Source organism: Mycolicibacterium arabiense, from assembly GCF_010731815.2.
In the GTDB taxonomy this organism is placed as follows: domain Bacteria; phylum Actinomycetota; class Actinomycetes; order Mycobacteriales; family Mycobacteriaceae; genus Mycobacterium; species Mycobacterium arabiense.
Genome location: NZ_AP022593.1, coordinates 1 through 919,350, shown reverse-complemented (window position 1 = coordinate 919,350; position 919,350 = coordinate 1). Strand labels below are relative to the sequence as shown.

Genomic DNA, 919,350 nt, shown 5'->3' with positions numbered 1-919,350 from the left:
GTCCCAGGCCGCCCGATCGGTGGTGGTGAGTGCGCCGAACAGCATGGCCTGAACCACCATCGCGGGCAGGACGTATTGCGCGTAGCTCATCTCACCGGTGGGGATGACGTCGCGCAGCAGGAACGTCAGCCCGACCAGACCAAGTATCGGCACCACGACGGCGAAGACGAGGTCCAACCGACCGCGTCGCAACGTTCGGGCCGTCAGAAGTGCGAAGGGGGTCACTTCGACGTGACCGGCGTGGTGGTGAGGTGCAGGAACACTTCGTCCAGCGACGGGCGGCGCAGCGAGATGTCGAGGAGTTCGACGCCGAGTTCGTCCATCCGCCGGGCGATCTCGGACAGCGTGGCCACGCCCTGCTGTGCGGGCACGGACACCGAACTCGTGTCTGCGTCCACCTCGACCTCGACGAAGTCGGCCAACGCGTTCGAGATCCGCGGCAGGTCCTCGGGATCGAGCGCCGTCATCTGGCAGTAACTGCTGCCGGTCTGCCGCTTGAGTTCGTCCGCGGTGCCCTTCGCGACGATCTGACCCTGGTCGAGGATGACGATGGAATCGCTGAGGATGTCGGCTTCTTCGAGGTACTGGGTGGTCAACAGGACGGTGATGTCCTGGGCCGCCATGCCGGACACCAGGTTCCAGACGTCCCGACGACTGCGCGGATCCAGCCCGGTCGTCGGCTCGTCGAGGAACAGCACCTTCGGTGGCACCACCAGCGACACCGCGATGTCGATGCGGCGTCGCATACCGCCCGAGTAGCCGCTGACCTGCCGGTCGGCGGCATGAGCCATGTCGAACTGCTGAATCAGTTCCTCGGCGCGTCCTCGCGCCGCGTCCCGGCGCAATCCACGCAGCCGACCGAACAGCACGAGGTTCTCCCGGCCGGTCAGCCGGAGGTCGAGCGCGGCGTCCTGGCCCGTGACGCCGATGTTGCGGCGCACCTCCGTTGGTTCACGGGCGACGTCGTAGCCGGCCACGATGGCCCGCCCGGACGACGGCTTCAACAGCGTCGAGAGGATGTTGACCGTGGTGGTCTTGCCGGCGCCATTGTGGCCCAGCAACGCGCAGACCGAGCCGGTGGGGACCGAGAAGCTCACGTCGCGCAGCGCGGGAACACTCTGGCCGAATGTCTTGGCGACATTGATGAGCTCGATCACGGGCTCACGAATCCAGTCGGGCGAAGCGTCCCTCGCGGTACAGCTCGGCGGAGGCCTGCCTGCGGATCTTGCCGCTGGTGGTGATCGGAATGGAGCCGCGGCCCACGAAGACCAGATCGGCGGCGTTGATCCCGTGCGCCTGCGAGATCGCGGAGATCACTTCGCTCTTCACGCTGCGCAGGCGCTCCTGAGTCTCCTCGGGGGTGGCGCGCTCCTTCATCTCGATGATCGCCACGAGTTGTTCGGTCGTGCCGTCCTCCACCGAGATGGCAGCGACCCGACCGTTGGACACCGCGCTCACGGTCGCCTCGATGTCGTCGGGGTAGTGGTTGCGGCCGCGGACGATCAACATGTCCTTGATGCGGCCCATGATGAACAACTCATCGTCGTCGATGAACCCGAGATCGCCTGTGCGCAACCACTTTTGCTCAGCCGCGGCGTCGGACGATCCTGCGATCACGCCACCGAAGGTGTGCTCGGTCTCCTCGGCCTTGTTCCAGTAACCCGCGCACACGTTGTCGCCGCGGACCCAGATCTCGCCGATCCGCCCGGCGGGCGACTCCTGCCGCGTGTCCGGGTCGACGATGCGCAAGGCGGGCGACTGCGGCACGCCGTAACTGATCAGGGACGTGCCGGTCGTGCTGCGCCTGGCCGTGCCTGCCGTGAGCTTCTCCGTGTCGAAGGTCGCGACGACGGGCGGGACGGCCGGGTCGTCGGTGGCGACGAACAGGGTGGCCTCTGCGAGGCCGAACGACGGGCGGATCACCCGACCGGGGAAGCCGAACTTGCCGAAGCGCTGCGTGAACCGCTTCACCGAAACGGGCTGCACGCGCTCCGCTCCGCAAATGATGGCCAGGACGTTGCTCATGTCGAGACCGGTCAGGTCGTCGTCCGTCGTGCGCGCCGCGGCCAGGTCCAGCGCGAAGTTCGGGGCGGCCGTCAGGGCGCGCCCCCTGGTCGCCATCTGCTGGATCCACCGCGCGGGGCGCTGCAGGAACGCGATGGGGCTCATCACGACCGAATGCCACCCGCCGAGGATCGGAGCGCAGATGCCGAGGATGAGTCCCATGTCGTGATAGAAGGGCAGCCACGACACCGACGTCGTCCCAGGTGGTGGCACCTTGCCGTACTCGATGAGCAGCGCGGCGACCTGCTGCTCGAAGTTCGCGAACAGGTTCCGCTGGGACACCATGACGCCGGCGGGGGTGCGGGTGGACCCGGAGGTGTACTGCAGGTAGGCCGTGTCGGGTGGTGTCTCGCGCCGCGACGTCGATCGACGGCGCACGCTCAGGTCGAGTGCGTCGACCTCCAGCACCACCGGGGCCGGGTTGCCGTCCTGGGACGTGGCATAGCGCGCTACCACGGCTGCGGTGTCGGACGTGGTGAGCAGAACGGTGGGTTGGGCGTCCCGCATCACGGCTGCCACCCGCTCGTCGTGCGAGTCCGCCGACGGTGGGGAGAGCGGCACGGCGATGACGTTGGCCTCGAAGGAGGCGAGGAAGCCGAGGATGTACGACATGTTCTGCGGCGCGAGGATCGCGACGCGGTCGCCGATCTGGGCGTGGGTGCGGATCTCGGCCGCCAGCGAGACGACCTGCTGCTGCAGTTGCGCCCACGTGAGCGTCTCCTCGACGCCCTCCCACTCCTGGTCGTAGTTCAGGAACGTGAATGCCGTGTCGTTCGGTTGAAGGCTGGCTCGCTCGCGAAGAATCGCGGGAATCGACGAGTCGAGCATGGATCGGGGCCCTCTCTGCGGCGGAAGCTAAAGCGTTGTGTCGAGCTTAAGGAATGAAACCACGCGCTGCGCAGCATAGCGAAAACGACTAAGTCGCAGTGTGTTAGCTGAAGCGGCTCTGCCCGGGTGGAATTCGAGCAGCCGTGTTTCTCCCGCAAACTGGCTGTTGTTCACCAGGTTTCAATACCTTTCGGCGGATTGGCCGTGCACTCGGTGGTCATCAGCGCCCGAACAGCGCATCGTCGGCCCTGGGGGCGGAATGGGTTCGGCCGGCGGCGGCTCGCGTCGGTAGCCAGCACCCGCGTCGGTTCACGACACTCGCCAGGGGCTCGTGCCCGGTGGTGGCGGGGTCCGGTCGTCGCCGACGGGGACCCAGCTACCCGCGGGCCCCGGACCGGAGCGTCAGCGGTCGGCCGTCGAGAACCACTTGGTCTTGATGCGCCAGGAATGCGCGGAGGTCAGTGCGAAGGCCGCGCCGCACATGCAGGCGAAGAACCAGACCAGCGTGCCGTTCTCGACCGGCTGCAGTGCCGGGACGAAGGACGTGACGATCCGCACGACGCAGGCCATGATCCCGCAGAACGACGCGAACAGGTAGATGTTTGCGATCTTGCGCGAACGTGGGTCCTTGCGCAGGATCAGGAGCGCCCGGGAGCCGTATCCGAGCAGGTAGATCAGCGTGCCGCAGAGCAGCACCCAGTAGGAGCCGAGCCAGAAGTCGGTGGGCACCTTGAAGAAGTCCGGGCGGTAGATCGCCGCACCGTTGCCCATCGAGAAGGCCACCAGCAGCAGTGGGATGCAGATGGTGGCGGGGAGTTCGACGTACTGCTTGAACGTCCGCTGCAGCGAATGGTCGTCCTGCAAACGGCCCAGCGCGTTGTAGACGACGGCCGATGCGGCGACGATGTAGAGGTCGTGGCCGAGGTAGTCCTCGAGATTCCACTTACCGGTCAGCGCGTGCAGCCAATGGCCGAGCGTCTCGGACGCCAGCGGCGACATCAGCAGGACTGCGCCGCCCTGAAGTGCGACGTTGAGCGTGGCGGCGACCTCCCAGCGGCACGACCACGTCACTCGCCGAATCCACAAACTCCATGCCACGCACGCAATCGTGATCGCGATGAGTACTGCAAGGGCCATGGAATTCGCCTTCGAGCGGAATTGCTGTTCAGCAAAGCCTATCGCTAAAGCGGCGGCGCGTCTTGGCGTGGCACCAACTGCGACAACTTCTGTCGCCGAACGGTGCGTTGTGAAGTAACTGGCTCGGTGACGGTGGCCACGCTGAGCGGGGCGGAGTCGAGATAGCTCCAGACCTCTTCGCGGCTCATCAGGCCAAACCGAACCTGCAGGTCGGGATAGCTGAGGTCGAAGCGATCCGCCACCCGCCGCAACTCCTCGGCGTTCGGGTAGTCCGGCTCCTTGATGCGTCGGTAATACGTGCTGCTCGACGTGCCCAGGGCGTCGTAAATCGCCTTGGCGTCGATGTCGCCATCCAGCAGGTAGTCGAGCAGTGCCTTGAGCTGCCGGCCGTTCTCATCCGTGCGGGGCATCGCTACACCATAGCTGGCCATCCCGGATTTGGGCAGCGCGAGCCAGATCTTGGAGTGGTTGCTCTTAATTGACATGGCCGTCACGGTTTTGGCAGAGGTATCCCATTTCTGGGAATGACCCTGTAACGTTCCCCACATGATGTGCGCAAACATGCAGCTGACTGATTACGACGCCGATGGCCGGCCGGTGCGCGACGATCTCGCGCGGCTTTCCGCGCCCCTGTCCGACGTCCTCACCATGGAGCTCGACGGGGCGTGCGCCGCGCTCGGGCTGACGGTGGAGGAAGTCCTGCTCGCTGCGCTCGGTCGTGCCATCGACCGGACCGTCGGCGCCGGCGTCGTAGCAGTCGACCTCACGGGGATCGGGACCTCGGTGCACCCGGTGGCCCTCTCCTGCGCAGGCCCGGTGGCCGTACCAGCAACGGACATGCTCGCGACCGTGCACCAGGCCGTCGCCGCCCTCTCGCTGCATCGCGCGCTGCACGAGTTCGCCGACCACACCGCCGTCGCCAACGTGCTGCTCGCGGTCGACGACGTCACTCCCGGTCCGGCCGGCTGGGGACACGCACTCGAGCTGCACGCCCGCCGCTGCGACGGCGTCGTCGTCCTCGAGTGGTGGTACGACGCGCGCAGCTTCGAGCCGTACACGATCGAAGAACTCGCCGAGCAGCTGCCGCTCGCGCTCATCGAACTGACCTCCGAGGCGTCGGCGCCCATCTTGATCAGCGCCGAACTCGCGATGTCCTACTAGTCGGCTCGCGACCAGTTGGGACCTGCCGTCGAGAGCGCCTAGAATCTAGGCGCACGGCGTCGATCCGGCCATCACCGGGGAGCCTTCGGAAGAACGGCGCTCTCTCGAGCGCTCAGTAGAACCGAACGGGTGGGCCCGTCATCGCCTCCACGAGCGGCGCACCTGGTGCGCAAGCGGGGTGGTACCGCGGTGTTCGCGCACGTGCGCGACGTCGTCCCCGTGCCTGAACCTTCGGCACAGGAGACGACGCACGAGTGAGCGCATACCCGAAGCCTGCGGGCGGCACGCCGGACTTTCCCGCGCTGGAACTCGACGTGCTCGAGTTCTGGGCCGCCGACGACACCTTCCGCGCCAGTATCGACCGACGCGACGGCGCCGAGGAGTACGTCTTCTACGACGGGCCGCCGTTCGCGAACGGCCTCCCGCACTACGGGCATCTGCTGACCGGCTACGTCAAGGACATCGTGCCGCGCTATCGGACGATGCGCGGATACAAGGTCGAACGCCGATTCGGCTGGGACACCCACGGCCTGCCCGCCGAACTCGAGGTGCAACGCCAACTCGGCATCACCGACAAGGCCCAGATCGACGAGATGGGCATCGAGAAATTCAACGACGCGTGCCGGGCGTCGGTGTTGAAGTACACCGGTGAGTGGCGCGATTACGTGACCCGCCAGGCCCGCTGGGTCGACTTCGACAACGACTACAAGACGCTGGACCCCGGCTTCATGGAGTCGGTGATCTGGGCGTTCAAGCAGCTCTGGGACAAGGGTCTGGCGTACGAGGGCAACCGCGTCCTGCCGTACTGCTGGAACGACGAGACTCCGCTGTCGAGCCACGAGCTGCGCATGGACGACGACGTGTACCAGAGCAGGCAGGATCCGGCGCTGACGGTCGGATTCCGGATCGACGGAAACGAGGCGGCGGACCCCGCCCTCGACGGCGCGTACCTGCTGGTCTGGACGACGACGCCGTGGACGCTGCCGTCCAACCAGGCGGTCGCGGTCAATCCCGAGGTGGTCTACGCGGTGGTCGAGGCGGACGGTCGCCGTCTGGTCATCGCTCAGGCCCGGCTCGGGGCCTACGCGCGCGAACTCGGCGAGGAGCCGAGCGTGGTCGCGACCTACACCGGGCACCAGCTGCTCGGCCTGCGCTATTTGCCCCCGTTCCCGTACTTCGTGGACTCCGAGCGGGCGGCCAACGCCTTCCAGGTACTGCCCGCCGAGTTCGTCAGCACCGAGGACGGCACCGGGCTCGTGCACATGTCGCCTGCCTATGGCGAGGACGACAAGGCCACCGCGGACGCCGCGGGCATCGTCGCGGTGACCCCGGTCGACGCCAAGGGTCGGTTCGACGCGACCGTGCCCGATTACCTCGGCCTGCAGGTGTTCGAGGCCAACCCGGACATCATCCGCGACCTCAAGAACGGAACCGGACCGGCCGCGGTGAACGCGCCGCTGCTCCTGCGCCACGAGACCTACGAGCACTCCTACCCACACTGCTGGCGGTGCCGCAATCCGCTGATCTACCGCGCCGTCTCGTCGTGGTTCGTGAAGGTGACCGCGTTCCGGGACCGCATGGTCGAGCTGAATCAGCAGATCACGTGGTATCCCGAGCACGTCAAGGACGGTCAGTTCGGCAAGTGGCTGGCCGGCGCACGGGACTGGTCGATCTCGCGAAATCGCTACTGGGGCACGCCGATCCCGGTGTGGAAGTCCGACGACCCCGCCTACCCGCGCATCGACGTCTACGGCAGTCTCGACGAGCTGGAGCGCGACTTCGGCGTACGGCCCGACAATCTGCACCGGCCCTACATCGACGAACTGACGCGACCGAACCCCGACGACCCGACCGGCAGGTCGACGATGCGTCGCATCGAGGACGTCCTCGACGTGTGGTTCGACTCGGGGTCGATGCCCTATGCCCAGGTGCACTACCCGTTCGAGAACCGGGACTGGTTCGACGGATCGGACGGTGAGGAAGCGCACTTCCCAGGCGATTTCATCGTCGAGTACATCGGTCAGACCCGCGGTTGGTTCTACACGCTGCACGTGCTGGCCACCGCACTGTTCGACCGGCCCGCGTTCCAGACGTGTGTGGCCCACGGCATCGTGCTGGGCAACGACGGCCAGAAGATGAGCAAGTCGCTGCGCAATTACCCCGACGTCAGCGAGGTGTTCGACCGCGACGGGTCCGACGCGATGCGGTGGTTTCTGATGGCGTCGCCGATCCTGCGGGGCGGCAACCTCGTCGTCACCGAGCAGGGCATCCGCGACGGAGTCCGTCAGGTGCTGCTGCCGTTCTGGAACGCCTATACGTTCCTGTCGCTGTACGCGCCGAAGAAGGGCACCTGGCGCACCGACTCGCCACACGTCCTGGACCGGTACGTGCTGGCCAAGCTCGCCGTGCTGCGCGACGACCTGACGGCCTCGCTCGACGTCTGCGACATCTCCGTCGCGTGTGACCAGCTGCGGCAGTTCACCGAGGCCCTGACCAATTGGTATGTGCGCCGGTCCCGTTCGCGGTTCTGGGAGGAGGACGCCGATGCGATCGACACCTTGCACACCGTCCTCGAGGTGACCGGCAGGCTCGCGGCGCCACTGCTGCCGCTGGTCGCCGAGGTGATCTGGCGGGGCGTCACGGGGGAACGATCCGTGCACCTGACCGACTGGCCGGAACCCGGTGTCGTGCCTGCGGACCCCGAGCTGGTGGCCGCCATGGACCAGGTCCGCGACGTCTGCTCGGCCGGATCGTCACTGCGCAAGGCCAAGAAGCTGCGGGTGCGGCTGCCGTTGCCCAAACTGACCGTGGCCGTTGAGGATCCGGAGCGGCTGTGTCCGTTCGTCGACCTCATCGCCGACGAACTGAACGTCAAGACCGTCGAGCTGACCGACGACGTCCCGGCCTACGGCCGCTTCGAACTGACGGTCAACGCACGTGCCGCGGGACCGCGGATCGGCAAGGACGTGCAGGCCGCGATCAAGGCCGTCAAGTCCGGTCAGGGCGTCGTCAACGCCGACGGCACGCTAACGGCCGGGCCGGCGACGTTGCTTCCGGAGGAGTACAGCTCGCGGCTCGTCGCGGCCGACCCCGACTTCACCGCGGCGCTGCCCGACGGTGCCGGACTGGTGGTGCTCGACGGCGAGGTCACGCCCGAACTCGAGGCCGAGGGCTGGGCCAAGGACCGCATCCGCGAACTGCAGGATCTGCGCAAGTCGTCGGGTCTCGACGTGTCCGACCGCATCCGCGTCGTCGTCGCCGTGCCCGGCGAACGCGAGGAGTGGGCGCGCACGCACGCCGACCTGATCGCCAAGGAGATCCTGGCCACCAGCTTCGACTTCGGCGACCCGGTCGACGGCACCGAGATCGGTGACGGCGTCAGGGTGTCGCTGGCGAAGGCGTGACCATCATTCGACGGTGCCGGTGAGCGCCATGTCGGCCAGCGCCTGACCGACCGCATCCCGCAGGGCTGCACGGGTGTTCGTTCCGCCGGGCACCCAACTGGTCACCGACACCGACATGCGGCCGTGAATGCGCGTGCAGCCCAGAAAAAGTGAGCCGCCCATTCGGTCGAGGACCTTCGTGGTGACCTTGGGCTCGAGCAGCCTGGCCGCGAAGTAGTCGGCGTCGGTGCCGTCGGGGCGGTTGACCTCCGGCGCGAACTCACCGAGGTTCGAGCACCCGATCGGACTGCCCACCTGCTGCACCATGCCCTCGAGTCGGCGCACCAGCGGCGCCGGGGTCAGCGGTACGAGCGCCAGGGGGCCCAGCAGTTCGTTGGGCGACTCGGCCAGCGCGGTCAAGGCCCGCTTGATGTCCCGGCGCAGCTCGGCGAGGTCGGCGACGACCTTCGCGGGGTCGGCGACGACCGTTGCCTCGGTGAGTGCGTTGGCCCGGGTGTCACCGGGTGCGCGCTCGCTGACGGGCAGCGACAGCCTGACGAACCCGTCGTCACCCACCCGGCCGAGGAGCGAGCCCAGCCGGGCTCCGAAGCCGGCGAACAACGCATTGCTGGTGCCGTTGAGGCTCTTCGCCCGCTCGTCCCAGTGCTCGAGGTCGATGAACACCGTGGCGTTGGGCACGACGATCTGCTCGGCGGTCCCGCGGCCCCGCTGCTTGGAACCCGACTTAGCGGACGTCGCGAGGTTCTCGCGCTCGGCCCGGGCGACGCGAGCGGCCGAGGCCACCGCCCTGGCCATGTCCGGCACGTCGCGCACGGTCTGCCGGGCGTCCTCCCGTACCGAGCGCGCCCGGGTACGGGAACCCGGCGGCGGGTAGCCGAGGTCGCGGCGCACGCCGGTCACGGCGTCGGAGATCGCCATGTGGATCGCCATCGCGTCGCCGACCGAATGCGACACCACCAGCGTCACCGCGGCCCCGCCGTTGGTGAGGGGCTGCACGCCGAGATGCCACGACGGCCCGGCCTGCGGGTCGATGGGAACCCGGACGCGCTCGTCGGCCCACAGCCAGACGTCCTCGCGCCGACGGTCCTCGGCCGCGATCTCGATGGCCGCCGGACCCGGTGCGGCGACCCACCTGTCGCGGCCGAAGGGGAGTGGCGAACGCTCGATGCGCCTGCCCAGCAGGCCGAATCCGAGGTTGGCGTGGAACCGTCGCAGCCCCTGAAGGTCGATCGGACGGTCGTAGATCCAGGTGAATTGGATCAGTGGGCCGCGGCCCAGTGCCCTCAGCGCGAGGAACGAGCCCTGGTCGATGTAGGCGAGCGTGTTGTCCACGCGGTCATGCTATGCACGGGCCACCCGCGCCGTGGACCCGCCGATGGTCACCTCGTCGCCGGGGTGCAGCTGGCGGCCGCGGCGCACCTCGACCTCGCCGTTGACCGCGACCAGACCGTCGGCGATCGCAGCCTTCGCGTCCGAACCGCTGTCGATGAGCGACGACAGCTTGAGGAACTGGCCCAGACGGATGGATTCGTCGCCGATCGGCACGTCGTGGTCCATGGCCGTCAGGCTAGTCCCGCATCGGCGTGTCCAGGCGTGTCGGCCTCGGCCTCTTCTCTTCGTTCGTCGGCCGGCCCCTAGCATCGCCACCATGGACGGCCGCTGGGTCCTGCACTTCGACATGGACGCGTTCTTCGCATCCGTCGAGCAGCTGACGCGTCCGACGCTGCGGGGCAGGCCCGTGCTCGTCGGGGGACTCGGCGGACGCGGGGTGGTCGCCGGAGCCAGTTACGAGGCAAGGGTGTTCGGCGCCAGGTCGGCGATGCCGATGCACCAGGCGCGCAGGCAAGTCGGTGCCGCCGCGGTGGTCCTGCCCCCGCGCGGCGTCGTCTACGGCGTCGCCAGCCGCAGGGTCCTCGAGACCGTCCGGGCAGTCGTTCCGGTCCTCGAACAGCTGTCCTTCGACGAGGCGTTCGGCGAGCCCGCCGAACTGGTCGGTGCCACGGCTGCCGAGGTGGAGGCGTTCTGCGAGGACCTGCGCGCCAGGGTGCGGTCGGAGACCGGCCTTGTGGCGTCGGTGGGCGCGGGGTCGGGCAAGCAGATCGCGAAGATCGCCTCCGACCTCGCCAAGCCCGACGGCGTCCGGGTAGTCGATCGGGCCACCGAGAAGGCCGTGCTCGCCGGCCTTCCGGTGCGGCGGCTGTGGGGGATCGGACCGGTCGCCGAGGATCGTCTGCACCGGCTGGGCATCGACACCATCGGTGCCCTTGCCGCCCTTGCGGATTCGGAGGTGGCCGACGTGCTCGGCGGAACCGTCGGGCCTGCGCTGCACCGGTTGGCCCAGGGGATCGACGATCGCCCGGTCGCCGAGCGGTCGAGTTCCAAGCAGATCAGCTCGGAGTCCACCTTCCCGGAGGATCTCACCACGATCGGCCAGCTGCGCGAGGCCGTCGGCCCCATCGGCGAGCACGCCCACAGTCGCCTGCTCCGCGACGGCCGCGGCGCGCGCACGGTCACCGTCAAGATGAAGAAGTCCGACATGAGCACGCTCACCCGGTCCGCGACGCTGCCGTACGCCACCGACGACGCGGCCACGCTGACCGCCACGGCCAGGCGGCTCCTGCTCGACCCGATCGAAGTGGGGCCCATCAGACTGCTCGGCGTCGGCTTCTCCGGGCTCTCGGACGTGCAGCAGGAGTCACTGTTCCCCGATCTCGAGCAGACCCTCGAGACCGCCGACGGCGTGCCCGCGACCCACGAGGCGGCGGCGGCGTCCGCCGCGGCGTCTGGGTCGCCCGCGGCGGGGTGGCGGATCGGGGACGACGTGACGCACGAGTCCTACGGCCACGGCTGGGTGCAGGGGGCCGGTCACGGCGTGATGACCGTGCGGTTCGAGACCCGGGGCACGGGACCCGGCCCCGCCCGCACGATGCCCGTCGACACTCCCGAGGTGCGGCGCGCCAATCCCGTCGACAGCCTCGACTGGCCGGACTTCGTCGGCGCGCTCACCGACGACGACCAGTCCTAGGCCCACTCGGTGAAGACGTCGCCGACGTCGGCGCCGGCGGCCAGCGCGGCCATCAGCAGCACGCGCGCCTGCGGTGTGCCCAGCACCGGCACTGGCACCGCGCCCGCCTCGGCCAGCGCCAGGCCGGGGCCGTACCGCGCCGACACCCTGGCACCCGGCACGCGGGTGCTGACGACCACGGTCACGCCGCGGGCTGTGGCACGCCGTACGCCGTCGACGACGTCGGGTCCGGCGTTGCCCGAGCCCATCGCCTCCAGCACGACGCCACGTGCCCCGGCAGCCACGCAGGCATCGAGCGCCACGGCGTCACTGCCGGCGTAGGTCGCCACCACGTCGACGCGCGGGGGCGCCTCGGCGAGGCCGCCGGCGAACGACGGCCGCCGCTTGACCCCGTCGAGCACGACGCCGTCCGGCGACGCCGCACCGATGGCGACGCCGGTGAACCCCGATCCGGTCTTGGTCAACCCCAGCGGCTGCCAGACGGTGCCCGCCATGCACACCGTCACGCCGGTGCCCTCGGCGCGTGGGTCGCCGGCCACCGCCAAGGCGTCGCGCAGGTTGCCGGGGCCGTCGGCGTCGGGGGAGTCGGCGCTGCGCATGGCACCGGTGAGCACCACCGGCTCCGGCCCGTGATGGACGAGGTCGAGCCACAGCGCGGTCTCCTCCATGGTGTCGGTGCCGTGCGTGACGACGACCCCGTGCGCGCCGTCGCCGATGGCCGCTGCCACGGCACCGCCGATCAGCTGCCACTCGGGCGGACCGATCTCCGAGGAATCCAGCGCCAGCAGGTCGACGACCCGACGGTTCGCCGTGCCCGCGGTCGACAGCAGATCCGTGCCGCCGTGGGTCGGCCGCGCCACCCCGTCGGCATCGGTACTGGTGGCGATGGTGCCGCCGGTGGTGACGACGACGACGCGGGTCATGCCAGGCGGATTCGGTGGCACGCTTCGCACGCTTGTCGCCTCGGCGGTCGACTCGCTTCGCACGCTTCGCTCATGCGCCGATTGTTCACCACGACGTCTTTGGGATGATGGGAGCGTGACTGATGAAACGTCGGGTTCGGTGGAGCCCGTGACCGCGGACGGGGACCCCGTACCGCCGTCGCCCCGCCGTCGCCTGCGCCTCCTGCTGTCGGTGGCTCTGGTGGTGCTCGCGCTCGACGTGGTGACCAAGGTGCTGGCGGTCAGGCTGCTCACGCCCGGCCAACCCGTGTCGATCATCGGCGACACCGTCACCTGGACCCTGGTGCGCAACTCGGGTGCGGCGTTCTCGATGGCAACCGGCTACACCTGGGTGCTGACCCTGGTGGCGACCGGCGTCGTGTTCGGCATCGTGTGGATGGGCCGCCGTCTGGTGTCGCCGTGGTGGGCGCTGGGGCTCGGCATGATCCTGGGCGGCGCGCTGGGCAACCTGGTGGACAGGTTCTTCCGGTCGCCGGGACCGCTGCGCGGACACGTCGTCGACTTCCTGTCGATCGGATGGTGGCCGGTGTTCAACGTCGCCGATCCCGCAGTGGTCGGGGGAGCGATCCTGCTGGTGGGGCTGTCGTTGTTCGGCTTCGACTTCGATACCGACGGACGGCGTCCGGCCGATGACGCAGACGGACGGCGTCCGGCCGATGAGGTGGCACCGACTCCCGAACCTGCACCGGTCGTCGACGAGCCGGCCGCCGGTGCCGCATCGGACGAATCCGACACCACCCGATGACCCGGTCGATGCCGGTCCCGGAGGGGCTGGCCGGGATGCGCGTCGACGCGGGTCTGGCGCGACTGCTCGGGCTGTCCCGGACCGTCGTCGCGACGTTGGCCGAGGACGGTGGGATAGCCGTCGACGGCGTCCCGGTCGGCAAGTCCGAGCGCTTGACCGCGGGTGCGTGGCTCGAGGTCACGTTGCCCGAACCGCCTGCGCCGCCCGAGAACCCGACCGTCGACGTCGAGGGCATGACGATCCTCTACTCCGACGACGACATCGTGGCCGTCGACAAGCCCGCGGGCGTGGCTGCGCACGCCTCGGTCGGCTGGACCGGGCCCACCGTCCTCGGCGGGCTTGCTGCCGCCGGTTACCGGATCACGACGTCGGGCGTCCACGAGCGCCAGGGGATCGTGCACCGCCTGGACGTCGGCACCTCCGGGGTGATGGTCGTCGCGATCTCGGAGCGGGCGTACACGCTGATGAAGCGGGCGTTCAAGCAACGCACGGTCGACAAGCGGTACCACGCTCTGGTGCAGGGGCACCCCGACCCGTCGAGCGGCACCATCGACGCCCCCATCGGCAGGCACCGGGGTCACGACTGGAAGTTCGCCGTCACCGAGAACGGTCGGGACAGCGTCACGCACTACGACACGGTCGAGGCGTTCGTCTCCGCGAGCCTGCTGGACATCCACCTGGAAACCGGCCGGACGCATCAGATCCGGGTCCACTTCGCGGCGCTGCACCATCCCTGTTGTGGCGACCTGACGTACGGCGCCGATCCCACGATCGCGAAGCGGCTCGGCCTGGAACGGCAGTGGCTGCACGCACGCTCGCTGGCCTTCGCCCATCCCGCCGACGGCCGTCGCATCGAGATCACCAGCCCGTACCCGGCGGACCTGAGCCACGCCTTGGACGTGCTGCGCCGGCACCAGTCGTGACGACCGCGGACGCCGGAGCGGCGCAACGCCGTTCGGGCGTGCTGTTCGGCGTGGGCGCCTTCGTCTGGTGGGGACTGTGTCCGGGCTACTTCCCGCTGTTGCTGCCCGCGGGATCGATGGAGGTGCTGGCGCATCGCATCGTGTGGAGCGTCGTCTGCATGGTCGGCGTCCTCGCGGTGGCCCGCAGGCTCGGCGACCTGCGCCGCCTCAGTGGTCGCAGCTGGCTGCTGCTCGCCGCCGCGTCGGCGCTGGTATCGGCGAACTGGGGCACCTACATCTACGCGGCGACGCACGGCCACGTCGTCGACGCCGCGCTCGGGTACTTCATCAACCCGCTGGTGACCGTGGCTCTGGGCGTGGTGGTGTTCCGGGAACGGATCGGGCGTTGGCAGTTGGCGGCCCTGGTCCTCGCGGTCATCGCCGTGGTGGTCCTGACGGTGGGCGTCGGTGCCCCGCCCTACATCGCGGTCGTGCTGGCGTTCACGTTCGCGCTCTACGGATTGGTCAAGAAGGTCGTCGACGCCGACCCGCGGGTCAGTGTCGCCGTCGAGACCTTGATCGCCCTTCCCATCGCCGCCGGTTATCTGATCTTCCTGCAGTCGACCGACCAGGGCCACTTCCTGAACCATGGAACCGGGCATGCCTGGCTGCTGGTGCTGGCCGGCCCGGTCACAGCGGTGCCACTGTTGCTGTTCGCCGCAGCGGCGCAGCGACTCCCGCTCGTCACGATGGGTCTGCTGTTCTACCTCAACCCGGCCCTGCAGATGGCGTGGGGCGTCGTCATCGGCCACGAGCCGATGCCGCCCGCGAGGTGGGTGGGCTTCGGTCTGATCTGGGTCGCGCTGCTCGTCATGACGTTCGGCGCGTTGCGCGGCAAGTCGGCATCGAAGGCCACCGCGGCCACTTCGACCGCAGCTCCCCGGGCCACCGAAACGCCCCCGGCCTGACGGACACGAGTTCGCGCCGCGTCGGCTAGTTTGCCGCAACCACGCGGTTGACCGGTCGATAGCAATGCCATACTGTTTGCTGAACGAGGAGAGCCAATCTCCTCGTCGGTGAGGTCAGGACGATGTCGCAAACCGATGAGAGACCACTGCAGGCCACTCGGCGCCGGGGTCGACCGGTTGGCTCCGACTCGGTGGAAACGCGCAACCGCATCCTGAAGGCCGCACGGTCGGTGATCAACCAGCGGGGTTATCCCGCGGCCACGTTCCAGGCGATCGCGCTCGAGGCCGATCTCAGTCGGCCCACGCTGCACTACTACTTCTCCACGCGCGACGAGATCTACGCAGCCCTGGTCGAAGAGGCGGGCGAACTGGTCGGCAATTGGATCGCGCGGGCGGGAAGCCGTGAGACGCTGGCGGAATCGCTGTCAGCGTTGGTCTCGGTGATGTACGAGACCGATCGTCGGGACCGCTCGCAGGTGTCTTTCCTGATCAGCTCCCGGCTGGAGGCGACCCGGAACCCGGAGCTGCGCGACGACCGGGACGACGCGTTGCGGTGCTACCTGATCACGCTCGTCGGCGACGCGGTGCGGCGCGGGGAACTGCCGTCGGACACCTGCGCCACCCCGATCGCGGACATGCTCCACTCGGTGCTCTGGGGGGTCGGCCTGTGCGCAGGGTTCCCGGATCGCGGCGCGACGATGAACGCGATAACCAAGCAACTGCAGATCCTCTTCTCGCATGGATTGCTGGACAGTCCCTCGATCGGGTCGGTGTCCGAAGACACGTACCGCGACACGCCGAACGCCGTCGGAGGTCGGCCATAGACTGACGACCCTATGAGCGGATCCTTCGTGCACCTGCACAACCACACCGAATACTCCATGCTCGACGGTGCGGCGAAGGTCAAGCACATGTTCGCCGAGGCCAACCGGCTCGAGATGCCCGCGCTCGGGATGACCGACCACGGCAACATGTTCGGGGCCAGCGAGTTCTACAACGCTGCGATCGATGCGAACGTCAAGCCGATCATCGGCGTGGAGGCGTACATCGCCCCGGCGTCGCGATTCGACACCAAGCGCGTGCAGTGGGGCGATCCCAGCCAGAAGGGTGACGACGTCTCGGGCAGCGGCGCCTACACGCACATGACCATGGTCGCGGAGAACGCGACCGGACTGCGCAACCTGTTCAAGTTGTCCTCGCTGGCGTCGTTCGAGGGCCAGCTCGGCAAGTGGTCGCGGATGGACGCCGAGCTGATCGCCGAGCACTCCTCGGGCATCATCGCCACCACCGGCTGCCCGTCCGGCGAAGTGCAGACCCGGCTCCGTCTCGGCCACCAGCGCGAAGCGCTCGAGGCCGCGGCGAAATGGCGTGAGATCTTCGGGCCGGAGAACTTCTTCCTCGAACTCATGGACCACGGCATCGAGATCGAACGTCGGGTGCGGGACGGCCTGCTCGAGGTGGGTCGCAAGCTCGGCATTCCGCCGTTGGCGACCAACGACTGCCACTACGTCACCAAGGAGGCGTCGCGGAACCACGAGGCGCTGCTCTGCGTCCAGACGGGCAAGACGCTGTCGGACCCCGCGCGCTTCAAGTTCGACGGTGACGGTTACTACCTCAAGTCGGCCGCGGACATGCGGGCACTGTGGGACGACGAGGTGCCCGGCGCATGCGACTCCACGCTGCTGATCGCCGAACGCGTTCAGCCCTACGCCGACGTTTGGGCACCCAAGGACCGTATGCCGGTGTTCCCGGTACCCGACGGCCACGACGAGGCGTCGTGGCTCGCCCACGAGGTCACCGCGGGTTTGCAGCGACGGTTTCCCGCCGGTGTGCCCACCGAGTACACCGACCGGGCCGCGTACGAGATCAAGGTCATCTGCGACAAGGGATATCCGTCCTACTTCCTGATCGTCGCCGACCTCATCAACTACGCCCGCTCCGTCGACATCCGGGTGGGCCCCGGCCGTGGGTCCGCCGCCGGTTCGCTGGTCGCGTACGCCATGGGCATCACCAACATCGACCCGATCACCTACGGGCTGCTGTTCGAGCGGTTCCTCAACCCCGAGCGCGCGTCGATGCCCGACATCGACATCGACTTCGACGATCGCCGCCGCGGCGAGATGCTGCGCTACGCGGCGAACAAGTGGGGCAGCGACCGGGTGGCCCAGGTCATCACGTTCGGCACCATCAAGACCAAGGCCGCACTGAAGGACTCGGCCCGGGTGAACTACGGCCAGCCCGGGTTCGCGATCGCCGACCGGATCACCAAGGCGCTGCCGCCACCGATCATGGCCAAGGACATTCCGCTCTCGGGCATCACCGACCCGGCTCACGAGCGGTACAAGGAGGCCGCGGAGGTCCGCGCGCTCATCGACACCGATTCAGACGTGCGGACCATCTACGAGACCGCGCGCGGCCTCGAGGGTCTGGTCCGCAACGCAGGCGTGCACGCCTGCGCGGTGATCATGAGTTCCGAGCCGCTCGTCGATGCCATTCCACTGTGGAAGCGGCCCCAGGACGGCGCGATCATCACGGGGTGGGACTACCCGTCGTGTGAGGCCATCGGCCTGCTCAAGATGGACTTCCTCGGCCTGCGGAACCTGACGATCATCGGTGACTGCATCGAGAACATCCAGGCCAACCGCGGCATCGAGCTGGACCTCGACGCAATCCCGCTCGACGACCCCGCCACCTACGAGCTGCTCGGCAGGGGTGACACCCTCGGGGTGTTCCAGCTCGACGGTGGGCCGATGCGAGATCTGCTGCGGCGCATGCAGCCAACGGTCTTCGAGGACGTCGTGGCCGTGATCGCGCTGTACCGGCCCGGTCCCATGGGCATGAACGCCCACAACGACTACGCCGACCGCAAGAACAACCGCCAGGCCATCAAGCCGATCCACCCGGAACTCGAGGAGCCGCTGCGCGAGATCCTCTCGGAGACCTACGGCCTGATCGTCTACCAAGAGCAGATCATGCGCATCGCGCAGAAGGTCGCCGGCTTCTCGCTCGCCCGAGCCGACATCCTCCGCAAGGCCATGGGCAAGAAGAAGCGCGAGGTCCTGGAGAAGGAGTTCGAGGGCTTCTCCGAGGGCATGAAGTCCAACGGCTTCTCCGCGGCGGCGGTCAAGGCGCTCTGGGACACCGTCCTCCCGTTCGCCGACTACGCGTTCAACAAGTCGCACGCCGCCGGCTACGGGCTGGTGTCGTACTGGACGGCCTACCTGAAGGCGAACTTCCCCGCGGAGTACATGGCGGGCCTGCTCACCTCGGTCGGCGACGACAAGGACAAGGCGGCGGTGTACCTGGCCGACTGCCGCAGGCTCGGCATCACCGTGCTCCCGCCGGACGTCAACGAGTCGGTGCTCAACTTCGCCTCGGTCGGCGCCGACATCAGGTTCGGGCTGGGGGCGGTGCGCAACGTGGGCGCCAACGTCGTCAGTTCACTGATCAACACCCGCACCGAGAAGGGCAAGTACACCGACTTCTCGGACTACCTCAACAAGATCCACATCACCGCCTGCAACAAGAAGGTGACGGAGTCGCTGGTCAAGGCCGGTGCGTTCGACTCACTCGGGCACTCCCGCAAGGGGCTGTTCCTGATCCACACCGATGCGGTCGACTCGGTTCTCGGCACCAAGAAGGCCGAGGCGATGGGGCAGTTCGACCTGTTCGGCGGTGCTGACACGGCGACCGATGCGGTGTTCACGATCAAGGTTCCCGAGGACGAGTGGGAGGACAAGCACAAACTCGCACTGGAGCGAGAGATGCTGGGTCTGTACGTATCCGGGCACCCCCTCAACGGGGTCGCGCACCTGCTTGCCGCGCAGGTGGACACGCAGATCCCCGCGATCCTCGACGGGGACGTCGCCGCGGACACCCAGGTGCGCGTCGGCGGGATCCTGGCGTCGGTGAACCGCCGGGTGAACAAGAACGGATTGCCCTGGGCGTCAGCCCAATTGGAGGACCTCACCGGTGGCATCGAGGTGATGTTCTTCCCGCAAACCTACGCCACCTTCGGCGGTGACATCGCCGACGACGCAGTGGTGATCATCGGCGCCAAGGTCAATGCCCGCGACGACCGATTGTCGCTGATCGTCAACGACCTCGTGGTCCCGGACTTCTCCAGCGCCCAGGCCGACCGCCCGCTCGCGGTGAGCCTGCCGACCCGGCAGTGCACCGTCGAGAAGGTGACGGCACTCAAGCAGGTCCTCGCCAATCACCCCGGCACCTCACAGGTGCACCTGCGGCTGATCAGTGGCGACCGGATCACGACGCTGGAACTGGATCAGACGCTGCGCGTCACGCCGTCGTCGGCGTTGATGGGTGATCTGAAGGCGCTGCTCGGACCGGGCTGCCTGGGCGGCTGATGAACCAGCCCGAGCCGTCGCGGCACGTCTCCGTGTGGATCGATGCCGCACCGGAGGCGGTGTACGCGTTCGCCTCCGACCCGCGCCAACTGCATCGCTGGGCGGCCGGTCTCGCCGACCCGACGCTCACCACCGCGACCGTCGAGTTCGCTCCGGTCAATGCCTTCGGTGTGCTCGACCACGTGGTGACGCTGCCGACGGGGGAGTCGACGTACAACCCGATGCGAGTGCTGGCCGCCGGAACGGGTGAGGCGCGCTGCGAAGTCGTCTTCACGTTGCGCCGCCGACCCGGCACCCCGGATGCAGAGTTCGAGGCGGACGCGGCTGCGGTCGCCGCGGACCTGGCGACGCTGCGTGATCTCCTGCAGGACTAGCGGCAGGACGAGCAGTAGGCGCTGAGCCCGAGCCACGTGAGTGTGCCGATGGCGGCGCCGGACAGCACGGCCGTCGATGCGGTCATGGTGACGACGCCGACGACGAGCAGCACCACGGCCCCAACCAGCAGAGCGATCAGTTTGTACGCCGGCCACGGCACGCCTGCGACGGGCACGTCGCACGTCGCGCGGGCGACGGTCGAGTGAAAGTTCCCGGCGGTGGTCATGTCTTCGACGATACCTCTCAACCATGGTTTCGGCTAGCCGAAACTCCGAATCAGGACCATGTGGACTTACCCGTTCGTCGGGACATTCATGCGTGCTCGGAAACGGATTTCCGGTCGCGCGCGACACAGTGGCACCATTGACCGGTGACTGCTGAGCTGAGCCAGGGAACGAAACGGTCGCCGCTCGAATCACCTCTGTCGGCGGCCGACATCGATGCGGCTGCCCAGCGAATTTCGGGTGTCGTCGCCAAGACCCCCTTGCAGTTCAGCGATCGGCTGTCGACGCTGACCGGCGCGCAGGTCTACCTGAAGCGCGAAGACCTCCAGGCCGTCCGCTCGTACAAGCTGCGGGGCGCCTACAACCTGATGATGCAGCTGAGCCCCGCCGAACTCGCCGCAGGTGTGGTCTGCTCGTCGGCAGGCAACCACGCGCAGGGCTTCGCGCTGGCCTGCCGCTCGATGGGCGTGCACGGGCGGGTGTACGTGCCGGCCAAGACGCCCAAGCAGAAGCGCGACCGCATCCGGTACCACGGCGGCGACTTCATCGAGGTCATCGTCGGTGGCAAGACCTACGACATCGCCGCGGCAGCGGCGGTCGAGGACGTCGCGCGGACCGGCGCCACGCTGGTGCCGCCGTACGACGACCTCCGCACGATGGCCGGTCAGGGAACGATCGCCGTCGAGATCCTCGAGCAGCTCGGCGGGGAACCGGACCTGGTGATCGTGCCCGTCGGCGGTGGCGGGTGCATCAGCGGCATGACGACCTACTTCGCCGAGCGGACGACCGACACGTCGGTGCTCGGCGTGGAACCCGCGGGTGCCGCGGCGATGGTCGCGGCGCTGGCCACCGGGGAACCCGTCACGCTCGAGAACGTCGACCAGTTCGTCGACGGTGCGGCGGTCGCCCGGGCCGGGGCACTCCCGTTCGCAGCGCTGACGGCCGCGGGCGACATGCTCTCGATCACCACGGTCGACGAGGGCGCCGTGTGCACCGCGATGCTCGATCTCTATCAGAACGAGGGCATCATCGCCGAGCCGGCCGGCGCGCTGTCGGCGGCCGCACTGGTGGAGGCCGACATCACGCCGGGGTCGACGGTCGTGTGCCTGGTGTCGGGCGGCAACAACGACGTGTCGCGCTACGGCGAGGTGCTCGAGCGGTCACTGGTGCACCTCGGCCTCAAGCACTACTTCCTGGTCGACTTCCCGCAGGAGCCGGGCGCGCTGCGCCGGTTCCTCGACGAGGTCCTCGGCCCCAACGACGACATCACCCTGTTCGAGTACGTCAAGCGCAACAACCGCGACACCGGCGAGGCGCTCGTCGGCATCGAGATGGGCTCGGCGGCCGACCTGGAGGGGCTGGTCGCCAGGATGCACGAGTCCGACTGTCACGTCGAACTCCTCGAGCCGGGTTCGCCGACCTACCGCTACCTGGCGTAGGCCGCCAACGCTCGCGGCGCCACGAGCGCGACGTCGTGATCGTGGGCCCGGAAGATCGGCTCGATCGCCAAGCCTCGCTCGGCTGCGCCGGCCACGAGCGCATCCGCCCACTGCTGGTCCCAGCGTGACACCGAGCCGAGGCCGGGGCGGGTGAGCAGGAACGCCACGGTTCCGCCCTCGGCGACGTCGTGCACCAGAACCTCGAGGGCGGACATCAAGTCGTCCACCATGGCCGGTGTGGGACTTCGGCCGATGGGGACGTCGCTCAGGAGCTTGACGAGCCTGCGATCGGGCCCCACGAACGAAAACCGCAGCAGGCGTTCGTCGAAACCCAGGGGGCCCATCAGTGCTCGCCATCGCTGCCTCAAGTCGGCAGGTGTGGTGATGGGGTCGGTGGCGGTATCGATCGGCGGGATCGGAAGCAGGCTCATGCGTGTCATCGTGGGCGTGGCCCACGTTCGACTCAACCAGCCATCCACAGGCGCGACGCCTGGGGATGACTGGTTGACGGGCTAGTTCGCCGAGGTACGTACCACCGCAAACGAATGACCCGGCAGTTCGAGCGTGTCGCCGGCGCGCGGCTCGTCCCACGCCAGCAGGACCTCACCACTCACCGGCACGGACACGGGATCGACACTGAGATTGCAGGCGATGGCCAGTGCACCGCGACGGAGCACGATCCAGCCGGCGTCCTCGTCGTAGTCGACCCCGAGGTCGTCGAGCCACGGGTCGGCCATGTCCGGTTCGTCACCACGCAGCGCGATGAGCCCGCGGTAGACGTCCAGGAGCCGGTCGTGGTCGCCCTCGCCGACCTCGTCCCACTTGAGCTTGGAGCGTTGGAAGGTCTCCGGATCCTGCGGGTCGGGGACCTCGTCGGCGTCCCAGCCGTGCTCGGCGAACTCGGCCTTGCGACCCTCGGCGGTCGCGCGCGCCAGCTCGGGCTCGGGGTGGCTGCTGAAGAACTGGAACGGGCTCGACGATCCCCACTCCTCGCCCATGAACAGCATGGCGGTGTACGGCGATCCGAGCACCAGCGCGGCCTTGACCGCCAGCTGCCCGGTGGTCAGGTTCTGTGACGGCCGATCGCCGACCGCTCGGTTGCCCACCTGGTCGTGGGTCGTCGTGTAGGCCAGCAGTCGCGTCGCCGGGATCGCCTTGGTGTCCAGCGGCCGGCCGTGGCGGCGACGCCGGAACGTCGAGTAGGTGCCGGCGTGGAAGTACCCGTTCTTCAGCGTCTGGGCGAGCGTCTCCACCGAACCGAAGTCGCCGTAGTAGCCCTGGCGTTCGCCGGAGACCGCGGTGTGGATGGCGTGGTGGATGTCGTCGTCCCACTGCGCCGTCAACCCGTACCCGCCTTGATCGCGGGGGGTGATGAGCCGCGGGTCGTTCTTGTCGCTCTCGGCGATCAGCGACAGCGGCCTACCCACTTCCTCTGCCAGAGCGTCGGTTTCGGTCGACATCTCCTCGAGGATGTGAACGGCGGTGACGTCGACGAGCGCGTGGACGGCGTCCAATCGGAGTCCGTCGGCGTGGAAGTCGCGCATCCAGCGCAGCGCGCAGTCGATGATGTACCGACGCACCTCGTCGGAGTCCTCGTCGGCGATGTTCACCGATTCGCCCCACGGGTTGCTGCCCGACGAGAGGTAGGGGCCGAACTTCGGCAGGTAGTTGCCCGACGGTCCGAGGTGGTTGAACACCGCATCGATCAGCACGCCGAGGCCGCGCTGGTGGCAAGCGTCGATCAGCCGCACCAGACCGTCCGGGCCGCCGTACTGTTCGTGCACGGCGTACCACAGCACGCCGTCGTAGCCCCAGCCGTGGGTGCCGCCGAATGCGTTGACGGGCATCAACTCGACGAAGTCGACCCCGAGGTCGACCAGGTGGTCGAGCTTGGCGATCGCCGCCTCGAAGGTGCCTTCTGGGGTGAAGGTTCCGGTGTGCAGTTCGTAGATGACCGCGCCCTCGATCGAGCGCCCGGCCCAGCCGCCGTCGTTCCACTGCGCGGTCGCCGGATCCCACAGCGCCGATCGCTCGTGCACGCCGTCCGGCTGGCGCGGCGACCGCGGGTCCGGCAGCACCTTCGGATCGTCGTCGAGCAGGAAGCCGTAGCGGGCGTCCGACGGCACGTCGACAGTTGCCCGCCACCACCCGTCGTTGGACCGGGTCATGTCGTGGACGGTGCCGTCGACGTCGAGGCGGACCAGTTCAGGCCTCGGCGCCCACACCGCGAATTCGTGGTCAGTCAACGTTTCTCTCCAGGAGTGCGACGGGCAGGTCGCCGTACAGGTCGGCGATCGCGACCCGTCCGGTGAACTCGCGATCGGTGAGCCGGTCGGTCCAGCGACCGGCGGGAAGGTTCAACGTAGTGTCGCCCCAGCCGGATTCGGCGAGGCGCACGGTCCACCTGCTGGCGGCGACCACGACGTCGTCACCCCGCTGGAAGGCCACCACGTGTTCACGAGCGGCCCCGTCGGTGAGCACCGGTCGGTATCCGCCCGAGACGAACGTGTCGGGTCGCTCGCGGCGCAGGTGCAGCGCGGCGGCCGTGACGCGCAACTTGTTGTGGTCGCGGGTGTTGAGCGCCTGCCGGTGCATGGCGTAGTCCACCGGCCTGCGGTTGTCGGGATCGACGAGGCTGTCCTCCCACAGTTCGGTGCCCTGGTAGACGTCCGGCACGCCGGGCAGTGTCAGCTGGAACAGCTTCTGGCCCAGCGCATCGTTGCGGCCGTACTCGTCGAGGCGCCCCACCAACGACGTCAGCTCCGTTGCCACCGGGCCGTCGACGACGGCGTCCAGCCACGCGTGCACGGCGGACTCGAAATCGCCGTCCGGGTCGTTCCACGTGGTGTGGGTGGCCGCCTCCCGCATCGCCTTCTCCGCGTAGGCGTGCAGCCGGTCGCGCAGTTCCTGGGTGACGTGGCCGGTGACCGGCCACACGCCGAAGACGTTCTGCAGCAGGAACAGTGCGGTACCCGTGTCGGGGGCCGGTGTCGCGGCCAACCAGGCACCGACCAATTCGCCCCACAGTGACGGCACCTGGGAGAGCACGCCGATCCGCGCCCGGACGTCCTCGCCGCGCTTGGTGTCGTGGGTGGTGAGCGTGGTCATCGCCGACGGCCACAGCTTGGCGCGCACCGCGTTGCGGTCGTGGAACTCGGCCTTGCCGACGCCGAACCACTCCGGTTCGCCGCCGACCTCGTTGAGCGACACCAGGCGCGCATCGCGGTAGAAGAGGCAGTCCTCCATCGACTTCGCCGTCGCCGCCCCGGACAGCTGCTGCAGTCGCGCTGCGGCCTCCGGACTGGTTGCCACGGCTGCGGTGACGATCGCGAGGGCCTCGTCGAGTTCTGGTGCCTCGCTGATGGTCTCGGCGACCGCGACCGGCATGATCGACGACAGCGACAGGTAGTCCGACCGATATACGCCGACGTGGGTCAGCAGTGCTGCCACGGCGTCCGGAAGGTCCGGGTGGTCCTCCCCGGTGGCCGCGACGATGGTCCGGCACAGCCTGGCGAGTTCGCTGCCGAGGGTGTCGGTGACGGCCCGGGACTTGAGTTCGCGTGCCATCGTGGTCATCTGGCCGTGGTCGACGCCGGAGGTGTCGACGAGTTCGGTGAGGGCCCGGCGACCCGTCGGGTCGACGAACAGGCCACCGACCTCGCGCAGCACGTCGTATCCGGTGGTGCCCTGCACGGGCAGCGTCGGGTCCAGCGGCTCGGTGACGGCGAGGATCTTCTCGATGACGATCCACGCGTCGGGGCCGGTGAGTTCTCGTAGCCACTGCAGGTACAGCGTCGGGTTGGTCAGACCATCGGGATGGTCGATGCGGATCCCGTCGACGATGCCCTCGTCGAACCAGCGCTTCACCTCGACGTGGGTGGCGTCGAAGACGGCGCGATCCTCCTGGCGCAGTCCGGCGAGCGAGGTGATGGAGAAGAACCGCCGGTAGCCGCATACGTTGTGGCGCCAGCTGATCAGCTTGTAGTGCTGCCGATCGTGGGCGTCGCGGCCGGATCCGGAGCCGGTGCCGGTCGCCAGCGGCCAGGTGCGGTCGCCGAGACGCAGCACGTCGCCGTCGACGGTGAGGTCGTCGAGGTCGTCGTCGGAGCCGAGTACCGGCAGGACGATGCGACCGTCGGGATCCAGGGTCCAGTCGACGTCGAAGTACGGCGCGTACGCCGAGTCGCGCCCGTGGGCGAGCAGATCCCACCACCATGCGTTCTGGGTGGGGTCGTCCACGCCGACGTGGTTGGGCACGATGTCGACGATCATGCCCATGCCGCGCTGGTGCACGGCGTCGGCGAGCCGCGAAAGCCCGTCGGCTCCACCGAGTTCCGGCGACACCGTGGTGGGGTCGGTCACGTCGTAGCCATGGGTGGAGCCCTTGGCGGCGGTGAGGATGGGGGAGAGGTAGACGTGGCTGACGCCGAGGTCGTCGAGGTAGTCGATCAGCGCCTCGGCATCGGCGAAGGTGAACTGGTCACCACGCATCTGCAGACGGTAGGTCGACAGGATGGGTCGTGTGGTCGTCGTTGGTCGAGTCACCGTCGTCACGCCGTCTTGCGCAGGACGAGAACGGACCGGCCGGGCAGCGACGTGGTGTCGCCGGCCGACAGGGAGTGGTCGCAGGCGCCGGTCGGATCGGCCGTGTCGAGGGCGCCCACCCAGTGGGCGGCATAGCTCGCATCGGGTGCGATGAGGTCGACCGGGTTGCGGTGAGCGTTGAAGCACAGCAGGAAGGTGTCGTCGACGACCCTCTCACCGCGTGCGTTCGGCGACGGGATGGCATCGCCGTTGAGGAACATGGCCACGAATTTGAACCCCGAATTCCATTCTGTTGACGTCATCTCGGTCCCCGACGGGGTGAGCCATGCGATGTCGCGCACTTCGTCGCCGGTGCGCAGCGGCTTGCCTTCGAAGAAGCGGCGACGCCGGAACACCGGGTGCTTCTTGCGCAGTTCGGTGACCCGGCGGGTGAAGGTGACCAGATCGGCGTTGGTCTCGCACATCGTCCAGTCCATCCACGAGATCTCGGAGTCCTGGCAGTACACGTTGTTGTTGCCGTGCTGGGTGCGGCCGAACTCGTCGCCGTGGCTGATCATGGGCGTGCCCTGGCTGACCAGGAGGGTGACCATGATGTTGCGCATCTGCCTAGCGCGCAGTGCCAGGATCTCCGGGTCGTCGGTCGGACCCTCGACGCCACAGTTCCACGACCGGTTGTGGCTCTCGCCGTCGCGGTTGTCCTCACCATTGGCCTCGTTGTGTTTCTCGTTGTACGACACCAGATCCGCGAGGGTGAACCCGTCGTGGGCGGTGACGAAGTTGATGCTCGCGCTCGGTCGCCGACCCGTGGCCTCATAGAGGTCCGACGAGCCGGTCAATCGAGATGCGAATTCGCCTAGGGTCGCGGGCTCTCCCCGCCAGTAGTCACGCACTGTGTCGCGATACTTCCCGTTCCATTCGGTCCACAAACCCGGGAAGTTGCCCACCTGGTAGCCGCCCTCGCCGACGTCCCACGGTTCGGCGATGAGCTTGACCTGACTGATCACGGGGTCCTGCTGCACCAGGTCGAAGAACGCACTCAGACGGTCCACGTCGTGCAGTTCCCGGGCCAGCGTCGAGGCGAGGTCGAACCGGAACCCGTCGACGTGCATGTCGATCACCCAGTACCGCAGCGAATCCATGATCAGCTGCAGCGTGTGCGGATGGCGGACGTTGAGGCTGTTGCCGGTGCCGGTGAAGTCCTTGTACAACCGCGGGTCGCCGTCGAGGAGGCGGTAGTACGCCGCGTTGTCGATGCCGCGGAAGTTCAGCGTGGGGCCGAGGTGGTTGCCTTCGGCGGTGTGGTTGTAGACGACGTCGAGGATGACCTCGATGCCGGCATCGTGGAACGAGCGGACCATGGTCTTGAACTCGCCGACCACGCCACCCGCGCTCTGGTTCGACGCGTACTGATGGTGCGGGGCGAAGAAGCCAAAGCTGTTGTAGCCCCAGTAGTTTCGCAGGCCGAGTTCGACCAGTCGATGATCGTGCAGGAATTGGTGCACGGGCATGAGTTCGATGGCCGTGACGTTGAGCGACTTGAGGTGCTCGATGATCGCGGGGTGCGCGAGGCCGGCGTACGTGCCGCGTTGCTCCTCGGGGATGGCCGGGTGGGTCTGGGTCATGCCCTTGACGTGCGCCTCGTAGATGACCGTCTCGTGGTACGGCGTGTTCGGCGAACGGTCGGACGCCCAGTTGAAGAACGGGTTGATCACGACGCTGGTCATGGTGTGTCCCAGTGAGTCGATCCGCGGCGGGGTGCCACCGGTGGCGAGGTCGTTGGCGTCGAGGTCGTAGGAGAACAGCGCCTGACTGAAGTCGAACTCGCCGTGGAAGGACTTGCCGTACGGATCGAGGAGCAGCTTGCTGGCGTCGCACCGGTGACCCGATGCCGGATCCCACGGCCCGTGCACGCGGAAGCCGTACCGCTGCCCGGGGCTGACGGTGGGCAGGTAGCCGTGCCAGACGAACCCGTCGCACTCGTCGAGTACCACCCGCTCCTCGGTGCCGTCCTTCTCGATCAGGCAGAGTTCGACCGAGTCGGCGACTTCGGAGAACACCGAGAAGTTGGTGCCCGCACCGTCATAGGTGGCACCCAGCGGATAGGCCGTTCCCGGCCAGATGGCAGAGACCATGTGTCATTCGCTCCCAACGTGGGCCGTGCCGGTCGGTGTCCTCACGTCCGCGGGAGTCACCACCACCTGGTGATCTCGGCGATCTGGCGCCCCAATTCGTTGGTCATCGTGCGCATGTACGTCGTGGTGAAGTGGTGGGAGTCGTGATATATCAACACATTCCCCTCGACGGCGCGGCACTGGTCCTCACGGCAGACCGCGTCGCTCATGTCGAGCGGTTTCAGCAGTGGGAACTGCTTGACGAAGTCCAGCGTGGGGTTGTGATCGGACAGTACCTCCGAGCGCTTGATGCCGCAGGTGCTGGCGTCGCCGCCCCCGGCGATGCAGTCAGCGGGGAAGAACGGTTCGCCGTCGCGGACGTTCCATGGCGTGTCCCGCATGGCCAGCACCGGGATGCGCGCCTTTGCGAATGCCTGCCAGATGCCGACGTAGGCGCTGGGCATAACGTCGCCGTCCTTGATGTTCCATGGCCGGGTCGAGGTGGTGAACACGTAGTCGGGATGGTCGGCGATCAGGCGGGGCATCACCTTGAGGTTCCACTCCCGGCACTTCGGATACTCGCGGTTGTCGCCCATGACGAGCGGAGTTTCCTCGGTGGTCAGCGGGCACCCCATCTTGAGGTAGGTGACGACCTTGAAACCGTGCAGCCTGCCCAGCAGGTCGAGCGCGGTGATCCAGTGTTCGGCGTGCGAGCCGCCGGCCAGGGCGATCGTGCGGGTGGCCGTTTCGTCGCCGTAGGCACAGCTTCTGATGCCGGCGTCGTCGAAGTCGCTGATGCACTGGTCGATGGTGGTCTGCGGCAGGTCGTCCTGGGCTTCGAGGACCGTGGGTCGCATCGGCAGCTTCGGCACCCGGGCGTTGTTGACCAGTGCGCGCGCACCCGGGTAGTCGCGTGAGGACAGGCCGCTGAGTTCCTTGCCGTTCGCCCGCTGGATGGTCATGTGCTCACGCCACGTGAACGACGTCGCCGTCAATGCGACGCCGAGCAGCGTGACGATCGACCCCAGGACGATCGTGGGTCGGCGCAGCCGCTTGCGCAGCGGAACGGACACCGTCGGCCGGGTGGCCACGGGCGCGCGCAGCCGCAACGGTTCCTCGACGTAGCGCATGGTCAGCCACGCCAGTACGCCCGAGAGCAGCAGGATGATCGCGCCTTCGACGAAGTTGGCGCGGGTGTGGCCGCTGTAGGCCAGCCAGAAGATCAGCAGCGGCCAGTGCCACAGGTACAGCGAGTACGCGATCGTACCCAGCTTGACGAACGGCGCCGTGGCCATGAGGCGGTTCGGTGCGGGCATCCGGGCGCCGGCCTTGGCGACGTGCGGGTCGGCTGCCCGGTTGGCCGCGCTCAGGATGAACAGGATGGTTGCGCCGACCGGCACCAGCGCCCACGGGCCGGGGAACTCCCTGACGCCGTCGATGAACGCGCCGCAGGACAGGATCGCTGCCAGGGCGATGACGGACACCACCGTGCGGAGCCACATCGGCCAGCGCACGTACGGAACCACCGCTCCGGCCAGGGCGCCCAGCAGCAACTCCCAGGCGCGGGCGAAGCTGTCGTAGTACGCGGTGGAGGGGTTCTCGCCGTGCGCGATCACGGCGTACACGAACGACGCGATGGTGAGTGCCGTCAGCAGCACGATCAGCAGTGCGCGCATGTGCCGTCCGACGATGCGGCGCAGCAGGAAGGCGACGCCGAAGATCAGCGCGAGGAAAGCGATGTAGAACTGGCCCTGCACCGACATCGACCAGATGTGCTGCAGCGGGCTGACCGACTCGCCTGCCCGCAGGTAATCCGATGCGGTCCTGAGCAATTCCCAGTTCTGGTAGTAACCGAGGCTGGCGAGGCTCTGGTCTGCGAACGTCTCCCACCGGGTCTCGGGCTGCACCAGGATCGTGAGCACCGCCGAGGCCGCCAGCACCACGACCAGTGCGGGCAGCAGCCTGCGCACCAGCCGCTTCACCTCGGGCAGCGGTGCCAGTGACGCGGTCGGGGTCAGCGCCGCGCGCAGCAGGCGACCACCGAAGAAGAAACCCGAGAGTGCCAGGAAGACGTCGACGCCACCGGAGACCCTGCCGAACCACACGTGGAACACCGCGACGAGCGCGATCGCGACGCCCCGGAGACCGTCGAGATCGTGGCGGTAGAAGCCCGACGTCCTGGTGCCCATGGCGGCAGGCGAAGCGGACCCGGATTCGGTACGCGACGCCGTCCGGGTAGGGGCGAGGGTCAGCATGGTCGTCGGACAATCTACCGTGCGGCGGGGTGTGCGCTCATCTCGACGATGAGCCCCCACGTGAAGGGAGCGATGGGCCGTGGCTGCGTTGACGCCCGACGAGATCAGTGCGATCGATGCCGCCCACGTGTGGCACCCGTACAGCACGATCGGCGCCGAGGCCATGGCGCCGGTCGTGGCCGTCGGCGCCAAGGGCGCGTCGCTGACGGTCATCCGGGACGGCCACCCCGTCGAGGTGATCGATGCGATGAGTTCCTGGTGGACGGCGATTCACGGCCACGGCCATCCGGTGCTCGACGCCGCGATCACGAACCAGCTCGCGACGATGAACCACGTCATGTTCGGCGGGTTGACCCACGAGCCCGCGGCCCGGTTGGCCCAGCTGCTGGTCGAGATCACCCCCGAGGGCCTCGACGCGGTCTTCTTCAGCGACTCCGGGTCCGTGGCGGTCGAGATCGCCGCGAAGATGGCGCTGCAGTATCAGGTGGCGCGCGGCCGGCCCGGTAGGCACCGCCTCATGACCTGGCGTGGTGGGTACCACGGCGACACGTTCACGCCGATGAGCGTGTGCGACCCCGACGGCGGGATGCACACGCTGTGGCGCAACGTGCTGAGCCCGCAGGTCTTCGCACCGCAGGTGCCCTCGGAGTACGACCCGGCCTACGCCGAGGCCTTCGCGCGTCAGCTCGCCGAGCGGGCGGACGAGGTCGCGGCCGTGATCGTCGAGCCGGTGGTGCAGGGCGCCGGTGGCATGCGGTTCCACGATCCGCGCTACCTCGCCGACCTGCGCGCCGGGTGTTCGCGGCACGACGTGCTGCTGGTCTTCGACGAGATCGCCACCGGGTTCGGCCGCACGGGTGCGCTGTTCGCCGCCGACCTGGCGGGGGTGACCCCAGACGTGATGTGCGTGGGCAAGGCCCTGACGGGCGGCTACCTGACGCTGGCGGCGACGCTCTGCACCGGCGAGGTGGCCGGGGTGATCAGCGCCAGCGACGAGGGTGCGCTGATGCACGGCCCCACGTTCATGGCGAATGCGTTGGCGTGCGCGGTGTCGGTCGCGTCGGTCGAGTTGCTCCTCGGTCAGGACTGGCAGGCGCGGGTGGGTGAGATCGAGGCGGGACTGCGCGCGGGCCTGGCGCCGGCGGCAGGCATCGACGGCGTCGCCGACGTCCGCGTTCTCGGCGCGATCGGCGTGATCGAGATGGCGCAGGCCGTGGACGTCCCGCGGGCGACGGCCGTGGCGCTCGACCACGGCCTGTGGCTGCGTCCGTTCCGGAATCTGGTGTACGCCATGCCGCCGTTCGTGTGCACTCCCGACGAGGTGGCTCGCATCGGGTCGGGGATGGTGGCGGTCGCGCGTGCACTAACCTGAACGGTGTTCAAGTGTCGGAGGGAGTTCGGGTGCCACGGTCGTTTCCGACGTCTGCGCTGTCACCGCTGTCCTGGTTGGAGGACGTCGAGCGTCAGCGCCGCGCTGCCGGCCTGCGCAGGTCGCTTCGGGCCCGGCCGCCGGTGGGCACCGAACTGGACCTGGCCTCCAACGACTACCTCGGTTTGGCCGCGCACCGCGCGGTGATCGACGGTGGTGTCGAGGCGCTGCGGACGTGGGGCGCCGGTTCGACGGGGTCGCGACTCGTCACCGGCAACACCGAGTTGCACGAGGGCTTCGAGGAGGCGCTGGCGCAGTTCGTCGGCGCGGAGTCGGCCCTGGTGTTCTCCTCGGGCTACACCGCCAACCTCGGTGCCGTCGTCGCGCTGTCCGGGCCCGGCTCGCTGCTGGTGTCCGACGCCTACACCCATGCCTCGCTGGTCGACGCGTGCCGACTCTCCCGCGCCCGGGTGGCGGTGACGCCGCACCGCGACGTCGACGCCGTCGACGAGGCGCTCGCCGCGCGCAGCGAGGAGCGGGCCGTCGTCCTGACCGACTCGGTGTTCAGCGCCGACGGTGCAATGGCGCCGATGCGCAGACTGCATGACGTATGCCGCCGACACGGTGCGCTGCTGATCGTCGACGAGGCCCATGGCCTAGGGGTTCGCGGCGACGGCGGTCGGGGGCTGCTGCACGAGGTCGGTCTGGCCGGTGCGCCCGACGTGGTGATGACGACGACGCTGTCCAAGGCGCTCGGCAGTCAGGGCGGCGTGGTGCTCGGGCCGAGGCCGGTGCGCGACCATCTGATCGACGCCGCCCGGCCGTTCATCTTCGACACCGGCCTTGCGCCTGCCGCCGTGGGTGCGGCGTGGGCCGCTCTGAACGTGCTGATCGCCGAACCGTGGCGCGCGGACGCCGTACTCGCGAATGCCCGTGCGCTGGCTGAGGTCTGCGGTGTGTCCGAGACGCCGGGGTCGGCGGTGGTGTCGGTGATCCTGGGGGAGCCGGACGTCGCGCTCGCCGCCGCCAACGGGTGCCTGGAACGGGGTCTGCGGGTGGGCTGTTTCCGGCCGCCGACGGTACCGGTGGGCACGTCGCGCCTGCGCCTCACCGCGCGTGCGTCCCTGACCGACGACGATCTGGACCTGGCTCGCCGGGTGCTGACGGAAGTCCTGGCGACGGCGCGATCATGAGCATCGTCGTCGTGACGGGCACCGACACCGGCGTGGGGAAGACGGTGGCGACCGCAGCGCTGGCATGCGCGGCCGGGATCGCAGGCATCGACGTCGCCGTGTGCAAGCCCGTGCAGACGGGATCGGGCCCGACCCTCGTCGAGGGTGACGACGACCTCGCTGAGATCGGCAGGCTCGCCGGCGTCGACCGACTGATCCGCGGGTGGCGTTATCCCGAGCCGCTGGCGCCCCGTGCGGCGGCGCTGCGATCGGGGGCCGTGCTGCCCAGCCGGGCCGAGTTGGGCGATCTGATCCTGGGGTCCGATGCGCCGGATCGGCTGGTGATCGTCGAGGGGGCGGGTGGTCTGCTCGTCGAGCTGTCGTCGGAACGGGCGACGCTGCGCGACCTCGCGGGCGACGTCGGCGCCCCGGTGCTCGTCGTGGCCGCCGCCGGGCTGGGGACGCTCAACCACACTGCTCTCACGGTGGAAGCCCTTGGCGCGCAGAGTGTTCCGTGTGCCGGTGTGATCGTCGGTGCGTATCCCGCCGCGCCGAACGTCGCAGAGGCGTCGAACCTCGACGCGCTCGCGGAGATCGCGCCGGTGCGTGCCGTGCTGCCGTCCGGCTCGGGCGCGCTGGATCCGGCGTCGTTCGCCGATCTGAGTGCCCGGGTGTTCTCACCGGACTGGCTGCGGAGTCTGCTGTAGTGGCGCACTCGATCGAGCTGATCTTCGACGAGGCCACCGACGATGCGCTGCGCCGCGACTGGACCGCGCTCGCCGAGGCAGGGCTGCCGAGTCAGGCCCGGCACCGGTCGCCGACCAACCGCCCACACGTCACGCTCGCGGTGTCCGAGCGCATCTCGGCGTCCGTCGACGGGGAGCTGGCGGAGGCCGCGCGGTCGCTGCCCATGCCGTGTCGCATCGGCGCGGTGATGGTGTTCGGACGGCGGTCGCTGACGGTGGTCAGGTTGGTGATCCCGAGCGAACCCCTGCTGCGGCTGCATCGGGACGTGCACGAGCGCAGCATCGGCCATCAGGACCCTGGGCCGTTCCCCCATGCGCTGCCGGGCCAGTGGACCCCGCACGTGACCGTGTGCCGGCGTCTACCGCCGGGCGACCTGCCGGCCGCCCTGGAGGTGCTGGGCGGCGACGACGTGGCCGGGACGTTCGCGGCGCTACGGCGCTGGGACGGCGACGCCCGGATCGACACCGTCATCGGCGTCTGACGCCTGCCGCGCAGCCATCCCGTCGGTGAGCAGCCGCAGTCCGAACGTGAAGCGTGCGTTGGGGTTCGACGTCAGAACCGACTGTTCGTGGGGCAGCGCGCCCGCGGCGTCCCACTGCAGCCGCGACTGCTCGTCGGCGGTGAACCCGAGGACGTAGTAGACGATCGTGCGAGCGGCGAGTTCGGCGTTGGTGGGCACGAAGCCCGCGTCATCGGCGGCCGCGACCAGTCGCTCGAGGATGCCGCGCAGGGCCTGCGACGTGCCGGACGCGAAGGTGGCCGACACCAGTTCCGCCCCGTCGGTGCTCGACAGCAGCGCTTCGCGCAGGCCCGATCCGATGGCGACGATGCGCGCTGCCCACGGCGCGTCGGCGGGTTCTCGGCAGGTGGGTTCGAGGATGCGGTCGGCGACGGCGCCAAGCAGTTCCTGCTTGTCGGCGAAGTGCCAGTAGAGCGCGCCTGGCGTGACGCCGAGTTCGCGCGCCAGTCGTCGCATGGTCAGGTCGGCGAGGCCGTACTCGTCGAGCAGGTGAGCGGCCTTGGCGACCACCTCGTCCCGGCCGTGGCGGCGGTGCGTGTCCACGCCTGTATCCTAAACACCGTTCAAGTTCGATGTTGACGACGGATGAAGAGTGGAGTGCCCGGTGACCCTAGCGGCGACGAATGTCCTGGACGTGGCCCGGGAGCAGGTGCTCGAACGGGGCGAGGGTCTCGATCAGGCGCAGGTGCTCTCGGTACTGCAGCTCGACGACGACCACCTCGAGGATCTGCTCGCGCTCGCCCACGAGGTCCGGATGAAGTGGTGTGGCCCGGAGGTCGAGGTCGAGGGCATCATCAGTCTCAAGACCGGTGGCTGCCCCGAGGACTGCCACTTCTGCTCGCAGTCGGGACTGTTCGCGTCGCCCGTGCGCAGCGCATGGCTCGACATCCCGAACCTCGTCGAGGCCGCCAAGCAGACCGCGAAGTCCGGTGCCACCGAGTTCTGCATCGTCGCCGCGGTCCGCGGACCCGACGAGCGGCTGCTCGCCCAGGTCGCCGCGGGCATCGAGGCCATTCGCAACGAGGTCGACATCCAGATCGCGTGTTCGCTGGGCATGCTGAACCAGGAGCAGGTCGACCGCCTCGTGGCGATGGGCGTCCACCGCTACAACCACAACCTGGAGACCGCGCGGTCGCACTTCCCGAACGTCGTCACCACGCACTCCTGGGAGGAGCGCTGGGGCACCCTCGAGATGGTTCGCGAGGCCGGCATGGAGGTCTGCTGCGGCGGCATCCTCGGCATGGGTGAAACCCTGGAGCAGCGTGCCGAATTCGCCGCGAACCTCGCCGAACTGAACCCGCACGAGGTGCCGCTGAACTTCCTGAACCCGCGTCCGGGCACGCCGTTCGGCGACCTGGAGGTCCTGCCGGCATCGGAGGCGCTCAAGGCCGTCGCGGCGTTCCGCCTCGCGCTGCCGCGCACCATGCTGCGGTTCGCGGGTGGGCGCGAGATCACCCTCGGCGACCTCGGCGCGAAGCAGGGCATCCTCGGCGGCATCAACGCCGTGATCGTCGGCAACTACCTCACCACGCTGGGTCGGCCCGCCGAGGCGGACCTCGAACTGCTCGACGATCTGCAGATGCCGATCAAAGCGCTCAACGCCACCATCTGAGCGCCGGCGATGCCGCAGAAGTTCAACGTCTACACCGGGCAGGCCGAGGACGGCGCGGGGTCGTCCGACGTCCCGGCCGCTGCTCGACTCGGTCTGGAGCCACCGCGGTTCTGCGCGCAGTGCGGCAGGCGCATGATCGTTCAGGTCCGCCCCGACGGGTGGTCCGCAAGGTGTTCGCGCCACGACGCCCTCGACTCCAAGGATCTGGAGAACCGATGACCAACGCCACCGAACCCGCCGTGATGCTGCCGGAGGATCCCGCAGCACCGCGCGTCACGCGTCGACGCGCTGCGGCGACGGTGGTGCTCGGATTGACGTTGGCGGGCGTCGCGGTCGGGGCGTTGTGGGCGGTGCTGGCTCCTCCCGTCGCGGGAGTCGTCGGGCTGACCCGCGCCGGTGATCGCGTGCGCGGTTTCGTCGGCGACTCGGCCGATCAGTTGTTCCTCGGGGCGTTCCTGATCCCGGGCATGGTGTCGGTCGTCGCGATCGTGACGACGGCAGCGGTGTGGCGGTGGCGCGCGCATCGCGGTCCGGTGCTGGCCGGAGCGCTGGTCGTGGGTTCGATGATCGCGGCCGCCGCAGCCGCGGGAGTCGGTGCGGTACTGGCTCATTGGCGGTATGGCGCAGTCGACGTGGCCGGTGCGCCGGTGTCGCCCGAGCACCGCATCCACTACGTGACGGAGGCGCCCGCGGTGTTCTTCGGGCACACGCCGCTGCAGATCGCACTGACGATCGTCTTCCCGGCGGGCTTGGCGGCGCTGGCCTACGCGCTGTGCGTGCTGTCGACGCCGCGCGACGACCTGGGTGCGTGGCCGCCGGTGGAACCGAGGGCATTCGTCCCGACGGGGACGCCCGTGGGCCCCGTCGGCGTCGATCAGGCCCCGGTCACCGATCCGACGGTCACTGATCCAGGACGGACAGCGGCCGACGTTCCACCCGTCGACCCAGGATCACCTTCGCGCTGATCAGGCTCAGCCGCAGCATGCCTCGGTAGGTCGAGGGGTTCAGCATGGTCGGCCACGCCGTGCGCAGCCGGTTCTCCGACAGCGGCCGGTCGTTGATGCGGTCGCGCAACCATCGCAGCGCCATGGGTGCCGACAGCGGATGCAGCAGCATGTGCTCGCTGAACATGTCGCGGTGGTAGGTCACGTGCGAGCCGCCGCGCTCGTAGGTCTCGGTCAGCCGGTCGATGTCGTCGACGGACACGATCTTGTCGTGAACGGCCTGCACGATCAGCACGGGCGGGGTCGGCGCGGTGTTGCCGAGCCGGATGCTCTCGAAGACGTGCTGGACCTCGGGTGTGTCGAGGATCTGCTGGAGCGGCTGGTCGACGAGATCGTCCATGTCCTTGCGGATCAGCCACAGCACGGCGTGGGCGGTGGTCATCCGGTGGACGCGATCGAGCATCTTCTTGCCGTCGGCGGTGGCGTGCTCGGCGATCACCCGGTCGAGGTCCGGGTAGACGTGGGTGAGCGCGGCGACGACCATCGCGGGCAGGCCCGAGAAGATGCTGCCGTTGAGTCGCCGGTACGCGCTGCCCAGATCGGCGACGGGGGACCCGAGTACGGCGCCCACGACGTTGAGTTCCGGTGCGTAGTCGGCGTAGACCTCCGACGCCCACGCCGTGGCGAGTCCGCCGCCGGAGTAGCCCCACAGGCCGACCGGCGCCTCGTGGGACAGCCGCAGCGACTCGGTGTTCAGCGCGGCCCGTACGCCGTCGAGGATGTGGTAGCCCGGCTCGCGGGGGGCGCCCCAGATGCCGTCGGACCCCTCGTGGTCGGGTACCGAGACCGCCCACCCCTCGGCCAGTGCGGCGGAGATGAGCAGGAACTCGAACTGGGCGAGCGCGCCCACGGCCCTCGCGCCGCGTCGCAGCGCGTAGGACGGGAAGCACCGGCCGGCGATGGCGTCGATGGCGCACTGGTAGGACACGATCGGGCAGGGTCGGACGGTGTCCCGCTCGGTGGGCACCAGCACGGTGGTGACGGTGGAGTCCGCGTTGCCGTTCATGTCGGTGGTGCGGTAGAGCAGCTGTGTTGCGGTCAGCTTCTGCCGCACCAGGCCCATGAAGGCCAGCGACACGTCCCGCGATCGCAGTACGGTGCCCGGCCGGGCGTGCTCGAAACCGTCCGGTGGCTGGTAGAACGGATCACGCTCGGGCAGCAGCGGCCGCTCGCGGGGCTGAAGGTCCTGGTGAGGGACCTGACCGATCCACTCCGCACCGGTTGCCTCGGCTGCGTTGCCAAAATCCATCCGGCCAGTCTCTCACGGATCCCTTAAAGACGGGTCAGGCGCCGACGCCGGGTGGCCGCAGTGCGGCAAACTCGTCGGTCACGCGGTAACGCGATTCGGTGAACCGGTAGAGGGCGGCTGGCCTGCCTCCGCTGCGTCCGGACTTGGCGGTGGTGCCGGTGGGGGTGATGACACCGCGTCGGACCAGGACGCGTTGCAGATTGGTGGCATCCACTTGATAGCCCAGTGCGGCGCCGTAGACGTCTCGCAGGGTCGAGAGCGCGAATTGCCTTGGCGCCAATGCGAATCCGACGTTGGTGTAGGACAGCTTCGCGACGAGCCGGGTGTGGGCGTTGGTGATCATCGTCTGGTGGTCGAACGCCAGCGGCGGCAGGGCGTCGACCGGATGCCAGCGCGTATCGGATGGCAGTTCTGGCGTGGCGGGGGAGGGCACCAGGCCGAGGAAGGTCGAGGCGATGACCCGCGAGCCGAACACCGCGTGCGGAACGCGGCCGGGGTCGCTGAACACCGCGAGCTGTTCGAGGTGGGCGATCTCCTGCAGGTCCACCTTCTCGGCGAGTTGCCTGCGCACCGACGTGAACATGTCCTCGTCGTCGCGTAGCTGGCCGCCGGGCAGCGCCCATGCGCCTCGCTGAGGTTCCATCGCGCGTTCCCAGAGCAGCGCGCTGAGCTGCGGATTTCCCGTGTCGAGCTGGCGCACCTGAAACACGACGGCGAGGACTTCGTGCGAAGTGCTAGCATGAGGCATGTTTTCGATCATAAGTCGAAAACCTCTTGAGTCAAAGGAGACGGCCATGACGGTTCTCGACCTCGCGGCAGGTTCACGGGGCGGCTGGGCCGCACGGATCACCAACGGACCCGCCGGCTACGGCGGCGTCGTCGCCGACGAGGAGTGGGCAGGCGAGATCCGCCGCTTCGTCGAGGAGCGCAACGCGACACTGCTCGCGCACAACTATCAGCTGCCCGCCATCCAGGACATCGCCGACCACGTGGGTGACTCGCTGGCGCTGTCGCGCATCGCGGCCGAGGCGCCGGAGGACACCATTGTGTTCTGCGGCGTGCACTTCATGGCCGAGACCGCCAAGATCCTCAGCCCGGACAAGACGGTGCTGATCCCGGATCAGCGGGCCGGTTGCTCTCTGGCCGACTCCATCACCGCCGACGACCTGCGGGCGTGGAAGGACGAGTATCCCGACGCCGTCGTCGTGTCGTACGTGAACACCACCGCGGCGGTCAAGGCGCTCACCGACGTGTGCTGCACCTCGTCGAACGCGGTCGAGGTGGTTGCCTCCATTCCCGAGGACCGCGACGTGCTGTTCTGCCCCGATCAGTTCCTCGGCGCACACGTTCGCCGCGTGACCGGGCGCAAGAACCTGCACGTGTGGGCCGGTGAGTGCCACGTGCATGCGGGCATCAACGGCGAGGAGCTGGCCGACCAGGCCCGCAGCCACCCCGACGCCGAGCTGTTCGTCCACCCCGAGTGCGGGTGCGCGACCTCCGCGCTCTACCTCGCAGGCGAGGGCGCGGTGCCCGACGACCGGGTCAAGATCCTGTCCACCGGCGGCATGCTCGACGCCGCCCGGGAGACGCGCGCCCGGCAGGTGCTGGTGGCCACCGAGGTCGGCATGCTGCACCAGTTGCGCCGCGCCGCACCCGATGTCGAGTTCCTCGCCGTCAACGACCGCGCGTCGTGCGGATACATGAAGATGATCACGCCCGCAGCGCTGCTGCGCTGCCTGATCGAGGGCGCCGACGAGGTCCACGTCGACCCCGACGTCGCAGCCGCGGCTCGACGCAGCGTGCAGCGCATGATCCAGATCGGGCAGCCCGGCGGCGGAGAATGACACCGGCGGGCAGGAGCGAAGCGACCCGGGGGATGAGTAACGCGGCGGGCTGCGGCGGGGCCGGGTTCTGGCAGCAGCGGGCCGACGTCGTCGTCGTCGGCACGGGCGTCGCTGGGCTCGCCGCCGCGCTGTCGGCGCACAGGCGCGGCGCCCGGGTGGCCGTGCTGGGCAAGGCGGGTGACACCGCGACGTTCTACGCCCAGGGCGGCATCGCCGTGGTGGTGCCGCGTACCGACGACTCGGTCGAGGCCCACGTGGCCGACACCTTGGCTGCGGGCGGCGGTCTCTGCGATCCCGCGGCGGTCACCTCGATCGTCGCCGACGGCTACGCCGCCGTGGCCGATTTGGTCTCCGACGGTGCCAGATTCGACGACGACGGGCGTGGACGCTGGGCGCTGACCAGGGAGGGGGGTCACTCCCGCCGGCGGATCGTGCACGCGGGCGGTGACGCCACCGGAGCCGAGGTGCAACGCGCGTTGGACCGCGCCTCGGCCATGCTCGACGTCCGGCGGAACCACGTGGCTCAGCAGGTCGTGCATCGTGACGGCGCGGTGACCGGCGTCCTGGTCCACAACGGCGACGGTCCCGGCGTGATCCACGCTCCGTCGGTGATCCTCGCGACCGGAGGGCTCGGCCACCTGTATCCCGCGACCACCAATCCCGACGGCTCGACCGGCGACGGTGTGGCCCTTGCCCTTTGGGCCGGGGTGGCCGTCAGCGACCTGGAGTTCGTGCAGTTCCACCCCACGATGCTGTTCGACGGGTCCGCCTCCGGGCGTCGCCCGCTGATCACCGAGGCCCTGCGCGGCGAGGGCGCGGTGCTGGTCGACTCCCGCGGTGCGCGTGTCACCGACGGCGTGCATCCCATGGGCGACCTCGCGCCCCGCGACGTGGTGGCCGCGGCCATCGATACCCGGTTGCGCGCGACCGGCGACCCGTGCGTGTACCTCGACGCCCGCGGGGTGACCGACGTCGCGACGCGCTTTCCGACGGTCACCGCGGCATGCCTCGCCATGGGCATCGACCCGAGCCGCCAGCCCATCCCGGTGGTCCCCGGCGCGCACTACAGCTGCGGCGGCGTCGTCACCGATGTCACTGGAGCCACCGAGATGGCGGGGCTCTACGCCGCGGGCGAGGTGGCCCGAACCGGGATGCACGGCGCCAACCGGCTGGCGTCCAACAGCCTGCTCGAAGGGCTCGTCGTGGGCGGCCGGGCGGGCCGGTCAGCGGCGGCACACGCAGCCGAGTCGGGCGCGGTGCGTGCCCAGCCGGACCTGGACGAGCGTCGAATCTCATTGCCACGCAGAGACTTGCAGGAGGCCATGGGGCGACATGCCTCGGTGGTCCGCGATTCGGATGGACTGCACGCGTTGACCGAGGCCCTGCATGCGGCGTCGCCGGCGCCGACGCGCGGCCGTGCCGCGTTCGAGGACGCCGCGCTCACCGCGACGGCGCTGGCCGTCGCCGCCGCGGCGTCGGAGCGCACCGAGTCGCGGGGATGCCACCACCGATCCGATCACCCGGAAGCCGACCCGGCCCGGGCCTTGAGCAGCACCGTGCGTCTGCGAGGCGGGCGCGTGACGGTCGACCAACCCGAAGGGGTGTGCTGATGCGACTCACCGATGACGAATGCGTCGAGGCCCGCGAGGTCATCCGGCGCGCCCTGTCCGAGGACCTGCGCTACGGCCCCGACGTGACGACCGAGGCCACCGTGCCCTCGGACGCCACGACCGTCGCGGCCATGGTGTCCCGCGAACCCGGCGTGGCCGCCGGCGTGGACCTGGCCCTGATGGTGCTCGACGACGTGCTGGGCAGCGGCGGCTACCGCATCGTCGACCGCGTCGAGGACGGCACCCGCCTCGAGGCGGGCGCCTCGTTGCTCACCGTCGAGGCGGCGACCCGCGGGTTGCTGACCGCCGAACGCACCACGCTCAACCTGGTGTCGCATCTGAGCGGCATCGCCACCGCTACGGCGCACTGGGTCGAGGCCGTCGAGGGCACCGGCGCGGCGATCCGGGACACCCGCAAGACCCTGCCGGGCCTGCGGATGCTGCAGAAGTACGCCGTGCGGGTCGGCGGTGGCGTCAACCACCGAATGGGCCTGGGCGACGCCGCGCTGATCAAGGACAACCACGTCGCCGCGGCCGGGGGAGTGCTGCAGGCCCTCAAGGCCGTTCGCACCGCTGCCCCCGACCTGCCCTGCGAGGTCGAGGTCGACTCACTCGAGCAGCTCGACGAAATCCTGTCGGAGAACGTCGAACTCGTACTGCTCGACAACTTCCCGGTATGGCAGACGCAGATCGCCGTGCAGCGCAAGAACGACCGCTCGCCGGCGACCAAGCTGGAGTCCTCCGGCGGGTTGTCCCTCGAATCGGCTGCCGCTTACGCGGGTACCGGTGTGGACTACCTCGCCGTCGGTGCCCTGACGCACTCCGTCCGGGTCCTGGACATCGGCCTCGACGTCTAGGGGTCAGTCCTCGCCGGCGCCCGCGTCGGACGACTTCGACGTGCTGCTGTCGGTGTCCTTGAGGGTGTCCGTGGGGGTGTCCTTGGAGGCATCCGCGGCGGCGTTCTTGGCCGTCGTCGACGTGGTGTTCGTGGCCGCGCCGTCGGTGCCGTTTCTACCCGGGTCGCCGGACACCGTGCCGCCGCTTCCACCAAGACCGCCCGAGCCGCCGCGCGTGTCGCCGACGCCGGTCGCCGAGCCGCCGGTGCCGCCGTCTCCGCCGTTGCCCACGGTCGCGGCATTGCCGCCGTCTCCGCCGCGCCCGCCGATGGCCGACGACCGCGGGCTCTCGGCCAGGCCTCCGGTGCCGCCGTCCCCACCGTCGCCGGACAGCATTCCGCCGGTTCCTCCGGCACCGCCCTGGCCGCCGGTGGCGACGCCGTCGGCCGTGTAGGCAACGCCGCCGTCACCCCCTCGGCCGCCGCTGCCCGCCAGCATGCCGCCATTGCCGCCGCGGCCACCGTTGCCTGCGGTCGCGGTACCGAACCCGACGATGCTGAACGATCCGGTACCACCCTTGCCGCCGTTGCCGAAGAGTCCCGCGTTGCCGCCCGTACCGCCGTAGCCGCCGCGCAAGCCGTAGCCGCCGTCGCCTCCGTTTCCGAACAGGAGGCCGCCGTTGCCGCCGTTCTGGCCGGCGAATCCATGGCCGCCGTTGCCGATGAGCAGACCGGCGTTCTGGCCGGGGCCGCCGTCACTGATGAAGACCTTGACCATCGATTGGATGAACGTCCCGAGATCCGGCGGCGGCGTGCCGGGCAGCGAGGGTGCGACGGCGGAAACCGCCGCTGCCGAGCGGGCTGACACGGCCGACCCACTCAGGTCGGCACGGTCGTCGCCGACGCTCGCCGCGGTCGCGGCCGTGCGCGGAACCGGTGCCGCGGTGATGGCGGTGTGGCCTGCCGAGGCGGTGTTGCGGCCGAGGCTCGCGCCGTCAGTGGTCGTCGTCGTGGTCGACGGACCGCGGACGCCCGACGCCGCGGACTCCGCAACCACGACGTCGCCCGGTGCCGCCTCGCCGCCGAGCAGGATCGCCGCGAGTAGGGGGGTAGGGGTCGAGGCGGCCGCCAGCACCGGCGCGTATGCCGGGTGGTGCGGGGCGCTCGACGGCGCCTGGGACGTCACGGGTTGCGAGCCGTGGTCACTGCCGGCCGGCCCGGCACCCGCGGCGACGGCGATGACGCCGACGGCGATGGCTGCCGTGAACATGGTCGGTCGGCTGGCGTTGCTGCTCGAAGATGGCATCCCGAGTTCTCCCCTGTGCGTCGATGGTGGCGATGAGCGCCCGGGTCGTTACCCACGTGCGACGCCCGGTAAACGTTCGTTTACGCTACCAGCAGGTATTAGCCAGCATCTACTCGGGCGTCATTTTTACGTGGTGAGACCGTGTGTGACACCGATGCACGGCTTTACCATGACGTCGATTTGCTGACGAGAACGGGCCCCGGGAGTGGGCTTGGCGAGAGTGGTCAGGCCGTGGCGCCGCGCCGCACCAGGGAGAGCACCACCGCTGCGGTGGCGAACAATCCGGAGAACGTGCGGTTGACGATCTTCTGCTGACGGGGTGTGTTGAGCCAGTGCAGCAGCCGTGCCGCAAGGCTGGTGTAGAGGCCCATGACGACCAGGTCGACGGCGACCATGGTGGCGCCGATCGCGAGGTACTGCGGTAGCAACGGGGCCGTCGGCACGACGAACTGCGGCGTGACGGCGAGGAAGAACACCAGGCCCTTCGGATTCGTCGCGTTGACGAGGAACCCGCGCAACACCAGCGCGCGCCGGCCTCCCACGGCGGACGTCCCCACCTGCTCTTGCAGGTCCCTGGTGGCCGAGCGCCACTGCCGCACGGCGAGGTACAGGAGGTAGGCGACGCCGAGCCACTTCACGACGTTGAACGCGACGATCGAGTTGGTGACCAGCGCGCCCAGCCCGATGGCCACCAGCGTCAGCTGCAGCATGAGGCCGATCTCGAGCCCGAGGATGCTCCAGTAACCGCGGCGGACCCCGTGGCTCAGACCGGTCGCCATCGATTGGATCGCACCCGCGCCCGGGGACACCGCGATGAGGATCGCCGCACCGAAGAACGCCAGCCACGCCTGGAACGCCATGGTCGAAGTGTGGCAGGCCCCCGGGGTCGGCTCAACCGAGTTTTCGCACCCGGGTCAGGAGGCGACGTCTGCGACGAACACCGCGACGTTGCGCGCCTGCCTGCGCGCCATGCCGGGCAGCGCGGCCACGCCGTCACCAGTGGGTTCGATCCGCGGGTTGACGAGGTGGATGGTCTCGCGGGACATCTCGATGTCCGCCTCGTTGGCCGCGAGCACGTTCTTGACCCAGTCCGTCTTGCCGTGCCCCAACACGATGGCCACCTGGCCGCCCTTGCGGTACGCCGTGACGATCGTCTCGTAGGTGCGGCCTGAGGTCCGGCCGCGGTGCTCGAGCTTGGCCAGTCCCGGCACGCGCCCCGCGAGCGGTTTGATCACCGGGTTGAAGTACTTGATCTGGATGCGGTCGAGCCACGGTGGGAACATCCTTGGCAGGTCGGACATGGCGGCTCCAATACGATTTGTACTGCTCTGGGACAATAGTCAACGTGAGTGCTCCATCGCCGAAGTTGGCCCGCATCGACCTGCGTGGCGAACGGCTGTCCGTCGCCCATCTGCGCGCCGCGTTGCCGCGCGGCGGGGTCGACGTCGACGCCGTGGTGCCGGTCGTCCGGCCGATCATCGACGCCATCGTGGAACGGGGCGCCGAGGCCGCGCTGGAGTACGGCGAACGCTTCGACGGGCTGCGGCCAGGAGCGGTTCGCGTTCCCGTCGAGAGTCTCGCCGCCGCGCTGGCCGGCCTCGACCCGGATATCCGGGAGGCGCTGGAGGTCTCGATCGACCGGGCGCGCACCGTGCACGCCGATCAGCGGCGCACGGACACCACCACGACGCTCGCTCCCGGGGCCACGGTCACCGAGCGCTGGGTGCCGGTCGAGCGGGTGGGTCTTTACGTGCCGGGCGGCAACGCCGTCTATCCCTCGAGCGTGGTCATGAACGTCGTCCCCGCGCAGACCGCGGGCGTGGAGTCACTCGTCATCGCGAGCCCGCCGCAGACCGACCCGTCGGGCACCTCGGGGCCCTTCCATGGACTGCCGCACCCGACGATCCTCGCTGCCGCGGCGCTGCTCGGCGTCGAGGAGGTGTGGGCGGTCGGTGGAGCGCAAGCCGTGGCGCTGATGGCCTACGGCGGCACCGACACCGACGGCGCCGACCTCGCGCCGGTGGACATGATCACCGGTCCGGGCAACATCTACGTCACCGCGGCCAAGCGGATCTGCCGGTCGCAGGTGGGCATCGACTCCGAGGCCGGACCGACGGAGATCGCGATCCTCGCCGATCACTCGGCCGACCCGGTTCACGTGGCCGCCGATCTGATCAGTCAGGCCGAACATGACGAGATGGCCGCCTCGGTGCTGGTGACCACCAGCGCCGAGCTGGCCGACGCCACCGACGTCGAACTCGCCGCTCAGGTGGAGACCACGGTGCACCGTGAGCGGGTCACGGTGGCGCTGAGCGGCAAGCAGTCGGCGATCGTGCTCGTCGACGACCTCGACGCGGGCCTGCGGGTCGTCAACGCCTACGCCGCCGAGCACCTCGAGATCCAGACGGTCGATGCCTCCGCCGTGGCGGGCAGGGTCCGTTCGGCCGGAGCGATCTTCGTCGGGGCGTGGTCACCGGTCAGCCTGGGTGACTACTGCGCCGGGTCGAACCACGTGCTGCCCACCGCCGGCTGCGCGCGGCACTCCAGTGGTCTGTCGGTGCAGACCTTCCTGCGTGGCATTCACGTCGTGGACTACAGCGAGGCGGCGCTCAAGGACGTGGCCGGCTACGTCGTCACGCTCGCGAACGCGGAGAACCTCCCCGCGCACGGCGAGGCCGTCCGGCGGAGGTTCGGCGGGCCGGAGCGCAGCGACTCGGGGATGGGATCAGCGAAGTGACGCAGAAGATCACCCTCGACGACCTGCCGCTGCGCGAAAACCTGCGGGGCAAGTCGCCCTACGGTGCCCCGCAACTGTCGGTGCCGGTGCGGCTGAACACGAACGAGAACCCGCATCCGCCCACCCAGGCCCTCGTCGACGACGTGGCGGCATCGGTTCGCGACGCGGCCGCGGAGCTGCACCGGTACCCCGACCGGGATGCGGTCCTGCTGCGCACCGACCTCGCGGCGTACCTGAGCGCTCAGATCGGCGTACCCGTCACGCTCGAGAACGTCTGGGCCGCAAACGGTTCCAACGAGATCCTGCAGCAGCTGCTACAGGCCTTCGGTGGGCCCGGCCGCAGCGCGATCGGCTTCGTCCCGTCCTACTCGATGCACCCCATCATCTCCGACGGGACGCAGACCGACTGGGTCGAGGCCAGTAGGGCCGACGACTTCGGTCTCGACGTCGAGGTGGCCGTGGCGGCCGTGCGCGACCACCGGCCCGACGTCGTGTTCGTCGCGAGCCCGAACAACCCGTCGGGTCAGAGCATCCCGCTCGACGACCTGCGCCGACTGCTCGAGGCGGCGCCGGGGATCGTGATCGTCGACGAGGCCTACGGCGAGTTCTCGTCACAGCCGAGCGCGGCGCACCTGCTGGCGGACTTCCCGGCGAAGCTCGTCGTCACGCGCACCATGAGCAAGGCCTTCGCCTTCGCGGGGGGGCGCCTGGGCTACCTGGTGGCCGACCCGGCCGTCATCGACGCGCTACTGCTCGTCCGGCTGCCCTACCACCTGTCCGCTATGACGCAGGTCGCCGCGCGCGCCGCCCTGCGCCATGCAGACGACACGCTCGGCAGTGTGGCGACGCTCATCGCCGAACGCAACCGGGTATCGGATGCGCTGCGCGACATGGGTTTCCGCGTCATCCCCAGCGATGCGAACTTCGTGCTGTTCGGCGAGTTCGCCGACGCACCCGCCGCGTGGCAACGCTACCTCGACGCCGGCGTACTGATCCGCGACGTGGGAATCCCCGGTTACCTGCGCGCCACCGTCGGCATCGACGAAGAGAACGACGTGTTCCTCGACGCCAGCGCGCTCCTGGCCGACACGGAACTTACCACCACCAGCCCCATAGGAGCCTCATGACGAACCCGGCGAACCGCCGCGCGAGAGTCGAACGCAAGACCAAGGAATCGGACATCGTCGTCGAGATCGACCTCGACGGCACCGGTCAGGTGGACATCAGCACCGGCGTCCCGTTCTTCGATCACATGCTGACGTCGCTGGGCAGCCACGCCAGCTTCGACCTCACCGTGCACGCCAAGGGCGACGTCGAGATCGAGGGGCACCACACGGTCGAGGACACCGCGATCGTGCTCGGCCAGGCGCTCGGCGAGGCCCTCGGCGACAAGAAGGGCATCCGGCGCTTCGGCGACGCGTTCATCCCGATGGACGAGACCCTGGCGCATGCCGCCGTCGACGTATCGGGCAGGCCATACTTCGTGCACACCGGCGAGCCGGAGTTCATGGTGCACTTCACGATCGCGGGTTCCAGCGCGCCGTACCACACGGTCATCAACCGGCACGTCTTCGAATCGCTGGCCTACAACGCCCGGATTGCCCTGCACGTGCGCACGCTGTACGGCCGCGACCCGCACCACATCACCGAGGCCGAGTTCAAGGCCGTTGCGCGCGCGCTGCGTCAAGCCGTCGAGCCCGATCCCCGAGTGACGGGTGTGCCGTCCACGAAGGGCAGCCTGTGACGAAGAAGTCCGTGGTCGTCCTCGACTACGGTTCCGGCAACCTGCGATCCGCCCAGCGCGCGCTGGAACGCACCGGTGCCGAGGTCGAGGTCACGTCCGATCCCGACGCCGCGGCAGCGGCCGACGGCCTGGTGGTGCCCGGCGTCGGCGCCTACGAGTCGTGCATGGTCGGTCTGCGGGCGGTCGGTGGCGACAAGATCGTCGCCGATCGGCTGAGCAACGGACATCCCGTTCTGGGGATCTGCGTCGGCATGCAGATCCTGTTCACCCGCGGCGTCGAATTCGGGGTGGAGAGCGAAGGTTGCGCACAGTGGCCAGGCGCCGTCGTCCGGCTGGATGCTCCGGTCATCCCGCACATGGGGTGGAACGTCGTCGACGCGGCGCCGGGCAGTACGCTCTTCCGCGGTCTGGACGCCGACACGCGGTTCTACTTCGTGCACTCCTACGCCGCGCAGAAGTGGGAGGGCAGTGACGACGCACGCCTCACGTGGGCGAAGCATCACGTGCCGTTCCTGGCGGCCGTCGAGGACGGTGCCCTGTCCGCCACGCAGTTTCATCCGGAGAAGAGCGGCGACGCAGGTGCGACGCTGCTCACCAATTGGGTCGAGGGGCTCTGACGACATTGAATGACGCACCGCTGATCCTGCTGCCCGCCGTGGACGTGGTCGAGGGCAAGGCCGTTCGACTCGTGCAGGGCCAGGCAGGCAGCGAGACCGACTACGGCTCCGCGGTCGACGCGGCCTTGGCCTGGCAGCGCGACGGAGCCGAGTGGATCCACCTCGTCGACCTCGACGCGGCGTTCGGCCGCGGGTCGAACCGCGAACTGCTCGCCGAGGTCATCGGCCGGCTCGACGTGGCGGTCGAGTTGTCGGGCGGCATCCGTGACGACGAGTCCCTGCAGGCCGCACTCGAAAGCGGTTGCGCCCGAGTCAACCTCGGCACCGCGGCGCTGGAGAACCCGCAGTGGTGCGCGCGGATGATCGCCGAGCACGGCGACAAGGTGGCCGTCGGCCTCGACGTCAAGATCGACCCGTCGATGCCAGGCGGCGGATATCGACTCCGCGGTCGCGGCTGGGAGACCGACGGCGGCGACCTGTGGGAGATCCTGGACCGGCTCGACGCCGAGGGGTGCTCGCGCTACGTCGTCACCGACGTGACCAAGGACGGCACCCTCAACGGCCCGAACCTGGAGTTGCTGTCCGCCGTCGCGGCGCGCACCGAGGCTCCCGTCATCGCGTCGGGCGGGGTGTCCAGCATCGACGACCTGCGGGCGATCGCCACGCTGACCGGCGAGGGCGTCGAGGGCGCGATCGTCGGAAAGGCGCTGTACGCCGGGCGGTTCACGTTGCCCGAGGCTCTCGACGCCGTGAGTCGGTAGCCGTAGTGGCTCTCGACGATGCGGACCTCGACGGTCTGGTCAGCGCCGCCGCCGCGGTCCTGGACGACGCGGCCAAGCCGTTCGTTGCGGGCCACCGGGCCGACTCCGCCGTGCAGAAGAAGGGCAACGACTTCGCGACCGAGGTCGACCTCGCGATCGAACGTCAGGTGGTGGCCGCGCTAGAGTCGACGACCGGGATCGGCGTGCACGGTGAGGAATTCGGCGGAGCCGACCTGAAGTCGCACCTCGTGTGGGTGCTCGACCCGATCGACGGAACGTTCAACTATGCCGCGGGACTGCCGACGGCGGGGATCCTGCTGGGTCTGCTGCGCGAGGGCGAGCCGGTGGCCGGGTTGACGTGGCTGCCGTTCACGGGCCAGCGGTACACGGCGGTGGTCGGTGGCCCGTTGCGCGTCAACGGGATCGAGCAGCCCCGCCTGGAGCGCACCAACCTCGACGACGCCGTGGTGGGCAGCGGCTCCTTCAACATCGACTCCCGCGGCAGGTTCCCCGGCGCCTACCGGGTGGCGTTTCTGGAGAAGTTGAGCCAGCGATGCTCACGGATGCGGATGCACGGCGCCACGGGCGTCGACTTCGCCTACGCGGCAGCGGGCGTCCTGGGTGCCGCGATCAGCTTCGGTCACCACGTGTGGGACCACGCTGCCGGTGTGGCGCTCGTCCGCGCGGCGGGCGGCGTCGTCACCGACCTCGCCGGGCAGGAGTGGACGATCGAATCGCAGTCGGCGCTGGCCGGGTCGCCGGGTGTGCACGGCGAACTGCTCGAGGTGTTCGCATCGATCGGCGATCCGGGGGACTACCGATGAACCACCATGGCGAAGGTCTGGCCGTGCGGGTCATCCCGTGTCTGGACGTCGACGCCGGGCGCGTGGTCAAGGGCGTCAACTTCGAGAATCTGCGTGACGCCGGGGATCCCGTCGAACTGGCGGCGGTCTACGACGCCGAGGGCGCCGACGAACTCACCTTCCTCGACGTCACCGCGTCGTCGTCGGGGCGGTCGACGATGCTGGAGGTGGTGCGGCGCACCGCCGAACAGGTCTTCATCCCGCTGACCGTCGGCGGTGGGGTGCGTTCCATCGAGGACGTCGACACCCTGTTGCGCGCTGGTGCCGACAAGGTCTCGGTGAACACCGCGGCGATCGCGCGGCCCGACCTGCTGGGCGAGTTGTCGCGGCAGTTCGGCTCGCAGTGCATCGTGCTGTCGGTCGACGCCCGCACGGTGCCGGCGGGTTCGGCGCCGACGCCGTCGGGCTGGGAGGTCACCACGCACGGCGGACGTCGCGGTACCGGCATCGACGCCGTCGAATGGGCAAGGCGCGGAGCGGAACTCGGCGTCGGCGAGATCCTGCTCAACTCCATGGACGCCGACGGCACGAAGGCCGGCTTCGACCTCGACATGTTGCGCGCGGTGCGGGCCGCGGTCACCGTTCCCGTCATTGCCAGCGGTGGCGCCGGCGCGGCAGACCACTTCGCGCCCGCGGTCGACGCGGGTGCCGATGCGGTGTTGGCCGCCAGCGTGTTCCACTTCAAGGAACTGAGCATCGGCGAGGTGAAGTCCGCGATGGCGGAGCAAGGGATTGTGGTGAGATGAGCGCTTGCGCGAAGAGCCGAGGGACCCGATGAACTCGAGCTTGGACCCGGCGATCGCGGCACGCCTGAAGCGCGACGCGAACGGTTTGTTCGTGGCGGTGGCGCAGGAGCGCGCGACCGGTCAGGTGCTGATGGTCGCGTGGATGGACGACGAGGCACTGGCGCGCACGCTGGCCACCCGGAATGCGACGTACTACTCGCGGTCCCGCGCGGAGTACTGGGTCAAGGGCGAGACCTCCGGGCACACCCAGTACGTGCACTCGGTGCGTCTGGACTGCGACGGCGACACGGTCCTACTCGAGGTGGACCAGGTGGGGGCGGCCTGTCACACCGGGGCGCACGCCTGCTTCGACGCGGACGTGCTGCTCGCGGCGGACGGGTAGCGCCGCACCGAACACCGCGGGCTCACACGTCGTAGCGCGTCGCCTTGGCCCGCGCGGACCAGCGGCCCTCGGAGTAGCCGACCCGAACCGGATGCGAGAACGCCGTGGTCACGGTGTCGGTCGTGATGACCTCGCGGGCGCGGCCCGACGCCACGGTGCGGCCGTCGGCGATCAGCAGCGCGTGCGTGGTGGTCGTCGGGAGTTCCTCGAGGTGGTGGGTGACCAGAATCGACGCGACGTCGGGGTGCGTGTCGTCGAGGCCGTCCATGGTCTCCAGCAGTTGCTCGCGAGCAGCGACGTCGAGGCCCGTGGTCGGTTCGTCGAGGAGCAGCAACTGGGGCTCGGCGACCAGTGCCCGAGCGATCAGTGCCCGGCCGCGCTCGCCCTGGGAGAGCATCGGCCACCGGTCATCGGCCTTGTGCGACAACCCCACCGACTCCACCATCGCGTCCGCGCGCGCCAGTTCGGCGGGGCCGGGCGTCCATCGGATGGGCAGGTCGATGGTGGCGGTGATCCCGGTCAGCACCACCTCCCGCACGGTCAGCGGGGACTGCAGCCGGTGCCGGGGGTTGACGTGCCCGATGTGGCGTCGCACGGCTGCCAGGTCCACCCGGCCCATCTGCTGGCCGAGGACCCTGACGGTCCCCGTGGTCGAAAACGTCACCGCTGCACAGAATCCGAGCAGCGTGCTCTTGCCCGCGCCGTTGGGGCCGAGCAGCGCCCAGTGGTCGCCGGGCTCGACGGTGAGGGAGATGCCGTCGATGATCTGCTTGCCGTCGCGGCGGAAGGTGACGTCCGCCAGTTCGAGGACGGGTGTCACGCCGACTGACGCTGCCGCAGCACCTCCAGCGCCTTGTCGGCATGGCTGTCCATGCTGAACTCGCTGGCGATGACGTCGAGCACCGTGCGGTCGGTGTCGATGACGAACGTGGTGCGCTTGACCGGCATCAGCTTGCCGAGTAGACCGCGCTTGACGCCGAAGGCCGTGGCGACCGCGCCGTCGACGTCCGACAGCAACGGGTAGTCGAAGTTCTGCTGCTCGGCGAACTTGGCCTGCTTGTCCACGGCGTCGGCGCTGATGCCGACCCGGGTTGCGCCGACGGCGGCGAACTCGCCGGCCAGGTCGCGGAAGTGGCAGGCCTCCTTGGTGCACCCCGGCGTCATCGCGGCGGGGTAGAAGAAGAGGACGACCGGCCCGCCGGCGAGCAAGCTGGTCAGGCTGCGGGCCGTTCCGGTCTGATCGGGCAGTTCGAAGTCGGCGACGCGGTCGCCCCGCTTGATCGATGTCATGGGCAGTCACGCTACGCCCCGTTTCGTGATCGCCCCCGACCGTGGACGAGCGCACCCGAAAATGGTTGGTGCTGCCGGTGTTGCGGGTGACAAGCTCACGGCGATGGTCGAACTCGACGCCTTCCTGGCCCACGGATACGCCCGCATCGAGCAGGCCGTGCCGCGCGCGGTCGCCGACGATGCGCGCGACCGGCTGTGGCGCCAGCTCGGTGCGTCACCCGACGGTCCGTGGACCGAACCCGTGCGGTGGGCCGCCGACCTGACCGGAGAGGGGCCGTTCGGCGAGCTGGTGACGAGCCCCGCCCTGGCGGCGGCGCTCGACCGGATCTGCGGCGTCGGGCGGTGGCGTCCCCGTGGATCGCTGGGCAACGTCCCGGTCCGGTTTCCGGTGCCGCCCACGGCCGACGACCGGGGCTGGCACGTCGACGCGAACACCCCGGGTGCCGACGGGTCGTGGGCGGTCTCGGGCCGGCCGCACACCGTGCTGCTGCTGACCCTGCTCTCCGACGTGGGACCCCACGATGCGCCGACCCGGATCCGGGCAGGCTCGCACCGCGACGTCGCCCGGGTGCTGACTCCCGACCCGCTGGACCCGTTCGTCGCGGGGCCCATCGTCGACGCGGCGAGCGCGGGGCGACCGGTGCACCGTGCGACGGGCGAGCCGGGCGACATGTACCTGCTGCATCCGTTCACCGTGCACGCCGCCGACGAGCACCGCGGCCACACCCCGCGGTTCATGGCGCAGGCGCCGATCATGCTGACGAGTCCAGTCGAGCCGGGAGCCGCGACACCGCTGGCATCGGTGTTCGACTAGCTGAGTCGCGGCACCCCGCCCGCGATCTGGGAGGATCGACGCGTGCAACACGCCACCAGTCCTTCGCGCGAGCGCTCGTCGGCCGCTGCGGATTCGTCGCTCGCCGTGACCACCTCGCGTGAGACCTTCCGCGCGCTGGCCGCCGAGCACCGGGTGGTTCCGGTGACTCGCAAGGTGCTCGCCGACAGTGAGACGCCGCTGTCGGCCTACCGCAAGCTGGCAGGCAACCGCCCCGGCACGTTCCTGCTGGAGTCCGCCGAGAACGGCCGGTCGTGGTCGCGGTGGTCGTTCATCGGGGCGGGCGCCCCGTCGGCGCTGACCGTGCGGGACGGCGAAGCCGCCTGGCTGGGGGTCACGCCCAAGGATGCGCCGAGTGGCGGGGACCCGCTGCAGGCGTTGCGGTCCACGCTGGACCTGCTCGCGACCGCTGCGGTGCCCGGGTTGCCGCCGCTGTCGAGTGGACTGGTCGGGTTCTTCGCCTACGACATGGTCCGCCGCCTGGAGCGGCTGCCGTCGACGACGGTGGACGACCTCGGGCTGCCGGACATGCTGCTGCTGCTGGCGACCGACGTCGCCGCCGTCGACCACCACGAGGGCACGATCACCCTCATCGCCAACGCGGTGAACTGGAACGGCACCGAGGAGCGCGTCGACTGGGCCTATGAGGACGCCGTGACGCGTCTCGACGTGATGACCGCTGCGCTCGGCCAGCCCCTCGGATCGACCGTCGCGACGTTCAGCCGCCCCCAGCCCCAGCACCGCTCGCAACGCACCGTGGAGGAGTACACGGCCATCGTCGACAAGCTGGTCGGCGACATCGAAGCCGGTGAGGCGTTCCAGGTGGTGCCCTCGCAGCGGTTCGAGATGGACACCGCGGCGGATCCCTTCGACGTGTACCGCATGCTGCGGGTCACCAACCCGAGTCCCTACATGTATCTGCTGAACGTCCCGAACGACGCCGGCGAACTGGACTTCTCCATCGTCGGGTCCAGCCCGGAAGCCCTGGTGACGGTCAAGGACGGCAGGGCGACGACCCACCCGATCGCGGGGACTCGCTGGCGCGGCGAGACCGAGGAGGAGGACGTCCTGCTCGAGAAGGACCTGCTGAGCGACGAAAAGGAGCGCGCCGAGCACCTGATGCTCGTCGATCTCGGGCGCAACGATCTGGGGCGGGTGTGCGTGCCGGGGACCGTCCGCGTCGAGGACTACAGCCACATCGAGCGCTACAGCCACGTCATGCACCTGGTGTCGACCGTCACCGGGGAACTCGCGCCGGACAAGTCGGCGCTCGACGCCATCACCGCGTGCTTCCCCGCGGGAACGCTGTCGGGGGCGCCGAAGGTCCGCGCCATGGAACTCATCGAGGAGGTCGAGAAGACCAGGCGCGGCCTCTACGGCGGCGTCCTCGGCTACCTCGACTTCGCGGGGAACGCCGACTTCGCCATCGCGATCCGGACCGCCCTGATGCGTTCGGGCACCGCCTACGTGCAGGCGGGCGGCGGCGTCGTCGCCGACTCGAACGGCCCGTACGAATTCGCCGAGGCGTCGAACAAGGCGCGAGCAGTGCTGGCGGCCATCGCCGCCGCCGAGACACTGGCCGAGCCGTGACCCGGATCGGCCAGCTGCTCCTGGTGACGGCCGCCCTGGCGCTGTGGGGGGCGTCGCGTCTGACGTGGGTGACCCTCGAGTCGGCCGACGGGCTGGGTCAGCCACGCACGACGACGTTGTCCGGGGCAACGTGGTCGGCGGCGATGGTGCCCGTCGCGCTCCTGCTCGCCGCGGCCGCCCTGGCGCCGCTGGCCGTCCGCGGCTGGGCGCTGCGGGCCGTGGCGGTGCTGCTCGCGGTGGTCAGTGCGGGACTCGGCTACCTGGCCATCTCGCTGTGGGTGGTGCCCGACGTGGCCGCCTATGCCGCGTCCGCCGTCGACCTGCCGGTGCACGCGCTGGTCGGGAGCGACCGGCAGTACGTGGGTGCGATCCTCACGCTGCTCGCAGCCGTCATGACCCTGGTGGCGGCCGTGCTCCTCCTGCGATCGGCGAAACAACCCCGCGTGACGAGCACGAAGTACGCCGCGCCCGCGGCCCGGCGCGAGGAGGCGGCACGCGAGCTGGCGGCCGAATCCGGTGACGAGAAGTTGAACGAACGCTTGATCTGGGATGCGCTCGACGAGGGCCGTGACCCGACCACCGATCACACCGAGGGTCGGTGACGGCAGATGGCCGGCTGGCGGTTACCCTTTGATTCTGAACGATCCGGTTGCATCCGGGTCCCCGGACCTGCTCGGAAGGACATCGACGGCACATGAGCCCGGCTACCGTGCTCGACTCCATCATCGAGGGAGTCCGCGCCGACGTCGCCGCGCGCGAGGCCGCGCTCAGTCTGACCGACGTCAAGGCCAAGGCGAAGGCCGCGGCCCCCGCCCGTGACGTACTCGCCGCGCTGCGCGAACCCGGTATCGGCGTCATCGCCGAGGTGAAGCGGGCGAGCCCGTCGCGCGGTGCGTTGGCGAACATCACGGACCCCGCCAAGCTGGCCCGCGCCTACCAGGACGGCGGCGCCCGCGTCATCAGCGTCCTGACCGAGGAGCGTCGGTTCAACGGGTCGCTCGACGACCTCGACGCCGTCCGCGCGGCAGTGTCGATCCCGGTCCTGCGCAAGGACTTCATCGTGGGCCCGTACCAGATCCACGAGGCACGCGCGCATGGCGCGGACATGCTGCTGCTGATCGTCGCCGCGCTGGAGCAGCAGGCGCTGGAGTCGATGATCGACCGCACCGAGTCCCTCGGCATGACGCCGCTGGTCGAGGTGCACACCGAGGAAGAGGCCGACCGGGCACTGCAGGCCGGTGCGCGCGTAATCGGCGTCAACGCAAGGGATTTGAAGACCCTCGAGGTCGACCGCGATTGCTTTGCGCGAATCGCACCGGGCCTGCCCTCGAACGTGATCCGCATCGCCGAGTCCGGTGTGCGCGGCACTGCCGATCTGTTGGCCTATGCCGGAGCCGGCGCCGATGCCGTCCTGGTCGGTGAAGGTCTGGTCACCAGCGGTGACCCCCGGAGTGCCGTGGCCGATCTCGTCAACGCAGGCAATCACCCGTCCTGCCCCAAACCGTCGCGCTGACCTGGCGCGAACCGCTCGCGCGATGAGAACGATGCGATGAGCCGCCTGCGCGAAGAGAAGAAGATCCGATGAGCCGTTTGCGCGGAGAAGAGAATGCCATGTCCGATCTCGCCGGTCCGGAGCTGCCGCGTTCCAGCGCAGCCGTCGCGGAACCCACCGTGCACGACCCCGACGCCAGGGGGCACTTCGGTGCCTACGGTGGCCGGCTGGTGCCCGAAGCGCTGATGGCCGTCATCGAGGAGGTCACCGCCGCCTACGAGAAGGCGCGCACCGACCAGACGTTCCTCGACGAACTCGATCGCCTGCAGCGCGACTACAGCGGGCGTCCGTCACCGCTGTACGAGGCCACGCGTCTGTCGGAGCACGCCGGGGGAGCGCGGCTGTTCCTCAAGCGAGAAGACCTCAACCACACCGGGTCTCACAAGATCAACAACGTGCTCGGCCAGGCGCTGCTGGCGCGGCAGATGGGCAAGACGCGCGTCATCGCCGAGACCGGCGCGGGCCAGCACGGCGTGGCCACGGCCACCGCGTGCGCGCTGCTCGGCATGGAGTGCGTGGTGTACATGGGGGCTGTCGACACCGCGAGGCAGGCGCTCAACGTGGCGCGGATGCGCCTGCTCGGGGCGCGCGTCGTCTCGGTGGAGTCCGGCTCGAAGTCGTTGAAGGACGCCATCAACGAGGCGTTCCGCGACTGGGTGAGCAATGCCGACGCGACGTACTACTGCTTCGGCACCGCTGCGGGCCCGCACCCGTTCCCCACGATGGTCCGTGACTTTCAGCGCGTCATCGGTCTCGAGGCGCGCGCCCAGATCCAGCAGCGGCTGGGTCGTCTGCCCGACGCGGTGACGGCCTGCATCGGTGGCGGTTCGAACGCGATCGGCATCTTCCACGCCTTCATCGACGATCCGAGTGTTCGGCTGGTCGGTTACGAGGCCGCCGGCGACGGCGTCGAGACCGGTCGGCACGCCGCGACGTTCACCGGCGGAACGCCCGGCGCGTTCCAGGGTTCGTTCTCGTACCTGCTGCAGGACGAGGACGGGCAGACCATCGAGTCGCATTCGATCTCGGCCGGTCTGGACTACCCGGGGGTCGGCCCCGAGCACGCGTACCTCAAGGACATGGGGCGGGCCCAGTACCTGCCCATCACCGATGCCGAGGCCATGGACGCGTTCGCGCTGCTGTGCCGCACTGAGGGCATCATCCCCGCGATCGAGTCCGCCCACGCCATCGCCGGGGCGCTCAAGCTGGGCGTCGAACTCGGCGCAGGTGCGGTGATTCTGGTGAACCTCTCGGGTCGCGGTGACAAGGACGTCGAGACCGCTGCCAAGTGGTTCGGTCTCTTCGACGACGAGGGGGCCGCGACGTGACCAGCCGACTGACCGACCTGTTCTCTGCCTGCCGCGCCGAGGGGCGTGCTGCGCTGATCGGCTATCTGCCCACCGGCTACCCCGACGTCTCGACGTCGATCGACGCCATGGTCGCGATGGTCGAATCCGGTTGCGACATCATCGAAGTCGGCATCGCCTACTCCGATCCGGGGATGGACGGACCGACGATCGCCGCCGCGACCGAGATGGCCTTGCGCGGAGGAGTGCGGGTGCGCGACGCGCTGTCGGCGGTCGAGGCGATCAGCAATGCCGGCGGCAATGCCGTGGTGATGACGTACTGGAACCCCGTTCTGAAGAAGGGCGTCCAGCCCTTCGCGCGCGACCTCGCGTCGGCAGGCGGACTGGGCCTCATCACGCCGGACCTCATTCCCGAGGAGGCCGACGAGTGGATGCAGGTGTCCGACGAGCAGAACCTCGACCGGATCTTCCTGGTCGCGCCGTCGTCGACGCCCGAGCGGCTGGCCGCGACCGTCGAGGCCTCGCGCGGATTCGTCTACGCCGCCTCCACGATGGGGGTGACCGGCGCACGTGACGCCGTGTCGAACATGGCGCCGGAACTGGTCGCCCGCGTCAAGGAGGTATCCGACATCGCGGTCGGCGTTGGTTTGGGCGTGCGTTCGCGTGCGCAGGCGGCGGAGATCGGCGGCTACGCGGACGGGGTCATCGTCGGCTCGGCACTCGTGACCGCGCTGGCCAACGGGATCCCGGCGGTCAGGGCGCTGACCGAGGAACTGGCTGACGGAGTGCGACAAAGGATTACCGCGTGACCCTGACTGTTCTGGCCTACCTTCCCAGCCCCGACCAGGGAGTGTGGCATCTCGGCCCGTTCCCCATCCGGGCCTATGCGCTGTGCATCCTGGCGGGCATCGTCGCGGCGCTCATCCTCGGCGACCGCCGCTGGTCGGCCCGCGGCGGCGAGCCGGGCGTCATCTACGACATCGCGCTGTGGGCGGTCCCGTTCGGTCTGATCGGTGGCCGGCTCTATCACGTGCTCACCGACTGGACGACGTACTTCGGCGACGGCGGCAAGGGTTTCGGTGCGGCGCTGCGGATTTGGGACGGTGGCCTGGGTATCTGGGGTGCCGTCGCGTTGGGTGGCGTCGGTGCGTGGATCGGGTGCCGGCGGCGGGGGATACCGCTACCTGCGTTCGGCGACGCGATCGCGCCCGGCATCATCCTGGCCCAGGCCATCGGCCGGCTGGGCAACTACTTCAACCAGGAGCTGTACGGCAGGCCGACGACGCTGCCGTGGGGGCTGGAAGTCTACGAACGGCGTAACGCCGCGGGCTATCCCGACTCGTTGAACGGCGTGTCGACGGGGCAGCTGGTCGACGTCGTACACCCGACGTTCCTGTACGAATTGCTGTGGAACCTGCTGGTCTTCGGGCTCCTGCTGGTGATCGACAAGCGGTTCCGCATCGGTCACGGCCGGCTGTTCGCGCTGTACGTGGCCGGTTACTGCGTCGGCCGCTTCTGGATCGAGCTGATGCGTAGCGACTACGCGACGACGATCGGCGACACCGGAATCCGCGTCAACACCTTCACGTCGACGTTCGTGTTCATCGCGGCGGTGGTCTACGTCATGGTTGCCACGAAGGGCCGCGAGGAGCCGTGGACGCTGCGAGGCAAGGACACCGTGGCGGGTGGCGAGTCCGTGGTCGACGACGCCGGTGAGAACGTGACCGCGGCCGCCGCGACCAGTGGACTGGTCGCCGCTGCGGTGGTGGCAGGCAAGGAAGACGAACCCACCGCGTCCGGAGCCGGTGACAACGCCGACGACTTGCACGGCAAGAAGTCCGAGGCCGCTGCTGAGGCCGAGGATCTGGTCGAGCAGGTGGAGACCGCGTCGTCCGAGGACATCGCCGAGGCAGAGGCATTCGCCGAGGCAGGCGACGAGGCCGACGGCGCCGCCGTGGACGACGTCGAAACCAACCCCGAGGACGAGTTCGACGGCAAGAAGTCGGAGGCCGCTGCGGAGGCGGAGGATCTGGTCGAGCAGGTGGAGACCGCGTCGTCTGAGGACATCGCCGAAGCAGAGGCGTTCGCCGAGGCAGGCGACGAGGCCGATGACGCCGACAAGCCAGAAGCGGGTCTCGGCTCGGTAGACGGTGACGAAGTCATCGCTGCCGAAGGCGACGCCGCCGAGGTTCAGGAAGCGGCCGCAGAAGGTGCGTTCGAGGCCGAGGCGCTCGCCGCCGACCTGGGTGCCGAGGCCGACGCCGTCGCATCGACCGACGATCCTGCCGACGACGTGGAGTCGTTGGTCGAGGACGTGCCGGCCGAGGAAGCCGACCCCGGGTCCGACGCTCCCGAAGAGGGGCTCGGCTCGGTCGACGGCGACGAGGTCACTGCCGCGAAGGGCGACGCGGCCGAGGTACACGCGGCAGCGGTCACCGGTGCCGACGACGCCGAGACGCTTGCCGACGGGGTCCGCGACGAATCCGAGCCGGGCGAAGTCAGCTCGACCGACGCGGCTCCCGAGGAGGGGTTGGGTTCGGTCGACGGTGACGAGGTGACTGCCGCTGAGGGTGACGCCGGTGAGGTGCACGCGGCTGCGGTGGTTGGTGCGGATGAAGCCGAGTCGCTCGCTGATGACGTGGTAGGCGAGGACGAGTCTGAGTCGAGTGCCGCCGCTGAGGAGGGGTTGGGTTCGGTGGACGGTGACGAGGTCACTGCCGCCGAGGGTGACGCCGGTGAGGTGCACGAGGCTGCGGTGGTCGGTGCTGATGAGGCGGAGTCGTTGGCTGACGACGTGGCTGGCGAGAGTTCCAACGAGTCCGAGTCGAGTGCCGCTCCTGAGGAGGGGCTCGGCTCGGTCGACGGTGATGAAGTGACTGCTGCCGAGGGTGACGTCGATGAGGTGCACGAGGCCGCGGTGGTGGGTGCCGATGAGGCTGAGTCGTTGGCTGATGACGTCGCTGCCGAGAACGAGTCCGAGCCCGCTGCGTCATCAAGTGTTGACGAGTCCGACTCGAGTGCCGCTCCCGAGGAGGGGTTGGGCTCGGTCGACGGAGACGAGGTGACTGCTGCCGAGGGTGACGCCGGTGAGGTGCACGAGGCTGCGGTGGTCGGTGCCGATGAGGCCGAGTCGTTGGCTGATGACGTCGCAGCCGAGGACGAGTCCGAGCCCGCTGCGTCATCCAATGTTGACGAGCCTGAGTCGAGTGCCGCTCCTGAGGAGGGGCTCGGCTCGGTCGACGGTGACGAGGTGTCTGCCGCTGAGGGTGACGCCGAGGAGGTGCACGAGGCCGCGGTGGTGGGTGCCGATGAGGCTGAGTCGTTGGCTGATGACGTCGCAGCCGAGAACGAGTCCGAGCCCGCTGCGTCATCAAGTGTTGACGACCCCGAGTCGAGTGCCGCTCCCGAGGAAGGTCTCGGCTCGGTCGACGGTGACGAGGTGACTGCCGCCCAGGGTGACGCCGAAGAGGCGCACGACGCTGCGGTGGCTGGGGAAGAGGACGCCAAGACGCTCGCCGGTGACACCACGACGCCTGTCGCCCCCGCACCGCCTACGACTGGACGGACCCGTCGACGTTGGTGGCAGCGCAACCGCGGCTGATCGATCTTCGACCCCTGAGCGCCACCCCGGTCTGGCATGCTGGGCCGCATGACTGAACCGCAGTTCGGGGGCCGCGAGGATGGAACTCCGTCGACCCCGCCCCCGCCGCCGCCGGGTTACTCCCAGCAGGACCAGACCCAGCAGGGCTTCTCCCAGCCGGGCTACCCCCAGCAGGGGTACCCGCAGCAGCAGGGGTACCCGCAGCAGGGCTACGGACAGCAGTACCCGCCGCCACCGGTAGGCGGCTACCACGACCCGGTGGCCCCATACGGCAGGCATCCCGTCACCGGCGAGCCGTACTCGGAGAAGTCCAAGCTCGTAGCTGGACTGCTGCAGCTCGTCGGGCTCGTCGGCCTCGTCGGAATCGGCCGGATCTACCTGGGCTACACCAAGCTCGGCGTGATCCAGATCGTCGTCGGCCTCCTCACCTGCGGCATCGCGGCCGTGGTGTGGGGCATCATCGACGCCGTGCTGATCCTGACCGACAAGGTCCGCGACCCGGAGGGCCGCCCGCTCCGCGATGGCACCTAGGGCGGGCACTCGCCTCACGCGGGGTCACGTCGCGGTCGGTGCCGCGGCGCTCGTCACCGGCGGGCTGGCCTACGTCGGGCTCGCGGATCCGCACCGTCCCGGCTTCCTCTTCCCGCCCTGCCCGTTCAAGGCATTGACGGGACTGGAGTGCCCGGGCTGCGGTGGCATCCGCATGACCCACGACGTCCTGCACGGCGACCTCGCGGCCGCGGTCACCGACAACGTCTTCGCGTTCGTCGGGTTGCCATTGCTGGCGGTGTGGCTGCTGGTGCGGTGGCGTCGCGGCCAGAGGTTGATGCCCGTGGCGGCCATGGTGACGATCGCCGTCGCTGCGATCGTGTGGACCGTGGTGCGCAATCTGCCCGGGTTTCCGCTGGTACCAACGTTCGTCACAGGGTAGACCTGACAGTGCGCTGATAGAATCGGCACTCGGGCCGCTGTAGTCCCGGAAATCAATTTTCCGGACTGCGGAGGTACTCCTCGATGCTGTTCTCGGCATTTCCCCAGGCGCAGGGTCTGTACGACCCGGAGCACGAATCCGACTCGTGCGGCGTCGCCATGGTCACCGACATCAAGGGTCGCCGCTCGCACGGCATCGTCGCCAACGGCCTGCTGGCTCTCGAGCACCTCGATCACCGCGGCGCTGCCGGCGCCGAGACCAACAGCGGCGACGGCGCAGGCATCCTCATGCAACTGCCCGTCGACCTGCTGAGGGAGGTCGTCGACTTCGAACTGCCGCCACCGGCTGCAGACGGCACCAACGCCTTCGCCGCCGGTGTCTGCTTCCTTCCGATGGACCCCACCCAACGGGCCGCGGCGATGCGGCGCGTAGAGGGGATCGCCGACGACGAGGGCCTCGTCGTCCTCGGCTGGCGCTCGATGCCGGTCGACCCCGACGGTGCAGACCTGGGGGAGACCGCCCGAGGATGCATGCCGCACATGGCGCAGTTCTTCGTCACCGCGCCCGAGGTCGACGGAAAGCGGCTCGGCGGAATCGATCTCGACCGGCGCGTGTACCCGTTGCGCAAGCGGGCCGGCCACGTGCCGAGCGACGAAGACGCCGGAACCGGCGTCTACTTCACCGGTCTGTCGAGCCGCACCATGACCTACAAGGGCATGCTCACCACGAAGCAGCTGCCCCTGTTCTTCACCGACCTGCGCGACGAACGCTGCACCAGCGCCATCGCGATCGTGCACAGCCGCTTCTCGACCAACACGTTCCCGTCCTGGCCGCTGGCCCACCCGTTCCGGTTCGTCGCGCACAACGGCGAGATCAACACCGTCCGCGGCAACCGCAACCGGATGCACGCCAGGGAGGCGATGCTGTCGAGTCCTCTCATCGGCGGCGACCTGGCGCGGCTCTCGCCGATCTGTACGCCCGACGCGTCGGACTCCGCGTCGTTCGACCAGGTGCTCGAGCTGCTGCACCTCGGTGGTCGCAGCCTGCCGCACGCGGTGATGCTGATGATCCCCGAGGCGTGGGAGAACAACACCGCGATGGACCCCGCGCGCCGGGCGCTGTGCCAGTTCAACTCGTCGATCATGGAACCGTGGGACGGGCCCGCCTGCGTCACGTTCACCGACGGCACCGTCGTCGGAGCGGTGCTGGACCGCAACGGGTTACGGCCCGGGCGGTGGTGGCGCACCATCGACGACCGGATCATCCTCGCCAGCGAGAGCGGCGTACTGCCCATCCCTTCGGCCGAGATCGTCGCCAGGGGCAGGCTCGAGCCGAACACGATGTTCCTCGTCGACACCGCGGCCGGACGGATCATCTCCGACGCGGAGATCAAGGCCGAGATCGCGGCCGACCATCCGTACGACGAATGGTTGCACGCCGGCCTGCTCGACGTCGCGACCCTGCCCGATCGCGTCAGGATGCAACCCGACCACGACTCGGTGGTGCGCCGTCAGATCGCCTTCGGCTACAGCGAAGAGGATCTACGAATCCTGTTGACGCCCATGGCCGCATCGGGCGGTGAACCGCTCGGCTCGATGGGTACCGACACCCCCGCAGCCGTGCTGTCGCAGCGTTCCCGGCTGCTCTACGACTACTTCGTCGAGATGTTCGCCCAGGTCACCAACCCGCCGCTGGACGCGATCCGCGAGGAGATCGTGACGTCGATGGCCCGGGTGATGGGCCCCGAGCACAACCTGCTCGAGCCGACGCCCGCGTCGTGCCGGCAGATCCTGCTGCGCTGGCCGGTTCTCGACAACGACGAAGTGAACCGGATCGTCCACATCAACGACGACGGCGACCACCCCGGATTCCAGACCGCGGTACTGCGTGCGCTGTACGACGTCGAACGCGGCGGCGAAGGGCTGACCGACGCGCTGGAGGACCTCCGCCTGCGTGCGTCGGAGGAGATCGCCCGCGGCGCCCGCACATTGGTCATCTCGGACCGGGACTCCGACCACACCCGCGCGCCGATTCCATCCCTGCTCGCGGTGTCGGCCGTGCACCACCACCTGGTCCGGACCAAGGAGCGCACCACCGTCGCCCTGGTGGTCGAGAGCGGCGATGCCCGCGAGGTGCACCACATCGCGCTGCTCATCGGCTTCGGCGCGGCAGCGGTCAACCCGTACCTGGCGTTCGAGTCGATCGAGGACCTCATCCGCGAGGGCGAGCTGACCGGCATCGAGACCAAGACCGCGGTCCGCAATTACCTCAAGGCGCTCGGCAAGGGCGTGATGAAGGTGATGAGCAAGATGGGCATCTCCACCGTCGCGTCCTACACCGGCGCACAGGCCTTCGAGGTGGTGGGCATCGACCGGGAGGTGGTCGACGAGTACTTCACCGGCACCCCGGGCAGGCTCGGCGGCATCGGTCTCGACGTCGTCGCCGAGGAGGTCAAGCTGCGCCACCGGCGCGCCTACCCGGAGAATCCCACCGAGCGCGTGCACCGGCGGCTGGAGGTCGGCGGCGAGTACGCCTTCCGGCGTGAAGGCGAACTGCATCTGTTCACCCCCGAAACCGTGTTCCTGCTGCAGCATTCGACGCGCACCGGCCGCGACGAGGTCTTCGCGCAGTACACCGACGAGGTCGACCGGCTGTCCCGTGAGGGCGGAACGCTGCGCGGGCTGTTCGAATTGAAGAAGGGTCAGCGGCCGCCGGTGCCGCTCGACGAGGTCGAGTCGGTGGAGTCGATCTGCACCCGGTTCAACACCGGCGCCATGAGCTACGGGTCGATCTCCGCCGAGGCGCACGAGACCATGGCGATCGCCATGAACCAGATCGGTGGCCGCTCCAACTCCGGGGAGGGCGGCGAGGACGTCGACAGGCTCTACGACCCGCGCCGTCGCAGTGCGGTCAAGCAGGTCGCGTCCGGTCGGTTCGGCGTGACCAGCGACTACCTGGTCAACGCCTCGGACATCCAGATCAAGATGGCCCAGGGCGCCAAACCCGGTGAGGGTGGCCAACTTCCGGGCTACAAGGTGTACCCGAGCATCGCCAAGACCCGGCACTCCACGCCCGGCGTCGGACTGATCTCGCCGCCGCCGCACCACGACATCTACTCGATCGAGGACTTGGCGCAACTGATCCACGATCTGAAGAACGCGAACGATCAGGCCCGCATCCACGTCAAGCTGGTCAGCTCCGTCGGCGTCGGAACGGTCGCGACCGGGGTGTCCAAGGCGCACGCCGACGTCGTGCTCATCTCCGGCTGGGACGGCGGCACCGGTGCGGCGCCGCTGACCTCGCTCAAGCACGCGGGCCTGCCCTGGGAGATCGGATTGGCCGACGCCCAGCAGACTCTGGTGCTCAACGGGCTGCGCGACAGGATCACCGTGCAGGCCGACGGCGGCATGCGCACCGCACGCGACGTGATCGTCGCCGCCCTGCTCGGGGCCGAGGAGTTCGGCTTCTCCACCGCACCGCTGGTGGTGGCCGGCTGCATCATGATGCGGGTCTGTCACCTCGACACCTGCCCGGTGGGCGTGGCCACGCAGAACCCCGAGCTACGCGCCCGCTTCAACGGCAAGCCGGAGTTCCTGGTCAATTTCTTCCGCTTCATTGCCCAGGGCGTGCGGGAGTACCTCGCGGAGTTGGGCTTCCGCAGCATCGACGAGGCCGTCGGGCAGGCCGACGCGCTGGACACCGCTGTCGGCGTCGCCCACTGGAAGAGCAAGGGGCTGGATCTGAGCCCGATCTTCGCGATGCCGAAGAACGCGCACGGCGAGCAGCTCACCCAGCGCCGGAAGGTCAAGGACCAGTACCACGCACTGGACCAGGCGCTGGACAAGACGCTGATCGCGCTGGCCGAGGGCGCACTGGAGGACGCCCACCCGGTGCGGCTGGATCTACCGGTGCGCAACGTCAACCGCACGGTGGGCACCATGCTCGGCGCCGAGGTCACGCGGCGCTACGGCGCCCAGGGCCTGCCGACCGACACGATCCACGTCACGCTCACCGGGTCGGCGGGGCAGTCGATCGGTGCCTTCCTGCCACCGGGCGTCACGATCGAACTCATCGGCGACGCCAACGACTACGTCGGCAAGGGACTCTCGGGCGGGCACATCGTCGTCCGCCCGCCGGAGGACGTGCTGTTCATCCCCGAGGAGAACGTCATCGCGGGCAACACCCTGCTCTACGGTGCGACCTCGGGTGAGGTCTACTTGCGCGGACGGGTGGGGGAGCGCTTCTGCGCCAGGAACTCCGGCGCGGTCGCGGTCGCCGAAGGCGTCGGCGACCATGCCTGCGAGTACATGACCGGCGGCCGCGTGGTCGTGCTCGGCCCGACCGGCCGCAACATGGCGGCAGGCATGTCCGGCGGCATCGCCTACGTGCTCGGGCTGGACCCGGCCGACGTCAACCCCGCGATGGTCGAGTTGCAGCGTCCCGAGTCCGAGGACCTCGAGTGGCTGTGCCAGACCGTCACCGCGCACGCGCACCTCACCGGGAGCACGGTGGCCAAGTCGCTGCTGTCGGACTGGCCAAGGCGCAGTGCGCAGTTCACCAAGATCATGCCCACCGACTACCAACGCGTGCTGCAGGCGACCCGGATGGCCAAGGCCGAGGGACGCGACGTGGACGCGGCGATCATGGAGGCGACCCGTGGCTGACCCCACCGGATTCCTGAAGGTGCCCAAGGTCGATGCGCCCAAGCGGCCCGTCGACGAACGCGTCGGCGACTGGCACGAGGTCTACGAGCGCCAGGACCCCAAGGACCGTGAGCGGGAGGTGTCCGAGCAGGCGCGGCGCTGCATGGACTGCGGAATCCCGTTCTGCCACTCGGGTACTGCCGGTTGTCCGCTGGGCAACCTGATCCCCGAGTGGAACGACCTGGTGCGGCGGGGCCGGTGGGATGCTGCGAGCGATCGCCTGCACGCCACGAACAACTTCCCCGAGTTCACCGGGCGGCTGTGTCCGGCGCCGTGCGAGTCGGCGTGCGTACTCTCGATCGGCGAGGACACCACCGGTGGCGCCGTCACCATCAAGCGCATCGAGAACACCATCGCCGACCAGGCGTGGCGGCTCGGTCTGGTGGAGCCGCAGCCCGCCGCGATCGCCACCGGCCGCAGCGTGGCCGTGGTCGGTTCGGGCCCGGCGGGTCTGGCTGCCGCACAACAGCTCACGCGTGCAGGCCATCACGTCACGGTCTACGAGCGCGACAACAGGATCGGCGGGCTGCTGCGCTACGGCATCCCGGAGTACAAGCTGGAGAAGTCGACACTCGATCGCCGTCTCGCCCAGATGCGCGCCGAGGGCACCCGCTTCGTCACCGAGTGCGAGGTCGGCGTCGACCTGAGCGTCGAGGCGCTGCGCGGCCAGCACGACGCGGTGGTGCTCGCAGTCGGCGCGCTGCGGGCGCGCGACAACCTGGTCGAGGGTCGGGAACTGCGCGGGGTGCATCTCGCGATGGACCACCTGGTGCCCGCGAACAAGCAGTGCGAGGGCGACGGCGAGTCGCCCATCTCCGCCAAGGGCAAGCACGTGGTGATCATCGGCGGCGGCGATACGGGGGCCGACTGTCTCGGCACGGCCCACCGGCAAGGGGCCATCTCGGTGACCCAGCTCGACTACAACCCCGAGCCACCAGGACAGCGCGACGAGTCACGCTCCCCGTGGCCCACGTGGCCGCTGGTGCTGCGCGCACGGCTGTCCCCGGCCCACGACGAGGGGGGTGCCCGCCGCTACGAGGTGGCCGTGCAGCGCTTCGTGGGTGACGACGACGGGAACCTGCGCGCGCTCCAGATCGCGGAGGTCAAGGTGCAGCGGGACGCGGAGGGCCGCCGGATCGTCACCCCGGTCGGCGAGCCGATCGAGATTCCGTGCGACCTGGCGCTGCTGGCCATCGGCTTCGAGGGCGTCGAGCACATGGCGTTGCTCGACGGGCTGGGCTTGACGCTGAACGGGCGTGGCGCGCTGCCGTGCGGGTCGGATTGGCAGACCGAGGCCCCGGGGGTGTTCGTGTGCGGGGACGCCCATCGTGGGGCGTCGCTGATCGTGTGGGCCATCGCCGAGGGCCGCAGCGCGGCGCACGCGGTCGACGCGTACCTCATGGGCGAGTCCGAGCTTCCTGCGCCGGTCAGGCCGGGCGCGCTTCCGCTAGCCGTCATCTGAATCGATTAGGGACTATGCTCACCAGACGTGAGTAGACGCGGAAAGATCGTCTGTACCCTTGGTCCGGCCACAGGCACCGACGAGATGGTGAAGTCCCTCGTCGAGGTGGGCATGGACGTCGCCCGGCTCAATTTCAGCCATGGTGACCACGCCGACCACGAAGCCAACTACAACCGCGTGCGCAGCGCGTCGGACGCCACGGGGCGTGCCGTCGGCATACTGGCCGACCTGCAGGGACCCAAGATCCGGCTGGGCCGGTTCGCCACGGGCGCCACGCTGTGGACCGCAGGCGAGACGGTGCGGATCACCGTCGACGACTTCATGGGCACCCACGACCGGGTGTCCACCACCTACAAGCAGCTCGCCAACGATGCCTCGCCCGGTGACCGCCTGCTGATCGACGACGGCAACGTCGGCTGCGTCGTCGAGCACATCGACGGAAACGACGTGGTGTGCACCGTCACGGAGGGCGGACGGGTCAGCAACAACAAGGGCCTGTCGCTGCCCGGCATGAACGTCTCGGTGCCCGCCATGTCGGAGAAGGACATCGCCGACCTGGAGTTCGCGCTGCAGCTCGGCGTCGACCTGGTGGCGCTGTCGTTCGTCCGCTCGCCGTCGGACATCGAACTCGTCCACGAGGTCATGGACCGCGTTGGCCGCCGCGTGCCCGTGATCGCCAAGCTCGAGAAGCCCGAGGCCATCGCGGACCTCGAAGCCGTCGTCCTCGCGTTCGACGCGATCATGGTGGCCCGCGGCGACCTCGGCGTGGAGCTGCCCCTGGAGGCGGTGCCGCTGGTCCAGAAGCGGGCGATTCAGATGGCGCGCGAGAACGCCAAGCCGGTGATCGTCGCCACCCAGATGCTGGAGTCGATGATCGAGCACTCCCGCCCCACCCGGGCCGAGGCGTCCGACGTCGCCAACGCCGTCCTCGACGGCGCCGACGCGGTGATGCTGTCGGGCGAGACGTCGGTGGGCAAGTACCCGCTGGAGGCCGTCCGCACGATGGCCCGGATCGTCACCGCCGTCGAGGAGAACTCGACGGCTGCTCCGCCGTTGACGCACGTGCCGCGCACCAAGCGGGGCGTCATCTCGTACGCGGCGCGCGACATCGGCGAGCGGCTCGACGCCAAGGCGCTGGTGGCGTTCACCCAGTCCGGCGACACGGTCAAGCGGCTGGCCCGGCTGCACACGCCGCTGCCGCTGCTGGCGTTCACGCCGTTGCCCGAGGTGCGCAGCCAGCTTGCGCTGACGTGGGGCACCGAGACGTTCATCGTTCCGCACATGCAGACCACCGACGGCATGATCCGGCAGGTCGACGAGTCGCTGCTGTCACTGGGCCGCTACAAGCGCGGCGACCTGGTGGTCATCGTCGCAGGTGCCCCTCCCGGCACAGTAGGCTCGACCAACCTGATCCACGTGCACCGGATCGGCGAGGACGACCACGCGTAACGAGTGATCCCAGGAGGCCCTTCGGTTGTCAGGCCCTTCGTCGTCCGGCCCCGAGGCCCCCGTCGGTGACCCGTCGCATCCCGACTTCCTGGAGTTGCTGCGGGTCCTCGCCCTGACCCGCGTCGGTGACGACGCGTTCACCGGGTCGCACCCCAGCAAGAACCCCGTTCGGACGTTCGGTGGCCAGATGATGGCGCAGGCGTTCGTGGCGGCCAGCCGCACGGTGGATGCCCGGCTGCCGCCGAGTGCCCTGTCGATGCACTTCATCGCCGGCGGCGATCCCGAGGTGGACCTCGAGTTCACGGTGGTCCGTCTGCGCGACGAGCGGCGCTTCGCCAACCGTCGCGTCGACGTGACCCAGGGTGGCCTGCTGCTGGGGTCGGCTCTGGTGTCGCACCTGTCCGGCGGGCGTGGCCTCGAACACGACGTCGACGTTCCCGACGTCGCGCCCCCACACGACCTGCCGGGGATCGACGATCTGCTGCGCGGGTACGAGGAGACGGTGCCGCACTTCGCGAACGCGTTGCGGCCGATCGAGTGGCGCTACACCAACGACCCGGCGTGGGTCATGCGCGATCGCGGCGGGAGCCTCGCGCACAACCGGGTGTGGATGAAGTCGCAGGGCGCGATGCCAGCCGACCCCGTGCTGCACGCCGCGGCGCTGGTGTACTCGTCGGACACGACCGTGCTCGATTCGATCATCACCACCCACGGGTTGTCGTGGGGCTTCGACCGCATCTTCGCCGTCACGATGAACCACTCGGTGTGGTTCCACCGCCCGATCCGGTTCGACGACTGGGTGCTCTACTCGACGGTGTCGCCGGTGGCCGCGGAATCCCGCGGACTGGGCACCGGGCACTTCTTCGACGAGTCCGGACGCGTGCTCGCCACCGTCGTCCAGGAGGGCATCGTCAAGTACTTCCCCGAGCGCTAGCGCGACGGGGTGGTGCTGAACTGGCCGTCGACCCGATCGGTGAGTTGGTCGATGCACCCGTCGAGCGCCTGCTGGTCCGACCCGGCGCGGGACACGCAGTCGAGGTAGTCGGTCCCACCGACTTCCCGGAACACGCCGGCCCACACCGCGATGAAGGCCAGCGAGACGACGACGGCCACGGCGCCCAGCACGATGCCGGCCACCGCTATTCCGCCGTTGTTCGCCTCGCCCCGCTTGACGCGGCCGCGGGCGACGATGCCGATGATCACGGCGGCGACACCGAACACGACGCCGCCGAGCACCGACCAGAACGACAGCAGCCCGACGATGCCCAAGACGAGTGCGGTGATCCCCAAGCCGTTGCGCGGCGCCACCGGCGGCGATCCGTACTGGTACGGGTAGCCCCCGTAGCCGGGGTATGGCTGTTGCGGCGGTGGCGGCGGCGGATATCCGCCCGGATACCCGGTCATGCCTGCCGAGAATACGCGTCGCGGCCCACCGTCACGACGGGACAGCATGCCTCGTCGGGCAGTTGATGCGTCGCGACGACCACTGCGCGGTCGGCGGAGAACAGGGCACCCGGTGTCAGCAGATCCATCGTGATGCGCTGTGCGGCGGCGGCATCGAGGTGCTCGGTCGGCTCGTCGAGCAGCACGATCGGGAAGTCCGACACCAACGCCCGGGCCAGCAGCAGTCGCCTGCGCTGTCCGGCGGAGACGGCCGCTGCGCCGCCGTGCAGCACGGTGGCGAGGCCATCGGGAAGGCCGTCGACCCAGGCCCGGAGTCCGACGGCGTCGAGCGCGGCGTGCAGTTCTGCGTCGGTCGCGTTCCCGCGCGCGACGAGCAGGTTGTCCCGCACCGTCGTGTCGAACAGGTGGGCGTCCTCGGGGAAGAAGCCCGCCTCGCCGGAAACCCGGTGTGCTTCCGCGATCGCCAGCAGCAGCGTAGTCTTGCCCGCGCCGCTGGGACCGACGACCGCGAGGCGGTCACCGGCGACCACGTCGGGTGCCGCAACGGCGGGCCGCTGACGGGTGGGCTGGGGTGCGGTGAGGTCGGTGAGGCGCTGCAGGGCGATGCGTGCCCGCACCAGGTGGACGGCGGCGGCGGGCAGTGCCGTCGTCGCCTCGAATGCCGACAGCGGCAGCAGGACGAGGATCGCCGCCGTGGTCGGTGCCAACGTGGACCCCAGCGACAGTGCAGCGACGATCGCGCCGAGCACGCTGGCTCCGATGGCGAGGATCGGCGCAGCGGCGGCCGCGGCAGCGGGAAGGGCGGCGCGATCGGATGCTGCACCCCAATCGCGTTGACTGCGTTCGCATTCGGCGACGACGTGGTCGAGGCGGCCCGCGACCCGCAGCTCGGGCCCGTGGTCCAGCGCGAGCATCGCCGCGGTGTCCCGGGCCGACCGGTGTTCGGCCGCGACGTCCTCCTCGGCTGCTGCGGCGCGGGCGGACAGCCACGGTGCGAGGCACCCCGCCACCGCGAGGCTGACGGCCAGCACCAGCGCCGCACCGACGGAGATCAACGCCAGCGCGGCCACCGCGGCCGTCGAGAGGACCGCGGCGACCACGATCGGAAGCACGGATCTGACCAGTACGTCCGACAATTCGTCGACCGACCCGCCCAGCCGCGACGCGAGTTCACCGCCGTGCCAGCGCATGACCGTCTCGCTGGGCGCGTGGGCGAGTCGGCGGTACAGGCGGGTACGTGCCGAACCGGCGGCACACAGCGCGGTGTCGTGGGTGGCGAGTCGCTCGCAATAGCCGAGGACACCGCGTGAGATGCCCAGTGCGCGTACGGCGACCACCGCCACCGTGAGGTCCAGCACCGACGGCATCTGCCACGCCCTGGCGATGAGCCAGGCCGACACCGCTGCCAGCCCCAGCGCGCTGCCGAGCGACGCCACGCCGAGTGCGGCAGCGGCCGCCAGCCGGGGCAGCCGGGGACGCAGCAGGTCGAATGCCGTCGCGGTCAAGCGGACCGGGGACACGTCAGTGGTGGACAAGGACCTCACCTCCAACCTGGACGACGTGATCGCCGATGGCCTTGACCTCGTCGCGGTGGCCGACGACGACGACGGTCGCTCCCGCGCGTGCGCGGTCCACGATCGCGGCCAACACCCGCGCCTCGCAGGCAGCGTCCAGGTGCGACGTCGGTTCGTCGAGCAGCAACACCGGCGCGGAGGAGCCGAGTGCGCGGGTCAGGCCGAGCCGCTGGCGCTGCCCGAGTGACAGCCCGACGCCGTTGCGTCCGACGGGAGTGTCGAGCCCATCCGGCAGCTCGGCGAGCACCTCGTCGAAACCCGATGCCGCGCAGGCCGATGCGATGTCCTCGAGTGGTCCGAACAGTTCCAGGTTCTCTCGAATCGTGCCCGGGATCAGCACCGGTCGCTGCGCGAGCCAGGCCACCCTGGCCCACCACGCGGCGCGGTCGAGTGTGGTGACGTCGCACCCGTCGATCAGCACGCGGCCGGAAGTCGGCGGGGTCAGTCCGAGGATCGCCTGCAGCACGGTGCTCTTGCCCGCACCGTTGGGTCCGGCGAGCACGGTCACCGCCGCGGGTGGCAGGTCGGCGTCGAGGCCGTGGGGCGCCAGTCCGTCACGGCCGGCGACGCTCAGGTCGTCGAGGCGGACGTGTACCGCGGCGCCGGGGACGGTGCAGTCCCCGGCGGAGGGCTGGGGGAGTTCGGCGAGCAGGGCGCGTGCCCGCTCCAGTGCGGTCTTGCCGTCCTGAGCGGCGTGGAATTCGGTGCCGACGCGGCGCAGCGGCCAGAAGACCTCGGGGGCCAGCACCAGCGCGGTGAGCGCGTCGGCGAGCGCCACCTCGCCGAACACCAGACGCAGCCCCACGCTGACCGCGACCAGCGCGACGCCCAGGGTGGCGAGGAGTTCGAGGACGAGTGACGACAGGAACGCGATCCGCAGGGTGGCCAGCGCCGAGCGTCGGTGGGCATCGCCGAGTTCCGCGATGCGCACCGCAGGGCCGTCGGCGCGGCTGAGCGCGCGCAGCGTGGGGATGCCGGCGACGAGGTCGAGCAGCCGGGACTGCAGCGTGCCCATCGCGGCGAGTGACGCCGCCGACCGGTCCCGGGTGACGAGGCCGATCAGCACCATGAACAACGGGATGAGCGGCAGCGCGACGAGGACGATGACCGCGGATTGCAGGTCGTACCAGGCGATCGCGACGACCGCGGCCGGGGTGACGATCGCCGCGAGCACGACGGCAGGCAGGAACCGGGTGAAGTACGGGCGCAGGCCGTCGAGGCCGTGCGTCACCAGGACTGCGGCATCGTCGCGGACCTCGGCGAGGCGCCGGGGTGGCAGCGCCGTGACCCGTGCGAGCACGTCGCGGTTGAGTTCGGCGATGGTCGCCGTGGCGCCGTGCTGGCTCAGCCTGGCCTGGGCCCACTGGGCGGCTGCACGGACGAGCCACAGCGCGGACAGCAGCGCCATCGCCGGCCACCAGTGATCGAGGGTGCGGCTCGGCGGGTCCGTGACGATCCCCGCGACGACGTGTGCCAGCGTGACGGCGCCTGCGATGGCGCTGGCCGCGATGACGGTTCCGCAGCCCACCGACGCGGCGATGTGTCGCCGCATGGCGGGGGAGTAGGTCGCCGGTGTCATCGCGTGCGCCGTGACAGCCCGATGGGGTCGGGTATCCGCTCGGCCGAGATCCGTTGCCGGAACACCCAGTACGTCCATCCCTGGTAGCCGATCACCAACGGCGTGATGAGCAGTGCCGCCCACGACATGATGGTCAGCGTGTACGGCGCCGACGACGCGTTGTCCACGGTCAGACTCCACGCCGGATCGAGTGACGAGGGGATCACGTTCGGGTAGAGCGAGCCGAAGAGCAGGATCACGACGGAGGCGACCACCGCGGCCGTGCAGGCGAATGCCCAGCCGTCGCTGCCGCGTCCCCACACCAGCATCACGGCGGTCAGCTGCGCGGCCACCGCGATGCCGAACGCCAGCCAGGTCCAGTCCTTGCCGTAGAACACCTGCGTCCACAGGCCGAAGCCGGCGACGACGACCGTCACCGGGAGGCCGAGCAGCGCGGCGAAGTGCGTAGCCCGAACGCGCACGGCGCCTTCGGTCTTCAGGCGGATGAACACCGCACCGTGGAACGCGAACAGGCCCGCGGTCGCCAGCCCGCCCAGCAGCGTGTAGCCGTTCAGCAGGTCGGTGACCCCGAGGTGCATCTGCTCGTCGGCGTCGACGGGAAGCCCGCGCACGATCGCGGCGAACGCCACGCCCCACAGCACGGCGGGTAGCCACGATCCGACCGCGATGGCGCCGTCGGCCCAGCTGCGCCAGCGGGGGTCGTCGATCTTGCCGCGCCACTCGATGGCGCAGACCCGCACGATCATGCCGAGCAGGATTGCGAGCAGGGGCAGGTAGAGGCTGGAGAACAGGGTGGCGTACATCGCCGGGAACGCGGCGAACATGGCGCCGCCCGCGGTGATCAGCCAGACCTCGTTGCCGTCCCACACCGGTCCGATGGTGTTGAGCACGGCCCGCTGGTGCCGTTCGCGGTCGTCGGCATCGCCACCAGGTTCGGTGTTCGAGCCGCCGAACCACCGCATGAGCATGCCGACGCCGAAGTCGAAGCCCTCGAGCACGAAGAAGCCGAGGAACAGTGCGGCCAGGGCGATGAACCAGAAGTCCTGAAGTGCCATGTCGTGCTCCTAGTACGCGAACGACAGTGGAGCGACGGCGTCGTCCCCCGGTGGCGCGGGCGGGGTGGGTTCGGCGTCGTGCTCGAGCGGACCCTCGACCACGTACCGGCGGATGAGCCAGAACCAGATCACCGCGAGCACCGCGTAGAGCGCGGTGAACAGGATCAGCGACGTCAGCACTAGACCGACCGAGTGTCCCGACACGCCTTGGGCGACGGTCAGTCGCAGGTCCTGGTCGCCGGTCGGGTTGGGCACCACCACCCAGGGCTGCCGTCCCATCTCGGTGAAGATCCAGCCTGCGCTGTTGGCGAGGAACGGCGTGGGCAGGGTGAGCAGTCCGAACGTCGCGAACCACCGCTGCCTGGGGAGGCGCCCGCGGCGGGTGAGCCAGAGCGCGACGACCGCGAACAGCGCGGGTACCGCGAGCAGGCCAATCATCGCGCGGAACGACCAGTAGGTGACGAACAGGTTCGGCCGGTAGTCGCCGGGACCGAACTGGGTCTCGTAGCGCTCCTGCAGATCCTTGACGCCTTCGAGCGTGACGCCCTCGAACTGGCCCTGCGCCAGGAAGGGCAGTACGTAGGGCACCTCGATGAGATGGGTCACGCTGTCGCAGTTGTTGTGCCTGCCGACGGTGAGGATGGAGAAGTCCGGGTCGGTCTCGGTGTGGCACAGCGATTCCGCAGACGCCATCTTCATCGGCTGCTGCTCGAACATGAGCTTGCCCTGCACGTCGCCGGTATAGGCCAGCGCACCCGCGGAGACGAGGGCGACGAGGCAGCCCATGATGGTTGCGGGACGGTACATCGTCCGCGCCTGCTCGCGGTCGAGTGTGCGCACCAGCCACCAGGCGCACACGGCCGCGACGAACGTCCCGGCAGTGAGGAACGCACCCGCCACTGCGTGCGAGAACGCAGCCGTGGCGGTGTTGTTGGTGAACAGAGCGACGATGCTGGTGAGTTCGGCTCTACCCGTCTCCGGGTTCACCCGTGCGCCGACCGGGTGCTGCATCCAGGAGTTCGCCGCGATGATGAAGAACGCCGATGCGTTCACGGCGATCGCGACGATCCAGATGCAGGCCAGGTGGACCAGCCGGTGCAGCCTGGTCCAGCCGAATATCCAGAGCCCGATGAAGGTCGACTCGAAGAAGAACGCGACCAGCCCCTCCATCGCCAGGGGGGCGCCGAAGACGTCGCCGACGAATCGGGAGTACTCGCTCCAGTTCATCCCGAACTGGAACTCCTGCACGATGCCGGTGGCGACGCCGAGCGCGAAGTTGATCAGGAACAGCTTGCCGAAGAACTTCGTGAGTCGGTACCACGCCGGGTTGCCGGTGATGACCCACGCGGTCTGCATCGCCGCGATCAGTGGTGCCAGTCCGATGGTCAGCGGAACGAAGATGAAGTGGTAGACGGTCGTGATGCCGAACTGCCATCGAGAGACGTCGAGCGCGTCCATGTGCACCTCTTTCGGGGCCCCGTTGCCCTACCTACGACACATCGTAGTAGGCGCGGGCCGCGGGTCCCAGGAAAGTGGCGAACGCCTCTTCTAGCTGGTGGTGTCCTTCGCAGGCGGTGCGTCGGGGCTGGGCGCGACCGGGTCGGAGGCCACCGGCGCGGAGGTGGTGGGAGACACCGGGTGCGCCCCGGTGTGGGCCCCGACGTGGTGCAGTGCGTTCGTCGTGCGCCGGATGCCGATGGCGGCGACCACTTCGAACAACCCGATGACGATCAGCGAGATACCGACCGCCAGCGCCAGTGTCTCCATTGACGTCAGCGGCGAGGCGAGTACGACCACGCCCGCGATCAGGCTGATGACGCCGACGAACACGTTCCAGGCACGCCCGGGCAGCGTCGGGTCGCTGATCGCCGAGATCGTCGTGGCGACGCCACGGAAGATGAAGCCGATCGCGATCCAGATCGCCATCAGCAGGACGGCGTCGTACAGGTGCCGGAACGCCAGCACGGCCAAGATCAGCGATGCCGCGCCGCTGATGAACAGCAGCACGCGCCCGCCCGCCGCCACGTCGAGGCTGAATGCGAACACCACCTGCTGGATGCCGGTGATGAGGAGATAGGCGCCGAAGAAGATGGCCGCGACGGCGATCGAGATGTCCGGCCACGCGACCACCGCGATGCCGAGGGCGATTGCCAACACGCCCGAGACGAGAGCCGATTTCCACAGGTGGGGCAACAGACTTGGGCCCGCGTGGGTTGTCATGCCCGCAGTGTTCCACAGGGTCATCGGGGGAGGGCCGATTCGCGTTCGTACACGCCCGTAGCGGGCGATAACGCCGTCACCGACTACCGAAGGTCGTTAATGTTCCGTTACCGGCCATGCGTGCTGGCTCAACGGTCGTTAACCTCCTCCGCTGGAGGGGACGACGACGGCCCGACGAAGAAAGAAGAGGCAACTCGTGTCAGTTGGAAAGATGTGGCGCCTTGCCGCGGCGGTCGCCGCGAGCGGCGCACTGATCGTTTCCGGGTGTTCGTCGAGCACCGACAGTGCAGGACCGTCGACGAGCACGACTGCGGCGAATGCCAGCAAGGTCGACGAGATCGCCAACACCGTTCCCGAGGACATCAAGTCCTCCGGCAAGCTCATCGTCGGTGTGAACATCCCGTACGCGCCCAACGAGTTCAAGGACGAGACCGGCAAGATCGTCGGCTTCGACGTCGACCTGATGAACGCGATCGCCGCCACGCTCGGTCTGACCCCCGAGTACCGCGAGGCGGACTTCGCCAAGATCATTCCGTCGATCCAGGGTGACAGCTTCAACGTGGGCATGTCCTCGTTCACCGACACCAAGGAGCGCGAGGCCTCGGTCGACTTCGTCACCTATTTCTCCGCAGGCACCAGCTGGGCGCAGAAGCCGGGTGCGGGGATCAACCCGACCGACGCGTGCGGGAAGAAGGTCGCGGTGCAGGCGACCACGACCCAGGAGGTCGACGAACTGCCCGCCAAGAGCAAGGCGTGCACCGATGCCGGCAAGCCCGCCATCGAGATCATCCCGTTCGACGGCCAGGATGCCGCCACTAACGCCGTCGTGCTGGGCCAGGCCGACGCCATGTCGGCGGACTCGCCCGTGATCTCGTATGCGATCAAGCAGAGCAACGGCAAGCTCGAGCAGGCCGGTGAGATCTTCGACTCGGCACCCTACGGCTGGCCGGTGAAGAAGGGCTCGCCGCTCGCGCAGTCGCTGCAGAAGGCGCTCGAGCACCTCATCGAGACTGGTGACTACAAGACCATCGCATCGAACTGGGGTGTCGAGAACGGCATGATCGACAAGCCCGTCATCAACGGCGCGGTCAGCTGATTCTCCCGATGAGCGCTTGCGCGAAGAGAAGTCATGCCCGATGACCTCTGACGCGTCGTCGCCACCCGGCGGACCCGCGGCGATCGACGCCGTGCCACTGCGGCATCCGTGGCGCTGGGTGGCGGCGATCGTCATCGTCGTCCTGGTCGGGCTGTTCCTGTACGGGGCGGCGACCAACCCGGCCTACGGCTGGAAGACCTACCTGCAGTACCTGTTCAACGACCGCATCCTGCTCGGGGTGTCCAACACCCTGCAGCTGACGGTCTACTCGATGGTGCTCGCGATCGTGCTCGGCGTGCTGCTTTCGATCATGCGTCTGTCACCCAACCCGGTGTTCCGGTCGGTGTCGTGGGTGTACCTCTGGATCTTCCGCGGCACCCCGGTGTACGTGCAGCTGGTGTTCTGGGGCCTGATCCCGGTCATCTACCAGAAGATCCAGATCGGGGTGCCGTTCGGCCCGACGTTCTTCCAGCTGGACGTGCAGAGTCTGTCGATCCCGTTCCTGCTGGCGACCCTCGGGCTCGCGCTCAACGAGTCGGCCTACATGGCCGAGATCATCAGAGCGGGAATCACATCGGTGCCCGAGGGACAGAGCGAGGCGTCGACGGCGCTGGGCATGTCGTGGGTGATGACGATGCGCCGGACGGTGCTGCCGCAGGCGATGCGGGTGATCATCCCGCCCACCGGCAACGAGGTCATCAGCATGCTGAAGACCACGTCGCTGGTCACCGCGGTGCCCTACGCGTTCGACCTGTACAGCATCGCCAGTCGCGAGATTGCTGCGCGTACCTTCGAACCCGTGCCGATGCTCCTGGTGGCCGCCACCTGGTACCTGATCGTCACCAGCGTGCTGATGGTCGGGCAGTTCTACCTCGAGCGGTACTTCTCCCGTGGTGCGTCGCGCAAGCTCACCACCAAGCAACTCGAGGCGCTGGCCAAGGCGCAGTTGGGAACGGGTGCGGCATGACGCCGATGGTGCGCGCCGAACAGGTGTGCAAGAACTTCGGCGCCCTTAACGTGCTGAAGGGCGTGACGCTCGAGGTCGAACGCGGGCAGGTGCTGTGCATCGTGGGTCCGTCGGGGTCGGGGAAGTCGACGTTCCTGCGGTGCGTCAATCACCTGGAGCAGGTGAACGCGGGCCGGCTGTACGTCGACGGGGACCTCATCGGCTACCGCGAACGCGGCGGCAAGTTGCACGAGCTGGCCCCGAGGGACGCGGCGAAACAGCGACGCGAGATCGGCATGGTGTTCCAGCACTTCAACCTGTTCCCGCATCGCACGGCTCTCGGCAACGTCATCGAGTCGCCCATTCACGTGAAGGGCCTGAAGAAGAACAAGGCGCTGGAGCGGGGTCGGGAACTGCTCGACCGGGTGGGCCTGGCCGACAAGGCCGAGGCCTACCCGGCCCAGTTGTCCGGTGGTCAGCAGCAGCGGGTGGCGATAGCCAGGGCACTGGCGATGGACCCCAAGCTGATGCTGTTCGACGAACCCACCTCCGCGCTGGATCCCGAGCTGGTCGGCGAGGTGCTCGAGGTCATGAAGGAATTGGCGACCGAGGGCATGACCATGCTGGTGGTCACCCACGAGATGGGCTTTGCGCGCGAGGTCGCCGACGACCTGGTGTTCATGGACGCCGGCGTCATCGTCGAACGGGGTAACCCGCGCGAGATGATGGCCGACCCGAAACACGAACGCACCAAGGCGTTCCTGTCCAAGGTCATGTAGCCGGGTGGTATAGCCGGGTGGTGTAGTAGGAGCCATGCGCGAACCGGCGGCACCCGACCCCGCCGCGCCGCTGTGGCGTGCCGCGCAGGGGTTCCGTCTCCTCAGCTGTGGCTACGCGGCGTACTTCCAGGTCGTCGTCAACGACGACCTGGAACACCACGGGTTGACTTGGGGACTGTTCGTCGTCCTGCTCGTCTGGAGTGCGGCGTGCGGGTTCGCCTACCTCGAGGGCTTCGGCCGGCGGCCTGCGTGGGTCGGCGCCGAACTGCTGGTGGTCGTCGCATTGGTGCTCTCGACGAAGCTGGTGGCGTCGGATCAGTGGGTGCTGGACAACCAGTCGTGGCCGACCACGCTGTGGGCCACCAACGCCACTATCTCGGCGGCGATCCTGCTGGGACCCGTCGGGGGAATGCTGGCCGGGCTCGTCGTGATGGCGGCGAACGCGGCCTACAAGGGCTACGTCAGCATCAACCTGGGCCGCAACGCGACCATCGTCATCGAACTCGCGGTGGGTCTCGCGGTCGGGATGGCGGCCCTGACCGCCCGCCGGGCCCACGCCGAACTCGAGAAGGCGACTCGGTTGGCAGCGGCGCTGGAGGAGCGCGAGCGGCTGTCGCGCGAGGTGCACGACGGCGCCATACAGGTGTTGGCGCTGGTGGCCCGGCGCGGCCGTGAGATCGGCGGGGACACCGCCGAACTGGCCGAACTCGCCGCCGAGCAGGAGCGGGCGTTGCGTCGGCTGGTCAGCAACGGGAGCGCGGAGACGCCGGGACCGGGTGAGACCGTGGACGTGGCCGCGCTGCTGCGGTCGCGGCAGACCGACCGGGTGTCGCTGAGCCTGCCCGCCGACCCGGTGCCGCTGCACGCAGCCGTGGCAACGGAGTTGGCCGCTGCGGTGGCCAACGCGCTGGACAACGTTGCAGCACATGCCGGGCCGGATGTCAGGGCGTACTTGCTGCTCGAGGACCTCGACGACGCGGTGGTGGTCAGCATCCGGGACGACGGCGTCGGCATCGCCGCGGGCAGGCTCGAACAGGCGGTCACCGAAGGGCGTCTGGGCATCGCGAAATCCATTGTTGGTCGGCTACATTCGCTCGGTGGCACGGCGGTGCTGACGACCGAACCCGGCGCCGGGACCGAATGGGAGTTGACCGTGCCGCGACGGGGAGGGCGCCATGACCGAGGTTGATCGGACACCGACCGTGATGGTCGTCGACGACCACCCGATCTGGCGCGACGCCGTGGCGCGGGATCTGGCAGAGCAGGGCTTCGACGTGATCGCCACCGCCGACGGCGTCGAGTCCGCGCGCAGACGTGCCGGGGTGGTCAAGCCGGACGTCGTCGTGATGGACATGCGTCTGTCCGACGGCACCGGAACGCAAGCGACCGCGGCGGTCCTCGAGGTGTCGCCCGGGAGCAGGGTCCTGGTGCTCTCGGCGTCCGACGAACGCGACGACGTCCTCGAGGCGGTCAAGGCGGGCGCATTGGGCTACCTGGTCAAGAGCGCATCGAAGACCGAACTGGCACAGGCGGTTGCGGCCACGTCGGAGGGCCGGGCAGTGTTCACCCCCGGTCTGGCCGGTCTAGTGCTCGGGGAGTACCGGCGGATCGCCCGGACGCCCGACGCCGGCCCGTCGACGCCGCGGTTGACCGAACGGGAGACCGACGTACTCCGATACGTCGCGAAGGGGCTGACTGCCAGGCAGATCGCCGAGCGGTTGTCGTTGAGTCATCGCACGGTGGAGAACCACGTGCAGGCGACCTTCCGAAAGTTGCAGGTGGCCAACCGCGTCGAGCTGGCCCGGTATGCGATCGAGCACGGCCTCGACGACTGACCGACGCACCCTGGACTTTGAGGTAGTACTACTCATCCGCGGAGGCACCGCAGACTGAAACCATGGCGGTATGACCGAATCGGACCAGGTCGTGATCGGCAGACTCTCCTCGGACTTCGCCGTCATGGCCAGCTACCTCGCCCGGGCTTCTGCCGACCTCAACGAGTTGTCCCGCATCGTCGCCGAGCGTCGCGCGGACACCGCCGGCTCGTACGCGCCGCCGGTTGCGGTGCCCGTCGCACCGTACTGGGCGGCGGGTTCGCCGGTTCCGCAGCAGCCTCTGCCGCGACCCGTTGCGCCGCCACCCGAAAGGCATTCCGCCGCAAAGCGATCCGAGGGATGGATCGGCAAGGCACTCGCCGTCGCGGGAGTGGCGGTGACACTGATCGGCATCGCACTGCTCCTGGTACTGGCCGCCCAGGCGGGCATCCTCGCGCCGGGCGTCCGCGTCGGCGCCGGTGCCGTCCTGGCCGCGGGTCTGGTGGCCACCAGCTGCCGGCTGAACCGCAGGCCAGGTGGTCGGGTGGGCGCGATCGCGTTGGCGGCAACGGGTATCGCGGCCGCGTACATCGACGTCGTCGCGGTGACCACCATCTACGCGTGGGTGCCGCCGCCGGCGGGCCTCGTGATCGCGGCCCTGGTGGCCGGCGGGGGACTCACCCTGGCCCGACGGTGGAACTCCGAGCATCTGGGGCTGCTCGTGCTCGTACCGCTGCTCGCCCTGGCGCCTGCGGTCGCAGGGGATCTGACCCTGCTGGTGGTCGCATTCCTCCTGTCCCTGTCGGCGGCAGCCCTGCCGGTTCAGTTGGGCAGGGACTGGACGGCGATGCACGCCGCCCGCATCGCGGTCGCCACGCTGCCCCTGTTGGTCGCCTTGATCGCGGCAGCGCCGTCGTCGGCAGGCTGGCTATCCGGAGCCTGTGCGATCGCCGCCGTGCTCGCAGTGGTCGGAGCACTTCTCCTGCTGCCGCACGGCAATCGTCCCGTCGGTACGGCGGTGCTCGGCGCGGTGGGTTCGTTGCCGGTGCTGGCACTGCCCCTGGTCGCCGACCGTGTGACGTCGGCCGTCCTGGACGCCTCGCTCGCAGCCGTCGTCCTCGGCATCGTGCTGCTGGGCCGCGAGTTGCCGGGAGTGACGCGGTCGGTCCGCCGGGTCTGGACGGCTCTGGCGACGGTTGCGGGTCTGGTTGCCGTCATCGCCGCGTTCGACGGCCCGGTTGCCGCGCCCGTCCTCGTGGCGATGGCGTGCGTTCTGGCCGTGGCCGGACGGCACAGCGGTCTGGCCGACGGTGCGGCGGTCGCCTTTGCGTCGGTGGGTGGGCTCTTCTACCTGGAATCCGCATCGGTCGACGCACTGGTGGCGCCCACGGAGGTCACCGGCGCGATCGCCGTGTCGACACTCATCACCAGCGTCCTCGTCATCGCGTGCGCATCGGCGATCGTCTGGTCGCTGGCGCACCGGCCCGATCCCGGTACCGACGTCACTCGAATCGTCTGGGGCGGTTGCGGCGTCGCCGCGCTGTATGCGAGCACCGTGCTGTTCGTGACATCGGGCGTCCTCGTCGGTGGTGAGGGTGCCGGGTTCTACGCGGGCCACGTCGCGGCGACCATCGTGTGGATCGGCGTGGCGGCCGGTCTGCTGTGGATTGCCGCTCGAATGCCGCGCACGGAGCGTTCGGCGGCGCTCGTGGGCGGTCTCGCCCTCGTTGCGGCGGCGATGGCCAAGCTGTTCGTCTTCGACTTGGGCACCCTCGACGGCATCTTCCGCGTGGTGGTGTTCATCGTCGTCGGGCTCGTCCTGCTCGGCATGGGAGCCGGGTATGCGCGGATGCTGACGCATCAGGACCAGCGCGTGTGAGGACTCTCACGGCGGCAATCGCCACCACTGGCCGCGGTGGCGCTGTTGAACCCGGCAGACGAGTTCGTACTCGACAGACGAGGGGAGAGCAGACGATGGTCGACACCACCACCAACACCACCGACACCAAGCGCCGCGACGAGGCCGACGTGACCGGATTCCGAGCCTCGGCAGGCCTGGCGGAGAATCTGCAGCGCGTGCTCGTGGACCTGATCGAACTGCACCTACAGGGCAAGCAGGCGCACTGGAACGTCGTGGGTACCAACTTCCGCGATCTGCACCTGCAACTCGACGAATTGGTCGACTTCGCCCGCACCGGCAGCGACACGATCGCCGAGCGACTTCGCGCACTCGACGGCGTGCCGGACGGACGGTCCGACACCGTCGCGGCCAGCACCTCGTTACCCCGGTTCCCGGCATACGAGGTGAGCACCGCGGAGACCGTCGATCTGGTGACCACTCGGGTGTACGCGGCGGTCGACACCATGCGCGCCGTCCACGACGACGTCGATGCCGAGGACGCCACGACCGCGGACGTCTTGCACCAGCTCATCGACGGGCTGGAGAAGCTCGCGTGGCTGATCAAGTCGGAGAATCGCAAGGTCTAGTCGAAGGACTCATACGCACGGCCACGTTGCACGCCGCCCGCTGACGTAGCGGGCGGCGTGTCTTCGTTGGTGCGCGCTGTCTCACGCCCCGTGATCGGCGCGTGATGAGCGTAACTATCGATTAACCAGATGCTTGCCACCGTTATTGGCGGCTAAGTAAATTTAGGTTTGCTTCGCAGCCCCGGTGAAAAGCTACCTAAGAGTAGTTATTGCCGGTAGCCACCACCGGGACCTCCCGGGTGTGTTGCGGTCACTCTAGTCGCGCGGACTCGAGTTCGCTGCAGGTGCTTCAAACAGGGGTTATGGCGCGGTTTGTGACCTTTGAGTCTGCAAACAGGTCCGATTTGATTCCATTCGCCGGTATTTGCTAAATCTGCACCTATCCGCCGTGATTCAGGCCCGTTCGATCTTGTGCTGAAAACCGCTGAGCAAACTCATCAGGAAGTTCTGATCAATAGCTGTACAGGTTTGCTGCCGCATGATTAGGTTTGGGCCACCACGTTGACGCAGTCGACGAATCACGAATGTGCATAGGAGCCTCGATGAGCAAGAAGAAGGCCGGGTTGCTCCGCAACCTCGCGACGCGGACGGTGATTGCCGCGCTTCCCGTCGCGATGATCGGGGCTTATGCGAGTGGCATCTTCACCTCGCCGCCGCGACTCGCCGCCTATGACTACCTCCCGGTGGCTGAGATATCGGTCTCGCCAACGACAGTCGGCATCGCCACCTCGCCCCTCTACGGGCAGACGCTGGCTCAGATCAACCAGCAGCTCGACGAGATGCAGGCGATCGGCGTGCAGAACATCCGTGTCTTCGTGCCGTGGGGACTCGTCGAACAGGTGGACAACACCTACGACTGGAGCCACATCGACGACATCATGACCGCCGCGGCTTCGCGCAACATGGGCGTGCTGGCCGAGGTGAACGCGACTCCGCTGTGGGCTGGACCGAACCCGAACGCTCCGGGCTTCCCATTGGGAGCCGACACTCCGAACGTCGGGGCGTTCACCGACTTCATGCGCGACTTCGTCAATCGGTACGACGAAACGGTCTCGGCGTACGAGATCTGGAACGAGCCCAACTACGTTCAGTTCTCGAACCCGATCAATCCGGAGGCCTACGCGGCGCTGCTGCAGGCCGTCTATCCGGTGATCAAGAACCTGGATCCCACCGCCACCGTGGTCGCCGGCGCCGTCGGAACAACGCAGACGTCGTCCTTCACCATGGACCCCGTTCAGTTCGTGCAACGCATGCTCGCAGCCGGCGCCGCAAACTACTTCGACGCACTCTCGGTTCACCCGTACGGCGAGGAGATCGCGTACTCCGGGTCGTGCCCGACGTGCCAGCCGACGGTGCTGACGCCGCGTCAGCAGGTCGAGTCGATCATGGACATGCTCAACGGCAAGAAGGTCTGGGTCACCGAATACGGCTTGCCCACCACCCCCGGCGGACCCTTCACGCAGGAGCAGCAAGCAGCGTGGATCAAGGATCTGCTGGATCACTGGCAGACCTACGACGAAGACCTGGTCGGTCCGATCTTCCTGTACACCGGGCGCGACACCCCGAATGCGCTGAACCCGACCAATCCGCACGACTACTACGGACTCTGGACCGAGGCCGGTGCCATGAAGGCCGCCGCCGAGATGCTCAAGAAGTGGCTGGCCGCCAATCAGCCAGGGGGACCGGGAAATCCAGGTAACCCGGGCAATCCGGGGAACCCGATCGATCCGATCGCGCAGTTCTTCGCCGCGGTGGCGCAGGCGGTGGCACAAGCCATTGCGCAGGCCCTGGCCAACTTCTTCGCGCAGTTCGCCGCTCCTGCGCCTGCGGCGACGCTCGTCGCAACCGAGGCCGTGGAGTCCTCCGTGCAAGCCAAGCTGGCCGATCTGGCGGCAGCCGCCGATGCCACGGTGGCCGAGGGGGCCGAGCCGGCTTCGACGGTGACGGAAAGCGATTCGCCGATCGAGGGGGACGGGACCACCGACGCCGGTGCGGACCCGATCGCCGCTGACGCCGACGTGGCGCCGGAGGCCCCGGCGCCGGACGTGACCGAGCCCGTCGTCACCGAGCCCGTCGTGACCGAGCCCGTCGTGACCGAGCCCGTCGTGACCGAGCCGGAGGCCACTGATCCGGAAGTCGCCGAACAGGCGACGACACAACCTGATACGGATCCGACGGTGGCCGAGCCAGTGGCCGACGATGCGGCCGAAGAAGCCGGGCCCAAGCCGGCCACGGGTACTCCGGAACCGTCGGGTGACGCCAAACCGGCGGCCGGCGACTCGTCGACCGCGCAGGATTCCGCCAAGCCGGCGAAGGCGGGGGATGCCACGGGCAATCCGGCCGGATCCGATGAGGCGGGTTCCAAGTCGGTGCGGAAGTCGACCCCCGATTCTGGGACGTCGAAGTCGGGACACCGGCATGACCAACGCGCGGGCGCCGCCGTGGGCTCGGGATCCAGGTCGGGACTCGTCTCGACCGGAGCAGCCACGTCCGACCCAGGATCAGAAGCGGAGGGTTAGCCGACCTAATCGACCCGCCGACGCGCCACGGCCCCTGCCTCGCAGGGACCGTGGCGTTTGGCGTTTGCCAAGCGGACTTATGTTATTTGTGACCGTGGCTGTCACAATTCTCGAGCGCCGCACCGACCGGACGGTCAGGACCGCGTCATTCATTGCTGAAACCCGTTTTGGTAGCGGCAATACCGAAATCCAAGTGGCCGATCGGCTCGTCTGTGCATGGCTTTGAACTGGAGACATTCACGCGGGAGTCACTCCCGTAACAGACCTTATGGCGACGAGGCTAACGTCGCTAATTTCGCCATGGTCGCCATTCTTTGCGTTATTCGACGAAGCAAAGTCGGCCGATTTCAAGACCATTTCCCTGTTTTGATTTTGATTATGCAAATTTGCTGACGGAGTTGTAAATTCAGCGCATCGGCTGACGGTGCCGACAATTCGAACCTCTAAGACAAGGGGAATCAGGGAATGGCAAAGTCCAAGGAGCGTTTGCTTCGCCGCATCGCGACCCGCAGTGTCCTCGCTGCGCTGCCCGTGGCGATTGCGAGCGCCTACGCCAGTGGTCTCTTCATGGAACCGCCTCGTCTCGCCGAGGCGAAGTTCCAAACCGTCGCCGAGATCACCACCACGCCAAGCACAGTCGGCATCGCGACGTCGCCGCTGTACGGACAGCCCAAGGCGGCGATCGAGAAGCAACTCGACGACATGCTGGCCATCGGCGTCACCAATATTCGCGTCTTCGTTCCGTGGGGGCTGGTCGAACCGGTCGACAACTTCTTCAACTGGTCGAGCATCGACGACATCATGAGCGCGGCCGCGGCGCGAAACATGGGCGTCCTTGCCGAGGTGAACGGCACCCCCGTGTGGGGTGTGGCCAACGGCCCCAACCTCCCGCTCGGATCGGGTGTGCCCAACGCGAATCTGTTCAAGGACTTCATGTCCAAGTTCGCGACGAGGTACAAGGGCACGGTCTCGGCGTACGAGATCTGGAACGAGCCCAACTACTTCCAGTTCCTCAACCCGATCGACCCGGTGGCCTATGCCAACCTCCTCAAGGCGGTCTATCCCGTCCTCAAGGCGATCGATCCCACGGCAACCGTGGTCGCCGGCGCAGTCGGCGCTACGCAGACGTTCCCCGGATTCACCGTGAGCCCGGTCGAATTCGTGCAGAAGATGCTCGCTGCGGGCGCCGCCGACTTCTTCGATGCTCTCTCGGTGCATCCCTACGGCGACCAGATCAAGTACTCCGGTTCGTGTCCGAGCTGCCCGGCGACGGTGTTGACCCCTCGCCAGCAGGTCGAGGCGATCATGGCTCTCGTCACCGGCAAGAAAGTGTGGATCACCGAGTACGGCGTGGCGACGGGACCGGCCGGGGTGAGTGAAGCGCAGCAGGCCGCGTGGATCAAGGACCTGCTCGATCACTGGCAGACCTACGACCCCGACGTCGTTGGTCCCGTGTTCCTGCACACCGTCCGCGACTTCCTCGTCAACCCGCAGAATCCAGCCGATCTCGAGAACTTCTTCGGGCTGTGGGACCTCGTCGGCAACCCGAAGGACGCGGCCCAGATGCTGAAGGACTGGATCGCCGCTCATCCCCCCGGCACCACCACTCCGCCGCCGGGACCGGGAACGGGAACCCCGTCCAACCCGCTGGCGCAGTTCTTCGCCGCCATGGCGCAGATGGCCAAGTCGTTCCAGGCGGCGATCGGCAACCTGTTCAATCCGAGCGGGTTCATCCAGGGATTCGTCAACGCGATCTCCAACCTGTTCGGTTTCCTGCGTCCCGCGGCCCCGGCCGCCACGGTCGCCACGCTGGCGCTGACCGAGCCCGAACCGACCGTCGCGGGCAAGCTGGCCGCCACGGTGGAACCGGAGGGCGACGCCACGGTCGTGGCGGACGAAGGCATCGACACCGTGTCGGCCGAACCCGCGGCGCCTGTTGACGTCGAACCCGTTGTCGCGGACGTGGATCCGGTTGTGGTGGAGACACCGGTCGAGGCGCCTGCGGTCGTCGAGGTATCGGTGCCGGAGGTAGTGGCGCCCGAGGTGGCCGTTCCCGACGTGACGGCGGAGGAGCCGGCACCGGTCGACGAGCAGCCAGACGAGCCGACGTCGGTCGACGGCAGCGAGGGGAAGCCGTCGACCGAGTCGGCGACGTCGACGAAGTCGGGTGACAGCTCGAGTTCGACGAAGTCGGACTCCTCTGATTCGACCAGCGACTCGACCACCTCGTCGACGAAGTCGGACGCCTCTGACTCGACCAGCGCGTCGAAGACCGAGGCCAAGACGCCGGAGGCCAAGACCACGAAGTCCACGACCGACAGCGGTGCGGACAAGTCGAAGGCCGGCTCTACGAGTTCGGCGGGCTCGTCCTCGGATTCCTCGAGCAGCGGGTCGGACGACTGATAGTCGGTCCCGCCGGGCTACGTACCGCCGCGATCTCCCACGGGGGTCGCGGCGGTACTGCGTCGGGATGTCATTCCGCGGCCGTCACGCGAGATGGTGCCCTCGGTGAGATTCGAACTCACACTGGACGGGTTTTGAAATGGTGTCTGCTGCGTTTCCGCAGGTCACGGCATTTGTTGGTAGATGTGGGCTAGTCGCGGTTACTGGCGGATAGCTGCACGTCAGACGCCCTTTCGTCCGTGGGACAGGTTGGGTATCTGTTGGTGACGATGGGGTGCGCTGCGGACTGACTGCGGACTGGCTACCACGCCCGTAGACGTGGTAATGCCCCCGCACCATGGGATTCGATTCTGTGGTCCAAGTGTGGTCCCGATCTACGCTGGGCAAGGTGAGCGATGAACCCACAGCAGACGCAGTCGAGGGTGACTGCACACTTCCGCCCGATCATCCTGTCCCTGCGGACCAGCTAGGTCGATACAGCCCCGAACGCGACTACAACGCCGAGAAGGAAATCTCGGAGTACGTCGAGGGTCAGGCTCGCGGCGAGACAGTTCAACACGTCGAGCGGGTAACCGTCGAATATGTCATGGCGACTCCCTACGAAGTATGGGACGTGACCACAGATGAAGATCGCTACTGGGTCATCACCGGCATGACGAACCTGTACTCACAGCGCCACTTCCCAAGCATGGACTACACGCTGTCCTTTCATGTCGGCCTCATGATGCGGGTCAGGAGCCGAGAGGAGAAGTTCGGAGCCGATTTCGTAACACCCCTCGACGAGGTCTTACGTCGGCTGAGCCAGGCCGAAGACGACCTTGAACATGCCGTCGAGGTTGTCGACTTTCAAGGTGTCGGAATGCAACTGCGGGAGTGCATGGTCTCGCTTATAACGGCGGTACGCCGGAGAACTGAGCTACCGGCAGAAACGGAGGAGCCGCAGGCTGCCAACGTCAAGGCGTGGAGTGAGCTGCTTTACAACCACTACTGCCCCGGTGGCTCGAACGAGAAGCTCAGGGGTTATCTCAAGGCCACAACCGACAAAGCTTGGGAACTGGTCAATCACCTTACGCACCACACGAACGCGAACCGAACAGCTGCCCTCATTGCTAAGCGTGCAGTCGATACCATCGTCGTCCACATGGCCAACATCATGACGCGGGATCTCTGGGATCGCACGGACCAATGTCCCCGCTGCGGGTCACGTGCAGTACGAAAGTTTTACGACTCTGACATCGCCCCCGACGGAGACTATTTCGAAGACTGTGGCGAGTGCGAATGGAATAGTCACCCCGGCCACGAGGTCACCGACTTCACTGACTTTGACCCGGTTGCACTCTGCGAAGGACAGCTAGAAGCCGTTCGGAGTGTTCACGAATCGTGGGTGCAGACCGGAAACAAGTTGATGATCGAGTATTCGGCGGAATCGATTACGCGCCTTGAAAATCAGATTGAGAAGCTCAAAGCGGCTGCCGAAGACGGTACATAACGAGAAAGACCCCGCACGCCGAAAGCATGCGGGGCATCCCCTGGTGCTGTACTCCATTCCGACAGCACCCCCGGCCCGTACTCAAAACCGGGTTGCTCGTAAGCACACAACGCCCCCGGCTCAACCCTGGAATTGCAGGAAACAGGGGAACCGGGGGCATGTGCTCGGGATGGGGTCATCACTCCCATCCCTCAGACGCCCACACGTGCCCGCAGGTCAGAGAGAGACCTGTTCGCGTGTGGGGCCTGTGCTTGGGTGGGTGCGGGTGACCAATCTCCCAAAAGGCCCGCACCCCGCACGCTGAGGTGGACATTCAAAGTTCCCCAGCGGCGTTGTCTATGTGGTCGAACGAATCTCGACCCAGTAGTAAGACGGCTGACTACCCGTCAAGACATTCACATCAGTCCAAAGCCGATCCGACACAACCGCATACAACGTCGAACCGATCAACAGCCGGTCGTGCTGCTGCACCACCACCTCGGATTCCTGGTCGAACGGGATGCCAATCTGGCCCTCAGTGCTCACAGTGCCCGGGAAGTTGCGGACGGGCTGAACCGAAGGACCACCCATCACCACACCGGTAACAGTGCCGATCAGGTAGTCGTCCAACTGGCCGACCGTCTGACCCTTCCAATCACGCGAAGGGCGAAACACCTGTGCAGACGCCATTACTCAGCACGCTTCCGGTACCTGTTGAGGGTGAATGCTTCCGCAACACTCCAACCAGTGAACGCACCACGGAATGACACCGACTGCGGCCCCACACTCTCGCCTAGCTCGATGCCTCGCGGGTTGGCGATCATGCGGCACGCCGCCGACAGGATCACTGCCCGCAACTCATCGTTAGGCACCCCGTTGGCGAATCCCACGCCACGGGTGTACGCCTTGACCATTGCCGTGATGTTCTGAATGACGGCTTCGCCCTGCTCCGGGCGAACCGTCCTGCCCATCAAATCGCCAAGATCCAGATAGGTTGGCGCTGGCATGATTAGGCCTCAGTCAACAGGGTGACGGCCTTCGGGGATAGCAGGCCAACATCGAAACGTGCAGTGACACGGATACCCACGGTGTCATAGTCACCGAACGTCTGATCAAGGACCGTGACCGAGGGCGACTGATCACGGGCCACGATGACCTTGGAGAAGTCGACCAGCGCCACGCGTGCCTTACCCGGTGCGGTGCCGGTGTTCGGGATGTAATCGGTGATGATCACTGGAAGACCGAACAGGGTGAACTGAGTGCCCTCATGCAGATTCGGATCAAGCAGGTAGCGGGCGTCATCGGTGCCGACGTGGAGCTTGCGTAGCGCGGCGAACGACTGCGGGGTCATCACCCAGTGCGTTGCGGCCACGTGGTTGCCCTGAGCAGCCGCAAGGCCATCGATGAGGCTGTCCGGGTCCGCGAGGTCCAGCACGCCGGTAGTGATGCCGGTCTGGCGGAAAATTCCCTTGATGGTGTCACTTGCTCCGGTGCCGTCATACAGGGCGGTGTCGAGAACGTTGGACACGTCGGTGACGAGACGGGTGGAGATGACCTGGTCGAGTGCGCCCACGGTGTGGGTGGCCTCGCGGATCAGTTCGGCGCTGAGCTTGGTAAGACTCTTGATGCCCTTGAGGGTCGAGGGTAGTAGCTGCACCTCATCGAACGTCGGTGCGCTCTCGGGAATCTGGGCACCGGCTGCAACGAATGCGGCTGACGCACCCGACGCGATGCGCGGCACACGCAAAGGCCCAGCGGTGTCGATGATCTGCGGTCCCGCAGCGAGGAACGAGGACGCCTGCTCAAGCGGCTGAACGAGGAGCTTCGCCACCTCAGCAGCGGTTAGGGATGGGTTATTACCCGGGGTCTGAATAGTCATTCTGAAAGTCCTTGATAGACAGAGCGATACCGCTGTCATCAGGACAGGAGTGCTGAATTGGGCGTCAGGCCCGGGAAGTACTGAGAGTGACTGCGAATCAATCGCTTTCGTCACCCCAATTTTATCAAACGGATCGCTGCAAGCGGCCCAGAAGTGAGAACGGCTCATCCTTGGTGCCGGTGACACCCTGGCCGACGCTGCCGGAAACCTTGCGAGCGGCAAGGTGCGGCTTGCGCTTTATCAGTTCGTCAATCGCTTCGGTTAGCTTGTCCTCATCGGCCAACAGGTCAGCGTCATAGGGCAAGTCCTCGCCATCAGCTAGCTTGCCGGTCGCGGCTACCTTGACGGCGAACAGTTCCCGCAGGGTCGCATCTAGATTCGCCTCTGCGGTCTTGGCGCGTTCGCGGTAACCCTTGCTCTCGTTCCGCAGCTTCTCGACGTAGGCACGCGGGAAGGTGTCGGCGTTCTCGTCGGGTTCGTCCTGACGCTCGTCGTCCTCAACCTGACCATTGGGAGCTTCGGCGTCAGTGGTGTCGGTGGGGGTTACGTCGGTATCAGACACGACGGTTCCTCTCTTTCAGAAGGGGTCAAACGGGGGCCTGTACGCCACGCACAGCCACCAACGCGGCGGGTATGGGCGGATCAGTGGCAGCTACGCTGCGGGCTTGCTACGGCTCAAAGCGCCGATCTCCGATGCCATGTTCGCGGCACGGGCGTCAGCGACAGCCATGGCCTCGTTGGTGCTGTTCTTCAACTCTTCGACAATCTCGTCGGCGGTGAGGCCAAGACGCTTCAAGCATCCTGACCTACTCAACAAACCCGCCTGGAAGAGCTTCACCGCCGCATCGGCACTTTGGGCTTCACTGCGGGTATCCGCAGGACTCCACACCACGCGAGCGGTCACCGTGTCAGGGTCAACGCCGTCGCGGATGGCGACCAGCAGACGGGCGACCGCTTCCCAGCCAACGCCGTACTGACGCTGACGTGCCTCAGCACGGGCCACGAGCGCAGCCTCAGCGGCACGCAACGCGTCGGCTGACATGACCGAATCCTGTAGTAAACCGACGTAATGCGCGGGCAAACCCGACACCATCATCGCGGCCGAGATCAGGACACGGATACCCGATTCGAACGTCTTGAGGTCGGCGGCAGGCAGGGCACCGAAGCGCGAAGAGGCATCCTCGGACACCATCATCCTGTTTTCCTCTGGAAATGGATTGACGGCCTCGGTAACAGCCTCGCCCGAGACGGGATCGAGGACGGGCAACCCCGTCACGTCATCAATAACCGGCTTCTCGGTCAACTCGATTCCACTCGCAAACCTGCGGGGGCGGCCTGCGTACTCGGAAGCAATGAGCATGTCCGTCAAAAGCTTGTTGACGCCATCTTGGATCGACAGCAGGTCATCAATCGCGCTCGGCTCATCCTCATGGCCGATGGCGACGATGGGCACACAACCCAACGCGTGCGGAATCTTGTTCACCAGTTCGAACCCTGCGTTACCCGCACTCGGTGTGTTCGCCGTCCAATGCTCAACCCGGTCGGGGTAATACACCCACGCTTCGGTTGTCTTGGCGGTACGAACTCGCTTCACAGCCGAGACGATCTCACGGGTCACGGGATCGCGGGTCACAGCCACTTGCTTTGGGGATTCCACGGTGGCACGCGGACGACCGCTCGCGTCGGTCCAGCAGAGGACGTAACCGACCCCGTAAAGCAGGGCGTCACGATGAACCTGCGCGGCCAACTGGTCAAGGTCTGAGTACTCAAACAGGCTCCACGCATCAGCACCCGTCACGCCCGATAGGCGCAAACGCTCCTGCAAGCTGACGACAGCAGTGCGGCACAGGTTCGAACTGATCTGCTCGAAGTTCTGGAGCGCCACCTTCGCCTCACGGCTCAAGAAACTGAGGGGCGAGACGCCCTGAAAGTAGTTGTCCAGCAGACCATAGCGATACTGGTGTGAATCAAGAGCCTGTAGAAGAGCGATGAAATCATCGGTCATGGATTGTCCTTAAGCGAAAGATGCTGCGCGATGGCGCTTCTTAGGGTTGTTCAAATGGAACGCCCTGCGGTCAAACGCGATGATCGCGGCCACAGCAGCGTCAATTTTGCGGGGCGAACCACGCTTGTCCTTCACAATCACGTCACCCTGCGGCGTAGGACGGGCCACGCAATGCTCCACATGAGCAGCAAGACGAGGGTCACCGTCGTGAGTCACCGTGCCGTCCACGATGGCCTGATACAGCCTGTCGGTAGCCGGTGCCATACGACCGACAAACCCGGTGTTGTACTCCACAACCCGCTTCTCGCCGTGCCTCTTGCCCCACGCGTCGATCTCCGAACGCCATCCCCACGGATCGCAGGCAAGGGACAAAACCTCGTACCGGTCGAACATCACATCAACGGCGTTGCTGACCTCTTCACGCGGAACGCGGTAGTCAGGTGTGCCGTCGTTCTCCCACAGGCCGATTAGGAACAGGTGCCCGTCCATCGTGCATCCCACAAGAGCAGTCGAGTCGCCCGACGCCGAACCATCAAAACCGGCGACGATTGGGCCACGAATCGAACGCTCCTCACAGCAAGCATCCCAAGCCCCGAACGGTAACCACGAATCGACACCCGAAACCCACTGACCCAAACGCAACTGGCGAAACACTGGCTCACGCAGCGTCTTACGAACCGACGCAATGCCATCCTCAGCGAGAAACGGGTTCTCACAGGACAACGCCGGGTTGGCGATCCGCCACGCCTCCCGGTCGTCGGCGTCACAGTTGACCGGTGCCGCAAACTCACGGAGGTAAAACGACGGATCATCGCCACGACGGCCATGCTCCACCAAACGCCACATGACGCTGTCCGCCGAACTGGCAGGCGTCGAGATAGCCAACGTCAACGACTCGGGACGCTTACCGGCCATCGACGTAATCGCCTCCCACACGCCCTCAGTGACCACGTGCAACTCATCGACAATGAGCAAGCTCGGATCGTGTCCGTGCAGTGCGCCAGGTTCAGCCGGGAGAGGCAACAGAGTGGCGTCATTCTCGGGTAGATACAGCCTGTCGGCATACACCTGCACACGTTCAGCAAGAATCGGGTTCAGCTCCACCATGCGCTTCGCATACCGAAAGGTGATGTTCGCCTGACGCTGGTCACTGGCGACCACCAGAACCTCAGCCGACGGCGGACCGACGAACAACTCAGCCAGCGCCAGCGCAGCCGCGAGCATCGTCTTACCATTCGCCCTGGGAATCGACACCAACGCCGTACGTACACCCTCAGCGAATGCACCGCGCACGATCTCCCGCTGAAAGTCCCTTAGCCGGAATGGCTTACCAACACCGTGACCACGGGGCACCGTCAGAAATTCACGAATGAACCTCTCACGACGCTTCGCACGATCACGCGGCCAACGCCGAAACTGCAGCGGAGCGACCGCAACACTGCCCTTCGGACCAGCACGCATGACAAACTCGATTCATGGCAGACCAACTGACGGAAGACACACTCACAGCGCTATCGCTGCTGACAGCCGCGCACGGTGAGAAGGGCAGGCATAAGACGCTCGCAGGTGAACTCGCCACCACGTTCGTCCACGAAAACCCGGAAGACGGACACACCCGACTGGTCAGCGGCCTACTGAACCTCAGCGTTGCGTTAACCGCCCAGTTGTGTCTCAGCAAGGGACTCACGCCGGATCAAGCCAATGAAGTGCTCCAAGACACTGCCGAATTGATCATCGACATGGGCACCGCAGAGTAATTCGAACTTTGCTATCGCGTGGGCGTCCGCTGTTGTCCCAGGTCAGGGGTGGTGCCCCAGGGTCATAACTCGCCGCATCGCATAGGCCCTGACCAGCGGAAATGATGTCTAGGCATCCGACCGGTTGACGTGGTGGCCGCGTGCCGCTCCTCGCCTCCGGTTACAGGACGCACAGACGACGGTGAGCAGACCTGCTGCGACGTGCTTGAGGGTGAGCCGCTTGCCCTGTTCGATCAGCGTCCACGCTTGTGGGGTGTGGTCGAGGGTGAGCGGGTTGCCGGCTGTGCCTGGTGTCAGGCAGTCGGTACACCAGGGCTGTAGTTGCCGTGCCCGTTCCGATAGCCGCGACCACCATGCGGGGTATCCGCGTTCGGTCGCTGATCCTCGGTTGGATCTGCGCCGCTTGTGCTCGGGGCACCTGCTGCTTTCGCAGGGTGTGCCGCACTCGACGCACAGCTTCACTCGATGTGCTGGAGTGTGCTCACCGACCCGGACGGGATGCCCCGGACTGCGTTGCACATGATGGTGACCACCTGGCGTAGTCGCGGCCCGGACAGCGTGTAGGTGTGGAGTTCTCCGTCGTCACCTAGAAGGGCGAGGACATAGCCGGGGCCATGCTTGAACGCGGAGATAGCCGCGAGTCCGTGTGCTGGTAGTAGTTCATCAACACCAATGTCACTGTCGCTCACGGGTTCTCCTGTAGTTGTGCGAGCTTACGTCCTAACTTCACATGCAGTGCCGCAACGAGATCTACCGTCAGAGTTACAGTTTCGACAGGGTCCGCGCCGCCGGGGTCAAGTACCACGTCCACTACCCCGTTGCGCGGGTCACCTAGCACGGCCACATCAGCGGGGAAGATTTGACGGTCCCCGCGTGCGGGCTTGGGTCGGCGTACGGGGGCGGGCGGTTCGAAATGTGCCCTCATCGTGCGGTCACCTTGTGCTGCGACAGATAATGATGTGCGCTGAGTAGGTCGTGCCAGCTGCGAGGTACCGCGATGCAGTAAGAGTCGGTGAATTCGAAGCAATCCCGGTGATGGATTGCCCAATTCACGCCGTTCTCGGTGTGGATGTAGCCGTCGCCCGCGCGGACCCTGAGGTCGCATCGTTCGCACTTGTAGATGTTCTCCACGTCTCTGCTCCTGACGTGCGTGGTGGTGCCTCTGTGGTCGCCTGCCGGGGTTTGACGGGCAGGGATGAGGGAATTGTGGCCGGTGAAACTTCTCACGCCGCGTCAGCGGCTTCCCCGTAGGTGAAGGGAGCGCAGCGACTGGAACCGATCAATCTGTGGACCCAAGCCCGAAACCAAACCGGGTACCCCGTGCGGGCTGCTCACCTTCCCGTCGTCCGGGCCATCGTTGCTTAGCCGCTCACCTGCCAGGGGACCGTTACCTTGCCAAGGTGGGCAAGTACCGAAACGGAATTATTTTTCTTTTCCTTCGACGGTCGGGTACGTCGCTGTCCGTAGCCTGCCGCACTTCCGAAACAAGCCCAGAGGGGTTGAGGGTTCGTCAAGCCTTGCGTGGCTAGTTACTGTCTGGGCGGTTGGTTCCGTTACCGGGGACAATCCCCAAACCCCTTCGCCCTGAGGGGCGTTGGTGGATGCTTTACCGTTGGGCGGTGGATGATCGCATTGCATAGGATTTCTATGTTTTGGGAACTGGATCGTCATTGGAGAGGCCTAGGGGTCGCTCACAGCTTGCGCTGCTTAGGGTCAGTGACGACTAACTACCCGGTTATCCACCACGTCCGGTTATAGCGCCGGACCTGCCCGCTTGGTACTCGGAATTTGAGAGTGGTTGTGCTACTTGCGCTTTCACGTGCTCGGCTTGTACGACTTGCCCGCTGGGCGGTAGTCGCTAGGCTTGTGATACCTGAACACCGTACCCGTACGACGATTGCCTAGCCGTGTGGCGTTGTCTGCCATCATCTTTCACCCTCATAGTAATTCTATCGCGTACGAGACGAGCACCTACTGACTTGTCAATGTGATCTTGGTCACATGCCGTGTCGTCGCTGTATCTGTCCCTGGCGCAACGCGATTCGTCCTCAGTTGGTCAGTGCGTCGATGCACGCTTCTGTACGCGTTCCTGCCCCTGCTAGGACTGATGCCAGGTCCGCCGGTCGGTATCTTCAAACAGCTTGCCCGCTGCGACAAGTTCGTCAAGCGCCGCCCGGACCGTGCTCATCGGCCAGGCGAATACTTCGGCTACGTCCTCAAAAGTGACGTGCACCTTTTTGCCGTCGCCGGAGAGTGCGGATAGGTACTCCCAGAGTCCTGCCGCCGTGGGTGACAGATCTTCACTCATCGGATGCCGCCGCGTGCGCTCGCGGACTCTTGTGCCTCAACCCATTTGAGAACGTCGCCCTTGCGGTAGCGCACATGCCGGCCAACCTTCACGCTGCGCGGACCCTGATCGGTCGCGCGGTACCAGCGCAGGGTTGCAACCGGAATGCCGGTTGCTGCGGAAACCTCGGGAATGCCAGCGAGGTCGGGGAGATCATCGAGAGTTAACGCCATCCATCAATTATCCACCCGATATTTCTAAGCCTGACCAGCGGAAACGGCTTTGTCCATCGCAGCGGCGAGGTTGTCGAAGTCATCCGGCAACATGTGCGAGTACACGTTCATCGTGGTTGTGGCGTTCCGGTGCCCCAACAGTTTCTGCACAGTCACCACGGACGCACCCGACGCCAGCGCCAGCGAACCAGCGGAGTGCCGCAACGTATGCGGAGTGACGCCGACAAGGTTGAGCTTGGCCGTTGCCCGATCAAAGCGGACCCGGAACCAACCCACGGTCATGGCGTTGCCATCGGGGCCAGGGAACAGGAACTCGGACGGACTGCGGCCCGCGACCACCTGTCTCAGTTCCTCGGTCAAGCCCGTGGTCAGGATCGGAACGCTTCGCTTCTGATGAGTCTTCGTGTCGCCCTCTACGCGGCCCTGACCGCGAACGCCCGTGATCGACTTGGCGATTGTGACGCGGCGGTTGTCAACGTCTACGTCACGCACTCGCAGTGCTGCGCACTCGCCATACCGCAGACCGGTGTAGGCCAAGAATCGGACCATGGTGGCAAGGGCGTGCGGCGGCAATAGGGATGGCGCTGTGTCGCTTCGGTGCCGCACCGATGACGTTTCCGCGTTGGCCGTTTCCTCGGCAAGCCGGTTCACCTGATTGTGAGTCAGGGCTAAATCCTTGCTCTGCGGCTTACTGGGAAGTTCGATGCTGTCCGCAGGGTTGACGGCCATGTATCCGTGGCGGATGGCGTACGCGAACACCTGGTGGACCACCTGGTGAACCTGAATGACACGGGCGGGGGATAGGCCGGTATCGTCGCTGCCCTTGTGCTTACGGGCTGCCGGATCTTTCGACAGCCACGACACCCACTCTTGTAAACGCTCATGGTCGATGTCGCGGAGTCGTTCGTTCTGCCACTTCGGCAAGATCACCACGTCTAGCAGGCCCCGGTATCCGGCGATGGTCTTCGGTGCCCGGTTCGCGGCTTTCTTCGTTGCAATCCACGCTTCGGCGACTGTCCCGAACGTGGTCGCTGAACGCTGCGGGTCCGCGTAGGTTCCGGTGCCCAGCGCCGTTGTCGTCGCGTCTATGTGTCTCTGTGCGTCGGCCTTACGTTCGAACGCCTTAGTTCGTTCTGCGCCGTCGTGGTCAACCCACCGAGCAAGCCAGCGTTTGCCCTGACCGTGCCGAACGGTGCACACCTCGGTCGCCGGGGCTTTGGAGTGTTTTGGGTCGATGCACCACACCGGTCCTGCGGACTGGTCCGCAGGGAAATGGACGTGCTCATCGCGTCGGGCTGGTCGGTGCCAACGGTCTTCCACACCGGCACGAACATTGCGCTTGACCTGCGACATAGCCCACAGCGTACTCCCGCTACTGCGGACTGTGTGCGGACTGCCGCTGAACGTGGTTCGACGCTTCCATATGAAAACCGGCTCTGAACTGGTTTTTCTGGTGCCCTCGGTGAGATTCGAACTCACACTGGACGGGTTTTGAATCCGTTTCCTCTGCCAGTTGGGATACGAGGGCCTTCGCTGGTGCGGTTTCCCACCATAGATGATGAGGTGAAGCGTTCGTCATGGCCCCGAAGTCGCTGATCTGCGCGCGCCACGCCACAATGGCGTCATGACCACACCCGATGCCGTCAGGCCGCGACGTGTCCTCATCGCCGAGGACGAGGCGCTGATTCGCCTCGACCTCGCCGAGATGCTCCGCGAGGAGGGGTACGACGTGGTCGGCCAGGCGGGCGACGGGCAGGAGGCCGTCGAACTCGCCGAGAGCCTCAGGCCCGACCTCGTCATCATGGACGTCAAGATGCCGCGGCGCGACGGCATCGACGCCGCCTCGGAGATCGCGGCCAAGCGCATCGCACCGATCGTGGTGCTCACCGCGTTCTCGCAACGCGAACTCGTGGAGCGGGCGCGTGACGCCGGAGCCATGGCGTATCTGGTCAAGCCGTTCTCGATCACCGACCTGATCCCCGCCATCGAGGTGGCGGTCAGCCGGTTCGGCGAAATCGCCGCTCTGGAACAGGAAGTCGCGACGCTGTCCGACCGTCTCGAGACGCGCAAGATGGTGGAACGCGCCAAGGGTTTGCTGCAGCAGAAGCAGGGCATGTCCGAGCCCGAGGCGTTCAAGTGGATTCAGCGTGCCGCGATGGATCGGCGGACGACGATGAAGCGGGTGGCCGAAGTGGTGCTCGAGACGCTCGACGAACCCGGCGACTCGTAACGACGAGGTTTCGAAATCGCCCATTCCAGCGGGTTGTTCAGCCCGTCCAGGTGCGGCATTTCCCAACACCACGCACTTTGGCCATGCGTTGGCTATGTTCTACCCGAAGCATCGCCGACCCGGCCGATCCGCGCCGTGACGTCGATGTCGATGAAAACCCTGACCCGGAGGTGAAACGTGCACGGTCGCGTGGCACGGAGTGCATTTGCTCTCGGCGGCGCGGGCTTGCTTGTGCTGGCCATGGCCGGCTGCAATCAGTCCGCACCCGAGGAGAGTTCGTCGCAGTCCGACTTGAAGATCGTCGAGCAGGTCCAGATCGACCAGAACGGCGCGGAAGTCAAAGCCGCCGAGGGCGCGGCTCCGGCCGACCCCGCGGGCGACGGCAAGGCGACGTGCCCACCGGTGTCCATCGCGATGGCCGGTGCCCTCAACGGCCCGGACGCCGCTCTTGGCATCAACATCGTCAACGGCGTGCAGCTGGCCATCGACAAGCACAACTCGGCCAACCCGGGTTGCCAGGTGCAGCTGAAGAAGTTCGACACCGAGGGTGACCCGCAGAAGGCCACCGCCATCGCGCCGCAGATCGTCGACGACCAGTACACGATCGGCCTGGTCGGTCCTGCGTTCTCCGGCGAGACCAAGGCGACCGGAACGGTGTTCGACCAGGCGGGCTTGGTCTCGGCGACGGCGTCGGCCACCAACCCGACGCTGAGCGAGAACGGGTGGAAGACGTTCTTCCGCGGACTGGCCAACGACGCAGTCCAGGGCCCGTCCGTCGCCAACTACCTCAAGAACACCATGGGGTTGAAGAAGATCTGCGTCGTCGACGACAGCACCGACTACGGCCTCGGCCTCGCCACCGCGGTGCGCGAGACGCTCGGCCCGGTTGCCGACTCGCAGTGCAACATCTCGGTCAAGAAGGGCGACAAGGACTTCTCCGCCGCGGTGACACAGATCAACGGAGCGGCTCCCGAGGCCGTGTTCTTCGGCGGCTACTACTCCGAGGCCGCGCCGCTGGTCCAGCAGCTCAAGGACGGCGGCGTCACCGCGACGTTCGTCAGCGCCGACGGCACCAAGGATCAGCAGTTCGTCGATCAGGCAGGCGAGGCGTCCAAGGACGCGCTGCTGTCCTGCCCGTGCGGCCCGGCAACGGGCTCGTTCGCCGAGGAGTACAAGCAGAAGTTCAGCGCCGATCCCGGCACGTACAGCACCGAGGGCTATGACCTGGGCACCATCCTGCTCAAGGGCATCGACTCGGGTGCCATCACCCGCCCGGCGCTGCTGGACTTCGTCCGGAACTACAACGGCCAGGGTGTGGCTCGCAACTACCAGTGGACTCCGAATGGGGAGCTCACGACCAACCTGATCTGGATGTTCAAGGTCCAGTAGGACATTCGACGACGGGGACGCGTCCGGAACAGTACGGTTCCGGACGCGTTCTCGTCTAAGACGCGAACACCACCGTCACGAGGAGCCGCCGCCGGATGCCGTCCGACTGTCTTGGCGAGTACGCATGTACTGCCGCCAACATCAACTTCAACGTCGACAATCTGCTGAACGGCTTCTGGCAGTTCACGATCGACGGTCTGTCCTGGGGTGCGATCTACGCGCTCGTCGCGGTGGGGTACACCCTGGTGTTCGGCGTGCTGCGGCTGATCAACTTCGCCCACTCAGAGATCTTCATGCTCGGCATGTTCGGCGCGTACTTCTGCCTCGACGTCATCCTGGGATTCACTCCGAGCGGCAACGCCTACAACAAGGGCATAGCGTTGACGGTGCTGTATCTGGCGATCGCAATGATCTTCGCGATGCTGGTGTCGGGTTCTGCGGCAGTGGGATTGGAGTTCGTCGCCTATCGGCCGCTGCGCAAGCGCAATGCGCGTCCATTGACGTTCCTGATCACCGCGATCGGCATGTCGTTCGTGCTGCAGGAGTTCGTGCACTTCATCCTGCCGCAGATCATCGACGGGTATGGCGGGTCCAACGCTCAGCAGCCGGTCGTGCTGGTACAGCCCAAGACTCAGTTCACGATCTTCGGCGCCGCGGTGTCGAACGTGACGATCGTGATCGTCGTGGCTGCGCTGATCCTGGCCCTGCTCACCGACGTCGCGATCAACCGCACCAAGTTCGGCCGCGGGATCCGCGCGGTCGCACAGGATCCGACGACGGCGACGTTGATGGGCGTGTCGCGGGAGCGGATCATCATGACGACATTCCTGATCGGTGGTCTGCTCGCCGGTGCCGCGGCTCTGCTGTACACGCTGAAGGTGCCCCAGGGCATCATCTACTCGGGCGGATTCCTGCTGGGGATCAAGGCGTTCTCCGCGGCGGTCCTCGGCGGCATCGGCAACCTGCGCGGCGCTCTGCTGGGCGGGTTGTTGCTCGGCATCATGGAGAACTACGGCCAGGCCTTGTTCGGCACCCAGTGGCGTGACGTGGTGGCGTTCGTGCTGCTGGTGCTGGTTCTGCTGATCCGCCCGACGGGCATACTCGGCGAGAGTCTGGGGAAGGCGCGAGCATGAGTGCGCACGACGACACCGACACGAACACCGGCGCCGACGCGAAGAAGACGTCGACCACGGCGTCACGGCTGCTGGCACCCGGTGACGGGTTGCGGCAGTGGTGGGACGGGCTGAGGCGGTCGCACAAGTGGGTGATCGGCGCCATCGGGTTCACGCTGCTGGCGTTGTTGCCGCTGTACACCCCGGCGTTCCTGGACACCCCTGGCATCAGCTTCGGCGGCACCATGGCCCAATTCGCGATGATCGCGATCATCGCAATCGGGCTGAACGTCGTGGTCGGCCAGACGGGTCTGCTGGACCTGGGCTACGTCGGTTTCTACGCCGTCGGCGCCTACACCGTGGCCCTTCTGACCAGTCCGGACAGTCCGTGGAACCAGATGAGCCCGAGCGGGTTCTTCAGCTCGGACTGGGCGTGGCTGTCGTGCGTTCCGCTGGCCATGGCGGTCACGGCGCTGGCGGGACTGATCCTCGGCACCCCGACGCTGCGCCTGCGTGGCGACTATCTGGCCATCGTGACGCTCGGGTTCGGCGAGATCATCCGGCTGATGGCCGACAACCTCGCCGACGTCACCAACGGTCCGCGCGGGCTCAACCAGATCGCGTACCCGCACGTGGGGGAGAAGGAGGGCCTGCCCGACGGCGTGTTCTCCAACGGCAACTCCGCCGGCGACGCCAACTACGGCACCTGGTGGTTCTGGCTGGGCCTGTTGTTCATGGTCGGCATCCTGCTGCTGGTGGGCAATCTGGAGCGCAGCCGCGTCGGCCGCGCCTGGGTGGCCATCCGCGAGGACGAGGACGCCGCAGAGGTCATGGGCGTCAACACCTTCCGCTTCAAGCTGTGGGCGTTCGTGATCGGCGCCGCGATCGGCGGTCTGTCCGGTGCGCTGTACGCGGGTCAGGTGCAGTACGTCGCGCCGCCGACCTTCAACATCATCAACTCGATGCTGTTCCTGTGCGCCGTGGTCCTGGGTGGCCAAGGCAACAAGCTGGGCGTGATCTTCGGCGCGTTCATCATCGTCTACCTGCCCAACCGCCTGCTGGGCGTGGAGTTCCTCGGCGTCAACATGGGCGACCTGAAATACCTGTTCTTCGGCTTGGCGCTGGTGGTGTTGATGATCTTCCGTCCCCAGGGCTTGTTCCCGGTGCGCCAGGCGCTGTTGGCGTACGGCAAGTCGGCGAAGAAGCTGCTGCGCAGCGCCGATGAGACGAAGGCGGCGGCATGACCGATCAGCCCGGTACCGAGGAACCGTTGATCGACGAGGATCTCGCCGTCCTGCACCGCGAGGTCGCGGTGGCCGAGGGCGAGACGCTACTCGCGACCCAGGACCTGACCGTCAAGTTCGGCGGTCTGACCGCGCTGGACTCGGTGACCTTCGACATCAAGCGCGGAGAGATCCTGGGGTTGATCGGACCCAACGGCGCGGGTAAGACCACCTGCTTCAACGCCATCACCGGGGTCTACCGGCCCACGTCGGGCAGCGTGCTGTTCGACGGCGCTCCGCTGGGCAAGATCAAGCGCCACGAGATCACCCGCCGCGGCATCGCCAGGACCTTCCAGAACATCCGCCTGTGGGGTGAGATGACCGCGCTGGAGAACGTCGTGGTCGGCACCGACGCCCGCCACAAGACGTCGGTACCCGGGGCGCTGGTGCGTACGCCGCGGCACCGGCGTGAGGAGCGCGACGCGATCGAGCGTGCCGCTGCGCTGCTGCAGTTCGTCGGCATCGCCCATCGCGGCGAGGAGAAGGCCAAGAACCTGCCCTACGGTGATCAGCGGCGGCTGGAGATCGCCCGCGCGCTGGCCACCGAACCCAAGCTGCTGTGCCTCGACGAACCGGCCGCGGGGTTCAATCCGAGCGAGAAGTCCGCGCTCATCGAACTCATCCAGGCGATCCGCGACGACGGGTACACGGTGTTGCTCATCGAACACGACATGCGTCTGGTCATGGGGGTCACCGACCGCATCGTGGTCCTTGAGTTCGGTCGCAAGATCGCCGACGGCCTGCCCGCCGACATCCGCGAGGATCCCGCCGTGATCGCCGCCTACCTTGGAGTACCCGATGACGAACTCACCTGAGACCACCCCGGCAACCGACCTCGACCCCCGGCCGGTGCTGCTCGAGGTCCGCGACGCCGTGGTGCACTACGGCCGCATCCAGGCGCTGCACGGGGTGTCGCTGACCGTCCGCGAGGGTGAACTGGTCACACTGCTGGGTTCCAACGGCGCAGGCAAGACCACGATGATGCGGGCCATCTCCGGACTACGGCCCCTGACGTCGGGGTCGGTGTGGTTCGACGGGCAGGACGTCTCGAGGATCAAGGCACACAACCGGGTCACCGACGGCCTGATCCAGGCGCCCGAGGGTCGCGGTGTCTTCCCCGGCATGACCGTGGTCGAGAACCTCGAAATGGGTTGCTACGGGCGGAAGTTCCCGAGCCGTTCCGAGCACCGCGAACGGTTGGACTGGGTGCTGGAGACCTTCCCGCGCCTGGCCGAACGCCGCAGCCAGGTCGGCGGCACACTGTCGGGCGGTGAGCAGCAGATGCTCGCGATCGGGCGGGCGTTGATGGCGCGGCCCAAGGTGCTGCTGCTCGACGAGCCCTCGATGGGCCTGGCACCCATGGTGATCTCGCAGATCTTCCGGATCATCTCGGAGATCAACACCCAGGGCACCACCGTGCTGCTGGTCGAACAGAACGCCCAGCAGGCGCTCAGCCGCTCCGACCGGGCCTACATCCTCGAGACCGGCCGCGTCACCCGCGAAGGCGTCGCCCGCGACCTGCTCAAGGACGACAGCATCCGCGCCGCCTACCTCGGTGTCGCCTGACCGTTCTCCGGCGAGCGTGCGTGTCTGCGGGCGACACGCCGCGCTCGAACCCGAGTCGGCGCATGCTCGCGGACGTCAGCGCGCGACGATCACCGACGAACCGTGGCCGAACAGGCCCTGGTTCGCGGTGATGCCGACCTTCGCACCCTCGACCTGCCTGCCGGTGGCCTGACCCTTGAGCTGCCAGGTGAGTTCGCAGATCTGCGCGATCGCCTGCGCGGGGATCGCCTCGCCGAAGCACGCCAGCCCGCCGGACGGGTTCACTGGCACGCGGCCACCGATCGTGGTCGCGCCGCTGCGCAGCAGCTGCTCGGCCTCGCCCCTCGCGCACAGCCCGAGGTGCTCGTACCAGTCCAGCTCCAACGCCGTCGACAGGTCGTAGACCTCGGCTAGGCTGACGTCCTCGGGCCCGATGCCCGCCTCGGCGTACGCCGCGTCGAGGATCTGGTCCTTGAACACGCGGTCGGGGCCGGGCACCACGGCGGTCGAATCCGTTGCGATGTCCGGCAATTCAGGCAGGTGCTGGGGGTAGCGCGGCGTCACCGTGGACACTGCGCGCACCGACGGCACGCCTTCGAGTGAGCCGAGGTGCTTCTCGGCGAAGGACTTGCTCGCGACGATCAGTGCCGCGGCGCCGTCGGACGTCGCGCAGATGTCGAGTTGTCGCAACGGGTCCGACACGACGGGGCTGGCGAGCACGTGCTCGACGGCGGATTCCTTGCGGTAGCGGGCATTTGGATTCTGCAGGCCGTGGCGGGAGTTCTTCACCTTGACCTGGGCGAAGTCCTCCGACGTCGCGCCGTAGAGATCCATTCGGCGGCGAGCAAGCAGCGCGAAGTACACCGGGTTCATCGCGCCGATGAGGTGGAAGCGTTGCCAGTCGGGGTCGTTCTTGCGCTCTCCGCCGACGGGCGCGAACGCTCCCTTGGGCGTGGTGTCGGCACCGATCACCAAGGCGACGTCGCAGAAGCCGGCCAGGATCTGGGCACGCGCGCTCTGCAGCGCCTGCGATCCGCTGGCGCAGGCGGCGTAGCTCGAGCTGACGGGCACGCCATTCCAGCCGAGCTTCTGGGCGAACGTCGACCCGGCGATGAAGCCTGGGTAGCCGTTGCGAATCGTGTCTGCGCCTGCGACCAATTCGATCTGGCGCCAGTCGAGTCCGGCCTCGGCCAGCGCGGCGCGGGCGGCGACGACGCCGTACTCGGTGAAGTCGCGTCCCCACTTGCCCCAGGGGTGCATGCCGGCGCCGAGGATGTAGAGCGGTTCCGGCGTACTAGCGCTCATGCGATCCTCCAGGCGTAGACGCTGCGCACGAAGCCGTCCTCGTCGGTGTACAGCGGCATCGTGGTCAGCTCCATCTCCATGCCGACCTTCAGGTCGGCGGCCAACGTCCCGTCGACGACCTTGCCGAGGACGATCAGGCCCTCCTCGGCGAGTTCCACCGCGGCGATCGCGAAGGGCTCGAAGGACTCCTGCGCGGGGTACGGGGCCGGTGGCGGATAGCGGTTCTCGGTGTAACTCCACACCGTGCCGCGGCGCGAGATCGGCACCTGCGCCAGCTCGTCGCCGTCGCACGCGGGGTTCGGGCAGTTGTTGGCCCGTGGGGGAAAGACGTAGGTGCTGCACTGTGTGCACTTGCCTGCGATCAATGAGGTGGCGCCGGAATCGTCCTGGCTCCACCAACCGTCGATGGCCGGTAGTTGCGTTGCGGCATCGGTATCACCTGGCACCCGGTCAGCCTAAACGATCATGGGCGCGGAACTGAAACGTGTTGCAGTTTTACCGTTGGGCGACGTCCAGCAGGATCCGCAGCAGATCGTCGGGGTTGTCGCGCATCAGGTTGTGCTTGCCGTCCAGTTCGTGGCAGTTCCATCGGGGGTCGTCGCGCACCCGGTCGTAGGACGGGCGAAGTGGCGACTCGCCGGGCCAGTCCAGGGCGTAGACGTACTCGAGGCGGCGGAACCGGTCGAGGGTGCCGCTCACCCGCAGCCGCTGCATCACGCTCGCCAGGGGATGGGCGGTGGCCCGCTCGTCGAAGAAGGGCAGGGGAGGCACGCCGAACCCGCTGTCGTCGACGCCGACGTACCACCGTCGTTCTTCCTCGTCGACGACGTCCCAGCACGACTCGCCGTCGTGCGGCACCACGGCGTCGATGAAGACGAGCGCGTCGACGCGTTCCGAGATGCGGTCGGCGGCTCCGGTGATGACCATGCCGCCGTAGGAGTGCCCGACCAGAACCAGGTCGTCAGCGGCGTCGTCGTTATCGATGGCTGAGACGACGTCGGTGACGTGGGTGTCGAGGTTGACCCCGCCGTGGAGGAGGTGCGCCCGCTCGGCCACGCCGGTCAGCGTCACCGCGAGTACCCGGTGGCCCGCCTCGCGCAGGGATGCTGCCAGCTCGTCGAAACACCAGGCCCCGTGGCACATTCCGGGGACCAGGACGAAGGTGATGCCGTTGGAGTTCGTGGACATGACTCCAGCGTGGAAGCCCCGTAATCATAAGTCCAATAGCGATTTCGACACCAAACTATAATCATCAGTTATGGAACTGCGTCAGCTCGAATACGTGGTCGCGGTGGCGGAAGAGGCCAACTTCACCCGTGCGGCGGGTCGCGTCCACGTCGCGCAACCGGCGGTGAGTGCGCAGATCGCCCGGCTCGAGCGCGAGCTCGGCGAACCGCTCTTCGATCGGGGCAAGCGCGAGGTGCGACTGACGGCGGCCGGCACGGCGCTGCTGCCGCATGCACGCGCCGCGCTCGCTTCGGTGGCCGCCGCGCGCACCGCGGTCGACGAACTCGGCCAACTGGTCCGTGGCTCGGTCGCGATCGGTGCGGTGACCGCCCACGACGTCGACCTTCCCGGACTGCTGGCGGAGTTCCACGTCGCGCACCCCGGGGTCGACATCTCGCTCGGCAGCGACGACTCCGAGGCGCTGATCGACGGCATCCGCATGGGGCGGCTCGACGCGGCGATCGTGTCGATCTCCGACCACGTTCCGGACGGGCTCGCCGCCGAGGTGGTGACCGATCAGCGCATCGTCGCAGCGGTCGGCAAGGCGGACCCGTGGGTGCGACGGCGCGCCGTCGCGGTCACCGATCTGGCGGAACGGCCCGTCATCGCGTTGCCGCCGGGCACGGGCATCCGCCGCCGGTTCGACGAGGCGTGCGCGGCGGCGGGGGTCGCGGTCCGGGTGGCGTTCGAGGCGACGACGCCTGGTGCGCTGGCCGACCTCGCCGAGCGTGGCCTTGGCGTCGCGCTGCTCCCCGAGGTGGCCGCGGCGGCGCGGGCGGGCCTGCACGTGCTGCCGATCGTGCCGGAACTGCGGGGCCGCCTCGTCTTCGCCTGGCGTGCGGACGGGCCGATGAGCCCGGCGGCGCGGGTTCTGGTCGAGATGGCTCGGCGTCGACTGCGCGTCGGACCCGATGAATAGAGTGAGGGCGTGAGCCCTGCCAAGACCGCGCCGCAGCGCGCCGCCGGAACCCCGTCGGCCGATACCAAGCCGACACTGATGCTGCTGGACGGCAATTCGCTGGCCTTTCGGGCGTTCTTCGCCCTGCCTGCGGAGAACTTCAAGACCCAGGGCGGTCTGACCACGAATGCGGTGTACGGATTCACCGCCATGCTCATCAACCTGCTGCGCGACGAGCAGCCGACCCACATCGCGTCGGCCTTCGACGTGTCGCGGCAGACGTTCCGCATGGAGAGGTACCCGGAGTACAAGGCGGGCCGCTCGGCGACGCCCGACGAGTTCCGCGGGCAGATCGACATCACCAAGGAGGTGCTCGGCGCCCTGGGCATCACGGTGCTCGCGGAGCCGGGGTTCGAGGCGGACGACATCATCGCCACGCTGGCCACCCAGGCCGAGAATGAGGGGTACCGCGTTCTGATCGTCACGGGCGACCGCGACGCGCTGCAACTGGTCAGTGACGACGTGACGGTGCTGTACCCGCGCAAGGGCGTCAGCGAGCTGACCCGCTTCACGCCCGAGGCCGTCGTTGAGAAGTACGGCCTGACGCCGACCCAGTACCCGGACTTCGCCGCTCTGCGCGGCGACCCCAGCGACAACCTGCCGGGCATCCCGGGGGTGGGGGAGAAGACGGCGTCGAAGTGGATCGTCGAGTACGGCTCGCTGCAGGCCCTCGTCGACCAGGTCGACACCGTCAAGGGCAAGGTCGGGGATGCGTTGCGCGCCAACGTCTCTCACGTGATCCTCAACCGCGAGCTGACCCAGCTGGTCAAGGACGTCCCGCTCGCGCAGACGCCCGACACGCTGCGCATGCAGCCGTGGAACCGCGATCAGATCCACCGCCTGTTCGACGACCTCGAGTTCCGGGTGCTGCGCGACCGGCTCTTCGAGACGCTCGCGTCGGCGGACCCCGAGGTCGAGGTCGGCTTCGACGTCCGCGGCGGCGTCCTCGAGCCGGGCACCCTCGCGGCATGGCTGTCCGAGCACAGCCTGGGCAACCGGTTCGGGCTGGCCGTCGTCGGGACCCACCTGGCGTACGACGGTGACGCGACGGCGCTGGCGATCGTGGCCGCCGACGGCGAGGGCTGCTACATCGACACGACCACCCTCGGCCCGGAGGACGAAGCGGCGCTGTCGTCGTGGTTGGCCGACCCCGGCCCGCCCAAGGCCCTGCACGAGGCGAAACTGGCGATGCACGACCTCGAGGGACGCGGCTGGACGCTGCGCGGGGTCACGTCCGACACCGCGCTCGCGGCCTATCTGGTCCGTCCGGGCCAGCGCAGCTTCGCCCTCGACGATCTGTCGGTGCGCTACCTGCGCCGTGAACTCCGTGCGGAAGGCCCGGAGCAGCAACAGCTCTCGCTGCTCGACGATGCCGACGGCGTCGACGATCAGGCGGTGCAGACGCTGCTGCTGCGGGCATCGGCCGTGATGGACCTCGCCGATGCGCTCGACGAGGAACTCGCCCGCATCGACTCCTCGTCGCTGCTCGGCCAGATGGAGCTACCGGTGCAGCGGGCGCTCGCCGCCATGGAGTCCCGTGGCATCGCCGTCGACCTGGACCTGCTCGGCGAACTGCAGAGCCAGTTCGCCGACCTGATCCGGGACGCGGCAGAGGCGGCCTACTCGGTGATCGGCAAGCAGATCAACCTCGGCTCGCCCAAGCAGCTCCAAGTCGTGCTGTTCGACGAACTCGAGATGCCGAAGACCAAGCGCACCAAGACCGGGTACACGACGGATGCGGATGCGCTGCAGTCACTCTTCGACAAGACCGGGCACCCGTTCCTGCAGCACCTACTGGCCCACCGCGACGCGACGCGGCTGAAGGTGACCGTCGACGGTCTGCTCAACTCCGTGGCCTCCGACGGCCGCATCCACACGACGTTCAACCAGACCATCGCCGCGACCGGACGGTTGTCGTCCACCGAGCCCAACCTGCAGAACATCCCGATCCGCACCGAGGACGGCCGCCGGATCCGCAACGGCTTCGTGGTCGGCGAGGGCTACGCCGAGTTGATGACCGCCGACTACAGCCAGATCGAGATGCGCATCATGGCGCACCTGTCCCGCGACGAGGGTCTGATCGAGGCCTTCAACACCGGCGAGGACCTGCACTCGTTCGTCGCGTCCCGCGCCTTCGACGTGCCGATCGACGAGGTGACGCCCGAGCTGCGGCGCCGGGTCAAGGCCATGTCCTACGGTCTGGCCTACGGGTTGAGTGCCTACGGCCTTGCCGCACAGCTGAAGATCTCCACCGAAGAGGCGAAGGTCCAGATGGACCAGTACTTCGCCCGGTTTGGCGGCATCCGCGACTACCTGCGCGACGTCGTCGACCAGGCTCGCAAGGACGGGTACACCTCGACGGTCTTCGGCCGGAGGCGCTACCTGCCCGAATTGGACAGCAGCAACCGCAACGTCCGCGAGGCCGCCGAGCGGGCCGCGCTCAATGCCCCGATCCAGGGCAGCGCCGCCGACATCATCAAGGTCGCGATGGTCAACGTCGAGAGCGCCATCGCAGAAGCCGGTCTGACGTCGAGGATGCTGCTGCAGGTGCACGACGAATTGCTGTTCGAGGTGGCCGACGGCGAGCACGAGGTACTCGAGGAACTGGTGCGCAAGGAGATGGGCGGCGCCTACCCGCTCGACGTCCCGCTCGAGGTGTCGGTGGGATACGGCCGGAGCTGGGACGCCGCCGCGCACTGAGGGGCCGCGACCGTTCGGTGACGGTGTTCGTGGGAGATCAGCTCGCGCGGACCCGTCGGTAGCCGCCAGTGGAACGTGATGGCGGCCAGTCGCAGCAGCGTGGCCACCAGCGATCCCGCCACCACGCCCAGCCACTGCGACCCGCCATGGTCGACGACGACGTAGATGACGGACCCGAGCACGGCGGGCGCGGCGTACATGTCGTCGGGGCCCATCACGATCGGCACGTCGCCGGCCACGACGTCGCGCAGCACGCTGCCCGCCACGGCGGACACCGCTCCGAGCAGGGCCGCCGCGAACCAGCTCGCACCGTGGTCGACGGAGATCGCCGCCCCCGACGTCGCGAAGAAGCCCATGCCGACGGCGTCGAGGACCGTGACCAGCTGGTTGAGCCGGATCACCAGCTTGGCGAAGACGGTGGTGACGATGGACACCGCGACGCACAAGGTCACGTCGGGCCAATGCTGCAGGGAGCTGGGCGGGTCGATGTCGAGGAGCACGTCGCGCAGGACGCCGCCGCCGACGCCGGTGAGCACCGCCATCGTGGCGATGCCGAAGAGGTCGAATCCCTTGCGGATCCCCACCACGGCGCCGGAGGCGGCCAGGACGGCGATGCCCGCGTAATTGGCGATGTGTTGGATCACGGGCGCACGCTACGACGCGAACCTAGGAGACGGCTGGGACCGCGGCCTCGGAGAGCCTCACCGTCCGGGCGCGCGGTAACCGGCCAGCCACTGCAGCGTCGGGGCGGCTGCTCGCGCGGCGTGTACCGCGTATGACTCCTCGGCCAGCAGCGCGTGCACCCGCTGATCGCCGAATCCACGGTCGATCCTGTCCTTGACGAAGGCGAGTTCGACGACCTGCGCGGCGAAGGCGCCGACTGCGGTGGCGCCGGGTTTGCCGTGGATTCCGCGAGCCGCGGCGACGGCGTGCTTGCGGGCTTGCATGGAGCCGAGCCAGGTGGCCTCGGCAGGTGTGACGAGGCCGGCGGTCACCATGCCGGGCAGCTTGGCGGAGACGATGCGCTGCTCCCGGCGGCGGCTGTTCACTCCGAGGACGATCGCGAGCGCGAAGATCGGCACCATCCACAGCACGTAGACGCCGAAGTACGCCTCGGCGCCCATCAGCGACGAGGCGTTCCACAACCCGTGCATGACGACCGCGCCTGCGTACCCGAGCAGCAGGAAGCCCGCCTTGGCCGCCACGCCGCGTCGGTTCATCGCGAAGTAGACGCCGATGCCGAACATCGTGGTGAACAGCGGATGGGCGAACGGCGCCATGATCAGCCGCATGGCGGCGGTTACCAGCGCTTCGCCGAGCGACTCGCCGTTCGCGATGTACAGGATGTCCTCGAGCCAGGCGAAGCCCGCGCCGACCAGGCCCGCGTAGACGAGGCAGTCGGTGAGCGAGTTCATCTCGTGCCGTCGGCGCCCCGTGAGCATCACCAGCAGGAACGCTCCCTTGGCGGCCTCCTCGATCAGCGGCGCACCGACCGCGACCGACACGAAGCTGACCGACGCGGTCTCCACCGCGCCAGGGTTGACCAGCGTCTCGAACCACAGGCTCAGGACGATCGACACGATGACGGCGACCGACGCACCCCACAGGAAGGCGAGGATCAGTAGGCGCGGGGGCTCGGGCTCCCAGCGGTCGAGCCACACGTAGGCCAGCACGACGACGGCGATCGCGACCGTGGACAGCACGAAACCGATGGCGGTGCCGACCGGATTGAGCGCGGTCAACCCGATGACGATCAAGCCGGCGATGAGGCCGAGCAGGATGAGGACGCCGATCGGTGCACCGACTTTGCGGATCCGCCTCGGCAGAGCCGGCATCGGCAGGTGCGGCGGCAAGGCGGGCGAAGGGTTGTGCACGGGTGCAGGGTAACGGTGCGTGGGACCGGGTTTGTCCAGCGTGTCCTCAGTCGAGTACCCTCGATGGGTACTCGTATGTGCAAGATCACGGGTGCAGTGTCACATCTCGGCGCACCCGCGCCGGAGCAATGAATACGTCCCTACTATTAAACCTGTCCGGAGCCACCCACCATATGCCAAGTCCCTCCATCACCTCGCCGCAAGTAGCCATCAACGACATTGGCTCGGCTGAGGACTTTCTCGCCGCGATCGACAAGACCATCAAGTACTTCAACGATGGCGACATCGTCGAGGGGACCATCGTCAAGGTGGACCGCGACGAGGTCTTGCTCGACATCGGTTACAAGACCGAAGGCGTCATTCCTTCCCGCGAACTCTCGATCAAGCACGACGTGGACCCCTCAGAGGTTGTGTCCGTCGGCGACGAGGTCGAAGCGCTGGTCCTCACCAAGGAGGACAAGGAAGGCCGTCTGATCCTGTCCAAGAAGCGGGCTCAGTACGAGCGCGCCTGGGGCACGATCGAAGAACTCAAGGAGAAGGACGAGGCCGTCAAGGGCACCGTCATCGAGGTCGTCAAGGGCGGCCTGATCCTGGACATCGGCCTGCGTGGCTTCCTGCCCGCGTCGCTGGTGGAGATGCGTCGCGTCCGCGATCTGCAGCCGTACATCGGTCGTGAGATCGAGGCGAAGATCATCGAGCTGGACAAGAACCGCAACAACGTGGTGCTGAGCCGCCGCGCCTGGCTGGAGCAGACCCAGTCCGAGGTGCGCAGCGAGTTCCTCAACCAGCTGCAGAAGGGCGCCATCCGCAAGGGTGTCGTCAGCTCCATCGTCAACTTCGGCGCGTTCGTCGATCTCGGCGGCGTCGACGGCCTGGTGCACGTCTCCGAGCTGTCCTGGAAGCACATCGACCATCCGTCCGAGGTCGTCCAGGTGGGCGACGAGGTCACGGTCGAGGTCCTCGACGTCGACATGGACCGCGAGCGGGTTTCGCTGTCGCTCAAGGCGACTCAGGAAGATCCGTGGCGCCACTTCGCCCGCACCCACGCAATCGGTCAGATCGTGCCCGGCAAGGTCACCAAGCTGGTGCCGTTCGGTGCGTTCGTCCGCGTCGAGGAGGGCATCGAGGGCCTGGTGCACATCTCCGAGCTGTCCGAGCGTCACGTCGAGGTCCCGGACCAGGTGGTCCAGGTCGGCGACGACGCGATGGTCAAGGTCATCGACATCGACCTCGAGCGTCGCCGGATCTCGCTGAGCCTCAAGCAGGCCAACGAGGACTACACCGAGGAGTTCGACCCGTCGAAGTACGGCATGGCCGACAGCTACGACGAAGCGGGCAACTACATCTTCCCCGAGGGCTTCGACGCCGAGACCAACGAGTGGCTCGAGGGCTTCGAGAAGCAGCGTGACGAGTGGGAGGCCCGGTACGCCGAGGCCGAGCGCCGCCACAAGATGCACACTGCGCAGATGGAGAAGTTCGCCGCTGCCGACGCGGAGGCGGCCAGCAGGCCCGCCAACGCCGGCACGACGTCGTCTTCGTCGTCCTCCCGCCCGGAGGAGTCGACCGGCGGCACGCTCGCCAGCGACGCTCAGTTGGCAGCGCTGCGCGAGAAGCTTGCAGGCAACGCCTAACCACGGCCAGTACGACGAACGCCCCGGCTCTTGGAGCCGGGGCGTTCGCCGTTTCGGCGCCCCTGACAGACTGGTGCCGTGCTGCGAATTGGTCTGTCCGGCGGTATCGGTGCCGGCAAGTCGACGGTGTCCAAGACGTTCGGTGAACTCGGCGGCATCGTCGTCGACGGCGACGTGATCGCCCGCGAGGTCGTCGAGCCCGGAACCGAGGGGCTCGCCAAGCTGGTCGAGGCCTTCGGCGAGGACATCCTGCGCCCCGACGGCGCGCTGGACCGGCCCGCGCTGGCAGCGGTCGCGTTCAGCGACGACGCCAAGCGGGCCACCCTCAACGGCATCGTGCACCCGTTGGTCGGCAGGCGACGTCAGGAGCTGATCGACGCCGCACCTGCGGACGCGGTGATCGTCGAGGACATCCCGTTGCTCGTCGAATCACAGATGGCGCCGATGTTTCCGCTCGTGATCATCGTCCACGCCGACGAGGACCTACGGGTCTCCCGGCTCATCGAGCACCGGGGATTCACCGAGGCCGACGCCCGAGCCCGCATCGCCGCGCAGGCGACCGTGGAGCAGCGTCGTGCCGTCGCCGACGTGTGGCTCGACAACTCCGGCCCCGCAGAGGATCTGGTGGCGGCCGCCAGGGCGCTGTGGCACGACCGGATCGTGCCGTTCGCACACAACGTCCAGGCCGGGGAGCCGGCCCGCGTGGCGCCGGTCCTGGTGCCCGCCGACTCGTCGTGGCCCGAGCAGGCGACGCGAATCGTCAACCGGCTCAACACGTCCTGCGGCCATCGGGCGCTGCGCATCGACCACGTCGGGTCGACTGCCGTACCGGGCCTCGACGCCAAGGACGTCATCGACGTCCAGGTCACCGTCGAGTCGCTCGACGTCGCCGACGAGCTGGGCTCGGCATTGGCCGCGGCGGGCTATCCCCGAGTCGAGTCGATCGTTGCCGACGTCGCACACACCGACGAGTCGGCGCTGTGGCAGAAGCGCTTTCATGCATCTGCCGACCCCGGTAGGCCCACCAACGTGCACCTGCGCGTCGAGGGCTGGCCGAATCAGCGTTTCGCGCTGCTGTTCCGGGACTGGCTGCGGGCCGAGCCCGACGTACGCGGCGAGTACCTCGAGCTGAAGAAGCGGATCGCCGACGCCGGACATCTGACGTCCGGAGACTATGCCGACGCCAAGGAGCCGTGGTTCGCCGACGCCTACGGTCGCGCCGTGGACTGGGCCGAACGGACCGGCTGGACTGCCTAGTCCGTCAGGCGACGGGCGCAGGCGGAGCGACTGCGGGGTCGGCAGGCGGCAGCGGCGCCGCGGGTACGGGTGCGGGTGCGTCGACCGGTGCGGTGTTGCCCTGCGGGAAGTTGCCCACCGACCCGCAGCTGAGCACGCCGTAGCCGGGGTCGTTGCGCTGCGGCGTGAACCGGGGAGCGACGAACTGGTCGGCCTGGGCGACGATCTGGTCGTCGACCAGGATCTCGCAGTGCAGGCTCGCGGAGTAGGGCCATTGGATCGCGACCTGCATGCCGGCCTGCTGAGGATCGGACACGACGCCGGTCGTCTCGAAGGTGCGTCCCGGCACCATCGTCGGATCGGCGGTGTTGAACTCGGTGTCGGAGAGCTTGTAGGTGATCGTGGCGCCGCGCGAGACGCCGTCGACGCGTGCGCGGTACACGACGTTGTGCGGTCCCTCGCCGAACTGAGGTGCCGCGGGTTCGGCTGGGGGCGTGGCGCCTTCGGCCGGGGTGGCAGCTGACTCCTGCTGCACGTCGGGCAGCGGGGGTGCCGCGGGGTCTGCCAGCGCGACGGGCGCAGCGAGCTGCGCACCCACCGCGAGGACGGTCACGACGAACGCCGCGTGCCGCCCGCGCTTGCTGAAACTCATGACAGCAGACTTTACGCCGAGCGCCACGTGAGGACCATTTCACGCTGATCAAGCCACCGGTCCAGGTCATAGCCGTGCCGGGCGAGACCGTCGACAGTCGCGACCGCCGTGTGGATTGCCCGGTCCGCCGTTTCCTGGTCGAGCAGCCCGCCGCACACGGCGGCCACCAGTTCGTCGGCATCGACCAGTTCGACGCCGCGCCCGGTTCGTACGACGAGGTCCAGGTAGTGATCCTCGGTGCGCCACACGTCCCCGTCGACCGAGATCCGGCCCACGTCCAGGTAGAGGTCCTGGTCGCGCTCGTAGCCCGGATTGAAGTGGAACACCGTCGCCCGCAGGTCGAGACTCGGCAGCAACCATGACTCCAGGTAGTGGAACTGCGCCCGGCCGGGAGCCGGGCGGGCCATGTACAGGCCCCACGGGGTGACGGTGTAGACCTCGACGTCACGCACGATGCCCTTCGGGTCGGTGTTGGTGCGGTGCCGTACGTCGAAGGTCTCTCGTTTGGGTGGATGGATCGGCGGCGTCACGAGCGGTACCGGCGAAGGTCGACGACGAGCGGCCGATGACCGTCGGGCCGGGTCAGCATCCGCAGTAAGAAGCCGGCGAGCAGGCACCCCGCGAACCCGGCCCACAGCAGGCTGGCGGCATCCAGCCAACCGCACTGGCTGGACGGTCCGAGACCGTTGTCGCCGCAGCTCACGCCCATGAGGTCGGCCACGCGTCCCGGCCCGGGCCAGATCAGCGCGACGGCGCAGCCGAGGCTGACCAGTAGGAGGAGGAGGCCGAGTAGTCGGAGGGCGACTCGCAGCGGTTCGCGCACGGCGTCACGCTAACCCGTCGCGGGGCACGGCGGGAATGAACTTGTCGGGGGACGCGCTTAATCTGGAGACCATGGCCTTCGCTACCGAACATCCCGTACTCGCGCACTCCGAGTACCGCCCAGTCGAGGCGATGGTGCGCGCCGGAAACCGGTTCGAGGTGGTCAGCGAATACGAGCCAGCGGGCGATCAGCCAGCGGCCATCGAGGAACTGGAACGCCGCGTCAGGGCGGGGGAGCGCGACGTCGTGCTCCTCGGTGCCACCGGTACCGGCAAATCGGCCACCACGGCGTGGCTCATCGAGCGCCTACAGCGGCCGACGCTGGTGATGGCTCCCAACAAGACGCTCGCCGCACAGCTGGCCAACGAGCTGCGGGACATGTTGCCGCACAACGCCGTCGAGTACTTCGTCTCGTACTACGACTACTACCAGCCCGAGGCGTACATCGCGCAGACCGACACCTACATCGAGAAGGACAGCTCGATCAACGACGACGTCGAGCGCCTGCGACACTCGGCGACGTCGAGCCTGCTGTCGCGCCGCGACGTGGTCGTGGTGGCCTCGGTGTCGTGCATCTACGGCCTCGGCACGCCGCAGTCGTACATGGACCGCTCGGTGGAACTCCAGGTCGGCCAGGAGGTGCCCCGCGACGCGCTGCTGCGGCTGCTCGTCGACGTGCAGTACACCCGCAACGACATGTCGTTCACGCGCGGCACGTTCCGGGTGCGGGGTGACACCGTCGAGATCATTCCGTCGTACGAGGAGCTGGCCGTCCGCATCGAGTACTTCGGCGACGAGGTCGAGGCGCTCTACTACATGCACCCGCTGACCGGCGACGTCATCCGCAAGGTCGACTCGCTGCGGGTGTTCCCGGCCACGCACTACGTGGCGGGGCCCGAGCGCATGGCGCAGGCGATCGAGAGCATCGAGCGGGAACTCGAGGCCCGGCTGGCCGAACTCGAGGGCCAGGGCAAGCTGCTCGAGGCGCAGCGGTTGCGGATGCGCACCAACTACGACCTCGAGATGATGAAGCAGGTCGGGTTCTGCTCCGGCATCGAGAACTACTCGCGGCACATCGACGGGCGCGGTCCCGGCACGGCGCCTGCGACGTTGATCGACTACTTCCCCGAGGACTTCCTGCTGGTCATCGACGAGTCGCACGTCACCGTGCCGCAGATCGGCGGCATGTACGAGGGCGACATGTCCCGCAAGCGCAACCTGGTCGACTTCGGCTTCCGGCTGCCGTCGGCGGTCGACAACCGCCCCCTGACGTGGGAGGAGTTCGCCGACCGCATCGGCCAGACGGTGTACCTGTCGGCGACGCCGGGCCCCTACGAACTCAGCCAGACCGGTGGCGAGTTCGTCGAGCAGGTCATCCGGCCGACCGGTCTGGTCGACCCGCACGTCATCGTCAAGCCGACCAAGGGCCAGATCGACGACCTCATCGGGGAGATCCGCAAGCGCACCGAACGCGACGAACGCGTGCTGGTGACGACGCTGACCAAGAAGATGGCCGAGGACCTCACCGACTACCTCCTGGAGACGGGCATTCGAGTGCGGTACCTGCACTCCGAGGTCGACACGTTGCGCCGCGTGGAGTTGTTGCGGCAGCTGCGCCTCGGCGAGTACGACGTCCTGATCGGCATCAATCTGCTGCGCGAGGGTCTCGACCTGCCCGAGGTGTCGCTGGTGGCGATCCTCGACGCCGACAAGGAGGGCTTCCTGCGGTCGCCGCGAAGCCTCATCCAGACCATCGGTCGCGCGGCGCGCAACGTGTCGGGCGAGGTGCACATGTACGCCGACAAGATCACCGATTCGATGCAGCAGGCCATCGAGGAGACCGACCGGCGGCGCAGCAAGCAGATCGCGTACAACCAGGAGCATGGCGTCGACCCACAGCCGTTGCGCAAGAAGATCGCCGACATCCTGGACCAGGTGTACCGCGAGGCCGACGACACCGAGGCGACCGTCGACGTCGGCGGATCGGGGCGCAACGCGTCCAGGGGACGGCGTGCGCAGGGCGAGCCGGGCCGTGCGGTCAGTGCGGGGATCTACGAGGGCCGCGACACCAAGTCGATGCCGCGGGCCGAATTGGCCGACCTGATCAAGGATCTGACGGCTCAGATGATGACCGCGGCGCGGGATCTGCAGTTCGAATTGGCGGCTCGCATCCGCGACGAGATCTCGGACTTGAAGAAGGAGCTGCGCGGCATGGATGCCGCCGGCCTCAAGTAGCTTGACCTCAACCTCGGTTCAGTTCCTACCGTGAGCGCATGACGGAACTCGAGGTGGCTCGAAGCGGTTGGCGCGAGCTGTTGGGCCCGAAGCACGTCGGGGCCTCGACGGTCCTCGCCGGTGGCGTCGCGCTGTACGCCACCAACGAGTTCCTCACCATCAGCCTGCTGCCGAGTACGGTCGGCGAGATCGGTGGGCAACGCCTCTACGCGTGGGTGACGACGGTGTACCTGGTGTCCTCGGTCGTCGCCGCCACGACGGTCAGTTCCACGCTGTCCCGCCTCGGGCCGCGACTGGCCTACGTGGCGGCGCTGTCGGTGTTCGGTGCGGGCAGCGTGCTGTGCGCCGTTGCTCCGACCATGGAACTCCTGCTGGCAGGGCGGGTCGTGCAGGGCGCTGCGGGTGGTTTGATGGCCGGGCTCGGCTACGCCGTGATCAATGCGGCCATGCCGCAGTCGCTGTGGACCAAGGCGTCGGCCCTGGTGTCGGCGATGTGGGGAGTCGGCACCATCGTCGGGCCGGCTGCCGGTGGTCTGTTCGCGCAGTTCGGTTCGTGGCGTTGGGCATTCGGGGTGCTCGCCATCCTCACCGCGGCGATGGCGGTCCTCGTCCCGTTCGTCCTGCCCCGGCGTGCCGGGCATGGACCGGCCGTGCAGCGCATCCCGGTGTGGTCGCTGCTGCTGCTCGGTGCGGCCGCACTCGCCATCAGCGCGGCGGGAATCGCGAAGCACGCGGCGATGACGGCGGGCCTGCTCGGCGTCGGCGCCGTGCTGGTCGGCGTGTTCCTCGTCGTCGACCGGCGTCTCGCGGCATCGGTCCTGCCGCCCACGGCATTTCGACCCGGCCCGCTGAAGTGGATCTACCTGACGCTCGGAATGTTGATGACAGCAACGATGGTGGACATGTACGTGCCGCTGTTCGGTCAGCGCCTGGCGGGGCTGGTTCCGGTGGCCGCGGGATTCCTGGGCGCAGCGTTGGCCGTCGGATGGACCGTCGGCGAGATCTCCAGCGCCTCGGTGACCGGCCCCCGGAACGTCAGGCGGCTGGTGATGTCCGCGCCGCTGGTGATGGCGACGGGCCTCGCCGTGGGCGCGATGACCCTGGTGGACGGCGCCACGGCGGGCATGGTCGCGGTGTGGGTGGTCGCACTCGCGATCACCGGGACCGGCGTGGGCATCGCGTGGCCGCACCTGTCGGCGTGGGCGATGGGCTCCGTCGACGACCCGGCCGAGGGCGGCACGGCTGCCGCCGCGATCAACACCGTGCAGCTCATCTGCGGCGCCTTCGGCGCGGGCCTGGCCGGCGTCGTGGTCAACATGACCGACCGCGGCGACGAGACGGCCGCCCGGTATCTGTTCGCGACGTTCGCCGCGTTGGCCGTCCTCGGCGCGGTGGCGTCCTACCGTGCGAGCCGGGAACGGGCCTAGTCCGGGTCGGGGTCGTCGTCGAGTCGACGGATCGCCGTCACGCCCTCGATCGTCGCCAGCACGGCGGGCGCGTTGACTATTCCGTTGCCCGACAACGTGAGAACGATGCCGGACTGTCCGTGCCCGGCGCCGAGCGGTTCGCCCGCGGGGTCGCTGGCGAGTTCGGCGAGCTGCCAGCCGCGGCGCTCGCACGCCTGCAACAGTCGGGTGAGCACGCCGCGCCCTTCGTCGTAGACGACGTGCATTCGGATCGACCCGCTGAGCCGTGACGCGAGCCGCCTGGCCACCGGCATGAACCCGAGCACGATCAGGAAGTGCATTGCCGTGACGGTGCAGGCCAGCAGCAGCAACCCCGAGCCGGCGGCCATCCCGATGGCGGCCGATTCCCAGACCGCGGCGGCAGTGGTCAGTCCGTGGACGGAGCCGCGGCGGAAGATGATGATGCCCGCTCCGAGAAACCCGATGCCCGAGACGATCTGAGCCGCGACGCGGGACGGGTCCACGACGACGAGTTCGGGTTGCAGGACGTCCTGGAATCCGTACTTGCTCACCAGGAGGATCAGCGCAGCGGCGGTGCCGACGATCGTCTGGGTGCGCAGGCCGGCGCTCTTGCCCTGCACCTCGCGTTCCAGGCCGATGAGTGCGGTGAGCCCGAAGGCCACGAACAACTCGACGATCTGGCGGGTGCCTTGGCCGGGGCCGCCGAAGAACGGTGGGTCGGCGAGCAGCTGCAGCATGCCGACAAGGTATCGCGACGCGGTCGCATCGGCGATGAGTTCCCGGCGGCCGGGCGGTCTCCATTGGTGACCGTTCGAAAGGGGACGCCATGAACATCGATTCGACCGCCTGTCCTGAGGTCGTCGGCCGCGACGAGTGGCTGACGGCGCGCCGAGAGCTGCTCGTGCGGGAGCGGGAGGCGACGCACCTTCGCGACGCGGTCAACGCCCAGCGCAGACGGCTGCCGATGGTGAAGGTGGAGAAGGACTATGCGTTCCAGGGTCCGGATGGCGTCGTCGGCCTGGCCGACCTATTCGAGGGACGACCGCAGCTCTACGTCCACCACTTCATGTGGATCGACGCGACCGACCGTGGCTGCCCGAGTTGCACCGTGGCAGCAGACCTCACGTTCACCGAGCGGGACCGAGCCCTGCTCAATGCCCGTGGAGTCACGTTCGTCGCGGTATCGAGGGCGCCGTACGCCAGCATCGCCCGCTATCGGGACGAACGCGGCTGGACCTTCCCGTGGTACTCCTCGCGCGACGGGGACTTCACCTACGACCTCCACGTGACGCTCGACCCGTATCGCGCTGCGGTGGAGTACAACTACAAGTCCCTGGCGGAGCTGCACGCCGACGGCTGGTCCGACGACGAACTGCGGGGCGACTGGCCGGGAGCCAGCGTGTTCCTGCGCCGCGGCGACGAGGTGTTCCACACCTACACCACCTACGCGCGCGGCCTGGACCCGTCGTCGGCGGGCTATCCGTTCCTCGACATCACGCCCTATGGGCGCCAGGAGGCCTGGGAGGACTCACCCGAGGGTTGGCCGCAGAACGGACCGGCCGTCGGGGTGCCACTCCAGTAGCAATCACGGGGAGCGAAACCCTGGGCGCGCAGCGGTACACACTGGCATCGTCATGGACAACGCGGGTGTGGCTGAGTGGCTAGGCACCGGCCTGCAAAGCCGTTTACACGGGTTCGAATCCCGTCACTCGCTCGCGTATGGCTCCGTCGGAGCTAGAGGACGGCCGTAATCGGCCCCAGCAGTTGCCAATTGGGCCCGGAGGCATCGTCGAACACGGCGCCGAGGCCCCTGCCGGTCGAGGTGTAGGCGGCCCCCGGTTCGTGGGTCGTGAACACCGCAGCGGTGCCGGACCCGCGCCCCTGACTGCACTGGGGTGTGGAGTCGATGCGCTGAACGCACACGACGCTCACGCGAGGACTGAATGGGCCAAGGCACCCGGCCGGAGCCACCGTGGCGGTGACGACGTCGCCGTCGGGGGACGGCACGACGTGCGGCGGCGACAGCGTGAACGAACACGGCGTGCCGGGTGGTGGGAGTTCGGCGTGCGCGGTGAACGGACCCGCAGCAGTACCCGGAGCCAGGGCCAACAGGGCGGTGAGAACCACGACGCTCCGGTTCATACCCGGATGGTAGATCGCCGCCGGGCCCGATGGACCGGGTACCGCTGGATCGGGGTCGCTACTTAAGCCACTTCCACGGCTTGTCCCAGTGACCGGGCGGCACACCCACGAACTGGCCGACGTGTCCCGGTGGAACGCCGATCAGCTGACCGACCTGTCCGGGCGGCGGTGGCTCGATCCACCAGTAATCGGGGTCGGCCTGCGCGGTCGCGGAACCGAAGCCGAGCGCTCCCGCGGAGAGTGCGGCAGCGGCAGCCGACGTTGCTGCGAGCTTCTTGACTTTCATCTTCGGTGCTCCTTCGATTCGTTGCGGCCGCCGATATGCCCTGACTCATTCGAATGGCGACGAGCGCCCATTCCGAAATCGGCGGCTGCAAACGGTTTATCGAGCCTGCGGCGACGCCCGTTACCTCCAAGCTCGACGCCGGTTCGACGGACTGGGCGATCTGTGCAGTTCAGCGCCCTGCTAGAAGGTTGTCGAGAATTTCTCTTCAAGGTCAGTAACGATCATGAATGGCGACCCGACTTACCGATCGAAGGCTGACGTGGTGTGATGAAGATCAATACTTACGCCGCAGTTAATTAGCTAGCCGCATTGTACGCGTCGCTCATTAACATTTCCTGTGATTTCGGTTTGACTATCCGCGCCGTGGGCAATTTCCGTTGCTGGAAGCAGAAGGTGCACCTAGCGCTGGCGGGCCATTCCCGCCTCCGGTATGCAGCACGATTGGTCGGGGGTCCGGCTTACTGCTTCCGCTCATCAAGGGAGTTACTCATGAAGAACACGCTCACGAAAGCAGCAGCAGGCGCCGTCTTCGGCGGGTCGTTGATGTTCACGGGAGGCCTCGGCCTCGCGAGTGCCGAGCCGGTCCAGATTCAGGATGGCCTGGTCAACCTCGCGCTCGGTGACATCACCGTGCTCGAGGACGTCAACGTCGGCGTAGCGGCGCAGATCACCGCTCTGGTCTGCGACGTCGTCGACGTCGGGAACGTGACGGCGCTGGCCACTGCCGTAGACGCCGGATCGGACGACCAAGAGGTCCTCTGCGAGAGCGCAGCAGGGCCGGTCACCGTGACGCAGAACGGACCCGGTGGTTCCGAGAACGCCCCCGGCCGCCAGCGGTAGGAAACGCGCAGACGCCGCCCGCATCCTCCGAGATGCGGGCGGTGTCGCGTTGTCTCAGTGCCGTATCAACCGGCCGGCGGGGGCGGCGCACCTGCTGCCGAGCCGAGCTGCGAACCGAGGATGCTCAGGATTGGCCCGATCGCGCCGGACGGCGGGCCAGGCGGGGGTGGGCATACCGACTGGGAGCAATCGGTCAGCTGCCACGTCTGACAATCGTTCGTCGTGAACGAGGTATCCGTGGGGTCGATCGTGACCACGGGTGCTCGTTTCGTCAGCCCGTTGTCGATCATCTTCTCGCCGCTGGTGCGCTTCCAATAGCAGGCGCCCCCGTCGACGGGGCCCGCGGACTTGTAGACGCCGGGCGCGATGTCGGCGCCCACCGCATAGGTGCCGTCGGTGTCGATGGTGTTCTTGGGGGCAGGCGGCGGCGCGGGCGCCGGCGCCGGCTCGGCGACGGCCACGCCCGCCGACGCCCACATGCCGACGAGTGTGATCGCCGCAGCGACCGATGCCTTCGTGGACCTCATGGTGGTCCAGCTTAGCTGCCCTAACCACCGGGTCCCAGCGAGTACAGCGGCACAGGGGTCGCCCGGGCAAACACCGTCTGTCAATTCGATTCGCAGACAACGGTTCTCGCAGCAAATTCGGTGGTACCCGCAGGTGGTCTCGGATCCGCCTCTGCGCGGCAACGGTTCGGTAACCGCGCATTCGTGGCCACTTGCGCCACATCAGTCACACGTTAGGTTTCTCGTGACGCACGTCCGCAGCGGACTTCCCGCGTCGACATACTCTCCGGGGAAGGCACGTTGAGCGCGACGAATCGGGTGGCTGCGGCGGCGTTCACGTCCGGTCTCCTCTGGCCCGCACTGCTCGTCTGTCCGAGCGGCTGGGCTGATCCCGGAGTGAGCCCCGGGGTGCCGTGCATGGGCATCGTCGAAGATCTCGCCGCATCTCCGCCGAGTCAGGCCGAGGTGCACGACGCAGCGGCGGCAGCCCTGGTGAATGCGGTGCCGCCGCCGCCAGTGCCGCCGGTGCCGCCACCAGCTCCGCCGGCCACGGTGCCTCTCGACCTCGTCACGCCGGCGTTGGCCTCGGCGCCCACGGCTGCGCCGGTGGTCGACGCCGCGGGCGCGCTCCCGCCTGCGGCGGTCGCGGCAGCACCGGTCGTCGACGCCGCGGCCACCGCCATCCCGTTGGGCACTGCTCTACCCGCCGCCATTCCGGCTGCCGGAGCGCCGCTGCCCGTGGTTCTTCCGCCCGCCATCGCGCCGCCGGTCGCGATTCCGCCCGCCGTGCCCGCGGCCCCCGTCGCGGACATGGCCGCAGCTGCCCCGGCTCCGGTCGCAGCGCCGGTATCCGAAGCAGCTGCCGCCGCGCCGCCCCCGGCTCCCGCCGAGCCGCCGCCGCCGCCCCCCGCTCCCGTCGAGCCGCCACCACCGCCGCCCCCCGCCGAGCTGCCACCACCGCCGCCACCGCCACCGGCCGAGCCGGCCCCGCCACTCCCGCCACCGGCGACCGCCACGCTGACCGAGGCCGCAGCACCGCTATCGGCACCGGCCCTCGCGCCCGAAGCCGCGGCAGCCGCGGCGGCGGCGCCGATCGTCGACGCCGCCGCGCTCGCGGTGCCACCCGTGCCCGTCGTGCCTGCACCGCCCGGCATCCCGATCGGCAGCGCGCTTCCCGACATGGGTCTGCAATTGCCGAGCACGCTCCCCATACCAAGGGACCTGGTGTGCGAGGGCACCGCCTGGTCTGCAGAGCGGTCGACCGAGCCCGGCGGAGCAACTCCGAGCGACGCGCGACGCGGCGACTGGTAGCGAACGGGCTTGCGGCATGATGCCGCCGTGAGCTTTCCATCGCCGTCGCTGGCCGACGTGATCACCACGCTGCAGGTCGAGCAGGTCGGCGACGGGCAGTTCGTCGCGACGCAGCTGGACAACCCGGCGCATCACATCGTCGGTGGACACATCGCCGGGCAGGCGTTGATGGCGGCCAGTCGCACCGCACCGGGGCGCATGCCGCACAGCGTGCACGTCTACTACCTGCGCGCCGGCGACGCCCGACTTCCCGTCGAGTTCGAGGTCGTGAGGTCACGCGACGGCGGAACGCTGTCCACTCGTCGGATCACGGCGACGCAGGGCGATCAGGTGCTGCTGGAGGCACTCGCGTCGTTCAGCACCGAGGTCGGAGGGCCGGAACATCAGAGCGCCATGCCGGACGTGCCGGACCCGGAGACGCTGCCGGCCATGCAGGACCAGCTGGCGGACTACGCCGACGAACTCGGCGGCTACTGGTTGCGGCCGTTGCCGTTCGACCTGCGCTACGTCGACGCGCCACCACGTCTGGCGCTCGAACACCCGGATCCGTCGTCGCGCCTGCGAATGTTCTGGCGGGCAACCGATTCCGTGCCCGTAGACCCGGTACTGCACAGCTGCCTGCTGACGTATCTGTCCGGCACGACGATGCTCGAGACGGCCCTGGTCATGCGACGGGCCACGCCCATCAGCACCTTCAACGCGCTCATCGACCACGCCCTGTGGTTCCACCGTCCGTTCGATCCCGCGGAATGGGTGCTCTCGGATCAGTTCTCGCCGAGTGGGATCGACGGCCGCGGCCTGGCCACCGCGACGATGTACGACCGGTCGGGACGGGTCATCTGCATCGCGACGCAGGAGCTGTACTTCGGCCGCAAGTGAGTCCGCGTGCGAAAGCCGTTGACGGAGGCGATGATTCCGTGGCGGCCGCCGCGACCATGACTCAGGTCACGACGCCCCTCGCATTGCGACGCGGGCACCGACCCCCGGCGGGGGTACCGTTCATCACCACTCGCCCGCGCGCCGACGCCCTCCGGTTACCATCAGTGCCGGTAGAACGCTCGCCATCCGGCGAATCGCACCCCACTTGCGGGTCGACCGGTTACTGTTCGGCGGTGGCGTTGGAATCGATACTTGGAGGGCATGCATGAGCAGCTACAAGACCGTGGTTGTCGGAACGGACGGCTCGGATTCGTCGCTGCGCGCAGTGGATCGGGCAGGCGAGATCGCTGCCGGTTCGGGCGCCAAGCTGATCGTCAGTACCGCCTACTTCCCGCAGAACGAGGACGCACGCGCCGCCGACCTGCTCAAGGACGAGGGCTACAAGATGTCGGGCAACGCCCCGATCTACGCCATCCTTCGTGAGGCTCGGGACCGTGCCCACGCCGCGGGGGCCACGGACATCGAGGAGAAGGCCATCGTCGGCGCTCCCGTCGACGCGCTCGTGGAACTCGCCGAAGACGTGAAGGCCGACCTGCTCGTCGTCGGCAACGTCGGCCTCAGCACGATCGCCGGGCGTCTGCTCGGGTCGGTGCCCGCCAACGTCGCGCGCCGGTCCAAGACCGACGTGCTCATCGTCCACACGTCCTGATCCGGCGGGCTACCAGCCCATCGATCCAGGGATGCCCTTGAACGGGCCGACCACCCAACTGGTGATCCAGCCGCCGTAGAACCCGCCGGGCTGCGATTGGACCTGCTCACCGTTGACGGTGCAGCGGTCGGTCTGCGCAGCGATGACGGCGATCGCTCCCGCCAGCGGCTCGAATCCGCGCGTCGGGGAGTGGTACGTCCATGCGGCGCGCGCCGCCGTCCGCATCGGGGTCACCAGGTCGTAGTAGCTGGCCCGACCCTTCCACTCACACCACGACGAGCCGTCGGCCTCGCGCAGCACGCCCTCGGCGAAGGCCGAGGCCGGCAGGTAGTAGGTGGGCGGGTGACTCGTCTCGAGCACTCGCCAGCCACGCTCGGTGGAGGCGACGGTCTGACCGCCCAGCTCCACGGTGATCGAGCCGCGGAACTCCTCGAGCCGGGGTGGCCGCGGGTAGTCCCACACGGACTCTTGGCCGGGTCCGGGCTTGTCGGGGGTGGGCCAGCCGCTCACCACCCACGCTCCCGCCACTCGTCGAGGTGCGGGCGTTCCGCCCCGACGGTGGTGTCGTCCCCGTGGCCGGGGTAGACGACCGTGGAGTCGGGGTAGACGTCGAACACCTTGGCGCTGACGTCGCCGAGGAGTCGCTCGAAGTCGCCGTCCCGCCAGGTCTTGCCGACGCCGCCGGGGAAGAGGCAGTCGCCGGTGAACAGCTGTACGACGCCGCCGGTCGCGTCTCCGCCGAGCGCGAGCGCGACCGATCCCTCGGTGTGTCCCTGCAGGTGGACGACGTCGAAGACGAGGTCGCCGACCTCGACGGTGTCGCCGTCGGCCAGCAGGCGGTCGGGCCGCACCGGCAGCGGCTCGGCGTCGAGTTGGTGGGCGGCGGTCGGGGCGCCGGTCTTGCCTGCGACCTCCTCGAGGGCGAACCAGTGGTCGGGATGCTGGTGCGTGGTCACGATCAGCGACAGCTTCGGGGCGCAGTCCGCGACGAGGTCGAGCAGGACGTTCGCGTCGTTGGCGGCGTCGATGAGTAGGGTCTCGCCGGTTCGGGAACACGTGACCAGGTAGGCGTTGTTGTCCATCTGGCCCACCGAGGCCTTGACGATGGTCGCGCCGGGGAGGTTCCGGCGCGCGGCGGTACCGGGATTTACGTGCCCGGTGTATTCGTCGGTGACCGAGATGTGTGTGCCAGTCATGGAGGCCACGGTATCGGGCTCGGCTGAGGCTTGTCGGTGGGTGCACATAGCATGGGCGCCGGACGGCTTTCTGCGCTGCAGTAAGCGGTATGGGACCAGGAAAGGGATCAGTTGGCTGACCGCCTGATCGTCAAGGGAGCACGCGAACACAACCTTCGGGGCATCGACCTGGACCTGCCCCGGGACGCGATGATCGTCTTCACCGGCCTGTCGGGGTCGGGCAAGTCGTCGTTGGCGTTCGACACCATCTTCGCCGAGGGCCAGCGCCGCTACGTCGAGTCGCTGTCGGCTTACGCCCGGCAGTTCCTGGGCCAGATGGACAAGCCCGACGTCGACTTCATCGAGGGTCTGTCGCCCGCGGTGTCGATCGATCAGAAGTCGACCAACCGCAACCCGCGCTCGACCGTCGGCACCATCACCGAGGTGTACGACTACCTCCGCCTGCTGTACGCACGCGCCGGCACTCCGCACTGCCCGGTCTGCGGTGAGCGGATCGCGCGCCAGACCCCGCAGCAGATCGTGGACCAGGTGCTCGCGATGGACGAGGGCATCCGCTTCCAGGTGCTCGCGCCGGTCGTCCGCACCCGCAAGGGCGAGTTCGTCGACCTCTTCGAGAAGCTGAACACGCAGGGCTACAGCAGGGTGCGCGTCGACGGCGTCGTGTATCCGCTGACCGAGCCGCCGAAGCTCAAGAAGCAGGAGAAGCACGACATCGAGGTGGTCGTCGACCGCCTCACCGTCAAGGCCTCGTCGAAGCAGCGACTTACCGATTCGGTGGAGACGGCGCTCGGCCTCGCCGACGGCATCGTCGTGCTGGAATTCGTCGACCAGGAGGAGGACACGCCGCAGCGCGAGCAGCGGTTCTCCGAGAAGCTGGCCTGCCCCAACGGCCACCCCCTCGCGGTCGACGACCTCGAGCCCAGGTCGTTCTCGTTCAACTCGCCCTACGGCGCCTGCCCGGAGTGCACCGGCCTCGGCATCCGCAAGGAGGTCGACCCCGAGCTGGTGGTCCCCGACGGCGAACTCACCCTCGCCGAGGGCGCCATCGCGCCGTGGTCGATGGGCCACAACGCCGAGTACTTCACCCGCATGCTGACCGGCCTCGGTGATGCGCTGGGCTTCAGCGTCGACACGCCATGGAACAAGCTGCCCGCGAAGGCGCGCAAGGCGATTCTCGAGGGCTGCAACGAGCAGGTGCACGTCCGGTACAAGAACCGCTACGGGCGCACCCGCTCCTACTACGCCGACTTCGAAGGCGTGATGGCGTTCCTGCACCGTCGCATGGAGCAGACCGATTCCGAGCAGATGAAGGAACGGTACGAGGGCTTCATGCGCGACGTGCCGTGCCCGGTCTGTCAGGGCACCAGGCTCAAGCCGGAGATCCTGGCCGTCTCGTTGACGGCGGGCAAGTACGGTCCCAAGTCCATCGCCGAGGTGTGCGAGCTGTCGATCGCCGACTGCTCGGGCTTCCTCAACGCCCTGACACTCGGCTCCCGCGAGACCGCGATCGCCGGCCAGGTGCTCAAGGAGGTGCAGTCACGGCTGGGCTTCCTCCTCGACGTCGGCCTCGACTACCTGTCGCTCTCGCGCGCCGCGGGCACCCTGTCCGGCGGCGAAGCGCAGCGCATCCGGCTCGCGACGCAGATCGGCTCCGGCCTCGTCGGCGTGCTGTACGTCCTCGACGAGCCGTCGATCGGCCTGCACCAGCGCGACAACCGGCGCCTCATCGACACCCTGGTGCGATTGCGCGACCTCGGCAACACGCTGATCGTCGTCGAGCACGACCTCGACACCATCGCCCACGCCGACTGGGTGGTCGACATCGGTCCCGCTGCCGGTGAGCACGGTGGCCAGATCGTGCACAGCGGCACCTACAAGGACCTGCTGAAGAACGCCCGCTCGATCACCGGCGCGTACCTGTCCGGCAAGGAGAGCATCCCGGTCCCCGACATCCGCAGGCCAATCGACCGCAAGCGGCAGATCACGGTCGTCGGCGCCCGCGAGCACAACCTGCGCGGCATCGACGTGGCGTTCCCGCTCGGAGTGCTGACCTCGGTGACCGGTGTCTCGGGTTCGGGCAAGTCGACCCTGGTCAACGACATCCTGGCGTCGGTCCTGGCCAACAAACTCAACGGTGCCCGCCAGGTGCCGGGACGGCACACCAGGATCAACGGGCTGGATCAGCTCGACAAGCTGGTCCGCGTCGACCAGTCGCCGATCGGCCGCACGCCGCGGTCCAACCCGGCGACCTACACCGGCGTCTTCGACAAGATCCGGACGCTGTTCGCCGCGACGACGGAGGCGAAGGTGCGCGGCTACCAGCCGGGCCGGTTCTCCTTCAACGTTAAGGGTGGACGCTGCGAAGCCTGCTCCGGTGACGGCACCCTGAAGATCGAGATGAACTTCCTGCCGGACGTCTACGTCCCGTGCGAGGTGTGCCACGGTGCCCGGTACAACCGCGAGACCCTCGAGGTGCACTACAAGGGCAAGACGATCTCCGAGGTCCTCGACATGCCGATCGAGGAGGCCACGGGCTTCTTCGAGCCGATCTCGTCGATCCACCGGTACCTCAAGACGCTCGTCGACGTGGGTCTCGGGTACGTGCGGCTGGGGCAACCCGCTCCGACGCTGTCGGGCGGCGAGGCGCAGCGCGTGAAGCTGGCGGCCGAACTGCAGAAGCGGTCGACGGGCCGCACGGTGTACATCCTCGACGAGCCCACGACGGGCCTGCACTTCGAGGACATCCGCAAGTTGCTCAAGGTCATCAACGGTCTGGTGGACAAGGGCAACACCGTCATCGTCATCGAGCACAACCTCGACGTCATCAAGACCTCGGACTGGGTCGTCGACATGGGACCCGAAGGCGGTGGCGGCGGCGGGACCGTCGTCGCGATCGGAACCCCCGAGGACATCGCCGCCACTCCGGAGAGCTACACCGGCCAGTTCCTCGGCGAGCTGCTGTCCGTCCCGCCCGCCGCACCGGCGGCGGTTGCGCCGAAGCGACGGCGCAAGGTCAGCGCGTAGCCGGAGGCCCAGGCGTCAAGACCGCGACAGTGGGGACGGGAAGCGTGGCTTGATCCGGACGCCGTCGAGCCAGGCGGTCAGCTCGTTCGCTTTGCGCTGCAACGACTTCCGGGCGGCGGGACCGACGTCCTCGAGTATTTGGACCTCGACGCGACCGTCGGCGTCCTGACGCCATCCGCCGACCACCCGGCCATCGCACCACGCAGTCGGCCCAGCGTTGCCGTTGCGGTCGAACACCTGCTCGCGGTGGGCGCCCAGGTACCAGTCGCGCGCCTGCCAGCCCATCGTGGTGACGTCGAGCCCGGGCAGCAGAGCGCACCACGGCTCGACGGGGGGTTCGGGCTCCAGGTCGTCGGGCAGGGCGTACCCGGGTGCGCTGCTGCCCTCGAGCTCGATCTCCACCGCGCCGACGTCCCGCAGGCCCGCGCGCGTCCACGTCAGGGTGTGGCCGAACCACCACTTCACGTCGGCCTCGGTGGCCGGCCCGAAGGCCCGCAACCACTTGCGGATCATGACGGCGCGCGCCTCGTCGGGGGCAGCGGGCACCACCGGAGCCCCCAGCCAGTCGGTCGTCAGCAGCCATCGTGGGCGCGACGTCGTCCACGCGCCTTCGTTGGGGCCGCGGATCAGGTCGCCGCGCACGCCCATCACCGTCATCACCCGTGGTGATACGGGACCCAATCCACCCCAGGTCTTTCCGGGCGCCGGGTCGTAACTGCCCGCCAGTTCCGGGAGGGCGGCCCGCAGTTCCCGAGCGCTGGCATGACCGTGCTCGGCGAGGTGACAGAGGACCGCGGCGGATGCGGCGGCGAGCCAGGCTCCGCCGTCGTCGGCGACCCCGGACTTCTCCAGGTCCGCGACCAGCCGCCTGCGCTCGTTGTCCGCTACGCGATCGCTGCACGACGGCTGCACGAGCCCGAGGTCAGCGGTCGCGAACACCCACAGCGTCCGCCGCATCGCTAGGTGCTTGGCCACTGACCGAGCCCCGTACAGTGCGTGGTCGAGGTCGCCGACGCCGAACCCGGGAAGGCGAGCCCACAGGGTCAGATACGGTGTCGCCGGGTCGGTTGCGTGCAGGCCGACCAGCTGGGCGGCCGCGCCCGCGACGTCCTGATTCGGACCGTCGGCGAGCAGATGCCGTCGCGCCAACCGCGCACGCCGCTCGGCGACGGTGAAGCGCCGCACCGGTTCTAGGATTCGTCGGTGGGCTTCATCGACGCCCGGATCTGAGCGAGCCGCTCGGCCGCCGCCTTCTGCCGCGCCTCGTACTGCTCCTCGACGCTGCGGCCCTCGGGTGTCTCGGCGGCGAGTTCCGCGGCACCCATCGACGTGCCAAACCGGGTCTCGATCTTCTCGCGCACCAAATCGAAGGTCGGCACCCCGCTCGCGGTGTAGCCGGTATCGGCCGGTGCCGGCGGGACGACGGGCTCGAAACCTGGCTCGACTGGGGCGGACTCGACCACCTCGGCGTCGACGACGCCGACGTCGTCGGGAGCCGGCTCGTCAGCGGGCGGTTCGGCCGGGTTCGTGTCGGACACCCAGTCACCGTACCGGCCCGATAGTTGGGATCGGTAGCGATCGCAGCCCTCTGTACTGATCACACGACGACGCCATCGGGGCGACGCGAACGAAGGAGCAGACATGTTGATCGGCGTGCAGCGAGTCATCACGGCAGGGGTCGGACTGGTTGCGGTCTCCCTGATGGTGGTCGGGTGTTCCGACGACAAGGGCGAGGCCACACCGGCTTCGAGCGCGGCGGCGGGCAACGGAACCAGCGAGGTCAGCACCAACGGGAGCAACGAGGTCAAGGTCGAGGGTCAGGACCTCGCCGGCCTCGATCTCAAGTCGGTGACGTGCGTCAAGCAGGCAGGCAAGATCAACGTCGCCAGTGCTCCCATCGGAGGCGGCGCGCAGGGGCTGGGTGTCGTGATGACCGACGAGGAGACGCCGAAGGTGGAGTCCCTCGGCCTGGTCGTCGACGGCAGCGCCCTCGCGGTGTCGGAGATGGGCGGAATGAAGACCGGCTCGGCCGCGGTGGCCGTGGACGGCAGCACCTACACCATCACCGGCGAGGCGCAGGGCGCCGACATGGCGAACCCGATGGCGGGGATGATCACGAAGAAGTTCGAGATCAAGGTGACCTGCTCCTGACGGGCCACCCCGCGGGCGGCGGACGTGCTCGGCACGTCCGCCGCTTTCCCGTCTGTGCACGGACTCGCGCGACCTATCATCGAGCCGTGTCCATCCCCGGCGAACTCGAGCGGGCCCGCCACCTTGCGCTGGCCGCCGACGAGACGTCGGCCAAGGAGTTGTTGCTGTCGCTGATGCCTCGGATCGAAGAGGCCGACCGCGACGACCTGATGCTCGAGGTGCTGGCCCAACTGGACGAGCTGTACCTGGTGCGCACCGCTTACGAGGGTGTGCGAGAGGGGATTCGGCGGATCAGGGAGTGCCTGGCGGTCTACGCGTCGGTGCTCGACGGCACCGCGGCGCCCGACGTGATCGACCGCACCACGATGTCGACTGATGCCATCCTGCACATGACGTGCCGCTACGGCCGGCGTGCCCAGGCACTCGAGGTCGGTCTCCTGGCGGCACTCGGTGACCACGAGGGCGCGGCTGCGGCGTTGGTGCTGCTCGACGGTATGGCGTCGGGGGAGTGGAGCGCTCCCCAGTTCGCCGACCTGGCCTCCGAACACGCCTACCTGGGGACTCTGGCGCGCATCCAGTGCGCGGCTGCGCTCTGCGAGGACGACATGCACGTCAAGTCGATCCCGCTGTGGCGCAGCGTGATCGAGGACGTCGACACCGGTTCCACGGGTGAGGACGACGACAACCTGTTCGTCCTCGGCGCCGTCGGCTACGCCAGGTTCTGCATCGAGACCGGGCGGTTGGCCGAGGCGGAGCCCTGGCTGCAGCGCGCTGGTGCGCGGGCACAGGCCAGGGGATGGGACCTACCCGTGTCGCGTACCAAGCTCGAGCGCGCCACAGTGTGTTGGGCACGCGGTGATCAACTCTCCACCGAGCGGCTGCTCATGGAGGCGTACCCGGTGATCGCAGAATACGCTCGGGCACATGACGTCTCGCGGTGCTGGCTGTACTTCGGCCTGACCCGTATGGGCGCGGGGGCGTTGCAGGCCGCCGACGAGAGCTGGGAGCACGCCGAACGGCACTGGCGCGAGCTGGGCCGGCCACTGCACATCCACCGGATACTGCTGCAACGCAGCTGGATTGCGATCATCCGCGGGCGCTTCCAGGACGCCATCGACATGGTCGAACGCGCCAGGGCCTGCCTCGACGAGTCGCCACGAAGCAGCTGGGTCGCCTACGCGCGTCTCGACGACCACCTGGGCACGGTGTGGCGATCCGACGCGCTGGCCGACCTCGGCTTCGACGGCGCCGGCCACGCCGACGACGACTGGGCCGAGTTGGAGGCCCGCTATAGGGCGTCGCTGGGCGCCACCCACGCCGAACCCGGTAGCCCCCGGTTCGCCTCGGCCATGGACAAGCTCGCGCGGGCCGCCGACCTGAAGGTGCCTGCTGCGCTGGCAGTGGACTCGGTCCGCTACTCGATCACCGATGCCGAGGCCAGGGCACAGTGGGCCGAGTGCATCTCCGCGCCGATGCTGGCCGGCGCATTCGCCGTCGCCTGGGAGTCGGAGAACACCGAACTCGTCGGCGAGCTGATCGAATACCACAGTGCGCGTGGCACCTTCGCGACGGCGGAGGCACCGGGCGACGTCGACTGGTCGCGCGTCACGACCGCTCCGGCGCCCATCAGCGACCTGGAGGAGCTGGCGCAGGTCGCCTCGGGGCCCAGGATCGACACCGGGCCGTCGCTGACGCGGCTGGGCCCGCTGCCGCCGCTGGCGATGGACCCGACGGCGGGCCCGGTGCTCGGCCGCTACCGGCGGCTGGCGCTCGAGCGCTACGGGCAGCACGTGACGACCGACGAGAGCGCCTGGACGACGTGGCCGTGAGCCGGCCGACGCTGGTGCTGCGGTTCGCCGACGTCGGCATCGCCACCTACGCGAGCCTGCGCGTGGTCGGCGATCCGTCGCGCACCGTCACGTGGGTGGTCGAGGAACCCCTCCTGTTGGCGGCGCTCGCCGAACTCGACATCGGCCTGCCCGAGCCCATCGGCGACGAGTCGGTCGCCGACGGTCTCGAGCGTGCGCTGGTGACGGGGCCGCTGGCGAAACCCGAGACGGAGGCGGTGCTCGCCTACCGGCTGGGGGTGCTCCTGCTGTCGGATCCGGCGTGGGAATTGCTGATCGCGTGCGCCTCCGACCCGCGTGCGGTGCTGTTCGTGTCGCCGAGTGCCCGGCTGGGGCGGGTGCCCTGGGGACTGCTCGCCGTACCGTCGGCGCGGCCGCCCGCCGATTCCCTGGTGCGTGCCCGCGCCGCCGCCGTCACGTTCGCCGGAACCGCGGCGGCCCAGGTTCCGTGGGACGAGGTCGCGGTGGCGTCACCCACCGACGGCCGACGGTTGATGGAACTGGTCGACGTGTTGATGGCAGTACCGGCGAACATCGCGAACGCGCAGCGGCCGCGGCGGTCCTGGGACGACGCGGCCGGTGGTCCGCCGCTGCTGGTGCTGGACCCTCGGGTGCCGGGCCAACGGGCCGATTCGTCGTTGGGCTCGGTGCTCGGGCGACCGGATGCCGACATGCCGCTGGCACGCCACTTCTCACCGCTGCTGGCCGACGGATCGGTGCTACCGCCCGTCGACGGCGTGGTGGAACTGTTCCGGCGCAGCGACAGTGACCGATGGTGGCTCGCCGACATGCTCGGGCGCCGGCCGTCGCGTCTGCTCTACGTGGGACACGCCACGGCGGCGGATTCGGGTAGCGCAGATCAGTCGGCGCTGCACCTGGCCGACCCGCGGCCGCTGACCGCTGCCGACGTCATGGCGCTGGAACTCGCGCTTCCGCCCCGGGTCGCGCTGCTGGCGTGCGCATCCGGTGGCGACTACCGGTTCGACGAGGCCACCGGCCTGGTGGCGGCAGCCGTCCTCGGCGGGGCTCAGCTGGTCACCGCCACACTGTGGTCGCTGCCGACGACGGCGGGTTACCGGCGATTCGTCGGCGGTGACGCCGACCCGATGACCGAGGTCGTCGTCGCCGTGGACCGAGCGCACGTCGCCCAGGACGCGGGATGCGCGCTCGACCAATGGCAACGAGAACGCATGCGCCGGTGGCGAATCGGCGATACCACCGCCAGCCCGCTGTACTGGGCGGCGGTGGTGTCGTTCGCGGTGGACGGTGCGCGGTGACCGCTCAGCAGGGCGGCACGCACACCGCGACTGCTTTCTCGTCACCGTGGCGGTAGTACGCGTCGACGACGCTCCCGGGCTTCACGGCGTCCAGCGCGGTGGCAGGCAACAGCGCGGTCTCGCGGGCCGGGAACTGACCGCCCTCGGGCTTGCGCACGATGACGTCCAACTCGACCTTGCGGTAGTCCTCGTGCCCGGGGCGGACTGCCGTGACGACCCCGGAGGACTTGGTGCCGTGCCTGATGAGGTCCTCGGGTGCCACGGTGCCCGCACGCACGGCGAGCACGTCGTCGGCGAGGGTGAGCTGCTCGCGGGCGTCGGGGTCGAACGAGACGAGCAGCACGACGCCGGGCCGCAGCCGTGCCGCGACGTCGTCGTCCGCCTGCTGCAGCCTGCCCACGAAGGTCTGCCCGGACACGCTCTCCACCTCGACGGTGATGCGCTCGGCAACCGTGCGTACCGTGCCGATCCCGACGGCCATCTCATTCTCGGAGGTCGGCTTCGGTCGGTTGGGTCGGCGGCGCCTGAGTGCGCTCGGGACGACGAGGGCGATCAGGAGGACGAGTGCGAGCAGCGGGGGCGCGATGGCGTAGGACATGCCGACCAGATTGGTCGCCCCGGCGCCCTACCGAACCCAACTTTCTCGGCGACCAAACCGGCGCCGGCCACCTATCCTGATGCGATGAGTACCGGGAACGTTGCGGCGTCAGTCGCCGTCGCCGTGCCTCGGCGCGCGGCGATCGACCAGGCGTGGCGGGCGATCGGCGAAGGCGTCGAGGTGCTCAGCGGCGCCGACGGCGGGCCGCTGCGTCGAACCGTGAAGCGGATCCTGGACCCGCTCGTGTTGCGGCTGCGGTCCAACCCGCAGTTCTCCGCGCCGATGCTCGAGCCCGACGTCGCCGCCCAGCTCATCGATGCCATCGTCGACAACGCCGAACGATTGCGTTGTGCGGCGGCCTGGTTCGCGCTGCTGAAGGCCGAGCGGCGGCGGTTGCGCATCACTACCGGCAATGCCCAGGAACTCTACTTCCCGGTGTGCTTCGAGCTGGCGGTCACCGATGGCCATCCGTCCCAGCGAGATTCGCAGGGCGAGTTCGTCGAGTCGGTCCTGCGCGACCTGCACGACGACCGGGACCGTACGGCCATCGAGGTGCTCAATCGCTATGTCGACGACCGACGCGTGATCGACGCGCTCGGAGCACAGCTGGAACGCAGCTGGCGCGACGTCCGGCCGGGCGACACGATCGCGGGTCCGTTCCTGGCTGGATTGACCACCGTGCTCGGGACGGCCGACGATCACAACGGACGAATGGCGCGCCAGCGTGTGTGGTCGGCGCTGATCGGCGACGCCACGCCCTACAACTTCGGCGCCAGGGCCAGGGTCGCCCCCCAGGGCATTCCGTGGTCGATCGTCGACGTCGGCCTCAGTTCGACGGAACCGCAGCTACCGCCAGCGGTCCCGCCGGGCTCCGAGGCCGCGCGCCCGCTGGACCGCAGCGTGGTCGACAGGGTGCGTGCGACGCTTCGCAGGGCACTGGACCGCGACGAGCTGCCGGACATCCCGTCGCTGTGCGCGGAAGAGGTCGACCGCGCCTGTGCGCCATGGGGTTTGATGGCCGAAGACATCCAGGCCACGCTGGTCGCGGGCATCGAGATCGCGGTCGACCTCGCGCCGTTGAGCGACTCCACGCCCACCCGCTACGACCTCGGCCGCAGTATCCAGGCCAGGCTTCGCAAGGAGGCCTACGTGATGCACGCGCGCCGGTACCTCGTCGAGGGGGAGGCCCTGCATCCGCGCCAGAGGCAGGTGGTCGACGACCTCACCTGCTTCGCGCGGCCGTACCTGAACCGGCTGTGGGCGCGGCTGCACGGCCGCGACGTCTGGCAGGAATCGTGCGACGACGTCGACGACGTGCGCGCCCTGCTCGAGGGTGTGGCGCGGTCGGTCAGCCTGGACCACCGGCAGCGGATCAAGGCGATGCTGGAAGTGGAGGTGGCCCGGTGAGGATCGACGGACGAGCCGGGCTGTGGAGCTTCGGGCCCACTCCCGCGCAACCGCCTGCCGTGGCAGTGCTCGAGGTGGCGGGTGCGATTCTGGAGTGGACGGTGGACGATCCCGCCGGCGCGTCGGCCACGTTCGTCACGGTGACCGACGTCGGTGCGGCGCAATGGCTCTGGCGACTGGTCGGCGCAACGGGGCACGGTGCCCTGGTCGACGCGCTCGGGGGAGAGGCCGTCGACGGTTCCGTCGACCTCCCCGGCGTCGAGCTGGACGCCGACGCGCTGAATCCGTTGCGCCGTCTGGCGATCGGCCACTGGGCGCGTCGATGGTGGCCGGGAAGTCTGCGCGACGGCATCCCGACTCTCGATGCCGCACTGCTCGACGCCGAGGTCGCGCTGCTCGCCACGGCGGCACAGGACTACTTCGACGACGACACCCTCGACGCCGACGTGGCGAGCCTACTGGCCCCGCACCAGGCGACGCTGCTGGCGCACCGCCGCGACGGTGATCCGCGGGTCGTCGAGTTGGTCGATGCGTGCGCCGAGGTCGCCGACGACGCGGGCGTGTGGGACGTCGACGCCGCGTTACCGGCTTCCGCGCGTCGTGCCGACTACGCGCTGGCGGCGGGCGGCCGGGGCGGGCGGGCGCAGCCGTCGGTGGCCAGCGGGGTCGGTTCGATCGACTGGGCGGCGGTTCCGTCGGGGCTCTTCGATGCCGCGGACGACACCATCCAGTGGCGGGTCGACGTCACCGACACCGGTGCCGTCGCAACGGTTCGGGTGGCGACCGCAGGCACCCGTCCTGCTGCGGGTGTGCCGGTGCGCCTGCGATCGGGTCCGGTGTCGGGGGCCGGGGTCCTGGACGACGACGGGCTGGCACGCTTCGACCTGGCCGGCGATACCGGTCCCGTCGCCGAGGTGGTCGCCTGGAACCACGATTGGGCACCGACCACGGTCAGCGTCGGCGCCGACGTCGATCCCGCCCCCGACGCCGACGTCATGCGTCAGCGCATCCGGGACTACGCCCGCGGTCGGCTCGCACGTCCAGGCGCCGATGCGTTCCTCGCGGAGATCCTTGCGGCCGAGGCCGATTACTGATCGCGGTCAGCGCTCGACGGTGGCCCACTGTTCGAGTCGAGCGCTCTGCGCGATCGCTTCACCGATGAGCGCCTGCTCGAGCCCGTCGTCGAAGGTTGGGAAGTCGGGTTCCGTGGGGGCTTCACCGGATGCGACCGCGGTGTACACGGCGTGGTGCAGCGCCTTGAAGGTGTCCGGGTACCCCTGCGCGTGCCCCGGTGGGTAGTCGCCTTCGGTACGCATCAGGATCTGGCTGGGATCGTCGCGGTGACCGATCCACATCCGTTCCGGGTTCTCCAACCCCCAGTTGAGCGAACCGTCGGAACCGCTGAGGTCCAAGGTCAGGTTGTTCTTGCGGCCCGGGGACACCTGCGACAACGACAGAACGCCACGCGCGCCCCCGTCGAATCGGAGCAGGATGCCTGCGATGTCCTCGGTGGTGACCGTGGTGGGTTCGGTCTCCTGGTCCACCGCCTGCGTGAACGTCTCGACCGAACGGAGCGGCCGATGGCGGGTCGGGATCGTCGTGGTGAGGTCGGCCATCACGGACTCGACGCGTTGGCCGGTGACGTAGCTCGCGAGATCGAGCCAGTGCGAACCGATGTCGCCGACGACGCGCAACGACCCACCGAGTCGGGGATCGAGACGCCAGTTCCAGTCGGTGTCCTTCGACAGCCAGTCCTGGAGGTAGCCGCCGGTGACGAGTCGCACGGCACCCAGTGCGCCAGAACTCACCTGAGCCGCGGCCTGCTGGCACAGCGGGTAGAAGCGGTTGATGAAGCACACGGCGTTGACCAGACCCAGTTCGCGGGCGGTGTCGCGGAGTTCCCGGGCCTCCGCCGGCGTCATCGCGAGCGGCTTCTCGCACACCACGTGCTTGCCAGCGCGCAGGGCAGCGAGTGCCTGCTCGTAGTGCAGGTGGTTGGGCGAGCAGACGTGCACCACGTTCACCCTGTCGTCGGCCAACATCTCGTCCATGCCGGAGTAGGGCTGCGCGATTCCCGCCGCCGCTGCCCGCTCCGGCGTGGAGCCGACGATGCCCAGCACGCGAACCCCGATGCGGGCCAGCGATTCCGCGTGCACCCGGCCCATGAACCCGGTGCCGATGATGGCTGCTGCTGCTGTGAAGTCGGCCATGCCCGACAGACTATGCCTACCTTGCGGTGGCCTGAAGTCCCGCGCCCGGCGTCGGCAGCGGCGTCGACGGCACCCCCGGCGTACCGATGCGTCCGGCCATCCATGGCAGGGCAGCGGCGAACGCCTGTGAGGCGAAGGGCCAATCGTGCTTGCCGGGCTGTTCTACGACGGCACAGTCGATTCCGCGGCTGCTGCCGAGGGCGCACAGCGAGTCGGCCGCTGCCTCCTGGTCACTGGTGTGTGCGACTGCCTTGCCGCCCGCCGCGCCGTTGCCCATGTCGTCCCTGACGTCGACCACCGCCGGCGCAGACGGCATGGGGCCGTTGACGTCGAACCAGCCGGCCACTCCGCGGTAGGGACCGTGACGGGTGATGACGGTGGTCGGGTCGAAGCTCGCGTACTTCGCTTCGCTGCCGCCGAACAGCCGGTCGATCGTCTGTTGCCTGGTGCCCGAGTTCGGGCTGAGATCGCCTGCGATGTCCTCGAATGCGCTGAACAGGTCGGGGTGCATCACGGTCAGGTCGACGGCGCACGTGCCGCCCATCGACCACCCGACGATGCCCCAGTTGGCGCTCTCGGCGCTCACGCCGTAGGTCTGCTCCATGAACGGGACGACGTCCTTCGTCAGATGGTCGGCGGCATTGCCGCGCGCACCGTTCACGCACTCGGTGTCGTTGTTGAAGGCTCCGCCGGAGTCGACGAACACCAGCACCGGTGCCTTGCCCGCGTGCTGAGCGGCGAAGTCGTCGACGGTCTTGATGGCGTTGCCCGTGCGCAGCCAGTCGGCCGGTGTGTTGAACTCACCGCCGATCATCATGATCGTCGGCAGCGCAGGCGGTGGGTCGGACGCGAACCAGGCCGGCGGCAGGTACACGAGCTCACCGCGGTGCTTGAAACCCGATGCGGCAGAACCGATGGTCACCGGGACGACGGAACCCCGGTCGGGAATCCTGCGCTCCTTCTGCATGGCCACGACCGCGGCCTGATCCACCTGGTCGGGCAGCGCGCCCGCGGTCAGTTGGCTCCACGCGGTCTGCACGGTGGGGAAGTACCCCACCCACAGGTTCAACGCCAGCGCAGCACACACCAGGCACAGCGGAACCGCGAGCATCGACGCACTTCGCCGCCACCATCCCGCGCTGCGCCACCCCGCGATCAGCACCACGAGTGCCGCGCCGGTCACCGTCGTCCACGCCCACAGTCGCCGTGGCGCAGGATCGCCCGCGAGCCCCTCGGTGGTCACGTACCAGTAGGCCATTGCCGTCAGGATCAAGCCTGCGACGACCGCGACCGGGAGCCATACGAGCCGCCAGCGTCGATTCCGCCATCCCACGGCCAGCGCCAGAAGCGTCACGGCGATCAATTGCACCAACAGCGGCAGCCAACCGTGCATGAGCGAGAGGTGCTCGGCGAATCGGGGTGTCGACGTCGTCACCGCATCATCGTGGATGCCGTTCCTGGGGACCGGCTGTGAAGCGGGTCCCGGCGGGCTGGAGCGAAGCGACCCGGGGATCGGGTCAGCGTGGCTTGGCGAGCGGGAACGGCAACGTCTCGCGGATGCTGCGGCCGGTGATCAGCATGACGACGCGGTCGACGCCGACGCCCAACCCGCCGGTCGGGGGCATCGCGTACTCCATCGCCTGCAGGAAGTCCTCGTCGAGTTCCATCGCCTCGGGGTCGCCACCGGCAGCCAACAGCGATTGCTCCTGCAACCGCCTGCGTTGTTCCACGGGATCGGTCAATTCGCTGTAGGCAGTGCCCAATTCGACACCCCACGCGACGAGGTCCCAACGCTCTGCGACCCCCGGGATGCTCCGGTGCGGTCGCGTCAGCGGCGACACCGACGTCGGGAAGTCCTTGTAGAACGTCGGCTGCAGGGTCTGCCCCTCGACCAGCCGTTCGTAGAGTTCGAGCACGACCGCGCCTGCGTCCCAATGGGTCAGGTAGGGCACGCCCACGCGATCGCACAGGGACCGCAGCGTGGCGAGGTCGGTGGTCGGATCGACTTCCTCGCCGAGGGCCTCGGACACCGCCCCGTGCACGGTCTTCACCGGCCATTCACCGGAGATGTCGACGGCCTCCAACGTGCCCTCGGTCTCGCCGGGCCGCATGACGACCTGGGCGCCGTTGGCCGCCTGCGCTGCGTTCTGGATGAGTTCGCGGCACCCGTGCACCCACACGTTGTAGTCGGCGTGCGCCTGGTACGCCTCCAGCAGCGTGAATTCGGGGTTGTGGCTGAAGTCGACGCCCTCGTTGCGGAACGCACGGCCGAGTTCGAAGACGCGCTCGACACCACCGACGCAGAGCCGCTTGAGGTACAGCTCCGGGGCGATGCGCAGGTAGAGGTCCAAGTCGTAGGCGTTGATGTGGGTCATGAACGGGCGTGCGTTCGCACCGCCGTGGATCTGCTGCAGGATCGGCGTCTCGACCTCGAGGAAGCCCTTGCCGACCAGGGTCTCGCGAATGGCGTGCAGGATCCTGCTCCGCGCGGTGATGAGGTCGCGCGACTCCGTGTTGATGGCCAGGTCGACGTAGCGCGTCCGCACCCGAGCCTCGGGGTCGGTGAGTCCCTTCCACTTGTCCGGCAGCGGCCGCAGGCACTTGCCGATGAGACGCCAGTGGTCGGCCAGCAGTGACGGCTTGCCCGAGCGGCTCAGGCCCATGGTCCCCGTCACCTCGACGAGGTCGCCGAGATCGATCGCGTTGGTGACGTCGGCCGTGCGGCCCGCGGTGAGACGCGAGTCGTCGAACAGGACCTGAACCTCGCCCGACCAGTCGCGCAGTTGAGCGAACAGCACGCCGCCGTAGTCACGCATCCGCAGGATGCGGCCCGACACGCTGACGGTGACGTCGCTGGTCTCGACGGCCGTGGCGACGGTGTGGCTGGGTGGCTGGCCGACGGGGTACGCGTCGATCCCGCTGTCCTGCAACGTCTTCAGCTTGGCCATCCGGACCCGTACCTGCTCGGGCAACCGGGGGCCGCCGGCGCCCTCACCGTCGTCGGCCGCGATGCCGCTGAGGTCGGGTGCGGTGCCGTCGCCGTGTAGCAGACCTGACTTCGCCAGTGACTCGGGCACGGCCGAGTGGTGACCGGTGTGCTGCTTGTTGCGTCTGCTGAACGGCAGCACCAGGAAGCCCTCGGCGATCACCGATGCGACGCCGACCCGCGGCACCAGACGCGCGTCGTCGTAGCAGGCGTACCGGGGGACCCACTCGGGCTGGTACTTCATGTTCGAGCGGTACAGCGTCTCCAGCTGCCACCACCGCGAGAAGAACACCAGCAGCGCACGCCACAGCCGCGCGACCGGTCCCGCGCCGAGTTGCGCGCCTTCCTCGAAGGCCGAGCGGAACATCGCGAAGTTGAGCGAGATGCGGCTGATGCCGATCTCCTCAGCCTGCAGGCACAGCTCACTGACCATCAGTTCGTTGGTGCCGTTGGGGGACTGGGGTGAGCGGCGCATCAGATCCAGCGAGACGCCGTTGGTGCCCCACGGCACCAGCGACAGCATGGCGACGACCTCACCGTCACCCGTGTCGCTCCGTTCCTGGACCGCCTCCACCAGAAGGCAATCGCCGTCGGCCGGGTCGCCGAGCCGCCCGAGCGCCATGGAGAAGCCGCGCTCGGTCTCGGTGTCGCGCCACGCATCGGCGCGTCGGATGACGTCCGCCATCTCGTCGGGACTCAGGTCGCGGTGCCGACGCAGGCGCACGGTGAGACCGCCGCGACGCGCCCGCGTCACCGCCTGGCGTACCGGCTTCATGTCGGGGCCGGAGAGCTTGAAGCGGTCCGGATGCAGGATGGCCTCGTCGCCGAGTTCGATCGCGTTGAGGCCGGCCGCGCTGAACGCCTGTGCCGCCGCCGAACTCGCGCCCATCACACCCGGCGCCCAGCCGTAGGACTGGCACAGTTGGAGCCACGCGCCGATGGCCGCAGGCCACGCCTTGGGGTCGCCCAGCGGGTCACCGCTGGCCAGGCAGACGCCCACCTCGACCCGATAGGTGATGGCCGCGCGCCCGTTCGGTGCGAACACCACCGACTTGTCGCGGCGGGTCGCGAAGTACCCCAGCGAGTCGTTCTTGCCGTACAGCTCGAGCAGGCCTCGGATGGCGGATTCGTCCTCCCCGGTGAGAGCGTTCTCCGCCCGCTGCGACCGGAACAGCACGATGGCCGCGACCATCAGGGCCAACGCACCGAACAGGCCCAGCAGCGCGTTGACGAACACGTGGGGATGGCCTGCGAAGTTGTCCGACGCCGCGCCGGCGAACGCGCTCACCCGGTTGAGCGCGTAGAGCGGGCGGTCGCCGCGGGCGAGGGACCCGGGGAATAGTTCCAGCAGGCCCCATCCGACGAGCGTGCCGATCGCCATCCCGGCCACCAGCGTCAACGCCGCCTTGATGAGCGCACCGCGACGGACCTTCGCCCAGAATTCGTGGCGGGCCAGGATCAGGAAGGCGATCGCCGCGACGTGGAAGGCGAGCCCGATGACCTCGCCGACGTCCTCCATGATCGATTCGTCGCCGGTGGTCAGGCCGACCACGTTCCACCCGACGGCAGCGACCATGTAGATGACGAGGATCCACCAGGCGACGCTCTTGCGGGCCGCGAGCGCAGCCGCGAGCAGCGCCAGGACGAAGGCCCACGCGAAGCTGGTGTCCGGGAAGTTGAAGATGTAGTCGTTGACGAATTCGCGCGGGATGCGGATGACCCACCGGATCAGTGGGGACACGCTGGCGAGCAGCGACAGGGTCGCGATGATCCCGACCGTCCATCCCGCCGCGGCGGGAACCCACCAGAAGGCTGAGCGGTGCTTGGTGTTCGCCGGCTTGCTCGCCGCGGCCAGGGTCATAGGGCGCGAGGATATTCGGTCTACCGGGGAAATGGGTGGGACTGCGGGGGACCGTGTGTCACCAAACGGGCCCGGTGAACCATTCGCCCGGGCCCTTGCCCGGCTCCTCGGGGAAGGCGCTGGCCTCCTTGAACGCCAGCTGCAAACCCTTGAGCCCGTCCCTGATGGGTCCGGCGTGCAGTCCCAGGTACTCGACGGAGCCCTTCAGGAGACCGGCAAGGGCGTTGATCAGGCGGCGCGCCTCGTCGAGATCCTGGTGTGGGCTGTCTTCGGGGTTGCCGTCGGCCAGGCCGAGCTTCTCGGCCGCTGCACTCATGAGCATGACCGCGGCGCGGGTGATGACCTCGACTGCAGGGATCTCGGCCAGTTCGCGGACGGGCAGTTCAGCCGCCTCGTCGGGGAGTTCGGGATCATCGGTCATGCCTGCTAGACTTGCATGCGCGACCGTCTCGGCATTGGCCGGGACAGCAAGTGGAGTCCCGCTCCCACCGTTGGCCTCACGGCTCAGCGGTCCGGTCACGAACACCGCGAGGTGTTCGTTTCGTGCGTTGCACGGGCGACGTACGTCGCGACCGGTCGGCATTCGGGCCCTGCATCTACATGCGGGGCTCGGCCCTTTTCGGGCGCCGATGGCGTTGGCCTCCTCGAAGACTACATAGGAGGCCCCATCAGCACTGAGACACGCATCAACGAGCGCATTCGCGTACCTGAAGTCCGCCTGATTGGACCGGGCGGTGAACAGGTGGGAATCGTGCGCATCGAAGATGCCCTTCGCGTCGCCGCGGATGCCGATCTCGACCTCGTCGAAGTAGCTCCAGATGCCAAACCGCCGGTTTGCAAGATCATGGACTACGGCAAGTTCAAGTACGAGACGGCTCAGAAGTTGCGCGAGTCTCGCAAGAACCAGCAGCAGACCGTCGTCAAGGAACAGAAGCTGCGGCCCAAGATCGACCCCCACGACTACGAGACCAAGAAGGGTCACGTCGTCCGCTTCCTCGAGGCGGGGTCGAAGGTCAAGGTCACGATCATGTTCCGCGGTCGCGAGCAGTCGCGGCCCGAACTCGGTTACCGCCTGTTGCAGCGCCTGGGCGCCGACGTCGCCGATTACGGCTTCGTCGAGACGTCCGCCAAGCAGGACGGCCGCAACATGACGATGGTGCTGGCACCGCACCGCGGCGCGAAGACTCGCGCCAAGGCGGCGCACGACGCAGACACACCCGCCGGCCAGCGCGGCAGCGCACAGGCCGCCGAAGCACCGACCGATCCACCACAGAACTGAGGACTCTCATGCCCAAGGCCAAGACCCACAGCGGCGCATCGAAGCGGTTCCGCAAGACCGGAACCGGCAAGATCGTGCGGCAGAAGGCCGGAAAGCGCCACCTGCTCGAGCACAAGGCGAGCAAGCGCACCCGCCGCCTCGACGGGCGCACCACCGTCGCGGCGAACGACACCGCCCGCGTCACCAAGATGCTCAACGGCTGACCTTGCCTGCAGGCCTTCGCGGCCTCCCACCTGACCGATCGAGAATAGGAACACCCCAATGGCACGCGTGAAGCGCGCACTCAACGCCCAGAAGAAGCGGCGTACCGTCCTCAAGGCATCGAAGGGCTACCGCGGCCAGCGGTCACGCCTGTACCGCAAGGCCAAGGAGCAGCAGCTCCACTCCTTGACGTACGCCTACCGTGACCGCAAGGCGCGCAAGGGTGACTTCCGCAAGCTGTGGATCTCCCGCATCAACGCCGCGGGCCGCGCCAACGGCATCACCTACAACCGGCTGATCCAGGGTCTCAAGGCCGCCGGTGTCGAGGTGGACCGCAAGAACCTCGCCGAGATCGCCGTGAGCGACCCGGCTGCGTTCACCGCCCTCGTCGAGGTCGCCAGGAAGGCGCTTCCCGAGGACGTCAACGCTCCGTCGGGCGAAGCCGCCTGACAGCACCGGCGGGCAGGAGCGGAACCACACGGGGTTCAGCACTGACCGAGAAGTCCAATCGGGTAGCTGCGGCGATCAAGCTGCAGCGTCCCGTTGGACGCCGCCACGCCGCACGCTTTCTCGCCGAAGGTTCCAACCTCGTCGAGTCGGCGTTGCGGCGTGGTCTCGTTGACGAGGTCTTCGTCACCGAGGCCGCCGCCGAGCGGTTTCGCGACCTCCTGATCGACGCCCCCGTTCACCTGGTGACCGAACGCGCTGCAAAGGCGTTGTCGGACACCGTCACACCCGTCGGGCTGGTGGCGGTATGCCGGATGCCGGAGGTGACGCTCGCCTCGGTGCTGGCGGCGCCCCGACTGGTGGCCGTCGCGGTCGACACCGCCGACCCCGGTAACGCCGGGACGCTGATCCGGCTCGCCGACGCCCTTGGCGCGGACGCTCTCGTCCTGGCCGGCGATAGCGTGGATCCCTACAACGCGAAGTGTCTGCGCGCCTCTGCGGGCAGCATCTTCTCGGTGCCCGTCGTCGACGCGCCCGACACGCTCGCGCTGATCGCCGAATTGGTGCACGCGGAGCTGGTGGTGATGGCCGCGACGCTCGATGGCGAGACGTCGCTCGACGACGTGAACCTCGACGTGCCGACGGCGTGGCTGTTCGGCTCCGAGGCGCACGGTCTGCCCGTCGAGGTCGCCGAGGCGGCCGACGTCCGCGTGCGGATCCCGATGGCCGGTGGCGCCGAGAGTCTCAACGTCGCGGCCGCGGCGGCGATCTGTCTGTACCAGAGCGCCAGGGCTACCCGCTGAGCAGTCCTCGCGCGACGTGCGTGATCTGAACCTCGTTGCTCCCTGCGTAGATCATCAGCGACTTGGCGTCGCGCGCGAGCTGTTCGACCCGGTACTCGGTCATGTAGCCGTTGCCGCCGAAGATCTGAATCGCCTCCATGGCGACGTCCGTTGCCGCCTGCGAGCAGTACCACTTCATCGCCGACGCCTCGGCCAGCGAGATCGGGGTGCCGGTCTGAGCGGCCTCGATGACGCGAAAGAGCATGTTGCGCACGTTCATCCGCGCCACTTCCATCGTCGCCAGCTTGAGCTGGATCAGCTGGAACTGCCCGATCTCTTGGCCCCACAGCTTCCGTGACTTCGCGTAGTCGACGGACAGCCGCAGACACTCCTCGATGACGCCGAGCGACATCGCCGCAACCCCGATGCGCTCGGAGGAGAAGTTCGACTTCGCGCTGTCGCGCCCGTCGCCCGACGCGTTGTCCTCGGTCTCGCCGAGCAGCCGGTCGCGGCCGAGGCGCACGTCGGTGAAGAACAGTTCACCGGTGCGCGAGCTGTGAATGCCCATCTTGCGCAACGGCTTCGACTGCACGAAGCCGTCCATGCCCTTGTCGAGGACGAAGGTGAGGACCTTGCGCTTGCGCTTGTCCACGCTGCGGTCGCCGTCGTCGAGCTTCGCGTAGACCACCGTCACGTCGGCGTCGGGACCGTTGGTGATGAACGTCTTCTGTCCGTTGAGGATGTAGTCGTCGCCATCGCGGACCACTGAGGTCGTCATGCCGCCGAACGCATCGGAGCCGGAGTCGGGTTCGGTGATCGCCCAGGCACCCACCTTCTCGTAGGTCACCAGCTCCGGCAGCCAGCGCTCCTGCTGCGCCAGGGTGCCCCGGGACGCGATGGTGGGCACGGTGAGTCCCAGGCTGACGCCCAGGCCGGTGACCACGCCCATGCTGACCCGGCACAGCTCGCTGATGAGCACGAAACCCATGCCTGCCTGGTCGCCGCCGCCGCCGAACATGCCGCCCCCCGCCGACTTGCCCGTCGGTTCCGACCCGTCGCGCATCTTGGCCAGCCGCCGCTCGAGCGATTCCTTGGCCATCGCGTCGATTCCGAAGGTGCTGAACAGCTTTCGGATGATGGGGTAGGGCGGCATGTCACCGCTCTCGAGGTCGTCGAGGTGCGGCCTGATCTCCTTGTCCACGAAGTCGCGAACGGCGTCGCGCACGGCGAGGTCGACCTCGGACCATTCGAGCATGTGTCAGGCTGCCTTTCGTCGATCATTAGTGTGTCGGCCGCGCGCGGGTCGCAGCCCGGCGAGGGAGAACGTGGTGTGTACCAGTGATCCGGCACGTTCGAGCATCGACCTGGACGGCGGTACGTAGTGCACCGGCAGTCCGCGTCGGTCCTTGGGTGGGGCGGTAAACGATGGTGCCTCGGCCAATGGCGCGTCGACGGGCAACCGGCCCGCAGCGCGGCGGTAGGCGGCCAATGCTCGCGGGTGCAGCCGGATCTCGTCGGGTACGGCGACGAACGCGAGTTCGATCGCCTTGCCGAGCAGGCGTAGCAGGACCTCGTCGCCGGGCGTCCACCGCAGGCCGGCCTTCTCGCGCACCGCGGGGTCGAACAGTCCGGCGGCGATCCAGCGCTGTCCGGCCACCAACGGCTTGAATGCGTGGTCCCACAACGGGGTCGGCACGGGAACGAGGCCCGGTTTGGGGATGCGGATGTTCAGCACGTCGCGTGCGGCCCGATTCAGTTCGAGGTCGTCGCGGCAGGTGCGGTCCCAATACTTGCAGAACTCCTCCCACGTCCCGGGTACTGGTCTCGCACTCATGCCGTACATCCGGTACCACTGGACGTGCTCGTCGAACAGTTGCCGCTTCTCCGCCTCGGTGAGGCCGCCGCAGAAGTACTCGGCGCACTTGACGATCAGCATGAAGAACGTGGCATGCGCCCAGTAGAACGTCTCGGGATCGAGCGCGTGATAGCGCCGGCCGGCGGAATCGACGCCCTTGATCGTGTCGTGGTAACCCCGGATCTGCGCACCCGTGGCGGGCGCTCGCTCGCCGTCGTAGACGACCCCCATGATCGGGTAGACCGAGCGTGCGACGCGTTGCAGCGGCTCGCGCAGCAGGATCGAGTGGTCCTCGACGCCCGCACCGAGGCCCGGGTGCATGTTCTGGATCGCGCCGATCCACACGCCCATCAGTCCGGTGCGCAGATCGCCGAAGTACTTCCAGGTGAGGGATTCGGGCCCGAGTGGGACGGAACTCGCCGCTCCGGAGTCCGGAGGAGTGTCGTCGACCTTCGTTGCGGTCATGTGTCCTCCGCCGATGCCCAGGGTGCCTGGCGGTCAGACTATTCCTGACAACGGTCGTTGTCCACGGCCCGCGCACGCTGCTGCCCAACGGAGGCTGGACCGATGCGAGGTTGCGACGTAGGGGTGTGAGCTGCGTCTAGTTCGCTCTATCAAGATCGGTTGACCAGCGCCTTTGCTGGGGGCGGAGGCGCCGCGCGCCAACGTCGTTGCCGGTCGATCCGGGCGCCACCTAGGGTTGAGTGGTGGATGTCGAATCGCCGGATGACCGATCGGACGGGCAAGAGCGCGTCGGGTCGGGATACGGCGCGAGCGGTCCGCTGGGCTGGCTCAAGGCCACCAATCACAGCCCGGGTGTCGTCGACTTCGTCAGGCGGGCCCGTCGCGCGCTGCCCGGCGACCCGGATTTCGGTGATCCGTTGTCCGCAGCGGGCGTTGGTGGCCCACGTGCGGCGGCGCGCGCAGCCGATCGCATTCTGGATCGGCATGCCGCCTCCCGCGAGGTGAGCCTCGGCGCGCTGCAGGTGTGGCAGGCACTCACCGAGAGGGTGTCGGGACGTCCCGCCTACCGCGAGGTGACCCTGGTGTTCACCGACCTCGTGGGTTTCTCCGACTGGTCGCTGTCCGCGGGTGACGATGCGACGCTGCGGTTGCTGCGACGCGTGGCCCAGGTGATGGAGCCACCACTGCTGGCCTCCGGTGGCCAGATCGTCAAGCGGATGGGTGATGGCGCCATGGCGGTCTTCACCGATCCGACGACCGCGGTACGCGCCGTGATCGACGCGCTGGAGGCCGTCAAAACCGTTGAGGTCGACGGATATACGCCACTGATGCGCGCAGGCGTGCACACCGGCCGGCCGCAGCGCATCGGGTCCGACTGGCTTGGCATCGACGTGAACATCGCTGCGCGCGTCATGGAGCGTGCCACCAGGGGCGGGCTCGTGGTGTCGCAGACGACACTCGACGAGATCTCCGAGGACGATCTCCAGGCGCTCGGTTTGACGGTCAAGCGCATACGCAAGCAGCTCTTCGCGCCGAAGATCTCCGGCGTTCCAGAGGATCTCGCAATGTACTGGGTGAAGACCCGCAGGGATCTGCCAGCTGACGATGCCCGGGAACGAAGGCCACCGGGGGCATAGTCGACCGGGTGGTGCGTGCACTCGTGTCCCGGTGGCAGCCGCTGCGGTCGTTGGGACGGCTGCGGGCGACGCTCCTCTACGGAGCGATCCTGCTGGCCGTCACGTCGGCACTCGTCGCGCTCGGGCCGCAGGCGCAGGCCCGTGCCGTCGAGCGCGCGAGCACGAACCTGCACAATCTCGGTCACGGTCATGTGGGGACGCTGCTCGGTAGCGCGTTCGTCGTGGACGCCGGACCGGTTGCACTGTGGTTGCCGGGTCTGCTGTGCCTGCTCGGACTGGCCGAGTCGATCTGGGGGAGTAGGCATTTGATCTACGCCTTCGTGACCGGACACGTCGGCGCCACGCTGTTGGTGGCCATCGGGCTCACGGTCGGGGTCGAGTCCGGCTGGACGCCGGCGGAGATCACCCGCGCGACCGATGTCGGCACCAGCTATGGCGCGACCGCGGTTCTCGGCGCCTTGGCCGTTGCGGTGCCAAGGCGGTGGCGGCCCGCCGTGATCGGAGCGTGGTTGGGCGTTGGCGTGGCCGCGGTCGCGGTGGGGCGGGACTTCACGGACGTTGGGCACGGCGTCGCCCTGCTGTTGGGGATGGCAGTGGCGACCCGGTTCGGAGCGCCTGGTGCCTGGACCGGGTGGCGGTTCGCGCTACTGGGCGTCGCATCGTGGTTCGGGTTCCTGATGCTCGCAGGCACGGTCGAGGCGATGGCGCCTGCAGCGGCCTGCGGCGCCGTGGGGGCGGTCGTGGCTGGCGCGCTGACTGCTGCTCGTCGCGCCCACCTGGGTGCGACTCATGACCGCTGCGGCACTACGCCTCCGGTCTGACGCAACGACCGTCGCAGGGCTCCTTCATCCCCAGTGCCGAATTCATCCACAGCCTGGTCAGGGTGGGTATTTGGTGCGGCTCCGTGTCTTACCCAGGTGGTAGATTCGAAAGCATGTTCGAAGTGATCGCCACCGAAGCTCAGGCCTCCCGCACGGTCGCGGGGTGGGCGCGGGTCGAGGCCGCAGCCACCGCGCGTCGTCTCGCGGCGATGGTCGTGCTCTTGGATCAGGCCTTTGCCGCCGATGGCTCGGCCGATCGGGAGCAGTGGTACCTGGACAACTGGGGCGCGGTCGCCGCGGAGATCGGGGCCGAGCAGAACATCACCCAGGGCGCGGCGTCGCATCAGTTGTTGATCGCCACCGCACTGCGCGACCGACTGCCTCACCTGGCAGCGTTGTTCGCCGACGGATTGGTGTCCTACCGCGTCGCGTCTGCGATCACGACGCGGACGGCCCTGGTGCGGGACCGTGATGCGCAGAAGGCCGTCGATAAGGCGTTCGCTGACGTGTTGACCGGCTGGGCGCCGATGTCGGAAGAGAAGCTCAACACCACCATCGACGCGATCGTCGCCGAACACGACCCCCACGGTGTGTACCGCACGAAGCTCACTGCCAAGGGCCGCAACATCCAGTTCGACTACGACGGCTCCGGCATGGCCACCATGTTCGGCACGCTATTCGCCACCCACGGCAAGGCCCTTGAAAAGCGGCTGAACCTCCTGGCCCACACCGTGTGCCCGGGCGACCCACGGACGGTCGAGCAGCGTCGCGCCGACTCGGTGCACTCGATCACCCATGCACTCGACTACCTGCCGTGCCTGTGCGGTGGCAACGACTGCCCCGGGCCCAAGACGCCTCCGAAGGGCAATGCGGTGGTCTACGTCGTCGTGAACGAGGACACCCTCGACGACGAGTCCGACGCCACGAAGGCTCAGGACGCTTCGCTCGACGGCGACCCCGACCCGCTGTTCGACAAGCCCTTGTCGGAGATCACGACGTGTGGATGAGTTGAGTGGTAACGCCGACGATGTCCGTGGCATCAAGGCCGAGGTCACCAACTCTGAGATCGGTGTGGGCGATGCCGATCGATCGGACGAAAGCGATCGCTCCCACGCGGATGCCGAAGGTGAAACCGCAGACGGGGTACCGGACGCCGACAGTCCGACAGCCGAAACGGATGCGAACCACGATGTACCGGATGAACCGGGCGGCTCAGGCGGAGCAGGCGCCCACACCAACCGCGACCAGCCCGCCACTCGACCCGGCGCGATCCTCGGCGGCCCGTTCCTCCCCGGCGCACTGGCCCGACGCTTCGCGCTCACCGCGAAGATCCGCAAGGTCTGCCACCCCGGCGATAGTCCACCCGAACCTCGCTACACCCCGTCACGCCGGCTCGCGGAATTCGTGCGCTGCCGAGACCTGACGTGCCGCTTCCCGGGCTGCAGCGAACCAGCCACAACCGCAGACATCGACCACACCATCGCCTGGCCGATCGGACCGACCTGCGCGTCGAACCTCAAATGCCTATGCCGTCGACACCACTTGCTGAAGACCTTCTGGGGCGGACCCAACGGCTGGCGGGACCGACAACTGCCCGACGGAACCATCATCTGGACTTCGCCCCGCGGCCGGACCTACACCACCGAGCCGGGCAGCAAGCTGCTGTTTCCCAGCCTCTGCGTGCCCACGGGGCCCGTGGCGATCACGGACGCAGCCAGAACGGCCGCGGCATCCGAGACCAACCCGGGCCTGACCATGCCCCGCCGCAAACAGACCCGCGCTCGGGATCGTGCCCGGCGCATCGCCGACGACCGCAGACTCAACGAAGCAGGGGCCGAACTCCTCGACCCAGGCGTGAGGGTAGCGCGGGTCACACCCCACCCGTCGCTATGATCGCCGGGTGGCTGAGCAGCCCAGCAATGACATTGCGGGAACCCCGGGTTTGACCGAGCAGGCGCTGACGGACGCCGTCGGCGAGGCTCGGCGCGCCTTCGACGCTGCCTCGAGTCTCGACGAGCTGGCGCGGGCCAAGACCGAGCATCTCGGCGATCGGTCGCCGATTGCATTGGCACGACAGGCCCTTGGCTCGCTGCCCAAGACCGACCGAGCCGACGCCGGCAAGCGCGTGAACGTGGCCCGCACGGCAGCGCAAGCGGCCTACGACGAGCGCCTCGAAGTCCTGCGCACCGAGCGCGACGCCGCCGCACTGGTCGCCGAACGCATCGACGTCACGCTGCCCACCACGCGCCAGCCCCTCGGCGCGCGCCACCCGATCACCATCCTCGCCGAGCACGTCGCCGACACGTTCGTCGCCATGGGCTGGGAACTCGCCGAAGGGCCGGAAGTCGAGACCGAGCAGTTCAACTTCGACGCCCTGAACTTCCCGCCCGACCACCCTGCGCGCAGTGAACAGGACACGTTCCACGTCGCGCCGGACGGATCACGGCAGGTGCTGCGCACCCACACCTCGCCCGTACAGGTCCGCGCCCTGCTCGAACGCGACCTGCCGGTCTACATCATCTCGATCGGGCGGACGTTCCGCACCGACGAACTCGACGCCACCCACACCCCGGTGTTCCACCAGGTCGAGGGAATGGCCGTCGACCGCGGTCTCACCATGGCGCACCTGAAGGGCACCCTCGACGCGTTCGCCCGCGCCCAGTTCGGCCCCGGCGGCCGCACCCGATTCCGCCCGCACTTCTTCCCCTTCACCGAGCCGTCGGCCGAAGTCGACGTCTGGTTCGAGAACAAGAAGGGCGGGCCCGGCTGGGTGGAGTGGGGCGGCTGCGGGATGATGAACCCGAACGTGTTGCGCGCCTGCGGAATCGACCCCGACGAGTACTCCGGCTTCGCTTTCGGCATGGGCTTGGAGCGCACGCTCCAGTTCCGCAACGGCATCTCCGACATGCGCGACATGGTCGAGGGTGACGTCCGATTCTCGCTGCCGTTCGGGGTGGGCGCCTGATGCGCATTCCCTATAGCTGGCTGCGCGACGTCGTCCGGGCCGGCACCCCCGACTGGGACGTGTCCGTCGACGAACTCGAACGCACGCTCATCGACATCGGCCACGAGGTCGAGGACATCATTCCGGTCGGGCCGGTAACCGGTCCGCTCGTGGTCGGCCGCGTCGCCGAGATCGAGGAGCTGACCGGCTTCAAGAAGCCGATCCGGGCCTGCAAGGTCGACGTCGGCGCCCACAACGTCGACGGCGAGCCGCGTGACATCGTCTGCGGCGCAACGAACTTCGCCGTCGGCGACCTGGTGGTCGTCGCGCTTCCCGGCACCGTGCTTCCCAGTGACGAGCCGACCGGCGGTATCACCATCGCCAAGCGCAAGACCTACGGCCGCACCTCCGACGGGATGATCTGCTCGGCGTCCGAACTCAACCTCGGCGCCGATCACACCGGCATCCTGGTGCTGCCCCCCGGCACCGCCGAGCCCGGTGACTCCGGAATCGACGTCGTCGGACTCGACGACGTCGTGTTCGACCTCGCGATCACGCCCGACCGCGGCTACTGCCTGTCGATCCGCGGCATGGCCCGGGAACTCGCGTGCGCCATGGACCTCGACTTCGTCGATCCCGCCGACGTCCCGCCGCTGCCGGCCGAAGGGGAAGCCTGGCCGCTGACCGTGCAACCGGGTACCGGCGTGCTGCGGTTCGGTCTGCGCCCTGTCACCGGCATCGACCCGACTGCGGTGTCCCCGTGGTGGATGCAGCGGCGCCTCCTCCTGAGCGGCATCCGCGCGATCTCGCCCGCGGTCGACGTCACCAACTACGTGATGCTCGAACTCGGACACCCGCTGCACGCACACGACCGGACGCTCATCTCGGGTGCTCTCGACGTGCGCTTCGCCGAACCGGGGGAGAAGGTCGTCACCCTCGACGACGTCACCCGCTCGCTCGATACCGGCGACGTCCTGATCGTCGACGAGCGTGCGACCGCGTCGATCGGCGGCATCATGGGCGCAGGCACCACCGAGGTGCGCGACACCACCGTCGACGTCCTCCTCGAGGCCGCCGTCTGGGATCCCGCTGCGGTATCGCGGACCCAGCGCCGCCTGCGTCTGGTGAGCGAAGCCGGCCGACGCTACGAGCGCACGGTCGACCCGGCCATCTCCGTCGCAGCCATCGATCGTTGCGCGGAGCTGCTCGCCGACATCGCGGGCGGCACCGTGGAGCCCACGTTGACCGACTGGCGCGGCGATCCACCCCGCGACGACTGGTCCCCGGCCCCGGTCACCATGCCCGTCGACCTTCCCGACCGGATGGCGGGCATCGAGTACGCCGAGGGCGCCACTGCGCGACGGTTGACCCAGATCGGCGGCAAGGTGGACGTCGCCGACGGCACGGTCACGGTCACACCCCCGAGCTGGCGGCCCGACCTGCGCGAGCCCGCCGACCTCGTCGAGGAGGTGCTCCGCCTCGAAGGCCTCGACCGCATCCCGTCGGTGCTGCCCCTCGCCCCGCCCGGACGCGGCCTGACCGCTGGACAGCGGCGCCGCCGCGCCATCGGCAAGTCCCTCGCGCTCAGCGGGTTCGTAGAGATCCTGCCGACACCCTTCCTGCCCGCAGGCATCTTCGACGCGTGGGGTCTGGCCGTCGACGATCCGCGCCGGGCCACCATGTCGGTGCTCAACCCGCTGGAGGCCGACCGGCCCCAACTCGCCTCCACACTGCTGCCAGGGCTGCTGGAAGCGTTGTCGCGCAACGTGTCTCGCGGTGCGTCCGACGTCGCGCTGTTCGGCATCGAGCAGGTCGTGCTCGCCACGCCGCAGACCCGCGCGCTGGACCGCATCCCGGTGGACCGCAGGCCCACGGACGACGAGATCGCGACCATCGACGACTCGTTGCCGCGGCAACCACTGCACGTCGGCGTGGTCCTCGCCGGCCGCCGTGAACCCGCCGGACCGTGGGGCTCCGGCCGTCCGGTGGAGGCGGCCGACGCCATCGAGGCCGTCCAGATCATCGCCCGCGCCTGCAACGTCGACGTCACGCTGCGCGCGGCCCGCGAGCTGCCCTGGCATCCCGGCCGCTGCGCCGAGGTGCTGATCGGCGACCGGGTGATCGGGTACGCCGGCGAACTCCACCCGGCGGTCATCGAACGGGCAGGACTGCCCAAGCGCACCTGCGCGGTCGAACTGGATCTCGACGCCGTGCCGATCACCGAGCCCCTGCCGGTTCCTGCGGTCTCGCCGTTCCCTGCCGTCTTCCAGGACGTCAGCCTGATCGTCGCCGACGACGTGGCGGCACGCGACGTCGTCGACGCCGTCCGGGAGGGCGCGGGCGGACTGCTCGAGGACGTCAGACTGTTCGACGTCTACACCGGCCCGCAGGTCGGCGGTGGCAACAAGTCGCTCACCCTGGCGCTGCGGTTCCGTGCTCCCGACCGAACGCTGACCGAGGACGAAGCGAGCGCGGCCCGCGACGCTGCCGTGGCCCTGGCGACGCAACGGGTCGGCGCCACGCAGCGCAAGTAATCAGTTTGCAACCGTCTGCATAAACATGCAAGATCGATGCATGACTTCAGTCGCCGTCGCCGGAGCCAGCGGCTACGCCGGTGGCGAGATCCTTCGCCTACTCCTCGGCCACCCCGCCTACCGCGACGGGCGCCTCGTGATCGGTGCGCTAACCGCGGCGTCGAGTGCTGGAACCGACATCACCGAACACCACCCGCACCTGCTGCCGCTCGAGGGCCGGGTGCTCGATCCCACCGAACCCGAGGTGCTCGCCGGCCACGACGTGGTCTTCCTCGCGCTGCCGCACGGCCACTCCGCGGCGATCGCCGAGCAGCTCGGCCCCGAGACGCTGATCGTCGACTGCGGCGCGGACTTCCGGCTCACCGACCCGTCGGCGTGGGAGCGCTACTACGGCTCGACCCACGCAGGCAGCTGGCCGTACGGCCTTCCCGAACTGCCCGGCGGCCGGGACGCGCTGCAGGACACCAAGCGCATCGCGGTCCCGGGGTGCTACCCGACCGCCGCGCTGCTCGCACTGCTGCCCGCAGTGGCCGCCGATTTGATCGAGCCCGCCATCACGGTGGTCGCCGTCAGCGGTACCTCGGGCGCAGGCCGGGCGGCAAAGGTCGACCTCCTCGGCGCCGAGGTGATCGGCTCCGCCCGCGCCTACAACATCGGCGGCGCGCACCGCCACACGCCCGAGATCGCGCAGGGACTCCGCCTCGTCACCGACCGCGACGTCACCGTGTCGTTCACGCCGGTGCTCATCCCGACCTCGCGCGGCATCCTGGCGACCTGCACCGCGCCCACCACCGCGACCACCTCCGAGATCCGCTCGGCCTACGAGAAGGCCTACGGCAGCGAGCCGTTCGTGCACCTGCTGCCCGAGGGCCGCCTGCCCAAGACCGGGTCGGTGATCGGGAGCAACGCCGCCCAGGTCGCCGTTGCCGTCGACGCGGATGCCGGCGTGCTGGTCGCGCTGTGCGCCATCGACAACTTGGTCAAGGGCACGGGCGGGGCCGCCGTGCAATCGATGAACCTGGCGCTGGGATGGCCGGAGACCGAAGGGCTTTCGACCGTGGGAGTAGCACCGTGACAACCAGTCAGAGCCTGATCCGCACCCAGGGCGTCACGGCACCCGCGGGTTTCCGCGCCGCAGGCATCGCGGCGGGCATCAAGGCATCGGGGGCACCCGACCTCGCGCTGGTGTTCAACGAGGGGCCCGACCACGCCGCGGCCGGAGTCTTCACCCGCAACAAGGTCAAGGCCGCGCCGGTGCTGTGGACGCAGCAGGTGATGACGACGCGCCGGCTGCGCGCCGTCGTCCTCAACTCCGGCGGCGCCAACGCCTGCACCGGACCTGGCGGGTTCCAGGACACCCACGCGACCGCGGAGGCCGTCGCGGCCGCGCTGTCGACCTGGGGGACCGAGACCGGGGCCATCGAAGTGGCCGTCTGTTCCACGGGCCTGATCGGCGACCGGCTCCCGATGGACAAGGTGCTGACAGGGGTCAAGGCCGTCGTGCAGGAGATGGCAGGCGGTTTGAGCGGTGGCAAGGAGGCCGCCCAGGCCATCATGACCACCGACACCGTCCCCAAGCAGGTGGCGCTGCACCACCCGCAGAACTGGACGGTGGGCGGTATGGCCAAGGGGGCCGGGATGCTGGCGCCTTCCCTGGCCACGATGTTGTGCGTCATCACCACCGACGCCGTTGCCGACGGCGACGCCCTGGACCGCGCGCTGCGCAACGCCTCGGCGCGTACGTTCGACCGCCTCGACGTCGACGGCAGCTGCTCGACCAACGACACGGTGCTGCTGTTGGCTTCTGGCGCAAGCGAAGTCGCTCCGAGCCAGGAGGAATTGGACGCCGCGGTCCTCGCCGTGTGCGACGACCTGTGCGCCCAGCTGCAGGCCGACGCCGAAGGCGTGACCAAGCGGATCGCCATCACGGTCACCGGTGCGCTCTCCGAAGACGACGCCGTGACGGCGGCCCGCGTGATCGCCCGCGACAGCCTGGTCAAGACCGCGCTGTTCGGATCCGATCCGAACTGGGGCCGCGTGCTGGCGGCCGTCGGGATGGCGCCCGTGGAACTCGAGCCAGGACGGATCAGCGTGTCCTTCAACGGTTCTCCCGTGTGCGTCGACGGCGCCGGAACGCCCGACGCCCGCGAGGTCGACCTGTCCGGCGCGGAGATCGAGGTCGTCGTCGATCTCGGGGTCGGTAGCGGCGCGGCGACCATCCGCACCACCGACCTGTCGCACGCCTACGTCGAAGAGAACTCGGCGTACTCGTCGTGACCACGTCTGCTGCCGCCGTGTTCGCCGAGGCGCTGCCCTGGCTGAAGCAACTGCACGGCAAGATCGTCGTGGTCAAGTACGGCGGCAACGCCATGACCGACGACGTGCTCAAGGCCGCGTTCGCCGCGGACATGGCGTTCCTGCGCAACTGCGGCATCCACCCCGTCGTCGTGCACGGGGGCGGCCCACAGATCAGCGCGATGCTCGAGCGCCTCGGCATCCCAGGTGAGTTCAAGGGCGGCTTCCGCGTCACCACCCCCGAGGTGCTCGACATCGCCCGCATGGTGCTGTTCGGCCAGGTCGGCCGGGAACTCGTCGGCCTCATCAACGCCCACGGGCCGTACGCAGTCGGCATCACCGGCGAGGACGCGCACCTATTCACCGCGATCCGGCGCGACGTCACCGTCGACGGTGTCGCCACCGACATCGGTCTGGTCGGCGACGTCGAGAAGGTCGACACGTCGGCCGTCATGGATCTGATCGCTGCCGGGCGCATCCCGGTGGTCTCGACCATCGCGCCCGACGCCGACGGCGTGGTGCACAACATCAACGCCGACACCGCCGCGGCCGCCCTGGCGGAGGCGCTCGGTGCCGAGCGCCTGCTGATGCTCACCGACGTCGAAGGCCTGTACACGAATTGGCCGGACCGCGGATCGCTCGTCAGCGAGATCGACGTGGCCGAGCTGACGGGTCTGCTGCCGAAGCTGGAATCAGGGATGGTGCCGAAGATCGAGGCCTGTCTGCGCGCGGTCGGGGGCGGTGTGCCGAGCGCACACGTCATCGACGGTCGCGTGGAGCACTGCGTGCTGGTCGAGTTGCTCACCAATGGGGGATCGGGGACAAAGGTGGTGCCGAGATGACCAATACCGAAGAGCTGCAGGCCCGTTGGGGCGCCGTGATGATGAACAACTACGGCACCCCGCCGCTGGTCCTGGCGACGGGCGACGGCGCCGTGGTGACCGACGTCGACGGCAAGTCCTACGTGGACCTGCTCGGCGGCATCGCGGTCAACGTGCTCGGCCACCGGCACCCGGCCGTCATCGAGGCCGTCACCCGGCAGCTGAACACGCTCGGCCACACGTCGAATCTCTATGCCACCGAACCGGGTATCGCGCTCGCCGAGGCGCTGGTGGCCCACCTCGGCGGCGACGTCCACGCGCGGGTGTTCTTCGCGAACTCCGGGACCGAGGCCAACGAGGTCGCGTTCAAGATCAGCCGTCTGACCGGTCGCACCAAGCTGGTCGCGGCCGACGGCGCCTTCCACGGCCGCACGATGGGGTCGCTGGCGCTGACCGGCCAGCCGAGCAAGCAGGCGCCGTTCGAGCCGCTGCCCGGTGACGTCACCCACGTGCCGTATGGCGACGCGGACGCGCTCGCGGCAGCCGTGTCCGACGACACCGCCGCGGTGTTCCTCGAGCCGATCATGGGGGAGGGCGGGGTCGTGACGCCGCCGCCGGGTTACCTCGTCGCGGCGCGCGAGATCACCGCACGACACGGCGCACTGCTGGTGTTCGACGAAGTGCAGACGGGTGTCGGCCGCACCGGCACGTTCTACGCGCACGCCCATGACGGCATCACTCCCGACGTCGTGACCCTGGCCAAGGGGCTGGGCGGCGGCCTGCCCATCGGCGCCTGCCTGGCGATCGGCGATGCGGCCGAGCTGATGACCCCGGGACTGCACGGGAGCACGTTCGGCGGCAACCCGGTGTGCACGGCGGCAGCGCTGGCGGTGCTCTCGACACTCGCGCAGGACGATCTGATCTCGCGGGCCGACGTGCTGGGCAAGACGCTCGCGCACGGCATCGAGGCCATCGGACACCCCCTGGTCGATCACGTCCGGGGGCGGGGTCTGCTGCGGGGCATCGTGTTGACCTCCCCGGTCGGCAAGGCCATCGAAACCGCGGCACGTGACGCCGGCTACCTGATCAACGCCGCGGCGCCCGACGTCGTGCGGCTCGCACCGCCGCTGGTGGTCACCGACGAGCAGATCGACGCGTTCGTCGGCGACCTACCCGCCATCCTCGACGCCGCGACGGAGGCATCATGACACTGCGACACTTCCTGCGGGACGACGACCTGACGCCCGACGAGCAGGCCGAGGTCCTCGCCCTGGCGGCCGAGTTGAAGAAGGCGCCGTTCAGCGCCCGTCCACTCGAGGGCCCGCGCGGTGTGGCGGTCATCTTCGAGAAGAACTCGACGCGCACTCGCTTCTCCTTCGAGATGGGGATCGCTCAGCTCGGCGGGCACGCCGTCGTCGTCGACGGGCGCAGCACCCAGCTCGGCCGCGAGGAGACCCTCGAGGACACCGGGGCGGTGTTGTCCCGGTACGTCGACGCCATCGTGTGGCGCACATTCGCGCAGGAGCGGTTGAGCGCCATGGGATCCGGGTCGACGGTGCCCATCGTCAACGCACTGTCCGACGAGTTTCACCCCTGCCAGGTGCTGGCGGACCTGCAGACGCTCGCCGAGCGCAAGGACAAACTGCAGGGCCTGAAGATGACCTACTTCGGCGACGGCGCCAACAACATGGCGCACTCGCTGATGCTGGGCGGCGTCACCGCAGGCATCGACGTCACCATCGCCGCACCGCAGAACTTCGAACCCCACCCGATGTTCGTGGCGGCTGCCGCCGAGCGCGCCGCCGAGACCGGTGCCACCGTCACGGTCACCTCGGACGCGCGTGCCGGCGCCGAGGGTGCCGACGTCCTGGTCACCGACACGTGGACGTCGATGGGCCAGGAGAACGACGGCCTCGACCGCGTGCGACCGTTCCGCCCGTTCCAGGTCAACGAAGCACTGCTGGAATCGGCCGCGCCGGACGCCGTTGTGCTGCACTGCCTTCCCGCCCATCGCGGCCACGAGATCACCGACGACGTGATCGACGGTCCGCAGAGTGCGGTGTGGGACGAGGCGGAGAACCGGTTGCACGCGCAGAAGGCGCTGTTGGTCTGGCTGTTGGAGCGCCGAGGATGAGCGGCTCGTGACGTCGGCCTCGACGAGGGCGGGCAGGCAGGCACGCATCGTGTCGCTGCTGTCGTCGAACTCGGTGCGCAGCCAGAGCGAACTCGCCACGATGCTGGCCGCCGACGGCATCGACGTCACCCAGGCCACGCTGTCGCGGGACCTCGAGGAACTGGGCGCGGTCAAGCTGCGCGGCGCCGACGGCGGTACCGGCGTCTACGTCGTCCCCGAGGACGGCAGCCCCGTGCGCGGGGTGTCCGGTGGGACCGAGCGGATGGCGCGCCTGCTGAACGACCTGCTGGTGTCCACCGACGCGAGCGGTAATCTCGCTGTGCTCCGCACCCCGCCAGGGGCGGCGCACTACCTGGCCAGCGCGATCGACCGCGCGTCGCTGCCCTACGTCGTCGGCACGGTTGCCGGCGATGACACCATCCTCGTGGTGGCGCGTGACCCGATGACCGGCGCGGAACTCGCCGGCCGCTTCGAAGAAGCGCATTGAGCACACGAATTTTCGTTGAGAACTAGAAGGAGATTGGTACATGTCCGAACGCGTCATCCTGGCGTACTCCGGCGGTCTGGACACCTCGGTCGCGATCAGCTGGATCGGCAAGGAGACCGGCCGAGAGGTCGTGGCGGTCGCCATCGACCTCGGTCAAGGCGGTGAGGACATGGAGGTGGTCCGTCAGCGTGCGATGGACTGCGGTGCCGTCGAGGCCGTCGTCGTCGACGCACGCGACGAGTTCGCCAACGAGTACTGCCTGCCGACCATCAAGTCCAACGCCCTCTACATGGACCGCTACCCGCTGGTGTCGGCCATCAGCAGGCCGCTGATCGTCAAGCACCTCGTCGACGCGGCGCGCGAGCACGGGGGCGGCATCGTGGCGCACGGCTGCACCGGCAAGGGCAACGACCAAGTCCGTTTCGAGGTCGGATTCGCTTCGCTCGCACCCGATCTCGAGGTCCTCGCACCCGTGCGGGACTACGCGTGGACCCGGGAGAAGGCCATCGCCTTCGCCGAGGAGAACGCGATCCCGATCAACGTCAGCAAGCGGTCGCCGTTCTCGATCGACCAGAACGTGTGGGGTCGTGCCGTCGAGACCGGCTTCCTGGAGCACCTCTGGAATGCGCCCACCAAGGACGTGTACGACTACACCGAGGATCCGACGGTCAACTGGAGCAGCCCCGACGAGGTCGTCGTGGGGTTCGAGCAGGGCGTGCCGGTCTCGATCGACGGGCGCCGCGTCTCGGTGCTGGAGGCCATCGTCGAACTGAACCGGCGGGCGGGCGCACAGGGCGTGGGCCGCCTCGACGTCGTCGAGGACCGGTTGGTCGGCATCAAGAGCCGGGAGATCTACGAGGCCCCCGGCGCGATGGTGCTCATCACCGCGCACACCGAACTCGAACACGTCACGCTCGAACGCGAGCTGGGCCGATTCAAGCGCAACACCGACCAGAAGTGGGGCGAGCTAGTCTACGACGGCCTCTGGTACTCACCGCTCAAGCGGGCGCTCGAGGCATTCGTCGACCACACCCAGGAACACGTCACCGGCGAGATCCGGCTGGTGCTGCACGGCGGCCACATCGCCGTCAACGGCAGGCGGAGCAGCCAGTCGCTGTACGACTTCAACCTCGCCACCTACGACGAGGGCGACACGTTCGACCAGTCCAGCGCCAAGGGCTTCGTGCACGTGCACGGCCTCTCCTCGAAGATCGCGGCGAAGCGGGACCTGCAGCAGTGACGACCAACGAGGGCTCACTGTGGGGTGGTCGGTTCACCGACGGCCCCTCCGATGCCCTTGCCGCGCTGAGCAAGTCGACGCACTTCGACTGGGTGCTCGCACCGTATGACGTCCGCGCGTCGAAGGCGCATGTGCGGGTCCTGTTCGGTGCCGGGCTGTTGACGGAGGAGCAGCGCGACGGGCTGCTGGCCGGGCTCGACAGCCTCGGATCCGACGTCGACGACGGCAGCTTCGGTTCGCTGCCGTCCGACGAGGACGTGCACGGTGCCCTCGAGCGTGGCCTCATCGACCGGGTCGGCGAGGACCTCGGCGGACGGCTGCGTGCCGGACGTTCGCGCAACGACCAGGTGGCCACACTGTTCCGGATGTGGTTGCGCGACGCGATGAAGCGGGTCGGCCACGGTGCGCTCGACGTCGTGGCCGCGCTGGCCACCCAGGCGGCCGCGCACCCCACGGCGATCATGCCGGGCAAGACACACCTGCAGTCCGCCCAGCCCGTGTTGCTCGCGCATCACCTCCTGGCCCACGCCCATCCATTGCTGCGGGACGTCGCCCGCATCGTCGACTTCGACAGCCGCACGGCCGTCTCCCCGTACGGTTCCGGGGCGCTCGCCGGGTCGTCCCTCGGCCTGGACCCCGACGCGATCGCCAGCGAGCTGGGTTTCGCTGCGGCGGCGGACAACTCGATCGACGCGACCGCCTCCCGGGACTTCGCGGCCGAGGCGGCGTTCGTGCTGGCGATGATCGCGGTGGACCTGTCCCGGCTCGCCGAGGACGTCATCCTCTGGAACACCACCGAATTCGGTTACGTGATGCTGCACGACTCCTGGTCCACCGGGAGTTCGATCATGCCGCAGAAGAAGAACCCGGACATCGCCGAACTCGCCCGTGGCAAGTCGGGCCGGCTGATCGGCAACCTGACCGGACTGCTCGCGACGCTCAAGGCGCAGCCGCTGGCCTACAACCGCGATCTGCAGGAGGACAAGGAGCCGGTCTTCGACTCCGTCACGCAGCTCGAACTGCTACTTCCGGCGGTGGCCGGCCTCGTCGGGACGTTGACGTTCGACACCGACCGGATGGTCGAACTCGCGCCGCTGGGGTACACGCTCGCTACCGACGTCGCGGAATGGCTGGTGCGCCAAGGCATTCCGTTCCGCGTCGCGCACGAGGCGGCGGGCGCCGCAGTTCGCACGGCCGAAGCGCGAGGCGTGGGGCTCGAAGAACTCGCCGACGACGAGCTCGCGGGCATCCACCCCGGGCTCACCGCGGAGGTGCGCGAGGTGCTCACGGTGGCCGGATCGGTGAACTCGCGCGACGCCCGCGGAGGCACGGCACCCGTCCAGGTCGCCCGCCAGCTCGGCACCGTGCGAGACACCGCCGACCGGCTGCGGGTCCAGCTGCGCTAGTCGTCGGCCAGCGCCAGCCACTCCTCTTCGAGGGACTCCTTGCGTCCGGCCAGTTCTCGCAGTTCGTCGTTGAGTTCGGCGACCTTGAGGTGATCGGCGGCGGCAACGGCCATCGCCTCGTGCACCTTCGCGATGCGGTCGTCGAGCTTGGTCAGCTGATTCTCGATGCGGGCTAGGTCCTTCGACGTGCGCCGCGACCGCGCGGAGTGCGACTCGCCCCGGTCGGCGGCCTTGGCGGGCTCGGGAGCGTCGGCGCCTGCGCGTCCCTCCAGGTACTGCTCGATGCCGCCGGGCAGCAGGTCGCAGCGACCGTTGCCCGTCAACGCGTACGTCACGTCGGCGACGCGCTCCAGGAAGTAGCGATCGTGGGTGACCACGATCAGCGTGCCCGGCCAGCCGTCGAGGTAGTCCTCGAGCACCGTCAACGTGTCGATGTCGAGGTCGTTGGTGGGTTCGTCGAGCAGCAGGACGTTGGGCTCCTCGAGCAGTAGCCGCAGGAACTGCAGCCGACGCCGCTCGCCGCCGGAGAGTTCGCCCAGCCGGGTGGTGAGCTTGTCGCCGGTGAAACCGAAGTCCTCGAGCAGCGTCGAGGCGCTGACCTCCTTGCCGCTCGCGGTCTCGGTGATGCGGCGGCTGTTCTCGACGGCGTCGAGCACCCGCTCGTTGGGCTCCAACTCGATCAGCGCCTGACTCAGGTACCCGATCGACAGCGTCTTGCCGCGCTTGATCGTGCCCGAGGTGGGAGGCAGTTCTCCGATCAGCAGTTTGAGGATCGAGGACTTGCCGGTTCCGTTGACCCCGACCAGGCCGATGCGCGCACCGGGGCCGATCGACCAGTCCAGCTTGTCGAGCAGCGTCTTGCCGCCGAGTTCGAGCACCACGCGGTGCAGGTCGAACACGTCCTTGCCCAGCCGGGCCGTCGCGAACCGTTGCAGCGCCAGCGAATCGCGGGGGTCGGGCTCGTTGGCGATCAGGTCGTTGGCCGCCTGGATGCGGAACTTGGGCTTCGACGTCCGCGCCGGCGGGCCGCGCCGCAACCAGGCGAGTTCCTTGCGCATGAGGTTGCGGCGCCGCGTCTCGGTGCCCGCGGCCACGCGCATGCGTTCGGCGCGGGCCAGGACGTACGCGGCGTAGCCACCGTCGTAGGCGTCGACGACACCGTCGTGGACCTCCCACATCCGCGTGCACACCGCGTCGAGGAACCACCTGTCGTGGCTGACCACGACCAGGGCCTGCGTGCGCTGTGCCGCCAGGTGGCCCGCGAGCCAGCCGATCACCTCGACGTCGAGGTGGTTGGTCGGCTCGTCGAGGACCAGCACGTCGTGGCCGGCAAGTAGGACCGCCGCCAGCGCGACGCGGCGGCGTTCGCCACCACTGAGGTTGTCCACCGCCTGGTCGAGGGAGACCTCGGACAGCAGATGCTCGACCACGGCACGGGTGTCGGCCTCGGCCGCCCAGATGTGGTCCGGCCTGCCGCCGACGATCACGTCGCGGATGGTCGCCTCGGCGGCGAAGTCGTCGGCCTGGTGCAGGTATCCGACGGACAGGCCCGAGGTATGGGTCACCCGGCCCGAGTCCGGCGGGCGGGTGGCGGTGAGGATCTGCAGGAGGGTGGTCTTGCCGTCGCCGTTGCGCCCGACGACGCCGATCGCATCGCTCTCGTCCACGCCGAGGCTGACGCCGTCGAGGAGTGTGCGGGTGCCGTAGCCGACGCTCACGCGTTCGACGTTCAAGAGGTTGGCCATCGACCGTCGATCATAGGCGGCGCCGCAGTGTCTCCCACGTCGCAGCCGTCCCACCGATACCAGCGGGCCCGCCGGAGCGCTGTGCCATGATGACGTCTGCAAACTGCGGCTTCGGGTGCAGGGAAGGAAGCAACGTGGTCGACCTCTCTCCGTTCACCAGGCCCGTGGGACGGTTGCTGGCAACTGCACAGAACGGGCTCGAGGTGCTTCGCTACGGCGGCCTCGAGACGGGCGCCGTGCCATCGCCCTTCCAGATCATCGAGAGCGTTCCGATGTACCGCCTGCGTCGGTACTTCCCGCCGGACGTCAGGCCCGGTGCGACTCCGCCCGGGCCGCCGGTCCTGATGGTGCACCCGATGATGATGTCGGCCGACATGTGGGACGTGACGCGCGCCGAGGGTGCCGTCGGCATCCTGCACGCTGCGGGCATCGATCCCTGGGTCATCGACTTCGGATCGCCCGACCAGGTCGAGGGCGGCATGCAGCGCAACCTCGCCGACCACGTAGTCGCGCTCAGCGAGGCCATCGACACCGTCCGCAAGGTCACCGACCGCGACGTCCACCTCGCCGGCTACTCGCAGGGCGGGATGTTCGCGTATCAGACCGCCGCCTACCGGCATGCGAAGAACCTCGCGAGCATCGTCGCGTTCGGGTCGCCCGTCGACACACTCGCCGGTCTTCCGCTGAATCTTCCAGCCAACTTCGGTGCGGCAGCGGCCGACTTCATGGCCGACCACGTCTTCAGCCGCATCGACATCCCGGGCTGGCTGGCCCGCACCGGATTTCAGATGCTCGACCCGATCAAGACCGCTCAGGCCCGCATCGACTTCCTGCTGCAGCTGCACGACCGCGAGGCACTGCTCCCACGCGAACAGCAGCGCCGCTTCCTGTCGAACGAGGGCTGGATCGCGTGGTCCGGCCCGGCCATTGCCGAACTGCTCAAGCAGTTCATCGCCCACAACCGGATGATGAGCGGCGGATTTGCGATCCGCGGCGACCTGGTCACGCTGTCCGACATCGACTGCCCAATCCTCGCCGTCGTGGGCGAAGTCGACGACATTGGTCAGCCCGCGTCGGTGCGCGGCATCAAGCGTGCCGCGCCGCAGGCCGACGTCTACGAATACCTAATTCGCACAGGCCATTTCGGCCTCGTCGTCGGGAGCAAGGCCGCCACGCAGACGTGGCCGACGGTGGCGAGCTGGGTCAAGTGGCTCGAGGGCGAGGGCGACCTGTCCGACGACGTCGTCCCGATGGCACTGCGGCCTGCCGAACCCAGCGAGAGCGGCGTGCCGCTCGCATCCCGGGTCGCCCACGGTGCTGCCGCCGCCACGGAGGTCACGTTCGGCATCGCGCGGTCCGCGGCGGGCGCCCTGGTCTCGGCCAACAAGTCGGCGCGCGCGCTCGTCGTGGAGACCGCGAGGACGCTGCCGAGGCTCACGCGGCTGGGACAGATCAACGACCACACCCGCATCTCGCTCGGCCGCATCATGAGCGAGCAGGCCAGCGCAACGCCCGAGGGCGAGTTCCTGCTCTTCGACGGCCGCGTGCACACCTATGAGGCCGTAGACCGCCGCATCAACAACGTGGTGCGCGGCCTCATCGACGTCGGGGTGCGCCAAGGCGCCCGCGTCGGCGTGCTGATGGAGACCCGGCCCAGCGCGCTGGTGGCCATCGCGGCGCTGTCGCGTCTCGGTGCGGTCGCCGTGCTGATGCCTGCCGACGCCGACCTCGCCGAGGCAGCGGCGCTCGGCGGGGTCACCGACGTCATGGCCGATCCGAGCAACCTCGACGCTGCATCCCGTCTTCCGCTGCGCGTGCTGGTCCTGGGTGGTGGCGAGAACCGCGACCTCGAACCGCACGGCAACCCCAACGTGGTTGACATGGAGCAGATCGATCCGGACGTGGTCGCGCTTCCGGGCTGGTACCGGCCCAACCCCGGCTTCGCCAGGGACCTGGCCTACATCGCGTTCGCCACCGTCGGCGGCAAGCTCGTCGCCCGCCAGATCACCAACTTCCGCTGGGCGCTGTCGGCGTTCGGCACCGCGTCGGCGGCCAACCTCGGCAGAGGCGACACCGTGTACTGCCTCACGCCGCTGCACCATCAATCGGGCCTGCTGGTGAGCCTGGGCGGTGCGGTGGTCGGCGGCACCCGCATCGCCCTGTCGCGCGGCCTGCGCCCGGACCGCTTCGTCCACGAACTGCGCCAGTACGGCGTCACCGTCGTCTCCTACACGTGGGCCATGCTGCGCGACGTCATCGACGACCCGTCGTTCGCGCTGCACGGCAACCACCCGGTGCGCCTGTTCATCGGCTCGGGCATGCCGACGGGCCTGTGGGAGCGGGTCGAGGAGGAGTTCGCACCCGCCCACGTCGTCGAGTTCTTCGCGACGACCGACGGGCAGGCCGTGCTGGCCAACGTCTCCGGCGCCAAGGTCGGCAGCGCAGGCAGGCCGCTGCCGGGCGGTGGCCGCATCGAGCTCGCCGCCTACGACGTCGACGACGACCTCATCCTCGAAGACGAGCGGGGCTTCGTCGCGCTGGCGGGCCCGAACGAGGTGGGCGTGCTCCTGGCTCACCCGCGCGGCCCGATCGACCCGACGGCATCGGTGAAGCGCGGAGTCTTCGCGCCCGCGGACACCTGGGTGTCGACGGAGTACCTGTTCCGGCGTGACGACGACGGCGACTTCTGGGCCGTCGACAACCGGGGAAGCGTCATCCGCACCGCACGCGGACCCGTGTTCAGCGCCGCGGTGAACGACGCCGTCGGGCGGATCGGCGCCGTCGACCTCGCGGTCACCTACAAGGTGGAGGTCGGCGGACGGGCGGTGGCCGTCACCGCACTCACGCTCGCACCGGGCGGAAGCGTGCCAACCGCCGACCTGAACGAGGCACTCGCCGCGCTGCCCGTGGGCGCACAACCCGACCTCGTCCACGTCGTGCCGGACATGAAGCTCAGCGCGTCCTACCGACCGCTGCTCGGACCGCTGCGTGCCGCCGGGATTCCGAAGGCGTCGCGTAACGCCTGGTATCGCGACGACGACACAGGGGTGTACAAGCGGTTCACGGCCGCGGTGCGTGCCGAATTGCTTGGCGAGGATTCGGCCAGTTGAGGTCGTGCGTCACATTGGTCACACTGTTAGGCTCCGGCTGGCGGCAGGCGTCGCATGGCCGCGCGTACCGCTCGAAACGGGCATGGAGGATTCGATGACATCGCAGACCAGCAGTTCGACCGGCTGGCGTCGCGCCGCGACGGGCGTGATGGCAGGCGGCCTGGTGGTCGGCATGTTGGCGACGGCGCCCACCGCGCTGTCCGAGCCCGCACCCGTCGACCCCGCCAACCCGGCCACACCGGTCGCGGCCGCGCCGGGCAGCCCGATCACCCCTGGTGGTGCCGAGGCTCCAGAGGCAGCGGCCAACGATGCCGTGGCAGGTGACAAGGCGCTCGCGGAGATCGCCGCGCAATACGACACCGGGAACGGTGGCGGTCAGATCGCCAAGCTGATCCACAGCGTGATGCTGCTCCGTTCGCAGGGCTTCTACCCGTCCAAGGGCAACGTCATCGCGCTGCAGGAGGGGCTCGCCAAGCGACCCAATCAAGTTCCGCTCCGCGAAGCCCTCGAGCAGACGCTGGCGTTCCAACGCCGGAACATGCAGCGCGGCATGGCGCAGCAGGAAGCGCAGTCGAACGGCGGCGCCATCAACCAGATTCCGCCGAGGAACAACGCGCCGATCCCGGGCGACAACGACGACGATGACGGCGGCATCTCCATCGGCCCGTTCGGCTGATCCGGTGCTCGACCAGCGTCTACTCGACATCCTCGTTTGCCCCGAGGACCGTGGCCCGTTGCTCTTCATCTCCGGCGAACGCGACACCCTCTACAACCCAAGGTTGCGTCGCGCGTACCGGGTCGAGGACGACGTGCCGGTGCTGCTCGTCGACGAGGCGGAGACCATCTCCGACGACGCCGAGCACGCTCGACTGCTCGAACTCGCGGGAAGCTAGCCCAACCCCGGCAGGTCGCCGGTCAGGTAGTGCTGCAGATTCGGCGCAATCGTCTCGGCGATCTGCTCGACCGGTAGCGATGCGAATGGCTCCAGTTCCAAGATGTACCGCGCCATCACGACGCCGACGAGCTGAGACGCGACGAACTGCACGCGGATCCGGCCCGAGCCGGGCGGGTCGTCGACGCGACGGCCGACTTCAACCGAGATGACCTCCTGCAGGAACGACCGCACGAGGCTGACGTCTTCTCCGGCCAGCAGCGACCGCAGCGTCGCGATGAAGCCGGAACCCAGTTCGGAGTCCCACAGCGGAAGCAGCAGTGACGGCAGTTTCCAGCCGAGTTCGGCCACGGGTGTCTCGCGCATCGGTCCGAGCACCTGCATGGGGTCGATCGGTATGTGGATGGCCGCGGCGAACAGCTGCTGCTTGGTGCCGAAGTAGTGGTGGACGAGCGCCGCGTCGACTCCGGCGGCGCCGGCGATCGACCTGACCGATGTTCGATCGAAGCCGTTGCGGGCGAACAGTTCTCGAGCGTTGAGGAGAATCCTGTCGCGGGTGTCGGACTGACCCCGCGGACGTCCGGGCCGCTTGCTCACGGAGTCCTTCGTCGCAACGTGGCAGCTGCGAGACCCAGGGCGACGACGGCGAAGCCGACCACCACCGCGATGTCACGCGCCGCCGTCCCGGTGAGGTCGGGGTGCGCGCCCACCTCGCGCAGCGCCTCGAGCGCATAGCTCGCGGGGAGTGCGTTGCTGATCCACTTAAACCATTCCGGCAGCGCCTCGCGGGGAACGATGATGCCGCACAGCAGCAACTGCGGCGCGATGACGACGGGCATGAACTGCACGGCCTGGAACTCGGTGCGGGCGAACGCGCTGCACAGCAGACCGAGTCCCACGCCGAGGATCGCGTTGACGATGGCGATGGCGAACACCAGCGCCGGGCTGCCCGCGGTGTCGAGGCCCAACAGCCAGAACGAGACGACGCAGGCCAAGGTGGCCTGCGCCGCAGCGGCGATCGAGAATGCCGTGCCGTAGGCGGCGAGCAGATCGAGCCTGCGCAGGGGAGTGGTGAGGATGCGCTCGAGCGTCCCGGACACCCGCTCCCGCTGCATCGTGATCGAGGTGATCAGAAACATCACGATCAGCGGGAAGACGCCCAGCATGATCAGGCACGCATTGTCGAACGGGGACGGCGTCCCCGGCCGGTGCGGTGCGTTCTGGAACATGAAGTACAGCAGCGTGATGACCGCACTGGGCACCACCAGGATCATCGCGACGCTGCGATGGTCGCCAGAGAGTTGGCGCAGGATGCGCACGGTCGTCGCGACGTACGCCGCGGGACTCAGCCGGCTGCGACGCTGGTGGGCCCGGTGCTGTGCCGGATGACGGACAGAAACGCCTCCTCCAGTGACTGACATCCCGTGTCCTCTCGCAGTGTGGTGGGGGTGGTGTGGCCGAGCAGACGGCCCTCGCGCATCAGGATCAGGTCGCCGCAGTGGTCGGCTTCGTCCATCACGTGGCTCGACACCAGCAGGGTCGTGCCTTCGCGCGCCAGCTCACCGAAGCGCTGCCAGAGGTCGACCCGCAACACCGGATCGAGGCCGACGGTGGGTTCGTCGAGTACCAGCAGCTCCGGTCGCGCGACGAGTGCGCACGCCAGCGAAACCCGGGTGCGTTGACCGCCGGAGAGATTCGCGCACGACGCCGTCCGATGATCGGCGAGGCCGACCGATTCGATCGCCTCGTCGGCCGCCCCTGCTCCCGTTCCGTACAGGGAGGCGAAGTAGCGCACGTTGTCCACGACCCGCAGGTCGTCGTAGATCGTCGCCTGCTGAGTTACGTAGCCGACGCGTCCCCGCAGGTCGGCCGACCCGGCCGGGTGATCGAGCACCGTGACCGTGCCGGACGCGATCAGCTGGGTGCCGACGATGCACCGCATGAGCGTCGTCTTGCCGCAGCCGGACGGACCGAGCAGCCCGGTGATCGTGCCGCGTGGGATCTCGACGGTCAGGTCGTCCACGGCGAGGCGCCCACCCCGGGTGACGGTCAGGTGCTCGATCGCCACCGCCGGAGTCGACGTGCCTGCGATTAATTCATCAGATGATGAGTTCATCATGAGATGAATATCCTCCCCAGTGAAAGGCGTGTCAATGGACTCGGCAGAATCGCTGAAGTGAGTCCGACGAACGTCCCCGCCGATCCCCGCGAGGCCGCGCGACGCCTGCTCGGCGCCCGTCTGCTCGGACGCGGAGTAGCGGCCGTGATCGTCGAGGCCGAGGCGTACGGCGGGCCGGTCGACGGGCCGTGGCCGGACTCCGCGGCCCACTCGTTTCGCGGACCGACGCCGCGCAGTGCGGTCATGTTCGGGCCCCCCGGCAGGCTGTATGCCTACCGCAGCCACGGCATCCACGTCTGCGCCAACGTCGTCTGCGCCGAGGATGGCGTCGCGGGAGCGGTGCTCCTCAGGGCCGCGGTGATCGAGGACGGTGAACCCCTGGCCGCCGCACGGCGTGGACCGACCGTCACGCCCGTCGCGCTTGCCCGCGGCCCGGGAAACTTGTGTTCGGCACTGGGAATCACGCTGCTGGACAACGGGATCGACCTGTTCGATCCGCACGGTGCGGTGCGCCTCGAACTCGGCGTGCCGCTCGACGCCGCCGCGGGGCCACGGGTCGGGGTGAGCACCGCCGCCGACCGGCCGTGGCGGTACTGGGTGTCGGGTCGGCCCGAGGTGTCGGCGTACCGGCGCAGCCCCAGGGCGCCCGCGCCGGGAGCCAGCGACTGAGTGCAGTGCGCGAAGCGCGATGCGGGAAGATCGACGCATGGCTGACGACATCCTCGATGAACTGGAATGGCGCGGGCTGATCGCCCAGTCGACGGATCGCGAGGCATTGGCGAACGACCTCGCCGCGGGCCCGCTGACCCTGTATTCCGGATTCGATCCGACGGCGCCCAGCCTGCATGCAGGACATCTGGTCCCCCTGCTGACTCTGCGACGGTTCCAGCAGGCAGGTCACCGGCCCATCGTGTTGGCGGGCGGTGCGACCGGCATGATCGGCGATCCACGCGACACCGGGGAACGGATCATGAACTCGGCCGACACCGTGGCCGACTGGGCCGACAGAATCCGCGGCCAACTGGAGCGGTTCGTCGAGTTCGACTCGTCGGCCACCGGCGCCGTGGTCGAGAACAATCTCACCTGGACGGGACAGCTGTCGGCCATCGAGTTCCTGCGCGACGTCGGGAAGTACTTCTCGGTGAACGTGATGCTCGACCGGGACACCGTGCGACGCCGCCTCGAAGGTGACGGCATGAGCTACACCGAATTCAGCTACATGCTGCTGCAGTCCAACGACTACGTCGAGCTGTACCAGCGGCACGGGTGTGCGCTGCAGATCGGCGGCTCCGACCAGTGGGGCAACATCGTCGCCGGCGTGCGACTGGTGCGCCAGAAGGCCGGCGCCAGCGTGCACGCGATGACCACGCCGTTGGTGACCGACTCGGAGGGCAAGAAGTTCGGCAAGTCCACCGGTGGTGGGAACCTCTGGCTCGATCCAGCGCTGACCAGCCCGTATGCGTGGTACCAGTACTTCGTCAACGCTGCCGACGCCGACGTCGTTCCCTACCTGCGGTGGTTCACGTTCCTGTCGCGCGAGGAGATCGACGACCTCGACGAGGCCACCCGGAGCCGGCCACACGAGCGGGCTGCGCAACGCCGTCTGGCCCGGGAACTGACCACTCTGGTGCACGGGCAAGCCGCCACCGAGGGCGTCGAACTCGCGAGCCAGGCTCTGTTCGGACGTGCCGAACTCACCGACCTCGACGAGGGAACGCTGGCCGCCGCGTTGCGCGAGGCGGGCAACGACCAGGTCGCGGAACTCGCACCGGACGGGCCTGACTCCATCACCGATCTCCTGGTGGAAACCGGTCTGTCTGCGAGCAAGGGCGCTGCGCGCCGGACCGTCGCCGAAGGTGGCGTGTACGTCAACAACATTCGGATCGACACCGACGAATGGACGCCGCAGCCGACGGACTTCTTGCACGGTCGGTGGCTGGTGCTGCGCCGCGGCAAGCGGAACATCGCGGGAGTGCAGCGCATCGGGTGAACAGTGCAGCGCATCGGATGAACGGTCGAGTGACGTCGATCTCGCCGGCTCGGGAACACGGGGGAGTGTGCGTCCGTTGAACACCTCGGTTGGGTCGAGAGGCCCGATCGGATGAGTTCGAAGTGAGCCCGGGAGTGGCCGCGTGCCGGCCGCCAAAAATCGCGACTAGCAGGCGATTTGACTCCGAGTTTCCACTGACGTAACTTATCTCAGGTCGCCGCGACACGGTCTCCGGACCGGGGAGCGCGGCAGACTCCCAGAGGGAAGCCCACACTTCGGTGGGGGTCCTCTTCGCCCGCAGTACCGATCAGCGGCTTTTAGCCGCGGTTCGTTGCGCGGTCGAAACGGGTGTGTTGTTTGAGAACTCAATAGTGTGTTTGGTGGTTTTTGTTTGTTGTTTGGTCATGCCCCTTTTTTCTCGTTTGGGGGGTGTGGATGTTTTTTGGATGCCAGTTTTTGGTGTCTTTTGTCTGATCGGATTTCTCTGATTTGCACTGCACCTGACTTTGGTTGGGTTGTTTTTGTTTGGAGAGTTTGATTCTGGCTCAGGACGAACGCTGGCGGCGTGCTTAACACATGCAAGTCGAACGGAAAGGCCCTTCGGGGTACTCGAGTGGCGAACGGGTGAGTAACACGTGGGTGATCTGCCCTGCACTTTGGGATAAGCCTGGGAAACTGGGTCTAATACCGAATACACCTCGCTGGCCGCATGGTCTGGTGGGGGAAAGCTTTTGCGGTGTGGGATGGGCCCGCGGCCTATCAGCTTGTTGGTGGGGTGATGGCCTACCAAGGCGACGACGGGTAGCCGGCCTGAGAGGGTGACCGGCCACACTGGGACTGAGATACGGCCCAGACTCCTACGGGAGGCAGCAGTGGGGAATATTGCACAATGGGCGCAAGCCTGATGCAGCGACGCCGCGTGGGGGATGACGGCCTTCGGGTTGTAAACCCCTTTCAGCACAGACGAAGCGCGAGTGACGGTATGTGCAGAAGAAGGACCGGCCAACTACGTGCCAGCAGCCGCGGTAATACGTAGGGTCCGAGCGTTGTCCGGAATTACTGGGCGTAAAGAGCTCGTAGGTGGTTTGTCGCGTTGTTCGTGAAAACTCACAGCTCAACTGTGGGCGTGCGGGCGATACGGGCAGACTAGAGTACTGCAGGGGAGACTGGAATTCCTGGTGTAGCGGTGGAATGCGCAGATATCAGGAGGAACACCGGTGGCGAAGGCGGGTCTCTGGGCAGTAACTGACGCTGAGGAGCGAAAGCGTGGGGAGCGAACAGGATTAGATACCCTGGTAGTCCACGCCGTAAACGGTGGGTACTAGGTGTGGGTTTCCTTCCTTGGGATCCGTGCCGTAGCTAACGCATTAAGTACCCCGCCTGGGGAGTACGGCCGCAAGGCTAAAACTCAAAGAAATTGACGGGGGCCCGCACAAGCGGCGGAGCATGTGGATTAATTCGATGCAACGCGAAGAACCTTACCTGGGTTTGACATGCACAGGACGCTGGTAGAGATATCAGTTCCCTTGTGGCCTGTGTGCAGGTGGTGCATGGCTGTCGTCAGCTCGTGTCGTGAGATGTTGGGTTAAGTCCCGCAACGAGCGCAACCCCTATCTTATGTTGCCAGCGCGTCATGGCGGGGACTCGTAAGAGACTGCCGGGGTCAACTCGGAGGAAGGTGGGGATGACGTCAAGTCATCATGCCCCTTATGTCCAGGGCTTCACACATGCTACAATGGCCGGTACAAAGGGCTGCGAATCCGCGAGGTGGAGCGAATCCCTTGAAAGCCGGTCTCAGTTCGGATTGGGGTCTGCAACTCGACCCCATGAAGTCGGAGTCGCTAGTAATCGCAGATCAGCAACGCTGCGGTGAATACGTTCCCGGGCCTTGTACACACCGCCCGTCACGTCATGAAAGTCGGTAACACCCGAAGCCGGTGGCCTAACCCCTCGTGGGAGGGAGCCGTCGAAGGTGGGATCGGCGATTGGGACGAAGTCGTAACAAGGTAGCCGTACCGGAAGGTGCGGCTGGATCACCTCCTTTCTAAGGAGCACCACGAGAGTCAGGCCCGCCCACGACTGTGGGAGTTCGGTGATCTGGACGATTCGTTGGATGGCCTCTCGCCTGTAGTGGGTGGGGGTCTGGTGCACATGGCAAACATGCTCACGCGGCGGGAAAACCGTTGTGGGCAGGGAATCATCAGACACGCTATTGGGCTTTGAGACAACAGGCCCGCGACCCGAGTGCATTGCTCCGAGGCGCCCCGTTGGGGGTGTGGGGGGTGTGTGGGGGGGTCGGCCCGATTGGTTTCGGGTGGTGTTGTTGTTGCCCCGCTTGGTGGTGGGGTGTGGTGTTTGATTCGTGGATAGTGGTTGCGAGCATCAGACTGCTGATGGCGCCGTCGTCGTGTTCGCCTCTTCGGGGGTGGGCGTGGTGGGTGTTGTTGGTGGTGTGTTGTGGTGTGATTTTTCTTTGTTTAATGGTTTTGTGCTTTGTAAGTGTTTAAGGGCGCATGGTGGATGCCTTGGCATCAGAGGCCGATGAAGGACGTGGGAGGCTGCGATATGCCTCGGGGAGCTGCCAACCGAGCGTTGATCCGAGGGTGTCCGAATGGGGAAACCCAGCACGAGTGATGTCGTGTTACCCGTATCTGAATACATAGGGTGCGGGAGGTAACGCGGGGAAGTGAAACATCTCAGTACCCGTAGGAAGAGAAAACAATAGTGATTCCGTGAGTAGTGGCGAGCGAAAGCGGAGGATGGCTAAACCGCATGCATGTGATACCGGGTAGGGGTTGTGTGTGCGGGGTTGTGGGACCCATCTTATCGGGGCTACCTCCCTGGTGGGCAGTGAGAAAATGTCGTGGTTAGCGGAAGTGGTCTTGGGATGGCCTGCCGTAGACGGTGAGAGCCCGGTACGTGAAAACCCGATGTCTGCCTTGATGGTGTTTCCCGAGTAGCAGCGGGCCCGTGGAATCTGCTGTGAATCTGCCGGGACCACCCGGTAAGCCTGAATACCTTCTGATGACCGATAGCGGATTAGTACCGTGAGGGAATGGTGAAAAGTACCCCGGGAGGGGAGTGAAATAGTACCTGAAACCGTGTGCCTACAAGCCGTCAGAGCCCTCGTTCATGCGTGGGGTGATGGCGTGCCTTTTGAAGAATGAGCCTGCGAGTCAGGGACATGTCGCGAGGTTAACCCGTGTGGGGTAGCCGCAGCGAAAGCGAGTCTGAATAGGGCGTATCCACACAAGAGTGTGTGGTGTAGTGGTGTGTTCTGGACCCGAAGCGGAGTGATCTACCCATGGCCAGGGTGAAGCGCGGGTAAGACCGCGTGGAGGCCCGAACCCACTTAGGTTGAAGACTGAGGGGATGAGTTGTGGGTAGGGGTGAAAGGCCAATCAAACTCCGTGATAGCTGGTTCTCCCCGAAATGCATTTAGGTGCAGCGTTGCATGGTTCTTGCCGGAGGTAGAGCTACTGGATGGCCGATGGGCCTCACAAGGTTACTGACGTCAGCCAAACTCCGAATGCCGGTAAGTCAACAGTGTGGCAGTGAGACGGCGGGGGATAAGCTCCGTGCGTCGAGAGGGAAACAGCCCAGATCGCCGGCTAAGGCCCCTAAGCGTGTGCTAAGTGGAAAAGGATGTGCAGTCGCGAAGACAACCAGGAGGTTGGCTTAGAAGCAGCCACCCTTGAAAGAGTGCGTAATAGCTCACTGGTCAAGTGATTGTGCGCCGATAATGTAGCGGGGCTCAAGCACACCGCCGAAGCCGCGGCAACCAACACCTTTTAGGTGAGGTTGGGTAGGGGAGCGTCCTGCACACCGGTGAAGCCACCTAGTGATGGTGTGGTGGAGGGTGTGGGAGTGAGAATGCAGGCATGAGTAGCGATAAGGCAAGTGAGAACCTTGCCCGCCGAAAGACCAAGGGTTCCTGGGCCAGGCCAGTCCGCCCAGGGTGAGTCGGGACCTAAGGCGAGGCCGACAGGCGTAGTCGATGGACAACGGGTTGATATTCCCGTACCCGTGTGTGCGCGTCCCTGATGAATCAGCGGTACTAACCGCCCAAATCCATGCTCACTTGATCCCTTCGGGGTGATGGGGGTGTGGGGCTGCGCGGGACCTTCGCTGGTAGTAGTCAAGCGATGGGGTGACGCAGGAAGGTAGCCGTACCAGTCAGTGGTAATACTGGGGCAAGCCCGTAGGACGACATCTAGGCAAATCCGGGTGTCACATGGTCCGAGAGGTGATGCATAGCCGAGTGAGGCGAATTCGGTGATCCTATGCTGCCAAGAAAAGCCTCTAGCGAGTGCTAACACGGCCCGTACCCCAAACCGACACAGGTGGTCAGGTAGAGAATACCAAGGCGTACGAGTGAACTATGGTTAAGGAACTCGGCAAAATACCCCCGTAACTTCGGGAGAAGGGGGACCCCCATATCGTCATGGCCCTTGCGGCCGGCAGCGGGAGGGGGTGGCACAAACCAGTGAGAAGCGACTGTTTACTAAAAACACAGGTCCGTGCGAAGTCGCAAGACGATGTATACGGACTGACGCCTGCCCGGTGCTGGAAGGTTAAGAGGACCGGTTAACTCCCTTCGGGGGGTGAAGCTGAGAATTTAAGCCCCAGTAAACGGCGGTGGTAACTATAACCATCCTAAGGTAGCGAAATTCCTTGTCGGGTAAGTTCCGACCTGCACGAATGGCGTAACGACTTCTCAACTGTCTCAACCATAGACTCGGCGAAATTGCACTACGAGTAAAGATGCTCGTTACGCGCGGCAGGACGAAAAGACCCCGGGACCTTCACTACAACTTGGTATTGGCGCTCGGTACGGTTTGTGTAGGATAGGTGGGAGACTGTGAAACCCGCACGCCAGTGTGGGTGGAGTCATCGTTGAAATACCACTCTGATCGTATTGGGCTTCTAACCTCGAACCGTATATCCGGTTCAGGAACAGTGCCTGGTGGGTAGTTTAACTGGGGCGGTTGCCTCCAAAAGAGTAACGGAGGCGCCCAAAGGTTCCCTCAACCTGGACGGCAATCAGGTGTTGAGTGTAAGTGCACAAGGGAGCTTGACTGCGAGACATACATGTCGAGCAGGGACGAAAGTCGGGACTAGTGATCCGGCACCCCCGAGTGGAAGGGGTGTCGCTCAACGGATAAAAGGTACCCCGGGGATAACAGGCTGATCTTCCCCAAGAGTCCATATCGACGGGATGGTTTGGCACCTCGATGTCGGCTCGTCGCATCCTGGGGCTGGAGCAGGTCCCAAGGGTTGGGCTGTTCGCCCATTAAAGCGGCACGCGAGCTGGGTTTAGAACGTCGTGAGACAGTTCGGTCTCTATCCGCCGCGCGCGTCAGAAGCTTGAGGAAACCTGTCCCTAGTACGAGAGGACCGGGACGGACGAACCTCTGGTCTACCAGTTGTCCCACCAGGGGCACCGCTGGATAGCTACGTTCGGACAGGATAACCGCTGAAAGCATCTAAGCGGGAAACCCCCTCCAAGACCAGGCTTCTCACCCATTTAGTGGGATAAGGCCCCCCGCAGACCACGGGATTGATAGACCAGACCTAGAAGACCAGTAATGGTCGTAGGGAACTGGCACTAACCGGCCGAAAACTTACACACAAACCCATCAAGGGAAAATCGTGTAAGCACCACAACGCGTTCGCAACCACGCACATCCACGATATCGAACAGACCACACCCCACCACCAAAAACACCTGGGGCTGCAAAAGAATAGAGTTACGGCGGTAATAGCGGCAGGGAAACGCCCGGACCCATCCCGAACCCGGAAGCTAAGCCTGCCAGCGCCGATGATACTGCCCTTCCGGGCGGAAAAGTAGGACACCGCCGAACACCCATTTAAGCCCAGTGGCCCCCAATCCAAGATTGGGGGCCACTGGCATTTCTGCATTCGAATTCGAATCAAGAAATGGGCCGTCATCGCCAGCCGGCTGAATGAACCGTAAGCTCGGCGGAGAAGCGCGAGAAGTAGGAAGGCATCACGTGGCCCAAGACAGGCAAGGCGGTGACCGACGGTCGCAGCGTCCCTCGGGATCGGGTGGGCCTCGCCGGCCACAGCGTGATTCCCGTGGCGCCCCCCGTTCGTCCGGCCCGAATCGAGCCCGGCCGAATCAGCCGCGCTCCGACGGAGATTCGGGGGAACGGTCGGGCCCTGCCCTGCCGCCACAGATCGAGGCCAAGCAGCTCGCCCCCGACGTGCGCAGCGAACTGCTCACCCTGGACAAGTCGACTGCCGACTACGTCGCCCGCCATCTGGTCGCAGCCGGCGATCTCCTCGAGGAGAACCCGCAGAAGGCGCTCGAGCACGCGCAGGCGGCCCGTGGCCGTGCAGGCCGGATTGCCGCCGTGCGTGAGGCCGTGGGCATCGCGGCCTACCACTGTGGCGACTGGGCCCAGGCGCTCTCGGAGTTCCGCGCCGCCCGCCGCATGGGCAGCAAGTCGGCGCTCCTGCCGTTGATCGCCGACTGCGAGCGCGGCGTCGGCCGACCGGAACGGGCTGTCGAACTGTCCCGTACCCCCGAGGCGGCCGCGCTGACCGGTGACGACGCCGACGAACTCCGGATCGTCGTCGCGGGAGCACGCTCCGATCTGGGTCAGCACGAACAGGCGTTGGCGGGGCTGTCGTCGCCGCCACTGGATTCCACGCGTACCGGCCAGACCGCCGCGCGACTGTTCTACGTCTATGCCGACACACTCCTCGAACTGGGCCGGACGGCGGATGCCCTGCAGTGGTTCATCCACGCCGCAGCTGCCGACCTCGAAGGGCTCACCGATGCCGAGGAACGCATCACGGAGCTCTCCTGAGGTGACGACTCTCGCCGAGCAACACGACTGCCTGCTCCTCGATCTCGACGGCACCGTCTTCCGTGGCCACCAGGCGACCGAGGGGTCCGTCGAGACCCTCGCGTCGGTGACGGGTCGGGCATTGTTCGTCACGAACAACGCCTCCCGCGCACCCGGCGACGTGGCCAAGCACCTCAACGAGATGGGCTTCGTCGCCGATGCCGACGACGTGGTGACGAGCGCACAGAGTGCCGCGAAGCTGCTGGCGTCTCAATTGCCCTCGGGTGCACGGGTTCTGGTGATCGGCACCGATGCGCTCGCCGACGAGATGAGCAACGTCGGGCTCGTACCGGTGCGCGAAGCGACCGACGACCCCGCGGCCGTCGTGCAGGGACACTCACCCGAGACCGGCTGGGCGAACCTTGCCGAGGCCGCGCTCGCCATCCGCTCCGGCGCGACGTGGGTCGCCGCGAACGTCGACCGCACCCTGCCATCGGAACGGGGCCTGCTGCCGGGAAACGGCTCGATGGTCGCTGCGCTGCGGACCGCCACCGACCAGGATCCCCAGGTGGCCGGTAAGCCGGAGCCGACCCTGCTCAACGATGCACTGGCCCGCGGACGATTCGAGTCGCCGCTGGTGGTCGGCGACCGCCTGGACACCGACATATCTGGCGCCAATGCCGCGGGGCTGCCAAGCCTCATGGTGCTCACCGGCGTGAGCACGGCACCGGAGATGGTGCGCGCCGTCCCCCGAGAGCGCCCCGACTACCTCGGAGCCGACCTGCGGTCCTTGCACGACGACGCCGACACACTGCGCGTCGCGCCGCATCCGGCGTGGCGCGTCGACGTCGATGGCGATCGGGTCACCGTCCATGCGAAGGGTTCCGCAACCGACGATTCACTGACGGTGGTGCGCGCCGTCGCCAGTGCGGTGTGGGAATCGGGCATCGAGCCCGGGTTCGTCGTCGACGCAGGGGACGACGTGGCGCGGCAGGCGCTGGAACGCTGGTCGCTGGTCTGACGGCCGCATCGGCTAGCGTGAGAGTCGACATGAGTACCGACCCCGATCAGATTCGGGTGGAGATCGAGGCGCTGCTCGCTGATCTGCCCGCAGCCCATGCCCCCGGCGCGGACGTGGAAGCCATCGCCGTGCGCCTGGAAGAAGCGCACGACCTGTTGGTTCAGGCCTTGGAGTCGGTCGAGCGTGGCCAGGTGAGCGGAGGCGCGTGACTCGTCGTGCCCGGGTCGACGCCGAACTGGTCAGACGTGGTCTGGCACGGTCGCGGCAGCAGGCGGCCGAATTGATCGGCGCAGGCAGAGTCCGGATCGACGGCATACCGGCCGCGAAGCCGGCGACTGCGGTGGCACTCGACGCCCGCCTCACCGTGGCCGAGGACGAACGGACGTGGGTGTCGCGCGGAGCGCACAAGCTGATCGGCGCTCTGGACGCGTTCGGCATCGACGTCACCGGCCGCCGGTGCCTCGATGCGGGTGCGTCGACCGGAGGGTTCACCGAGGTACTACTCGACCGCGGCGCCGTAGAGGTCGTGGCGGCCGACGTCGGATACGGGCAACTCGCGTGGTCGCTGCGCTCCGACGATCGCGTCACGGTCGTCGAGCGTACGAACGTCCGCAACCTCACCACGGAGATGATCGGCGGACCGGTCGACCTGGTCGTCGCGGACCTGTCGTTCATCTCGCTGACGACGGTGCTACCCGCGCTCGCGTCGTGCGCGTCCCCGGACGCCGATATCGTTCCCATGGTGAAGCCGCAATTCGAGGTCGGCAGGGAGCGGGTCGGTCAGGGTGGCGTGGTGAGCGATCCCGAACTGCGGATCGACGCCGTTCTGACCGTCGCGCGCCGGGCCGCTGAACTGGGCTGGCCCGCAGTCGATGTGACGTCCAGCCCGTTACCCGGGCCGTCCGGCAACGTCGAGTTCTTCCTCCGGCTGCGGACGCCCGCGCCGGAATCGCTGGACGGTGCCGCGCTCGACGCGGCCGTCCGTAACGCAGTCGAGAAGGGGCCCCAGTGACCACCGAACGCACTGTTCTGCTCGTGGTGCACACCGGCCGCGACGACGCGACGGAGACCGCGCGCCGGGTCGAGAAGGTGCTCCGCGACAACGGGGTGGCCCTGCGGGTGCTCGCGGCCGAGGCCGTCGACCGTGGATCCATGCGGCTGGCGCCGCATGACCCGACGGAGTGGGGTCTGGACAGCGGGGTCGTCGACGCCGATGAGCGGGCCGCCGAGGGGTGCGAGCTGGTGCTCGTCCTGGGTGGCGACGGAACCTTCCTGCGGGCAGCCGAACTGGCACGCAACGTGGAGATCCCGGTGCTCGGGGTCAACCTCGGCCGGATCGGCTTCCTCGCCGAAGCCGAGGCCGACGCGCTCGACAGCGTGCTGGAGCACGTCATCCAGCGTGACTACCGGGTCGAGGAACGCATGACACTCGACGTCGCCGTGCGCGTCGACGGCAAGATCGCGCAACGCGGCTGGGCGCTCAATGAGGCCAGCCTGGAGAAGGGCCCGCGGCTTGGCGTCCTCGGCGTCGTGCTCGAGGTCGACGGACGGCCGGTCTCGGCATTCGGGTGCGACGGCGTGCTGGTGTCGACGCCGACCGGGTCGACGGCGTATGCGTTCTCTGCGGGCGGACCGATCCTGTGGCCGGACCTCGAGTCGATCCTCGTCGTGCCGAACAATGCGCATGCGCTGTTCGCGCGGCCGATGGTCACCAGCCCGGATGCCGCGATCGCGATCGAGGTCGAAGCCGGCGGTTATGACGCGATGGTGTTCTGCGACGGTCGCCGCGAGATGCAGGTGCCGGCGGGAGGCCGCCTCGAGGTGACCCGGTGCGGAACGCCGCTCAAGTGGATCCGATTGGACAGTGCGCCGTTCACCGACCGCCTGGTGCGGAAGTTCCGGTTGCCGGTCACGGGTTGGCGCGGACAGTAGTGCTCTCCGAGATACGCATCGAGGCGTTGGGCGCCATCAACGCGGCCACCGCGGAGTTCGACCGCGGGCTGACGGTGTTGACGGGCGAGACCGGCACCGGCAAGACCATGGTCGTCACGGGTCTGCATCTGCTCGGCGGTGCACGCGCGGACGCCAACCGCGTGCGGTCGGGTTCCGACCGCGCCGTCGTCGAGGGACGGTTCAGCACCGACGACCTGACTCCCGACGTCGCCGCCCGCATCGACGAGGTGCTCGACGCGTCGGGCGCGGTGCGTGACGACGACGGCAGCGTCATCGCCGCACGCTCGGTGAGTCGCGACGGCCCGTCCCGGGCGTATCTTGGCGGCCGCAGCGTTCCGGCGAAGTCACTCAGCACGTTCACCACCGAATTGCTGGCCCTGCACGGGCAGAACGATCAGCTGCGGTTGATGCGGCCCGACGAACAGCTCGTTGCGCTCGACCGGTTCGTCGACGTCGAGTCGGCGCTGAGCCGCTACCGCAGTGCGCGGGAGGCGTGGCTGACGGCGCGGCGCGATCTCGCCGACCGCAGGCAACGGGCCCGGGAGATGGCGCAGGAGGCGGACCGGCTGCAGTTCGGTCTGCAGGAGATCGACTCCGTGGCGCCCCTGCCGGGGGAGGACGAGGCGCTCGTCAACGACATCCGCAGGCTCTCCGAACTCGACGCCGTCCGCGATGCCGCATTGGTGGCGCGCACGGCGCTGGCAGGACCGGTGGACGAACCGGCAGCCGAGGGCACGTCGGCCGCCGACGGCGTGGGCCAGGCCAAGGCCGCGCTGAGCGCCACCGACGACGCTGCGCTGCGGACACTCGGCGACCGCCTGACCGAGGCAATGGCCGTGATCGGTGACGTGGCAACCGAACTCGGCGACTTCCTGTCCGAATTGCCCAGCGACGCAAGCACCTTGGAGACGAAGCTGGCCCGGCAGGGGGAGTTGCGCGCACTCACCCGCAAGTACGCAGCCGACATCGACGGCGTGCTGGCGTGGGCGGAGGACGCGCGGCGCCGCGTGCAGCAGCTCGACGTGTCGGAGGAGGCGTTGGCCACGCTGGCGCAGCGCGTCACCGAACTGGAGGGCGCGGTCGTGACCGCTGCCGTCGCGATCACCAAGACACGTACCAAGGCGGCGAAGGCGCTGGCCAAGGCCGTCACGGCCGAACTCGCGGGTCTCGCGATGACCGGGGCGGGGTTCTCCATCTCGGTGTCGCCGATGCCCGCGCGGGCCGACGACTCGGCGCCGCTCACGCTGCCCACCGGGGAGATCGTGCACGCCGGCCATCACGGCGTCGACGCGGTCGAATTCGGCTTCACGCCGCACTCGGGGTCGGATGCGCTGCCGCTGTCCAAGAGCGCGTCGGGCGGTGAGCTGTCGCGGGTGATGCTCGCGCTGGAGGTCGTGCTCGCCAAGTCGGCGGAGGGCACCACGATGGTGTTCGACGAAGTCGATGCTGGCGTCGGCGGCCGGGCAGCCGTGCAGATCGGCCGGCGTCTGGCCCGGCTCGCGCGGACGCACCAGGTGATCGTGGTGACCCACCTGCCGCAGGTGGCTGCGTACGCCGACGTCCACCTGATGGTGGACAGCACCGGCGGACGGGGAAAGTCGAGCGAGGTCCGCAGGCTCGACGACGACGCGCGGGTGGCCGAATTGGCGCGCATGCTCGCGGGTTTGGGGGAGTCGGACAGCGGGCGCGCGCACGCGCGCGAACTGCTCGAGGCTGCGCGGGACCACGCGCTGCAGGACGCGGGCCAAACCGCCTGAGCGGAATCGTCACCGAACGTCGCCCGATGCGTGTTGCAGATGTGACAAAAGGAAACTGGAGTGACGCATGTTTCGGCGCGCCTCCACCTCAACTTGAGGGTTGGCCGACAGAATCGCCCTCATGAAGATGTCAGCGCTGCTCTCCCGTAACGCCGGTACCCGCCCCGGCGTCTCAGGTACCGCCCGCGTCGACCGCGACATCGACCGACTGTTGCGGCGGGTCGGGCCGGGCGACATCGTGGTCATCGACGCCCTGGACCTCGACCGGATCACCGCCGACGCGCTCGTCGAGGCTCAGGTGGCCGCCGTCGTCAACGCGTCGCCCTCCATCTCCGGGCGCTACCCGAACCTGGGCCCCGAGGTGCTGGTGGCCAACGGCGTCACCTTGATCGACGAGACCGGCCCCGAGATCTTCAAGAAGGTCAAGGACGGCGCGCGGGTCCGCCTGCACAACGGCGGCGTCTACACCGGCGATCGTCGTCTCGCACTCGGGCACGAGCGCACCGACCTCGAGATCCACGATCTGATGATCGAGGCGAAGACGGGTCTGGTCGCACATCTGGAGGCGTTCGCGGGCAACACGATCGAGTTCATCCGCAGCGAGAGCCCCCTGCTGATCGACGGGATGGGCATCCCCGACATCGACGTCGACGTCAGCCGCCGTCACGTCGTCGTCGTCGCGGAGGGGCCGGCTGCCGCCGACGACCTCAAGGCGCTCAAGCCGTTCATCAAGGAGTACCAGCCGGTCCTGGTCGGCGTCGGCATGGGAGCCGACATCCTGCGCAAGGCCGGCTATCGGCCCGCCCTGATCGTCGGCGATCCCGACGTCATGAGCGTCGAGGTGCTCCGGTCGGGTGCACAGGTGGTGCTGCCCGCCGACGCCGACGGGCACGCGAAGGGCCTCGAACGCATCCAAGACCTCGGCGTGGGCGCCATGACGTTCCCCGCGGCGGGTTCGGCTGCCGACCTCGCGCTGCTGCTGTGCGATCACCACGGGGCGTCACTCATCGTGACCGCGGGGCACACCGCGAACATCGAGGAGTTCTTCGACCGCACCCGCCAGGACAGCAACCCGTCGATGTTCCTCACCCGGCTCAAGGTGGGCGAGAAGCTCGTCGACGCCAAGGCCGTGGCGACGCTGTACCGCAGCCGGATCTCTGGCGGCGCGATCGCCCTGCTGGTGCTCGCCATGCTGGTCGCCGTGATCGTCGCGCTGTGGGTGTCGCGCGCCGATGCCGCAGTACTGCAATGGGTTTCGACCTACTGGGATCAGTTCTCCCTGTGGGTCCAGGGTCTGGTCACCTAGGGCTCGACGGTGATCTCGCTTCGCTCGCATGCCATATCGCTTGCCGCGGTGTTCCTGGCCCTGGCGATCGGGGTCATGCTCGGTTCCGGTCTGCTGTCGAACACGCTGCTGGCCGGGTTGCGCGACGACAAGGCCGAACTGCAGACGCAGATCGACGACCTCACCGAGGAGAAGAACGCTCTCAACGAACGGCTCAGTGCCGCCGGTGATTTCGACTCGTCGATGTCGCCGCGCATCCTGCGTGACGCGCTGAAGGACAAGTCGGTCGTCGTGTTCCGCACACCTGACGCCGCCGACGACGACGTCGACGCGCTGACCCGCTACGTGGGTACGGCAGGCGGCACCGTCACGGGCACGATCGCGCTCACCCAGGAGTTCGTCGAAGCCAACTCCGCGGAGAAGCTGCTATCGGTCGTGAACTCGCCGATCGTTCCCGCGGGCCGCCAGCTGAGCACCAAGCTCGTGGACCAGGGGTCCCAGGCGGGCGATCTGCTGGGCCTGTCGCTGCTGCGCGGCAAGGACCCCGCCGCCGCGGGCGTCGACGACGCGCAACGCGACACCGTGCTGGCTACGCTGCGCGACACCGGTTTCCTGACCTACGGCGAGCAGCGCATCGGGCTCGCCGACACCGCCCTCATCGTCACCGGCGCAGGCCTGGCCGAGGACGCAGGCAACCAGGGGTCCACCGTCGCCCGCCTCGCGGGCGGTCTCGCCCCGCACGGCGCCGGGACCGTGGTCGTCGGCCGCGACGGCTCGGCATCGGGTACGGCTGCGGTGTCGGTGATCAGATCCGACCCGAGCCTGAGCGGTGCGGTGAGCACGGTCGACGACGTCGACGCGCAGTCCGGTCGGATCACCGCGGTCCTCGCCCTCGCCGACCTCGCGGGCGGCGGGAGTCCCGGCCAGTACGGCGTCGGCCAGGGCGCCGCCTCGGTCACCCTGCCGCAGTAGCGCAGGTGTGGGCGACACCGCATCTGCGGCGCGCCAACGACACTCCGACGGCGTCGGTGTTAGGGTGAGATTCCGTGGGTCGGCAGGCCCCGAACCAGGCTTCAGCCCGGAAAACCAAGCCCTGCCCCATCACCACGGAGGTCGCTGTTGCCATCACTACGCAAGCACCCGCAGACCGCGACCAAACACCTCTTCGTCAGTGGTGGTGTCGCGTCTTCTCTGGGCAAGGGCCTGACGGCCAGTAGCCTCGGGCAGCTGCTCACGGCGCGGGGTCTGCAGGTGACCATGCAGAAGCTCGACCCGTACCTCAACGTCGACCCGGGCACCATGAACCCGTTCCAGCACGGTGAGGTGTTCGTCACCGAGGACGGCGCCGAGACCGACCTCGACGTCGGGCATTACGAGCGCTTCCTCGACCGCAACCTCAGTGGTTCGGCCAACGTGACGACCGGGCAGGTCTATTCGACGGTGATCGCCAAGGAACGTCGTGGCGAGTACCTCGGCGACACCGTTCAGGTGATCCCGCACATCACCGACGAAATCAAGCGCCGCATCCTGGCGATGGCGCTGCCGGACGCCGACGGCACCCGGCCCGACGTCGTGATCACCGAGATCGGTGGCACCGTCGGCGACATCGAGTCGTTGCCGTTCCTCGAGGCCGCCCGTCAGGTCCGTCACGAGGTGGGCCGGGACAACTGCTTCTTCCTGCACGTGTCACTGGTGCCGTACCTGGCTCCTTCCGGGGAACTGAAGACCAAGCCGACCCAGCACTCGGTGGCCGCGCTGCGCAGCATCGGCATCAGCCCCGACGCGTTGATCCTGCGGTGTGACCGCGACGTACCGGAACCGTTGAAGAACAAGATCGCGCTGATGTGCGACGTCGACATCGACGGCGTCATCTCCACACCGGACGCGCCGTCGATCTACGACATCCCGAAGGTGCTGCACCGCGAGGAACTCGACGCGTACGTGGTGCGCAAGCTGAACCTGCCGTTCCGCGACGTCGACTGGACGCAGTGGAACGACCTCCTGCACCGGGTCCACGAACCCCGCGAGACCGTGCGAATCGCACTGGTGGGCAAGTACATCGACCTCTCCGATGCGTATCTGTCGGTGGCCGAGGCGCTGCGCGCGGGTGGCTTCAAGCAGCACGCCAAGGTGGAGATTCGCTGGGTCGGCTCCGATGACTGCGAACTGGACGCGAACGCCGCCGCTGCGCTCAACGACGTCCATGGCGTGTTGATCCCCGGTGGCTTCGGCATCCGCGGCATCGAGGGCAAGATCGGCGCGATCAAGTTCGCCCGCACGCACGGCATTCCGGTCCTCGGGTTGTGCCTGGGTCTGCAGTGCATCGTCATCGAGGCCGCGCGGTCGGTGGGGCTCACCGAGGCCAGCTCTGCTGAGTTCGACCCGGACACTCCGGATCCGGTGATCGCGACCATGGCCGACCAGGAGCACATCGTGGCGGGGGAGGCCGACCTCGGCGGGACGATGCGCCTCGGTGCCTACCCGGCCGTCCTGCAACCCGATTCGATCGTGGCCACGGCGTACCAGTCGATCGACGTCTCCGAACGGCACCGGCACCGCTACGAGGTGAACAACGCCTACCGGGACAAGATCGCCAAGAGTGGTCTGCGGTTCTCGGGCACATCGCCCGATGGTCACCTCGTCGAGTTCGTCGAGTACGACCGCGAGACCCATCCCTTCCTGGTCGGCACGCAGGCGCACCCCGAGCTCAAGAGTCGGCCGACGCGTCCGCACCCGCTGTTCGCGGCGTTCGTCGGCGCGGCGCTGGACTACAAGGCGGCAGAGCGGCTTCCGATGGAGTTCGACGAGCACGAAGAGCCCACTACGGCCGCCGAACTCGAGCAAGCCGCCCGTGGCTGACCACGAATTCGACACCGTCGCCAGCGAGACGCTGTACGTCGGGAAGATCTTCGCCCTGCGCGCCGACGAGGTCCGGATGCCCGGTGGCGGCACCGCCCGGCGCGAGATCGTGGAGCACTACGGCGCGGTGGGCATCGTGGCACTCGACGACGACCGCAACGTCGTGATGGTGCATCAGTACCGGCACCCGGTGAAGCGACGGCTCTGGGAGCTGCCCGCCGGCCTGCTCGACATGGGTGACGAACCGGCGCACGAGACCGCGGCCCGCGAGTTGATGGAGGAAGCCGGCCTCGCCGCCGGTACGTGGCGCGTGCTGGTCGACGTCATCTCCGCGGCCGGCTTCAGCGACGAGAGCGTGCGGATCTACCTGGCCACCGACCTGACCGAGGTCGACCGGCCCGAGGCTCACGACGAGGAGGCCGACCTGACCGTCGAGCGGATGCCGCTCGCGAAGGCGGTCGAGATGGTGCTGGCCGGCGAGATCGTGAACTCCCTTGCCGTCGCCGGAATCCTGGCCGCTGCCACGATCACCGACGTCGAGACGCTGCGAGGCGTCGACGCGCCGTGGCGTGACCGCTCGAATGCCTTCAGGACCCGGCAGAGGTGACCACCTTCGAAGCGCGCGCCGAGTCCACGGGTGACACCGCGGTGCTCGACGAACAGCTTCGGGGCTACCTCGATCACCTGACCATCGAACGCGGGGTGGCAGCCAACACGCTGACGTCCTACCGACGCGACCTACGCCGCTACGCCGAACACCTCACGTCCCGCCGCGTGGCCGATCTGCGCGACGTCACCGAGGTCGACGTGAGCGAGTTCCTGGTGGCGCTGCGCAAGGGCGATCCCGAGGCGGGCGCGGTGGCGCTGTCGGCCGTGTCTGCCGCGCGTGCGCTGATCGCGGTGCGCGGACTGCACCGCTTCGCCGCCGCGGAGGGGCTCACCGACGTCGACGTCGCGCGCACAGTCAAACCGCCGACGCCCGGTCGCAGGCTGCCGAAGAGTCTCGGTGTCGACGAGGTGCTGGCACTGCTCGAGGGCGCAGGCGGTGACGGCGAGGCCGACGGACCGCTGACGCTGCGCAACCGTGCGCTGCTCGAGGTGCTGTACTCCACCGGCGCCCGGATCTCCGAAGCGGTGGGGCTCGACGTCGACGACGTGGACGTCCACTCGCGGTCGGTGCTGCTCCGCGGCAAGGGCGGCAAGCAGCGCTTGGTGCCGATCGGCAGACCCGCGGTGAGCGCTCTGGACGCCTACCTGGTCCGCGGCAGACCCGACCTGGCGCGCCGCGGCAAGGGCACGCCTGCGATCTTCCTCAACGCCCGCGGTGGCCGACTGTCACGGCAGAGCGCCTGGCAGGTGCTCCAGGACTCGGCCGAGCGGGCAGGCATCTCGGCCGCGGTGTCCCCGCACACGCTGCGGCACTCCTTCGCCACCCATCTCCTCGAAGGCGGGGCCGACGTCCGCGTCGTGCAGGAACTCCTCGGCCACGCCTCGGTGACGACCACGCAGATCTACACCCTCGTCACGGTCAGCGCGCTGCGGGAAGTCTGGGCCGGGGCCCATCCCCGGGCCCGGTGAGCCCGACCGTGCCCGACGTGACGCCCGGCCTGCGGGTCTGGCGTTGCCGGGGCCTCATCGCCGTTAGACTTCACCGGATGTTCGCCAAGCCCGGGGGTTGCATGACCAGCGGCGGCTACGCATGAGCACCGAGGAGTCCGGCGGCACCTCCGACGGCACCGGTCTGACGGGGCGCCCGGTTCGGCACATCCCCGAACCGCAGCCGCGGACCAGCCATGGCCCGGCCAAGGTCATTGCGATGTGCAACCAGAAGGGCGGGGTCGGCAAGACTACGTCGACAATCAACCTGGGCGCCAGCCTCGCCGAGTACGGCCGCCGGGTGCTGCTGGTCGACCTGGACCCGCAGGGTGCGCTGTCGGCAGGCCTCGGCGTCCCGCACTACGAACTCGACCAGACCGTCCACAACCTGCTCGTCGAGCCCAGGGTTTCCATCGACCAGGTGCTGTACAAGACCCGCGTCAGCGGCCTGGACCTGGTGCCGAGCAACATCGACCTGTCCGCGGCGGAGATCCAGCTGGTCAACGAGGTGGGCCGCGAGCAGTCGCTGGCACGTGCGCTGTATCCCGTGCTCGATCGCTACGACTACGTGCTGATCGACTGCCAGCCGTCCCTCGGTCTGCTGACGGTCAACGGACTGGCCTGCGCCGACGGTGTGATCATCCCCACCGAGTGCGAGTACTTCTCGCTCCGCGGGCTGGCGCTGCTGACCGACACCGTGGAGAAGGTGCACGACCGGCTGAACCCGAAGCTGTCGATCAGCGGCATCCTGGTCACCCGCTACGACCCGCGCACGGTCAACGCCCGCGAGGTGATGGCACGCGTCGTGGAGCGCTTCGGCGACCTGGTCTTCGACACTGTGATCACCCGTACCGTCCGCTTCCCGGAGACGAGCGTCGCCGGCGAGCCGATCACCACGTGGGCCCCCAAGTCGGGCGGCGCACTGGCGTATCGATCGCTGGCCCGTGAAGTCATCGACCGGTTCGGCGCGTGAGCACGGACACGGCGACGTCGGAGGAGGCAACACCCCAGGCCGGCTTTCAGGTGCGGCTGAGCAACTTCGAGGGACCGTTCGATCTGCTGTTGCAGCTGATATTCGCCCATCGGCTCGACGTCACCGAAGTCGCACTGCACCAGGTCACCGACGAATTCATCGCCTACACGAAGGCGATCGGGCGCCAATTGGAACTCGACGAGACCACGGCGTTCCTCGTGGTCGCGGCCACCCTGCTGGACCTCAAGGCCGCACGTCTGCTGCCGTCGGGCGACGTCGACGACGAGGAGGACCTGGCACTGCTGGAGGTCCGCGACCTGCTGTTCGCGCGCCTGCTGCAGTACCGGGCGTTCAAGCACGTCGCGCTGATGTTCGCCGAACTCGAGGCGGCGGCGATGCGCAGCTACCCACGGTCGGTGTCGTTGGAGGATCGGTACGCCGATCTGCTACCCGAGGTGATGCTCGGGGTCGACCCGGACAGCTTCGCCAACATCGCCGCCGCGGCGTTCACGCCCCGACCGGTTCCGTCGGTGCGCCTGGACCACATGCACGAGCCGGCGGTGTCGGTCCCCGAGCAAGCCAAGCGCCTGCTGGCGCTGCTCGAAGCTCGGGGTGTGGGGGAGTGGGCGACGTTCTCCGACCTGGTCGCCGACTGCTCTGGTGGGCTCGAGATCGTGGGCCGCTTCCTGGCGCTCCTCGAGTTGTACCGCGCCAGAGCGGTAACATTCGAGCAACCAGAACCGCTTGAAGTGCTGCACGTTTCGTGGACCGGCGATCGGCCCACCAACGAGCATCTGGCAGCAGCGGTGGAAGAAGACTCATGAGCGACCAAGACCCCGCACAGCAGGACCACGTCGAGCACACCGATCTCGGCATCGACCTCGCCGAACCCACCGACATGAGCGACGCCGAACTGGGCGCCGTGCTGGAGGCGCTGCTGCTGGTGGTCGACGCCCCAGTCCCGGTAGACGCCCTGGCCGGGGCGTGCGAGCAGCCCGCCTATCGCGTGCAGGCCAAACTGCAGCAGATGGCCGGCGACCTCGCCGCCCGCGACAGCGGGATCGACCTGCGCGAGGCGGGCGGTGGGTGGCGGATGTACACCCGTGCCCGGTATGCGACCTATGTCGAGCGCCTGCTGCTCGACGGCACGCGATCGAAGTTGACGCGCGCGGCGTTGGAGACATTGGCCGTGGTGGCCTACCGTCAACCCGTCACGAGGGCTCGGGTCAGCGCCGTGCGAGGCGTCAACGTCGACGCGGTGATGCGCACGCTGCTGGCCCGCGGACTCATCACCGAGGCGGGTGTCGATCCCGACGGCGGCGCAGTGACGTTCGCGACGACCGAGCTGTTCCTGGAACGGCTCGGGCTGACGTCGCTGCGCGACCTGCCCGACATCGCACCACTTCTGCCCAACGTCGACGTCATCGACGACATCACCGAAACACTCAGCGAGGAGCCACGATTCATGAAGCTCGGCGGTAACCCGGCGGCGGGCAGCCAGCCGTTGGCATTCGACGTGGACAAGGACTGACGTGACTGGAGACGATGAAGGCGTCCGCCTGCAGAAGGTGTTGTCGCAGGCCGGTGTCGCCTCGCGCCGCGTCGCGGAGCGCATGATCACCGACGGGCGCGTCGAGGTGGACGGTGAGATCGTCACCGAACTCGGCAGCCGGGTGGATCCGGACAAGTCGGTCATCCGCGTCGACGGCGCCCGGATCATGGTCGACGACAACCTCGTTCACTTCGCGCTGAACAAGCCGAAGGGCATGCAGTCCACGATGTCCGACGATCGCGGCAGGCCGTGCGTCGGCGACATCGTGGAGCATCGGGTGCGCGGCAACCACAAGCTGTTCCACGTGGGACGCCTCGATGCCGACACCGAGGGTCTGATGATCCTGACCAACGACGGGGAGCTCGCACACCGGTTGATGCACCCGTCGTTCGAGGTGCCGAAGACGTATCTCGCGACGGTGCTGGGGACGGTGCCGCGAGGAATGGGCAAGAAGCTGCGCGCCGGGATCGAGTTGGACGACGGCCCCGTCGCGATCGACGACTTCGCCGTCGTTGGCGCGGTGCCGGGCAAGTCGATGGTCCGGATCACGTTGCACGAGGGTCGCAAGCACATCGTGCGACGCCTGCTGGCCGAGGTCGGCTTCCCGGTGCAGGAATTGGTGCGGACAGACATTGGTTCCATCGAGCTGGGCGATCAGCGGCCGGGCAGCATCCGGGTGTTGACCAGCAAGGAGATTGGCGACTTGTACAAGGCGGTGGGGATGTGACGGAGGCGACCATCGCCATCGACGGGCCGGCCGGAACCGGAAAGTCCTCGGTGTCACGGGGTTTGGCGCGCGCCATGGGTGCGCGCTACCTCGATACCGGTGCGATGTACCGGATCGTGACGCTGGCCGTTCTCCGTGCGGGCGTCGACCCGTCGGACTCGGGTGCCGTCGCGGATCTGGCGGCTGGAGTGGACTTGGGCGTGGGCTTCGACCCCGACGAAGACCGTTCCTACCTCGGGGGCGAGGACGTCTCCGGCGAGATCCGTGGCGATGCCGTGACGCGGGCGGTGTCGGCAGTGTCGGCGGTGCCGGAGGTTCGTACGCGCCTGGTGCAGCGGCAGCGCGAACTCGCCGACGGCCCCGGCAGCGTCGTGGTGGAGGGCCGGGACATCGGAACGGTGGTGCTGCCCGACGCCGACGTGAAGATCTTCCTGACCGCATCGGCCGAGGAGCGCGCCCGTCGCCGTGATCGGCAGAACGTCTCCAACGGCTTGCCGGGTGACTACGAGACGGTGCTTGCCGACGTCCGGCGCCGGGACCACCTGGACTCCACGCGCGCGGTCTCCCCGTTGCGGGCAGCCGACGACGCAATCGTGGTCGATTCCAGTGACATGACCGAAGCCGAGGTCGTCGCACATCTGCGGGATCTCGTTGAGCAGCGTGCGCGAGTGAGGCAGCGATGAGCGCTTGCGCGAAGAGCAGAGGGCAGCGATGAGCGCTTGCGCGAAGAGCAGAGGGCAGCGATGAGCGCTTGCGCGAAGAGCAGAAGGCAGCGATGAGCGACGAAGAGCACGGCACCTGGTACGACGAAACCGACTGGGAGGTCGGGTCGGAGGAGTTCGAGACCGAACTCGAGGAGGACTTCGCGCCGCCACCGGTGGTGGCTGTGGTCGGACGGCCCAACGTCGGCAAGTCGACGTTGGTGAACCGCATCCTCGGCCGTCGCGAAGCCGTCGTGCAGGACATCCCCGGCGTGACCCGGGACCGGGTGTCCTACGACGCGAACTGGCTGGGCCGTCGATTCGTCGTGCAGGACACCGGCGGGTGGGAGCCCGACGCCAAGGGACTGCAGCAGTTGGTCGCCGAGCAGGCGTCGGTGGCGATGCGCACGGCGGACGCGATCATCCTGGTCGTCGACGCGGTCGTCGGTGCGACGTCGGCCGACGAGGCCGCTGCCAAGAAGCTGCAGCGCGCCGGCAAGCCGGTGTTCCTCGCTGCCAACAAGGTCGACAGCGAGCGCGTCGAATCCGAGGCCGCCGCGCTGTGGTCGCTGGGGCTGGGGCAGCCGTACTCGGTGAGTGCCATCCACGGGCGCGGCGTGGCCGACCTGCTCGACGTGGTCCTGGAGAAGTTGCCCGAGGCGTCCGAGGTGGCCTCCGGTGGCGCGGGACCGCGCCGCGTCGCGCTGGTGGGCAAGCCGAACGTCGGCAAGAGTTCACTGCTCAACCGCCTGGCCGGCGATGAACGCTCGGTGGTGCACGACGTGGCGGGCACCACGGTGGATCCGGTCGACTCGCTGATCGAGATGGACGGCAAGCTGTGGCGGTTCATCGACACGGCAGGCCTGCGTCGCAAGGTGGGACAGGCCAGCGGGCACGAGTTCTATGCCTCCGTGCGGACCCGCGGGGCAATCGACGCCGCCGAGGTCGTCATCGTGCTGATCGACTCGTCGGAGACGCTCACCGAGCAGGATCAGCGGATCCTGGCGATGGTGATCGAGTCCGGCCGGGCGCTGGTGATCGCGTTCAACAAGGCGGATCTGGTCGACGAGGACCGGCGATACACCCTCGACAAGGAGATCGAGCGCGAGCTCGCCCAGTTGCAGTGGGCGCATCGGATCAACATCTCGGCCAAGACCGGCCGCGCCGTGCAGAAGCTGGCTCCGGCGCTGGAGAGCGCACTCGAGTCGTGGGATGCCCGCATCTCGACCGGACGGCTCAACACCTTCCTCAAGGAGGTCGTCGCCGCGACGCCGCCGCCGGTGCGCGGTGGCAAGCAGCCGCGGATTCTGTTCGCGACCCAGGCGACGGCCCGACCGCCGACCTTCGTGCTGTTCACGACGGGGTTCCTGGAGGCCGGGTACCGCCGGTTCCTGGAGCGCCGCCTGCGCGAGACGTTCGGCTTCGAGGGCAGCCCGATCCGGATCAACGTGCGGGTGCGCGAGAAGCGCGGAGCCGGCTCGAAGCGCTAGCTGGTCGGAATAACCCCGATGAACGCCCGTTGAGTATGGTTGACCGAGCAGTCGAGAGGAGTGGCCGTGGCTGAACATGCCTATCGCACCGCCCCCTCTTCGGCGTTCGCGCTCGAGCCGTTCTGGCCGTCCCGACGGCTGATGGCATTCGACGAATGGTGTCGTACGCGTCGTTAGATACGCGTCTCTGCACACCTGACGGTCGCACGCGGCCTCATCGTCGAAAGTCAACGAACCCATGCGTTCGCTCATCATCTTCACCCTCGTCGGCGTGGGTGCGCAGCTCGTCGACGGTGCCCTAGGCATGGCGTTCGGCGTGACCGCGTCGACCCTGCTGGTGCTCAGCGGCGTCGCGTCGGCTCAAGCCAGTGCGGCCGTGCACCTCGCCGAGGTGGGCACCACGCTCGCCTCGGGGCTGTCGCACTGGAAGTTCCGGAACATCGATTGGCACATCGTGCTCAAGCTCGGCGTGCCGGGCGCCCTCGGTGCTTTCCTCGGAGCCACGGTGCTCAGCTCGTTGTCGACCGAGGACGCCGCGCCCGTAATGGCGGCCATCCTGCTCTCGATTGGCGTGTACGTACTGCTGCGCTTCTCGCTGCGTACTCCACCGGCGGTCAAGGCCGGCACCACGAAACACGGCGCCAAGTTCCTCGCAACGCTCGGTCTGTTCGGCGGGTTCATCGATGCGTCCGGTGGTGGCGGTTGGGGTCCGGTGACCACCAGCACGTTGCTGTCGAGCGGGAAGACCGCGCCGCGGACCGTGATTGGTTCGGTCTCTGCATCGGAGTTCTTGGTAGCGGTATCGGCATCGCTGGGCTTCCTCGTCGGGCTGCGTGAGCAGTTCTTCGACAATCTCCCGATCATGCTCGGATTGGCGGTCGGTGGCGTCATCGCAGCGCCGTTGGCAGCGTGGCTGGTGAGCCGCATCAGTCCGGCGCTGCTCGGTACCGGCGTTGGTGGCGTCGTCGTACTGACCAACGCCCAGAAACTAGTCGACTACTTCGGCGTCACGGCCCCGTGGTCGACGGTCATCTACGGCGTGATAGTGCTCGCGTGGGCCTTCTTAGTCGTCCTGGCAGCCAGGATCACCAAGGCGCCGGCGTACGTTCCGCCGGGGCTCGACGCCGCACCGCGTCCTGTGCACGCGGCCGATGACGCTCGGTGACGGCGGGCCCGGGGTGACCCGCTAACGTCTCCTCGGTGCCCGTCATCGACATGATCCTGATCGCCCTCGCGGGGGTGGGGGCTGGCGCCATCAACGCGGTCGTCGGGTCAGGCACCCTGATCACGTTCCCCACGCTGGTGGCGCTCGGCTATCCGCCGGTGACCGCGACGATGTCGAATGCGGTCGGCCTGGTGGCGGGTGGTGTCTCCGGCACGTGGGGGTACCGCCGCGAACTACGGGGCCAATGGCACCGGCTGAAGTGGCAGATCCCCGGCTCGCTGCTCGGTGCGATCGGCGGCGCCTGGCTCCTGTTGCACCTGCCGGAGCGGGTCTTCATCACCGTCGTGCCGGTGCTGCTGATCGGCGCACTGATCCTCGTGATCATCGGTCCGAAGATCCAGTCGTGGGCCAGGGCGCGCTCGGAGCGTGCCGGCCGGTCGCTGGAACACATCTCGCGGGGCCGGATGGCCGCGCTGGTGGTCGGGACGTTCGCGGTGGGTGTCTACGGCGGTTACTTCACTGCCGCCCAAGGCATCCTGCTGATCGCGGTGATGGGTGCGCTGCTGCCCGAGGACATGCAGCGGATGAATGCCGCCAAGAACCTGCTGTCGCTGATCGTGAACGTGGTTGCAGCCGTGGCGTACACGCTCGTGGCCTTCGACAGGATCAGCTGGGCAGCCGCCGGTCTGATCGCGATCGGGTCGCTCATCGGAGGGTTCCTCGGCGCGCACTACGGTCGTCGGCTGTCGCCGAACGCGCTGCGGGCGGTGATCGTGATCGTGGGTTTGATCGGGCTCTACCGCCTGGTCACGGTCTAGAACTGGCTGCGTTCGGCTTCCTGCTCCAGAACGGGTTCCAGGTCGGAGAGCCGATCCATCGACGACACGGCGCGCCGGGTGCGATTGTTGCCTGCCAGCAGGTTCCGGTTGCGGTGCACGAATTGCCAGTAGCCGGCGGTGAACGGGCACGCGTCGTCGCCGAGGCGCTTCTTGGGGTCGTACTGGCAGTCGCCGCAGTGGTCGCTCATCTTGTTGATGTACGCGCCGCCCGAGGCGTAGGGCTTCGTGGCGAGCCTTCCGCCGTCGGCGTGCTGGCTCATGCCGACGACGTTGGTGGGCATCACCCAGCGGAAGCCGTCGACGAAGGCGGTGGAGAACCACTCGGTGAGTTCCCGCGGCTGGTATCCGCGTTGCAGCGCATGGTTTCCCAGGATCATGAGCCGCTGGATGTGGTGGGTCCAGCCCCTGTCGCGGACGCCCATCATCGCGTGGCGCAGGCACTCCGCGGTGATCGCGTCGGCGTCGAGTTCGGTCCACCAGTCCGGCAGCGGCTGGTGCACTCCGAGTTCGTTCTCGTCGACGTAGTCCTCGCCGAAGTGCCAGTAGAGGTGCCACATGTATTCGCGCCAGCCGAGGATCTGGCGGATGAAGCCCTCGACGGCGGACAGCGGTGCGCCGTCCTCGCGATAGGCGCGTTCGGCGGCGTGCACGGCGTCGAGCGGATGCAGGACGCCGAGGTTCAGCGGCACCGACAGCAGCGAGTGCGACATGGCCCAGTCGTCACCCATCATCGCGTCCTCGTACTGGCCGAATGAGGACAGGCGCTGCTCGATGAAGCGGTCCAGAGCGCGCTTTGCTTCGAGCGGGGTCACGGCGAACAGGCGCGGGCCGTCGACCCCCACGGTGTCCAGGTTCATCGCGTCGAGGTCGGCGCGGACCTGCTCGTCGATCTCGTCCTCGCGCGGCTGGTAGGGCTGTGGGACGCCGAGGGTCTTCTGCTTCTTCGGCGGCGATCCCCGGTTCTCCTCGTCGTAGTTCCACCGGTTGCCGACGGGATCCTTGCCCTCCATCAGGACGTCGAAGCGGCGCCGCTGGTCGCGGTAGAAGTCCTCCATGCGGAAGCGGGTGCGCTCGCCGGCCCACTCCTTGAAGTCGCTGCGCGGCAGCGCGAACGTCGGTGTGGGCAGCACGTCGGCCACCAGCCCCTGCTCGTGCAGCTTGTTCACGAAGCGCTCGGCGGCGAACGACGTGGGTTGAAAGACCAGGACGGGTCGGCCGAACTGCTCGAGCGCCTCGGTGTAGTCGTCGGTCTTGAGCAGCGTCGCGCGGTCGCCCAGGCCCTTGTCCGCGTGGCGGAGCGCGGAGAGGACGAGGTGCAGCTTCTGGCGGTGGTAGCGCCGCTTGCGGAGGGCCGATTGCGCCTCGACCAGCAACACCTCGCGGTGGGAGTGTTCCCCGCCGTACGTCGAGGTGCCGAGCTGATCGGCGAACAGCCAGAGCGGGGTGTCGTCGCCAACCTTCGTCACCTGGACGTACTACCCGCGCGAGGCAGTGGCGACGCACGGCCCGTGCGATTCGGGGAGACGGCGGACCGTGAGGTAGCATTTCGACCGCTGCTGGCGATCCCGGCAGCACCGCGGGCTGTGGCGCAGCTTGGTAGCGCACTTGACTGGGGGTCAAGTGGTCGCAGGTTCAAATCCTGTCAGCCCGACACAGGTCAGGGGCACTTTCCGGACATCTGGAAGGTGCCTTTTTCCTTTCGTACCCAAGTCCGCTACCCAAACCGGGTCGCACACACGTTTGCCTCTTCTGGCGACCCGTGGCGTGCGCCGGTTGAGAGGCCGTAACTTGGGCATCGGGAAGGCGGGGGGAGAGTCAATGAGTGAGCGCAGACGGCGAACGATGGGTGAGCGCGGTGCGCATCCTGACCCAGTCGCGAACATCCGATACGGGCAAATGTGCGACTGCGGTCGCTACTGCGATTGTCCTGACGGTTCAGTCAAACACTGGCATGACGGCGTGCTATTCCAGGAATCAGACGCGCATGCAGGACCGTCGGCGAGAGATGAGTCCGGGGGTGTTAATGCTGGTGATGTCGCGACAGCCGCTGGCGCGGCTGTCGCCGTCGGCGTTGCGGTCGGTGCCCTTGGCGTGGCGGGTCTTCCCATCGTGGCTGCAGCCGGTATTGGTGGCTTCGTTGCCAGGCGCCTGTTCCGTCGGAAGTAGCGACTACAGCGCTAGACCTTGCTTTTGGCTCATAGACCCAGCGCGCTACCCAGACCATCGACCGCCGCGCGTGCCGCGTCGTCGGAGGTGTGGCCGTAGAGATCGCCGGTGACTGAGATCGAGGAGTGGCCGAGTAAGTCGGCGGCCGCCTTGATGTGCACCCCCCGACTCGAGCCAGGCGACGGCGGCGCTGTGGCGAAGGGAGTGGGCGGTAACGTTCTCGATTTTCGCTTTCTTTGCGGCTAGCTCGACAGTTCGCAGCAGATTCCTCGCGTCGAGCATGGTTCCGAACTCCGTGGCGAACACGGCTCCCGTGTCCGTCCATCGATCACCTGCAGCGAGACGCTCCTGGAGCTGCTGAGAGCGCCATCCCTTGAGTGCGGTCACCACGCCGGCGTGCAGGGGGACGCGGCGCCTGGCTCGCTCCGTCTTCGGTGCCGAAAGGATAAGTTCGCCGTCCACGCGGGCGAGGGTGTGTCGGACGGTCAGCTCGCCCTTGTCTAGATCAACGTCCGTCCAGAGCAGGCCGGCCACCTCACCCCGGCGCAGGCCGGTCGCAGCCAGCAGCACGACCGCGACGTAGTACCGGAGACCTTTCGCCGCATCGAGCAGCCGCACGACGTCGGCCGCCGAGAGGTAGCCGGCCTCCCGGCGCGTGATACCGGGACGCTTCACCTTTGCCGCCGGGTTGCTTCCCAGCAGTCCGTCACGCACTGCCACGTCCAACGCTTGCCGCAGCACCGTGTACACCTGCCTGACGGTAGAGTCCGCAAGCCCCTTAGTGCGAAGCTGCACGATGAGCATCTCGACGTCGGACGGCTTGAGCTTGTCGAGCCCCTTCGCCCCAATAGGCCCGCCTTCGAGGTGCTTCCGTGACAACGACCCGTAGAGCGATTTGGTAGTCGCCTTGCGATCCGACGCTGCGAGCGACGAGATCTGCCACTGCACTAACCAGGACGCGACGGTGTCGGACGCATCCTTCGCTGGCTTCCCGTCTTCGATTCGCTTGCGGACGTTGCGGTGTTTCCGCCGGCATTCGGCGGCAGTGGCTCCGTACACGGACACGCTGCGCCGATCATCCGTTACTGGGTCGACGTAGGACACGCGGCCCTCCCAGCGGCCGTTCAACCGCTGACGCACGTTGCCCTCGCCGTTCGCGCGCTTACTCATCAGAGGTACCTTGCCTCTCTTGCTTGCTTGATGTAGCGCAGGGCGGTTCGTTCATGGACGTCGAACGCGGCCTTCACCGCCGCGACTCGACGGCCCTCCGGCGCCGCTCGGTGAATCTCGGCGACCCTCTTCAGCAGAGCGGGAGTGACCTTTCGCCTCACCCCAGCGACCACCTTGCGCGCATCCCTCGGCTGCATTTCGTAGTCCTCGCCGTTAGAGCTGAAGGTGCCGATGCCGATAGTGAGGTACACAATCTCGCGAATGTCGTCGAGGCGTATGGCATGCAGGTCCTTAGTACGCAGCCCAGCGTCTTCACTCGCTCGGACCATGACCCCGAGGCACTGGGGCGTGCCGTCACGTATCTCCCAGGCAACCGAGACGCCGTCGCGGTGATAAGCGCACTTGCGAAAGGCGAAGCCGTCGCCGATGGCGGCGTAGTCGCCAGTGTCGTCCACCACCACGATCCCTCCGTCCGACGCGCGGTACTTCACGTTCTTGGTCGGGACCGTTTCCCAGCCGTCGTCGTCCTTCTCCCATGGTCCGTCGAAGATTCGTTCGGATGACATCAGAAAATCCTCGCTGTCAGGTGCATACTGTCATGTTGACATGACACACTACACGTAGTTCGCCGACTACTGCGGACACGGACATACGAAGGAGATACATGCCGACCACCACTGGGCCACTGCTTCAGAACTACGCCCAAGCCATGGTGACGCTAGGCCACATCGGGCGATCCAGCCTGTACGAGTTGATCGACGCCGGAGAAATCACGCGAGTAAAGATTGGCCGACGTGCGTTCATCACCACTGCATCGATCGCCGCATACGTGGACCGCCTCGTGGGCGCGCTTGAGGGTGCGGCGTGAGGATCGTCGACCATCTTCCACAGGACATCGGCACCAGTGCCCTCGGCCTGGACACACCCCGTGTTGGCGATTGTGTCGTCATTCGACGCGACGAGAATAAGTACCCGTCGAAGGGCACGTGGCCCGCGTTCCGCGGCCGGCGCGCCACCGTCGTGGAGGTTAATCCTGACGACCGCCCGCACCTGATCGAGTACCGCGTATCGTTCGGACCAACGCGCCGTCGCCCCGACGGGTCACTGCACGGCGACGACGTCGTGACGTGGTTCAAGGTTTACGAGTTGATACCGGCGCTAGCCGCTGTGGCGCCCGTGGACGAGCGTCGGCACTTTTCCTTGGGCGACCGGACCCTGGTCGGCTAGTGGGCTACACCGAACAGTCGAAGGTCACCCTGCTCGGTGACCGTCCGGAGAGGTATTTCGTGATGGTGCCGCACGCGCTCCTGTTCGATGCCGGCCTTACCTCCGATGCCGTGCGAGTCGGGACTTACTTCCTGTCGCAGCGCAACGGCTACAAAATCGAGTGCGGCCAGCGAGGTATCGCCAAAGCCCTCAGCATCCCGACCGTGTCGCGCATCGGGAAGGCGATCAGGTGTCTTGAGGCCGCAGGCTGGCTCCGCTATACCAAGCACCGCAGCGGCAATCGGGTGTACCTCAACGAGTACGCCATGCACCGTCGCCGACGTTTCAGTGTGCCGAGCACAGACGCACTCATCGTGCCTAAACAGGTACGCCTACTAAGAATCAAGAACAAAAGACATCTTTGCCCAACTCCACCCCAAGGCATCAAGACCCTTGGGGGAGGAGTGGGTTCTAATTGGCGCGAGGAAACTCCGTGGTGTCGAGTTGGTCGGGTTGGGCTGGCGTACCAGCAGCCCGACCAGCCCTCCTGCCTTTGGTCCGCACTTTGAGTGGCACCCGCCGTCGTTGGGCCGCAACTTAATCCCGAAGTACAGACGCTTATACGGCACGGCGTTCATCACCGCGCCGAACTCGGATCGCCTGGGTCTCAGGCACCTGCTGTCAGCCCGTCGCTTCCAATTCCTGCTACATGATCAGAACTATGAGGTGGCAGACCCACCTAGGCGGCCTCTTGGCGCTTCAGGGACGGGCAAGAGTGCGCGGGGAGCCTCGAACACCCGAACCATGCGCGTGGTGAGGTTCACTACACGGGGCCGGAGGGTTCGCCCGACGGAAGGTAGATCTGGATCGTCTGCGGCTCGGTCATGGCTCAATCACCGACCCCCTCTTGCAACGACTGGCCCGAGGTGAAGTTACTCCGAACTGCGGCCTCGGAGGCCGCTCCAGCGGTACTCAAGTAACCCTTCGCCGGTGCATGCCCGATCACGTGTTGTCGTCCCCGAGAGGGACTGTGATCTTGAGATCGAGATGACACGATGACCTTGTTGGATGGCTACGACAATGTGGGCTGACGATCGGAAGCGAACGTGATGAGCAATAGCACGGCGGAGGCGGAGCTGGCCGAACTCGCTCGCGGAGCGGCGTGGGGGTTGGCGAAGGGTGGCGACCTTGACTCCTGGGAGGACGGAAAGGCTGCCCTGGATCTGCGCCTCGACATCATCGAGGCTGCAGAGCGGGCTGGAATCCGCATTGATCTCGCCAAGGTCGGCATCGGCACGATCTACACTCGCGCTGAGGTCCGCGGCCAGTCTTGATTTCCGAAGCTCTGACGTAAGTTTGCGGCCTTCAGCTCGCCGCTCATTGATCCGAGCACATTATCTTTGTACCGGGCAGCCAGACTTGGCAGCCTAACTCAGTTTTCATCCGCAAATTGGCCGCCCGCCGGGCCACTACCAAGACGATGAGAGACCCGATGACTTCGGATACCGGTGATGAAGCCCGCGACCCGAGCCCTGACGACGGCGGTTCGTTGGCTGTTTGGGAACGTGCAATGGCGCTTCTGATTGGATTTGCGGCTCTCGGCGGTGGCGCTGTCGCAGTCTTCGCCTCGGCCAATCAAGCCGGAACGGCAGGCCTGCTTGTTATAGCCCTGGCATTCTTGGTCATCGGCACCCAGGGGACGCCATTAATCAAGCTGTCATCCGGCGAGCAATCCCTGGAATTGACCAGGAAGCGTATTCGACGGGAGTTGACGGAACAAGCGGAGAGCGCGCCCACCGCAGAGGTAGCGAACGCTTACGAGGATGCGGCAGCGATTGTTGATGGTTCTTGGAGAGACACTTCGTTCGCGTCTGCGCGAGGCTACGAACGCGACGTTTTCACCGCAATTCATAACTTGTATCCCCATAAGGTCTTCGAACCGCAATCGGCAGATAGCCCTTACGATTTCTACTTCGAAGCGAACGGGGTCACAGTCGCAGTCGAAGTGAAGTACCGGGCCAAAGGGCCGCTCAGTCACCGGGAGTTGGAAGCCATCGCGGATCAGATGCGCGGTAAGGGTCTTCCGCTCCTGGTAGTTACTAATGCTCCGCTGTCCCCCCGTGTCAGCGAAGTGGGCGAGGCGCTTACGAACCGGTTGGAGCCTGTGACAGCCGTCAGGTGGACCGGTCCGTTCTCGGGCCGCGATCTAAAAGATGCAATCCGTCGGTTGATCTCTTCGGCCGAGGAGATGTAGTGGTGGACACTGCTCAGTACAACAACTCCTGAAGTTGGGGCTATATGCACAAAGATTCGTAAATCCACCGCGCGCCCGCGTGCGGTCCGGCTCATTGGAAGGAGAACGGCGCAATGCCTAAAGGGCCTGAATGCCAAGTTGAACGCTGCAAGTTCCCAGCGACGACGATGCATCGCCTCAAGGAGCCGAGCGGGCCATTCGATTTCCCCACAGACGTCGTCATATGCGAGATCCACAAGGATAAACTGTCTGACTCCGCCACGGAGTGGGTGCTTCTTAACGAGGGTGACGGAAGCCGACGACTCTTGGTTGGCCCAATGCTCGCTGAGTTGAATGAATTTGTGGTGCTAGCGCCAATCAAGAAGCTGACGGTGCATGCTCAGAGTAGTCGTGTCGTGAGCCATGCCGACCACAACGGATATTCCGTGCCAATCAGTGTGCGTCGCCGAGGTGGCGAAGAGGAGACGTTGACGCTTGTACTCCCGTTCGACGCACTCGTTGAGACCGCCGACTTCCTCCAACACATTGCGCAGCGAGGACGCATGCGCAGAACCGGCGAAGTTGACGAAGCGTGACCGACCTGGACGCTCAGGTCGTGGAGTTCAACTCGGCGATCACGTCACGGATTGACCGCTTCGCCAGGACGATGGAGTTCGGGAACACCACCGCCGAGCGATACCGGCAGATTTTGGTCGAGCATCAGCCGACCGGCGGCCAATGGGACGCAACGTGTACTGGAGCGCACACCCAGGATGCGGCCTGGCCTTGTCGAGAAGCGCGGCGGCTTCGCAAGGCTGACACCTATCCCACCAGTGTTCAGGCCGCCGCTCGTTGGCTCGACGTCCTGGGAAGCATGCGAGAAATGATAGCGACGACCATTCCGCAGGTTGTCGACAACATCGAGTACAACCTCCGCATAGGTAGCCGCAACGCCCAATACAACCGACGCTTCGCGTTCAGCGCATTCACAATGCCGTTTACTTACGCCCTTGCCGCTACGCCACCACGCACAGGCAGTGAGGTCGAAGCGGCGATCGCGCCTCTTACCGAAGCAGTGCAACTTGTGACCACCGATTCTGATGTCCGTGGCGCAATGTTGAGGTTGGAACAAGCGATGGCTTCGGCTGACGATGCGCTTAACTCTCTGCTGATTGATCCCGAACCCGCGACGGTTACCGAGTTGGTCGAAGAACTGAGACGGTCGATCAAGGTGTCGATGCTTTCAGCGCTCCTCGGTTCATCGGGAATCGTTGAACTGGCAGACGCGGAGTTCAGCGCCCGACTGGAAGAACTGAAATACCCACCACCACAGGCCCGTTGGGTCGAAGTGGGCAGCGTGCCGGTCAGCGTGGTTGGTAAGCCAAGTGACACGACGATCAGCATCGAGGAGGTCTATCAGTCGGCAGCTCCAGGGGTGCAGGGGCTTCTACAGGCCATCCGAGGTGAAGCCTCCCCTCCTCGGACCACCGAGGTACAACGCATCCAAGGTTCTCAGTGGATCAGCTTCATCTTTGCGGAGTGGAACGACCATTACCGGTTCGAGCTAGCGAAGGTATGGGACTGCAGTCACCGTGACTATCAATTCCCGCTACTTGGGGATCTAGGCAAAATTCGAAACGACATGATCCACAACGGCGGCATCGCGAAACGTGGAACCGCGAACTGCCAGATTCTGTCTTGGTTTGAGGAGGGACAGCGGATGCACCTGACCTCGCCCATGTACACAGAGGTGGTGCGGCTTTGGCCGTGGGCCGAACTTCTGCGTCGACCGCCACCACGCCAAGATTCGCGGAACCAATTTCCCGGGCAGGTGTCACTGACCTTGATCGACGCTGTTCAACGTGCCGCAGCCGTCGATGGCAGCAAGCCTGACGACGTCATCGAGGAAGCCCTGCGTCTTTGGCTCCGGCAGGATGTCTGATTATCTCGGCAGACTGAGATCGGCGAGGTATCGGTACACGGTGGCGCGGGAGACTCCGAGCATCTTCGCGATGTCCGAGGCGTTGATGCCTTTCTCGCGCATGCTGCGCGCTTTTGTCACGGCGGAGTGGTCTTCCTTTTGGGGGCGACCGCCCTTGCGCCCGTCAGCCGCGGCTGCAGCGAGACCGGCGCGGGTTCGCTCGATCATCGTGTCGCGCTCCAGCTCGGCGAAGGCGGCCATAATGGTCAGCATCGCCTTGCCCATTGCGCCCTCGGTCTGCAGGCCATCGGTGATACTGCGGAACCCGACGCCGCGTGAAGTCAGCTCGTCGATTACGGACAGCACGTGCCGGGTGCTGCGTCCCAGCCGGTCCAGCTTCCACACGACGAGGACGTCGCCTTCGCGGAGGTGTTCCAAGCAACGGTCGAGACCCGGTCGCTCCGCGAGCGATCCACTGACGCCCTGATCCCGGAATATCTTCTCCACTCCGGCGTGCCGCAGAGCGTCGAGCTGCAGCGCCATGTTCTGGTCGGCGGTCGAAACCCTCGCGTATCCGATGTTTGCCACTGCACGCCCCTGTCTCAAAAACCCGTGTGCCGCCTAGTTCCGAGAAAACGCTTATGAGACAGGTTTTCGAGACAGCCGGGCAGTGGTGTTAGCGCAGGTGGCGGTGACACTGTCCGCCACGCCGTCTCGCTCTCACCAATTCTTCGTTTTCGAGACACGGAGATCGCGGAATTTCGTCGCCTTCCGGCCGAGTCACGCCGCGGCCTGCGCCGGCGGCACCGCGTCGCTATGGGCGTCGATGCGACGGCGGACGACGCTTTAGGCGCCGCGATTCTCCGCTGCTGCCTCATGAATGGCGGCCTTGAGCTCACCGTAGACACACTTTCGCGGACCGAATTTTGCTATCAGCGGCGCGAGCCCAATCGTCTTCTGCTCCGGAACCTGTCGGTCGAGTTCATGCCTGGACAGCACATAAAACGTCCATTGTTCGACGTCGAGCGGGTCGATGCGATCGCGTTCCTCACCCTCGAGCAGGCAGAAGACGTACACGTCCGCGCTTCGCCGTGCAGTGGTCGCTGAGATGTTGGTGCGGGAATCCCAGCCCCTTGCGGGGCGAATGCCGAACTTGATCGTTGATAGCCGACTTTGCTCCCATGCTTGCACGTATGCAGCTGATTTCACTTCTACCTTGACATCGCCGAACTCGAGGTCGTACTGGTTCCATTCGACGCGCTTCGTGTCGTGAATGCCGAGCGCTGTGGCCACGATGTACTCAGCCAGCACGCCGCGGTTTGTGTTAGACAGCAGGTCGCCGTACGCCCACTCCCAAAATCCCTGTTCGTTCCGGTGAGTCATCGCAGAGCCTTCATCGCGTGTGCAGTCCCCTTGCCCAGTACCGTCGTCACTTTGTGCCGGTCGATGTCGTCGAGGGTCAGCACCGCTTCGGGTGGGTGATCCGCTTCATGTCCCCGGCAGTCGGCTGCGGCACCAGCAGCGCCAGTTCGCGCGCCTCACAAACGTCGATGTTTGTATGTACCCACCGGCTCTGCTCGGTGAGACTCATGGTCGACGCTCACGAACCAAGTTCGCCATGAATACCTGCAGGTGAGGGATCAATGTCCACACCTTGCGCCGGACCAGCACCGACCGCACATCCGGCCGGGTGAATGCGAGCCAGGCCAGTGCTCCACTGTCGGCGTCGGTGAGCTTCCAGAACACCCGCCCGTTGTGCACCAGCGGCCGGGTGGCGGCGATGCTCTGTCCGATTTCGCGGCCCAGCCTTCTGTAATCGGGAAGAGTGTCGGCGTAGTTGGGAACGGCGTCGAAGTAGTCGTGTGGCATGGCTAGCCCCGCCCTCCCGGCCGATCAACACGAACTTCGTCCCTCAAATGTGTCCCCTCACTCCGGCGGAACCACCGCGCCGATCTTTCTCCGTTCACGACACCCCGTTCCCCGGTTGCCTCCAAAACCCTCGGCATCGTATGTCGGTGGATATCTGTGGCCATTCGACAGCGAAAATCGTTTTTGAGACACCGGGGTGTTGACCGCGCGCGATATACGCCATTGAGATTGGGTCGAGTCGGGCCTCCGCACGGGGCCGATGAAAGCGGCTGCTTGCTACTTCCTGCCAAGGGTGGGCAGCCCGCCGGAAACGGTGCGGTGATCTCGGTCGCGTCCAATAGGACGCTCGGCGTCGCCTGCCGCAATGATGGCTCCGCGCTCCGTGTTGAGAATGCCCAGGCAGTCCTTGGGCTTACCCCTTTTCGGGCTGTGGGCAACGAAACGCCCGGTCAAGGGGTGCGCCCTGACCCTTCGGTGACAGAGCGGGCATTCCTTGAAGACTTCCTTCATGATCATCTGCGACTCCCTCCGCGCAGTAGTCCAGCATACGAAGACAGCCTGCCAGGCAGAAGCGATTCCACTCCCCAATCGTTTGTGTGACGCGAGCGCACGTAAAATCGCCCGCGCTCGTAGTCATGTCGTTCGGGTAGGCAGCTCCTCAATCACGCGCCGATCGTCCAGAACCCGCCATCGCTGGCAATCCAAGCCCTTGCATCCGTCAATGAGTTGATAAGCAGCCACGCGACGGCCTCAGGACCAGCAACCGTCGCCGACACACTAGGTGCGAGGAAATCACCGACGTCAGCACCTAGCGCCTTGAGCAGTGCTACTTCGTTTCCATTCATCAGCAGGACAGCGGGTGGGTCGAACTCTCGTCTGACACTGTGGACGGGTTTCAATTCGTTGGTACCAAGCTCTCCCTCGCACAGCACATTCGACAACGGCTCTACTCGACCGTTTACCGAGACTTCGAACGCCCCGAGCATGGAGAGCCCGTCGGCGAAGTTGTCGTCGAGCAGCTTCACGGGTTCGAATTTGACGTCCTTGACTACCGCTAGCACCGGGCTGGCATTCACAACTATTTTCTGGAGCTGACCGGCTAGCTCCCCATCGCTCGGCGAGTGAAGTTCCAGTACTACTACTCCGTAGGATGACGCCACTTTCTTCGCGCCGGCCTGATACCGAGCCGTTGTAACCATCACGCCAGTGACCGGGCGGGACGGATCCTGAATGTCGTCAACGACCGATCTGAAAGCATGCAATTGGCCCTGCTTTATGTCGGACTTATACGATCGCGCCTCAAACACCACCCTATGAGGCTGACCATCCTGGTCAGTGAAGTCCCATAGAACATCGATTTGGTTGGTTGTTGCGCGTCCTTCGATGTGTTGGTCCCACCGAATCCGCTCCGTCCTCACGGGTGTCCGCTCGGCCAGTTGCCTGACCAAGCTCTCTACAAAATGTTCATAGTCGACACTGTCCGGAGGCGTGTTCATACCTGTAACCGTCGCATATCACATTCGGGGATGGGGGTGCTGGGTTCTGACGTTCTGGTCTGCGATCAAATGCCTGGGCGACGGAACCGCACGCGCGAAGGCACGCAACGCTGCCCCGACCACGCGGCAATTCGCGTGGAGCTTGCAGCAAGAGACCTCGAATTCCGATCCGTAGTCGACCGATTCCTCTTCGAGCCGCGCCGTTCGGGTGAAGCGGCAACCCCAGGCCGGGGGGAGGGGTGGAAAGTTGGCGGCGCACCAAGACGGGACATCAAAGTATCCAGATATTTTCCCAGGAAACGCCGGACCTCAACATTCACCGAGCGTTTCAGCGTGAGCGCCGTGAGACGGCCGGCCGCCCGTCAAGTCTTTGGGCCGCGGTGGAAAGTGCTGTGCGCGGTTGGACGTTGCAACCTCAGGCTGAGGTCAAAGCTGTGGGTCCTGCCTCGAATCTGTTCTCCCGCAGCCCGGCCTCTGAGCGCGAGATCGTCAATCGAGCGATCTTCCCAGACGTGTCCGTGTCGAACCCTCAATCACGAGGTGCCGATAGTTGGGCGCAGACGTCGTAACGACTTGCTGAGTCCGAGGCGCCAACGACGTCCTCGACCTCGACATCTTTTCAGCGGTGCCCGCTAGGCTGCGCACGTGGTTCACATCGAGCATGATGACGACTTGCCGCCCTACCTTTATCACTATACCGACTACCGCGCACTGCAAAGCGTCTTCGAGTACGGGGAGGTGTGGGCTACAAATTCACGGTTTCTCAACGACATCTCCGAAACGGAACTCGGCCCCCGTGCTTTGCAGCAACGTTTTGGGGAGCTACAGGATGCTCGCCAGGACGAGCTTTTGGCCTACTTTGAAATGCTTAGGGAGGAGAAGCGAACGCTCGAACCGGAAGACGAGGCGGTCTTGCGACCGCTCGCGGAGGAGCGCGACCTCTACGGGGAATTGCAGGGAGCCTGTGAAGCCGCCGTACTTGACACAACCTGCTTCATCTTCAGCATGTCCAAGGAGCTGGATCAACTAAGCCAATGGCGTGCCTACGCGAAGAATGGCGTGTGTATACGGTTCTCGACCGAGGCGTTGCTCCGCGGTCTATCGGACGCGCCTGCGCTTAAAGCTACGCTTCGGAATGTCAAGTACTACGACGGGCATGTGACGAACGAGGAATACTTGCAACCGGTTGTCGAATTCGCGATGCAACGGCGATTAGATCTCATCGGGGGAGACTGCAACGACACAGACGAGCGAAATTCAGTTATAGGCCGAGAAATGATGCTCATGATTGCATACCTTAAGGACATCACGTTCCGAGAAGAGAATGAAGTTCGCCTCGCCGTCCAAGGAACTCCAAACCATTTCACCCCGCACCGGTACGGCCTGGTGCCGCGCCTCAAGCTACCTATCAAGCCCGACGCGATCGACTCTGTCATCGTAGGGCCAGGAGCGCACAGTGATCTACGTTGTCAGTCGCTCCGGACCTACTTTGACAACACCAGCTTCAAGCGGGCGGAGGTCGCGTCAAGCGTCGGTATTGACGTGTACAGGTCGCAGGTCCCGTACCGCGATTGGTGAACCAGCATGGCTTCCCCCTTTCTGAGCGGCCGACAGACGAGGCGTGGATGCAGTTGATCACTACTAGCGCGAAGCGTTCATAGCGCCGTGCGTCTCGGTACCCAAACCGCTACCCAAACCAGGGCGAGAATCCACGATCGTCTGCACTTATCCGCTGGAGTGTCTTCAGGTCGAAAACCGTTGACACAGAACGGTGATGAGTACATCGGCGAACGTTGGCAAACACGCGGTCGATGCCTGGGGGTCAAGTGGTCGCAGGTTCAAATCCTGTCAGCCCGACGCAGGTCAGGGGCACTTTCGGAGATCCGGAGGTGCCTTTTTCCATCTGTATGACAACCAGGGTACGACGACGACCTCGAGGCCGAGCCTGGCTGCCAGCCCGTCGATGGCAGCCCGCGCCATGTCCTCGCCTGGGGTGCACAACCCCGTGTTGCTTCCATAGTTCGGCGTAGCCGGGGCTGCAACGCGGCAGTGCCGACTACTGGGGGTTGCCCGTGCGGGGCTCAGCCGCACACAGGCCACCCGGGCGCCGGCGGCAAAGGACCGCTCAAGCGCAAGGGTGATCTTGGACCAGATACATGCGGGGCACGTCGTCGTTGGTGAAGATTCGGGACAGGGCAAACATCATCTGCGCCAGTTTGGATTGCGCATAGACACCCGTGGCGTCGTATCGCCGCTCCGCCTGGAGGTCATCGAAATCGATGGCGCCCCCATTCGCGGCAAGGCTCGCCATGTTCACGACGCGAGGTGCATCCCCTTGACGCAGCAACGGCAGCAGATGAGCGATGAGTGCAAGATGACCGAGGTGATTCGTAGCGAGCTGTCGTTCGAATCCGTCGACCGTCACAGTCCGTTGCGGGGGAACCATGGGCCGCGTTGTTGATGAGCGTGTCCATGCTCTGACGGAAAGACCTGACCCTGTCGGCGAACGCATCGACGGAGGACAGATCCGTTAGGTCCAACCGTTCGAAACGAACGTTCGCATCAGGGTGAATCTGGCGTATCTGTTCGGTGGCGCCCAGCGCACCGCCGATGGCGGATGCCTTGAACAATGACCGTCCTGACGCGGTAATGCTCATCTTCCCGCCGCCATGTGAATTCGCGCTTTGACTCGCTGCGCTTGGTGTTGCCTCCGCCTCCGAATTCAGATGGTTGGTCAGGGTATGACGTGTCCGAATCCACAACCAGGGGCTGGCGATCGGTGGATGACCCGATCGCCCGGAGTGAAGGACCGGCTCGCCGGGACCGGGTTCGTCGTGGTCCTCGTTCTGGTGGAGTCACTGTCGACGTCCTATCTCGGTGAAACATTTGTGTTCGCTCTGAGAACGGGCTACCCGGCCTCCACGGCCCATAGCTTGAAAGCATGGAGACCTCACCGGAAGCGCTGACAACGACAAGCTGCCATCTCGATCAATGCCAATGTGATCGCCTCAGACCATGTTTCACGCGGGACGTAATTCCGCTCCGTGCCGAACTGCTGCGCGAAGCGCTGCGGCTGACCCACCGCGGGCCGGACGCCGAAGATCTGGTCCAGGACACGGTCCTGCGCGCCTACCGCAGCTTGGGGACCTTCCGTCCCGGTACCAATGTGCGGGCATGGATGTACCGGATCCTGAAGAACACGTGGATCAGCAACTACCGAGCATCACAACGCCGGCTGACCGAAGTGCCGATGGAGGAGTTCACCGAAGGGCCCGGTGATGGCGTCGTCCAGCAGAGCGGCGTCGCTGCCCCTGAACTGACGGTCATTGCCGCACAACCGGATACCGAGGTGCAGTCGGCCATGGCCGGGTTGAGCGACGAGTTTCGAATGGTCGTCTACCTGGCGGATGTGCAGGGTTATCCATACGCTGCGATCGCCGACATGATGAACACGCCGTTGGGGACCGTGATGTCCAGGCTCCATCGGGCACGCCGACAGCTCCGTGTCGATCTGGGCGGCGCCGCCCGTCGCCGACGACTCCTCGTGGCCGCCTGAGTGCGAAGGAGTCCATCGCTGGTCCCTCGTCCGACCCGTTGGCCGGTGAGTCGAGTCGTCGCGTGGGCAATCCTGGGATCAGTCGATGCACCCCTCATTCTCGCCGCCGCAAGCAGCGAATTGCGTTACCACCGTCGAAGTTTCACCGACATCATGACCACGCCTGCAACCAGCGCCGACAATTGAACTCCAGGAGAAGACGATCGTGACTGACCCCGATGAAGTGAGTCCCGATCACGATGGGTGGAGACCCTCCCGTCGCCGGGTTCTCCAACTAGGTGTGGCGGCAACCATTGCCGGCGGCGGTGCCCTCGCCGCGATTGCCACCGGGGGGCCGCCTAGTCGCCCCGCGCCATCTACCACCGCGCCAGCAAGCGGCCCGACCCTGGCGCCTGTCGCACCCGTCGCTGCTGGCGTGATCTCGAAGCGGATACCCGGGACCGACATCTACCTGCCCGCCGTCGGGCTAGGTACCTTCCAGACCTTCGATGCCATCCCCGAGCAAGCCCGCGCGGTTCGCGACGACGTGTTGCGCCGGTTTTGGTCTGCTGGCGGGCGAGTGGTGGACACCTCACCGCTCTATGGTCTGGCTGAGGAGAACATCGCGCGCTCCGCGGTGGCCGACGGTTTTCAGAACGACCTCTTCGTGACCAACAAAGTGTGGGCTACCGGAGATCATCTCGGTGACGATTCCCACGCTGCAAAGAGTTTGAACGATTCCATGCAGCGGCTGACGCGTAGCGCCCCGATGGACGTCATGCAATGTCACGCGCTGGTCAACGTCGACATGATCGTGCCGGTCCTACACGCCTGGAAGGCCGAGGGGCGCATCCACCGACTGGGCGTCACTCATCACGACCCGGCCTACTTCGGGCCGATGGCTACGTGGATCCAGACCGGCGACCTCGACTTCGTGCAGACTCGCTACTCGATCGCCGAACGTAGCGCCGAGCAACGCATATTGCCACTGGCGGCCGACAACGGCGTCGCGGTCACGGTGAACATGCCGTTGGAGAAGGGGCGCTTGCACCAATTCGTCGGAGACCGGCCGCTGCCGGACTTCGCCGCCGAGGTGGGGATCTCGACGTGGTCGCAGTACTTCCTGAAATGGGTGATCTCGCATCCGGCGGTCACCGTCGCCCTCCCGGCGACCTCGAACCCCGACCACCTGTCCGACAACATGGCCGCCTGCCGAGGCCCGCTGCCCGATGCGGCAATGCGGACCCGGATGCTCGACCACCTGCTCGCCATGCCGGGATTCGACCGACTCACGACGCAACCCTGGTATCCAGGCAAGCAGTATCCCGGAGTGATGAACCGTGACCTCGCCGCGATTCGGGAGCGCAGTACGTGGAGGTCCACCCGTTGGGTGTGACCAGGACCGGCGCGCGCGCTGACCTCCACGGCGTGAGATGCTGCCGACGGTCTAATTACCCGGGGCCGACGAACGGTCGGCCGTTGGCACTCTCTCAACACCGGTTTCGCGGCGATCGTGTTGCGTTCTCCGCCTACGCCGCGCGGATCGCCTCTTCTCCATGACGGCGGTTCGGCTACTCGTCGTCACGTCCCGAAGTACTCGTGGACTTGCCGGACGGCCATCGCACCTTCCCCCACGGCGGAGGAAACCCGCTTGACCGAGCCGCTGCGTACGTCTCCGACCGCGAATACGCCGGGTCGGCTGGTCTCGAGCGTCATTGGCTGACGCGGGTTGCGCGTCTGACTGCCGGCGACGTCAGAGTAGAGCGCGGCCGGTCCGGTGGGGATGAAGCCGCGGTCGTCGAGCTGGACGGCACCGTCGAGCCACGAGGTGTGGGGGTCCGCGCCGATGAAGACGAACAACGCACGGGTCTGAATCGACTGCCGCTCGCCCGTTCGGTTGTCCTCGATCACCACCTCGCCGAGTTTCTGGTCCCCGTGTACCTCCCGGACCTCGGTGCACGACCGGATGGTTACGCGAGGGTGCCTTTCGACCTGTTCGATGAGATATCGGGACATGCTCTCGCTCAGGTTCTCGCCGCGGATCACCACGTACACCCGGGAGACGCGCTCGGCAAGGAAGACTGCCGCCTGTCCCGCGGAATTACCGCCCCCGACGATGACCACCGGCCCGGTGCCGCACACCAGCGCTTCCTGAACGGTGGCGGCGTAGTAGACGCCGTCGCCCTCGAACGATTCGATTCCGGGGACGGCGAGTTTGCGATACCTGGCGCCCGTTGCGAGCACGACGGCCCTGGCCACCAAGGTCGCACCGTCCGCCGTCGTCAACTGGTGCTGCCCGTCACTGGATTCCAGTCGAATGATCTCCGCGGACACCGAGATCCGCGCTCCGAACTTCGCGGCCTGCAGGGCAGCACGTTCGGCCAGGTCGCCTCCGGAGATGCCGCCGGGGAAGCCAAGATAGTTCTCGATCCTCGACGACGTCCCGGCCTGCCCGCCCGTCGCGATCCGCTCCATGGTGGCGGTGGTCAGGCCGTCTGATGCGGCATAGACCGAAGCGCCGAGTCCGGCGGGACCGGCGCCCACCACGACGACGTCGGATTCGCCGGCCGCCGTGTCCGGCACCGGCAGTCCCACCCGTCTGGCCAGCTCCGCGTTGGTCGGGTTGCGCAGCACCGCGCCGCCCCAAATCACCACCGGTGTGTCCTGGGCGGTCACCCCGAATCGCTGGAGCAGCCGCTCGGCCTGCGGGTCACGTTCCAGGTCGAACCAGCGGTGCGGCAACCGATTTCGTGCTGCGAACTCGCGCAACCGAACAGTGTCCGGAGAGTAGCAGGAACCAATGATCCGAAATCCGAAGCCGTCCTGAATGAGCAGCGAGCGCCGCCACAGGTATGCGCGCAGGATGAGATCGCTGAGCGCCTGATCGTGGGCGACCAGGTCTCGCACCCGTTCGGTCGGGACCAACAGCACTTCACCTGGCTCCACGACCTCGGCGGTGTAGAACGCTGCCTGGCCCTCGAGGTCGCCCAATTCGCCGAGGAACCGCCTCGCGCCGTGGACCCGCCTCACACGCCGGTTACCCGCGTCGTCGGTGGTGCTGACGGCCACCTTGCCGGCAAGGATGGCGAAGAAGTAGTCGGCGCGCTCGCCTTCGCGCACGAGCGTCTCACCCGTGCCCACGGTGCGCCGCGCTCCGCCCGTCTCGAGGGTGGCGATCTGATCGTCGGACAGTCGCGGGTACGCGCCGTACACGTCGGGGGTCTCGGCCAGCGCAGACGACTCACGCTGGTCGACCGTGACCTCAGACATAGTCTTCGTGGACGTAGCACCAGCGCCAGTTCTCACCGGGTTCGAAGGACTGCACGATCGGGTGACCGATTGCTTGGGCATGTGCCCGGGCATGCCGCATGGGCGACGAATCGCAACAGCCGACGTGTCCACACGTGAGGCACAGCCGTAGGTGCAGCCACGGCGTGCCCATCCGCACGCATTCCTCACAGCCGCTCGAGCGCGGGCGCACCGGGCGTATCTCCACCACGTGTGGATCCATGTACACAGACGTCATGATCGTGCCTCCCTCGAGCCGTCCAACGACAAAGTCTCATCCAGCCATTTGCGAAGCGCAGCAATTGGAGCAGCGCCCGAACGTCGTGCAAGTACCTGCCCGTGGTCGAGGAGCAGCAGGGTCGGCACCGCCTGTACCGTGAACCGCTGTGAGATCAGCGGTGCACCGTCCACGTCGACCTTGACCAGTTTGAATTGACCGGCCCGCTCTCCTGCGAGCAGCTCCAGTGCCGGGCTCACCATCCGGCACGGCCCGCACCAGGTCGCCCACAGGTCGACGAGCACTGGCACCGAGGCGTTCTCGGCGACGTTCGAGAAGTTCGAGTCGCCCGCTGCGACAACCCACGGCAACCACTGGTGACAGTTGGCGCACCGCGGCTTGCCCGAGGCGGCCTCGGGTACGCGGTTGCGCTTACCGCAATGCGGGCAGGTGACGATGTCATTTCCCACCAGAACTCCTCCGTCGGGCCGTCAGGGCCGGTTTCCGCATAGCCCACGGCAAGTGGTAGTTCATGGTCATACGTAGCGCCCGCTGATTGCGTCAGAACAATCAGTGTGACAGTCGATTTCGTTGACCACGCGCTCCCAATGGGTCAGAAGTATCCATCAGAATTGGTCCTGATAGCACGAAAGGATGCATTGCCGGCGGGAACAAGTTCTCGGCCCCCGGGCCACCGTTCAGAGAACCTCGAGTGGAACCGGCCGAGTAGGCGGCGGGAACGCCTGGTCGAGGTCGTGGAAGTCGGTGCGGCTCAGCTCGATGTCGCGGGCGGCGGCGTTCTGTCGAACGTGAGAAGGTGTTCCCGCGCGTGGGATGGCGTTGATGCCGTCGTGGTGAAGCACCCAGGCGAGTGCGATCTGCGCCGGGGTCGCGTTGTGCCGCTGCGCAATCGGCTTGAGCGCCGGGTGCTCGAGCAGTCGCCCCTGCTCAATCGGTGAGTAGGCCATGGCCGGGATGCCGTGTTGGGCCAGCCACGGCAGGAGCGCGTACTCGGGGCCTCGGCGGGTCAGGTTGTAGAGGATCTGATTCGTCTGAACCTCATCGCCGCCTGGGAGGCCTACGAGTTCGACCATGTCGTCGACGTCGAAATTGCTCACTCCCCAGTGCCGAATCATCCCCTCGCGTTTCAGCTCGGCGAAACCTGCAATCGTCTCCTCCAGTGGGATGGTGCCGCGCCAATGCAGGAGGTAGAGATCGATGTAGTCGGTGCCGAGCCTGCCGAGGCTTGCCTTGCACGCGCGGACGGTACCCGCCCGGGTGGCGTGGTGGGGGAGCACCTTGTCGACGAGGAATACTTCGCCGCGCCGACCGGCGACCGCCTCGCCGACGAGGACTTCCGCCGCTCCGTCGCCGTACATCTCGGCGGTGTCGATCAGCGTCATTCCCAGATCGACACCGAGCCGGATCGAGGCGATCTCGTCGGCCCGCCGCCCAGGGCTCTCGGCAAAGTACCAGGTTCCCTGGCCCAAGGCCGCGGTGTCCTCGCCGGAGCGTAGTGGCACGGATCGAGCTTCGTTCATTCGTCGGCCGCCTCTCAGACGCGTTGGTCGAGCGCATAGGTGAAGCTCCACTGAATCACCAATTCTTCAGGGGTCAATGCCCCTCGCACCTCGGCCCGGTGGAGCACAACTACGCGTCCCATATGAACCTCTCGACGCATGGCGAACACCTGCCGCCGACGCGGCACGAGGCTATTGGGCCAGCGACAACCCGGCCGCCAGCGCGAAGCCGAGCACTGCGGCCAAGCCGGACTGTCCGCGTGCCTTCTCAGTCGCTTCCGGGATCATCGATCCGACGAGCATGACCAGCAGCGCGCCCGCCGCGAAGCCGTCGATTCCGCCCTGCAGCGCCGCCCCGGCGATCTCCTGAAGCTGGTAGCCGCCCACGGTGGCGACCGCGCATAGTGCCGCAACGGCCGCCCAGCCGAGCACGATGCGCCTACCGCGACGACCAGCGCTGCGCAGGTCGCTGGCAGACCCGATCGACTCGGGGAGGTTCGACACGAAGATGGCGACGAGCAGAGTCGGGCTGATGGAGCCGCCACTGGCGATGCCGATACCGAGCACCGCCTGCTCGGGAATGCCGTCGAGCAGCGCGCCGAGCAGAAGGGGTACCCCCGCCGCACGGCTGGCATCACCGCTACCGCCGAGGCGGTCGACCAACTGATCGGCGACGAAGAACGCCACTGCACCGGCCGCCAGACCGAGCCCGACTGGCAGCGCGCCACCGACGCGAAACCCCTCCTCTGCCAGTTCGAACGAGATACTCGCGATGAGGGCACCGGCGCCGAAGCCGAGCACCAGGCCGATGAGGCGTTGGTTCCAGGTGCGGGCCACACCGGCGAGAGCGCCGATGATCAACGAGGACGAGGCGACCAGCCCCCACAGCAATGCGGTCAGCACCGGTTGCGCGCCTGACTTCGCCTGGAATCCGACTCGCGGGTTCTACCGGGGGGCGTGGGCGGCCGGTCCCACGGGTCGACCACGGCGAGCGCAACCTCGGATATCAGGCGCGCAGGCGCATGGATCGCCATGGGTTCGTCTCTTCTGCTGGACTGCGGCGGCGATACCCGGGCACGGACGTCACAAACATTGCCGCGACTGGAGGTTCGCTGCAGTCATCTGAACCCGACTCACGAACGTTGAACGCCAACGGCGCGAGGCCGTTTCGAGCACCAGCGCCCGCCGCAGCGCCGGACGCCGGCTCGGAAGCGAACGGCGGACGCGGTTAGAGCTTGTTGGCGAGAACGTCCAGTTTGGTGATGTCTGGTGGCGAGGCAAAGAGTTCGTCGGCTTTGTCCGCGAGGGCTTTTCCGACGGGCCCGCCAAGATGCGTCTCGCGTGCCGACTCATCCGGAAACGCGTCGATGATGCCGAACGTGGAAGGACCGAACCGAACTGCCAACCACGGTTTCGTGCCGGGCTCCTGCTCGACGAGTGGGAGCGCCGAGAGAAGGAACTCCTCTACAGCGCCCTCTTTGCCCGGCTTGGCCTCGAGCCGTACCAGCAATGCCTTGGTAGCCATGTCGATCTTCCTGGTAGGTGGTGGACGACGGGAAACCCGCACTTCTGGTGAACCACTTTGCCCACTGAATGAATTCGCAGCGTCGTCCCGGCAGGCCCAAGAGTCGTCCTCCGAGTAGACCTCCCGGGACCACGGCCAGCGGGACGGACGGCAACGTCATCGCCCCGTTGCGCCCGCTCGCGGTCGGGCGAATGCATCGACGATCGCGTTGCAGAACGCAGGTAGGTCGTCGGGTGACCGACTGGAAATCAGATTCCCGTCGACGACGACTTCCTCGTCTACGACGGTGGCACCCGCGTTGCGTAGATCAGTGCGCACGCTTGGATAGGACGTCAGTGTGCGCCCGTTGGCCACGCCGGCCTCGACCAGCGTCCACGGGCCGTGGCAGATCGTGGCCACTGGCTTTCCCGAGTTCACGAAGGCGCGCACGAATGAGACGGCGGTTTCATCGATGCGAAGCTTGTCGGGATTGACGGTCCCGCCGGGCAGCAGCAAGGCGTCGTAGTCGTCCACCGATGCGTCGGCGATCACTCGATCGACGACGAACGTACCCGCGGATTCGAGGTCGTTGTTGCGCGCCTGGATCTCACCCGCTTTCAACGACAGCAGTTCGGTCTCCCCGCCGGCGTCCTGCACCGCGCCGCGCGGGGTCTCCAACTCAACGCGTTCCACGCCATCCGCAGCTAGGATCGCGATCCTCCTGCCCTGCAATGTATTCGCCATGGCGGACTCCTTGTCTCGGGACGTAGTCGCAGGCGCGTCAGTCGCCTGCCGACCCAAGACTCGGTGCTTGACCCGCCGATGTCCTGGCCACGCTGGATTGATGTTTCATTCGAGATTTCATCCCGGTGTGCCAGTTCATCGCCGAGAAGGTGTCGGTCGTAGCGCAGGCGCGCCACGCCGCACTCGGGCACCTGACGGCCCTGCGACCCAGCGTGAGCAGCCGGTTCGCATGTCTACGAGTGGCCGCCAGGCCGAGGATGGTGCCCGCGGCTCGTACTGACAGGGCGAACGTGGCCCCGAATGTTGGGCTTGCCGGCCCACTCCTTGGCATCCCCTCGTAATCGCACACTAAGGGGGACCAGCACGATCCAGAACGGCACCAGATGGCTGAGGAGATTCGAGAATGAAAGCACTCGTGTATGACGGACCGCGCGACGTCGTCGTCAAAGACGTTGCGGACGCCAAGATCGAGCATCCGACGGACGTGCTGGTGAAGATCACCGCCACCAACATCTGTGGGTCGGACCTGCACATGTACGAAGGCCGCACCAACCTGGAGCCGGGCATGGTGCTCGGGCACGAGAATCTGGGCATCGTTGCCGAGGTGGGCAATGCGGTCGTCAAGGTATCGGCTGGGGATCGAGTGTGTGTCCCCTTCAACATAGGTTGTGGCTTCTGCCGTAACTGCGAGGAGGGCCTGACGGCCTTCTGTCTGACAGCGCATCCGGATCCGAAAATGGCGGGCGCCGCCTACGGGTTCGCCGGGATGGGACCGTTCTGGGGTGGGCAGGCCGAGTATCTGCGGGTGCCGTTCGGTGATTTCAATCTCCTTCGACTCCCCGAGGACGCGCAGGAGAAGGAAGCCGACTACGTGATGCTCGCCGACATCTTTCCTACCGGATGGCACTGCACTCGCCTGGCCGACATGCAGCCAGGCGATTCCATGGTCGTGTACGGGGCCGGCCCGGTCGGATTGATGGCCGCATACTCGGCGATGATCCAAGGCGCCAGCAAGGTGATGATCGTCGATCGTCACCCCGACCGTCTGCGTCTTGCCGAAGAGATCGGCGTCATCCCCATCGACGATTCCAAGGGCGATCCCGTTGAGCAGGTGCTCGAACAGACTCAGGGACGGGGTGCCGACAAGGGTTGTGAATGCGTCGGTTATCAAGCACATGACCCACAGGGACATGAAGACTCGGCCATGACCATGAACCGACTGGTCGACTCGGTGCGATTCACCGGGCACATCGGAGTGGTCGGCATCTTCCTGCCGCAGGATCCGAACGCGCCCGACGAACTGGAGCAGGAGGGCAAGATCGCCTTCGACATGGGCAAGTTCTGGTTCAAGGGTCAGAAGATCGGTACCGGGCAGGCCAACGTCAAGCACTACAACCGCCAGCTTCGCGACCTGATCCACGAGGGCAGGGCCAAGCCGTCGTGGATCGTCTCCCACCAACTCTCGCTGGACGAGGCTCCGTCGGGCTATGAACATTTCGATGCCCGCGACGACGGATGGACGAAGGTCATCCTGCACCCGTGAGGCAGCCCAGACCGAGAAGAGCGGCCAGATCGTCGGGGCGGTCGGCGTCCGCGGGTGGATCCCAGAAGGTGTTGTCGGAGAACGACATCGCCGGTGAACAGGACAGTCGATGATCATGACCACCGGTCGACGATGACGGCCCACGGCGGCAATGCCGCAGGGGGATCAACCGGCCGCGAGCCCCACACCGACGAGTTGCGGGAGTCGCCGGGGGCGGACGGGCGGTCGATGGGCAACCTGGAGTTGTTCTTCGATCTCACGTTCGTCTACGCGATGTCGCAGGTCACCCACCTGATGCTCAGTGACGTGTCCTGGCAGGGATTCGGCCGGGGGGTGCTAGCTCTGCTGGCCCTCTGGTGGGCGTGGGTCTGTTACGCCTGGCTGACCAACATGTTCGACGTGGCGCGGGTGGCTCACACGACGCTGATCATCCTCGCGATGGCGGCGATGATGATCGCGGTCATCGCGCTGCCGAGCGCCTTCACCACCGGTGCGTTCGTCTTCGGTCTCGCATTGCTCGCCGTTCGCCTCATCAACGCCGGTATGTTCATCGCCTCGTCATGGCGCGACGAGGTTGAATCGGCGTCGACGATCCGCCGACTGGTGCCGGGGTTACTCATCGGGCCTGCCTTGATCGTTGCCGCTGCATTCGTGCCCTCGCCGTATCGTGAACTGCTATGGGTCGCCGCGGCGGCGGTCGACTTCGGCACTCCGCGGCTAGCGGGAACGAACGGACTTCGAGTCGTCCCGTCGTACTTCATCGAGCGCCACGGTTCGGTCATCATCATCGCGCTAGGTGAGGCGATCATCGCGCTAGGGGCGGTGGCATCCGAAGACCTCCGCCACCCGGGTGTCTTGGGCGCCGTGGTGTGCGGCGTGCTGATCTCGGCCACCCTGTGGTGGACATACTTTGGCCTCACCACAGGAGCCGAAGAACGCATGCGGCGAACGGCCGCCGAAGATCGGCCACGGTTGGCCCTTGACGCTTACAGCTACCTACACCTGCCGCTCGTCGCGGGAATCGTCTTCTTCGCCGTGGGGATCCGGGTTTCGGTGGAGCACGTCGACGACCCGCTCGCGCCGCTGGCCGCCTTCGCACTCACCGGAGGGGTGGCAATGTTCTACGCCGCCGAGGTGGCCTACCGATGGCGTGACCACCATCAGGTCACAGTCGATCGGCTCCTTGCTGCCGCCGCGTCTCTCTTGGTGTTCCCGATGGCGATCTCTGCCCCTGCCGTCTGGTCGTTGGCCGTTCTCACCGTGATTGGGGTGCTGCGACTCGCGTGGGAGCTGTGGCGGCGACCTCAGATAGGAACCGGCAGAGCGGGAACCGTGCGGTGAGGCAAGCCAATCTGGTGCGGTTCTGGTGTGAATCGAACATCTGCTCGTCGAAGCGACCTGTCAGCATCGGAACGGAGTAGTGTCGAATCAGCGGATGGCAAGTGGGCAGAAGCGGATTCGGAAGGGCGCTTGGGACTGCCACTTCGGGTACGCCTGCCCGACGACGCCACGCTAGCGGACAGTCCCGCCCACGAATTGTTCAAGAGAGGCGCCCAGCGTGGCCACTCCGAGATGAACGACGAAACGCACGGCCCCCGAGCGAGCACCCAGATCGGACAGACATTGTCTGCCGGCTTGGCCGCGCTGTCGCGCGTCAGCTTCAGTGATGCCGACGCCGGCGAGATCTTCCACTCGGCCTCGGCCACCGTTGGCGGACTCGGACCCTGCCAGGTCGAGGCCAGTTATCAGTCGATGAATGGCGAATTCGTACGGTTTCCAACATCCCAGCCACCACACCCGGAGATCGAACGGCACCGCCAGTCCAACTGGGATGGTCGGATCGACGTCGAGGACGGCCGGTGGGGGTGGGCGTTTCCACTGCGTCACCGACGCGTGATCCACGGGTGCCTGGTGGTCAGCGCGGCCAGCGCACCCACGAAGGATCAAACCGAACTGCTGGCCATCTTGGCCCAGCAGACCGGCGCCGCCCTGGCACATGCCGCAACGCGCAAACGCGACTCGGACGATGCGGCGCGGCTGACGGAATCAATCTCCGACTTGCAAGACAGGAACCGTGAACTCGCCAAAGCGGTGGCGCGGCTGCAGCGGCAGACGAACGTGCACGAAGCCTTGAGCACAACACTGGCTGCGGGGACGGGCGAGCAAGGAATCGCGGATGTACTCAGCGATTTGACGGGGCATTCGGTGGCTGTCGAGGATCGATTCGGCAACCTGCTGTGCTGGGCCGGGCCCGGACTACCGCACCCCTACCCCAAACAACGGGCGCCCCAGCGCGAGCAGTTACTCCACGAACTGGCCGCACAGGGCGGTCGAGCACGAATCGGACGGCGGGTCCTCACCCTCATCCAACCCAGGGCCGAGACCCTCGGCGTCCTAGCGTTGAACGACCCGAACGGTACGGTGACCGACGACGACTTGTTCGCCCTGCACCACGGCGCCACCGTTTTGGCCCTGGAGCTCTCCCATCAGCGGACCGTCGCCGAGATCGAACTCAACCTACGCCGCGAGCTCGTCGACGATCTCTTGGCAGGTACCGACCGGGACGGGGCCTACGGTCGTGCCGACGCCCTGAACCATGATCTGCGGCGCCCCCACTACGTAGTGGTAGTACAGAGTGCTGGTCGCACCGAGAACGCTCTGACAATCGCAGCCGGGCGGGCCGCAACCGCGTTGAATCTCAACTACTTACAGGGACGCCACGGCGGTCTGGTCGTGCTGCTCACCGATGGCCGCCCAGACCCAGGGGCGCTGCACCGCACGATCAGTGAAATACTCGGCAAGACCACCAGCGTCGTTGGCATCGGCTCCCGATGCCTGGTACCCGATGACTTTCCGCAATCCTTCGTGGAAGCCCGTCGGGTCATGAGCATTCGCCTGCGTTCAGCCAGTCCGCAAGGTGCAGCGGCGTTCGACGAACTTGGATTCTATCGTCTCATCGATGCCGCCCACGGCGGTGGAGAAGTCGAGAGCTTCGTACGCGAATGGCTGGGCACACTGCTGGATTACGACCACTGCAAGAGTTCCGACCTGGTGATGACACTGAGCGACTACTTGGAGTGCGGCGGAAATTACGACGAATCCGCGGCTGCACTGCACATTCATCGCAGCACTCTTCGTTACCGGTTGGCACGCATCGCTGAGATCACCGGCCACGACCTCCGGAATGTCGATACCCGATTCAACCTGCACGCGGCGACGAGGGCATGGCGCTTCCTGAACCCTGATGACTGAACGGATACCCGCTGCGACGGGCGTCTGGGGCGAGCCGTCGCTGCCGTCAGCGGTACTGACCGTCTCAATGTCGTCAGCCCTAGGTACACCGTCGACGCTCCGAAACCCCCGAGGCTCCAGGACACGTCGAAGCCCGTGACGACGGACGGAACAACGTCATCGAGCATCCCAGAGGCCATTGGGCCGGTGTCTTCGGCTCACTTCCCCGCAGCGAGCGACTTGCGCAATTGCTTGTCGAAGGCCCTGCGGGGAGCGAATCGACGCAGTGCGACCAACTGTCGCGCGGAGCCGGCCGGGTAGCGCAGCTTCGGATTCTCGTCCGTTGCGGCGGCCACGACGGCCTTCGCCACGACCGCGGGATCGTCCCCGTTATTGACCTGCTCTGCCACGGCCTGATTCGACCGTCGCCGCCGGTGTTCGTAGACCGGCAACGGGTTGTCCGGTTCGGCCGTGTTGTCGTCGAAACCGGTTCTGGTGCCGCCGGGTTCGACGAGGACGACGCGGATGCCGTCGTCACGGACTTCGTGGTCGACGGATTCGGAGTACCCCTCGACGGCGAACTTCGTCGCGCTGTAGGCGGCCATGAAGGGTGCGGGCATCAACCCGAAGATCGACGAGATGTTCACGATGCGTCCGCTGCGTTGCGTGCGCATGTGCGGTAGGACGGCGTTGGTCATCCGCATGACGCCGAAGACGTTGATGTCGAACAGTCGCTGCGACTGGGTGATCGAGTTCTCCTCGCTGGCCCCATTGAGGCCCATGCCGGCGTTGTTCACCAGAACGTTAATTCGTCCGAACCGTGCGATCACCGCGTCGACCGCCGCAGCCACGGATTCGTCGCGAGTGACGTCGAGTTCCACGAAGGACAGGCCCCGCTCGTCGGCCAGACCCGAGGCGTTGCGGCTCGTGCCCACCACCTGGTAACCGGCGTCGACCAGGGCGCGGGCGGCGAACCTGCCGAGGCCCGAGTTGGCGCCGGTGACGAGTGCGACCCGTTGCGATGTCGTCATGGGAGGACGCTCCTTCGTTCGTAGCGGTGTGTCAGGCGGGGAGGAGTCCGAGAACACGGAGGTCGGCGACGTACTTGTCGATCAGCCGCCGGGACACGTGCGGAACGTCTCCGTCAGCGCCGATGCCGTTCTGCTGCACGGCTTTCCGGAAAACGCTCGCCGGCGCCAGGGAGCCGTTCACCGGTGTCTCGGGGCGGCCATAGGCTGTCAACAGGGGGAGCACGGAGTGCTGGCGGACCGCGTCGGGCAGTGCTCGCAGAGCGGTTTCGAAACGGCTGAGCCACTGTCCGTAGTCGTCGACGCGGTGGATCGGATGTCCCGATTCGATGAGCCAGTCGACGAAGACGTCGAGCGAGACGCCGTCGTCGTGGGGGTTCATCACGTCGTAGGAACGAAAGCCACGAGCTGCCGAGGCTCCCAGCGTGGTGATCGACTCGGCGACGAAGTCGACGGGGAGTCCGTCGTAGTGCGCCCGCGGTCGTCCGCCCTCAGGGGTCCGCTGATAGAACGATCCCGGAGCCAGACCCGTGACCACGAGGCTGTAGATCAGCCGGGTGAACATGTCGGGGACGTTCAGCTGTCCGGCATGCCGACGGTCGGCGAGGATCATCCCGGAGCGGAACACCGAGACCGGCAGTCCGCACAGGTCGTGTGCTTCGCGCAGCAGCACCTCGCCGGCCCACTTGCTGTTGCCGTAGCCGTTGGCGTAGGAGTCGTCGACGGGGCGCTGCGCACTGACCACTCGGATGTCGCCGTCTTCGTCGAAGTCGTCCGGCGCCACGGTCATGGCAACCGAGACGGTCGACAGGTAGTTGACCGGCTTCAGGCGGCTGCTGAGTGCCAGCCGGATGATCTCAGCCGTCCCGACGACGTTGGGCCCGAACAACTGTCGGTACGGCAGCACGTGGTTGACCAGTGCCGCCGGATGCACGATCAGGTCGACGCGTTCCGCCAGCGCGTCCCACACCTGCTGGTGCAGCCCGAACTGCGGCTCGCTGATGTCGCCGGCGACGACCTCGAGGTGCTCGGCGGCCAGCGCCCGGAACCGCGAACTGAGTTCCGGGTCCGCGTCGTGGAAGACCTGCTCCAGGCGTGCCCGCGCGGAGTCGTCGTCGGCACCTCTCAGGAGGCAGATCAGTGTTCCACCGGTCTCGGTGAGCCGCTGCAGCCATTCCAGCGCGAGGAAGCGCCCCAGGTAACCGTTGGCGCCGGTCAGCAACACGGTGGTGGGTGCGTGCACCCCCGGCAGCCTGAGCGTCCGGGCGCTGGCCAAGAGGTCCTCCGGGAGGAACTCGTCCAAGTCGAGGTCGGCTGCGCGGATGGTCGTGGCGTTCGGTCCGTGCACGCCGTCGGGGGTGGGTCCGGACGGGCCGCTGCCCTTCTCCTTCTGCACGTGGTCGGCGATGTCGGCGAGCGTCGTCGTCGGCCCGGTCAACAACCCCACGGGGGTCTCGACGCCGAACAGCTCCTGCAGCAGGTTCGAGAACGTCAACGCACTGAGCGAATCGCCGCCCAGATCGACGAAGTGGTCGTCACGAGTGACGGTTGCAGTCGGGCTGCCGAGCAACGCGGCTGCCGCTTGAATGACGGTGTCTACGACCGGCTGATGCTGGGCGTTGGTACGCAGTGCGCGGACTTCATCGGCACGGGCGCTGTCGATGTCCTCGTAGAGTTCTTCGAGGGCGGCACCGTAGCGTTCCTTGAGTTTCGGACGCAGCAATTTGCCCACCCCCGATAGCAACCCGTTGGCGGTGCTGAACGGTTCGGTCTTGACGAGGAAGTCGACCGGGACCTCGTAAGGCTGCAGATCGGCGTCGCGCGCCGTGCGTGAGATGCCGTCGCGGATCGCCGCCACGAGTTCGTCGGTCACCCCGGCATGCGCCGTCAGCGCGTCGTCGGTCGGGACGACGACGGCCAGCAGGGCTGGTCGTTCGCTGTTGCCGTAGAGGAAGATCTGCCGGATCAGCGGGGTCCGCGCGAACTCGGCTTCGAGTCGTGCGACCGCGACGAACTCGCCCTGGGAGAGCTTGATGACGTTGTTGCGCCGGTCCACGTACGCCAGGCGGTCCGGCGCCAGTTCGGCGACGACGTCTCCGGTGCGGTAGTAGCCGTCGGCGTCGAACACCTCCGCGGTGATCTCGGGGCGTTTGTAGTAACCGGCCATGGCTGCTGCGCTCTTTACCAGGAGCTCCCCGCGAGGGTGGGGCCGGTCCGTGCTGAAGTAGCCGAGTTCGGGGACGTCGACGAGCTTGTAGTCGAGGACGAGTGGCCGGACGACGGTGCCGTCGGTCGTGACCGCGCCGATCTCGGTGAGGCCGTAGGCGTCGACCACGTCGACCTGCAGGCAGGACCGCAGGAAGGCGCGCATCTCGGCAGCGAGCGGTGCGGTGCTGACGAAGCCGGAGAGAACCCGACCGCCGAGCACCTCGTCGCGGACCTCGCTCATGGCCGTCCGCTCGGCGGTCGCGCGATCGCGGCCGGCGACCACGAGACGATCGACGATCTGCCGGTAGCGCTGATAAAGCATGTCCACGACCCGGGGAACGAGACCAAGGTCGGTGGGCCGCACCAGCGCCCAGTCGTCGAACAGCGTCGAGAGGTCGGGTTCGGCGACGAAGTAGCTCGTGCCGCCTGCCTGGAATGCGGCAGATACCGGGAGGCGCCCGGCGAGGTGGTTGAGCGGCATGAAGTCGAGGTTGATGACCACTGCATCGGGCTGTTTGAGGGGAATGGTCCACAGGGTGGCGACCATCCGCTCGCTCCACATCGCCCCCTTGGGCGCTCCGGTGCTCCCCGAGGTATAGAGGATCATCGCCAGTCGGTCGTCTGACCCCTCGGTATACATTGGCGCATCCGGGAGTTGGGTGCCGCGGGCGATGAGGTCGGGCAGGGTCTCGACGACGACGTCCCCACCGGCGTCGGCGAATCGGGCGCGCGCTCTACCGAGGCGCTCGCGATGGTCGTCATCGTCGGGTCGGTAGTCGAAGACGACCAGCCGCGACAACCATGGTTGGCCCACTGCCGACTCGACCGCCAGGTCGAGGTAGTCCGCGCCGACCGCGAGGACCCGAGGCGCGGTCTCCTCCAGTATGGGTGCCAGGCGCACAGCAGACGTGTTGTGCTGCAGCGGAACTGCGACCAGGCCGAGGTAACCGCACACCAGGTCGAGGGTCAGGTAGTCAGCGCTGGCGAACCCGATGGTGGCGACGAACTCGCCTGCCGCGATCGGCGCGTGGGGGTCGTGGTGCCAAGCGCCGGCCACGGCGCGCACGCGCGACCAGAGTTCGCCGTAGGACAACGTGTCGAAGGCCGGCAGGAGGTGCCTGGAGCGACGGCCGGTGGCTTCGTCCACAACGGTTGTGGCCGATCTGGTGCCGACGGCCGGTCGGTCCGCATACCCCTCGACGAGGGTGTGCAGCACCCGGGATAGCCGCAGGCCGGGCCGTCGGGCCGCGTCGACGACCTGCTGACGGGGGAGCGACGCTCGGTACTGCGGGTCACGCTGGAACAGCAGTTCCGCGCGGTGCGCCGACTCGAGGTCGTCGACGTCGGCATCGACGGTCGGCCTGATCGGCGATTCAGTGGTCACGCGCCCACCCCTCGTTCGTCGCCGCACCTGACTGTACTGGCGTCTAGTCAGACTCTAACGCGCTGACTTTACTGAAGGCAAGTCAGCGTGGCACCATGTGGGGTATGACCTCTGCGACGCTGGTAGGCCGACTCGCCGATCGGGACTCCTGGCGGGCGGACGACTGCTCGATGGCGGCGGCACTGGACATCGTCGGCCGCCGAGCCAGCCTGCTCCTGCTGCGCGAGGCGTTCTACGGGGCGCATCGCTTCGACGAGTTCGCGCGCCGCGCGCAGCTCAGCGACAAGATCACCGCCACCCGGCTCCGCGAACTCGTCGACGAGGGAATCCTGGAGAAGCGTCCCTACCACGAATCCGGGCAACGGGCCCGCGAGGACTACCACCTCACCCAGAAGGGCGAGGAACTCCTCCCCATACTGCTGGGTCTGATGCGTTGGGGAGACCGATGGGCCCGGCCCGACGGCGGCCGCGTGGGGCTGTCGCACATCGACTGCGATGCGCCCATCGACGTCGAGGTCCGTTGCGCCAAGGGGCATTCCGTGACCGCGCCCGACATCCAAGCCGCACTGCGAGGCTGAGGGTTCGGCTCGTACCGACCGCTACTGGTGCGTGGCGCGGGCGAGGTGATGGTCGATCAGGATCTCGACCTGGCTCCGAACGTCGTCGAGTGGTGTCAGCGATCGCTGCGCGACGGCCATGAGGACGGCGCCCTCGACCGCGGCGAGAACCGTGTTGGACAGCTGCATTGCCGTCGGCCCGGGGATGCCGTGACGGCGCAGGGAGTCGGCGATGGCCGTCTGCCACCGTGTGAACGCCTCGCCGGCGGCGTCGGCGATGTCCGGTTCCGAGGACCGTGCCAGTCCCGCGGCGGCGATCGGGCAGCCTGCCGAGAAGTCGCCGCCGGCGACGACCTCCTTCCACTGCGCGACGAACTCGGCGAGTGACTCCTGAGGGGTGGGCTTGTCCAGGGCCTTGTCGATCTGGTGCCCGATGAACATTCCGGCCACCTGCGTGGCTTCCCTCACCAGTTCGGTCTTCCCGTCCGGAAACGTGTTGTAGATGGACCGGCGTGAGACGTGGCTGTGGTCGGTGATCGCGGCGATCCCCGTTCCCGCGACCCCGTGGCGGCGCAAGAGATCGATCGTGCTGAAGATCAACGCATCCCGTGCCGTCATGAGAGCCCCTCGGTCGTCGCGCGCCGCACCGTGTCGGTGCCGCCGGGTTGCCACTTTACCGATCGGTGTATATCGTCGACCCGACGCGGGTTTACCGATCGGTGAAGTCGGGCACGTCTTCAGTCGAGTGACGAGGGGTTCGAGTGCAGCAGCGCGACCGATGGGACGCAATCGTGATCGGCTCGGGGTTGGGTGGGTTGGCGGCAGGGCCTACCTCGCTGCCGCCGGGCGCAAGACCCTGCTGGTGGAGCGGTATACGACCCTCGGCGGCTCGTCGCACGTCTTCGCCCGGCGCGGACGGTGGGAATTCGACTGCGGCGTCCACTACGTCAGCCACTGCGGGCCCGACGGGATCGTCACCGCCATGATGCGGGGGATCGGCCTCGAGGACCGGATCACCTGGCTGCCAATGGACCAGACGGGTTTCGACCGGATCATCGCTCCGGGCTTCGAACTCGCGACACCGGTGGGATGGGACGCGTACCGGGAGAGCCTCTTCGACGCCTTTCCCGGGGAGCAGCGAGCGGTCGCTCGCTTCCACGACGTCATGCGCAGAATCGGTGAGGCGCACGACCGCAACGACATGGTGACCACCGCGGGGATGGCCCGGTGGGCTGCCCGGGCCGGCCGCGGCGCCACGCTCATGGCCGTGCCGTACGGCGCCACGCTGGCCGCGCTGGGGTTGTCGCCGCGCGCGGCATACGCGCTCTCGGTGCAGTCCGGTGCTGTGGCGTGCAGCCCGACCGTCCTGCCGACGGCCGCGATGGCGGCGTTCTTCCAGGACTACGTGGGCACCGGGTCCTACTATCCCAAGGGCGGTGGGCAAATGCTTGCCGCAGGGTTCGCCGCGGTGATCTCCGCTCATGGCGGTGAGATACGCACGGGCAGAGAGGTTTCCGAGATCACCCTGGACGCCGGGCAGGTCAGCGGCATTCGCTTGGCCGACGGTGAAGCGCTGGCGGCGTCGACGGTCGTCTCGGACGCCGACATCGTCAAGACGTACACGGACCTGATCGGTCTCAGTCGGCTTCCCCGGCTGTTCCGCAGGCGCGTCGCCGGGTGGAAGATGTCGCAACCGCTCATCAACGGGTTCTTCGGCGTCGACATCGACCTCTCCGAGCGCTCGAACGGCAACTACTTCGCCATCCCGGAGTGGGGACCGGCCGACTCGTATCGAAGCATGGCATCCTTCGGCCGAAACACTCTCAACGGCAAGGGATTCGACTCGGGTCCCGAGTGGGCGCGCGACATGGCTCGTCGACAACCCATGTTCGTGCAATCATCGTCGCGTCGCGACCCGTCGAATCACCGCGCAGCGCCGCCCGGCCACGCCACAATCGAGGTTCAGACGGTCACCCCGGCCGATCCACGTCTGTGGGGCTTTGACGGCTACGACGTCGCCAGCGGTGAGTACTCCGACGACACCGCCTATCGCGAAGTCAAGAAGATCGTCATGGACGGCATGCTCGATCGAATGGAGCAGGCCTTTCCGGGGTCGTCGTCGAAGGTGGTGCTGAGCGAACTCGGCACTCCGGCGACGCAGACGCGCTTCGTCAACAACACCGCCGGTGCGCCCTTCGGACTGCAACTGCGACTGTCGCAGACCGGCCCGATGCGACCGAGGGACACCACGCCCATCCCTGGACTCTTCACCGTCGGGACGAGCACCGCGTGGGGTCCCGGCACGGTGGGCTCCATGCTGAGCGGGGTCAACGCAGCAGCAAGCATCGTCGGCCGCGACCTGGTCGGCCTGATCCGCCGAGGCGACCGGCTCGCCGATGCCTCGACACTGCCGACGTGGAATGAGGACTTCGACCCCTTCAGCACCACGCGGGCGCTTCACCGCCGTTGACTCCGTGATGCGCGGCGCGTCGTAGGTTGTGCGGTATGTCGGATCACCCGCTCTATTCGCCCGCGACCACGGCGCTGCTCCTCGCGATGACGGCGCTTCAGCGTGCCGGTGGCGTCCCGCCCACGGTCGCGCTGGACAACGCGATCCACGCCTGGCGTGACCACACCGAGGCGCGCGGCAGCGACACGTGGGAGTACGACGAGATCGTCGCGGTGGTCAGTCGGCTGACGGCCTGACGCGGGCCGCCGTCGACCTAGCTGCCGTAGAGGTGAAGGGCGCGTGCCGTTTCGGTGGCCACGTGACCGCTCAGTGTGGCGATCGGAGGGCCGCCGCGCTGATGGATCACGTTCGCCAGGATCACGACGTAGGTGTCCGACCCGGGGTCCATCCACACGGTGACCCCGGTGAACCCGGTATGGCCGAAGCTGCCGACGGGGAAGACCGCGCCGCGCGGTCTCGAGTGCGCAGTGTCGATGTCCCAGCCGAAGCCGCGCAGGTCCTCTCCCGGTATCGCCGGGTAGTCCGCTGCCAGCAGGGGATCCGCCGTGTTGGAGGCACGCTCGCTGGCCTCGTTCGCCGCTTCGACTTGACCCGCGTGGCGGCCGGGTTGCTGAGGCGTCGTCATCGTCTCAACGCTCGCCTGAGTCAACGGAAACGTGCTGGGCCGGTTGTCGAGACGATCGAGCAGGGCCTGCGCGAAGAGGCCTACGTCGTGCACCGTGGTGAAGACGCCGGCACTCCCGGCCACCCCACCCATGCGGCGTGCCGTCGGGTCGTGCACGGTGCCGCGAAGCGGGTGACCGAAGTCGGGGTTGACGCCCGGGGTGTCTTCGTCGATGGCCGTCGGTGCCGTGCGCTGCAGGAGGTCGGTGCTCCAGGTGTCGGGCATGCAATCGCCCGGCGCCGGTCCTCGCGGATCGTAGGCGATTGCCGCTCCACGGATCTGGTGTGGACCGCACGCCTTGCCGGCCGGCAGATAGTGGGTGTCCGACATGCCCAGCGGCCGAAAGACGTTGTCCTGCACGTAGACGTCCTCGGGTTCGCCGGTGATCTTCTCGAGCAGCGCGCCGAGGATGATGAAGTTGATGTCGGAGTAGTGGAAGCCTTCTCCGGGTTCGTACACCACCACCGCGGCGAGCGCTCGGCGAACGCCCTCGGCCTTGGCGGCTCGAACCAACCCCCACGCACCGTCCATGCTCAGTTCTCCCGCCATGCCGGAGGTGTGGGTCAGCAAGGTCCGCAGTGTGACCTGCGCGCGGCGGGGATCGCCGGCCGGGTTGAACTCGGGGAAGTACGTCTGCACCGGTTCGTCGATCCGGACCCTGCCCTGCTCGGAGAGCTGCATGATCGCGGTCGTGGTCGCGAGGCTCTTCGTCAACGAGGCGATGTCGAAGATGGTGTCCTCGGTCATCGGCTCGGCGGGGGCGGGTGCGCCGTCGAGCCCCGGCTCGCCGTCGAGCTTGCGCGCCCCGAACGCCTGGCGGAAGACGATCTTGCCGGCATGCCCGACCTGGACGACCGCGCCGGGTAGCCGCCGCGCCGCGATCGCGTCGTCGATCAAGCGGGAAACGGGGGAGAAGTCACCAGCCGGACTCACGTCGGCGACCGCTGGTGCCTGCGAGGTGGTGGTCGTGGGGGCGGTCGTGGTCGACGTGCCGGTGGCGAGCGGGGGAGGCGCAGAGTGTCCGCATGCCGCGGCGGAGAGCGTGCACACGACGACGCCCGCAGCTCGGAGCCGGGCGAGGTGAGTGCGTGACATCCTCATCACTCCGACCGTAGTCGAGCGACGGTGAAACTAGTTCTCGCTCGCGGGTGGTGGTTCGAAGGGTGTGTACCACCACCATTGGGCGCTTTCGCCCAGCGGCCCGGCGCAGGGTGGCACGTCAGGTGGTGGTGTCGTGGGTGGGCGGGCCAAGGAGGCTCCGGTGAGTGGTCGGCCGCTGCCGTCGGTGACGGAGAGTCGTGATGCGGGCCCGGTGAGGGTGAGTCCGCCCCGGTGGTGAAGTCGGTGGTGGTAAGGGCACAGCAACACCAGATTCTCCAGCTCGGTGAGGCCGCCGTTCTCCCAGTGCACGAGATGATGAGCGTGCAGTCCGCGGGTGGCCCCACAGCCAGGGACCACGCAACAGCGGTCGCGGTGTTCGAGTGCACGACGCAATCGCCGGCTGATGGTGCGGGTGGTCCGTCCGGAGCCGATGACCTGGCCGCGGCGTTCGAACCAGACCTCGCAGGTGCTGTCGCAGAGCAGGTATCGGCGCTCGTCGTCGGTGAGCAGCGGGCCCAGGTGAAGTGCGGCGGGCTTCTCGACGTCGACGTGTAGGACGACGGTGGTGTGTTGTCCGTGGGGTCGACGCGCCACCTCGGCATCCCAACCAGCCGTGACCAGGGCCATGAAGGCGTCGACGGTGCCCGGCATTGGCGGAGCCTGGTCGCCGACCCGCGTGCTGGTCTCGCGGTCGTGTCGCCAGTCGGTGACCAGCGCGTCGAGGTGGGACTGCACGGCAGCATCGACGGTCGCAGACTCGTCGTGAGGCAACGTGATTCGCCACGTGGTGGAGTGCTCGTTGCTGGTCTTGGTGACCGACCGCGGTGTGTCGGGCCGGGGCTCGGGTTCGGGCCGGGGTTCGAGCTTGACCGCCGTGCGCAGTTGGGTGACCGTGGCGACGGCGGCCAGGTCGACGTAGTGGTCGTCGGAGCCGTCGGCGGCCCGGTCGGCGATGACCCCGACCTGGTCTAGGGAGAGCCGGCCCTCGCGCAGGCCCGCCACGCACCGGGGGAACTGCTCGGCGCGCTGGGCGATCGCGACCACGGTGTCGGCGTTGCGCGGTGCGATGCCGGTCTTCCAGGCGACCAGGGCCGACAGCGAGCGCACGCCGGTGGCGCCCCAGAGTTGGTCGTCATCGATCTCGGCGACGATGTCTACGATCCGTCCGTCGATCGCGTTGCGCTGACCGGTCAGCTCGGCCAACTCCTCGAACAACGCCTCCAGCCGCTCGGCCGGAGCGGCCTGCGTCTCCAAAGGCATTGCGGTCGTTGACATGACCCCATCATCGCAGAGGGGTCCGACATCTACGGCTGGACGATCGAGCCGCCAGACCGGACGTTTGGAGCGCGTCTATCCCGCCGGCGTCACGTCCGCGCCGGAGCCCTTGATCGACGCCTTCGCGCGCTTCTCGGCCCGGACGGCCCTGGTGCCGCGCACGAATCCGGTCGCCGACACCGCGGCCGCCATCAGCGCAGTCTCGCCGCCGACGAACGGATGGAAGCCGACGCCGGCACCGCCACGGCCCTTCACCGGGATGTCTGCGACTTCGGTGACCTTCCATGCCTTTTCGGAGATCGACAGGATGGCCTCGCCGTTGCCGCACGTGAGCGGAAGCGCCGCGATCACCTCGTCGCCGTCGGCGGCCAGCTTCACCCCTGCCACGCCATTGCCCGCCGCACCTTGCGGATTCACGGCGGCGGGATCGATGCGCAACACCTTCCCGCGGCGCGTGACCAGCGCCAGATGGGAGCCGGGCGCCAGCACCCCCGATCGAAGCAGTCCGGTGATGTCGGGTGCCACGGGGATGTTGCGGATCTTGTACGGCAACCCATTGCCGTTGGTGAACTTCACCCGGCCGTCGGTCCACACCGCCCAGCCGAGGCCCGAGGTGAGCAGATCGCCGTGGCTGTCGGAGAACACGCCTCGGTCGTCGAGCCGCCAGGCGGCGTTGACCTTGCGCTCGCGGGCATCGTCGTCGGAACTCGAGACCGTGGGGGTGGCCTCGTAGTCGAGCACGGTGCGCCGATCGAACTCGGGGCCCTTGAACAGCTTTGCGGTCTCGACGAGTTCGTCGTCGATGACCTTGCGGCGTGCATCGGGGTTGGACACCAGTTCGGTGAGCTCCAGGAACTCGGCGTCCAGCTTCTCCGCCTCGGCCTGCAACTCGATGACGTCGAGCCTGGTCAACCGTCGCAGTTGAAGCGCCAGAACGTAATCGGCCTGTACGGCGTCGATGCCGAACCGGTCCTGCAATCCTTGGCGGGCCTCGTCGACGGTGTCGGATCCGCGGATCACGGCGACCGCGGCGTCGATGTCGAGGTGGATGGTCATCAGGCCGCTGACCAGATGGCGCCGTGCCGAGACCTTCTCGAGTCGATGTTCGCTGCGGCGCAACACGACTGAATCGCGCAGGTGCAGGAAGGCCGAGATCAGCTCGCGCACCGACCACCAGCGCGGCACCCGGTCCTCGTCCAGGGCGACCAGGCTGGCGGCGAATGAACCCTCCAACGGTGTCAAGGCCAGCAGCTGTTCACGGATCTGCTCGGCACTGTGGCCGCGCTTGGCGGTGACCACGATCCGCAGGCCGTTGCGCCGGTCGGTCAAATCCGACATGTCGGCCACGCCAGACAGCTCGCCTGACTCGACCAGCGCCCGAATGCGTTCCTGGACGGTCTGGCTCGCCACGCCCGGTGGGAGCTCGGTGACGATGACGTTCTTGCCGTCCACCGAGACCGTGCCGCGCACGGTGAACAAGCCACGGCCGGTGGTGATGTACTCGCGCAGCCCGGCGCTGCCGACCACGGTGGCGCCGCAACCCCAGTCGGGACCGGGAATGAGCTTGACCAACCGGTCGTCGGTCATGTTCGGCGTCTTCAGCAGCGCCCGGCAGGCGGCCATGATCTCGCGCGGATTGTGCGCAGGCACCTTGGTGGCCCACCCCTCGGCGATGCCGACGGCACCGTTGCACAACAGCACCGGCCACCGCGCGGGCAGCACCGTCGGTTCGACCCATTCACCGTCGAACGTCTGCACCATCGGCACGGCGTGGTCGTCGAGTTCGGCGGTCAACGCCGCACCGGGTGCCGACAGCCGCATCTCGGTGTAGCGGTCGGCGGCGGGTATGTCGCCTTGGATGCGGGGGAAGGCACCCTGACCGTCGATCACCTTGACGCGCTGGAACTCCGCGGCCATCAGCGCGGCCGCGCCGTACATCGACGCTCCGCCGTGGGGGTGCAGGTTGCCGGTGACGGCCGAGCAGACCTTCGAGGACTTCTGCGGCTTGTTTCCCGGCAGCAGCCTGGACTCGTGCATCTGATACAGGAGGCGGCGCTGGCCGGGCTTGAGCCCGTCGAACGCCGACGGGATGGCGCGGTCGCTGACGCTGTAGAGCGCGAACGTCAACTGGTAGTGGTTCCAGTAGTCGTCGGCACTCTGGTCGAGCACCAGATCCGGGTTCTGCTCGGGAACGTCGAGGGTGGCGGTCACGGTCGTCGTACTCCTAGGTCAAGTCGAGAGCAGCGGTGTCGACGCGGGAGGCGACGTCGGCCATCCACGTCCGCCGACCCTCGGGCGGCCCGCCGAACAGCGTGTGATGCAGTCTCGGATCACCGTCGTCGAGGTGCACCCGAATCACGGTGCGCCGCTGCGGATCCAGCACGGTATTCCAGAAGTCGTCGGCGTCCATCTCGCCGAGGCCCTTGTTGCGCTGCACCTCCACCTTGCGCCTCGACCTGGCGCGCAGCTCGGCCACGGCGGCGTCGCGCTCTACCTCGTCCTGACAGTAGATCCGTTCTTGGCCGTCCTTCACCACGAACAGCGGCGGCAACGTCACGTACACCATCCCGGCCTTCACCAGCGGCCGGTAGAAGTCCAGGAACATCGAGATCAGGCTGGAGTTGATGTTGCCGCCGTCGGGGTCGGCGTCGGAGGCGAACAGGATCCGGTCGTACCGGCAGGACTCCGGGTCGCAGTTGTCGCGCACCCCGCAGCCCAGGATGCGTTCGATCGAGTCGAACTCGTCCTTGATCCGCGCCTTGCTCAGCGTGAACCCATAGACGTTGGGTGGCTTGCCCTTCAGCGGGAAGGCCGCCTGGAACGTGGCGTCGCGCGCGGCCTTGATCGTGCCCAGCGCGGAATCGCCCTCGCACAGGAACAGCTCGGCACCCGACCCGCGTCCGGTCTCGCGGCTGGGCAGCAGCTTCGGCGGCAGGGACAGGTTCGTCCCGAGGCCCTTGGCCTTCGACGCCGCCCGGGAGCGGGCCTTGGCGCCCTCGGCGCTGCGCCGCGCCCTGGCAGCCTCCAGTGCGAGCTTCGTCCACAGCGACACCGTGTCGCCGTTGCCGGGGTTGGCGGCCCAGATGGTGACGCTGCGCGCCACGTCCGGGGCCATCGCCACGTTCAGCGAGCGCGACGACACCGCGGTCTTGGCCTGGGAGTCCCACGACACGTCGGGCGCCCGGGTGTCCACGGCGAGCGCCGTCACCGCCGCGAAGTCCTGCGCCTCGGGACCCTCTTCACCCTTTGCCAGTCCCAGGTCGCGGATGCGGGAGGCTCGATCGGCCAGTGCCTCGGACAGACCCTTCACCGCTGCGGTGAGGTGCGATCCGCCGCCAGGGGTGCGCACGGTGTTGCAGAACGCGGCGACCGTGGCCGGCTCGGCGGGCCCTGCCGTCAGGGACCAGCGGAACGGGGTCGGCCCACGGCCTGTGGTGTACTCGCCACGACCCTCCACCACCGCTCGCACGCCTGGTACCGGTGTTCCGGCGGCGACGCAGACGAGGTCCAGCAGGGTGTCGGTGCCCCACGGTCCGCGGAACGGCTCGAGCAGTTCGGGCCTGACCTCGTCGCCGGGCCAACCCTCGTCGACGACGAACAGATTTACGCCAGGGGACATGCGTGCCGCTGCGTGGGCCCGCAGCAGCACCTCGTTGACGTCGATGCTGGAGTCCGGCACCACTGTTGCGTCGAACAGGATTCGCACTTCCGTGCCGTGTGCGTCGGGCTTGCGATTGGCGGTGCCGCGCAGCTTCTGGGCGTCGGCGCGGGTGAACGGGGCGTCGGCGTCGAAGTCCTTGCCGTCGAATACACCCGGGTAGCCGCCGCCGAAGCTCTGCAGGTAGGTCTTTCCGGCCCGGCGCACCGTGACATCGGTGCGCGCGGAGATGAACACCGCTGCGGCTGCGCCGATTCCGTTCAGGCCGGCACCCGTGCTGGCGGCGTCGACGTGCGCGGAGAACTTGCCGCCGGCCCGTGCGGTGCCGAGGGTCTTGACGATGCCGTTCTTGCCGTTCACCGGGTCGGAGTCGACGGGAAGGCCGCGGCCGTCGTCGGCGACGCTGACCGAGCCGTCGGCGTGCAGGGTGATCGTCACGGTCGATCCGCCGTGGCTGGGGTCGGCGACCTCTTCGATCGCGTTGTCGACGATCTCGCGCAGCGCGGTGTTCAGGACGTCCAGACCGAGGTTGACCGCCGGCCGCAGGCGTGTGTGCTGGACATCGTCGAGTTCGGTGATGTCGGCGGCGGTGTAGGCCACTGCTCGCCCCTTCCATCGGTCATGGGTGTGCCGCAGGAATGGTAGACGCCGAGTCGGACATCTTCGCGCAGGCTTGGCGGCGTATGAGCAGGCTCATAGGGAGCGGCGGGGCCGCCGCACGCGGCCGATCAGTCGCGTTTTGCCTCGTAGCGCAGCAGAACCGCGCCGCATGGGAAGGTGCGGTTCTCCACCATGCGCAGCGAGATCCACGAGGGCAGTGGCGGGAAGAACGGCGTGCCGCCGCCGACGAGGGTGGGCGCGATCACCATCCGGTACTCGTCGACCAGTCCGGCCCGGACGATGGGCGCCGCCAGCGTCGCGCCGGCCACTTCCAGCCTGCCGTCGGTCTCGGCCTTCAGCTTCCTGACCACGTCGACCGGGTCGCCGCGTTCCAGGCGGGAGTTCCAGTCGACGGAGTCCAGGGTGGACGAGAACACGACCTTGGGCATGGCTCGCCAGACGCGGGCGTAGTCGACGATGATGGGTGGGGCGTCGGGGTCATCGTCAGCGGTCGGCCAGTACGCGGACATCAGGTCGTAGAGTCGCCGCCCGTAGCACGTCAACGCAGTCCCGCGCACGAAGTCGTTCCAGTATTGATGCAGTTCGTCGCTCGGTTCGGACCAGTCGATGCTGCCGTTCGCGTCGTTGACGTACCCGTCCACCGACACGTTGAAGCCATAGATGAGTGTGCCCATGCAGAGCAGACTGCATCGGCCGGCATAAGTCATCGCGTCGACACGCGCAGCGTCACGGTTGATCCTCGTCGTCGATGCGGACGGCCGCGGCCCGGGTCAGCGCCCGCACCACGCTGTGCCGGCCGAGGTCGACCTTGAACGCGTTCTGCGCCAGTGGTTCCGCGCCGTTCATCGCCAGCCTGGCGGCCGCGTGGAACGCCTCGTCGCCGGGTGCACGGCCGACGAGGACCGCCTCGGCCTCGCGCAGGCGCCATGGCATGGCAGCCACGGCGCCCAGGGCCAGAGCAGCCGAATCGATGACACCGTCGGTGACGTGCAGACCCGCCGCGACCGATACCAGGGCAAAGGCGTAGCTGTGCCGGTCGCGCACCTTGAGATACCAGGAGTGGTCGGCGAATCGAGACGGCGGCAATTCGATGCCCAGGACGAGCTCGCCCGTTCCGAGCGTGTTGTCGACCTCTGGCGTGTCTCCCGGCAACGCGAAGAAGCCTTCGATGGGAATGGTGCGCCGACCGTCTGGCCCCTGGACGTGGACGACGGCGTCGAGGATGGCCAAGGCGACTGCCATGTCGGACGGATGGATCGCCACGCAGTCGGCGCTGGCGCCGAAGACGGCGTGCTCGCGGTGAAACCCGTGTCGTGCTGCGCATCCGCTACCGGGATCGCGCTTGTTGCAGGACGAGAACGTGGTCTGCATGAAGTACGGGCAGCGGGTGCGCTGCAACAGGTTTCCGCCGGCCGTCGCCATGTTGCGGAGCTGCGTGGTGGCACCGCTGAGGATGGCGTGTGACAGCACCGGGTACTGCGTGCGGATCAGCGGGTGGTTGGCGACGGCGCTGTTGGACACGCCGGCCTCGATGAACACGCCACCCTCGGCGGTCGGGGCGATCGTCGTCAGGCCCAGCCGCCGCAGGTCGATCAGCGACTCGGGCTGCTCGACACCGCCCTTCATCAGGTCCAGGAGATTGGTCCCGCCCGCGAGGAACTTCGTGCCGGGTGCAGTGCCCGCCGTGACGGCGTCGTCGACGCTCGTCGCGTGGCGGAACTCGAACGTCTTCACGCGGTGCGCTCCTGCGCCACGGCTTCGATCGCGGCGACGATGTTGGCGTAGGCGCCACATCGACAGATGTTGCCGGCCATGCGTTCTCGAATCTCCGCGGTGGTCAGCCGCGCACAGCCGTCGACGACGTCGGCTCGGGAGCCTTCGAACGATGCCGTGCTGAGGTCACCGCGGGCATGCTCCGTGAGCATGGCACGAGCCGACGAGATCTGCCCCGGCGTGCAGAAGCCGCACTGGAACCCGTCGCACGCCATGAACGACCGCTGCAGCGGGTGCAGCTGGTCGCCGTCGGCGATGCCCTCGATGGTCAGGACGTCCGAACCGTCGATCGACGCCGCGAGGGTCAGGCAGCTCACCACCCGCTCACCGTCGACGGCGACGGTGCACGCACCGCACAGCCCGTGGTCGCACCCCTTCTTGGTCCCGGTCAGCTGCAGGCGTTCGCGCAGCAGATCGAGCAGCGTGGTTCGCACGTCGGCCTCGACGCGGTGGGTCTCGCCGTTGATGCGGAGCTCCACGAGATGGTCCTGGGTCTTCACGGCTCCTCGGCTGTGGGTGGACGGTATGGCGTCATGAGGTTCTCCAGGGTGATCGGCAAGTCGCGCATACGCTTTCCGGTGGCGTGGAAGACGGCATTCGCGATCGCGGCGGGAACGCCGCACGTGCCGATCTCCCCGATGCCGCGCACGCCGATCGGATCGAGGCCGAAGTCCGTGCTCTCCACGAAGCTGACGTCGAACTCGGGGCGGTCGGCGTGGGTGGGCAGGTAGTACTCGCCGATCATCTGAGCCGTATCGGCGTCGTACGGCACCTGTTCGAGCAGCGCCATGCCGAGACCGAAGGTGATGCCGCCCATCACCTGGCTGCGGGCGAGTTTCGGGTTGAGTACCCGTCCGCAGTCCATGACCGCGACCCACCTGGTGACGGTCGCCCTGCCGATCTGCTCGTCGACCCGCACCTCGCAGAAGTGGGCACCGAACGACTGGAATGCCTCGGCGCTCTGGTCTCCCGCATCGCTGTCGGCGGTGAAGCTGAGCTGCTCGTGGTGCGCGCCTGCCAGCGCGACGAGGTCGGCCCCGTCGCCGACGGACGTCAGCGCCGACAGGCGGCGCCTCCACTCGGTGGCCGCGGCGTGCACCGCCGAGCCGACCGTCGCCGTCGTCTGCGACGCACCGCTGTACGGCGCGGCCGGGAAGTCAGAATCGCCGGAGTCGAACGCCACCCGCGACAGCGGAAGCCCGGTGACCTCGGCGGCGACCTGCGTCATGACGGTACGCACGCCATTGCCGACTTCGTGTGTGGCCGAGGCGAATCGGACATGTCCGTCGGGCGAGGTGGTGACCCGGCAACTCGCCGGCATGCGACGGCCCGGGTACGTCGCCGTCGCCATGCCCCAGCCGACCAGTTCACCGTCGGACCGCATGGCGCGTGGCGCCAGCGGCCGTTCAGCCCAGCCGAACCGCTGCGCGCCGATCCGATAGCAGTCGAGCAGGTGCTTTCCCGACCACGCCTTGCCGCTGGCTTGGTCTGAATCCGCGTGGTTGCGGATCCTCAGCTCGAGCGGATCGGCACCGACCCGATGGGCGAGTTCGTCGATGGCCGATTCGAGGGCGAACAACCCCGGTGCTTCGCCCGGACCGCGCATGAAGCTGGGGGTCGGCGCGTTCAGTCGGGCGGTGCGGTGCGACACCTCGAGATGGGGTGACTGGTAGAGGAACCGCGTCGACAGGCCCGCCGGCTCGCAGAAGTGGGCGACGGTGGAAGTCTCGGTCAGGGTGTGGTGCTCGGTGCTGAGGATGCGACCGTCTTCGTCGGCGACGAGCACGAGGTCTTGCTCGGTGCGTGGCCGGTGCCCGGTGGAGGAGAACATCTGTTCGCGGGTGAGCACCAGCTTGACCGGCCGTCCGACCTCCCTGGCCGCGACGGCGCACAGCGCGACGTGCATCCACAGGAAGCTCTTCGAGCCGAACGCCCCGCCGACCAGAGGGGACGAGACGCGCACCCTGTCCTCGGGGATCTGTAGGTACGCCGCCAATGCGGTCCGCTCACCGGCGATCCAGCGGGTGCTGTCGTGCACGGTCAGCTGGTCGCCCGACCATGCGGCGACCGTGGCGGACAACTCGATCGGGTAGTGGGCGTTGAGTGGGGTCGTGAAGCGGGCGGCGACCCGGCTGGCTCCGCCGGCAGGTTCCTCGCCGCGAACGTCCTGGAGCTTCTCCTCGGAGAGCTTGACGAAGTGATCGGGCTCGTAACTTCCGTGGCGGACGGGGCCCACCTGCTCTCGCGACGCGTCCGCCACCTCGTGGAAGTCGAGTTGCGCCGGAAGTGATTCGTAGGACAGGTCGAACGACGCTGCCGCAGCCGTGGCGTTCTCCAAGGTGTCGGCCACCACGAGCGCCATGTGCTGTCCGACGTGCTGAACCGTCAGGTCCGACAGCGGTGGCCGCCGCTCCAGGGGCAGGTCCCACGTCAGTTCGTCGGGCACCACGCCCAGGCGCGGAGAGTTCAGCGGTGTCAGCACGTACAGCACCCCGGGAGCCGCCGAGGCGCGAGAGGTGCTGGCGCGCAACGAATCCTCGGTGACGCGGCCGTGCGGGACCTCGGACTGGACGAGCACGGCGTGCACCTGACCCGGCAGCGCGACGTCGGCGGTGTAGTGGGCGGACCCGGTGACCTTCTGCCTACCTTCGACCCGGTCGACCGACCGGTCATCCCGATCCACGGTCGCCGTCATGAAGCAGTGTCCTTTCGCCTGGTGTGCCGCCGTCCCATCGGGGCGTGAATCATCCTCACTCACGGCGACTTCGATGCCAATGCCAGCTAGCAGGAAGAGATTGGTAGGCCAATTGGCACCGCTCCGGGGGGTGCAGGCGTCAATGTTTGCGGGACCTCTCGTGAACGAGTGTGGTCATCGACGAACGCTCAACCCCGACCGCCCGATCACCACCGACAGGAGACCCCGTGACGACGTCGATCGCTCGCAACAGCCACACCACCTCGCTTCTCGACGGCGAGATCGTCGACCTGCCGCAGTTCCCATTCACCCCTGCCGACCCGCTGATCGTCACGCGCCGCAACCCGCTCGACTGACCACCCCAAACCACGCGATTCGTGGAGCATCTCCTGCGGTGAGCGCAAGTGATCTTCCACGAATCACCGAAACGGACCAACGATCAGCCGAGGCCGGCCACCCGTGCCACCGTCAGCGCCGACGTGAGCTGCAGCAGGTCCCGCGGCCGGTTCAGGTGCAGACCCGTCAGCGCCTCCAGGCGGCGCATCCGTTGCGCCACCGTGTTCGGGTGCAGGTGCAGCGCGTCGGCCGTCGACCGGCGGTCCATGTCGCGGTCGATCAGCACCCGCACCGTCCGCAACAGCTCGCTGGAGTGGTCGCGGTCGTAGTCCAACGCCGGACCCAGAACGGATGTCGCGAAGGCACGCAACCGTTCCGGGTCGTCGAGCTGCAGGAGCAGATGGTCGATCGCGACGTCGCGCAGGTCGATCACCGCGTTGCCCGCCCCGTCCGCTGCCAGATCGAGCGCACCGCGCAACGTGCGGAACAGGTCGGGTAGTTCGCGGACCGCGACGGCAGGCGTCACCCCCGCCACCGCCTTCCCGACTTCCCTGGCGTCGGTCAGGTAGTCGACCAGACGACGCGCGATCGCCGCCGCGCCACTGACCCGCCCCGGAGCGGCCGCGCCCGGCGCCGCGATCAACAGCAGATCACCCCGGTACACGGCAACCAGCGGGCGGGGCGTGATGGTGGCCGCGAATCGGTCGGCGCCTGCCAGCAGCCGGTCGGTGGCGGGCCTGGCGTCGCCGGCCGAGGGGTCGATGTTCCGCACCGAGATCAGCGACTGGTCGCCCGACAGGTCCCAGCCGAGCCGCCGGGCGCGATCGAGCAGCGCCGGCATGTCGGCGCCGTCGGTGCTCAGCAGGTCGGCAACTAGCGAACCGCGAAGGCGCTGTTCGACTTCCGCCGCGGTGCGGTCGCGCATCAGCTCGAGCGCCGTCACCACCGTTGCGTGTTCGACGGCGCGTACGTCGAGCCGGGACAGCTCCGCGTCGGTGACCTCGACGCGGACCCGGGCAACCACCTCGCCGCCGAGCGTGACATCCGCCGACACGCCGTCGTCCTGCGACCCGACGCGTTCGTCCGACCCGCCGGGAGCCCAGTCGACGGCTGCGAGCGCGGTGCCGTAGACGTCCTCGATCAGCACGGGCCGGGCGAGCAGTTCCGCGAGCGCCGCGGCCACCCCCGAGACACCCTCGCCGCGCAGTGCGGTCGCCGTCAGCAGTCCGTGCACCTCTTCGGCGCGGCGCAGCTCGCGGATCGTGTCCTGCTCGCGGGACCGCAGTTGGGCGGTACGCAGCGCGACCGCGACCTGGGAGGCCAGCGTCGTCACCAAGCCGACCTCCACGGCGTCGAACCGGTGCGGCTCGGTGCGGTAGCCGTTGAGCGCTCCGACGATCGACCCGGCGCGACGCAGCGGCACCGACACCAGCGCCCGGTAGCCCTGCTCGTGAGCGACCCCACCCCACGGTCCGATTCCCGGCGTCGTCTCGATGTCCTCGAGCGTGACCACCTCGCCAGTGCGGAACGCCACGCTGGTAGGCGCCTCCTCGGCACCGGTCACGTCGAGCAGGATCGGCCGGTCCGCGTTGACCTGCGCGATGTAGTCGGGGGACAGGCCGTGCGATCCGACGATCACCAGCGCCCGGCCGTCTTCGGTGGGGAGGAACACCGCGCAGAAGTCGTAGTCGAGAAGGTCGCACGCGGTACGTGCGACGCGGTCGACCAGGGCGGCGACGGGCTCGTCGCCACCCACCGCCTCGCCGATGTCGGCCAGCGCGTCGAGCCAGCGCTCGAGGTCGGGCCTCAGTGTCTTTGGTGACATGAGATCGAGCATAAGTGTGTGTCGCCAGACATTGTCGCGATTGGCCCCGCTGCCTCAGGCTGAATCTCGACGGTGACAGCCGTCACACGACATCGAGGAGGTTCCCGTGCGACGTAGCACTCGGGTGATGCGCAACGCGGTGGCCGTCGCGGCGGCGGCGATGATGACGTTGACGGCGGGATGTTCCGCCGGCCTCGGTGGGCCTGCGTCGTCCCGAGCGGCCCGCGACGGCGTCATCCGGTTCACGTTCGCTCCGGACCCCATCTGGGACTACATGAACGAGACGGGCATCGTCGACGAGTGGCAGCGCCAGTCGGGCTACGAGGTGGAGAGCAGCGCCACGTGGGACGAGTTCGGCCTGTTCGCCGGCGGCCACGCCGACATCATCTCCACCGCCTCGTTCGAGGTGCCTGGCCTCGAGGAGCAGACCCAGCGCGAGACGACGATCATCGGCCGCTACAACTCCGAGCGCAGCCGCATCATGGTGCGCGCCGACGACCCCGCCGTGACGCTGGCGGACATGAAGGGCAAGCGCCTCGGGGTGTTCACGACGGTCTCGGGAACCCTGGTGTGGAGCGCCCTGCTCAAGAAGATGCACGACGTGAACCTGGCCGACGACTACGAGATCGTGGTCGCCGACATCCAGAATCTCTCGAACCTGTTGGCGCGCGGCGAGATCGACGCCTGCATCTGCTATCCCGACCTGTCGGCCCGCGACCTCCGCGAGGGCACGGTCCGCCCGCTGTACGACGGGAAGTCCTCGGCGGAGGTGTTCGCCGAACTCGAGGCACCCGGCCACGACGGCCCGATGGGCAACGTCTTCGTCGCCCGCAAGGACTGGGTCGACGACCATCCCGGCGAGGTGTCGGCGTTCCTCGACCTGTGGACGCGCGGACTGGCCGAGTGGCAGGGGCACCGCGACGAAATGGTCGAGCGCTACCCACAGCACTTCGCCGTCGACACGCCCGAGGACATCGCGTTCATGAAGGACTACGTCGCCCAACACGACTGGGTGGTCGACGACGTGCGGTTCGACCAGAAGTGGGCCGACGACGAGAGTTCGATCTTCGACCTGATGCGAGAGACCGGCGTCATCGGTGACGACGAAGCCGATCCGAAGTTCCTGCCCGGAGAAGGAGTCGAGAAGTGACGCAGACCATCACGCCGCCGGACGCCGATCCGGCGCCGCGGGAACCGGCCCCGCCTGCGACGCGGCCGGCGACGACGGGACCGCGAAGGTGGCTGGTCTCCGGCATCGCCCTCGTCGCCGCGATCGCCGCCTGGGCCGCCGTGGCCGCCTGGATCGACGACCCGATCCTGCCGCGACCGCTCGGTGTCTTCGAGCGCGTCGTCGCGATCACGGTGTCGGGGGAGGCGTTCACCAACTTCGCCTCCAGCATCGGCAAGATTGCGGCAGGCTTCGCCATCGCCATGGTCTTCGGCCTGGTGATCGGGTTCCTCATGGGCTTCGGGCGGGCGAAGCAGGGGCGGGTGGACTGGGGCCGCTTCATGTCGTCGTACTTCTCGCTGCCGCTGTTCGTCCTAGGCAACATGCCGGGTCTGACGTACGCGGTCTTCGGCCTGCTGATCTTCGGCGTCGGTGCGGGCGGACCCATCGTGGTCTCGGCCCTGGTCGCGCTGCCCTTCATCGCGATGAACGTCGCCGAGGGAGTGCGGTCGGTGGACGGCAACCTGCTGGCGATGTGCCGGGCATTCGAACGCAACCGGCGCGACGTGCTGCGCCACCTCTACCTGCCGGCGCTGGTGACCTTCGTCTTCGCCGGTGTGCGTTACGGATTCGCGATGGCCTGGAAGGTCGAGGCCCTCACCGAGGTGTTCGGCGCCAGCGACGGCGTCGGCTTCATGATCCGCAAGGCCTACCAGGAATTCCAAGTCGACGACATGCTGGCGTGGACCACGCTCTTCATCGTCGCCATGATCCTCATCGAACGCGGACTCGCCTACCTCGAGAACCGCTTCTTCGCATGGCGGAAGGACATCTCGTGATCACCCAGGCACTCTCGTCCCCGGCGCCCGCCTGGCGTCGTCAGCTCCGCGGACAGTCGACGTCGCTGGCCGCCATCGGCGCCGCCCTGCTCACGATTCTCGGCGCATGGCAGCTCGCCGTCGTGATCGGCAACCGGATTCCGTCGCCCGCACAGACCGTCGACAGCCTGATCTCGGAGGCCGCCATCGGCGAGCTCTGGGGCAACCTCGCGATCAGCATGAACCGCTTCGCCCTCGGCCTGGCGCTCGCGCTGGTGGTCGGTGCCGCGATCGGCGTGTGGATGGGCCTGTCGAAGTGGGCCGACCTCGCCCTCTCCGACGTCAACGCCGCCGCCCTCGCCATCCCGGCGGTGATCTGGGCGCTGCTGACCACCATGTGGTTCGGGTTCGGCTGGCTCACCCCGGTCGTGACGGTGTTCCTGTCCGGGCTGCCGTTCGTGGTGGTCAACATCGCCAAGGCCACCCGGGCGGTACCCGCCGACCTGGTGCTGATGGCCCGGGCGTTCGGCGTACCACGGCGAAACGTACTGCGGCACATCGTCGCTCCCGCGGTCGCCGGCTCGACCGTCGCTGCCGTCCGGTTCGCGATCATGAGCGCCTGGAACGGTCTGCTGCTCGCCGAGTGGTTCGGCTCCACCTCCGGTGTCGGGTGGCGGTCGCGGTACTGGTACGACGCCAACCAGCTCGACGGGTTCTTCGCCTGGGTGCTGGTGTTCATCATCGTGCTCGTCATCGCGGACTTGCTGATCCTCGGCCCCATCGAACGCCGCGCCACCCGCTGGCGCACCGCCTGACCGCCCACCACACCTCCCATCCGAAAGCGAGACATCATGGCCTCCATCGAGATCCGCGACCTGGTCAAGGACTTCCACGACCGCAGCGGCAACCGCACCCGCGTCATCAACGGCATCGACCTCACCATCTCCGGCGAGACGTTCGTGTCGGTCGTCGGGCCGTCGGGCAGCGGTAAGACCACACTGCTCAACATCGTCTCCGGCATCGAGACGCACGGCTCCGGCACCGTTGACCTCGTCGGCAACGGCGGCAACGACGCCCGCGTCGGCTACGTGTTCCAGGACCCGCGGCTCCTGCCATGGCGCACCGTCATGGCCAATCTCGGCTTCGTACAACACGAACGCCCGGGCTGGGAGGAGCGCGCGCGGCACTACCTCGACCTCGTCGGACTGAGCCACTGCGCGGACCGCTTCCCTGCCCAACTGTCCGGCGGTCAACAGCAGCGGATCGGCATCGCCAGGGCGTTCGCCGTCGAACCCGACGTGCTGCTGATGGACGAGCCGTTCAGCCACCTCGACGCGATGACCTCGCGCACGCTGCGCGAGCATCTCGAGCGGATCTGGCTGGAGTCGCGGCGCACCGTGATGTTCGTGACCCACGACGTCACCGAGGCCGTGCAGCTGTCCGACCGCATCGTCGTGCTGGCTCCCGGCGGGACGGTGCACGAGATCATCGACGTCGACCTGCCCCGTCCCAGAAGGGCTTCCGATCCGGCGGTGGCCGTCCTGCAGGCCGAGATCCTGGCCCGGTTCGAGGCGCTCGAGGCGGCGGCGGCATGACCTCCACCATCCGCTCGGGACCCATCGACGTCCACGCCCACTGGCTCCCCGAGGACCTGTTCGGGCTGCCACCGGGGTCCCCGGTGCCCCCGCTCAACGGACGCGACGGCCAGCTGCACCTCGGGGACCTGCCGCTGTCGATCCAGACCGCGGCAATGAGCGACCCCGCCCGCGTGCTGGCCGACACCGACGCCGCCGGGCTCGGGGCGCGCGTGATCTCGGCGCCTCCGTTCGCCTTCCCGGTCGCCGACGCCCCCGGCGTCGACGACTACGTGGGTGCGTTCAACGACGAACTGGCCAAGGTGTGCCGCGACAGTGCCGGCAGGCTGCTCGGACTGGGGCTGGTGTCACTGCACGATCCCGATGCCGCCCGCAAGCAGATCGAGGCCATGGCGTCGACGGGCGTGGTGCGCGGCATCGCGGTTCCGCCGCTGCTGGGGCACACCTCGTTCGACGTGGCGCCGATGCGCGACGTGTTGGCGATCGCGGCGGAGAACGACGCGGCGGTGCTGGTGCACCCCATGCAGCTGCCGCGGCCGGAGTGGTCGTCGTACTACCTGACCAACCTCATCGGCAACCCCGTCGAAACGGCAACCGCCGCCGCATCACTGGTGCTCGGCGGCGTGCTCGAGGAGCTGCCATCGTTGCGCATCTGCATGCTGCACGGCGGGGGCTGCGCCCCTGCGCTGGTGGGCCGCTGGCAGCACGGCTGGTCGCAGCGCGCCGACGTGCGCAGTGCTCGAACCCGTTCGCCGCGGGAGGGTTTCGCCGGCCTCTGGTTCGACACCCTCACCCACGACGGCCCGGCGCTCGACCTGCTGCGCGCGCACGCCGATCCCGGACGCCTGATGTGCGGCAGCGACTATCCGTTCGACATGGGCATCGCGCTCCCGCTGGACCTACCGCACTCCGTCGGCATCGACGACGCCGCCCTCGAAGACAACGCCCGACGCTTCCTCGGGCTCGATGAAGGAGAGAACCGTGTCTGAACGTCTCGACACCCGCCACGACTGGAGTGGGCACCGCGCCCTGGTGATCGGTGGATCCATCGGCGGCCTGACGACGGCTCTGCTGCTGCGCAGGCTGGGGTTCGACGTATCCGTCTTCGAACGCACGCCGACCAACCTGGACGGTCGCGGCGGCGGCATCGTGCTGCAGCCCGACACGCTGCGCTGGTTCGTCGAGTGCAGTGACCAGCATCCCGAACAGGTCAGCACCTCGACGCACTACGTGCAGTACCTCGGGCCGGGCAACTCCGTCGTGCACCGTGAGAACGCGCCGTGGAGCTACACGTCGTGGGGCACCTTCTACCGGGCACTGCTCGCCGACTTCGGGACCGACGACTACCACCTCGGCGAGTACGCGGCAGGGTTCGACGAGGACGCCGACGGGGTCGAGGTGCGCTTCACCTCCGGCCGCCGCGAACGCGCCGATCTCGTCGTGTTCGCCGACGGCATCGGATCGCCCAGCAGGCGGCGCATCTCGCCGGACACCAAACTCGAGTACTCCGGGTACGTCGGGTGGCGCGGCACCGTGCCCGAGCGCGAGGTGTCCCCGGAGACGTTCGAGCTGCTGCACGACTCGATCACCTACAGCGTCGCGCCGCACACCCACATCAACGTCTATCCGATCCCGTCGACCGACGGTGGGCTCGCCGTGGGGGAGCGGCTGCTGAACTACGTTTGGTACCGCAACGTGCCGGAGGGGCACGAACTCGACGAGCTCATGACCGACAAGCGCGGCTTCCTGGCCGGCGTGTCGCTGCACCCGGGCGGGGTGCAGGACCGCTTCGTCGAGGAAATGCGTTCGGCAGCAACCGAACTGCTCGCGCCAGCGGCTGCCGAGGTGGTGCTGCGCACCGAGCAGCCCTACCTGCAGGCGGTGTACGACGCGGTGACCAACCGGATGGCGATGGGGCGCGTGGCTCTCGTCGGCGACGCCGCCAGCGCTGCCCGGCCGCACGCCGCGGCGGGTACCGCGAAGGCCGCGGCCAACGCATGGGCGCTCTACGACGCGCTGTCGGACAGCGGTGACATCGCCGAGGCGCTCGCCAAGTGGGAGCCCGGCCAACTCGAACTCGGGCAGCGGCTGATGCGCCGCGTCAAGGAGATGGGCGCCCGTTCCCAGTTCGACTGCACCTGGGTCCCCGGCGACCCGGACAACCGTTTCGGCCTCTACGGCCCCGGACACTAAGGAGATTCGCATGACCCAGAACACTTCCCCGTCGCTTCGCTCGCCCCAGCACGCAGAGTTCCTCACCGACGCACCGCTGGCCGGCACGCTCGTCGGCACCGACTTCGACGGCTGGACCGACGAGCTGCGCGCCGAGTTCGACGCGCATGCCCACGACGGGCACGTCGGCTCGCGGCTGCTCAGCCAGAACGAGCGGGTACGGGTGTGGGAGATCCGCCTCGCCCCCGGTGACCGCTTCCATGCCCACCGGCACGTGCTCGACTACTTCTGGACCGCGGTCATCGCCGGCACCAGCCGCCAGCACACGGCCGACGGCACCACCCGCGAGGTGTCCTACTCGGCGGGGGAGACGCGACACTTCACCTTCGCCGAAGGGGAATTCCTGCTGCACGACATCGAGAACGCCGGTGACAGCGAGTTGATCTTCACCACCGTGGAACACCTCGACTCGGCGAACCCACCGCTCGAACTCTAGCGGCGTACCCCGGTGTCCCCACGGACATCGCCCGGATCCCACCCACCCACTGACGAGACTCGGAGACCATGACTCACACGATCGCAGCGTCCGCAGGCCCCCTCGGAGCCGACAGCGGTGACACCCGCAACATCATCGACCCGAGCAGCGGTGCGGTCATCGCCACCGTGGCCGAACAGGACGCCGAGGGCGTCGACGCGGCCGTGGCGCGTGCCCGCGCGGCGTTCGAGAGCGGGCCATGGCCCGCGCTGGTCAGGAGCGCACGCGCCCGCCTGCTGCTGCGCGTCGCAGACGCCATCGAAGCGAATTCCGAGCGGCTGTACACGCTGGAGGCCCGCAACAACGGCCGTCCGATCACCGAGACGAGGGCCCAGCTGTCCCGGGTCCCGGAGTGGTTCCGTTACAACGCGGGTCTGCTCGCTGCGCAGCGCCTGGCCGTCCTCCCGGGCGACGGCCCGTATCTGACGTACCAGCAGCGACTTCCGCTCGGCGTGTGCGGCATCATCACCCCGTTCAACCATCCACTGCTGATCCTGGCGCGAAGCCTGTCCGCCGCACTGGCCAACGGCAACACCGTCGTGGTCAAGCCGTCGGAGATGACACCGCTGACGACACTCGCACTGGCCGAGATCCTGGCCGAGGCAGGCGTTCCCGACGGAGTCGTCAACGTCGTCACCGGCGGGCGGCCAGCGGGGGAGCGGCTCACCCGGCATCCCGACGTCGCCAAGATCACCCTCACCGGCGGCACCGAAGCCGGCCGCGCGGCGGCCATCGCCACCGCGTCCCGGTTCGCCCGCGTGACCGCCGAACTCGGCGGCAAGACACCCGTCGTGATGTTCGACGACGTGGATCCCGCCGTCGCGGCCGAGGGCGCCGCATTCGCCGCCTTCGTCGCAGCCGGTCAGTCCTGCGTCGCCGGCTCCCGTTTCCTGGTGCAGCGCAACGTCTACGACGAGTTCGTCATCGCACTGTCGGCACGCGCGCAAGCGATCCGGGTGGGTGATCCAAGCCTGCCGCAGACGCAGATGGGACCGTTGATCAGCGCACGGCAACGTGACAAGGTGCTCGACCTGATCGGCACGGGCACCGCCGAAGGCGCCCGACTGGCCGCCGGCGGCGGGATTCCCGAACTGCCCGAGGAACTTCGAGGCGGGTTCTTCCTGCAGCCGACCGTACTGGCCGACGCCAGCATGGCGATGACGGTCGCACGGGAGGAGATCTTCGGCCCCGTAGCCGTGGTCATCCCCTTCGACGCCGAGGCCGACGCCGTCGCGATGGCCAACGACAACGAGTACGGCCTCGGCGCAGGCGTATGGACCACCGACATCGCCCGCGCGCACCGGGTCGCCTCGAACATCGTCGCGGGCATGGTGTGGGTCAACGACCATCACCGGCTCGAACCGTCGCTGCCGTGGGGCGGCGTCAAGGAATCGGGCATCGGCAAGGACGCCGGAACCGAATCGTTCGACGACTTCTCGTGGATCAAGTCCATCGTCGTCAGGACCGCCGCCGACCACGTCGACTGGTACGGCGACGCCGACCAGCGCCGACTCAACTGACCACCCTCGCCCGGATCACCGCTGACTGATTGGACCCCGCATGCCCAAACCAGGAACCCATACGTCGGGAACTCGCACCCGGTGGCACCACGAGATCACCCGCACCCGGTGGCACCACGAGATCACCCGCACCCAGTGGCTGGTGCTGGCAGGAACCACGCTCGGCTGGGGGTTGGACGGCTTCGCCGGAAGCCTCTACGTGCTGGTCCTCGGGCCCACGATGACCGAGCTGCTGCCGAACAGCGGCGTCGATCCCACCGGTGCCTCGATCGGCTTCTACGGCGGGCTGACCGTGGCGCTGTTCCTGATCGGCTGGGCGACCGGTGGCATCCTGTTCGGCATCCTCGCCGACTACTTCGGGCGCACCAAGGTGTTGTCCATCGGCATCCTCACCTACGCGGTGTTCAGTGCGCTGGCGGCGTTCGCCGACACCTGGTGGCAGTTGGGCATCCTTCGCTTCATCGCGGGCATGGGATCGGGTGTCGAGGCACCCGTCGGAGCCGCACTCATCGCCGAGACGTGGCGCAACCGCTTCCGCGCCCGTGCCGGCGGGGTGATGATGGCCGGCTATGCCGCAGGGTTCTTCGCGGCGGCCGCCGCCTACGCGGCGTTCGGTAGCCACGGCTGGCGGCCCATGCTGCTGCTGGCAGGCCTGCCCGCACTCCTGGTGTGGTTCATCCGCCGCTACGTGCCGGAACCACCCGAGATCAACGCGCACATGCAGGCGCGCAAGGAACGAAAGGCCCGCGGCGAGAGCGCTTCCCACGACGGATTCGTGCTCAAGAGGTTGATCTCACCTCCGCTGCTGCGTCCGATGGTGGTGTGTACCGCACTCGCGACCGGAGCCCTGATCGCGTTCTGGAGCGTGTCGACGTGGTACCCGCAGATCATCCGTCAGATGACGGCCGCCGAGAACCTGCCGCAGGCGCTGGCCGACCACCGGGTGGCGACCGCGGCGATGTTGTTCAACGCCGGCGGCATCATCGGGTACGCCTCGTGGGGGTTCCTGGCCGACGCCATCGGACGGCGGCGAGCCTTCATGGTGAGCTTCGCAGTGTCGGCCGCGGCCATCGGCTGGGCCTTCCCCTTCCAGCGCGACTACGGCCAATTCCTCACGGCCATGCCCTTCTTGGGATTCGGACTGTTCGGAGCGTTGTCCGGCACGTTCATCTACGCACCCGAACTGTTCCCGCCCAGCGTCCGGGCCACCGCACTGGCGGTGTGCAACAGCGTCGGTCGCTACGTCACGGCGCTGGGTCCGCTCACGGCCGGCGTCATCGCGACCTCGTGGTTCGGCGGGGACCTCGGAATCGCCACCGCGTCGGTGGCAGCCCTCGGTCTCATCGCCGTCTGCGGACTGGTGTTCGCACCGGAGACCCGCGGTGCGGCGATGCCCGTCGACCCCGGTGCGGTGGGCGACCTCGCCGGCGATCGACCAAGATGAGCGGGGTAAGCGACGACACGTGAGGCGGCGACACCATGACCCTGCACGACGAGTATCGAGCGCTGTACCAGTCCTATCTCGAATACTGCAACGCGCACGACTTCGATTCGATGGCCTCGTTCTACGCGCCGGGCATCACCGTCAACGGGTCACCCATGGACCCCGGCGCCGTCACGGCGCAGTTCGAGCCGCTCATCTCCGCGTTCCCCGACTGGCACTGGGACGTCGCCCACCTGGTCACCGACGACGAGAACATCGTGGTGCACTTCTCAGTCACGGGCACCCACCGCGGCGCCTTCGCGGGCATCGAGGCGACCGGACGCCGCGTCGACGTCTCGGAGTTCACGCTGTACCACCTGGAGGACGGCAAGTTCGCCGCCGTCTGGGATCTGCTCGACATGGACTCGTTGATCAGACAGATCAGCTAGCCCGCGTCTAGGGTTCCTGCATCGACCGCCAAGCGAGCCCACGCCGCCGCCCCGTGCCCTTCGGAGACGGTGATCGCGATGCTGCGCAGGCCTGGTTCCTCGAGCGGGGCCTGCCCACGGCGCTGACGGCGCGCAACCGCTCCCGCCACCTGCTGCCCCGATCGGCGCCAGGGCTGGCCGGATACGCGACGATCGTCCTGGCACTGCTGGTGGTCTTCTTCGTCACCGGTTCCAGCGAGGTCTACATCGACGGCGCCCCGACCGCGGCCGAGACGGTCGTGCTGGTCGTGATCGTGCTCGTCGTCCCGCTGGCCCTGGTCACCGGGCGGATGGTCTCCCGCATCCAGAGCCGCCGCACGCAGTCCATCGTGTCCGTCGGCGCCGTAGCCGTGGCCGTAGGCGCCAGCGTGTTTCAGGGCGGGCTCGCCGAACTGCCGGCCACGATCGTCGCCGTTGCGGTCGTGGTCGTCGCCACCGCCACGGGCGTCGGCGCAGTACTCGGCTGGGCGCTGCGGTTGACCGTCACGCAGGTCTCGGCAATGGGTGCACTCCTCGTCAGCGCATTACCGGTGATGTTGCTGACCGTCGTGGTGTTCTTCAACGGCTACGTGTGGATCCTGGCCTCCACCATCAGCCAGGCACGCCTGTTCCTCGCGCTGTTCTTCCTGTTCGCGGTCACCGCAGCGTTCATCGTCTCGAGCAGTCGGTCCCGGGTCCGCCCGATGCTCGAGTCGGTCGGAATACCCGACGGCACCGAGCACGACCTGAGCGGAACGCCGTTCGCAGCCATGCCGGAACGTCCGTCCCCCGATCCGCTGACGCGCGCGGAGCGCGTCAACGTGGTGCTGGTGATGGCCACCACGCAAATCGCACACCTGGTCGTGGTCGCGATCTGCACGGCCTCGATCTTCTTCACCCTCGGTCTCATCGTGCTGAGTCCCGAGCTGCTGGCCAAGTGGAGCGGTGGTGGTCCCAGCGACGGGACCATCCTCGGCGTCACGCTGCCGGTGCCGCAGTCGCTGATCCACATGACGCTCATCCTGTGCGCGCTGACGTTCATGTACGTCAGCGCCCGCTCGGTCGGCGACGACGAGTACAAGCGAGACTTCCTGACCCCGCTCATCGAGGACCTGCACACCACGCTCGTCGCTCGCAACCGATACCGGGTGTGACGTTTCCAGGAGTCTTCCCAGAAGTGGGACACGAACGCCTTCGTGCGTGTAGTCATTCACCAGTGAACACAACCGTCATCGGCGCCGTGCTGGCCGCCTCGCTGATGCTCACCGGATGTCAGTCCTCAGAACCGGCGGCCGACGCGCCGAGCTATCCCACGGGACCCATCACGATGACGGCGGGCGCCAACCCGGGTAGCGGATTCGACATCACGATCCGCTCGGTCGTCGAGGCCCTCGAGCAGGAGGGCATCGTGAAAGTGCCGCTGCCCGTGCAGAACAAGCCGGGTGGCAGCGGAGCGGACTTCCTGGCCACCATGGTCGAGCAGTACGACGGCGCCGCCGACCAGATATCGGTCACGTCCCTGGCGATGATGATCAACGAATTGCGCGGCGCGTCGAAGTACGGCTACGACGACGTCACCATGATCGCCCGCCTGGTGACGGAGTACTTCGTCGTCGTCACCGCTCCCGGCACCCCCTACGCGAACCTCTCCGACGTCATGACCGCAATCGAGAAGGGTCCCGGACAGGTCGCCGTCGCTGCCGCGAACGACGATCAGGCGCCGTTCGACCTCTTGGTGACCGCGGCAGGCGGCGATGCCTCATCGGTGAACTACGTGCCGTTCGAAGGCGGAGGAGACCAGATCGCCGCGCTCCGCAACGGTGACGTCGACGTCGCGATCGGCGGAGTCAGTGAGTTCGTCGACCTGCTCGACGGGGGAGAACTCAAGGCACTGGGCGTGCTGTCGGAGGACCGCCTGCCGGGGCTCGCCGCTGCGACCGCACGAGAGCAGGGACTCGACGTCACGCTGTCCAACTGGCGGGGGCTCTACGGGCCCCCTGGCATGCCGGAGGTCGCCGTCGCCTACTGGCAGAAGGCACTCGGCGAGATGGTCGAGACGCCGGCCTGGGAGCAGATCGCGCAGCGGAACCACTTCACGACGACCTTCGCCACCGGCGACGAGTTCCAGACCTTCCTCGCCGACACCCAGGCGGACGTCAAGGCTGCGTTGGACGAACAGGGTCGGTGAGAGGTGCAGGCCGTGATCCCCAACATCCGCAAGACGCTGCGGCTGGCAGGAATGCGTCCCATGCCCCGATGGCCCGCCCGCACGTCGATTGACCTGCGAGGCAGGCGAATTCTGCTGACCGGTGCGTCGTCGGGCATCGGTGCGGTCGCCGCCGAACGACTCGCCGCCGAGGGGGCGACGGTGATCGCGGTCGCGCGCCGGGAGAGCCTCCTCGCCGAACTCGTCGGCCGCATCAGCGCCGCCGGCGGCAACGCGACCGCCTTACCCGCCGACCTCACCGACCTGGCACGGATCGACGAGCTGATGGAGGAGGTCGGGCCCGTCGACGTGCTCATCAACAACGCCGCCAGGTCCATCCGCAGACCCCTCATCGAATCGCTCGAACGATGGCACGACGTCGAGCGCGTCATGGCGCTCAACTACTTCGCCCCGCTGCGGCTCATCCGAGGCGTCGCGCCGGGCATGATCGAACGCGGCGACGGCCACATCGTCAACATCGCCACCTGGCGCGTCCTGCCGGAAGCCTCGCCGCTGTTCGCCGCCTACAACGCATCGAAGGCGGCACTCAGCGCCGTCAGCCGCGTCATCGACACCGAACTCGGCACGGCCGGCGTGCACTCCACCACGATCTACTACCCGTTGGTCGCGACGCCGATGATCGCACCGACCCGCGCCTACGACGGGGTGGCGGCACTCTCGCCCGACGAAGCGGCCGAATGGATGGTGACGGCGGTGCGCGACCGGCCGATCCGCATCGCACCGCGAAAGGCGCTGGCGCTGCGCGCCGTCGACGTCCTGGCGCCTCGCAGAGTCAACCGCATCTTCGAGGCCGAGACCGCCCGCATGAACTCCAGAACGTCCGCGGCCGAGACGACCGGGAGCCACCGATGAGCCGGTGGCTGGTCACCCAGATACCCTCCGGCGTCCTGCTCGCCGCGTTGATCATCGTGATCGCCGGGGGAACGGTCCTCGTCCAGAGATCGGTGCGTCGCCGATTCCCCACGCTCGCCGCGGGCGACCACAACGACGTCACCAAGTTCACCTACGGCTTCATCGGCTTCCTCTACGCCTTCTTCATCGGTTTCGTCGTCTCGTCGATGTGGGGCCAGGTCAGCACCGCCGACGCAAGCGCGCGCGCCGAGGGCGCGACAGGGGTTCAGATGGCCAGGAACCTCGCGGTGTTCCCCCAACCCGACGCCGACCGCATCCGAGAGGCACTGCTCGTCTACGAGCGCCAGGCGATCGACGAATGGTCCCGCGTCGACGACCTTCCATCCACGACCGCCGACGGCGCGCTCGCCGACGTGTACACGGCCTACCGCGACGTACGAGCCGAGACCGACCTGCAGAAGTCAGTCCTCGCAACGTCACTGGGGAACCTCGACGAGATCAGCAAGGCGCGCACCGTGAGACTTCTCACCGCGGACGAGGACAACGGACTCCCGTGGCCCATCTGGGCGGTGATCTTCCTGACGAGCGCGATGGTCCTGGGCACCGTGGTCATCTACGGCGTGGAGAAACCCGGGATGCACTATCCGATGGTGACGATCGTCAGCACCGTGGTGGCAACGAACCTCTTCCTCGTCCTCGAACTCGCCCATCCATTCGTCGGCACGATCTCGACGTCCGTCGACCCGCTGCGGGAAGTGGTGCGCGTCTTGTCCGGTATGCCGTGACCGGCGCCGTCACGGGTCACCGGCCCGAGAACCTGCCAGTCGCAGCGGGTCTCACGACCGCAGCGTTCTTCTGCGTCGCTCTGGTCGGTGCGCTGGCCAAGGTCTCGGGGCAGTACACGTCGACCGGCGTCCTGCTGCTGTTCCAGAACCTGATCTGCTTCCTCTTCATCGTGCCCGTCGTCCTGCGCAACGGCCCGTCGTCGCTGCGGACCTCCAAGATCGGGCTGCACGTGCTGCGCGCCGTCGCGGGTACCGCTTGCTGGTATGCACTGTTCTTCGCCATAGCCCGCATTCCGCTCGCGAACGCGACCCTGCTGACCTACAGCGCACCACTGTGGATGCCGCTCATCGCGTGGCTCGTCACGCGACAGCGGGTGTCGACGGCGACCTGGGCGGGCGCCGTCCTCGGCTTCGCCGGTGTGGTCCTGGTACTGCAGCCCCAGGGGCACAGCTTCGACGTCGGGGAACTGTCGGCCTTCGCCGGAGCGATTCTGCTTGCCGTGGCGATGATGTCGGTCCGCTGGCTGGGCGCGACCGAACCCATCACCCGTGTCCTGTTCTACTACTTCCTGCTGTCTACCGTCCTGTCGGTGCCGATCGCGGTGCTCGACTGGGAGCCGATCCCGTCGCAGGCCCTTGGCTGGTTGATCGGGCTCGGCTTCGCCCAGCTGGCGTCGCAGATACTCATCGTGCTGGCCTACCGCTACGCCTCGGCGGAGAAGGTCGGCCCGTTCATCTACAGCGTGATCGTGTTCACCGCAGTGCTCGACTGGATCGTATGGGGCCAAGTACCCTCGGCCACCACGTATCTCGGCATGGTCCTGGTGATCGGTGGCGGCCTGGTCGCCGTCCGGGCGAGGCGCGCGCCGACTGCCCCGGAGGAGGCACCACGATGACGGCCAACCCGACGATGCGCAACGGCCGGCGTTCGATCGCCAGGGGACTGGCCCTGTGCGTGGCCGTGATCCTGACGATCGCGCTGAGCCTTGGCGGCTATCTCGCGAGTCGCGAGGCCACCGAGGCGCCCTCGATCGTCTTCGGCGAGGACGAGACCACCGCCGACCGCGTCGACATCGCGGCATGGGTGACCCGGGTCGACGTCGAGAGTCAGACCGTCGCCATCACGCTGGCCGACGTGCGGCCTCAGGGCTCGCTGGCCCGACCCGACGGGACGTTCACCGACGGCGCGAGACTCGAGACCAACGCGGTGCGCAACGAACCCGTCGACGTGGCTGCGGGTGACTCGTTGCCGAACCTGGAGCAGTCCTTCGCCATGAACGGGGCCGTCACCGACTTCCCGTTCGATCGGTACACGTCGTACCTGTCCCTTCGCATGACGGGTGCCGACGGCACCGAAATCCCACTGTCGGTGACCATCTGGAGCACCGACGCGTTCTTCGTGATCTCTCCGGCCTACGACCCGGAACAAGACGACTGGCTCAACATCGACCTCGACGTGGAACGCAGCACGCCCACGCTGGTGTTCGGGGTCTTCATCATGGTGCTCATGCTCGGGCTCTCGTTCGCCGCCGCACTTGCCGCGTACTACGTGATCCGCCACCGCCAGGGCTTCCACCTCGGCGCCTACGGCTTGATGGCGGCCCTGCTCTTCGCAATGGTGCCGCTGCGCAGCGCGATACCGGGAAACCCGCCGATCGGCTCGGTGATCGACTTCATGGCCTTCTTCATCGCCGAGGCCATCATCTCCATCTCTCTGATCACCAGCGTGGTGGTCGGCTACCGGCATCAGATGCAGATCGACCGCACGGTTCGGTGACCGCGGACGCGCTCGTGCCCGAGTCGACTTCCACTGACGCCGATTACAACTGTGGGCCGGGCAGCCCAGGCGCTCCTACTGTGCGGACATGACCAGTGTCGCGGACCGAATCGAAGCCCCACCCGCAGTCGACCACCCCGTCACGCCACCGAGACCCGAGGGCAATCCCGGGCTGATCGGGCTGCCGCTCATCATCCCGGGCGCCATCGGGCTGGGTGCGACCAACACCGGGCTCGTAAGCGCGTCCGCGGCAGCGATACCCGTCCTCGTCTCTGCGACGGCGATCGGGCTGCTGGTCACCACCATTTGGTCGGCGGCACTGCGGCAGAACGTCAACGCGACGATCTACGGCACGTTCTTCGGCTTCTACGGCAGCTACGGCGTTCTGGCACTTGGCTTCGCTCACGACTGGTTCGGCATCGCCGAGAGTGACGTGCGTCAGACCACCGCCCTGTGGCTGGCCAGCTGGCTGCTGTCGATCGGCCTGCTGACCGCGCTCACGATCCGGCTGCCGTGGCTGTACCCGGCCGTACTGGCCATCGTGGACCTGGCGCTGGTGCTGCTTCTGATCGGCAATCAGACCGGGAGCACCGCGGCGAACCAGGCTGCGGGCTGGCTGATCTTCGCCTTCGCCGGCATCGTCGTCTACTTCTACTTCGCCGCGCTGTGGGAGGAACTCGGAGGCGTTGCGCTGCCGCTGGGCCGCGTCTTGGTCGGGTCGGACTGACTGCTAGCCGCCGAACGTCGTGGTTCCCTCCGGACCCACCTGGAAGCCCCGGGTGGCGCCTGCCAACGTCCCGTAGCAGGCGACTCCGCCGGTGACGGCCATGCAGGTGGAGCCAGACCCGTTGACCCGGTAGCCGACCGGCAGCTGGCGTACGTTGCCCGGGTAGGCCGGGTGGTCGAACTTCGGGTCGTCGGTGCGGCGGATGCCCGCGCCGCCGGGCAGCTGCGCGAACACCTCGTTCTCGCCGGCTGCCACACCGGGAAGCGTTCCGTTGCAACCGATCTCGCCGCCGCTGAACACGACGATCGAACACGTCAGCCCGCCGTCGACGGTGAACACCGGGAACAGGTTCTTGGCTCCGGTACCGACGATGTAGGTATCGTCGCCCACGACGAAGTCGTTGGGGTCCGGAAACCCCTCGGGCAGACCGTCGGTCGCCGGGCCGATGCCGGTGCGGCCGGGGGAGACGACCATCCACTGCGCGGCGGGGCTGCCCTTCGTGCACGCCGTACGCGGTCCCGGGCCAACGGCGCATTCGAAGTCGCCGAACACGAGTTTCTGACCGTCGTGCAGCACCGGGGCGGCGTCACCGGACGCCTTGACGAACCTCGGGTTGGCCGTCGCACGAAGTCCGCGGGCATTGACGTCGGCAGCCAGGACGATCTCGTTGACGCCGATCAACGTCGCGGGCAGCTTCCCGTCGCAGCCGGCGGTGCCCCGAGTTGGCTGTATCGAGCACAGCAGCCCGTCGGGGGTCTGAAAGTAGGCCTCGCCGTCGGCGACGAACGCATCCGGAGCGACCGTCGCGTAACCGCTCAGATCGGGCATCGGAGCCTCGGCCCGGGCGGGCGCGGCCATGGGCGTGGTGACGGTCACCGCCGTCGTGGCGAGGAACGAGGCCAGGAGTACCAGTGCAGATCGCATTGCCTAGCAATGTAGGCGATGCCGGGCGCCAGCCCGAATTCTCGGAGAACGCGTAGTCCTACTCGTGGGCATCGCCGCGCCGGCCCGGCATGCTGATGTCATGGCCTTCACCAAGCCCGCGTCGGACGTACCCGAGGTCGCCGGCGAGACCAACCCGGGACGCGACCGCGCCGTGGACGTCGCCCGGCTTGGCGCCCTAGTGGTCGTCATGTTCGGGCACTGCGCGCTACTGCTCGCGACCATCGACACCCGCGGGCTGCGCATCGGCAACCTGCTCGGCGAGATACCCGATCTCGCCCCGCTCACGTGGGTGGCGCAGATCATGCCGCTGTTCTTCCTCGCGGGTGGCGCCGCGGGCGCCTACGGATGGCGGCCCGGCACGCCCTGGGGCGCCTGGCTCTTCACGCGCGCCCAACGCCTGTGCCGACCGGCGTTCTGGTACCTCGCGGCGTGGACGGTCGGCGTGCTCGTCGTGCGCGTCGTGCTCGGACCGGCGTCCGCGGCGGGCATCGGGCGCGAATCGGTGGCGCTGCTGTGGTTCCTCGGCGTCTACCTGGTCGCCCTGGCGTTCGTACCGGCGCTGATGCGCCTAGGGTCGTGGCGCGGCGTCGCGGCCGCAGTCGTGGGTCTCATCGCCGCCGCGGCGGTCGTCGACGGGATCCGCGTCGCGGTCGGCACACCGTGGGCCGGCGCGGCCAACCTGCTGATCGTCTGGCTCATTCCCGTCGTCATCGGCGTGGGCTACGCCAAGAAGGTGGTGCTACCACGCCCGGCACTGGTGGTGGCGGCTGCCGCTCTGGCCGCCCAGGTGGTCGTCGCGCTGGCGGGACCCTACGAGGTGGCACTGGTGGTGACCGGCGCCGAGCGGATGTCCAACGTGTCACCGCCCACGCTGCTGCTCGCGCTGCACTGCACCTGGATGTCCTGCGCCTTCGTCGCCGCGTCCGGCCCGATCCGGCGATGGGCGAGCCGGCCGCGGGTGTGGCGGGTGGTCGCCACGGGCAACGGCGGAGCAATGACCATCTACCTCTGGCACATCCCGGCGATCGCCGCCGCCACCTTCGCGCTACACGCCGTCGGCCTCGACGCCTACCAGGTCGATGCCCCGGGGTTCTGGGGGCTGCTCGCGTTGCGGGCCGTGGTGTTCGCAGTCGTCATGGCGGCCGCGTTCTGGTTGCTCTCACCGCTGGAACACCGTCGGCTGCCGTGGTGGGACGCCACCAGCACCGCCACCGGGGTCAGGTCGACACTCGCCGGCGTGTTCGTCTGCGCGGCGGGCGTCGCGCTGGTCCTGATGGCCAAGAACGGGCTGACCGGCGTGGACGGGTGGGGGTCGCTGGGATGCTTCCTCGCCGCCGCGGCGGCGGCGCGGGTCAGCATCGGGTCGTCGGCGACTCAGGACTCCAGCCGCGCCCGCACCGCAGCCAGCCGCTGACGGAGTTCCGGCTCGGTGATGATCCCGCGGACCATCAGCGAGTGGGCCAGCGACATCAGCTGACTCTCCGGGTAGGGCAGCGTGGAGTACACGCTCGCCGACAGGGCGTCCTCCTCGTCGCGCCGCTGCGCGAAGTCGGGGGCGGCCGACTCGCACGACGACTTGTCGAGGGCGTCGCAGAGACCGTCGAGACTGGTCTTCCAGGGCGGCACCGGATTCTCGACGCCGTACTTGGCCGCCATCTTCGGCCACACCTGGTCGCGCTCGACGATGCGCTGCAACGTCTCGCTCTCGACGGGCCCGATCTCGCGCGAAGTGCTCACCATTGCTCCCGGCGGTCAGTCGGCGGCGGGATGGACGGCGGGCCGGGTGTCGACGATCACGTTGGACGTGACCCCTGGCTTCGGCAGGGCGACGCCGATGAGACTGTCCCGGGTGACGATCTCGGCGAGCTGATCCTCGGTCCAGCCGTCGGTGCCGTCGGGACGCATCGGCATCACCATGAAGCGGTGCTTCTGGTTGGAGTCCTGAACGCGCACCTCGACGTCGTCGGGCAGGTAGAGACCGAACTCGGCGAGCACCTGCCGCGGCCACCGGACGAGACGGCGACGGTAGTTCGGCGTGCGGTACCACTCCGGCGAGTTGCCGAGAATGGGCCGCGGATAGCACGAACACAGTGCGCAGACGATGACGTTGTGCACCGTGGGGGTGTCCGCCAGGATCGAGAACGCCGTGAAGTCGCTGGGCGTGCCGAAGCCGGTGGGCTCCATCCAGTCGACGCCCACCTCCTTGCTGGCCGTCATCGGCTCGGCCAGGGCGAGGGCCTTGAAGTCGGGGTCGAGCCACGCGCGGGCGACCAGGCGGGCGGCCGGAGCAGGGCCGATGTGTTCGGCGAACTCGGTGAAGCGACGGTGCTCCTCGGCAGTGAAGATGCCCTTCTCGATGCACAGTTCGCGCAGCGCGATCTCGAGCACCTCGAAGTCGGTGATCTCGTCGACCATTGGTTTCACGGTCCGGTCGTGGTCGTGGTCGCCGTGGTCGTGGTCGTGGCTCACGTGCCCTCCTCGTCGTCGCTCTGGCGCGCTCAGGCCGGCCGCAGCCAGCGTTCGGGAATCTCGGTGCGCAGGGAGTCGGCGGCCGTGCCCGTGTAGCCGTGCCACAGGTCGGCCATGGTGAAGCGCACGACGTAGAACCACTCGGGCTTGGCGTCGGGGCGGTCCCACGTCTCGTCCTCGGCTGCCGGGCTCTCATAGGCGACCGCCGCGATCTCGCCGGTCGCGCCGCGGACGTACTCCGGGGTGCGGGTGTAGAACAGCACCGGCAGTTCGCGGACGACGACGGCGTCACCGACGGCGAAGCGCGGTTCACCGGCCATGCCGGCGTAGACCTGCGGGTCGCCCTTGCCGACGGCGTGCAGGTGGTGTGCGTTGCGCTTCACCGCCGAACCGTCGCCTTCGAACTTCGGCTGGGCCTCGGGGCGTTGCCCGTCCAGCCCGCCTGCGTAGCGGTCGGCCACCTCGGCCATGCGTTCGCTCAGCTCGGTCAACCCGATGTGATGCTTCTCGACGAGGATCCGCGCGACCGAGAGCAGCCAGCGCCCGTAGTACGGCAGGCCCAGGTAGACCGCGCGGCCCACGTCGACGTTGCCCATCCGCCGGCGCTCCTCGGAGAGCCAGATGCCCCGCCACGCCAGCACCTCGCAGATGACGTAGGTCATGTGCTCCCACAGCTCGTACTGCTTGTTCTCGTACTTCATGGGAGCGTCGGGTTCCCCGCCGACGTCGTGCACCGGCTTCAGGTACGCGGTGAGCCGTGCGTGATCGAGCAGATCGGGCGTGGGAGCGTCCGGCAGTTCGGGATAGGCCGACTCGAGCCGGGCGACCAGGTCGAGTTGAGCGGCACGTTCTGCGGCAGTACTCATGGAGTCCCCGTTCCACACTGGCTGGCGGGCCAAATCTAGATCAACCGAGAGCCGAGGCGGGCGGAATCGGCCGAATCCGTGCCCGCGCGGACCCGTCGGAGCCGTTCGGTAGGGTCGCCGCGTGACTTCGACCCCGCCCGTCAAGACCGTAAACGCCCGTCTCGCTGCGGAACTCGCCGTGGGGGAGACCCAGGTGGCAGCCGCGGTCCGGTTGCTCGACGAGGGTTCGACCGTCCCGTTCATCGCGCGCTACCGCAAGGAGGTCACCGGCAGCCTCGACGACGGCCAACTCCGGACCCTGGAGGAGCGCCTCGGCTATCTGCGGGAACTCGATGCCCGCCGGGTGGCGGTGCTGGCGTCGATCGAGGAGCAGGGCAAGCTCACCGACGAGCTGCGGGCGGCGCTGCTGACCGCCGACACCAAGTCGCTGGTGGAGGACATCTACCTGCCGTACAAGCCCAAGCGCAGGACGAAGGCCCAGATCGCCCGGGAGGCAGGTCTCGAGCCGCTGGCCGACCGCCTGCTCGCCGACCCGACGCTCGTCCCGAACGACGTGGCGGCGGAGTTCCTGGGCGACGACGTGGCCTACGCCGCGGCGGCCCTCGACGGAGCGCGCCAGATCGTCATCGAGCGTGCCGCCGAGAACGCCGAACTCGTCGGCGCGATCCGCGCGAAGTTCTGGGCCGACGGCACGTTGCGCACGGCGCCGTCGTCGGAGGAGGTGGGCAAGAGCGCCGCGGCGCAGAAGTTTCGCGACTACTTCGACTACTCCGAGCCGCTGGACAAGATGCCGTCACACCGCGTGCTCGCCGTGATGCGCGGCGAGAAGGAGCAGGTGCTGGCGCTGACCTTCGACGGCGGCGACGACGAGCCCTACCAGGTGCTGGTCGCCCAGGCGCTCGGCGTCGACCTCAGTGCGCCAGGCGCCGCGACGCCGTGGCTGGCCACCACCGTCCGCTTCGCGTGGCGGGTCAAGCTCATGGTCTCGGCCTCGGTCGACGCCCGGATCAAGCTGCGGCAGCGAGCCGAGCAGGACGCGGTGGCGGTCTTCGCCCGCAACCTGAAGGACCTGCTGCTCGCTGCGCCGGCAGGCACCCGCACGACGCTGGGTCTGGACCCCGGCTTCCGGACCGGAGTGAAGGTCGCCGTCGTCGACGGCACCGGCAAGGTGGTCGACACCTGCGCGGTGTTCCCGCACCAGCCGCAGAAGCAGTGGGACGCCGCGAAGGCGACGCTAGCCGCGCTCGTCGCTCGCCACGGCGTCGAGCTGATCGCCATCGGCAACGGCACGGCGTCGCGCGAAACCGACGCGCTGGCAACCGAACTCATCGCCGACATCCGATCGGCCGGCGCCACCGCGCCCGCCAAGGCCATCGTCAGCGAGGCCGGAGCGTCGGTGTACTCCGCATCGTCGTATGCCGCACACGAACTGCCGGACCTCGACGTCACCATCCGCGGGGCGGTGTCGATCGCGCGCCGCCTGCAGGACCCGCTCGCCGAACTCGTCAAGATCGATCCGAAGTCCATCGGCGTGGGTCAGTATCAGCACGACGTGACGCCCGGCATCCTGGCGCGCAGCCTCGACGCGGTCGTCGAGGACGCCGTGAACGCGGTCGGAGTCGACCTGAACACCGCGTCGGTGCCGCTGCTGGCCCGCGTCTCGGGCGTGACGGACACCCTGGCCGAGGCCATCGTCGCGCACCGGGAGAAGGCAGGGCGATTCGACAGCCGCAAGGCGCTGCTGCAGGTTCCCCGGCTGGGACCCAAGGCATTCGAGCAGTGCGCGGGCTTCCTGCGAATCAACGGCGGCACCGACCCCCTCGACGCCTCGGGCGTGCACCCCGAGGCATACCCGGTGGTGCGGCGGATCCTGGACCGCTCGGGCGTGACACTCGCCGAACTGATCGGCGACGAGCGGTCGCTGCGGTCGCTGCGGCCCGCCGACTTCGCCGACGACCGCTTCGGCATCCCGACGGTCACCGACATCCTCGCCGAACTCGAGAAGCCGGGACGCGACCCGCGGCCGGCGTTCACCACGGCCACGTTCGCCGCCGGCGTGGAGAAGGTGTCCGACCTGAAGCCGGGGATGATCCTCGAAGGCGTGGTCACCAACGTCGCGGCCTTCGGCGCGTTCGTCGACGTGGGCGTGCACCAGGACGGCCTCGTCCACGTCTCGGCGATGTCGGATCGCTACGTCTCCGACCCGCACGAGGTGGTGAAGTCGGGTCAGGTGGTCAAGGTCAAGGTCCTCGAGGTGGACGTCGACCGGCAACGCATCGGCCTGAGCCTGCGGCTGAACGACACCCCGCAGCGCGAGCAGGGCAAGCGCCCCGACCGCGGTGGACAGCCCCGCCGCGACCGGCCGCAGGCTGCGGGAGAGCGCCGCAACCCCAAGGCCGGCAACGACTCTCGGAAGAGCGCGCCCGCCGCATCGGGGGCGATGGCCCAGGCGCTGCGCGACGCCGGCTTCGGTCGGTGACCGCTAGCGGCTGATCGGGGACGCCGACAGCGGACGCTTGCGCACCACCTGCGGCCACCAGAACCACCGACCCAGCAGGGCCGCGATGGCCGGCGTCATGAACGCCCGGATGACCAGGGTGTCGAACAGCAGACCGAGCCCGATCGTCGTACCGACCTGCGCCACCACGGTCATCTCGCTGACCATCATCGCCATCATGGTGAAGGCGAACACGAGGCCGGCGGCGGTGACCACGGAGCCGGTTCCGCCCATCGCCCGGATGATCCCGGTGTTGATCCCGGCGTGCAGTTCCTCCTTGAGACGCGCCACCAACAGCAGGTTGTAGTCCGCGCCCACCGCCAGCAGCACGATGACCGCCATCGCCATCACCATGAAGTGCAGCGGGATTCCGAGCACGTGCTGCCACACCAGCACCGACAGCCCGAACGACGCGCCAAGCGACACCACGACGGTGCCGACGATGACCGCGGCCGCCACCAGGCTCCGGGTGATCAGCAGCATGATGATGAAGATCAGCGTCAGCGCCGAGATCCCGGCGATCAGCATGTCGTAGCCGTTGCCGTCCCGCATGTCCTTGAACGCCGACGCGGTACCGCCGAGGTACACCTTCGAGCCCTCGAGCGGCGTGCCCTTGATGGCCTCCTTGGCGGCCAGCTTGATCGCATCGATGCGCTCGATGCCACTGGCAGACAACGGATCACCCTCGTGGGAGATGATGAACCGCACCGACCTGCCGTCGGGTGAGATGAAGCTCTCCATGCCGCGCTTGAAGTCCTCGTTGTCGAAGATCTCCGGCGGCAGGTAGAAGGTGTCGTCGTTCCAGGAGTCGTTGAACGCGTCGCTCATCGCCGTCTGGTTCTCCGACGCCGCGGCCTGCTGGTCCTGCACGCCACTCTGGGTGGCCTGCATCTTGAGCATCATGTCGCGCTGGTTGCGCATCGACTCGATCTGTCCGGGCAGCAGCGCCTCGAGCTGAGGCAGCAGCGTGGCGAGCCGCTCGAGCGTGGGCACCAGCATCTGAATGTCCTCGGTCGTGGTGTTCACGCCGTCGAGGAGGTCGAAGATCGACCGCATCGCCCAGCAGACCGGGATGTCGTAGCAGTGCGGTTCCCAATAGAAGTAGTTGCGGATGGGGCGGAAGAAGTCGTCGAAGTTGGAGATGGAGTCCCGGATCTCGGCGACGTCGACCGCCATCTGCTTGGTCTTGACGACCATCTCCTGGGTCACCGCGTTCATCTGGCCCATCAGCGACGACATCTTGGTCATCGTGTCAATGGTGTTCTGCATCTCGTCGGCCTGAACCAGCATGTCGGCCATCCGGTCCTGGCTGTACTTGCGATTGAGGTCCTGGCTGATCCCGGACAGGCCCATCTGCGCGGGGATGGTGCTGAACTCGATCGGCTTGCCGTCGGGCCGGGTGATGGCCTGGACGCTCCCGATGCCCTCGACCCTGAACACGGCCTTGGCGATCTTGTCGATCACCAGGAAGTCCGCGGAGTTGCGCAGGTCCCGGTCGCTCTCGACCAACAGCAACTCGGGGTTCATCCGCGCGGGGTCGAAGTGCCGTTCGGCGGCGGCGAAGCCCTGGTTCGCAGGCAGATCGGTGGGCAGGTAGTTGCGGTCGTTGTAGTTGGGTTCGTACCCGGGCAGGGTGAGCAGTCCGATCAGGGACAGGGCCACCGTTCCGATCAGCACCGGACCGGGCCACCGCACGATGACCGCCCCGATCTTGCGCCACCCGCGGATGCGCATGGCGCGCTTGGGTTCCAACCACCCGAACCGGCTGGTGACCGTGATCAGTGCGGGCCCCAGCGTCAACGCGACCAACACCGCGATCGTCATGCCGACAGCCAGCGGGATGCCCAAGGACTGGAAGTACGGCAGGCGGGTGAACGACAGGCAGAACGTCGCGCCGGCGATCGTCATGCCCGAGCCGAGCACCACGTGGGCCGTGCCATGAAACATGGTGTAGTACGCGGACTCCCGGTCCTCGCCCATCGTGCGGGCTTCCTGATACCGGCCGATCAGGAAGATCGCGTAGTCCGTGGTCGCGGCGATCGCGAGCGTCACCAACAGCTGGGTGGCGAACGTCGAGAGCCCGATGAGGTCGTGATAGCCGAGGAAGGCCACGACGCCACGCGATGCCGCAAGGCCCAGCACCACCAGCACCAACGTCAGGAACACCGTCCGCAGCGACCGGTACACCAGCAGCAGCATCGAGATGATGACGCCAAAAGTCGCCAGCTCGATGATGCGGACGCTGCGGTCACCCGCGATCTGCTGGTCGGCGGCCAGTGCCGAGCCGCCGGTCACGTGCACGGTGACGCCCGGCGGGGGAGTGAGCCCCTCGACGATGCCCTGGATCGCCTCGACCGATTCGTTGGCCAGCGCCTCGCCCTGGTTGCCCGCGAGGTACACCTGGACGTAGGCGGCCTTCAGGTCGTCGCTCTGCGCCCCGGCTTCGGTGAGGGGATCGCCCCAGAAGTCCTGCACGTGTTCGACGTGCTGGTCGTCGGCCTCGAGCCGGGCGACCATGTCGTTGTAGAAGCGGTGCGCCTCGTCGCCGAGGGGCATGTCGCCCTCGAGCACGATCATCGCGGAGCTGTCGGACTTGAACTCCTCGAACACCGTGCCGACGCGCTTCATCGCGATCACCGACGGTGCGTCGGCGGGGCTCATGGAGACCGACTGCATCTGGCCGACGACCTCGAGCTGCGGCACCGTCAGGTTCAGTGCGGCGACGAGCAGGACCCACCCGATGATGATCGGAACCGCCAGCCTGCGGATCCACTTCGCCAGGCCGGAGCGGTGCGGGTGGGTGCTCGACGGAATCGGGTCGGTGATCCCGGTGGTCATCGGTGCGTCACCGGTCGCGACTCCTCACTCGGCAGCGTTAGGACAGCCTTACTCGATCGCCTTAGTAAAGCAGACTAGGTATCCCGGGTGCGACCGTTGCTGAGCGGGTTCTCAGGTTTTCTGCGGTCGACCAATCCGGGATGGCGACGGGCCGCGGCGACCTAGGCTCCAGCCATGCCGACCGATCGCGCCGCCCTGGTGGCGGGCAGCATCCGCCTCGCGAGCGGAGTGTCCTTCCTCGTCGACCCACTGCGAGCGAACCGGCTGTGGGGTGAGCCCGACGATCCAGGCCCGTCGGCGCGCCTGCTGCTGCGGTCGATGGGCTACCGCGACGCGTTGATCGGTGGCCTGCTGCTGGCCGCGGCGCTGCGCGGTGACGACACGCGCGGCTGGTTCCTCGCCTCCGGCGGCGCGGACGCGGCCGATCTGCTCGGCGGCATGAGCGTGCACCACGACCTCAAGCGTGGCCAGCAGGTCATCGGCTTGGGCGGCGCCGTGGTCGGCATCGGCGTCGGGTTGTGGGGCGCGCTGCGCGGCAGGCCGCGTTCGGACGTCTAGGGTCGGGCCATGCGTTTCGCCATCATCTGCGTCGGCGTGGTCGTCGCCCTGTTCGGCCTGCTGTTCACGCTGCAGGGCATCGGCGTGGTCGGCGGCAGCCCCATGAGCAACACGACGACGTGGACGGTCCTCGGCCCGATCATCGCGCTGATCGGCGTCGCGCTGGCCGTGGGCGGTTGGCGCACCCGCCGCAACTAGTCGGCGGCGGTCTGCCGGACGTCCATGTCGGCCGCGAACCGCGCCACGTGACCCAGCGACCGCTCCAACCGGTCCATCACGATCTCCGGCCCCAGGGCCGCGTCGTCGCCGTCCTCGACGAGGTCGCGGCAGGCGGTGACGATCGTCGTCGAGAACAGGGCGACCGCGAGGTCGAGATCCCCATCGTCGGGTGCGACGCCCATCTTGCGGGCCAGCGCCTCGACCGCCGCCGGGCAGCGATAGTCGATCGCGGCCTGCCGCAACGTGTCCGAGGAGTTGACGATGCGCAGGATCAGTGCGATGCGGTCGGTGGTCAGTCCCTCCAGCGAGCGGCGCGACACGCCGTCCAGCACCGCCATGTGCGCAGCCCGCAACGCCTCCATCGGACCGAGGTCCTCGGGAAGCGAATCCAGTTGCACGACGATCTCGTTGGCGAGGTCGTCGAGCACCGCGATGAACACGGCGTCCTTGGTCGCGAAGTAGCGGCTGAAGGTTCGGGTCGAGATCTCCGCGGCCGCCGAGATCTGTTCGACCGTGGTGTTCTCGTAGCCCTGTTCCAGGCAGAGGCGCACCGCGGCGTCGACCAGCATGCGGCGGGTGTTTCGCTTCTTCCGCTCGCGCAGGCTCGGCCTTGGCTCGGCGGACCAGTCGGACACGCCGGGAAGCCTACCGGCCAGGCGACGGTTGCTGGCGATCGTGAACGATTCGTCACGGATCGCTTCTGCTACGTCAGCAGACCCTGCTCGATCAGCCAGTCCCTGGCGACCAGCGCCGGATCCTCGCCGTCGTTGTCGACCTTCGCGTTGAGGGTCAGCATCACCTCGTTGGTCATCCGGGGATTGAGCTGGCCGAAGATCTCCGCGAGTTCGGGATGCGCCTCGAGCACTTCGGTCCGGATCACCTCGGTGAGGTTGTACAGCGGGAAGAACTGGCGGTCGTCTTCGAGCACGCGCAGGTTCAACGCGGGAATCCGGCCATCGGTGGTGAACACCTCGCCGAAGTTGCAGTCCCCGTTGGCCGTTGCGGTGTAGATGACGCCGGTGTCGAGGTTGGTCACCCGGCCGAGGTCTTCGCGCGTCAAGCCGTAGGTGGCCAGCATGGGGACGAAACCGTCGTTGCGGCTGGCGAACTCACTCTCGACGCAGAACGTCAACTCCTGCTTGGGAAGTCGCTCGAGATCGGACAGCTTGGTCACCCCGAGCCGCTCCGCCTCGGACTCGCGGATCGCGAACGCGTAGGTGTTGTTCATCGGCGCAGGCGGCAGCCACGTCAGGTCGTTCGCCCGGTCCGCCTCGTTGACCGCCTGCCACTGGGCTTGGGCACCCTTCACGGGCTGCTCGTTGCCGAGATAGTTGATCCAGCCGGTGCCGGTGTACTCGGGCGAGACGTCGGCGTTGCCGTCGAGCATCGCTTGCCGGACGCCGAAGCTACCCGGCGTGTTTGTCAGGTTGGTGACGTCTGCGCCCGCGGCAGCCAACACGATCGACACCATGTTGCCGAGGATGAGCTGCTCGGTGAAGTCCTTGGCGATGACCGTGATCTTCGCCCCGTCGAGCGAGTCGTAGTGCTGGATCGCGCCGGGGCGCGCCTCGAGTACGGCGCCGCTTGCCGAGCGCAGGCCGCACCCCGCGAGGGCGGTCGACGCGATGGCCAGCCCGGCGAGCACGGCGGTGGTGCGACGCAACGTGATCACTTCAGTCCCTTCGGCGATGCGACCATCTCGACCACGCGCGCCAGCCAGTCGATGGCCAGCGCCAGAGCGGCGACGAGGATGGCACCGACGACCAACGTGGTGCTCTGCTGCAACTTGATGCCCGTGGTGATCAGCTGGCCGAGTCCGCCCGCACCGGTGAAGGAGGCCAATGCCGCGGTGCCGACGATGAGCACCAGCGCGGTGCGCACACCCGCGATGATCACGGGCAGGGCGAGTGGGAGTTCGACCCGCCTGAGCGTGGAGAACGCCGACATGCCCATGCCGCGCGCCGCCTCGACCAGCTTGCGGTCCACGCCGTCGAGACCGACGACGGTGTTGGCGATGATGGGCAACGCGCCATAGACGGTGAGAGCGGCCACGGCGCCGGTCGCGCCGATGCCGAATAGGACCGCGCCCAGTGCGATCAGACCGATCGCCGGCGCGGCCTGGCCGAAGCCCGCGACGGTGATGATGGGCTTGGAGAACCGCCGCATCGAGCCGCGGGTCAGCAAGACGCCCACCGGGATCGCGATCAGGCAGGTCAGCACAGTGGCGGCGAGGCTCACGACCATGTGCTGGCGCAGCAGCGTCAGGAGCTCGGGGACGGCCAGCGAGCGCTTCTCCGACTCCGACACGTTGGCGGCGTGCACGTAGAGCAGCGCGCCGACGACTGCGACCACGCACAGCGTCGGCTGCAGGATCCAGCGGAGCCGTCCCGGCCGGGCGATGCCGGCGGCGGGGACGTCAGTGGTGACGATCGCGGGAAGCGCCGACGTCACGAGCCCTCCCGCGCCGGAGCACCGCGCAGGTCGGCCATCGCGTCCATGATCGTCTCGACGCGAATCGCGCCCTGGTAGACGTTGCGCCGGCCCGTCACGACGACGACGCCGTGCGAGGACGTGAGCATCAGATCGAGCGCGTCGTTCAGCGTCGAGGCGAGGCTGACGACTTCGAGGCCCTCGTCGCGGGACACGTCGGCAAGCGCGTTCGGTGCGGCGAGTTCGTCCAGGGACAGCCACCGCTGCGGGCGATCCTGCTCGTCGAGCACGATGACGTGCTGACGGCTGATCGCCTCCGCGGCACGAATGGCCGCGGTGGGATCGCCGCCGACGTGGGCGACCGCCGCTTCGTGCAGTTCGACGTCGCGGACCCGGGTCAACGTGAGTTGCTTGAGCGCGGCGCCGTGACCGACGAAGCCGCGCACGAAGTCGTTGGCCGGGTTGCCGAGGATCTCCTCGGGTGTGTCGTACTGGACGATCTTCGAGCCCTGGTCGAGGATCGCGATCTTGTCGCCGAGCTTCACTGCCTCGTCGAAGTCGTGCGTGACGAACACGATCGTCTTGCGGAGTTCCTCCTGCAGGCGCAACAGTTCGTCCTGCAGCCGCTGGCGGGTGATCGGGTCGACCGCGCCGAACGGCTCGTCCATGAGGAGGACCGGCGGGTCCGCGGCCAGCGCCCGGGCCACGCCGACGCGCTGCTGCTGGCCGCCGGAGAGTTCGCGTGGATAGCGGTCGCGGTACTTGGCCGGCTCGAGGTTGACCAGTTCGAGCAGTTCGTCGATGCGCGCCGAGATCCGCTTCTTGTCCCACTTGAGCAGACGCGGAACGATCGCGATGTTGTCGCCGACGGTCAGGTGCGGGAACAGGCCGGCACCCTGGATGACGTACCCGATGTGCCTGCGCAACTCGTCGGGGTCGCGCTGGGTGACGTCGTCGTCGCCGATGAAGATGCGCCCGCTGGTGGGTTCGATCAGACGGTTGATCATCTTCATGGTCGTGGTCTTGCCGCAACCCGACGGGCCGACCAGCATCACGATCTCGCCGGCCGGGATCTCCAGGGTCACGTTGTCCACTGCCGCGGCGCTCTTGGCGTCGTAGCGCTTGGTGACGCCGTCGAGCAGGATGCGCGCGCCGCCGGAGCGGCCGGCGTCCTGCGTGGCGCCGGAGTCGATGGTCGCTGAATCAGACAAGGATTCCCCTAGGGGTGGTGAGCCGGGTGACGAAGTTCAGGACGGTGTCGAGGACGACGGCGAGAATGAGGATGCCGACGGTGCCTGCGACGATCGAGTTCGTGGCGTTGGCACCGCCGGTACGGGAGATACCCGAGAAGATGTAGCCGCCGAGGCCGGGACCGAGCGCGTAGGCGGCGATCGCGGCGATGCCCATCAGCATCTGCGCCGAGATCCGGACGCCGGTCATGATGACCGGCCATGCCAGGGGGAGTTCCAGCCGAACCAGGGTGGTGACCCGGCTCATGCCCATGCCCCTGGCCGACTCGATCAGGGTGCGGTCGACTCCGTTGAGTCCGACCAGGACGTTGCGCAGTATCGGCAGGAACCCGAAGAACACCAGCATGATCACCGAGGGCAGGACGCCGATTCCCACGATGCCGACCAGCACGCCCAGCAGCGCATAGGACGGGATGGTCAGGCCGATTGAGGTGAAGGAGTTGCCGACGGCCAGGCCCCATCTGGAGCGGTAGATCAGGACGCCGACCAGGACTGCGGCCAGGGTCGCCAGGAGCAGCGTCTGAACCACCAGGCTCATGTGCTGATAGGCGAGGAAGGACAGCACCGACCAGCGGTCTCGTACGAAGTCCACGAACCCCATCAAGTACCGCGCCTCTCCGTACCGGGTGCTTCGGTGCCCGCCGAATGTACCCCGGTGAAACGTTTGGCAAACGGAAGTTCGCCGGGCGCAGCAAATCGGGGGAGGCGGGCGCCGGGCCGGGGGCGGGCTAGATCGCGGCGGGTGGCGGTGCAGGGACCAGGTCGGGGGCGGGTGCGGGGACCGCTTCGGGCGGGCCGGGGAAGGTTCACCGGTGGGGCGGGCACGTTGAGGGGCGGCGCGCTCAGCGGGTCGGGCGCCGGCGGCGCGAACCCGGCGTTCACGACGTCCGCGGGGGGCGGCGGAGGTGGAGGCGGGGCGAACGGGTCGAGCGGCGGGGGCGGCGGTGCGTCCGGTGGCGCTGGAGGTCCGGCGAGCGCCTCGGCGGGCAGGTACATGTGCTTGGTGAACTGCGACTGGAAGGCCCCGCCGCCGCCGACCTTGACGCCGCCGCCCTCGCCGGAGGAGACCGGTGTGCCGTCGGGCAGCGTCACCGCGGTGTGGCCGGAGTTCCAGCCGATGTTCAGTGCGCCCGGTTCGGAGCCGTACCGGAACCCGCGGGCCAGCAGAGCCGATTCCTGATTGCCGGTGTTGAACCGATCGCCGTAGACGGGTCGGCCGGTTGCCGCGTTGGACACCCAGGACGCCAGTCCGGAGCAATCCGTGCCTGCGGGCGAGTCGCCACCCGTCACGTACGGCGTCCCCGAGACCTGATTGACGAGTGTCAACAGCGTTGCGGTCGCGAATCCAATCATGTCGCCGGACGCTAGCAACGGGTTTTAGCTAGGGCCAAAATATGTGGCAGCGGTCACGTTTGATTCAGGTCATGGTGTGGGTCTCAGAAGACGTTGAGCGCGTTGCGATTTCACACGGGTTGGAGAACGCGCATTCGGGTCGCGTTCGCCAGGGCCGATTTCGGTGCCGGTGGCGTATGGGGAGAGTCGAGATATAAGACAGCACAAGCCTTTTGCACTTCTTGCAAGCGTGACCCACTGTCACGTTCGCGCCCGAGCGTGACTCCAGCGTCACGTTCGCGCCCGAGATCCCATGACGCGCATGCCGGCCCTCAGCGATGGACGCCCATGCCCCCGTCGACGTGAATGGTCTGTGCGGTGACGTAGCCGGCATCGTCGCTGATAAGGAATGCGACCACCGCGCCGATGTCCTCGCAGGTACGACCGACGCGACGCAGCGGCACGGAGCGAACGGCTCGCTCGAAGTCCTTGGGAGCCAATTGTTCCCAAGCCTGGACACCCTCGGAGTCCGCGAACGGACAGACGACGTTGACCCTGATGTCGTCGCGCCCCCACTCCAGGGCGGCGGCCTTCGACATGCCGCGCACTGCTTCCTTCGCGCCGGCGTAGGCCGCGAACCGGGCTTGCCCGCCGGTGCCGGACGCCGATCCGAGGTTGACGATCGACCCGCCACCGGCAGCCGCCATCACCGGATGCACGGCCTGCATGAGGAAGAAGGTGGCCCGCGGTGCGGTGTCGAACACCAGGTCGTAGTCGTCGACGGTGACGTCGACGAGCGCCTTGGGTTCATTGGTGGCCACGGCGTTGTTGATCAGCGCGTCGATGCGGCCGTGCGCCGCGAGCGCCGCCTCGACGACGAGCCGGGGGCTGTCCGGATCGCGGAGGTCGATCACGGCCGAATCCATGTCCAACCCGTCGGCTGCGAAACCCTCGGACGTGGCCGCGAGCCCGTCGTCGTCGCGGTCGACGCCGAGTACGCGCGCGCCACGGCTAAGCAGGGCGCGGGCAATGCCCCGCCCGACGCCGCGGGCAGCTCCGGTGACGATGGCCGTCTTGCCGTCCAGTGAGAGTGGGTGCGAGAAGCCCGTCATGGCGACAAGCTACCCGGCCGCCCGGCTAGGTTCGGCGGATGACGCGCGGCCGCACGTGGTGGACCCGCAGTGCCGACTGCGTGCTCGCCGAGGACGTGCCCGCGCCCCCTGAAGTCGTCCGCGACTTCTACGTCGACCTCTGCAACATCCGCGAAGTCCACCCGCTGGTCGTGTCGGTCCGCCCGACCGATCGGGTTCGGCGCCGCGACGGCTACGTGCAGAGCTATCGGGTGCGCGACCGCATCCGGCTGGGCCACCTCACCGTGGGGGTCACCTACACCGCCACCCTGACCGTTCCCGATGCCGGCGACGTGCTCACCGAGGCGCGCCAGTTCCCCTACGTGCGCCTCGACGGCGTCGTGTCGTTCGAGCCGAGCGCCGGAGGTACCCGGGTCACCGAGCGTCTTCGCGTGGTGGCGCCCGCACCGTTGGCCTCGGTCACCGTTCGTCAGGCCACGGCCGCCCACGTCGAGATGCTCGCCGGCATCCGGCGTCGTTTTGCTCAGCCGACCGGTCGATAGGCTCCGGCGGCGCGGAACCGCTGCGAGCCAGTTCCTTTCAAGATTGGGCCGACGACGCCGGGCTGCGTTGGTTCTTTACAGATCGCCTCCTTAATGTCACGCTCTTGGTAGTGTCGGGAAGCCCACGACAACCCCGGGAGCGAATGTGGCGAGCACTGGAACGTACGGCGTCGGTGGTGCACGGGCGGGTGCCCCGATCACCAGCAGGCTGGGCAAGTACCAACTCCGGGTGACGGCGCTCAACGCCACCGAGGTGGTGGCGCACGCCGGTGGATGGCTCGTCGACCGCGCCATGGCGGGCTGGGACGTCTCGGTCGTGCTGACCGAGGACTGCGACCCGCTACCCCTGCGGATCCTCGGCATGCACGCCGACCTGCCAGACGCAGACGACGACTCGATCGCGCCGCTGCGGTCGCAGTCGGTCGCGGTGTCGGCAGCGGCGATCGCGACCGATGAGGAGCTGCGCACCGCCGTCACCCGCACCGCCAAGCGAGGCCTCGCCGAGGTGATCGTCTGGGGTGACGCGGACGCCGCCCTGGTGCCGGGTCTCGAACCCGTCGTGCACGTCCTCAGCTCCGCGGCGCGCGCCTTCAAGACACGCGCTCTGATGGCAGCCCGAACGTGCCTCGACGTCGCACCCACCGAGACCTTCCGGTACCGCACCACGGCGGTACTGGCCGACTACCGAGACCTCACGCCCTCGGCTGCGACGCTCTTGGCCCAGCGGTAGTCGGCCTTGCCCGCGGGCGAGCGGACGATGGCCTCGGCCCGGACGAACGCCTTCGGGATCTTGTAGCGCGCGATCGACGTGCGGCAGGTCGCTACGAGCTCCTCGTCGGTGGCCGAAGCGCCCTCGGCGAACTGCACGACCGCGACCACCTCACTGCCCCAGCGCTCCGAAGGCCTTCCGACGACCACCACGTCGTACACGGCCGGGTGCGCCGCGATGGCCCGCTCGACCTCCTCCACGAAGATCTTCTCGCCACCGGAGTTGATGGTCACCGAGTCGCGGCCCAGCAGCTCGATGCGCCCGTCGTCGAGCACGTTGGCGCGGTCACCGGGCACCGACCAGCGCACGCCGTCGATGGTGGGGAACGTGCGGGCGGTCTTCTCGGCGTCACCGAGGTAGCCGAGCGGGATCAGATCCCGGCGGGCCAGCCAGCCCTTGCCCTCACCCGGTCGGAGTACGCGGTCGAGGTCGGCCGACACCACGGCGGTGTCGAACTGCGGGGTGAACGTCGCAGGCGTGGCCTCGGCGCCCGCGGCATTGAACGTGCTCATCTGCGCGCCCGACTCCGACGCCCCGACGGCGTCCATCACCATGATGTTCGGCAGGGCGGCGAGGATGCGCGCACGGACCGTCGGCGACATCGGCGCTCCGCCGTTGGAGATGGTCACCAACCCCGACAGGTCGTAGTCGCCCGCCTCGATCTCCTCGACCAGCGGCCGCGCGATCGCGTCGCCCACGACGGGGATGCTCAGCACCCGCTCCCGCTCGGCCAACCGGAGCACCTCGGCGGGTCGCATGCGCTCGACGTCGTCGGGGATCACGACGCGTCCGCCCATCGTGACCATGTTGAACGTGGCCCACTGGGCGGCACCGTGCATCAGCGGCGGGATCATCAGGATCGACATCGCCCCGGGGGACGCGCCGGCCTTGGCGGCGAGTTCCTCGTAGGACGCCAGCGGCTGTTCGCTGCCCCAGGGCCGTCCGCCCATCGAGGACAGGAAGATGTCGTGCTGGCGCCACAGCACGCCCTTCGGCATGCCCGTGGTCCCGCCGGTGTAGAGGATGTAGAGGTCGTCGCCCGTGGGCGTCGGCATACCGCTCGCCGGCGGCGGTGTGGTGACGACGGACTCGAAGTCGACTGCGCCGGGCAGCAATTCGTGTCCAGAGTCGTCGGCGACCTGGATCAGCACCGTCAGGTGGGGCAGCCGGTCCCGGATGGCGGCGACCCGCGGCGCGAACTCCGAGGGGTAGACCAGCGCACGCGACTTCGAGTCGGTGAGCAGGTAGAGCAGTTCCTCCTCGACGTAGCGGTAGCTGACGTTGAACGGTGCGACCCGCGCGCGGAACCCGCCGATCATGGCTTCGAGGTACTCGTTGCCGTTGCGCAGATAGATGCCGAGGTGGTCCTGCCCGGACTCGTGGCCGGCCAGGCCGTCGCGTTCGGTGTGGCAACCCAAGCCGACGGACGCCAAGTAATGGGCGAAGCCGTCGACGCGGGCGTCGACCTCGGCGTAGGTCATCCGGCGGTCGCGCCATACAAGGAACGTCTCGTCGGGAATGGACTTCGCGACCGACCCGAAGACGTCGGACAGGTTGAACTTCACGTCACCGCTCACAGCCGATGACCATACAGCTCTAGACGGTATGTATGGCCGAGGTCGGCGAGATCACCACGGGAAGAACCCAGCGCCGGTGAGTACTCCGGGCTGCCATCCACGCGCGCCGAGGCACACCATCGGTCGACCGTCGGGGGACTGCGCCGCCCCTTCCGGAACGCTGCACGGTGCACCGATCTGCTGTTCGCCGTGCAACGGTTCCGAGGCCACCCAGAACCCGGTGTAGACCGGCGGCCACTGGTTGGGGATGTAGTGGCACATCAGAGCCTGACCACCCCGGCCGCGACCGAAGATGAACCGCTCGTAGTTGTCACACGGGCCGGCCAGGGCAGCGTCGTACCGCATACCCGGAACGTCGGTGGGGTAGCGCCCCGGCTCGTCGGAGAAGTCGTTGCTCGGATCGGCGCCTGCGGCCGGCGCCAGCCCGATCGCGGCGGCCACCACTGCGGCGGCAATCGTCAGTTCGCGAATCATTGTGGTGCCCTCCTCGACGTCGTGGCAAAGCCTAACGGGTGCGCCTCGGGCGTCGAGCGGTTTCGCTCCGGTCAGGCCGGGGTCGAACGGGACCGGGTCACTCGGACGCGGCGTCGAGCACGCTCACGGCGATGCCGTACGGCAGGAAGCGGACCCGCCGCGTCGGGTCGGTGTTGTTCTTGTTGGCGCGCAACGCGTCCAGTTCGGTCGGGTAGACCTCTTCGATGTGCGCGCCGCCCTGGGCGTCGACGGTGTAGATCGACCACACCCCGTCGCCCTTCTCACCGGTCGTCTCCGGTTCGGCCTTCGGGCGCGACGTCTGGGTGAGGTCGCCGAGCAGCGTCGCCCAGCCGGCACCCCTGCTGATCTTGTCGACCGCGTCGCGCAAACCCTCGCCGGCCTCGCGAATGGCCCGGTCGAAGTCCTCGGGGTCGATTCCGAACGGTCCGTTCTGGCTCATCGCCATCCTCCTCGTACTGGTCGACCCCGGCTGGTGCGGGCGACCCCACCAGTGTGCGCGTGAAACGGACGGTTCGCCACGATCGGCCGTCGGACCTCACGTGCCTGGGCGACGATGTGTCGGTGTCGGAACCGCCTGCCTCAGCTGCCCCCGCTCCTGGAACCCCCGCACGCGGCGACCTGCTGGCCGCCGTCGACCGCTCGCCGCAGGCCGCGGCAGCCCACGACCGTTCGGCATGGGTGGGGCTGTTCGCGGACGACGGCCAGATCGAGGACCCCGTCGGATCGGCGCCGCACCGCGGCCACGACCGCATCGGACGGTTCTACGACACATTCATCGGCCCGCGCGACATCGCGTTCGGCCGCAGTGTCGACGTCGTGCACGGCTTCACCGTGGTGCGCGACCTGACGCTGCACGTCACCATGGGCGCCGAGCTGACCATGGCCATTCCGGCCTACCTGCGCTACGACCTGACGCCCGTTCGGGACGGCTACGCGATCACCCGGCTGCGGGCGCACTGGGAACTGCCCTCGATGGTCCTCGAGTTCGCACGCGGCGGCATCGCGTCGGTACGGCCGGGCCTCGGCCTCGGGCGCGGACTGCTGCGCAACCAGGGACCCGCCGGCGCCGTCGGATTCGCCTCGGGGTTCCGGCGCGCGGGCGCCGGGCGGCGTCGCCAGGTGACCGACCTGCTCGACGACGCGTGCGCGGGCAACGAAGTCGCGGTCCGGCGACGGCTGTCCGGCGGGGTGCCCGTGACGGTCGGCGACGCAGACCGGATCACCGCGTCGGATCTGGCGGCCCGGTTGCGCGGCGGACGGTGGCAGAAGGCGATCGCCGCGGGCAGCACCGTCACCGCCGGCGTCGAGGTCGACGGGCAGCGGGGCGTGCTGTTCGCCGACGTGGGTTCTGGCCGCGGCGCAGTCAGTGCCGTGCGCCTGTTCGTCGAGGACCGGTGAAGTTCGGGCGGGTCGGGTTGACTGCGCCTGCGGACGTGAGAACGTAGCAGGACCATGCCTGACCACCAGTATCTGACATACGAGGAATTCGGCCGCAGGTTCTTTGAGGTTGCGGTGTCCGAGGAGCGCGTCGGCGACGCGATCGCGTCGATCGCCGGCGACGAGTTCACCATCGGCCCGATCGCCCAGGGGCCCGGCAAGCTCGCCAAGGTCACGGCCAAGGTCAACGTGCAGACCCCGCAGGTCACCCGGCACGTGGGGGACTCGATCACGTTCTCGATCCGGATCCCGCTCGAGATCGACATGGTCGTGGACCTGCGCATCGACAAGCCGCGCTTCGTCGTGTTCGGCGAGATCTCGCTGCGGGCCGAGGCGATGGCCGCCGAGCCGCTGCTGCTGATCCTCGACGTGCACAAGCCCCGGGCGGCCGACATCGCCATTCACGTGACGTCGAAGACGTTGCGCGCCGAGGTGGTCCGGATCGTCGGCGGCGTCGACGCCGAGATCAAGCGGTTCATCGCCGCCCACGTGGCCGGGGAGATCGACAGCCCGGAATCGGTGAAGGCCAAGGTCATCGACGTGGCCCAGCAACTCGACGAGACCTGGACCGGCGTCTGAGTTGGGCCTGCCGCCGCCCGGGCCGTACGCTTCGGGCGTGCATCGTAGATTCCAGGCTGCTCGCGTGGCCGCCCTCGTCGCAGGCATCGCCGCCACGACCGTGCTGGCCGCCGCACCCGCTCACGCTGACCCGGTCGACGACGCCTTCCTCAATGCACTCGACAACGCGGGCGTGGCCATGACGGCGACGAACCCGGCCGACGCGGTGGCCATGGGACAGTCGGTCTGCCCCATGCTCTCCGAGCCCGGCCAGACCGCCGCCGACGCCGCTGCGAAGGTCGCCGACGGCGCAGGCATGTCCCTGGGACCGGCAACCATGTTCACCGGCCTGGCCATCTCGATGTTCTGCCCCGGCGCCATCGCGTCGATCGGCAACGGACAGAACCCGATTCCGTTCGGGCTACTCGGCTTCTGAGCGTTCGGCGACGGCACTGACGTAGCGGATTTCCGGCCGCTTCGGCCCACGGCCGTTCGCGCTGGAGAGCCCACGCAGGTTCCGCCGCACCCACGGCATCAGCAGATTCTGGGCCCACAGCGCCTGCGAGTACATCCTCGATTGCAGTCCTGGCATGACGACGTCCGGCCGCAGCATGGCCCAGTCATGGTTGCTGCCAGGCAGATTCAGGGCTTCGGCCGCCGCGGCCTCGAACAAGGCGTGTCCCGCGGGTGAGCCGTGCACGCGGTCGTCACTCCACGTCTGCGGGTCACTCATCGATGGCGCGCCGTACAGATCCACCAGCCGGAAGTCGTGCCGGGCCGCCGCCGCGCGGATGACGTCGTTGATCTCCACGACGCGCCCGGCGATCAGCCGCCCGACGGGAAGGATGCGAGAGGTCGGGGAACGTCGTGGTGACCACCGTCGCGCCGGACTCCGCGAGCCGGTCGTGCAGGAGGTCGAGGTCGGCCAGCGCGCGGTCGAAGGTGCGGCCAGGGCGTGTGACGTCGTTCATCCCGATGCACGTGGTGATCAGATCCGGCGCCATCGCCAGCGCCGCGGGCAGCTGCTCGTCGAGCACGCCGCGGATCCGCCTGCCGCGCACCGCGAGATTGGCGTACCGCAGACCGGGATGCAACGCATCGAGGTGCGCTGCGAGACGGTCGGCGAAACCGGCAACGCCGGTGGCATCGGTGCCGTCCCACAAACCCTCGGTCTGACTGTCGCCGAGGGCGACGTAGCGCTGAAATCCGTGGGGTGGGGGGCGCTTCGGCACGGCCGAAACTCTAGCGAAGGAACCTCAACGGTCCCTGCCGGGCCAGATCACCTGCAACGGCCCACCCACGGAACTCAGCTGCGCGACGACGTCCTCGAGGCGGGTACGCGGTACGTCGGCCCGCCATTCGTCCAGCGTGCCGCTGATGCGCACCACACCGGGGGCGAAGTCCACCTCGGTGATGCGGAACCCGTGCGGCAGGTCGGGCAACCGGACCCGATAGCCGGGCGTGCGGTTCGGCAGCGACCACCGGCGGCGGCGCACCACCGCCTGCGGCACCAGCCACAGCGTGGAGCCCTCGAGCCGCGCCGTCACCTCCAGCGATCCCGCGCCCTCCCTGCGGGCGACGTGCAGCCGGGCGACGCCGTCGGCGTCGACGCGGCCGCCCAGCCTGGGTGCACCGGCCCGGAACAGATGGTCGAGCGTCGGCGCGGGGACGTCGACGCTCACGTCGACGGGTGCGGCGACCAGCACCGGCGGCACGGTCGGCGTGACGTGGACGTCGTGCAGCACGGCACTCGCCCGGTCCAGGGCGTGGCCGTTCCACCGCACGTCGCGCGCGGTGAGCCGGATGTCGTCGAGTCGCCCAGCCCCCACGCTGCGCAGATCCAGCCGGGACACCAGGTCGTCGACGGTGAGCTCCAGGCGCCCACCGCCCGTCCGCACCGTCAGACGACGGCCCCTGATCAGCCCGCGGATGGTGATGAACGTGCTCAGATACGCCGCCGTCACCCCGGTGTTGGCCAGCACGTCGAGTGAGCGACGAGGATCCCAGTGGCGGAGCGGCCAGGGACGCGTCACCGGTCCAGCATCGTGCATCCCCGATCGCGTGCCAACCGCAGGGGTCCGCAGCGCGGGCGCCCCGCCGGCCCTCCGTAGGCTCGTCGCGTGCCCAAGCTCAGCGCCGGACTGCTGCTGTACCGCATCACCGACGACGGGGTCGAGGTGCTGCTCGGCCATCCCGGAGGCCCGTTCTGGGCCCGCAAGGACGACGGCGCCTGGTCGATCCCCAAGGGCGAGTACACGACCGACGAGGACCCGTGGTCGGCTGCGCGGCGGGAGTTCCGCGAGGAGATCGGGTTCGACGCCCCGGACGGCCCGCGGGTCGACCTGCCCCCTGTCAAGCAGGCCGGCGGCAAGGTGGTCACGGCGTTCGCGGTCCAGGGTGACCTCGACGTCACCGACAGCGTCAGCAACACCTTCGAGCTGGAGTGGCCCAAGGGGTCGGGCCGCGTCAAGGAGTACCCGGAGGTGGACCGGGTGGCATGGCTGCCGATCGAGGCGGCCCGGGTGAAGCTGTTGAAAGGTCAATTGCCGCTGCTGGATTCGCTGCTCGAGCATCTCGCAGCCGACTGACCGCCTTGCTCTCGATGCGCCAGCGACCTCAGAGGTCCAGGACGAGTCCCTCGTCGTCGGCGGCCCGGGAAACGCAGACCAGCATCATGCCCGCCTCCCGTTCCGGTTCGGTCAGCAGTGTGTCGCGGTGGTCCACGCTGCCTGCGAGCACACGCGTGCGGCACGTGCCGCAGAAACCCTGCTGACACGAATACGGCACGTGCACGCCGGAACTCACCAAGGCCGACAGCACCGTCGTCGTGGCTCCGACCCGGACCACGTCATCCGTACCCGCGACCCGCACGGTGAAGTCACGGCCGTCGACGACGGGCGGCGCGGCGAACCGCTCGAAGTGCAACTCCACGTCGTCGCGGCCGACGAGATGCGTGCGCACCGACGTCAACAGGGCCGCGGGGCCGCAGGCGTACACCGTGGTGCCCGTCGGACAGTCTCCGACCAGATCGGCCGCAGTGGGCAACCCGGACTCGTCGTCGGTCCGGATCGTCACGCGCTCGCCGAAGCGGGCGACCTCGTCGAGGAACGGCAGGCTGTCGGCGCTGCGTCCGACGTAGACCATCGACCAGTCGACGCCGAGCCGTTGCGCCGCGGCCAGCATCGGCAGGATCGGCGTGATGCCGATGCCGCCCGCGATGAACCGGACGCGGCGGGCGGGGGAGCCGTAGCCGGGCACGGTCAGGGGGAAGGCGTTGCGCGGGCCACTCGTGGTGACCTGGGAACCGACGTGCAGGTCGTCGTGCACCTCGACCGATCCACCGCCGCCGCCGGGGATGCGGCGCACGGCGATGCGGTACGCGGACTCGTCGTCGGGGTCACCGCACAGCGAGTACTGGCGCAGCCTGCCGCTCGGGAGGCGGATGTCGATGTGCGATCCGGGATGCCAGCGCGGCAGTGGCCCGCCGCCAGGCGGGGTCAGCCGCAGGGCGATCACGTCCTGGTCGTGCGCGACCACCGTGCGGTCGGCGACCACCAGCGCGACGTCGCGGTCGACCTCGGGCAGCGGCGCCACCTTGCGGACGGCGGCCGACAGCGCGAACAGGCCGCTCACCGCGACGTCGGCGATGCCGAGGCTCCAGTCGTGGCGCAGCCTCCCCGACGCGCTCGGTGGCGCCTGCCGCATCCGGGCGACGATCCCCATCAAAGATGCGCCGCGCGGGCGGCCGGCGACGTGGCCAGATACGACACGGCCTGGGCCGTCGAGCCCATCTCCTCGGGCGTGAAACTCGGCTTGAAGTACACGAAGGTGTTGGCGCCGAACAACTTTCGATACAACGGCAACAGTCCCACCTTGGAGTCACGCATGCGCATGCGCTGCATCTGCCACCACGAGACGTCGAGGCTGGGATCGGACTTCGTCAGGTACCACGCCCCGCGCTGGAAGAACGTCGCAATCATGACGATCGACACCGCCATCGCGCGGATCCGGTCGAGGTAGCTGTCGTGGAAGTACATCGCGACGTCATGGGCCACCATGCGGTGCTCGACCTCTTCGGCGCCGTGCCAGCGGAACAGGTCGACCATCGTCGGGTCGGCGCCGTGCTCGTCCCACGCGCAGTTCAGCGCGAAATCACCCATCACCGCGGTGTAGTGCTCGATGGCGGCGATCAGCCACAACCGGTCGCACAGGTGGTTGAGCCGCTTCGCCGGATCGGAGGACTTGCTGGGCGCGAGCACCTTCTCGAACACGTACTCGATCTGGTCCAGGATCGGTCCGACGTCGACGCCGTGGTGGACCATGTACTCCCGCAACACCTTGTCGTGGACGTCGGCGTGCGTGGCCTCCTGGCCGATGAACCCGCGGATGTCCTCGGCGAGCTTCGGGTCCTTCACGAGCGGGAGCGCCTCGTTGTAGGTCTCGACGAACCACCGCTCGGCGGCGGGCAGTACGACGTTGAGCAGGCTGATGACGTTGGACGCCACGGGGTGCTTCGGAATCCACTGCAGCGGGATGTCCCCGACGTCGAAGTGGACCTTGCGGGCCTGGATCTGAACCGGCCCGGGGTCGATCTCGGTGATGGTGCGCTGCGGACGCGACATGTGGCCCCCTCCTCAGGACGTGGCAGGGGGAGTCTACGACGCTACGTGGGACCGCCGGTAGCGCGTAGGTGCGGTGACGAGGTCAGCCGACGGGTACCGGCACGCCGACGGGGCCGCCGTAGGTGCCCTGACCCGCGCCGGGCGCGGGTGCGTTCCCACCGGGGCCCGGCTTGGCCTGGCCCGCACCGGCCGGGGTGTTGGCCGTGGCGTTGAGCACGGCTTCTTCGGTGCAGTCCACGTTGAGGTACATCCGGCCACCGCCGGTGACCTTCTGCTGGGAGACGATGCACTCGGCCTGCGGGTAGTCGCTGCCGACCGCTCCGCCGAAGAAGGCCTTGACGTTCTGGCTCTTCAGGATTGCCAGCGCACGTGCGTAGGGCTCGCCCACGACGTTCAGCGAGCTGGCGCTGGCGGGTTCCGCGTAGGCGACACCCGGGCTGATGAGAGCGATCGTGGCGGCGGCGATGGCGCCAGCGCCCAGAACGGCGAATTTCTTCACGTGACCTCCGTGTGTCGGGGTGCGGCTGCGAACATATCGCAGTTCAGTCCCATGAGAAACTTCGGTCACTCATCGTCGGGCGTTACCTGATCGTGCATCACCTGGGCCAAGGTCGCAGCGCGGGCGTCGGCGAACACGTCCTCCAGCAGCATCACGCGGCCATCCGAGCCGGCCAGCGGAACGCGCCAGTTGGGGTATTCGTCGACGGTGCCGGGCTGGTTCTGGGTGCGGACGTCGCCGACCGCGTCCGGCAGGGCCAGCGCGAGCAGTCGCGACGGCGTCCGGCCCAGGTACTCGTACAGCGCGCGCACCACGTCGTCCACGGAGTCGTCCACCTCGGCGTCCTGGGCCAGCAGGCCTACCCTGCGCAGCTCGGCGAGCCACGCCTCCTGCTCGGCCCGGTCGGCGGCCAGCTCCTCCTCGGTGGACCGGGTGAGCAGACCGAGTTCGCTGCGGATCCGGACGTGCTCGCCGGCCAGGTAGCCGGCGGTGGGCGGCAGGTCGTGGGTCGTCACCGCGGACAGGCAGTACTCCCGCCACCGGCTGGCCGGCAACGGCCCACCTTCCCCGTCGGATTCGAACCACAGGATCGACGTGCCGAGCAGGCCGCGCTCGAGCAGGTATTCGCGCACCCACGGCTCGACCACGCCGAGGTCCTCGCCGACCACGACGGCCCCGGCCCGGTAGGCCTCCAGCGCGACGATGCCGATCATCGCCTCGTGGTCGTAGCGCACGTAGGTGCCCTCGGTGGGTGCGGCCCCACGCGGGATCCACCACAGCCGGAACAACCCGATGATGTGGTCGATCCGCACGCCGCCGGAGTGGCGCAACGCCGCCCCGACGACGGCGCGGAACGGCTCGTAGGCGGTGTCGACGAGCCGGTCCGGCCGCCACGGCGGCTGCGACCAGTCCTGGCCGAGCTGGTTGAACTCGTCGGGCGGCGCGCCCGCGGCCACCCCGAGCGCCAGCACGTCCTGCATGGCCCAGGCGTCGGCGCCGTCGGGGTCGACGCCGACCGCGAGGTCGTGCATGACGCCCAGCGGCATCCCGGCCGCGACAGCGGTCGCCTGCGCGCCGGTCAGCTGGTCGTCGAGCTGCCACTGCAGCCACCGGTGGAAGTCCACCGCGTCGGCATGCTTCGCCGCGAATTTCGCCACCGCGGGGTTCGACGGGTGCTGCAGCTCCTCGGGCCACGCGTGCCAGTCGTTGCCGTGCACTTCCGCCAGTGCGCACCACGTCGCGAACGAGTCGAGGCTCGCTCCCTCCCTGGCGCGGTACCCGGCGTACGCCAGCTCGCGGCCCGCCGAACGGGGTACCCGGTAGAGGTGCTTCAGCGCAGCGCGCTTGCTCTTCCACGCGGCGTCGCGGTCGACGAGTTCGCTTGCCGCAGCCCGTGACTGGGCCGATTTGCGCGCCTTGCGCATGCGGCCGCGATCGCGCGCGTAGGCGTACTCGGGAACCGCCTCCACCCGCAGATAGATCGGGTTGACGAACCTGCGCGACGTCGGCAGGTACGGCGAGGGTTCCATCGGCGCGGTGGGCGCCGCGGCGTGCAGGGGGTTCACCAAGATGAAGCCCGCGCCGTGCACGCCTGCCGACCACACCGCCAGATCGGTCAGATCGGTGAGGTCGCCGATGCCCCACGACCGGTCCGAGCGCACGCTGTAGAGCTGGGTGGCCAGGCCCCAGCTGCGCCCGACGGCGAGCCGGGCGGGCAGCGGCAGCGTGGTGGGGGTGACGATGACCGTGGCCGTGTCCTCCCGGGAGCCGGCCCGCACGTGCAGCCGGTGGTACCCGATGGGCAGGTGCGCGGGCAGCTCGAACGTGGCCTCGCCGATCAGCTGACCGTCGAGGTCGAACGGCGGCGCGTTGTTCTCCAACTGACGCAGACCCGTGCGCACCGAACCGTCCTCGAGGCGGATCCACGGCTCGACCGGCGCGCCGTGCTCGACGTGCACCCAGAACGTCGCCGACCGGTCGGTGCGGGTGACGATCGTCGGCGTCACGCAACGCTGCCAGTGCCTGCGATCGTGCTCGGCCAGGGAGGCCGCGCGCTGCTCGTCGTCGGCGGCGGGCACCCCCAGCGCCTCGAGCACCGCGACCAGTGTCGACTCCGCAGCCGGTCGATACCGTCCGCTCCAGTCATCGAAGCCGGTGGCCACGCCGTGACGACGAGCCAGGTCGACCAGGGACGGGGGAAGCTCGCTCATGGCCGCAATACTGCCGAACCCCGGCGTACCGCGCGCACCGCCCCGACCTGACTACGGGTCGACGTCGCGGGCCAGCAGATCGGCCCAGGTGTCGCGTCGGACCACCAGGCGGGCGACGCCGTCCTCGACGAACACCACGGGCACCCGGCGGGCCCCGTTGTACTGGTTCGACATCGTGTAGCAGTAGGCGCCGGTGACCGGAACCGCGAGCAGATCGCCGACGGCGGGCCCCGGCAGGCAGATGCGGTCGATCAGTTGGTCACCGGACTCGCAGTGCCTGCCGACGACCGTCACCGGCTCGCCGCCCGGCCCGAACCGCGTCGCGATCGCGGCTTCGAACCGCTGCCCGGTCAGCGACACCTCGAGGTTGTCGCCCATGCCTCCGTCGACCGCGACGTGGGTGACGGTCCCGCGCTTGACGGTCGTGACGCGATACAGCGTGCACGCCGCCGCGGCGACCATGCTGCGGCCGGGTTCGACGATGATCCGGCACCCCGCGGGCAGCAGTTCGCGTGCCCGATCCACCAGGGCGTCGGCGTAGGCGTCGAGGTCCGGCGCGTGCTCGCCGTAGGTGTATCGCACGCCGAGCCCACCGCCCAGGTCGTAGGTGTCGAACGTGCCCAGTGCGGCGATGGGTGCCACGGCCGCGGCGAGTTCGTCGACGTCGAGCAGTTGCGACCCGACGTGGGTGTGCAGCCCGTCGAGCCGCAGCACGGGGCTGCGGTCGATCCGGGCGATCGCCTCGCGCGCCTGTTCGGGTGACAGCCCGAACTTCGACCCGGTGTGGCCGGTGGCCTGCGAGGCATGCGTGCTCGCCGCCACCCCGGGAATGACGCGGACCAGGCAGGGCTGCGGCGCGGCGGCCCGCCGGGCCGCCGACTCCAACCTGTCGATGTCGTCGAAGTTGTCGACCACGACGAGCCCGACGCCGTGGTCGAGCGCCATCGCGATCTCCTCGTCGGACTTGGCTTTGCCGTGCACGACCAGCGCGGCCGGATCGGCGCCCGCCTTGAGCGCGCCCAGGATCTCGCCGCCGCCCGCGACGTCGAGGTGCAGCCCGTTGGCGACCATCACGCGCTGCACGGCGGTGCACGGGAACGACTTCGACGCGAACGCGACGTCGGCGCGCGGCCAGCGGCTCCGGAAGGCCGCCAGGTAGTCGCGGGCCCGGCGCGCCAGGGCGCCCGAGTCGACCACGATCGCCGGGGTCCCGAACTCCTCGGCGACGTCGTCGAGGCGGCACCCTCCGATGATCAGCGTGCCGTCGTCTTCGACGCGGGCGTCTGGCGGGAACAGGCCCAGCAGATCGTCTGCGACGGGCTCGATCGATGTCGTCACCGGGCCAGTATCGTCGCCGTAATGGTCGCGGGCCCGGTGGATTCGATGCACGCCCAGACGGCCCGCCGCGCCAGGTTCGCGACCGCCGCACTGTTCCTCACCAACGGGGCATTGTTCGCCAACCTCGCGCCGCGGTTGCCCGAGATCAAGACCGATCTGGGCCTGGACAACACCACCTACGGCCTCGTGGTCGCGGCGTTCCCGACCGGTGCGCTGGCTGCGGGCCTGTTGGCAGGCCCGCTGATCCGGAGGTTCACCTCCGCGCGGATGGCGGTGGTGGGTTCCGCGGGCATTGCCGTGCTCGTGGCCGTGGCCGCGTCGTCGCCGATGGCCGTCCTCGTCGCCATGGCCCTGTTCATCGGTGGTGCGAGCGACGCCATCACCGACGTGGCCCAGAACACGCACGGGCTGCGGGTGCAACGCGTCTACGGCAGGTCGATCATCAACTCGCTGCACGCGGTCTGGTCGATGGGTGCGGTGTTGGGCAGCGCCATGGCAGCCGCGGCGATCGCGACCGGCGTGCCTCGGCAACTGCACCTCGTCGTCACCGCGGTCGTCTTCACCTCGGTGACGCTGGTCGCGTACCGCTTCCTGCTGCGCGGGCCCGACACCGACCCGGAGGAGTGGGCACCGGGCGGCTTCCGCCGCGCCGGACGCCGCGTCTACGCGGCGCTGATGCTGCTGGTGCTGATCGCGGTGGCGGGCGCGGTGGTCGAGGACGCGGGCAGCACGTGGGCGACGTTGTACCTGCGCGACGAACTGGGCGCCGCGGGTGCGATCGCGGTGCTCGGCTACATCGCCCTCCTGGGCTTCCAGTTCGTCGGGCGCGTCCTCGGCGACCCGCTGGTGGACCGCTTCGGCGAGCGGGCCGTGGCCCGCACCGGGGGCTTGGTCACGGCGGCGGGCATGGGAGCCGCACTGTGGGCGCCGAGCGTTCCCGCGACGATCGCCGGGTTCGCCGCGGCGGGCATCGGCATCGCCACGGCCATTCCGGCGGCCATGCACTGCGCCGACCGGCTGCCGGGCCTGCGCCCCGGGGCCGGGCTGACCGCGCTCGCCTGGTTGATGCGCGTCGGGTTCGTCGGGGCTCCACCGTTGGTGGGCGCGGTCGCCGATGCCACCAGCCTGCGGGTCGGACTGCTGATCGTTCCGATCGCCGGGGTCGTGGTGTTCGCCGCGGCGGGGGTGCTCAGTGGACGGCGCTCGCCAGCTCGATCGTGAGGACGCCTGCGACGATGAACGCGATGCCGATGACCATCTTGCGGGTCAACGGGTCACCGAAGAGGTAGCGGGCAACGACCGCCACCAACGCCACGCCGCACGCCGTCCAAATCCCGTACGCGACGCCGACCGGGACGCCGAGCGACAACGTCAGCCACAGCAGGTAGAACGACGTCAGGTAACCCAGGACGACGGGGGCGATCCACGCCTTCTTGCGGAAGCCGTCCGATGCCCGCAGGCCGAGCGTTGCGCCGACCTCGATGACGATCGCGGCCACCAGCACCAGCCACGTCACGGCGCCGGCTCCCGCTCGGCGGGGTGCGAGCCGAACTCGACGAACAGCACCCCGACGATGATCAGGCCGATGCCCGCCGCGATCTGCCAGGTGAATGGATCGCGGAAGATCAGCGCGGCCAGCACCGCCGTGCTTGCGGTGCCCACGGCGCCCCAGATGCCGTAGGCGACCCCGACGGGAACCCCTGCCCGCAGGACGAGGGTGAGGAGCACGAACGAGCCGAGGTAGCCGGCCACCACGAGCACCAGCCAGGCGCCGTCGTCCTGGGCTGCCCGCAGTGACAGCGTGGCGGCGACCTCGCTGAGGATGGCCGCGGTCAACAGTCCCCACTTCTGCACCCCGTCAACGTAGACCGTTGCCGGAGGGCGACTTCCGGGACACCGCAAATCAACCCGAGCGGTGTTTGCCAGCGGTTGAGCCACGAACGTGCTGGTCAGGCTGTTCGTCAGAGGGCGCGGGTAACCTGCATCCATCAGGGCGGCCCACCGCCCTCGCGACACAAGGAGCCATCGATGACCGATCCTCAGCGCACCCTCATCGCCGTACTGCTCGATCGGTCCGGCTCCATGCAGGCCATCAAGGACGACACCGAAGGTGGCTTCAACGCGTTCGTCGAACAGCAGCGCAACGAGCCGGGGGAGGCGAGAGTCACTCTCGCACAGTTTGATACGCACTACGAGGTGGTGTACGCCGATCGGCCGATCGAAGACGTGCCGCCGCTAGACCTGCAGCCGCGTGGCATGACGGCGCTCTACGACGCGCTCGGTCGGCTGATCACCGACGTCGGAGCCGAACTGGCGAGCCTGCCGGAGGCGCAGCGCCCCGGTCACGTGATCGTCGTCGTGATGACCGACGGGCTCGAGAACTCCAGCCGGGAGTGGACGCACGAGGCCGTCAGCGCGGCGATCAAGCGGCAGGAGAGCGAATACTCCTGGTACTTCGTATTCCTGGGCGCCAACATGGACGCGGTCGCGGTCGCGGCGCAGATGGGCTTCGACCAGTCCCGTTCCATGACCTACGGCGCGAATGACCAGGGCGTGGCGTCGGCGATGAGCGCGACCACCGCCTACGTGTCGCGGCAGCGCCGCTCCCGCACGGGATCCGCGGCGCCGGGCTTCTCACCGGAGGAACGACAGGCGTCGTTGGGCGGGAACCGGTGACGGGTCAGTCCGATCCCAGCGTGCCCGATTCCATCGGCTCCAAGTCGCCAGGCCCTCGCAGTCACCCGGTCGTCGACACCGCATACGGACCCGTGCGCGGTGTCGACGACGGATCGGTGAAGGTGTGGCGGGGCGTCCGCTACGCGGCGCCGCCGTCCGGCGAATTCCGTTGGCGCGCACCGCGTCCACCCGAACCCTGGACCGAGCCCGCAGACGCCACCCGGGTCGGGCCCGCGTGTCCCCAACCCACCGATCCGCGCATCCCCGTCGACCTGGGGGCGCCGCAGGGCGAGGACTGTCTGACGCTCAACGTGTGGGCGTCGTCGGACACCCAACCCGGCGACGGCAAGCCGGTGCTGGTGTGGGTGCACGGCGGGGCGTACATCCTGGGCTCGGCCGCGCAGCCGCTGTACCGCGGCGGCGTACTGACAGGCACGGGCGAGGCCGTGGTCGTGACGCTCAACTACCGGCTCGGTGCGTTCGGGTTCATGGACCTGTCGTCGTTCAGCACGCCGCGCACCCGGTTCGAGGGCAATCTCGGGTTGCGCGACGTCCTGTTCGCCCTGCAGTGGGTACGCGACAACGTCGCCGCGTTCGGTGGCGACCCGGGACGGGTGACCCTGTTCGGGGAGTCGGCCGGCGGCGGGATCGTGACGACGCTGCTCGCCACCCCGGAGGCCGGCGGGCTGTTCGCCGGCGCCATCGCGCAGAGTTCGCCCGTGACCTCGGTGTACGACGCCGGCCGTGCGCGCAGGGTGGCCGAGCAGTTCCTCGACGTCCTCGGACTCGACGCGAGCGACGCCGACCGGCTGGTCACTGCGCCGACCGGTGAGCTGCTGACCGCGTCCAAGCGGCTGTTCGACGACGTGCCGGTTCGCACGCCGGGCACGTTGGGGTTCGCGCCGATCGTCGACGGGGACCTGGTCCCCGACTACCCCGTGAACGTGGCCCGCGCGGGCAATACCCACCCCGTCCCGCTGATCATCGGCACCAATCGGCACGAGGCGGCCCTGTTCCGCTTCATGAAGTCACCGCTGATGCCGATCACGCCCGAGGCGATCAAGGCGATGTTCTCCCAGATCGCGGCCGAGCAGCCCGACCTGCGGCTGCCGACCGAGGCGGAGCTGCAGGCCGCGTACCGGGGTCGCGGCAAGACGCCGGGAATGGGCGTCGCCCGCGACATCGGGTTCCGCATGCCGTCGATCTGGTTCGCCGAGGGCCATGGCCGCGTGGCGCCGGTGTACACCTACCGATTCGACTGGGCCACCCCGATGCTGCGGATGCTGCGGCTCGGCGCGGCACACGCCACCGAATTGCCGTACGTGTGGGGCAACCTGGTCATCGGGCCGAGAGACCCGACGTTCAAGCTGGGTGGGCTCAAGACCGGCACCGCGGTGTCCGAGCGGGTGCGCGCCCGGTGGCTGAACTTCGCCGCCCACGGCGAACCGGACGGGCTGCCCGGCGAACCGCGGTGGCGGCCCTACCGCGAGTCGGATCGCGCGACGCTGGTCATCGACAAGCGCGACGCGGTACTCGACGACCCCGACCGGGACATGCGCGCGGCATGGGGTGACGCCGTTCTGAGCTTCCGGTGACGGCCGCTGGCTAAGCTTCCGGCTCGGAGGTGACGACGTGACCGTGCTGGCCGAGATCCGCGAGTTCCTGGACGTGCTCCCGCCGCAGATGCGGGATCCAGTGCTGTTCGCGATCCCGTTCTTCCTGCTGCTGCTGATCGTCGAATGGAGCGCTGCGCGCAAGCTCGAGCACCTCGAGGACGCCGACCGCGCGCCGGCCGGTGCCTACCAGCGACGCGACGCCTGGGCGAGTATCTCGATGGGCCTGGTGTCGGTGGCGACCACCGGGGCCTGGAAGTTCATCGCCCTGCTCGGCTACGCCGCGATCTACGCCTACGTCGCGCCGTGGCACCTGTCGTCGAGTGCCTGGTACACGTGGGTGATCGCCATACTCGGCGTCGACCTGCTGTTCTACGCCTACCACCGGATGGCCCACCGGGTGCGGCTGGTCTGGGCCACCCACCAGGCGCACCACTCCAGCAGGTACTTCAACTTCGCCACCGCACTGCGGCAGAAGTGGAACAACAGCGGCGAGATCCTGCTGTGGGTGCCGCTGCCGCTGCTCGGCGTACCCCCGTGGATGGTGTTCGCCAGCTTCTCGCTGAACCTGATCTACCAGTTCTGGGTCCACACCGAACGCATCGACCGGCTGTGGCGGCCAATCGAATTCGTGTTCAACACACCGTCGCACCATCGCGTGCACCACGGGATGGACGCCGAGTACCTCGACAAGAACTACGGCGGCATCCTCATCCTGTGGGACCGACTGTTCGGCAGCTACGCCGACGAGACGTTCCGCCCGCACTACGGGCTGACCAAGCAGGTCGACACGTTCAACATCTGGACGCTGCAGACGCACGAGTACGCCGCCATCGCCCGCGACGTCCGCCGGGCCACACGGTGGCGGCACCGGTTCGGTTACGCGTTCGGCCCGCCAGGCTGGGCACCGCCCGCCACGGTGCAGCCCGACATCCCGGAGCCGATGACGGCGACGCGATCTGCCGCGCCTTCGCCCGTTCGCAACTGATTCCGCACCGTCGAGCGGCCCGCGGACCCCGTACTGTCGCAGTGTGAAGACGGTCTTCGACGATGACGTCGATCCAGGTTTGGTCGAACGCTCGCTGGCGGGCAGCGTGCACGGATCGATGTGGCTCGACGTCGAGCGCCCGCACCACCCGACCCTGCCGGGGTCGATCACCTGCGACCTGGTGGTGGTGGGCGGCGGGTACACCGGGCTGTGGACCGCGCTGCACGCCGCGCGCCGCCACCCCGACCAGCGCATCGTGCTGCTCGAGGCGAACCGCATCGGCTGGGCGGCGTCGGGGCGCAACGGCGGGTTCGTCGAGGCGAGCCTGACCCACGGCGCCGAGAACGGGAAGAGCCGCTGGCCCGACGAGTTCGACACGCTCACGGCGATGGGTCTGGAGAACCTCGACGGCATGCAGGCCGAGATCGCCGAACTCGGCCTCGACGTCGAATGGCAGCGCTCCGGGATGCTGGCGGTGGCCACCGAGCCGCACCAGGTGCCGTGGCTCGAGGAGGCCGCCGAGGCCGGAGAGGGCCGCTTCCTCGGGCAGGCCGAGATCCAGGACGAGGTCCACTCGCCGACCTACCGCGCCGCGCTCTTCGAGCCCGACACGTGCGCGATCGTGCACCCGGCGAAGCTGGCGCTCGAACTCGCGCGTGCCTGCCGGGAGGCCGGTGTTCAGATCTTCGAGCACACCAACGCCGTCGCGCTCGACTCGGGCGGGGCCGCCGTGCGGATCGACACCGGCGGCGCGGTGGTGACCGCCCGCCATGCCGTGCTGGCCACGAACGTCTTCCATCACCTGTTGCGGCGCAACAGGTTGCGTACCGTTCCGGTCTACGACTACGTGCTGTCCACCGAACCGCTGACCGAGGAACAGATGGACCGCGTCGGATGGGTCGGCAGGCAGGGGATCGGTGACTCCGCCAACCAGTTCCACTACTACCGCCGCACGGCGGACAACCGGATCGTGTGGGGCGGCTACGACGCCGTCTACCACTTCGGGCGCAGGGTCGACCCGGCATACGAGGACCGCCCGGAGAGCTACCGCAGGCTCGCGCAGCATTTCTTCCTCACCTTCCCCCAGCTCGACGACGTGCGGTTCAGCCACCGGTGGGCAGGCGCCATCGACACCAACACCCGCTTCTGCGCGCACTGGGGTCTGGCCAGGGCCGGCCGGGTCGCCTACGTCAACGGCTTCACCGGCCTCGGCGTGGGCGCGGCCCGGTTCGCCGCCGACGTCTGTCTCGACCTGCTCGAGGGCGTCCCCACACCCCGCACCGAGCTGGAGATGGTCCGCCGCAAGCCGATGCCGTTCCCGCCGGAGCCGTTGGCCAGCATCGGCATTCAGGCGACCAGATGGTCGCTCGACCGTGCCGACCACTCGGCGGGGCGCCGCAACCTGTTGCTACGCACGCTCGACGCGGTCGGTCTCGGCTTCGACTCGTGATCCGCGGTGCCGTGCGGGGGCCTTCCCGTCGCGCTTTGTAACGAGCAGGCCACGATCGGATATGGGTAGGGTGAAGACCCCGTCTACCCACATGGATCGGAGCCGGCGATGCGGCAGCAGTGTTTGCGGGCGATCGTATTCGCCAGTGCCGTACTGACTGCCGCCGCGACGGCCGTGGTGGGTGCGCCGGTGCCCAGCGCCGCTGCGGAACCCGGCCTTGTCGTGTCGCCGGGCATGGAGATCCGGCAGGACCTCAACGTCTGCACGCTGGGCTTCGTCGACCTCCAGACCCGGACCGGGTACACCGCGGGGCACTGCAGGGGCGGCGGCGTGGTCAACGATCGCAACGGAGTGTTCGTCGGCAGCCAGACGATGTTCCGCGACAACACTCCCGACGGGGCGACGGTCGCCACCGACTATCAGATCTCGGACTGGCAGACGATCGCGCTGGCGCCCGAGGTCGTGATCAACGACGTGCTGCCCGGGGGCCGCCCGCTGGTCGCCGACCCGTCCGTGGTCCCCACGCAGGGCCAGCGCGTCTGCCACTTCGGCATCGTCACGGGGGAGAGCTGCGGGACCATCGAGTCGGTCAACAACGGCTGGTTCACGATGACCAACGGCGTGGTGAGCAAGAAGGGTGACTCCGGCGGCCCGGTGTACGTGCCGACCGACGATGGTCGCGCGGTCATCATCGGCATGTTCAACAGCACGTGGGGGAGCCTGCCTGCCGCGGTGTCGTGGCAGTCGATCAACCAGGAGATCCGCGAGGAGGTCGTGACGTCCTCGGCGGGCACCGTCGCGCCGCCGGGACCCGCGGTGCCGCCCGCGGCCTGACGCCCGTCGCCGTGTCGACGCGAAATGCCAAGCGGCTCACGTCCTAGGATGCGTGGGTGAGGCTCTCGACCGGCCGCTGGACGCGCCGCAAGATCACGATCGCAGTGCTGGCGTCCATCGGCATCCTGGCGATGGTCGGCACGACGTTCGCCTCGATTGCGATGCCCTTCCTGCAGCCCGATCCCGGCGACGTCCCGGCGCGCGCACAGCCCACGCCGACGTCGACCGAGCCGCGCCTGGTGATCAAGCCGCTCGCGGTGCGCCCCGTCGTCGAGGCGTTTCAGGCGCAACCCGGCCAGTGCGAGCCGCCGCCGGCCCCGGCGCCGCCGGTCGACCCACAGCCGGCGTGCGACGTGGAACGCAAGGCGCACTATCAGTTACAGCCGGTGGCCATCGAACTCGGCCTGACGAATGCGAAGACGATCAAGCTGCCGACGTCGGAGTTCTACAGCGTGCAGATCGTGATGGACACCCGCTCGAGCGCTGCCTTCGCCCAGTACACGACGGCCAACGTCGGTACGCAGGTCGCGTTCGTGCGCGACGGTCTGGTGCTGGCCGCACCCGCCATCACCCAGCCGATCGACGGTCAATCCATCCAGCTCTCCGGCGACCTGACCCAGCAGACCGCCGACACCATCGCCAGGATGATCCGCGACGGCTCCTAGAGTCACCGGCCGAGTTCGAACACCGGGATCGAGGGCGCGACCGCGCGGATCTGGTCGTCGGTGGAATCCGGTGTCAGGCCGCCGATGTGCCCCTTGACCTCCCAGAACCACCGCCGCACATAGGGCCGCAGGATCGCGGGCTTGGCTTCGTCGGGTAGCTCGGTGACCGTGACGCGGCGTCCATGCCAGCGCGGTCCCAGCTCGACCTCGCCGGCCGCCTGCGCGTTGCGCGCCCACTGGGTGTTGCCGCGCGGGGAGACCAGGAACCGTCTGCCGTCGACCTCGAGCAGGTTGACGACCACGCCGCGCACCTTGCCCGTCTTGCGGCCGCGCACGCGCAGCGCGGTGGTTCCCGCGATGCTGACGCCGGCCTCGGCGAGCACTCGGAACACCTCGTTCAACGCCCGTGCCGCAACGCCGGGCTCGTCGTATCTGGTGGTCATGTCAGTCCCTTCCGGTTCCGAGAGCGGTGCTCTCTATTTCCAATGTGCCACGCCCGGCGGGCAATTTCAAGAGCAGTGCTCTCGAATGTGCGAGACTGCGTCGGTGGGCAAGCGGCAGGATGCGCGGGACCGCATCGAGCGACGGATCATCGAGCTGGCACGCCGCCAGCTCGCGACCGACGGTGCCGCGGGACTCTCCGTGCGCGCGATCGCCCGCGACCTCGGCATGGTGTCCTCGGCGGTGTACCGCTACGTGGCGAGCCGCGACGAGCTGCTGACCATGCTGCTGATCGACGCCTACACCGAACTGGCCGACGCCGTCGACGCCGCGCGCCCGCCCGACGGGGAATGGCACGAGCAGATCCTCGCGATGGCCCACGCTGCGCGGGCCTGGGCGGTGGCCGATCCGGCCAGGTGGGCACTGCTGTACGGCAGCCCGGTGCCCGGCTACCACGCTCCCGCCGATCAGACCGTCGAACCCGGCACCCGCGTCGTCGGCTCGCTGCTCGCCGCCGTCGACGTAGGCATCCAGGCCGGTCAGGTGCCGCAGCGGAACACCCCGGTGCCACCCGCCACCGCACGCGACTTCGACGGCCTGCGCGAGGAGTTCGGCTTCTCCGGTGACGACGCCTCGCTGCTCGGCTGCCTGACGCTGTGGGCGGGGCTGATCGGCGCGATCAGCCTCGAGGTGTTCGGGCAGTACGGGCCGGACACGTTCGGCAACGTCTCGCCGCTGTTCGACGGCCAGGTGCGGCTCCTCACGGGCCTGCTCGCCGCCTGAGTCGAACTAGAACACGTTCTAGCCAGCGGCCGGGACGAGCGATATCCTCGGTGCGATGCTTGCCCAGACACCTGTCCAGATCGCCTGGGTGACGCGTGACCTGGCGGCGACCGAGACGGCCCTGACCGCCGTGCTCGGCGCCACCACTTGGGTGCGCATGCCCGACGTTCACTTCCCGCCCGACACGTGCACCTACCGCGGTCAGCCCGCCGACTTCACCGCGCACGTGTCGTTCTCCTACTCCGGAGACACCCAGCTCGAACTCATCGAGCCGATCTCCGGAGTCGGGCCGTACTCCGAGTTCCTCGACGCGTCCGGCCCCGGGCTGCACCACGTGTGCACGACCGCACCCGACGTCGACGCCTTCGACGCGATGGTGTCCGAGGCCTCGGGTGCCGACGGCGTCGAGGTCGTCGGACGCGGTGTGATGCCCGGCGGCATGCACTTCGCCTACCTGTCCGCACCGCAGGCAGGCGTGCCCTACCTGGAGATCGCGTACGTCCCGCCCGACATCCAGGCGTTCTTCGACCACGTCAAGCGGCAACAGACATGACCACCGAGCGCTCGCCCGAGGAGCAACCATGACAGACATCCCACAGACCGTCGCCGCGTCCGACGTGACGGACTGGGACGACGACGAATTCGACGTCATCGTCGTCGGATTCGGCATCGCGGGTGGCTGCGCCGCCGTCAGCGCCGCGGCCGCCGGTGCCAAGGTGCTGGTGCTCGAGAAGGCCGCCGCCGCGGGCGGCACCACCTCGATGGCGGGTGGCCACTTCTACCTCGGCGGCGGCACCGCAGTGCAGCAGGCCACGGGCCACGAGGACACCGCCGAGGCGATGTACGACTACCTCGTCGCGGTGTCCGAGGACCCCGACCTCGACAAGATCCGCGCCTACTGCGAGCAGAGCGTCGAGCACTTCGACTGGCTGGAATCGCTCGGGTTCCAGTTCGAGCGCAGCTACTGGAAGGGCAAGGTCGTGGTGCCGCCCGGCACCGAAGGCCTGTCCTACACCGGCAACGAGAAGGTGTGGCCGTTCTCCGAACAGGCCAAGCCCGCTCCGCGCGGCCACTCCGTGCCCGTCCCCGGTGAACTGGGCGGAGCCGACATGGTCATCCAGCTACTGCTCAAGCGCGCCGCCGAACTCGGCGTGTCGATTCGCTACGAGACCGGCGTGACCAACCTGATCACCGACGACGACGGCGCCGTCACCGGCGTGCGGTGGAAGAACTTCGGCGTCACCGGCTCGATCCGCGCCAAGGCCGTCGTCATCGCGGCAGGCGGGTTCGCGATGAACCCCGACATGGTGGCCAAGCACACGCCTGCGCTGGCCCAGAAGCGAAAGACCAAGCACCACGGCGACGTCGAGCCCTACATCCTGGGCAACCCGCACGACGACGGGCTGGGCATCCGGCTCGGCATGTCGGCAGGCGGTGAGGTGAAGAACCTCGACGGGCTGTTCATCACGGCCGCCGCGTACCCGCCCGAGATCCTGCTCACCGGCGTCATCGTCAACAACCAGGGCCAGCGGTTCGTCGCCGAGGACTCGTACCACTCGCGCACGTCGGCGTTCGTCCTCGAACAGCCCGACCAGCAGGCCTACCTGATCGTCGACGAGGCGCACATGCAGATGCCGGAGATGCCGCTGATCAAGTTCATCGACGGCTGGGAGACCGTCGCGGAGATGGAGGCCGCGCTCGGGATCCCCGAGGGCAAGCTGGCCGCCACCCTCGAGCGCTACAACGAGCACGCCGCCAAGGGCGAGGACCCGGACTTCCACAAGCATCCGGACTACGTGGCAGCCCAGGATCACGGACCGTGGGCGGCGTTCGACCTCTCCCTGGGCGTCGCGATGTACTCGGGCTTCACGATGGGCGGGCTCACCGTCAGCATCGACGGCGAGGTCCAACGGGCCGACGGATCAATCGTTCCCGGCCTCTACGCCGCAGGCGCCTGCGCCTCGAACATCGCACACGACGGCAAGGGATACGCCAGCGGCACCCAGCTCGGCGAGGGCTCGTTCTTCGGCAGGCGCGCCGGCACCCACGCCGCGGGGCACCGTTCCTAGCTTGCGCCCGCAGGGGTCGGCGTCACCACGTCACCCAGCAGCCACTCGCCGTTGCCGACGAGGTGCAGCTGCAGATCGTGGTGCTGCTCGACGGTGCTGCGGTGGCTGACGCTGACCATGATCGTGTGCGGCAACTCGCTGCGCACCAGCTGGTACAGCGTCATCTCCAGCCCCTCGTCCAACGCGGACGTCGACTCGTCGAGGAAGACCGCCTTGGGCTTGGTCAGCAGGATGCGCGCGAAGGCGATCCGCTGCTGCTCGCCCGGTGAGAGCACCTTGGCCCAGTCGAGCACCTCGTCGAGGCGGTCGCTCAGATGCGGCAGGGCGACCTTGGCCAACACCGCGTGCAGCTCGTCGTCGGTGAGTTCGCCCTCCTTGCACGGGTAGGACACGACGGCCCGCAGATCGCCCAGCGGCACGTAGGGCAACTGCGACAGGAACATCGTCGAGTTCTCCTCGTCGGGGCACTTCATCCTGCCGCTGGCGTACGGCCATAATTGCGCGAGGCTGCGCAGCAGCGTGGTCTTGCCTGCGCCCGAGGGGCCCGTCACCACCAGCGTGTCGCCCGGGTCGAGGTGCAGGTCGAGTGGCTTGACCAGCTGCCTGCCGTCGGGGGTGCGCACCTCCACGTCGTCGAGCTGAACCGTCCCGTCGCCGCAGCCCTCCATCTGCAGCTCGGGTAGCGCACGCGCCTCCTCGTTGGCGATGACCAGGCCGTGCAGGCGGATGATCGCCGCGCGGTAGCCGGCGAACTGGTCGTAGCTGTTGCGGAAGAACGACAATCCGTCCTGGATGCTGCCGAACGCCGACGCCGACTGCGTCATCTGCCCGAGCACGATCTCGCCGGAGAAGAACCGTGGGAACTGCAGCGCATAGGGCAGCAGCACGATCGCCTGGTCCATCGACAGGTTCCAGCCGTAGAAGCCGATCATCCGGTTTATGTAGCGCTTGTAGTTGGACACGATCGGCGAGAAGCGCTGCCGCAACCCGGTGCGCTCGGCGATCTCGCCGCGGTAGAACGCCACGGCCTCCGACGCGTCGCGCAGCCGCACCAGCGCGTAGCGGAACGCGGCGTTGAACTTCTCGTTGTCGAACGACAGCCAGATGATCGGACGCCCGATCCAGAACGCGAAGATCGTGGCGACCAAGACGTACAGCAGCAGGATGCAGAACATCGCCTTGGGCAACTCGGTGCCGATGATCGGGACGGTCAGCGTGCCCGACAGGTTCCACAGGATCGCGGTGAACGAGATCATCGACGCGATCGCGTTGATCGCGCCGAAGAGCAGCGTCGCCGCCGAGGTGTTGTTCGGCGTGTTCGGCAACGGCCCGACGCCCGCGGTGAAGATGTCGATGTCGGCCTGGATGCGCTGGTCCGGGTTGTCGATCGTGTCGTCGATGAACCGCCCGCGGTAGTAGGCCTTGCCGTCCAGCCAGTCGCCGGTCAGGCGGTCGGTGAGCCAGGCCCGCCACGCCAGCATGAACCGTTGAGTCATGAACAGGTCCAGCATGATTCGGGAGATGTGGATCACGGCCAGCACCGCGAACACGCCCATCGACATCCAGAACCCGTCCTTGCCGGAGTTCCGGACGGCGTCGTCACCGTCACCCAGTCCGGCGGCGACCACCTGGAAGCTGGTCATCATGTCGTTGCCCTGATAGCTGAACAACACGGTGAACCGAACGCCTGCGATCACCGACAGCAACAGCGCCGCGAGCCACAGCCACACCCTGACGCTGTCGGGGCCCTTGAAGTAGTCGCCGGTGATCCGCCAGAACTGCCGCCCCCAGGTCGTGTAGCGGCCGATCAGGAAAAGGATCGCCATCGTGCACGCCGCAGCGATCGCCCATGCTCGGGCGATCCAGATCAGCGACGTCCACAGCTCATTGCCCCAGTCCAGCGACGGGGTGAACATCTCCATGCAGGGCAAGGTACCCGCACATTCCGGCGGGAGCCGTGCCGAGGGTTCAACTGGCAGTGGCGGTCGAGATGCCGCCGAATTCGGATCACGGCACGAGGTAAGTCGGCCCCGGAAAGGGTTGCCAACGGCCGTGACCGGTCGACGGGCCGGGCCGGACCCGCCAAGCTGAACCCGTGCAGGTGCGGACACACGACTCGGCCGAGGAATTCCGCTCGCTGGCCGGGCCGGTCTACCGCCGCGACCCGATCGGCTTCACCGTCGAGCTCGCCGGGCTCGCCGCGCCCGCGCTGCCGGCCGCCGCGGTGCTGCTGACCGCGTGGGACGCCGGGCGCGTGGTCGGTGCCGCCGTCCAGACGCCGCCGTATCCGCTCGCCTGCGGGGGACTGCCGAACGGCGCCGTGGCACCCGCGGTCGACGCGCTGGCCGACCGGACCCCGCGGCTGACGGCCACGCGCGGCCCACTCGAGGTGGCCACCCGGTTCGCCGCGGCGTGGACGCAGCGCACCGGGGCCGCGGTCGACGGGCGAACCGAGGAGCGCCTGCACGCGCTCGACCGGCTCGAGGCGCCGACGGTGACGGGGGAGCACCGGACCCACCGGACCTCGGACACCGACCTGCTCGCCGAGTGGTCGGGTCGCTTCTTCGTCGAGGCGTTCGGCGTCGCGCCGCGGCCGATCGCCGACCACCGGGCCTTCGTCACGACGCAGACGCGGGCGGGCGCGCGCTTCGTGCTCTGGCTGCGCGACGACCGGCCGGTCAGCATGGCGATGCTGCGGCCCACGGTGGTCGGCGTCGCACGCATCGGCCCGGTGTACACGCCCGACGCGGACCGGGGGCACGGCTACGGCTCTGCGGTGACGGCGGCGGCCGCCTCGATCGCCCTGGCGGGAGGCGCCGGAGACGTCGTGCTGTTCACCGACCTCGCCAACCCGGTGTCGAACGCGATCTACCGACGGATCGGCTTCCGCCCCGTCGGCGACTGGCTGGCGATCGAGTTCACGACGCGTCGGTGAGGACCGGCCCCTCGCGCCGCGTATTTTGAAGCACGTGGCCAAGACTGCCGGCAAGACATCGCCCAAGACCCGTTCGTCGGGCCGCCTGAGCAACCGCTTCTGGAAGATGCTCGGCGCAAGCACCGACAAGGACCAAGCCGTTTCCATGGAGTTGGTCACGAAGTCGCTGGACTTCGACGACAAGGCCGCGGCACTCGACGACGAACAGCTCCGCAAGGCCGCCAAGCTCCTCGAACTCGGCGACCTGGCCGAGTCGTCCGACATCCCGCAGTTCCTCGCCATCGCCCGCGAGGCGTCGGAGCGGGCGACCACCCTGCGCCCGTTCGACGTCCAGCTGCTCGGAGCGCTGCGCATGCTGGCCGGCGACGTGGTCGAGATGGCGACGGGTGAGGGCAAGACCCTCGCCGGGGCGATCGCGGCGGCCGGATACGCCATCGCGGGCCGCAGCGTGCACGTCATCTCGGTCAACGACTATCTCGCTCGACGCGACGCCGAGTGGATGGGCCCGCTACTCGAGGCGATGGGGCTGACCGTCGGGTGGATCACCGCCGAGTCCACTCCGGAGGAGCGGCGCACCGCCTACGGGTGCGACGTGACCTACGCATCGGTCAACGAGATCGGCTTCGACGTGCTGCGCGATCAGCTGGTCACCGACGTCGCCGACCTGGTGTCCCCGCACCCCGACGTGGCGCTGATCGACGAGGCCGACTCCGTGCTCGTCGACGAGGCACTGGTTCCGCTGGTGCTGGCGGGCACCACGCACCGGGAGACGCCGCGGCTCGAGGTCATCCGGCTGGTCGGGGAACTCGTCTCCGGCAAGGACTACGACTCCGACGCCGACCGCCGCAACGTGCACCTCACCGACGAGGGCGCCCGCAAGCTGGAGAAGGCGCTCGGCGGCATCGACCTCTACTCCGAGGAGCACGTCAGCACGACGCTGACCGAGGTGAACGTGGCGCTGCACGCCCACGTCCTGCTGCAGCGCGACGTGCACTACATCGTGCGCGACGACCGGGTGCAGCTGATCAACGCCTCCCGCGGCCGCATCGCCGCGCTGCAGCGGTGGCCCGACGGACTGCAGGCGGCGGTCGAGGCCAAGGAAGGCATCGAGCCCACCGAGACCGGCGAGGTGCTCGACACCATCACCGTGCAGGCGCTGATCAACCGGTACCCGCGGGTGTGCGGCATGACGGGCACCGCGCTGGCGGCCGGCGAGCAGCTGCGCCAGTTCTACAAGCTCGGCGTGTCCCCGATCCCGCCGAACACGCCCAACATCCGCGAGGACGACGACGACCGGGTGTACATCACCGCGGCGGCCCGCAACGCCGCGGTGGCCGAGCACATCGCGACCGTGCACGAGACCGGTCAGCCCGTGCTTGTCGGCACCCGCGACGTCGCCGAGTCCGAGGAACTGCACGAGCGTCTGGTCAAGCGCGGCATCCCGGCCGTGGTGCTCAACGCCAAGAACGACGCCGAGGAAGCCGCCGTCATCGCCGAGGCGGGCACGCTCGGCAAGGTCACGGTCTCGACGCAGATGGCGGGCCGCGGCACCGACATCCGGCTGGGCGGATCCGACGAATCCGGCCACGACGAGGTGGCCGAACTTGGCGGCCTGCACGTCATCGGCACCGGACGCCACCACACCGAGCGGCTGGACAACCAGTTGCGCGGCCGCGCCGGGCGCCAAGGCGACCCCGGCTCGTCGGTGTTCTTCGCCAGCTGGGAGGACGACGTCGTCGTCGCCAATCTCGAGCAGCAAAAGCTGCCGATGCAGACCGACGAAGACGGCCGGATCGTGCACGAGAAGGCGGCCCAGCTGCTCGGTCACGCCCAGCGCGTCGCCGAGGGCAAGCTGCTCGACGTGCACGCCAACACCTGGCGCTACAACCAGCTGGTGGCCCAGCAGCGGTCAATCATCTCGGAGCGCCGGGAGAAGCTGCTGCGCACCGACACCGCGCGTCAGGAACTCGCGGAGCGTTCGCCGAAGCGCTACGAACTGCTGTTGGAGGAGATCGGCGAGGAGCGGCTGGAGCGCATCTGCCGGCTCATCATGCTCTACCACCTCGACCGCGGCTGGGCTGATCATCAGGCCTACCTGTCCGACGTCCGGGAGAGCATCCACCTTCGCGCGCTCGGTCGGCAGAACCCGCTCGACGAGTTCCACCGCCTGGCCGTCGATGCGTTCGGCTCGCTGGCCGCCGACGCGATCGAGGCCGCTCAGCAGACGTTCGAGACCGCCAACGTCACCGAGGACGAGCCCGGTCTGGACCTGTCGAAGCTGGCGCGGCCTACGTCGACGTGGACGTACATGATTCACGACAACCCGTTGGCGGACGACTCGATGTCAGCGCTGAGCCTGCCGGGAGTGTTCCGCTAGGTTCATGACCATGGGTCCGGCGGGCAGGAGCGAAGCGACCGGGGGATCGAACGCCGCGGGCAGGAGCGCGAAGATAGGCGATCGCATCCTGACGATCCCGAACGTGCTCAGCGTCGTGCGCCTGATCCTCGTCCCGGTCTTCCTGTACCTGCTGCTGGTCGCGCACTCGTACGGGCCCGCGGTGGCGGTGCTGATGTTCAGCGGCGCCTCCGACTGGGCCGATGGCAAGATCGCGCGGCTCTACGACAACCAGTCCTCGCGGCTCGGGGAACTCCTCGACCCGGCGGTCGACCGGATCTACATGTTCGCCGTGCCGGTGGCCTTCGCGGCGGCGCACATCGTCCCGTGGTGGCTGGTGCTGGTGCTGATCGGTCGAGACGCCGTGTTGGCCACGACGCTGCCGATGCTGCGCACCCGCGGGCTGACCGCGCTGCCGGTGACCTACCTGGGCAAGGCCGCCACGTTCGCGCTGATGTCCGGCTTCCCGCTGATACTGCTCGGCCAGTGGGACGCGCTGTGGAGTCGCGTAGTGCTGGCCATTGGATGGGCGTTCGTGATCTGGGGGCTGGCGCTGTACCTGTGGTCGGGGGTGCTGTACCTGATCCAGGTCGGCATGGTGATGCGCCGGCTGCCGCGCCGTTCGGTGCCGGGGAAAGCCTGACCTGATGTCCGGCGACGAGCGTGCGCTCGGCGGCTTCAGTCGCGACGCCGGCCGCAATGCCCACGAGGCCGACGCCCCCACGCTGCTCCCGGTGCCGTCACTGCTGCGCTCACTGCTCTCCGACCATCTCGACCCGGGTTATGCCGCCGCAGCCGAGAAGTCGGGCGGCCGCCCTCGGCGCCGCGGCGTCGAGTGGGCCTGGCAGCTCACCGCCGGGTTGGCGGTCGCCGCCGTGCTCGCGACCGCCGCGGCACAGGCCAGGGCGGTGGCTCCGGCGACCCGCGAGACGCAGCACGTGCTGGCCGACGGCGTGCGGACCGCCCAGGAGTCGACGAACGCCGTCGCCGCCCAGCGCTCGTCGCTGGCCGCCCGGGTCGAGGACGAACGGCGCACCCGCCTCGAGGGTGACGAAGAGGGCCGGGTGCTGCTCGACCGCCTCGACGACGCCGAGTTCGCGGCCGCGGCCACGCCCGTACACGGGCCGGGGCTCACCGTCACCGCCACCGAACCGGGCACCTCGCTCGACCTCTCCGACGTGTCCAAGCAGCGCATCCCGGGCGGCAGGCAGGCGATCCTCGACCGGGACCTGCAGCTGGTGGTGAACTCGCTGTGGGCCAGCGGCGCGGAGGCGATCGCGGTCGGCGGGATCCGGATCGGGCCGAACGTGACGATTCGGCAGGCGGGCGGCGGCATCCTCGTCGACAATCAGCCGATCAGCAGCCCGTACGAGGTCGACGCCATCGGGCCGCCGAATGCAATGCAGGACGTCTTCGACCGCAGCCCCGGCCTGCAGCGCCTGCGGCTGCTGGAGGCGTCCTACGGGGTCGGCGTCAACGTGAGCGCCGCCGACGACCTGACGGTCGAGCCAGGCGCCGTGCGCGACCTCGGCTTCGCCAAACCGGTGGGCCAGTGATCGGAGTCGAATGATCGGAATCGCCGCACTCGTCGTCGGGATCGTGCTCGGGCTGGTGTTCCACCCGAGCGTGCCCGACGTCATCCAGCCCTACCTGCCGATCGCGGTGGTCGCGGCCCTCGACGCGGTGTTCGGCGGCCTGCGCGCGTACCTGGAGCGCATCTTCGACTCGAAGGTGTTCGTGATCTCGTTCGTGTTCAACGTCCTGGTCGCGGCGATCATCGTGTTCGTCGGCGACCAGCTCGGAGTGGGCACGCAGCTGTCGACGGCGATCATCGTCGTACTCGGCATCCGGATCTTCGGCAACGCCGCCGCGCTGCGGCGCAGGTTGTTCGGGGCGTGACGTGAGCGAGACCGGCGGGCAGGAGCGCAGCGACTCGGGGAGTCGACACGGCGGGCAGGAGCGCAGCGACTCGGGGAGTCGACACGGCGAGCACCACGGTCGCCACGAGCTCCCGCCGCACCACGCGTCCCGGCCGATCGGGGACCTGCAGTCAGCGGGTGTGGCAGGCGTGGTCCGGCGGGGGAGGTCGCAACTCCTGTTCGGGACGCTGGCGGTGCTGCTGTGCCTGCTGCTCGGCATCGCCATCGCCACGCAGGCCCACCAGACCGACTCGGGTGACTCGCTGGAGAACGCCAGGCCCGCCGATCTGCTGGTGCTGCTGGACTCGCTGCAGCAGCGCGAGGCCGCACTCAACACCGAGGTCGCCGATCTGCAGCGCACGCTGACGGCGCTGGAGACCTCCGGCAGCGACGACGCCGCCGCGATCGCCAACGCCCGCGACCGCCTGGCCGCGTTGTCGATCCTGATCGGTACCGTCGCCGCCACCGGGCCGGGCGTGATCCTGACCATCGAGGACGACGCGCCGGGGGTGTCGCCGGAGACGATGCTCGACGTCGTCAACGAGCTGCGCGCCGCGGGTGCCGAGGCGATGGAGATCAGCACGCCCGCGGGTACGCGGATCAGGGTGGGCGTGGACACCTGGGTGGTCGGCGTGCCGGGCGCGCTGGTGGTCGACGGCATCACGATCAATCCGCCGTATACGGTTCTCGCCATTGGCGATCCGGCCACGCTGGCGGCCGCGATGAACATCCCCGGCGGGGCGATGGACAGCGTCGAACGGGTCGGCGGCACAATGACCGTGCAGCAGACCGACACGGTCGACGTGACCGCCTTGCGGCAACCGAAACCCCGCCAATACGCTCAGCCGGTCAAGTGAGGCCCGACGGCCTCGCCGGTGACACCGAGCGACGAGAACAAGGAGCGCCGTGAGCGAGACCCCGTCCGACCTGTCCTACACCTCCGACCACGAGTGGGTCCGGCTCACCGGGGACGACACCGTACGGGTGGGCATCACCGACTACGCGCAGTCCGCGCTGGGCGACGTGGTGTTCGTCGACCTTCCCGCTGTCGGCGACGAGGTCACGGCGGGCAACGAGTTCGGCAACGTCGAGTCGACCAAGTCGCAATCGGAGCTCTATGCGCCCATCACCGCCAAAGTGGTTGCGGTGAACGAGGATCTGGCCGACTCGCCGGAACTGGTCAATTCCGACCCGTACGGCGGCGGTTGGCTCATCGACCTGCAGGTCGACCCGGACGCCATCGAGGAGGCCATGTCGGCTTTGCTCGACGCCGACGGGTACCGTGCCACTCTCGACGAATGAGGAATTCCGGCGGTGGTGGACCCACCGGGTTACGCCTCACGGTACGGTCGAGTACGTCCCATTACGGTCGCCCGCAGTACGGGGTGGCCAGGCAGACATCGCCACAGCAGCCAGTTAGGAGCAGCGCGTGACGGATAACAGCACCAGTTCGGGAGCCGACTCCAACGAGGAAATGACGGTCGAGACGACCTCGGTCTTCCGGGCCGACTTCCTCAACGAGTTGGACGCCCCGGCCTCGTCGGGCACCGAGGGTTCGGTCTCTGGGGTCGAGGGGTTGCCGACGGGCTCGGCGTTGCTGGTCGTCAAGCGCGGCCCGAATGCGGGATCGCGATTCCTGCTCGACCAGGCGACCACGTCGGCGGGCAGGCATCCCGACAGCGACATCTTCCTCGACGACGTGACGGTGAGCCGTAGGCACGCCGAGTTCCGTCTCGAGTCCGGCGAGTTCCAGGTCGTCGACGTCGGCAGCCTCAACGGCACCTACGTCAACCGCGAGCCCGTCGACTCGGCGGTGCTCTCCAACGGCGACGAGGTGCAGATCGGCAAGTTCCGGTTGGTCTTCTTGACCGGGCCCAAGAGCGACGACGGCAGCTCGAGCGGCTAGTGACCGCCCCCGACACCCCTGCGTTCGCCGGGATGTCGATCGGGGCGGTCCTCGACCTGCTGCGACCCGACTTCCCGGACGTGACCATCTCCAAGATCCGGTTCTTGGAGGCCGAAGGGTTGGTCACGCCGGAACGCACTCCGTCGGGGTATCGGCGCTTCACCGCCTATGACTGCGCACGGCTGCGCTTCGTGCTGACCGCTCAGCGCGATCACTATCTGCCGCTGAAGGTCATCAAGGCGCAACTCGACGAGCAACCCGACGGCGAACTGCCCACGGTGGGTTCGGCTTACGCCGCGCCCCGCCTGGTTCCCGTGTCGGACGCCGGCGCCGACGGGGTGGGCGCCGACGCGGCGTCGGTCGCGCGCACGCCCGCCCGACTCAGCCGCGAGGACCTGCTCGCGCGGTCCGGCGTCGACGAAGCCCTGCTCGGGTCGCTGGTGAAGGCAGGCGTCATCAAGCCGGGTGCGGCGGGGTTCTTCGACGAGTACGCGGTCGTGACGGCCCAGTGCGCCAAGGCGCTCGCCGAGTACGGCGTGGAGCCGCGGCACCTGCGCGCGTTCCGGTCGGCGGCCGACCGGCAGTCGGACCTGATCGCACAGATTGCGGGACCGGTGGACAAGGCCCGCCGGGAGGGTGCACGAGACCGGGCGGACGATCTGGCGCGTGAGGTGGCTGCTCTGGCGATCACGTTGCACACCTCGCTGATCAAGTCCGCCGTGCGCGACGTTCTGGATCGCTGAGGACTAGACTCGGATCGACGATCTGAGGGTGCGGAGGGCAGGCACAGATGGGCGAGGTTCGCGTAGTCGGCATTCGCATCGAACAGCCGCAGAACCAACCGGTCCTGTTGCTGCGCGAGTCGAATGGCGACCGTTATCTACCGATCTGGATCGGTCAGACCGAGGCCACGGCCATCGCGCTGGAACAGCAGGGCGTGGAACCCGCGCGGCCGCTGACCCACGATCTGATCCGCGATCTGATCACCGCGCTGGGGCATTCGCTCAAGGAGGTGCGGATCGTCGACCTCCAGGAGGGGACGTTCTACGCCGACCTCGTCTTCGACCGCGACATCACGGTCTCGGCGCGGCCGTCGGACTCGGTGGCGATCGCGCTTCGCGTCGGCGTGCCGATCTACGTCGAGGAGGCGGTGCTGGCCGAGGCCGGCCTGCTGATCCCCGACGAGGACGACGAAGAGGGCACCGGCGCCGTCCGCGAGGACGAGGTGGAGAAGTTCAAGGAGTTCCTGGATTCGGTGTCACCCGACGACTTCAAGGCCACCTGACGGCCGTTGGTCACGGATGCGTCTCATCTGGCCGACGAGCTTCGACACGCGGCGCATGTTTCCAGAATCCGCGTGCCGGGCAGCCATACTCGGATCAGACTTCAGTCATTCAAGGGCCCGGCCGGGAGCGTATGCTCGACACACTCGAGCTTGAGCAACCGTGCTGCGTCGGAGTTCCGGCTGCGGCGCACGAAGCGGGTTCGATTCGGCGAGAGGATGGGCAGTGGGCGACACGCCACGTCAAGGAGAGTTGGATTCGACTTCCGATGGCGCGCACACGCAGGCCCCACCGGCCGTCGTGAACGAATACGTGCAGGGTCGCCTCTTCCCGGATGACTCAGTGCCCGACGAACTCGTCGGCTACCGCGGGCCCAGCGCATGCCAGATCGCCGGCATCACCTACCGCCAGCTGGACTACTGGGCACGGACGTCGCTGGTGGTGCCGTCGATCCGCAGCGCGGCCGGATCCGGCAGCCAGCGTCTGTACTCGTTCAAGGACATCCTGGTCCTCAAGATCGTGAAGCGACTGCTCGACACCGGCATCTCGCTGCACAACATTCGCGTCGCGGTCGACCACCTGCGTCAGCGCGGCGTGCAGGACCTCGCCAACATCACGCTGTTCTCCGATGGCACCACCGTCTACGAGTGCACGTCGGCCGAAGAGGTCGTCGACCTCCTGCAGGGCGGCCAAGGCGTGTTCGGCATCGCCGTCTCGGGCGCCATGCGCGAGCTGACCGGTGCGATCGCGGACTTCCCCGGCGAGCGTGCCGACGGCGGCGAGTCGATCGCCGCACCCGAGGACGAACTGGCCTCGCGCCGCAAGAGCCGCGACCGCAAGATCGGCTGACTGACGCCGCCGCGGTTCACGGCCGCCGCGGACGCGGCTGACCCAACCGTTCGGTAGACTCGACCTGCATCGTCCCCCTTGCGGGAGAGTTCCGTCGTCGCCAGCGACGGGCGCCGAAGGAGCAATACCTCTCCATCAACCTCTCAGGCACAAGGACCGCTTGGGGCCCCGATGCCTCTGGAAAGTGGTGCGTCGGCACGTCCGGCACACCCGCCCATGGGGAAAGGCGCCACGACACCGAGGCAGAGACGCCTCAGACGCCGAATCTCTCAGGCGCCCGCTACGGGTCGACGACAGAGGGGGAGGACCGCGAGCGGTTCTGGGTAGCGTCCTGCGCCCCCGTGTCGAAATGAGGCCCACGTGTCCGGTAGCCATCCCCATCCCTCGAACGAGCACCACGTGCCCCGGTTCGCCGACCGTCACATCGGTCCCGACGCCGACGCGGTCGCGACCATGCTCGACGTCATCGGGGTCGAGTCGCTCAGCGAACTCGCCGAGAAGGCACTGCCCGCAGGCATTCTCGACGCGCTGACCACCGAGGGCCTCGCACCCGGCCTCGACGACCTGCCCGCCCCCGCGACCGAGGAGCAGGCGCTGGCCGAACTTCGCGAGCGCGCGGAGTCGAACACCGTCGCGGTGTCGATGATCGGGCAGGGCTACTTCGACACGCTGACCCCGGCCGTGCTGCGCCGCAACATCCTAGAGAACCCCGCCTGGTACACCGCGTACACGCCGTACCAGCCCGAGATCAGCCAGGGCCGGCTCGAGGCGCTGCTCAACTTCCAGACCATGGTCGAGGACCTGACCGGCCTCGAGGTCGCCAACGCGTCGATGCTCGACGAGGCCACCGCGGCCGCCGAGGCGATGACGCTCATGCAGCGCGCGGTGAAGCGGTCGGTCAACCGCCTCGCCGTCGACTCCGACGTCTACCCGCAGACCGCGGCCGTGATCGAGACGCGGGCCAAGCCGCTGGGCATCGAGGTCGTCACCACCGATCTGCGCAACGGCCTGCCGGAGGGCGACTTCTTCGGCGTGATCGTCCAGTCGCCAGGTGCCAGTGGTTGCGTGACCGACTGGAGCGGGCTCATCGAGCAGGCCCACGAGCGCGGCGCGCTGGTGGCCGTCGGCGCGGACCTGCTGGCGATGACGCTGCTCACCCCGCCCGGTGACATCGGCGCCGACGTCGCGTTCGGCACCACCCAGCGCTTCGGCGTTCCGATGGGCTTCGGCGGCCCGCACGCCGGTTACCTCGCGGTGCACACCAAGCACGCCCGCCAGCTGCCCGGTCGCCTCGTCGGCGTCTCCGTCGACGCCGACGGCTCACCCGCCTACCGCCTGGCTCTGCAGACCCGTGAGCAGCACATCCGCCGCGACAAGGCCACCAGCAACATCTGCACCGCCCAGGTGCTCCTGGCCGTCATGGCCGCGATGTACGCCAGCTACCACGGCTCCGACGGGCTGACCGCGATCGCACACCGCGTGCACGGCCACGCACTGGGCATCGCGACGGGGCTCGAGACGGCGGGCGTGGAGGTCGTGCACGACGCGTTCTTCGACACCGTGCTGGCCCGTGTGCCCGGCCGCGGCGAGCAGGTGCGCGCCGCAGCCAAGGAGCGCGGCATCAACGTGTGGCTGGTCGACGCCGACCACGTCTCCGTGTCGTGTGACGAGGCCACCACCGCCCTGCACGTCGAGCACGTCCTCGAGGCGTTCGGCGCCACTCGCGGCGGCCAGCACTGGCGTGGGCCTGCGGTGCACACCCGCTCGTCGGAGTTCCTGACCCACCCCGCGTTCACCCGGTACCGCACGGAGACCGAGATGATGCGGTACCTGCGGTCGCTGTCGGACAAGGACATCGCGTTGGACCGCAGCATGATCCCGCTGGGCTCGTGCACGATGAAGCTCAACGCGGCAGCGGAGATGGAGCCCATCACGTGGCCCGAGTTCGCCCGTCAGCACCCGTTCGCGCCGGCCTCGGACACCCCGGGCCTGCGCTCGATGATCGCCGAACTCGAGACGTGGCTGACCAAGCTGACCGGCTATGACTCGGTGTCGCTGCAACCCAACGCCGGGTCCCAGGGCGAGTACGCCGGCCTGCTGGCCATCCAGGCCTATCACCTCAGCCGGGGTGACGAGCAGCGCAACATCTGCCTGATCCCGTCGAGCGCCCACGGCACCAACGCGGCGTCGGCGGCGCTGGCGGGGATGCGGGTCGTGGTCGTCGCGTGCCGGGAGAACGGCGACGTGGACCTCGACGACCTGCGCGCCAAGATCGCCGAGCACGCGGATGCGATTGCGGCGCTGATGATCACGTACCCGTCGACCCACGGCGTGTTCGAGCAGGACGTCGAGGCGATCTGCGCCGCGGTGCACGACGTGGGCGGCCAGGTGTACGTCGACGGCGCCAACCTCAATGCGCTGGTCGGTCTGGCCCGGCCCGGCAAGTTCGGTGGCGACGTCAGCCACCTCAACCTGCACAAGACGTTCTGCATCCCGCACGGCGGCGGAGGCCCCGGTGTCGGCCCGGTCGCCGTCCGCTCGCACCTGACCCCGTTCCTGCCGGGCCACCCGCTGGCCGGGGAGCTCTCCGACACGTACACCGTCTCGGCGGCACCGTACGGGTCGGCGTCGATCCTGCCGATCACGTGGATGTACATCCGCATGATGGGTGCCCCGGGCCTGCGGGCGGCGACGCTGACGGCGATCGCGTCGGCCAACTACGTCGCGCGGCGCCTCGACGAGTACTACCCGGTGCTCTACACGGGCGAGAAGGGCATGGTCGCCCACGAGTGCATCCTCGACCTGCGCGGCATCACGAAGAACACCGGCGTGACGGTCGACGACGTGGCGAAGCGCCTGGCCGACTACGGGTTCCACGCTCCGACGATGAGCTTCCCGGTGGCGGGCACGTTGATGGTCGAGCCCACCGAGAGTGAGAGTCTCAACGAGGTCAACGCGTTCTGCGAGGCGATGATCGCGATCCGCGCCGAGATCGACCAGGTGGGTTCGGGAACCTGGCCGGTCGACGACAACCCGCTGCGCGGCGCCCCGCACACCGCGGAGAGCCTGCTCGTCGAGGAGTGGACGCACCCGTACACCCGCCAGCAGGCCGCCTACCCGCTGGGCAAGGCGTACCGCGCGAAGGTGTGGCCACCCGTGCGTCGCATCGACAGTGCGTACGGCGACCGCAACCTGGTGTGCTCCTGCCCGCCGGTCGAAGCCTTCGCCTGACCGCCTGACCCCCGCGAACGTCGGTTACCGCCACGCGAAACCCCTTGGGGGCGTGGCGGTAACCGACGTTCGGCGAGAAGTGGGGAGCGGGGCTAGCCCAGGGCGCCGGTGAGCGCCGAGGCCAGTTCGGGCCCGGTGGAGGCGTTGAGGTTGGTGTAGGTGCCGCCGGTGATCTGCGACACCGCCTCCCACGTGGCGCGGTCCGGGTCGGCGCCGAAGTCGACGACGTCCACCGCGACCGGCCGTCCCTGCTGGAAGGCGCCGCGGACGAAGTCCTGCAGGCCGGCACCGTCGAGTGACTGATCGGTGTGCGGCCCCGACGTGATCACCAGGATCGAATTCGGCTGTCCCTCGCGGTAGTTCGCCATCGCCTCGTTGAAGACGAGCCGCATCGTCGTGAACGACACCGCACCGCCGTTCGACGCACTCTGGCCGCGCAGGTTGTCGGCCAGCACCGTCGAGCGAGGCTGTCCGCCGACCTGGTCGCTCAGCGGTCCGAGCGGGACTTCCGACCGGCCCGCCACGCCGTCGAACGTCCACAGGCCCAGCGCCGCGGTGGGCGGCAGTGCCCGGACGCGTTCCTCCAGCGCGGCGGTGACGTTGGCGAGACGGCTGCGGCCGCCCTCGTCGGCGCTCATCGACTGGTCGAGCATGATCGTCACGGCCGGGCTCTGGGCGGGCGATGCGACGGCCTCGGCCAGCGTGGCGCGGGTTGCGTTGTCTCCGGTGGCCAGCGGAGCGCCCAGCTCACCGAAGTCGACGACGTCGCTCGTGGGCGTCTCGGCACCCTCGGCGCGGAAGCCGGCCTTCGCGAACTCCGCGAGTGCCTCGGGCTTGCGCAGGAAGCGCGCGAATTCGCTGGCCGCACTGACCTGTTCCTGGGCGAGCCAGTCACCCGACATCAGCACGGTGGGGTAGTCGGCGATCGCGGCGGCACCCGACGGGAGCCAGCCCGCCAGCTTGTCCTTGGCGTCGGAGAGGGAGGCACCCCGCTGGAACAGTTGCTGCTCGGTGACGGCGACTGCGTGCACGGCCGAGGCTGCCGGGTCGCTACCCGCCAGCAGTGCGTCGAGCGCCGTGGACGTCTTGTCGTCGGCGAGTTCCGGTTGGCCTGCCAGCAGCGTGTTGATCGCCGACGCACCCGCGGTGGGCGGGGCGCCGCGGGGCGCAGCGGCGACGGCGACGGCCTCGGACGCGAGATACGTGGCGTCGGCGTCACCCGACCTCGGCAGGGCAAGGCGCAGCGCACCCCAGCCCGGAAGGTCGAGTCCGTCCAGCGCCGTGGCGTTGCTCTGCAGGCCGGGCAGGGCAGCCCAATTCTGCTCTGCGAGAGCGGTCTTCAGCTCGGGACGCACGGCCAGCAGTACCGGCGAGGTGACGAGCGAGCGGCTGTCGCTGACCGTGGCGGCGCCTGCCGCCGTCTCGAGCCGCGCCTCCGACATCGAACTCGCCGGGATCCACAGCGCGGGCCGCTCGCCGAGTTCACCCGGCCACTGGCCGGTGAAGCCGCCGACCACCTGGTCGGAGTCGGCGGGACGGACGCCGACCTTCACGCACTTGTCGCCCACCGGCGCGGCCGTCTCGTTGTACTGGTCGGCGACGGTCTGCACCTGCTCGGCGACGGACGCGTCGGCGATGACCGCGACGGCGACCTCGCCCTCCACGCAGCGGGCGGCCGACACCTCCGACCGGTTGGACAGGGCGTCACCGAAGAAGCGCCACATGATGACTCCGGCGACGACCACCACGACGGTCACCAGCGCGACGATCACGCCGACGCTGACGCCGCGCCGCTTGGCCGTGACCGCGCGGTGGCTTCCGGTCCACTCGCCGCCGTCCCAGTCGCCGCCGTGCGCGGGGCCGGTCGACGGCGGTCGGGATGCGAATGCGCGGGTCGGCGACTCGTCGGCTGTGGCGTCGTCGAACTCGCCTGCTGCGTCGTCCGACCTGCCGTAGGCATCGTCGGAGCCGGCCTCGCGCTCGGATTGCCAGTACCCGTCGTCCCGGTAGTCGGGTCCGTCGTCGACCGGGTCGCCATATCGCGGACGGTCAGGGTCCGGCCGGTCGAAATCGTCTGCGCCGTAACCGGTTTGGGCGAAGTCGTCAGACCGGTCGACGGGACCGTCGGCCCCGGGCTGCTGATCCGAGTCGTCGGGGTGGGGAATGCTGTGCCTGCCCATTCCTAACCCCTGTGCTCCTTCTGCTCGCGCGTCGTCTTCTTGGTCGTCATGAGACTCGTTGCACCGTCGAGTACGGCCGCGTGGGAGCGACCGGTCACTCGGCTCCGCCGAAGTCTAGTCACACGCCGGCGTGACGTGCCTTGAACTCGCGGCGGCGGCGATGCAGGATCGGCTCGGTGTAGCCGCTGGGCTGCTGGGTACCGGACAGGATCAGCTCCTCGGCCGCCTGGAACGCGATGCTCGCGTCCGGATCGGCCGCCATCGGCAGGTAATCGCGGGAGTTGGCGTTCTGCTCGTCGACCACCGCGGCCATCCGACGCAGGCTGCCCTTGACGTCCTCGGCGGTGATGACGCCGTGGCGCAGCCAATTGGCCAGCAGCTGGCTGGAGATGCGCAGCGTGGCGCGGTCCTCCATCAGAGCGACGTCATGAATGTCGGGCACCTTCGAGCAGCCGACGCCCGCCTCGACCCAGCGGACCACGTAGCCGAGGATCGACTGGCAGTTGTTGTCGACCTCCTCGCGGATCTCCTCGGGCGCCCAGGCAAGTTCCTTCGCCAGCGGGATCGTCAGCAGTTCGTCGATGGTGGTGCGGGTCTTGCCTGCCAGCTCCTTCTGCACCGCGAACACGTCGACCTGGTGGTAGTGCATGGCGTGCAGCGTGGCGGCGGTCGGCGACGGCACCCACGCGGTGGTCGCGCCTGCCTTCGGCTGCCCGATCTTCTGCTCGACCATGTCGGCCATCAGTTCGGTCATCGCCCACATGCCCTTGCCGATCTGCGCGCGGCCGGAGAGCCCCGTTGCGAGACCGACGTCGACGTTGGCGTCCTCGTAGGCCTTGATCCACGGCTGCGACTTCATCGCGCCCTTGCGGATCATCGGCCCGGCTTCCATCGACGTGTGGATCTCGTCGCCGGTGCGGTCCAGGAAGCCGGTGTTGATGAACACCACGCGGTCGGCGGCGGCCTTGATGCACGCCTTGAGGTTGAGCGTCGTGCGCCGCTCCTCGTCCATGATGCCGACCTTGAGCGTGCCCTGCGGCAGGTTGAGGACGTCCTCGACGCGGCTGAACAGCTCGCAGGTGAATGCCACCTCGTCGGGCCCGTGCATCTTGGGCTTGACGATGTAGACCGATCCGGTGCGGCTGTTGGCGTGTGGGCCGCTGGCACCGCCGTCGACGGACCCGTCGCGTAGACCGTGGATGGCGATCAGGCCGGTGAACAGGGCATCTTGGATGCCTTCGAACACCTCGCGGCCCTCGGCGTCGACGATCGCGTCGTTGGTCATCAGATGTCCGACGTTGCGGACGAAGAGCAGGCTGCGGCCGGGCAGCACCAGTTCGCCGCCGTCCGGGGCGGTGTAGGTGCGGTCGTCGTTCAGCACGCGGGTGAACGACTTGTCGCCCTTGCTGACCTCTTCGGACAGGTCGCCGCGGTTGAGGCCAAGCCAGTTGCGGTAGCCGAGCACCTTGTCGTCGGCGTCCACGGCGGCCACCGAGTCCTCGAAGTCCATGATCGTCGTGATCGCCGACTCCAGGACGACGTCCTTGATGCCGGCCTGGTCGGTGGAGCCGACGGGGGAGTCGGCGTCGACGAGGATCTCGACGTGCAGGCCGTGGTTGGCCAGCAGCACCGACGTCGGCGCATCGGGTTCGCCGAGGTACCCGACGAACTGGGCGGGCTCGGCGAGGGCGACCGTGTCGTCACCCCGGGCGACCGACAGCCGACCGTCGTCGACGGTGAGCGCCGTGATGTCCGACCACGACCCACTGGCGAGCGGCACGGCCTGGTCGAGGAACCCGCGGGCGTAGGCGATCACCTTGTCGCCGCGGACGCGGTTGTAGCTGCTGCCCTTCTCGGCGCCGTCGGTCTCGGGGATGACGTCGGTGCCGTAGAGCGCGTCGTACAGCGAGCCCCACCGCGCGTTGGCGGCGTTGAGGGCGAAGCGGGCGTTGAGGATAGGGACGACCAGCTGCGGCCCGGCGGTCTTGGTGATCTCGTCGTCGACGCCGGAGGTGGTGACGGTGAAGTCCTCTGGCTCGGGCAGCAGGTAGCCGATCTCGCCGAGGAACTGCTTGTAGGCCTCGAGGTTCACCGGCTCGATGACGCGCTGGCGGTGCCACTTGTCGATCTGGGCCTGCAGTTCGTCGCGCCGCGCCAGGAGATCCTGGTTCCGAGGGCCGAGGTCGGCGACCACCTTGTCCACGCCTGCCCAGAAGCTGTCGGCGTCCAGACCGGTGCCGGGCAGCGCCTCGTTGGTGATGAAGTCGTGCAACACCTTGGCAACCCGCAGACTGCCGACGGACACGCGATCGCTGCCGGGCGTGGTGGGCTCACTCATGATTCTCCTCCTGAAGCGTCGATCAAGCTTACCCGCGGGTAATGGCAGCTAACCGCCGTGCGCCGCCCGCCGCAGCAGGTCACACGCGTCGGCCAGCGCCGCCCGCAGGGGCGCGGCACGGTCGGCGATCGCCTGCTGGGCGCGGACGTACTCGGCGCGACCCGCCGGCGTTTCGATGGCGATCGGCTCGAAACCATAGTCGGTGAGTTCGTATGGGCTCGCGCGCATGTCGATCTCGCGCGCGTCGGCCGCCAGGGCGAGGCCGTCCATCACCAGCTCGGAGGCGACGAGTGGCCCCAGCTTGTAGGCCCACTTGTACAGGTCCATCGAGGCGTGGATGCAGCCCGGCTGTTCTGTGGCGACCTGCGCGTCGCGGGTCAGGCGCTCGGCGTTGCGGCCGGTCGCGGGTTCGGTGAAGAAGCGGTAGGCGTCGAAGTGGCTGCACCGCAACGGCATCGACTCCACCACCGCGTCGGTGCCGGTGGCGCCCAGGCGCAGCGGAACGCGTTCGTGGCGTGGCAGGGGGTCGCGGTAGACCATGGCCCACTCGTGCAGCCCGAAGCAGTTGAGCCGGGCCGGGCGGGCGGCCGTCGCCCGCAGCAGTTCGTGCACGAACTCCACCGTCGGCAGCCGGGTCAGCACGTGTTCGCGGGTGACGGTGACGGTGCCGTCGACGCTGCCGTAGCCGGTGCGCCCGAGGAACTTCGCCGCCGCCGGACCCGCCAGGCGTGCGCCGTAGCCCGGGTGCCACCGGCGCAGCTGGCGCGGCCGCAGGCTGTAGTAGGTGAACAGGAAGTCCCACACCGGGTGCGGCTCGCCGCGGCTCGCGCGGTCCCGGTGCGGGCCGACGAACCGTTCAGCGCGCACCGCGTGTCGTTCCTCACGCTGCGTCCACTCGGATTCGGGCAGGACCGTGCTGTCGACGACCGCCCGATCCCACACTGCGACGTCAGACACGGTGGGTCCCGTCGCGCACCGTCCCCACCAGGTCTTCGACGAGGTCTTCCAGCGCCACCATGGCCGTGACGCGTCCCTCGGTGGTGACGAGCGCGAGGTGGCTGTTGTCGCGGCGCAACCGCGACAGCGCCACCGGCAGCGGAAGCGACGACGACACGGTCGGCAGCGGCCGCACCATCGACGCCTCGACGACCGCCTCCGGGTCGTTGATCAGCGACAGCACGTCCTTGATGTGCACGTAGCCGGTGTAGCCACCCGTGTCGTCGGTGACGGGGAAGCGCGAGTAGCCGGTGTCGGCAAGGGCGCGTTCGATCGCAGCGACGGTCGGTCCCCGGCCCGGCGCGGCGACCGGCACGGCCCGGATGTCGGCGACGGGGATCGACACGTCGCTGACGACGCGGTTGCGGATCTGCAGGGCCCTGGTGAGGCGCCCGTGCTCCTCGGGGTCGAGCAGTCCCTCCGACAGCGACTCCGCGATCATCTCGGACAGCTCGACCGTCGAGACGGTGACGTCGAGTTCGTCCTTGGGTTCGACCCGCATCGCCCGCAGCGTCGTGTTCGCGCACCAGTTGTAGAACGCGATGAACGGCTTCGCGAGCCGCATGTAGACCAGGTAGACGGGGATGAGCAGCATCGCCGCCGACTCCGGCCCGGCGATCGCGATGTTCTTCGGGACCATCTCGCCGAGCAGCACGTGCAGTGTCACGACCAGGCCCAGCGCGATGACGAACGACACCGTGTGCAGCACCGAGTCCGGGATGCCGAGCGCACCGAACGGCATCTCGAGCAGGTGCGCCACGGCGGGTTCGCCGACGCGTCCGAGCAGGATGGAGCAGATCGTGATGCCGAGCTGCGCGCCCGCCAGCATCAGCGACAGGTGCTCACCGGCCCTGATCACGGTCACGGCGCTCTTCTTGCCCTGTTCGGCCAGCGCCTCGAGGCGGTCGCGCCGCGCCGAGATCAGCGCGAACTCCGACCCGACGAAGAACGCGTTGAGACCGAGGAGCACCACGGTCAGGAGTACGCCGAAGACGTCCGAGCCCATCAGTTCTCTCCGTCTTCGTCGTCGCCGCGGCGGCCCAGTTCGGTGAGCTCCAGCACGTCGATGCGCCGTCCGTCCATCGCAATCACCTTGGCCTGCCAGCGGATCGGGTCGTCGAGCGGACCGTCCGGGTCGAACTCGGTCAGCTCGACGGTCTCTCCGGGCTCGGGGACGTGGCCGAGTTCCTGCATGACCAGCCCACCGATGGTCTCGTACTCGCCGTCGGCGGGCCGGAACGGCGTCTCGGTGCTCACCTCGTCGATCCGCAGCAGACCGGACACCTGCCAGCCGTTGCGCATCTCCACGACGTCGGGGGTGGCGTCGTCGTGCTCGTCGCGGACGTCGCCGACGATCTCCTCGATGAGGTCCTCGACGGTGACCATGCCCGCGGTGCCGCCGTACTCGTCGACCACCAGGGCGGTCTGCAGGCCGTTGGCGCGTATCTCGGTCATGACGGAGTCACCGTCGAGCGACGACGGGACGGTGGCCACGGGCAGCGCGACCGTCGAGAGGCGGGTCTGGGCGCGTTGGTCGACCGGCACCGAGAACACCTGCTTGACGTGGACGATGCCGACGGTTTCGTCGAGGTCGCCCCGGATGATCGGGAAGCGGGAGTACCCGGTCTCCATCGCCTTGACCAGTAGGTCGGCGACGGTCTCGTCGGTGGCCAGCGATTCGATCTTCGACCGGGGGGTCATCAGCTCCTCGGCCGTGCGCTCGCCGAACTTCAGCGAGCGGTCGACCAGATCGGCGGTGCCGGCGTCCAGTGAGCCGCTCTGCTTGGAGTTGCGCACCAGCGACACCAGTTCCTGCGGGGACCGCGCCGAACGCAGTTCCTCGGCCGGTTCGATGCCCAGCCTGCGCAGGATCCAGTTGGCCGTGCCGTTGGTGACGTTGATCGCCGGGGTGAGCAGCTTGGAGAACCACCACTGCACCGGCGCGGCCCAGCGCGCGGTCGCGGTGGGCTTTGCCACCGCGAGGTTCTTCGGAACCAGTTCGCCGAACACCATCGACAGCGAGGTGGCGATCAGCAGCGCGAGGACCAGTGCGACGCCGTCGACCCATCCCTCGGGCAGGCCGACTGCGGTCAGCGGCGTCATGAGCAGGCGGGCGACCACCGGTTCGGCGAGATAGCCGGTTGCCAGCGTCGTGATCGAGATGCCCAGCTGCGCTCCGGAGAGCTGGAAGGACAGCGACTTGTGCGCCTTCTGGACGACGCCGTCACGCCACCCGCCGTCTCTGGCGTTGGCGTCGACGGTGCTGCGTTCGAGTGCGGTGAGGGAGAACTCGGCGGCGACGAAGACCGCGGTCCCGGCGGTGAGGACGATGATGGCGAGCACGCTGAGCAGCGTGACGGTCAGGCTCATCGGAGGCCCGCCCGTGGGGCGCCGGACACGTGGCCCGGCCTCCTACTGGAGGGCTCGGCGTCAGCCGGTTCGTGGGCGGGCCGCTCGCTGTCGGCGCCCGTCCCAATACCGGGGGCCTCGGCAGGTGCCTGCGGCACGGGATCCCTTTCGATCGGTGACATTCGGATACATGTTAGCCGCAGCGACGTCGGCGAAACCCGTCGAGCGCAGCGAAGTGGAGCCGGGGGACCGGCGGGTGCTCACCAGCCCGTCGGCAGTGGGTGCCCTTCGGCGAAGCCCGCGGCGGACTGCACGCCGAGCACCACCTTCTCGTGTAGTTCGGGCAGCGTGGCCGCGCCGACGTAGGTGCAGGTGCTGCGGACGCCCGAGGTGATGTGGTCCAGCAGGTCCTCGACGCCGCCGCGGGCGGGGTCGAGCCGCATCCGGGACGTGGAGATGCCCTCTTCGAACAGACCCTTGCGGGCGCGGTCGAACGAGCTGTCCGACGCGGTCCGGGCGGCGACGGCACGCTTGGACGCCATGCCGTAGCTCTCCTTGTACACCAGGCCGTCCCGGTCGTAGAGCAGGTCGCCTGGCGACTCGTAGGTGCCCGCGAACCAGGACCCGATCATCACGTTCGACGCGCCTGCGGCCAGGGCGAGCGCGACGTCGCGGGGGTGCCGGACCCCGCCGTCGGCCCACACGTGCGCACCCAATTGCCGTGCGGCAGACGAGCATTCGAGGACCGCCGAGAACTGCGGCCTGCCCACGCCGGTCATCATCCGCGTGGTGCACATGGCACCGGGTCCGACGCCGACCTTGACGATCGTGGCGCCGGCGCTGATCAGGTCCCGCGTTCCCTCGGCCGAGACCACGTTGCCCGCGGCGAGCGGAAGTCCGAGGCCCAGCGAGGCAATGGCCTTGATCGCGTCGAGCATTTTCTCCTGGTGGCCGTGCGCGGTGTCGACGACGAGGACGTCGGCGCCGGCCTCGGCCAGTGAACGGGCTTTGGCGGCCACGTCGCCGTTGATGCCGACCGCCGCGGCGATGCGCAGCCGTCCGGAGTCGTCGACCGCCGGGCGGTAGATGCCCGCGCGGATGGCGCCGGTGCGGGTCAGCACGCCTGCGACGGAGCCGTCGGGCCGGGTGAGCACCGCGACGTCGACGGGCGCGTGCTCGAGCAGGTCGAACACCTCACGCGGGGCGGTGCCGACCGCCGCGGTGACGAAGTCGGTCAGCGCCACGTCGCGGACGCGGGCGAACCGGTCGACGCCGGCGCACGATGCCTCCGTGACCAGTCCCACCGGGCGGTCGTCGGCGACGACCACCGCGGCGCCGTGAGCGCGCTTGTGGATCAGCGCGGTCGCGTCGGACACCGAGTCGTCCGGCGCAAGCAGTACCGGGGTGTCGGCGACGAGGTCGCGGCTCTTGACGAAGTCGACCGTCGCCTGGACCGCGCTGATCGGGAGGTCCTGCGGGAGCACTACGATGCCGCCGCGGCGCGCGACGGTCTCGGCCATCCGGCGGCCCGCCACGGCGGTCATGTTCGCGACCACCACGGGGATGGTGGTGCCCGTGCCGTCGACCGTGGCGAGGTCGACGTCGTACCGGGACGTCACGTCGGAACGTCCCGGTACGACGAAGACGTCGTCGTAGGTCAGGTCGTACGGCGGGTTGTGGCCTTCGAGGAATCGCATCGCCTGCGATTCTACGGGGCCGGGGTCAGGCCTCGACCTCGCTGCGGTCACCGCTCCACAGCGTGTGGAAGCGCTCGTCGCGGTCGGCGTCGACGCGACCGTAGGTGTGCGCCCCGAAGAAGTCGCGCAGCCCCTGGGTGAGGGCGGCGGGCAGGCGCTCGGTGCGCAGCGCGTCGTAGTAGGACAGGGCCGACGCAAAGCCGGGCACCGGGATGCCCAGTTCGGTGGCGGTGACGACGACGCGGCGCCAGCTGTCGATGGCGTCCTCGATCGCGCTGCGGAAGTAGGGGGCGACGATCAGCGACGGCAGGTTGGCGTCCTCGTCGAACGCCTCGGTGATCCGGTTGAGGAACTTCGCCCGGATGATGCAGCCGCCGCGCCAGATCCTCGCCATGTCGCCGGGCTTGATTCCCCAGTCGTACTCCTCGCTGCCCGCCTGGATCTGGTTGAAGCCCTGGGCGTAGGCGACGATCTTCGACGCGTAGAGCGCCTTGCTGACGTCGTCGGTGAACCGCTCGGCGTCCGACGGCTTCGTCCCGAGGTCACCCGAGGCGAGCCCGGTGGTGGCCTGACGCTGGGCGACCGAGCCGGACAGCGCGCGGGCGAACACGGCTTCGGCGATACCCGTCACCGGCACCCCCAGGTCGAGCGCGGACTTGACCGTCCAGCGGCCGGTGCCCTTCTGCTCGGCCTCGTCGAGGATCACGTCGACCAACGGCTTGCCGGTCTGCGCGTCGGTCTGGCGGAGCACCTCGGCGGTGATCTCGATCAGGAAGCTGTCCAGGTCGCCTTTGTTCCACTCGGCGAAGATGTCGGCGATCTCCGGCGCGGTCTTGCCGAGCCCGTCGCGCAGCAGCTGGTAGGCCTCGCCGATCAGCTGCATGTCGGAGTACTCGATGCCGTTGTGCACCATCTTGACGAAGTGCCCCGCGCCGTCGGGACCGATGTGCGTGCAGCACGGCACCCCGTCGACGTGCGCCGAGATCTCCTCGAGCAGCGGGCCCAACGATTCGTAGGACTCCTTGGGGCCGCCCGGCATGATCGACGGTCCGTTCAGCGCGCCTTCCTCACCGCCGGAGATACCGGCGCCGACGAAGTGCAGACCGCGCTCGCGGATCGCCTTCTCGCGGCGGATGGTGTCGGTGTAGAGCGCGTTGCCGCCGTCGATGATGATGTCGCCGTCCTCCATCGCGTCGGCGAGCTCGTTGATCACGGCGTCGGTGGGATCGCCCGCCTTGACCATGATCAGCACCCGGCGCGGCTTCTCGAGCGCCGCGAGGAACTCGGGGATGGTCTCGCTGCGGACGAACTTGCCCTCGGATCCGTGTGCCTCGAGCAGCGCGTCGGTCTTGGAGACCGAGCGGTTGTGCAGGGCGACGGTGTAGCCCTTGTGCGCGAAGTTGCGGGCGATGTTGGACCCCATCACCGCCAGGCCGGTGACCCCGATTTGTGCGGTGGCGGTGGTGTCGGACGAAGTCACGGGCAGCCTTTCGTTGGTTGGTCGTAGCGCTTGGTCGAAGCGCTTGAAGTATCCGGCCTGACGAGCGTCAGGGCAGTGCGGCGAACAGACGTTGCAGTTCGTTGAGCCACGGAACGGCGACCGCGATCGTGGGGACGACGAGTACGGCGAGGGCGCTGACGTAGGCGATCGCCGAGAGCGCTGCGCTGTTCGGCTTGCCGCCGAGGCGGCGTACCCGGATGACGGTGGTGGGGCCGCCCGCGGCGAGCGCTCCGGAGGGGGTGCGCCCTGCGGCACAAGCGACGAGCGCGCGGGCCAGGGGAGTGGGCCCCGCGGTGCGGACGGCAGCGTCGTCGGCGAGCGATTCGATGAGGAGGCGGACGGCGTCCAGAGCGCTGCCGCTGCGGACGAATCGGGGGAAGGCCGCGTGGACGGCGGTGAACATCTCGAGCACCAGGTCGTGGCGGGCGCGCAGATGAGCCTGTTCGTGGCTGATGATGGCGGCGATCTCGGTGTCCGACAGCGTGTTCAGCGTGCCCTGGCTGACGACGACGCGACTGCGGACTCCGGGCAGGCAGTAGGCCAGGGGCTGTTTGACGTCGAGGATGCGCAGCCCGCTGGCCTTGGTACAGACGTGGGGAGCGTCGTGATGCGAGGTGCCGACCAGGTCGACGAGCATGCGGTGGTGGGCGCGGCGGCGACGCGTGGCGATCGCGACCTGCAGGATGGCCACCATCAGCCGGCCGCCGATGACGAGCGTGACGGCGAAGACCGTGACGTAGAGCAACCACAGCGGCCACCCGAGTGCGTCGATCTCACTGGTGATGGTGGCGGTCGGTCGGCCGTCGGGGCCTGGGACGAACAGCCTGCTCGCGATCGCGATGCCTGCGCTGAACGCCGAGAGCACCGCGGCAAGCGCGATGGACTGCCAGAGGACGATCGCGGCCCTCGGTGCACGAAGCGGCCAGGATGCCCGCGCCAGCAATGCGGGCACCGGCCCTACCAGGGCCAGTGCCACGAGCGTGAAGGCCAGCGCGGTCACGCCGTCAGTCTTCCCTAGCCGGTACCAGGATTGCTACCCGGCCCGGTGCCGTGTTTGGCCTCGAGTTCGGCGAGCGCGCGGCGCAGGGCGTCGGCCTCGTCGGCGTTGACCCGCTCGACGAAGTGCACGAGGGCGGCTTCGCGGCTGCCCGAGTCGGAGACCTGGTCGAGAGCGTCGACCATCAGACCTGCGACCAGTTCGTCCCTGCCGTGGGTGGGTGCGTACCTGTGCGCCCTGTCGTCGCGGTGCTGAACGACCAGATTCTTCTTGGCCAGCCGCTGCAGGACCGTCATGATCGTCGTGTAAGCGAGGTCGCGTCGAGCCGCCAGCGCCTCGTGCACCTGGCGCACGGTCTGTGGCTCGTGCGAGGACCACAGATGGTCCATCACCTCGCGCTCGAGTTCTCCGAGTCGCGTCATCTTCGCCATTCTCTTCCCAACAGCCACGGTCCGTTCACTCTCCTGAGCAGTGAGATCAGAGTACTACGGCGTACTACGGTGCGTCGTATCCACGGTGATCGCCATTCGGCGTCGTCACCGGATCCAACGAGTTCGTCAGTGCGCCGCCATCTCCCGATCGTCTGTGAGTCCAGTCACAACGTATTTCGCCCTTCTTCGCCCTCACTATAGTAAGGCTAACCTAACTGAGGGAGACTCCATGACGATCGTGGTCGACGACCCGCTCATCTCGCGGATGGCGATCGCGCAGACCTTGCCGCTGCACGAATCCAGCCGCCGGCTCCGCGAGCTCTACCCCGAGTGCCCGCGGGTGTACGGCGTGGCGGTGATGGGCGATCTGTCCCGCCGCCGGTGGTGGCCACTGGCCGAGGCGCTGACGACCGACCGGCTCGCGCACATGTACGAGGCAGCCGTGGCCGAGACCGACAGCCGCGCCGCGGTCTGCCAGCAGCTGGCCGCGACGCTCGCGCACGTGGTCGTCGGCCGCGTGGTCCCGCTACTCGCGATCGAGGGTCGAGCCTGGGACACCGGGCTCGAGAACCTGTGGGTGCACGTCGACTCCGAGGGCGCGATCGACTGGGTCGGCGTCGTCGATCCGACGCTGCGGGCGCTACCCGACGACCCGTACTTCGGCGGCCGCCCCGGCATGCGCCGCAGGCACGCCGCGCGCGACCGCATCGTCGCGCTGCCCAGCGAGGCCGCCCTGACCACGTGGGTCGCCCACCGCAGTCACCGGGCGCTCGAGCCGCTGTTCGACCGGCTGTACGCGGTGAGCGAGGGAGCGCTGTCGGTCGCCGCGATGTGGCACCTCGTAGGGGGCGCCGTGGTGAGCGCGTCGACGCAGGTGCCGCTACTGGCCGGGTCGAGCGAGCTGACCGCCATGCGTCGCGGGCAGGCCGTTCTCGACGCCCTGGTGGGCTTTGGTGCGCCCGTGCGCGGTTCGAGCAGAACCTGCGCGACGAAGGTCTTGCTTAATTAGGCAAGCCTTGCCTATGCTTACTTCGAGCGCGACGAACGACGACAACTCCATGAACCACCGGACCGAGCCGGAGTCCTGAGGGCTGCAGAGACCCCCGGTCCATTCGAAGGGAGGGCCCCGCACATCACGTGCGGGGTCCTCCCGCATCTCCGGGGTACGACGCGGCGGGCGACCGAGAGCGTGTTAGACCTATGACCGTGACTTCTGACATGTCGGCCTTCGACGGCGGTTTCAGTGACGTACTCGGCCTGACCTACCTCGAGGCGACGCCCGATCGCGTTCGCGCCGAGCTGCTCATCGACGACCGCCTGCTCCAGCCGCACGGCATCGTCCACGGCGGGGTGTACTGCTCGGTCGTCGAGAGCGTCGCCAGCGTCTCGGCAGGCGTGTGGCTCGAGTCCACCGGCGGTGGGCGCAACGTCGTCGGCGTCAACAACAACACCGACTTCCTGCGCGCCATCAAGGCCGGTGTCGTGACCGCGACGTCGACGCCCATCCATCGGGGCCGCCGCCAGCAGCTGTGGATGGTCGAGATCGCCGGCGTCGACGGCCGGCTGGTCGCGCGCGGCCAGGTGCGGCTGCAGAACCTGCCCGCCGACGTCCCGGAGGCCTGACGCCTCGCGACGTCTACACCACGGTCGTGAATTCCGACGGATCCACGACGCTGGTGTAGTTCTCGCGAGAACTGGGGTCGGCGCCCACGCGCCCGCACGCTCGCACGTGAGCGCTGCCGAGTGCGGCGCGCCGTGGCAGGATCGCGCACTATGCGTTTGAGCCCCCATGAGCAGGAACGTCTGCTCCTGTCCTATGCCGCGGAGTTGGCCCGCCGCCGACGGGCCCGGGGACTGCGGCTCAATCACCCCGAGGCCGTGGCGCTGATCACCGACCACATCCTCGAGGGCGCTCGCGACGGGCGCACCGTCGCCGAGCTGATGGTCAGCGGCCGTGGCGTTCTCGGCCGCGACGACGTGATGGACGGCATCCCCGAGATGCTGCACGACGTGCAGGTCGAGGCGACCTTCCCCGACGGCACCAAGCTCGTAACCGTCCACGACCCGATCTCGTGAGGCAGCCATGACCAGCCAGGATCCCCAGCCGGAACGGGCACCGGTCGTGCCCGGTGAGGTGTTGTTCGGCGACGGCGAGATCGAGCTGAACGCGGGCGCGGCCCGGATCGAACTGGACGTCGTGAACACCGGTGACCGGCCGGTGCAGGTGGGCAGCCACGTCCACCTCCCGCAGGCCAATGCGGCGCTGGACTTCGACCGCGCCGCCGCGCACGGCCACCGGCTCGACATCGCCGCAGGCACCGCTGTGCGCTTCGAACCGGGCGTGGCGCAACGGGTCTCACTCGTACCGCTGAGCGGGACGCGTGAGGTGTACGGACTGTCGCTCACGCCGCCGGGAAGGCTGGATTCATGACCGCACTGTCCCGCGAGCGGTACGCCGCACTGTTCGGCCCCACCACCGGCGACCGCATCCGGCTCGCCGACACCGACCTCGTCATCGAGATCACCGAGGACCGCAGCGGCGGGCCGGGACTCGCGGGCGACGAGGCCGTCTTCGGTGGCGGCAAGGTGCTGCGCGAGTCGATGGGGCAGTCCCGCGCATCCCGCGCCGACGGAGCGCCCGACACCGTCATCACCGGCGCGGTGATCCTCGACCACTGGGGAATCATCAAGGCCGACATCGGCATTCGGGACGGCCGCATCGTCGGTATCGGCAAGGCGGGCAACCCGGACATCATGTCGGGCGTCCATCCCGACCTCGTCGTCGGACCGTCGACCGAGGTTATCTCGGGCAACGGGCGCATCCTCACCGCGGGCGCCATCGACTGCCACGTCCACCTGATCTGTCCGCAGATCATGGAGGAGGCACTCGGCGGCGGCATCACGACGATCGTCGCAGGCGGTACGGGCCCTGCCGAGGGCAGCAAGGCCACCACGGTGACGCCGGGGGAGTGGCACCTCGCCCGCATGCTCGAAGCCCTGGACACCTGGCCGCTGAACGTCGCCCTGCTCGGCAAGGGCAACACCGTGTCGGCCGACTCGATGTGGGAGCAATTGCGGGGCGGGGCAGCGGGTTTCAAGCTGCATGAGGACTGGGGCACGACGCCGGCGGCCATCGACGCCTGCCTGACCGTGGCGGACGCGGCAGGAGTGCAGGTGAACCTGCACAGCGACACGCTGAACGAAGCGGGTTTCGTGGAGGACACGCTCGCGGCGATCAACGGGCGCGCCATCCACGCCTATCACACCGAGGGCGCAGGCGGTGGGCACGCGCCCGACATCGTCACCGTCGTCTCGCACGGCAACGTGCTGCCCAGTTCCACCAACCCGACCCGACCGCACACCGTCAACACCCTCGACGAGCACCTCGACATGCTGATGGTGTGTCACCACCTGAACCCCAGCGTGCCAGAGGATCTCGCGTTCGCCGAGAGCCGGATCCGGCCGTCCACCATCGCAGCGGAGGACCTCCTGCACGACATCGGAGCCATCGCGATGATCGGCAGCGACGCCCAGGCGATGGGCCGGATCGGGGAAGTGGTGCTGCGCACGTGGCAGACCGCGCACGTGATGAAGCGCAGGCGCGGCGCACTGGAGGGCGACGGGCGCGCCGACAACAACCGCGCCCGCCGCTACGTCGCGAAGTACACGATCTGCCCGGCGATCGCGCACGGTCTGGAGAACGAAGTCGGCTCGGTTGAGGTCGGCAAGCTCGCCGACCTGGTGCTGTGGGAGCCTGCGTTCTTCGGCGTCCGACCCCACGCCGTCCTCAAGGGCGGGATGATCGCGTGGGCCGCGATGGGCGATGCGAACGCGTCGATCCCCACACCGCAGCCGGTCCTGCCACGGCCGATGTTCGGGGCGTCGCCGGCAGCGGCCGCTGCGACGTCGGTGCACTTCGTCTCGCCCCAGGCGATCGAGGACGGTCTGGCCGACCGGCTGGCCGTGATCCGGCGCCTGGTCCCCGTCGGAAACGTCCGCAAGGTGGGCAAGGCGGACATGCCGCTCAACGACGCGCTGCCGCGCATCGAGGTCGACCCGGACACGTTCACCGTTCGCATCGACGGCGACGTGTGGGCCGAAGAACCCGCCGCGGAACTGCCGATGGCGCAGCGCTACTTCCTCTTCTAGCCGGGCCGTCGACGATGACCGGACTGGCCACGCTGCTCGCGCTCTCGGACTCGCGCCTGCCCACCGGCGGGCACGTGCACTCCGGCGGCGTGGAGGAGGCCGTCACCAGCGGCCTCGTCGCCGACCTGCCCGCACTGCGCGCGTTCCTGGTCCGCCGCATCCGCACTCACGGACTGGTGACCGCCTCGATGGCCGCCGCGGTGCACGGTGGCACGCTGGACCCGGCCCGCGCCGATCTCGAAACCGACGCCCGCACACCGGCACCGGCCGCGCGCGCTGCGTCCCGCGCGCAGGGCAGGGGGCTGCTGCGGCTGGCCCGGCGGGTCTGGCAGGAGCGCGACTGGGCGCCGCTCGGCACGAAGCCGCACCTCGGCGTCGCGGCCGGCGCCGTGGGCGCCGCGAGCGGGTTGTCGCCCGAGCAGACCGCGTTGTCGCTGGTGTACACGACGATGACCGGCTCGGCGACGGCCGCGCAACGCCTCCTGGCCCTCGACCCTGGCGACGTCGCCGCCCTCACCTTCGAACTGTCGGGGCTGTGCGAACGCACCGCCGCCGAGGCGGCGAAGGAACTCGCCGACCTGTCCGATCCACTGCTCGACGTGCTCGCCCAGCGCCACGTCGAACGCGAACGACCACTCTTCGTCTCCTGAAAGGCCCCTCATGCCACCGCATCTCATCGACGGCGAACCGCACACCCACGTCGAGCGCCCGCGTCGCGCCCGCCGGCCGGGGGAACCGCTGCGCATCGGCGTCGGCGGACCCGTCGGATCGGGCAAGACCGCTCTGGTCGCCGCACTGTGCCGGCAGCTCCGCGACGAACTGTCACTGGCGGTGCTGACCAACGACATCTACACCACCGAGGACGCCGACTTCCTGCGCAGGCACGCCGTGCTGCCCGACGAGCGCATCACGGCCGTGCAGACCGGCGGCTGCCCGCACACCGCGATCCGCGACGACATCACCGCCAACCTCGACGCCATCGACGACCTGATCGCCGCCAACCCGCGGCTCGACCTGATCCTCGTCGAGTCCGGCGGCGACAACCTCACCGCGACGTTCTCGTCGGGGCTGATCGACGTCCAGATCTTCGTGATCGACGTGGCCGGTGGCGACAAGGTGCCCCGCAAGGGCGGGCCGGGCGTGACGTTCTCCGACCTGCTGGTGATCAACAAGACCGACCTGGCGCCGATGGTCGGCGCGGACCTCGACGTCATGCGGCGCGACGCGGCCAAGGTGCGCGACGACCGGCCGTTCGTGCTGATCTCGCTGACCGACGACCCGACCGCGGGCCCGGTGCTGCAGTGGGTGCGCGAGCAGTTGCGCGTGTCGGTGTAGCGAGCCGTGCTCTCCGAGGTCCTGATCGTCGCGCGCAAGGGGCGTCAGCCGCACATCGAGTGTCACGGCGGGCTCGCCGCCCGGCGCACCGAGCGCGACACCGTGCACCTGGTGTCGGCGGCGGCGACACCGCTGGGCGGGGACACGCTTTCGATCCGCATCGTGGTGGAGGCCGGCGCCCGGCTGGTCGTGCGCAGTGCCGCGGCGACGATGGCGTTGCCGGGAACCACGTCGCGGGAATCGCGTTCGACCTGGGACCTGCAGGTGGCTGGCGACCTGGACCTCGACCCGCAACCGACCATCGTGGCGGGCGACTCCCGCCACGTCACGTCCACGCGGCTGACCGTCTGCGGTGGCGGCACCGCGCGGCTGCGCGAACGCGCGCAGATCGGGCGGTCGTTCGAGCGGCAGGGATTCTGGTCGGCGGCGCTGCACGCCGACGTCGACGACCTACCGCTGCTGCGCCACCGGGTGAAGCTGGGCACCGGGGCGGTCGCCGACGACGCGCTGGGCGCGCCGCGGGCATGCGTCAGCGAATTGCGTTATCCAGCACCGGCTTTCGAGGCGCGCGGGACGCTGCTGGAACTCGCCGCGGGGGGTTGCCTCGCGACGTGGCAGGGCGACCGGCTCTAACTCCCGGTCGCCCCGGCTAGGACGCCGCCTTCTCCTCCTGCTGCACCGAGGCCGCTATCTCCTCGAGTTCCTCGATCCTGGTGCGGGCGTAGGCCTGCTGCTCGGTGATCGTGAGCTGCCCGCGCTGGCGGCCGAGGAACGTCACGGCCCAGGACAGCAGGGTCGCGATCTTGGTCTTGAACCCGACGAGGTAGATGAGGTGCAGCCCGAGCCACGCAAGCCAGGCCAGGAAGCCGCCGAACTCGAGCTTGCCGACCTGGGCGACGGCGTTGTACTTCGAGACCGTGGCCATCGAGCCCTTGTCGAAGTACTTGAACGGTTCGCGGGGCTTGGGCATGTTGCCGTGCTCGCGCGCCTTGACCTCGTTGTGCACGATCTTCGCGACGTACTTCGCGCCCTGGATGGCGCCCTGGGCCATGCCGGGCACGCCCTCGACCGAGGCCATGTCGCCGACGACGAACACGTTGGGGTGGCCCGGGATCGACAGGTCGGGGTTCACCTTGACGCGGCCCGCCCGGTCGACCTCGGTCTCGGACTGGGCGGCGAGGTCCTTGCCCAGCGGGCTGGCGGCCACACCGGCCGACCACACCTTGCAGGCGGACTCGATGCGCCGGCTGGTCCCGTCCTGGTCCTTGACGGTGATGCCGTTGCGGTCGACGTCGGTGACCATCGCGTTCAGCTGGATCTCGACGCCCATCTTCTCCAGCCGGTCCTGCGCCTTCCTGCCCAGCTTGGGGCCCATGGGCGGCAGCACGGCGGGCGCGGCATCCAACAGGATGACGTGCGCCTCGGTGGGGTCGATGTGCCGGAAGCTGCCCTTGAGCGTCTGGTCGGCGAGCTCCTGGATCTGCCCGGCCATCTCGACGCCGGTCGGGCCTGCGCCGACGACCACGAACGTCAGCAGCTTCCTGCGCCGCTCGGGATCGCTGGACCGTTCGGCCTGCTCGAAGGCACCGAGGATGCGAGCGCGCAGTTCGAGCGCGTCGTCGATGGTCTTCATGCCGGGCGCCCACTCGGCGAAGTGATCGTTGCCGAAGTAGGACTGGCCCGCGCCCGCGGCGAGGATCAGCGTGTCGTAGGGCGTGCGGTAGGTGTGACCCAGCAGCACGGAGTCGACCATCTTGCGCTCGAGGTCGACGTGCGTCACGTCGCCGAGCAACACCTGGGCGTTGCGCTGCTTGCGCAGGATCAGGCGCGTCGGGGGAGCGATCTCGCCCTCGGAGATGATGCCTGTGGCCACCTGGTACAGCAGCGGCTGAAACAGGTGGTGGGTGGTACGGGCGATCAACTTGATGTCCACGTCGGTGCGCTTGAGCGCCTTGGCGGCGTTCAATCCGCCGAACCCCGACCCGATGATGACGACCTTGTGCCGATCCGATGCCGTAGCTCCGGGATGGCTCATTTCTGCTCCTCGACCGATGACCCGCTTCTGACGTTGTGTACAACGACCACGTTAGTCTGCGGGCTTCCCCGTAGCGCGGTGAGATAACCCACCGCGCTACGGCGTCACGAAGTCGGCCGCTACGGCGTCACGCCGTGAGCAGCGGCTTGAGCAGTTCGGCAACCGCGGTGGCGCCGCCGGGCTGGTAGCCGTTGATGCTGGTCACGGGGCTCAGGATCACACCGTCGACGCCCGCGTCGAGCACCTTGGTCTTGATCTGGTCGGCGACCTGCTCGGGGCTGCCGAAGACCGCCTGCTGGCGGAAGTCCTCGGGGATGAGGTCGGCGGTGACGTTCTCGTCGATCATGGCGACGACGAGCATGCTGGTCTCGAGGGTGGCCGGGTCGCGCCCGATCTCCTCGCAGCGCTCCTTGACGACAGCCAACTTGCGGGGCAGCTCGTCAAAGCCCGCGATGATGTTGAGGTGGTCGAAGTGCTTGGCCGCCAACGGGATCGTCTTCTTCTCGCCGCTGCCGCCGATCATCAGCGGGATGTGGTCGCGGAAGCGCGGCTCCGCCATCGCCTCCTGGGTCTTGTAGTACTTGCCCGACACGGTCGGCCGCTCGCCGGCGAGCATCGGCAGGATGATGTCGAGTGCCTCGCCGAGCTTGTTGAAGCGGTCGGTGAAGGTGCCGAACTCGAAGCCGAGCGAGTCGTGCTCGAGTTCGAACCAGCCGGTGCCGATGCCGAGGATGGCGCGGCCCTGGCTGATCACGTCGAGGGTGGTGATGGCCTTGGCCAGCAGCGTGGGCTGCCGGTAGCTGTTGCCGGTGACCAGCGTGCCGAGCTGCACCTTCTCGGTCGCCGCCGCCAGCGCACCGAGCGCGGTGTAGGCCTCCAGCATCGGCTGGTCGGGCGTGCCGAGGCCGGGCAGTTGATAGAAGTGGTCCATCAGGAAGACCGAGTCGTAGCCGGCCGCTTCGGCTTCACGCGCCTGGGCGATCACGGTGGGGAACATCTCCTCGACACCGGTGCCGTAGGAAAAGTTCGGGATCTGGAGTCCGAGTCGAATCGTCACGCATTCGACCCTATCCACGAAGTGGTGTGCGCCGTCGTGCGTTTCGCTCGGCGCGAAGCCCGCCAGCTGCGGGAATAAACCGGCGTCAGCCGAAGTTCGCCAGTGCCCCGTGGCTCACGTGCAGCGTCTCGCCGGTGATGTGCCGGGCTGCGGGAGTGGTCAGGAACAGCGCGAGGCGGGTGATCTCCGCGGCGACTGACGCACTGGTGTCGCCGACGCCGTCGTACCCGGGCTCGGCGCCCTTGCCCGCTGCCACCGTGTTCATGGTGATGCCGCGAATGCCGAAGTGCGTGGCCTGCCCCGCGGTCCAGTTCGACATGGCGGCCTTGACAGCGGCCTCCGGGCTGCCTTCGGCCACGGTGCCGGGGACCACGTTGACGATCGATCCGCCGGAGTTGAGCTGGTCGCCCAGGATCTGCACCGTCAGCACCGCCGAGAGCATGGTGGCGTCGAGAGCGGATCGCCACGCGGCGGCGCGGTCGGCCAGCGAGTAGGTGCGCGGGTCGCCGTCGTTCCGACGCGGCGATGGCACGTTCACGATGGTGTCGATGTGATGCGGGAACTCGCCACGCGCGGCCTCGAGGGCAGCGGGGTCGGTGTTGTCGAGGACGATGAAGTCGACGTCGAGTTCCTTTGCGGCGACCTCTAGTTCGTCACGGCGGGCACCGGCGATCACGACCTGATGCCCGGCATCGCGGAAACCCTGTGCGATGGCGCGACCAAGCTCCGTGTCACCGCCGGTGAGAAGCACCTCAGACACCACGACCTCCTCGTGTTCAACGCTGAACCCAGCGAGTCGACGCCATGTTACTGGACAGTAGCTACGGCGCGAAATTCGCCACGCCGTCCGTCGCCGAACCGTGGTCGGCCGGTGACCTAGGGTTGGCTCGTGTCCGGAACCAGCCGGCCCGCGGGTCTGCCGCGCTGGCTCTTCGTCCCGGCGGCGATCGGGGCGGCGTTCGTGGCGCTGCCGCTCGTCGCGGTGGTCGCCCGGGTCGACTGGCCGCGTTTCGCCGGCCTGGTGACGAGCCCCTCCTCGCTGAGCGCATTGCGACTGAGCCTCGAGACCGCGGCGGCCAGCACGGTGCTCTGCATCGTCGTCGGCGTGCCGATGGCGCTGGTGCTGGCCCGCAGCGGCTCGCGCGTCGTGCGGTGGGCCCGGCCGCTGATCCTGCTGCCCCTCGTGTTGCCGCCGGTCGTCGGCGGCATCGCGCTGCTGTACGCGTTCGGCAGGCTGGGCCTGCTCGGTCGGCACCTGGAGGCCCTCGGCGTCGACATCGCGTTCACCACGACCGCGGTCGTCCTCGCGCAGACGTTCGTCTCGCTGCCGTTCCTGGTGATCGCACTCGAGGGGGCAGCGCGCACTGCAGGCACGGACTACGAGATGGTCGCATCGACGCTGGGCGCCAGGCCGACGACGGTCTGGTGGCGGGTCACGCTGCCCCTGCTGGCGCCGGGCCTGGTGTCAGGGGCGGTGCTGGCCTTCGCCCGCTCGCTCGGCGAATTCGGCGCGACGCTCACCTTCGCCGGTTCCCGAGAGGGCGTCACCCGCACGCTGCCGCTGGAGATCTACCTGCAGCGCGAGTCCGATCCGGAAGCGGCGGTCGCGCTGTCGGTGCTGCTGGTGGTGGTGGCCGCGGTGGTCGTCGTCGGCCTCGGTAGCCGCAGGCTCAGGGCGGGCGGCGCCAATGCGTGGTGACGGTAGTGCGTTTGGCGGCGGCGGCATCTCGGTGCGCGCGGTGGTCGGCGCACGGGGTCTGGACGTGGAGTTGTCGGTCGCACCGGGGGAGGTGCTGGCGCTGCTGGGACCCAATGGTGCGGGCAAGTCGACGGTGCTGCACGTCATCGCGGGCATCGTTGCGCCCGATGCCGGCTCGGTGCGGGTCGCCGACCGCACGTTGACCGACGCCGCGGGCGGTGTCCATGTCGCCACGCACGATCGGCGGGTGGGGTTGCTCCTGCAGGATCCGCTGCTGTTCCCGCACCTGACCGTCGCCGCGAACGTCGCCTTCGGGCCAAGGAGTTCGAAGCGTCTGGGCCGCAACGACTCTCGCGAGGCAGCGCGGCGCTGGCTCGCCGAGGTGGATGCAGCCGATCTGGTGGACCGCAGCCCGGCACGCCTCTCGGGCGGTCAGGCGCAGCGCGTGGCACTGGCGCGGGCACTGGCGGCCGAACCCGACGCGTTGCTGCTCGACGAACCGTTGGCCGGGCTGGACGTGGCCGTCGCGACCGCGATGCGCAAGGTGTTGCGCGGCGTGCTCACCGCCGGTGGCCGGTCGGCGATCCTCGTCACCCACGATCTGCTCGACGTCGTGACGCTCGCCGATCGCGTGGTGGTGCTCGAGCAGGGGCGCATCGTCGAATCCGGCACGGCCACGGGTGTACTCGGCGCGCCACGCAGTTTCTTCGGCGCGCGCTTCGCGGGGGTCAACCTGGTGGCCGGTCGACGGTCGGGCCCGGATTCACTGGTGACCGAGTGGGGCAGCACCTGGCACGGGGAGGCCCCAGAACCGGCGGCGCTGGATCCGGCGGCCCGGGACACGTCGGCCGCCGAGCCCGTGGTGGCGGTGTTCCCGCCGTCGGCCGTGGCCGTCTACCGCGACGAGCCGCACGGCAGCCCGCGCAACACCGTCGAGGTGGTGGTCGCCGAGTTGGACAGCCGCGGTCCGGCGATCCGGGTGCGCGCCGACGAGCAACCGGACGGGGCGCCGGGTCTGGCAGCCGACGTCACCGGGGAGGCGGCGGCCGATCTGGGGCTCGCCCCCGGCGAGCGGGTGTTCTTCACCGTCAAGAGTCAGGCGGTCACGCTCCACTCCCGGCCGTAACGCCCTACGGGACGGGCGCGATGGACGTGTCAGAACACCCCGGCACCGGCGTGGCGCGGCCGTCCGGGGCCTCGTCGTGCCAGCAAACTCAAGCATCCGGTCTCGGCTGTCATTTTCTGGTCGCAGCAACCTCGCAGTTCGACACTTTAAGAGCAACTCACACTTGCGTCACAGCGGTGACACGGTAGTTTCTTCCCCATGCAACACCCCGACGGACGCTCCCGACGACGCGCAGGTCTCACGACACTGGCCGCCGCCGCGGCCACCAGCGCGACTGCGCTCTCCCTGATCCTGCCGGGCTCCGCCGCGGCCGAGCCGGTTCCGGCGCCTCCGCCGCCGCCGCCCGCTCCCGCCCCCGCGGTTCCGCTGCCGCCCCCGGGACCTCTGGTCCAGGCGCCGCCGCCCCCGCCGCCTGCGGACCCGAACGCGCCGCCACCACCGCCCGCGGATCCGAACGCGCCGCCCGCCCCCGGCGCACCGCCACCACCACCACCGCCCGAGCCGGGCCGCGTCGAGAACGCCGCAGGCGGGCTGAGCTACGTCGTCCCCGAGGGATGGAAGGTGTCGGAGCAGACGCAGCTGTCCTACGGCCAGGCGCTGCTGACGAAGATCCCGCCCGCAGGCAGCGAGCAGGCTCCGAACGACACCAGCGTGCTGCTGGGCCGCCTCGATCTCAAGCTGTTCGCGGGCGCCGAGGCCGACAACGCGAAGGCCGCGGCTCGCCTCGCATCGGACATGGGCGAGTTCTTCATGCCGTTCGCCGGCACGCGGCTCAATCAGCAATCGGGTGCGCTCGACGCCGCAGGCATGCCGGGCGCCTTCTCCTCCTACGAGGTGAAGTTCACCGACACCACGAAGCCGAACGGCCAGATCTGGGCAGGCGTCGTCGGGAACCCGCTGCCGCCGAACGCCCCCCGCAGCCAACGCGCTCCGGAACGCTGGTTCGTGGTGTGGCTGGGTACGGCCAACAACCCGGTCGACAAGGGTGCCGCCGTCACGCTGGCACAGTCGATCCGCCCGTACACGCCGCCGCCACCACCACCGCCACCGGACCCGAACGCCCCGCCGGACCCCAACGCGCCGCCGCCGGACCCGAACGCGCCGCCGGCCCGCCCCGGAGTGGGCGTCCCGGTTCCGGTCACCGACGCGCCTCCCGGAATGATGCCGCCGCCCTGAGTCGGGTTCGCGGGTAGCCCCGATCGTGTTGCCTTCGTTCCCCGGATCGTTACCCGCGCTGGGTATACCGGGGACAGGCCCGGCACTTCGCCGTGGCCATGAAGGCAGGAGTTTCCGATGGACGTAATGGCTGCTACCGAGTTCCTGGCCCGCTCCACGACGCAGACCAGCGTTGGATGGATCGGCTACATCATCATCGGCGCCATCGCCGGCTGGATCGCGGGCAAGATCGTCAAGGGCGGCGGCTCGGGCATCCTGATGAACATCGTCATCGGCATCATCGGCGCGCTGATCGGCGGGTTCCTGCTGAGCTTCTTCCTCGACACGGCCGGTGGCGGCTGGTGGTTCACGCTGTTCACCGCCATCCTCGGCTCGGTGATCCTGCTGGCCATCGTCGGCGCGGTGCGCAAGCGCTGACGTTCAGAGCGCCGCGAGCACGCCGCGCATCGCTGCCGCGACACTGCCGCGGTCCGATCGGTACAGCGGTCCTCGCCCGTCGGCGAGCAGGATCCGCAGCCGCGCGACCCCGCGTACGCGGGCAGGCGAAGGTGACTCCAACCGGTCGATGACGCTGTCTATGACGTCGGCGGCTTGATGCACCGCGTCGCCGCGTACGGGGACGCGTCCCTGGCTCAGCGAGGTGCCGGCCTCGGCGTCGTGCAGCACGACGCGAAGTGCATTGGCCAGGTCGGCTCGCTCGGCGTCGGTCGACAGGCGCGCGCCGTGCACCTGGAGCGCCGAGCCGGGTCCGGGATCCACGCCCGCCTCCAACTCGCAGTCGTAGCGGTAGGAGAAGACCCGCGCACGCAGTCGCGCCAGGACCGACGGCGCGACGACCGGGTAGCCCGCCCCGACCTCGTCGGCGACGGCGCCGGGGTTCGAAGCCAATCGTTCTTCTCGCATGTCTACGACCTCCTCGGTGACTGGTGTTCACGCTATAGCGGTCACGCATGACCGGTCAACCGTTTTTACTGGTCATCAAGCGCTATAGTCGGTCCATGCCCGCCACCCTCGTCCTCGACGACCCGGACGAGACCAAACCCGCGCCCGGCCCGCTGCGTCGGGTGCAGGCGCTGATCAACACCCTCGACCGCGAGACGAACGACGATCAGCTGGCCGACCGCGAGGGCGCCCCGCCCCTGCTGGTGGAACTCGGCCTGCTCAGCCCCGACGCCCGGCTCGACGGCAGCGATCTGGATGCCGTCACCGGGGTACGGGAAGCCCTGCACGCACTCGTCCTCCACAACGCCGGTGGCCCTCGACCCGATGCCCGCGCGCTGCGGCCGATTCGCGACCTCGGGGACCACGCGCTGCTCCGGGTTCGGCTGGACGCCTCGGGCGCCGTGGCAGTGGCGCCCGCCGACGATTCCGTACGCGCTCGCCTCGCCGGGTTGCTGACCGTGGTGTCCGAGGCGCAGCGCGCAGGCACCTGGGAGCTGCTGAAGGCCTGCGCGAACGACGAGTGCCTGTGGGCGTTCTACGACCGTTCGCGCAACCACGGGGGAACGTGGTGCGACATGTCGGGGTGCGGCAACAAGCTCAAGAACCGCGAGTTCCGGGCGCGCAGGCGCTCGACGCGCTGAGACCGATCAGGTCGAGACGTGCCAGACCAGGGCCGCGGCCAGGGCACCGAGACCGTTGAGCGACCAGTGCAGCGCGATCGGCGCGATCAGGCTGCCGCTACGACCGCGCAACCACGTGAAGACGAAACCCGCTGCCCCCGTGGCGATCACGGCCAGCACGACGCCCGCGACCATCCCCGCGACGCCGCCGCCGAGGATGCGGGTGAAGCCGACGTTGCTGCTCGTCAGCCCGAGTGACGTGGCGACGTGCCACAGGCCGAACAGCAACGACCCCGCGGCCGCCACGCCGCGGAAACCCCACGCCCGCGTCATCGCGCCGTGCAGGACGCCGCGGAAGACGAGTTCCTCGGGGATCACCGTCTGCAGCGGGATGATGATCATCGAGGCGAGGAACGCCCCGGACAACGTCGCGTAGTGGTCGTTCATGAACATCGGTCGCGTCCACGGCAGGGCGACCCCGATCGCGATCACCGCCGCGACCAACGCGACGGCCGCCAGCGCGTAACCCGCGCCGGACCTCCAGTGCTCGCGTCCGAGACCCAATTCGGCCCACCCCAGGCCGCGCGAGCGGACCAGCGCCACCAGACCGGCCGCCGCCAGCGGCACGGTGACGACGTTGGCCCACGGCGTGGTGAAGTGCGCAATGAGGTTGGTCAGTGCGAGGACCACCACCACGACGCCGATGTCGACGTAGGTGCGGTAGTGGTTCAGTGCGGACAACTGGCCCAGCAGCGGATGCGCAACGGCATCGGCGGGCAGCGCACTGGTCTCGGACATGACCGGCCAAGTGTATGTGGCAGCGGCGTATCGGCAGATCACGAGCCGTGCAGCCGTCGGCGGGCATACCCGCGGCGTGGGTTCGCGGGGTGCTGAACGATACTGATGCCCGTGCTTGACAGGTGTCAGCTCTTGGCCGCGATGCGGGTCCTCGACGTGGGTGGCGCCAAGTCCGACGGCGTCGGGCGACTGCTGGCCGATCTGGGCGCCGACGTGCTGAAGGTGGAGCCGCCCGGCGGAGCGGCGGCGCGCACGGCCCGTCCGACCGTGGCCGGGGTCGGCATCGCGTTCGCCATCGACAACGCCAATAAGCGCTGCACCGTCCTCGACCCTGCCGCCGATCGCGACCGGTTCCTGGACCTGGTCGCCGAGGCCGACGTGCTCGTCGACGGCGGTCGACCCGGTGGCTGCGCGGCCTTCGGGACCACGGCTGCCGACCTGGCCGACCGCTTCCCGCACCTCGTCGCGCTGTCGATGACCGACTTCGGGAGCACCGGGCCGTATGCGTCGTGGAGCGCGACCGATGCGGTGCTGTGCGCGATGTCGACCGCGCTGTCGCGCTCGGGTCCGACGGCGGGCCGACCGGTCCTGCCCCCGTTGGGCATCGCGTCGGCCACGGCCGCCGTGCAGGCGGCGTGGGCCGTGCTCGTCGCCTACCGCCATCGGTTGCGCACCGGCACGGGGGAGCACGTCGACTTCTCCCGCTTCGAGGCGGTCGTGCAGACCCTCGACCCGCCGTTCGGCTCCGAAGGTCAAGCGGCCGTGGGGCAGAAGGCGTCGAACCAGTTGTGGCGTGGCCGTCCCCGGAATCAGCAGATCTACCCGACGTTTCCCTGCCGGGACGGGCACGTCCGGATCTGCCTGCTCTCGCCGAGGCAGTGGCGGGCGATGCGGGAATGGCTCGGCGAGCCGGAGCAGTTCTCCGACCCGAAGTTCGACACCATCGGCGCGCGCTACGCGGCGTCGGCCGAACTGAACGCGCTGATCGCCTCGCTGTTCGCCGAGCAGACGATGGGTCATCTGGTCGACGAGGGCCAGGCCCGCGGCGTGCCGATCGCTGCGGTGCTCGACCCGGCCGAGGCACTGGCCTCCGAGCACTTCCGCGCCGTGCGCGCGCTGACTTCCGCGGAGTTCGCAGACGGCGTCCGGCTCGACGTGCCGACCGGGGCGTTCGTCGTCGATCGCGCCCGCGCCGGGCTGCGCGAACCGGCGCCCGCGGTCGGAACGGACACCGCACGGTGGCTCGCTGCGGGGCCCACCGCAGCCGCACCCGAGGAGCCGACGGCTCGACGACCGCTCGACGACCTGCTGATTCTCGACCTCGGCGTCATCGTCGCCGGTGGCGAACTCGGCAGGCTGTTCGCCGACATGGGCGCCGACGTCGTCAAGGTGGAGAGCGCCGCCTATCCCGACGGGCTCCGGCAGACGCCGCCCGGCCAGCCGATGAGCCGGTCTTGGGCGCTGACCCACCGCAACGAGCGCAGCCTCGGCATCGACCTGCGCCACCCCGACGGTGCCGCGGTGTTCCGCGGTCTGGTCGCCTCGGCCGACGCGGTGTTCGCCAACTTCAAGCCGGGCACGCTGGATGCGCTCGGCTTGTCCTTCGACGAACTGCGGGCGCTCAACCCAAACGTCGTGCTGGCAGAGAGCAGCGCCTTCGGTGCCGACGGGCCGTGGAGCGGCCGGATGGGGTACGGCCCCCTGGTACGTGCCACCACCGGCGTCAGCAGGCTGTGGTCGGACCAGACGCCCGGCGGTTCCGGCGGCGCGTTCTTCGACGCCACGACCATCTTCCCCGATCACGTCGCGGCGAAGATCACCGCGATCGCGGCGCTGGCGGCACTGATCGGCCGTCCCGAGGACGCGACGCGCGTGCACGTGTCCCAAGCCGAGGTGGCCATCAACCAACTCGCGGCGGCCTACGTCGTCGACGCCGCCCGCGCGTCGGGCGCCGCGCTCGACGACGACGCCGCCGTCCACGCGGTGCTGCCGTGCGCAGGTGACGACGAATGGTGCGTCGTCTCGGTTTCCTCCGACGACCGCCGCCGCGCGCTGCTGGGCGTCATCGATTCGCCGGCAGTGGATCTCGTCGCCGGGTTGGCATCGTGGACCGCCCGCCGGGACAAGGCCGACGCCGCACGGACGCTGCAGGAGGCGGGCGTGCCCGCGGGCCCGATGTACCGCGCGGCCGACGTGCTGGCCGATCCGCAGATCGTCGAGCGGGCCGTCTTCACCGAGGCGAGCCATCCACTGTTCCCTGCGCCCATGCCCACCGAGACGCGGCCGGCGCGCTACCGCCACCTGCCCGACGCCGACCTGCGGCCCGCGCCGATGCCCGGCGAGCACACCCGGGCGATCTGCGCCGAGATCCTGCAGATGCCGGCCGGTTTGATCGACGAATTGATTACCGCGGGCGCGCTATTCGAGTGGACCCGACCGGACGCCGACCCCCACCCTCGCATCGGCACCGCCGAGTGAACCGCCACCCCAGAAAGGTGTCCTCGTGACCATCGATCCCCGCACGCCGGTACTCGTCGGCTACGGCCAGGTGAACCAGCGCGAGACCGATCCCACGGTCGAACCCGTCGACCTGATGGAGGCGGCCGCCCGCGCCGCGGCCGACCCGCGCGTGCTGGAGGCGGTGGACTCGGTGCGCATCGTCAACCTGTTGTCCTGGCGCTATCGGAATCCAGGTCTGCTTCTGGCGCAACGCATTCGAGCGGCGAATGCCGAGGGCCGGTACACCAGCATCGGTGGCAACGTGCCTCAGTCGCTGGTCAATCAGGCGTGCCTGGACATCCAGAGCGGCAAGCTGGACACGGTGCTGATCGCGGGTGCCGAGACGTGGCGGACCAGGACGCGCGCCCGTGCCGCGGGCACCAAGCTGGAGTGGACGAAGCAGGACGACTCGGTGCCGGAGCCGCCCGGTGCCGACGACGAGTTCCAGATGGCGGGCGACGTCGAGATCGGCATCAAGCTGGACCGTCCGGCGTACGTGTACCCGATGTTCGAGCAGGCGGTGCGGATCGACGCGGGGGAGTCGCCCGACGAGCACCGTCGCCGCATCGGGGACCTGTGGGCGCGCTTCAGCGCGGTCGCCGAGGCCAATCCGCATGCGTGGAGCACCGAAGCCGTTGCCGCCGAGGACATCTGGCAGCCCAGCCCGACGAATCGCATGGTGTCGTGGCCGTACACCAAGCTGATGAACTCCAACAACATGGTCGACCAGGGCGCGGCGCTGGTGCTGATGTCGGCGGAGAAGGCTACGCACCTTCAGATTTCGCGTGACCGCTGGATCTTCCCGTACGCAGGCACCGACGCCCACGACACCTATCTGATCGGCGAACGCGCCGAGTTCCATCGCTCGCCCGCGATCAGGATCGCCGGGGCGCGTGCGCTCGAACTCGCAGGCGTTGGCATCGACGACGTCGACCTCGTCGACGTGTACTCGTGCTTCCCGTCGGCGGTCCAGGTCGCCGCCCGCGAACTCGGGTTGGCGCTCGACGATCCGGCGCGGCCGCTGACCGTGACCGGTGGACTGACCTTCGCCGGCGGGCCGTGGAACAATTATGTGTCGCACTCCATCGCCACCATGGCCGAGCGTCTCGCGGCGGCACCGGACACGGTCGGACTGATCACCGCCAACGGCGGTTACCTGACCAAGCACAGCTTCGGCATCTACGGCGCCACGCCTGCCGACGAATTCCGGTGGCAGGACGTGCAATCGGCGGTCGACGCCGAGCCGACGCGGGTGGCCGAGGGCGACTGGACCGGTACCGGCACCGTCGAGACGTGGACGACGCCCTTCACCCGCGAGGGCACGCCGGAGAAGGCGTTCGTGGCCGTCCGCACGCCGTCGGACACGCGCGCGCTCGCCGTGCTCACCGACGCCTCCGACGCCCAGGCCAGCGTCGACGGGGACATCGCGGGTGCCAAGGTGCGCGTCGACGTCGGAGGCCGAGCCACGCTGCTGTAGCCCCCCGGGGGTTGACGTGCCACACGCGTGCTGCCTAGTGTGGCGCAAGCCACTAATTGAAACGTTTCAAAACGTAGAGGACGCGATGAGCGACGCAGTGACCGACCGGGTGTGCTTCGTGCTCCGGCTCAAGCCGGACCGCGTCGACGAGTACGTCGAGGCCCACCAGCACGTCTGGCCGGAGATGCTCGAGGCGCTGAGCGACGCCGGCTGGCGCAACTACTCGCTGTTCGTCCGCCCCGACGACGGCCTGGTGGTCGGCTACCTCGAGACCGACGACTTCGCAGCGGCCCAGGCCTCGATGGCCGCCACCGAGGTCAACGCCCGCTGGCAGGCAGGCATGGCCGACTTCTTCGACAACCCGGCCGGCGTAGCGCCCGACCAGGCGATGCGACCGCTGACCGAGTACTTCCACCTCGACTGACCACCATCTCCACCGACGACACCAGACAGGGACGACCATGAACATCGGAGCGCGCAGCACCACCGGATGGCGGGCGACCATCGCGGTCGCCATGTCCAACTACATCGAGGCAGGGTCGATCATCGCCATCGCGACCAGTCTCGCGTTCTGGCAGGCCGAGTTCGACATCAGCGACTTCGCCGTCGGACTGCTCGCCGCGTTGAGCGCCAACGCCTTCGGCGCAGCGATCGGCGCGATCCTCGGCGGGCCGCTATGCGACCGGTTCGGCCGCAAGGCGATCTACACTTACGACCTGCTGGTCTACATGGTCGGCGTGCTGCTCGCGGCCTTCGCCGTGAACTTCACCATGCTGCTGGCTGCATTCGTCATCACCGGCATCGCCGTTGGCGCAGGCGTACCGGCGTCGTGGACCTACATCGCCGAACAGGCACCGTCGGAGGGCCGCGCCAAGCACGTCGGCACCGCGCAGCTGGCGTGGTCGGTGGGACCGCTGATCGGCTTCGCGCTCGCCGCTGCGCTCGCGCCGCTGGGCCTACTGGGCTCGAGGCTGATCTTCCTGCACCTCTTCGTCGTCGCGGCGGTCGTCTGGTGGGTCCGCCAGGGCTTGGCCGAGTCGGCAATCTGGACCGAGGAGGGCTCCGCCACCGCCGCCCAGGCGAGCGGAGCGACGGCGAGCGGTCAGGCCTCGGTGCTCGGCGCCCGCGGCCTGCGGGGCCTGTTCTCGCGGCGGGTCAACATCACCGCGCTGCTGTTCCTCGGCGGCATCTACCTGTTCTGGAACACCGTCGCCGGTCAGGCCGGCATCTTCATGCCACGGGTGTACGACACCGCGGGCCTGCACAGCCCGGTAGCGCAGAACATGCTGCAGGTCCTGGTCTGGGGCTGCACGGTGGCGGCCACGTACTTCGGCTTCATGCGGTACGCCGACCGGATGTCGCAGCGACGGCTCTACGTCATCGGCGCCGCACTCGGCATCGTCGGCTGGATCGTGCTGGTGGCCTTCACCGACCGCGGCGTCCCCACGATGCTGGCGTTCGCGGTGCTGTGGGGCGTGTCGGCGGGCATCGGCGCCCAGGCGTTCTACAGCCTGTGGGCCAGCGAGCTGTTCGCCACGCCCTACCGGGCCAGCGCACAGGGCGTGATGTTCTGCGTGGTGCGCAGCTTCACCGGTTTGCTGAGCTACTTCTTCCCGACGTTGCTGGCCGTCACCGGCCTCACCGGGGTGGGTCTGCTGCTGATCGGCCTGCTCACGGTCGCCCTCGTGATCGGCGCCGTCTGGGCCCCGGAAACCCGCGGAAAGACGTTGCGTCAGATCGAAGTCGAGCGCTACGGGAAGGTGGAGAGTGAAGTCGACGGTGTCACCCCGCCGACGACACTGGCCGACGGAACCGAGACGGAGGTCGCGACACGATGAACGCCCAACTCGACAACCTGGCCATCGAGCTGCCCTCCTGGGCGTTCGGCAACTCCGGCACGCGCTTCAAGGTCTTCGGCACACCGGGCACGCCGCGCACCATCGAGGAGAAGATCGCCGACGCAGCGATGGTCCACCGCCTGACCGGGATGGCGCCGAGCGTGGCGCTGCACATCCCGTGGGACCGGGTCGACGACTACGGGGCGCTCGGCTCGTACGCCGCCGAGCACGGTGTCCGGTTGGGCACCATCAACTCGAACACCTTCCAGGACGACGACTACAAGTTCGGCAGCCTCACCCACACCGACAAGACGGTGCGGCAGAAGGCCATCGACCACCATCTGGCCTGCATCGAGATCATGGAGCAGACGGGGTCTCGGGACCTCAAGATCTGGTTGGCCGACGGCACCAACTACCCCGGACAGGGCGACATCCGGGGCAGGCAGGACCGCCTCGCCGAATCGCTGGCGACGATCTACCAGCACATCGGGCCCGGTCAGCGAATGGTGTTGGAGTACAAGTTCTTCGAGCCGGCGATGTACATGACCGACGTGCCGGACTGGGGCACGTCCTACGCGCACGTCAGTGGGCTCGGGGAGCGGGCGAAGGTGTGCCTGGACACCGGTCACCACGCGCCGGGCACCAACATCGAGTTCATCGTCGCCCAGCTGTTGCGCTTGGAGAAGCTCGGCTCGTTCGACTTCAACTCGCGGTTCTACGCCGACGACGACCTCATCGTGGGGGCCGCCGACCCGTTCCAGCTGTTCCGGATCATGTTCGAGGTCATCCGGGGCGGCGGGCTCGCACCTGGGTCCGATCTGGCGTTGATGCTCGACCAGTGCCACAACGTCGAGGCCAAGATCCCCGGTCAGATCCGCTCCGTGCTCAACGTGGCCGAGATGACCGCCCGTGCCCTGCTGGTGGACACCGAGGCGCTGACCGCCGCGCAGGAGAGCGGTGACGTACTGACCGCGAACGCAATCGTGATGGACGCGTTCTACACCGACGTCCGGCCCGCGGTGGCGCAGTGGCGCACCGAGCGCGGACTGCCCGCAGACCCGATGCGTGCCTTCGCCGAATCGGGATACCAGAACACCATCGACGCCGAACGCGTCGGCGGCACCCAGTCCAGCTGGGGAGCGTGAGAGGACACCATGACCAACGGCAATGACACCGTCACCGAACTGATCGCCCGGTCCAACCGGCTCGGCGCCGATCCGAAGAACACCAACTACGCCGGCGGCAACACCTCCGCCAAGGGGTCCGAGGTCGACCCGGTGACCGGGGCGCCGGTCGACCTCCTCTGGGTCAAGGGGTCCGGGGGAGACCTCGGCACCCTGACCGAGAACGGGCTGGCCGTCCTGCGGCTCGACAGGATGCGCGCACTCGTCGACGTGTATCCCGGCGTCGAGCGCGAGGACGAGATGGTCGCCGCCTTCGACTACTGCCTGCACGGCCGCGGCGGCGCAGCGCCGTCGATCGACACCGCGATGCACGGCCTGGTGGACGCCGCCCACGTCGATCACCTCCATCCCGATTCCGGCATCGCGCTGGCTACCGCCGCCGACGGCGAGGCGCTCACCAAGCAGATCTTCGGCGACCGGGTGATCTGGGTGCCCTGGCGACGCCCGGGTTTCCAACTCGGCCTCGACATCTCGGAGATCAAGGCGCGCAACCCCCAGGCGATCGGCACGATCCTGGGCGGACACGGCATCACCGCGTGGGGCGACACCTCGGCCGAGGCCGAGGCGCATTCGCTGGAGATCATCGACACCGTCGCCCGCTACATCGAGGTCAACGGCCGGCCTGAGCCGTTCGGCGCGCCGCTGCCCGGCTACGGGGCGCTGCCCGATGCGCAGCGCCGCACCAAGGCCGCCGAACTCGCGCCGTTCCTGCGCGGCCTGGTGTCGACGGACCGCGCGCAGGTCGGACACTTCACCGACGATCCACGGGTGCTCGAATTCCTGGGCGCCGCCGAACATCCGAGGCTCGCGGCGCTCGGGACCAGCTGCCCCGACCACTTCCTGCGGACCAAGGTCAAGCCCTTGGTGCTCGACCTGCCTGCCGATGCGCCGGTCGAGGAGTGCCGCCGCAGGCTGGCGGAACTGCACGCGGCCTACCGCGACGACTACCGGGCGTACTACGAGCGGCATGCCTCGACCGACAGCCCGGCCATGCGTGGCGCCGACCCCGCGATCGTCCTCGTGCCAGGCGTCGGCATGTTCAGCTACGGCAAGGACAAGCAAACCGCCCGGGTGGCGGGGGAGTTCTACCTCAACGCCATCAACGTGATGCGCGGCGCCGAGGCGATCTCGACCTACGCGCCGATCGACGAAGCGGAGAAGTTCCGCATCGAGTACTGGGCGCTGGAGGAGGCCAAACTCGCGCGCATGCCCAAACCCAAGCCACTGGCCACCCGCATCGCGCTGGTGACCGGGGCGGCGTCGGGCATCGGCAAGGCCATCGCGACGCGTCTGGCCGCCGAGGGGGCATGCGTCGTGATCGCCGATCTGAACGCCGAGAAGGCATCGGCCGCCGCAGCCGGGATCGGCACCGCCGACGTCGCGGTCGGCATCGCCGCGGACGTCACCGACGAGACCGCCGTCCAAGAGGCGGTGGACGCCTGCGTGCTGGCGTTCGGTGGCATCGACATCGTCGTGAACAACGCCGGTCTGTCGCTGTCGAAGTCGTTGCTGGAGACCACGGCCGAGGATTGGGATCTGCAACACGACGTGATGGCACGCGGTTCGTTCCTGGTATCGAAGGCGGCCGCGCGGGCGCTGATCGACCAGGGCCTCGGCGGCGACATCATCTACATCTCCTCGAAGAACTCGGTGTTCGCCGGCCCGAACAACATCGCGTACTCGGCCGCCAAGGCCGATCAGGCGCACCAGGTGCGGTTGCTCGCGGCCGAACTGGGCGAGCACGGCGTCAAGGTCAACGGCATCAACCCCGATGGCGTGGTGCGCGGTTCCGGCATCTTCGCCGGCGGGTGGGGCGCGAAGCGGGCCGCGGTGTACGGGGTGCCGGAGGAGGAATTGGGCGCGTACTACGCCCAGCGCACGCTGCTCAAGCGAGAGGTGTTGCCGGAGAACATCGCCAATGCGGCGTTCGCGCTGTGTACGTCGGACTTCTCTCATACGACGGGGTTGCACGTGCCGGTGGATGCGGGCGTGGCAGCAGCGTTTCTCCGATGAGCGCTTGCGCGAAGAGCAAGGGCTGCCGATGAGCGCTTGCGCGAAGAGCGAGGGCTGCCGATGAAATCCGGGCGCTTCGTCGCGGTCGATCTCGGCGCCACCAGCGGTCGGGTCATGCTCGCCGACGTCGGCCCGGATTCGTTCGAGATGCGTGCGCTGCACCGGTTCTCGAACGATCCGGTGTACCTGTGGAACGGTGAACGCGCCGCCATGCACTGGGACCTGCCCGCTCTGTTCGCCGGCGTCTGCGCCGGTCTCGCGGAGGCCGGGCGGGAGGCGCCGGACCTGACGAGTGTCGGGGTGGACTCGTGGGCGGTGGACTACGGCCTGCTGCGCGGGGGCAAGCTGCTCGGGCTGCCGTACAACTACCGCGACGCCCGGTGTGCCCGCGGCGTCGACGCCGTGCACGCCACCGTGCCCCAGGACGAACTGTTCGCCCGCAACGGGTTGCAGTTCCTGCCGTTCAACACCGTGTTCCAACTGGCCGCCGACCGCATCGAGGGGCTGCTCGACCAGGCCGACGCCGCGCTGCTGGTGCCGGACCTGATCGGGTACTGGCTGACCGGCGAGATGTCCACCGAGCGCACCAATGCCTCGACCACGGGGCTGTTGGGCATCGACGGGCAGTGGGACGCCGACCTCGAGGCGATGCTCGGGCTTCCCGTCGGTCTCTTCCCGAGGTTGAGCGAACCCGGCGCGGAGCTGGGGCCGGTGCTGCCCGACCTCGTCGAGCGAGCCGGCCTGCCCGGCGGTCTGCGCGTCACTACGGTGGCGTCGCACGACACGGCGTCCGCGGTGGTCGCCGTCCCGATGACCGCCGCGTCGGCGGCCTACGTGTCGTGCGGCACGTGGGCGCTGGTGGGCGTCGAGGTGGGCGGGCCCGTCGTCACCGAGGAGGCCAGGGCCGCCAACTTCACCAACGAGGTGGGCGCCGACGGGCGGATCCGCCTGTTGCGCAACGTGATGGGCATGTGGCTGCTCAGCGAGAGCGTGCGACAGTGGCAGCGTGACGGCTCGCACGTCGACCTGCCCTACCTACTAGAGCAAGCCGCGGCCTGTGCGCCACCGGACGAGGTGTTCGACGGCGACGACCCGCGGTTCGTCGAGCCCGGCGACGTCCCCGGACGCATCGCCGCCTGGTACTCCGAGCGTGGACTGCCCGTTCCCCGGAGCCGGCCGGAGATGACACGCGCCATCGTCGAGTCCCTCGCCGCGGGTTTCGCGCGTGGTGTCGAGGAGGCCGCGTCGCTGTCCGGCGTGGGGGTCGAGACGGTGCACCTCGTCGGGGGCGGCGCGCTGAACCGCCTGCTGTGCCAATTGGTGGCCGATCGCGTCGATCGGCCGGTCGTCGCCGGGCCGGTGGAGGCGACGGCGATCGGTAACGTCCTGATTCAAGCCCGCGCGCACGGCCTGTTGCGCGGGGACCTCGACGCTCTGCGTGGCACGATCAGCGCTTCGGTGCCCACGGAGCGCTACGTACCGCAACGGGCTCCGGCCGGAAGGGTGTGACAGCCATGAACGAGAAGACGAGGCGGCGGCTGCCGAACAGGCACGACCTGGCCCCGCTGATGCAGTTCAAGAAACCGGAACTCAACGCCACGAAGCGGCGCCTGGACAAGGCACTGACCATCGAGGATCTGCGGCGCATCGCCAAGCGCCGCACGCCGCGGGCAGCGTTCGACTACACCGACGGCTCCGCCGAGGCCGAGCTGTCGATCGGGCGCGCGCGGCAGGCCTTCGCCGACGTCGAGTTCCACCCGGCGATCCTCCGGGACGTGTCGAAGGTCAGCACCGGCTGGGACGTGCTCGGCGCCCCGGTGAGCCTGCCGTTCGGCATCGCGCCGACGGGGTTCACCCGGATGATGCACACCGAGGGCGAGATCGCAGGCGCCCACGCGGCGGCGCGGGCGGGCATTCCGTTTGCACTGTCCACGATGGGCACGACGGCCATCGAGGACGTCAAGGCTGCGAACCCGTTCGGACGCAACTGGTTTCAGCTCTATATGTGGAAGGACCGGGACCGCTCGATGGCGCTCGTCGAGCGCGCCGTGGCGGCAGGGTACGACACGCTGATGGTGACGGTGGACGTGCCGGTGGCCGGTGCGCGGCTGCGCGACAAGCGCAACGGGATGTCGATCCCGCCCGCGCTGACGCTCGGCACCGTGGTCAACGCGATTCCGCGTCCGCAGTGGTGGTTCGACTTCCTGACCACCGAGCCGTTGTCGTTCGCGTCGCTGGACCGGTGGTCGGGCACGGTCGCCGAACTGCTGGACACGATGTTCGACCCGACGGTCACGTTCGACGACCTGGCGTGGATCAGGTCGCAGTGGCCGGGCAAGTTCGTGGTGAAGGGCATTCAGACGGTCGCCGATGCGCGGGCCGTGACCGACCTCGGCGTCGACGGCGTGCTGCTGTCCAATCACGGTGGGAGACAGTTGGATCGGGCCCCCATCCCGTTCCACCTGCTGCCCGAGGTGGTGGCCGAGGTGGGTGGCGACGTCGAGATCATGCTGGACACCGGAATCATGTCGGGGGCCGACGTGGTCGCGGCGATCGCGATGGGCGCACGGTTCACGCTGATCGGCCGCGCCTACCTGTACGGCTTGATGGCCGGTGGCGAGGCAGGGGTGGACCGCGCGATCGCGATCCTGACCGACCAGGTGGAACGCACGATGCGCCTGCTCGGCGTCACGTGCCTGGAGGAGCTGACGCCTCAGCACGTCACGCAACTGGTGCGCCTGGCTCCTCGGCAGCGCGCGGGGGAGTAGCGGCGTGAGCCGGTCGGAGGCCGTGGGGATCCGCGACGTCGCACTCGCGGCGTCGGTGTCGGTCGGGACGGTGTCCAACGTGCTCAACTCGCCCGAGCGGGTCGCGCCGGCGACGGTCGCGCGCGTACACGCCGCGATCGAGGAGCTGGGCTTCGTCCGCAACGACGCGGCGCGGCAGTTGCGGGCGGGCCAGTCGCGGTGCGTCGGCCTGCTGGTCCTCGACGTGGGCAACCCGTTCTTCACCGACGTCGCCCGCGCGGCCGAGAGACGAGCTGCGGGAAGCAATTTGGTGGTGCTGCTCGGCACCACCGACGACGACGCCCAGCGCGAACGGGCCTACCTCGAGACGTTCGAGGAGCAGCGCGTGTTCGGCCTGCTGATCTCCCCCGTGGGCGAGGACCTCGAGCGCCTGCACGTGGCGCGCCGCCGGGGCATTCCGGTGATCCTGGTGGACCGCGACGGTACGGGCACGCCGTTTCCGTCGGTCGCCGTGGACGACGTCGCAGGCGGCGGGCTGGCTGCGCACCACCTGTGCGATCGGGGCCGCACCCGCATCGCGTTCGTGGGCGGGCCGCACGGTTTGCGGCAGGTCGCCGACCGCCTGGCGGGTGCGAGGGCCGCCGTGGCCGAACATCCGGGTGTCGCGCTGGAGGAGTTCGACACCGACGAGCCGACGGTGCTGGCCGGTCGCGCGGCAGGGGAGCGGTTGTGCGCACTGCCCGCCGGTCGCAGGCCCGACGCGGTGTTCTGTGCGAACGACCTGCTGGCGATCGGGGTGCTGCAGGCGTTGACGATCGGTGGGTTGCGCGTGCCCGACGACGTCGCGGTCATCGGTTACGACGACATCGACTTCGCCCGTTCGGCAGCGGTCCCACTGTCGTCGGTCCGTCAGCCGAGCGCCGACATCGGGGTGACGGCGGTCGACCTCCTGCTCGCCGCCGCGGAGTCCCCGGACGCCGAGCCGCGGCACGTGGTGTTCCGGCCGGAGCTGGCGGCGCGCGCCTCGACCGGCGCTACTTGATGGTGTAGCCGCCGTCGATCACCAGATCGGCGCCGTTGACCATCGCGGATGCGCCCGAGGCGAGGAAGACCGCGGCTGCGGCGATCTCGTCGGGGTAGGCGAAACGGCCGGTGGGGATCAGTTTCTTCAAGGCGTCGCCCCTGGGGTTGTCCCATGCCTTGATCCCGAGGTCGGTGAGTACCACCGTCGGCGAGATCGTGTTGACCCGCACGCCCTTCGGCGCCCATTCGGTGGCAAGCACCTTGCTGATGCCGACCACGCCGAACTTGGACGCGCAGTAGGCCACGTGCTGATCGATCGCGACGCTCGCGGCCTGTGAGGCCATGTTGATGATGACGCCCGTGCCGGCGTCGAGCATGTGCCTGCCTGCCGCCTGACACATCAGGAACGTGCCCTTGAGGTTGATGGCGATGGTGGAGTCCCAGTCCGCGAGCGACAGCTCCTCGGCGGGTGCGAGCCTGGCGATGCCCGCGCAGTTGACCAGGACGTCGATCCGGCCGAACTCGGCGATCACCGCGTCGATCACGGTGGTCACGGACTCGGGATCGGAGACGTCGCAGGCAAATCCGCGGCTGCCGGGCAGCGTGCCCGCCAGCTCCGAAGCGCCCGCCTCGTTGAGGTCGACCACGGCGATCCGGGCGCCCTTGGCGGAGAAGGCCGCCGCGATGGCCGCGCCGATGCCCGACGCCCCGCCGGTCACGAGCGCCACCAATCCGTCGAGGCGGAAGTCGAAGTCGACTGTGGGTTCTGCTGTCTCGGGCACGTGATCGTCTCCTCGGTGTCGTCGTAGTTGGGGGTCGGTCGGTCAGTCCAGAACGGCTGCGGCGACGTCGGTGTCGGTCACCAGCGACGACACCAGGCCGGAACGCAGGACGGCCTTGGTGGCGGCCACCTTCTCGGGTCCCGTCGCCAGTGCGATCCGGGTGGGGATGGCACGCAGCTGGGTCTCGTCGATGCCCATCCGGCGTTCGTCGAGGCCGGGGATGCGGTTGCCGTCGGCGTCGAGCAGCAGGGCGCAGGTCTCCGCGCACACCCCGGCAGCGGCCAGCGTCGCCACCTCCTCGTCGGTCAGCGACGCGTACACCTGGGAGGCGCCGGGCGCCCACGCTCCGACGGACACGATCGCGCAGCTCACCTTGGGGTGCCGTTCGACGGTCTCCCGGATCTGTGGGTTGCTGGCGAGGCTCGCGGCGGTGCGCGCGTCGGGCACCACGAGGGGCGCGTAGAGGGGCCAGGACTCGCCCCCGCTGACCTCGCTGATGCGCCGCACCAGGTCGGCGCCGTTGGAGGTGATGGCCCCGGCCATGCCCGTGAGTTGTACGACGTCGCAACGGGGTAGGGACGTCAGGAACGGTGCGATGTGGGTGAGTGTGCGGCCGCAGTCGACGCCGACGACGTCGCCGTCGCGCAGGATGGACTGGAGCAGTTCGGCCATCGCCTTGGCGACGGCGTGCACCCGGTCGGCGGCGTTGCTGGTGTCGGCGGAGACGGCGTAGGCGTGCTCGAGGCCGTAGCGACGCTGCAGGGCCGTGGAGAGGTCGACGTCGATCGAGCCGGGGTTGTGGATCTTGATCTCGACCATGCCCGACTCGATGGCCTCGTCGAGCATCCGGGCGACCTTGAAGCGCGAGAGCCCGAACTCCTCGGCGATCTGGATGCGGGTGCGCCCCTCGAGGTAGTAGCGCCGGGCTATCACCGCCCGCTGGAACAACTCGTCTGGCCCCATCCGTCCCCTCCCATGGGTCGAGAGCCGCTATGCTCACCTGCCGCTGCACATATGTGCAAGCCCGTTGACAGATGAGCATACGCATTGCATGATCCACATCACATAGACACATGAGTATCGGGAATCACAGATGAGCAATGAGGACAACGCGCTGGCATCGCTGGCCAGTTCGGTGTTGTCCCGGGAATCGGCTGCGCTCGGCGCACTCGTCGGCAACGTCGAGTCGAGTGTCGTCGCGGTCGCCCGGCAGATGCTCGCCGTCACCGGCAAGGTCGTCACCACCGGATCCGGCACGTCCGGGATCATGGCCGAGCGTCTCGCCCACCTGCTGTCGGTGTGCGGCACGCCCGCGGTGTACCTGCCGTCCATGGACGCACTGCACGGCGGCATGGGCGCCATCACCGGCGCCGATCTGGTGATCGCGATCTCCAAGACCGGCCAGTCCCACGAACTCGTCAACCTCGTCGAACGTCTGGGACGCAAGGGCATTCACGTCGTGGCGCTGACCGAGAGTCCCGCATCGCCGTTCGCGCTCGCCGCAGGCAGCGTCGCAGCGCTGCCGCCAACGCCGCCCGGCGCGGACCCCGGGGACATGATCGCGATGGCGAGCACCCTGGCGGTCGGCGCGTGGAGCGACGCGGTCGCGGTGGTCACGATGTCGATGCGCGGCCACACCGTCGGCGACGTCATCGACAGCCATCCCGCGGGAGGTGTCGGCGTTCGTGGTCACCGACCCGGTGACGAGACGGCGCCGGTGGTACCCGCGTGAGCAATCCAGCCGTGCTGGGCGTCGATTCGTCCACGCAGTCGTGCAAGGTCGAGATCCGCGACCTGGCCACCGGTCGACTGTTGGGCTCGGGCTCGTCCCCGCACCCACCGGCCTTCCCGCCCGTCGCCGAGCAACATCCAAACGAATGGGTCGCCGCATTCGTCGCTGCCACCGGCATGGCGATGGCCGCGTGCGACCAGCGGCCCGAGATCCGGGCGATCTCGGTCGCGGCGCAGTGCCACGGCATGGTGCTCCTCGACGAGCACGGCGACGTGCTGCGCGCCGCCAAGCTCTGGAACGACACGACCGGCGCGCCGAACCTGACCCGCCTGGTCGACCGCATCGGAGCGCGCCGCTGGGTCATGCGGATCGGCACGCTGCCGACGGCCGCGTTCACGATCGCCAAGCTGGCGTGGGTCGCGGAGAACGAACCGCGACTGCTCGACCGCCTGGCGACGATCCTGCTGCCCCACGACTACCTGACCTACTGGCTGACCGGGGAGAAGGTGACCGACCGCTCCGACGCCTCGGGCACCGGCTACTTCGACGCCACCGACGGGCTGTGGATCCCCTCCTACCTAGAACTCGCTGCCGGGAGCCGGGAGTGGGCCGCCACGCTGCCGACCGTCCTCGGCCCCGCCGACGCCGCGGGCACCGTGCTGCCTGCCAGAGCCGAGCAACTCGGCATCGGCGCCGACGTGCTGGTCGGTGCCGGCGGCGGTGACCAGCACGCGGCCTACCTCGGCCTCGGCCTCACCGACGGCGACCTGTACTTCAGCATCGGCACCTCCGGCGTCGTCGCGACGTCCTCGCGCGGCCCGGTGTTCGACACCACCGGTGCGGTCGACGGAGTCGCCGACATGACGGGCGGCTACCTGCCGTTGATGAGCACGTTGAACGCCGCCCGCGTCGTCGACCGGGCCGCCGTCCTGCTCGGCACCGATCTGGCGGGCATCTCGGCGCTGGCGCTGGCGGCCGGGCCCACCCAGGGTCCCGTCGTGGCGCCGTTCCTCGACGGTGAACGCACCCCCGACAGACCCGATGCCCGCGGCGCCATCGCCGACGTGACGTCGCGGACCACCCGCGAGGAACTCGCCCGCGCATTCGTCGAGGGGCCGCTGCTGTCCCTGATGTCCGGACGCGACAGCCTGGCCGACTGCGGCGTCGACACCAGCGGCGCGGCGACCGTCGTCGGCGGCGGAGCACGCTCACCCGCCACACTGCAGCTGCTCGCCGACCTGCTCGGCGACGAGGTCACGGTGCCCGACGTCGACGAGGCCACGGCCCGCGGTGCCTGCATCCAGGCCGCCGCGGTGGCGTCGCGTACCGACCGCGCTGGGCTCGTCGACCTCGCCAAGCGGTGGCATCCCGACGCGCGCGCACGCGTGACGCCGCGGGCACACGGTCGTGACCTTGGCGCGCTACGCACCCGGTGGGCCCAGCTCGCCGCCTCACCCGTGCTGGAGGGGGGCGCCCAGTGAACGACCTCGCGTCCTGGCACGCCGACTTCCCGGGGCTGCTGGCCGGCTCGGTGTACGCCGCCCACGGCTCGCGGGTGGCGGCCGCGCAGACGCTGGCCGACACCGGCATCGACGTCCACGTCGACGTGATGGCCGTCTCGGAGGGCCTGCCCGCAGGGGTCAGTCTCGACGAGCTGCAACGCATCTCGGCCGTCGTCCCGAGTGAGCGCATCGGAGTCCACGTCATCGGGTCCAAGGACTTCGTCGACGCCGTGCTGCCCAAGATCCTCGCCGTGCACCCCGGTGTGGTGTTCCTACCGTGGCAGGCCTTCACCGACGCGCGTGCCGACGCGATCCGAATGGCAGGCGGGTCGGCGTGGATCGCCGTGTGGCGCGAATGGGACGGGCTCGGCGAACCGCAGTGGCCCGCCGAACCCGACGGCGTCCTGGTCATGCTCATCCAGCCCGGCACCCAGGACCGCTGCCGGCTGGACCGGATCGGGCTCGTCACCGCCTGTACCGCCAAGTTCTCCGAACTACCCGTGGCCGTCGACGGGGGAGTCACCGAGGACGTCGCGCCGTTGTGCGCCGCCGCCGGTGTCCACCAGATGGTCGTCGGCCGCGCTCTGCTCACCACGACATGAAGGGAAACCACATGACTTCCACGTCACCCACCACCCCACCCGAGACGATGCGGGCCAGCGTCATGACCGACGTGGGGACGCTCGAGATCGAGGACCGGCCCGTCCCGGCGCCCGGGCCGTACGAGGTCCTCGTCGAGGTCGCCGCGGTCGGCGTCTGCGGATCCGACGTGCACTACTACCGGCACGGCCGGATCGGTGACTTCGTCGTCGAGGACCCGATGATCCTCGGCCACGAACTCTCGGGGCGCATCGCGGCGGTCGGTGAACGCGTCGACCCGACGCGCGTCGGCCAGCGGGTGGCCGTGGAGCCGCAGCACCCGTGCCGACGCTGCAAGCAGTGCACCGCGGGGCGCTACAACCTCTGCCCGTACATGGAGTTCTACGCGACGCCGCCGATCGACGGCGCGTTCTGCCGCTACGTCACCATCGACGCCGAATTCGCCCACCCCGTGCCGGATTCCATGTCCGACGACGCGGCGGCGCTGCTCGAGCCGCTGTCGGTGGCGATCACCACCATGCGCAAGGCCGGGGTGGAACCGGGCTCGTCGATCCTGATCGCCGGCGCCGGACCCATCGGCGTGCTCTGCGCGCAGACCGCCCGTGCCTTCGGCGCGTCACGCATCGTCGTCACCGACCTCCTCTCGTCCCGTCGCGAGAAGGCGCTGAAGTTCGGCGCCACCGAGGTGCTCGACCCGACCGCGGTCGACGTGTCGGCGATCGAACCCGTCGACGCCTTCGTCGACGCCACCGGAGTGCCCGCCGCCGTCGTCAGCGGCATCAAGGCGGTCGGCCCGGCCGGACACGTCGTGCTGGTCGGCATGGGCGCCGACGAGTACGCGCTGCCGGTCAGCCACATCGCCAATCTGGAGATCACCGTCACCGGGGTGTTCCGCTACACCGACACCTGGCCCGCGGCAATCCATCTGGTGTCCAGCGGGGCGATCGACCTCGACTCGATGGTGACCGGACGCTACGACCTCGAACACGTCGCCGATGCCCTCGACAGCGACACCGACCCTGCCAGCCTCAAGTCGATTGTGAATCCTCGATGACACAGAACCCCTTTGACCTCACCGGCCGCACCGCCCTGGTGACCGGCGGAAACCAGGGCCTCGGCAAGGCCTTCGCGATGGGGCTGGCCCAGGCCGGCGCCCGCGTGGCGTTCTCGGGCCGCAACGCCGAGCGCAACCAGAAGGTGGTCGCCGAGGCCTCCGGTGCCGGCATCGACCTGCACGCGATCACCGCCGACATCACCTCCCAGGCCGACGTCGACCGGATGACGGCCGAGGCGCTCGACGCACTCGGCCGCATCGACGTCCTCGTGAACAACGCAGGCACCTGCTACCACGCGGAGTCATGGGACGTCACCGAGCAGCAATGGGACGACGTGTTCGACCTCAACGTCAAGGCGCTGTGGGCATGCTCGCTCGCCGTCGGTGCGCACATGCGCGAGCAGGGATCCGGCTCGATCGTGAACATCGGCTCGATGTCCGGGCTGATCGTGAACCGCCCGCAGTGGCAGCCCGCCTACAACGCCAGCAAGGCCGCCGTGCACCACCTCACCAAATCGCTTGCCGCCGAATGGGGTCCGCTCGGCATCCGCGTCAACGCCCTAGCGCCCGGTTACGTCAAGACCGACATGGCGCCGGTCGACCGTCCGGAGTTCAAGCAGCACTGGATCGACGACGCGCCGCTGCTGCGCTACGCCATGCCCGAGGAGATCGCACCGAGCGTGGTCTTCCTGGCCAGCGACGCAGCCTCGTTCATCACCGGGTCCGTGCTGGTCGCCGACGGCGGGTACACCGCATGGTGACCGCCGCCGAGCCGATCCGCCGGGTCGTGGTCAACTCCCTCGACGACGTCGTCATCGAGACCGTGGCCGAGGCCGAACCGGGCGCGGGCGAGGTGCGCGTGCGCAGCACCGTCGTCGGCATCTGCGGATCGGACCTGCACGCGGCCTGCGGCCACCACCCCTTCATCGACCTGCCCTACCGGCCAGGCCACGAGGTGGTGGGCGTGATCGACGCCGTTGGATCCGGTGTCGACGACTCCTGGGTCGGCAGCCGCGTCGCCGTCGAGCCCAACCTCGCGTGCGGGCACTGCCCCCAGTGCGAAGCGGGCAGGTACAACGTGTGCCGCGAGCTGCTGGTCCTCGGGTGCCAGACGCCAGGGGCACTGGCCGACAGCTTCACCGTGGCCGCCGATCGCGTGGTCGCGCTGAACCCCACCCTCGACGACGATCACGCCATCCTCATCGAGCCGCTCGCCACGCCGATCCACGCCGTGCGCCGTGCCGCGGCAGCGGTGGGCGACCTGCGCGGGCGCCCCGTCGTCGTCATCGGCGCGGGACCGATCGGGCTGTTCGCCCTGCTGGCGGCCCGTCAGGCCGGGGCCACCGTCGTGGTCGCCGACCTGCTGGCATCGAAGCGGGAACGTGCCGAACGCCTCGGCGCCGCAGGCAGTTTCGATCCGACCGCCACCGACGCCGTCGAGGCCGCGCACCGCCTGCTCGGTGGACCGGCCGCCGTCGTCATCGACTGCGTCGCGATCGAGAGTTCGGTGGCCCAGGCCGTCGACCTCGTCGACAAGGGCGGCGCGATCATGATCGTCGGCGTCTCGTCCGGTGCGACGCCGGTCCGGCTCGACCTCGTCCAGGACCGCGAACTCTCGCTGATCGGCAACCTGATGTACGTGCGGGAGGACTTCCTCGCCGCGATCGATCTGCTGGCGTCGGGCACCGTGCCGATCGACGAGTTCATCAGCGCCCGTTTCGACCTCGAGCAGTCCGCGCAGGCGTTCGCTGCGTCGGCGGATCCCGAGAACGTCAAGGTGGTGGTGTCGGTCGGTAGCACTGGCGAGCCCGTGTCGGTCGGCGCCGCATCGGTGGGGAGCTCGTCATGACCTCTGCGTCCCCCTCGGTGCACGCACCGCAGGCAGCGATCCTCGAGTGCTCGGACATCACCAAGAGCTTCGGCGGGGTGCCCGTGCTGCGCGGCATCACGCTCAACCTCGAACCCGGCACCGTCACGGCGCTGGCGGGCGAGAACGGTGCTGGCAAGTCGACGCTGATGAAGATCGTCAGCGGCCAGTACAGCGCCGACTCCGGTGACGTCACCGTCCAGGGCACCCACCTGGCGCCCGGCAATCCCCGTGACGCCGTCCGGCACGGCGTGGCGATCGTGCCCCAGGAGCTCGCGTCCATCGAGGACATGACGGTCTACGAGAACCTGTTCGTGGGGCGGGAACTGAAGCGCGGGCCGTTCCTGAACCGGAAGGCGATGATCGACGAGGCCAGGGAGACGCTCTCGGCGTTCGACGTCGCCATCACTCCGACGGCGCGGATGGGCAGCCTGCCCGTCGGGCTACGTCAGATCGTCGAGATCGTGAAGGCCGCGCGCACCGGCGCGCAGGTCGTCATGCTCGACGAGCCCACGTCCGCGATCTCCGAACGCGAGGTCGAAGGCCTCTACGGAATCGTGCGCCGGTTGCGCGACCACGGCGTCGCGATGGTCTACACGACGCACAAGATGGCCGAGATCCGCGCCATCGCCGACCGGGTGGTGGTGCTGCGCGACGGCGGCCTCATCCTCGACGAGCCGCTCACCAACGTGACCGACGACGACATCGTCACCGCGATGATCGGCCGGGAGCTCGACGCGCTGTTCCCCGCTCGCGTCGACCCCAAGGCGGAGGCGGTGCTCGAGGTCCGGGACCTGCAGGTCGACGGAGCTTCTCGGCCCGTGTCGTTCTCGGTTCGGTCCGGCGAGATCCTGGGCCTCGCAGGCCTCGTGGGTGCCGGACGCACCGAGCTCCTCGAGGCGATCTTCGGTGCGCGGCACACCTCGTCCGGCGAGATCGTCGTGCGCGGCCGGACCGTGAAGCGCAACTCCCCGGCAGCGGCCATCGCCGACGGCATGGCGATGGTGCCCGAGGACCGCAAGATCTCCGGCGTCGTGCTGTCGATGAGCGTGCTGGACAACGGGTCGCTACCCCGCCTGTCGGCGTTCAGCGTCGCGGGATGGCTGCGCGGCAAGGCCAGGACGACGGCCGTCTCCGACGTGATGAAGTCGGTGCGGCTGCGCAGCAGCGGCCTGAGCCAGCAGGTCGGGACGCTGTCGGGCGGCAACCAGCAGAAGGTGGTGCTGGCCAGGTGGCTGACCGGTGACGTCAACGTGCTGCTGCTCGACGAGCCCACCCGCGGCGTCGACGTCGGCGCCCGCAGCGAGATCTACCGCATCATCACCGAATTCGCCGAGGCCGGCATGGCGGTGGTGATGGCGTCGTCGGACATGCCAGAGATCATCGGTCTGTCGCACCGGGCGTTCGTCATGCGCGACGGCGCGCTGGTCGGAGAACTCGACCGCGACGCGCTCGACCACCCGGCCGTCCAGGAATCCGTATTCCGCATGGCGACCGCACTCGACGGGCCCCAGCACCCCGAGAGCCCATCAACCCCCACGGCCGGAGATCGGCCCCAGTCACCGGAGGCAGCATCGTGACCACCCAACTCGACACCGAAGGCGGCCAGGAGGGATCCAAGACGGTCGTCGCGTCGCCGACGACGGGCGAACCCGTGCGGCTGTTCTCCCGTGAATGGCTCAGCGGCATGGCGCTGCGCTACTCGATGGTGATCATCATGCTGCTGGTGATCGCGTACTTCAGTTACCGCAGTGCGCGATTCGGCACCGTCGACAACCTGGTGACGATCCTGGTCGCGGCGGCACCGTTCGCCCTGATCGCGCTGGGGCAGACGCTGGTGGTGCTCACCGGCGGCATCGACCTGTCGGTGGGCAGCGTGATCGCGGTGTCGGCCATGGCAGGTGCCGCCACGGCCAAGGCCAACCCCGGCCAGGTCTGGATGACGGTCCTGGTCGCCATGGTGGTCGGCCTCGCCGTCGGCTCGGTCAACGGAATCCTGGTCTCGCGCATCAACGTTCCACCGTTCATCGCGACGTTGGGCACGCTCACCGCCGGGTCGGGTCTGGCGTACGTCATCGGCGGCGGCGCACCGATCAACGGCCTGCCCGCCGAGTTCGGGTCGATCGCCAACACCAAGATCCTCGGCCTGCAGATCCCGGTCCTCGTGATGATCATCGGCATCATCGTCCTGATGGTCGTCATGCGGCGCACCACCTACGGCATGCGCGTGTACGCCGTGGGCGGCAACCGCAACGCCGCCGAGATCGCAGGCATCAACGCCAAGAACGTGCTGTTCAGCGTCTACGCCTTCTCCGGCCTGCTGGCAGGCATCTCCGGGGTCATGCTGGCGTCACGCGTCATCTCGGGTCCGCCCAACCTCGGTCAGGGCTACGAGCTCGACGCCATCGCCGCCGTGGTGATCGGTGGCGCCAGCCTGATGGGCGGCCGCGGCACCATCTGGGGAACGGTGCTGGGCCTGTTCATCATTCAGACGCTCAACAACGGTCTCGACATCCTGGTCGTGCCCGCCTACTGGCAGGACGTCATCAAGGGCGTCCTGATCGTCGCGGCGGTCGCCGTCGACGTCTGGTCCAACCGCCGAAGAACTTGACCCGCCTACCCCATTGATCGCTTCGAACACCGACACAACCAGAAGGAATGACCAGATGAGACTGACAACGAAGTTCGTCACCATCGCCGCGGCAGGAGTGCTGGGGCTGGGACTGTCCGGCTGTGGAGCCGGCGACACCGAGGCCAACAGCGACACCACCCGCATCGGCGTGTCGGTGTACGACATGAGCTCGTTCATCACCGCGGGCAAGGAGGGCATGGACCAGTACGCCAAGGACAACAACATCGAGCTGGTCTGGAACTCCGCCAACCTCGACGTCTCGACCCAGGCCAACCAGGTCGACTCGATGATCAACCAGGGCGTCGACGCCATCATCGTCGTTCCCGTGCAGGCTGATTCGCTCGGGCCGCAGGTCGCCTCGGCCAAGGCCAAGAACATCCCGCTGGTGCCGGTCAACGCCGCACTCGACAGCAAGGACATCGCAGGCAACGTCCAGCCCGACGACGTCGCCGCCGGTGCCCAGGAGATGCAGATGATGGCCGACCGCCTCGGCGGCCGCGGCAACATCGTGATCCTGCAGGGCCCGCTCGGACAGTCAGGCGAACTCGACCGCAGCAAGGGCATCGAGCAGACCCTGGCCAAGTACCCGGACATCAAGGTGCTGGCCAAGGACACCGCCAACTGGAAGCGCGACGAGGCCGTCAACAAGATGAAGAACTGGATCTCGGGCTTCGGGCCGCAGATCAACGGCGTCGTCGCCCAGAACGACGACATGGGTCTCGGTGCGCTGCAGGCACTCAAGGAGGCCGGCCAGACCAACGTGCCGATCGTGGGCATCGACGGGATCGAGGACGGGCTCAACGCCGTCAAGAGCGGTGAGTTCATCGGCACGTCGCTGCAGAACGGCACCGTCGAACTGGCCGCCGGACTGGCGGTCGCCAACGCGCTCGCCAAGGGCGAGCAGGTGAACACCGAGCCGGTCTACGTGATGCCCGCCATCACCAAGGAGAACGTCGACGTCGCGATCGAGCACGTCGTCACCGAGCGGCAGAAGTTCCTCGAGGGTCTCACTCAGCTGACCACCGAGAACCTCAAGACCGGCGACATCGCCTACGAAGGCATCCCCGGACAGAAGCAGGCCTAGTAAACACGTGCGATTCGTGGAGCATCTCCCGCGCTCACCGCGGGAAATGCTCCACGAATCGCGAAACAGGAAGGAATCGAATGAGACTGACGACCAAACTGGGCGTAGTCGCCTCGGCAGGGCTGTTGACACTCGGCATGACGGCCTGCGGCGCGGGCGACACCGAGGCCAACAGCGGAACCACCCGCATCGGCGTCACGGTGTACGACATGAGTTCGTTCATCACCGCAGGCAAGGAGGGCATGGAGACCTATGCCAAGGCCAATGACATCGAGCTGGTGTGGAACTCGGCCAACAACGACGTCTCTACCCAGGCCAGCCAGGTCGACTCCTTGATCAACCAGGGCGTCGCCGCGATCATCGTCGTTCCCGTGCAGGCGGATTCACTCGCTCCGCAGGTCGCGTCGGCCAAGGCGAAGAACATCCCGTTGCTCGCGGTCAACGCTGCACTGGACACCCCGGACCTGGCGGGCAACGTGCAGCCCGACGACGTCGCCGCCGGTGCCCAGGAGATGCAGATGATGGCCGACAAGCTGGGTGGCCGTGGCAACATCGTGGTGCTGCAGGGCCCGCTCGGTGGATCCGGTGAGATCAACCGCGGCAAGGGAATCGACCAGGTACTCGCCAAGTACCCGGACATCAAGGTGCTCGCCAAGGACACCGCGAACTGGAAGCGCGACGAAGCGGTCAACAAGATGAAGAACTGGATCTCCAGCTTCGGGCCGGAGATCAACGGCGTCGTCGCCCAGAACGACGACATGGGTCTCGGCGCGCTGCAGGCGCTCAAGGAGGCCAACCGCACCGACGTCCCGATCGTCGGGATCGACGGCATCGAGGACGGGCTCAACGCCGTCAAGAGCGGTGAATTCATCGGCACCTCACTGCAGAACGGCACCGTCGAGCTGTCGGCGGGCCTCGCCGTGGCCAACGCGCTGGTCAAGGGCGAGCAGGTGAACACCGAACCGGTGTACGTCATGCCCGCCATCACCAAGGAGAACGTCGACGTCGCACTCGAGCACGTCGTCACCGACCGCCAGAAGTTCCTGGACGGCCTGACCGAGCTGACCGCGCAGAACCTCAAGAGCGGCGACATCGCCTACGAGGGGATTCCGGGGCAGAAGCAGCCCTAGTCGCGGATACCGGCAGGTTCTCGACGGGGTGACCGTGGGCCCCGTGTACGCGCGTCGCGTGACGTGCGTACACGGGGCCCATACTCGTCTCGCGATGAGTTTCTGGCCCGCACCTGGTCGGTATGGAGAATCCAACGAAGGGAACAGATCGTGTCGATCGAACACGTGCTCGCCGTCGTCCCGGTGTCCGACCTCGACCGGGCCAATGCCTGGTACCAGAAGCTCTTCGGGCGCCCCGCCGACAACAACCCCATGCCCGTGCTCGTCGAATGGCAGTTAGTACCGGGTGGCTGGGTTCAGGTGTTCGTCGACGCCGACCGCGCCGGATCCGGCCTGCTGAACGTCGCCGTAGACGATCTCGACCGGCACGTCGCCCAGGCGGCCGAGCAGGGCCTGGCGCCCGGTGACGTCGAGGATGTCAACAAGGGCGTCCAGCTGTCGACGCTTCGAGACCCCGACGGCAACCTGATCCGGCTGATCGGCAACTTCCGCGTCGAGTATTAGGTCGCGGGTCGCGGCCGCAGTGGACGCTGAGCGATCTCCAGCACCTCGTCGGTGGTCGGCGGACTCTGCGGGTGGTGCGACAGGCACCACGGCGTCCGGATCCTATGGAAGGCAAGCCCTTCCAGCGCCACGTAGAAATTGCCTGCCCGCAGCTTGCTGATGTCGGGCACCTCACCACCCTTGACGCGGGCCATCTCCCTGGCCGTGGCGATCTGGGCGGGCGCGTTGAGCAGGCCGTAGAACTGCGTGGTCGAGTTGCCGGGGATGTGCAGGTGCAGGCCGCGGGGCGCCTGCGTCGCGAATACCAGTCCCAGACCGTACTTTCGGGCCTGGGAGACCAGCGCGAGCGTGCTTCGCGTGCAGGCGGTGTAGCGGTCGGACGGTGCGAAGTTCTGTGCCTCGTCCATCACCAGCAGTCCGCCGAGCGGGCGGTCGGCCGCCGGGTTCCGCTTGATCCAGGAGAACAGCGCCATCTGCAACTGGTTGACGAAGCCCTCGCGCTGCTGGTCGCTGGTCAACCCGATCATGTTGATCACCGACACCCGGGCGCGGTAGCCGTCCGACGGCGTGAGCAGCACTTCAGGATCCGCCGGGGTACCGCTGCCGCCGAACAGGGGATCGTTGACCATCGCGGCATGCAGGTTGGCCGAGAGTTCGGCTGCCAGCTTCGCGCCCTTGGGCAGCTCGCTGACGCCGTCGGGCAGGTCACCGAGCATGGCGATGAATCCCGGTAGCGTGGCCTGGGTTTCGCGCCGAGCGTAGTGCCGCAGTGCGACTTTGAGCACGGCGCGCGACTGCATCGCCTTCGCCGTGTTGCCGGTGATCAACGCGCGCGGCTCGAGCGCGGCGACCGCCGAGTCGACGGCGTCCTCGAATTCCTCGGCGCTGTCGCGCACTCCGTCGAAGTCGGGCAGCGGCTGGAACGACAGCGGTCGGCCGGAGTTCCTACGGGGCGTCCACACCACGACCTCGGTGCCCGCGAAGTACTGCTCGGCGCGAGCGTCGTCCGAGGGGTTCCAGCCGTCGGGGCGCTGCGGCCACGGGTCGCCGAGTCGGGACAGGTCGTTGTTCGGGTCGAGCACGATCGACGACACCCCGCGCAGGGCTGCCTCTTCGATCAGCCGCCGGATGAGCACCGTCTTGCCGGAGCCCGAACCCGCGAAGATCGAGGTGTGCTTGCGCAATGCGGCGAGGTCGACGGTCACCGCGCCGTCGCCTGCGTCGACGCCGAGGGGCAACTCGTGCGCCGAGGCCGCGACCGTCGGGTAGGCCGCGGCGGCCGGTTCGGCCTGCACCGGAACCGAGGGCGCCGGCACCGGCGGCGGTTCGTCTCCGGCGAGGTCGCCGAAGGCCGTGCGCAGTAGTGCCACCGAGTGCGCGGGCCTGCGGGTGCGCAACCACGCCATCAGCCCGGCGTCGTCGTCCTCCAGCATGTCCCGCAGCGCGAAGCTGGTGCGCAGATCGTCGTCGGACATCGGCAGCGTGCGGCCACCGGCGGCCTCGAACTCGGCGATCAGTTCTGCGGTCTTCCTGCCGCTCGGCCACGGTGTGTTGCGAAGCAGGAACAGTCGCCGCTTCTGTGAGCCGGACGCGGAACCCGCTGCGCTACTGGCATTTCGGATCCTGGTCTGCGCCGCGATCGCATTCGTGGCGGCGATCGCACGGAACGCCCAGTGCCGCTCGTCGTCGGTGGAGGAGTCCAGGCTCTGGCGCAGCCGGGCGTGCAGCGGCGGCTTGTGCCCCGGCGGGGGATCGAGCCGGAATGCCTGCTCCTCCTCGCCCAGCTCGGCGATCCAGGCGTCGAGCACCGCACCCAGCAGGGCGGGCACGGTGGTGTCCTCGCCGTCGGGTTCCAGCGCCGCGGCGGGCACTGCGCGGCGCCGGTATTCGGCGAAGACGGCGTCCAGACCTGTCGGATCGGTGTCGCCGGACCGGGGTTCACTTGCGGGCACCTCGTCGGGCGCGGTGAGTGAGGCCAACTCGACCAGCGTGTCGCGTTCGAGGCAGCGGCGGACGTGGGCGTCGGCACGCTTGAGTAGTTCGCGCGGCGTGAACTGGGGCGCCTCGTCGAACGCCGACGGCAGGATCGGCCAGCTCGGGTACGGCGGCGTGAAGCCCTTCGCGGCGTAGCTGGTGGAGAATCGGCGCTCGAGGATCGCGCGGCCGAGATCGGCGGTCGGCAGCGGCCGCAGCGGTGCGGTGACCCGGAACCGGTCGCTCACCGTGCCCACTGCGCGGGTCTCGATGGACTCCCACACGGCGGGCAGACACGCGATGACGGCGGGGGAGCGACGCATGGTCTGACGGATCGCCATCAGGCCGTGGGCGACGTGTTCGAGGTCGCGGTTGTCCGTGCGGCCTGCCACGTCGGTGGCATCGGTCGACTGGGCCAGCAGCGTGTCGATCTGATCGATCGCCAGTACGGCGGGTCCGGCCAGCGCGATGATCCGGGAGATCTGGCGCACCGACTCCTGCGGTGTCAGCGTGGGGTTGGGCAGCCGCCAGGCGGCGCGGGCGGCGTCGTCGAGGTCGTTGCCGGACAGGAAGGCCTGTCCGACGTCCTGTAGTCCCAGGTCGCCGGATCCGAGCAGAACCAGGGCGCGCAAGGTGTGGTGGCATTCCCTGACGGTGGCGCGGTGTTCGCGGTGCAGTGCGTTGACGAAGCGTTCGACGATCTCGGGTGTCACGTCGTCGTCGCCGATGAGCGATCGACGGTCCGCGCGACCGACGTGCGCCAGCGTCGAGAGTTGCCACAGCAGGTCCTTGAGCTGGGTCTCGCGTTCGCCGCCGGGCCGGTTGAGGCTGTCGAGGATGCCGCCGTGGGCGGACTGCCAGAAGCTGGTGGCGTCGAGCAGTTCGACGAGCAGGAAGAACCCGCCGCGGGCCTGAACGCGTTCGCGGACCTGACCCAGTAGATGCGTCTTGCCGGACCCCGCGCGGCCCCGGATGACCACGCCCAGCGGGTTGGAGTCGGGGTTCTCCGCCGCGTCGGAGAAGGCGGCATCGACCTCCTCGAGGGCGAATTCGTTGAGTCCGCCGACGTGGAGGGCACCCTGGGAGTGCCAGAGGTCGTCGGCGGTCGGCGCCCACGTCAGGCGCAGCCCCGCCAGGGCGTCGCGCTGGCCGGTGTCCATCACGGTTCGATCGCGATCAAGTGGTTGTCCTTGTTGCCGATCCGGACCGCCGCGGTGCGATCCGCATCGGTCAGCGTCTTCTGGTTCTCCTCGGGGATGAGGCTCACCCCGGGCGCCTGATAGAGGCGCAGCAGCGCCGTGTCCATCTCGTCTCGCGAGACGTCGGGCAGTGCGGACCGCACCTTGACCAGCCCGACCCAGCTGCCGGGACGACGGGCGAGCTGCCGGTATGCGCTGCGAATCCTGTCCTCCACGTCCCCTCCGACCGTGCCTTCCCGCTCCGGTGCGACGCCCTCGGTCGAGACGCCCACCGCCGCGTAGTCGTCGACGGGTGCGAACACGTCGGCCAGCGCCAGATCGGCGTGATCGAGATACCGGCCCAGCGCCTTCATCAACGTATACAGCGTCTTGTTCTGGCCGCGCACGCCGTCGGGTGCGTCGGTGCCGATGATGGCACGGCACAGCTTCCAGCCCGCGTCGGTGAGTTCGAGGACCATCGGGCTGCCGGGCTTGACGTCGATGAGTCCCTTGTCGCGCAACCGGTCTCGATGGTTTTTCTTGAGTTCGGGTCCCAGGTCCCGCAGTCGCGGATTGGGCACGGGAGCCGCTTCGGCCATCAGGACCAGCAGGACCGCCTGCTCGGTTCCGGTCAACTCGTCGGGGAGAACGCTCACGTGGCGTTGCCTTTCTGCCGTCGGTCGGTGAGGAGTCGTTCGATGGTGGCCAGGACGGTCGCGGTGTCCCGGTGGACGTCGTCGTTGGTGAATCGCAGGACCGCGTACCCGGCGAGCACCAGGGCGTTGTCGCGGCGGCGGTCGTCGGCGTACTTCAGGGCACCCCGGTGATCGGGTCCGTCGATCTCGACGGCGCAGCGGGCGTCGTGCCACATCAGGTCGACGCGGATCGGCACGTCCAGCGGATGCGGCTGGTGCACCTGGTTCCACGTGCGGCCCGCGGCCCAGGCGCACCGCGCGAGACCGGCTTCGAGTGCGCGTTCCGCGGTGCTGCGGGGGTGCGGTCGCCCCGCGACGGCGGGGTACTCCGGTGGCGGCGCGGGGGCGGTGGGCGTCGGGGTCAGGGTCTCGACGAAGGCAGGCAGTGTCGGTCGGCGGGTCGGGAAGCGGTCGAGTTCGGCGAGTTCGGCGCCCACCAGCCAGACGGCCGCACCCGAGTGGTCGGCAAGCCAGGATGCCGCCGCGGCGACGAACGCCCGGCCGTCGAGGTCGAGAGGCGTGACGCAGTCGAGCAGTACCGCGACGCGGTCCCGGCCGTAGGCGGCCGCCACGACGCGGATCAGGCCGCGGGCCCGGACGTCGGCGGGATGACCGTCGACCTCGCGGCCGATCAGCGCGCCCTCGGCGAGCGCTGCGAGGAACGGACCGTAGTGCGTGCTGTGCGCGGCGAACGACTCGGCCAGGCGTCGCGCCGTGCGGCGCTCGAATGCGGTTGCGCCCTCGAGGTGTTCTCCGCCGGGCAGCCATGCGGGAAACACCGCGCGGGCCACGACCTCGAGTTGGGCGAGTACCTCGTCGACGACGGTGGCCGCCGAACCGGCCGGGGCCACGTCGCAGCCGATCACCACCGGAGCGCCGTCCGGGAGCGGGTCGAGGCTGATGGACAGTGCGGCGCGATCGACGCCCGCGACGCGGGTCACGCCGTCGAGCGGGAGGCCCGCCCAGGTGGGCGCGGACGCAGGCACGCAGTCGTCGGCCATGCTCACCCGTACCCCCTCGGCCTGACCCACCGGTCCTCATCGTGCCTCACCGCGACCGCCGCCGCCGCCCGCCGTCGTCCCGCTACGGTGCGTCGGCAGGTACCTCGACGTAGGCGGGCGTGAAGCCCTCGGCGGAGAAGGTGAAGCCTTGGCGGCTCTTGTCGGACATGCACGACACCCCGGTCGCCTCCTGCACGTTGCAGCGGAACCCGGCCACCGACAGCACGCGATTGAACGGGAGTTCGGCAGGCGTGCCCTCGGCCAATCCGAAGCCGGGCGGATCCACCGCGCTGAACCGTGGCTCGCCGTCGCGGGGCACCTCGATCGCGTTCGGCGTGCTCTCCTCGCCCGTGGCGTCGAGGACCGAGTCGGGCGCTCCCGTGATGCCCAGGCTGGACTGTCCGCCGGCGGCCTGGCAGCCGGCCGTCACCCGGGGCACGATCGCACACTCCCATCGGCCGCTGGGAGTGGTGAAGAAGTACCAGGTGGCGCCGTTGACCTCGCCCGCGTAGTCGAATCCGTTGACCTGGTGCTCCACCCGCGGCTGCTGCGGCGGGGCAGGCGACGGGGGCGTGGTCTTGGTCGTGACGGGCGGTTCGCCGGTGTCGACGACCGGCCCGGAGCAACCGAGGGCTAGGAGCGCGAGGCTCAACGCGGCGGTTCGTTTCATGGCACGCATATCGGCCACCCAGCGTGCCCGAACGCACACGCGACGGCGCAGGCGGGTGACCTATCGCTCGGAAACCGAGGAGCGCATGACCTCGTCGCGCAGCTCGTCGTCCAGCGAGACGCGCACCAGCGCCGCGGCCAGCTGGGCGTTGCTGCGCGGTGCGAGCGCGGCGAGGTCGGACGGCGCGGTGGGCAGGTGCAGTTCGCGGGCGGCGGCGATGGCCTTGTCGTCGAAGTGCGGACGCACCCACGGCCACACGACCTGCACCTCGCGCAGGAAGACGTCGGCGCCGGTGGGCCCGATGCCGTTGAACTTCATCAGTTCCTCGGCCGCCCGGCGGGGGTCCTGGCCGCAGCGGACGCCGAGATTGCGCAGGTCGCCGTCGTACTCGTCCTGCACGCGTCGTGCCATGTCGCACAGCCGCGTCGCCGAACTCTCGTCGTAGCGCGCGTACCCGGCGCGGCCGAAGGCGGCGATCACCTTCTGTCGGTCCCCGGAGAGCACGGCACGCGGCGTGCGCATGCCGGCCTTGGAGAGCTGGCGAGCTGCATTGGCTGCGACGTCGGCACCGATCGGCTTGCTGGCGAGCATGGCGAGTACGAGGAGCTGGAACAACGGCATCGGCTTGTCCTTCAGCCTGATGCCACTCTGCTCGGCGTAGGTCTTGCCCGCCGTCCGGATGAGACGACGCACGAATTGCTTCGTATCCCTCATCTTCGTTGCGATACCCGTGGGGTCGGGCACCAAAACGCGGGCTACTTCGGTGGGAGCGTCGTGACGTGGGCGACACCGCGGCGCACCCAGGTCCGCAGTTGGCGTGTGGTGCGCACGCCGTCGTCGGCGACCCGCAGCCAGCCCTTGGTCTCGCGGCCCGCCATCACCATGGGGGAGACGTGGTCTGCGGCCAGCAGCGTCTCGGTGTCCTCGGGTGGCACGCGGACCATCAGCCCGCCGCGTCCGCTGGCCGCGACGGCCATGTGTCCGCCGACCAGGAACGCGAGCCCGCCGAACATGCGCTTCTCGTCGACGGCGCGCCCCTCGACGGCCTGTTCACCCGCCAGCACCTCGCGGATGCGGTTGGCGAGGTCCTCGTCGTACGCCATGGGCAGGAATTCTAGGCCGGGTCACCGGTCGTCAGGGGCTGGAACTCAGCAGGTCCTTCAAGGTCCACGCGTTGCGCACGGCGTTGCCCTCGCCGTCGTTGTTGAAGTAGACCAGCACGTCGCGGCCCTGGTCCTGCCACTCACCGATGCGGTCGGCCCACCAGCGCATCGAGTCGTCGGAGTACGAACCGGCGTAGAGGTGCTCGTCGTCGGGCCCGTGCATGCGCACGTACACCAGGCGGCTGGTGGCGCGCAGCACGCAAGGCAGGCCAGCGCCGCTGGTTACGACGTACGCCGCGCCGTGGCGCTCGAGCAGGTCGTAGACGGCCGGCGCGTCCCATGACGGGTGGCGGAACTCGACGGCCACGGGAATCCAGTCCGGCATCAGCGTGAGGAAGCGGTCCAGCAGGGCGGTCGACGCGTCGTCGCAGGCGAGCGCAGGGTGCAGTTGAACCAGCAGGGCTTCGCGTCGGTCGCCCAGGGCGCGCCAGCAGCGTTCGAACCGCTCGACCCACGCCTCGGGTTCCCGCAGCCGCCGGAAGTGCGTCAGCCCGCGGTGCGCCTTGACCGTCATCGTGAAGCCCTCGGGGAGCCGCTGGCGCCAGCCCTCGAACGTGGAGTCCTTGGGCCACCGGTAGAAGCTCGCATTGAGTTCCACCGTGTCGAACTCCTGCACGTACCGGGCCAGGCGTCGCGACACGGGCATGCCCGTCGGGTAGAGCACCGAGTTCCAGTGGTCGTACGACCACCCCGACGTGCCGATCCGGACGCTCACGACCGGTGTCATACCCGCTGACCGCCGGTTGTCACATGCGTGGTTGCCACCCCAGGCGCGGGCCGAGATTCTCGGCGATGTCGTCGATGATCTGGGCGTAGTCGTCGGCGCCGAACGTGAATGGGAGCGCGAACGCCACCTCGTCGGCGCGCTGGAAGCCGGCATGGTCGAACAGCCGGTCGGCGAGTTCGTCGGAGGTGCCGACGTAGTCGGGGGAGAACAGCATCCGGCGCGGTCCCTGCGGAGCGGTGGTCCGTTCGAATCGGCTGGCGGCGTATTCGCGGTAGCGCCGGGCCTGGTCGTCGGTGGCCGAGTCGGTCGGGATGACGACGAGACCCTGTGACACCCTTGCCGTTTCGGGTCGCGGGTGGTGTGCCCGATAGGCGTCGATCTGCTCGCCCTGGATGGTGGCGAAGTCAGTTGACGGCGTTTCCCCCGAGGTGCCCTGCGTGCTCACCACCGAACTGGTCAGGTAGTTGATGCCCTGCTCGCCCGCCCACCTGGCCGACTCGAGGCCGCCGCCGTACCAGACCCGGTCGGCCAGACCCGGGGAGTGCGGCTGAATGCGATCGGTGAACTGTTCGACGCCGACGGTGCCGGCGAAGTCGCTGACCGGTTCGCCGCGCAGCGCACGCAGCAGACGCAGCACGCGCTCCTTCGAGAAGTCCTGTGTGTCATGCGCTTCGGGGTAGAGCGCGGTCTTGTAGTGGTCGTAGAGCATCGGCGTGCCGACCGACACGCCCGGGTTGATCCGGCCGCCGGACAGGATGTCGACGGTGGCCAGGTCCTCGGCGAGGCGGAACGGGTTCTCCAGGCCGAGGGGGATCACCGCGGTGCCCAGCTCGATGCGGCTGGTGCGCTGGCTGGCCGCCGCCATGATCGCGACGGGCGAGGAGATGCCGGGCTGCAGGTGCCGGTCACGCAGCCAGACGCTGTCGTACCCGAGCGCCTCGGCCCGCTCGATGGTCCGAAGCGTCTCCTCCATGCCCGGCCCGGGGTTGGCCGGGTCGAAGCGCCCGATGGTCAGGAACCCGAGCTTGCGCAACGGTTCTCCGCGACGTGGCATCTTCGTAGTCCCCTTCCTCGGCGAGCAGACACAAAATCCCCTCTTTCGGCGTGATCGAGGGGATTTTGCGTCTGCTCGCGGTATTCGGTTGTCAGGCAGCGACGGTCGCGGCCTCGGTCAGCGGCTCCAGTGCCAGCGCGACGATGTCGGCCACGTCGGTCATCGGCTTGACCTCCAACGCCTCGAGCACCTCGGCGGGCACCTCGTCCAGGTCGGGCTCGTTGCGCTGCGGGATGAAGACGGTCTTCAACCCGGCCCGTTGCGCCGCCAGCAGCTTCTGCTTGACGCCGCCAATCGGCAGCACCCGGCCGTTCAGCGTGACCTCGCCGGTCATGCCCACGTCACCGCGGACCTTGCGTCCGGTGGCCATCGACACCAGCGCCGTGACCATCGTGACACCCGCGGACGGACCGTCCTTGGGCACCGCGCCTGCCGGGAAGTGCACGTGGATCTGGCGATCCAGCGCCTCCGGGTCCACGCCCAACTGCTCGGCGTGCGCCCGGACGTAGGACAGCGCGATCTGCGCCGACTCCTTCATCACGTCGCCCAGCTGACCGGTCAGTCGCAGACCCGCGTCACCGGAGTTCGAGTTCGCCTCGATGAAGAGCACGTCGCCGCCCAGACCCGTGACGGCCAGGCCGGTCGCGACACCCGGCACCGCAGTGCGTTCGTCGGACTCCGGCGTGAACCGCGGACGGCCCAGGTACGCAACGAGATCAGGCTCGTCGATGACGAGTGACTCCACGCCACCCGCCAACTTCGTCGTCGCCTTGCGCAACGCCTTTGCCAGCAACCGCTCGAACTGGCGCATGCCGGGCTCCCGGGTGTAGTCGGCCGCGATCTTGCGCAGCGCGTCGTCGGTCACCTCGACCTCCTCGGTCGTCAGCGCCGCACGCTCACGCTGCCTTGGCAGCAGGTAGTCCCGAGCGATGGCGACCTTGTCGTCCTCGGTGTACCCGTCGATCTGCACCAGCTCCATGCGGTCCAGCAGTGCCTGCGGGATGTTCTCGATGACGTTGGCCGTCGCCAGGAACACGACGTCGGACAGGTCGAGGTCGAGATCGAGGTAGTGATCGCGGAACGTGTGGTTCTGCGCCGGATCCAGCACCTCGAGCAACGCCGCACTCGGGTCGCCGCGGTAGTCCGAACCCACCTTGTCGATCTCGTCGAGCAGCACGACCGGGTTCATGGACCCGGCCTCGCCGATCGCGCGGACCAACCGGCCGGGCAGCGCACCGACGTAGGTGCGCCTGTGACCACGGATCTCGGCCTCATCGCGCACGCCACCCAGGGCGACGCGCACGAACTTGCGGCCCAGCGCGCGGGCCACCGACTCACCCAGCGACGTCTTGCCGACGCCGGGAGGGCCTGCCAGCACCATCACGGCGCCGGAGCCACGGCCGCCGACGACCGCCATGCCGCGCTGGGCACGTCGGGCCCGGACCGCCAGGTACTCGACGATCCGGTCCTTCACGTCGTCCAGCCCGTGGTGGTCGGCGTCGAGGATCTCGCGGGCCCCGGCGAGGTCCGTCGAGTCCTCGGTGCGCACGTTCCACGGCAGGTCCAGGACGGTGTCCAACCAGGTGCGAATCCAGCCGCCCTCGGGGCTCTGGTCGCTGGAGCGTTCCAGCTTGCCGACTTCCCGCAGCGCGGCTTCGCGCACCTTCTCGGGCAGGTCGGCGGCCTCGACGCGGGACCGGTAATCGTCGGACCCTTCGGGCTCGCCCTCGCCGAGTTCCTTGCGGATCGCCGCGAGCTGCTGGCGCAGCAGGAATTCCTTCTGCTGCTTGTCCATTCCAGCGCGGACGTCCTCGGCGATCTTGTCGTTCACCTCGGTCTCGGCCAGGTGCTCGCCGGTCCACTCGATCAGGACGCGCAGGCGTGCCGCGACGTCCTCGGTCTCCAGCAGTTGCCGCTTCTGCACGTCGGTCAGGTACGACGCGTACCCGGCGGTGTCGGCCAGTGCGGACGGGTCGCTGATCTTGTTGACCACGTCCACGATCTGCCACGCCTCGCGGCGCTGCAGCATCGCCAACAGCAGCTTCTTGTACTCCGCCGCGAGCGTCTTGGTCTCGTTGGCCGGGCCGGCCGGGTCGTCGACGACCTCGGTGACCTCGACCCACAGCGCCGCACCGGGCCCGGTGGTGCCGGAGCCGATGTGCGCCCGCCGCTCACCGCGCACGACGGCGGCTGCACCGCCGCCAGGCACGCGGCCGACCTGCACGATCGAGGCGATCACGCCGTGGGTGGGGTAACGGTCGTCGAGACGCGGGGCGATGAGCAGCTTGCCCGACTCGCTTGCCTGGGCGGCGTCGACCGCCGCGCGGGCCGCGTCGTCGAGTTCGACCGGCACCACCATTCCGGGCAGCACGACCGGCTCGCTGATGAACAGGACGGGGACTGCGATTGGTTCTGGCATCAATCCTCCAAAGTTGAATCTGATGCGCTCAACCTTGGGCGGTTCGGCTTTGTTCCCGCGGGGTGTTGATGTAGCCCTGGGCGAAATGGAGATCACCGACGATGCTGCCCCGCGCTGGGGTGGCTCAGGCGGTCGCGAGATCTCCCGCGACGAGCGAGAGGACCTCGTCGCAGTGGCTCACCGCGATGAAGTGACCCTCGCCGGCCACCGGATGCCAGACGCCGCCGGGGGTCCGTTCGGCAACGGTCCGACCGATGACCTCCGGCACCAGGGTGTCCGCGTCGCCGTGCCAGACGTGGACGGGCCTGGTCACCTGGGTCAGGTCGAACGGCCACGTCTGGTAGAGCAGCGTGGCGTCGAGGACCAGCCCGCCGGCGCCGTGGCGGAAGCACTCGTGGGACGCGCGCAGGAACGGCTCCATGACGGCGTCGTCGGCGAGCACCTCACGGTCCACGTCGCTGACCGCTTTCCTGATCGACGTGGCGTAGGAGGCCTCGAAGTGCTTGGCGGTCAACCCGAGCACGTCGTACATCAGCCTGAAGCCGGGATGGAAGTGCAGCGCAAGTCGCCCGCCGAGGGCGTCGGCGCTACTGAGGTGCTTGGCGGCCCAATTGGCACCGAACGCGCCGTAGGCGGCACCGCCGATCGACGCCACGTGGGCGAGGCGGGCCGGCGCGACGTATGCGGCGGCCGCCAAGGCCCATGGCCCGCCCTCGGACCAGCCCGTGACGGCGAAGCGCTGCGCACCGACGGAATCGGCGATCGCGACCAGGTCGCGTGCCCACGACTCGAAGCTGCGATCGGGATGCGGGTCCGAACGGCCGAAACCCGGTCGGTCCGGACATACGAATCGAAGGCCGCGAGCCGTGGCACCAACGTCGAACAGCTCGGCCTCGATGCGACTCGAGGGCCCTCCGTGGTTGTGCAGCACCAGCGGGCCCTCGGGGTCGCCGACCTCTGTGTAGGCGACCCCGCGATTGCCCACGCGCACGCTGCCGTCGGTGATCATGGCGCCTCCTCAGCGCTGCTTCGGGTTGGTACGGACACCTGGACGTACGAGAAGGGAGCCTGCCGCTCGGGGGGTTGCGGCAGGCTCCCTTGGTCTTGCAGTCGTGCTGGGCGGTTAGGCGACTGCCTGCGCGCCGAGCACTCGCTGGATGTCGGGCTTCATCATCTGAAGCTGCTGACCCCAGTAACCCCAGCTGTGCGTGCCGGCGGCCGGGAAGTTGAACACGCCGTTGGTGCCGCCCGCGGCGACGTAGTTGTCGCGGAAGGTGAGGTTGGTGCGGAGGGTGAACCCTTCGAGGAACTGCGCGGCCATCAGGTTGCCACCGCCGCCTGCGGTGTCGAGATCCGACGGGGTGCCGGTGCCGCAGTAGATCCAGACGCGGGTGTTGTTGGCGACGAGCTGAGCAATGTTGACCATCGGGTCGTTGCGCTTCCATGCCGGGTCATTCGAGGGGCCCCACATGCTCTCGGCGTTGTAGCCACCTGCGTCGTTCATCGCCAGCCCGATCAGCATCGGCCACCAGCCCTCGGACGGGTTGAGGAAGCCGGAAAGCGATGCGGCGTAGACGAACTTCTGCGGGTAGTAGATCGAGTAGGTCAGTGCGGTGCCGCCTGCCATCGACAGACCCACGACGGCGTTGCCGTTCTGCGCGACGCCCTTGTTCGCCTCGAGGTAGGCCGGCAGCTCCTGGGTCAGGAACGTCTCCCACTTGTAGGTGTAGTCCTGACCGTTGCCCTGCGAGGGGCGGTACCAGTCGGTGTAGAAGCTCGACTGTCCGCCGACGGGCATGACGGTCGACAGTCCCGAGCCGTAGTACCACTCGAATGCCGGGGTGTTGATGTCCCAGCCGTTGTAGTCGTCCTGGGCGCGCAGGCCGTCGAGCAGGTAGACAGCATGCGGGCCGCCGCCCTGGAACTGGACCCGGATGTTGCGGTTCATCGACTGGGAGAACACGTCGAGGTACTCGACCGGCAGGCCCGGACGCGAGAACGCTCCTGCGGTTGCCGTGCCCCCGGCGACGCCGATCAATCCGGGCAGGGTCGCGGCGGTGAGGGCGGCCACCGCCAACCGACGCAACCACGCTCCACGAATCTTTCTGACGAATTTCATAACGGCAACCGACCTGCCTTTCTCTTCTGGTCCTAAAGCAATCTCCGTTGCTTTGCGGTCGTCAGTGAAACACGCAGGGAGACGGCACATCCCTGGGCAACGCCGTCGTGTCGTGTCGCGAATGGCTAACGATCAGGACTCGGCCCCGACACCTACGGCGGCCATCGTGCGCTGTGACGGGTGGGACTGAAGTGACTGTTGTGGTTTGCCGGCGACCGGCCGGCGACGGGTGCCGGTCAGTCGCGGACGGCGGCCAACGCGCGCCGGGCACTGCGCCGGCGATCCTCGATGGTCCTACCAATGTCCTGTAGTAGCAACGGCTTTCGCGCGACGAGTTCCTCGACGTGCTCACGGTCGACCTGAACGACCGTCACCTCGTCGACGGCACGGGCGGAGGCCGACACGGCTTCGCGGGTCAGCGCCGTCTGCCCGATGAAGTCGCCTCTGCTCAGGGTCCGTACCGGGACTACCTCGCCGTCGTCACCCGCCACGAACAGCTTGACGTTGCCATTGACGATGAACGACATGCGGCGCGGCACCTCGCCTGCGAACTGCAGCGTCTCCTCGGCGGCGTAGCGGGTCAGTCGGGCGTGCGCGACGAGTTCGGACTCCTCTCCGGGGCCCAGCCGCAGAGCGGGCGCGACGATCCGCAGCGACGCGGTGAGTCGCTCCTCGGTGGCGAAGTCGTCGTCGGCCTCGTCGAGGTGCAGCGCGGCCCGCCGGGCCGCGTACCAGATCCAGCGCAGGAACGTCGACCGCGCCGCGGCGTCGTCGGCGGGGGACCGCAGGGGAATCGTCGTCGCGTACTCCGTGCCACCCAACGGAAGGGTCGACGGCTGAACACCGGGCCGCAACTGGGGCAGTGTCGCGGCGACCCGGGTCAGGAGTTCGCAGACGTCGTCGGGCGGGTCGTTGAGCGCGAACACCGTCTGCACGGTGATGACGTGCGCGCCCTCGGGCCTGCTCAGGTTGGTGAACGACTGGCCGGCCAGCACGGAGTTGGGGGTGATCTGCAGCCCGGCCACGGTCTCGATGTGCGTTGCGCGCCAATTGACTTCGACCACCCGGCCACGCGCCGTCGCCGTGTCGACCCAGTCGCCGAGCCGGAACGGCTGTTCGAACAGCAGCAGCAGGCCGGAGATGATCTGGCCCACCGAGTTCTGCAGCGCCAGGCCGAGGACGATCGAGGAGATGCCGAGCGCCGTGAACAGGCCGCCCACGTTGGCGCCCCAGATGTAGGCGAAGATCAGCGCAACGCCGACGGCGATGAGCGCAAAGCGCGCCACGTCGAGGAAGATCGACGGAACCCGCTTGCGCCACGTGCCTTCCGGTGCCCCCTGGAAGAGCGTCGCGTTGAGCCCCGACAGCAGCAGGACGAGTACGACGAAGCCGAACACGGTGGCCACGATGCGCACCGGTGTCGCCTCGCCGTTGACCTGGATGGCCTGGACCAGCAGGAGCAGCAAGGCGCCGAGCGGCAGGATGTAGGCCCGCAGCAGATACACCGGGCGGGTCAGCACGCTGCCGCGGCGGCGCAGCGCGTTCTGCAGTTCGGTCAGCAGGATGAGCAGGACCGGGAATCCGATGGCGACGCCGACCGCCCAGTAGAACCAGGGCGCGTCGAGCAGGCCGGTCACTGCTGACGCTCCACCAGACGCCAGATCGGCTCGGTGTCGTCGTCGGAACCGACGTGCCCGGCCTCGTCGAACTTGCGGGTGTCGCGCATCGCGTCGTAGACCCGGGACGTCACGTACACCCCGGGTTGCGCTGACCCGCTCTGCACACGGTAGGCGACGTTGACCGCCGCGCCCCACATGTCGTAGGCGAGGCTCGACCGGCCGACCAGTCCGCTGCTGACCGTTCCGGTGTCGATGCCCGCGCGCAGTTGCAGGTCGTTGCCGGACTCGGCGTTGTACCGATCGACGATGTGCTGCATCTCGACGGCGAAATCGACCGTCCGCCGCACGTTGTCGAGCCTGGGCACGCTCAGCCCGCAGCTGGCGAGGTAGCCGTTGCGTAGGGTGCGCACCCGCTCCACGCCGAGATTGACTGCCGCCGCATCGAATTGGCGTACCAGCTTGTTGACGATCGCCAGTCCCTCGTCGGACGTCAGCTCCTCGGACAGCTCGTCGAGTCCCACGATGTCGGCGAACAGCACGGTGACGTCCTGGTGGTCCTGGGCGATGGTCTCCTCGCCCTCGCGGTAGCGCGCGACGACGGGTTCGGGCATCAGGGACAGTAGGAGCCGGTCATTCTCCCGTCGTTGCTCGTTGAGCAGGTCCTCCTTGATCGCGAGGTTGCGGCTCATGTCGTTGAAGGCCACGGTGAGGTCGCCGAATTCGTCGCGGGTGCGCACCGGCAGCGCCACCGCGTAGTCGCCCGCACTGATCTGCTGTGCGCCTGCCTCGAGGCGTCGTAGCGGCCGGACGAACAACCTGGCCAGCAGCATGGCCGCCACGCAGACGATGAAGATGATGGCGGTGGTCGACAGGACAAGCTTGCGGGTGAATGTCGATACCGGCGCGAACGCCTCGTCGGTGTCGATGCTCGCCACGATCGACCAGTTCAGCCCTGGCAGGTTCACCGGGGCGTAGGCCTGCAGCGTCTCGTGGCCCAGATAGTCGCGCGCGATCAACGATCCGGTCTGGCCGCGCTGGGCATCTCGGGTGGCGTCGGTCTCCACCGGCTGCACCAAGGTGGTGCCGCCCTCCCGGATGGAGTCCTCGGCGACCTCCGGCGGCGTTCCCGCGTTCACCACGTCGCGCTTGAACCGCTCGGGATCCTCCAGGAACAGACGCGAATCGGAACGCATGAGGTTGTCCGGCCCTACCAGGAACGTCTCGCCGGTGCGGCCCATGCCTGCTTGTTCCCACTGCTCGTTCGCGGTCATCAGGTCGTTGATCTTCGACACGGGGAACTGCAGCGCCAGCACGCCCTCGGCCCGCCCGTCCGGACCGACGGGGGAGACCAGCCACGCGGTCGGCTCGTCGGCGGGCTCGTAGTCGCTGAAGTCCGTGACACCTACGTAGCCAAGGGCATTGGAGTCCAGCGCCGCCCGGTAGGCGTCGTCCAGATTGCTGCCCTTGTAGGGTCCGTTGAAGATGTTCGTTCCGAGATCGACGCCGCGGTAGGCGCTGTAGACGACGTTGCCGCGGGTGTCGAGCAGCAGGGCGTCCTCGTACTTGAAGCGTTCGACGATCTGCCGGAAGAAGTCGTTGTACCGGGCATTGGCCGCCGACCAGGCGCTGCCGTCGCGGGCGTCACCGAAGGCGATGGCCTTCTGCCAGTCGTCGAACGGCGCGGTGTAGTAAGCCTGCAGGTAGCGCTGGGCCGGTGAAGTGGGCAGCACCGAGGCGATGTCGACCTGCATGCCCGTCTGCGCGGCCTCGTCCCGCGCGAACCGGTTGGCGTAGTAGTCGACCAGCGACTGCTGCTGCGCCGGGTCGATCGTGGCGTTGGCCAGCTGGTCGAAGCCCGCGGTGTAGGCCTCCAGCGCGAGCGTCGCCGTCGCGCCGCGCGAATACACCACCAGCGAGTTCTTCAAGTCGTCGAACTGGGTCTGCAGCTGCCGGGACTGGGAGGCGCGGATCTCGGTCAGCCTGTCGAACACCGAGGCGCGCAGCGACGACTGCCCGGACCGGTAGCCGATCGCGCCGACCACCGCCGCGGACAACATGCTGGTCAGCAGCAGCATGACCAGCAGCTTGGACTGGATGCTGATCCGGGACGCCACGGGGCGCGGCAGCTTCCGTCGCGTGGGCGTCGGCCCCGCGTTCGGCCCTGTGTCCGGCGTCGAGGCGGACTCGCTGGTGGTGGTGATCATTGAAGTCCGAACCCTAACCCGCTGATCGCGGCGTCGGGATGGCTGTAAGGGAATCGTTGCGATCACTTCACTCAGAGTGCGACCGTTGCGGGATGGCCGGCATCGACGATCCCTTCGACCTGCAGCGCTTCGTCGCTGCGCAGGACCGCATCTACTCCGACGTGGTCGACGAACTCACCGACGGCCGCAAGCAGAGCCACTGGATGTGGTTCGTCTTCCCACAACTGAAGGGCCTGGGCCGGAGCAGCACCGCGATGACCTATGGCATCGGGTCGCGGGCCGAGGCACGGGCCTATCTGGCGCACCCGAACCTCGGGCCGCGGCTGCGGGAGTGCGCACGGCTGACCCATGCCATCGACGGCCGATCGGCTCGCGAGGTGTTCGGCTGGCCCGACGAGCTGAAACTGCAATCCTCGATGACGTTGTTCGCTCGCGCGGCCGATGGGGCCGACGCCCGCGACTTCCGCGACGTACTGGGCAAGTTCTACGACGGCGAGGAAGACGCCACGACGGTCCAGATGTGGGAGTCGCTGGCCGAGCGGGACTGAATCAGGGTGCGTCGGCGACGATCGCCCAGCCGTGCGGAGCGACCTCCAACTCGGTGACGACGTCTTCGGCGGGCGCCCCGGAGCCCGCGACGATTCGCCCGCTCCGCACGCCGTGCTCGGACAACGGCACGCGCATCGGATCGTCGCCGACGTTGAGCGCGACGATCAAGGCGTCCGAGCCGGCATGCACGCGATACGCGTACCGCTCGTTGGTCAACGTCAGGGCGGTGGTGCGGGCCGCGTGCAGCCACGGGTTGCGCCTGCGCAACCCGATCAGGTGCTGGTGGGTCCGGCGCACGTCGTCGCCCGGGTCCGTCTCGGGCGGGTGCGGCGGGAATTCGGGGCGCACGGCGTCGTCGCCGCCGAAGCGGTCTTCCTTGACGCCGCGGTAGCCCCATTCGTCGCCGGCGTAGATGCTTGGCGTGCCGCCGACGGTGAACAGCAGGGCGAGGGCGTGTTCGACGTGGCGCACGTCGTCGAGCCTGCTCGCGATTCGGGTCACGTCGTGGTTGCCGACGAACGTCAATGGCACGAAGACGTCGAGGAACTCGTCGTGCCGACCCAGGGCGTGGTCGAGTTCGTGGAAGTTGCCGTCGTTGAGGCTGCTCCAGATGGCCTTCCATAGCTCGTACTGGGTGACGGAGTCATAGGTGGCCGCCTTCACCATCGACGCGTAGTCGCCGTGGATGACCTCGCCGACGAACCAGGCGTCGGGATGCTCGCGCCGTACGCGCGGCAGCACCTCGGCCCAGAACCGGTCGGGCACTGCATAGGCCGCGTCGAGTCGCCAGCCGTCCGCGCCGCGGCGCAGCCACGTGGACATCACGTCGGCGACGTAGTCGACGACCTCGGGGCTGGCGTGGTCGAGCGCGATCAGCCCGTCGTGGCCCTCGAACGTCTCGAACCGCCCGCGGCGCCGGCGGAACCACCGAGCCGACGGATGATCCGGGCCGCCGTCGGAGGCCTCGCGGAAGCGTGGGAAGTCGGTGCCGACGTGGTTGAACACCCCGTCGAGCAGCACGCGTAGCCCGCGCCGGTGCGCCTCGGCGATCAGGCGGTCGAAGTCCTCGTCGGTGCCGAGCCGCTCGTCGATGCGGTAGTGGTCGATGGTGTCGTAACCGTGTGTGGCCGAGGCGAATACGGGCCCGAGCGCGATGCCCGACGCGCCGAGTGCGACGGGGTGGTCGAGCCAGTCGGTGAGGCGGTTCAGGCGATGCTCGTCGGCCGTCGGTGGATGGTCCGCCGGGTGTGCGCCGACGAAGCCCAGGGGATAGACCTGCCACCAGATCGCGTGCTCGACCCAGCCGGGGGAGTCAGGCATCCGGCCCGAACCTGGCCTCGTAGAGCGCCTTCATCTCCGACTCCAACTCCCGCGCGGGACCGTCGACCGGGACCCGCGGCGCGATCGCCGTGATGGGCAGGGCCGACACCGGCGACGGCGGCGAGCCCCATTCCATCTGCCACGCCACCATCTGCTCGGTCGATGCGGCGTACACGATGCGGCCGAGGCCGACCCACCCGTGCGCGGCGGCGCACATGGGGCAGTGCTCACCAGAGGTGTAGACGGTCGCGCGCACGCGTTGGACCGGTGCCATGTTGGCCGCGGCCCAGCGGGCGATCTCGAACTCGGGGTGCCGGGTCTCGTCGCCGTCCTTCGTGCGGTTGCGGTCCTCGAAGCGGACGACGCCGTCGGCGTCTACCAGGACCGACCCGAACGGGGCGTCACCATCGTCGAGGGCTTCGCGCGCGAGTTCCACGCAGCGGCGCAGGTATCCGAGGTCGTCGTCGCTGATGCCCACAGCCGCCGAGTCTACGCAGCGGCTTCAGCACCACGGTGGCGCGTACATCGTTCCGCACAGATCGCGGGCACGCGGATCGATCGACTGGTGCAGCGCGGTTTCGACCTCGGCGGCCGGGGCCCGCTCGGTCGCGACGATCGGCACGTACGCCGCCTCGGGTGTCCGAGTGGAGTGGTGCCAGAAGATGCCACCGAAGAACCCGAGGGTAACCAAAGTCGCCACAGCAAGCTTCCATACCATTCGTCGGATTCTACGCACACGTCAACGGCAACGCGCCACGAAACCCCAAGACCAGCTCAACGGCGGTCTTGCGATTACCGAGCGGCACTCCATGCCTGGCGCCGCGACGCACGACGTGAGTTTGGTTCCCTCGTCGGACGTTGCCAAACCTGCACGTGCGGGGACGTTGCCACGCCGGCTTTGCTACCTAGGCGCAGCAGTCGGGCCCGCCAGCGTCCAGCCGGCACGCGCAGGAGGCCTCGATCGGCACGTCTGCCCTGGCTCTCGCGAACTGCAACTGGCGACCGATGATCGTCGCCTCGTCGTCGCGGCCGAGCCGGGTGAGGCACTCGTGGTAGCCGTGCAGACTCCACACGTTGCCGGGATGCTGGCACGAGCGGCTCAGCGTCGGGTCGAGACCGAGGTCGGCGGCGTAGACCGCCGCAGCCTCCTCGACGCGGCCCTGCTCGAGGAGCAGCGCGCCGTACGCGTGTCGGGTGGGCTGCATCCATCCCCACGGCTCGTCGTAGGGCAGCCCGTCGTCGAGGGCGATGGCCTGCCGTAGCGATTCGAAGGCCTCCTCGAAACGCCCTTCGCGATAGGCGATCTCGCCGTCGAGCATCGCGCGCCCGATCGCCAGGATGTCGCGGCCGGTGTTGTTGAACAGATAGCGGGTCTCCGGGATCGCGGCGTAGGCCGCCTCGAACGCGTCGCGTTCGGCGTGGGCCTCGGGCAGCCGACCGGTCGCGGCGTAGGCAACGCCGCGACCATAGTGCACCGTGGCGGTCGTCGTGCAGTACAGCAGCGGGTCCACGGGCAGCGGCTCGGCGATCAGCTCGTCCCAGCGCCCGAACCGCACCAGCACGTGGATGCGCAGCGGCACGAACGCCTCCAGCCAGTCGGCCATCGGAGGCGATTCGATCGCCAGCAGTTCGGGCGTCAACTGCTCCGCCAGTTCGCCCGCGGCCTGCAGCGCGACCTCCGATTGCCCCTCGAACATCGCGGAGTAGACGATGAAGTGCAGGTCGTGCGCCCGGTAGAGGGAGTAGAAGTTCACCGGCCCCGCCCGCTCGACGAACCGGTGATCCGCGCGTACGGCGGCCTGGTTGGCGATCACCGAGCTGCGGTAGTCACCGCACAGCACGTCGATGTGACTCGGCATGTGCTGGAGGTGACCGGCGTCCGGGACGAGGCCGCGGAGCAGGTCGGCCGCCGGCAGGGCCTCCTCGGGATGAGCCGACATCTCCATGGCGTGCACGTAGAGGTGCAGCACGCCAGGATGCACGCGACCGGTGGGGGTCGCCAGCGCCGCGTCGAGGATCCGCTTCGCCTCGACTACTCGCGAGCCGGGCGCGGGTTCTCCGGTGCGGCCGTCCCACAGCGCCCATGCGGTGACGTTGACCAGGGCGTCGGCGGCCAGCGCCTGGACGTCGACGTCGCCGGGATGGCGTTCGGCCAGACGTGCCATCGCATCGGCGTAGTCGACGCCGCCGGCGTCGAGGGCATCGGTGTCGGTCGGATCGGCCGTCGGGAAGCGCGCCGCCAGAGCGTCGATCAGGTCCCGCTCTACCTCCGACGCCCGGCCCGATGCGGCGCGGTCCAGTTCGGCGCGTGCCCGGGTGAGGCTCTCGACCAGGTCGACCGGGTCGAACGCCTCCCACGCCTTGTTGTAGTTGGGCCCCACGGAGTACGCGATGCCCCACCGTGCGACGGCCAGGTCGGGGTCCGCCTCCAGCGCACGCTCGAAGCACCGGACGGCCTCTTCGTGGTTGAACGCGTACGCCCAGACCATGCCCCGGTCGAACCACGTCTGCGCCTCGGGCGCCGCGGTGTCAATCGGCCGGTGATAGGACCCCAGGTCGTAGTACTGCTCCGTCACGCTGGTCATGGTGGGCACGATAGGCCTTCGCCGCCGCAGGGGCGAGCACTGCGCCCAAAGCGAGCACCGCTCCCGTCGCGGCCCAAATCACCAGCGTGACAAGTGGTGTCACCGCGCCGTGACCGTCGAAGTACTCGATGCTGCGCAGCAGCGCCACCCCTGAGCCCTGCGGCACGATGCCGTTGAGCGTCGTGTAGAAACCCGACAGCAGTGGCAGGCCCACGGGCCCTGCGGCCGCCGCGTTGCCGACGATGACCAGGAAGATGGTGAGCGACGCCGAGGCGATCGTGCCGAATGCGGCGGAGACGCCAGTGACCGCGCCGCTGACCGCCAGCGCGTACAGCCACAGCGCCCCGAATACCTGCCACGTGTGACCGGTGAGTGCGCCCAGCGCGGCGTCCACGTACACGGTGACCGCGCCGGCGAGGACGGCCGAGTATGCGACGAGGCTCAGCGTGCGCCTGGCCAGCGTCGCCAGATGCGTCACGCGTCCGACCAGGAAACCGAACACGGTGGCGCCCAACGACGCTCCGATCGACAGGAAGATCACCGCATAGAACTCGACCGTGCCCTGCGGATCGGCGGCCGACGTGGGGGCGACGTCGGTGATCACCGGGGTCAGGCCCGCCTTGGCGGCCACGCCCCGGCCCACGGAATCGGCGGCGTTGGCGACGCTGCGACCGCCGCCGCCCGCGACGTAGACCTCGAGTTCACCGGTGGGCGTGACGGCCATGCCGGCGTCGGTGCGGCGCTCGGTGACCTGCGTCCGCGCGGCGGCGGCGTCGGCGACGCGCGTGACGTCGAGTGCGTCCTGCTCCTGCATCGCGGTCACCAGCTGGTTGGGACCCGACACGGCGACGTCGAGGTGGTGCAGCGTCGGCTTGGCGAACGCGCCGGAGTAACTGGCGATCATCGCGACGACGAACACGGTCATGACTGCCATCACCAGCACCACTCGGCGCACGTCGGTGCGGGTGAGCTGGTGCTCGGTCGGTGTGGGCCGCGAATCGTTGTGCTTGCCCATGATGGGTTCCTCTTCCTTGGTCGGTACGCGCGTGGTCAGTGGGTGGTGGCGGGCAGACGCAGCAGTGCGTCGACGGTGTCCAGTGCGGTGGTCACGCGCCCGTGCAGGTCGGTGGCGTCGGGGTCCTCCATCCAGGACCGCAGCACCTCCTGGAAGCCGCCGACGAGGAAGCGGCTGACGGCCTCGGGGGACAGGCCGGGCTCGGCCGGATCGGCGCCGATCACCGCCAGCGCCTGCGCTGCTATCTCGTCGCAGGCGGGCAGCAGTTCGGCGCGGAAGGCGGCGACCACGCGCTGGGTGACGGCGCTGGGCACCACGTTGCGGTAGATGGCCCGGTGCTGGGCGGCCAGGTCGAACAGGCCCAGGATCCGGGTGCGGGCGTCGCCGTCGATGTCGCGGGTGGCGGTCCGGAACGCCGCGGTGAACGCGGTCGCCACGGCATCGTCGCGATCGGCGAAGTGGCGGTAGAAGACCTGCCTGCTGACACCGGCGCGGGTGACCAGGTCACCGACGGTGAGTTCGTCGACTGGCCGCTCGGCGGCAAGTGCCACCGCAGCGTCGCGCAGCTGGGCGCGGACGCGCTCGGCGCGGGGGTCGACGCTGTCGGATCGGCTGGCCATGCTTCGACTGTAGGCCACTTCGTAGACAGATGACTACGAAAACATAGGTTATCTATGACACCTCGGCGACCGGCGCGTGATGCACGTCTCGCGAGCAGTCAGTGGCCCGCCACCACGTCGGCCTCGTCGACCACCACCGGATCCTTGGCACCCGGCAGCAGCCAGTACAGCGCGCAGACCAGGCCGAAGAACAGGTAGCCCAGCGCGACGGGGGGATTGGCGGCCCAGGCCACCTCGGGCGCGTGGATGAGCCCGACGAACGACAGCACCGCGCCCACCGCCGCGGCGGCCGCCGCATAGAGGAACTTCTTGTCGAGGACGAACGTCACCATGGCCCCGAGGATCAGGCCCACCAGCACCGCACCCTCGCCGAGTGTCTTGAGGCCCTCGTACACCACGCCCGCGCCGTTGAGCGCCTCCATCCCGACCTCGCTCGCCGAGGTGCCTGCGGCGTTCAGCGCGTTGTCGATCAGGCCGTGAGCCCACTGCGCGAGGTTCGGCAGGATCGCGGCAACCACCGCGACCGCGTGCAACCGGGGCACGGCCTGGAAGGCCTGCGCCCCGATCAGCAGGCCGATGTAGAGCAGGATCGGCACGATCGCGGGCACCGGCAGCACGGCGTCGAGCACGCCGAAGAACCCGAGGAAGCACAGGATTCCGATGACGACGCCGCTGGCCAGCGAGTAGCCCGCCCTGCCGCCGGCGTCCTTCCAACCGGGGTGACCGATGTAGACCGCGGGCGGGAAGGGTGATCCGAACGCCGACCCGACGACCGCACCCGCACCGTCGGCGAGCAGGACGCTGCGCAGGTTGTAGTCGTCGCCGGCCGCGGCAGCGCTCTCCACGTTGCTCATCGCCTCGGTGAAGTTGTAGACGCCAAGCGGTATCGCGGTGCCGAGCAGGGGCGCCAGGTCGGCCAGGCCCGAGAACAGCATGTCCAGCCGCAGGTCGGGCACTCCGATCGCGATGTCCGACACCGCCTGAGCCACGTCGGGTGCCGACATGTAGCCGCCGATCCAGCCGATCGCGGTGCCGACGAGCAGTGCCGCTAAACCCACTGGAATGCCGAACGGCAGCTTCACGTCGGTGAAGAAGCCGATCAGGATGATCGCCAGCACCGGGAGGCCGATCCAGGCCGCCTCCCAGATCTGCGCGGCGGGTCGCATCGAGATGAACGTGATCGAGATGCCCGCGAGCGTGCCGAGCATGGCCGCGCGCGGAGTCAGCTTGCGGATGTACGGCCCGACGAACGCACCGATCATCACGATGATGCCGATGAGGAACGCCCACGCCAGCCCGGCCTGCCACGCCTGCATCGGGTCGTCGGTCGCGAGGTACACCGGCAGCATGACCACGAAGACCACGATGAACATGTGCGGCACGCTGGGTCCGTACGGCAGAGCCGTGACGTCCGAACGGTTCTCGCGGCGGGCCAGGCTACGCGCCAGGAACGTGTAGTAGAGGTTGCCCAGGATGAGCGCGACGCCCAGCGCGGGCAGCACGGTACCCAGGACGTCACCCGCGGGCACCGCGACGACGCCGATCATCAGCCCCGTCAGGGTGAGCACGTTGACCAGGATGTTGAAGCCGAGGCCGAAGAACGCGTTGGTGTCACCGCGCGTCCACCACGGGATGGCCGTCCGCGTTGCGGCGTCGGGTTGATCCGCGGGCGGAGGATCCACGGGGGTGTTCGTGACGTCGGTGGACATGGCCGGGTCCTCTCAGGCGGCGGTCGTGGCGAGCCCGCGGAGCGCGGGAATCACGGCCGAACTGTCGGCGACCCAGCCGAAGATGCCGCCCTGGGCCTTGATCATCTCCAGCCCGATGCGCTGGAAGTCGGGGAAGTACGAACCGACGCAATCGGATACGACGAGGCACTCGTAGCCCCGGTCGTTCGTCTCGCGCGTGGTCGTGTGCACGCACACCTCGGTCGTGACGCCGGTGACGAGCAACTGCGTGATGCCGGCGGAGACCAGGACGTCCTGCAGTTCGGTGGCGTAGAAGGCGCCCTTGCCAGGCTTGTCGATCACCAGTTCGCCGTCGACCGGCGCGAGTTCGTCGACGATGTCGTGCCCGTACTCGCCGCGGATCAGGATGCGCCCGTACTTGCCGGGGTCGCCGATGCGCTTCGACGGTGCACCCCGGGTCAGCTTGGCGGGCGGGCAATCCGACAGGTCCGGCTGGTGGCCCTCCCTGGTGTGGATCACCATGACGCCTGCCGTGCGGGCGGCGGCGATGAGGGCGGCCAGCGGGGGAACGACCTTGAGCAGCTGGCCGACGTCGTTGCCGAGGCTCTCGCCGAAGCCACCGGGCAGCAGGAAGTCCCGCTGCATGTCGATGACGATCAGGGCCGTGCGCCCTTCGGCGAGGGTGAACGGTGACGGTTCGGCGGCGACCTCGGTCATGCGGACTCCTCGATTCTGGCTGAGTGGTCGGTCGAACCCAGGGGAGCGGTCCGCGGTTCGTCGAGCAGCGTCGCCGCCACCTGCAGCACCGTGTCGTCGCTGAGCGCCGGGCCGAGCAGCATGGCGGAGTACGGCCGCCCGCCGGCCGTCACGCCGAGGGGGACGGCGACGCCGTTGAGGTCCAACAGGTTCCCGAAGTGGGTGTAGTGACCCAGCTTGGTGTTGCAGCCGATCGGGTCGGCGAGCACCTCGTCGACGGTGAAGGTGGTGCCGATGGTCGGGACCGCCAGGACGTCGACGTGCTCCCACACCCTGGCGACCGTGGCCTTCAGTTCCTGCAGCCGCTGTAGCGCGGCGAAAGCGTCGACGGCCGTGTACTTCTCGCCGCTGCGCAGGATCTCGCGCACCACGGGATGAATGGAATCTGGACGCTCGGCGAGGAAGTCGGCGAACTCGACCAGCCGTTCGGCCACCCACGGTCCCTGGTAGAGCAGTGCGCCTGCGGCGAGGAAGGGCGCCAGCGACACCTCGGTGCAGCCGTGCGACCGGTCGAGCTGGTTCCTGAACCCGAGATGCGCTGCCTGCATGTCGGTGTCGCCGAAGAACTCCAGCTCGCCGACCGGGGGCACGCCGACCCGCACACGCTCGCCGTCGTAGCGTGGGCCCCGGTCACGCGACCACGCATCACCGTCGTCGCGCGCCACCATCACGTCGAGGACGCGGTCGACGTCGTCGATGCTGCCCGCCATGACGCTGATGCAGTCGAGCGACTTGCACGCGGGAACTAGTCCCACCGTGCTGATCAGCCCGCGCGAGGGTTTGAAGCCGATCACGCCGTTCAGCGCGGCGGGCACGCGGCCGGAACCGGCGGTGTCGGTGGCGACGGCGAACGGCACCTGGCCGAGCGCGACCGCGAGGGCGGACCCGGAACTCGAACCGCCCGAGATCATCTCGCCGCCGTAGACGCTGCGCGGGATGGTGTGCGGGGTTCGGGTGCCGTTCAGTCCGGTGGCGAACTGATCGAGGTTGGTCTTGCCGACGTAGAGCGCACCCGCGTCGAGGAGGCGACGGACGGCCGGCGCGGTCGCGTCGGCCACGTAGGCATAGTCGGGGCAGGACAGCGTCGTCGGAACGCCCGCCACGTCGATGCTGTCCTTGACGCCGAACGGCACCCCGTAGAGGGGCAGGGTCCGCGCCCCCGGCCTGCCCTCGATCTCGGCGGCGGCGGCGAGCAGGGCTTCACGCGGGACGGTCGACAACCACGTGCCGTCGTCGCCGCGCGCGGCGATCGCGTCGGCGACCCTGGCCGCCGTCCTGGTGGGTGATCCGGTGCCACTCTCGTGCGAGGTGAGGATCTCGGCCACGGAAGGCCCCACACACGGCGCGTCGACGATCATGACTACCGATTGTCGACAAAATGATGGCGATTCTGGAACGTGCGTGTGTCGATCGTGTCAACGATCTGGCGACGACCGCCGATCGAGGTCGAGGTAGTGCAGGTGGCCGTGCGACTCGAGCGCGGCCACGACGGTGCCGAGGTCGTTGCGCCCCAGCGCCGTCAGGATCGCCTCGTGCCGGGCGATGCCGTCGTCGGCCCGGTGGTGGCGCGCCTCCTCCCGCAGGTTCATCGCCATGGGCAGCTGCAGCTTGAGCAGGATCGGCTCCAGCGCGATGTCGAGTTGCCGGTTGCCCGCGAGCCCCACCACGGCGGCGTGAAAGGCCCGGTGCGCATCGTCGCGGTCCAGATCGTCGGTGGCAGAACGCATCCGGTCCAGCGCGTCGCGCACCGGTACGATCGCCCGCTCGACGTCGGCGAGCGGCAGCACGCTCTCCATGGCGTGCCGTTCGAGAACGTGGCGCAACGCGAAGAGTTGCAGGACGTCCTCGGTCGACCACTCGGCCACCCTGGTGCCGCGCCGGGGCACGTAGTGGACCAGACCCTGCTGGCTCAGCAGCCGCAGCGCCTCTCGCAGTGGGGCCCGGCTGATTCGCAGGTCGGTGCACAGCTGTTCCTCGACGATCTTCTCGCCAGGGCGCAACGCGCCACTGAAGATCGCGTCACGCACCCGGCGCGCGGCGACGTCGACCAGAGTCCCCGCGGGCTCCTGCCTGCCCGTCGCCATGCCGGTCCTCTCGTGCGGGTGTCGTGCCGATGGCGACGATGGTAGGAACTTTCCCGCCGCTCCGCTTCGTTGCGTCCCCATGGTCACCGCCACCTCAGCCCTGCCCAGCCTCGCCGACCAGGCCGCCCGGCTCGTCGAACTAGACCTTCACCACCGCGCCGGCCTGTCCGCCTCCCGGTTGCGAAACCTCGCCACCACCGCCTCGGCAGGACCGGGCCTGCTCGCCGTCCACCCGGGCCTGCTGCCCGCGTCCGCCCTCGCCCCGCTGCTCCGGCACGCGGGCAAGCCCGGGTTCGTGGTCACCGACATGAGCGACGTCGACGAGTTCGAAGCCGTTGTCCCACTGCCGGACTCCGACGTCTACGTGGTGACCGACGTCGACCGCGGCGACGGCTACGCGAACTGGAGCCCCGACGAGGTGGACCCCGACCTGAGCGCTGCCGGCCGAACGCCGCTGACACTGACCGAGGGGTTGACGTGGCTGCTCCAGCAGCCCGGCGCACTCGAACGCAACCACTGCTTCATGACCATCGGCTCGCGCAAGCGCAAGCCGGGGGGTGCGCTCGACACCCGCACCCCGGCCATCTGGATCAGCAACGGCACGGGCCGCGACGGCGTCGCCAACCGGAACGCGCCCAAGGTCGGGTGGTGCTGGGCGGGCAACCGGCACACCTGGCTGGGCTTCGCCTCCGCCGCGGGCCGTCACCCGGTCGCGGCCGGCTAGCGGGGCGCGGGGGCCGCGACTTCGGCGCCGGCCGGCTGCAACCAGTGCTCCAGCCATCGCCCGAGCCGACGCCCGTCGGCTGGGCCACCCGCCGCGGCGAGGTAGCCGTCGGGGCGCACCAGCAGCCATGCGGGTCCCGCGGCCATCGCGTCGGGCAGCGTGACGCTGCGCACCGGCAGGACGCCCGTCCACAGCTCGCAGACGCGGCGGAGCTCGTCTGCACCATCGACGAGCAGGGTCGGCGACACCGGATCCAGCAGGTCGTAGAGCCGCCCTTCGGGCAGGCGCAGATCCGGAACGCGGTCACCGGCCCGCAGCGCACCCAGCCGGCCGCCACCGCGGGCCAGTGGCGCCCCACGGTAGGACGCGGCGATCTGCCCCAGCCGCGGCGCCGCCACGACCTGAACCCGGTTGCGCCGCACCAGTTTCGGCACGGCACGCACCAGCAGACCGTGCACGACGGGATTGGTCGAGTTGAACGCCTTGGTGGCGCGCTCGGTCATCGCGACCAGTTGGCGGATCACCGGCAGCCGGTCGGACCCATAGGTGTCGAGCAGTTCCGGGCGGGCGCTGCCTCGCAGCACCATCGCGAGTTTCCAGGACAGGTTGATCATGTCCTGGATCCCGGCGTTCATGCCCTGCCCGCCTGCCGGGCTGTGCACGTGGGCGGCGTCGCCGCCGAAGAACACCCGCCCCGATCGCAACGTCGTCATGTGCCTGCTGTTGATCCGGAACCGCGAACTCCAGGCCAGATCGTGGCAGCGAGCCGGAACGTGCACGGTGCGGTCGTAGAGCGCCTGCACGTCGGCCAGCGTCGGCTCGGCGGCGTCACCCGTGATGCCCTCGGGGTCGGTGGCCATGAACCGGAACCGGTCACCACCCATCGGGAACACTGCAAGGAAGCCGTTCGCGGCGAGGAAGATCGACAGTTGGTCATCGGGTAGATCACCCGACAGGCGCACGTCGCCGAGCACGTAGTCCTGGGGGAGCGACCGCCCCTCGAACGGTAGACCGAGCGCCTTGCGGACCGGGCTGTGCGATCCGTCGGCGGCGATGACGTACGACGCTGCGATGGTGCCGGAGTGTCCGTCCTGGTCGCGCACCACCACCCGGACGTCGTCGCCCTGGTCCAGGCCGACGAACTCGACGCCGCGTTCCACCGTGACGCCTAGCGCCGCCGCGTGTTCGGCCAGCAGGCGTTCGGTTTCGGATTGCGCTAGCATCAGGATGTAGTCGAATTCACTTGCCATGGTGCCGAACTCGATGCCGCCGAGGCGCTGGCCACCGGCGTGCAGAGCGGTGGCGCGCACGGGGTTGCCCAGCGACAGCAGCTCGTCGGCGATGCCGCGGGGCCGGAGCAGCTCGAGTGTCCTGGCCTGGATGCCGAGTGCCCGTGACGTCGACGAGGGTGCCGGTGCCTTGTCGATGATCCGGACGCCGACGCCGAGGCGGGCCAGTTCCACGGCGGCGGTGAGTCCCGTGGGACCGGCGCCGACGATGAGGACGGGGAGGTCTTCGGTGCGGGTCATCGAAACTCCTAAATCAACGGTTGATGACTTAGACGCTAGGTCGCGGTGCCGGAGTTGTCAACGATGGGCGACTTATGCTGTCTCCATGGCCACCACCCGCCCCCGCAACGCCACCGGAACCCGCGCCGACATCCTGGCCGCGGCCCGCGCGCGATTCGGGACGGACGGCTTCGATCGCACGACACTGCGCGCGATAGCCGCCGACGTGGGCGTCGACGCCGCGCTCGTGATCCGGTACTTCGGCAGCAAGCAGGACCTGTTCGCCGCCGCCGCCGACTTCACCATCGACCTGCCCGACCTGACCGGGGTGGACGCCGACCAGATCGCCGACGCCCTGTTGCCGAGGTTCTTCGCGGTCTGGGAGGACGACGCCACGTTCGTCGCACTGCTACGCGCCGCGATGACCAGCCCGACGGCTGCCGACGCGATGCGGAAGGTGTTCGCGACGCAGGTCGCACCGGCGCTGGCCGCCGTGGCCCCGGACCATCACGCGCAGCGGGCCGGGCTGATGGGCGCGTTCATCATCGGGCTCGCCACCACCAGGTACGTGCTGGCCAACCCCGCGGTGGCCAACCTCGGTCACGACGAACTCATCGCCTGGGCGCGGCCGGTGATCCGGCAGCTGCTCGTCGGGGATGCGCCGGTCGGACGGTGATTCGACACCGCGGATAGAACGTGTTCTAGTTCGTTCATGGTCGAGTTCACCGTCCAGAACCTCAACGGCGAAGAGGTCGAGCGGCTGCGCGGCGTGTTCGGGCCGTTCACCGACTCCGTCAGGGAACTGATCGACGCCACCATCCGCACGGAGGTCGACGCCGACGTCGTGGCGACCGCCAAGGCGGAGATCGACGCGATCACCGCCCGGCTGCGGAGCGCCCAACTCGACGGACCGTTCGGCGTGCGGTTGTCCGAGGGCGGCCAGATGCCCTGGGGCAACCCGGTGATCGGGCTGCGCAACCCCATCGCGCCGCCGCTGGTGATGCGGCGTTCGGCCGACGGCGGCATTCACGCCGACTTCCACCTCGGTGCCGCCTACGAGGGTCCGCCCGGCCACGTGCACGGGGGCGTCTCGGCACTGATCCTCGACCACGTGCTCGGTGAAGCCGCGAGTTCCGCGCAGAACCCGCGCCTCACCGGCACGATCTCCATGCGCTACCTCCGCACGACGCCACTGGGCGATCTGCACACCGAGGCCAGGATCGTGCGAACCGAGGGCGTCAAGACGTTCGCGGTCGGCCACATCGCCGACGCCGACGGCGTCACCGTCGAGGCCGAGGGCGTATTCATCACCCCGAAGTGGGCGCGCTGACCCAGGTGTGCGGAGCCGGCGTCAGTCGGGGATCGCCGTGGCGATGTCGACCAGCCGTTCGGTGACGGCATCGATCTCGGTCAACAACACCCGCGCCGACGCGTCGTCGACGTCGGAGAGTTCCGCGCGCACCCGGGCGGCTGCTGCGGTCAACACGTCGACGTCCAGCGTCCATGGCGAGCCTGCGGTCTGCGGGTCACCGCGCAGCGCCTCGACGAACTCGTCGACCGCACTGCGCAGCGCCGTGCTCGTCGTGGCAGCGCGCCGGGCGGGCAGGTTCGCCTCGAGCGCCGTGCACGACGCTGTCACCGCGTTCAGCCCGGCACGGTAAGAGCTGAGCCAGCGGCGCAGGTGCCTGTCGTTCATCAGGCCGCTCGCCGCCGCCGCCTCGAACGCCGCCCTGGCCCGGAACGCGCGCTCCCACGACGACGCCACCATCTCGCCGGGTCGGTCGACGTCGTGCACCGAGGCCTTGATGACCGTTGCGGCGTAGTCGATCTCGGCCTTGAGCAGTTCGCCGGCGCGTTGCCGCAGCCGGACGTCGTCGCGGTCGGGGAGCGCGACGTGAGCCAGCACGGCGAGCACACCACCGATCAGCGTCGCCAGGACGCGGTCGCCCATGGTCGCCAGGCTGGCCGCCCCGGAGACGTCGACGAAGAACACGATGGCCGCGGCCAGTGCGGCGCTGACCGCCACGTACCCCCAGCCGGACACCGCGTACGCGACGCCGAGCAGCACGACGGCGAACACCGCGGCGAACAGTCCTGCCGGGTGCAGCACCAGCGCGATGCCGGTCGCCAGGATCACCCCGGCGACGTTGCCCGCCACCCGCCCGGCGCACCGCGTGTAGGTGTGGGCCGTCTCCGGCCGCAGCACCATCACGACCGTCAGCGGAATCCAGTAGCCGTGCGCGACCTCGGCGACGCGGGCGATGGCGACGCCACACCCCGCCGCGAGCCCGAGGCGGATGGCGTGCCGCATCACCGGCGACTCCGCGCTCAACTGGTCGCGGATCATCGCCACGGCGTGCGCCAAGGTCCCGACCAGGCCGGGGCTATGCTGCACGCCCCCGTTGGCTTCGCTCCTGCCCGCCGGAACAACGTCGGCCGACCCGTCCCCGAACCGCAACGCAGCGGCATCCCTCAGCTGTGCGGAAAGCCGCCGCACCAATGGTGATTCAAGCTCAGCGGTGCTGGCCGCGACCGCATCGAAGCGACCCATCGCGTACCCGGTCGCCTTCGCGTTGGCCCGGGTGGGACGGGACACCGCATCGAGCACGTCGGCGGCAGCGGCGAGCACGCTCGACACGCCGTTGTCGCCGCGCGACCGCCCGGCCAGCGCGGCCAGTGTGACGGCAATCCGCTCCGGCAGGCCGTACCAGGCGCGGTAGGCGAGCGGGTGCCGCACGGCCTGGCCGTGGGTGAACGTGAAGGCCTCGCGCAGCGCCCGCAGCGGTTCCTGTTCGATGTGCCCAGACGGATCGGCGGCGAGCGCTCGAGCGTCCGCGGCCAGTGAGCGGTAGGCGCGGGTCAGTGCCTCGCGCTGCACGCGCCAACGCCGGCGCGGCCACAACCCGATCAAGGCGGCCTGGGCCAGCCCGCCGACGACGGCGAGCAGGACGGACGCCGACACCGTCGTCCAGGTCGGCGGCACGGGCGGAGCGGTGACGAGCAGCACGGCGGCCGCCGCTGCGATCAGTCCCGGGTTCGTGCCCGCCGCCCACGCCAGCCCAGCCAGGAAGCAGCCGACGGCGACGACTGCGATGAACGGCATCGAGTACGCCGACGTCGACGCCCCGACGAGCACCGCAAGCCCCATGGCCACCGACACCCCGACCACGAGCGGGATCCGGCCGTGCGGACTGTCCTGTAGCGCGGTCGCGCCCGCGATGGTGGCCGCGCCTGCGGCCGCCATGGCGGCGGTCGGACCCACGACCCACAGTCCGATCGCGGCGATCACGAGCACGCCCAGCAAGCTCCGCGCGACCGCACCGAAGTCCGGCACGCTCGGCCGCAGCGCCAGACCCTTGATCACGGCCACCTTTCTACCCCGACCGCGCCTGCCAACCCATCATTGCCGGTCGGTAGGTTCGATTCGTGGAGAAGCTGATCGTGACACTGCGCACCCCGGATGCCGACCAGACGTGGTGCGACCGGTTGCGCGGCGAGGTCGGCGAGGAGCTCCTCGACCTCGGCCTGGCCGGGCTCGCCGTCAACGTACGCGACGACGCGGTGCGCGATTCGTTCATGACGCTCACGACGCTCGATCCGCCGGTGGTCGCGGTGGTCACCATCTGGACCCAGCAGTACTACGGGCTGCCCACCCGTGCCGCGATCGCCACTCTCGATCGCGAATGCGACCGTCTCGCAGCGTATCTCGTCACCGAGTCGGTCCCAGTGGCTCCGCCCGACGAGTTGGGGGAGCGCACGCCCGGTCTGGCGAACGTCGCACTGCTGCGCCGGCCCGAGCACCTCGACGCCGCGACCTGGCTCGACCGGTGGCACGTCGACCACACGCCGGTCGCCATGGCGACGCAGTCGACGTTCGGCTACACCCAGAACACCGTCGTGCGGGCACTCACGCCCGACGCGCCGCACGTGTCCGCGATCGTGGAGGAGAACTTCCCCATCGAGGCGACGCGCGACCTGCACGCCTTCTTCGGGGCAGCCGACGACGCCGAACTCAGCGACCGGATGTCCCGGATGATGGCGAGCACGGCGGCGTTCGGCGCCAACGAGAACGTCGACACCGTGCCCACCAGCCGCTACCTCCTGCGCAGCCCGTTCTTGGCGGACGCCGGCACCTGACCCGGCCCCGGTCGGGCAGGCGCCGCCGCTTACGCTGCGAGCGTGCTCGTGCAGATCGACGACGACGGCGGCGTCCGTACCCTCACCCTGAACCGGCCGGAGGCGCTCAACGCGTTCAACGAGGCGCTGTACGACGCGACGACCGTGGCGTTGCGCGACGCAGACGCCGACCCGGACGTTGCGGTCGTGGTGCTCACGGGAACCGGAAGGGCCTTCTCGGCGGGCAACGACCTGGTCGAGATGCAGGCCCGCATCACCGATCCGGACTTCCAGTCCGGTGAACACGGCTTCCCCGGCATGATCGAGGCACTCACCGCGCTGCGCAAGCCGCTCATCCTGGCCGTCAACGGGCTGGGGGTGGGCATCGGCGCGACCATCCTCGGCTATGCCGACCTGGTGTTCATGGCGTCGAATGCACGGCTGAAGTGCCCGTTCACCAGCCTTGGGGTTGCCCCCGAGGCGGCCTCGTCCTATCTGCTGCCGCGGCTCATCGGTCGGCAGAATGCCGCTTGGATGCTGCTGTCGTCGGAATGGGTCGACGCCGACGAGGCTCTGCGGATGGGGCTCGCCTGGAAGTTGTGCGACCCGGAGGACCTGATGGCCGAGGCCGGGCGTCACGCCGCGGTACTGGCCTCGCGGTCGATCCCGAGCCTCATGGCGGTCAAGGAGACGATCGTCGACCCCACCCGTGACGCGATCGCCGAAGCCGCCAGACGCGAGTACGCCAAATTCGAGGTGCTGCTCGGGTCGGTCGCCAACGCCGACGCGCTGTCGGACTTCGCCGAGCGCAAGACGCAGTGAGCTAGCGCCCCGCGTGGACGGGGCAATCCCGGCGCTGCGCGCTGGCAGCGATGATCGACCGCACGGTGCGCTTGCATCGACCACAGTCAGAACCCGCACCGCACGCGTCGGCTATCTGCCGTGACGTGGACGCCCCGCCGGCTACGAGATCGGTGACCACCTGGCTCGTGACGCCGGTGCACAGGCAAACGAACATCAGCGGCCCCGTGCCATTTCGAATGGCGCGCCATTCGCTGGAAAGTGGCGCGCATCAATTCGACGCCGCTCGAATTCATCGGCCATTTCGGCGGTGCACGAGAATTGGGCGGCGCGCGGCGCGAACCACGAGTGGCTCCGGTCCGCGTCCATGGTTCCGCCTCACTTCGAGGGCGCCGTACGTGGATCACGGGCAGCGCCGCCTTCAAGTTAGCCCAGTCTAACCTTACTCAGGCTAGCCAGTCCATAACCCGGCCCCGCAAACCCGCGATTCAGAGGTTTGCCTTACCAAACGTCGCACGTGAACGGGCCAAAATGCCGAGTTTCGCAGTCGCGTCCCGTGGTGTGGGTGCACTAGATTGAGGGGTGCCGGCCAGCCCCCGGCCCAGTGCGCAACCCTGCGACGAACCCCAGCGATGGCACCGCGCCGGCTCCGGCCGTCGAGGTGCTCGAGGAGCCACCATGCAAGGCGATTCCGAGATCATCAAGCTCCTGAATGAGCAATTGACGAGCGAACTCACCGCCATCAATCAGTATTTCCTGCATTCCAAGATGCAGGAGCACTGGGGTTTCACCGAATTGGCGAAGCACACCCGCGACGAGTCATTCGAGGAAATGCGGCACGCGGAAACCTTGACCAATCGCATCCTGATGCTCAACGGCCTGCCGAACTATCAGCGGCTGGCGTCGCTGCGGGTCGGGCAGACGCTGCGCGAGCAGTTCGAGGCCGACCTCGCCATCGAGTACGAGGTCCTCGCCCGCCTCAAGCCGGCGATCGTCTTCTGCCGCGAGAAGGAAGACAGCACCACCGCCAACATCTTCGAGGCGATCATCGCCGACGAGGAAATGCACGTCGACTACTTGGAGACTCAGCTCGAGCTGATGAACAAGCTGGGCGAGCAGCTGTACGCCGCGCAGTGCGTGTCGCGTCCGCCACAGTGACGACGCGGCGGTAACTCTTTTAGCCTGCCTAACGATATGCCTCCTGTGCCGTTGCGGCGCATCGAGGACTTCGGAAGGACGGTATGACGAGCACGACGGAGGGTGCGGGCGTCCCGGCGGCAGCGGCGATCGACCCTGAGTCCGCCAACGCGATGATCAGCCCGCAGCGGCGGAACTTCATCTTCGTCGGCGTCCTGCTCGGCATGCTGCTGGCGGCGCTGGATCAGACGATCGTGGCCACGGCGCTCCCGACGGTGGTCGCCGACCTCGGCGGGGCGGGACACCAGTCGTGGGTCGTGACCAGCTATCTGCTGGCCTCCACGATCGCCACGGCCATCGTCGGCAAGCTCGGTGACCTGTTCGGCCGCAAGGCCGTGTTCTGCGCGTCCATCCTGTTCTTCCTCGGCGGCTCGGTGCTCTGCGGGCTCGCCGGATCGATGACGATGCTCGTCGCAGCGCGGGCGCTGCAGGGCATCGGCGGCGGCGCGATCATGGTGACCGCGATGGCCGTCATCGGCGAGGTCATTCCGCTGCGCGAGCGGGGGCGCTACCAGGGCGCGCTCGGAGCGGTGTTCGGCGTCACCACGGTGATCGGCCCGCTGCTCGGCGGGCTCTTCACCGACCACCTCACGTGGCGATGGGCGTTCTGGATCAACGTCCCGATCGGCATCGTGGTGCTGCTCGTCGGCATCGCCGCGATCCCGTCGCTCACCCGGGCCGCCGCGCGACCCAAGATCGACTTCGCGGGCATCCTCTTCGTCGGTCTCGCGGCATCCGGTCTCACTTTGGCCACCAGCTGGGGCGGCGGCGAATACGCTTGGGACTCACCGGTGATCATCGGCCTGTTCGCCGCATCCGCCGTTGCGCTGGCCGTCTTCGTCCGGGTCGAGATGCGCGCCAGCGAACCGATCCTGCCGATCCGGCTGTTCCGCAGCCCCGTGTTCACGGTGTGCTGCATCCTCGGCTTCATCGTCGGGTTCGCGATGCTGGGCGCCCTGACCTTCCTGCCGACGTTCATGCAGTTCGTCGACGGCGTCTCGGCCACCGAATCCGGCCTGCGCACGCTGCCGATGGTCGCCGGCATGCTGATCACGTCGATCGGCAGCGGCAACATCGTCGGACGCACCGGCAGGTACAAGGTGTTCCCCGTCGCGGGCACGGCGATCATGGCCGGTGCATTCGCGCTGCTGTCCCAGATGACGGCGACCACCCCGACCTGGCAGCAGTCGCTGTACCTCTTCCTGCTCGGCACCGGCATCGGGCTGTGCATGCAGGTGCTGGTGCTCGTCGTGCAGAACACGTCGAGCTTCGCCGACCTCGGGGTTGCAACGTCGGGTGTCACGTTCTTCCGGACCATCGGTTCCTCGTTCGGCGCCGCGATCTTCGGCTCGCTGTTCGCCAACTTCCTGGCCGCCGACATCGGGCCCGCGCTGGCGTCCGGCGGCGCGCCACCGCAGGCGGCGGAGTCGCCGCAGCTGCTCCGGACGCTGCCTGCCGAGATGGCAGGTCCGATCGTCGACGCGTACGCCGACTCGCTGGGCGCCGTGTTCCTGTGCGCGGTGCCGGTGGCCGTCGTCGGCTTCGTGGTCTCGTTGTTCCTCAAGGAGATTCCGTTGCGCGAGATCGAGGCGTCGTCGGCGACCGATCTCGGCGAGGGCTTCGGCATGCCCAGCACCGAGACGCCGGAGAAGATCCTCGAGGTCGCCGTCGGCAGGATGTTCCGCGATTCGCCCGAGATCCGGTTGCGCAGCCTCTCCCGCGAGCCCGGCTGCGATCTGGACGTGCCGCGGGCATGGGCGCTGCTTCAGATCTACCGGCACAACCAGGTTTTTGGCTCCGCCACCCTGGGCGCGATCGCCGACCGGCTGCGCGTGCCCTCGGAGGTCGTCGAGCCGATCTTCGACCGGGTCATCGACGACGGTCTGGCACTCGGGACGGGCGGCAAGCTGTGGCTGACCCAAGCCGGTGCGGCCCGGGTGAACGCGCTGTCGGCCAGCATCGTCGGACGCATCGTCGACAAGCTCGCGCAGTCGCCGACGTTCGAGGGCCGCCCGGACCGCGAGCAGGTGGAGATCGCCCTGGAGCGGATAGCGCACCGCATGCTGGTGCAACGGGACTGGGCCGACGGTCCGGGACCGCTCGCCACCGCCCGCTGACACGAAACTAGAACACGTTCCAATCCGCGGCCCGCGGGCGTACGATTCCGGCCATGAGCCGAATCGGAGAATTCGCCGACGACGACGCCGCGGCCTGGATCGTCAAGTCGCCCGACATCGGGACCGCGATGGCGAAGTTCACCCACGCCGTCTACGAGAAGAACCGGCTGCCCATGCGCGTGCGTGAACTCGCGCGCATGGTGATCGCGCTCGACAACGAATGCGTGGTCTGCCAGAACACCCGCGACGCCGACGGGATCGCGGCCGGCGTCGACGAGGACCTCTACGACCACGCGACCGAGTGGCGGACCTGGCCCGGCTACAGCGAGCAGGAGCGGATCGCCGCCGAGTTCGCCCAGCGCTTCGCCACCGACCACACCGGACTTCGCGACGACGAGGACTTCTGGGCACGGTGCCGTGAGCAGTTCAGCGACGAACTGCTCACCGATCTCGCGCTGTCGTGCGCCATGTGGATCGGGATGGGCCGCATGCTGCGGACCCTCGACATCGGTCAGGCCTGCAAGATCACGCTGTAGGCGCGTCGCTCAAACCTCGCCGGTCGCGTCGTAGACCCACGACATGTCCGCGGTGGCGAAGTCCTCGAGCCAGCTCGGCGGCGCGTGGTTGGCCAGGGCACTCATGTCCCAGTAGTCCTTCCACAGCGTGATCTTGCCGCCGGACACTCGGTGCACCGAGACGAACCGCAGCACCGCGGATTCGCCTGAGGCCCAGTGCCATTCCTCGTGGTGCTCGTACATGGCGTCACTGCCGTTCTCCACCAGCAGGCCGTCGAAGTTCTCGTAGGACGCCAGCGGCTCGAGACCGATCTTCAGCCGTTTGACGATGTCGTCGGGACCCTTGGCGGCCGCCGCGGGTCCGACGGGCATGTCGAGGTAGATGCAGTCGTCGGACAGGTGAGTCTTGAGTCCCTCCCAGTCCCGCGCCGACAGCGCCCGCCACATCCCCAGGACGACGTCCTCGATCGACACCGTCTCGGTTGACATACTCAACTCGGTCTCAGCCGACACTGGTGAGCACGTCCTTCTCGACGGGCAGAGCGGGGGAGCGGTGCGCGGCCCGCAGGAAGCGGCCGGTGCGGGTGCGGCCGACGAGTTCGGTGGGCACGCCGGAGGCGAACACCTGACGCCCGCCGACGAACACTGCTGGCACGGCCTCGTCGTTGCGGTTGACCATGCGCGACAGTCCGCCGTACTGCTCGACGGGCTCCTCGGCGTATGCATCGAGCTGGTCGTCGAGACGCTCGGGATCGATGATCGCGATGTCGGCGCGGTCGCCGATGCGCAGGTGGCCCGCGTCGAGGCGGTACCAGTCGGCGAGTTCACCGGTCAGCCGGTGCACCGCGGCCTCGATCGTCATGAACGGGTTGCCCGCCAGTTCGGCGTCGCGGACGTGCCGCAGCAGCCGCAGCCCCATGTTGTAGAACGCCATGTTGCGCAGGTGTGCCCCGGCATCGGAGAACCCCATCTGGATCCCCGGCTCCCGGGCCATCTTCTTGAGCACCTCCGGCCGGTGGTTGGAGATGGTGGTGTGCCACCGCAGTGCCTTGCCGTGTTCGAGCACCAGGTCGAGGAACGCGTCGACGGGGTGCAGGCCGCGCTCCTGGCCGACCTCGCCGAAGGACTTGCCGACCAGTGCCGCATCCGGGCATTCGGAGATGTGCGCGTCGAAGAAGTCACGATGCCAGACGCGCATGCCGAACTTGTTCTCGTAGTCCTTGCGGAACCGGCGCCGGTAGTCCTCGTCGCGCATCAGCTCGTTGCGTTCGACCTCGTCGGCCAGGTGCAGCGCCGCAGCGCCCGCGCCGAACTCCTCGAACACCACGAGGTCGATGCCGTCGGCGTAGACCTCGAACGGCACCGGCAGATGCTGCCAGCGGAAGTTGCCGCCGAGGGTGTTGACGAAACGGGACAGCGGACCCATCAGCATGATCGCGTAGGGATTGGACTTGACGTCGGCCGCCGACAGCAGGCTCGTCTTCAGGGGATTGCGGATGATGCCGACCGACTGCAACAGTTGGGACCCGAGATTGAACGGGTTCTGAATGTCGGGGCCGGACTGCAGGATTCGGCCCGACTTGCGGAGCAGCGATTTCAGCCGCCGCAGTTCGCGCGCCTTGGCGTAGGTCGAGGGCAGCGTGCGGGAGCGGCACGCGTCGCCATCGATCTTGTCGAACAGCAACTGCTGCGACGACATCCCGACGAAGCCCGCGCGCAACGCCTCGACGAGCATCTGCTCCATCCGAGCCTGTTCGCGCCGGGTGGGTTTGGCGTCCTTGCGGGTGGACCGGTCGAGGCCCATGACGGCCGTGCGCATGTCGGAGTGACCGATGAACGCCGTGACGTTGGGCCCCAGCGGGCGCGCCTCGAGTGCGGTGACGTACTCGTCGCACGTACTCCACGTCTTGTGCTGGTTCACCGCGTCGATGACGTGGTCGCGCGGGATCGCCTCGACGCGGCCGAACAGGTCGCCGGCCTCGGTGCCGTCGACGTGGATGGTGGACAGCGAACACGACCCGAGCATGATCGTGGTGACGCCGTGCCGGAGCGACTCCGACAGGTCGGGTCCAGCGAGCACCTCGACGTCGTAGTGCGTGTGGATGTCCAGCATCCCCGGCAGCACCCACTTGCCCGTGGCATCGACCACCTGGGGGCAGTCGGTGGCGTCGAGTTCATCGGCCGATATCGCGACGACGTGGCCGTCGCGGATGCCGAGATTGCGCACCGCAGAAGGGCCGCCGGTGCCGTCGAACCAGAGGCCGTTGCGGATGATCGTGTCGTAGGTCACTAGGCCATGCAACCCTGGGCGACCACCGGTGTCAACGAAATCGTGAACAGATTTCGATATTTGTCTACCGATTGGCCGTCACTGCTCGACCCACGCGTCGGGCCGCCTGCCGTCGACGTCGGTGAAGCCGTACTCCCAGGACAGTTGCGCCGAGTTCACCGAGCGCTGATTCCACCGGGCACGATTGGGGTCCGCGGCGATCGCGGCAACGCCGCGACCGACGAAGCGGGTGCTCTCCGACGCGTCGAAGCCCGGGGGCGCGACGGGGTAGCCGTCGGCCCGGTCGGGGTTCATCGCGTGCTGCCAGTTGCTCTCGGTGACGCCGTAGTTGTCCAGCATCATCTCCGAACGCAGCCACCCCGGGGTGACCGACACCGCGGTGGCGCCGTAGGGCGCCAGGTCGTGACCGTGGCTGAACGCCAGTCGGTTCACCGAGACCTTGGCCAGGTCGTAGAACACCGAGACCCGGTAGTGGTTCGCATTGAAGTCCGCCGTCCCGTCGGTGACCTCGACCAACAGTCCGCCCGGTCGCGCGACCAGGAGCGGATGCAGACAGTGCGAGGTGATGAGGTGCGTGTCGACGCCCAGCCGGAGGATCCGCAGGCCGTCGTCGAGGTCGTGCTCCCACACCGGCCGGTTCCACGACCGGGGTGCGCCCTTGAGGATCTCGGCACCCCACACGTCGTTCACCAGCACGTCGATTGCGCCGTAGTCGGATCGCAACCGGTCGGCGAGACCGCGCACCTGGTCGGGATCGAGGTGGTCGACCGCGATGGCTACGCCGACGCCACCGAGTTCGGTCACGAGTTCGGCGGTCTCCTCAATGATTTCGGGGCGGTCGTAGTCGGACTTCAGCGTCCCCGTCGCACTGCTCCGGCCGGTGCACACGACGGTGGCACCCGCCTCGCCGAGGGCTGCGGCGATGCCCCGGCCCGCACCCCGTGTAGCTCCGGCGACCACGGCGACGCGGCCGCGCAGGTCCGGCGTCGGGGTCGGGGAGGGGGTTGCCACCTGCACAGTATCGGTGGTCAGGCCCGTTTCCAGCGGCAGTTCGGCGGACCGGGGCATACTCGCGGAGGTGACCCCACTGCAGCGCTACATCGCCGAGGAGATCGCCACCGACCACGTCGACGGCCTGTTGTCCCGACGGGAGGCCTTGCGACGGATGGCGCTGATCGGCGTGGGCGCCACCGCCGCAGGTGCACTGATCACCGCCTGCGGCGGGAACCGGGACGACTCCGCGGCCCCCGAGAGCAGCGCGACGACGGCAGGGAGCGGGGGATCGACGGCCGAGAGCACCAGTGCGGCACCGCCACCCGGGGCCGACGCCGAGGTCCCCACCGAACCCGTCACGTGGGCAGGCCCGCAGGGCGATCTGCAGGGCGCGTGGGCAGCCGCCGGGACGCCGAAGGGCGCCCTGCTGGTCATTCACGAGAACAAGGGCCTCACCGACTGGACCAGGTCGGTCGCGGGACGGTTCGCGGGCATCGGCTATTCCGCCCTCGCCATCGACCTGCTCTCCGGGCAGGGCGGCACGGCCACGTTCACCGACCCGGCGGAGGCCACCGCGGCGTTGAGCAAGATCTCACCCGCCGACTTCGTGGCGAACCTGCGGTCCGGTCTCGACGAAGTGGCCCGTCGCGCGCCCGGTGTGAAGCTCGCCGCGATCGGCTTCTGCATGGGCGGCGGACTCACCTGGCAACTGCTCGCCGCCGGTGAACCGCGCCTGGCTGCGGCGTTCCCCTTCTACGGCCCGCTGCCCGAGGGTGCGGACCTCGCGGGCTCGAAGAACGCGGCGGTGCTGGGCTTCTACGGCGAGAAGGACGCCCGCGTCAACGCCACCAAGGACGCCGCCGAGCAAGCGTTGACCAAGGCCGGCCTCGTCCACGAACTCGTCGTCGAACAGGGCGCCGATCACGCGTTCTTCAACGACACCGGACAGCGCTACGACCCGACCGCCGCTGCCGACGCATGGCAGCGCGTGGGGGCCTGGCTGAGCCAACACGTCGGCTGACGACCACCTCGCCACCATGTCGGCCGGCGCCGACCGCGGCAGGCGTGTTCGCCTGCCGTTCGCTTCGTCGTCGACCCGACGTTCGCCCCCGCACACACGGCCCGGATTCGATGGATGGACATGCGGGTCGTCCAGGTTGCCAACTTCTACGGCCCCCGTTCGGGCGGGCTGCGCACCGCGGTCGACCGCCTGGGAGCGGAGTACTGCGCTGCAGGCCACGAGGTGTTCCTGGTGGTTCCCGGCGCCGATGAAGACGTCAGCCAACTGCCCTCGGGCGTTCGGCGAATCTCGCTGCCCGCCAGACTGATTCCCTTCACCGGCGGCTATCGTGCGGTGCGGCCGAGCCCCGTCACCGCGCTGCTCGAGCGTCTTGGACCCGACGCCATAGAGGTGTCGGACCGGTTGACGCTGCGCTCACTGGGGCAGTGGGGCCGGGCACATGGCGTATCGACCGTCATGATCTCCCACGAGCGCCTCGACCGCCTGGCAGGACAACTGCTGCCACGGCGACTCGCCAGGACGGTCGCCGACGTCGCGAACCGGCGGACCGCCGCCGACTACGACGTCGTGGTCTGCACGACCGGTTTCGCGCGGGCGGAATTCGATCGCATCGGCGCGCGCAACGTGGTGACCGTGCCACTCGGCGTCGACCTCGAACAGTTCCATCCGCGGTGGCGAAGCGAACTCGTCCGCAACCGGTGGGCCGCACCGCAGCAGACGCTGCTGGTGCACTGCGGCAGGCTCTCGGTCGAGAAGCACGTACACCGGAGCATCGACACCGTTGCGGCCCTGCGCGATTCGGGGGTCGACGCGCGGATGGTCGTCGTTGGTGAAGGTCCGATGCGATCGCGCCTGGAACGGCAGGCGGCCCGCCTGCCCGTCGACTTCACCGGGTTCGTCGGCTGCCGGGACACCGTCGCGGCCATCCTCGCGTCCGCCGACGTCGCCATCGCGCCCGGGCCGCACGAGACCTTCGGGTTGGCCGCGCTGGAGGCGCTGGCTTGCGGCACCCCGGCCGTCGTGTCCAAGACGTCCGCCCTCGCCGAGATCCTGTCCGATGACAGCGGGGTGGCCGCCGACAACGACCCCGGGGCCATCGCCGAGGCGGTCGCGTCGATCATCGACCGACCCGAACCGGTGCGCAGGCGCAGCGCCAGGAGGCGGGCCGAGGAGTTCCCCTGGCCGCGGTCGGCCGAAGGCATGCTCGACGCCCTGGGCGCCGCCGGACGATAGGTGGGTCGGGGCTCGGAGGCGTTTGGGAACGTTCGCCCGGGGGCACCCGGGTTACAGGTACGTCAAATATCGTGGGTCGTCCATGGCCCCGCCGTGCCGCCGACCGAAGGAGTCGTCATGACGACCACCACATGGATCATCATCGCCGTCGTTGCGGTCATCGTGCTCGCGCTCATCGCGTTCGCGGTGCGCAGCGCGTCGCACAAGAAGCGTGCCGCCGAGGCCGACCGCATCCGCGAAGAAGTGCACGTCGAGGGCCGCAAGCTGGAGCGGCGCGAGTCCATCGCCGCGGAGACCGAGGCGAAGGCACGCGCAGCGCAGGCCGAGGCGGAGGCCAAGGCTGCGGAGGCCGCGCGCTTGCAGGATCGGGCGAGCAGCCATCGCGAGGTGGTCGACTCGACGCGCTCGAATCTCGACGAGCGTCGCGAGCACGCCGATTCGCTTGATCCGCGGGTGAAGTCGTCCGGCCGGGCCGACGACCAGGTCGACGAGTCGGATCGCGTCGTCGTGCGCGACGGCAACGATGGTCGGCACGAGATGCAGGCGCAGGACGTGCGTCAGGACGCTCGGCACGACGTGCAGGCGCAGGACGTACACGGCCAGGACGTGCACGGACGCCACGCCGACGGACGCCCGACCCGCTAGTCGCGGAGCAACTGCACGATCAACGCATCGGCGACCCACGCCTCGAAGGCGTGGGTCGCCCATCCGCGTTGGCGAACCATCCGATCGAAGACGACCGGGTCGGCCGCCAACCACGCCACGTCCACGGCGTGGTCGCGGGGGACCGCGGCCCCGTCTGCACCGAGTTCGGCGACCCGGTCGACGATCTGCGCGGCCCCCTCCAGGCGCTGTCGGTGCACCGTGGTCAGCAATTCACGCGCCTCGCCGTCGGTCTCGGCGGCCACCTCCAGCGCGCGGAACAGCCCCACGGCACGCTCGGCGATTTGGACTTGGAGGCGAACCCACTCCCGCAGTAGGCGGCGCGGATCCTCCAGTGCGAACAGGTCTTGGAACGCCGGTCGGTCCGACAGCGCCACCGGCCTGTCGTCACCGGCGACGGCCCAGTCGAGCGCGGTCTTGAGCAATGCGACCTTCCCGCCGACGGCACTGAACACGGTCTTGCGACTGACGCCCGACGCACCTGCGATCGCGTCGATGGTCGTCGCTCCATAGCCGTCGGCGGTGAACAGCTTCGCGGCCGCGTTCACGATGGCCCGCCGGGTGTCGTCCGCCTGGGCGGCGCGCAACGCGGACCGGTAATCGCGCTTGACATGATCCGCCATTCGAGTTCACCCTTCAGGTATTCAATACACCGTAGGTTACCTCAATTGTGGAGTACCCATGCAGATCGCCATCGTGGGCGCCGGACCCACCGGGCTCTACCTCGCCACGACACTCGCCAGACGAGGGCACCGCGTCGCGGTCGTCGACCGCGACCCGGGACCGCCGCGCTCGGGCCCGTGGCGCCGGCGGGGCGTCATGCAGTTCGAGCACGCCCACACCTTCCGCGGGCCGGTCGTCGACCTGCTGCGCGAGGACATGCCCGACTTCCTCGACCGCCTGGTCTCCGCCGGTGCGTCCATCCCCACCATGCCCGACGGCAGACCGGCCGCACTGCTGTGCCGGCGCAGCACGTTCGAGGCCACGATGCGTGAGGTCGCCGCGGAACGCCCAGGGATCGACCTCGTCACCGGCCACGTCGACCGGACCATCGACGACGGCGCCCGCGTACGCGGCGTCCAGGTCGATGGACGCCGCGTCACCGCTGACCTGGTGCTCGACGCCTCGGGACGCGCGAGCCGCTTCTCGGCGGGGATCCGACCCCGGGCGATCGGTGAACCGTGCGGCGTCGCCTACGTGACCCGGCAGTACCGGCGCAGGCGAGGGGCCGACCATCCGCCGACGAACTCGCCGATCGGCCTGTCGCTGGCCTTCGCCCGGTACTTCGCAGTCGCGTTCCTGCACGACGCCCGAACCTTCTCGATCACCATCGCCCACGACGGCCGGGACCCACGGGTCCGGGCATTGCGACACGCGCACGTCTTCGAGTCGGTGGTGCGCAGGATTCCGCGTCTGCGAGAGTGGATCGACGGGGCCGCATCCGAGCCCATGACCCCGGTGCTGCCGGGGGGCCGACTGCACAACGGGTATCGCGGTCAGTGCGACGAGCACGGCGCGCTGGCAGCGCCGGGCATGATCTCGGTGGGCGACGCCGTGTGCACCACGACGCCGCTGGCGGGACGTGGAGTCACCCTGGCTCTCGCGCAGGCGAGTCGGCTCACGGCGATCATCGACCACCACGGCGCCGACGTCGACTCGGCTGCAATGGAATTCGACTCGTGGTGCACGTCGGCCATCAGACCGTGGTTCGACGACCATCGGCATGCCGATGCCGACCGGCTGCGCCGATGGGCAGGCGGCGACGTCGACCTGACCCGCCCGCTGCCTTCGGACCTGATCGTGGCCGCCGGTGCGGTCGACGACCGCGTGCGCCGCGGGGCCGAGCCGTATGCCCGGATGGACGCGCTTCCGGACACCTTGGCAGCCGTCGAGCCCTTGGCGCGCAGCGTCTACGCATCGGGCTGGCGACCGCCCGTTGCGGACGGTCCCGTCGACCTGGGCGAGCTGTGCGACGCGTCGGTGGCCGCGTGAGCCCCTAGAGCCTCTGAAGCCTCTAAGCGCGAGAGGCCGGCGTCCACTCCACCGGGAGCCGCTTGATGCCGTGGATGAACGCGGACTGGAGACGATCCGGTTCCTCGGTGGCCGTCAAGTCGGGAATCTGGCGGTGCAGTTCCTCGAAGGCAACGGTGATCTCGCGGCGGGCCAGGTTCGCGCCGAGGCAGAAGTGCGCCCCTCCGCCACCGAACCCGACGTGCGGGTTGGGATGCCGGTGCACGTCGAACGTCCACGGATCGGCGAACTTCGACTCGTCGCGGTTGGCCGAGCCGTACCAGAGGGTGACCTTGTCGCCCTCGCCGAGCGTGACGCCGCCGATCTCGACCTCGCGCGTGACCGTCCGGCGCATGTAGCTCACCGGTGAGGCCCACCGCACGATCTCCTCGACTGCGGACGGGGCGACCTCGTCGTAGTCGGCCCACCACGCGTCACGCTGATCGGGATGGCGGCTCAGTGCCAGCACGCCGTGGCTGATCGCGTTGCGCGTGGTCTCGTTGCCCGCCACCACCAGCAGGATGAAGAACGACGCGACTTCGCTCGAGGTCAGGCCCTCACCGTCGAGTTCGGCCCGGACCAGACTGGTGGTGAGGTCGTCGCCCGGGTTGGCGCGGCGGTCGTCGGCCAGCGCCGACGCGTAGGCGCCGATGTCCATCGCGACGCGGAAGAACTCGTCGAAGTCGGTGGTGATGTCGGGATCGCCGAAGCCGAGGATGACGTTCGTCCAGTGGAAGATCCGGTCGTGGTCGGCGTCGGGGATGCCCATCATGTCGCAGATGATCTGCAGCGGTAGGGGGCCCGCCAGTTCGGTCACCAGGTCGGCGCGGCCGTCCGGATGGTTCGCCACCATCTGCTCGACGAGCCTGCGCGCGCGGTCGCGCACCGAGTCCTCGATCACCGCCAGGACGCGTGGCGTGAACGCACTGCGGACGATGTTGCGCAGCCGGGTGTGCCGCGGGTCGTCCATCGCGATCATCGAGCCGAAGTATTCGGTGAGCTCGGGGGTCTGATCGCCGATCGTGATGCCCTGGGCCGAGCTGAAGATCTCCGGGTGGCGGCTGGCATAGAACACGTCGTCGTACCGGGTGACGGCCCAGTGGCCGCGGCCGCCTTCGAACCCGTCCTGGATGAACTCCGGATGCCACGACACCGGCGCTTCGCGGCGCAGCGTGGCGAACGCACCCTCGCGCAGGTCGTCGTCGAGCGCCCAGAAGTCCCAAGAGCCGAGGTTGATCTCCGAGCGCGGCACGTCGGGCGGAGCGGAGCCATTCACCCGGGGCGTGATACCCACGTCGCCCCCTTCACCGTCGAAGGACTAGATGCCGTCGAGCGTAGCGCCAGTCACGGGGCGCCCTCGTGTCCGACGCGGCCGTGGGTGCGCCGGTCCTCCTTCATCCTGGCCTCGAACACGTGCCGGTAACCCTGCTGCAGTTCGTCGCGAACGCGCCGCTCGTGGTCGCGCAGCACCGACCAGTAGTTGTCGTCGAAGTCCTCGACGATCTGGAAGGTCCACCGGCCGTTGAGCACGTTGCGACCGACCATCTCGGCCTCGAGTCGGTCGGCCACCTCGGTGTGGCCAGCGTCGCGCAACTTGTCGCAGGCGTCGCCGAGCGTGAGGTCGGCATGTCCCATCAACTGGTGGAAGGAGTAAAGGTGTCCACGGGCGCGTTCGACCCACTCCAGGGCCTCGGACACCGACCCGACCGCTTCGACGGTCGCGTCGGAGACGTCGTCGGGCAACTTGCGGTCATGATCGGCGGGCGTGCCGTCATTGGTTGGCGCGGCGGGCTTGTCGTCATTGGCGTGCTCGGTCACCGATCCCAAATACCCGCACGGTTGGCGTGAAAACGTGATAGCACTCAGCGGTGCGCAACCCACATGCCGGACAACCCTTTACGGACTCCGACGAGGAGATCGCCCGGGCACTGCTCGACGTCAGCGTCCCCACGCTGATGCTGTCGCTGGTGCACATGTCCGGCGACCCCGAACTGATCCGAGGGGCGCTCAAGCCGGCAGGGCTCTTCCTCAACGAGGTGCAGGGCTACATGTCCGAGGAGGACAAGGCGGCCGCGCGCGACCTCGCGCTGACGGTGATCCGCGACTACCGCGACCGCGGCTGCCCCGAGCCCGAGCCGATCGGGCCGGAACTCCTCAAGGAGATGATGGAGTGGCTGGTCTGCGAGCCCGTGCCCGAGGAGTACGTGCCGATGCTGGCCGAGGAGATGGAGCTCGACGGCCGCGACGGCCGGGCGCCCAACGCATTGGACCCGGCCGCGTGCGCCGACTTCCCCGTCGTCGTGATCGGGTGCGGCGAGTCCGGACTGCTGGCGGGAATTCGCCTGCGGGAGGCCGGAATCCCGTTCACCATCGTCGAGCGCAACGCAGGCGTGGGCGGCACCTGGTATCAGAACACGTACCCCGGCGCCCGGGTCGACGTCGGCAATCACTTCTACTGCTACAGCTTCGAACCCACCGATCAGTGGACCCACTTCTTCGCCGAGGCGCACGAACTGCAGGCGTACTTCGAGGGCGTCATGGACCGCCATGGCATCCGCCCGCACGTGCGCTGGGAGACGGAGGTGACCCAGGCTCGCTGGAACGACGACACCGCCACCTGGACGGTCTCGACGCGGGATCGCGACGGGAACCGCGCCGACCTGACCGCGCGTGCGGTCATCAGCGCCGTCGGCCAGTTGAACCGGCCCAAGGTGCCCGACATACCTGGCCGGGACACGTTCGCGGGCAGGGCGTTTCACTCCGCCGAGTGGGACCACTCGGTCGACCTGGCGGGCAAGCGCGTCGCAATGATCGGGGCGGGCGCCAGCGGTTTCCAGATCGCCCCGGCCATCGCCGACGAGGTCGCGCACCTCACCGTCTTCCAGCGCACCGCGCAGTGGATGTTCCCCAACCCGAATTACCACGCCGAGGTCGGGGCCGGCGTCCAGTGGGCGCTGCGGCACCTGCCGTTCTACGGCAGGTGGTACCGGTTCCTGCTGTTCTGGCCGGGCTGCGACAAGGGGCTCGACGCCGCCCGGGTCGATCCGGACTACCCCGACCAGCAGCGTGCGGTGAGCGAGATCAGCGAGGCGACGCGGTCGGTGTTCACCGAGTGGATCACCAGCCAGCTCGACGGGGACACCGAACTGGCCGCGAAGGTGGTGCCCGACTATCCGGCGACGGGCAAGCGCACGCTGCAGGACAACGGGACGTGGTTGAAGACGTTGACGCGCGAGGACGTCGACCTGGTACGCACCCCGATCGCCGGCATCGAGGCCGACGCCGTCGTGACCGAGGACGGCGTGCGTCATCCGGCCGACGTCATCGTCTACGCGACCGGGTTCCACGCCAACCGGGTGCTGTGGCCGATGACGATCCGCGGCCGAGACGGCGACGATCTGACGGCCCGCTGGGGTGAGCGACCGGTGGCCTATCTCGGCATCACCGTGCCCGGATATCCGAACCTGTTCTGCATGTACGGCCCGGGCACCAACCTCGCCAGCGGCGGCAGCCTGATCTTCCACTCGGAATGCCAAATGCGCTACATCACCGACTGTTTGACGACGTTGATCGCAGGCGGCCACCGGTCGATGGAACCCCGCCAGGACGTCTGCGACGACTGGGTGCGCCGCAGCCAGGACGAGATGCGGACCATGGTGTGGTCGCAGCCGTCGATCGAGCACTCGTTCTACAAGAACGCCTACGGCGAGGTGTACACGCTCAGCCCGTGGCGGCTGGTCGACTACTGGGGATGGACGCGGGCGGTGAACGCCGCGGACTTCGTCTTCGATTGAGGCTATCGACGATCGAGGGTCACGCCTCGACGACCGCCTTGATCCCCTCGAGCGTCTTGCGCATGTCGCGGACGTTGCGGCGGCGGCGCAACTGACCCCCGAACATTCCGAACAGCGTGGTGAACACGCTTTCGTTCATGAAGAACGACTCGGTGACGTCGGTGCCGGTGGCCGTCGGTTCGAACCGGTAGTGCCAGTTGTTGACGGGACGGTCGCCGATGAGGACCTCGAAGCCGAATTCGCGACCGGGGTCGCACGCCGTTACGCGGCACGTCGTCCAGTAGACGGGACCGATCTCGTTGCGCCGGACGTGGCCGCGGAACTTCGCGCCCAACTCCGGACCCGTCGCACCGCCCAGCCACTCGGCCTCGAACGTCTCGGGGGAGAACCGGCCAGTGTTCCGGACGTCCGACACCAATTCCCACACCTGCTGCGGCGGGGCGGCCATGGACACCGTCACTGCTGCCTTCATGGGGGCACTCCCTCGTCTGAGTCCGATTGGTCGGCCTCCGTGCAGGCCGCCGACTCAGCGTGCCACCCTCGCTCGGCGAACCAGCGCCGGGTAGGGCGATACTGGGCATCGTGGCGGACTGGAGCGGACACGACTACGCGGAGGTCAGCGGACTGCAACGCGCGATGATCACCGCCGCCGTCGCCGGACTGAACGTCGAGCCCGGGGAGTGCGTGCTCGACATCGGTTGCGGCGACGGGTATCTCACCCGGATGATTGCCGACGAGGTGCCCTCGGGGATCGCGGTGGGCGTCGATGCCTCACCACGGATGATCGCCACGGCGCACGCTGCGGCGGCCGAGCGGGGATCGGCCGCCCGGTTCGCCGTCGCCGACGCGCGGCGGCTGCCATTCACCGAGACCTTCGACGCGGTGGTGTCGTTCAACGCGCTGCACTGGGTGCCCGAGCAGGACCAGGCCCTGAGCCAGATCGCCGCGGCGCTCAAGCCGGGGGCGCGCGCGACCGTGCAGATGGTGTGCGCGGGCCCGCGCCCCAGCCTCGAGGCGGTCGCCATGGACGTCAGCCGCAGCACGACGTGGCTGCCGCGATTCGACGGATTCGAAGCGCCGTTCGTCCACGTCGACCCCGACGACTACGGCGCTCTCGCGGCGCACGCGGGCCTGTCGCTGTCGCAGCTGACGGTCACCGACCGCGAGTGGGACTTCGGCTCGGCCGAGGCGTTCGCGAGGTGGTGCGCAGTGGGCACCACCGGGTGGACCGACCGGCTCGACACGGGCGAGCGGGACCGGTTCGTCGCCGACCTCGTCGAGGCCTATCAGCCCATCGCCGGACGGGCAGGCCTGTTCCGGTTCATGCAGATGCGCGCCGAGCTGTCCCGATCCGTCCCCAGTAGGACGGTGGGCCCGTCGTGAAGATCCGTTTCGGCGTCGGCCTGGCAGGCGAGACCGCCCCCGACGCGCTGCCCGGCATCGTCGACCGCCTCGAGGAGCTCGGCATCGACTCGCTGTGGTTCTCGGAGTTGGTGTACTCCAACGCCGTCGACCCGTTCGTCGGCATGGCCTATTCCCTGGCGCGGACCACGCGGCTGAAGGTGGGCACGTCGGTCGTCGTGCTGCCGGGCAGACACCCGGTGCTGGTGGCCAAGCAGCTCGCGTCGTTGGCGGCGCTGGCCCCCAAGCGGGTGCTGCCGGTGTTCGGGCTGCGGTCCGCGATCGCGACCGAGCGCGACCTGTTCGTGGTGCCCGAGGGCAAGCGGGCCGCGGTGTTCGACGAGTCGCTGCGCCTGCTGCGCGCCGCACTCCAGCCCGATGGCGGGCCGTTCGACGGCGAGTTCTTCACGGTGAGTTCGCCCGAGGTGCAGCCGCGCCTGGCCAGGCCGCTCGACATCTGGCTCGGCGGGTCCGCGCCCGCCGGACTGCGCCGCATCGGCAGGCTCGCCGACGGCTGGCTCGGCAGCTTCGTCACGCCCGACGAGGCACGGCAAGCGGTGCAGTTGATCCAGGAGTCCGCCGCCGAGGCAGGACGGCAGATCGAAGCCGACCACTTCGGCATCAACCTCGCGGTCAGCGAGGGCGGGCTCGGGGAGGACCTCGTGGCGGCGGTCCGCAGCCGCCGTCCCGACGTGGATCCCGCCGACCTCGTCGCCGATGGCTGGCCGTCACTGCACCGCCTCATCGATGAGTTCACCGCGGCCGGGTTGTCCAAGTTCGTGGTGAGGCCGGCAGGCGGTGGCGACCTCGACGCCTTCGTCGAGACGTTCGCCGCCGAACTGCTGCCTCGGGAGAACTAGCGCCACGAGGAGGACCCCATGGCCGAGCACGTGATCGTGTCCGGACACCTGACCGTCGCACCGCAGACCCGGGACGAGTACCTACGGGGCTGCACGGATGTCGTCCGCGCTGCCAGGGCGGCTCCGGGCTGCCTGGACTTCGCGATCGGAGCCGACCTGATCGAACCCGGCCGGATCAACGTCTTCGAACGATGGGACTCCCGTGCCGCCGTCGAGGCGTTCCGCGGCGACGGCCCCAGCGATGAACAGAACGCAGCGCTGCTCGATGCATCGGTCGCCGAGTACGTCGTGAGCGGCGCTGCCCGACCCCTTGGATCGTGACGGAAAGCCCAGTTCAGGGCGACTTTCGTTTGGACGTCGCTCCGACGCGCGCGCGGGTGCGGGATTCGCCGGGTGCCGAACCGCTCGGGTACTGTGCATACACTGCCCAGGACCTACGGGCGAGGCTCCCGAGCCCGGTGGAGCCTTCGTTTGACACGAATCAGCCGACACCACCTCACGACGCCAAAGGGCCATCACCTTGTCAGATACACCTAGCCAGACCGAGGGCCTCACGCCGCACTTCGAAGACGTCCAGGCGCACTACGACCTGTCCGACGACTTCTTCCGGCTGTTCCTCGACCCGACGCAGACCTACAGCTGCGCATACTTCGAGCGTGACGACATGACGCTCGAGGAGGCCCAGCTCGCCAAGATCGATCTGTCGCTCGGCAAGCTCGGCCTGGAACCCGGCATGACGCTGCTCGACGTGGGCTGCGGCTGGGGCGCCACGATCAACCGTGCGCTCGAGCGCCATGACGTCAACGTGGTGGGTCTGACCCTGAGCCGCAACCAGCAGGCACACGTGCAGAAGCTGCTCGACGCCCAAGACAGCTCACGCAGCAAGCGGGTGCTGCTGCAGGGCTGGGAACAGTTCGACGAGAAGGTCGACCGCATCGTGTCGATCGGCGCCTTCGAGCACTTCGGTCGAGACCGCTACGCCGACTTCTTCAAGATGGCCTACGACGCGCTTCCCGACGACGGCGTGATGATGCTGCACACGATCATCAAGCCCAGCGACGAGGAGTACACCGAGCGCGCGCTGCCGATGACGATGACCCTGTTGCGGTTCTTCAAGTTCATCATGGACGAGATCTTCCCCGGCGGTGACCTGCCGCAGGCCAAGGCGGTCGTCGAGCACGCGACGAAGGCAGGGTTCGACGTCAAGCTCGTGCAGCCGCTGCGCCTGCACTACGCAAAGACGCTCGACATCTGGTCGGCAGCACTCGAGGCGCGCAAGGACGAGGCGATCGCCATCCAGTCCCAAGAGGTCTACGACCGGTACATGCGGTACCTCACCGGCTGCGCCGATCTGTTCCGCAAGGGCTACACCGACGTCGCGCAGTTCACCCTGACCAAGGGCTGACCGCCACGAACGGCGGGACCCCGGCCTGGCTCCGCTCGCGGGCGGCAGTCGTGCTGCTGGCCGCGACCTTGACGCTCACCGCGGCGTTCGGCGTGTGCGCACTCCTCGTGCTGTCGCGTCCGGGTCCCGACCCCGCCGCCGGCGTGCCCCGGATGACCGAGGCCGCAGCCGCAGAACTGGTGACGGCGGCTGCGCGAGACGCCGTCGTCGCAGCCCGGTTGACGGGCCCGGCGGGCGGACGGACGAGCATGTCGTGCGCGTCGGCGGCCGGACCGCCGTACCGCCCGGTGGTGCACATGACGTTCGCGCTGCCCGCGGGCAACACCGTGGGCTACCTCAACCGCGTGGCAGCCGACATGGTCGCCGACGGCTGGGTCGACTCGGGAGTCGTGGCGGAGTACTTCGGCAAGAAGCTCACCAGGGGTGGTGTGGTCGCCGTCGTCCATCGCAATCCCGAGCGCCTCGACGTCGCCACGATGCGGCTCTCGAGCGAGTGCTCCGTCGACGCCGTCACCACCGAAGGCGTGTGGACCGAGATCGGCGGCCGACTACGCGCCGGCTCGTGACCGGCTGGGCCTAGGACCTGGGTCGGGCGGGTGGGCCGACCTCGCCGCCTGCGGCGTCACGACGCCGGGCGGCCATGCCTGCCAGTGCCTCGAACACCACGCGGTGCGCCGCGTTGACGGTCAGTTCGGCGTGGTCGTAGGCCGGTGCCACCTCCACGACGTCGACTCCTGCGACGTCGTGTTCGTAGCAGAGCTGGCGCACCATCCGCAGCAGGTCCACGCTCGTGATGCCGCCCGGTTCGGGGGTGCCGGTCCCCGGCGCATGGGCGGGGTCGAGGACGTCGATGTCGACGGACAGGTACAGCTTGTCCGCCTTGGCGAGCGCCTCGCCGACGGCGTCGACCATGACCGGCTTGAAGCCCCGCTCCCAGATCTCCTGCATGGTGTGCCACACCATGCCTTGGGACTGCATCCACTCGAACGTGTCCTGCGGCGGCCAGTACCCGCGCAAGCCGACCTGGACGAAGTGGGTGCCGGGGACGGCACCCGACTCGATCAGCCTGCGCATCGGAGTGCCGTGGCTGGCGAGGTTGCCGTCGATGATGTCGGCGGTGTCGGCGTGCGCGTCGAAGTGCACGATGCCGACGTTTCCGTAGCCGTGCACGTCGGCGACCGCCGTCGCCGAGGGCCACGTGATGGAGTGGTCACCGCCGAGCACGACCGGGACGATCCCGCGTGATGCGACGGCGTGCACGCGTTCGCGAATGTTGTTGTGCGACACCTCGGTCTGGCCGTGCGGACAGTATGCGTCGCCGTAGTCGACGACCTCGAGCCAGTCGAAGATCTCGAGCCCGAGGTCCATGTGATAGGTGCCGGGCTCGTAGGCCGTGGCCCGGATCGCCCTGGGGCCGAACCGCGCTCCCGGCCGGTTCGTGGTGGCGACGTCGAACGGCGCCCCGACGATCGCGACGTCGGGCTGCCACGAATCGAGCTGCTCGGTTTCGGTGAGGAACGGGCGGTGCCCGAACGACGCCAGCCCCGAGTACGGCAGATCCAGTTGCTCGGCCATGCCGGGCGGCAGATCGCGCTGCGGGCCGTGCTCGTGCTGGTGGCTCATGATGTGACCGTACCCCCCGTCGGCAAGCTCTGCGCCGCAACGGATGTCAGCGCCGTCCGCAACTCCGCCGGGATCTCCCGCTTGGTCCAGTCCGTGGTCGACACGACGACGTAGACGGTGCGCCCGGTGACCGCGATGCGCTCGGCGTCGTCGGTGGCACCGCGCCGCCAGGCCTCGAAGCCCAGCGCGAGGCTCGTCGTGCCGGTCGCCACGCTGGTCACCAGCACGCGTACCGCGTCCCGCCACCGCACCGGCGCCGAATAGTCGAGTTCGGTGTGCACGACCTGCAGGTCGCAGCCGGCTGCGTTCAGCTCGGCGTACGAGATGCCGAGGTGGTCGAAGAACGCCGTGGCGGCTTCGTCGAACCAGGTGAGGTAGTGCCCGTTGAACACCACGCCCTGCTGGTCGATCTCGGCGTAGCGCGGCACCACCGGGAATTCGAAAGGCTGACTCACGTCCGTCACTGTGCCCGGTGCCGGCACCCCGGGCAACGGTGGAGCGTCACTAGGCTCGCGAGGTCAGCAGTAGCGGATTCAGTGCGGAGGACGAGATGCAGCAGGTCACCATCGACGACGTCCGTGCGGCGGCCGACCGGATCCGGGGGTCGGTGTTGCGCACGCCGCTGATCCCGGCACCGTGGGCCGATGGCGAAGGCGACCAGCGCCTGTGGATCAAACCCGAGAGCCTGCAATCCATCGGCGCGTTCAAGGTGCGCGGCGCATTCAACGCGATCGCCTCGCTCGACGACGCAACCAGGGCCAGGGGCGTCGTCGCCTTTTCGAGCGGCAACCACGCCCAGGCGGTCGCATACGCGGCATCGCGCTACGGCATCACGGCGCACATCGTGATGCCGGTCGAGACGCCCGAGATCAAGGTGGCGGCGACCCGGACGTGGGGCGCCGAGGTGGTGCTCTGCGCCGCGGGGCAGCGCGAGGCCGTCGCCGCCCAGGTCGTCGCAGACACCGGCGGCGTCCTGATCCCGCCGTTCGACCACCCCGACGTCATCGCCGGACAGGGCACGATCGGCCTCGAGATCGTCGAGGACACGCCCGACGTCGACACGGTGATGGTGCCCGTCAGCGGGGGAGGACTGGCCTCGGGAATCGGTACCGCGCTCAAGGCGCTGCGTCCGGAGGTGCGGGTCATCGGCGTCGAGCCGGAACTCGCCGCGGACACCGCCGAGGGACTGCGCGTCGGCCATCCGGTCGACTGGTCGATCGAGGACCGCAACCGGACGATCGCAGACGGTCTGCGGTCGCAACCGTCGGAGCTGACGTTCGCGCATCTACGGCGGGTGCTCGACGAGCTGATCACGGTGTCGGAGAACGACATTCGGGCAGCGGTGCGCGAGTTGGCGATGCGGGCGCACCTGATCGCCGAGCCGTCTGGCGCGGTGGCGTTGGCGGCCTACCGCGTTGCGGCACGACCCGGCAAGACGGTCGTCATCCTGTCCGGCGGGAACGTCGAGCCGGCCCTGCTGTCGGAGATCCTGGCGGGCTGACCGACTACCAGGCGACCACCAGCGGCGACGACACCTCGCAGTGCCGCACCATGGCGTGTTCCCAGGCGTCCTGCTCGGCGGCGGCCTTGAGGAACCGGCGACCACCCGAGTAGCCGCACGAGCAGACCGCGACCGAGTGACCCAGGCCAAGTGCGTGGACGAGGACCGTGCCGTGCTCGACGCCGTCGAGGGCGTCGCGCGGTGATGCCATGACCATGTGCCACCTCCTGAGCCGCGGTGTGACCGTGGTCACATCATCGCGGACGCCGACGGTGATTCCGGTGAAGCTCCAGTCACGGTTCGGTCACCCCGCCGGCGCGCTGCACACCCGCCGGTTCGGTAGTGTCACGTCGAAGGTGTGCCACACGTCGTCGCCGCGCTCGTCGCGCCTCGGTACGGACCGGGCCCTGTCCCGGCGCCAACGATCCGTTCGACGTGGCCACCGCATGGGTTCGAAATAGGGGTGCAAGTGGACGCGGTACTCGGGTTGTCGATGACTCCCACGTCCGTCGGACTGGTCCTCGTCGAGGGACAGGACGCCGACGGCGCAACGATGGACGGCAACGCCTTCGACGTGCACGCGGGGGCGGTCGAGACCTCCGAGCAGGCGGCCGCCGCCGTGCGGCGCACCGAGGCCATGGCTGCGACGCGCGGCCTGCGGCTGACGTCGATCGGCGTGACGTGGAGCGAGGAGGCCGACGCCGAGGCGTCGATGCTGATGAGGTCGCTGTCGGAATCCGGCTTCGACAACGTGGTGCCGATCCGGATGCCCGAGGCCACCGAAGCACTGGCTCGCGGCATGGCCGCGGTGGTCGGCTACGAGACCACCGCCGTGTGCGTCATCGAACCCGAGACGGTGATCAGCCTCGTCGTGCACGCGAGCACCGGCGCCGTGCAGACCGCGTTCAACCACGCCATCTACTCCGACGACGACCTGATCGGCTGGTTGAGCACCGTGTTCACCAAGGCCGATTGGCAGCCCGAGGCGTTGGTCGTGGTGGGCTCGGCAGGCGGATTCGAGTCGATCGTGCCCGAACTCGAGGACGCGTTGTCGGTTCCGGTGTTCACCCCCGAAGAGGCCCAGCTGGCACTGGCCAGGGGAGCGGCGCTCGCCTCGGCGCAGAGCATCGACGGCCCGCTCGACCCCGGCGGCGAATTCGCCGCCTACGCGCTGACCACCGGTGCGGGCGCCAGGCAGACCCGGCGCGGCCGGGTGCCGGTGGGCGCTGCAGGGATGCTCGTCGCCGGTGTGCTGACGTTCGTCGTGTCGGTCTCCGTGGCGGTCAGCCTCGAACTGTCGCCGCGCAGGGATGCGCCTGCCAGCCCGGCCGCCGCCTCCGCGGACGCGCCTCGGGTACCGGCCGCGGCCAGAGCCAACCCGTCGGTGCTCGCCCCGCCGATCGCGATTCCTCCGGCTCCCGCCGCGCCACCGGTGCTCGCGGAGGCCCCACCGGCGCCCGAGGCACCGCCGATCGACGTCGCACCCGTCGCGGCGCCCGACGCCGCCTTCGTCCCGGAGGCGCCCGTCGTCGCCGAGGCCCCGCCGCTCGCGCCGGTCTACGAGGAGCTTCCGGTGGCGGCTCCCGTGATCGCACCGCCGCCGGCGGTCGTCACGCCACCGGTCACGGGGACTGGTCCGCTGGTTCCCAACTACACGGCTCCCACCAAGAAGCCGGGCATCCTTGGCCGGATCCGCGACAAGCTCCGGTTCGGCGACGACGATCAGTCGCAGGTGGCTCCGGCCGTGCCCGTGACGCCCCCGTACGTTCCGGGTCAGTAGCCGGTCGACGGTTTGGCCACACCCAACGGGGCCCGTGACGGCCTCCGCATCGCGCTCCGGCTGGCGATCGTCGGCGCGGTCGTCGCTGCCGTCGTTCTCGTCGAACTCACGTCGCGCTCCGGCGTGGCATGGCGGCTGATCACGTTCACCTACCAGGTCAACGTGCTGGCCGCCGCCTACTACGCCTTGACCCTCGTCTCGCCGGAGGCCAACCGTCGCAACGGATTCCGGGGGGCGGTGGTGGTCTACGTCGTCGTCGCGGGCCTGGTGTGGAACCTGTTCCTCACCGGGCGCAGCATGGGATACACACCGGCGAACCTGCTGTTGCACGTCGTGGTTCCGGCGCTGGCGCTCGTCGACTGGTTCGCGATCGGGCGGGACGACCGGGTGGTGCGGTGGTGGCAGCCGATCGCGTGGCTGGCCTACCCGGCCGCCTACGGCGCGTTGGCGTTCCTGGTGCTGAACTCCGCCGGCCGTCGCGCGCCGTACTACTTCCTGGACCCCACCAGCGTCGGCGTACCCACGGTTCTGGTGAACTGCGGCCTGCTGCTGAGCTGCTTCCTCGGCATCGGCTACCTGTTGGCGGCGTCCTCACGGACACGCGCGGCTAACACTTAGCGCTCCAGAACCGATCTAGCATGGAGAAGGCCATCGACCTCGGAGGATTGACCTTGCGTAACGCCGTGCAACGTGTGCTGGCAGCATCTGCCGCCAGCCTGTCCCTGGTGCTGTTGGCCGGAACCGCCGGGGCGGGGGTGAGCAGTGCAGGCATGGCGGTGCCCACGGCCGTGCCGGTGGCGGCCGTCTCGCCCGCTGCGGGGGAGGTCGTCGGCGTCGGTCACCCCGTCACGGTGACGTTCGGCGCCCCGGTGGCGAACCGGCTCGCCGCGCAACGGAGCATCGACTTCACGTCGTCGCCCGTACCCGCCGGCGAGTTCGTCTGGCTCTCCGACGAGGTCGTGCAGTTCAAGCCGACCGGGTTCTGGCCCGCGCACAGCACGATCTCGCTGTCGGTCGGTGGCACCAAGACCAACTTCCAGACCGGTGCCTCGGTGGTCGGCGTCGCCGACGTGAACGCCTACACGTTCACGGTCAGCATCGACGGCGTGGTGGCACGGGAGATGCCCGCGTCGATGGGCAAGCCGAAGTTCTCCACGCCGATCGGGTCGTTCACCGTGCTCGAGAAGCAGGACGTCGTGGTGATGGACTCGCGCACCATCGGCATCCCGCTCAGCGATCCCGAGGGCTACAAGCTCACCGTCTACGACGCGGTGCGCATCACCTGGGGCGGCGTCTACGTGCACGGTGCGCCGTGGTCCACCGGCTCGCAGGGCTACGCGAACGTGAGCCACGGCTGCATCAACCTCAGCCCGGACAACGCCTCCTGGTACTTCGACAACGTCAGCAAGGGCGATCCGGTCATCGTCCAGTCGTAGCGCCGTGCAGGTTCTTCGCCGTCGGTGAGGCGGGCACCGCCGCCGGGTCCGGGTAGGTTCCCAGCACCCGGTCGGCCGTGCCGGTCGTCGTGACCGTGAACCAGTAGTGCTCGTTCTTGAAGTGGTGGTGGCGGTGGTTGCGCCACACCGCGCGGTAGAGCGCGGACTTCGGCTTGTAGTCGCTGTGGATGAGGTAGTGGCACCACTCGTACGCGAGTCCGAGGATCGCCAGGAATACCAGGAACGTCAGGCCGAGACTGATTCTCGGGAAGGCGAACACCGCGATGGCACTCGCGAGCGGCAGCACCCACAGCAGGGCGCGCCACGGGATGAAGATCAGCGGGACGTTGCGCGGGTCGACGTGATGCTCTCGGTGCTTGCGGGCCAGCAGCGAGTCGACCGTCACGGCGCCGACGCGCCTGGGGCGCCAGTGCAGCACGAACACGTGCACCAGCCACTCGAAGAACGGGAACACCGCGAGCATGGCCAGCGGCACCACCGCGTCGGTGACCCGCCAGTCGCCGACGACGCCGCGCGCAGCGAGCGCGCCCGTCAGCACCGCCCCGATCATCCACGGCGACGGGTGCCTGCCGAATTCCGCGACGGCGTCGGACAGGGTGAACGCGCGGCGCTCGGCGCGTGGTTTCGGTGCGGTGGTCATCGGGTCTCCTCCAGTTCGGCGATCACGTTCAGCAGTGCCGTGGTGGCGGGTTCGAGCAGTGCTCGGGCGGCGTACTCGGCGGCGTCCGGGTCGCCGGCGCGGATGGCGTCGGCCACGGCGCGATAGCCGTCGGCGCGGCCGACCTCGTCGGCCATCATGGTGGCCAACGCGGGCAGGGCGGGCTCGTAGGTGGCCCGAAGGGTGTTGTACATCAACCGAAATGCGATCGAGTCGGCGCCGTCGACCACGTGGTCCCAGAAGGTCAGCGCGACGCGCTGGAGTTCGACCGGGTCGGTTTCGGCCGCCAGCGTGGCGACCGTCTCGTCGAGGAGTTCGGCGACGTTCGGGGTGCGCCGCCGCGCCGCGAGTTCGGCGATCTTCGGCCCGTTGTGCAGCCGGGTCTCGAGGATGCTGCGCACCACGGAGAGATCGAGTTCGCCTGCCCGCAGAAGCAGGCGGGGAAGCAGGTCGAGCCCGGCGTGCTTGCGGAAGTCGCGGATGGTCGTGGCGTCCCCCTGGCGCACGTCGACCAGGCCGGCTTCGGTCAGTCGCTTGAGCGCCTCCCGGATGGCGGGTCGGGACACCCCCAGCACCTCGGCGAGTCGCCGTTCGCTGGGCAGCGCGTCACCGGGGCGCATGTCACCGCTGAGCACCTCGATGACGATCTGCTCGAAAACGTCCTCGGGAACCGATCGACGGTTGACGGGTTGCAGGGCCATGTCCTGAATCTGCCATCCGGACGGTAAGAGGTCAAGTGGTCATACCAGTTAACCCGGTCGCAGCGCCGCCGCGGTGGCGTCGTCGGCAGGCAGGAACGCCTCGATGCTCAGCTCGGCGGCGGTCAGATCCAGCGCCGTACCGAACGTCGTGACGGTGCTCAGGAAGGTCAGCACCACGCCGTCGGCTCCCTCGATCACGAGCGGTACCACCACGCCGCCCAGATCGCGGGTCTCGTCGAAAACGCCTGGGTACGCCTCGATCTCGGCGAGCAGGGCCGCCAGTTCGTCGGACCCGCCGGCCGAGACCTCGCGGCGCAACCGGCCGATCACGTGGTGGCGCCACTGACCGAGGTTGCGGATGCGCGGCGCCAGTCCTTCGGGATGCAGCGACAGGCGGAGCGCATTCGGTGCCTCCAGCAGATGCGCGGCGACGCCCTGGGCGAGGACGCCCGCGCCCGCGTTCATCGCAACGATCCGCCAGCCACGGTCGACCGCCAGACAGGGGTAGGGCTCGTAGGCCGCGAGCACGCGGTGAACGCCCTCCCGCACCGGAGCCATCTCCGGGTCGTCGAGCGAGCGTTCCGCGTGGATCGGGGCAAGCCCAGCGGCCAGCAACAGCTGGTTCTGTTCGCGCAGTGGCACATCGAGCGCATCGGCGAGGCGCAGCACCATGGCCCTGCTCGGCGACGACCGTCCCGTCTCGATGAAGCTGACGTGGCGCGACGACACGTTGGCCTCGAGCGCGAGGTCCAGCTGGCTGAGCCGACGGCGCTGCCGCCACTGGCGCATCAACGTGCCGAACGGGGCGGAGGAAGCGGCGGTCACCACGCCAGTGTCACGCAGGTGCGCTCGCGGAAGCCACTACCTCACGGGTAATTGCATCGGTTACGTCGCGGGGGGACGCTCATGGTGTCCGACCGACCGAGGAGCAGACGATGACGTCTCACCCCCGCAGTCCCGCCCCGCCCGTTCCGCGTTGGTTGCGCGCCGTGCTGAAGTGCGATCGGGCCGGCTCGTCGTGGTACGTCGGCATGGGGTTCTTCTTCGCCCCCGCACTGGCCGTGGTGTCCCCGTGGCCGGCCGTCACCGCGGCGCTGTGGGTACTCATCGCGCTGGCCGGGCTGTGGCTCGGGCTGCTCGGCATCGCCATGGCCACCGGCTTGGCGTTGGTGCTGCGGTCGGGCCAGGAGATCCCCGAGGACTATTGGCGGTCGATCCTCGACTACCCGACGACACCGGAGGGCGCCGGGGTATCGAACGTCAGTGCGCCGCGGCCCCTTTGGCGCCGCCGGTGTAGTCGACCTGCCAGTGCTTGATCCCGTTGAGCCACCCCGACCGGAGTCGCTCGGGCTTGGCAAGCGGGGTCAGGTCCGGCATCGCATCGGCGATGGCGTTGAACATCAGGTCGATCGTCATGCGCGCGAGGTTGGTGCCGATGCAGTAGTGAGCACCGGTACCGCCGAATCCGACGTGTGGGTTGGGATCACGCAGGATGTCGAACTCGTAGGGGCGGTCGAAGACGTCCTCGTCGAAGTTGGCCGAGCGGTACATCATCACCACCCGCTGGCCCTTCTTGATCTGGACGCCTGACAGCTCGGTGTCCTCCAGCGCGGTGCGCTGGAACGACGTGACGGGGGTGGCCCACCGGACGATCTCGTCGGCGGCGGTGGCGGGCCGTTCGCGTTTGAACAGCTCCCACTGATCCGGGAACTCGGCGAAGGCCATCATCCCCTGGGTGATCGAGTTCCTGGTCGTCTCGTTGCCTGCCACGGCCAGCAGGATGACGAAGAAGCCGAGTTCGTCGTCGCTGAGCTTGTGCCCTTCGACGTCGGCCTGGACCAGCTTGGTGACGAGGTCTTCGCCCGGGGTGTCCGCGCGCTCGGCGGCCAGCTGCATGCCGTAGGTGATCAACTCGACCGACGCACTGATGGCATCGTTGCCTGCGAACTCGGGGTCCATGTCGCCGACCATCTGATTGGACCAGTGGAAGAGCTTCATCCGGTCTTCCTGCGGCACGCCCATCAGTCCGGCGATCGCCTGCAGGGGGAGTTCGGCCGACACCTGCTCGACGAAGTCGCCGGTGCCCTCGGCAACGGCCTTCTGCGCGATGTCGCGAGCACGCTGGGCCAGGTCGGCGCGCAGCCGTTCGACGGCCCGTGGGGTGAAGGCGCGCGAGACGATCTTGCGCAGGTGGGTGTGGTGCGGCGCGTCCATGTTGAGCAGCACGAACTTGCCGGTCTCGATCTGGCTGTCGACCGTGCCGTCCTTGTATCGCGGTAGCGCCGTCTTCTGCAGGCTGGAGAAGACGTCGCTGCGGCGCGACACCTCCTTGACGTCCTTGTGCTTGGTGACCACCCAGTAGCCGCCGTCGCCGAACCCGCCGACGCCCTCGGGCTGCTCGTTCCACCAAATCGGGGCGACCTTGCGCATCTCGGCCAGTTCCTCGACCGGCAACCGCTCGGCATAGATGTCCGGGTCGGTGAAGTCGAAGCCGGCTGGAAGGTTCGGACCGGTGACAGTCTCCGGCATCTTCAGCACTCCTCACACGAGGCGATCTAGTGGCGTAATCCATAGCTACACCACACGTCGGAGGTACCGCGGCAGGTTGGGGAAAGTTCCGAGTAGAACGTGTTCATCCGTGCTGGCCGCCGTCGATCTCGCCCCTGAGGATGCGCCCGTGTAACGAAGTGCGGCAGAATTCGGAATACTCGTTGAGCGACCCTGAGTAACTTCCGTACCAGCCGTAACACCTCGAGAGGCCACCGTGATGGGCAACGACACACGAAGGTTTCTGACCGCCGCGCTCTGCGGCGCGTCCGGACTGATCGCTGCGGTCTGCGTGACCGCGACCGCGTCAGCCGACCCCGGAGTACCGCCTCCGCCGCCTGCCGTCCCGCCGGTCGCGGGGCCTCTGGTTCCCGCGCCCCCTGCCGGTCCCGCGCCCGCCGCACCGCTGCAGGCCGCTGCCGGTCAGCAGGCCCCGGCCGAAGCCCTTCCGGCGCCCGCCCCCGCGGAGGGAGTGCCACACATCCCGAGCCCGGACGCGTTGCCTCCGGGGTCGACGATGGATCCCGCTGCCAAGGGCAACGACGATCCGAACGTCAGCTACCTGAAGGACCTCTGGCAGGCGGTGCAGAACAAGGAGATCAGCGGCAAGGAGGCCCTGATCATGGGGCTCGCGCAGCGGGGCATGAACACGCCATACCCCCAGCAGGCCGCGGGCCCGAACGTGCCGCGCAGCGGTGTCGATCCGGCCGCTCCCGCCGGACTTCCCGCTCCCGCCGGAGCCCCCGCTCCCGCCGCGGTCCCCGGGGCACCGGCGCCGCTGGCGCCACCGCCGCCCGCGCCTGCACCGGCCCCCGCCGCCGCACCGGCTTCGGCCCCCGCGCCTGCGCCTGGCCCGCTGCTGCTGCCGCCTCCCGGCGCCTGACCGAACTCGACGCTCAGTCCACCAGTTTCTAGCCCACTTCGACGCGCGCGGGCACGTGCTTGTGCCACGGCGTTCCGGCGTACGCGTCGCGCCAGTCCGACGACGTGAGCGCGTTGGGCGCGACGCCGGGCGTGCGCGACGTGCCGTCGGCGTCGCGGTGATCGAGGCCGTAACCGTTGGGCAGCGACACGTGACCCGGCAGCATGGCATCGCTGATCTCGACCGTCGCTCTGGCCGATCCGGCGGCGGTCGTGATGCGCGCCGATCCACCATCGACCAGTCCAATGGCCATCGCGTCTTCCACGCTGATGCGCAACGCACCGTCGACGTCGCGCTTGCGCCACGCCGGATCGCGCAGGATGTCGTTGGCGGTGAAGGCACGCCGTTCGCCAGCCGACAGCACGAGGGGGAACTCGTCGCTCGTCAGACGCGCGGGCGCGTCGCGTAGCCTGCCTATCTCGGCGAGCATCTCGGGCATCTCGAGCGCGATCCGCTTGTCCTCGTGGGTGATGAGGTCGAAGTCGTCGGCGTACTCGTGCACGCTGAACGTCACGCCGGACCTGCTGGACAGGATCGCTTCGAACAGCGCGTTGCCGTCGGCATGCCCGGCGCGCCGCACGGCCTCCGGATAGGTCATCGCCGTCTTCTGCGCCAGACCCCACAGCGCGGCAGCGCCGGCGAGGCCGTAGGGCAGGGTGGGCCCGAGGGTCTCGTACAGCACGAACGGCAGCACCCGGCCCAGCGCGGGGTTGGCGCTCACGGCGACGAAGAAGGCCTGCGCGTAAGCATCCAGCCCGGACTCGGCGGCCCGGCGCAGCGGCCGCAGGTCCTCCTCGTCGACCACACCGAGCGCACGCACCAGCCGCGCCCAGATCTCGGGTTCGGCCAGCGTGCCCGGCAACGGCTCGAATATCGGGTGCCTCAGGTGAAAGGTGTTGTGCGGGAACTCCAGATTGAAGAACGTCGCCTCGGGCTTCTCGAACTGACTGGCCGCGGGCAACACGTAGTCGGCGAGGCGGGCCGTCTCGGTCATGGCGACGTCGATGACGACGAGCAGTTCGAGCGACGACAGCGCCTCCCGGACGGCGGCCGAATCGGCCACCGAGTGTGCGGGATTGCTGCTCTCGACGATCATGGCGCGAAACCGGTCGGGGTGATCGGTCAGGATCTCCTGCGGCACGACGTTGCTGGGGACCAGGCCGGCGATGACCGGCGCCCCCGTCACCGGCGTCCGTCCGACCCCGCTGGTGGCGAACAACGGCGCGAACATCGAATGCAGGTGCTGCGCACCGCGTTTGGCGAAGCTGCCGGTGAGGATCCACAGCAGCTTGTCGAGGTAGGAGCACAGCGTGCTGTTGGGCGCCTGCTGAACGCCGAGATCCTCGAACACCGCGACGCTCGACGCGGCCGCAATGCGCCGCGCGGCGCCGCGGATCAAGTCCTCCGCCACGCCGCAGCGCTGCGCGTAGTCCGCGATCGGGACCTCGCGCAGCACCTCGCGCACCGCGTCGACGCCGGTGACGTGCTGGGTGAGGAACGCCTCGTCGCACAGGTTCTCGGTGACCAGCACCGCGGCGAGCGCAGCGAGGCACCAGGCGTCGGTGCCGGGCCGGACCCGTAGGTGGAAGTCCGCCAGCTTCGCGGTGTCGGTGACGACGGGGTCGATCACGATCATCGAGCGTCCGGAATCCTTGGCGATCTCGTTGAGCACCACGCGCGCACGGGGGAAGCTCTGCGACATCCACGGGTTCTTGCCAACGAACACCGACACCTCGGCATGCTCGAACTCACCGCGGGTATGGCCGCCGTAGAGGTGCCGGTCGACCCAGTGTTCACCGGTCTTCTCCTGTGCCAACGCGTTCGAGCGGTAGCGGGAGCCGATGGCCCGTAGGAAGGCGCCGCTGTATGCGCCGCCGAGGTGGTTGCCCTGGCCGCCGCCGCCGTAGTAGAACACCTTGTCCCCGCCGTGCTCGTCCCGGATCCGGGCGAAGCCCTCGGCGATCTCGAGAATGGCGGTGGCCCAGTCGACTTCCTCGTAGGAGCCGTCGGCGCGGCGGCGCAGGGGAGAGGTCAGCCGGTTGCGGTCGTTCTGATAGTGGTCCAGGCGCAGCGCCTTGTTGCAGGTGTAGCCCTGCGATGCGGGATGGGCCTTGTCGCCTCGGATCTTGGCGATCGTGCGGTCCTGCGTCTGCACGACGATCCCGCAGTTGCATTCGCACAGGATGCAGGCGGTGGCCCGCCATTCGGTGGTGACGTCGGCGGTCATCGCAACGAGTTCCCTTCTCCGGTCTCTGCCGCCACGATGGCGCGCAACTGTCGGTGGACGAGGTCGATCGGCGTGGCGTCGCGCGTCGCGCGGGCCACCACGATCGCGCCCTCTAGCGAGGTCATCAGCAGCATCGCGATCTCCTCGGCACGCCCATGGGAGACACCGTCGTCCTCGAGTCGGCGCCGGATCGACTCCATCCAGCGCGTGAACGCCGCGGCCGCCCGGTCGAGCGCCGGTGCGTTGTCCGCCTCGACTGCCACTGCGACGACGGGACACCCGGCGCGGTAGTCGGATTCGGCGAGGGAGGTGCGGAAGCCGTCGAACACGACGTCGAGCACCTGGAGGGCGTTGGGGGCGGCGTCGATCTGAGCGGCGATGAAGTCGGCGGCGTAATCCACTGCCTCGCAGAGCAATTGGTTCCGGCCGCCGGGGAAGTAGTGGTATGCCGACCCGCGCGGGGCGCCGCTGTGTGCGAGGACGTCGGAGATCGCGGTCGAATGTGCGCCGCGCTCGCGGATCAGCAGAGCGGTCGAGACGACCATCCGTTCCCGTGGACTGACCACTGAGGCGCCTCCTTGTCGATTATGTAGAGCAGCATACATAGCGGCGTGGCCGACGGGTAGGCCCCGAGAGTCGGTGCCGCACCGAACGCCACGAAGGCCCCCTCCCGCAGCGGGAGGGGGCCTTCGTCGGACCGAGCGGCGCGGTGGCTAGACCGACGCCGCCTCGTTCAACTCGTTGAGCGTGTTGGTCGCTTCGAGGTACTCCTGAACCCACCGCTCGATGACGGCCGAGGTCTTCTCGACCTTCTCGAACTGGCCCACCACCTGGCCCACCGGGTTGAAGGCGACGTCGACGCTTTCATTGGGGTACTTGTTGGTGGCGGCGACCGCAATCCCCGACACCATGAATTGCAGCGGCATTCCGAGCGGCTTCGGGTTGTCCGGGTTCTCCCAGGCCTCGGTCCAGTCGTTGCGCAGCATGCGCGCCGGCTTGCCGGTGAACGAACGGCTGCGCACGGTGTCGCGGCTGCCCGCCTTCACGTACGCCGCCTGCTGCACCGGCGTGTTCTCGGCCTCCTCGACCATGAGCCACTGCGATCCCGTCCAGGCGCCCTGAGCGCCGAGTGCGAGCGCCGCGGCGATCTGCTGGCCGCTGCCGATGCCACCGGCCGCCAGGACCGGAACCGGTGCGACCTCCTTGACGACCTGGGGCCAGAGCACGATCGAGCCGACCTCGCCCGAGTGGCCGCCGGCCTCGCCGCCCTGGGCGATGATGATGTCGACGCCCGCATCCGCGTGCTTGCGCGCCTGGCTCGGCGAGCCGCACAGCGCGGCGACCTTGCGGCCCTCGGCGTGGATGTGCTCGATCATGTCCCGCGGCGGCGTGCCGAGCGCATTGGCGATCAACGTCATCTTCGGGTGCTTGAGTGCGACCTCGACCTGCGGGGTGGCGGTCGCCTCGGTCCACCCGAGCAGCTGCAGCGTGCTCTCGTTGTCCTCCGCGGTGAGCGGGACGCCGTGGTCGGTGAGGATCTTCTTGGCGAAGTCGAGGTGCTCCTGCGGAACCATGTCCTGCAGCATCTTCGCCAGCTCGTCGGCGGACAGGTTCGCGTCCATGCCCTCGTACTTGTTGGGGATGACGATGTCGACGCCGTAGGTGTGGTCGCCGATGTGCTCGTCGATCCACTTCAGCTCGATCTCGAGCTGCTCGGGAGTGAACCCGACGGCTCCCAATACGCCGAATCCGCCGGCCTTGCTGACGGCGACCACGACGTCGCGGCAATGTGTGAAGGCGAAGATCGGAAACTCGATGCCGATCTGATCGCAGAGGGGGGTGTGCATGCCAGCTCCTAGGTGGGGCTCGAGCGGTGAGCTTCGAATTGGAACGTGTTCTAGTTTAGTACCCGCCCACCCCGCCCCGGGTCAATCCATTCGACGGCGCGCATCGGGACTCGACAGCGCTGGAGAATGTCATTACCGTTTTTCGCGCATCGCGTTGCAACACGTGATCGTCTCGACGAAGGACCGCAGACCGTGACGCACTGGCTGAACCACTCGCTCGTCCTCGCCTCCGACTACCGCATCCCCGATCCGGAGCGGGTGCTTCCGCTGCTCGAACGCCGCCAGGATGCGCTGGCCGACCTCGGCGCGCACCACGTCCTCGTGTACACCTCGACGACCGAACCGGACCGGGTCATGGTCCTGATGGCGATCCACACCCGCGAGACGATCATCGAGCTGTTGCGGTCACGCGTCTTCTTCGACTGGTTCGACGCCGTCGGCGTCGAGGACATCCCGGCCGTGTTCGCGGGTGAGCTGATCGACCGACTCGACTTCGTCGGGGAGACGACGCCGACCGCGCCGGAGGTGATGGTCTCGGTGGTGACGCCGGTGGCGAGCGTTCCCGGTCTCGTCGACCACGTCCGGGAGACCGCGGGCGACCTGCGCGCCGCCGGCGTCCGAAAGGCCTCCGTGTTCAGCGCATTCGACGACGAGCGCGAGGTGATGATGCTGTTCCAGATCGACGACGAGCGCCATGCCCGGCACTGGCTGCGCGATTCGGAACTAAACTCCGAATGGCTGGGCCGGGCCGGGATCGGCGCCTATCCACCCATCTTCATTGGCAGGTTGCGCCAGATACTGCGCATTCCCTCCCCAGGCTCCGAGGACACCACGGGCGGCAGCTGATGTACGTCTGCCTGTGCGTGGGCGTCACCAATCAGGCCGTCACCGACGCCGTGGCGGCCGGCGCCAGAACCTCCAAGGAAGTCGCCGCGGCCTGCGGCGCAGGCTCGGAGTGCGGTCGCTGCAGGCGCACGGTGCGCGCGATCATCGACGCCCACCCCGGCGCCGCAGCAGGCGCGCCGACGCGGGACGACCGGGACCGCTGACCTCGAGCACCGGCCAGCCCTGCTTCGCCGCCTCCGCAGCGAGCCGCGACCGCGGGTTCACCGGCCGGGGTGACCCCACCTCCCGCATCAACGGGATGTCCTCGTCGCCGTCGGCGTAGAAATAGCTCCGCGACAGGTCGACGTCGTTGGCCTCGCAGAAGCGGCGCGCGGCCGCGGCCTTGCCCGGCCCCCAGACGACCGGCCGGATGATGCCGCCGTTGAGCGCTCCGCGCTCGTCGGTGTCGAAGTGGTTGCAGATGACGTGGTCGATGCCCAGGTAGCGCGCCACCGGCTCGGCGTGGATGGTCAGCGCCGACGAACTCAACACGACGGTGTGGCCGCGGTCCTGGTGGGCGGCGACGATCCCGCGCATCGTGTCGAACACCCGCGCCTGGATGTGCGTGCGGAAGAGGTATTCGCCGAGTTCGTCGAGGTCGGCCAGCAACTCGCTGTGCAGGTATCCGGCCGCCCGCAACATCAGCCGTTCGAACTCCATCCGCCCCAGCCGGTAGCGCACCGACGCCTCGATCACGCCGAGCACCTCGCCGATGCGCGCCTGCCTACTGCGGATGCGGTGGCCGGCGTGCACCGTCGCGGTGAATCCGGAGACCAACGTGCCGTCGAGATCGAAGAACGCACCGATGCGCGCGTCGGCCGCGCTCGACGCGATGGCCGACAATTGCGGGTGCGGGGTCATCTGCCTCCTGGCTGGGGCCGAGTCTCGATGGGGTGAGTCGTCGTCGGCTCCGACCCCATTTGAGCATCACCGGCTGACTCGCGGGGGTGCAGACGGTAGCCGATAGGTACGAAGTCGGGCCCATCGGCTAGGTTCGACCACAGTAGTTTCGTTCTTGCCTGGTTCAGTCTGAAGCCTCGCGAGCATGAAAGCAGCGCCGATTCGCAGCCAGCGATGCGGCCGAACAGGGAAGATGGGCCTTGGACGAACAACGCGAAGCATCAGCCGCCAACGCGGCCTCATCGTCGTCATCGGCGTGCGAGGTCAGCGAGCGGCAGATCGGGGAGGTCGCCGTCGTGGCACCCTCCGGCGTGGTCGACATGCTGACCGCGCCACAGTTGGAAGGGGCGATCCGCACCGCCCTCAGCAACAAGCCGGCCGGTCTCGTAGTCGACCTCACCGCGGTCGAATTCCTGGCCTCGGCGGGCATGGGCGTCATCGTGGCAGCACACGAGGAGAAGGACGACGGCACCAAGTTCTGCATCGTCGCCGAGGGCCCGGCAACCAGCCGTCCGTTGAAGCTCGTCGGCATCGCGGACATCGTTCCGCTGTACGCCACCCTCGACGAAGCGCTCGCCGCACTCGATTCCTGAGGTACCCCCGTGAACTCGGCTCGCAGACACGCTTACCGAGACGATCGACCGGGTACGCATCACCTGCCATGATCGATTCGATGTCCACCGCCGACGTTGCCAACGCGGAGCACTTCGAGCGACTCGAGGCTGCCGCCGACGCACGCACAGCCGCCCAGATTCGCGATGAGTTCGCCGCGTGGCTGCGGACCTTCTTCACCCTGGATCCCACCCGGATCAGTGATCTCGTCCTCGCGATCAACGAGGCGCTCGCCAACTGCGCGGAGTTCGCGTACGTCGGCGCGCCGCGCGCGGGGACGATGGACCTGCAGGCCTGGTTCGAGCCGGCCGAGTCCACGATCGTCGTGGTGATCGCGGACCGCGGGTGCTGGCGCAACCCCGAGTCGCCGAGGGCGCTCAGCCGGGGCCGCGGCATCCCGCTGATGGAAGCACTTGCGGACCGCTCCTCGATCGAGGCGTCGGAGGCGGGCACGCAGGTCCGGCTCGAGTGGACGAACGTCGGACGCGCCGAAGCTCGCTAGCGCACCACTCCCTTGCCGGTGACCAGCGGCATGTCGAGCGTCGTCCGGATGCCGGGTGCCGCGGCCACCACGTCCGGGATGGCGTTGACGATGCGTCCCGCCGCCGCGAGGATCGCGGCGTAGTTGTGATCGCCGTTGCGGCTGGTCGGGCAGACGTCCATGACGTATGACGGCTCACCGGTGATCTCCACCCGATAGGACCCGCCCTCTTGGGCAGGCTGCGCCCAGTCGGGCCGCAGATCGCCGCGCAGGCGGGTGATGTGCTCGACCACGATCACCGGCCGGCCCTTCACCATGCCCTCGATCTGGAACCGCAGCGCGGCGACGGTCCCCTTGGCGATCGTGCCGACCGCGACGTCGATGTCCTCAGGAGCCGGTTCCTGCTCGACCGAGTCCCTGATCTCGTCGACCTCGACGCCGAGCCCGGCAGCCAGCTGCCGGATGGCGGTGCCCCATGCGATGCCGAGCACGCCGGGCTGGAACAGGATGGGCAGGTCGCCGATCTGGTTGCCGAAGCCCATCACGTCGAACATCACCGTCGCACCGTCGTAGGTGGCGTAGTCGGCGATCTCCATCGTCCGGACCTGCTGGATGCTCTGGCAGGTGCCCGCGAGCGCGAAGGGGAGCAGGTCGGTCGCGAACCCCGGATCCACACCGGTGATGAACACCGTCGAATTGCCCTCGCGCGCAGCGTCTTCGACGCGGCCGATGTACTTGTCGGGAACCACTTGCCACGGGTACTGCAGCACTCCGGGCGCCGAACCGACGACGTCGATGCCCGCACTCAGGAACCGGCGGACGTCGGCCATGGCCTCGGGCAGTCGCGTGTCGCCCATCGCGCAGTAGACGACGCAGTCGGGCTTGGCCGCCACGATGGCGTCGAGGTCGTTGGTCGCGACGATGCCGGTGGTCACGTCGAGTCCGGCGAGATCTCCTGCGTCCCTTGCCACTTTGGCGTCCGAGGACACCCAGACGTGGGTCAGCTCGAAGCGCTGATCCTCGATCAGTTGGCGCAGCGCGAGGCTGCCGCAGTTTCCGGTACCGATGAGTGCGACGCGGATCGCCATGCTGATGTTCCTCCCGACGGTGCCATCCGACTCAAGCCCACGCAGTATGCGTGCTGACCCGCCGAATTGGAACAGGTTCTAGTTCGAAAACCCCGTACGGTAGCCTGACCCGTCATGGGACGCGTGGACGGAAAAGTCGTACTGATCAGCGGCGGGGCTCGGGGCATGGGCGCCGCACATGCCAAGGCCCTGGTGGCCGAGGGCGGCAAAGTGGTCATCGGCGACATCCTGGACGACGAGGGCAAGGCGCTCGCCGACGAACTCGGCGAGAGCGCCCTCTACGCACACCTCGACGTGACCGACGCCGAGCAGTGGGACGCCGCCGTCGCCGCGGCCGTCGATCAGTTCGGGTCGTTGACCGGTCTGGTCAACAACGCGGGCATCGTCGCGATGGGCCAGATCGGCAAGTTCGACATGGCCAAGTGGCAGAAGGTGCTCGACGTGAACCTCACCGGGACGTTCCTGGGCATGCAGGCCTGCGTTGGCGCGATGAAGACCGCTGGCGGGGGCTCGATCGTCAACGTGTCGTCGATCGAGGGTCTGCGCGGGGCGCCGATGGTGCACCCCTACGTCGCCACCAAGTGGGCGGTGCGCGGCCTGTCGAAGTCCGCGGCCATCGAGTTGGGCAAGTTCAACATTCGCGTGAACTCGCTGCACCCGGGCTTTATCCGGACCCCCATGACCAAGCACTTCCCCGACGACATGGTGACCACCCCGCTGGGCCGTCCCGGCCAGTCGGAGGAGGTGGCGACGTTCGTGGTGTTCCTCACCAGCGACGAGTCGTCGTTCTCCACGGGCGCCGAGTACATCGTCGACGGCGGGCTCGTCACCGACGTGCCGCACAAGGACCTGTTCTAGCGGCTGCCGCCGCGGGGGACCTTTTCTAGCGCGTCGCGTCCGCGGTCGCGATCGCGTCGACCACGGCGTGCGGGGCGTCGAGCGCGACGAACGTGCGCGCGCCCGGTACCTCGACGAGCGTGGCGTTGGGGAAAAGCGCAGCCAGGCGTCTGCCGAGTTCGGGTGTGAAGCTGCGGTCGGCCTGGCCCCATACCAGCGTGACGGGCCTGTCGAACCGGGGCAGCCGGGTCGCGACGTCGGTGAGATCCGTTGCGGCCACGCCGCGCAACAGCGTGGCGAGGTTGCGCCCGATCCGGGAATCGGCGACGCACGGCCGGACCCACGACGCCGTGAGGTCGTCCCTGCGCCGCAGCAGTAGGCCGTACCCCAGGGGCGAATACCGCAGCGCGGGTATGCGCATGAGCCCGGCGAGCGCCTTGATCGTCCGCGGTCCACGCATGGTCGCGAAGACGACGTTGAACGGGAACGGCGGGAACTTCTCGAACGCGTCGCAGTTGGTCAGCACCAGCCTTCCGATGCGTTCAGGGTGCGCGTCGACGAGTAGTTGGCACAACCCGCCTCCGGTGTCGTTGCCCACCAGCGTGACGTCGTCGAGGTCGAGGGCGACCAGGAACTGGTGCAGCAGTTCGGCGACGGCCTGCGGGCTGCGCAGGACCTCGTCGTCGACGGGCAGGACGTGCGACCCCAGCGGGAGGTCCGGCAGGATGCATCGGAAGCCGTTGCCTGCCAACGCCTCCGCGACCTCGAGCCAGAGCCGGTGGTCCACCAGGATGCCGTGCGCGAACACGACCGGCGGACGCGTCGAGTCGTCCGGACCCAACACGCGGTAGTGGATCGTCGCGCCCTGCAGCCTGACCTCGGCCATCTCCGTTATCCTCTCCTCAACTTACGAACACTCGGTATGAAAGTTACGTGCACACTGTATGGAAGTCAATGGCGAGAAGCCGGCTCGACGCCGCACGCAGGCAGAGCGCACCGCGACGACCCGCGCCCGGCTACTCGAGGCGGGCCGCGAACTCTTCGCCGGCCACGGCTACGCCGCCGTCTCGACCCAGGCGGTGGTCGAAGCCGCCGGAGTCACCCGCGGCGCGCTGTACCACCAATTCGGCGACAAGGCAGGGCTGTTCGCCGAGGTGTACGAGGAGGTGGAACGCGGTCTGGTCGCCGCCATCACCGAGCGCATCGCCTCCGCGGCGCCCGCTGACCAACTCGCGGCCATGCGCGTGGGCGCCCGCCTGTTCCTGGAGGAGTGCTCGGCGCCCGCGGTCCAACGAATCGTGCTGATCGACGCTCCCGCCGTGCTGGGGTGGGCACGGTGGCGTGAGGTGGGCATGAAGTACGGGCTCGGCATCGTCGAGGCGATGCTGGCCCAGGCCATGTCCGACGGCGTGATACCCGAGCAGCCCCTGCGCCCCACCGCCCACGTGCTGCTCGGCGCCCTCGACGAGGCCGCGCTGTACATCGCACGGGCTCGGGACGGCGACGACGCGCTCCGGCAGATGGTCATGGTGTGCGACCGCCTGATCAGCGGTATCGCAGGCGACTGACGCGCCGGCCCGCCGCCACGGGCACAATGTAGGTTCTGGGCCGGTCGGTTCGACCCCGGCAGAGGGAGAGCATCGCCATCGCGACCGAGACGCGCCGGACGGCCGTGCGTGGGCCCGTCCTACTGCTCGTCACCGTGTTGCTCCTGGCGATCTGCGCGGGTGACCTGCCCCGCTTCGCGACGCCTGAGCCGCCATCGCTGCGTAGCGAGATCGCCGACGGCTGGCAACTGAGGTCGGCACGCGGTCTCGACGCCGACGGGTCTGCGCTCTCGCGCACCGACTACCAGCCCGCCGACTGGCACACGGTCGCCAGCATGCCCGCCACCGTGCTGCAGGCCCTCGAGGACGACGGCACGTACCCGAACCTGTACTACGGGAAGAACCTTCGCGACGAGGTGCCGCAGGATCTGTGGCAGCAGGACTGGTGGTACCGCACCACGTTCGACGCACCCGCCGGCCACACGGCCTACCACCTGACCTTCCCCGGCATCAACTACCGGGCAGAGGTCTGGCTCAACGGCCATCTCGTCGCCGGCGATCGCCAAGTGGTCGGCATGTACGTCGAGCACGACCTCGACGTCTCACGATGGATCGTGCCCGGCGGCCCGAACGCACTGGCGGTCAAGGTCGTTCCCGAGCGGGCCCTGCAAGACGTCGACGGGGTGGAGCTCGCCGACAGCTGGTTCGACTGGATCAACTGGAACTACCTCGGCTACCAGGGGCCGGGCAAGAACCCCGCCAACGGCAACTCCTTCGTCGCCGACCGCAACGCGGGCATCTGGAAACCCGTCTACCTCGAGTCGTCCGGTGCCGTTGCCATCGGGGCTTCGACGGTCACGACCGATCTGCCGTTGCCCGCCACCGACAGTGCTCGACTGACCGTGTACTCGACGCTGCGCAACTCCGGGGCCACCCGCACCGGGGGAGTGCTGCGCGCCACGATCAGCAGGCCCGGTCGGGCGGCGCTCACCGTCGAACGCGACGTCGCACTCGCACCCGGCGAAACCAGGGAGGAGCGGTTCACCCCGGACGACTTCCCGGACCTCGTGCTGCGCGACCCGGACCTCTGGTGGCCGTACACCATGGGCGAGCCGAAGCTGTACGACCTGCGCATCGAATTCGTATCCCGCGGAACGCCCGTCGACACCAGGACGCAGCGCTTCGGCGTCCGCGAGGTCACCCAGCTGCGCGACGACGACGAGCGATTTCCCGAGATTGGCCGCGGCGGCAACTTCTACCTCCGGGTCAACGGACGCGACTTCCTCGTCCGCGGCGCCAACTACACCCCGGACCTGCTCTACGACTACGACCCCGACCGCGAGGACGCCATCCTGTCCTACACGCGCGACCTCGGCCTGAACATGCTTCGGCTGGAGTCGAAGATCCCCACCGAGGGTTTCGTCGAGCGGGCCGACGAACTCGGCATCCCGCTGATGGTCGGCTGGATGTGCTGCAACCAATGGGAGAAGTGGGCGCAGTGGGACGCCGAGGACAACGCCGTCGCCAGGGCCAGTGTCCGCTCGCAGGTGTCGATGCTGCGGTCGCATGCGTCGGCGTTCGTGTGGGCCAACGCCAGCGACGGACGGCCACCCATGCCGCTCGCAGGCGACTACCACGCCATTCTGCGAGACCTGCACTGGCAGAACGCCGTCGTCGACAGCGTCTCGTCGTACACGGTCGACGCCAACGGCGAGCGACTGTGGGACGGCATCCACATGGAGGGTCCGTACACCTGGCGGCCGCCGACCTACTGGTTCAGCGGCGAGTACCGCGCTGCCCGCGGCGCCTCTGCCGAGCAGGGCGACAACGAGCACATCCCACCGTTCGCCAGCCTCGAGAAGTTCATCCCGCCCGACCGGTTGTGGCCGATCAACGACGACTGGTACTTCCACGCCGGATCCAATACCGACAACGAAGTGCTGCGCAGCATCCAGCGCGTAATCACCCGGCGCTACGGCCCGTCGTCGGGCGCCGAGCAGTTCGCCGCGAAGGCACAACTGGCGCACTATGAGTCGACCCGCGCCCAGTTCGAGGCCTACGCCGCCCTGGGTTGGGCCGGCCACAAGATGACGCTCTACTGGATGCTGAACAACCACTGGCCGTCCTTCTTCGGCAACCTCTTCGACTACTACCTGCGTCCCGGCGGCGCCTACTTCGGCGCGAAGAAGGGACTCCGTCCGCTGACGGCCGTGTTCGACTCCTACGCCACCGGTGACCGCGCCAACGTCACCGCGGTGAACCAGACCCCGGACGAGGCCACGGGCATGCGCGTCCGGGCCCGCGTCTACGACCTCGCGGGCCGAATCCGCGACGACCGCACCAGCGATGCGCTGACCCTGCCGCCCGGTGGCGCCGTTCCCGCGTTGACCCTGCCCCGCCAGGCGCGGGACTCGCGGGTCTTCTTCGTGCGCTGCGAACTGCTCGACGCCGCAGGCACCGTCGTGACGGAGAACGTCTACTGGCAGTCCCAGCGCAACGACGACGTCGACCCGAACCGCGACTTCGCGTTCCAACTCAACCAGTCGAGTTGGGCGGACATGACGGCGCTCAACTCGCTGCCTGCCGCCCCGCTGACGGTGACCGCGCAGCGCAGCGTGGACGGCGCCGGCCGCGACGAGGTCACCATCCGGCTGACCAACCCGACCACGCGAATTGCGTTCTTCGCCAGAGCCGAACTGACGGCGACGCGCGGTGGCGACGAGATCCTGCCGATCACCTACGACGACAACTACGTGACGGTGTTCCCCGGCGAGAGCGTCGAGGTCAGGGGCGTCGTGCCCAGCCCGTTGGTCACCGCGAACTGGGTGCGTGTCACGCCCTACGATGCTGCGGCCGTGGAGGTGCCCGTCACGCCGATCGAGCCGCGCTGATCCGTGTTTCGCCGTCGACGGGTGGGTACCCGCGCGGTCGGGGCATCGCACGCCCCGTGACATCAGTCCATGACATCAGGTGCGCGACAGCAGAAGGGAGATCGGAACAGTGACCGGCATGGAACCACTGAGCGAGGCGGAACCGGTGCGCGAGGCCAACCCCGTCGACGTCGCCGAACAGGTGCGAGACGCCGCCGACTGGCCCGATGACCAGATGGCGGCGTCAGACCGCGAGGTCGACCTCGAGAGCGACCCTGCGGACTACGTCGAGCAGCAGCAGACCGTCGTCGACGTCGAGGACGAAGCCGACGAGCGGCGCGGCTAGGACTGGTCCGGCTCGCGACCGACCTGCTCGGACTCCCACTTGGACTCCAGCGATCGGGTGACCACGGTGCCCGCCGCGAACTCGACGTCGAAGGTCTCGCCGCCGTCGGTCTCCAGCGTCACCAACACGATCGAACGGTCGTCGCGAGTGGTGTCGTCGCGGTGCACCACTCGGTAGGTCCGGGTGCCGTCACCGCGGTCGTGGTCGATCAGGTCGCCTGCTGCGACGTCGTCGATGCGGTCGTCAGTCGAGTTGTCGGCCATGGCGACCACGGTAGCGGCGCGTGCCAGGCCCGCTGACTCAGCCCCGCTTCAGCGCGTCGATGCTAGCCGGTGGGCGCGGCCTCGCCACGCCGTCGCAGCAGCACGGCCCGGCCCACCGACAGCAGCACCGGCAGCGCGGACAGCAGCGCGATGCCCAGCACGATGAGTTCCAGGTGTGCGGCGACGAACGGCAGCGCGCCCAGGTGGTAGCCGACCGCGGTGAGGCCCACACCCCAGGCGACGGCGCCGATTACGTCGAAGGCCAGGAAGACGGGGTAGCGCATGCCCGACGCGCCGGCGATGACGGGTGTGAACGTGCGCACCACGCCGACGAAGTGGCCGATCACGATCGTCTTGCGGCCGTGCCGTTCGAAGTACGCCCTCGACGTCGCCAGGTACCTCTTCTTGAAGAACCGGGCGTCGTCGCGGCTGAACAGCGCCGGGCCCAGCCGCCTGCCGATCAGATAGCCGAGCTGCCCTCCCGCGATGGCCGCAGCCGCCGCACCGGCGCCCAGCGGCCACGGGCCGATCGGCGCATCGGGTTGCGCGGCGAGCAGTCCCGCGGTGAAGAGCAGGGTGTCGCCCGGCAGGAACGGGAAGAACAGGCCCGTCTCGATGAACACGATCAACATGACGCCCGGAAGCAACGCCGACGCGAACAGTCCGCCGGCACCCAACCAGTACATCGGGTCGAGCACCTCGGGCATGGCCAGTACGGCGCTCGTCACGGCCGCCGAAGCTACCGGGGACGGATGACCGTGACCTGAACGGAAGGCAACCACGCGCGCCGGGGCCCGCGGTCGACGTAGGGTCGTCCGGGTGAGCGCACGCGCGGGAATCGTCGTGACGGGTACCGAAGTCCTGACCGGGCGGGTCCAGGACCGCAACGGGCCGTGGCTCGCCGATCAGCTACTCGAACTCGGCGTGGAACTGGCCCACGTCACCATCTGCGGGGACCGGCCTGCCGACATCGACGCGCAGTTGCGCTTCCTCGCCGCCGAGGGCGTCGACCTCATCATCACGAGCGGGGGCCTCGGCCCCACCGCCGACGACGTGACCGTGGCGACGGTGGCCGAGTTCTGCGGCCGCGACCTCGTGCTCGACGACGCGCTCGAGGAGCGGATCGCAGGCATCCTGCGGCGACTGATCGGAAACCGCGCCGGTGTCGACTTCGCCGCTGTGATGACCGCAAACCGCAAGCAGGCCATGGTCCCCGAGGGTGCGGAGGTCCTCGACCCGGTGGGCACCGCGCCCGGCGTGGTGGTGCCCGGAACCCCGACGGTGGTGGTGCTGCCCGGCCCGCCCCGCGAACTGCAGCCGATGTGGCCGCGCGCGCTCGCCACCGCAGCCGTGCAGGAGGCGATCGCCGGTCGCACCGTCTACCGCCAGGAGACGATCCGGATGTTCGGGCTGCCCGAGTCGGGGCTGGCCGAGACGCTGCGCATCGGCGAGGCCGGTATCGACGGGTTCGACCGCATGGAGATCACCACGTGCCTGCGGCGGGGCGAACTCGAGATCGTCACCCGCTACGAGCCCGCGGACGCCGCGATCTACGACCAGCTCGTCGAGCTGCTGCGCACCCACCACGGCGCAGAGATGTTCTCCACTGACGGAGCGTTGATCGACGACCAGGTTGCCGAACTGCTCGCGGGCCGGACGATCGCCACGGCGGAATCGTGCACCGCGGGCATGATCGCCGCCCGCCTGACCGATCGCGCCGGGTCATCGGCCTACGTCGCGGGCGGGGTGGTGTCGTACTCGAACGACGCCAAGGCCGAGTTGCTCGGGGTCGACCCTGCGTTGATCGCGTCGCACGGAGCAGTGTCCGAGCCCGTCGCCGAGGCGATGGCCGCCGGAGCGCTCGCACGCTTCGGCGCCGACACCGCCGTCGCGACGACGGGCATCGCCGGACCTGGCGGCGGCAGCGCCGAGAAGCCGGTCGGCACCGTCTGCTTCAGCGTCCGGCTCGGTGACGGCACCACGATGACGAAAACCCTTCTGCTGCCCGGTGACCGATCCGACGTCCGCGAGCGGTCCACCACCGTCGCGATGCACCTGCTGCGTTCGGTGCTCAGCCGTGCTGCGACACCGAGCCGGGGGAGCTGAGCGGCGTTGCCGTTCTCCTTCGGCAGTGTCGAACTGGCCGAACTCGACGCCCTCCTCGAGCAGTTCCCCGTGCTCGCCGGTCGTCCACGGGAACTCGAGGACCTCGCAGGCGGCCTGACCAATCGCAACGTCAAGGTGACCACCCAGTCGGGTGTCTACGTCGCACGGTGCTGCGACACGTCGAGCAGCCTGCTCGGCATCGACCGCGACAACGAGTACGCCAACAGTCGCGCGGCTGAGGCGGCCGGTGTGGGAGCACCGGTCATCGACTACCGCCCGGACCTCGGCATCCTGCTCATCGGGTTCGTGCCGGGCCGCACCCTGTGCGACGACGACTTCGCCCGCCCGGGCGTCATCGCCAAGGTGGCCAACGCTTGCCGGGCACTGCACGCGGGGCCGCGCTTCCGCGACGACTTCGACATGTTCACCCTTCAGCCGTCGTATCTGAAGGTCATCTCGGACAACGGGTTTCGCATACCCGATGATTATCACGACTACGCCGAGCGGTTCGCGGCGATCCGCGAGGCGCTGGCCGACGACCACACCACCGTGCCGTGCAACAACGACCTGCTGGCGGCCAACTTCGTCGAGGACGGCGACCACGTGTGGCTCATCGACTACGAGTACTCCGGTAACAACGATCCGTGCTTCGAGCTGGGCAACGTCTGGCGGGAGTGCAACCTGTCGCTCGAGCAGTTCTCCGAACTCGTCACCGCCTACCACGGCCGTGCGTCGCGCCGCACGTTCGCGCGGGCCCGGCTGCAGGGCACGGTGTCGCAGTACGGCTGGACCCTGTGGGGCTGCATTCAGAACGGCGCCAGCGCATTGGAATTCGACTTCTGGGAGTGGGCCATGGAGCGTTACGAACGCGCCGTTGAGGAGTTCCGGGGTCCCGACTTCACTCGACTGCTCGACGACGCGCGAGCACCGGACTAAGGAACGACGTGACTCAGGAAGCGAACCAGGACACGACCGGCACTGCCCTCCCCACCCGCGCCCAAGTGGTGGTGATCGGTGGCGGTGTCATCGGAACCAGCGTGGCCTACCACCTGACCAAGCTCGGGTACACCGACGTGCTGCTGATCGAGCAGGGCCGGTTGTCGTCTGGGACCACGTGGCACGCGGCCGGTCTGGTGGGTCAGCTGCGCGCGTCCGAGGGCGGTACCCGACTGGTGCAGTACTCGACTCAGCTGTACACCGAACTCGAGGCGGAGACCGGCCTCACCGCCGGCTACCGGCAGTGCGGGGGAGTCATCGTCGCGCGCACCGAGGACCGCATGACGCAGCTGCGGCGCACGGCCGCCAACGCCGCGGCCTTCGACCTCGAATGTGAGCTGATCACACCGGAACAGGCGCTCGAGCACTACCCGATGATGCGGATCGACGACCTCGTCGGTGCGATCTGGCTCCCAGCCGACGGTCGCGCCAACCCCACGGACCTGACGTTGGCGCTGGCGAAGGGCGCTCGTCTGCGCGGCGCGCGGATCGTCGAGCGCACCAGGGTCATCGGGACGACGGTGGCCGACGACGGCGGTCGGCGCCGCGTGGTCGGCGTGCGTACCGACGCCGGTGACGTCGAGGCCGAGATCGTCGTCAACTGCGGGGGACAGTGGGCCAAGCAGCTCGCTGCCATGGCGGGCGTCAACGTCCCACTGCACTCGGCCGAGCACTTCTACGTCGTGACCGAGGCGGTCCAGGGCGTGCATCCCGACCTGCCGATCCTGCGCGACCCCGACGGGTACACGTACTTCAAGGAGGAGGTCGGCGGCCTGGTGATCGGCGGCTTCGAACCAGAGGCCAAACCGTGGGTCGGCCCCGACCAGATCCCGTACCCCTTCGAATTCCAGCTCCTGGAAGAGGATTGGGACCACTTCCAGATCCTGATGGACAACGCCCTGCTGCGCATACCGGTGTTGGAGCAGACCGGGTTGAAGAAGCTGTACAACGGGCCGGAGAGCTTCACGCCCGACAACCAGTTCATCCTCGGCGAGGCTCCTGAGTGCGCCGACTACTTCGTCGCCGCAGGCTTCAACTCCGTGGGCATCGCATCTGCGGGTGGCGCCGGCCGCGCGTTGGCGGAGTGGATCGTCGGTGGGGCGCCGACCAGCGACCTCACCGGGGTCGACATCCGGCGCTTCGCCCCGTTCAACGGCAACAACCGGTGGTTGCACGACCGGGTCGCCGAGGTCCTCGGCGTGCACTACGAGATCCCCTGGCCCAATCGCGAATTGACCACCGCGCGACCGTTCCGGCGGTCCCCGGTCCACCACCTGCTGGTCGCGGCCAAGGCCAACTTCGGCAGCCGGATGGGGTGGGAGCGGGCCAACTTCTTCGCCCCCGCCGGCGAGCCCCCCGTCATCGAATACTGCTGGGGCAAGCCGAACTGGCTGCCGTGGTCGGCGGCCGAGCAGGCCAGCACCAGGACCGGCGTGACGGTGTTCGACCAGACGTCGTTCTCGAAGTACCTGATGGTGGGGCCCGATGCCGAGGCCGCGCTGCAGTGGCTGTGCACCGCCGACGTCGCCGTCGACGTGGGCCGCACCGTCTACACCGGCATGCTCAACGCCCGCGGCACCTACGAGGCCGACGTGACGGTCACCCGCACCGCGCGGGACGAGTTCTTGATCGTCAGCAGCGCCGCGACCACCGAGCGCGACAAGGACCACATCGTGAAGAACCGCCCGCCGGGCAACACCGCTGCGCTCGTCGACGTCACCTCCGCCATGGCGGTGTTCGGCGTCATGGGTCCCCGCTCGCGCGACCTGCTGGCATCGCTCAGCGACGCCGACCTGTCGGACGACGGCTTCCCGTTCGGGACGAGTCGGCTGATCTCGCTGGGGTACTCCACCGTTCGCGCCACCCGCATCACCTACGTCGGCGAGTTGGGTTGGGAACTCTACGTTCCGACGGAGTTCGCCGTCGGCGTGTACGAGGACCTGATGACGGCGGGCGCGGCGTTCGGCGTGGCCCGCGGCGGCTACTACGCCATCGAGTCACTGCGCCTCGAGAAGGGCTACCGGGCCTTCGGGCGCGAACTCACCCCCGGCGACGGACCCGTCGAAGCCGGACTCCTGTTCGCCTGCAAGCTGACCGGTGACGTGGACTTCCTCGGACGCACCGCCGTGGAGAAGGCCCGCTCCGACGGACCGCGCCGCCGCGTCGTCGGATTCCAGGTTGATTCGCCCGAAGCCATGCTCTGGGGTGGTGAACTCGTGCTGCGCAACGGCCGGGTCGCCGGCCAGGTGACGTCGGCGGCGTGGGGCGAGACCACGGGGGCGTGCGTTGGTCTGGCGTACGTCCGGTCCGCCGACGGCGAGCCGATCGACGCGACGTGGATCGACACCGGGTCCTACGAAGTGAACGTCGGTGGCACCCCGTACCCGATCACCGTGTCGCGCAAGGCGATCTACGACCCGGGCAACACCCGGATCCGCTGAGCCCGGATCGAGCTGAACTCAGCCGCCGACTGCGGCGTCGTACCCGATGCCGCCGAGTGCGAACGCCACGGCGCACAGCACGAACGTCCCGAGGGCGAACGGCCACGCCGGCTTCCTGCGCACCAGCTGCACGACGGTGATGGCGAAGCCCACCAGCGCGATCGCGGCCGCGGCCACCACGGCGGTGCCGACGGCGGTCACGGCGCCGTCGACGCTGCACGTCTGCGGTGGGCAGTGGTCCAAGAACGCGAGCAGGAAGAAGCCCATCAGCGCGGCACCCGCGCCGAACAGCACCGTCAGCACCATGACGACGATCGAGATCACCACGTCGGCCGTCGAGCGCGGAGGCGCTGCGGGCGGCGGCGGGGGCAGGGGCTGGTAGTACGTCACGTCCTCACCGTTCGGCGTCGACGGAGTCCCACAGGTCGATGATGCTGCCGAGGATCTCCTCGGCGACGCCCAGACCGCCGAGGTGACTCTCGCCCGGCAAGGTGAACAGTTCGGCGTCGGGCAGACGCGCGACGACGTGCTGGCCGTGGGCGAAGGGCACGATGTGGTCGGCGTCGCCGTGCCACCAGCGCACCGGCACCTTCACCTCCTCGAGCTGGAAACCCCACTCCTTGGCGAACACGGCGACGTCGGCGAACGGCGCGGACAGCTGCTTGCGGCTGCCGTTGAGCAGGTCGTCGAGGAACATCGCGCCGAACTCCGGCCGAAGGAGGAGACGCCGGTCGGCCTCCGGTGACACCGCGGCGTATGCGTGCAGGGCCACGGGCGCGATCGGCCGGATGGCGTGGACCAGGCCGACGGCGGCCAGCCGCAGCGGTAGTCCGATGAAGGGCAGTGCGGGAGCGACCCTCGACCCGAAGCCCATGAGTCCGCCGCCGATGCGCTCGGCACCGACGGTGGGTGCGACGCCGCCGAGGATGCCGGTCACGACGATGCGATCGGGCATCGCCGCAGCGCACCCCAGCGCGTACGGGCCGCCGCCGGACAGTCCGATGACCGCCATCTGATCGATGCCCAGGACGTCGGCAATGGTGCGCAGGTCGTCGGCGAAGGCCAGCACGTTGGGGTACTGGTGCGGTGTCGACGATCCGATGCCCGGGCGGTCGACGCCGATCAGCCGGATCCGCTTGGCCTCGGCGTATGCGCGCGCCTCGACGGGTATCTGGCGGCGGGCGCCGGGAGTGCCGTGCAGCCAGAAGACGGCACGGCCCTGCGGATCACCGAACTCGGCGAAACCGATCTGACGGTCGGCCCCGACGGCGACGTTGCCTTCCAACTTGGGGCGCTCGATTGACATGGCCATCCGCAGAGTGTCGCATGGGTCACAGCCCGGGCCAGTCGGGTTCGCCGCACCAGCCGGCGGTCAGGACGCGATGCCGACCACCGCGGGCCATTCGAGCCCCAGCCGTTCGACGAAGTCCGTGAACGCCGCGTCGCGGTAGCGCTGTACTGCTGCGGCGCAGACGTCGCGCACCGAGAACGTCACCGTCCACACCACCAGTGCGCGTCCGGTCTCGGCACTCTCGTCGTCCAACACGTCGAACACCTCGATCGAGGCGTCGTAGTCCAGGGCTGCGTAGTCCAGATCTTCGGGGTCCAGAGTCAGGTCTCGCGAGCCCGGCCGCTCTCCGGTCGTGGTCTGCCCGGCTAGCCGTCTCAGTGCGGCGACGATGGCGTGCATGTCGCCGGACGGCGCGTCGATCTCGCTGCGGCATCGAATCTTCGGCATCGGCCCCACTCCTCGCGCCCCATGGTCGTCGGTATTACTGTCGCGCGACGGGCGTCCCGTCGTCGCCGGGGCTGGCCGCCATCTTCGGCGGGGGTTACCCATACCCGGGTCCCCCCGCTAGCCGGTAGCCCGCCCGCATCGGTGCGACAATCCCGTGTGATGAACGCCGTACGAGTAGTGGTCGCCGACGACGACGTCCTGCTGCGGGAGGGGCTGTCCAGCCTTCTCGAGCGATCCGGTTTCGACGTGGTGGGTCAGGCGGGTGACGCGACGGGTCTGCTCGATCTGGTCCGCGACACCCGGCCTGCCCTGGCGGTGGTCGACATCAGGATGCCCCCGTCGCACAGCACCGAGGGCCTCGATGCGGCGAAGACGATTCGCGAGCAGTGGCCCGACGTCGCGATCCTGGTGCTCTCGTCGCACATCGACGTCGATCACGCCATGGAACTGCTGGCCGGCGGACACTCGATCGGTTACCTGTTGAAGAGTCGGGTGACCGACGTGGCCGACTTCGTCGACACCGTCGGACGCATCGCGAACGGCGCCGCGGTGGTCGATCCGGCCCTGGTCGCCGAACTCGTGTCGGCCCGGCGGCGCGACGACCCGCTGGAAGCGCTCAGTGCCCGCGAACGCGAGGTGCTCACGTTGATGGCCGAGGGGTTGTCGAACGCGGGCATCGGGCGCCGGATCTGGGTCACCGAGGGCACGGTGGAGAAGCACGTGCGCAGCATCCTGACCAAGCTGAACCTGCCCGAGACCGGCGACGATCACCGCCGGGTGCGTGCGGTCATCCTGTACCTCGACTCGCTCTGAGCCGTCAGGTCCCGCCCAGGAGGCCGAGGATCGCGCCGGGGGACAGCGCGAACTTCGGCACGAAGCCCAGCGCCGGGCTCGCGGCGATCATGTCGGCGAAGTCGTGTTCGGAGTGCGTCGAGATCAGGATCGTCGACGGTGCGGGATCTTCGGTGGCGTGCAGGCGGTCGACGACGTCGAACCCGCTCTCGGTTCCGAGGTTGACGTCGACGAGGGTGACGTCGGGCCGGAGCTCGCGGTATTGGGACAGCGCCTCGTCGGCGGTGCTGGCCACCCCGACGACCTCGATTCCGGCGCGCTCGAGCATGCTGGCGGCGGCGTCGCGGAAGTTGGCGCTGTCGTCGACGATCAGGCAGCGCACGGGGAACCTCCGGAATTGGCCATGCCCCGACTGTGCCAGCGGGGTCTGCGGGTGGCATTGCTGCTAGCTGGAATACCCCGGTAGGGAAGACGCACTAACATCCGGTGCGATGACAGAGCGCGGAGAACCCACCGACACGCGGCGGTCACTGCGCAGTCGCCTGCTGGCAGTGGTGCTGCGCCCCGACGCGCGCCCGCTGAGCTGGGGGATCGTCGTCGCCGTCGGCTTCCTGGTCGCCGAGACGGCCGTCGTGCTGTTCCTCGGCCGGGTGGCGCCAGAGAACGCGTTCGGCGCCATCTTCCTGCTCGGCGTGCTCGTCGTGTCCGCGGGCTGGAACTTCGGCTTGGCGATCGCCACGTCCATCGCGAGCACCCTGGTGTACCTGTACTTCCACATGGACGGGGTGGCGGCGGCGCTGTTCGTGTTCCTGCCGCTGGCGCTGCTCGCCAACGTGCTGGCGGGGCAGGCGCGGCTGCGGGCGGCCGAATCCGAGCGGCGCCGTCGCGAGGCCGACGCGCTGGCACGTCAGCAGGCCGCGCTGCGCAGGGTGGCGACCGTCGTCGCGCGCGGCGCCGAGCCGGCCGAGGTGTATCCGGTGGCCGTGGCCGAACTCGCCAGGGGCCTCGGCGTCGAACACGTGACGCTGCTGACGTTCGAGGGGGACGACCACTGCGTGGTGACCGCGGCCGCCGAGGTCGAGGGCACGCCCAATCTCGCGGTGGGGGAGCGTCTCTCGCTCGACGGGGACAGTGTCACCTTGCGGGTGCGCGACACCGGCGCACCGGCCCGCATCGACGACTACGCGGGCGTGGCGGGCTCGATAGCCGAGCGGCTTCGCGGGTTGGGTTTGCACTCGGGAGTCGGTTCCCCCGTGACCGTGGACGGCTCGACGAGGGGCGCACTGGTCGTGGGCTCGACGGGCACGGCGCCGCTGCCACCGGAGACCGAGGACAGGGTGTGCGACTTCGCCGACCTGATCGGGACCGCGATCGGCAATGCGGAGACCCGCGCCCAGCTGCAGGCGTCGCGCGCGCGGGTCGTGACGGCAGCCGATCAGGCCCGCCGCGGCATCGAACGGGATCTGCACGACGGTGCGCAGCAACGGATCGTATCGCTGGGCCTCGGGCTGCGGACGCTCGAGGCCTCCATTCCCGAGTCCGACGCGGCGCTGCGCAAGCAGGTCGAGAACCTCATCAACGGCATGGCCGATCTGTACACCGAGCTGCAGGAGCTGTCGCGGGGCATCCACCCGGCGATCCTGTCGAAGGGCGGACTCGGGCCCGCACTCAAGACGCTGTCCCGACGCTCGGTGGTCCCGGTGGGTCTCCAGCTCGAGGTGAATCGCCGACTGCCGGAGTCGATCGAGGTGGCCGCTTACTACGTCGTGGCGGAATCCCTGGTCAACGTCGCCAAGCACGCCAAGGCCTCGGCCGTCGACGTGCGTGCCGAACTCGACGACCACGAGTTGCGTCTTGTCGTCGTCGACGACGGGGTGGGTGGCGCGTCGACCGGCGGTGGCAGCGGCCTGATCGGTCTCCGGGACCGGGTGGAAGCGGTGTCGGGCCGGCTCGACGTCGCGAGCCGGGCAGGCGTCGGCACCACCGTCACCGCACGCATTCCCGTTCCCGCACAGTGACTCTCGCGCCGCGGCGCTAGCTCAACCGGACACCCAGCCTGCCGGCTTGCGGTCGCGCCACGGCATGGCGTCCTCGAGTTGTGCGGCGAGTTGCAGGAGCACCGCCTCGTCGGCCGCCATCAACTGCACGCCGACCGGCAGGCCGTCGGCGGTGGTCGCGAGCGGCAGCGAGATCGCGGCCCAGCCGGTGACGTTGGCGAGCGTCGTCCATCCCGTCGTCGCGAACTCGACGTCGAAGAACTTCCGCGTCGTACCGCGGGGCTGGTCGAGCAGCGCATACGGCGGCGGCGGGGTCAGGAGCGTGGGCACCAGCAGTACGTCGTGACCCGCCATGCCGGTGGCGAATCGGCGGGTCTGGGCGTGCACCGCGGCGATGGCCTCGGCGTAGGCGAGCCCGGTGGTACCGAACCCCTCGCGAACCATGACCCACGTGCTCGCCTCGAACTCGTCCTCGTGGGGTTCGCGGCCGAGGTGCTCGGTGGCGAGCGCGTGGAGTTGGACGTTGCTCACGGTGTGCAGTACGGCGATCGCATCGGCCACGGCGTCGGGATCTATTGTGGGGGAACCCGTTTCGATGCGGTGCCCGAGGCCGGCCAGCGTCCTGGCCACGGCGTCGACGCCTGCGATCACGTCGGGGTGGGTCGTCGCCCCGGGGAACGGCGACTCGGTGGTCGTCAGGATGCGTTGCGGGCCGGGGTCGTTCGCGATGGACAGCAGGAACGGCGTCGTGGGCAGCGGCGCGCTGTACGGGTCACCGGGTGCCGACCCGGTCACGGCGTCCAGCAGGGCCGCGCTGTCGCGGACGGTCCGGGTGAGCGCATGCTCGTTGACCAGTCCCTCGAGCCCGTGCCCGGCGCCGGGCGCGAACGACGTACGGCCGCGGCGCGGTTTGAGCCCGACGAGGCCGCAGCACGATGCGGGCACCCGGATCGACCCCGTGCCGTCGCCGCCGGAGGCCGCAGGGACCACGCCCGCGGCGACGGCCGCCGCCGATCCGCCGCTGGAGCCTCCGGGCGTCGCGTCGGGCGACCACGGGTTGACGGTCGGGCCGTAGAGCGAGGGCTCGGTCGTGCAGTGGTTGCCCCACTCCGGGGTGTTCGTCTTGCCGAACGGGACCAGGCCGGCCTGCAGGTAGTGGTCGACGATCCACGCCGACTCGGTGGCGACGTGGGTGCGCAGCGCCCGAGATCCCATCGCCTCGGGAGCGCCTGCGAGCGAGGCACCGAGGTCCTTGAGCAGGAACGGCACACCCGCCAGGGGTCCGAGGTCGTCGCCGCGCAGCACGCCGGACTCGTCGAGTTGGGTGGCGTGGGAGCGGCCGCGGTCGAACAGGTCGGTGATGACGGCGTTCAGGCCGCGCGTCGCCTCGACCCGCAGGATCGCGGCGTCGAGCAGTTCGACGGCGCTGACGTCACCCGCGGCCACCAGCGCCGCCTGCCCGACTGCGTCGACGTCGGCCAGTTCCAGCGCGGAGTTCAGATCCATCGACGGATCATCGGGCCTGTCGCCGCGCCGGGCAACTCGGGCCGGTGCGGGTCACCGCAGTGGGATGTCGACCGGCGCGCCGCGCTCGGATTCCGGTCGCGGTCCGAACAGCCGGCGTTCGGCGGAGTCGATCGACACGTCGTTGATGCTGGCCTCGCGGCGCCGCATCAGCCCGCGATCGTCGAACTCCCACAACTCGTTTCCGTAGCTGCGGTACCAGCGGCCTGCGGCGTCGTGCCACTCGTACTGAAATCGGACGGCGATGCGATCACCGCCGTAGCACCACAGGCTCTTGCGCAGGACGTAGTCGAGTTCGCGCTCCCACTTCGCGGTGAGGAACTCCACGATGGCGGCACGACCGGTGAGGAAGACGTCGCGGTTGCGCCACTGCGAATCCTCGGTGTAGGCGAGGCTGACGCGGTGCGGGTCTCGGGTGTTCCACGCGTCCAATGAGATTAGAGGGAGGCCGCCTGCACCTTCGCCGTCGCCGAGGCCAGGTCGAACGGTGGCAGTGGCGGCCGAGGCTCGTCCACTAGCTGGGGTCCGAGGTGGGCTTGCTGGGCTCGGGCGTCGCCGCGGAGGTGGTGTCCGGTGCCGCGTCCTCGGCGTCTGCCGCCTTGTCGTCCTTGCGCGTCTTCCACAGGCTGGCGGCGGTCGTGATCGCCAGCGTGACGATGATGACCCCGAGGCTGGCCAGCGTGGGGATCTCGGGCACCGCGACGTGCTCGCCGCCGTTGATGAACGGCAGCTCGTTCTCGTGCAGCGCGTGCAGCACCAGCTTGACGCCGATGAACGCCAGGATGAACGCGAGCCCGTAGGACAGGTAGACCAGACGCTTGAGCAGGCCGCCCAGCAGGAAGTAGAGCTGGCGCAGGCCCATCAGCGCGAAGACGTTCGCGGTGAAGACGAGGTAGGGCTCCTGCGTCAGGCCGTAGATCGCGGGGATCGAGTCCAGGGCGAACAGCAGGTCGGTGGTGCCGAGCGACACGATGACGAGGAACATCGGCGTCATCAGACGCTTGCCGTCCTCCTTGATCCACAGCCGCAGCCCGTCCCACTTGTCGGTGAGCGTGAAGTGGGTGCGGGCGAACTTCACCACGGCGTTGTCACCGTCGTCGTCGTGGTCGCTGTCGCGGACCAGGCCGACGGCGGTGTACACGAGGAACGCGCCGAAGATGTAGAAGATCCAGGAGAACTGGTTGATGGCCACCGCGCCGAGGGCGATGAAGATGCCGCGGAAGATCAGCGCCAGGATGATGCCCACCATGAGGGCTTCCTGCTGGTACTTCTTCGGCACGTTGAAGCTGGCCATGATGATCAGGAAGATGAACAGGTTGTCGACCGAGAGGCTGTACTCCGTCAGCCAGCCGGCATAGAACTCGATGCCGAAGTCGCTGCCGTGGAAGAACCAGATCCACAGGCCGAAGGCGACTGCGGCGCCCACGTACACCGACAGGGCGATCGCGCATTCGCGCAGTGTGGGTTCGTGGGGTCGGCGGGCGATCATCACCACGTCGAACAGCAGGACGGCGACCGTCACGCTGAGCGTGATGATCCACTCGATGCTGGATACGTTCAAAAGTTCCTCCGGACGTGACGAAACGGCCGAGGTCTCTGCCGCCGCGCATCGCGGCCCACGGCACCGGCCGGTCAACCATGAACGACGTGATGACGACACCGCGGCGAAGGAATACTCCCCTCGGCGCACAGTCTGTCAGACGATCAGGGCGCCGGGAAATCGGGCAGCCGACGTCAGTCGCCCTCGATGACCTTCTTGGTGCGCGTCTTCACCGACCTCCTGCCGTCGGTGGCCGACGCCAGGCCGAGGGCTATCAGCACGTCGGCGGCGGTGATGAACAGCCCCCACCAGTACATCCACTTCAACGACGGGTCGGGTTGGCTGGCGAAGAACCCGATCAGGAAGATCGGCCCCACGATGCCGCAGACGAAGACGAACGCCTGGATCTGGACGTAGCGCCAAAACGTCTTCACGGGGTCAGAGGATACGGTCGCCCGCAGCCGACCGGCTAGGCTCCCGCCTCGTGAGATTCGAACTGCTCAGCCCCACCGTCGAGATCGGGTTGGTGACCACCGACCTCGATGCGATGGTCGCCTTCTACGAGGGCTTCCTCGGCCTGGAATCGCAGGGCGACATCGAGTTCGTCGGGGGCAGACAGCGGCGGTACGTGCTGGGCGCCAGTGTGCTAAAGCTCGTCACGTACGACTCACCGCCTGCGGCACCGGTGGCACCGGGCGGTGGCCATGCCCAGGCGGGGCTGCGGTACTTCACGATCGGCATCAACGGACTCCGGGCGGCCGCCGAGGCGTTCGAGGCCGCCGGGCACGAGGTCGTCGAGCCGCCGACGGAGTTCGCGCCGGTGCCCGGGATGGGCTGGATGTTCGTCGCCGATCCCGATGGCAATTCGATCGAGCTGTTCGGAACGCTCTGACGATGGCCGACTGAAGATGGGCGACTGAAGATGGCCGACCTGGTGGCGGACGTCTGGGAGGTCATGTCGACCGCGCGGACCATCCGGCGGTTCACCGACGAACCGGTCGGCGACGACGTCCTCGGACGCTGTCTCGAGGCCGCCACCTGGGCGCCTTCGGGGGCCAACGCGCAGGCGTGGCGGTTCGTCGTGCTGCGGTCACCCGAGCAGCGCGCGGTCGTGGCGCAGGCGGCGAGTCAGGCGCTCACGGTGATCGAGGAGGCGTACAGCCTGACGCGGCCCGCCGCCGACGACGACTCCCACCGCGCCCGCAACGACAGGGCCACCTACGAACTGCACGATCGGGCGGGCGAGTTCACGTCGGTGCTGTTCGTGCAACGGCGTCTGCGTCTGGCGTCGGACATGCTGCTCGGCGGATCGATCTTCCCGGCGATGCAGAACTTCCTGCTGGCAGCCCGCGCACAGGGTCTCGGCGCCTGCCTGACCAGCTGGGCCTCCTACGGCGGCGAGCCCCTGCTGCGCGACGCAATCGGGGTGCCGGAGGACTGGATGCTCGCCGGGCACGTGGTGGTCGGCTGGCCCAAGGGCAGGCACGGCCCGGTGCGCAGGCGGCCGTGGCAGACGGCGGTCAACGCCGACCGGTGGGACGCGCCGGCGCCCGGCATCACCTAGATCGGCTGACGGCATTACCCGCGAGCGTGCGTGAACTCGCGCTCCGGCCCGGCGTGTCGGCCGCAGACACGCACGCTCGCCGGAGAAATCTCGCGGCCTACGCGGGTACGACGACCGTCAGCGCGTTGCCGCTGCGTTCGACGGCCATGCCGACCCGGCGGGCGACGGCCGCGACGCGTCCGGCGTCGTCCGGTTCGGCCCGCGAAGCAACCAGGGCGCGGGCCAGCCGCCCCTTGTGCGCCTTGTTGAAGTGGCTCACCACGGCGCGGCTGCCGTCGGGCCGCTCCGACACGACGTCGACGTCCACCGCTCCCGGCACCCGCCCCAGCGAGGCGTAGGCGCCCGACCGGAGGTCGACGACGAGTTCGTCGCGGGCCAGCGCGGCGAGCACGGGTTCGAGCACCGGCTTCCAGCGGGCGGCCATGGTTCCGCCACCGGGCAGCTTGGACCCCGCCGACAGCCGGTAGGCCGGGATCGCGTCGTCGGCGCGCAACAGTCCGAACAGCGCCGAGCCGATCGCGAGCCGTGCCCGTGCCCGCACGGCCGCGGCACCCTTGAGCGACTCCACGTCGAGGGCGTCGTACAGCACGCCGGTGTAGCGGTGGATCGCAGGCATGGTCGGCGACGCGAGCAGGTGTGCGTTGCGGTCGATCTCGGCGTCCTGCGAGGCGGAGATGCCCAACGCCCGACGGCTGGCGGGCCGGTCGGCCGCCAGGGCGACCAACTCGTCGACCAGCGTCGCGCGCACCGGTCCCAGCTCGGGCGCGCCCAACGCGTCGAGACGCAGGGGTGGGCCGTCGCCGCCGGCGCGCTTGGTCTCCGACGGCGGCAACAGCACGATCACGGGCGATGACGTTAACCGAGGTCCCGGTGTGCCAGCAGGAGGGGGACGCGCTGCTCTGCGGCGGTCAGCGACCCGTGGTGTCCGAGGAACGCGGATTCGACGGGCTCGGTGGCGCGCCGAACGAGCGTGGCCTGGCCCGAGGCCGCGGCGATCACGTCGCCGATGCGTGAGCGGACGTCGTCGGTCACCTTCGGCCCGAACCACCCTGCCGCGATGGCCTCGTCGCGGGTGACCACCCAGGCCTTATCTGCCAGGGTCGACCGCCAGGTGTCGAGGACGCTGTCGACCGCGCCGTCGCGGACGTAGAGGTGCCGCGCCCGCGCCTCGCCGCCGACGTCGAGCACGCCGTCGAGCAGCGCGGGGGAGGCGTCGACGTCGACCGCGTCGGCCGCGTCGACGCCGACCATGCCGTGGTCGGCGACGACTGCGAGCAGGCCGCCCGGTGGTAGCCCGTCGACCACCGACTCGACGAGACGGTCGACCTGGCGCAGCTGCATCCGCCACGCGTCGGAGCCGGGACCGTGCAGGTGGCCGAGCATGTCGAGGTCGGCGTGGTAGCCGTAGCAGAAACCGCCGGCTGCGACCGTGGAGCGCACGGTCGCCGCGAGATCGCCCATGGCGTGGACGCCGACGTACCGGCCACCGCGCAGGACCGCGCGCGTCAGCCCGGAGTCGGCGAACCGGGCGTCGGAGACCACCCGGACCCGAACGCCCGCCGTCGCCGCGCGTTCGAAGTTCGTCGAACGAGGTTGCACGCGTTCGGGTTTCGCCCGCTCACGCAGGTCCTCGCCCCATGGGTGCTCGCGCCAGGTCAAGGCGTTGACGACGCCGGTGTCGGGCAGCCGGAAGGTGTAGCCGACCATGCCGTGTTCACCGGACCGGCGGCCGGTGCCCACCGCGGCCAGCCCCGCGGCGGTCGTCGAGGGGAACCCGACGCCCAGGGTGCGACCCCGCATGCCCGACATGACGGGGGCGTCGGCGGCGTGGGCGTCGAGCAGGTCGGCTCCGAGTCCGTCGATCAGCAGTACGCAGGCACCGGTGACGTCGGCGGGTAGTGCGATCTCGCTGCGGAACCCGGTGGCGCCCATCGCGGTGAGCACGGCGGGCACCACGTCGGCGAGGTGGGGCAGGTGGGCGTCGGGCGAGGGGTGGGACACCTAGCCCTCGACGATCGAGTCGCCCTGCACGGTCACGGCCTTGGGTGACAGTGCCGACGCGGCCGGGCCGTTGACGACCGCGCCCTCGAGGTCGAAGCGGCTGCCGTGGCACGGGCAGACGATGTTGCCATCGGTGATCTCGGATACCGAGCACCCTGCATGCGGGCAGCGGACCGAGAACGCCCTGAAGACTCCGGCGGTCGGTTGGGTCAGCACGACGTCGTCGAGGATGACGCCCGAGCCGACCGGCACGTCGGCCGTGGCCGCCAGCGCCGCGGGGGCACCGCCGTTCGGCGCTGCCGACTGCGGCTGTGGCTTGTCGCCGTAGGTGCTGCAGGCGGTGAGGGTCGTGGCGGCGATGCCGAGGCCGGCGCACGCCAGGACGGTGCGCCTCGATGGTGGGGTGAGTTCGACGGGCACGGGCGGACGCTCCTTGGTTCGGTGGTGACGGGTCGTGATGATGGGCAACAGTGGTGGGCTGGTCTACAGCGTGACGCCGCTGGTCTGAAAGAACCAGAGCGCGGAGGTCAACCAGATGAAGACGAGACCGAAGAAGGTCAGCCCGCCGACGACGGGGATGACCCACGGCCGGAGCCCGCTTCGGGTGAGCAGCAGCATCTTCGTGACGAACACGCCGTAGAAGAAGCAGCCGAACAGCGAGTGGAACAGCACGCGGGCGTCGGTCGACTGGAAGCCCAGCGCGTAGAGGCAGTGCACGGCGACCGGGACGCTGGCCAGCACCGCGAGCCGCCCCGACCAGACGTGGGCCGTGCCGAGCCAGCGGGGGATGTGGCCCCTGCGGAGCAGCCCGTACATCGCGAAGGCCGACCCGAACTGGAACAGCGCGAGGCCGAGGGACAGCGATGCGGTCCAGGTCTTGACGGCCGAACCGCTGGAGAAGCCGGCGACGTTGATCGCGAAGAAGCGCGGGTCGTGGACGGATCCGAACACGCCCATCGCCACCGCCACGGCGGATCCGGCCAGCACCGCGACGACGACGGCCACCCCGCCGCGACTCGACGCCACCGGTCGGGCGACGGTCGGTGACTCGCTGGTCGTCACGCGACGGCCTTGCGCGCGGCCGTGAAGTCCCACTTGCGTTCGCCGATGAACAGCGTGCCAGCGAGGTCGTCACCGACCAGCTTGGCCTGGATCCGGCTGCTCTCGTCCGGGTTGGCGAGCGCGAGGGCGCCGTCGGTGGCGCTGCCGCGCAGCCAGACCTCGATCGCGGCCCCGTCGCAGACGTAGGCGGTGCCGGTGGCTCCGTCGACGGCGATGTCGAGCTCGATGGTCTCGGCCTTGGTGGGCACGCGGCCGACGTAGTCCGCCGACGCCGGGAACTGAACCGGCGGCGGCGCAGCGGGCGGTGCGGCGCTGGGTGTGGCGCTGGGTGCGGGCGCGGTGACCGCCGCGGCCGATGGGGCGGGTGCTGTACCGGTGTCCTGGTCGGCGTTGGCCCACCAGAGTCCGCCACCCAGTACGGCTACCGCGGCCAAGGTGATGACGGGACCGCGAATCTTGTTGTTCTGCATGTGAAGAGCTTCTGCGGGCCGGGGGTGCCCTCGCATGGAGACCGTGTGGAGATCGCGTGGAGATCGTGGGCGCGCACGGGACATTCACAGGTCTCGGGTCCCCGGATCGGACCCGCGCCGCTGTTACCCTGCCAGTGCCGCCGGCTGCTAGGTCTCGTCGACCGCCCGGACGGCCGGCGCAGGGGCGCGAGGCGCACACGAGACGAACGGGCCGCAGAGAGACGGCTGAAGGACATACGGGAAGGACGTCGTGCGAGGCGGTGAGATCAGGGCCCTGACGGGTCTTCGCATCGTGGCCGCCGTCTGGGTGGTGCTGTTCCACTTCCGCCCGTTGTTCGCCGAGGCTGCTCCGGGTTTCTCGTCGGCGCTGTCGCCCGTGCTGGATCGTGGCGCCCAGGGCGTCGACCTGTTCTTCATCCTCAGCGGCTTCGTGTTGACGTGGAACTATCTGGACAAGATGGGACGCACGTGGTCGACCAAGGCCACCGTGCGCTTCCTGTGGCTGCGGCTGGCCCGGGTGTGGCCGGTGTACCTGGTCACGCTCCACCTCGCCGCCCTGCTGGTCATCTTCACCATCTACGTGGGGCACGTACCGCCCGAGAGCGTCGACGAGTTCAACGCGACCAGCTACTTCCGCCAGTTGTTCCTCGTGCAGCTGTGGTTCCAGCCGTTCTTCGACGGGTCGAGCTGGGATGGGCCGGCGTGGTCGATCAGCGCGGAGTGGCTGGCCTACCTGCTGTTCGGCGGTCTGATCCTGGTGGTCTTCCGGGTGGCACGCGCGACGCGGGCCCGCAGCCTGCTGGTGCTCGCGATGGCGGCGTCGCTGCCCCCTGTGGTGCTGCTGCTGGCGTCGGGGGAGTTCTACACGCCGTGGAGTTGGCTGCCGCGGATCGTCATGCAGTTCACCGCGGGTGCCCTGGCGTGCGCAGCGGTGCGCAAGCTCTGGCCGACGAGGCGCACCAGGCACGTGGCCGGCGGTGCGTCGCTCGCGTTGATCGCCATCATCGTCGGCGCGCTGTACTACTTCGACGCCCACCCGAACCCGAGGATCCCCGACGCCGGCGGACTGGTGGATCTGCTGTTCGTTCCGCTGGTCGTGACGCTGGCGATCGGGGCAGGCACGCTGCCACGCCTGCTGTCCACGCGCGTCATGGTCTACCTGGGTCAGGTGTCGTTCGGGCTCTACATGGTGCACGAGATCGTGCACAACGCGTGGATCTGGGCGGCCAAGCAGTTCGAGCTGACCCTGTCCGGTTCGGCAGGCATCTGGATCCTGCTGGGACTCCTGGGCGTGGCACTGGCCGTCGCCTGCCTGATGTATTACCTGGTCGAGGAACCGGCGCGGCGGTGGATGCGGCGCATGGTCGACGTCAGGGCGGTCCCGGCGTCCCGCGCCACCCTGGCGAAGGATTCAGCGAACGCCGGTAAGCTCCAGAACCTCGCCGACCACGAGCCGCGGTCGGAGTCACTACCGGCCCGCGCCGGCTGACCTGGAGGTTGTGGTGGGTCGTTCGGCCACGGTGTTGGTTGCGCTCGTCCTCGCGATCGTCGCGTCCTCGACGCAGCCCTCCTACCGCGCGGTGGGGCGCGAGACGTCGCTGAACCACGTCGCCATCGTCGGCGACTCGTACACGACCGGCAGCAGCGAGGGCGGCAACGGCGCTGCGAATTGGACCACGCTGGCGTGGCAGAAGCTGGCGTCCAACGGCAGGCAGATCGACGCCGACGTCGCCGCGGAGGGCCGCGCCGGCTACGTCGTGCGGGGCTACGACGGCCACGTCTTCGGCGACCTCGCCCCACGCGCGGTCCGTCCCGACGACGACCTCGTCGTCTTCTACGGCTCGCGTAACGACCAGGGGAGCGATCCCGTGGTGCTGGCGGGGATGACGAGCGGCGCCTTCGATCAGGCCCGTCGCGTCGCGCCAGCCGCCAGGCTGCTGGTGATCGGTCCGCCCTGGCCGACGGCCGACGTCCCGCCCGCGGTGCTGCAGATCCGTGACGTGCTCCGCATGACCGCAGGCATCGCCGGGGCGACGTTCGTGGACCCTATCGCCGAGGGCTGGTTCGTCGGCAGGCCGGAACTCATCGGCCGCGACGGCGTGCACCCGACGGATGCGGGGCACGCGTTCATGGCCGATCGGATCGCGCCGTTGATCGGCGCGCAGTTGCCGCTGCCGACCTGACGCCGCGTCAGTCCTGCACGGCCTTGGCGACGGCGATGCACGTCGTGAGCCACGCGGTGTCGGTCGACCCGCCGCGCAACGCCCACATGGCGTGGCACGTCATCCGAACGACCACCCAGTCCCTGGCCCGCTCGTCCGAGAGCCCGGCGGCGTCGACGAGCGCGTAGAACCGCCTGCGGACGCCGTCGCGGGTGTAGCCGGCCAGCTCGTCCCACCTGTGCCAGAGCATCGGTGCGATCTCGTAGTGCGGGTCGCCGTTGACGGGCCGTGGGCTGATCGCCAGCCAGGGCTCGCGGTCGCCTGCCAGCACGGTCCGGTAGTGCAGGTTGCCGTGGAGCATCGTCGCGCTGGTCGCGTCGTCGGTCGCGAATGCCCGGCCGAGCGCGATCGCCTGTTCGACCAGCCGGTGCGGGATCGGGGCGCTGCGCGGCAGGGCGCCGAGGTCGGTGACCCACCGGGCGACGAGGTCGGAGAGGTTCGGCAGCTGCGGCATCGGTGACAGGTGCAGCCGCGGATACAGCCCCGCGACGATCTCGCAGGCCTCGATGTCCCACGAGTCTCGGAGGTCGGTCGGTTGCGCGCGTTCCAGTAGCAGGGCGCGTCGATGGGGATCGGCGCGCAGCAGCCTGACCGCCGCGGCGCCTGCCCACCTGCGCAGCGCCAGGTGCTCGAAGGCCGTCTCGCCCTGCGGAAAGGCCAGTTTGAGGACGGCACGCTCGCCGTCACCCGTCCGCACGGGCAGGACCAGCGAGCCGCCGCCCGATTCCGGTGCCCCGTCACTGCGCAGGCCCCACTCGGACAGCTGCCCGGTGGCCGCCCTGGGGAGTTCGTCGACCCAGTCGGCCCACTGCGGTCCGCGCGCCGCCATGTCGCGCACGGCCGCCGGTAGGTCGATCACCGCAGCCATGCTGTCATCCCGGGCTGGGGAATGGCCCGCACGGCTCACGCGTTCTCTCACGACATGCCAGACACCTCCGACGCGTTCGACCCCCGAGACCTCCTCGCCGACGCCCGGCTGGGGGTGCTGGCGACCATCAAGGCGAACGGCATGCCGCAGCTGTCGCCGGTGACACCGTTCTACGACCGCTCCAGCGACCGCATCCTGGTGTCGATGACCGAGGGCCGCGCCAAGACCGCCAATCTGCGCCGGGATCCACGCGCGGCGCTCGAGGTCACCAGTTCCGACGGGTGGGCATGGGCTACCGCGGAGGGCTCGGTGTCCCTCGTCGGACCGGGTTCCGATCCGGACGGACCCGAGGTCGAGGCGCTCGTCGAGTACTACCGTGCGGCTGCGGGCGAGCATCCGGACTGGGCCGAATACCGCTCGGTCATGGTCGGCGACCGGCGGGTGTTGATGACCCTCGCTGTCGAGAAGGTGTACGGCGAGCGGCTGCGCTGACCACGTCCGGAATCGATACATCCTTTTCTGAATACAGAAGTGGATGTACCGTTGTGCCGTGCCCGAACTGATGCACCGAGAAGCCCTCGCCAGATTCGGCTACGCGCTGTCGGATGCCACGCGGTCGTCCATCCTGTTGTCGCTGCGCGAGGGGGGCCGGTACCCCAGCGACCTCGCCGACGACATCGGGGTGTCTCGCCAGACGGTCTCGAATCACCTTGCCTGCCTTCGCGGTTGCGGACTCGTCGTCGCCGTGCCCGAGGGGCGCCGTAGCCGCTACGAATTGGCCGACCGGCGGATCCGCCACGCGCTCGACGATCTGGTCGGGCTGGTCCTGGCCGTCGACCCTGCGTGCTGCGCCGAGCAGGGCTGTTGCTGATGGGTACCGCGGCACGTCAGGACAGGCGGGACGTCTTGATCCGACGGGTGCGTTGGCTGGTTGCCGCCACCATCGCCTACAACGTCGTGGAAGCGGCGATCGCGCTGCTCGAGGGAACCAGGGTGTCGTCGGCCGCGCTCATCGGCTTCGGGCTCGACTCGGTGATCGAAGTGTCGTCGGCTGCCGCCGTGGCCTGGCAGTTCAGCGCGGCGCGGCCGGAGGACCGGGAACGGGCGGCGCTGCGCGTCATCGCGGCGTCGTTCTTCGGGCTCGCGGCGTACGTCACGGTCGACTCGGTGCGGGCCCTGCTCGGCGACGGCGAGGCCCGGCCGTCACCGGTGGGCATCGCGCTCGCCGCCGTCAGCCTGGCCGTGATGCCGCTGCTGTCCTGGGCGCAGCGACGGGCGGGCCGGGAGCTGAATTCGACGTCGGCCGTTGCCGATTCGCGTCAGACGCTGCTGTGCACGTATCTCTCGGCCGCGCTGTTGGTCGGCCTGCTGGCCAACGCGGTACTCGGGTGGTCGTGGGCTGACCCCATCGCCGGTCTGGTCATCGCCGGGGTCGCGGTGCGCGAGGGCATCGAAGCGTGGCGTGGCCGGACCTGCTGCGCGACGCCCGTCGGCACCGAACGGACGTCGTGCTGTGAATGACGGCCCGCGCGAGAACCCTCAGCGGTGGCTCACCACGGCCAGCCGCCCCGCTTCGGTGCGTCACCGGGGGTAGAGGAGTCACTGCCCGGTGACTTGCGGGGAGCCGGCGCGACGCTGATCGGTGCCCGCGTCACCGGCGTGCGCGTGACACCGATCTCGGGTCCGTCACTCGACGGGGACGGCGACGAACGCGGATACGGGTTGCGGTACACCGGGCCGGGGTCGAGCCGTTCGGCCGTCGAGGGCGGCGGGGGAGGAGGCGGCGGCATGGGTGGTGCCACCTGAATCGGGTCGCCCCTGCTGCCCTCGATCGGTGGCGGTCCCACGTCCGGTCGGCCGGCCGGGGACACGGCGGGCGGAGCGCCGTCGGGCGTGTCCAGCACGGAGATCGCACCCCACGTCGCGGCAACGCCGATCGCGACGACGGCAAGCACCGAGGCGAGCTTGCCGGTGCGGTACCACGGCGGCTGCCGGCGGGCGCCGCCGAGCGTGCTGACGTCGGCGAACACGCTGGCGCGGCGTTCCGTCGTCTGATCGACCATCAGTCCAGCCTAGTGGTGGATCAGGGGGTGCCATGCCCCGCGAAGTCGACGGTTTCACCAGCGGTGGGCGGGTATCGGGGAACCGTGTCGCAAACCCTGGAGATAACCGTTCTCGACCCACGCACCGGCGACGTCGTCACCCGCATGCCGCTCGCGCCGCCGTCGGCGTGCGATGCCGCGGTCGACGCCGCCCGCGCCGCGGCGCCCGGCTGGGCGCGGACCGCCCCCGCCGACCGTGCGGCAGCCGTGGCTGCGGCGGCCAAGGCCGTGTCGGCAGCCGCCGAAGAGCTGGCCGATCTGAACGAGAGGGAGACGGGCAAGCCGCACGACGACGCACTGGGCGGCGTCGAGGCAGGCGTCGGGACGCTGGTGCAGTACTCGGAGTTGGGTCCGCTGCATGGCGGCCGGGTACTGCAGGGGCAGTGGGCCGCCACCGACCTGATGGTGCCGCAACCGCGCGGTGTCGTCGCGGTGCTGACTCCGTGGAACGATCCGGTGGCAGTGGCCGCGGGACTGCTGGGTGCGGCCCTCGTATCCGGAAACACCGTGGTGCACAAACCTTCCGAGCGCTGTCCGCAGACCGGCCGCCGGTTCGCCGAGATCCTGGCCGAGCACCTGCCCGAGGGCGTGCTGCACATCGTCGACGGCGACGGGACCGCGGGCACCCGGCTGGCGGAGAACCCCCTCGTCGACGTCGTCGCCCACGTCGGCAGCAGTGCGACCGGCCGCAACATCGCGCTGGCCTGCGCCGCCCGAGGAGCCAAGGCGCTGCTCGAGAACGGCGGCAACGATGCGCTGATCGTCGACGACGGGGTCGACACCCGTTGGGCTGCAGCGCAGGCCGCGCTCGGGTCGTTCGCCAACGCCGGTCAGATCTGCACCTCGGTGGAACGCATCTACGTCGTCGAGGCGCAGGCCGAGGCCTTCGTCACCGACCTGGTGGCCGAGGCACGCGAATGGGACGGCCGAATCGGACCGCTGGTCGACGAACGGCATCGGCAGCAGGTGCACGCCCACGTTCTCGACGCGGTCGAGGCGGGTGCGCGCGTCGCGTTCGGCGGCGAACCCCGGCCCGGACCCGGCTCGTTCTACCCGCCCACCGTGCTCACCGACTGCACATCGGACATGCTGGTGCTGACCGAGGAGACGTTCGGGCCCATCGCTCCGGTGCGCGTGGTCCCGGACTTCGGGACCGCGGTGGCCGAGGCCGCCGACGACCGTTACGGACTCGCGGCGACCGTGCTGACGCCCGACATGGGGCGTGCTCAGCTCGCCTGGCGGTCCCTGCCGGTGGGCACCGTCAAGATCAACGCCGTCTTCGGCGGCGCCCCCGGCGGCGCTGCCGAGCCACGACGCATCAGCGGCAACGGTTTCGGGTTCGGACCCGAACTGCTCGACGAGATGACGGCGGTCAAGGTGGTGCACTGGTCGTCACCGGGTGGGTGAGCCGGAGGCCGCGGCGCCGACTCATTAGCGTGGACCGCGATGAGGACGCTGATTGACTTCGACGCCGCGCTGGTGTTCGCCATCCCGTTCGCCCACGGCCCTGGCGCGCGCGAAGGCGTCCTGCTGGAGGGGCCGCAGGGGTGGGGCGAGTTCAGCCCGCTGCCCGGCAGCACCGGCGACGAGGTCGCGCGGTGGCTCACGGCTGCCACGGAACCCGGGACGGTGGCGTGGCCGGAACCCGTCCGTGGCCGCGTGCCCGTCGCGGCGGCGATCCCGGCCGTGGACGACGTGCTCGCCGGTGAATTGGTGCGGGCGTCGGGCTGCGCGACGGCCGAGGTCGTCGTCGGGTCGGACGCCGACGGCATCGATCGGGACGTGGCCCGGTTGGTGGCGGTACGGGCCGCACTGGGCGCCGGCGGGTCGATCCGCTGCCGGGCCGACGGCAGGTGGGACGTGGCCACGGCGACGGCCGCGATCGGGGCATTCGTCGACGCGGTGGGCGATCTGGAGTTCGTCGAGCAGCCGTGCCGGACGCCTGCCGAACTCGGCGAGCTGCGCCGGCGGGTGACGGTGCCCATCGCCGCGAGGATCTCCGCGGGCATCCCGGCAGGCGTGGACCTGAAGCAGGTCGCCGACGTGGCGGTGCTGGCGTGCGGGCTCGCCGGTGGCGTGCGCCGCGGTCTGCGACTGGCCGAGACGATCGACCTGCCGTGCGTGGTGTCCTCGACCGCCGAGACGACCATCGGCCTCGCCGCGGGGGTGGCACTCGCCGGTGCACTGCCCACGCTCGACTTCGCCTGCTCACTGGGAACGCGCGCGCTTCTGGCCGGGGACGTCGTGTCGCCCGTCCGTTCGCTGCTGCCGCGCGACGGTCGACTACCGGTGGCCCCGATGCCGCCTGCACCGGATCCGGCTCTCGTCGCCCGCTATGCCATCACCGACCCGGAGCGGATCGAGTGGTGGCGGCGGCTGGTGCGCACGGCATTGGAATGACGAAGGGTTTGATGGAGTGAAGGAATCCGATTTCGACCTGCTGGCCGAACTGGTGTCCACCTACGGCCCCTGCGGGCAGGAGGACGACGTTCGCCGGGTGTGCCTGCGCGAACTCGAGCCGCTGGTCGACGAGACGTGGATCGACGAGGCAGGCAACCTCGTAGGGCTCGTGCACGGCGTCGAGCGCGGGGGTCGCGTCGCGACCCGGGTGACCGCGCACCTGGACGAACTGTCGATGCTCGTCAAGCGGATCGAGGACGACGGCACGGTGCGTCTGACGCCGCTGGGGACGATGTATCCCGGCAACTTCGGTCTGGGACCGGTGGCGATGCTCGGCGACCGGGCCACCCTGTGTGGCGTGCTGACCCTCGGGTCGGAGCACACCACCAAGGAGAGTCAACGCATCTGGGAGACCAAGCCCGATCAGGGCGACAAGGCGTTGGACTGGTTGCACGTCTACGTCTTCACCGGCCGCACGCCCGAGGAGTTGTCCGACGCGGGGATCAGGCCGGGGACGCGGGTGTGCGTCGACCGCACCAAGCGGACGTTGGTCGAGTTCGGCGACTACGTGGGGTCCTACTTCATGGACGACCGCGCCGCGATCACGGCGCTGCTACGCGCCGCGCGCACGATCCGCGAAGAGGGCAGGCGTCCAGCGCGCGACGCCTACCTGGTCTTCACGACCAACGAGGAGGTGGGCGGGATCGGGGGCTCGTATGCCAGCCGCACCCTGCCGGGCGATCTCGTGATCGCGCTGGAGGTCGGCCCGAGTGAGCCCGAGTACGGGACGACGGTGCACGGTGGTCCCGTCATCGGGTACAGCGATGCGCTGTGCGCCTACGACAAGGACGTCGCCGATGCGCTCGTGGACGTGGCCGGCGGGCTGGGTCTGTCGCCCCAGGCGGCGGTTCTGGGGGCCTTCGAATCGGATGCCTCGCACGCCAAGGCCAACGGCTCGACGGCCAAGGCGGGCCTGCTGTGCCTGCCGACGCTGAGCACCCACGGGTACGAAGTCATTGCCCGGCAAGCCGTTCCGGCGATGGCCGACGTCCTGGTCGACTATCTTCAGCGGCGTGACCGGTGAGACGCGCCTGACGGCGGAAGACGTTCGGGGGGCGACGTTCGAGAAGCCGCCGTGGGGCAAGCGCGGGTACGACGAGAAGTCGGTCAACGACTTCCTGCAACTCGCGGCGCGACGGCTGGACGGCCGCGGCCATCTCTGCGCGGCGGACGTCCGCGGCGTGCGATTCCCCAAACCGCCGTTGGGACGGCGGGGTTTCGACGCGGGTCGGGTCGACGCGATGCTCGAAGCGATCGCAGGCAGGATCGACGAACTCTAGACGCAGTCCGAGCAGATCTGCTGGCGGTCGGTCTGCAGGGCGAGGCGGTTGCGGTGCTGCACCAGGAAGCACCGCGAGCACGTGAACTCGTCGGCCTGCTTGGGGACGACGCGCACGGTGAGTTCCTCGCCCGACAGGTCGGCGCCGGGAAGGTCGAACAGATCGTCGTCCTCGCCGTCGTCCACGTCGAGCACGGCTGTCGCGGCGTCGTTTCGACGTCCGGCGAGTGCTTCCAGGGACTCGTCGGCGACGTCGTCGGTCTCGGTCTTGCGTGGGGCGTCGTAGTCGGTGGCCAATGCAGTTCCCTTCGTTCTGGTCCGGCGCCACGTCAACGTCGGCGGGGGTGTGGATGTTCCCGAATACCCCGGCCGGAAACACGGGATCAGCAGGCAGGCATTTAGAGCGTGACGGCGTCGCCGAGGAGTCGGCGCGGCGGCACGAATTCGACCGGCTCGGCCGCTCAGACGGGCCAGTTCTCCAACCGGTGGGCGGCGTCGAAGAACATCCACTCGTAGCGGGCGGTGGTGACGAAGTGGGCGCGCGCCGCGGCCTCATCGGCTGCGGTGAGCGTCGGGCCGACGCGATCGGTCACCGCCAGCACCTCGTCGACGGTGGCCGCGTACTCCTCGCCGGAGTAGCCGTCGATCCACAGCTGGTATCTGGGGTCGGACGAACCGCGCTCGGCGAGCGCCGTTCCGACGCGGGCGTAGATCCAGTAGCAGGGCAGTATCGCCGCGAGCCCGTCGGCGAAGGTGCCGCCGTAGGCCGTCGCCACCAGGTAGCTGGTGTAGGCGCGGGTGGTGGGCAGGACGGGTGAGCGGGCCAAGAGGTCGGCGTCGAGCCCGAGCTGGGGGAGCAGTGAGTCGTGCAGCTGGAGTTCGACGTCGAAGACCTCCGCGGCGTGCCGGGCGAACGTCGCGGTATCGGCGAGCGTGGGGGCCTTCGCGCCGACGATCGCCAGCGCGCGGGCGTAGTCACGCAGGTAGTGGACGTCCTGCGCGACGTACTGCGCGAAGGCTCGCTCGTCGAGGGTGCCGTCGGTCAGACCCGTGACGAACGGGTGGGCCAGGATGGCGGCGAACGTCGGTTCGATCTCGCGCCACAGGCGCTGCGACCAGGTCGGTTCGGTCTGTGCATGCACGCATCGCATCCTGCCACGCCGCACTCTCCCCGGGATACGTGAAATCGCAACTGGGTGAACGTGATTGGCAACACACATTCATGATCACCGTTCGGTCACGGTCTGACCAAGAATCCGCTCGGCACGCCGTTATTGACGACGGAGATGGCACGATGTGGTGTGGAAGTGACAGAAGTGAAGAGCGTGACTTCGCCGGCGGCCCGCCGAAACGGGGTCCCGACCGGTGCCGACCGCACGAACGAGAAAGACCGATGAGACTCACCAGGGCATTCGCAGCGATCACCGCCTTCGCCGTCAGCATGACCGTGCTGGTCGCGACACCCGGCCTGGCCGGCGCCGACGCGACGTCGGCACAGCGTCAGCAGGCCATTCAGTACGTGATCAAGCGCGCAATGTCGCAGCAGGGCGTGCCGTTCACCTACGGCGGCGGTGACGTCAACGGCCCCTCGCTGCCGCCGGTGAGTACGGAGCGCCTGCAGCAGCCCGAACAGTCCGCGACGGGCCTGGCCGCGGCCAATCCCGACCCGCTGTTCCCCGGCCTCGTCACCCCGGCGGCACCCAGCGTGCCGGTGGCACCGCGGGTCCCAGGTTTCGACGCGTCCGGCCTGATCGTATACGCCTTCGCCGGCGCGGGCATCAAGATGCCGCGCTCGTCGGGCGAGCAGTACAAGGTCGGTCGCAAGATCCTCCCGTCGGAGGCGTTGCCGGGCGATCTGCTGTTCTACGGACCCGACGGCACGCAGAGCGTGTCGATGTTCATCGGCAACGGCCAGATGGTGGGCGTGAGCGATACCGCCGTCGCAGTGTCTCCGGTCCGCACCACCGACATGGCGCCGTACCTCTCCCGCGTGATCGAGTGGTGACGGCGCGCGGCGCCTGACCAACCGACCGATCTTGGCCACCCTGGCCGACCGCGGAACCGCCGCGCTTGGCAGACTGTCCGCATGGCACAGATAACCTTGCGCGGAAACCCCATCAACACCGTCGGTGAACTGCCCGCGGTCGGCAGTCCTGCGCCGAGCTTCACGCTGACCGGCACCGATCTGGGCGAGGTCACCAGTGACCAGTTCAGTGGCAAGCCCTTCGTGCTCAACGTCTTCCCGTCGGTCGACACGCCCGTCTGCTCCAGCAGCGTCCGGGCCTTCAACGAGCGGGCCGCCTCCTCGGGTACCGCCGTGCTGTGCGTGTCCAAGGACCTGCCGTTCGCGCAGAAGCGGTTCTGCGGCGCCGAGGGCATCGAGAACGTCACCACGGCATCGGCCTTCCGCGACTCGTTCGGCGAGGACTACGGCATCACCATCACCGACGGCCCGATGGCGGGCCTGCTGGGCCGTGCGGTCATCGTGGTGGGCGCGGACGGCAACGTCGCGTACACCGAACTGGTGCCCGAGATCGGCCAGGAGCCCGACTACGACGCAGCGGTCGCAGCAGCAGGCTGACGCCTAGACTGAAGACCATGGATCGCGTTGTGAGCCATGGTCATTCGGTTGGTTCCTCGGACCGTCCCGGGTTGCTGCGGATCGAGGACTGCCTCGACGCACGGGGACGTGTGGTGCTTCCGCCCGGGGTCAACCTGATCTCGCTGATCGAGCGCAACATCGACAACGTCGGCGACGGCGTGGCATACCGGTACCTGGACCACACCGGGTCCGCCGGTGTGCGCGCCGTCGAGGTGACCTGGGCGCAGCTCGGCACGCGCCTGCGTGCCATCGGAGCCGCGATCCAACGCGTTGCCCGCACCGGGGAACGCGTGGCGATACTCGCGCCGCAGGGGCTCGACTACGTCGCCGGGTTCTTCGCGGCCATCAAGGCGGGGACGATCGCCGTCCCGCTGTTCGCCCCCGAATTGCAGGGCCACGCCGAGCGTTTGGAGACGGCGTTCGCCGATGCGCTGCCCACCGCGGTGCTGACGACGGCGTCCGCGCTCGGATCGGTCGAGGACTTCCTCGGACGATTGCCTACGGCACGACGACCGGCAGTGGTCGTCATCGACGAGGTCGCGGACTCCGAAGGAGATCGGTTCACGGCGGTCGAGATCGACGTCGAGGCGGTCTCGCACCTGCAGTTCACCTCCGGCTCGACGCGTCCACCCGTCGGCGTCGAGGTGACCCACCGCGCGGTGGGCACCAACCTGATCCAGATGATCCTGTCCATCGATCTGCTGGACCGAAACACCCACGGCGTCAGTTGGTTGCCGCTGTACCACGACATGGGGCTGTCGATGATCGGCTTCCCCGCGGTCTACGGTGGCCACTCGACCCTGCTCTCACCCACGGCGTTCGTCCGTCGGCCCGAGCGTTGGATCGAGGCGTTGTCGGAGGAATCCCGGCACGGGCGGGTCGTCACGGCGGCGCCGAACTTCGCCTACGAGTGGACGGCAGCACGCGGCAAGCTTCCGCCGGAGGCGGACGTCGATCTGACGAACGTCGTGATGATCATCGGATCCGAGCCGGTCAGCATGTCGGCGATCACGGCCTTCCAGACCGAGTTCGAGCCACGTGGGTTGTCGCCGAACGCAATCAAGCCGTCCTACGGGATCGCCGAGGCAACGCTGTTCGTCTCGACGGTGGCGCCGGACGTGCCGCCGACCGTGGTGCACTTCGACCGCACCGAACTGACGCTCGACCGGGCGGTGCTGGTCGCCGCCGACGACCCTGGCGCGGTACCCCAGGTGGCCTGCGGCCAGATCGCCCGCAGTCAGTGGTGCATCATCGTCGACCCGCAGAGCGCGGCGGAACTCCCCGACGGCAGCGTGGGTGAGATCTGGCTGCACGGTGACAACGTGGGCCGCGGCTACTGGGGCCGCCCGGAGGAGACCCGACAGGCGTTCACCGCCAGGCCGTCATCCCGGCTGACGGCCGGCAGTCACGCCGAGGGGGTGCCGGACGACGAAACCTGGTTGCGCACCGGCGATCTCGGCTACCGCCTCGACGGGGAACTCTACGTCACCGGCCGGCTGGCCGACATCCTGGCGGTCGACGGCCGCCACCACTACCCCCAGGACGTCGAGGCCACCGTCGCCGACGCCACCGAACTGGTCCGGCGCGGCTACGCATCGGCCTTCACCGTGCCCGCCGACGACGCCGCCGGCGTGCGCGTGGTCGTCGTGGCCGAACGGGCGGCGCGCACGAGTCGGGTCGACCCCGAGCCGTCTGCCGAGGCCATCCGGTCCGCCGTCGCCGAACGACACGACCTGACGGTGGCCGACGTGCGGTTCGTCTCGGCAGGCACCATTCCGCGCACCACGAGCGGCAAGTTGGCCCGTTATGCCTGCCGCGCCGAGTATCTCGCCGGGACCTTCGACGGCTGACCCGTCTACACCTGACCGTGGCGCGGGGGCCGCGTGCCCGACAGGGCGTAGCGGCCGATGTGCTGCAGCTTCCACCGGGTGGCGTCGTGCAGCGTGTGGGTCCGGGCATCGCGCCAGTACCGCGACAGGTTCGCCGACGCCGACGCGCTGCGCGTGCCACCGAGGTCGAACAGCGTGCTCGACGCCTCGAGCGCCGCGCGCACCGCCGCCACCTTGGCGACGGCAACGGCGACCGATGCCGCCGCGGTGCTGTCCTCGGTGACGTCGGCACGCGCACGGTCCACTTCACGGGCCGCCTCGGCCAGCAGCGCGCGAGCAGCCCGCACCGTGACCACGAGGTCGCCGGCGACCTGGATCAGCGTCGGATCCTCCGCGGCAGCGGGGACGTCGGCCTCGAAGTGCGGCCGCGCCTTGGCGGTCTGGCGCACGCCTTCGGCCAGCGCCCCGGTGGCGATGCCGACGTCGATCGCGGTGTGCAGCAGCTGAGCGTGCGCGCCGTAGGTTGATGGGCCGTCGAAGATCGGCGAGAACGGCACCACGTGCTCGGCGGGAACGCGCACGGAGTCGAGCGTCACCGTGCCCGAGGCCGTGGTGCGCTGGCCGAGGCCGTCCCAGTCGTCGACCAGCTCGACACCGGCCGCGTCACGCGGGATGAACGCCAACGCCTTTGGAGTCGAGGCGTCCGGCGTCTGGCCCTCCTCGGCCAGGGACGCGCGGACGATCAGCCAATCGGCGAACAACGAACCCGTCGCGTAGAACTTGCGGCCCGACAGGACGAAGCCGCCTGCGTCGTCGGACGCGAGCGTGGTGCCGTCCACGTTGACCGGGTGCGGGCCGCGTTCGGTCTGGGCGTTGGCGAACAGCGCCCCGTCGCGGACCAGGCCGAAGAAGAAGCCTTGCTGCGACGGGCTGCCCTGCGCCCGCAGCGCCTCCAGGAACGTGTAGTGCGAGTGCGGGATCTGGGCCAGTGACGGGTCCGCGTGAGCGATGATCCGAAACACCTCGGCTACGACCGTCGCGGGCAGATCGGGGCCGCCAAACCGGACGGGCACCGACAGCGCGAGCAGCCCACTCCGCTTGAGTGCGACGACTTCGTCGTGGGGGAGGAGGCGGCCGGCGTCACGGTCACCCGCACCCGAAGCGAAGTCGGCAGCCAGGTCTTCGGCCACCGCCAACGCGTCGTGGTCGGTCAGGGAACCTGCCTCGCGGGCAGGGGCGTTCACCGCGCCGAGCCGACGAACGGGATCGAGGCGGGGGCGGCATCGGAGTGACCGCCGTCGAACAGTCCGCGCTGCCGCAGGACGGGGACGACGCCCTCGCCGAACCAGTACAGCTCCTCCAGGTGCGGGTAGCCGGAGAAGATGAACTCGTCGATGCCGATCTCGGCGTACTCCGCGATGCGGTCTGCGACGTCGGTGTGGCTGCCCACCAATGCCGTTCCCGCACCGCCACGCACCAGGCCGACACCGGCCCACAGGTTCGGCGCGATCTCGAGGCTGCGGGCATCGTTCCACGACCCGTCGGCCCGGCTCGACTCGTGCAGGGCGAGCATGCGGCGTTGTCCCTCCGACTGGCTCCGGCTGAGCCCAGCCTGCGCGTTGCGCACCGTATCCTCGTCGAGGGCGTCGATCAGCTTGCCGGCCTGCACCCAGGCCTCGTCGGCGGTGTCGCGCGAGATCGTGTGCAGCCGAATGCCGAATCGCACGGTGCGGCCCTCGTTCGCGGCCTCCTTGCGGATCCACTCGATCTTCTCGCGGACGGCTTCGGGCGGCTCGCCCCACGTCAGGTAGACGTCGGCATGCCGAGCCGCGACCGGGCCCGCCGCCTTCGAACTGCCCCCGAAGTACAGCGGCGGCACCGGGTTCGGCAACGTCGCGAGCGACGCTTCCTCCACCTTGATGTGCGTGCCGTCGGCGGTGACGGTCTCACCGGCCCACAATCTGCGCACGACGTCGAGGAACTCGTCGCAGCGCTCGTACCGGGCGTCCTTGTCCAGGTGATCGCCGAACGCACGCTGTTCGTGCGCCTCACCGCCCACCACGACGTTGAGCAGGATGCGGCCCGGCGCGTGGCGGGCGAAGGTCGCGGCCATCTGCGCGGAGAGAGTCGGGCTGACCAGCCCGGGCCGGAAGGCCACCAGGAACGCCAGCGACGTCGTCTCGCGAGCGAGCAGCGCCGCGGTGACGAACGCGTCCTCGCACCAGGCACCCGTCGGGATGAGCGCCCCGGTGAAGCCGAACGTCTCGGCGGCCCGCACGATCGACGCCAGGTAGTCGATCGACGCGTCGCGGTCGCTGTGCGCGACGCCGGCCGGGGTGCCGTGACCACCGCCGACGATCAGCCGGCTGTCACCGTAGGTGGGCAGGAACCAATGCAGTTTCACGGACACGGGAAAATCCTATCGACCAGAAGTGGGTTGCGAGGCGACGGACGCAGACGAGGACGGCACCGTCGACGGTCGCTCGATGATGGTGGATCGGGGACCGCCGACGCGGTAGCTCGCACCCCGGTGCTCGTCGGGCAGTCGATCACCCCGCCCGAACAGCTTGTTGCGCAACGACCCTGGCGCGTACTCCTCCTGGTAGGCGCCGCGTTCTGTGAGCACGGGCACCACGTGGTCGATGAAGTCGGCGAACGATCCCGGGGTGACCGCGTAGGCCAGGTTGAAGCCGTCGACGTCCGTCTCGTCGACCCACTCCTGCAGCACGTCGGCGACCCGGGTGCCCGAGCCGACGATCAGCGGCCCCATGCCGCCGATCTTGCCCCACGTGGCGATGTCGTCGACGGCCCATTCGCCGCCGTCGGGATCGGCGGACTGGAAGGCCTTGACCGCAGACAGTATGGCGTTCGAGTCGACGTCGGCGATCGGTTCGTCACGCCCGTACCGGGACAGGTCGACGCCCATCCACCCGGACATGAAGACCAGCGCGCCCTCCGGGTCGCCGTAGGACAGGTACTCCGCGTGCTTGGCGCGGGCCTGCTCCTCGGTGGCCGCGGTGATCACGGTGGACAGGTTGAAGATCTTCGCCGAGTACGGATCACGGCCTGCGAGTTCGAGTTCGCGACGGATCGTGTCGACGGTCTCCCGCAGGATCGCCTTGGTGGGTGCGGCCGTGAAGATCGCCTCGGCGTTCTCGGCCGCGAAGCGGACCCCGCGCGGTGACGACCCGGCCTGGAAGATCACCGGGGTGCGTTGAGGCGACGGCTCGGACAGGTGGATGCCTGGCACGCTGAAGTGCTCACCCTGGTGCCCGATGTGGTGCACCTTGTCCGGGTCGGTGAAGACGCCACGCTCGCGGTCGCGGATCACCGCGTCGTCCTCCCAGGAGCCCTCCCACAGCTTGTAGAGCACCTCGAGGTACTCGTCGGCGTGGTCGTAGCGCGCGTCGTGGGCGGGCTGGTCGGTCTGCCCCATGTTGCGTGCGGCCGCGGGAAGGTAACCGGTGACGACGTTCCAGCCGACCCGGCCCTTGGTGAGGTGGTCGAGGGTGGAGACGCGGCGGGCGAAGGGATACGGGTGCTCGAAACCGGTTCCCGTGGTGATGCCGAACCCGAGGTGCTCGGTGACCAGCGCCATGGCGGACACCAGCAGCAGGGGGTCGTTCACCGGGATCTGGGCGGCTTGGCGGATCGCGGCTTCGTCGTTGGCGCCGTAGATGTCGTAGGTGCCGAGGACGTCGGCGATGAACAGTCCGTCGAACCTGCCGCGCTCGAGCAGCCGGGCCAGATCGGCCCAGTACGCGAGGTCCTTGTACTCGGCGGACCTGTCGTCCGGATGTCGCCACAGACCCGGGGACTGGTGGGCGACGCAGTTCATGTCGAAGGCGTTGAAGCGAATGGTGCGAGTCACCGGCGTGATCTTCGCCGCCGCGCGGATCGGGCGCACTGCTTCCACTCGTGACGATTCTGAACCGGCGCGGGGGGCGGCGTGGCGGGCTGGGGCGACCCCAAGGTTTGCGTAAGGTCGCAGCGCGGGTAAATGGGTGCACCGGTCGGCTGAAGTCGGAGGATGGATGACGGTTGCGGGGGGACACTAGGCGAGTCGGCGAGAGGACGTTCGGTGAGTGGTGAGCAGGCGAGCCGACCTGTCCCGACCGCAGCAGACTCGTCGGTGTTCGATGCCGATCCCATCGTTGGTGCGGACCTCGCGAAGGTCGACTGGTCGGCCACGCCGCTCGGACCGCCATCGGAGTGGCCGCAGAGCTTGCTGACGGCCGTCAGCATCCTGCTGTCGTCGCGGTTCTCGATGTGGATGGCATGGGGTCCGGACCTGACCTTCTTCTGCAACGACGCCTACCGACGTGACACGCTGGCCAGCAAGTACCCCTGGGCGCTCGGGCGCCCCGCACGCGAAGTGTGGGCGGAGATCTGGAACGACATCGGTCCGCGGATCGAGCGGGTGCTCACGACGGGGGTGGCCACCTGGGACGTCGCCCTGCTGCTGTTCGTCGAGCGATCCGGATACCCCGAGGAGAGCTACCACACCTTCTCCTACAGTCCACTGCGAGACGACTCGGGCGACGTGGTCGGCATGCTCTGCGTGGTCAGCGAGGACACCCAGCGGGTGATCAGTGAGCGGAGGATGTCGACCCTGCGCGACCTCGGCTCCGACCCGAGCGTGCTTCCGTCGGAGGACCAGATTCTCACCGCCGCTTCGGCGCAACTCACCAGGAATCTCCGCGACCTGCCGTTCACTCTGACCTACCTCTTCGACGACGACGGCACCACCCACCTCGCGGCCGCCAGTGGCATCGAGCGAGACCACCCCGTCGCCCCGACGGTGCTACCCGCCGACGGAACGTCGACGTGGCCGAGCGCCGCGGCCCGACGCGGCGAGTCGGTGCTGGTCGACTTCCAGGGGCAGCGCTTCGCCGATCTACCCGTCGGAGACTGGTCGCAGCCACCCACTCAGGCACTGGTGGTGCCGCTGATTCAGCAGGGCGCATCGCCGTGCGGTTTCCTGGTGGCCGGCTTGAACCGGTTCCGGCCCCTGGACGACGCCTACCGAGGCTTCGTCGACCTGGTGGCCGCGCACTTGGCGGCGGAGATCGGCAGTGCCAGAAGCTATCGGGCTCAGCAGCGACGCGCCGAGGAACTCGCCGAACTCGACCGCGCCAAGACGACGTTCTTCTCCAACATCAGCCACGAGTTCCGCACCCCGCTCACGCTGATCCTCGCTCCCGTCGCAGACCTGCGCAGCAGAGTCGACGGCGTGGACGACCGTACCCGCGCCGAGTTGGACGTGGTGCACCGCAACGGGTTACGGCTCGCGAAGCTCGTCAACACGCTGCTCGACTTCTCCCGCATCGAGGCAGGCCGCATGCAGGCCTCGTATGAACCCGTCGATCTGTCCGCCGTCACCGCCGAACTCGCGAGCGTGTTCCGCTCGGCGGTGGACCGGGCCGGGCTCGATCTGGTGGTCGAGTGTGCACCACTGGACGAGCCCGTCTACCTGGACTCGGACATGTGGGAGAAGGTCGTCCTGAACCTGCTCTCGAACGCGCTGAAGTTCACGTTCGACGGGTCCATCTCGGTCCGGGTGTCCCAAGACGTGGACGCGGCGGTGGTCACCGTTGCCGACACGGGTGTCGGTGTGCCTGCGAACGAGATGCCGCGGCTGTTCGAACGGTTCCATCGAATCGAGAATGCGCGCAGCAGGTCTCACGAGGGAAGCGGTATCGGCCTCGCCCTGGTGAAGGAACTAGTCGGTCTGCATGGCGGGACCATCGCCGCGCGCAGTGCCGAGGGCGCCGGCACGTCGTTCACGATCCGTCTGCCGTTCGGCGCCGCCCACCTGCCTGCCGAGTTCGTGGGTTCGGCGGCCGGAGGCCGTCCGACCTCGGCCATCGCCGATCCCTACGTGCAGGAGGCGTTGCGATGGTTGCCCGCCGATGCCGACTCGCACGATGCGCAGACCGGGGAACAACTCTCGCTCGACGGCGCGGTCACGGCGACGTCGACGGCCAGGGTGCCCGCGCGGGTACTCGTCGCCGACGACAACTCGGACATGCGGGAGTACCTGACCCGTCTGCTGCGCACCGCCGGCTACGAGGTGGAGCCTGTGGTCGACGGACAGCAGGCGCTCGAGAAGATCCGTGCGTCCCTACCGGATCTGGTGATCAGCGACGTCATGATGCCGCGCCTGGACGGCCTGTCACTGGTCGCTGCGTTGCGGACCGACCCGCGCACTGCGGCGGTCCCCGTCGTGCTGCTGTCCGCACGCGCCGGGCAGGAGGAGTCGATCGAGGGACTCGAGGCGGGGGCCGACGACTACCTGGTGAAGCCGTTCGCCGCGGCGGAACTCCTTGCCCGCGTCCGCGGCAACGTCGAACTGGCCAGGTTGCGCAACCACCACGCCCGTTGGCGGACGGCCCTGGTCGACGCGATGCAGGAGGCCTTCTTCGTCTGCGACGAAGAGGGCACCGTCATCGAGATCAACGCAGCGTTCACCGAAGTACTCGGTTACGGCCCGGAGGGTCTGCCGTACCCGGCCGTGCACCCGTGGTGGCCGGACGAGGCGACCGACCCCGAGGCGTACCGCGAGGTCGCCGAATCGTTCGGCGGGCTGATGGGTCAGGCGCACGGCACCTACACGGTGCCCGTGACCCACCGGGATGGGCACCGGCTGTGGGTGACGTTCAGCTTCAGCCACGCCGCCGACCCCGAGACCGGGCGTCGGGTGATGGTCGGAACGCTGCGCGATGCGACGGCCGAGCACTACACCGTTCAGCGCCAGACGGCGCTGGCCGAACTGAATCGGGTTCTGTCACAGGCCGATACCGTCGGCGAGGCGCTGCGTGCGACGACCGAGGAACTGCGCAGGGTCTGGCGGGCGCACCGCGTTCTGGCCATCACGTTCCGCAGCCAGGGCGCTCTGCCCGATGACGCGCAGACCATCGTCGCAGGTGCCCCGGCCGGATGGAACGACCTCACCGCCCAGGCCCGTGAGGCCGTCCGCACGCTCGCCGACGGCGACTTACTGGTCACGCGGACCGATCACCCAGGGTCGGCGGGCATCGCCCTGCAGCACCCCCGCGGCGTTCTGGTCCTGTGGATCGAGTTGATCGAGCAGCGGCCGTTCACGCCGGAGGATCAGACGTTGCTCACCGTGCTCGCCGGACGGTTGGGGCAGGGATTGCAGCGCGTGAACCAACTCGACCAGCAGCGGGAAACCGCTCTGGCGCTGCAGCATTCGATCCTGGGTCCGGCCAACCTGCCAGAGGGTTTCGCGGTGCGGTATCAACCCGCCACGCGGCCGCTGCAGGTCGGTGGCGACTGGTACGACGTGGTCGATCTCGACGACGGCCGGATCGCCCTCGTCGTCGGCGACTGCGTCGGCCATGGCCTGGCCGCAGCCGCCGTGATGGGCCAGTTGCGCAGTGCGTGCCGCGCACTGCTGCTCGAAAAACCCAGTCCGCGTGCGGCGTTGGCAGCGCTCGACCGCTTCGCAGCCCGCCTGCCCGGTGCGGTCTGTACGACCGCGTTCTGCGCGGTACTCGACACCTCGACCGGCGAACTGGTGTACTCCAGCGCCGGGCACCCGCCCCCCATCCTCGTGAACGCCGACCGCACGACGCGGGTGCTCGAAGACGGTCACACGATCCCGCTGGGCATCCGACCCGACCGCGAGCGGCCGGAGGCTCGCACGATCATCCCGCCACGCGGCACCCTGCTGCTCTACACCGATGGCTTGGTGGAACGGCGGCAGGATTCCCTGGACCAGGGCATCGCACGCGCCACCGAACTCGTCTCCGGGGGTAGTGCGTCGACGCTCGACGCCCTCGCGACCAACGTGATGTCGACCCTGACGCCGCCCGACGGCTATCAGGACGACGTCGCTCTGCTGCTCTACCGGCAGCCCGCGCCGCTACGCGTGGAGATCCCACCGCACGTCAGCCATCTGGCAGCGACCCGAAACGCGTTGCGCGACTGGTTGGGACGGGCCGGCCTGGCGGACGAACAGGTGCAGGGGCTGCTGGTGGCGGCGGGCGAAGCCGTGGCCAACGCCATCGAACACGGTCATCGGGACAGCACCGACGGCGTCATCACGATCGCAGCTTCCGCGTTGGTGGACCGGTTGGAGCTGACGGTGGTCGACAGGGGCGCCTGGAAGACGGAACGCACCGTCCCCGACTCGAGCCGGGGACGGGGGATAGCGCTCATGCGGGCCCTCGTCGACGAAGTCACCATCGACCACGAACCCACGGGGACGACGGTCTCCTTCCACACGAGGATTGCGTCATGACCACTCCGCTGACCGTCGACACCCGGGGACGCGGGGACGGCACCTACGTCGTCGTCGCGGCGGGTGAGATCGACCTGAGCAACGTGAAGTCGTTCGCCGAGGCACTCGACGCGGCGATCGAGGCCGCACGGTCCGAGACGGTGGCGGTCGACCTCGGCGCGGTCGACTACCTCGACAGCGGTGCGATCAACGCCCTGTTCGCCCACGCGGGCCGGATAGCGGTGGTGGCGAATCCGATTCTGCTGCCGGTCCTCAACGTCAGCGGGCTGACCGAACTGGTACCCGTCGAGCCCACGCGCTGACCGACCCCGTGGCGCACCCGCGCCGTCATTCCATCGCCATGTCCCAGAAGCCGACCTCGAGTGAGAGCACCTCGGCCAGCACGTCGTCCCGGCCCTGCGGCGAGGCCAGCCGGCCGAGGGCGTCGACGTAGTCCGCGAAGCCGGGATGGGTCCAGTGCTCGGTGAACTCTGCGAACGGTGAGGACTCCGACGACGCGGTCGTCCACGCCATCAGGTAGACGCGCTCCAGCGCCCACAGTGCCGTGATCGCGTCGTCGAACGGCGCGGTGTCGAGGCGCCGGAGCGAATCGCGGTAGGCCAGCGTCGCGGGTAGGCGTTCCACGTCGAGGTCGATGCCGCGGCGGGTGGCCTGCGCGTCGAACCAGTCGAGTTCGTCGACGAGAGCGACGCAGCCACCCGCCAGGGCCGACTGGGCGCCACGAGGCGCACGTGCGAGGAGTCGGGCCTGGAACGTCAGCAGATCGGTGACGAACAGGACGTCCTGGGCGAGCCAGCGGTCGAATGCGGCGTCGGCTATCGCGCCGTCGCGCACGGCATGCAGGAACGGGTGTTGGGTGGCGGCAGTCCATAGGTCGTCGAGCACCTCACCGACCCTATCGCCGAGGCCGCAGCCCGCGGTCACCGCCGTGCCAGGAGCCAGGCCCGTCCGTCGCGTTCCCCGGAGGCCAGGACGTCGAGGTGGGCGAAGGCGCGGTCCAGTTCGCCGGCTGCGACGCGGAACCTGCCGGTGTACCCACCCACCTCGCTGAGTGCGCTCGCAGCCAGCAGACCGCCCGGGGTGAGACGCGCGGTGATCGCGGCGTCGAGGCGGGCGTTGCGGAAGGCCAGGCAGAGGATGACGTCCGCCATCGGCCCGGCAGGCAGCCCCTCGTCGAGGTCGGCGACCTCGAAACGGCACCGTTCCGCGACACCTGCGGCGGCGGCGAGTTCGATGGCGCGGCGTACCGCTACGGGCGAGACGTCGACGCCGAGCACGTCCATGCCCCGACTCGCCAGCCAGACCGCCGCCGCGCCGTCACCGCACGCGACGTCCAGCGCCGAACCGGCCGAGGGGAACTGCGCGACGAAGGGCCGGAACGCCTCCGGCAGCCCGATCGAATCCGTTGTCGCCGCTGGCCTTTCGGCATAGCGGGCGTCCCAGCGGGCGCGGTCGTCGTCGGACACCTCTGATCACGCCAAGGCGTCGTCGAGCACCATGGCCCGCAACGTCCGACGGTCCAGCTTGCCGCTGGCGAGCGTCGGGATGCGGTCGGCGGTAGTGATCACCCACCTGGTGGGGACCTTGTACGCCGAGAGCCGGATGCGAACGCGTTCGGTGAGTGCGTCCACGTCGACGTCCTCGCCGGCGGGCACGACGACGGCGCATACCTCCTCACCGCGCTCGGGATGCTCGAGACCGACGACCACGCACTGGGTCACGTCGGCGAAGTCGTTGACCACGGCTTCGACTTCCAGCGGTGAGACGTTCGCTCCGCCCGACTTGATCAGCTCACTGGTGCGTCCGACGTAGAACAGTCGAGGGTCTCCCTCGCGGCGGTAGACGCGGTCGCCGGTGTGGTACCACCCGTCCGGGTCGAACGTGTCGGCCCGCTCGCGCTTGTTGTACCCCGCCATGACGCCGACGCCCCGGATGAGGAGTTCGCCGGTCGTGCCGTCGGGCACGGCACGTCCGTCCTCGTCGACGACGGCGATCTCGGTGCAGGAGAAGCCGCCGGCGGTCTCGGACATGGTGCGGTGCGCCGGGAATCCGTCGGGAACGTCGGTCATCGCGATGTCGACCGGCCCGTCGCGCAGCATGGGTGCGCTGTCGAGGTCGCGGGTGGCGAAGCTCGGATGGTCGCGCAGCCGCTGGGTGAAGGCCGGCCACCCCACGATGCCCGTGGCCCGTTCGCGCTCGATCAGGTCGAGAGCGGCCTCGGCGTCGAGCCGCGGCAGCACCAGCAGCGTGATCGGTTCGTGCAGTGCGCCCGTGGTCGCGAGCAGCCCGCCGATCCAGAAGAACGGCATGGCACACAGGATCCGCGCGTCGCCCGTGGATCCGGTGACGGCCCGGATGGCTACCGGCCAGGTCGAGGTCTGCCGGATCAGGGTGCCGTGGGTGTGCAGCACGCCCTTCGGGTCGGCGGTGGATCCGGAGGTGTGCACCATGACGGCGAGGTCGGCCGGCGTCACCTCTCGCTCCACGCTCCTGAGCACCTCCTCGGGCACCAGCAGGTCGTCCGTCGTGTCCCAGCGGGTCGCCCACCTCCGGTCCGACGCGTCGACGAGCACCACCGCGCGCAGGTACGGCGCGTCGGCCATGGCGATCCGGTTGGCGCGTTGGCCGGTGAGGTGGGGGAACGCCGCCTCGAGGCGCTCGGCGACGTCGATGTGCAGCACCCGGGCGGGGGCGACGAGGAGGCCGATGTCGCCGAGGCGCACGACCTTGGCGATCTCGGCCGGCGTGTAGAGCGTGCTCAGCGGCACCACCACGGCGCCGATGCGCGACGCGGCCAGCCACCAGACCACCCACTCGGCACCGTTGGGGAAGAACAGGCCGACGCGCGCACCCTTGCCGACTCCGGTGGCGAGCAGTCGGCGCGCCACATCGGCCGACCGTCGCTCGGCCTCGCGGTAGGTGAGCCGGTCGGTCGGGGTGACCACGTACTCCACGTCGCCGGACTCGCGGGCCCGGCGGGCGAGGACGTCGGAAACCGTCGGACGGAGGTCTGTCACGTTCGCATCCTCTCCCACGCCGTCGCCGCATCGGTCGCGAACGACTCCCGCGCACGCCTCGCGTCGGCATTCCCACCGAAACCACTCGGGCGTTGGGTAGCGTCGCGGCGTGCCAGAAACGTTGAATCGCCAGGTGGTGTTGCGGCGCAGGCCGACCGGTCTGGTGGCTCCCGAGGACACCGAACTCGTGTCCTCTCCGATGCCCGAGCCCACCGAAGGCGAGGCGCTGCTTCGCAACACCTACGTCGGCATCGACGCAGCCGTCCGCACGTGGCTCAACGATCAGCCCGGCTATCTGCCGCCGGTTCAGCTCGGTGAGGTGATCCGGGCTGCCGGCATCGGCGAGGTCGTGGCGTCGAAGTGCGATGCCTTCGCGGTCGGCGACATCGTGACGACGCTGTCGGGCTTTCAGGAGTACACCCTGATCCGCGACGACCTGTTCTCCACGCCGATGCCGGGGCTGAACGATCAGTTGGCGATCATGTCGGTCTACGGGCCGACGGGCGCGACGGCGTACTTCGGGATGATGGACATCGGCAAGCCCACGCAGGGGGAGACGGTCGTGGTGTCGGCGGCGGCGGGCGCGACGGGCTCGATCGCCGGGCAGATCGCGATGGTCCACGGCGCGCGGGTCGTCGGCATCGCCGGTGGACCCGAGAAGTGCCGTGCGGCAATCGAATCCTTCGGTTTCGACGCGTGCATCGACTACCGCGGCGGCGACGTCGCCGCGGAACTCAAGCGCCACTGCCCGAAGGGCATCGACGTCTACTTCGACAATGTCGGCGGGCCGATCCTCGACGCGGTGCTCGGGCGTTTGGCCCGCAACGCGCGGGTGGTGCTGTGCGGCGTCATCTCCAGTTACCTCGACGGCGACCACCCGGGCCCGGCGAACTACGTCAATCTGCTGGCCAAGACCGCCACGATGCAGGGCTTCAACGCGCTCGACCAGTGGGGCCGGTTCGACGAGGCGTTCGCCTGCCTGCACAGGTGGGAGCGCGACGGCCTGCTCAAGCACCGGCAGACCATCTTCAAGGGCGTGGAGTCGTGCGTCGACGCGCTCAACGGCCTGTTCACCGGTGCGAACATCGGCAAGATGCTCGTCGAGGTCAGCCCGCCGACCACTGGCGGCTAGGAGGACCGCCGTGGCCGATTCACGTCCTGACCGCCCGCTGATCGTCGACCCGTCGCGGGTCGACGACACCACCGGCGAACCGGCGGATCGATTCTGCGCCTTGGCATCGCTGCGCTACGACGACACCGATGCGCCGCCCCGATGGCGGGCTGCCGGCGATCTCCTGGCTGCACATCCCGACGTGGTGCGTCAGCACGTGTGGGCCGCCTCGACGGCGGCCGACGTGAATGCGCTCCAGGAGCACCTCGTGAACGCCGCGGTCGCCGACGCGGCCGGAGGGCCGTTCGGCTGGACGCCGCTGATGTACCTGGCGTACTCGCGTGTTCCCCCGTCGGGCGAAGGCGCCGACGTCGTGACCGCGGCGACGATGCTGCTGGATGCCGGCGCCGACCCGAATGCGGGTTACCTGTGGCGCGGCATGACGCCGCCGTTCACCGTTCTGACGGGCGTCTTCGGCGAGGGGGAGCAGGGGCCGCGCAGGCAACCCAGACATCCCCGCGCCACGGAGCTGGCGACGCTGCTGCTTCGACGCGGCGCTCACCCGGTCGACCAGCAGACGCTCTACAACCGGATGTTCCGCGCCGACGATTCACATCTCGAGTTGCTGTTCGCGCACGGACTGGCCGCGGCCGGGCCGAGCCCCTGGGAACGCCTCCTGGGCAACGCGATGGAATCGCGCGCCGACATGTGGAGTCGGCAGGTGCAGTGGGCCGCCGAGCACGGTTTCAGTAAACGGCTGGCACTGCTCGATCGGCACGGCATCGACGTCTCCGGCGTCGACCTCGTCGAACCGACCGCACCGACGGACCCGAACGCACGCGACCACGACGGCGCGACACCCCTGCACCACGCTGCCTGGGACGGCGACCTGACCCGCATCCGGGAGCTGCTGGCCGCAGGAGCCGACCCGACGATCACCGACGGCCGCTTCGGAACGACCCCGCTCGGCTGGGCCGAACATGCGTACCAGACGGAAGCGGCTGAGCTGCTGCGATTTCAGGCCCCTACGTAGTCCGCAAGGTGCTGGCCGGTCAGCGTGTCCCGCTTGGCCACGAGATCGGCAGGGGTGCCCTCGAACACGACGCGTCCGCCGTCGTGGCCAGCGCCAGGCCCGAGGTCGATGATCCAGTCGGCGTGCGCCATCACGGCTTGGTTGTGCTCGATGACGATGACCGACTTCCCGGAGTCGACGAGGCGGTCGAGCAGGGCGAGCAGCCGGTCGACGTCGGCGAGGTGCAGGCCCGACGTCGGCTCGTCGAGGACGTAGACCTCCGGCTTGTCGCGGCCCTTGGCGACCATGTGGGTCGCCAGCTTGAGCCGTTGCCGTTCACCGCCGGACAGCGTGGTCAGCGGCTGACCGAGCGTCAGGTACCCGAGTCCGACGTCGGCGAGACGGTCGAGGATCTCGTGTGCCTTCGGCGTCTTGGCTTCGCCGTCGCCGAAGAACTCGAGCGCCTCGTCGACCGGCATCGCCAACACCTCGCTGATGTCGCGGCCCCCGAAGCGGTACTCCAGTACCGATGCGTCGAAGCGCTTCCCCTCGCAGACGTCGCACGGGGCAGCTACGCCGGCCATGATCGCCAGATCGGTGTAGATGACGCCCGCGCCCTTGCAGTTCGGGCAGGCGCCGTCGGAGTTGGCGCTGAAGAGAGCCGGTTTGACGTCGTTGGCCTTGGCGAACGCCTTGCGAATCGGCTCGAGTAGCCCCGTGTAGGTGGCCGGGTTGCTCCGCCGGGAACCGCGGATCGGGGTCTGGTCGACGGCGACGACGCCATCGACGCCTGCCACGGAGCCGTGAATGAGGGAACTCTTGCCCGAGCCCGCAACTCCGGTGACGACGACCAGGACTCCGAGTGGGATGTCGACGTCGACGTCCTGCAAGTTGTGGGCGTTGGCTCCGCGCACCTGCAGCACCTCGTCGGCGGTACGCACCTCGTCCTTGAGGGCGGCCCGGTCGTCGAGGTGGCGCCCGGTGAGGGTGCCGCTCTTGCGTAGTTCGGCGACGGTTCCCTCGAACACCACCTCACCGCCGTCGCTGCCTGCGCCGGGGCCCAGGTCGACGACGTGGTCGGCGATGGCGATGGCCTCCGGTTCGTGCTCGACGACCAGCACGGTGTTTCCCTTGTCGCGCAAGCGGAGTAGCAGGTCGTTCATCCGGTCGACGTCGTGCGGGTGCAGGCCGATGGTCGGCTCGTCGAAGACGTAGGTGACGTCGGTGAGCGCCGAACCGAGGTGCCGGATCATCTTGACCCGCTGCGACTCTCCGCCGGAGAGCGTGCCGGACGGTCGGTCCAGCGATAGGTAGCCGAGGCCGATCTCGACGAACGAGTCGAGCGTGCGGCGGAGCGCGTCCACCAGCGGCCCGATCGAGGGGTCCTCGATGTCCTTCGCCCAGTCCGCGAGTTCGGTGATCTGCATGGCCGAGACCTCGGCGATGTTCACGCCCTTGATCTTCGACGACCTCGCGAGCTCCGAGAGTCGCGTGCCGCCGCAGTCCGGACAGGTCGTGAACGTGACGGCCCGCTCGACGAACGCGCGGACGTGCGGTTGCATTGCCTCGACGTCCTTGGACAGGTAGGACTTCTTGATCTGCGGGATGAGGCCGAGGTACGTGAGGTTGACGCCGTCGATCTTGAGCTTGGTGGCGTCCTTGTACAGGAGGGCGTCGAGTTCCTTCTTGGTGAACTGCTCGATCGGCTTGTTGGGGTCGAAGAAGCCGCAGCCGTTGAAGATTCGGCCGTACCAGCCCTCCATGCTGAAGCCGGGAATCGTCAGCGCACCGTCGTTGAGCGACTTGGTGTCGTCGTACAGCGCGGTCAGGTCGATGTCGTTGATCGAGCCGCGTCCCTCGCAGCGGGAGCACATGCCGCCGGTGATGCTGAACTCGCGTCGCTCCTTGACGGTGCTGCCGCCGCGTTCGATGGTTACCGCACCGGCGCCGCTGATGGAGGCCACGTTGAACGAGAATGCCTGCGGTGAGCCGATGTGCGGATCACCGAGCCGGCTGAACAGGATTCGCAGCATCGCGCCGGCGTCGGTCGCGGTGCCGACGGTCGAGCGGGGATCGGCACCCATCCGCTCCTGGTCGACGATGATCGCGGTCGTCAGCCCCTCCAGGACGTCGACGTCGGGCCGCGCCTGCGTCGGCATGAAGCCCTGCACGAAGGTGCTGTAGGTCTCGTTGATCAGCCGTTGCGACTCCGCGGCGATGGTTCCGAACACGAGCGAACTCTTGCCCGACCCCGATACGCCGGTGAACACCGTGAGCCTGCGCTTGGGCAGCTCGACGTTCACGTTCTTCAGGTTGTTCTCCCGCGCGCCGAGGACGCGGATCAGGTCGTGGGCGTCGGCGGTCGGTTGGGCGGCGGTGCTGCGGCTCTTCGTCGCCATGCTTCCCTTCCTGTCGTAGCTGGTGGTGTCAGCTCAGTGCAGTTCCTGGATGCGGATCATGGTGCCCGCGGGATCCCGCACGGCGCAGTCTCGCACCCCGTAGGGCTGTTGGGTCGGCTCCTGCACGATCTCGGCGTTGCTCGCCTGCAGTCGCTCGAAGGTGGCGTCGAGGTCCTTGGTCGCCAGCACGATGATCGCGTAGGTGCCCTTGGCCATCATCTCCGCGATGAGGCGGCGTTCGTCGTCCGTGGTGCCGGGGTCGGCGGCGGGAGGGTGCAGCACGATGGACGTGCCGGGTTGGTTGACGGGGCCGACGGTGATCCAGCGCATCTTGCCCCCGCCGACGTCGAGGCGGACCTCGAAGCCGAGCACGTCTCGGTAGAAGGCGAGCGACTCCTCCGGGTCGTCGTGGGGGAGAAACGTGTTGTGAATGGTGATGTCCATGGCGGTGACGTTAGGTGCGGCCGGGCAGCCGATGCTTCTCGATTCCTGATCGATGCCCCGGGCGCGCCGGGCGTCAAGCCCGGTGGAGCTGGGCGACGGGTGCGTCCCGGTTGCGGACCGGCCTGGTCGCCTGCTTCTCGACGCAGGACGGCATGCCCTCGGTGGCCCGTTGGTGCTGGCGCCGGTACTCGCTCGGAGGGATGCCGACGAGTTCGGCGAAGCGGGTGCTGAAGGTGCCCAGGGACGAGCACCCCACCGCAAAGCAGACTTCGGTGACGGTCAGGTCGCCGCGGCGCAGCAGGGCCATCGCTCGCTCGATGCGGCGCGTCATCAGGTAGGAGTAGGGCGCTTCGCCGAATGCGGCCTTGAACTGTCGCGACAGGTGTCCTGCCGACATGCCCGCCCCGCGCGCCAGGGCCTCGACGTCGAGCGGCCGTGCGTACTCGCGGTCGATCCGATCGCGGACGCGTCGCAGCAGCTTGAGGTCGTGCAGTCGCTGCTCTTCTGCCGCTCGGCTCGCCACGTGGCGATGGTGTCACGTCGTGCCGGGGTTGCCCAGACCCGTACGGTCGGTCGATGCACTGGATCGTCGACGCGATGAACGTGATCGGCTCGCGTCCGGACGGCTGGTGGCGGGATCGCCGTTCGGCCATGGAGGCGCTCGTTGGCCGCCTCGACCGGTGGGCCGCAGCGCGGGATGACGCCGTCACGGTGGTGTTCGAGCGTCCGCCGCAGCCGCCGATGGAGAGCAGCGTCGTGGAGATCGCATTCGCCCCTGCGGCCGCACCCAACTCCGCCGACGACGAGATCGTCCGACTCGTCTCCGCGCATCGCGACGCCAGCGAGGTCGTCGTCGTGACGTCAGATTCCGTTCTGGTCGAACGGGTTCGGCGCGCCGGCGCCACCGCGCATCCATCCAAGGCCTTCCGCGACATGCTCGACTGAGCGCTCGCGCAAGACCACCGACGTGTGCCCACCCAGCCCCCTTTCCGCGAGCGTGCGTGTCTGCGGGCGACACGCCGGCGAGAAACAGGAGATTGCGCACGCTCGCCGACGGGAGAGCGCCGCCGAGCACGTGGCGGTAACGCGCACACGTGCGAGGATGGCGACGCGGTCGGCACGCGCCGGCCGGATCGGAGTCGGGCGATGCAGCGACCGCACCGGGTGGTGGTCCTCGTACTCGACGGGGCGCTGCCGTTGGACGTCGGGATCCCGACCGAGGTGTTCCATCCGGAGACGGGCTTCCCCTACGAGGTGTCGACATGCGGGGTCATGGCCGGAACGGTGCCGTCCAATGGGGGCTTCGGGTACGCGGTCCCGCGGGGCCTGGACGCACTGGCCGACGCGGACACGATCGTCGTCCCGGGGTACGCCCCTTCGGGCCGGCCGATACCGGTGGAGGTGCACGAAGCGCTCCGCACCGCCGCGTCCCAAGGGACGCGCATCGCGTCGATCTGTTACGGCGCGTTCGCCCTCGCGGATGCCGGCCTGCTCGACGGCCTGCGGGCGACGACGCACTGGGATGCTGCGGAGAAGCTCGCGGAGCGGCATCCGGAGATCACGGTTGAGCCGAACGTCCTCTTCGTCGACGAGGGAGCCATCCTCACCTCGGCGGGTGCCGCCGCCGGTCTCGACCTCTGCCTGCACATCGTTCGCCGCGACCTCGGCGTGAGCGCGGCGAACGAGATCGCACGGGGACTCGTGACCGCGCCCTACCGGACCGGGGGACAGGCTCAGTACCTGCCGAAGACCACCTCTACAGCACATGGCGATTCCCTTGCCACGACGCGTGAATGGGCTCTGACGCAGCTCGACCAGCCGCTCACGATCGCCGGACTCGCCGCACACGCGCGGATGTCGCCCCGCACGTTCATGCGGCGCTTCACCGAGGAGACCGGCAGCACCCCGCTGCAGTGGATCCTGCGGGCGCGGGTCGACACAGCCCGCGAACTCCTGGAGAGCACGAGGCTGTCGGTCGACCGCATCGCCGAGCAGGTCGGCTTGGGAACCGGGTCGAACCTCCGGCTGCACTTTCGTCGGCTTCTGGACGTGTCGCCCTCGGAGTACCGCGCCACCTTCGCCGGGCGCAGCTGACCGACTACGCGATGCGAGGCGGAAGTTCGACGGTGTCGCCTGCCACGTCGATGGCGACCTTGCCGCGCAGTGCATACGAGCGCCTGTTCTCCAGCAGCTCGAGAGCCTCGCCCGTTCGAGCCAGCGGCAGCGTCGCACCGATCACCGGCGTCACCAGACCGCGCTCGACCAGCGTGGTGAGCGCGTCGAGCTTGCCCCGGTTCTGCCGGGTGAACACGAAGTGATAAGCGGCATTCTTACCCCACGCTTCGATCAGGTTCTGCGGCTGGGCGATGTCGACGATGCTCACCACCCGTCCATAGTCGGCGAGCAGCAACGGACTTCGCGTCAACGCGTCACCACCGATGGTGTCGAACACCACCTCGACCCCCTTGCCGTGCGTCGCCTCGGCCACGGCCTCGACGACATCGGCGGAGGTGTAGTCGATGGCCACATCGGCCCCCAGGGAACGCACGAACTCGTGGTCGCTGGCCTTGGCGGTGGTGATCACCCGAGCGCCGATGGCCGCGGCGATCTGGATCGCGATCGTGCCGACACCGCCCGCCCCGCCATGGATGAGGATCGTCTCCGCCACGCTGAGCTGGGCCCGGGTCACCAGGGCCTCCCATACCGTTCCGCCCACCAGCGTCAGGCTCGCCGCCTCCAGGTGCGTGAGGTTCTCGGGCTTGCGGCCGACGAGGTCGACGTCGACGACGTGCTGCTCGGCATAAGAGCCGGGGCCGCCGAAGATCTGAGGGGTGTAGTACACGCCGTCGCCGACGCCGAACTCGCGCACGTCGGACCCGACGTCTTCGATCACACCGGAGACGTCGTGGCCGATGATCGCCGGCAGCGGCACCAGATCCGAGTAGTCTCCGCGACGGATCTGATAGTCCAGCGGGTTGACCGCGCTCGCGTGCACCCGCACCCGCACCTGGCGCGCCCCGACCCGCGGCACCTCGACGTCACGCAATTCGAAGGCATCAGCCCCGCCGAACCGGGCGAGCACGACGGCCTTCATCAGATCGGTCATAACGGAGTTCCTCATCGTGGTTCTAGCGCGCGGCGGACGGGTTGTCCCTCCCAGTGTCGCGCCCGCGATCCACACACTCCAGTGGCGGCAATGCCAATATCCGCGAGATTAGTGACACGCCTGCTACCGCCCGTCACCTCGGCGAGCGTGCGCAAACTGCCGTTCTCAGTCGGCGTGTCGCCCGCAGACACGCACGCTCGCGGAGGAAGCCAACCCGCGGCCAGCCGCTAGGACATGGCGGCGAGACGCTCGGAGGCGGGCTTGTCGAGCAACGCGCGGACGGTGCGCGTCATGTCGTCGGCGAGAACGTCTTCAGCGCCCGACTCGATGCCGTCGAGCACCGCTCGCACGACGTCCGCGGGATCCGACTTGGGGGTGTCGGCGAAGGCGTTGCCCATGTCGGTGTCGACGAGACCGACGTAGACGCCGACCACCTGCACGCCGCGAGGACCCAGTTCGAGCCGCATGGAGTCCGTCGCGCTCCACAGTGCGGCCTTCGTGACGCCGTAGCTGGCACCGATGGGCAGCCAGGCGAGCACCGAGGCGACGTTGACGATCGCGCCCGACCGCTCGGCGATTCCGTCGGCGAACGTCGACGCCATGGCAAGCGGCCCGAAGAGGTTGGTCTCCAACTCCTCTCGCAGTGACGCGGTGTCCGCGGACAGCACCGATGCGCCGCGCGCGATGCCCGCATTGTTGATGAGCACGGAGACGTCGGAAGCCACGCGCCCGGCCTCGGCCACCGACGCAGCGTCGGTCACGTCGAGGCGCAGTGCGACGACGCGCGGATCGGATGCGTCGATTCGAGAGGCGTCGCGGGCCGCCGCGTAGACCTTGGCCACGCCCCGGTCGAGCAACTGCGTCACGTACTGCCGCCCCATGCCGCGATTGGCTCCGGTGACGAGGACGGTCTGATTGGCCAGTGAGGTCATTCCCTGCTCCAGTTCTTGGTTGGCCGCCGGGTACACCGAGCGGTTTACTGGATTGACCGTACACGCGACGACGGCTTCGGGTAAACCCATCGGTATGCTTCGTCGGTGACCGAACGAACCTATGGATCGCTCCCGTGACCCTCGACCTGGATGCCGCGAATCGCATCATCGCCGGCGCACACGCCGAAGCACGCCGACGGGCGGTCCTGGTGTCCGCCGCAGTCGTCGACGCGGGCGGGAACCTCGTGGCGTTCGGCCGGATGGACGGCGCCGAGATCGCCGGGCCGGTACTCGCCGTCGACAAGGCATACACCGCCATCGCGAACCGCATCGCGACGTCGGAACTGGCGACGCTCGCCGCGCCGGGAGGGGAGCTGTTCGGACTGCACGCCAACGGCGGCGGCCGGTTCGTCATCTTCGGTGGTGGCGTTCCAGTGTGGATCGACGGGGTCGTGGTCGGCGGGGTCGGGGTGAGCGGTGCGAGTACCGCCGACGACGAGGCCTGTGCGCTGGCCGGCCTCGACACCTTGGGCCCCGGGCACGCGAAATAGGACCCATCACACGTTGCCGACTGGAACTCCCAGCCCACCGGCGGGCGTTGTACCTAGCATGACGTCCACGTCCCCTGACGTGCCTGTTCGCCGCACCCCGGCCGAGCTGGCCGACCGGCTGATCGACATCAAGCGGATCTATCACGAACCCGACATCGAGCGGTTCCCGCGGGCTCGCGACGTGATGGATCGGTTCCCCGAGGCCGAGCGCGTCCAGATCCTGTCGCACCAGGCGATCCCCGGGCTCTACGGCAACGAGGGCAGTGCCGCGGACTGGGTCCGCAACAAGCGCGAGGTGCTGGTCCTCGGCGAGAAGAAGAGCCTCGCGGCGCGCCGCAACGAACGCTCGAGCGACTGGATCGCACCGTCGACGGCCAACGGCTGCGCGATGGCCTGCTCGTACTGCTACGTGCCGCGACGCAAGGGTTACGCCAACCCGATCACGGTGTTCGCGAACATCGAGAAGATCACCGGGTACCTGGAACGCCACGCCAAGCGCCAAGGCCCCAAGCTCGTGCCCAATCAGTGCGATCCGGTCGACTGGATCTACGACATCGGCGAGAACAGCGACTGCTCGGCGGACGCGATGGTGTCCGACAACGTCCGCGACCTCGTCGGCCTCTTCGCTCGAATTCCCAACGCCAAGGCCAGTTTTGCCACGAAACTGGTCAACCGTGACCTGCTCGACTACGACCCGAGGGGCGGGACCCGGGTGCGGTTCAGCCTCATGCCGGAGCAGACGTCGCGCCTGGTCGACGTGCGGACGTCCAAGGTCGCCGACCGCATCGCCGCCATCGACGACTTCGTCGCCGCCGGGTACGAGGTGCACCTCAACTTCAGTCCCGTGATCGTGCACGAGAACTGGCTCGCCGACTGGGCCGAGCTGCTCGAGCAGGTGGCCGATGGAACGAACGACCGCACCAAGGCCCAGCTCGCGGCGGAGATCATCTTCCTCACCCACAACGAGGGTCTGCACGACGTCAACATGCTGTGGCACCCCAGGGGCGAGGACCTGCTGTGGCGGCCGGACCTGCAGCAGGCCAAGCGCAGCCAGAACGGTCAGTGGAACGTCCGCTACAAGTCACCCTGGAAGGGCCGCTGGGTCCAACAGCTCACCGATCTCATCGACGAGAAGCTGCCGACCTGCCGCGTCCGCTACGCCTTCTGATCGTCCTTGGCCGCGTGGTTGCCCTGGTGAACGGGCGACTCCCAGGTGTACGGCTCCTCGGGATGACCGGAACCACCGAGGATGAACGTGCGGTCCGTGCGATTGGCACGCGCGATCGAGGCCATCCACGTCGCGACCGTGCTGACCCGGTTCTGCACCCCGGTGAGGAACGCGATGTGGATGAACCCCCAGCCCAGCCAACCCAGCCGACCGGTGAGCTTCACCGGACCAGCCTGCAGCAGCGCATGTCCGCGGCTGATGTACGCCGCCGATCCGAGGTCGCGATACCGGTACTTCCGCCGACCGCGGGTGGCGAGGTCACGCCGGATGCACGCCGCGACGTGCCAGCCGCCCTGCATTGCGTTCTCGGCAACACCCGGTAGCCCCTCGCGCCCAGCGAGATCACCGACGACGAACACGTCCGGGTGACCTGGCACCGACAGATCCTCGTTCACCGTGATGCGGCCGGAGCGATCGGTGGTCGCGTCCAGCATCTCTGCGGCGTGACGGGCGAATGGCACGGCTTCGACGCCGGCGGTCCACAACACCGTCCGGGTGGCGTACTCCTCGTCCGGCCCGCCCCCCTTCGGGCTCACCGTGATGCCGTCGCGCCGGACGTCGGTGACGTGCACGCCGAAGTGCATCTCGACGCCGAGTTCCTCCAACGTCCGGCCAGCCTGATGGGCCAAGGCCGGCGCGAAGGTCTTCAGCACGCGATCACCGCCGTCGAACAGCAGCACCCGCGCTTCCTCCGGCTCGATCGCATGGAACTCGTTGGCCAGCGCCCGCGTCGCGAGTTCCCTGATCTGCCCGGCCAATTCGACGCCGGTGGGGCCCGCGCCGGTGACGGCGAAGGTGAGCCAGCTGTCCCGTTCCGGACCAGGAGGCAGCGTCTCGGCGATTTCGAAGGCACCGAAGAGGCGGCGCCGGATGCTCAGCGCGTCGTCGAGGGTCTTCATCCCCGGTGCCCACGCGGCGTACTCCTCATGCCCGAAGTACGACTGCCGCATCCCGGCGGCAATCACCAGGTAGTCGTAGTCGAGGGTGTACTGGCTGTCGTCGGGACGGCGCGCGGTCAGGGTCCGCGCGTCGGCGTCGAGTCGGACGGCCTCGCCGAGCAGGGTCTGCACGTTGTGGTAGTCGGCCAGTTCCTCGCGGAGCGACCGGCTGATCTGGCCGATGCTCAGCGTTCCGGTCGCACATTGGTAGAGCAGCGGCTGGAACACGTGGCATGCGGCGCGGTCGAGCACCGTGACGTCGACGTCGACCTTGCCGAGTCGCCGCGCACAAAACAGTCCACCGAAACCACCGCCGATGATGAGTACCTTGGGGCGCGCCCTGCTCATGTCGGATCAACTACCCTTCGTCGGCTGAGGCGAGATGCGCAGCAGGACACGGCTCTTGCGCCCCCGCGCGGCGATGGTCTCGATCAGGGTCATCACCCGGAACTCCAGGCCGTACTTCTGCTTCACCAGGTTCTCCACCCTGGACACCTCGGCCGGATCGGTCACCACCTCGGCGGTGCCCTCGAGCACCGGTTCGCCGGCGTCGACCCTCCCGGTCCGCCCACACGCGCGAAGCGTCACCCGGGGGTTGCGGCGCGCTCGCTTGACCTTCCACGAGTCTGCGGGCGTCCACGCCGAGAGACGAGTACCGTCGCGCACGATCCACATCGGCGTCGCGACTGCTTCACCACTGCGCTTGTACGTCGTCAGCGAGACGAACTTCTCGCCGGATAGACGCGTTGCCAGAGCCGTCGTGTCGTTCACACCGCTCACTGTGCCACCGGTGACTCGAGATCCTCGCGTTGGGCGATCGGCTCAGCGTTTCGCCTCGGCGCTCAGGAACGCCGCCGTGTCGTAATAGGTGCGGAATGCCGTGATCGATTCGCCGTCGGCCTCGAAGATGCTGACGCCGTCGTAGCTGAAGTCACTGCCGTCGCGCAGGGTTCCGTTCGAGGTCCACTCGAGGACGACGAGGTCTCCGTCGACCACCTGATGCTTGAAGTCGGATTCGATGTCGCCGAAGACGTCGCGGTACTGCTGCCAGAAGGCGCGCGCACCGTCCTTGCCGCTTTCCTCGTGCGGGAGACCCGCCTTGCTCAAGGTGGCGTCGTCGCCGAACAATTCGACGAGCGGGTCGACGTCGTTGCTGGTGTGGAGTTCGCCCAATGCGGACACGAATCGTTCTGCCATGTCAGTCATGAGGGTGCTGTACCCGAAGGCAGCGGGATCACACGACACGTCACCGCTACGTCACAGGAGATGCGTAGCTCAACCCCGACGGGGTATGACCTATGCCGAACTGGCGATGACGGGGTCGCCTGCCATGCAGTGCGGGAGGCGTACATGACATCGGAAGCTCGAGCGCACGACGACACCGAGGTCGGCGAGGACACCAAGCTCAAGCGCGGCATCACCGGACCACTGCTGTTCCTGTTCATCCTCGGCGACGTGCTCGGTGCGGGCATCTACGCGCTGATGGGAGTGCTGGCCGAGGACGTCGGCGGCGTCTTGTGGGCGCCGCTCGTGGCGGCGCTGGTGCTGGCGCTGTTGACTGCGGGCTCCTATGCCGAACTGGTCACCAAGTATCCGAAGGCCGGCGGCGCCGCCGTCTTCGCCGAGCGCGCGTTCAAGCAACCGGTGCTGTCGTTCCTCATCGGCTTCTGCATGCTCGCCGCGGGTGTCACCAGCGCCGCCGGCCTCGCCCTTGCCTTCGCGGGGGACTACCTGTCGACGTTCATCGACGTGCCCGCGGTGCCGGCAGCCATGGTGTTCCTGGTCCTCGTCGCCTGCCTCAACGCCCGGGGCATCAGCGAATCGATGAAGAGCAACATGGTGATGACGGTGATCGAACTGTCGGGTCTGCTCATCGTGATCGTCGCGGTGGCGGTGATGGTCGGTGGTGGCCGCGGCGAGGTCGACAGGATCACGCAGTTCCCGGACGGCTCGGTGCCTGCCATGGCGATCCTCGGCGGCGCCATCGTTGCCTACTACTCATTCGTGGGATTCGAGACCTCGGCCAACGTCGCCGAGGAGATCCGCAATCCGAGCAAGGTGTATCCCGCCGCACTGTTCGGCGCACTCGTCACCGCAGGCGTCGTCTATGCGCTCGTCGGAATCGCCAGCGCCATCGCCCTGCCCGCGAACGAGCTGTCGGAGTCATCGGGCCCGTTGCTCGCGGTGGTCGGCGCCTCGGGCGTCAACGTCCCGGACTGGCTGTTCAGTGCCATCGCACTGGTCGCCGTGGCCAACGGCGCACTGCTGACCATGATCATGTCGAGCCGACTGGCGTACGGGATGGCCGAGCACGGCCTGTTGCCAAGCGTGCTGAATCGCGTTCTGCCGCAACGTCGGACGCCGTGGGTCTCAATCGTCGCGACGACGGCGGTCGCGATGGTGCTGACCCTGGTGGGAGACCTCTCCACGCTCGCCGAAACCGTCGTGTTGCTGCTGCTGTTCGTGTTCATCTCGACCAACGTCGCCGTGCTGGTGCTCCGCCGCGACGCCGTCGAGCACGATCACTTCCGGGTCTGGACGTTCGTGCCCGTGCTCGGCGTCTTGTCGTGCGTGCTGCTGCTCACCCAGCAGACTGCGACGGTCTGGCTGTTCGGCGCCATCCTGCTGGCAGTCGGCGCCGTGCTCTACCTCGCAGCCCGCGCAGCGACCCGGCGGTCGTCCAGGCCGTCGTCCACCTAAGTCGTCCACCAAGTCGTCCCCCCTAGTCGGGCCGAACGCCCACCACTGCCGCGATGCGCGCTGCCACGTCGGAGGCGACGTCTCGGGTCGCGCCATCGGTCGCGGGGACGTAGACGTCGGCCACTGAGTCGTGGGCGGCGCCTGCGATCGAGGCGTGGTCGGCATCCAGCATCGCAACCTCCACCGGCCAACCGGCCGCGCGCAATGCCTCCCCGAATTCGGTGCTGGCCTTCGGGGGCACCACGTCGTCGGCCGCGCCGTGCAGGAGGGTGAACGGCGTGCCGATCTCCTCGGAGGAGAGGCTCTCGGTCACGTGCAGGCCAGATATCGGGCCCGCGGCCATGAACGCGCCCGCGAGGCACACCGTGTGGGTGAGATCGATCTCGAGCCGATGCGCGTGCACCGTGAGGTCCGCCGCTGCGAGCCCGCCCATCGACCACCCGACCAGCACCAGGGGACCGGACCCGAAGCCCCTGGCGAAGTCCAACGACGCCAGCAGGTCCGAACGCCCTCGATCGTCGGCGTGGGAGTTCCAATCAGAGGCAAGAACGTGGAGGCCGTGGCCGGCGACGAGGTCGGCCAGCACAGCGACGGACGCTCTGGCGTCGGTCTGCATGCCGTGCCACATCAGCACGGTGGGACGGGAGGGCTCGCCATGGAGATCGGCCTTGCGTCCCGGGGCGTATTCGACGGTTTCCACGGGCCCAGAATGCCCTCGCGGCCCGAATGCAATCCCCAACGGTGGAACGGGTACCCCCGACGTGACCTAGCCCGCATGTCGAAAGGACGACCATGACGATAGGACTACTTCGTGTCCCGTGAAGTTCAGGTGACGTTCGACTGCGCCGACCCCGCCGCACTGGCCACGTTCTGGGCCGAGGTGTTGGGGTACCAGGTGCAGGCTCCACCTCCCGGGTTCGACACCTGGGATGCCGCGTTGGAATCGATGGGGGTCCCGCAGGAGCACCGCAACGACGCGTCGGCCTTGGTCGATCCCGAGGGATCGGGACCGCGGATCTTCTTCCAGCGCGTCCCGGAGGGCAAGGACGCGAAGAACCGCGTCCACCTCGACGTGCGCGCAGCACCGGACCTGACGGGTGAGGAGCGCATGGTGGCGCTGGAGGCCGTATGCGCTCGCCTCGTGGCCGTGGGCGCGACCCGCATCGGTCGGCACGAGCCGGAGCCGCCGTTGAACGCCGGCCACATCGTCCTCGCCGATCCCGAGGGCAACGAATTCTGCCTGGACTGAGCACGACACCGCGGGTTGGCGGGAAGGTCGACTGGGTACGCGGTTCGCTACCAAGTGGAAGGGCGCGACATGACCGATCCCACGGATCAGCGGCACGAAGAACACCTGACGGCCGAGGAGGACGACGGCTCGGCGGAATTCCAGCCCGAGGACGGCGGAACGGCGTCACCGCCGTTGGGTGACCCCGGGTCCATCGAACGGGGTTGAGTACGGTGCGCCGGTGACGTCGCCGTCGCGGCCCGTGACCGAGCAGACGCTCGGTGCCTGGGTCATCAAGTGCAACCCGAAGTCGACCGCGCTGGAACCGATGGTCGCGGCGGGCCGGGCGAAGCCGTCCTGGTGCATTGCCGACAACTATCGTTCGCGGTTGATCGAAACTGGTCAGCGCGTGCTGTTCTGGGTGTCGGCGCACCCCCGCCGCGGGATCTGGGGCGCGGGCCGGATCGCCGGCAGGCCGTATGCCGAAGCCGACGGCTTGCGCGTTCCGACCGAGATCGGTCTGTTCGACGATCCGGTGACCGCAGAGGAGTTAACAACCGTGCCCGTGTTGCGCACGATGGAGGTCTTCCGGTCGCCGCAGCAGGCCAACCCATCGTGGGTCAGCCGAACGGAACTCGAGGCATTGGATGAGCTGTTACCCAGGTCACCGGTCGTCGGTCACGCCGGCGGATAGGGCAGGCCGAAGTCGTCCGACAGCAGACTCTGGACGATGATCATCGCGGCCTGCGATCCTGCGGCGATGGCGCCGGCGAGGTGGGGCTGCTTGGTGCAGACGTCACCGGCGGCGAAGACGGTCGGCGCGTTGGTCCGGTGGATCTGGTCCACGTCGAGCGCGTCACCGGCGAGTGGGCCCGGTGTGCATGCCGCGCCGAGTTGTTCGGCCAACCGGGTCCGCTGACTCAGCGGCGCCTCGACGAGCAGGCCGTCGCGCTCGAGCCGGTCGCCGTCGGCGAAGACGACGGCCGTGAGCCGGCCTTCGGTGCTGGCCAGTTCCGCGACGCGTCGCTGGTCCACCTCCACTTTGGCCACCTGCAGCATCCGGAGCTGCTCGGAATCCAATTGCGTTGGCCCGTCGGTCAACAACATCACGTCGTCGCTCCAGCCCCGCAGCATCAGGGCGGCATGGACGGCTTCTTCCCCGGAGGCCAGGGCCGCCAAACGCTCGTCCCGCATCTCCCAGCCGTGGCAGAACGGGCACTGGAAGACCGACGATCCCCACAGCTCACCGATTCCGGGAAGGTCCGGCGGGTTGTAGTTCATTCCAGTGGCCAGGAGAACCCTTCGTGCACTGAGGGTTTCGCCGTCGGCCAGGTCCAGCAGGTAACCGTCCTCGCCCGAACTGCCGCGCACGACCTCTCCGGTGCGGAATTCGACGGATGGATAGGCCTCCAGCTCGCTTCGCCCCTGCGCGTACAGCTCCGCGGGCGATCGTTGGTCGTAGCCGAGTAACCCACCGATCGTGGGCGAGGCCCGGTTGCTCTGATGGCCGGCGTCGATGACCACGACTTGCCTGCGGGCCCGTCCGAGGACGAGGGCGGCGCTCAGGCCAGCGGCTCCCGCACCGACGACCGCGCATTCCCATTGTTGCGACACCCTTGGACGATTGCCGGGATCAGCCGCATGAAACGTCCGAAAAACGAAGTGGACCTAGCAGGTCCAGCCCGTGAGCGGGGGCCAGGAGTCCACGTCCTGGCCACCGGAACGCAGCACGACGTATTGGTAGTCCTCCGCGGCTGCGACCGCCACGGTATCGGCGAAGACGCGGCGACACTCGTCCTCGGATCCGCGGGCGACGACGTCCTCGGAGGCGCCGTCGCCCGCGTCACCACGGTTGACCGGCTTCGCGGTCACCACTTCCCATTGGCTTTCGCCGTCGAGGGATTCCATCACGAAGGCGTTGGCTCAGTCGGTTTCGGCGTCGGGGAGACCGTCGGCCGGTGGTGTCGAGTACGCGGGATTCGCCGCCGGCACGTCGTTCTCGGGTGTCTGGTCCTGCTCGGGGTCGTTGCTCTCGGGGTTCGTCATCATCGCTCCTGACTGGGCCGCTCGGCGTCGACGATCTCGCGCTCGTGTTGCGTGCGGCGTTCCAGTTCGCCGTCGTCGAGGTGCTTGGATTCCTTGGCGTGCTCCCGATGATCCGGGTGCACCTCTTCGGTCGGCACCATCACCTGGTTCAAGTCAGCAACGTCATCTGATGTCATGAAGGAAGCGTTACCCATTCTCGGCCGGATATTCACTTGCGGCACACATCTCCCGGGATTGGCGGTCCCGGTGATCACTACGGGTCGACGAGGTCCATCTCCGCCGGATTCGACCCGCCGATCGCCTGGGACACGAAGCTCCGCGTGGTCAGCGGGCCGCCGAACTGCTGTAGGAGACCACCTTGGTCGTTGCGCCCGAGATCGATTGGCTCGAAGCCCATGCGGTCGATGAGGGCGGCGATCTCGGCGTTGGCGTCGGCGTGATTGCCGGAGAGGAACAGGACGCGGCGGCCTCCGCGGCCGTCTCCTGGCTCGCGCGCCAGCACGCGGGCCCAGGTGTGTCCGAAGGCCTTGACCACTCGGGCATTGGTGGCCCAGTCCGCGACGAGATCCGACGACGGGCGACCGCCGAGGTCGGCGGGGGAGAAGTCGGTGTAGTCGATGGCGTTCGTGGCGTCGACGATGATTCGTCCGCTCCAATCCGCGACCCGTTCCGCCAGTCCCTGGACCGCTTCGAACGGCACGGCGAGGATCACGACGTCCGCGGCGAGCGCGTCGGACAACTCCGCCGGCTCGACCTGCGGGCCGATCTCATCGACGAGACGTGCCACGGCCTCGACGCCGCGCGCGTTCGCGACGCGGACCGGAACGTCGATGCGGGCGAACGCCCTGGCCACTGCCGAACCGATGTTCCCCGAGCCGATGATCGAGTAGCTCATGGTCATCCCTTCTTCGTGCCGGCGCGAAGCCGGCGGTCGAGTTTTGTATCGACCGATATACAACCATCTCGGCGCCGGGTTCGCCTGTCGCCCTAAACTCACCGGGTGGGCCAACCGCCACTCACCGAAGACGGGCACTACTACGTCATCGACGGCCGCCGGTGGCGGGCGACGGACCCGTCGATTCCGGAGGATCGACGCACCGAACTAGTCGCCGCGCTGATGTCGTGGCGCAGGGAGGTCCGCCGGACCAAGGGCACCGACGAGGAGTCCGCGGCCCGTGCCGGTGTGCAGGCGGTCAAGGTCGCACTGGGGGAACGCGGTACGCCGCCGTGGTGGGAGCAGACCGACGAGCAGCGTCGCGCCCGGTGGGAAGCAGTCGTACCCGTGCCGGAGCCGCGGCCAGCGAAGTAGTCCGGCACGAACCTCCCTGCGGTCGTTCAGAATTGGCTGGCACGCCACCTGTCGAGTACCCGCCGGTCCCGCTTCGTGGGCCTGCCTGCGCCGCGATCGCGAGCGGCCACCGGAATGGAGGCGACCGGCGGCGGCGGGGGAGTCCTATCGAGGTAGCAGGTGACGGCGTCTGCCGCGCCGACTCGCTTCTGAATGACCCTGACCACCTCGACGATGCGGGTGGTGTCGCCGACTCGAGCGCGCACCTGGTCGCCAGGCGAAACCATCGTCGCCGGTTTCGCCACGCGGTCGTTGACGCGCACGTGTCCGCCCCGGCACGCCGAGGCGGCGTCCGGTCGCGTCTTCGACAGCCGGACCGCCCACAACCATCGATCTACCCGGGTCGACTCCACGGAGTCCATCATGCTCCGGGGGTTAGGCGATCATCTGCGCAATCTGGACCAGATTGCCGCACGTGTCGTCGAGCACCGCCGTCGTGACGTTGCCCATGTCGGTGGGCTCCTGGGTGAACCGCACCCCGAGCCCGCGCAGCCGCTCGCATTCGGCGCGCACGTCGTCGACGGCGAACGACGTGAACGGGATGCCGTCAGCCATCAGAGCGTCCTTGAACGGCTTGACGGCCGGATGCTCGTCCGGTTCGAGGACCAGTTCCGTGCCGTCGGGATCCTCGGGCGACACCACGGTGATCCACCGGTGCTGCCCCATGGGGATGTCGTGCTTCGGGGCGAAGCCGAGGACCTCGGTGTAGAACCGCAGCGCCTTGTCCTGGTCGTCGACGAGCATGCTGGTCAGGTTGATCTTCATGAAGTTCCCTTCTCGGTTTCGGGGTCGGGGTGGCCACCGGCGGTGCCCGGGAGCCACCGCCGCAGGATCGGCTCCAGCGGCGCGGTGTCGATGTAGTGGAACTTGTAGCGACCGTCTCGGCGGGTCGTCACCAAGCCGGCGGCCTCGAGGACGTCGAGGTGCTGGGAGACGGCCTGTCGCGACGATCCGAGCCCATGCTTGGTCGTCAGACGTGCGCAGATTTCGAAGAGGGTCTGGCCATTTCGGTCGGTCAGTTCGTCGAGGATCGTGCGGCGGGTGTGGTCGGCAAGCGCCTTGAAGACGTCGGCCTTGGAGACGTCGGCGCCGGAGACGTCACCCACGCCAGAACAATAGGCAAGCCGTTACTTGCATGTCAACGGTTGGTCGAGTCGCGGCCGGACGGCGGCGGCTCCGTCGGGCCCGGCTGACAGTGCGGGCACCACCACGTACGCCGTCTCTCCGGGTCGTTCGACACCTCGGCCACCACCCGGACCGGCGTACCGCACCGTAGGCACGGCCGACCCGCGCGGCCCGCCACCCAGTGCTGTTCGCCCTTGCGCTTGGTGCCCGTCGTCACCTGCATCGCGCCCGGCACCGTGGCGGAGTGGCGCAGTGCCCGGGCACCGAGTTCGAGCAGCGCGACGACGTCGACGGACTGCACCGGGGTCCACGGGCTGTGGCCCCGCAGGAACGCCAACTCGTTGACCCAGAGATTGCCGAAGCCGGCGACGCACCGCTGGTCGAGCAGCGCCGCGACGAGCGGCCGCCGGGGATCCGCTGTGATGCGTCGTGCGGCCTCGGCCAGGTCCCAGTCGGCGCGCAGCGGGTCCGGACCGAGGTGGCCCACGACGTCGGCTTCGTCCCTGGTCCGGATGAGTTCGACGATCGGTAGCCGCACCCCGTAGGCGGCAGGCCCGTCGGTGCGCAGCACGACGCGGACGTCGGGCATGACCGTGGGCGGGAGCCACCGCCCCTCGGCCGACACGGTCCACGAACCGGACATCAGCAGATGGGTGTGCAGCGTGAGGCCGTCGGACAACCGCGTCAGCAGATGCTTGCCGTGGGTGTCGTGGCCCAGCACCGTCAGCCCGGCGAGGTCGTCGGTCGCGTGTGCGGGCACGCGCAGTTCGCCGTGGGTCAGGACTCGGTCGAGCAGCGCGGCATCGAGGCGCCGGGCCAACGCGTAGACGGTGTCACCCTCTGGCACCCTTCCATCGTCCTCGACGACGGTTCCACTCGTGACGACGACGTCACATTCGGCTCGCTTCGACGTGGTGTGGCACGGCCGGTACGGGGTAGATCAGCGGGTGTACGAATCCCGAAATCTCTTGGAGGAACAGTGGCTAGCGGTATTGCAACGGTGTGGCTTCCAGTCGAGGACATGAGCCGAGCGGTGAAGTTCTACGGCGAGACGCTCGGACTCACCGTGAAGAACGAGGGCGATGACTGGTCGGAGGTCGACGGCAACGGAGTCACGATCGGTCTCAACGCCCGCGAGTCGACACACGGCGGCGCAGGCGGGGGAGCGATCCTCACCTTCCAGCCGGACGTCGACCTGTACGACGAGATCGTCCGCCTCACTGATGCGGGCGTGAAGTTCATCGACGAGGTGGCTCAGCACCCGTGGGGCAAGATCGCGACGTTCAAGGATTCGGAGGGCAACGACCTGCAGCTCTTCGAACCGCCGGCGGAGTAATCCCGCGCCGCTCGGCCGGTGCGTCCCGGGGACGGGAGCGCAGCGATTCGGGTCGGCGTGCCACGCGCCAGTATCCTGCTGCGAGTGGCACGCGACCGATCCGATGACAGCGCACGCACCCGCCGGGCGGTACGCATAGCGCTGCCCGGCCGCCGCGACCCGGCACCCATCGCCGGGCAGCGCAGGCGGACCGTTCGGGACGTGGGCGACCTGCATACCCGACGCGTGTTAGACCTGACCATCCGGCTCGCCGAAGTCATGCTGTCGTCGGGTGCGGGCACCGCCGACGTCATCGCGACCGCCGAGGACGTGGCCCTGGCGTATCGCCTCACCGACTGCGTCGTCGACGTCTTCGGGACGACCGCGCTGGTGTCGGCGTTGCCGACCGCGGACAGCCCGGCGGTGACCATCGTGCGGGCCGTGCACGTCAGGTCGACCGACTACACGCGGCTGGCCGATCTCGACCAGTTGGTGCAACGCATCACCTCCGGCGGCGTCACGGTCGACGAGGCGCACGACGCCATGGACGAGTTGACCGAGAAACCGCATCGCTACCCGCGCTGGCTCGCGACCGTCGGCTGGGCCGGGTTCGCGCTGGGCATCGCCATGCTGCTGGGGGGCACGTGGCTGACGTGCGTGCTGGCAGCGGTGACGTCGGCCGTGATCGACCAGACCGGCCGGCTGCTGAACCGGATCGGCACCCCCTTCTTCTTCCAGCACGTCACGGGCGCGGCGATCGCGACACTCGTGGCCGTCGCCGCGTACCTCTTCGCCGGACTGAACCCGACCGCGCTGGTGGCCACCGGGATCGTGATGCTCCTGTCGGGACTGACGTTCGTCGGCGCCATGCAGGACGCGGTGACGGGCAACATGCTCACTGCCGTGGCGCGGCTCGGAGAGGCGCTGTTCCTCACCTCGGGGATCGTCGTGGGGATCGTCGCCGGGCTGCAGGTCGCGACGCTCGCCGGCATCTCGATCGAACTCCACGTCGACGCCACCGAGAGCTTCATCATCCCGAACCAGCCGCTGACCATCGCCATCGCCGTGGTGGGCGCCGGATTGGCGGGAGCGTGCCTGACCGTGGCGAGCTACGCCCCGCTGCGGTCCGTGGTCATCGCGGGAATTGCCGCGGCCAGCGCCGAGTGGCTCCTGATCGCACTCGGGACGGCGGGCGTCGGCCAGGTCGTGGCGACCGGGACCGCCGCGGTCGCGGTCGGCTTCGTGGCCACCCTCATCTCGATCCGCAGGCAGGCCCCGGCTCTCATCACGGCGACCGCCGCCATCATGCCGATGCTGCCGGGTCTGGCGGTCTTCCGTGCCGTGTTCTACCTCGCGGTCGATGGCAACTTCGACGACGGTCTGGCGCAACTGCTCTCGGCAACTGCCGTGGCGCTGGCACTGGGCAGCGGTGTGGTGCTGGGCGAGTTCGTGGGGTCCCCGCTGCGGTACCGCGCCGGACGGCTCGGCGACTTCTTCCGCATCGAGGGACCACCGGGGCTGCGCCGTGCCGTGGGCCGGGTCGTACGCCTGCAGCCCGCTGAGCCGGAACAGGCCAGCGCGACCGGGAGCCATCGATCGCTGAGCGTCGCCCTCGAACCGGTTCGGTCGGACGGGCAGGACGACGACGAGTCGCATCAGGGCCAGGATGACGACGACGGGCGTGGCGCCCGGTAGCCCAAATCGCTGCGGCGGGTCTGCGTCGGGTGCATCGTTGTTGGGATCGGTATGGGGTCGACTGACGATGTACTCGATGCCGACGGGCGCCGCCACGAGGGTGGGGCCACGAAGGGGGTATTCACGTGATTCGACTGTCTCGCTTGGCTACGGCAGCCGTGGTGGCCGCCGGCCTGACCATGTCGGGCCTGAGCACGGCCACCGCCATCGCGGAAGGTCCGAGCTACCAGGGCGGCAACTGCCCCCAGGGCCTCACCTGCACGCACTGGTGCCCCGGCGATCCGCTGCCGCCGGGCAGTCAGGTGGTCAGTTGGGACTGGAACACGTGCCACGACTGGTACTGGAACTCCTATGGCATCGTCGACGTCACCTCCAACACCATGTACCCGTGGTCCGGCACACCGCGGCCGGCCGAACCGCCGCCGGTACTCGCGCCGGCGCCGCCCCCTCCGCCTCCGCCCGGCCCGCGCCCGTTCTGCAGTCCGCGGGGATCCCTGTTCATCATTCCGCCGATCTGCGACGAGATCGGGTACTGATGTTCCGCATCGATGGGATCAACGGCGAGAGCATCGTCGTGGACGGCAACTGGGTCGAGAAGTTGCGTACCGGCACGTCGCGTGGCCGCAACCCCGCGGACCAGTACTCCGGCACCGACGTCAAGGAGTTCACGAGGCGCAAGAAGCTGTTCGGCACCGAGAAGGAGCACCTGCTGCAGGTCACCGTCAGCATCGGTACGTTCTATTCGCTGCAGGTCCCAGCCGAGCGTCGCGCGGACGTCGACGCGCTGATCGCCGAACTCGAGAAGGCACGCGAGAGCGCCACCTCCTGACGGGCTTTCAGCGCGCGAAGTCCGCCGGGCGGAACTTGCCGTCGGCGAGCTTGCCCTCGATTTCCTCGAGACTCCTACCGGTGAGGTCGGGCATCCGGAAGTAGACGAACACCCATGCCGCCACGTTGAACGCGGCGTACAACCACATCGACGGACCGACACCGATCGCGGTGATCAGCGACAGCAGGGTCAGCGTGATGAACAGGTTCGTTGCCCACAGCGCAGCCGACTGGGCGGCGGTGCCCGCGGGACGCACGGCCAGCGGGTAGGTCTCCGACCCCGTCAACCAGCCCATCAGCTGCAACCCGCCTGCGTTGAAGAGCATGAACACGATCAGGCACGCGATGATGAAGGGCATCGAGTCGCGACCGCTGTTGCCGGTGACGAAGAGCAATCCCAGGACGAACAGGCTGACCGCGGCACCGGGAATCATGATCAGCGTGAGTCGACGCCTGCCGACCCGATCGATGATCGCCAGTCCGCCGAGTTGCGCCAGGAGGTAGGTCACGCCGAGCGCCACCGACACCTGAAGCGCCACCGAGGTGTCGAATCCGTTGTCGGTCAGGATGGTCGGCGAGTAGTAGATGATCATCTCGATGCCGCTGAGCTGAGTGAAGATGGCGATGCCGCACCCCAGTATCAGCGCGGGGCGCACCCAGGCCTCACGCAGACCCGGCCACCCACGCGTCTTGGCGGTCCGCTCGACCCGGGCGAGGTTCGCCGTCTCGTCGAGTTCGCGCTCCACGTCGTAGTTCGACGGGCGCACCCGCTGCAGCACGCTGCGCGCTTCGTCGCCGTTGCCTTGCTTGACCAACCACCGCGGGCTTTCCGGCAGCCGGAGCAGCAGCCCCAGCATGATCGCGGCGGGGACGGCCGCGGCACCGATCGAGTGGCGCCACGAAATCGATTCGGTGGCACCGACGATCGTGGCGATGACGATCCCCACGCCGATCGCGATCTGGAAGCACAGCACCAGGCGACCACGGTATTTCGGCGGTGCCAATTCGGCGACGTACATCGGCGCCGTCTGCGTGGCACCACCGACGGCGAACCCCAGCACGAGCCGACCGAGCGACAGCAGAACGGGATTCGGCGCGGACGCGCACCACAGCGCACCGACGACGAAGACGACTGCCAGCAGTAGCAACGTGCCCTTGCGACCGCGCTTGTCCGACAGGTAACTACACGTCAGTGCTCCGATGACGGCGCCGAGCAGAATGCTGGCGGCGATGACCTGCTTCCACGTCTCGGCGATGCCGAAGTCGTCGGTGATCTGCAGGAGCGCGCCGGAGATGATGCCGGTGTCGTAGCCGTACAGCACGCCCGAGATCGCCGACACCAGCGCGACGATCACCACGGCGCCGGTGAGTTGCCCGGGCGCGTCCCGTTGGTCTTCGGCAGTCTTCGACGGGACGCTCTCGGACGATTCCATACCCACCCCTTCACCTGCGACGACGACAACCCGCGCCGACTACCCCGGCGGGCCGCAGTCGAACCGTCGGCAGTCGCAGCAGGTGGTCAAGCCGGCCAGCGCTCGACCAGCGGCGCCGGCGTCCAGGACGGCCACGACGGTGCACCGATCATCGTTCCCGCGGTCATCTGCGCAACGATGCGTGGACCCCGTCGGCGCGAATTGTCGTACACCGTCGCCGTATCGACCGTGGGCATCGCCGTCACCACCAGTTCCGACAGCCGGCGGTGCCGTTCCCGGATCTTGCCCTCGGGCACGTCGTGTCCGCCGTGCATCACCCGGCGCTTCACGCGCTCCACTGCAAGGTCCTCGGGGATGAGTACGACGTGCAGGGCGACGGTGAACCCGGCCGTGCGTGCGGAGCGGATGAGTTCGAGCTTCGACGGGTGCGAGAACACCGTCTCGGCGATGAAGGGCTTGCCCAGTTCGATGAGTCTCGCCCGGGTTTCGGCGGCGACGCGCGCCGCGTCATAGGCGTGGCCCATCGGATCGTCCGGCCAGCGCTGCTTGGCGATCTCGTCGGCGTTGACGAACACGCTGCGAGGCAGCAGCGGTGCCAGAGTCAGTGCGACGAAGGTCGACTTACCCGCACCGTTCGGACCGACGACGAGATCGAGCCGCCTCACCGGGATCGCCCGTCGACGGCAGTGCGGTCAGGCCTCACTCGTCGATGCGCACCACGGCCGACGTGCCGTCCGGCCAGTACTCGACGATCTCACCGTCGTCGTCGAGCGCAACCATCGTGATGCCACGTCGGGCGAGGACGTCCCCATAGTTCGTGGAGGCGAGACTCTCCTCGATGGCGGCGGATATCTCAGCGTTGAAGACGACGCCTTCTTCGTCCGCCAGCGCGGTCACGTCCAGATCGCCTGCCAGTGCCGCTTCTACGCGGTGACGAGATGCGGTCTGGTGGCTGGACACCGCCCGTCCGACGCGAGCCCAGTGATCGAGCTGCTGCTTGGCCGAACGACTTTGGCGGGCGCCTTCGACCGCTGCACTCTCGACGAGGTCGGCAGCAACCCTGGTGACACGATCGGCGATGTTCGCCATGGCCTACCTCCCGACTACATACTGCTACAGCTCGTAGCAAAATGCTACAACGGTTCGGCGGTGCCGGCGCGGACAGTTGGGGTATGCGTGCTGGGTGCAGAAGAACACCGAGACGAAGACGTGCGCCACGTGCGGCCGACCGTTCTCGAACAGGAAGAAGTGGCGGTCGAGGGGACAGTGGGATCAGGTGATCTACTGCTCGACGCGATGCCGGGGCGCGGCGAGTTGATCGTCGGCCCGTCGCGAAGCAATTCGCGGTCGGCCTGGTCATCGCGACTCGGATCGGCCGTCCGGCGTGGGACGATGAGCGATCGCTGACACATAGGACGACGAACGGGGGGCCGTGATCGTCAACGGCAGCAACGTTCGGCTCGGCCTGTTCACCGTGGTGGCAGTGCTCGCGTGGATGAACGCCCTGGCGTTGTTCGGGCACGGCGCGGCCCATTGGATCGCGGCCGTCCTGCAGGCGGGCGTGGGCGCAGGGGCACTCGTCTGCGCGGTGACGGTCGCGCGTCGGGTGGCCGGGATCGCGCGGTGGTGGCGGCTGCTGGTCATCGCGGCGATGACGAGCTGGCTCGTCGGTGAGCTGTTCTGGTGGTTCGGCGGCACGGGTGACGGCGCGAACACGGCACCGCTGCCGGGTGTCGTTGCCTACTTCATGCCGCCGGTGCTCTCGCTGCTGGCGATGATGTTGTTGGCCCGGTCCGCCGGGCTGAGCGCCCGGCGCGGTGCCGCGATGCCGCACTCCCGGGTCATCGCCGGGCTCGACGGCCTGGTGGCCGCGGTGGCCTTCTCGATACTGGTCCTCATCGCCGGGCTGGGTGCGAAGACGGGCGCGGCGCTGCCACGGTCGCAGAACACGACGCTCGTGATCGCCTATTCGGTACTCGAGCTGATCGTCGTCGTACTCGCGGTGCTCATGGCGATGGCGTACGGACGCGACCGACCGTACCGGGCGAACTACCTGCTGCTGTCCGGTGGCGTGGTGATCATCGCGGGTTCCGACCGGCTGATTGCCTACCTGAGGACCGCAGGCGTCGAGGGTGGCGACCTCTGGGGTGGTGTCGGAGCGATCCTGGGGCCATTGCTGATCGCGTTCTCGGTCCTCGAGCGCCAGCCGGAGTTCTCGGGCAGGGGCGGCGCGCACGCCATGGACTGGGTGCAGTCGGTCGTGCCGTACATCGGTTTCGTCGCCATCTTCAGCCTCCTGGCGTTCCACCTCATGATCGGGCAGCGCCTGACTTCGACGTTGATCTGCATGGCGTTGGCCTTGATCGCGCTCGTCACCACCCGTCAGGTGGTGGCCATGCGGGCCCAGCAGTTGCTGACCCAACGGCTCTACGAAGCCCAGCGCCGGTTGGCCCATCAGGTGCAGCACGACCCGCTCACCGGGTTGCCGAACAGATTGTTGTTCGCCCAACGACTGGACGAAGCGCTGCGAGACGGCCGGTTCGTGCTCATCTTCGTCGACATCGACGACTTCAAGGAGGTCAACGACCAGTACGGGCACGCCGCGGGCGACGACCTGCTGTGCGCGGTCGGCGCGCGGCTCAAACGCTGCGTCGGGCCGTCGGACACGCTGGCCCGCATCGGCGGCGACGAGTTCGCGGTCCTGGTCGAGGGCGACGACGAGCTTCCCGAGGTCGTCGCCGATCGGCCCAGGGTCGCGCTGCGGGATCCGTTCGCCGTGCACGGCTCGGCGGTGCGCGTGCGCGCCAGCATGGGCCTCGTCCGGCCACCCAGCGGCGAGCCGACGCCGACGTCGGACGACTTGATAAGGCAGGCAGACAGTTCCATGTACGCGGGCAAGCGCCTCGGCAAGAACACCGCCGTCGTCTACCGGCCGTCCTCGGGGGTGTCGGTCGACTTCCCGAGCGCATTGCGGCAGGCGAAGGGTGGGGTTCCGGCGGGCTTTCGCCTGGTTTACCAGCCCGTGGTGAGCCTGCCCGACGGCGTACCGGTGGCGGTGGAGGCGCTGGCGCGCTGGACTGCGCCCAACGACATGCAAATCCCGCCGGAGACGTTCGTCGCGGTCGCCGAGGGAGCCGGGCTGGGAGCGGCTCTGGACGCCATGGTGCTCGACGTGGCGTGCCGGGAGGTGCGAGCAGCCGGCCTGGAACTCGACTTGCACGTCAACATCGGAGCAGCACGGCTGGGCAACGCCGCGTTTGAGCAAGTGGTGGTGCAGACGTTGGCCCGACACGACATCGAGGCCGGCCGGGTTGTCCTGGAGATCACCGAGACGGTTCCGATCGTCGACCTCACCGCGGGTGCCGCCGCCATCAGGCGGTTGAGCACGATGGGCGTCAAGGTGGCCCTCGACGACTTCGGCGCAGGCTTCAACTCGCTGACGTACCTGCACACGCTGCCGGTGCACACCGTCAAACTGGATCGCAGCCTGGCGGTCGGCGCCGAGCCAGACCGGGACCTGGCCCTGTACCGCTCGGTGATCGGCCTCTGCGGCTCGCTGGGCCTGGACGTCATCGCCGAGGGCATCGAGCACCAGACCCAGGCCGACACGGTATTCGCTGCCGGCTGCCGACTGGCCCAGGGCTACTTGTTCGGGCGCGCAACGCCTTTGGATCAGATGATCGGATCGTCCTCCGGCTTGCGCACGCGCAGCCACCGGTAGCCGTAGGGCGGGAGACTGAACTCGACGCGGCACGAGGCGTCGAGTTCGTGCTCGCTCAGCCCGTCGAGCAGGTCCACCAGAACCGACCCCGGGGGTAGGTCGTCGAGGGTGAGCGGGACGAGGCAGCCGTCGGCACCGAAGTTGTGCAGGGCGACCATCGCCCAGTTGGACTCGTCCTCACGGCACACGTGCGCGAGCACCGCCGAGTGCGGCTGGTCGAGGACCTGCACCGTCGACCACCCGATCTCGGGCTGCTGCCGGTAGGTGTAGATGAGGTTGCGCATGAACCACCAGAAGGAACCGTGGTCGTGGCGCTGGTCGGCGGCGTTCACGTGATCCGGACCGTAGAGGCCGTCGGTCATGGGCCGGGGAAGTCTGCGCTTCGCGGCCTTGGAGAACCCACCGTTGACGTCGCCGGTCCACTGCATCGGGGTGCGAACCGCGAATCGTCCCTCCACGTCCAGGTTCTCGGCCATGCCGATCTCCTCGCCGTAGAAGAGCACCGGGCTGCCTGGCATCGAGAAGGCCAGCGAGTACGCCATCTTCATCCGCCTGGTGTCGCCACCGAGCATCGACGGCAGCCGCCTGCGCAACCCCCGCCCGTACAACTGCATGTCGGGGTCGGGGCCGAACGCCTCGAACACCTCGGCGCGCTCGTCGTCACTCAACTTGTCGAGGGTGAGTTCGTCGTGGTTGCGCACGAAGTTGGCCCACTGGCTGGTGATGTCGAGCGTGGGGCGCTGCTCGAGGGCCTTGGTGAGCGGACCGGCGTCACCGCGCGCCAGCGAGAGGAACAGGTTCTGCATCCCGATGAAGTCGAACTGCATGTTGAGGCCGTCGCCATCGGGTCCGCCGAAGAATTCCTTCTGCTGCTCGTAGTCGACGTTGACCTCGCCCAACAGCACGGCGTCACCGACCCGGCGGGTGACGAAGTTCCGCAAGTCACCGAGGTACTGCGCCGGGTCGAAGCCGTCGGGCTTGCCCGGTACCCCGTCCTTGGCGAACAGGAACGGCACGGCATCCACGCGGAAACCCGCGACGCCCAGCTGCAACCAGAATCCGAGTGTGCGCGAGATCTCCTCCTGCACTTTGGGATTCTCGATGTTGAGGTCCGGTTGGTGCTTGTAGAAGTGGTGCAGGTACCACTCACCCGTCTTGGGGTCGAGTTCCCAGATGCTGTCTTCCTGGTCGGGGAAGACGACGTCCTTGGGACTGGACTCGGGTTCGGTTGCGCTCCACACGTAATAGTCGCGATACGGGTCATCGGTGCTTCGTCGCGCGGACTTGAACCAGGGGTGGGCGTCCGACGTGTGGTTCATGACGAAGTCGATGATCACCCGGATGCCGCTCGCCTTGGCGGTGCGGACGAGTTCGACGAAGTCGCCGAGCGTACCGAGGCGTGGATCGACGGCGAAGAAGTCGACGATGTCGTAGCCGTCGTCCTTGCGAGCCGTCGGATAGAACGGCATGAGCCACAGACAGGTCACGCCGAGATCGGCGAGATACTCGATCCGCTCGCTCATGCCACGCAGGTCGCCGCAGCCGTCGCCGTTCCAGTCGTAGAAGGTCTCGACGTCGGCACAGTAGAAGACGGCGTTCTTCCACCACAGGTCGCCGGTATCGGACTTCCTCATGCCATCGCCGCGGTCGTTGCCGGCGCGGTGGGGGACAGCTGGGGCAGCACGTGCTCGCCGAAGGCGTCGATGAAACCGGCCTGCTGCTGACCGACGAAGTGCAGGTACAACTCGTCCCAGCCCTGGTCGACGAACGCCGCGAGCCAGTCGGCATGGCGGCCGAGGTCGCCGGAGACGAGCACGGACTGTTGGACGCGGTCGGCCGTGACCGCTCCGCCGACGATGTCGAACGCCTCGACCGTTTCCAGGTCCCAGGACACGGGCGGCTCGAAGACGTTGTTGCGCCATTGGTCGTGGGCGATCGCCAACGCCTCGTCGTCGGACGGTGCCCAGCTGAGGTGGATCTGCAGCCGGGCCGGGCCGCGTCCGCCGGCGTCGCGATACGAGTCGAGCACCTGCCGGAGCGTGTCCTTCGGTTGGTTGACGGTGATGAGGCCGTCCGCCCAGGCGGCGTGGCGGGCCGCGGTGCGCGGGGTGACGGCAGGGCCGACGAGGTCGGGCACCGTGTCCGGCAGCGTCCACAGCCGGGCCCGATTGACCTCGACGAGCCCTTCGTGGCTGACCTCCTCGCCGCGCAGCAGGCGCCGGATGACGTCGACGCACTCGATCAGCCGTTGGTCGCGCACGTCCTTGCGCGGCCACGCTTCGCCGGTGATGCGTTCGTTCGACGCCTCACCGGAGCCGAGCGCGGCCCAGAAACGGTTGGGGAACATCTGACTGAGCGTCGCGATGGCCTGGGCGATGATCGCAGGGTGGTAGCGCTGCCCGGGCGCATTGACCACGCCGAAGGGCAGATCGGTGGTCGCCAGCGCCGCGCCGAGGAAGCTCCACGCGAACCCCGACTCGCCCTGCCGTTCGCTCCACGGGCTGAAGTGATCCGAGGACATGCCGGCGGTGAACCCGGCCCGTTCGGCGTGCTGGACGTCGCGCAGGAGTTGCGCCGGGCTGATCTGCTCGTGCGAACAGTGGAATCCGATGACCGTCATGGAAACGGGGGTACCCAAATCTTCAGGCCCGCCAATATCTCGCGAGAGTCCTCGTGGTCGGCGGCGTGCACCGCCGACGCTCAGCTCGAGGCGTCGAGGATCTTGATGGCGAACACCAGGCTGTCGCCGGGCTGGATGCCGGCACCGGGCTGGCCGTCGGGGTAGCCGTCGGCGGAGGTCATGGCGACGGCGACCGTGGAGCCCACCTTCTGGCCCGCGATCGCCTTCTGGAAGCCGGTGACGACGCCGTCGAGCGGGAAGTCCACCGGTGCGCCGCGCTCATAGCTGCTGTCGAACACCGAGCCATCGCGCCCGTTGACGCCCATGTAGCAGACCAGGACGGTGGCGGTGTCGGAGACGACCGGGCCGTCGCCGGGCTTGAGCGTCTGCACCTGCGTCTCGGTCACGCTGAAGGGAGCGGTGACCTTCACGCTCGGGGCGGCCGCGTCGGTCGATCCGGTGACGTCGACGCTGCCGGTGGCTCCGGGCAGCGTCCACTCCGGGGCGCCGCCTTCGGCCGGGGCCGCGGTGGGGCAACCCGCTTCGTTGGCCGTCTCCGTGAGGTTGGGCGGTGTGAACACGTCGGAGGAGGTGCTGGCCGACGACGAACTCGCCGACGTTTCCTCCGTGTCCGACCCGCATGCGGCGAGCGTGACGACGAGAGACGCAGCGCAGGCCGCGATGGCGACGGACGAAGACCCACGGGAGAAGTTCACGGTCGCCACGGTACAGCCGAGGTGAACCGGTCGTTTCCGGCAGGGCGAACGGGGAATCGAGGGCCAGTCGAGGAGGGCGCGCGAGGGAAACGAGGTAGTTCATGTTGGATGAAGCCATGGCGGCTCCGACTCGCGGTTCGATCTTCAAGTCCCATCTGCAGTCCAGTGCGACGGTCGCATTCCAGTTCGTCTTGGTGGCGGCGGCGTTGTGGGTGCTGGCGTGGGTGGTGGGGGAGACGTGGGTGATCCTCCTGCCGGTGGTGCTCGCCGTGATCGTCTGCACGGTGCTGTGGCCGCCGGTGGGCTGGCTGTTGCGCAAGGGCGTGGCACCGGCGTTCGCGGTGCTGCTGGTGCTCCTGTTGGCCATGGGCGTGATCGCCGGAGTGCTCGCCGCCGTGGCGCCCGCGATCGTCGAACAGTCGACCGAGCTGGCGGAACAGGCCACGGCCGGTGTCGTGCAGGTGCGGGATTGGCTCGGCGGACCACCGCTGAACATCAGTGAGACGCAACTGAATTCCGCGGTCACGGCCATCAACGATCAGCTCAACTCGAGCAGTACGCAGATCGCATCCGGTGTGTTCACGGGCGTGGGCGCGGCGACCTCCGCGCTGGTCACGCTCTTCACCACGATCGTCGTCACGTTCTTCCTCCTGAAGGATGGCCCGCGCTTCGTGCCATGGTTGCGCCGTACGGTCGGCATGCCCGCTGCGCCGCACTTCGCGGAGGTCCTGCAGCGCGTCTGGTCGACGCTCGGAGGTTTCATCCGGACCCAGGCCCTGGTCAGCCTGGTCGACGCGGTGCTGATCGGGATCGGCTTGCTGGTGCTCGGAGTGCCACTGGCCTACGCGTTGGCGATCATCACGTTCATCGGTGGCTTCGTGCCGATCGTCGGCGCGTTCGTGGCCGGTGGCCTCGCCGTATTGATCGCATTGGTGGCCAACGGACCGGTGACGGCGCTCATCGTGCTGGGCATCATCCTCGCCGTGCAGCAACTGGAGGGCAACGTCCTGCAGCCATGGCTCCAGTCGAAGTCCATGAACCTGCACGCGGTGATCGTCCTGCTCGCCGTCACGCTGGGCGCCTCGACGTTCGGCGTCATCGGCGCCTTCCTCGCCGTGCCGGTGGCCGCCGCCCTCGCGGTGATCATCCGGTACTACGGCGAGCAGGTGAGTGAACGTGCAGGCGAGGCGACGCCGCACCCCGAGCCGGACGGGGACGAGCCGGCCACGGCGGACGACCAAAACGCGAACGCCGCCGACGAGCAGAAGCGACTCTGAGCTACGACGGCCGCAGGACGGCGACCATGAAGTCGGAGTCGTCCGTGAACGGCCGCGCGTCCCACGTGGACAGCAGCAGGTCCGGAACGAAGCCGGCTTCGGTTGCGTCGGCCAGGAATTCGGTGAACTCGTAATCGCGGTTGGCTCCGAAGCCGATCACGACGCGGCCATCGACGGCGAGGTGAGCACGTAGTCGAGCCAGCACCTGGACCCGGGTGCTCGGGGCCAGGAACGTGACGACGTTGCCTGCTGAGACAATGACGTCGAAACGCTCCGTGACGCCGCGCGCGGGCAGGTCGAGTTCGGCGAGGTCTCCGACCAGCCAGTCCGGGCCGGGGTAGTCCTGCTTGGCCGCGTCGATCAGTACGGGATCGACGTCGACCCCGACCACGTGATGGCCGACCTTCGCGAGATACCCGCCCAGTCGGCCGGGGCCGCACCCGGCGTCGAGGATGCGGGCGCCACGGGGAGCCATCGCGTCGACGAGGCGGGCCTCGCCGGTGAGGTCTTCACCGGCGCGGGCCTTGGCACGGAATCGTTCGACGTACCAGTGCGAATGCCCGGGATCGGCCGCGACCTGCTGCATCCAGATGCTCTTCTCGACCATGTGGATGAGTTTGGCACGACGGCCTGATCAGTAATCCCAGGTGGCCGGAACCATCCGGAAGCCGTTGCCTGCGGCGGCGACGTGGCAGACGGACGGGAACGGCAGGTGAGTGGCGACCAGCGCTTCGCCGCTGGCTGCCAATTCACCCAGGAGCCGGATGCGCACGCGGGCCGATTCCTCGGGGTCGTGCTCGAAACCGTTCTGCCACTCGGGATTGTCGAACCCGGGCTGAAAAACCGCGTCACCAGCGAACGTCAGTGCCTCACCCCGGGATTCGAGGCGCACGATGCTGTGGCCGGGGGTGTGGCCGCCGGTGCGGCGCAGCAGCACGCCGGGTGCGACCTCGTACTCCGTCTCGAAGGGCCGCAGTTGGCTGCGGTACACGTCGAGGAACCGTGTGGCGGTCCGGCGCAGGACGTCCGGGATCGGCGCGGGCATGACGGTGCGGGAGAAGTCGGGCTGCGTCCAAAATTCCGCCTCGGCGGACGCCAGGTGGACCCGCAGGTCCGGCCGCAGCCGGTTCCGCAGCCCGTCGACGAGCAAGCCGCCGATGTGGTCCATGTGTAGGTGGGTCAGCACGACGTCGGTCACGGCGGCAGGGTCGATCCCGGCAGCGACGAGCCTCGCGGCCAACTGCCCCGCCCGCGGGAAGTCCGGAAACTCCGTCCCCAGCCCGGAGTCGACGAGGATGGTCTTCCCGCCACTTCGCACGACCGCGACGTTCAGTGGCCAGTCGGTGATCTCCGGTGGCAGGTACATGTCCTCGAGCCAGGCCGACAAATCCTCCGGCGCGGCGTTGGTGGCCATGGTGACGGCGGTGATCGGCAGCACGCCGTCGCTGATCACCAACACGTCGATGTCACCGACCTTCACCGCGTAGCGCGAGGGCACCAGTTCATCGAGGGCCCGCGTTCCGGCGGCTGACGTATCGATCAGAGTCATGTGTGTCTTCTCCTGGTGAGCGCCTCAACCGAAGGCGATGGGACATGCTGTCTCCCCCGAGAACGCCTGTGGGAGCCCAGAAACATCCGCCGAAAGGGTTAGAGATGGCACCAGATAGCAATTTGCCCATACGGCAAGTTGCCTTGCCGAGGCTTGGCCACGGCGTCCACCATCATCGTGTGACCACACCAGCGAACCCCTTCGACGATCCAGCCCACGTCGCCATGTACGCCGAGCGCGCCGGGCAGATGGTGCCCGCCCTGACCGACATTCACCGACTGGTCGGCGTCCTCGTCGACGAGAACGCCCCTGCCGACGCCAGGATTCTGGTACTGGGTGCCGGCGGGGGACTGGAGACCAAGGCGTTGGCGGGGTTCCGTCCCGGATGGACCTTCGATGCCGTCGACCCGTCCACGGCCATGCTGGATCTGGCGGTGCAGACCCTGGGACTCGACGCGTCACGGGTGACGATGCACAACGGATACGTCGACGACGCACCGCTCGGCCCCTTCGACGCAGCGACTAGCCTGTTGACGCTGCACTTCCTCCCACCCGAGGAGCGGCTGCGGACCGTCACCGAGGTGCGGCGCCGGTTGAGCCCCGGGGCTCCCTTCGTCGCGATGCACCTGAGCATCTCCCACCGCGACGACGCCGAACGCCGGACCTGGATAGACCGGCACCTGGCGTACCTCGTCGCGACCGGCATGGATTCCGACATCACCGAGAAAGCGCGCAAGGCAATCGAACTCGACGTTCCCGTCCTGACGCCCGAGCAGGACCGAACCATCTTGGAGCAGGCTGGCTTCACCGACGTCACGGAGTTCTTCGTAGCGTTCAACTTCCGGGGGTGGGTCGGCTACGCGTAGTCAGTCGGGGGAGGGCGCGGTGGGGTCGGCGATCGAGAAGTCCCAGGTTCCCTCGGCAAGGTCCGCGAGCCGTTGCAGATAGGCGGCGCGAGTTTCCTGCGAGGTGGCCATGCGCTCGCGGTCCAACACGGACACTCCGAGTTCGGCCGGCGGCAGTGTTTGCGCCGTCGCTGCGATGCCATAGAACGGCAGGTGATCGTCGAATCCACCTGGCGCATAGAAGTTGAGCAGTCGAGCGTCCTCGTCGGACACGACCCGAAACGAATGTCTGGTCGACTTCGGAACCCAGACCGACGATCCCGGTCCCACCCGCACGACCTCGTCGCCGGGCCCGACGACCAACTCCAGTTCGCCAGACAGGACGTAGAAGCCCTCTGCTTGCCGCTCGTGGACGTGCGCCGGCGGGCCGGCTCCTGCGGGGACGATCTGCTCGAGAAGCGTGAATTCGCCCCGGGTTTCGTCGGCGGACATCAAGACGTTCCACAGCGCGCCGCGATACCAGTACGCCGGGGACGCCCCAGCTCGTCCGATTAGCACTCGCGGTCGTGACTCGTCGTTCGCTGTCATGGGTGCCCTCGTTTCTCTTTGTTGTCGCGGCGTGACATCAACATATCACTGATGTCGCTCCGTGACATCAGCTCGGCATTCCCGAGGTTCGACGAGCTACTCGTGCGGCACACCTAGGATTGGTTCGAGGAATCGGTCGATGGCTCGAGCGGTGCGCATGACAGAACCGAAGCGGCGCGTGCATGGAAGGGGAGCCGGCGTTGTCCGTGACAGCCGAGGATTATTCGTGGTGGAGGCAATGGCGTCCGTCCTGGGCTGAGGCCCACTGCGTGACCCTCGTCAGCGACGCCACCGTCGAAGACGTCGTCGATTCTCTACGTGCGCACGCGGTCGCTCGGGTCCAGGGGATCGACGCACTCTACGAGCGTGTCGTCGAGGACTGGCCCGAGGATTACGACCCGTTCACGGCGAAGATCGGCATAGCGGACATCGGGCACGGCTGGGTTCTCGTCGCCGAGATCAACGGCTACGCAGGCGTCACCGAGGCATAAATCGGGCCGGTCTCCTCCGGCCGGACGGTCGTGTCGCACTTCGGCAATGTCAACGCAGTGCACCGGTTCCAGTGGTGGCATGACGGGCGGTTGCTGGTGGACTTCGACCCGATGTTTCCAACGGAACGGTACGGGTCGGATCCCGACGCACTCGCCTAACACATCGGCGGCGTGGGCATCCTGGTCGATGCCGAGCCGGAGGACATCAATGACGTCGACCTCAGCGCAGCGGGATTCGCGCTCGCCGAGCGCATCACTGGAGTCGCGTGCACGCCAGAGATGTTCGAGCGCAGCGATTTTCTGGTGGCAACCGTTGCGATTCCGAGGGACTAGCAGCCTGGTGAGCCGTCAGGCCCTGTCGAGCCGGTAATGAAGTCGCAGCGCCTGCCATCGGCCGATCCGCAACGAGTGGTCGGTGCGGAGGACACCTTCATCGTCTGCGAAGACGTGGAACGTCTCCCGCAGGGGAATGGACGATGCGTACCACTGATCCCCGAAACGCACTACGGCATAAGCGCCGTCGCGGCCGAATGCGCGAGACCGCGACTCGAGCCAAAGCGACCCGTCGGCATCGTTTCGAGGAGCCAAGTACACCTGAATACTGCCGTCTTCCAACGGAAAGCAGACGTGAACGTGCGGTTGCGGGATTCCCGGTAGTGTGCCCAGTCGGTAGTAGCCGCTGTACACCCGTGATCCGTCTCCTCGCAGATTGCGAATCCATGCGGCGCCGGCGCGGATGCCGTCATGTTCGACGACCCGCACGACGCTCGACATCCCGCGGCTGACCGACAACGGCTCAACCGGCAGCGCTAACTGTTGCACGCGTCTGCCCCAGACCCGCGCAATCAGTTCGCCTGCGGGCGCGAACAGCGCATTCCATTGCGACCACACTTCCATTCGCCAGGCGGCCGTGTGCTCGTAGAAATCCCGGATGCGGGGGTCCAACCGTCCTGCGGTGAACTCGGGACCGTCTAGATCGGTCATCGACTCTACGAGCCCGTCGCAGGCGTCAGGTCGTCGTACCTGCCCGTTGCGCTCGAACTCGCGAAGCCAGTCATCTCCGCTCCCGCCCCGGGCGGTGTAGGGAGAGTCGAGCCAACGGTGTTCGTCCTCGATGTCGACGGGCCGGCCGACCACCCGCCAGAAATGTCTCGTCGACGAGTCCAACCCGTGGGTCATTGAAGACATCCGTCAATCGTCGCACTCGATGGACCGGAATTCCGTCCGGTGTTGTCACGACGTGTCATGGCGTTTAGTAGCGTTGGGCCATGCCTCGGTGGGAGCACGGCAGCGAAGACCGCCTGAAGCAGGCCGCAATGGAACTGTTCGACGAGCAGGGGTTCGCGAACACGACCGCCGTCGAGATCGCGAACCGAGCGCGCGTAACCACTCGCACTTTCTTCAGGTACTTCTCCGACAAGCAAGCATTGGTGTTCGCGGACGCCGAGTCGCTCCGCGCGGCGCTCGTCGAGCGAATCCTGCAAGCGACGACGGTCGCGGAGCCGCTGCAGACGGTGATGGGCGCCTTGGCCGGATTCGACTGGGAGAGCCTGGGATCACGGGACGTCCAACGTCAACGGGGCGCCATGATCGACGCGAACCCAGATCTGCTCGAGCGCGAACTCATCAAGCAGCAGCAGATGGCCGACGAGTTCCGTCGCGCACTGGAGCAACGCGGTGTCGCGGCACACGTCGCCGAACTCGCGGCCGACGTGGGGATCCAGCTGTTTCGGATCGCTTATCGGCGATGGCTGGCGGCTGACCACGGAGAAGCCGGTCTGCACAGATTCGTCGACGAGGTGACGTCGACGCTGGCCGGACTCGTTGCCGGCAATCCCTCGGCCGCTGCGACCTAGCTGCAGGAGGGCGCGGAGGCCCCGGCTATACAGTCGGCGCAATGGATACCTCGTCGCGGACGCTCGACCCCTCCATGGGTGAGTTGCGAGTGGGCACCAAGGCCGAGGGCCCGGCGGCGCGACTGGGTCACGACTTGACGCTGGTCATGGACGTGTGGATCGCCGAGGTGTCCTGGGTCGACGGACGTCCCGGTGCCGTGATTCTGACCGTCCAGTCAGCCTCACTGTCAGTCCTGCGTGGTGACGGGGGAGTGAAGTCGCTCTCGGGAGCGGAGAAGGCGCTGGTGCGATCGAATGCGTTGCGTGCGCTCGATGTAAAGCGTCATCCCACGATCGGCTACCGGAGCGACGAGATCGTGGCGACCGACGGCGGTTACCGACTGGCGGGTTCGCTCGCCATCCACGGCAAGACTCACCCGCGCGCGATCGACCTTCAGGTGACGGACCTCGGCGACACGTGGCGCCTGACGAGTGACTCCGTCGTCCGCCAGTCCGAGTTCGGCGTCAAACCGTATTCGTTGATGATGGGATCGCTGCGGGTGGCTGACGACGTCACGGTGTCGTTCTCGGCGAATCTGGCCAAGAAATGACCGCCGTCGGGCGATGGAGGAGCGACGGGAAGACCTCGATCTCCGCGCAACGTTGCCGTCACGGCTGAGTTTCGGCAGTGTGGGGGGATGAGCGAAAACGCGAAGGTCACCGTTGAACGAACCATCGATGCGTCCGTGGCCGACGTCTTCGACGTCATCTCCAATCCCGAGCGCCATCCAGCGCTCGACGGCTCGGGCTTCGTCCGCAGCGTCGATCACGCTGACCGGATCCAGGCGGTCGGCGAGGTCTTCACGATGAACATGCAGGGCGACCACATGGGCGGGGAGTACAAGACCGACAACCACGTGTCCGGTTATGCGAAGGACAAGCTGCTGGCCTGGAAGACCGCGCCCGAGGGCACGGATCCTCCGGGGTGGGAATGGCTGTGGGAGTTCGAGTCTCAGGGACCTGATCAGACTTTGGTCCGCCACACCTACGACTGGTCGAAGGTCACGGACAAGAAGATCCTCGAGAAGGTGTCGTTCCCGCTGGTGACCAAGGATCAACTGGACGACACGCTATCCCGGCTCGCCGCGGAGGTCTCGTCCTGACCCGAGGCCTCTCATCGGGGGAGTGACCTATCCGTTGTCCCGCCAGGTGAGCACCTCTTTGAGAGACGACAGGTCGTAACCGTCGTCGGGGGTGAGTTCGGTCTGGAACAACGTGACTCCAGCCTGGCGGAACTCATCGGCGCTGTCGGCGTTCTCCCACAGGGTGGAGCGTTCGATGTCGGCGCCGTCGCGGCCGAAGGACGCTGCCAACTCGTCGACGCGGTCGCTGGACCTGCGGAAGGCGTCGAGGTCGGTGAACGCGTGCCAGATGTCGGCGTGCCGGGCAACGGCGGGCAGTGAGCGCTTGGGACCGGTGCCGCCGATGAGGATCGGGAGCTTGCGCACCGGCGGCGGGATCAGTGCAGCGAGCCTCTTCTCGATGCGGATCAGGCTCTCGTCGAACAGGTCGAAGCGGGAGCCGAAGGTGCCGAAGTCGTAACCGTAGGTGGTGTAGTCCTTTTCGTACCATCCCGCGCCCAGGCCGAGGATGAGCCGTCCGCCGCTGATGTGGTCGACGGTGCGCGCCATGTCGGCGAGCAAGTCCGCATTGCGGTAGCCGACGCCGGTGACGAGGAGACCGATCTCGGCGTGTGAGGTGATCTCGCCCCACGACGCGAGCGCGGTCCACCCCTCGAAATTGGCGACGTCGGGCTGCTCGTCGAACATGACCGGCTTGCCGTCGACGATTTCCTTCATCGCCGGACGGTGGAAGTGGTCGTAGCCGAAGATCACGTCGACGCCGAGGTCGTCGGCGGCCAGGACGGCATCGCGCCAAGTGCGGTAATCGGGCGTGCCGCCGGGCTGGATCTGCACGGCGACGCGGACGGGACGGGTCATGGATGCTCCTGAGTCGGGGAAGGGCGACCCTTGAGCCAAGTTCACCTAATGCGGTGTTTATTCCGCATCGACTAGATGCTCGCGCTCAGTTCAGGATTGCCCGCGCAGCGCGTTCTGCGATCAGCATGACCGGTGCGTTGGTGTTTCCCGAAGTGATGGTGGGCATCGCCGACGCGTCGACCACGCGGAGGCCGGCGACGCGGTACACGCGACAATCGGTGTCGAGCACCGTTGCGGCCGACCGTGGCCGACCGTGTGAATCGAAGGCCCCCATCGCACAGGTGCCCACTGGATGGAAGATGGTCGTTCCCAGCTCCCGGGCCGCCTGCTCGAGGTCGTCGTCGCTCTCTAGTCGTGGGCCCGGCAACACCTCTTCCGGGCGGTACCGGGCCAGCGGCTGCGCCGCCATGATCCGTCGGGTCATCCTCAAGCCCCGCACGGCGATCTCACGATCGGCGTCGGTGGACAGGTAGTTGCAGGAGATCTTCGGTGAGGTCAGCGGGTCTGCCCCAGCAATGCGCACGTGACCTCGTGAGGTGGGGCGCAGATTGCACACCGAGGGAGTGATCGCTCCGAAGGGATGCAGGGGCTCTCCGAACTTGGCCAATGACAACGGCTGCACATGCCACTCCAAGTTGGGACTCGCCAACGCGGGATCGCTCCTGGCGAAGGCCCCCAGCGTGGAGGGCGGCATGGTCAGGGGTCCTGACCGAAGCAACAGGTATTGGAGTCCCATGCCGGCACGGGTGATCCAGTTTCGATAGAGCGTGTTGACGGTCCGAGCGCCCCGCACCCGGTAGACCGTTCGTAGCTGCAGGTGGTCCTGGAGATTCTCACCCACTCCCGGCAGATCGACGGCTACCGGCACCTGATGCTGGGTGAGCAGCCCGGCCGGTCCGAGACCCGAGGCCTGCATGAGCTGCGGCGAGCCAATCGCTCCGGCGCTCAGGATCACCTCCCGGCGGGCCTGGACGTCGATGATCTGGCCGTCTTTGCGCAGCCGCACCCCGGTGGCGCGGTGCTGAGCCTCGGTCCAGGCGCCGTCCCGCTGACCTTCGTGGACCTGGTCGTCCATCAGCAGGTGCAGGGCCTGGGTGTGGGTGTAGATGGTGAGATTCGGTCGATGGGCGATGGGATGCAGGAAGGAATCCGCCATCGACCAGCGGCGGCCGCGCCGCTGGTTGACGTGGAAGTACGCACTGCCGTCGTTGCTTCCGCGATTGAATTCCTCGATCGGCTCGATGCCCAGTTCGGCAGCAGCGGCCTGCCAGGCGTCCAAGACCTTCCAGCGCACGCGTGGCCGCTCGACCGCGATCTCACCGCCGGCGCCGTGCCAGTCGTCGGCGCCGCCGAAGTAGTCCTCCAATTCCTTGTAGATCGTCAGGGTCTCGCCAGCGGACCCGTCGGTGCCGCCCCACAGCCACCGCTCGTCACCGGTGGCCCGAGCCCAGGCTTCGTAATCGGATGCCTGCCCGCGCATGTGGATCATCGCGTTGATGGACGAACTGCCACCGATGACCCGGCCACGCGCGTAGTGGATGCTGCGGCCGGCCAGTCCCGGGTCGGGTTCGGTCGCGAAACACCAGTCGGTGCGCGGGTTGGCGATCGTGTACAGGTAGCCCACCGGCACCTTGATCCAGAACCAGTCGTCCTTGCCGCCGGCCTCGATCAACAGCACCCGGTGGTCGGGGTTGGCGCTGAGCCGGTTGGCGAGCAGGCAGCCCGCGCTGCCCGCTCCCACGATGACGAAGTCGAACTCGGCGGGGCTCATCTTCCTCCATGGCATCGGTGCGGCAACCGACCCTTGCACACGAGTGGTGAGTTCGTCGCCGAAAGTCGCGGCGCGCTGTCATCGGGGAGATCAGTCCGCGCAGAGCGAGATTCGCGGCCCCAGCGGTCAACGACTTTCGTTGGCATCACCGGGGTGGGGAACGTTGTCGTCATCGACGTAGGGTGCGTGCTCGGTGTCGGTGTGTTCGTGGTCGCGCGGGCCCTCGTTGGCACCCTTGGACTCGACTGCGTCTGCTGCATCGCTGGGCATCGACATGGTGGGTCCTCCTTGGATCGTTCCGCGGGGCTCGTCCCGCAGGAATGTGTCAACGGTGACGTGTGCCCGCTTCGTGCCGACCCGAACCGCCCTCAGATAGTGCGGAAGGCCAACTCAGACCCAGGTCGATGGTGCTCGACCTGGCCCTTCTGGAAGCTAGACGCCCGCGTTGCGAGCCGTTACGGCTGCGGCCGTCGCCTGTGCGGTGGACGGTTCGATGGGTGTCGACACGGCATCGGCTTCATCTTCGACTGCCGGGGTCCCGTCAGTGGACGCAGACAGATCCTTCGCCTTCTGCGCGGCCAGCACCTCAGCGAGTAGGGCCTCGTCGTACCTAGCCTCAGCGGCCTGGCTCCGCTTGCGCGCCTCTTCTGCCTCGCGTTGGGCCTTGCTGCGCGCCTTGCGCAGCGTTTCCCGCTGCTCCGCCGAAGCCTTGATCGCACGCTTGAGTTCGGCCTGCTGATCGATGGCGGCTTGCAGCGCAGCCTCGTCGGCGGTGCGCCGTGCGGCATTGTCTTCCAGACGTTCCAGCACGAGCGACAGCTGGTTCTCAGCCCGGGTGGCCTCCTCTTCGGCGGCCTGCCATTGGCCGCGGGGCTCGTCCAAGGCCGCGTGATCGACCTCCAAGTCGGCGTTCGCGTCGGTCGTCGTGGCTTCGGACTGTCCGCGTGCGTCTGCGGTTGTCATGTTTCGGCTCTTTTCCATCGGGTTCTCGCGCCGCGGGCGCGAAGTTCGCTCGGCTGACTCGTCGATTGACGGCGCCGGTCCTTGGGGGGTTCCCGCTATGCGACATCGCAACCCTGGGCGTCACCCGAAGGTGGCAACGGCATCGGCCACTCGCCCGGACGAGGGGGAGTCTGGCAGTACCCCTACTGCGGGGATCTCCTTGGCGTCTGAAAAAGCGCCTAACTTCCTGTGAAGGGTTTCGACTGAACGAGGGAGAAGCATCCGAGCTTGCCCTGCTCTGTCCGGCCAACGAGAAAGGCGGCACATGGTGGACGGCCAATTCGCAACGCAAACAGAACTTTTCGACCTGACTGGTAAGCGCGGCCTGGTCACCGGTGGCACCAGGGGCATCGGGATGATGATCGCGCGCGGGCTCCTTCAGGCGGGCGCCCGCGTGGCCATCAGCTCGCGCAACGCCGAAGCGTGCGCTCAGGCGCAAGAACAGCTGTCCGAGTACGGCGACGTCTGGGCCATCCCCGCCGATCTGTCCCGCCACGACGAGTGTGAGCGTCTCGCCGACCTCGTCACCGCGGATTCCGGGAGCCTCGACATCCTGGTCAACAATGCGGGCGCGATGTGGGACGAGCCGTTGGAGACGTTCCCGGACGCGGCTTGGGACACGGTCGTCGATCTCAACCTGAAGTCGCCGTTCTGGCTGGTGCAGGCGCTGCTGCCGGCACTTCGCACTGCTGGTGTCGCCGACGACCCCGCGCGGATCATCAACATCGGCAGCATCGCGGCGATACACATCCCGGCGCGGCCCAACTACTCGTATTCCAGCAGCAAGGCGGCGCTGCACCAGCTCACCCGAGTGCTCGCAAAAGAGCTTGGTCCGCAACACATCACGGTGAACGCCGTCGCGCCGGGGCCGTTTCCGTCGACGATGATGGCGTCGACTCTCGACGAGTTCGGCGATGCGATCGCGGCCTCGGCTCCGCTGCGTCGGATCGGCCGCGACGACGACATGGCGGGTGTCGCCGTGTTCCTTGCCAGCCGCGCAGGCGCTTACCTGACGGGCACCATCATCCCCGTCGATGGAGGGATCGCCACGACCGCGTGATCCGGAGACTTCAGGGTATTGGCGGAACCTCCCTTCGCCGGCGGTGCAGGCCTACGGTGGGTGGATGGCCGCCACGCTTGACCTGCGCACCGAGATCCGAGAGTTTCTGAGGTCGCGTCGCGCCCGCATCGCCCCTGAGACGGCTGGCCTGCCCGCCTACGGCGGTCGGCGTCGCGTCGAGGGTCTGCGTCGCGAGGAGGTAGCGCTGCTCGCTGGCGTATCGGTCGAGTACTACGTACGGATCGAGCGCGGCAACCTTGCCGGCACCTCGCAGGGCGTACTCGACGCCTTGGCCACGGCCTTGCAGCTCAACGAAGCGGAGCGCGATCACCTCGTGCATCTCGCACGCCAGTCCGGGGCGCCCGGTGGTCGACCGCACGACGAACCTCCCACGACAGCGCGTCCCGCGCTACAAGAGGTCCTCGACGCAATCACCGGTGCGCCGGCGCTGATCCGCAATGGGCGCCACGACGTGCTTGCCATGAATCACCTGTGTCGCGCGCTGTATTCACCGGTGCTGGCCGACCCGCGACGGCCCGCGAACACAGCGCGATTCGTGTACTTGCATCCCAGCGAGGCGAAGGCGTTCTTCGTCGACTACGACCAGGCGGCGCGGAATGCGGCCGCGATGTTGCGCATGGAAGTGGGCCGTAATCCTCACGACGAGGAACTGCTCGCCCTGGTGGGTGAACTATCAGCGGGCAGTGCGTCGTTCCGGCAGCAGTGGGCGTCGCGCGACGTGCGGGTGCACGGATATGGGAGCAAGCACGTGAACCACCCGGTGGTGGGTCGGCTCGACTTGAACTTCGAGTCCATGGATCTGCCCACCGAACCTGGACTGCAGATGAACGTGTACACGGCTACTGCGGGAGGGCCGACCGCCGACAAGCTGGCCCTGTTGGCGTCATGGGCCAGCCAAGAGACGCCGGCAGCCGGCAAGAGTTTGGGATCGGTAGCGCCAACGCCCCGGTGAACTCGTCTCGACGACGCCACTCGAGCGGCGCGAGACAGGGGAGCACACCATGACCACTCAACAACCGAAGGCGGATCGTCGCCGGGGCACTGATGTCCGCTAGTTTGGCCGTGGCCGGTCTGGGTTTGTCCGTCGGTACGGTTGAGGCAGGCACCCCGCCGGACGGCCCCTTCAGCTGGTGCCCAGGTGATCCGCCGGTGGAAACCGGAAACAAGAAGTACAACCCGGTGCGCTGGGATGAGGGAATCTGCCATGAGTACTGGCTCGTGTACCACGGGCAGGGCAATGTCGCGCAGAACGTGTGGGACGGACCGAACCCGCCCGGACCACCACCGGGCATGGGGTTCGCCCCTCCGCCGCCCCTTCCGCCGGGATGGTGCTGGGGTCTGTTCCTGCCGGGACCGTGCCCGCCGGGCGTGGCAGGGCCGAGGCTCGGATAGTCGCAGACGATCCAGCCCCCACGCCGTCGCCTGCTCCCCGGCTCACCCCACTATGACAACGTGGGATTCAAGAAGACATACAGCGCAACGATTTTGCCGTCGCGGACCAAGAGACTGTCCAACCCCGTGTATTTCGGTTGTTCGCCTCGAGGACCCGAGCCCCACGCAATGATTCCGGCATTCGCCAGCACCTGCGGCTCTCCACTGTGGGTGTAGACGAAATGCGGATGCGTCGCCCGCAGATCGCCGGCGAACTCGTCCAAGGCGTCGTGCCCGACATACGTGCCGTCTGGCGTGTAGACCACGCAGTCGTCAATGTAGAACTCTTCGATGGCGGCGCGCCGCCGCGTCGCATCTCCCTCACCGAAGACCTCTTGAAGGTTCCGGGTGAGCAGTTCGAATATCCGCGCGGTCGCAGTCATGGTCGCCAATCCGTCTCTGGTGCCGACCTGCTCGACACGACTCCGAAACAAACGGACTACAGTCCTGTTTGATTCCACCGTGTACGGCCAGCTCGTTCGAAGGCACGGCGCAGTCGCTCGGCAGATCAAGCGTTCCATTGTCCAGGCGGGTATAGCTGAGGCGTGACACGTGATCAGTTGCTGGCTCGCTACCGAGAGTTGGTGCGCCACGAGCTGCCGCAGCGGGGTCGGGCTGGCCGCTGGGTCGTGACCAAGGATCATTGCTTCGGCCGGATCCTGCTCGACCATGCCGTCGGCGGCTGCTGGTACGACGCGCTCGACCGGCGTCGCTCACCGGCATTCACCCAACTCGACGACGACCAGCTCACCGAGGCCGTTGCACTCGCCGAACGAGTGATGCGCGAGGGCGACCCGCTTCTGCGTCAGCTGAACGCGCAGAGCCTGTCGTGGCGCGGAAAGCTGTGACCGCGTCCGCGTGCGCACACCGTCGCCGGGGTCGCGTAGATTCTCCGAGAACCATCCCAGCACTCAACGCACCAAACGAAGGCCGTCATGTCCGAGGATCAGAACGCAGACGTTCCACCAAACCACCTCTCCGTCGATCCGCGCAGCGCCTTCTATAGCGAGGAGGTGCTCCTCCGCGACGTGGGCATTCGCTTCAATGGCGCCGAGAAGACCAATGTCGTCGAATACGACGTCGCCGAGGGTTGGGTGCGTGTCGAAGTCCCCACCGCGAAGGATCGCCGCGGAAATCCCATGGTCGTCAAGCTCAGTGGCACGGTTGAACCGTATTACCGCTGAGCGTAGATGACGTTGGTAGCCAACGTGATTCATGTCGTAGCCATGCGCGGAGCTGAGACGGACCACTAGGAATTCGCGTCGGCGATGCTGCGGGGACCAGTGCGGATCCAGACCACCGCGAAGAACACCAACGTCAGCGCCAGCGGGATCAGTCCGACGAGCCAGCTCAGCGCTAGCGGGGGTCCCGGCTGTTCGAGCACGTCGACCCTCAGGTCGCCTGTGCCTTCACCCTGGGGGCCGTCGATCGTGAACCGCAGCGTCCATCTCCCCGAGGAGGTGAGTGACTCGACGTCAAGCCCCCACACGTCGCGGTTGCGGGGATGCCGGGACAGACGATCTGCGTCGCCCCAGCCGTCGGGAGCGATCGCCGCGATGGTGCCGGACTTGTCGGCGATTCCGCCGTCCGGTTCGAACGTGAAATCCAACGACTGCATGGCGCGCAGCGGCCACACGGTGAAACCGACCGTCACCGGGTAGGGGCCGACCTGGACGCGCTCGGTGTGCACGACGTAGTCCAGTGGATCGGCGGCCGCGGCCGGCGCCACGCCGATCGACAGCGCGGCGACGGTGCACAGCGTCGCGACCAGCGCTCGCAACCTGCTGTGGATGGTCATGCCGGTGCGCCGACGGAAGGCGTCGTGTTCGACGCACGGAGTGCCCGGCCGAGTCGCCACGTTGCGCCACCGAGCACCCCGGTGAGCAGCGCCCCGGCGACGCACGTGAGCAGGATGCTGCCCGCGCCTCCGCCGCCGTCCTCACCACCCAGGTCGACGCCCCCGGATTCCATCGAGCTGAGCAGCCAGATGATCGCTACCGCACCTGCCGCGCCGCACGCGGCCAGCAGCCGGGCGCTCGAACCCGTCCATCGCAGCAGGAGTTCGACGACGACGCCGAACACGAAGACGATGGCGGGGGTCAGCACCATGTCGATGGGGAAGCCCAACTCGACGAAGTCGCGAAGCGCCAAGTGCTGGAGGTCGGCGTACCAGCCGACTGCCCAGGTGGCGAACGACCAGGTCGCCAGGTTGAGTACCAGTGTGAGCAGGCCGGTGCCGATGGCTCCGCCGCGCGGCACGACTTGGGATCCGAGCAGCACGCAGACGAGCGGAATGGACAGCCAGGTCAGGGTGGCCCAATCGATGGACGCGCTCAGGTCGAGATCTGCCAGCGCGCCGCTCTGGATCGAGGCGTACTGCCCGAACGCCGCGATGGCGACCATGAACCCCCAACGGCCCCAGCGGTGTTCGCGAGCCGCGGCGAAGACGATGGCCGTGCCGATCATGGTGACGCAGATCGACGTCAGCCACCCTTGGTGGGGCGGCGACGCGACGGTCACGTCGAATCCGTACAGGCCGTGCCACCACTCGTCGTACAGCCCGTAGAGCAGGAACGAGGCCGCGGCGATGCCCGCGACCAGATAGCCGATGGGCGCGGCGAACGCGCCGAGGACCTTGAACGAGCGACCGCCGACGGTCGGATCGGGGTCCTCGCCATTGCGCTGTGCGGCGGTGGCCCGCAGCACCATCGCCAAGCTGGTCAACCCGGCGATCGCGCCGCCGGAGTAGATGAACAGATGCGGCAGCGTGAAGAAGCTATCCGGCCCGACGTCGAGGTGCCAGTCGATGTCCCAGGTCAACCCCGACAGCGAAATCAGGGTGCCTGCGAGCATGACGAACGCCGGAATCTTGGCGCGCGAATCGGTCTTCGTCATGGCGGTGGGCCTTCCTAGCCGTTGGTGGTGACGCTCAGAACTGCTTCATGCACTGCGCCGCTGGCGGCGATGCGGACCGTGATGTCCCACTGCCCGGCCATGGACAGATCGACGTCGGCGCGGTACCGGCCGTCACCCTGGGCCACGGTGGCCACAGGTGTTGTGGCATGACCCATTTGAGGCATCGCGGGTTCGAAGCTGACCGAGTCCGGTGTAGGGGGCTGGCTTTCGTTGCCGGTTATCTCGACGGTGACCGGGCTGATTCCGGCCTTCAGCGACTCGCCGATCAGCTGCACGCGGTACGGTCCTGCCGTTGCGGTGGCCGCGCCATCGTCCGTCGATTTCGGCCACAGCAACCAGACTCCGGCACCGACGACGACGGCGGCGATCGCGGCGATGACGAGGAGACGGTGGCGACTCACGGTAGGCGGACCTCTATTTCGGTTGGCGCCGTGAGGATGGCGTAGTCGCGTTCGGCCTGCACCCACACCTTGTATCGTCCGGGCAGTGCGAACGAGTACGTGAAGTCGATCTCGGGCCCGTACCGGGCAACCGTTTCGTCGGGCTGCCCGCCTGAGGCGCCGATCGTGGGCGGCACCATGGCGTGCGCATGAGACCAGACCGGCGCTATGAGTGCGTGTTTGCCGACGTCGGGGCCGTGGGGGAGTGGGCCGACGACCATCATGTGTCCGACCATCCCGAGCCACGGCTGCAGATCGGGGGTGTCCCCAAACCTTGCCCGGATGGTGCTCGGGATGCCCGCCGGCGCCACGGTCGCGGTGATCTGGCCCTGCGAGGGTGGCGCCGCGGTCGGCGGTGCAGTAGAGGATTGCCCGTCGACCGAGCCACGTAGCAGTTGCACTCCGCCACCACGCCTGGCGATCTCGGCGGACATCGCGTATGTCCCGCGTTCTCTGGTGTCGAGTTTTGCCTCGTACCGTCCCGGCGCGACGCGGACGGGATGCACGTGCGACATGGTGCCCCCAGGTGAGACGACGATGAGATGGATCAGCGCGCCATGGTGAATCAGCAGGTCGTCGGCGGGTCGCCCGGTGGAGGAGTCGGTGAGGTTCAGACGCAGCGTGGCCTGGCTAGCGGACACCGACATGTTCACCGGCGGCCGCGAATAGTCGACTGGATTCTGGGAATTGGCCGCAACACGCGCGTAGGGATCGCGAACGTTCTCGAGGGTCGGGTCGAGGTCCTGGCCCGGCTGCGGGGGCGGAGGGGAGTACGCCGACAGCGTCGCGCCGGTGACGGCCACGGTCAGCGCAACCATCATGCCGGTCGCCGGGACTAGCGCCATCCAGTTGCGGCGCGTGCGCAATGTCGCTGCCAGCGCGACGATCAGCAGCGCGCCCGCGGCGAAGAAGCCGTAGTCACTGGCCTTCTTCCACGGCGGAATCACCTGTGCAGGAACCAGAAACGGGATCCGCGCCGCAGTGTGGCCGTCGTCCACGATCAGTTCCCACGGCCCGGCCCTGTCGACGTTCAGTGTCGCCGAATGGATTCCGGGCGTGCCGAGCCTTACCTGCCCTCTACTGGTCGTGGCCCCCGGTGCCGAGGCGGTGAGTTGCAGTGCGCCCGGAGGATCGCCGTGATGCGTGACGACGTCGACGTGCAGTGGCCCGAGGACCGGGCCGACTCGCCGGATCGTGACCGTCAATTCGCGACCGCCTAGCGACTGGGCGACGTGCACGTCCGCGTCCGATCCGATTCCGTCGGCCCGCGCCGCAGGCACACCGACGGTCATGACCACCAGCAGGCCGATCAAGAGTATTGGTGTCACGGGGGATAGGCCCCCACTTCGTCGCACAGTGGTCGCGCAACTCACCACGCCACCCAGTGCCATGACCACTAGCATGCTGCTCACGAGAGCCCGTGTCGCCGGGGTTATCCCCGATTCTGGTGGGGGATAACCTCCCCTTGGTCGCACAGTGGTTTGCGCAACTCACCAGTCAGGACCATCCGCGATCTTCCCGGCTCATTGTTCCTGTCGGGTACGGCCGGTTACCGAATGCAGGACGAACCGATCCATCTCGCCTTCAGGTAGATAAGGCCTCGGCCGCAACGTAACAGTGCGTTCTTGAAAACGCTCGTCAGCTTCGTCCAGGGTGCGCACGCCGGCATCCGGGTCGGTGACGCAGAACCCCTCCAGTGAGATGGCGAGGTTGTCGAACGCCGCTTCGGTGTCGGCGTAGCGTCCGGGACTCTCATTGAGCCGCTCCAGCAACGCCATTGGCTCTAGCGCGCGCAGTGAGAATATGTCGCTGCCACCAACGAACAGCGGGCGCTGCTTCATTGCCGGCATGATCTCGACGAGGCGGTCGGCCTCGTAACGCAGAACCAGACCAGGATTGCCGCGGACCTCGGTCACGCTGTCTGTGGAAGGGCCGATGTCTGCATACGCGGCAATGAGCGCCTGCTTATCCTCTTCGCTCATTGCATAGCCGAACGTTTCCAGCGTGTCGTGCAGAAGGTCATCGGGGATTCGATCATGGGCCCGCCCGGTAATGGCGCCGTACACATCGGACAGCGCGTCCACCTGCGCCGGAGACATACCGAACTCGAGCTTCCCCAGCCGCACGCGAGGAAAGACCGTCCAGTCAGCGTTTACTGTCATCGAGATTCGTCCTGTCTCTCACCGCCGGTTCACGATAATGCCGCGCCCAGTGGTCCGGGGGGCCGACTCGTGCCCCCCTTTGGTGGGGACGTTGCGACGACACTCGTGACCGATGGGCTTGCCCCACGGAAAGGCGAAAGATCATGACCACAGCGCGCGACGTCGACGTCCACCACGGTCGGGCCTGGGTCGACCCGGATCAGACGGTTCGCCTCGGCTATACGGTCGTCACTCCACCCGAACCCACCAAGACCGTCGTGCTTCTCCACGGCGCCCCCCAGACGCGATACGAGTGGCGCAAGGTCATGATGCCACTGGCTGCCGCCGGCTATCGGGTGATCATGCCCGACTATCGCGGCGCCGGCGCGTCTGACAAACCCCGTGACGGGTACGACAAGTGGACCATGGCCGGTGACGTCCACAGTCTGGTGCGCGAGACCCTGGGCGTGGCAGAGCCCATCTCGCTCGTCGGCCATGACCTCGGGTCGACGCTGGCTCTGAGTTTCGCGCTGCGGTACCGCGATGACACCGTGAGCGTCACCTTCATGGAGGCTCCGCTGCCGGGCACTGCCTACTACGAATGGCGCGTGGCTCAGAAGTCAGCGTGGCAGTTCTCCTTTCATGCGAACCCGGACGTCGCGGTGTACCTCGTGCATGGACGTGAGCGTTGGTACGTCAACCGGTTCTTCGACGACTTGACCTACCAACCGGATGCGATCTCCAATCACGACCTCGACGTCTATGCCCGCGCCTACGAAGCACCAGGAGCCATGCGCGCGATGTGCGAGGTGTATCGGGAACTCGACCGCGACGCCGACGACAATCGCGCCGCGCTGCATCGACATGGCAAGCTCACCATCCCGGTGTTGGCTTCGGGAGGTGCTTCCGGGCCGCTCGCCAGCAACTTCCGGGCGATGTGTGAAGAGATCGCCGATTCGGTGACGGATCACCTCGTCCCGGACTGCGGCCACTGGGTGGCTGAGGAGCAGCCAGAGTACTTCGTCAAGATGTTCTGCGAATTCGACGCGGCCGCTCGCGGCGCAACCGCTTAGCGATTGCGAGCCCCGAACTAAAGGGGGTGTATTTCTCCCCCCTGAGCGCGCCGAAGGCCACTTAACGTGGTCGCGGTGGCCCTGACGTCCCCGACAGCACGGGGGACCGCACACGACAATGGAAACGCAGTGAAGTGGAGGTAGTCGCAATGGTGAACGTGGAGCCGCAGACGATCAGTATTGCCGGTAAGACGGTGTCGCGCTTGGGTTTCGGTTCGATGAGATTCACGGGCCGCGGGATCTGGGGTGAGCCCCAGGACCGGGACGAGTGCATCGCCGTGGCCCGTCGGGCGGTTGACCTCGGCGTGCAGTTCATCGACACGGCCGACTCCTACGGTCCGCACGTCGCCGAACAGATCCTGCATGAGGCGCTGCATCCCTACCCCGACGACATCGTGATCGCGACCAAGGCAGGCTTGACCCGAAACGGACCCGATGTCATCGACACTGACGACGGGCCGAAACGCCTCGGGCCGGCGGCGTGGCCACCGGTCGGACGACCCGAATACCTCCGACAGCAGGTACTGATGAGCATGCGCCGCTTGGGGGTCGATCAGATCGATCTGTTGCAGCTACATCGGGTGGATCCGAAAGTGCCGTTGGCAGACCAAATTGGTGAACTCAAGGCGCTTCAGGATGAGGGGAAGATCCGCGAGATCGGCATGTCGCAATGCACGGTCGCACAGCTCGACGAGGCACGGCAGATCGCCGACATCGTCAGTGTGCAAAGTCGGTTCAACGTCATCGACCGGAGCGCCAACGACATGTTGGAGGTGTGCGAGCGCGATGGGCTCGCGTTCATTCCGTGGGCGCCGGTGGCGCAGGGCGGTCTCGCCTCGGCCCACCAAGCGCTTGCAGACGTTGCCCGGGCGCACCAGTGCACCGTGGGTCAGGTGGCGATCGCCTGGTTGTTGCACCTTTCACCGGCGATGCTTCCCATCCCCGGCACGTCGCGCCGCACGCATCTGGAAGAGAACGTGGCCGCCGCGGACATTCGGTTGACACCGGATCAGCTCGAACAGCTCACGGTGGCTGTCAATTGATCGCCGCCGACGCGGGCTCCGTTGCCAGCGATTCCAGCAAGGCGACGGCGTCGGGAGACGGTCCGTTCTCGAGCGGACAGTAGACGAACAGCCGCTGGTCAGGCGCACCGGCTACCTCGAGCGCCTCGAAGTGCAGGTGTAGCTCGCCAACCTGCGGATGATTGAACACCTTGTCCTCGCTGGTGCGCGGACGCACATCGTGGGTCGCCCACAATTCGACGAATACCGAAGTGCGAGCAGAGATGTCATCGACCACCTCGGCGACGCGGTCGTCATTCGGGAATCGTGTCAGGCCTGAACGGAGGTTGCCGACGATCTGAGTGGCCACCTGGTGCCAGTTCGTGTAGAAATCTCTGGCGGCAGGGTCGAGGAACACCATGCGGGCAAGGTTCTCGGTGTCGCCGAAGCCGCTGTACATCGCGCGACCAGCCGCGTTGATTCCGAGGATGTTGAGGCCTATGTCGACGACGATTGCCGGTACGCGCAAGCCGGAATCGAGGAGCAGCCGGACTCCCGCCGAGACCGTGGTGGCGTGAGTCGGCATCGCGAGGGGGAGGGGATGGACGAGGGAGACGAGGTAGGCAGTCGCGGGCGCGTCGAGTCGCAGTGCTCGTGCGAGCGCACGAAGCACTTGCAGCGACGGTCGGTGTTCCCGCCCCTGTTCAAGCCGTCGGTAGTAATCGGTGCTCAACCCGGCAAGGAGAGCCAGCTCTTCTCGACGGAGGCCACGAACCCGCCGCCCGTCGCCCGGTACGAGGCCGGCGTCCTCCGGCGTCACCGCTTGGCGCCTCGCTCGTAAGAACGAACCGAGTTCCGCCGATTGGTCTGCCATGCCTCATCCCTAACGGACATCTCCGCAGCTGGCAAGCCCGCACGTTGACGGCTTCTTCGTGCGACGTGGCGCCTTCTGATCAAGGCGGGTCGGTTCTGCGAAATTGGGATCGGTAGGCACTTGGACGGTATTCACTCGACGCCATGAAGAACATGATCATCGGCGCGATCGCGACGGGCTGCGCCGCCGTCGGCCTCGGACTGGCTGCGCCCGCCAACGCGGATCTCGCTCCGGGCAACTACCAACACCGCAGTGTCATGGCCAACGGGATCGTCACCGAGAACCTGATGCGGGTGACGAACTGTGGCCCCGGGTGCATCTCGATCCTCAACCTCACGTCGAATACCGACCAGGGTCAGGCGCACGTCCAGGGCAATCAGTACGTGCTCGACCAGTTCGTTCCTGGTGGCGCGTTCTGCCCGGACGGTCGCCCGGTCGACGTGTTCATCAGAAACACCTTCGACCTCGACGGTACGAACGGCCTCGCCACGCTCAACGGCCCCAACCCCTGCGGTACCACCGGTCCGGTGGGGGAGACGCGGTTCACGTTCACGCCCGCGTGAGCTAGTCGATCCATCCTTCCGCTGGGAACTTCTGCGTCTGTTCGTAGTAGCCGATCGGCTCCGTCTGCCCCGTCATGCGACTACCAGTTCGAGATGATCAAGCCGACGTACGAGCAGGCTGGGCAACCAGCGGCCCACGTGGGCAGCGTCAATGTGTGTCGTGCGTTGCAGCAGTTGACGGATCACGACGGTCGCTTCCATCCGGGCCAGGGCCGCACCCACGCAGAAGTGCGCTCCCTTGCCGAAGGTGAGGTGACCTTTCCCGAGTGTCCGATCGAGCTGGAATTGGTCAGGGTCCTGGAAATGCCTGGGGTCTCGGTTGGCTGCCCCCCACATCAGGAGCAGCCGTGAACCAGCTTCCAGGACAACGCCGCCCAGCTCGGTGTCGTTGACGACGTGGCGGTAGTGACCACGAAACGGCGGCTCGAAGCGCAGCACTTCCTCCAGGAACGCGCCCAGCAACTCTGGCTGCTCCCGCACCTGCTGTTGGATTGCGGGCTGGGTGGCCAAGATCCAGGCAGCCGAGCCGATGAGCGATGCCGTCGACTCGCCACCGGCGCTGAAGAGGGTGATCATCATTGCGAGCGCGGTGAACTGGTTCAATTGGCCTGTGGCGCAGGCGGAAGCGAGATCGCCGAGCAAATCGTCTCGTGGGTGGGCGGTGGCGTCCTGAAACTGGTCGTTGATGTAACCGCTGAGTTCCATGACCGCGATGCCGGCAGCGGTGAGCTGTTCTTGGGTGACCAGCCCTTCCACGAACTGGGTGGCGGCATAGCCCCACCGGATCAGCTTGTCGGTGTCCTCGTCAGGGACACCGATGATGCGCCCGACGATCATCATCGGTAGCCGGTTGGCCATCGCGGCCATCCATTCGATGCGACCGCCCTGAACCCGGGTGTCCCAGATGTGAGTCGATGCGTCGGCGACAAAGGACTCGATGGCACGGATCCGCTTGGCCGCTAGTTGCGGTATCAGCGCCTTGCGGTGCACGGCATGATCGGGATCGTCGGCGGTGGCCAGCGCTTGGGTAGGGCCACCGAGTTCACCCATCGGGAAGGCGCCCACCGTCCCATCGGCATTACGCATCATCGTGGCGGTGAGGTTCGAGGAGAAGTAATCACACCGCGCCACAGCCTCGATCACGGCATCCCACCCTGTCACCGCGTAGAAGCCCGAACCGCCGATCCGGTGCACGGACCCCTCGGCATGCATGCGCTCATAGAGCGGATACGGATCCTGGATGAACTGGTCATCGAACAGCGCCAGCCCCAGCGCCCCTGCCCGTTGTGTCATCGCTTCACGCTGAGGGTCTCAGCCGAAGGGGTCAACTTATCGCTACGAAGTCGATACCGCCGGCCACCATGGCCGATGGCCGGCGTCTCAGCCGTGCCAGCTGAACTGCACAAATACGGGACATTCGGAATCCTTACGTCTCAAACCTGAGAATATGGTTCCGAGGCGACAAAGGAGTGCGGCCGATGGCGAAACAGGATTGGGTCGTCGGTGGGGATCGCCGGGCCGCAGCGGCCGAACGCATCTACAGCGCTGCTGCCGACCTGATGGTCCGAGACGGGTTGGACGCCTTCGACATCGACTCGTTGGCCAAGCAGGTGCACTGTTCGAGAGCAACCATCTACCGCTACGCCGGCGGCAAGGCACACATCCGGGACACCGTGCTACTGCGCATCGCCGCAGGCATCACCGACACTGTTCGCGCTGAGGTCAAGGGCCTAACCGGCTCGGAGCGCGTCGTCACGGCGATCGTCGTTGCGCTACAACAGATCAGATCCCACCCGATACGACGACTGATGATGACGTCGAGCAAAGCACCCGCACTGAGCGACCTGCGTTCCTCGCCGGTGCTCAGCGCCATGGCCGCCGACCTCACCGGGATCACCGATGATCACCCAGCAGCAGCTTTGTGGATCGTTCACGTGGTGCTGTCAATGGCCTACCTGCCGCTCGGGGACGAGCAGATCGAGGCCGAGGTTCTGCACCGGTTCGTTTCCCCGGCGTTCGACCGTTAACCGACCCGCGTCGAGCAGTCGTGTTACACGTGGCCGCCTGCACCGTTCGACCACGACCCACCGGCTCAGGAGCATTGAGACCGGGGAGCAGGGGGGCGATGATTCATCAGTTGCAGCACGCAATCGGCCTGCAATGCCCCTGCAGACGAGTATCCAACGCCATACTGCGTTAGCGGCATTGAGGCGATGACGGCGCGCCAAACCGGATGGCCCACCCTAGGGAAACCGCGTCCGCAACGACCTTCGGAACCCATGTGCACGGTATGAACTCGAGAACAAGGACATTGTCAATGGATGGTCATTCCACCCCGGTTGGAACCGACGACGTGTACGCGGCTCTGCCGAGGGCTTTGGAACTGGCGACAGATTATTTGGAGGGTTTGCCACACCGGCTCGTCGACGCGAGCACGAGCTACGACGAGGTCGTCGACGCACTCAGCGGGCCGTTGCCCGACCAAGGTACGAACTCGGTCGCGGTAGTCGAGCGGTTGGCCGCCACTCTCGGTCCGGCAACCATTGCGTGCGCCGGCCCTCGCTACTTCGGCCTCGTCGTCGGGGGATCGCTACCCGCGGCGCTGGCTGCCGACTGGCTGGTATCGACCTGGGACCAGACCGCGTACAGCCGGATGTCGTCGCCGGCTGGCGCTGCGATCGATGCCGTCACCGAGCGCTGGGTTCTCGAAGCTCTCGGGCTGCCCACACGCGCGGCCGTCGGGTTCGTCACAGGAGCCACGGCCGGAAACGTCGTCGGGTTGCTCTCCGCACGGCACGTTCTGTTAGCGCGGCGAGGCTGGGACGTCGAGGCCGACGGGCTCGCCCAGGCACCCCGAATTCGCGTACTCGTGGGCGACGAGGTCCATCCCTCCGTACTACAGGCGTTGCAGATGATCGGTTTGGGATCGCGCAACGTCGAGCGCGTGGCGGTCGACCCACAAGGAGCGATGAGAGCCGACGCGCTCGCCGACGCGCTCGCCGCCGACTCCGACCCCGCCATCGTGTGCGCGCAGGTCGGCAACGTGAACTCCGGAGCGTGCGACCCGATGTCAGAGATCGTCGCGGCGACCCACGAGCACGGCGGCTGGGTTCACGTCGACGGCGCATTCGGACTATGGGCTTGCGCATCGCCGCGACTGTCGGCACTTGTTCGAGGTGTCGAGCTGGCCGATTCCTGGTCGACCGACGCACACAAGTGGCTCAATGTCCCCTACGACTGCGGCCTGGCCATCGTTGCCGATCCCCAAGCTGCCCGCTCAGCACTAGGTGCCAACACGAGTTATCTACCCACGAGCGCGGAGCGCGAACCCGGCGTCCTCGTGCCCGAGATGTCCCGGCGTGCACGCGCGGTACCCGTCTACGCAGCATTCGCATCGCTGGGCAGGCAGGGGTTGCGACAACTGATCGAACGCTGCTGCGAGCATGCCCGCCGCCTGGCCGAGATGATGCAAGCCACGGACGGCTTTACCGTATGCAACGACGTGGTACTCAACCAGGTCCTGATCCGTGCCGACGAAAGCGATGAGCGCACGTGGCGTGTAGCAGAATTGGTGCGACGCAGCGGAGAGGCGTGGGTCGCGGGAACCGAATGGCACGGTCGATCGGCGATACGCGTGTCCTTCTCCAACTGGACGACAGCAGACGACGACGTCGACCGTCTCGCCGAAGCGCTGCGGCAATCGCTGGCGGCGGCGCGTGGGGCTCAATAGGAGCAAGGTCGAAGATCGCGGCTTGAGGAGGAGTGCACGTCCGCGAATTCAAGAGCCGTCGACAAGCGAACGCGAGCAGTAGGTTCCTGTCGATCCGGGAGTTATCTCTGGGCTCGAACTGCCATTCGCGAAACACTCGCGCCTCAGCGGTGGGTGGCTTCGAGGTGTTAGAGGTCCGACAAATGAGCACGCGATATCTGTGCCAAGACGAGCGCATCGATCGCCGGTCTACATCAGTCCATCGTGGAACGAACGTTGATAGGCGCGTGTCGCGGCAACCACACCGGACGGAGGTGGTGCGAGCCTGGCCCAACCCGTTCAACCTGTTGTTGTCGAGGCGCTTTCGACAACTCGACTTAACGCGGCGGCTTTCGACAACTCGACTTAACGCGGCGGGTGGGGGCCGCTCGAAGCGGCCCTGATTCACCCAATGAAAACGGCGACGTTAACTTGACATAATGTGGCTTATCGGTACGAAGCTGACGTGGGCCCATCCGCAGGAACGCCCGTGAGCATGCGCGAACTGCGCCATCGGTGTTTGTCTGTTTTTTTCAGTTGATCTTCGACTTATCACTATCGCGATGCTTCCGTGGCTTATCGGTACGAAGCTGACGTGGGCCCATCCGCAGGAACGCCCGTGAGCATGCGCGAACTGCGCCATCGGTGTTTGTCTGTTTTTTTCAGTTGATCTTCGACTTATCACTATCGCGATGCTTCCGCGCTGGGTCGCGTGATCGGACTTCGTGCCGAGCCCGCCAATCGAGTGCCAACCGAACCCACTGACGGCGCACTTGCCCGCCTTGCGCCACGCTTGGCACCACCACGAATTTTCGTCACTGTGACGCTTTAAGGGCCCTACCGGCCAGCAGGTCGAGCATCTGCAGATGTGAGCTTACGAGGGTGTGCCTGCAAGCGTCGCAGGCCGAGACAGTTCTGCTCCCGCACCCGATGCCCGACCAAGGACAGACAATTCGGAGTGCATGAAGCGATCACACTCGGCGAGGGCCTCGAAGGCGTACGCTCACCACCCCAATCCCCTACTGCTGCAGCGGATCTCGCGTAATGGATGATCTTCATCATCCATGAAACGGATAGCCAGCGGCTCTAGGACGAGGACGTGCGAGTGCTCCCGTGAACCGCGATCACACGTGCGTTCGCAGATGCTTCGGCGCGGTCACTCGAATCTCCATGCTTCAACTTCGGGATCCCCGGTTCGGGTGAACCGCTGAATACGACGACCGGACAAGGCGAATGTGCAGTAGTGCCAACATCACAGTGTGGTTGTCCCGCATTCGCCCATCGGGCCACTGCAGTAGTCCCGCGACCGCGGAGGCTGGACCGATCGCGTCGGTTTCGCGGTCGCTCGGGCTATTTGGTGAGTGCAGGACGCCTGGACTGGATGACCATCTATAGGAGTTTGCAAATTCGGTTGGTGGTGCTCATGTATTCCGCTCGCCACCGCCACCTCGGGAAAGCCGCTGCGGCGACAGCTTCGCGGTCAAGCAATAGTTCGGATCCTGGCCAGTCATTTGGCACCAGTTCCTTGCGGCGATCGTCGGCGGCAACCGCTGCGGTGCGGCGCGCGAACTACTGCACTTGGCGCGGGACTACTGCACTTCCGCTGCCGTTACCGTCTTTGGGGTCGCTGAGGGTGGTGGGTCGGTTATATTTCGCGTCGGCGTTAGTCGTTCAGCAAACCGCGGCCACGCTCACGACAGGCCACAACCCCCTTCTTCGCACCCGTGTCGACGGGTGCGACGCGTCCCATAGCGTCGGCTCGCTGCCACCTCGACGAAACCTCACCGAATGCGACGCATGTCGCGTCTACCTCCAGGAGAAACAGTGGAATCGGCGAATTTTCAGGTGCCCACGGGCCAGTACTCCCGACACATCGGTCGGATAGGTGCGTTGGCCGTGGCGCTCGGCATCGGTGTCGCCGTCGTGACGAGCCCCGGTGTCGCGTGGGCCAGTCCCTCCGCGGACAGCAGCACCGCCGGCATGTCGGACACGTCGAATACGTCGAATACAGCGGAAGAGTCGGATACGTCCGACACCACCGCCGCCGGAGCCGACACACCCACGAAGTCCACACCCGCGCCGCAGTCTTCAGACCCGACCGACAGTCCGTCGGCGACGCCCACCACGCCCGGCGCGTCGACGGCCGCTGACCCCCTGCAGCCTGCATCGGAGACGGTTCAGACGGCTCCCGGCGTCGTCGTCCGCAGCTCCGGCGGGGCACTGACGTCGAGTCAGTACACCTCCGATTTGCCTGCCGTCCCACAACCGACGCCGGCGGACATCACGCCGGTGAGCGAGCCGACGTTGACCGCCAACGACTTGGGACCCGGCACGTCGAGTCCGTCGCCACGCCCAGCCCCCGAGGCCCCCGACGTCGTCGCACGAGAGTCCTCGCCGCCAGTGTCGAGCACGGGGTCCGCCAGACTCGATGCTGCGGTGACCGCCCCGTCCGCAGCGGCGCCCGAGCCACGACGTCTTGGCGTCGACACCGGCCAGCTTGCGTCCCAGCCACCTGCGTGGCGCGTGACCGCACTCACCGGCACCGCAACGCCTGCGCTGCCCAGGACCCGCCCTGCCGATCCGATTGCGGCACTTGTCACGGTGCCCGTCACCGTGATCGCCACCGCCGCCAACCTGTTCGCCGCCGTCGTCGCACCGCTGTTCGGGTCTACGCCCGGCGCTCCCGCCGAATCCCCACTGCTGTGGACGGTTCTGGCCTACGTGCGACGACAATTCGGCAACGACACACCTACCATCCGCCCTACCGTCTCCGCACCGGATGTCCTGGGCAACATTGCGATCAGCCTTCCCACCACCGACGCCGACGGTGATCCGCTGAGGTACTACGCCACCGGCGGCACGAAGGGATCCGTCGCGCTCAACGCCGACGGCCACACCTTCACCTATACGCCCCGCGCGGGTCAGACGGGCACCGACACCGTCACCGTCACCGTCGACGACTCCACCAACCCGCACATTCACGGAATCTCTGGCCTCATCAACGCGCTGACGTTCGGGCTTCTCGGCACGCCAGGTCACTCAGCGACGGCCACCGTCCAAGTCGTCCTCAACACACCACCGTCACTCACCCTTTCGGCCGGGACACCCGACGCATCAACGGGCGCGGTCACCGTGACCGTCCGGTCGGTCGACCCCGACGGCAACCCCTTGACGTTCGCCGTCAACCCTCCGGTCGGGGGCAAAGCGACCGTTACCAGCCCCACCCTGGTCGACGCGGCGACGGGCACCTACACCCTCGTCTACACACCGACCGGCGCGACGCGGCACCAGGCTGCCGCCGTCACTGCCACGACCGCCGACAAGTCCGACAGCGTCACCGTCGAGGTCACCGACGGTCACGGAGCGACTCTGTCGCGCTCCGTGGTCGTCGCCGTCGTCGGCGCGAACGCGGTGCCGCAATACACACCGACGCTCTTCACGACCGACGCCGTCACTGGCAAGGTCACCGGCACCCTTACCTTCACCGACGGCGACGGCGACGCCCTGACCGTCACCGGCGGCGGACCGACGCCCAAGGGTGCCGTGGTGGTCAACTCCGACGGCACCTTCACCTACACCCCGACCGACATTGCCCGAAACGGTGCCGCAATCACCGACGGCTCGGACTTCGACGCGTTCACCGTCACCGTCAACGACGGCCACGGCGCGTCGATCGTTCAATCGATCTCGGTGGACCTGAGTCCACGCGCCGCGACGACTCCGGCGTCAACGATGGCCGCAGCACGAGCCGTCCTCACCGACGTCCTCGCCGAACGCTCCGCGGCGACGGCGAGCGCTCGGGCGTCGCTTGTCGTCTTCACGAGCGGGCAAACATCAATCGACACCGAAGTTCTTCTGGTCGAGGTCGAGAGGAACTTGCGTGACATCAACGCCGCTGACCAGCGCGGAGACAAGATCACCGGAGAAATTGAAAGAGCGAGGCTCGAGAAAAGACTGAATCGGACGGTGAGCGACGACGAACTGACGATTCTGCTGCGCAAGTACGCCGCGATCGACGCGTCCGAGACCGGGCTGCTGTCCCCGGCCTACGCCTACCTCGACGCCCAAGCCGCTGCATTCGCGAAGCCCGCACCGACCGTCGTCAACCCTTTCAACTACGCGCCGGTGCTGTCGAGGATCGTCACCATCACTGATCCCGACACCGGAGTGATCACGGGCCGGGCGGTCTACGTCGACCGAGAAGGACAGCCGCTGAAGTACTTCGTGGGCATCGTCAGGGTCCCCGGCTTCGACGCGGGTTTCACCCTCGACCCGGCAAGCGGGACGTTCGTCCACACCCCCACGTCGCCGCCCAGCGTGGCGCGTCCGGCGACGTTGCAGATCGACGTGCGGGGGACCGACACTCAGGGCACCTTCACCTCCGCCTCCGGCAAGATCGACTACACCGCGAAGGTCAACGTGATCCTCGGCCCGGGCGCCGGCGCGTCGGCAGGTAAGACGGTGTCGGTCCCGGCGCAACGGACGCTCGAACAACTCGACGCCGAGATCGACCGACAAGCGGCCTTGTTCTTGCAGAGTCAGGCCAGCGACGCCATGGTCGCCGACACAGTGGCCTCCATTGCATCGTTGGCCGAAGCTCGATGAGAAATGATGGCGCTGCATCGACACGTGGGTGACGTGATCTGGCGACGCCGATAGATGCGACGGGGTTGCTTGCGAGCGCCGTTGGCTGCGGCATGGATCGGGTGGAAGAGCCCGCCCCGTCACCCGGGTGACCCGCGGATAGCGGTTTTGGCAGTCGTGGCAATGCCATGTGGTGTGTGTGATCTACTCGCCGACGACGTCGATGTGTCGCACTGGCCGACCCTTCCAGCTAATGTTCGGCTGTGACCCGGAAGTGGCCGATGGCCGGTCGTGGTGACCTCGTCGGCGAGGTGATCGCGGCGATTCAGGGGCGCAACGTGCGTGGCATCGTCCTGTCGGGCCCGGCTGGCGTGGGGAAGTCCAGGGTGGCGTGGGAGGCGGCCGATCGCGCCTCCGCCAACGGGTGGTCCGTTCGGACGATCACGGGGACGGCCACCGGTCGACACGTCCCGTTGGGGGCGTGTGCCCAGTGGACCGATGACGTCGGTGGCGGCGAGGCGGCGCTGGTACGCCGGGTGGGCGAGGCCATGGTTGCCAATACCGACGCGGGTCGGCTGGTGCTGGTCGTCGACGACGCCCATCTGCTCGACGAGCTGTCGGTTCTGGTGGTGCAGCACCTGGTGGGGTCCGGGGCTGCGACGGTGGTGATGACCATCCGGACTGGCGAGCCCATGCCGGCGGCGCTGAGCGCGCTGGTCAAGAACGGCCAGGTGGTGTGGCGCGAGGTGGCGGCGTTGTCACCCGAACAGCTGGGCACGGTGCTGGCGGCCGCGTTCGAAGCGCCGCCAGACGCCGACTGTCGCGATCGATTCTGGTCGTTCACCGGCGGGAACGTGCTGTTCGTGCGGCAGCTCGCCGAACAGGAAGCCGAGGCCGGACGGTTGGCCGTGGCCGACGGGGAACTGCGCTGGGGCGGCGACGTCGTGGTGTCCGGGTCGCTGGCCGAGGTCGTCGAAAGTCAGGTCGGTGCACCGCGGGGGCCGGTACTGGAGGTGATCGACACGGTTGCCGTCGCCGAGCCGCTGGATCGGCGCTGCCTGGCGCTGCTGGCCGAGCCGGACGCCGTCGAGGAAGCCGAGCAGCGCGGGTTGATCCGGATCACCGGCGACGAGGTCTACGTGGGCCATCCCCTGTTCGCCGAGATCCGGCGCGCGCGGTGCGGGTCGGCTCGCCTGGCACGGCTGCGTGGACAGGTTGCGGAGGCGATGGATGAGGGCGGAAGCGCCGCGGTCGCGGTCAAGCGTGGCCTGCTGTGGCTGGAGTCCGACTTGCCCGTGCGCCCCGAGCTGCTGGTGTCGGCGGGCAGCGCAGCCAATTCCTTGCTCGACTTCGACCTGGCCGAACGATTGTTCGCCGCAGCCGCAGAGGCCGGGATCGGTCCGCGGGCACACGTGTCGCGGGCCTGGACGCTGTTCATGATGGGCGACGGCGACTCCGCCGGCGACGTCCTGGCTCAAGCACCACGCCAGGGTGAGGTGGGCCCGGGTTTTCGCAACGAGGTGGTGTTGGCCGCCTCGACCGCGTTGTGGGCCACCCGCGCACCCCAACAGGCCTGGCAGATCGTAGAGGAGGCCTTGAGGACCGAGACCGGTGAACGGCGTGCGCAGATCCTGGTCTTCCGGGCCAATCAGCTGGCCCTGGCCGGCCGCACCCTCGAGGTGTTGCAGACCCTGGAGCAGGTCGACGACCGCGAACTCGACCCCTACGGGACGGCGATGGCGTGCATCGCCGCGTGCATGGCGCATGGCGAGCTGGGCCAACTCGACCAACTAGCCTCCACCGTCGCGGTATCGGCGCAAGCGTTGGCCTCGAGCATCGAGGGCGCGCACCTGCACGGCCCTCTCACCGAGGTCCACGCCAGCGCGTTGGCTGCCTCGGGACGGATCGCCGACGCCGTCGCGATCGCGCAGCGGTTCACCCGCAGCCGCGACGGCCGCGCCGCCGCGATGCACCACGTCGCCCAGCAGATCCTGGGGATGACGCAGCTAGCCGCCGGGGACCTGCGCGCGGCCCTTGAGCACCTACCCGCCAGCCCGGACCCGAGCAGCTGGATCGGTCGAGGGTTTCACGCCGCCAACAGCTTCCCCCGATTCGCGTTGCTCCGCGCCCAAGCGCTGGCCCGGGTGGGCGATATGGATGCCGCAGAACGGACACTGGAGACTGCGCGGGAGTGTCGCCCCCCGGCCTACCACTACTACGACTCGGCTGACCTGATCGCCGAGGCCTGGATCGCCGCAGCACGATCACGATTCGGCGCCGCCCGGTCCCTGGCGCTGGCCGCGGCCGACTTCGCGCGCGACCACCACCAGTGGGCGCGGGAAGTGTGGTGCCTGCAGACGGCGGTCCAGCTCGACGACACCGACGCCGCGCCCCGGTTGGCTGTCCTCGCCGAACGGGTGGGGACCGTGCGCGCTGCGGTGGCGGCGCGCTACGCGGCCGCGTTGAGCGGAGATGACGCCCGAGAATTGGACGCGGTGTCGGCGCTGTGGGAGTCGATGGGCGATCGGCTGGCCGCGGCGGACGCTGCAGCGCAGGCGGCGACGTCGCATCGACGGGCCAGGCGCGTTCACGCCGCTACGTCCGCTGCTGCCCGCGCCAGGCAGCTGGCCGCGCTGTGCGGTGGGGCGACCAGCCCGGCGATCGCCTCCGCCGAGCTCGCGGCGCCATTCACCAACCGCGAGCGCGAGATCGTCGTCCTGGTGGCTCGAGGGCTGAGCAACCGTCAGATCGCCGACATCGAATCGCTGTCGGTACGCACCGTGGAAAGCCACATCTACCGCGCCAGCATCAAGGCCGGTGTCACCGGACGCGCCGGTTTGGGCGGGCTGATCGACGACATCTGACACCGGGCCCCGTGCGACGGGTTCGCCGTAGCTGGCGACGGGAGGGGCAAAGTGCAGTAGTCGGTGCGAAGAGTGCAGTAGTCAACAGATGCCGGTGGTGGGGTCAGTCGTGGGAATCTCGCGCCGATGCGCTGGGAGTCGTTCCCGCGCAAAAGCGGCGAGAAGGATTCTGCAGTGAGCGTGAGCACGTATGTCGGGCGGGTCGGAGCGTTGGCGGTGGCGTTGGGGGCAGGTGCGATGATCACCTCCCCATCAGCGGCGTGGGCCGATTCCAGTCAATCGAGGTCATCGGCGGTGTCGCCAGCTGTGGCGGCGGCGCCCGCCGTGACTAGCGGATGCTCTGATCCGTTGTGCGTGTTGATGCTCGGGTCGTCGGCATCGACCGAGGGGTTTGCGGGTCCGCAGGCGCGGGTGGCGTTGATCGGGGCGGTGCCGTCGGCGCCCGGCGTGGGGGCGTCGGTGGGTCCGCTGTTCGGGTTGTTCGGCAACGGCGCCGACGCCGCCGCCGACTGCGTGGGTGCGGCGTGCAACGGCGGCAACGGGGGCTTGTTCTTCGGCAACGGCGGCAACGGCGCCAACGGCGGTAAGGGGGGAAGCGCGTTCTTCATCGGTAACGGCGGCGCGGGCGGCAACGCCGTCGGTGTAGGTCAGGCCGGCGGCAACGGCGGCAACGCCGGACTGCTCATCGGCAACGGCGGGGCCGGCGGGGCCGGCGGCCGAGGGGCGACCGGTGCAACGGGCCAGACCGGGTCTACCGGAGCCACGGGCGCCACCGGCACACCGGGTGAGAATGGCACCACCGGCGCCAATGGGGTCAACCCCACCCCCACTGGCGCTGCCGGCACCAACGGCACCAATGCAGGAGCCGGAGCGTTCACCGGCGACGGTGGCCCCGGCGGTAGTGGCAACCCCGGCGGCAACGGCGGCAACGGCGGCAATGCCTCCGCCGTCGCCGGTAACGGTGGCCCCGGAGGTAACGGCGTGCCCGGCGCTGCAGGCGGCAACGGAGGCGACGGCGGCAACCTCGTCGCCCTGGCCGGCGCCGGCGGCAGCGCCGGCGCCGGCAGTATCGGCGGCGCGGGCGGCACCGGCGCAGCCGGAGGCAACGGCGGGAACGGCGGCAGCGCTGTAAGCCCCACGGGCAACCTCGTCTTCGCCGGGGACGGCGCCGGTGGTGGTGCCGGTGGTGCGGGCGTCGCCGGCGGAAACGGCGGGAACGGCACGAACGGCGGGCCTGGCAGCACGGGAAAAACCGGCGGCAATGGTGGTACAGGTGGCACCGGCAGTGCTGCTGGCGCCGGGGGTGCCGGGGGCCGTGGCGGTCTCCTGGTCGGCAACGGTGGCGCTGGTGGTGCCGGTGGGGTCGGTGGCACCGGTGGTACGGGCGGGGTCGGTGGCACCGGTGGTGCGGGCGGCGTCGGCGGCACCGGTGGTGCGGGCGGCAGTGGCGGCACCGGGAGCGCGGGAGGCAACGGCGGCAACGGCGGCAACGGCGGCAACGGCGGCACGTCGACCCCTGGTGGGTCTTCTGGTCGGCCCGGAGGTGGCGGCACGGGGGGTGCCGGCGGCAAGGGTGGCACCGCCGGTCAGGCCGGCACCGGCGGCAGTGGTGGCTCTGGCGGGGTTGGTGGCGTCGGTGGCAGCGGTGGCGTCGGTGGAGACGGTGGCGCGGCCGGGGCCGGCGGGCCCGGCGGGCTCCTGGGTGCCCCCGGCAGCACCGGCACCACCGGCGCTCACGGAGCGCCCGGCGGCATGGGTGCGACCGGCGCGACGGGCACGGGCGGCGGCACGGGTGACACCGGCGCGTCCGGGGCAGCCGGAGCCGACGGCTCAGCTGGCAAGAACGGGACCAACGGCCAACCCGGCTAGCACGACCCGGAACCAGCTGATCAGCAGCACCACCGGGATCGACACGCATCAGGCTCGACGGACAAGCGTGTGCGTCTGTCGGCTGACCCGATTGGTGTGCGTGACACCCGCCCCACACGCCTTGGCAAAGATGCCCATTCACAGGCTGCAGCCACTTGGCACCTTTGCCGCTGACGGGCGACAAAGGCTACGAGAAACCGGACACTATTCCGCTCTCGTCGTAGTCTGGTTTTCGTCCTCCGTCTCGATCTTCCTGGCCTGCAGCATCGGCTGTGGCGCAAATCTTTTCACTCACGACTCATGGCCTGATCGTGAGCGACTCCCCCACTTCCAGCGAGGGTTCAGTCGCGAGTAACGATGCGGCGACTCGAATCTCGTCTCCCTTCAGGGAATCGATGGTTCGGTCCGCGATGATCCCCAAACGCTGCGCCCTCGTCATTGCTTGCGCTCAAACGCCCCCCTCACGACCGTGGCATCGAAGGCGTGGGGGGCCTGGCCGGTCACGAGGTACAGATACACCGCGACGCGGAAGATCACGTTCAGTGCGCTGGTGATGATGCTCGACAGGACCGCCGACGCGACGCCGACGACGGTCACCGCAAACCAGAACACGGAGAATCCCTGGGTGGTCAAGAAGACGTATCCGGCGCCGCCGATGACGGCTAGGCCCGTGGTCACCAGATCGTCCAGGTGAATGCCTGCCGGGTTCGCGTCCTCGCCCCAGGTCGCTGTAACAAGTTGAGTTGAGCGCTTCTGCGCACTGCTCGGCCCGATGTGTTCGAAGGTGATCAGTGGGACGACGAAGAAGGCGGCGACGTCCCACGTTGCGCCGGTGATCCGCTCCTCAATCTCGCGTCCTAGCACGCTGGACCGCGCCGTGATCAGAAAGACACCGACGGTGCCTCTGGTGACCGTCCACCCCAGGACGGAACCGATCAGCCGGATTGCCGTCGCCACGCCCTCGACGGCGGTGAGGTCCTCGCCGCGTAGCGACCGTGCCGCGCATGCGGCCAAGGCGACATTGAAGAAAGTTCCTGTGAAGAGTGTCAGAAAGCACGTCGACGCGGTGGCTACCCAAAACACCGGATTGTCTGGGTCGACGACCCCACACACCCCGGTGTACAGGGCAACGGCCGTCCATAACGCGACCAGTCCCACCAGAGAACTAAATGCGGACAACACCGACAGGAAAGCCAACGGCCTGTGGGCTCGCGCCACCGCCCAGCTCTGCTTCTTCAACGCCCAGCCGCGCGATATCGCGCTCACGGGTAGCTCCAATCAAGGTTCGCCTCGGTTCGGCTGCCGTCCGAGGTCGGTGGACCAGTGAGCAGTTAACCTGAACTTTCTCGCGTCGACCTAGACCCGAATCAAATCGTCATCCTGGTCCACACTGGAGTTGACATTCCCTGCAGATCACCGTCGACCTCGGGTGAACGTGGTCAACACCGAGTTCTCCGGCAGGCCCGAGAAAGCCGAGGAGTCCGAGCGGGCGTTCTTCCGGTCATCGGGATGGTCTACCGCACGTGCCGCACCTTCCACATGGGTGGCGCGATGGGCGACATCATGCGAGCCGCGGGCGACAAGCTGCGCCTGGTGCACGTCGCCGACACCATGAACCATCACCGCAATCACGGTCTGCGCTACATCACCAACCCGCCGGGCAATCTCGTACGCGTGCACCAGCACTCCAAAGCTGTGGCCAACAGCTCGATACCGTCGGATCGCTGACGGCGTGTCATAGACGCCTCGGCGCGCGGCTGCCCGCAGATGCAGAACACGCCCGCCATCATGACTCGCACCCAACCGAGAGATCGTCGCCGATACGTCGCAGTGACGTTTTGATGGCTCCGGCGGATCCGTGAACTGCCTGTCCGACAGGCTTTTTAAGGCCAGCGCGGCCCACATCGCAATACCTAAGGCGTATTGGGCGAACCCGGGAACGTCATGGACATGTCGCCGCCCGGCGTCACGGGATTCGGAATGTTCGCTGGGCCCCACTCCTCGGACGCCGTCTCATCGTTGGCCCACGCGCCGCCGGCGCACATGGGGTGCCGCCAACCGAACGCTTCGCATCCAGGGTCGTCTGTGGCAGCGCTCGCCGGTACAGTCCCAGCCAGCGCGACGATTGCGAGCGATCCGGCCACGGCAGCCACCGTTCCGATCGTTCTGCGCTGACCCGTGGTCAAGATGCGCATTTGCCCCTCCTTCGTTTGCGGTAAACATGGTCGCCTGCACGTTAGCTGAGCCATGTCTCGCAACAACCGGAACCGAGATGCGCCGACTCGCCAGACCTGGAATGTACGGACGATTCGTCACCATGACGCTCCGTTGACGAAATTGTTGCAGCGCAGCAAGTCTCGCGGATCTCGATGTCCAAGACCCACCGCTGGTGCTGCCGGGTCCACGGCTCGGTTCTTACAGCTCCGTCAAGCGCCTGACCCGGTTGTCGAGCGCCTGACGTGACACCGGTAAGTCGCCGGCGATCATCTCGAAGCCGTGGGGACAACCCGGAAAGACGTGCAGTTCCGTGGGTACGCCCGCCGCGAGCAAGCGGCGGGCGTAGTCGATGTCTTCGTCACGGAAGATGTCTAGGTCGCCGACATCGATGTAGGCCGGTGGCAGACCAGCGAGGTCCGCGGCTCGCGCTGGCGCGGCATACGGGGAGACGTCGGCGCTCTCGGAGGCGTCGCCGAGAAGCGCTCCCCAACCCGTCACGTTGTCGTCGTAATTTCAGACCAGGAACTCGGTCGGAAATTGCGGGTCGGGTACCACGGTGCGGTCGTCCAGCATGGGATAGATCAAGAGCTGCAAGGCGAGCTTCGGGCCCCTGCGGTCTCGAGCCAGCAGAGCGACGCCCGCCGCCAGGCCGCCGCCCGCACTGTCGCCGCCGACGGCCAGGCGTGCAGGATCGACGTTCAGCTTGGCAGCGTGCGCTTCCAGCCACTGCAGCGCGGCATAGCAGTCTTCCACCGGGGTGGGATGAGGATGCTCAGGAGCGACGCGGTAATCCACCACCAACGCCGGCACGCCCGACCCCGAAACGTATTGCCGCACAGCGATGTCGTACACGGGAGCTGTCTGCTCGAGGCTCGCTATCATGCCCCCGCCATGCAGATAGAGCATCGCCGCGCTCGCGGTCCGGTCTCCGGTTGTCGGCTCGTACCACGCCAGTGGTAGCACGGTGCCGTCGGAGACCTCGAGGTCATAGTGGCTGACCTCGACGTCGTCGGGGACCTCCAGCGACGACGCCAGTGCGGTGAACATCGCCGCAGTGTTGCTGCGACGCGTTGCCACATCGCCTACGGCGGGTTCGGGACCCGAATCGGGGGGCGGCGCCGCCGCCTGCAGGATGGCGGCGATTTCTGGAAGCGGACTCAGCGGCACGTCACGACACTATCGCTTGGGCCCATGACCGGGCGGTTCGATTACCCGACGCGTACGGCGCGCTCGTCAGCGCGAGGCGGGTTCGGCGGCGGGTGCGAGAATCCGGCCGGATAGTTCCAGCAGCGCTCGATGCAGCTCGTCGTCGTCGATGTCGGCCAACTCCGGGTCGGCGGCAGCTTTGCCCACCCCGGACAGGAACACCGAACAGCTGATCCGCTCGGCGACGTTCCGTTCGGGCCCTTCGACTATCTCACGGAGTCCATCGGACACGGCCTTGAAATCGGGCTCGTCGTTCATGATCTGGTCGATGGCCGGGTCCCCATGGAAGATGACGGCCAGCTGCCGGTTTCGCACCACCATCTCGACCATCCCGCTCACGGCGACGACGCGGCGCTGCTCGGGATCGGGCAGCGCTCCAGCGGTCCTGATCACCCGGGCCATGTCCTCGATGGTCGGCCGAATGGCCTCCAAGACGATGTCTTCCTTGGACCGAAATTGGTAGTAGACGGCGGCCTTACCGACTCCGACGCGGTCGGCGATCATCTGCAGCGACGTGCCGTGCACGCCGTGCTCGGCGAACAGGGCGAGGGCGGCCTCCAAGACCCGGCCGCGGGCCAAGCCTCGCGATGCTGCGGGTCTTGCCACGTCATTCGCCTCCTCCGGTTTCCGCAACGAGGTTAGCCCGCGAAGTCGGCGCGCGGTCTCCTTCCAGACGATCGACTTGGTCGAGTTAGCCGTTTGGCTTGCCGAACGCAGATCAACGCCTTAAAGTTCGCTCAGCTAAACAATGCTCGTACGGCTCTGCTCTGGCGCCTGCGGCACGACTCGGCCACCTCGTGGTGGGCGGTCGAACAGAAGGGGCCCAGATGGTCGGGATAGTCAAGCGGGCCTGGATACCGCTGCTCATCGTGGTGGTGGTCGTACTCGCCGGCGCACTGGTCTATCGAATGCACGGCCTCTTCGGATCCGACAACGAGATAACCCGCCCGGGGGCAGGTCTGGCCGACGACGCCGAACCCTTCAACCCCAAGGTCGTGACCTACGAGATCTTCGGAATGGCAGGCGCCGTGGCGACCATCAACTACCTCGACCTCGATGCCACGCCGCAACGGGTCGACGACGCATCCCTACCGTGGACGATCACACTGCGGACCACGAAGCCGTCGGCGAGCGCCACGATCATCGCCCAGGGCGACGGTGACAGCATCGGCTGCCGCGTCGTGGTCGACGACGAAGTACGAGACGAGCAATCGTCGACCGGGGTCAACGCTCAGGTGTCGTGCTTGGTGAAGTCGGCATGAGCGAGCTGACGACGGGCCGACGCGCCCGGGTTCCTCGCTTCTTGCGTCTGTTCTGCGTGCCGGTGTTACTGGGATGGCTCGCGCTCACCGCGTTCGTCAACGTGGTGGTGCCGCAGCTGGAGGTCGTGGGAGCGGCCAACTCGACGTCGTTGACTCCGAACGACGCGCCCTCGCTGCAGGCCACCCAGTTGGCGGGCAAGTTGTTCGAGGAGTACGACTCCAACAGCTCGGCAATGATCGTCCTGGAAAGCGACAAACCCCTTGGCGCTCAGGACCACGAGTACTACGACGGCCTGATCGCGGACTTGCGCAAGGACACGACCCACATCCAGCACATCCAGGATCTGTGGGGCGATCCGCTGACGTCGTCCGGCTCGCAGAGTGCAGACAACCTGTCCGCCTACGTCCAGCTCTACATCGCCGGCAACCAGGGCGAGACGTTGGCCAACGAGTCCGTGGAGGCGGTACGCGACATCGTCGCCGACCACCCGCCGCCACCGGGGCTCAAGGTCTACGTCACCGGCGCCGGACCGCTGAACTCCGACCAGCAACACGCCGGCGACGAGAGTCTCCAACTCGTGACGGCGCTGACCTTCGTGGTCATCGTGACCATGCTGCTGCTCGTCTACCGCTCCATCGTGACGGTGCTCATCGTGCTGTTGACGGTCGTGCTCGAACTGGCCGTCGCACGCGGTGTGGTGGCGTTCCTCGGTTATCACCACATCATCGAGTTGTCGACGTTCGCAGTGAATCTGTTGACGCTGTTGGCGATTGCGGCTGCCACCGACTACGCCATCTTCCTGGTCGGCCGTTACCACGAGGCGCGCAACCTCGGCGATAGTCGAGAAGACGCGTTCTACGTCATGTACCACGGCACCGCCCACGTCATCATGGGATCCGGTCTGACGATCGCCGGCGCGACCCTCTGCCTGCACTTCACCCGACTCCCCTACTTCCAGACCCTCGGCATCCCGCTCGCCATCGGAATGTTCGTGGTGACGATCGCTGCGCTGACGCTGGCGCCGGCGCTCATGACCGTCGCCTCCCGTTTCGGCCTGCTGGAACCCAAACGGGCAACGAACAATCGGGGCTGGCGGCGCATCGGTACTGCCGTGGTGCGGTGGCCGGGCCCGATCCTGGTGGCGTCGATCGCGGTGACCCTCGTCGGCTTGCTCGCACTGCCGTCCTACTCCACCAGTTACGACGACAAGAAGTACCTCCCGGCGAACGTGGAGGCGAACATCGGTTACGCCGCTGCCGCGAAACACTTCCCGCAGGCGCGGCTCAATCCCGAAGTCCTGATGCTCGTCGCCGACCACGATCTGCGGAACTCCACGGACATGCTCATCGTCGACCGAGTCGCCAAGGACGTGTTCCACCTTCCAGGCATCGCGAGAGTGCAGACCATCACCCGGCCGCTGGGAACGCCGATCGAGGGCAGCTCCATCCCCTACATCGTCGGCCAGCAGGGCGTGAACCAGAAGCTCGGCCAGTCCTACGCCCAGCAGCGGACGGCCGACCTCCTGACGCAGGCCGCGGACATCTCGAATTCCATCGACATCCTTCGTCAGCAGTTGACGCTGCAGTCCCAAAGTGCCTCTGCACAACAGGAACAGAGCGATCTGCTGAAACAAACGGTGGACGTGACCAACGACCTGCGCGACAAGATCGCCAACTTCGACGACTTCTTCCGGCCCATCAGGAACTACTTCTACTGGGAACCGCACTGCTACGACATACCCGTCTGTTGGACGCTGCGATCGCTGTTCGACGCGCTGGACGGGATCAACGAATTGTCAGGGCTGCTCGGGCAGACGACGGCGAGCCTCGACAAGATCAACGCCCTGCAACCCAAACTGCTCGCGCTGCTGCCACCACAGATCGCCACCCAGGAACGCAATCGCGACCAGATCATGACCAACTACGCGACGCAGGAGGGTCAGCAGAGTCTGCAGGACAGGCAGCAGTCCGACCCGAACGCGATCGGCAGGGCGTTCGACGAGTCCAAGATCGACGACTCGTTCTACCTACCGCCCGAGGTGTTCGACAACCCCGACTTCAAGAGGGGTCTCAAGCAATTCGTCTCGCCCGATGGAAAAGCGGTGCGGTTCATCATCTCGCACCAGGGTGATCCCGCGACGCCAGAGGGCATTTCGCACATCGACCAGATCAAGAACGCCGCGTTCGAGGCCATCAAGGGAACCCCACTCGAGACGTCGCAGATCTACCTGGGCGGTACTGCCGCCACGTACAAGGACATGCGCGACGGCTCGAACTACGACCTCGTCATCGCCGCCGTCTCCGCGATCTGCCTAATCTTCATCATCATGCTGATCATCACCCGGGCCGCGATCGCCTCGCTGGTGATCGTCGGCACGGTGGTGCTGTCGCTGGCCGCGTCGTTCGGACTATCAGTCCTGTTGTGGCAGCACATCATCGGGCTAGAGCTGCACTGGCTGGTGCTGGCCATGTCGGTCATCATCCTGCTCGCGGTGGGGTCGGACTACAACCTGCTGCTCGTCTCCAGGTTCAAGGAGGAACGCGACGCCGGGTTGAACACCGGCATCATCCGGTCCATTGCGGGCAGCGGCAGTGTCGTGACCTCGGCAGGCCTGGTGTTCGCCTTCACCATGATGTCGTTCGCGATCAGCGATCTGAAGGTGATGGCTCAGGTGGGCACGACCATCGGTCTCGGTCTGCTCGTCGATACGCTGGTCATCCGCTCGTTCATGACCCCATCGATCGCGGCGCTCCTGGGCCGATGGTTCTGGTGGCCCCTGAACGTGCGCCAGCGCCCCGACCGCCGGACCCGCGAACTCGCCCTGGCCGGCGCGCGCGGACGGCACGCCGCGGAGGAACCGACCGAGGACACGACCGAGATCAGACGACCGGAGTAAGGGCGGACCGGCCCGACCGCGTGCGTCATCACTTGATGACGACCCGTGCGCGGGGCAGCCGAGCGGCCCGCATCGTCGGATCGACCGTGTCCTAGCCGCCGAGTTCTGCCGGCACCTCCGCGCCGAGCAGCCCGATGACCCCTGCGAGCAGTTCATCGAGGTGCCGGCCTACCGCGGCTATTTCGGGCTTACCGAAGGAACCGAACTGCAGGCTGGGTTGGTCCACCACGAACCGCGCGCAACCGTCGGCACCCTCGCAGATCACCGTGCGCAAGGGCGCGTGCAGCATGACGCAGGGATCGTGTCGGAACATCGTCTCGGCGATCGTGTGGTTGCCCATCAGGTATTCCGTCGCGCGCCCCGCGGACGGTGAGCCCGCCAACATCGGCGTCACGTCGAACCGCGCGTACAGCATGAACCCGTGCGGCGCCTGAACGTTGGCGATGGCCAACGTGTCGTCCCATGACTGGGCATCGGCGAACGCCGTCGCGTCGTAGACCGGCACGACGGCCTCGTACCTGGCACGTGCGTCGTCGTAAGACATCGGCAACGCGATCACCAGTCGTCTCGACGGGTGATCGATGACGCTGTTCGGCTCGCTCACGAAACCACTCCCCTCCACCGACAGGCGGAATCCAAATCTAAGTATTGTTCACTATACTTAGTCGTCGGCGAGGGTGGTCCTTCGAGGGATCAGAGCGTGAACCCGGACAACTCGATGCCATACGCGGCGTTCTCCTCAGGAGTGGCCAGGACATACCCGTATTCGATGCTCTTGGCGACGAAGTGCGCGACCTCCTGGGGCGTCGGCGGTTGAAGGTCGTCGGTCACGGGTCGGCCGATCTCTTCGAAGAACGTGCCAAGGCGCTCCGTCGTCACGATGAGGTCGACCGCCGGTTCATCCGTGACGTTGCGGTGGGCGTGGAGCGCACCGCCAGGTACGCGTAGGTAGTCACCGGCACGGGCCTCGCGCCAGGCCATGGCGTCTCCGTCGGAGACGAGGACCTGCTGGCGCCCCGACAGGATGAGGAAGTCCTCGGGGTCGGGGTGGTGGTGCGCTGGGACGGCCGAACCGGGCGGCACGGTGCCGCGCAGTACCCAGAAGTCCGAGTGCTTGCTGAGAATCTCGATGTAGCCGCCAAAGCAGTCGAGGGTCTGCGCTGGCGATGAAGCGGCTAGATTCTCGAACACTCTGCTGGAGAGCGAATCTGCGAACACGGTACTTCCTTTCGGGTCGTCCGATCTGCACCGAACGGATGCTGGAGCGGTCGTGGAGTTTCCCATCGGGGCGAGTTGGCGAAGCCTCGATCCTGGCGGCGCCTAGTAGTACAGGCCCAGCCGTGGCGCCTGACTCCCCCGCAACACGTGGTTGCCCAGGTGCACGTACTTCCACCGAGCAGGGTCGTGCAGCGAATGGGTCCGAACGTTGCGCCAATGCCGGTCGAGATTCGCATCGGCGTCGGTCCCCGACGTGCCGGTCAACTCGAATATGCCACTGGCGATCTCGACGGCGTACTCCTGGGCCAGCGCCTTGGCGGCGGCGACCGTGAACGTCGCCTCCGCGGCGACGGAGGCCGACGGGTGGGCGGATCCTTCGTCGAGCAGCGCCGTTCCCCGGGCCAACAGCGCCTCCATGGCCCACAACCGAGCCGCCAGTTCGCCGAAGCGACGCACGACGTGCGGCTCCATGTTCGCGTGCTCGATGCCGGCCATGACCGCTTCCTGCCACGGTCGGGACCGCGTGTTGACGAAGCACACACCGTCTTCCAGTGCGGCACGGGCGATTCCGATGTCGATGGCAGCGTGCAGCGCCTGGTCGTACGTGCCGATCAGGTCAGTCGGTCCGTCCGCCGGCACCTCCGGTGGCGGGCCCTGTCGCAATACGTACTGGCCCTCCACCACGACGTGGCGCAGCCGCACCTCGCCGCTTGCGGTCCCCCGCTGGCCGAACGCACCCCACCGGCCCAGGTCCAGCTCCACGCCCGACTGATCAGGACGCACGAACGCGATCGCAGTCTCGTTGCCTGGCAGCCCGTTGCCCTCGTCGACGACGGCGACGATCGCAATCCACGTCGCGCCGAGCGCACCCGTGGCGTAGTACTTCGTGCCATCGATCACCCACGTGCCATCAGCGTTCTGCGTGATCGTGGTCCGCAGGTCGAGCGTGGACTTCGTGCCACGCTCGGCAGCGGCATTGCCCAACCTGCCACCCGCCATCACATCGGCGAATAGCTCGGGTGCCGGAGCATTGTGTCCCAGTCCCGTAAGGGCCTCGCTGCCCACGAAATGCGACAACAGCAACTGACCGATCGAACTGTCGGCCCTCGCCAGCCGGCGCATGATCTCCACCCGTACCGACGGTGGCGCCCCCAGACCGCCGTGTTCGACGGGAACCGTGACGCCTAACAGTCCCGACTGTTCGATCCTGCGGAGCTGCGGCAGCAAGGTCGTGCCATCCCGCTCTCGCCTCGCCGAATCGACGACGAACTCGTCGGCGAGTTCATCAGCCAATTGCAGGGCGGCGTCGAGTGATTCACGGCGCCGCGTTGAATCCTCGTCGAATCCAAATTGCCGGACGGTAACGGGAAAGGGGCTTGCAGTCATGATTTCTGCTCTCGATTCGCTCTTAGGTGGGCTTCTCCCCTGTCTCATGCTCCACAGCCCGTCCTCCCGTTGCATGGAGATTGCGTGGAGATCCGCTGTGAATGTGCCTCCTGGTCAATGTGTTTCACCTGAACCTTCGGCAAGCTTGGAGATTGCCTGGAGATCGGATGTTTCGAGACGTACGTCTCATCACATTCGAGCGCCGCGCAGGTTACGCAAGTCCCTACGTTCTCCTCAAGCCACGCCCAGGAAGCGCAAGCACCCTGGCCCAGAAGTCGGCTAGGAATCCGAGCGCCCGTGCCGTTCCGACCCGACACCCGCAAGCGCGTCGTCGAGGGTCCGATACACGGCGAAGATCTGGTCGATTCCGACGAGTCGCAACGGCCGACTCGTGGCAGGACCGTCGGCCACGACGGCGAACCTGGCTTGCGGTGCAATGTCCTCGTGGGCAGTAATCAGCGTGCTCATCCCCGCCGACGCCAGGAAATCCACCGCCGACAGGTCGACGACGAGCGCCGCCGGCTTCTTGCGCGCCACGGCCTCGATCACCCTCGCAAGCTCGGGCGCGGTCAACATGTCCAACTCCCCTGAGACACCCAGCACGGCGACGTCGCCGAACCAGGTCTCGGCGAGTCCGAGACCACTAATGGTCTTTTCTTCTTCTTGGCAGTTCATGGCCTTCTCCGTTCGAGTCGGTGACGGCGGAGACCCACTTCGGGATCGAAGTGGATCTCCGCCGCACGGGGGCCGATCTACCTGGAGCGGACCGAGTTACGGCCGCCGACCTTGAGCCAGATCACCAGCACGATGACGGCACCGATGACCGAGCCGATGATGCCGGCCGGCTGCAGGAACCCCTGCGCGCTGTCCTTGCCAAAGATCAAGAAGCCCAGGAATCCGCCGACGAATGAGCCGACGACGCCGAGCACGATGGTCATGGGGATCGACAGGTTCTGCTTGCCCGGAACCAGCAGACGCGCAAGGGCGCCTGCGATGAGCCCGACGACGAGGATGGTGACGATTAGTCCGATCATGGCTGCAAGCCTTTCTGTTCAGCGCGCAGAACGCGCTGCGATCGAGTGGATCGAGCGGTCGCTCGACGTAAAGCCAGCTCACCACCCCTAAGGGGGGTACCGGTACACCCTTAGGGAGGTAATCTGGACGCATGGCACCGCCGCCGAACTCTCCCATCACCGTCGCCCTCGTCGACGACTACGACGTCGTGCTCATGGGCGTGGCCAACATGTTCGACCGGTACCGCGACCGGGTCGTCGTCGCAGAGATCGACGCCAACATGAGCCTCGACGACTCCGTCGACATCGTGCTCTACGACTCCTTCGCTCAACCCGAAGCCGACCACGACGAGATCGCCGCCCTCGTCGCGAACCCGCGGGCTCGACGAGTCGTGGTGTACACGTGGAACTTTCACCCCGATCTCATCGCCAGTGCCCAGGAGAAGGGTGCGCACGGGTACCTATCGAAGACGCTGCCTGCCCGCGAGTTGGTCACGGCACTCGAGGCCGTGCATGCCGGGGAGAAGATCATCAGCGACGTCCCCCCGCGGGCTCGCAGCGCAGTCGGACTCGACTGGCCGGGGCGCGGCGAGGGACTCAGCGACCGCGAATCGGAGATCCTCGCCCTCATCACCCAGGGCAAGAGCAATGCCGAGGTGGCGAAGCTGACCTATCTCAGTCCCAACACCATCAAGTCATACATCCGCACGATCTACCGCAAGATCGACGCGTCGAGCCGAACCCAAGCCGTGCTCTGGGGCGTCAAGCACGGCTTCACACCCGACCACAACCGCATCGAGCACTGGAAGGGCGGACCGTAGCGGCTCGGCCTCACGGACGGTCGTCGGGGCGCACCATCTCGAACATCGCCTCCCGCGCCACCGCCACGTACTCAGCGGGCCCACCAGCCCGCAGGATCGGCGTCGGCGCCGCAGTGTCGTAGATGCCGTCGACCAGCAGGTGCTTGTCGATGTGCACGGCCACCACCTGCCCTAGCACCAGCCAGGTCGGTACGTCGTTGCCGTCGACGTCGGTGAGCTGAATCAGTTGTGTCAGAACGCATTCGAAGTTCACCGGGCTCTCCAGCACCCGAGGCGCGTCGACCATCGACGCCGGCACCGCGGTCAATCCCCCGCGTTCGAACTCGTTCTCCCCCGACGGGATGGACGCGGACGTCTCGTTCATCGCGGTCGCCAAGTCGCGGGTCGCGAGATTCCACACGAAGTTACGCGTGGCCTCGACGTTGGCGACGCTGTCCTTCCACCCGATCGACGCGAAGCCGACCACCGGCGGGCGGTAGTTGAACCCGTTGAAGAAGCTGTACGGCGCGAGGTTGGGGGCGCCTTCGGCATTCACCGTCGAGATCCAACCGATCGGCCGCGGGCCGACGATCGCGTTGAACGGGTCGTGTGGAAGGCCGGTGCCATCCGCCGTCCGGTAGAAGTGTGCGTCCTCGCCTGCCATCGTCTCCCTCACCGCTCGAGCCCCGCCGAACCAAGAGCCTTCCACGACGTGCGGCATCCGGCGCTTCCGGCGACCGCCTCGTCCGCAGCAATCGGTAGCCCACATAATTAGGCATGCGAAAAAGCGGTGCGGGCGTGGGCCCCACGAGCGCCGCCGAGCAGTACCCGCGTCCGCGACTCCTCGTCGTCGCCCTCAGCATGGTGGCGCTCACGGTGGCGGTATTGCAGACCGCCGTCGTCCCGGTCCTCGGCATCATCGCCGAGCAACTGCACGCCTCCACCGTCGCCGTCAGCTGGGCCGTCACCGCCAACCTGCTCGCCGCAGCGGCGTCGACGCCGCTCATCGGCCGACTCGCGGATCTCTACAACAAGAAGTACGTCTTGCTCGCCGTCCTCCTCGCCGTCCTGGTGGGCTCCATACTGGCGGCGGTCACCTCGTCGCTGGCGTTGCTCATCGTGGCCCGCGTGCTGCAGGGCGTCTCGTTCTCGCTGTATCCGATCTGCGTGGCCATCCTGCGCGACGCGCTGCCCGAAGGCGCCGTCGTCGGCGCACTGGCCGTGCTGTCCGGGACACTGGGATTCGGCGGCGGCGCCGGGTTGGTCGTCACCGGGCTGCTGATGGACGGTGACGCCGGGTACCACCGGGTGTTCTGGCTGACCACGGGTTTCACCCTTGCGGTGCTCGTCCTCGCCGCGACGATCGTGCCGAGCGCTACGACGCGAGGCGTCGGCACGATCGACTGGCTGGGTGCCTTGGGTCTGGCGGTCGGCCTGTCGGCGCTGCTGCTGGCCATCACCCAGGGCAACTCGTGGGGGTGGCTCTCGCCGGCGACCCTCGGCGTCACCGCGCTCGGCATCGCGGTGCTGGTGGCGTGGTGGGCCTGGGAGCGCAGACAACGCCACCCGCTGGTGTCGATCGCCATGTTGTCGCGGCGAGCGGTGCTGCTGACCAATCTGGCGACGATCTTCGTGGGGATGGGGCTCTATTTCGGCTTCCTGGGCCTGACGCAATTCGTCCAGATCGACCGCGACGCGGCCGGATACGGGTTCAGTGCGACGGTGCTGCAGGCCAGCGTGGTCTTCCTGCTACCCGGGGCGATCGCCGGTTTCGTCACCGCGACGTTGAGCGGCCGGTTTATCGACCGCTTCGGCGCGCGCCTGGTCCTGGTCAGCGGCGCGGTCACCGGCGTGATCGGTTTCCTCTGGCTCGCCATCTCACACGATCAGTCCTGGCAGGTGATCGTCGCGGGCATCTGGGTCAACGCCTACATCAGCCTGGGCTACGGGGCGCTGCCCGCACTCGTCGTGAGCGAGGTCGACAGCGGCGAGACCGGAGTCGCCACCGGCGTCAACGCCATCGCCCGCACCGTCGGCAGTTCGATCGCCGCGGCGGCCGTGGCCGTCCTGCTCGCCCGGTCGGCGACCAGCACCGGCACCGGCTTGCCCTCGGAGCACGCCTTCGTCTTGATCTTCGCGGGCGGCGCCGTCACCGCCGCGCTCGCCATGACCCTCATCGCCGTGTCGGGGGCCGGTCAGGGAAGGGGTCGCTCCGCCGAACCGAACGTCGACTCCCGCGCCATGAACCACGAGTGGGGCTGAGCCGACCACGAACCGTCTGCATATCCGGATCCGCTGCGGGGTAGCCGTTCGTGTGACGGCGGCAACGTGGCCGCCACCGGAGTAAGAGGAGTGATGGTCGTGGTGCGCACTCGGACGAAGAAGTTGATGGGTCTGACCGGAGCGACGGCCACAGTCGCCGCCGCGGTAGCAGTGGGCTTCAGCGGCGCGAGCCAGGCCGAAGAACCCGAGCCCGCCCCGCCGGGTCCGGTGACGACGTCGGAGATGACGCTGATCGAGCCGACTGTGGATCCCGGTGCATCCGCCGCACCGGACTCCCCAGAGGTCGCCACCCCGCCCGTGACCGCGACGACGCCCGAAGCGCCTTGAGCAGGCTCCATCAGGCCTGTGCGCTGACGTGCCGACCTGCGTCGCCCGGTAGTCGGAACGCTTCGACGAGCGTGCCGGCCATCAGCACGCCCAAGAACAGATAGGTCGACGAATAGGAGCCGAGGAGGCTCAGGGCTAGTGCGGCGATGGCGATGCCGAAGCCCGACGCCAGCTCCTGCACGGTGGCGTTCAGAGTGTTCGCGTGCGTCAGGTCGTCGCCCCGGACGTCGGAGAATGCCAGGGTGGCGTACGCGGTGAACCCGATCGACCGCAGTGCGCCGCTGACGAACACGATCGCCGTGATCGCGGCGATGGGCAGGCTTGGTCGCAGCACGGCCAGCAGGGCGAAGCCTCCGACCGATGCGAAGGCGTTGACCATCAGCACGTTGCGGATTCCGAAGCGCCGCATCAGCGGAGTGGTCGCCGGCTTGATGGCCACGTTCCCGAGGAACAAGGCGGCCACCACGGCGCCCGACGCCAGTGGCGACCAACCGAACTCGAGTTGGAACTGCAGGGCGAGGAGAAACGGCACCGCGGAGATCACCGCGCGGTAGATGCCACCGGCCGAGACGGTGATGCGCAGCGTGCGCACGTGCAGGACCCGCAGCTGTACCAGCGGGTTCGACGACCGCAGTAGGTGCAGTACGGCGCAGCCCAGCAACAGGCCGGCCGCCGAGGCACCGATCGCGACGGTGTGCCATTCGACTCCGTGCATCCGCAACCGCTCGACGGTGATCAGCGCGGTGGCGATGCCGAGCGCGCTCAGCACCAGTCCGCGCCAGTTCAGCGGCCGTGCCTCCGGCGCCGCGGACCCGCGAATGAGGCGCAGCGCGAACAGGAATCCGATGATGCCGATCGGAATGTTGATCACGAAGATCCACCGCCACGACCCGAACGTCGCGATGGCCCCACCGAGGGGAATGGCGAGAATGGGTGCGGTCAGCGCGGGCCAGGTCAACATGGCGATGGCGTGCACCAGGTCGGACTTGGTCGAATTGCGCAGCACCGCAAGCCGACCGACGGGCACCATCATCGCGCCGCCGATCCCCTGCAGCACGCGCATCGCCACCAGCGTCGGGAGCGAGGCGCTGGCCGCGCAACCGATCGAGGCGATCGTGAACAACGCGATCGCCACCAGGAACACCCTGCGGACGCCGAACCGGTCGGCCATCCACCCGGTGGCCGGAATCAACACGGCGACGGTCACCAGGTAGGCCGAGATCGCCACGCCGACGTCGACGGGTTGCGCTCCGAACGACTCGGCCATCAGCGGAACGGCCGGGGCGATGATCGTGGCGTCGAGGATCTCCATGAACAAGGCCCCGGACACCAGCAGCGTCATCCCCCGCGGAAACGACCGAGAACTCCGGGCGCTGGACATCCCGGCCAACGTAGTCGACCGGCGGTGACGACGACGAGTCGCTAAGCTGGCGACTTTCCCCACAGGAGGCACGATGGCGGCTGACGTGACACCCGTGCGACCACCTGCCCGCTCCGCCGGCCACATCCGGTTGACCTCGCACAGTGGTGGCCACGCCGCCATGCCGATCACCTGGGGTGCCGCCACCGCTGCCGAACGCGGCCCCGTCGTGGGCACCACCACCACCCGCGGGCACCGGAACGTGGTCGGCACCCACAGCGGCTCCTACGGCGTGTACCGCGCCCTGGCCGTCGCGGCGGGTTCGCTGTCGCGGGAGCACCGCGCCGATCTGACCAACACCTCGCCCACCGACGTGATCGGGCCCCACCCGCAGTGGAGCGACCCCGAGGCCATCGTCAGCCTGGACCCCTGGGGCGGCACGGTCGTCGACGTCTTCGCCGACGAGATCGCCGCGGGCTACGACATCCGGCCGACGATCGCCGTCACCAAGGCGCACGTGATCCTCCCCGAGATCGCCGACGCGATCGCACGCGGCCGACTGCGGCCGGACGGCCGATTCCTGCTCGCCAGCGGCGCCGCCTTGGTGACCAAGGCGGCGATCGAGCCGGTGTGGTACCTGCCCGGCGTCGCACGCCGCTTCGGCTGCACCGAGGCCGATCTGCGCCGTGCGCTGTTCGAGGAGACGGGCGGCATGTACCCCGAACTCGTCACGCGCTCGGATCTCGACGTGTTCCTGCCGCCGGTGGGTGGCCAGACGCTCTACGTGTTCGGCGATGCCGCCGATCTCGCAGACCCCGCCGTGGAACTGACGGCACGCGTGCACGACGAGTGCAACGGCTCCGACGTATTCGGTTCCGACATCTGCACGTGTCGGCCCTATCTGACTCACGCCATCGAGGAGTGCATCCTCGGCGCACAGCGCGGAGGCGTCGGCCTCGTCGCGTACTCGCGCAAGGAGGGTCGCGCACTCGGCGAGGTGACGAAGTTCCTGGTGTACAACGCGCGCAAGCGCCAGGCCGGCGGCGACACCGCAGACCAGTACTTCGCCCGCACCGAATGCGTTGCGGGCGTGCAGGACATGCGCTTTCAGGAACTCATGCCCGACGTCCTGCACTGGCTCGGCATCCGCAAGATCCACCGTCTGGTCTCGATGAGCAACATGAAGTACGACGCCATCACCGGGTCCGGCATCGACGTCGGCGAGCGCGTGAACATCCCCGACGAACTGGTCCCGCCCGACGCGCGAGTGGAGATCGACGCCAAGACGGCCGCCGGGTACTTCACCCCTGGCCCGGTACCCGACGCCGACGAACTCAAGAAGGCCAAGGGCCGGCGGCTCGATGCGCTGGACGCACTCGGCGCGCTGGACCCACTCGACGTGCCCAACCCGTGAGCAGCCCGGAGTCTGCGGCGACCGCGCTGCGATCCACCGCGGCCGTTCGCGAGCGCGCCTCCTGGCTGCTGGCGCGTGCGCGTGCCGACGAATCGCCCTGGTTCACCGTCGACGACGACGAGATGCCCGGCGCCGCCACGCTCGTGGCGGAGACGACGCGCACCCGGTACCCCGACCTGGCGGTGCCGTTCCACAGTCGCTGGCGCCACTTCGAGGCGGGTGACGTCGACCGCAAGGCGATCCTCGACGACGCACTGCCCGAGTCGGGCGAGCGGCTGCGGGCGATGGTCGACCTGGCCGTCGTCAGCGTGCTCCTCGACGCCGGCGCCGGACCGGACTGGCACTACCGCGAGGTCGGCGGCGACCGGTATTCGCGCTCGGAGGGGCTGGGCGTCGCCAGCTTTCACGCCTTCACCGCGGGTGTGTTCTCGAGCGACCCGTCGCACCCGCTGCGCGCGGACGCCGACGGACTGCGCGCCCTGCGCGTCGACGACATCGGCAAGGCATTCCAGGCCGACGCGTCGAATCCGCTCGTCGGGCTCGACGGCCGTGTCGAGGTGCTCCGCCGCCTCGGCGACGCGTTGGCCGACCGACCGGACGTCTTCGGCAGCCCGGCGCGCCCGGGTGGCATGGCGGGTGCCCTCGTCGGAGCAGACGGTCACGTCGCCGCGCACGCCATCCTCACCGCGCTCCTGTCGTCGCTGTCGAACATCTGGCCAGCGGCCAACGCGATCGACGGTGTCGCACTCGGCGACTGCTGGCGCCACGACGCGGTCCCGGGGCCGGGGCTCACGGCAGGCTGGGTGCCGTTCCACAAGCTCTCCCAGTGGCTCACCTACTCACTCCTCGAGCCGTTCCAGTGGGCCGGGGTCACCGTCGACGGTCTCGACGCACTGACCGGCTTGCCCGAATACCGCAACGGAGGACTACTTCTCGACACTGGCGTGCTCGCTCTGCGCGATCCGGAATGGGCTTCGCGCACGTGGTCGGCTGGCGACGAACTCGTCGTCGAATGGCGCGCGCTCACCGTCGCCCTGCTCGACGAACTCGCCGACCTCGTTCGCGGCGAACTGGGTGTCGACGTCCCCCTGGCCTGCGTGCTGGAGGGTGGCACGTGGGCGACCGGCCGAATTCTGGCCCAGCAGTTGCGCGGCGGCCTGCCGCCTCTGACCATCGACAGCGACGGGACGGTGTTCTGATGACCGAGGTGCATCTGGTGGACCACCCGCTGGTGCAGCACAAGCTGACGTTGATGCGCCGAAAGGACGCCAGTACGAAGAGCTTCCGCGAACTCCTGCACGAGGTGTCGATGCTGATGGCCTACGAGGTGCTGCGGGACATCCCGATGCACGAGGTCGAGGTCGAGACGCCGCTGGAGGTGACACGCGGCAAGGCCATCGACGGCAAGAAGCTGGTGTTCGTGTCGATCCTGCGGGCGGGCAGCGGCATCCTCGACGGGATGCTGGCGGTGGTACCCGGCGCTCGGGTCGGGCACATCGGCCTGTACCGCGACCCGAAGACGCTGATCGCCGTCGAGTACTACTTCAAGCTGCCCACCGACCTCGACGAGCGCGACGTCGTGGTCGTGGATCCGATGCTCGCAACCGGACACTCCGCTGTCGCCGCCGTCGAGCGACTCAAGGAGTCCGGACCCAAGTCTATCAAGTTCGTGTGCCTGCTGGCGTGCCCCGAGGGCATCGCCGCGTTGCACGCCGAACACCCGGACGTCCCCATCTACACCGCCGCAGTCGACCGTGAACTCGACGAGCACGGATACATCGTGCCGGGCATGGGCGACGCGGGTGACCGCATGTTCGGCACCAAGTGACGGTGTCGTTGGTTTGCCCACGACGAGTCGCGTAGTCGACAATCGGGCGTGACCACACGGCGGCGAGCGACTGTCATCGCTGCCGTCGTCGTCGTATTGGCCGCCTCGACCGTCGGCGCGGTCGCCGTCACACGCGGCGACTACTTCGGCGCAGGCGAGGCCGTGACGTCCGATCCCCGGCCGTCGCCAGCCGCCGCAGCCCCGTTCGCGACGCTCTCCCCCGACGCCCCCATACCCACCTCGGCCGGTCTGGCTGCGGCGTTGGCGCCCACTCTGGCGAACCCCGATCTCGGCCTACTGACCGGTCGCGTCGCCGACGCGACCACCGGTGACGTACTGTGGCAGCAGAACCCGGACCTGCCGCAGACGCCCGGTTCGGTGACGAAGGTGCTCACTGCGGCGGCCGCGCTGCTGGCGCTGTCACCCGCACACCGCGTGGCGACCACGGTGGTGCCCGGCTCCGTCCCGGGCCAGGTCGTGCTCGTGGGCGGCGGTGACCCGACCCTCACGGCCCAGCCCGTGGGCGAAACCGGCTACTACGTCGATGCCCCGCGCCTCGACGACCTCGCTGAGCAGGTACTCGCATCGGGCGTCTCCGCGCAGAGCGTCGTGGTCGACACCGCGCTGTTCCCCGGGCCCACCATGGCCCGCGGATGGAACCCCGTCGACATCGAGGGCGGCAGCATCGCCCCGATCGAGCCGGTGATGCTCGACGGCGGCCGCAGACAACCGTTGGTCACGTACTCCCCCCGCACCGCCACACCTGCACTCGACACCGGCCGCGCGCTGGCCGACCGGCTCGGGGTCGACCCGTCGGCGGTGACGGCCGGCCAGGCACCGCCGGGTGCCAGTCCCGTTGCGACCGTGTGGTCGGCACCGCTCAGCGTGCGCCTGCATCAGATGATGGTGCTCTCCGACGACGTCACCGCGGAGACCATCGCGCGGGAGGTCGCGCTCGTCAGAGGCAAGCCCGCGACGTTCGACGGGGCCGTCGAGGCGGTGACCGACGTACTCGTCGAAGCGGGCGTCGACCTCGACGGGCTGGACCTGTCTGACCTCAGCGGTCTGTCGACCGACGACCGGATCCCCGCCCGGGTCGTCGACGACGTCGTCACCGCGGCCACGGGCACCGGTGAGCAGTCCGAGAAGCTGCGCGCAATGGTGGACGACCTCGCCGTCGGGGGCGGAAGCGGAACGCTATGGGACCGGTTCGTGGCCCCCTCACCCGGGGCCGGCTGGGTCCGCGCCAAGACCGGCACGTTGGACAACGTGAACGCCCTCGCCGGATACGTCGTCGACGTCGATGGCCGCGCACTGACCTTCGCCTTGATGTCGACCGGCACCATGCAGGACGTCGCCAAACCGGCGCTCGACGCGCTCGCTACGGTGCTGCGGCTGTGCGGTTGTCGCTGAGAATCCGACGGGCCTTCTCTCGCTGCCGCGGCGAAGCAGTGACCGGCGGGGCCGAATCACCGTTCGATACAGCAGAGTTCGTCATTCGCCAGTCTGCGTACTCGAGGTAGCGCCGCCGCGAGTTTGCGCGGTCACCAGCATGTCGTCGGTGCTGGTGAACTTGACGCGGGGCCGGTCTTGCGCGCGGCCCCGCGCGGTTTCCTGTTCGTCGATCTGCTGCCAGCGCGCGCGGTCGACGCGTTGGGGTTGGCGCACTGCGACGAGGTCGACCAGTTCCGCGGCGGTCCCGGTTGGCGTGTCGAGCCGGCCCCGGCGGTAATCATCGAGCACTGCCTCGACGGTGCTTGCGGCGTCGGCACGGTTGGTGCCGATGACTCCGGAGGGGCCACGCTTGATCCAGCCGGCGGTGTAGGTGCCGCGCAACACGGCGCCGGTCGCCGGGTCGATGACGCGTCCATCCCGGTTGGGCAACGTCCCGGTCCTGGCGTCGAAGGGCAGGTCCACCAGCGCTTGGCCGCGGTAGCCGATGGACCGCAACAGCAGACCCGTATCAATGGTCTCGACGTGTTCCGTGGCCTCGGCAACCGCGTTGCCGTCGCCGTCGACGACCATCCGGTTGCGCGCTATGTCGACGGCCTCGACCCGATCGGTTCCCACGATGGCCACCGGGGACACCAGGAATCGCAGTACCAGGCGCCTGTTCGAGGTGGCCTGGCGCTGCCCTACGCGAACAACGTCGTCGAGGGCGCGGGCTTTCCAGCGTCCGACGAAGTCCTCTGCGGGCGGGCCGGCCTGGCTGTCACCGGATTCGACCACGATGTCGATACCGTCGAGCGCCGCGAAGCCGAGCAGTTCGGGCGTGGTGTACGCGGCGTGGGTGGAGTCACGGCGGCCGAGCAGGACGACCTCGCGAATGTTGCTCTCGCGCAACGCAGCGATCGCATGATCGGCGATGTCGGTTCGGGCCAACCTCTCCGGATCCTGCAACAACACCCTGGCCACGTCGAGGGCGACGTTACCGTTGCCCACGACGACGGCGCGCTCACCCGACAGATCGAACGATGCATCGGCAAAGTCGGGATGGCCGTTGTACCAAGCGACGAAATCCGTCGCCGAGTGGCTGCCGGGCAAGTCCTCGCCGGGGATTCCGAGAGGGCGAGCGTGCGCGGCTCCGCTGGTGTAGATCACGGCGTGGTGGTGGGCGCTGAGATCGGCATGGGTCACGTGCGTGCCGATGTCGACGTTGTAGAACGTGGCGAAATCGCGATGTGCTGCGACACGGCGAAACAGCTGGTCGATCTCCTTGGTGTGTTGATGATCGGGTGCCACACCGTGGCGGACCAGTCCGAAGGGAACGGGCAGCCGTTCGAACATCGACACCTCCACGTGGCGCACGCCATTGGCAAACAGCTCAGCCGCGGCATAGAACCCACTCGGGCCCGCGCCCACAATGGCCACGCGCAGCGGCTGGTCCGACGCCGGCAGCGGTGGCGGATCGGGGATCGACACGGGCCGGTGCTCTACCGGATTGTCTTTGTAGTAGTCGGCGTTGATGGCGAGGTACGCCCGGAGGTCCTGGGGCAGCTCGTCTTCGGCGTACACGGCATTCACCGGGCATGCGTCGACGCAGGCGGCGCAATCGATGCACGCGTCGGGGTCGATGTAGAGCATTTCCGCGGCGAGGTAGCCCGGTTCCTCCGGCGTGGGGTGGATGCATCCGACGGGGCATGCTTGTACGCAACTGGCGTCGTTGCAGCAGTTCTGCGTGATCACATACGTCACGGCGCGCTCCCTGGTTCGACGCGAACGGGGATGCCGTTGAGGAACGCATTGCCCGAAGGTTGATCGATGTAACTCGGGTCGTCGGGCGTGAGCACGTTGTAGTTCGCACCGCCGGCAGCGACGGCGCGTCGCCATCCCCCACCGTGACCGAATCCGTGGGTCAGACCGACCGTTCCCTCCATGACTTCATCGCTCACGATCACCGGAACCGTGATCTGGCCCCACTGGGATGTGATGGTCAGCGGGTCACGGTCGTGCACACCCGCCGCGACCGCATCGGAGCAGGACATCACGGCGTGGCATCGTCGCTCGCCGCCGGTCATCAGTCTGGGTACGTTGTGCAACCACGTGTTGTGTGACCGCAGCGTCCGAATACTGAAAAGACGCATCGGGTATCGGGCATCGTCGGTCGAAGCGATCAGTCGTCGTGTCTCGGCGGCCATGTCCGGCTGATCCAGATGCACTCGATGGTCGTCGTGAAAGATCTTCTTGGCGAACACACCTACCGCGCAGTCGTCGGCCAGTTTCACCGCGCCCTGGGTCGCCATCAGTTTCTTGCGGCTCAATCCCCTGGGTCGCAGACCGAACAGGTCGCCGTGCTTTCCGATTCTCAGCGTGAGATCGATGACGTGGTGCGGCTTGATGCGGAGCCCGAGCTTCGCCAACAGCTGACCGCCGGGCACCGCCAAGGCCAGGATGCCCAGACGGCGTGCCAGCTGATCGACGATCCAGGCGTCGGAGCGGGCATCTGCGCGCGGTGGAACCACGGGCGCGACCCACTGCGCGTTGGGTATGAGGGACTGGCCCTGGGTGAAGATGGGCATCTCTTCGCGTTCCAGCCAGAGTGCCGGCGGAAGGATCCAGTGCGCATGCCGACTGGTCTCGGTGACGTACGGGTCCAGCCACACCATCAGGTCGAGTTCGTCCAGTGCGGCGGCAGTGTGGGCAGCGCCTGGTGAGCTGGTCACGATGTTGGACGACAACCCGATCAAGGCGCGTAGCCGCCCCTCGCCGGGCGTGGTGATCTCTGCTGCCACACATGCCAGCGGCGCCGTGCCGTTGACCTCTCCGATGTCGTGGACGCGGGTGCGCCATCGGTTGCGGCCGAACGCGCCGGTCTTGGCTCCGATGCCGTCGAGGTCGACCATCGGGTCCCCGAACACCATGCCGCCTCGCCGGTCGAGATTACCGGTGACGATGGAGAGCGCGTCGAGGAGGAACTTCGTGAGCGTCGAGTACTGCCCCAGTGAGGCACCGCACCTGCCGTGCACGCTGGCACTCCTGGCTGCAGCCAGATCGCGAGCCAGTGACGTGATGGTTTCGACCGGGACGCCGGTTTCACGCGCGGCGCGGTCGAGGTCGAAGGATCCGGCCAACGCGCGCAACGCATTGACGCCTACCGTCTGCCTGGCGATCGCCTCGGCATCGATGAGTTCCTCGTCGAACAGCACTCGCAGCATGGCGCCCAACAACCAGGGATCGGCATTCGGGCGGATGGGCACGTGCTCGAACAGCCGAGCCGTTTCGGTGCGGCGCGGGTCCAGGACGATCACCCGCCCCCCGCGGGCAGTGATGCCGACCAGGGTGTCGCGGATGCGTCCTGTCGTGACCAGACTGCCCTTCGAGACCACCGGGTTGGTGCCGACCAGTAACGCGAAGTCGGTGTGGGCGTAGTCAGGCAGCGGGTTGACCATGGTGCTGCCGTAGAGCATGTCGGCAGCGACGAAGTAGTTGTTGACGTCCACCGAGGCTGATGAGAAACGATGTTTCGTGCCAAGGACTTCGGCGAGTCCGGCGATGGCCGTGCTGCCCGCGTAGTTCCACGCCACCGGGTTGCCGTAGGCCACGCCGATGGACTGCGCGCCGTGCGCTTTGCGGATTGCCCGTAGGCGGGCCCCGATGTCGTCTAGTGCCTGGTCCCACGTCCGTGGTGCGAACAAGCCGTCGGGCATTCGTTGCATGGGGTGCACGACGCGGTCGGGATCGGCGACGACCTCGTGGAATTGCACGCCCTTCGAGCAGGCGAAACCCCGGGAGGACGGGTGGGCGGGATCGGGTGCCAGCGAGATCACCCGGTCGTCCTGAACTGTCGCGATCAGTCCACAGGACGCTTCGCAGATGCAGCAGAACGTTTTCTTCGCGACCGTGGTGCCCTCTGGGCCAGCAGTTCTCGCGGGGACAGGCCGCGCTCGAGACGTGGTCATGACCGTCGGTCCTCGATTCCGGTCGGCGCCATGCCGCGCAACCACTGGTGGAGCAGGAGTTTGGACAATGCCTCGATGTCGACGTCGCTTCCGGAGAGCACGTAGGTCATCGGTGCGATCATCTGGACCAGGGCCAGGGATGCAGCCAAATCCACCGGTACCGCGTCGGATAACTCGCCCGTCGCGATCGCTGCCGTGACGGCTTCTAACACCAACGTGAACAGCTCGGGGTGCGCGGCGTGCGGGTCCGAAGACGGGGCGCTATGGGCATGCTCGGCGGCCATCCGTATCAGGCCCGGCCCAGCTCCCAGCCAAGCTCGGTAAATCGACTGGCGGATGACTTCCAAGGTCTCGGCGATGTCGGCGGTACCGGCGGCGGCGACGCCGTCCGCGGCGTCCAGCGCCAGGCGACGGTTGAACTCGCGAAGCAGCCCGGCTTTGTTGTCGAAGATGCGAAAGAACGTGGCGCGGGCGACCCCCGCGTGAGCACAGATGTCTTCGACGGCAAGCTCGTCGAAGGATGTGGTGGCGAGCAATTCACACGCCGCGTCGTAAAGGCGTTCGGCGTTGCGGTGCCGGCGCTGAGTACGGCCGTCGGCCGACGTGGTCGTCATCAGCGCTGCCTTTCCACGGGCTCAGGTCGAGGTTCCTGAACCTACACAATTGAGACCTCAATCTCAATAGTTGATTGCCGAACCACATGCGTCGGGGCTACTGGGCCCACGCCACGATCCGTTTCGCCACCGCCTCCGATCACGTCGTCGATCAGGGCGCGGATTGACGCGTCACGGCCCACGTCGAGATGCAGTCAGCCGACCGTCGCCGGTGGTGGTCCCGGCCATGCCGGTACAGGCAAGCCGACATCCTCGGCCAACAGACTCTGCACAATCGACGTGGCCGCGAGCGAACCCAACGCGACCGCCGAGGCCACCTGCGTCATCTGCGCACTCGTGTCGTCGCCGGCCGCGAAGACTCCGGGGACTGTGGTCCGGCATAGGACATCGACGGCGATGGGACTTGCTGCGGCGGGCCCCGGCTCACCGAATCCCACTCCGAGCTGTTCGACCAACCGTGAGCGCTGATGCAGTGTCGTCGCGACGAGCAGGCCGCTGCGCGCCAGTCGAGTGCCGTCGGTGAAGACGATGGCTTGCAGTTTGCCGTCGGTCGAGACGAGTTCGGCAATGGGCCGCTCGTCGATGGGGATGTGTGCTGCCGCCAGTCGGGATCGGGTGTCGTCATCGAGATCCGCGGGCCCTCCCGTCAGCAGCACCACGTCGTCGCTCCAGGCTGTCAGCAGTAGCGACGGCTGCACCGCCCGCATACCGTTCACCAACACCGCCAACGGTTGGTCGCGAACCTCCCAGCCGTGGCAGAACGGGCAGTGGAACACCGACCGGCCCCACAATTCCGCGAGACCCGGCAGCGCGGGCGGTCGGTACTCGACTCCGGTGGCCAGCAGCACCGTGCGCGCGCGTTCGTACCGACCGTCAGACAGTTCCAGTTCGAACACGTCGCCGGTACGCTGGCCGGCCACCACCTCGCCGGTCCGCAGTTCGACGGACGGGTAAGCGGAGATCTCTTGGCGCCCGGCCTTGTACAGTTCGCCCGGCGCTCTGCCGTCGTGGCCTAGCAGCCCGCCGATGCCGTGGGCGGCCCGGTTGCTCTGCTGACCCGCGTCGACGAGCAGCGTGCGCCGCCGCGCCCGGCCCAGGACCAGACCCGCGCTCAAGCCCGCGGCCCCGCCACCGACGATGACGCAGTCCCATGTGATGTTCATGCCAATTCCTCCTAGAGACAACGCTTTCGCTCTTCCCTTGGGAAGGCACGATGCTCGGATCGTGTCGGAGCACCAAAGTCCGGTCTTCGGCAGCTCCGGGATCGCCGCCGCCTCAGATGAACTTAGTTGTTCAATATCGGAACGTCAATGTTCTATTCCGGGTCGAGTTAGGATCGCATCGTGATTGCCTCGACAAAGCAACTTTCGGGTGTGCAAGCCCGAACTCGAGCGGCGATCTTGGCTGCGACCGCTTCCGCGCTGGCTGCGAACCGAACGGCCACCATGCCCGAGATCGCGACCGTGGCCGGAGTCGGCCGCACCACGCTGCACCGCTACTTCGCTGACCGCGAGACGCTGATCCACGAGGCAACCCTCGACTCGATCCGCGTGCTCATCGAAGCGGTGGACGAGGCCGCCACCGAGGACGGGCCCGCCCTCGACGCGATGCGGCGATTCATCACCGCCGGCGTCTCCATCAGTGAACGGCTGGTCTTCATCTTCGGCGACCCAGCGGTGCTCCGCGACATCCCGCCGGCCCAGTCCCCGAACGAGCAGGTGGTGATCGATCTGATCGCACGCGGACAACACGAAGGCGTATTCGACCCAGATCTCGACCCGACCTGGATCTGGCACGCGCTCTACGCATTGATCCTGCGAGGCTGCGAACAAGCCATAGCTGGGGCCCTGCCGCGGCACACCGTCGCCCCTCTCATCATCCGGACCTTCGAACGCGGCGTCAGCCCTGCCCGTTAGGGTCACCGCTCGAATTCTTCGGCGTGCCTGCGCGCTCGGCAATGGTTGTGGCGTCAGGCGCGTTCCGCAGCGCTCAGTCGCTTCCGGCAACCGCCAGTTCGCGCAGCCGCGTATCCCAGGTCCCTCTCTGTTCGGTGACCGAGTTGTGCACCCTGGTTTACCGAGCGCGTGCGGCCCGTTCTCCATCGCCTCGGCCAGTCATAGCCGCGCACTTTCTGCTCACCCGGAGCCTGGCCGACTGCCCCGCGTGGGACGACCCCGTCATCGAGCCAGCGCGCCACCAACCCAACGTGTGTGGAAACGAACATGATCCAAAACCCCTACGTCTTGGGCCTTTTCCACCCCGAGAACCCGACGCCCACCAGGGAATCCGCGCAAGACGCGTTCACCCGCACTCATATCTTGCCCGTGCCCTGGATGGAACCCATCGATGTCAGCAGGTCCATCCTCTACCTCGTCGGCGAATCCGACCGCTACATCACCGCATCAACTCTGACGATCGACGCCGGGTTCATCGTCAAGTCCTGATCGCGTGGGCGGCGGTCGCCGCGCTGCGAACGAGTCATTCCCGGTTACCGTCCAACACCCCGTGGCGCTAGACGCAAGTGCTACACCTGAGCCATCCCGCCATCGATGCAGAGTTCTGCGCCTGTCATGAAACTGCTTTCGTCCGAGGCGAGGAACAGGGCACCGCTGGCTATTTCTTCGGGACGCCCGAGGCGGCCCATCGGTACGAGAGCACTCATCTGGGTTCGGAGAGCGGCTGGGTCTTGCCCGAAGTACTCGGCCTGTCCGTCGATGATGAGCGTGTCGATCGGCCCCGGGCTGAGCACGTTGACCCGGAGGCCCCGGTCGCCGAACTCCGCTGCCCACGTGCGCGCGAAGGAACGCACGGCGGCCTTCGCCGCGCTGTACGTCCCCGCCCCGGGATCCCCCTTGAACGCCGTGATCGAGCCCATCAGAATGATCGAGCCACCCGTTCTCAGGAGCGGTAGCGCCTTTTGGACCGTGAACAGCGTGCCGCGGGCATTCAGGTCGAATGTCTGGTCGATGTGTTCCTCGGTGACGTCGCCGAGATTCTTCCGCTCGATGCTCCCGGCGTTGGCGACGATCACGTCGAGGTGCCCGCTCTCCCGAAGGATTTTCTCGACCACCTCGTCGAGATCATCCGACACCGTCGCGTCCGCGACGACAGCCGTGACATGACCGTCGATCGAAGCCCTTGCGGCTTCCAGCGCCGCTTCCCGTCGCCCCGTGATGTAGACGTGGGCGCCTTCCCGTCCGAATCTCTGAGCAATCGCCAGACCGAGACCCGCGCTCCCGCCGGTCACGAGGGCTACTTTGTTCTCGAGACGCATGTTTCTCCTTAAATCGGTGTGGTCACTGCTGTGCGTCGCGCCAGGCGAGCATCTCGTTGAGGACCGAGAAGTCGTAGCCCTCGTGCGTCGGGTGAATCTCGGTGGTGAACGTCGTCGCTCCGGCGTCGTGAAAGGCGTTCGCGCTATTGGCGTCTTCCCAACCCACGGACCGCTCGATGTCAGTGCCGGTGCGCCCTGCGGCGGCGGCCAGGTCGTCTAGGCGCGCACTGGCATCGTGGAACTTGTCGAGACCGATGTACGTGTGCCAGATGTCGGCGTGTCGAGCCACCGCGGGCAGCGTCCGCTTGACACCCGATCCGCCGATCAGGATGGGGATCTTGCGCACCGGAGCGGGCTTGAGGACCGCGAGGCGCGCCGCGATGCGGTCCAGACCTGCGTCGAGCAGATCGAAACGCGTCTTTCAGGTACCGAAGTCGTATCCGTAGACGGTGTAGTCCTTTTCGTACCAACCGGCACCTAGGCCGAGAATCAGCCGGCCCCCGCTGATGTGATCGACGGTGCGGGCCATGTCGGCGAGCAGGTCGGGATTGCGGTACCCGATACCACTGACCTGGAGCCCGATCTCGGCGCGGTGGGTGATCTCACCCCACGTGGCCAGCGCCGTCCAACCCTCGAAGTTGTTGACGTCGGGTTGGACTTCGTCCAGCACGGGCATGCCGTCGACGATTTCGCCGAAGGTTGGTCTGTGGAAGTGGTCGTAGCCGAGGATCATGTCGGCGCCGATGTCTTCGGCGTGTAGCACTGCACTGCGCCAGCTCTGGTAGTCCGGTGCCCCGCCAGGCCACAGTTGAACTCCAATGCGTAGTGGTCGACTCATGCGCTGTCCCATCGTTTCCGTTGTTGCCATTGGGTTTTGGAGCGAGCCAGATCGTGCAGGCCCCTGCCGGCAGCCCGTGCTGCGCTCCATGGATTCGACGGTAGGACGACGCTGACATAGACGCAAATAGTGGTATTGCATACTCTGCATAGACATGCCCTATGCCGATCGAGGTGGCTTCGAATGAACCTGCGTCAATACGAGTACGCCCTTGCGGTCGCAGAGGAGGGTTCCATGACAGCGGCGGCGGACCGTCTGCGTGTCACTCAGCCCTCGCTCTCACAGCAGATCGGCGCCTTGGAGAAGCACCTCGGGGTGCAGCTGTTCTCCCGCACCCCCAGCGGAGTCACGGTGACGGTGGCTGGGCGAGCCTTCCTCGCCGAGGCGGAGATAGCGACGGCCGCGTCCCGGCGTGCCGTCACGGCCGCCCGCGCCGCAGACGGGGAACTGACGGGCGAACTCATCATCGCCGTTCACATGGGCCTGGGAGCACGCCAGCTGCCCCAGGCGCTGGGGCAGCTGCGGATTCGCCACCCGAAGCTGCAGGTGACTCTCTACGAGGAGCCCGATCCCGCGGACATGGAACGACTGGCTCGTCAGGGAACCTTGGACATGGTCCTCGTGCACAGCATCCCCACTGGATGCGCCTTCGACACCCACCGTCTGGGCGAGGAAGCCTACGTCGCCGTCCTGCCGAGAGGGCACCGGCTCCTGTCGGACGGCGTCGCCCTGCGCCTGGAGGACCTGGCGTCTGAGGGGTGGGTCCGGTTCCGGCGCACGAGCCTGCTCGACGAGTACCTTGCCCGCCTGCTCGCCGATGCGGGCGTCAGTCCACCCACGGTGGCCCGAGCATCGCAGATCTCCACCGCGGTGCGGCTGGTGGCGCAGGGCCTGGGCGTCACCGTGGTTCCGGCCTCGGCCGTACCCGAAGGCTTCGAAGAACTGACCTGCCCGCTGCTGCCTTCCCTGACCGAGCCCGTTCTCCTCGGCATGCGGCGCAATGCGGGTTCCGCCGAGATGGCGATGCTCGACCAACTCAATCAGCAGAATTGGTGCGGCACAGCACTACTCGATCACCGCAGAACCGGCTGAGCGCAGACCTCGGCATTACTCAAAGGCGTCAAGCGGTCGTCTCCGGCACCCTCGCCAGCCCGGGCAGCGGACCAAATGCCCGCGCCAACAGCGGGCTGATCGCGGCGACCGCCGCCAACCCGACCGACACCATCACGGCACCGCGTGCACCATGGGCGTCGGTCGCGACGCCGGCCAGGGCGGTGCCGATGGAGCCGCCCACGATTGCGGCGCTGCTCAACCAGCCGAACGCCTCCGTGGCCACGTTTTGACCGATCTCTCGGGACACCATCAGGTGCAGGACCGACATGGCGGGCGCGAAACCCACGCCGGACACGAGCAGTGCGACGAACTGCAGCACGAGGTTGTCGAGGACCCCGTAGAGAGCGACACCCAGGCCAACCGCTGCCAGCGCTGCGACGACGCCGCTGAGTCCGAGCTGACGGTGTCCGAGCAGAAGTCCCCCGATCAGCGAACCGACGCTGGCCGAGGCGATCGCCGCGCCCGCGACGAGGCCATTGCTGCCCAGCGCGGCGATGATGCCGACCTCCAGTGCGGTGAACGACGCGACCAGGGCGAGGCTGGCGACGCCGGCCAGCAGGACTGCCCGGTGAAACAGGATTCGGCCGAACCTGGTGTCGTTCACCGCCCTGGCGGGATGAAGCCGACGGGAGCCGAGGAGGAACCACGCCGTGCCCAGCAGCACTACCGCGGCGCAGAGCAGCAACGGGAACGTAGTGGCGATGGCCGAGGCGAGGACCGTGGCCGCGACGGGGCCGACGACCCAGATCAGTTCCTGCGCCGTGGTGTCGAGGGCGAACAGCGTCCGCACCTCGTCACCGGGAACCATCCTCGGGTACAGGGCTCGCACGACCGGCATCAGCGGTGGCATCGAGGCACCCGTGAGCAATCCCAGCCCCACCAGCAGTCCGGCGGATGACCCGACGAACGCCAAAGCGAGTGTGCCCGTAGCATTCACGACGCTGGCAGTCGCCAAGGTACGCGCCACGCCGAGACGCCCGGCAAGACGCGCCGTGACCGGCATGGCGATGGCCTCCCCCACGCCGACACTCGCCACCACGGCACCGGCCAGCGCGTAGGACCCCGTCAGACCCTGAACGTGCAACAGGATCGCCAGCGACAGGATGCCCAGCGGAAGACGTGCGAACAACTGCGCGGCCGTCACGTTCAGGACACCCGGCACCCGCAGCAGGTTCCGGTAGGTGCCCATCGTCGCCGTCCTCTGCTCGTCGCACTGTACCGTCCAGACGGTACACACAGCTGTGGACGTCATCGTAGGGTGGGCGTGTGACGTCATCGCGGGATCGCATTCTCGACGCGTACGCGGACCTCCTGATCACCGGAGGCGAGCGTCATGCGACCCTGGAAGCCGTCGCGGCCCGCGCGGAGGTATCCAAGGGCGGACTGCTCTACCACTTCCCCTCGAAGGATCAGCTCGCCGTCGGCCTCTGCGAACGCTTGGCGGCTCTGGCATCGGAAGACGCAGAGGCGATGCGCACCGCGGACGAAGGGCCGGCGCGTTACTACGTCCGCTCGTCGCACTACGCCGACACGCCACTGGACCGCGCACTGGTCGCCGTATCCCGGCTGCGACAGTCGGGCGACGGCCGAGCTGGCGCCGTCATCGAAGCCGCATCCGAGGCCTGGCTAGATCTCCTGCACGACGCGCTCGGAGACCTCGACGTCGCACGCGCCGTGAAGTTGATCGGCGACGGGCTCTACTACAACGCCCTCAACCGCGCCCTGGGCGGCCAACCGGAACCGCTGGAAGCGGACGAGGGGATCCTCGAGGTCGTCGATCGAATCACGAACGCAGACAAACGGTCTTGAGGCCACGCCGGCAACGCATGCCTCCGCTCTTGCCTCCGCGATAGCCCCGCGCTGCCCCGGAACCGGCCTCGAGTTTCCATCCGGTTAACAGTCCCGCCGGGTCTTGTTCTATTTCGGACGTCCGTCTACTGTTCCGGAGAGCGTGCGATCCAGGTCACCGACGAGCCGGAGCGCATCCCGCCATCCGGCACGAATAGCCCGCGAGATCGCCTGGGAGAAGACGAATGTCATCACACGCACCGGACGCCGCCCCCGTGGCGTCCGCAGATCCCGGGGCCGCCACCGGCACCACCGGGTTCAAGGCCAATCTCGGCACCGGCCGGGTCGCACTCCTCGTCATCGCCTGTGCCGCGCCGCTGGGATCGGTCATCGGCAACACGCCGATCGGCTTCACCCTGGGCAACGGTGCCGGCCTTCCCATCATCTTCCTGGTGGCGGGTCTGGTCCTCGCGTGCTTCGCGGCGGGATACGTCGCGATCAACCGGGCCGTTCCCGGCGGAGGCGGATTCGCCCGCTACGTGCACGCGGGATTCGGGCCCGGGGCCGGTCTCGGCGCGGCCTACGCGACCACCGTGGCGTACGGGTCGGGGACGATCGCCATCACCGCGGCCGCCGGCTACTTCGCCGACGTGATCGCGCAGCCGTACGGCCTGGATCTGCCCTGGTGGCTCTACTCCATCGTCGCCATGGTCATCGTCGGCACGATCGGGCGCTACGCCGCCGACCTCAGCGCGAAGGTCCTGCTCGTGATGATCGTCGCGGAGTTCGCGATGCTGATCGTGCTCGACGTCCTGATCCTCGCGCACAGCGGGCTCTCGGCCTTCCCGCTGGACGTGTTCTCCCCGAAGCAGGTGTTCTCCGGTAGCGTCGGCCCCGCGCTGATGATCGCGTTCACCTCGTTCATCGGCATCGAATCCGCGGTCATCTACGCCAACGAGGCGCGTAACCCCGGCAAGACGGTGCCGCGCGCCATCTACCTGTGCGTCGGCGTCATCTCGGTCTTCTACTTCCTCACCGTCTGGCTCATCGTCGGCTCGGTCGGCGTGAATCAGATCGTGCCCGTGGCCGAGGAGGCGCAGGGCGACCTCCTGTTCACCCTCTCGGGTCAGCAAGGTGGCACCGTGCTGACGACGCTGATGCAGATCTTCTTCCTCACCAGCGTCCTGGCATCGCTGGTGGCGCTGCACAACGCGACGACCCGCTACCTGCAGACGATGGGCGCCCAGGGCACCATGCCGAGATTCCTGGGCGTCCTGCACCCGCGATACCGGGGGCCGGCGCGTGCCAGCGAGGCGCTGTCCGTTCTGACCGCCGCGCTGGTGGCCCTGTTCGTGATCGTCGGCCTCGACCCCTACCTTGGCGTCTACACCAGCCTCGGAGGCCTCTTCACGGTGGGCATCGTGGCCATGCAGGGCGCGGTCGCCGTCACCGTGGTGGTGTTCTTCCGCAAGCGCAAGGACCCACGGCTCTGGAAGACCATGACCGCCCCCGCCATCGGCGCACTCGGCCTGCTGACGGCCACGGGCCTGATCATCGCCAACTACTCGGTGCTCACGGGGACCGACGCCATGCTGCCCAACCTGCTGCCCTGGTGCATCCCGTTGGCGTTCGTCATCGGGTTCGTCGTTTACCACCGTCGCCGCGACCTCGTCGTCGACTTCGACCCCGCACCGGCAGCCGAGAGTCGAGCCCAGCCGTGAGTTCCGTGGCGGTGATCGGCCCGCACCTCATCGACGTCCTCGGCCGTCCGGTCTCCGAGATCCCCGCGGGCCAGGGCAGCGTCGTCCTCGACGAGATCCGGGTCACGGTGGCCGGAACCGGCGGCGGCGCGGCGGTCGACCTCGCGAAGCTCGGCGCCACCGTCTCGTCGTTCGCAGCCATCGGAGACGACGTCCTCGGCCGACTCCTCGTCACGCAGCTGCGGGAGTTCGGCGTCGACACCGCCGGTCTGGTCACCAAGGCCGGGCAGAAGACGGCGTCGACGATCCTGCCGATCCGACCCAACGGGGAACGGCCCGCGCTCCACGTACCCGGTGCGATGGCGTCGCTCCGGTCCGCCGACGTGGACGGCGCGACCCTGCTCGCCGCAGACGCGGTGCTCTTCGGCGGCCCGGAAACGACACCACGACTGCTGGATCCGGACGGCGTCGACCTGTTCCGCGCCGTACGGGCCGCAGAAATGCCGGTCTTCGTGGATCTGCTCTACCCGGGGCGGCCCGAGACGCTCGAACTACTCGGTCCGCTGTTGCCGCTGATCGACTGGTTCATGCCCAACGATCAGCAGCTGCGCGGACTCACCGGCGTCCACGACCTCGTCGACGCGGCGCGGATCCTGTTGGAACGTGGGGTGGGTGCCGTCGCCGTCACCGTCGGCGAACACGGTGCGCTGCTGGTGCGGCCGGACGCGGACCCCGTCTCGGTTCCGGCTCTGCCGACCACCGTGGTCGACACCACCGGATGCGGCGACTCCTTCAACGCGGGGATGATCACCGGCCTGCTGGCCGGATGCACCGCAGCGGACGCCGCCCTCGTCGGCTGCGCGTGTGGCGCACTGGTGGCCTCCGGGCTCGGATCCGATGCGGGCATCGAGGACCTCGACGGCGTGCTCACGCTCGTCTCCGCATCGAACCCCGAGGCGGGGCACCGCATCGCCACCCAACTCGCCGCGCGCGAGACGGCTGCGCTCGATGCCTGACCAAACTCACTGCACCAGAGGGAGAACACCGTGACCACCGACATCGACGTCACCGCTGATCGACGTCAGCGCAGCGCCGACACCGAGCTGCGCCGCCGCGCCAAGGCCGTCGTGCCCAACGGCATGTACGGCCACGAGAACATGAACGCGTTCCCGGCCATCCCCCAGTTCATCGCGCGGTCGCGCGGAGCCCGGCTGTGGGACGTGGACGGCAACGAATACGTCGACCTGATGTGCAGCTGGGGCCCGGTCATCCTCGGCCACGGTGACCCGGTGGTCGATGCAGCCGCCGAAGAGCAACGCCGACAGGGTGATTGCCTCAACGGACCCGCGCCCGTCATGGTGGAGCTGGCAGAGACCTTCGTGGAAACCGTTGCCGACGCCGACTGGGCCATGTTCGCCAAGAACGGCACCGACGCCACCACGATGTGCTGCACGATCGCACGCGCCCAGACCGGGCGCACGATGATCCTCGTCGCCGAGGGCGCCTATCACGGTGCCGCGCCCTGGTGCACCCCGTTCCCCGCGGGCGTCACCGCCGCGGACCGCGCCAACCTGCTGCAGTACCAGTTCAACGACGTCGCCTCGATCCGCGCCGCCGTCGGCGATCGGGCAGGCGACGTCGCCGCGATCATCGTCAGCCCCTTCCGGCACGACGCCGGGTACGACCAGGAATTCGTCGACCCGACCTTCGCGCGGGACGTCCGTGCCTACTGCGACGAGATCGGCGCGGCGCTCATCCTCGACGACGTCCGCGCCGGCTTCCGGCTGCACCACGGCGGCAGCTGGGAACCCCTCGGCGTACCAGTGGATCTGACGCCCTGGAGCAAGGCCATCGCGAACGGATATCCGCTGGCCGCGGTTACCGGCACCGACCGATACCGGGACGCCGCCGGTGGCATCTTCGTCACCGGTTCGTTCTGGATGGGAGCCGTGGACATGGCCGCCGGCTTGGCCACGCTCACCGAACTGGCGCGCCGCGACTCGGTGTCCCGGATGCGGGACCTCGGGCAGCACCTGCGCACCGGCATCGTCGCCAGCGCCGAGCGATGGGGATTCGACGTGCACTACACCGGGCCCGCTCAGATGCCGAACCTGTTGTTCGGCAACGACTCCGACTACGAGCTATCCATTGCATTCAGCGCGGAGGCACAGGCTCGCGGGGTCTACGTACACCCCAAGCACAACTGGTTCGTCTCGGCCGCGATGACCGACGGCGACCTCGACATGGCTCTCACCGGTCTGGACGGCGCCTTCGCTGCGCTGCGGGCACGGTATCCCCGCTCGTGAGCAACCTGCAGGCGCTACGCGGTGACGTGGCGGCGCGCTGTCGCGACCTGGCGGCGCAGGGCATGGCCGTGGCCGGCGCGGGCAACGTCAGCGTGCGGTCCGAGGACACGATCCTGATCACCCGGGCGGGGATGCGCTTCGAGACCGCAACGGCGGAGGACATCACCGTCGTCAGCCACGCCGGCGACGTCCTCGTCGGTTCCCGACCGTCCTCCGAGACGGGCTTGCACCTGGGAATCTACGAGCGCTCGGCCGGCCAGGCCGTCGTCCACACCCACGGGCGGAGTTCCGTCGCCGTCGGGCTGGTGTGCGACCAGATGCCCCTGGTGCACTACAACCTGCTGAGGCTGGGCGGCCGGATCCCGACCATTCCCTACTTCCTGTTCGGCTCCGACGAATTGGCCGAGGCGGTGGGAGCTGCGGTCGCAGGGGGTTTCGGCACCGTGCTGATGCGCAACCACGGCGCGGTCAGCAGCGCGGGATCGCTGGCCGAGGCCGTCGAGCACGCCTGCCTCATCGAGTGGGTGTGCGACGTCTATCTGGCGGCACGCAGCATCGGCACACCCGCGGTCCTCACCGACGACGATCTGGATGCCGTAGCCGAGCAGAGTCGGCGCCTTTCCTACGGCAGCTGAGGAGCATCCGGCCCGGGTCCTACACTCGTTCACAGCCGGACAGCCGAGGGGACCCGATGCCGAAGATCGTCGATCACGACGAACGCCGCGAGGAGATCCTGCGTGCGGCGATCCGGGTCATCGACAGCGTGGGGCTGGACAACACCACCACCCGCGCGATTGCGCTCGAGTCCGGCTACTCCAACGGGGTCCTGAGTCACTACTTCCAGGACAAGGACGACATCCTGCAGTCGATCCTCGTGAAGACGCACCGGGAATTCATGGGCCGCGTCGAGGAAAGCATGCGCGGCAAGGACGAGTTCGGCCGGCTGTGGGCCATGTTGATGCAGAACCTCCCCTTGGACCGCGAACGCCGCGTCGAAACCCTGATGGAGATGACCTTCTGGCCGCGCGCGGTGTCGAACCCCGCCTCGCGGGAGTTCCAACGCGACGCCGCCAACGATCTGCTGAAGCGCATACGCACCTTGATCGCCGACGTCCGCGCAGCGGGACGGCTCGACAGCGACCTGACCGATGCCGACGTGGCCGAGCTGCTGATCGCCGTCATCGACGGATTGTCGGTGCACGCCGAGCTGTTCCCCAAGCGGCTGCCGGCTGCCCACCAGAGGAAGTTGATGCGAGTCCAACTGGAGGCCATGGGCTTTCGCATCGACGAGAAGGCGCTCGACGCCGCACGGTAACGGCGGCCCTACCCCTCCCTCGCCCCGATCAGGGCTTCGGAGATCACGCCGGTTGCCTTCGTCAATGCAGGGAGGGCGCGAGCGACGAACTCGTCGCTGACACGAGCCGACGGACCCGAGATGCCGATCGCCATCGGAGTCGGAGCACCCGGTACCGCCATTGCGACGGACCGAACACCGACCTCCAACTCCTCGTCGTCGACCGCATAGCCGTCGGCGCGCACGCGCTCGACGTTCGCGAACACCGCGGAGAGGGTCGAGGCACTGTTGTCGGTCGGTGCCGGAAGTCCGGACTGCGTAACCAATTTGAGGATGCGTGCATCGTCGAGTTCACCCAGGACGGCCTTGCCCACACCGGACGTGTGCAGGCCGACGCGCTTGCCGACCTCGTTGTTGGCCCGCATCACCTTCGACGGAACCTGCCCGGTGTAGATCACCATGTCACCGTCGAGCACCGCGAGGCTCGCTGTTTCCGACAGTTCGTCGACCAGCGACTGCAGCACCGGCCCGGCGACCGCGCCCAACTGACGGTTCGCCACCTCACCAAGCCGAATCAACCTCGGCCCCAGTGCATAGCGGCGATTGGGCAGTTGCCGCACGTAGCCGAGTCCGACCAGCGTGCGCAGGAGACGGTGGATGGTCGGCGGCGGTAACGGAGACTCCGCCGACAACTCCGTCAGCGAGCACTCTCCTCCCGCGCGTCCGATCAGCTCCATCAACTCGAACGCGCGCTCCACCGACTGCACGCCGCCCGACTTCTCCGCCATGCGACCCACTTTCAGCCGTCGAATGTCGTTCCATCCAACATGCTGAAAATGACTTCCGCAATACGGAATCGTTGAGAGTATCCGCAAGGGTGTCACCCTCGCGCTAAACTCCACAATGTGGAATTCTGTCGTGACGGACACTTCCACCCACGGAAGGGACAACGGTGACACGACGCCTCGACGATGCCGTGCTGGCCGACGTCGACAGCCGCCTCGCGGACGCCGACGCCCGACTGGTCGCCGGATATCCCGGCGACGACGGTCGTCGGCAGCCGGTCCACACCGTCTACGTCCCGGGCAACCGGTACTCGGCGACGACGCCCGCCGACTGGGGGTCCGCCGCTCTCGCCGCGGCGCATGACGCAGGCGGACTCGACGCGGTCGCCACGCTCGTCGGCGCGAGCAGCGGAACCGACTGCGAGCCGGAGACTCTCGCCGCCCTCGTCGAGGACAAGCTGACCACCGAACCCATCGAAGACCTCCGCATCGACTTCGAAGACGGCTACTCCCCCTCGGACGGCACCGAGGACGCGGACGTCGCGCGAGCGGTCGCCGCACTGCGGACCGCACTCGACTCGGGCACCTCGACGCCGTTCGTCGGCACTCGCTTCAAATGCCTCGAGGCAGGCACCCGTGCCCGAGGACTGCGCACGCTCGACCTGTTCGTCAGCGGACTCGTCGACTCCGGCGGCCTCCCCGACGGCCTGACCCTGACCCTGCCCAAGGTGACGTCGGTCGACCAGGTCGAGGCGATGGTCGCCGTCGCGAGCGCCCTCGAACGTGCCAACGGGCTGCCCGCGGGCCGCATCCGCTTCGAGGTGCAGGTCGAAACACCGCAGGCGATCCTCGGTGCCGATGGCCGCGCACCCGTCGCCCAGTTCATCCACGCCGGCAACGGTCGCGTCAGCGCGCTGCACTACGGGACCTACGACTACTCGGCGTCCCTTGGCATCGCCGCCGCCTACCAGTCGATGGAGCATCCGGCGGCCGACCACGCCAAGAACGTCATGCAACTCGCCGTGGCAGGCACCGGTGTGCACATGTCCGACGGCTCGACCAACATCCTCCCCGTCGGCGACGCCGACAACGTCGCCATGGCGTGGAAGCTGCACGCCCGCCTCGTCCGGCGCCACCTGGAACGCGGCATCTACCAGGGTTGGGACATGCACCCCGCCCAACTCGTCACCCGATACCTGGCGACCTACGTGTTCTACCGAGGCGCCTTCTTACCGGCCGCGACGCGGCTGCGCAACTACGTTCACCAGCTCGACTCGACCGTCATGGACGAGCCGGCCACCGCCCGCGCCCTCGCCAGCGTGATCCATCGCGGCAACGCGTGCGGCGCCCTCACCGTCGACGAGATCGAGACAGCCACCGATCTCCCCATGTCCACCGCGCGTGACATTGCGCTCGGCCGCCCGATCAGGAGCACGCAATGACTACTCCACCGACCACTGGTTCTTACTACACGCCCCGCGGCGGCCTGCCCCCGCAGACCGATCTGCTGACCGACCGCGCGATCGTCACCGAGGCCTACACGGTGATCCCGCGCGGGGTCCTCTCCGACATCGTCACCTCGGTGTTCCCGGAGTGGACCGACACCCGCGCATGGATAGTCAACCGGCCCGTCGCCGGTGGCGCTACGACGTACTACCAGGCGATCGTCGAGGTCAAGCCGGGCGGCGGGGCGCAGCGACCCGAGCCGCAACCCGAGGTGCAGAGCTTCCTGTTCGTCACGTCCGGTGCACTCACCGTCGACGCGGCAGGACAATCGCAAACACTCACCGAAGGCGGCTTCGCCTACCTCCCGGCAGGCACCGACTGGTCGGCCCGCAACGACGGCAACGCCGACGCCACGTTCGTCTGGATCCGCAAGCGCTACGAGGCCGTCGAGGGCCACACGGTATCGGTGAAGTTCGGCAACGAGCAGGACATCGAACCGTCGGCCATGCCCGGGACCGACGGCAAGTGGCGCACGACGCGCATGCTCGACCCGCAGGACCTCGGGTACGACATGCACGTCAACGTCGTCACCTTCGAGCCCGGCGCGACCATTCCGTTCGCCGAGACCCACGTGATGGAACACGGCCTGCTGATGCTCGAAGGCAAGGCCGTCTACCACCTCAACAGGGACTGGGTGGAGGTGCAGGCGGGCGACTTCCTGTCGCTGCGCGCCTTCTGCCCGCAGGCGTGCTACGCAGGCGGACCGTCGAACTTCCGCTACCTGCTGTACAAGGACGTCAACCGACAGATCATGCTCTGAGACATTGAGCTACGACTGGAATGGCCAGCCAGTGATGTTCTTCGAGCGTGGCGTCGCGTAGGTACGCACCTTCGACGTGGACAGTCCCATCCGGACCAATCCTTCGGCGATGGTGACCGCCGCGCGGACGCCGTCGACGATCGGGACGCCGGTCGCGGCCGTCACCTTCTCCTCGAGTTCGGCCATACCGCCGCAACCGAGGCAGATCACCTCCGCGTGATCGTTCTCCACTGCCTCTCGCGCCTCGCGCACGATCGCCTCGACCGCCCGACCCGGATCCGACTCGAGTTCGAGCACTCCGAGGCCGGACGCGCGCACCGACGCGCATCGTGCATCGAGACCCGCGAGCTTGAGACGGTCCTCGATCAGCGGGACGGTGCGGTCGAGCGTGGTGACGACCGAGTACTTGTGTCCGAGATACATCGCCGTCGACGCGGCAGCCTCGGTGATGTCGACCACCGGGACGTCGAGCAACTCCTGCAGGCCCTCCCGGCCGTGCTCGCCGTACCCTGCCTGAATCACGGCGTCGAACGGCTCGGGGTACGAAGTGACCGCATCCATGACGGCGATGGCCGCGAGATAGCTCTCGAAGTTCCCCTCGCACGAGTCCGCACCGAAACGCGGTGTGATGCCGACGATCTCAGTACCCGGAGACGCGACACGGCGCGCCGACTCGGCGATGGCATCGGTCATCGAGGCCGTCGTGTTCACGTTGGCTACGAGGATTCGCATGGCAGTCCCTACTAGTGCGTGCTCGCCACGGCGATGGGCTCGCCAGAGACGTCGTTGAACGGACCCCGTCGGTCGGCGACCACCAGGTACACGATCGCACCGAGTCCTGCGCCGATGAACCAGGAGAACTCGGAGACGATCTTGAACGCCGGAACGAACGCCATCAGCAATGCCGCCACCGCCGTGATGACGAGCGCGACCACGGCGCGCATGTTGACGCCCTTGGCGTAATGGTATTCGGAGTTCGCATCGGTGGTGAACAGAGCTGGCACGTTGATCCGGGAACGACGCACCAGCCAGTAGTCGGCCATGATGATGCCGAACAGAGGCCCGAGAATCGCACCGAGCCCGCCGAGGAAGTAGTTGATCACCGCAGGCGAGTTGTACAGGTTCCACGGCAGGATGATCAGGCCGATGACGGCCGAGATGAATGCTGCCCGACGAAAGTTCAGCTGCTTCGGGAAGAGGTTGTTCAGCGCATAGATCGGGGCGACGAAGTTCGCCATCAGGTTCACGGCGACTGTCAGGATCAGCAGGGCCAGTGCCGCGAGCACCAGCAGCAGGGTGTTCGGCACTTCCTGAACGATGTCGGCGGGCGCTTCGATGATGCGTCCGTCGATGCGGAATTGGGCGCCGGCAAGGACGATGACGATGGCGCCGAACACCAGCATGTTGAGCGGGATGCCCCAGAAGTTGCCCTTCACGATGGCCCGCTTCGACGTCGCGTTCCGGGTGAAGTCGCAGAAGTTCAGCACGAACGTGCCGTAGATCGCGACCCACAGGCTGGCGCCGCCGATGATCTGCAACCACATGTCGACCCCGGTGAGCGAGTCGGGTGTCGTCCACGCGATGGTCCAGTCGGCGTTGCTGAGCATCCAAATCGCGAGCGCGATCATCGTGAACAGGATGACCGGGCCGGCGAAGGCTTCGTACCTGCGGATCATCTCCATGCCGTAGCTGACGATGATCACCTGGATCACCCACAGCACGATGAACGAGATCCAGCCGAGCGTGGACAACCCCAGGAAGCTGTTCGAGTCGAGGGTCTCGGCGGACGGTACGAGCGCGATGATCATGATGCGCAGCACCACGGACGCGAGGTAGGTCTGAATGCCGAACCATGCGATCGCGATCGCGCCGCGGATGAGCCCAGGAATCTGCGCGCCGCGGGTGCCGAACGAGATGCGGCTCATCACCGGGAACGGGACACCGGTCTTCTCTCCCATGAACCCGGACAGGTTGAGCAGCAGGAAGAGGAAGACGCCGCCCAGGCCGAGCGCCAACAGGATCTGCCACCCGCCGAGGCCGAGCGCGAACAGCCCGATCGCAAACGAATAGTTGCCCAGGCTGTGCACGTCGTTCGCCCACAGGGTGAAGATGTTGTACGCGCTCCACCGGCGACCCTCGCGCTTCGTGGGCGCGAGCTCAGGGTTGTACAGGGACGGACTGACGTCGGCGATCGAAGTGGCATCGTCACGACTGGGGTCGCCGATCAGACCGGTGGACTCTGTGCTCATGGATACGCCTGTCACGGTCGGAGCGCCGACGCCCAGCGCCGCCGCAAATATTCCACGGTGTGGAAGTAATATTCCACGGATTAGACAAGTAAGTCGTATCGCGACAGGGCGTGTCAAGGCTTTGGCGCGATTGACTGTGTCCACGCTCACATCTAGAGTCGGCCCAGGAATGGAGTTTCAGTTCCACGATGAGGAATTCATCTCTTAGTGACGGAGAGCCGCCGATGACCGCCGACACCCCCGACCAATCCGGTTTCGACCTGGTGGTCCGCGGCGAACGCATGCTGACGACGGCGGGAATCGTCGCCCGCGAGATCGGCATCCGCGACGGTCGCGTCGTCGCGATCGAGCCGCTCGGAAGCGGTCTCACCGGCACCGAGGTCGTCGAACTCACGGACGAGCAGGTGATGATCCCCGGCCTGGTCGACACCCACGTCCACGTCAACGAGCCCGGCCGCACCGAGTGGGAGGGTTTCGACTCCGCTACCCGCGCAGCGGCGGCGGGCGGCGTGACCACGCTGATCGACATGCCGCTCAACTCGATTCCGCCGACGGTCAACGTGGACGCACTCGACGCCAAGCGCGCGGCCGCCTCGGGCAAGACGCACATCGACGTCGGTTTCTGGGGCGGTGCCATCCCCGGCAACACCGGCGACCTGCGCGGCCTGCACGACGATGGCGTCTTCGGCTTCAAGTGCTTCCTGCTGCACTCCGGCGTCGACGAGTTCCCGCATCTCGACGCCGACGAGATGGAGAAGGACATGGCCGTACTGGCCGGCTTCGACTCCATGATGATCGTGCACGCCGAGGACTCCCGCGCCATCGATCGAGCCCCCTCGGCCGAGGGCGACCGGTACGAGCGCTTCCTCGCGTCGCGGCCGCGCGGCGCCGAGAACGTGGCGATCGCGGAAGTCATCGAACGCGCTCGGTGGACCGGCGTCCGTGCGCACATCCTGCACCTGTCGTCGTCGGACGCACTGCCCATGCTCGCGACCGCCAAGCGTGACGGCGTCAAGATCACCGTCGAGACCTGCCCCCACTACCTGACGCTGCTGGCCGAGGAGATCCCCAATGGCGCAACGGCGTTCAAGTGCTGCCCGCCGATCCGCGAGGCGTCGAATCGGGAACTCCTGTGGCAGGGCCTGCTCGACGGCACGATCGACTGCATCGTCTCCGACCACTCCCCCTCGACGGTCGACCTGAAGGACGTCGAGAACGGCGACTTCGGCGTCGCATGGGGCGGCGTCGCGTCGCTGCAACTCGGCCTGTCGTTGATCTGGACCGAGGCCAAGCGTCGCGGCATCAAACTGACGCAGGTGATCGACTGGATGGCAGCCAAGCCCGCCGCGCTCGCCGGATTGAACAACAAGGGCAAGATCGCGCTGGGCTACGACGCCGACTTCGCTATCTTCGAGCCCGAGTCCGCCCAGGTGGTCGACGTACACAAGCTGCACCACAAGAACCCGATCAGCCCGTACGACGGGCGCGCGCTCGCCGGTGTCGTGACGAGTACCTGGTTGCGCGGCAAGAAGATCGACTTCACGACCCCGCAGGGCCGGATGCTGCGCCGCGGCGGCGTGTAGCGCGGCTGAGGCACCCCCCGCGAGCGTGCGCGAACTCGGGTCGCGGGGCGGCGTGTCGCCCGCAGACACGCACGCTCGCGGAAGGACTCTCGGGCTACTTCAGGGGGAGGCCGGTGATCGCGCGGGCCATCACCAGACGCTGAATCTCGCTGGTGCCTTCGAAGATCGTGAAGATCTTGGCGTCGCGGTGCATGCGCTCGACCGGGTAGTCGCGGGTGTAGCCGTTGCCGCCGAGGATCTGGATGGCCTCGTCGGTGACATACACGGCCGTCTCGCTCGCGATCAGCTTGGCCATCGATCCCTCGGCGTTGGTGAACGGCAGGTCGTTGCGCGCCATCCAGCCCGCACGCCACACCAGGAGCCGGGCACTGTCGATGCGGGACTTCATGTCGGCGAGCTTGAACGCGATCGCCTGGAAGTCACCGATCTTGCGACCGAATTGCTCGCGCTGCTGGGCGTATTCGAGGGCGTACTCGTAGGCGGCCCGCGCAACGCCGAGCGCCATCGCGCCGACCGTGGGCCGGGTGCGCTCGAACGTCTTCATCGCCGCCTGGCCCGCGGAGCGCTTGCCCTCGCGCGAGCGGGCGATGCGCTCGTCGAACTTGTCCTTGCCGCCGATGATCAGCCGGCCCGGGAGCCGCACGTCGTCGAGCACGACCTCGGCGGTGTGCGAGGCGCGGATGCCGTGCTTCTTGAACTTCTGACCCTGGCTGAAGCCCTTGGTGCCGGGCGGGATGATGAACGTCGCCTGGCCGCGCGAACCGAGGTCCGGCTCGACCGATGCGACCACGATGTGCACGTTGGCGATACCGCCGTTGGTCGCCCACGTCTTGGTGCCGTTGATGACCCATTCGTCGGTCGCCTGGTCGTAGCGGGCCCGCGTGATGATGGCCGAGACGTCCGATCCCGCGCCCGGCTCCGAGGCGCAGAACGAACCCAGCAGCGGTTCGTCGACCGTGCCGAACATCTGGGGCAGCCACTCGCCCAGTTGCTCCGCGGTACCGGTGGCCGCGAGCGACGCCGCCGCCAGACCGGTCCCGAGGATCGAGAGGCCGATACCCGCGTCACCCCAGAACATCTCCTCGAAGACCGTCAGCATGCCGAGGCCGCTGGGCTCCGCGGCCTGGGTCGCGAAGAGGTCCATCGAATAGAGACCGACCTTCGCTGCCTCCTGAATGATCGGCCACGGCGTCTCCTCGCGCTCGTCCCACTCTGCAGCCGCAGGCCTGACGATCTGTGCAGCGAAGTCGTGAACCCAGTCCCGGACGTCGACGACGTCTTCGGGAAGCTCCAGGGAGAACGTCATGGCGACAGGTCCTTTCGATGATCCGACGGCCATGCGGCCGGTGGCGGCGCGATGGAACGAGCAACCGCGTCGCGGTTCAGTGAACGAATGTACACTGCGGGCGGGCCTCGGCCAACCGGTGCCCCGTCCGGAAACGAACGTCGCAGTCGACGCGACTGTGGGAGCGTTACCACCACAGCCGAACCCGCCGATCCGGCCCACGACAGGAATGCCGCCAAGGATGCCGAACGCTCAGCGCAGGGCACCGCGCACCGCGCGGAGCATCGGAACGCGCTACGTCCTCGGCCTGACGTATGCCCAACTGATCACGGCCGTCGAGGTTGCGGCCGTCGCCATCTCCCTTGGCGGGCAGTCCTTCGGCGCGAACACCGCACTGACGCCACCCCGGCTCGCCGTCCCAGTCGCGCTCATCGCCTTCGGAGTCCTCGGCACCGCCCTCGGCGGTTACTGGAGCATCGCGCGGTCGCTGCGCTGGTTCCCCGCAGGTGTCGAACCCGATGCCGCGCAACGCAAGCACGCCATCAACCTGGTGCGGCGCCAGAGCGCGATCCTCCTGGGCATCTGGGTGGTCTGCACGCTCGTGCTGGTCGCGGGCAACGCCGACGCCGGCCTGGGGCCGACGGTGCTGCTGGTCATGGCGATGCTGTTCGGGGCGACCTCGAGCGTCAGCTCCGGACTGCTGTTCACGCTGCGCGTCGTACGACCGATCGTCGCGGCGGCGAGCAAGGACTTCGTCAGCCGCGCGACCGCGCCGGGCGTCGTGGCCCGGCTGGTCCTGATGTGGCTGGTGACCTCGGCGCTCCCGAGTCTCGCGATCGCGCTGCTCGTCGTGTTCCATTCCCAGGGCTGGTTCATCCCCCGCAGCGCGTCACTGGTCATTCCCGTCGTCGTGCTGTCGGCGGTGTCGGTGGGGCTCGGAATCCGGTCGCTGATCCTGGTGTCGCGCTCGATCTCCGATCCGCTCAACGACGTCGTCGCCGCGATGGCCGAGGTCGAGCGCGGCGACATCGGCCGCACCGTCGACGTCTACGAGCAGTCCGAGATCGGGAGGCTGCAGAACGGCTTCAACCGCATGGTCGCGGGTCTGCTCGAACGCGACCGACTCCGCGACCTGTTCGGCCGCCACGTCGGCTCCGACGTCGCCCGGCTCGCCGAGTCCGACGGCGCTGCACCCGGGGAAGTGCGCGACGTCGCGGTGCTGTTCATCGACATGGCCGGGTCGACCCAGTTGCCTGCGCACCGCTCCCCACGCGAAGTCGCCGACGTGCTCAACGACTTCTTCCGCATCGTCGTCGCGGCCGTCGACGAACGGGGCGGCCTCATCAACAAGTTCCAGGGCGACGCCGCCCTTGCGGTGTTCGGCGCGCCGGTGGCCACCGACGGCGCGGCCACGGCGGGGCTGCACACCGCCCGAGCCCTCGCCGAGCAGCTTCGCACCCTGCCGGTGGTCGACTTCGGCATCGGCGTGTCGGCCGGCCCGGTGTTCGCTGGCAACATCGGCGCCGAGAACCGCTACGAATACACGGTGATCGGCGATCCGGTGAACGAAGCCGCACGACTGGCCGACGCCGCCAAGCAGATCGTCAGCCGGACGTTGGCCTCGGGTGCCGCGCTGGACCGCGCCGACGGCGACGAACGATCCCACTGGGACTCCCGTGACCCCGTCCTGCTGCGCGGCCGATCGGAACCCACCCGGATCTCGGTGCCACGCGACCACAATGTGGTGCATGGCACCCGACACTGATGGCAGCGACATCCTCGACGACACAGACCACCCCGACCGCGTCACCCCGTTCCGCATCGACGTACCCGACGACGTGCTCACCGATCTGCGCCAGCGGCTGAACCACACGCGGTGGCCCGAACCCGAGGCCGTGGGATCTGGGGACGAACTCGACTGGAGCCAGGGCATCCCCCTGGCCTACACCCAGGAACTCGCCGCCTACTGGGCCAACGAATACGACTGGCGGACACGCGAAACCGCGCTCAACCGCTTCGACCAATTCGTCACCGAGATCGATGGCCTCGACGTGCACTTCATCCATCAGCGTTCGCCGCATCCCGACGCCTTCCCGATCGTCATCACGCACGGCTGGCCCGGATCGGTGGTCGAGTTCGCGAAGGTCGTCGAGCCGCTGACCAACCCGACCGCTCACGGCGGTCGGGCCGAGGACGCCTTTCACGTGGTGTGTCCATCGCTGCCGGGCTACGGGTTCTCGGGCAAGCCGACGGCGACCGGGTGGAACGTCGACCGGATCGCCAGGGCCTGGGAGACGCTGATGGTCCGGCTCGGCTACGACCGCTACGGCGCACAGGGCGGCGACTGGGGCGGCGCGGTCACCGCGCAGATCGGCCGCAACGTCGGGCACTGCTGCGCCATCCACACCAACTTCCCGATCGCCGGTCCCACCGAGGAGGCCAAGACCAACCCGACGGAGGAGGACAAGGCCGCACTCGCGGGCATGAACTACTACCGGCAGTGGGACAGCGGCTACTTCAAGCAGCAGGCGACCCGGCCGCAGACCGTCGGCTACGGCCTCGTCGACTCCCCCGCCGCGCAACTGGCATGGATCGTCGAGAAGTTCTGGTCGTGGACCGACTGCGACGGCCATCCCGAGAACGCGTTGAGTCGCGACGAGATGCTCGACAACGTGATGCTCTACTGGGTCACCGGCACTGGCGCGTCCTCGGCCCGGCTGTACTGGGAGAGCATGGCGTCGTTCGGGTCGTTCGGCCGCGTCGAATTGCCCACGGGCGTCGCGTCGTTCCCCAAGGAGATCGGTGCGCCGCCGCGGTCGTGGTGCGAGCCGAATTACGCCATCACGCACTGGACGACGATGCCGCGCGGCGGCCACTTCGCGGCCTTCGAGCAGCCCGAGTTGTTCGTCGACGACGTGCGGGCGTTCTTCGCGACGGTGCGCTGAGGCCTCAGGTCTCGGCCTGGACGCCGCCATCCTTCCTGCGCTCTCGCATGATGTACGCCGACGCCGACAGCACCAGGACCACACCGCCGAGGAGGCCGATCTCCACTGCGGCGCGGGAGAACTCCGGCCCCTTGGTCAACAGGGTCGCCGCTTCGACCGACAGCACGACGATCTCCTTGATCGCGGCGAGGATGCCGACGATGAGGAAGGGTTCGACGACGATCTCGTGCGAGCGCAGGCTCACCCGGACCGCGTACAGCAGTTCCACGAAGATGAAGATGAGCAGCAGTCCGTCGAGGATCTCGACGGTGAGCGTCGAGGTGGGCGTGTCCTTGAGGTGCAGGAGCTTGTTGAACTGCGCGACGAGCAGTGCCACCGAACCCAGCACCAGGACCGCGGCGATGGCCCAGTAGATCGCGTCCTCGACCCAGCCGAGCACGCGGTCGGCGAGGCGCTGCCGGTCCTCCTCGTTCTCTCCCTCGGACTTCGCCATCACCGGTTGAGCATCCAGATCCGAGTCGACAGCGCGGTCGCGAAGGCACACCACAGCGGGTACAGGCCCAGCGGAGCGGCCGAGGCGCCGTTCACCGCGACGGCCCTGCGGGTGAGGTCGGCACTGCTGGCTGCCAGCGCTCCCGCGGCGATCGCCGAGGTGCCCAGCTTGCGCTGGTTGAAGAACAGCCACGACCAGCTGCCGTTGAGGACGAGGTTGAGCGCGAGCAGTCCCGCGAAGGTCTTCGCCTCGTCGCGCCGCCCCTGCTCGGTCAGCGAGTCGATCGCGTTCGCCGACACCGCGGCGATGTCGGCGTACAGGATTGGCCAGACGATCGGGAACGCCTGCCGCGGAGGCTGAAAGCTCGGCTTGCGCAGGCTCGCGTACCAGGCTGACTGCGCGGGACGGCTAGCCAGGCCGCCCACGACCGCCGTCGTCAACGCGGCGGCACCCGTCTTGGCCAGTGTTGCGGGACGCATGGTCGTTCCTTTCGATCTGGCCGGTCGCCTGGATTGGCCGCGGCCGTCAATTCCGAACAGTAGCGGGGCGACCCCGCGCCACGCGGTAACCGCCGTAGATCAGCAGCGCGACGGCGAAGTCGACGAAGTAGGCGATGTCGGCGCCGTGCCACGCCACGGCCACCGGCCCCTGGATCAGCGAGGTGTTCATGAACGGCACTGCGGCCAGGTAGGCGACGACGAAGGCCACCAGCGCTGCGATCGCATCGGTGCGCCCCGTGCTCTCGACGCTGGGATCGATGGTCGCCCTGCCCCTGCCGTCGGCTCCCCGGCGCGTCCGCATCATCCAGTCGACCACGACGACGGCGACGAACCCCGGGATCCAGTACCCGATGAGCAAGAGCACGTCCTGGAAGCGGGTGGCGGTGTCGGCCGCGTGCAGCCACAGGATCAGCCCGAACGCCAGCACCGTCACGACCACTGCCGACACCGGCCTGCGCACCCGGACGCCCAAGGTCTGCAGGGCCAGCGAGCCGCTGTAGTCGTTCATCACCCCAGACCCCACCGAGGCCAGGGCGATGATCGCCAGCGCCAGGGCGCCGATGACTCCCCCACCCATGACGCTTTGCACGCCTTCCACGGAGTGCTCGGACACCAGCTCGCCCGCGGCGACGCCTATGCCCTGGATGAAGGTGTAGGCCAGCGCGATACCGGCGAAGGTGTACCCGAACACCCGCATCCGCGACGAGTCGGCGGGCAAGTAGCGGCTGAAGTCCGCGGCATAGCTCGCCCACGACACCGACAGGCTGAACGCGATCGTCACCTCGAGGATGAACGCGCCGACGAGGTCGGGGCCGGTGACGGTCGCGGGCACGATCACGTCGTGACCGCCGACGAGCTTGACGGCGAACACGACGAACGTCGCGAGCAACACCACGGTGAGTACGGCCTGCAGTCGGTGGATCAGTTCGTAGCCGAAGAACCCGACCACGCCCTGTACGCCGAGGACGATCAGCACCGCAGCCCAGAACGGTATGCCGAGCAGCGCCGAGAGCGCCTCGCCGCCGAACAGCCCGACAAGCGCGTCCCACGCGATCGACGACAGCCACTGCAACGCTGCGGGCACCACCACGGTGCCGCCGAACGCCATTCGCGCCGTCGGCAACTGGCCGGTCCCGGTGCGCGGTCCCCAGGTGGACAGATAGCCGACGACCAGCGAACCGAGCACGGTGCCGATGAGCATCGCGAGCAGGCCGAGCCAGAACCCCAACCCGAGCGCGATCGCCAGGGCGCCGGTGAAGACGCCGGTCATGTTGACCTGCGGCGCGAACCAGACGGTGAAGAGTCGACGCGGGCTGCCGTAGCGCTTGTCGATCGCCACGGGCGCGATGCCGTGCGTCTCGACGTGGAAGTCACCCGCTGCCGTCGGGCTGCGGCCCTGAAAGGGAGCCGCGCTCAGGGCGCTCGTGGCGACCGAGCCCTCCCCGGCGATCGATGCGGCGGAACGTGGGTCTGGCATCCGCTCATTCGATCACGCTCGGCCGCGGTCTCAGTCGGTCGGCGTCCCTTCAGCCGTTCGGTCGATAGAGCGTCGACGCGGATTCTGCGCCTGAGCAACGCCCGCGATGAGGGAATCCATCGTGAAAATCTGAATTCGTTGCGGAAACGGTTGCGAAGGTACGTCCAATGGGTGAAGGTTTACCCACAGCGCACGGGCTGCATGGGGCTGCCATGGCCTCTGAACGGACAGCCGCCGTGCGAGCACGAGGGAGAACTGATCTGACCGGCACAGGCAGCACAGCCGTCGACCACACGACAGGAGAGGACGGGGCAGCCCTCGGCACGGGACGCCCGGTCATCGAGATAGACCACGTCACGAAGCGGTTCGAGGACTACGTGGCCGTCGCCGACGCGCACTTCTCGATCGCCTCCGGCGAGTTCTTCTCCATGCTCGGCCCGTCGGGATGCGGCAAGACCACCACCCTGCGGATGATCGCCGGGTTCGAGACCCCGACGAGCGGCGCCATCCGGCTCGAGGGCGCCGACGTGTCGAAGGTGCCGCCGCACAAGCGCAACGTCAACACGGTGTTCCAGCACTACGCGCTGTTCCCGCACATGTCGGTGTGGGACAACGTGGCCTACGGCCCGCGCTCGATGAAGAAGGACAAGGCCGAGATCAAGCGGCGCGTCGACGAGATCATCGACATCGTGCGCCTCGGTGACTTCGCCAAGCGCAGGCCGTCACAACTGTCCGGCGGCCAGCAGCAGCGCGTCGCACTGGCCCGCGCCCTGGTCAACTACCCCAGCGCCCTGCTGCTCGACGAACCGCTCGGCGCACTCGACCTCAAGCTGCGTCACGCCATGCAGTTCGAACTCAAGCGCATCCAGCGCGAGGTCGGCATCACGTTCATCTACGTGACGCACGACCAGGAGGAGGCGTTGACCATGAGTGACCGCATCGCGGTCATGAACGCGGGCAACGTCGAGCAGATCGGGTCGCCGACCGAGATCTACGATGCGCCGGCGACGGTCTTCGTGGCCAACTTCATCGGGCAGGCGAATCTCTGGCCCGGTCGCCAGACCGGCCGCGACGGCGGCTTCGCCGAGGTCGCCGTGCTCGGGACCACGCTGCGCGCGCGCTCAGGCGAGACGACGATCGAGACCGGGGGCCAGGCCACGGTCATGGTCCGCCCCGAGCGGGTGCGCGTCTCGGTCGAACCGTTGGGCGGCGACGCCGCGTCGGTGCCGGCCACCGTGCAGGACTTGACGTTCCAGGGTCCGGTGATGCGGGTGTCGGTGGTGGCACCCGACGGCTCGATCGTCCTGGCCCACGTCGGAGCGGAGCAGAAGCTTCCGGCAGTCAGGCCCGGGGACCGGGTCTACGCCGGCTGGGATGCCGAGGCAGCCCTGGTGCTGCCGGCGGCAGACATCCCCACCACCGAGGACCTCGAGGAAATGCTCGACGACTAGCCCACGCGCGTCCGCCCCACGAAGACTCCGCCCCCTTCCGCAACCGACGAAAGGCAGTGCCGCCATGGCCGCTGGAAACTCCAATAGCATCGACCCCCGCTTGATGTCCCGGCTGACCGCCACCCGCACCAACCGCAGGCGCTTCATCGGCGGCGGAGCGGCCGCTGCAGCGGCAGCCATCCTCGGCCCGTCGTTCCTGGCCGCCTGCGGCTCGGACAGCTCCTCGTCGGGCGAGGGTTCGGAGTCGAGCGGGAGCGACACGACCGGCACCTCGAGCAACATGCTGCGGATCTCGAACTGGCCCCTGTACATGGCCGACGGGTTCGTCGCGGGCTTCCAGACCTCCTCCGGCCTGACGGTGGACTACAAGGAGGACTTCAACGACAACGAGCAGTGGTTCGCCAAGGTCAAGGAGCCGATGTCGCGCAAGCAGGACATCGGTGCCGACCTCGCCGTGCCGACCACGTTCATGGCGGTCCGCCTGCACAACCTGGGCTGGCTCAACGACATCAGCGACGCCGGCGTACCGAACAAGCAGAACATCCGGCCCGACCTGCTCGAGGCCGGCGTCGATCCGGGCCGCAAGTACAGCGCGCCCTACATGTCCGGCCTCGTCGGGCTCGCGTACAACCGCGCCGCCACCGGTCGTGACATCCGCACGATCGACGACCTGTGGGACCCCGCGTACAAGGGCAGGGTCAGCCTGTTCTCCGACGCCCAGGACGGACTCGGCATGATCATGCAGTCCCAGGGCGGTTCGGTCACCGACCCGACGACCGAGAGCATCACCAAGGCCGTCGACCTCGTCAGGGAGCAGAAGGACAAGGGTCAGATCCGCCGCTTCACCGGCAACGACTACGCCGACGACCTCGCCGCGGGCAACATCGCCATCGCACAGGCGTATTCGGGTGACGTCGTGCAGCTGCAGGCCGACAACCCGGACCTGCAGTTCATCGTCCCCGAGTCGGGCGGCACCACGTTCGTCGACACCATGGTGATCCCGTACACGACCCAGAACCAGAAGGGCGCCGAGACGTGGATCAACTACGTCTACGACCGCGCCAACTACGCCAAGCTGGTCGCGTTCGTGCAGTACGTGCCCGTCCTCTCGGACATGACCGACGAACTCAACAAGATCGACCCGGCGATCGCCAACAACCCGTTGATCAACCCGCCCAAGGACATCCTGGACAAGGTCCAGGGCTGGGCGGCGCTGACCGACGAGCAGACGCAGGAGTACAACACGTTGTACGCCGCTGTCACCGGCGGCTGAGGCATGGCAGGAGTCGCGGCCAGCGGTAGGCAGCGGAGCAAGATCGCCCCGTACCTCATGATCCTGCCGGCCCTCGTGTATCTCGGCATCTTCTTCGTGGTGCCGCTGTTCACGCTCGGCCGCACCTCGCTGTCGTCGTCGGGCGGATCGGTGTACCTGCCGACGTTGACGTTCGACTGGAACTTCGGCAACTTCGTCGACGCGTTCCGGCAGTACGACGACCAGATCATCCGCTCCTTCACCTACGCGGCGGCCGCCACGGTCGTGTGTCTGCTTCTGGCATACCCCTTGGCCTACGTGATCGCGTTCAAGGCAGGCAGATACAAGAACCTGATCCTTGGACTGGTGATCCTGCCGTTCTTCGTGACGTTCCTGATCCGCACCATCGCCTGGAAGACGATCCTGGCCGACGAGGGGTGGGTGGTTCAGGCATTGGGCACCGTCGGGCTGCTTCCCGAGGAGGGCCGATTGCTGTCCACCGGGTGGGCAGTCATCGGCGGCCTGATCTACAACTGGATCATCTTCATGATCCTGCCGCTGTACGTCAGCCTGGAGAAGATCGACCCGAGGCTGCTCGAGGCCTCGAAGGACCTCTACTCGTCGGCGCCTCGCAGCTTCGGCAAGGTCGTCCTGCCGCTGTCGGTGCCGGGCGTGCTGGCAGGCAGCATGCTGGTGTTCATCCCCTCGGTCGGTGACTTCATCAACGCCGACTACCTCGGTAGCACCCAAACGACCATGATCGGCAACGTGATTCAGAAACAGTTCCTGGTCGTCAAGGACTATCCCGCCGCTGCGGCGCTGAGCTTCCTGCTGATGGCGCTGATCCTGGTCGGCGTGCTCCTCTACACCCGGGCACTCGGAACCGAGGACCTCGTATGACGATTGCAGACCGGATCGCCGCGGCCAACGAGGACGTCGGCGACGTGACCCCGAAGCGAACGCTCGCGCAGCGACTCAACCTGGGCGACAACCTGTTACGGGTCGTCGCAGGACTCGTGCTGCTGTACCTGTTCTTGCCGATCTTCGTCATCATCCTGTTCTCGTTCAACAAGCCGACGGGCAAGTTCAACTACACCTGGCGCGGCTTCACGCTCGAGAACTGGGCCGATCCGTTCAAGTACCCGGCACTGACCGACGCGCTGAAGCTCAGCCTCAACGTGGCCGCGGTGTCGACGCTGATCGCCCTGGTGCTGGGCACCCTCGTCGCCATTGCCCTGGTGCGGCAACGATTTCGCGGGTCGAAGGCGGTCGACACGTTCCTGATCCTGCCGCTGACCGCACCCGAGGTGGTGATGGGCGCGTCGCTGCTGACCCTGTTCCTCGACCTGAACTGGGCCGCGGGGTACACCACCATCGTCGTCGCCCACATCGCCTTTCAGGTGAGCTTCATCGCGATGACGGTGCGCGCGCGGGTCCGTGGCTTCGACTGGACACTCGAGGACGCGTCGATGGACCTGGGCGCCACCCCGTTCCGCACGTTCTTCCGGGTGACGTTGCCCTTGATCGTGCCGGGCATCGTCGCGGCGGCGATGCTGTCGTTCGCGCTGTCGCTCGACGACTTCATCATCACCTACTTCGTCAGCGGCGCCTCGGTGACCTATCCCCTGTACGTCAACGCGGCGGTCAAGGCGGCGGTACCGCCGCAGATCAACGTGCTCGCCACGGCGATCCTGCTGATCAGCCTGCTCCTGCTCGCAGTCGGGACGCTGTACCGACGCAAGCGCATCGACGCCTGAGTTCTCAACCCACTTCGGCGGGCACTGGCGGCACCGTGCGGGCACCGCTGCGCGCGGCGCCGATGCCGGCCGCCACGACCATCGCGATGCCCACCAGGCCGGCGGGTCCGGGCACCTGGTGCAGCACGACGAAGCCGATCAGCATCGCGAATCCGGGTTCGAGTGCCATCAGCGTGCCGAACGCCGCGGTGGTGAGTCGCCGCAGCGAGAGCATCTCGAGCGAGAACGGGACGACGGGCAGCAGTAGCGCCAATCCGATGCCGATGAGCAGGATCTCGGGGGTCACCCTGGGCAGCACGGAGTGGCCAACGACGAGGGTCGCGAACACGCCGGCGACCGTCATCGACACGGCCAGGCCGTTGATGCCCTCGACGGCGTCGCCGACGCGTTGGGTCAACAGGATGTAGCAGGCCCAGCACACCGCGGCCGCCAGCGCGAAGGCCACGCCCACCAGGTCGACGGTGCCCGCCCACGGTTGCGTCAGGAGGATCACGCCGAGGGCGGCGACGGCCGGCCACACGAAGCGCTGCCTGCCCTTGCCGAGGAGCACGGCGACGCCCAGCGGACCGAGGAACTCCAGCGCACTCGCGGTACCGAGGGGGATGCGCGCAATGGCCGCCATGAACAGCAGCGTCACGCCCGCGGTGACGATCCCGAGCGCCACGCAGGTGAAGAACGCCGACCTGGTGAACGCCGACGGGCGAGGCCGCACCAGGATCAACAGGATGACGCCGGCCCAGGCCAGGCGCAGCCACGCCGCTCCCTCCACGCCGATGCGGTCGATGAGGCTCAACGACAGGGCCAGCCCCACCTGCACGCTGAGCATCGACCCGGTCGCCATGAGCGCACCGGTGCGCGCGTTCGTGCTCGCCGCCTGAGAAGTCACCCTCGCATTGAACGGGAGGCCGACCGTTCGCGTCCACGCGATTTATCCGGACATACCGTTCGCAGATGACGAACGGTCGACGAGGGCCTCGCCGTTTCAGCCACCGGCGCGCTGGGTAGTGGGACTTCGTGCTGGGAGGGTGGAGTCCATGACGTCAGTGGTCATCGTCGGCAGCGGCTTCACCGGGTTCGAATGCGCGCGCAAACTCGTCCGCATCCTCGGCAAACACGATGCGGCGGTGGACGTCACGATGATCTCGCCGGTCGACTACATGCTGTACACACCGCTGCTGCCCGACGTGGCGGGCGGCGTCGTCGACGCACGCTTCGTCACCATTCCGTTGGCCAACACGCTGCGCGGGGTGAAGATCGTGCGGGGTCGCGTCGACTCCGTCGACATCGAGGGCCGTGCCCTGACCTATACCGACCCCGAAGGCCGACGGCGCGACCACTCCTGGGACCGACTGGTGCTCACCCCCGGATCGGTCACGCGCCTGTTCGACGTGCCAGGCCTGGCAACCCACGCGCGCGGGCTCAAGTCCACCGCCGAGGCCCTCTATCTACGCGACCACGTGCTCGAGCAGCTGGAGCTTGCCGGCATCGACGACGACCCACAGCGGACCCAGGCCCGCCGGACGGTCGTGATCGTCGGCGCGTCGTACTCGGGCACCGAACTCGCCGTGCAGCTGCGGGCACTGGCGGACGCGGCCGCCGACCAGATGGGCTTCGACCGCGCGACCGTCCGCTTCGTCCTGCTCGACATGGCCGAGCAGGTCATGCCGGAGGTTGGCGATCGACTCGGCGCTGCGGCCATGCGTGTGCTGCAGGAGCGCGGCATCGACGTCCGACTCGGCATGACGCTCAAGGAAGTCCACGCCGATCACGTCATCCTCACCGACGACTCGCGCATCGACACGCGCACCGTCGCGTGGGTCACCGGCGTCACCGGAGCACCACTGATCGCCGACCTCGGCCTGGAGATGGAGCGCGGCCGGCTGAAGGTGCAGGCGGATCTGTCGGTAGCGGGCCATCCCCACGTCTTCGCAGCGGGCGACGCCGCGGCCGTGCCGGACCTCACCGAGCCTGGCAAGATCACCCCGCCCACCGCGCAGCACGCCACCCGCCAGGGAAAGACGTTGGCGCGCAACGTCGCTGCCACGCTCGGCTACGGAACCAAGAAGCTGTACAAGCATCGCAACATGGGCCTGGTCGTGGATCTCGGCCCGGGGTACGCGGTTGCCAATCCGCTCAACGTCGCGCTGTCCGGCTTCCCGGCCAAGGTGGTCACCCGGGCCTACCACCTCTATGCGATTCCCAGGTTCGTCAACCGCTGGGCCGTCTCGCTGGCCTACCTCACCGACGCCGTGTTCGACCGCTCGGTCGTGTCGATCGGATTGTCGTCGCAGGAGGACGCGCAGTTCGCCGCCAGCGAGGGCATTCCGATGCCGAAGGCCGATTGACCTCGGGCACAGCCCATTTGCTCGGCGGCGCCGGAAGCCGCGCAGTTTCACACGCGACACTGTGAGAGCACGCTAAGGAAACGGCGGAAAGTCGAACGTTTATCCGACCGTGGCCATTCTGTGACACGAGTAGTCCATCGTTATCGAAGTGAAACCAGTGGCTGATGTGGCAGCGCTACCCACCGCCGAAGGCCAGTGCCGGGGACTGAAGCGTGACGAGGAGCTGACATGGCCGTTCTGAGCGTGCAACGCCGGGGAGGAACCCGGCGTGTCGGGGTCACCACCGCCAAGGTCATCGTCGTCGTGGACGCGGTGCTGCGTCCGGTGCTCATAGCGGGCGCGATCCTGATCGCCGCCGTCGCGTGGTCCTCGCCGGCCCAGGCCGAGCCGGTGGGCGGTTCGTACACCGACGTGCTCGGCAGTACGGGCATCACGGGCAACGGCACGATCACCAACGCGATAGCCCAAGTGGGACAAGCACTCTGCCCGCTACTGGTGCAGCCCGGCAGCGGCCTCGCGTCCAACGCCCTCGCGGCAGGTGGTAACGGCGGGCTGGTGTCGTCGGTCGGAGGTGCGGTCGCGGGCATGGTGATTCAATCCCAATGCCCCAACGCCATGGCGCAACTCGCCAACGGCAACGTCGCACCGCTGATGCAATTGCTGGGCATGAGCAACGCAGCACTACCCGCCGGGTTGCCCGCTACCGGTGCCATTCCCCCGAACTTCGGCATACCCCCGGCGGCAACCACCAACCCGCTACAGCTGGCCGGGCTGTCCTAGCAGGACGAGCCGCCTGACTCGTACCCACCGATCGCGGCGACCTTCTCGGCCGACGGGCTCTGCGGATCGAACTCGTAGCCGAGCCAGTCACCAGCGAGGCGACGCGCCAACTCGAGTCCGATGACGCGTTGCCCGAAGCAGAGCACCTGAGCGTTGTTCGACAGCACCGACCGCTCCACCGAGTAGCTGTCGTGCGCGGTGACGGCGCGGATGCCCGGCACCTTGTTCGCGCTGATCGCCACGCCAAGTCCAGTGCCGCACACCAGGAGTGCGCGATCAGCCTTGCCCTCGGCGATCAGCCTCGCCGCCGCGACGGCGACGTGCGGGTAGGCGGTGTCCTCGTCGGCGGTGACGCCGACGTCGATCACGTCGGCGACGCGCGAGTCCGCCTGCAGGTCGCTCTTGAGCGCCTCCTTGTACTGGGATCCCGCATCGTCGGAACCGACGACGATGCGCAGCCCGCCCTGGTCACTCATCAGTTGTCTCCCTTGGTACTCGTCGAGAAACTCTCGACCACCGTGTGCGCGCACATCGCTAGCGAGGTCGCTCCCGCATCGGGTGTCCCGATGCTTCGTTCGGCCAGCGGGCGGGCTCGCCCCACCTTCGGCCGCATGCCTGCGGTGTCCCGAGCGGCCGTGGTCGCGACGTCGGCGGCGCGGCGCCACCCGTCCTGCCACGACTCGCCCTCGGCCACACGCCGTTCCAACTCCTCGACGAACGGCAGCAGTGCATCCAGCATCGTCTTGTCACCGGGTGCGGCACCGCCGAGAGAGACCAACGCGTCGTACCCCTCGCGCATTCCTGCCGCCACCGTCGCCGCGTTGGGTCGTCCGGTGTCACCGAGTCGGGCACCGAGAGCGCCGAGCATCGCTCCCCACAGCACGCCCGAGGTCCCGCCGGCCTTGGCCGCCCACTCCCGGCCCGCGGCAGCGAGTACCGAGCCCTGACCGGCGCCTTCGTTAGCGGCGGCTGCGGCGGCGGCCGATGCGGCCGACGACCCCTTCACCATGCCGCGGCCGTGGTCGCCGTCACCGGCGACCGCGTCGATGCGGCCGAGTTCGTCCTCCGCGTCGGCGAGCATCGCCGCCATCGCCTCGAGCGCCCGCGCCACGAGCCGGCCGCCGGAGCGGCCGTCGTCGTCGGCGAGTCCGGCCAGATCCACTGACGGCGCGGCGGAGTCGGCCACCGGGTCGAGGCGCTGCTGCCCCTCGGTCGGTACCGCCGCGCCCTTGCGGTACGCCGGGCTGTCCGCCGGTGCGGTCCAGTACTGCTCGAGTTCGTCGTCGAGCCACATCACCGTCAGCGAGCAGCCTGCCATGTCGAGGCTGGTCACCAGCTCGCCGACCTCGGGTTCGACGATCTCGTAGCCACGGTCGCGCAGGAGTCCGGCCACGGTCCCCCACACCACGAACAGCTCCTCGTACTTGGTGCGTCCGAGCCCGTTCAGGATGACCGCGATCCGCTTCGAGTCGCCCTCGCTGTAGTCGCCGAGCACACCGTCGACGAGGGTGTGCGCCAACTGCTCCGCGGTGGGCATGTCCTCGTCGGCCACGCCCGGCTCGCCGTGAATGCCGAGCCCGAGGCCCATCTGCCCCTCGGGCACCGTGAACAACGGATGGTCGGCACCGGGGAGCGTGCAGCCGTCGAACGCGACGCCCAGTGTCCTGGTCGCCGCATTGGCCGCCTCCGCAACCCGGACCACGCCGGGCAGGTCCAGTCCCGCCTCGGCGGCGGCGCTCGCGCACTTGAACACCGTGAAATCGCCTGCGATGCCCCGGCGTTTGGCTTCCTCGCCCTTGGGTGCGCTGGCCACGTCATCGGTGACGGCGAAGTACTCGGCCTCGATGCCCTCGCTGCGCAACTGCGTCACCGCCAGGGTGAAGTTCATGACGTCACCGGCGTAGTTGCCCGTGGTGAGCAGCACGCCGGCGTCACCGTGTGCGGCCCTCGCCACCGATGCGGCGTCCTCGGACGACGGCGAGGTGAACACGTTGCCGACGACGGCGCCGTCGGCGAATCCCGGCCCGACGGTGCCGCAGAAGGCCGGGTAGTGGCCCGATCCCCCGCCGATCACGACCGCGACCTTGCCCGGCCGGGTCTGCTGGGCACGCACCACGCCGCCGGGCACGCCGACGACGTACCGGGCGTTGGCGTCGAGGAACCCGACGAGCATGTCCTCGGTGAAGCGGGCCGGATCGTTGAACAGCTTGGTCATCGCAGCCTTTGCCCCGTATCGGTGTCGAACAGGTAGACGCGCTCCGGCGGCGCGGTCACGACCACCTGTTGTTCCGGCTCGAAGGAGTCCTGCGCGGGGGTCTGCACGACGATGCCCTCCTCCATGCCTGCCACCGTAGTGGTGGCGAGGCCGAATTCGAGGAGGTGCTCGAAGTAGGCGACCGTGACCGAGATGCCGCCCGCACCCGCGGCGTCGGTGCTCAACACGCAGTCCTGCGGCCTGACGCCGACGGTGACTTCGGTGCCGTCCGGCACGTCGGTCGCCGTGGTCTCGAGATGACCGGCGCGCGAGCCGATCTCGACGCGAGTGGTTCCGCCCGAGGTCCTCACCACACCGCGGACGACATTGATGGCCGGCTCGCCGACGAACTGCGCGACGAACAGATTGGCCGGATCGTCGAATACCTCGTCGGGGGTGCCGAACTGCTGCACGACGCCCGCGTCCATCACTGCGAGGCGGTCCGCGAGCGACAACGCCTCCACCTGATCGTGGGTGACGACGATCGTGGTGTAACCGAATTCGCGCTGCAGGATCTTCAGCTCGCGGCGCACCCGCTGGCGCGCCGCGGCGTCGAGGTGACTGAGCGGCTCGTCGAGGAGCAGCACCGGTGGGTTGCGGACCAGGGCACGCGCCAACGCGACCCGCTGCTTCTGACCACTGGACAGGCCCGCGGGGCGGAGTTCGAGCAGATCGTCCATCTCGAGGCGCGCGCTGATCGACCCCACCATCTGTTCGGCGCCCTTGACCTTGCGGGCCTTCAGCCCGTAGAGCAGGTTGTCCCGCACCGACAGTGGCGGGTACAGCGCGTAGCTCTCGAACCCGACGCCGATGCCGCGCTTGGCTGCGGGGAGCTGCGACACCTCGCGATCACCGATCTTGATCGAGCCGCTCGTCACCGTCTCGAGCCCGGCGATCATCCGCAGCGTCGTGGTCTTCCCGCATCCCGACGGACCCAGCAGCGCAACCAGTTCGCCGGGCGCGATGTCCAAGTTGATGCCCTTGACCGCCGCGAAGCTCTCCCGGCCGCGCGCGGTGTAGGTCTTGACCAGGTCGGTCAGCGTCAGGCTCTGGGCGGTGGTGGTCGCGGGTGGCTCCGTCGTCGTCGTCATCACCGTGCTGCCTCCAGTTCGTCGTCGTGTGCACCCAGCCGGGTGGTGTCACCATCGCCCGCGGTCGTCGCCGAGTCCCCGAGTGCTCGGAAGACGTGGACGTCGTGGTCGGCGACGGTCATGGATACCGGCGCGCCCTCGCCGACGCCCTCGCGGCCCGAGGCGAGCACGATGAGCTGCTCCCCGCCGATGGCCACCGTCAGCTCGACGTTGCGGCCCAGCCGCTCGGCGAGCTGCACGGTGCCGCGCAGGGATCCGGACGGCGACACGTGCAGGTCACAGGGCCGCAGGCCGACGCGCACCCGGTCACCGGCGGACACCGTGACGCCGGCCGGCACCGGGACGTCGAACGAGCTGTCCCCCAGCCTGATCCGGCCGTTGTCCACGACACCGTCGAGCATGTTGATCTCGGGCTGACCGAGCGCCCGTGCCACGAACGTGTCGGCCGGAGCGCGCCAGATCTCCTCCGGCGTACCGATCTGGACGAACTCGCCCCCGCGCATCACCGCGATGCGGTCACCGAGGGCCAGTGCCTCCTGATAGTCGTGCGTGACGTAGACGGTGGTCGTGTTCGACATCGCGCCGAGTTGCTTGAGCTCCGCCCGCATCGCCGCGCGCAGCTTGGCGTCGAGGTGGCTCAGCGGCTCGTCGAGCAGGTACACGTCCGCGGGCCGCACCAGCACCCGGCCCAGGGCCACGCGTTGGCGCTGGCCGTTCGACAGCTCCCTCGGGAAGCGGCCGAGCAGGTGGTTGATTCCCAGCGTGCTGGTCACCTGGTCGATGCGCTCGGTGCGCTGCGCCTCGGTGTAGGTCCCGGTCCGGCCGGACTTCAGCGGCGAGGCCAGGTTCTCGCTGACCGTCTTCTGCGGGTAGAGCGCGTAACTCTCGAACGCCATCGCCACGTTGCGGTGGTAGGGCTCGACGTTCGTGACGTCGGTCCCGCCGATGGAGACCTCGCCGGCGTCGATGTCGACGAGTCCCGCGATCGACTTCAGCGTGGTGGTCTTGCCCGCGCCACTGGGGCCGAGGATGACGAAGAACTCGCCGTCGGCGATCTCGACGGACACGTCGCGAACGGCCTGGGTCTTGCCGAACGACTTGGACAGGTTCTGCAGTCTTACGTTGGCCATCAGGCCTTCACCGCCCCGAACGACAGGCCACGCACCAGGTATCGCTGGATCGTGAGCGCGAGTATGAGAGGTGGCAGTGCGGCGATGAGCGCCGCGGCTGCCGTGAGGTTGTAGTAGGCCTGCCCGCCGCCGCCGAGGAACTTGGTGATCGCGACGGTCACGGTGCCCGCGTTGCTGTCGGCGAGGATCAGCGGGAACACGTAGTTGTTCCAGGCGAAGATGAACGCGAGCAGCGCGGCCGCCGCGATGCCGGGCCGCACGATCGGCAGCGCGACCATCAGGAAGGCCCGCTTGCGGGTGTACCCGTCGAGCAGCGCAGCCTGTTCGAGATCCTCGGGCAGGTCCTGGAAGTACGACCGCAGGATCCACACCACCAGCGGCATCGTCACCAGCTGCAGCACCCAGATCATGCCGACCTTGGTGTCGAACAACCCGATCTGGTTGTAGATGACGAACAGCGGGACGATGACCATCAGCTCCGGGGCGAACCGGAACGACAGCATCTGGAACATCAGGTCGTTGCTGCCCTTGTACTGCCAGCGGCCCGCGGCGTAGGCCGCCGGGATGCCGATGACCAGCGAGACGATCACTGCGCCACCGCAGTTGAGCAGGCTGGTGAGCATCGACGTCTTGAAGTCGACGCTCGTCAATTCGGTGCCCCTGTCCGAGAGCACCGTGGCGAAGTTCGACCACGTGGGGCTGAACTGGAAGAAGGTGGTGGTCTGCTGTTCGGCGTTCTTCAACGCCAGCATCAGCATCCAGAAGATGGGGAACAGCGAGAACACGAACCAGACGACGACGCCGACGTCGGCGGCCACCGATCCGATCGACAACCGCTTCTGCCCGGGGAGCAGTTCGGCTCTGCTGAACATCGACTTGGTGGCCATGTCTTAGGACTCCGCTCCGGCAGCACGGCGCTGCGCCTTGCCGAGCACGCTCACCAGGTAGCGCGCCGTGATGAACACGATGATCCACAGCAGCAGCATGTACGTGCTGCCGCGTGAGTAGTCGAGGTTGATGATCGAGTCCTCGAATGCGCCGATCTGCAGCGATCGGGTGGCGACACCCGGACCGCCCGCGGTCAGCACGTAGATGTGGTCGAACACCTTGAGGTTGTCCATGAATCGGAAGATGACGGCGACCAGGATGTATGGCCACAGCATCGGCAGCATCAGCTTGCGGAACATGTAGAACCAGTTGGCACCGTCGACCTCGGACGCCTCGAACGGTTCCTTGGGCAGCGACCGGATGCCGGCCAGCACCAGGATGGCGACGAACGGGGTGAAGATCCAGACGTCGACGAGGATCACCGAGAACAGGGCGTTGCCCGCCGACAGCCAGTCGAACGTGTTGCCCAGTCCGAGAACGTGGTTGAGGACGCCGAACTGCGGGTTGAACATCAGCTTCCAGATGACGCCCGCGATCACCGGGGCGATCATCAGCGGCAAAATCAGCACCTTCTCGAAGATCTTGCCGATGATCGACGACCGGTTCAGCAGCAGCGCGAGGCCGACGCCGAGTGCGGTCTCTACCGCCGTGGCGGCGACCGCGAACGTGACGGTGACCTGGACGCTCTTCCAGAACACCTGGTCGCCGAGGACGGAGCCGAAGTTCTGGAACCAGACGAAGTGCGGGTCCGGGTTGACCGCGGCGTAGTTGAGGAACGCGTAGTAGGCGCCCACCGCAAAGGGATAGAGGATGCCGATGACGATGACGAGGGCCGGGATCGACAGCAGGTACGGCCGCAGCTTGCGCCGCCACCTCGGTACCTCGGGCGGCCGGCGGCGCGTCTCGGTGGTCGGCTCGTCGGGTGACGTGGCCGGTGCCTTCGGGGTCTGTGTGGTCATGTGGGGCCTAGTTTCGTCATGGGACACGGCTTCTTCATTGGAAACGGTTCCTAGAGGTTGACCTTGGAGGTGTTGGTCTTGGCCAGACTGCGCAGGCGCGATGCCACGTCGTCCCCGCCGTAGATGTCCTGCAGCGCAACGGCCCAGTTCTGCGTGGTGTCGAAGAACTTCTTCTGCGGCGTGAATTGGATCTTCGACTCACCGATGACGGTCTCGAACGCCTCGAGATAGCCGAACTGATCCGCCGCCACCCGCTTGAACGTGGTGTCGAACACGGACTGGCGAACCGGATCGGCGTAGGAGCCTCCCTCGACCGCCTTGTTCATCGAGTCCTTGCCGGTGGCCCACTGGATGAACAACCAGGCAGGCAACTTGTTGCGAGAGTTGGCGCTCATCGCCCAACTCCACGTCCACAGGTTGGTCTTGTAGTTGCCGTCCGGCCCGGCGGGTCCCGCGTACCACGCGATGTTGCCCGCTTCCTTGCTCGCCCCCGGCTTGTTCTTCGGGTACGTGGCGCTGTCGGCGTCGAACACCATCATCGCCTTGCCGTCGCCGAGATCGCCTGTCGCGTTGGGGTAGTCGTAGGTCGTCCACGACGTGGGTCCGGCCTGGTGCTGGAGGTCGATCCACTTGCGGGTGAAGTCGATGGCCTGGTCGCTGTCCATCTCCGCGACCAGTTCCGAGCCGTTCCAGGTGTAGTCGACCGCGCCCTGGCGCGTGTACTGGGTCATGAAGCCCGGGTGGATCGTGGCCCAGGACTTCGACCCGCGCGTCGACAGTCCGTACCGGTTCTCCGACCGGTCGGTCAGGTCGACGGCGAGCTGGATGAAGTCGTCGAGGTTGTCGGGCAGCTTGGTGATGCCCTTCTCGTCGAAGATCCGCTTGTTGTAGGCGACCACGTTGTTCTCGAAACCCCACGGAATCGCCCATTGCCCACCGGTTCCCAGCGGATTGCCGAGCGTGAAGTCCCACCGCGTCGAGGTTCGCAGTCCCTCGAAGATGTCGTCGAAGTCGTACTCGGCGCTGGTGGCGGCGCTGTTCTGCAGCCACGGCCCGAGGTCCTCGACCCATCCCGGCGGGCCGTACTGCCAGATGAAGTAGGCACCGAGCATGAATGCGTCGTGCTTGCCGGAGCCGCCGGCCAGCTCGGTGTTCAGCTTCGTGAAGTAGTCCGCCTCGGGCACCAGGTCGACGTTGACGTTGATCCCGGTGAGTTCGGTGAACTCCTTGAGCAACGGTTGATACGACACCTGGTAGGGGTGCGGCGTCTGCAGGACGTTGATGGTGGACCCCGCGGCCTTGCGCCAGTCGAAGCCGCCGGTGACGGCGTCCGCGCCGTTGGGTGCGCTGGCCTTGCCGCCCACCCCGCAGGCCGACAGCACCGGCAGCGTGGCAGCGGCCGCGCCGGCAAGGCCCATCGCGGCCAACATGTTTCGGCGCGACAGCTGGCGTGAGGCTCTGAAGTGTTCTGGACTCATTCGATTCAATCCTTCGCTCACGCCGGGATCAAGGAGACCTTGACCGATTCCTTGCCGCTGGCCACGAGGTCCAGGCCCTTCTGGAAGTCGGCGAGGGGCAGTTGATGCGTGCAGATCCGATCCATCGGCAGCACACCGGATTCGATCATCTTGATCGCTGCGGGCCAGCAGTAAGGGCCCAGGTGAGCGCCGAGGACGTCGAGTTCCTTGTCGTCGCTGATGATGCTCCAGTCGACGGTGACGTCGCTGCCGAACACCCCGTACTCGACGTAGCGGCCGAGCTTGCGCAATGCGTTGAGCCCCTGCGGGACGGCCGACGGATGGCCGGTGCCCTCGAGGTACACGTCGGCGCCGTAGCCGTCGGTCATGCCCTTGACGATGGCGTCGACGTCCTCCTCGGCGATGTTGATCGTGACGTCGGCCCCGCACAGCTTCGCGAGTTCCAGCTTCTCGGGCGCCATGTCGAGCGCGATGACGCGAATGGGGTTCTTGGACTTGGCACCGGCGATCATGCCTAGGCCGATGGGCCCGCAGCCCGCCACCACCACGGTGTCCTCGAAGGTGATCTGTGCGCGTTCCACGGCGTGCAGCGAGCATGACAGCGGCTCGACGAACGCGGCGTGCGCGGGCGGCATGTCGCCGGAGATCTTGTGCACCAACGCCTCCACCGGGTAGGTCATGTACGAGGCCATCGCCCCGGGCGTGCGGCGCTTGAATCCATAGAGGTCGTGCGGCTGGCACATGTGGTACTGGCCGCGCTTGCAGAAGCGGCACTCCCAGCACGGCACGATCTGCTCGGACGTGACGCGGTCACCGACCGCGATCCCCCACCGGGACGCCGCCTCGTCGTCGAGTTCGACTACCCGGCCGACGAATTCGTGTCCGGGGATCACCATGGTCTCGGCCCAGGCGGGGCGGTTCTCGTCGCCCCAGAACTTGGCGGCGCCGTGGTAGCACTTCAGGTCGCTGGCACAGATGCCCACGGCCTCGACCTTGATGAGCGCCTCCCCCGGCTTGCGCTGGGGGACGGCGACCTCCTCGAGTCGGTAGTCGTGCGGGCCGTGACAGATGACGGCCTGCATCTTCTCGGGGATCTGGTCACTCATCAATGCACTCCTTCGCACGTGTGGTCGGGCTCACACTATCCAGGCGCGTGCACATTTGTCCAGAACCGATGTTCAGCAAGATCTCGTGCAGAACAGATGTTCAGAATGTGGTTCGATGCCATACTCGTCGCATGCCACGTCCGGCTCAGACGCACCCCGCTACTGCAGCGGTGGACGGTGCCGTGCCCGACGGGCACACCCCGGCGGAGAGCAGTCACTTCTCGGCATCGCTGCTGTACACGGCGGCACGGCTGTACTACGAGGACGACGCGACCCAGGCCGAGGTGGCCGAGCGTCTGGGCACCAGCCGCGCGACCGTCAGCCGACTTCTGGCCGAAGCGAAGCGTCAGGGCATCGTGCGCATCGAGGTGGTCCCACCCGCCGAAGCCCGCCCGGGTGACCTCGCCGACCGTCTCGCGCGTGCCCTCGGCCTCGAGCGGGTCTACCTCTGCGCCCCCCTGCCCGCCCCCGGCCCCGGTCGCGGCATCGTCGACGTGATGGGCCGGGCACTGGCACCAGCGACGGGCCGGGCCCTCAGTGAGGCCGGCCTGCTGCCCGGCGACGTCCTACTGGTCAGTTCCGGACGCACCGTCTACGAGCTGGCGCAACACGATCTGACCCCGCTACCCGGGGTGGTGATAGCGCCCACCGTGGGTGGCAACGATCAGCCCGAGGAGTGGTATCAGACCAACGAGATCACCCGCCTGGTGGCCAATCGCGTTGGGGGGCGAGCCAATTACCTCTTCGCGCCGGCACTGCCGGGGCCCGAGCTGTACCAGTCGCTTCGGAACGACCCCAGCATCCAACGCGTGCTGCACCAGTGGCCGACCGCGCGATGCGCACTGATGGGCGTCGGCGCACCGCCGCTCACCCGTTCGGACATCCCGCGATTCGTACCGACGGGCTCGACGTCGCTGCGGGCGGCTGTCGGCGACGTCTGCTCACGCTTTTACGACCGCGCGGGCGACGAGGTCGACTTCGACGGCAGCGACCGGCTCATCGCGCTGGAATTGAAGGCGCTGCACCACATTCCGGTGACCATCGCCGTTGCGGTGGGCCGGGACAAGCTCGACTCGATTACCGCCGGGGCGCGCGGCGGACACTTCAACCGGTTGGTCACCGATCCAGCCACTGCCGAGGCGTTGCTGGAAGCCGCTTCCAACGCCGAGGTCACCGGCTGAGCCGGTGCACCTGCTCCTTGGTCGCCGGATACAGTTCGCACCAGGTCGCGTACAGGTCGTCGTACAGAGCCCGCGTTTCGGGATTGGGCTTGATCTCGCGCTCGATCTTCGTCCAATCCGTCTCGGGCGGAACGAGACCGACCCCGATGGCCGCGAGCAGCGCGTCACCGTAGCTGGCGCCGATCGCCTGTTCGGGCACCTCCTGGACACGGCCGGTGATGTCGCTGACCGCTTGCGCCCACACCGGGCTGCGCAGTCCCCCGCCCACCGCCACGGTCCTGGTGCCGGTGTGCGCGTCGTCGAAGCGCTCGAGGATCTGCCGGATGCCGAACGAAATGCCCTCGTAGGCAGCCCGGAACAGATGCCCTCGGCCGTGTCGCAGCGTCAACCCGGCCAGCACGCCACGGGCCTGGGGATCGAACACCGGGGTGCGCTCACCCGCGAAGTACGGCAGGACGAGGAGGCCCTCGCTGCCCGGCGGGACCCGGGAGGCCTCGGCCATCAGTTCGTCGAACGGCGCACCGCCGGTGACCGTCTGCAACCAACCGATCAGGCTGCCCGCCGTCGACGTGCCCGCGGCCAGCGCGAGGCTGCCGTGCTCGATGCCCGCGGTGGTCCACAGCGTCGGGTCGCTGTGATAGGCGTCGATGATCTGCACCAGGAACATCGTCGAGCCGTACATCAGCATCTGATCACCGGGGTGCCGGACGCCTACCGAGAAGGCCTCGGAGTACGCGTCGACGGTACCCGCCACCACCGGCGTGCCCACCGGAACACCGGTTGCCGCAGCGGCTTCCGCGTGTACCGTCCCCACGACCTCGCTGGGCCAGACCAACCTCGGCAGCGGCAGGTCCCTGCAGATGCGTCGGGCCCACGGCTGGTTCCACTCGAAGTCGCGCGTGGCATACAGCGGATCGCACTGGCTGGCGGTGTGGTGATCCATCACGTATTCACCGGTGAGCTTGGCCGCGATGTAGGAGTTCGAGCCGTACCAGCCTGCGGCGCCGGCGAACACCTCGGGCTCGTGCCGGTACACCCACTCCAGCTTCGGTCCCACCGCCTGACTGGACAGCAGCGTGCCCGCCCGGTCCAGGATCGCGTCCTCCCCGAATTCCTGGGTCAGCGAAGCGATCTCGGCCGTCGCCCTGGTGTCGATCCCGTAGAGGATGGCGGGCCGGAGCGGTCGCAGATCGGCGTCGCACAGCACCAGACACGGACCCACCCCGCTGACGCACATCGCCGCCAGGACGCCCCCGGTGGGCATCTGGGCGGTGAGCCTGGCCGCGATCTCGCAGACCTCGCGCCACCACAGTCCCTCGGCGTCGACCTCGGCCCAGCCGGGGCGGGGCAGGTTCACGGCGTGCGCGACGGTCTCGGAGGCGATCACCGTGCCGGCGGCGTCGACGAGCACGCCCTTGGTGCTTCCCGTCCCCATGTCGATGCCGAGCAGCAGGTCCACGGCGCCAACCCTACGTGCAGGGACTAACCAGAAACAGCGACTCGGTCAGCGCGTGCGCTCGGGAAACGGGTCGGCGGAGAAGTCGATCTGCGCCGCCGGGTTGCCGACCGCGGTCACCATGCCGGTCCCGAAGGGTCCGCGGGCGTCGAACAGCGTCGCGGTCCCGACGCTGATGCCGTCGGACACCCAGTGCGAGTCGGCCTGGACGCCGATCCACTGATCGTCGGGCAACCGGGACAGCGCCACCGTCAGGTCGCCGTTGATGTAGCCGACACCTGCGCTGCCGAGGTTGGTCACCAGGCTGGTTCCCTCGGCCGCCATCGCGGCGTTGGCGAGTGGGCTGTTCGTCCTGCCCTCCACGGCGTCGATGGAACGGTTCATGCAGCGTTTGCGAGCGGCGTTCTGGTGATCGGCGATCGCCCCCGTCCACCCGGCTTCGTCGCAACCGACGTAGATGTGCTGGGTGTCGTCGACGTCGGCGGGCGGCGTGAAACGAGCCGTCGGCGACCACTCCTCACCCCGCGGGGCCTCGGACTTGCGGTACTGCACCAGCACCGCGCGCACGATCGTGCTGCCACCCTGGATCAGCTCGCACTCGACGTTGCGGACCCGACGTCCCTCGCGGATGAGGCGGGTGACCGCGGTGGTCGGCACTCCCCTGCCCGCCTTGAAGAGGTCGACGGTCAGCCGGGCCGGGGTGAAGTCCGGCAGCCCGTAGCGCTCGTCGAGGACCGACGCCGCGAGGCCGACCAGGGCAGGCCCGTTCAGATGGTCGGCGCCCCAGTGGCTCTGCGCGAACTGCGTCGGTTCGAAGACGTCGTCGGAGGTCTTCACGAAGTGGGCCGGGCGAGCGGTCATCTCGGCATCGTCGCACAGGCGTGTTCCGGCACCGGTCTTCGGGAGACGGCGGCATGCCGAACGCAATGGCACAGAATGGGCACGTGGACACCCGCCGACTCCAGCTCCTGCTGGCTCTGTCGCGGCTCGGGTCCATGCGCGCGGTGGCCGAGAGCCACCATCTGACCACCTCGACCGTCTCCGCGCAGATCGCCGCGCTCGCCAGGGAGACCGGCACGCGTCTGATCGAGCCGGACGGGCGACGGGTGCGGTTGACCCCGGCCGGGCGACGGCTCGCCGACCACGCGGTCGAGATCCTCGCCGCAGTCGATGCCGCGCGACTGGACCTCGATCCGGATGCCGACCCGGCGGGGACGCTGCGGGTCGGCGGCTTCGCCACCGGGATTCGGGTGTCGCTGCTGCCGATCCTCACCGAACTCACCAGGCGCCACCCCGCGATCGACGTGGTGATCTCGGAGTACGAGCCGATCGAGGCGTTCGCGATGCTCGTCGACGACGACCTCGACCTCGCGTTGACCTACGACTACAACCTCGCGCCGGCGTCGCTGAACCCGGTGCTCGAGGCCGTCGCGCTGTGGTCGACGGCGTGGGGTCTCGGCGTTCCCACCGACGAGCCGGAGGGGCCCGTCGACCTCGCGAGCTATGCCGACCGGACGTGGATCGTGAACTCCCGCAACACCGCTGACGAGGACGCCGTGCGCACGCTCGGCGCGATGGCCGGATTCACGCCACGCATCGCGCACCAGATCGACAGTCTCGATCTCGTCGAAGAACTGATCGTCGCCGGATACGGCGTCGGCCTGCTTCCACGGGACAGGCCGACCAGCGACGGCGTGAAGGTGCTGCGGCTCACCGACCCGACGGTCGTGCTCACCGCCTATGCGGTCACCCGGGCCGGCCGGTCTACGTGGCCGCCGCTGCGAGCCGTCGTCGATCGGCTGCGCCCGGGCGCCGACGATCTGCCTCAGCCTGCGTGGCCCCGGCCGCAGGCACGTCGCTGACCGAGTCTCACTGTCCCAGGGTGAGCCGTTGCGCTGCCCGATAGCGCTCGAGCACGCCGGGGGTGGGCTCCGCTTCGTAGGTCGCGGTGACGCCGAACGACCACGACGGCGGCTCGTCGGACTCCGACAGCACCCAGGCCGCCTGCCGTGCAGCGCCGAGCGCGACGTACTCGGCGGGCGTCGGCACGTGCACCGGCTTGCCCAGGATCGCCGGGGCGATCCGGCGGACGGCCTCGGACCGCGCGCCGCCGCCGACGAGGATGACCCGCCGCACCTCGATGCCCTGGGCATCGATCTGGTCGAGGCAGAATGCGATCGAACTCAGCAACCCCTCGACCGCCGCGCGAGCGACGTTGGCCGAGGACATGTTTCGCGTCGTCATGCCCTGCAGCGCACCGCTGGCCTCGGGCAGGTTGGGCGACCGCTCCCCGTCGAAGTACGGAACCAGGGACAGCCCCTCGGCACCCGCGGGCGCCGAGAGCGCCAATCGGTCGAGTTCGTCGAAGTCCACGCCGAGCGTCTTGGCGACGGCTGCGAGCACGGGCGCACCGTTGAGCGTGCAGACCAGCGGCAGCTGCCGCCCGGTGGCGTCGGCGAATCCCGCGACCAAACCACTCGCGTCGTGCGGCGCCGCGTCACCGACCGCGCTGACCACACCGGACGTGCCGAGCGACACGACGCAATCACCGGGGCCTGCACCGATGCCGAGTGCCGCGGCGGCGTTGTCACCGGCGCCGGCGCCCAGTGCCGCACCGGTGGTGGTCCGCCCCGCCGCCTCGGCAGGGCCGACGATCTCCGGCACCAGCGGGCGTCGCCCGCGCATCGCGAGCTTCAGCAGGTCCAGGTCGTAGGACCCGTCCTCGGCGGAGAAGTACCCGGTGCCGCTGGCGTCGCTGCGGTCGGTGCGGAGGTCCTCGATGTCGGTGGAGCCGGACAGCCGCCAGGTCAACCAGTCGTGGGGCAGGCACACGGCAGCCGTCGCGTCGGCGTGATCCCGCTCGTTGTCGGCCAGCCACCGCAGCTTCGCCGCCGTGATGGCCGCGACCGGGACGACGCCGATGCGTTGCGCCCACTGTCCGGCGCCGCCGAGTTCGTCGACGAGGTCACGGGCGGCGGCGCTGGAACGGGTGTCGTTCCACAGCAGCGCGGGGCGAACGACCTGACCGCTCTTGTCGAGGCAGACCATGCCGTGCTGCTGGGCGCCCACCGACACGACGGCGACGTCGTCGAGGCCACCGGCCGCGTGTGCCGCCTCTCCCAGGGCCGTCCACCACACGTGCGGGTCGACCTCGGTCCCCCCGGGGTGTGGGGCAGCCCCCGACCGCCTGATCTCGCCGGTATCGGCGTCGCACACCACGACCTTGCACGACTGGGTCGACGAGTCGATTCCAGCGACGAGCGCCACGCCGTCTCCTTTGGTTACGCAGAACTTGGACCTAATGCGAAGTTACCCCGAAGGGGGGCCTCGGCGTGTTTGTGATCATGATCGGCGGGGAATGATGGGCGCATGTTGATTCGTCGCGTCGCACGACCCATGCTTGCCACCACGTTCATCGCGCGCGGAGTGGAGTCGCTTCGTAGTCCCAAGCCGGCGGCCGACGCCGCCAAGCCCACGCTCGAGGGCCTGGCCAAGCTGCCCGACCCGGTGGGCCCGAACGTCCCCACCAACGCCGAGACCGTCGCCAAGGTGACCGCGGGTGTGCAAGTCGGTGCCGGACTGCTGCTGGCCACCGGCAAGCTCCCCCGTCTCGCCTCGGCCGCACTGGCGTTCAGTGTGGTCCCGGGAAGCCTTGGTGCACATGCATTCTGGAATGAGTCCGATCCCGAGCGGATGGCTTCGGAGCGTCGCGCGTTCCTCGCCGACCTCAGCCTCATCGGCGGCCTGATCATCGCCTCGGTCGACACCGAAGGACGGCCGTCACTGGGCTGGCGCGGTCGCCGCGCCGCCAAGAAGGTGTCCGCCTCCGTGTCCGGCGTGCTGCCCAGCTCGTCGAACGGCGCGCTCGTCGACAGTGAACTCGTCGACCGCGTCGGCCACAACCTGCAGAGCGGTCTGCACGTCGCCCGTGAGCGCGGCGCAGAACTCGCCGACGTCGCCTCCAAGCGTGGCGCCGAGTTCGCCGAGGTCGCCTCCAAGCGCGGCGCTGAGTTCGCCGACGTGGCGTCCAAGCGTGGCGCCGTGCTCGCCGAGGTCGCCTCCAAGCGCGGCGCCGAGTTCGCCGACGTGGCCTCCAAGCGCGGCGCCGAGTTCGCCGACGTGGCGACCAAGCGCAGCACGGAGATCGCCGAGGTCGCCTCCAAGCGTGGCGAGAAGCTGGCCGCCAAGGCGCAGAAGCGCAGTGACAAGCTGGCCGTGAAGGCGCAGAAGCGGGCACCCGAGCTGGCCACCCTCGCCCGCGAGCGGAGCGTCGAACTCGCCGAGCGTGCCCGCGACCGCAGCGCACTGATCGCCGAACTGGCCGCAGACCGCAGCGCGGAGATCGCCGAGAACGCCCGTCAGCAGGCGAAGCAGGCCAAGAAGCAGGCGAAGAAGCAGCGTCGCAGCTGACGCTGAGCGCCGCGTTTCCGGCGTAGATTGTGCCGCATGACGGCTGGTAATCCCCTCTCCGCTCCATACGGCAGTACCGACCCGACGCGAGGCCAACCGGGTGGCTTGTTCACCCGGTGGCTCGCGCGTGTCATCGATGGCCTGATAGTCGGCGTGGTGGGATTCTTCCTCGCCTACGCCACCGATTCGCTGTCGAGCATTCTGGTCACGGGCTTGTTCACCGGCGCGCTCGCATTCGGCTACTTCGTGCTGTTCGAGGTGACCCAGGGGTGGACCCCGGGCAAGAAGGTGCTCGGGCTGCACGTGCGTGGCGCAGGCGGATTCGCCAAGCCCGACCTCAAGCAATCCGCCATCCGCAACGCGTTCACACTGCTGCCGATCGTTCCGTTCGTCGGCGGCCTGCTCGGAGTCGTGGCGATGCTCGTTATCGCCGTGACGATCAGTGGCAGCCCCACCAGGCAGGGCAAGCACGACGAGTTGGCCGGCGGCACGGCGGTCCTCAAGTCCTGAGGACCGGGCCGCATGCTTGACTGCGATGGTGACCAGAACACCGCAGCTCGCCCGACGGCTGTTCGACCGCTTCGAACCCGTACACGCCCTGACCTACTTCTCGCCGGAGTCCATCTCGGCATTCGACAATGCCGGCTATCGCGGGTTCTGGATGAGTTACTTCGCGGGACGCTCGGCACCGCTGGGCGCCGTCGCGGCGGAGGTGGTGGCGGCGAAGTTCTACAACTTCTCCCCGGCGCACGTCGCTCGCGCCCTGCCGTCGGCGTGGACCTTCGCGCCACCCTCGGCCGCACTGGAGGCCCGTGAACAGTCCGCGGCCGCGGCGCTGCGGCGGTGCGGTATCGCCGATGACGACCAGACGCGCACTGCCACTGCACTTCTCAAGCGAGCTGCGCGAAGCGCACCGTGGGCCGGGCGCCCGCTGTTCGCCGCGAACCTCGCGCTGCCGTGGCCGGACGACCCGGTGGCGAGGCTCTGGCACGCCACCACCCTGCTGCGCGAACAGCGGGGCGACGCCCACGTGGCCGTGCTGGTCGCCAACGGGATCAGCGGGCGGGAGAGCAACGTGCTGCATTCCCTGGCCGACCGCGTGCCGCGCGAGTTCATCGTCAAGAGCAGGCATTACGACGAGGACGAGTGGCGCGACTGCACCGGTCGTCTGGTGGAACGCGGCCTGGTCGACGACGCCGGGGCGCTGACCGACGCCGGACGCGACCTCAAGCAACGCATCGAGGACACGACCGATGCGCTGGCACTGCCGGCGTTCGACGCGCTCGACGACGCCGACCTGACGCTGCTCTTCCGCACGCTCACGCCCATCACGCGGACGGTGATCGCAGCCGGCGACATCCCCGCCGCAACGCCCATGGGCCTGGGCCGCGACGACCTCGACGACGACAAGCCCCACCTGCGTTAGTGCGGTAGCTTTCTTCCCTCTTTCGGCGAGCGTGCGTGTCTGCGGGCGACACGCCGGGTTGGGGCGGGAGTTTGTGCACGCTCGCGGGTGGGTTGGGGGGTGTTGGCGTGGGCGGTGAGGTGTCGGCGAGTGATGGGTTGAGGCACGCGAAACGGCTTCACGCGTGACACACTTCGACACTCGGCGATTCGCCAAAACTCATGCGTCACAACGGCTTCACACATAACAATGCGGGCGTGACTTGTCGGACCCTCGCACTAGTGTTCGATGTATGGCACCCAGTCTGGTCGACGCGGCAGCAGCGTTGCGCGCCGCGGCGGCCGACCTGATCGCCGCCGACACCGACACCGCAACGGTCGCGGAGTTGATGGCCGCCATGGACGACGTCGAGTCCGTCCGGCGGCTGCTGCCGGTAACCGAACACCGCATCCTTAACCGCCTCGCCGCGGAGACCAACCCACTCGATTACGGCGCCACCACGATGAGCAAGCTGGTGGCGTTCCGGTTGCGGGTTAGCAGTGGCGTGGGGCTACATGAATGGGTTCGTTTCGGAAGAAAAGGTCATCCGCACGCTCGGTGAAGGCGTCGACCGTGGCCCCAGCACGCGCAAGGGGGCGTGGTACGTGGCGCACCCCATAACCCGGGTCCGTCCTAGCGTGCCGAGATCGCAAGGCAACCGCCGCGAAGCGGGCTTCTGCAACTGCGGAATGCAGTTGACGCTCACCGGCGTATGCGATTGCTGCGACTAGCCGCTTACCTCGGCCCATACATGATCAGGCCGACTCCCACGAGGCAGATCACGGCGCCACTGACGTCCCAGCGGTCGGGCCGGAACCCGTCGGCGATCATTCCCCACAGCAGCGACCCCGCGATGAAGACACCGCCGTACGCGGCAAGTACCCGGCCGAAGTTGGCGTCGGGCTGGAAAGCGGCCACGAACCCGTAAGCGCCGAGCGCGAGGACGCCCGCGCCGACCCACAGCCATCCGCGATGTACGCGCACGCCCTGCCAGACCAGCCAGGCCCCGCCGATCTCCAGCAGCGCGGCCGCCACGAACAGTGCAATCGACTTGATGACCATCACCGATAGCCTGCCGCGAGCGTGCGTGGAATCGGGTCAGGACACGGCGTGTCGCCCGCAGACACGCACGCTCGCCGAAGAATCGCGGAAGAGGGACTAGGGGGTGAGGTTGCGGTTCCACTCCAGCCAGCCGACGCCGGTGCGGCCGTCGGTGGTGGTGACCGTCGCCCAGGCCCGCGGGAAGCGGCTCAGCCTGCCGTCCGGCGACGTCAACAGCACCGGCGCGTGCCCTCGCACGTCGACGGTCGCGGTGAGATCGCCGGGCGCACACTCGAGCACGGTCGACACGGGCAGCTCGTCGGGACCGAACGTCTCCCGCGCCGTAACGCGATCCAGTTCGACCAAGGGCTCCCCCGCGCGTTGCAGGTACCCCGCGGCCAGCGGCGGTGCGCCCGGGATCCTCAGGTCGAGGCCATGCACGTGGGTGCCGTCGTCGAGGTGCAGCGCGCTCCACACCCAGTCCATGCTCCACCAGTCCCTCGCGGCCCACGAGTGGTCGCGCTGCCCGGGCACGTCGGCCAGTTCGTAGGTGCGCCCGTCGGCGACCACCCTGCCCGAGACGGTGCACGGGATCTCGTACCGCGTGGAGAGCCGGTATTGGTAAGGCGTGCCCGCGGTGGTCCACGTCAGGTCGATCGCGACGTCGACGGGACGGCCCTGCTCTCCCCGCAGCAGGGCTGCCGAATCGTCGAACGCCTCACCGCGCCCGTTCAGCGACACCCGATAGGTGCGAAGCGCTTCCCCGGGTTCCAGCACGAGGTCGATCGCACCGGTGCTGACGTGCCCGTGGTCCGCGGGCAGCGGCGCCTCGAAGTCCAGCACCGCGATCGTCGGCACGTTGGGTCCGCACAGCAGGCCGTTGATCCAGGCATGGCCCTGGTTCGGAATCAGGCCGAGCCGGATCCACCCGCCGACGTCCTGCGCAACGTCGACGAAGTCGAAGTACCAGCTCTCGCTCCACAGCGGTTCATCGGTGGGCGGATGGGCCCCTTCGTCATCGGCGTTGGGCTGCAACGGTTCCGGCACGGTGGGCGCAGGCAGGATGCTCAACGCGTCGGTGTCGATGACGTGCTGGCAGTGCCGCTCGATCATGGCCATGAACATCTCGTCGCCGCGTTCGGTCCGCTCCACGAGCATCGGCGAGACGATCGCCATGAGCACACCGAAGAACGTCTGGTGCCGGACGCCTTCCCGGACGTCGTCGAGCGTGACATCGGAATCGGGCCCCAGCGCATCGTGGTAGGCCCGGAGCAGATCGTCGTACAGTTCCCGCCGTCGCCCGACCGGCAAGGCGCAGCCGAGGAAGTACGCGACGTCGGTGAACGCCGGCCCCCATGTCACCGTCTGCCAGTCCACCACCGTGAGCAGGCGATCGGCACCGTCGCCGCCGAACAGCATGTTGTCGAGCCGGTAGTCGCCGTGGACCAGCCCGCGCGGTTGGCCCGCCTCGGCCTCGGCCGCCATGTAGGCGTCGAAGGTCGCCACGAACCGCTCGCACACCTCGCGGTGCTCGGGTGCGACCTGGTCGCGGTAGCGGTCGATGAAGCCCGCGTACAGGGCGCCGATCAGACCCTGGTCGACCGGGGAGTCGCGGTTGAGCCACTCGGCGCCCGCCAGGGCCTCGTCGCCCAGCAACCGGCCGTGCACCTGCCCGAGCTGGGTGAGTGCCAGAGTGGCCTGTTCGGCTGTCGCGCCGCGGATCTCGTCGCCGACGACGGCGGGCGCGGCGTCTCCGAGCAGGAGGTCGAACGCTCCGGTCGCCGAGTCGTAGGCGCTGTGGAAGCACGGCGAGACGGGGCTAGTGATTCCCCCCGCAGCACCGAGGCCGGGGGCGACCTCCGAGTAGAAGCGCACCTCCCGTTCGTAGAGCCCCATCGCCAGACCGGTCTGCCGGCTGCTGGGGTCGGCGGCGGCGACCTTGAGGACGACCGACGCCGGACCGCTGCCTCCGTCGGCGTAGGTGAGGTCGACGCGGTAGCACTCGCTCATCTGGCCGGTGCCGATGCGGTCGACGGTGAACCCCGTGACCTCGCCCTGCCCGATCGCCGAGGTGAGCCACTCGGCGGTCAGATCGGTGGGGCGTTCGATGAGCGGTGGGCGCGTTGAGGCAGCGGAGTCCGGGTGCACCACGTCAACGTAGGACACCCGACGCGCCCGACACGCCGATTTCGGCCAATGATGTTGACGCGTGTCAACTGGGGCGGTGACACTCGCGTGGCGGCGACGGTTCCACGTCGAGGCTGGGGTTGCGGTCGAAGAATCCGTACGGCTTCAACCAGAACGACACCACGTCCACCGGCATGACGGGCCAGTCCTCCGGCCGAGTGATGTGGTGCAGCCCGAAGACGTACCAGAGCACGACGTCGGTGTTCTCGATCGGGCGGTCGGCCCTGGTCCACGCCCCGAGCCCGCCGTCGGTAGCCGACTGGTTGACGAATTCGCCTGCAGGCCAACGCTCGTCGGGGTGGTTCGGCGTGACCCACAGGGTGTGACCGATGACGTTCGCGCGCTTGAGCACCGGCGACGCGGGGTCGAACATGGGCGGGATCGCCCCGCCGGGAACCAGCTTGTACGACGGGTGCGTGCCGAGGCCGTTGACGACGTTGGGGTTGACCACCTTCCACGCCCGCTGCGTGGCGAAGTCGACGTCCTGCTTGCCTTCGGACTCGGTGCGCAGTGGGACGTTGCGGACGACCAGGGCGAGCCCATGAGGGTTGTCCGGGCCCATAGGCTCGGCGTGGGACTCGGTCGCGACGACGGTGTTGTCGGGCCCGTCGACGTCGAGGTCCAGACGGGCCACCAGGAAGTGCTGATGGAACGGGGCGTACGTGCGCTCGTCGACCAGGGTGCCGTTCGGACTGGACTGTCCCGGGGCCAACGGCGTGGTGACCATGATCCCGGTGGCGCGCACCTCGCACTCGATGTTGCCGTCCTGATACAGCCGCCAGTAGGTCAGGTACTCGTAGTTGGCGACGGTGACGTGGAACGACAGGGTGAGCCTGCGCGTGCGGCGGACCTCGGCACCGCTGTCGTGGTCGACGTGCTTCCATAGCACCGCGTCGTCCTCTTCGTGGATGCAGATCGCGTTGGCGATCGAGTAGGGCTCCCCGCTGCTGTCGTGCAGGACCGCGTCGAGGTAGCGAATCTCGCCCAGACAGTCACAGCCCAGTTCCAGTGACTGGGTCATGAACCCCAGCCCCCACTCTCCGATGTCGAATGCCGTGCGGCGGTAGTGGTCCGGTGACGGGTCGCGGTACGGCACCACCATCTCCGCGAACGACATGCGGTGGGCGACGGACCGGTTGCGGTCGCCGTCCTGGTAGCGCACCGTGTGCAGGGTCATGCCCTCGCGGTAGTTGAACCCGACCCGCAGAGACCAGTTCTGCCACCGCAGCAGATTGCCGTCGAGCGTGAACGATGGACCCTCGGGCTGGGTGACGTGCAGGGGCTTGAGCGGTTCGCGCCGCGACGAGGACCGGATGCGCTCGGGCACGTACCTGGGCACGTATTCGCCCATCACCGAGGGCATTTCGGTCTCACCGCCGGCGAACGGGCCGTCGTCCTCGACGCGCAGCACCTCCATGGTGTTCAGGTCGATGATGCAGTGCAGACCACTGACCAGGTGCGCGTATGGATTTCGGCCAGGCCCCTCCTTGAGCCAGGTGTCCGACCAGCCGAGCCGCCGGTCGCCGTACTCCTCTGGGATCAGCGCGTCGCCGTAGGTCCAAGTGTCCATGAAGACGTTCTCGACGCCGACGATGCCACGGGCTTCGAGCGCTGCAATCACGTCGGGGTGCGCCCGGAGCACCCGGTCGCACTCGGTGTACTCGTCGACGGTGAAGTTGGGTTGCACACCGGGTACGTGGTCGAACGCCTCGGTGCGGCCGTCGTCGATCGAGACCACGCTCTTGTAGGTGGCGTTCGCCGAACGGTCGAGGCACACGGCGACCGCCCGGCGCGGTGGCGTCGGCCCGCCCTCGTCGAACGCCCGCAGGTCCGCCTTGCCCGGTTCGGCCAGTTCGATCGACGCGATGCGCCAACCGGAATCGACGCCGTGGTCCCGTCGCAACGTCTCGGCGACGGTGCGGAACTCGTCGGCCGACAGCGGATCCAAGGGGTGGGTCACCCGCTCACGCAACCACACCGTGCCCGGCGTCGCAGTGTTTCCGGCACGGCGAGCAGAGACCGGCGCCGCCTAGTTCGCGGCGAGCGAGAAGCCCTCCCACGCGCGGCGGCGTTCCGGGTTGGGGTCGTGTTCGAGATGCGTGCGCCGGTCGAACACGAGCACGGCCCGCTCCTCCGGCGTGTAGGTCGGCCAGCCGTCCCCGGGCACCCCTTCGCGGCTGAACGCGCGCCACCGGTTCTGCACCTCGTTGCTGACCCGTCGTGCCGAGCGGCGGTCCGCCGCGGCCGTCAGCAGCGAGCCGAACCGGCTGCGGTACACGTCGAACACCGCGAACAGTTCGGTGGCGTGGGTGGCGCCCAACCCCGACCACTGGAACGTACGGGGGGCGTAGTCGTAGCGGTAGACGTAGGTCGGCGAATGCCTGCCGTGCGCCTCGGCTATCTGCCAGGCCGCCGTCCCGAAGGCGAAGTCGCCGCCGAGTCGCACGCACGCCGACGCATTCGGGTAGCCGGGGTATGCCGAGGTGATCCGCTCGCGGACCTCGACGTCACTGTCGGCAAGCAGCATCTCGATCATCGGCTCGCTGGTCGGAAGCAACTGCAGGAAGCGGGTGAACAGTTTGCCCTCGTCGGCGTTGGTGCCGACGATCAGCGGCACCTGGTGGGCGGTCCCCTCACGCATCGCCACGACCGGGTCCTGGGGCAGGTACTCGGTGTCGTAGGTCGGGCCGACGGGGAACGCCCCGCGCATCTTCTTCATGCCGTCGCGCATCAGGTCGTTCAGCGCTCCGACGAGTTCGGCGGGGCGCGCAGCCATGACGGCGGCCGCGCCCTCTTCGCGGGTGACCCCCAGGTAGCCGACGAAGTCGTCGGCGAACGCCGCCGCGATCTCGGGGGTCCCCGCCATCCCACTGGCCGGGCTCTCCGAGATGGCGCGGTGGAACAGGCCCTTCGCCGCGGGCGTCGCCAGCAGGGTGGCCACGGCGTGCGCGCCCGCGCTCTCGCCGAAGACCGTCACGTTCTCGGGGTCACCACCGAAGACCGCCGCGTTGTCCCGCACCCAGCCCAACGCGAGAACCAGGTCGCGCAGGAACAGGTTGTCGTCGATTGGATGTTCGTCGGTCGACAGCGACGACAGGTCCAGACACCCGAGCGGGCCGAGCCGGTAGTTCACCGACACGTAGATGCAGCCGCGCCGGGCCAGGGCCGCACCGTCGTAGATGGGGGTGGCCGAACTACCGAGGATGTAGCCGCCGCCGTGAACGAAGACCATGACGGGCAACGGTTCGTCGGAGGGCTTCTCCGGCGCCACCACGTTCAGCGTCAGGCAGTCCTCGCTCATCGGCTGGTACTTTCCGGGCCGCAGCAGGGTGTACTTGCGATCTTGTGGCGCGCAGTAGGCGTAACCGTGGCAGTACCGGACGCCCCGCCACGGCTCCACGGGCTGAGGCGCCCGGTAGCGCAACGCTCCGACGGGTGGGCGGGCGTAGGGGACGGAACGCCACCGGTGGACGCCGTCGCGGGTGAAGCCCTCGATGGTTCCGCTGTCGATCGTCACGCGGACGGTGCGTTCGTGCATGACAAGACGGTAGCGAAGATTCGTATGGCCGTCCCGCCCGGCCACCGTCGTGCCGGGACGCTCAGCCGCTGATCATGATGCGGGTTTGGCGCGTTCGCGCACCTTGGCGGGGTAGGTCTGCGTCATGCCGACGGCGCCGACGAGGACGACGATCGGGATCACCCAGTTCGTCCAGTCCTTCGTTTGCGGCACCTGGGTCGCGAAGAAGCCCAGCATCGCGATCAGCGCGAACACCAGCGCCCACATCAGCGTGAGGACCCGGTTGGTCTGGCGGAAGGCCGGCTCTTCCCAGTCCTCGAGCGGCCGCGCCACCCGGGCGTACTGCTCGGTGAACGGCGTGAACGCCAGCGAGCCGAGCGCCATCAGCGCCAGTACGCCGCTCGACAGCGTCGTGGCGTAGGTGTCCATCCAGTCACGGTCGGCTGCACCGACGATCACCCCCGCCGCGGTGACGACGACGAAGAAGCCGATCGTGACGATCTCCAGCAGGCGCGGCGCGCCGAACCCCATCGAGATGCCGAGGATCACGGCCGACAGCACGGCGCACAACGCTCCGAAGAGCCACGTGCTGGGCCCCTCGGCGACCACCCAGTAGACGACCCAGGGCGCGAAGCCGATGAACGGGCTGCGTTCGAACCATTCGTCCACAACAGGAGACTAGGCGCAGCTGCTCCAAGCCTCTGCCTAGGCGGCCCCCTCGTGCCGCAGCAGCGGCAGCACGCCCTCGGCGAACCAGTACGCCTCCTCGAGATGCGGGTAGCCCGAGAGGATGAACTCGTCGAACCCGACCGAGTGGTACTCGTGGATGAGGTTGGCGACCTCCTGGTGACTGCCGACCAGGGCGGTACCCGCGCCGCCGCGGACCAACCCGACGCCCGCCCACAGGTTCGGGTAGATCTCGAGGTCGTCGACGCGCCCACCGTGCAGGGCGGTCATGCGTCGTTGCCCCTCGGATTCGGACTTCGCGTGTAGCGCAGTGGCCTTCGCGATCTGCTCGGGACTCAACTCGGCGACGAGGCCGTTCGCCACCGCCCACGCCGCTTCGGAGGTGTCCCGGCTGATGGTGTGCAGACGGATGCCGAACCTGACGGTGCGTCCTCGTGCGGCGGCGAGTTCCCGCACCCGTGCGATCTTGGCGGCCGCGGCCTCGGGCGGCTCGCCCCAGGTGAGATAGACGTCGACGTACTGCGCGGCGATCGGTAGCGCCGCGGGCGACGAGCCTCCGAAATAGATCTGCGGCAGCGGGTCCGGCGGTGCGGACACCCTCGCGTCCTTCACCGTGTAGTGCGTGCCCTCGAAGTCCAGCGAGTCCTGGCGCCAGACCGAGTTCACGATGTGCAGGAACTCGCCCGTGCGGGCGTAGCGCTCGTCGTGACCGAGCCAATCGCCGAAGCGGCGTTGCTCCACATCGTCCCCGCCGCTGACGATGTTGAGCAGCACCCTGCCCTCGGAGAAGCGCTGCAGGGTCGCGGCCTGTTGGGCGGCCAGGGTGGGCGGCACCAGACCAGGACGAAATGCGACGAGGAACTTCAGCCGTTCGGTCTCGGCAAGCAGCGCCGAGGCCGTCAGCCACGCGTCCTCGCACCAGGTCCCGGTGGGCGTGAGCACGCCCTCGAAGCCGAGCCGGTCTGCGGCGCGGGCGATCTCGGCGAGGTACCGGCGGGTGGGTGCGCGATACCCGTCCGGCACGACCTGTTGTGACGACGCGTGCGAGGAGCCGACGATCGAGCGGCTGTCACCGCTGGTGGGGAGGAACCAGAAGAACCTAGCCGACGAAGTCGGCGATTGGGCCGGAGCCGCAGACACCGCCACCCTCCTATCCGCGGTCGAAATATAGGGGCGCGAGCGCGGCGTCGTACCGCCGGTCGACCCAGCGGGCGAAGTCGGGCGCCGAGGCGATCTGCCCGGACTTCGCGAACAGGTCGGCGAGTTCCTGTTCGCTACCGATCAGGCCGTCCGACAGCGCGGTGGGCAGCCGGAGGCTGCGGCCTTGCGCGAGAGCGGCGACCTCGGGATCGAGCCCCACCGACTCGCCGTAGCTCTTGGCCCACTCGTCGGGGTTGTCGTGCGCCCATCGAATTGCCTTCGCGTAGCGCACCAGCAGGTCGCTCAGCGCGGTGTTGCGCTTGGGGTCGGCCAGTGCTGCGGCCGACGCCACGCCGAACCCCGCGCCGTTGGTGACGCCGGTTGCGTGGGCGATGCTCCGCACGTCGAGGTCGGTCTCGGCTTGCGCGGTGTAGGGGTCCCACACCGCCCACACGTCGACGCGGCGCTGGGTGAACGCGGTCAGGGCGTCGGCGGGCTGCAGGAACACCAGCTTGACGTCGGACGGGCCGAGGCCGGCCCGGTCGAGTTGCACCAGCGTGTGCCCGTGCGCGGAACTGCCCTTCGCGACGGCGATGCTCTTGCCGCGCAGCTCCCCCACCGACTGGATCGGTGAGTCGGCGTGCACCAGGATCTGGTCGCCGAATCCGCCTCCGTCGTAGGCCGACACCACCTTGACCTTGGCGTTGGACGCCGCGCCGAAGATCGGCGGGGTGTTGCCCGTGATGGCGAAGTCGATCTTGCCCGCGGTGGCGGCCTCGATCTGTGGCGGACCGGAGGTGAACGTCGAGAACGCGACCTGGTACGGGAGACCGTCGAGGGCGTTGGCGGCACTCAGGAGCGCCTCCGTGCCGCCCTTCTGATCCCTGATCTGCAGGGTGACGTCGGTCAATTCGCTCAGTGCGACGTCGGCCGGCGCCTCCTGTGCCGCCGAGTTCTCCTCGCGGGACACGCATCCCGCGACGAGGCCCACCACGGCCAGCGCGGCCGCGAGGCGCAGCGCCACCCAACGTGTGCGTGCGTACTGATATGGCACGGGATTCCCTTCGTCTTCGAGTCGTGAATGACGGGTGACGGTCAGATGCGGACGCCGAGCACGTCGAGCAGTTCTGCCCGGTGGCGCTGGGTGTCGGCGGACGGGTCGGAGGCGGGGCGGCGCGCATCGGCGATCGCCAGCTCGTGCGCGACGCGGCCGTCCTCGAGGACGAGTACGCGGTCGGCGAGCGCGACGGCCTCGTCGACGTCGTGGGTGACCAGCAGAACGCCGAACCCGTGCTCGCGCCACAGGTCGAGCAGCAGTGCTCGCATGCTCAACCGGGTCAGTGCGTCCAGGGCGCCGAACGGCTCGTCGAGCAGCAGCAGCCGGGGCTCGGCGACGAGCGCCCTGGCGAGCGAAACCCGTTGCGCCTGACCACCCGAGAGCGTGAGCGGCCACGCTCCGGCCCGGTCGGCGAGGCCGACGTCGTGGAGTGCCCGGTCCGCCCGCGCGGCGGATTCGGCCGTCGTGAGCCTGCTGCGGGTGAGCCCGTAGGCGACGTTCGTGCGCACGTCGCGCCATGGGAACAGTCGGGGCTCCTGGAACGCCAGCGCCGGCGCGCCGAGCACCGTCCGGTCGCCGGTGTGATCACCGACGAGGCCGGAGAGCACGCGCAGCACGGTCGACTTGCCCGACCCGCTGCGGCCGATCAAGGCCACGATCTCGCCCTCACCGACCCGGACGGAGACGTCCCGCAGCACGTGGTGGTCGCCGTACCACATGTCGACGTGGCGGAGTTCGCCCGCGGTCTCGGTGCGACGTTCGGATGTCAATGTCACGAGCGGTACCTCGAGGCTCGGCGCTCGAGAGCGCGGACGATGGCATCGGTGCCGATGCCGAGGAGGGCGTAGACCACCAGGCCGAAGATGATGACGTCGATGCGCAGGAAGTCGCGAGCGTTGTTGATCAGGAACCCGATTCCCTTGTCGGCGTTGATCTGTTCGGCGACGATCAACGTCAGCCAGGCGATGGCGAGCGACTGCCGGAAGCCGACGAGCACCTGCGGCGCGGCGCTCGGCACGATGATGTTCCGGAACCGCTGCCAGAACGAGAATCCCAGTATCCGGGCGGTCTCGAACAGCTTTGGATCGACCTGCCGGATCGCCGAGAACGTGTTCAGGTAGAGCGGGAAGCTGACGCCGAGGGCGACCAGGAGCACCTTGGGGAGTTCCCCGATCCCGAACCACAGGATGAACAGCGGGATCAAGCCGAGGTGCGGCAGGGCGCGGACCATCTGCATCGGTGGGTCGACGGTGGCCTCCACCCACCGCGACAAGCCGACGGCCGTGCCGAGTGCCACGCCGACGACGCCCCCGAGCAACAGCCCTTCGAGCACCCGCAGGCCGGATACGCCCAAGGCGTCGGCGAGCTGACCGTTCTCGATCACCTCGACGCCTGCCTCGGCGATGAGCGACGGTGCGGGCAGGACGTCCTGCGGCAGGATCCCCAGCGCGCTGGCCAACTGCCACAGCGCGAGCAGGACGATCGGCGACGCGAGTCGGACGAGCGCCCACTTGCGTTGGCGCCGCGGCCGGCCCGGGGCGCGCGTGGCGACCGTGGTCACGGTGGATGCATCGACGGAGGTGGTCACGATGAGGCGACGCTACGCAGCCGTACTGTGTCCGAACAGCATTCGACTCGACCTGAGCCGAAGGGACCTCTAGGTCAGGGTGGTGACGGCCAGCGGAGTGGCGGTGCCGGCCTCGCGAATGACGACGCTGCGGATGTCCGACGTCGGAATCACGGTCGCTGCCGCCAAGTTCGTCGCCTCGTCACCGGAGGGTCGCCAGGACGCGACCGTCGACTCCGAACCATCCTTCGTCATGACGACGAGGTCATAGCTCTTGACGTTCGCCGCCCACGCCTTGGTGTATTCGCACTGCCAATCGAGCCGGGTTCCCCACGGTTCCTCCGACAGCGCGAGTGACGCGCTGACGCCCTCTCGTTCGCCGGCTGCCATCGCCTGCAGCGAGACGCCAGTCGACAACGGTTCATGGGGAATGACGGCGTATCCGACGATGCCGCCGACGAGGAGGAAGGCCGCGGCCGATGCGAGTGCCCCGGCCAGCCGGGCACGGCGTGACCGAAGGCGCCGCCTCTCCGCTGCCGCGCCGAGCGACGTGGGCTGGGCGGCAACCTCTCCCCGTACTTCGGATGTCGACGCCTCGTCGATCAGAGCGAGCGCCTCTTCTGGGGTCAGAACGTCCAGGATGCCGGGAATGTCGTCGGCGTCCTGGAGTTCCGCGCGTCGAGGAGAATCGGCGAGATACCGCTCGTACTCGGCGGCTTCCTCTGCTGTGAGTGCGCCGAGTAGGTACGCGGCGTCCCACTCGGCCATGCCCCGGTCGGAGGTCATTGCACTACCCCCCTTTCCTCCAACGCCGCGCGGAGCGCGCGTAGTGCGTAGTGCAGCCGAGACTTCACGGTTCCCGGTGGAATGCCCTCGAGGCGACCGATTTCCACGGCGGTCTGTCCGAGGTAGTGCACCCTCACCAAGACGGCCCGATGTTCCGGGCTCAGCGATCGCAACGCCTCGGACACCACCCACTTGTCCACCGCGGGACCGAACATGTCCGGAGAGGTTTGCTCCGGCATGGTCTCGGTCTGCATCTCGCGCTTGAAGCGAGAACTGCGCCGGTCGTCGATGACCAGGTTCCTGGCCACCGTGTGCAGCCATGCCCGGGTGGATTCCTCGGAGTAGGTGGTGAGGACGTTCTCGTTCTGCCAAAGCCGAAGCAGCGATTCCTGAACGACGTCCTCGGCGAATCCGCGGTCGCCACGCGTGAGACGCAACACGTACCGGTTCAGCGCCGGCCCGTGTGCGTCGTGGATGCCCCGCATGAGTTCGGCCCCCGCCGAATCGTTCATGCGCCGTGGCCCCGGGCCAGAGTCCGTCATCGTGCGCTGTACCTCTATCGCTCCGTGGTCTCGCAGCTGACGACTGTGACAGCGCAGATGGTAGGCGGATGAGTTCCGAGATCGTCGCCTGTGACCGCTCTCGAAGCATAGCCGACCTGGCGTAATGGCCGTGGGGGCGAACGGTCTCATCTCGGCGGACCGTTGAATTCCCTGCGCCGCGTCGAGGGTGCCACGCGGTAGCGTGCCCGCCCATGCCCGTGCGGTCGGCGCAAACGGTGGGGCGACGTGCGGTGCAGTCGTGCGACGGCGTCACCGAGGTGCAGGACCACCTCCGGCCCCCGCGTGTCGGCATCGACCGTGCGCCCGGCGGGATCGACCTCGGGTTCGGCGAGGACCCCGACGAACTGGTAGCCCCGGCCCCGCACCGTCCGGATGTAGTGCTGCGACTCCCCGTCGTCGCCGAGCGCGCGCCGGACTGCCTTGATCCGACTGGTCAGGGCTGCTTCACCCACGAAGCGGCCACCCCACACCGTGTCGAACAACTCGTTCTTCGTCACGACCCGGTGCCGGTGCCGAACGAGGTGTGTCAGCACGTCGAACACCTGCGGCTCGACTCGCACCGAAACCCCGTCGCGCCGCAGCTCGTAACGAGGAAGGTCGAGAACGAACTCACCGAAGTGCCAAACTGCGGACTCGATCGCGGATGGGTTCGCGGGAAGCGGCAAGTGCACGGTCACGATGTATCCCTTCAGGCGTCATGCTCCCGTTGGGAGCCGTCGAAAGGAACGACGGGCCAACCCCCGAAATGGTTCAACCCGGATCGAAGAAAGTTTCTGGCGACCCTCGACCACGGAAAACGGCCCCGCCGGGCAGCCGGAAACCGGCGTGGCCTGGCGGGGCCGTGGGTGGTCGTGCGCGGAGGTCAGCCGAACCGGGTGGTTCCACTCACCCGCGTGGCGGTCACGTCGCGGCCGTTGATCCGCGACGTGAGGGATCCCTTGCTGAGCTTGACCGATTGGTCGGCCTGCTGGAGTTGGCGCTTGTTTCGCACCTGTGCCTGAAACTGCGCGGCGTTGAGTTGCTGGAGTTCGGCCTGTTCGAAGTCCCGGCCACTGATGCCCCCGTTGAACTGCACGCCTATCGCCGAGCCGTCCGCCCGGACGATCCACGACGAGCGCACACCGTCGAGGTCGGCGGTGTACACGCCCGCCGGCTCGGAGACGGGTGCGGCGGTGAAGTCGTAGCTGACGCCGTTCATGTTCAGATCACCGGTCAGATCGGTGCCGTTGAACGAGGCGGTCAACGTGTCGCGGAACTTCGACGTGATGTCGATGTCGCCACCGGCTTGACTGCCGAAGAACCACGCTTCGTCGTCGACGCCATTGCACGCGTAGGCGGTGATCTGCTCGCCTTCCACGGAGATCCCGATGGTCATCTTCTTGCCATCGGCCTCGGTGTCGGCAATGAAGGTGGCCGTCGTCGGGAACGGCGCGGCGACCGCAGACGTGGTCGTCGTCGAAGACGATGTGGTGGACGACGACTCGTTCGAGGAACCGCTCGAACAGGCGGACAGGGAGCCCAGGGCGACCATGGCGCTGAACCCCACCAGCAGGGTGCGGAGTTGTTTCTTCATGCCCACAGCATGGCCGCCGCGTCGCGGCGATACATGAAGATTTGGTGGAGATTGGAGGGAGGTTGGCGCGGGCTCGAGACGCCGCCGCCGTCGCGCCGTTCAGCCGGCGAGGAATGCCTCCACCTCGTCGCAGAAGACCTTCCAGGCCGGCTCGGTCTCGGTGAGCAGATGGTTGTTGCTCGCCAAGGCGACGAGCCGCGCATCGGATATGAGCGCCGCCAATTCCTCGCCGTAGCGCAGGGGCACCCGGCGGTCGTCACGCGAGTGCATTATCAGCGTCGGGCACGTGACGGATCGCGCGAGGTCGCGGACGTCGATGCCGGCGAACTGCTCGAGGAATCGGACGGCGTTCTCCGGCGACGTGGTGCGGCGTTGCAGGTGGTCGAACGCCTCCCAGTCCTCACGCGTGCCGTCGGGCAGGAATTGCGCCGCGAACACCTGGCGAAACGCCGGGTCGTCACTTCCCCATCCCACCCGCGCAAGGTCGAGGTCCAGTGCCGCCGCCCGCTCTCCTGGTCGCTCATCGCCCGCACGGCGCGCCCACGTGCGTACGCGCCGCACAGGATGAGGTGGCTGACCCGCTCTGGGTTCCGCGCCGCGTACGCGACGGCGACGGCGCCACCCTGCGAGACCCCGAGTAGCGGAAAGCGTTCCAAGCCAACCGATTGCACGATCGTGTCGAGGTCGTTCACCCAGTCCTCGAACGTGAAGTCCGCTGCGTCCCAGTCCGACAGTCCGCAGCCGCGTTCGTCGTAGCGGATGAAGGTGCGACGCGCAGCCAGATCTCGAACCCAGTGCCGCCACACGGGGCTCTCGATGTCGTACCCGAGATGGGTCATCCAGTTCGCGGCCCGCACCAGAGGCGGCCCCTCCCCCGTCACCCCGTAGGCCAACCGCACACCGTCTCTGGCATAGCAGAACGCGATGTGCTGGCGGGGCGCAGGCGCGGCCACCCGCCCGGCGTCGGCGGGGCCGGCGTCGATGGTTCCGACGGACTGGTAGCCACGACCGCGCACCGTCCGGATGAGGCGCTGCGACTCACCGTCGTCACCCATGGCCCGACGAGCCGCCTTGATCCGGCTCGTCAGTGCGGCTTCGCCAACGAATCGCCCGCGCCAGACGGTGTCGAAGAGTTCCTGCTTGCTGACGCAACGGTCGTGATTCGTCACCAAGTGCGAGAGCACGTCGAAGACCTGCGGCTCGACGCGAATCGGGTCGTCACCCCGACGGAGTTCGAAACGCGCGGTGTCCAGTGTGAAGTCCTCGAATCGCCACACTCGTCCTGCGGCGACGGGCGGGGTCGGCTCCGAACCCGGACTCGCAGGCGGCGATGAGGTGGGCGACACGTCGATCCGATCTTGATGCGTTCGTTCGCATCCTAGCGGCGGGACGGGCCGCTCCGGCCTGCTTAGCGCCAGCCGTCAGCCGCCTTGGCGGCCTGCATCAGCGCGTCGCAGAGGTCGCGCAACTCGGCCTGGTCCGCGCCCTCCTCCACGGCGGTCGCCACGTCCTCGGCCGCGCAGCGCACCTGGAAGACCCGGTCGGACAGTTCCGACGCCTCCTCTGCGGTGAGGACGACGGCATCCGCGGGGACCGACGTGCCCTTGACCAGGGCTCGCTGCTCGTAGGCGCGCTGCCTGCACGACTGCCGGCAGTACTGCCTACGGCGCCCGATGCCGGCGTCGGCCACCTCGCGCCCGCACCACCGGCAGGGCTGTGGACGTGCGCGTCGGCGGTTGACGGTCGGGGTCACGGGCGAGATCCCGGTAGACGTGGAGGCCACGAATCAGACTCTAAACGGCAGTCGGTGGGTATCCCGGTATCATGGACCGTTGGGTCGGGAACTTCGCAACCTCGAGTTGCGTTGATGTTCCCGGACGTAAACGCATGTGAAGAGGAGTGATGACGATGGCTGATCGTGTCTTGAGGGGTAGCCGACTCGGAGCCGTGAGCTACGAGACGGACCGCAACCACGACCTGGCACCGCGTCAGGTCGCTCGATACCGCACCGACAACGGCGAGGAATTCGAAGTTCCCTTCGCCGACGACGCGGAGATCCCCGGAACCTGGCCGTGCCGCAACGGCATGGAGGGCACCCTCATCGATGGTGAGGCTCCCGAGCAGAAGAAGGTCAAGCCGCCGCGCACGCACTGGGACATGCTGCTCGAGCGCCGCTCGATCGAGGAACTCGACGAACTGCTCAAGGAGCGGCTCGACCTGATCAAGACCCGTCGCCGCGGCAGCAGTAGCAGCAGCTGATCCGAGGTCGGGCCGACAGGCCTACCTGACGACGCCGCGGGCGCGGTCCAAGCGCCCGCGGATGCCCCACTGGGCGATCCTGACGATCGCCTCGCGGATGTTGGAACCGCTCATCTTCGACTTGCCCAGCTCGCGTTCGATGAACGTGATGGGGACCTCGGCGACGACGAATCCCGCGCTGATCGTGCGCCAGGTCAGATCCACCTGGAAGCAGTAGCCCTTGGAGTCGACGGCCGCGAGGTCGATCTTCTCGAGCACGGCGCGCCGGTAGGCACGGAAGCCGGCGGTGATGTCGTTGACGTCGACCCCCAGCGATATGCGCGAGTAGCCGTTCGCAGTGCGCGACAACACCTTTCGATGTCGCGGCCAGTTGCGGACCTCGCCGCCCTCGACGTAGCGCGAACCGATTGCCAGGTCGGCTCCGGCGTCGACCGCGTCGAGGAGTCGGTACAGCTCCTCCGGCGCGTGCGAGCCGTCGGCGTCCATCTCGACCAGCACGGTGTAACCACGGCCCAGTCCCCAGGCGAAGCCCGCGAGGTAGGCGGCGCCGAGCCCGTCCTTGCTGGTGCGGTGCAGGACGTGCACCCGGTCGGGGTCGGCCAGGGCCAGTTCGTTGGCGAGTTCACCGGTGCCATCGGGGCTGCCGTCGTCGACGACGAGCAGGTGGACGTCGGGTCGCGCGGCGTGCAGGCGGCCCGCGATGAGCGGCAGATTGTCGCGCTCGTTGTAGGTCGGGACGATGACCAGGGTGCGCTGGCTCGGTCGATCCCCGTCGACCTCGTGCTGGTTCATGCGCCCACTCCTTCGTCGTTCCCTGCGCGTGCAGTCACCGGCTTGCGGCGACGCGCGAAACTCCCATTGTGCAGTATCGAGGCGACCACAGACGAAACGCCGAGGGCCACCAGAAGCGCCTGGACGACGGGTCCCCACCGCGTCGCGGGCGTGAGATCGGACCTCAAACGCAGCTGCATGTCCAGGTAGGCGGGCTCGAAGAACGCCGTTCTTGCCAGCTCCGCGCCGTCCGGCGCCACCATGGCGCTGATGCCCGTGGTGCCCGCCACGACGACGTACCGGTCGTGCTCCACGGCGCGCAGTCGGGCGAAGGCGAGCTGCTGAGAACTCATGGCCTCGTCGAACGTCGCGTTGTTGGCGGGCACGGTCAGCAGCTGGGCGCCCTCGAGGACCGATTCCCTGGCGGCGCGGTCGAAGATCACCTCCCAGCACGTGGTGACGCCGATCGGGATCCCGGCGGCATGCACCACGCCGCTTCCGGTCCCCGGTAGGAAGTAGCCCGCGCGGTCGGCGTACGACGAGAGCTTGGCGAAGAAGCTGCGCCACGGCAGGTACTCGCCGAACGGCTGCACGATCTTCTTGTCGTGGCGCTCCCCCGGACCGGCCGGATCCTGCTGGCCCGCCCCGTTCCACACGATCACCGAGTTCAGCGAGACGGGGTTGGCCGGGCTGTAGCCGGGCGCCTTGACCACAGCGCCCACCAGGATCGGCGCGCCGATGGCGTCGGCGGCGACGGCGATCTGCTCGGCCGCATCGCGATTGGTCAGCGGGTCGATGTCGGACGAGTTCTCCGGCCAGATCACGACGTCCGGCGCGGGAGCCCGTCCCGCCCGGACGTCGTCGGCGAGGCGCAGCGTCTCGCGGACGTGGTTGTCGAGGACCGCACGGCGCTGGGCGTTGAACTCCAGGCCGAGCCGCGGCACGTTGCCCTGGATCGCGGCGACGGTCACCGTGTCCTCGTCGCCGACGGTGAGCGCCGACTTGCGGACCGACGGCCCGGCGAGCGCGACGAGCAGCAGCACGGCCACGATGCACGCACCGGGCACGACCACCGCGTGCAGGACGTGGTGAACCGAGTGGTCACCGTGCTTCCACCAGCGCACGCCCTCCAGCACCAGCGCCAGCAGGCCGAACCCGGCGAGGACGGTGACGAAGGACACCAGCGGGGCGCCGCCGAGACGGGCGGCGGGCAGCAGCGGGCTGTCGGTCTGGCTGAACGCGACGACACCCCATGGGAATCCGCCGAACGGCACGACGGACTTGAGCCATTCGGCGACCATCCATACGCCCGCGAACCACAGCGGCCAGCCCGGCAGCTTGCGCACGACGACCGCGAGCAGGCCGAAGACGGCCGGGAACAGCGCTTCGAGCACCGAGAGCCCCACCCATGGGACCGACCCCACCAGTCCGCTGATCCACGGGAGCAGCGGGAGGTAGAAGGCCAGCCCGAACAGGAATCCGTACCCGAAGCCGCCCGCCGGCCGGGTCGATGGGTGCAGCAGCACCCAGCCGAGGGCGCCGACGGCGATGGGTGCGAGGAACCACCACCCGAACGGCGGGAAGGCCAGGCACATCGCCAGCCCGGCGGCGATCGAGACGCTCAGCCGCACCAGGCGCGGATTGGCCCAGCCCCACACCCGGCCGGGGTCAGCCATGGAGCACCGCACCCCGGTGCACGGTCGTACGGCAGGTCGGCAGCGCGCGCGACGGGTCGAGGCTCGGCAGGGCGGGCACGCGCGAGTTCGGCTCGGTCGACCAGCGCGCCACCGTGTCGCTGGGCGCCGCCACCTCGAGATCGTCGGCGCCGCCGGGCAGGTCCCACACCGCGTAGGAGGCCGGTGCGCCGGGCACCAGCGTGCCGGTGACTCCGTCGCGGATCCCGGCCGCGCGCCAGGCGCCGCGGGTTGCCGCGGAGAACGCCGCACGGGCCGACACCGCACTGCCCGGTGTGCGGTGATGCACTGCCGCGCGCACGGTGGCCCATGGATCGACGCCGGTCACGGGCGAATCCGAACCGAAGGCGAGGGGCACGCCTGAGGATGCTAACAGGGCGTACGGGTTGAGCCCGAGCGCTCGTTCGGCGCCGAGGCGCTGGGCGTACATGCCGTCCGTACCGCCCCACAGCGCGTCGAAATTGGGCTGCACGCTGGCGATGACACCCCATGCACCGAGCCGGGCCGCTTGCTCCGCCGACACCATCTCGAGGTGCTCGAGGCGGTGACCGCACCGCGCGACCGCCGGAGCCCCGAAGCGGGTGACGAGGCGGTCGAGGGCCGCCACGACCGTCGCAACCGCGGCGTCGCCGATGACGTGGAATCCGGCGGGCACACCGACGTCGGTGCACGCGGCCAGGTGGGCTTCGACCGCGTCGACGTCGAGATAGGCGTTCCCGCACGTGTCCGCGTCGGCGTACGGCTCGTGCAGCCAGGCCGTGTGCGAACCGAGCGCGCCGTCGACGAACAGATCGCCTGCCAGGCCGGCCGCCCCCGTCGCGGCGACCAGTTCACGGGCGCGCTCAGCCGAGTCGACCGCCTCGCCCCAGTAGCCGACGACGTCGACGCCGTGGTCCAGCGCGCGCACCGCGAGCCAGTCGTCGAGCCCGCCGATCTCCGGACCCGCGCACTCGTGCACGGCGACGATCCCCGACCGCGCCGCCAGGTCCAGCGCCGCAAGGCGTGCCGCGTCCAGCTGCGCAGGCGTCAGCAGTCGCCGGGCCTCGGCCCGGATCAGGTGATGGGCGGCCGCGGTCAGTGGCCGCTCACCGTGCCAACCCGTCGCGCTCTGGGCCTCGGGCGCCAGGCGCCGCAGGGCGGTCGACGCGGCCGCCGAGTGGACGTCGACGCGCGCGAGGTACGCGGGCCGGTCACCGACCACGCCGTCGAGGTCGGCCGTGGTCGGCGGCACGGGTCGCGGCCACGCGGTCTCGTCCCACCCGTGCCCCCAGATCGGTCCATCGGGATTGCGGCGCGCGTACTCGCCGACCAGCCGGACGAGATCCTCCAGCGAGGTGGCACCGCGCAGGTCTAGGCCACCGACGTTGAGTCCGGTCGACGTCAGGTGCACGTGGCTGTCGACGAACGCCGGGGCGACGAAGCCGCCCTCGAGGTCGACGACCTCGGCGTCGGGGAACTGGACGCGGCCGACCTCGTCGGAACCCAGCCACCGCACCGCGGCGTCCGCGCCGTCGGTCACCGCCATCGCCGTGGCGTCCGGCATCGCCGGGCTGTGTATCCGCCCGTTGACCAGTAGCGTCGTCAAGTCAGTCGACGGGCGGTCGGCCGGTCGTACCGGGGAGTCCCGGCTGCTGGACGTCGGTGACGTCGACGACGTCGACGACCTCGCCGTCGACGTAGTCCCGGCGCGTGGTGCGGAACCCGCCCGGGCCTGCCGACGTGACGATCAGGGGCATGCGGCCCAGCTGGCGTGCCGCCAGTGCCGCCACTGCGGGACGTGCCAGCGCCCGGGTGGGCGGAAGTAGCAGGATCAGCCCGAGTACCGAAGTCAGCAGCCCGGGCACCATGGTCAGCACGCTGCCCAGCGCGACCAGTGCGCCGTCGGTGACCGCGCCCTGGGGCGTGGCCAGCCCGGACTGCAGCTTGCGGATCTGACGCTTGGCCTGCGAACCGGCCAGTGCCAGCCCCATCGCGAAGGTGCCCACCAGGATCAGCAGGGTCCAGCCGAAGCCGATCGTCGACGCGAGGCCGACGACCACCGCCAGTTCGGCGAGGACGTACACCAGGAAGAGCCGCATAGCCATGTCGTGAGAACGTTCCGCGTGCCGGTCAGGTTCCGGAGGGCGCCGGGCTCGCCGGGCCCGCCGGGTCTGCCGGGTCTGCCGCCCGCACCTCGATGGCCGCGTGCACCTTGTCGACTCCCCCGCGCAGGCGCGCCTGCGGGATCCACCACCACGCGTGCCACCAGTAGCGCCTGGTCACCATGTCGAACACCCGCCGGGTCTCCGACTCCGGCAGGTTGCGGGCCACGGCCTCGACCGGCTCACCCTTCACCTTGCCGAGCACGCCGCACTTCTGGATGGTGACGCGCGGAGTGTTGTTGATGCGCTTGGTCTTCCACGACCCTGCGTCGGTGCTGATGACCAGCCTGTCGCCGTCGGGAACGCCCCACACCGGGGTCGGCTTGGGCCGCCCGTCCTTGGTGAACGTGGTCAGCAGCAGGTACTTCTCGCCGTAGACGTCCTTGAACTCCGGTGCCATGTCAGCTCGCCCCCGGGTCCCCGGCGGCAGTCAGTTCGATCGTCACGTTCTTGGTCATGCCACCGCGCAACTTCGAGAACACGTTGAACGTCTTGCCGATCAACCCGTAACGCTTGCCGATCGCGTCGTAGGTCTTCCCGTTCGCCGACTTCGGCAGGATCGTCGCCCTGGCCTCGACGGCTTCGCCCTTCGGCTTGCCGCCGCGGTCGCACTCGGCGATCGTCACCCGCGGGGTGTTGCGAATCCGCTTGACCTTCCAGGACTTCTCCTGGGTGATCGCGATCAGGGCGTCACCCGCAGGGGCAGCCCAGATGGCGGTGGGCTTCGGCCTGCCGTCCTTGGTGAAGGTGGTGAGCAGGATGTACTCGGACTTGGCGACGTCGGCGAAGGTCACGGGCATGTGATCAACCTACTTCCCCGACGCCTCCACTCACCCCTCCAGGTCGCCCTCGGTCTCGAGCAGCACCTGCTTCAACGCGTCGAGGGTCGCCGGTTCCGGCGACTCCCACATCCCGCGGCCCGCGGCTTCGAGGAGGCGCTCGGCCATTCCGTGCATCGCCCAGGGGTTCGACTCGGCCATGAACTTGCGGTTCTCGTCGTCGAGCACGTACTCGCCGGCGAGGCGCTCGTACATCCAGTCCGCCATGACACCCGCGGTGGCGTCGTAGCCGAACAGGTAGTCGACCGTCGCCGCCATCTCGAACGCACCCTTGTAGCCGTGGCGCCGCATGGCCGCCATCCAGCGCGGGTTGACGACGCGCGCCCGGAACACCCGGGTGGTCTCCTCCGACAGGGTGCGGGTGCGGACCGATTCGGGCCGGGTGTTGTCCCCGATGTAGGCGGCCGGAGCCTTCCCGGTCAGCGCGCGGACGGTCGCGATCATGCCGCCGTGGTACTGGAAGTAGTCGTCGGAGTCGGCGATGTCGTGTTCGCGGGTGTCGGTGTTCTTCGCGGCGACCGCGATGCGGCGGTAGTTCGCGTTCATGTCGGCGGTGGCGGGTGCACCGTCGAGGTCGCGGCCGTAGGCGAAACCGCCCCAGGCCGTGTACACCTCGGCCAGATCCTGGTCGTCACGCCAGTTGCGGCTGTCGATCAGCTGCAGCAGACCCGCGCCGTAGGTGCCGGGCTTGGACCCGAAGATCCGGGTGGTCGCGCGCCGCTGGTCGCCGTGGTCGGCCAAGTCGACCGACGTGTGGGCGCGCACGTAGTTGTGTTCGTCGGCTTCGTCGAGTCCGGCTACGAGACGAACTGCGTCGTCGAGCATGGCGACCACGTGCGGGAACGCGTCCCGGAAGAAGCCGGAGATCCGCACCGTGACGTCGATGCGCGGTCGGCCGAGTTCGGCCAGTGACACCGCCTCGAGATCGACGACCCGCCGCGACGCCTCGTCCCAAACCGGTCGCGCCCCGAGCAGGGCGAGTACTTCGGCGACGTCGTCACCCGACGTCCGCATCGCCGAGGTGCCCCACACCGACAGCCCCACCGAACGCGGCCACTCGCCGTGGTCGGTGCGGTACCGCTCCAGTAGTGAATCGGCAAGCGCCACACCGGTTTCCCATGCGAGCCGGGACGGCACCGCCTTGGGGTCGACGGAGTAGAAATTTCGGCCCGTCGGGAGCACGTTGACCAGGCCGCGCAGCGGCGACCCCGACGGACCGGAGTCGATGAAGCCGCCGCCCAGCGCGTGCAGGATCTGGTCGACCTCCCGTGCCGTGCCCCGCAGTCGCGGCACCACCTCGGTGGCGGCGAAGCGAAGCACCGACGCGACGGCGAGATCGGAGGTGATCCCGTCGACCGCCTCGGCGTCCCAACCGGACTCCTGCAGCGCCGCGACCAGTTCGCGCGCCTTCTCCTCCGCGGCGTCGACCGAGGTGCGACTGTCCTGACCGTCTTCGGCCAGTCCCAGCGCCTCCCGCAGTCCCGGCACGTTCTGCTCACCACCGAAGAGCTGGCGGGCGCGCAGGATGGCCAGCACCAGGTCGAGTTCGACGTCGCCGGCAGGCGCCTGGCCCAGCACGTGCAGACCGTCGCGGATCTGCACGTCCTTGATCTCGCAGAGCCAGCCGTCGACGTGCAGCAGCATGTCGTCGAAGACGTCCTCATCCGGGCGGTCCTCCAGCCCGAGGTCGTGATCCATCTTGGCGGCGCGCATCAACGTCCAGATCTGCTGTCGGATCGCAGGCAGCTTCGCCGGGTCGAGCGTCGAGATCATCGAGTGTTCGTCGAGAAGCTGTTCGAGGCGGGCGATGTCGCCGTAGCTCTCGGCGCGCGCCATCGGCGGAATCAGGTGGTCGACCAGGATGGCGTGCGCGCGGCGCTTGGCCTGGGTGCCCTCCCCCGGATCGTTGACGAGGAACGGGTAGATCAGCGGCATGTCGCCCAGCGCCGCGTCGGTGCCGCAGCCCGCCGACATGCCGAGGGTCTTGCCCGGCAGCCATTCCAGGTTGCCGTGCTTGCCGATGTGGACCACCGCGTCGGCCCCGAAGCCGTCGGCGAAGTCACGGTCGAGCCATCGGTACGCCGCCAGGTAGTGGTGACTCGGCGGCAGGTCGGGGTCGTGATAGATCGCCACGGGGTTCTCGCCGAACCCGCGCGGGGGCTGGACCAAAATCACCACGTTGCCGGACTTCATTGCGGCGATGACGATCTCACCGTCGGGGTCGTTGCTGCGGTCGACGAACAACTCGCCGGGGGGCGGACCCCAGTGCTCGACGATCGCGTCGGCGAAGTCTTCTGGCAGCGTCGCGAACCATTCTCGATACTCGGCGGCCGACACTCGGATCGGGTTGGCTGCCAGCTTCTCCTCGGTCAGCCAGTCCGGATCTTGGCCGCCACGCTCGATCAGGGCGTGTACGAGTGCATCTCCATCGCCTGCGTCGACGCCGGGAACTTCGCCGATGTCGTAGCCCGCGTCGCGCATCGCCCGCAACAGGACGACCGCGCTGGCAGGGGTGTCGAGTCCGACGGCGTTGCCGATCCTGGCGTGCTTGGTGGGGTAGGCCGAGAACACCAGCGCCACGCGCTTGTCGGCCGGTGCGACGTGGCGCAACCGCGCATGCCGCACCGCCAGACCCGCCACCCGCGCGCACCGCTCGGGGTCGGCGACGTAGGAGATCAGTCCGTCGTCGTCGATCTCCTTGAACGAGAACGGAACCGTGATCACGCGGCCGTCGAACTCGGGCACCGCGACCTGGGTGGCGACGTCGAGCGGCGACATGCCGTCGTCGTTGGATTCCCAGGCATGCCGCGACGACGTCAGACACAGCCCCTGCAGGATCGGGATGTCGAGTGCCGCGAGATGCGCGACGTTCCAATTCTCGTCGCTGCCGCCGGCGCCCACCGCGGCCGGCGTGGCACCGCCGGCGGCGAGCACCGTGGTGACCATCGCGTCGACGCCTGCGAGCAGGTCGAGCAGTTCGGGTTCGGCGGTGCGCAGCGAGGCGCAGTAGATGGGCACGGGGCGGCCACCCGCCGCGTCGATGGCGTGGCACAGCGCACCGATGTACGCCGTGTTGCCGGCCAGATATTGCGCGCGGTAGAAGAGGATCGCGACGCGCGGGCCGTCGTTGGTGGACTCGTACCCCTCCGGACAGTCCAGGACTCCCCAGGTGGGCGTGCTGACCGGCGGGCTGAAGCCGTACCCCGTCATCAGGATCGTGTCGGAGAGGAACGCGTGCAGCTGGGCGAAGTTGGCCACGCCGCCCTGGGCGAGGTAGACGTGCGTCTCCAGTGCGACGCCCGCGGGCACCGACGAATGGCTCATCAGATCGGCGTCGGGCACCTGTTCACCGCTGATGACGACCGTGGGGATGCCGGACGCGACGACTTCGTCGATGCCGTCCTCCCACGCCCGGTAGCCACCGAGGATGCGCACCACGACCACCTGGACGTCGGCGAGGAGTCCTGCGAGTTCACCGTCGATCAGGCGGGACGGGTTGGCCCAGCGGTAGTTGGCGCCGCTGGCACGCGCGGCGATCAGATCGGTATCGGACGTCGACAGCAGCAGGACGGTCGGAACCGACGGAGTGGGAGCCACCCACCATTCGTACCGCACGCCGCCGCAATCGAGCCCCCGCGGCTTCGGTCGCCAGGGCTCAGCGGTCGGAGCTACCCCAGCGGCTGTGCCACGACTGCGGGTAGGGCAACCCGACCAGCGCGATGAGGGCGAGTACCAGTACGGCGAAAACGATGAGACCGACCATGGTCGTTCCTCTCTGTATGCCGCCCGCCGACTCCGGTGTCGGCGGGCGGGCTGTCTCGAAACCTAGTACCGGCGGTACCGTTTCCGATCGAATCGTGTGGCAGAGAACACACCTGACGCGTTGGTGACCGAAGTCACACCCAACCCGTGCACGAGGCTCCGACCTCGGTCGGCGACTTCGGATCGCGGGAAGCGAAACCCTGTCGGCAACGCCCCGCGAGTGGGGGAATGAAGCAATGGCTTCCCCGTCCCCCAGCCCCGACCTCCCCGTCGTCGTCAAGCTCGGCGCGCACATCGGCGCGCGCATCGACGGCGTCCGCCTCGGCGGCGACCTCGACGCCACGACCGTCGACGCCATCAACGACGCCCTGCTGACCCACAAGGTGATCTTCTTCCGCGATCAGCAGCACCTCGACGACGCCGAGCAACTCGCCTTCGCCCGCACGCTGGGCACCCCGACGCTCGCGCACCCGACCGTGCTCTCGCGCGGCACCGACGTGCTGCCCATCGACTCGCGCTACGACAAGGCGAACTCGTGGCACACCGACGTCACGTTCGTCGACCGCATCCCGAAGGCGTCGCTGCTGCGCGCCGTCACGTTGCCCTCCTACGGCGGCACCACCACGTGGGCGTCGACCGAGGCGGCCTACGACCAGCTGCCGGAATCACTGCGCCACCTCGTCGAGAACCTGTGGGCGATCCACACCAACGACTACGACTACGTCCGCGACTTCGACGAGTCCCGCGACGCGGCGCTGGACAAGGCGCGGGAGTACCGCGACGAGTTCGTCTCCGACACCTTCGAGACCGAGCACCCCGTCGTGCGCGTGCACCCGGAGACCGGCCGCAAGGTGCTACTGCTCGGCCACTTCGTCAAGCGTTTCGTGGGCCTCGGCACCCGCGAGTCGGCGACGCTGCTGGACCTGCTGCAGGCCCGGGTGACGCGGCTGGAGAACACGATCCGGTGGAACTGGCAGCCGGGCGATCTGGCCATCTGGGACAACCGCGCCACCCAGCACTACGCCGTGTCCGACTACGACGATCAGTACCGCAAGCTGAGCCGCATCACGCTGGCCGGCGACGTCCCCGTCGACGTGCACGGGGCGACCAGCCGTGTCATCACCGGCGACGCGTCGCACTACTCGCAGATCGTGGCACCGCCGCGATCGTCAAGGCGGCTGACCGCCGTACCGTAGACGGGTGAGCAGAACCCGCGACGACGATCGCTGTCCGGGCGCACTGCAGGTGCATCAGGCGGCAGACGGCGCCCTCGCGCGGGTCCGCCTCCCCGGCGGGATCATCACCGCCGCGCAACTCGGCGCCCTCGCGGCCGCGGCGACCCGATTCGGCTCGTCCGCCCTGGAACTCACCTCCCGCGGCAACGTCCAGGCCCGCGGCGTCACCGACCGCGACGCATTCGCCGAGGCCGTCGCGGCCGCCGGACTGCTGCCCTCGCCGGCCCACGAGCGGGTGCGCAACGTCCTGGCGTCACCACTGACCGGCAGGTCCGGCGGCATCGCCGACGTGCGCGACCTGATCGGCGACCTCGACGCGACGATCCAGCGGGACGCCACACTCGCCCGGCTGCCCGGGCGGTTCCTGTTCGCGATCGACGACGGCCGCGGCGACGTCAGCGGGCTCGGAGCCGACGTCGGCGCGCACGTACTGTCCCCGGACGCCGCAGCACTACTGGTTGGCGGAGTCGACACCGGCGTGCGCATGGCGCTGCCCGATGCCGTGCCGACCATGGCGGCAGTCGCAGCCCGTTTCGTCGAGGTGCGCGACAAGCACTGGCGGATAACCGAACTGCCCGACCCCGCGGTGCTGACGGCGGGGCTGACGCGCGGAGCCGACCCCGGTGCCACCTGGCCACCCGTGACGGCACCACCGGTCGGCTGGATCGAGCAGGACGACGGCCGGGTCACCCTCGGCGCGGCGATCCGCCTCGGCGTCCTCGATGCCAGGACCGCGGAGTTCCTGGCCGCCGTCGAGGCGCCGCTGGTGGTCACCCCGTGGCGTTCGGTGCTGCTCTGCGATCTCGACGAGGGCGTGGCCGACGTGGCACTGCGGGTGCTGGCGCCGCTGGGCCTGGTGTTCGACGCCGACTCGCCGTGGCTGTCGATCAGCTCGTGCACCGGCAGCCCGGGCTGCGAGCACTCGGTGGCCGACGTGCGCAGCGACGCCGCCGACGCGGCGTCGACCGCGCAGCCGTCGTCGACCGCCGTACACCGGCACTTCGTCGGATGCGAACGTGCCTGCGGCAGCCCGCCCGACGGCGAGGTGCTGGTGGCGACCGGAGACGGGTACCGCCCCCGTCGCCCGTAGGGTGAGCGGGTGCTCGACTACGTCCGCGACGCCGCGGAGATCTACCGCCAGTCGTTCGCGACGATCCGTGCCGAGGCCGACCTCGACCGCTTCCCCGAGGACGTCTCGCGGGTCGTGGTGCGGCTGATCCATACCTGCGGTCAGGTCGACGTCGCCGACCACGTGGCCTACACCGACGACGTCGTGGCCCGCACGCACGCCGCGCTGACGGCCGGGGCCCCGATCCTCTGCGACGCGTCGATGGTGGCCTCGGGCATCACCCGGTCGCGGCTGCCCGCCGACAACGAGGTGGTCCCGCTGGTGAGCGACGCACGCGCGGCCGACCTCGCGGCCAAGCTCGGCAGCACGCGGTCGGCAGCGGGGGTCGACCTGTGGGCCGACCGTCTCGGTGGCGCCGTGCTCGCGATCGGCAACGCACCCACCGCCCTGTTCCGGCTGTTGGAACTGATCGACGACGGCGCACCGGTGCCGGCTGCCGTGCTCGGCGGACCGGTCGGGTTCGTGGGGTCCGCGCAGTCGAAGGACGAACTCATCGCCCGTCCGCGCGGCATGTCGTACCTGGTGGTGACTGGACGGCGCGGGGGCAGCGCGATGGCTGCGGCCGCGGTGAACGCGATTGCGAGCGAACGCGAATGACGGGCACCCTGTGGGGCGTGGGCCTCGGCCCCGGCGACCCGGAACTGGTGACCGTCAAGGCCGCCCGCGTGATCGGCGAGGCCGACGTCGTCGCCTATCACAGCGCACGGCACGGCCGCAGCATCGCCCGCGGCATCGCGGCACCGTATCTGCGGCCCGGCCAGATCGAGGAACACCTCGTCTATCCGGTGACGACGGAGACCACCGAGCACCCCGGCGGCTACGCGGGGGCGATGGAGGACTTCTACCGCGAGTCGGCGGAGCGGATCGCGGTGCACCTCGAGGCCGGCCGTGACGTCGCCCTGCTCGCCGAGGGCGACCCGCTGTTCTACAGCTCCTACATGCACATGCACACCCGGCTGACGGAGCGGTTCGAAGCCGTCATCGTGCCCGGCGTCACGTCGGTCAGTGCGGCGTCGGCCGCCACCGGCACACCGCTGGTCCAGGGCGACGAGGTGCTGACGATCCTGCCGGGTACGCTGCCGCCCGCCGAACTCGAGCGCCGCCTGTCCGACACCGACGCCGCGGTCATCATGAAGCTCGGTCGGTCGTATCCCGCTGTGCTGGAAGCGCTTCGGGCGACGGGTCGGATCGACGAGGCGTTCTACGTCGAGCGGGCCAGCACCGATCGGCAGCGCGTGCTGCCCGCCGCCGAGGCCGACGCCGACTCGGTGCCCTACTTCGCGATCGCGATGCTGCCGGGGATGATGCCCCGGCTGAAGACATCCCCCGAGTCGCTGCGTTCCAGCCCGCCGGGGCCCGTCGGCAGCGTCGCCGTGGTCGGCCTGGGACCCGGCGACGTGGACTGGATGACGCCGCAGTCGCGCCGTGAACTGGCCACCGCGACAGACCTGATCGGGTACGGCCCGTACCTGGATCGCGTCGGGGCCCGCGATGGTCAGACGCGACACCCCAGCGACAACACCGACGAACCCGAGCGCGCCCGGTTGGCCTGCATGCTCGCCGAGCAGGGCCGCGCGGTGGCAGTCGTGTCCTCCGGCGATCCGGGTGTGTTCGCCATGGCGACCGCGGTGCTCGAGGAGGCCAAGGAGTGGCCGGGCGTCGACGTCCGGGTGATCCCCGCCATGACCGCGGCCCAGGCCGTCGCGAGCCGGGTGGGCGCCCCGTTGGGCCATGACTACGCGGTGATCTCGCTGTCCGACCGGCTCAAGCCGTGGGACGTCATCACCGCCCGGCTCACCGCGGCCGCACAAGCGGACCTGGTGCTGGCCATCTACAACCCGGCGTCGAAGACGCGCACCTGGCAGGTGGCCGCGATGCGGGATCTGCTGCTGGAGCACCGTGACCCGAGCACGCCGGTCGTGATCGGCCGCGACGTGTCGGGCCCGCGCGAGGAGGTCAAGGTGGTGCGCCTCGCCGATCTCGATGCAGGCGACGTCGACATGCGCTGCCTGCTGATCATCGGTTCGTCGCAGACGCAGTGGCAGTCCGACGACGGCGTCGACCGCGTCTACACGCTGCGCCGCTACCCCGGCTGACACCGGTCGCGGAGCGTCAGCCCCGAATCTCGCTGAGGTAGTTGTAGATCGTGTAGCGCGTGACGTCGAGCCGTCCCGCCACGTGGTCCACGGAATCCCTGATCAGGAAGAAACCGGCCTCGTCGAGTTCGCGGACGACCGCGGCCTTGTGGTGCTTCTTCATCTGCACCGTCGGCACCCCCACCTTGGCGATGGCACCGTCCACCAGGAACCGTTGGAGGCTGTCGACGTCCGGAGGAAAGCTCTCGTCGCGTTCGGGAACGTCGGACGCGACGGCCTCCGGCACGACGCTGTTCACGCACAGACACCCGACCGCGGCACCATCGGCGTCGCGCAGGAACAGGGTCGAGGATCGGATCGGCCGTCCGTCCGGTCCGTTGGTTCGGTAGTTGATCAGGTCCTGGGTGGTGCCGCGGCGAATCAGTCCCAGGAGCAGATCGGTCATCGGTCCGCCGACCGTGCGGTTCGTGAGGTCGCCGGCGATGGCCACGATCGAGTCGGGCAACCGCGAGAGGTCGTGCAGCAGCACCTCGTTGCCGGGACCCAGCATGGCCGCCAGCCCGTGCACCGTGGGGACCATCGACGCCAGCAGATCGTGGGTGACGCTGCCCGCCACGACAGGGTGTGGCGTGGACGCGGGCCGGTGCGGTTGCGTCAGCGAGACGAGGACCTCCCTGAGCCGGTCGCCGACGTCGAGCGACGTCGATGCGTGTGGCGACAGCCGAACGTGTTCGGGCCGAACGGTTGCCGCCATCCCCGCCGCGTTCATGGCGGCACCGATCTGCTCGGGTGCATGCCCTGGCAACGTGAACGCCAGGATGCCCGCCCGCCGCTCGCGTGCCGAGACGATGTGTGCCCCGTAGGTCAGGAGGACGTCCTCGAGCATCTCGACCCGGGCCGCGACGTGCTCGGCGATCGAGGCCACGCCTGCCTCCTCGACGAGTTCAAGCGCCGCCGCGAACGCCCCCGAGGTGACGGGGCTCAGGTTCGAGATCGACCACGCCGCAGCGGTGGTGTCCGCGGGATGGATCGTCTCGTCGAACAGTCCGGGATCGCGCGCGCCGGTCCAACCCGAGAGCACCGGATCCATCCGTTCCAGCGCACGGTCCGACAGCATCGCGAACCCGGTCCCCCAGCCCGACCGCAGCCACTTCTGTCCGCCGGTGACCAGGATGTCGGCCACCTCCCACGGCGCCTCGATCACGCCGAAGCCCTGGATGGCGTCCACGACGAGCAATCGGTCGCCGACGACCTCGCGGAGTGCGGCCAGGTCGGCGCGGTAGCCGGTGCGGTAGTCGACGGCACTGACCGAGACCATGGACACGTCGTCGGTGAGCGCCTCGGCGACCAGATCCGCCGTGACGTAGCCACCCGGCAGACGGCGCATCGACAGGCGCCCCGCCTGCTCGGCACGCGCCCACGGGTAGGTGTTGGCCGGGAACTCCGCCGCCGACACCAGCACGGTGCCACCCGGCGCGTTGAACGCCGCCTGCAACAGGCCGAGGCTGGTGTGCGGTTGCAGGACGATGTGGTCGATGTCGCTGCCGCACAGGCGAGCCGCGGCCGCCTTGGCGCGCGTCTCCTCCCTCATCAGCTCGTCCACGGTGGACGGCCCGGCATGCGTCGCCTTCTCGAGGAGTCGGGCCGTGGCGTCGAGCACGGCATGCGACGGCGGCCCGAAGCGGGCGAAGTCGAGGTAGCCGGCCGGCTCGGCGAACTGCAACAGGTAGCGCGGCGAGATGGGTCTCACGCGAGCACCCTGGCCAGGAACTGGCGCGTGCGTTCGTGTTCCGGCGCCTTGAGGATGCGCTCGGGTGGACCCGTCTCCACGACCGCGCCGTCGGCCATGAACACGACCTCGTCGGCGGCCTCGGAAGCGAACGCGATCTCGTGGGTGACGACGACCATCGTCATGCCGTCGGCGGCCAACGCGTTCATCACGGCGAGCACCTCCCCGACCAGTTCCGGGTCGAGCGCGGAGGTCGGCTCGTCGAACAGCATGAGCTTGGGCTTCATCGCCAGCGAGCGTGCGATCGCGACGCGCTGCTGCTGGCCGCCGGACAGCTGCGCGGGGTACGCATCCCCGCGCTCGCCGAGTCCGACGCGGTCGAGTAGTTCGCGGCCCTCCCGTCGGGCGACGTCGGGCGCGACGCCGAGCACGCGGATGGGTCCCTCGATGACGTTCTCCAGCGCGGTGCGGTGGCCGAACAGGTTGAATCGCTGGAACACCATCCCGATGTCCCGGCGCTGCTTGGCCACGTCGCGCTCGCGCAGCTCGTAGAGCTTGCCGTTGCGCAGCTCGAATCCGATGGGCTTGCCGTCCACCCACACCTGGCCGGCGTCGATGGTCTCCAGATGGTTGAGGCAGCGCAGGAAGGTGCTCTTGCCTGCTCCCGACGGGCCGAGCAGACAGACCACCTGACCGCGGCGTACGTCGAGGTCGATGCCCTTCAGGACCTCGGTGTGCCCGTAGCTCTTTCGAACGCCGATGGCTCTCAGCAGCGGCTCAGACACGGGCGCCCCTCGTCAACGGGATGGCTCGCAACGCCTTGGCGGCTTGGGCGGCGACACTGCGCTCGGCAGCGCCGAAGGTGCGTTCCAAGTAATGCTGTCCGATGCCTGCCGCAGTCACCACCACCATGTACCAGATCGCGGCGGCGAACAGCGTCTCCATCACCAGCAGGTTGTGCGAGGAGATGTTGTTGGACGCGTGCAGGAGTTCGGTCACGCCGATCACCGACGCGATCGAGGTGCCCTTGAGCATGTCGATGAAGTCGTTGCCCGTCGGCGGGATGATCACCCGCATCGCCTGTGGCAGCACCACCCGGCGCAGCGTCAGATTCGGCGCCATGCCAATCGATTTCGCGGCTTCGGTCTGCCCGCTGTCGACGCTGTTGAGGCCTGCGCGCACGATCTCGGCCATGTAGGCGCTCTCGTTGAGCGCCAGTCCGAGCAGCGCCGCGGTGAACGCGCTGACGAGCACGTTGGTGGGCTCGTCGATCAGAGATCCGCCGAACGGCAACGGAATCGAGATCCTGGGGATCACGAGCGCCAGGTTGTACCAGATGAGGATCTGCAGGAGCACGGGCAACCCGCGGAACAACCAGATGTAGCCCGCGGCGAACGCCTTCGCCACCGGGTTCGCGCTGCGGCGCATCAGTGCGATGACGATGCCGATCACGATGGCGACCGACTGCGCGATGACGGCGAGCAGCACCGTGTTGACCAGACCGAGGAGCATCACCCGGTACACGACGAAGTCGGGCACCGAGGCCCAGTCGATGCGCGCTTCGGACAGCGCGACGAAGAGCGCTGCGAGCAGGCCGACGATCACGACGGCACTGATCCAGCGGCCCCAGTGCCGGAGCCGGACTATCGGCAGCGCCTGAGCGGGTGCGTCATGCGCCATTGATGGCGGACTCCTTCAGTGCGCCCTGTTCGACGCCCCAGCTCTGCAGGATCTGCAGGTACGTGCCGTCGCTGATCAGCTCGCCGAGTGCCTCGTTGACCGCATCGCGAAGGCCGGCGTTGGTCTTGGCGAAGCCGATGCCGTACGGGCCGCCTTCGATCGGCGGACCGGGTACCACCTCGAAGGTGTTGCCGTCACCGGCGGTGCGGGAGATGTAGGCGGCACTCGGTAGGTCGTTGAGGATCGCCGCGACGCGCCCGGTGCGGAGCTGGTTCTGGTTCTGGGTGTCGCTGTCGGTGGCGGTCACCGTGACCGCGGGCTGGCCCGCCTGGACGCACTTCTCGCTCTGCGCCGCGGCGAACGTCTGATGGCTGGTGCCCTGCACGACTGCGACGTTCTTGCCGCACAACGCGTCGGGACCGGTGATGCCCTCGGGATTGCCCTTCTGCACCATGATCGTGATGCCGGAGGAGAAGTAGTCGACGAAGTCGATCTGCTGCTGGCGTTCCTTGGTGTCGTTCATCCCGGCGATCGTCATGTCGATGCGGCCCGACTGCAGACTGGTTATCAACGAGCCGAATGCCATGTCCTGGTAGGCCATGTCGACGCCGAGCTTGCGGCCGATGGCCTTGGCCAGGTCGACCTCGTAGCCGATCGGCGTCGTGCCGTCTGCGGCGTAGAAGTTGTTGGGCGCCGACTGGACGTTGGACCCGACGTTGACGGTCTTGGCCTGCGCGACGGGCGCCGGTAGCCGCGCGGCGAGCGCCTCATCCGGTTCGATGGCGGAGATCAGCGAGGCGTTGTCCGGGATCGCCGACTGGCTGCCGCCTGCGGCGGACTCTCCTGCGGTGTCGCTGCCGACACCGCTACCACATGCGGTGACGCCGGCGATGAGGGCTCCGGCGAACAGCACGCGGAGCGGTGAACTGATGAGCGACGATGATCGCATCGGAACCTCCAAGGTGTGATCTGCGCGACGCTACAACAAAATGTTGAATCCGTCTCCACAAAGTGTTGAATATGGGTCCATGACTGCCGTCGAGAATCGTTGACAGCTGTCGAGCGGGCCGATTAGTGTCCGGCCCCATGACCACGGCCGCCGCCATTCCGCGTTGCCCCGAAGACGTGACGCCGCAATGGTTGAGCACCGCACTGGGCGCCGACGTGACGACGGTGGAGACCGCACCGATCGGCACCGGGCAGACCGGGGCGACGTACCGCCTCACGGTCACCTACTCCGGCGAGCAGGAACGCGACCTGCCGACCACGTTCGCCGTCAAGCTGCCATCACAGGACGAGACCGTGCGCGAACGAGTGGCACTGGGCTACCGCGCCGAGCACGCCTTCTACACTCACGTCGCCGACGCCGTCCGCGTGCCGATCCCCCGGCACTACTACTGCGACATCTCCGACGACGGCGGCGACATCGTCCTGCTGCTCGCCGACATGGCACCCGCGGTCCAGGGCGACCAGATCCGCGGATGCGACGGAGTCGAGGCCGAACTCGCCGTGCGGGCTCTCGCCGGCCTGCACGGCCCGACGTGGTGCGACCCGAAATGGGCTGAATTCCCCGGGCTGGTCATGTCGATGGCGACGGGCGACGCCGCCAAGGGCCTCGGCGACGTCGCGATCATGGCCACGCAGATCACGCTGGACCGCCTCGGCGACCGGATGAGCGCCGAGAACCGCGCGACGGCAACGGAATCGATGGCCCTGACCACGCCGTGGCTGCTGTCCGAACCTGGCCGGTTCTCGCTCATGCATGGCGACTACCGGCTGGACAACCTGCTGTTCACACCGGACCGCACCGAGGTGACGGTGGTCGACTGGCAGACCCTCGGTGCCGGTCTGCCCGCCCGGGACCTGGCTTACTTCACGGCCACCAGCCTGCTCCCCGAGCAGCGCGCCGACCTCGACGAGCAATTGGTGGCGGCCTATCACGACGAACTGCTCGGCTACGGGATCACCGGCTACGACCGCGACGCGTGTTGGCGCGACTACCGGCTCGGCATGCTGCAGGCGCCGCTGATCACCACCCTCGGTTGCGCTTTCACGAGCAACACCGAACGCGGCGACGAGATGATGCGCGTCATGCTCGAACGTGGCTGCCAGGCGATCCGCGACCTGGACAGCCTGGCACTCATCGACGCGCGCTGACCCACCGCACCGCGTCGTCGACCGTCGAGACCACCTCGACGCCGTCGGGCAGCCGGGGACGGTCCACCATCACCACCGTCACACCGAGGTCGTCGGCCGCCTCGAGCTTCGCCCTGGTCATGTCGCCGCCGCTGTTCTTCGTGACCAGCGCGTCGATGCGCCAGCGCTGCAACAGTTCCCGCTCGTCGCCGACACGGTAGGGCCCGCGCGACAGCACCAGCTCGTGTCGTCGCGGCAGCGAGCTGGACTCCGGAGCGGTCACCGCCCTGATCAGGAACCACGCGTCGACGTCGACGAACGCCCGGGTACCGGATCGACCCGTGGTGAGGAAGACCCGCTCCCACCCGCGCTCGGCGACGACCCGCGCGGCGTCGCTGTCCGAGTCCACGACGATGGCGGCGCCGGGCGGCCACGCCGGACGGGCCAGCACCACGTGCGGGACGCCTTCGGCGCGGCACGCCTGCGCCGCGTTGGCGGTGATGGTCGCGGCGAACGGATGCGTCGCGTCGACCACGACGTCGATGTCGTTGTCGCGCAACCATGTCCGCAGACCGGCGGCCCCACCAAAGCCACCGATGCGTACCGTCCCGACCGGCAGCGCGGGGTCGGGAACCCGACCGGCCAGCGAACTCACCACGTCGACGTCCGGGTGCAGCCGAGCCGCCAGCGCGCGGGCCTCGCCGGTGCCGCCGAGAAGCAGCAGGCGCACTAGTGCCGACTCCCCCGGCGCCTGCCGGTCGAGTACAGGTAACTGTCGGTGAAGCCCTCGGCGGCGAGGACGTCGCCGACGACGATGACCGCCGTCCGGGTGACGCCCTCGGCCTTCATCCGCTCGGCGACGTCGGCCAGCGTGCACCGGATCACCGTCTCCTGCGGCCAGCTGGCGAAGGCCACCACCGCACAGGGGGTTTCGGCCCGGTACCCGCCGGCCACCAGCTCGGGCACGATCGCGTCGATCTGCGCAGCGGCCAGGTGCAGCACCAGGGTGGCGCCCGGAGCGGACAACGTGCGCAGATCCTCACCGTCGGGCATCGCCGTCGACAGCGTCGACACCCTGCTCAGCGTGACGGTCTGCGCGACACCGGGGACGGTCAGTTCCCGCCCCAGCGCGGCTGCCGCGGCAGCGAACGCCGGCACCCCGGGCACGACCTCCCAGTCGACGCCGCGCTCGTCGAGCCTGCGGCACTGCTCGGCCAGCGCGCTGTAGAGCGACGGGTCACCGGAGTGCAGCCGGGCCACGTCGAGACCGGCGGCGTGTGCCTCGGTCAGTTCGTCGACGATCTGGTCGAGGGTCAGCGGCCCGGTGTCGACCACCCGCGCGTCCGGCGGGCACAGCGCGAGCAGATCGTCGGGCATGATCGACCCGGCGTAGAGGCACACCGGACACCGACCGAGCAGACGCTGGCCCCGCACGGTGATGAGATCGGCGGCGCCCGGGCCAGCCCCGATGAAGTAGACCGTCACGGTTTGATCATCGTCCACTGCGTGACGGGCATCGCCGCGCGCCACCCGGTGAAGCCGCCGACCGGCTCACCGCGGTAGTGCTGGTACCGGCGCATCTCCCCGCCGTGCTTCGAATGCCACTGCGCGAGAACTGCTTCGGATTCGATGGTCACGGCGTTGGCCACCAGCCGCCCGCCTCCCATCAGATGGGAGTAGCAGCCGTCAAGCACCCCGGGATGGGTGAGCCCTCCGCCGATGAAGATCGCCGTGGGCGCCCGCACGCCCTCGAAGCTCTCCGGCGCGGGGCCACGCACCTCGACCGCTGCACCGAACGCCTTCGCGTTCGCCGTGATCCGCTCCCGGCGTGCCTCGTCCCGCTCGAAGGCCACGGCATCGCACCTGTTCGAGCCCCTGGCCCACTCGATGGCGATGCTGCCCGAGCCGGCGCCCACGTCCCACAGCAGCTCTCCGGGACGAGGCGCCAGCGCCGCCATCGTGACCGCGCGCATCGACTGCTTGGTCAGCTGGCCGTCGTGGGCAAGCGCGTCGTCGGGCAGCGTCGTGAGGATCCGCTCGTCGGGCCGGTAGTCCACGGCGACCACGTTGAGCGGGTCGACGTCGTCCGGCGGTCGGGTCGACCACTCCAGCGCGGTGCCCGACCGGATGCTCTCCTGCGGCCCGCCCAGCTGCTCCAGCAGGGTCAGCACCGACTGTCCGCGGCCGGTCGCGGTCAGCAGCCGAGCCAACTCGGCCGCGCTGGACTCGTTGCGGCTCAACACGATCGAACGCCCGCCCCGGCGGACCGCGCTCGGCGTCGCCGCCGTCAGCAGGCTGATGACCTCGGCGTCCTGTACCGCCCAGCCCAGCCTGGCGCAGGCCAGCGTCACCGACGACACGTGGGGCAACACGGTGACCCGGCCGACGCCGTAGTACTTCGTCAGCGTCGTCCCGATGCCGTGGAACATCGGGTCGCCGCTGGCGACCACGTGCACGTCCGACCGGGCCTCCTGGAAGAGCGAGACCAGCGCTGGCAGCATCGGCGACGGCCACCGCCTCCGGTCCGCCGACACCGAATCGTCGAGCAGGTCGAGTTGTCTCGGCGAGCCGTATACCACGGTCGCGCGGCGCAATTCGTCGGCAGACGCCGGCGGTAGCCCTGCCATGCCGTCGGCGCCGATGCCGACGACCACGATGCGACCCATACTCATCGGCCCACTCTGCTCTTCGCGCAAGCGCTCATCGCCGCAACCGCCGCCACACCCCGCGCGGGAGCAACCGCAGCGCCACCACCAGCAGGCCCAACGACCGCGGCACCCAGACCTCGCTACGCCCCTTGGCCAGCGCGGCGGCCGTCGCCTCGGCGACCTGACGGGGCGTGCTCGACAGCGGCGCGGGCGACATGCCCTCGGTCATCCGCCCGATCACGAAACCCGGCCGGACTAGCAGCACCCGCACCCCCGACCCGTGCAGCGCATCGGTCAGACCGCGCGCGAACCCGTCGAGCCCCGCCTTGGCCGAGCCGTACACGTAGTTGGCGCGGCGCACCCGCGCACCGGCGACCGAGGAGAACACCACGATGTCGCCGCCACCGGCGGCCCGCATGGTGTCCGCGAGCACCGTCAGCAGACTGACCTGCGCGGTGAAGTCGGTGTGCACGATCGCCGCGGCGTGCGCGGCATCCCGCTCCGCGCGGGCCTGGTCGCCGAGGATGCCGAACGCCACCACCGCGGTGTCGATGCGGCCGTGCTCGGCCACGATGGACGCGACGACGCGCGGATGCGAGGCCAGGTCGTCGGCGTCGAACTCCACCGTCCGCACCGCCGCCGCCCCGGCCGCTCGAAGCGCGTCGGACTCCACCGCGAGCTGATCGGCCCGCCGCGCCGCCAGGACGACGGTCGCGCCCCGGGCCAGTCGCGTCGCCAGCTCGACGCCGATCTCACTGCGGCCGCCGAAGATCACCACCGTGCGCGTCGTGTCGTCCATGGTCGTGATTATGTCCTGCGCTAGATTGAGCCCCGATGGCTACTTCTGGTCGCAAGGCAACGACCCGGCTGACCAATGACGCGATCGCGTTCCTCACCGAACGCCATCTCGCCATGCTGACCACGCTGCGGTCGGACAATTCACCCCACGTCGTGGCCGTCGGGTTCACCTTCGACCCCAAGACGCACGTCGCCCGGGTGATCACCACGGGCGGCTCACAGAAGGCAGTCAACGCAGCCGAGCGCGGCGTGGCCGTCCTCAGCCAGGTCGACGGCGCGCGCTGGCTGTCGCTCGAGGGCAAGTCGACGGTGAAGGACGAACCGGACGCCGTGCGCGACGCCGAGCTGCGCTACGCCCAGCGGTACCGCACTCCCCGGGTCAACCCCCGGCGCGTCGTGATCGAGGTGCGCGTCGAACGCGTACTCGGCTCCTCGGAGCTGCTCGACCGCTCCGGTGAGTAGTCGGCTCCGCCGACGCGGCGACTAGGCCACCGGCACCACGACCAGTTCGTGCGGCTGATTGTTCACCGACAGCGCACCGTCCTCGGTGACGACCACGATGTCCTCGATCCGAGCACCCCACTGTCCGGGGAAGTAGATTCCGGGTTCGACGCTGAACGCCATCCCGCTCTCCAGCGGCAGATCGTTGCCCGCCACGATGTAGGGCTCCTCGTGGACGGACAGGCCGATGCCGTGACCGGTCCTGTGCACGAAGACCTCGGCGAGCCCTTCGGCCGCCAGCACGTCACGCGCTGCGGCGTCGACCTGCTCCGCGGTGACGCCTGGCCGCACCGCGGCCACCGCAGCCCGTTGCGCCTGCTGCAGCACGGCGTACTGCCGCGACACCTCCGGCGACGGCTCGCCGATGCTGTAGGTGCGCGTCGAGTCGGAGTTGTAGCCCGGCTCGTACGGACCGCCGATGTCGACCACCACGACGTCGCCCTCCCGCAATTCGCGGTCGGAGCACTCGTGGTGCGGGTCGGCGCCGTTGGGGCCGGACCCGACGATGATGAACGCGACCTCCGAATGCCCTTCGGCCACAATGGCTTCGGCGATGTCGGCGGCGACGTCGGCCTCGGTGCGGCCCGGCGCCAGGAACTCGGGCACCCGGGCGTGGACGCGGTCGATCGCCGCACCCGCCTTGCGCAACGCATCGATCTCGGCGGCGTCCTTGACCATCCGCAGCCGGCGTAGCACGTCGGTGGCGAGAATCGGCACCGCGCCGAGCACGTCGGCGAGCGGCAGCAGGTGCAGTGCGGGCATGGCGTCGGTGACCGCGGTCTTGATCGGCGGGCAGGAGCGAAGCGACCCGGGATTCGAGTCAGGCCCACCGCCCAACACGTCGGCGACCAGGCGGTACGGATTCTCACCGTCCACCCAATCCCGCACGGCCAGGCCCAGTTCCGGCACCGCCGACTCGCGCAGCGATGCCAGTTCCAGCCGCGGGACCACGACCGTCGGGTCACCGGAGGCCGGCAGCACCAGGGCGGTGAGGCGCTCGAACGTCTGCGCCCGCGAACCCAGCAGGTAGCGCAGGTCGTAACCGGGGGTGATGACGAGGCCGGCCAGACCCGCCGCTGCGGCGGCATCGGCCGCCGACTGCAGTCGTCGTGCATACACGTCGGTACCGAATCGCCCGGAGTCCATGCCCTCGAGGCTACTGTCACTCGGGTGAGCGCACCGGTCCTACTCCTCGACGGAGCGAGCATGTGGTTCCGCTCGTACTTCGGCGTACCGTCGTCCATCACGTCCCCCGACGGCAGGCCGGTGAACGCCCTGCGCGGCTTCCTCGACAGCGTCGCCACCCTCGTCACCACGCACCGGCCGGCCCGCCTGGTCGTCTGCCTCGACCTCGACTGGCGTCCGCAGTGGCGCGTCGACCTCGTCCCCTCCTACAAGGCGCACCGCGTCGAAGAGGTCCAGGCCGACGAACCCGACGTCGAGCAGGTTCCCGACGAACTCACCCCGCAGGTCGACATGATCATGGCGATGCTCGACGCGTTCGGCATCACCACCGCCGGTGCGGTGGGCTACGAGGCCGACGACGTGCTCGGCACGCTGGCCACCAGGGAACGCACCGACCCGGTGGTCGTCGTCAGCGGTGACCGCGACCTGCTGCAACTCGTCGGCGACGAACACGTGGCCGTGCGGGTGTTCTACATCGGCCGCGGACTGACGAAGGCCGTCCTCTACGGGCCTGCCGAGGTCGCCGAGACCTACGGAGTGCCGGTCGGCCGTGCCGGGCCCGCCTATGCCGAACTCGCACTGCTGCGCGGCGACCCCTCAGACGGTCTGCCCGGCGTACCGGGAATCGGCGAGAAGACCGCGGCCACGCTGCTGGCGCAGCACGGCTCACTCGAGGCGATCCTGGCTGCCGCGAACGACCCCAAGTCGAAGCTGCCGACCGCACAGCGCAAGAAGTTGCTCGGCGCCGCCGACTACATCACCGCGGCCATACCCGTGGTTCAGGTGGCACACGACGCGCCCGTGCGGATGTCGAACGACTTCGACGCGCTGCCGCTGTCGGCGCGTCACCCGCGCAAGGTCGCCGAACTGGCTGCCGAATACGGCGTGGTGTCGTCGGTCGGGCGGCTGCAGAAGGCGCTCGACGCGCTTCCCAACTGACGCCTGCGACCTACTTGGGCCTGCCGACCTCGTAGGTGCCGTCGTCGTCCTGGAACGTCACGGTGACCTGCCGCTTGGTGCCGTCGATGCTCACCTCGCAGGTGAAGGTGTCACCCTTCTTGACCTCGGGGTTCGCGCCGTCGTTGCAGTTGACGTCGGACACGTTCTTCGCGCCGTAGCCATTGGCCTCGTCACCGAGCACCTGCGCGACACCGGTCTGAGCGGCATTGACGTCCAGCCGCTTCTCGACGAACCAGCCCGGGGTGAAGAAGCCGAGGACGACGATCACGATCGCGATGAGCGCGACGATGCCGCCCGCCACCGCGAGCAGGAGCTTCATCGACTTCTTCGAGCCGGCCTCGGAGCCCGGCGGCGGGTACGGCGAGAACTGCTGATCCGGCTGGCCGTACTGCTGCGTCGGTTGACCGTACTGCTGCGGGTACTGGCCGGGCTGCCCGTACTGCGGCTGACCGTACTGGGGCGGCTGGCCGTACTGCGGCGCTCCGTACTGGCCGTACTGCGGAGGCTGCCCGTACTGCGGTTGGCCGTACTGCTCGGTCTGCGGGGGCTGGTACGGCGTCTGCCCGTAAGCCGAAGGGGGCTGCCCGTACTGCTCGCCCTGCGGGTACTGCTGCGGGTTGTACGCGGGGGGTTGCTGCTGCCACGCCGGGGTCTCACCCGCGGGCTGCCCCTGATCCGGCTGCGGCTGCCAGGCCGACGGTTCACCCTGCGGCGGTTGCTGACCCGGCCATTGCTGGTTCGGATCAGTTCCCTGCGGTCCGCTCATCGTCTCTCCTTGGTGCTGGCTACCATGCCGGTCTGCGCTGAGGCGTTGGCAACACCCTACCCTGCATCAACTGCCACGACGCCGCGGCGAATGTCGCCCATCGCGCGTTTCGCGGTGGACCGCAGCGCCGGTGACGGGGCTGCGTTTCGCACCTGATCGAGCAGGTCGAGGACCTGACGGCACCAACGGACGAAATCGCCAGCGGACAACGGTGATCCGCTGCCGTTGGCATCCGAGGCGGCGAGCGACGCGGTCAGGTCGCCGGTGCTGGCCCACTGGTAGATCGCCGCAACGAAACCGGGGTCGGTCTCGCGACTCGGTGACAGTCGGTGGCGCTGTTCGTCGGCACGGATCTCGCTGCACGTACGGCGGGTCGCCGAGAGTGCGCGCCGCAGTCCCGCGCTCGATTCGTCGAGGTTGGGTGCGGCGCCCGGCGTGTCGCCCCTGGACTCGTAGAGCACGGTCGACAGCACGGCAGCCAACTCGGCGGGCCGCAGCCCCTCCCACGTTCCGCGCCTGAGACATTCGGCGACCAGCAGATCACTCTCGCTGTAGATCCGCGCGAGCAGCCGGCCGTCGTCGGTCACCTTCGGATCCTCGTCGGCTGCCCCGTCGACCGCGCCGTCGATGAAGCCACGTTCGGTGAGCAGCAGCAAGATCCGGTCGAAGGTGCGTGCGAGCGAGTTGGTCGCGGTGGCGACCTTCTGCTGGGTCTCGGCGTTGTCGCGCTCGATGCGCAGGTAGCGCTCGGCGACGCGGACGCCCTCGTCGCGGTTCGGGTCGTGGTGCGCCGGGTGGGCGCGGACCTCGTCGCGCAGCCGCGCCACCTCCGGGTCGACGTCGGGTTCTGCCGCCGCGTCGCGACGGCGCCTGCGCGAGGGCAGATCCAGTCCGGCGGCCGCGTTGCGCAGCGCCGAGGCCAGGTCCCGCCGGACCTTCGGCTGCCTGTGCTCGACGCGCTTGGGCAACGTCATGGTCCCGAGCTTCGCCGAGGCGCCGGTGAAGTCGGCCGACGAGATGCGGCCCGCCCAACGCTCTTCGGTGAGCACCAGCGGGCGCGGGTCGTCGACGTCGGCTGCCGGCTCGAGGACGACGGCGATCCCGCTGCGCTTGCCCTGGCCGATCGCGATGATGTCGCCGCGGCGCAGTGACGTCAACGCATCGTTGGTCGCCTTGCGGCGCTGCAACCGGGACGACCGCGACTGTGCCCGTTCGCGTGCCGCCACCGCCGCGCGCAACCGCGCGTACTCCAGGATCGGCGCGTCCCGGCCGCCGAGTTCGGCAGCGATCTCGTCGAGCATCCGCTCGCCGCGCGCGACGCCGCGCACCAGACCCACCACCGACCGGTCGGCCTGGAACTGGGCGAACGACCGCTCGAGCAGGCTGCGCGCCTGCGCCGGTCCCATGTGCCCGAGCAGGTTGATGGTTATGTTGTACGACGGCGCAAAGGAACTGCGCAGCGGGAAGGTGCGGGTGGACGCCAATCCCGCGACGTCGGCCGGGTCGACGCTGGTGTCGTTCGGTTGCCACAGCACCACCGCGTGACCCTCGACGTCGATGCCGCGCCTACCGGCCCGGCCCGTCAGCTGGGTGTACTCCCCCGGCGTCAACGGCGCATGCTGCTCGCCGTTGTACTTGACCAGGCGCTCGAGCACCACCGTGCGGGCAGGCATGTTGATGCCGAGAGCCAGTGTCTCGGTGGCGAACACCGCTCTGACCAGACCGGCGGTGAAGAGTTCCTCGACGGTGTGCCGGAAGACCGGGAGCATGCCCGCGTGATGGGCGGCCAGACCGCGCAGCAGCCCCTCGCGCCATTCGTGGTAGCCGAGCACGACGAGGTCGACCTCGGCGAGGTCCGCGCACCGCCGGTCGATGACCTCGGCGATCCGCGCCCGTTCCGCGTCGTTGGTGAGCCGCAGCGGTGACCGCAGGCACTGCTTGACCGCCGCGTCGCACCCGACCCGCGAGAACACGAACGTGATCGCGGGTAGCAGCCCCTCCCGGTCGAGTGTGGCGATGACGTCGGGGCGAGCGGGCGGGCGGTAGATGGTCGGTCTGCCGCCACCCTGGTCGCGGCGCCCACGGCCGCGGCCTCTCGGCTCCCAGTCCGAGAGCCGGTCCGACTCCCGGCGCAACGCGATGTGCCGCAACAGCTCACGGTCGACCTGCGGCTTGCCAGGGCGGGCCTGCCCACCCTCGAAAAGGTCGAACAGCCGCTTACCGACCAGCATGTGCTGCCACAGCGGAACGGGGCGGTGCTCGTCGACGACGACGGTGGTGTCACCGCGGACGGTCTGGATCCAGCCGCCGAACTCCTCGGCATTGCTGACCGTCGCCGAGAGGCTGACCAGCCGCACCTCCTCTGGCAGGTGCAGGATGACCTCCTCCCACACCGCCCCACGCATCCGGTCGGCCAGGAAGTGCACCTCGTCCATCACGACGTGGGAGAGGCCGTACAGCGCGGTCGAGTTGGCGTAGAGCATGTTGCGCAGCACTTCGGTGGTCATCACCACCACGTCGGCGTCACCGTTGATGGACTGATCGCCGGTCAGCAGACCGACGCGTTGGGCGCCGTAGCGGCGGACCAGGTCGGCGTGCTTCTGGTTGCTCAGGGCCTTGATCGGCGTGGTGTAGAAGCACTTTCGGCCTGCCGCGAGCGCGAGGTGCACGGCGAATTCGCCCACCACCGTCTTGCCTGCGCCGGTCGGTGCGCACACCAGCACGCCGTGGCCGCTCTCCAGCGCGCGGCACCCGTCGACCTGGAAGGCGTCGAGTGCGAACGGCAACTCCTTGGCGAACCTGGCCAGCTCTCCGCCCAGCGGCTCAGGTGGCTTGGTCATCGACGCTCACGCGAGACGGTGTCGGCACGGCGGACGGGGCCTCGACGTCCTCCACCGGGCCGATCGGCGCGGCCTGATCGTCGGGCACGGCCTCGTTGGCGGCCCGCTTGGCCTTGCGCCGGTCGTTGAAACGCGCCACCTGGATGGCGAATTCGAGCAGGACGGTCAGCGCGCCTGCCAGGGCCAGCATCGAGAACGGATCCGAGCCGGGTGTGAAGAACGCCGCGAACACGAAGAGCCCGAAGATCAGCCCGCGCCGCCACGCCTTGAGTCGCTCGTAGGACAGCACGCCGACGAGGTTGAGCATGATGATCAGCAGCGGGAACTCGAAGCTGATCCCGAACACGAGCAGCAGGTTGATCAGGAAGCCGAAGTACTGGTCGCCCGACAGGGCGGTGACCTGAACGTCGCTACCGACGGTGAGCAGGAAGTCCAACGCCTTGGACAGTACGACGTAGGCGAGCACAGCGCCCGTGATGAACAGCGCGGCGCCGAACGCGACGAACACCGAGGCGAACCGGCGCTCCTTGCTGTACAGCCCGGGCGTGATGAATCCCCACAGCTGGTACAGCCAGACCGGGCAGGCCAGTACGACACCCGCGGTCAGCGACACCTTCAACCGCAACATGAACTGATCGAACGGCGCGGTCGCGAGCAGCCGGCACTGTCCGTCGGGAGCGATCGTCGCGCGGGCGGACTCGGGCAGCGCGCAGTACGGCTGCCGGAGCCAGTCGCCGAGGCTGGGGGTGCCGAAGACACCGTGGGTGTACCAGAAGAAGCCGAGGATCGTCGTGAAGACGACGGCCGCGGCCGCGATCAGCAGCCGGTTGCGCAGCTCGGCGAGGTGGTCGACGAGCGACATCGTGCCGTCGGGATTGACCCGCGCGCGGCGACGGCGGGGGTCCAGCCTCTTGATGATTCCAGGAGTACGCACGGGATCGTGTGAAGACACCGACTAGGGACGCGACGAGTCGTCGCGGCCGGTGAAGGCGTGGGTCAGGCCGTGCGCTTGTCGGGCTGCTCGGACGCCGGAGTGGCCCCCGTGGCGGGTGCCGGGTCGACGACGCGCTCGGAGGCGATCGGCGTGGCAGGCGCCGCGTCGGACGACGACGCAGCGTCGGACTTGCCGTCCGCCTGCATCTCCTTGATCTCCGACTTGAAGATCCGCATCGACTTGCCCAGCGAACGCGCAGCGTCCGGCAGCTTCTTGGCGCCGAACAACAGGACGAAGACTGCGATAACGATCAACCAATGCCAGGGTTGCAGAGCACCCATTCGGTCACCTCCAGAAGTCGAGCACGAGTCTACCCGCCGACCTCGGCGGCAAGGGACTCGTACGCGGCCAGCGCGGCCACTGCGGATTCCCGCACCCGCTCGACCAGCGATTCCGGCTCCAAAACCCGGACCCCTGAGCCGAAGCCCAAGACGAAGCGCGACATCCACGCGTCCGAGGCGTACGTCATGGTCGCTTCGCAGGCCCCGTCGGCCAATTCCCGCACCACGTGCAGCGGAAAGTAGTCGAACATCCAGGCCGCCGACGGGTGTACCAGCAGGGTCGCCGAGGGCAGCGACGGGTCCGAGTCGAACAGCGAGGTGTCCGGCCCGGCCTGCACGGCAGGCTCGGGCGGGGCCGACGGTTCGTCGAGTTCACGCGCCTCGACGATGCGGTCGAACCGGAACAGTCGCACCGCCTCCGCCGTACGGCACCATGCCTCGAGGTAGCTGTGGTCGCCGACCAGGACCACGCGGATCGGATCGACGGTCCGCGTGGTCAGGACGTCGTGGGACGCCGAGTAGTAGTCGATGGTCAGCGCGTGGTCGTTGCGCACCGCCGACCGCACCGCGGCCGCCGCTGCGTTCTCCACCGGCGCCGGCTCGTCGGACGCGACGACGGCGCCGTCCTCCTCGCCGGTAGCCGTTCCCGCGGCCGACTCGATCTTCGCGATCGCGCTGCGCGCTGCGGCCGGGTCGACCATGCCGGGCACCTCGAGCAGCGCGCGCAGCGCGACGAGGATGCCCGTGGCCTCGGGCGAGGTCAGACGCAGCGGATGGTCCATCCCGGCCGAGAACGTGACCTCGATGGTCTTGCCGGACATCTCGAAGTCGATCAGGTCGCCGGGTCCGTAACCGGGCAACCCGCACAGGAACAGCTGCTGCAGGTCGTCGCGCAGCTGCTTCTCGGTGACCCCGAGGTCCAGGGCGGCTTCCTCGAACGTGATCTTCGGGTTGGCCTGGAAGTACGGCACCATGTTCAGCAACCGCACCAGGCGGGTCGATACCTGGCTCATGCGCGATCCCGCTCCGCTTCTCGCTGGTAAGTCATGCGCGATCCACCCCCGCCTGTGCCCTCAACCGCTCGATGACGTCATCACGCAGCGCAGGCGGGTCGAGCACCAACGCGTCGGCGCCGTATCCGGCGATCTCGCGGGCGAGCCTGTCGTGCATGCCGATGTCCACGGCCAGTTCGTCGCCTGCCCGGCCGCCGATGGTCCTGGTCGCCATCTCGGTCGCCGACCGGCGCAGGGCGGTGGCCCGGCCCTCGGCGACCCACACCCGGGCCTGGGCGCCCGGCGGCCATTCCGCCACCGCGCGATGCACGATCTCACGCAGGTCGACGCCCTCGGGGCGACGCACCGCGCCGCGCGGACCGATCGCCTCAACCTCCGAACCGACGCGCGACACCCGGAACGTGCGGGTGTCATCGCGGTCGCGGTCGTGCCCGACGAGGTACCAGCGGCCGCGGTAGGTCACCACACCCCACGGCTCGACGGTGCGCGTGGTGAAGGGGGCGCTGCGCGTCGCCCGGTGCTGGAACCGGACCGCCTGCCCGGAGTCGATGGCAGCCAACAGGATTCCGAGCACCTCCTCGGACCCGCGCAGGCCCGGCATCGAGGCATTGGTGCTGATCATGACGTCACTGTCGGACGCGTCGACGTCGACACCGGCTGCGCGCAGCTTGAGCAACGCGCCCTGGGTGGCGGTGACGAGTTCGGGCGACTCCCACAGCTGCGTGGCGATCGCCACGGCGGCCGCTTCGTCGGCGGTCAGCTCGACCTGCGGCAGCGCGTAGGCCTTGCGGTTGATCCGGTAGCCCTCGGTGGGGTCCATCGAGGAGACCCTGCCGGTCTCCAGCGGGATGCCGAGGTCGCGCAGTTCGTTCTTGTCGCGCTCGAACATTCGCGAGAATGCTTCGTCGCTCGGGCTGTCGCCGTACCCGTAGACGGTCTTGCGGATGCGTTCGGCGGTGATGTAGTTGCGGGTGGACAGGAGTGCGATGACGAGATTCATCAACCGCTCGACTTTGGAGATCCCCACCGGTCGAGTTTAGTCCCGGGCAACGGTTCCCCCGTCCGCCGGACACGCAACCCCCAACCCCTACATGCTGGCGATGAGCCGCTTCACTCGCTCGTCGACGGCCCGGAACGGGTCCTTGCACAGCACGGTGCGCTGCGCCTGGTCGTTGAGCTTGAGGTGCACCCAGTCGACGGTGAAGTCACGGCCCGCGGCCTGGGCGGCGCTGATGAACTCACCGCGCAGCTTGGCCCGCGTGGTCTGCGGCGGCTCGTTGACGGCGGCCTCGATGTCCTCGTCGGTGGTCACCCGGGCGGCCAGACCCTTGCGCTGCAGCAGGTCGAACACGCCGCGGCCACGCTTGATGTCGTGGTAGGCGAGGTCGAGCTGCGCGATCTTCGGGTCGGACAGCTCCATGTCGTAGCGGTCCTGGTAGCGCTGGAAGAGCTTGCGCTTGATCACCCAGTCGATCTCGGTGTCGACCTTGGCGAAGTCCTGCGCCTCGACCGCGTCGAGCTGACGGCCCCACAGGTCGACGACCTGCTCGATCTGGGCGTTGGGCTCGCGGGTCTGCAGGTGCTCGACCGCGCGGCTGTAGTACTCCCGCTGGATGTCCAGGGCGCTGGCCTGCCGTCCGCCCGCGAGCCGCACCGGGCGCCGGCCCGTCAGGTCGTGGCTGACCTCGCGGATGGCCCGGATCGGGTTGTCGAGCGAGAAGTCCCGGAACGGCACGCCCGCCTCGATCATCTCGAGGACCAGGGCGGCGGTGCCGACCTTGAGCATGGTGGTCGACTCGCACATGTTCGAGTCGCCGACGATCACGTGCAGCCTGCGGTACTTCTCGGCGTCGGCGTGCGGTTCGTCGCGGGTGTTGATGATCGGACGCGAGCGGGTGGTTGCGCTCGAGACGCCCTCCCAGATGTGCTCGGCGCGCTGGGAGAGGCAGAACGTCGCGGCCTTGGGGGTCTGCAGCACCTTGCCCGCACCGCAGATGAGCTGACGCGTGACGAGGAACGGGAGCAGCACGTCGGAGATCCGGGAGAACTCGCCGGCACGCACGATCAGGTAGTTCTCGTGGCAGCCGTAGGAGTTGCCCGCCGAGTCGGTGTTGTTCTTGAACAGGTAGATGTCGCCGCCGATGCCCTCGTCGGCGAGGCGCTGCTCGGCGTCGATCAGCAGGTCCTCCAGGACCCGCTCACCCGCGCGGTCGTGGGTCACCAGCTGCACCAGGCTGTCGCACTCGGCGGTCGCGTACTCGGGGTGCGAACCGACGTCGAGGTACAGCCGCGCGCCGTTGCGGAGGAACACGTTCGAACTGCGGCCCCACGACACCACCCGCCGGAAGAGGTAGCGCGCCACCTCGTCGGGTGAGAGTCGCCGGTGGCCGTGGAAAGTGCACGTCACACCGAATTCGGTCTCGATGCCCATGATTCGCCGTTGCACGTGTCCGAGCTTACGGGTTCTCGACGTCGGAGGTTGCGGTAGTGGCCCAGGGTGTGTTCCGTGGCCGCGGGCCGTCGGTCGTGACAGACGCCGCCGAATTCGTAAACGGCTGCCGGTACGACGTCACCCGAGCAGGTATCCGGCGCCCTTCATCCTGCGCTGCACCGCGGCGATCTCCCGCAGGCCGTCGCCGAGCAGACTGCGGTTCAGCGGCGACAACTCCGACATCGTGATGACGTCACCGGGCGGGTGCCCCGCCGACACCTGTGCCACCTGATGGGTCATCCGCAGCCGGTGCAGCATCGCGAAGACGTCGCCGAGGGTGGTCGCGTCGCGCTCCGAGAGTGCCCCTGCGTCCGCCGCCGCGTGTAGGCGCTCCGGCGTGCTCGCGGACGTCACGTCGGCGGCCAAGCCACCCCAGCGAGCGAGGTTCACGATCGGCGTCACCGCGTGTGCCTTCAGATCGAACGTGCCGCCGCGCCGGGACAGCACGTCGCGCAGCGAACGCGCCCGCACCCGCTCCGACAGCGCGTTGAGCAGTTGCAGGCGTAGGGCGTTGGGGTGTTCGCTGCGCATCCGGCGGTAGGCGGCGGGCACGGCGTTGAGTGACGGCTCGCCCCACACCACCCGGCCGTCGACCATCAGCGACGACAGGATGAGGCCGCGGTCGCGCAGCGGATCGTCGAGCCAACCCGCCGCCGCGGCGGTCCACTGCGACCGCGACCGCGCGAACGTCGGGCTCGACGCGACGGCCCCGTTGCTGTCCGAGGGCAGGCCGCAGCCGTCGAGGATCTCGTGCACCCGCGCCGCCAACGCCCGCAGGTCTGGACCCGCCGGGTCGAGATCGTCGCGCCAGGACAGCGCGCTGTCGACGTCCGAGGACGGCATCGCCTCCCGCCGGGCGACACTGCCGAGCGACAGCCAGGCCACCCCGTCGGTCGGTGCCCGCGACTCGGCCAACGCCAGCTGCAGCGCCCGGCGCACCATGCCGTCGACCACCACCGACAGGATGGCGCTGGTCGCCGAGGCCTTGGTCCCGTTGCGGAACAGGTCGGCCGCCATCCCCCGAACGCGCCGCCCGACCACCTGCAGCGCCGCGGGATCTGCGGCGAGGCCTATCGCCCGCCGCACCAGGAAGCTCTGCCGTGCCGACGCGGCCAGCAGATCGGCGTCCTCCAGGACGCCGAGCACCTCGCCGCGGGCCGTCACGACCGGCATGTGCCGCAGCCCGCATTCGAGCATCTCCATCAGCACGGACTCGGCCGTCAGGTCGACGGTGACCGTGCGCGCGGGCGCACTGACCACCTCGGCGATGGGCACGTCGACGGGAACACCCGCCGCGACCACCCGGGTGCGCAGGTCGCGGTCGGTGAAGATGCCGAGTTCACCGCCCTGCAGGCGGGTGAGCGCGTAGGACACCTGCCGTGCCGTCATGGCGACCACGGCGTCGCGCACCGAGGTGTCGGGCGGCAGTACGAGCGCATCGCCGTGGAGCAGTTCGGCGACCGGCCTGCTGTCGGTGGCGGGCGCGATGGTGGGACGCTCGGGCGTGCCCAGGTTCCACGCCGACGCAGCCAGGTAGGCCAGGCCGGCCGGCTTGGCGAACCGCTCCCGAACCAGACCGTCCGGAAGTCGCAGCAGCGTGCTCGAAGCCGTTGTCCGAGCGCTGAATTCGACGTCACCGTCGGTCAGCAGCGGCGTGTAGCCGAACAATCCGCCCGGACCCACGGTGTCAATCATCGCGCCGTCGGCCGCCTGCAACGTCACCTGACCCGTGCGCACCATCCACACGCGGTCCGGCTCGCGATTGGCGTAGTCGACCACCACCGACCCCGCCGGGAACTCGACGACGCTGGCCCCCGCGGCCAGCTCGCTCAGTTCGGCGTCGGACATCCCCTGGAACGGGGTGTGCGCGCCAAGGAACGCCGCCAGATCCTCCGGCGGTTCAGCTCGATCGGATGAGGTCAGCGCACTTCTCCGCCATCGTCATCACGGTGATGTTGGGGTTCACCGCAGGCAGCTTGGGCATCGCCGAGGCATCCACGACGCGCAACCGCGTGACACCCTTGACCCGCAACTGCGGGTCGAGCACCGCCATCGGGTCGTCGGCCGCGCCCATCCGCGCCGTCGCAGCCGGGTGATAGACGGTGTTGTGGCACTGGTGGAGGTAGTCGAGGATCTCGTCGTCGGTGGTCGCTTCCGGACCCGGTGCCAACTCCCGTGCCACCCATGGCTTCAGCGGCGTCTGCTCGGCGATGGTGCGGGCCAGGCGCACGCCGGCGAGCATGATGCGCTCGTCGTAGCCGTCCGGGTCGGTGAAGTAGCGCGGGTCGACCCGCGCACGATCGCGGAAGTCGCGGGTGCGCAGCCGGACCGTTCCCCTCGACCGGCCCTGAGTCACGTTGGGCGTCAAGCAGAATCCGTTGTCGGTGGTCGGGTAGCCGCGCCGCAGCGTATTCATGTCGAACGGCACGCTGCCGTAGTGCATCATCAGGTCGGGCTGGTTGGGCCCGTCGTCGATCGTCGTGAACAGCCCGATCTCCCACCACTGGGTGGAGCTGGTGACCATCGGCTGGGCCGCCTCCCAGAACACCAGTCCCTCGACGTGGTCGTCGAGGTTCGCGCCGACCCCCGGGGAGTCCACCCGCACCGGGATGCCCATCTCGCGCAGGTGTGCCGTCGGCCCGATGCCCGAGAGCATGAGCAGCTTCGGCGTGTCGATCGCGCCTGCGCACAGGATCACCTCGCGGCGGGCCGTGACCGCGTCGTAGCCGGTGAGGTCGGCGCGCTGGTAGCGCACTCCGGTCGCGGCCTTGCCATCGTCGAACAGCACCTCGGCGATCCAGCAGTCGGTGCGCACCTCGAGGTTGCGCCGGGTGCCGAGGATCGGGTGCAGATAGGCCCGGGAACTCGAGTTGCGCAGGCCGTCCTCGGAGGCGTTGATCTGGAACCATCCGGCGCCGTTGCGCACCGTCTCGCCGCGGTTGAACGCCACCGTCGGCAGACCCGCCAGCGCAGCGGCCTCGAGCACGGCCGAGCCGCAGGGGTCCCGCGGCGGTACGTCCCGCAGGCCCACCGTTTCGGTGAGACGAGTTAGCAGCGGCAGGATCTCGGCGGCGCTCCAGCCCGTCGCGCCCATCGCGGCCCAGTCGTCGAGCGCCTCGGCAGGCGGCCAGAACGCGATGCAGGAGTTGTGCGACGAGCACCCGCCGAGCACCTTCGCCCTGGCGTGGCGCATGAACGAATTGCCCCGCTCCTGGGGTTCGACCGGATAGTCCCAGTCGTATCCCGAGTCGAGCAGCCGCATCCAGTCGCTCAGCACCAGGATGCCGTCGTCGTCCACGTCCGACGGCCCGGCTTCGATCAGGCACACCGTCACCGACGGATCCTCGGACAGCCGGGCGGCCAGGGCGCAGCCTGCGGTGCCACCGCCTGCGATGACGTAGTCGAATTCAGCAGCGGGTTCGGTCGTGCCCTCAGGCATCCGGCAGTGCCTCGCTCTTCGTCGTGGCGGCATGCGACTCGAGGCAGCCGATGTGGTTGCGGCCCTTGAGGAAGTACCACAGCAGCCCGGCGCCGAGGATCACGCCGATGTAGACGAACGCGCCCCACGTGTTGTACCAGGGATCGCCGTAGACGGCCGAACGCGGCCAGGCGAGGTTGAGCGCCATGCCCACGCCCCACACCACCGCGACGACGTTGACCGGCAACCCCCAGCGGCCCATCGTGAAGTAGCCGCCTTCCTTGAGGTCCTTCGGCGGCCACTGCCCCTGCAGGCGCTTCTTGAGCAGCGGACCGGTCACCATCAGGTAGGCCAGGTAGATCATGATGATCGCGATCGACGTCAGCACCGTGAAGATCTTCGGTTGACCGATGTTGATGACCAGGATGATCACCGAGATGACGCCGATCGTCACGGCCGGGATGATCGGGGTCTGGGTCTTCGGGTGGACGGTGGCGAGTCGCTCACCGAACGGCAGGGCGTTGTCGCGCGCCATCGCGAACGTGAGCCGGATCGCCGCGGTGTGAACGGCCAACGTGCACACCGTCACCGCGATCACAATGCAAATCAGGAAGATGGTGCCGAGCGGGCCCCACATCACCTGCTCGACGATGTACTGCAGTCCGCCGGTGCTCTCGCCCAGCGCCGGATCCTCGAGGTTGGGTGCTGCCATCACGGCGAAGACCAGGATGCCGCCGCCGATCACGAACGAGGCCAGGATCGCGCGGAAGATGGCCTTGGGTGCGGTGCGCCGGGGTTCGACGGTCTCCTCGCCCAGTGAGCTCGCGGTGTCGAAGCCGTACATCACATAACCCGATGCCAGCGAGGCGATCAGGAACGCCGCCAGCCAACCGCCGCTTTCCCCCGCGCCGTAGCCGTTGCTGGAGAAGAAGACGTCCGGTCCGCGCTCCACGTTCACCGCGAGCAGGATGACGATCAGCACCGCGGCGATGAGTTCGATGAACACGCCTGCGCTGTTGATGCGGGACATCAGCTTCACGCCGAGGGCGTTGATGAGCGTGGTGAACGCGATCAGCACGGTGCCCAGCAGGACGGCGTTGGCGGCGTAGTCGTACTCACCGGTGCCGTCGCCGATGATCTGGAAGCCGCTCCACAGCCGCGGCAGGTTCAGCTGATAGGCCAGCGCGACGGCCGAGATCGTCACGATGGACGCGGTGAGCATCAGCCAGCCCGACATCCAGCCGACGAGCTTGCTGCCCAACTTCTTCGACCAGTTGTACACCGAACCCGCCACCGGGTACTTGGCCGCGAGTTCCATGAAGCACAGCGCGACGGCCATCTGCCCGACGAACACGATGGGCCACGACCACAGGTACGCCGGACCGGCGGTGCCAAAGCCAAAGTAGAAGAGCTGGAACGTGCCCGTCAGGATCGAGATGTAGCTGACGCCCGCGGCGAAGCTCGCGAACTTGCCGATGCTGCGGTCCAGCGACTCCCGATACCCGAAGTCCTCCATGCCACTGTCGGCATGAACACCCCCCGTCGCTCCGCTCGCCCCAGATGGCTGCTTGATCACCATGACGCGTCCTCCCCTAGCCCTTGAACCAGCCGGCGGGCGCCGGTGCCGTGTTGTGCCAGATGTGCTTGGTCTCCTGGTATTCGGCCAGACCGGACGGACCCAGTTCGCGCCCGTTGCCCGACTTGCCGTAGCCGCCCCACTCGGCGGCCGCGGTGTAATAGCCGAAGTCGTTGAGCCACACCGTGCCGTGCCGCAGGGCGCGCGCGACCCGCTGGCCCCGCGCCGGGTCGGAGGTCCGAACCCCGGCTGCCAGACCGTATTCCGTGTCGTTGCCCAGGCGTATGGCCTCGGCCTCGTCGGTGAACCGCTCCACGGTGAGGATCGGCCCAAAGGTCTCCTCCTGCACGATCCGCATCGACCGGTCGCAGTGGTCGAAGATGGTGGGCAGGTAGAAGCTGCCGTCGGCCAGTGCGGGGTCACTCGGTCGCGCGCCGCCGGTGATCAGCTTGGCGCCCTCCGAGATGCCGAGCTGCACATACGATTCGACCTTCGCCCGATGCTGCTCGGACACCAGCGGTCCGGTCTCGCTGGCGGGATCCATGCCGTCGCCCATGCGGATCGTCTCGGCCCGTGCGGCGAGTGCGCTGACGAAGTCGTCGGCGATCGACTCCTCGACGATCAGCCGCGTGCCCGCCGAACAGACCTGCCCCGAGTGCAGGAAGACGCCGGTGAGCACGTGGTCGACGGCGGCGTCCCAGTCCGAGTGCCCGGCGACGTCCGTCGCGACGTCGGCGAACACGATGTGAGGGTTCTTGCCGCCGAGTTCGACGGCGACCTTGGTGACGTTGTCGGCCGCGGCCCTCGAGATGGTGGCGCCCGTGGCCAACCCGCCGGTGAACGAGATGAAGTCGACGTCGGCCGAGGTCGTCAGCGCCTCGCCGAGCACTGCGCCGCTGCCCTGCACCAGGTTCACGACACCAGCGGGAACGCCCGCCTCCTCGACGAGGTGGGTGAACGCGATCGTGGACAGTGGGGTCACCTCGCTGGGCTTGGCGACCATCGTGCAGCCGGCGGCCAACGCGGGCGCCACCTTCCACGACATCTGCAGCAGGGGGTAGTTCCACGGGGCGATCAGCACGCACACGCCGATCGGCTCGCGCACGACGCGGCTGACGATCGCGGGATCACCGACGTCGACGAGGCGGTCGGCCGCGACGGCGATCAGCCTCGCGTAGTAGCGGAACACCGACGTGACGTCGTCGATGTCGATCCTGCTCTCCGCCAGCGTCTTTCCGGTGTCGCGGGTCTCCAGCAGCGACAGCTCTTCCTTGTCCCGCTGCAGCAGGTCGGCGATCCGGTCGAGCACGGCGGCGCGTTCGGCGACCGCCGTGTCGGGCCACGGCCCGTCGTCGAACGCGGCGCGGGCGGCCGCGATCGCGGCGGTGGCATCGTCGGGGGTCGCCTCGTCGACGACTGCGGCGATCGATCCGTCCGCCGGGTTGACGACGTCCCTGGTACCGCGGTCGGAGGCGTGGCACCACCGTCCCCCGATGTACAGGTCCGGTTCACCGTCCATGGGTCACCCCTTCTCGACGAGATGGGACATTACCCACTCGACGTGTTCCGCGCCGTGCGGTTGGGGTGAACGGATTTACTCGGCGGCGGGTTCGGGGGTCTCGGCCTCCGGGATCAGCGCTTCCAGCGCCGAGCCGGTGATGCGCCGGAAGGCGCGCCGCGGGCGGTTGGCGTCGAGTACGGCCACCTCCAGGGTGGACGCCCCGAGCGTGCGGGTCTCGGCGCCGTTGGCGGCGGCTGCGCCGGTGCGCAGGGCGTCCACCGCGATTCTGGCGGCCTCTTCCAGGGTGGAGTTCTCGGCGTAGGACTCGTTGAGCGCCGTCGCGATGGGCTCGGTGGTGCCACCCATGACCACGAAGTGCGGCTCGTCAGCGATCGACCCGTCGTACGTGATGCGGTACAGCTCAGGCGCTTTCGTCTCGCCGAAGTGGGCCACCTCCGCCACGCACAGCTCCACCTCGTACGGCTTGGCCTGTTCGGTGAAGATGGTGCCGAGCGTCTGTGCGTATACGTTGGCCAGCTGCCTGCCGGTCACGTCGCGCCGGTCGTAGGCGTAACCACGGGTGTCGGCGAACTGGATGCCACCTCGGCGCAGGTTGTCGAACTCGTTGAATCGGCCCACCGCGGCGAAGCCGACGCGGTCGTAGAGTTCGCTGACCTTCTGCAGTGACCGAGACGGGTTCTCGGCGACGAACAGCACGCCGCCGGAGTAGGCCAGCACGACGACGCTGCGCCCGCGGGAGATGCCCTTGCGCGCGAGTTCGCTGCGCTCCCGCATCGCCTGTTCGGGCGAGATGAAGTACGGGAAGCTCACAGGTCGACCTCTCCCGGGTGATTGGCCGAGTCGGGGCCGAACGTGTCGGCCCGCGAACGACTTTCGATGACCTCGCGTGCGAGTCGGGCGATGCGCTCCTCGGCGATCTCCTCCGCGCCGTCGGCGCCGATCACGACCGCGGTCGGGTAGATGCCCCGGACCAGGTCCGGCCCGCCGGTGGCCGAGTCGTCGTCGGCCGCATCGTAGAGCGCCTCCACGGCGACGCGCAGCGCCGATTCCGCGTCGGTGACCCGCGAGTACAGCTTCTTGATCGACGACTTGGCGAAGATCGAGCCCGAGCCGACCGACTGATAGCCTTCCACCTCGACGTTCCACCCACCCGCGGCGTCGAACGACACGATGCGGCCCGCCGCGGCAGGCTCCTTGTCGTCGAGGTCGAAGCCGACGAGCAGCGGCAGGGCGATGAAGCCCTGCAACGCGGCACCGAGGTTGCCGCGCACCATGATCGCGAGTCGGTTGACCTTGCCCGCGAACGTCAGCGGAACGCCTTCGAGCTTCTCGTAGTGCTCGAGTTCGACGGCGTACAACCGGGCGAACTCGACGGCGATGGCAGCGGTACCCGCGATGCCGGTGGCCGTGTAGTCGTCGGTCACGTAGACCTTCTGCACGTCGCGTCCGGCGATCATGTTGCCCTGCGTGGACCGGCGGTCACCGGCGATCAGCACGCCACCGGGGAACTTCAGCGCGACGATCGTGGTGCCGTGCGGCACCGCGTTCGTCGGCGACGGCGAGCCATCGGCCGGGCCCGAGGCAGGCAGCAAGTGCGGCGCCTGCCTACGCAGCAGTTCGGAGAACGACGATGAATCCACCTGTAGCGATGGCGCTCCGGGAAGCCCGGAGATCGAGGGGTTGATGGCTTGCCTGTCGCGATTCGACCAGGTCACTGGCCACCCTTTTGAACGTAGGCGCGCACGAAGTCCTCGGCGTTCTCCTCGAGGACGTCGTCGATCTCGTCGAGGAGGTCGTCGGTCTCCTCAGTCAGCTTCTCGCGACGCTCCTGGCCTGCTGACGTGCTGCCGGTGGCGTCGTCGTCATCGCCGCCACCACCACCGCGCTTGGTCTGCTCCTGAGCCACCGCTGCCTCCTGCGTCTTTGCGACGGACTCACAGCTGCCCGTCAGTCACACCACACTACCGGTCCCCTGCCACACGAGCCGGGATGGTGTGCCCGCTTAGTTCGTGAGTTGCTCGACGAGTTCCGCGGCGCTGTCCACCGAATCGAGCAACGCCCCGACGTGCGCCTTGCTTCCGCGCAGCGGCTCGAGCGTGGGAATCCGCACCAGCGAGTCGCCACCCAGGTCGAAGATCACCGAGTCCCAACTCGCGGCGGCGATGTCGGCGCCGAAGCGGCGCAGGCACTCACCGCGGAAGTACGCCCGGGTGTCGGTGGGCGGGTTGTCGACGGCGTCGATGACCTGCTGCTCGGTGACGAGCCGCTTCATCGACCCGCGGGCGACCAGCCGGTTGTAGAGCCCCTTGTCCAGTCGCACGTCGGAGTACTGCAGGTCGACGAGCTGCAGCCGGGGCGCCGACCACGCCAGGTTCTCGCGGCGGCGGAAGCCCTCGAGCAACCGCAGCTTGGCAGGCCAGTCCAGGATTTCGGCGCATTCCATCGGATCGCGTTCGAGCAGGTCGAGCACCTCTGCCCAGGTCTGCAGGACGTGGGATGCCCGCGGGTCCGGGTCCCGGGCGTCGACCAGCTTGGCCACCCGCTCCAGGTAGATGCGTTGCAGCGCCAGCGCCGTCAGCTCCCGGCCGTCGGCGAGTGCCACCGTGGCGCGCAGGGTGGGGTCGCGGCTGATGACGTGCACCGCGTGCACGGGCCGGGCCAACGCGAGGTCGGAGAGGTCGAGGCCGTGGGCGGGCCCCTCCTCGATGAGGTCGAGCACCAGGGAGGACGTGCCGACCTTGAGGTAGGTCGACGTCTCGGCCAGGTTGGCGTCACCGATGATCACGTGCAGCCGGCGGTACTTGTCGGCGTCGGCGTGCGGCTCGTCGCGGGTGTTGATGATGCCGCGCTTGAGCGTGGTCTCGAGTCCGACCTCGACCTCGATGTAGTCGGCGCGCTGGGTCAGCTGGAAGCCGGGCTCGTCACCGGCCGGGCCGATGCCGACCCGTCCCGAGCCGGTCACGATCTGGCGCGAAACCAGGAACGGCGTGAACCCCGAGATGATCGCCGAGAACGGCGTCTGGCGGGACATCAGGTAGTTCTCGTGGGTGCCGTACGAGGCGCCCTTGCCGTCGACGTTGTTCTTGTAGAGCTGCAGCTTGGCGGCCCCCGGCACGCTGGCGACGTGGCGCGCCGCGGCCTCCATGACCCGCTCCCCCGCCTTGTCCCAGATCACGGCGTCCATCGGGTCGGTGACCTCGGGCGCGGAGTACTCCGGGTGCGCGTGGTCGACGTAGAGCCGGGCCCCGTTGGTGAGGATCATGTTGGCCGCGCCGACCTCGTCGGCATCCACCACCGGAGGCGGTCCCGACGCCCTGCTCAGATCGAACCCGCGCGCGTCGCGCAGCGGCGATTCGACCTCGTAGTCCCACCTGGTGCGCTTGGCCCGCTGGATCCCGGCGGCGGCCGCATAGGCGAGCACGGCTTGCGTCGACGTCAGGATCGGGTTCGCGGTCGGATCGGACGGCGATGAGATGCCGTACTCGACCTCCGTCCCGATGATCCGTTGCATGCGTCAAGCCTAGGTGACGCTCGTTTCGACCGGTCGGCGCGTTGCCCGAGACCGAGCGGCACGGTCCGCTGCGACGGGCATCCCGACGGATGCATGTGTCCTACAACACATTCCGCAGCAGGCATGAATCAGTTCCTCAGCGTCCTCTCAGCGGTGGTCTGCCAACCTCGCCGCCAACGTCGAGTCGTGCAGAGGGAGAAATGAAGGCCATCAGTAGGAGTTTCGTCGCGCTCGTCGCCACCGTCGCGGCATTGTTCGCGAGCACCGGTACCGCTCACGCCGGGCTGACAACGAGTTGAGTCTCGTCGACGGCAAGGACCGCACGCTGACGATCCAGCAGTGGGACACGTTCCTCAACGGCGTGTTCCCGCTGGATCGCAACCGGCTCACCCGCGAGTGGTTCCACTCGGGCAAGGCCCGCTACGTCGTCGCAGGCCCCGGTGCCGAGGAGTTCGAGGGCACGCTGGAGCTGGGGTATCAGATCGGCTTCCCCTGGTCGCTGGGTGTCGGAATCAACTTCTCGTACACCACCCCGAACATCCTGTTGGACTCGGCCGACATCACCGGTCCGCCGTTCGGCCTCGACTCGGTCATCACCCCGAACCTGTTCCCCGGCGTCTCGATCAGTGCCGACCTGGGCAACGGCCCCGGCATCCAGGAGGTCGCCACGTTCTCGGTCGATGTCGCCGGACTTGACGGTTCCGTCGCGGTGTCCAACGCGCACGGCACTGTGACCGGTGCCGCCGGTGGCGTGCTGCTGCGTCCATTCGCCCGGCTGATCTCGAGCACCGGTGACAGCGTCACCACCTACGGCCAGCCCTGGAACATGAACTAGGGACGCCGCCGGGCGGGTGGTCGGCCGGGTGATGGCAGAATCCACGTCGCGATGAAGGTGCTTGTCGTCGAAGACGAACCCCTGTTGGCGTCCACCCTCGCCATCGGACTGCGGGCCGAGGGCTGCGTGGTCGTCGAGGCGGCCAACGGCGTCGACGGCCTGTGGCAGGCCGTGGAGAACGACTTCGACGTCATCGTCCTCGACATCATGCTGCCCGGCCTGAACGGCTACGAGGTGCTGCGGCGGATGCGGGCCAAGGACGTCTGGACACCGGTGTTGATGCTGACCGCCAAGGACGGCGAGTACGACCAGACCGACGCCTTCGACCTCGGCGCCGACGACTACATGACCAAGCCGTTCTCGTTCATCGTGCTGGTGGCGCGGCTGCGTGCGTTGGTCCGGCGTTCGGCACCCCAGCGACCCGCGATCCTCACCGCGGGATCGCTGACACTGGACCCGTCACGCCGGATGGTGCACCGGGACTCGACCCAGATTCCCCTGACGCCGCGCGAATACGGTCTGCTCGAGTTCCTGATGCGCAACAAGGACACCGTGGTCACCAAGACCGAGATCCTGCAGAACGTCTGGGACGCACACTACGAGGGCGCCGACAACGTCGTCGAGGTGTACGTCGGCTACGTCCGCCGCAAGATCGACATCCCGTTCGGCACCAACACGATTCAGACCATCCGCGGCGTCGGTTACCGTCTCGACTCCGGCGCCCACGTCAGCGGAAGCTGAAGGCTGACCGCGGTTCCCACGCCGTCGCGGTCCCCGATCGTCACCGTGCCGCCATGGGCAGCGACGATCTCACGGACGATCGCAAGCCCCAGGCCGGTGCCGCCCGCGGTGCGCGACCGGTCGGGGTCGAGCCGGACGAAGCGGTCGAAGACGCGGATCCGGTCGGCAGGCGGAATGCCCGAACCGTCGTCGCAGACCTCGACGAGCAGCCGGTCGGCTTCGGCGGTCACCGTGACGTCGATGCGCGAGTTGGCGTGTCGCGCCGCATTGTCGAGCAGATTGCGCACCGCCCGCGAGAGCGCGGCCGCATCCCCCGTCATGCGGGCGGGCGGGATGACCGAGCGCACCGTCAAGGTGGTGCGCCGGCGCAGGCGGTCGACCTCGGTGGCGACGACGTCGTCGAGGTCCACGTCGTCGCGCGCGACGGTCAGGCCGCGCTCGTCGGCACGGGCGAGTAGCAGCAGGTCGTCGATCAATGCCTTCATCCGCTGCGCCTCGGGAATCAGCGTGCCTGCGGCAAGTTCGGCGTCGAAGACCTCCGGGTGCGCGACGGCCACCTCCAGCGCCGAGATGATCGTCGTCAGCGGGCTGCGCAACTCGTGCGAAGCGTCTCCGACGAACCGCTGCTGTGCCGCGTGCCCCGCCTCGATGCGGGCGAGCATCTCGTTCATCGTGACGGCCAGTGCGGCGATCTCGTCGCGGCTGGCGGGCACCGGCACCCGGCCGGTCAGGTCGGAGGTACTGATGTCCGCTACGCGGGAACGGATCTCGTCGACCGACCGCATCGAGCGGCGCACCAGCAGGTAGGTCGCCAGCCCCGAGACACCGATGACGACGGGCGCGGCGAGCGCGAGCACGATGGCGACGTTGCGCACCGTCGAGACGATGGTGGCGCTGCCCTCGCCGACCAGGATCGTGTAGCGCCCCTCGGGTCCGTCGACGGTCTGCGCGCCGAAGCGGATGCGCCCGTAGGGCGAGCTGTCCCCGGGGATTCCGATCAGGAGCCCGGTGCCGACCTCGGAGATCGGCAGCAGCGGCGTCGTCGGGGCCGACGCCGAGTGCCGCACCACCGACCCGTCGGACGAGATGATCTGCACGGCCACGATCCGCTCGTCGGTGTCCAGCAGAGCGGGATCGACGGCGTCCGGTCCGGCGAACCGGACCTCCTCGGCGAGCGCTTCGACCCGCGACGCGGCGGCGCTGTCGACGCCGTAGAGCATCGTCTGGTACTGCACCGCGGCCAGACCCGCACCGGCGACGGCCAGGGCCACGAACACCATGGACGCCGCGACGAATGCCGAACGCGCCGAGATGCCCCAGTTCAACCCTCTCGCCATAGTCGGTCCAGTCCATCACAATTTCGACCGTGCCCGAAGCGCTGCAGATGCAGCAGATCCACGACTGGTTCCTGCATCGCGGTCTGCCACTGGTGCTGACGCGGCGGGTGCGGTCGCGCGATCTGATCAAGCGCTCGGCACCGATGGTCAGCGGCGTCGGGGCGTTGACGGCGGTGACGATGCTGCTGGCGGAGGTGACCGGCGACGCCCCGGACTATGGGTACGCGCTGCGGCTCGGCATCATCGCCGCACTGCTCGTCGCGGCCCCGTTCGCGCTGCACCTGCTGCACCGGATGGACACCCGGCTCAGAGATGCCGGCCGACGGAGCGCCGCGACGCTGGTGATCACGCTCTCGTCGTGGTCATGCCGATCACGGTCAGCGGCTGGACCGCGGAGGCGGCGGCCGAGGCGCCGGCGTTCATCGCGATCACGCTGCTGGCGATCTGGTTGACCTATCTGGGATTCGGCGCGATCGCCGCGTGGGCCTTCCGGTTCGCGTGGGTGCAACTGGGAGCCCTTGGCACCCTGATGAGCCGGGCGCTGCCGCTGCTGATGCTGACCGTCGTCGTGTACTTCACCGGCGAGCTGTGGCAGTTGGCCGCACGGATGACGCGCCAACGTCTGTGGGAGGTCATCGGATTCCTCGCGCTGGTGGCGCTGGCGTTCATGGTGACCACCATCCGCGACGAGGTACGGGCGCTGCGCGAGGACCGCGCCGAGCAGACCGACACCGCCCAATTGCTCGCCGACACTCCGCTGTCCGGCCATCCCGATCCGGGGGTACGCCTGCCGCTGTCCCGCGGCGAACAGGTCAACGTCGTCGCGGTGATGGTGGTGTCCCAGGCCATTCAGGTGGTGTTCTTCACCGCCGGGCTGTTCTTGTTCTACCTCGCACTGGGGACCATCGCCATACCCGACGAGGTGGCCGTGCTGTGGTCGGCGGAGGAGTACTGCGCGGTCGGCGAACCACCGTGCGCGGGAACGTGGTTCGGCGTCCACGTTCCCGTGCCACAGACGGTGGTGCACATGTCGCTACTCGTCGGGGTGCTGTCCGGCCTCTACTTCACCGTGAGCACCAGCGTCGACCCGCTGTACCGCCAGCGGTTCTTCGACCCGTTGATCGCGGACGTGGCGGTGAGCCTCGCCGGGCGCGACGTGTACCTCGCACTCGAGAGGACCTAGCGGCAGCCGCTAGAGGTATTGGCCCAGGTTCGATTCGGTGTCGATGGCCCGCGACGCGCTCGACGACTTGCCTGTGACGAGCGTGCGGATGTAGACGATCCGCTCGCCCTTCTTGCCCGAGATCCGTGCCCAGTCATCCGGATTGGTGGTGTTGGGCAGGTCCTCGTTCTCGGCGAACTCGTCGACGATCGAGTCCAGCAGGTGCTGGATGCGCAGGCCGTGCTGACCGCTCTCCAGCACCGACTTGATCGCGAACTTCTTGGCCTTGTCGACCACGTTCTGGATCATCGCCCCGGAGTTGAAGTCCTTGAAGTACATGACTTCCTTGTCACCGTTGGCGTAGGTGACCTCCAGGAACCTGTTCTCGTCGACCTCGGCGTACATCCGGTCGACGACCTTCTCGATCATCGTCTTGACCGTCAACGCCCGGTCGCCGTTGAACTCGGCGAGGTCGTCGGCGTGCACGGGGAGGTTCTCGGTCAGGTACTTGCTGAAGATGTCCTGTGCCGCTTCGGCATCCGGGCGCTCGATCTTGATCTTGACGTCCAGGCGGCCGGGCCGCAGGATCGCCGGGTCGATCATGTCCTCGCGGTTGGACGCGCCGATCACGATGACGTTCTCCAGGCCCTCGACACCGTCGATCTCGGACAGCAGCTGAGGCACGACCGTGGTCTCCACGTCGGAGCTGACGCCGGTGCCGCGGGTGCGGAAGATCGAGTCCATCTCGTCGAAGAACACGATCACCGGGGTGCCCTCGGACGCCTTCTCGCGAGCCCGCTGGAAGATCATGCGGATGTGCCGCTCGGTCTCGCCGACGAACTTGTTGAGCAACTCGGGGCCCTTGATGTTGAGGAAGTACGACTTCGCCTCGCGAGAGTCCTCGCCGCGCAGCTCCGCCATCTTCTTCGCCAGCGAGTTCGCGACCGCCTTGGCGATCAGCGTCTTGCCGCAGCCGGGCGGGCCGTAGAGCAGCACGCCCTTCGGCGGACGCAGTGAGTACTCGCGGTAGAGGTCCTTGTGCAGGAACGGCAGTTCGACGGCATCGCGGATCTGCTCGATCTGCCGGGTCAGGCCACCGATGTCCTCGTAGCTGACGTCCGGCACCTCCTCCAGCACGAGATCCTCGACCTCGGCCTTGGGCACGCGCTCGAACGCGTAGCCGGCCTTGGTGTCGACGAGCAGCGAGTCGCCCGGGCGGAGCTTGCGCGGCCGGGAGTCGTCGTTGGGTTCGTCGTCGGCCAGCGGTGCGCCCTCGGTGAGGAACTCCGCGGCGACCAGCGGCTCGGCGAGCCACACGATGCGCTCCTCGTCGGCGTGGCCGACGACGAGGGCACGGTGCCCGTCGGAGAGGACCTCGCGCAGCGTGCTGATCTCGCCGACCGACTCGAACGAACCGGCCTCGACGACGGTCAGCGCCTCGTTGAGGCGAACGGTCTGGCCCTGCTTGAGTTCGGCGGTGTCGATGTTCGGTGAGCAGGTGAGGCGCATCTTGCGACCAGAGGTGAACACGTCGACCGTGTCGTCCTCGTGTGTGGCCAGCAGGACTCCGTAGCCGCTCGGCGGCTGCCCGAGCCGGTCGACTTCCTCGCGCAGCGCGAGCAACTGCTGCCGCGCCTCCTTGAGGGTGTCCATCAGCTTCGCGTTGCGTGCCGCGAGCGAATCGATCCTGGCTTCCAGTTGGTGGACGTCTCGCGGGCTCCGCGACCCGGCGGGCGCACCGGCGACCTGCGCGAGTTGATCGCGCAGCACCGCCGCCTCCCGACGGAGTTCCTCCAACTCAGCAGCTTCGTTGCTGGACATGGAAGCAGTGAAGTCTTCTGGGCTGGCTCCCGAACGCTCCGACTCACTCATGATTGCGCTCCTCCCCGCACCCGAACTTTGGTGCAGTAACGACTTCAACGCTACCGGCGATTCAGTCTTCGTGTGCGGTGTAGTAATTCGACACACCAGGCACGCTGATAACCTCTGATGAAGTTGGCCCGAATGAAAGGACCGTCGTGACCCTGAAAACCCTCGTTACCGGCATGACCGCAGCTGTTGTGGTTGCCGCAGCCGCGGGTGGTGTGACGTCGATTGCTTCGAGCGCGTCGTCCGCCGCGCCCGCGATCACGCCGGTCGTCTGGGACCTGCCGATGCCGCAGGCTCCCGCCCCCGACCTGCAGGCACCCCTGGTGCAGACCCTCAACGGTCTCGTCGGACCCGGCTCGTTCTCCAGCAAGGAGTCCTACATCGAGGGCGGCCTGGGCCGCGTGGAGACCCGGCTGGCCGACACCAAGTACCGCGATGCCGCAGCCAAGGGCTACTTCCCGTTGAACTTCGTGATCGCGAACGTGGACCAGAACGGCCCGGTCGCCACCGCGTTCGTCACCGCCACCGCCGCCAACGGGGCCACCGCCTCGCAGCCGGTCACCTTCGTGAACGGGCCCAGCCCCACCGGCTGGCAGCTCTCCAAGCAGTCGGCGCTGGCCCTTCTGTCGTCCGTGGGCTGACCCTCACGGTGCGCCGCACCCTCGTAGCAGTCCCGAGCGCCGTCACCATATTGGTGGCGGCGTTCGGGCTGTCCGGGTGTGGTGCCGACCGCGCCGAACCCTCTGCGCCGCGCATGCAACCCGCCACGACCGCCGCCCCCGCGGCTGCCCCGCTGCCTGCCACGGACGCCCTGACCGCCGTCCTGTACCAACTGGCCGACCCTTCGGTTCCCGCTGAGCAGAAGACCGGCCTCCTGCAGTACGGCTCGGTGGACGACGAACCGGCCCTGGTCAACTTCGGCCAAGCGCTCGCCGCCAATGGTTACGCCCCGCTGACGGTCGCCGCGACCGACGTGGCGTGGGCGCCGCGGCCCGGCAACGTCACCGCTACCCTGACGCTGACCGGATCCGACCCGGCTCTGCGACCGTTCACCTACCCGATGGAGTTCACCCCGTTCCGCGGCGGGTGGCAGATCACCCGGCGCAGTGCCGAACAACTCCTTCCCCTGCTGCGCCCCGCCGGGCAGCCGACTCCGCCGCGCTGACCGACGTGTGGATCGGCTGGCTCGAATTCGACGTTCTGCTCGGTGACGTGCACTCCCTCAAGGAGAAGCGTTCGGTGGTGCGGCCGGTGATCGCCGAACTCCGGCGGCGGTTCTCGGTCACGGCCGCCGAGACGGGCGACCTCGATCTGCACCGTCGCGCGGGCATCGGCGTGGCCGTCGTGGCGGCCGACCGCGCCCACGTCGTCGACGTGCTCGACAAGGCCGAGCGTCTGGTCGCGATGCGCCCCGAGATCGAACTGCTGTCCACGCGACGGGGTCTGCGCCGCAGCACCGACGACTGAGCGCTGCCTGCTAGAGGTGGCGCTTGCGCCGTAGCGGCGTGGGAGTGACCGCGCCGGGGGCCAACTTGCGGGCGCTGATCAGGAATGCGGTGTGGCCGCGCATCGAGTGCTGGGGTCGCACGGCGAGGCCGACGACGTCCCAGCCCCGCTGCAGGCTCTCCCAAGCTCGCGGCTCGGTCCAGCACTGCTGTTCGCGCAGTGCCTCGACGGTGCGGGACAGCTGGGTCACCGTCGCGACGTAGACCATGAGGACCCCGCCGGGGATGAGCGCCCTGCCGACGGCCTCGAGCACCTCCCATGGCGCCAGCATGTCGAGCACCACCCGGTCGACCTCCCCGCCGTCGTAGTCGGCGAGGTCGGCGACGCGCAGGTCCCAGTTCGGTGGCCGCTCGCCGAAGAACGTCTCGACGTTGCGCACCGCGGTCGGGGCGTGGTCGTCGCGGATCTCGTAGGAGGTGACGGTGCCCTGCGGCCCGACGGCGCGCAGCAGCGAGCAGGTCAACGCACCCGAGCCGGCGCCTGCCTCGAGGACGCGGGCGCCCGGGAAGACGTCGCCCTCGTGGACGATCTGCGCAGCGTCCTTCGGGTAGATCACCTGGGCACCGCGCGGCATCGACAGCACGTAGTCGATCAGCAGCGGGCGCAGGACGAGGAACGAGTCGCCGTTGGTGGACTTCACGACGCTGCCCTCGGGCTGATCGATGACGTTGTCGTGCGCGATCGCACCGCGATGGGTGTGGAACTCGTCGCCCGGCTTGAGGACCATCGTGTAGTGGCGTCCCTTGGCGTCGGTCAGCTGTACGCGATCTCCTACGACGAACGGACCGGTGCGGTTCACAGCGGTTCAGCCTGCCACCGGGCGCGCCGGAGCCGGTGCCCGGGGTTGTCCGACCCCGGTCATAGGCTGGTCTGGTGACCGATCAGCTGCAGGGGCGTGCCGCCGAGCCGCCGCGTCGCCCTGCCCTGTCGCCGTCACGGGCCAGCGACTTCAAGCAGTGCCCGCTGCTGTACCGGTTCCGCGCGATCGACCGCCTGCCCGAGCCGTCGTCGCCCGCCCAGGTTCGCGGCACGCTGGTGCACGCCGCACTCGAGCAGCTGTACTCGCTGCCCGCCGCGGACCGTGGGCCCGCCACCGCGATGTCGTTGATCGAGCCCGCGTGGGAGCGGGTGGCAGTCGAACGTCCCGACTTCGCGGCGGAGTTCGCACCGGAACTGCGGGCCGAGATGCTCGAGCAGGCCGGGAAACTGCTGTCGGGGTACTACCGGCTCGAGGATCCGACGCGGTTCGACCCGCAGAGCTGCGAGCAGCGCGTCGAGGTCGAACTCGCCGACGGCACGCTGCTGCGCGGCTTCGTCGACCGGATCGACGTCGCCCCGACCGGCGAGATGCGGGTGGTGGACTACAAGACCGGGAAGGCGCCCCCGGCGGCCCGTGCGCTCGCCGAGGCCAAGGCGATGTTCCAGATGAAGTTCTATGCCGTTGCGCTGCTGCGCTCCCGCGACGTGTTGCCTGCCCGGCTGCGGCTCATCTACCTCGCCGACGGCCAGGTGCTGGACTACAGCCCCGATCTCGATGAACTGATCAGGTTCGAGAAGACGCTGATGGCGATGTGGCGCGCCATTCAGGCGGCCGGACAGACCGGTGACTTCAGGCCCATGCCGTCGCGGATGTGCGACTGGTGCGCTCACCACGAGCACTGCCCCGTCTTCGGTGGCACACCGCCGCCCTACCCCGGCTGGCCCCAGGTGACGGAGCCCGCCGCGTGATCGATCCGCACTACCGTCGACTGCCCGACGGCGGTGACTTCCACGTGTTCGAGTCGACGATGGGTACGGCGAGCAACTGGGACCCGACGATCCAGCACGGGTCGCCACCGTTGGCGTTGATGACGAAGGCGATCGAGGAACTCGGGACCGGCGGGGGTCTGCGGGTGGGTCGGTTGACCCTCGACATCCTCGGAGCCATTCCGGTTGCGCCCGTGAAGGTTCGGGCCTGGGTGGACCGTCCCGGCAAGCGCATCTCGCTGGTGATGGCGGAGATGCTGGCCGTCCGGCCCGACGGCGCGGAACGCGCCGTGGGACGCGTGAGCGCGTGGCTGCTGGCGCCCAGCGACACCGCCGACGCGGCCACCGACCGTTATCCCGCCCTGGTCGAGGGCGAGGAGGTGCCCAACTCGCACGCCTGGCTGGGAGCGCCCGGTTATCTGGAGACGGTCAGTTGGCGCAAGCAGGCCACCGCCGACGGGGACGCCGCCGTGGTGTGGATGAGCCCGCTGGGCCACCTGGTCGACGAGGATCCCCTGACCGATCTGCAGCGGTTGGCGATGGTCGTCGACTCCGCGAATGGCGTAGGTGCCGCGATCGACCCGGACGAGTTCGTGTTCATGAACACCGACACGACGGTGCACCTGCACCGTTCGCCGCGCGGCAACGACTTCGCGCTGCGGTCGCGCGGTTCCATCGGCCCGGACGGCATCGGCGTGACCACCGCCGAGATCTTCGACCGGCACGGCTTCATCGGCACGTCGGCGCAGACGCTGCTCGTACAGCGTCGGTGATGCCCACGGTCTCGGTGCGCGAGATCCTGCTCGACCAGTTCGAGCTGGTGTGGGCGTTGACCGAACTACACCTCACGGCGCTGAGCGAAGACGACTTCGGGTGGCCGCCGAGCGACCACCGTCGCCTGGTTGACGTGGCAGATGCTCTGGTACTGGACGACGGCGCTGGCGCGATTGGAGCAGCGAGATCCTCCGGACCGCCACGACGTGACGTGGCCGGGCTCCGGCATGGCGGCGATCGCCGCTCTGCGCGACCTGTGCACCCGATGGCGGACCGCGCTCACCGCACTCGACGACGAGGATCTGGCTCGACCGTCGGCATTTCCGTGGCCGGCTGACGCCGGTCGCACGGTGGCGCACATGACGGCCTGGCTCAACGTCGAACTCGCGAAGAACGCCGCAGAGATCGGCCAGATCCGGATGATCCGCGCCACCACGGGCTAGGTATATGCGCTTGCATCTATATAGCTCTCGTGCGATATTCAGGGGGTGGACGTATTCGAGGCGGTCGCCGATCCGGGCAGGCGCGCACTGCTCGACGCGCTGACGGCGGGTGAACGAACGGCCGGCGAACTGGTCGACGTACTGCCCGGTCTGGCGCAGCCCACCGTGTCACGGCATCTGCGGGTGCTCCGCGAGGTCGGGCTGGTGGAGGTGCGGCCCGACGCGCAGCGCCGGATCTACGCCCTGCGTGCGGACGGCCTGACGGAGATGGACCAGTGGATCTCCCGGCACCGGCAGTACTGGGCCGATCACCTCGATGCCTTGGAACGCCACCTCGATACGACGTTCGGAGACCAACCATGACCGATCCCGAGGGACGACTCACCGTCGACGGCGACCGCGCCGTCCTCGTATTCGAGCGACGGCTCGCACACCCTCCCGAAGCCGTGTGGGCCGCCCTGACCGAACCGGTGCACCGCGACCGCTGGATGGGCCGCTCGGCGGTCGACGGCCGCGCCGGCGGCACCATCGAAACGGTGGCATCCGGCCCGGCGCTGCCGCCGGACGTCAAGCGGATGACGGGCCGGATCCTGGTCTGGGACCCGCCGCACGTGTTCGAGCACGAATGGAATCAGGTGATCGTCGAACCCGGCGTCGTGCGGTACGAGCTGACACCGGACGGGGACGGCACCCTGCTGACCTTCACGCACCGGGGCCTCGGCATCCCGAACGCCAACGGTTTCCGCCCCGGCACCCAGGCCTTCCTCGACCGGCTCGAGGCACACCTCGACGGCAGACCGCTACCCAACTGGGCCGACCGGTACCAGGACATCGCAGGCGTATCACCGCTTCCCTGAGGAGGATTCATGACCAACGACGTCGAGCTGCCGCGCGTGGCGGTATGCCACTACTCGGGATTCGGCCACACCGCCACGCTCGCCGCGGCGGTCGCAGCGGGCGCAAAGTCGGGCGGAGCGGAGGTGACGTCGATCGCCGTCGCCGACATCACCGACCCGGACTGAGAGCTGCTCGACGCCGCCGACGCCATCGTGTTCGGGAGCGCCACCTACATGGGCAACGTGGCCGCGGGGTTTCAGACGTTCGCGGAGCGGACCGGTCAACGGTGCGCGCTCGGCACGTGGCGCGACAAGGTGGCCGCGGGCTTCGTCAACTCCGGTGCCAAGAGCGGTGACAAGCTCACCGCGCTGGTGTCGCTGGCGGTCTTCGCCGCACAGCACCACATGCACTGGGTGAATCTCGGGCTGGGCCCTGGGTGGAACAGTGCGGCAGGCAGCGAGCACGACCTCAACCGGTTGGGGTTCTGGCTCGGTGCCGGATCGCAGACCGACGTGGACGCCGACCCCGAGCAGGTGCACCCCGCCGACCTGCGCACGTGCGAGCACCTCGGCCACCGCGTCGCCGTCGTGACGCGGCAGCTGATCGCCGGACGCGTTGCGGGCCAAGCTACTTCAGCGGCTTGAGATCCTGCAGCATCGTCGGCACCAGCTCGCCCACCGTCGGGTGGATGTGCATGGTGCGGGAGATCGCGGTGTAGGGCAGCTTGGCGGTCATCACGTCGAGGATGTCCTGGATCACCTCGTCGCCACCCACACCGAGGATCGCGGCGCCGAGGATCTGCTCGGTCTCCGCGTCCACGACCACCTTCATGAAGCCCTGAGTCTCGCCCTTCTCCACGGCACGACCGACGCGTGTCATCGGACGCTTGCCCACCAACGCCTTTCGCCCCGTCTTGCGTACCTCGTCGACCGACATGCCCGCCCGGCCGAGTGGCGGATCGGTGTAGAGCGCGTAGGTAGTGATCCGGTCGCTCACCCGCCGCGGGTCGTCGTCGAACAGGTTGGCCGCGACGATCTCGAAGTCGTTGTAGGACGTGTGGGTGAAGGCACCCTTGCCGTTGCAGTCCCCCATCGCCCAGATGCCGTCGACGCTCGTGCGCAACTGGTCATCGGTCTCGACGTAGCCGTGGGCGTCGGTGGTCACACCGGCGGCGTCGAGGCCGAGGTCGTCGGTATTCGGCTTGCGGCCGGTCGCCACCAGCAGGTGCGTTCCCGACACCGGCTCGGCCCCGTCGCGGGTGTAGAGATCGAAGCCACCGGATCCGTTGTCGTGCTTCTCGACTCGCATCTCGGTCGCGTCGAGGTGGACGTCGATGCCCTCGGCCTCGAGGATCTCCTTGATCGCGGCGGACACGTCTTCGTCCTCGCGGGCCGTCAGCCGTGACCCGCGCTCCACGACGGTCACCCGGGCGCCGAAACGCCGGTACATCTGCGCGAACTCGAGCGCGATGTAACTGCCGCCGATGACCACCAGGTGTTCTGGCAGCTCGTCGAGGTCGAGGATTCCGACGTTGGTGAGGTAGTCGACGTCGTCGAGCCCGGGGATCGGTGGCACGGTGGCGCGCCCGCCGACGTTGAGGAAGATCTTGGGAGCGGTGAGCAACTCGTCGCCGACGCGGATGGTGTTCGGCCCCTCGAAGCGGGCGTGGCCGCGGATCAGGGTGCACCCGTCCATCCCGTCGAGCCAGGACTCCAGGCCGGAGCGGTCGTCGAGCATGATCCGGTCCTTGCGTGCCTTCACCTTCGCCATGTCGACCGTGACGTCACCGGTACCGACACCGAAATCCGAGCCACGCCTGGCGATGTGGGCCGCGTGCGCGCTCGCCACCAGCGTCTTGGTCGGTATGCAACCGTAGTTGACGCAGGTTCCGCCGACGAGCTTGCGCTCGATGACCGCCACCGTCTGCCCGGCGTCGGTGAATCGGCCTGCGAGCGGCGGGCCCGCCTGCCCGGCGCCGATGACGATCGCGTCGAATTCGCGTGGCATGTCGGCCATCACAGCGTCGCGACGAGGGCGGCCACGGCGAAACCACCGACCACGGCGATGACGTCCTCGGTGGCTGCGATGGGCAGGTCGCGTCCGCCGTTCTTGGCCACCAGCGCACGGCGGGCGTGGAATCCGCCCAGTGTGCCCAGCACCGCGCCGACCATGCCTGCGCCCAGCGCACTGAACGTGTGGTGGAACCCGGCGCCGATGACGGCGCCCGCGAAGGCGCCGGTGAGCAACCGGGCGATGAACTGCGGCGGAACCGTTCGGGGTGGCGTCTTCGGCAGTTGGTCGGTGATCAACTCGACGACTAGCAGGATCGTGAGCACCGTGACCGTGATGGGGTGAGCCATCCATTCGGCCCAGGTGCCCTCGACGGGGAGCCAGCCCAGCATGGCCCCCCACGCAACCGCGGCGGGAGGCGTCAGCGCCCGAAGCCCCGCGACGACACCAATCAGAACAGCGAGAAGCAGGACGAGCGCGTGCGTCATGAGCAGGACGCTAACACGTCAAAAGCGACAGAACCGGATGTCGGAGGCGAGGATGGCCTTGGCGCCGATGGCCGCGAGTTCGTCCATGATCGCGTTGACGTCGCGGCGCGGCACCAACGCCCGGACCGCAGCCCAGTCGGGATCGGCCAGCGGTGCGATCGTGGGCGATTCGAGACCGGGTGTCACGGCGGTGGCGCGCTCCAGAACGGTACGCGGGCAGTCGTAGTCGAGCATCAGGTACTGCTGGCCGAACACCACGCCCTGCACGCGCGCGGTGAGTTGTGCGCGCGCCGCGGCGGTGCCCGGGTCGGGGTCGGAACTCTCGATCAGCACGGCCTCGGAATCGCACAGCGAGTCGCCGAACGCGACCAGGTCGTGCAGGCCCAGCGTGCGGCCGGAGCCGACGACGTCGGCGATCACGTCGGCCACGCCGAGCTGGACCGAGATCTCCACCGCTCCGTCGAGCCGGATGACCGTGGCGTCGATCCCCCTGTCCGACAGGTCCTTTTGGACGAGGTTCGGGAACGACGTCGCGATGCGCGTGCCCGCGAGGTCCTCGACGGTCCAGTCCCGGCCGATCGGGCCCGCGTAGCGGAAGGTGGAGTTCCCGAAGCCCAGCGCGAGCCGCTCGGAGACCGTTGCCCCGGAGTCGGCGGCCAGATCGCGGCCGGTGATGCCGAGGTCCAGCTGGCCCGACCCGACGTAGATCGCGATGTCCTTGGGACGCAGGAAGAAGAACTCGACGTTGTTGACGCGGTCGATGACGGTCAGGTCCTTGGCGTCCCGGCGGCGGCGGTAGCCGGCCTCGGACAGGATCTCGGCGGCGGACTCGCTCAGCGCGCCCTTGTTGGGGACGGCGACGCGCAACAGGTTCGCAGGTGTTTCGTTCGCCGATGAGCCGCTTGCGCGAAGAGAGTCGTTCACAGCTTCGCGTACACGTCGTCGAGGGTGAGGCCCCGCTTGATCATCAGCACCTGAGTCCAGTACAGGAGCTGGCTGATCTCCTCGGCGAGCGCCTCGTCACCCTCGTGCTCGGCGGCCAGCCAGACCTCGCCTGCCTCCTCGAGGATCTTCTTCCCGAGCCCGTGCACGCCGTCGTCGAGCGCGGCGACGGTCCCACTGCCCTCGGGGCGGGTGCGCGCACGCTCGCTCAGTTCGGCGAACAGGGCATCGAAGGTCTTCACGGCAGGCGATTGTTCCACGCCGCCGACCGGGCCGTCACGGCGGTTTCCCTTCACCGCCGTGACGAGTGAATCCGGATCAGGGGTTGGTGGCGGTCTTCGGGGTCGCGATGATCTGCCCGTGCATGTCCTCGAGGTCCATTCCCTTGGTCTCCATGACCCAGCGCCACACGAACAGACCCGACAGCACCGCGCACAGCCCGTAGAACCCGTAGGCCAGGCCGAGGTGCTCGCGCAGACCGGGGAAGGTGACGGTGATCAGCCAGTTGGCTGCCCACTGTCCCGCGGCGGCGAGGCCCAGCGCTGCGGCGCGGATGCGGTTGGGGAACATCTCGCCCAGCAGCACCCAGACCACCGGCCCCCATGACATGCCGAAGGAGACGACGAAGAGGTTGGCTGCGATCAGCGCGATCACGCCCGACGCTCCCGGCAGGCTCGGGTTGCCGTCGGCTCCGACGGTGGCGTTGGCAAAGATCACCGACATCGTGATGAGCGTGATCGCCATGCCCGTCGAACCGATGAGCAGCAGCGGCTTGCGGCCGATCTTGTCGATCAGCGCGATGGCGATGAGGGTGGTGAGGACGTTGATCACCGAGGTGATCACGGTGTAGATCGCCGACTCGTCGGCGCTGAAACCGACGGCCTGCCACAGCACGTTCGAGTAGTAGAAGATCACGTTGATGCCGACGAACTGCTGGAAGACCGACAGTCCGAGGCCCACCCAGACGATGCCGTAGATGCCGCCGGTGGGCTTGCGCATGTCGCGCCACGACGGCTTGTCCTCGCGCTCCAAGGTGTCCCGGATGCGGGTGATGGTGATCTCGAGATTCTTCTTGCCGAGCAGCGTGCTCAGGACCCTGCGGGCCTCGGGGATCTGGTGGCTCGCAACGAGATAGCGCGGCGATTCGGGGATGGTGAAGGCCAGCGCGCCGTACAGCACCGCGGGCACCGCCATCACCAGGAACATCCACCGCCAGGCGTCGAGCCCGAACCACAGCGGTTCGTTGGGCCCGCCTGCAAGCCACTGCAGCAGGTAGTTGACGGCGAACGACAGGAAGATGCCGGAGACGATCGCGAGTTGCTGCAGCGATCCGAGTCGGCCTCGGATGCCGGGCGGCGAGGTCTCGGCGATGTACGCGGGAGCGATGACCGACGCCACGCCGACCCCGATGCCGCCGACGATGCGGAAGAGCACCACCGTCCACACCTCGTGGGCGAAACCGGTTCCGAACGCGCTGACGAGGAACAGCACCGCGGCGATCTTCATCACCGCGATGCGGCCGATCTTGTCCGCGATGCGACCTGCCGTCATCGCACCGGCGGCGGCGCCGAGGAGTGCGGATGCGACTGCGAAGCCGAGTTCGGCGTTGCCGATCCCGAAGTCCTCCTGGATCGAGTCGACCGCTCCGTTGATGACGGCGCTGTCATAGCCGAAGAGCAGGCCACCGAGCGCGGCGACCGAGGCGATCCGGACTGCGGTGCGGCCGGAGGAGAAGTCCTCGTCGGTGATCGCCGACGCCGAATCGTCGACGGGCGGACCTTGACCAGCCATGAGGAGTCCTTTCGCTGCGCTGCGGAGACGTGGACCCCATTCAAGCACTCGCGCGCCCCCGCATTGCGTGTTCCGGGAATCGTCCGCGCGCCTCGCGCGATGATCAGATACTCCTCGCCTCAACGGCTTTGCCGCTGGGCATGGGTTGCCAAGTGAGACCCCAGGATGGGGGTAGCCAAAGGACCCTCAGGCGCGCGGCAGCGCTTCGGCCCTCGGGTCGAGGTCGGCGTGGATGGCACGCAGGTCCGCCACGCCCAGTCCGGCCAGGCTCCCGACGTGTCTGCGCCGTGGACTCTCGGGCACCTCGACGTCGCTGGGTACCACCGCCACCACGCAGCCGGCCGCCTCGGCGGCCATGGTTCCGGTCACCGAGTCCTCGACCGCCAGGCACTGGCCGGGTTCGAGGCCGAGCATGTCCGCAGCGCGCAGGTAGATGTCGGGTGCGGGCTTGCCGCTCGGCACTTCATCACCGCAGACCGTCGCCGAGAAGTAGTGCCGCCCAATGCTTTCCAGCGCCTGCTCGGTGAGGTCGCGGCGGGTGTTGGTCACCAACGCCATAGGCACGCCCTCGCCCGCCAGCGCGTCGAGGAGTTCGCGGGCACCGGGCTGCCACGGCAGACCCGCCGCGAACAGTTGCCCGGTGTACTCGTGCAGCCAGTCGATCTCTCGGGCCGTCGACTCGGCGTCGGCGACCACGCCGAGGTCGGCGTAGACGATCGCCATCACGTTCTCGGCCGACCCACCGACGGTGCTCTCGCGGACCTCGGCGCTCATCTCGCCACCGCGGCGGCGGTACAGCTCCTGCAGCGCGACGTCCCAGAGCTTCTCGGAGTCGACGAGGGTGCCGTCCATGTCCCACAGCACCGCGCGCATGCCGCCCATTGTGTCATCGCAGGGCGGTGTCATCCCAATCCCGTTGCGGGCGTCACACGTTGACCCGCTCAGTCCTCCGGGTTGTAGCCGAGGTTGGGCGCGAGCCAGCGCTCGGCCTCCTTCAGCGTCCAGCCCTTGCGCTTCGCGTAGTCGGCCACCTGGTCCTGACTGATGCGGCCGACCACGAAGTACTGCGACTGCGGGTGCGAGAAGTACCAGCCGCTGACGGCGGCTCCGGGCCACATCGCCATCGACTCGGTCAGCTCGATGCCGGTGCGCTCCTTGACGTCCATCAGGTCCCAGAGCGTCGCCTTCTCGGTGTGCTCCGGGCAGGCCGGGTAGCCCGGGGCCGGCCGGATTCCCACGTACTTCTCGCCGATCAGGTCCTCGTTGTCGAGTTGCTCGTCGGGCTGAAACCCCCAGAACTCCTTGCGGACCCGCTGGTGCATCCGCTCGGCGAACGCCTCGGCCAGCCGGTCGGCGAGCGACTCGAGCAGGATCGCGTTGTAGTCGTCGTTGGCCGCCTTGAACTCGTCGATCTTGTCGCGGATGCCCAGCCCCGTGGTGACGGCGAACGCACCGACGTAGTCCTGGAGGCCCGTTTCCTTGGGGGCGATGAAGTCGCCGAGTGACCGGTTCGGGATGCCATCCCGATGCTCGCCCTGCTGGCGCAGGTTGTGCAGCCTCGTCAGCACCTCGGTGCGGCTCTCGTCGGTGTAGACCTCGATGTCTTCCCCGTTACCCGAGCCGACCGCGTTGGCCGGGAAGAAGCCGATCACCCCGTTGGCGGTCAGCCACTTCTCCTTGATCAGGGTGTCGAGCATCTCCTGCGCGTCGTCGTACAGCTTGCGCGCCGTCTCGCCGGAGACCGGATTGTTCAGGATGTCGGGGAATCGACCCTTCATCTCCCAGGCGTTGAAGAACGGCTGCCAGTCGATGTACTCGCGCAGCTCGGCGAAGTCGTAGTCGGTGAACTCACGCACGCCGAGTCCTTGGGCGGGCACCGGCGGCGTGTAGCCGTCCCACTCGATCGGCGTCCGATTGGCGCGCGCCTTCTCCAGCGTCAGCATCGGCCGCTCGCCCTTCTGGGCGTGGCGTTCCCGCAGCGAGGCGTAGTCCTTCTCGGTGGCCTCCAGCAGCGCCGGACGCTGCTTGTCGTCGAGCAACGCGGCAGCGACCGGCACGGAGCGGGACGCGTCCTTGACCCAGACCACCGGACCCTTGCGGCGCGGTGCGACCTTCACCGCCGTGTGGGCGCGCGAGGTGGTGGCGCCACCGATCAGCAGCGGGATCTCGAGACCTTGGCGCTCCATCTCGACGGCGAAGTTCACCATCTCGTCCAGCGACGGGGTGATCAGGCCGGACAGCCCGATGATGTCGGCGTCGTGCTCCTTGGCGGCGTCCAGGATCTTCTGGGCGGGCACCATCACGCCGAGGTCGATCACCTCGTAGTTGTTGCACTGCAGGACGACTCCGACGATGTTCTTGCCGATGTCGTGGACGTCGCCCTTGACGGTCGCCATGATGATCGTGCCGTTGGTGTCCTTCGAAGCTGCCGCACCGGAGGTGACCTTCTCCTCCTCGATGTACGGCAGCAGGTAGGCCACGGCCTTCTTCATCACCCTGGCCGACTTCACGACCTGGGGCAGGAACATCTTGCCTGCGCCGAACAGGTCGCCGACGACGTTCATGCCGTCCATCAGCGGGCCCTCGATCACCTCGATCGGTCGCCCACCCGCCGCGGCGATCTCGGCGCGCAGCTCCTCGGTGTCGTCGTCGACGTTGGCGTCGATGCCCTTGACCAGGGCGTGGGTGATCCGCTCGCGGACCGGAAGCGACCGCCACTCGGCCGCGACCGGGTCGTCGGCCTTCTCTGAGCTGTTGAACCTCTCCGCGATCTCCAGCAGCCGCTCGGCGGCGTCCTCGCGACGGTTGAGCACCACGTCCTCGATGCGGTCCCGCAGCTCGGGATCGATCGAGTCGTAGGGCACCAGCGCGCCAGCGTTGACGATGCCCATGTCCAGGCCTGCCTTGATGGCGTGGAAGAGGAACACCGCGTGAATGGCCTCGCGGACCGGGTTGTTGCCCCGGAACGAGAACGAGACGTTCGAGATGCCACCGGAGATGTGCACCCCGGGCAGGTTCTCCTTGATCCAGGCGCAGGCCTCGATGAAGTCGATCCCGTACGTCGCGTGCTCCTCGATGCCCGTGGCCAGCGCGAAGCAGTTCGGGTCGAAGATGATGTCCTCGGGCGGGAAGCCGACCTCTTCGGTCAGGATCCGGTAGGCGCGCCCGCAGATCTCCTTGCGGCGCTCCAGGTTGTCGGCCTGGCCCTGCTCGTCGAACGCCATGACGACGACGGCGGCGCCGTACTTGCGGCACAGCCGTGCCTCGCGGACGAACTTCTCCTCGCCCTCCTTCATGGAGATCGAGTTGACGATCGGCTTGCCCTGCACGTTCTTCAGGCCCGCCTCGATGACCTCCCACTTGGAGGAGTCGATCATCACCGGGACGCGGCTGATGTCCGGTTCGGCCGCGATCAGCTTGGTGAAGCGGTCCATCGCCGCGACGCCGTCGATCATGCCCTCGTCCATGTTGATGTCGATGACCTGCGCACCGACCTCGACCTGCTGCAGGGCGACCGAGAGGGCGGTGTCGTAGTCCTCGGCCTTGATCAGATTGCGGAACCGGGCGGAGCCGGTGATGTTCGTGCGCTCGCCGATGTTCACGAACAGTGAGTCGTCGGTGATGTTGAGCGGCTCGAGGCCCGAGAGCCGGGTGGCCACCGGAATCTCGGGCAGCTCGCGACGACGCTTGCCCTCCACGGCCTTGGCGATCTCGGCGATGTGCTCGGGCGTCGTGCCGCAGCACCCGCCGACCAGGTTGACCAGTCCGGCCTCGGCGAACTCGGCGATGTATCCGGCCTGGCGCTCCGGGTCCTCGTCGTACTCGCCGAACGCATTCGGCAGACCGGCATTCGGGTAGCAGGAGACGAAGGTGTCGGCGATGCGAGACACCTCGGCGATGTAGGGCCTCATCTCGGGCGCACCGAGGGCGCAGTTGAGGCCGACCGCCAGCGGCCGCGCGTGCCTGATCCCGTTCCAGAACGCCTCGGTGACCTGACCGGACAAGGTGCGGCCGGACGCATCGGTGATGGTGCCCGAGATGATCAGCGGCCAGCGGCGGCCACGCTCCTCGAACAGCGTCTCGACGGCGAACACCGCCGCCTTCGCGTTCAGCGAGTCGAAGATCGTCTCGACGATCAGCAGGTCGGCGCCGCCGTCGACCAGGCCGTTGGCGGCTTCGAGGTAGGCGGCCACCAGCTGGTCGTAGGAGACGTTGCGGGCACCGGGGTCGTTGACGTCGGGTGAGATCGACGCGGTCCGCGTGGTGGGCCCGAGCGCGCCTGCGACGTAGCGCGGCTTGTCCGGGGTGCTGAATTCGTCGGCGGCCGCCCGCGCCAGCGCGGCACCGGCGTAGTTCAGCTCGTAGCTGAGGTCGGCCATGTCGTAGTCGGACAGCGAGACCGCGTTCGCGTTGAACGTGTTGGTCTCGAGGATGTCGGCGCCCGCCTCGAGGTACTCGCGGTGGATGCCCTCGATGATCTGCGGCTGCGTGAGCGTGAGCAGGTCGTTGTTGCCCTGCAGCGCGGTCGGCCACTCCGTGAACCGGTCGCCGCGGTAGCCGGCCTCGTCGGGCCGGTCCCGCTGGATCGCCGTGCCCATGGCGCCGTCGATGACCATGATCCGCTCGCGCAGAGCAGCCGTCAGTTCCTCGGTGCAGTCCGGGCGAATATTCGGTTCAGCGCTGTCCGGTTTCAAGGCGTCCACGTGCACTCCTTCCGTAACGGAAGGCGTCCTTAACTCTGCCGAGCGTGGCGGATACCGGTTTTCGAGAACCCGGACCCGTTGCAACGCCTCTCGACCGAACAAGTCTACGTCGTCATCCGACCGACGTCTGGGACGCCCAACTCGTGCGCCGCGATCGCAGCACGTCGGTCCACATGGTAGTCGCTCGCCGCGAAACGTCGGGGCGACAGACCCGCCCCACGGTGCCGCTCCCCCGTCCGGTGCAGGGCTTAGGCTGGCATGGTGACAGACCTGCCCGAACTGCATGACCCCATCGTGGTCGCGGCCTTCGAGGGGTGGAACGACGCCGGGGATGCGGCAAGCGATGCGCTGGAGCATCTCGACGCCATCTGGGAGGCCGACACCATCGTCGAGATCGACGACGAGGCGTACTACGACTACCAGGTCAACCGCCCGGTGATCCGCCAGATCGACGGCGTCACCCGTGAGCTGGTGTGGCCGTCGCTACGCATCTCGCACTGCAGGCCGCCGGGCAGCAACCGGGACATCGTGCTGATGCACGGCGTCGAGCCCAACATGCGGTGGCGCACGTTCTGCGCGGAGCTGCTCGCGATCGCCGACAAGCTGAACGTCGAGACCGTCGTCATCCTCGGCGCCCTGCTGGCCGACACCCCGCACACGCGCCCGGTGCCGGTGTCGGGCGCGGCCTACTCGCCCGAGTCGGCGAAGTTCTTCGGGCTCGAGGAGACCCGGTACGAGGGGCCCACCGGCATCGCGGGCGTGTTCCAGGACGCGTGCGTCGCGGCCGGCATACCCGCCGTCACGTTCTGGGCAGCCGTCCCGCACTACGTGTCGCAGCCGCCCAACCCGAAGGCGACCGTGGCGCTGCTGCGGCGCGTCGAGGACGTGCTCGACGTCGAGGTACCGCTCGCCGACCTGCCCGCTGCTGCCGAGGAGTGGGAGCAGGCAGTCACCGAGATGACCGCCGACGACGAGGAGATCGCCGAATACGTGCACTCCCTCGAAGAGCGCGGTGACGCCGAGGTCGACATGTCCGAGGCGATCGGCAAGATCGACGGCGACGCACTTGCCGCGGAGTTCGAGCGCTACCTGCGCCGCCGCGGGCCCGGCTTCCGGGGCTAGGGGCTAGGCCGACACCGAGCGCGCGCCCCTGGACCTGTCGCGGTCCAGGTAGCGGGCCTTGGAGGCCTCGAACTTGGCCGCCTCGGCCTCCATGCGCCCGATGAGTTCGGCGAGTTCCTCGCGGCTGCGCTCCCCCGCCCCGGTGAGGTCGTCGCGGTCGAACATCCGCCAGTACCGCAGCACCGGCAGCACGACGTCGTCGAGGTGCTGACGCATGTCGTAGATCCCGCCGACGGCCATCTTGACGGCGTTGCGGCGGAAGTTGGGGATCGAGAACCCGGGCATCTGGAAGTTGAGCAGGATCCGGTAGATCGAGTGCATCGCGCGGTCGGGTGCCAACTCCAGCGCCGACGCGGCCAGCCCGCGGTAGAAGATCATGTGCAGGTTCTCGTCGGCGGAGACCCGCTTCAGTAGCGCGTCGGCGTAGGGCTCTGTGCACGCCCGACCGGTGTTGCGGTGCGACACGCGGGTCGCGAGCTCCTGGAAGGTCACGTAGACCAGCGCATCGAGCATCGACTCGGGCGCCACCGAGCCCTGGCCCTGCTGGCCGGGGCTGAACCCGGCGGTTACCTGCTGCATGCGCGCCAGCTCCAGGGCGACCGGGTCGACCGCACGGGTGACCAGCAGATAGTCGCGCAGCGCGATCCCGTGCCGGTTCTCCTCGACGGTCCAGCGGTTCACCCACGCACCCCAGGCGTCGTCGAGGCTGAAGTGCTCGGCGATCGCACGGTGATACGACGGCAAATTGTCCTCGGTCAGCAGGTTGGTGACCATCGCGATCCTGGCCACCTCCGTCAGTCCGGAGTCCTCGGGCGTCCACGCGGTCCCGACGCCCGCGCCTGCAGCGGCCGACCACGGCACGTAGTCGTGTGGGTTCCAGTCCTTGGTCGCCGCGAGGTGCAGGTTCATGCCCGCTTCGGCCACGGGCTCGAGTTCCCGGAGCAGGTCCAGGTCGCTCACCGTTCGCGCCATCGTTGGCCCGCCGTCCGCTCGTCGAGTGTGATCAGCGGCCGGTTGGCATCGCGATGAGGGTCGAGGCTACCGGTATCTACCGCAAACCCCTGGGAGGCTGGCTAGCGACGCCGGGTCATTCCCCCCGGAAGCCGTGATTGCGCTCGCTGGTCCAGCGGCCGAGTGCGGCGACCTCGGCGTCCATCCTGGGCAGGATGTCGGGCACCATCGCGCGCACCGGGATCTCCCCGACCCGGGTGGACAACACCGGCTTGAGCCACCGCAGTGCGCCCACCCAGCCGGGACAGAAGATCCGCGACTTGCGCTTCTCGATGCCCTTGACGAACGCCTCGCCGCATTTGTCGACCGACGTGGTCGTAGACAGGGGGCCGGGCAGCCGCGACAGCATCTCGGCGAAGGTCGACATGTCGGTCTTCGAGTCGCGGACCATCGCGGTGTCGATCCACGACATGTGCGCCACACCGACGTCCACGCCGCGGTAGGCGACCTCGAGTCGCAGCGCGTTGGCGAACTGCTCGACGGCCGCCTTGGACGCGTTGTACGGCGCCAGGCCGGGGGCCGCGGCGAAGGCGGCCAGCGACGAGACGATCAGCACGTAGCCGCGTCGGTCGATGATCGACGGCAGGGTCGCACGGATCGTGTGGAAGACGCCGAGCACGTTGATGTCCATCAGCCGCTTGAACGCCTCGGGGTCGACCTGCAGCACCGACCCGTAGCTGGCGATGCCTGCGTTGGCCACCACCACGTCGATGCCGCCGAACTTCGCAACCGCCGCGTCGGCGGCGGCCTGCATGGACGCCAGGTCGCGGACGTCGGCCACCACGGTGAGGACGCGTTCGTTGCCGAGCGCGGTGGCGGTGCGCGCGAGCTGCCGCTCGTCGACGTCGGTCAGGACCACCGTGGCGCCCCTGGCGTGCAGTCCGTGGGCCACCTCGGCGCCCACTCCCGCTGCTCCACCGGTGATCAGAACGACGCGACCGCGTACGGAGTGACTCATGGGCATGACGCGAAGGGTACGACACCGGGCCGTCCGGCCGGCGGGCGATGCGCCTACAAAGCAACCCCGAGCAACGCGTCGACGGCCGTCGCCACCAACCGCGGGGCCTCGGTGTCGTGACCGCCGTAGGTGAGCGCGTCGGTGGCCCACGCGTCCAACGCGGCAAGCGCTTTGGGGGTGTCGAGGTCGTCGGCGAGGTACCGGCGCACCCTGGCGATGACGTCTCCTGCGTCGGGTCCCGCCGGCAACGCCGTCGCTTCGCGCCACCTGGCCAGCCTGGCGCGGGCGTCGTCGAGCACCCCGTCGGTCCAGAACCGGTCGGTGCGGTAGTGCCCGGCCAACAATCCGAGCCGGATGGCCGACGGTTCCACGCCGTCGGCGCGCAGCCGGGAGGCGAGCACCAGGTTGCCGCGGCTCTTGCTCATCTTGTGGCCGTCCCAGCCGATCATGCCGGCGTGGACGTAGTGCCTGGCGAATCTCCGTTCGCCCGTTGCCGATTCGGCGTGCGCGGCGGAGAACTCGTGATGGGGGAAGATCAGGTCGCTGCCGCCGCCCTGGACGTCGAGGCCCGTGCCGATGCGGGTGAGCGCAATCGCCGCGCACTCCACGTGCCAGCCCGGCCGCCCCGGCCCGAACGGGGACGGCCAACTCGGCTCGTCCGGTCGCTCGGCACGCCACAGCAGGGCGTCGAGCGGATCGGCCTTGCCGGCCCGGTCGGGGTCACCGCCGCGCTCGCCGAACAGGCGCAGCATGGTGTCGCGGTCGTAGCCCGACTCGTAGCCGAACTGGACCGTGGCGTCGGCGTGGAAGTAGACGTCCGGGTACTGGGGGTCGTCGACGACGTAGGCGGCGCCCGAGGCGATCAGCTTCTCGACGAGTTCGATCACTTCGTCTATCGCGTCGGTGGCGGCCACGTAGTCGTGCGGGGGCAGCACGCGCAGTGCCGACATGTCGTCGCGGAACAGCTGGGTCTCCCTGGCGCCGAGGTCGCGCCAGTCGATGCCGTCGCGCGCGGCCCGCTCGAACAGCGGGTCGTCGACGTCGGTGACGTTCTGCACGTAGTGCACCCGGCGACCGGAGTCCAGCCACTGCCGGTAGACCAGGTCGAAGGTCAGGTAGGTGGCGGCATGGCCCAGATGGGTCGCGTCGTACGGGGTGATGCCGCAGACGTACATCGACGCCGTCTCGCCCGTGGACACCGGGCGGACCTGCCGGTCGGCACTGTCGTACAGCCGCAGTTCCGGTCCCCGTCCGGGCAGCTCCGGAACGACGGGCGCCGACCACGATTGCATGGCTCCGACTCTAGAGACGATTTCGGGCTCCTCACGTACGGGGGTGTGCTTGAAGAGGGACGCCGGAGCCGCCGATTCCATTCCCGGAGGGGTCCACGACTAGTAGATCGAGCGGATCCCCTCGAGCAGGATCTCGGCGAACTCGGGCCTGCACATCAGCAGGTCGGGGAGGTACGGGTCGGGACGGTTGTAGAGCAGCGGGGAGCCGTCGATTCGCGAGGCGTGCAGGCCCGCGGCAGCCACGACGCCTGCCGGCGCGGCCGAATCCCATTCCCACTGCCCGCCCGCGTGGATGTAGGCGTCGACGTCGCCACGCACCACGGCCATTGCCTTGGCACCCGCCGAGCCGATGCCGATCAGCTCGATGTCGAGGACGTCGCGCAGCCACCACAGCACGGTGGGGGGCCGGTTGCGGCTGGTGGCGACGCGGATCGGGCCGGGCCTGCGCGGCGGCGGGCCCGTCACGGTGTCGGTGCGGTAGACCTCACCGCTGGCGGGCAGTCCGACGACGGCATCGGTGATGCCCCCGTCGGGGCCGCCGTCCGGTGCGCCGCTGCGCTGCCACAGCGCGATGTGCACGGCCCAGTCCACCCGGCCGGGCATCGAGAACTCGCGCGTGCCGTCGACGGGGTCGACGATCCACACCCGGTCGGCACCCAACCGCGCCAGGTCGTCGGCCGCCTCCTCGGACAGGATGGCGTCGTCCGGCCGGGCCTCGCGCAACCGGTCCAGGATGAACGTGTTGGCCCGCCGGTCGCCGATGTCGCCCAGGTCATAGGGGTCGTAGAACCCGACCTCCTCGCGAAGGTCCACCAGCATCGCGCCGACGTCCTTCGCCACTTGCGCGGCGAGCGCCGCGTCCGTCACGCCGACGGTGTCGACTGCGGCGCGGCGGCCGGGGCGCGCACCACCATCGCGACGGCCGGGAAGTAGGCCGCCATCTCCGAACGCGAGCGACGCAGGGCGGCGGTGCCGAAACCGCGGTGCCGGTGGTCGGGGTGGATCCAGATGCGCACGTTCACTTCGCCGTCGACCAGCTCACCGAAGACCATGCCGACCTTCTGCGAGCCCTCCTCGGCGACGAACCACACCGCTTCCTCGGCGTGCACGCGGCTGACCGCGGAACGGATCTCGTCGTCGAGGTTGCCTGCCGGGGCGCCCGATCCGTCGCCGCTGGCGCCGACGTCGGAGGTGCGGGCCGCGAACACGTCGCGATCCAGCTCCGCGGAGAACGGACGCAAGGTCAGGCCCTCCCCCGAGCTGGCAGGCCGCTCGGCGAAGGTGAACGTGAGTTGCTTGTTCAGGTCGTCGAGTTCCTGGGCGATGCGCCTGCGCGAATCCCGGGTGAGGCGGTCGAACTGCATTGCCATCACCGCCTCGCCACCCAGCTGCGACGTGCCGAGCAGCTTGGCGATGGCCTCGACCGCTGAGGCCTTGTCGTCCGCCTCGACGATCACGTCGAGCACTTCGTGCCTGAGGTCGAGCGCCTTCTGCAGGGCATCGGTGATCTCGCGGCGGGCGGCGGCCCGGTCATGATCGGTCATGACCGCCAGCGTAGAACACGCGGAGGCGTGGAGAGCGGGGTTGCGCCCGTCAGAAGGCGGGCCACGGGATGGGCCGGTGCCGGTCGGGCGTCGGCATCACCGGATCGTCAAGCAGCAGAACGGCTCTGGCGTACAGGGCGTCGATCTCGCGGTTGGTGATGTGACCGCTGAGCGCGTCGGCGAGGTCGCCGCAGAGTGCGTCTCGGAACACCGCGACGCGAGCCAGGGTGTCGTCGTCGATCGGCTTGCCCGCCCACCCCCACAGCACGGTGCGCAGTTTGTCGTCGCTGTGCAGGCTCACCCCGTGGTCGACGCCGCGCACGCGTCCGTCGGTGCCCGCCAGGATGTGGCCGCCCTTGCGGTCGGCGTTGTTGATCAGCACGTCGAACACGGCCATCAGCCGCAGCCGCGCATCGTCGGCGTGCACGAGCGTGACCTCGTCGCCCTGGTAGTCGTAGGCCTGCAGGATCGGTAGGTAGCCCGGCGGGACGCGCCCCGCGGGCACCAGGTCGACCAGATCGGGTCCCTCGGGTTCGGCGCCGGAGTCGTCGAGCGCGTCGCCAGGCTGGTCGACCCACTGCTGCACCATGCCGGGCCCGGCCGGTCCCTCGCGAACGAGGGTGTGCGGCACGATCTCCCAGCCGAGGGCATCCGAGACCAGGAAGGCGCCGTACTCGCGGCCCGCGAGCGTGCCGTCGGGGAAGTCCCACAGCGGCGCCTCACCGGCGACCGGCTTGTAGACGCAGTGCGCCTGCCGGTCGTCGAGATGCGCCTCGCACAGGAAGGTCGCGTTGCTGGCGGATCGGATGCGTCCGATGACGGTCAGTTCACCGCGACTCAGGACCTCTCCGACCGCTGCGTCAGAAGTCGGGCTCATCGTCGGCACCGCTGAAGGCGCCGCGCCGGTAGCCGTTGGTCCGCACGCAGATGTGGCCTGCGGGATCGAGGGGTTCGTCACACAGCGGGCACGGCGGCCGCCCCGCGGAGATGACGCGGTTGGAACGGTTGGCGAACTCGCGCGCCGACTCGGGGGTGAGGAACACCCGCACGGCGTCGGGGCCGTCCTCGGCGTCGTCGAGGACCACCGACGCGTCGAACTCGGTATCCGATACCGCGAGCAGTTCGACGACGACCGTCCGCGCCTCGGAGTCCCAGCCCAAGCCCATGGTGCCGACCCTGAACTCCGCGTCGACGGGCATGACCAGGGGGCTCAGGTCCCCCACCTCATCGGTCTCGGGTGGGATCGGGGTGCCGAACCGGCGGTTGATCTCGAGCAGCAGCGCGGAGATGCGCTCGGCCAGCACGGCGACCTGCTGCTTCTCCAGCATCACCGACACCACCCGCGCGTCGTGGACCGCCTGCAGATAGAAGGTCCGGTTTCCCGGCTGCCCGACGGTCCCGGCCACGAAGCGGTCGGGTGAGCGGAAGACGTGAATCGAGCGGGTCATGGCCCTTCCAAAATACCGGTATCGGCTGAGCTGCCGTAATTCCCACGGCCGTAGGTCACTCGGTGGAACCGCCGACCACCGCGTCGGAGGCGCCGACGGCGCCGTCGGCCGCGGTCTCCGCGGGCTTGGGCACCAGCGCCGATGTGAGGTCTGCGCCAGTGTGATTGACGTGCAGGACGAACGGGCGCACCGGGGTGTAGCGGATGACGCTCATCGACGCCGGGTCCGCGGTGATGCGCTGGAAGCCGTCGAGATGCACGCCGAGCGCGTCGGCGAGCACCGCCTTGATCACGTCGCCGTGCGTACACGCCACCCACAGGGCGTCCCCGCCGTGCTCCATGCCGAGCCTGCGGTCGTGCTCACGGATCGCGCTGACGGCCCTGGCCTGGACGTTCGCCAGTCCTTCGCCCTCGGGGAACACCGCGGCGCTGGGCTGCTGCTGCACTACCGCCCACAGCGGTTCCTTGACGAGGTCGCCGATCTTGCGGCCCGTCCACTGTCCGTAGTCGACCTCGATCAGCCGGTCGTCGACGACGGGGTTCAGACCCAGGGCGTCCGCGAGGGGTTCGACGGTGCGTTCGCAGCGCAGCAGGGGCGAGCGGACGATGGCCTTCACCGGCAGGTCGCCCATGCGGGCGACGACGCCGAGGGCTTGTTCGCGGCCCTTGTCGTCGAGGTCGACGCCCTCGGACCGGCCGGCGAGGGTGTGGGCGGTGTTGGACGTGGAGCGTCCGTGCCGGAGCAGGATGACGGTCATGTCAGGAGGCCGCCAGGACGCCGGTGCCGAGCAGGATGAGGACGACCACGCCGAGCAGCACGCGGTAGGCGACGAACCAGTACATGCCGTGCCGGACCAGGAACTTGAGGAACCAGGCCACCGCGGCGTAGCCGACGACGAACGCGATGACGATCGACACCAGTAGCTGCGGGCCGGTGGCGCTCATGCCCTCGGTCACCGGGGCGAACGCGTCGGGCAGCGAGAACAGACCCGACGCCAGCACCGCCGGGATGGCCAGCAGGAACCCGAAGCGGGCGGCCACCTCTCGGTTCTGGCCGAGTAACAGGCCCGCGCTGATCGTGGCGCCCGATCGCGAGACACCCGGAACCAGTGCCAGGCACTGCGCCAGACCCACGATGACGCTGTCCTTCCACGTCAGCTGTTCGACGGTGCGGTTCTGCTTGCCGTAGTACTCCGCGGCGGCGATGACGGCCGAGAACGCGATCAGCGCGATGGCGACGATCCAGAGGTTGCGCACCCCGCCGCGGATCTGGTCCTTGAAGACCAGACCCAATACGCAGATCGGGATGGTGCCGATGATCACCCACCAGCCCAGCCAGTAGTCCGACGTGCGCCGCGCCGAGTCGCGCAGACCGCCGAACCAGGCGATCAGGATGCGACGGATGTCGCCGGCGAAGTAGACCAGGACCGCGAGTTCGGTGCCGAGTTGCGTCACCGCGGTGAACGAGGCACCCGCATCGTCGTCGAAGAACAGCTGGGACGCGATGGCGAGGTGGCCCGAGGACGACACCGGCAGGAACTCGGTGAGCCCCTGCAGTACGGCCAACACCACCACCTGCAGCCAGGACATGGCCTCGACGATCACGCCGAAGACCGTACCGCGCGGGGTGGATCAGCGATTCGAGCGTGGCACCGGGTGGGCGTCGGCCACGGCGTCGCGTACCGCCGCCGCGAGGCTGCGCTCGTCGTCGACGTCTATGTTCGCCAGGCTGCGGGTCGACGTGGCCACCACGTCCTCGGCCTGCGGTACCGGGCCGGCCAGACGGGGCCGGTAGACCTCGATGACGAGGGCGTGGCGATCGACCTGGAATTCGACGTGGAAGCTGAAGGATCTGCCGTCACCGACGACGCCGAAGCCACTGGCGAACGGCCCCGTCGAGATGTCTTCGATGCGGAATCGCTGGTCCACCGCGGGCCGGTCCGCAGCCAGGGTCATTGACGCACACTAACGCCGGGACGCGTACCTGGCAGGCCGGACGCGACCGAACGGTGAACGTCGGCTTCCCTACACTCGACCTGCGAGTGACCTCTTATCCGCACGCCCCGAGAGCTACCCTTTGCCTTTTCATCGAAACCTACGACGTCGCCTGTTTCACGCAGCCATTGCTGGTGTGACGGTCGTCGCGGTCGGGGCGTGCTCGTCGGATCCCGTCGAGGCACCGCCGCCAACGATCACACCGGCTACCGCAGCCGACTCCCCGCCTGCTGCCGCACCGCCGGCCGGCGAGGTGCGCACGATCGACGGACCCGGCCTGACCACCGTGTTCGACCGGGCAACGTCGAGCCTGGTCGTCCTCACCGGGACCGGTAGCAACGGCTCGACGCTGGCGGTGTTCCCGACGACGGGCGCCGCTCGGACCGTGACCTTGCCCACGCCCGCGAGTTCGCTGGCCGGTGACGGTGACGGCACCGTCTACGCCGCCGTTCGCGGAGGTTACGTTCGCCTCGCATTGGCCGGTGACGTGGTGACGCCGTTCGAGGTCGAGGGCGCCGCCGACGTCGACTTCACGGCGATCACGCGCCGAGGCGACGGACGGCTCACGCTGGGCACCGCCGACGGCGCGGTCTACACGCTGGAGTCCGACATCGCCGTCGCCGCGCGCCTGCAGATCTTCGCGCGGGTGGACGGGCTCGCCGCCCAGGGAGACACCGTGGTGGTGCTCGACCGCGGTCAGACGTCTGTGACGACGGTCGATCCCTCCGGTGACGATGCAGGTCAGGCGCTGCGCGCGGGTGAGGGCGCCACCACCATCGCCGCCGATCCGGCCGGACGCGTGCTGGTCGCCGACACCCGCGGCGGGGCACTGCTGGTGTTCGGCGCCGATCCGCTGATCCTGCGGCAGCGCTACCCGGTCGGCGGCGCACCCTACGGACTGGCGGGTTCGGCGCGGCTGGCGTGGGTTTCGGAGACGGCGACGAATACCGTCGTTGGTTACGATCTCGCCACCGGAATACCAGTGGAGAAGGTGCGTTATTCAACTGTTCGGCAACCGAACTCCCTGGCCTACGACGAGGAGTCCAACACGTTGTTCGTGGTGTCGGGCTCGGGGGCGGGTGTGCAGGTGATCAAGGAGGCGGCCCGATGAGCGCTTGCGCGAGGAGGAGATGGGCCCGATGAGCCGGAGCCAGCGTGGTCGGATGCCCGCGGCGTGGGAGGCCGACCTCTCCGACGAGTACGAGTGGATTCCGCTGCGGCTGCCCCCGGACGTGACGCGCGTCTCGGCATCCACGCGGCTGTCGATCGAGGCGGAGTACCGCGGCTGGGAACTCACCCGGGTCCGGCTCTACACCGACGGCAGCCGCCGAGTCCTGTTGCGGCGCAGGAAGACTGCAGCCGACCGGCTCGGCGTCGGCGATCAGCCGGGCAGTTGATGTACCTCCTGCTGCGCCGGGTGTTCTTCCTCATTCCCCCGGAGCGCATCCACACGTGGGTGTTCGCCGTCCTGCGCGGCGTCACTGCGGTGGCACCGCTGCGGCGGGCCCTGGGTCGCTGGCTCGCACCGACGGACCCGGTACTCGAGTCGACGGTCTTCGGGGTGCGGTTTCCCGGGCCGCTGGGGCTGGCTGCCGGATTCGACAAGGACGGCTCGGGCCTGTCGACCTGGGGCGCACTCGGCTTCGGCTACGCCGAGGTCGGAACCGTGACGGCCCACGCGCAGCCGGGTAATCCGAAGCCGCGGATGTTCCGCCTCGCCGACGACCGCGCACTGCTCAACCGGATGGGCTTCAACAACCACGGCGCGGCGGTGCTGGCCGCGCGTCTGGCCCGGCACCGCGCCGACGTCCCGATCGGGGTCAACATCGGCAAGACCAAGGCCACCCCGGCCGAGGACGCGGTCGGCGACTACGCCGAGAGCGCCAGGCAGGTGGGCCCGCTGGCGGCGTTCGTGGTCGTCAACGTCAGCTCCCCGAACACCCCCGGCCTGAGGGACCTGCAGGCCGTCGAGTCCCTGCGCCCGATCCTGGCGGCCGTACGACTGCAGACCGACACGCCCGTCCTGGTCAAGATCGCACCCGACCTCTCCGACGAGGACGTCGATCAGATCGCAGACCTGGCGGTCGAATTGGGACTGGCCGGCATCGTCGCCACCAACACCACGATCTCGCGCGACGGCTTGCGCACACCCGGCGTGGCCCAGTTGGGCGCGGGCGGCGTGTCCGGCGCGCCCGTGGCACGCCGGTCGCTGGAGGTGCTGCGCCGTCTGCACGGCCGCGTCGGCGATCGGCTGGTGCTGATCAGCGCGGGCGGCATCGAGACCGCCGACGACGCGTGGGAGCGCATCACCGCGGGGGCGTCACTGGTGCAGGGGTACACCGGATTCGTCTACGGCGGTGGCCTGTGGGCGAAGCACATTCACGACGGCCTGGCGCGACGGCTCCGCGAGGGCGGGTTCGCGTCCCTCGCGGATGCCGTTGGCTCGGCGTCCCGCTAGCTCAGCTCTTCACCTCGTACGTGCCGTGGATGACGGCGCGCGCGATGGCGTGGCTGAACAGGTTGAAGCCCAGGTATGCCGGCGTCGAACCCTCGGGCAGGTCGAGCTTCTCGACGTCGACGGCGTGCACGGCGATGAAGTAGCGGTGCGGACCGTGCCCGGGGGGCGGCGCGGCACCGACGAAGCGCTTCAATCCGGCGTCGTTGCTCAACGTCATTGCGTCACCCGGGAATCCGCTGTGGCTGCCGTCGCCGACGCCCTCGGGCAGTTCGGTGACCGTCGCGGGCAGGTTCGCCACCGCCCAGTGCCAGAATCCCGATCCGGTGGGTGCGTCGGGGTCGTACATGGTGACCGCGAAGCTGCGCGTCTCCTCGGGGAACCCGGACCACGCCAGGTCCGGTGAGACGTCGGAGCCACCGGCCCCCATGATTCCACTTACCTGCTCGTTGCCGAGCGGTTGGCCGTCGGTGACGGCCTTGCTGGTGAGGGTGAAGGTGGGCAACTGCGGTAGCGCGTCGTACGGCGTGCTCATGTGCGTCCTTTCGAGAACGGTCGGGATTAGCAGTGCAGCAGGAAGTGGTTGAGGACCTCCGTGCCGAACGTCAGCGACTCGACGGGTACCCGTTCGTCGACGCCGTGGAACAGCGCCGCAAAGTCGAGTTCGGGCGGGAGGCGCAGCGGGATGAAGCCGAAGCAGCGAATGCCAAGGCGGGCAAAGTGTTTGGCGTCGGTTCCGCCGGACAGCATGTAGGGCACGATGCGGGCGTCGGGATCGACGGTGAGCAGTGAGGCGTTCATCGCGTCGACCAGGTCGCCGTCGAACGAGGTCTCGTACGCAGGCAGGTCGGTGATCCACTCGCGGGTGACGTTCGGTCCGATGAGTTCGTCGACCGCGGCCTCGAATTCGGCGGCATGGCCGGGCAGGATCCGGCAGTCCACGACGGCCTCGGCCGAGCCAGGGATGACGTTGGCCTTGTACCCGGCGTTGAGCATCGTCGGGTTCGCCGAGTCCCGCAGCGTCGCACCGACGATGCGCCCGATCGGGCCCAGTTTGGCGACCACGCCGTCGAGGTCCGGCGAGTCGGGATCGAACGAGTGCCCCGTCTCCTCGCCGACGGCAGCGAGGAACTGCGCGACGGTGTCGGTGAGCACGATCGGGAACTGGTGGCGGCCCAGCCGGTCCACTGCACCGGCGAGGGTGGTGACGGCGTTGTCGTCGTGCACGAACGAGCCGTGGCCTGCGCGGCCGCGCGCGGTGAGCCGCATCCAGCGCATGCCCTTCTCGGCCGTCTCGATCAGGTAGAGACGCTTGTCGCCGCCGTCGCGGTGCGGCACCGTCAGCGAGAATCCGCCGACCTCCCCGATCGCCTCGGTGACGCCTTCGAACAGGTCGGGACGGTTCTCGACGAGCCAGCCGCAGCCGTACTTGCCGCCGGCCTCCTCGTCGGCGACGAACGCGAAGACGAGGTCCCTGGGTGGCACGACGCCCGAGCGCTTCAGCTGGCGCGCCACGGCGATCATCATGCCGATCATGTTCTTCATGTCGATCGCGCCGCGGCCCCACACGTAACCGCCCTCGACCGCTCCGGAAAACGGGTGCACGCTCCAGTCGGCCGCCTCGGCGGGCACGACGTCGAGGTGGCCGTGAATCAGCAGCGCTCCCCTGCTCGGGTCTGCGCCACGCAATCGGGTGACGACGTTTCCGCGGCCGGGCGCGCCCGATTCGACGTACTCGGTCTCGTAGCCGACCTCCTCGAGCTGGGCGGCCACCCACCGGGCGCAGTCCGCCTCGCCCTTGGTGGTCGCCAGCTCACCGGTGTTCGACGTGTCGAAGCGAATCAGCTCGCTGACGAGGCCGACCACCTCGCTGACGGCTTCCGGGGCGTCTGTCACAGTCCCATTCGTACCATTACCCGGGCGGGCTGGTTTGGGTCCGGGGCGGGTGATCCGTTAGCCTTAGGCGCTCTTGTCCGAGTGGCGGAATGGCAGACGCGCTAGCTTGAGGTGCTAGTGCCCTATTAACGGGCGTGGGGGTTCAAGTCCCCCCTCGGACACACTTTCTTCACCGGCTGGTGCCGTGCGCGAACGCGACGACGTCGCGCACTGCCCGGTCGAACAGATCAGGTACTGCCGCGGCAGCCAGCAGTTCTCCGGCGTGGCCGACGCCGTTGTACACGTGGCCCGACGCCTGAACTCCCGCCTTCTGCAGCGCGCGTAGATACGCCAGGCCTTCGTCGCGCAGCGGGTCGAGTTCGTCGGTCGTGATGACGTGCGGCGGTAGCCCCTCGAGGTCGTCGGTGGTCGCGAAGTAGGGCCACGCCAGCGGGTCGGTCCTGTGGCGTCCACCGGGGTCGTACAGCGACGCCATCAATGTCATGACGCTAGGGCCGATGAAGTACCCCTCGTTCTCGACCAGCGACGGCAGCGCCGGGTCGGGATCGTCGTACCCGCCGAAGATGAACGGCACCTGGGCGTACACGCCGTCGATGCGGTCGAGCCGGTTCTCCCGCTTCGCCTTCAACGCCGTGGCCAGCGACAGGTTGCCGCCGCCGGACTCGCCGGTGACCACGATGGTCGAGATTCCCAACTCGTCGCGGCGGTCGTGCATCCAGTCCAGCGCGCTGGCGCAGTCGTTGAGGCCGGCGGGGAACGGGTGCGGGCCGAGCGCGCCGCCGGCATTGCGGAACTCCACCCCGACCACGACGCATCCGCGGCCAGCGAGCTGATTGCGCCAAGCAGCCGCAGTGTCGGCCTGCAATATCGCCATGCCGCCGCCGTGCAGGTGCAGCAGGCCCGGCAGCCGGCCCTGCGTGCCGGACGGCCGGTCGACGTAGAGAGTGATCGCGTTGCCGTCGACACCGGTGACGGTTTCGACGCTCCTGTCCACGCCGTCGACGGCCGGCACGCCGGCCAGCAGGGCCGCGAACACCCCGGTGAATGCCTGCTCTGCCGCCAAGGCCGTGGCGAGCAGGTCGTCGAGCGGCGATCCGCGGTGGACGGGCAGTTCCGCCGCGGCAACGTCAAGCCCGAACGGCGCGAACAGCGCGAGCATCCGCGGATCGGAGCGGGGGTCGGTACGCATCTCGAGCGTCGGGTCGCCGAGCCGGCCCGGCAGTGTGACGGTGGCGGGATTGATCACGAGGGCGAAGCTACTCCGTGCCGCTCCCCTACCACACGGGTCCGACGAGTCAGGCTGCGCGGCAGCGACTTCGGGCACGTTGTGCACAGTCCGTGATTCATCCCCAGATTGGCCTCCGGAGTTGGTGATGGCCTGGTCACCCAAGACCGGAACGAGAAGAATCGAATACGTGTTCGACGAATTCGAGGCCCTCGACGACGGGGCGCTGCTCGCGGTGATGGGCGACTCGCTGCACGTCGAACGCGCCGCTGCCGCCCGCCGGCTGTGCGCGGCCGGAGTGTTCGCCGCGCGCCATGAAGCCGGCCCCGGCTCGGAGACCGAACGCTGGTGCGTCGAGGACTTCACTGCTGCTGCCGCCGAAGTCGGCGCCGAACTGGGCCTGAGCCGCTTCCGCGCCGAAGCCGACATGTCCCGCGGACTGACCCTGGTCCAACGGCTACCCCACCTAGCCCACCGGTTCTTGGCCGGCGAGGTGGATCCGAGGGTGATCGCGCTCATCGACAACCGCACCACCCTGGTCCAAGACCCCGGGGTCCTCGCCGAGCTGGACGCCAGGCTGGCCGAGGCCGCACCACGCTGGAACGCGCTATCGCGGGAGAAGCTCACCGAGGTCGTGGACTGGCTGGTCGTGCAACTGGACCCCGAGGCCAAGCGGGTCGCCCGCGACCGTCGAGACGACCGCCACGTCGAGATCACACCCGGTGAGCACGGGCTCAGCGAGATCCACGGCCGCCTGAGCGCCGTCGACGGGGCCGCGTTGGACGAGCGTCTCGACGCGATCGCCGCCACGGTGTGCCGCGATGACCCCCGCACCGCGGCCCAACGCCGCGTCGACGGCCTCCTGGCCCTGTCCGAACGTCGGGAGTCCCTGGACTGCCGGTGCGGGCAAGACCAGTGCCCCGCCGGGGGCGAGACCGACGCTCCCAGGCCAACCCCGGCTCCCGCGCCGACGCAGGTCATCGTGCACGTACTCGCCGAACAGGCCACCCTCGACGGCTCCGGCGACGCCCCGGCCTACCTGCCCGGCCACGGCCCCGTCCCCGCCGCCACGGTCCGCGACCTCGTCGGGACCGGCCGCGCCACGACCCGGCCGCTGACCATCCCCGGCCCCGACGCCCCACCCGAACCCGGCTACCGGCCCTCCCGCGGATTGAGCGCGTTCCTGATGTTCCGCGACCTCACCTGCCGCTTCCCCGGCTGCAGCCATCCCGCCCAGAAGTGCGACTACGACCACACCGTGCCCTGGCCCCACGGCCGCACCCACCCCTCCGACCTCAAGGCATACTGCCGCCACCATCACCTGCTCAAGACGTTCTGGGACGGCCCCGGCGGCTGGCGCGACGTCCAACACCCGAACGGCACAATCGAATTCACTTCACCCAGCGGCCGCCGCTACACCACCACCCCACTCGGTGCGTGGTTCTTCCCCCAACTGGCCACCCCCACCGGCGAGCACCAACCACGCGGCGCACCCCCACCCGACACCCCCGCCAAGACATGGGCCATGCCACGACGACGACGCAGCCGCGCCGCCGACAAAGCCGCCCGCATCGCCCAGGAACGCGCGATCAACCGCGCCGGCGCCGACGCCAACCCACCGCCGTTCTGATGCAGCACCGCGCACTTGTCGGACTCCCGCGATACCGTCTACATAGCGGTCGGGGGACCGCGCACAGGGGGTGGGGAAATGAATCGAATGGCAACCAGGGTCGGCTGTTTGGCGGCGATGGCGGCGGCACTCGCGGTCACGCTGGCACCGCCTGCGGCAGCCGACCCGATCGAGTACGTGATGGTGCTCGACGACGAGGGCGTGTACTACGAGTCGATGACCGACGTCATCGACCTCGGCAAGTACACCTGCCGCATGTTGCGCTTGGGGGCAGCGGTACCCGCCGCGCTGAACAACGTCGCCAGCTCGGGGTACGCGCCGTACGAGACGGGGATCGTCGTCTACGCCGCCGGGCAGAAGATGTGCCCCGACGTGCTACCGGTGATCGAATCGTGGGCGCAGCAGGGCAACGACACCGCGCCCGTCAGCCACTACTGACGGCGTCAATACACGTCTCGCACATACCGTTTCGTCGCGACCAGCTCGCGCTTGTAGTCGCGCGCCGCGTCCTCGGACAGGCCACCGTGGCGGCGGATGATGGTGGTAAGGGTGTCGTCGACGTCCTTGGCCATCCGAGACGCGTCGCCGCACACGTAGAAGTGGGCGCCGTCCTCGAGCCAGCGCCACACGTCCGCGCCGTAGTCGGCCATCTTGTGTTGCACGTACACCCGCTGGGGCTGATCGCGGGAGAACGCCAGATCGAGCCGGTTCAACAGGCCGTCGCGCGCCATGTCCTCGAGATCGTCGCGATAGTAGAAGTTCTCGGCGCGGTGCTGGTCACCGAAGAACAACCAGTTGGGGCCTGCATGGCCCAGCGCGCGCCGCTCCTGCAGGAATCCGCGGAACGGCGCGATGCCAGTACCCGGGCCGACCATGATCATCGGCGTCGCGCCATCCTCTGGCGGGCGGAAGTGCGGCGACGGCTGCAGGAAGATCTCGGCGTGCGACGCGCGGTCGGCCAGGAACGTCGACGACACACCACCGCGCTCGCCGCCCCGCGGACTGCGATATCTCACCACCGAGACGGTCAGCTGCACCTCGCGCGGACTCACCAGTGGGCTCGACGCGATCGAATACGACCGCGGCGTGAGCCGCACCAGGGCGTCCAGCCACTCGGCCGGTTCGGCGCGTACGCCGAACTCCTCCACCACGTCGAGTCCGTTGCGGCCCGTCAGCCACGCATCACGGGCAGCGCCGGACTTCCCCAGCGTCTTCGCGGCCGCCTTGTCGCCGCACCGCTGCGCGACGAACGACAGCAGGTTCGGCGTCACCCGGCTGACGTCGAACGACGCCGTCAACGCCGCACGCAGGTCGACGTCGGCCCCGTCGACATGCACGGTCTCGGTGCCGGCCAGACCCGTGGCCGACAGCCACGCGTCGACGACGGCGGGCGCATTGGTCGCGAAGACGCCGAGCGCGTCACCGACCGAGTACGTCACGTCGTGCTCCGACAGGTCGAAGCCGAACTGCCTGACCTCCTTGGCCGCCGTGCGAGGGGTCAGCAGGACGTTGCGGGCCAGCGGCACCCGCAGCGGCCGATTGCGGGTGAACGGTTCGGCGACGGGCGCCGGACGCGTCGGTGCGACCGCGACTCCACCGTCGCCGCCCAGCACGTCGGCCAAGCGGTCGGTCCACTCCGCCATGGGCTCGTCGTCATAGGCCTCGCACTCCGCCCGATCCACGAGCTTGGTCGCACCCAAGTCGGTCAGCCTGCGGTCCAAAGCCTTGGCGTACCCGCAGAAGTCGTCGTAGGACCGGTCCCCGATCCCCAGCACCGCGAACCGCACCCCGTCGAGCGCCGGAGCGTCCGGCGCCTCGAGCCGGTCCCAGAACTGCGCGCCGTTGTCGGGCGGCCCCCCGTCGCCGAACGTGCTCGTCACGATGACCACGTCACGGCGCTCGGTCAGATCCGCCACCGTCGCGTCGTTCATCGCCACCAACCGCGACCCACCGAGCCGATCGGCCACCGTCGAAGCGAACCCCTCGGCGTTACCGGTCTGCGACGCCCACAGCACCAGGGGTCCGTCGGTCTCCACCTCGGCGGTGTCCGCCGCTCTGGAGTACCGCCCGGCGAGCAGGCCGTCGACCCACAGCCGCACGGTGGGGCGGACGGGCGCCATCGCGGGCAGTACCGGAACGCCGGTGACGGTCTCCTCGAGACCGTGGAAGAACCCAGCGAGATAAAGCTTCTCGGCATCCTCGAGAGCGGGTGCGGAAGCAGGCAGCCCCGGCACGCCGTCCGACGCGACGGCCGCCAGCCGCACCGCGCACACCTTGAACTCCGGCTGCAGCGACATGGGGTCGACGGCGTCGTTGGTCAGGGCGTTGATCGTGAGGTCCTCGCCGTGCGCGTCGTTCCAGTGGAACGGCACGAAGCAGTCCCCCGGCCGCACCCGGTCGGTGACGACCGCGGGCAGCACGGCCCTGCCGCGCCGCGACGTCAGCTCGACCCGGCCACCCTCGACGATGCCGAGCGCTCTGGCATCCTCGGGGTGCACCTCGACGAACGGGCCACTGTTGAGCTTGTTGAGCTTCTCGACCTTGCCGGTCTTCGTCATCGTGTGCCACTGGTGCTGCAGGCGGCCGGTGTTGAGCACCATCGGGAACTCGGCGTCGGGCAGTTCGGCTGCGTCGACGTGCGGCCGCGGCAGGAACACCGCGCGACGGGACGGCGTCGCGAACGCCAGCCGCGGCCTGTGCCCGTCGGCGTCGACGAACTCGTCCTGGCTCGCCCCGTCGTTGAGGTAGCGGATCGGGTTGCGGTCCGGCGACTGCGGCGCCACCGGCCACTGCAGCGGCGTCTCGCGCAGCCGTTCGTAGCTCGCGCCGCGCAGGTCCCAGCCCGTCCGGAGGTTGGTGAACCGGCGGATCTCGGAGAAGACCTCCTCGCTCGACTTGTAGTCGAAGTCGTCGCCGAACCCGAGGTGCTCGGCGACGCGGCAGATCAGCTCCCAGTCGGGCATCGTCTGCCCCGGCGCCGGGATGGACTGCGACAGCAGGGTGAGGTTGCGTTCGGAGTTGACCATCACCGCGTCGGACTCGGCCCACAGCGTCGCGGGCAGCACGATGTCGGCATACGCGTTGGTGGCGGTGTCGCGGTAGGCGTCCTGGGTGATCACCAGCTCCGCCTTCTGCAGCCCTGCGATGGTGGTCGACCGATTCGGCATCGTGGCAACTGGATTCGTGCAGATGATCCAGCATGCCTTGATCTCGCCCGAGGCGAGCCGTTCGAACATGTCGACCGCGCCGGGCCCGAACTCGGTCCTGATCGTGTCGGGCGGCAGGCCCCACTGCTCCTCCACGAACGCCCGGTCCTCGGCCGAGGTGACCGCACGCTGCCCGGGCAGACCTGGGCCCATGTAACCCATTTCGCGCCCACCCATGGCGTTGGGCTGCCCGGTCAGCGACATGGGGCCGGTTCCGGGCCTGCAGATGGCGCCGGTGGCCAGGTGCAGGTTGCAGATCACGTTCGTGTTCCAGGTGCCGTGGGTGCTCTGGTTCAGCCCGACCGCCCAGCAGGTCATCCAGTCCCCCGCCTCGGCGATCATCGCCGCGGCCGTACGAATGTCCGCCTCGGCCAGACCCGTGATCTCCGCGACGGTGGCCGGCGGGTAGTCCGCGAGGAACGCGGGCATCGCGTCCCAGCCCTCGGTGTGCTCGGCGATGAAGTCCGCGTCGACGTCGCCGTTCTCGACGAGCAGATGCAGGATGCCGTTGAGCAGCGCCAAGTCGGTGCCCGGCTTGATCGGCAGGTAGAGGTCCGCCTTGTCGGCGGTCGCGGTGCGGCGCGGGTCGACCACGATGAGCTTGGCGCCGGCCTTGAGCCGGTCGGCCATCCGCAGGTACAGGATCGGGTGGCAGTCGGCCATGTTCGAGCCGATGACGAAGAACAGGTTCGTGACGTCGAAGTCGGCGTAGGACCCCGGCGGGCCGTCCGACCCCAGGGACTGCTTGTAGCCGGTCCCGGCGCTGGCCATGCACAGCCTGGAGTTCGACTCCATGTACTTGGTGCGCAGGAACCCCTTGGCGAGCTTGGTCGCCAGATACTGCGACTCCAAAGACATCTGACCCGACACGTACAGAGCGACGGCGTCGGGACCGTGTTCGTCGACGATGGCGCGCAAGCGGCGCCCGGCCTCGGCGACCGCGTCGTCGACAGCCACCGTGGTCAGCTCGTCATCGCGCGAATCCCGCACCAGCGCGGTGGTCAGCCGTCCCTCGTCGGCCCGCATCAGCTCGGCGTGGGTGGCGCCCTTGGTGCACAACCGACCGAAGTTGGTGGGGTGCAACCGGTCCCCGGAGACCCGTGCGATCACCGGCGCGCCCGTAGCGGGGTCGGCGCGGGTCTCTACGGAGATCCCGCAGCCGACCCCGCAGTACGAGCATGCGGTCCGAGTCGTCTGGGTCACCCCGCCCCCACCGGTGCCGCCGCCCGTCCGACGTTCTCGCCGGTGACGGCCTGCACGGACTTCATCCGCAGGAAGACGAACCAGGTGACGATGGCGCAGACGACGTAGAACCCGAGGAAGACCCAGAAGGCGCTCGTCGCCGACTTGTCAGCACCGGTGTAGGACACTCGCAGCGAGACGTTGATGAACACGCCGCCCAGTGCCCCGACTGCTCCGGCGAACCCGATCAGCGCGCCCGACATGCGGCGCGACCACGCTGCCTTCTCCTCGGCGCTCCAGCCGTCCTTGTCCTGCGCCTTGGCCTCGAAGATCGACGGGATCATCTTGTAGGTCGAGCCGTTGCCCAGGCCCGAGAGCACGAACAGGATGATGAATCCCACGACGTACCCGGTCATCTGGGCACCGGTCGGAGCACCCGCGGCGCCGTCGTCCATGGTTCCGGAGCCGACCAGAATGCCCGCGGCGAAGATCATCGCCACGAACGTGTACAGCGTGATCTTGCCGCCGCCGATCCGGTCGGCCAGCTTGCCGCCGAACGGACGCGAGATGGAACCGAGCAGCGGCCCGAGGAAAGAGATCTGCGCGGCGTGCAGCGCTGCCTGCGCGGGAGTGTCGCCGCCTGCCAGGTAGTTGATCTGCAGCACCTGCCCGAACGCGAACGAGAAGCCGATGAACGACCCGAACGTGCCGATGTACAGGAAGCTCATCACCCAGGAGTGCTTGTAGCGCAGCGCTTCTGCGAGTGCTCCGAGATTGGACCTCTGGTTGCGCAGGTTGTCCATGAAGAACGCCGAGCCCAATGCCGCCAGCGCGATCAGGACGAGGTAGATGGCGCACACCAGCTCGGGCGCGGTGTTCCCCACCGTGGCGATCACCAGCAGGCCGATCAGCTGGATGACCGGGACGCCGATGTTTCCGCCACCGGCGTTCAGGCCGAGCGCCCAGCCCTTGAGCCGCTGCGGGTAGAAGGCGTTGATGTTGGTCATCGACGAGGCGAAGTTGCCACCGCCGAAGCCGGCGAAGGCCGCCACCACCATGAACGTCGTGTACGAGGTGCCGGGGTTCTGCATCGCCCACAGCGTGAGCAGCGTGGGAATCAGCAGCAGCAGCGCGCTGACGATCGTCCAGTTCCTGCCGCCGAACTTGGCGGGCGCCACCGTGTAGGGAATGCGCATGAACGCGCCGACGAGGGTCGGCACCGCGACGAGGTAGAACTTGCCGGCCGCGTCGATGCCGTAGACGTCCTGCGGCATGAACAGCACCATCACCGACCAGATCGACCAGATCGAGAACCCGACGTGCTCGGCGACGATCGACCAGATCAGGTTGCGCTTGGCGATCCTGTCGTTGCCACCGTTCCACGCCTCGACGTCCTCGGCGTCCCAGTGTTCGATGTCACGGCTGCGCCGCGGGCGTTCGGTGTCGCGGCTGCGGAAGAGCGTCGTCATGGCGATAGTTCTATGGCCAGGCCATGCCGTATCCGTTGCGCCTCCGTGACCGTCATGTCAAGACTGGCTCACACGTCGGCTCGTGGCCGAGGTGCGCAACGGTATTCATGGGCGCATCGCGCAGGAAACGAACACGAAACAATGGCCGCCTATTGGTAGAACATGACAGACGGAAGCACCCCACGATTCCTGCAGGGCGCCTTCGAATTCGAGGGCAAGGGCCTCGACGAACCGGTTCCGATCGACGGGACGCTGCGCTACGTGGTGCCCGCGGGAGCCGTGTCCCAACCCGTCTACTTCCGCGGCGGCAACTCATGCGACGAGATGGTCAGCGTCGTCCTGCTCCGCGACGGGGCACCGATGCGCTACTTCCCCATCGCGGCCAAGGGTGCGACGCACGTCGCGCTGCGGGTGGTCGAGGACCTGCTCGGCGACACGGTGCTCGAGTTGGCCATCGCCGCGCCCGTCGGCTGCGCGGGCACCGTTGTCGTCGACCTGGGGCTGGTGGAGGTCTGATGCGCAGGCTCGTCGTGGTCGGCAACGGCATGGCAGGCATCCGCGCCATCGAAGAAGTGCTCGCCAGGGGTGGCGGTGAGATGTTCGACATCACCGTGTTCGGCGACGAGCCCTACGGCAACTACAACCGCATCCTGCTGTCGAACGTCCTTGCCGGCAGCGACGATCCCGCCGAGATCTACCTCAACGCGCTGGACTGGTACTCCGACAACCGGATCGACCTGCGAGCCGGGGTTCGCGTGGTGCGCGTCGACACCTTCGCCCACCTCGTGCACGCCGACGACGGCACCAGCATGCGGTACGACAAGCTCATCCTGGCCACCGGCAGCCGATCGTTCTTCCCCCCGATGAAGGGGCTGTGGGCCGACGACAAGAACCTCGCCGATGGCGTGTACGGGTTCCGGACCCTCGACGACACCTCCGCGATGATCGCCGAGGCAGGCATGCGGACCAAGGCCGTCGTGATCGGAGGCGGCCTGCTCGGATTGGAGGCCGCACGGGGCCTGCAGAACCGGGGGCTGACCGTCGACGTGGTGCACGCCGGGCCGGTGCTGATGAACGCCCAGCTCGACGACCTCGCGGGCGCGATCCTGCGAAAGTCGGTGGAAAGCCTCGGCATTGGGGTGCACACCAACATGCGCACCACCGAGGTGTTCGTCGACGACGGCCGCCTCACGGGCATCGCGTTCGCCGACGGGACGCGCCTGGACTGCGACATGCTCGTCATCGCCGCGGGCATCCGACCCAACGTCGGGCTGGCGCAACGGGCCGGGCTGACCGTCGAGCGGGCCATCGTCACCGACGATCACATGCGGTCGGTCGACGACGACGACGTCTACGTCGTCGGCGAGTGCGCCCAGCACCGCGGCCAGGTCTACGGCCTGGTCGCTCCGCTGTGGGAGCAGGCCAAGGTGCTCGCCGACCACCTCACCGGCAGCGATCCGGCCGCCACCTATCACGGCTCCCGCGTCGCCACGAAGCTGAAGGTGGCCGGCGTCGACGTCGCGTCGATGGGGATCAAGGCGCCGGAACGCGAGGACGACGAGTTCGTGCAGTACTCCGAGCCCAGGCACGGCGTGTACAAGACCATCGTGATCCGCGACGGGAAGCTGGTGGGCGCCACGCTCGTCGGCGACGTCAGCAAGGTGTCGTTCCTGACCCAGGCGTTCGACAGCGGCCTGCCACTCCCCGACGAGCGGGTATCGCTGATGTTCGACATCGGCACCCCCGACGTCGGAGTGGGCGTGGCCGAACTCGCCGACGACGCCCAGGTGTGCAACTGCAACGGCGTCTCCAAGGGCGACCTCGTCGGCTGCGTGCGCGGCGGTGTGACGTCGGTGAGCGGCGTGATGGCGAAGACCAAGGCGGGCAAGGGCTGCGGGTCCTGCAAGGAGCTGGTCGGCCAGGTCGTCGAGTGGGCCGCCGATGGCGCAGTCACCGAGGATCCGTCTGCGTCGTGGTACGTGCCGGCGATCCCGTACGACAAGCCGACCCTGATGAAGCACGTCCGGGAACTCCAACTGCACTCGGTGTCATCGGTCTTCGCCGCACTGGCTCCCGACGGCAAGCCCGACGCCAGTTCCAAGATGGCGCTGGCCTCGCTGCTCGACATGATGTGGGCCGACGAGTTCGTCGACGAACGCGACGCCCGGTTCATCAACGACCGCGTGCACGGCAACATCCAGCGCGACGGCACCTTCTCGGTGGTGCCGCAGATGAAGGGCGGGGTCACCGACTCCAGGCAGCTGCGCAGGATCGCCGACGTCGCCGACAAGTACGAGATCCCCATGATCAAGCTGACCGGCGGTCAGCGCATCGACCTGCTGGGGGTCCGCAAGGAGGACCTGCCATCGGTGTGGGCGGATCTCGACATGCCGTCGGGATACGCCTACGGCAAGAGCTTCCGGACCGTGAAGACCTGTGTCGGAAGCGACTTCTGCCGATTCGGCGTCGGCGACTCGACGGCGCTGGGCATCGCGATCGAGGAGCGCTACCAGGGTCTGGCCAGTCCCGCGAAGATGAAGCTGGCCGTGACCGGGTGTCCGCGCAACTGTGCCGAGGCGCTGTGCAAGGACGTAGGGATAGTCGCCATAGAAGGGGGGGTCGGCGGACGCTGGGAGATGTACGTCGGCGGGGCGGCCGGCGCCCACATCCGCAAGGGCGACCTGCTGGCCACCGTGGACTCACCCGAGGAGGTGATGACGCTGACCGGCCGGTTCCTGCAGTACTACCGGGAGAACGCCAACTGGCTCGAGCGGACGTACGCCTTCGTCCCCCGCATCGGCATCGAACGGCTGCGGGAGATCGTGGTCGACGACGCCGATGGGCTGGCCGAGCAGCTCGACGCCAACATGGCGAAGTCCGTTGCGGCCTACCGCGATCCGTGGCTCGACGGCAGGGAGCCCGCTACCGAGGGCCAGTTCAGGACGTCGTTGCCGTTGCTGCCGCTGCCCCAGGTCCCGGTCCGATGACTACGCGAGTCTCGGTGGGCCACGTCGACGAGATCCCCGTCGGGGAGGGCCGGACGTTCGCGATCGACGGCGAGCAGATCGCGGTGTACCGCATGCGCGACGGCTCGGTGCGCGCCTTGAGCGCGGTGTGTCCGCACCGCGGCGGTCCGCTCGCCGACGGGTTGATCGACGACCAGGTCGTCGTGTGCCCCCTGCACGGGCTGAACTACGACCTCGAGACCGGACGCGAGGTCACGGGAACCGGACTCGGCGTGTGCACGCACGAGGCGACCGTCGACGCCACCGGGGCGATACGCGTCGCGCTCGACTGCGGCCGGGACTAGGACATGTCCGCGTAGCGGCTGCGGATCAGGCTGAAGACGCCGTAGGCCGCGATGCCCAGAGCGGCGAGGACGAGGAGGATCCGGCCAAACGGCGCGTTGCCGAGGGCCTTGACGGCGGCATCGATGCCCGAGGCCTTGGCGGGGTCGGACGTCACGGTCGCGATGATGACCAGGATGCCTGCGCCTGCAAGGACGAGGCCCTTGGCGACGTAGCCGATGATGCCGGCCGGCGTGACGATCGATCCCCGTGAGCGGGTCAAGTCCTTCTCGAAGCGCTTGGTCGCGCCCTTGTAGACGTGGTAGCCGCCGACGCCGATCAGGACGAGCGCGACGATGATGAGAAGCGCCTTGCCCCAGCCGGATTGCATGAGCTGGGCACTCATGCCCGCGTTCTGCTGACCGCTGGACTGGCCACTGCCGGAGGCGAATCGCGCGGCGGACACGGCGAGCGCGATGTTCACCACGCCGACGGCGACGGCCTTCACCTTGTCCTTGACTTCCTCCTCGGCGACTGCTTCCGCGATGTGCCACAGGCCGAGTGCCGCGAGACCGATGGCCGCGAGCCACAGCATGATCGCGCCGCCGGTCTGGCTGCCGAGAGCGGCCAGGGCGCCGGATTGGTCCGCGTTGCCTCCGCTACCGAAGGCAAGCCGGAGCACGATCCAGGCGAGCAGCAGGTGCAGGACGCCGCTGGCGATGAAGCCTGTCCGCGCCGCACGTTCGAACCACTGATTGTCGGCAGCATTCGCTACAGCGCCCTTGGTGTCGGTCATGCCGGCGTGTACCCCGGTTGATCATGGGCGCAAACCAGATATTGACGCGAACGTGGGCCCCCCTTTCGGGAGGCCCACGGCCGTGTCATGCGTGTCGCGTCATGCGTTCCTAGCTGTCGCCGCCGTCCTTCGAACCGCTATCCGAACCGCTGCCGCTGCCCGAACCGCTGCCGCTGCCGGAACCGGCGTCGCTCGACCCGTCTTTCGCGGTGCCCTTGGTGTCGGAGTCATTCGAGCCACCGCCGGTGTTCGAGGACCCGCCGGCCTTGGTGTCGGGCGACACCTTGTTGCCGCCGGTGGTGTCCGTCGAGCCGCCCGCTCCCGTGCCGCCGGTGCTGGACCCGCCCGTCCCCGAACCGCCCGTTCCCGAGCCGCCCGTTCCCGAGCCGCCGGTGTCGGAGTCACCCGCACCCGTGTCGGTGCCGGTGCCGGTGCCCGTGTCGTCCGTGCCCGTCGTGTCGTTCGTGCCGGTGGTGTCGGTTGGCGTCTCGTCGACGACCGGCGCCTCCTCCACGTCCTCGGCGGGTACGGACGCGACGCGTGCGGTGATCTGTGCGTCGCCGGACAGCTCCTCGACCGGGGGTTCCGGAGGCGCCGGCGGCGCCGTGGGACCGGTAATGACGCCGACGGCGTCACCGACCGCATCCTCGAGCGTGTTGCCGACCTGGCCCACCGTCTGCACGACCGTGTTGCCTGCGCCGCCGATCGCACCGATGGCCTGGTTGCCCGCCTGGCCGAAGCCGTTGAGGGCCAGGTTGCCCGCCTGCCCGATACCGGCGATCAAGCCGTTGCCAGCCGTGCCGATGCCTTGGAGCGTGGTGTTGACCGCCGCGCCGATGGTGTTCACGACCGTTTGAATGGCCGCGAAGTAGCTGGCCGGGTTCAGCGGGTTGGCCAGGATGGCCCCGAGCGCGGCACCGCCGCCGGCGAGCAGCGTGTTGCCGACCGCGCCGATGGTTTGGATGGCCGTGTTGCCCAGCGCGCCAACGGTTGCCAGGCCGATCAAGCCCAGTCCGCCGAGGGTGGCGACCGTGGTCACGCCCGCCGAGCCGAGACCACCGATGAGCTGGCTGCCTGCCGTGCCGAAGCCGACGATGCCCTGCGTGACCGCGGTTCCCGCGCCGTTGAGCAGCACACCCACCGCGGTCCCGACGTCGCCCGGCGTCAGCGCCAGCGTCGAGACGTCACCCGGTGCCGCGAGCGCGGCCAACTGGACGTTCTGCATGACCGGCTGGCCGGTGATGAGGCCGAACGCGGTGCCCAGCGCGTTGCCGAGCGTCCCGATCACACCTCCGGTGGTGGCCAGCACGGTGTTGCCGATGCCGCCGACGGTGGAGATCAGCGTGTTGCCGATGGTCCCGATCGTGCCGATGGTGGCGGCACCCGCATTGCCGAGGGTCGCGACCAGGGTGGAGCCGGCCAGACCGAGGGTGCCCAGGAGGGTTCCGCCGGTGACGCCCAGGCCGTTCACCAGCAGGGTGCCGGTGGCACCTGCACCGAGGAAGCCCTGGTTGACCGCGGTTCCGACGCCGCTCACCAGCGTGTTGAGCGCGGTGGCGTAGCTACCGGGATTCAGCGGGTTGGACAGGATGGTGCCCAGCGCTCCGAGCAACGTGCCCGACAGCGTGTTGCCGACGGCGCCGATGGTCTGGATCGCCGAGTTGCCCACCGCGCCAACGGTGTTGATGAACGCGTTGCCCGTGGCGCCGAGACCGCCGATGGTCTGGATGCCCGCCGCGCCGAGACCGCCGATGAGGCCTGCGCCCGCACCGCCGAATCCGGCCAGCGCCTGTACGCCGACCGCACCGAGGCCGCCGACGAGCTGGGTTCCGACCGCGCCGATGCCGAGGAATGCGTCGTTGATGGCAGTCGCCGCTCCGGCCGCGAGCACGCCGATCGCCGCCAGGATGTCACCCGGGGCGAGCGAGGCGAGCGCTGCGAGGGCGGCACCGCCGACGAGTTCGTTGCCGATCGCCCCGATGGTCGCGAGCGTGGTGTTGCCGATGGCACCGAGGGTGGCCAGCGCCTGCTGACCCGCCGCGCCGAGACCTGCGATGCCGCCGGTGATCGCCGCGCCGCCGCCGGTGAGCAGCAGTGCCAGCGCTGCCGGGTAGGCCGCCGGGTTCAGCGGATTCGAGGCGATCGTCGCCAGCGCGCCGACCCCCGTGGCGCTCAGGGCGTTGCCCAGCCCGCCGACCGTGGCGATCACGGTGTTGCCGATGCCGCCGATCCCCTGGATGGCCTGGTTGCCCGCGGTTCCGACGCCGTTGACCAGTTCGGTGAGGGCGGTCGCCAGACCGGTCGGCGTGTAGTCCGCGTAGACCGACGAAATGTGCTCTGCCTTGATGGTCAGATCCGGCGCAGGCGGCGCGATCGGACTGAGTGCGATAGCTGTTGCTCCGACCAGCGCAATGCCGGCCGAGAGGGGTGAACGGAGAGCAAGTTGCATGGCAACCCCCTAATTAGAACCAACTCGATTAGCAAAAGTTACCTGACTGCAACGTCGATAACTAGACATTTGCAATCAGACCTTTCGAACGCTTTCAGGGCGCTCATGATCGTTTGCCAGAGTTTGCTGTGGTCCGTATTGCCGTGCGCTTGAATTGGGATCTTCTGGCAACTTCCTGGCTTTTGCACGAGGAACATCATGGTGGTGATTCAGCACACGTTCAGCCGAGACGCACAGCCGAGGTCGGTGGTGTCGCTGACGGAAGCGGAGATTCCTTCTGATCACTAGCTCAACGGTCGAGAGGTGTTAGCCACGTCACGCGCGGCGGGGGTGAAGTATGCACCGTTGGCAACTACCCGCGTCGTGGGTCACACGACCATCGCTTGCCGCCCGGCGCACAAAGACCGTCGTCAGGACAGTTCGCTGACCTGCAGCCGGGCTCCGCTCCGCCGGATCCGGCTCAGCGGGCAGACCGGAGTGTCGTCCGGACGGACCGTCGATCGGGCGCCCGCCATCCGGCAGGGCACCGGAGGATCGGCTCCCGTTTCGGTACGTCGCGCCTACTCACGCCATGCGATCCGGCGGCTGACGCACGTCGTCGAAACCCGAGTCCGACGCCCCGCCGGCAGATCGGACGTTTATCTCTCCGCGAAGCGGTTACACCGCCGAGCCACTATTTGCGCGGGGTTGCTACCCGAGTTCGACGCGCAGTGTGCTGCCGATGCCTTTCGACTGGTGTCCATTTAGGCGTGGCTAACATTTCGCTTCTCGGGGTTCCCCGTCGAAATCGTCATCGGAAGTCACTTCGACCCGAAACTGAACGACGTTGCCTGTTACTCGGCGGGCTTGACCGCGAGCACGGGCTTGGGGCACTCCAGCAGAACCTGCTGGGAGACGCTGCCCATGAGCAGCTTGCCCACCGGGTTCCGGTGCTTGATGCCGATCACCAACATCTCGGCCTCGGGCCTGTCCATGGCCGTCAGGAGCTCGGTGGCGGCGTCCACGCCGACCGGCTGACTGAACTCGAACGGCACCCCGGACGTGCTCAGCCTGGCCTGCAGATCCCGCACGCCATCGGACTGGGCGAAGGTCGAATCGGCGTAGGCATCGCCCGCCGTCGAGTTGATGACGAGTACCCCGGTGTCCCGCAGCCGTGCCTGTTCGATGCCGTGGTCCAAAGCGGCCTGTCCGAACCGGTCGGCCGTGTATCCGATGACGATCACGCTTGGGCCTTCTCTCTCTGATCCCTGTCGTCTTCCACGACGAGCAGCGTCTCCTCGTCGCGGTGCATGAGGCGCAGCACCAGCGGCACGATGAGCAGAATCGCCATGAGGACGTAGGTGACGATCGCGACGGGCTCGGTGAACAGGCTGCTCCACTCGCCTCCACCCAGCTGCAGGCTCTGGCGCAGCTGACGTTCGATGCGCGGCCCGAGGATCACCCCGATGATCAAGGGCAGCACCGGAAGTCCGAAGCGACGCATCATGAGGCCGAGTAGTCCGAACACCAGCAGCAGAGCCAGGTCGAGCGGCTGCACGTTGACCGCGAAGGCACCCAGCGTCGCGAAGAACAGAATGCCCGCATACAGGTACGGCCGCGGCGTGCGCAGCAGCTTGGCCCACAGCGGAGCCAGCGGCAGGTTGAGCAGCAGCAGGAGCAGGTTGCCGATGAACAGGCTCGCGATGAGCGTCCAGATCAGCAGCGGCTCCTTCTCGAACAAGGTGGGGCCGGGCTGAATCCCGTACGACACGAAGGCCGTCAGCATCACCGCTGCGGTCGCGTTGGTCGGCAGGCCGAGCGACAGCATCGGCACCAAAGTGCCTGCAGCCGAGGCGTTGTTGGCCGCCTCCGGTCCTGCGACGCCCTCGATGGCACCCTTGCCGAACTCCTCGGGGTGCTTCGACAGCTTCTTCTCGGTGATGTAGCTCAGGAACGTGGGCAGTTCGGCACCGCCGGCCGGCAGCGCGCCGAAGGGGAATCCGAAGGCGGTGCCGCGAAGCCACGCCTTCCAGGACCGGCGCCAGTCGCTGCGCCCCATCCACGGACGTCCCACCGGGATGATGTCGGCAGGCCTGCGTCGCAGATGAGCGGCGACCCAGAGCGCTTCGCCGAGGGCGAAGATCGCCACCGCGATCACCACGATGTCGATGCCGTCGGACAGCTGCGCGATGCCGAACGTCGCTCGAGGCTGGCCGGTGAGGAAGTCGATGCCGACGACGCCGATGGCTAGACCCAGGACCAGCGAGATCGCGCCGCGCAGTTTGGAACTACCCAGCACGGCGGTCACCGCGACCAGGGCGAACAACATGATGGCCAAGTACGAGGGCGCGCCGAGGCTCACTGCGAAGCGTGAGATGGCAGGCGCGAACGCGGCGAGCAGAACGGTACCGATGGTGCCCGCGACGAACGATCCGATGGCCGCGGTGGCGAGCGCCTGTGCCGCTCGGCCCGCCTTGGCCATCTTGTTGCCCTCGATCGCCGTGATCACCGACGAGGACTCCCCCGGCGTGTTCAACAGGATCGACGTCGTCGACCCGCCGTACATGCCGCCGTAGAAAATGCCCGCGAACATGATGAACGCGGCGCTGGGGCTGACGTTGTAGGTGATCGGCAACAGCAGCGCCACCGTCATCGCCGGGCCGATGCCCGGCAGCACGCCCACGGCGGTACCGAGTAGCACGCCGATCACGGCGTACAGGAGATTCATCGGAGTCGCCGCCTCGGCGAACCCCTGCATGAGCCAGTCGAAGTTGTTCATCTCAGAGGATCCCGTCCAGAATGCCTGCGGGCAGCGGGATGCCGAGCCCGGAGTAGAACGCGTAGAAGCTCGCCAGCGCCAGCAGCACGCCGATCACGATGTTGCGCACGTAATGCTTGCTGCCCAGAATCGTTGCAGCACAAGCAAAGAAGATCGAACTCATGATGACCCAGCCGAGCAGGTTGACCAGCAGGATCATCGCGACGAACAGCGCCACCAATAGACCCACGGTTCGCCAGTCGCTCGGCATGTCGGGATCGATGTCCTCGCCCGCGTCGGCTTCGCCCTTAGAACCACGCGGGATGGCTACGGCCAGAATGACCGCCAGCAGCAGAGCGGCGATCCCGATGACCATCGGGAAGAACTTCGGCCCGAGTGGGTCCACCTTGGCGAAGCCCTCCGCCAGGGTCAGTGAACTCACCACCAGGAACCCGCCGACGAGCACGAGGACCGCGACGACGAGGTACTGGGCGTAGTCGACGACGACCCGAGGTCGGTCCTGCTCCGGGGCGCTCACAGCAGCCCCAGCTCGGTCAGCGTCGACGAGACCCGGTTGTCCTGATCCACCAGGAACTGTTCGAACTGCTCCCCGGTCACGAAGGCGTCGGTCCACCCGTTCTTCACCAGCGCGTCCGTCCACTCCTGCGTCGCGTGCATCTCCTCGAGCACCTCGACCATCGCCTGCTTGGCACTGTCGGAGATCTCCGGCGGCGCGAGGACACCGCGCCAGTTGGCGAACGTGAGGTCGATACCCGACTCCACGAGGGTCGGGGCGTCGACGCCCTCCACGCGCTCGTCGCTGGAGACGGCGAGCACCCGCAGCTGACCGGCCTCGATCTGGTCGATGAGTTCACCCGGGCTGGACGTGCCGATGGTGATCTTGTTGCCGAGCAGCGCCGTGAGGAGGTCACCGCCACCGTCGTAGGTGATGAAGTTGACGCTCTTCGGGTCCACGCCAACGGCTTTCGCCAACTCCATCGGGAACAGATGGTCCGGTCCACCGGGCGACGAACCGCCACCGATCGTGACCTTCGCGGGGTCGGCCTTCCACGCGGTGACGAAGTCCTGCACCGTCTTGAACGGCGAGTCGGCGGGCACGAAGATCGCACCCGGGTCCTCGATCAGCTTCGCGATGGCCGTCGCATCTGAGGCCTTGATCTTCGACCCGTTGGTGTACGTGGCCCCGACGACGCCGAGACCCATCGTCATCATCAGGTCGTCGTTGCCGCGCTCGTTCATCAGTCGGGCCATCGCGACCGTGCCACCGGCACCGATCACGTTGAACACCTCGACGCGACCGGTGATGTCCCGGTCCTCCATGATCTTCACCGCCGTGCGTGCGGTGAGGTCGTAGCCGCCGCCCGGGCTGTTGGGCACCATCATGCGCAGGCGGTGCAGGCCCGACGGGTCGTCTCCGCGGGTCACCCCGCATCCGGTGAGGGCCGTTGCGCACAGCAGCGCAAGCGCGAGCCATCTGGTGGCTCGCCCCCTCTTCACAGGTCGTGTCGTCACACCGTCGTCCCTTCGTCATGTGATGCTCAGCAATACTGGTGCCTACGAGTGACTCAGGTCACTCTTTAGTAGACAAAGAAGGTTGTGGTCATTGAGTAAGGGCACCGGGAGTAGGGCCACCGGGGGCAAGTGGGCGGGCAGGAAGCTCACCGCGCGCAGTCTCGCCGGCCAGTTCCTGCTCTTCCAGATGGTCGTGGTCGCGGTGGTACTCGTTGCGGTCGCGGCGGTTTCGGTCGCCCAGTCCTCCCGCGAGTTCCGCGAGGTCCGGGGCCAGCGGATGATCGCGGTCGCCGAGAACCTCGCATCGACGCCGATCGTCCGCGATCGCTACGCCGACCCGCTGGCGGGCCGCGTGCTCGCCCCCGACCTCGACCGTGCCATCGCCCTGTCCGGCGCCCGGCTGGTCGAACTCATCGCACCCGACGGCGTCGTGCGGGCGTCGTCGGACCCGTCGCGCGCCGGCCGCCGCGTCGACTTCGGGCCCAGCCTGGTGGTGCAGGGGCGGGCCTGGTCGGGTGATCTGGACATCGACGGCACGCACTCGCTGGTCGGCCAGGTGCCCATCCTGTCCACCGATGGTGCGGTCCTGGCCGTCGTCTCGGTCAGCGAGCCGTATCCCTCGACGTGGCAACTGCTCAGCGGCGCGGGCGAGCGGCTCCTGGTGTACCTCGGGCTGGGTGCCGCGCTCGGCGTGGTGGCGTCGTGGCTGCTGTCGCGTCGGATCAAGCGGCATACCCGCGGACTCGAGGTCGCCGAGATAGCAGGCCTGGCCGACCACCGGGAGGCCTTGCTGCACAGCATCAGAGAGGGCGTGGTCGCCGTCAACACCGGCGGCGTCGTCACCCTGCTCAACGACAGTGCACGGGACCTGCTCGACGTCGGCGACGACGCCGTGGGTCGCCCCGTCCACGAGCTGGGCCTCGACCCCGCTGTCGAGCACTTCCTGCTGTCCGGCGAGGAGGGCCACGACGAGGTGATCACCACCACGACAAGGATTCTCGCGCTCAACCGCCGGTCGGCGAGCACTCGCGGCAAACGCATAGGTACCGTCACCACCATGCGCGACAGCACCGAGCTCGCCTCGATGCAGGGTCAGCTGTCGTCGCACAAGAGCGTCACCGACACGCTGCGGGCCCAGACCCACGAGTTCGCCAACCAACTCCACACCATCTCCGGCCTCGTTCAGCTCGGCGAGTACGACGCGGTGCGCGACCTCGTCGGCAGCCTGACCCGTCGGCGAGCCGAGATCAGCGACGCCGTCACCCGCCACGTCACCGACCCCGCCGTGGCCGCGCTGCTGATCGCGAAGACCTCGCTCGCCGCCGAGAGCGGGGTGTCCCTGGTGCTCGACGACAGCAGCCACCTCAGTGCGCTCGATCCGGCACTGGCCACGGACGTCATCACGCTGCTCGGTAACCTCATCGACAACGCCGTGGACGTGTCGGAGGGCTCGCCCCGAGCAGTGGTTCGCGTCGCGGTCACCGACGACGACGGCTTGACGATCACCGTGGCCGACTCCGGGCCCGGCGTGCCCGAGCACATGCGCGAGAGCATCTTCGCCCGAGGCGTCACGTCCAAGCCGCACGTCGCAGGCGGGCGCGGCATCGGGCTCGCCCTGGTGCGCCTGGTCAGTGCGCAACTCGGCGGGTCGGTCGACGTGTCGGACGGCCAGGGCGGGGGCGCGGTGTTCGAGGTCCGGCTTCCCCGGTTGGCGTCGGCCGAGCGCACACCGGCCGTTGCGGCAGGGCGCACCGATGCATGACGTGCTGGTCGTCGACGACGACTTCATGGTCGCCGACATCCATCGCCGCTTCGTCGATCGCGTCGACGGGTTCCGGTCGGTCGGCGTGGCGCGCACCGGCGCCGAGGCGCTCGAGCAGGCCGCCGCCCTGCGACCCGACCTGCTGCTGCTCGACGTCTACCTCCCGGACATGACGGGTCTCGACGTCCTGCAGCGGCTGCGCTCGAGCGGTGACCGCGTCGGCGTCATCATGATCACGGCGGCGCGCGAACTCGACACCGTCGCAGGGGCACTCGACGGCGGTGCCGCCGACTACCTGATCAAGCCGTTCGAATTCGACCAGTTCCGCAGCAAGCTCGACGCGTTCGCCGCCCGCGTGGACGCGCTGGCCGCCGCGACCGGCGCCGACCAGTCCCTGATCGACGCACTGTTCGGTGGCGCGACGGCGGCGCGCAGCGGGCAGCTGCCGAAGGGACTCGGCGCCGAGACCGGCAGGCTCGTGCTCGAGGCAATGCAGTCAGCGGGTGAGGTGTCGGCGGCGGAATGCGCTGAGCTGGTCGGCATCTCGCGCGTCAGCGCACGCCGCTACCTCGAGCACTATCTCGGCGCAGGCGTGGTCGAGCTACGCCTGCAGTACGGCGCAGGACGGCCCGAGCGGCGCTACCGCCTCGTGGACTGAGGACTCACCACCGGCCCCGCAGGCGGTCGCGATAGGACCGGCCGTCGGGGTCGTAGAAGAAGCGGTACGCAGGTGAGGCCCACAGCTTGGTGAACCGCGACATCTGCTCGGGCCGGTGCGGACGCAACCGGCCCGGCGGCCGCGGGCCGACCCGACCGTTGGCGTACCAGGCCTCCAGCGCGTCTGCGGCCGCCGTGACCGCCTCGATCACCGCACCGGGGTCGACGAGGTCGTGATCCTCGCTGCCATCGGCGGCGCGGTCGAGGTGCTCGCGCAACAGCTCCAGACGAAGGTTCCTGGCGAACACCCGTGCGCCGTCACCGGTACCCGCGGGATCGACCGGCTCACGCTCGTCGCGCGTGGAATCTAGCACGGCACAGGACAATTCACTGTCGTGCGTCCACGAGCGCCGGTTGAAGTTGTCGCTGCCCACGCACGCCCACACGTCGTCGACCACGCACGCCTTGGCATGCACGTAGACGGGCGTCCCTTCGTGGTTCTCCAAGTCGAACACGTGCACCCGCTCCGGGTCCGCGCTCTTGCACACGTCGATCGCCTGCTGTCTGCCGACCTGGTTGGGCGGCAGCGCCAGCTTGCCGTCGACGTCGGGATGGCGGGGTACGACGGCCACGAGATGGAGGTCCGGATGCTCCCGCAGCGCCGCGGCGAATAGGTCGGCCACCTGCCGCGACCACAGATACTGATCCTCGAGGTAGATGAGCCTGCGCGCCCGCCGGATCGCCTTGGTGTATCCGCGGGCGATGCTGCGCTCGCCCTCGGCTGCGAAGTCGTAGGAGAAGTGCGCATCGGGATACGTGCGCAGCACCTGCACAGCGTGCGGGCCCGTCGCAGGCGCCGGCGGTGGCCGCTGCGGCAAGGGGTCGGGTGTGAGGTCGGCGCCGCTGAGCTTGTCGCGGACCCACGCGATCGGGTTGAGCATGTCCAGTGGCGCCGGATCCTCCCACCGCTCGCGGAAGGTCTGATCCAGCACGTCGACGATCGGACCGCGCAGCCGCAGCTGCACGTCGTGCCACGGTGGTCGGTCGCCGTAGGCCTTCGACATCTGGATCGCCTGGGGGTCACCGAGGTGGCGCGCGTCGTCGCGACGCGAATGACACAGGTCGATCCCGCCCGCGAACGCCACGTCGCGCTCGGGTTCGCTCGGATGCCGGATCACGACCAGCTTCTGATGATGGGAGCCACCGAATCTCACCCGCTGGTCGAGCAGCACCTCGCCGCCCGCCTCTTCGATCGCCTCCCCGAGATGCCGGTTCTCCTCCTCGCTGTACTGCAGCTTGTCCAGATGCGACCGCCACACCAGACCCTTGACCACGACACCGCGCTCGGCTGCGTCAGAGAAGAGCTCGGCGACCGTCGGGCCGTCGTCGCGGACCAGCTCGTCGGGGTCCCCGCGCCAGTCGGTGAAGAACACGTAGTCACCCGGACCGCACGCCTCCACCTCCTGCGCCAGTTCCTCGAAGTAGGTCCTGCCGTGCACCAGGGGCTCGGCGACGTTCCCGTCGCGCCAGAACGGCACGTCGGTGTCCGGGTTTCCGCGCTCGGATTCGGCGAGGAACCATCCGGTCGGGTCGGTCACGTCGTGGCCCTCCTGAGGTCTCGGTCGTCGATCCAGCATGCCAGTCGCATTCCCGACCCGCGTGCGAAGCCGTCTGCGGTGCCGAACTCGCACCCGGACACGCGCCACCCTAGGGTGCTGTGGTGGCACCCAGAGTCCTCTTCGTCGTCAACGACCCCGTCGCACCGCCCGCCCTGCTGGGCGACGTCTTCACCGACCTCGGATACGACACCGCGATATTCGAGGTGGTGCCCGCCGACGCGGCGGACACCCCCGGCCTGACGGTCGAGTTCCCGGACCCGCTGGCCTACGAGGTGATCGTCCCCCTCGGCGCGCGGTGGGCCGCCTACGACGAGGCGCTGCCCTGGATCGCCGACGAGATGACCATGATCCGCGACGCCGACGCAGCCGGTGTCGGCGTACTGGGCGTGTGCTTCGGCGGACAGGTGGCGGCCCGAGCGCACGGCGGCACCGTGGCGCGCTCGTCCGAGCCCGAGATCGGGTGGTGCCCGGTGGACACCGACGCACCGGACCTAGTGCCCGGCGGGCCCTGGTTCCAATGGCACTTCGACCGCTTCAGCGCGCCGGCGGGTTCCACCGTCCTGGCCCGAAATGACCGCGCCACACAGGCTTTCACGATCGGCCACACGCTCGGCTTGCAGTTCCACCCCGAACTCGACGGTCCGCTGCTTCGGGCCTGGCTGGCCAACGACGGCGCGGAGGCCGCTGCGCTGGGCATCGACGCGGACGCCCTGGCCGACCAGACGGCGCGGCTGCAGTCCGACGCCGACCGGCGACTACACGCTCTGGTCCGCGGCTTCCTCGCCCGTGTCGCGCGTCAGCCGTGCCCCAGCTGATGTGACAGCGCGTCGGCGACCTCGGGCTGCCGGAAGCGGTGACCGACGGCCGCGAGTTTGGCCGGCAGGACGCGCTGGCTCGCCTCGGCCAGCTCCCGCGCCCCCTGTTCGCCGAGGAGCAACCGGGGACCGAAGCCGGGTACGGGCAGGATCGCCGGCCGGTGCATCACCTTGGCCAGCGCCCGGGTGTACTCGTCGTTGCGAACGGGGTTGGGCGCCACCGCATTGACGGCACCGGAGAGCCGGTCGTCGTAGAGCGCGCGGTAGTAGACGTCCAGCAGATCGTCGAGGCCGATCCAGGACAGCCACTGTCGGCCGCTGCCCAGCCTGCCGCCCAGTCCCGCGGCGAACAGCGGTCGCAGGAGCTTCAGCGTGCCCCCCTCGGCCGACTGCACGATGCCGGTCCGCACCGTCACGACGCGCATGCCACCGTCCGCGGCAGGCGCGGTGGCGGCCTCCCAGTCGGAGACCACGCCGGCGAGGAAACCGTCGCCGCGGCCGGCGTCCTCGGTGAGCGACACGTCGCCCCGGTCGTAGCCGTAGTAACCGATCGCCGAGGCACTGACGAAGGTGCGCGGCCCGTCGACGGTCCGTGCGGCCACCTCGGCGAGCCTGCGGGTGGGTTCGATGCGACTGTCGACGATGGCGGCCCGGTGGGCGTCGGTGAACCGGCCCGCGATCGACTCGCCCGCGAGGTGGATCACCGCGTCGACACCGGCGAGCAGGTCGGCGGCCGGTGCCAGTGGATCCCACTGCCGCTGCCCGGCTCCCGGCGCGCCGCGCACCAACCGGACGACGCGATGCCCTCCGGTGCTGAGCAGTGCGCACAGCGCGGTTCCCACCAGTCCCGACGACCCGGTGACCGCGACCGTCATCGACCCGGCGCCCGCGAGTTCGGCGTCGCGGTGGGCGGCCAGGTCGTCGGCGAGCTGGCGGTGGCGATAGACGAACGTGGAACGCAGCCCGACACCGGGAACGGTGGTGTCGACGTGGTCGTGCACCCGGGTGGACCCCGAGGTGGGGCCGTCGGCGAAGTCGTGGGTGTGGCGCCACCAGCCGATCGCCCGCGGCGGCAGCGAGCGCAACCCGTCCGAGGACAGCACGTCGACGAAGCGGTGCGGCGGGTCGTACTGAGCCGGGTCGTGCTTGGCGATCCAGCGCAGTCCGCCCGGCAGGCCGAGGATCGCCGTGCCGTCGGCCAACGACTCCGTCTCCGCCACCACCCTCATCGGCTGCCACGGCGGCACCAGGCGGCGCATCGCGCCCTGCCTGGTGTGCCAGGCGAAGACCTCGTCCAGGGGATGGTCGACCACGCTCTCGAATTCGATGCCCACGTGTTGATCTTCGTTGCCGAGCGCCGGTCGGATGGCCCGATCGCGGCTTACGCTGCTGACATCGCGCACGCACCGGAGAATCGGACGTTCCAGGACCGCCGGGAGGCCGGCCGGGTCCTGGCCCGGCACCTGACGGCCTATGGTTCCCGATCCGACGTGGTGGTGCTCGGGCTGGCCCGCGGCGGCGTGCCCGTCGGGCGGGAGGTTGCCATCGCGCTGCGGGCGCCGCTGGAGGTGTTCCTGGTGCGCAAGCTCGGCGTGCCCCAGTGGCCCGAATTGGCGATGGGCGCGATCGCGAGCGGCGGCGGCGTGGTCCTCAACGAGCCGCTGATCGAGAGCCTGCGCATCTCGTCCGCCGCGCTGGACGAGGCGATCGCACGGGAGTCGGCCGAACTACGCCGCCGCGAATCGGCGTACCGCAGCGGACGCGAGCAGGTGGACCTGCGCGGTCGGGTCGCCATGCTCGTCGACGACGGCATCGCGACCGGGGCCAGCATGAAGGCCGCCGTGCATGCCGTCCGGTCGCTCGGCCCGGCGTCGGTCGTGGTGGCCGTCCCCGTGGGCCCGCGCGCAGTGTGCCGGGACATGCGGTCGATTGCGGACGACGTGGTCTGCGCAGTGACGCCCGACCGATTCCGCGCCGTGGGCCAGGTGTACGCCGACTTCCATCAGGTCGACGACGACGAGGTGCGCGAGGCTCTCGCGACGGCGCGCTAGTCGCGCTTGACGGCCTCGTCGCGCGTGGTGGGCTCGTCGCTCGTGGCGGGCTCGTCGACGACGGGCGTCACCTCGGTGCGGTCCTCGACGGCCGGGGTCAGTTCCGTGGGCGCGTCGTCGACGTCGGCGTGGGACTCGTGCGCGACGGTCGAGGTGTCGGCGTCTGAATCGCCGTCGGTGTAGGTCGGGATCTGCGTCGTGGCGTCGTCCGGGTAGTCCTCGGCAGCGCCGTCGTCGACGGCGTCGTCGGTGCGGGCGTCGTCGGAGTCACGCGAACGATCCCGCAGCGCGTCGACGATCAGCAGCAGCACGCCGATCACGCTGGCGCCGATGCACACCCAGGCGATCAGCTCGTTGCTGGTGACGACGGCGGTGACCAGTGCCGCCAAGCCGATGACGGCGAGGACGAGCGCAACGATGAGCAAGGGTTCAGCCGATCAGCTAGTTGTTGCCCCGGTTGAACTGGTTGAACCCGCCGCCGTCGTTGTTGGCGGTCGAGTCGACCGGTGCCGCGGAGCCACGCTGGCCGAGTTCCTCCAGCTGCGATTCCAGGTAGGTCTTGAGGCGGGTGCGGTATTCGCGCTCGAACGTCCGCAGCTGCTCGAGCCGGCCTTCGAGGACCGTGCGCTGCTGGTTGATCGTGCCCATGATCTCCGAGTGCTTGCGCTCGGCGTCGGCCTGCAGGGCGTCGGCCTTCTCCTGAGCCTGACGCAGCTGCGACTCCGACCGGGTCTGGGCGTCGAGCAGTAGTGCGTCGGCACGCTGCTTGGCCTCGGAGACGGTGGTCTCCGCGGTCTGACGGGCCTCGCTGACCATGAGGTCGGCTTGGGCGCGCGCGTCGGATAGCAGCTTGTCGGACTCGGCCTTGGCCGTGCCGGTCAGGCGATCCGCGGTGTCCTGGGCCAGCGCGAGCACGCGAGCCGCACGCATGGCCGACTCCTCGCTCTGCGCGGACATCTGCGCTGCGGCGGGAGGAGCCTCGTAGACCGGCGCGGGCGCCGCGACGGGCTCGGGCTCCGGTTCGGGCTCCGGCGCCTGGTACTGCGGAGCGGCCTGCGCAGGCTGCGATCCGCCACCGGCGCGTGCCGACGCGAGTTCGGAATCCAGCTCGCTGACCCGCTGGCGCAGGTCGGCGTTCTCTTCGATGAGACGGCTCAGCTCGTTCTCGACCAGATCGAGGAAGGCATCGACTTCGTCCTCGTTGTAGCCGCGCTTGCCGATGGGTGGCTTACTGAACGCGACGTTGTGAACGTCGGCGGGTGTGAGCGGCATCGTCTGCCCCCTAGGAGTCGGGACCGTCAACCGGTCTCAAAGTGTAGAGCCATGTGGAAGTAACTGGCGTCCATCCTGTCACAGGGGACCCGGCGGTTGCATGAGAGGTCCGGAATTAAGAGCGAAACTCAATCTTTCCGAGATCGACCGCTCGCTCTCGCGGACCCCTGCCGACGGGGTCAGGCCGCCGCGCCGAACGCCAGTTGCATCCCGATGAACGCTACGAGCAGAAGCACCATGATCGACAGGTCGAAGCGGATCGCACCTATCGTGAGCTGCGGAATCAGCCTGCGGAGCAGCTTCACGGGAGGGTCGGTCACGGTCAGGATCAGCTCGAGGACCACCACGGTGAAGCCCTTGGGTTGCCAGTCTCGACTGAACGATCGGATGAACTCGACGACGACCCTGGCGATGAGCAACAACCAGAAGACGAACAGCGCGAAGCCCAGGATTTCGAAGAACAGCGCCAACTGGGCGACCTCACTAGCGGGAAGATGCGGAAGGGTCAACGTACGCGCGAGGTTCGACCGCGCGACGATTCGTCCGCAAGTCTACCCGTCCCGCGGGGGTGCCACCGGTGCCTACTGGTAGGAGTAGAAGCCGGCCTCGGCGATGCGCCTGCGCTCCTCCGCGCTGACGTCGACGTCGGCGGGCGAGAGCAGGAACACCTTGGTCGCCACCTTGTCGAACGAGCCGCGCAGCGCGAACGCGAGGCCCGCTGCGAAGTCCACCAGTCGCTTGGCGTCGGCGTTGTCCATCGACACCAGATCCATGATCACCGGGGTGCCGTCGCGGAACCGCTCGCCGATCGTGCGGGCTTCGCTGTAGTCCTTGGGACGCAGGGTCGTGATCTTGGCCAACGGGCTCCCCGCCTCGAACAGTTCCGCCATCCGGCGCGGCTCCATCGCGACCGCTCCGCGGGTGGCCCCGCGCAGGGTGTTGAAGCGCGGCCGGTCGAACTGCGGCCTGCCGCCACGGAAGGCCGGCTCGTCGACGTAGCCGCCGGCACGATACCCGGCGGGCACGGGGTCCATTTCACGACCGAACTCGCGCTCGAATTCCCTTGCGCCGACCCGCTCTTCGTATCCGCGGGCCTCCATGCGGCCGTACGAATCCTCTTCGAAGCGCTCGTCGCGGCTACGACGCGGGTACGGGCGCGACGCACGGTCGTCGTCCTCGTAGTACTCGTCTTCGTAGTCGTCCATCGGGGCCATACCGAAGTAAGCCTTGACCTTGTGCAGCGTACTCATCTCAGGACCCTTCTGAAGACTGTGATGTGTGTTGTCTGTGATGACGTTGTGACTGGTGTGACTACTCACGGTGACGTTAGTGGGCGTTGCCCCATGAGCGCGGTTCCGACACGCACACACGTGGACCCATGTCGAACCGCCGTCTCGAGGTCCCCCGACATACCTGCCGACAGACCGAGCCGTTGTTGGTGATCCGCCTGTACCCGTTCGCGCTCGGCGGCCAAACGCACGAAGGACTCCTCGGCCGCCGCGCCCAGCGGCGGGATGGCCATCAGACCCGCAAACCGAAGCCCCTCAGTCGAGTTCGCCGCCGCGCAGACCTCGTCCACCAGGGCCGGGTCACCGATGTCGACGCCACCCCGGTCGGGGTCACCGTCGAGACTGAGCTGCACGTAGACGAACATCGGCTCCGCCCGCCTGCCGTCGGCCAGCGCCTCGGTCGCACCACGGCCCAGCGCCCTGATCAGCGCAATGCCGTCGACGGAGTGCGCGGCGTACGCCCAACTCGCGACGGCCTTGGCCTTGTTGCGCTGGATGCGACCGATCATGTGCCACCGGATGGCAGCCGTCGTGCCGTCGCCCGCGAAGTGCTCGGCCACCTCCACGGCCTTCCTCGACGCTTCCTGCTCCCGGGACTCGCCGAAGGCCTCGCACCCCATCCCCCGCAGGAGGATGACGTCCGAGGCGGGAAAGAACTTCGTCACCGGAAGCAGTTCGACGTCGCCATCGGCCCGGCCCGCCGCCCGCACCGCATCGTCGAGCCGGCTGCGCAATGCCTCGAGCGAGGCGCGCAGTTCGGCTTCGCGATCCTCGGTCATGTCGGCCGCACCGTCATTCCATCCAGACCAGTGACGCGAGCCTGCCGGTGGGCGCACCCCGGCGGTGGCTGTAGAGATCGCGGTCGGCGAACGTGCACCGCGGGTCCACGTCGACCGCCGAGATGCCCAATTCGCGCAGCTGCCCGACGATTCCGGCCCTCAGGTCGAGCCCGGCCGTACCTCGCGCGGTGACGGTGCGACTGCCCGGCAGCGCCGCCTCCACCTCGGCGGCCATTGCCTCGGGCACCTCGTAGTTGCGGCCGCTGACGGCTGGGCCGAGCAATACGGAGATGTCCTCGGCGTGGGCGCCGCGGCGCACCATCGCCTCCACGGTCCGCACGACGATGCCGTTCTGCGCGCCGACCCGTCCGGCATGTGCGGCGCCGATGACCCCGGCACGCGCATCTGAGAGCAGGACCGGAACGCAGTCGGCGGTCACGACGGCCAGGGCCAGCCGCGGTGTCGTCGTCACCATCGCGTCGGCGGCGTCGACCGTGGGGCCGGGACCGTCCACCTCCACGACGCGGTCGGAGTGCACCTGGTTCATCCAGCGGACGCCGTCGGCGCCGAGACCCGTCGCGGCGGCGAGGCGTCGGCGGTTCTGGGCGACTGCGGCCGGGTCGTCCCCGACGTGGTCGCCGAGGTTGAAGGCGTCGAACGGTGGCCTCGACGCACCGCCCCTGCGGGTGGTCGTGACACGGCGGACGCGGCGGCTCACGGTGTCAGTATCCGGGATCGAGCTGGGCGCGCTCAGTGCCGCATGAACGGCGGCACGTCGACGTCGTCGTCGGCGATGCCGTCGTCGCGACCGCCACCGATGCTGACCGTCGCCCCGTTGGTGTGCACCGGGACGGCGGCGGGATCGGTCGACTCGACGAAGGGCGAGGTGACCTTGCCCGCCCGGCCGGGCGCGATCGGCTGGCCGGGGGTGCCGGTGACCGGGGCGCGACTGGGCCCCGCCGCGTCGAATCCCGCCGCGATCACCGTGACCCGGACCTCGTCGCCGAGCGAGTCGTCGATGACGGTTCCGAAGATGATGTTCGCGTCCTGGTGTGCGGAGTCCTGCACCAGCGACGCGGCCTCGTTGATCTCGAAGAGGCCGAGGTCGCTGCCGCCTGCCACCGACAGCAACACGCCTTGAGCACCCTCCATGGACTGCTCGAGAAGTGGTGAGTTGATGGCGATCTCGGCGGCCTTGAGCGCCCGCCCGTCGCCGCGCGCGGACCCGATGCCCATCAGGGCGGTGCCCGCGCCGCTCATGACGCCCTTGACGTCGGCGAAGTCGACGTTGATCAGGCCGGGCGTGGTGATCAGGTCGGTGATGCCCTGCACGCCGTTCAGCAGGACCTCGTCGGCACTGCGGAACGCGTCCATCAGCGAGACGGCCGCGTCGCCCATCTGCAGCAGGCGGTCGTTGGGGATCACGATCAGCGTGTCGCAGCTCTCGCGCAGCGAGGTGATGCCGGCTTCCGCCTGGTTGGACCGCCGCTTGCCCTCGAACGAGAACGGCCGGGTGACGACGCCGACGGTCAGCGCACCGAGCTTGCGCGCGATGGTCGCGACGACGGGCGCGCCGCCGGTTCCGGTGCCACCACCCTCGCCCGCGGTGACGAACACCATGTCGGCGCCGCGGAGCAGCTCCTCGATGTCGTCCTTGGCGTCCTCGGCAGCCTTGCGTCCGACCTCGGGGTCGGCGCCTGCACCGAGACCCCTGGTGGAGTCGCGGCCGACGTCGAGCTTGACGTCGGCATCACTCATCAACAGCGCCTGGGCGTCGGTGTTGATCGCGATGAACTCGACGCCCTTGAGGCCCTGTTCGATCATCCGGTTGACGGCATTCACGCCGCCGCCACCGATGCCGACCACCTTGATGACGGCGAGATAGTTGTGCGGGGGCGTCATTGCGGTCGCCTTCCTCCTGAATGTGCCTACATGTCCGTCGGTACCCCTCGAGTCAAACCCTCAACCTCAACCACAGGCTTAGAGTTATGTCAAGTAGTGCCGTACGAACAGAACGGTAGGGCTCACTCGACAACGATCCGCGCAGGCGCGCCGACGTGTTCGTGTGTTTCGCGTCTTTTTCCGATGCCGGGCACGGCACGTCACTTGACGGTGGGCAGATCCGGACTCGACACGTCGTAGGTGCGGCCCGGTTGAGTCAGCAGCGCACCGAGCTTGAGCGCCTTCTCCTCCGTGCGGTCGGTGGTCCCCCAGATGACCTCGCGACCGTCGATCAAGGTCAGCGTGATCGACGCCACCGAGGGCGCCGCGATGCGACCGACCTGCCCCGCGACCTCCGGTCGCAACGCGAGCAGCACCTGCAGCGCGGCCTTGGTCGGCGCGTCGGTGGGACCGGGATTGTCGGCATCGAGGTACGGCAGGCCGAGAGGCGGTGTGTCGGTGGCGAAGTCGACGCCGTCGCGATCGAACAGGTGCGGCCCGTCGGGATAGTCCTTGACCACGACCGGCACCCGCTCCACGATCGTGATCCGCAGCGTCGACGGATACTCGCGCTGCACCCGCGCGCTGGCCACCCTGCGGATGGTGGCGACCCGTTCGGCCACCGCGTCGGTGTCGATCTGCAACAGCGGGGTGTCGGGCACGACGGCGGCGGCCTGCAGGATCTCCTCCTGGGAGATCGTGTTCAGCCCGACGATCACCGTCGACCTGGCCGCCATGATCGGCGTGAAGTACAGCAGCAGCCCGAGGCCGACGGCGATCACGCTCACCAGCGCCGACCACAGCAGTGCCTTCAATCCGCGGATCAGTCCACGGGCGGGACGCTTGGCCTGCTCGGGCGGCTTGCCCTCGACCCGCCGCTTCGCCTCGCGGCGCGCGTTCTCGATCGCGGTCGCCCTGTCCTGGGCGGCACGGCGCTCCTCGCGCTCCCTGCGCGCCCGGCGGCGCGGCCCTTCGAAGTCCTCGCCGTCGTCCCCGTCGGAGTCGACATCCGGGTCCGCGTGCGGGGCCGCGTCGGGAGGCGCCTCTGCGACGGGGGCCGGCTCGGGTACCTCGGACGCATGGTCGTCGGGACCGGTCACGGCTGCCGGGCCCGGTCGGTGAGTGCCGCCAGGATCTCCTGCCCGAGCAGGGTGACGTCGCCCGCGCCCATCGTCACCACGACGTCGCCGGGCCGCGACACACTGGCCACGCGCTCGGCGACCGCGGAGAAGTCCGGCACGTAATGCGTCTTCACGCTGGTGTGTTCGGCGACCGTCGCACCGCTGACACCCGGCAGCGGTTGCTCCCGCGCGGCGTAGACGTCCAGCACGAACACCTCGTCGGCGAGGCTGAGCGCCTCGCCGAACTCGCGGGCGAACGCCTCGGTCCGCGAGTACAGGTGCGGCTGGAACACGACGATCGACCGCGCGTCGCCGGCGACGGAGCGCACGGCGTCGAGCGTCGCGCGCACCTCGGTGGGATGGTGCGCGTAGTCGTCGAAGACGCGGACGCCCGCGGCGGTGCCCACGGCTTCGAAGCGGCGCCGGACGCCCTCGAACCCGGCCAGCCCGTCGAGCACCGTGCCGACGTCGGCCCCGGCCTCCCGCGCGGCGAGCAGTGCGCCGAGCGCGTTCTGGGCCATGTGCCTGCCGGGCACCGCGAGCCGCATGCCGCGTGGATGAGACTCGCCGGCGAGCTGGATCGTCGCGACGCCACCGGTCCCCTGCTGCGTCCAGTCCAGCAGCGTGGCGGCGAGGTCGGATCCGCTGCTGCCGTAGGTCAGCACCCGCACGCCGAGGGCGCGGGACCGTTCGGCGAGCGCGGCGGCGCCCGGGTCGTCGGTGCAGGCCACCAAGACGCCGCCGGGGACGATGCGCGCGACGAAGTCGTCGAACACGCGGGAGTAGGCCTCCTCGGTGCCGAAGAAGTCGAGGTGATCGGCCTCGACGTTGGTCACCACGGCCACGTCCGGTGCGTACTGCAGCAGGGAACCGTCGCTCTCGTCGGCCTCGGCGACGAAGACGTCCCCGCTGCCGTGATGGGCGTTGGTGCCTGCCTGGCCGAGATCCCCGCCCACCGCGAACGACGGGTCGAACCCGCCGCGCTGCAACGCCACGATGACCATCGACGTCGTGGTGGTCTTGCCGTGCGTGCCGCTGACCAGCACGGTGGTGTAGCCGTCCATCAGCCGGGCCAGCACCGCGGGCCGCATGATCACCGGGATTCCGCGGCGCCGAGCCTCGACGAGTTCTGGGTTGTCCTTCGGGATCGCCGCGTGGGTGCTGACCAGCGCGGTCGGCCCGCCTTCGAGCATGTCCAGCGCCGCCGCGTCGTGACCGACCCGGACCTGGGCGCCCCTGGCCCGCAGCGCGGCCAGTCCCCTGGACTCCTTGGCGTCCGAACCCGACACCTGGCCACCGCGGTCCAACAGGATCCGCGCGATGCCCGACATGCCCGCGCCGCCGATGCCGACCATGTGCACGCGCCGCAGCTCCGGGGGTAGCTCCCGGGCGGTCATCGCGCGGCCGCCCTGGCCTCGCGCGCGAGCGCCAGCGCGACCTCGGCGACGCGCTGCGCGGCATCCCGGTGTCCGGCCAGCGCGGCCGCCGACGTCATCGCGGTCAGCCGCTGCTCGTCGGACATCAGCCCGGAGACCGTGGAGGCGACGAACGCCGGGGTGAGGTCGGCGTCGTCGACCACCATCCCGCCGCCCGCCTCGACCACCGGCAGGGCGTTGAGCCGCTGCTCGCCGTTGCCGATCGGCAGCGGGACGTAGATGGCGGGCAGCCCGACGGCGCTCACCTCGGCCACGGTCATCGCGCCGGACCGGCAGATCGCCAGGTCGGCAGCGGCGTACGCCAGGTCCATCCGGCTCAGGTACGGCACCGCCACGTACGGCGGGTCGCCAGGCGCCGACGGTGCGAGGTCGAGTACGTTCTTGGGCCCGTGGGCGTGCAGCACCGAAACCCCGGCTGCGGCAAGGGCTTCGGCTGCACCGGAGACCGCCCGGTTGATCGACTGGGCGCCCTGTGACCCGCCGAACACCAGCAGCACGCGGTCGTCGTCGGAGAATCCGAAGTGCGCGCGGGCCTCGCTGCGCAACGCGGCGCGGTCGAGCGTGGTGATCGCGTGCCGGACCGGCACCCCGACCACTTCGACGCGGCCCAACCCGGGATCGGGAACGGCCGAGAGCACGCGCCGCGCGGTCCGCGCGCCCACCCGGTTGGCCCAGCCCGCGGTGGCGTTCGCCTCGTGGATGACGACGGGGACGGCCCGGCGGCGGCCCGCGCCGCCGCGGGCGGCCAGGTAGGCGGGCAGGGCGACGTAACCGCCGAAGCCGATCACCACGTCGGCGCCGACTCCGGTGAGCACGGCGCGGGTCTCGCGGACGGCCTGTTGGACGCGCAGGGGCAGGCGCAGCAGGTCGCCGGTCGGCTTGCGCGGGAACGGCACCGGGGTGATCAGCCGCAGGTCGTAGCCGCGCTCGGGGACGAGTTTGGTCTCCAGACCGCGGTGGGTGCCCAACGCGGTGATCCTGACCTCGGGGTCCAGCGCGACGAGGGCGTCGGCGACGGCCATCGCGGGCTCGATGTGTCCAGCGGTGCCGCCGCCGGCGAGCACGACTGATATCCCCCGGTCGCTACCGTCCATCCGCGCTGTCGCGGACTGCTCCCGGGGGCCGGGAGTGGCGGGTCCGTTCACCCGTAACGCTGGCCTTCCAATGGGCGAGCCCGACGGCTCGGTTGGCGTTGACGGCCTCCACTATGCACTGCGCCGCCCTCGCGTCGGTCGGCCGCCTGCGCGGTTCGTCTGCGGTCGTCGCGGGCCGGCTTGTCCCGCGTGCCCGCCCTCGCCTTGGCCTGCGCGGACCTGGCGGCCTTGGCGGACTTCGGCTTGACCTTCGGCTGCGCCTTGGCGCCCGCCCTCGATGCGGGTGCCTTCGCCACGCGCTTCGCAGGAGCCTTCGGCGGCTTCGGCTTGGTCCGCAGGCGGTCGCGGACCGCCTCGATGCGACTGGGCACGTACGGCTCGGGCAACGGCAGCCGCAGCATTCGGTTCATCCGGTCGTCGCGGCCTGCCCGCAGCGCAGCGCACGCCTCGGGTTCGTGTCGCGCGGCGTTGGCGATGAAGCCGATCATGAACAGCGTCGTGGCCGTCGACGTGCCGCCCGCGGAGATCAATGGCAGCTGCAGACCGGTCACCGGGAGCAGGCCGACGACGTAGCCGATGTTGATGAACGCCTGCCCGAGGACCCACAGCGTGGTCGTCGCGGTGAGCAGGCGCAGGAAGGGGTCGGCCGAGCGGCGGGCGATGCGCATGCCGGTGTAGGCGAACAAACCGAACAGCAGCAGTAGGCCGCCCGCGCCGACGAAGCCGAGTTCCTCGCCGATGATGGCGAAGATGAAGTCGTTGTGGGCGTTGGGCAGGTAGTTCCACTTCGCGGTGCCCTGCCCGAGCCCGTCACCGAAGAAGCCACCGTTGGCCAGGGCGAACCGCGCCTGCCGTGACTGGTAACCGGCGCCCTGGCCGTCTGCGGCGGGGTTGAGCCACGACTGCACGCGCGCCGACCGGTAGCCGGCCGACATCGCCAGGACGCCCGCCGCGACGACGACCGCGCCGAGCGAACTCAGGAACACCCGCAGCGGCAGGCCCGCGTACCAGAGCAGGCCGAGCAGGATGATGCCCAGCGACACGGTCTGCCCGAGGTCGGGCTGCAGCACGATCAGCAGCAGCGCGAGCACGGCGCCGGGCACCAGCGGGAACAGCATCTCCTTGAGCGACGCGCGTTCCATGCGCCGGCTGGCCAGCAGATGTGCGCCCCAGATCGCGAACGCGATCTTCGCCAGCTCCGACGGCTGCATCGAGAAACCGGCCACGACGAACCACCCGCGGGAGCCGTTCGACAACGTACCGATGCCGGGGATGAGCACCAGGATCAGCAGGATGATCGTGAAGACGAAGCCGGGGAACGCCAGCCGGCGCATCAGGCTGATCGGCATCCGGATGGCGATGTAGAACGCGACGAGGCCGACGCAGGTCCACAGCACCTGCTTGCCGAAGATGGCCCATGGCGTGCCGTCCTCGTCGTAGGAGTGCACTCCCGACGCGGACAGCACCATGATCAGTCCGAGCGTGACCAACAGAGCCGCCACCGCGATGATCAGGTGAAATGACGTCATGGGTCGTTCCAGCCAGGCGCCGAACCGGGTACGCGGCGCCTGCGGAGCCGATTCGGCCCGCGCGGTGACGCTGCCCGCATTCGCGGTCGCGTCAGGCTTCCGGCGCAGCTTCAGCCGGGTCAGGAGCGCTGTCACGCCCACCCCGCTGGCCGTGCGACTCGAGTCACACCTGCATCACATGACTCATCTGTCGCAAGCACCCCAAAATCCTCCCCTGTCACACGCTCGATGGGTCGGACATCCGGCGCGTGTCGCGAAAGCGGGTCGGAGTTCGCTGCGGTCAGCCCCCGACGGCAGTCAGCCATTCGCTGTAGAACAGCGCGACGCCCAGACCGCACGCAATCGCGGTGAGCAGCCAGAACCGGATGATGACCGTCGTCTCAGCCCACCCGACCAGCTCGAAGTGGTGGTGGAAAGGCGCCATCCGGAACACCCGGCGCCCGGTCGTGCGGAACGCCAGGATCTGCACGACCACCGACGTCACCTCGGCGACGAACAGAGCGCCCAGCACGATCGCGAGCGTCTCGGTACGACTGGTGACCGACAGCCCGGCGATGATCCCGCCCAGCGCCAGCGACCCCGTGTCGCCCATGAAGATCTTGGCGGGCGCGGCGTTCCACCACAGGAAGCCGATGCACGCGCCAGCGGTCGCCGCGGCCACCAGCGCCAGGTCCAGCGGATCGCGCACGTTGTAGCAACCCAGCCCGGGGCTGGTGGCGCATGCGTTGCGGAACTGCCAGAACGTGATGATCACGTACGCCGCGGTGACCATCGCCATCGCGCCGGCCGCCAGACCGTCGAGTCCGTCGGTGAAGTTCACGGCGTTCGACCAGGCACTGACCAGAACCACCACGAACAGCACGAACACCGCGGGCGCCAGCGTCACGGTCGCGATCTCGCGGACGTACGAGAGTTCGGGACTGCCGGGCGTCACGCCGTCGGCGTTGCGGAACTGCAGACAGAGCACGCCGAACAGCACCGCCGCGACCAGCTGGCCGACGGTCTTGGCGGTCTTGTTCAGGCCGAGGTTGCGGGAGCGCCGAATCTTGATCAGGTCGTCGAGGAAGCCCACCGCACCCAGCGCCGTGGCCAGACCGAGGACGAGCATGCCCGACGCAGACGGGCCCCGTCCGTCGAGCGCGAGACCGACCAGGTGCGTGCCCAGGTAACCCGCCCAGATGCCCGCGAGGATGGCGACGCCACCCATCGACGGCGTGCCGCGCTTCTTGTGATGGCTCGGCGGGCCGTCCTCGCGGATCTCGTGGCCGAAGCCCTGCCGCGTGAACAACCGGATCAGCACGGGCGTCAAGAGGATCGACACCGCCAGCGCGATGCCGACGGCGATCAGGATCTGCCTCATGCGGGTTTGGCTCCCCCATCGCCAGCCAGCGCATCGGCCAGCACGCCGAGACCCGCGGAATTGGAGGCCTTCACCAGCACCACGTCACCCTCGCGCAGCTCGTCGCGCAGCAGTGCGAGCGCGGAATCGGCGTCGTCGACCATGACCGACTCACTGCCCCACGATCCCTCCATGACGGCCCCGTGATGCATGGCGCTCATCGATCTCCCGGTTCCCACGACGACCAGTCGTGACACATCCAACCGCACGGCCAGTCGTCCGATGCTGTCATGTTCACCGATCGCGTCGTCACCGAGTTCGGCCATCTCGCCGAGCACGGCCCAGCTCCGGCGCCGCTCGCCTCCCCCGTCCGCACCCGACTTCGCCATCCAGGCCAGCGCCTTGAGCCCGGCGCGCATCGAGTCCGGATTGGCGTTGTAGGCGTCGTTGACGACCGTCACGCCGTCGGGGCGGGTGGTCACCTGCATGCGGCGCCGGGACACCGGGCCCGCGCCCGCGAGCGCCGTCGCGACCTGTTCCAGATCGGCCCCGCACTCCAGCGCAACGGCCGCGGCGCACAACGCGTTGGACACCTGGTGATCGCCGTGCACGGCCAGCTGCACCGGCACCGACCCGGCGGCAGAGTGCATCGTGAACCGCGGCCGGGCCAGCTCGTCGAGGACGACGTCGTCGGCCCACAGATCCGCGCCCGGCTGACGGGCGATGCGCACCACGCGGGCAGCCGTCACGTCGGCCATCGCGGCGACCGCCTTGTCGTCGGCGTTGAGTATGACCACGCCGGACGCCGGAACCGCTTGTGGCAGTTCCGATTTCGTCGCCGCGATCGCCTCGCGCGAGCCGAACTCACCGAGGTGCGCGGTGCCCACGTTGAGCACCACGGCGATCGACGGCGGTGCGATCGCGGCCAGTGCGGCGATGTTGCCGGGGTGGCGCGCCGACATCTCGAGGATCAGGTAGTCGGTGTCGGTGGTGGCACGCAGCACCGTCCACGGATGGCCGAGTTCGTTGTTGAACGACCCCGGCGGGGCGACCACCTGACCGAGCGGCTCGAGCACGGCCGCCAGCAGGTCCTTGGTCGACGTCTTGCCCGAGGACCCCGTCACGCCGACGATCGTCAGGCCGCCGTCGACCAGCCGCGCGGCCACGGCGGCCGCCAGCCTGCCCAGGGCGCCGAGCACCGCGGCGCCCGAGCCGTCGGTGTCGTGTTCGAGGACCCCGGAGTCCGGATCCCCCGATACCGAGCTGGGCCGGACCACGATCGCGGGCACGCCGACGGGGCGCGCGGCGAGCACCGCGACCGCACCCGCAGCCACCGCGCCCGCGGCGAAGTCGTGACCATCGGCGCGCGCTCCGGGCAGTGCGAGGAACAGCCCGCCCGGTGCGACGGCGCGCGAGTCGAACTCGACGGTGCCCGTGACCCGCAGGCGACGTGCCTCGTCCGGCGACACGTCGGCGAGTTCCCCACCCACGATGTCGGCGATCTCGGCGACGGTCAGCTCGATCACGGCCGCGCTCCGATCGACTCGAGTGCGCGGGCGAGTTCGTCGCGATCGTCGAACGGCTTCGTCACGCCGGCCGCGGTCTGCCCGGCCTCGTGCCCCTTGCCCGCAACCAGAACCGCGTCTCCGGCGCGTGCCCATGCGACGGCGTGGTCGATCGCCGCCCGGCGGTCACCCAGCTCGACGACGTCGGTCCCGGGGCCTGCGGCCGCACGCGCGGCCGAGACGATCGTGGCCCGGATGGTCGCCGGGTCCTCGTCGCGGGGGTTGTCGTCGGTCACGACGACGAGGTCGGCCAGCTCGGCCGCCACCCGGCCCATCGGATCGCGCTTGCCGGCGTCGCGGTTGCCACCGGCCCCGAAGACGACCGCGATACGGCCTGTGCCAATTTGCTGGCGCAGCGTCTCCAGCACCGCCTGCAGCGCACCGGGCTTGTGGGCGTAGTCCACCACGGCGAGGAAGTCCTGACCGCGGTCGATGGGTTCCAGCCGACCGGGCACGGCCGCATTGCGCAGGCCTGGCGCCGCCTGGTCGGGCGACACGTCGACCGCGTCGAGCAGGGCGGTCGCGAGCAGACAGTTCGCGACGTTGTAGCGGCCGGGCAGCGCGAGCCGCAGGCCATGGTGCACGCCGGCGGGGTCGACGGCGACGAACTCCTGGCCGCCGTGCCCGACGGGCCGGATCGACTCCGCGCGCCAGTCGGCGGCCCCGTCGATGCCGACGGTGATCGGGTTATTCGCCCGCCCGGCGATGACGCGACCCGCGTCGTCGTCGATGCACACCACGGAAACGTCTGCGTGGGTGGCGGATTCGGGGTCGAAGAGCCGGGCCTTGGCGTTCAGGTAGTCCTCCATCGTGGGGTGGAAGTCGAGATGGTCGCGGGACAGGTTGGTGAAGCCACCGACGGCGAAGTGCACCGCGTCGACGCGGCCCAGGGTGAGCGCGTGGCTGGAGACCTCCATGACCACGGTGTCGACGCCGCGCTCGAGCATCACCGCGAGCAAGGCCTGCAGGTCGGGCGCCTCGGGCGTGGTCAACGCACTCGGCTCGTCGACGCCGTCGATCCGGATGCCGACGGTCCCGATCAGACCCGCCACCCGGCCCGCGGCCCGCAGTCCGGCCTCGACCAGGTAGGTCGTCGTGGTCTTGCCGGAGGTTCCCGTCACCCCGACGACGCGCAGCCGCTCCGACGGGTGGCCGTACACGGTGGCGGCCACCTCGCCGAGCACCGAGCGCGGGCTGTCGTGCACGAGCAGGGGGACGTCGACGCCCTGGAGCTGGCCCGCGCCGTCGCCATCGGTCAGGACGGCGACCGCGCCGTGGGCCAGCGCGTCGTCGACGAACCGGGCGCCGTGCGCGGATGCGCCGGGTAGTGCCGCGAAGAGATCACCGGGGCGGGCGTCGCCGCTGCGCAGCGTGACACCCGATACCCGCAGGTCGCCCTCCCGCGGCACGAGCGTGGCGCCCACGTGCGACGCCAGGTGCTCGAGATCGGCACCCACCGGGTGCGAAGGACGCGAATTCATGGCGTTGACACAGTACCGACCCGCCGGAGGCGGCCCCGATCTCTAGCCCTGCAGCACCAGTGGCGGTCCGGGATCCGGCGACAGCGGCACGTTCTCGCGCTGCAGCAGCCACGACGCGATGTTGTGGAACAGCGGGGCCGACGTGGTTCCCGGCTGACCGTCGGCGGTGCGGCTCGGGTGGTCCATCATCACTCCGACGACGTAGCGGGGGTCGTTCGAGGGCACCATGCCCGCGAAGGTGATCCAGTAGACGTCGCTGTAGTAGCAGCCGCAGGCCGGGTTGATCTGCTGCGCCGTGCCCGTCTTGCCCGCGATCTGGTAACCCTCGACCGCGGCTTGGGAGCCGGTGCCCTGCTGGATGCCGCGGGGGTCGCGCTGGACGGTGGCGCGCAACATGTTCCGCACCGTGCGCGCGGTCTCGGCGGATACGACGCGCACCGGCTCGGGACGGGGTTCGTCGGCACGCGTGCCGTCGTCTCCGATGATTGACTTGATGATCCGCGGCGGGACGCGCATGCCGTCGTTGGCGATGGCCTGGTACATGCCGGTCATCTGCAGCAGCGTCATCGAAAGACCCTGTCCGAGGGGCAGGTTGGCGAACGAGCTGCCGGACCACTGGTCGATGGGCGGCACCAGGCCGGAACTCTCGCCGGGCAGTCCGACGCCGGTGCGCTGACCGAGTCCGAACTTGTCGGCCATCTCGGCCCACTTCTCCGGCCCGACGCGCTGCGCCAGCATCAGCGTGCCGACGTTGGACGACTTACCGAACACCCCGGTCGTGGTGTACGGCATCACGCCGTGCGCCCACGCGTCGCCGACGGTGACGCCGCCCATGTCGATCGACCCGGGCACCTGCAGCACCTCGTCGGGATTGGTCAGCCCGAGTTCGATGGCGGTCGCGGCGGTGATGATCTTGTTCACCGACCCCGGCTCGAACGGCGAGGTGACAGACAGGTTGCCCATCTCGCGATCCTCTTGCCTACCGAGGTCCTGCGAGGGGTCGAAGGTGTTGTCGTTCGACATGGCGAGCACCTCGCCGGTCTTCGCGTCGAGGACGACGGCGGAGACGTTCTTGGCGCCCGACAGGTTCTTCGCCTGCTGCACCTGCTGCTGCACGTAGAACTGGATGTCGTCGTCGATCGTGAGCTGGACGGTGGAGCCGTCGACGGCGTCGTGCCGGTTGCGGTAGCTGCCGGGGATGACGACGCCGTCCGAGCCGCGGTCGTAGGTCACCGAGCCGTCGGTGCCCGCCAGCTTGGAGTCCAGCGAGTCCTCGAGCCCGAGCAGGCCGTGGCCGTCCCAGTCGATGCCGCCGACGATGTTCGCGGCCAGCGAGCCACCCGGATACTGCCTGATGTCCTGACGTTCGTAGCCCACCTCGGGGTACTTGGTCGCGATGGCGTCGGCGACCGCAGGGTCGACTGCGCGCGCGAGGTAGACGAACGACTCCTTGCCGGAGAGCTTCTTCAGCAGCGTCGTCCGGTCCGGGTTGCCCTCCAGCAGACCCGAGACGCCACCTGCGATCTCGGCGAGCCGCTTGGCCGGATCCGGTGCCGAGGGGTCGGCGGCCTTGGCGTCGGCGAGCTGCTTCTGCACCTTGACCGGCTGGAACGTCAGCGCCCTCGCCTCGATGGTGAAGGCCAGCTTGTCTGCGTTGCGGTCGACGATGCTGCCGCGCACGGCCTTGTCGACGTCGGTCACCTTGAGCTGCCCGGCGGCCTCGGCGCGCAGGCCCTCCGCGCGGGGCACCTGCAGGGTGAACAACTGGGTTCCCGCCACGAGGAGCACCAGCGCGATGATGGCGTTGCCGGCGCGGTGGCGGAACGCGAACGACGAGCTGCGCGGCCCGGTCTCGGCAATCGGTTCGCGGACGCGGCGCGTCCTGGCCGAGTGCGGCTGATCGGTGCGGCCCTTGGTCACCGGGACCGCGCGGCGCTTCCTACCCCAACTCATGCCGGTGCTCCGGGAACGGGTGCTGCGGCGGGGTCGACCGGAGCGGGCGGCGGGACCTCCAGTGCGGGCGGCGCGGCCGGCGGCGCAGGCGGGGCGGCCTCGACGGCGGGACCGGGCAGCGCGGGCGCCTCGGGGATGGGAAGGTGCGCCGCGTCGGGCGCGCCATTGGCTGCCGGGACACCACCGGGCAGCGGCGCGGAGGCGACGGTCGGGACCTCCGGGTTGGCTGCGGTCGCGGGGCGGGCCGGGATTCGCACGGCCAGCTCACGCGGTTCGACGACGCGGGGCGCGGGCGGCGGCGGCGGGGCCGGCGGGCCGGGCTCGGGGATCGGGGCGTTGAGCGGCGGGGGCTGAACGCCCTCGGCCGGCTTCGGCGTGCCGACCACGATCCAGGCACCCGTCGGGTCCTGAACCAGGTGCGCGGTATCGCGCGACGGGATCATGCCGAGCTGGCGCGCCGACTCCGCGAGCGCAGGGGCGGCCTGGGCTTCGAGCACGTCGCGCTCGAGCGCTTCCTTCTGTTGCAGCAGCGCCTGGTTCGTCTCCCGGGCGTGGCCGAGTTCGTAGGACCGCTCGGCCGCGTCGGTCGACAGCCACAGCGTGACGCCGAGACCGAGGCCGAGGGCGCCGATCACCAGCACCACGAACGGAACCCGGCTGACCAGGTGGCGTGGGTTGAATTCGATGGCGGAGAGCCTGATCAGGATCCGCTCGCGCAGCGGCGGCCGGACGATCTTCGGCGCCTTCGCCTTTCGCGCCTTGGCCCTGGCCTTGGCCTGGGCGGCGTTCTTCGGCCGTCCCGGCGCGTCGGTGGGCCGCTGCATCGGGCTGGTGCCGGGGCCCGATCCCTTGGACCGCGGCGGGCGCTGGTCGCGCACCGGCCGGCGGCCTCGGGTCGGAGCGTCGGCGGCCCGGCGCGCGACGGCACCGTCACGGGCCGGCCTGCGCACCTTGCCGTCGCCTTGCTTGCCCCCGCGACGCACTGGTTCTCTCCGCTTGGCCATCACGACACTTCCCTTCCAACGACCTTCTCCAGCGCGCGCAGCCGAACCGATGCACTGCGGGGGTTCATATCGATCTCCGTTTGGGGCGCCTTCTCGGCGCCGCGGGTGAGCGAGGCGAACTCGGGCTCGTAGCCCGGTAGTTCGACAGGCAGACCCTCGGGTGAACGAGACGCCGTGGCGGCGGTGAACACCGTCTTGACGATCTTGTCCTCGAGGGACTGGTAGGCCATCACCACGACGCGGCCGCCGACGGCCAGCGCGTCGAGCGAGGCGGGCAGGGCGTCGCGCAGCGAGTCCAGCTCGCCGTTGACCGCGGTGCGCAGCGCCTGGAAGGTGCGCTTGCCAGGGTGACCGCCGGTGCGGCGGGTCGCGGCGGGAATCGACGCGTACAGCACCTCGACCAGTTCGCCGGTGGTGCGCAACGGGTTCCGGGCACGCCTGCGGCCGATCTCGGCGGCGATCCTGGAGGCGAAGCGCTCGTCGCCGTAATCACGCAGGACCCGGGCCAGGGCCTTCACGTCGTAGGTGTTGACGATGTCGGCGGCGGTCAGCGGCGCATCGGGGTCCATCCGCATGTCCAGCGGCGCGTCGTGGGAGTAGGAGAAGCCGCGCTCGACCCGGTCCAGCTGCATGGAGGACACCCCGAGGTCGAACAGCACGCCGTCGATCGCCCCCTCGCTGCGGTCGTCCCAGTAGCCGTCGTAGCGGGTGCGAACCAACCGCACGCGATCGGAGAAGGGCGCGAGCCGCTCCCCTGCGATCGCCAGTGCCGACGGGTCGCGGTCGAGGCCGACGAGCCGGAGACCGGGGAGGTCGGTGAGGAAGCGTTCGGCGTGGCCGCCTGCGCCGAGCGTGGCGTCGACGAGGACGGCACCGCTGCCGTCCGGGCTGCGCCGGGTCAATGCCGGCGTGAGCAGTTCGACGCAGCGGTCCAGCAGCACGGGTACGTGCGGCGTGCGGTCGGGGCCGGTAGTCGAGTCGGGCATCGGAACCGGCCTCCCCTCAGTGCGCCGCAGAAGATGTCGTGCCCCTGTCTCGAGGTCCCTGTCCGAGATCGCGAACCTGGCGTCGGGGAAGTACGTCAGGGTCGGTTCGGACAGAGGCCACGAGACACGGGCATCGGCAGGGTTGGCCTCCGGATCAGATGATGTCGCGCAGAGTTTCATCGCTGGCCGCGGAGAAGTTCTCTTCGTGGGCTGCCTGGTATTCCTGCCAGGCTTGGGCGTCCCAGATCTCCAGGTACGTGATCGAACCGGTGACCACGCATTCCTTGGTCAGGTTCGCGTACCGGCGATGATCGGCCGTCAGCGTGATCCGGCCTTGGGCGTCCGGATGCTGTTCGTCGGTCGCCGCGGCGAGGTTTCGCAGGTAGGCCCTGGCCTCCGGATTGCTCCGCGATGCCTGCGTCAGACGCTCCGCGAGTGCTTCGAACTCCGCACGGGGGTACACGGCGAGGCTGTGGTCTTGGCTCTTGGTGACCATCAACCCCCCTGCCAGTGCGTCGCGGAACTTGGCGGGCAGCGTGAGCCGCCCCTTGTCATCGAGCTTTGGCGTGTAGGTGCCGAGAAACATCCCGCTACCTCCCCCGGTTCAATCCCGAGTCGCTGCGCTTCTGCCCGCCGTACCGGAGCCTCTTTCGCTCCGCTGAGCGCCACTTTACCCCACAATCCCCCACTTTGTTCCACTTCGCGGTGCAAGTTCTCCCCTCCGCCCCACCAACCACCACTGACGCGCGGCTGGCGGCCGGCAGTGGGCACACCGATGACCAGTTCGTGACGGATAACCGCAGCTCGGGCGACTCCAGCCGAAAGTGGGGCGTGGTGGGGGAAACGACGCCCTCCGCCCCGGCTGCCGCAGTGCGCCCGGCGTGTCGAGACATGGAAAAAAGGGGCAGCCCCTTGCGGAGCTACCCCTGTGGCGGGAGGACGGTGACTACTCGTCGAACCGGCGGCGGAACCGGTCCTCCATGCGACTGGTGAAGGAACCGCCCGAACCCTTGGCCTTGCGGGGCCGTGCCGACCCGGTCTCGGGTGCCGACTTGTCTCGGCCACCGGCGACGCGCGGCCCGGTGATCGCGAACACCACGCCACCGAACATCACGATGAACCCGACCACGGAGAGAACGGGCAGACTCCCGATCCACGTGGCCCGCAACGCAATGCCGGCAACCAGGAGCGCCAGTCCGAGCACGAACAGCACTCCGCCCTGGAGCCTGCGCCGCGCCGAGGGTGCCCGCAGGTTTCCCCCGCGAACGCTCGACGCGAACTTGGGGTCCTCGGCGTAGAGAGCGCTCTCGATCTGGTCGAGCATGCGCTGCTCATGATCGGAGAGTGGCATCCGTGCCTCCCTAATTGCCGCGGGCCGTAGTTCGTTCGAACTCGTATAACGTCGGGTATGCCCGCATCGACGGACACCCAACACTGATGATACGAGGTCAATCTGAGCCGTACCACCTAGTTCAATGCTCGATTGTACGGCCCGCTGCGAGTGGGCGAGATACCACGTCGAGCAGTCGATGATGAGAACGATTTCGGAGTTCGAACCGTGAAGGGCAACCGGCGTTGGCGACGTTTCTGATCGACCTGTCACCGGCCGACATGCAGCGGCGGCTTCGCGACGCGCTCGCCGTCTACGTCGAAGCGATGCGCTACCCCCGCGGCACCGAGGAACAGCGTGCCTCGATGTGGCTGGAGCACACGCGGCGCCACGGTTGGAAGGCGGTCGCGGTCGTCGAGACGGCGACCGACGGCAGCACCGGCGAAGCGCCCGACTCCCCCGAGGCCATCGCGTCGGCGCCCATGCTCGGCGTGGCCTACGGCTACTGCGGTGCCCCCGACCAGTGGTGGCAGCAGCAGGTCGTCGCAGGTCTTCGGCGCGGCGGCACCGACGCCGGCCGTATCTCCGACCTGATGACGAGCTACTTCGAACTGACCGAACTGCACATCCGGCCCAGCGCGCAGGGTCGCGGCCTCGGCGAGGCGCTGGCCCGTCGACTCCTCGACGGCCGCACGGAATCGCACGTACTGCTGTCGACGCCGGAGATCAACGGCGAGGCCAACCGGGCCTGGCGGCTGTACCGCAGACTGGGATTCGCCGACGTGATCCGCGGCTACCACTTCGCCGGTGATCCGCGTCCGTTCGCGATCCTGGGCCGCAGCCTGCCCCTTTGAGCTCCTCGATCCGCCTGGTCTGGCACGATGACCGGGTGCACGCCAGGCGTCGCCAGCGGCTGCTGGCCCTGCTCCTCCTTCTGATCATCGTGCCGACCGCCGCGGGCTGCGTGCGGGTCCGGGCCTCGATCACCGTCTCGCCCGACGACCGGGTCTCCGGCCAGATCGTCGCGGCCGCGAAACCCCGCAACGCCGACGACAAGGGACCGCAGCTGCTCAACACGTTGCCGTTCAGCAACAAGGTGTCGGTGTCGCCCTATTCGCGCGACGACTTCGTGGGCACCCAGGCCGTGTTCTCCGACCTCACGTTCGCCGAACTGCCGCAGCTGGCGGGCATGAACCGCGACGCCGCGGGCGTCGACATCAACCTCCGCAGGGCAGGCGATCTCGTCATCCTGGAAGGCCGTGCCGACCTGACGTCGCTCAGTGATTCCGAGGCCGACGTCTCGCTGAGCGTGTCGTTCCCCGGCGAGGTGACCTCCACCAACGGCGACCAGGTGTCGACCGAGATCGTCGAGTGGAAGCTCCGGCCCGGCGTCGTCAGCACCATGAACGCCCAAGCCCGGTACACCGATCCGAGCGCGCGCTCCTTCACCGGTGCAGCCATCTGGCTGACGGTCGGTTCGTTCCTCGTCGCCGGGGTGATCGGTGCCCTGGCGTGGAACAGCAGGGACCGCAGCCCCGTCCTCGCCAACCCGCAAGACCCTGCGCGCTAGGTCCCGCCGCAGGCTCTACTCTTCAAGTGCACGGGTGTCGATCGAAGAAAGGGGCGTCCGCTGAGCGTGGATGCAGCGGCACCGTCGGCCGTGGAACTGGTGGCCGCGGTCACCGAACGATTGGGCGAGTACCTCAGCGAGCGTCGGCGCGACGCCGCCTACATAGGCGAGGACTACGCCGAACTGACCGCCGGACTCGAGGAGTTCGTGCTGCGCGGGGGCAAGCGGTTGCGACCGGCCTTCGCGTACTGGGGATGGCGTGCCGTCGCGGACCCCGAAGCCACGGCCAGCGATGCGATGCCGCCCGACGTGCTGCGCCTCGTCTCGGCGCTCGAACTGCTGCACGCATGCGCACTCATTCACGACGACGTCATCGACGCCTCGGCCACCAGGCGCGGGCTGCCGACGGTGCACATGCTGTTCACCGACCTGCACCGAGGCCGCGACTGGCACGGCAACTCAGAGCAGTTCGGGCTCTCGGCGGCGATCCTCATGGGCGACCTGTCGCTGGTGTGGGCCGACGACGTCGTCGCGACCTCGGACCTACCAGTGGACGCGTACCGCCGAGTGCGACGCGTCTGGTCGGACATCCGCACCGAGGTCCTCGGCGGCCAGTACCTCGACATCGCCGTAGAGTCCAGCCGCGCCGAGACCGTGGCGTCGGCGCTGAACGTCTGCACGTTCAAGACCGCGTCCTACACGGTGTCGCGCCCGTTGCAGTTCGGCGCCGCGGCCGCCGCCGACCGACCCGACGTGCAGGCCATCTTCCACGAGCTGGGCAACGACCTCGGCGTCGCGTTCCAGCTCCGCGACGACGTCCTCGGCGTATTCGGCGATCCCGCCGTCACGGGCAAGCCCTCCGGTGACGACCTGCGCTCGGGCAAGCGCACCGTGCTGCTCGCCGAGGCCCTCGAACGCGCCGACCAGACCGACCCGGTGGCGGCCAAGCTGCTGCGCACGTCGATCGGCACCGAGCTGACCGACGACCAGGTCCGCGAATTGCGTTCGGCCATCGAGTCCGTCGGCGCACTGGCCGCCGTCGAGACGCGCATCACCGAACTCACCCACCGCGGGCTCGACGTCCTCGCTGCCGCACCGATCGACGATCACGCCAAGGTCGGTCTTTCCGAACTCGCCAGATTGGCGTCGACCCGGTCCGCCTGACGCCCATGGCCACGTCCTCCGCACCGACGCAGGAGTCGGAATCCCGTCCCCGCAAGGGAGTGTCGGGCCTCGTCGACTTCATCCGGTCCCCCGACGGCAAACCGGCACGCCTGGGCTTCCTCGGCGCGTGTCTGATCACCCTCGGGGGGCTCGGCGCAGGCAGCACGCGCCTGCACGATCCCCTGCTCGAGTCGATGGGCATGTCGTGGCTGCGGTTCGGCCACGGCCTGGTGGTGTCGTCACTGCTGCTGTGGGGCGGCGTCGCGGTGATGCTGGTGTCGTGGCTGTGGTTGGGCAGGCGCGTCATCGCCCACACCGTCACCGAGTACACGATGGTGGCGACGACCGGGTTCTGGCTGGCACCGCTGCTGCTGAGCGTGCCGGTGTTCAGCCGCGACACCTACTCCTACCTGGCGCAGGGGGCCCTGCTGCGCGACGGTCTCGACCCGTACGCGGTGGGGCCGGTCGACAACGTGAACTCGCTGCTGGACAACGTCAGCCCGATCTGGACCACCACCACCGCGCCGTACGGCCCCGCGTTCATCCTGATCGCGAAGTTCGTCACGCTGATCGTCGGCGATCACGTGGTCGCGGGCACGATGCTGCTGCGGTTGTGCATGCTGCCGGGGCTGGTGCTGCTGATCTGGGCGGCGCCCAGGGTGGCCCGCCGCATCGGTGCCAACGGCCCTGCGGCGCTGTGGATCTGCGTGCTCAATCCGCTGGTGATCATCCACCTGATGGGTGGCGTGCACAACGAGATGCTGATGGTCGGCCTGATGATGGCCGCCATCGCTCTGACGCTCGGAGACCGGCCGGGTTGGGGCGTCACGCTGATCGCGCTGGCCGTCGCGGTGAAGGCGACCGCGGGCATCGCGCTGCCGTTCATGGTGTGGATGTGGATGCACCGGTTGCGCGAGAAACGGCAGTTGGGCCCGGTGCGCGCGTTCGCGGTCGCGACGGCGGCGTCGGCCGCGATCTTCGTGGCCGTCTTCGCCGTGGTCTCACTGCTGGCCGGGGTGGGCCTCGGCTGGCTCACCGCGCTGGCCGGGTCGGTGAAGATCATCAACTGGCTCACGCTCCCGACCGCCGCGGCGAACCTGGTCAACGTGATCGGAGGGCTGTTCCTGCCGGTCAACTTCTACGCCGTGCTCGAAGTCACCCGGATCATCGGCGTCGCGACGATCGCGATCGCGCTGCCACTGCTGTGGTGGCGCTACCGGCACGACGACCGCGAGGCGCTGACCGGCATCGCGGCGGCCATGCTGGTGGTCGTGCTGTTCGTGCCTGCCGCGCTCCCCTGGTACTACACCTGGCCGCTGGCGATCCTGTCGGCGCTGGCTCAGAGCCGGGCCGGGATCGCGGTGATCGCCGGGTTCTCGACGTGGATCATGGTCATCTTCAAACCCGATGGCTCACACGGGATGTACTCCTGGATCCACGTGCTGCTGGCGACGGCGTGCGCACTGGCGGCGTGGTACTCGCTGTCGCACACCGCGGAGCCGGCGACCATGGAACGTCAGTAGGCCACGACCGTGGCACGGTCAATATGCCATCGCCTGGGCGCGCCGCACGACCTCTCGCGCCTGATGCGAGTGCAGCGCGTCGACCGGCCGGGCGTTGGACTGAGGCGCCGTGCCGCCGTCGCGGATGACCGTGAGCGACTCGTCCGGGGTGAACAACCACCGCACGATCTCGGTGTCCTCGAATCCTCCGTCGTGCAGCACGACCAGCAGACCGGGTAGCGACTTGACCACGCGGCCGTTCTCGAAGAAGACCTTCGGCACCACGACGGAGCCGCCTCGGCGCACCCCCAGAAGGTGTCGTTCCTTCAGGTGCTGGATCACCTTGGACACGGGGATGCGCAGAAGGGATGCGACGGCGGGGAGGTCGTAGACCGCCTCGTCGGAGTCGAGGACGTCATCGGCGGCCGGAATGTTGCTCACGGCACCGAGTCTAAGATGCACGCGTGGAGACCAGCCAGTGTTCGGACCCGCTCGTCGGTGCCGTCCTGGATGGCCGATACCGGGTGGACACCCCGATCGCGACGGGAGGCATGTCCACCGTGTACCGCGGTCTCGACATCCGCCTGGACCGGCCCGTCGCGGTGAAGGTGATGGATCCCCGGTATGCGGGCGATCAGCAGTTCATGGTCCGGTTCCAGCGCGAGGCACGGGCTGTCGCGCGGCTGAAGCATCCGGGGCTGGTCTCGGTGTACGACCAGGGACTCGACGGCAGGCACGCCTTCCTCGTCATGGAACTGGTCGAGGGCGGCACACTGCGCGAACTGCTCGAGGAGCGCGGCCCGATGCCGCCGCACGCGGTCGCGGCCGTGCTGGCCCCCGTGCTCGGCGGGCTGGCGGTGGCCCACCGCGCGGGTCTGGTGCACCGCGACGTGAAGCCGGAGAACGTGCTGATCTCCGACGACGGCGATGTGAAGATCGCCGACTTCGGGCTCGTCCGTGCCGTCGCCGAGGCGAAGATCACGTCGACCAGCGTCATGCTGGGTACGGCGGCCTACCTGTCGCCCGAACAGGTCGGCACCGGTGACGCCGACCCACGCAGCGACGTCTACGCCGTCGGGATACTCGCCTACGAACTGCTCACCGGCGCCACGCCGTTCACCGGTGACAACGCGCTGGCCGTGGCCTATCAGCGGATGGACAACGACGTGCCGCCGCCGAGCGCTGCGATCGCAGGCGTCCCATGCCAATTCGACGACCTGGTGGCGTGCGCGACGGCCCGCGATCCCGACGCCCGGTTCGCCGACGCCCAGGACATGGCCGCCGAACTCGACGACGTCGTCACCGAACTCGGCCTGCCCGCGTTCCGGGTGCCCGCCCCGCGCAACTCGGCTCAGCACGCCGCGGCCACCGTGCACCACGTACGGCGGCCGACCCGGGCCTTCACCAGGGGTCCGTCCAGTCCCGACGAGGTCGAATACCGCCGCCCCGCAGGCCTATTCGCCGGCATCGAGATCGACGAACTCGAACTGGCCAGGCAGCGCGGCAAGCGGGTCACCACGTTCTGGCTGATCGCCATCCTGACGCTGACCGGCCTGATCGCCGCAGGCGCCTGGACGCTCGGCAGCAACCTGCCTGCGCTGGGGCTCTAGTCCCGGAGCATCTCCGCAACCAGGAACGCCAGCTCCAGGCTCTGCTGCGTGTTCAGCCGCGGGTCGCATGCCGTCTCGTACCGGCCGGCGAGGTCGGTGTCCGAGATGTCCTGTGCCCCACCAAGACACTCGGTGACGTTCTCACCGGTGATCTCGACGTGGATGCCACCCGGGTGCGTGCCGAGGCTGCGGTGCACCTCGAAGAAGCCCTGCACCTCGTCGACGATCCGGTCGAAGTGCCGCGTCTTGTACCCGGTCGACGACTCGTGGGTGTTGCCGTGCATGGGGTCGCACTGCCAGATCACCCGGTGGCCGGAGGCCTCGACCTTCTCGATGATCGCGGGCAGCACGTCGCGCACCTTGCCGTTGCCCATCCGGCTGACCAGGGTCAGACGGCCCGGCACGTTGTTCGGGTCGAGGCGTTCGACGTACTCGACCGCCAGTTCCGGTGACGTACTCGGCCCGATCTTGATGCCGATCGGGTTGGCGATCACCTCGGCGAACGCGACGTGCGCGCCGTCGAGCTGGCGGGTGCGCTCCCCGATCCACAAGTAGTGCGCGGACAGGTCGTAGAGCTTCGGGCTGGACCCGTCGACCTCGGCCCCGTCGTAGTCCATCCGCAGCATCGCCCGCTCGTAGTCGAGCACCAGCGCCTCGTGGCTGGCGTAGATCTCCGCGGTCTGCAGGTTGCGGTCGTCGACTCCACAGGCGCTCATGAAGCGCAGGCCGCGGTCGATCTCACCGGCGAGCGCCTCGTAGCGGGCACCCGCGGGCGACGTCCGGACGAACTCGCGGTTCCAGTCGTGCACCTTCTGCAGCGAGGCCATGCCCGACGACGTCAGCGCACGCACCAGGTTCATCGCGGCACTGGCATTGGCGTAGGCACGCACCAGCCGGGACGCGTCGTGGTCGCGCACCGACGCATCCGGCGCGAAGCCGTTGACCATGTCGCCGCGGTAGGACCGCAGGCCCAGCGCGTCGATGTCCGACGACCGCGGCTTCGCGTACTGCCCGGCGATGCGGGCCACCTTGACCACCGGCATGCTGGCGCCGTAGGTGAGTACCACGGCCATCTGCAGCAGCGTGCGGATGTTGGCGCGGATGTGCGGCTCGGTGTTGTCGACGAACGTCTCGGCGCAGTCGCCACCCTGCAGCAGGAACGCCTTGCCCAGCGCCACGTCGGCCAGGTGAGCCTTGAGGCGCTCGATCTCCGACGGCACGGTCACCGGCGGGACGCTCTCGAGCACCGTCCGCATCGCCTTCGCCTGGCTGGCATCCCAGCTGGGCTGCTGCAGCGCGGGCTTGGCCAGCGCGGCGTCGAGCCGGTGGCGCAGATCCTCAGGCAGCGGCGGCAGATCCGGCAGCTGGTCGATGGGTACGTCGACGGTCCAATTCACCCGTCCATGGTAGCGGGCATGAACAGTCGTTTTCGCCAGCGACCGTCAGGCACCGCACGGGGCATACCCGCAGCTCAGGAGCGCACTGCCCAGGACCCGTCGTCGTCGTCGGCCGTCATCAGCCGATATCGGAGCAGGTTGTGCTTGGCGTCGACCAGCGCGTCGTGGGCATCGCGCGGACGCGGCGGCATCCTCGGCGAACCGCGTTCCTCCCAGAACTGCCGCAACTCCCTGGTGAACCGAGGGATCGCCGGGGGCAGGTCCGTCATCGGTCCCCACAGCTGGCACAGCACCACGTGGTCGTATGCGCCAACCCACGCCCACAGTTCGATGGGCCGGTCACCGTCGATGTCGAAGAAGTCCTCGAGGTCCGACCGGATCTCCCTGCGCGAGCGCCACTGTCGCGACGCGGGTGACGGCAGCTTGGGCAGGACGTGCTTGCGGACCCACGGGCCTGCACGGTCGGGGTCGAACTCCGAGGAGATCGCGTAGTACTCGCGGCCGTCCTCGGCGGCCACCCCGATCGAGATCAGCTCGATGGTGCGGCCGTCGTCGATGAACTCGGTGTCGTAGAAGTACCGCACGCTCAGGCCGCTCCCCTGGTAGCCGGGGCCGTGACCGCCGGGGCGGGCGCGGCATGAATCTCGCGATCGAGTTCCGCGTCGACCTTCGCGTCGTCGGGGAACTGCGGTTCACCGGCCACGATGTGCTGCAGCCACAGTTTCGCCTGCACGACGGGCCTGCGCAGCTTGCGCTCGCGTTCCAGCGCCGTGTGCATCTTTCGCGGCCGCGTGGTGTACCGCCACCGTGCCCACGGCGCATGGGGCCGCGACAACCGCACCGCCCCCACGATCAACAGCGGCGTGATGAACATGCCGACCAGACCCGTCCACACCTTGCCCTTGAGCAGGACGACGACGGCCAGTAGCAGCGTGAGCACGGCGATGACGACCACCGTGGCCCTCGCCTCGATCGAGTGGTCGTCACGCCAGATGCCGACGTCGAAGAACGACAGCGGGTTGAAACCGAGTACGAGCAGTCCGGCGACGGCGACCGCGGCGAACACCGCATCGACCGAGGTGCGGCCGTCCTCGGCCCAGTACACGTCCTGCAGGTGCAGGATCAACGCGAACTCGTCGAGCACCAGTGCCGCGCCGATGCCGAAACCGACTGCGGCGACAGTGAACTCGACCACTCCCCCGTTCACTGCGAGCGTCACCATCGTCACCCCCGAGACCATGACGAGGACCACGCCGATCACCACGTGGTGGATGTGCAGACCGCCACCGGCCGAGATGTTGCGCGGCTGCCACCACTTGCGTGGTGCGTCGCTGCCGGCATGCCGTCGGATGTAGCGGACGATCGTGCGCGTCACGAAGAACGTCAGGATGAACGCGACCAGGCAGCAGAGCAACGGAATGCGTTCACGCGTGACGAAGTCGAATTGGACCGTGAGGTGCACGACCGGAAACTTACGCCGACCTGCACCCGCCGCAGGGTTGTTGGGTCCCGGACGCGCCGGGGCGGGCAGAGCGGACGCGAGGGGACACCACCCCCACCGATACGCTGTGACCCGACATGAGTAAGCGGCAGACGCCCGGTCGGGCTGGGTGGTGGCCAACCGTGGCGTGGCGGTCGTTCCAGCTCCTCGTGCTGGTCGCCGTGGCCTGGGCGGGCTGGCGACTCCTCGGGCACACGCCGTATCGCATCGACATCGACGTCTACCGGATGGGCGGTCGCGCGTGGCTCGACGGCACGCGCCTCTACAGCGCGGACACCGTGTTCCACACCGAGGCCGGGCTGGATCTGCCGTTCACGTATCCGCCGCTGGCCGCGATCGTGTTCGCTCCGTTCGCGTGGCTGCCGCTGCCTGCGGCCAGCGCGACGATCACCGTCATCACGTTCGTGCTGCTCATCGCCTCGACGTGGATCGTGCTGACCCGCCTCGGGGTGTGGTCGACCTCCGCCGCCGTGACCGATCCGGCCTGGGCCCGCCGCGGGTGGATCGCCGCAGCGGTCGTGGCGCCTGCCGTCGTCTACTTCGAGCCGATCCGGGCGAACTTCGAGTTCGGCCAGATCAACGTGGTGCTCATGTCGCTGGTGATCGCCGACCTGGTGCCGCGCCGGACGCCGTGGCCGCGCGGACTGCTCCTCGGCATCGGGGTGGCCCTCAAGCTGACGCCCGCGGTGTTCGTGCTCTACCTACTGTTGCGCCGCGACACCAGGGCCGTGCTCGTCACGGCCGCGTCGACCGTCGTGGCGACCCTGCTCGGCGTCGCGCTCGCCTGGCGCGACTCGCTGCAGTACTGGACCGAGACCGTGCACGACACCGGCCGGATCGGCACCGCGACGCTGAACACCAACCAGAACATCGCGGGTCTGCTGGCGCGTCTCGGCATCGGCGACGACCTGCGGTTCGTGCTGTGGACGGCGGCGTGCTTCGCCGTGCTGGGGCTGACGGTGTGGGCCGCGCTGCGCATCCTGCGTGGCCACCGCGCCGACGCGCCGGCCGCGGTCGACGAGGCGCCGGTGCTGGCGTTGATCTGCGTGGCCATGTTCGGCCTGGTGGTGTCGCCGGTCTCGTGGTCACACCACTGGGTGTGGGTGCTGCCGACGCTGCTGGTGACCACCGTCGTCGCCTACCGCTACCGCGACGTCGCACTCGCGGTCGTCAGCGTGGGCGGCATCGCCCTCGTGGTGTGGACGCCGATCACCTTGATGACACCCCACGAGGAGACTGCGGCGCCGCTGTGGCGCCAGCTGGCCGGTGGTTCCTACCTGTGGTGGGCGCTGGCGGTGATCGTCGTGGTCGGCGCGGTCGCGGGGCGGCTGCGATCGACTAGTCGGCGGGATCAGCCGGCTGCGGACTCCGGAAACCTACTGGCCGGCTTTCCGGCATCCCCCTCCTGAGCGGTCTTGACGTCGGCCGCATACAGGTCGACGTATTCCTGGCCGGATAGCTGCATCAGTTCGTAAACGACCTCGTCGATGACGGCGCGCTCGATGAACCGGTTGCCCGCGAGACCTTCGAAGCGGGAGAAGTCCATCGGCTCGCCGAACCGGACCTCGACGCGGCCGAACCGCCACATCTTGCTGCCCGGGGGGTTCACCTGGTCGGTTCCGATCATCGCGACCGGAATGACGGGAACGCCGGTGGTCAGCGCCAGGCGGGCGAGCCCGGTCTTGCCCTTGTACAGCCGCCCGTCCGGTGAGCGGGTTCCCTCGGGATACATGCCGAGCACCTTGCCCTCACCGAGGATGCGCTCCGCGGTGATCAGTGCGCCCTGGGCGGCGTCGGCGTCGGTCCGGTCGATGGGCACCTGCCCGGCGGCGGTGTAGAACCACCGCTGGAACCAGCCCTTGAGCCCCGTGCCGGTGAAGTACTCGGCCTTGGCCAGGTAGGTGATCCGGCGGTTGACCACCAGGCACTTGTAGAAGCTGTCCGCGACGGCGAGGTGGTTACTGGCCAGGATGACCGCGCCGGAACTCGGAACGTTCTCGAGCCCTTGCACTTTCGGGCGACCGAGCACCTGCAGCAGAGGTCCCATGAAGACGTACTTGAACAGCCAATACCACATGGAACCTCCCGCAGCGGGCGCCCGGACGGAGCCCTGAGACGACTTTACCCACGCGGTGAGAGGCCGACCACACGACCACCCGCGCGGTGACCTACTCGTCGACGTCGATCGGAATCCGTTGATAGCGGCCCGGCTCCGACGCGGGCGTCTCGTCGGCTGGCGTGGGCGACTCGGCCGACGGGGCCGCCGCGGTGGGGGTCTCGGCCATGGTGTCGACCATGGCGCGCACGACGGTCAGCAACGCGACGCTGTGCTCGGCGACCACGGTCAGCAGCGGATGCTGCTCGCCGTTGATCAGCGCAGCAATCGCGCACACCGGGCACCAGACCTGTTCGCACTTGCCCTGGCCGCCACCCATGGCCCGTGCGGCGGCCATCCGGACGGCCGGGTCGAGGCGCTCGAGAATGGCCTGCGCGAGCTGGCGCAACTCGGGAGCGTGATCCTCGCTCATGTGGGCCACACCTCCGGGTTGGGTCGAAATCGGACGGTCAGTTCGGTGCCGCGCAGGTGCGCTCCCGTCACGATGCACCTCCGCAGAACGGACGCCAGACGAACCCGCCGCCGCATACCCCCTGCACCGACGATCAAATCGTCGTCGACGCGACCAAGTGTCAGCGCCGACGGATCGACCTGCGGCAACTCCAACCGTAGCCGGTACACCGCGTCCAGACCGGAGCCGGATTCACGGTCGACGATGGGCGTGGGCGGCGGCGGTGGCGGGGAGCCGTCCCGCAGGCGTGCGGCGTCGAGCAGTTCGCCGAGCGCCTTGGGCCCGATCGGCTCTCCGGCGACGTGCGGCACCAGGACGAGCTTGACGTCGCCGACGGCGGTGTCGATGTCGGTCAGCACGGCCTGCTGCTGGGCGATCCGTTCGGTGTACCAATCGAACGCCGGGTGGTCCGGCAGATTGCTGTACTCGAAGGAATCATCTTGCAGCAGAACCTGATTCACGATCAGCTCGTTGACCGCCACGCCCATCAGCGCGAGCGAGCCCATGGTCCGGACCGCCTCGGCAGCGACCACCCGCTCCGGGGTGAGCACCAGGTGGGCGGCCACGCGATCGCCGTCGACGAGCAGCGCACCCAGTCGCTGGGTCCCCGCGGTGATCCGTTCGAGCAGTGCGATGACGCCCGTGGCCCGGTCGTCCTCGGATGCCAGCGACAGCCTGCGGTGGCGGGGCCATGCGCGCTCCAGGTACAACTCGAACGTCGCGGGCAACGTCAGCATGCGCATGGCGTCGGCGGTCGAGGCGCAGTCGACGACGACGTGGTCCCACGCGCCAGAGGCCGCCAGCTCCCCCACCTCGTGCAGACCGAGGACTTCTTGGATGCCGGGAAGCGCCGAGAGTTCCTCTGGCGCAACGTCACCGAGGTCGGACTCGGGGAACCGCGCCGACAGCGTGGCTGCGATCTCGCGCCAGTGCCGCTCGAGTAGCGCAAGCGTGTCGAGCGCCAGCGCGTCGAGGAACCCGCCCCCGGTACCCGTCAGGCCGGTCTCGAGGTCGGCGAGGATCCTGGTGGGCTTGCGCTCGCCCGTCGGCGCCACGGTGGTGCCGAGCACGTCACCGGTGGAGTGCGCCTGGTCCGTCGACACGATCAGGACGCGCGCACCGCTGCGCGCCTCCCGGACCGCGGTCGCCGTGGCCAGCGTCGACTTGCCCACTCCGCCCTTGCCGACGAACAGGCTGATTCGGGTTGCGGCCACCGCCCCGCTGCCCGTCACTCAGCCTCGGCGCGCTTCTTGAGGTCCTTGAGCGCGGTGTCGGTCAGCCTGCGCTCCGCCTTGCGCTTCAGCAGGCCGATCATGGGGATCACGAGGTCGACCGAGAGTTCATAGGTCACGTCGGTGCCAGACCCCTTGGGCTTCAACCGGTATGCCCCGTCGAGTCCCCGCAGCAGCGAGCTGGACACCAGCGACCAGGTCACCGACTGCCGGTCGGCCGGCCACTCGTAGGCGAGCACCATCGTGTCCTTGAGCACCGCGGCGTCGAGCACCAGGCGTGCGCGCCGCGGGTACCCGTCGTCGTCGGTCTCGAGGACCTCGGTCTCCTTGTACTCGTTCACCCAGTCGGGGTAGGAGCCGATGTCGGCGATCACGTCCATCACCGTGCCCGGATCGGCATCGATGTAGATCGTCTGTGCAGTCTTGTCCGCCACGTGTTCCCTTCCCCGGGTGTCTCCGGCCTCACGGCCACTGTCGGCGGACCACCAGTCGGTGCCCTTGCGCCCTGAAAGATACCCGTGCCTCGTGCCGGCCCGCCGTCATGCCAGCCGGGATACCCCGATCTCGCGTGTTCTCTCGAGGGAGCGCTTCAGTTCGAAGGACATCTCCTTGCCCGCCACCCGTCGCCGATGGTTCATCTTCGGCAGGTCCATCCGGGCCAGCTCCCAGGCCGCGACACCGGAGGGTTCGGAATGCAGGAAGTAGTGCACCACGACGCCGTCGAGGACGGGTTCGAGCCACACCTCCATCGTGCCGGTGAGCGCACCGGTCACCGTCCAGCGATGCCCCTGCGGGCCGCGGTCCTGAACGACGGTGAGCCGCAGGTCCGGCCACCAGCGTCGCCAGCTGGCAGGATCCGCCACGGCCGCACCGACGGCCTCGGGATCGGCGCACACGAATGTCTCGTCCGCGATCTGAATGCTGTTCATCGCGCCATAGCTTCACACATCGCCCGATGCGGTGGCAGCCGAACCCGACAGGTGTAGAGAGCCCATTACGCTGGTATTCCCTCCGTGACCCACGGCTGCCGGCAAACCAGCGAAAGGCCAAGATCGTGCGCGAGTTCAGTGTGCCCGCATCGTTCACCGTCGACGAGCACGACAACATCGTCGGTGTCGTGTTCACCCACGAGCGCGAGGACCCGAACCACGTCATTGCCCAGCGCCTGGTCGGCGGCACGTGGACCGACGTCACGTGCGCCGAGGTCGCGGCGCAGGTGCGCGCCACCGCCCTGGGCCTGATCGCCGAGGGTGTCCAGCCCGGCGATCGGGTCGCCGTACTGTCCTCGACCCGCTACGAGTGGCCCATCATCGACTTCGCGATCTTGGCCGCGGGGGCGGTGACGGTGCCGATCTACGAGACGTCGTCGGCCGAGCAGATCCGGTTCGTGCTCGCGGACTCCGGCGCGGTGCTCGCCTTCGCCGAGACCGACGCCCACGCCGACAAGATCGAGCAGCAGCGCGCCGAGCTGCCGGAGCTGCGCACCGTGCTGCGGATCGAGGGATCGTCGGAGGCGGCGCTCGACCAGCTCGCCGCGGCGGGGGCCGCTACCGATCCGTCGGAGCTGGCCACCCGGCTCGCAGGGATCGAGTCGGCCGACGCCGCGACCTTGATCTACACCTCGGGCACGACGGGCAGGCCCAAGGGCTGCCAGTTGACGCACTCCAACCTGCTCCATGAGATCCGCGGGGCGAAGGCGTGCTTCCCCGAACAGCTCGACAAGGGCGAGAAGCTGCTGGTCTTCCTCCCCCTGGCGCACGTGCTGGCGCGAGCCATCACCGTTGCCGCCTTCACCAACAAGGTGACGCTGGGCTTCACCAACGACGTCAAGAACCTGGTCCCGACCCTGGCGGTGTTCAAGCCGACGCTGGTGGTGTCGGTGCCCCGGGTGTTCGAGAAGGTCTACAACACCGCCGAGCAGAACGCCCGCAACGACGGCAAGGGCCGCATCTTCGAACTCGCGGTGAACACCGCGATCGACTGGAGCAAGGCCCAGGACACCGGCGGCGCCGGGCTGCTCCTGCGGCTCAAGCACGGACTGTTCGACCGCCTGGTCTACGGCAAGCTGCGCGCGGCGCTGGGTGGGAACTGCCGATCGGCGATCTCCGGCGGCGCGCCGCTGGGTGCCCGGCTGGGCCACTTCTACCGCGGCGTGGGGTTGTCGATCTACGAGGGCTACGGCCTGACCGAGACCAGCGCGGCGATCACCGTGAACCGGGTGAACGGGCTGAAGGTGGGCTCGGTCGGAAAGCTGGTGCCCGGCAACGCGATGCGCCTCGGCGACGACGGCGAACTGCTGGTGAAGGGCGGCGTGGTGTTCGGCGGGTACTGGAAGAACGAGGAGGAGACCAAGGCGGTCTTCACCGACGGCTGGTTCAAGACCGGTGACCTCGGCGCGATCGACGACGACGGCTTCCTCACCATCGTCGGACGCAAGAAGGAGATCATCGTGACCGCGGGCGGCAAGAACGTCGCGCCCGCGATCCTCGAAGACCGCATGCGGGCACACCCGCTGGTCAGTCAGGCCATGTGCGTGGGCGACGCCCAGCCGTTCATCGCCGCACTGGTGACCATCGACCCCGAGGCGTTCCCCGGTTGGAAGGAACGCAACGGCAAGGACGCCAACGCGACGGTCGCCGACCTCGCCGAGGATCCCGATCTGGTGGCCGAGGTGGAGTCGGCGGTCGCAGACGCCAACCAGGCCGTGTCCAAGGCCGAGGCGATCCGCAAGTTCCGGATTCTGCCGGTGGACTTCACCGAGGACACCGGTGAGCTGACTCCGACGCTGAAGGTCAAGCGCAAGGTGGTCGCGGAGAAGTTCGCAGGCGACATCGACGCGCTGTACGCCAAGGCGGTACGCCAAGGCGGTCGGCTGACCCGGCGCTAGGCCGTCAGCAGCCGGGACAGCTTGCGGCCCCTGGCCTTCCACTGCCACTCCTCGACGACCCAGCGCCGGCCGGCCCGCCCCATCGCGGCGGCCCGGTCGGGGTCGGCGAGCAGGTCGCCGACGGCTGCGGCGACGGCTCCGACGTCCCAGCCGTCGACCACCAGCCCGGTCTCGCCGTCGCGCACCGACTCGGGCGCACCGCCGGAGCGGCCCGCCACCACGGGCACCCCCGTCGCCGAGGCCTCGAGGAACACGATGCCCAGCCCCTCGACGTCCAGACCGGCCCCCCTGGTGCGGCACGGCATCGCGAAGACGTCGGCCATCGCGTGGTGGGCCGCCAGCTCCTCGGAGGGCACCCCGTCGGTGAACACGACGTGGTCGGCGACGCCGAACTCGTGGGCCAGCCGGTGCAGCGTCTCGCGGTACGGGCCGCCCCCGACGATGACGAGGGCGGCGCCGTCGACGCGTTCGCGGATGGTGGGCAGGGCGCGGATCAGCATGTCCTGCCCCTTGCGCGGTACCAGCCGCGACAGGCACACCACGACGGGGCGGTTCCCGAGTCCGTAGCGGGCCCGGAGTTCGGCGCGCGCCACCGAGTTTGGTTCGAAGCGTTCGGTGTCCACACCCGGAGCGAGGTGCTCGAGCGCCGCCCTCGGACCGAACGCCGACGCGAACCGGCCGCGGGTGTACTGGCTGATGTAGGTGATGACGTCGACGTCGTTGCCGATGCGCCGCAGCGCCGATCGGGCGACCGGCAGCATCGACCAGCCCACTTCGTGCCCGTGCGTGCTGGCGATGACGCGGCCAGCGCCCGCGGACCGCGCGAGCGGGGACAGCAGGGCCAGGGGTGCCGCCGCCCCGAACCAGACGGTGTCGATCTCGTGCTGCTCGATGAGCCGGCGCATCCGCCGAGCCACCGAGGGTTCGGGCACCATCAGCGAGGTCGGGTGTCGCACCACTTCGTAACCGACCTCAGCGGCGTGGCGGTCGTAGGCCTGCGAGTCCTTCCACGTCGGCGCGTAGACGGTCAGCGTGTGCTCGCCCGCCGCGACCAGTTCGTCGACCAGGTTCTCGAGATAGGACTGGATACCACCGCGCCGCGGCGGGAAGTCGTTGGTCACCAGCAGGATCCGAGACATCAGGTCAGGTTAACCGTCGAGCCATCGCCGCCAGTCGGCCAGCACGACGGGCACGTCGGCGCCGAGCGTCTCCCGGATGGCGGTGTCGGTGTCGGGGTGGCCGGGCCGGCAGGCGGCGACGTACAGCTCGCGGAGCACGTCGGTGCCGTATCGGTCGGCGACGAACCGGCTGAACCACCAGGCGCGGTCGTATGCCACCGACCGTGCATGCCCCACCGCGTCGAGGTCGGCGTCGGTCGGCAGGCTGCCGAGTTCGGCCACGTCGGCGCGGTCGGGTCGGCGCGGGGTGGCGGGACGTCCGACGAAGTCGGCGACGCCCTCGGTGAGCCACCGCGGCGCGTCGTTCGCCGTGGCCGGTCGGGCCGCGTAGTGAAACAGTTCGTGGGTCAACACGATTCGCAGCGAGGAGTCGCTCATCCCGGCCGCGCCCGGGGCGAACACGATGCGCTCGGACGTGGTGACCGCGGCGATGTCGGAACCCGGTCCGGTGCCGCCACCGCCGAGTGTGGCGAACTGTTCGTCGGAACCCGTTGCCACGATCACGACGTCACGGCGCCAGTCGTCACCCCAGAAGCGCGTGACCGCGTCGGCGGCACCGTCGAAGTCACCCCGTATCCGGTCGGCCAGCCCGGCCGCCACCGGACCCATCGGTATGACCTGCACGGTGCGCGCTGCCGCTGGCTGCGGCGGCGGGGCTACCGGGGTCGGAGGTGACGCGGCAGGCCACGCAAGCAGCGTGATGGCCGCAGCCAGCTCGACGACGAGGAGCAGACCCAGCGCTGCGCGCCAGAGTGAGATGAAGCCAGAGTCGTTGAACTCAGTACCGGCGAACGTTGTGGATCGGCGCATTGTTCACCGGAGCGACCGCCACCGGTGAGCCGTAGGTCGACGCGTGCACCATCATTCCGTCGCCGATGTAGATGCCCACGTGGGAGGCGTCGGAGTAATACGTGACGAGGTCGCCGGGCTGCATCTGGTCCATCGAGACGGCCTGACCGCCGCGGGCCAGCGCCTGGCTGGAGTGCGGAAGGTTCTTGCCTGCCTGACCGAAGGCCCACATCACCAGGCCAGAGCAGTCGAAGGCGTTGGGTCCCGAGCCGCCCCACGAGTACGGCGAGCCGATGCGGGTGAGCGCGGCCTGCACGGCCATCTGACCCTCGGCGGCAGGCGCAGGCGGAACGACGGCGGCCTCGGGCGGTCCCATGGGGCCGACGGGAGCGGCGGCCAGGATCTGCGGTCCACCATCACCCGGCGGCACGGCGCCGGGGGCGGGAGCAGGTGCGGGTGCCGGCGGGATCGCGGCGAGCGCTTCGCGCTGGGCGGGGGTCAGTGCGGTGTACTGCGACTTCACGACGGCGATCTGCACCTGCAGCTTGCTCTGCTTGGACTGCAGTTCGGCACGGACCGCGGCGGCCTGCTCGGCTGCGGTCTTGGCCTCGGCGGCGGACTTGGCCGACGCGGCCTCCGAGCGTGCGGCCTCGGCGTTGACCTTCTGGAAGGTCTGCATCTGGGTCGACATCTCGGTCGCCATCACTCGCTGCACAGCGAGCTGGTCGATGAGCTGCTGCGGGGAGGCGGCGGTCAGCATGGCGTCGAGGCCATCGGTGCGGCCTCCCATGTACTGCGCGGCAGCAACCTTGTTCACAGCACCTTGGAAGGTTGCCAGTTCTGCCTTCGCGGCACCGGCCGCGGCCAGGTCAGCGGCGTGCTGCGCGTCGGCCATCTCCTGCGCCGCGATCTTCTCGGTCAGATCGAGCTGGGCGCTGTGCATTGCCTCGGTGGTCTGCTCGGCCTCACGGGACAGCTCGTTGAGCTTCGCCAGGGCGTCAGCCGCGGGGTCGGCCTGCACACCTCCGGCCAGCGCACCCGACATGACGGCCAGCGCGACTAGCGCACCTGCGACGGGTCGACGAATTCCACGTGTATTCCGTTGCGTGCGGTCGAACCTCAAGATTTCGCGTCCTCACAACTGCCGTTGGGTAGCGGGCCAATCCGGGCGTAGGTCTCAGATAGGTTACGAAACGGCTTCGGGGTTGTCCAACAGAAGCCCCGAATTTAGCAGCAGGACGGGAATATTTTCGCTGCGAGTACGGTTTGGCGACTCTAGGCAACGCCAGGTTCACCGTGGCGGTGGATCGGAACCAGCCGCAGTCGCGGCGCCATCCCCACGTCAGCGAGCACCTCGAGCGCCCGGCGCTCGTCGGCGCGCAACGTCTCGGGGATTCCCAGCAACACACTGACGACGCAGTCGTCACATCCGGGCCCCCGAACCGCGCAATCGTCGCAATCGATCACGACGCTGCCGGTGTCGGGCATCTCGTCCCGTGCCATGAGCACTCCTCTCGTTGAGTCATCCGCACGCTAACGGCGCCCACCGACAGGACACGCCGCCCGGCGAGCGGCGGAGAACTACACCGGTGTCAGTCACCCCGCCTACGGTCATCGCCATGGGTCGACCCGGCAGCCCGCCCACTGCACGTAGCGCCGCACCGGCGCAGATGACGCTCGACGAACTCGAGGGCGAGTCGGGACTGTCGCTGCGTGACACCACATTCGTCGTCGTCGACCTGGAGACCACGGGTGGCCGCGCCAACGAGAGCGCGCCGGGCCGGGGCGACCACGACCAGATCACCGAGATCGGGGCGGTCAAGGTGCGCGGCGGCGAGGTCATCGGCGAACTCGCCACGCTCGTCGACCCGGGTAGATCCATCCCGCCGCAGATCGTCTCGCTCACCGGCATCACCACCGCGATGGTGCGCGACGCCCCGCGCATCGAGTCGGTGCTGCCGTCGTTCCTGGAGTTCGTCAAGGGCGCGGTCGTGGTCGCGCACAACGCCGGTTTCGACATCGGCTTCCTGCGCGCGGCGACCGAACGCTGCGACCTCGTCTGGCCGCGACCGCCCGTGTTGTGCACGGTCAAGCTCGCCCGCCGCGTGTTGACCCGTGACGAGGCGCCCAGTGTCAAGCTCTCGGCCCTGGCCCGCCTGTTCCGCGCGACGACGACGCCGACGCACCGCGCGCTCGACGACGCGCGGGCCACCGTCGACGTCCTGCACGCGCTGATCGAACGCGTCGGCAACCAGGGCATACACACCTACCCGGACCTGCGGTCGTACCTCCCCGACGTCACGCCGGCCCAGCGCAGCAAACGGCACCTGGCCAACGCCGTGCCCAGCAGGCCCGGCGTCTACCTGTTCCGCGGACCCGCCGACGAGGTGCTCTACGTCGGGACCGCGATCGACCTCCGCCGCCGGGTCAAGCAGTACTTCAACGGCGCCGACACCCGCACCCGGATGAAGGAGATGGTCGCTCTCGCAACGGCGGTCGACCACGTCGAGTGCGCACACGACCTCGAGGCGGGCGTGCGGGAATTACGCCTGCTCGCCGCACACGCCCCGCCCTACAACCGGCGCTCCAAGTTCCCGCACCGCTGGTGGTGGGTGGCCCTGACCGACGAGCCGTTCCCCCGCTTCTCGGTGGTCCGCAACCCGACGCACGACGACATCGTGGGCCCGTTCCGGGCCCGGGCCGACGCCGCCGAGACCGCAGAGTTGATGGCGCGCCACACCGGTCTGCGCACCTGCGGCGGCCGCTTGGCCCGCACCGCACGACACGGCACCAAGTGTCCCGAACGAGAACTTGCCCCGTGCCCGGCTGCGCGCGACATCGGCGCCGACGAGTACGCCCCGGCGGGCGAGCGGGCCCGGCGTCTCATCACCGGCGCCGAGCGCACCGCCCTCGCCTCGGCACTGGCCGCGGTCGACGACCTCGCCGCCCGGGGTCTCTACGAGACCGCGGCGCGGCTGCGCGACCACGTGGCCACCACGATCGACGTCCTGTGGCGGGGGCAGCGGCTCCGGGCCCTGGTCGACGTCGCCGAACTGGTCGCCGCACGGCCGGACGGGAGCGGTGGCTGGCACCTGGCGGTCGTGCGGAACGGTCAACTCGGCGCGGCAGGCAACGCCGCGCGCGGGGTGCCGCCGATGCCGGTCGTCGAGGCCATCTGCGCGGGTGCTCAGACCATCCTCGCGATGCCTGCGCCCCTGGGCGGGGCCTTGGTCGAGGAGACCGCCCTGATCGCGCGGTGGCTGAGCCAGCCGGGCGTGCGGATCGTTCGCGTGGCGACGCGAACGGACCCGCAGACCGGCACGGACGTCGGCTACGTCAGCCCGATCGGCGCCGCGGGTGCCCTACGCGAGTGGGCGGCGCTCGCGCGCTCGGCGCGGCTGGCGGCGCGCCAGCTCACCGAGGATCCACTCGACGACCGCTACGGGGTGACACCCGTGCCGCGTCCGCTCAGAGCTTCTGGGTGAAGCGCACCCAGCGACCCAAGAGTCGTTCTGCCGCACCGGAATCGAGCGCCTCGGTCGCCCGGGCCAGTCCCGACTCCCATGCCGGCACCCACTTGGCGTCGCTGGACAGTCCGGCGTGGGCCACCATCGCGCCCGCCGCGTTGAGCACCACCGCGTCGCGGACGGGGCCCTTCGCTCCGCCGAACACCTCCCGCACCGACGCGGCGTTGGCCTCGGCGTCGCCACCGGTCAGCTCGCTCAGGTGCGCCCGCTGGAAGCCGAAGGCCGCCGGGTCGAACGTCAGCCGTTCCACTGTGCCTGCCTGCACCCGCCAGATCGTGCTGGTGGTCGTCGTGGTCAGTTCGTCGAGGCCGTCGTCGCCGTGCACCACGAGGACGCTGGAGCCGCGCTGGGCGAAGACTCCGGCCATCACCTCGGCGAGGTCGCCCCACGCGCAGCCGATCAGCCCGGCCCGGGGTGCGGCGGGGTTGGCCAGCGGGCCCAGGAGGTTGAACACGGTGGGGACGCCGATCTCGCGGCGCACGACCGACGCGTGCCGGTACGACGGATGAAACTGCGGTGCGAAGGCGAAGCCGATCCCGACCTCGGTGACGCTGCGCGCCACGTCGTCCGGTCCGAGGTCGATCTTCACGCCGAGCGCCTCGAGGGTGTCGGCACCACCGGACAGCGACGACGCGGCCCGGTTGCCGTGCTTGATCACCGGCACGCCGCACGCGGCGACGACGACCGCGGCCATCGTCGACAGGTTCACGGTGTTGGCACCGTCCCCGCCGGTGCCCACCACGTCGACGACCTCGCGGCCGATGACGTCGGTCGGCACCCGGCGGGCGTGCTTGAGCATGATGTCGGCGAGTTCGGCGACCTCGGCGGACGTCGGCCGCTTCATCTTCATCGAGACGGCGAATCCGGCGATCTGCGCGGGGGTCGCGGCCCCGGTCATGATCTGGTCCATCGCCCAGGCCGCCTGCCCGGAGAGCAGCGTCTGATTGGTGGTCAGACGGCCGAGGATTTGGGGCCAGGTGAGCGATTCTTCGGATGGCACGCGGGTGAGCCTATCGGCTGGCACCGGACCGTCCGCCCGCGGCAGAAGCGCTCGATGAGACGGGAATGTTACGAATCACCCGACCCGGGTGGAGTTCGACAACTACAAAGCGTCATACTTCTTATTGTGACGAGCGCTGTAGGCACTTCCGGAACCGCTATCACGTCGCGGGTCCATTCGCTGAACCGTCCGAACATGGTGAGTGTTGGCACCATCGTCTGGCTTTCCAGCGAGTTGATGTTTTTTGCTGGACTGTTCGCGATGTACTTCACCGCGAGGGCTCAGGCCGGGGGTGACTGGCCCCCCGCCCCGACCGAGTTGAACCTCGCGTTGGCCGTGCCCGTGACGCTGGTGCTCATCGCGTCGTCGTTCACCTGCCAGATGGGCGTCTTCGCCGCCGAACGCGGCGACGTCTACGGCCTCCGCCGGTGGTACACGCTGACCTTCGCGATGGGCCTGTTCTTCGTCCTCGGCCAGGGCTACGAGTACGTGCACCTCGTCGAGGAGGGCACCACGATCCCGGGTAGCGCCTACGGCTCGGTGTTCTACCTCGCGACCGGCTTCCACGGCCTGCACGTCATCGGTGGACTCGTTGCCTTCGTGCTGCTGCTGATCCGCACCCGGATGAGCAAGTTCACCCCGGCTCAGGCCACTGCGGCGATCGTCGTGTCGTACTACTGGCACTTCGTCGACATCGTGTGGATCGCCCTGTTCGCCGTCATCTACTTCGTTCGATGACCATGAAGCTTCCGATGAGAAGGGTTTCGATGACCAGCAAGTCCCGCCGTCGGTTCCGCCGACGCCTGTCGGCAGCCCTGCTGCTGTTCATCGGACTCGCACTCGCGGGCGGCATGGCCGCGACGCTGACGCCCAAGCCTCAGGTCGCTCAAGCCGACGAGTCGCAGCTGGCCCTGCTCCGCACGGGCAAGCAGCTGTTCGAGACGTCCTGCGTGTCGTGCCACGGCGCCAACCTGCAGGGCGTGCCCGACCGTGGGCCCAGCCTCATCGGCACCGGCGAGGCCGCGGTCTACTTCCAGGTCGGCACCGGCCGCATGCCCGCGATGCGCGGCGAGGCACAGGCGCAGCGCAAGGACCCGGCGTTCGACCCGCACCAGGTCGACGCGATCGGCGCCTACGTCCAGGCCAACGGCGGCGGCCCCGTCGTGCCCCGCGAGGCGAACGGCGAGATCGCCGACGCCTCCCTCGTCGGCGACGACGTCGCGCGCGGTGGCGACCTGTTCCGCCTGAACTGCGCCTCCTGCCACAACTTCACCGGCAAGGGCGGTGCGCTGTCGTCCGGCAAGTGGGCGCCCGACCTCGGCGAGGCCGCCGAAGTGCCCGCACAGGTGTACACCGCGATGCTCACGGGTCCGCAGAACATGCCGAAGTTCTCCGATCGGCAGCTGACCCCCGAGCAGAAGCGCGACATCGTCGCGTACGTCAAGACTGCGGCTCAGACCCCCGATCCCGGCGGCTACGGGCTTGGTGGCTTCGGACCCACGTCCGAGGGCATGGCCGCGTGGATCATCGGAATGGTCGGCGTCATCGCCGCTGCAATGTGGGTGGGATCGCGAGCATGAGCAACGAAACGGGCACCGAGCACTCGGGCACCGAGGGCACGCCGAAGGGAACCGACGCGCCGGGTCAGCTGGGCGCTCCCGGCCAGCCCACCGACGAGCAGCTCGCCAAGATGTCGCGCGAGGAACTCGTTCGCCTCGGCGCCAAGCTCGACGGCGTCGACACCGTCTTCAAGGGACCCCGCTTCCCCGTCGAGGGCACCAAGGCCGAGAAGCGCGCCGAGCGTGCGGTGGCCTATTGGCTTCTACTGGGCGGCATCTCGGGCCTGGCCCTGATGGTGATCTTCATCTTCTGGCCGTGGGAGTACAAGCCCTTCGGTGCCGAAGGCGAGCGCATCTACAGCCTCGCAACGCCGCTGTACGGCCTCACGTTCGGCCTGTCGGTCCTCGCGATCGGCATTGGCGCCGTGCTGTATCAGAAGAAGTTCATCCCCGAGGAGATCTCGATCCAGGAGCGCCACGACGGCGCCTCCCCCGAACTCCACCGCAGGACGATCGCGGCACAGCTGACCGAGACCCTCGATGGCTCGACCATCAGGCGCCGCAAGATGATTGGCCTCTCGCTCGGCATCGGTCTCGGCGCGTTCGGCGCAGGCACGCTGGTCGCCTTCCTCGGCGGTCTGATCAAGAACCCGTGGAAGCCCGTCGTCCCGACGGCCGAGGGCAAGAAGGCCGTGCTGTGGACGTCGGGGTGGACGCCCCGATACACCGGCGAGACGATCTTCCTGGCCCGCTCCACCGGCCTGCCAGGTGAGTCGCCGTTCGTGAAGATGCGCCCCGAGGACCTCGACGCCGGCGGCATGGAGACCGTGTTCCCGTGGCGCGAGTCCGACGGCGACGGCACCACCGTCGAGTCGTCGCACCACCTCACCGAGATCGCGATGGGCATCCGGAACCCCGTGATGCTGATCCGCATTCGGCCCGAGGACCTGCCGCGGGTGGTCAAGCGGCAGAACCAGGAGAGCTTCAACTTCGGTGATCTCTTCGCCTACACCAAGGTGTGCTCACACCTGGGCTGCCCGTCGTCGCTCTACGAGCAGCAGACCTATCGGATCCTGTGCCCCTGCCACCAGTCGCAGTTCGACGCGTTGCACTTCGCGAAGCCCATCTTCGGTCCTGCAGCACGGGCGTTGGCACAACTTCCGATTACCATCGACCAAGACGGGTACCTCGTCGCCAACGGCGATTTCATCGAACCCGTCGGACCGGCATTCTGGGAGAGATCGTCATGAGTCCACAGAGTGGTACATCCAAGCTCGGCGCCAGACTTGCCGCGCAGGGCGACGCGATGGACTCGCGTTACCACCCCTCGGCGGCCGTGCGCCGTCAGCTCAACAAGGTCTTCCCGACGCACTGGTCCTTCCTGCTCGGTGAGATCGCGCTGTACAGCTTCATCGTCCTGCTGATCACCGGCGTGTGGCTCACCCTGTTCTTCGACCCGTCCATGGCCGAGGTGACCTACGAGGGCGTCTACCAGCCCCTCAACGGCGTGCAGATGTCGCGTGCCTACGCATCGGCGCTCGACATCAGCTTCGAGGTCCGCGGCGGTCTGTTCGTCCGGCAGGTCCACCACTGGGCGGCCCTGCTGTTCGCGGCGTCGATCATGGTCCACCTGGCCCGCATCTTCTTCACCGGCGCCTTCCGCAGGCCGCGTGAGGCGAACTGGGTCATCGGCGCGATCCTGTTGATCCTGGCCATGTTCGAGGGCTTCTTCGGTTACTCGCTTCCCGACGACCTGCTGTCGGGCACCGGCATCCGCGCCGCCCTCTCCGGCATCACGATGAGCCTTCCGGTCATCGGCACCTGGATGCACTGGGCGCTGTTCGGTGGCGACTTCCCGGGCACGATCCTGATCCCGCGGCTCTACGCCCTGCACATCCTGCTGCTGCCCGGCATCATGCTGGCGCTCATCGGTGCCCACCTCGCGCTGGTGTGGTTCCAGAAGCACACGCAGTTCCCCGGCCCCGGCCGCACCGAGAAGAACGTGGTCGGCGTCCGCGTCATGCCCGTCTTCGCGGTCAAGTCCGGCGCGTTCTTCGCGATGACGGTCGGCATCCTCGGCCTGATGGGCGGTCTGCTGCAGATCAACCCGGTCTGGGTGTTGGGTCCGTACAAGCCTTCTCAGGTCTCGGCCGGTAGCCAGCCCGACTTCTACATGATGTGGACCGACGGCCTGATCCGCCTGTGGCCGGCCTGGGAGTTCTACCCCTTCGGTCACACGATCCCGCAGCCGGTGTGGATCGCCGTCCTGATGGGCCTGATCCTCGGCCTGCTGGTCGTGTATCCGTTCCTGGAGAAGCGGTGGTCCGGCGACACGGCACACCACAACCTGCTGCAGCGTCCGCGTGACGCACCGGTCCGTACGGCCATCGGTGCCATGGCGATCGCGTTCTACATCGTGCTGACCTTCGCGTGCATGAACGACATCATCGCGCTGAAGTTCCACATCTCGCTGAACGCAACGACGTGGATCGGCCGCATCGGCATGGTGGTGCTGCCTGCGATCGTGTACTTCCTGACCTACCGCTGGTGTGTCGGGCTGCAGCGCAGTGACCGCGCGGTTCTCGAGCACGGCATCGAGACGGGCATCATCAAGCGTCTGCCCCACGGCGCCTACATCGAGCTGCATCAGCCGCTCGGCCCGGTCGACGACCACGGTCACCCCATCCCGCTCGAGTACCAGGGTGCGGCTCTGCCGAAGAAGATGAACAAGCTGGGCTCCGGTGGAGCGACCGGAACCGGTGGCTTCCTGTTCCCGGATCCCGCGTCGGAAAGCGCTGCCGTCACCGCGGCCGCGCATGCCTCCGAGCATCGGGCGCTGGTGGCGCTCAAGGAGTACCAGGACGAGGAGTTCGGCTCCAACGGCCATGCCACGAACGGCCACGGAACCAATGGTCACGGCACCAACGGCCATGGGTCCAACGGCTCGAACGGCAATGGCTCGTCGAATGGTCATCACTGACGATCGAGTAGCACTTCATCGAAACTGCGGTGGGGGTCGTGAACCGGACAGGTTCACGACCCCCATCGCAGTTTTGTTGTGTCCCGGGTACGGACTCGTCAAGACTTGCTTGACAGCAGGCGTACCGTCAAGACACTATTGACGTATGCCCGATTCGTTCACGGCGACTGGTCAGCAGCTGCACCGCCAGCTGGGCCAGATCCTCGCGGCCCCGGTGCTCAGCGCCGAGGACGATCCCCTCGAGCTGGTACGCGCAGCGCACGGGGTTCAGGACCGGGCTGAGGCGTTGATGGCCGCGGCCGTGCAGCAGGCACGACAGGCCGGCCGAACGTGGCAGGAGATCGGCGAGGTGCTCGGCGTCTCGCGCCAGGCCGTGTTCCAGCGCTACGGCAAGCCCATCGATCCACGAACGGGAGAAGTCATGAACACCACTCCACTACCCGGTGCCGACGAATTGGCCAGGACGGTCATCGACGATCTCGCCCACACCCGGTGGGCCGACGTCAGCGCTCGCTTCGACGCCACGATGCGCGAGCGGCTTACCGAGGAGGGGCTCGCCGAGGCGTGGGCCCACATCGTGGGGATGGCTGGGGCCTACGAGGGCCACGGCGACACCGACTCCGTGCGCGCGGGCGACTTCACCACCACCAACACGCCCCTGACCTTCGAGGCCGGTGACTTCGTCGCCCGCATCACATTCCGGGACGATCGAACACTCGCAGGGCTGTACATCCTCGATCCCGACGTGGCGGCCGGCGGGAAACCCTAAGCCAGGACTGAACGCAGCCGGCGCAGGAAGAACACCGGGATGGCAGGCATCGCCACGATGACCAGCCCCGCCAGACCGTAGGCGATCCAGGCCGGGGTGTCGTGGTCGGTCGCGGTCAGGTACGTCGCGATGCCGATCAGCGTGGCGGCCGCGCCCATCGCGGCAGCGATCCCTGCCGGGCAGCGCAGGAAGATGCGTTCGACCGCCGCGGTCGGGAAGCCGACCCGGCTGCTCGCCGGTGGCGGCACGGACTGTCGCCTGATCGTGGGAGCGCCGGGCGCCCGCAGGTTCGTCGTGGCGACCGGATCACCGAATGCCCCGCCCGTCCGGTCGGAACGCGGAGCAGCAGCCTCGGGTGTGGCCGCATCGCCGGTCTGGCCCTCGAGCGCGGCGCGGCGCGCGCGGATCAGCAGTGGCACGGCGGCGACGATGACGATCAACGACACGGCGATCACCGCGTAGAGCAGCCAGGGCGTGTCGGACTCCCCCCCACTGCCCGAGTCGGCACCGCCCAGGTTCGACAGGGCTACGACGGCCGCGACGCCTGCACCTAGAGCGGTCAGCCACAGGGCTGCGGCAGCACCGAGCAGGATGCGGTCTGTCGTGTCGAGTGACTCGGTGTTCAGCCGCGAGGACCCGTCGGCGCGAATGTCGTTGGTCATCAGCAGCTGGTTTGCCAATCGTTGGTCTGTGACGAAGCGATCGTCTGGCCGTCGCTGGTGGTGATGGAGCAGTTGAGCTTCGACAGCCGCAGCAGGCTGGACGCCTGCACGGAGCCGAACTCCGACATCGAGATCGGGGTGACCGTCAGCGACCACGGGATGTAGACGTTCTGCTGCGTGCGCTGCCGGCCCGAGGCGTCGGTGTAGGTCACCGAGATGCGGTCGAGCGGCGCCTTCGTCCCGGTCACGGTGTAGGTGATGAACCGGGGACCTGCCGGCGCGGTCGTGGTGACCGGCGGTGGCGGTGGCGGAGGTGCCTCGACGGGCGGTGGCGGCGGTGCCTCGACCGGCGGAGGTGGCGGCGGCTCGCTCGACGGCGGGGGCGGCGGGGGCGGCGGCTCGCTGGTGGGCGGCGGGGGCGGTGGCGGCGGCGTGGTCGTGGTGGTCGTCGTCGTGGTGGTGAACTCGTCCTGGACCGGTGGACCCGAGCTGGTCGTGGTCGTCGCGGGGTTGGCGAGGTCAGTGCTGTCGGTGCGAGCGACCAGCAGGGTGACGGACACGACGAGCGCGATGGCGGCGATGATCGCGACGACGCCCACTACCCAGGGCCACTTGGGCGGCTCCTGGTCGATGGGCGGGGTCGGCGCCGCGTCGTAGGAGTCGTAGTCGTAGAGCCCGGAGTCCGGCGGCATGTACGGGCCAGCGGTGAACTGTTCGGATTCGGGGGCCGAGTACGCCCGCGAGTAGATCTCCGTCTCACCGGTGGCGGGTACGTCGCGTCCCGGTTCTTCCGGAGTCGAAGATTCCGGTCCAGGGGGATTCGGCCCGCTCATCGCCTGTCCTCTACCAGCCTATCCTTCTCGACTGCTCGATCGGCGATGTCACCGTGACCGACCGCTGCCCCGGCAACACTACCCAACGCCACTCGTCGGAGGTTCACACGACGCGGCCAGTCGCCCGACTGGCGGTCGTACGGTGACGTGGGTCAGTGCTTCTCGACACCGGTGTAGTACTCGAAGACGAGCCCTGACACCGTCGCCAGCACGAACGTGACGCCGGCGACGATCAGCCACGGCAACCACATGGCCAGTCCGACCGCGGTGACCGAGGCGGACAGTGCGATCAGCAGCGGCCACCAGCTGTGCGGGCTGAAGAAGCCCAGCTCGCCGGCGCCGTCTGCGACCTCTGCGTCCTCATAGTCCTCGGGGCGCGTGTCGAGGCGCCGCGCGACGAACCGGAAGAACGTCCCGGTGATCAGCGAGAGCCCGGTGGTGAGGACGAGCGCGACGAAGCCCGCCCACTCGATGCCACCGTTGGCGTAGAGGTAGGTCAGCACGCCGTAGACGACGGCGGCCAACGCGAAGAACGCGGTGAGGAATTCGAACAACCTGGCTTCGATGTGCATGTGTGTCGTCCCTACCTATCTCGCCTGCGGAGCCTGCTCGCCGCGGCGGGTGTCGAACGGCTTGGTCGTGATCGCCGTGCCTGGCAGCCCGATGGCCATCATGGCGTCGGCGTTGGACGCGGTCGGGTTGTCCTGGCGGTACTGGAGGTAGGCCTTGAACTCGTTGGGTTCGACGACGCGGACCTCGAAGTTCATCATCGCGTGGTAGCTGCCGCAGTACTCCGTGCAGCGGCCGACGAATGCGCCGGTCTCCTGGATCTCACTGATCTGGAAGACGTTGTCGGAGTTGTTGGCCTTGGGGTCCGGCAGCACGTCGCGCTTGAACAGGAACTCCGGGACCCAGAAGCCGTGGATGACGTCGGCGGAGGCGATCTGGAACTCGACGCGCTTGCCCTTCGGCAGGACCAGGACCGGGATCTCGGTGCTGGTGCCGATCGTCTCGATCTTGTCGAAGTTCAGGTAGCTGCGGTCTTCGGGGTTCATCCCGCGGATGGGTCCGACGAGTTCCTCACCGTGTTCGTCGACGCCCTCGGGCCGCGACACCATCGCTTCCTTGCGTGCGTCGTCGGCGCCGTCGTACTCGAGGGTGCCGTCGGTGAAGGCGATCTTCTGGTAGCCGAACTTCCAGTTCCACTGGAATGCCGTGACGTCGATGACGACCTCGGGGTTCGGCTCCTTCTTGAGCAGCTCCTCCTGCACCACGACGGTGAAGTAGAAGAGCACCGAGATGATGATGAACGGGATGACCGTCAGCGTCAGCTCGAGCGGCATGTTGTAGCCGAACTGGCGGGGCAGCTCGGTGTCCGTCTTCTTCTTCCGGTGGAAGGCGCTGGTCCAGAAGATCAGCACGTACACGATGCCGCCGACGACGATCGCCGCGATGATCGAGCCGATCCACAGCTCGCGGTTCAGCTTGCCTTCCGGCGTGATGCCGTTGGGCCAGCCGAGGCCGAGCGCCTCGGACCAACTGCAGCCGCTGAGCAGGAGGGTCATCCCGCCCAGAACCACGGACAACGCCACAAGCTTCAGCCCGCGAGCGGTCACGTCGGCGCCTCCTATGAAGTCGGTGGACCGCTGGGCGGTCGGTGAAACCGGGTGAATACTACGCAGCGTAGACCACGCGCTCGAGAGTGGGCGAAGCGACCGGGGGATGCCCGTCCGGGTGAGGGCAAACCATTTCGCCATTCGGCATACTGACGCGGTGTGCGGACTCCTGGCCTACTTGACCGACCCGTCCGCCAGCGCCGCAGATGGCCTGGTAGAGGCGGTATCCGGAGCATCTCACCTGATGCGTCACCGCGGTCCGGACGAGCCAGGGACGTGGGCTGACGACACGTCGGCGCCGAGTGTCGTGCTCGGCTTCAACCGGTTGTCGATCATCGACATCGCGCACAGTCATCAGCCGCTTCGGTGGGGTCCACCGGAGGCGCCCGATCGCTACGTCCTGGTGTTCAACGGCGAGATCTACAACTACCTGGAACTGCGCGAGGAACTCGCCGCCTCCCACGGTGCCCGATTCGCGACCGACGGTGACGGCGAGGCGATCGTCGCGGCCTACCACCACTGGGGTCCCGCGGCGCTGAGCCGGTTGCGCGGCATGTTCGCGTTCACGCTGTGGGACACGGTGGCGCGGGAGTTGTTCTGCGCCCGCGATCCGTTCGGGATCAAGCCGCTGTTCATGGCGACGGGTCCCGGCGGCACGGTGCTGGGCAGCGAGAAGAAGAGCCTGCTCGCCCTCGCGGAGGTCGCGGGACTGGACCTCGGCATCGACGAGCGCGCCGTGCAGCACTACACCGTGCTGCAGTACGTGCCCGAGCCGGAGACGCTGCACCGCGGCGTACGACGGCTCGAGTCCGGGTCCTACGTCCGCATCCGGCCGGGCGAGGAGCCGGTGGTGACGCGGTACTTCACTCCCCGGTTCGCGCCCACCCCGTTCGTCGCGGGCGACGAGCAGGCGCGGTACGACGAGATCACCGCGGTGCTCGAGGATTCGGTGGCCAAGCACATGCGCGCCGACGTGACGGTCGGTGCGTTCCTGTCGGGTGGCATCGACTCGACGGCCATCGCGGCGCTGGCCATGCGCCACAACCCCCGCTTGATCACGTTCACCACAGGTTTCGAGCGGGAGGGGTTCTCCGAGGTCGACGTGGCGGTGGCCTCGGCCGAGGCGATCGGCGCGCGGCACGTCGCGAAGGTGGTCAGCCAGGCCGAGTTCGTGGCCGCGCTCCCCGAGATCGTCTGGTACCTCGACGAGCCCGTCGCCGATCCGGCGTTGATCCCGTTGTTCTTCATCGCCAGGGAGGCGCGCAAGCACGTCAAGGTCGTGTTGTCCGGCGAGGGCGCCGACGAGTTGTTCGGCGGGTACACGATCTACCGGGAGCCGTTGTCGCTCAAGGCCTTCGACTACGTGCCCCGCCCGCTGCGCCGGGGTCTGGGCAAGGCGTCGCGGCCGCTGCCCGAGGGCATGCGGGGCAAGAGCCTGCTGCACCGCGGATCGCTGACGCTCGAGGAGCGCTACTACGGCAACGCGCGCAGCTTCTCCGACGACCAGTTGCGCGCCACGCTGCGCAAGTTCCGTCAGGAATGGACCCACACCGACGTGACCGCCCCGCTCTACGAGGCGTCGGACGGCTGGGACCCCGTCGCCCGCATGCAACACGTCGACCTGTTCACCTGGTTGCGCGGCGACATCCTGGTCAAGGCCGACAAGATGACGATGGCGAACTCGCTTGAGCTGCGCGTGCCGTTCCTCGATCCCGAGGTGTTCGCGGTGGCCTCACGGCTGCCGTTCGAGCAGAAGATCACCCGCGCCACGACGAAGTACGCGCTGCGCCGCGCGCTGGAACCGGTGGTGCCCGCGCACGTGCTCAACCGCCCAAAACTGGGCTTCCCGGTGCCCATCCGGCACTGGCTACGCGCCGGCGAGCTACTCGACTGGTCGTACGCCATGGTGGCCGCGTCGCAGGCCGGTGACCTCGTCGACGTCGCGACCGTGCGCCGCATGCTCGACGAGCACCGCGGTGGCGTCAGCGATCACAGCCGCCGGCTGTGGACGGTGTTGATCTTCATGCTGTGGCACGCGATCTTCGTCGAGGGCAGCGTGACCCCGGACATCAAGGAGCCGCACTACCCGGTGCAGCTCTAGGCCGCCACGGCGAACCCGCGGATCAGGCCAGAGCTGCGGCGATTTCGGCCGCGGCCTCGCTGCCATAGGCGTCGGACAGCCGCTTGACGCCGGCGTCCTTGTCCCAGCTCCACTCCTGCGGTCCGGGTGCCTCGAGGACCAGGGTGGCGACGAGCGAGGCCAGCTGCGCGGCGCGCTCCAGGCTCAGTCCCGCGGTGCGACCGGTCAGGAACCCGGCGCGGAACGCGTCGCCGATGCCGGTCGGGTCGGCCTTGTGCGTCTCGGGCACCACGTCGACGTGGATGAACGTGCCGTCGCCGACGAGGTCGACGCCCTTCTCCCCCAGCGTCGTGACGCGCAGCTCGATCTGGCTCATCACCTCGGCCTCCGACCAGCCGGACTTCTGCAGCAGCAGATCCCACTCGTAGTCGTTGGTGAACAGGTAGGCCGCACCGTCGATGAGCGTGCGGATTTCGTCACCGGACAGCCGGGCGAGTTGCTGGCTGGGATCGGCGGCGAACGCCAGTCCCAGCGCACGGCATTCCTCGGTGTGCCTGAACATCGCGTCCGGGTCGTTCGCGCCGACGATCACCAGGTCGGGCTTGCCCTTGGCGGCGACGACGTCAGCTAGCTTGATGTCACGGGCCTCGCTCATCGCGCCGGGGTAGAACGACGCGATCTGGGCCATGTCCTGGTCGGTGGTGCAGACGAAGCGGGCGGTGTACGCGCTGTCGGACACGAGCACGTGCGCGCAGTCGACGCCGTGGGCGGTGAGCCATTCCCGGTAGTCGTCGAAGTCCTTGCCGACGGCGCCGACGAGTGTCGGCTGACCGCCGAGGATGCCCATCGCGTACGCCATGTTCCCCGCCACGCCGCCACGGTGGAGGACCAGGTCGTCGACGAGGAAGCTCAGTGACACCTTCTGCAGGTGGTCGGCGAGCAACTGCTCGGAGAACTTCCCCGGGAATGTCATCAAGTGGTCGGTTGCGATCGATCCGGTCACCGCAATGGTCACGGAAGGCACCCCTCGTTTTGATAATGCGACTAAGTAAGTCTACGGAAACCCGCGCGAGCATTGCTTTCCTGGAGCGGGCAGGTCGGTGCGCTAGCCTAACAACGTCATGGCCGGCCCATTCCCGTACCCCGATTCGTCGTCCCAGCAGCCGATGATGCCGCCCAGCGGCCTCTATCCGCCGCCTCCGCAGGGCTACCCGGGGCAGGTGCCGTCGCCGTACCCCGGGGCGCTGCCGCCGCCGGTCCCCTATCCGAAGCGCAGGCGCCCGCTCAAGTGGATCGGCCTCGCCGTCTTGGCCGTCGCGGTCATAGGCGCGGTGGTGGCGGGCCTGCTGCTCGTCGGCCGCGACGATGGCGCATCGGACGCGGCGTTGACGCCGGACCGCGCGAGGTCGGCAATTCAGGACTACGTCAACGCGCTCACCGACGGCGACGACGAGACCATTGCGCGCAACGCGTCGTGCGGTCTGTTCGACGAGATCAAGGACCGCCAGGCCGACATGGCTCTGGCCAATCTCGCCAGCGACGCGTTCCGCAGGCAGTACAAGAGCGCCGAGGTCTCGTCGATCGACCGCATCGTGACGTGGTCGCCGAATCAGGCCCAGGTGTTGTTCACCATGCAGGTCGAGGCTGCGCGCACGCCGGGTGGCGCGGAGCGTCAGGCCGTCGCGCAGATCCTGACCCAGGGCGACGACGTGCTCGTTTGCTCCTACCTACCAAGAACGGGCCAGTTCTAGGAACTGGCCCGTCTGGTGGTGAATCAGATCAGTTGAACGAATCGCCGCAGGCGCAGGAGCCCGTGGCGTTCGGGTTGTCGATCGTGAAGCCCTGCTTCTCGATGGTGTCGACGAAGTCGATCACCGCACCCTGGATGTAGGGGGCGCTCATCCGGTCGACGGTCAAGCCGACGCCACCGAACTCGGTGGTCAGGTCGCCGTCGAGCGTGCGGTCGTCGAAGAACAGGTTGTAGCGCAGGCCGGCGCAGCCGCCCGGCTGCACGGCGATGCGCAGCGCGAGGTCGTCGCGACCCTCCTGGTCCAGCAGCGCCTTCGCCTTGGCTGCCGCGGCGTCGGTCAGGGTCGCACCGTGGGTCGTCGTGGCGGTTTCGTTCTGAACAGTCATTGCATCTCCCTGTGCATCGTCATGCGTCAGTCTTCTTCAACGGTACCTCCTCGGACCGCTATTCCCCGCCAGTCGCGTCCCGTTCTGCGGCCGTTGCCCGGGCCAGGCCCTCGAGCTGGTTGGCCGCATCGTCGATGGCCCGCTCCACGGACCCGGCGAAGTCGGTGATCGAGCGCGCGGCGCCCACCCCTGCGGCAGCGAGTTCCTCGGCGGTCAGCGTGACCTGGCCTGCCAGCACCAGCACCTCGGTGCGGGCGGGGTCGGCCATCCCGGTCAGCGCACTGACGACCTTGCCGTGCAGTGACTGGTCGTCGAAGCGGCCTTCGCCGGTGATGACGAGGTCGGCGGCGGCCACGTCGTCGGCGAGGCCGGTGAAGTCGGCGATCACCGCCGCCCCGGATGCGCGTCTGGCGCCCAGCGCCAGCAGGGCCGCGCCCAGTCCTCCGGCGGCGCCTGCGCCCGCCTCGACGGCCACGTCCCGGCCTGCGATGGCATTCAACTCGGTGGCCCAGTCGGCGAGTCGACGCTCGAGGACCGCCACGGTGTCGGGATCGGCGCCCTTCTGGGGTCCGAACACCGCGGCCGCGCCCATCGGCCCGAGCAACGGGTGTTCGACGTCGGTGGCGGCGATCAGCTCGATGCCGGCCACCCGGTCGCGGGCGGTCGACAGCCCGCCGAGTGCGTCGACCAGGCCCCGGCCCCCGTCGGTGCAGCCGCTGCCGCCGAGGCCCACGACGATGCGCGTGGCACCCGCGGTGATCGCGGCGTCGACGAGCTGCCCGACTCCCCTGCTGTGCGCGGCGAGTGCGGTGTCCACGGTGGGTGGTCCGCCGAGCAGCGCGAGACCGCAGGCCTGCGCGCACTCGACGTATGCGGTGCCGCTCGCCTCGTCGAACACCCACTGTGCGGTGACGTCGTCGCTCAGCGGGCCGCTGACCTCGGCGGTGCGCAGACCGCCGAGCCGACTGGCCAGCACGTCGACGAAGCCGGGTCCGCCGTCGGACTGGGGCGCCGACACCAGCTGATCGGAGGGCCGGGCCGAACCCCAGCCCCGCGCGATCGCGGTGGCGGCCTCGACCGCGGTGAGGCTGTCGCCGAAGCAGTCCGGGGCGACCAGGACGCGCAGGGCCGATGACGTCATGCCAGCAGGTTAAGGCTCCCGGACCGGCGGCGCATTGGCTGAAGTAACCTTGCTGACGTGAATCTGTTGGGCCGCAAGAAGGACAACCCTGCGCCGGAGCAGCCGGAACCGGTCGACGCGTCGACCGCTTCGCAGGTGCCGGGCGACCCCCGCATCACGCCGCCCAAGGGCAAGCCGACGCCGAAGCGCAACGAGGCCAGCCGTCGGCGTGGACCCGTGGCGCCTGCGCCGATGACCTCGGCCGAGGCCAGGAAGCGCCGCAAGGAGATCGGCGGCCCCAAGCTCAGCAAGGAGGAGCGTCGCGCCGAGAAGGCCGCTCGCCGCTCCGCCATGTCCGAGCGCCGCGAGAAGATGATGTCCGGCGACGAGGCCTACCTCCTCCCCCGCGACAAGGGTCCGGTCCGCCGCCTGGCGCGTGACGTCGTCGATGCCCGCCGCAACGTGCTCGGGCTGTTCATGCCCGCGGCGCTGGGCTTGATCTTCGTGATGCTGTCCATTCCCTCGGTCGAGGTGCAGAAGCTGGTGTCGCCGGCGATGCTGGTCCTGGTCGTCATCATGGTCATCGACGGTTTCGTCGTGGGCCGACGCGTCAACAAGCTGGTCGACGCGAAGTTCCCGGACAACGTCGAAAGTGGTTGGAAGCTCGGCTTCTACGCGGCCAGCCGTGCGTCGCAGATCCGTCGGATGCGGGCGCCGCGCCCCATGGTCAACCGCGGCGACAAGATCGCCTGACCGCGGTGCGGGTTCTGGTGCTCGGCGGCATCCGGTCGGGCAAGTCGGCGTATGCCGAATCGGAGATCGCGACGGCGGCAGGCGAGCAGCAGCCGGTCCGCTACGTGGCCACCGGGGCGCTGCGGACCGACGACGCGGATTGGTCGGCCCGAGTGGCCGCACACCAACTGCGTCGACCCACGACCTGGACCACCGTCGAAACCGCCGACGTAGCAGGAGGATTGCGTGGCGAGCCGACCGTGCCGACACTCGTCGACGACGTCGGTGGCTGGCTGGTCTCGGCACTCGACCGCCACGAGGCGTGGACGGGTGACACCGGCGCACTCGACGCCGACGTCGACGACCTGGTGGATGCGGTCGGCGCCTTCCGGTCCCCGCTGGCGCTGGTGAGCCCGGAAGTGGGTTTGACCGTGGTGCCTGCGACGGAGTCGGGGCGGCTGTTCACCGACGCCCTCGGCACGCTGAACCAGCGCCTGGCTCGCGCGTGCGACCGCGTCGTGCTGGTCGTGGCCGGTCAGCCGGTCACGGTGAAGGAACCCGCGTGAGCGCTTTCGCCTCCATCCCGGCGCCGGACGCCGAGGTGGCCGCCGCGGCGCGCGCCCGCCAGGCCACGCTGACCAAACCCCCGGGGTCGCTCGGCCGACTCGAGGACCTCTCGGTGTGGGTTGCGTCGTGCCAGGAAGCCTGCCCGCCCCGGCAGTTCGAACGCGCGCGGGTCGTCGTGTTCGCCGGCGATCACGGCGTGACCGCCGCGGGCGTCTCGGCGTTCCCTGCCGAGGTCACCGCGCAGATGGTCGCGAACTTCGATGCCGGTGGCGCGGCGATCAACGTGCTGGCCGAGCTGGCGGGTGCCGGCGTGCGGGTGGTGGACGTCGCGGTCGACTCCGACAGCCCGTTGTCGCCTGCGATCGGCGCCCACCGGGTGCGCCGCGGGAGCGGCAACATCGCCGTCGAGGACGCGTTGACGGCCGAGGAGGTCGACGCCGCGATCCAGGCCGGCCGCGACGTGGCCGACGAGGAGGTCGACGCCGGCGCCGACCTGCTGATCGCGGGCGACATGGGCATCGGGAACACCACCCCCGCGACGACGTTGATCGCGGCCCTGACCGATGCCGAACCCGTCGCGGTCGTCGGTCGCGGCACCGGCGTCGACGACGCCGGCTGGGCCCGCAAGACCGCCGCGATCCGCGACGCGCTGTTCCGCGCGCGACCGTCGATGACCGATCCCGTTGCGCTGCTTCGCATCTGCGGTGGTGCCGACCTGGCCGCCATGGCCGGGTTCCTGGCTCAAGCGGCCACGCGGCGCACGCCCGTGCTGCTCGACGGCGTCGTGGTGGGAGCGGCCGCGTTGACCGCAGAACGCATGGCCCCCGGCGCGCGGCTGTGGTGGCAGGCCGGGCACCGCTCCACCGAACCCGCGCACACGCTGGCACTGCAGCGACTCGGACTCGAGCCGATCGTGGATCTCGGCATGCGTCTGGGCGAGGGCACCGGCGCGACCGTCGCGCTCTCGGTGCTGCGGGCGGCGGTGGGCACGCTGGCGTCGATGGCCACGTTCTCCGAGGCCGCCGTGAGCGACCGCGCCGAACCGTGATCTCCTCGCTGGCGTCGGCGCTGACGTTCGCGACGGTGCTGCCGATCCGCTCGAAGGGCCCGTTCGGCAGGGGCGCGCTGACCGCCCTGCCGGTGGCCGGTGCCGCCCTGGGTGCGCTCGCCGCGGGCGTCGTGTGGCTGGCGGGCCAGGCCTTCGGCGTGGGCAGTCCGCTGACCGGCTTTCTCGCGGTGGCCACGCTGCTGCTGGTCACCCGCGGTCTGCACGTGGACGGGCTGTCCGACACGACCGACGGGCTCGGGTGCTACGGGCCGCCGGAACGCGCGCTCGCGGTGATGCGCGACGGCACGGCGGGTCCATTCGGCGTGGCGGCGATCGTGGTCGTCGTCGCGCTGCAGGGGTTCGCGTTCTCGGCGTCCGGGGCGCTCGCCGTCGTGGTGGCGGTCACCGCGGGCCGGGTGGCCGTCGTCGTGGCCTGCCGTCGCGGCGTGCCTGCCGCGCCGGGCAGCACGCTGGGCGGCGCGGTGGCGGGCACGCAGCCGCCGTGGGTGGTGGCGGCGTGGGTTCTCGCGGTGGTGGCGGCCGGCGCATTCGCGACCCCGCGGCCGTGGCAGGGTCCGGTGGCCGTCGTGCTCGCGCTGGCCGTCGCCGCACTGCTGGTCGCGCACTGCGTCCGACGGTTCGGCGGCGTCACCGGCGACGTCCTCGGCGCGGCCGTCGAGATCACGACGACCGTCGGGGCACTGGGGATGGCGGTCGGCTGAGCGCTCAGCCGTGCAGCAGCTTGAGCCCGATGACCGAGGCGGTGATGAGCCCGATCAGCGCCACCTTGGCCACCGACACGGCTTCGTCACCGCTGATGAACGAATACGCCGCGGTCAGCACCGCGCCGATGCCCACCCACACCACGTAGCTGGTCGCCACGGGCAGTTCGCGCATGGCGTAGGCCAGCCCGATCATCGACAGCACCACGGCGACGCCGAACACGATGGACGGGCCGAGGCGGGTGAAGCCCTCGGACTTGCCGAGCGCCACGGCCCAGCAGGCCTCGAGGACACCAGAGACGAACAACACGAACCAAGACACGGTCGACCTCCGACGCGCCGTCTTGTCGCTGGCCGGGTACGGTGCCGCTCGTCCGGTGTCCCGATGGGGACGCCCCAATCCTATCCGAGCCGGGTCATCCAGCCGTGGGTGTCGGCGAACTTGCCGCGCTGGATGCCGGTCAGCGTGTCGCGCAACGCCATGGTGACCTCACCCGGTTCGCCGTCGGCGATCGTGAAGTCGCCGTCGCCGGACTTCACGTGCGACACCGGGGTGATGACGGCCGCGGTACCGCAGGCGAACACCTCGGTGATCTCGCCGGCGGCGGCCTTCTTCTGCCACTCGTCGACGTCGATCTTGCGCTCCTCGACGGCGAAGCCCGCGTCAGTCGCCAACTGCAGCAACGAATCTCGGGTGATGCCGGGAAGCAGCGATCCGCTGAGTTCGGGGGTGACCAGGCGCGCCGACCCGCCGCTGCCGAACACGAAGAACAGGTTCATGCCACCCATTTCCTCGACGTACCGGCGTTCGATGGCGTCGAGCCAGACCACTTGGTCGCAGCCGTGGTCGGTGGCCTCGGCCTGCGCGAGCAGCGACGCCGCGTAGTTGCCGCCGAACTTGGCAGCACCGGTGCCGCCGGGGCTGGCCCGCACGTACTCGGTGGACAGCCACACCGACACCGGCTTGACACCGCCCTTGAAGTACGCGCCCGCCGGCGAGCCGATCACAAGGTAGCGGTACTGGTTGGCGGGCCGCACGCCCAGTCCGGGTTCGGTGGCGACGATGAACGGCCGCAGGTAGAGCGACTCCTCGCCGCCAGCTGCGGGCACCCAGTCGGCGTCGACGGCGATGAGCTGCCGCAGCGACTCGAGGAACACCTCGTCGGGCAGCTCGGGGATCGCGAGCCTGCGGGCGGACCGCCGCAGCCGGGCGGCGCTGGCCTCGGGCCGGAACGACACGATCGAGCCGTCCGTCCAGCGGTAGGCCTTGAGGCCTTCGAAGACCTCCTGCGCGTAGTGCAGCACGACGGCCGACGGGTCCAGTTCGATCGGGCCGTAGGGCAGCACCCTGGCGTCGTGCCAGCGTCCGTCGCTGTAGTCGATGGAGACCATGTGGTCGGTGTGGAACCGGCCGAACCCGGGATCGCGCAGAATGTCGGCACGTACCTCGTCGCTTGCCGGTGATGCGTTTCGGGCAAGCGAGAAGTCGAGGTGGCCGTCGGTCATGGACGAATTGTATAACTCGGCGCTAGCGAGTTTTCGCTTCCACGAACGGCGGTGCGACGACCTCGCACTCGAGCGCGCGGCCGCGGACGTCCACCGCGACCCGCTGCCCGTCGGTCATTCCCGCCGCGGTGTCGACGAGGGCGAGCGCGATGCCGACTTTGAGTGTCGGAGAGAACGTTCCCGATGTCGTGATGCCCACCGGGGTGTCACCGTCGAGGACGGTCATGCCCGAGCGCAGCACACCGCGGCCGACGGCCTTGAGCCCGCGCAGCACGCGCTTGGGTCCGGCCTGCTTCTCGGCCAGCAGGGCGTCGCGGCCCCAGAAGGCGTCCTTCTTCCAGCCGACCGCCCAGCCGCAGCGGGCCTGCACCGGGGAGATGTCGAGCGTCAGTTCGTGGCCGTGCAGCGCGTAGCCCATCTCGGTGCGCAGGGTGTCGCGGGCGCCGAGGCCCGCGAGTTCGCCGCCCGCGGTCCGCACGCCCTCGACCAGAGCGTCGAACACGACCCCGGCCCGGTCCCACTCGGGCAACAGCTCGTAGCCGTGCTCGCCGGTGTAGCCGGTCCGGCAGACGCGGACTGGAACGCCCCCGTACTCGGCGTCGGCCCACCCCATGTAGTCCATGTCGGTGGGCAGGCCCAGCCCCGCGACCACCTCCGGCGACTTCGGGCCCTGTACGGCGAGCACAGCACGCGAACGGTGCTCGTCGGTGATGGTCAGGTCGGCCGGGGCGGCGGCCTGCAGTGCGGCGACGACGGCGGCGGTGTTCGCCGCGTTGGGCACCAGGAACACCTCGTCGTCGGACACGTAGTAGGCGATCAGGTCGTCGATCACACCGCCGGAGTCGTTGCAGCACAACGTGTATTGCGCCTTACCGGGCCCGATCCGGTTCAGGTCGTTGGTGAAGGCCGCGTTGAGGAACTCGACCGCCCCGGGGCCCTTGACGAGTGCCTTGCCGAGGTGGCTGACGTCGAATAGGCCGACCGCGGTGCGGGTGGCGTTGTGCTCGGTGACGGTGCCCGCGTAGGACACCGGCATGAGCCAGCCCCCGAACTCGGCGAAACTCGCTCCGAGTTCGCGGTGACGGTCCTCGAGCGGGCCCTGCAGCAGGTTGTCGGTCACCGAACCAGCCTAGCTAGCTAGGGTTGGTCCCCGTGAGCACCGCACCCGGATACCAGTCCCCCACCGTCACCGTCGCCGCCGGCCTGCCCAAGCGCGGGGTCGGTTCGGCCGTGCTGATCGTCCCGGTGGTCAGCGGTGACGACGACGCCGCCCGGGTGGTGCCCACGCCGTTCCTGGATGCTGCGGCCGTCGACGAGATCGAAGCGGCGCTGTCCGCCCTCGGCGCCAAGGGCGGGGCCGATCAGACAACTCGCGTGGTCGCACAGTCACTCCCCGTCGCGAGCGTGCTGGCGGTCGGGTTGGGCAAGCCGCGCGACTCCTGGCCCGCCGACGTGATCCGTCGCGCGTCCGGTGTCGCGGCCCGCAGCTTGTCGGGCACGGAGTCGGTGGTGACCACGCTGAGCGAAATCGACACCGAGGCGGCCGTCGAGGGTCTGATCCTGGGCGCCTACCGGTTCACCGATTTCCGCAGCGACAAGACCGCGCCCAAGGACGCCGCACTTTCCCGCATCACGGCGCTGGCCACGGCCAAGGACGCGAAGGCGAAGGCCGCGCGCGGCACCGACGTGGCGACCGCGGTTGCCACGGCCCGCGACTTCGTCAACACCCCGCCGAGCCACCTCTTCCCTGGCGAGTTCGCCGACCGCGCGAAGGCGCTGGGCAAGGCGGCAGGCCTCGAGGTCGAGGTGCTCGACGAGAAGGCGCTGGAGAAGGCCGGGTACGGCGGCATCATCGGCGTTGGGAAGGGTTCGTCGCGCCCGCCGCGGTTGGTGCGGCTGATCCACCGCGGCGCGAAGCAGCAGGCAAAGACCGCAAGGAAGAAAGTCGCTCTGGTCGGCAAGGGCATCACGTTCGACACCGGTGGCATCTCGATCAAGCCGGCGCTGAACATGCACCAGATGACGTCGGACATGGGTGGCGCCGCGGCCGTGATCGCGACCGTCGTGCTGGCCGCGAAGCAGAAGGTGGCGGTCGACGTCATCGCGACGGTCCCGATGGCGGAGAACATGCCGTCGTCGACGGCGCAGCGGCCCGGTGACGTGCTGACGCAGTACGGCGGCATCACCGTCGAGGTGCTCAACACCGACGCCGAGGGTCGGCTGATCCTCGCCGACGCAATCGTGCGTGCCTGCGAGGACGACCCCGACTACCTGATCGAGACGTCGACGCTGACCGGCGCGCAGACCGTCGCCCTGGGGTCGCGTACGCCCGGCGTGATGGGCAGCGACGACTTCCGCGACCGGGTTGCGGCGCTGAGCCAGGAGGTCGGCGAGAACGGCTGGCCGATGCCGCTGCCCGAGGAACTCAAGGACGACCTGAAGTCGACGGTGGCCGATCTGGCCAACGTCAGCGGTTCGCGCTTCGCGGGCATGCTGGTCGCCGGGGTGTACCTGCGCGAGTTCGTCGCCGAGGGCGTCGAGTGGGCGCACGTCGACATTGCGGGCCCGGCGTACAACACCGGCGGCCCCTGGGGCTACACGGGCAAGGGCGGCACCGGCGTGCCAGTTCGCACCATGTTCGCGGTCATCGAGGACGTCGCCGCCCGCGGCTGATCACATGACGTTGCCGCGGGCGGTGCTGCGCAGTGCTTGCGGCGCGATGCGCGACGTGCCGTAGAGCAGGTAGGCCTCGGGCGCCACGGGGCGGATCGGCTTGTTCTTCTGCACCGCCGACACGATCGCCATGGCCACCTTGTCGGGACCGTAGCGGCGCGCGGCGAACATCGCCTCGAGTTGCTTGCGCCGGCCTGCGACCTGACCGGCCTTGCCAGGGGGCGGGTCGAAGCGCGTGGTGTGCACGATGTTGGTGTCGATGACGCCGGGGCACACGGTGGTGAGACCGATTCCGGCAGAGGACAATTCGGCCCGCAGGCAGTCTGAGAACATGTACACCGCGGCCTTGCTGGTGCAGTAGGCGTTCATCGACTGCAGCGGCGCGTACGCCGCCATCGACGACACGTTGACGACGTGGCCGCCGGTGCCGCGTTCGACGAGCCGGCCGGCGAAGGCGCGGCACCCGTTCACCACGCCACCGAGGTTGACGTCGAGCACCCGGTCCCACTGGTCGGCGGGGGTGTCGAGGAAGGCCCCGGCCTGACCGATCCCGGCGTTGTTCACCACGACGTCGGGCACCCCGTGCTCGTCGCACACCCGGGCGGCGAACGCCTCGACGGCCTCGGCGTCGGACACGTCGAGCCGGTAGGCGTGCGCCTCCCCGCCGCGTGCGGCGATCCGCGCGGCGGTGTCGGATGCGGCCTGCTCGTCGATGTCGCTGACGATCAGTTCCGCCCCCTCGGCGGCGAAGGCGAGCGCGGTCTCGCGGCCGATGCCGCTGCCGGCCCCGGTGACCGAGACCAGCATGTCGCCGAAGTGCTTGCGGTCCCGGCCGACCTGGGCGCGTCGCAGCCCGCGGGCGGGTTCCGCCCCGTCGACGTGCTCGGCCAGCTCGGTCACCGCCGTCGCCAGCACCGCCGGATGCGACATCGGCGCCCAGTGGCCCGCCCGCAGGTCGCGCCGCCACAGCCGGGATGCCCAGCGGTCGGTCTCGTCGTAGACGTAGTGCCGGACGAACGGGTCACGGGCGTTGACGACGAGCTGCACCGGTACGTCGACGTGATGGTCGGGTCGGGCGTGCGCGAGCGCGCGGAAGAAGTTGGCGGGGTACACCTTCATGCTGGCCACGGCATCGGAGACCGACGGGCTCCCGGGATGGACTCGTCGCATCTGACCGGCCCTGAACGACGCGCGGACCAACGTCGGCGCCAGCACGGGGATGGAGAACAGGCCCATGTAGGACAGCCGGCCCAACTGGGCGACGGCCTGGGCGAACTTGCGGGGACGGTAGGGGCGCAGCAGGTTGCCGACGACGAAGCGGTTCAGGTGGTCGGTGCTGGGCCCCGACACCGACGTGAACGAGGCGACGCGCTGACCCGATTCCGGGCGTGCGAGGTACTCCCACACGCCGACCGACCCCCAGTCGTGAGCCAGTACGTGCACTGCACTGCCCGGTGCGACCGCGTCGAGCACGGCCTGGAAGTCGTCGGCGTAGCGCGCCATCGCGAACGACGCGACCCGCCGCGGAGCGTCCGATCGCCCGACGCCGCGGTTGTCGTACGTGATCACCCGGAACCGGTCGGCGAGCAGCGGCACCACGCCGTCCCACAGCACGTGCGAATCCGGCCATCCGTGTACGAGCACGACGGTCGGGCCCGTCGGGTTGCCCTGGGCGTAGACCGCGATCCGGACGCCGTCCGCGCTCTCGACGAATGACTCCTGCATGGCCGTCATGTGACCTTCCCGGGGCGGTTCAGCGATCTTCGAGTTCGCGACGCGCCGCGCGCTTGCGCTCGATGCGTCGCTTCTCGTCATAGTCGCGCATCCGCTGCGGATAGCCGACCTTCTGTACGTCGTAGACGGGGATCCCGAGTTGGGCGTTCAGCCTGCGGGCACCGGCCTGCCCGCCCACGCGGCGGCGCGTCCACTCGCCGTCGGCGGCGATGAGTATCGCGGTGACCTCGGTGACGGTGGTCTGGGGCTCGATGAATGCCTCGACACCGGTGTGGGTGGCGACCCACTGCTTCAGGTAGTCGAGGTTGGCCGCTGAGTCCGCTTTGCTGGTACGGCCACCGCGGCGACGTCGCAACCTGTCGAACAGCCCCAACTCGACCCGACTCCCTTCGGCACGGAAGTGCCAACGCTTGATTCGATAGTGCCAGAGCGCGCCGTGTGCAGGTCTGCGACGACCAACGCGCGCGGACGTGGAAGGATGGGCAACGCGATATTTCGACCTGGCACGCGCGACCGTTCGAGGGAGTCAACACACATGGCCATCTCCGTCCAGATGCCCGCACTCGGTGAGAGCGTCACGGAGGGGACGGTGACCCGCTGGCTCAAGCAGGAGGGCGACACCGTCGAAGTCGACGAGCCCCTGCTCGAGGTGTCGACCGACAAGGTCGACACCGAAATCCCTTCTCCCGCCGCTGGTGTTCTGACCAAGATCATCGCCCAGGAGGACGACACCGTCGAGGTCGGTGGTGACCTCGCGACGATCGGCGAAGAAGGCGAAGGCGGCTCCGACGATTCGGGATCCGACGACGCCGATTCAGGCGACTCGGCTGCCGAGGACTCCTCCGACGAGCCCGCCGAGGAAGAGGCGCCTGCCGAGGAACCGGCCGCGCAGTCCGAGCCGGCCGCCGAGGAGACCGAGGCGGAGCCCGAGCCCGAGAAGCCGTCGAAGAAGCCCGCAGCCTCGGGCGGCGGCGATGCCACGGCGGTCAAGATGCCCGAGTTGGGCGAGTCCGTCACCGAGGGCACCGTCACCCGGTGGCTGAAGAAGGTCGGCGACAGCGTCGAGGTGGACGAGCCCCTCGTCGAGGTGTCCACCGACAAGGTCGACACCGAGATCCCCTCACCGGTGGCGGGCACGCTGTTGTCCATCACCGCCGAGGAGGACGACGTCGTCGAGGTCGGCGGCGAACTCGCCAAGATCGGCTCGGCGGACGCGGCGTCCGAGGCAGAGCCCGAACCCGAGCCCGAACCGGAACCCGAGCCCGAGCCCGAGCCCGAACCCGAGCCGGAGCCCGAGGCGAAGGAAGAGCCGGAGCCGGAGCCCGAGGCGAAGGAAGAGCCGAAGCCGGAACCGAAGGCCGAACCCAAGGAAGAGCCCAAGCCAGAGCCGAAGCCCGAACCCAAGGAAGAGCCCAAGGCGCCCGCGGCGACCGCCGAGGCCTCCGGGTCCGACGGTGGCCCGTACGTCACTCCCCTGGTTCGCAAGCTGGCGACCGAGCACGGCGTCGACCTGGCGTCGGTGAAGGGCACCGGCGTCGGCGGTCGGGTCCGCAAGCAGGACGTGCTCGCGGCTGCCGAGGCCAAGAAGGCTCCCGAGCCCACCCCGGAGCCGTCGGCTCCCGCGGCCGCACCCGCCGCCGCGAAGTCGGCACCCGCCCCGAAGCTGGCGCATCTGCGTGGCACCACGCAGAAGGCGAACCGGATCCGGCAGATCACGGCCAAGAAGACCCGGGAGTCGCTGCAGACCACCGCGCAGTTGACGCAGACCCACGAGGTCGACCTGACCAAGATCGTGGCGCTGCGGGCGCGGGCCAAGGCGAGCTTCGCCGAACGCGAAGGCGTCAACCTGACGTTCCTGCCGTTCTTCGCCGTCGCCGTCGTCGACGCACTCAAGGCGCACCCGAACGTCAACGCCAGCTACGACGAGGACAGCAAGCAGATCACCTACTACGACGCCGAGCACCTCGGCTTCGCCGTCGACACCGAGCAGGGACTGCTGTCCCCGGTGGTGCACAACGCGGGTGACCTGTCGCTGGGCGGGCTGGCCCGCGCGATCGCCGACATCGCGGCACGCGCCCGTTCGGGCAACCTGAAGCCCGACGAGCTGTCCGGGGGCACGTTCACCATCACCAACATCGGCAGCCAGGGCGCGCTGTTCGACACGCCGATCCTGGTCCCGCCGCAGGCGGCGATGCTCGGCACCGGTGCGATCGTCAAGCGCCCGAGGGTGATCGTCGACGAGTTCGGCAACGAGTCGATCGGCGTCCGGTCGGTGGCCTACCTGCCGCTGACCTACGACCACCGTCTGATCGACGGTGCCGACGCGGGCCGTTTCCTGACCACCATCAAGCGGCGACTCGAAGAAGGGGCGTTCGAGGCCGACCTCGGGCTCTAATCCCGTGTCGGTCATCGCGATCGCCGGGTCGTCCGGTGTCATCGGCACGGCGCTCGTCAGTGCGCTGCGCGCCGCTGATCACCGGGTGGTCCGGCTCGTCCGACGCACGCCTGCCCACGCCGACGACGTGTTCTGGAACCCGGACACCGGCGAGCTGGACACCGGGGTGCTCGACGACGTCGACGCCGTGGTGAACATGTGCGGCGTCGGCGTCGGGGACAAGCGGTGGTCCGGGGCGTTCAAGCAGAGCCTGCGCGACAGCCGGATCGGGCCGACCGACGTCCTGTCGAACGCGGTGGCCGATGCCGGGGTGCCGGTGCTCGTCAACGCGAGCGCGGTCGGCTTCTACGGGGACACGCGCAACCGCGTCGTCGACGAGAGTGCGCCGCGCGGCGACGGGTTCCTCGCGAAGTTGTGCGAGGACTGGGAGGCGGCCACCGCCGCGGCGCACGACGCGGGAGCGCGAGTGGTGTTGGCGCGTACCGGTCTCGTGCTGTCGCCGTCCGGTGGCGTGCTCGGTCGGCTGCGACCGTTGTTCGCGTTCGGCCTCGGCACCCGCCTGGGCAACGGCAAGCAGTACATGGCGTGGATCAGCCTCGAGGATCAGATTCGGGCGCTGCTGTTCGCCATCGGCCACGACGACGTATCGGGGCCGGTGAACTTCACCGGCCCGGCGCCGGTGACCAACGCCGAGTTCACCGCCGCGCTGGGCCGGACACTGCACCGGCCGACGCCGACGGCGGTGCCGGGCTTCGCACTGCGTGCGGTCGTCGGCGAGTTCGCCGACGAGGGTCTGCTCGCCGGCCAGCGTGCGATCCCCGCGGCGCTGGAGCGGGCGGGCTTCGAGTTCCGGCACAACACGATCGGCGAAGCACTGGCGTACGCGACGGCAGCCAAGGATGGCGGATAGCGGGCGTACCGTGACAGGCATGTCTTCTGACCCGGCGCCGGCCTCGGTCCGCGCGGCGTCGTCGCGGATCGACGTGCGGCGGCTCGGCACGCTCGACTACGAGTCCGCCTGGCAGTTGCAGCGCGAGACGGCCGACGCCAGGGTCGCCGGCGGTCCCGACACCCTGCTGCTGCTGGAACATCCCCCGACCTACACCGCAGGCAAGCGCACCGAACCGCACGAGCGCCCCGACCCCAGGATCTCGGGCGGGATCCCGGTCGTCGACACCGACCGCGGCGGCAAGATCACCTGGCACGGTCCCGGTCAGCTCGTCGGCTACCCGATCATAGGTCTCGCGCAGCCCATGGACGTCGTGAAGTTCGTTCGCCGCCTTGAGGATTCGCTGATGTCGGTGTGCACTGCGCTGGGCGTCCCGGTGTGCCGGGTGGAGGGTCGTTCCGGGGTCTGGGTGCCTGCCGACGGCCCGCGACCGACGCGCAAGATCGCGGCCATCGGCATCCGGGTGGCCAGGGGGACGACGCTGCACGGCTTCGCGCTGAACTGTGACTGCGATCTCGGCGCGTACTCCTCGATCGTGCCCTGTGGCATCTCCGACGCAGGTGTCACGTCACTGTCGGCCGAGCTGGGCCGCACGGTCGGCGTCACGGACGTCGTCGACATGGTTGCCGACGCCGTCGCCGACGCCCTCGACGGCCGCATCGCGGTCGGTGCCTCGTCGGCCGCGAGCGTAGAATCGGTCCAGTGACTATCGCCCCCGACGGCCGCAAATTGCTGCGGCTCGAGGTCCGCAACGCCGAGACCCCCATCGAGCGCAAGCCGCCGTGGATCAAGACGACGCTGAAGACCGGCCCGGAGTACAAGGAACTCAAGGCGCTGGTGCGCCGCGAGGGTCTGCACACGGTGTGCGAGGAGGCGGGCTGTCCCAACATCTACGAATGCTGGGAGGACCGCGAGGCGACCTTCCTCATCGGCGGCGAGCAGTGCACCCGGCGGTGCGACTTCTGCCAGATCGACACCGGCAAGCCTGCTGAACTCGACCGTGACGAACCGCGCCGCGTCGCCGAGAGCGTGCAGGCGATGGGCCTGCGCTACTCGACGGTCACCGGTGTCGCGCGCGACGACCTGCCCGACGGCGGCGCGTGGCTCTACGCCGAGACGGTCCGCCAGATCAAGTTGCTCAACCCGAACACTGGCGTCGAGCTGCTGGCCCCGGACTTCAATGCGATCCCCGAACAGCTCAACGAGGTCTTCGAGTCGCGGCCCGAGGTGTTCGCGCACAACGTCGAGACGGTCCCCCGCATCTTCAAGCGGATCCGGCCGGCCTTCCGGTACCAGCGCAGCCTCGACGTCATCACTGCGGCGCGCGAGTTCGGTCTGGTCACCAAGAGCAATCTGATCCTCGGCATGGGCGAGACGCCCGACGAGGTGCGGACCGCGCTCGTCGACCTGCATCAGGCGGGTTGCGACATCATCACCATCACGCAGTACCTGCGTCCGTCGCTGCGGCACCACCCGGTGGAGCGTTGGGTCAAGCCCGAGGAGTTCGTCGAGCACTCGAAGTTCGCCGAGGAGGTCGGTTTCTCCGGCGTTCTGGCCGGTCCGCTGGTGCGGTCGTCGTACCGCGCGGGCAGGCTCTACGCCGAAACCGCACGCATCCGGGCGGCGTCGGCTTCCTGATGTCCGGCGGGGCATGGGGAATGCCCGGGCCACCCGTATCCTGATCCAATGGCGAAAAAGCGCAATACCGCCGAGATGAAGGCCGCCAAGGCCCAGGCGAAGGCCACGCGGAAGGCTGCCTCCAAGGAGCGGCGCAGTCAGCTGTGGCAGGCATTCCAGATCCAACGCAAGGAGGACAAGCGCCTCCTGCCGTACATGATCGGCGCATTCGTCCTGATCGTCGGCATTGCGGTGGCCGCCGGGCTGATCGCGGGCAGCACCTTCACGCTGATCGCCCTGATCCCGTTGGGCATCCTGCTCGGTGCGCTGGTCGCGTTCATCATCTTCGGTCGGCGCGCGCAGAAGTCGGTCTATCGCAAGGCCGAGGGGCAGACCGGTGCCGCCGCTTGGGCGCTGGACAACCTGCGCGGCAAGTGGCGCGTCACGCCGGGCGTCGCGGCGACGGGTCACTTCGACGCCGTGCACCGCGTGATCGGCCGTCCCGGGGTCATCTTCGTCGGCGAGGGTTCCGCGAACCGGGTCAAACCCCTTCTCGCGCAGGAGAAGAAGCGCACCGCCCGACTCGTCGGCGACGTGCCGATCTACGTCATCGTGGTCGGCAACGGCGAGGGCGAGGTGCCGTTGTCGAAGCTGGAGCGCCACCTGACCAAGCTGCCTGCCAACATCACGGTCAAGCAGATGGACTCGCTGGAGTCGCGCCTGGTGGCGCTGGGCTCGCGCGTCGGCCCGGCCGCCATGCCGAAGGGTCCGATGCCGGGCAACACCAAGATGAAGGGCGTGCAGCGCACCGTCCGTCGCCGCTAGTTCGCCGATGTGCACTGCATGCGAGTGGGCGCCGCACTTCGCGTCACTGGGGACCGAGACCCCTCCCCGCACGACACAGCCATCGACTGCGCCGAGTGACACACTCGCACCCGAACTCGACGACGCCGCGGACGTCGTGTTCCGCAGCGGCCGCGTCTACACGGTGGCCGGCCCGCAGGAGTGGGTGCAAGCCGTCGCGGTGCAGGGCGACGGCATCACCTACGTCGGAGACGACGCCGGCGCCGACGCGTTCATCGGGCCCGCGACCAGAGTGGTGGACCTCGACGGTCGCCTGCTGATGCCGGGGTTCGTCGAGGGGCACACCCACCCCTTCCTCGGCGCGTTCCTGACCTCCGGCGTCGATCTGCAGGTCCCCACGCTCGCCGACGCGCTGTCCGCGATCGAGACGTACGCGAAGGCGAATCCCGAGGGCCCGGTGCGCGGATTCGGGTGGCGGGTGGACATGTTCGGCCCGCAGGGCCCCACCCGCGGCGACCTCGACCGCATCCTGCCCGACCGGCCTGCGTTCTTCTTCGCCATAGACGGCCACAGCTTGTGGGCGAACTCGAAGGCGTTGGAGATCGCGAAGGTCACCCGCGACACGCCGGATCCGATCCCGCGGTTCAGCTATTACGCCCGCGACCGCAACGGCGACCCGACGGGTTACGTCCTGGAGGTGAACGCGGTGCTGGGCCTGGTGGACGCCGTCGAACCCATCTCGGCGCAGACGATGGGGCGACTGATGGAGGCGTGGCTTCCGAAGGCGACCGCGGCCGGCATCACCACGCTCTTCGACGCAGGCGTGCCGCCGATCGGCGACGACCAGGCCGCACTGCTGCAGCTGTACACCGACGTGGAGAAGCGCGGGGCGCTGCCGGTGCGGGTCGTCGCCTGCTACACGGTCAAGGCACCGCCGGTCGACACCGCGACGCAGAGGTTGCTCGAGACCAGAAATCAGGTGTCGAGCGACCTGGTGCAGGTCGACGTCGTCAAGATCATCGGCGACGGTACGCAGGAGGGCTACACGGCCTGGCTGCTCGAACCGTATGCCGACCAGCCGGACTCGACCGGCGGCTCACCGTTCACGCCGGAGCAGTGGCAAGAGCTGATCGGCGCGGTCGACGCCGCCGGTTTCGACGTGCACGTGCACGCCTGCGGTGAGCGCACCACCCGCACTGCGCTCGACGCCATCGAGCAGGCGATCGTCACCAATCCCCCGCGTGACCGCAGGCACGCCATCGCACACCTCGTCTACGTCGACGACTCCGACAACGGGCGCTTCGCCGAGCTCGGCGTCACGGCCCAGTTCTCCGCGAACTGGATGTCGGGCGACCCCGACACTCTGCAGAACCTCGCCGAACGCTACGGCCCGGAACGTGCCGCCAAGATGTACCGGCCCAAGACGGTGCTTCAATCGGGTGGTCGAATCTCGCTGGGCACCGATTGGCCGGCCGCGGGTTACTTCTCGACCTACAGACCGCTCGACTCCATTCAGATCGGCGTGACCCGTCAGCTGGTCGGAGAGCCCGATGCCCCGGTGCTGGCACCCGCCGACGAACGGCTGACGGTGGCCGAGGCCGTGCACGCCAATACCCTTGGCGCCGCGCATCAGATCCGGATGGACACCGAGGTGGGCTCGATCGAGGTGGGCAAGCGTGCCGATCTGATCGTGCTGGATCGCAACGTCTTCGAGGGCGATCCGCACGACATCCACCGCGCCAACGTGGTGATGACGATGATGAACGGTCAGGTGCAGCTCGAGGTGAAGTAAGCGGTCAGCGCCGGACGATCGCGGTGCCGGTTGCCTTGTCCTGCAGGCCGCGGCCGTCGGTGTCGGTGAACAGCGGCGGGACGACGAGCGCGATCAGCAGGCCGCGTATCAGCGCGCGGCCCATGCCGACGTGGATCCGGTTGTCGACCGAGGCGACGCGTAGGCCGAGCGCGGCCTGGCCCGGGGTGAAGCCGAACAGCCGCACCGCGACGACGCCGAGGATCAGCCAGATCACCAGTACCGCGGTCGAGAGCACGTTCATCGACACCAGCCCCATCGACATGGCGAGCGCACCGAGCCCATAGGCGATGAACCAGTCGATCGCCAGGGCCCCGATCCGGCGACCCCAGCCGACCAGCGACCCGCTGCCCGACGGCGGCAGGCCGAGTTGCTGCCCGGGGTACTCGTTGGGTCCTGCGCTCGGGTCGCCCGCCTCGGGTTGGGGCGGACCGGAGAGCCAAGAACCGAAGGTGCGGGCCATGCGGTCCAGCATATGGCGAGCGCGATCGGGCCCGGGAAATGGCGACGCGTAACGTCGGCGCAACATGCGGTTGACTGCCGTGCAACATCGTGTCCATAGCGTCAGTCGGCGGGTATCCAGTCAAAGGAGATTTCTAAGTGGCAGAAAAGACGGCCGACGACATCATCAAGACGATCCAGGACGAGAAGGTCGAGTACGTCGACATCCGTTTCTGCGATCTTCCGGGTGTCGTCCAGCACTTCTCGATCCCGGCCTCGGCGTTCGATGAGAGCGTCTTCGAGGACGGCCTCGCGTTCGACGGCTCGTCGGTCCGCGGCTTCCAGTCCATCCACGAGTCGGACATGATGCTGCTGCCCGATCCCGAGACGGCGCGCATCGACCCCTTCCGCAAGGCCAAGACGCTGAACCTCAGCTTCTTCGTGCACGACCCCTTCACCCGCGAGGCCTACTCCCGCGACCCGCGCAACGTGGCCCGCAAGGCGGAGAACTACCTCGCCAGCACCGGCATCGCCGACACCTGCTTCTTCGGTGCCGAGGCCGAGTTCTACATCTTCGACTCGGTGACGTTCGACTCCAAGATCAACGGCACCTCCTACGAGGTCGACTCCGAGTCCGGCTGGTGGAACACCGGCGAGCCCTTCGAGGCCGACGGCAGCCCCAACCTGGGATACAAGGTGCGCCCCAAGGGCGGCTACTTCCCGGTCGCCCCGTACGACCACTACGTCGACCTGCGCGACGAGATGGCCACCAACCTCCAGAACGCCGGCTTCATCCTCGAGCGCGGCCACCACGAGGTCGGCACCGCGGGCCAGGCGGAGATCAACTACAAGTTCAACACCCTGCTGCACGCGGCGGACGACGTGTTGCTGTTCAAGTACATCATCAAGAACACCGCGTGGAAGAACGGCAAGACCGTCACGTTCATGCCCAAGCCGCTGTTCGGTGACAACGGTTCCGGCATGCACGCCCACCAGTCGCTGTGGAAGGACGGCCAGCCGCTGTTCCACGACGAGTCGGGCTACGCGGGTCTGTCGGACCTCGCCCGCCACTACATCGGCGGCATCCTGCACCACGCGCCGTCGCTGCTGGCGTTCACCAACCCGACGGTGAACTCCTACAAGCGTCTCGTTCCCGGCTACGAGGCACCGATCAACCTGGTGTACAGCCAGCGCAACCGCTCGGCGTGCGTCCGCATCCCGATCACCGGCAACAACCCGAAGGCCAAGCGCCTCGAATTCCGTTGCCCGGACAGCTCGGGTAACCCGTACCTGGCGTTCGCGGCCATGCTGATGGCAGGCATCGACGGCATCAAGAAGAAGATCGAGCCGCTGACGCCCGTCGACAAGGACCTCTACGAGCTGCCGCCGGACGAGGCCGCCGCGATCCCGCAGGCGCCCACCTCGTTGTCCGCGGTCATCGACAAGCTCGAGGAGGACCACGAATACCTCACCGAGGGTGGCGTGTTCACCGAGGACCTGATCGAGACCTGGATCTCGTACAAGCGTGAGAACGAGATCATGCCGATCCAGATCCGGCCTCACCCGTACGAGTTCTCGCTGTACTACGACGTCTGAGTCCCCCCCGACTTCGCCGCCGAACTGGAGCGTCACGTCGCGATTCCCCTGCGATGGCGACGTGACTCTCCAGTTCGGCGCGGGGTCACTAGGGTCTGCGCCATGACGAACTTCGAGTCGAAGCTGACGCTGCTCACGCCCACGGTCGTGAGCGTGTTCCGGATCGTGCTGGGCCTGCTGTTCACGATCCGAGGCACGCAGAAGCTGTTCGACTGGCCGGTCGCCGCGCCGGTGGACATCCCGTTCGGCTCGTTCCCGCTGTGGTGGGCCGGCGTCATCGAACTCCTCGCGGGCGTCCTCATCCTGATCGGCTTCGTCACCCGGTTCGCCGCGTTCATCGCGTCGGGCCAAATGGCCTTCGCGTACTTCATGATCCATCCCCCGAAGGGGTCGTGGCCCGTCGAGAACGGCGGCGAATTACCCGTCGTCCTGTGCTTCGGCTTCCTGCTGCTGGTGTTCACCGGCGGCGGTGCGTACGCACTCGACGCGATGCGCGCCCAGCCCACCCGCAAGCGCTCGAGAAGTACAGTCCGATAACGGTCGCGTGAACCTGAGAGGTTCCTGTCCGGGGCGGGCGTAGGGTTTGCCCATGGCGACCTTCGAGAACCGGCTCGCGGGCTTTTCCTCCCCCGTCCTGAGCGTCTTCCGCATCATCTTCGGACTCCTCTTCACACTGCACGGCACCATGAAGGTGTTCGGCTGGCCCCTTGGTGCTTCCATCCCCGTCGGTACCTGGCCAGGCTGGTGGGCCGGGATCATCGAATTGGTCACGGGCCTACTGATTCTGGTGGGGCTGTTCACCCGCATCGCGGCATTCATCGCGTCGGGTCACATGGCCGTCGCGTACATCTGGCAGCACTGGATGCCCAACGGCTTCTGGCCCTATGACGCGGGCATGGGTGGCAACGGCGGCGAGCCCGCGCTCATGTACTGCTTCGCGTTCCTGCTGCTGGCCGCGCTCGGCGGCGGATCCCTGTCACTCGACGCTCGCCGTCGCGGCGGGATGGTCGGAGGGGCTGCGCGCGGACAACGCGTCGTCAGCGGCACCGCTGCGCCGGGTGGCGGAGTGGTCACCGGACGCGGTGCGGCACCTCGCGGCGGACTGCTCAGCCGGTTCCGCCGCAACCGCTACTGAGCCACCGATGTCACAGTGGTGACGTCGAGAAGCTAGGCCCCACGGCGAACCGCCGAATCGGTACGGTTGGCGTCATGCCGCAATCCCTTGAGCTGCGCCTGAACTCGTTGTTCCCTGCCGTGCTGAGCCTGTTCCGCGTCGTGCTCGGCCTGCTGTTCCTGGTGCACGGCGGGGCGAAGCTGCTCGCCTGGCCGGTGGACACGGGCAACGGGCCAGTGCCCTTCGGCGCCTGGCCGGCGTGGTGGGCCGGTGTGATCGAAGTCGTTGCGGGACTGCTCATCATGACGGGCCTGTTCACCCGGATCGCGGCGTTCATCGCCTCGGGCACGATGGCCGTCGCCTACTTCTGGCGGCACCAACCGGACGGCCTGCACCCGCTGCAGAACGGCGGCGAGACCCCGGTGCTGTTCTGCTTCGGCTTCTTCCTGCTGGTCTTCGCCGGCGGCGGCGCATACGCACTCGACACCGTGCTCGCCGGTAGACGACGCACCGCGGCCACGCGCTAGGCGTCGAGGCCGAGGTCCTTGCGGAACCGCTTCATGCCGTCGATCTTCTCGCTCAGCGACGCCGTCGGTCCGCTGTAGAACATCCACGGCATCGTGATGATGCCGTCGATGCCCGCGGCCTCCGCCCGGGCGTAGTGCTCAGGGGTGAAGGCGTCGGTCAGCGGCGTGATGACCGTGAAGTCGTCCATGCCCAAGCCGCTTTCGGCACGCAGGGCGCGGATCCGATCGACCGAGGCGATGGCCTGCTCGGTGGTGATCAGGTCGCCGATCCAGCCGTCGTTGCGGGCAGCTCGGCGCAGCGCGACGTTCGACAGCCCGCCGACGTAGATCGGAATGTGTGGTGGCGTGGGTTCCATCTCCAGCCGCGGCGTGGTGTAGAACTCGCCGTCGAACTCGGTCCACCCCGGCTGCCACAGCGCCCGCATGAGTTCGAGCATCTCGTCGGTGCGCTTGCCGCGGCGGTCGAACCGCTGGCCCATCAGGGTGAACTCCTCCTCGCACCAGCCGACGCCGATGCCGAGTTCCAGCCGCCCCTCGGCCAGGCAGGCAGCCGTGCCGATGGCCTTGGCCGCCGAGTACGGGTCGCGCATCGCGGGCAGGTAGACGGTCGTGACGAACTTCAGCCTGCTCGTCGCCAGCGCGATCGCGCCGATCATCACCCACGGGTCGGGCCAGTGCGTGAACGCCTCCCAGCGACGGGAGCCGTCCTTCGTGTACGGGTAGGGCGTCTCGAGGGTCTCGAGGTTGATCACGTGATCCGGGATGCCCATGCCCTCGTACCCGAGATCGTCTGCGGCCTTGGCCACTTCGACGACCTCCTTGATGTCGAGGAACGCCGTGCTGACGTAGAACCTCACGCGCTGTCCCTAATCCCCGAGTCGCTGCGCTCCTGCCCGCCGGGATCCCGCGCCCACGCCGGGCGAATGAACACCCCGTCAGCCTCCACGGTGTGGCCCTGCGCGTCACCGAGATACCCGCGTGCGTAGGTCTTGATGCCCTCGGTGCGCTCGATGAACGCCTCCGCCCGCACCGGGCCCAGCGGGGTCCCGCGCATGTACTTCAGCGTGATCGTCCCGGTGAACAGTGGCTTGGTGAGCCCGTCGCTGGCCGCCTCGCCGAGGATGTGGTCGAGCACCAGGGCGCAGATGCCGCCGTGCACCAGGCCGGGCGGGCCCTCGTAGGCGGGGCCGAGCGTGAACTCCGCCCAGCAGGTGCCGTCGGATTCGTGCCGGATGTCCATCGGCGGGGCGATCGCATTGCGCAGTCCGACGGCCGGATTCGCCCACGCCAGCGGCCGCCCGGTTCCTGCGTGCCGGAGCGTCGACGTGGTGTCGCGCTGCGTCCGTTCGAGCACCTCGGTCGCCAGGTCGATGGCCGCCTGCGCCTGCCGGATCTCGTCCACGTCCACCCCGGTGCGGATGCCCGCAGCGACGAGCCTGCGCATCGATTCGGTGAGCGGCTCGTAGGCGGCGCGCAGCCGGTCGTACTCGTCGGCGGTGATCACGTCGAACGGGAAGTCCTGCATCGCCATCTATTCTCCGAAGATTCTGCGCACCACGGTCTTCGCGCGGCGCGTCACCCGTAGGTAGTTGTCCAGGAATTCACTACCGTCGCCGTTGGCCCACCCCGCGGCCTGCGCCACGGCATTGAGCTGACGGCCGGGCCCAGGGAGTTGGTCGGTCGGCTTGCCCTTGACGAGCACCAGCGCGTTGCGGGCCTTGGTCGCCGTCAGCCACGCCTGTCGCAGCAGGTCGACGTCGCCTTCGGCGATGAGTTCGGCCGCACCGATGGCGTTGAGGGTCTCGAGCGTCGAGGTGTTGTGCAGCGCGGGGATCCGATGCGCGTGGCGCAACTGCAGCAGCTGCACCGTCCACTCGATGTCCGCGAGCCCGCCGCGACCGAGCTTGGTGTGGGTGTTCGGGTCGGCGCCGCGGGGCAGTCGCTCGGCGTCGACGCGTGCCTTGATGCGCCTGATCTCCTGCACGGCCGACGCGGACACGCCGTCGGGCGGGTACCTGATGTCGTCGATCATCAGCAGGAACCGCTGCCCCAGATCCTCGTCGCCGGCGACGCAGTGCGCGCGCAGTAGCGCCTGCACCTCCCACGTCTGCACCCACTGGGCGTAGTAGGCGCGGTAGGACGCGAGCGTGCGGACCAGCGGGCCGCTGCGCCCCTCGGGCCGCAGGTTGGCGTCGACCTCCAGGGGCGGGTCACCGCTGGGCGTGCCGAGCCTGGCGCGTACCTGCTCGGCGATCGAGGTGGCCCACTTCACGGCGACGGATTCCTCTGCGCCGCCGACGGGTTCGCACACGAACATCACGTCCGCGTCCGACCCGTAACCGAGTTCCTTGCCGCCGAGGCGCCCCATGCCGATGACCGCGATCACCGCGGGTGGCCCGCCCGCGGGCGTACTGGCGCGGGTCACCGCGTCGAGCGCGGCCTGCAGCACGGCCACCCACACCGACGTCAGCCCCTTGCACACCTCGGTGACCTCGAGCAGCCCGAGCAGGTCGGCGGAGGCGATGCGGGCCAGCTCCCGGCGGCGCAGGGTCCGTGCCGCGGCGATCGCACGCACCGGATCGGCGTGCCGCCCGGACGAGGCGACCAGCGACCGGGCGAAGCCGTCGGGTTCGACTTCGAGGAGTTTGGCGCCGTTGGGCCCGTCGGCGTACTGCCGAATCACCTCCGGGGCCCGCAGCAGCAGATCGGGCACGTACGCCGACGTGCCGAGCACCCGCATGAGCCGCTTGGCCACGGCGCCCTCGTCGCGCAGCGCCGCGAGATACCAACGCTCGTCGGCGAGTTCCTCGCTGATGCGGCGGTAGGCCAGCAGGCCGGCGTCCGGGTCGGGGGTGTCGGACAGCCAGTCGAGCAGGGTGGGCAGCAGCACCTGCTGCACGCGTCCGCGTCTGCCGCCGTGGCTGGTCAGCGCGGCCAGGTGGGTCAACGCGCTCTGCGGTCCCTCGTAACCCAGTGCGGCAAGCTGTCTTTCGGCGGCCTGGGCGCTCAGGCTCGCGCTGAGTTCCACCGTCGGGGAACCGACCGACTCGAGCAGCGGCTGGTAGAACAGCTTGGCGTGCAGCCGGGAGACGCGCATGCTCTGCCGCTTCAGCTCCTCGCGCAGGACGCCGACCGCGTCGTGCTGACCGTCGGGCCGCACGTGGGCGGCGCGCGCCAGCCAGCGCATGGCCTCCTCGTCGTCGGGTTCGGGCAGCATGTGGGTGCGCTTGAGCCGCTGCAGCTGCAGCCGGTGTTCGAGCAGCCGGAGGAACTCGTAGGACGCGGTGAGGTTGGCCGCGTCGTCACGTCCGACGTAGCCGCCCTCGCCGAGTGCTGCCAGCGCGTCGACGGTCGAGGAGACGTGCAGTGCGTCGTCGGTGCGGCCGTGAACGAGTTGTAGTAGCTGCACGGCGAATTCGACGTCGCGCAGCCCGCCGGTACCGAGCTTGAGTTCGCGGTCGCGCACCCCGGCGGGGACGAGTTCCTCGACGCGGCGGCGCATGGCTTGGACGTCGGGGACGAAGTCCGGTCGCTCGCAGGCGGTCCACACCATCGGCATCAGCGCGTCGACGTACTGGGCGCCGAGGTCGGCGTCACCGGCAGCGGGGCGGGCCTTGAGCAGGGCCTGAAACTCCCAGGTCTTGGCCCAGCGCTCGTAGTAGGCGACGTGCGACTCGAGGGTGCGGACGAGTTGGCCCTGTTTGCCCTCCGGCCGCAGCGCGGCGTCGACCTCGAAGAAGGCGTCGCCTGCGAACCGCATCAGTTCGCCTGCGACGCGGGTGTTGAGCGCCATGCTGGAGTGGGCGGCGTCGTCGGTGACGAAGATGACGTCGACGTCGCTGACGTAGTTGAGTTCGCGCGCACCGCATTTGCCCATGGCGATCACCGCGAGCTTCGGCACGTCGGTGTCGGGTCCGCAGACGGTGCGGGTGGCGACGACCAGTGCCGACGCCAGTGCCGCGTCAGCCAGGTCGGACAGGTGCTTGCCGACGGTGGAGAAGGCCAGCACGGGTTCGTTCTCGACGGTGGGGGCGACGTCCAGCGCGGCCAGTATCAGCAGCCGGTCGCGGTACAGCGAGCGCAGTGCGGGTACCGCCGCCGGGCCGGTGACGTTCTCGGCGGCGTCGACGAACTCGCGGACGAGCTGCTCTGCCGACGGCAGCCCGACGTCGCCAGCCAGCAGATGCCACGACTGGGGCCGGGCCACCAGGTGGTCGCCGAGGGCCAGTGAGGAGCCAAGCACCCCGAACAGGCGCCCCCGCAGGGGTTTGTCGGTGAGCAGTGCGCGGTTCAGCTCGTCCCAATCGCCGTCGAGTGCCTCGGCGAGGCGCACGATGGCGCGCAGGGCCTCGTCGGCCTCGGGGGCGCGCGACAGCGACCACAGCAGTTCGACGTGGGCGTCGGTGTTCCAGCCGAGTCGGTCGAGGTCGTCGCGTGCGGTGGGAGCGACCAGGCCCAGCCTGCCGACACTGGGCAGCGTGGGTCGCTGCGTCGCGGGTTTGGCCACGGTCCGAACTTAGCGCAGCGGCCACCGCCCGCGGTTACGCAGACGCGCTAGAGAGACAGGTAGGTCTTGAGCTCGAACGGAGTGACGTGGCTGCGGTAGTTCTCCCACTCGGTGCGCTTGTTGCGCAGGAAGTAGTCGAAGACGTGCTCCCCGAGCGCTTCCGCGACCAGCTCGGAGTTCTCCATCTCGCTGAGCGCGACGCCGAGGCTGCCGGGCAGCTCCTTGTAACCCATGGCGCGCCGCTCCTCGGGCGTCAGCGTCCAGACGTTGTCCTCGGCCTGCGGTGCCAGCTGGTAGTTCTTCTCGACGCCGCGCAGGCCGGCCGCGAGCAGGATGGCGAACGTGAGGTACGGGTTGCATGCCGAGTCGGGGCTGCGCACCTCGATGCGACGGGAGGACGCCTTGCGCGGGGTGTACATCGGGACCCGCACCAGAGCCGACCGGTTGGCCGCACCCCAGGACGCGGCCGTCGGCGCCTCACCGCCGTGCACGAGGCGCTTGTAGGAGTTCACCCACTGGTTGGTGACGGCGCTGATCTCGCTGGCGTGCTCGAGGATGCCCGCGATGAAGGACTTCGCGACGTCCGAGAGCTGCAGCGGGTCGTCGGGGCTGTGGAAGGCGTTGGTGTCGCCCTCGAACAGGCTCATGTGCGTGTGCATCGCGGAGCCGGGATATTCGGCGAACGGCTTGGGCATGAACGACGCCCGCACGCCCTCTCCGAGCGCGACCTCCTTGACGACGTAGCGGAACGTCATCACGTTGTCGGCCATCGACAGTGCGTCGGCGTAGCGCAGGTCGATCTCCTGCTGGCCCGGCGCTCCCTCGTGGTGGCTGAACTCGACCGAGATGCCCATCGACTCCAACGCGTCGATGGCGTGCCTGCGGAAGTTCGGCGCCGAATCGTGCACGGCCTGATCGAAGTAGCCGCCGTTGTCGGCGGGCACGGGTGGCTCGTCGTCGGAGCCGGGCTTGAGGAGGAAGAACTCGATCTCCGGGTGCACGTAGCAGGAGAAGCCGAGGTCGCTGGCGCGCGCGAGCTGACGGCGTAGCACGTGACGCGAGTCGGCCCACGACGGCGAACCGTCGGGCATGGTGATGTCGCAGAACATGCGGGCCGAGTGGTGCTTGCCCCCGCTCGTCGTCCACGGCAGGACCTGGAACGTGGACGGGTCGGGCCGGGCCACCATGTCGGCTTCCGAGACTCGGGCGAAGCCCTCGATGGAGGAGCCGTCGAAGCCGATGCCCTCCTCGAACGCGCCCTCCAGCTCGGCGGGCGCGATCGCGACCGACTTGAGGTATCCGAGCACGTCGGTGAACCAGAGACGGACGAACCGGATGTCGCGTTCCTCCAGCGTGCGCAGCACGAATTCCTTCTGCCGGTCCATGTCCGGAAGCGTATGCACCGGCTGTTAAATCCGTGTTACGCGGCGGCTGCGGTTCGTGTTCTCCGACACCGCGGCACGGTCAGCAGCGAAGACCCGCCGGTGGCTGCACGGAGTCGACGAGGAAGCTGACGATCGCGGGGTCGACGCACGGGCTGCCGTTGAACACCACGGTGTGCTGGGTGCCCTCGAACGAGATGAGGGAGCCGCCGAGCTGCCGGGCGAGGTCCACGCCCGCCTGATACGGGGTGGCGGGGTCGTGCGTGGTCGACACGACGACGACCTTGCCGGGACCGGGCGAGACCGCGTCCTGCGGCTGCGACGTGGGGGGTACGGGCCACAGCGCGCAAATGTCGCGGGGGGCGAGACCGGTGAACTCCCCGTAGGCCATGAACGGCGCGGCCTCGCGCGCCCGGCGGTCGGCGTCGGCCCACACGGCGGGGTCGGTCGGGTACGGCGCGTCGACGCAGCGGATCGCGGTGAACGCGTCCTGCTGGTTTGAGTAGTGCCCGTTGCGGTCGCGCTGCTGGTAGTCGTCGGCCAGTAGGAGCAGGTCGCCGGGGTCGGTGCCACGGGCCAGTCCGAGCAGCCCGCTGGTCAGGTACTTCCAGTAGCGCTCGGTGTAGAGGGCGTTGACGGTGCCGGTGATGGCGTCCTGGTAGCTCAGGCCACGCGGGTCGGTCGTGGCCGCCGGGCCCGCGACCAGGGGGTTGACCAGCTGGTGGTAGCGCGCCACGAACTGGGTCGGGTCCTGACCCAGTGGGCAGTCGGTGCTGCGCGCGCAGTCGGCGGCGTAGTCGTCGAAAGCCGTTTGGAAGCCGGCGAGTTGCCGGATGTTCTCGCCGATCGGGTCCGAGCCCGGGTCGACCGCACCGTCGAGCACCATGGCGCGCACGCGGTCGGGGTAGCGCTCGGCGTACTTCGCGCCCAGCTCGGTGCCGTAGGAGAAGCCGAGGTAGTTGATCTGGGCTTCGCCGAGCGCGGCGCGCACCACGTCCATGTCCTGGGCCGTGGATGCCGTGCCGATGTTGGCCAGGAACGGCGTGCCGGTGCGCTCGAGGCAGCCCTGCGCGAGCCCGGCGTAGATCGACTCGATCGCCGCGACGCCCGCGGGGCTGTAGTCGGCCATCGGTTGGCGGCGGTAGGCGTCGAACTCGGCGTCGGTGCGGCAGCGGACCTCTGGCGTCGAGTGGCCGACGCCGCGCGGGTCGAACCCGACGAGGTCGAAGCGCCGGTTGATCTCGGTCCCCGCGAGGCTGGCCCCCATGCCCGCGACGGTGTCGACCGCCGACGCGCCCGGTCCGCCGGGATTCACCATCAGCACGCCGATGCGGTTGGGGCCGGTTGCCGGGATGCGGATGACGGCTAGGTTGGCCTGCGGGCCTGCCGGGTCGGCGTAGTCGACGGGCACGGTCACGACGCCGCACTGCGCGTTGGGGATCCGCGTGACGTCACCGACGAGCGGCGTGCAGCTGCCCCATGCCGGTGACTGACCGTAGGCCTGCAGCGGTTCACCTTCGGGCGCAGCCGACGCCACCGCAGACACCGGCCCGGCCAGGCCCAGCAGGACCACGAGCGCGAGCGGTGCCGAGAACGTCCTGCCCACCCGCCACATGGCGATCATGTTCGCACGCACAGGCCTTCGACACCGCATCCACGGTCCACAGGAGATGCGTCGGCAACCGGACGGTGATGCTTCGGTGACTTTGCCGGCTCGCAAGCTCGCCGGCGTGGTGACTTTGCCTAGCAGCGGGCGCCCGGGGGCGGCACGGTGACGTCGACGAGGTACTTCGCTGCGATGTCGTCGACGCAGCGGTCGCCCTGGAACACCACGGTGTGCTGGGTGCCGTCGAACGTCAGCAACGCTCCGCCGAGTTGCTTGGCCAGGTCGACACCGGCCTGGTACGGCGTCGCCGGGTCGTTGGTCGTGGACACGACCAACGTGGGCGGCAGGCCCTCGATCGAGAGTTCGTGCGGTGTCGAGGTGGGCGGCACCGGCCAGAACGCGCACGTCCCGAGCGGGGCGTTGCCGGTGAACTCGCCGTAGCTCATGAACGGCGCCACCTCGCGGGCGCGGCGGTCCTGCTCGATGACCTTCGCGCGGTCGGTGATCGGCGGCTCGTCGACGCAGTTGACCGCGACGCGCACGTCGGTCGAGTTGTTGTAGTGCCCCTCGGGGTCGCGTCCCATGTACAGGTCGGCGAGCGCGAGCATCGTGTCGCCCCTGCCCTCGCGCAGCTCGGTCAGCGCCTGGGTCAGGTGGCGCCACAGGTTGGGCGAGTAGAGCGGCAGGATGGTGCCGATGATCGCGTCGCCGTAGCTGAGCCCGCGCGGGTCGTCGGTCTCGGCAGGCTGCTCCACCAGCGGATCGACGATCGACTTGTAGACCTCGACCGCCTTGGCGGGGTCGGTGCCCAGGGGGCAGCTGGGGTTCTTCGCGCAGTCGGCTGCGTAGTCGTTGAACGCGGTCTGGAAGGCGGCGGCCTGGCGGATGTCGGCCTCGAGCGGGTCGGCGTTGGGGTCGACCGCGCCATCGAGGATCATCGCGCGCACCTTGTCCGGGAACTCCTCGGCGTAGGCGGCGCCGATGCGCGTGCCGTAGGAGTAGCCGAGGTAGGTCAGCTTCTCGTCGCCCATCGCCTCACGCATGGCGTCGAGATCCTTTGCGACGCTGACGGTTCCGACGTTGGCGAGGAACTCCTCCCCCATCTTGTCGACGCACCGCTCCACGAAGGCCTTGGTCTCGGACTCGATGTGCTCGACGCCTTCGGGCGAGTAGTCGACCTGCGGGTCGGCGCGCAGCCTGTCGTTGTCCTCGTCGGAGTTGCACCAGACCGCCGGGGTGGAACGCCCGACGCCACGCGGGTCGAAGCCGACGAGGTCGAAGCGCTCGCGCACCGATTCGGGCATGGTGCCCACCAGCGAGGCCGCCGCCGCGACGCCCGACTCGCCGGGCCCGCCCGGGTTGACGAACAGCGAGCCGATCTTCTGGCCGGTCGCGGGGAACCTGATGAGCGCGAGTTGCGCGACGTCGCCGTCGGGCTTGGCGTAGTCGACGGGCACCGAGAGCATCCCGCATTCGGCGCCGGAGGGAAGCGGGAGGTCACCGGATGCGTCGGCGTCGCACTCCGCCCAGTCCACGGGCGTGCCGGGCGGCGGGGCGCCGACGAGCGCGCGTCCGTCGACCACTTTGCTGCAGCCGACGACCACCATCATCACCATGGCGGCCGCGAGGACCCCGCTCTTGAGGTTCATGGCTGCCCATGCTGCCATGACCTGCCATCGCCGCTGCTGAGGGCGCTACCGCGCGCCTACTTGGTCGCGGCCACCAGCTCGTCGAGCGCGACCTGGAAGTCGTCGGCCATGTCCCACAGGTCGGGCAGCAGATCCGGGCAGGAGATCAGCCCGACGTCCAACCCGCCGTTGAGCGACATGACGGTGATGTTCAGTCCGGAGCCGTGGAAGATCGGGCCCAGCGGATACATCGCCTTGACCTCGGCGCCCAGGAAGTACAGCGGCACCTGGGGGCCGGGCACGTTGGAGACCACCAGGTTGTGCACCGGCCGCGCACCGCTCAGATTGCTGCGCGCATACACCCGCATGGCGATGCCGAACACCGCGGGCGCGGCGAACTGCGTCCAGTCCTGCAGCAGGGTGGCGCCGATCGCCGAACTGTGTTCCTTGGCAAGCGAATTGGCTTCCGCGATGGCCTTGATGCGCTGTACGGGATCGTCGACGTTGGTCTCCAGGCTGGCGAACATGCCCGACACCTGGTTGCGGCCGGGCCGGTCGGACTTGTCGTGTACCGAGACCGGCACCATCGCCACCAGCGAGCTGTCCGGCAGCTCGCCGCTGTCGAGCAGGAAGCGGCGCAGCACGCCGGACACCAGAGCCATCACCACGTCGTTGACCTTGACGCCGAAGTGGTTCTTGACGAGCTTGATGTCCTCGAGGTCGAGCTGCGCGAAGGCGACGTTGCGCCGCCCGGTGACGTTGGCGTTGAACCGCGTCTTGGGCGCGTTGAACGGGGCCGCCATGGTGAGGCCGTTGCGGGCGCGCTTGACGGTATCCAGCACCGTGTTCACCGTCATCGGCACCACGTTGACCAGCTTCAGCGGGCGGGTGGCGAACCTGATGGCTCCGCCGATCGCGATCTCGAGATCGGACGCCTGCCCGACGCCGGCCACCGGTTCCGGGGCAGGTGGATCGGGTTCGGTGGCGCACAGCTGCGACATCAAGTTCGCCCCCGTGACGCCGTCCACGCCCGAGTGGTGCACCTTGGTCAGCACCGCGAGGCGACCGCCCTCGTTGCCGTCGGTGGTGTTCGCGAGGTTCTCGATGATCCACATCTCCCACAGCGGGCGGCTGCGATCGAGCGTCAACGACGCGATGTGCCCGCAGATCTCGGCCAGTTCGGCACGCCCACCCGGGGCGGGCAGCCCGATGCGGTGCAGGTGCCGGTCGACGTCGAAGTCCTTGTCCTCCACGCGAACCGGGTGATCGAGGTTGAGCCGGTTGTCGGCGAGCTTCTCCCGGAACTCCGGCATCGCCTTGATCCGCAGCGCCAGCGCGTCGCGCAACCGGTCGAACGAGTAGCCGCCGGGAATGGTGGACGGGTCGATCTCCAGCACCGAGCACACGTGCAGTGGCAATGCGGCGGATTCGAGGTAGAGGAAGCTGGCGTCGAGGCCGCTTAGCCGTTGCATTCCGCCGATGTTAGGCCGGACGCCTGCCAGGGTGTGAGGAAATGCACTTCACTGGGCGTTCACCTTCGGCAACGTGGGTGTCACACTGGAACGGTCAGACGACCCGGGGACCCGGATGGGCCTCGAGGACGACCAGACCACACGAGGGACGACGATGTCTGAGCAAAGTGTCTACGGTGCTGCCAACGATTCGACCGTCGCAGAGCGCAAGCCGCGCGCCAAGGTACGGACCCACCACCTCCTGAAGTGGAAGTCAGAGGGCCACAAGTGGGCCATGCTGACGGCCTACGACTACTCCACCGCGCGGGTGTTCGACGACGCGGAGATCCCGGTTCTGCTGGTCGGCGATTCGGCCGCCAACGTGGTGTACGGCTACGACACCACGGTGCCGGTCACGGCCGACGAACTCATCCCGCTGGTCCGCGGCGTCGTCCGCGGGGCACCGCATGCACTGGTGGTCGCCGACCTGCCGTTCGGCAGCTATGAAGCCGGTCCGCAGCAGGCGCTGGCCACCGCGACCCGGTTCCTCAAGGAGACCGGTGCCGCAGCGGTCAAGCTGGAGGGCGGCGAGCGCGTTGCCGAGCAGATCGCGACGCTGACCCAGGCCGGCATCCCGGTCGTCGCGCACATCGGATTCACCCCGCAGAGCGTCAACGGTCTCGGCGGGTTCCGTGTGCAGGGCCGCGGGGACGGTGCCGAGCAGACCATTCACGACGCCATAGCGGTCGCCGAGGCCGGTGCGATCGCCGTGGTGCTCGAGATGGTGCCTGCCGAGTTGGCCACCCAGATCACCGGCAAGCTCACCATCCCCACCGTCGGAATCGGCGCAGGCCCCAACTGCGACGCCCAGGTGCTGGTGTGGCAGGACATGGCAGGCATGACGGCAGGCAAGACCGCGAAGTTCGTCAAGCGGTTCGGCGACGTCGGCGGCGAACTACGCCGGGCGGCAACCGAATACGCCCAGGACGTGGCGACGGGCGCCTTCCCCGCCGAGGAGCACTCCTTCTAGCCGAAGGCAGGCGCCCGCTTGCCGAGGAACGCAGCGATGCCCTCCTGGCCGTCGGCGGATCGTGCGCACCCGGCGATGTAGCGAGCCTCGAGTTCCATTTGCTCCTCGATGCCGTTGCCGAAGCTGTCGAGCAGCAGCCGCTTGACCGCACCGTTGGACGTGCGTGAGGTAGCGGCCATCTGCTGCGCCAGCTCGTCGGCGCGCGCGGTGAGGTCGGCGTCGGGCACGACCTCGCTGAGCAGGCCCCAGTCGAGTGCTTCGGCGGCCGTGAGCGTGCGGTTGGTGAGCATGAGCTGCTGGGTGCGGCGGATGCCGATCAGCCGCGGCAGGTAGTACGACGAGCTGCCGTCGGGGCTCAGGCCCGCCTTCGTGTAGGCCATCGTGAACTTCGCGGACTCGGCGGCGATCGCCAGGTCACCGGTGACGGCGAGGCTGAATCCTGCGCCGGCGGCCGTCCCGTTCACGGCGGTGATCAGCACGGCGTCCATGCGCGCGAACGTCGACAACGCGCGGTGCAGGTCGTCGGCGATGCCCTTGACGAAGGTGCCGGCGTCGGGTGCGGCGGCCATCGCCTTGAGGTCGCCACCGGCGCAGAAGAATCGGCCCGCGCCCGTGATCGTGACCACCTTCGTGGCCTCGGTGTCACACAGTGCGGCGGCGACAACCAGTTCGCGTGTCAGCGTGTCGTTCATGCCGTTGGCGGCCTCGGGCCGGTTCAGCACGATGCTGGTCACGGGTCCGGTTTGGGTGAACGTCAGCGTCTCGAATTCGGGCATGGCAGCAGACGTTATCGCACGCGTCTTACGGCCGACCCTCCATCTGTAACGGCGCGGGCCGCTGCCTGGTGACCATGGCTGCGGCGGTGAGGCCGTCCGTTCACCTGGATGTGGCACCCTGTTCAACACTTCGAGCCCCATCCCTCCCCACCGAAGGTGAAGATGCCCTCCGACAAGCCCAAGGCCTCCCGCCACACCGAGATCGAGCGCAAGTTCGCGCCGTCGGAGAGCGCCGTGTCACCCTCGTTCGAGGGTCTGTCGTCGATCAGCCGTGTCGAGCGTTCGCCGGTGCAGTCGCTGGACGCGGTGTACTTCGACACACCGGCACACGATCTGGCCGCGCACCGCATCACGTTGCGGCGGCGCACGGGTGGACCCGATGAGGGGTGGCACCTGAAGCTGCCCGCCGGGCCGGACTCCCGCACCGAGGTGCGGCTCCCCCTTGGCGACGGCGATCCGACGAGCGTGCCGGAGGACCTCCGCGACGTCGTGCTCGCGATCGTGCGGGATCGGCCGCTGGCCCCGGTGGCACGCATCGAGACCACTCGCACCGTCGACCTGCTGATAGGGCCGTCGGGTAGCCCGGTCGCCGAGTTCTGCGACGACGAGGTGACCGCCTCGACGCCCGCCAACGACGACCGCCAGACGTGGCGGGAGTGGGAACTCGAACTGATCGGCGACACCGAGCCCGACGAGGGCGCGGCGCTGCTGACGCGATTGGCGAACAGGCTGTTCGACGCGGGCGCCGAGACGGCAGGCCACGGTTCGAAACTGGCCAAGGTGCTGGATCAGGCGCGCGGCGAGGAACCGAGTCCGACACCGCTCGAGAAGCCGCACCCCGATCCGGTGCACCGCGCCGTCGCCGAACTGGTCGACGAACTCATCGTCTGGGATCGTGCCGTTCGGGCCGACGCCTGGGACTCCGTGCATCAGATGCGCGTCGTGACCCGCAAGATCCGCAGCCTACTGCGCGCATCGGAGGAGTCGTTCGGGCTCACCGACGACTCCTGGCTGCTGAACGAGTTGAAGGAGCTGGCCGGGATCCTCGGCGTGGCGCGTGACGCCGAGGTCCTCGCCGAGAAGTACGACAAGGCAATCGATGCGCTTCCCGACGAGTTGGTGCGCGGTCCGGTGCGCGAACGCCTCGTCGAGGGCGGCAAGCGGCGTTATCAGGCGGGCTGGAAGCGCTCGCTGTCGGCGATGCGCTCGGAGCGCTACTTCCGTCTGCTCGACGGTCTCGAGGCGCTGGTCGCCGCGGAGCCGTCGTCGGCCACCCCGGGTGCGGAGCCTGCACCGCCCAGCCTCGAGTCGTCCTACGGCAGCGTGCGCAAGGCGGCGAAGAAGGCCAAGGCAGCGGCGAAGGATCCCGACGTCTCGCCCGAGGAGCGCGACGAGGCCCTGCACAAGATTCGCAAGCGTGCCAAGCAACTTCGCTACACCGCCGCGGCGCTGGGTGACGACAAGGTGGCCGACCGGGCCAAGGCGATCCAGTCGCTGCTCGGCGACCATCAAGACAGCGTGGTCAGCCGCACGCATCTGCTGCAGGAGGCGGTCGTCGCACACGCTGCGGGCGAGGACACGTTCACCTACGGCGTGCTGTTCGGCAAGGAGGCCGAGGTGGCGCGCGACGCCGAGGCCCAGATCGAGGATGCGCTGGAGAAGCTGAAGAAGGCCGCGGGCGACGGGTAGTGCCCGCGGGGCGGAACGAGTTGGCCTGTAAGCCGGATTCTGTTCCCTGCCAACATTACTGGTGGCGGGGCGGCGACCATCCATCTGGACACACCGTCACCGGGTGTCTCGAGCGGCCTACCCGCAGGCTCGGGCGAGCAGCCCTCGGACGCCTGCGCAGCCGCAACCAGGTTGCGGCCTTCTTGGCCTTGCTTCGGGTGGGGTTTGCCTAGCCACTCCGGTCACCCGGAATGCTGGTGCGCTCTTACCGCACCGTTTCACCCTTACCTCCCCTGCCCGAAGGCGGGGGTGGCGGTCTGTTTTCTGTGGCACTTTCCCGCGAGTCACCTCGGATTGCCGTTGGCAATCACCCTGCTCTGTGAAGTCCGGACTTTCCTCGAACACCGGTTGAACCCGATGTCCGCGGCCGCCCGGCCAACTCGTCCGCGCTGCTCACCGTACCGCGTATCGCTGCGCTCGCGGTCCGCGGGCGTGAGCCCATCGACTTGTCGGTGGGCGGCCGTAGAATCGAACACATGTTCGACGCGGTGGACCCCGGGGTGCTGCTCCTGCAGCGCATGGGGTCCGCAGCGCGCGCCGAGGCCTGCGCCGCCGCGCAACGGCTCGACGCGATCGGCCAATTCGTCGAGTTGCGGATCGCTCAGGACGGCGGTGACACCGACCAGTGGATGGTCGACGCCACCGACGCCGCAACCCTGGAGATCAGCGCAGCCCTCAACGTCAACCGCCACCTCGCGGCATCGCACGTGCGCTACGCCCACGCCCTGCGCCACCAACTGCCCGCGCTGGGGGCCCGGTTCCTCGCCGGCGACGTCGACGAAGCGGTGTTCCGGGCGGCGGTCTTTCGCACCGGCCTCATCGTCGACCCGGCCGTGCTGGCCCGGGTCGACCAGTCACTGGCCGAACGCGCCCCCTGCTGGCGCGGGCTCAGCCGCAGCCAACTCGCCACCCGCATCGACACGATCGTCGGCCGCCACGACCTCGACGCGGTACGCCGCCGCAACGACCGCCTCGCCGACCGCCAAGTCACCTGGGGCGACGTCGACAGCGGCCTGACCGAGATCACGGCCATCGTGTTCGCCGCCGACGCCCGCGCGTTCACCGAACGCTTGATGGCCCTGGCCGACACCGTCTGCGACGACGACCCCCGCACCCTGGCCCAGCTGCGTGCCGACGCGATCCGCGCGATGGCCGCCCAGCACGACCGCATGTCATGCCACTGCGACCTCGACGACTGCCCGGCGGGTGGCCGGGTCGCCAGTTCGGTCGTGGTGCACGTCATCGCCCAGCAATCCACCCTCGACGGCGACCCGGACACCGGGGGCATCCTCGACGGGTACGAGGGCCTGCTCCCCGCGGAGCTGATCACCGAACTGGCCCGCGACGCCCGCCTGCGGCCCCTTCGCCACCCCGGTGCCGCCGCAGCCGCCGAATGCGGATACCGGCCCTCGCGGGCGTTGGCCGACTACGTCCGGTGTCGCGACGTGACGTGCCGCTTCCCCGGCTGTGACCGCCCAGCGTTCGGCTGCGACCTCGACCACACCATCCCCTACGCCGCCGGCGGAGCGACGCACGCGTCGAACCTCAAGTGTCTCTGCCGTTTTCACCACATGGCCAAGACGTTCTGGGGCTGGCGCGACGAACAACTCCCCGACGGGACCGTGCTGTGGACCTCACCGGCCGGGGAGTGCTACCCCACCGGCCCCGGCAGCGGGACGGTCTTCCCCAGCCTGTGCGAGCACACCGGCCCGGTCGCGCCCCAGGTGCGCACCGATGACGACCGGTGCGCCGACCGGACCGCGATGATGCCGCGCCGCACCCGGACCCGCAGCCATCAACGCAGCGCCGACATCCTCGCCGAACGTCGCGCCAACCACGCGCACCGCACGACACCGAAACCACTGCACCGCTTCGACGAGGACTACGCGTACGAAGAGACGTTCCCCGTCGAACCGGAGCCACCGCCGTTCTAGGGCACGAGGGCCGCTAGGCGACGGCCGGCGGCGTTCCCCAGAGTTCTTCGACGTCGCCGAGGTGACGCAGCATGACGTAGCGGTAGTTCTCGGCCTCGGCCTTCGACGTGTGCTCCGCGTAGGCCGCTCGAGCGCCCGCTTCGTCGCCGTCGTAGACGGTGGTCGGGACGGGCGGCACGCCCGTGTCGCCCGGATCCGGAACCTCACCGATCTGCACCGTCCACGATTCGTCAGCCATGCTGCCCAGGTTAGGACATGCCCGTCGTCAGGGCTTGCGCCGCAACACCATCACGTTGTCCGCAATGCGCGCATGCTTCCCGTCGGGCGTGCTGACGTCGCGCTCGATCGCCTCGACGCGGACCCGTTCCCACTGGTCATCCTGGAGGTTCAGCCCTGCGAGCACCTCCTCGATGCTGGGGAACGGGAAGTCGTGCGGCACTCCGGTCGCCCACGACGGCATTCCCCCGTGGTCGACGATCACGAGGTGACCTCCCGGCCGGACCGCTGCTGCGGCGTCGGACAGGATGCGTGGGCGTTCCAGACGGACAGTCGAGTGCAGGAACTGCGCCGAGACCAGGTCGTAGTCGCCCTCGGGGAACGTCTCGGACAGGTCGTGCCGCTCGAACGCGATGCGGTCGGCCACGCCGCGCGCGGTGGCCTCGTCGCGGGCGCGGCCCATCGCCGTCTCGGAGATGTCCACGGCGGTGACGTGCCATCCGTGTTCGGCCAGCCAGACGGCGTCGCCGCCCTCACCGCAGCCCAGGTCGAGCGCGCTGCCCGGGGTCAGGTCACGCGCGACCTCCTCGAGCCTCGCGTTGACGCGGCCGCTCCAGATCCGATCGCGCGAACCGTAGTGCCGTTCCCAGTACTCGTCGGCGGGCAGTGCCTGGGTCGGCCACGGCGGCACGGGCAGCCCGACGTCGTCGCCGAGCAGTGTCTGCACCACCGATGCTCCCGCGAGGCTTCCCGTCGCGACCGCGGCGGCTACCTGTGGCATCTGAGCGCCGATGTCGCCTGCGGCGAACAGCCCCGGCACCGAGGTGCGCTGGAACTGGTCGACGAACAGACCGTCGGGTGCCAGCGGGCTGGGGACGGCGGTAGCGCCGAGTTGTGCTGCCAGCGGCGAGCGTTGGTGCAGCGTCGTCGCGACGAGCGCTGCGCGCCTTGGCAACTCGGTGCCGTCGGCGAACTCGACTGCGCTCAGGTCCCCGCCGGACGTCACGAACCGTGCGACGGCGCGCGGGTCGACGGTGATACCGACAGCGTCGAGCTGCTTGCGCTGCGCGTCGTCGAGGTCGTCGGCCGCGTTGGTGAGGAGCACGACGTCGTCGGTCCAGTTGCGGATCATGAGCGCCATGTGCACGGCGCGCGCGCCGCTGGCCAGTACGGCGACCGGCTGGTCACGCGCCTCCCAGCCGTGGCAGAACGGGCAGTGGAAGACCGACCGTCCCCAGGCCTCGGCGATGCCGGGCACGTCCGGCATGCGGTAGTCCATGCCGGTCGCCAGCACGACGGTCTTGGACCGCTCGATAGAGCCGTCGGCGAGTTCGAGGACGAAGCCCCGCTCCCCTCGGACGACCTCACCGCTGCGCACCTCGACGTCCGGGTACGCGGCAAGTTCGCCGCGGCCCTTCTCGTACAGCTCTGCGGGAGGACGACCGTCGTGGCCGAGCAGACCTCCGATGCCGTGTGCCGCCGAGTTGCTCGGCTTCCCGGCGTCCACGACGAGCGTGCGGCGCCGGGCGCGGCCCAGTACCAACGCTGCGCTCAAACCCGCGGCGCCTCCACCGATGACGATGCAATCCCATTCGCGTTCCATGTCCTCGAGCTTGCCCCCGGCGATCCTGAGTGCCAAGCTGTTTTGCCATGCAGGCAAACCACGACGACGTCGACGCACGCGTGCGGCGGCGACTCCGCGAATTGCGCACCCAGCACGGACTGACCCTCGAGGACGTGGCCACCCGCGCCGACATCGACGTGTCGACGCTCAGCCGACTCGAGTCGGGCAAGCGCCGCCTCGCCCTGGACCACCTGCCCAGGCTGGCCTCCGCGCTGTCGGTGACCACCGACGAACTGATGCGCGCACCCGAGGCCGAGGATCCGCGCGTGCGCGGTGCATCCCATACCGCCCACGGAGTCACCTACTGGCCGCTCACCAGGGGCGGCCCGGCCGGCGGTCTGCACGCGTTCAAGATCCGTGTCAGCACGCGGCGCCGCACTCCGCCCGACGAACTACCGGTGCACGACGGCCAGGAGTGGCTCTACGTACTCTCCGGCAAGCTGCGACTCCTGCTCGGCGACCGTGACTTCACCATCGAACCCGGTGAGGCCGTTGAGTTCTCGACGTGGACACCGCATTGGTTCGGCGTGGTCGACGGCCCGGTGGAGGCCATCGCGCTGTTCGGTCCGCACGGTGAGCGGATGCACGTCCGGACCGACTAGAGGTACGACGTCTGATTCACCAGGCGCACCGATGACGCGCCGTCGGGGTAGAACTCGGCGATCGACAGCGACGCCAGGTCGAGGTGCAGCCGGTACAGGATGCCGTTGCCCGCGTCGAGGGCGAGCCGCAGGATCGTCTTGATCGGCGTCACGTGCGAGACGATCAGCACCGTCGCGTCGCCGTATTCGGCGATGAGCCGGTTGCGTGCCCGTCGCACCCGGTGCGCCACCTCGTCGAAGCTCTCTCCGTCCGGTGGCGCCAGGCTGGTGTCGCGTAGCCACCGCTGGTGCAGTTCGGGATCGCGGTCGGCTGCCTCGCCGAACGTCAGTCCCTCCCAGGCGCCGAAGTCGGTCTCGATCAGGTCGGCCTCGATGGTGACGTCGAGACCGAGCCTGCTCGCTGCAGCCTCGGCCGTGACGCTGGCGCGCTGCAGCGGTGAGCTGATCACCGCGGCGATGTCGTCACGCTCGGCGAGATACGCCGCCGCCGCGTCGGCCTGCGCCCGGCCCAGCTCGGTCAGCGCAGGGTTGCCCCTGCCCGAATAGCGGCGCTCCACCGACAGTTCGGTCTGCCCGTGCCGCAGCAGCAGAAAGCGGGTGGGCGCGCCACGCGCGCCGGTCCACCCCGCGGGTGACGTCCGTACCGCGGTCGACGTCTTCTCGTTCTCCGTTGCGCCGGAACCGGTTTGGTCCGCAGCGGCGTCCATCGCCTCGTTGGCCAGCCGATCGGCGTGCGAGTTCCTCTCCCGCGGTATCCACCCGTAGCTCACGTGGTCGAATTCCGCGGCGAGCGAACGCGCCTTCTCGTTGAGCGGGATCATGTCGGCGTGCTTGACGCGCCAGCGGCCCGTCATCTGCTCGACGACCAACTTGGAGTCCATCGCGACGACGACCTCGGTGGCCCCCACGTCGGCGGCCGCCTCGAGACCCGCGATCAGCCCTCGGTATTCGGCGACGTTGTTGGTGGCCGTACCGATGGACTCCTTGCGCTCGGCGAGCAGGACGGCGCGGTCCTCGGACCACACGACGGCGCCGTAGCCGGCCGGGCCGGGGTTGCCCCGCGATCCCCCGTCGGCCTCGACGACCACCTTCACGTGAACGAACCCGGTTGCCGCAGCAGGATTGCGTTGCACTCCGGGCACCGGAGCACCTCGTCCTCGGGCAGGCCCGACATGCGCGCCATGTCCGCCCGGTCGATCTCGATGCGGCAGGCACCGCACCGGCGCGCCTGCAGCAGGCCTGCTCCCGGGCCGCCACCGTTCGCCCGCTGACGGTCGTAGGCCGCCAGCAGCGCCGCGTCGATGCCCTCGGTGATCTCGGCTCGCCGTCCGAGCGCCTTCTGCCGCGCGGCGTCGATCGTGACGAGCACCTCGTCGCGGGCCGCACGCGCCGCGGCGACCGCCTCGCGCAGTTCGTCGACCTTGCGCTGCTGCGCGGCCTGCTCCTCCTGCAACTGCTCGCGGCGCTCCATCACCTCGAGTTGGTCGTCCTCGAGGCTGGCCTGGCGACGCTCCAGGGTCTCGAGTTCGTGCTGGAGGTCGGTGAGCTGCTTGGAGTTCACGTTGCCCGACTGCAGCATCGAGCGATCCCGGTCCTCGCGCTGGCGCACCGACGCGATCTCCGACTCGTACTTGGCCACTTCGCCGTCGAGGTCCTCCAGCGAGATCCCGACGACGGCGAGCTTGTCGCTCGCCTCCTGATGCTCAGCGGCGACGGCGTCGAGCGCCTGCTCCTCGGCGAGGTTCTTCGCTCGGTGGTCGAGCCGACCGATCTCGGCGTCGAGTGCGGTCAACTCCACCAGTGAGTGTTGTTGCCAGACATCTGCCTTCATTGTTCTCCGATGTTCCAGGGGTCGGTGCGGATGGAACTCACCCGTACCGGAAGTGCCGTGCCGAAGTGCCGTTCGAGGACGCCCGCCGCCTGCCCGCACCAGGGCTGCTCGCTGGCCCAGTGCGCGACGTCGATCAGTGCGACGTCCGACGCCCGCCGGTACTCGTCGGCGGGGTGGTGCCGCAGGTCTGCGGTGAGGTACGCCTGTACGCCCGCCGCGTCGGCGGCGTCCAGCAGTGAGTCGCCCGCACCGCCGCACACCGCCACCCGCGACACCAAGGCGTCCGGGTCGCCTGCGGCGCGCACGCCCCACGTCGTGCTGGGCAGGGCCGTGGCGGCGTGGGCGACGAAGGCGGACAACGGTTGCGGTTCCGGTAGCGCGCAAACCCTGCCGATGCCGGTGCCGGTCGGCAGTGGCGCCAGCGCGATGACGTCGAAGGCGGGCTCCTCGTACGGGTGGGCCGCGCGCATGGCCGCCAAGACGTCGGCGCGTGCGCCGGCCGGGGCGATCACCTCGATGCGGTCCTCCGCGACGCGTTCGATCGAGCCGACGCTGCCGATCGCCGGTGTCGCGCCGTCGTGCGGCAGGAACTGGCCGGTGCCCTCGACGGTCCAGCAGCAGTGCGAGTAGTCGCCGATCCGGCCTGCCCCTGCGGCGAAGACGGCCTCGCGCAGGGCCTCTGCGTTCTCCCGCGGGACGAAGAAGACCCACTTGTCGAGGCGTCGGCCTTCGGACTCCCGATCCAGCACGCCCTCGACCACCAGCCCCAGCGCGTCGGCGAGCGCGTCGGACACCCCGGGTGCGGCGGCGTCGGCGTTGGTGTGCGCGGTGAACAGCGCGCTGCCCGAACGGATCAAGCGGTGCAGCAGCGCGCCCTTGGCGGTGTCGGCGGAGACGGTGTCGACTCCGCGCAGCAGCAGCGGGTGGTGGGCCAGCAGCAAGCTGCTCGCCGGGGTGTCGGCGACGACGGCGGCGGTCGCGTCCACGGTGATCGTGACCGACTCCACGAGTTCGTCCGGGTCGCCGCACACCAGTCCGACCGAGTCCCAATCCTGCGCCAGCGCGGGCGGATACGCTTCGTCGAGCACCGCGATGACGTCGGCCAGCCGAACGCTCATCGCATCGCCTCGACGATCGCGTCGAGGAGTACCGGCCACTCCGGCCGGACCGCCGCGGCGAGTGCGGCCTCCGGCTCCGTGAACGACGGCGCCACCTCGGCGACGTCCCGACCGTGGCGCAGCGCTACGGCTGACGTGGCGCGGGCCACGTCGTCGGCGCCGGGATATCGCCCGAGGTCGCCCATCCTGGCTCGCAGGCGGTCGGCCAACCAGGCCGGTGGCGCGTCGGCGCGCACGTTGACGGCGAAGTCCAGCATGCCGGGGCCGGAGGCCTCGTCACCGTGGTACCGCGCCGCCGATCGGATCTGCCTTGCCACAGCACGACAGTAGTCGGCGACAATGGAGGCGTGAGCGCCCAGTTGGTGATCTTCGACCTCGACGGCACGCTGACCGATTCGGCCAGCGGCATCGTGTCGAGCTTTCGCCATGCCCTGGCTCGGATCGGCGCGGCCGTGCCCGAGGGAGACCTCGCGGCGCTGGTCGTGGGCCCGCCGATGCACGTGACGCTGTCCGGGATGGGGCTCGGGGAACGCGCCGACGAGGCGATCGCCGCCTACCGGGCCGACTACACGACGCGCGGCTGGTCGATGAACGCCGTGTACGAGGGAATCCCCGAGCTGTTGGCGGACCTGCGGGCCAAGGGCGTGCGGCTGGCTGTCGCCACCTCGAAGTCCGAGCCCATGGCGCAGCGCATCGTCGAGCACTTCGGTCTCGACGGCCACTTCGAAGTGGTCGCGGGGGCCAGCGTGGACGGCGTGCGGTCCTCGAAGGCCGACGTGGTGGCACACGCCCTGGCCCAGCTGGGTCCGCTGCCCGCCGACGTACTCATGGTGGGCGACCGGGACCACGACGTGCTCGGCGCGGCCGCACACGGCATCGACACCGTCGTCGTCGGCTGGGGATACGGTGCGAAGGACTTCGACGATCCCGGAGCGGTTCAGGCCGCGGGGCACGTGTCGACCATCGACGATCTGCGGGAGGTGTTGGGTGTCTGAGACCGCGCCCGCGCTGCACGTCACGTTCGTCTGCTCGGGCAACATCTGCCGCTCGCCGATGGCCGAGAAGATGTTCGCCCACCAAATCTCCGAGCGCGGGCTCGCCGGGGTCGTGCGGGTGACGAGTGCCGGCACGGGTGGCTGGCACGCGGGTGACGGCGCCGACGCGCGTGCCGCCGACGTGCTGGCCGACCGCGGCTATCCCACCTTCCACCGTGCCGCGCAGCTCGACGACGACCACCTCGGCGCGGACCTGGTGGTCGCCATGGGCCGCAATCACGTGCGGATCCTGCGCGACCAGGGCGTCCCGCCTGAACGGCTGCGCATGCTGCGGTCGTTCGACCCGCGTTCGGGGGCGCACGCGCTCGACGTCGAAGACCCCTATTACGGCACCCGCACCGACTTCGAGGACGTGTTCGACGTCATCGAGACGTCGCTGCCCGGTCTGCACGACTGGGTCGACGGGCAACTCGCCGCCCGAGAGGCTGCGAGCTGATGCGCCCGACGAACACCCCGGGTCGCTTCGCTCCTGCCCGCCGGCTGGCGTTCCTTCTCAGGCCCCAGTGGCTTGCCCTCTACGTCGTCGTCATCGGCTTCGCCTACCTCTGCTTCACCGTGCTCGCCCCGTGGCAGCTGGGCAAGAACACGAAGACCACCCGGGAGAACGCCCAGATCTCGGCGTCCCTGAGCGCCGAACCGGTGCCCGTGAAGACCGTGCTGCCGCGCCAGGACTCGTCGGCGAACGACGACACCTGGAAGCGGGTGACTGCGACGGGGTCCTACCTACCCCAGGGGCAGGTGCTGGCTCGGCTCCGGTCGATCGACGGCGAGCCCGCCTTCGAGGTCCTGGTGCCGTTCGCCGTTCAGGGTGGGCCGACGGTGCTCGTCGACCGCGGTTTCGTCAAACCGATCGACGGCAACAAGGTGCCCGAGATCGACCCGGTGCCGTCGGAGACGGTCACGATCACCGCACGTCTGCGGGACTCCGAGCTGCTGGCCAGCGGCAGGGAGCCGTTCCGGCAGGACGGCGCGCTGCAGGTGTACTCCATCAACACCGGGCAGATCGGCGACATCACCGGCATCCCCGTCGCGGGTTCGTACCTGCAGCTGGTCGAGGATCAGCCCGGCGGCCTCGGCGTCATACCGCTGCCACACCTCGACTCCGGCCCGTTCCTGTCCTACGGCATCCAGTGGATCGCCTTCGGCATCATCGCGCCGATCGGCGTGGGGTACTTCGTCATCGCCGAGTACAAGCAGCGCCGTAGGGAGAAGGCCGCCGCGCAGCCCGCGCCGACCGGCGCCGAGGAACCGACTCCGCTCACACCCGATCAGAAGCTCGCCGACCGGTACGGCCGACGCCGCTGAGTCCGAGGGCACCCGCCGAGCACACGGCGGCGGCGCCCACCTGCACCGCACGCGAAAGACGCACCGCACGACGCAGATCCGGCACCGACGGCGTCCGGCCGTCGCCGAGCGTGGGACGGATCTCGAGCCGGTGGGCGTACTGCGTCGGCCCGCCCAGGCGCACCCCGAGGGCACCTGCGAACGACGCCTCGGCCACACCGGCGTTCGGGCTGGGATGCCTGCGGGCGTCGCGACGCCAGGCCTCGAGCGCGGCGCCCGCCGAGCCGTCGACCGTCATGGCGCAGGCCGCCACCAGCAATCCGGACAGCCGTGCCGGCAGGTAGTTGAGCAGGTCGTCGAAACGCGCTGCGGCCCAGCCGAAGCGCTCATAGCGGGCCGATCGGTAGCCCACCATTGCGTCGAGCGTGTTGGCTGCGCGGTAGACGAGTAGTCCGGGGGCACCTGCCGCCATCCCCCACAGCAGGGGCGCCACCGCCGCGTCGGAGGTGTTCTCCGCAATCGATTCCAGCGCGGCACGCGTCAGACCGGACGCGTCGAGCGAGGCGGGATCACGTCCGCACAGGGACGGGAGCAGCGCGCGAGCGCCCGCGATGTCGGTTGCGTCCAACGGGGCGGACATCTGAGCGCCGGTGCGAGCGAGCGACGTGCCGCCCAGAGAGATGAACGTGCACAGGGCGGTCAGGCCCGCCGTCCAGGCTGGACCACGCCGGGCGGCCGCACGGTCCGCTGCGACCGTCGCGGCCAGCACCGTCCCGACGAGCAGACCCGTGTACGCGACGCCGGCACCGCGCCGGTCGGCGTACATGACACGTTCCAGACGCATTGCGGCACTGCCGAAGAGCGCGACCGGATGACCGCGGCGGGGGTCGCCGAACAACGCGTCGGCGAGACAGCCCAGTGCGAGACCGGCTGCGCGGCCACGGTACGTCGGAACGAACACATCGGCAGCGTCTCATGGTGGCGCACACGCGAAGGCAGGCGGGTCGTCGCGACCCGCCTGCCTCCAACCCCCGTGATCAGCGGTTGGCGCGCTGCTTCTTCGGCGTGTCGGACTTCGACGTCGAACCGCTCGAGGTCGAACCGCTCGAGGTCGAGTCGCTCGACGTCGACCCGCTCGTCGCGGTGGAACCCGACGTGGTGTCCGTCGTCGCACCCGAAGTGGTACCCGACGTGGTGTCCGTCGTCGCACCCGAAGTGGTGCCCGACGTGGTGCCGGTGGGCGACTCCGTGGTCGGGACGTCGGACAGGTCGGTCGACCGGGTCTGGTCGACGACACTGGTCGGCGTCGGCTCGGTCGGCGCCTCGACCGTCGGTTCGGTGGTCGGCGTGTCGACCAGCTCGACCGACCGGGTGGAGTCGAGATCCGGCGTCGGGATCGCCGTGGGCTCGCTGGGCGCGACCGCGATGGTCGGCTCGGCCAGCGTGGGCTCGGCCAGCGTGGGTTCGACGATCGTGGGTTCGACGATCGTGGGCTCGGCCAGGACGGGCTCGGCGATCACCGGTTCCACCACCGCCGGTGCTGCCGGGTCGGTGACGGTCGCGGTGGGCGCGGTGGCGGCCAACTGCTCGGTGGCAGCGGCCATCTGCGCCTCGGTCGTCGGATCCGTGGGGCCGGCGATCTCCTCCAGTGTCGCGAGATCCTCCGGCGCGGCGGTCTCGGCCTGCGGCAGGGCCAGGGCCATCTGCGCGATCTCGGGGGTGGTCTCCTCCGACTGCGCCAGCTCCTGGATGACATACGCCGCCGGCTTCCACGTGCCGTCGTCCCGAATCAGGCCGAACGTGTCCTCGGGATTCGTGCTGCCGGTGAGGTCGTCTTCGAGGGTGTACACGAAAGCCGGTCCCGTGTAGCCGATCTCGCGCCACGTGGTCAGCATGTCCTCGAGGTACGCGGCCTGCTCGGCCTCGCTCGACACGGCCGTGGGCTGTCCGTACTCACTGGCCCAAATCAGCTTGTCGCCGTCACCGTTGGCGACCATCAGGTCGTGGATGTCGTCGAGCTGATTCAGCGGCGAGTCCGGGTGGTAGCCGCCGGTCGAGAACGGCATCGTGTACTGGTACGGGTGAAATGACAGGGCGTCGAAGTAGCCCTGTGCGCCCGCGTCGTACATCTGGTCGACGAAGTCGACGGGGTTCAAGGTGAAGTTCCCGTAGGTGACCGTGGAACCGACGACGCCACCGACGACGGTCGCGTCGGGATCCGCTGCCTTGATGGACGTGTAGGCCGCCTTGAGCAGCTCGGTGTAGCCGGCCGGGTCGGGCGCCGGACCGTAGAACGGCGCCGCATTGGGTTCGTTCCAGATCTCGTAGGCGCCGACCTGCCCCGCGTAGCGCTCGGCGGCCAAGCCGGCGAATTCACCGTAGGCGGCCGGGTCGATCGGCTCGCTGTAGATGCCCGACCCGTTCTGCTGATAGGTCGGCGTCGTGGTGATGACCGCCAGGATGCCCATCCCTCGCTCGTCGGCCGCGTTGATCAGGTAGTCCGACTGTGACCAGTCGTAGTACCCCTCGACCGGGTTGATACCGGCCCACGGGATGCCGATTCGGACGGTGTTGACTCCCATCGCCTGCATCTCGTCGAGCGCGGCGTCGATCTGCTCGTAGGACTCGAAGTACAGGTCGGAATCCGCGATGCCGATGGTGGTGTTCGACTCGTCGATGGCGGCCATCTCGGCAACGTCCATCGAGACGGGCCGCAAAGTCGGAGTCATAGCGGTCGCTCCGAAGGCGGAGACGGCGACCGTCGCGGCGCCGATCACCAAGAAGCGCGCGAGACCCGGTGTGCACAGTTCGTTCTTGGTTTGCAACATGACTTGCTCCTCAATGCCTGATCCCAGTGGCCCCGTCCCCGAACGTTGCCCTCTCACGCAGATTGAGGTTCCCAGTCACCTGCGACCCTAATCACTCCAATGACTCATGACATGCCCTTGAGCTGCGCATATAGCACGATCGACCGGCATTTTTTGACCAATTTCTGACGTGGGTGCACAATTTCAGCAAAGTCATGATCGGTTCGTTCGTCCGACTAGGGAAGTTAGCTGATGGGCGATTTTGGTTTGCTCAGTTCAGAAACTGAACGATTTTGACGGTCCAGGCAAATAGGCCGTTGATCGTTAACTAGATCGTCTATTCCTTGCGATCGGTGGTGAAAAACTTTGAGAAAGCAACCGAATCGGCGTTGCCGTGCAAACCCATCAGAGGCAGCTTGGCCATGCCGGGCGTGCCTCCCCGGCCACTCGACGAGGCTCGGTGAGGCGTCGACGGATGGTTGCGCGAGCCTCCCGTGACCCCTGGGTCAGTTCACTTTCCCGACGGGTGCCGCAGCCTCAGAGGCGCTTGAGCGCCTCGCGTTTGGACAGCCCGCTGAGCCGGCCTTCCCGCGCCTCGACGAATGCCCTTACCCACTCCGGGTCGGTGCGCGCGTACTGCCGCAGCGCCCAGCCGATGGCCTTGCGGATGAAGAAGTCGGTGTCCTCGGCGTTCGAGTCGATGGCTGCCGTGAGCAGCGCCAGATCCGTCTCGTCCTTCAGGTTGAGCTGCGAGATGATCGCCGTTCGCCGCAGCCACGTGTCGGAGTCGGTCGCCCACCCGAGCACGATCGGGCGCACCTCCATAGGATGGGCGGCCAGGATCGGTCCGACCAGGTTGCCGGCGATCTCGTCCACGGTGTCCCACCACGCCCCGGTGAGGATCAGCCGCCGATAGAGGGGAATCCGGTCCGGCGTCTGATGCGCGCGGTAGAGCCGGTGTCTCGCCAGCTGGATGGCGGCGTAGCGCTCCTCTCGGTGGGTCGCCTCGGCGAACAAGCGCTCGACGGTGTCGTCGAACGCGTCGACCGACTCGATCGGATGCGCCGAGAAGATCGGTTCACAGATGCGACGGAGGTCGGGCATGCGAACGCCGTGAAACGGCATGTCGGATTTCATGTACGCCTGCATCGCCGGCGCGCGGTCGGCGTCCCCGGCAGCGGCCAGTGCGCGGCGTACCTCGTCGATCAGTTCGTGCGCGGACACGACGCTCAGGGAACGAGTCCGTGGGCACACTCCGACGTGATGGGCGGAGCCTCGTTCAGCAGCGTGCCGAGATCGAGCGACTCGTCAATGGTGCGGAGCGCGGCGACCGACGGTAGTGACAAGCGCACGTCGACGACGTAGGCGCCCTCCCCCTTCGCGTTGAGGCAACTGAGTCCGACGCGCTCCCCCGCCCCCGGGCCGAACCGTTCATCCATGCGGGCGCGGACCGCGCTCACCGGGAGCTGTCCGCCGTCGGCGTCCCGGAACAATGGGTCCAACGTCTCGCGAACTCGGGCGGTCAGCGCGACCGCATCGCCGAAGTAGGCGTCGGGTGTCACGCCCGAGCACGTGCCGTGGGCGTACCACTCGTGCAACGACAGGTGAGAGGAGTTGGCCATCGTCGACTGCAAACCGGCACGCACGCCGTCGGACAACTCGATCGGCGGCAGGTCGCCGCGCCCCTTGGAGGCGACCTCCTCGAGCCGTCGCGATACGCCGCAGTATTGGTTGTCCCGCGGCTGGGGCCACAAGCCGTGCAGGATCAAAGTCCGCTCCATGCCGACGAGTTCGCCCGAACGGCATTCCGGATCCGCGGGCTGTGCCTTGCAGAAGCTGGGACTCCAGGTCAGCACGAGCCAACTCGAGTCGGAACTGCTGTCGGAGACGAGCGTCGACCGGTTTCCGTCGAACATCAGCAAACTGCACGCGACGGCGGCAGCCACCACTGCGGTCAGGACCGCGGATATGGAGAATACGGTAACGTCGCCTCGCTGCATGCGGCACCCTTCTGAACGGAGTGGGACGAGCGTCGCCGACGCCTTTCCAACGCAGCCTCCCACAGCGTCGCGGCGCCGTTGAGCAATCACCGGCAGAAGGTTCAGCGGTCAACGCTGGAGAGGATGTTGGTGAACGACATCGATCGGTGGTTCGACAGGACCCGGCGCCGCGAGAACCGAACCGTCTCGCTCTACGCGTGCTTGCTGACCGGGCGGATGTTCGCGTACTTCCGCTACCGCCTGCGCTACCTACTCGTGGTCGACGGGACGAACTTCGCCGTCCACGTGGCCGAATTCCTGGTCATCCTCACCACACTCGGCGGTCTGGCCGCCTACACCGTCATGATCCTGCGGGTCGGCAGCCTGCTCGTCAGCGGTGCCTGGTGGGGCCTGCTCGAGATCATGCGCGAGCGAGTGCGCGGTCTCTCCGAGTCCGGAGACCGGGACGGGATCGAACGTGAAATCGGCGCGTGGCTGGTCCTGTCGGTATTCGCCGCGGCGGCGGTGACGGTGGCAGGCGCGGGGACGCTGAGCGCGCTGCTGCCGCAGGACGGCGACACGATCGGCCACGTGTACGCGTTCCTGATCGTCATCGAACTGGCCTTCAGAATGCCCGTGCGCGTACTGCATTCGGGGATGTTCGCCACCAGGCGCGTCTACCGTCCGCTGTGGACGCTGTTCGCCCCGACCGTCGTCCAACTGCTGGTCATCGGCGCGGGTGTGATGTTCTACCCGACCGCCGCGGTCGTCGTCGCCATCATCGTCTCCAACGCACTGTCCATCTGGATCACGGTCACCTTCGCGATCCGCCTCTACCGCCTCGCAGGCTTGTGGCCCAACGTCCGCGCGCCTGGCCGTCGCCGGCTTCGACTGCCGTCGATACCCGTCCGGCTCGGGTTGGAGACGACGCTGGCGGGGATCGGACTGCGACTCGACGCGGTCGTCGTCCTCGCCATCGCCGGGATCTACGGCACGACCACCCGGGCCTTCGACCTCACCGCCGGCCTCCAGACCTGGCGGGAGATCGACGCCTTCCAGTTCTTCTACCTCGCGCTGCCCCTGTTCCGTGGGGCCTACGAGGCGACGAGCGTGTTCTACTTCGACTTCGTGCGGCTGCGGCGCCTGCCCGCGTTGCGCGAGTACCGCGTCTGGTTCTTCCACCAGCTGCTGTGGGTGACCCCGGTTGTGACCCTTTACTTCTGGGGCCTGGCGGCCGCACTGGGCACGTGGGTCCTGCCCGGAATCCCGTTCTCGTTCCTGCTCGCCTTGCTTCCGCTGTTCGTCGTGCGCAGCTTCATCGGCACCTACCAGATCCGGCTGTTCGCCGAGGGCCGGTACAACAGCCTGACCGCCACCACCGTCCTCACCGCAATCCTGTTCGGGCTGGTGTGGATGGACGCCAACCCCGCCTCGGATCTGTTGGAGTTGACCGCGGCGATGATCGTCCTGCTGATCGTGCACATCAACCTGCAGCACTTCCACGACCGAGTGCCGTCACGTCCGACGCAGTTGCCGCTGGGCGACTGGATCAGAGCGCTGGCCGCGGAACCCGGTCCCGTGCGCGCCGGAACGGTCAACGTGCCCGAGTGGATCCCCGCGCGACAGCGGTCGGCAGCGGTGCGGCTGGTGCGGGAAGAGTTGCGCGACAGAGGGTGCATGGCGTTTCACTCGCCAACCTCGCTGGTCTTCTACGAGCGGGCTGCCGACGGTGACCGAGCGGGCCAACTGCACCTGGCCATGCAGGCCGTGACCGGAGGAGCCGTGAACCGCGGACGCCACTGGTCCGACTCGGCCGCTGACGGTGCTGCCGCGCTGGACCGCATCCTCGACTCGAAGTGGCTCAGGCCCGTCGACACCGTGCCCGCACCGCCGGTGAATCCGGCTCTCCTGCAACCGGAATTCCTCGCCATCTTCCCGGACGGCCTCGTCGCCGATCTCGGGACCCGTGCGGGGGCGCGCGCCATGCGTGGCCTGGATCCGGACCTGCTCGTCGCGCTGCTGCCGAAGGCGGTCCGGAGCCTCGACGAGGACGCGCTGGTGATCCTGGTGGCCGGGCGCTGGCTATCGCCCATCTTCGACCGCAACAAGGTGCGGATGGTGTTCGTACTGCCACCGGATCCCGCCCCCGAGCAGTTCCAGCTGTGGCTGCGGACGCTGAAGACGTGGCGCCTCGGTAGACGCCCCGGCGAAGGCGTCGTCCATGCCAAGTGAACCGATCGACATCGGACGACGACTGGTCGACCCAAAGACTTACGAGGACACCATCCTCCGGATCTACTCGAAGCGCAGCGAGCGCGGACTGGGCTTCAACGAGGTCTCCGACGGCGTCACCTATCTCGACGCAGCGGCGGACCGGCGGGCACTCTCGCGCGCGATCGCACGCAGCATCGCAGACGGCACTTACCGGCCGCAGCCCGTCGATCTCTGGTTCCTGGAGACCAACGGCAAGCGACGCGCCGCCCACCAGCCTGCATTCGTCGACCACGTCATCGGCTCGTCGCTGTTCAAGATCCTGACCCACAACGCCCGCTGCTACGGCCTGCCGGGCGTGTACTCCTATCTCCCTGGCCTGACCAACCTCGGCGCCATGCGCGCGTTCGCCCGGTTCGTGCGAACGCATCGAGAACGGGGCGGTCGGGCGTCGGGTCCGGTTTACGTGCTGCAGTCGGACTTCGAGAAGTACGGGGACAACCTCCCCGTCGGCCCCGGCGCGGCGCTGTGGCGCACCGTGCGCGAGGTCGCCTCACTCGGCAGCGTCAGCGGTGACATCGATTCTCGCAGCTGGGATCTCATCACCACGCTGATCCGCCCGGTGGTTCGGGACGCCGACGGAGCCGAGTTCACCCGGGTGAACGGCATCGCGATGGGGACGCCGCTGGTGCCACTGCTGGGCAATCTCGCGGTGGTCCCCATGGACAGGGCCATCTCGGACATCGACGGCATGTTCTACGTCCGCTACAACGACGACTTCATCTTGGCCCACAAGGACCTCGACGCGATCCACGAGGCCGATCGGAGGATCGACGGGCTTACCGACGGACTGGGCGTGCGTCGCAAGCTGTCCAAGGAGCTGCGCACCGCGCTGAGTGGCCACGGCAGGCCCTGCACGATCGACCCGGCCTACGTCGGGCGCGGTCGCATCGACTGTCTCGGCCTGTCGGTCACGCATGCAGGCACCGTGGCGCTCGGGCCGCATCGGTTGCGCCGCTTCATCAGACGCATCGTCACCCGCATCGACGGTGCCGCGCCCGCGTTGGCGTCGCTTCCCGTCGAGGAGCGGGCCCGCCACCTCGTCTCGGCCACCAACGTCATGCTGGACCCGGCCAGCCCCTTCTCGGTCGCCGGTCTGCCGGCGCTGCTCGACGCGACGACCGACCGGGGCGTCCTGAAGGATCTCGACTACCGCATCGCCCGCAAGATCGCACAGGCGGCGACCGGACGGGCGGGCGTACGGGGATTCCGAGAGGTGCCGCCCGCGGCGCTGTACCGCGACATGGGGTTGGTGTCGCTGACGGGCGTGCGCAACGCTCAGTGAGCCTTGCCGTGGGCCCGCCGGCCGGACTACTGTCGGCGCAGGCGCGGATCCCGCTGCGAGGCGGTTTCTTCGACAGACCACAGAGGCTGCGGCTTTCAGTCTGTCTTTTTAGGCGTTTATGCCCGCGCCGCCTACTTCTCGGTCCTGCCTCGTCGCGCGGCGACGTGAGCGGCCATGCGGATCGGGGCGTCCGCGAGGGGACGCCCCCGGTAGTTGCCTCGCCGCTCGATGATCTCGAAGTACACCTGCGAGCCGATCACCGTGGTGTAGGCGTGCAGGTACTCCCCATCGGGGCTCCTGTCGTACAGCACGTTCGACCGACGCAGCCGCTCCACGAACTCGTCGTCGAGATCGAGACGAGCCCGAAGGTCGACGTAGTAGTTCTCTGGAATGCGCAGGATCGGGGCGTCCCCGGGCAGCGCGTCCAGGGTGGCGAGGACGTCGTCGGTGAGCAACGCGATGTGCTGCGGGGTCTGCACGCCCGGGGTCCACTTGCCGCGCCGCAGCAGCGGACCGTCAAGCGCCACACCGAATCCCGAAGGTTCCGGCGCGCGGAGCAGATGGCTGCGCACCAACCCGTACGGCCCGGGATATTCGGCCACCTCCTCGGTGCGCATCCCCAACACGGAGCGGTAGAACAGAACGCTCTCGTCGTACCGGTCGAACGGCGCGGTGACCGAGACGTGATCGATCGCGGTGATGCCCACACCGGAGGCGGCGTCGGTCGGCGGCACGGGTTCGAAGTCGCGGCGCCAGTCCAGCGGGCCCTCCTCGGTCGAGACGAAGAAGATCGACACACCGTCCGGTGCCGCGACGGCGGGCAGGTCGGCCTCGCCCGGCCGCACCACGCGCGGCAGGGCGGAGACGTTGAGGCCCTCGGCCGACGCCGCGAACCCCGTGGGGTCCTCCGCGTCGAACGCGATGGCGGCCAGTGCCGAGGAGTCGTCCTCGGCGGCATCGGTCGTGACGGTCAGCAGGATCGTCGCACTCGACTGCGTCCACGCCGTGACGCGCTTGGACCGGTGCGTCGCCGACTGTCTGAATCCCAACGCCGACAACGCATGTTCTGCCGTGGTGAGGTTGGTGGGGGTGACGCTCAGTTCGACGAACGCGGCGTCGAACCGCTGCCGCGGCAGCGCGTCGTCGAGTCCGGCTTCCAGCGCACCGAGCGACCGGACCGCGTCGATGGCAGTGCGGACCGGCGAGGACTGCCGGAAGACGTCGTTGAACACTTCCAGTGACAGTGGGCCCCGGTACCCGGCGCCGAGTACCGCCGCGGTGAAGTCGACGAGATCGAACGCGCCCTCCCCCGGGAACAGGCGATAGTGCCTGCTCCACTGCAGCACGTCCATGTCCTTGTGTGGTGCGTCGGCCAGCTGGAGGAAGAAGATCTTGTCGCTGGGCACCTCGCCCAATTCGTCGATCGTCGACGAGCGCGACAAGATGTGGAAGCTGTCCAGGCACAGCCCGACCGCTGGATGGTCGGCTCGCCGGACCGCGTCCCAGGACTGCTGCCACAGATCGACCGTGCGGCCCCAGGCCAGGGCCTCGTAGGCGATTCGCATCCCACGGCGGTCGGCGAGTTCCCCCGCCGCGCGCAATTGAGTTGCCAGCTCGTCCATGTCGGCGACCGCGTCGGCCGATGCGTTCGAGCAGACCAGGATCAGGTCGACGCCGAGTTCGGTCATGACGTCGAACTTGCGGTCGAGCCGGTTGAGGTTCCGCTCGAACTGCTCGGGGTCGGTGCTGTCGAGATCCCGGAACGGTTGATACAGCACGATCTGCAGTCCGAGTTCTGCGCATCGCTCGCGGATCTGCTTGGGACTCGACGTCGACGCGACGAGGTCCGGCTCGAACAGCTCGATGCCGTCGAACCCTGCGTGGGCGGCGGCGACCAGCTTGTCGTCGAGCGTCCCGGACAGGCAGACCGTCGCGATGGTCTTGACGTGGCGATTCGTCGTGAGGGTCATCGCTCCTCCACCCGTCGGAGCGTCGGCTCCAGACGTTCCCGGAGTTCGTCGACGGAGATTCCGTAGGTCGCGATGACCCGGATGCCGTCGGCGCCGACGGCGAATGTCCCGAGTTCGGTGTACACCCTGCTGACGCACGCCAGGCCCGTCAGCGGATAGGTGCAGCGCGACACCAACTTCGGCGTTCCGTCCTTGGTGAACAGCGTCATCATCACGAAGACGTCCTTCGCCCCGATCGCCAAATCCATGGCGCCGCCGACGGCGGGGATCGCCCCCGGTGCCCCGGTGTGCCAGTTGGCGAGGTCGCCGTGCTCGGACACCTGGAAGGCGCCGAGGACGCACACGTCGAGATGTCCGCCGCGCATCATCGCGAACGAGTCGGCGTGGTGGAAGTAGGCCGCACCGGGCAGTTCGGTGACCGGGATCTTGCCCGCGTTGATCAGATCGGGGTCGATCTCGTCGCCGACGGCCTCGGGCCCCATGCCCAGCATGCCGTTCTCGGTGTGCAGGACGATTCCGCTGTCGGGGGCCAGGTAGTCGGACACCTTGGTGGGTTGGCCGATCCCGAGGTTGACGAACGACCCGGGTGGGATGTCCGCGGCGACGGCCTGGGCCATCTCGTCCCGGCCGAGTGGTCCACGGTCGAGGTTCTCGACAGTCTTCGACACGCTGAGGGTGCTGGTCACAAGGCCTCCGATACCTGGCTGGTCGCTGCGCTGAGGTCGAGGACCCGGTCGACGTAGATGGACGGCGTCACGACGACTTCCGGGTCGAGGCTGCCGGTCTCGACGACGGCGGACACCTCGACGATGGTGAGGTCGGCCGCCGTCGCCATCACGGGTCCGAAGTTCCGTGCGGTCTTGCGGTAGACGAGATTGCCCATCCGGTCACTGCGATGGGCGCCGATCAGGGCGACGTCCCCCCGGATCGGATACTCGAGGACGTAGTCGCGTCCGTCTATCGTGCGCGTCTCCTTGCCCTCGGCGAGGTCGGTGCCGTAGCCGGTCGGGCAGAAGAACGCACCGATCCCCGCACCCGCGGCCCGCATCCGTTCGGCGAGGTTGCCCTGCGGCACCACCTCCAGGTCGATCCTGCCCGCGCGGTACAACTCGTCGAAGACGTACGAATCGGCCTGCCTCGGAAAGGAACAGATGACTCGGCGCACCCGCCCGGCGGCCAGCAGCGCGGCCAGACCGGTGTCGCCGTTGCCCGCGTTGTTGCTGACGATGGTCAGGTCGGTGGCGCCGTGGGCGATCAGCGCGTCGATCAGCGCGGTGGGCATGCCGGCCATGCCAAAACCGCCGACCAGGACGGTCGACCCGTCGGCGATGCCGGCCACCGCCTCCGCCGGGTCGCCGGTGATCGACGTCATCGGGCACCGCCCTGGGCGTCGTAGTCGGACAGCACGTCGGCGGCGATCCGGAACGCGGAGTTGGCGTCCGGGACGCCACAGTAGATCGCGGTCTGCATGATCAGCTCCTTGATCTCGTCGTTGGTCAGGCCGTTTCGGCGGGCAGCGCGCAGGTGCATCGCGAACTCTTCGTGGTGGCCGCGCGCGATGAGCGCCGTCAGCGTGATCATCGAGCGGCTGCGGCAATCCAGTCCGGGTCTGGTCCAGATGCCACCCCAGGCGTACTCGGTGATCATGCGCTGGAAGTCCGCGGTCAGGTCGGTGGTGGCGGCCACCGCCCGATCGACGTGGGCGTCGCCGAGCACCTCGCGGCGTACGGCCATGCCTGCCCGGTAGACGTCGTCGACGGTGTCGGGAATGGGAGACGCCGGCAGCCCGGCGTTCTCGGCGATCAGCGCCGCAACCCGGTCGGGCGCCTCCGCCGGCGCGAGGTGACCGACGCCGTCGAGCACGACGAGTTCGCCGTCGGAGACTCCGGAGGCGATGCGCTGCAACGACTCCGGCGGCGTGGGCACGTCGTCGCGGCCCGCGATCGCGAGGACGGGGACGGTGATCTCGGGCAGCCGCCGCACGACGTCGAAGTCGGCCAGCGCGTCACACGTCTTCGCGTAGGCCTCCGGATCGGTGTGGCTCAGGCCGTCGAGCAACATGGCGGCGACGCCGGGGTGCCTCTCGGTGAAGCCTGGTGCGAACCAACGCCCGGGTGCGGCGTCCACCATCGGCCAGATGCCCTGAGCGCGTACGGTGGCTGCGCGCTGGCGCCACCCGTCGGGTGTGCCGATCACCGCGCCGGTGCACATCAGCGTGGCGGAGCTGATCCGGCGCGGCGTGTCGAGGACCAACTGGATGCCGACCGCGCCGCCCACCGAATCGCCTGCGTAGTGAAAGGTCTCGGCGCCGAGCCGGTCGGCCAGCGCGAGCACCGCGGCTGCGAGATCGGCGATGCCGAACGGGTCGCTGGGTCGTGCGCTGCGGCCGTGGCCGGGAAGGTCCCATGCGACGAGGCGGGCGTGCTCGACGAGCCGATCGGCAACCCCACCCCACAGGGTGGCGGCCGAGGTGCCCAGCGAGGGGCCCAGCAGGATCAGGGGGGCGTCGGCCGGTCCGCCGAAGTCGACGACGGCGAGTTCGGGAACGGTCACGAGGACTCCTCGAGGAAGCGGCGGGCCCGATCCAGTGTCGCCTCGACGAGTCGGTCCGCCGCACCCGTGTAGTCGGGAAGCGTTGTTCTGCCGGTCAATTCGCTCATCGTCCGCTGTTCGGCGAGCAGACCATCGGCGGCGGCGAGGTTGGCGGCGGCGCGGGCCTCGTCGACCCGGAGCCCGGAGACCAGGTCGGACATGTGAGCGGCGGCGACGACGGTGCGCCGCGCGAGCGCCCGCAGCGTGGCCCATTCCGCGTGCCAGGCGCCGTCGGAGCGTTCGTCCACGCTCGCGGCCGACGCGATGTGCAGCGTGGCACCGAACGGGCCTGCGGTGAGTGCAGCGCGGCGGATCAACACCGAGCGCACCGGATTGTGCTTGTGCGGCATGGTCGATGACCCGCCGCCACTCCCCTCCGCCAGTTCACCGACTTCGGGGCGACTGCCCGTTGCCACGTCGGCGGCAATGTGCCCCCAGGCGTCGCAGCACGTCACCAGCGCATCCCCGATCCGGGTGACCGGCGAGCGAGTGGTGTGCCACGGCGTCGTGGGCGCCAAGATCAGTTCGTCGGCCAGTGCGTCGCCGAGGGCAAGCGCTCCGTCGACCGACCCGGCCAGTTCGGTCGTGGCCGCGAGCGTGCCCACCGCCCCACCCACCTGGACGGGCAACGACATCCGCAGGTCGGCCAGCGGCTCCGCGGCGTCGAGCACGCCGTCGAGCCAGCGTGCGATCTTGGCGCCCATCGTGGCGGGCAGTGCCGCCTGGGTGAGCGTGCGCGCGAGCGCCGGTGCGCCGCGGTGCCTTTCGGCGAGGTCGGCGAGTGCGCGGATCTGCGCAGCGCACTCGACGCCGACCCTGATCAGCACGTCGCGCACGCAGATGATCAGTGCGGTGTCGAGCACGTCCTGACTCGTCAGCCCGCGGTGCAGCCACCGCGCCGCCGTCGGGTCCGAGCGGTCCCGCAGGATCGCGACGAGGGCACTGACGGGATTGCCGTCGACGTCGGCGCGACGCGCGATCTCCTCGGCGTCGCCGTCGGCGACGGACAGGTCCGCGCGGGCGTCCGCGGGGGCGATGCCTGCGTCGACGAGGCAGCCGAGCCACGCCCGTTCCACGGCGATCATCGCGGCGAGGAACGCCTCGTCGCTCATCAGGTCGCCGGCGAGGTGGTCGCCCGGCCAGAAGAGGTCGGTCACCGTTGCTGCCCGGGGTAGCGCAGGAAGACGGTCTCGCGGGGACCCTGCAGGGAGACGTCGAAGCGCAGTCCGCCCTCGTCGCGCGTGGCGATCAGGGTCTCCCGGCGCTCGGCAGGCAGCGAGGCCAGCAGCGGATCCTCGCCCAGGTGATCGCCGGGCACGTACGCGCGGGTGAACAGCCGGTTGAGCAGGCCGCGGGCGAACACGGTGACGAGGATGAAGGGCGCCGTTCCCGGGCTGGTGGGGCCGGGGATCACGGTGGAGAACGAATACCGCCCGTCGTCACCGGTGCTGGCCCGCCCCCATCCGGTGAAGGTGAAGCCGTCCCGGTGCAGGGACCCGGCGGCCCGGGGCACCGTGCCGTCGACGTCGGCCTGCCAGATCTCCAGCAGCGCATCGGGGACGGGGCGGCCGTCACCGTCGGTGACGATGCCGGAGAGCTGGACGGCGTTCGGTGAACTGGGCGGCACCAGTTCGTGGCATCGGTCGAAGGGCAGGGCGTAGCCGAAGAAGGGGCCGACGGTTTGTCCCGGCGTGGCGGTCAGCAGTGTGCTCATCGGTCCTCCTCCACGGGTGTCCGGGTCGCGCCGGTGAGCACGATGTCCCAGCGGTATCCGGTCGCCCACTCGTGGGTCGTGACGTCGTGGTCGTAGGCGGCGACCAGCCGGTCGCGTGCCTTCCGGTCGGTGATGGACTGGTAGATCGGGTCGAGCGCGAACAGCGGATCGTTCGGGAAGTACATCTGAGTGATCATTCGCTGCGTGAATTCCGTTCCGAACAGCGAGAAGTGGATGTGCGCCGGCCGCCAGGCGTTGCGGTGGTTCTTCCACGGGTACGGTCCCGGCTTGATGGTGGTGAACCGGTAGGTGCCGTCGTCGTCGGTCAGGCAACGGCCGACGCCCGTGAAGTTGGGGTCGATCGCCGCGGGATGCTGGTCGCGCTTGTGGATGTAGCGACCGCCCGCATTCGCCTGCCAGATCTCGACGAGCTGTCGCCGCACCGGCCTGCCGTCGCCGTCGACCACCCGTCCGGTCACCACCATCCGCTCGCCGATGGGCTCACCGCCGTGCTGGATGGTGAGGTCGGCTTCCAGCGGGTTGACGTCGCGCTCGGAGAAGCACGGCGTCCACAACTCCACGCCCTCCGGGTCGGCGTGGTGCAGGTCCTTGGTCGGGTGCCGCAGCAGGCTGCTGCGGTACGGCCGGTAGTCGAGGCGGGGTTGCGCCTCCTCGACGCCTGCGCGCTCGTAGTCGGCCACGATCGCCGCGATCTCCGCGCTGATGGCCTGCTGGCTGGCTATTGCGCTGTCGGAGTCGGTCTGCACGGTCTCTCCTCAGTGATCGACGAGGTTGCGCGCGGTGGTGGGCTTGTCACCCAGCTCCGCGGTTGGCACGTCCTTGGTCTCCTTGGCCGTGAGCGCGGCGGCCGAGGCGATGAGGCAGACGACGGCGGTGAAGATGCTGATGACCACCCAACCGCCTTCCTCCACGCCACCGAGTGCAGTGACGATGGCCGGGGCGAAACCCGCGACCAGGAAGCCCAGTTGGGTACCGATGGCCAAGCCGGAGAACCGGACTCGGGTGGCGAACATCTCGCCGTAGAACGACGGCCACACGGCGTTGGCGGCGGCGTAGCCGAACGAGAACGTGGCGATGGCGAGTGCGAACATCAGCACGTCGTTCCCGCCGCTCATCGACAGCAGGTAGAACGGCATCAGTGCAGCCGAGGACAGCGCGCCGTAGATGAACACCGGCTTGCGGCCGATCCGGTCGGCGAGCTTGCCGAACAGCGGTTGCGTGCCGAGGGCGACGATGTTGGCGACCACCACCAGCCACAGCGTCTCGTCGGAGTTGAGGCCCATCTTCTTGCCGTAGGCGATGGCCAGATTGGCGAAAACCGTCGACACGGCCGCGATGAAGGCGCAGAAGATGACACGGAGAACGTCACGCCAGTGGTTGCGCATCAAGGGCTTGAGCGGCATCTTGGCGATGGTGCCGCTGGCCTTGGCGTCCTCGAACTCCGGCGTCTCGTGCAGGCGGCGGCGGATGAAGTAGGCGACCACGACCACGACGGCGCTCAGCCAGAACGGAACTCGCCAGCCCCAGGAGTACAGGTCTTCGTCGGGCAGTGCGACGATCGGGATCACGACGAGCGAGGCGAGGATCAGGCCGCCCTGGGTTCCGGTCAGCGTCCACGACGTGTAGAACGAGCGCTGGCCGTCGGGCGAGTGCTCGAGGGTCAGCGAGCTGGCGCCGGCCTGTTCACCTGCGGCCGAGAAGCCCTGCAGCAGGCGGCACGTCACCAGCAAGATGGGCGCGAGCACTCCGACCATGCCGTAGGTGGGCAGGCATCCGATCGCGAATGTCGAGACACCCATGAGGATTAGGGTGAACATCAGGACGTTTCGGCGGCCGATCCTGTCACCGAAGTGGCCGATGACGAACGCGCCCACCGGCCGGGCGATGTAGGCGACGCCGAGCGTCGCGAACGACTGTGCGAGCGCGACGGTTTCGTTGCCCTCGGGGAAGAAGACCTTCGGGAAGACAAGCGCCGCAACGAAGCCGAATACGAAGAAGTCGTAGTACTCGACGGCGCTGCCCATGAAGCTGGCCAGCGCGGCCTTCTTCGGCGTCCGCTCGGGTACGGCGGCGGGGACGCCGTCGGGTGGAGTGCTGTCGATGATGCTCATGGGTTCCTCCTGCATTCTTCGTTGAATGGGTTTTGCGAGTTACGTTGCAAGCGTGCGGAAGTGGCGTGACATGCGGTCGGCGTCCGGGGTGATCCCGGTGATCAACTCGAAGGCGATGCTCGCCTGGTGCACGGCCATGTGGCCGCCGTCGAGGGTGCGACAGCCCGCAGCGCGGGCCGCGGCGAGCAGCTCGGTGTTCAGCGGCCGATAGACGATGTCGGCCACCCAGAGGTCGGGCCGCAGCAGCGCGGCGTCGAACGGCATGCCCGGGTGATCCGCCATGCCCGTGGGCGTGCAGTGCACGACACCGTCGGCCAGCGGCACCAGGATCGACAACTTGTCGAAGGCCGACGCGTCGACGCGAGAGTCACGGTGCCGCGCTGCGAGATCGCCGGCCAGTGCAGTGGCACGGTCGACGTCGAGGTCGACGATGGTGAGGTATTCGGTGCCCAGGTCGAGGAGGGCATGCCCAACGGCTGCGCCTGCTCCCCCGGCTCCGAGCAGCACCACGCTGCGGGTGGCCGCGCCGGGCAGCCCCTCGGCGAACCCCGTGCGGAAACCCGGTGCGTCTGTGTTGTAGCCGACTGCGCCACCGTCCTCGTCCCCGGGTCGCTTTGCTCCTGCCCGCCGGCCCCCGAAGACCACCGTGTTCACCGCGCCGAGGGCGGCCGCCTCGTCGTCCAGCGCGTCGAGGTGCGGGATCACGGACTGCTTGCACGGATGCGTGACGTTGAGTGCGTCGAATCCGAGCGTGCGCGCCCACGTCAGGATGTCCCCGATTCGGTCGGGCGCGAGGCCGACGGCGTTGAGGTCGATCGTGCGGTAGACGTAGTCGAGCCCATTGGCTCGGCCTTCGGCCATGTGCAGCGCCGGAGTCAGGGACGGACCGACGCCTTGTCCGACGAGACCGACCAGGTACGGGCTGGGAGCCACGCGGCACCGCCTCTCAATGTACTAACTAGTTCGTTAGTAATCGAGTACAGCACTGTGGCCTGGGTCTCGTCAAGCAATTGTGTGTGAGCCGGATCGCCCGTCAGGAGGCGGTGAGCCAGCCGACGACGACGTCGCCGATCATTCTGCGCAGATGAGCCCGGCGCCGGGAGTCGGTGAAGTCCACGTCGAACAGGAACCCGAACGTGTAGCGGTTCGCGACCTGGAACACGCAGTACGAGCTGATCAGCAGGTGGACGTCGAGCGCCTCGACGTCGTCGCGGAACACACCCTGGGCGTGGCCGCGCGCGAGGATCTCGTCCAGTAGCGAGGTGGCCGGCTGGCCGAGGCTACGCAGGGATTCGATGCGCCCGATGTACTCGCCGCGGTGAATGTTCTCGATGGCCACCAGGCGGATGAAGGCCTGGTGGTCGAGATGGTGATCGAAGGTCAGCTCTGCCAGCTTGCGCATCGCGACCACCGGATCGACGTGGTCGACCTGGAGCCGCTGCTCGGCCTCACGAATGCCGCGGTAGGCGTGCTCGAGAACGGCCATGTACAGGCCTTCCTTGCCGCCGAAGTAGTAGTAGATCATCCGCTTGGTCGTGCGGGTGCGTTCGGCGATCTCGTCGACCCGGGCGCCCGAGAAACCCGACTCGGCGAAGACCTCGGTGGCAACGGCAAGCAGATCCGCGCGGGTGCGCTCGGCATCGCGCTGCAGCTCGGGGCGGGGCTCGCCAGTCACCCCGTGAGCTTACTGGCGGCCTGACACGGCTCGACCCGAGCACGTCGTGAGGCCGCGGTCTGCTCGCCTGAGACGAGGGCCAATCGGGTCACCGCGACTACCTCGTACCCGGCGACGGCCTCAACCGCCTCAAGCCAATTCGCCGCCAGTGCTCTGATTTCGGCGTGAGTCGTGCGCTTGCCGCCGTGATTGCCCGAGAGATGCTGCGGCGCAACCGGACCGCGCGTCCGGTGGAGAGACACCGGCAGAGGCGATGCATCGGCCAGACTTCTGTAGTACGGGATCCACTGCCGCTGTGCGTCCAGCAAGAACTCGGGCTCGTGATTGGCAATTACGTCGATTTCGAGGGCGCAAACTGAATGACTGACCGCCCGCGCCACTCCCATCCGCGGCGAGGGAAAGCAGAGGCTCATGACGAGCCGTGAAGACCATGACGCTGGTGCCATCGAGCGCGGCGTCTACAGCTCGCTGTCGTTTCAGCTCTGCACTCACAAGAAGGGCGGGGCTGCGCTCAACCTGTTCAGTCGCGTACCGCAGACCTTCGACATGCATACGGAAACCATCGGCGCCATGCTCGCGACGCAGGCGGCTATCGCGATCATCGCCAGCGACCGCCATACGCAGTTCGAGTCGGCGTTGGCCAGCCGCGATCTCATTGGTCAGGCCAAGGGAATAATCATGGAGCGCTTCAAGATCGACGCGGTGGCGGCCTTCGAAATGCTGCGCAAACTGTCGCAGACCAGCAACGAAAAGCTCACTAGCATCGCCCAACGCGTCGTGGAGACCCTCTGACGGGTTTAAGGGTTTGCTGTTTGGCAGCCCACTAGCAGGGGTAGGCAAACTAAGTAACGACCCGAGATCGCTTCAAACCGGGGGTATGAATAGTGCAGCTAACCGAGGTAGCTCACCGTGAGAAGTTGCTGAGTGACATTTCGTCAGCTGGACAGCGCTTGCGCAATTCCAAACGGTCGCGCGACCGGGCGATCATCGCGATTGCCGAAGCTCACTTGCAGTTGGCCGTCGACCGCGCCCGAAGACGCGGTATCCAATGGGGCGAGATCGGCGAGATACTCGGCATCGCACGCGGTTGCGCCTATCAACGCTACCGAAGGCCGCTGTAAACGCGGGCCGCGAGCGATCGGGCGACGGAGCTTGAGCCGCAATCATGCTGGTGGGCGCGGAGGGTTTCGAACCCCCGACCGCTGGTGTGTAAATGCCTTTGACCAGCGTTTATTGCATTTCACCGTGTTCACTCTGTGCCTATATGTCCAGGTCAGCAGGTTGCGACTGTCTCGCCCTGTCTCCACCATCTCGCGCGTTTCTGCGGGTCTTGGCACACTCTTGGCACAGCGGGGGTTTTGCATTCTTTCCGCGAGGGAACAGCCAGCGGTCATTTCTAGCCACCGCTGCCACCAGATTAAGTGGACCGGAACCAACGCGGCGCTAATTCCGGCGCTCCTAACGATCGCCCGCTGCCGCGCCTCTTGGCTACGCCCGCCGCCGTGACCGCCCGGGTGAAGAGACCGGCTCGGCCGCCGTTGCAGGGTTCCATGAGGCGCCACGTCTACGACGGGTAGTAAACGGTACCGCCGGTTCGGGTATGTTGCTGTACCAAGTACGGGGCAGTCCGTAGTTTGCCCCGGATTCTTCATTGCCAGTGCCCCGTCGCCTTGAATGGAACTGGAGGGAAACAGTGCTCATCACCGACGTCGCCTGTCGGCGCTTGAACGGCGCGCTGCCGCCAAACGGCCGGCAGGCGGTGATTGTGTGACGCTGTCGTCTTCTTCCTACCTGGCCACCGATGTCGGGCTGTGGATGTCGCTCCCCGCGTTCGGGCCGGCCCTCGCTGTAGTGGCGGTGGTGTTCGTCGTCATCCGTCGCGACCGTCGTCGCCACCCCGAGGTCCCCGAAACGACTGAGAATGAGCCGCCACACGACGGAAGGACCGAGAATTGATGGTCACCGTGAAGTGCCCGACGCGCGCCGTGCCGGCCGTCCTGATGCTCCTGGTCGTCGGTTGCGGGTCCACGTCGACGACAACGCAGTCGCAGTCGTCGAGCCCGTCGGCGGAAAGCACGGCCTCGAGTTCGGCTGGTGGACCGTCGTCGAGTGAGCCGGCGCCGCCGACACCGGCAAACGCCGACCGCACGACGGTCGACATCACCATCGCCAACGGCGCGGTGACTCCGACCAATGGCCAGGCCACCGCATCTGTCGGCAAGCCCATCGTCTTGCAGGTCGCCAGCGACACCGCAGATCAACTGCACGTGCACTCTGTGCCCGAGCACACGTTCTCGATCAAGCCGCGTCCCGATCAAAGCTTCGAGTTCACCGTAGACGTGCCGGGCCAGGTCGACGTCGAGTTACACGATCTGAACCGGACCGTCGTGACGATCCAAGTCCGCCCGTGACACCGACGGGTCTCACCTTCGTCGCCCACGGCGTTGGCGGTTCTACCGACCTTCCCGTGCCGCTGTCGTTCGCTTTGATCGGAGCTGCTTGGGCTCTCACGGCGACGTTTGCGATCGTTGCACTGGCGTGGAAGAAGCCGCGCTTCGATCCGGATATGCCCGGGCGGGACCTGCCGGCGTGGGTTTCCCGAGCGGTGGACTCCCCGATAACCCGTTGGGCCGCTGCGCTTATGGCGTTGGTGCTAGCCGTGTGGGTGGCCGTCGCTGCCGTATGGGGTCCGCCGGGAAGCGACAATGCCCTACCAGGTGCGTTCTACGTCTTGCTGTGGGTGGGCTTGGTCGCCGTGTCCGTCGTCGTCGGACCGGTGTGGCGGCTGCTGTCGCCGTTGCGGACGGTCTACAGATTGGCGAGTCTTCGACGCCGCGAGACCACAGAGGGATCGGTGCGTCCCTACCCACCCAAGTGGGGGTACTGGCCAGCCGCGGTAGGCCTGTTCGCGTTCGTGTGGCTGGAACTGGCGAGCCCGGATCCCGGATCGTTGACAGCCATCAAGACGTGGCTGGTCGTCTACGCGGTGGTGATGCTGGCCGGCGCCTTCGTCTTTGGATCGCGGTGGTTCGCCCGGGCCGACCCGTTCGAGGTGTATGGCATGGCGGTCTCTCGGTTGGCGCCGGTCCGGCGAAGCTCGCAGTCAGGTCGTGTCGAGTTCGTCAATCCGCTCAATCACCTCCCGTCGCTGCCGGTGCGGCCGGGGATGGTCGCCGTTCTCGCGGTGCTGCTGGGATCGACTGCGTTCGACAGCTTCTCCGCGGCCCCGGCGTTCAGGAACTTCGTCGATCGGCATGCGATGTCGGTGCCGGTGGTGGACGAAGCCTGGGGCGCGACGCTGATGCGTTCGGCCGGGCTGCTCCTCTTCGCCTCGGTGGTCGGGCTGACCTTCTGGGCAGCGGCTCGAGCGACAGGAGGCGTGGACGCGGAGCTGCGGCGAGAGCTGCCCGGCCGGCTTGCGCACTCGCTGATCCCGATCGTCGTGGGCTACATCTTCGCCCACTACCTGTCGTATCTGGTTGAGCGTGGGCAGGAGACCCTCGTTCGGCTGGCCGACCCACTGGGACGCGGATGGCATCTGTTGGGGTTGGACGCCGGTGACGTTCAGTACGTGCTGTCGCAGCACCCGTCGGTGTTGTGGTCGATCAAGGTGTCGTGTGTGGTCATCGGACACATCGTCGCGGTCATCGCCGCCCACGATCGTGCCCTGCACCTGCTGCCGCGACGGCATCAGATCACGGGGCAGCTGGCGATGATGCTGACGATGGTGGGCTACACGTTCGCAGGTCTGTACCTCTTGTTCGGCGGATAGCGCAATATGTTGAGCGCGATGAGTTTTTGCTCAACCGCCGCGTGACAGGTGCGTGCGTGTCGGCCGGCCAGCACGAAGCAGTGCGAAGGCGACCAAGATGAGGCCGCCAGTGCCCCCGCCAGGACCCACTACGCCGGGTTCACTCCCGCGGATTGGTCCTCTGCGGGTATGTGTGTCGTCGTAGCTGTGCGTGGTGGGCCGTGCGGTCGGTCGGGGACACCGACGGAATGGACGCAGGGGTGGCCACGGCCGGCGCCGCTGCTTGGACACGCCTCAGGCACGCGGGGTACTAACCCGCCACATCGCTGTTGTGCTCAGTCGTTGGGAGAATGTCCTGTCCTGCCACTCTACGAAGTACATCCGTAGGTGCAGTTCGGCGGATAGCCACATTCGCTCGGCGCTCACGTAGGGGCTTTCTGCTTCAGCGTTCGCTTTAACAAAGTATAGACACATGCGCATGTCACTATGTATTGTGGCGTGATGACGAGACGGCGGGACGGTGACCACGTGGAAGTCCCAACAATGGAACCGTCTTTCGGCCATGCCGATACCAGGGCGGCCATCGTGTTCGTCGACATGTCGGGTTACACGGCGCTCACCGAGGCCCACGGCGATCACGTCGCCGCCCAGTTCGCCGTCGACTTCGCCGACATGGCCACCGCAGCGCTGGGGATCGACGACGAACTGATCAAGACCATGGGCGATGCCGTCATGGTGGCCAGCGCAGACGCACCCGCCGCGTTGGCCTTCCTGCGCCGGTTGGGCGCAGCCGTTGGGCGCGCCGACGGCTTCCCGATGCTTCGCGCCGGGGTCAGTGCGGGGCCGGTGGTGAAACGGGGCGGCGATGTCTACGGGACGACCGTGAACGCCGCCGCGCGGTTGGCCGCGCTCGCTTTGCCCGGCCAGGTCGTCGTATGTCGCGACGTCGCCGCATTTGCGCGCGAGGTCGAGTTGCCCATTGAGGCGCTCGGACTGGTGAGCATCAGGAACATGGCCGAACCGATGGAGCTCTTCGCGGTCGATACCGCCGGGGGTCACCAGCAGCACGTGGACCCGGTGTGCCGGATGCACGTCAATGCCACGTCCGCCGCAGCCACCCTGAGCCGTGACGGACGAATCTACCGCTTCTGCTCGAGGGCCTGCGCCGACCGGTTCGACCCGCGGGCCCAAGATGCAACGGAGTCATCGAATACGCAGTGATCATCCAAAAGCTTTGATTCACAACGGGTACGACACGAGTTGAGGAGGCCGCAATGGCAACGGCAGCATTGGTGCTCTATGGAGTGTTCATCGTCTCGGGGTTCGGATGGCGAAGCTACCGGCAGTGGCGCCGCACCGGATCCACGGGCATGCGTGGCTTCCACGGTCGGCCCGGATCGCTGGAGTGGATCGCCGGTGCGGGCTTCGTGGTGGCAATCGTGTTGGGGGCCGTCGCGCCGATCTTGCAACTTGCCGGCTCACTGTCGCCGGTGGCCGCGGTCGACCACCCTGCGATCGCTGCGCTCGGGACGTTGGCTGCGGTGGTGGGTATCGCGGGGACACTTTGGGCGCAAGAGTCGATGGGCGACTCGTGGCGGATCGGTGTCGACGACGGTGAGGTCACCCGGCTCGTCGACAGTGGGGTGTTTGGGTGGGTGCGCAATCCCATCTTCACCGCCATGTTGGTTTTCGGCGCCGGTGTGGCACTGATGGCCCCAAATCCGTTGGCAATTACCGGGTTCGTGCTCTTGGTGGTGTCGATCGAGCTGCAGGTGCGTGTCGTGGAGGAACCGTATTTGCGTCGCACGCACGGAGAGCGCTACCGCGAGTACGCCAGCCGGGTGGGACGTTTCATTCCGCGCATCGGACAAACGTACAGGGTTTCCTGAATACAGATCGCGCTGTATTGTCAGGTTCATGGAGACACTCGTTCGACGTGACGCTCTGGTGCGGTTCGGCTACGCCTTGTCCGATCCGACGCGCACGCAAATCCTGTTGACCCTGCGGGATGGGGCTCAATATCCGTCTGACCTCGCCGACGACATCGGTGTGTCGCGCCAGATCGTGTCGAACCATTTGGCGTGCCTTCGTGGGTGCGGCTTGGTGGTCGCGGTTCCGGAGGGTCGGCGGGCGCGATACGAACTCGCCGACCCACGCATCGGCCACGCCCTCGACGATCTGACCGGCCTGGTCCTGGCAGTGGACCCCGCTTGCTGCGCTGCGAGCGACGATGACGGGTGCTGCTGATGAGTGACCTCGGACTTCCCTCTGCAAGGCCGGCCGTTTCGGACGAACGCCGCCAGCTGCTGTCCCGCCGCATCCGGTGGTTCGTCGCCGCCACCATCAGCTACAACGTCGTCGAGGCGACAATCGCTCTGACGGAGGGCGCGCGCGTGTCCTCCACGGCGCTGGTGGGCTTCGGCCTCGACTCCGTCATCGAAGTCTCCTCGGCGGCCGCGGTGGCATGGCAGTTCGCCGGCAAGGACCCGGAGTCACGCGAGAAGGCGGCGCTGCGGGTCATTGCGTTCTCCTTCTTCGCCCTCGCCGCCTACGTCACCGTGGACGCGGTTCGAGCGCTGTTCGGTTTCGGCGAAGCTCGCCATTCGACGATCGGGATCGTCCTGGCGGCCGTCAGCCTGGCCATCATGCCCGTCTTGTCCTGGGCACAGCGCCGCGCTGGGCGGGAACTGGGATCGCTGTCTCGGCTGTCGCCGATTCCAAGCAAACGCTGCTGTGCACGTATTTGTCCGGGGTGCTTCTGGTCGGACTGCTGCTCAACAGCGTGCTCGGATGGTCCTGGGCCGACCCGATCGCCGCGCTGGTCATCGCGGGAGTTGCAGTGCGGGAAGGCTTGGAAGCGTGGCGAGGTCGAACCTGCTGCCCCGCGCCGATGATGGCCACGACTAAGGCCGCCTCGACGCACGATTGCGATTGCTGCGAGGACTGATGGAGGGCGCACGTCTCGAACTCCATACTCGCGATTTGTACCGCCGGGAGATGGCCGCCGCGAAGACCGCGTCGACTGCGGACCAACGGTGGAGGCATCTAGAGCGGGCCCACATAGTGTCGCAACCAGATCCGTGGCTACACACGTGTAATCACGCGGCGATGCTGGTGATGGCGCTGCGCGAGCGGAACCGCCGCGAGGCACTTGGCCAGGTGGTCAGGCTGATCGTCGCCGCGCCAGGTTCGATTAGTGGTCGCTACCCACCCGGAAACACCGGTCGGGTCGATGCCGGCTTGATGACTGCAATGCCCATTCCCAGCGACCTCGCCGCGCAGTTGTCGCCGTGAGCGACAGCATTCAACGCTGATTGTTCGTCCGCGGCGTGACGCCCATGAAGTCCGACCTCACGACTCGAGGTGGTACACCTATCTACGTAGCAAGGACGTAGATGGCGCTGAGGCAGGCGGCACCCCGCGAACGAGCGGACGTTCACGCAATCGAAAAGGGGCTCATAAGCTATGCATTCACGACTGTGGGCGGTGCTCGCGTGCCTGTGTGCGCTGCTCTCCGGTCTGGTCCTTGCGCCACCGACCGCCGCGGCCTGCGGGATCAATGACGTCGGGTGTGATTTGCGCGAGCGCATCGCCGAGGCCGAACGCTATGTGGCGACCCGGCCCGGCACGATCGGCTTCGTGCTCCGCGACCGCGTGACCGGGGCCAAGTACCGCAATGCCCATGCCGGCACCCCGATCTGGACGGCCTCGACGATCAAGCTGGCGATGGTCGCCGACCTGCTGACCCGCGAGCGGGCAGGATCTATTCGGCTCGGCGATGCCGACCTGCGCTTGATGGTCGCCATGCTGCGAACATCCGACAACGAGGCAGCCGACTCCTTGTGGTCGCGATACGGCGGAACCGATGGCGCGTTCAATGCCAACCTCGCGCGCTACGGCATGCCCAACGTCCGCCCCCAGTCCGGATTCGGCGACGTGTACCCCTGCTGGGGATTTCAGAAGGGCACCGCTGACGACTTCGACGGCCTGATGAATTACGTGCTGACCGGCCTCACGCCAGCGGACGCGACCGCCGTGTCGGCCGAAATGCAGCGTGTCGACGGCCAGCAGCAGTGGGGAGTATGGGGCGCCGGTGCCTCGATGGCACCGGGGAACAAGAACGGGTGGTCACAGGAGCAGGGCGGATGGGTCGTCAACACCGTGGGCTTCGCGGGCCCGCAGCAGCGCTACACACTGGCCATCATGAATGCACTCGGCGACGAGGGCGGCTACGACGACGGCGTGGCCACCACCACAACGCTCAGCCGCATCCTGCTGGCACCGAGATAGCGGCATCGTGACCACGAATCAGACACGCTGTACGAGAGGAGGTCGGCAACTGTGAACACCGTTGCACGAACGATAGTGGCGCTCCTTGCCGCTTTGGTGGGACTGACGTGCGCAGCCGGTAACGCCGCCGCGCACACCGCGTTGATCGGCTCGGACCCTGCCGCAGGTGCGACGACCGAGTCTGCGCCTGCGGCCGTCACCTTGACCTTCACCGAAGACATCAACACGGCCTTCGCCACTGTCGTCATCGGCGGCAGCGATGATCGCAACTGGGCCGATGGCCCCGCGCAGGTGACCGGTCGCCTAGTGCGTGCCGCCGTGAGCCCCGACCTACCCGGCGCCGGCGACTACACCGTCGGCTACCGCGTGGTGTCCAAAGACGGCCACCCCGTGTCGGGATCCTTCACCTTCACCGTCGCCCCAACCCCCGGGGCCGCCGCACCCCCGACCAGCCCATCGCCAACGAGCACCGCGGCCTCGCCCACGACCACCGCGCCCACCGCCAGCGGCCCACTCGGCTCGGACACCAAGACCTCCGTCCTCACCGCGGCGGTGATAGGTCTGACCTTGGGAGGGCTCATCGCGTTCTGGCAATCTCGGCGACACCGACGCAACAACATCCCGAACGATGAGCCACCCTCACCGGAATAGCTCCGCGGGCGACAGCGGCGCCCCGCCGCGCTGGGGTGGTGCGGCACTCCTGCGGCCGGGAGTGCTCGCGTTCGCCGGGTCTATCGGCTCCACCGACACCCACGCCCACCACGCCGTGCAAGTCACCACCACTGCAACGCCATTGACGGTCATCGATGGGGACGGGGTGGCACACACAGGTACGAAGGTCGTGGTGCCCGCCGACACCACCCACGCACATTGCGGCCGGTGCGTCTCTCACCCCAACAACATTAATTCCCGGCGCAACACTCCTCGATCGGCCTTGCGCTGCAGAGCCACTCAATTCCTGGCTTGACCTTCGAGTCGGCTTGAAGGTTTACCGTCGGGATATGATCACGATGCGGATCTCGGAGCTGTCTCGCCGGAGCGGGGTGCCCGCTTCCACGCTGCGGTACTACGGTCAACTCGGCCTGCTTCCGGCAGAGCGGACCGCGGCTGGTTACCGCGTCTACGACGAGAGAGCCCGTGAGCGGCTGATGTTCATCGAGGCAGCCAAACGGTTGCGGCTGTCATTGCCGGCCATTGCCGATCTGCTCACGGTCTGGCAGTCCGATGCCTGCCGCGCCGTGAAACAGCAGTTACGGCCGCTGCTCCGTGAGCGGCTCGCGGAAACCAACGCCACCATCACTGAACTGGAGTCACTGCGGGACCAATTGGCGGACGCGCAATTTCGTCTCGACGAGCTGCCCGACCGTGACCACCGCTGCGACCCGAACTGCGCGTTCCTGCTCGATCAGCACAAACCCGCCACTGTGCTGCCGCTTGTCGACATCCCGACGCCGACGTCCTGTTCTCTCGGCGGCCAAGAGTATCGCGACCGGCTCGCGACTTGGCACGAGATGCTGGCCGACACGCGCGTAACCCCGACGGCCGACGGATTCGTTGCGACTCTTGCCCTCGCCCAATCCGCCGCGCTGACCGATGTAATCGTCGCCGAGCAGTCATGCTGCTCATTTCTGCAGTTCACCGTCAAGTGAGCACGCACATCGAACTGTCCGTCGCCGGCCCCGCGGACGCCCAGTCGCTGATCGCCGATCTGTCCGGCGTCGCCACCAAGGAGTCACTCTCTTGATGGTCGTCAAATCAGTTGCGCTGTTCGTCGTTGCGGCCCTCTTCGAGATCGGCGGCGCCTGGCTGGTGTGGCAGGGCGTGCGCGAACATCGCGGCTGGATCTGGGTCGGCCTTGGTGTCATCGCGCTCGGCGCGTACGGGTTCGTCGCCACCCTGCAACCCGACGCCCACTTTGGCCGCATATTGGCCGCGTACGGCGGGGTGTTCGTCGCCGGCTCCCTGCTTTGGGGCATGGCCCTGGATGGGTTTCGACCCGACCGGTGGGACGTCACGGGCGCTATCGTCTGCCTGCTCGGGGTCGCCGTCATCATGTACGCCCCTCGCGGCGTCTGATGGAAACTAGCGCGGTACCAGTCAGCGCCGATGGGTCAGCTGAATGCCTTCGCCCGGAGCTGGCGGGCCCAGGTCTGGGTGGCCATTTGCGTCGCGTCCCAGGGCGATCCCAGCGGTGGGGTGTAGGACAGGTCCAGCTCGGAGAAGCCCTCGACGCTCATCTCGTGGAACAGGGCGGCGGCGTAGGTGTCGACCCGTTTGGAGACCTCCGCGCTGCGGTGTCCGACGAGCTGGGCGCCCAGCAGCCGGCCGGTGCGTTCGTCGCCGGTGATCCGGATGTGGATGGGGGTGGCGCCCGGGTAGTAGGCCTTGTGGTCATCCGGTGTGGCCGCGGTGGTGACCGGTGTCCAGCCGCGGTCTGCGGTGAGTACTTCGTGGTCGCGCACTCCGGTGCGGGCGGCCACGAGGTCGAAGACCTTGACGACCTGGGTGCCGAGGCTGCCTGCGAAGCGGGCGTTTCCGCCGAGTGCGTTCTCCCCGGCGACGCGGCCCTGCTTATGCGCAGTGGTACCCAGCGGCAACCACGTCACGCCGAGCAGGCGGTGATGGGTGTGCACGCAGTCCCCGGCGGCGAACACATCCGGCAGATTTGTGCGCATCGTCTCATCGACGGCCATCGCTCCCTTCATCCCGAGTTCGGCGCCGGCATCGGCGGCCAGCTCCGCGTCCGGTCGCACCCCGACCACGACGAGCACGAAATCGACAGTCTGCTGCAGAGTTTCACCGCCACGGATCGCGGACACCGTGAGCGCGCCGGTACTGCTGCGGGTGACGGCGGAGACAGTGGTGTTGGTGAGGACCTGTACGCCGTGGCGTTTCAGTTCGTCGTGGATGAGGGCGCCGAGTTCTGGGTCGACGGTCGGCAGCACTTCGGGCAGCGCTTCGATCTGGGTGACGGCGATACCGCGGGTGGTAAGGCCTTCGGCCATCTCCAAGCCGATATACCCGGCGCCGATGATGACCGCAGTCTTGGGGTCGCGCTGTTGCAGGGAGTCCATGACGGCGAAGGTGTCGCCCATCGAATGCAGCAGGTGCACACCATCTTCGGGGCCGAGGGCGTCGGGTCCGGTGAGGCCGTCGATCGGCGGGCGGGCGCTGACCGCGCCGGTGCCCACGATCAGGGCGTCATAGGACAATTCAGTGGGCGCCCCGGTGGGGTCGAGGACGTCGAGGGTGTGCTCGGCGACGTTGATGGCGGTGGCGCGGGCATCGGTGAGCACTCGCATGCCGGTGGCGGCCAGGTCGTCGGCGGTGCGGTGGGCGAGGTTGGTCCAGTGCCTGACCTCCCCGGAGACGTAGTAGGGGATGCCGCAGATGGAGAAGTTGGGGTAGGCGTCGGCGACGACCACGGTGACCTCGGTGCTGGGGTCGAGTTCACGGATGCGCAGAGCAGCGCTGATTCCGGCGTCACTGCCGCCGATGGCGACTATATGGCGTGCGGGCATGACGAAGTCTCCTCGGTGTATCGAGCGGGAAGGGCGTGCTGCAGCGCTGCAGCGTGAAAGTCAGCGGGGTAGGTAGGTGTCAGGCAGTGGCGTCGGTGAGCGTGGTGTGCAGGCGTTGCACGCGGGCGGTGATGTCGTCTCGGACCAGGCGCATGCGTTCGAGGCCGTCGATCCCGCGCTCAGAGGGTTCGTCGGTGTCCCAGTTCTCCACCCGCGTTCCGGGCAACGCATCGAGCTGCGCTTCCCGGCCCAGGGTGACCACCAGATCGACGTCGCGGGCCAGTTCCAGATCGATCAGCTTGGGTTGCTCACCGGTGATGTCGAAACCCACTTCCAGCAGCGCCTGGGCTGACAGATCATTGATTGCGCCACCGGGTCTGGTGCTGGCCGAATGCCCGTTCACGGTGTCACCGGCGAGCTGGCGCATGAGCCCGGCGGCCATCTGTGACTTGCCGCCGTTCTTGACGCAGACGAATAGCACCGACGGTGTCGACGGGTCGGTCATGGGGTTCCTGCTCAGTTCTGCCGGGCTGTGACGTGGAGTTCGGCCAACAGTCGGCGGACGCGCTCTTCGATGTCATCTCGGATCGGGCGAACCGCGTCGACGTCCTGACCCTTGGGATCGGGCAGGTCCCAGTTCTCGTAGCGCTTGCCGGGGAAGATCGGGCAGGCGTCCCCGCAGCCCATGGTGATCACCACGTCGGCGGCCTGAACGATTTCGTCGGTCCAGGGCTTGGGGAATTCACCGGTGATGTCGATGCCGACCTCGGACATCGCCGCCACAGCGGAGGGGTTGATGCGGTCACCGGGCTCGGAGCCACCCGACCAGGCCACCGCGTCGTCACCGGCGAAGTGGGTGAAGAAGCCCAGCGCCATTTGGGAACGACCGGCGTTGTGGGTGCACAGGAACAGCACCGTGGGCTTTCCGTCGGTGATCTTGCCTTCGACTCGGGCCAAGGCGTGCAGGCGTTGGCGCGCGAATCGTTCGGCCAGCAGGGGCAGGAAGTTGGAAACGGTGGCGCGCCCGGCGAACTGGTCGTAGGAAGTGTGCAGGAACTGTTCGATCGTCTCGACGCCGAAACTGTCTGCGAAGTCGCGCTCCAGGCGGGTGGCCGCGGTCTTCAGGGCGTGTTGTTGATCTATGGAAAGGTCGCGGTGGGGGCGCAGGGCAGATGGGCTGTCGTTCATGGTCAGGACTCCTTCGTCGCGGATGGCCGGTCGGCTGCTGACGCCGGCACAGAGGTGTGGTCGGCGAAGCGGCGGCGCAGCGCCAGCGAGACGTAGACCAGGGCGACCAGCACGGGCACCTCGATCAGTGGGCCGACGACACCCGCGAGCGCCTGGCCCGAAGTAGCTCCGTAAGTTGCGATGGCGACGGCGATGGCCAATTCGAAGTTGTTGCCCGCAGCAGTGAAGGCAAGCGTGGTGGTGCGCTCATACCCCAGCCCGATGACCGCACCGAGCAAGTAGCCGCCGCCCCACATGATTGCGAAGTACACCAGCAGCGGTAGCGCGATGCGGACGACGTCGAGGGGTCTGCTGGTGATCTGATCTCCCTGCAGCGCAAAGAGAATGACGATGGTGAACAGCAGCCCGTAGAGCGCCCACGGGCCGATCCGGGGCAGGAACTTCGATTCGTACCAGTCGCGGCCCTTGGCCTTCTCGCCGAGCCGGCGCGACAGATAGCCCGCCAGCAGCGGGATGCCCAGGAAGATGAGCACCGATTTGGCGATCTGCCACGGCGAGGTGTCGATGGTGGTCTGCTCCAGGCCGAGCCAGCCGGGCAGGACCGACAGGTAGAACCACCCCAGGACGGCGAACATGACGACCTGGAAGATCGAGTTCAGCGCGACCAGCACCGCGGCGGCCTCACGATCGCCGCAGGCCAGGTCGTTCCAGATGATGACCATGGCGATACAGCGGGCCAGGCCCACGATGATCAGCCCGGTACGGTATTCGGGCAGGTCGGGCAGCATCAGCCACGCCAGCGCGAACATCAACGCCGGCCCGAACACCCAGTTCAAGAACAGAGAACTCAGCAGGAGCTTGCGGTCCCCGGTCACGGTGTCGAGGCGGTCGTAGCGGACCTTGGCCAACACCGGGTACATCATGATCAGCAAGCCAAGGGCGATCGGCAACGAGATGCCGTCGATCTGTACGCCGTCGAGCGCCGCGTTCATGCCCGGCACCCATCGTCCGAGCAGCAGCCCGGCGGCCATCGCGATACCGATCCACACCGGCAGGAACCGGTCGAGGGTGGACAGCTTGCCCACCACCGGCGTCGAGGAAGTCGCCACGGTGTCCGTCATGCCGTCACCCCTGCCAGCGCGGGACTGTCGAGATCCAGCAGCGCCGCGATCTCGCGCAACGCCTCCGGGACGACGGCGTAGTACACCCACGATGCCCGGCGCTCAGAGGTCAACAGGCCGGCGGCGCGCAGCACCTTGAGGTGATGCGACACCGTGGGCTGCGAAACGTCGATACCGCCGGAGATGTCGCAGACGCACGCCTCGCCGCCGGAATGGCTGGCGATCGCGCTGAAGAGCCGCAACCGCACCGGGTCGGCCAGTGCCTTCAGCTTCGTCGCCATCTCGGCGGCGGCCAGTTCAGTCAGTGGCTCGCGCAGCAGTGGCGGCGTGGCACAGCAGCGGTCCGCCCCCGCACTCTCCGGAATCGACATGCATCGATATTGACAGTGATCGAATCAACGCGCAAACGAACAGACGATGAATTTTCGAGCTGAAAGGGAAACGAAGCCGCCGCAGACGCCACTGTCCAGAATCAGTGAGCTTTGCCCTCTGCCGTGATGCGGCATTCGCGCGTGGCGCCGTCGCCACCGCCTGCGCGGTCCGTGGCATCGGTGACGGATGCATCTCGGTCGGGTCTAAATGTGGCGTCACTCAACGACTACCGGTGGTCGCGCTGCCATCCTGGTTCCGTGGCACCCAGAACAGCGAGGAAGACTGACAGCAGGCTGGCCGCTCGGCTCGCCGCGCTCGCCTCGATCGGCGCGTCAGTAATTCACTTCGCCGTCGTGCCGAACCACTGGCAGGAGTGGATGCCAGCAGGCGTCTTCTTCGCATCGCTCGCACTCTTCCAATTGCTCTGGGCGCGGCTCATTCTCTCCCGAACCACGACCCCTGTGCTTGCTGTTGGCATTGTGTTCAACATTGGAGCCATCGCACTCTGGGCGTTATCTAGGACCGCGGGAGCCCCGTTCGGTCCCAACGCCGGAGAAGCGGAATTGGTCCAAGCCGCGGACCTCTGCGCGCTTCTACTTCAAATTTACGTCGTGATGGGCGCCAGCTGGGGTGTGGTACCGCGGCCTACAGGGAGAGCCGGTACCGGTGTTCTTTAGCGCATCGGTGCTCATGAGCGCGGTCGGCATCGTTGCGCTGGCGTCGACAGTGGGCGTTGCCTCGGGCCTGCGGCATGGCCACGACGCGCCAGCGAGCGCCGATGGTGGTCATCACGGGACAGCCCCCGGGGACGCGCAAAGCGAGCACCACGGGACCGCCCCCGACGATGCACAGAGCGACCAACAAGCCAATGAGGCTGAGTCTGAACAGGCCAATCAGCACGACTCCAGCGCTCAGGAGCCCCATGACCCTGAGAGCAACCATGATTCGGCCGTCCCGCCGCCAGTGAACGAGCCCGCCGGCCAGTCGGCGGTGCCGGCGCCGGCAGAAGCCCCGGCTTCGCCCGCGGTACCTGCGCAAGACGGTGATAGCGATCATGATCACAGCGAGTGAACAATCGATCTCTGCGCTTGTTCGGGGCCCCTTGACGATCGAACAGTTACTCCGTTGGTATCCGGTCGGCCCGTCTCGAAAGATCAACGCTCACAGGGTACGTCGTCGGTCAGGCCGAGTAGTCAACGTCTAGGGACGCTTATCGCCAACCTCAACCCGACCGTGCAAGCGGCCTGCCATTCGCAGCGCACCACGGAAAAGCTTCGCCTTCCGCAGTCCTAATGATCAAGAACTGCGCGCGTGCTCGCCTCAGGACTGAGGTCGAGGCGGCGCAACACTTGCGCATTGAGAGCCACGACGATCGTCGACAAGGACATCAGAATCGCGCCAACTGACATCGGCAGCACGAACCCGATCGGTGCGAGGACACCCGCAGCCAATGGCACTGCGACGAGGTTGTATCCGGCGCCCCACCACAGGTTCTGCTTCATCTTCCGGTAGCTCGCCCGGGACAGCTCGATCACCGACAGCACCGATCGCGGGTCGGAACTGGCCAGGATTACACCGGCAGAGGCGATCGCTACGTCGGTACCCGCGCCGATCGCGATGCCAACGTCGGCCTGCGCCAACGCGGGGCATCATTGACACCGTCGCCGACCATGGCGACCTTCTTGCCCTCGTGCTGCAGAGCCGAGACCTTCGACGCCTTGTCCTCCGGGCGCACGCCGGCAAACACCCGATCAATGCCGAGTTCGCGGCCCACGGCCTGGGCGACCGCCTCGGCGTCACCGGTAATCATGACCACCTCGACGCCGAGCTTGTGCAGGGCGGCGACCGCTTCCCGCGATTCGGGGCGGATTTCGTCTGCCAAGCGCAGGCCGCCGAGCACAGCGCCGTCGCGGACGACGTGCAAGATGATGGCGCCCTCCTCACGCCACGCGGTGGCAGTGTCGACCTCTTGTCCGCCGATCTCCTCGAGTAAGCGGGGGCCGCCCACCCGGATCTCGTGCCCCTCGACGATGGCAGTCACACCGACCGCCGGAGACGACGAAAAGCCACTGGCGCGAGGCACACTGAGTGCGCGCTCCATGGCGGCTCTCACGATTGCCCGTGCCAGGGGGTGTTCACTGTCGGCCTCGGCGGCGGCCGCCAGGGCGAGCACGGTGTCATCGTCGAGGTCGCCGCTGGCCTCGATGGCGGTCACCGTCGGTTCACCCTTGGTCAGGGTGCCGGTTTTGTCGAAGAGGACGGCGTCGACGGTGCGCATTCCTTCTAGTGCCAGGCGATCCTTGATCAGCACACCTCCCCGCGCGGCACGTTCGGTCGCGATTGACACCACCAGTGGTATCGCCAATCCCAACGCATGGGGGCATGCGATGACGAGCACGGTGATCGCCCGGACGACCGAGGCGTCGGGGTCTCCGACGATCGACCACGCCGCGGCGGTGATTGCGGCGGTCCCCAAGGCGAACCAGAACAGCCAGCCGGCCGCCCGGTCGGCGAGGCGCTGGGCTCGCGAGGACGAGTTACGCGCCTCGGTGACCAAGCGCTGGATGCCCGCCAGCGCGGTATCGTCGCCCGTGGCGGTGATTTCGACCCGCAGCCCAGAATCTGTGGCGACAGTTCCGGCCGTCACCGCGTCCCCGAGACCACGGGCCACCGATCGTGATTCACCGGTCACCATCGACTCGTCCATGTCCGCGCGTCCGTCGATGATTCTGCCGTCGGCGGGGACGCTGCCGCCGGGTCGGACGACCACCAGATCCCCGACGTGCAGGTCGGCGGGTGAGACGGTGATGATGCGGTCGCCGTCGACTTTCTCGGCCTCGTCGGGAAGCAGGGCGGCCAGGAGTCCAGTGCGGAGGTGGTTTGGGCGAGGAACGCATCTCGACCCAGTGGCCGAGCAGCATGATCACGATCAGCAGCGCCAGTTCCCACCAGAACTCCAGTTCGTGGTGGAGCAGGCCCAGGCTCGCGCCCCAGGAGGCGAAGAATGCGACGGTGATGGCCAGCCCGATGAGCAGCATCATTCCCGGCTTGCGAGACCGGATTTCGCTGACGGCACCGGTGAGAAAGGGCGACCACCGACGACGTACATGACCGTGCCGAGCAACGGCGCGATCCAGCGGGCGCCGGGAAAGCCGGGTACTTCGTAGCCGAGCAGCATTGCGAACATGGTCGAGAACACGATGACCGGGACGGCTATGATCACGTTGATCCAGAAGAGCCTCCGGAACACAGCGACGTGATCGCCGCCGTGGCCGGCATGGCCCCCGTGTCCAGCATGGCCGTCGTGGCCGGTGCTCGTTTGGTGTTCGGGGCGTCGTCCGTCTCCGCCGCGGCCTTCGTGGTCCGGGTGCGCGCCGCCGTGAGACGCCGCCACCGCGTGCTCGTCGTGATGTGTCATTTTCGCTCCTTGGAAGACTCATGTGTCGGTTCGAACGTGTGAGCAGCGATCGGAGGGCCGACGCAACTGCGTCGAGATGCACCGCTGTCACGCGTCATGGCCGCCAGAGTCGGTCAATCTGGACTCTTCAGTGCGTTTGGCGTCGTCGGCCGGTCCTGCGGCGGCAGCGTCCCGAAGACGGTGGCGTCATGACGAATGCGGTCAGGCCACGCCGGCGTACTTGTCGGGATCACGGTCGAACCGCGGTCCACATCCTTTGCAGCACAACCAGTACCGCCGACCGCGGTAATCGCGGAACAGGCCTGCGGCTTCGGCGGCCACCTTGTCCACTGGCGTGCCGGGCATGACCGGGCATGTCGTCTCGTCCGTTGCGGGTTCGAGGAGGTTGGTGGGCGCGGGATTGATGACCGTCGTGCCGAGGTCTTGTGGTGAGCCGCTGCAGCAGCAGCTCGACGTCGCATTCTCGTTGCCGGACATGGGGTCTCCTTAGTGCAGGGGGGTTAGTGGGCAGAGGCTGTGGATTTGAAGCCGCGCAGTCGGAGGCTGTTGCCCACGACGAAGACGCTGGAGAACGCCATTGCCGCGCCGGCGAGCATCGGGTTGAGCATGCCCAGGGCTGCGACCGGTATGGCGGCGACGTTGTAGGCGAACGCCCAGAACAGGTTCGTCTTGATCGTCGACAACGTTCTGCGGGATAGCCGGATCGCGTCAACGGCGCTGCGCAGATCGCCGCGCACCAGGGTGATGTCGGAGGCCTCGATCGCCACGTCAGTTCCGGTACCCATCGCCAAGCCGAGGTCGGCTTGGGCGAGGGCGGGCGCATCGTTGACGCCATCGCCGATCATCGCCACGGTCTTGCCCTCGGATTGCAGCCGGACGATGACGTCGACTTTGTCCTTCGGCATCACCTCGGCGATCACGGTGTCGATGCCGACCTCGGCGGCAATCTGCCTCGCAACGGCTTCGTTGTCACCGGTGAGCAGCACGGGGGTCAGACCCATCTGACGCATCTGTGAGATAGCCTGCGCGCTAGTGGGTTTCACGGTGTCTGCGACGACGAGCACACCGCGAACCTGACCGTCCCAGCCGGCGGCGACCACCGTCTTCCCCTGCGCTTCAGCCGCTTCTTTCGCCTGCACCAACTCCGGGCTCAAGTGTTGGGACCAGTCGGCGAGCAGAGATTGGCGTCCCACGACGACGGCGTGGCCGTCGACGACGCCCTGTACACCCTTGCCTTCGACATTGGCGAAATCCTCAGGGGTGGGCAGCGTCCCGAGTTCTTCGGTCGCGGCGGTCGCGATGGCCTGGGCGATCGGGTGTTCCGAAGCGTTCTCCAATGCTCCGGCTAGCCGGAGCAGGTCTGCGCGTTCGGTCCCCGCGGCAGTGATGACATCGACCAGGGTCATCTTGCCGGTGGTGACGGTGCCGGTCTTGTCCAGCACCACAGTGTCGACCTTGCGGGTGGACTCCAGCACTTCCGGTCCCTTGATCAAGACGCCCATTTGCGCCCCGCGACCGGTGCCGACCAGCAGTGCCGTCGGCGTGGCTAAACCGAGCGCGCATGGGCACGCGATCACCAGGACTGCAACGGCGGCGGTGAAGGCGGCCGCGACCGGAAACCCTGCGCCCAGCCACGCGCCCAGTGTGATCACCGCGATCGCGAGGACGATCGGTACGAAGACTCCGGAAACGCGGTCTGCTAAGCGCTGGACTTCGGCTTTTCCTGTTTGGGCGTTCTCCACCAGTTGCGCCATCTGCGCCAACTGGGTGTCCGAACCGACGCGGGTGGCTCGCACGACCAGTCGCCCGCCGGCGTTGACGGTCGCACCGACCACGGAGTCACCTGGACCGACCTCCACGGGTACCGATTCGCCGGTCAGCATCGACGCGTCCACCGCCGATGTCCCCGACGTCACCACCCGTCGGTGGCGATCTTCTCCCCGGGCGCACGACGAACTCGTCGCCCACCACAAGTCGTCGACGGCGATCTTCGCTTCCGCGCCGTCGCGCAGCACCGACACCTCCTTGGCGCCCAGCTCCAACAAGGCGCGCAGCCGCGCCGGCCTGCCGTTTGGACCGTTTCTCGAAATACCGTCCCGCCAGGATGAATGTCGTTACACCTGCTGCGACCTCGAGGTAGATGTTGGCGGCGCCATGAGACGGTGCCAACGTCAGTTCGAAGGGGTGCTTCATTCCCGGGGTGCCGGCGGTCCCGAGGAACAGCGCGTACAGCGACCACAGGAACGCCGACAAAGTGCCCAGGGAGATGAGCGTGTCCATCGTCGCCGTGCCGTGACGCAGGTTGGTCCAGGCGGCGCGGTGGAACGGCCACGCCGCCCAGACGATCACCGGCGCAGCGAGCGCCAGCGACGCCCACTGCCAGTACGTGAACTGCGCTGCGGGGATCATCGCCATCGCGATGACCGGCACCGACAACAGCACCGAACCGATCAGCCGGTGGCGTAACGACGCCATGTCGGGGTCGTCGGTTTCGCCTGTTTCCCGGCTGGGGGCGGGCTTCTCCGGTGTCGGTAGCGTGGCGCTGTAGCCGGCGTTCTTCACCTCGGCGATCAGTTGCGCCGGATCGTATCCGTCAGGCACCGTGACGGTGGCCTTCTCTGTCGCGTAGTTGACCGTTGCGGCGACACCGTCGATCTTGTTGAGCTTGCGCTCGATGCGGTTGGCGCAGGACGCGCAGGTCATCCCGCTGATGCGTAATTCAACGCTCGGGCCGGACACTGCTGTCGATGTCGTCATGCGTGGCACTGCCTTTCGATTCTCTGGGTAAGGCGGAAGTCTTCAGTGCCCGCCGGCATGGCCGGCGTCGCGCGAAGACTCTGGCGCGGGCTGATCGGTGTCGCCGCGCGCGGCGTCGACGACGAACGTGGCGGTGTGCACGGTGTCATCGACTTTGAAGTCGAGGTAGAGCAGGTAGCGACCGGCGGTGGGTGCGGTCGCCGCGAATGACACCGCAGGCCCGCCAGTGCGGCCCGCTACCGGCCCAGCCCCCTCAGGGTGCACGTGCAGATAGGCCAGGTCTCCCTCACGCAACGCGACGAGGTGACCATAGGCCCCCAGGTAGGGCTGCAATGTCGTCACTGACTCCCCGTCCCGGGTGACCGTCGCAGTGAGCTGCTTCGAGACGCCCGCGGTGAGCGCACCGTCGAGTTCTACGGTGTAGTCGGTGATCTCATCAATGATGCGTGTGGCGGCCCGGGGCGACGGAGCGAAGACGCCGGCCACCTCCACGGTCCGGGTGAGGGTTAGTTTCGTGCTGCCTGCCCGGGCAGGCTGAAAGTCGGCGAACACGCGGTAAGAGCCCGCGGCGTTCCACGCCCAGGGCGTCGACCACGTGCCCGCGGTGCGGTCCAGGACGGGGTGTACGTGCGCGAAGTGCTGGCCATCAGAACGGACGACGATGAGATGCAGCTGCTTGTCGTGCACGGTCGCGTAGTCAAGCAGCGGCTCGCCACCAGGATCGACGATGGCGAAGCTCAACGTTCCCCGACCACCAGGGGCGACGGGTGCCCGTACCGGGCTGAGCGCATAGCCATCTCGGGCGAGGGACAACCCTGGCGGATCGGCGGACGGAAGGGACACCGGCGCCGCTTGCTCGGTGGTCGCGGCGCGACCACCAGGGCTATCCGCGCCGGGGTTCAGCGAAGCGGTCACCGCGGTGTCAGGAGCGACGGCCGCAGCGGCGCCGTACGCAGCCGCGAATGCCATCACCAGCCCCGCACCGAATGCGGCCAACCGTCCCGCGGCGTTCATGCGACGCGCAACGCCGAATAGCCGGCCTCGTCGACGGCGTTGAGAACCTGCGCGTCATCGATGGGACCGCTGGACGTCACGATCAGCGTCCCAGTCGTGGCGCTGACCTCGACGTCTTCAACCCGGGCACCCGCTCACTTCCTCACGCACCGACAGCTCGCAATGCCCGCAGGTCATACCCGTGACGGTGTACTCGATCGTGCTCATATCCGACTCCCATCTGCATGCCGTAGATACCCCTACGGGGTATTGGTACCTTCTGAAGGTATACCCCCCGCGGGTATGAAGCAAGGGGTGGGGTTTACCGACTAACGAGGTGCCATCCGCGCGTCAATGCTCTTCGCGGCCTGAACGATGGGAAGGGATGATTGACGATGCGGACGCTTCACGTGGGCAACGACGGCTGGCCGCTGATGGGCGAGGCGATCGGCAACGGCGAGCTGATCGTCATGCCTCACGGCGGTGGGCCCGGTCACCACAGCATGAAGCCACTTGCCGATCGGCTTGCGGGTCGGTATCGCGTTGCGCTACCCGACATTCGAGGGCATGGCGCACCAGACGCATCTGATGATCGCAGTTGCGCGCCGGGAGGCAGCACAGTTTGAACGTGGACCAAGGCAAGCGGCAATGTGCGCGTGGTGAAGCCAGATTGCCCTTTACCCTGCAGCGCAAACACGTTGCCAGGCAGCCGGTTCGAAGGGGCTGCGAGACCCGCACATGCCACACCGTATTCGGCACACATCGACCCAGGACGCTTGGTACGTAGCGTTCGACGCCGCGTGCCGCGACGTTCGGCCGGGGCCGTTTCTCCGCGCTGACCGGTACATGGCCGACCGCGCGCGACCGAGTCACACCGCTACTGCGGTTCCATCCCGCTGACCGGCTTGGTCAAGGCGTAGTAGGCGTACCGGCTGTCGAGGCGGTTGCGCGGGACCAGAGTGACTAGCTGCGGCTCGAGGCCGCACTCGCCCGCGAGTCTCCAGAACTCCTCGATGGTGAACGTCGTGTTGAGCGCCAGGTTGCGAGCGTAGGCCCAGCCGATCCGTCCGCGGGTACGACCGTCGCTGGTGTGATACTTCACCTGCACGAAGGCCATTCCACCCGGTCGAAGCACGCGTTGGGCGATGCGGAGGATGGTGCGCACGGCGTCTACTCCGGTGGTCAACTCAATGACGTAGAGGCATAGGAAAGGTCGCACGCGTGGCGCAGGCCGTCGGCAGCTGCGTTCGGGTCGGCGAGATCGATGAGCAGGGTGTCCACCGGGGTGTTGCAGACGGCCTGCACTTGGCGGAAGCATTCGGCGAGGTTGTCCGGCGAAATGTCGGCGGAGATGAAGCGCTCGACATGCGGCGCGAAGGCCACGGCGTTGGCTCCCCACCCGCCCCCCATTCGATGATCGTCGTCGGAGTGTCGACCTCCAGCGCGCGAGCGAACCGCTGATAGATCTCCAAGTGGTCCCTACCAACCTCAGCGAAGGCCTCGTCGCCGATTCCGTGTCGCCAATGCGAATTCGAGTCCCACGACTGGTCGCCATCGGAGGCGGACCAGTATCGGGCCGCTTGTCTCCCGATACGGGCGTCGTGTCGACGTGGCATGAGCAGCCGGACGGCGGCCACGATGAACCGTTCTCCGCGTGCGGCCATGCTCAACCCCGTCCGCCGGTCACGGGACTGGCCATCGCGTTTCCTCACGCGGTCACGCGGCCGGGCGCGACGGCCAGGCGGTACCCGACGCCACGCACGCTCAGCACCAGAGCCGGTTCTTCGGAATCGTCTCCGAGTCGGCGGCGCAGCGCAGCGATGTGCACGCTAATCCGTTCGGTGTTTGCGCTCGACCGCGATCCCCAGACCGCCTCCATCAGATCCCGGCGGGTGACCACGGCACCGCGCCGCCTGGCCAGCTCGACCAAGATGTCGAACTGGGTACGAGTCAGACCGATCCGCTGGTCTGCGATCCGCACCTCACGTCGACCAACGTCGATCGACAACGGTCCGTACGAAAATCGCCGTGGCATGGGATCGCCGCCTTCTGCAAGCGCTTCGTTGGCCTGCCATCTCCGCAGCGCGGCCCGCACCCGCGCCGCAAGCTCGCGGCTGCTGCGCGGACCGGTGAGGACGTCGTCAGCGCCTGCTCGCAAGCCCGCCACGACGACGTTCTCGTTGCCCGCACTCGTGCACATCGTGACGTGGGAATCACAGACGTCGCGTATTTCTCGGCACACCTGCATCACCGAACCACCCAGGAGATCCACGTCGAGCGCGACGAACCCCGGCTGCAGCCGCTGGGCGGCGCCCACCGCCTCATCACCGTCGTCGGCCACCACCAAGGAGACCTCATCGGTGCGGAAGTGGTCGGCGACCGCCTCGATCCACCTGAGGTGGTCGCCGACGATCAACATCGTCGCCGGGGCCGGTGCCGTCGCCATCAAGCCGTCACGCATTAGGAAATACTGCACTACTACGTAGAGCAGTACAGACTCTTGGCAGCGGCGTGTCGAATTCACCCCCTTGCATGAAGCCGATACACACGGCCGCGAAAGGCATAGCGCGCGCGAACTTTCGCGCGCCGCGCCGCGGCCGGTGAATTGTTACGCAAGCGAGACTTGAGGCGCAAGTCACCTCACGTGACAAATGTTAACGTTTGATCTGAACGTGATACCTACGTACTGCCCTGCTACGTAGACGGTCGGTGGTCGGTCGGCAAGCATCCGGTGATCGACGCGGGATCTACCCATGCGCTGCGCGCCGACGACCGAGAAGGCGAGGACCGTGTCCACGAAGCTCCACCGGCGCCTGAAGGCTCTGAGCTGTATGGCATCGCCACGCTCGCAGTGACCCTAGCCGCGCCCGCGGCCGCCGGGCGACGTGACCTTGGATCCGAGCCTTCCACAGGTTGTCAGTGCTGGCGCACCCGGCGACCCCCTCGCCATCGCCAACGCCTCACTTCGCGCCACCGCCATGGCTACCGAGACCACGATGAACCTCGGCCGCAACTTCCTGCGCACTTTGGGTTTCGGAGGCGCCGAACCCAGCGCCGCTCCGCTGGCGTCGGGCCGTGTGTCGGGCAGTCAGGCCATCGAGTACGTCATCCGCCGTGCAGGCACACAGCTCGGGGTGCCTTATTCATGGGGCGGCGGCAGCCTGACCGGACCTAGCCGCGGCATCGACCAGGGCGCCGGCACAGTTGGTTTCGACTGTTCAGGACTGACTCGATTCGCCTTCGCCGGTGTTGGCATTCTGCTACCCCGCTGGTCCGGTGACCAGTACAACGCTGGCCGCAAGGTCCCTCCGTCGCAGGCCCGCCGAGGCGACCTGTTGTTCTGGGGTCCCGGAGGCAGTCAGCACGAGGCGCTCTATTTGGGTAACGGCCAAATGCTGGAGGCCCAACAGACGGGTGTTCCGATCAAGATCTCACCGGTGCGCAAAGCCGGAATGACGCCTTACGTAACGCGCATCATCGAGTGACGCGCCTGTGCAGCATCCGCATCTGCCCATCGTCGCCGTTCGGGCAGGCCGGGGCCCACCGGGCCCGGGCTGGGATGTCGGCGATGGTGTTGTCGCCACCGGGTTTAGCGAAGACGCGTTGGGCAGACTCGGAACGCAGACGTTGTCGACGTCATTGGTGTTCACGGCCGAGGGCCACTATTCAACCGCCGCAGGTACACCCGGCTAGTGTGATCGGAGCAGGAGCTGATCAGATTGGATCGGTGGCATCGCCACTAGAGGCACAATGCAGGGCGGCGCTATCGTCGCTCAGTGGCGATGAATACCCCGGGTGGTCATGCAGCTGCCGGACCACGCTGGAGCGGCGCGGCGCTCCTTCGCCCGGGGGTGTTGGCCTTCACCGGATCGATCGGCCCCACCGATGCCCACGCCCACCACGCCGTGCAGGTCATAACCGCGACATCGGCTTTGACGGTGCTCGATGGGCACGGCGCCCGCCACGTCGGAACGAAGGTGGTCGTGCCCGCCGACGCGCCACACCAGATCGAGGTCGGCGCACAGGAGGGCACGGTGGTGTTCCTGGAGCCGGAGTCCGCGCCGGGCCGGGCCGCGCATTCGCGCGCCGTCCACTTCGGATGGACGGTCACCCCTCTGCTTAGTTCCACTCGGCGACAAGCGCTGTCCGCGGTCGTCGACGAGCTGATCGCGAGCCTGGCACCTACCCCAGTTGTTCACGGCAGTGACACGGCGCGCCATCCCGCCGTCGATGACGCATTACGTCTGTTGCCCGACCTCATGGCGGCTGGCACGGTCAGCGGAACCAAACTCGCCGCCATAGTTGGGATCTCGGCGAGCCGCTTGACGCATCTGTTCTCTCAGCAGGTCGGCATTCCGTTGAGACGCTACGTGTTGTGGTCACGGTTGCAGCTTGCCATCACCCGGGTGCAGGCCGGCGATGACCTGACCGGCGCGGCGCACGGCGCGGGATTCGCCGACAGTGCCCATCTCACTCGCACCACCCGTGAGATGTTCGGCCTGCCACCCTCGGTGCTGAGCCGGCACGTCTCCTGGGACCTCGACAACGAATAGCCGAATCATTCAAGCCATATCGCGGCGGCGGCCGCGACGATCAAGGCATGAGAACGAACTCTTCGACATCGACGGCAATCACCGCGGTCCAGACGGTGGCCCGCTACGGCTACGTGCCGTTCATGTTGATCGGCTTCAACGGGGTGGGCATCGCCGTGGCGGCCGCCGGCGCGCCGAAGTACTGGCTGCTGGCGATTCTGGCGGCCGCGATCATGACCGCGTTCCTGGTGGAGCGGGTCATTCCGTATGACGAGTGGAACGACGACCGCGCCGATGGCACCCGCGACCGCATCCACGTGGCGGTCAACGAAACCCTGATCCTGGCCAGCGTCGCCGCGATCCCGCTGCTCGCAGCGATCGTCCCCGCGCCGCAGTTGTGGCACAGCTGGCCTTTCGTCGCACAGGTCCTCGCCGCGATCCTGGTCGCGGATTTCGGCATCACCGTCGTCCATCTGGCCAGCCATAAGATCGGCGTGCTGTGGCGCTTTCACGCGGTGCACCACAGCATCACCCGCTTCTACGGCCTCAACGGCCTGATGAAACACCCCCTGCACCAAACCGTCGAGATGGCCGCCGGTGTCGCACCCCTGATCCTGATCGGGCTGCCCGTCAACGTCGCCTCCGCGCTTGCCCTGGCTGTCGCGATCCAGCTGCTGCTGCAGCACTCCAACGCCGACTACCGGATCGGCCCGGTCAAGTACGTCCTGGCCCTCAACGAAGGCCACCGCTTCCACCACCTGAAATGGGCCGGCATCGGCGACGTCAACTTCGGGCTGTTCACCCTCGTGTGGGACCACCTCATGCGCACCTACTCCTATGACCCCGCCCGCCGCTTCGACTCCACCCAGCTGGGCATGGCCGCCAAACCCGACTACCCCAGCAGCTACCTGCGCCAGATGATCTACCCGTTCACGCCCGGCGTGCACCTTGCACCCGCCGCCGACACCCGCGTGGCAGAGACACGGCCACCGACATTCGGTCCAGCCTCGAACTAGCCGGTTTCGTCGCACAACGCTGTCGTGACATCGAGGCTATTGACAACTGGCGCTACGTCATCGCGAGTCAGGCCAGTGCCAAGAACAGCTTTTCCAGCTCGGCCTCGGTCATGGGTTGTTGTCCCTCGGTGGCCTCTCCGGTCAGGCATTCGCGTAAGCCGGTGGCGACAATCTTGAAGCCGGCCTTATCCAGGGCGCGCGACACCGCGGCCAATTGTGTGACGACGTCCTTGCAGTCGCGACCTTGTTCGATCATCGAGATCACCCCGGCGAGCTGCCCTGGGCCCGACGCAACCTGTTGAGCACTGCGGCGATGGCGTCTTCGTCACCGACCATGACTGTGGGTCCTTTCAGCAGCGGGGGTAAACCCCCACGTTACCCGTGGGGGTATTGGTTGGACAGTTCTCACGCGGCGATCCGAATCGGGATGAGGCGGCGCAGGGGGCAGTAGGTGTACCGGGCACACGCGAATGTCATGGTGGCGGCAACGGCAGTGAGTGTCGCGGCGGCGATTCCCACGCCGAGGTGGATTTCTTGGGACACGACGACCGTTGACATCGCAAGGACGAACCAGCCCAAAGCCTTTCGCAACAGGTCGGGTTTGACCATGGCGGTCAGGCGGGCGCCGACGAGGGCACCGACCGCGGCCGCGGTGGCTACTGCCAGCGCTGCCGGCCAAGTGATCGGCACGCTGGACAGGTAGCCGCCCAGGCCCGCGAACGAGTTCATCGAGATCACGATCAACGAGGTGCCGACCGCGACCGGCATGGGCAACCCACCGAGCACGGCGAGGGCGGGCACCACCAGAAATCCGCCGCCCGCGCCGACCACGCCGGTCACCAGTCCGACCGCCAAGCCCACGCAAAGGATCTTCGGAACCGGCACATGTGGTCGGTCGGCGGCGTCGACGGCCGTGCGGCCGCGCAGCATCGCGACCGCCGTGGCGGCCATCATCGCAGCGAAGCCGACCAGCAAGACCGTGCCCGGAATGAACCGAGCCAGGACGCCGCCACTGTAGGCGCCCGCCATACCCGCTGCGCCGAAAGTGAGACCCGTGCGCCATTGCACCCGGCCGGCCCGTGCGTGAGAGACGCCGATCGTGCTGGTCACACCGACGACCAACAGCGAGGTGGCAATGGCCTGCTTGGCGTCCATGCCGGCGACATAGGCGAGCAGCGGCACCATCAGGATCGAGCCGCCGCCGCCGAGTAATCCCAGCACCATGCCGACGATCACTGCCAGGCCGACGGTGAGCACGGTCATCGCCAATTGCCGGAGCAATGTGCGGTCTCGGACTCACCGGTGTGTCGAACGTCGACCAGCCGTGAGGGGTCGACGACGCGCACCCACCGTCGTCGACGTGGTGGGGATTGGGGGAGGTGGGTGCGGTCATCATCGTCACGGCGAATCCCTTCAGGCGTTCGGCATATACCTAGGGGGTATAGTCAGATATGGTGGCATACCCCGGGGTACCCGCAACTCCGTACGCGTTCCGCCCTGGGGCCTGCTGGGGCGGTGACTCACCGCCACACACGAAACACCTGAACCATGAAATTCATGCAGTACTACTTGGAATGTCTGTCCCACGCGTCGTATCTGATTGCCGACGAGACCACCGGCCGCGCAGTCGTCGTCGATCCCCGGCGCGATGTCGCGGACTATCTGTCGGACGCCGAAAAGCTGGGCTGGCGAATCGAACTCGTAATCGAGACTCACTTCCACGCCGATTTCGTGTCCGGTCACCTGGAGCTAGCAGCCACCGGCGCCACGATCGTGTACTCCTCGGTCGCGCAGACCGAGTTCGCGTCGATGGGCGTCGCCGACGGCGAACGCTATGACCTGGGCGAGGTCACGCTGGAGTTCCGCCACACCCAGGCCACACGCCCGAATCGATGAGCATCGTGGTCGAGCGCCGCGGCGATGAGGTCCCCTACGGCGTCCTGACCGGCGATACCTTGTTCATCGGTGACGTCGGGCGGCCCGATCTGCTCGCCTCCATCGGGTTCACCCGTGAACAGTTGGCGGGCATGCTGTACGACTCGCTGCACAGCAAGCTGATGACACTGCCAGATGCCACGGGTGTACCGGCGCACGGCGCGGGTTCGGCATGTGGCAAGAACCTTTCCACCGACCTGTGGTCGACCATCGGCGAGCAAAAGCAGACCAACTACGCCCTGCATGCCGCCGATAAGGCCACGTTCGTGGATCTGGTCACCCAAGGACAACCGCCAGCACCCAGCTATTTCGCCGTCGACGCCATGCTCAACCGGCAGGACCGCGCACTGCTCGATGAGACGAAGATGCCGACCGCACTGAACTACACCGAGGTCCTCGACGCGCTCAACGGCGGCGCACTCCTGGTCGACGGCCGTAGCCCCGATCACTTCGCGCTGGGCCACCTGCGTCGCTCGATCAACATCGGACTCGACGGCCGCTACGCGGAGTTCGCCGGGTCGGTGCTGCCCTCCGACGTCGACATCGTGTTGTTCAGCGGACCCGGTCAGGAACTGGAAGGCAAAAATCGTCTCGCGCGTATCGGTTTCGACCGCGTCGTCGGCTACCTCGACCGCCCGTTCGAGGTCATGTTCGACCACCGCAGTGATGTCCAGATCGCCCCTCGGTTAACGGCCAAATCCTTCGACCAGCGCAGATCCGAGTTCACCGACGTGCAGGTCGTCGACGTGCAAACCCGGCGAAGTCGCGGCGGGAAGCATCCCGAACGCCGTCGCCATCCCGTGGGTCAATTGCCCGATCGGTGCGAAGAGCTGGATCCAGCCAAGCCGACGGTCGTGTACTGCCGGCGGATATCGCTCCTCGGTAGCCGCGAGCTTGTTGCGCCAGCGCGGATTTGGAGACGTGAGCGACATCGTGGGCGGCTTCAACGCGTGGGAAGCCGCTCAACAGAATGCGTAGATGAGTAGACGAAATGGCGAGCGTCGCCAACGCACGAAGCATCGACGGCCCCTCCCGCGGCTAGGGCGGATGTCCAGTGACGCCGCGTTGCTCCGAACGGGCGCATGTCCAGCCTGCGGCCTGCCGCAGGCTCGAAGTATCGCCATGAACCGTCTATCATCGTCGAATGGCGATGAAGAAGTCTGATAGGTGTGCGGCTGTTCCCCGAGAGCGTCATCGAATCTGGATGCTGCGGTGGCGCTGTTTCACAGTCTTTCCGATTCGGCGCGGTTGGCGATCGTGCGCCGCCTGGCTGACGGGGAGGCCCGCGTGGTCGATCTGATCGGGGAGCTGGGGTTGGCGCAGTCCACGGTGTCGGCGCACGTGGCGTGCCTGCGGGACTGCGGGCTGGTTACCGGGCGCCCCGAGGGCCGGCAGGTGTTCTATTCGCTGACTCGCCCTGAACTGATGGACCTGCTGGCCTCGGCCGAGACGCTGTTGGCCGCCACCGGCAACGCGGTCGCGCTGTGCCCTACCTACGGAACCAACTCGGGCATCGACGCGTCGACGGGTACGCAGGAGGCTCGGCGATGAGCGACGCATGCGGTTGCGGCGACGACGAGCCCCGCGCCGCCGACGAAGTCGACGGTGAGCCCGAACGGCTCCGGCAGATCAAGGAACTGCGGTTCGCCGCCCTCTCGGGAGTGCTCCTGGCGGCAGCGGTGATCGCGGGGTTCCTCGACGCCGCCGAGCCGGTCGTCCTCGCGCTGGAAGCGGCGGCGCTGCTGGCGCCTACACCTTCGTCCCGTCCACCGTGAAGCGGTTGGCGAAAGGCAAGATCGGGGTCGGCACGCTGATGACCATCGCCGCCGTCGGCGCGGTAGTTCTCGGCGAGGTGGGTGAGGCCGCGATGCTGGCGTTCCTGTTCTCCATCAGCGAGGACTGGAGGAATACTCGCTCGCCCGTACTCGCCGCGGGCTGCGCGCCTGTTGTCGCTGGTGCCCAACGAGGCCACCGTGCTGCGTGACGGCGCCGAGAAAACCGTCCCGACAGCGGATCTGAGGATCAGCGACCGGATGATGGTCAAACCCGGCGAGCGTGTCGCCACCGACGGCATCATCCGGTTGGGCCGCACCGCACTCGACGTCTCGGCCATCACCGGCGAGTCGGTTCCCGTAAAGCCGGGCCCGGTGATGAGGTGTTCGCCGGGTCGATCAACGGCACCGGAGCACTGGAGGTGGAGGTCAGCACCACCGCTGAGGACAACTCCTGGCCCGTATCGTGCGCATCGTAGAGGCAGAACAGTCCCGCAAGCGCGTCTCAACGCTTGGCCGACCGCATCGCCAAACCCCTGGTGCCCGGGATCATGATCGTCGCCGGACTGATCGCGGTGATCGGCAGCCTGCTCGGCGACTCGGCCACCTGGATCGAACGCGCCCTGGTGGTGCTGGTCGCCGCCTCACCGTGCGCGCTGGCGATCTCGGTGCCGGTCACCGTGGTGGCCGCCATCGGCGCCGCCAGCAAGCTCGGCGCGCTGGTCAAGGGCGGCGCCGCCGGAAGGGGCTGGGCAAGATCCGCGGCGTCGCCTTGGACAAGACCGGCACGCTAACCGCGAACCGGCCCGCCGTCATCGACGTGGCCACCATCAACGGCGCGACTCGCGAGCAGGTTCTGGATCTGGCAGCGGCACTGGAAGCGCGCAGCGAGCACCCGCTGGCCGCGGCGATACTCGCCGCAGTCGATGACGTCACACCCGCCTCCGACGTCGAGGCCGTCACCGGCGCCGGGCTCACCGGGCGTCGCGAGGGCACGCTTCGTCTGGGCCGCCCCGGCTGGCTCGACCCGGGCCCACTTGCCGGTGACGTCGCACGGATGCAGCAGGCAGGCGCCACCGCGGTCCTCGTCGAAGACGACGGCCAGGTCATCGGGGCCATCGCAGTGCGCGACGAGCTGCGCCCCGAAGCCGCTGAAGTGGTCGCGCAGTTGCGCCGCGACGGTTATCACGTGGCGATGCTCACCGGCGACAACCAGGCCACCGCCGCCGCGCTGGCCCGCGACGTCGGGATCGACGCCGTGCACGCCGAGTTGCGCCCGAAGCCAAGGCGCGATTGATCGAACAGCTCCGCGCCCAACGCCCCACCGCGATGGTCGGCGATGGCGTCAACGACGCTCCGCGCTGGCACCGCCGACGTGGGCATCGCGATGGGCGCGATGGGCACCGACGTGGCCATCGAAACCGCCGACGTGGCGTTGATGGGCGAAGACCTGCGCCATCTGCCCCAAGCGTTCAGCCATGCGCGCCGGGCGCGGCGGATCATGCTGCAAAACGTCGGCCTGTCCTCGGATTGATCATCGCGCTGGTCCCGCTGGCGCTGTTCGGGGTGCTCGGGCTGGCCGCGGTGGTGCTGATTCATGAACTCGCCGAGATCGTGGTGATCGCCAACGGTGTGCGGGCCGGGCGCGCCGACCGCCGCCCGCTCGATCCGGCAGCCAGCCACCCGCGCGGCACCGGTGAGCGCACCGTCGTGACCGCCGGCCCCACCAGCCCAGAGGCCAGGGTGAGGCGGGCGCGGATCACTTTGGTCGCCACCGTGGTCATCGTCGCCGCCTTGGACCTGGGATTGAAGACCTGGGCCGGCCGCACCCTGAATGACGGCAGCTCAATAGATCTCGGGCCGCTCAACTTGCGGCTGGCGTTCAATCCGGGTGGCATTCAGTTTCGGCGACACCCTGCCCCGCGGCTCTGCTCGGCGTCACCGGCGTCATCGTGGTCGGTTTGGCGGTGTTCGCCGTCCGCGTGACGCGCACCGCCGCGCTTCCCGTGGTGCTGGCGCTAGCGGCGATGCTGGGCGGCGCGGTGGCCAACGTGATCGACCGCGCCGCGGATGGGCTGGTCACCGACTACCTGCACACCGGCTGGTTCCCCACCTTCAACCTGGCCGGCGTCTTCGTCGTCACCGGGGCAGCCGCACTCGTCGTGGCTAGCTGGCGAACAAGCAACACCGCAGACATGAAGACACGCATGATCTTGTCCTCGGTGCTGCCCGCGATCGGCCTGTTCATCGTGACCAACATCGACGACATCATCGTGCTCACTGTTCTTCGCCCGCGGCTCGGCCAACGCGGAACCACGGCCCGTATCACCGCAGGCCAATACCTGGGATTCGCCGGAATCCTGGGCGCGGCAGTGCTCGTCACGCTGGGCGCCGGGGCGTTCCTCCCCGTACTTCGGGCTCGTACCCTGGCGTTGGGGTGTGGGCGGCATGGCAAAGGCGCGGCAACGACGACGACGACGACGACGGCAAGGCCGCGGGCAAGAACGTTGGCGTCGTGACCGTCGCAGCAGTCACCTTCGCCAACGGCGGCGACAACATCGGCGTCTACGTTCCGGTCTTCCTCAGCGTGGGACCGGCGGCCGTGGTGGCCTACTGCATCGTCTTCCTCCGTGCTCGTCGCGGTACTGGTCATCGCCGCCCGATTCGTCGCCACCCGCCGGCCGATCGCCGAAGTCCTCGAACGCTGGGAACACGTCCTGTTTCCGATCGTCCTGATCGGCCTGGGCATCGTCATCCTGGTCAGCGGCCTCGCCTTCGAAATCTAGCCGGCCCCAACATTGGTGGTGAATTCCGCGGCAACGTGGTCATCGTGGTGTGGCTGCCCTTTCACAGCGTATTTCCGCATCCGACACGCCGGGTGGATGGCGCACTGCTCCCGGTGGGGACAGGATTGGCGGTCCTGTCCGTCGCCGCGTCGTGGCCGGCCGTGGCTGCCGCACTTTGCGCAGTCGCCGTGATGTTCAGCAATGGTTCATACCGACGGCTTTGATCGCCCTGAGTGGGGCCGACGCTCGCAGCGGCGATTGTCATCGTCGACACACTCGATGAGGACATTGATCGCCCGACGTCCACAGGTCCAGAAACATCGAGGACTAGCGCTGTCGCCAACCCTCAGGAGGGTCTCAGTCCTCCTTGGCCGGTGGTGGCGCCACAGGACGCGTTAGAGACACGCCATCCCGGGCTCTGTCATCATCAACGCCACCGCGAGGACCGGCCCAACGAGGACGGGACCGGTCGCCGTGATGAGATCGATGCGGGCCTTGATCCCGGTGGGCGGGAACAAGAGTCGCTCACACGTTG

861 protein-coding genes, 4 tRNA genes, 3 rRNA genes, 1 other RNA gene, 24 pseudogenes and 3 riboswitches (1 of these 896 only partly in view) are annotated in these 919,350 nt (G+C 68.5%); of the genes and pseudogenes, 440 read left to right on the top strand and 453 right to left on the bottom strand.

What is annotated here, in order from left to right; all coding sequences use genetic code 11:
- From G6N61_RS06050 to G6N61_RS06030, 5 genes are all read right to left on the bottom strand, one after another.
- Window positions 1–177, bottom strand: the 5' end (the start) of a protein-coding gene (locus G6N61_RS06050; protein ID WP_235887426.1) for an ABC transporter permease. 513 nt of this gene lie to the left of the window's left edge; the window shows 177 of its 690 coding nt (coding positions 1–177); its start codon is at window positions 175–177; its stop codon lies off the left edge, out of view.
- A gap of 44 nt (window positions 178–221) precedes the next feature.
- Window positions 222–1,157, bottom strand: a complete 936-nt coding sequence (locus tag G6N61_RS06045; protein ID WP_163917707.1) for an efflux ABC transporter ATPase subunit, DrrA-related — start codon at window positions 1,155–1,157, stop codon at window positions 222–224.
- A gap of 4 nt (window positions 1,158–1,161) precedes the next feature.
- The gene (locus tag G6N61_RS06040; RefSeq protein WP_163917706.1) at window positions 1,162–2,892 is read right to left on the bottom strand and encodes an AMP-binding protein; all 1,731 of its coding nucleotides are present in this window, start codon (window positions 2,890–2,892) and stop codon (window positions 1,162–1,164) included.
- A 402-nt stretch (window positions 2,893–3,294) separates the two neighbouring features.
- Window positions 3,295–4,029: a hypothetical protein gene (locus tag G6N61_RS06035; protein ID WP_163917705.1), complete on the bottom strand. Its 735-nt coding sequence runs from the start codon at window positions 4,027–4,029 to the stop codon at window positions 3,295–3,297.
- Between the two features lie 44 nt (window positions 4,030–4,073).
- On the bottom strand, window positions 4,074–4,439 hold the full coding sequence (locus G6N61_RS06030; protein WP_163924626.1) for an XRE family transcriptional regulator: 366 nt from the start codon (window positions 4,437–4,439) through the stop codon (window positions 4,074–4,076).
- A 151-nt stretch (window positions 4,440–4,590) separates the two neighbouring features.
- Between G6N61_RS06030 and G6N61_RS06025 the strand changes: the two genes are divergently transcribed.
- Entirely contained in the window at window positions 4,591–5,190 is a 600-nt protein-coding gene (locus tag G6N61_RS06025) for a hypothetical protein (RefSeq protein WP_163917704.1), read from the top strand.
- Window positions 5,191–5,444: 254 nt separating this feature from the next.
- Window positions 5,445–8,594: an isoleucine--tRNA ligase gene (gene ileS, locus G6N61_RS06020; RefSeq protein ID WP_163917703.1), complete on the top strand. Its 3,150-nt coding sequence runs from the start codon at window positions 5,445–5,447 to the stop codon at window positions 8,592–8,594.
- Between the two features lie 3 nt (window positions 8,595–8,597).
- Here ileS and G6N61_RS06015 read toward each other — a convergent pair whose 3' ends face one another.
- Window positions 8,598–9,926 (bottom strand): hypothetical protein, encoded by a 1,329-nt coding sequence (locus tag G6N61_RS06015; protein WP_163917702.1) that lies wholly within the window; start codon window positions 9,924–9,926, stop codon window positions 8,598–8,600.
- Between the two features lie 9 nt (window positions 9,927–9,935).
- Window positions 9,936–10,151, bottom strand: coding sequence for an RNA-binding S4 domain-containing protein (locus G6N61_RS06010; protein ID WP_163917701.1), 216 nt, complete (start codon window positions 10,149–10,151; stop codon window positions 9,936–9,938).
- 91 nt (window positions 10,152–10,242) lie between these two features.
- Between G6N61_RS06010 and G6N61_RS06005 the strand changes: the two genes are divergently transcribed.
- A complete protein-coding gene (locus G6N61_RS06005) occupies window positions 10,243–11,619 on the top strand; it encodes a DNA polymerase IV (RefSeq protein WP_163917700.1) in 1,377 nt (458 codons plus the stop codon).
- On the opposite strand, the gene G6N61_RS06000 is transcribed toward G6N61_RS06005, so the two are convergent.
- Window positions 11,616–12,542: an asparaginase gene (locus tag G6N61_RS06000; protein WP_163924625.1), complete on the bottom strand. Its 927-nt coding sequence runs from the start codon at window positions 12,540–12,542 to the stop codon at window positions 11,616–11,618. The two genes, G6N61_RS06005 and G6N61_RS06000, sit on opposite strands and share 4 nt — an antisense overlap.
- A 115-nt stretch (window positions 12,543–12,657) precedes the next feature.
- Here G6N61_RS06000 and lspA point away from each other — a divergent pair, with 115 nt between their 5' ends.
- From lspA to G6N61_RS05970, 6 genes are all read left to right on the top strand, one after another.
- Window positions 12,658–13,326: a signal peptidase II gene (lspA, locus tag G6N61_RS05995; protein ID WP_163917699.1), complete on the top strand. Its 669-nt coding sequence runs from the start codon at window positions 12,658–12,660 to the stop codon at window positions 13,324–13,326.
- A gap of 8 nt (window positions 13,327–13,334) precedes the next feature.
- Complete coding sequence (locus tag G6N61_RS05990; RefSeq protein ID WP_163917698.1) at window positions 13,335–14,249, top strand: RluA family pseudouridine synthase; 915 nt, start codon at window positions 13,335–13,337, stop codon at window positions 14,247–14,249.
- 38 nt (window positions 14,250–14,287) lie between these two features.
- Window positions 14,288–15,196 carry an EamA family transporter RarD gene (gene rarD, locus G6N61_RS05985; RefSeq protein ID WP_163924624.1) on the top strand — a complete coding sequence of 303 codons (909 nt, stop codon included), beginning with the start codon at window positions 14,288–14,290 and terminating at the stop codon, window positions 15,194–15,196.
- Window positions 15,197–15,387: 191 nt separating this feature from the next.
- Window positions 15,388–16,020 carry a TetR/AcrR family transcriptional regulator gene (locus G6N61_RS05980; RefSeq protein ID WP_163917697.1) on the top strand — a complete coding sequence of 211 codons (633 nt, stop codon included), beginning with the start codon at window positions 15,388–15,390 and terminating at the stop codon, window positions 16,018–16,020.
- 12 nt (window positions 16,021–16,032) lie between these two features.
- A complete protein-coding gene (gene dnaE / locus G6N61_RS05975; RefSeq protein ID WP_163917696.1) occupies window positions 16,033–19,563 on the top strand; it encodes a DNA polymerase III subunit alpha in 3,531 nt (1,176 codons plus the stop codon).
- Window positions 19,563–19,937 (top strand): SRPBCC family protein, encoded by a 375-nt coding sequence (locus G6N61_RS05970; RefSeq protein ID WP_163917695.1) that lies wholly within the window; start codon window positions 19,563–19,565, stop codon window positions 19,935–19,937. The genes dnaE and G6N61_RS05970 overlap by 1 nt, the downstream gene beginning before the upstream one ends.
- Here G6N61_RS05970 and G6N61_RS05965 read toward each other — a convergent pair.
- The gene (locus tag G6N61_RS05965) at window positions 19,934–20,164 is read right to left on the bottom strand and encodes a hypothetical protein (protein ID WP_163917694.1); all 231 of its coding nucleotides are present in this window, start codon (window positions 20,162–20,164) and stop codon (window positions 19,934–19,936) included. The two genes, G6N61_RS05970 and G6N61_RS05965, sit on opposite strands and share 4 nt — an antisense overlap.
- A 144-nt stretch (window positions 20,165–20,308) precedes the next feature.
- On the opposite strand from G6N61_RS05965, the gene ilvA reads away from it, so the two are divergent.
- Window positions 20,309–21,601 (top strand): threonine ammonia-lyase IlvA, encoded by a 1,293-nt coding sequence (ilvA, locus tag G6N61_RS05960; protein WP_163917693.1) that lies wholly within the window; start codon window positions 20,309–20,311, stop codon window positions 21,599–21,601.
- On the opposite strand, the gene G6N61_RS05955 is transcribed toward ilvA, so the two are convergent.
- From G6N61_RS05955 to G6N61_RS05935, 5 genes are all read right to left on the bottom strand, one after another.
- Window positions 21,589–22,032 carry a hypothetical protein gene (locus tag G6N61_RS05955; RefSeq protein ID WP_235887425.1) on the bottom strand — a complete coding sequence of 148 codons (444 nt, stop codon included), beginning with the start codon at window positions 22,030–22,032 and terminating at the stop codon, window positions 21,589–21,591. The two genes, ilvA and G6N61_RS05955, sit on opposite strands and share 13 nt — an antisense overlap.
- An 81-nt stretch (window positions 22,033–22,113) precedes the next feature.
- The gene (treZ, locus tag G6N61_RS05950; RefSeq protein WP_163917691.1) at window positions 22,114–23,847 is read right to left on the bottom strand and encodes a malto-oligosyltrehalose trehalohydrolase; all 1,734 of its coding nucleotides are present in this window, start codon (window positions 23,845–23,847) and stop codon (window positions 22,114–22,116) included.
- A complete protein-coding gene (gene treY / locus G6N61_RS05945; protein ID WP_163917690.1) occupies window positions 23,840–26,092 on the bottom strand; it encodes a malto-oligosyltrehalose synthase in 2,253 nt (750 codons plus the stop codon). The genes treZ and treY overlap by 8 nt, the downstream gene beginning before the upstream one ends.
- Before the next feature lie 59 nt (window positions 26,093–26,151).
- A complete protein-coding gene (glgX, locus tag G6N61_RS05940) occupies window positions 26,152–28,278 on the bottom strand; it encodes a glycogen debranching protein GlgX (RefSeq protein ID WP_163917689.1) in 2,127 nt (708 codons plus the stop codon).
- 56 nt (window positions 28,279–28,334) lie between these two features.
- The gene (locus tag G6N61_RS05935) at window positions 28,335–30,512 is read right to left on the bottom strand and encodes an acetyltransferase SucT (RefSeq protein ID WP_163917688.1); all 2,178 of its coding nucleotides are present in this window, start codon (window positions 30,510–30,512) and stop codon (window positions 28,335–28,337) included.
- A 79-nt stretch (window positions 30,513–30,591) separates the two neighbouring features.
- On the opposite strand from G6N61_RS05935, the gene G6N61_RS05930 reads away from it, so the two are divergent.
- Genes G6N61_RS05930 through G6N61_RS05915 form a run of 4 tightly spaced genes read left to right on the top strand, consistent with a single transcriptional unit; the run spans window position 30,592 to window position 34,281 of the window.
- Window positions 30,592–31,884: an adenosylmethionine--8-amino-7-oxononanoate transaminase gene (locus tag G6N61_RS05930; RefSeq protein WP_163917687.1), complete on the top strand. Its 1,293-nt coding sequence runs from the start codon at window positions 30,592–30,594 to the stop codon at window positions 31,882–31,884.
- A 29-nt stretch (window positions 31,885–31,913) separates the two neighbouring features.
- The gene (locus G6N61_RS05925) at window positions 31,914–33,074 is read left to right on the top strand and encodes an 8-amino-7-oxononanoate synthase (RefSeq protein WP_163917686.1); all 1,161 of its coding nucleotides are present in this window, start codon (window positions 31,914–31,916) and stop codon (window positions 33,072–33,074) included.
- Window positions 33,071–33,760, top strand: coding sequence for a dethiobiotin synthase (gene bioD / locus G6N61_RS05920; protein ID WP_163917685.1), 690 nt, complete (start codon window positions 33,071–33,073; stop codon window positions 33,758–33,760). Before G6N61_RS05925 ends, bioD begins: the two co-directional genes overlap by 4 nt.
- Window positions 33,760–34,281, top strand: coding sequence for a 2'-5' RNA ligase family protein (locus G6N61_RS05915; RefSeq protein ID WP_163917684.1), 522 nt, complete (start codon window positions 33,760–33,762; stop codon window positions 34,279–34,281). Before bioD ends, G6N61_RS05915 begins: the two co-directional genes overlap by 1 nt.
- Here the strand turns inward: G6N61_RS05915 and G6N61_RS05910 are convergent.
- Window positions 34,231–34,863: a TetR/AcrR family transcriptional regulator gene (locus G6N61_RS05910; RefSeq protein ID WP_235887424.1), complete on the bottom strand. Its 633-nt coding sequence runs from the start codon at window positions 34,861–34,863 to the stop codon at window positions 34,231–34,233. The two genes, G6N61_RS05915 and G6N61_RS05910, sit on opposite strands and share 51 nt — an antisense overlap.
- 61 nt (window positions 34,864–34,924) lie before the next feature.
- Here G6N61_RS05910 and bioB point away from each other — a divergent pair, with 61 nt between their 5' ends.
- Genes bioB through G6N61_RS05895 form a run of 3 tightly spaced genes read left to right on the top strand, consistent with a single transcriptional unit; the run spans window position 34,925 to window position 36,897 of the window.
- Window positions 34,925–35,932 (top strand): biotin synthase BioB, encoded by a 1,008-nt coding sequence (gene bioB, locus G6N61_RS05905; protein WP_163917683.1) that lies wholly within the window; start codon window positions 34,925–34,927, stop codon window positions 35,930–35,932.
- Window positions 35,933–35,941: 9 nt separating this feature from the next.
- Complete coding sequence (gene bsaP / locus G6N61_RS05900) at window positions 35,942–36,151, top strand: biotin synthase auxiliary protein BsaP (protein ID WP_163917682.1); 210 nt, start codon at window positions 35,942–35,944, stop codon at window positions 36,149–36,151.
- Window positions 36,148–36,897 (top strand): DUF2567 domain-containing protein, encoded by a 750-nt coding sequence (locus tag G6N61_RS05895; protein ID WP_163917681.1) that lies wholly within the window; start codon window positions 36,148–36,150, stop codon window positions 36,895–36,897. The genes bsaP and G6N61_RS05895 overlap by 4 nt, the downstream gene beginning before the upstream one ends.
- Here the strand turns inward: G6N61_RS05895 and G6N61_RS05890 are convergent.
- Window positions 36,833–38,185 (bottom strand): lipase family protein, encoded by a 1,353-nt coding sequence (locus G6N61_RS05890; protein ID WP_163917680.1) that lies wholly within the window; start codon window positions 38,183–38,185, stop codon window positions 36,833–36,835. The two genes, G6N61_RS05895 and G6N61_RS05890, sit on opposite strands and share 65 nt — an antisense overlap.
- Window positions 38,186–38,219: 34 nt before the next feature.
- Window positions 38,220–38,933 carry an NUDIX hydrolase gene (locus G6N61_RS05885; protein WP_163917679.1) on the bottom strand — a complete coding sequence of 238 codons (714 nt, stop codon included), beginning with the start codon at window positions 38,931–38,933 and terminating at the stop codon, window positions 38,220–38,222.
- A gap of 46 nt (window positions 38,934–38,979) precedes the next feature.
- On the opposite strand from G6N61_RS05885, the gene nadA reads away from it, so the two are divergent.
- Genes nadA through nadC form a run of 3 tightly spaced genes read left to right on the top strand, consistent with a single transcriptional unit; the run spans window position 38,980 to window position 42,496 of the window.
- Window positions 38,980–40,029: a quinolinate synthase NadA gene (gene nadA, locus G6N61_RS05880; protein ID WP_163917678.1), complete on the top strand. Its 1,050-nt coding sequence runs from the start codon at window positions 38,980–38,982 to the stop codon at window positions 40,027–40,029.
- A gap of 32 nt (window positions 40,030–40,061) precedes the next feature.
- Window positions 40,062–41,639, top strand: coding sequence for an L-aspartate oxidase (locus G6N61_RS05875; protein ID WP_163917677.1), 1,578 nt, complete (start codon window positions 40,062–40,064; stop codon window positions 41,637–41,639).
- The gene (nadC, locus tag G6N61_RS05870) at window positions 41,639–42,496 is read left to right on the top strand and encodes a carboxylating nicotinate-nucleotide diphosphorylase (RefSeq protein ID WP_163917676.1); all 858 of its coding nucleotides are present in this window, start codon (window positions 41,639–41,641) and stop codon (window positions 42,494–42,496) included. The genes G6N61_RS05875 and nadC overlap by 1 nt, the downstream gene beginning before the upstream one ends.
- A 3-nt stretch (window positions 42,497–42,499) precedes the next feature.
- Here the strand turns inward: nadC and G6N61_RS05865 are convergent, their stop codons facing one another.
- The 3 genes from G6N61_RS05865 to G6N61_RS05855 form a co-directional block, all read right to left on the bottom strand.
- Window positions 42,500–43,780: a hypothetical protein gene (locus G6N61_RS05865; protein ID WP_163917675.1), complete on the bottom strand. Its 1,281-nt coding sequence runs from the start codon at window positions 43,778–43,780 to the stop codon at window positions 42,500–42,502.
- A 224-nt stretch (window positions 43,781–44,004) separates the two neighbouring features.
- On the bottom strand, window positions 44,005–44,640 hold the full coding sequence (locus G6N61_RS05860) for a LysE family transporter (protein ID WP_163917674.1): 636 nt from the start codon (window positions 44,638–44,640) through the stop codon (window positions 44,005–44,007).
- Window positions 44,641–44,694: 54 nt separating this feature from the next.
- The gene (locus G6N61_RS05855; RefSeq protein ID WP_163917673.1) at window positions 44,695–45,081 is read right to left on the bottom strand and encodes a nitroreductase family deazaflavin-dependent oxidoreductase; all 387 of its coding nucleotides are present in this window, start codon (window positions 45,079–45,081) and stop codon (window positions 44,695–44,697) included.
- 44 nt (window positions 45,082–45,125) lie between these two features.
- Here G6N61_RS05855 and hisD point away from each other — a divergent pair, with 44 nt between their 5' ends.
- The 8 genes from hisD to hisI are packed head-to-tail and all read left to right on the top strand — an operon-like array spanning window position 45,126 to window position 51,630.
- Window positions 45,126–46,517: a histidinol dehydrogenase gene (gene hisD / locus G6N61_RS05850; protein ID WP_407666387.1), complete on the top strand. Its 1,392-nt coding sequence runs from the start codon at window positions 45,126–45,128 to the stop codon at window positions 46,515–46,517.
- On the top strand, window positions 46,514–47,644 hold the full coding sequence (locus G6N61_RS05845; RefSeq protein WP_163917672.1) for a histidinol-phosphate transaminase: 1,131 nt from the start codon (window positions 46,514–46,516) through the stop codon (window positions 47,642–47,644). Before hisD ends, G6N61_RS05845 begins: the two co-directional genes overlap by 4 nt.
- On the top strand, window positions 47,641–48,261 hold the full coding sequence (hisB, locus tag G6N61_RS05840) for an imidazoleglycerol-phosphate dehydratase HisB (RefSeq protein WP_163917671.1): 621 nt from the start codon (window positions 47,641–47,643) through the stop codon (window positions 48,259–48,261). Before G6N61_RS05845 ends, hisB begins: the two co-directional genes overlap by 4 nt.
- Window positions 48,258–48,878, top strand: a complete 621-nt coding sequence (gene hisH / locus G6N61_RS05835) for an imidazole glycerol phosphate synthase subunit HisH (RefSeq protein ID WP_163917670.1) — start codon at window positions 48,258–48,260, stop codon at window positions 48,876–48,878. The genes hisB and hisH overlap by 4 nt, the downstream gene beginning before the upstream one ends.
- A gap of 5 nt (window positions 48,879–48,883) precedes the next feature.
- On the top strand, window positions 48,884–49,639 hold the full coding sequence (priA, locus tag G6N61_RS05830) for a bifunctional 1-(5-phosphoribosyl)-5-((5-phosphoribosylamino)methylideneamino)imidazole-4-carboxamide isomerase/phosphoribosylanthranilate isomerase PriA (RefSeq protein WP_163917669.1): 756 nt from the start codon (window positions 48,884–48,886) through the stop codon (window positions 49,637–49,639).
- Between the two features lie 5 nt (window positions 49,640–49,644).
- The gene (locus tag G6N61_RS05825; protein WP_163917668.1) at window positions 49,645–50,463 is read left to right on the top strand and encodes an inositol monophosphatase family protein; all 819 of its coding nucleotides are present in this window, start codon (window positions 49,645–49,647) and stop codon (window positions 50,461–50,463) included.
- Complete coding sequence (hisF, locus tag G6N61_RS05820) at window positions 50,460–51,248, top strand: imidazole glycerol phosphate synthase subunit HisF (RefSeq protein WP_163917667.1); 789 nt, start codon at window positions 50,460–50,462, stop codon at window positions 51,246–51,248. Before G6N61_RS05825 ends, hisF begins: the two co-directional genes overlap by 4 nt.
- A gap of 28 nt (window positions 51,249–51,276) precedes the next feature.
- Window positions 51,277–51,630, top strand: coding sequence for a phosphoribosyl-AMP cyclohydrolase (gene hisI / locus G6N61_RS05815; RefSeq protein WP_163917666.1), 354 nt, complete (start codon window positions 51,277–51,279; stop codon window positions 51,628–51,630).
- Window positions 51,631–51,652: 22 nt separating this feature from the next.
- On the opposite strand, the gene G6N61_RS05810 is transcribed toward hisI, so the two are convergent.
- Together G6N61_RS05810 and G6N61_RS05805 are read right to left on the bottom strand one after the other, a co-directional pair.
- Complete coding sequence (locus G6N61_RS05810; RefSeq protein WP_163917665.1) at window positions 51,653–52,450, bottom strand: ABC transporter ATP-binding protein; 798 nt, start codon at window positions 52,448–52,450, stop codon at window positions 51,653–51,655.
- The gene (locus tag G6N61_RS05805; protein WP_163917664.1) at window positions 52,447–52,920 is read right to left on the bottom strand and encodes a peroxiredoxin; all 474 of its coding nucleotides are present in this window, start codon (window positions 52,918–52,920) and stop codon (window positions 52,447–52,449) included. Before G6N61_RS05805 ends, G6N61_RS05810 begins: the two co-directional genes overlap by 4 nt.
- Before the next feature lie 103 nt (window positions 52,921–53,023).
- Between G6N61_RS05805 and G6N61_RS05800 the strand changes: the two genes are divergently transcribed.
- The 13 genes from G6N61_RS05800 (at window position 53,024) to G6N61_RS05740 (ending at window position 71,281) form a co-directional block, all read left to right on the top strand.
- Window positions 53,024–53,734, top strand: a complete 711-nt coding sequence (locus tag G6N61_RS05800; RefSeq protein WP_163924622.1) for a phytanoyl-CoA dioxygenase family protein — start codon at window positions 53,024–53,026, stop codon at window positions 53,732–53,734.
- A 42-nt stretch (window positions 53,735–53,776) separates the two neighbouring features.
- Entirely contained in the window at window positions 53,777–55,342 is a 1,566-nt protein-coding gene (locus G6N61_RS05795) for an anthranilate synthase component I (RefSeq protein WP_163917663.1), read from the top strand.
- On the top strand, window positions 55,339–55,944 hold the full coding sequence (locus G6N61_RS05790; protein WP_163917662.1) for a TIGR02234 family membrane protein: 606 nt from the start codon (window positions 55,339–55,341) through the stop codon (window positions 55,942–55,944). The genes G6N61_RS05795 and G6N61_RS05790 overlap by 4 nt, the downstream gene beginning before the upstream one ends.
- A 92-nt stretch (window positions 55,945–56,036) precedes the next feature.
- The gene (gene trpC, locus G6N61_RS05785) at window positions 56,037–56,855 is read left to right on the top strand and encodes an indole-3-glycerol phosphate synthase TrpC (protein WP_163917661.1); all 819 of its coding nucleotides are present in this window, start codon (window positions 56,037–56,039) and stop codon (window positions 56,853–56,855) included.
- 98 nt (window positions 56,856–56,953) lie between these two features.
- Entirely contained in the window at window positions 56,954–58,222 is a 1,269-nt protein-coding gene (gene trpB, locus G6N61_RS05780; RefSeq protein ID WP_163924621.1) for a tryptophan synthase subunit beta, read from the top strand.
- Window positions 58,219–59,010, top strand: coding sequence for a tryptophan synthase subunit alpha (gene trpA, locus G6N61_RS05775; protein ID WP_163917660.1), 792 nt, complete (start codon window positions 58,219–58,221; stop codon window positions 59,008–59,010). Before trpB ends, trpA begins: the two co-directional genes overlap by 4 nt.
- Window positions 59,007–61,802 carry a prolipoprotein diacylglyceryl transferase gene (gene lgt, locus G6N61_RS05770; RefSeq protein WP_163917659.1) on the top strand — a complete coding sequence of 932 codons (2,796 nt, stop codon included), beginning with the start codon at window positions 59,007–59,009 and terminating at the stop codon, window positions 61,800–61,802. Before trpA ends, lgt begins: the two co-directional genes overlap by 4 nt.
- A gap of 48 nt (window positions 61,803–61,850) precedes the next feature.
- Window positions 61,851–62,333 carry an NINE protein gene (locus tag G6N61_RS05765; protein ID WP_235887423.1) on the top strand — a complete coding sequence of 161 codons (483 nt, stop codon included), beginning with the start codon at window positions 61,851–61,853 and terminating at the stop codon, window positions 62,331–62,333.
- Window positions 62,323–62,733: a DUF2752 domain-containing protein gene (locus G6N61_RS05760; protein ID WP_163917657.1), complete on the top strand. Its 411-nt coding sequence runs from the start codon at window positions 62,323–62,325 to the stop codon at window positions 62,731–62,733. Before G6N61_RS05765 ends, G6N61_RS05760 begins: the two co-directional genes overlap by 11 nt.
- A gap of 83 nt (window positions 62,734–62,816) precedes the next feature.
- A complete protein-coding gene (gene gltB / locus G6N61_RS05755; RefSeq protein WP_163917656.1) occupies window positions 62,817–67,397 on the top strand; it encodes a glutamate synthase large subunit in 4,581 nt (1,526 codons plus the stop codon).
- Entirely contained in the window at window positions 67,390–68,898 is a 1,509-nt protein-coding gene (locus tag G6N61_RS05750) for a glutamate synthase subunit beta (RefSeq protein ID WP_163917655.1), read from the top strand. Before gltB ends, G6N61_RS05750 begins: the two co-directional genes overlap by 8 nt.
- A gap of 27 nt (window positions 68,899–68,925) precedes the next feature.
- Complete coding sequence (gene pyk / locus G6N61_RS05745; protein WP_163917654.1) at window positions 68,926–70,347, top strand: pyruvate kinase; 1,422 nt, start codon at window positions 68,926–68,928, stop codon at window positions 70,345–70,347.
- Window positions 70,348–70,372: 25 nt separating this feature from the next.
- On the top strand, window positions 70,373–71,281 hold the full coding sequence (locus tag G6N61_RS05740; protein ID WP_163917653.1) for an acyl-CoA thioesterase II: 909 nt from the start codon (window positions 70,373–70,375) through the stop codon (window positions 71,279–71,281).
- On the opposite strand, the gene G6N61_RS05735 is transcribed toward G6N61_RS05740, so the two are convergent.
- The 6 genes from G6N61_RS05735 to G6N61_RS05710 form a co-directional block, all read right to left on the bottom strand.
- Window positions 71,278–71,751, bottom strand: coding sequence for a DUF4190 domain-containing protein (locus tag G6N61_RS05735; protein ID WP_163917652.1), 474 nt, complete (start codon window positions 71,749–71,751; stop codon window positions 71,278–71,280). The genes G6N61_RS05740 and G6N61_RS05735 overlap by 4 nt on opposite strands.
- Window positions 71,748–73,286 carry an amino acid ABC transporter ATP-binding/permease protein gene (locus tag G6N61_RS05730; RefSeq protein WP_163917651.1) on the bottom strand — a complete coding sequence of 513 codons (1,539 nt, stop codon included), beginning with the start codon at window positions 73,284–73,286 and terminating at the stop codon, window positions 71,748–71,750. The genes G6N61_RS05735 and G6N61_RS05730 overlap by 4 nt, the downstream gene beginning before the upstream one ends.
- The gene (gene cydD / locus G6N61_RS05725) at window positions 73,273–74,877 is read right to left on the bottom strand and encodes a thiol reductant ABC exporter subunit CydD (protein WP_163924620.1); all 1,605 of its coding nucleotides are present in this window, start codon (window positions 74,875–74,877) and stop codon (window positions 73,273–73,275) included. The genes G6N61_RS05730 and cydD overlap by 14 nt, the downstream gene beginning before the upstream one ends.
- 23 nt (window positions 74,878–74,900) lie before the next feature.
- Window positions 74,901–75,959 carry a cytochrome d ubiquinol oxidase subunit II gene (gene cydB, locus G6N61_RS05720; RefSeq protein WP_163917650.1) on the bottom strand — a complete coding sequence of 353 codons (1,059 nt, stop codon included), beginning with the start codon at window positions 75,957–75,959 and terminating at the stop codon, window positions 74,901–74,903.
- Window positions 75,960–75,968: 9 nt separating this feature from the next.
- The gene (locus G6N61_RS05715; protein WP_163917649.1) at window positions 75,969–77,417 is read right to left on the bottom strand and encodes a cytochrome ubiquinol oxidase subunit I; all 1,449 of its coding nucleotides are present in this window, start codon (window positions 77,415–77,417) and stop codon (window positions 75,969–75,971) included.
- 90 nt (window positions 77,418–77,507) lie between these two features.
- Window positions 77,508–78,179 (bottom strand): HdeD family acid-resistance protein, encoded by a 672-nt coding sequence (locus G6N61_RS05710; protein ID WP_179973577.1) that lies wholly within the window; start codon window positions 78,177–78,179, stop codon window positions 77,508–77,510.
- A 211-nt stretch (window positions 78,180–78,390) separates the two neighbouring features.
- Between G6N61_RS05710 and G6N61_RS05705 the strand changes: the two genes are divergently transcribed.
- The 10 genes from G6N61_RS05705 (at window position 78,391) to G6N61_RS05660 (ending at window position 91,712) form a co-directional block, all read left to right on the top strand.
- Entirely contained in the window at window positions 78,391–79,275 is an 885-nt protein-coding gene (locus G6N61_RS05705; RefSeq protein ID WP_163924618.1) for an ABC transporter substrate-binding protein, read from the top strand.
- Window positions 79,276–79,315: 40 nt separating this feature from the next.
- The gene (locus tag G6N61_RS05700; protein ID WP_163917648.1) at window positions 79,316–80,242 is read left to right on the top strand and encodes an amino acid ABC transporter permease; all 927 of its coding nucleotides are present in this window, start codon (window positions 79,316–79,318) and stop codon (window positions 80,240–80,242) included.
- Window positions 80,239–81,000, top strand: a complete 762-nt coding sequence (locus G6N61_RS05695) for an amino acid ABC transporter ATP-binding protein (RefSeq protein ID WP_163917647.1) — start codon at window positions 80,239–80,241, stop codon at window positions 80,998–81,000. The genes G6N61_RS05700 and G6N61_RS05695 overlap by 4 nt, the downstream gene beginning before the upstream one ends.
- Window positions 81,001–81,034: 34 nt before the next feature.
- Window positions 81,035–82,189: a MacS family sensor histidine kinase gene (gene macS, locus G6N61_RS05690; protein ID WP_179973576.1), complete on the top strand. Its 1,155-nt coding sequence runs from the start codon at window positions 81,035–81,037 to the stop codon at window positions 82,187–82,189.
- Window positions 82,176–82,835, top strand: a complete 660-nt coding sequence (locus G6N61_RS05685) for a response regulator (protein WP_163917646.1) — start codon at window positions 82,176–82,178, stop codon at window positions 82,833–82,835. The genes macS and G6N61_RS05685 overlap by 14 nt, the downstream gene beginning before the upstream one ends.
- 70 nt (window positions 82,836–82,905) lie before the next feature.
- Window positions 82,906–84,693 (top strand): DUF2339 domain-containing protein, encoded by a 1,788-nt coding sequence (locus G6N61_RS05680; protein WP_163917645.1) that lies wholly within the window; start codon window positions 82,906–82,908, stop codon window positions 84,691–84,693.
- Between the two features lie 95 nt (window positions 84,694–84,788).
- Window positions 84,789–85,301: a Dps family protein gene (locus G6N61_RS05675; RefSeq protein WP_163917644.1), complete on the top strand. Its 513-nt coding sequence runs from the start codon at window positions 84,789–84,791 to the stop codon at window positions 85,299–85,301.
- A 542-nt stretch (window positions 85,302–85,843) separates the two neighbouring features.
- Window positions 85,844–87,820 (top strand): cellulase family glycosylhydrolase, encoded by a 1,977-nt coding sequence (locus G6N61_RS05670; RefSeq protein WP_163917643.1) that lies wholly within the window; start codon window positions 85,844–85,846, stop codon window positions 87,818–87,820.
- A gap of 465 nt (window positions 87,821–88,285) precedes the next feature.
- Window positions 88,286–90,223, top strand: coding sequence for a cellulase family glycosylhydrolase (locus tag G6N61_RS05665; RefSeq protein WP_163917642.1), 1,938 nt, complete (start codon window positions 88,286–88,288; stop codon window positions 90,221–90,223).
- A 388-nt stretch (window positions 90,224–90,611) separates the two neighbouring features.
- Window positions 90,612–91,712 (top strand): gamma-glutamylcyclotransferase, encoded by a 1,101-nt coding sequence (locus tag G6N61_RS05660; protein WP_179973575.1) that lies wholly within the window; start codon window positions 90,612–90,614, stop codon window positions 91,710–91,712.
- A gap of 336 nt (window positions 91,713–92,048) precedes the next feature.
- On the opposite strand, the gene G6N61_RS05655 is transcribed toward G6N61_RS05660, so the two are convergent.
- From G6N61_RS05655 to G6N61_RS05630, 6 genes are all read right to left on the bottom strand, one after another.
- Window positions 92,049–92,321: a hypothetical protein gene (locus G6N61_RS05655; protein WP_163917641.1), complete on the bottom strand. Its 273-nt coding sequence runs from the start codon at window positions 92,319–92,321 to the stop codon at window positions 92,049–92,051.
- Between the two features lie 59 nt (window positions 92,322–92,380).
- Window positions 92,381–92,698: a hypothetical protein gene (locus G6N61_RS05650; protein ID WP_163917640.1), complete on the bottom strand. Its 318-nt coding sequence runs from the start codon at window positions 92,696–92,698 to the stop codon at window positions 92,381–92,383.
- Window positions 92,699–92,700: 2 nt separating this feature from the next.
- Window positions 92,701–93,570, bottom strand: coding sequence for a phage major capsid protein (locus G6N61_RS05645; protein ID WP_163917639.1), 870 nt, complete (start codon window positions 93,568–93,570; stop codon window positions 92,701–92,703).
- A 124-nt stretch (window positions 93,571–93,694) separates the two neighbouring features.
- On the bottom strand, window positions 93,695–94,132 hold the full coding sequence (locus tag G6N61_RS05640; protein WP_163917638.1) for a hypothetical protein: 438 nt from the start codon (window positions 94,130–94,132) through the stop codon (window positions 93,695–93,697).
- A 90-nt stretch (window positions 94,133–94,222) separates the two neighbouring features.
- Window positions 94,223–95,575: a phage portal protein gene (locus G6N61_RS05635; protein ID WP_163917637.1), complete on the bottom strand. Its 1,353-nt coding sequence runs from the start codon at window positions 95,573–95,575 to the stop codon at window positions 94,223–94,225.
- 9 nt (window positions 95,576–95,584) lie between these two features.
- Complete coding sequence (locus tag G6N61_RS05630; protein ID WP_163917636.1) at window positions 95,585–97,036, bottom strand: terminase large subunit domain-containing protein; 1,452 nt, start codon at window positions 97,034–97,036, stop codon at window positions 95,585–95,587.
- 14 nt (window positions 97,037–97,050) lie between these two features.
- On the opposite strand from G6N61_RS05630, the gene G6N61_RS05625 reads away from it, so the two are divergent.
- Window positions 97,051–97,332, top strand: coding sequence for a hypothetical protein (locus tag G6N61_RS05625; RefSeq protein ID WP_163917635.1), 282 nt, complete (start codon window positions 97,051–97,053; stop codon window positions 97,330–97,332).
- A 458-nt stretch (window positions 97,333–97,790) separates the two neighbouring features.
- Here G6N61_RS05625 and G6N61_RS05620 read toward each other — a convergent pair whose 3' ends face one another.
- From G6N61_RS05620 to G6N61_RS05595, 6 genes are all read right to left on the bottom strand, one after another.
- Window positions 97,791–98,021 (bottom strand): hypothetical protein, encoded by a 231-nt coding sequence (locus G6N61_RS05620; protein WP_163917634.1) that lies wholly within the window; start codon window positions 98,019–98,021, stop codon window positions 97,791–97,793.
- A 232-nt stretch (window positions 98,022–98,253) separates the two neighbouring features.
- On the bottom strand, window positions 98,254–98,463 hold the full coding sequence (locus G6N61_RS05615; protein WP_163917633.1) for a hypothetical protein: 210 nt from the start codon (window positions 98,461–98,463) through the stop codon (window positions 98,254–98,256).
- Between the two features lie 967 nt (window positions 98,464–99,430).
- The gene (locus tag G6N61_RS05610) at window positions 99,431–99,640 is read right to left on the bottom strand and encodes a hypothetical protein (protein WP_163917632.1); all 210 of its coding nucleotides are present in this window, start codon (window positions 99,638–99,640) and stop codon (window positions 99,431–99,433) included.
- Window positions 99,637–99,852, bottom strand: coding sequence for a helix-turn-helix transcriptional regulator (locus G6N61_RS05605; RefSeq protein ID WP_163917631.1), 216 nt, complete (start codon window positions 99,850–99,852; stop codon window positions 99,637–99,639). Before G6N61_RS05605 ends, G6N61_RS05610 begins: the two co-directional genes overlap by 4 nt.
- Before the next feature lie 24 nt (window positions 99,853–99,876).
- Complete coding sequence (locus G6N61_RS05600; RefSeq protein ID WP_163917630.1) at window positions 99,877–101,205, bottom strand: tyrosine-type recombinase/integrase; 1,329 nt, start codon at window positions 101,203–101,205, stop codon at window positions 99,877–99,879.
- A 98-nt stretch (window positions 101,206–101,303) separates the two neighbouring features.
- Window positions 101,304–101,380 (bottom strand) — tRNA-Leu (locus G6N61_RS05595).
- A 96-nt stretch (window positions 101,381–101,476) separates the two neighbouring features.
- Between G6N61_RS05595 and G6N61_RS05590 the strand changes: the two genes are divergently transcribed.
- The 6 genes from G6N61_RS05590 to G6N61_RS05565 all read left to right on the top strand — a co-directional run bounded on the left by G6N61_RS05590 (window position 101,477) and on the right by G6N61_RS05565 (window position 107,432).
- Window positions 101,477–102,082, top strand: coding sequence for a two-component system response regulator PdtaR (locus tag G6N61_RS05590; protein WP_163917629.1), 606 nt, complete (start codon window positions 101,477–101,479; stop codon window positions 102,080–102,082).
- Window positions 102,083–102,259: 177 nt separating this feature from the next.
- Window positions 102,260–103,471, top strand: a complete 1,212-nt coding sequence (locus G6N61_RS05585) for a branched-chain amino acid ABC transporter substrate-binding protein (RefSeq protein ID WP_163917628.1) — start codon at window positions 102,260–102,262, stop codon at window positions 103,469–103,471.
- 95 nt (window positions 103,472–103,566) lie between these two features.
- The gene (locus tag G6N61_RS05580; protein WP_163917627.1) at window positions 103,567–104,604 is read left to right on the top strand and encodes a branched-chain amino acid ABC transporter permease; all 1,038 of its coding nucleotides are present in this window, start codon (window positions 103,567–103,569) and stop codon (window positions 104,602–104,604) included.
- A complete protein-coding gene (locus tag G6N61_RS05575; protein ID WP_163917626.1) occupies window positions 104,601–105,827 on the top strand; it encodes a branched-chain amino acid ABC transporter permease in 1,227 nt (408 codons plus the stop codon). The genes G6N61_RS05580 and G6N61_RS05575 overlap by 4 nt, the downstream gene beginning before the upstream one ends.
- Complete coding sequence (locus G6N61_RS05570) at window positions 105,824–106,681, top strand: ABC transporter ATP-binding protein (protein ID WP_235887421.1); 858 nt, start codon at window positions 105,824–105,826, stop codon at window positions 106,679–106,681. The genes G6N61_RS05575 and G6N61_RS05570 overlap by 4 nt, the downstream gene beginning before the upstream one ends.
- The gene (locus G6N61_RS05565) at window positions 106,665–107,432 is read left to right on the top strand and encodes an ABC transporter ATP-binding protein (protein ID WP_163917625.1); all 768 of its coding nucleotides are present in this window, start codon (window positions 106,665–106,667) and stop codon (window positions 107,430–107,432) included. The genes G6N61_RS05570 and G6N61_RS05565 overlap by 17 nt, the downstream gene beginning before the upstream one ends.
- 75 nt (window positions 107,433–107,507) lie before the next feature.
- Here G6N61_RS05565 and G6N61_RS05560 read toward each other — a convergent pair whose 3' ends face one another.
- From G6N61_RS05560 to G6N61_RS05550, 3 genes are read right to left on the bottom strand one after another with little or no spacing between them, the layout of a single operon-like run.
- Complete coding sequence (locus G6N61_RS05560; protein ID WP_163917624.1) at window positions 107,508–108,716, bottom strand: lipid-transfer protein; 1,209 nt, start codon at window positions 108,714–108,716, stop codon at window positions 107,508–107,510.
- Complete coding sequence (locus G6N61_RS05555; protein ID WP_163917623.1) at window positions 108,713–109,162, bottom strand: Zn-ribbon domain-containing OB-fold protein; 450 nt, start codon at window positions 109,160–109,162, stop codon at window positions 108,713–108,715. The genes G6N61_RS05560 and G6N61_RS05555 overlap by 4 nt, the downstream gene beginning before the upstream one ends.
- Before the next feature lie 49 nt (window positions 109,163–109,211).
- Window positions 109,212–109,904 carry an alpha/beta fold hydrolase gene (locus G6N61_RS05550; protein ID WP_163917622.1) on the bottom strand — a complete coding sequence of 231 codons (693 nt, stop codon included), beginning with the start codon at window positions 109,902–109,904 and terminating at the stop codon, window positions 109,212–109,214.
- 70 nt (window positions 109,905–109,974) lie between these two features.
- On the opposite strand from G6N61_RS05550, the gene G6N61_RS05545 reads away from it, so the two are divergent.
- Together G6N61_RS05545 and polA are read left to right on the top strand one after the other, a co-directional pair.
- Entirely contained in the window at window positions 109,975–110,862 is an 888-nt protein-coding gene (locus tag G6N61_RS05545; protein WP_163917621.1) for a LysR family transcriptional regulator, read from the top strand.
- Window positions 110,863–110,871: 9 nt separating this feature from the next.
- Window positions 110,872–113,601 carry a DNA polymerase I gene (gene polA / locus G6N61_RS05540; RefSeq protein ID WP_163917620.1) on the top strand — a complete coding sequence of 910 codons (2,730 nt, stop codon included), beginning with the start codon at window positions 110,872–110,874 and terminating at the stop codon, window positions 113,599–113,601.
- On the opposite strand, the gene G6N61_RS05535 is transcribed toward polA, so the two are convergent.
- Complete coding sequence (locus tag G6N61_RS05535; protein WP_163917619.1) at window positions 113,532–114,245, bottom strand: trimeric intracellular cation channel family protein; 714 nt, start codon at window positions 114,243–114,245, stop codon at window positions 113,532–113,534. The two genes, polA and G6N61_RS05535, sit on opposite strands and share 70 nt — an antisense overlap.
- Before the next feature lie 57 nt (window positions 114,246–114,302).
- Entirely contained in the window at window positions 114,303–115,436 is a 1,134-nt protein-coding gene (locus tag G6N61_RS05530; protein ID WP_163924615.1) for a PrsW family intramembrane metalloprotease, read from the bottom strand.
- 212 nt (window positions 115,437–115,648) lie between these two features.
- Between G6N61_RS05530 and rpsA the strand changes: the two genes are divergently transcribed.
- Both rpsA and coaE read left to right on the top strand, forming a co-directional pair.
- Window positions 115,649–117,106: a 30S ribosomal protein S1 gene (gene rpsA, locus G6N61_RS05525; RefSeq protein WP_163917618.1), complete on the top strand. Its 1,458-nt coding sequence runs from the start codon at window positions 115,649–115,651 to the stop codon at window positions 117,104–117,106.
- A gap of 78 nt (window positions 117,107–117,184) precedes the next feature.
- A complete protein-coding gene (coaE, locus tag G6N61_RS05520) occupies window positions 117,185–118,363 on the top strand; it encodes a dephospho-CoA kinase (RefSeq protein ID WP_163917617.1) in 1,179 nt (392 codons plus the stop codon).
- Window positions 118,364–118,367: 4 nt separating this feature from the next.
- Here coaE and G6N61_RS05515 read toward each other — a convergent pair whose 3' ends face one another.
- The 3 genes from G6N61_RS05515 to G6N61_RS05505 are packed head-to-tail and all read right to left on the bottom strand — an operon-like array spanning window position 118,368 to window position 119,817.
- Window positions 118,368–118,994 carry a hypothetical protein gene (locus tag G6N61_RS05515; RefSeq protein WP_179973574.1) on the bottom strand — a complete coding sequence of 209 codons (627 nt, stop codon included), beginning with the start codon at window positions 118,992–118,994 and terminating at the stop codon, window positions 118,368–118,370.
- A gap of 11 nt (window positions 118,995–119,005) precedes the next feature.
- Window positions 119,006–119,512, bottom strand: a complete 507-nt coding sequence (locus G6N61_RS05510; RefSeq protein WP_179973645.1) for a ribonuclease FAU-1 family protein — start codon at window positions 119,510–119,512, stop codon at window positions 119,006–119,008.
- Between the two features lie 8 nt (window positions 119,513–119,520).
- Window positions 119,521–119,817 carry a hypothetical protein gene (locus tag G6N61_RS05505; RefSeq protein WP_163917616.1) on the bottom strand — a complete coding sequence of 99 codons (297 nt, stop codon included), beginning with the start codon at window positions 119,815–119,817 and terminating at the stop codon, window positions 119,521–119,523.
- A gap of 71 nt (window positions 119,818–119,888) precedes the next feature.
- Between G6N61_RS05505 and uvrB the strand changes: the two genes are divergently transcribed.
- Window positions 119,889–122,051, top strand: a complete 2,163-nt coding sequence (uvrB, locus tag G6N61_RS05500; protein WP_163917615.1) for an excinuclease ABC subunit UvrB — start codon at window positions 119,889–119,891, stop codon at window positions 122,049–122,051.
- 38 nt (window positions 122,052–122,089) lie between these two features.
- Window positions 122,090–123,478 carry an MFS transporter gene (locus G6N61_RS05495; RefSeq protein ID WP_163917614.1) on the top strand — a complete coding sequence of 463 codons (1,389 nt, stop codon included), beginning with the start codon at window positions 122,090–122,092 and terminating at the stop codon, window positions 123,476–123,478.
- Here the strand turns inward: G6N61_RS05495 and G6N61_RS05490 are convergent.
- On the bottom strand, window positions 123,475–124,215 hold the full coding sequence (locus tag G6N61_RS05490) for an MgtC/SapB family protein (protein WP_163917613.1): 741 nt from the start codon (window positions 124,213–124,215) through the stop codon (window positions 123,475–123,477). The two genes, G6N61_RS05495 and G6N61_RS05490, sit on opposite strands and share 4 nt — an antisense overlap.
- Before the next feature lie 89 nt (window positions 124,216–124,304).
- Between G6N61_RS05490 and G6N61_RS05485 the strand changes: the two genes are divergently transcribed.
- Both G6N61_RS05485 and G6N61_RS05480 read left to right on the top strand, forming a co-directional pair.
- The gene (locus G6N61_RS05485) at window positions 124,305–125,060 is read left to right on the top strand and encodes a DUF899 domain-containing protein (RefSeq protein ID WP_163917612.1); all 756 of its coding nucleotides are present in this window, start codon (window positions 124,305–124,307) and stop codon (window positions 125,058–125,060) included.
- A 61-nt stretch (window positions 125,061–125,121) separates the two neighbouring features.
- Window positions 125,122–125,192, top strand: a tRNA-Cys gene (locus tag G6N61_RS05480).
- 20 nt (window positions 125,193–125,212) lie between these two features.
- Here G6N61_RS05480 and G6N61_RS05475 read toward each other — a convergent pair.
- A complete protein-coding gene (locus G6N61_RS05475) occupies window positions 125,213–125,620 on the bottom strand; it encodes a hypothetical protein (RefSeq protein ID WP_163917611.1) in 408 nt (135 codons plus the stop codon).
- Window positions 125,621–125,678: 58 nt separating this feature from the next.
- The gene (locus G6N61_RS05470) at window positions 125,679–125,906 is read right to left on the bottom strand and encodes a hypothetical protein (protein WP_163917610.1); all 228 of its coding nucleotides are present in this window, start codon (window positions 125,904–125,906) and stop codon (window positions 125,679–125,681) included.
- Between the two features lie 489 nt (window positions 125,907–126,395).
- On the opposite strand from G6N61_RS05470, the gene G6N61_RS05465 reads away from it, so the two are divergent.
- Window positions 126,396–126,746, top strand: a complete 351-nt coding sequence (locus G6N61_RS05465) for a hypothetical protein (protein ID WP_163917609.1) — start codon at window positions 126,396–126,398, stop codon at window positions 126,744–126,746.
- A 65-nt stretch (window positions 126,747–126,811) separates the two neighbouring features.
- Here the strand turns inward: G6N61_RS05465 and G6N61_RS05460 are convergent, their stop codons facing one another.
- Window positions 126,812–127,273, bottom strand: coding sequence for an Rv1352/Rv1906c domain-containing protein (locus tag G6N61_RS05460; protein ID WP_163917608.1), 462 nt, complete (start codon window positions 127,271–127,273; stop codon window positions 126,812–126,814).
- A gap of 279 nt (window positions 127,274–127,552) precedes the next feature.
- Between G6N61_RS05460 and G6N61_RS05455 the strand changes: the two genes are divergently transcribed.
- From G6N61_RS05455 to G6N61_RS05445, 3 genes are all read left to right on the top strand, one after another.
- Entirely contained in the window at window positions 127,553–128,563 is a 1,011-nt protein-coding gene (locus G6N61_RS05455; RefSeq protein ID WP_179973573.1) for a hypothetical protein, read from the top strand.
- Between the two features lie 27 nt (window positions 128,564–128,590).
- The gene (locus tag G6N61_RS05450) at window positions 128,591–129,442 is read left to right on the top strand and encodes an acyl-CoA thioesterase (RefSeq protein ID WP_163917607.1); all 852 of its coding nucleotides are present in this window, start codon (window positions 128,591–128,593) and stop codon (window positions 129,440–129,442) included.
- Window positions 129,443–129,707: 265 nt separating this feature from the next.
- Window positions 129,708–130,151, top strand: a complete 444-nt coding sequence (locus G6N61_RS05445) for a universal stress protein (RefSeq protein ID WP_163917606.1) — start codon at window positions 129,708–129,710, stop codon at window positions 130,149–130,151.
- A 9-nt stretch (window positions 130,152–130,160) separates the two neighbouring features.
- Here G6N61_RS05445 and G6N61_RS05440 read toward each other — a convergent pair whose 3' ends face one another.
- Both G6N61_RS05440 and G6N61_RS05435 read right to left on the bottom strand, forming a co-directional pair.
- Window positions 130,161–130,661, bottom strand: coding sequence for a DUF427 domain-containing protein (locus G6N61_RS05440; protein ID WP_163917605.1), 501 nt, complete (start codon window positions 130,659–130,661; stop codon window positions 130,161–130,163).
- Window positions 130,658–131,347: an MBL fold metallo-hydrolase gene (locus G6N61_RS05435; protein WP_163917604.1), complete on the bottom strand. Its 690-nt coding sequence runs from the start codon at window positions 131,345–131,347 to the stop codon at window positions 130,658–130,660. Before G6N61_RS05435 ends, G6N61_RS05440 begins: the two co-directional genes overlap by 4 nt.
- A gap of 111 nt (window positions 131,348–131,458) precedes the next feature.
- Between G6N61_RS05435 and uvrA the strand changes: the two genes are divergently transcribed.
- Complete coding sequence (gene uvrA / locus G6N61_RS05430; protein ID WP_163917603.1) at window positions 131,459–134,371, top strand: excinuclease ABC subunit UvrA; 2,913 nt, start codon at window positions 131,459–131,461, stop codon at window positions 134,369–134,371.
- Between the two features lie 15 nt (window positions 134,372–134,386).
- Here the strand turns inward: uvrA and G6N61_RS05425 are convergent, their stop codons facing one another.
- Window positions 134,387–135,556, bottom strand: coding sequence for a winged helix DNA-binding domain-containing protein (locus G6N61_RS05425; RefSeq protein ID WP_163917602.1), 1,170 nt, complete (start codon window positions 135,554–135,556; stop codon window positions 134,387–134,389).
- Window positions 135,557–135,561: 5 nt separating this feature from the next.
- Window positions 135,562–135,834 carry a PspA/IM30 family protein gene (locus tag G6N61_RS05420; RefSeq protein ID WP_163924613.1) on the bottom strand — a complete coding sequence of 91 codons (273 nt, stop codon included), beginning with the start codon at window positions 135,832–135,834 and terminating at the stop codon, window positions 135,562–135,564.
- A 190-nt stretch (window positions 135,835–136,024) separates the two neighbouring features.
- On the opposite strand from G6N61_RS05420, the gene G6N61_RS05415 reads away from it, so the two are divergent.
- The 3 genes from G6N61_RS05415 (at window position 136,025) to G6N61_RS05405 (ending at window position 139,646) form a co-directional block, all read left to right on the top strand.
- Complete coding sequence (locus G6N61_RS05415) at window positions 136,025–136,522, top strand: lipoprotein LpqH (RefSeq protein ID WP_163924612.1); 498 nt, start codon at window positions 136,025–136,027, stop codon at window positions 136,520–136,522.
- 86 nt (window positions 136,523–136,608) lie between these two features.
- Window positions 136,609–138,351: a hypothetical protein gene (locus tag G6N61_RS05410; RefSeq protein ID WP_163917601.1), complete on the top strand. Its 1,743-nt coding sequence runs from the start codon at window positions 136,609–136,611 to the stop codon at window positions 138,349–138,351.
- Window positions 138,348–139,646: a CHAT domain-containing protein gene (locus G6N61_RS05405; RefSeq protein WP_407666385.1), complete on the top strand. Its 1,299-nt coding sequence runs from the start codon at window positions 138,348–138,350 to the stop codon at window positions 139,644–139,646. Before G6N61_RS05410 ends, G6N61_RS05405 begins: the two co-directional genes overlap by 4 nt.
- 4 nt (window positions 139,647–139,650) lie before the next feature.
- On the opposite strand, the gene G6N61_RS05400 is transcribed toward G6N61_RS05405, so the two are convergent.
- Entirely contained in the window at window positions 139,651–140,244 is a 594-nt protein-coding gene (locus G6N61_RS05400; protein ID WP_179973572.1) for a hypothetical protein, read from the bottom strand.
- A gap of 84 nt (window positions 140,245–140,328) precedes the next feature.
- On the opposite strand from G6N61_RS05400, the gene G6N61_RS05395 reads away from it, so the two are divergent.
- Window positions 140,329–141,651, top strand: coding sequence for a hypothetical protein (locus G6N61_RS05395; RefSeq protein WP_163917599.1), 1,323 nt, complete (start codon window positions 140,329–140,331; stop codon window positions 141,649–141,651).
- Entirely contained in the window at window positions 141,648–142,745 is a 1,098-nt protein-coding gene (locus G6N61_RS05390; RefSeq protein ID WP_163917598.1) for a hypothetical protein, read from the top strand. The genes G6N61_RS05395 and G6N61_RS05390 overlap by 4 nt, the downstream gene beginning before the upstream one ends.
- Before the next feature lie 6 nt (window positions 142,746–142,751).
- On the opposite strand, the gene G6N61_RS05385 is transcribed toward G6N61_RS05390, so the two are convergent.
- The 4 genes from G6N61_RS05385 to G6N61_RS05370 all read right to left on the bottom strand — a co-directional run bounded on the left by G6N61_RS05385 (window position 142,752) and on the right by G6N61_RS05370 (window position 149,129).
- Window positions 142,752–143,861, bottom strand: coding sequence for a Gfo/Idh/MocA family protein (locus G6N61_RS05385; protein WP_163917597.1), 1,110 nt, complete (start codon window positions 143,859–143,861; stop codon window positions 142,752–142,754).
- 16 nt (window positions 143,862–143,877) lie between these two features.
- A complete protein-coding gene (locus tag G6N61_RS05380) occupies window positions 143,878–144,678 on the bottom strand; it encodes an alpha/beta hydrolase (RefSeq protein ID WP_456152516.1) in 801 nt (266 codons plus the stop codon).
- A 700-nt stretch (window positions 144,679–145,378) separates the two neighbouring features.
- Window positions 145,379–148,708, bottom strand: coding sequence for a bifunctional lysylphosphatidylglycerol synthetase/lysine--tRNA ligase LysX (lysX, locus tag G6N61_RS05375; RefSeq protein WP_163917596.1), 3,330 nt, complete (start codon window positions 148,706–148,708; stop codon window positions 145,379–145,381).
- Window positions 148,709–148,766: 58 nt separating this feature from the next.
- Window positions 148,767–149,129: a DUF1844 domain-containing protein gene (locus tag G6N61_RS05370; protein ID WP_163917595.1), complete on the bottom strand. Its 363-nt coding sequence runs from the start codon at window positions 149,127–149,129 to the stop codon at window positions 148,767–148,769.
- Window positions 149,130–149,375: 246 nt separating this feature from the next.
- On the opposite strand from G6N61_RS05370, the gene infC reads away from it, so the two are divergent.
- The 4 genes from infC to G6N61_RS05350 are packed head-to-tail and all read left to right on the top strand — an operon-like array spanning window position 149,376 to window position 151,438.
- The gene (gene infC / locus G6N61_RS05365; protein WP_163924610.1) at window positions 149,376–149,987 is read left to right on the top strand and encodes a translation initiation factor IF-3; all 612 of its coding nucleotides are present in this window, start codon (window positions 149,376–149,378) and stop codon (window positions 149,985–149,987) included.
- Between the two features lie 8 nt (window positions 149,988–149,995).
- Window positions 149,996–150,190 carry a 50S ribosomal protein L35 gene (gene rpmI / locus G6N61_RS05360; protein ID WP_163917594.1) on the top strand — a complete coding sequence of 65 codons (195 nt, stop codon included), beginning with the start codon at window positions 149,996–149,998 and terminating at the stop codon, window positions 150,188–150,190.
- 58 nt (window positions 150,191–150,248) lie between these two features.
- Complete coding sequence (gene rplT / locus G6N61_RS05355; RefSeq protein WP_163917593.1) at window positions 150,249–150,638, top strand: 50S ribosomal protein L20; 390 nt, start codon at window positions 150,249–150,251, stop codon at window positions 150,636–150,638.
- A gap of 41 nt (window positions 150,639–150,679) precedes the next feature.
- Window positions 150,680–151,438: a TrmH family RNA methyltransferase gene (locus G6N61_RS05350; protein WP_163924609.1), complete on the top strand. Its 759-nt coding sequence runs from the start codon at window positions 150,680–150,682 to the stop codon at window positions 151,436–151,438.
- Here the strand turns inward: G6N61_RS05350 and G6N61_RS05345 are convergent.
- Window positions 151,428–152,672 (bottom strand): acyl-CoA dehydrogenase family protein, encoded by a 1,245-nt coding sequence (locus tag G6N61_RS05345; RefSeq protein WP_163917592.1) that lies wholly within the window; start codon window positions 152,670–152,672, stop codon window positions 151,428–151,430. The two genes, G6N61_RS05350 and G6N61_RS05345, sit on opposite strands and share 11 nt — an antisense overlap.
- Before the next feature lie 3 nt (window positions 152,673–152,675).
- Complete coding sequence (locus tag G6N61_RS05340; RefSeq protein ID WP_163917591.1) at window positions 152,676–153,737, bottom strand: oxygenase MpaB family protein; 1,062 nt, start codon at window positions 153,735–153,737, stop codon at window positions 152,676–152,678.
- A gap of 242 nt (window positions 153,738–153,979) precedes the next feature.
- On the opposite strand from G6N61_RS05340, the gene G6N61_RS05335 reads away from it, so the two are divergent.
- The 14 genes from G6N61_RS05335 (at window position 153,980) to argH (ending at window position 169,555) form a co-directional block, all read left to right on the top strand.
- Complete coding sequence (locus tag G6N61_RS05335) at window positions 153,980–154,873, top strand: adenylate/guanylate cyclase domain-containing protein (RefSeq protein ID WP_163917590.1); 894 nt, start codon at window positions 153,980–153,982, stop codon at window positions 154,871–154,873.
- Window positions 154,874–154,881: 8 nt separating this feature from the next.
- On the top strand, window positions 154,882–155,694 hold the full coding sequence (locus G6N61_RS05330) for a rhomboid-like protein (RefSeq protein ID WP_179973571.1): 813 nt from the start codon (window positions 154,882–154,884) through the stop codon (window positions 155,692–155,694).
- 113 nt (window positions 155,695–155,807) lie between these two features.
- Window positions 155,808–156,701 (top strand): DUF222 domain-containing protein, encoded by an 894-nt coding sequence (locus G6N61_RS05325; RefSeq protein WP_163917589.1) that lies wholly within the window; start codon window positions 155,808–155,810, stop codon window positions 156,699–156,701.
- Window positions 156,694–157,587: an HNH endonuclease signature motif containing protein gene (locus G6N61_RS05320; protein WP_163917588.1), complete on the top strand. Its 894-nt coding sequence runs from the start codon at window positions 156,694–156,696 to the stop codon at window positions 157,585–157,587. The genes G6N61_RS05325 and G6N61_RS05320 overlap by 8 nt, the downstream gene beginning before the upstream one ends.
- A 31-nt stretch (window positions 157,588–157,618) precedes the next feature.
- On the top strand, window positions 157,619–158,659 hold the full coding sequence (pheS, locus tag G6N61_RS05315; protein ID WP_163924608.1) for a phenylalanine--tRNA ligase subunit alpha: 1,041 nt from the start codon (window positions 157,619–157,621) through the stop codon (window positions 158,657–158,659).
- Window positions 158,659–161,172 carry a phenylalanine--tRNA ligase subunit beta gene (pheT, locus tag G6N61_RS05310; protein ID WP_163917587.1) on the top strand — a complete coding sequence of 838 codons (2,514 nt, stop codon included), beginning with the start codon at window positions 158,659–158,661 and terminating at the stop codon, window positions 161,170–161,172. Before pheS ends, pheT begins: the two co-directional genes overlap by 1 nt.
- Window positions 161,173–161,212: 40 nt before the next feature.
- Entirely contained in the window at window positions 161,213–162,247 is a 1,035-nt protein-coding gene (argC, locus tag G6N61_RS05305) for an N-acetyl-gamma-glutamyl-phosphate reductase (RefSeq protein WP_163917586.1), read from the top strand.
- Window positions 162,202–163,449 carry a bifunctional glutamate N-acetyltransferase/amino-acid acetyltransferase ArgJ gene (argJ, locus tag G6N61_RS05300; protein WP_163917585.1) on the top strand — a complete coding sequence of 416 codons (1,248 nt, stop codon included), beginning with the start codon at window positions 162,202–162,204 and terminating at the stop codon, window positions 163,447–163,449. The genes argC and argJ overlap by 46 nt, the downstream gene beginning before the upstream one ends.
- Window positions 163,446–164,309 carry an acetylglutamate kinase gene (gene argB / locus G6N61_RS05295; protein ID WP_163917584.1) on the top strand — a complete coding sequence of 288 codons (864 nt, stop codon included), beginning with the start codon at window positions 163,446–163,448 and terminating at the stop codon, window positions 164,307–164,309. The genes argJ and argB overlap by 4 nt, the downstream gene beginning before the upstream one ends.
- Complete coding sequence (locus G6N61_RS05290) at window positions 164,306–165,496, top strand: acetylornithine transaminase (RefSeq protein ID WP_163917583.1); 1,191 nt, start codon at window positions 164,306–164,308, stop codon at window positions 165,494–165,496. Before argB ends, G6N61_RS05290 begins: the two co-directional genes overlap by 4 nt.
- Complete coding sequence (gene argF / locus G6N61_RS05285; protein WP_163917582.1) at window positions 165,493–166,422, top strand: ornithine carbamoyltransferase; 930 nt, start codon at window positions 165,493–165,495, stop codon at window positions 166,420–166,422. Before G6N61_RS05290 ends, argF begins: the two co-directional genes overlap by 4 nt.
- Window positions 166,423–166,429: 7 nt before the next feature.
- Entirely contained in the window at window positions 166,430–166,909 is a 480-nt protein-coding gene (locus G6N61_RS05280; RefSeq protein ID WP_163917581.1) for an arginine repressor, read from the top strand.
- Window positions 166,910–166,949: 40 nt separating this feature from the next.
- Window positions 166,950–168,149, top strand: a complete 1,200-nt coding sequence (locus tag G6N61_RS05275) for an argininosuccinate synthase (protein WP_163917580.1) — start codon at window positions 166,950–166,952, stop codon at window positions 168,147–168,149.
- A complete protein-coding gene (gene argH, locus G6N61_RS05270; protein WP_163917579.1) occupies window positions 168,146–169,555 on the top strand; it encodes an argininosuccinate lyase in 1,410 nt (469 codons plus the stop codon). The genes G6N61_RS05275 and argH overlap by 4 nt, the downstream gene beginning before the upstream one ends.
- Here argH and G6N61_RS05265 read toward each other — a convergent pair.
- A complete protein-coding gene (locus tag G6N61_RS05265; protein ID WP_163917578.1) occupies window positions 169,552–171,300 on the bottom strand; it encodes an ABC-F family ATP-binding cassette domain-containing protein in 1,749 nt (582 codons plus the stop codon). The two genes, argH and G6N61_RS05265, sit on opposite strands and share 4 nt — an antisense overlap.
- A gap of 134 nt (window positions 171,301–171,434) precedes the next feature.
- On the opposite strand from G6N61_RS05265, the gene G6N61_RS05260 reads away from it, so the two are divergent.
- The 3 genes from G6N61_RS05260 (at window position 171,435) to G6N61_RS05250 (ending at window position 175,303) form a co-directional block, all read left to right on the top strand.
- Complete coding sequence (locus G6N61_RS05260; protein WP_235887419.1) at window positions 171,435–174,410, top strand: acyl-CoA synthetase; 2,976 nt, start codon at window positions 171,435–171,437, stop codon at window positions 174,408–174,410.
- Between the two features lie 94 nt (window positions 174,411–174,504).
- Window positions 174,505–175,086 (top strand): hypothetical protein, encoded by a 582-nt coding sequence (locus G6N61_RS05255; RefSeq protein WP_163917577.1) that lies wholly within the window; start codon window positions 174,505–174,507, stop codon window positions 175,084–175,086.
- Window positions 175,087–175,090: 4 nt separating this feature from the next.
- The gene (locus G6N61_RS05250; protein ID WP_179973570.1) at window positions 175,091–175,303 is read left to right on the top strand and encodes a Trm112 family protein; all 213 of its coding nucleotides are present in this window, start codon (window positions 175,091–175,093) and stop codon (window positions 175,301–175,303) included.
- On the opposite strand, the gene G6N61_RS05245 is transcribed toward G6N61_RS05250, so the two are convergent.
- Genes G6N61_RS05245 through G6N61_RS05235 form a run of 3 tightly spaced genes read right to left on the bottom strand, consistent with a single transcriptional unit; the run spans window position 175,300 to window position 177,421 of the window.
- Window positions 175,300–175,899, bottom strand: a complete 600-nt coding sequence (locus G6N61_RS05245; protein ID WP_163917575.1) for a TetR/AcrR family transcriptional regulator — start codon at window positions 175,897–175,899, stop codon at window positions 175,300–175,302. The two genes, G6N61_RS05250 and G6N61_RS05245, sit on opposite strands and share 4 nt — an antisense overlap.
- Window positions 175,896–176,723: an ABC transporter permease gene (locus G6N61_RS05240; RefSeq protein WP_163917574.1), complete on the bottom strand. Its 828-nt coding sequence runs from the start codon at window positions 176,721–176,723 to the stop codon at window positions 175,896–175,898. Before G6N61_RS05240 ends, G6N61_RS05245 begins: the two co-directional genes overlap by 4 nt.
- Window positions 176,648–177,421: an ABC transporter ATP-binding protein gene (locus G6N61_RS05235; protein WP_163917573.1), complete on the bottom strand. Its 774-nt coding sequence runs from the start codon at window positions 177,419–177,421 to the stop codon at window positions 176,648–176,650. The genes G6N61_RS05240 and G6N61_RS05235 overlap by 76 nt, the downstream gene beginning before the upstream one ends.
- 57 nt (window positions 177,422–177,478) lie before the next feature.
- On the opposite strand from G6N61_RS05235, the gene G6N61_RS05230 reads away from it, so the two are divergent.
- The 24 genes from G6N61_RS05230 (at window position 177,479) to G6N61_RS05115 (ending at window position 204,123) form a co-directional block, all read left to right on the top strand.
- Window positions 177,479–178,090, top strand: a complete 612-nt coding sequence (locus G6N61_RS05230; protein ID WP_235887418.1) for a DNA-3-methyladenine glycosylase — start codon at window positions 177,479–177,481, stop codon at window positions 178,088–178,090.
- Between the two features lie 37 nt (window positions 178,091–178,127).
- Window positions 178,128–179,411 carry a tyrosine--tRNA ligase gene (gene tyrS, locus G6N61_RS05225; RefSeq protein WP_163917571.1) on the top strand — a complete coding sequence of 428 codons (1,284 nt, stop codon included), beginning with the start codon at window positions 178,128–178,130 and terminating at the stop codon, window positions 179,409–179,411.
- A gap of 522 nt (window positions 179,412–179,933) precedes the next feature.
- A 16S ribosomal RNA gene (locus G6N61_RS05220) occupies window positions 179,934–181,455 on the top strand.
- A gap of 449 nt (window positions 181,456–181,904) precedes the next feature.
- Window positions 181,905–185,043, top strand: a 23S ribosomal RNA gene (locus G6N61_RS05215).
- 119 nt (window positions 185,044–185,162) lie between these two features.
- Window positions 185,163–185,275, top strand: a 5S ribosomal RNA gene (gene rrf, locus G6N61_RS05210).
- Together the 16S, 23S and 5S rRNA genes form the textbook arrangement of a ribosomal RNA operon.
- 102 nt (window positions 185,276–185,377) lie before the next feature.
- Entirely contained in the window at window positions 185,378–186,247 is an 870-nt protein-coding gene (locus G6N61_RS05205) for a tetratricopeptide repeat protein (RefSeq protein ID WP_163917570.1), read from the top strand.
- Window position 186,248: 1 nt separating this feature from the next.
- Entirely contained in the window at window positions 186,249–187,247 is a 999-nt protein-coding gene (locus G6N61_RS05200; protein WP_163917569.1) for an HAD-IIA family hydrolase, read from the top strand.
- A 29-nt stretch (window positions 187,248–187,276) separates the two neighbouring features.
- Window positions 187,277–187,456 carry a hypothetical protein gene (locus G6N61_RS05195; protein WP_163917568.1) on the top strand — a complete coding sequence of 60 codons (180 nt, stop codon included), beginning with the start codon at window positions 187,277–187,279 and terminating at the stop codon, window positions 187,454–187,456.
- Entirely contained in the window at window positions 187,453–188,259 is an 807-nt protein-coding gene (locus G6N61_RS05190; RefSeq protein WP_163917567.1) for a TlyA family RNA methyltransferase, read from the top strand. Before G6N61_RS05195 ends, G6N61_RS05190 begins: the two co-directional genes overlap by 4 nt.
- Window positions 188,256–189,179 carry an NAD kinase gene (locus G6N61_RS05185; RefSeq protein ID WP_163917566.1) on the top strand — a complete coding sequence of 308 codons (924 nt, stop codon included), beginning with the start codon at window positions 188,256–188,258 and terminating at the stop codon, window positions 189,177–189,179. The genes G6N61_RS05190 and G6N61_RS05185 overlap by 4 nt, the downstream gene beginning before the upstream one ends.
- On the top strand, window positions 189,179–190,957 hold the full coding sequence (gene recN / locus G6N61_RS05180; RefSeq protein ID WP_163924606.1) for a DNA repair protein RecN: 1,779 nt from the start codon (window positions 189,179–189,181) through the stop codon (window positions 190,955–190,957). Before G6N61_RS05185 ends, recN begins: the two co-directional genes overlap by 1 nt.
- Before the next feature lie 121 nt (window positions 190,958–191,078).
- Window positions 191,079–192,263: a putative cytokinetic ring protein SteA gene (steA, locus tag G6N61_RS05175; protein WP_163917565.1), complete on the top strand. Its 1,185-nt coding sequence runs from the start codon at window positions 191,079–191,081 to the stop codon at window positions 192,261–192,263.
- Window positions 192,264–192,272: 9 nt separating this feature from the next.
- Window positions 192,273–193,214 (top strand): copper transporter, encoded by a 942-nt coding sequence (locus tag G6N61_RS05170; RefSeq protein WP_163917564.1) that lies wholly within the window; start codon window positions 192,273–192,275, stop codon window positions 193,212–193,214.
- 147 nt (window positions 193,215–193,361) lie between these two features.
- The gene (locus G6N61_RS05165) at window positions 193,362–195,101 is read left to right on the top strand and encodes a CTP synthase (RefSeq protein ID WP_163917563.1); all 1,740 of its coding nucleotides are present in this window, start codon (window positions 193,362–193,364) and stop codon (window positions 195,099–195,101) included.
- Window positions 195,094–195,708: an NUDIX domain-containing protein gene (locus G6N61_RS05160; RefSeq protein ID WP_163917562.1), complete on the top strand. Its 615-nt coding sequence runs from the start codon at window positions 195,094–195,096 to the stop codon at window positions 195,706–195,708. The genes G6N61_RS05165 and G6N61_RS05160 overlap by 8 nt, the downstream gene beginning before the upstream one ends.
- Window positions 195,705–196,679 (top strand): site-specific tyrosine recombinase XerD, encoded by a 975-nt coding sequence (xerD, locus tag G6N61_RS05155; RefSeq protein ID WP_179973569.1) that lies wholly within the window; start codon window positions 195,705–195,707, stop codon window positions 196,677–196,679. The genes G6N61_RS05160 and xerD overlap by 4 nt, the downstream gene beginning before the upstream one ends.
- A gap of 121 nt (window positions 196,680–196,800) precedes the next feature.
- Complete coding sequence (locus G6N61_RS05150; RefSeq protein ID WP_163917561.1) at window positions 196,801–197,670, top strand: ParA family protein; 870 nt, start codon at window positions 196,801–196,803, stop codon at window positions 197,668–197,670.
- The gene (locus G6N61_RS05145; protein WP_163917560.1) at window positions 197,667–198,494 is read left to right on the top strand and encodes a segregation/condensation protein A; all 828 of its coding nucleotides are present in this window, start codon (window positions 197,667–197,669) and stop codon (window positions 198,492–198,494) included. Before G6N61_RS05150 ends, G6N61_RS05145 begins: the two co-directional genes overlap by 4 nt.
- Window positions 198,491–199,201 (top strand): SMC-Scp complex subunit ScpB, encoded by a 711-nt coding sequence (gene scpB / locus G6N61_RS05140; protein WP_163917559.1) that lies wholly within the window; start codon window positions 198,491–198,493, stop codon window positions 199,199–199,201. The genes G6N61_RS05145 and scpB overlap by 4 nt, the downstream gene beginning before the upstream one ends.
- A 1-nt stretch (window position 199,202) precedes the next feature.
- On the top strand, window positions 199,203–199,949 hold the full coding sequence (locus G6N61_RS05135; RefSeq protein ID WP_163917558.1) for a pseudouridine synthase: 747 nt from the start codon (window positions 199,203–199,205) through the stop codon (window positions 199,947–199,949).
- Window positions 199,946–200,632: a (d)CMP kinase gene (gene cmk, locus G6N61_RS05130; RefSeq protein ID WP_163917557.1), complete on the top strand. Its 687-nt coding sequence runs from the start codon at window positions 199,946–199,948 to the stop codon at window positions 200,630–200,632. Before G6N61_RS05135 ends, cmk begins: the two co-directional genes overlap by 4 nt.
- A 92-nt stretch (window positions 200,633–200,724) precedes the next feature.
- Complete coding sequence (der, locus tag G6N61_RS05125; RefSeq protein WP_163917556.1) at window positions 200,725–202,140, top strand: ribosome biogenesis GTPase Der; 1,416 nt, start codon at window positions 200,725–200,727, stop codon at window positions 202,138–202,140.
- 238 nt (window positions 202,141–202,378) lie between these two features.
- Window positions 202,379–203,305, top strand: coding sequence for a sulfite exporter TauE/SafE family protein (locus G6N61_RS05120; protein ID WP_163917555.1), 927 nt, complete (start codon window positions 202,379–202,381; stop codon window positions 203,303–203,305).
- 50 nt (window positions 203,306–203,355) lie between these two features.
- Window positions 203,356–204,123 (top strand): sulfite exporter TauE/SafE family protein, encoded by a 768-nt coding sequence (locus G6N61_RS05115; protein ID WP_276078826.1) that lies wholly within the window; start codon window positions 203,356–203,358, stop codon window positions 204,121–204,123.
- Here the strand turns inward: G6N61_RS05115 and G6N61_RS05110 are convergent.
- Window positions 204,120–205,610 (bottom strand): cryptochrome/photolyase family protein, encoded by a 1,491-nt coding sequence (locus G6N61_RS05110; protein ID WP_163917553.1) that lies wholly within the window; start codon window positions 205,608–205,610, stop codon window positions 204,120–204,122. The two genes, G6N61_RS05115 and G6N61_RS05110, sit on opposite strands and share 4 nt — an antisense overlap.
- A 111-nt stretch (window positions 205,611–205,721) precedes the next feature.
- Here G6N61_RS05110 and G6N61_RS05105 point away from each other — a divergent pair.
- A tRNA-Pro gene (locus G6N61_RS05105) sits at window positions 205,722–205,795 on the top strand.
- 560 nt (window positions 205,796–206,355) lie between these two features.
- Here G6N61_RS05105 and G6N61_RS05100 read toward each other — a convergent pair.
- Window positions 206,356–207,480 (bottom strand): site-specific integrase, encoded by a 1,125-nt coding sequence (locus G6N61_RS05100; protein WP_235887417.1) that lies wholly within the window; start codon window positions 207,478–207,480, stop codon window positions 206,356–206,358.
- Entirely contained in the window at window positions 207,480–208,046 is a 567-nt protein-coding gene (locus G6N61_RS05095; protein WP_163917552.1) for a hypothetical protein, read from the bottom strand. The genes G6N61_RS05100 and G6N61_RS05095 overlap by 1 nt, the downstream gene beginning before the upstream one ends.
- Before the next feature lie 98 nt (window positions 208,047–208,144).
- Here G6N61_RS05095 and G6N61_RS05090 point away from each other — a divergent pair, with 98 nt between their 5' ends.
- From G6N61_RS05090 to G6N61_RS05065, 6 genes are all read left to right on the top strand, one after another.
- Window positions 208,145–208,348, top strand: coding sequence for a helix-turn-helix domain-containing protein (locus tag G6N61_RS05090; protein WP_163917551.1), 204 nt, complete (start codon window positions 208,145–208,147; stop codon window positions 208,346–208,348).
- Window positions 208,345–208,707, top strand: a complete 363-nt coding sequence (locus G6N61_RS05085; protein ID WP_163917550.1) for a hypothetical protein — start codon at window positions 208,345–208,347, stop codon at window positions 208,705–208,707. The genes G6N61_RS05090 and G6N61_RS05085 overlap by 4 nt, the downstream gene beginning before the upstream one ends.
- Window positions 208,707–209,255: a hypothetical protein gene (locus G6N61_RS05080; RefSeq protein ID WP_163917549.1), complete on the top strand. Its 549-nt coding sequence runs from the start codon at window positions 208,707–208,709 to the stop codon at window positions 209,253–209,255. Before G6N61_RS05085 ends, G6N61_RS05080 begins: the two co-directional genes overlap by 1 nt.
- A 540-nt stretch (window positions 209,256–209,795) precedes the next feature.
- Window positions 209,796–210,020, top strand: coding sequence for a hypothetical protein (locus G6N61_RS05075; protein WP_163917548.1), 225 nt, complete (start codon window positions 209,796–209,798; stop codon window positions 210,018–210,020).
- A gap of 158 nt (window positions 210,021–210,178) precedes the next feature.
- Window positions 210,179–210,940, top strand: coding sequence for a hypothetical protein (locus tag G6N61_RS05070; RefSeq protein WP_163917547.1), 762 nt, complete (start codon window positions 210,179–210,181; stop codon window positions 210,938–210,940).
- A gap of 571 nt (window positions 210,941–211,511) precedes the next feature.
- Window positions 211,512–212,861, top strand: coding sequence for a hypothetical protein (locus G6N61_RS05065; RefSeq protein ID WP_163917546.1), 1,350 nt, complete (start codon window positions 211,512–211,514; stop codon window positions 212,859–212,861).
- Here the strand turns inward: G6N61_RS05065 and G6N61_RS05060 are convergent, their stop codons facing one another.
- The 4 genes from G6N61_RS05060 to G6N61_RS05045 form a co-directional block, all read right to left on the bottom strand.
- Window positions 212,862–213,428, bottom strand: coding sequence for a recombinase family protein (locus tag G6N61_RS05060; RefSeq protein WP_163917545.1), 567 nt, complete (start codon window positions 213,426–213,428; stop codon window positions 212,862–212,864).
- A gap of 258 nt (window positions 213,429–213,686) precedes the next feature.
- Window positions 213,687–214,223 carry a hypothetical protein gene (locus G6N61_RS05055; RefSeq protein WP_163917544.1) on the bottom strand — a complete coding sequence of 179 codons (537 nt, stop codon included), beginning with the start codon at window positions 214,221–214,223 and terminating at the stop codon, window positions 213,687–213,689.
- A 204-nt stretch (window positions 214,224–214,427) separates the two neighbouring features.
- Entirely contained in the window at window positions 214,428–214,709 is a 282-nt protein-coding gene (locus G6N61_RS30770; protein WP_235887415.1) for a hypothetical protein, read from the bottom strand.
- A 662-nt stretch (window positions 214,710–215,371) separates the two neighbouring features.
- Complete coding sequence (locus tag G6N61_RS05045) at window positions 215,372–216,205, bottom strand: restriction endonuclease (protein WP_163917543.1); 834 nt, start codon at window positions 216,203–216,205, stop codon at window positions 215,372–215,374.
- A gap of 645 nt (window positions 216,206–216,850) precedes the next feature.
- On the opposite strand from G6N61_RS05045, the gene G6N61_RS05040 reads away from it, so the two are divergent.
- A complete protein-coding gene (locus tag G6N61_RS05040) occupies window positions 216,851–217,783 on the top strand; it encodes a DUF2971 domain-containing protein (RefSeq protein ID WP_163917542.1) in 933 nt (310 codons plus the stop codon).
- 547 nt (window positions 217,784–218,330) lie between these two features.
- Here G6N61_RS05040 and G6N61_RS05035 read toward each other — a convergent pair.
- Complete coding sequence (locus G6N61_RS05035; protein ID WP_163917541.1) at window positions 218,331–218,630, bottom strand: Rossmann-fold NAD(P)-binding domain-containing protein; 300 nt, start codon at window positions 218,628–218,630, stop codon at window positions 218,331–218,333.
- Window positions 218,631–219,146: 516 nt separating this feature from the next.
- On the opposite strand from G6N61_RS05035, the gene G6N61_RS05030 reads away from it, so the two are divergent.
- Both G6N61_RS05030 and G6N61_RS05025 read left to right on the top strand, forming a co-directional pair.
- Window positions 219,147–219,761, top strand: a complete 615-nt coding sequence (locus G6N61_RS05030; protein ID WP_163917540.1) for a sigma-70 family RNA polymerase sigma factor — start codon at window positions 219,147–219,149, stop codon at window positions 219,759–219,761.
- Between the two features lie 415 nt (window positions 219,762–220,176).
- Window positions 220,177–221,136, top strand: coding sequence for an aldo/keto reductase (locus G6N61_RS05025; protein WP_163917539.1), 960 nt, complete (start codon window positions 220,177–220,179; stop codon window positions 221,134–221,136).
- Window positions 221,137–221,321: 185 nt separating this feature from the next.
- On the opposite strand, the gene G6N61_RS05020 is transcribed toward G6N61_RS05025, so the two are convergent.
- From G6N61_RS05020 to G6N61_RS04990, 7 genes are all read right to left on the bottom strand, one after another.
- Complete coding sequence (locus G6N61_RS05020) at window positions 221,322–223,010, bottom strand: FAD-dependent oxidoreductase (RefSeq protein WP_163917538.1); 1,689 nt, start codon at window positions 223,008–223,010, stop codon at window positions 221,322–221,324.
- Window positions 223,003–223,266: a UBP-type zinc finger domain-containing protein gene (locus G6N61_RS05015; RefSeq protein WP_163917537.1), complete on the bottom strand. Its 264-nt coding sequence runs from the start codon at window positions 223,264–223,266 to the stop codon at window positions 223,003–223,005. The genes G6N61_RS05020 and G6N61_RS05015 overlap by 8 nt, the downstream gene beginning before the upstream one ends.
- A complete protein-coding gene (gene trxA / locus G6N61_RS05010) occupies window positions 223,263–223,715 on the bottom strand; it encodes a thioredoxin (RefSeq protein WP_163917536.1) in 453 nt (150 codons plus the stop codon). The genes G6N61_RS05015 and trxA overlap by 4 nt, the downstream gene beginning before the upstream one ends.
- 228 nt (window positions 223,716–223,943) lie before the next feature.
- Window positions 223,944–224,768 carry an aldo/keto reductase gene (locus tag G6N61_RS05005; RefSeq protein WP_235887414.1) on the bottom strand — a complete coding sequence of 275 codons (825 nt, stop codon included), beginning with the start codon at window positions 224,766–224,768 and terminating at the stop codon, window positions 223,944–223,946.
- A 189-nt stretch (window positions 224,769–224,957) separates the two neighbouring features.
- Window positions 224,958–225,668 carry a ZIP family metal transporter gene (locus tag G6N61_RS05000; RefSeq protein WP_163917534.1) on the bottom strand — a complete coding sequence of 237 codons (711 nt, stop codon included), beginning with the start codon at window positions 225,666–225,668 and terminating at the stop codon, window positions 224,958–224,960.
- A gap of 325 nt (window positions 225,669–225,993) precedes the next feature.
- Window positions 225,994–226,290: a putative quinol monooxygenase gene (locus G6N61_RS04995; protein WP_163917533.1), complete on the bottom strand. Its 297-nt coding sequence runs from the start codon at window positions 226,288–226,290 to the stop codon at window positions 225,994–225,996.
- Window positions 226,291–226,446: 156 nt separating this feature from the next.
- The gene (locus tag G6N61_RS04990) at window positions 226,447–227,013 is read right to left on the bottom strand and encodes a type 1 glutamine amidotransferase domain-containing protein (RefSeq protein WP_163917532.1); all 567 of its coding nucleotides are present in this window, start codon (window positions 227,011–227,013) and stop codon (window positions 226,447–226,449) included.
- Between the two features lie 403 nt (window positions 227,014–227,416).
- Between G6N61_RS04990 and G6N61_RS04985 the strand changes: the two genes are divergently transcribed.
- From G6N61_RS04985 to G6N61_RS04975, 3 genes are all read left to right on the top strand, one after another.
- A complete protein-coding gene (locus G6N61_RS04985; RefSeq protein WP_163917531.1) occupies window positions 227,417–228,556 on the top strand; it encodes a glutathione-independent formaldehyde dehydrogenase in 1,140 nt (379 codons plus the stop codon).
- Window positions 228,557–228,688: 132 nt separating this feature from the next.
- On the top strand, window positions 228,689–229,897 hold the full coding sequence (locus G6N61_RS04980; RefSeq protein ID WP_163917530.1) for a low temperature requirement protein A: 1,209 nt from the start codon (window positions 228,689–228,691) through the stop codon (window positions 229,895–229,897).
- 231 nt (window positions 229,898–230,128) lie between these two features.
- A complete protein-coding gene (locus tag G6N61_RS04975) occupies window positions 230,129–231,808 on the top strand; it encodes a helix-turn-helix domain-containing protein (protein ID WP_163917529.1) in 1,680 nt (559 codons plus the stop codon).
- A 197-nt stretch (window positions 231,809–232,005) separates the two neighbouring features.
- Here the strand turns inward: G6N61_RS04975 and G6N61_RS04970 are convergent, their stop codons facing one another.
- Window positions 232,006–232,818: an oxidoreductase gene (locus G6N61_RS04970; protein WP_163917528.1), complete on the bottom strand. Its 813-nt coding sequence runs from the start codon at window positions 232,816–232,818 to the stop codon at window positions 232,006–232,008.
- Window positions 232,819–232,849: 31 nt separating this feature from the next.
- Entirely contained in the window at window positions 232,850–236,407 is a 3,558-nt protein-coding gene (car, locus tag G6N61_RS04965) for a carboxylic acid reductase (RefSeq protein ID WP_163917527.1), read from the bottom strand.
- 104 nt (window positions 236,408–236,511) lie between these two features.
- Between car and G6N61_RS04960 the strand changes: the two genes are divergently transcribed.
- Complete coding sequence (locus G6N61_RS04960; RefSeq protein WP_163917526.1) at window positions 236,512–236,985, top strand: winged helix-turn-helix transcriptional regulator; 474 nt, start codon at window positions 236,512–236,514, stop codon at window positions 236,983–236,985.
- Window positions 236,986–237,006: 21 nt separating this feature from the next.
- Here G6N61_RS04960 and G6N61_RS04955 read toward each other — a convergent pair whose 3' ends face one another.
- Entirely contained in the window at window positions 237,007–237,582 is a 576-nt protein-coding gene (locus tag G6N61_RS04955; RefSeq protein WP_163917525.1) for a TetR/AcrR family transcriptional regulator, read from the bottom strand.
- Between the two features lie 160 nt (window positions 237,583–237,742).
- On the opposite strand from G6N61_RS04955, the gene G6N61_RS04950 reads away from it, so the two are divergent.
- On the top strand, window positions 237,743–239,434 hold the full coding sequence (locus G6N61_RS04950; RefSeq protein WP_163917524.1) for a phytoene desaturase family protein: 1,692 nt from the start codon (window positions 237,743–237,745) through the stop codon (window positions 239,432–239,434).
- Window positions 239,435–239,469: 35 nt separating this feature from the next.
- Window positions 239,470–239,670: a hypothetical protein gene (locus G6N61_RS04945; protein WP_163917523.1), complete on the top strand. Its 201-nt coding sequence runs from the start codon at window positions 239,470–239,472 to the stop codon at window positions 239,668–239,670.
- Between the two features lie 17 nt (window positions 239,671–239,687).
- Here the strand turns inward: G6N61_RS04945 and G6N61_RS04940 are convergent, their stop codons facing one another.
- The 8 genes from G6N61_RS04940 to G6N61_RS04905 form a co-directional block, all read right to left on the bottom strand.
- Window positions 239,688–241,199, bottom strand: a complete 1,512-nt coding sequence (locus G6N61_RS04940; protein WP_163917522.1) for a serine hydrolase domain-containing protein — start codon at window positions 241,197–241,199, stop codon at window positions 239,688–239,690.
- Window positions 241,200–241,229: 30 nt separating this feature from the next.
- On the bottom strand, window positions 241,230–242,474 hold the full coding sequence (locus G6N61_RS04935) for an HNH endonuclease signature motif containing protein (RefSeq protein WP_163917521.1): 1,245 nt from the start codon (window positions 242,472–242,474) through the stop codon (window positions 241,230–241,232).
- 75 nt (window positions 242,475–242,549) lie between these two features.
- On the bottom strand, window positions 242,550–244,685 hold the full coding sequence (locus G6N61_RS04930) for a DNA gyrase subunit A (RefSeq protein ID WP_163917520.1): 2,136 nt from the start codon (window positions 244,683–244,685) through the stop codon (window positions 242,550–242,552).
- Window positions 244,686–244,698: 13 nt separating this feature from the next.
- Window positions 244,699–246,732 (bottom strand): toprim domain-containing protein, encoded by a 2,034-nt coding sequence (locus G6N61_RS04925; protein ID WP_163917519.1) that lies wholly within the window; start codon window positions 246,730–246,732, stop codon window positions 244,699–244,701.
- A 128-nt stretch (window positions 246,733–246,860) separates the two neighbouring features.
- Window positions 246,861–247,427, bottom strand: a complete 567-nt coding sequence (locus G6N61_RS04920) for a dihydrofolate reductase family protein (protein ID WP_163917518.1) — start codon at window positions 247,425–247,427, stop codon at window positions 246,861–246,863.
- A gap of 52 nt (window positions 247,428–247,479) precedes the next feature.
- Window positions 247,480–248,487, bottom strand: a complete 1,008-nt coding sequence (locus G6N61_RS04915; protein WP_163917517.1) for an FAD binding domain-containing protein — start codon at window positions 248,485–248,487, stop codon at window positions 247,480–247,482.
- Window positions 248,484–249,026, bottom strand: coding sequence for a (2Fe-2S)-binding protein (locus G6N61_RS04910; RefSeq protein ID WP_198339328.1), 543 nt, complete (start codon window positions 249,024–249,026; stop codon window positions 248,484–248,486). Before G6N61_RS04910 ends, G6N61_RS04915 begins: the two co-directional genes overlap by 4 nt.
- A complete protein-coding gene (locus G6N61_RS04905) occupies window positions 249,023–251,221 on the bottom strand; it encodes a xanthine dehydrogenase family protein molybdopterin-binding subunit (protein ID WP_163917516.1) in 2,199 nt (732 codons plus the stop codon). Before G6N61_RS04905 ends, G6N61_RS04910 begins: the two co-directional genes overlap by 4 nt.
- A gap of 227 nt (window positions 251,222–251,448) precedes the next feature.
- Here G6N61_RS04905 and G6N61_RS31095 point away from each other — a divergent pair, with 227 nt between their 5' ends.
- Entirely contained in the window at window positions 251,449–251,577 is a 129-nt protein-coding gene (locus G6N61_RS31095) for a hypothetical protein (RefSeq protein ID WP_264077301.1), read from the top strand.
- Window positions 251,578–251,660: 83 nt separating this feature from the next.
- On the opposite strand, the gene G6N61_RS04895 is transcribed toward G6N61_RS31095, so the two are convergent.
- Window positions 251,661–253,382 (bottom strand): helix-turn-helix domain-containing protein, encoded by a 1,722-nt coding sequence (locus tag G6N61_RS04895; RefSeq protein ID WP_163917515.1) that lies wholly within the window; start codon window positions 253,380–253,382, stop codon window positions 251,661–251,663.
- A 106-nt stretch (window positions 253,383–253,488) separates the two neighbouring features.
- Here G6N61_RS04895 and G6N61_RS04890 point away from each other — a divergent pair, with 106 nt between their 5' ends.
- From G6N61_RS04890 to G6N61_RS04810, 17 genes are all read left to right on the top strand, one after another.
- The gene (locus G6N61_RS04890; protein ID WP_235887413.1) at window positions 253,489–254,532 is read left to right on the top strand and encodes an ABC transporter substrate-binding protein; all 1,044 of its coding nucleotides are present in this window, start codon (window positions 253,489–253,491) and stop codon (window positions 254,530–254,532) included.
- Window positions 254,529–255,389 carry an ABC transporter permease gene (locus G6N61_RS04885; RefSeq protein WP_163917514.1) on the top strand — a complete coding sequence of 287 codons (861 nt, stop codon included), beginning with the start codon at window positions 254,529–254,531 and terminating at the stop codon, window positions 255,387–255,389. Before G6N61_RS04890 ends, G6N61_RS04885 begins: the two co-directional genes overlap by 4 nt.
- Window positions 255,386–256,183, top strand: a complete 798-nt coding sequence (locus tag G6N61_RS04880; RefSeq protein ID WP_235887412.1) for an ABC transporter permease — start codon at window positions 255,386–255,388, stop codon at window positions 256,181–256,183. Before G6N61_RS04885 ends, G6N61_RS04880 begins: the two co-directional genes overlap by 4 nt.
- Before the next feature lie 36 nt (window positions 256,184–256,219).
- Window positions 256,220–256,963: an ABC transporter ATP-binding protein gene (locus tag G6N61_RS04875; protein WP_163917512.1), complete on the top strand. Its 744-nt coding sequence runs from the start codon at window positions 256,220–256,222 to the stop codon at window positions 256,961–256,963.
- Window positions 256,960–257,952 carry an amidohydrolase family protein gene (locus tag G6N61_RS04870; RefSeq protein WP_163917511.1) on the top strand — a complete coding sequence of 331 codons (993 nt, stop codon included), beginning with the start codon at window positions 256,960–256,962 and terminating at the stop codon, window positions 257,950–257,952. The genes G6N61_RS04875 and G6N61_RS04870 overlap by 4 nt, the downstream gene beginning before the upstream one ends.
- A complete protein-coding gene (locus tag G6N61_RS04865; RefSeq protein WP_235887411.1) occupies window positions 257,945–259,156 on the top strand; it encodes an FAD binding domain-containing protein in 1,212 nt (403 codons plus the stop codon). The genes G6N61_RS04870 and G6N61_RS04865 overlap by 8 nt, the downstream gene beginning before the upstream one ends.
- A 10-nt stretch (window positions 259,157–259,166) precedes the next feature.
- On the top strand, window positions 259,167–259,631 hold the full coding sequence (locus G6N61_RS04860) for a cupin domain-containing protein (RefSeq protein ID WP_163917509.1): 465 nt from the start codon (window positions 259,167–259,169) through the stop codon (window positions 259,629–259,631).
- Between the two features lie 68 nt (window positions 259,632–259,699).
- Window positions 259,700–261,190 (top strand): aldehyde dehydrogenase family protein, encoded by a 1,491-nt coding sequence (locus G6N61_RS04855; RefSeq protein ID WP_163917508.1) that lies wholly within the window; start codon window positions 259,700–259,702, stop codon window positions 261,188–261,190.
- 40 nt (window positions 261,191–261,230) lie between these two features.
- Window positions 261,231–262,634: an MFS transporter gene (locus G6N61_RS04850; protein WP_163917507.1), complete on the top strand. Its 1,404-nt coding sequence runs from the start codon at window positions 261,231–261,233 to the stop codon at window positions 262,632–262,634.
- A 35-nt stretch (window positions 262,635–262,669) separates the two neighbouring features.
- Window positions 262,670–263,062: an ester cyclase gene (locus G6N61_RS04845; protein WP_163917506.1), complete on the top strand. Its 393-nt coding sequence runs from the start codon at window positions 262,670–262,672 to the stop codon at window positions 263,060–263,062.
- 53 nt (window positions 263,063–263,115) lie between these two features.
- Window positions 263,116–264,234 (top strand): hypothetical protein, encoded by a 1,119-nt coding sequence (locus G6N61_RS04840; RefSeq protein WP_163917505.1) that lies wholly within the window; start codon window positions 263,116–263,118, stop codon window positions 264,232–264,234.
- Between the two features lie 62 nt (window positions 264,235–264,296).
- Window positions 264,297–265,268, top strand: a complete 972-nt coding sequence (locus tag G6N61_RS04835) for a tripartite tricarboxylate transporter substrate binding protein (protein WP_163917504.1) — start codon at window positions 264,297–264,299, stop codon at window positions 265,266–265,268.
- Between the two features lie 12 nt (window positions 265,269–265,280).
- Window positions 265,281–266,159 (top strand): SDR family oxidoreductase, encoded by an 879-nt coding sequence (locus G6N61_RS04830; RefSeq protein WP_163917503.1) that lies wholly within the window; start codon window positions 265,281–265,283, stop codon window positions 266,157–266,159.
- Complete coding sequence (locus tag G6N61_RS04825) at window positions 266,156–266,944, top strand: bestrophin-like domain (protein WP_163917502.1); 789 nt, start codon at window positions 266,156–266,158, stop codon at window positions 266,942–266,944. The genes G6N61_RS04830 and G6N61_RS04825 overlap by 4 nt, the downstream gene beginning before the upstream one ends.
- Window positions 266,941–267,840, top strand: a complete 900-nt coding sequence (locus G6N61_RS04820; protein ID WP_163917501.1) for a DMT family transporter — start codon at window positions 266,941–266,943, stop codon at window positions 267,838–267,840. Before G6N61_RS04825 ends, G6N61_RS04820 begins: the two co-directional genes overlap by 4 nt.
- On the top strand, window positions 267,837–268,721 hold the full coding sequence (locus tag G6N61_RS04815) for a DUF8686 domain-containing protein (RefSeq protein WP_163917500.1): 885 nt from the start codon (window positions 267,837–267,839) through the stop codon (window positions 268,719–268,721). The genes G6N61_RS04820 and G6N61_RS04815 overlap by 4 nt, the downstream gene beginning before the upstream one ends.
- An 88-nt stretch (window positions 268,722–268,809) precedes the next feature.
- A complete protein-coding gene (locus G6N61_RS04810; protein ID WP_163917499.1) occupies window positions 268,810–269,448 on the top strand; it encodes a GPR1/FUN34/YaaH family transporter in 639 nt (212 codons plus the stop codon).
- Window positions 269,449–269,451: 3 nt separating this feature from the next.
- Here the strand turns inward: G6N61_RS04810 and G6N61_RS04805 are convergent, their stop codons facing one another.
- On the bottom strand, window positions 269,452–270,372 hold the full coding sequence (locus G6N61_RS04805; protein ID WP_163917498.1) for a hypothetical protein: 921 nt from the start codon (window positions 270,370–270,372) through the stop codon (window positions 269,452–269,454).
- Between the two features lie 100 nt (window positions 270,373–270,472).
- On the opposite strand from G6N61_RS04805, the gene G6N61_RS04800 reads away from it, so the two are divergent.
- Window positions 270,473–271,807: an acyltransferase family protein gene (locus tag G6N61_RS04800; RefSeq protein ID WP_163917497.1), complete on the top strand. Its 1,335-nt coding sequence runs from the start codon at window positions 270,473–270,475 to the stop codon at window positions 271,805–271,807.
- Here G6N61_RS04800 and G6N61_RS04795 read toward each other — a convergent pair.
- From G6N61_RS04795 to G6N61_RS04785, 3 genes are all read right to left on the bottom strand, one after another.
- Entirely contained in the window at window positions 271,768–272,049 is a 282-nt protein-coding gene (locus tag G6N61_RS04795; RefSeq protein WP_235887583.1) for a thiocyanate hydrolase, read from the bottom strand. The two genes, G6N61_RS04800 and G6N61_RS04795, sit on opposite strands and share 40 nt — an antisense overlap.
- A gap of 96 nt (window positions 272,050–272,145) precedes the next feature.
- Window positions 272,146–272,862 (bottom strand): thiocyanate hydrolase subunit gamma, encoded by a 717-nt coding sequence (gene scnC / locus G6N61_RS04790; protein ID WP_163917495.1) that lies wholly within the window; start codon window positions 272,860–272,862, stop codon window positions 272,146–272,148.
- A gap of 29 nt (window positions 272,863–272,891) precedes the next feature.
- Entirely contained in the window at window positions 272,892–273,728 is an 837-nt protein-coding gene (locus G6N61_RS04785) for an SH3-like domain-containing protein (protein WP_163917494.1), read from the bottom strand.
- Window positions 273,729–273,849: 121 nt separating this feature from the next.
- Here G6N61_RS04785 and G6N61_RS04780 point away from each other — a divergent pair, with 121 nt between their 5' ends.
- The gene (locus G6N61_RS04780) at window positions 273,850–276,207 is read left to right on the top strand and encodes a Tex family protein (RefSeq protein WP_163917493.1); all 2,358 of its coding nucleotides are present in this window, start codon (window positions 273,850–273,852) and stop codon (window positions 276,205–276,207) included.
- 3 nt (window positions 276,208–276,210) lie between these two features.
- Here G6N61_RS04780 and G6N61_RS04775 read toward each other — a convergent pair whose 3' ends face one another.
- On the bottom strand, window positions 276,211–279,063 hold the full coding sequence (locus G6N61_RS04775; RefSeq protein ID WP_163917492.1) for an MMPL/RND family transporter: 2,853 nt from the start codon (window positions 279,061–279,063) through the stop codon (window positions 276,211–276,213).
- Between the two features lie 174 nt (window positions 279,064–279,237).
- Here G6N61_RS04775 and G6N61_RS04770 point away from each other — a divergent pair, with 174 nt between their 5' ends.
- Together G6N61_RS04770 and G6N61_RS04765 are read left to right on the top strand one after the other, a co-directional pair.
- A complete protein-coding gene (locus tag G6N61_RS04770) occupies window positions 279,238–279,621 on the top strand; it encodes a DUF4267 domain-containing protein (protein WP_163917491.1) in 384 nt (127 codons plus the stop codon).
- A 9-nt stretch (window positions 279,622–279,630) separates the two neighbouring features.
- A complete protein-coding gene (locus G6N61_RS04765; protein ID WP_163917490.1) occupies window positions 279,631–279,819 on the top strand; it encodes a hypothetical protein in 189 nt (62 codons plus the stop codon).
- On the opposite strand, the gene G6N61_RS04760 is transcribed toward G6N61_RS04765, so the two are convergent.
- From G6N61_RS04760 to G6N61_RS04730, 7 genes and pseudogenes are all read right to left on the bottom strand, one after another.
- Window positions 279,816–280,475, bottom strand: coding sequence for a TetR/AcrR family transcriptional regulator (locus tag G6N61_RS04760; RefSeq protein ID WP_198339327.1), 660 nt, complete (start codon window positions 280,473–280,475; stop codon window positions 279,816–279,818). The genes G6N61_RS04765 and G6N61_RS04760 overlap by 4 nt on opposite strands.
- A gap of 68 nt (window positions 280,476–280,543) precedes the next feature.
- On the bottom strand, window positions 280,544–281,503 hold the full coding sequence (locus tag G6N61_RS04755; RefSeq protein WP_235887582.1) for a glycine betaine ABC transporter substrate-binding protein: 960 nt from the start codon (window positions 281,501–281,503) through the stop codon (window positions 280,544–280,546).
- 5 nt (window positions 281,504–281,508) lie between these two features.
- On the bottom strand, window positions 281,509–282,270 hold the full coding sequence (locus tag G6N61_RS04750; RefSeq protein ID WP_235887581.1) for an ABC transporter permease: 762 nt from the start codon (window positions 282,268–282,270) through the stop codon (window positions 281,509–281,511).
- A gap of 17 nt (window positions 282,271–282,287) precedes the next feature.
- A complete protein-coding gene (locus tag G6N61_RS04745; RefSeq protein ID WP_163917488.1) occupies window positions 282,288–283,481 on the bottom strand; it encodes an ABC transporter ATP-binding protein in 1,194 nt (397 codons plus the stop codon).
- Window positions 283,474–284,121, bottom strand: coding sequence for an ABC transporter permease (locus tag G6N61_RS04740; protein WP_163917487.1), 648 nt, complete (start codon window positions 284,119–284,121; stop codon window positions 283,474–283,476). Before G6N61_RS04740 ends, G6N61_RS04745 begins: the two co-directional genes overlap by 8 nt.
- Window positions 284,122–284,411: 290 nt before the next feature.
- A pseudogene (locus G6N61_RS04735) lies at window positions 284,412–284,873 on the bottom strand (peptidoglycan endopeptidase); the annotation flags it as partial.
- Window positions 284,874–285,184: 311 nt separating this feature from the next.
- On the bottom strand, window positions 285,185–285,964 hold the full coding sequence (locus tag G6N61_RS04730; protein ID WP_163917486.1) for an SDR family NAD(P)-dependent oxidoreductase: 780 nt from the start codon (window positions 285,962–285,964) through the stop codon (window positions 285,185–285,187).
- Between the two features lie 38 nt (window positions 285,965–286,002).
- Here G6N61_RS04730 and G6N61_RS04725 point away from each other — a divergent pair, with 38 nt between their 5' ends.
- Together G6N61_RS04725 and G6N61_RS04720 are read left to right on the top strand one after the other, a co-directional pair.
- Complete coding sequence (locus G6N61_RS04725) at window positions 286,003–286,485, top strand: SRPBCC family protein (RefSeq protein ID WP_163917485.1); 483 nt, start codon at window positions 286,003–286,005, stop codon at window positions 286,483–286,485.
- A 145-nt stretch (window positions 286,486–286,630) separates the two neighbouring features.
- Window positions 286,631–287,215, top strand: a complete 585-nt coding sequence (locus G6N61_RS04720; RefSeq protein WP_179973568.1) for a hypothetical protein — start codon at window positions 286,631–286,633, stop codon at window positions 287,213–287,215.
- On the opposite strand, the gene G6N61_RS04715 is transcribed toward G6N61_RS04720, so the two are convergent.
- The 3 genes from G6N61_RS04715 to G6N61_RS04705 all read right to left on the bottom strand — a co-directional run bounded on the left by G6N61_RS04715 (window position 287,167) and on the right by G6N61_RS04705 (window position 289,765).
- Window positions 287,167–288,831 (bottom strand): acyl-CoA synthetase, encoded by a 1,665-nt coding sequence (locus G6N61_RS04715; protein ID WP_163917484.1) that lies wholly within the window; start codon window positions 288,829–288,831, stop codon window positions 287,167–287,169. The two genes, G6N61_RS04720 and G6N61_RS04715, sit on opposite strands and share 49 nt — an antisense overlap.
- 51 nt (window positions 288,832–288,882) lie before the next feature.
- A complete protein-coding gene (locus tag G6N61_RS04710; RefSeq protein WP_163917483.1) occupies window positions 288,883–289,305 on the bottom strand; it encodes a hypothetical protein in 423 nt (140 codons plus the stop codon).
- A 97-nt stretch (window positions 289,306–289,402) separates the two neighbouring features.
- Window positions 289,403–289,765 (bottom strand): Rv0313 family protein, encoded by a 363-nt coding sequence (locus tag G6N61_RS04705; protein WP_163917482.1) that lies wholly within the window; start codon window positions 289,763–289,765, stop codon window positions 289,403–289,405.
- Window positions 289,766–289,887: 122 nt separating this feature from the next.
- Between G6N61_RS04705 and G6N61_RS04700 the strand changes: the two genes are divergently transcribed.
- From G6N61_RS04700 to G6N61_RS04690, 3 genes are read left to right on the top strand one after another with little or no spacing between them, the layout of a single operon-like run.
- On the top strand, window positions 289,888–290,724 hold the full coding sequence (locus tag G6N61_RS04700) for a nuclear transport factor 2 family protein (RefSeq protein WP_163917481.1): 837 nt from the start codon (window positions 289,888–289,890) through the stop codon (window positions 290,722–290,724).
- 54 nt (window positions 290,725–290,778) lie between these two features.
- Window positions 290,779–291,342 carry a hypothetical protein gene (locus G6N61_RS04695; RefSeq protein ID WP_163917480.1) on the top strand — a complete coding sequence of 188 codons (564 nt, stop codon included), beginning with the start codon at window positions 290,779–290,781 and terminating at the stop codon, window positions 291,340–291,342.
- A gap of 37 nt (window positions 291,343–291,379) precedes the next feature.
- Entirely contained in the window at window positions 291,380–291,757 is a 378-nt protein-coding gene (locus tag G6N61_RS04690; RefSeq protein WP_220101435.1) for a DUF732 domain-containing protein, read from the top strand.
- On the opposite strand, the pseudogene G6N61_RS04685 reads toward G6N61_RS04690, so the two are convergent.
- Window positions 291,743–292,553: pseudogene (locus G6N61_RS04685) on the bottom strand (SGNH/GDSL hydrolase family protein). The gene G6N61_RS04690 and the pseudogene G6N61_RS04685 overlap by 15 nt on opposite strands.
- A 24-nt stretch (window positions 292,554–292,577) precedes the next feature.
- Window positions 292,578–293,354: an LmeA family phospholipid-binding protein gene (locus G6N61_RS04680; RefSeq protein ID WP_163917479.1), complete on the bottom strand. Its 777-nt coding sequence runs from the start codon at window positions 293,352–293,354 to the stop codon at window positions 292,578–292,580.
- Window positions 293,355–293,441: 87 nt separating this feature from the next.
- Here G6N61_RS04680 and G6N61_RS04675 point away from each other — a divergent pair, with 87 nt between their 5' ends.
- Window positions 293,442–293,909 (top strand): NUDIX hydrolase, encoded by a 468-nt coding sequence (locus G6N61_RS04675; protein WP_163917478.1) that lies wholly within the window; start codon window positions 293,442–293,444, stop codon window positions 293,907–293,909.
- A gap of 28 nt (window positions 293,910–293,937) precedes the next feature.
- On the opposite strand, the gene G6N61_RS04670 is transcribed toward G6N61_RS04675, so the two are convergent.
- From G6N61_RS04670 to lysA, 5 genes are all read right to left on the bottom strand, one after another.
- A complete protein-coding gene (locus G6N61_RS04670) occupies window positions 293,938–295,044 on the bottom strand; it encodes a PDR/VanB family oxidoreductase (RefSeq protein WP_163917477.1) in 1,107 nt (368 codons plus the stop codon).
- Complete coding sequence (locus G6N61_RS04665) at window positions 295,044–295,943, bottom strand: metal-dependent hydrolase (RefSeq protein WP_163917476.1); 900 nt, start codon at window positions 295,941–295,943, stop codon at window positions 295,044–295,046. Before G6N61_RS04665 ends, G6N61_RS04670 begins: the two co-directional genes overlap by 1 nt.
- An 82-nt stretch (window positions 295,944–296,025) precedes the next feature.
- On the bottom strand, window positions 296,026–296,442 hold the full coding sequence (locus G6N61_RS04660) for a hypothetical protein (protein WP_163917475.1): 417 nt from the start codon (window positions 296,440–296,442) through the stop codon (window positions 296,026–296,028).
- A gap of 65 nt (window positions 296,443–296,507) precedes the next feature.
- Window positions 296,508–298,652, bottom strand: coding sequence for a 4-alpha-glucanotransferase (gene malQ, locus G6N61_RS04655; RefSeq protein ID WP_163917474.1), 2,145 nt, complete (start codon window positions 298,650–298,652; stop codon window positions 296,508–296,510).
- A gap of 51 nt (window positions 298,653–298,703) precedes the next feature.
- A complete protein-coding gene (lysA, locus tag G6N61_RS04650; RefSeq protein WP_235887410.1) occupies window positions 298,704–299,990 on the bottom strand; it encodes a diaminopimelate decarboxylase in 1,287 nt (428 codons plus the stop codon).
- 21 nt (window positions 299,991–300,011) lie between these two features.
- On the opposite strand from lysA, the gene G6N61_RS04645 reads away from it, so the two are divergent.
- A complete protein-coding gene (locus G6N61_RS04645; protein ID WP_163917473.1) occupies window positions 300,012–301,211 on the top strand; it encodes an MFS transporter in 1,200 nt (399 codons plus the stop codon).
- Here the strand turns inward: G6N61_RS04645 and G6N61_RS04640 are convergent.
- Complete coding sequence (locus tag G6N61_RS04640; RefSeq protein ID WP_163917472.1) at window positions 301,180–301,506, bottom strand: DMT family transporter; 327 nt, start codon at window positions 301,504–301,506, stop codon at window positions 301,180–301,182. The two genes, G6N61_RS04645 and G6N61_RS04640, sit on opposite strands and share 32 nt — an antisense overlap.
- Entirely contained in the window at window positions 301,503–301,844 is a 342-nt protein-coding gene (locus G6N61_RS04635) for a DMT family transporter (RefSeq protein ID WP_163917471.1), read from the bottom strand. The genes G6N61_RS04640 and G6N61_RS04635 overlap by 4 nt, the downstream gene beginning before the upstream one ends.
- Before the next feature lie 174 nt (window positions 301,845–302,018).
- On the opposite strand from G6N61_RS04635, the gene G6N61_RS04630 reads away from it, so the two are divergent.
- The 6 genes from G6N61_RS04630 (at window position 302,019) to G6N61_RS04605 (ending at window position 308,216) form a co-directional block, all read left to right on the top strand.
- Complete coding sequence (locus G6N61_RS04630; protein WP_179973566.1) at window positions 302,019–302,666, top strand: vWA domain-containing protein; 648 nt, start codon at window positions 302,019–302,021, stop codon at window positions 302,664–302,666.
- 20 nt (window positions 302,667–302,686) lie between these two features.
- Window positions 302,687–304,261 carry a carboxylesterase/lipase family protein gene (locus G6N61_RS04625; RefSeq protein WP_163917470.1) on the top strand — a complete coding sequence of 525 codons (1,575 nt, stop codon included), beginning with the start codon at window positions 302,687–302,689 and terminating at the stop codon, window positions 304,259–304,261.
- 46 nt (window positions 304,262–304,307) lie between these two features.
- Window positions 304,308–305,267 (top strand): sterol desaturase family protein, encoded by a 960-nt coding sequence (locus tag G6N61_RS04620; RefSeq protein ID WP_163924597.1) that lies wholly within the window; start codon window positions 304,308–304,310, stop codon window positions 305,265–305,267.
- A gap of 43 nt (window positions 305,268–305,310) precedes the next feature.
- The gene (locus tag G6N61_RS04615; protein WP_163917469.1) at window positions 305,311–306,717 is read left to right on the top strand and encodes an NAD(P)/FAD-dependent oxidoreductase; all 1,407 of its coding nucleotides are present in this window, start codon (window positions 305,311–305,313) and stop codon (window positions 306,715–306,717) included.
- Between the two features lie 108 nt (window positions 306,718–306,825).
- Window positions 306,826–307,551, top strand: coding sequence for an Rv1815 family serine proteinase (locus G6N61_RS04610; RefSeq protein ID WP_235887409.1), 726 nt, complete (start codon window positions 306,826–306,828; stop codon window positions 307,549–307,551).
- A gap of 56 nt (window positions 307,552–307,607) precedes the next feature.
- Window positions 307,608–308,216, top strand: coding sequence for a SecDF P1 head subdomain-containing protein (locus tag G6N61_RS04605; RefSeq protein WP_163917468.1), 609 nt, complete (start codon window positions 307,608–307,610; stop codon window positions 308,214–308,216).
- Window positions 308,217–308,218: 2 nt separating this feature from the next.
- Here the strand turns inward: G6N61_RS04605 and G6N61_RS04600 are convergent, their stop codons facing one another.
- The gene (locus G6N61_RS04600; RefSeq protein ID WP_163917467.1) at window positions 308,219–308,659 is read right to left on the bottom strand and encodes a nitroreductase/quinone reductase family protein; all 441 of its coding nucleotides are present in this window, start codon (window positions 308,657–308,659) and stop codon (window positions 308,219–308,221) included.
- Window positions 308,660–308,762: 103 nt separating this feature from the next.
- On the opposite strand from G6N61_RS04600, the gene G6N61_RS04595 reads away from it, so the two are divergent.
- The 3 genes from G6N61_RS04595 to G6N61_RS04585 are packed head-to-tail and all read left to right on the top strand — an operon-like array spanning window position 308,763 to window position 311,509.
- Window positions 308,763–309,440: a TetR/AcrR family transcriptional regulator gene (locus G6N61_RS04595; RefSeq protein WP_198339326.1), complete on the top strand. Its 678-nt coding sequence runs from the start codon at window positions 308,763–308,765 to the stop codon at window positions 309,438–309,440.
- Window positions 309,441–309,495: 55 nt separating this feature from the next.
- A complete protein-coding gene (locus G6N61_RS04590) occupies window positions 309,496–309,993 on the top strand; it encodes a VOC family protein (RefSeq protein ID WP_163917465.1) in 498 nt (165 codons plus the stop codon).
- A 28-nt stretch (window positions 309,994–310,021) separates the two neighbouring features.
- Window positions 310,022–311,509, top strand: coding sequence for an FAD-binding protein (locus G6N61_RS04585; RefSeq protein WP_163917464.1), 1,488 nt, complete (start codon window positions 310,022–310,024; stop codon window positions 311,507–311,509).
- On the opposite strand, the gene G6N61_RS04580 is transcribed toward G6N61_RS04585, so the two are convergent.
- Window positions 311,506–313,431: an ABC transporter ATP-binding protein/permease gene (locus G6N61_RS04580; RefSeq protein ID WP_163917463.1), complete on the bottom strand. Its 1,926-nt coding sequence runs from the start codon at window positions 313,429–313,431 to the stop codon at window positions 311,506–311,508. The genes G6N61_RS04585 and G6N61_RS04580 overlap by 4 nt on opposite strands.
- A 173-nt stretch (window positions 313,432–313,604) precedes the next feature.
- Here G6N61_RS04580 and G6N61_RS04575 point away from each other — a divergent pair, with 173 nt between their 5' ends.
- The 12 genes from G6N61_RS04575 (at window position 313,605) to gcvP (ending at window position 326,027) form a co-directional block, all read left to right on the top strand.
- Window positions 313,605–314,444: a GNAT family N-acetyltransferase gene (locus tag G6N61_RS04575; protein WP_163917462.1), complete on the top strand. Its 840-nt coding sequence runs from the start codon at window positions 313,605–313,607 to the stop codon at window positions 314,442–314,444.
- A 34-nt stretch (window positions 314,445–314,478) separates the two neighbouring features.
- A complete protein-coding gene (gene secA2 / locus G6N61_RS04570) occupies window positions 314,479–316,821 on the top strand; it encodes an accessory Sec system translocase SecA2 (RefSeq protein WP_163917461.1) in 2,343 nt (780 codons plus the stop codon).
- 4 nt (window positions 316,822–316,825) lie between these two features.
- Window positions 316,826–317,482 (top strand): CDP-alcohol phosphatidyltransferase family protein, encoded by a 657-nt coding sequence (locus G6N61_RS04565; RefSeq protein ID WP_163917460.1) that lies wholly within the window; start codon window positions 316,826–316,828, stop codon window positions 317,480–317,482.
- A gap of 4 nt (window positions 317,483–317,486) precedes the next feature.
- A complete protein-coding gene (locus G6N61_RS04560) occupies window positions 317,487–318,395 on the top strand; it encodes a DUF881 domain-containing protein (protein ID WP_163917459.1) in 909 nt (302 codons plus the stop codon).
- A gap of 10 nt (window positions 318,396–318,405) precedes the next feature.
- The gene (locus G6N61_RS04555; RefSeq protein WP_163917458.1) at window positions 318,406–318,738 is read left to right on the top strand and encodes a small basic family protein; all 333 of its coding nucleotides are present in this window, start codon (window positions 318,406–318,408) and stop codon (window positions 318,736–318,738) included.
- Window positions 318,739–318,874: 136 nt separating this feature from the next.
- Window positions 318,875–319,615: a DUF881 domain-containing protein gene (locus G6N61_RS04550; protein WP_235887577.1), complete on the top strand. Its 741-nt coding sequence runs from the start codon at window positions 318,875–318,877 to the stop codon at window positions 319,613–319,615.
- A gap of 49 nt (window positions 319,616–319,664) precedes the next feature.
- Window positions 319,665–320,060, top strand: coding sequence for a glycine cleavage system protein GcvH (gene gcvH / locus G6N61_RS04545; protein ID WP_163917456.1), 396 nt, complete (start codon window positions 319,665–319,667; stop codon window positions 320,058–320,060).
- A 172-nt stretch (window positions 320,061–320,232) separates the two neighbouring features.
- Window positions 320,233–320,664, top strand: coding sequence for a glycogen accumulation regulator GarA (garA, locus tag G6N61_RS04540; protein ID WP_163924595.1), 432 nt, complete (start codon window positions 320,233–320,235; stop codon window positions 320,662–320,664).
- Window positions 320,664–321,407 (top strand): transcriptional regulator FtsR, encoded by a 744-nt coding sequence (gene ftsR / locus G6N61_RS04535; RefSeq protein WP_163917455.1) that lies wholly within the window; start codon window positions 320,664–320,666, stop codon window positions 321,405–321,407. The genes garA and ftsR overlap by 1 nt, the downstream gene beginning before the upstream one ends.
- A 47-nt stretch (window positions 321,408–321,454) precedes the next feature.
- Window positions 321,455–321,949, top strand: coding sequence for a bifunctional nuclease family protein (locus G6N61_RS04530; protein ID WP_163917454.1), 495 nt, complete (start codon window positions 321,455–321,457; stop codon window positions 321,947–321,949).
- 223 nt (window positions 321,950–322,172) lie between these two features.
- Complete coding sequence (locus G6N61_RS04525; RefSeq protein WP_163917453.1) at window positions 322,173–322,796, top strand: MerR family transcriptional regulator; 624 nt, start codon at window positions 322,173–322,175, stop codon at window positions 322,794–322,796.
- A 71-nt stretch (window positions 322,797–322,867) separates the two neighbouring features.
- Window positions 322,868–322,965, top strand: a riboswitch (glycine riboswitch).
- Window positions 322,966–323,103, top strand: a riboswitch (glycine riboswitch). It abuts the riboswitch before it with no gap.
- A gap of 92 nt (window positions 323,104–323,195) precedes the next feature.
- A complete protein-coding gene (gene gcvP / locus G6N61_RS04520; protein ID WP_264077310.1) occupies window positions 323,196–326,027 on the top strand; it encodes an aminomethyl-transferring glycine dehydrogenase in 2,832 nt (943 codons plus the stop codon).
- A 92-nt stretch (window positions 326,028–326,119) separates the two neighbouring features.
- On the opposite strand, the gene G6N61_RS04515 is transcribed toward gcvP, so the two are convergent.
- From G6N61_RS04515 to G6N61_RS04475, 9 genes are all read right to left on the bottom strand, one after another.
- Entirely contained in the window at window positions 326,120–328,207 is a 2,088-nt protein-coding gene (locus G6N61_RS04515; protein WP_163917451.1) for a substrate-binding domain-containing protein, read from the bottom strand.
- Window positions 328,208–328,325: 118 nt separating this feature from the next.
- Complete coding sequence (locus G6N61_RS04510; protein WP_163917450.1) at window positions 328,326–330,545, bottom strand: malate synthase G; 2,220 nt, start codon at window positions 330,543–330,545, stop codon at window positions 328,326–328,328.
- Window positions 330,546–330,593: 48 nt separating this feature from the next.
- Entirely contained in the window at window positions 330,594–331,502 is a 909-nt protein-coding gene (locus G6N61_RS04505; RefSeq protein WP_163917449.1) for a 3-methyladenine DNA glycosylase, read from the bottom strand.
- Complete coding sequence (locus G6N61_RS04500) at window positions 331,495–332,547, bottom strand: hemolysin family protein (protein WP_163917448.1); 1,053 nt, start codon at window positions 332,545–332,547, stop codon at window positions 331,495–331,497. The genes G6N61_RS04505 and G6N61_RS04500 overlap by 8 nt, the downstream gene beginning before the upstream one ends.
- Window positions 332,547–333,911, bottom strand: a complete 1,365-nt coding sequence (locus G6N61_RS04495; protein ID WP_163917447.1) for a hemolysin family protein — start codon at window positions 333,909–333,911, stop codon at window positions 332,547–332,549. The genes G6N61_RS04500 and G6N61_RS04495 overlap by 1 nt, the downstream gene beginning before the upstream one ends.
- 239 nt (window positions 333,912–334,150) lie before the next feature.
- Entirely contained in the window at window positions 334,151–335,587 is a 1,437-nt protein-coding gene (locus G6N61_RS04490) for a GuaB1 family IMP dehydrogenase-related protein (RefSeq protein WP_163917446.1), read from the bottom strand.
- Between the two features lie 25 nt (window positions 335,588–335,612).
- Window positions 335,613–337,067, bottom strand: coding sequence for an NADP-dependent phosphogluconate dehydrogenase (gndA, locus tag G6N61_RS04485; RefSeq protein WP_163917445.1), 1,455 nt, complete (start codon window positions 337,065–337,067; stop codon window positions 335,613–335,615).
- A 67-nt stretch (window positions 337,068–337,134) separates the two neighbouring features.
- The gene (locus tag G6N61_RS04480; RefSeq protein WP_163917444.1) at window positions 337,135–338,088 is read right to left on the bottom strand and encodes a M56 family metallopeptidase; all 954 of its coding nucleotides are present in this window, start codon (window positions 338,086–338,088) and stop codon (window positions 337,135–337,137) included.
- Window positions 338,089–338,102: 14 nt separating this feature from the next.
- Window positions 338,103–338,516, bottom strand: a complete 414-nt coding sequence (locus G6N61_RS04475) for a BlaI/MecI/CopY family transcriptional regulator (protein ID WP_163917443.1) — start codon at window positions 338,514–338,516, stop codon at window positions 338,103–338,105.
- Between the two features lie 229 nt (window positions 338,517–338,745).
- On the opposite strand from G6N61_RS04475, the gene G6N61_RS04470 reads away from it, so the two are divergent.
- The 8 genes from G6N61_RS04470 (at window position 338,746) to G6N61_RS04435 (ending at window position 344,633) form a co-directional block, all read left to right on the top strand.
- Window positions 338,746–339,525 (top strand): iron reductase, encoded by a 780-nt coding sequence (locus G6N61_RS04470; protein WP_163917442.1) that lies wholly within the window; start codon window positions 338,746–338,748, stop codon window positions 339,523–339,525.
- Window positions 339,526–339,716: 191 nt separating this feature from the next.
- Window positions 339,717–340,139, top strand: coding sequence for a PaaI family thioesterase (locus tag G6N61_RS04465; protein WP_235887408.1), 423 nt, complete (start codon window positions 339,717–339,719; stop codon window positions 340,137–340,139).
- Window positions 340,140–340,289: 150 nt separating this feature from the next.
- The gene (locus G6N61_RS04460) at window positions 340,290–340,592 is read left to right on the top strand and encodes an urease subunit gamma (protein ID WP_163917441.1); all 303 of its coding nucleotides are present in this window, start codon (window positions 340,290–340,292) and stop codon (window positions 340,590–340,592) included.
- Between the two features lie 7 nt (window positions 340,593–340,599).
- Window positions 340,600–340,947, top strand: a complete 348-nt coding sequence (locus G6N61_RS04455) for an urease subunit beta (RefSeq protein ID WP_163917440.1) — start codon at window positions 340,600–340,602, stop codon at window positions 340,945–340,947.
- Window positions 340,944–342,665 carry an urease subunit alpha gene (locus G6N61_RS04450; protein WP_163917439.1) on the top strand — a complete coding sequence of 574 codons (1,722 nt, stop codon included), beginning with the start codon at window positions 340,944–340,946 and terminating at the stop codon, window positions 342,663–342,665. The genes G6N61_RS04455 and G6N61_RS04450 overlap by 4 nt, the downstream gene beginning before the upstream one ends.
- Before the next feature lie 14 nt (window positions 342,666–342,679).
- Entirely contained in the window at window positions 342,680–343,315 is a 636-nt protein-coding gene (locus G6N61_RS04445) for an urease accessory protein UreF (protein ID WP_163917438.1), read from the top strand.
- Between the two features lie 10 nt (window positions 343,316–343,325).
- Window positions 343,326–344,000, top strand: coding sequence for an urease accessory protein UreG (gene ureG, locus G6N61_RS04440; RefSeq protein WP_163917437.1), 675 nt, complete (start codon window positions 343,326–343,328; stop codon window positions 343,998–344,000).
- A gap of 6 nt (window positions 344,001–344,006) precedes the next feature.
- The gene (locus tag G6N61_RS04435) at window positions 344,007–344,633 is read left to right on the top strand and encodes an urease accessory protein UreD (RefSeq protein ID WP_163917436.1); all 627 of its coding nucleotides are present in this window, start codon (window positions 344,007–344,009) and stop codon (window positions 344,631–344,633) included.
- 16 nt (window positions 344,634–344,649) lie between these two features.
- Here the strand turns inward: G6N61_RS04435 and G6N61_RS04430 are convergent, their stop codons facing one another.
- From G6N61_RS04430 to G6N61_RS04420, 3 genes are all read right to left on the bottom strand, one after another.
- Window positions 344,650–346,035 carry a type II NADH:quinone oxidoreductase Ndh gene (locus tag G6N61_RS04430; protein ID WP_163917435.1) on the bottom strand — a complete coding sequence of 462 codons (1,386 nt, stop codon included), beginning with the start codon at window positions 346,033–346,035 and terminating at the stop codon, window positions 344,650–344,652.
- A gap of 127 nt (window positions 346,036–346,162) precedes the next feature.
- On the bottom strand, window positions 346,163–347,092 hold the full coding sequence (locus G6N61_RS04425) for an LLM class F420-dependent oxidoreductase (RefSeq protein ID WP_163917434.1): 930 nt from the start codon (window positions 347,090–347,092) through the stop codon (window positions 346,163–346,165).
- 85 nt (window positions 347,093–347,177) lie between these two features.
- On the bottom strand, window positions 347,178–347,852 hold the full coding sequence (locus G6N61_RS04420; RefSeq protein WP_163917433.1) for an SDR family oxidoreductase: 675 nt from the start codon (window positions 347,850–347,852) through the stop codon (window positions 347,178–347,180).
- Between the two features lie 129 nt (window positions 347,853–347,981).
- Here G6N61_RS04420 and G6N61_RS04415 point away from each other — a divergent pair, with 129 nt between their 5' ends.
- From G6N61_RS04415 to G6N61_RS04400, 4 genes are all read left to right on the top strand, one after another.
- Window positions 347,982–348,791, top strand: a complete 810-nt coding sequence (locus G6N61_RS04415; RefSeq protein ID WP_163917432.1) for an ABC transporter permease — start codon at window positions 347,982–347,984, stop codon at window positions 348,789–348,791.
- A complete protein-coding gene (locus tag G6N61_RS31325; protein WP_163917431.1) occupies window positions 348,781–349,917 on the top strand; it encodes a sulfate/molybdate ABC transporter ATP-binding protein in 1,137 nt (378 codons plus the stop codon). Before G6N61_RS04415 ends, G6N61_RS31325 begins: the two co-directional genes overlap by 11 nt.
- Window positions 349,918–350,115: 198 nt before the next feature.
- A complete protein-coding gene (locus tag G6N61_RS04405; protein WP_163917430.1) occupies window positions 350,116–351,093 on the top strand; it encodes an APA family fibronectin-binding glycoprotein in 978 nt (325 codons plus the stop codon).
- A gap of 117 nt (window positions 351,094–351,210) precedes the next feature.
- Window positions 351,211–351,510, top strand: coding sequence for a GlsB/YeaQ/YmgE family stress response membrane protein (locus tag G6N61_RS04400; RefSeq protein WP_163917429.1), 300 nt, complete (start codon window positions 351,211–351,213; stop codon window positions 351,508–351,510).
- A 3-nt stretch (window positions 351,511–351,513) separates the two neighbouring features.
- Here G6N61_RS04400 and G6N61_RS04395 read toward each other — a convergent pair whose 3' ends face one another.
- Window positions 351,514–351,981: a hypothetical protein gene (locus G6N61_RS04395; protein ID WP_163917428.1), complete on the bottom strand. Its 468-nt coding sequence runs from the start codon at window positions 351,979–351,981 to the stop codon at window positions 351,514–351,516.
- Between the two features lie 110 nt (window positions 351,982–352,091).
- Here G6N61_RS04395 and G6N61_RS04390 point away from each other — a divergent pair, with 110 nt between their 5' ends.
- On the top strand, window positions 352,092–352,676 hold the full coding sequence (locus tag G6N61_RS04390; RefSeq protein ID WP_163917427.1) for a CGNR zinc finger domain-containing protein: 585 nt from the start codon (window positions 352,092–352,094) through the stop codon (window positions 352,674–352,676).
- Window positions 352,677–352,682: 6 nt separating this feature from the next.
- On the opposite strand, the gene G6N61_RS04385 is transcribed toward G6N61_RS04390, so the two are convergent.
- Window positions 352,683–353,453, bottom strand: a complete 771-nt coding sequence (locus G6N61_RS04385; protein WP_163917426.1) for a CPBP family intramembrane glutamic endopeptidase — start codon at window positions 353,451–353,453, stop codon at window positions 352,683–352,685.
- 105 nt (window positions 353,454–353,558) lie between these two features.
- Between G6N61_RS04385 and G6N61_RS04380 the strand changes: the two genes are divergently transcribed.
- From G6N61_RS04380 to G6N61_RS04340, 9 genes are all read left to right on the top strand, one after another.
- A complete protein-coding gene (locus G6N61_RS04380) occupies window positions 353,559–355,931 on the top strand; it encodes a CaiB/BaiF CoA-transferase family protein (RefSeq protein ID WP_163917425.1) in 2,373 nt (790 codons plus the stop codon).
- 25 nt (window positions 355,932–355,956) lie between these two features.
- Window positions 355,957–357,429, top strand: a complete 1,473-nt coding sequence (locus G6N61_RS04375; RefSeq protein WP_163917424.1) for an acetyl-CoA acetyltransferase — start codon at window positions 355,957–355,959, stop codon at window positions 357,427–357,429.
- Between the two features lie 85 nt (window positions 357,430–357,514).
- The gene (locus G6N61_RS04370) at window positions 357,515–357,853 is read left to right on the top strand and encodes an L-rhamnose mutarotase (RefSeq protein WP_163917423.1); all 339 of its coding nucleotides are present in this window, start codon (window positions 357,515–357,517) and stop codon (window positions 357,851–357,853) included.
- A 37-nt stretch (window positions 357,854–357,890) separates the two neighbouring features.
- Window positions 357,891–359,267 carry an MFS transporter gene (locus G6N61_RS04365; RefSeq protein ID WP_163917422.1) on the top strand — a complete coding sequence of 459 codons (1,377 nt, stop codon included), beginning with the start codon at window positions 357,891–357,893 and terminating at the stop codon, window positions 359,265–359,267.
- The gene (rhaI, locus tag G6N61_RS04360) at window positions 359,264–360,412 is read left to right on the top strand and encodes an L-rhamnose isomerase (RefSeq protein WP_163917421.1); all 1,149 of its coding nucleotides are present in this window, start codon (window positions 359,264–359,266) and stop codon (window positions 360,410–360,412) included. Before G6N61_RS04365 ends, rhaI begins: the two co-directional genes overlap by 4 nt.
- 9 nt (window positions 360,413–360,421) lie before the next feature.
- Window positions 360,422–362,464, top strand: coding sequence for a bifunctional aldolase/short-chain dehydrogenase (locus G6N61_RS04355; protein WP_163917420.1), 2,043 nt, complete (start codon window positions 360,422–360,424; stop codon window positions 362,462–362,464).
- 60 nt (window positions 362,465–362,524) lie between these two features.
- On the top strand, window positions 362,525–363,973 hold the full coding sequence (locus G6N61_RS04350) for a rhamnulokinase (RefSeq protein WP_163917419.1): 1,449 nt from the start codon (window positions 362,525–362,527) through the stop codon (window positions 363,971–363,973).
- A gap of 5 nt (window positions 363,974–363,978) precedes the next feature.
- Entirely contained in the window at window positions 363,979–365,232 is a 1,254-nt protein-coding gene (locus tag G6N61_RS04345) for an alpha-hydroxy acid oxidase (protein ID WP_163917418.1), read from the top strand.
- 28 nt (window positions 365,233–365,260) lie between these two features.
- On the top strand, window positions 365,261–366,253 hold the full coding sequence (locus G6N61_RS04340) for a LacI family DNA-binding transcriptional regulator (protein ID WP_163924593.1): 993 nt from the start codon (window positions 365,261–365,263) through the stop codon (window positions 366,251–366,253).
- Here the strand turns inward: G6N61_RS04340 and G6N61_RS04335 are convergent.
- Complete coding sequence (locus G6N61_RS04335; protein WP_163917417.1) at window positions 366,246–367,016, bottom strand: SDR family oxidoreductase; 771 nt, start codon at window positions 367,014–367,016, stop codon at window positions 366,246–366,248. The two genes, G6N61_RS04340 and G6N61_RS04335, sit on opposite strands and share 8 nt — an antisense overlap.
- 42 nt (window positions 367,017–367,058) lie before the next feature.
- Complete coding sequence (locus tag G6N61_RS04330) at window positions 367,059–367,979, bottom strand: sugar-binding transcriptional regulator (RefSeq protein WP_163917416.1); 921 nt, start codon at window positions 367,977–367,979, stop codon at window positions 367,059–367,061.
- Window positions 367,980–368,109: 130 nt separating this feature from the next.
- On the opposite strand from G6N61_RS04330, the gene G6N61_RS04325 reads away from it, so the two are divergent.
- From G6N61_RS04325 to G6N61_RS04275, 11 genes are all read left to right on the top strand, one after another.
- Complete coding sequence (locus G6N61_RS04325) at window positions 368,110–368,748, top strand: SIS domain-containing protein (RefSeq protein ID WP_163917415.1); 639 nt, start codon at window positions 368,110–368,112, stop codon at window positions 368,746–368,748.
- Window positions 368,745–370,229: a xylulokinase gene (gene xylB, locus G6N61_RS04320; RefSeq protein ID WP_163917414.1), complete on the top strand. Its 1,485-nt coding sequence runs from the start codon at window positions 368,745–368,747 to the stop codon at window positions 370,227–370,229. Before G6N61_RS04325 ends, xylB (G6N61_RS04320) begins: the two co-directional genes overlap by 4 nt.
- Window positions 370,226–370,852, top strand: a complete 627-nt coding sequence (locus G6N61_RS04315) for a beta/alpha barrel domain-containing protein (protein WP_163917413.1) — start codon at window positions 370,226–370,228, stop codon at window positions 370,850–370,852. The genes xylB (G6N61_RS04320) and G6N61_RS04315 overlap by 4 nt, the downstream gene beginning before the upstream one ends.
- Window positions 370,853–370,863: 11 nt before the next feature.
- Window positions 370,864–371,904 (top strand): NAD(P)-dependent alcohol dehydrogenase, encoded by a 1,041-nt coding sequence (locus G6N61_RS04310; RefSeq protein ID WP_163917412.1) that lies wholly within the window; start codon window positions 370,864–370,866, stop codon window positions 371,902–371,904.
- On the top strand, window positions 371,901–372,665 hold the full coding sequence (locus G6N61_RS04305; RefSeq protein WP_163917411.1) for an SDR family NAD(P)-dependent oxidoreductase: 765 nt from the start codon (window positions 371,901–371,903) through the stop codon (window positions 372,663–372,665). The genes G6N61_RS04310 and G6N61_RS04305 overlap by 4 nt, the downstream gene beginning before the upstream one ends.
- Window positions 372,659–373,753 carry a zinc-dependent alcohol dehydrogenase gene (locus G6N61_RS04300; RefSeq protein WP_163917410.1) on the top strand — a complete coding sequence of 365 codons (1,095 nt, stop codon included), beginning with the start codon at window positions 372,659–372,661 and terminating at the stop codon, window positions 373,751–373,753. Before G6N61_RS04305 ends, G6N61_RS04300 begins: the two co-directional genes overlap by 7 nt.
- Window positions 373,750–375,351 (top strand): sugar ABC transporter ATP-binding protein, encoded by a 1,602-nt coding sequence (locus tag G6N61_RS04295; protein ID WP_163917409.1) that lies wholly within the window; start codon window positions 373,750–373,752, stop codon window positions 375,349–375,351. The genes G6N61_RS04300 and G6N61_RS04295 overlap by 4 nt, the downstream gene beginning before the upstream one ends.
- 107 nt (window positions 375,352–375,458) lie before the next feature.
- A complete protein-coding gene (locus tag G6N61_RS04290; protein WP_276078864.1) occupies window positions 375,459–376,382 on the top strand; it encodes an ABC transporter permease in 924 nt (307 codons plus the stop codon).
- Between the two features lie 55 nt (window positions 376,383–376,437).
- Window positions 376,438–377,487, top strand: a complete 1,050-nt coding sequence (locus G6N61_RS04285; protein WP_163917407.1) for a substrate-binding domain-containing protein — start codon at window positions 376,438–376,440, stop codon at window positions 377,485–377,487.
- Window positions 377,488–377,567: 80 nt separating this feature from the next.
- Window positions 377,568–378,617, top strand: a complete 1,050-nt coding sequence (locus tag G6N61_RS04280) for a substrate-binding domain-containing protein (protein WP_163917406.1) — start codon at window positions 377,568–377,570, stop codon at window positions 378,615–378,617.
- 150 nt (window positions 378,618–378,767) lie between these two features.
- On the top strand, window positions 378,768–379,121 hold the full coding sequence (locus G6N61_RS04275; RefSeq protein ID WP_163917405.1) for a VOC family protein: 354 nt from the start codon (window positions 378,768–378,770) through the stop codon (window positions 379,119–379,121).
- Here the strand turns inward: G6N61_RS04275 and G6N61_RS04270 are convergent.
- The 13 genes from G6N61_RS04270 to G6N61_RS04210 form a co-directional block, all read right to left on the bottom strand.
- Complete coding sequence (locus G6N61_RS04270) at window positions 379,118–382,255, bottom strand: helicase HerA domain-containing protein (protein ID WP_163917404.1); 3,138 nt, start codon at window positions 382,253–382,255, stop codon at window positions 379,118–379,120. The two genes, G6N61_RS04275 and G6N61_RS04270, sit on opposite strands and share 4 nt — an antisense overlap.
- The gene (locus G6N61_RS04265; protein WP_163917403.1) at window positions 382,255–382,929 is read right to left on the bottom strand and encodes a hypothetical protein; all 675 of its coding nucleotides are present in this window, start codon (window positions 382,927–382,929) and stop codon (window positions 382,255–382,257) included. The genes G6N61_RS04270 and G6N61_RS04265 overlap by 1 nt, the downstream gene beginning before the upstream one ends.
- The gene (locus G6N61_RS04260; RefSeq protein ID WP_235887407.1) at window positions 382,926–383,999 is read right to left on the bottom strand and encodes an endonuclease domain-containing protein; all 1,074 of its coding nucleotides are present in this window, start codon (window positions 383,997–383,999) and stop codon (window positions 382,926–382,928) included. The genes G6N61_RS04265 and G6N61_RS04260 overlap by 4 nt, the downstream gene beginning before the upstream one ends.
- 52 nt (window positions 384,000–384,051) lie before the next feature.
- Complete coding sequence (locus tag G6N61_RS04255) at window positions 384,052–384,639, bottom strand: hypothetical protein (protein WP_235887406.1); 588 nt, start codon at window positions 384,637–384,639, stop codon at window positions 384,052–384,054.
- 60 nt (window positions 384,640–384,699) lie between these two features.
- A complete protein-coding gene (locus tag G6N61_RS04250) occupies window positions 384,700–385,353 on the bottom strand; it encodes an HhH-GDP family DNA glycosylase (protein WP_163917401.1) in 654 nt (217 codons plus the stop codon).
- Between the two features lie 41 nt (window positions 385,354–385,394).
- Entirely contained in the window at window positions 385,395–385,742 is a 348-nt protein-coding gene (locus G6N61_RS04245) for a TfoX/Sxy family protein (protein WP_163917400.1), read from the bottom strand.
- 31 nt (window positions 385,743–385,773) lie between these two features.
- A complete protein-coding gene (locus G6N61_RS04240; protein ID WP_235887405.1) occupies window positions 385,774–386,517 on the bottom strand; it encodes a DUF72 domain-containing protein in 744 nt (247 codons plus the stop codon).
- Between the two features lie 31 nt (window positions 386,518–386,548).
- Window positions 386,549–387,583, bottom strand: a complete 1,035-nt coding sequence (locus tag G6N61_RS04235; RefSeq protein WP_163917398.1) for an LLM class flavin-dependent oxidoreductase — start codon at window positions 387,581–387,583, stop codon at window positions 386,549–386,551.
- Window positions 387,584–387,674: 91 nt separating this feature from the next.
- Window positions 387,675–390,002, bottom strand: coding sequence for an endopeptidase La (gene lon, locus G6N61_RS04230; protein ID WP_163917397.1), 2,328 nt, complete (start codon window positions 390,000–390,002; stop codon window positions 387,675–387,677).
- Window positions 390,003–390,126: 124 nt separating this feature from the next.
- Window positions 390,127–391,011 carry an alpha/beta fold hydrolase gene (locus G6N61_RS04225; RefSeq protein WP_163917396.1) on the bottom strand — a complete coding sequence of 295 codons (885 nt, stop codon included), beginning with the start codon at window positions 391,009–391,011 and terminating at the stop codon, window positions 390,127–390,129.
- 114 nt (window positions 391,012–391,125) lie between these two features.
- Complete coding sequence (locus G6N61_RS04220) at window positions 391,126–392,121, bottom strand: esterase family protein (protein ID WP_163917395.1); 996 nt, start codon at window positions 392,119–392,121, stop codon at window positions 391,126–391,128.
- A gap of 236 nt (window positions 392,122–392,357) precedes the next feature.
- Window positions 392,358–393,758: a mechanosensitive ion channel family protein gene (locus tag G6N61_RS04215; RefSeq protein ID WP_163917394.1), complete on the bottom strand. Its 1,401-nt coding sequence runs from the start codon at window positions 393,756–393,758 to the stop codon at window positions 392,358–392,360.
- Window positions 393,755–395,944, bottom strand: coding sequence for an adenylate/guanylate cyclase domain-containing protein (locus G6N61_RS04210; protein WP_179973565.1), 2,190 nt, complete (start codon window positions 395,942–395,944; stop codon window positions 393,755–393,757). Before G6N61_RS04210 ends, G6N61_RS04215 begins: the two co-directional genes overlap by 4 nt.
- A 92-nt stretch (window positions 395,945–396,036) precedes the next feature.
- Here G6N61_RS04210 and G6N61_RS04205 point away from each other — a divergent pair, with 92 nt between their 5' ends.
- Window positions 396,037–396,492 (top strand): DUF1810 domain-containing protein, encoded by a 456-nt coding sequence (locus tag G6N61_RS04205; RefSeq protein WP_163917393.1) that lies wholly within the window; start codon window positions 396,037–396,039, stop codon window positions 396,490–396,492.
- 1 nt (window position 396,493) lies between these two features.
- Here G6N61_RS04205 and G6N61_RS04200 read toward each other — a convergent pair whose 3' ends face one another.
- From G6N61_RS04200 to G6N61_RS04155, 10 genes are all read right to left on the bottom strand, one after another.
- Complete coding sequence (locus G6N61_RS04200; RefSeq protein WP_163917392.1) at window positions 396,494–397,813, bottom strand: alpha-amylase family protein; 1,320 nt, start codon at window positions 397,811–397,813, stop codon at window positions 396,494–396,496.
- Window positions 397,806–398,291, bottom strand: a complete 486-nt coding sequence (locus tag G6N61_RS04195; RefSeq protein WP_163917391.1) for a nucleoside deaminase — start codon at window positions 398,289–398,291, stop codon at window positions 397,806–397,808. The genes G6N61_RS04200 and G6N61_RS04195 overlap by 8 nt, the downstream gene beginning before the upstream one ends.
- Before the next feature lie 24 nt (window positions 398,292–398,315).
- Window positions 398,316–398,513, bottom strand: a complete 198-nt coding sequence (locus G6N61_RS04190; RefSeq protein ID WP_163917390.1) for a hypothetical protein — start codon at window positions 398,511–398,513, stop codon at window positions 398,316–398,318.
- 205 nt (window positions 398,514–398,718) lie between these two features.
- A complete protein-coding gene (locus G6N61_RS04185) occupies window positions 398,719–400,398 on the bottom strand; it encodes a tetratricopeptide repeat protein (protein WP_163917389.1) in 1,680 nt (559 codons plus the stop codon).
- Complete coding sequence (locus G6N61_RS04180) at window positions 400,343–401,413, bottom strand: hypothetical protein (RefSeq protein ID WP_163917388.1); 1,071 nt, start codon at window positions 401,411–401,413, stop codon at window positions 400,343–400,345. Before G6N61_RS04180 ends, G6N61_RS04185 begins: the two co-directional genes overlap by 56 nt.
- A 35-nt stretch (window positions 401,414–401,448) precedes the next feature.
- Entirely contained in the window at window positions 401,449–402,033 is a 585-nt protein-coding gene (locus G6N61_RS04175; RefSeq protein ID WP_163917387.1) for a TetR/AcrR family transcriptional regulator, read from the bottom strand.
- Window positions 402,034–402,131: 98 nt separating this feature from the next.
- A complete protein-coding gene (locus G6N61_RS04170; protein ID WP_163917386.1) occupies window positions 402,132–403,742 on the bottom strand; it encodes a SulP family inorganic anion transporter in 1,611 nt (536 codons plus the stop codon).
- Window positions 403,743–403,754: 12 nt separating this feature from the next.
- Window positions 403,755–404,438, bottom strand: coding sequence for a cysteine hydrolase family protein (locus tag G6N61_RS04165; RefSeq protein ID WP_163917385.1), 684 nt, complete (start codon window positions 404,436–404,438; stop codon window positions 403,755–403,757).
- Window positions 404,435–405,835, bottom strand: coding sequence for an allophanate hydrolase (locus G6N61_RS04160; RefSeq protein ID WP_163917384.1), 1,401 nt, complete (start codon window positions 405,833–405,835; stop codon window positions 404,435–404,437). Before G6N61_RS04160 ends, G6N61_RS04165 begins: the two co-directional genes overlap by 4 nt.
- A 57-nt stretch (window positions 405,836–405,892) precedes the next feature.
- A complete protein-coding gene (locus tag G6N61_RS04155; protein ID WP_163917383.1) occupies window positions 405,893–406,561 on the bottom strand; it encodes a GntR family transcriptional regulator in 669 nt (222 codons plus the stop codon).
- 79 nt (window positions 406,562–406,640) lie between these two features.
- Between G6N61_RS04155 and G6N61_RS04150 the strand changes: the two genes are divergently transcribed.
- Window positions 406,641–407,285, top strand: coding sequence for a DUF5701 family protein (locus tag G6N61_RS04150; protein ID WP_163917382.1), 645 nt, complete (start codon window positions 406,641–406,643; stop codon window positions 407,283–407,285).
- On the opposite strand, the gene G6N61_RS04145 is transcribed toward G6N61_RS04150, so the two are convergent.
- Window positions 407,282–408,814: an FAD-dependent oxidoreductase gene (locus G6N61_RS04145; protein WP_163917381.1), complete on the bottom strand. Its 1,533-nt coding sequence runs from the start codon at window positions 408,812–408,814 to the stop codon at window positions 407,282–407,284. The two genes, G6N61_RS04150 and G6N61_RS04145, sit on opposite strands and share 4 nt — an antisense overlap.
- A gap of 85 nt (window positions 408,815–408,899) precedes the next feature.
- Here G6N61_RS04145 and G6N61_RS04140 point away from each other — a divergent pair, with 85 nt between their 5' ends.
- Together G6N61_RS04140 and G6N61_RS04135 are read left to right on the top strand one after the other, a co-directional pair.
- The gene (locus tag G6N61_RS04140) at window positions 408,900–409,469 is read left to right on the top strand and encodes a TetR/AcrR family transcriptional regulator (protein WP_163917380.1); all 570 of its coding nucleotides are present in this window, start codon (window positions 408,900–408,902) and stop codon (window positions 409,467–409,469) included.
- A gap of 36 nt (window positions 409,470–409,505) precedes the next feature.
- Complete coding sequence (locus G6N61_RS04135) at window positions 409,506–410,123, top strand: PaaI family thioesterase (RefSeq protein WP_163917379.1); 618 nt, start codon at window positions 409,506–409,508, stop codon at window positions 410,121–410,123.
- A gap of 21 nt (window positions 410,124–410,144) precedes the next feature.
- Here G6N61_RS04135 and G6N61_RS04130 read toward each other — a convergent pair whose 3' ends face one another.
- Window positions 410,145–412,163: an FUSC family protein gene (locus G6N61_RS04130; protein ID WP_235887404.1), complete on the bottom strand. Its 2,019-nt coding sequence runs from the start codon at window positions 412,161–412,163 to the stop codon at window positions 410,145–410,147.
- 56 nt (window positions 412,164–412,219) lie between these two features.
- On the opposite strand from G6N61_RS04130, the gene G6N61_RS04125 reads away from it, so the two are divergent.
- Together G6N61_RS04125 and G6N61_RS04120 are read left to right on the top strand one after the other, a co-directional pair.
- Window positions 412,220–412,930, top strand: a complete 711-nt coding sequence (locus tag G6N61_RS04125) for a hypothetical protein (RefSeq protein WP_170314452.1) — start codon at window positions 412,220–412,222, stop codon at window positions 412,928–412,930.
- Between the two features lie 42 nt (window positions 412,931–412,972).
- Window positions 412,973–413,731 (top strand): enoyl-CoA hydratase/isomerase family protein, encoded by a 759-nt coding sequence (locus G6N61_RS04120; RefSeq protein ID WP_163917378.1) that lies wholly within the window; start codon window positions 412,973–412,975, stop codon window positions 413,729–413,731.
- Window position 413,732: 1 nt separating this feature from the next.
- On the opposite strand, the gene G6N61_RS04115 is transcribed toward G6N61_RS04120, so the two are convergent.
- Complete coding sequence (locus G6N61_RS04115; protein WP_163917377.1) at window positions 413,733–413,927, bottom strand: (2Fe-2S)-binding protein; 195 nt, start codon at window positions 413,925–413,927, stop codon at window positions 413,733–413,735.
- A 461-nt stretch (window positions 413,928–414,388) separates the two neighbouring features.
- Between G6N61_RS04115 and bfr the strand changes: the two genes are divergently transcribed.
- From bfr to G6N61_RS04100, 3 genes are all read left to right on the top strand, one after another.
- Entirely contained in the window at window positions 414,389–414,868 is a 480-nt protein-coding gene (gene bfr / locus G6N61_RS04110; protein WP_163917376.1) for a bacterioferritin, read from the top strand.
- An 83-nt stretch (window positions 414,869–414,951) separates the two neighbouring features.
- Window positions 414,952–417,024: an MDR family MFS transporter gene (locus G6N61_RS04105; protein ID WP_163917375.1), complete on the top strand. Its 2,073-nt coding sequence runs from the start codon at window positions 414,952–414,954 to the stop codon at window positions 417,022–417,024.
- 53 nt (window positions 417,025–417,077) lie between these two features.
- Entirely contained in the window at window positions 417,078–417,560 is a 483-nt protein-coding gene (locus G6N61_RS04100; RefSeq protein WP_163917374.1) for a carboxymuconolactone decarboxylase family protein, read from the top strand.
- Window positions 417,561–417,569: 9 nt separating this feature from the next.
- On the opposite strand, the gene G6N61_RS04095 is transcribed toward G6N61_RS04100, so the two are convergent.
- The 3 genes from G6N61_RS04095 to G6N61_RS04085 form a co-directional block, all read right to left on the bottom strand.
- Window positions 417,570–418,028 carry a nuclear transport factor 2 family protein gene (locus tag G6N61_RS04095; RefSeq protein WP_179973564.1) on the bottom strand — a complete coding sequence of 153 codons (459 nt, stop codon included), beginning with the start codon at window positions 418,026–418,028 and terminating at the stop codon, window positions 417,570–417,572.
- A 13-nt stretch (window positions 418,029–418,041) separates the two neighbouring features.
- Complete coding sequence (locus G6N61_RS04090; RefSeq protein ID WP_163917373.1) at window positions 418,042–419,829, bottom strand: N-acyl-D-amino-acid deacylase family protein; 1,788 nt, start codon at window positions 419,827–419,829, stop codon at window positions 418,042–418,044.
- Window positions 419,830–419,907: 78 nt separating this feature from the next.
- Window positions 419,908–420,840 (bottom strand): SDR family oxidoreductase, encoded by a 933-nt coding sequence (locus G6N61_RS04085; RefSeq protein ID WP_235887403.1) that lies wholly within the window; start codon window positions 420,838–420,840, stop codon window positions 419,908–419,910.
- A gap of 67 nt (window positions 420,841–420,907) precedes the next feature.
- On the opposite strand from G6N61_RS04085, the gene G6N61_RS04080 reads away from it, so the two are divergent.
- The 3 genes from G6N61_RS04080 to G6N61_RS04070 all read left to right on the top strand — a co-directional run bounded on the left by G6N61_RS04080 (window position 420,908) and on the right by G6N61_RS04070 (window position 423,721).
- The gene (locus G6N61_RS04080; protein ID WP_163917371.1) at window positions 420,908–421,843 is read left to right on the top strand and encodes a dienelactone hydrolase family protein; all 936 of its coding nucleotides are present in this window, start codon (window positions 420,908–420,910) and stop codon (window positions 421,841–421,843) included.
- A 120-nt stretch (window positions 421,844–421,963) separates the two neighbouring features.
- Window positions 421,964–423,076 carry a glycosyltransferase gene (locus G6N61_RS04075; RefSeq protein ID WP_163917370.1) on the top strand — a complete coding sequence of 371 codons (1,113 nt, stop codon included), beginning with the start codon at window positions 421,964–421,966 and terminating at the stop codon, window positions 423,074–423,076.
- 117 nt (window positions 423,077–423,193) lie between these two features.
- Entirely contained in the window at window positions 423,194–423,721 is a 528-nt protein-coding gene (locus G6N61_RS04070) for a hypothetical protein (RefSeq protein ID WP_179973563.1), read from the top strand.
- Here G6N61_RS04070 and G6N61_RS04065 read toward each other — a convergent pair.
- A complete protein-coding gene (locus G6N61_RS04065; protein ID WP_163917369.1) occupies window positions 423,718–424,362 on the bottom strand; it encodes a TetR/AcrR family transcriptional regulator in 645 nt (214 codons plus the stop codon). The two genes, G6N61_RS04070 and G6N61_RS04065, sit on opposite strands and share 4 nt — an antisense overlap.
- Before the next feature lie 58 nt (window positions 424,363–424,420).
- Here G6N61_RS04065 and G6N61_RS04060 point away from each other — a divergent pair, with 58 nt between their 5' ends.
- The gene (locus G6N61_RS04060; RefSeq protein WP_163917368.1) at window positions 424,421–425,731 is read left to right on the top strand and encodes an FAD-dependent oxidoreductase; all 1,311 of its coding nucleotides are present in this window, start codon (window positions 424,421–424,423) and stop codon (window positions 425,729–425,731) included.
- 22 nt (window positions 425,732–425,753) lie between these two features.
- Here G6N61_RS04060 and G6N61_RS04055 read toward each other — a convergent pair whose 3' ends face one another.
- Together G6N61_RS04055 and G6N61_RS04050 are read right to left on the bottom strand one after the other, a co-directional pair.
- Window positions 425,754–427,043 carry a cytochrome P450 gene (locus G6N61_RS04055; RefSeq protein WP_163917367.1) on the bottom strand — a complete coding sequence of 430 codons (1,290 nt, stop codon included), beginning with the start codon at window positions 427,041–427,043 and terminating at the stop codon, window positions 425,754–425,756.
- 50 nt (window positions 427,044–427,093) lie between these two features.
- Window positions 427,094–427,492, bottom strand: coding sequence for a hypothetical protein (locus tag G6N61_RS04050; RefSeq protein ID WP_179973640.1), 399 nt, complete (start codon window positions 427,490–427,492; stop codon window positions 427,094–427,096).
- Window positions 427,493–427,617: 125 nt separating this feature from the next.
- Here G6N61_RS04050 and G6N61_RS04045 point away from each other — a divergent pair, with 125 nt between their 5' ends.
- Window positions 427,618–429,543, top strand: a complete 1,926-nt coding sequence (locus tag G6N61_RS04045) for a flavin-containing monooxygenase (RefSeq protein WP_163917365.1) — start codon at window positions 427,618–427,620, stop codon at window positions 429,541–429,543.
- Window positions 429,544–429,562: 19 nt separating this feature from the next.
- Here G6N61_RS04045 and G6N61_RS04040 read toward each other — a convergent pair whose 3' ends face one another.
- Complete coding sequence (locus G6N61_RS04040) at window positions 429,563–430,015, bottom strand: SRPBCC family protein (protein WP_163917364.1); 453 nt, start codon at window positions 430,013–430,015, stop codon at window positions 429,563–429,565.
- A gap of 110 nt (window positions 430,016–430,125) precedes the next feature.
- On the opposite strand from G6N61_RS04040, the gene G6N61_RS04035 reads away from it, so the two are divergent.
- The 5 genes from G6N61_RS04035 (at window position 430,126) to G6N61_RS04015 (ending at window position 433,775) form a co-directional block, all read left to right on the top strand.
- Window positions 430,126–430,926, top strand: coding sequence for a class I SAM-dependent methyltransferase (locus G6N61_RS04035; protein ID WP_163917363.1), 801 nt, complete (start codon window positions 430,126–430,128; stop codon window positions 430,924–430,926).
- Complete coding sequence (locus G6N61_RS04030) at window positions 430,923–431,804, top strand: TIGR03854 family LLM class F420-dependent oxidoreductase (RefSeq protein WP_163917362.1); 882 nt, start codon at window positions 430,923–430,925, stop codon at window positions 431,802–431,804. Before G6N61_RS04035 ends, G6N61_RS04030 begins: the two co-directional genes overlap by 4 nt.
- 18 nt (window positions 431,805–431,822) lie before the next feature.
- Window positions 431,823–432,125: a putative quinol monooxygenase gene (locus tag G6N61_RS04025; protein WP_163917361.1), complete on the top strand. Its 303-nt coding sequence runs from the start codon at window positions 431,823–431,825 to the stop codon at window positions 432,123–432,125.
- A 199-nt stretch (window positions 432,126–432,324) separates the two neighbouring features.
- Entirely contained in the window at window positions 432,325–433,209 is an 885-nt protein-coding gene (locus G6N61_RS04020) for a cyclopropane mycolic acid synthase family methyltransferase (protein ID WP_163917360.1), read from the top strand.
- A gap of 50 nt (window positions 433,210–433,259) precedes the next feature.
- Window positions 433,260–433,775, top strand: coding sequence for a lipoprotein LppJ family protein (locus G6N61_RS04015; RefSeq protein ID WP_163917359.1), 516 nt, complete (start codon window positions 433,260–433,262; stop codon window positions 433,773–433,775).
- Window positions 433,776–433,785: 10 nt separating this feature from the next.
- On the opposite strand, the gene speB is transcribed toward G6N61_RS04015, so the two are convergent.
- Both speB and G6N61_RS04005 read right to left on the bottom strand, forming a co-directional pair.
- The gene (gene speB / locus G6N61_RS04010) at window positions 433,786–434,784 is read right to left on the bottom strand and encodes an agmatinase (RefSeq protein WP_163924587.1); all 999 of its coding nucleotides are present in this window, start codon (window positions 434,782–434,784) and stop codon (window positions 433,786–433,788) included.
- Window positions 434,785–434,828: 44 nt separating this feature from the next.
- A complete protein-coding gene (locus G6N61_RS04005) occupies window positions 434,829–435,287 on the bottom strand; it encodes an acyl-CoA thioesterase (RefSeq protein ID WP_163917358.1) in 459 nt (152 codons plus the stop codon).
- A gap of 95 nt (window positions 435,288–435,382) precedes the next feature.
- Here G6N61_RS04005 and G6N61_RS04000 point away from each other — a divergent pair, with 95 nt between their 5' ends.
- Entirely contained in the window at window positions 435,383–436,333 is a 951-nt protein-coding gene (locus G6N61_RS04000) for a threonine ammonia-lyase (RefSeq protein WP_163917357.1), read from the top strand.
- 4 nt (window positions 436,334–436,337) lie between these two features.
- Here the strand turns inward: G6N61_RS04000 and G6N61_RS03995 are convergent, their stop codons facing one another.
- A complete protein-coding gene (locus tag G6N61_RS03995; RefSeq protein ID WP_163917356.1) occupies window positions 436,338–436,544 on the bottom strand; it encodes a hypothetical protein in 207 nt (68 codons plus the stop codon).
- A 252-nt stretch (window positions 436,545–436,796) separates the two neighbouring features.
- Between G6N61_RS03995 and G6N61_RS03990 the strand changes: the two genes are divergently transcribed.
- From G6N61_RS03990 to G6N61_RS03980, 3 genes are read left to right on the top strand one after another with little or no spacing between them, the layout of a single operon-like run.
- On the top strand, window positions 436,797–438,113 hold the full coding sequence (locus tag G6N61_RS03990) for a DUF7159 family protein (RefSeq protein WP_456152514.1): 1,317 nt from the start codon (window positions 436,797–436,799) through the stop codon (window positions 438,111–438,113).
- A gap of 12 nt (window positions 438,114–438,125) precedes the next feature.
- Entirely contained in the window at window positions 438,126–438,731 is a 606-nt protein-coding gene (locus tag G6N61_RS03985; RefSeq protein ID WP_163917354.1) for a Pr6Pr family membrane protein, read from the top strand.
- A 20-nt stretch (window positions 438,732–438,751) separates the two neighbouring features.
- Window positions 438,752–439,549, top strand: coding sequence for a L,D-transpeptidase (locus tag G6N61_RS03980; protein WP_163917353.1), 798 nt, complete (start codon window positions 438,752–438,754; stop codon window positions 439,547–439,549).
- On the opposite strand, the gene G6N61_RS03975 is transcribed toward G6N61_RS03980, so the two are convergent.
- The 3 genes from G6N61_RS03975 to G6N61_RS03965 are packed head-to-tail and all read right to left on the bottom strand — an operon-like array spanning window position 439,533 to window position 441,718.
- Window positions 439,533–440,210, bottom strand: coding sequence for a sterol desaturase family protein (locus tag G6N61_RS03975; RefSeq protein ID WP_163917352.1), 678 nt, complete (start codon window positions 440,208–440,210; stop codon window positions 439,533–439,535). The genes G6N61_RS03980 and G6N61_RS03975 overlap by 17 nt on opposite strands.
- Complete coding sequence (locus G6N61_RS03970; protein ID WP_163917351.1) at window positions 440,207–440,929, bottom strand: FadR/GntR family transcriptional regulator; 723 nt, start codon at window positions 440,927–440,929, stop codon at window positions 440,207–440,209. Before G6N61_RS03970 ends, G6N61_RS03975 begins: the two co-directional genes overlap by 4 nt.
- 48 nt (window positions 440,930–440,977) lie before the next feature.
- On the bottom strand, window positions 440,978–441,718 hold the full coding sequence (locus G6N61_RS03965; RefSeq protein ID WP_163924586.1) for a helix-turn-helix transcriptional regulator: 741 nt from the start codon (window positions 441,716–441,718) through the stop codon (window positions 440,978–440,980).
- 146 nt (window positions 441,719–441,864) lie between these two features.
- Between G6N61_RS03965 and G6N61_RS03960 the strand changes: the two genes are divergently transcribed.
- The gene (locus G6N61_RS03960; protein WP_163917350.1) at window positions 441,865–442,245 is read left to right on the top strand and encodes a hypothetical protein; all 381 of its coding nucleotides are present in this window, start codon (window positions 441,865–441,867) and stop codon (window positions 442,243–442,245) included.
- Here the strand turns inward: G6N61_RS03960 and G6N61_RS03955 are convergent.
- The gene (locus G6N61_RS03955; RefSeq protein WP_163917349.1) at window positions 442,190–443,458 is read right to left on the bottom strand and encodes a cytochrome P450; all 1,269 of its coding nucleotides are present in this window, start codon (window positions 443,456–443,458) and stop codon (window positions 442,190–442,192) included. The two genes, G6N61_RS03960 and G6N61_RS03955, sit on opposite strands and share 56 nt — an antisense overlap.
- A 238-nt stretch (window positions 443,459–443,696) precedes the next feature.
- Between G6N61_RS03955 and G6N61_RS03950 the strand changes: the two genes are divergently transcribed.
- A complete protein-coding gene (locus G6N61_RS03950) occupies window positions 443,697–444,359 on the top strand; it encodes a hypothetical protein (protein WP_163917348.1) in 663 nt (220 codons plus the stop codon).
- A gap of 28 nt (window positions 444,360–444,387) precedes the next feature.
- Here G6N61_RS03950 and G6N61_RS03945 read toward each other — a convergent pair whose 3' ends face one another.
- The 3 genes from G6N61_RS03945 to G6N61_RS03935 form a co-directional block, all read right to left on the bottom strand.
- Complete coding sequence (locus G6N61_RS03945) at window positions 444,388–446,625, bottom strand: molybdopterin-dependent oxidoreductase (protein ID WP_163917347.1); 2,238 nt, start codon at window positions 446,623–446,625, stop codon at window positions 444,388–444,390.
- Entirely contained in the window at window positions 446,622–447,191 is a 570-nt protein-coding gene (locus G6N61_RS03940) for a TetR/AcrR family transcriptional regulator (RefSeq protein WP_163917346.1), read from the bottom strand. Before G6N61_RS03940 ends, G6N61_RS03945 begins: the two co-directional genes overlap by 4 nt.
- A 147-nt stretch (window positions 447,192–447,338) precedes the next feature.
- Window positions 447,339–448,472, bottom strand: coding sequence for a nitronate monooxygenase (locus G6N61_RS03935; RefSeq protein ID WP_163917345.1), 1,134 nt, complete (start codon window positions 448,470–448,472; stop codon window positions 447,339–447,341).
- Between the two features lie 192 nt (window positions 448,473–448,664).
- On the opposite strand from G6N61_RS03935, the gene G6N61_RS03930 reads away from it, so the two are divergent.
- Together G6N61_RS03930 and G6N61_RS03925 are read left to right on the top strand one after the other, a co-directional pair.
- The gene (locus tag G6N61_RS03930; protein ID WP_163917344.1) at window positions 448,665–449,318 is read left to right on the top strand and encodes a fatty-acid--CoA ligase; all 654 of its coding nucleotides are present in this window, start codon (window positions 448,665–448,667) and stop codon (window positions 449,316–449,318) included.
- On the top strand, window positions 449,318–449,521 hold the full coding sequence (locus G6N61_RS03925; protein WP_163917343.1) for a (2Fe-2S)-binding protein: 204 nt from the start codon (window positions 449,318–449,320) through the stop codon (window positions 449,519–449,521). The genes G6N61_RS03930 and G6N61_RS03925 overlap by 1 nt, the downstream gene beginning before the upstream one ends.
- Here the strand turns inward: G6N61_RS03925 and G6N61_RS03920 are convergent.
- The gene (locus G6N61_RS03920) at window positions 449,460–450,218 is read right to left on the bottom strand and encodes an HAD family hydrolase (protein ID WP_163917342.1); all 759 of its coding nucleotides are present in this window, start codon (window positions 450,216–450,218) and stop codon (window positions 449,460–449,462) included. The genes G6N61_RS03925 and G6N61_RS03920 overlap by 62 nt on opposite strands.
- Window positions 450,219–450,457: 239 nt before the next feature.
- Here G6N61_RS03920 and G6N61_RS03915 point away from each other — a divergent pair, with 239 nt between their 5' ends.
- Window positions 450,458–450,850, top strand: a complete 393-nt coding sequence (locus G6N61_RS03915) for an STAS domain-containing protein (protein WP_163917341.1) — start codon at window positions 450,458–450,460, stop codon at window positions 450,848–450,850.
- A gap of 68 nt (window positions 450,851–450,918) precedes the next feature.
- Complete coding sequence (locus G6N61_RS03910) at window positions 450,919–451,371, top strand: ATP-binding protein (protein ID WP_163917340.1); 453 nt, start codon at window positions 450,919–450,921, stop codon at window positions 451,369–451,371.
- Here G6N61_RS03910 and G6N61_RS03905 read toward each other — a convergent pair.
- Complete coding sequence (locus G6N61_RS03905; RefSeq protein ID WP_163917339.1) at window positions 451,368–452,438, bottom strand: NAD(P)H-dependent amine dehydrogenase family protein; 1,071 nt, start codon at window positions 452,436–452,438, stop codon at window positions 451,368–451,370. The genes G6N61_RS03910 and G6N61_RS03905 overlap by 4 nt on opposite strands.
- Before the next feature lie 114 nt (window positions 452,439–452,552).
- Here G6N61_RS03905 and G6N61_RS03900 point away from each other — a divergent pair, with 114 nt between their 5' ends.
- The gene (locus G6N61_RS03900) at window positions 452,553–453,296 is read left to right on the top strand and encodes a glucose 1-dehydrogenase (protein ID WP_163917338.1); all 744 of its coding nucleotides are present in this window, start codon (window positions 452,553–452,555) and stop codon (window positions 453,294–453,296) included.
- A 25-nt stretch (window positions 453,297–453,321) separates the two neighbouring features.
- On the opposite strand, the gene G6N61_RS03895 is transcribed toward G6N61_RS03900, so the two are convergent.
- The gene (locus G6N61_RS03895; RefSeq protein ID WP_163917337.1) at window positions 453,322–454,161 is read right to left on the bottom strand and encodes an alpha/beta fold hydrolase; all 840 of its coding nucleotides are present in this window, start codon (window positions 454,159–454,161) and stop codon (window positions 453,322–453,324) included.
- A gap of 58 nt (window positions 454,162–454,219) precedes the next feature.
- Here G6N61_RS03895 and G6N61_RS03890 point away from each other — a divergent pair, with 58 nt between their 5' ends.
- From G6N61_RS03890 to G6N61_RS03880, 3 genes are all read left to right on the top strand, one after another.
- On the top strand, window positions 454,220–454,843 hold the full coding sequence (locus tag G6N61_RS03890; protein ID WP_163917336.1) for a TetR/AcrR family transcriptional regulator: 624 nt from the start codon (window positions 454,220–454,222) through the stop codon (window positions 454,841–454,843).
- Window positions 454,844–454,947: 104 nt separating this feature from the next.
- Entirely contained in the window at window positions 454,948–457,713 is a 2,766-nt protein-coding gene (locus G6N61_RS03885; RefSeq protein ID WP_235887400.1) for a glycoside hydrolase family 2 protein, read from the top strand.
- A gap of 118 nt (window positions 457,714–457,831) precedes the next feature.
- On the top strand, window positions 457,832–458,038 hold the full coding sequence (locus G6N61_RS03880) for a hypothetical protein (protein WP_163917335.1): 207 nt from the start codon (window positions 457,832–457,834) through the stop codon (window positions 458,036–458,038).
- On the opposite strand, the gene G6N61_RS03875 is transcribed toward G6N61_RS03880, so the two are convergent.
- Both G6N61_RS03875 and G6N61_RS03870 read right to left on the bottom strand, forming a co-directional pair.
- On the bottom strand, window positions 458,035–458,301 hold the full coding sequence (locus G6N61_RS03875) for a hypothetical protein (RefSeq protein ID WP_163917334.1): 267 nt from the start codon (window positions 458,299–458,301) through the stop codon (window positions 458,035–458,037). The genes G6N61_RS03880 and G6N61_RS03875 overlap by 4 nt on opposite strands.
- A gap of 62 nt (window positions 458,302–458,363) precedes the next feature.
- Window positions 458,364–459,029, bottom strand: a complete 666-nt coding sequence (locus G6N61_RS03870; RefSeq protein WP_407666376.1) for a DedA family protein — start codon at window positions 459,027–459,029, stop codon at window positions 458,364–458,366.
- A gap of 91 nt (window positions 459,030–459,120) precedes the next feature.
- On the opposite strand from G6N61_RS03870, the gene G6N61_RS03865 reads away from it, so the two are divergent.
- From G6N61_RS03865 to G6N61_RS03855, 3 genes are read left to right on the top strand one after another with little or no spacing between them, the layout of a single operon-like run.
- Window positions 459,121–460,407, top strand: coding sequence for a competence/damage-inducible protein A (locus tag G6N61_RS03865; RefSeq protein WP_163917333.1), 1,287 nt, complete (start codon window positions 459,121–459,123; stop codon window positions 460,405–460,407).
- A 6-nt stretch (window positions 460,408–460,413) separates the two neighbouring features.
- On the top strand, window positions 460,414–461,343 hold the full coding sequence (locus G6N61_RS03860; RefSeq protein ID WP_163917332.1) for a phosphotransferase: 930 nt from the start codon (window positions 460,414–460,416) through the stop codon (window positions 461,341–461,343).
- 8 nt (window positions 461,344–461,351) lie between these two features.
- Window positions 461,352–463,844 (top strand): GcvT family protein, encoded by a 2,493-nt coding sequence (locus G6N61_RS03855; protein ID WP_163917331.1) that lies wholly within the window; start codon window positions 461,352–461,354, stop codon window positions 463,842–463,844.
- 18 nt (window positions 463,845–463,862) lie between these two features.
- On the opposite strand, the gene G6N61_RS03850 is transcribed toward G6N61_RS03855, so the two are convergent.
- The 3 genes from G6N61_RS03850 to G6N61_RS03840 are packed head-to-tail and all read right to left on the bottom strand — an operon-like array spanning window position 463,863 to window position 465,582.
- A complete protein-coding gene (locus G6N61_RS03850; protein ID WP_235887399.1) occupies window positions 463,863–464,234 on the bottom strand; it encodes a hypothetical protein in 372 nt (123 codons plus the stop codon).
- A 4-nt stretch (window positions 464,235–464,238) separates the two neighbouring features.
- On the bottom strand, window positions 464,239–465,156 hold the full coding sequence (locus G6N61_RS03845; RefSeq protein WP_163917330.1) for an alpha/beta fold hydrolase: 918 nt from the start codon (window positions 465,154–465,156) through the stop codon (window positions 464,239–464,241).
- Window positions 465,157–465,216: 60 nt separating this feature from the next.
- A complete protein-coding gene (locus G6N61_RS03840) occupies window positions 465,217–465,582 on the bottom strand; it encodes a hypothetical protein (protein WP_163917329.1) in 366 nt (121 codons plus the stop codon).
- A 159-nt stretch (window positions 465,583–465,741) separates the two neighbouring features.
- Here G6N61_RS03840 and G6N61_RS03835 point away from each other — a divergent pair, with 159 nt between their 5' ends.
- A complete protein-coding gene (locus G6N61_RS03835; RefSeq protein ID WP_163917328.1) occupies window positions 465,742–466,395 on the top strand; it encodes a response regulator in 654 nt (217 codons plus the stop codon).
- Window positions 466,396–466,399: 4 nt separating this feature from the next.
- On the opposite strand, the gene G6N61_RS03830 is transcribed toward G6N61_RS03835, so the two are convergent.
- On the bottom strand, window positions 466,400–466,756 hold the full coding sequence (locus G6N61_RS03830) for a response regulator transcription factor (RefSeq protein ID WP_163917327.1): 357 nt from the start codon (window positions 466,754–466,756) through the stop codon (window positions 466,400–466,402).
- Window positions 466,757–466,865: 109 nt separating this feature from the next.
- On the opposite strand from G6N61_RS03830, the gene G6N61_RS03825 reads away from it, so the two are divergent.
- On the top strand, window positions 466,866–468,392 hold the full coding sequence (locus G6N61_RS03825) for a GAF domain-containing sensor histidine kinase (protein ID WP_163917326.1): 1,527 nt from the start codon (window positions 466,866–466,868) through the stop codon (window positions 468,390–468,392).
- Between the two features lie 21 nt (window positions 468,393–468,413).
- Here the strand turns inward: G6N61_RS03825 and G6N61_RS03820 are convergent, their stop codons facing one another.
- From G6N61_RS03820 to G6N61_RS03805, 4 genes and pseudogenes are all read right to left on the bottom strand, one after another.
- Complete coding sequence (locus G6N61_RS03820) at window positions 468,414–469,877, bottom strand: amidase (RefSeq protein WP_163917325.1); 1,464 nt, start codon at window positions 469,875–469,877, stop codon at window positions 468,414–468,416.
- Between the two features lie 51 nt (window positions 469,878–469,928).
- Window positions 469,929–470,410 (bottom strand): annotated as a pseudogene (locus tag G6N61_RS03815) (nuclear transport factor 2 family protein).
- Window positions 470,410–471,456: a TerC family protein gene (locus G6N61_RS03810; protein ID WP_163917324.1), complete on the bottom strand. Its 1,047-nt coding sequence runs from the start codon at window positions 471,454–471,456 to the stop codon at window positions 470,410–470,412. The pseudogene G6N61_RS03815 and the gene G6N61_RS03810 overlap by 1 nt, the downstream one beginning before the upstream one ends.
- A 173-nt stretch (window positions 471,457–471,629) precedes the next feature.
- Window positions 471,630–471,869, bottom strand: coding sequence for a hypothetical protein (locus G6N61_RS03805; RefSeq protein WP_163917323.1), 240 nt, complete (start codon window positions 471,867–471,869; stop codon window positions 471,630–471,632).
- Between the two features lie 50 nt (window positions 471,870–471,919).
- Between G6N61_RS03805 and G6N61_RS03800 the strand changes: the two genes are divergently transcribed.
- Both G6N61_RS03800 and G6N61_RS03795 read left to right on the top strand, forming a co-directional pair.
- Window positions 471,920–472,327: a VOC family protein gene (locus tag G6N61_RS03800; protein WP_163917322.1), complete on the top strand. Its 408-nt coding sequence runs from the start codon at window positions 471,920–471,922 to the stop codon at window positions 472,325–472,327.
- A gap of 30 nt (window positions 472,328–472,357) precedes the next feature.
- A complete protein-coding gene (locus tag G6N61_RS03795; protein ID WP_163917321.1) occupies window positions 472,358–472,999 on the top strand; it encodes a nitroreductase family protein in 642 nt (213 codons plus the stop codon).
- A gap of 97 nt (window positions 473,000–473,096) precedes the next feature.
- Here G6N61_RS03795 and yaaA read toward each other — a convergent pair whose 3' ends face one another.
- The 5 genes from yaaA to G6N61_RS03770 all read right to left on the bottom strand — a co-directional run bounded on the left by yaaA (window position 473,097) and on the right by G6N61_RS03770 (window position 476,532).
- On the bottom strand, window positions 473,097–473,843 hold the full coding sequence (yaaA, locus tag G6N61_RS03790) for a peroxide stress protein YaaA (RefSeq protein WP_163917320.1): 747 nt from the start codon (window positions 473,841–473,843) through the stop codon (window positions 473,097–473,099).
- 11 nt (window positions 473,844–473,854) lie between these two features.
- Window positions 473,855–475,000 (bottom strand): alkaline phosphatase family protein, encoded by a 1,146-nt coding sequence (locus G6N61_RS03785; RefSeq protein WP_235887398.1) that lies wholly within the window; start codon window positions 474,998–475,000, stop codon window positions 473,855–473,857.
- A complete protein-coding gene (locus G6N61_RS03780) occupies window positions 475,001–475,420 on the bottom strand; it encodes a Rieske (2Fe-2S) protein (RefSeq protein WP_179973561.1) in 420 nt (139 codons plus the stop codon).
- 63 nt (window positions 475,421–475,483) lie between these two features.
- Window positions 475,484–476,062, bottom strand: coding sequence for a DUF6529 family protein (locus G6N61_RS03775; protein WP_407666374.1), 579 nt, complete (start codon window positions 476,060–476,062; stop codon window positions 475,484–475,486).
- Complete coding sequence (locus G6N61_RS03770) at window positions 476,059–476,532, bottom strand: hypothetical protein (protein ID WP_163917319.1); 474 nt, start codon at window positions 476,530–476,532, stop codon at window positions 476,059–476,061. The genes G6N61_RS03775 and G6N61_RS03770 overlap by 4 nt, the downstream gene beginning before the upstream one ends.
- 250 nt (window positions 476,533–476,782) lie before the next feature.
- Here G6N61_RS03770 and G6N61_RS03765 point away from each other — a divergent pair, with 250 nt between their 5' ends.
- On the top strand, window positions 476,783–478,021 hold the full coding sequence (locus G6N61_RS03765; RefSeq protein ID WP_163917318.1) for an acyltransferase family protein: 1,239 nt from the start codon (window positions 476,783–476,785) through the stop codon (window positions 478,019–478,021).
- A 13-nt stretch (window positions 478,022–478,034) separates the two neighbouring features.
- Window positions 478,035–478,715, top strand: coding sequence for an Rv0518 family GDSL lipase (locus tag G6N61_RS03760; RefSeq protein ID WP_407666373.1), 681 nt, complete (start codon window positions 478,035–478,037; stop codon window positions 478,713–478,715).
- A 7-nt stretch (window positions 478,716–478,722) separates the two neighbouring features.
- Here the strand turns inward: G6N61_RS03760 and G6N61_RS03755 are convergent, their stop codons facing one another.
- Window positions 478,723–479,622 carry an aminoglycoside phosphotransferase family protein gene (locus G6N61_RS03755; RefSeq protein ID WP_179973560.1) on the bottom strand — a complete coding sequence of 300 codons (900 nt, stop codon included), beginning with the start codon at window positions 479,620–479,622 and terminating at the stop codon, window positions 478,723–478,725.
- 54 nt (window positions 479,623–479,676) lie between these two features.
- Here G6N61_RS03755 and G6N61_RS03750 point away from each other — a divergent pair, with 54 nt between their 5' ends.
- The 3 genes from G6N61_RS03750 to G6N61_RS03740 all read left to right on the top strand — a co-directional run bounded on the left by G6N61_RS03750 (window position 479,677) and on the right by G6N61_RS03740 (window position 481,143).
- Window positions 479,677–480,114, top strand: coding sequence for a PPOX class F420-dependent oxidoreductase (locus G6N61_RS03750; RefSeq protein ID WP_163917317.1), 438 nt, complete (start codon window positions 479,677–479,679; stop codon window positions 480,112–480,114).
- Between the two features lie 70 nt (window positions 480,115–480,184).
- Window positions 480,185–480,493, top strand: coding sequence for an ArsR/SmtB family transcription factor (locus G6N61_RS03745; protein WP_163924577.1), 309 nt, complete (start codon window positions 480,185–480,187; stop codon window positions 480,491–480,493).
- Complete coding sequence (locus tag G6N61_RS03740; RefSeq protein ID WP_163917316.1) at window positions 480,493–481,143, top strand: cation diffusion facilitator family transporter; 651 nt, start codon at window positions 480,493–480,495, stop codon at window positions 481,141–481,143. The genes G6N61_RS03745 and G6N61_RS03740 overlap by 1 nt, the downstream gene beginning before the upstream one ends.
- Before the next feature lie 29 nt (window positions 481,144–481,172).
- Here the strand turns inward: G6N61_RS03740 and G6N61_RS03735 are convergent, their stop codons facing one another.
- Window positions 481,173–481,685: a hypothetical protein gene (locus G6N61_RS03735; RefSeq protein WP_163917315.1), complete on the bottom strand. Its 513-nt coding sequence runs from the start codon at window positions 481,683–481,685 to the stop codon at window positions 481,173–481,175.
- Window positions 481,686–481,769: 84 nt separating this feature from the next.
- Here G6N61_RS03735 and G6N61_RS03730 point away from each other — a divergent pair, with 84 nt between their 5' ends.
- Genes G6N61_RS03730 through G6N61_RS03715 form a run of 4 tightly spaced genes read left to right on the top strand, consistent with a single transcriptional unit; the run spans window position 481,770 to window position 485,464 of the window.
- Window positions 481,770–483,131: an aldehyde dehydrogenase family protein gene (locus G6N61_RS03730; RefSeq protein ID WP_235887397.1), complete on the top strand. Its 1,362-nt coding sequence runs from the start codon at window positions 481,770–481,772 to the stop codon at window positions 483,129–483,131.
- 39 nt (window positions 483,132–483,170) lie between these two features.
- Window positions 483,171–484,124 carry an enolase C-terminal domain-like protein gene (locus G6N61_RS03725; RefSeq protein WP_163917314.1) on the top strand — a complete coding sequence of 318 codons (954 nt, stop codon included), beginning with the start codon at window positions 483,171–483,173 and terminating at the stop codon, window positions 484,122–484,124.
- 16 nt (window positions 484,125–484,140) lie between these two features.
- A complete protein-coding gene (locus G6N61_RS03720; protein WP_235887396.1) occupies window positions 484,141–485,208 on the top strand; it encodes a M42 family metallopeptidase in 1,068 nt (355 codons plus the stop codon).
- Window positions 485,198–485,464, top strand: coding sequence for a DivIVA domain-containing protein (locus tag G6N61_RS03715; protein ID WP_163917312.1), 267 nt, complete (start codon window positions 485,198–485,200; stop codon window positions 485,462–485,464). Before G6N61_RS03720 ends, G6N61_RS03715 begins: the two co-directional genes overlap by 11 nt.
- Here G6N61_RS03715 and G6N61_RS03710 read toward each other — a convergent pair.
- Both G6N61_RS03710 and tenA read right to left on the bottom strand, forming a co-directional pair.
- A complete protein-coding gene (locus tag G6N61_RS03710) occupies window positions 485,461–485,760 on the bottom strand; it encodes a DUF4193 domain-containing protein (protein WP_163917311.1) in 300 nt (99 codons plus the stop codon). The two genes, G6N61_RS03715 and G6N61_RS03710, sit on opposite strands and share 4 nt — an antisense overlap.
- A 164-nt stretch (window positions 485,761–485,924) precedes the next feature.
- Window positions 485,925–486,605, bottom strand: coding sequence for a thiaminase II (gene tenA, locus G6N61_RS03705; RefSeq protein WP_264077330.1), 681 nt, complete (start codon window positions 486,603–486,605; stop codon window positions 485,925–485,927).
- Between the two features lie 251 nt (window positions 486,606–486,856).
- On the opposite strand from tenA, the gene ripD reads away from it, so the two are divergent.
- The 3 genes from ripD (at window position 486,857) to G6N61_RS03690 (ending at window position 489,915) form a co-directional block, all read left to right on the top strand.
- The gene (ripD, locus tag G6N61_RS03700; RefSeq protein WP_163917309.1) at window positions 486,857–487,468 is read left to right on the top strand and encodes an NlpC/P60 family peptidoglycan-binding protein RipD; all 612 of its coding nucleotides are present in this window, start codon (window positions 486,857–486,859) and stop codon (window positions 487,466–487,468) included.
- Window positions 487,469–487,549: 81 nt separating this feature from the next.
- Window positions 487,550–488,044 (top strand): thiol peroxidase, encoded by a 495-nt coding sequence (gene tpx, locus G6N61_RS03695; RefSeq protein ID WP_163917308.1) that lies wholly within the window; start codon window positions 487,550–487,552, stop codon window positions 488,042–488,044.
- A gap of 17 nt (window positions 488,045–488,061) precedes the next feature.
- Window positions 488,062–489,915 (top strand): fatty acyl-AMP ligase, encoded by a 1,854-nt coding sequence (locus G6N61_RS03690; RefSeq protein WP_163917307.1) that lies wholly within the window; start codon window positions 488,062–488,064, stop codon window positions 489,913–489,915.
- 5 nt (window positions 489,916–489,920) lie between these two features.
- Here G6N61_RS03690 and G6N61_RS03685 read toward each other — a convergent pair whose 3' ends face one another.
- From G6N61_RS03685 to G6N61_RS03675, 3 genes are read right to left on the bottom strand one after another with little or no spacing between them, the layout of a single operon-like run.
- Window positions 489,921–491,138 carry an SfnB family sulfur acquisition oxidoreductase gene (locus G6N61_RS03685; protein WP_235887395.1) on the bottom strand — a complete coding sequence of 406 codons (1,218 nt, stop codon included), beginning with the start codon at window positions 491,136–491,138 and terminating at the stop codon, window positions 489,921–489,923.
- Window positions 491,135–492,304, bottom strand: coding sequence for an LLM class flavin-dependent oxidoreductase (locus G6N61_RS03680; protein ID WP_163917306.1), 1,170 nt, complete (start codon window positions 492,302–492,304; stop codon window positions 491,135–491,137). The genes G6N61_RS03685 and G6N61_RS03680 overlap by 4 nt, the downstream gene beginning before the upstream one ends.
- A gap of 9 nt (window positions 492,305–492,313) precedes the next feature.
- Window positions 492,314–493,765 (bottom strand): LLM class flavin-dependent oxidoreductase, encoded by a 1,452-nt coding sequence (locus tag G6N61_RS03675; protein ID WP_163924574.1) that lies wholly within the window; start codon window positions 493,763–493,765, stop codon window positions 492,314–492,316.
- Window positions 493,766–493,975: 210 nt separating this feature from the next.
- On the opposite strand from G6N61_RS03675, the gene G6N61_RS03670 reads away from it, so the two are divergent.
- Window positions 493,976–498,160 carry a SpoIIE family protein phosphatase gene (locus tag G6N61_RS03670; RefSeq protein ID WP_235887394.1) on the top strand — a complete coding sequence of 1,395 codons (4,185 nt, stop codon included), beginning with the start codon at window positions 493,976–493,978 and terminating at the stop codon, window positions 498,158–498,160.
- A complete protein-coding gene (locus G6N61_RS03665) occupies window positions 498,157–498,462 on the top strand; it encodes an STAS domain-containing protein (RefSeq protein WP_163917304.1) in 306 nt (101 codons plus the stop codon). Before G6N61_RS03670 ends, G6N61_RS03665 begins: the two co-directional genes overlap by 4 nt.
- Window positions 498,463–498,487: 25 nt before the next feature.
- Here the strand turns inward: G6N61_RS03665 and G6N61_RS03660 are convergent, their stop codons facing one another.
- Genes G6N61_RS03660 through G6N61_RS03650 form a run of 3 tightly spaced genes read right to left on the bottom strand, consistent with a single transcriptional unit; the run spans window position 498,488 to window position 501,177 of the window.
- Window positions 498,488–499,045, bottom strand: a complete 558-nt coding sequence (locus G6N61_RS03660) for a TenA family protein (RefSeq protein ID WP_163917303.1) — start codon at window positions 499,043–499,045, stop codon at window positions 498,488–498,490.
- Between the two features lie 35 nt (window positions 499,046–499,080).
- On the bottom strand, window positions 499,081–499,626 hold the full coding sequence (locus G6N61_RS03655; RefSeq protein WP_163917302.1) for an SAM-dependent methyltransferase: 546 nt from the start codon (window positions 499,624–499,626) through the stop codon (window positions 499,081–499,083).
- A gap of 6 nt (window positions 499,627–499,632) precedes the next feature.
- Complete coding sequence (locus tag G6N61_RS03650) at window positions 499,633–501,177, bottom strand: class I adenylate-forming enzyme family protein (RefSeq protein ID WP_163917301.1); 1,545 nt, start codon at window positions 501,175–501,177, stop codon at window positions 499,633–499,635.
- A gap of 109 nt (window positions 501,178–501,286) precedes the next feature.
- Between G6N61_RS03650 and G6N61_RS03645 the strand changes: the two genes are divergently transcribed.
- Together G6N61_RS03645 and G6N61_RS30755 are read left to right on the top strand one after the other, a co-directional pair.
- Window positions 501,287–502,309 (top strand): NADP-dependent oxidoreductase, encoded by a 1,023-nt coding sequence (locus G6N61_RS03645; protein WP_163917300.1) that lies wholly within the window; start codon window positions 501,287–501,289, stop codon window positions 502,307–502,309.
- A 10-nt stretch (window positions 502,310–502,319) separates the two neighbouring features.
- A complete protein-coding gene (locus G6N61_RS30755) occupies window positions 502,320–503,321 on the top strand; it encodes an ankyrin repeat domain-containing protein (RefSeq protein ID WP_235887393.1) in 1,002 nt (333 codons plus the stop codon).
- Here G6N61_RS30755 and G6N61_RS03635 read toward each other — a convergent pair.
- The 3 genes from G6N61_RS03635 to G6N61_RS03625 all read right to left on the bottom strand — a co-directional run bounded on the left by G6N61_RS03635 (window position 503,306) and on the right by G6N61_RS03625 (window position 506,666).
- On the bottom strand, window positions 503,306–505,699 hold the full coding sequence (locus tag G6N61_RS03635; protein WP_163917298.1) for an ATP-binding cassette domain-containing protein: 2,394 nt from the start codon (window positions 505,697–505,699) through the stop codon (window positions 503,306–503,308). The genes G6N61_RS30755 and G6N61_RS03635 overlap by 16 nt on opposite strands.
- A 33-nt stretch (window positions 505,700–505,732) precedes the next feature.
- Window positions 505,733–506,143 carry a VOC family protein gene (locus G6N61_RS03630; protein ID WP_163917297.1) on the bottom strand — a complete coding sequence of 137 codons (411 nt, stop codon included), beginning with the start codon at window positions 506,141–506,143 and terminating at the stop codon, window positions 505,733–505,735.
- A gap of 73 nt (window positions 506,144–506,216) precedes the next feature.
- A complete protein-coding gene (locus G6N61_RS03625; RefSeq protein WP_163917296.1) occupies window positions 506,217–506,666 on the bottom strand; it encodes a helix-turn-helix transcriptional regulator in 450 nt (149 codons plus the stop codon).
- A 53-nt stretch (window positions 506,667–506,719) separates the two neighbouring features.
- Between G6N61_RS03625 and G6N61_RS03620 the strand changes: the two genes are divergently transcribed.
- Together G6N61_RS03620 and G6N61_RS03615 are read left to right on the top strand one after the other, a co-directional pair.
- A complete protein-coding gene (locus G6N61_RS03620) occupies window positions 506,720–507,088 on the top strand; it encodes an NYN domain-containing protein (RefSeq protein WP_163917295.1) in 369 nt (122 codons plus the stop codon).
- 201 nt (window positions 507,089–507,289) lie between these two features.
- On the top strand, window positions 507,290–508,237 hold the full coding sequence (locus G6N61_RS03615; RefSeq protein WP_163917294.1) for a GlxA family transcriptional regulator: 948 nt from the start codon (window positions 507,290–507,292) through the stop codon (window positions 508,235–508,237).
- A gap of 4 nt (window positions 508,238–508,241) precedes the next feature.
- Here the strand turns inward: G6N61_RS03615 and G6N61_RS03610 are convergent, their stop codons facing one another.
- Complete coding sequence (locus G6N61_RS03610) at window positions 508,242–509,249, bottom strand: zinc-dependent alcohol dehydrogenase family protein (RefSeq protein WP_163917293.1); 1,008 nt, start codon at window positions 509,247–509,249, stop codon at window positions 508,242–508,244.
- A gap of 227 nt (window positions 509,250–509,476) precedes the next feature.
- Window positions 509,477–510,181, bottom strand: a complete 705-nt coding sequence (locus G6N61_RS03605) for an SDR family oxidoreductase (protein ID WP_163924573.1) — start codon at window positions 510,179–510,181, stop codon at window positions 509,477–509,479.
- Window positions 510,182–510,315: 134 nt separating this feature from the next.
- Here G6N61_RS03605 and G6N61_RS03600 point away from each other — a divergent pair, with 134 nt between their 5' ends.
- Both G6N61_RS03600 and G6N61_RS03595 read left to right on the top strand, forming a co-directional pair.
- Entirely contained in the window at window positions 510,316–510,732 is a 417-nt protein-coding gene (locus G6N61_RS03600; RefSeq protein WP_163917292.1) for a GlcG/HbpS family heme-binding protein, read from the top strand.
- A gap of 58 nt (window positions 510,733–510,790) precedes the next feature.
- Window positions 510,791–511,900, top strand: coding sequence for a spore photoproduct lyase family protein (locus G6N61_RS03595; RefSeq protein ID WP_163917291.1), 1,110 nt, complete (start codon window positions 510,791–510,793; stop codon window positions 511,898–511,900).
- Here the strand turns inward: G6N61_RS03595 and G6N61_RS03590 are convergent.
- The 3 genes from G6N61_RS03590 to G6N61_RS03580 are packed head-to-tail and all read right to left on the bottom strand — an operon-like array spanning window position 511,888 to window position 514,104.
- A complete protein-coding gene (locus tag G6N61_RS03590; RefSeq protein ID WP_163917290.1) occupies window positions 511,888–513,246 on the bottom strand; it encodes an NAD(P)/FAD-dependent oxidoreductase in 1,359 nt (452 codons plus the stop codon). The two genes, G6N61_RS03595 and G6N61_RS03590, sit on opposite strands and share 13 nt — an antisense overlap.
- A 6-nt stretch (window positions 513,247–513,252) precedes the next feature.
- A complete protein-coding gene (locus G6N61_RS03585) occupies window positions 513,253–513,669 on the bottom strand; it encodes a PPOX class F420-dependent oxidoreductase (protein ID WP_235887392.1) in 417 nt (138 codons plus the stop codon).
- A 51-nt stretch (window positions 513,670–513,720) separates the two neighbouring features.
- A complete protein-coding gene (locus G6N61_RS03580; RefSeq protein ID WP_163917289.1) occupies window positions 513,721–514,104 on the bottom strand; it encodes a nuclear transport factor 2 family protein in 384 nt (127 codons plus the stop codon).
- Window positions 514,105–514,248: 144 nt separating this feature from the next.
- Between G6N61_RS03580 and G6N61_RS03575 the strand changes: the two genes are divergently transcribed.
- On the top strand, window positions 514,249–515,598 hold the full coding sequence (locus tag G6N61_RS03575; protein ID WP_163917288.1) for an APC family permease: 1,350 nt from the start codon (window positions 514,249–514,251) through the stop codon (window positions 515,596–515,598).
- A 22-nt stretch (window positions 515,599–515,620) separates the two neighbouring features.
- Here G6N61_RS03575 and G6N61_RS03570 read toward each other — a convergent pair whose 3' ends face one another.
- Window positions 515,621–516,298, bottom strand: a complete 678-nt coding sequence (locus G6N61_RS03570; protein ID WP_163917287.1) for an alpha/beta hydrolase — start codon at window positions 516,296–516,298, stop codon at window positions 515,621–515,623.
- Window positions 516,299–516,409: 111 nt separating this feature from the next.
- Between G6N61_RS03570 and G6N61_RS03565 the strand changes: the two genes are divergently transcribed.
- The 3 genes from G6N61_RS03565 to G6N61_RS03555 all read left to right on the top strand — a co-directional run bounded on the left by G6N61_RS03565 (window position 516,410) and on the right by G6N61_RS03555 (window position 517,520).
- Window positions 516,410–516,847, top strand: coding sequence for a VOC family protein (locus G6N61_RS03565; RefSeq protein WP_163917286.1), 438 nt, complete (start codon window positions 516,410–516,412; stop codon window positions 516,845–516,847).
- 69 nt (window positions 516,848–516,916) lie between these two features.
- Window positions 516,917–517,054 (top strand): hypothetical protein, encoded by a 138-nt coding sequence (locus G6N61_RS03560; RefSeq protein ID WP_163917285.1) that lies wholly within the window; start codon window positions 516,917–516,919, stop codon window positions 517,052–517,054.
- 13 nt (window positions 517,055–517,067) lie between these two features.
- Window positions 517,068–517,520 (top strand): hypothetical protein, encoded by a 453-nt coding sequence (locus G6N61_RS03555; RefSeq protein WP_163917284.1) that lies wholly within the window; start codon window positions 517,068–517,070, stop codon window positions 517,518–517,520.
- Here the strand turns inward: G6N61_RS03555 and G6N61_RS03550 are convergent.
- From G6N61_RS03550 to G6N61_RS03535, 5 genes are all read right to left on the bottom strand, one after another.
- Entirely contained in the window at window positions 517,505–518,440 is a 936-nt protein-coding gene (locus G6N61_RS03550) for an NAD(P)/FAD-dependent oxidoreductase (RefSeq protein WP_163917283.1), read from the bottom strand. The genes G6N61_RS03555 and G6N61_RS03550 overlap by 16 nt on opposite strands.
- Window positions 518,441–518,494: 54 nt before the next feature.
- Window positions 518,495–518,734: a hypothetical protein gene (locus G6N61_RS03545; RefSeq protein WP_163917282.1), complete on the bottom strand. Its 240-nt coding sequence runs from the start codon at window positions 518,732–518,734 to the stop codon at window positions 518,495–518,497.
- A 15-nt stretch (window positions 518,735–518,749) separates the two neighbouring features.
- On the bottom strand, window positions 518,750–518,872 hold the full coding sequence (locus G6N61_RS31090) for a hypothetical protein (protein ID WP_264077334.1): 123 nt from the start codon (window positions 518,870–518,872) through the stop codon (window positions 518,750–518,752).
- The gene (locus G6N61_RS03540; protein WP_163917281.1) at window positions 518,872–519,048 is read right to left on the bottom strand and encodes a hypothetical protein; all 177 of its coding nucleotides are present in this window, start codon (window positions 519,046–519,048) and stop codon (window positions 518,872–518,874) included. Before G6N61_RS03540 ends, G6N61_RS31090 begins: the two co-directional genes overlap by 1 nt.
- Window positions 519,049–519,125: 77 nt before the next feature.
- Window positions 519,126–519,869 (bottom strand): NADPH-dependent F420 reductase, encoded by a 744-nt coding sequence (locus tag G6N61_RS03535; RefSeq protein ID WP_407666468.1) that lies wholly within the window; start codon window positions 519,867–519,869, stop codon window positions 519,126–519,128.
- Window positions 519,870–519,872: 3 nt separating this feature from the next.
- Here G6N61_RS03535 and G6N61_RS03530 point away from each other — a divergent pair, with 3 nt between their 5' ends.
- Entirely contained in the window at window positions 519,873–520,181 is a 309-nt protein-coding gene (locus G6N61_RS03530) for a hypothetical protein (protein WP_163917279.1), read from the top strand.
- Between the two features lie 26 nt (window positions 520,182–520,207).
- Here G6N61_RS03530 and G6N61_RS03525 read toward each other — a convergent pair whose 3' ends face one another.
- The 4 genes from G6N61_RS03525 to G6N61_RS03510 are packed head-to-tail and all read right to left on the bottom strand — an operon-like array spanning window position 520,208 to window position 522,192.
- Window positions 520,208–520,573, bottom strand: coding sequence for an Hsp15 family ribosome-associated heat shock protein (locus G6N61_RS03525; protein ID WP_163917278.1), 366 nt, complete (start codon window positions 520,571–520,573; stop codon window positions 520,208–520,210).
- 22 nt (window positions 520,574–520,595) lie between these two features.
- On the bottom strand, window positions 520,596–520,985 hold the full coding sequence (locus tag G6N61_RS03520; protein WP_163917277.1) for a VOC family protein: 390 nt from the start codon (window positions 520,983–520,985) through the stop codon (window positions 520,596–520,598).
- Window positions 520,982–521,326, bottom strand: a complete 345-nt coding sequence (locus G6N61_RS03515) for an ArsR/SmtB family transcription factor (RefSeq protein ID WP_163917276.1) — start codon at window positions 521,324–521,326, stop codon at window positions 520,982–520,984. The genes G6N61_RS03520 and G6N61_RS03515 overlap by 4 nt, the downstream gene beginning before the upstream one ends.
- Before the next feature lie 32 nt (window positions 521,327–521,358).
- On the bottom strand, window positions 521,359–522,192 hold the full coding sequence (locus tag G6N61_RS03510) for a DNA-formamidopyrimidine glycosylase family protein (RefSeq protein WP_163917275.1): 834 nt from the start codon (window positions 522,190–522,192) through the stop codon (window positions 521,359–521,361).
- Between G6N61_RS03510 and G6N61_RS31085 the strand changes: the two genes are divergently transcribed.
- The 4 genes from G6N61_RS31085 to G6N61_RS03490 all read left to right on the top strand — a co-directional run bounded on the left by G6N61_RS31085 (window position 522,094) and on the right by G6N61_RS03490 (window position 525,184).
- Entirely contained in the window at window positions 522,094–522,681 is a 588-nt protein-coding gene (locus tag G6N61_RS31085; protein ID WP_268968345.1) for a VOC family protein, read from the top strand. The genes G6N61_RS03510 and G6N61_RS31085 overlap by 99 nt on opposite strands.
- Before the next feature lie 84 nt (window positions 522,682–522,765).
- Window positions 522,766–524,355, top strand: coding sequence for a threonine/serine exporter family protein (locus G6N61_RS03500; protein WP_163917273.1), 1,590 nt, complete (start codon window positions 522,766–522,768; stop codon window positions 524,353–524,355).
- Between the two features lie 143 nt (window positions 524,356–524,498).
- Entirely contained in the window at window positions 524,499–524,891 is a 393-nt protein-coding gene (locus tag G6N61_RS03495; protein WP_235887391.1) for a hypothetical protein, read from the top strand.
- Window positions 524,891–525,184: a hypothetical protein gene (locus G6N61_RS03490; RefSeq protein WP_163917272.1), complete on the top strand. Its 294-nt coding sequence runs from the start codon at window positions 524,891–524,893 to the stop codon at window positions 525,182–525,184. Before G6N61_RS03495 ends, G6N61_RS03490 begins: the two co-directional genes overlap by 1 nt.
- 7 nt (window positions 525,185–525,191) lie before the next feature.
- On the opposite strand, the gene G6N61_RS03485 is transcribed toward G6N61_RS03490, so the two are convergent.
- From G6N61_RS03485 to G6N61_RS03475, 3 genes are all read right to left on the bottom strand, one after another.
- Window positions 525,192–526,616: a sugar porter family MFS transporter gene (locus tag G6N61_RS03485; protein ID WP_163917271.1), complete on the bottom strand. Its 1,425-nt coding sequence runs from the start codon at window positions 526,614–526,616 to the stop codon at window positions 525,192–525,194.
- Between the two features lie 86 nt (window positions 526,617–526,702).
- Entirely contained in the window at window positions 526,703–527,281 is a 579-nt protein-coding gene (locus G6N61_RS03480; RefSeq protein ID WP_163917270.1) for an ATPase, read from the bottom strand.
- A 34-nt stretch (window positions 527,282–527,315) separates the two neighbouring features.
- Complete coding sequence (locus G6N61_RS03475; RefSeq protein WP_163917269.1) at window positions 527,316–527,705, bottom strand: TA system antitoxin ParD family protein; 390 nt, start codon at window positions 527,703–527,705, stop codon at window positions 527,316–527,318.
- On the opposite strand from G6N61_RS03475, the gene G6N61_RS31420 reads away from it, so the two are divergent.
- Both G6N61_RS31420 and G6N61_RS03465 read left to right on the top strand, forming a co-directional pair.
- On the top strand, window positions 527,598–528,023 hold the full coding sequence (locus tag G6N61_RS31420) for a hypothetical protein (RefSeq protein ID WP_456152518.1): 426 nt from the start codon (window positions 527,598–527,600) through the stop codon (window positions 528,021–528,023). The genes G6N61_RS03475 and G6N61_RS31420 overlap by 108 nt on opposite strands.
- A gap of 88 nt (window positions 528,024–528,111) precedes the next feature.
- Window positions 528,112–530,337, top strand: coding sequence for a putative bifunctional diguanylate cyclase/phosphodiesterase (locus tag G6N61_RS03465; RefSeq protein WP_163924570.1), 2,226 nt, complete (start codon window positions 528,112–528,114; stop codon window positions 530,335–530,337).
- Here the strand turns inward: G6N61_RS03465 and G6N61_RS03460 are convergent.
- The 3 genes from G6N61_RS03460 to G6N61_RS03450 form a co-directional block, all read right to left on the bottom strand.
- Complete coding sequence (locus G6N61_RS03460; RefSeq protein ID WP_163917267.1) at window positions 530,289–531,971, bottom strand: alpha-amylase family protein; 1,683 nt, start codon at window positions 531,969–531,971, stop codon at window positions 530,289–530,291. The genes G6N61_RS03465 and G6N61_RS03460 overlap by 49 nt on opposite strands.
- The gene (locus G6N61_RS03455; protein WP_163917266.1) at window positions 531,968–532,957 is read right to left on the bottom strand and encodes a TIGR03885 family FMN-dependent LLM class oxidoreductase; all 990 of its coding nucleotides are present in this window, start codon (window positions 532,955–532,957) and stop codon (window positions 531,968–531,970) included. Before G6N61_RS03455 ends, G6N61_RS03460 begins: the two co-directional genes overlap by 4 nt.
- A gap of 80 nt (window positions 532,958–533,037) precedes the next feature.
- Complete coding sequence (locus tag G6N61_RS03450) at window positions 533,038–533,673, bottom strand: FKBP-type peptidyl-prolyl cis-trans isomerase (protein ID WP_163917265.1); 636 nt, start codon at window positions 533,671–533,673, stop codon at window positions 533,038–533,040.
- 116 nt (window positions 533,674–533,789) lie between these two features.
- On the opposite strand from G6N61_RS03450, the gene G6N61_RS03445 reads away from it, so the two are divergent.
- On the top strand, window positions 533,790–534,950 hold the full coding sequence (locus tag G6N61_RS03445; protein WP_163917264.1) for an AI-2E family transporter: 1,161 nt from the start codon (window positions 533,790–533,792) through the stop codon (window positions 534,948–534,950).
- A 1-nt stretch (window position 534,951) separates the two neighbouring features.
- Here G6N61_RS03445 and G6N61_RS03440 read toward each other — a convergent pair whose 3' ends face one another.
- Window positions 534,952–535,557 carry a class I SAM-dependent methyltransferase gene (locus tag G6N61_RS03440; RefSeq protein ID WP_163917263.1) on the bottom strand — a complete coding sequence of 202 codons (606 nt, stop codon included), beginning with the start codon at window positions 535,555–535,557 and terminating at the stop codon, window positions 534,952–534,954.
- Between the two features lie 27 nt (window positions 535,558–535,584).
- Window positions 535,585–536,499: an MBL fold metallo-hydrolase gene (locus G6N61_RS03435; protein ID WP_163917262.1), complete on the bottom strand. Its 915-nt coding sequence runs from the start codon at window positions 536,497–536,499 to the stop codon at window positions 535,585–535,587.
- Window positions 536,500–536,678: 179 nt separating this feature from the next.
- On the opposite strand from G6N61_RS03435, the gene G6N61_RS03430 reads away from it, so the two are divergent.
- Window positions 536,679–537,365 carry a class I SAM-dependent methyltransferase gene (locus G6N61_RS03430; RefSeq protein ID WP_235887390.1) on the top strand — a complete coding sequence of 229 codons (687 nt, stop codon included), beginning with the start codon at window positions 536,679–536,681 and terminating at the stop codon, window positions 537,363–537,365.
- Here the strand turns inward: G6N61_RS03430 and G6N61_RS03425 are convergent, their stop codons facing one another.
- Window positions 537,366–537,932 carry a cupin domain-containing protein gene (locus G6N61_RS03425; RefSeq protein ID WP_163917260.1) on the bottom strand — a complete coding sequence of 189 codons (567 nt, stop codon included), beginning with the start codon at window positions 537,930–537,932 and terminating at the stop codon, window positions 537,366–537,368.
- Window positions 537,933–538,114: 182 nt separating this feature from the next.
- Between G6N61_RS03425 and G6N61_RS30750 the strand changes: the two are divergent.
- Window positions 538,115–538,756 (top strand): annotated as a pseudogene (locus G6N61_RS30750) (DUF6461 domain-containing protein).
- A 15-nt stretch (window positions 538,757–538,771) separates the two neighbouring features.
- Here G6N61_RS30750 and G6N61_RS03410 read toward each other — a convergent pair.
- A complete protein-coding gene (locus tag G6N61_RS03410) occupies window positions 538,772–539,560 on the bottom strand; it encodes a hypothetical protein (protein ID WP_235887389.1) in 789 nt (262 codons plus the stop codon).
- 131 nt (window positions 539,561–539,691) lie between these two features.
- On the opposite strand from G6N61_RS03410, the gene G6N61_RS03405 reads away from it, so the two are divergent.
- The 3 genes from G6N61_RS03405 (at window position 539,692) to G6N61_RS03395 (ending at window position 541,421) form a co-directional block, all read left to right on the top strand.
- Entirely contained in the window at window positions 539,692–540,279 is a 588-nt protein-coding gene (locus G6N61_RS03405) for a TetR/AcrR family transcriptional regulator (RefSeq protein ID WP_163917256.1), read from the top strand.
- A gap of 41 nt (window positions 540,280–540,320) precedes the next feature.
- On the top strand, window positions 540,321–540,869 hold the full coding sequence (locus tag G6N61_RS03400) for a YceI family protein (protein ID WP_163917255.1): 549 nt from the start codon (window positions 540,321–540,323) through the stop codon (window positions 540,867–540,869).
- Between the two features lie 87 nt (window positions 540,870–540,956).
- Complete coding sequence (locus G6N61_RS03395) at window positions 540,957–541,421, top strand: SRPBCC family protein (protein ID WP_163917254.1); 465 nt, start codon at window positions 540,957–540,959, stop codon at window positions 541,419–541,421.
- Between the two features lie 27 nt (window positions 541,422–541,448).
- Here G6N61_RS03395 and G6N61_RS03390 read toward each other — a convergent pair whose 3' ends face one another.
- The 4 genes from G6N61_RS03390 to G6N61_RS03375 form a co-directional block, all read right to left on the bottom strand.
- A complete protein-coding gene (locus G6N61_RS03390) occupies window positions 541,449–542,258 on the bottom strand; it encodes an LLM class F420-dependent oxidoreductase (protein ID WP_163917253.1) in 810 nt (269 codons plus the stop codon).
- A gap of 85 nt (window positions 542,259–542,343) precedes the next feature.
- On the bottom strand, window positions 542,344–544,029 hold the full coding sequence (locus tag G6N61_RS03385) for a GMC family oxidoreductase (protein ID WP_163917252.1): 1,686 nt from the start codon (window positions 544,027–544,029) through the stop codon (window positions 542,344–542,346).
- A 126-nt stretch (window positions 544,030–544,155) separates the two neighbouring features.
- On the bottom strand, window positions 544,156–544,305 hold the full coding sequence (locus G6N61_RS03380; protein WP_170314451.1) for a hypothetical protein: 150 nt from the start codon (window positions 544,303–544,305) through the stop codon (window positions 544,156–544,158).
- Window positions 544,306–544,461: 156 nt separating this feature from the next.
- A complete protein-coding gene (locus G6N61_RS03375; protein WP_220101432.1) occupies window positions 544,462–544,992 on the bottom strand; it encodes a hypothetical protein in 531 nt (176 codons plus the stop codon).
- 304 nt (window positions 544,993–545,296) lie between these two features.
- Between G6N61_RS03375 and G6N61_RS03370 the strand changes: the two genes are divergently transcribed.
- The 3 genes from G6N61_RS03370 to G6N61_RS03360 all read left to right on the top strand — a co-directional run bounded on the left by G6N61_RS03370 (window position 545,297) and on the right by G6N61_RS03360 (window position 547,504).
- Window positions 545,297–546,091 (top strand): SDR family oxidoreductase, encoded by a 795-nt coding sequence (locus G6N61_RS03370; protein ID WP_163917250.1) that lies wholly within the window; start codon window positions 545,297–545,299, stop codon window positions 546,089–546,091.
- Window positions 546,092–546,155: 64 nt separating this feature from the next.
- Entirely contained in the window at window positions 546,156–547,064 is a 909-nt protein-coding gene (locus G6N61_RS03365; protein ID WP_163917249.1) for a helix-turn-helix transcriptional regulator, read from the top strand.
- A 197-nt stretch (window positions 547,065–547,261) separates the two neighbouring features.
- Window positions 547,262–547,504, top strand: coding sequence for a hypothetical protein (locus tag G6N61_RS03360; protein WP_163917248.1), 243 nt, complete (start codon window positions 547,262–547,264; stop codon window positions 547,502–547,504).
- 50 nt (window positions 547,505–547,554) lie between these two features.
- On the opposite strand, the gene G6N61_RS03355 is transcribed toward G6N61_RS03360, so the two are convergent.
- Window positions 547,555–547,926, bottom strand: a complete 372-nt coding sequence (locus G6N61_RS03355; RefSeq protein ID WP_163917247.1) for a nuclear transport factor 2 family protein — start codon at window positions 547,924–547,926, stop codon at window positions 547,555–547,557.
- 162 nt (window positions 547,927–548,088) lie between these two features.
- On the opposite strand from G6N61_RS03355, the gene G6N61_RS03350 reads away from it, so the two are divergent.
- Both G6N61_RS03350 and G6N61_RS03345 read left to right on the top strand, forming a co-directional pair.
- Window positions 548,089–548,391, top strand: coding sequence for a hypothetical protein (locus G6N61_RS03350; protein WP_163917246.1), 303 nt, complete (start codon window positions 548,089–548,091; stop codon window positions 548,389–548,391).
- A gap of 87 nt (window positions 548,392–548,478) precedes the next feature.
- A complete protein-coding gene (locus G6N61_RS03345; RefSeq protein ID WP_163917245.1) occupies window positions 548,479–548,727 on the top strand; it encodes a DUF3297 family protein in 249 nt (82 codons plus the stop codon).
- A gap of 65 nt (window positions 548,728–548,792) precedes the next feature.
- Here the strand turns inward: G6N61_RS03345 and G6N61_RS03340 are convergent, their stop codons facing one another.
- The 5 genes from G6N61_RS03340 to G6N61_RS03320 all read right to left on the bottom strand — a co-directional run bounded on the left by G6N61_RS03340 (window position 548,793) and on the right by G6N61_RS03320 (window position 553,061).
- A complete protein-coding gene (locus G6N61_RS03340; RefSeq protein WP_163917244.1) occupies window positions 548,793–549,341 on the bottom strand; it encodes a hypothetical protein in 549 nt (182 codons plus the stop codon).
- The gene (locus tag G6N61_RS03335; RefSeq protein ID WP_163917243.1) at window positions 549,338–550,438 is read right to left on the bottom strand and encodes a hypothetical protein; all 1,101 of its coding nucleotides are present in this window, start codon (window positions 550,436–550,438) and stop codon (window positions 549,338–549,340) included. The genes G6N61_RS03340 and G6N61_RS03335 overlap by 4 nt, the downstream gene beginning before the upstream one ends.
- Before the next feature lie 14 nt (window positions 550,439–550,452).
- Entirely contained in the window at window positions 550,453–550,860 is a 408-nt protein-coding gene (locus tag G6N61_RS03330; protein ID WP_163917242.1) for a FixH family protein, read from the bottom strand.
- A complete protein-coding gene (locus tag G6N61_RS03325; RefSeq protein ID WP_235887388.1) occupies window positions 550,857–552,227 on the bottom strand; it encodes a DUF8832 domain-containing protein in 1,371 nt (456 codons plus the stop codon). The genes G6N61_RS03330 and G6N61_RS03325 overlap by 4 nt, the downstream gene beginning before the upstream one ends.
- Window positions 552,228–552,422: 195 nt before the next feature.
- Window positions 552,423–553,061 (bottom strand): hypothetical protein, encoded by a 639-nt coding sequence (locus tag G6N61_RS03320; protein ID WP_163917241.1) that lies wholly within the window; start codon window positions 553,059–553,061, stop codon window positions 552,423–552,425.
- A 143-nt stretch (window positions 553,062–553,204) separates the two neighbouring features.
- Here G6N61_RS03320 and G6N61_RS03315 point away from each other — a divergent pair, with 143 nt between their 5' ends.
- Together G6N61_RS03315 and G6N61_RS03310 are read left to right on the top strand one after the other, a co-directional pair.
- Window positions 553,205–554,113 (top strand): alpha/beta fold hydrolase, encoded by a 909-nt coding sequence (locus G6N61_RS03315; protein ID WP_163917240.1) that lies wholly within the window; start codon window positions 553,205–553,207, stop codon window positions 554,111–554,113.
- Between the two features lie 149 nt (window positions 554,114–554,262).
- Window positions 554,263–555,156 carry an aldo/keto reductase gene (locus tag G6N61_RS03310; RefSeq protein WP_163917239.1) on the top strand — a complete coding sequence of 298 codons (894 nt, stop codon included), beginning with the start codon at window positions 554,263–554,265 and terminating at the stop codon, window positions 555,154–555,156.
- Here the strand turns inward: G6N61_RS03310 and G6N61_RS03305 are convergent.
- A complete protein-coding gene (locus G6N61_RS03305; RefSeq protein WP_163917238.1) occupies window positions 555,149–555,988 on the bottom strand; it encodes a helix-turn-helix domain-containing protein in 840 nt (279 codons plus the stop codon). The two genes, G6N61_RS03310 and G6N61_RS03305, sit on opposite strands and share 8 nt — an antisense overlap.
- A 143-nt stretch (window positions 555,989–556,131) precedes the next feature.
- Between G6N61_RS03305 and G6N61_RS03300 the strand changes: the two genes are divergently transcribed.
- A complete protein-coding gene (locus G6N61_RS03300; protein WP_163917237.1) occupies window positions 556,132–556,551 on the top strand; it encodes a hypothetical protein in 420 nt (139 codons plus the stop codon).
- Window positions 556,552–556,623: 72 nt separating this feature from the next.
- Here G6N61_RS03300 and G6N61_RS03295 read toward each other — a convergent pair whose 3' ends face one another.
- Window positions 556,624–557,844: a cytochrome P450 gene (locus G6N61_RS03295; protein ID WP_163917236.1), complete on the bottom strand. Its 1,221-nt coding sequence runs from the start codon at window positions 557,842–557,844 to the stop codon at window positions 556,624–556,626.
- A gap of 185 nt (window positions 557,845–558,029) precedes the next feature.
- Here G6N61_RS03295 and G6N61_RS03290 point away from each other — a divergent pair, with 185 nt between their 5' ends.
- The 5 genes from G6N61_RS03290 (at window position 558,030) to G6N61_RS03270 (ending at window position 569,616) form a co-directional block, all read left to right on the top strand.
- Window positions 558,030–558,578 (top strand): TetR/AcrR family transcriptional regulator, encoded by a 549-nt coding sequence (locus G6N61_RS03290; protein WP_163917235.1) that lies wholly within the window; start codon window positions 558,030–558,032, stop codon window positions 558,576–558,578.
- Window positions 558,579–558,958: 380 nt separating this feature from the next.
- A complete protein-coding gene (locus G6N61_RS03285) occupies window positions 558,959–560,281 on the top strand; it encodes a pyridoxal phosphate-dependent decarboxylase family protein (RefSeq protein WP_235887387.1) in 1,323 nt (440 codons plus the stop codon).
- Between the two features lie 1,842 nt (window positions 560,282–562,123).
- Window positions 562,124–564,904, top strand: coding sequence for an Ig-like domain-containing protein (locus tag G6N61_RS03280; RefSeq protein WP_163917233.1), 2,781 nt, complete (start codon window positions 562,124–562,126; stop codon window positions 564,902–564,904).
- 242 nt (window positions 564,905–565,146) lie between these two features.
- Window positions 565,147–567,747: a helix-turn-helix transcriptional regulator gene (locus tag G6N61_RS03275; protein ID WP_163917232.1), complete on the top strand. Its 2,601-nt coding sequence runs from the start codon at window positions 565,147–565,149 to the stop codon at window positions 567,745–567,747.
- Window positions 567,748–568,107: 360 nt separating this feature from the next.
- Entirely contained in the window at window positions 568,108–569,616 is a 1,509-nt protein-coding gene (locus tag G6N61_RS03270) for a hypothetical protein (protein ID WP_268968438.1), read from the top strand.
- Between the two features lie 435 nt (window positions 569,617–570,051).
- On the opposite strand, the gene G6N61_RS03265 is transcribed toward G6N61_RS03270, so the two are convergent.
- Window positions 570,052–570,882 (bottom strand): DUF6159 family protein, encoded by an 831-nt coding sequence (locus tag G6N61_RS03265; RefSeq protein ID WP_163917230.1) that lies wholly within the window; start codon window positions 570,880–570,882, stop codon window positions 570,052–570,054.
- Window positions 570,883–571,019: 137 nt separating this feature from the next.
- Between G6N61_RS03265 and G6N61_RS31415 the strand changes: the two are divergent.
- Window positions 571,020–571,308: pseudogene (locus G6N61_RS31415) on the top strand (sugar phosphate isomerase/epimerase); the annotation flags it as partial.
- A 723-nt stretch (window positions 571,309–572,031) separates the two neighbouring features.
- Here the strand turns inward: G6N61_RS31415 and G6N61_RS03255 are convergent.
- Window positions 572,032–572,880 (bottom strand): annotated as a pseudogene (locus G6N61_RS03255) (alpha/beta hydrolase).
- 186 nt (window positions 572,881–573,066) lie between these two features.
- Window positions 573,067–573,645: a TetR/AcrR family transcriptional regulator gene (locus G6N61_RS03250; protein WP_163917229.1), complete on the bottom strand. Its 579-nt coding sequence runs from the start codon at window positions 573,643–573,645 to the stop codon at window positions 573,067–573,069.
- A 221-nt stretch (window positions 573,646–573,866) separates the two neighbouring features.
- Between G6N61_RS03250 and G6N61_RS03245 the strand changes: the two genes are divergently transcribed.
- Together G6N61_RS03245 and G6N61_RS03240 are read left to right on the top strand one after the other, a co-directional pair.
- On the top strand, window positions 573,867–574,301 hold the full coding sequence (locus G6N61_RS03245; RefSeq protein WP_163917228.1) for an MmpS family transport accessory protein: 435 nt from the start codon (window positions 573,867–573,869) through the stop codon (window positions 574,299–574,301).
- Window positions 574,298–577,198, top strand: coding sequence for an MMPL/RND family transporter (locus tag G6N61_RS03240; RefSeq protein ID WP_163917227.1), 2,901 nt, complete (start codon window positions 574,298–574,300; stop codon window positions 577,196–577,198). Before G6N61_RS03245 ends, G6N61_RS03240 begins: the two co-directional genes overlap by 4 nt.
- 91 nt (window positions 577,199–577,289) lie before the next feature.
- Here G6N61_RS03240 and G6N61_RS03235 read toward each other — a convergent pair whose 3' ends face one another.
- The 5 genes from G6N61_RS03235 to G6N61_RS03215 form a co-directional block, all read right to left on the bottom strand.
- Window positions 577,290–577,802, bottom strand: coding sequence for a DUF302 domain-containing protein (locus tag G6N61_RS03235; RefSeq protein WP_179973558.1), 513 nt, complete (start codon window positions 577,800–577,802; stop codon window positions 577,290–577,292).
- Window positions 577,803–577,891: 89 nt separating this feature from the next.
- Window positions 577,892–578,416, bottom strand: a complete 525-nt coding sequence (locus G6N61_RS03230; RefSeq protein WP_235887386.1) for a cupin domain-containing protein — start codon at window positions 578,414–578,416, stop codon at window positions 577,892–577,894.
- A gap of 102 nt (window positions 578,417–578,518) precedes the next feature.
- The gene (locus tag G6N61_RS03225; RefSeq protein ID WP_163917225.1) at window positions 578,519–579,802 is read right to left on the bottom strand and encodes an acyl-CoA dehydrogenase family protein; all 1,284 of its coding nucleotides are present in this window, start codon (window positions 579,800–579,802) and stop codon (window positions 578,519–578,521) included.
- A gap of 279 nt (window positions 579,803–580,081) precedes the next feature.
- Complete coding sequence (locus G6N61_RS03220; RefSeq protein ID WP_163917224.1) at window positions 580,082–580,477, bottom strand: STAS domain-containing protein; 396 nt, start codon at window positions 580,475–580,477, stop codon at window positions 580,082–580,084.
- Window positions 580,478–580,554: 77 nt separating this feature from the next.
- Complete coding sequence (locus G6N61_RS03215) at window positions 580,555–580,836, bottom strand: GlsB/YeaQ/YmgE family stress response membrane protein (protein ID WP_163917223.1); 282 nt, start codon at window positions 580,834–580,836, stop codon at window positions 580,555–580,557.
- Between the two features lie 131 nt (window positions 580,837–580,967).
- Between G6N61_RS03215 and G6N61_RS03210 the strand changes: the two genes are divergently transcribed.
- The gene (locus tag G6N61_RS03210; protein WP_163917222.1) at window positions 580,968–581,636 is read left to right on the top strand and encodes a response regulator transcription factor; all 669 of its coding nucleotides are present in this window, start codon (window positions 580,968–580,970) and stop codon (window positions 581,634–581,636) included.
- A 10-nt stretch (window positions 581,637–581,646) separates the two neighbouring features.
- On the opposite strand, the gene G6N61_RS03205 is transcribed toward G6N61_RS03210, so the two are convergent.
- A complete protein-coding gene (locus G6N61_RS03205) occupies window positions 581,647–582,279 on the bottom strand; it encodes a flavin reductase family protein (RefSeq protein ID WP_163917221.1) in 633 nt (210 codons plus the stop codon).
- 113 nt (window positions 582,280–582,392) lie between these two features.
- Between G6N61_RS03205 and G6N61_RS03200 the strand changes: the two genes are divergently transcribed.
- The gene (locus tag G6N61_RS03200) at window positions 582,393–583,877 is read left to right on the top strand and encodes an MFS transporter (RefSeq protein ID WP_163917220.1); all 1,485 of its coding nucleotides are present in this window, start codon (window positions 582,393–582,395) and stop codon (window positions 583,875–583,877) included.
- Window positions 583,878–583,976: 99 nt separating this feature from the next.
- Window positions 583,977–584,225, top strand: coding sequence for a hypothetical protein (locus G6N61_RS03195; protein WP_163917219.1), 249 nt, complete (start codon window positions 583,977–583,979; stop codon window positions 584,223–584,225).
- A gap of 10 nt (window positions 584,226–584,235) precedes the next feature.
- Here the strand turns inward: G6N61_RS03195 and G6N61_RS03190 are convergent, their stop codons facing one another.
- On the bottom strand, window positions 584,236–585,567 hold the full coding sequence (locus tag G6N61_RS03190; RefSeq protein ID WP_163924568.1) for an MFS transporter: 1,332 nt from the start codon (window positions 585,565–585,567) through the stop codon (window positions 584,236–584,238).
- Between the two features lie 112 nt (window positions 585,568–585,679).
- Between G6N61_RS03190 and G6N61_RS03185 the strand changes: the two genes are divergently transcribed.
- The 4 genes from G6N61_RS03185 to dacB are packed head-to-tail and all read left to right on the top strand — an operon-like array spanning window position 585,680 to window position 590,240.
- Window positions 585,680–586,999: a GTP cyclohydrolase II gene (locus tag G6N61_RS03185; protein ID WP_163917218.1), complete on the top strand. Its 1,320-nt coding sequence runs from the start codon at window positions 585,680–585,682 to the stop codon at window positions 586,997–586,999.
- Window positions 586,996–588,198 (top strand): URC4/urg3 family protein, encoded by a 1,203-nt coding sequence (locus G6N61_RS03180; protein ID WP_163917217.1) that lies wholly within the window; start codon window positions 586,996–586,998, stop codon window positions 588,196–588,198. The genes G6N61_RS03185 and G6N61_RS03180 overlap by 4 nt, the downstream gene beginning before the upstream one ends.
- The gene (upp, locus tag G6N61_RS03175; protein WP_163917216.1) at window positions 588,198–588,827 is read left to right on the top strand and encodes a uracil phosphoribosyltransferase; all 630 of its coding nucleotides are present in this window, start codon (window positions 588,198–588,200) and stop codon (window positions 588,825–588,827) included. Before G6N61_RS03180 ends, upp begins: the two co-directional genes overlap by 1 nt.
- Before the next feature lie 48 nt (window positions 588,828–588,875).
- The gene (gene dacB / locus G6N61_RS03170; protein ID WP_163917215.1) at window positions 588,876–590,240 is read left to right on the top strand and encodes a D-alanyl-D-alanine carboxypeptidase/D-alanyl-D-alanine endopeptidase; all 1,365 of its coding nucleotides are present in this window, start codon (window positions 588,876–588,878) and stop codon (window positions 590,238–590,240) included.
- An 81-nt stretch (window positions 590,241–590,321) separates the two neighbouring features.
- On the opposite strand, the gene G6N61_RS03165 is transcribed toward dacB, so the two are convergent.
- From G6N61_RS03165 to G6N61_RS03150, 4 genes are all read right to left on the bottom strand, one after another.
- On the bottom strand, window positions 590,322–592,022 hold the full coding sequence (locus G6N61_RS03165) for an FAD-dependent oxidoreductase (protein WP_163917214.1): 1,701 nt from the start codon (window positions 592,020–592,022) through the stop codon (window positions 590,322–590,324).
- Window positions 592,019–594,226 carry a molybdopterin-containing oxidoreductase family protein gene (locus G6N61_RS03160; protein ID WP_163917213.1) on the bottom strand — a complete coding sequence of 736 codons (2,208 nt, stop codon included), beginning with the start codon at window positions 594,224–594,226 and terminating at the stop codon, window positions 592,019–592,021. Before G6N61_RS03160 ends, G6N61_RS03165 begins: the two co-directional genes overlap by 4 nt.
- A complete protein-coding gene (locus G6N61_RS03155) occupies window positions 594,223–594,840 on the bottom strand; it encodes a TetR/AcrR family transcriptional regulator (protein ID WP_163917212.1) in 618 nt (205 codons plus the stop codon). The genes G6N61_RS03160 and G6N61_RS03155 overlap by 4 nt, the downstream gene beginning before the upstream one ends.
- 194 nt (window positions 594,841–595,034) lie before the next feature.
- The gene (locus tag G6N61_RS03150) at window positions 595,035–596,003 is read right to left on the bottom strand and encodes an NAD(P)/FAD-dependent oxidoreductase (RefSeq protein WP_163917211.1); all 969 of its coding nucleotides are present in this window, start codon (window positions 596,001–596,003) and stop codon (window positions 595,035–595,037) included.
- A gap of 180 nt (window positions 596,004–596,183) precedes the next feature.
- Here G6N61_RS03150 and G6N61_RS03145 point away from each other — a divergent pair, with 180 nt between their 5' ends.
- Window positions 596,184–596,756, top strand: a complete 573-nt coding sequence (locus G6N61_RS03145) for a TetR/AcrR family transcriptional regulator (RefSeq protein WP_179973557.1) — start codon at window positions 596,184–596,186, stop codon at window positions 596,754–596,756.
- Between the two features lie 608 nt (window positions 596,757–597,364).
- Here G6N61_RS03145 and G6N61_RS03140 read toward each other — a convergent pair.
- Window positions 597,365–598,114 carry an SDR family NAD(P)-dependent oxidoreductase gene (locus tag G6N61_RS03140; RefSeq protein ID WP_163917210.1) on the bottom strand — a complete coding sequence of 250 codons (750 nt, stop codon included), beginning with the start codon at window positions 598,112–598,114 and terminating at the stop codon, window positions 597,365–597,367.
- 22 nt (window positions 598,115–598,136) lie between these two features.
- Window positions 598,137–598,952, bottom strand: a pseudogene (locus G6N61_RS30745) (LLM class F420-dependent oxidoreductase).
- 183 nt (window positions 598,953–599,135) lie between these two features.
- Between G6N61_RS30745 and G6N61_RS03125 the strand changes: the two are divergent.
- On the top strand, window positions 599,136–600,044 hold the full coding sequence (locus G6N61_RS03125) for a LysR family transcriptional regulator (RefSeq protein WP_163917207.1): 909 nt from the start codon (window positions 599,136–599,138) through the stop codon (window positions 600,042–600,044).
- A gap of 28 nt (window positions 600,045–600,072) precedes the next feature.
- On the opposite strand, the gene G6N61_RS03120 is transcribed toward G6N61_RS03125, so the two are convergent.
- A complete protein-coding gene (locus tag G6N61_RS03120) occupies window positions 600,073–601,254 on the bottom strand; it encodes an MFS transporter (RefSeq protein ID WP_163917206.1) in 1,182 nt (393 codons plus the stop codon).
- Window positions 601,255–601,331: 77 nt separating this feature from the next.
- On the opposite strand from G6N61_RS03120, the gene G6N61_RS03115 reads away from it, so the two are divergent.
- The 6 genes from G6N61_RS03115 to G6N61_RS03090 all read left to right on the top strand — a co-directional run bounded on the left by G6N61_RS03115 (window position 601,332) and on the right by G6N61_RS03090 (window position 607,174).
- A complete protein-coding gene (locus G6N61_RS03115; RefSeq protein ID WP_163917205.1) occupies window positions 601,332–601,874 on the top strand; it encodes a TetR/AcrR family transcriptional regulator in 543 nt (180 codons plus the stop codon).
- A gap of 224 nt (window positions 601,875–602,098) precedes the next feature.
- On the top strand, window positions 602,099–603,574 hold the full coding sequence (locus tag G6N61_RS03110; protein ID WP_163917204.1) for an APC family permease: 1,476 nt from the start codon (window positions 602,099–602,101) through the stop codon (window positions 603,572–603,574).
- Window positions 603,571–604,569 carry a carbohydrate kinase family protein gene (locus tag G6N61_RS03105; RefSeq protein WP_198339323.1) on the top strand — a complete coding sequence of 333 codons (999 nt, stop codon included), beginning with the start codon at window positions 603,571–603,573 and terminating at the stop codon, window positions 604,567–604,569. The genes G6N61_RS03110 and G6N61_RS03105 overlap by 4 nt, the downstream gene beginning before the upstream one ends.
- 30 nt (window positions 604,570–604,599) lie before the next feature.
- The gene (locus tag G6N61_RS03100) at window positions 604,600–605,859 is read left to right on the top strand and encodes an aminotransferase class III-fold pyridoxal phosphate-dependent enzyme (RefSeq protein WP_235887385.1); all 1,260 of its coding nucleotides are present in this window, start codon (window positions 604,600–604,602) and stop codon (window positions 605,857–605,859) included.
- A complete protein-coding gene (locus G6N61_RS03095) occupies window positions 605,856–606,494 on the top strand; it encodes a class II aldolase/adducin family protein (RefSeq protein ID WP_235887384.1) in 639 nt (212 codons plus the stop codon). The genes G6N61_RS03100 and G6N61_RS03095 overlap by 4 nt, the downstream gene beginning before the upstream one ends.
- A gap of 56 nt (window positions 606,495–606,550) precedes the next feature.
- Complete coding sequence (locus G6N61_RS03090) at window positions 606,551–607,174, top strand: TetR/AcrR family transcriptional regulator (RefSeq protein WP_163917203.1); 624 nt, start codon at window positions 606,551–606,553, stop codon at window positions 607,172–607,174.
- 8 nt (window positions 607,175–607,182) lie between these two features.
- Here G6N61_RS03090 and G6N61_RS03085 read toward each other — a convergent pair whose 3' ends face one another.
- The gene (locus G6N61_RS03085) at window positions 607,183–607,941 is read right to left on the bottom strand and encodes an IclR family transcriptional regulator (RefSeq protein WP_163924563.1); all 759 of its coding nucleotides are present in this window, start codon (window positions 607,939–607,941) and stop codon (window positions 607,183–607,185) included.
- Between the two features lie 164 nt (window positions 607,942–608,105).
- Between G6N61_RS03085 and G6N61_RS03080 the strand changes: the two genes are divergently transcribed.
- The gene (locus G6N61_RS03080) at window positions 608,106–609,380 is read left to right on the top strand and encodes a DUF6986 family protein (protein WP_163917202.1); all 1,275 of its coding nucleotides are present in this window, start codon (window positions 608,106–608,108) and stop codon (window positions 609,378–609,380) included.
- Complete coding sequence (locus tag G6N61_RS03075) at window positions 609,377–610,204, top strand: bifunctional allantoicase/(S)-ureidoglycine aminohydrolase (RefSeq protein WP_163917201.1); 828 nt, start codon at window positions 609,377–609,379, stop codon at window positions 610,202–610,204. The genes G6N61_RS03080 and G6N61_RS03075 overlap by 4 nt, the downstream gene beginning before the upstream one ends.
- A gap of 9 nt (window positions 610,205–610,213) precedes the next feature.
- Here the strand turns inward: G6N61_RS03075 and G6N61_RS03070 are convergent, their stop codons facing one another.
- Window positions 610,214–610,936 carry an aspartate/glutamate racemase family protein gene (locus G6N61_RS03070; protein ID WP_163917200.1) on the bottom strand — a complete coding sequence of 241 codons (723 nt, stop codon included), beginning with the start codon at window positions 610,934–610,936 and terminating at the stop codon, window positions 610,214–610,216.
- An 11-nt stretch (window positions 610,937–610,947) separates the two neighbouring features.
- A complete protein-coding gene (locus G6N61_RS03065) occupies window positions 610,948–612,453 on the bottom strand; it encodes an NCS1 family nucleobase:cation symporter-1 (RefSeq protein ID WP_163924562.1) in 1,506 nt (501 codons plus the stop codon).
- Between the two features lie 224 nt (window positions 612,454–612,677).
- Between G6N61_RS03065 and allB the strand changes: the two genes are divergently transcribed.
- Complete coding sequence (allB, locus tag G6N61_RS03060; RefSeq protein ID WP_163917199.1) at window positions 612,678–614,036, top strand: allantoinase AllB; 1,359 nt, start codon at window positions 612,678–612,680, stop codon at window positions 614,034–614,036.
- Between the two features lie 94 nt (window positions 614,037–614,130).
- Here allB and G6N61_RS03055 read toward each other — a convergent pair whose 3' ends face one another.
- On the bottom strand, window positions 614,131–615,342 hold the full coding sequence (locus G6N61_RS03055; RefSeq protein WP_163917198.1) for an acyl-CoA dehydrogenase family protein: 1,212 nt from the start codon (window positions 615,340–615,342) through the stop codon (window positions 614,131–614,133).
- A 220-nt stretch (window positions 615,343–615,562) separates the two neighbouring features.
- On the opposite strand from G6N61_RS03055, the gene G6N61_RS03050 reads away from it, so the two are divergent.
- Together G6N61_RS03050 and G6N61_RS03045 are read left to right on the top strand one after the other, a co-directional pair.
- Complete coding sequence (locus tag G6N61_RS03050; RefSeq protein WP_179973556.1) at window positions 615,563–617,086, top strand: adenylate/guanylate cyclase domain-containing protein; 1,524 nt, start codon at window positions 615,563–615,565, stop codon at window positions 617,084–617,086.
- Window positions 617,070–618,266 carry an epoxide hydrolase family protein gene (locus tag G6N61_RS03045; RefSeq protein ID WP_163917197.1) on the top strand — a complete coding sequence of 399 codons (1,197 nt, stop codon included), beginning with the start codon at window positions 617,070–617,072 and terminating at the stop codon, window positions 618,264–618,266. Before G6N61_RS03050 ends, G6N61_RS03045 begins: the two co-directional genes overlap by 17 nt.
- 4 nt (window positions 618,267–618,270) lie before the next feature.
- Here G6N61_RS03045 and G6N61_RS03040 read toward each other — a convergent pair whose 3' ends face one another.
- The 3 genes from G6N61_RS03040 to G6N61_RS03030 are packed head-to-tail and all read right to left on the bottom strand — an operon-like array spanning window position 618,271 to window position 620,736.
- Complete coding sequence (locus tag G6N61_RS03040; protein WP_163917196.1) at window positions 618,271–618,759, bottom strand: phosphate-starvation-inducible PsiE family protein; 489 nt, start codon at window positions 618,757–618,759, stop codon at window positions 618,271–618,273.
- Window positions 618,759–619,238, bottom strand: a complete 480-nt coding sequence (locus G6N61_RS03035) for a TspO/MBR family protein (protein ID WP_163917195.1) — start codon at window positions 619,236–619,238, stop codon at window positions 618,759–618,761. Before G6N61_RS03035 ends, G6N61_RS03040 begins: the two co-directional genes overlap by 1 nt.
- Window positions 619,239–619,284: 46 nt before the next feature.
- Complete coding sequence (locus G6N61_RS03030) at window positions 619,285–620,736, bottom strand: purine-cytosine permease family protein (RefSeq protein WP_163917194.1); 1,452 nt, start codon at window positions 620,734–620,736, stop codon at window positions 619,285–619,287.
- Between the two features lie 236 nt (window positions 620,737–620,972).
- Here G6N61_RS03030 and G6N61_RS03025 point away from each other — a divergent pair, with 236 nt between their 5' ends.
- The 4 genes from G6N61_RS03025 to G6N61_RS03010 all read left to right on the top strand — a co-directional run bounded on the left by G6N61_RS03025 (window position 620,973) and on the right by G6N61_RS03010 (window position 625,196).
- Window positions 620,973–622,187 (top strand): ABC transporter ATP-binding protein, encoded by a 1,215-nt coding sequence (locus G6N61_RS03025; RefSeq protein ID WP_407666366.1) that lies wholly within the window; start codon window positions 620,973–620,975, stop codon window positions 622,185–622,187.
- A 103-nt stretch (window positions 622,188–622,290) separates the two neighbouring features.
- Window positions 622,291–623,460, top strand: coding sequence for a polyamine ABC transporter substrate-binding protein (locus tag G6N61_RS03020; RefSeq protein WP_407666365.1), 1,170 nt, complete (start codon window positions 622,291–622,293; stop codon window positions 623,458–623,460).
- 3 nt (window positions 623,461–623,463) lie between these two features.
- Window positions 623,464–624,339, top strand: coding sequence for an ABC transporter permease (locus tag G6N61_RS03015; protein ID WP_163917191.1), 876 nt, complete (start codon window positions 623,464–623,466; stop codon window positions 624,337–624,339).
- Window positions 624,336–625,196, top strand: a complete 861-nt coding sequence (locus G6N61_RS03010; RefSeq protein ID WP_163917190.1) for an ABC transporter permease — start codon at window positions 624,336–624,338, stop codon at window positions 625,194–625,196. The genes G6N61_RS03015 and G6N61_RS03010 overlap by 4 nt, the downstream gene beginning before the upstream one ends.
- Window positions 625,197–625,200: 4 nt before the next feature.
- Here G6N61_RS03010 and G6N61_RS03005 read toward each other — a convergent pair whose 3' ends face one another.
- Window positions 625,201–626,037, bottom strand: a complete 837-nt coding sequence (locus G6N61_RS03005; protein ID WP_163924560.1) for an EamA family transporter — start codon at window positions 626,035–626,037, stop codon at window positions 625,201–625,203.
- Window positions 626,038–626,230: 193 nt separating this feature from the next.
- On the opposite strand from G6N61_RS03005, the gene G6N61_RS03000 reads away from it, so the two are divergent.
- Both G6N61_RS03000 and G6N61_RS02995 read left to right on the top strand, forming a co-directional pair.
- A complete protein-coding gene (locus tag G6N61_RS03000; protein ID WP_163917189.1) occupies window positions 626,231–627,541 on the top strand; it encodes an NAD(P)/FAD-dependent oxidoreductase in 1,311 nt (436 codons plus the stop codon).
- A 228-nt stretch (window positions 627,542–627,769) separates the two neighbouring features.
- A complete protein-coding gene (locus tag G6N61_RS02995) occupies window positions 627,770–628,321 on the top strand; it encodes a DUF732 domain-containing protein (protein WP_163917188.1) in 552 nt (183 codons plus the stop codon).
- On the opposite strand, the gene G6N61_RS02990 is transcribed toward G6N61_RS02995, so the two are convergent.
- Genes G6N61_RS02990 through eltD form a run of 8 tightly spaced genes read right to left on the bottom strand, consistent with a single transcriptional unit; the run spans window position 628,318 to window position 637,227 of the window.
- On the bottom strand, window positions 628,318–628,797 hold the full coding sequence (locus G6N61_RS02990; protein WP_163917187.1) for a ribose-5-phosphate isomerase: 480 nt from the start codon (window positions 628,795–628,797) through the stop codon (window positions 628,318–628,320). The two genes, G6N61_RS02995 and G6N61_RS02990, sit on opposite strands and share 4 nt — an antisense overlap.
- Window positions 628,797–630,536, bottom strand: coding sequence for a D-erythrulose 4-kinase (gene derK, locus G6N61_RS02985; protein ID WP_163917186.1), 1,740 nt, complete (start codon window positions 630,534–630,536; stop codon window positions 628,797–628,799). The genes G6N61_RS02990 and derK overlap by 1 nt, the downstream gene beginning before the upstream one ends.
- The gene (locus tag G6N61_RS02980; RefSeq protein ID WP_163917185.1) at window positions 630,533–631,666 is read right to left on the bottom strand and encodes an ABC transporter ATP-binding protein; all 1,134 of its coding nucleotides are present in this window, start codon (window positions 631,664–631,666) and stop codon (window positions 630,533–630,535) included. Before G6N61_RS02980 ends, derK begins: the two co-directional genes overlap by 4 nt.
- Entirely contained in the window at window positions 631,666–632,796 is a 1,131-nt protein-coding gene (locus tag G6N61_RS02975) for an ABC transporter ATP-binding protein (protein ID WP_163917184.1), read from the bottom strand. The genes G6N61_RS02980 and G6N61_RS02975 overlap by 1 nt, the downstream gene beginning before the upstream one ends.
- Complete coding sequence (locus G6N61_RS02970; RefSeq protein ID WP_407666364.1) at window positions 632,796–633,683, bottom strand: carbohydrate ABC transporter permease; 888 nt, start codon at window positions 633,681–633,683, stop codon at window positions 632,796–632,798. The genes G6N61_RS02975 and G6N61_RS02970 overlap by 1 nt, the downstream gene beginning before the upstream one ends.
- 3 nt (window positions 633,684–633,686) lie before the next feature.
- Window positions 633,687–634,643: a carbohydrate ABC transporter permease gene (locus tag G6N61_RS02965; protein WP_163917183.1), complete on the bottom strand. Its 957-nt coding sequence runs from the start codon at window positions 634,641–634,643 to the stop codon at window positions 633,687–633,689.
- Window positions 634,644–634,693: 50 nt separating this feature from the next.
- Complete coding sequence (locus G6N61_RS02960; protein ID WP_235887383.1) at window positions 634,694–636,121, bottom strand: extracellular solute-binding protein; 1,428 nt, start codon at window positions 636,119–636,121, stop codon at window positions 634,694–634,696.
- A 17-nt stretch (window positions 636,122–636,138) separates the two neighbouring features.
- Window positions 636,139–637,227, bottom strand: a complete 1,089-nt coding sequence (eltD, locus tag G6N61_RS02955) for an erythritol/L-threitol dehyrogenase (protein WP_163917181.1) — start codon at window positions 637,225–637,227, stop codon at window positions 636,139–636,141.
- 131 nt (window positions 637,228–637,358) lie between these two features.
- Here eltD and G6N61_RS02950 point away from each other — a divergent pair, with 131 nt between their 5' ends.
- Window positions 637,359–638,408, top strand: a complete 1,050-nt coding sequence (locus G6N61_RS02950; protein WP_163917179.1) for a sugar-binding transcriptional regulator — start codon at window positions 637,359–637,361, stop codon at window positions 638,406–638,408.
- Here G6N61_RS02950 and G6N61_RS02945 read toward each other — a convergent pair.
- Together G6N61_RS02945 and G6N61_RS02940 are read right to left on the bottom strand one after the other, a co-directional pair.
- Entirely contained in the window at window positions 638,398–639,867 is a 1,470-nt protein-coding gene (locus G6N61_RS02945; RefSeq protein WP_163917177.1) for an FGGY-family carbohydrate kinase, read from the bottom strand. The two genes, G6N61_RS02950 and G6N61_RS02945, sit on opposite strands and share 11 nt — an antisense overlap.
- Window positions 639,868–639,912: 45 nt before the next feature.
- On the bottom strand, window positions 639,913–640,725 hold the full coding sequence (locus G6N61_RS02940; protein WP_163917175.1) for an acyl-CoA thioesterase domain-containing protein: 813 nt from the start codon (window positions 640,723–640,725) through the stop codon (window positions 639,913–639,915).
- Between the two features lie 83 nt (window positions 640,726–640,808).
- Between G6N61_RS02940 and G6N61_RS02935 the strand changes: the two genes are divergently transcribed.
- Window positions 640,809–641,726 carry a LysR family transcriptional regulator gene (locus tag G6N61_RS02935; RefSeq protein WP_163917173.1) on the top strand — a complete coding sequence of 306 codons (918 nt, stop codon included), beginning with the start codon at window positions 640,809–640,811 and terminating at the stop codon, window positions 641,724–641,726.
- Window positions 641,727–641,733: 7 nt separating this feature from the next.
- On the opposite strand, the gene xylB (G6N61_RS02930) is transcribed toward G6N61_RS02935, so the two are convergent.
- Window positions 641,734–643,131 (bottom strand): xylulokinase, encoded by a 1,398-nt coding sequence (xylB, locus tag G6N61_RS02930; RefSeq protein ID WP_163917170.1) that lies wholly within the window; start codon window positions 643,129–643,131, stop codon window positions 641,734–641,736.
- 102 nt (window positions 643,132–643,233) lie between these two features.
- On the opposite strand from xylB (G6N61_RS02930), the gene G6N61_RS02925 reads away from it, so the two are divergent.
- The 4 genes from G6N61_RS02925 (at window position 643,234) to G6N61_RS02910 (ending at window position 646,280) form a co-directional block, all read left to right on the top strand.
- The gene (locus G6N61_RS02925) at window positions 643,234–644,274 is read left to right on the top strand and encodes a DoxX family protein (RefSeq protein ID WP_163917168.1); all 1,041 of its coding nucleotides are present in this window, start codon (window positions 643,234–643,236) and stop codon (window positions 644,272–644,274) included.
- Between the two features lie 36 nt (window positions 644,275–644,310).
- Window positions 644,311–644,784: an RDD family protein gene (locus tag G6N61_RS02920; protein ID WP_163917166.1), complete on the top strand. Its 474-nt coding sequence runs from the start codon at window positions 644,311–644,313 to the stop codon at window positions 644,782–644,784.
- 28 nt (window positions 644,785–644,812) lie between these two features.
- The gene (locus G6N61_RS02915; protein ID WP_163924557.1) at window positions 644,813–645,700 is read left to right on the top strand and encodes an SCO6745 family protein; all 888 of its coding nucleotides are present in this window, start codon (window positions 644,813–644,815) and stop codon (window positions 645,698–645,700) included.
- A gap of 271 nt (window positions 645,701–645,971) precedes the next feature.
- The gene (locus G6N61_RS02910; RefSeq protein ID WP_163917164.1) at window positions 645,972–646,280 is read left to right on the top strand and encodes a hypothetical protein; all 309 of its coding nucleotides are present in this window, start codon (window positions 645,972–645,974) and stop codon (window positions 646,278–646,280) included.
- Window positions 646,281–646,453: 173 nt separating this feature from the next.
- On the opposite strand, the gene G6N61_RS02905 is transcribed toward G6N61_RS02910, so the two are convergent.
- The 15 genes and pseudogenes from G6N61_RS02905 to G6N61_RS02835 all read right to left on the bottom strand — a co-directional run bounded on the left by G6N61_RS02905 (window position 646,454) and on the right by G6N61_RS02835 (window position 661,589).
- Window positions 646,454–646,780 (bottom strand): YnfA family protein, encoded by a 327-nt coding sequence (locus tag G6N61_RS02905; protein WP_163917162.1) that lies wholly within the window; start codon window positions 646,778–646,780, stop codon window positions 646,454–646,456.
- A gap of 96 nt (window positions 646,781–646,876) precedes the next feature.
- Complete coding sequence (locus tag G6N61_RS02900) at window positions 646,877–648,925, bottom strand: DUF7064 domain-containing protein (protein WP_235887382.1); 2,049 nt, start codon at window positions 648,923–648,925, stop codon at window positions 646,877–646,879.
- A gap of 46 nt (window positions 648,926–648,971) precedes the next feature.
- Window positions 648,972–650,906 carry a primary-amine oxidase gene (locus G6N61_RS02895; RefSeq protein WP_235887381.1) on the bottom strand — a complete coding sequence of 645 codons (1,935 nt, stop codon included), beginning with the start codon at window positions 650,904–650,906 and terminating at the stop codon, window positions 648,972–648,974.
- 69 nt (window positions 650,907–650,975) lie between these two features.
- Window positions 650,976–652,484: a carboxylesterase/lipase family protein gene (locus G6N61_RS02890; protein ID WP_163917157.1), complete on the bottom strand. Its 1,509-nt coding sequence runs from the start codon at window positions 652,482–652,484 to the stop codon at window positions 650,976–650,978.
- A 72-nt stretch (window positions 652,485–652,556) separates the two neighbouring features.
- On the bottom strand, window positions 652,557–653,132 hold the full coding sequence (locus G6N61_RS02885) for a hypothetical protein (RefSeq protein ID WP_163917155.1): 576 nt from the start codon (window positions 653,130–653,132) through the stop codon (window positions 652,557–652,559).
- A 36-nt stretch (window positions 653,133–653,168) separates the two neighbouring features.
- A complete protein-coding gene (locus G6N61_RS02880) occupies window positions 653,169–654,290 on the bottom strand; it encodes an LLM class flavin-dependent oxidoreductase (RefSeq protein WP_163917153.1) in 1,122 nt (373 codons plus the stop codon).
- 10 nt (window positions 654,291–654,300) lie between these two features.
- Entirely contained in the window at window positions 654,301–655,314 is a 1,014-nt protein-coding gene (locus G6N61_RS02875; RefSeq protein ID WP_163917151.1) for an ABC transporter substrate-binding protein, read from the bottom strand.
- Window positions 655,315–655,385: 71 nt separating this feature from the next.
- A complete protein-coding gene (locus G6N61_RS02870; RefSeq protein WP_407666360.1) occupies window positions 655,386–656,123 on the bottom strand; it encodes an ABC transporter ATP-binding protein in 738 nt (245 codons plus the stop codon).
- Window positions 656,120–656,908, bottom strand: a complete 789-nt coding sequence (locus G6N61_RS02865) for an ABC transporter permease (RefSeq protein ID WP_163924554.1) — start codon at window positions 656,906–656,908, stop codon at window positions 656,120–656,122. Before G6N61_RS02865 ends, G6N61_RS02870 begins: the two co-directional genes overlap by 4 nt.
- Before the next feature lie 96 nt (window positions 656,909–657,004).
- Window positions 657,005–657,700 carry a hypothetical protein gene (locus G6N61_RS02860; protein ID WP_163917149.1) on the bottom strand — a complete coding sequence of 232 codons (696 nt, stop codon included), beginning with the start codon at window positions 657,698–657,700 and terminating at the stop codon, window positions 657,005–657,007.
- Window positions 657,697–658,212 (bottom strand): sigma-70 family RNA polymerase sigma factor, encoded by a 516-nt coding sequence (locus G6N61_RS02855; protein WP_163917147.1) that lies wholly within the window; start codon window positions 658,210–658,212, stop codon window positions 657,697–657,699. The genes G6N61_RS02860 and G6N61_RS02855 overlap by 4 nt, the downstream gene beginning before the upstream one ends.
- Window positions 658,213–658,580: 368 nt before the next feature.
- Window positions 658,581–658,901 (bottom strand): annotated as a pseudogene (locus G6N61_RS02850) (winged helix-turn-helix domain-containing protein); the annotation flags it as partial.
- Between the two features lie 224 nt (window positions 658,902–659,125).
- Window positions 659,126–659,836: a hypothetical protein gene (locus G6N61_RS02845; RefSeq protein ID WP_163917145.1), complete on the bottom strand. Its 711-nt coding sequence runs from the start codon at window positions 659,834–659,836 to the stop codon at window positions 659,126–659,128.
- Between the two features lie 99 nt (window positions 659,837–659,935).
- Window positions 659,936–661,113: pseudogene (locus tag G6N61_RS02840) on the bottom strand (alpha/beta fold hydrolase).
- Between the two features lie 131 nt (window positions 661,114–661,244).
- Complete coding sequence (locus tag G6N61_RS02835; RefSeq protein ID WP_163924553.1) at window positions 661,245–661,589, bottom strand: hypothetical protein; 345 nt, start codon at window positions 661,587–661,589, stop codon at window positions 661,245–661,247.
- A 155-nt stretch (window positions 661,590–661,744) separates the two neighbouring features.
- On the opposite strand from G6N61_RS02835, the gene G6N61_RS02830 reads away from it, so the two are divergent.
- Window positions 661,745–662,095: an RNA polymerase-binding protein RbpA gene (locus G6N61_RS02830; RefSeq protein WP_163917143.1), complete on the top strand. Its 351-nt coding sequence runs from the start codon at window positions 661,745–661,747 to the stop codon at window positions 662,093–662,095.
- Between the two features lie 21 nt (window positions 662,096–662,116).
- On the opposite strand, the gene G6N61_RS02825 is transcribed toward G6N61_RS02830, so the two are convergent.
- From G6N61_RS02825 to cobN, 7 genes are read right to left on the bottom strand one after another with little or no spacing between them, the layout of a single operon-like run.
- Window positions 662,117–662,887, bottom strand: coding sequence for a polyprenol monophosphomannose synthase (locus G6N61_RS02825; RefSeq protein ID WP_163917141.1), 771 nt, complete (start codon window positions 662,885–662,887; stop codon window positions 662,117–662,119).
- A complete protein-coding gene (gene lnt, locus G6N61_RS02820) occupies window positions 662,884–664,542 on the bottom strand; it encodes an apolipoprotein N-acyltransferase (protein ID WP_163917139.1) in 1,659 nt (552 codons plus the stop codon). Before lnt ends, G6N61_RS02825 begins: the two co-directional genes overlap by 4 nt.
- Window positions 664,535–666,103, bottom strand: a complete 1,569-nt coding sequence (locus G6N61_RS02815) for an amidohydrolase (RefSeq protein WP_179973555.1) — start codon at window positions 666,101–666,103, stop codon at window positions 664,535–664,537. Before G6N61_RS02815 ends, lnt begins: the two co-directional genes overlap by 8 nt.
- Window positions 666,104–666,146: 43 nt before the next feature.
- Window positions 666,147–666,644 (bottom strand): FxsA family protein, encoded by a 498-nt coding sequence (locus tag G6N61_RS02810; protein WP_163917135.1) that lies wholly within the window; start codon window positions 666,642–666,644, stop codon window positions 666,147–666,149.
- Between the two features lie 25 nt (window positions 666,645–666,669).
- Window positions 666,670–667,101: a PPOX class F420-dependent oxidoreductase gene (locus G6N61_RS02805; RefSeq protein ID WP_163917133.1), complete on the bottom strand. Its 432-nt coding sequence runs from the start codon at window positions 667,099–667,101 to the stop codon at window positions 666,670–666,672.
- 1 nt (window position 667,102) lies between these two features.
- Window positions 667,103–667,501, bottom strand: coding sequence for a PPOX class F420-dependent oxidoreductase (locus G6N61_RS02800; protein ID WP_163917131.1), 399 nt, complete (start codon window positions 667,499–667,501; stop codon window positions 667,103–667,105).
- A 30-nt stretch (window positions 667,502–667,531) separates the two neighbouring features.
- Window positions 667,532–671,137: a cobaltochelatase subunit CobN gene (cobN, locus tag G6N61_RS02795; protein WP_235887378.1), complete on the bottom strand. Its 3,606-nt coding sequence runs from the start codon at window positions 671,135–671,137 to the stop codon at window positions 667,532–667,534.
- A 401-nt stretch (window positions 671,138–671,538) separates the two neighbouring features.
- Here cobN and G6N61_RS02790 point away from each other — a divergent pair, with 401 nt between their 5' ends.
- Genes G6N61_RS02790 through G6N61_RS02775 form a run of 4 tightly spaced genes read left to right on the top strand, consistent with a single transcriptional unit; the run spans window position 671,539 to window position 675,762 of the window.
- The gene (locus G6N61_RS02790) at window positions 671,539–672,498 is read left to right on the top strand and encodes a TauD/TfdA dioxygenase family protein (RefSeq protein WP_163917127.1); all 960 of its coding nucleotides are present in this window, start codon (window positions 671,539–671,541) and stop codon (window positions 672,496–672,498) included.
- A gap of 4 nt (window positions 672,499–672,502) precedes the next feature.
- On the top strand, window positions 672,503–673,627 hold the full coding sequence (cobG, locus tag G6N61_RS02785; protein WP_163917124.1) for a precorrin-3B synthase: 1,125 nt from the start codon (window positions 672,503–672,505) through the stop codon (window positions 673,625–673,627).
- Between the two features lie 9 nt (window positions 673,628–673,636).
- The gene (locus G6N61_RS02780) at window positions 673,637–674,263 is read left to right on the top strand and encodes a precorrin-8X methylmutase (RefSeq protein WP_163917122.1); all 627 of its coding nucleotides are present in this window, start codon (window positions 673,637–673,639) and stop codon (window positions 674,261–674,263) included.
- Window positions 674,260–675,762 (top strand): precorrin-2 C(20)-methyltransferase, encoded by a 1,503-nt coding sequence (locus tag G6N61_RS02775; protein WP_163917120.1) that lies wholly within the window; start codon window positions 674,260–674,262, stop codon window positions 675,760–675,762. The genes G6N61_RS02780 and G6N61_RS02775 overlap by 4 nt, the downstream gene beginning before the upstream one ends.
- Window positions 675,763–675,778: 16 nt before the next feature.
- On the opposite strand, the gene G6N61_RS02770 is transcribed toward G6N61_RS02775, so the two are convergent.
- From G6N61_RS02770 to G6N61_RS02755, 4 genes are read right to left on the bottom strand one after another with little or no spacing between them, the layout of a single operon-like run.
- Window positions 675,779–677,512 carry an aminotransferase class V-fold PLP-dependent enzyme gene (locus tag G6N61_RS02770; RefSeq protein WP_163917118.1) on the bottom strand — a complete coding sequence of 578 codons (1,734 nt, stop codon included), beginning with the start codon at window positions 677,510–677,512 and terminating at the stop codon, window positions 675,779–675,781.
- Window positions 677,509–678,276: an amino acid ABC transporter ATP-binding protein gene (locus G6N61_RS02765; RefSeq protein WP_163917116.1), complete on the bottom strand. Its 768-nt coding sequence runs from the start codon at window positions 678,274–678,276 to the stop codon at window positions 677,509–677,511. The genes G6N61_RS02770 and G6N61_RS02765 overlap by 4 nt, the downstream gene beginning before the upstream one ends.
- The gene (locus G6N61_RS02760; RefSeq protein WP_163917114.1) at window positions 678,269–679,171 is read right to left on the bottom strand and encodes an amino acid ABC transporter permease; all 903 of its coding nucleotides are present in this window, start codon (window positions 679,169–679,171) and stop codon (window positions 678,269–678,271) included. The genes G6N61_RS02765 and G6N61_RS02760 overlap by 8 nt, the downstream gene beginning before the upstream one ends.
- Window positions 679,161–680,120, bottom strand: a complete 960-nt coding sequence (locus tag G6N61_RS02755) for an ABC transporter substrate-binding protein (protein ID WP_163917112.1) — start codon at window positions 680,118–680,120, stop codon at window positions 679,161–679,163. Before G6N61_RS02755 ends, G6N61_RS02760 begins: the two co-directional genes overlap by 11 nt.
- A gap of 137 nt (window positions 680,121–680,257) precedes the next feature.
- Between G6N61_RS02755 and G6N61_RS02750 the strand changes: the two genes are divergently transcribed.
- Window positions 680,258–681,328: a phosphotransferase family protein gene (locus tag G6N61_RS02750; RefSeq protein ID WP_163917110.1), complete on the top strand. Its 1,071-nt coding sequence runs from the start codon at window positions 680,258–680,260 to the stop codon at window positions 681,326–681,328.
- On the opposite strand, the gene G6N61_RS02745 is transcribed toward G6N61_RS02750, so the two are convergent.
- Genes G6N61_RS02745 through G6N61_RS02730 form a run of 4 tightly spaced genes read right to left on the bottom strand, consistent with a single transcriptional unit; the run spans window position 681,312 to window position 684,754 of the window.
- The gene (locus G6N61_RS02745) at window positions 681,312–682,037 is read right to left on the bottom strand and encodes a cobalt-precorrin-6A reductase (protein WP_163917108.1); all 726 of its coding nucleotides are present in this window, start codon (window positions 682,035–682,037) and stop codon (window positions 681,312–681,314) included. The genes G6N61_RS02750 and G6N61_RS02745 overlap by 17 nt on opposite strands.
- A complete protein-coding gene (gene cobM / locus G6N61_RS02740; RefSeq protein ID WP_163917106.1) occupies window positions 682,037–682,792 on the bottom strand; it encodes a precorrin-4 C(11)-methyltransferase in 756 nt (251 codons plus the stop codon). Before cobM ends, G6N61_RS02745 begins: the two co-directional genes overlap by 1 nt.
- Window positions 682,789–683,973, bottom strand: a complete 1,185-nt coding sequence (cbiE, locus tag G6N61_RS02735) for a precorrin-6y C5,15-methyltransferase (decarboxylating) subunit CbiE (RefSeq protein WP_163924552.1) — start codon at window positions 683,971–683,973, stop codon at window positions 682,789–682,791. Before cbiE ends, cobM begins: the two co-directional genes overlap by 4 nt.
- Before the next feature lie 34 nt (window positions 683,974–684,007).
- Window positions 684,008–684,754, bottom strand: coding sequence for a decaprenylphospho-beta-D-erythro-pentofuranosid-2-ulose 2-reductase (locus G6N61_RS02730; RefSeq protein WP_163917104.1), 747 nt, complete (start codon window positions 684,752–684,754; stop codon window positions 684,008–684,010).
- Window positions 684,755–684,789: 35 nt separating this feature from the next.
- On the opposite strand from G6N61_RS02730, the gene G6N61_RS02725 reads away from it, so the two are divergent.
- Window positions 684,790–685,215, top strand: a complete 426-nt coding sequence (locus tag G6N61_RS02725; RefSeq protein ID WP_163917101.1) for a F420-dependent biliverdin reductase — start codon at window positions 684,790–684,792, stop codon at window positions 685,213–685,215.
- A 21-nt stretch (window positions 685,216–685,236) separates the two neighbouring features.
- Here the strand turns inward: G6N61_RS02725 and G6N61_RS02720 are convergent, their stop codons facing one another.
- Window positions 685,237–686,400, bottom strand: a complete 1,164-nt coding sequence (locus G6N61_RS02720; RefSeq protein ID WP_163917098.1) for a M24 family metallopeptidase — start codon at window positions 686,398–686,400, stop codon at window positions 685,237–685,239.
- Window positions 686,401–686,424: 24 nt separating this feature from the next.
- On the opposite strand from G6N61_RS02720, the gene G6N61_RS02715 reads away from it, so the two are divergent.
- A complete protein-coding gene (locus G6N61_RS02715) occupies window positions 686,425–687,378 on the top strand; it encodes a 5'-3' exonuclease (RefSeq protein WP_163917096.1) in 954 nt (317 codons plus the stop codon).
- Between the two features lie 10 nt (window positions 687,379–687,388).
- Here G6N61_RS02715 and G6N61_RS02710 read toward each other — a convergent pair whose 3' ends face one another.
- The 15 genes from G6N61_RS02710 to dop form a co-directional block, all read right to left on the bottom strand.
- Window positions 687,389–688,165, bottom strand: coding sequence for a DUF4333 domain-containing protein (locus G6N61_RS02710; RefSeq protein WP_163917094.1), 777 nt, complete (start codon window positions 688,163–688,165; stop codon window positions 687,389–687,391).
- 56 nt (window positions 688,166–688,221) lie between these two features.
- Window positions 688,222–691,005, bottom strand: coding sequence for a DEAD/DEAH box helicase (locus G6N61_RS02705; RefSeq protein ID WP_163917091.1), 2,784 nt, complete (start codon window positions 691,003–691,005; stop codon window positions 688,222–688,224).
- Window positions 690,989–691,939, bottom strand: a complete 951-nt coding sequence (tatC, locus tag G6N61_RS02700) for a twin-arginine translocase subunit TatC (protein ID WP_163917089.1) — start codon at window positions 691,937–691,939, stop codon at window positions 690,989–690,991. Before tatC ends, G6N61_RS02705 begins: the two co-directional genes overlap by 17 nt.
- A 62-nt stretch (window positions 691,940–692,001) precedes the next feature.
- The gene (gene tatA, locus G6N61_RS02695; protein WP_163917087.1) at window positions 692,002–692,280 is read right to left on the bottom strand and encodes a Sec-independent protein translocase subunit TatA; all 279 of its coding nucleotides are present in this window, start codon (window positions 692,278–692,280) and stop codon (window positions 692,002–692,004) included.
- A gap of 29 nt (window positions 692,281–692,309) precedes the next feature.
- On the bottom strand, window positions 692,310–693,293 hold the full coding sequence (locus tag G6N61_RS02690; protein ID WP_163917085.1) for a helix-turn-helix transcriptional regulator: 984 nt from the start codon (window positions 693,291–693,293) through the stop codon (window positions 692,310–692,312).
- 31 nt (window positions 693,294–693,324) lie between these two features.
- Window positions 693,325–694,320: a helix-turn-helix transcriptional regulator gene (locus G6N61_RS02685; RefSeq protein WP_163917083.1), complete on the bottom strand. Its 996-nt coding sequence runs from the start codon at window positions 694,318–694,320 to the stop codon at window positions 693,325–693,327.
- Between the two features lie 60 nt (window positions 694,321–694,380).
- Complete coding sequence (gene pafA, locus G6N61_RS02680) at window positions 694,381–695,739, bottom strand: Pup--protein ligase (RefSeq protein WP_179973554.1); 1,359 nt, start codon at window positions 695,737–695,739, stop codon at window positions 694,381–694,383.
- 123 nt (window positions 695,740–695,862) lie between these two features.
- A complete protein-coding gene (locus tag G6N61_RS02675) occupies window positions 695,863–697,632 on the bottom strand; it encodes a putative nucleotidyltransferase substrate binding domain-containing protein (RefSeq protein ID WP_163917081.1) in 1,770 nt (589 codons plus the stop codon).
- Between the two features lie 52 nt (window positions 697,633–697,684).
- Window positions 697,685–699,223, bottom strand: coding sequence for a GMC family oxidoreductase (locus G6N61_RS02670; protein ID WP_163917079.1), 1,539 nt, complete (start codon window positions 699,221–699,223; stop codon window positions 697,685–697,687).
- Window positions 699,216–700,781 (bottom strand): APC family permease, encoded by a 1,566-nt coding sequence (locus tag G6N61_RS02665; protein WP_163917077.1) that lies wholly within the window; start codon window positions 700,779–700,781, stop codon window positions 699,216–699,218. Before G6N61_RS02665 ends, G6N61_RS02670 begins: the two co-directional genes overlap by 8 nt.
- A 13-nt stretch (window positions 700,782–700,794) precedes the next feature.
- The gene (locus tag G6N61_RS02660) at window positions 700,795–702,297 is read right to left on the bottom strand and encodes an aldehyde dehydrogenase family protein (RefSeq protein ID WP_163917075.1); all 1,503 of its coding nucleotides are present in this window, start codon (window positions 702,295–702,297) and stop codon (window positions 700,795–700,797) included.
- A gap of 75 nt (window positions 702,298–702,372) precedes the next feature.
- Window positions 702,373–703,110, bottom strand: coding sequence for a proteasome subunit alpha (gene prcA, locus G6N61_RS02655; protein WP_163917073.1), 738 nt, complete (start codon window positions 703,108–703,110; stop codon window positions 702,373–702,375).
- The gene (gene prcB / locus G6N61_RS02650; RefSeq protein ID WP_407666467.1) at window positions 703,107–703,985 is read right to left on the bottom strand and encodes a proteasome subunit beta; all 879 of its coding nucleotides are present in this window, start codon (window positions 703,983–703,985) and stop codon (window positions 703,107–703,109) included. The genes prcA and prcB overlap by 4 nt, the downstream gene beginning before the upstream one ends.
- A 26-nt stretch (window positions 703,986–704,011) precedes the next feature.
- Window positions 704,012–704,206, bottom strand: coding sequence for a ubiquitin-like protein Pup (locus G6N61_RS02645; protein ID WP_163917069.1), 195 nt, complete (start codon window positions 704,204–704,206; stop codon window positions 704,012–704,014).
- Between the two features lie 96 nt (window positions 704,207–704,302).
- Window positions 704,303–705,811: a depupylase/deamidase Dop gene (gene dop, locus G6N61_RS02640; protein WP_163917067.1), complete on the bottom strand. Its 1,509-nt coding sequence runs from the start codon at window positions 705,809–705,811 to the stop codon at window positions 704,303–704,305.
- A gap of 200 nt (window positions 705,812–706,011) precedes the next feature.
- Here dop and G6N61_RS02635 point away from each other — a divergent pair.
- A pseudogene (locus tag G6N61_RS02635) lies at window positions 706,012–706,646 on the top strand (MspA family porin).
- Between the two features lie 51 nt (window positions 706,647–706,697).
- A complete protein-coding gene (locus tag G6N61_RS02630) occupies window positions 706,698–707,387 on the top strand; it encodes a response regulator transcription factor (RefSeq protein WP_163917065.1) in 690 nt (229 codons plus the stop codon).
- Here the strand turns inward: G6N61_RS02630 and G6N61_RS02625 are convergent.
- The gene (locus G6N61_RS02625; RefSeq protein WP_163917063.1) at window positions 707,348–708,724 is read right to left on the bottom strand and encodes a sensor histidine kinase; all 1,377 of its coding nucleotides are present in this window, start codon (window positions 708,722–708,724) and stop codon (window positions 707,348–707,350) included. The two genes, G6N61_RS02630 and G6N61_RS02625, sit on opposite strands and share 40 nt — an antisense overlap.
- Before the next feature lie 47 nt (window positions 708,725–708,771).
- On the opposite strand from G6N61_RS02625, the pseudogene G6N61_RS02620 reads away from it, so the two are divergent.
- Window positions 708,772–709,907 (top strand): annotated as a pseudogene (locus G6N61_RS02620) (hypothetical protein).
- 9 nt (window positions 709,908–709,916) lie between these two features.
- Here the strand turns inward: G6N61_RS02620 and arc are convergent.
- Window positions 709,917–711,758, bottom strand: coding sequence for a proteasome ATPase (gene arc / locus G6N61_RS02615; RefSeq protein WP_163917060.1), 1,842 nt, complete (start codon window positions 711,756–711,758; stop codon window positions 709,917–709,919).
- 146 nt (window positions 711,759–711,904) lie between these two features.
- Between arc and G6N61_RS02610 the strand changes: the two genes are divergently transcribed.
- From G6N61_RS02610 to G6N61_RS02600, 3 genes are read left to right on the top strand one after another with little or no spacing between them, the layout of a single operon-like run.
- Complete coding sequence (locus G6N61_RS02610; RefSeq protein WP_163917058.1) at window positions 711,905–712,396, top strand: MTB12 family secreted protein; 492 nt, start codon at window positions 711,905–711,907, stop codon at window positions 712,394–712,396.
- An 8-nt stretch (window positions 712,397–712,404) separates the two neighbouring features.
- Window positions 712,405–712,920: a lipoprotein LppK gene (locus G6N61_RS02605; RefSeq protein ID WP_163917056.1), complete on the top strand. Its 516-nt coding sequence runs from the start codon at window positions 712,405–712,407 to the stop codon at window positions 712,918–712,920.
- Between the two features lie 5 nt (window positions 712,921–712,925).
- The gene (locus G6N61_RS02600; RefSeq protein WP_163917053.1) at window positions 712,926–713,222 is read left to right on the top strand and encodes a DUF503 domain-containing protein; all 297 of its coding nucleotides are present in this window, start codon (window positions 712,926–712,928) and stop codon (window positions 713,220–713,222) included.
- Between the two features lie 10 nt (window positions 713,223–713,232).
- On the opposite strand, the gene G6N61_RS02595 is transcribed toward G6N61_RS02600, so the two are convergent.
- Window positions 713,233–714,060 (bottom strand): tRNA (adenine-N1)-methyltransferase, encoded by an 828-nt coding sequence (locus tag G6N61_RS02595; protein WP_163917051.1) that lies wholly within the window; start codon window positions 714,058–714,060, stop codon window positions 713,233–713,235.
- 74 nt (window positions 714,061–714,134) lie between these two features.
- On the opposite strand from G6N61_RS02595, the gene G6N61_RS02590 reads away from it, so the two are divergent.
- From G6N61_RS02590 to G6N61_RS02565, 6 genes and pseudogenes are all read left to right on the top strand, one after another.
- Window positions 714,135–714,989: a RecB family exonuclease gene (locus tag G6N61_RS02590; protein WP_235887377.1), complete on the top strand. Its 855-nt coding sequence runs from the start codon at window positions 714,135–714,137 to the stop codon at window positions 714,987–714,989.
- Complete coding sequence (locus tag G6N61_RS02585; RefSeq protein ID WP_163917049.1) at window positions 714,986–715,780, top strand: thioesterase family protein; 795 nt, start codon at window positions 714,986–714,988, stop codon at window positions 715,778–715,780. The genes G6N61_RS02590 and G6N61_RS02585 overlap by 4 nt, the downstream gene beginning before the upstream one ends.
- Window positions 715,781–715,909: 129 nt before the next feature.
- Window positions 715,910–716,224 carry a DinB family protein gene (locus G6N61_RS02580; RefSeq protein ID WP_235887376.1) on the top strand — a complete coding sequence of 105 codons (315 nt, stop codon included), beginning with the start codon at window positions 715,910–715,912 and terminating at the stop codon, window positions 716,222–716,224.
- A gap of 45 nt (window positions 716,225–716,269) precedes the next feature.
- Window positions 716,270–716,587, top strand: a complete 318-nt coding sequence (locus G6N61_RS02575) for an ArsR/SmtB family transcription factor (RefSeq protein ID WP_163917047.1) — start codon at window positions 716,270–716,272, stop codon at window positions 716,585–716,587.
- Window positions 716,584–717,081 carry an SRPBCC family protein gene (locus G6N61_RS02570; protein WP_163917045.1) on the top strand — a complete coding sequence of 166 codons (498 nt, stop codon included), beginning with the start codon at window positions 716,584–716,586 and terminating at the stop codon, window positions 717,079–717,081. Before G6N61_RS02575 ends, G6N61_RS02570 begins: the two co-directional genes overlap by 4 nt.
- Before the next feature lie 9 nt (window positions 717,082–717,090).
- Window positions 717,091–717,705 (top strand): annotated as a pseudogene (locus tag G6N61_RS02565) (flavodoxin family protein).
- On the opposite strand, the gene G6N61_RS02560 reads toward G6N61_RS02565, so the two are convergent.
- From G6N61_RS02560 to metH, 7 genes are all read right to left on the bottom strand, one after another.
- Window positions 717,689–719,068: an FAD-containing oxidoreductase gene (locus G6N61_RS02560; RefSeq protein WP_163917042.1), complete on the bottom strand. Its 1,380-nt coding sequence runs from the start codon at window positions 719,066–719,068 to the stop codon at window positions 717,689–717,691. The pseudogene G6N61_RS02565 and the gene G6N61_RS02560 sit on opposite strands and share 17 nt — an antisense overlap.
- An 8-nt stretch (window positions 719,069–719,076) precedes the next feature.
- Entirely contained in the window at window positions 719,077–719,559 is a 483-nt protein-coding gene (locus G6N61_RS02555; protein ID WP_163917040.1) for a DUF4126 family protein, read from the bottom strand.
- Between the two features lie 18 nt (window positions 719,560–719,577).
- Window positions 719,578–720,429: an ATP phosphoribosyltransferase gene (gene hisG / locus G6N61_RS02550; RefSeq protein ID WP_163924549.1), complete on the bottom strand. Its 852-nt coding sequence runs from the start codon at window positions 720,427–720,429 to the stop codon at window positions 719,578–719,580.
- Between the two features lie 50 nt (window positions 720,430–720,479).
- On the bottom strand, window positions 720,480–720,761 hold the full coding sequence (locus tag G6N61_RS02545; RefSeq protein ID WP_163917037.1) for a phosphoribosyl-ATP diphosphatase: 282 nt from the start codon (window positions 720,759–720,761) through the stop codon (window positions 720,480–720,482).
- A 58-nt stretch (window positions 720,762–720,819) separates the two neighbouring features.
- Window positions 720,820–722,292, bottom strand: coding sequence for a sugar porter family MFS transporter (locus G6N61_RS02540; protein ID WP_163917035.1), 1,473 nt, complete (start codon window positions 722,290–722,292; stop codon window positions 720,820–720,822).
- A 186-nt stretch (window positions 722,293–722,478) separates the two neighbouring features.
- Window positions 722,479–723,165 (bottom strand): HAD family hydrolase, encoded by a 687-nt coding sequence (locus G6N61_RS02535; RefSeq protein ID WP_163917033.1) that lies wholly within the window; start codon window positions 723,163–723,165, stop codon window positions 722,479–722,481.
- A 68-nt stretch (window positions 723,166–723,233) separates the two neighbouring features.
- Window positions 723,234–726,908 (bottom strand): methionine synthase, encoded by a 3,675-nt coding sequence (metH, locus tag G6N61_RS02530; protein WP_235887567.1) that lies wholly within the window; start codon window positions 726,906–726,908, stop codon window positions 723,234–723,236.
- Window positions 726,909–727,253: 345 nt separating this feature from the next.
- Between metH and G6N61_RS02525 the strand changes: the two genes are divergently transcribed.
- Window positions 727,254–728,117: a PAC2 family protein gene (locus G6N61_RS02525; RefSeq protein ID WP_163917028.1), complete on the top strand. Its 864-nt coding sequence runs from the start codon at window positions 727,254–727,256 to the stop codon at window positions 728,115–728,117.
- A 3-nt stretch (window positions 728,118–728,120) separates the two neighbouring features.
- On the opposite strand, the gene G6N61_RS02520 is transcribed toward G6N61_RS02525, so the two are convergent.
- From G6N61_RS02520 to G6N61_RS02475, 10 genes are all read right to left on the bottom strand, one after another.
- Window positions 728,121–729,089, bottom strand: a complete 969-nt coding sequence (locus tag G6N61_RS02520) for an acyl-ACP desaturase (protein WP_163917026.1) — start codon at window positions 729,087–729,089, stop codon at window positions 728,121–728,123.
- Between the two features lie 115 nt (window positions 729,090–729,204).
- Window positions 729,205–730,092 carry an SDR family oxidoreductase gene (locus G6N61_RS02515; RefSeq protein ID WP_163917024.1) on the bottom strand — a complete coding sequence of 296 codons (888 nt, stop codon included), beginning with the start codon at window positions 730,090–730,092 and terminating at the stop codon, window positions 729,205–729,207.
- Window positions 730,093–730,139: 47 nt separating this feature from the next.
- Window positions 730,140–731,378, bottom strand: coding sequence for a cysteine--1-D-myo-inosityl 2-amino-2-deoxy-alpha-D-glucopyranoside ligase (gene mshC / locus G6N61_RS02510; protein WP_163917022.1), 1,239 nt, complete (start codon window positions 731,376–731,378; stop codon window positions 730,140–730,142).
- A 99-nt stretch (window positions 731,379–731,477) separates the two neighbouring features.
- On the bottom strand, window positions 731,478–732,197 hold the full coding sequence (locus G6N61_RS02505) for a 3'(2'),5'-bisphosphate nucleotidase CysQ (protein WP_163924548.1): 720 nt from the start codon (window positions 732,195–732,197) through the stop codon (window positions 731,478–731,480).
- A 44-nt stretch (window positions 732,198–732,241) separates the two neighbouring features.
- Window positions 732,242–732,922 carry a GNAT family N-acetyltransferase gene (locus G6N61_RS02500; protein ID WP_163917019.1) on the bottom strand — a complete coding sequence of 227 codons (681 nt, stop codon included), beginning with the start codon at window positions 732,920–732,922 and terminating at the stop codon, window positions 732,242–732,244.
- 49 nt (window positions 732,923–732,971) lie between these two features.
- Window positions 732,972–733,799 (bottom strand): Rv2133c family protein, encoded by an 828-nt coding sequence (locus G6N61_RS02495; protein ID WP_163917017.1) that lies wholly within the window; start codon window positions 733,797–733,799, stop codon window positions 732,972–732,974.
- Window positions 733,783–734,370 carry an Rv2134c family protein gene (locus G6N61_RS02490; RefSeq protein WP_163917015.1) on the bottom strand — a complete coding sequence of 196 codons (588 nt, stop codon included), beginning with the start codon at window positions 734,368–734,370 and terminating at the stop codon, window positions 733,783–733,785. The genes G6N61_RS02495 and G6N61_RS02490 overlap by 17 nt, the downstream gene beginning before the upstream one ends.
- A 55-nt stretch (window positions 734,371–734,425) precedes the next feature.
- Window positions 734,426–735,127 carry a histidine phosphatase family protein gene (locus tag G6N61_RS02485; protein ID WP_163917013.1) on the bottom strand — a complete coding sequence of 234 codons (702 nt, stop codon included), beginning with the start codon at window positions 735,125–735,127 and terminating at the stop codon, window positions 734,426–734,428.
- Window position 735,128: 1 nt separating this feature from the next.
- Entirely contained in the window at window positions 735,129–735,959 is an 831-nt protein-coding gene (locus G6N61_RS02480; RefSeq protein ID WP_163924547.1) for an undecaprenyl-diphosphate phosphatase, read from the bottom strand.
- A gap of 42 nt (window positions 735,960–736,001) precedes the next feature.
- Window positions 736,002–736,325: a hypothetical protein gene (locus G6N61_RS02475; protein ID WP_163917011.1), complete on the bottom strand. Its 324-nt coding sequence runs from the start codon at window positions 736,323–736,325 to the stop codon at window positions 736,002–736,004.
- Window positions 736,326–736,446: 121 nt separating this feature from the next.
- On the opposite strand from G6N61_RS02475, the gene G6N61_RS02470 reads away from it, so the two are divergent.
- From G6N61_RS02470 to G6N61_RS02460, 3 genes are read left to right on the top strand one after another with little or no spacing between them, the layout of a single operon-like run.
- On the top strand, window positions 736,447–737,475 hold the full coding sequence (locus G6N61_RS02470) for a YncE family protein (protein WP_163917009.1): 1,029 nt from the start codon (window positions 736,447–736,449) through the stop codon (window positions 737,473–737,475).
- A 28-nt stretch (window positions 737,476–737,503) separates the two neighbouring features.
- Window positions 737,504–737,761, top strand: a complete 258-nt coding sequence (locus G6N61_RS02465) for a DUF5703 family protein (RefSeq protein ID WP_163917006.1) — start codon at window positions 737,504–737,506, stop codon at window positions 737,759–737,761.
- Window positions 737,761–738,822: a quinone-dependent dihydroorotate dehydrogenase gene (locus tag G6N61_RS02460; RefSeq protein WP_163917004.1), complete on the top strand. Its 1,062-nt coding sequence runs from the start codon at window positions 737,761–737,763 to the stop codon at window positions 738,820–738,822. The genes G6N61_RS02465 and G6N61_RS02460 overlap by 1 nt, the downstream gene beginning before the upstream one ends.
- A 1-nt stretch (window position 738,823) precedes the next feature.
- Here G6N61_RS02460 and G6N61_RS02455 read toward each other — a convergent pair whose 3' ends face one another.
- The gene (locus G6N61_RS02455; RefSeq protein ID WP_163917002.1) at window positions 738,824–739,354 is read right to left on the bottom strand and encodes a YbhB/YbcL family Raf kinase inhibitor-like protein; all 531 of its coding nucleotides are present in this window, start codon (window positions 739,352–739,354) and stop codon (window positions 738,824–738,826) included.
- Between the two features lie 26 nt (window positions 739,355–739,380).
- Window positions 739,381–740,715: a M20/M25/M40 family metallo-hydrolase gene (locus G6N61_RS02450; protein ID WP_163917000.1), complete on the bottom strand. Its 1,335-nt coding sequence runs from the start codon at window positions 740,713–740,715 to the stop codon at window positions 739,381–739,383.
- A gap of 75 nt (window positions 740,716–740,790) precedes the next feature.
- On the opposite strand from G6N61_RS02450, the gene G6N61_RS02445 reads away from it, so the two are divergent.
- Window positions 740,791–740,876: transfer RNA gene (locus G6N61_RS02445), tRNA-Leu, on the top strand.
- 8 nt (window positions 740,877–740,884) lie between these two features.
- Here the strand turns inward: G6N61_RS02445 and G6N61_RS02440 are convergent.
- A complete protein-coding gene (locus G6N61_RS02440) occupies window positions 740,885–741,961 on the bottom strand; it encodes an alpha/beta hydrolase fold domain-containing protein (RefSeq protein ID WP_235887375.1) in 1,077 nt (358 codons plus the stop codon).
- Between the two features lie 169 nt (window positions 741,962–742,130).
- Here G6N61_RS02440 and G6N61_RS02435 point away from each other — a divergent pair, with 169 nt between their 5' ends.
- On the top strand, window positions 742,131–743,570 hold the full coding sequence (locus tag G6N61_RS02435) for an HNH endonuclease signature motif containing protein (protein ID WP_235887374.1): 1,440 nt from the start codon (window positions 742,131–742,133) through the stop codon (window positions 743,568–743,570).
- Between the two features lie 78 nt (window positions 743,571–743,648).
- Complete coding sequence (locus G6N61_RS02430; RefSeq protein ID WP_163916997.1) at window positions 743,649–744,008, top strand: DUF732 domain-containing protein; 360 nt, start codon at window positions 743,649–743,651, stop codon at window positions 744,006–744,008.
- A gap of 5 nt (window positions 744,009–744,013) precedes the next feature.
- Here G6N61_RS02430 and G6N61_RS02425 read toward each other — a convergent pair whose 3' ends face one another.
- Both G6N61_RS02425 and G6N61_RS02420 read right to left on the bottom strand, forming a co-directional pair.
- Complete coding sequence (locus G6N61_RS02425) at window positions 744,014–747,979, bottom strand: bifunctional nitrate reductase/sulfite reductase flavoprotein subunit alpha (protein ID WP_163916995.1); 3,966 nt, start codon at window positions 747,977–747,979, stop codon at window positions 744,014–744,016.
- Window positions 747,976–749,427 (bottom strand): nitrate/nitrite transporter, encoded by a 1,452-nt coding sequence (locus G6N61_RS02420; RefSeq protein ID WP_163916993.1) that lies wholly within the window; start codon window positions 749,425–749,427, stop codon window positions 747,976–747,978. The genes G6N61_RS02425 and G6N61_RS02420 overlap by 4 nt, the downstream gene beginning before the upstream one ends.
- Before the next feature lie 162 nt (window positions 749,428–749,589).
- Between G6N61_RS02420 and G6N61_RS02415 the strand changes: the two genes are divergently transcribed.
- From G6N61_RS02415 to G6N61_RS02405, 3 genes are read left to right on the top strand one after another with little or no spacing between them, the layout of a single operon-like run.
- On the top strand, window positions 749,590–749,943 hold the full coding sequence (locus G6N61_RS02415; protein ID WP_163916991.1) for a molybdopterin oxidoreductase: 354 nt from the start codon (window positions 749,590–749,592) through the stop codon (window positions 749,941–749,943).
- On the top strand, window positions 749,943–752,414 hold the full coding sequence (gene nirB, locus G6N61_RS02410) for a nitrite reductase large subunit NirB (protein WP_179973553.1): 2,472 nt from the start codon (window positions 749,943–749,945) through the stop codon (window positions 752,412–752,414). Before G6N61_RS02415 ends, nirB begins: the two co-directional genes overlap by 1 nt.
- The gene (locus tag G6N61_RS02405) at window positions 752,411–752,737 is read left to right on the top strand and encodes a Rieske (2Fe-2S) protein (RefSeq protein WP_163916990.1); all 327 of its coding nucleotides are present in this window, start codon (window positions 752,411–752,413) and stop codon (window positions 752,735–752,737) included. Before nirB ends, G6N61_RS02405 begins: the two co-directional genes overlap by 4 nt.
- Here the strand turns inward: G6N61_RS02405 and G6N61_RS02400 are convergent.
- The 6 genes from G6N61_RS02400 to G6N61_RS02375 form a co-directional block, all read right to left on the bottom strand.
- Complete coding sequence (locus G6N61_RS02400; RefSeq protein ID WP_163916988.1) at window positions 752,734–753,510, bottom strand: DUF1206 domain-containing protein; 777 nt, start codon at window positions 753,508–753,510, stop codon at window positions 752,734–752,736. The two genes, G6N61_RS02405 and G6N61_RS02400, sit on opposite strands and share 4 nt — an antisense overlap.
- A gap of 109 nt (window positions 753,511–753,619) precedes the next feature.
- Complete coding sequence (locus tag G6N61_RS02395; protein ID WP_163916986.1) at window positions 753,620–755,959, bottom strand: beta strand repeat-containing protein; 2,340 nt, start codon at window positions 755,957–755,959, stop codon at window positions 753,620–753,622.
- A gap of 833 nt (window positions 755,960–756,792) precedes the next feature.
- The gene (locus G6N61_RS02390; protein ID WP_163916984.1) at window positions 756,793–757,182 is read right to left on the bottom strand and encodes a universal stress protein; all 390 of its coding nucleotides are present in this window, start codon (window positions 757,180–757,182) and stop codon (window positions 756,793–756,795) included.
- Entirely contained in the window at window positions 757,179–758,717 is a 1,539-nt protein-coding gene (locus G6N61_RS02385) for a tripartite tricarboxylate transporter permease (protein WP_163916982.1), read from the bottom strand. Before G6N61_RS02385 ends, G6N61_RS02390 begins: the two co-directional genes overlap by 4 nt.
- A gap of 1 nt (window position 758,718) precedes the next feature.
- A complete protein-coding gene (locus G6N61_RS02380) occupies window positions 758,719–759,234 on the bottom strand; it encodes a tripartite tricarboxylate transporter TctB family protein (RefSeq protein ID WP_163916980.1) in 516 nt (171 codons plus the stop codon).
- On the bottom strand, window positions 759,231–760,214 hold the full coding sequence (locus tag G6N61_RS02375) for a Bug family tripartite tricarboxylate transporter substrate binding protein (protein WP_407666466.1): 984 nt from the start codon (window positions 760,212–760,214) through the stop codon (window positions 759,231–759,233). The genes G6N61_RS02380 and G6N61_RS02375 overlap by 4 nt, the downstream gene beginning before the upstream one ends.
- Window positions 760,215–760,416: 202 nt before the next feature.
- On the opposite strand from G6N61_RS02375, the gene G6N61_RS02370 reads away from it, so the two are divergent.
- Both G6N61_RS02370 and G6N61_RS02365 read left to right on the top strand, forming a co-directional pair.
- The gene (locus G6N61_RS02370) at window positions 760,417–761,991 is read left to right on the top strand and encodes a sensor histidine kinase (protein WP_163924543.1); all 1,575 of its coding nucleotides are present in this window, start codon (window positions 760,417–760,419) and stop codon (window positions 761,989–761,991) included.
- Window positions 761,984–762,649, top strand: a complete 666-nt coding sequence (locus G6N61_RS02365) for a response regulator (RefSeq protein ID WP_163916976.1) — start codon at window positions 761,984–761,986, stop codon at window positions 762,647–762,649. Before G6N61_RS02370 ends, G6N61_RS02365 begins: the two co-directional genes overlap by 8 nt.
- Before the next feature lie 4 nt (window positions 762,650–762,653).
- On the opposite strand, the gene G6N61_RS02360 is transcribed toward G6N61_RS02365, so the two are convergent.
- Window positions 762,654–764,285: a phospholipase D family protein gene (locus G6N61_RS02360; RefSeq protein WP_163916974.1), complete on the bottom strand. Its 1,632-nt coding sequence runs from the start codon at window positions 764,283–764,285 to the stop codon at window positions 762,654–762,656.
- 83 nt (window positions 764,286–764,368) lie between these two features.
- On the opposite strand from G6N61_RS02360, the gene G6N61_RS02355 reads away from it, so the two are divergent.
- The gene (locus G6N61_RS02355) at window positions 764,369–765,082 is read left to right on the top strand and encodes a type 1 glutamine amidotransferase (protein WP_163916971.1); all 714 of its coding nucleotides are present in this window, start codon (window positions 764,369–764,371) and stop codon (window positions 765,080–765,082) included.
- Here G6N61_RS02355 and G6N61_RS02350 read toward each other — a convergent pair.
- On the bottom strand, window positions 765,064–766,416 hold the full coding sequence (locus G6N61_RS02350; RefSeq protein ID WP_163916969.1) for a TIGR01777 family oxidoreductase: 1,353 nt from the start codon (window positions 766,414–766,416) through the stop codon (window positions 765,064–765,066). The genes G6N61_RS02355 and G6N61_RS02350 overlap by 19 nt on opposite strands.
- A gap of 60 nt (window positions 766,417–766,476) precedes the next feature.
- Between G6N61_RS02350 and G6N61_RS02345 the strand changes: the two genes are divergently transcribed.
- A complete protein-coding gene (locus tag G6N61_RS02345; RefSeq protein WP_235887566.1) occupies window positions 766,477–767,133 on the top strand; it encodes a phosphoribosyltransferase in 657 nt (218 codons plus the stop codon).
- Here the strand turns inward: G6N61_RS02345 and G6N61_RS02340 are convergent.
- The 19 genes from G6N61_RS02340 to G6N61_RS02250 form a co-directional block, all read right to left on the bottom strand.
- Window positions 767,130–767,558, bottom strand: coding sequence for a hypothetical protein (locus G6N61_RS02340; protein WP_163916652.1), 429 nt, complete (start codon window positions 767,556–767,558; stop codon window positions 767,130–767,132). The genes G6N61_RS02345 and G6N61_RS02340 overlap by 4 nt on opposite strands.
- Before the next feature lie 16 nt (window positions 767,559–767,574).
- Window positions 767,575–768,405: a DivIVA-like cell division protein Wag31 gene (wag31, locus tag G6N61_RS02335; RefSeq protein ID WP_163916965.1), complete on the bottom strand. Its 831-nt coding sequence runs from the start codon at window positions 768,403–768,405 to the stop codon at window positions 767,575–767,577.
- A gap of 179 nt (window positions 768,406–768,584) precedes the next feature.
- Window positions 768,585–768,875, bottom strand: a complete 291-nt coding sequence (locus tag G6N61_RS02330; RefSeq protein WP_163924542.1) for a YggT family protein — start codon at window positions 768,873–768,875, stop codon at window positions 768,585–768,587.
- A gap of 111 nt (window positions 768,876–768,986) precedes the next feature.
- A complete protein-coding gene (locus G6N61_RS02325) occupies window positions 768,987–769,655 on the bottom strand; it encodes a cell division protein SepF (protein ID WP_163916963.1) in 669 nt (222 codons plus the stop codon).
- 65 nt (window positions 769,656–769,720) lie between these two features.
- Window positions 769,721–770,473, bottom strand: a complete 753-nt coding sequence (locus G6N61_RS02320) for a YggS family pyridoxal phosphate-dependent enzyme (RefSeq protein WP_163916961.1) — start codon at window positions 770,471–770,473, stop codon at window positions 769,721–769,723.
- A gap of 13 nt (window positions 770,474–770,486) precedes the next feature.
- A complete protein-coding gene (gene pgeF / locus G6N61_RS02315) occupies window positions 770,487–771,191 on the bottom strand; it encodes a peptidoglycan editing factor PgeF (RefSeq protein WP_163916959.1) in 705 nt (234 codons plus the stop codon).
- 32 nt (window positions 771,192–771,223) lie between these two features.
- Window positions 771,224–772,375: a cell division protein FtsZ gene (gene ftsZ / locus G6N61_RS02310; RefSeq protein ID WP_163916957.1), complete on the bottom strand. Its 1,152-nt coding sequence runs from the start codon at window positions 772,373–772,375 to the stop codon at window positions 771,224–771,226.
- A 200-nt stretch (window positions 772,376–772,575) separates the two neighbouring features.
- Window positions 772,576–773,514: a cell division protein FtsQ/DivIB gene (locus tag G6N61_RS02305; protein ID WP_163916954.1), complete on the bottom strand. Its 939-nt coding sequence runs from the start codon at window positions 773,512–773,514 to the stop codon at window positions 772,576–772,578.
- Window positions 773,511–774,932, bottom strand: a complete 1,422-nt coding sequence (murC, locus tag G6N61_RS02300; RefSeq protein WP_163916952.1) for a UDP-N-acetylmuramate--L-alanine ligase — start codon at window positions 774,930–774,932, stop codon at window positions 773,511–773,513. Before murC ends, G6N61_RS02305 begins: the two co-directional genes overlap by 4 nt.
- Complete coding sequence (gene murG / locus G6N61_RS02295; RefSeq protein ID WP_163924541.1) at window positions 774,929–776,065, bottom strand: undecaprenyldiphospho-muramoylpentapeptide beta-N-acetylglucosaminyltransferase; 1,137 nt, start codon at window positions 776,063–776,065, stop codon at window positions 774,929–774,931. The genes murC and murG overlap by 4 nt, the downstream gene beginning before the upstream one ends.
- Window positions 776,066–776,112: 47 nt before the next feature.
- Window positions 776,113–777,729 carry a putative lipid II flippase FtsW gene (gene ftsW, locus G6N61_RS02290; RefSeq protein WP_235887373.1) on the bottom strand — a complete coding sequence of 539 codons (1,617 nt, stop codon included), beginning with the start codon at window positions 777,727–777,729 and terminating at the stop codon, window positions 776,113–776,115.
- A gap of 145 nt (window positions 777,730–777,874) precedes the next feature.
- Window positions 777,875–778,954 carry a phospho-N-acetylmuramoyl-pentapeptide-transferase gene (gene mraY / locus G6N61_RS02285; protein ID WP_163916950.1) on the bottom strand — a complete coding sequence of 360 codons (1,080 nt, stop codon included), beginning with the start codon at window positions 778,952–778,954 and terminating at the stop codon, window positions 777,875–777,877.
- Window positions 778,951–780,459 (bottom strand): UDP-N-acetylmuramoyl-tripeptide--D-alanyl-D-alanine ligase, encoded by a 1,509-nt coding sequence (locus G6N61_RS02280; protein ID WP_163916948.1) that lies wholly within the window; start codon window positions 780,457–780,459, stop codon window positions 778,951–778,953. Before G6N61_RS02280 ends, mraY begins: the two co-directional genes overlap by 4 nt.
- On the bottom strand, window positions 780,456–781,979 hold the full coding sequence (locus G6N61_RS02275) for a UDP-N-acetylmuramoyl-L-alanyl-D-glutamate--2,6-diaminopimelate ligase (protein WP_163916946.1): 1,524 nt from the start codon (window positions 781,977–781,979) through the stop codon (window positions 780,456–780,458). Before G6N61_RS02275 ends, G6N61_RS02280 begins: the two co-directional genes overlap by 4 nt.
- Window positions 781,980–782,021: 42 nt before the next feature.
- Window positions 782,022–783,932 (bottom strand): peptidoglycan D,D-transpeptidase FtsI family protein, encoded by a 1,911-nt coding sequence (locus G6N61_RS02270; RefSeq protein WP_163916944.1) that lies wholly within the window; start codon window positions 783,930–783,932, stop codon window positions 782,022–782,024.
- Complete coding sequence (locus tag G6N61_RS02265; protein ID WP_163916941.1) at window positions 783,929–784,936, bottom strand: cell division protein FtsL; 1,008 nt, start codon at window positions 784,934–784,936, stop codon at window positions 783,929–783,931. The genes G6N61_RS02270 and G6N61_RS02265 overlap by 4 nt, the downstream gene beginning before the upstream one ends.
- Complete coding sequence (gene rsmH, locus G6N61_RS02260) at window positions 784,936–786,102, bottom strand: 16S rRNA (cytosine(1402)-N(4))-methyltransferase RsmH (protein ID WP_163916939.1); 1,167 nt, start codon at window positions 786,100–786,102, stop codon at window positions 784,936–784,938. Before rsmH ends, G6N61_RS02265 begins: the two co-directional genes overlap by 1 nt.
- A complete protein-coding gene (mraZ, locus tag G6N61_RS02255; protein WP_163916937.1) occupies window positions 786,077–786,508 on the bottom strand; it encodes a division/cell wall cluster transcriptional repressor MraZ in 432 nt (143 codons plus the stop codon). Before mraZ ends, rsmH begins: the two co-directional genes overlap by 26 nt.
- Window positions 786,509–786,868: 360 nt before the next feature.
- Window positions 786,869–787,273 (bottom strand): SCO2097 family morphological protein, encoded by a 405-nt coding sequence (locus tag G6N61_RS02250; protein ID WP_163916935.1) that lies wholly within the window; start codon window positions 787,271–787,273, stop codon window positions 786,869–786,871.
- 224 nt (window positions 787,274–787,497) lie between these two features.
- On the opposite strand from G6N61_RS02250, the gene G6N61_RS02245 reads away from it, so the two are divergent.
- The 4 genes from G6N61_RS02245 (at window position 787,498) to G6N61_RS02230 (ending at window position 791,509) form a co-directional block, all read left to right on the top strand.
- Window positions 787,498–788,106 carry a GNAT family N-acetyltransferase gene (locus tag G6N61_RS02245; protein WP_163916933.1) on the top strand — a complete coding sequence of 203 codons (609 nt, stop codon included), beginning with the start codon at window positions 787,498–787,500 and terminating at the stop codon, window positions 788,104–788,106.
- Window positions 788,103–788,822 carry an LppM family (lipo)protein gene (locus tag G6N61_RS02240; RefSeq protein ID WP_276078811.1) on the top strand — a complete coding sequence of 240 codons (720 nt, stop codon included), beginning with the start codon at window positions 788,103–788,105 and terminating at the stop codon, window positions 788,820–788,822. The genes G6N61_RS02245 and G6N61_RS02240 overlap by 4 nt, the downstream gene beginning before the upstream one ends.
- Before the next feature lie 66 nt (window positions 788,823–788,888).
- A complete protein-coding gene (gene idsA2 / locus G6N61_RS02235; protein WP_163916932.1) occupies window positions 788,889–789,986 on the top strand; it encodes a bifunctional (2E,6E)-farnesyl/geranyl diphosphate synthase in 1,098 nt (365 codons plus the stop codon).
- A 5-nt stretch (window positions 789,987–789,991) separates the two neighbouring features.
- Window positions 789,992–791,509: an alpha-(1->6)-mannopyranosyltransferase A gene (locus tag G6N61_RS02230; protein WP_163916929.1), complete on the top strand. Its 1,518-nt coding sequence runs from the start codon at window positions 789,992–789,994 to the stop codon at window positions 791,507–791,509.
- Window positions 791,510–791,527: 18 nt separating this feature from the next.
- Here the strand turns inward: G6N61_RS02230 and G6N61_RS02225 are convergent, their stop codons facing one another.
- Window positions 791,528–791,929, bottom strand: coding sequence for an Rv2175c family DNA-binding protein (locus G6N61_RS02225; RefSeq protein WP_163916927.1), 402 nt, complete (start codon window positions 791,927–791,929; stop codon window positions 791,528–791,530).
- 23 nt (window positions 791,930–791,952) lie between these two features.
- Here G6N61_RS02225 and G6N61_RS02220 point away from each other — a divergent pair, with 23 nt between their 5' ends.
- Complete coding sequence (locus G6N61_RS02220; protein WP_163916925.1) at window positions 791,953–793,098, top strand: protein kinase domain-containing protein; 1,146 nt, start codon at window positions 791,953–791,955, stop codon at window positions 793,096–793,098.
- On the opposite strand, the gene G6N61_RS02215 is transcribed toward G6N61_RS02220, so the two are convergent.
- From G6N61_RS02215 to G6N61_RS02205, 3 genes are all read right to left on the bottom strand, one after another.
- Window positions 793,095–794,495, bottom strand: a complete 1,401-nt coding sequence (locus tag G6N61_RS02215; protein ID WP_163916923.1) for a class II 3-deoxy-7-phosphoheptulonate synthase — start codon at window positions 794,493–794,495, stop codon at window positions 793,095–793,097. The two genes, G6N61_RS02220 and G6N61_RS02215, sit on opposite strands and share 4 nt — an antisense overlap.
- A 74-nt stretch (window positions 794,496–794,569) precedes the next feature.
- Window positions 794,570–795,079: a polyadenylate-specific 3'-exoribonuclease AS gene (locus tag G6N61_RS02210; protein ID WP_163916921.1), complete on the bottom strand. Its 510-nt coding sequence runs from the start codon at window positions 795,077–795,079 to the stop codon at window positions 794,570–794,572.
- Window positions 795,080–795,081: 2 nt separating this feature from the next.
- The gene (locus tag G6N61_RS02205; protein ID WP_163916920.1) at window positions 795,082–795,957 is read right to left on the bottom strand and encodes a hypothetical protein; all 876 of its coding nucleotides are present in this window, start codon (window positions 795,955–795,957) and stop codon (window positions 795,082–795,084) included.
- A gap of 116 nt (window positions 795,958–796,073) precedes the next feature.
- On the opposite strand from G6N61_RS02205, the gene G6N61_RS02200 reads away from it, so the two are divergent.
- Complete coding sequence (locus tag G6N61_RS02200) at window positions 796,074–797,405, top strand: glycosyltransferase 87 family protein (RefSeq protein WP_163916917.1); 1,332 nt, start codon at window positions 796,074–796,076, stop codon at window positions 797,403–797,405.
- On the opposite strand, the gene G6N61_RS02195 is transcribed toward G6N61_RS02200, so the two are convergent.
- From G6N61_RS02195 to G6N61_RS02175, 5 genes are all read right to left on the bottom strand, one after another.
- Window positions 797,348–798,073 carry a lysophospholipid acyltransferase family protein gene (locus G6N61_RS02195; protein ID WP_163916915.1) on the bottom strand — a complete coding sequence of 242 codons (726 nt, stop codon included), beginning with the start codon at window positions 798,071–798,073 and terminating at the stop codon, window positions 797,348–797,350. The two genes, G6N61_RS02200 and G6N61_RS02195, sit on opposite strands and share 58 nt — an antisense overlap.
- Before the next feature lie 91 nt (window positions 798,074–798,164).
- On the bottom strand, window positions 798,165–798,524 hold the full coding sequence (locus G6N61_RS02190; RefSeq protein WP_163916913.1) for a hypothetical protein: 360 nt from the start codon (window positions 798,522–798,524) through the stop codon (window positions 798,165–798,167).
- On the bottom strand, window positions 798,521–799,777 hold the full coding sequence (locus G6N61_RS02185) for an ArsA family ATPase (RefSeq protein ID WP_407666358.1): 1,257 nt from the start codon (window positions 799,775–799,777) through the stop codon (window positions 798,521–798,523). The genes G6N61_RS02190 and G6N61_RS02185 overlap by 4 nt, the downstream gene beginning before the upstream one ends.
- Window positions 799,778–799,791: 14 nt before the next feature.
- Window positions 799,792–800,229, bottom strand: coding sequence for an SRPBCC family protein (locus tag G6N61_RS02180; protein WP_163916909.1), 438 nt, complete (start codon window positions 800,227–800,229; stop codon window positions 799,792–799,794).
- Window positions 800,230–800,334: 105 nt separating this feature from the next.
- The gene (locus G6N61_RS02175; protein ID WP_163916906.1) at window positions 800,335–800,724 is read right to left on the bottom strand and encodes a polyketide cyclase / dehydrase and lipid transport; all 390 of its coding nucleotides are present in this window, start codon (window positions 800,722–800,724) and stop codon (window positions 800,335–800,337) included.
- A gap of 125 nt (window positions 800,725–800,849) precedes the next feature.
- On the opposite strand from G6N61_RS02175, the gene G6N61_RS02170 reads away from it, so the two are divergent.
- Entirely contained in the window at window positions 800,850–802,682 is a 1,833-nt protein-coding gene (locus G6N61_RS02170; RefSeq protein ID WP_163916904.1) for an AMP-dependent synthetase/ligase, read from the top strand.
- On the opposite strand, the gene G6N61_RS02165 is transcribed toward G6N61_RS02170, so the two are convergent.
- The 4 genes from G6N61_RS02165 to G6N61_RS02150 form a co-directional block, all read right to left on the bottom strand.
- Window positions 802,679–803,821, bottom strand: a complete 1,143-nt coding sequence (locus tag G6N61_RS02165; RefSeq protein WP_163916902.1) for a glycosyltransferase family 4 protein — start codon at window positions 803,819–803,821, stop codon at window positions 802,679–802,681. The two genes, G6N61_RS02170 and G6N61_RS02165, sit on opposite strands and share 4 nt — an antisense overlap.
- Window positions 803,822–803,830: 9 nt before the next feature.
- Entirely contained in the window at window positions 803,831–804,670 is an 840-nt protein-coding gene (locus tag G6N61_RS02160; protein ID WP_163916900.1) for a peptidase, read from the bottom strand.
- Entirely contained in the window at window positions 804,639–805,772 is a 1,134-nt protein-coding gene (ripC, locus tag G6N61_RS02155) for a peptidoglycan hydrolase RipC (protein WP_220101430.1), read from the bottom strand. The genes G6N61_RS02160 and ripC overlap by 32 nt, the downstream gene beginning before the upstream one ends.
- 152 nt (window positions 805,773–805,924) lie before the next feature.
- Window positions 805,925–806,152, bottom strand: a complete 228-nt coding sequence (locus tag G6N61_RS02150) for a hypothetical protein (RefSeq protein WP_163916895.1) — start codon at window positions 806,150–806,152, stop codon at window positions 805,925–805,927.
- 116 nt (window positions 806,153–806,268) lie between these two features.
- Here G6N61_RS02150 and G6N61_RS02145 point away from each other — a divergent pair, with 116 nt between their 5' ends.
- Window positions 806,269–808,134 (top strand): DEDD exonuclease domain-containing protein, encoded by a 1,866-nt coding sequence (locus G6N61_RS02145; protein WP_163916893.1) that lies wholly within the window; start codon window positions 806,269–806,271, stop codon window positions 808,132–808,134.
- On the opposite strand, the gene trpD is transcribed toward G6N61_RS02145, so the two are convergent.
- Complete coding sequence (trpD, locus tag G6N61_RS02140) at window positions 808,118–809,176, bottom strand: anthranilate phosphoribosyltransferase (protein ID WP_163916891.1); 1,059 nt, start codon at window positions 809,174–809,176, stop codon at window positions 808,118–808,120. The genes G6N61_RS02145 and trpD overlap by 17 nt on opposite strands.
- A gap of 126 nt (window positions 809,177–809,302) precedes the next feature.
- Between trpD and ctaE the strand changes: the two genes are divergently transcribed.
- From ctaE to G6N61_RS02115, 5 genes are all read left to right on the top strand, one after another.
- Complete coding sequence (ctaE, locus tag G6N61_RS02135; RefSeq protein WP_163916889.1) at window positions 809,303–809,914, top strand: aa3-type cytochrome oxidase subunit III; 612 nt, start codon at window positions 809,303–809,305, stop codon at window positions 809,912–809,914.
- Between the two features lie 29 nt (window positions 809,915–809,943).
- Entirely contained in the window at window positions 809,944–810,756 is an 813-nt protein-coding gene (qcrC, locus tag G6N61_RS02130) for a cytochrome bc1 complex diheme cytochrome c subunit (protein ID WP_179973552.1), read from the top strand.
- Window positions 810,753–811,985 carry a cytochrome bc1 complex Rieske iron-sulfur subunit gene (gene qcrA, locus G6N61_RS02125; protein WP_163916885.1) on the top strand — a complete coding sequence of 411 codons (1,233 nt, stop codon included), beginning with the start codon at window positions 810,753–810,755 and terminating at the stop codon, window positions 811,983–811,985. Before qcrC ends, qcrA begins: the two co-directional genes overlap by 4 nt.
- 56 nt (window positions 811,986–812,041) lie before the next feature.
- Window positions 812,042–813,715, top strand: coding sequence for a cytochrome bc1 complex cytochrome b subunit (gene qcrB / locus G6N61_RS02120; protein WP_407666465.1), 1,674 nt, complete (start codon window positions 812,042–812,044; stop codon window positions 813,713–813,715).
- 145 nt (window positions 813,716–813,860) lie between these two features.
- Window positions 813,861–814,484 (top strand): DUF3887 domain-containing protein, encoded by a 624-nt coding sequence (locus G6N61_RS02115; RefSeq protein WP_163916881.1) that lies wholly within the window; start codon window positions 813,861–813,863, stop codon window positions 814,482–814,484.
- Here G6N61_RS02115 and G6N61_RS02110 read toward each other — a convergent pair.
- The 4 genes from G6N61_RS02110 to ctaC form a co-directional block, all read right to left on the bottom strand.
- On the bottom strand, window positions 814,481–815,146 hold the full coding sequence (locus G6N61_RS02110) for a DUF2561 family protein (protein ID WP_163916879.1): 666 nt from the start codon (window positions 815,144–815,146) through the stop codon (window positions 814,481–814,483). The genes G6N61_RS02115 and G6N61_RS02110 overlap by 4 nt on opposite strands.
- On the bottom strand, window positions 815,146–815,979 hold the full coding sequence (locus tag G6N61_RS02105) for an MmpS family transport accessory protein (protein ID WP_163916877.1): 834 nt from the start codon (window positions 815,977–815,979) through the stop codon (window positions 815,146–815,148). Before G6N61_RS02105 ends, G6N61_RS02110 begins: the two co-directional genes overlap by 1 nt.
- Window positions 815,980–816,131: 152 nt before the next feature.
- Window positions 816,132–816,551: a cytochrome c oxidase subunit 4 gene (locus G6N61_RS02100; protein WP_163916875.1), complete on the bottom strand. Its 420-nt coding sequence runs from the start codon at window positions 816,549–816,551 to the stop codon at window positions 816,132–816,134.
- Between the two features lie 15 nt (window positions 816,552–816,566).
- Window positions 816,567–817,595, bottom strand: coding sequence for an aa3-type cytochrome oxidase subunit II (gene ctaC, locus G6N61_RS02095; protein WP_163916872.1), 1,029 nt, complete (start codon window positions 817,593–817,595; stop codon window positions 816,567–816,569).
- Between the two features lie 157 nt (window positions 817,596–817,752).
- Here ctaC and asnB point away from each other — a divergent pair, with 157 nt between their 5' ends.
- Window positions 817,753–819,696: an asparagine synthase (glutamine-hydrolyzing) gene (gene asnB, locus G6N61_RS02090; RefSeq protein ID WP_163916870.1), complete on the top strand. Its 1,944-nt coding sequence runs from the start codon at window positions 817,753–817,755 to the stop codon at window positions 819,694–819,696.
- A gap of 22 nt (window positions 819,697–819,718) precedes the next feature.
- On the opposite strand, the gene G6N61_RS02085 is transcribed toward asnB, so the two are convergent.
- On the bottom strand, window positions 819,719–820,690 hold the full coding sequence (locus tag G6N61_RS02085; protein ID WP_163916867.1) for a carbohydrate kinase family protein: 972 nt from the start codon (window positions 820,688–820,690) through the stop codon (window positions 819,719–819,721).
- Window positions 820,691–820,796: 106 nt separating this feature from the next.
- Here G6N61_RS02085 and G6N61_RS02080 point away from each other — a divergent pair, with 106 nt between their 5' ends.
- On the top strand, window positions 820,797–821,426 hold the full coding sequence (locus tag G6N61_RS02080; RefSeq protein ID WP_163916865.1) for an Rv0361 family membrane protein: 630 nt from the start codon (window positions 820,797–820,799) through the stop codon (window positions 821,424–821,426).
- 28 nt (window positions 821,427–821,454) lie between these two features.
- Here the strand turns inward: G6N61_RS02080 and G6N61_RS02075 are convergent, their stop codons facing one another.
- The gene (locus G6N61_RS02075) at window positions 821,455–821,811 is read right to left on the bottom strand and encodes an iron-sulfur cluster assembly accessory protein (RefSeq protein WP_163916863.1); all 357 of its coding nucleotides are present in this window, start codon (window positions 821,809–821,811) and stop codon (window positions 821,455–821,457) included.
- Between the two features lie 58 nt (window positions 821,812–821,869).
- Window positions 821,870–822,952: a glycerate kinase family protein gene (locus G6N61_RS02070; protein WP_163916861.1), complete on the bottom strand. Its 1,083-nt coding sequence runs from the start codon at window positions 822,950–822,952 to the stop codon at window positions 821,870–821,872.
- Window positions 822,953–823,009: 57 nt separating this feature from the next.
- Between G6N61_RS02070 and G6N61_RS02065 the strand changes: the two genes are divergently transcribed.
- Genes G6N61_RS02065 through G6N61_RS02050 form a run of 4 tightly spaced genes read left to right on the top strand, consistent with a single transcriptional unit; the run spans window position 823,010 to window position 826,000 of the window.
- A complete protein-coding gene (locus tag G6N61_RS02065) occupies window positions 823,010–823,684 on the top strand; it encodes a DUF3043 domain-containing protein (RefSeq protein ID WP_163916858.1) in 675 nt (224 codons plus the stop codon).
- A gap of 5 nt (window positions 823,685–823,689) precedes the next feature.
- Window positions 823,690–824,229, top strand: coding sequence for a bifunctional adenosylcobinamide kinase/adenosylcobinamide-phosphate guanylyltransferase (locus tag G6N61_RS02060; protein WP_163916856.1), 540 nt, complete (start codon window positions 823,690–823,692; stop codon window positions 824,227–824,229).
- Entirely contained in the window at window positions 824,226–825,278 is a 1,053-nt protein-coding gene (gene cobT / locus G6N61_RS02055; protein ID WP_163916854.1) for a nicotinate-nucleotide--dimethylbenzimidazole phosphoribosyltransferase, read from the top strand. Before G6N61_RS02060 ends, cobT begins: the two co-directional genes overlap by 4 nt.
- On the top strand, window positions 825,275–826,000 hold the full coding sequence (locus G6N61_RS02050) for an adenosylcobinamide-GDP ribazoletransferase (RefSeq protein ID WP_163916852.1): 726 nt from the start codon (window positions 825,275–825,277) through the stop codon (window positions 825,998–826,000). The genes cobT and G6N61_RS02050 overlap by 4 nt, the downstream gene beginning before the upstream one ends.
- Before the next feature lie 4 nt (window positions 826,001–826,004).
- On the opposite strand, the gene G6N61_RS02045 is transcribed toward G6N61_RS02050, so the two are convergent.
- The 3 genes from G6N61_RS02045 to gcvT form a co-directional block, all read right to left on the bottom strand.
- The gene (locus tag G6N61_RS02045) at window positions 826,005–826,322 is read right to left on the bottom strand and encodes a DMT family transporter (protein WP_163916850.1); all 318 of its coding nucleotides are present in this window, start codon (window positions 826,320–826,322) and stop codon (window positions 826,005–826,007) included.
- Between the two features lie 11 nt (window positions 826,323–826,333).
- A riboswitch (guanidine-III (ykkC-III) riboswitch) is annotated at window positions 826,334–826,398 on the bottom strand.
- A gap of 4 nt (window positions 826,399–826,402) precedes the next feature.
- Window positions 826,403–827,506: a branched-chain amino acid aminotransferase gene (locus G6N61_RS02040; protein ID WP_163916848.1), complete on the bottom strand. Its 1,104-nt coding sequence runs from the start codon at window positions 827,504–827,506 to the stop codon at window positions 826,403–826,405.
- Between the two features lie 22 nt (window positions 827,507–827,528).
- Window positions 827,529–828,626 (bottom strand): glycine cleavage system aminomethyltransferase GcvT, encoded by a 1,098-nt coding sequence (gcvT, locus tag G6N61_RS02035; RefSeq protein ID WP_163916846.1) that lies wholly within the window; start codon window positions 828,624–828,626, stop codon window positions 827,529–827,531.
- Window positions 828,627–828,658: 32 nt separating this feature from the next.
- On the opposite strand from gcvT, the gene G6N61_RS02030 reads away from it, so the two are divergent.
- Window positions 828,659–830,179, top strand: a complete 1,521-nt coding sequence (locus G6N61_RS02030) for a leucyl aminopeptidase (protein ID WP_163916844.1) — start codon at window positions 828,659–828,661, stop codon at window positions 830,177–830,179.
- Here the strand turns inward: G6N61_RS02030 and G6N61_RS02025 are convergent, their stop codons facing one another.
- Window positions 830,180–831,913, bottom strand: coding sequence for an SDR family oxidoreductase (locus G6N61_RS02025; protein WP_163916842.1), 1,734 nt, complete (start codon window positions 831,911–831,913; stop codon window positions 830,180–830,182).
- Window positions 831,914–831,932: 19 nt separating this feature from the next.
- Complete coding sequence (locus tag G6N61_RS02020; RefSeq protein WP_163916840.1) at window positions 831,933–832,286, bottom strand: oxidoreductase; 354 nt, start codon at window positions 832,284–832,286, stop codon at window positions 831,933–831,935.
- 162 nt (window positions 832,287–832,448) lie between these two features.
- On the opposite strand from G6N61_RS02020, the gene sucB reads away from it, so the two are divergent.
- From sucB to G6N61_RS01990, 6 genes are read left to right on the top strand one after another with little or no spacing between them, the layout of a single operon-like run.
- Entirely contained in the window at window positions 832,449–834,308 is a 1,860-nt protein-coding gene (gene sucB, locus G6N61_RS02015; protein WP_163916838.1) for a 2-oxoglutarate dehydrogenase, E2 component, dihydrolipoamide succinyltransferase, read from the top strand.
- 4 nt (window positions 834,309–834,312) lie between these two features.
- Entirely contained in the window at window positions 834,313–835,218 is a 906-nt protein-coding gene (locus G6N61_RS02010; RefSeq protein ID WP_163916836.1) for a TIGR01777 family oxidoreductase, read from the top strand.
- Window positions 835,219–835,237: 19 nt separating this feature from the next.
- Window positions 835,238–835,963 (top strand): lipoyl(octanoyl) transferase LipB, encoded by a 726-nt coding sequence (lipB, locus tag G6N61_RS02005; RefSeq protein WP_163916834.1) that lies wholly within the window; start codon window positions 835,238–835,240, stop codon window positions 835,961–835,963.
- Window positions 835,960–836,895: a lipoyl synthase gene (lipA, locus tag G6N61_RS02000; protein WP_163916831.1), complete on the top strand. Its 936-nt coding sequence runs from the start codon at window positions 835,960–835,962 to the stop codon at window positions 836,893–836,895. Before lipB ends, lipA begins: the two co-directional genes overlap by 4 nt.
- A 48-nt stretch (window positions 836,896–836,943) precedes the next feature.
- Entirely contained in the window at window positions 836,944–837,699 is a 756-nt protein-coding gene (locus G6N61_RS01995; RefSeq protein ID WP_163916829.1) for a DUF4191 domain-containing protein, read from the top strand.
- Between the two features lie 7 nt (window positions 837,700–837,706).
- Window positions 837,707–839,470 carry an amidohydrolase gene (locus tag G6N61_RS01990; protein ID WP_163916827.1) on the top strand — a complete coding sequence of 588 codons (1,764 nt, stop codon included), beginning with the start codon at window positions 837,707–837,709 and terminating at the stop codon, window positions 839,468–839,470.
- 4 nt (window positions 839,471–839,474) lie between these two features.
- Here the strand turns inward: G6N61_RS01990 and G6N61_RS01985 are convergent, their stop codons facing one another.
- Window positions 839,475–839,951, bottom strand: coding sequence for an RDD family protein (locus tag G6N61_RS01985; protein WP_163916825.1), 477 nt, complete (start codon window positions 839,949–839,951; stop codon window positions 839,475–839,477).
- Window positions 839,952–840,088: 137 nt separating this feature from the next.
- Here G6N61_RS01985 and glnA point away from each other — a divergent pair, with 137 nt between their 5' ends.
- The 4 genes from glnA to G6N61_RS01965 all read left to right on the top strand — a co-directional run bounded on the left by glnA (window position 840,089) and on the right by G6N61_RS01965 (window position 843,166).
- Window positions 840,089–841,525, top strand: coding sequence for a type I glutamate--ammonia ligase (gene glnA, locus G6N61_RS01980; protein WP_163916823.1), 1,437 nt, complete (start codon window positions 840,089–840,091; stop codon window positions 841,523–841,525).
- 102 nt (window positions 841,526–841,627) lie between these two features.
- Window positions 841,628–842,062 carry a DoxX family protein gene (locus G6N61_RS01975; RefSeq protein WP_163916821.1) on the top strand — a complete coding sequence of 145 codons (435 nt, stop codon included), beginning with the start codon at window positions 841,628–841,630 and terminating at the stop codon, window positions 842,060–842,062.
- A 52-nt stretch (window positions 842,063–842,114) separates the two neighbouring features.
- Window positions 842,115–842,660, top strand: coding sequence for a DoxX family protein (locus tag G6N61_RS01970; protein WP_163916818.1), 546 nt, complete (start codon window positions 842,115–842,117; stop codon window positions 842,658–842,660).
- 74 nt (window positions 842,661–842,734) lie between these two features.
- Entirely contained in the window at window positions 842,735–843,166 is a 432-nt protein-coding gene (locus G6N61_RS01965) for a DoxX family protein (RefSeq protein ID WP_163916816.1), read from the top strand.
- On the opposite strand, the gene G6N61_RS01960 is transcribed toward G6N61_RS01965, so the two are convergent.
- From G6N61_RS01960 to G6N61_RS01930, 7 genes are all read right to left on the bottom strand, one after another.
- Window positions 843,163–844,023 (bottom strand): TIGR03619 family F420-dependent LLM class oxidoreductase, encoded by an 861-nt coding sequence (locus G6N61_RS01960; protein WP_163916814.1) that lies wholly within the window; start codon window positions 844,021–844,023, stop codon window positions 843,163–843,165. The two genes, G6N61_RS01965 and G6N61_RS01960, sit on opposite strands and share 4 nt — an antisense overlap.
- Complete coding sequence (locus G6N61_RS01955) at window positions 844,020–844,697, bottom strand: PaaI family thioesterase (protein WP_163916812.1); 678 nt, start codon at window positions 844,695–844,697, stop codon at window positions 844,020–844,022. Before G6N61_RS01955 ends, G6N61_RS01960 begins: the two co-directional genes overlap by 4 nt.
- Window positions 844,698–847,673, bottom strand: a complete 2,976-nt coding sequence (locus G6N61_RS01950; protein WP_163916809.1) for a bifunctional [glutamine synthetase] adenylyltransferase/[glutamine synthetase]-adenylyl-L-tyrosine phosphorylase — start codon at window positions 847,671–847,673, stop codon at window positions 844,698–844,700.
- Between the two features lie 47 nt (window positions 847,674–847,720).
- On the bottom strand, window positions 847,721–849,058 hold the full coding sequence (locus G6N61_RS01945) for a glutamine synthetase family protein (protein WP_163916807.1): 1,338 nt from the start codon (window positions 849,056–849,058) through the stop codon (window positions 847,721–847,723).
- A gap of 79 nt (window positions 849,059–849,137) precedes the next feature.
- Window positions 849,138–850,679: an alpha/beta hydrolase gene (locus tag G6N61_RS01940; protein WP_163916804.1), complete on the bottom strand. Its 1,542-nt coding sequence runs from the start codon at window positions 850,677–850,679 to the stop codon at window positions 849,138–849,140.
- Between the two features lie 119 nt (window positions 850,680–850,798).
- On the bottom strand, window positions 850,799–852,310 hold the full coding sequence (locus G6N61_RS01935; RefSeq protein WP_179973551.1) for an alpha/beta hydrolase: 1,512 nt from the start codon (window positions 852,308–852,310) through the stop codon (window positions 850,799–850,801).
- A gap of 56 nt (window positions 852,311–852,366) precedes the next feature.
- The gene (locus G6N61_RS01930) at window positions 852,367–853,761 is read right to left on the bottom strand and encodes a WS/DGAT/MGAT family O-acyltransferase (RefSeq protein ID WP_163916800.1); all 1,395 of its coding nucleotides are present in this window, start codon (window positions 853,759–853,761) and stop codon (window positions 852,367–852,369) included.
- Window positions 853,762–853,915: 154 nt separating this feature from the next.
- On the opposite strand from G6N61_RS01930, the gene panB reads away from it, so the two are divergent.
- Window positions 853,916–854,770, top strand: a complete 855-nt coding sequence (gene panB, locus G6N61_RS01925) for a 3-methyl-2-oxobutanoate hydroxymethyltransferase (protein ID WP_163916797.1) — start codon at window positions 853,916–853,918, stop codon at window positions 854,768–854,770.
- Here the strand turns inward: panB and G6N61_RS01920 are convergent.
- Window positions 854,767–855,546 carry an enoyl-CoA hydratase/isomerase family protein gene (locus G6N61_RS01920; RefSeq protein WP_163916795.1) on the bottom strand — a complete coding sequence of 260 codons (780 nt, stop codon included), beginning with the start codon at window positions 855,544–855,546 and terminating at the stop codon, window positions 854,767–854,769. The two genes, panB and G6N61_RS01920, sit on opposite strands and share 4 nt — an antisense overlap.
- A gap of 162 nt (window positions 855,547–855,708) precedes the next feature.
- Here G6N61_RS01920 and G6N61_RS01915 point away from each other — a divergent pair, with 162 nt between their 5' ends.
- Window positions 855,709–857,235, top strand: a complete 1,527-nt coding sequence (locus G6N61_RS01915; RefSeq protein ID WP_163916793.1) for a CYTH and CHAD domain-containing protein — start codon at window positions 855,709–855,711, stop codon at window positions 857,233–857,235.
- A gap of 12 nt (window positions 857,236–857,247) precedes the next feature.
- On the opposite strand, the gene rnpB is transcribed toward G6N61_RS01915, so the two are convergent.
- Window positions 857,248–857,657: RNase P RNA component class A (gene rnpB / locus G6N61_RS01910), an RNA gene on the bottom strand.
- Window positions 857,658–857,750: 93 nt separating this feature from the next.
- On the opposite strand from rnpB, the gene G6N61_RS01905 reads away from it, so the two are divergent.
- Window positions 857,751–859,208 carry an HNH endonuclease signature motif containing protein gene (locus G6N61_RS01905; protein WP_163916791.1) on the top strand — a complete coding sequence of 486 codons (1,458 nt, stop codon included), beginning with the start codon at window positions 857,751–857,753 and terminating at the stop codon, window positions 859,206–859,208.
- A 13-nt stretch (window positions 859,209–859,221) separates the two neighbouring features.
- Here G6N61_RS01905 and G6N61_RS01900 read toward each other — a convergent pair whose 3' ends face one another.
- Window positions 859,222–859,446, bottom strand: a complete 225-nt coding sequence (locus G6N61_RS01900; RefSeq protein ID WP_163916789.1) for a hypothetical protein — start codon at window positions 859,444–859,446, stop codon at window positions 859,222–859,224.
- A gap of 27 nt (window positions 859,447–859,473) precedes the next feature.
- On the bottom strand, window positions 859,474–861,063 hold the full coding sequence (locus G6N61_RS31215) for a bifunctional NAD(P)/FAD-dependent oxidoreductase/class I SAM-dependent methyltransferase (RefSeq protein ID WP_308215029.1): 1,590 nt from the start codon (window positions 861,061–861,063) through the stop codon (window positions 859,474–859,476).
- Window positions 861,064–861,074: 11 nt separating this feature from the next.
- On the opposite strand from G6N61_RS31215, the gene G6N61_RS01890 reads away from it, so the two are divergent.
- Window positions 861,075–861,650: a type II toxin-antitoxin system RelB family anti-toxin gene (locus tag G6N61_RS01890; RefSeq protein WP_163916787.1), complete on the top strand. Its 576-nt coding sequence runs from the start codon at window positions 861,075–861,077 to the stop codon at window positions 861,648–861,650.
- Here G6N61_RS01890 and G6N61_RS01885 read toward each other — a convergent pair.
- From G6N61_RS01885 to G6N61_RS01870, 4 genes and pseudogenes are all read right to left on the bottom strand, one after another.
- Entirely contained in the window at window positions 861,647–862,744 is a 1,098-nt protein-coding gene (locus tag G6N61_RS01885; RefSeq protein ID WP_163924537.1) for a bifunctional RNase H/acid phosphatase, read from the bottom strand. The two genes, G6N61_RS01890 and G6N61_RS01885, sit on opposite strands and share 4 nt — an antisense overlap.
- Window positions 862,741–863,481, bottom strand: coding sequence for a zinc ribbon domain-containing protein (locus tag G6N61_RS01880; RefSeq protein ID WP_163916785.1), 741 nt, complete (start codon window positions 863,479–863,481; stop codon window positions 862,741–862,743). The genes G6N61_RS01885 and G6N61_RS01880 overlap by 4 nt, the downstream gene beginning before the upstream one ends.
- Entirely contained in the window at window positions 863,478–864,599 is a 1,122-nt protein-coding gene (locus G6N61_RS01875) for a Nif3-like dinuclear metal center hexameric protein (protein ID WP_163916783.1), read from the bottom strand. Before G6N61_RS01875 ends, G6N61_RS01880 begins: the two co-directional genes overlap by 4 nt.
- A gap of 20 nt (window positions 864,600–864,619) precedes the next feature.
- Window positions 864,620–864,916 (bottom strand): annotated as a pseudogene (locus tag G6N61_RS01870) (Rv2231c family pyridoxal phosphate-dependent protein CobC); the annotation flags it as partial.
- Between G6N61_RS01870 and G6N61_RS01865 the strand changes: the two are divergent.
- The 3 genes from G6N61_RS01865 to G6N61_RS01855 are packed head-to-tail and all read left to right on the top strand — an operon-like array spanning window position 864,905 to window position 866,959.
- On the top strand, window positions 864,905–865,594 hold the full coding sequence (locus G6N61_RS01865; RefSeq protein WP_235887702.1) for an HAD-IA family hydrolase: 690 nt from the start codon (window positions 864,905–864,907) through the stop codon (window positions 865,592–865,594). The pseudogene G6N61_RS01870 and the gene G6N61_RS01865 sit on opposite strands and share 12 nt — an antisense overlap.
- Complete coding sequence (locus G6N61_RS01860; protein WP_163916771.1) at window positions 865,587–866,090, top strand: low molecular weight protein-tyrosine-phosphatase; 504 nt, start codon at window positions 865,587–865,589, stop codon at window positions 866,088–866,090. Before G6N61_RS01865 ends, G6N61_RS01860 begins: the two co-directional genes overlap by 8 nt.
- Entirely contained in the window at window positions 866,090–866,959 is an 870-nt protein-coding gene (locus tag G6N61_RS01855; RefSeq protein ID WP_163916769.1) for an SURF1 family cytochrome oxidase biogenesis protein, read from the top strand. Before G6N61_RS01860 ends, G6N61_RS01855 begins: the two co-directional genes overlap by 1 nt.
- Here the strand turns inward: G6N61_RS01855 and G6N61_RS01850 are convergent.
- From G6N61_RS01850 to G6N61_RS01835, 4 genes are all read right to left on the bottom strand, one after another.
- A complete protein-coding gene (locus tag G6N61_RS01850) occupies window positions 866,913–867,899 on the bottom strand; it encodes a cobalamin biosynthesis protein (protein ID WP_163916767.1) in 987 nt (328 codons plus the stop codon). The two genes, G6N61_RS01855 and G6N61_RS01850, sit on opposite strands and share 47 nt — an antisense overlap.
- 76 nt (window positions 867,900–867,975) lie before the next feature.
- Window positions 867,976–869,766 carry a cellulase family glycosylhydrolase gene (locus tag G6N61_RS01845; RefSeq protein ID WP_163916765.1) on the bottom strand — a complete coding sequence of 597 codons (1,791 nt, stop codon included), beginning with the start codon at window positions 869,764–869,766 and terminating at the stop codon, window positions 867,976–867,978.
- A 516-nt stretch (window positions 869,767–870,282) separates the two neighbouring features.
- Window positions 870,283–870,969, bottom strand: a complete 687-nt coding sequence (locus tag G6N61_RS01840; protein ID WP_170314450.1) for a DNA alkylation repair protein — start codon at window positions 870,967–870,969, stop codon at window positions 870,283–870,285.
- Window positions 870,970–870,974: 5 nt separating this feature from the next.
- The gene (locus G6N61_RS01835) at window positions 870,975–871,661 is read right to left on the bottom strand and encodes a ribonuclease T2 family protein (protein ID WP_235887372.1); all 687 of its coding nucleotides are present in this window, start codon (window positions 871,659–871,661) and stop codon (window positions 870,975–870,977) included.
- Window positions 871,662–871,868: 207 nt separating this feature from the next.
- Here G6N61_RS01835 and G6N61_RS01830 point away from each other — a divergent pair, with 207 nt between their 5' ends.
- Window positions 871,869–873,956, top strand: coding sequence for a hypothetical protein (locus G6N61_RS01830; protein WP_407666355.1), 2,088 nt, complete (start codon window positions 871,869–871,871; stop codon window positions 873,954–873,956).
- Window positions 873,946–875,280 (top strand): reverse transcriptase family protein, encoded by a 1,335-nt coding sequence (locus G6N61_RS01825; RefSeq protein WP_163916759.1) that lies wholly within the window; start codon window positions 873,946–873,948, stop codon window positions 875,278–875,280. The genes G6N61_RS01830 and G6N61_RS01825 overlap by 11 nt, the downstream gene beginning before the upstream one ends.
- Before the next feature lie 131 nt (window positions 875,281–875,411).
- Here G6N61_RS01825 and G6N61_RS01820 read toward each other — a convergent pair whose 3' ends face one another.
- The 10 genes from G6N61_RS01820 to G6N61_RS01775 all read right to left on the bottom strand — a co-directional run bounded on the left by G6N61_RS01820 (window position 875,412) and on the right by G6N61_RS01775 (window position 885,363).
- A complete protein-coding gene (locus G6N61_RS01820; RefSeq protein WP_163916757.1) occupies window positions 875,412–877,250 on the bottom strand; it encodes a sugar phosphate isomerase/epimerase and 4-hydroxyphenylpyruvate domain-containing protein in 1,839 nt (612 codons plus the stop codon).
- Window positions 877,247–877,936, bottom strand: a complete 690-nt coding sequence (locus G6N61_RS01815) for a 3-oxoacid CoA-transferase subunit B (RefSeq protein WP_407666354.1) — start codon at window positions 877,934–877,936, stop codon at window positions 877,247–877,249. Before G6N61_RS01815 ends, G6N61_RS01820 begins: the two co-directional genes overlap by 4 nt.
- Window positions 877,933–878,622 (bottom strand): 3-oxoacid CoA-transferase subunit A, encoded by a 690-nt coding sequence (locus G6N61_RS01810; RefSeq protein WP_163916755.1) that lies wholly within the window; start codon window positions 878,620–878,622, stop codon window positions 877,933–877,935. The genes G6N61_RS01815 and G6N61_RS01810 overlap by 4 nt, the downstream gene beginning before the upstream one ends.
- Window positions 878,619–879,803 (bottom strand): bifunctional 3-oxoadipate enol-lactonase/4-carboxymuconolactone decarboxylase PcaDC, encoded by a 1,185-nt coding sequence (gene pcaDC / locus G6N61_RS01805; RefSeq protein ID WP_163916753.1) that lies wholly within the window; start codon window positions 879,801–879,803, stop codon window positions 878,619–878,621. Before pcaDC ends, G6N61_RS01810 begins: the two co-directional genes overlap by 4 nt.
- Complete coding sequence (locus tag G6N61_RS01800; RefSeq protein ID WP_163916751.1) at window positions 879,800–880,999, bottom strand: lyase family protein; 1,200 nt, start codon at window positions 880,997–880,999, stop codon at window positions 879,800–879,802. The genes pcaDC and G6N61_RS01800 overlap by 4 nt, the downstream gene beginning before the upstream one ends.
- Window positions 880,996–881,556, bottom strand: coding sequence for a protocatechuate 3,4-dioxygenase subunit alpha (gene pcaG / locus G6N61_RS01795; protein WP_163916749.1), 561 nt, complete (start codon window positions 881,554–881,556; stop codon window positions 880,996–880,998). The genes G6N61_RS01800 and pcaG overlap by 4 nt, the downstream gene beginning before the upstream one ends.
- Complete coding sequence (gene pcaH, locus G6N61_RS01790; RefSeq protein WP_163916747.1) at window positions 881,553–882,323, bottom strand: protocatechuate 3,4-dioxygenase subunit beta; 771 nt, start codon at window positions 882,321–882,323, stop codon at window positions 881,553–881,555. The genes pcaG and pcaH overlap by 4 nt, the downstream gene beginning before the upstream one ends.
- 9 nt (window positions 882,324–882,332) lie before the next feature.
- The gene (locus G6N61_RS01785; protein WP_163916745.1) at window positions 882,333–883,688 is read right to left on the bottom strand and encodes an MFS transporter; all 1,356 of its coding nucleotides are present in this window, start codon (window positions 883,686–883,688) and stop codon (window positions 882,333–882,335) included.
- Window positions 883,689–883,727: 39 nt separating this feature from the next.
- On the bottom strand, window positions 883,728–884,621 hold the full coding sequence (locus G6N61_RS01780) for a shikimate dehydrogenase (RefSeq protein ID WP_163916743.1): 894 nt from the start codon (window positions 884,619–884,621) through the stop codon (window positions 883,728–883,730).
- Window positions 884,622–884,721: 100 nt separating this feature from the next.
- Window positions 884,722–885,363, bottom strand: a complete 642-nt coding sequence (locus G6N61_RS01775) for a TetR/AcrR family transcriptional regulator (protein WP_163916741.1) — start codon at window positions 885,361–885,363, stop codon at window positions 884,722–884,724.
- Between the two features lie 411 nt (window positions 885,364–885,774).
- On the opposite strand from G6N61_RS01775, the gene G6N61_RS01770 reads away from it, so the two are divergent.
- From G6N61_RS01770 to G6N61_RS01715, 13 genes and pseudogenes are all read left to right on the top strand, one after another.
- Window positions 885,775–886,155: an ANTAR domain-containing protein gene (locus G6N61_RS01770; protein ID WP_163916739.1), complete on the top strand. Its 381-nt coding sequence runs from the start codon at window positions 885,775–885,777 to the stop codon at window positions 886,153–886,155.
- A 1,163-nt stretch (window positions 886,156–887,318) separates the two neighbouring features.
- Entirely contained in the window at window positions 887,319–887,774 is a 456-nt protein-coding gene (locus tag G6N61_RS01765) for a hypothetical protein (RefSeq protein ID WP_163916737.1), read from the top strand.
- Entirely contained in the window at window positions 887,771–889,135 is a 1,365-nt protein-coding gene (locus tag G6N61_RS01760; protein ID WP_163916735.1) for a hypothetical protein, read from the top strand. Before G6N61_RS01765 ends, G6N61_RS01760 begins: the two co-directional genes overlap by 4 nt.
- A gap of 522 nt (window positions 889,136–889,657) precedes the next feature.
- Entirely contained in the window at window positions 889,658–890,335 is a 678-nt protein-coding gene (locus G6N61_RS01755) for an adenylate/guanylate cyclase domain-containing protein (protein WP_235887371.1), read from the top strand.
- A gap of 53 nt (window positions 890,336–890,388) precedes the next feature.
- Complete coding sequence (locus G6N61_RS01750; protein ID WP_163916730.1) at window positions 890,389–891,003, top strand: methyltransferase family protein; 615 nt, start codon at window positions 890,389–890,391, stop codon at window positions 891,001–891,003.
- Window positions 891,004–891,031: 28 nt separating this feature from the next.
- Entirely contained in the window at window positions 891,032–891,361 is a 330-nt protein-coding gene (locus G6N61_RS01745; RefSeq protein ID WP_163916728.1) for an ArsR/SmtB family transcription factor, read from the top strand.
- Window positions 891,361–892,061, top strand: a pseudogene (locus G6N61_RS01740) (cation transporter). Before G6N61_RS01745 ends, G6N61_RS01740 begins: the two are co-directional and overlap by 1 nt.
- Window positions 892,061–892,408 (top strand): DUF3703 domain-containing protein, encoded by a 348-nt coding sequence (locus tag G6N61_RS01735; RefSeq protein WP_163916726.1) that lies wholly within the window; start codon window positions 892,061–892,063, stop codon window positions 892,406–892,408. The pseudogene G6N61_RS01740 and the gene G6N61_RS01735 overlap by 1 nt, the downstream one beginning before the upstream one ends.
- Window positions 892,409–892,579: 171 nt before the next feature.
- Window positions 892,580–893,404, top strand: a complete 825-nt coding sequence (locus G6N61_RS01730) for a serine hydrolase (RefSeq protein ID WP_163916724.1) — start codon at window positions 892,580–892,582, stop codon at window positions 893,402–893,404.
- 75 nt (window positions 893,405–893,479) lie between these two features.
- Entirely contained in the window at window positions 893,480–894,055 is a 576-nt protein-coding gene (locus tag G6N61_RS01725) for a copper resistance CopC family protein (protein ID WP_163916722.1), read from the top strand.
- A pseudogene (locus tag G6N61_RS30725) lies at window positions 894,033–894,269 on the top strand (AraC family transcriptional regulator); the annotation flags it as partial. The gene G6N61_RS01725 and the pseudogene G6N61_RS30725, both read left to right, overlap by 23 nt.
- A 136-nt stretch (window positions 894,270–894,405) precedes the next feature.
- Window positions 894,406–895,053 (top strand): MerR family transcriptional regulator, encoded by a 648-nt coding sequence (locus G6N61_RS01720; protein WP_198339322.1) that lies wholly within the window; start codon window positions 894,406–894,408, stop codon window positions 895,051–895,053.
- 94 nt (window positions 895,054–895,147) lie between these two features.
- Window positions 895,148–895,480: a YnfA family protein gene (locus G6N61_RS01715; protein ID WP_198339321.1), complete on the top strand. Its 333-nt coding sequence runs from the start codon at window positions 895,148–895,150 to the stop codon at window positions 895,478–895,480.
- Window positions 895,481–895,515: 35 nt separating this feature from the next.
- On the opposite strand, the gene G6N61_RS01710 is transcribed toward G6N61_RS01715, so the two are convergent.
- The 5 genes from G6N61_RS01710 to G6N61_RS01690 form a co-directional block, all read right to left on the bottom strand.
- The gene (locus tag G6N61_RS01710) at window positions 895,516–896,925 is read right to left on the bottom strand and encodes an FAD-dependent oxidoreductase (protein ID WP_163916718.1); all 1,410 of its coding nucleotides are present in this window, start codon (window positions 896,923–896,925) and stop codon (window positions 895,516–895,518) included.
- A gap of 79 nt (window positions 896,926–897,004) precedes the next feature.
- Entirely contained in the window at window positions 897,005–897,430 is a 426-nt protein-coding gene (locus G6N61_RS01705; protein WP_163916684.1) for an arsenate-mycothiol transferase ArsC, read from the bottom strand.
- 11 nt (window positions 897,431–897,441) lie between these two features.
- Entirely contained in the window at window positions 897,442–898,113 is a 672-nt protein-coding gene (locus G6N61_RS01700) for an arsenate reductase ArsC (RefSeq protein WP_163916681.1), read from the bottom strand.
- A gap of 2 nt (window positions 898,114–898,115) precedes the next feature.
- Window positions 898,116–899,234 (bottom strand): ACR3 family arsenite efflux transporter, encoded by a 1,119-nt coding sequence (gene arsB, locus G6N61_RS01695; protein ID WP_163916679.1) that lies wholly within the window; start codon window positions 899,232–899,234, stop codon window positions 898,116–898,118.
- A complete protein-coding gene (locus G6N61_RS01690) occupies window positions 899,231–899,605 on the bottom strand; it encodes an ArsR/SmtB family transcription factor (protein ID WP_163916677.1) in 375 nt (124 codons plus the stop codon). Before G6N61_RS01690 ends, arsB begins: the two co-directional genes overlap by 4 nt.
- Before the next feature lie 210 nt (window positions 899,606–899,815).
- Between G6N61_RS01690 and G6N61_RS01685 the strand changes: the two are divergent.
- Window positions 899,816–900,677 (top strand): annotated as a pseudogene (locus G6N61_RS01685) (hypothetical protein).
- A 218-nt stretch (window positions 900,678–900,895) separates the two neighbouring features.
- On the opposite strand, the pseudogene G6N61_RS01680 reads toward G6N61_RS01685, so the two are convergent.
- The 9 genes and pseudogenes from G6N61_RS01680 to G6N61_RS01655 all read right to left on the bottom strand — a co-directional run bounded on the left by G6N61_RS01680 (window position 900,896) and on the right by G6N61_RS01655 (window position 909,235).
- Window positions 900,896–903,024 (bottom strand): annotated as a pseudogene (locus G6N61_RS01680) (heavy metal translocating P-type ATPase).
- A 201-nt stretch (window positions 903,025–903,225) separates the two neighbouring features.
- Window positions 903,226–903,501, bottom strand: a complete 276-nt coding sequence (locus G6N61_RS01675; protein WP_163916675.1) for a YHS domain-containing protein — start codon at window positions 903,499–903,501, stop codon at window positions 903,226–903,228.
- 23 nt (window positions 903,502–903,524) lie between these two features.
- A complete protein-coding gene (locus G6N61_RS01670; protein WP_235887370.1) occupies window positions 903,525–905,039 on the bottom strand; it encodes a heavy metal translocating P-type ATPase in 1,515 nt (504 codons plus the stop codon).
- A 589-nt stretch (window positions 905,040–905,628) separates the two neighbouring features.
- Window positions 905,629–905,727 (bottom strand): annotated as a pseudogene (locus G6N61_RS30720) (cation transporter); the annotation flags it as partial.
- Between the two features lie 96 nt (window positions 905,728–905,823).
- Window positions 905,824–906,795 carry a DUF8832 domain-containing protein gene (locus G6N61_RS01665; protein WP_163916672.1) on the bottom strand — a complete coding sequence of 324 codons (972 nt, stop codon included), beginning with the start codon at window positions 906,793–906,795 and terminating at the stop codon, window positions 905,824–905,826.
- Window positions 906,792–907,002 (bottom strand): annotated as a pseudogene (locus G6N61_RS30715) (heavy-metal-associated domain-containing protein). Before G6N61_RS30715 ends, G6N61_RS01665 begins: the two are co-directional and overlap by 4 nt.
- Window positions 907,003–907,651: 649 nt before the next feature.
- The gene (locus G6N61_RS30710) at window positions 907,652–907,960 is read right to left on the bottom strand and encodes a hypothetical protein (RefSeq protein WP_235887369.1); all 309 of its coding nucleotides are present in this window, start codon (window positions 907,958–907,960) and stop codon (window positions 907,652–907,654) included.
- The gene (locus G6N61_RS30705; RefSeq protein WP_235887368.1) at window positions 907,957–908,157 is read right to left on the bottom strand and encodes a hypothetical protein; all 201 of its coding nucleotides are present in this window, start codon (window positions 908,155–908,157) and stop codon (window positions 907,957–907,959) included. Before G6N61_RS30705 ends, G6N61_RS30710 begins: the two co-directional genes overlap by 4 nt.
- A gap of 325 nt (window positions 908,158–908,482) precedes the next feature.
- On the bottom strand, window positions 908,483–909,235 hold the full coding sequence (locus tag G6N61_RS01655; RefSeq protein WP_163916670.1) for a response regulator transcription factor: 753 nt from the start codon (window positions 909,233–909,235) through the stop codon (window positions 908,483–908,485).
- A 424-nt stretch (window positions 909,236–909,659) separates the two neighbouring features.
- Between G6N61_RS01655 and ripB the strand changes: the two genes are divergently transcribed.
- The 3 genes from ripB to G6N61_RS01640 all read left to right on the top strand — a co-directional run bounded on the left by ripB (window position 909,660) and on the right by G6N61_RS01640 (window position 912,322).
- Window positions 909,660–910,259 (top strand): NlpC/P60 family peptidoglycan endopeptidase RipB, encoded by a 600-nt coding sequence (gene ripB / locus G6N61_RS01650; protein ID WP_163916668.1) that lies wholly within the window; start codon window positions 909,660–909,662, stop codon window positions 910,257–910,259.
- A 297-nt stretch (window positions 910,260–910,556) separates the two neighbouring features.
- Window positions 910,557–911,327, top strand: a complete 771-nt coding sequence (locus G6N61_RS01645) for a helix-turn-helix domain-containing protein (protein ID WP_163924534.1) — start codon at window positions 910,557–910,559, stop codon at window positions 911,325–911,327.
- Window positions 911,328–911,374: 47 nt separating this feature from the next.
- Complete coding sequence (locus G6N61_RS01640; RefSeq protein ID WP_235887367.1) at window positions 911,375–912,322, top strand: sterol desaturase family protein; 948 nt, start codon at window positions 911,375–911,377, stop codon at window positions 912,320–912,322.
- A 67-nt stretch (window positions 912,323–912,389) separates the two neighbouring features.
- Here G6N61_RS01640 and G6N61_RS01635 read toward each other — a convergent pair.
- Together G6N61_RS01635 and G6N61_RS01630 are read right to left on the bottom strand one after the other, a co-directional pair.
- Window positions 912,390–912,658 (bottom strand): annotated as a pseudogene (locus tag G6N61_RS01635) (metal-sensitive transcriptional regulator).
- 69 nt (window positions 912,659–912,727) lie between these two features.
- Window positions 912,728–913,585, bottom strand: coding sequence for a sulfite exporter TauE/SafE family protein (locus G6N61_RS01630; protein ID WP_163916665.1), 858 nt, complete (start codon window positions 913,583–913,585; stop codon window positions 912,728–912,730).
- 285 nt (window positions 913,586–913,870) lie between these two features.
- Here G6N61_RS01630 and G6N61_RS01625 point away from each other — a divergent pair.
- From G6N61_RS01625 to G6N61_RS01605, 5 genes and pseudogenes are all read left to right on the top strand, one after another.
- A pseudogene (locus G6N61_RS01625) lies at window positions 913,871–915,235 on the top strand (MBL fold metallo-hydrolase).
- A gap of 189 nt (window positions 915,236–915,424) precedes the next feature.
- Entirely contained in the window at window positions 915,425–915,808 is a 384-nt protein-coding gene (locus tag G6N61_RS01620) for an ArsR/SmtB family transcription factor (protein WP_163916663.1), read from the top strand.
- Window positions 915,805–917,743: pseudogene (locus G6N61_RS31080) on the top strand (heavy metal translocating P-type ATPase). Before G6N61_RS01620 ends, G6N61_RS31080 begins: the two are co-directional and overlap by 4 nt.
- Window positions 917,744–917,981: 238 nt before the next feature.
- Window positions 917,982–918,143 (top strand): annotated as a pseudogene (locus G6N61_RS30670) (signal peptidase II); the annotation flags it as partial.
- Between the two features lie 93 nt (window positions 918,144–918,236).
- Window positions 918,237–918,815: pseudogene (locus G6N61_RS01605) on the top strand (cadmium resistance transporter).
- Window positions 918,816–919,350: the final 535 nt, after the last annotated feature.

Excerpts from the sequence above, each read along its gene's own strand:
- G6N61_RS06040 (WP_163917706.1), bottom strand. The coding sequence starts at position 2,892 with ATGCTCGACTCGTCGATTCCCGCGATTCTTCGCGAGCGAGCCAGCCTT.
- G6N61_RS06035 (WP_163917705.1), bottom strand. The coding sequence starts at position 4,029 with ATGGCCCTTGCAGTACTCATCGCGATCACGATTGCGTGCGTGGCATGG.
- G6N61_RS06030 (WP_163924626.1), bottom strand. The coding sequence starts at position 4,439 with ATGCCCCGCACGGATGAGAACGGCCGGCAGCTCAAGGCACTGCTCGAC.
- G6N61_RS06025 (WP_163917704.1), top strand. The coding sequence starts at position 4,591 with ATGCAGCTGACTGATTACGACGCCGATGGCCGGCCGGTGCGCGACGAT.
- G6N61_RS06010 (WP_163917701.1), bottom strand. The coding sequence starts at position 10,151 with ATGGACCACGACGTGCCGATCGGCGACGAATCCATCCGTCTGGGCCAG.
- G6N61_RS06005 (WP_163917700.1), top strand. The coding sequence starts at position 10,243 with ATGGACGGCCGCTGGGTCCTGCACTTCGACATGGACGCGTTCTTCGCA.
- G6N61_RS06000 (WP_163924625.1), bottom strand. The coding sequence starts at position 12,542 with ATGACCCGCGTCGTCGTCGTCACCACCGGCGGCACCATCGCCACCAGT.
- G6N61_RS05990 (WP_163917698.1), top strand. The coding sequence starts at position 13,335 with ATGCCGGTCCCGGAGGGGCTGGCCGGGATGCGCGTCGACGCGGGTCTG.
- dnaE (WP_163917696.1), top strand. The coding sequence starts at position 16,033 with ATGAGCGGATCCTTCGTGCACCTGCACAACCACACCGAATACTCCATG.
- G6N61_RS05970 (WP_163917695.1), top strand. The coding sequence starts at position 19,563 with ATGAACCAGCCCGAGCCGTCGCGGCACGTCTCCGTGTGGATCGATGCC.
- G6N61_RS05965 (WP_163917694.1), bottom strand. The coding sequence starts at position 20,164 with ATGACCACCGCCGGGAACTTTCACTCGACCGTCGCCCGCGCGACGTGC.
- G6N61_RS05955 (WP_235887425.1), bottom strand. The coding sequence starts at position 22,032 with ATGAGCCTGCTTCCGATCCCGCCGATCGATACCGCCACCGACCCCATC.
- treY (WP_163917690.1), bottom strand. The coding sequence starts at position 26,092 with ATGCGTGGTGACCAGTTCACCTTCGCCGATGCCGAGGCGCTGATCGAC.
- glgX (WP_163917689.1), bottom strand. The coding sequence starts at position 28,278 with ATGGTCTCTGCCATCTGGCCGGGAACGGCCTATCCGCTGGGTGCCACC.
- G6N61_RS05935 (WP_163917688.1), bottom strand. The coding sequence starts at position 30,512 with ATGCTGACCCTCGCCCCTACCCGGACGGCGTCGCGTACCGAATCCGGG.
- bioD (WP_163917685.1), top strand. The coding sequence starts at position 33,071 with ATGAGCATCGTCGTCGTGACGGGCACCGACACCGGCGTGGGGAAGACG.
- bsaP (WP_163917682.1), top strand. The coding sequence starts at position 35,942 with ATGCCGCAGAAGTTCAACGTCTACACCGGGCAGGCCGAGGACGGCGCG.
- G6N61_RS05895 (WP_163917681.1), top strand. The coding sequence starts at position 36,148 with ATGACCAACGCCACCGAACCCGCCGTGATGCTGCCGGAGGATCCCGCA.
- G6N61_RS05890 (WP_163917680.1), bottom strand. The coding sequence starts at position 38,185 with ATGGATTTTGGCAACGCAGCCGAGGCAACCGGTGCGGAGTGGATCGGT.
- G6N61_RS05885 (WP_163917679.1), bottom strand. The coding sequence starts at position 38,933 with ATGCCTCATGCTAGCACTTCGCACGAAGTCCTCGCCGTCGTGTTTCAG.
- nadA (WP_163917678.1), top strand. The coding sequence starts at position 38,980 with ATGACGGTTCTCGACCTCGCGGCAGGTTCACGGGGCGGCTGGGCCGCA.
- G6N61_RS05875 (WP_163917677.1), top strand. The coding sequence starts at position 40,062 with ATGAGTAACGCGGCGGGCTGCGGCGGGGCCGGGTTCTGGCAGCAGCGG.
- nadC (WP_163917676.1), top strand. The coding sequence starts at position 41,639 with ATGCGACTCACCGATGACGAATGCGTCGAGGCCCGCGAGGTCATCCGG.
- G6N61_RS05865 (WP_163917675.1), bottom strand. The coding sequence starts at position 43,780 with ATGCCATCTTCGAGCAGCAACGCCAGCCGACCGACCATGTTCACGGCA.
- G6N61_RS05860 (WP_163917674.1), bottom strand. The coding sequence starts at position 44,640 with ATGGCGTTCCAGGCGTGGCTGGCGTTCTTCGGTGCGGCGATCCTCATC.
- G6N61_RS05855 (WP_163917673.1), bottom strand. The coding sequence starts at position 45,081 with ATGTCCGACCTGCCAAGGATGTTCCCACCGTGGCTCGACCGCATCCAG.
- hisB (WP_163917671.1), top strand. The coding sequence starts at position 47,641 with ATGACGAACCCGGCGAACCGCCGCGCGAGAGTCGAACGCAAGACCAAG.
- hisF (WP_163917667.1), top strand. The coding sequence starts at position 50,460 with ATGAACCACCATGGCGAAGGTCTGGCCGTGCGGGTCATCCCGTGTCTG.
- hisI (WP_163917666.1), top strand. The coding sequence starts at position 51,277 with ATGAACTCGAGCTTGGACCCGGCGATCGCGGCACGCCTGAAGCGCGAC.
- G6N61_RS05805 (WP_163917664.1), bottom strand. The coding sequence starts at position 52,920 with ATGACATCGATCAAGCGGGGCGACCGCGTCGCCGACTTCGAACTGCCC.
- G6N61_RS05800 (WP_163924622.1), top strand. The coding sequence starts at position 53,024 with ATGGTCGAACTCGACGCCTTCCTGGCCCACGGATACGCCCGCATCGAG.
- trpC (WP_163917661.1), top strand. The coding sequence starts at position 56,037 with ATGAGCCCGGCTACCGTGCTCGACTCCATCATCGAGGGAGTCCGCGCC.
- trpB (WP_163924621.1), top strand. The coding sequence starts at position 56,954 with ATGTCCGATCTCGCCGGTCCGGAGCTGCCGCGTTCCAGCGCAGCCGTC.
- G6N61_RS05765 (WP_235887423.1), top strand. The coding sequence starts at position 61,851 with ATGACTGAACCGCAGTTCGGGGGCCGCGAGGATGGAACTCCGTCGACC.
- G6N61_RS05760 (WP_163917657.1), top strand. The coding sequence starts at position 62,323 with ATGGCACCTAGGGCGGGCACTCGCCTCACGCGGGGTCACGTCGCGGTC.
- gltB (WP_163917656.1), top strand. The coding sequence starts at position 62,817 with ATGCTGTTCTCGGCATTTCCCCAGGCGCAGGGTCTGTACGACCCGGAG.
- G6N61_RS05735 (WP_163917652.1), bottom strand. The coding sequence starts at position 71,751 with ATGACCGGGTATCCGGGCGGATATCCGCCGCCGCCACCGCCGCAACAG.
- cydD (WP_163924620.1), bottom strand. The coding sequence starts at position 74,877 with ATGCGGCGACACATCGCCGCGTCGGTGGGCTGCGGAACCGTCATCGCG.
- cydB (WP_163917650.1), bottom strand. The coding sequence starts at position 75,959 with ATGGCACTTCAGGACTTCTGGTTCATCGCCCTGGCCGCACTGTTCCTC.
- G6N61_RS05715 (WP_163917649.1), bottom strand. The coding sequence starts at position 77,417 with ATGGACGCGCTCGACGTCTCTCGATGGCAGTTCGGCATCACGACCGTC.
- G6N61_RS05710 (WP_179973577.1), bottom strand. The coding sequence starts at position 78,179 with ATGACAACCCACGCGGGCCCAAGTCTGTTGCCCCACCTGTGGAAATCG.
- G6N61_RS05705 (WP_163924618.1), top strand. The coding sequence starts at position 78,391 with ATGTGGCGCCTTGCCGCGGCGGTCGCCGCGAGCGGCGCACTGATCGTT.
- G6N61_RS05700 (WP_163917648.1), top strand. The coding sequence starts at position 79,316 with ATGACCTCTGACGCGTCGTCGCCACCCGGCGGACCCGCGGCGATCGAC.
- G6N61_RS05695 (WP_163917647.1), top strand. The coding sequence starts at position 80,239 with ATGACGCCGATGGTGCGCGCCGAACAGGTGTGCAAGAACTTCGGCGCC.
- macS (WP_179973576.1), top strand. The coding sequence starts at position 81,035 with ATGCGCGAACCGGCGGCACCCGACCCCGCCGCGCCGCTGTGGCGTGCC.
- G6N61_RS05685 (WP_163917646.1), top strand. The coding sequence starts at position 82,176 with ATGACCGAGGTTGATCGGACACCGACCGTGATGGTCGTCGACGACCAC.
- G6N61_RS05680 (WP_163917645.1), top strand. The coding sequence starts at position 82,906 with ATGACCGAATCGGACCAGGTCGTGATCGGCAGACTCTCCTCGGACTTC.
- G6N61_RS05675 (WP_163917644.1), top strand. The coding sequence starts at position 84,789 with ATGGTCGACACCACCACCAACACCACCGACACCAAGCGCCGCGACGAG.
- G6N61_RS05670 (WP_163917643.1), top strand. The coding sequence starts at position 85,844 with ATGAGCAAGAAGAAGGCCGGGTTGCTCCGCAACCTCGCGACGCGGACG.
- G6N61_RS05665 (WP_163917642.1), top strand. The coding sequence starts at position 88,286 with ATGGCAAAGTCCAAGGAGCGTTTGCTTCGCCGCATCGCGACCCGCAGT.
- G6N61_RS05650 (WP_163917640.1), bottom strand. The coding sequence starts at position 92,698 with ATGCCAGCGCCAACCTATCTGGATCTTGGCGATTTGATGGGCAGGACG.
- G6N61_RS05645 (WP_163917639.1), bottom strand. The coding sequence starts at position 93,570 with ATGACTATTCAGACCCCGGGTAATAACCCATCCCTAACCGCTGCTGAG.
- G6N61_RS05635 (WP_163917637.1), bottom strand. The coding sequence starts at position 95,575 with ATGACCGATGATTTCATCGCTCTTCTACAGGCTCTTGATTCACACCAG.
- G6N61_RS05630 (WP_163917636.1), bottom strand. The coding sequence starts at position 97,036 with ATGCGTGCTGGTCCGAAGGGCAGTGTTGCGGTCGCTCCGCTGCAGTTT.
- G6N61_RS05625 (WP_163917635.1), top strand. The coding sequence starts at position 97,051 with ATGGCAGACCAACTGACGGAAGACACACTCACAGCGCTATCGCTGCTG.
- G6N61_RS05610 (WP_163917632.1), bottom strand. The coding sequence starts at position 99,640 with ATGAGTGAAGATCTGTCACCCACGGCGGCAGGACTCTGGGAGTACCTA.
- G6N61_RS05605 (WP_163917631.1), bottom strand. The coding sequence starts at position 99,852 with ATGGCGTTAACTCTCGATGATCTCCCCGACCTCGCTGGCATTCCCGAG.
- G6N61_RS05600 (WP_163917630.1), bottom strand. The coding sequence starts at position 101,205 with ATGTCGCAGGTCAAGCGCAATGTTCGTGCCGGTGTGGAAGACCGTTGG.
- G6N61_RS05590 (WP_163917629.1), top strand. The coding sequence starts at position 101,477 with ATGACCACACCCGATGCCGTCAGGCCGCGACGTGTCCTCATCGCCGAG.
- G6N61_RS05580 (WP_163917627.1), top strand. The coding sequence starts at position 103,567 with ATGCCGTCCGACTGTCTTGGCGAGTACGCATGTACTGCCGCCAACATC.
- G6N61_RS05575 (WP_163917626.1), top strand. The coding sequence starts at position 104,601 with ATGAGTGCGCACGACGACACCGACACGAACACCGGCGCCGACGCGAAG.
- G6N61_RS05570 (WP_235887421.1), top strand. The coding sequence starts at position 105,824 with ATGACCGATCAGCCCGGTACCGAGGAACCGTTGATCGACGAGGATCTC.
- G6N61_RS05565 (WP_163917625.1), top strand. The coding sequence starts at position 106,665 with ATGACGAACTCACCTGAGACCACCCCGGCAACCGACCTCGACCCCCGG.
- G6N61_RS05560 (WP_163917624.1), bottom strand. The coding sequence starts at position 108,716 with ATGAGCGCTAGTACGCCGGAACCGCTCTACATCCTCGGCGCCGGCATG.
- G6N61_RS05550 (WP_163917622.1), bottom strand. The coding sequence starts at position 109,904 with ATGTCCACGAACTCCAACGGCATCACCTTCGTCCTGGTCCCCGGAATG.
- G6N61_RS05545 (WP_163917621.1), top strand. The coding sequence starts at position 109,975 with ATGGAACTGCGTCAGCTCGAATACGTGGTCGCGGTGGCGGAAGAGGCC.
- G6N61_RS05530 (WP_163924615.1), bottom strand. The coding sequence starts at position 115,436 with ATGCCGGCTCTGCCGAGGCGGATCCGCAAAGTCGGTGCACCGATCGGC.
- rpsA (WP_163917618.1), top strand. The coding sequence starts at position 115,649 with ATGCCAAGTCCCTCCATCACCTCGCCGCAAGTAGCCATCAACGACATT.
- G6N61_RS05515 (WP_179973574.1), bottom strand. The coding sequence starts at position 118,994 with ATGAGTTTCAGCAAGCGCGGGCGGCACGCGGCGTTCGTCGTGACCGTC.
- uvrB (WP_163917615.1), top strand. The coding sequence starts at position 119,889 with ATGGCCTTCGCTACCGAACATCCCGTACTCGCGCACTCCGAGTACCGC.
- G6N61_RS05495 (WP_163917614.1), top strand. The coding sequence starts at position 122,090 with ATGACGGAACTCGAGGTGGCTCGAAGCGGTTGGCGCGAGCTGTTGGGC.
- G6N61_RS05490 (WP_163917613.1), bottom strand. The coding sequence starts at position 124,215 with ATGCTGCAGCTGCTCGCCGACCCACCGTTCTTCGGCGGCCCCGGCCAA.
- G6N61_RS05485 (WP_163917612.1), top strand. The coding sequence starts at position 124,305 with ATGAACATCGATTCGACCGCCTGTCCTGAGGTCGTCGGCCGCGACGAG.
- G6N61_RS05475 (WP_163917611.1), bottom strand. The coding sequence starts at position 125,620 with ATGAACCGGAGCGTCGTGGTTCTCACCGCCCTGTTGGCCCTGGCTCCG.
- G6N61_RS05470 (WP_163917610.1), bottom strand. The coding sequence starts at position 125,906 with ATGAAAGTCAAGAAGCTCGCAGCAACGTCGGCTGCCGCTGCCGCACTC.
- G6N61_RS05465 (WP_163917609.1), top strand. The coding sequence starts at position 126,396 with ATGAAGAACACGCTCACGAAAGCAGCAGCAGGCGCCGTCTTCGGCGGG.
- G6N61_RS05460 (WP_163917608.1), bottom strand. The coding sequence starts at position 127,273 with ATGAGGTCCACGAAGGCATCGGTCGCTGCGGCGATCACACTCGTCGGC.
- G6N61_RS05445 (WP_163917606.1), top strand. The coding sequence starts at position 129,708 with ATGAGCAGCTACAAGACCGTGGTTGTCGGAACGGACGGCTCGGATTCG.
- G6N61_RS05435 (WP_163917604.1), bottom strand. The coding sequence starts at position 131,347 with ATGACTGGCACACACATCTCGGTCACCGACGAATACACCGGGCACGTA.
- G6N61_RS05400 (WP_179973572.1), bottom strand. The coding sequence starts at position 140,244 with ATGTCCTACGCCATCGCGCCCCCGCTGCTCGCACTCGTCCTCCTGATC.
- G6N61_RS05395 (WP_163917599.1), top strand. The coding sequence starts at position 140,329 with ATGAGTACCGGGAACGTTGCGGCGTCAGTCGCCGTCGCCGTGCCTCGG.
- G6N61_RS05385 (WP_163917597.1), bottom strand. The coding sequence starts at position 143,861 with ATGGCCGACTTCACAGCAGCAGCAGCCATCATCGGCACCGGGTTCATG.
- G6N61_RS05380 (WP_456152516.1), bottom strand. The coding sequence starts at position 144,678 with ATGATGATCGGCGGTGAGTTCAACACACCGGCCGACTGGCTGCGCACG.
- lysX (WP_163917596.1), bottom strand. The coding sequence starts at position 148,708 with ATGACCCTGGCCGCGGCGAGCAAGCCGGCGAACACCAAGCACCGCTCA.
- G6N61_RS05370 (WP_163917595.1), bottom strand. The coding sequence starts at position 149,129 with ATGACCGATGATCCCGAACTCCCCGACGAGGCGGCTGAACTGCCCGTC.
- rpmI (WP_163917594.1), top strand. The coding sequence starts at position 149,996 with ATGCCCAAGGCCAAGACCCACAGCGGCGCATCGAAGCGGTTCCGCAAG.
- rplT (WP_163917593.1), top strand. The coding sequence starts at position 150,249 with ATGGCACGCGTGAAGCGCGCACTCAACGCCCAGAAGAAGCGGCGTACC.
- G6N61_RS05345 (WP_163917592.1), bottom strand. The coding sequence starts at position 152,672 with ATGCTCGAATGGTCCGAGGTCGACCTCGCCGTGCGCGACGCCGTTCGC.
- G6N61_RS05340 (WP_163917591.1), bottom strand. The coding sequence starts at position 153,737 with ATGACCGCAACGAAGGTCGACGACACTCCTCCGGACTCCGGAGCGGCG.
- G6N61_RS05325 (WP_163917589.1), top strand. The coding sequence starts at position 155,808 with ATGTTCGAAGTGATCGCCACCGAAGCTCAGGCCTCCCGCACGGTCGCG.
- pheT (WP_163917587.1), top strand. The coding sequence starts at position 158,659 with ATGCGCATTCCCTATAGCTGGCTGCGCGACGTCGTCCGGGCCGGCACC.
- argC (WP_163917586.1), top strand. The coding sequence starts at position 161,213 with ATGACTTCAGTCGCCGTCGCCGGAGCCAGCGGCTACGCCGGTGGCGAG.
- argJ (WP_163917585.1), top strand. The coding sequence starts at position 162,202 with ATGGCCGGAGACCGAAGGGCTTTCGACCGTGGGAGTAGCACCGTGACA.
- G6N61_RS05290 (WP_163917583.1), top strand. The coding sequence starts at position 164,306 with ATGACCAATACCGAAGAGCTGCAGGCCCGTTGGGGCGCCGTGATGATG.
- argF (WP_163917582.1), top strand. The coding sequence starts at position 165,493 with ATGACACTGCGACACTTCCTGCGGGACGACGACCTGACGCCCGACGAG.
- G6N61_RS05275 (WP_163917580.1), top strand. The coding sequence starts at position 166,950 with ATGTCCGAACGCGTCATCCTGGCGTACTCCGGCGGTCTGGACACCTCG.
- G6N61_RS05265 (WP_163917578.1), bottom strand. The coding sequence starts at position 171,300 with ATGGCCAACCTCTTGAACGTCGAACGCGTGAGCGTCGGCTACGGCACC.
- G6N61_RS05255 (WP_163917577.1), top strand. The coding sequence starts at position 174,505 with ATGACATCGCAGACCAGCAGTTCGACCGGCTGGCGTCGCGCCGCGACG.
- G6N61_RS05240 (WP_163917574.1), bottom strand. The coding sequence starts at position 176,723 with ATGTCAGTCACTGGAGGAGGCGTTTCTGTCCGTCATCCGGCACAGCAC.
- G6N61_RS05235 (WP_163917573.1), bottom strand. The coding sequence starts at position 177,421 with ATGATGAACTCATCATCTGATGAATTAATCGCAGGCACGTCGACTCCG.
- tyrS (WP_163917571.1), top strand. The coding sequence starts at position 178,128 with ATGGCTGACGACATCCTCGATGAACTGGAATGGCGCGGGCTGATCGCC.
- G6N61_RS05205 (WP_163917570.1), top strand. The coding sequence starts at position 185,378 with ATGAACCGTAAGCTCGGCGGAGAAGCGCGAGAAGTAGGAAGGCATCAC.
- G6N61_RS05195 (WP_163917568.1), top strand. The coding sequence starts at position 187,277 with ATGAGTACCGACCCCGATCAGATTCGGGTGGAGATCGAGGCGCTGCTC.
- steA (WP_163917565.1), top strand. The coding sequence starts at position 191,079 with ATGAAGATGTCAGCGCTGCTCTCCCGTAACGCCGGTACCCGCCCCGGC.
- G6N61_RS05150 (WP_163917561.1), top strand. The coding sequence starts at position 196,801 with ATGAGCACCGAGGAGTCCGGCGGCACCTCCGACGGCACCGGTCTGACG.
- scpB (WP_163917559.1), top strand. The coding sequence starts at position 198,491 with ATGAGCGACCAAGACCCCGCACAGCAGGACCACGTCGAGCACACCGAT.
- der (WP_163917556.1), top strand. The coding sequence starts at position 200,725 with ATGAGCGACGAAGAGCACGGCACCTGGTACGACGAAACCGACTGGGAG.
- G6N61_RS05120 (WP_163917555.1), top strand. The coding sequence starts at position 202,379 with ATGCGTTCGCTCATCATCTTCACCCTCGTCGGCGTGGGTGCGCAGCTC.
- G6N61_RS05115 (WP_276078826.1), top strand. The coding sequence starts at position 203,356 with ATGATCCTGATCGCCCTCGCGGGGGTGGGGGCTGGCGCCATCAACGCG.
- G6N61_RS05100 (WP_235887417.1), bottom strand. The coding sequence starts at position 207,480 with ATGAGTAAGCGCGCGAACGGCGAGGGCAACGTGCGTCAGCGGTTGAAC.
- G6N61_RS05095 (WP_163917552.1), bottom strand. The coding sequence starts at position 208,046 with ATGTCATCCGAACGAATCTTCGACGGACCATGGGAGAAGGACGACGAC.
- G6N61_RS05090 (WP_163917551.1), top strand. The coding sequence starts at position 208,145 with ATGCCGACCACCACTGGGCCACTGCTTCAGAACTACGCCCAAGCCATG.
- G6N61_RS05075 (WP_163917548.1), top strand. The coding sequence starts at position 209,796 with ATGAGCAATAGCACGGCGGAGGCGGAGCTGGCCGAACTCGCTCGCGGA.
- G6N61_RS05070 (WP_163917547.1), top strand. The coding sequence starts at position 210,179 with ATGACTTCGGATACCGGTGATGAAGCCCGCGACCCGAGCCCTGACGAC.
- G6N61_RS05055 (WP_163917544.1), bottom strand. The coding sequence starts at position 214,223 with ATGACTCACCGGAACGAACAGGGATTTTGGGAGTGGGCGTACGGCGAC.
- G6N61_RS30770 (WP_235887415.1), bottom strand. The coding sequence starts at position 214,709 with ATGCCACACGACTACTTCGACGCCGTTCCCAACTACGCCGACACTCTT.
- G6N61_RS05045 (WP_163917543.1), bottom strand. The coding sequence starts at position 216,205 with ATGAACACGCCTCCGGACAGTGTCGACTATGAACATTTTGTAGAGAGC.
- G6N61_RS05030 (WP_163917540.1), top strand. The coding sequence starts at position 219,147 with ATGGAGACCTCACCGGAAGCGCTGACAACGACAAGCTGCCATCTCGAT.
- G6N61_RS05020 (WP_163917538.1), bottom strand. The coding sequence starts at position 223,010 with ATGTCTGAGGTCACGGTCGACCAGCGTGAGTCGTCTGCGCTGGCCGAG.
- G6N61_RS05015 (WP_163917537.1), bottom strand. The coding sequence starts at position 223,266 with ATGACGTCTGTGTACATGGATCCACACGTGGTGGAGATACGCCCGGTG.
- G6N61_RS04995 (WP_163917533.1), bottom strand. The coding sequence starts at position 226,290 with ATGGCTACCAAGGCATTGCTGGTACGGCTCGAGGCCAAGCCGGGCAAA.
- G6N61_RS04990 (WP_163917532.1), bottom strand. The coding sequence starts at position 227,013 with ATGGCGAATACATTGCAGGGCAGGAGGATCGCGATCCTAGCTGCGGAT.
- G6N61_RS04985 (WP_163917531.1), top strand. The coding sequence starts at position 227,417 with ATGAAAGCACTCGTGTATGACGGACCGCGCGACGTCGTCGTCAAAGAC.
- G6N61_RS04980 (WP_163917530.1), top strand. The coding sequence starts at position 228,689 with ATGACGGCCCACGGCGGCAATGCCGCAGGGGGATCAACCGGCCGCGAG.
- G6N61_RS04975 (WP_163917529.1), top strand. The coding sequence starts at position 230,129 with ATGAACGACGAAACGCACGGCCCCCGAGCGAGCACCCAGATCGGACAG.
- G6N61_RS04970 (WP_163917528.1), bottom strand. The coding sequence starts at position 232,818 with ATGACGACATCGCAACGGGTCGCACTCGTCACCGGCGCCAACTCGGGC.
- G6N61_RS04960 (WP_163917526.1), top strand. The coding sequence starts at position 236,512 with ATGACCTCTGCGACGCTGGTAGGCCGACTCGCCGATCGGGACTCCTGG.
- G6N61_RS04955 (WP_163917525.1), bottom strand. The coding sequence starts at position 237,582 with ATGACGGCACGGGATGCGTTGATCTTCAGCACGATCGATCTCTTGCGC.
- G6N61_RS04950 (WP_163917524.1), top strand. The coding sequence starts at position 237,743 with ATGGGACGCAATCGTGATCGGCTCGGGGTTGGGTGGGTTGGCGGCAGG.
- G6N61_RS04945 (WP_163917523.1), top strand. The coding sequence starts at position 239,470 with ATGTCGGATCACCCGCTCTATTCGCCCGCGACCACGGCGCTGCTCCTC.
- G6N61_RS04940 (WP_163917522.1), bottom strand. The coding sequence starts at position 241,199 with ATGAGGATGTCACGCACTCACCTCGCCCGGCTCCGAGCTGCGGGCGTC.
- G6N61_RS04935 (WP_163917521.1), bottom strand. The coding sequence starts at position 242,474 with ATGTCAACGACCGCAATGCCTTTGGAGACGCAGGCCGCTCCGGCCGAG.
- G6N61_RS04920 (WP_163917518.1), bottom strand. The coding sequence starts at position 247,427 with ATGGGCACACTCATCTATGGCTTCAACGTGTCGGTGGACGGGTACGTC.
- G6N61_RS04905 (WP_163917516.1), bottom strand. The coding sequence starts at position 251,221 with ATGACGGCGACCGTGGATCGGGATGACCGGTCGGTCGACCGGGTCGAA.
- G6N61_RS04895 (WP_163917515.1), bottom strand. The coding sequence starts at position 253,382 with ATGTCACCAAAGACACTGAGGCCCGACCTCGAGCGCTGGCTCGACGCG.
- G6N61_RS04875 (WP_163917512.1), top strand. The coding sequence starts at position 256,220 with ATGGCCTCCATCGAGATCCGCGACCTGGTCAAGGACTTCCACGACCGC.
- G6N61_RS04870 (WP_163917511.1), top strand. The coding sequence starts at position 256,960 with ATGACCTCCACCATCCGCTCGGGACCCATCGACGTCCACGCCCACTGG.
- G6N61_RS04860 (WP_163917509.1), top strand. The coding sequence starts at position 259,167 with ATGACCCAGAACACTTCCCCGTCGCTTCGCTCGCCCCAGCACGCAGAG.
- G6N61_RS04855 (WP_163917508.1), top strand. The coding sequence starts at position 259,700 with ATGACTCACACGATCGCAGCGTCCGCAGGCCCCCTCGGAGCCGACAGC.
- G6N61_RS04850 (WP_163917507.1), top strand. The coding sequence starts at position 261,231 with ATGCCCAAACCAGGAACCCATACGTCGGGAACTCGCACCCGGTGGCAC.
- G6N61_RS04845 (WP_163917506.1), top strand. The coding sequence starts at position 262,670 with ATGACCCTGCACGACGAGTATCGAGCGCTGTACCAGTCCTATCTCGAA.
- G6N61_RS04825 (WP_163917502.1), top strand. The coding sequence starts at position 266,156 with ATGAGCCGGTGGCTGGTCACCCAGATACCCTCCGGCGTCCTGCTCGCC.
- G6N61_RS04815 (WP_163917500.1), top strand. The coding sequence starts at position 267,837 with ATGACGGCCAACCCGACGATGCGCAACGGCCGGCGTTCGATCGCCAGG.
- G6N61_RS04810 (WP_163917499.1), top strand. The coding sequence starts at position 268,810 with ATGACCAGTGTCGCGGACCGAATCGAAGCCCCACCCGCAGTCGACCAC.
- G6N61_RS04805 (WP_163917498.1), bottom strand. The coding sequence starts at position 270,372 with ATGCGATCTGCACTGGTACTCCTGGCCTCGTTCCTCGCCACGACGGCG.
- G6N61_RS04800 (WP_163917497.1), top strand. The coding sequence starts at position 270,473 with ATGGCCTTCACCAAGCCCGCGTCGGACGTACCCGAGGTCGCCGGCGAG.
- G6N61_RS04795 (WP_235887583.1), bottom strand. The coding sequence starts at position 272,049 with ATGGCGGCCAAGTACGGCGTCGAGAATCCGGTGCCGCCCTGGAAGACC.
- G6N61_RS04785 (WP_163917494.1), bottom strand. The coding sequence starts at position 273,728 with ATGAGTACTGCCGCAGAACGTGCCGCTCAACTCGACCTGGTCGCCCGG.
- G6N61_RS04775 (WP_163917492.1), bottom strand. The coding sequence starts at position 279,063 with ATGACCACCGGGATCACCGACCCGATTCCGTCGAGCACCCACCCGCAC.
- G6N61_RS04770 (WP_163917491.1), top strand. The coding sequence starts at position 279,238 with ATGCCGACCGATCGCGCCGCCCTGGTGGCGGGCAGCATCCGCCTCGCG.
- G6N61_RS04765 (WP_163917490.1), top strand. The coding sequence starts at position 279,631 with ATGCGTTTCGCCATCATCTGCGTCGGCGTGGTCGTCGCCCTGTTCGGC.
- G6N61_RS04740 (WP_163917487.1), bottom strand. The coding sequence starts at position 284,121 with ATGGGGTTCGTGGACTTCGTACGAGACCGCTGGTCGGTGCTGTCCTTC.
- G6N61_RS04730 (WP_163917486.1), bottom strand. The coding sequence starts at position 285,964 with ATGACGGGCTTCTCGCACCCACTCTCACTGGACGGCAAGACGGCCATC.
- G6N61_RS04725 (WP_163917485.1), top strand. The coding sequence starts at position 286,003 with ATGACGCGCGGCCGCACGTGGTGGACCCGCAGTGCCGACTGCGTGCTC.
- G6N61_RS04710 (WP_163917483.1), bottom strand. The coding sequence starts at position 289,305 with ATGATTCGCGAACTGACGATTGCCGCCGCAGTGGTGGCCGCCGCGATC.
- G6N61_RS04705 (WP_163917482.1), bottom strand. The coding sequence starts at position 289,765 with ATGAGCCAGAACGGACCGTTCGGAATCGACCCCGAGGACTTCGACCGG.
- G6N61_RS04695 (WP_163917480.1), top strand. The coding sequence starts at position 290,779 with ATGCCTGACCACCAGTATCTGACATACGAGGAATTCGGCCGCAGGTTC.
- G6N61_RS04670 (WP_163917477.1), bottom strand. The coding sequence starts at position 295,044 with ATGGGGATCGTCGCCCGGATGCGGCAGGCGCCACCGAGCGCGTCGGGG.
- G6N61_RS04665 (WP_163917476.1), bottom strand. The coding sequence starts at position 295,943 with ATGTCGCGTCCGCAGCGCACCATCACCGAGATCGACCCCGGGCCGGTT.
- malQ (WP_163917474.1), bottom strand. The coding sequence starts at position 298,652 with ATGAGCGAGCTTCCCCCGTCCCTGGTCGACCTGGCTCGTCGTCACGGC.
- G6N61_RS04645 (WP_163917473.1), top strand. The coding sequence starts at position 300,012 with ATGGTCGCGGGCCCGGTGGATTCGATGCACGCCCAGACGGCCCGCCGC.
- G6N61_RS04630 (WP_179973566.1), top strand. The coding sequence starts at position 302,019 with ATGACCGATCCTCAGCGCACCCTCATCGCCGTACTGCTCGATCGGTCC.
- G6N61_RS04610 (WP_235887409.1), top strand. The coding sequence starts at position 306,826 with ATGCGGCAGCAGTGTTTGCGGGCGATCGTATTCGCCAGTGCCGTACTG.
- G6N61_RS04600 (WP_163917467.1), bottom strand. The coding sequence starts at position 308,659 with ATGACCACCAGATACGACGAGCCCGGCGTTGCGGCACGGGCGTTGAAC.
- G6N61_RS04590 (WP_163917465.1), top strand. The coding sequence starts at position 309,496 with ATGCTTGCCCAGACACCTGTCCAGATCGCCTGGGTGACGCGTGACCTG.
- G6N61_RS04585 (WP_163917464.1), top strand. The coding sequence starts at position 310,022 with ATGACAGACATCCCACAGACCGTCGCCGCGTCCGACGTGACGGACTGG.
- G6N61_RS04580 (WP_163917463.1), bottom strand. The coding sequence starts at position 313,431 with ATGGAGATGTTCACCCCGTCGCTGGACTGGGGCAATGAGCTGTGGACG.
- G6N61_RS04565 (WP_163917460.1), top strand. The coding sequence starts at position 316,826 with ATGACCATGGGTCCGGCGGGCAGGAGCGAAGCGACCGGGGGATCGAAC.
- G6N61_RS04560 (WP_163917459.1), top strand. The coding sequence starts at position 317,487 with ATGTCCGGCGACGAGCGTGCGCTCGGCGGCTTCAGTCGCGACGCCGGC.
- G6N61_RS04555 (WP_163917458.1), top strand. The coding sequence starts at position 318,406 with ATGATCGGAATCGCCGCACTCGTCGTCGGGATCGTGCTCGGGCTGGTG.
- garA (WP_163924595.1), top strand. The coding sequence starts at position 320,233 with ATGACGGTCGAGACGACCTCGGTCTTCCGGGCCGACTTCCTCAACGAG.
- G6N61_RS04530 (WP_163917454.1), top strand. The coding sequence starts at position 321,455 with ATGGGCGAGGTTCGCGTAGTCGGCATTCGCATCGAACAGCCGCAGAAC.
- G6N61_RS04515 (WP_163917451.1), bottom strand. The coding sequence starts at position 328,207 with ATGGGCAGGCACAGCATTCCCCACCCCGACGACTCGGATCAGCAGCCC.
- G6N61_RS04510 (WP_163917450.1), bottom strand. The coding sequence starts at position 330,545 with ATGAGTGAGCCCACCACGCCCGGCAGCGATCGCGTGTCCGTCGGCAGT.
- G6N61_RS04500 (WP_163917448.1), bottom strand. The coding sequence starts at position 332,547 with ATGGGCTCGGACGTCTTCGGCGTACTCCTGACCGTGGTGCTCCTCGGT.
- G6N61_RS04495 (WP_163917447.1), bottom strand. The coding sequence starts at position 333,911 with ATGAGCCTGACCGTCACGCTGCTCAGCGTGCTCGCCATCATCGTCCTC.
- G6N61_RS04490 (WP_163917446.1), bottom strand. The coding sequence starts at position 335,587 with ATGCGATTCCTCGAAGGCCACAACCCGCCGTACGACCTGACCTACGAC.
- G6N61_RS04475 (WP_163917443.1), bottom strand. The coding sequence starts at position 338,516 with ATGGCGAAGATGACGCGACTCGGAGAACTCGAGCGCGAGGTGATGGAC.
- G6N61_RS04470 (WP_163917442.1), top strand. The coding sequence starts at position 338,746 with ATGACGATCGTGGTCGACGACCCGCTCATCTCGCGGATGGCGATCGCG.
- G6N61_RS04465 (WP_235887408.1), top strand. The coding sequence starts at position 339,717 with ATGACCGTGACTTCTGACATGTCGGCCTTCGACGGCGGTTTCAGTGAC.
- G6N61_RS04460 (WP_163917441.1), top strand. The coding sequence starts at position 340,290 with ATGCGTTTGAGCCCCCATGAGCAGGAACGTCTGCTCCTGTCCTATGCC.
- G6N61_RS04455 (WP_163917440.1), top strand. The coding sequence starts at position 340,600 with ATGACCAGCCAGGATCCCCAGCCGGAACGGGCACCGGTCGTGCCCGGT.
- G6N61_RS04450 (WP_163917439.1), top strand. The coding sequence starts at position 340,944 with ATGACCGCACTGTCCCGCGAGCGGTACGCCGCACTGTTCGGCCCCACC.
- G6N61_RS04445 (WP_163917438.1), top strand. The coding sequence starts at position 342,680 with ATGACCGGACTGGCCACGCTGCTCGCGCTCTCGGACTCGCGCCTGCCC.
- ureG (WP_163917437.1), top strand. The coding sequence starts at position 343,326 with ATGCCACCGCATCTCATCGACGGCGAACCGCACACCCACGTCGAGCGC.
- G6N61_RS04430 (WP_163917435.1), bottom strand. The coding sequence starts at position 346,035 with ATGAGCCATCCCGGAGCTACGGCATCGGATCGGCACAAGGTCGTCATC.
- G6N61_RS31325 (WP_163917431.1), top strand. The coding sequence starts at position 348,781 with ATGCGTGGTGACGGTAGTGCGTTTGGCGGCGGCGGCATCTCGGTGCGC.
- G6N61_RS04405 (WP_163917430.1), top strand. The coding sequence starts at position 350,116 with ATGCAACACCCCGACGGACGCTCCCGACGACGCGCAGGTCTCACGACA.
- G6N61_RS04400 (WP_163917429.1), top strand. The coding sequence starts at position 351,211 with ATGGACGTAATGGCTGCTACCGAGTTCCTGGCCCGCTCCACGACGCAG.
- G6N61_RS04390 (WP_163917427.1), top strand. The coding sequence starts at position 352,092 with ATGCCCGCCACCCTCGTCCTCGACGACCCGGACGAGACCAAACCCGCG.
- G6N61_RS04385 (WP_163917426.1), bottom strand. The coding sequence starts at position 353,453 with ATGTCCGAGACCAGTGCGCTGCCCGCCGATGCCGTTGCGCATCCGCTG.
- G6N61_RS04380 (WP_163917425.1), top strand. The coding sequence starts at position 353,559 with ATGCCCGTGCTTGACAGGTGTCAGCTCTTGGCCGCGATGCGGGTCCTC.
- G6N61_RS04370 (WP_163917423.1), top strand. The coding sequence starts at position 357,515 with ATGAGCGACGCAGTGACCGACCGGGTGTGCTTCGTGCTCCGGCTCAAG.
- G6N61_RS04365 (WP_163917422.1), top strand. The coding sequence starts at position 357,891 with ATGAACATCGGAGCGCGCAGCACCACCGGATGGCGGGCGACCATCGCG.
- rhaI (WP_163917421.1), top strand. The coding sequence starts at position 359,264 with ATGAACGCCCAACTCGACAACCTGGCCATCGAGCTGCCCTCCTGGGCG.
- G6N61_RS04355 (WP_163917420.1), top strand. The coding sequence starts at position 360,422 with ATGACCAACGGCAATGACACCGTCACCGAACTGATCGCCCGGTCCAAC.
- G6N61_RS04350 (WP_163917419.1), top strand. The coding sequence starts at position 362,525 with ATGAAATCCGGGCGCTTCGTCGCGGTCGATCTCGGCGCCACCAGCGGT.
- G6N61_RS04345 (WP_163917418.1), top strand. The coding sequence starts at position 363,979 with ATGAACGAGAAGACGAGGCGGCGGCTGCCGAACAGGCACGACCTGGCC.
- G6N61_RS04330 (WP_163917416.1), bottom strand. The coding sequence starts at position 367,979 with ATGGGGCCAGACGAGTTGTTCCAGCGGGCGGTGATAGCCCGGCGCTAC.
- G6N61_RS04325 (WP_163917415.1), top strand. The coding sequence starts at position 368,110 with ATGAGCAATGAGGACAACGCGCTGGCATCGCTGGCCAGTTCGGTGTTG.
- G6N61_RS04310 (WP_163917412.1), top strand. The coding sequence starts at position 370,864 with ATGACTTCCACGTCACCCACCACCCCACCCGAGACGATGCGGGCCAGC.
- G6N61_RS04305 (WP_163917411.1), top strand. The coding sequence starts at position 371,901 with ATGACACAGAACCCCTTTGACCTCACCGGCCGCACCGCCCTGGTGACC.
- G6N61_RS04300 (WP_163917410.1), top strand. The coding sequence starts at position 372,659 with ATGGTGACCGCCGCCGAGCCGATCCGCCGGGTCGTGGTCAACTCCCTC.
- G6N61_RS04295 (WP_163917409.1), top strand. The coding sequence starts at position 373,750 with ATGACCTCTGCGTCCCCCTCGGTGCACGCACCGCAGGCAGCGATCCTC.
- G6N61_RS04290 (WP_276078864.1), top strand. The coding sequence starts at position 375,459 with ATGGCGCTGCGCTACTCGATGGTGATCATCATGCTGCTGGTGATCGCG.
- G6N61_RS04285 (WP_163917407.1), top strand. The coding sequence starts at position 376,438 with ATGAGACTGACAACGAAGTTCGTCACCATCGCCGCGGCAGGAGTGCTG.
- G6N61_RS04280 (WP_163917406.1), top strand. The coding sequence starts at position 377,568 with ATGAGACTGACGACCAAACTGGGCGTAGTCGCCTCGGCAGGGCTGTTG.
- G6N61_RS04270 (WP_163917404.1), bottom strand. The coding sequence starts at position 382,255 with ATGGACACCGGCCAGCGCGACGCCCTGGCGGGGCTGCGCCTGACGTGG.
- G6N61_RS04255 (WP_235887406.1), bottom strand. The coding sequence starts at position 384,639 with ATGAAACGAACCGCCGCGTTGAGCCTCGCGCTCCTAGCCCTCGGTTGC.
- G6N61_RS04250 (WP_163917401.1), bottom strand. The coding sequence starts at position 385,353 with ATGAGGGATACGAAGCAATTCGTGCGTCGTCTCATCCGGACGGCGGGC.
- G6N61_RS04245 (WP_163917400.1), bottom strand. The coding sequence starts at position 385,742 with ATGGCGTACGACGAGGACCTCGCCAACCGCATCCGCGAGGTGCTGGCG.
- G6N61_RS04235 (WP_163917398.1), bottom strand. The coding sequence starts at position 387,583 with ATGCCACGTCGCGGAGAACCGTTGCGCAAGCTCGGGTTCCTGACCATC.
- lon (WP_163917397.1), bottom strand. The coding sequence starts at position 390,002 with ATGCCAGAACCAATCGCAGTCCCCGTCCTGTTCATCAGCGAGCCGGTC.
- G6N61_RS04225 (WP_163917396.1), bottom strand. The coding sequence starts at position 391,011 with ATGATCACCGACGGCAGCGTGCGCGTGGGCAATCGCGGGGTCGCCTAC.
- G6N61_RS04220 (WP_163917395.1), bottom strand. The coding sequence starts at position 392,121 with ATGAAATTCGTCAGAAAGATTCGTGGAGCGTGGTTGCGTCGGTTGGCG.
- G6N61_RS04210 (WP_179973565.1), bottom strand. The coding sequence starts at position 395,944 with ATGATCACCACCACCAGCGAGTCCGCCTCGACGCCGGACACAGGGCCG.
- G6N61_RS04205 (WP_163917393.1), top strand. The coding sequence starts at position 396,037 with ATGGCCGGCATCGACGATCCCTTCGACCTGCAGCGCTTCGTCGCTGCG.
- G6N61_RS04200 (WP_163917392.1), bottom strand. The coding sequence starts at position 397,813 with ATGCCTGACTCCCCCGGCTGGGTCGAGCACGCGATCTGGTGGCAGGTC.
- G6N61_RS04185 (WP_163917389.1), bottom strand. The coding sequence starts at position 400,398 with ATGACCAGCGTGACGGAGCAGTACTACGACCTGGGGTCCTATCACCGG.
- G6N61_RS04180 (WP_163917388.1), bottom strand. The coding sequence starts at position 401,413 with ATGGGCAAGCACAACGATTCGCGGCCCACACCGACCGAGCACCAGCTC.
- G6N61_RS04175 (WP_163917387.1), bottom strand. The coding sequence starts at position 402,033 with ATGGCCAGCCGATCCGACAGCGTCGACCCCCGCGCCGAGCGCGTCCGC.
- G6N61_RS04170 (WP_163917386.1), bottom strand. The coding sequence starts at position 403,742 with ATGTCCACCGACGTCACGAACACCCCCGTGGATCCTCCGCCCGCGGAT.
- G6N61_RS04165 (WP_163917385.1), bottom strand. The coding sequence starts at position 404,438 with ATGACCGAGGTCGCCGCCGAACCGTCACCGTTCACCCTCGCCGAAGGG.
- G6N61_RS04160 (WP_163917384.1), bottom strand. The coding sequence starts at position 405,835 with ATGATCGTCGACGCGCCGTGTGTGGGGCCTTCCGTGGCCGAGATCCTC.
- G6N61_RS04155 (WP_163917383.1), bottom strand. The coding sequence starts at position 406,561 with ATGGCGACGGGCAGGCAGGAGCCCGCGGGGACTCTGGTCGACGTCGCC.
- G6N61_RS04150 (WP_163917382.1), top strand. The coding sequence starts at position 406,641 with ATGGTCACCGCCACCTCAGCCCTGCCCAGCCTCGCCGACCAGGCCGCC.
- G6N61_RS04145 (WP_163917381.1), bottom strand. The coding sequence starts at position 408,814 with ATGACCCGCACCGAAGACCTCCCCGTCCTCATCGTCGGCGCCGGTCCC.
- G6N61_RS04140 (WP_163917380.1), top strand. The coding sequence starts at position 408,900 with ATGGCCACCACCCGCCCCCGCAACGCCACCGGAACCCGCGCCGACATC.
- G6N61_RS04135 (WP_163917379.1), top strand. The coding sequence starts at position 409,506 with ATGGTCGAGTTCACCGTCCAGAACCTCAACGGCGAAGAGGTCGAGCGG.
- G6N61_RS04115 (WP_163917377.1), bottom strand. The coding sequence starts at position 413,927 with ATGTTCGTTTGCCTGTGCACCGGCGTCACGAGCCAGGTGGTCACCGAT.
- bfr (WP_163917376.1), top strand. The coding sequence starts at position 414,389 with ATGCAAGGCGATTCCGAGATCATCAAGCTCCTGAATGAGCAATTGACG.
- G6N61_RS04105 (WP_163917375.1), top strand. The coding sequence starts at position 414,952 with ATGACGAGCACGACGGAGGGTGCGGGCGTCCCGGCGGCAGCGGCGATC.
- G6N61_RS04100 (WP_163917374.1), top strand. The coding sequence starts at position 417,078 with ATGAGCCGAATCGGAGAATTCGCCGACGACGACGCCGCGGCCTGGATC.
- G6N61_RS04095 (WP_179973564.1), bottom strand. The coding sequence starts at position 418,028 with ATGTCAACCGAGACGGTGTCGATCGAGGACGTCGTCCTGGGGATGTGG.
- G6N61_RS04075 (WP_163917370.1), top strand. The coding sequence starts at position 421,964 with ATGCGGGTCGTCCAGGTTGCCAACTTCTACGGCCCCCGTTCGGGCGGG.
- G6N61_RS04070 (WP_179973563.1), top strand. The coding sequence starts at position 423,194 with ATGACGACCACCACATGGATCATCATCGCCGTCGTTGCGGTCATCGTG.
- G6N61_RS04065 (WP_163917369.1), bottom strand. The coding sequence starts at position 424,362 with ATGGCGGATCATGTCAAGCGCGATTACCGGTCCGCGTTGCGCGCCGCC.
- G6N61_RS04060 (WP_163917368.1), top strand. The coding sequence starts at position 424,421 with ATGCAGATCGCCATCGTGGGCGCCGGACCCACCGGGCTCTACCTCGCC.
- G6N61_RS04040 (WP_163917364.1), bottom strand. The coding sequence starts at position 430,015 with ATGAAGGCAGCAGTGACGGTGTCCATGGCCGCCCCGCCGCAGCAGGTG.
- G6N61_RS04025 (WP_163917361.1), top strand. The coding sequence starts at position 431,823 with ATGGCCGAGCACGTGATCGTGTCCGGACACCTGACCGTCGCACCGCAG.
- speB (WP_163924587.1), bottom strand. The coding sequence starts at position 434,784 with ATGGCCGAGCAACTGGATCTGCCGTACTCGGGGCTGGCGTCGTTCGGG.
- G6N61_RS04000 (WP_163917357.1), top strand. The coding sequence starts at position 435,383 with ATGCAGCAGGTCACCATCGACGACGTCCGTGCGGCGGCCGACCGGATC.
- G6N61_RS03995 (WP_163917356.1), bottom strand. The coding sequence starts at position 436,544 with ATGGCATCACCGCGCGACGCCCTCGACGGCGTCGAGCACGGCACGGTC.
- G6N61_RS03980 (WP_163917353.1), top strand. The coding sequence starts at position 438,752 with ATGGAGAAGGCCATCGACCTCGGAGGATTGACCTTGCGTAACGCCGTG.
- G6N61_RS03975 (WP_163917352.1), bottom strand. The coding sequence starts at position 440,210 with ATGACCACCGCACCGAAACCACGCGCCGAGCGCCGCGCGTTCACCCTG.
- G6N61_RS03970 (WP_163917351.1), bottom strand. The coding sequence starts at position 440,929 with ATGGCCCTGCAACCCGTCAACCGTCGATCGGTTCCCGAGGACGTTTTC.
- G6N61_RS03965 (WP_163924586.1), bottom strand. The coding sequence starts at position 441,718 with ATGCGCCAGTGGCGGCAGCGCCGTCGGCTCAGCCAGCTGGACCTCGCG.
- G6N61_RS03960 (WP_163917350.1), top strand. The coding sequence starts at position 441,865 with ATGACGTCTCACCCCCGCAGTCCCGCCCCGCCCGTTCCGCGTTGGTTG.
- G6N61_RS03955 (WP_163917349.1), bottom strand. The coding sequence starts at position 443,458 with ATGCCGGAGACTGTCACCGGTCCGAACCTTCCAGCCGGCTTCGACTTC.
- G6N61_RS03950 (WP_163917348.1), top strand. The coding sequence starts at position 443,697 with ATGGGCAACGACACACGAAGGTTTCTGACCGCCGCGCTCTGCGGCGCG.
- G6N61_RS03945 (WP_163917347.1), bottom strand. The coding sequence starts at position 446,625 with ATGACCGCCGACGTCACCACCGAATGGCGGGCCACCGCCTGCATCCTG.
- G6N61_RS03935 (WP_163917345.1), bottom strand. The coding sequence starts at position 448,472 with ATGCACACCCCCCTCTGCGATCAGATCGGCATCGAGTTTCCGATCTTC.
- G6N61_RS03925 (WP_163917343.1), top strand. The coding sequence starts at position 449,318 with ATGTACGTCTGCCTGTGCGTGGGCGTCACCAATCAGGCCGTCACCGAC.
- G6N61_RS03920 (WP_163917342.1), bottom strand. The coding sequence starts at position 450,218 with ATGACCCCGCACCCGCAATTGTCGGCCATCGCGTCGAGCGCGGCCGAC.
- G6N61_RS03910 (WP_163917340.1), top strand. The coding sequence starts at position 450,919 with ATGATCGATTCGATGTCCACCGCCGACGTTGCCAACGCGGAGCACTTC.
- G6N61_RS03905 (WP_163917339.1), bottom strand. The coding sequence starts at position 452,438 with ATGGCGATCCGCGTCGCACTCATCGGTACCGGAAACTGCGGCAGCCTC.
- G6N61_RS03900 (WP_163917338.1), top strand. The coding sequence starts at position 452,553 with ATGGGACGCGTGGACGGAAAAGTCGTACTGATCAGCGGCGGGGCTCGG.
- G6N61_RS03895 (WP_163917337.1), bottom strand. The coding sequence starts at position 454,161 with ATGGCCGAGGTCAGGCTGCAGGGCGCGACGATCCACTACCGCGTGTTG.
- G6N61_RS03890 (WP_163917336.1), top strand. The coding sequence starts at position 454,220 with ATGGAAGTCAATGGCGAGAAGCCGGCTCGACGCCGCACGCAGGCAGAG.
- G6N61_RS03880 (WP_163917335.1), top strand. The coding sequence starts at position 457,832 with ATGGAACCACTGAGCGAGGCGGAACCGGTGCGCGAGGCCAACCCCGTC.
- G6N61_RS03875 (WP_163917334.1), bottom strand. The coding sequence starts at position 458,301 with ATGGCCGACAACTCGACTGACGACCGCATCGACGACGTCGCAGCAGGC.
- G6N61_RS03845 (WP_163917330.1), bottom strand. The coding sequence starts at position 465,156 with ATGGCCATGTCAATCGAGCGCCCCAAGTTGGAAGGCAACGTCGCCGTC.
- G6N61_RS03840 (WP_163917329.1), bottom strand. The coding sequence starts at position 465,582 with ATGCCGAAGATTCGATGCCGCAGCGAGATCGACGCGCCGTCCGGCGAC.
- G6N61_RS03835 (WP_163917328.1), top strand. The coding sequence starts at position 465,742 with ATGAACGCCGTACGAGTAGTGGTCGCCGACGACGACGTCCTGCTGCGG.
- G6N61_RS03825 (WP_163917326.1), top strand. The coding sequence starts at position 466,866 with ATGACAGAGCGCGGAGAACCCACCGACACGCGGCGGTCACTGCGCAGT.
- G6N61_RS03820 (WP_163917325.1), bottom strand. The coding sequence starts at position 469,877 with ATGGATCTGAACTCCGCGCTGGAACTGGCCGACGTCGACGCAGTCGGG.
- G6N61_RS03795 (WP_163917321.1), top strand. The coding sequence starts at position 472,358 with ATGGCCGACCTGGTGGCGGACGTCTGGGAGGTCATGTCGACCGCGCGG.
- G6N61_RS03770 (WP_163917319.1), bottom strand. The coding sequence starts at position 476,532 with ATGCAGAACAACAAGATTCGCGGTCCCGTCATCACCTTGGCCGCGGTA.
- G6N61_RS03755 (WP_179973560.1), bottom strand. The coding sequence starts at position 479,622 with ATGGCTGCGGTGATCGACCTACCGGCGGCCGTGCGCGACATGGCGGCG.
- G6N61_RS03750 (WP_163917317.1), top strand. The coding sequence starts at position 479,677 with ATGCCAGACACCTCCGACGCGTTCGACCCCCGAGACCTCCTCGCCGAC.
- G6N61_RS03745 (WP_163924577.1), top strand. The coding sequence starts at position 480,185 with ATGCACCGAGAAGCCCTCGCCAGATTCGGCTACGCGCTGTCGGATGCC.
- G6N61_RS03740 (WP_163917316.1), top strand. The coding sequence starts at position 480,493 with ATGGGTACCGCGGCACGTCAGGACAGGCGGGACGTCTTGATCCGACGG.
- G6N61_RS03735 (WP_163917315.1), bottom strand. The coding sequence starts at position 481,685 with ATGGTCGATCAGACGACGGAACGCCGCGCCAGCGTGTTCGCCGACGTC.
- G6N61_RS03725 (WP_163917314.1), top strand. The coding sequence starts at position 483,171 with ATGAGGACGCTGATTGACTTCGACGCCGCGCTGGTGTTCGCCATCCCG.
- ripD (WP_163917309.1), top strand. The coding sequence starts at position 486,857 with ATGAGACTCACCAGGGCATTCGCAGCGATCACCGCCTTCGCCGTCAGC.
- tpx (WP_163917308.1), top strand. The coding sequence starts at position 487,550 with ATGGCACAGATAACCTTGCGCGGAAACCCCATCAACACCGTCGGTGAA.
- G6N61_RS03690 (WP_163917307.1), top strand. The coding sequence starts at position 488,062 with ATGGATCGCGTTGTGAGCCATGGTCATTCGGTTGGTTCCTCGGACCGT.
- G6N61_RS03665 (WP_163917304.1), top strand. The coding sequence starts at position 498,157 with ATGACCACTCCGCTGACCGTCGACACCCGGGGACGCGGGGACGGCACC.
- G6N61_RS03635 (WP_163917298.1), bottom strand. The coding sequence starts at position 505,699 with ATGGCGACGAAGAGCCGCAGCACCGCCGCCCAACCGACCGCCGACGCC.
- G6N61_RS03630 (WP_163917297.1), bottom strand. The coding sequence starts at position 506,143 with ATGGACATCACCATTCACAACACGTTTCTCCCCCACGACGACCCGGAG.
- G6N61_RS03620 (WP_163917295.1), top strand. The coding sequence starts at position 506,720 with ATGCACTGGATCGTCGACGCGATGAACGTGATCGGCTCGCGTCCGGAC.
- G6N61_RS03615 (WP_163917294.1), top strand. The coding sequence starts at position 507,290 with ATGCAGCGACCGCACCGGGTGGTGGTCCTCGTACTCGACGGGGCGCTG.
- G6N61_RS03610 (WP_163917293.1), bottom strand. The coding sequence starts at position 509,249 with ATGACCGATCTGATGAAGGCCGTCGTGCTCGCCCGGTTCGGCGGGGCT.
- G6N61_RS03605 (WP_163924573.1), bottom strand. The coding sequence starts at position 510,181 with ATGACCTCACTGGCCAATCAGACCGTCCTCGTCACCGGAGCCAATCGC.
- G6N61_RS03595 (WP_163917291.1), top strand. The coding sequence starts at position 510,791 with ATGACGTCCACGTCCCCTGACGTGCCTGTTCGCCGCACCCCGGCCGAG.
- G6N61_RS03590 (WP_163917290.1), bottom strand. The coding sequence starts at position 513,246 with ATGAGCAGGGCGCGCCCCAAGGTACTCATCATCGGCGGTGGTTTCGGT.
- G6N61_RS03580 (WP_163917289.1), bottom strand. The coding sequence starts at position 514,104 with ATGACTGACATGGCAGAACGATTCGTGTCCGCATTGGGCGAACTCCAC.
- G6N61_RS03575 (WP_163917288.1), top strand. The coding sequence starts at position 514,249 with ATGACATCGGAAGCTCGAGCGCACGACGACACCGAGGTCGGCGAGGAC.
- G6N61_RS03560 (WP_163917285.1), top strand. The coding sequence starts at position 516,917 with ATGACCGATCCCACGGATCAGCGGCACGAAGAACACCTGACGGCCGAG.
- G6N61_RS03545 (WP_163917282.1), bottom strand. The coding sequence starts at position 518,734 with ATGGAATCCCTCGACGGCGAAAGCCAATGGGAAGTGGTGACCGCGAAG.
- G6N61_RS31090 (WP_264077334.1), bottom strand. The coding sequence starts at position 518,872 with ATGACGAACCCCGAGAGCAACGACCCCGAGCAGGACCAGACACCCGAG.
- G6N61_RS03540 (WP_163917281.1), bottom strand. The coding sequence starts at position 519,048 with ATGACATCAGATGACGTTGCTGACTTGAACCAGGTGATGGTGCCGACC.
- G6N61_RS03520 (WP_163917277.1), bottom strand. The coding sequence starts at position 520,985 with ATGAAGATCAACCTGACCAGCATGCTCGTCGACGACCAGGACAAGGCG.
- G6N61_RS03490 (WP_163917272.1), top strand. The coding sequence starts at position 524,891 with ATGTTCCGCATCGATGGGATCAACGGCGAGAGCATCGTCGTGGACGGC.
- G6N61_RS03485 (WP_163917271.1), bottom strand. The coding sequence starts at position 526,616 with ATGGAATCGTCCGAGAGCGTCCCGTCGAAGACTGCCGAAGACCAACGG.
- G6N61_RS03475 (WP_163917269.1), bottom strand. The coding sequence starts at position 527,705 with ATGGCGAACATCGCCGATCGTGTCACCAGGGTTGCTGCCGACCTCGTC.
- G6N61_RS03465 (WP_163924570.1), top strand. The coding sequence starts at position 528,112 with ATGAACGCCCTGGCGTTGTTCGGGCACGGCGCGGCCCATTGGATCGCG.
- G6N61_RS03460 (WP_163917267.1), bottom strand. The coding sequence starts at position 531,971 with ATGAGGAAGTCCGATACCGGCGACCTGTGGTGGAAGAACGCCGTCTTC.
- G6N61_RS03455 (WP_163917266.1), bottom strand. The coding sequence starts at position 532,957 with ATGACGGTCATCGGATTCCACTGTTCGCACGAGCAGATCAGCCCGGCG.
- G6N61_RS03445 (WP_163917264.1), top strand. The coding sequence starts at position 533,790 with ATGGCGGCTCCGACTCGCGGTTCGATCTTCAAGTCCCATCTGCAGTCC.
- G6N61_RS03440 (WP_163917263.1), bottom strand. The coding sequence starts at position 535,557 with ATGGTCGAGAAGAGCATCTGGATGCAGCAGGTCGCGGCCGATCCCGGG.
- G6N61_RS03435 (WP_163917262.1), bottom strand. The coding sequence starts at position 536,499 with ATGACTCTGATCGATACGTCAGCCGCCGGAACGCGGGCCCTCGATGAA.
- G6N61_RS03425 (WP_163917260.1), bottom strand. The coding sequence starts at position 537,932 with ATGACAGCGAACGACGAGTCACGACCGCGAGTGCTAATCGGACGAGCT.
- G6N61_RS03405 (WP_163917256.1), top strand. The coding sequence starts at position 539,692 with ATGCCTCGGTGGGAGCACGGCAGCGAAGACCGCCTGAAGCAGGCCGCA.
- G6N61_RS03400 (WP_163917255.1), top strand. The coding sequence starts at position 540,321 with ATGGATACCTCGTCGCGGACGCTCGACCCCTCCATGGGTGAGTTGCGA.
- G6N61_RS03395 (WP_163917254.1), top strand. The coding sequence starts at position 540,957 with ATGAGCGAAAACGCGAAGGTCACCGTTGAACGAACCATCGATGCGTCC.
- G6N61_RS03390 (WP_163917253.1), bottom strand. The coding sequence starts at position 542,258 with ATGACCCGTCCCGTCCGCGTCGCCGTGCAGATCCAGCCCGGCGGCACG.
- G6N61_RS03385 (WP_163917252.1), bottom strand. The coding sequence starts at position 544,029 with ATGAGCCCCGCCGAGTTCGACTTCGTCATCGTGGGAGCGGGCAGCGCG.
- G6N61_RS03380 (WP_170314451.1), bottom strand. The coding sequence starts at position 544,305 with ATGTCGATGCCCAGCGATGCAGCAGACGCAGTCGAGTCCAAGGGTGCC.
- G6N61_RS03375 (WP_220101432.1), bottom strand. The coding sequence starts at position 544,992 with ATGACAACCGCAGACGCACGCGGACAGTCCGAAGCCACGACGACCGAC.
- G6N61_RS03370 (WP_163917250.1), top strand. The coding sequence starts at position 545,297 with ATGGTGGACGGCCAATTCGCAACGCAAACAGAACTTTTCGACCTGACT.
- G6N61_RS03365 (WP_163917249.1), top strand. The coding sequence starts at position 546,156 with ATGGCCGCCACGCTTGACCTGCGCACCGAGATCCGAGAGTTTCTGAGG.
- G6N61_RS03355 (WP_163917247.1), bottom strand. The coding sequence starts at position 547,926 with ATGACTGCGACCGCGCGGATATTCGAACTGCTCACCCGGAACCTTCAA.
- G6N61_RS03345 (WP_163917245.1), top strand. The coding sequence starts at position 548,479 with ATGTCCGAGGATCAGAACGCAGACGTTCCACCAAACCACCTCTCCGTC.
- G6N61_RS03340 (WP_163917244.1), bottom strand. The coding sequence starts at position 549,341 with ATGACCATCCACAGCAGGTTGCGAGCGCTGGTCGCGACGCTGTGCACC.
- G6N61_RS03335 (WP_163917243.1), bottom strand. The coding sequence starts at position 550,438 with ATGACGAAGACCGATTCGCGCGCCAAGATTCCGGCGTTCGTCATGCTC.
- G6N61_RS03320 (WP_163917241.1), bottom strand. The coding sequence starts at position 553,061 with ATGACAGTAAACGCTGACTGGACGGTCTTTCCTCGCGTGCGGCTGGGG.
- G6N61_RS03315 (WP_163917240.1), top strand. The coding sequence starts at position 553,205 with ATGACCACAGCGCGCGACGTCGACGTCCACCACGGTCGGGCCTGGGTC.
- G6N61_RS03310 (WP_163917239.1), top strand. The coding sequence starts at position 554,263 with ATGGTGAACGTGGAGCCGCAGACGATCAGTATTGCCGGTAAGACGGTG.
- G6N61_RS03305 (WP_163917238.1), bottom strand. The coding sequence starts at position 555,988 with ATGGCAGACCAATCGGCGGAACTCGGTTCGTTCTTACGAGCGAGGCGC.
- G6N61_RS03300 (WP_163917237.1), top strand. The coding sequence starts at position 556,132 with ATGAAGAACATGATCATCGGCGCGATCGCGACGGGCTGCGCCGCCGTC.
- G6N61_RS03295 (WP_163917236.1), bottom strand. The coding sequence starts at position 557,844 with ATGACACAACGGGCAGGGGCGCTGGGGCTGGCGCTGTTCGATGACCAG.
- G6N61_RS03290 (WP_163917235.1), top strand. The coding sequence starts at position 558,030 with ATGGCGAAACAGGATTGGGTCGTCGGTGGGGATCGCCGGGCCGCAGCG.
- G6N61_RS03270 (WP_268968438.1), top strand. The coding sequence starts at position 568,108 with ATGCTCGGGTCGTCGGCATCGACCGAGGGGTTTGCGGGTCCGCAGGCG.
- G6N61_RS03245 (WP_163917228.1), top strand. The coding sequence starts at position 573,867 with ATGGTCGGGATAGTCAAGCGGGCCTGGATACCGCTGCTCATCGTGGTG.
- G6N61_RS03240 (WP_163917227.1), top strand. The coding sequence starts at position 574,298 with ATGAGCGAGCTGACGACGGGCCGACGCGCCCGGGTTCCTCGCTTCTTG.
- G6N61_RS03225 (WP_163917225.1), bottom strand. The coding sequence starts at position 579,802 with ATGACTGCAAGCCCCTTTCCCGTTACCGTCCGGCAATTTGGATTCGAC.
- G6N61_RS03220 (WP_163917224.1), bottom strand. The coding sequence starts at position 580,477 with ATGAACTGCCAAGAAGAAGAAAAGACCATTAGTGGTCTCGGACTCGCC.
- G6N61_RS03215 (WP_163917223.1), bottom strand. The coding sequence starts at position 580,836 with ATGATCGGACTAATCGTCACCATCCTCGTCGTCGGGCTCATCGCAGGC.
- G6N61_RS03210 (WP_163917222.1), top strand. The coding sequence starts at position 580,968 with ATGGCACCGCCGCCGAACTCTCCCATCACCGTCGCCCTCGTCGACGAC.
- G6N61_RS03205 (WP_163917221.1), bottom strand. The coding sequence starts at position 582,279 with ATGGCAGGCGAGGACGCACACTTCTACCGGACGGCGGATGGCACCGGC.
- G6N61_RS03200 (WP_163917220.1), top strand. The coding sequence starts at position 582,393 with ATGCGAAAAAGCGGTGCGGGCGTGGGCCCCACGAGCGCCGCCGAGCAG.
- G6N61_RS03190 (WP_163924568.1), bottom strand. The coding sequence starts at position 585,567 with ATGACGCTGCTGGTGTCCGGGGCCTTGTTCATGGAGATCCTCGACGCC.
- G6N61_RS03185 (WP_163917218.1), top strand. The coding sequence starts at position 585,680 with ATGGCGGCTGACGTGACACCCGTGCGACCACCTGCCCGCTCCGCCGGC.
- upp (WP_163917216.1), top strand. The coding sequence starts at position 588,198 with ATGACCGAGGTGCATCTGGTGGACCACCCGCTGGTGCAGCACAAGCTG.
- G6N61_RS03160 (WP_163917213.1), bottom strand. The coding sequence starts at position 594,226 with ATGACCACGTCTCGAGCGCGGCCTGTCCCCGCGAGAACTGCTGGCCCA.
- G6N61_RS03155 (WP_163917212.1), bottom strand. The coding sequence starts at position 594,840 with ATGACGACCACGTCGGCCGACGGCCGTACTCAGCGCCGGCACCGCAAC.
- G6N61_RS03150 (WP_163917211.1), bottom strand. The coding sequence starts at position 596,003 with ATGAACATCACATGGGACTGCGTCATCGTCGGTGGCGGGGCCGCGGGC.
- G6N61_RS03140 (WP_163917210.1), bottom strand. The coding sequence starts at position 598,114 with ATGCGTCTCGAGAACAAAGTAGCCCTCGTGACCGGCGGGAGCGCGGGT.
- G6N61_RS03125 (WP_163917207.1), top strand. The coding sequence starts at position 599,136 with ATGAACCTGCGTCAATACGAGTACGCCCTTGCGGTCGCAGAGGAGGGT.
- G6N61_RS03120 (WP_163917206.1), bottom strand. The coding sequence starts at position 601,254 with ATGGGCACCTACCGGAACCTGCTGCGGGTGCCGGGTGTCCTGAACGTG.
- G6N61_RS03110 (WP_163917204.1), top strand. The coding sequence starts at position 602,099 with ATGTCATCACACGCACCGGACGCCGCCCCCGTGGCGTCCGCAGATCCC.
- G6N61_RS03090 (WP_163917203.1), top strand. The coding sequence starts at position 606,551 with ATGCCGAAGATCGTCGATCACGACGAACGCCGCGAGGAGATCCTGCGT.
- G6N61_RS03085 (WP_163924563.1), bottom strand. The coding sequence starts at position 607,941 with ATGGCGGAGAAGTCGGGCGGCGTGCAGTCGGTGGAGCGCGCGTTCGAG.
- G6N61_RS03075 (WP_163917201.1), top strand. The coding sequence starts at position 609,377 with ATGACTACTCCACCGACCACTGGTTCTTACTACACGCCCCGCGGCGGC.
- G6N61_RS03070 (WP_163917200.1), bottom strand. The coding sequence starts at position 610,936 with ATGCGAATCCTCGTAGCCAACGTGAACACGACGGCCTCGATGACCGAT.
- G6N61_RS03065 (WP_163924562.1), bottom strand. The coding sequence starts at position 612,453 with ATGAGCACAGAGTCCACCGGTCTGATCGGCGACCCCAGTCGTGACGAT.
- allB (WP_163917199.1), top strand. The coding sequence starts at position 612,678 with ATGACCGCCGACACCCCCGACCAATCCGGTTTCGACCTGGTGGTCCGC.
- G6N61_RS03055 (WP_163917198.1), bottom strand. The coding sequence starts at position 615,342 with ATGACGTTCTCCCTGGAGCTTCCCGAAGACGTCGTCGACGTCCGGGAC.
- G6N61_RS03050 (WP_179973556.1), top strand. The coding sequence starts at position 615,563 with ATGCCGAACGCTCAGCGCAGGGCACCGCGCACCGCGCGGAGCATCGGA.
- G6N61_RS03045 (WP_163917197.1), top strand. The coding sequence starts at position 617,070 with ATGGCACCCGACACTGATGGCAGCGACATCCTCGACGACACAGACCAC.
- G6N61_RS03040 (WP_163917196.1), bottom strand. The coding sequence starts at position 618,759 with ATGGCGAAGTCCGAGGGAGAGAACGAGGAGGACCGGCAGCGCCTCGCC.
- G6N61_RS03035 (WP_163917195.1), bottom strand. The coding sequence starts at position 619,238 with ATGCGTCCCGCAACACTGGCCAAGACGGGTGCCGCCGCGTTGACGACG.
- G6N61_RS03030 (WP_163917194.1), bottom strand. The coding sequence starts at position 620,736 with ATGCCAGACCCACGTTCCGCCGCATCGATCGCCGGGGAGGGCTCGGTC.
- G6N61_RS03020 (WP_407666365.1), top strand. The coding sequence starts at position 622,291 with ATGTCCCGGCTGACCGCCACCCGCACCAACCGCAGGCGCTTCATCGGC.
- G6N61_RS03015 (WP_163917191.1), top strand. The coding sequence starts at position 623,464 with ATGGCAGGAGTCGCGGCCAGCGGTAGGCAGCGGAGCAAGATCGCCCCG.
- G6N61_RS03010 (WP_163917190.1), top strand. The coding sequence starts at position 624,336 with ATGACGATTGCAGACCGGATCGCCGCGGCCAACGAGGACGTCGGCGAC.
- G6N61_RS03005 (WP_163924560.1), bottom strand. The coding sequence starts at position 626,037 with ATGGCGACCGGGTCGATGCTCAGCGTGCAGGTGGGGCTGGCCCTGTCG.
- G6N61_RS03000 (WP_163917189.1), top strand. The coding sequence starts at position 626,231 with ATGACGTCAGTGGTCATCGTCGGCAGCGGCTTCACCGGGTTCGAATGC.
- G6N61_RS02995 (WP_163917188.1), top strand. The coding sequence starts at position 627,770 with ATGGCCGTTCTGAGCGTGCAACGCCGGGGAGGAACCCGGCGTGTCGGG.
- G6N61_RS02990 (WP_163917187.1), bottom strand. The coding sequence starts at position 628,797 with ATGAGTGACCAGGGCGGGCTGCGCATCGTCGTCGGTTCCGACGATGCG.
- derK (WP_163917186.1), bottom strand. The coding sequence starts at position 630,536 with ATGACCAAGCTGTTCAACGATCCGGCCCGCTTCACCGAGGACATGCTC.
- G6N61_RS02980 (WP_163917185.1), bottom strand. The coding sequence starts at position 631,666 with ATGACGACGACGACGGAGCCACCCGCGACCACCACCGCCCAGAGCCTG.
- G6N61_RS02975 (WP_163917184.1), bottom strand. The coding sequence starts at position 632,796 with ATGGCCAACGTAAGACTGCAGAACCTGTCCAAGTCGTTCGGCAAGACC.
- G6N61_RS02970 (WP_407666364.1), bottom strand. The coding sequence starts at position 633,683 with ATGGCCACCAAGTCGATGTTCAGCAGAGCCGAACTGCTCCCCGGGCAG.
- G6N61_RS02965 (WP_163917183.1), bottom strand. The coding sequence starts at position 634,643 with ATGACCACACAGACCCCGAAGGCACCGGCCACGTCACCCGACGAGCCG.
- G6N61_RS02960 (WP_235887383.1), bottom strand. The coding sequence starts at position 636,121 with ATGAGTCCAGAACACTTCAGAGCCTCACGCCAGCTGTCGCGCCGAAAC.
- eltD (WP_163917181.1), bottom strand. The coding sequence starts at position 637,227 with ATGAGTGACCAGATCCCCGAGAAGATGCAGGCCGTCATCTGTCACGGC.
- G6N61_RS02950 (WP_163917179.1), top strand. The coding sequence starts at position 637,359 with ATGCCACGTCCGGCTCAGACGCACCCCGCTACTGCAGCGGTGGACGGT.
- G6N61_RS02940 (WP_163917175.1), bottom strand. The coding sequence starts at position 640,725 with ATGACCGCTCGCCCGGCCCACTTCGTGAAGACCTCCGACGACGTCTTC.
- G6N61_RS02925 (WP_163917168.1), top strand. The coding sequence starts at position 643,234 with ATGTTGATTCGTCGCGTCGCACGACCCATGCTTGCCACCACGTTCATC.
- G6N61_RS02920 (WP_163917166.1), top strand. The coding sequence starts at position 644,311 with ATGACGGCTGGTAATCCCCTCTCCGCTCCATACGGCAGTACCGACCCG.
- G6N61_RS02910 (WP_163917164.1), top strand. The coding sequence starts at position 645,972 with ATGGCACCCAGTCTGGTCGACGCGGCAGCAGCGTTGCGCGCCGCGGCG.
- G6N61_RS02905 (WP_163917162.1), bottom strand. The coding sequence starts at position 646,780 with ATGGTCATCAAGTCGATTGCACTGTTCGTGGCGGCCGCGCTGCTGGAG.
- G6N61_RS02890 (WP_163917157.1), bottom strand. The coding sequence starts at position 652,484 with ATGCACGAACGCACCGTCCGCGTGACGATCGACAGCGGAACCATCGAG.
- G6N61_RS02860 (WP_163917149.1), bottom strand. The coding sequence starts at position 657,700 with ATGACCTCCGACCGGGGCATGGCCGAGTGGGACGCCGCGTACCTACTC.
- G6N61_RS02855 (WP_163917147.1), bottom strand. The coding sequence starts at position 658,212 with ATGAACGATTCGGCGGGGGCCGAACTCATGCGGGGCATCCACGACGCA.
- G6N61_RS02845 (WP_163917145.1), bottom strand. The coding sequence starts at position 659,836 with ATGAAGAAACAACTCCGCACCCTGCTGGTGGGGTTCAGCGCCATGGTC.
- G6N61_RS02830 (WP_163917143.1), top strand. The coding sequence starts at position 661,745 with ATGGCTGATCGTGTCTTGAGGGGTAGCCGACTCGGAGCCGTGAGCTAC.
- G6N61_RS02825 (WP_163917141.1), bottom strand. The coding sequence starts at position 662,887 with ATGAACCAGCACGAGGTCGACGGGGATCGACCGAGCCAGCGCACCCTG.
- lnt (WP_163917139.1), bottom strand. The coding sequence starts at position 664,542 with ATGGCTGACCCCGGCCGGGTGTGGGGCTGGGCCAATCCGCGCCTGGTG.
- G6N61_RS02815 (WP_179973555.1), bottom strand. The coding sequence starts at position 666,103 with ATGCCGGACGCCACGGCGATGGCGGTGACCGACGGCGCGGACGCCGCG.
- G6N61_RS02810 (WP_163917135.1), bottom strand. The coding sequence starts at position 666,644 with ATGGCTATGCGGCTCTTCCTGGTGTACGTCCTCGCCGAACTGGCGGTG.
- G6N61_RS02805 (WP_163917133.1), bottom strand. The coding sequence starts at position 667,101 with ATGGCACCGGAGTTCAAGGACGTCTACGGCGAGAAGTACCTGCTGCTG.
- G6N61_RS02800 (WP_163917131.1), bottom strand. The coding sequence starts at position 667,501 with ATGCCCGTGACCTTCGCCGACGTCGCCAAGTCCGAGTACATCCTGCTC.
- G6N61_RS02790 (WP_163917127.1), top strand. The coding sequence starts at position 671,539 with ATGGCTTCCCCGTCCCCCAGCCCCGACCTCCCCGTCGTCGTCAAGCTC.
- G6N61_RS02775 (WP_163917120.1), top strand. The coding sequence starts at position 674,260 with ATGACGGGCACCCTGTGGGGCGTGGGCCTCGGCCCCGGCGACCCGGAA.
- G6N61_RS02760 (WP_163917114.1), bottom strand. The coding sequence starts at position 679,171 with ATGGCGCATGACGCACCCGCTCAGGCGCTGCCGATAGTCCGGCTCCGG.
- G6N61_RS02755 (WP_163917112.1), bottom strand. The coding sequence starts at position 680,120 with ATGCGATCATCGTCGCTCATCAGTTCACCGCTCCGCGTGCTGTTCGCC.
- G6N61_RS02750 (WP_163917110.1), top strand. The coding sequence starts at position 680,258 with ATGACCACGGCCGCCGCCATTCCGCGTTGCCCCGAAGACGTGACGCCG.
- cbiE (WP_163924552.1), bottom strand. The coding sequence starts at position 683,973 with ATGGGTCGCATCGTGGTCGTCGGCATCGGCGCCGACGGCATGGCAGGG.
- G6N61_RS02730 (WP_163917104.1), bottom strand. The coding sequence starts at position 684,754 with ATGGACGACACGACGCGCACGGTGGTGATCTTCGGCGGCCGCAGTGAG.
- G6N61_RS02725 (WP_163917101.1), top strand. The coding sequence starts at position 684,790 with ATGGCTACTTCTGGTCGCAAGGCAACGACCCGGCTGACCAATGACGCG.
- G6N61_RS02720 (WP_163917098.1), bottom strand. The coding sequence starts at position 686,400 with ATGGACTCCGGGCGATTCGGTACCGACGTGTATGCACGACGACTGCAG.
- G6N61_RS02710 (WP_163917094.1), bottom strand. The coding sequence starts at position 688,165 with ATGAGCGGACCGCAGGGAACTGATCCGAACCAGCAATGGCCGGGTCAG.
- G6N61_RS02705 (WP_163917091.1), bottom strand. The coding sequence starts at position 691,005 with ATGACCAAGCCACCTGAGCCGCTGGGCGGAGAGCTGGCCAGGTTCGCC.
- tatA (WP_163917087.1), bottom strand. The coding sequence starts at position 692,280 with ATGGGTGCTCTGCAACCCTGGCATTGGTTGATCGTTATCGCAGTCTTC.
- G6N61_RS02690 (WP_163917085.1), bottom strand. The coding sequence starts at position 693,293 with ATGAGCCAGGTATCGACCCGCCTGGTGCGGTTGCTGAACATGGTGCCG.
- G6N61_RS02675 (WP_163917081.1), bottom strand. The coding sequence starts at position 697,632 with ATGTCCGACGCCGAACTGAGCGAGCTGGCCGCGGGGGCCAGCGTCGTC.
- G6N61_RS02670 (WP_163917079.1), bottom strand. The coding sequence starts at position 699,223 with ATGCCTGAGGGCACGACCGAACCCGCTGCTGAATTCGACTACGTCATC.
- G6N61_RS02665 (WP_163917077.1), bottom strand. The coding sequence starts at position 700,781 with ATGGTGATCAAGCAGCCATCTGGGGCGAGCGGAGCGACGGGGGGTGTT.
- G6N61_RS02660 (WP_163917075.1), bottom strand. The coding sequence starts at position 702,297 with ATGGACGGTGAACCGGACCTGTACATCGGGGGACGGTGGTGCCACGCC.
- dop (WP_163917067.1), bottom strand. The coding sequence starts at position 705,811 with ATGCAACGGATCATCGGGACGGAGGTCGAGTACGGCATCTCATCGCCG.
- G6N61_RS02630 (WP_163917065.1), top strand. The coding sequence starts at position 706,698 with ATGAAGGTGCTTGTCGTCGAAGACGAACCCCTGTTGGCGTCCACCCTC.
- G6N61_RS02625 (WP_163917063.1), bottom strand. The coding sequence starts at position 708,724 with ATGGCGAGAGGGTTGAACTGGGGCATCTCGGCGCGTTCGGCATTCGTC.
- arc (WP_163917060.1), bottom strand. The coding sequence starts at position 711,758 with ATGAGTGAGTCGGAGCGTTCGGGAGCCAGCCCAGAAGACTTCACTGCT.
- G6N61_RS02570 (WP_163917045.1), top strand. The coding sequence starts at position 716,584 with ATGACCGATCCCGAGGGACGACTCACCGTCGACGGCGACCGCGCCGTC.
- G6N61_RS02560 (WP_163917042.1), bottom strand. The coding sequence starts at position 719,068 with ATGCCACGCGAATTCGACGCGATCGTCATCGGCGCCGGGCAGGCGGGC.
- G6N61_RS02555 (WP_163917040.1), bottom strand. The coding sequence starts at position 719,559 with ATGACGCACGCGCTCGTCCTGCTTCTCGCTGTTCTGATTGGTGTCGTC.
- G6N61_RS02540 (WP_163917035.1), bottom strand. The coding sequence starts at position 722,292 with ATGGCTGGTCAAGGTCCGCCCGTCGACGATTCGGCGTCGGCGATCACC.
- G6N61_RS02535 (WP_163917033.1), bottom strand. The coding sequence starts at position 723,165 with ATGCGCGCGGTGCTGTGGGACATGGACGGCACCCTCGTCGACTCCGAG.
- metH (WP_235887567.1), bottom strand. The coding sequence starts at position 726,908 with ATGGTCATCGACGGCGCCATGGGCACGGCGATCCAGCGGGACCGGCCC.
- G6N61_RS02525 (WP_163917028.1), top strand. The coding sequence starts at position 727,254 with ATGGTGACAGACCTGCCCGAACTGCATGACCCCATCGTGGTCGCGGCC.
- G6N61_RS02520 (WP_163917026.1), bottom strand. The coding sequence starts at position 729,089 with ATGGCGCGAACGGTGAGCGACCTGGACCTGCTCCGGGAACTCGAGCCC.
- G6N61_RS02515 (WP_163917024.1), bottom strand. The coding sequence starts at position 730,092 with ATGCCCATGAGTCACTCCGTACGCGGTCGCGTCGTTCTGATCACCGGT.
- mshC (WP_163917022.1), bottom strand. The coding sequence starts at position 731,378 with ATGCAATCGTGGTCGGCGCCCGTCGTTCCGGAGCTGCCCGGACGGGGA.
- G6N61_RS02505 (WP_163924548.1), bottom strand. The coding sequence starts at position 732,197 with ATGCTGGTGGACCTTCGCGAGGAGGTCGGGTTCTACGACCCCTATGAC.
- G6N61_RS02500 (WP_163917019.1), bottom strand. The coding sequence starts at position 732,922 with ATGACCGATCATGACCGGGCCGCCGCCCGCCGCGAGATCACCGATGCC.
- G6N61_RS02495 (WP_163917017.1), bottom strand. The coding sequence starts at position 733,799 with ATGAGCCCGACTTCTGACGCAGCGGTCGGAGAGGTCCTGAGTCGCGGT.
- G6N61_RS02490 (WP_163917015.1), bottom strand. The coding sequence starts at position 734,370 with ATGACCCGCTCGATTCACGTCTTCCGCTCACCCGACCGCTTCGTGGCC.
- G6N61_RS02485 (WP_163917013.1), bottom strand. The coding sequence starts at position 735,127 with ATGACCGTCATCCTGCTCCGGCACGGACGCTCCACGTCCAACACCGCC.
- G6N61_RS02480 (WP_163924547.1), bottom strand. The coding sequence starts at position 735,959 with ATGTCCTGGCTGCAGGTGGTGGTGTTGGCCGTACTGCAGGGGCTCACC.
- G6N61_RS02475 (WP_163917011.1), bottom strand. The coding sequence starts at position 736,325 with ATGACCCTGGCTGCGGACCGGCCCGCGGTGGACCAGCGATTCCGCATC.
- G6N61_RS02465 (WP_163917006.1), top strand. The coding sequence starts at position 737,504 with ATGAGCCGGAGCCAGCGTGGTCGGATGCCCGCGGCGTGGGAGGCCGAC.
- G6N61_RS02460 (WP_163917004.1), top strand. The coding sequence starts at position 737,761 with ATGTACCTCCTGCTGCGCCGGGTGTTCTTCCTCATTCCCCCGGAGCGC.
- G6N61_RS02455 (WP_163917002.1), bottom strand. The coding sequence starts at position 739,354 with ATGAGCACGCCGTACGACGCGCTACCGCAGTTGCCCACCTTCACCCTC.
- G6N61_RS02430 (WP_163916997.1), top strand. The coding sequence starts at position 743,649 with ATGAATCGAATGGCAACCAGGGTCGGCTGTTTGGCGGCGATGGCGGCG.
- G6N61_RS02420 (WP_163916993.1), bottom strand. The coding sequence starts at position 749,427 with ATGACGACGCTCTTCCGCAGCCGCGACACCGAACGCCCGCGGCGCAGC.
- G6N61_RS02415 (WP_163916991.1), top strand. The coding sequence starts at position 749,590 with ATGACAGACGGAAGCACCCCACGATTCCTGCAGGGCGCCTTCGAATTC.
- nirB (WP_179973553.1), top strand. The coding sequence starts at position 749,943 with ATGCGCAGGCTCGTCGTGGTCGGCAACGGCATGGCAGGCATCCGCGCC.
- G6N61_RS02405 (WP_163916990.1), top strand. The coding sequence starts at position 752,411 with ATGACTACGCGAGTCTCGGTGGGCCACGTCGACGAGATCCCCGTCGGG.
- G6N61_RS02400 (WP_163916988.1), bottom strand. The coding sequence starts at position 753,510 with ATGACCGACACCAAGGGCGCTGTAGCGAATGCTGCCGACAATCAGTGG.
- G6N61_RS02395 (WP_163916986.1), bottom strand. The coding sequence starts at position 755,959 with ATGCAACTTGCTCTCCGTTCACCCCTCTCGGCCGGCATTGCGCTGGTC.
- G6N61_RS02385 (WP_163916982.1), bottom strand. The coding sequence starts at position 758,717 with ATGAACAACTTCGACTGGCTCATGCAGGGGTTCGCCGAGGCGGCGACT.
- G6N61_RS02370 (WP_163924543.1), top strand. The coding sequence starts at position 760,417 with ATGGTCGTGGTCGCGGTGGTACTCGTTGCGGTCGCGGCGGTTTCGGTC.
- G6N61_RS02365 (WP_163916976.1), top strand. The coding sequence starts at position 761,984 with ATGCATGACGTGCTGGTCGTCGACGACGACTTCATGGTCGCCGACATC.
- G6N61_RS02360 (WP_163916974.1), bottom strand. The coding sequence starts at position 764,285 with ATGCTGGATCGACGACCGAGACCTCAGGAGGGCCACGACGTGACCGAC.
- wag31 (WP_163916965.1), bottom strand. The coding sequence starts at position 768,405 with ATGCCGCTCACACCCGCCGACGTTCACAACGTCGCGTTCAGTAAGCCA.
- G6N61_RS02325 (WP_163916963.1), bottom strand. The coding sequence starts at position 769,655 with ATGAGTACGCTGCACAAGGTCAAGGCTTACTTCGGTATGGCCCCGATG.
- G6N61_RS02320 (WP_163916961.1), bottom strand. The coding sequence starts at position 770,473 with ATGACCGAGGATCGCGAAGCCGAACTGCGCGCCTCGCTCGAGGCATTG.
- ftsZ (WP_163916957.1), bottom strand. The coding sequence starts at position 772,375 with ATGACGCCCCCGCACAACTATCTCGCCGTCATCAAGGTGGTCGGCATC.
- murC (WP_163916952.1), bottom strand. The coding sequence starts at position 774,932 with ATGACCGCCCGGGAGCTACCCCCGGAGCTGCGGCGCGTGCACATGGTC.
- murG (WP_163924541.1), bottom strand. The coding sequence starts at position 776,065 with ATGGACGGTAGCGACCGGGGGATATCAGTCGTGCTCGCCGGCGGCGGC.
- mraY (WP_163916950.1), bottom strand. The coding sequence starts at position 778,954 with ATGAGGCAGATCCTGATCGCCGTCGGCATCGCGCTGGCGGTGTCGATC.
- G6N61_RS02275 (WP_163916946.1), bottom strand. The coding sequence starts at position 781,979 with ATGAATTCGCGTCCTTCGCACCCGGTGGGTGCCGATCTCGAGCACCTG.
- G6N61_RS02270 (WP_163916944.1), bottom strand. The coding sequence starts at position 783,932 with ATGAGTTGGGGTAGGAAGCGCCGCGCGGTCCCGGTGACCAAGGGCCGC.
- G6N61_RS02265 (WP_163916941.1), bottom strand. The coding sequence starts at position 784,936 with ATGGCCAAGCGGAGAGAACCAGTGCGTCGCGGGGGCAAGCAAGGCGAC.
- rsmH (WP_163916939.1), bottom strand. The coding sequence starts at position 786,102 with ATGAAACTCTGCGCGACATCATCTGATCCGGAGGCCAACCCTGCCGAT.
- mraZ (WP_163916937.1), bottom strand. The coding sequence starts at position 786,508 with ATGTTTCTCGGCACCTACACGCCAAAGCTCGATGACAAGGGGCGGCTC.
- G6N61_RS02250 (WP_163916935.1), bottom strand. The coding sequence starts at position 787,273 with ATGCCACTCTCCGATCATGAGCAGCGCATGCTCGACCAGATCGAGAGC.
- G6N61_RS02230 (WP_163916929.1), top strand. The coding sequence starts at position 789,992 with ATGGCCACGTCCTCCGCACCGACGCAGGAGTCGGAATCCCGTCCCCGC.
- G6N61_RS02200 (WP_163916917.1), top strand. The coding sequence starts at position 796,074 with ATGAGTAAGCGGCAGACGCCCGGTCGGGCTGGGTGGTGGCCAACCGTG.
- G6N61_RS02195 (WP_163916915.1), bottom strand. The coding sequence starts at position 798,073 with ATGTGGTATTGGCTGTTCAAGTACGTCTTCATGGGACCTCTGCTGCAG.
- G6N61_RS02190 (WP_163916913.1), bottom strand. The coding sequence starts at position 798,524 with ATGAGCGAGGATCACGCTCCCGAGTTGCGCCAGCTCGCGCAGGCCATT.
- G6N61_RS02175 (WP_163916906.1), bottom strand. The coding sequence starts at position 800,724 with ATGAACAGCATTCAGATCGCGGACGAGACATTCGTGTGCGCCGATCCC.
- G6N61_RS02165 (WP_163916902.1), bottom strand. The coding sequence starts at position 803,821 with ATGTCTCGGATCCTGCTGGTGACCAACGACTTCCCGCCGCGGCGCGGT.
- G6N61_RS02160 (WP_163916900.1), bottom strand. The coding sequence starts at position 804,670 with ATGCGCCGATCCACAACGTTCGCCGGTACTGAGTTCAACGACTCTGGC.
- G6N61_RS02150 (WP_163916895.1), bottom strand. The coding sequence starts at position 806,152 with ATGGCACGGGACGAGATGCCCGACACCGGCAGCGTCGTGATCGATTGC.
- G6N61_RS02145 (WP_163916893.1), top strand. The coding sequence starts at position 806,269 with ATGGGTCGACCCGGCAGCCCGCCCACTGCACGTAGCGCCGCACCGGCG.
- qcrC (WP_179973552.1), top strand. The coding sequence starts at position 809,944 with ATGACCAGCAAGTCCCGCCGTCGGTTCCGCCGACGCCTGTCGGCAGCC.
- qcrA (WP_163916885.1), top strand. The coding sequence starts at position 810,753 with ATGAGCAACGAAACGGGCACCGAGCACTCGGGCACCGAGGGCACGCCG.
- qcrB (WP_407666465.1), top strand. The coding sequence starts at position 812,042 with ATGGACTCGCGTTACCACCCCTCGGCGGCCGTGCGCCGTCAGCTCAAC.
- G6N61_RS02115 (WP_163916881.1), top strand. The coding sequence starts at position 813,861 with ATGCCCGATTCGTTCACGGCGACTGGTCAGCAGCTGCACCGCCAGCTG.
- G6N61_RS02110 (WP_163916879.1), bottom strand. The coding sequence starts at position 815,146 with ATGACCAACGACATTCGCGCCGACGGGTCCTCGCGGCTGAACACCGAG.
- G6N61_RS02105 (WP_163916877.1), bottom strand. The coding sequence starts at position 815,979 with ATGAGCGGGCCGAATCCCCCTGGACCGGAATCTTCGACTCCGGAAGAA.
- G6N61_RS02100 (WP_163916875.1), bottom strand. The coding sequence starts at position 816,551 with ATGCACATCGAAGCCAGGTTGTTCGAATTCCTCACCGCGTTCTTCGCG.
- G6N61_RS02080 (WP_163916865.1), top strand. The coding sequence starts at position 820,797 with ATGGCCGGCCCATTCCCGTACCCCGATTCGTCGTCCCAGCAGCCGATG.
- G6N61_RS02075 (WP_163916863.1), bottom strand. The coding sequence starts at position 821,811 with ATGACTGTTCAGAACGAAACCGCCACGACGACCCACGGTGCGACCCTG.
- G6N61_RS02070 (WP_163916861.1), bottom strand. The coding sequence starts at position 822,952 with ATGACGTCATCGGCCCTGCGCGTCCTGGTCGCCCCGGACTGCTTCGGC.
- G6N61_RS02040 (WP_163916848.1), bottom strand. The coding sequence starts at position 827,506 with ATGACCGACGGCCACCTCGACTTCTCGCTTGCCCGAAACGCATCACCG.
- G6N61_RS02025 (WP_163916842.1), bottom strand. The coding sequence starts at position 831,913 with ATGACGGCCATGCAGGAGTCATTCGTCGAGAGCGCGGACGGCGTCCGG.
- sucB (WP_163916838.1), top strand. The coding sequence starts at position 832,449 with ATGGCCATCTCCGTCCAGATGCCCGCACTCGGTGAGAGCGTCACGGAG.
- lipB (WP_163916834.1), top strand. The coding sequence starts at position 835,238 with ATGTCTTCTGACCCGGCGCCGGCCTCGGTCCGCGCGGCGTCGTCGCGG.
- G6N61_RS01995 (WP_163916829.1), top strand. The coding sequence starts at position 836,944 with ATGGCGAAAAAGCGCAATACCGCCGAGATGAAGGCCGCCAAGGCCCAG.
- G6N61_RS01990 (WP_163916827.1), top strand. The coding sequence starts at position 837,707 with ATGTGCACTGCATGCGAGTGGGCGCCGCACTTCGCGTCACTGGGGACC.
- G6N61_RS01985 (WP_163916825.1), bottom strand. The coding sequence starts at position 839,951 with ATGGCCCGCACCTTCGGTTCTTGGCTCTCCGGTCCGCCCCAACCCGAG.
- G6N61_RS01975 (WP_163916821.1), top strand. The coding sequence starts at position 841,628 with ATGACGAACTTCGAGTCGAAGCTGACGCTGCTCACGCCCACGGTCGTG.
- G6N61_RS01970 (WP_163916818.1), top strand. The coding sequence starts at position 842,115 with ATGGCGACCTTCGAGAACCGGCTCGCGGGCTTTTCCTCCCCCGTCCTG.
- G6N61_RS01965 (WP_163916816.1), top strand. The coding sequence starts at position 842,735 with ATGCCGCAATCCCTTGAGCTGCGCCTGAACTCGTTGTTCCCTGCCGTG.
- G6N61_RS01955 (WP_163916812.1), bottom strand. The coding sequence starts at position 844,697 with ATGGCGATGCAGGACTTCCCGTTCGACGTGATCACCGCCGACGAGTAC.
- G6N61_RS01945 (WP_163916807.1), bottom strand. The coding sequence starts at position 849,058 with ATGGACCGGCAGAAGGAATTCGTGCTGCGCACGCTGGAGGAACGCGAC.
- G6N61_RS01940 (WP_163916804.1), bottom strand. The coding sequence starts at position 850,679 with ATGATCGCCATGTGGCGGGTGGGCAGGACGTTCTCGGCACCGCTCGCG.
- G6N61_RS01935 (WP_179973551.1), bottom strand. The coding sequence starts at position 852,310 with ATGAACCTCAAGAGCGGGGTCCTCGCGGCCGCCATGGTGATGATGGTG.
- G6N61_RS01930 (WP_163916800.1), bottom strand. The coding sequence starts at position 853,761 with ATGCAACGGCTAAGCGGCCTCGACGCCAGCTTCCTCTACCTCGAATCC.
- panB (WP_163916797.1), top strand. The coding sequence starts at position 853,916 with ATGTCTGAGCAAAGTGTCTACGGTGCTGCCAACGATTCGACCGTCGCA.
- G6N61_RS01920 (WP_163916795.1), bottom strand. The coding sequence starts at position 855,546 with ATGCCCGAATTCGAGACGCTGACGTTCACCCAAACCGGACCCGTGACC.
- G6N61_RS01915 (WP_163916793.1), top strand. The coding sequence starts at position 855,709 with ATGCCCTCCGACAAGCCCAAGGCCTCCCGCCACACCGAGATCGAGCGC.
- G6N61_RS01905 (WP_163916791.1), top strand. The coding sequence starts at position 857,751 with ATGTTCGACGCGGTGGACCCCGGGGTGCTGCTCCTGCAGCGCATGGGG.
- G6N61_RS01900 (WP_163916789.1), bottom strand. The coding sequence starts at position 859,446 with ATGGCTGACGAATCGTGGACGGTGCAGATCGGTGAGGTTCCGGATCCG.
- G6N61_RS01890 (WP_163916787.1), top strand. The coding sequence starts at position 861,075 with ATGCAGGCAAACCACGACGACGTCGACGCACGCGTGCGGCGGCGACTC.
- G6N61_RS01880 (WP_163916785.1), bottom strand. The coding sequence starts at position 863,481 with ATGAAGGCAGATGTCTGGCAACAACACTCACTGGTGGAGTTGACCGCA.
- G6N61_RS01875 (WP_163916783.1), bottom strand. The coding sequence starts at position 864,599 with ATGAGCGTTCGGCTGGCCGACGTCATCGCGGTGCTCGACGAAGCGTAT.
- G6N61_RS01855 (WP_163916769.1), top strand. The coding sequence starts at position 866,090 with ATGCGCCCGACGAACACCCCGGGTCGCTTCGCTCCTGCCCGCCGGCTG.
- G6N61_RS01845 (WP_163916765.1), bottom strand. The coding sequence starts at position 869,766 with ATGTTGCAAACCAAGAACGAACTGTGCACACCGGGTCTCGCGCGCTTC.
- G6N61_RS01835 (WP_235887372.1), bottom strand. The coding sequence starts at position 871,661 with ATGTTCGACGGAAACCGGTCGACGCTCGTCTCCGACAGCAGTTCCGAC.
- G6N61_RS01830 (WP_407666355.1), top strand. The coding sequence starts at position 871,869 with ATGTTGGTGAACGACATCGATCGGTGGTTCGACAGGACCCGGCGCCGC.
- G6N61_RS01825 (WP_163916759.1), top strand. The coding sequence starts at position 873,946 with ATGCCAAGTGAACCGATCGACATCGGACGACGACTGGTCGACCCAAAG.
- G6N61_RS01820 (WP_163916757.1), bottom strand. The coding sequence starts at position 877,250 with ATGACCCTCACGACGAATCGCCACGTCAAGACCATCGCGACGGTCTGC.
- G6N61_RS01810 (WP_163916755.1), bottom strand. The coding sequence starts at position 878,622 with ATGACGTCGATCACCGGCGACCCGGCGGAGGCGGTGGCCGGCATCGCC.
- pcaG (WP_163916749.1), bottom strand. The coding sequence starts at position 881,556 with ATGAGCACACTGCTGACCGCCACGCCGGGACAAACCGTCGGCCCCTTC.
- G6N61_RS01785 (WP_163916745.1), bottom strand. The coding sequence starts at position 883,688 with ATGAGCATCATCGACAGCACTCCACCCGACGGCGTCCCCGCCGCCGTA.
- G6N61_RS01770 (WP_163916739.1), top strand. The coding sequence starts at position 885,775 with ATGACGAGCCGTGAAGACCATGACGCTGGTGCCATCGAGCGCGGCGTC.
- G6N61_RS01765 (WP_163916737.1), top strand. The coding sequence starts at position 887,319 with ATGGTCACCGTGAAGTGCCCGACGCGCGCCGTGCCGGCCGTCCTGATG.
- G6N61_RS01755 (WP_235887371.1), top strand. The coding sequence starts at position 889,658 with ATGGAACCGTCTTTCGGCCATGCCGATACCAGGGCGGCCATCGTGTTC.
- G6N61_RS01750 (WP_163916730.1), top strand. The coding sequence starts at position 890,389 with ATGGCAACGGCAGCATTGGTGCTCTATGGAGTGTTCATCGTCTCGGGG.
- G6N61_RS01745 (WP_163916728.1), top strand. The coding sequence starts at position 891,032 with ATGGAGACACTCGTTCGACGTGACGCTCTGGTGCGGTTCGGCTACGCC.
- G6N61_RS01735 (WP_163916726.1), top strand. The coding sequence starts at position 892,061 with ATGGAGGGCGCACGTCTCGAACTCCATACTCGCGATTTGTACCGCCGG.
- G6N61_RS01730 (WP_163916724.1), top strand. The coding sequence starts at position 892,580 with ATGCATTCACGACTGTGGGCGGTGCTCGCGTGCCTGTGTGCGCTGCTC.
- G6N61_RS01720 (WP_198339322.1), top strand. The coding sequence starts at position 894,406 with ATGATCACGATGCGGATCTCGGAGCTGTCTCGCCGGAGCGGGGTGCCC.
- G6N61_RS01715 (WP_198339321.1), top strand. The coding sequence starts at position 895,148 with ATGGTCGTCAAATCAGTTGCGCTGTTCGTCGTTGCGGCCCTCTTCGAG.
- G6N61_RS01710 (WP_163916718.1), bottom strand. The coding sequence starts at position 896,925 with ATGCCCGCACGCCATATAGTCGCCATCGGCGGCAGTGACGCCGGAATC.
- G6N61_RS01705 (WP_163916684.1), bottom strand. The coding sequence starts at position 897,430 with ATGACCGACCCGTCGACACCGTCGGTGCTATTCGTCTGCGTCAAGAAC.
- G6N61_RS01700 (WP_163916681.1), bottom strand. The coding sequence starts at position 898,113 with ATGAACGACAGCCCATCTGCCCTGCGCCCCCACCGCGACCTTTCCATA.
- arsB (WP_163916679.1), bottom strand. The coding sequence starts at position 899,234 with ATGACGGACACCGTGGCGACTTCCTCGACGCCGGTGGTGGGCAAGCTG.
- G6N61_RS01690 (WP_163916677.1), bottom strand. The coding sequence starts at position 899,605 with ATGTCGATTCCGGAGAGTGCGGGGGCGGACCGCTGCTGTGCCACGCCG.
- G6N61_RS01675 (WP_163916675.1), bottom strand. The coding sequence starts at position 903,501 with ATGTCCGGCAACGAGAATGCGACGTCGAGCTGCTGCTGCAGCGGCTCA.
- G6N61_RS01665 (WP_163916672.1), bottom strand. The coding sequence starts at position 906,795 with ATGAACGCCGCGGGACGGTTGGCCGCATTCGGTGCGGGGCTGGTGATG.
- G6N61_RS01655 (WP_163916670.1), bottom strand. The coding sequence starts at position 909,235 with ATGCGTGACGGCTTGATGGCGACGGCACCGGCCCCGGCGACGATGTTG.
- G6N61_RS01645 (WP_163924534.1), top strand. The coding sequence starts at position 910,557 with ATGAATACCCCGGGTGGTCATGCAGCTGCCGGACCACGCTGGAGCGGC.
- G6N61_RS01640 (WP_235887367.1), top strand. The coding sequence starts at position 911,375 with ATGAGAACGAACTCTTCGACATCGACGGCAATCACCGCGGTCCAGACG.
- G6N61_RS01630 (WP_163916665.1), bottom strand. The coding sequence starts at position 913,585 with ATGACCGTGCTCACCGTCGGCCTGGCAGTGATCGTCGGCATGGTGCTG.